This is a genomic window from Chitinophagales bacterium (assembly GCA_041392475.1).
In the GTDB taxonomy this organism is placed as follows: Bacteria; Bacteroidota; Bacteroidia; order Chitinophagales; family UBA2359; genus JAUHXA01.
On sequence record JAWKLZ010000002.1, the window covers coordinates 115,344 to 1,038,089 of the forward strand.

The following is a 922,746-nucleotide window of genomic DNA, read 5'->3' on the forward strand; positions in this document are numbered from 1 at the left end:
GCTCATGTAAAATTCTTTCAGGATAATGATGTGAAATATGCGTTAAATTGGATAAAAAGTGAACAACCTAAATTATTTGATGACTATCCTGATTTGACTCCTGGAGCAATTGTCTCTCTAAATTATTATTCAACTACTTCAGGCTACCAAATAAATTTTTGGCTTAGAGAGTTACCTATTTTGCCTGAGCATATGTCAAAATGGACTGAAGAACACGCTAATAATGTTTTAAGATTTTTAGATGAAGCTTTTGAAAAATTACCTACTTATAATACAAGTTCTATGCTACTTAGGTTGGACAGTCGAAGTCCTGCTAATGAAGTTAATTTGATTTCAACAGGGAAACAATTGAATTATCCACATTTCATATCTACAACTAAATCGAAACTTAGTTCGTTTTTACAACCATCTCAGAATATGTGGTCAACTAATACACAAGATTTTATATTTGAAGTCAGTAATCCTAACTCCATTAAAATAATTGATTTTCAACCATTTTCTCGTGCTAATAAAGAGTATGAGGTTTTATGTATTAGAGGTAAAAAATTAAACATACTAAATGATGGAGAGTTAAAACCTTATCCAGTTCCTAGTGTTGAAGAGATGATTTCTTCTCCTGTTCCCAATGGAGAGATACCAATTAGTGCTGAAGAAGCAGAAGATTTAATTCATCTTGTTTTAGATGAATGGCGAATTTCGAAAGCAAACCCCAATGCTATTCCAGAAAGTCAATTAGGAGCTGAGTATTATAACAGTGCCAATTATCAAAAAGCGTCAAAAATCTTAACTTTTTCAGTTGAAATCATTGACTATTCGAAAGCAAACCCCAATGCTATTCCAGAAAGTCAATTAGGAGCTGAGTATTATAACAGTGCCAATTATCAAAAAGCGTCAAAAATCTTAACTTTTTCAGTTGAAATCATTGACTAATATATTAAATATAAATGAATAATAATATTGTTGAAGGAATAGTAAGACAAAGGCTATCTAGAAAAACTTATATGGTAGAGTTAAATGATGGAAGTCTTATTCATGTTCACTTAGCTCCTAGTTATATATGGAACTACTTAAGACTATCTATAGATGAGAAAATATATGTAAGATTAATCCCCCCAGATAATAAAGAAGGAACCTTATGGACGGATACAAATAATAAAAGGAAAATGGATTTGTGAGATTAGCCTGACAATTGAGTTATGTGATAGAATAAATTTTATTTCGAATTAATAAATATGTGTTAATGTCAACCAAAAAAATGAACAAAACAATCACCCTTTTAATCCTCAGCATTCTACTATTCGCTACCTCTTGTAGCAAAGAGGAGGAGAATCCAAATACGGAATTGTTGAGCAGTACGGCTTGGAAGATAGTGGCGGGCTCGGTAGGTGGTTTGGAGGAAAGTCTAAGCGATTGCGACTTTGACGACCGCTACTACTATCGTTCGGATGGCACTTATGAATACAACAATGGGGCGGAGAAGTGTTTTTCGGATGACCCTGAGGAAATCATTGGTACTTGGGAGTTGGTGGACGATGGCAACAAAATCCATATTGTAGCAGGTGGCGACGACCAAAATGTGGACATTATCGAACTGACTGAAACCCGCTTGGTTTGGGAGACGAGTAGTTTTTTGGGGACATTGAGGCAGGAGTTTGAGGCGGTGGAATGAGGTATTTGGATATTAGATATTGAGATACTGGATATTGGTTAGTATAAGTCATTTTATCATTGTAATTCAATTATAGATTGTAAACGGTTGTGGAAATTTGAAAAGATGCCGAAATTTGAAATCTCTATTTTTTGTGAATATTTTTTTAAAGTTTAAAATTAAAATTAGCACGACATGAACAAATTTTTTACACTTATTTTTTTGGTTTTTGGGCTTTTGGCTGCTGACTCTGACTGGGTGGTTGGGCAGGAGATGGTTTTGGTGAAGGAGATTTCTGCCAATGAATTGAATTATAGCAGAACAATTTATTCAAGTGAAGACAAGCTTTTTTTTACAATTAGCCCCTTTCAAGGATCGGTACAGTTGGACCTTTGGGTAACAGATGGAACAGAAGAAGGCACAGTTTTTTTACACAAATTACCTCAAAATCCTCAACTGGATGTGTATCAAGGAGTATGTTATTTTAGTGGATTTGATGAAGAACATGGAAAAGAACTATGGCGTAGTGACGGAACAATAGATGGTACTTATCGTCTGACCGATTTAGCAGAAGGAAGTGCTAACGCAATGCCGATGGCAATGGTGGGTTTTAAAGATGCGGTTTACTTTTGGACATTTACGGAGGAGAGCGATGAGCAGATGAATATGTACAGCATTGAATTAGGAACAGGTAATATAGTGCTGGAAGAAGTGATTGAACTGACAAAACCCAGTAACCCTTCAATTTCTCCAATGCTAAATAAGCATAGAGTGGTTATAGGAGAAACATTGTATTTTGCTGCTACTGACTTTCGGTTGCGTAAGAAGACAACAAGAGGAACTAATTCTGAAACGGTTTTTGACTTTGAAGGTGAGCCTGAAGATTTTATAACTACTGATAATTTCCTCTACTTTATAACAGATAATGAAACTCTGTGGCGATTGGATGTGAATACAGAAGAAAAAATAAATTTAGACATATATAATGCTAGTAATTTTTCTCCCTGGTCAGAGTTTACCCCTTACAAAGACATACTTTTATTTAACAACGGTGACCATTTCTCAGATGGTGAGCTTTGGGCAACAGATGGTACACCTACTGGAACGAGTCTCATCAGAACGTACAAGGAGGATAATTTCCTTGTAAATAATCCCGAATATTTGACTGTATTCAAGGATAAGGTTTATCTGTCTGTAGGTGATAACTATAATGCTCCTGATTTTTCAGAAGTTTTGGGAGAAGGTAAAGAGTTGTGGGTAACAGATGGCACTACCGAAGGTACACAAATCATTATTGACATTAGAGAGGGGTTTAGAAGTAGTAATCCCAGACACATAGTTACTTTGGGAAGCTTACTTTATTTTATTGCCGACTATGAACAGGGGAAAATAGGCTTGTATCAATCCGATGGAACAGCTGATGGAACGATATTGCTAAACGGCTCTCTATCTAATCTTGGATTTACCAGTAGTAGCATAAGACGATTGTTTGTGATAGGAGAACGTTTACATATGTTGGTAACGAATAGTGAAAGCAATGTGGAAATTTGGGCTTCAGATGTAATCAATGATATTGAAGTGTCTAACTATCTGACAGAAATCAAGGTTGTACCTAATCCTTTTGATAAAGAAACCCTATTGGTTTTTCCCGAATCTTTGGGTAAGCAAGTTTCCTTAAATGTATATACTACTATCGGTCAAAAAGTGTCTATTTCTTATGACCAAACAAAAGAAGGTATTTTGTTGAAAAGAGCAGGTTTGGAAACAGGGATGTATTTCTTTGAATTACGAGAGGGAGATATTGTTTTGGGAAATGGAAAACTGATGATAGAGTAAGCTAAAGATTAGCTGCCTTTCGGAGTAGATTCCGAGTTACTTAAGAAAATTGAGTTTCTAACATAAAAGAAAATTTTGGTGTATGAAGCCTAAAATACTACCTATTGGTAAATGGTTGTTTATTGTCCTGTTTATGGGCTTGTGGGGGCAGTTCGGACAATATCAAATTTACCAAAAAAGGAGGAATAGTAGGAGATGCTCGTTTGGGTTTGATGTCGGATGTGTATATCCCGATTAGTCAGCAAAAATCGGGTATTGTTTTGCGAAAAATGATAACGGGAGATACAGAAAGTGGCTGTTATGTGAGCATTTCTTGTGATGGGTTTGAAGAATTGAGTATAGACGCTACGGTTATTTTCAGTCGGGATTGGTTATTGCCTTTGGACGGGAATGGAGAAGTTATCAATGATGCCAATATTCGAGCGAGTGGCGATATCAGAACAGTGGTTAGTGATTGGGAAGAATTGGTGGTACAGATAGACGATTTCACGCCTTTTGCAGTGAAAGGATTGGAGGATGTATTGAAGCCTGTCAGCAGTTTGGCGGAAGTATTGCGTTTCACGGTTTACAATCGTTGGGGGCAAAAAATCTATGAAGCATCAGGCAGTTCGGCTGCTTGGGATGGCACTTTCAAAGGCCAAGATGCACCGATTGGTTCGTATGTTTGGACGGTGGAATATTTACCAAAAGATGCAAAAGCACCGAGATTGGAGCAAGGGTTTGTGGTGTTGGTGAGGTGAGTTTATTCCCCCTTCACCAACACCACCTGCGTCTTATCCGCTTTGTTCACCTCCATCATAAACTGTCGGAAATCCTCGTATTTTTCGGCGGGTAAGTCCACTTTATTTTGCTGAAACTTGCGGCTGTATTGCAGTTTACCATCTTCACTCATAAAAAACTGAGCTTGGTAAGTACCAAATTCTGATTCAATTTTGACGGGTTCACTGGGCATACTTTCGATGGCAAAACCTTCGGGAATGGTGTAATGTACTTCGTCTTCGTAGGAGTAAGGGCGCTGCAATACAAGAGGTTGCGTGCGTTCCTCCATTTTTTTCGGAACTGTGGTGATGCGGCTCAACAAGTTGGGGTTGATCAACAGTCTTTTACCTGCTTTTGAAGCGTATTGACGGGCATGGATGTCGACCTGCAATTCTACCAAAGGTTCGTCTTTGCTGACGGTTGTAAATTCGTATTCGTTGATGGTGACACCGCTCAATTCAATTACCTCTTGCAGCCATTCTTCCTGTTCTCTCGGTGAAGCCAAAGTTGCGACTGCTCGTGGGTAATCTTGCTGCAATCCTCGGTATCGAATGTCCACCTTTGCAGCAATGCCTCCATCTTCTAATATTCTGGCTTCAATGCTGCGTTCCCGCTTGTTGTCTTTTGCAGTGCTGGCGGGGGTGCGAATAATTCTACTGCCCTGTTCATCAATCAACAATACATTTCGGTCGTCTGTAAAATCGCCCATATAATTGAGGGGAGATTGTTGGCTTGTACATTCGAGCCACAGCGTATCTTGTTCTTCGGACAAAGGTACGGTCAAGAAAATGTGGTTGAACTGATTGCTGCAAAATCCTGCACATACTTTGGAGGCTTTTCGCCCTGCTTTCACCAATACGGGTTTTGAAGGGATGTCAATGACTTTGAGCATCGCCTGCATGTAGTTGGTCAGGGCTTTGCAGTCGCCATAGTTGTTTTTTTCGACATCCTTAGCTTCAAAAGTTTGCCATCCTCCAATGCCCAATTGAATGCTCACATAGCGGGTGTGATCTTGTAGGTATTGGTAAACAAGTTTTACTTTTTCTTTATTGGTTTTGGCATTTTCGGTCAGTTGTCGCACTTTCAAGATGGTTTCGGACGAAAGTTCATCTCTGCCCTTGTTGAGGGCAAAATACCATTCTCCAAAACTTTCCCAACTATCCATGCTTCCCGAATATCCGTCAATTTTGAAGTCAGTTGGGGCGGTCAATACACGCAATACTTGACCCGACCAAGCAGGACCATAGGGTTCTATTTCAATGGCTTTTAGGTTTTCAGTTTTCCATGTGTAAATGGTAGAAGCAGCTTCTTTCGCAATTTTGGGCTTCAATTCATCGCTTTCGGAATAGTAGCGAAGCGGTAGTGAATTGGGTACTTCAATGATAAAGTTTGACTTTTGTACAGCTAATCCTTCCTCAGATTGAGGATACCAAGCTGGATAAAACAACAACCCTTTGTAATTGATCGTGTATTCGTATTCAATGGTATAGGGGTAATCATCATACACCATTTTGGCTGTTACCACACGGTTGTCGCCGTAGCCACTCGAAAAAGTGGTGGCGCTCATATCGCTCACCTCTTCTTTTTTGAGTTTTCGTACAGCTTTGCCATTGGCGTCGTACAGTGTAGCCGTGATTTTACTCATGTTGGTGAATTGGTCATACTGTTCGCTGATGTACCCAAAATCTCGGCCATTTTCGTTAAGGATGGTAATGGCGCAATAGTTTTTGTAGGTGGCAGTTCCCTCAGTTTTGACGGTGAAACTTTCAACGGAGTTTCGGATGACGGCTTTTGCTCCTTTCACCAATTCGGGAGGAATGTTTCGGGCAGCATATATGGGTGCATCACCAGCGGCGTAGGTGGTGGAGGCATTGCTGTATTGGACTATAAAAATGGTGATGTATAACGTTATTAAATAGGTAATTTTTTTCATTTTGTTTTTCTGTTTTTTTGACAAAAGATATAAGACAAAACTATTCCATTTTCTTCAATACAATCTGCTCGGCGTGTTTGGCTACTATCAAATCGTAAAATTCTTTGATTGCTTTGTATTCTTCTGGCTTAAAAAGTGTTTGATTGATAGATAACTTACTCATCATCTGCAATTTATTTTCATTTGCACTGATATTGTAGGTAAATGAACCACCTTTCTCGGGAAGTACAAGGCGCATTGCTTCAGGCATTTCTTCTACTGCATAGCCTGCGGGTAATTCCAGATTGAAGATGTAGGTATAGCTGTACCCATGGCCAAAATCTACGGGAAAAGTGCGTTCTTTTAGTTTGAAGGGGTTTTCTGTTACACCTTCATTGAGCATGGGATTGAGGTAAATACGTCCATCTGCAATGGTAGCCACAGATTTGATGTCGATTTGGTATTCAGATTTTAAGGGTTCAGAAACATCGTCTTTGTTCTCGAAAGTGTATTTTTTCATATCCATGTCTGTGATGTCTTCCTTAAATCTATCTTGTGCAAATTTTTCTTCCCCATCTTCCTTTAGGCTGATTCTGTTGTAAAATGCAGAATAGTCTTTGTCGGAACACGCAATTGTTCCTTCCAAGTTCCCTTCTTCGCTCAAGGTGAAGGTAGCATTGGCGAGGTGTTGGTATTTTTGTTTGGAAGTCAGCGATTTCCATTCAGGTTTGTCTTTGTTTACCACAAATGCCATTTGATTGAGGTCGTTTTCGTCCAATAAATCATAGGGGCAATTGTTGTGAATGGCATCCAACCAATATTCTTCTTCTCCAATTTTGACATAAGCAATGACGTGATTAAATTGGTCTAAAAAGGGGTAAATGTGGGTTCATTTTACCATGACTTCTGAGTACTCAAAATAGCTGGTTCTGCATCTATGTCTGCTTCTCTAAGCATTAAGCACAACATGAGGTTGATATCAGCACTATTTCCTGTTTTTTCACTGAAAACATTGTTGAGGCTTTGGCTTGTCCAATTGTTGTAGTAGCCATTCCACTCCATATTTTTTCGTATATAATCATAGATAGCCACCATTTTTTCTTTTTATTGCTTTCTTTTGCCACAACATCGGGTACTGCTTTTTTTACAGATCCATTGCTGTATCCCTTCAAACTCAAACCAAAATCTTCATCTTTCCATAAAGCAGCTTTTTCGCTTTTTATAATCTTCCATAAAATGTTACGAGGAAATTTGATGGTTTGCAAGTTGATAGCCAACTTTGAGGTGGTCATTGGATTGGTCATAAAAGGTTCTTCAAGGGCGGGAACATTTTCAGCTATTCTGCGATAGTAAGTTCCCGAATAATTGAAGGGTTTGCCTGATAGCATTTCTGTGTTGGAGTAATTTTCTTGTCCGCATTTCTTGAAGTGAGAACCTTCATAGTAGTCGGCATAGATAAAATATTTGGGGATTTTTACCCTATAACTCTGTATAATGTAAAATAGGCTCAGAAGTTTGAAAGTACCAATCAGGCACTATATAGTTTTCAGAAATAACGGTGTATATGTATTCAATGATACATCCTTCTTTGACAGCAGGCATCGAAATTTTCTTTTGATTGTAGTTCTTGTTGACTTCTTCGTCAATGATGGTTTTTTTATCCAATTTGTGCTCTACCATTTTACCACCATCCAATACGTAGGTCATCCCTTTGATATTGATGATTTTCCCTCCTCTTGCTGCATAGCCTATACTAATATCTGCCCAATCGAAACCTGCTTTGTTGAGGATTTTTATGCGGCGATGCCGTGTGTATTCAGTATAGCCACGTCCCAATTCGAAATCTACTTCGCCAAAATCTCCCAATATAATGGCGGCGGCATCAGGATCGGCTTCAAATTTTTCCATCTTCAAATCACTCATTTTAATATCTCCAAATTTCATGGGAGTGGGTTGTGCCAATAGTGGCATACTACAAATAAGTGATAAAAAAAATATCAATAGCTTAGGAAAAAAGTTCATATAAGGTTTTTTTTATTGTTAATAACGTTTTCAGTCTTGATTTAATGCTATAATTGAAAATTTTCGTCAATTTATACAATAATATTGATTTTTGAAAAAAAATCATAACAAACTGCAAAAAAAAACTGCTGATTGCACATTGGCAATCAGCAGTTCTTCATTCAAAAGATTCCTATTGAAGTTTATTCTCAAAAACATTGGATTTTAACATACAGCATTTTATCAGAAGAAACTTCAACTGAAACTTCAACTGAAACTTATTTGTTGTTTTCAACACTAACTTTTACTGCTGGTACTTCAGCATTTACAGTCGTAGTACCTTCAGTTTTTGTTTCAGCAGCAGCTTTGGCATCACTTGCTTTTTTGGAGCAGCAGCCCGCAGCACCAGCAGATTTAGAGCAAGATTTTTTTGCGGTTGTAGCGTCTTCTTGAAGAGAAGCTTTCACAACAGTTACTCCATCAGTTGTTTCTTGAGTAGTTGCAGCAGCTTTGGCATCACTTGCTTTTTTGGAGCAGCAGCCTGCAGCATCAGCAGATTTAGAGCAAGATTTCTTTGCAGTAGTAGCGTCTTCTTGAAGAGAAGCTTTTACCACAGTTACTCCATTTGTTGTTTCTTGAGTAGTTGCAGCTGTTTCAGTTGCAGCTTTTTTACTGCAAGCAGCTGCGGACTTAGAACATTGAGCAAAAGTGTCATTTCCAAGTGTGAACAATACAGCAACTACTAATAGTGCAAATAAATTCTTCATGAAATTTGTTGTTTGATTGGTTAATAAAAAATTTCGTAATTTTTATGTAAAGATAAATAATTATTGGGGAGTAAGATGTTAAGAAATTGGTTAAAAAGTATTAATGTAACCATTTAGACGAATTTTGGTTTTTATCGAATGGGCAGACTATTTGGGCAGGGTAAAGTAAAAATTGGTGCCTCGATTCAATTTGGAGGTAAACCAGATTCTTCCTTTGTGACGTTCTACAATTTTTTTGCAGATGGCCAAGCCTATTCCTGTACCTTCGTATTCATCTCGGTTGTGTAGTCGTTGAAAGATGGCGAATACTTTGTTTTTGTATTCTTCATCAATCCCAATTCCGTTGTCAGCGATTTTGAAGATGTAATTATGTTCATCCTCTTGCACACTGATGCGAATGATAGGGGTTTCGTCTTTTTTGCGGAACTTGATGGCATTACCTATCAAGTTTTGCACCAGTTGTATCATGTTCAGGTAGTTAGCATCGACTGTTGGTAAGTCTTTTGCAACAATTTGGGCATTGTTTTCTTTGATTGTACTGACGATGTTTCCTTTCACAATCTCTACCAATAGATTGAAGTCAACTTGTTCTAGTTCTCCTCGGTTTCGGCTAATACGTGAATATTGAAGCAAATCATCAATGAGTTGATTGATCTGACTAGTGCTATTGACCACAAAATTCAAGTATTCTTTGGCTTCTCCATCCAAAAGGTTTCCATATTTTCGCTCTAATAGCTGCGAAAAGCTGGAAATGGTTCGTACAGGAGCTTTCAGGTCGTGAGAAGCGATATAGGCAAATTCCTCCAAGTCAGAATTGGAGCGCATAAGGTCAAAAGCCCGTTCTGCCAATTTTTTTTCAATTCGTTTCCTGTCTTCAATCTCTTCTTTTAACTGGTGTTTTGTTTTTAGGTTTTGAAATAGTGCACCAGCTTTATGGGCCATTACGGTATAAGAAGGTAACACTTTAGAATCTATTTTGCTGTAATAGGGTTCATCTACCGCTTGTTTGCCTGTCACAATCACACCCGACAAATCGCCAATGTGGTTAAATGTCGGACAAACAATAGCTTCTGTAAATTGAATATTACTTAAATATAAATAGATAGGATGCTGAGGAGTAGCGATAAAACTGTGTTTTTGAGATACTATATCGGCATCAAAATCTAAACATTCAGGAACTTCCAACATTCCGTGCTGTGCCAAGGTGGAAATTTGGTGATTGAGTTCGTCAAACTCGAAAAGAATACATTTTGGAAGTTTGAAGGCAAGGGCAAAATGACCTACAGTTGTGAGGGCAAAATCCGATATTCGCTGAATACGCATGGTTTTGTCATCGTATTGTTGGATGATTTTCAAACGGTTTAGTTCTTCATCCAATTCATGTTTTGTTTCTGTTAAATGCTGCTCTACCAACACACTTCTTTCTACCTGTTCTTCAAGAGCCTTACACTTACACAATAGTTCTTCGTATGTAGGCTTTGATACAGAGGACTTGGTTAAACTCTCCATCATTGATTTCTCAATAGAGGGTGGACGGGGCATATAATTATACTCTTTGGTAAAGTTTTTAAACTTCAATAAGTAATTCAGAAAATCTTTATTACTCGTTAAATAAAAGGTATTTGAATATACCTTTTCATGGCAATTATTGGGTTAGTAGAATTTTTATTGTAAAGTAAAATAGTGGAAGTAAGTAGTGTTGGGTCAAATTTATGAACCCCTACCTTTATTATATAGGGGATAAAAGAAGCAGCGATATACTCTATATCAAAGTTAATACTAATTTATGTATTTTTCAAACTTAATTTTATTTTGGTTCAAATTTTAAAGACACTGAATTGATGCAATAGCGCAAATTGGTCGGTGGTGGACCGTCAGGGAATACATGTCCCAAATGGGCAAAACACCGATTGCACATCACTTCAACACGTTTCATACCAAAAGTATTGTCTTCGTTTTCATAAATATTTATTTCTTCAATAGGTTTCCAGTAACTGGGCCATCCTGTACCAGATTTATACTTTGTTTCGGATGAAAACAAGGGTAAATCACAACAGACACAGTGATAAGTTCCTTTTTGTTTATTATCCCAATATTCACCAGTGAAGGCACGTTCTGTACCTTTTTGTCGTGCTACATAATACTGTTCTGCGGTCAATTGAGCTTTCCATTCCGCTTCTGTTTTTTGTACCCTTTCAAAAGGTAATTTGTCCTGGTCTGTCGAAGTTATGGCTGTATCATCCTGCAATTTCACTATTTTTGCAGAAGTTTCTATTTCAGATTTATCCATAGCCATTTTGCTGGGATTTTGGTTTTGAGAACATCCCATTGCTGTTACTATCAATAATAATAACATTCCAATAATTCTTCCTGTGGCTTTCATGTTGTTAATTTTTTAAGTATTCAAAAAGCAGCGTTCTTGATATACTATAAAATGCAAAAATGATGTAAAACGTTCTGCTTGACAACTCAATTTCTTTTCATAATGCTGGTATAGGACAAATTAAACAAAAGCAGATAAATTATTCGCTGTATCTTTGCTCTTCATCGAATAAGAGCTTCAAATAATATAGTACAGTGATTAGTTAGCTGTTTATTAGTTCTTTAATACGATTAAGTCGAAGTTTTAGGTAAAAAGAAACTGCCATTTATTTAATATTTGTAGCAATAGGAAAAACTCCAAAAACCATGAACAGTACGCTTCCAAATTTCCAAGAAATTCTTCAAAACCTCGATATTGAAGCCCTCAATGAGATGCAATTGACAACCATTGAAGCGGGGAAAACAACGCAAGACATTGTACTGCGTTCACCCACAGGAACGGGGAAAACACTTGCTTTTTTACTGCCCCTTTACAGCCGTTTGAAGCCAGAAAGTACAGTAGTGCAAGCGGTCATTTTAGTGCCTACCAGAGAGTTGGCATTGCAGGTGACGAGCGTTATTCAAAGCATGAAAATTCCTTACAAAGTAAGCTGCTGTTATGGCGGACACCCTGTTAGGCTTGAAAAGAAAGACCTCAAAAATATCCCCGATATTATAGTTGCTACTCCTGGGCGATTGAAAGACCATATATGGCGAGACCATATTGACATATCACAGGCAAAAATGTTGGTATTGGATGAGTTTGACAAATCTTTAGCCTTTGGTTTTCAGGACGAAATGGCGTACATCATTGGTCAATTGCCCTTGCTGCAAAAGCGGATTTTAACTTCCGCAACCCACTCCCTGCAAATACCCTCTTTTGTGGGGCTAAACCATCCTACCTATCTGGATTTTGAAGATGAAGAACAGATGCCACAATTGGAGGTGAAACTGGTGAAATCCCCCGATAAAGACAAACTCGAAACGCTTTACCAGTTGATTTGTAATTTGGGAGATGCGTCTATGCTTGTTTTCTGCAATTTTCGAGAAACCGTAGAGCGGGTTAGTAATTTTTTGCACGAAAAAGACATTGTTCACGACTATTTTCATGGTGGATTGGAGCAGATAGACCGAGAGAAAAAACTATTGAAGTTCAGAAACGGAACCTATCAAATTTTAGTTTCGACGGACGTTACGGCTCGTGGATTGGATATTCCCGAAATCCAGTACATTGTCCATTACCATTTAGCCCCCAAAGAAGATATTTTTGTGCATCGAAATGGTAGAACTGCAAGGATGCACGCCACAGGAACGGTTTTTTTGCTACAATCTCCACAAGAACAACTCCCTGACTATCTAAACAATACACTCGAAACGTTTGAACTTCACGAAAATGTATCTCCTCCTCCAAAACCTGAATGGCAAACATTGTCGCTCAACAAAGGTAAGTCAGACAAGGTGAGTAAAGGCGATGTTGTTGGTTTCTTAATCAAACAAGGAGGATTGCAGAAAGGAGACATCGGAATTATTGAAGTGAAACACTTCTTTTCACTTGTGGCTGTCAAAAGCAAGAAAATGAATGGTTTGGTAAAGAAAGTGGACAATCAAAAAGTCAAGGGGAAGAAGGTGAGGGTTTGGGTTGATGAATAATCGAGAAATGAAATTGAAGCAAGAAGGTCAATAAAAAACCGATAATTTTTCTGCCCACTCCAAAGGTTTAACCAAAGGTTGGTTGCAAAACTCCAAGTGGATTACACGCCTTTGTCGCTCGTTAATCGCTCGGCTCGATGCGTGAAAAGTCAAGGGCTTCATCAACATCACACCGCCATTTTTGACATTGCAGTAAGTGCCAGATTCTTTATTGCTATCATCGATTGAAGCGAACCTACGAACGCCTTTCAAATGAGATTTTGGGATTACCTTCAATGCGCCATTGTTTTCATCCGTATCATCCAAGTGAATTCTTATGGTAATGGTTTTTTCGAGAATATCGGCAGGAGGCTGAACACCAAATTGACCTCTTTTGAAAGTCCAACTGTTGTAGTTTTCGATAGCCACTTTTTTATTCACAGAAATGCTAAGGTCTTGATGGTAAGGTACAAACCAATTGGAGTCTTTGGGTTTGTCAAGATACATGGCTTTGGTGAGAAAATAGTCTTTTCCTCCAATTTCTTCAATTAGTTGCATCAATTGCTTTGTGAAAAGTAAGGGCTTCAATGCAGGGACATTCTTCAATAATTGCCTCACTGCAAACAAATTTTTCGTTTTCATGAAAGAAGCCTCTTCTGAATCTATGGCATCCATACATACAGAAATTGCAGCAATTTCCGATTCGGTGTAAACTGCTGCAATCACTGAAAAGCCAGATTCCTCCAGCTCTTGTTTATTTTCTTGGAAACCCATTGAAGTCTAAGCAGAAAAAGAACTGCCACAACCACAAGTCGATTCTGCATTGGGGTTGTTGAACACAAAACCCCTGTTGTTCAATCCATTCACGTAGTCGACCTCCATCCCAATCAAATACATCGTATGTGTTTTGTTGAGAATAATCGGAATGCCATCCACTTCAAACTCCATGTCTCCGTCTTTCTTCAAGTCGAAGCCCAAAATATAACTCATGCCAGAACATCCTCCACCCTTCACGCCGACTCTTAATTGATGTGTATCAGGCACGTCTTTTTCGTATAGCAAGGTTTTCAGTTCATTAATTGCACCTTGTGTAAATTGAACAGGAGGCGTATCTAATAAAGTAGTTGGTCTTTCTTTTGTTAATTCACTCATGATACTGTGTTTTTTTATGTACTCTTCAACAATTCTACCACAAAAATAGTTCTTTTGAAGAACAGTTGCCAATTAAAAATTCACCTCTAATATTGAAATATCCAATATCAAAGCCCCAAATTCCTACCGATACTGCTTCAAAAAAACAATATACTCCTGCCAATCATTGTTGGATTCACTAAATTCAAAGGTTTCTTGAACAACCTTGTAGTTGTCAATATCTTGGACATAGTGGTAGCCAAATTTTGCCAAGTCCAGTTTGCTTTTTTCAAATTCAAATAAGGTCATCAACTCCTTCAATTGTTTAAATTGCAGACATTTTCCACTAATCAGCTGTTTGGCAGCCTGCAATTTTCGGTTTTCAAACTCCTCTTTTACCAACGACGATTTAAGGTTCACAATTTCCGCATCCTTCAATGGCGTAGTACACAGAGGCGTAGGAGAAAGGTCGGGAACACTAAAAAACGTCAGGCGACCCGACTTAGGAGCAGCAGGTACACTCGCTGTGGAAGCATCCGAGACAGTTTTATAAGCAATCTCTACAATGCCTTTGGGGTTCGTTGTGATAGGCGATTCCTTGTCGTAAAACACTCCATAATTGTCAAATTTATTTTTGGCAATATGGTAGGTGTAAATTGTATTTTCGTGTAAATAAATATTTTGCAGTATTTTTTCGGCGTTTCCGTTATCCGATAATATCAATTGAAGTCGGCAAACAGGCGTAGGAATGTCTGTGACGATTACCGCTTTGGCGTTTTTTGCACTTTGTTGAACATCGTTGAGCCATACCTCAAAAGGTGGACGGTTCTCGCCAGCATCCTCTGGAAAGGTAAAATGGATGCTCGCCGTTTGTCCAAAAGTCACTTGACTGAATGAAAGCAAAAACAGCAAGGCTGTTGGGATGTTAATAAGATACTTTTTCATTTTTGACAATTATTTTAAAAAAGAAAACGAACATGGTTAGAGTTCGCAAATTTGGGTCTATCATATTGGTTTGGGTGAGTATGTGCTGTTTGTTTGAGCAGGCGAAAGCCCAAAATGTGCCTATCTTCTTAGATGGCAGATTTGACGATTGGTTCAATATCTCCTCAGAATATACCGATCCGATTGGAGATACGAATGGTGCATTTGGCTTGGACTTATTGAATTTCTCGATGACCAACAACAAGGACTACCTATTCATTCGACTTCAATTGAATCAAAACATCAAGTTGATAGAAAACAACGACTTATTTCTATACCTCGATACCGATGACAATTCACAAACAGGCAAAACTATTAACGGAATTGGAGCAGAAATTGGTATTGACTTTGGCAACAGGCTGCTCTATATGTATCCTGCCAACAGCCTTTTTACCTACAATTTTGACCGCATCGACTTTCGCAGTTTGCCGACAGTCAGTGGATTCCAACACGAAATCGCCCTTAGTCGTCATGCTTTGATGCCCAATAATAGTACGCTTGTCTTCTCAAATAGTTCTATCAAAGCACTTTTTAAAGACGAAAGCACCTTCAATGGAGATGCTATGCCCAACAATGGCAGCGTGTTCACTTATTCTTTTGAAGAAAACACCCCCGAAGCGAACTCAAACATTAACATAGAAAGGACGCAGGAAAATCACCTCCGATTGATGACCTACAATACACTGCAAAATGGATTAACAGACGGCAGTAGAGCAGGAGCTTTTCGGCGAACTATACAGGCCGTTCAGCCCGACATTATCACCTTCAATGAGTGCTGGGATGTCACCGCTACTTATGCCAAAAACTTCATGGACAATATCTTGAGTTTACCGAATGGATCAGGCTGGCATACCGTAAAATTGGACGATGGCAATATTACCGCAAGTCGCTATCCGATTCTGAAAAGTTGGGAAATATTGGATGGCAATCGACTCACTGCTTCGCTCATTCAATTGCCACGAACCATTTTTCCGAAAGATGTGCTGGTTGTCAATGCTCACTTCAAATGTTGTGGAGATGGTGATGCAAGGCGACAAGTGGAAGCGGATGCTTTTGCGGCATTTATTGCAGATGCCAAAACGGTTGGTGGTAGGATAGATTTACCCGAAAACACGCCTTTCGTCTTGGCAGGAGACCTCAATTTGGTCGGTTCTTCACAGCCTTTGACCACTTTATTGACGGGCGACATTGTCAACAATTTTGTTTTTGGTGAAGATGCTACCTTGGATTGGGATGACAGTGATTTGGAAGACGTTATTTCTCCTCAAACGGGTGATTACATGGCCTTTACATGGTTGGGGGAAGACAGCAGTTTTCCCGCAGGTCGTTTGGATTTTATGATTCACTCCAACAGTGTGATGGAGGTAAAAAAGGCTTACACACTCAACACAACCTTGATGCCGCTTCAAGATTTGGACTACTATAATCTCAATGCCAATGATACCAAAACTGCTTCCGACCATTTACCCAAAATAACCGACTTTGAAATGACAATGACTACTGATATTGCTTCAAAAATAACGCCTCTGCAATTGACCATTCAACCCAATCCTTTTGAAGATGTGCTGCAAATACATTACCAAATCGAAGGCACAAAAAACCTTCAATGGCAACTCTTCAATACTACTGGGCAAACGGTTTGGCAAACGACAACGAATGATTCGACAGGTGATTTGAAACTATCTGAGGTGATGACCGTTTCAGGAGTGTATTTATTGAAGGTGAATAACTTAGAAGGGAATGGACATCAGGTTTGGAGGTTGTTGAAGATGTGATACGAAATATGATAAGCAAGAATTTTATCATTACCACAAAAACAAACACATAACTTACACTTCGAAGATTCATCTGCGAAATCTGTCTAAATTCTAAAATTTGTAATTTAATGTCAACCATACAATTTTCTCACGCCAACGGTTTTCCTGCAAAAAGTTACCAACATTTTTTTGAGTGCTTTGATAGTGATTATCAGTTCAGTTATGTCAATATGTTCGGACATGGAGCCTACAAAGCAGGCCGAAATTGGCAGCAATTGACCCAAGAATTGATTGCAGACATTGAAGCCAAACACCAAGAACCTGTCATTGGAGCAGGACACTCACTGGGTGGAGTCCTCACACTTTTCGCAAGCATTCAACGCCCCGAGTTGTTTGAAATAGTGCTGATACTCGACCCTCCGCTTTTCAGTCCTTGGGTGCGTGTAGGAATAGGCATTTATTACTATTTGGGCTTGTCGAAATACTTCGTGCCGATTGCTAAAAAAGCCAAGAATCGACGTACGCACTTCGATAGTAGGGAACAGGTGTATGAATCTTTTAGAAAAAAATCACTGTTCAAAAACTTTGACGAACAATGTTTTAAGGATTATATTCAACACGGCTTTAAAGATTCAGCGGATGGGAATGGAATAGAATTGGCTTTTTCAAGAGAAGTGGAATACAACAATTTTTGCAGCACGCCCTATTACCTATCGAATACAAAATTGCAGCGACCTACCTATTTTATCCATGCGACCAAACACGGCGTATTGCGACCAAAGGATTTGCAGTATTTGAAACAGACGTTTTCGCCCCCAGCTACTTTTATCCCTTTTGAAGGAGGACATTTGTTCCCTTTAGAAGCACCTGAAAAAACTGCACAATTGCTGCAAAGTATTATTAGCTCCCAATAAAAAAGAAGAAATGACGATAGATAGTATAATAGAAAATCTGTATAAATTATTCAACAAATATCAATTGAATGGAAAGATAGAAAAATGTCCTTGTGGATGTATTTCCGAAGAAGAAGAACGAAAATCTACTCAAAAACTCTTCGAGAATTGAGGGTTGATGATATTGGTTTTTATAGCAATAAGGCAACTCTAATAGGTACTATTTAATCTGAAATCGTTAAGCTTCTTCAAACAAATCTTCTGTCACTACCAATACAAAAAAAACTTATTCTACTTTACCCTGTATTTATTTTTATTTGATAACCAAAGTATTTTGCATAATAATTTATTTATTGCTTGCGAAATTTCTGTGAAAATAACACTTTTGGCGAGCAATAGGGATTTATTGGTGGCGAAATGTGTGTAAAAATGATGGTTATAGCGGGGAATAAGAATTTCAAAGATTCCTGTTTACTAACAGTATTTTTCATTCTTATTCACTACTTACTTCACCTACAAACTATCTTTCACTCACTCACTCACTCACTTTTTCCTCTTCTCATATTTCATCCAATACCTTTCCTCCGCTTCCATACTTTGTCCAAAACTATCAATTAAAAACTTCATTATTCCCTTCTCGCTTTTATAAAATTGTAGTCGTTTCTTAGCAAACATTTTTTTGGGAAGCATGTAGGCTATTTCATCATTTATTTTTGGTGAGACAAACCCATACTTATAGCTTTGATTGTTTTTTCGCATTTCCCAACGAATATTTCCTTCTACTAAAGTACTTTGACTCAGTTGGTAATCCTCGTCTTTGTATCGAAACCCTATAGAAATCCACTCCGTCACAGAACTCATGACTATAGCTGAGTTACATTCAATTAATTCATCCAAAAATATTCTATTTATCTCACTACTCGTAAGACTATCTGTTTTCCCTACAAATTGGTCATACAAACTAAATAACTTATCCTCGGTTAAGTCAAACATTTTCAGTTCCAATTCTTCTACCAGATAAGGTCTATTAATGTTAAATTCCGACCTACTTCCATTCTCTTCATTTTGCTGATAGTCATCACACAAGTTGTCGACCAAATACTGAATTTTTGAAGCAGAAAACGATTTGTTTATATTCTGTGTTTTACAACAGTCTTCAAGTAAATTCTCGCCGAATTCTCCATCCTTGAACTCCATAATGTCATTTTCAACAAAAAGATAATCAGCGATGTATCTTTGTTTGTTTTTTGAAAGGCGATAGGTGATTTTTTCATTCCTCACTTTTCCTCCACGAATTTCTTTTTGATTGATTGTACCTCGCCAATCATAACCAAGATGATAGTGTATTCTGATTTTTTCGGGTAATTCGGAGTTTTCCTCTTTAACCGAAATTCTTTTTTCATTCGTGAAGCCCATCAGAACGAAAGCAAATAAAAGCCAGAGTATTGAGTTTTTTTGGTTCGTTTTAAAGTCAAAAGACAGCTTTGATTCCATATTGAATTATTTGCTTTTTATCCGCATTTTATTCGCTTTTATTTCACCTCCAATCCCTCTTCCACACTTTCCCCATTCCCTTCAATCACCACCTGATACTTCCCCGCCTTCAAATAAAACACCTCATTGTCCGCCTTCTTCAATGTCAAAGATTTCCCTCCCTCGGAGGGATTAAGGGAGGTTTCCTTGTTCAATTCCTTCTCATAATCCGAAACTTTATCCGCTTCAAGGCTCAAATCGTACTCCACAAAATTATAGCCCGAAGTAGCAGGTTGTTCCCACTCCTTCAATACCAAACCATCCGCTGTTTTGACCTTCAATTGCAGCGTAGCCGCATCTTTCACATAGACAGGAATTTTTACTTTTGGAATATCTGCCTCCCGCCAAGCATTGCGTTTATTTCCCCAACGACTGCTTGCAGAAATGGATTCAATGTCAAATACATACAAAGGTTTGGACAAAATAAAAGGCGTGGTTTTTTGGAGGTGTTCGATGGGAGCGATGTAAATTGAGCGTCCATGTGTACCAATTACCAAATCATTTGCAGTCGGATGGACCACCAAATCATGCACAGGAACAGCAGGCAAGTCTTTGGTCATGCCCATGAAAGTTTGCCCTTTATCGAGCGACACATACACACCATGATCAGTGCCAACATACAAAACATTGGCGTTTTTGGGGTCTTCTTTGATAACATTGACGGGTTCTTTTGGCAAGTTTTTACCAATTTGATTCCACGTTTTGCCGTAGTCAAACGAGGCATACACGTAGGCATTGAAGTCATCCCAACGGTAGCCATTTAAGGAAGCATAAACCGTACCTTCTTGATGGGCAGAAGCAACGACTCGGCTGACCCACATATCTTCTGGCAATTTGTCCGAAATTTTGGTCCAATTGTAGCCGCCATCTTTGGTGATGTGAATGTTGCCATCATCTGTACCGACGTATATCAAGCCAAACTTCAAGGGCGATTCATGAATCGTGCTCAAAGTGCCATACGGAACATTTCCTTTTTGCCCGCCTTTGGTCAAATCTCCCGAAAGCGTTTGCCAATCATCGCCCTGCTTCATGGAGCGGTGAAATTTGTTGGAGCCAAAATACACAATGTCTTGTTGGTGAACGGATAGGTGAATTGGTGCTTGCCAATTGAAGCGAAGCGGACGTTCACCCAATTCATGCACAGGTCGGATAAATTCGTAATCGTCTTTTTCAACATCAATGCGGTAATAATACCCAAACTGAAAACCTGTATAAACTGTATTGTTGTCACGAGTGTCAATCGCTACCTGCATTCCATCACCTCCCAAAAGCCCTTTGTAGGGATACACTCCGTATTGATGCCATGCCGTACTTGCTTCATACTCACTGCTTCCTTTCCAAACGCCATTATCTTGCAGCCCACCATAGACATTGTAGGGTTCGGCCATGTCCACATTGATGGCATAAAACTGCCCAACGGCAGGGGAATTGCATTTGATCCAACTTTCGCCATCGTCATACGAAATATTGATTCCTCCATCATTGCCGTTTATCAAGTGTCCGTTTTTGTCGGGATTGACCCAAAGAGCGTGATGATCGGCGTGCACATTGTCGCCATTGATGGATTTGAAGGTTTTGCCACCATCTTCTGACCGCAAAATAGGCACACCCATGATGTAGATTTTGTTGGGCGTTTGGGGAGCGACTCGGATTTGACCGAAATAGTAACCGTAGGAATAATACAAGTCATCAATATAGTCCTCATGCGTTTTTTTCCAAGTTTTGCCGCCATCAGTCGAGCGATAGACTTCTGCTCCAATAACAGGCGTATCAAACAATTGTGAATTGGCATCCTCCAAATATTCGACCAAAGCAATCGGCAAAATTTGACCGTCTTTCACCATCGTTTGGACTTTTTCGGCAGTGTATTTTTTAGGAAAACCATTGTCCTTCAAAAAGGCTTCAATGCGTTTTACAGGCAGATCTATGAACAATTCTCTGGTCATTTGCCGCAACTCGTCTTTGGTCAGTTTGTCCTTTTCGTCGTCTTTATCCTCGTCTTTTCTGCGGTTTTGATTGTCCAACACCGCATAAATGCCGCCGTCTTTGTGGTGCGCCAAACCGATTCTCCCCACACCTTCTCCTGTCGGAAAACCACTTTCGGGAGTTGTCATGAGTGTCCAATTTTCGCCACCATCCACACTTCGGTAAATGCCTGATGTTTCGCCTGAACCTACAAAATCCCATGCTCGACGGCTTCGGTGCCACATGGCTGCAAAAAGCACTTCTGGGTTATCACCTTCCATCAACAAATCAACGCCGCCTGTATTTTCGTCCACATAGAGTGTTTGTTTCCAAGTATTTCCGCCATCGGTTGTTTTGTAAATCCCCCGTTCTTCGTTGGGAGAATACAAATGCCCCAACACTGCCACCCAAGCAGTATTGGCATCTTTGGGGTGCAAGACGATTCTTCCGATATGGTGTGACTCCAACAGACCCAATTGCAGCCAATTTTTGCCGCCATCCACGCTTTTATACATGCCCATGCCTGCATAAGACGAGCGGCTGGAGTTGTTTTCACCCGTTCCAACCCAAATCGTTTGAGGGCTAGTTTCCCAATTGACGGCTATGTCCCCAATGGTCATAACTGCCTCATTGTCAAAAACGGGAGAGAAAGTTGTGCCGTTGTTTTTGGTTTCCCACAATCCGCCTGAAGCATAAGCCACATAAAAATGAGTGGGATCTTTGGGGTTGACCGCCAAATCGGTCACACGTCCACTCATCACCGTGGGTCCTACTGAGCGAAAAGGGATGTTTTGGACAATGGCGTTTTTTTGGAGTGCTTGCCGTTGGTCAAAATCTGCGATGCGTTTGATGGCTTTCGTTGCAGCGGGTTGTTTTTGAGCGTGCATATCGGAATTGAAGGAAAAGGAAATGAATAAGATAAATGTAAAGAATGTGGGTAATTGCAGTTTTCTCATAGGGAATAATGGTAAAGGTTTTGATTATTCGGAGAAAGATAAGCAATTATTTGACTTCTTTACAACCTTCTCAAACACTATTTTCTATTCTATCTCGGTTTATTGAAGTTTGCTCATGTCTCAAAAATTTCCTTAAAAACGATCAAGGAAGATGAGGCTAATCATTGATAATCAATTTCTGCGTAAGGTGGTCTTTCTTTGTAGCCAACTTAACTAGTAATACTGTACCATATTCCATTTCCTTCAAAGTGAGCGATAGATGATTTTTGCCAACAACCGTTTCGTTTTTGGGAACTTTCTGTTCATGCACGATTTTTCCTTCAATGTCAAAAATTTGAAGCTCAACCTCGCTTTGATAAGCCATCTGAAAGTCAATATTCAACACGCCATTGTAGGGATTCGGGTACATTTGCATTCGCAAGTCTGCAATGCTTTGAAGGTTGATTTCATCTATTCCAACGGTTTTTTCTTTCACCACAAATACCTTGAAAATTTGGCTACTCGCTTCACTCTGCGCTCCCGTATTGCTCCAAAATATATTCTTTGCCGAGCTGCTGATGCCGCCGTATATATAGCCCACCAAAGTCGTATCTGCCTCCAAATCATCCAGTTTCAATACTCCATTGGCATATTTTGACAGCCCTTCAATGGGAATCAACTCCGAACTTGCGCCCAACAAAGCGGGCATTTCCACAGGGAGCTTGTATTCGGTCATCGTGCCATCTGCCGTTCTCGTCACCCTTGCGATGGTTTTGACAAAAGGCACTTCATCGTCTTGCACCAAGACTCCATCCGCTTCGTAGTACTGTGCAATACCTCCAAAAAATACGGTGTGCATTTCGTTTTGTTCGGCACCGAATACAGGCAATACGGCACAATGGTAATGGTTGTAATACTGAGAAAATGAATTGTTTACCTCATAACCTTCCGCATCAATGTTCACACAATTGAGGAAGGGAACATTGGCCGTTTTCTGAAAAACTCCCGAAAAAGCCGTCAATCCTTCTTCGCCATTGGGCATGATTTGAGGCACTACATTGTAGTCTCGGCGGTGGAGGTTTTCGGTATCAGTGATGCCCTCTAAATGTCTGATATTTAGAGTTGTCCCATCGTCGTCTATTTCAAATTTTCGGATGGCATCGGTGTATTCTTGGGTAAATCCTGGACCATGGTCAGGTCCCATCGGGTTGTAGCTACCTTCAAATTTTTGTCCGCCTACCAAATAGTAAACCGCACCTATTTTATTGAGATGCCCGCCTGTAACTGCAAATTGTGGGTCTGTAATTTGCCTAAAATTCTCTGCAAAATCAGTTCCGTTCACAATCGCTTCTATCGTAGCAGGAACGTTGATGGCGGTCAAATTAGCGTAGGTCGTATGTTCCCCTTTTGTACTGCTATATCCATAGCCTCCAATGACATATAGATAATCTCCCTCTTGATTAAACTCCATGTTGGTGGAACTCAATTGTTCCCGCATACCGACTGACAATGAACTCAATGGAGTTGCCCACGATTGTCCTGCTACGGGGTCAATGACCATCAACTGGGTATTGTTTCCCGACGCATCAAAGGCTGCAAAGGGTTGTCTTTGGTGCAATCCGTCCAAACGCCCGCCTACAATGAGCCATTTGCCATTGTGCTGTCCAAAAGCGTAGGACTGTATGCCTCCTACTCCTTCAATATCAATGGGTTCTAATTGAATATTGAAGGGAGTTTGTGAATGGATGTTCCATGATGATATCCAAAGTGCGAAAACTAAAAGTATATTTCTCATTTGATTTGTTTTTTGACTGTGTAAAAATAGGCAGCTTCATTCTTTAGCTGTGTAACAAAGGTTACGTTGTAGCTAGAAATATAAGAGAAATTAGACTTTGGACGAGGGAGCGTAAAAATGAGACAAGCGATATATCTCCTATATCGCTTCCCACTTCTTTCGTCCAAAGTCCAAAGTCTAAAAACAAATCACTACTCCAAATAATAGGCTCCTGCAACGACCATTTCTTGTGAGTTCAGTTCTTTGAAGGTTACAAAATCACTATTTACTTGCACCTCCTCCAACAATCGTTTTTTGAACAAATCGCCTTCAATCAAATACGCATAATAATCATTTCCCTCTTTCACTACAGCCTCCAAAGGCAAACCGACTACTTCGTGTGGAGCTACTTCAATTTCCGCATTGACAAACATTCCCGCTTTTGCAATTTCACCCTGTCCTTTTTCGATATGGCAATGCACCTTCAATGTACCCGTTTCTTCGTCTATCATAGGATTGAGTTTCACAATTTCTGCTTCAAACTGTTTGGGACTATCTGGCAAACTGAACAGCACTTTCTGCCCTTTTTTCAACAAAGGAACATCTTTGGACAATACCTGCAACTCCAAGTGAATGTGGTCATTATTGGATATTTCCATTAGTCTATCTTGCGGTTGTATCATCTGCCCTTTGTTCACAAAAACCTCATGTACATAGCCCGATTGATTGGCATAAATGGATATTTTAGATTGAAAAGCTTGATTTTGCTCCAAAGCATCTACTCCAATACCTAATAGCTCCAATTCACTCCTCAATCCCTTGTATTTGGCGGTCAAAAAATCTTTTCGAGAAAGCGTTTCGTCAAAGGTTTTTTGGGGCGTAGCGTTTTCCGATTGCAGCAAACGTTTGCGCTCAAAGTCTTTTTGCGCCAATATCAATTCGGCTTTGGTTTCCAATAGAATACGCTGTTTTTCGATTAGATTGGGATTCACAATCGTAAACAACAAAGCTCCTTTTTTGACATAATCTCCTGGCAAATATTGAAGGTGTTCGATGAAACCCTCACTTTTGCTGTGTACCGACATTAACTCGGTTGGGGGCACTTCAATTCGCCCCGTACAACTCACATCTTGTTGAATGACTTTGATTTGCAACCCCCCAATTTTGACCGATGAATTAGCCGCCAAAACGTCTTTCACCAACAAAGGAGCATTTTCTTCCTCTGATTCGGCTGTATTTTCTGCAATTGCAGTGGTTTCCTGTGGCTCGTCTGAATGTTGACAAGCCTGAAAAAATAAGGTGATAATTAAAATGAAATATATTTTGTTCATTGCTGATTTTATTTAATTTGTGTTAGATAATTGAGTTGAAGCACTTGCTCATTGAAGGACTTTACATCCTCCAAATAGGTATTTTGACGAGCGAGCAAACGCTCTTGTATTTGGCTAAACCGCAAAAAATCAATCTCGCCCTGTTCATACTGTTTTCTCGCCTTTTCCAAAATAATGGCTTGTTTGGGGAGGAGTGTATTTATGTGGACTTCAATGGATTGCTCAAGGCTTTGTAAATGATTCTTCAAGACAGCAATGTCGTGTTCAAATTGTTGGATTTGAAGACTTTGTTTGTTGTGGAGCATCTGCTGGTCCATCTCCCATTGCTGCATTTTCACCTTACTCGCTCGCCTATCTATCGGAATTTGAACACCAACTGCAATGCCTTGAAAAACAAAGGCTTTTTGAAGTGATTGGGCAAAATATCCCGCACTCCAATGGGCTTGCTTCGAGCTGATGTTTTCGAGCTGAATTTGTTTGTCCAATGCTTCCTTTTTGCGTTGATACACTTGCAGGTAAATACTTTTGTCGGCATCCAAAATCACTTCATTTTTGGCTAAAGGCTGCAAAGTTGTAGCTTTCAATGAAATGCTATCCTCCAATAAAGCCAATTTTCGGATATTCGCTTCTGCCAATTCTGTCTGACTTTTGGTTTGGTTTTGAGTCTGTTGGAGGCTGATTTTTTCGCTGTTGAACAGTTCAAAATCAACGATGTCAATTTCTCCGACTCGGTGCTGCAATTCGATTTTGGGCTGTAATGTCTCGTACAATTGAAGGATGTCTGCGCCCAACTGCTGTTTACTGTTCCAGTATTGCCAATCATTGTAGGCAGCTTGCAAGTCGAATTTTAGATCGGTGAGCATCCATTTTTGTTCGGCATCTAATAAAGCTATTTTACTGTCAATCAATTCTTTTTCTGCCGTTTGTGCCTTTTTTTGAAGCAAAGGACTGATATCTTGACGGATGTTGACTTGGTGATCAAAGCCCAAATCGTTGATTTGTCCGCCTTGGTATTCCATCGAAAAAGGCGACCATTGACCGATTGCATCTTTGTTCAAGGCTTCGCTCTGTTTCTCCAATGCAAGGTTTTGAATTAGTGGGTGATGCGTCAAAGCATATTCATATACTTCTTCAAAATTTTCGAGGCTCTGGGCATAAGAAATCCCATTGAAGCCCAAAAGAAAGAGCAAGGTCAATACAGCTTTTTTGAGCCATTTTTTTCTGAAAAGCAGGTAATAAAGCGTGGGTAAAATGACCAAGGTGAGCAGCGTAGAACTGATCAATCCGCCAATCACGACTGTCGCCAAAGGTCGCTGTACTTCTGCTCCATTGCCTGTCGAAATCGCCATCGGCAGAAAACCCAATGCTGCCACCAATGCGGTCATCAACACAGGACGCAATCTGGACAAACAAGCAGTGCTGATTAGTTTCTTAAGGTCTTCAAAATCAACAGATTTTAATTGTTTGATGGCACTCAATAAAACAATTCCGTTCAGCACCGATACACCAAACAAAGCGATAAAACCAATTCCTGACGAAATACTGAAGGGCATTCCTCTCATCCACAATGCCAAAATTCCTCCAACTGCCGACAAAGGCACTGCCATGAAAATGATCAGGGCATCTACTACCGAAGAAAAGGCGAGATACAGCAATAATAGAATGAGTGCCAATGCAATGGGGACAGCAATTAACAAGCGATTGCGGGCGTTTTGAAGGTTTTCAAACTGTCCGCCGTATTGAATTTCATATCCTGCAGGAAGTTTCAATTGTTGAGTCAATTGCCCCTGAATGTCCTCTACCAAACTCGCTACATCTCGGTTTCGTACATTGACTCCGATGGTGATGAAACGGCGAGCTTGTTCTCTAGAAATTAACATGGGACCTTCAATGGTTTCAATTTTGGCAATTTCATTGATAGGAATTTGCTGTCCATTGACGGTGTTGATGGTTAATTGTGCCAAATCTAAGGACTGTCGATATTCGGGAGCGATTCGCACCACCAAGTCAAATTTTCGCTCTTCTTCAAAAACATCTCCGACCTGCTCGCCTGCATACGCTGCTCGAATAACCTGATTGACCTCCGAAACATTCACGCCATATTGCGCCAATTTTCCTCGATTGTACTGTACCGAAAGTTGCTGCAAACCATCGGTTTGGTCTACTTTTACATCCCCTGCACCATTGATTTGCTGGATGATTTGAGCGGCTTCATCCGCTTTGCTTTTCAGCAAGGCGACATCTTCGCCAAATATTTTGATGGCAATATCCGATTTTGCGCCTGTCATCAACTCATTGAAGCGAAGTTGGATGGGCTGGGTAAATTCAAAACCCGCCCAGGTGATGGGCGCAAGTTTTTCCTTCATTTTTGCCATCAATTCTTCTCTCGAATCGGCAGAAGTCCATTCTTCCTTGTTTTTCAGAATAATCATAATGTCTGCATCTTCAATTGCCATAGGGTCGGTCGGAACTTCGGCAGTTCCTATCTTGGAAACTACATGCTCGACTTCGGGGAAATGCTCCAAAAGGATTTTTTCAGCCATTGTAGAAGTATGTATGCTTTCGTTGAGCGAACTCCCTGGCTTGATGGATTGCTGCATGGCTATATCACCTTCCTCCAATGTTGGTACAAATTCTGCTCCTAAACGACTGAATAAGAACAGAGAAAATACAAACATAAGGATGGTAGCCAATATGGTAAGCACTGGGATTTTGAAGGAAAAGCGTAGGGTAGGTTGGTACATTCTCTTCAAAAAATCAATGAATCGGTCAGCCCAGTTTTTTTCACTTTTGATTTTTTTGCTCAAAAACAGCGATGCCATCACAGGTACGTAGGTCAAGGAGAGAATCATCGAACCGATAATGGCAAAACCTACAGTCTGTGCCATAGGTTGAAAGGTTTTGCCTTCGGTGCCTTCTAAGGTGAGAATCGGGATGAATACCACCAAAATAATCAATACGCCAAAGGCTGCGGCTCGGTAAATTTTTGAAGTGGAAACTTGCACGATGTCGTCCATTTCGGATTGACTGAGTTTTTTGCCGAGATAGCCGAGGGTCAATGTGTGCAGCAGGCTTTCGACAATAATCACCGCTCCATCAATGACAATCCCAAAGTCAATCGCTCCCAGAGACATCAAATTGGCGGAAATGCCAAAATAACGCATCAAGATGAGGGCAAACAACATGGAAAGTGGGATGACGGATGCCACAATCAAGCCTGCTCGTAGATTGCCGAGTAGCAACAACAAGACGAAAATCACAATCAAACCGCCTTCTGTCAGATTGGTCCGAACAGTGTCAATGGTTTTGCCGATGAGTTTAGAGCGATCCAAGTAGGGGTAAATTGTTACTCCCTCGGGTAGAGATTGGGCGATGGTTTCGATTCGGGTTTTTACGTTTTGAAGCACCTCGGACGAATTTGCACCTTTGAGCATCAAGGTAATGCCTCCAACAACTTCTCCATTTCCGTCCATGGTCATTGCACCGTAACGCTTGGCACTACCTATGCCAACTACTGCAATATCGCTCACTTTGATGGGAACGCCTGCTTGGTTTTTTACCAAGATATTGTTGATTTCTTCAATGGTGGCAACCTTGCCTTCGGTGCGGATGTAGAAAGAGTAGGGACCGTTTTCGATGTAACTTCCGCCGCTGTTTTGGTTGTTTTCCTCCAAAGCGTGTAGTACATCGGGAATCGTCAGTCCATAGGTTTTGAGCATGTCGGGCTTGAGGGCGACTTCGTATTGCTTCAAATAACCACCAAAACTGCTAACTTCAATAACTCCTTTTGTACCATTGAGTTGACGCTTGACAATCCAATCTTGGATGGTGCGTAGTTTGGTGGCATCGTATTGGTGTTCGTGTGCTTTATCTACCGTCAAGACATACTGATAGATTTCGCCCAAACCTGTGGTAATGGGCATCAATTCGGGTTCGGTCAAGTCCGTAGGCAATTCGGCTTTTGCCACATTGAGTTGTTCTTGAACGTATTGCCGAGCCGTCATGATAGGGACGCTTTCTTCAAAAACGATGGTGATGACCGACAATCCATAGCGAGAAATGGACCGCACTTCTAATACATTTGGGATGTTGGTCATAGCTGCTTCGAGCGGATAGGTAATCAACTGCTCGACTTCTTGAGGGGCTAAAGTGGGGGCGGTACTGACGATTTGCACCTGATTGTTGGTGATGTCGGGTACGGCATCTAAGGGAATTTTGGAGGCAGAAAAAACGCCAATGACAATCAGTGCCAATACACCGAGCATCACCAGAAGTTTGTTCTCCAGTGAAAAACGAATTATTTTATCAAACATATTTTTTTGTACGCTTTAATTGAAAATTAAAAGATTTGGATGGCGAGAGGAAAGAGATTTTTGAAGTTTCCTTTTAAGAATACATGGATTTTCAGACATCTCATATATTCAAGAATAAACTTCAAAAGTTTCCTATCACTAAAATCTTTGATAAATAAGAAAAATGGTTCTTCAATTAAGCGAGACAAGGAGGCGCACGAAGAGGGGAAGGGGAAAAATAATACGGAGCTGGTAGATTGTCCTTTGTTTGGAATTCAAGGTTGAAGGAAATAGCGGCATCTTCCATCAAAAGATTTTGCAAGTGAGCAAACAATGGAAGTGCGTCCCATAGAAGGAGTTGAAAATCAGACTGAAATTCAAAATTATCCCCCTGAGAAAAACATTCCAAATGCCCTTTACCCATATCGTTGTGAAAGGTCAAAGACAGCCAATCAAACAGATTGTTAGCCGCTTGGTGTTCCTGATTGTGCTTTGTTTCACTCATTTCGCTGTGGTGCAAATGAGGTGTAACATTGTGCAGAAAGAGGAAAAAACCTGCTATAAAAAATAATATGTTGCCTATTTTTTTGATAGAGTCTATTTTTCTGCAAAGGTAAGTTTTTTTTTCTTTTCTCATAAAGCAACATTTCTTACATTATAAGAATAGAAAAGTAAAATCTCTACTGATTTTCTATATTTGTCCTTCTATAAGGTTTCTGTAAATCAGCCAATAATCACTTATGTTCAATCCTTCAAAAATAACTTTTCCACAAAAAACACACCAATGGATGGCTTTGGCTGCTATTTTGGTGATTACTTTTTTGTGTTTCACTCCAACCTTGACCAGTGATTTCATTCGCACTTGGGATGATGGGGTGTATGTTACCAACAACAATCAACTCAAACCTTTGTCCTTTGAAACGGTTCGGAAAATATTTACAAGCACCGTTGGAAGTAACTACAATCCCTTGCCAATTTTTACCTTTGCTATTGAAAAACAATTGTTTGGCTTCAATCCTTTTCCTTATCACTTCAACAATGTCCTACTGCATTTAGGCGCAACAGCTTTGGTGTTTTGGTTGATATTGGCGATGCGGATTCGCTGGGAAGTAGCGGTTTTTGTCAGTCTTTTGTTTGGCATACATCCCATGCGGGTAGAATCAGTGGCGTGGATTACCGAACGCAAAGATGTGTTGTTTGGCTTGTTTTACATTGCAGCATTGATAGCCTACACCTACAGAATCAGGGCTTTGAAGGAAAAGCAGAGGCAAAAAGCTAGGAAATATTTTTGGTGGTGTTTTGCTTTGTTTATCCCTGCTTTGTTCTCCAAAATACAAGCCGTTTCTTTGCCCCTTTCCCTGCTCGCTTTAGATTATTACTTCAAACGCCGTTTGAGTTTCAGGCTGTTGTTGGAGAAAACACCTTTTTTCCTTTTGTCTTTGACTTTCGGTTTGATGGGTGTGTTTTTTTTGGACAAAACGGGGGCATTGGGTTCCAATGATGTATTCCGTTTGAGTGAGCGACTATTGTTTGCGCCCTACAATCTGTGTGTCTATCTCTACAAACTGTTTGTTCCGTATCCAATGGCGACTTTTTATCCCTATCCCAATCGTATTGCAGGTTGGTTGCCAACGGTTTATTATGTTGCGCCTCTTGTGCTGTTGGCGGTGACGGCAGGAGTGCTTTGGAGTTTGAAACATACGAGAGTGCTTGCTTTTGGCTTTTTGTTTTTCTTGTTCAATGTGGTGTTTGTATTGCAGGTAGTAGGAGCAGGAGCAGCTTTTACAGCCGATCGGTTTACCTATATTCCCTACCTCGGTTTGTTTTTTGTGATGGGAATGGGCTTGAATTATTTGCTGCAAAAATTTCCGCAATCGAAGACGGTCATTCTAAGCATTTCTGCTTTGTATCTTCTCAATTTGGCTTTTTATACTTTTCAGCACTCGAAAGTCTGGAAAAACGATGAAACACTTTGGACCTATACGATTGAGCATTACCCTCGTGCATGGCAGGGTTTGGTGAATCGGGCAGATTATTATGGCCGCAAAAACGATATTCCAAAAGCATTGGCGGATTATGACCAAGCCATCAAAGTGAACAGCGGTTTTGTGGATGCCTACAACAACCGTGGCAACCTCTATTTTCGGCTCGGCAAAGACCTGCTTGCCCTTAAAGACTACGATAAAGCCCTGCAAATTCGCCCAAAAAACCACCGTGCTCTGGGCAACCGTGGAGCGATTTACTACCGCATGGGGCAATACCAAAAAGCCCTGCAAGACCTCGACAAAGCGCTCGAACTGAACAAAAACTATGAGGATGGGTATTTGAATAGGGGAGTGGTACACAGTGTTTTGGGGCAATACCCTCAAGCAAAGGCGGATTTTGATGAATTGCTTCGCCTAAGCCCAAATCACGTTTTGGCGTTTTATTGGCGGGGTTTGGCACTGCAAAACATGGGCAATTTTCCTGCTGCTATTGCCGATTTTACCCAAGCGATTCAACGCAGACCCAAAAATGGAACTTTCTATGTGAGTCGCTCGCAGGCTTACAAGGCTTTGGATAACAAAAAGAAAGCTTTGGCAGATGCAAAAAAGGCGCGGGAATTGGGGGAGCAGTTGGAGAAGGGGTATTTGGAGGGGTTGGAGTAGATTTAATTCAAAGAATTCACTCCAAGCCCTCCAAAAAGTTACCTTATCAACATAACGTTCCCTTTAGCCAAAAATTCCTTCCCATCATTGTCTGTTCCCCTAATAAAGTAAACATATAGTCCTATATCTTGGGGTACAAACTTATAGTTACCATCCCACGTTTCGTTAAGGTCATTGGTGCTAAATACTTTATTGCCCAACCTACTATAAATTTCAAATGTTTCTATTTTGCTGACATTGATAGGAGTTATTCCAAACTCATCGTTTACTCCATCATTATTAGGAGAAAAAGCGGCAGGCATCAATACTTCATCTTTATAAAGCACTCCTATTGCTATGGTAGCATCATCTGAGCAACCAAATTCATCACTTGCGACAACGGTAATATTTGAATTTTGATTTACTTTGACGGATGTTTCTGGGCAATCCAAACAATCAGGTAAACTCCCAGTAGAAGACCAAGTATAAGTCACATCTCCCATACTGGAAAACCCAGTAGCGGATAATGGCAAAACTTCACCTGCTGGAATAATCGTTTTTGGTGTAGTGATTCCTACTTCCACTTCTGAAATGGTGATACTCGATGTATAGCTGTCCATACATCCATTTTGTTCGATGGTCAAAGTAACGTTTTGTTCGCCTGTATTTGTCCAAGTGTAGGAATGTGGCTCTATTCCGTCCATTATATCTCCTCCTCCAAAGTCCCAAGTATAAATAGCATCTGTATCTGCAATTCCATCAAAAATAAAAGTTATGGGTTCATTTTTACAAGTGGCAGTGGAAATATCGAATAAAGCTATTGGAGTAGAATTTGCTTGAAGCACAAATTCTACCATCTCACTTGTACATGCATCCGTATTATTAACAGCTTGTGCATAATAAATACCTGCATCAGTTGGCATAAATGTTAAACCCGATGCCAATAAATTGCCTCCTGTTGTAGCATCGTACCAATTGACTGTTGTTCCTACCTCTGTATTGACTTCAAAAGAAGTATTGTTTATTTCGTTGTCACAAATACTAATTAGACCCACTAAAGGAGTAGGACTTGAAGGTTGGATGCAGTTGCAATCTTCGACCAGAACAGTGACTGGATAAGAAGGGTTTGTACAGGGTGCATTAGCAGAGTTTAAGGTATAGGTAAAAATGTAAGCTCCCTCTGTAATACCATCAAAATCAAGGGCTGTCCAATCACTCATGTTTACTCCCGTAACATCGGTATCAGTCCAAGTTCCGCTTGTATCACCACCTGTTACCAAGCTGGTGAGGTCAATAATTGAACCATCGGCACTTACATTACAAGTATTTGCATCCGTTGTTAGGGTAGCAGTAGGAGATGCTACAACGTTGATGGTAACAGTCGAGATATCGCTCCCACAAGGGCCAGAAGCAGAAAGGGTATAGCTAAACTCGAATGTGCCAGCACTTTGATTCAATGGAGTAAACGTTCCATTTGTTGCATCAAATACACCTATGTCAAGCGTTCCAGAAGTCAAAGACCATATTCCACCTGCATCTGCATTGGTGAGTTTTGAGAACAAATCAATTGGAGTGGCATCGTCATTACACACATCTTCCGAACTGCCTGTTCCTGCACTGACCGCCGCTTGAACGGTCAGTATTTGTACAGATGAATCTGGACAACTGGTAAGTGGAGCAGCATCTAAGGTGAAAGTAAGTTCGTAATCCCCTGCATCTGCTCCTGTGGCATCGAAAGTAGTGCCTGTGAAGGTTGCAGGGTTGCTGCCAACTGGTGTGTTGGTAATTGCCCAAGTTCCCAATTCTGTGGTAACTTGAAGCGTACTCAAATCCAATGTTCCTGAATCGTTGCACAAACCACTCGTTGGAGCTATGGTTGCCACATTTGGACATGCACAATCTTGCACCAAAATTTCCACCTCATAAGAAACATCACCACAAATACCACTAACATCCGTCAAAGTATAGGTGAAAGTATAAGTACCTGTTGTCACTCCATCAAAATCAACTGCTGTCCAGTCAATTATATTTGCACCCGAACCATCCGTATCTGCCCAAGTACCATTTGTGTCACCAGAAACAATCAAACCCATCAAATTCAAAATTGAACCTTGGGGGCTTATGCTTGAATCGCAAACAGTCGTATTTGTTGTTACTTCTGCACTTGAAGGAGCGACCACTTCAATATTTACAAAAGCCGTATCGTTTTCACAAGGTGCAGTAGCCGTCACTACATAGCCAAACTGCAATGTTCCCGCACTTTGTCCATCAGCAGTGAATGTGCCATTGGCCGCATCAAAGCCGCCATTGTCTATACCTCCACTTAGCTCGACCCAACTTCCACCCAAAGAAAAACCTGATATGAATCCTTTCAAATCAATAGAGGCAATCTCATTATTACAAGCAGGTTGTGAACTGCCTATGCCTGCACTGACAGCCTGTTGTACTGTCAAGACTTGCACCGAAGAATCAGGGCAGTTTGGAATTGGAGCAGCATCCAATGTAAAAGTCAATGTGTATTCTCCTGCCGACAAACCTGTGGCATCAAATGTAGTATCGCCTGTTAATGGAACAATAGTTCCAGTCGAAGATTCGATAGCTTGCCATGAACCAGATTCGGCTGTTGATTGTAAAGTAGTCAAATCCAATGTTCCCGAATCGTTGCACAAACCATCCACAGGGGTTTTTGTCGCTACGTTTGGACAGGCGCAATTTTGCACCAAAATCTCGACCCCATAAGAAACATCACCACAAATACCACTAACATCCGTCAAAGTATAGGTGAAAGTGTATTCTCCTGCTGTCACGCTATCAAAATCAACGGCTGTCCAATCACCCATATTTGCACCCGAACCATCCGTATCTACCCAAGTACCATTTGTGTCACCACCTGTTACCAAGCTGGTGAGGTCAATAATTGAACCATCGGCACTTACATTACAAGTATTTGCATCCGTTGTTAGGGTAGCAGTAGGAGATGCTACAACGTTGATGGTAACAGTCGAGATATCGCTCCCACAAGGCCAGAAGCAGAAAGGGTATAGCTAAACTCGAATGTGCCAGTACTTTGATTCAATGGAGTAAACGTTCCATTTGTTGCATCAAATACACCTATGTCAAGCGTTCCAGAAGTCAAAGACCATATTCCACCTGCATCTGCATTGGTGAGTTTTGAGAACAAATCAATTGGAGTGGCATCGTCATTACACACATCTTCCGAACTGCCTGTTCCTGCACTGACCGCCGCTTGAACGGTCAGTATTTGTACAGATGAATCTGGACAACTGGTAAGTGGAGCAGCATCTAAGGTGAAAGTAAGTTCGTAATCCCCTGCATCTGCTCCTGTGGCATCGAAAGTAGTGCCTGTGAAGGTTGCAGGGTTGCTGCCAACTGGTGTGTTGGTAATTGCCCAAGTTCCCAATTCTGTGGTAACTTGAAGCGTACTCAAATCCAATGTTCCTGAATCGTTGCACAAACCACTCGTTGGAGCTATGGTTGCCACATTTGGACATGCACAATCTTGCACCAAAATTTCCACCTCATAAGAAACATCACCACAAATACCACTAACATCCGTCAAAGTATAGGTGAAAGTATAAGTACCTGTTGTCACTCCATCAAAATCAACTGCTGTCCAGTCAATTATATTTGCACCCGAACCATCCGTATCTGCCCAAGTACCATTTGAATCACCACCTGTTACCAAGCTGGTGAGGTCAATAATTGAACCATCGGCACTTACATTACAAGTATTTGCATCCGTTGTTAGGGTAGCAGTAGGAGATGCTACAACGTTGATGGTAACAGTCGAGATATCGCTCCCACAAGGGCCAGAAGCAGAAAGGGTATAGCTAAACTCGAATGTGCCAGCACTTTGATTCAATGGAGTAAACGTTCCATTTGTTGCATCAAATACACCTATGTCAAGCGTTCCAGAAGTCAAAGACCATATTCCACCTGCATCTGCATTGGTGAGTTTTGAGAACAAATCAATTGGAGTGGCATCGTCATTACACACATCTTCCGAACTGCCTGTTCCTGCACTGACCGCCGCTTGAACGGTCAGTATTTGTACAGATGAATCTGGACAACTGGTAAGTGGAGCAGCATCTAAGGTGAAAGTAAGTTCGTAATCCCCTGCATCTGCTCCTGTGGCATCGAAAGTAGTGCCTGTGAAGGTTGCAGGGTTGCTGCCAACTGGTGTGTTGGTAATTGCCCAAGTTCCCAATTCTGTGGTAACTTGAAGCGTACTCAAATCCAATGTTCCTGAATCGTTGCACAAACCACTCGTTGGAGCTATGGTTGCCACATTTGGACATGCACAATCTTGCACCAAAATTTCCACCTCATAAGAAACATCACCACAAATACCACTAACATCCGTCAAAGTATAGGTGAAAGTATAAGTACCTGTTGTCACTCCATCAAAATCAACTGCTGTCCAGTCAATTATATTTGCACCCGAACCATCCGTATCTGCCCAAGTACCATTTGAATCACCACCTGTTACCAAGCTGGTGAGGTCAATAATTGAACCATCGGCACTTACATTACAAGTATTTGCATCCGTTGTTAGGGTAGCAGTAGGAGATGCTACAACGTTGATGGTAACAGTCGAGATATCGCTCCCACAAGGGCCAGAAGCAGAAAGGGTATAGCTAAACTCGAATGTGCCAGCACTTTGATTCAATGGAGTAAACGTTCCATTTGTTGCATCAAATACACCTATGTCAAGCGTTCCAGAAGTCAAAGACCATATTCCACCTGCATCTGCATTGGTGAGTTTTGAGAACAAATCAATTGGAGTGGCATCGTCATTACACACATCTTCCGAACTGCCTGTTCCTGCACTGACCGCCGCTTGAACGGTCAGTATTTGTACAGATGAATCTGGACAACTGGTAAGTGGAGCAGCATCTAAGGTGAAAGTAAGTTCGTAATCCCCTGCATCTGCTCCTGTGGCATCGAAAGTAGTGCCTGTGAAGGTTGCAGGGTTGCTGCCAACTGGTGTGTTGGTAATTGCCCAAGTTCCCAATTCTGTGGTAACTTGAAGCGTACTCAAATCCAATGTTCCTGAATCGTTGCACAAACCACTCGTTGGAGCTATGGTTGCCACATTTGGACATGCACAATCTTGCACCAAAATTTCCACCTCATAAGAAACATCACCACAAATACCACTAACATCCGTCAAAGTATAGGTGAAAGTATAAGTACCTGTTGTCACTCCATCAAAATCAACTGCTGTCCAGTCAATTATATTTGCACCCGAACCATCCGTATCTGCCCAAGTACCATTTGTGTCACCAGAAACAATCAAACCCATCAAATTCAAAATTGAACCTTGGGGGCTTATGCTTGAATCGCAAACAGTCGTATTTGTTGTTACTTCTGCACTTGAAGGAGCGACCACTTCAATATTTACAAAAGCCGTATCGTTTTCACAAGGTGCAGTAGCCGTCACTACATAGCCAAACTGCAATGTTCCCGCACTTTGTCCATCAGCAGTGAATGTGCCATTGGCCGCATCAAAGCCGCCATTGTCTATACCTCCACTTAGCTCGACCCAACTTCCACCCAAAGAAAAACCTGATATGAATCCTTTCAAATCAATAGAGGCAATCTCATTATTACAAGCAGGTTGTGAACTGCCTATGCCTGCACTGACAGCCTGTTGTACTGTCAAGACTTGCACCGAAGAATCAGGGCAGTTTGGAATTGGAGCAGCATCCAATGTAAAAGTCAATGTGTATTCTCCTGCCGACAAACCTGTGGCATCAAATGTAGTATCGCCTGTTAATGGAACAATAGTTCCAGTCGAAGATTCGATAGCTTGCCATGAACCAGATTCGGCTGTTGATTGTAAAGTAGTCAAATCCAATGTTCCCGAATCGTTGCACAAACCATCCACAGGGGTTTTTGTCGCTACGTTTGGACAGGCGCAATTTTGCACCAAAATCTCGACCCCATAAGAAACATCACCACAAATACCACTAACATCCGTCAAAGTATAGGTGAAAGTGTATTCTCCTGCTGTCACGCTATCAAAATCAACGGCTGTCCAATCACCCATATTTGCACCCGAACCATCCGTATCTACCCAAGTACCATTTGTGTCACCAGAAACAATCAAACCCATCAAATTCAAAATTGAACCTTGGGGGCTTATGCTTGAATCGCAAACAGTCGTATTTGTTGTTACTTCTGCACTTGAAGGAGCGACCACTTCAATATTTACAAAAGCCGTATCGTTTTCACAAGGTGCAGTAGCCGTCACTACATAGCCAAACTGCAATGTTCCCGCACTTTGTCCATCAGCAGTGAATGTGCCATTGGCCGCATCAAAGCCGCCATTGTCTATACCTCCACTTAGCTCGACCCAACTTCCACCCAAAGAAAAACCTGATATGAATCCTTTCAAATCAATAGAGGCAATCTCATTATTACAAGCAGGTTGTGAACTGCCTATGCCTGCACTGACAGCCTGTTGTACTGTCAAGACTTGCACCGAAGAATCAGGGCAGTTTGGAATTGGAGCAGCATCCAATGTAAAAGTCAATGTGTATTCTCCTGCCGACAAACCTGTGGCATCAAATGTAGTATCGCCTGTTAATGGAACAATAGTTCCAGTCGAAGATTCGATAGCTTGCCATGAACCAGATTCGGCTGTTGATTGTAAAGTAGTCAAATCCAATGTTCCCGAATCGTTGCACAAACCATCCACAGGGGTTTTTGTCGCTACGTTTGGACAGGCGCAATTTTGCACCAAAATCTCGACCCCATAAGAAACATCACCACAAATACCACTAACATCCGTCAAAGTATAGGTGAAAGTGTATTCTCCTGCTGTCACGCTATCAAAATCAACTGCTGTCCAGTCAATTATATTTGCACCCGAACCATCCGTATCTGCCCAAGTACCATTTGTGTCACCAGAAACAATCAAACCCATCAAATTCAAAATTGAACCTTGGGGGCTTATGCTTGAATCGCAAACAGTCGTATTTGTTGTTACTTCTGCACTTGAAGGAGCGACCACTTCAATATTTACAAAAGCTGTATCGTTTTCACAAGGTGCAGTAGCCGTCACTACATAGCCAAACTGCAATGTTCCCGCACTTTGTCCATCAGCAGTGAATGTGCCATTGGCCGCATCAAAGCCGCCATTGTCTATACCTCCACTTAGCTCGACCCAACTTCCACCCAAAGAAAAACCTGATATGAATCCTTTCAAATCAATAGAGGCAATCTCATTATTACAAGCAGGTTGTGAACTGCCTATGCCTGCACTGACAGCCTGTTGTACTGTCAAGACTTGCACCGAAGAATCAGGGCAGTTTGGAATTGGAGCAGCATCCAATGTAAAAGTCAATGTGTATTCTCCTGCCGACAAACCTGTGGCATCAAATGTAGTATCGCCTGTTAATGGAACAATAGTTCCAGTCGAAGATTCGATAGCTTGCCATGAACCAGATTCGGCTGTTGATTGTAAAGTAGTCAAATCCAATGTTCCTGAACCGTTGCACAAACCACTCGTTGGAGCTATGGTTGCCACATTTGGACATGCACAATCTTGCACCAAAATTTCCACCTCATAAGAAACATCACCACAAATACCACTAACATCCGTCAAAGTATAGGTGAAAGTATAAGTACCTGTTGTCACTCCATCAAAATCAACTGCTGTCCAGTCAATTATATTTGCACCCGAACCATCCGTATCTGCCCAAGTACCATTTGTATCACCACCCGTTACCAAGCTGGTGAGGTCAATAATTGAACCATCGGCACTTGCATTACAAGTATTTGCATCCGTTGTTAGGGTAGTAGTAGGAGATGCTACAACGTTGATGGTAACAGTCGAGATATCGCTCCCACAAGGGCCAGAAGCAGAAAGGGTATAATCAAACTCGAATGTGCCAGCACTTTGATTCAATGGGGTAAACGTTCCATTTGTTGCATCAAATACACCTATGTCAAGCGTTCCAGAAGTCAAAGACCATATTCCACCTGCATCTGCATTGGTGAGTTTTGAGAACAAATCAATTGGAGTGGCATCGTCATTACACACATCTTCCGAACTGCCTGTTCCTGCACTGACCGCCGCTTGAACGGTCAGTATTTGTACAGATGAATCTGGACAACTGGTAAGTGGAGCAGCATCTAAGGTGAAAGTAAGTTCGTAATCCCCTGCATCTGCTCCTGTGGCATCGAAAGTAGTGCCTGTGAAGGTTGCAGGGTTGCTGCCAACTGGTGTGTTGGTAATTGCCCAAGTTCCCAATTCTGTGGTAACTTGAAGCGTACTCAAATCCAATGTTCCTGAATCGTTGCACAAACCACTCGTTGGAGCTATGGTTGCCACATTTGGACATGCACAATCTTGCACCAAAATTTCCACCTCATAAGAAACATCACCACAAATACCACTAACATCCGTCAAAGTATAGGTGAAAGTATAAGTACCTGTTGTCACTCCATCAAAATCAACTGCTGTCCAGTCAATTATATTTGCACCCGAACCATCCGTATCTGCCCAAGTACCATTTGTATCACCACCTGTTACCAAGCTGGTGAGGTCAATAATTGAACCATCGGCACTTGCATTACAAGTATTTGCATCCGTTGTTAGGGTAGCAGTAGGAGATGCTACAACGTTGATGGTAACAGTCGAGATATCGCTCCCACAAGGCCAGAAGCAGAAAGGGTATAGCTAAACTCGAATGTGCCAGCACTTTGATTCAATGGAGTAAACGTTCCATTTGTTGCATCAAATACACCTATGTCAAGCGTTCCAGAAGTCAAAGACCATATTCCACCTGCATCTGCATTGGTGAGTTTTGAGAACAAATCAATTGGAGTGGCATCGTCATTACAAGCTGTTGTATTTTGCCCTGTTCCCGCACTGAGCGCACCTTCAATGGTTATTTCTACTGTTGAAGTGGCATTACTACAAGGTGTATTACCCGTGACAGTATAGGTAAATTCCAATATATCTGCTGTTTGACCTAAAGGAACGAACGTAGCAGTTGTAGCATCAAAAATACCTCCATTTATTGTTCCAGAGGTTTGCGTCCAATTCCTCCTGTATCTGCGCCTGTCAAAAGTCCATTCAAATCAATTGAAGTAACATCATCACTACAAGCTGTTGTGTTTTGTCCTGTTCCCGCATTCGGTGTATCTTCAATGGTTATTTCTACTGTTGAAGTGGCATTACTACAAGGTGTATTACCCGTGACAGTATAGGTAAATTCCAATATACCTGCGGATTGACCCAAAGGGTTAAAAGTACCATTCAGATCATCAAAAACACCTCCGTTAATTGTTCCAGAGGTTTGCGTCCAATTCCCTCCTGTATCTGCGCCTGTCAAAAGTCCATTCAAATCAATTGAAGTAACATCATCACTACAAGCTGTTGTGTTTTGTCCTGTTCCCGCATTCGGTGTATCTTCAATGGTTATTTCTACTGTTGAAGTGGCATTACTACAAGGTGTATTACCCGTGACAGTATAGATAAATTCCAATATACCTGCGGATTGACCCAAAGGGTTAAAAGTACCATTCAGATCATCAAAAACACCTCCGTTAATTGTTCCAGAGGTTTGCGTCCAATTCCTCCTGTATCTGCGCCTGTCAAAAGTCCATTCAAATCAATTGAAGTAACATCATCACTACAAGCTGTTGTGTTTTGTCCTGTTCCCGCATTCGGTGTATCTTCAATGGTTATTTCTACTGTTGAAGTGGCATTACTACAAGGTGTATTACCCGTGACAGTATAGGTAAATTCCAATATACCTGCGGATTGACCCAAAGGGTTAAAAGTACCATTCAGATCATCAAAAACACCTCCGTTAATTGTTCCCGATGTCAATTTCCAAATTCCTCCACTATCTGCATCTGCAAGCAATGAAGACAACAGTATGGCAGTGGCATCATTGTTACAAACACTTAAATCGGATGAACTTCCTGCATCAACAGGCTCAACAACAACAATAGTGATGGAGGCACTTTGGTTGCAGCCTGGCGGAGGAGGCATGTCTAAGGTAAAGGTCAGTGTATAATCCCCTGCATCTGCGCCCGTGGCATCAAACATAGAATCAACCAATGAGGCAGGATTTGTGCCTATAGGTGTAGATGCCATAGACCAATTTCCCGATGAATTGGTAAGTTGTATCGCATTGTCTGACAAATCAATCAAAGCTGCATCGGCACATAATGGACCAGGTGCCAATATGGCTATACTTGGGCAGTTGCAATCTTCGATGATAAGTGTAATGGAATACACCTGTTCTGAACAGGGTGGATCAGCGCTGTTGGTGGTATAGTCAAACTGATAGGAATTGGGAGTAATTCCGTCAAAATTTACTGAAGTCAAGTCACTCATATCCACTCCAGAAGCACCTACATCGTTCCATGTTCCGCCTGCATCACCAGCAGTGATCAAAGCACTAAAGTTTACAATTGAGCCACCTGCAGTTGTATTACATATTGGGGCAGGATTGTTCAGTGTAGCCGTTGGAGGTTCATTGACCGTAACTTCTGTACTGACCAATTCCGATTCACAGCCATCTACCGTCACTATCAATTCATAAGTTCCTGCATTGGTCGCATCCACATTGTTGATAAGTGGGTCTTCTTGGATAGAACTAAAACTTGGGCCTGTCCAATTGTAGGTGACAGTTGTTCCTCCAATATCTGAACTGCCGAGTAATTGCAAATCGCCGTCAATACACGCACCATTATTGCTTGCGGTTGCAACGGGAACGGCATTGACGATTACAGAAGTGGTTGCGCCTTGTGATACACAGTCATTAACTGTGATGGTCACGCTATAATCACCTGCACTGGCAGCATCTGCATTGGAAACAATTGGATTTTGTTCGGTGGAGCTAAAGCTATTGGGGCCACTCCATTGATAGGTGGCAGTAGCACCTGTGGTGGAGGTGTTGCTGTTCAATTGTACATCTGCACCCATACAAGCAGGGCTGTCATTGGTGGCGGTTGCCAATGGAACGGCATTGACGATTACAGAAGTCATTGCGCCTTGTGATACACAGTCATCAACTGTGATGGTCACGCTATAATCACCTGCACTGGCAGCATCTGCATTGGAAACAATTGGATTTTGTTCGGTGGAACTAAAGCTATTGGGTCCACTCCATTGATAGGATACAGTAGCACCTGTTGCGGAGGTGTTGCTGTTCAGTTGTACATCTGCACCCATACAAGCAGGGCTGTCATTGGTGGCGGTTGCAACGGGAACGGCATTGACGATTACAGAAGTCATTGCGCCTTGTGACACACAGTCATCAACTGTGATGGTCACGCTATAATCACCTGTACTGGCAGCATCTGCATTGGAAACAATTGGATTTTGTTCGGTGGAGCTAAAGCTATTGGGGCCACTCCATTGATAGGTGACAGTAGCACCTGTTGTGGAGGTATTGCTGTTCAATTGTACATCTGCACCCATGCAAGTAGGGCTGTCATTGGTGGCGGTTGCCAATGGAACGGCATTGACGATTACAGAAGTGGTTGCGCCTTGTGATACACAACCATCAACTGTGATGGTCACGCTATAATCACCTGTACTGGCAGCATCTGCATTGGAAACAATTGGATTTTGTTCGGTGGAGCTAAAGCTATTGGGGCCACTCCATTGATAGGTGACAGTAGTACCTGTTGTGGAGGTATTGCTGTTCAATTGTACATCTGCACCCATGCAAGTAGGGCTGTCATTGGTGGCGGTTGCCAATGGAACGGCATTGACGATTACAGAAGTGGTTGCGCCTTCAGATACGCAACCATCAACTGTAATGGTCACGCTATAATCACCTGTACTGGCAGCATCTGCATTGGAAACAATTGGATTTTGTTCGGTGGAGCTAAAGCTATTGGTACACTCCATTGATAGGTGACAGTAGCACCTGTTGTGGAGGTATTGCTGTTCAATTGTACATCTGCACCCATGCAAGTAGGGCTGTCATTGGTGGCGGTTGCCAATGGAACGGCATTGACGATTACAGAAGTGGTTGCGCCTTGTGATACACAACCATCAACTGTGATGGTCACGCTATAATCACCTGTACTGGCAGCATCTGCATTGGAAACAATTGGATTTTGTTCGGTGGAGCTAAAGCTGCACTCCATTGATAGGTGACAGTAGTGCCTGTTGTAGCGGTGTTGCTGTTCAATTGTACATCTGCACCCATGCAAGCAGGGCTGTCATTGGTGGCGGTTGCCAATGGAACGGCATTGACGATTACAGAAGTCATTGCACCTTGTGATACACAACCATCAACTGTGATGGTCACGCTATAATCACCTGTACTGGCAGCATCTGCATTGGAAACAATTGGATTTTGTTCGGTGGAGCTAAAGCTATTGGTACTACTCCATTGATAGGTGACAGTAGCACCACCTGTTGTGGAGGTATTGCTGTTCAATTGTACATCTGCACCCATGCAAGTAGGGCTGTCATTGGTGGCGGTTGCCAATGGAACGGCATTGACGATTACAGAAGTGGTTGCGCATTGACGATTCAGAAGTTGTTGATACACAACCATCAACTGTGATGGTCACGCTATAATCACCTGTACTGGCAGCATCTGCATTGGAAACAATTGGATTTTGTTCGGTGGAGCTAAAGCTATTGGTACTCCATTGATAGGTGACAGTAGTACCTGTTGTGGAGGTATTGCTGTTCAATTGTACATCTGCACCCATGCAAGTAGGGCTGTCATTGGTGGCGGTTGCCAATGGAACGGCATTGACGATTACAGAAGTGGTTGCGCCTTGTGATACGCAACCATCAACTGTGATGGTCACGCTATAATCACCTGTACTGGCAGCATCTGCATTGGAAACAATTGGATTTTGTTCGGTGGAGCTAAAGCTCACTCCATTGATAGGTGACAGTAGTACCTGTTGTGGAGTGTATTGCTGTTCAATTGTACATCTGCACCCATGCAAGCAGGGCTGTCATTGGAACGGCATTGGCGGTCAGATGCAACCATCAACTGTAATGGGAACGCATCTGCATTGACGATTACACTCCATTGAAGGTGACAGTTGCCTGCCTTGTGATACACAGTCATCAACTGTGATGGTCACGCTATAATCACCTGTACTGGCAGCATCTGCATTGGAAACAATTGGATTTTGTTCGGTGGAGCTAAAGCTGTTTGGACCACTCCATTGATAGGCGACAGTAGTACCTGTTGTGGAGGTGTTGCTGTTCAATTGTACATCTGCACCCATGCAAGCAGGGCTGTCATTGGTGGCGGTTGCCAAAGGAACGGCATTGATGGTAATGTCGGTAGTGGAAGGATCGGAAGTACAACCATCTACTGTAATCGTGACGGCGTAAGTGCCTGATTGAATGGTGGTCGCATCAGTTAAAATGGGGTTTTGATTGGTGGAAGTGAAATTGTTTGGACCACTCCAGACATAGCCAATGGTGCTGCCACCTGTAGAAGTGCTGCTATTTAAAGTTATGTCGTCACCTGTACAGGCGGGACTTCCCGTATTGGAGGCAGAAGCATTGGGTACAGACAATACTGTTACAGATACAGTGGCAGGGTCAGAGACACAACCTTCTGCGGTGATGACAACCGTATAATTTCCTGAATCTCCTACTGCCACATTGGTCAATGTGGGACTTTGTTCGGTAGAGCTAAAAGTATTCGGTCCCGACCATTGATAGGTGATGTCTGTGGCGGAGGAAGTCGTGAGAGCGTTTAAGGTCATATCCTTTCCTATACAAGCTGCTCCCTGATCTACCTCTGCTGTTGCATCGGGTTGCTCAGAAATTGAAACGACCGTGGTATCTCCTTTTGAAAGACACCCATCTATCGTTACCTTCAATATGTATTCTCCTGCATCTGCTAATTCTACTGTTGACAATAAGGGGTCTTGAGTCGAGGAACTGTAGTTATCAGGACCCGACCATTGGTATGTTGGCATACTGCTTCCCGATACGGTAGTGCTTCCTGTCAATTGAACATCTTCTCCCTCACAAACAGGACTGTTATTGTCTGCCATCGCATCTGAAGTATGGATGGTATAAATGACGGCATAAGTAGCATTTGTTGTATTCCCTACCCCTATATAAGTGGGCGTAACAGCGAAGGCTAAGGTATCTAAATCCTCCTCATAAGAAACCAAACTATAGGTCATATTGACCACATCTATCCATTGTGGATTGTTTAGGGTATCGGGGATGGATAGGTGAATGCTGTCTCCCACGGTATAGCAAAGCGTTTCTTCCAATATCACCAAAGGCAAGATTTCATCTGCTCCCATATCGGGCAGTTGGGTAGTGCCATCGGGTCGAGGTTCTCCGTCAATGTCGAGGGGGAACAGGGCGGCTATCGCAGGATCGGCTGCATTGGTTTGTTGGGTAATGTCTAAGATGTGTAAGTTGTTAAAAGCTATAAAAATAGGATTGATGCTGACCGAATGATCATTGTCGGGTAAGGAAGGAATATCATTGAAGATAGCACCTCCAATGTTTACTATTCCTGCATTGGGAGAAAAATAGTTGTTGTAATCCCATGTATTTATACTACTTTCATTCTCAATATGAGCGGGAAAGCCCATACCTCCATCTGTCGTAAAAGTATTGTTTTGTACATCTACGTCCGAACTTGCTGCATCTATGTAAATGCCATCTCCATTGCCTTCTGCATTGACGCTATTGTGATAGACCCACCAAGAATCTCCATTCTCAAATACGATTCCTGCGCTTGGCATCGTTCCACCAAAATTTCCACTGACCGTATTGTTCACGATATAGGGCGGATCATTGGCAGAATCAGCTGGGTTTTGTCCACTGTCTTCAATGTAAATGCCTTGACCCGATATATTGTAGAGTTCATTTCCTTCAATGCCAGGAACGCTGTATTGAGCTACTTCGAGTTGGGATTCTCCCGCATAGATTCCGTATTCAAATACTTCCAATTGGGATTCGGCATAGCGCAGTTGTATGCCTGTGTTGTCGGGATTTAGATTAGGTGAGACACGGTCAATGATCAAATTAATGATGTTCTCTTTGACCAAGAAATTAGTGAGGTAGCCCAACAATATTCCCGTATCGTAACTGTCTTCGATGACATTGTCTTGAATGACAGGACCCTTCATACTTTTATCGCTGTTTCCCAAGATGGCAATCCCTGTATGCCCTCCTCTGATATTATTGTTGTGAATGACTGTTCGGTTGGCATTGTTGCCATAGTGGTCGGGTGCATTGATAGAATTATCGCTGTTCGATGCCACTATGCCCATATAGCAAGTACTCGTTTCGTTCACTCCTACATCTATCGTACAATTTCGGATATAGACACTGTCCGCTTGGTTTTTGAGGTGAATGCCCCATGCGCCCGTAGCTACGGGAGAGGCTTCAATATTCAAACCATTAATGATGACATGGTCTGCTCCATCTATTTGGATAATAGCGGGATTCGTACACGTCGCTAAACTATTAGTCAATGTAGCACCATTGCCATTGATGGTCAAGCTATCCGTAGCTGTCAATCCTACATAGTCTGTAATATGAACCTGTTCATCTAAAGTAATTCCTGCTTCTACTTCTAAGGTGACTTGTTTGTACATCCCTACTTGAGACAAGGAATCCATGGCATGTTGTAGGTTGATAAAATCAGAGGAAGGACTGGGCCCTACCGTATAAGTACCTCCTAATGGGGCATATATACTAAATAGCCACATGTCAAAATTCCCATAATTTCCACTTACATCATTGTCTATAGATTCCGAATAACCTCCATAAATATACCCTTCTGAAATAGGTAAAATAGTACCTCCTTCTTCATAGTCACTACCGCCATAATTTTGTTCCCAATCAATATTTCCATTTGCATCAATATTAAGCAACCATACATCACTAGACCCATAGTTACCTCCTACATCTCCATTACTAGATTCAGATCGTCCTATAATTATATAACCACCATTAGATGATAAAGCTACTGAGTTAACAATATCTCTACCAGTACCTCCATAATTTTGTTCCCACTGAATATTTCCATTAGAATCTGTTTTTACTACCCAAAAATCAGTATTTCCATTATTTGCATCTACATCATCAGTAACAGAATTCGTATTCCCTCCTATAATATATCCTCCATCAACTGTTTGAATGATTGATTCAGCTGTATCATCACCACTCCCTCCGTAATTTTTATCCCACTGAATATTTCCATTAGCGTCTATTTTTACCACCCAAAAATCCTTACCCCCATAGTTTAAATCTACATCATTATCATTTGACATAGTAAACCCTGACAATATATAACCCCCGTCTGTAGTCGATGCCATAGATAAACATTCATCTACATCACTTCCGCCATAATTTTTATCCCACTGAATATTTCCATTAGAATCTATTTTTACCACCCAAAAATCTCGATTACCATAATTTGAATTTACATCATTATCTGATGATTCTGATAAACCTCCAATTATATAGCCGCCATCTGAAGTAGATAAAATATTGTAAGCAAAATCTTGGTCACTACCACCATAGTTTTGATTCCAGTCTATTATACCATTAGCATCTATTTTTACTACCCAAAAATCTTGTTGACCATAGTTACCTACTACATCCAAATTACTTGAGGTAGAATAACCTGCTATTATATATCCCCCATCAGATGTTATAGATAAAGATCTTCCTACATCAAATAAATTACCTCCATAATTTTTATCCCATTGAATATTTCCATCTATATCTATTTCTGCTACCCACATGTCTGTTCCTCCATTACTTCCATCTACATCATTATCATTTGAACTAGTCTGACCTACTAAAATAAAATTATTTCCACTAGTGGGAATCATATAATGTAGGTAATCTATATTGCTACCGCCATAGTTCTGTTCCCATACGACTCCTTGAGAGTAGGCAACCAAGGATGACAATAAAGCAAAACAAATAATTAACAAATATTTTGTAGAAGAGTAGAGTAGGTTTTTCATTTAGTGGTGTATTTTAAAAAGTGAGAATTAAGTCTTTATCCAAAAATAACTGGGGGTTTAAATCTGTTGAATTTAGTGTATAACCAGCATTTTCTGTTTTTCTAAGACCTGTTGTTGGGGCGTTTGTAGTTGGTAGAAATATAGCCCTGCGTCTAATTTGGAAGTATTGATAGAAATACTTTCTAAACCTATCGGAATGTATTCTTGGAATACTCTTTTACCCCAAATATCCACGATTACTAATTCCATGTTGTCGAAGATATGGGCAAATCTAATAGTCGTTAGTTGATTGCTTGGGTTGGGATGGTTTTGAGATAGAGTAATATCTGTTAAATCAATAGACTCGATATCTGTGATGGGTTCGCTTACTTTAAAAATCCATGCATCATAATCACCATTGTTTCCGCTCACATCAACATCATTGAATTGAGAGCGTCCTGCTACCACATAATCTCCGTCAGAAGTTTGCAGTACGGAATGACCTATGTCGGAACCTGTACTGCCAAAATTTTTGTTCCAAACAACAACACCATTTCTATTTATTTTCAACAACCATACATCCATATTGCCATGATTATTTTCAACATCATTGCTTGTAGAGTTGGTATTGCCCGACAGAATATAGCCGCCATCATTGGTTGAATAAATAGATTTTGCTTGATCTCTATTGTTTCCACCGTAATTTTTTTCCCATAGAATAGTTCCCAAATCATCTATGGTGACAACCCATATATCTTCTTGACCGTAATTGGAGGTCAAATCTCTGTCTGCTGAACTGGAATAACCTGCCAATACATAATTCCCATCAAGGGTGACTGTCATATCTTGAAGCCAATCAATGTTACTACCTCCATAGGTTTCATCCCAGATTTTATTTCCATTTTGGTCTATCTTCATGACCCACATATCTCCGTCCGTATCTGCAAAATTATCAGCTAAGTCAAAGTCGACAGATCGTGTTGTTCCTCCAACAATAAAATTGCCGTCAGCAGTCGATACAACCGAGTTTGCAAAATCTTGCCTCAAACCACCATAAGTTTTATTCCATTGGATATTACCAGTATCGTCTATTTTGAGAATGCAAAAATCAGCACTGCCATTGTTTCCATCAGTGATGTCTCCATCCATTGAGTAGGAATATCCAACTAAAATATATCCTCCGTCGAGGGTAGAGGATATGGATTGAAGGCGGTCTATACTTGACCCTCCATAGGTTTTGTCCCACTGTTTGATTCCATTGGCATCCACTTTCACCAGCCACATATCCTCGTTGCCATTGTTGGTATCTGTCACATCTCCATCACTAGAAGCAGTAGAACCTGCTAGGATATACCCGCCATCAACTATTGGGATTATCTCTTGAGCAATGTCTTCACCGCTTCCTCCATAGGTATATTCCCATTGGAGAAATCCGTTGTCATCTACTTTGCCAATGTAAAAATCATTTTTTGTGCTAGCATTAAAGGAATGTCCTGCAAAAACATATCCTTCATCAGGGGAAGGAACAATTGAATAGGCTCTATCTTCATTTACACTTCCAAAATTCTCTTCCCAAATAATTTTTTGGGCAGATATAGGAACAGAAGAGTAGAATAAACAGTAAATAAATAACGGAAATACGCTTAGGTAAGATTGAATGAGTTTCACGGTTGAGCATTTTTAGTAATGTATAAAAAATAAGTATAGCTTTTCCATTCTGAAAATGGTATTCGTTGAAAATCAGGTGTAACAAACACCATACGAATACATTTTATTCAGTCAAATGACGACTACAATTTTAGATAAGCGACTATTTTAATATACAGCTCGTAAAAAAAAATGACGAGTCACAACACTATGGAGGTATTTCTGTCTTTAAAAGATGGCATTCAACATATCATCCATACTTTCTTCTAAGGATTTTTCTTCAGCATCGTTTTTTACAATCGTTGATTTCTTGTTTTCACTTTTAGTTAGCCCTAAATCTTTCAAGAAAGTATGTATGGACGGTTTATTTTTTCCATATTGCAAGATAGTATCAATATTTTTATTCTCAAAACTTTTGAGTTTAATTAATATATTTATTGTCAATTTATAAGCTTGACCATCTTGTATTTTGCTTGCCATATTCAGATGCTCTAAAAATTGAGGATGTTCGATTTGTTGGTTTTGCAGGTAGGCATCTATCAGATAAGCCAAGTCCACGGCTGCCTTTGACGTATCTCGATTGCTGAGGTGTATGTCTAATGCTTTTTCGTTGTAGTCCACTACTTCACTATAGGTTTTGTTCAAGCGAAAGACCTGTGCTATTTTTTGATAGGTTAGGGCAAGGTCGGGGTGTGTATCGTGCAGTGTTTTTTGTCTGATTTTTAGGGATTTAGAGAGATTTTTTAAAGACTGGTGGTACTCGTGTGTTTTTAGATAGGTTTTGCCTTTGAGGAAATAAGCAAAAGCGACCTCCGTATGTTCTCGTCCCAAACTGTGGGCTGCTACAATCAAGGCTTCTTCGTATTTCTCCAGAGCAGCCTTGTAGTTTTTTTGACGGTAATAAACATTGCCTACATCAATCGCATAGCTATTCATCCGTATGTGTGTTTCGTCATAAAACTTCTTTTTTTCTTCAAAAGATTTTTCCAACAAGTCCAATGCCTCCTCAAAAGTCCCTTTTTGGGTATGTATGCGTCCCAATACCTCCAAAATGAGAAAGTAGGTGGTGCTGTTGTTGTTCTCATATAAGGGGCGCAGCTCTTCCAAGATGTTTTGTGCTTCGTCGTACCGCTCCATCAAAAAATAGTTGGTTGCCAAGTTGTAAGAAGACAGAAGGGTGTGCGGATGTTGACTGCCCAGTTTTTCACGCCTGATTTTTAGAGATTTGAGGGTTGTATCTACAGCCAAAGCATATTTGCCCATTTTTTGGTAGAGTGTTCCCAAATTGTGCAAACTAAAGGCTACTGAAGGATTGTTGTTGCCCCACAATTTTTCTTTGATTTGTATGGCTTCGTTTTGGTATTTAATGGCTTTATCGTAATCCCCGACAGCTTCATAGAGGACTGCCAAGTTTGCTATAATAGTAGGGATCAATTGCTGAATACGGGCATTGGGATTGATTTGTCTCGTACATACCTTCCGTGCTTTTTCGTATAGTTGAATGGCGTTCTCTCGGTTCTTTCCGCCCAACTGATAATAAGGTCGGGCAATGTTTTGATACAAAATTGCCAAATGTATATCTTCAATATTTGGATGTGCATTGTAAATTTTGAGAGACTTCAAATAGGCTTGAATAGATGCCTTGAAGTCGCCCATCTCGTAGTATATATTGCCAAACAATTCTTGACTTTTGGCTATTTCTAAGTGTTGTTTGGCTAAGTTTTGTTCGCCATATTCTAAATTTTCCCTTAGGTGCTTCAATGCTTCTTCATAATGTCCCAGTGTATCGAGTCCAGCAATAAAATTGTTCATGGCTTTCACCCGCAGTTCTGGCTTGATTTTGAACTTGTGAATGTGTCGCAAAAATTCGTTCAGCAATTTCTTGACAGCAAGCGGATCATTGGCTTTGCGGAAATTAATGATGGAAAAGGCAGCAGTGATTTGATCCTCAATACTTCTATATTTTTTTTTCACATACAGATGAAACAGTAAATGAATCACGTTGAACAAATCCTGTATGTTGTACTTTTCTTTCTCAAAGAAGGCACCTCCTACTTCCAAAGCCTCTTGTAGTTCTTCTTTGAATATGTCAATGCCCTTTTGTGCCGCATCGTTAAGTTGGAGGCTATCTATTTCAAACTCTTGCCTCAAGTATTCTGATAATTTAAAATCCAACAACCAACCTCTTTCTTCTTCTTTGAGGATGTTGTCTGCTCGCAGAACGCCAATATAGGATTTGCTGGTCAGGTCTTCTAAAAAAGGAAGGCTACTTGGATAGGCAAGTGCAAACATGGTTTGTGTGTGTGCTTCATTGTTCTTTAGGTAGGCTTTCAGTATTTCATATAGCTTAGTATTGATTCTATTTGAGGAATAATTTTCTTTTATTTCGACTTCCGCCTTCAGTTGTTGGTCTTGGTCTGGAAAGTTTTGTCGAATGATTTGAAGAAAATCTTTGATGGTTTGGTAAAAAACCTCCTCCATCTGATAATGGGCTTCATCTGGATTCCCTTCAATATTGGTCAATATGGATTTTTTGTTTTTTGGCAAAATATTAGATAGGGTGCTAATTTCGGTTTCTTCCCATAGAAAAGGACGCAACAAAATAGGAATGACTACTTTGTCTTCCTCTTGCTGTAGAATAATGATTTGCTCTAAGTGCCTACAAGTTATCTTACTAGCAAACAAATCAGAACTACAGAGAACTACAATAACATCTGCCGATCTCAGATTTTCTTGAACTTTTTTTTCTATGTGCTGTCCTCCAAAAATGGAATTGGCGTGTTGTATTTTCAATAGATTGTTGCGAATCGGCACAGTCAGACTCAATTCAATCTGTTCTAAAAATCGCACATCTTTTTCGTGATGCAATATATACACTTGAATGGGCATGGTATCGGGCGTTTAATTTTTTACAGTCCTTCTATACAAAATACATTATTTAATAAGAAGGTAAACAAAGTTGGCGATTTTTTTTGAGTTTTTCAAGACAATAGATTGTCAATTTTAGTGCTTATAGGTTGTTAAGTCTGAGAATTTCCCTTATTTTGTATCACCTCCATCCTAAATGTCGTTTTGTAATTACACCATTGAACTGAACTTAAACCATACTCCAATATGCGTTTTGTCACACTTTGTTTACTATTGCTCTGTATTAGCCACACTATTTTCGCACAAAATCCAGCCTTCATTGCTCCTACATCGGGCGATATGCACCAAACTTTGCACCTACGCTACCAACAATACAAAGAACATGCTATCACCGATAGGCGATTCAAACAAGCAGATATCATTCCGATGATTGAACACCTCAAACAAGACCCTTTGTTTGCGGTAAGTATTGAAGGACAATCGGTTGAAGGGCGCAATATTTATATGGTGAAGTTGGGGCATGGTCGAAAAAAGGTGTTGATGTGGTCGCAAATGCACGGCAATGAACCTACGGCAACCATGGCATTGCTGGATATTTTCAACTTTTTTCGGCAACAAGATGATTTGATGCGTTGGAAAAACGAATTGTTGGATAGCCTGACCCTTTATTTTATACCGATGCTCAATCCCGATGGTACAGAGCGTTTTGAAAGGCGCAATGCTTTGGACATTGATTTGAATAGAGATGCGGTGCGCTTGCAGTCGCCCGAAGCTCAGATATTGAAGCGAATACACGACCAAATTCACCCAGATTTTGCTTTTAATTTGCACGACCAAACCACACAATACAGTGCTGGACGGTGTTCGTCAGCAGCTACACTTTCATTTTTGGCCCCTTCCTTCAATTATGCTAATGATATCAATGCCAATCGTTTTAAGGCAATGCAGGTAGTGAGCCACCTCAATAAAATACTGCAAGTACACATTCCTCGACAAGTTGCCCGATACGATGACGAATACGAGCCGAGAGCGTTTGGCGACAATATGCAGAAATGGGGAACAAGTGCTATTTTGATTGAAGCGGGGGGGTATCACCAGGATTACGAAAAACAATACAACCGACAATTGCATTTTGTTACGCTATTACAGGCTTGCGAAACGATTGCAAAGGAAAGCTATCGGCAGGAAACACTGCAAGATTATTTTGCGATTCCTGAGAATGAAAAAACCTTGTTTCACCTCTTGCTGCGAAATGTGGTGTTGGAGAAAGAAGGTAAAGAGTATGTTATGGACATTGCCTTCAAAAGTTATGAGGCGGAGTACAATCAGTTTCGGGAGTATTACTTCTACAATCAAATTGAAGACATGGGTGATTTGTCGGTTTTTCATGGCTATCAAGAATTGAACGCCAAAGGATTGAAGGTGGTTCCTGGACTTTTGTATCCGCAGATTTTTGACAATGCGGAGGATTTGAAGTATTTGGATATGTTGGGGGTTTTGAAACAGGGATATACGAATGTCAAAGTGCGGGAAGTGCCAAATGATAACCGTTACCATCAATTGCCTATTCGCTTGACTTCTATTAGCCGCAGTGTTACCAACAAAATTGAATTGAATCGCAGTTCTGATTTTTTATTGCAGGCAGGCGATGGTACTTTTGTCTATGCAGTGGTCAATGGTTTTTTGTTTGATTTGCAGGAAACCAGTAAGCAAATGTATGCGATGCCGAGCGAGTTTTTTTCACGGTGAAGTATTGATTGTGTTGAGGTGTTGAAGTCACTAATGTTCTGTCAAGTTTAAAATGTCGGGTAAGATTAGCCCGAAATTCAAATGATGACTAAGCACCAATCACTGTATGAGTTCTCCTTTTCCTTCTCGGATGATTTCGATTTCGTTGTTGGTACAATCTATGACCGTCGAAACCCTGTTGTCACCATAACCTCCATCAATCACAATGTCCACCAAGTTCTCAAAGGTTTCGTGTATTTCGTAAGGGTCGGTCAAATATTCGCTGATATCGTCCTCTATTTTGAGGGAAGTGGACAAGAGTGGATTGCCCAATTCTCGGACAATTGTGCGGGCAATATTGTTGTCAGGTACACGAATGCCAACCGTTTTTTTCTTCTTAAAAAACTTGGGTAAGTTGTTGTTTCCCTTCAAAATGAAGGTGAAAGGGCCTGGCAAATTTCTATTCATCAATTTGTAAATAGACTTGTTGAAAGGTAGGGTGAAATCTGCTAATTGACTCAAATCGTAGCAAATAAAAGAGAGATTTGCTTTTTGAACTTTCACCCCTTTGATTTGGCAGATTTTTTCGATGGCCTTGAATTTGGTGATGTCGCAGCCAATCCCGTAAACAGTATCAGTAGGATAAATTATGATTCCTCCATCTTGCAAACATTCGATTACCTGCTTTATTTTTCTTTCGTCAGGATTGTCAGAGTTAATGTTGAGTAACATAATAATTTTAGTTTTATAAATGTTATAGCAAACTATTTTAACTAACTTAAGTTTCGCACCTTCTATTTGCTTGAAAATGAGTAACCTTTTTTCATTTTCACAAATAACTTAATGGGTCTAAACAATTGATAAATAATCTTTTGAATGGGAAAATCCATACTAATAAAACAAACTTCACGCATCTATACACAAAATAAATAATCATGTATTAATTGCTTGCTATAAATAGGAGATTTGTTTAAATTAACCGCTCTGTTATTCAAAAAAACAGCATAAAATATGTATATTTGATTCACTACAAACAAAATACAAAAATTATGCTGTCTGATTGCAAGATACAAAAAGTACAGGAAATTAAAACCGTTCTTAGAAAAAATAATATTGTTGATGTCTTAACCAAAGCTTATCAACCTTTTCAACTCAACAGTTTACTTTCTGAATTTGCCCCTATCAAAAAACAAGGCTATTCATTGACCATGCTCTTTTTGACCTTATTGGTCATGCCTTATTTAAACGCAAGTACCGTTCACAGTTTGTATAAAAATGCTTTCGATTATGTGGTAGGTTGTGCAAAAGATAGCCTCTATCGTTTCAAAAATAATGAGTGGATACCTTGGCGAACAATACTGTATCGCTTTAATAAACGATATGACGAATTGGTTCTCAAAAATGGAGAATCTATCAAGTCAGCTAAGCCCAAATGCCTCATAGCATTTGCATTTGATGATTTACGATACTCAATTTAGGAGATTATTTGAAGGGACAGTTATCCTTAAAATACAGAATGAATAAAAGATAAGCTTTTGTTAAGTCTTAATTTGGAAATAAGTCGTTATCTAATTGATAAACAAATGATTATTGCCAAATAGTAAGGTGCGAAACTTAAGAAGCATAAATTGAAACTGGAAGCATCAGCCATCCCAAAAACATAGAAGATAACACAAATTTGATGTTGGTTATAAAGTTCATAAGGACTGTTTTTAGAGTGATACATTTGTTTTGAGCAATTTACAAAATAAATAAAACTTTAAACAATGTATTATTCAATCATGAATTGTTTTTGACAAAAAATCTCTAAAACAAAGTTATAGATCTTAAAAATAACAACCATGATTATAGAAAAGTATATGCCACCGAAACCTGCAATGTATTTTTGGTCGTTTTTCCCAGCTCCAAAATAGGTTTAAAAGTATCAGTACAGCCATAAAAATAACGTAACGAAACATTTAAACCAGTTGCAGACTCCATACCCAATCCCCCACCAATCGAAAAATCTGCTGATTTGAATAAGAATTTACCATTGAGAGGTGGCGTAGCAATAATACGTAACTTGGCATTTACCAATTTTCCAATTTGTGGAATCACCTGAAGGTTTAGGAATCTTGTGAGGAATATTTTTGCAGTCACTGGAAAAATAAGATAACCATAGGAAATATGACTACCAGGTGTTAACAAATCTTGCATTTTATGCGAAGAATACAGTATTTCAGGCTGCAAACCAAAACGATGGGAAAAACGAGCACTCAAATACATGCCTCCATGAAATCCTACACTAGCCGTTAGATTATCGGTATTTCCTTGATAATTTGTGAAATTCACTCCTCCTTTCATGCCTATAATCGCCTGCTTCGCTTGTTGGGCAGAACTTGATTGTGTGAGGCCAAGCGACAAACACAAAAGAATCAGGGTATTTTTGACAACTGAGGATAGAAAATAGCGGGGGTAGGTGGAATTTTTGATAATGGTAAAGATTGAAGGTGAAAATATGAATTCCAGTACCAATATACAGATTTCTGACCGCAGGATTGTCAGCTATTTTACAAACACAAAAAAACACCATAACTGCCATTGCAGATCAAATGGGTTATTTATATTTCACGATTTCTTGGTGCTGAATATAAATTTGATACCCTTTTTCTAACAAACTATCCAGTTGATACTCATTGGGTAAGTTTGGGTAAGCAGTCAAATGATTGCAGTAGAACATAGCTTCAATGGCATGTTCCGTTTGAAACAGTAGTTTAGGTGTATCATTATTTATAGTTTGGCTAAAATACTTCAATTCTTGCGCCCATTTGGGATTTCGGTCAACCGAATGAAAAGGTTTGAGGCGTTCGATGCTGTATCGAATCGGTAGGGCAATCATCAAAACTGCAATCACTTTCACAAAGAAAGCAATTTTAGCTTGTTTGATTTTAGGTAAAATCTGGCATAAATATCTAAAAAACAAAGCAGTAAGAATGAAAAAAGCTGGAGCAGAAATGAGAGTGTAAGCCTGCATTTTGGTGGCTGCAATGGTGAAAAAAACAAGGGGAATAAAAATCCACGCACCCAAAGCCCATAGATGCAGTCTTCTAACTTGGATTTTATGAAAAATCATGACCACCAACCAAATCAAAGGAAGGTAAATCAACTCTCCAAAAACAATTCTTATTGTTGTGAAATGGTAGAGAAACGGACGATTCAGTCCCTCCAATTGTTCAAACAAATGACGGGTATTGTAGAATTGCTCCCATTCTGCCTCCAAAGGAAAGGTATGGTGAATATACAATTGCCACGGCAAAGCAACTCCAATGACCAAGCCCACTACCATTGTCAATTCCATTCCTATTTTTTTGTATTGAAGTCCTTGATAACGAACCTTCAACAACAACCAAATAGGTAGAACAATCAAAGCTGTCAACCATTTGGTCAAAACGGCAAAACCTATGGCGATTCCAATTGCAGCAGCGGACAATTTGCTGTCTTTTTTTGTAGCAAGCAGACCAAAATACACCCCCAATTCGATGAAGAACTGAAAAGCAATGTCAATATGGTCAGTCGGTACTCTGCCTCCTGTAAGTTCAATAAACAAGCCATGAATAGCGTGCAAGCTGCAATGAATGCAACCTTTCGCCCAAAAAGGAGCAGCGCAATTTGGAAGGTGAGCCAAATTCCTAAAACAGAAAACAGAATGGAAGGCAATCGAAGTGCAATTTCGTTCACTCCAAATACTTTCATACTCAGTGCCATACACCAAAGCGCAACAGGCTGTTTGTGCAACCATACATGATTGGTGGTCCATCCTTTGTAATTGTAGGAAAGTACAGGATTTTCGTATAAAGTGGGTGTTAGAGGATGTTGGATTAGATTTTTAGCGACCAAAGCATGGTAACGTTCATCCCATTCGTGAACGTATAAATCAGTAGCTACATACATTCTCAACAGCAAGCCTAAGACCAAAATACTGCTCAATGCGAATGTGTATTTTGGGCATAATAAAGTTTATACGCTTTGAAAGTCAGTGCAATAACTACCAATAAAACCACAATACCAATAAGGACATTTTCCATGCGACTAAGATTATAAAAAATTTTATATTTTTTATAATATTTAAACAAAACCTTTTGTCAATTCCCCATTGATTAACCTCCAAATTCCTAAAGGATTGTTATTCTGTAAAGCTTTTGGCAACAAACTGTCAGGATAACCTTGATAACAAACAGGACGTACAAATCGCTTAATGGCATTTGTACCAACCGAAGTCGATTGGGGTACAGTTGTTGCAGGGTAAGGTCCGCCGTGAACCATCGCATGACACACTTCAACACCTGTTGGAAAACCATTCAAAACAACTCGACCAACTTTCTTTTCTAAAATATCGAACAATTCTTGGTACTCTGCAATATCAGCTTCAGTAGCATGTACCGTTGCAGTTAAATGACCTTGCAGTCCTTTTGCAGCTTTTAGGATTTCTTCCTTTTGAGAATAACCAACCAATACACTTGAAGGGCCAAAGACTTCTTCAGACAGCATTTCATTTTCTAAAAAATGGTCAATCGTAGTTTGAAAAATTTTTGAAACCGCTTGGTTTGGTGCGTTTTCATCCTCACCATTGGCTAACTGTTGGACATTTGAGGAGTTGAAAAGCTCTGCTGTTCCTTTGTCATAAGCAGCTTTGATACCCGAAGTTAACATCGTTGTGGCAGGCGTTTGGGTGATTTTTTGAGCTAACACTCGATTGAAGTTTGCTCCATGTTCATCTGTTTGAACAAAAGCCAAACCTGGATTGGTGCAAAACTGCCCAACGCCTAGATTGATAGAAGCTGCCAAATCCGTTGCAATGGCTGATGAACGCTCTTTCATCGCATTGGGTAAAATGAATACTGGATTGGTGCTACCCATTTCTGCAAAAACAGGAATAGGTTCTGGGCGTGTGTTTACATACTCCCAAATCGCCTTTCCGCCTTTGTAAGAACCTGTAAAACCAACTGCTTTGATATCTGGATGTTTCACCAAGTACTCACCGATTTCATAAGAATTCCCCTGAATCAAGGTAAATGTACCTTCAGGCATTCCCGTTTTTTCAGCCGCCTTAATGACCGCTTTTGCCACCAATTCCGCCGTTCCAGGATGTGCTGGATGTCCTTTTACAATCACTGGACAACCTGCGGCTAAAGCCGATGCCGTATCACCACCTGCTGTTGAAAATGCCAATGGAAAGTTACTCGCACCAAAAACGGCAACAGGTCCCAACGGAATATGAATGTGACGAATATCCGCATTTGCGTTGTCAATTCGAGCATCTACCCAAGAACCTTCTCCCACTACTGACGCAAAAAGCCGCAATTGATTGCAGGTTCTACCCCGTTCTCCTGTCAAGCGACCATGTGGCAATGCCGTTTCGAGGTGTCCTCTTTCGATTAACTCCTCACCCAAGTCTTCAATTTCAGCAGCGGCTTGCTCTAAGAATTGAGCAATTTCTTCTTTGCTCTTTTTTCGATACATATCAAAAGCTGCCACCGCTTTTTGAACTGCTTTGTCAATTTGTTTTTTATCTGCTATCTCAAATTCCCCTTCAAGCGGTTGGCTATCAATCGGACTGATAGCTTTAAACGTATTTTTATGATTCATGTTATTTTTTTACTTTTATAATACAATTATTTGTAGGATTTTACGAACAGGATATTTACAAAGTGAATTGATGGGCTTTATCTATCAAGAACTGCAATATTTGGCTTTCCTCTTCATTTGGCATCACCAAAGGCAAACATGCTTCACCTGCACTTCTTTTTATTAGCTTTATTCCTTGTTTGATTAAGTTCATACTATAAACTTGTTTTTGTCCTTGATATCCGACTTTATCTTAGCAACTAATATACAAATATTTTTTTCTTATAATCAAGTGGTCGAAACCTAAGATGGATACTTACCCTTTCTTACTTTTGAGCAAAATCCTAATATTATCGCTCAATATGTAGTGTTAGGGGTTTAACAATTCGCATATCTAAACTATTTATAAATCAACACTTCCACCTCTTTTCCTTCTTGAATTACTCCTCGATACATCCCTTCCGTATTAAATGGCATTGCATAATTCCCTTTTGCATCCAAGGCAATTACTCCGCCACGAGCATCCTGTTCTTTCAACTTTTGGTTCACCACATAATCAGCCGCCTCCTGCAAAGTTTTACCACCATATTCCATCAAGGCTGCAATATCATACGCTACTACATTTCGGATAAAAAACTCACCGTGTCCAGTACTCGATACCGCACAAGTTTGGTTGTTGGCATACGTACCTGCTCCAATGATTGGCGAGTCTCCTACCCTGCCCCAGCGTTTATTGGTCATGCCACCCGTTGAAGTTCCTGCTGCCAGATTACCATTTTTGTCCAGAGCCACTGCACCGACTGTACCTTTCTTTTTATCGTTATCATTGCTGTCATGGTCGAGTTCCATTTTTTCATACTTCAATGCTTTTTGGAGAGCATCCCATCGTTTTTGGGTAAAAAAGTAGCTGCTATCCACCAATTTTAAGCCCTGTTCTTTGGCAAAAATATCTGCTCCATTTCCTGCCATCATTATGTGTGGTGAGTTTTCCATCACTTTGCGAGCTGCATCAATGGGGTTTTTGACAGTTTTTACACCTGCCACTGCACCTGCATTGAGGGTTTTACCGTCCATGATTGAAGCGTCCAATTCATTGTGTCCATCGTTTGTGAAAACTGCTCCTTTTCCCGCATTGAAGAGTGGAGAATCCTCCAAGATATTGATGACTTTTTGGACAGCATCTATACTGCTTCCACCGTTTTCCAATATTTCAAAACCCGCCTTTAGGGCTTCGGTAAGTTTTGAAGTGTATGCATTCTCTAATTCTGGCGACATATCTTCTTTGAGAATCGTACCTGCTCCTCCATGAATTACGAGGGTAATGGGCGGCACAAATTGGTTTTCAGTGATTTGAGTTTCAACTTTTGCAGTAGTTAACATGGATGTATTTTGATGATTACAAGTGGTTTGTATTAGTAAAAACAAGGTGAAAATAGATAGATATTTCATTTCTTGGTTATTTTGGGTATGTTCGTTCTATTTTGCTAAAAAAATGACATTTATGTTTATATTAGCTTTTATATTTTTTAGACTTTGGACGAAGGAGCAAACATGCAAGAAATAAGATTTTAATTAACTGATAATCAATTGTTTGTACTTAATCGCATCAATATATTAAAATTTTGATTATCAATTCTTTATAGCTCGCATATTGCTTACTACTTCTTTCATCCAAAGTCCAAATATTTTATTCGACTAAATTAATCATTCGGATTCTTTTTTTTACTTTAGTGAAACTTTTAAAATAATTTAAATCAAATAGAATTTCAGATGAGGCTAAATAAATGTTTTTCTGGTTTTTAGCTTCAATTTTCATTTTTGATTCACAAAAAAGCGAATTATGTTCAGATTTTTTTCCTGTTTTTTGATTGCCTTTTCACTTGTTGCATGCATGAGTGACAGCAATGATACAACTGCAACTTCTGATGCTGAAACAGCTAAACAATTAGCTATAACCAATACTGAAACAACTACAGACCAGCCCATCACTCCTGAATCTGCTCAACCTGTAGCCGCAATGTTGATAAATATGACTTTTGATGCAGAAAATTTTACGGTGAAAGAGGGACTTCAGACAAGTATTTATGGCTTGGAATGGCAATTGGCAGTAGCAGAAGATACCAATCTCAGTATCTCCGAAATTGTACTGAAAGAAGCTCTTCCGTTCGATTTTAGTATGGAATTAACCGACCCATTAGAGCCATGTGGAGACCAAGTTGCAGTGAAATTTAGCTATACAGCAAATGGAAATGCCACAGAGCTAACTTCCTCTGAGCCTTTTATTTTCTACGATTGTGCCACCTGTATTCAAGGATTAAAACTGCAATACAAAGAAGGCACTTATTCGGATCAAGAAATCATCAATGAGTTATTTCCAAGTTTGGTATTCAAACTAGGAACAACGGAAGATAAGGTCGTGATTCCTGATATGGTGCGATTAGAACCTATCCATTTTTATGGTGATGCTTTTATTGAAGGAGTGACAAGTTTGACCCATTTTATGCAGTATGGCTTGTTTACGAGTTACGATAAAGAAACAGAATCAGGACAGTTCTTAATGGAGTTTGAATTTGATGTGGACTGGCAACGAGTTGAACAGGGTAAAGTAGAGTTTAGAGAAGTTCAGGCAAATATTGACGGAGAGCGTGAAGTCTTGACAAAAATGAACTGGACGTGGGAAATCAAGGGTAGCAAGGTGGCTCTTTTTGACCAAAATGGCGACCGTTATGATGTGATTTTCACTTCAAAAATTTTCAAAGAGGATGATACGCAAACTCCTCGTATTCAATTCAAGTGGAAAGGAAAAACCTTTACCTCAGAACCTTTGTCCCCTTGTTGAGGAGAAAATTTGGATACATGATTATAGGGTTTTTGCACCCATTTAAAAATGCAACAAAGATAAATTATTTTCAACTTCTAAAAATACAACTCATTGGAAACCAATAGCATTTACGGACCGTTACTTTTAGAAATAGCGTGGGAAGTCTGCAACAAAGTAGGCGGAATTTACACTGTTATTCAATCTAAAACTCCCTATATTATTCAGCGCTGGAAATCGCAATATTGCGTATTAGGTCCTGTTTTGGACGACAAAATTCCATTTGAATTTCAGCCAACAGATGATTTTTCTGATCCTTACGGAAAAGCGGTGTTGAATATGCGGGCTACGGGTTACGAAGTGCATTATGGTCATTGGCTCATCGATGGAAAACCCAAAGCTATTCTTATCAATATCAAGCAGGCTTATCCTAAAATGTACCTCATCAAACAGGAATTACTCCAACACTACAATCTGCATATTCCCGATAGCGGCTATGAATCAGACTTAGTACATGAGGTAGTAGCATTCAGTTATTTAACCAAAACATTTATCCAACATCTCGCTAATCCAGAAGTTACAGAACGTCCAGTCATTGCCCATTTCCATGAATGGATGGCAGGTTTACCTATTGCAGATATCAAGCGACTGGGGCTGAAAGTAGCTACGGTTTTTACGACTCATGCCACCAAACTTGGGCGTTATATGGCCATGAGTGATAAAAATTTCTACAAGCGTATTTCACTAACCAATTGGCAAGAAGAATCTCAAAGACGACAAATTGTTCCGCAAGTGACAATGGAACGAATGGCTGCTCAGGGTGCCGATGTGATGACTACGGTTAGTCGAGTGACAGATGTGGAATGTGAATATCTCTTGGGAAGAAAATCAGATTTAATGCTTCCAAATGGCATCAATCATACTCGTTTTGCAGCTCTACATGAGTTTCAAAATTTGCACCTGTCTTTCAAGAAAAAAATTCATGAGTTTGTCATGGGGCATTTCTTCAATAATTATACTTTCGACCTCGACAAAACGATGTATTTCTTCACTTCTGGTCGTTTTGAATTTGAAAACAAAGGGTATGACCTTACTTTAGAAGCCTTGTATCGCCTCAATCAGCGTATGAAAAAGGCAAAGATGGACATCACAATTGTCACCTTCTTCATCACCCGTCAGCCTTTCACCAGTATCAATCCGAAAGTATTGGAGTTGAGGGCATATATGGAAGAAATTAAGGAAACCTGCAATGCTATTCAAGAAACGATTGGCGAAAAACTGTTTTACGAAGCGGCAACAAATGACGATCCAAACCTACCAGAACTTCGAAGTTTCGTGAGTGACTACTGGCAGTTTCGCTACAAAAAAACGGTGCAAAGTTGGAAAAGCAACCACCTTCCAATCTTGGTGACACACAACTTAATAGACGATGCCAACGATCAAATTTTGCAGTACATCCGATACAGAAAAATGTTCAACTACAAGGACGATCCTGTAAAAATTGTGTACCATCCCGATTTTATTGATTCGACCAATCCATTGTTCAAACTAGATTATGAACAGTTTGTGAGAGGCTGCCATTTAGGGATTTTTCCAAGTTATTACGAACCTTGGGGTTATACACCTGTGGAATGTATTGCAAGAGGAGTTCCTGCCGTAACGAGTGATTTGGCGGGTTTTGGAGATTATGCCAAACACAATGTTAGAAACTTAGAAGACAACGGTGTTTTTGTGATTCGACGACGCAATCAAACATTTGATGAAGCGGCAGAGCAATTGACCGATGTATTGTTTGATTTTGTCCAACAAACTCGACGAGAGCGAATTGCTCAACGGAATCATGCCGAAGGACTTACCGAACATTTTTCTTGGAATACACTCGGCCAAGAATACTTCAAAGCTTACCGTCTGGCAATGGAAAGAAAGGGATTTTAACGAATACCTACTTCATGCTTCAAGTTGGGTGCATCCCAAATTGTCGCAAGGTGGTGTCGGTACGCTGTACCTTTTATTTACTTCTCCAATAATGTCCTACAAATAGGGTCGGAGCTACGCTCCTGATACGCAACCCCTTAGGAGCATAGCTCCGACCCTGTTTGTAGAGCGTGGAAGATAAAAATTTTTAAGGTGCATAGCACCGTCACCAGTTGCCAAATAATTTTTCAAAACATTATAATTTGGGATGCACCCTTCAAGTTCCCAAGCATTGAAGTGTCCATTATTTTACACTTCAATACTCCATAATTGTATTTTGGAACAATCATTCTATTATGTTGTTTAGCTGTTAAATTTTATTTTAACCGAAAAACAAGAAGATGATTCAAACAAATGTAATCACCCCTACACTCATCCAAAATGCGATGACGTATCAGGCTTATCGTCAGTTGATAGATGATTTATTGGTAGAAGGCAAAACGACAGGGCCAATTCAATCCGAGGCAATGACTCATTATACAGAAATGAATGTAGTCCGTATGAAACGACTGGACAAACGCACCCAATTGAATGAAACGCTGATAGAACAACTTGCAGCTATTGACAAACCTCTGATTTGGTTGGTTATATCAGAAGCTTGGTGCGGAGATGCAGCTCAAATTGTACCTGTTTTAGCTACAATGGCTGATCAAACACCCAATATTGAATTGAAGTTAATCCTGAGAGATCATCATTTGGACATCATGGATGCTTATTTGACTAACGGCGCAAGGGGCATTCCCAAATTGATTGTTTTGGATGCCACTACTTTAGAAGAAATCGCTACTTGGGGACCTCGACCTCAACCAGCTCAAGAACTCCTCTATGAATACAAAACAAATCCCAACGAGTCTTATGCTGAGTTTTCTAAGCGTTTGCAGCTTTGGTATGCCAGAGATAAAACTGTACATATCCAAAAGGAGTTGTCCGAAATGATAAGTACATTTGGTAGGTAAGGAATAAATGAAAATGGACGAATATTGACAGACTTGCTTTTTGTAAGCAAGTCCATAAATGAATAAAGCCGAGCTTAAATAATAAGCTCGGCATTTATCCCCAAATTTAGGCACTACTCAAATCACGATATTTCACTATGGAAATATCAAATATAAATATAGTTGTTTCTATTTTTATGCACCTACTTTTTTGCCCTTTCTATTGTTGTTTCTACTTTTAGCAAGCGGGGTTTGAGCTGCTTTTTTCTTTGCTGCATATTCTGATAAATCCACTACAAGCGGTGTTGCAATAAAGATAGATGAATAAGTACCTACAACGATACCAATCGTTAAGGCAAAAGCAAAACCTTTGATAACCTCTCCTCCAAAGATAAACAATATTAAGACAACTAACAAGGTCGTAAGTGAAGTAACTACTGTTCGACTAAGCGTACTATTGATTGCTTCATTCACCACTTCTTTTTCTTCCTTCTTAGGATTCAATTGTAAATACTCTCTAATACGGTCAAATACAATCACTGTATCGTTTATAGAGTAACCGATTACTGTCAGCAGAGCTGCAATAAAGTTTTGGTCAATCTCCATTGAGAAAGGTAAAATCCCTGGGAACAAAGAAAACAATGTTAACAATATCATGGAATCATGGAAAACACACAAAACTGCTGCCAAACCAAATTGCCATCTACGGAAACGGAACAAGATGTAAAGGAAAATACCCAACAATGCAAAAATAGTAGCATAATAAGCTCCTCTAGTAATATCATCCGCAATCGTAGGGCCTACTTTCTGAGAACTTTGGATGTAGTTTTCTTGAAAGTCCTTCAAATTTGTTGCACCTACCATAGAACCCAAACCATCAAATAGTTTCTGCTCTACTTGTCCTCCCGCTTTCTCATCATCACTGTCAATCAAATAACTAGTGGTGATTTTCTTTTGTGTATTGGTGTCATAGTCTCTCACCAATGGACTTGCTTCCAATGGTTTTTCCAAGGCGTTTCTTATGTCTGCATTTGTCACATCTTTTTTCAAATCCACTACATACGTCCAGCCTCCTTTGAAGTCTACTCCTAATTCAAACCCTCTGACTGCAAAAGAAATCAAACCAATAACGATCAAAGCACCTGAAAGCACATAAGTAATCTTACGCATACTCAAGAAATCAATGCTCAAGTTCTTGAACATTCCTTCTGTCATTTTAGTCGAATACTGTATTTCTTTGCCTTTTCCTATCCACCAATCAATCGCCAATCGGGTAAGTAAGATGGCTGTAAACAAAGAAGACAAAATACCGATAATCAATACCGTAGCAAAACCCAATACTGGCCCTAATCCGAAGTAGTAAAGAATTGCAGCTGTAATCAAAGTTGTGATGTTCGCATCAATAATTGCAGAATAAGATTTGCTATATCCATCTTGAATCGCTTTTCGCAGTCCTGTACCTCTCGCCAATTCTTCTCGAATACGTTCAAAAATGATTACGTTCGCATCCACTGCCATACCAATCGTCAATACAATACCCGCCATACCAGGTAAGGTAAGCGTTGCACCCAATGAAGCCAATATACCAATCACAAAAAACAAGTTGGCTAATAGTGCTAAGTCGGCAACAATTCCAGAACTTCCGTAATAGAAAATCATGAATACCAACACCAACAACATTCCCACCAATAAAGAGGTTAAGCTCGCTTGAATAGATTTTGCTCCCAAAGTAGGGCCGACAATAGCTTCCTCTACAATATAGGGTTTTGCAGGAAGTTTACCTGCTTTCAAGATATTTGCAAGGTCTTGCGCCTCTGCAAGGTCAAAATTACCTGTAATTTGTGAACGCCCGCCTCCGATTTCAGCTTGTACAACAGGAGCAGAATACACCCGATTGTCCAATACGATTGCCACACTTTTTCCGAGATTTTCTCGTGTCAGTTGCTTCCATTTTTTCGCTCCCTCTGCATTCATATCCATGCTTACCACAATCTGCTGATTGTAGTCATTGTCTTGTCGAGCATCCGTAATCACGTCGCCCTCCATTGGAGCTTTGAAGTCACTACCATAGCGACTTTTAATTCCATAAAACTCGTACAAATTGGGATTATCTGCAATACCAGCAGCTTTTGCACCCAATAACAATTTGAAGTTTTCGGGGAAAGCAGCACGTACTTCAGGATATTTCAGATATTGAAAAAGCTGAGCAGTATCTTTTCCTTCAATATATCCCAAAATAGCAGACCCTGTTCCTCCAAATTGAATCAAACTCATAAAAGGATTTTGAACACTGCCATTCGCATTGTCTGCATCAGGAATCAAAGAAGTATTGTCTGTTGAGTCATTAGCAGCCAAAAGGCTGTTTTCCTCAGTAGCAGTTGTATCTGCTGATTCTGCTATATCTTCGAGATTTGTTGTGTCAGTTACAGCTACTTCTGTATTCGTTTCCGCTTTATCTGCACTAGTAATCCCTTTTTCTGCATCCAATCTTTCTCTAACGATTCTATCTGCTTCTGCAAAGCGATTCACCAAATCCTGACTAAGTGCATAAGTTTCCCAAAACTCTAGCTGAGCCGTCGCTTGAAGTAATTTTCTAATCCTTTCAGGATCATCTACACCAGGCAGTTCCACAACGATTCGGTTGGTAGCAGGGAGCAAATTGATATTGGGTTGCGTTACTCCAAACCTGTCAATACGAGCACGTAAGATTTCAAACGTGCGTTTTACCGCATCATCGGCTTCTTTTTTGATTGCCGCCAATACTACGTCATTGGAATCGTTAGGTCCGATAATACCTTGGTTTTCTACCGTAGAAAAGATAGGAGCTAGTTGAGCATTGCCATCAATGCTTTCAAATGACTCTCCGAAAAGCGTAACAAAACCTCTGTTATCACTTTTCAACTTTTCTTTGGCTTGTGCAACGGCTTGTGTAAACGTAGCATTTGTGCTGTTGTTCGCCATTTTTCTAACCAATTCTTCGAGGGATACCTGTAGTACCACACTCATACCGCCTTGTAAATCCAATCCTAAATTCAGTTCGCGTTCCTTCACGTCCTTGTAGGTAAAGTTCCAAATAGGATATACCTGTTGCGTGGACATAGAATCAAGATAATGCCTTCTGATAGCCCGATAATCCGCCAAAGGGGCAGTTTCGGAAGGAACGTCTGAAGCTCCCATTTCTGCTAAAGCATAATCTTGTGCATCTCCCTCTACCTTTTTGGCTATAAAGGTAAACGATAACTGAATAAGGCATACGAGTACTAGAGCGATTCCAAAAAACTTCACTAATCCTTTTGCCTGCATGGTTATACCATTTAAATTTTTTGAGAGAATAATATAATTAACTTACTATAATAAAACCCAATCTTAGTAGATGCATTAGCCAGATCTATCATCTATGTTAAAATTGGAGTGCAAATATAAATCTTTATCTGATGGAATCAAACGAGGTTTAGAATTTTAAGAACTGCCATTTAACTAATTTTTGAGTATCAAGCAGATTTTAGTTATTTTTGGAATTAAAATAAATAGTAAATGTGCGGGATTGTAGGTATTGTAGCTTTGACTCCAAAAAAAGAACATCTATTCGACCCTATTTCAGAAGCCGTGCAAGCTTTGGAACAAAGAGGGCCTGATCTTTCTGGTATATACAGACATCATAACGTAGCACTTGGGCATACCCGTCTCTCTGTTATCGACACTTCCGATGCGGCCTCCCAACCTTTCACAGATGCTTCCAAACGTTATACCATCGTCTTCAATGGTGAAATTTTCAATTTTCGTGAAGTCCAAAAATCATTGAACTTACCCGCATCTCATTATCAATCAAGCGGTGACACCGAAGTTCTCTTATATGCCTATATCCACTGGGGCGTAGAAATGCTACAAAAATTAAATGGTTTTTTTGCTCTTGCAATTTATGACAACCAAGAAGAAACACTTTTCATTGCCCGTGACCGAATGGGTATCAAACCCCTGTTGGTCTATCAAGACGATGAAAAACTCATTTTCAGTTCCGAAATGAAAGCCCTACTTGCCTTCCCTATTCCCCGTCAATTGGACAAAGTTTCTCTCTTCAATTATTTAGAGTTCAACTATATCCCTCCGCCTCATGCCATTTTCCACCGAGTTCGCAAACTTCGCCCTGGTGATTATTTGATGATTCGATTGAAGGAAAAAAAAGAAAAAATACTTCAAAAAACATGGTATCGGATTCCCTTCAATGCTTGGCTGCAAAAAAATCCCCCCTCTTATGAAGATGCCCAAAAACAATTGCTGCAATTATTAGAAGATTCCGTACAACTGCGGATGATTGCAGATGTGCCTTTGGGTGCATTTTTGAGTGGCGGGATAGATTCTTCGGTTATCGTTGCATTGGCTTCACAATACACCCAAAAACTCAATACCTTTTCTATTGGTTTTGAAGACCAACCACACTTTGACGAAACAAACTATGCAGAATTAGTTGCTGCAAAATACAAAACCAATCACACAGTTTTTCGACTCACCAATGAAGAACTATTTGCCAACCTTCAAACGGTTTTGGACTACATTGACGAACCTTTTGCAGATTCATCAGCACTGGCGGTCAATATTTTGAGTATGCACACCCGCAAATACGCCACAGTGGCTCTATCGGGAGATGGAGGGGATGAATTGTTGGCTGGCTACAACAAACACGCTGCCGAACATAGGGCAAGAGAGAGAGGATTTATATCCAGTTTGGTAAAAATAGGCAGCCCTTTTTGGCGCTTGATGCCAAAGGGTCGTCACTCCAAAAGCAGCAATTTGGCGCGTCAATTAGATCGATTTGCCACAGGAATAAAAGCGGGCAACAAGGAACGCTATTGGCAATGGGCGCAATGGTTAAGCACCGAAAAAGCATTGCAGTACATGGCAGCCGACTTTGACCACATTGAATATGAAAACCGAAAACAAGAGGTTTTGCAATTCATTGCCGTAAAAGATGGTGACTTCAATGAGGTACTTTACACCGATATGCACTTGGTTTTGCAGGGAGATATGCTTCATAAAGTCGATAGCATGAGTATGTGTCAAAGCCTCGAAGTACGCACCCCATTTTTGGACCCTCGCCTTGTTGAATTTGCCTTTTCGCTGCCGAGTTCCTACAAAATCAATGCGAAGATGAAAAAACGCATTTTGCAGGATGCTTCTCGCCATCTTCTTCCCTCCGAGCTTTACAACCGCCCCAAACAAGGTTTTGAAGTGCCGCTACTTCAATGGTTTCGCACTGATATGCACCAACAGACTTTCAAAGAACTGTTTGGTCGAGAGTTTATCGAACACCAAGGCATTTTTCATTTTGAAGCGATTGATCAATTATTGAAGCAAATTCATTCAACCAATCCCGAAGATTCGGCGATTACGCTTTGGAAATTGTTGGTTTTTCAGAATTGGTGGAAACGATATTGGCTTCCGCATTGAGATATGAGAGGGGATATTTTTTGTGGCGGTGTGATGTTGGTATTAATTGTAGGAGAAGAGTTTGCTTGAGATTGAGGTGGTGGGCAGATTTTTTTAATTCATACAAGTATTGGTAGTTTTCAAGTCTATGGTATAGCTTTCAATATCAATATCTTCAAAAGAGAGTGGAATATCCTCTACTTGAATTCTATCAATTGGAATGACCGTATGTGTATGCAAGCTATCTACTTTTTGGAATGAAATTTCTTTTGTAGGAATTTTTTTCATCTTTGATTTTTTTGACTTAGAGATATTTTTGAAAGAAAACAAGGCAGGTAAAATATAGCGACCACCCGATGATTTGGGAAAAACATACTTGGTACCTACTATATATTTTTGTTGGTGAAAAATGCCAAAATATGCTCCCTCAGAATAGTCATTTTCTTCTTTATACACCCATTCTATCTGCTGCGTATTTGTATCAGCCTGTAGAATAATTCCCCCATTACCAACCTCTCTTGAAATAAGATAACCACTCCCTACCCATTTTTTTTCATTTACTCTTCGAGCATATTCAATCTGTACTTTAGCAGAAGTAAGTTGGTAAATGTTTTGATAACTAAATGTATTATCTGTTTGTATGAGATAGTCTTGACCTACCATCAGCAATTTATTGTTGCTGATTTTCAGCAAAGTGTGTGGTGGTTCAACTTCTCTTTTGTTCAGTGAAAAACGCTCCACTTGAAGTGGTACTCCTTGTGCATCTATCCGAAAGTATAAAGTTTTCAATCCTCGTATAGGAACACCTGACCAACCAATTTCTTCTGTTATTCGAGCCAAAAGTATCAATTCTCCATTGTCTAACTGAACGATACTAAGACCATGATTGTCAAAATGAGAAGGGGGATACAAATGATGGTAAGTCTTTCCCCAGATAATTTCGCCCCCATTACTTATATGAATGATGAATATTTTAGGAGTAGCTCCATTTATCATTGACTGACCAGTAATCATGTAGCTTTTATTGTTTAAATATTGTATATCATATACCGTTATACGGTCATCTTCTCCTCCCATTTCTTTTGCCCAAATAATTTTGCCAGTAGGACTTGTTTTTAATAAAGTCAAGTATCTATTAATAAATTTTCCATTGCGAAATTTTTCAGTTACCATTGGAAATAAAATATTATTTGCTTCATCCACACTCAAATGATTCACTCCATATCCATAATAAAAGTCTTTTTTAAAAACAGCAACTTCTTCGAACTCTCCATCATATAACTTTGTCCAATTCAATTCCCCTTTTTGATTAAACTTCATCAAAAATACCTTCTGATTATTTTCATATTTTCCTGACCCCAACAGCGCATACCCCCCATCTGGACAAGCTTTTATATCCTGTATATAGCCAAACTGCAAGCTTTTTCCTTGTTCAGATGGAAGAACAGTCGTTGTAAAAGTATCTCGCATACAAGCAAAGTTCACACACATCAAACTCCACCAAATCAGTATTTTAAAAAATTTCATATTATTATTTTTTAACAATCTTCTGAATCCATCTTTTCTCTCCATTCCAAACCTCCACCAAATAAACTCCCCTCACCCTCTCCCTCAAATCCAACAAATACCGAAACTCATTTTCACCACTTGTTAGCTGTCGTTTTTCATCTTCATACACCAAAGCCCCCTGCATATTCCGCACCCGAATTTTCCAATCCCCTTGCTGTGTTTGTATTTGCTCCGATGGCAATTTCAGTTCAAACAAACCCTCGCTCGGATTCGGAAACACCCTCAAAAAATCCTCTTCCTCAAAAGAACTTTCCGATATATTGGTTTCCAAAGCGGGGCCAATGTATATATCATCAAGACCTAAATAAACCGATTTATCAACAGCCCCATTGGAGTTGGCACGAATCGCCACCATTATTTCCTGTCCTTCATAAGCTGATAAATCGTTGATGCTAATAGGATCCATCATAGGTGGGTGGACATAAGTACTGTCATAAGCATAAAGAGTTTCAAAATTTAAACAATCGGTGCTAACCATTACCTCCAAAACATCATCTCCTCCAAGATTTCGCTCTGGAGAACTGCTGATTCCAAATGAAAAGCGAAATTCCGTGTTTGATTGAGGTACGAAAACTGGACTTACTATCCAGTCCCAAACTAAACAGTTAAGTCCTTCATTTTTAGTTTTATGGACATGTTTTTGTTGTTTTTTTACTCCATATTTTACTACATCAATAATAATTTTACTTTTGTTTATTGATTTTTTTGGTTCAAAATATTCAATAATGATTTTTTTGTTATGAAAAACAGGTCCCATTCTTCTTAAATTAGGAGAATTGTCTTTATGTGTTAACGGACCAATTATTTGTTTTCTATCTTCGGTATATATATATAAGTATGCACCTTCATTTATGAAAAAATGTTTATAAAATAATTGTAAATTCAATGCAGCGTTTGCTTTAAATTTGTATATATATAAATATCCATCCTCTATATCATACTTTTTTGCTTTTTTTAATAAATCAATATTTACAGGTATTGCGAAACCACTAAAATTAACACCTTGTTTATTAATTCTATCAATAAAATTCTGTGCTTTGTCTTCTGTATAGCTTAACGATAATTCATGTTCTTTAATGCTATTTTTAAAGATTTTAACAGATTCAATTGAAAAACTAAGCGGAACATTATTAATATTTTTAGAATATAACTCACTTAAAAATGAGATGAAAAATAAGTTGATTAGTATAAATTTATTCATTGTTAAGGGTAATTTTAGATTAGTTTACAAGGGGTATTTTATTTTTTAAACCCCATGTATTATTGTATCAATAATAATTTTACTGCTATTTTTCGTATTTTTGGATTCAAACAGTTCTAAGGTAAGTTGATTGCCATTTATAACTTCTCCTATTCTTTTCAAATCAGAACGATTACTTTTGGAAGTAACGGAGTAAAAATTTCTATCTTCACCATAGATAAAGAAAGAAGCTCCTTCTGCTAAGAAAAATTGGCGGTAATGTAAAAGAATATTTAAAGCCTTTTTCGCTTTCATTTTAAAGATATATAGATATCCATTTCCTACATCATATTTATTTGCAGTTTTAAGTATATCAATATTTATTCTTTCTCCAAGCCTAACAATAGAGGCACGTCTCGAGTCATCAAGTTCCCTAAGCTCTGCCTCTATATCAACATAAGGAAGCATATAATTTTTAATTTCCTTTTTAAGATTATAGATCTCTTTATTAGTAAAACTAGGAAGTAAACTATCTATTTTTTGAGAAAATAGAGTAAGAGGAAGTAACAAAAAACTAAAAAGTAATAATATTGTTTTCATGTTTAAAGAATAATTTTAAGGTAAAATGTTTTGGTAAAAATTAATGCTATTTTTTAGTAGAGTATTGTGTTATGAATATATGTATTATAAAAAAATAACCCCTTATCAAACTTAGATTCAAATGGTAAATGCAATTTTTCACTTAACTAATCTTTAAGAAATAGAATACCCAACAACTCATTTTTTCTTTTTAATTTTAGCTTTCATTGAATTCTGGGGGCGAAAGAAAAAATACTCTCCTAATAATCAATACGCTAAAGTATTGCCTTTATGAATTGAATAAATATTAATTAAAGGGGTATTTGAAAATCAATCGACTAATGTAATTCGATTATCGTAATCTAACTATTCCTCCTATTACTAGTTCACTACTCTGTATAGTTTTGTGAGGTTCAAAAAATTCGATTATTAATCTATTACCAAAAAAAGGATGTTTTTTTACAATATTGAAATGAAAAACATCATTGTTATTTAAACAATTTAATAAAATGATATTTTTTCTGATAGTATTAATATCTGTAAATATTCGATTTGAATTATAATAAAAATCATTATATATATACAAATAAGAATGAGTATTTAAATAAAAATCACTAAAGTTCAATTTTAAATCTTGAGAACTAGGGCTTTCAATTTTATAGAAAAATAAACTTCCCCCTTCTACACTTATTTTTGACCCTTTCTGTAGAATGTTAACTTTTAATTTTTGCCCCAATCCATTAATAGATAGATCAAGGATTTCATTCTTTTCAAAACTTTCAATTTCTTCCTCATAGTAAGACAAACAATAAGGCTCAACACTCTCCTTAAACCTCCTCACCTCCTCATTCGTAAAACTCAAAGGCAAATCGGGAACCTGCCCCTCTACCTCCCAAAAACAAAACACCAACAAACTGAAAAACAAGAATATAGCTTTCATAAACCTACTTTTATTAAACCCAAAAAAATCAACAATACAACATTTTACCCCCCCATTTTCACCAGTTTTTGACTATGTGATTGATTCCCATACCGCCACAAAAGCAAATACACTCCCTCCTCCCAATCGCTCGCATCAATCACAGCTTGATTGCCATTGCCGCTATTTGTTAGAAGCGAGGACAAAGCAGCTCGATACAACACCTGCCCCACAGCATTTGTTACCATGACCTCCCCATCTTCCTCTATCCGCCTATTGTCTCCCCAATCGAGGAAAAACACTCCCTTACTCGGATTCGGAAACACCCTCAAAAAATCTTCTTCCTCCAAAGAACTTTCCGAAATATTGGTTTCCAAAGCGGGACCAATATACACATCATACAAAACAAGAATCGCATATTTATCTGCCACTCCGTTTGAACTCCCATGAAAAGCTATCATCACCTCTTGCCCCTCATAAGCCGATAAATCATACACATCTTCCAACTTAGAAAAAGGATGAACATGCGTACTGTCATACACCATCAAAGGCTCAAAATTCAGACAATCGGTACTGATTAGGATTTTAAAAACATCATCATTTCCGAAATTACGATTGGGCCAACTGTTGATTGAAAAATTGAATCGCAATTCGGTATTGTTTTCGGGAACAAATACAGGGCTAACCACCCACTCTTCAATATTTTCTCCTTCATCAAAATGTACGCTTATCAGTCCACCACCAGTATTATTGGTTTCCCATTTACTGTTTGACTCCGTAGGCTTTTCCTCTCCTACACCTTCCCACCAACCTGGAAATGTATTTCCCAAAGGCAAATGATTGTAATGTCCTTGAAAATCCACACTAAGCACATGCCCCAGAAAAGGGTTGCGAAGCGGTTCTGTCCATTTTTGGAAATTATTACTTTCATTTTGTTCCTCTGTCAAGGACATGCTGAGTTCTACCAAGCACTCATGAGAAGTAAAAGGCTGTAAGTCTATTAAGGGAATACCCACCCATGTTGAGCCATTGGCACTTAATATGCCTTCATCTATGACAGTATTGAAATATTGTTTATTGCTACCATAAAACACCTTCAAGTTGAGTTCCAAAGGATTCAAGACAAAAGGCAAAGAACTCGAACCCGAATTGAGTACTTCTACCCACAGATTGCCCCCCGATTCATTGCAGTAAATCGCCTCGGCATCTACCTCTCCGAAAGCCGTATCCCAAACAGGAACTTCTTGAAAGTACAAGTTTGCCAAAAACAATTCTACCTCTGTTCCGACCTGTTCTGTTCCGTTGCTTGCATACAGCCCTACTTGTATCTCTTGGTCGGCATAATCTCTTAGCTGAATGATTTTTTTTCTCGCTTGATTGTCTATCGGTGTATTTTGGTCGAATCGCCGAATTTCCTCAAAACTCGCCCCACAGTCTGTCGACACCAAAACTGCCAAGAAATCATCACTGCCCCAAGTAGCTGATTCCATACTACCCGCTTGTGTCATAGCGGTCTCAAAAATCAAATGGCTAACTTCAGTCACAAAAATAGGACGGCTGACATACCATGCATCAACAGACACCTCTCCCATTCGCAACATTGCCCCTGTTTTGTATTCGTGATTGGGATTGTTCACAAAATGAGAAACCTGTTTCCAGCCATTTTCATTGTCTGGGTCAATCGCCAAATTATTAGGAGTACCGATTGCAGGTCGCCAATGAAAATCACTTGTTGAATTGGTTGAATTATTAGAGTTGGGTTTTCCAAAAATAGTGCGAGTTGGAGAATGATTCGGTCCCCACCTATCTACCTGCTCTCCACCTCGGTCGTTTTTAGGATTGAATTCTCCTTCTATGGCTGTCTCAATGATATAGAAAGTTTTTTCAAATTCTGGAAATTGGGCATTGGAGGTAATGGTAAATTCTTTTTCCTCTCCAATTGCCAAGCTGCCCATTGTTACTGTATTTTCATAAAGTAATTCCTCTACTTCCTTATTGCGGATCGTTGCCTTCAATTGAAGCGGATGTTCTGCAAAATCAATGGGAATATAGCCCGTATTCCGCAAAGTGACAGACAAACTGACTTCTTGACTCCAACACTCCAAAGCATTGTAAGCTTGTGTACCAACCACCTCCAAGTCAAAACCCTTTCTACGCACAATTTCCAAATGGTCAATTGCCCAATATCCATAGCTATTTTGGGCATCTTGAAAGCGGAAACGAATACGAGCATTGGAAACTCCTTTAGCTTGTTCGGTGATTTCAAATTGAATGAAACTGACTTTCAAATCGCCATTTTTTCGCTCATAGACTTCAATCCATTCAGTTCCATTGAATACTTCTGCACTCATTTTGGTATCTAAACCATACCAGAAATAATTGGTGAAATAAACAAAAATATAGTCGGTTTCTTCGCTGAAATCCAATTCAGGAGAGACCAAAACAGCATCTTTGTCGAGTTCGCTGGGGGTGTTTTGTTGATAGAACCAATTGTCAAAAATGGCGAATTGACCTTGAAGTTCAGGGTAATGAAAATCATTGTCATTAATCCCATTAGGATCATCAAATCGCCAAATATCCTCGGCAGTCCCTGAGAAAGTCTCTTGAGTCCAGCCAGTTGGAGGATTCGTTCCGTCTGCGGTTTCGAAGTCTTCGTAGAAGAGAACTTGGGCATGGATGGATAGCGTGAAGAATAAGCATATAGTAAGACAAAGTAATTTTGTTTGCATAAACAATTGGTTTTAGCGAAATTAAATAAAACAACACCTACAAAGAGGTATCCGTACAATTATAACGAAATGAATCAAAAAGGGGTTCTTTGACAAAATCTGTGATTTGAGACTTCGGAAGTTTGCCGCTTATAAAATCAAAAATGAAACTTTCGAAGTCTTTATTACTTACACAAAAATTGTCACAGAACCCAAAAAGCTGTTTTGGGTTGGTGATGCAACCATTTTTGGCTGCCTATTAAATTCGGGGAAAACTAAAAGAAAATACTTAAAGCACTTGAAAATAGTGCTTTATCGAACGTTTGATGTGTCTAAGGTAAAGCAATTGAAGATAACAAACAAAATTATTTTTTAAATAATTGTTTTTTTTTACATTTACATGACTGTATTGTTACTTACATTCAAGTAGCAAATACACCTTTTAGGAGATTTAGACTTTGGACGAAGGAGATACAAATAGGGAAAAAAACAAAAGCCCCAAACGAACATCGTTTGAGGCTTTTGTATCAAAAAACAGGATTTGTTTTCTGCTGATTATTTTTTCTTAGCCTTAGGAAATTTCTTTCCATCAGGTGAACCCACACGAATCATTGCACAACGGAAACCAACCCAACTAGCAGCTTGATCTTCATCCATATAGCGACGTGTTCCAGGGGTCAACCAGTAAGCGACATCTTTCCAAGAACCACCTTTGATTACCCGCGATTTATCACTGATCAAAGTAGTAGTATTGGTTTCGTAACCTACTGCCGAATCATCATCACCATCACGGTAGTTGATTACATTGGCTTTGCGGAAGTTGGTGCGATTGCCAATTTCGTCTTCGGTCAATTCACGGTATTTGATTCTACCCAAGCTATCCTTAGGAGCGATACGACCTTCTTCATCTTTTTCCATGGTTTTGAAAACGTTACCACGGAAAGCATTGAAGTCTTGAGCGTCTGTAGAAGTCATCGCACGATACACGTCCAATGTCCACTCACTCACATTACCTGCCATATTGTACAATCCAAAATCATTGGCAATGTAGCTTTTTACAGGGGCAGTAATCTCTGCATTGTCGTTCAATTTACCTGCAATACCCATGTAGTCACCACGTCCTCTTTTGAAGTTGGCGAGGATATCACCATGCCATTTACCATGTTCGCCATAGCGTACTCCGCTACCTTTCCATGGATAAATTTTACGGTCAGTGAATCGCTCTTCATTTCCTTCTGCAATCTGGCCCAATGCAGCATATTCCCACTCCGCCTCAGTCGGTAAGCGATAGTCAGGCAACAAAATACCATCATCGAAACGAACAGAGCGTGTTTCAGCACCATTTGGATCGTGGTTTTTGATTCCTTTGTTTACCACACCTTCATACTGACCTAATAGGTAAGCATCTGTAGAAAAGTGTTCTGCACCATACTGATTAGGGTCTTGATCCAAGATACCTTCTTCAATCAAAAGCATTTCGTTTACACGGTCAGAACGCCATTTGCAAAATTCATTCGCTTGTAACCAACTTACACCTACTACGGGGTAATTGTTGTAAGCAGGGTGACGGAAATAATTTTCTACGAAAGGTTCATTGTAAGCCAATTCTTCCAACCAAACCAAGGTATCAGGTACTGCTTTTTGGTACAACTCTGGATAAGTATCTCCAAAAAGTCGCTCCAACCAGTACAGGTATTCCCGATAGTCCACATTTGTCACTTCCGATTCATCCATATAAAAAGAAGAAACGGTTACACGGTGAGGAGTAGCATGGTAGTCGTATAAAACGTCTTCTTCCACACTTCCCATAGTAAAAGTACCACCAGGTACCAACACTAATCCTGGGCCTGTCTTTTGTTCTTTCTCTTCAGCTACGTAGAATCCACCCCATTCAGGGTCATTGTATTCCCATCCCGTAGCAGAAGATTTTTGTTTTTTGCTACATGAGTACATTCCCATGATAGCAAGGAGTAACACAAATTGTCCGGCAAGTCTAAAAAGCCTATTCATCCTTATACCAATTTTTTAATGATGATTGATAATAAATTTCTTAAATCGTATCTTTATCCAATAAAGCAAGCAAAAATAAAATAATTTTCCATTACTTTTCTACTTTAACATTTCTGGGCACTCTGCTGCCTTTCTCAATCTGTTTTGCCTATTGGCATCCCAAGTCTTTCCAAAATCAAAAATAACAGAAAATTCATGGGCATTTGCTGGTGTTCCAAGGTTAGAAACGTTAAAATCATGACTATAGCCAATCTTAAATATTCCTGTTTTGAGTCCCAACAACATTATTAACGCATCTGCATTACTTATAGTATGCCTATACCAAAGTCCTCCAAATATTGCTCCTTGTCCGACATAAGCACCTACATTGAGTTGATTAAATTTGGCTTGGTGGACAAACAAAGCATTGGGGCTAACATAAAACTGCTCTCTACTTTGTGACTTGGGGCCCAAATACATTACATATCCTGCATTTAGGGCAACTCTCACTGACAAATGATTGTCTGAATCGTCAAAATCAGTGAAAGAGGTTTCGGGTTGAGTGATGTGTTTTGCAGATAATCCGAATATGAAATTTTCAGTAAAACCCGTCATTCCTACGGCAAAATCCAGTTTGGTCAAACTTGTACGAGCAGGTGTATCTTCTAAAGTCGGGATAATCGCTGCTCCTGTTGAAGGATTGATCATATCACCAAAAACCAATTCTCCCCAATTGATAGACTGATTAAATACTCCAAAAGAAAGTCCAGCTTTCATGGTCATGGAGCTATTCAACTGCAATTGATAGGCATATAAAGCACTCACTCCGTAAGTATTAAACAAGCCTTGACCCGCTCTATCTCCTACCAACAACAAGCCTATACTGCTATTTTGTTTGTAAAAATGTTGATCGTAAGCGAGGGCCATTGTCACAAAGGCATCTCCAAAATCGGGCATCTGCAGGCGATAGTTCAAGCCTACCCTTGCTTCATTGGTGAAACCAATCATGGAAGGATTGAGGTAAGCAGGTGCCGCATAAAACTGGCTAAATTCTGCATCTTGTGCTTGCACATTCACTGCCATTACCGCCCATAAAAGGAACGAGTAGAATATTTTAAGAAAATCATTTCCTACATTGAAGTTCAAAAATCTCTTGACATAAACACCTACACGATGGAACTTCAATGGGTATAGTATTTTTGAATTTTCTCTAATGCTCATATTAACTCAAAAAATTCAGTGATAAACGCTGCAACAATTACTTGCATTTGGGTTTGTATTGTTTTTGTATTAGAAAGCAAGTAACTGATAGTGAAGAAATCTTGCGTTTCAAATTTCACAAAAGTAACCTATCTGTCTCGCTTACAACAAAAAAAAGGTTTACTTTCTATTACTTTTGGCAAAAGCCAACGTTTTATGTTTGTAAATCGTTATTACCTTTTAAGGAACGGTAGATACTTCTTTTCATTGTAATTTCGATTTCCAATTTCAGTTTTAAATTTTTGTAGTTCGCAAAAGTAACACATTATGTATAAAAAAACATCACTCTTGCTATTCACTTTGTTGTCTATCGTCAGTTTGTATGCACAATCTACACTCGAAAACTCAATAGAAATTCAATGGAGTGAACAAACTATTGTCGAAGATACTTCTTTTGGTGTAGAAACTTCAAAAGCTGCAAACTTCAAAGATGCAGTTTTTCAATTGGAGGAGCATACACTGCCTATTTTTGTCGAAAGTTTTCCGATTGCAGAAAGTGAACAGGTAACGGCTGTTCTTAAAAATTCTGTTTTTGAACCCATTACACTCCCAAAAGTACTGAATATTAACGACCATATTTCCAACGAAATTACCCTCTCCACCTATCTTGCACATGATCGCAAGCAAACAATGGCGGTAGTTTCTTTTATTCCTATTCGCCAAAATAAGGCTACTGGCAAGTACGAAAAACTCATCAGTGCCGATATAATCCTGCAATACACGCCCATTGCAGGTCAAAATAGCCGCCAAAAAGCAAGGACTTATACCAGCAATTCAGTGTTGAACCAAGGTGATTTCTATAAATTTGAAGTGACCAATACGGGTATTCACAAAATAGATTTCAATTTCATTAGAGAATTGGGCTTTGCAGGAAATATTGCGATCAAGAATATTCGTGTGTATGGCAATGGTGGTGGGATGCTACCTGAATTAGCTGGTGCAGAGCGCATTGACGATTTACTCGAAAACGCCATTGAAGTAGTGGATAACAACAACAATGGTCAATTAGATGACCAAGATTACATCTTGTTTTATGCCGAAGGGCCTAATCAATGGAAGTACAATAAAAATTCTCAACGATTCGAACATGCTGTTCATGCCTATGCAACATCCAACACTTATTTTTTGAATTTTGATTTGGGGGTGGGCAAAAGAGTGGCATTGCAGGGAAATGCTGCAACGCCTACTGTTGAAGTAAATACTTTTGATGACTACGCTTTTCACGAAACCGAATCACAACACCTCAATCTGAGTGGGCGAATTTGGTATGGAGAGATTTTAAAAAGTACAGACCCAATGAATTTTGTTTTTGACCAATTCAAAAATCTCGACCCTAATATTCCTGCCTATGTCGAAACCCGTGTGGCTTCTCGTTCTACTGCAACAACCAATACGATCAGTGTGAGGGCAAATGGACAGCCAATTTATACGCATAGTATGACAAAAGTAGGTGGTGAACAAACAGATGATTATGCCCGTGCTTCTACACTAAACGGTGATTTTGAAGCTAATGACGATGCTATCACAGTAAGTCTACAATACAGTCGCAATGATATTGATGCAACAGGTTGGTTGGATTACATAGCCTTGAACGTGCGCCGAAAGCTTATTTTTGGTGGTGGACAAATGAATTTTAGAGATGCTCAATCGGTATCAAACAATGGTGTGGCAAAGTTTATGGTTGGGGGGTTGACAGATGCTACAAAAATTTGGGAGGTGACAGATTTGGGAAATGTTCAGAAAATGACCTTGACGAAAACAGGAAGCAACCATACGTTTGTAAACAATACAAATGAACTGCGAGAATACATTGCTTTTGATGGTACGCAATATTTCACTCCTTCAAAGGCGGTTGGCAAAATCGCTCGACAAAACCTGCATACAGCAGATGTTCCTGACATGATTTTGATTACCCATCCTTACTTTCTGGAAGAAGCAAACCGATTGGCGGATTTTCGATTGACCAACGATGGATTGGATGTAAAAGTGGTGCTGATTGAAGAAGTTTACAACGAATTTTCGTCTGGAACGCCTGATATTACTGCTATTCGTGATTACATGAAAATGTATTATGACCGAGCAGATAATGGTGGCGAAGTGGTGAAATACCTACTATTGTTTGGTGATGCTTCTTTTGACTACAAAGGCATTTTACCAGGGGAGGACCACAATTTTGTACCTACCTACGAAACACCAACCTCTATTCAATCTTTGAATACCTACTGCAGTGATGATTATTTTGCATTTTTGGACGACAATGAGGGGAGCAATATCAACAGCATCGAACACCGCTTGGACATTGGAGTGGGTCGACTGCCGATTTCTACCCAAACCGATGCTAAGGCTGTGGTGGACAAGTTGATACATTATGCCAGCAACAGTTCACTCGGTGAGTGGCGCAATGTCTTGACATTCATTGCAGATGATGAGGACAACAACCGACACTTCAAAGATGCAGAAAGTCATACGGCATTGATACAGGACTCTTTCCCCGAATACTTGATTGACAAGATTTATTTGGATGCCTTTGAACAAGTCGCTACTCCTGGAGGTGGTCGTTATCCAGGAGTCAATACGGCTATCAATACCCGTGTCTTCAATGGTTCTTTGGTGATGAACTATGTAGGGCATGGTAGCGAAGAAAGTTGGGCGCATGAAAGAATTTTGGGAGTCAACGATATTACTAATTGGAACAATCTGGATAAAATGCCTTTTTTCATCACTGCAACTTGTAGTTTCAGCCGTTTTGATGATCCTGCTCGGGTTTCAGCAGGTGAGGAAACAGTTTTATCTCCCAAAGGTGGGTCTATTGCCATCATGACCACAACACGAGTAGTATTGGCAAACTCGAATATGCAATTGAACGAAGATTTTTTACGCTTTTTATTCAAACCTATCAACGGGGAAATGCCTCGCATTGGAGAAATTGCTCGATTGGCTAAAAATGATGCTGCAAATACAGGAAAAAACAACCGAAAGTTTGGACTTTTGGGAGACCCTTCTCTTCGATTGGCTTACCCTTATTATGATGTGGTGACAACCTCTATTTCTACACAAGAATTGAGTGAAACAGCAGATACACTAAAAGCATTAACACACGTAACTGTGACAGGAGAAGTGGTCGGTAAAAATGGCGAACTACTTGAATCCTTCAATGGAGTGGTCTATCCAACGATTTATGATAAAATGATACACTTGAAAACACTTGGACAGGATGCGAGAAGTGAAGTGGCGGATTTTGACCTTCGCAAAAGTGTGATTTTCAAAGGGCGAGCGAGTGCCGTTAATGGAAAATTTAGTTTTTCTTTTGTCATGCCAAAAGACATTTCTTATCAGTTTGGTCAGGGTAGAATTAGTTATTATGCTGAAGATGGTACAATTGATGCGAATGGCTACAATGACGAGATTGTGATTGGAGGGATTGATGATGAAGACATTACACAAGACAACGAAGGCCCAGAAGTGCAGGTTTTTATGAATGATGACCGTTTTATTTCAGGTGGGATGACAAGTCCCAACCCTGTTTTATTTGTCAAATTGAAGGACGAAAGTGGTATCAATACAGTCAGTACGGGTATTGGACATGACATTACGGGTTTGCTAAATGAACAAACGGCGAATACATTGGTGCTTAACGAACACTACAAAGCAACTTTGGATAGCTATCAAGAGGGTTTTATTTATTACCCCTTGTCCAACTTGGAGCCAGGTCTGCATCAAATTGAAGTGAAGGCTTGGGATGTTTACAACAATTCGGGCAAAGGTTTTACCGAATTTATTGTAGCAGAATCAGCAACGCTTGCTTTGGACGCAGTGCTGAACTATCCAAATCCTGTGATTGACGAAACGGCTTTCTTGTTTGAACACAATCGGGCAGGTGAGGCATTGCAGGTAGAAATCAATATTTACACCACGGCTGGAAGCTTGGTTCGATCGCTGGGTCAAACGATTGATGCTACGGGTTTTCGCTCTGAAGTGGAATGGGATGGTTTGGATAGTGGTGGCCAAGCATTGAGTACAGGAATGTATTTTTATGAGGTGAAAGTGACGGATTCAAACAATACAACTGTTCGCAAACATGAGCAGTTGGTAATTTTGAAGTAGCAACCCTTTTCAATTATCATCCGTTGGAAAGCATAGAAAAACATTTTTTTTACATAAATCCCTTCAAAATAGACGAAGGGATTTATTTTTGGTACAGTTATAGCAAGGAGTAGAAGGTATAGGTGTTTTGATAAGGTTTATACAAGTCTTAAAAAAAGTGTAAATTTGCAGATTCAAATTGATTTTTTCTGCCCTTAATTGAACCTATTACCGAATAAAAAAAGATTTATAAATTATTATTATTCTCCTAATTCTACCCCATTCTACGGCAATAAAAACAAGACTCAACAGTTATAAGTCTGAACAAACAATTAATTCCGTAACCAACTCTTTAGTTTAAATTATAGTAAGGTATTATGAAGCTAAATTTTTCATTTTCATTCATCATTATTGTTGTTTTGTGCATGATGACCAATTCTAACATTGCACTAGCACAAGGTACACAACTTCCTGGGCCTGGCGTTACCAACGGGCAAGACGCACCCAATACAGTAGCTACGGCTATCCCCTTTTTGCGAATCAATCCAGATGGTAGAACAGGTGGTTTAGGAGAAGCAGGTATTGCGACTTCACCAGATGCAGGAGCATTGTACCACAACGCTTCTAAACTCGCTTTTGTAGAACAAGACATGAGTTTAGGGCTTACCTATACTCCTTGGTTAACTCGCTTGGTAGACGATATTTTCTTAGCCTATCTTTCTGGTTACAAACGCATTGACGACCTTCAATCTATTGGAGTTTCTCTCCGTTATTTTTCCTTGGGTAACATCCAATTTACCGACATTGTAGGTGGTGATGCAGGAAACTACAATCCAAATGAATTTGCATTGGATTTGGGTTATGCTCGTAAACTTTCGGATAGAATGTCGGCAGGTATCACCTTGAAATACGGTCGTTCTGACTTGGCGAGAGGTCAAGAAATCAGCAGCGGCAACATTGTGAAAGCAGCAAACGTGGTAGCAGCAGATATTTCTGTTTACTACCAAAATCCTGATGCTACGTTCTTGGGCAATGAGGCTACTTTCTCTTGGGGTGCAGCGATTACCAACATCGGTAATAAGGTATCTTATACCGAAGACCAAACCAGAGATTTTATTCCTATCAACTTGGGTATCGGTACAGCTATTGACATGCAAATGGATGAGTACAACAGTTTGATGTTCACTTTCGATGTCAATAAATTGATGGTACCTACTCCTGACCCTGATGATCCAACATTCGCACACCGTGAAAAAGGATTGTTGAGTGGTATGTTTGGCTCGTTTGGCGATGCTCCAGGTGGATTCAGCGAAGAAATACAAGAATTGATGTATTCTATCGGTGCTGAATATTGGTACAACGACCGCTTTGCAGTACGTGTGGGTCACTTCAATGAACACAAATTGAAAGGCAATCGCAAATACATCACTGCTGGTATTGGCTTGAAATACAGCGTTTTTGGATTGAACTTCTCTTACATCATTCCTGCTGGTAGCCAACCAAGTCCATTGGACAATACACTTCGTTTCCAATTGAATTTTGACTTTGGTGAAGAAGGGTAAGAACCAACTGACGAAAAATGGATGTATTGAATAACTTTGATACATTTGAATAAGGCAAAAAAAACCGCCCTCTCAAGGATTTTGAGAGGGCGGTTTTTTTTGGTTCAATCTTGTCCTACAACAGGTGACAACATAAAAAACCCACCCTATTTTCACACTATCCTCCACAGATTCTCTATTTTCGCCCTTCAAAAAAAACGAAACCCCTTATGCAAACCAACTTAAAAAACAAAGTCCTCAACACCATGGCTGCCCTCTTAGAAGCCAAGCGCAAAGCCATTTTGGACTGCAACCAAATAGACGTTAACAACTACAAGGGAAGCGACCAATCCATGTACGACCGTTTGATAGTCAATGACAAAAAAGTAGATGGTATGATTCAATCGGTGACGGAAGTGATGGAAAAATCCGACCCTGTTGGGCAGTTGTTGTCCGAGTTTCAACACGAAAACGGTTTGCAGATAGAAAACCGAACTTCTCCATTCGGTACGATTTTGATTATTTACGAATCTCGTCCCGATGTGAGCATTGAAGCCGCAGCATTGGCGTTTAAAGCTGGAAATAGGATTTTATTGAAGGGAGGAAAAGAGGCCGTTCAGTCCAATTTGAAGTTGGTGGAGATTTGGCATCAGGCATTGGAGGAGAATGGTTTGTCGAAAGATTGGGTAAAATACTTGCAATTTACCCGACCCGAAACACAGGCTTTTTTGAAGCAACCGACTGAGCCTGTTGATTTGATTGTGCCTAGAGGCGGCGAGGCTTTGATTGAATATGTGAAAACCCATTCTACTGCGCCTGTTTTGGTGAGCGGACGAGGCAACAATTTTTTGTATGTTCACGAAGATGCGGATGTGGAGCAATCATTGAAGGTAATCCTCAACGCAAAAACGGCAAAAATCAGTGCTTGCAATGCTTTGGATAAGGTTTTGATTTACAAAAATTTACCTGACTTCAATGCACGAGTACAAGAATTGGCAGCAGCTTTATTGCAGCACAAAGTAGCCGTCACCGTGGATAAAACGCTTTACAGTTTACTCGATGCTTCAACGGTTTCGCTCATTGATGACGAAGCAATATGGGCAGAAGAATTTTTGGCGATGAAAATTGTGTTGGGGGCAGTAGATTCGATGGAAACTGCAATAGAAAAAATCAACCATTATTCGGGCAAACATTCGGTGGTAATCATGACCAAAAATAAAGCTACTGCCCTTCAATTTATGACCGATATTGACGCAGCAGCCGTCTATCACAATGCTTCAACTAGATTTACGGATGGCGGGCAGTTTGGAATGGGGGCAGAGTTGGCGATTAGCACCGACAAACTGCACCATCGAGGTCCCTTGGGACTTTCGCAGTTGGTGACCAATAAATGGTTTGTGTTTGGGAGTGGGCAGGTGAGGTAGTGATTGATTTTATGAAGGCTTACATGAACTCTGTACCTCCGTGATTTCGTGTTCCGTCACTCAAAATTTGCCGCTTCCTGCAATGCTTGTTCCAATTCAACTATTTCTTGTTGTATTTTATCGGTACTCCAATGAAAATATTTTTCAAATTCCTCCAAAACAATCTGTTGTGAAGAATAAACACTCTCAATATCAAAGTAAAAACGCCCTGTTCGGCGCATGTAAAAATCAAGCAAACCAAACACCATCTCTTTATTTACAGTAAACCAAAGTTCTGCTTTTAAGAGTGCTATTGGAGCAATGTTGAGTGGTCTCAATTCAAAAAAACGATTCACAATCGCATCGCTTTGAGTACCATAATTACTCACCAAATACCAAGCATCGTATTCCGTCAACCCTCCTTTTTCGATTTGTTGATAGATTTTTTGGATGTATTTATTCACTGCTTTGTTATTCGGCAATGTTTCTCCCCCACAAAGGTCAATGCTTTCTGTTTGACAAACTGGGGGCTTTGTACCATCTTCTTTGTAGCGTCTTTTGACTACCAAATCCACCACCTTTTCCGACATTTTACGGTAGCCCGTAAGTTTGCCTCCTGCAATAGAAATCAAACCCGTAGAAGATTCAAATACTTCATCTTTTCGGGAAATTTCAGATGCGGATTTTCCTTCCTCGTGAATCAATGGACGCACACCCGCCCAACTCGACACTACATCAGAAGCCTCCAATTTGATTTGTGGGAAAGTATGGGCAATGGCTTTGAGTAGGTAGTCCACATCTTCTTTATTCGCAATGATATGATTTACATTGCCTTTATATTCAGTATCGGTTGTACCAACATAGGTAACTTTACCACGAGGAATGGCAAAAATCATCCTCCCGTCGGGCACATCAAAATAAATAGATTGTTGAACAGGGAATTTATGGTGCGGCAATACGATGTGAACACCTTTGGTCAGAAACAGGTGTTTCTCGTTCATCGAATGGTTTATTTGGCGAAGGTCATCTACCCACGGCCCTGCTGCATTCACCACATAATCCGCATTGATGACAAAAGTAATATCGTTGAGTAAATCTTTGCAAGTGATTCCGCATACAATTCCTTCCTTGTCGTATTCAAACTCGACTGCTTCTACATAGTTGATGCTGTCTGCGCCAAACTTTGCAGCCGTTTTCATCACTTCAATAGTCAAACGGGCATCATCTGTTCGGTATTCGGCATATAGCCCCCCTCCTTTCAGATGAGCATATTCCAATAAAGGTTCATGTTCTAAAGTTTCTTCTTTTGACAGCATTTCTCTTTGATCTGGTTTTTCCACTCCTGCCAAAACATCGTAAACCATTAAACCAATTGAAGTTAAGAATTTTCCAAAAGTACCATCTTCCACAATCGGTAAAAGCATTTTTTCGGGAATTACCAAATGTGGAGCCAATTCATGCACAATCGCTCTTTCACGTCCTACTTCTCGCACCAAAGCCACTTCAAACTGTTTCAAATACCGCAACCCACCATGTACTAACTTAGTAGAACGGCTACTTGTTCCTGATGCAAAATCGTATTTCTCGACCAATGCGGTTTTTAAACCCCTCGAAGCAGCATCCAAAGCAATGCCTACTCCTGTGATTCCTCCTCCAATAATGACCAAATCATAGTGATTGGAAGACAGTTTATTTAACAATAGCGGACGCTCAAATGCGGAAAGGTATGACATAGCTTTAAATGAAAATGAAAATGAAAATGAAAATGAAAATGAAAATGAAAATGAAAATGAAAATGAAAATGAAAATGAAATAAGTGAAAACGCTAAAGCTTGAAATTGTTTGCGTTTTTCGATGAAATATGCATTGTTTTTCTCAAAAATCCTTCAATGGTTGATTTCCTTCAACATATTGCAATCGGTGAAATTTTTTGTGTTCGTTGAGTCTCAATGGGTTTTCTTTAAACCAACTCATGAATTCACTGAATACTTTCTGGTGAGTTTGTCCCCAATTTCCAAAGGCATCGGAGTCTCCTTTCATCAATAGCCAGTAGTGGTATGCTTCAAAATAACCTTTGTCTATCAATATTTTATGCCAATCCAACAAAATATTGGGATAAGGCGTATAGCGATTGTGGTCAAACCAATATTGAGTGAATAGGGTTCTAAGAGTTGCAATATCTCCGATGCTTAAAGTAGCCGTTTTTGAAGTAGCAGTACTATCTGCCTTCAACCATTTGTCATACACTTCCTCAAAAGCCTCACCATAAGCCACTTGAAAAGGCACTTGCCCCTGATCTTCAAACATTAATAGGCGGTAAGTCCTCGCACGTTCGCTCAAACTGAACCAACCTATTGAATCATTTTCGGGATGAAAAGCACCTTGATAGGCTTCAAAAAGCATCTCTCCCATTTCAGAAGTTCGCTTGCTATTGCGTTCTAAATTCATGAACAATTCGCCGTAAAATACACCCCATACTTTTTCAGAAGAATTGAGATACATTTTTGCAGCCCAGTAGTAGTTACTTGCGAAATTGGGATCTCGTCTAATTCCCATTTCCCAATAATTCACTGCACGATCAATGTTTCCTTTTCGGTATTGAAGTCCCCCCATTTCCGTGTATAGTTCACCCGAAAATGGGTAGTATTCAATCCCATCCAGATAGGTGTTTTCTGCTTTTTTAACATCCTCACTCAAGTCGTAGCAAGTTCCCAACAAGCGGAAAAAACGCTCATTGAAGCCATCTTTTCTCTGCAATTTTCGTAGGAAATTGATGGCGGTTTCGTAGCGTTTTTGAATGTAATAAGCATAGGCTATTTCGTAGCTATACAGGATATTGTCTTCATCCAGTGCTTGAGCTTTTTGGAGTAATTTGATGGCTTCTTTATAGTCCTTCTCCTCGTCCATCAAGCGGATGGCTTCACGACCATACTTGTATGCTTGTTCTTTATTGTTTTGACCCAATAAAAAAAACTGACTCACCACAAAAATAACAACCAATGACAGGCTCTTCATGTACTTAGTAAAAATTCAAATTTAAGGTATAAGGTGAAGTATGTTTCTATTTAGACGCAATTTTGCACCCAAAAGTTCATAAACCACTTTTTATAAGGAGTGCTTGCATATTAGAAAGTTGCAAAGATAGGATATGCAAGGTGAAATAGTTATTTTTAGATTAGATTGCAGTGGATTCTACAAAATTTCTTTGGTTCATTGAAGATTTTAGCGTAAGGACACTTTTGAAGTGTATTTTTGAAGATATTCAACGTTTGAAAATCATTTTTTTTATCAAAGTCATTATTTTTTACTTACCCACTTATTCCCTTCAATGTAAAAACGCCAGGGTAAAAGTGCATCTTCACCTGCATAATCCACTCCAATGCGAGTAGTCTTTACGATTTGATTTTCTGCAATTTGTCTGTCATTGTCTTCAATCCAAATTACCTCTCCCCTCAAACTTTCGCCATTGTGTTCGGTTCGGATACCCAAAGCACGGGTCAAGCAGCCAGGACCAGCTGTAAGTCGGGGTTGGATTTTGATCATATTGCGTCTTTCGAGCATGGTTTCGATGCCAACATTAGGCTCAATAGCCCGTATCAGAATCGCATCTGCTTGGTCTTTTTGGTTGGTGACAATATTGAAGAGGTGGTGAATGCCATAGCAGAGATAGGTGTAATTGATACCGCCTTCTGCAAACATGGTTTCGGTGCGTTTTGTTCTTTTATTGGGATAAGCGTGGCAAGCTCTATCAGTTGCGCCACAATAGGCTTCAGTTTCGGTGATAATGCCTGCTGTAGTGATGCCATTGAAGTGGGTGAAAAGCGATTTGCCGAGTAGTTCTTTGCTTATTTGGACGACATCGGGGCGGTTATAAAAAGAAAGAGGAAGTTTCAAGATGACATTATGAGCGTTGGTTGATAAATAAAAAAGCGTTGTTGTAAATCCATGAATTTACAACAACACTTCAAACAAATTTGCGTCTTTGAAAATTAGATTTGTTCCTATGTTTTACTTCAATTTCTGTTGAAGTACTTGACGCAATTGCTCGTAACTAAGATTTTCCCCAATAACTGTTCCTTCCTCATCCACCAAAAACATAGCAGGTAGATATTTGACTTTGTACATTTTCAGCAAGTCGGACTTAGTTCCTTCTGGATCAATCACATGTACCTTCCAATCGCCAATAGCATCTTCTTTGATTACCTCTTTCCATTTGTCAGACTTTTCATCAAAAGCGACACTATAAATTTCAAAGTTTTTGCCGTGGAAGTCATTGTAGATTTTTTTGAGGTCTTCGTGGTTTTGTCGAGAAGGTCCACTCCAACTTCCCCAGAAATGGACTAAGGTGTATTTCTCTTGCAATGCAGATAAAGGCAAGGCTGCGCCATCTCTGTTTCTCAATAAGATTTCAGGAGCAACTTCACCAACCATCGTACCTTGAAGGGCAGGATATTCGAGTTTCATCAGGGCTAAATAAGAAGTAGTGTCTTCCTCCCCTGTTTCCGACATATTACGCTGCCAAGTTGGTACATAACGTGTCACATTGGAGGCAGCAGTAATGGTCATCATTTCCTCTCTTTTCACCAAAAAAGCATCTTTAAAGCCTTTGGGTCTGACCTGTTTCAATGCATCGTTTGCCTCTACAGAGGTTTTGAAGCTTCCTAAGAGTACCTTACTTAGTCCACTATTGGTCGACTCTACATCAATTTTCCCATAAGGCTTCACATTTTTGAACTTGCTTTCAATAAATTTACTGAACACGCCTAACTGGATTTTATACACCTTTTCGAGGTAGGTCGAGTTGAAATCACCCTCATTTCCAGACACAGGCGTAGTAGTAGTTGATTCACCTGATTGTGGTTGTTTGGGTTCATCTATAACGTCTACAATCACATTTTCAGGTTGAGAAGTGCCTGTGCCTTTTCGCTTCACTAAGAAAGCATCTCTATAACCACGTGCTTTCACCGTTCTCAGTACTGATTGAGATTGTGCTTCTGAGAAAGATCCCAATAACACCCTTTGAAGTTTAGAAACAGATTCTGTTTCCAAAGTTCCTAAGTCATTGAGCGCACTAAATTTTGCAAGATTGGGGTTTCTAAAAACACCAATCTGAATTTTATAGACTTCTTTTTGAACCGTTTGTGTCGGAAAAGGAGTTGGCGTGGGTGTAGGTTTTGTAGTAGTAGAATTATTGGTATTTCCTTGTGTTCCACTTGTTTCTCCTACCACCAAAACATTCTTTACCTTTCGTCCTCTTCTTCGTTTGCCCAGTTCTGTATCTAATTGACTATAAGTCATGTTTGCGCCAATTACCTTACCTGTTTCGTCCAGCAAAAAGGAAGACGGAATACTTTTGATATTGTAGATAAACCAATAGTAGGAATAATAGGAATCTTGGTCTATGACATGGGTAGGCCAGTCCAATTGTGCTTCTTCAATTCTACGCTGCCATTTGCTCTTATCGCTATCAAATGCGACACTGTAAATGGTGAATCCATCCGCATTTTCGAAGGTATAATCTTTGTAGCGGTTATACAATTGTCGGTATTCTGGGTTTTTGATGGCATTGCAGGCAGCACACCAAGTTGACCAAAAACTGACCAGTACAACATTTCCTCTTAACTGTGAGAGTTTTAGATTTTTCCCATTTAGGTCTGGCAATTCTACTTCTGGTGCCATTTCGCCAATTGACGGTGGCGAATAGGACGTGGAGTAAAATGGAAGTAACGTGAGTGATAGTACAACAAATAGCGTGGTAACTAGCTTTCGCATAATCCTTTAAATTTTTAGGTGATAAGTATAGTCCAGTTAACTTCAAAGAATATAAACAAATTAAAAACAAGTAACATGGCTTAAAAATTACTTACAATACCAATTCGTTTTTATTTACTTTTTAGACTTCAATTTCAATATTTGGTTCTATCCACAACAAATGCTTGCTGAAAACCTTTGGCTTTTACTTTTTGGAGTGCTTGGTTAGCATTAGCTTTATCTTCAAATGGCCCTACAAATACTTTGCTGATGTCATTTGCCGGATCATATTCGGTAAATAAATTTCCCATGTTCAAAAGTGTTTTAAAATCCCCTACATTGGGTCTTTTTGCAGCACTCAATTGGATAACATATTGTTCTACGCAAGCATTTGAGGGGTTTTTGTATTCATCTGGAAGATAGTACAAACCTTTTCCAGCATTGGCATCTATGAGTTGATTGTTTGCAGTAGTGATAAAAGCATCCTTAAAACTTTGCTTTTTTGCAGAGGCCAAAGCAGCTTCTGCCTGTGATTTGGATGCAAAGATTCCGATGGAAACAATGTTCAAATTAGGATTTGTAGAATGAGGTTGTAGATAAATCTTACCAATCTCACTCAATTTTGTTAGTTTTTCTGTTGGAGGTTCAGAAAATACACCTAAACGAACTATGTAGTTTCCTATTTCTTCAACATTTGAAACAGGAATAGGTTTTTCTACTGCTTTTTTTGTTGGGGCTATTGCAGCAGATACCTGTTTTTTTTCTACTAAAAAAGCATCTTTCAACCCTCTTTGTTTTACTTCTTCCAACACCAATCGAGCAGCTCTTTTTCCTTGAAAATCACCAAGTAAAATACGACTTTTGCTGTTGTCTATTGTCTGTGCGTAAATATCTCCCAAGCCGTTTACAATCCTAAAGTTAGAGAGGTCTGTATTCTTTTTGGTGACCACTCCCAACTGAATTTGATAGGTTTTGTCGTCATCTTCCATAGAAACAGTTGGAGCTATCTTTTGATTTGTTGCAGGTGAAGACGTTGTATTCACAAATTCAGTAGGTCTGTCTTGCAAAGGGTTTTCTACTTCTGGAACAGTAGGGTCATCTACCAATACTTCTACAATGTTGGGGGCATCTACATCATTGTAAGATTCGCCTTGGTTTTTATCAACAGGGTTAGGATTGGGATTTTTCGTTGGATTGTCTCGATTGTCCTGTACTTTTTCCAAAAAATCCTTGGTATTATCGACCCCTTTATCTACTTTTTTGACAAAATTATCTGCCTCTTTTTCAAGCTTATCAGAATTCACCTTCCATTTTTCGGCCAAGCCTACGCCACTTTTGCTGATAATCATGACTGCAAAAAAAACCACCATACCGATAGCCAATGTATATCCAAATGTTTGCAACAGTTCTTTCACGACCTTTGAGTTTTAAATGTAATTTCCGAATATAACCAAAAAAGCAAATTAACGAAAATTAATTAACATTCAAAACTAAAAATATAGCTGATTTATTGTTGTTTTTTGCTTAGAACTCAATATTCAGGGTATTGACGAGTGATCTGAATACTCTCATCCAATTCCTCTATTTCTTTCATTGTTGCTTGCATTTCTCTCTTCAATTTCTCCTGTTTGCGTTTTGCTTTTTGCTTTTTTATACGAAGTTTTTTCTCATATTTACTTTCTTTATAATTAATCGCTGAATTGTCTTCTTCCAAATAAACCCCTTCTGAAGGATGAATATTGACATAATCATCAAAACCTGATGAATATGGATAAAAATCATCACTCTCCGAAGGCTGTTCTTGTTGACTATCGTGTTGAAATAACTCTGGTATGATTTCAGGTGGCGAAAGAGGCGTTAATCCTCCCTGCGGATTTTCCCATTTATTATCAAAATTGTACGATTTCGAGGAGCTGTTTCCACTCCCTTCTATATTTTGAATAAATGGGTTGGGGCCTTTCAAAAAATCTTCCCCTTGTTTGACACTCTCATAAATATTCGGAGTGTTATTTGGATACTGTTCTTCTTGAGGATATTTTTTATAATCAGGCAACTGTATATCAAATTCATTTTTTTGAACGATAGATTTATTTTGAGGGGGAGTATAAAACTGTTGTGGTTCATTAGGTTCTACACTTGAAGTTTTAGAATTACTAAAATTTTGATCTTCAAAAATAGATTTATTCGGAGTTTGAGGAGAATTATTATTTGACATTACCCCAGAAGTATTTTTACCACTTTGATTGTTATTACTCAATGAAGGTTGAGGATTGAAAGGAGGTGTGTAAAAATTAGGAGCAGGCAAGACATTGTTATCGTATATACTCAATGCTGGAGGCTGAACATAACTTAGGCTTGCCTCACCACTATAAGCGTCCGTAGTCAATTTGGCTTCATAATATCCTCGACCAATAGCCTTTTTCAATGTATTCTCGGCATCACTAACATTTGCATATTTACCCACATGCACATAGTAAGAACCGTCTACATTCAAACCTGATTCAACAAGCCCCATCTCTTCAATGTAATCGAAATCTACATACATCAAGTCTGAAAACGCCCCTATATTCACCGTATAATAATTTCCTTCTGCAACGCCCATATTAAACCATTCAGCATATTCATGCACATCTGGATCTACTTCCAAAACAATTCCCTCTGGACTAATCAAATATCCAAAAGGTGTAATTACATGGTCAAAGTTGTCTAACCTATGAGAAAATGGTCCATTGAAGTCACACTGATGCTGTGGCCATTCAAGCTGAAATACATCAATAGCATTCAACCAAGCATCTCTACTCGCATCTAAAGAAACACTATAAATCTTGAAGTTGGAATCTTTGTACTCATCGTAGATTTGAGTGACAATAGGCAGTTGAGTAATAGAATTGGGACACCAAGAAGCCCAAAAGTGGAGATAAACATAGTTACCCTTCAAATCTGCAAGAGCAGATTCTTGCCCATTTCTATCAGGAAGAACGAGAGCAGGAACTGACTGTCCTACTATCTGTGCTTGAAGAGCCATGTCTTTCATCGAAAAACACACAGCTATCACACACATCAAATAGATATTTAATGATAATTTCATGATTTGGTTGGATTTACAATTCGATTCTCAAGTATTTTCACCCACCCATTGAAGTAAATCAAGACGGCACATCTTGAATACACACAATATTTAATAGGAGAATAATCTACTTGACTAGTGTATTAATTTGCAATTTAGCAAAAATTAAATAGATAAACCCAACAAAACTTGTCTGCTTTATCAATATTTACATTACACTGACAGTAATTTAGATACATTAAAACCTATCCCAATATCAGAGCAAACCTTCTCTGTCAATAAAAAGACAAACTGGCTACCAATTTAGAACTACTTTCGTAGCAAGTTTTTCAAGAAAATACCGTCTTTCTGTTTAGAAAAAACACAGGTATAGCTTCAAAATCACGATACCATTAATTTACTATTAAAAGTTTATCTCTAAATTGGAAGCTAATCAATCAAAGTCGAAGCCTATGCACATAGTCATCATTGGAAATGGAATCAGTGGCATCACCGCCGCACGTTACATCCGCAAATTGAGCAACCACAACATTACCGTCATTTCTGCCGAAACCAAGTATTTCTACTCCCGAACTGCTCTTATGTACATCTACATGGGACACATGACTTATCAAAACACCAAACCTTATGAAGATTGGTTTTGGGAGAAAAATCGCATTGCCCTACTACAAGAATACGTCACAGATGTGGACACCAAACACAGAAAAATCCGACTTCAAAATGGCACAAATATCGAATACGACAAATTGATTCTGGCCACAGGTTCAGCCTCCAATAAGTTCGGATGGAAAGGGCAAGATCTGCCACAAGTACAAGGTCTCTACAACATGCAGGACTTGGTGAAAATGGAAAAAAACACCAACAATATACAACACGCAGTAGTCGTAGGAGGTGGATTGATTGGCATCGAAATGGTCGAAATGCTGCAATCTCGCCGAATTCCCACCACCCTTTTGGTGCGTGAAAAAAGCTTTTGGGACATTGTATTGCCGCCCGAAGAATCCCAAATCATCAACCGCCAAATCCGCAAACACCATGTCGACCTTCAATTGGAAACCGAACTCAACGAAATATTAGCAGATGAAAACGGCGATGTGCGGGCCGTTACGACCAAAGACGGCAAAGAAATCCCCTGTCAATTTGTGGGTCTAACCGTTGGTGTTCACCCCAATATTGGATTTTTGAAAGACAGTGGTATCGAAACCCAAAAGGGCATTTTGGTCGACGAATACTTCCAAACCAATGTAGAAGATGTCTATGCGATTGGTGATTGCGCTCAGTTGCGAAATCCGCCAGCAGGTCGCCGCCCAATCGAAGCGGTTTGGTACATTGGCAGGATTCAAGGCAAAACGGTTGCTCACACGATTTGCGGACAAAAAGTACCGTACCAACCTCGAATTTGGTTCAACTCTGCAAAGTTCATGGACATTGAATATCAAACTTATGGAACGGTATTGAATAGCTTGCAGGAAGATGAAGCACAACTATATTGGGAACATTCGGATGGTGAAAAGTGTATCAAAATTGTCTATGAAAAGGCAAGCGAAAAAGTGGTGGGCTTCAATCTGATGGGCATACGTTTCCGCCACGATGTCTGTGAAGAATGGCTACACGAAGGGCGTGACCTTCAATATGTATTGCAGCATCTAAGGGCAGCCAACTTTGACCCCGAAATCTATGACCAACACGAAAACGGCATCATTGAAGTGTATAACCAACAGTTTCCGAACAGACGCATTGAAGTAAAAAGCAAAAAAAGCCTTTGGAATATGATTTTTAAGCGGAAAGTACTGGTGCAGAACTGAAAACGCCAAAATACATAAATACATTAAAACACCAACACCCCAACACAAAAAAACATGAGTGAATTCAATTTCAATCCAGATTTTTATAAAGCCAAAGGAGATATCAGTATGGCGATTACCTCCGATGTCTCACACGAGCGAGGCATCATCCAAAAACTCAGTTTAGCGGTTGTTGGAATTGGTTTATTGCTAATGATGGTTGCCGCATTTGGAGCAGCGAATACCAATCCTACACCTTTTTTGTGGGCTTCAATGGCTTGCCTCATTCTCGGTGGAGTCGTTTATTCACTTCAAAAATACAAGACCCGACCTGCGGGCATCAAAAACAATGGGGTCATGTTTGGACAAATGACGAGTCGTGGGGCAAGTGCTTGGATTTTTGGGATTGTTATCACAGGATTGTATGTTTTATTGTATTGGTATCCAACGCTCTTGGGATTGGGCAAAGATGGAGCTGCCAATACGGGATTGATACGAATGTTTGACCCATTGAGTCAGTTTTTGAAGGGTGCGCCTGCCAGCGAATGGTTCATGTATGGCACACTTTACACAATAGCCATTTTGGTGATGGGCTTCAAATTTATCTGGAAATACCGCCACAACAAATACCAAGTCCTCCGCACGATTTCAGTTATGTTTTTCCAATTGGGTTTTGCGTTTTTACTGCCAGAATTGCTGCAAGCATTGAAGTATCCCTACTACGACTTCAAAAATATGTGGCCATTGAACTACTATTTTTTCTACGATTGGAACATCAATGGCTTTTTGTCGAGCGGCAATGTAGGTTTGTTCATGCTTATTTTTGGAGTAGTGATGATTTTTGTTATTTCCCCGATTTTGACCTATTTCTATGGCAAACGTTGGTACTGTTCGTGGGTATGTGGCTGTGGAGGTTTGGCAGAAACTGCGGGCGACCCTTACCGTCATTTGTCGGATAAATCATTGAATGCTTGGAAAATCGAACGCTGGATGATTCACTCTGTTTTGGTATTTGTGACAGTGATGACGATTGCCGTATTGTATAGTTTTTTGCATCAAAATCCCGAAGGCTATTTTATCACCAAAGAAATAATGGTGGGTATTGTAGCAGTTATTTTACTGTTCGTGGCAGGTGTTGCATTGATGAACAAAGAAGTGGTGAGGGAGGTGAAACCCAAGATTCGCTATCTTGCCGTAGGAATTGCTGTTTTGATTCTTGGTTTCACCGTTGTAGGCTTATTTTCAGGCAGTTCCAATGTGTTTTTTATGGATAGTTATACACTTCGCTCATGGTATGGTTTTCTGATTGGAGCAGCTTTTAGTGGAGTCGTAGGCGTTGGTTTTTATCCGATTATGGGAAATAGAGTGTGGTGTCGTTTTGGCTGTCCGATGGCGGCAGTCTTGGGATTACAGCAGCGTTTTTTCTCTCGTTTCCGCATCACGACCAATGGCGGTCAGTGTATGTCTTGCGGCAATTGTTCGACTTATTGTGAAATGGGAATAGATGTTCGGGCGTATGCTCAAAAGGGACAAAATATTGTCCGAGCCTCTTGTGTCGGTTGTGGGATTTGTGCGGCTGTTTGTCCTCGTGGCGTATTGAAGTTGGAGAATGGACCGAAAGAGGAGAGAAAGGTGATTCACATTCGGAGGGATGATGTGGGAATTTTGTAGGCAAAAGGTTGACTCAGACGATGTGACCCGTCCTGAAATAGTTTTACGGTCAAAAAATAGGCCTAAACTATAGGTCTTCACATTAAAAAGGAATAAATCGCAACCCACCCTGCCCCTCCAAGGAGGGGAATACTTGTACCAAGTGGGAAATTCCCCTCTTGGGAGGGGTAAGGGGTGGGTTTAAGTAATATAAACAATCAATGCGGAAACCAATAAAAACCTAAATGAATCCAGAAAAATCATTAGAGAGACGTAAAGTCTTAACCTATGAATGTGTTTTTCCTTGTAGTAGAATGTATTTGAACGAAAGACATAAGAAATAAATGTTTGGTTATAAGCAAATTGTATTTTCAATGCAATTTTTCTTAATTCCTTTGCTATCAATGATTTAAAACTTTTTGTCCTATGTCTTTAATCTTTCATCCAAAGTCTAAAATGTATAGAGTTGCAAAAAAAATAGATACCACATTTAAGGTCGAGACTTTTGAAGTTTACTCTTTGAGGAATATTGATTTTCATTGCAATAGAGAACCTTTGAAGCAAAACTTCAAAAGTCTAAATCGAGAACTTATTTTATTGACGTTCCATAGCAAAATAGTGGAAGCGATGGCTTTGACTAAACTGATTGATTGTCACAATGAGTATTGCAGAGAAGATAAAAATAAAAACTTCACCGAATGAGGATATAGAAACCTTATCCGATGAAGTTTTTGTTAACGAAGAGCATTAGTAAGACCACAAATTGTGTTCCATCTCAAACAACTCATTTTTAATGCGTTCTGATTCCATGAGCGCATCTCGACCTGTTGAATAATCTTGGATACGGCGGTCTTGAATGTTGGATTCTTTGACAATGAAACTGCTGAACATTCGGGCCTCTAAGACATCTTCCCAAGTAAGGCGCACACCGTCATTTTGGCGGTTGAAGGTTTCACGAGTGACCAAGTATTTGCGGAAACTGGGATAATAAGCCCAAAACATAGATCGCTGTCCACGGTAATTGCCATTGTCATCAATCACATCCATAATCGGCGCAATGCCCAGAATACGAACAATCATGCGAGAACTTTCTTCGTCAAATACCCAATCCTCTTTGAGGCGATAAGCTTGTACACTTGTCCAATCAAACTGGTTTGTTACGACCTGCATAGTTTCCTCGTAAGTCACAGGGTCAATCACCATAATCGTATCAACACCCCCAAAGTTTGCTCCACTTCATTGATATTGGTTGGAGTAGTAAAGTCTTCATCTGTAAAGATGTAAGCATCGTTGTGCTTTTTGGTAATATCGAGGAGAATGTCGATAAATGGGCGACTTGGAGTTACAAATATCTGATTCATTTTTTGGCGGGTGTCAATCAATCGCCAAATTCGCTTTTGCCAAAAAACATCGGCTTCACGAATGTCTTCATAAGCCAAAATTTTGCGTTCTTTCGCAATCGTTCGCTCATAAATGCCATCAATGACCAATGGTTTACCTGCTTGTTCTTCAGGTGCTTCGGGACGGTAACTTTCCTTTTTGGGTTTGGTATCGTCTGCGGTTTCGTAAGATTCGCCTACTATTGGAGTAATTGTATTGTTATTAGTAGCAATTGTACTTTTGTCTGTCTGTGCGCTCACTATCATGGTAGAACAACCAATAGCTAACAGTAGGAGAAACAAGAAATTTTTCATATATATTTAGGATTTTAAGTAAAAATAAATTGTTTCAAATATTGAATACTAAGTAGTTGTTTTATCAGATAGTTAGGTGTTTTTTTGAAGTTAAAGGAATATCTTTACGAAACCAATAGCCATTAACAGACTACTCCTGTTGAAGGAAGTTTAAATCAAAATAATTGTTATGCTAAGGATTTTACGCCGCGATGTTCAGTATTTATTAACGCCCTAAAGCTGTTTTTGTTGTACGATTCATGGTTCACTCCTTCAATAATGTCCTGAACCACTCGTTCAAGGGCGTATTGTCGGGTTGTGTTTTGGGTAATTCTTTGGCAATTTGATGCAAATGAGCCAATTCTCTTTCTGCAAATTGGTGAATCAAAGGCACTTGTTCAATGTATTCTCCCTCCAATGCCCGTTCTTTTCGCTGCAATAAATCTTCGATCACCTCCAACATTTCCCGATTCCCTTGAAGAAGCGGCAACATTTCTTGGAACATCATGGGCGGCGCTTCGTGTTTTTCGGCAATCCATTTGGCGCACAACAAAGGTCGAAGCACGTAGAAATACTTTTTGATATTGACTGTATCTCTTTGCAGTTCAGTCTGGACAATCTTTCGAGTCAAACCGAGATAGTGGTGAATAGCTGCTCTTGGTGCAAAATATTGAGGGGCAAGCTCTCGCAGTTTTTCAACAAAACCATTTTGATTGTGGTAAACAATAGGCGACAACATCCACGCAAATATCGAAGCATTGGATTTTTGCATCAGATTCAATACTTTGCGAATATCCCAACCCACAATGTCGAGGTTGTCGGCATCAAGAGGAAGGGTGATGTGATTGGTTCGTTCGTTGATAGACAAATACCAATCCATCGGATGTAGGTAAATGAACCGCACATCGTAGTCGCTATCAGGTGAAGGGAATCCCCACGCTCTACTGCCCGATTCACAGGCATAAAGAATTTTGACCTTGTAAGTTTGTTCGATTTTTTGGAGGGCGGTTTGTATTTTTTGAAACATGACGGAAATTTTTGAAGGCAATTTACGGTAAAATTTGAAGATGGTTGTGGAATCGGTTATCTTGCTTTGAAAAGAATATGCAAGCAAGATTAGGCACTTCATCTGACATTGAAGGCATTTTAGCCCTTCAAAAATTGAATCTGTACAGCGAACTAAGCAAGGCACAACGGTTAAAAGGTTTTGTGACAACTCCTTTTACCATTCCTCAAATCGAAGAAATCATTGAAGAAGATGGCATTTTTGTGGTCGAAAAAGCGGGGCAAATCATTGCCTACACTTTTGCAGGCAGTTGGAAATATTTTGAGCAATGGCCCATTTTTCCTTTTATGACCGACCGATTTCCCACTTTGTCCTTCAAAGATTGGGAGATTACCACTTCCAATAGTTTTCAATATGGCCGTTTGCATTGACCTTCAATACCGAGGAAAAAGGATTTTGAACACTCTTTTTGAAGCGATGCGACTCGAATTTGTCCAAAAATATCCTTTGGGCATTACCTTCATCAACAAGGTGAATCAAATCTCACTGAGAGCGCATCAGAAATTGGGTTGGGAGGTGATTGATGAATTTCCCTTCAATGGAAATTGGTATTTGGGATTGGCGTTTGAGATGGGGAGGTCGGTTTTGTAGCTTACAAACCGCTACTCTTTTTTGGGAGCAGACTCTCCTTTTTTCTCCGAAATTTGTTCTTCAATGAGGATTTTCAGGCGTTTCATCATCTTCAAAATTTCAAATACATCCTCTCGTGTTGCCACCAATTCTTCACTGATACAATAGCGATTTTCGACCAAAGTAAGAAAAAACCAGTTTCGACCAATCACATACGCCCCATAGATTGGCATCACGTTGTTGTTCAAAGCACTGGCGGTCATCATCGCAATCAACAATTGCCCCAAAGGATCGTTGTCTGCCCCTTTTTCCTTTTTGTATTCATGCAAACAAAAATAGGGTTATTCGGCTCATATTCACCCGATGCAATCATCAAATCCACTTCTCCACTTACCTCCTTCTTTTGAATTTTCCCCTTCAATTTTCTGTTGGCGAAAGACTTAAATTGTTGGGTGTCAAAGTCCACTAACTCAATAATAAACGAAATAAATTTGATAATCAATTCTTGTTCGTTCCAAATATCCACATATTGCTTCAATTTTTCTTGAAGATGCAGCAGTGTTTCCTCTTCTCTTTCAGTCAATTGGACTTCAATACTTTGCCATTTCTCCAATGCCTCGCATTTCTGGGCAGTGGTCAAACCAAATTCATCTGCAATATCTTGTCGGGTCCAATATTTGAAAGTTTTCATGGGATACATTCTTCTTTTTCAATAAAGATACAATAGTTTTTTGGAACAAAACAACAAAACCCATCCATACCTTGTTACAAACAAACACCTTCAATATCCAAAAAAATCTCAAATCACCATGCCTTTTTACCCTCCAATAAAAAACAAACCGCCCACCGAACAAGCACGTACTGCAAAGAAACTGCTGCAACTCAAAGACGCACTGCAAAAAGAAATTCCCTCCAAAACCTTCGACAACTTGCTCTTAGCAACTTGGAACATCCGAGAATTTGACTCCGCAGCTTACGGCAAACGTTTGGACGAAGCCCTGTTTTACATCGCCGAAATTGTATCGCATTTCGATCTGATAGCCATTCAAGAAGTGCGGGACGATTTGGAGGGATTGCAGCGGTTGATGAAAATATTGGGCCGTTGGTGGAAAGTCATTTTTACGGATGTGACGGAAGGCAGACCTGGCAATCGAGAGCGCATGGCGTTTGTCTATGACAGCCGAAAAGTTACCTTTGGAGGTCTGGCAGGCGAAGTAGTGCTGCCCGAAGTAAAAGTGGAAGGAGAAACGCACAACCTTCAGCAGCAATTGGCTCGCACACCTTTTATGGTGGGTTTTCAGGCAGGTTGGTGTTTTGTTTTGGTGACGGTGCATTTGATTTATGGTGAAGGCACTGCCGATCCGCCCGAAAGAGTGGCAGAAGCCGAGATGTTGTCTAATTTTTTGGCTGAAAAAGCCGACAAAAAAACAGCTTGGTCGAACAACATGGTTTTGTTGGGCGACTTCAACATCTTCAAACCCACAAACGATACTTTCCGAAAAATAGCCGCCAACTTCTACATCCCACAAGAACTACAAGACCTTCCGAGCAATGTGCCGCAAGACAAACACTACGACCAAATCGCTTTTCGTTCTCCATTGAAGCAAGAGTTTTTGGATGCCATTGCAGCAGGAACGCCTATCAAAGCGGGGGTTTTCAACTATTTTCAGCACGTTTTTACTGAAGCCGATGAAGCTACTTATATTCCTTATATGGACAGCTATGAAACCAACTCACGAGGTGAAGCAAGAGACGCAGCCGATAAAGCCAAATACTACAAAACCTATTGGCGCACCCATCAACTTTCTGACCACCTTCCAATGTGGATAGAAATCCCGATTGACCGCAGCCGACAATATTTGGAGGTTTTGGCAAAAGTCGAAGAAGTCATACCTGCTACTCGTAGTTTGGAAGCGGCATCAGAAGAATTGCCGATTGAAGCGATTGAGCAGAAATACGATGGGCTTTCTTGACTTCTCATCACTCCAAAACCACCACCTTCTCCCGCTTCAATGCCTGCCCGTCTTGCAGCCATGTAGCGATGTAAACCCCTGCTGCCAAGTCTGCAATATCAACCTGAGTTCCATCTTCTATCCACTCTTTCAAAACGACTCGACCTTCGATGTTGGTGAGTTGGAGTTGGAGGGGAGAAGCAAGAGTTGAAGGAATCTGGAATTTCAAAAATCTTTAGCAGGATTCGGACTCAACTGCAAACCTTCAACAACTTTTATTTCCTCAATATTGGATATAATCACCGTTGAATCACAACCCAACTCCCAACAAGTATTCCCCAAAGAGTCCATTTTGACAATCCAACCGTAGGGAATTGCACCGGCCTATGGTGTGGTCTGCATGCCCTGTCATCAAATATCCTCCATCACTTGTTTTTTTGAGGTCTCGTGGATAGACATTGTCGGCAATGATATTGCTTGGGGTCAATTGTTTGCTCCAAAGTGTATCTCCCATGCTATTGAAACGCATCAAATAGGGGCTAAAATAGTTGTCTATATTAGAGTCACATCGCATGGCTCCTGCTAAAAATTCATCATTTCCCAAAGGCAATAAAGGAGTTTGAATAGTATGCAAACAAGGAATGATTTGGTTTCTTTCCCGAATAAACTCCCCATTTTCATCCAAGATAGCTGTGTAGTCTTTCTGTTTCCCAACCAATATTTGAGGTTGCAGATATGAAATAATTCCCGCCAGATAATTGAACTGCTTGTGAACTGGCATCATTATCGTAGAGGGTTATTACTTTTTCCCATTCTTTTGAACCGTCATTGGAGATTTTTATTATGTAAATGTCGGAATCGGAATCTGTTATTGTAAGCCCTGATAAGATATAACCTCCGTCTAAAGTTTGATTGGCAAATAACCCATAGGAAATAGAGCCCAAAGGGTAGGTTTGAGACCACTCTTGATTTCCTTGATAATCTACTTTGATAACAAACATACTACGTTGATTCACATATCCCTCAGAACCTAATATTAAATATCCATTATCTTCTGTATGAATTAATGAGTATGAATAAACTACTATTTCTATACTATAGAATTTTTTTCCCATAAAATTATACCATTTTTTGTGAATTTTAGTAAATTAATTGTATAGGTATCACTTATATTTAATTTTTCAACATAAGACACAAGAAAATGATTTGGATTCTCAATATCTTGAATCATAGTATTAACTGGTGGAAAAAAGCTACTTCTCCTAATTTCTTTTTCCATTGTATATTTCCCAATTCATCTAATTTCAATAAATTTAAGTAAATTTTTCCTCCTTGTAGCATTTGTTCATAGTTTACTATCAAAAAACCATCTTCCGCTTCAAAACCTGAAAGGCAATAATTAAAGCTTTCTTGATTGGTTATTTCTTTGTTGAAGTAATGTACTTCTTGGGCTAATGTGAAATTTGATAGAAATAGTAAAATAATGAGGATTTCAGGAGTTTTCATAGACTATAAAGTATTTATAAATAGAAGAAAAAAGAAAATCTTAGATGAAAAAAAATGTCTTTTCACCTAAGATTTTGTCATAAAAAAAGGGAAACAATTATTTGGTGATTATCAGCTTCTGAGTGTGCTTCACCGCATCATTTTCCTTGATAGCGACTAAATAAATGCCTACACTTAAATTGCGAACATCTAAATGAGTCGATACTTTTTTTCGTGCATGAGAAAAGTCCAGTAATAAAAGTTCCTTTCCTATCTACCAGTTCCTGTTCAAAAACTCTACTCCAAAACCACCACCTTCTCCCGCTTCAATGCCTGCCCGTCTTGCAGCCATGTAGCAATGTAAATCCCTGCTGCTAAGTCTGCAATATCAACCTGAGTTCCATCTTCAACCCACTCTTTCAAAACGACTCGACCTTCGATGTTGGTGAGTTGGAGTTGGAGGAGAAGCAAGAGTTGAAGGAATCTGGAATTTCAAAAAATCTTTAGCAGGATTCGGACTCAACTGCAAACCTTCAACAACTTTTATTTCCTCAATATTGGATATAATCACCGTTGAATCACAACCCAACTCCCAACAAGTATTCCCCAAAGAATCCATTTTCACTATCCAACCGTATGGAATCGCATTCTCTCCTAAACGGAAATCAGCATGACCTGTCATCAAATATCCTCCATCGCTTGTTTTTTTGAGATCTCGGGGATAGACATTGTCGGCAATGATATTGCTTGGGGTCAATTGTTTGCTCCAAAGTGTATCTCCCATGCTATTGAAACGCATCAAATAGGGGCTGAAATAGTTGTCTATATTAGAGTCACATCGCATGGCTCCTGCTAAAAATTCATCATTTCCCATAGGCAGCAAAGGCGTTTGAATGGTATGCAAACAGCGAATAATTTGACTCCTTTCTCGAATAAACTCTCCATCTGCGTCTAAAATAGCTGTGTAGTGTTCTGTTTCCCAACCAATATTTGAGGTTGCAGATATGAAATAATTCCCGTCAGATAATTGAACTGCCTGTGAACTGGCATCATTGTCATAGAGGGTTATTACTTTTTCCCATTCTTTTGAACCGTCATTGGAGATTTTTATTATGTAAATGTCGGAATCGGAATCTGTGATTGTAAGTCCTGATAAGATATAGCCGCCATCCAAAGTTTGATTGGCAAATAACCCATAGGAAACTGTACCCATTGGGTAGGTTTGAGTGTCACCATTCTTGATTACCTATACTATCAACTTTAATTGCCAACATAGAGCCTGTATCTATATATCCTTCTCGTCCAATAATTAAGTACCCGTTATCGTTTGTATGAATTAGCCTGTGTGGTCGTGTGATATGGTCAGGATTTGGATACTGCTTCTTCCACAAAACATTCCCTTCCTCTGTACATTTTAACAAAACTATATAGGGGAAATTATTTATACCATTAGCCTCTACGTATGATACCAAAAAATGATTAGGATTTTTTTATCTCGAATCATGGTATTAACTGGTGGGAAAAAAGCTACCTCACCCAATCTTTTCTTCCATTGAATATTTCCGAATTCATCTAGTTTTAACAAATTTAGATAAATTGCGCCTCCTTGTAGCATTTGTTCATAATTCAACACAAGAAAACCATCAGTAACTTCAAAACTTGAAAGACAAAAATTAAAACTCTCTTGATTGATAACTGCTTTGTTGAAGTAATGTACTTCTTGGGCGAATGAAAAATTTGATAGAAATATTAGGCAGAAGATTATTGTAAAGAATTTCATAGACTATGGGGTTTTTATCAATTAAACAAAAAGAAAATCTTAGATGAAAAAAAATGTCTTTTCACCTAAGATTTTGTCATAAAAAAAGGAAACAATTATTTGGTGATTATCAACTTCTGAGTGTGCTTCACCGTATCATTTTCCTTGATAGTGACTAAATAAATACCCGCACTTAAATTGCGAACATCTAAATGAGTCGATACTTTTTTTCGTGCATGAGAAAAGTCCAGTAATAAAAGTTCCTTTCCTATCTACCAGTTCCTGTTCAAAAACTCTACTCCAAAACTACCACCTTCTCCCGCTTCAATGCCTGCCCATTTTGCAGCCATGTAGCGATGTAAATCCCTGCTGCTAAGTCTGCAATATCAACCTGAGTTCCATCTTCAACCCACTCTTTCAAAACGACTCGCCCTTCGATGTTGGTGAGTTGGAGTTGAAGAGGTTTGGAGGTGCAGTGAGCGGGGATTTGGATTTGAAGGTGGGATTTGGTGGGGTTGGGACTCAACTGCAAACCTTCAACAACTTTTATTTCCTCAATATTGGATATAATCACCGTTGAATCACAACCCAACTCCCAACAAGTATTCCCCAAAGAGTCCATTTTGACAATCCAACCGTAGGGAATTGCACCAGAGCCTATGGTGTGGTCTGCATGCCCTGTCATCAAATATCCTCCATCACTTGTTTTTTTGAGGTCTCGTGGATAGACATTGTCGGCAATGATATTGCTTGGGGTCAATTGTTTGCTCCAAAGTGTATCTCCCATGCTATTGAAACGCATCAAATAGGGGCTAAAATAGTTGTCTATATTAGAGTCACATCGCATGGCTATGCTAAAAATTCATCATTTCCCAAAGGCAATAAAGGAGTTTGAATAGTATGCAAACAAGGAATGATTTGGTTTCTTTCCCGAATAAACTCCCCATTTTCATCCAAGATAGCTGTGTAGTCTTTCTGTTTCCCAACCAATATTTGAGGTTGCAGATATGAAATAATTCCCGCCAGATAATTGAACTGCTTGTGAACTGGCATCATTATCGTAGAGGGTTATTACTTTTTCCCATTCTTTTGAACCGTCATTGGAGATTTTTATTATGTAAATGTCGGAATCGGAATCTGTGATTGTAAGTCCTGATAAGATATAGCCGCCATCCAAAGTTTGATTGGCAAATAACCCATAGGAAACTGTACCCATTGGGTAGGTTTGGACATTCTTGATTACCTAGTGCTTGAACGATAAGGCACAAATATTTGATATTGATTAAAATAAAGAGCTTTTTTTGCTTGAATTTTATAGTAGAAATTATTATCTTAGCAATTGCAATATTTGTATAATGTTAATTACGAATCAAATGATGATTTGTCTGTCTATGAGATTCGTGTAAAAAAGTATTACTATCTGATGCGTAAAGAATTTGAAGCACAATTACAATTGGATTCGATTCCTATTGGAGAGGTAGAAATAGATATGCGAAGCCGTCATGAGCTACCTCAACTATTAGCAGGATTACAGCATATTTTCACGAATGAAGCACTTCGAACAGCCGTTCTGAAAGTTTTATCTGAGGCTATTTTGTCAGAAAAAAAAGCGACGGGTCGTTTGGGAATGAGTTTATGGGAATTATTTGTTTTGGGTTGTTGCCGTCTAAATTTAAATATAGATTATGATAATCTACATGATTTATCGAATAATCACCATTCACTTCGAGGGATATTAGGTGTAGCAACGAGAGGTTATCTACCGAATGTAAAACATTATTGTTTGCAAACAATTAAAGATAATGTTGGTTTACTTACTGAAGATAACCTTAATGAAATCAATAAAATAATAGTTAATGAAGGTCATCAATTAAAAAAAAAGGAAGGTAAAATTTTAGAGTTGAATCTCAAAGCAGATTCGTTTGTAGTAGAACGTCATATTCATTTTCCAACCGATATCCGTTTATTGTGGGATTGTGTACATAAATGTATTGGTTTTATAAAGCTGTTAAAAAGCGTAGTAGACATATCAGGATTACGTAATTATAAATCAATACGTAAAAAAATAAAAAGATTATATACGCTTACAGCAAGAATACATAAACGAAAAGGTAATAATTATATAAAACGCCTTCAAGATTCGACAGAGGAGTATTTGGCAGCAACCTATCCTTTATTAAAGAAAGTGAATGATTTAGTAGAAGCTTTGAGTGAAATAATTGATTCAAAACCTCACTTAGCAACAAAGTTAGAAAGCTTGAAATATTATCGAGATATGTTAAAAAAACATATCGATTTGGTGGATAGACGTATTCTACAAGGCGAACAAATTCCTCATTCGGAAAAGGTATTTTCCATTTTTGAACCTGAAACGGAGTGGTTGAAGAAGGGCAAGGCGCACCCAAATGTAGAATTGGGGCATAATGTGTTGATTGTAACTGACCAATTTCACTTTATTGTTTATCACAAAGTAGCTGTAAAAGAACAAGATAAGGATTTAGTGATTCCATTAGGGAAGGAATTACAGGAACGCTTCAAAGAAAAGTGCAAATTGTATAGTATTAGTTTTGATAAAGGTTTCTGGCTGAAATCAAATAAGGAAGCGATGGAAAAAATATTCGATATAGTTGTGATGCCTAAAAAAGGAAAACCAACTATTGCTGAGAAAGAGGCGTACCATAGGCAGATAACTACAAAACTTATAAGCGTAAACATAGTGCAGTAGAATCAAATATTAATGAATTGGAACAGGGTGGTTTGGATAAAGTAGCGGATAAGGGCTTGGATGGCTTCAAGAAATATGTGGCATGGGGAGTATTGGCTTACAATTTAAAGCGATTGGGCAGATTGTGCATGGAGCAGCAAAAAGCGAAAGCCAAGAAACTGCAAAAAGCGAAAAAACGAAAGCTCAAAAAAGCCTCTTGAGTTTCAAAATAGGCTTTTCTTTATAAATTGTTGATAAATAAGATTTTAACGTATTTCATAGGGGATTGTCTGCTCCGAAATGAGCGCAATGCAATGTATATCAGTAATTTAGAAAGAAATTGCCTCAAAACTCAAAAAAACATTCTCATAGATGTTTTTTTTTAATCTGTTTTTAATAAAAAAGCCTGTTTTCGTTCAGGCACTAAATACAAGTTGAAGTCCATGCTCTTGCTCCCATTCGCATTCACATGTTATGTTCAGATAAATATCTTCATCTCTTCTATTTCTTCTTGTTATGTAAATGCCTTGTGGGTAAACATATTTCCATATCTCGTTTTTATTTTTCATCTCCCACAATGGCTTGTCCATTTCATCATATCCAATAGTATTTAAAAATTCCATACAGTTTTTATGCACTAATTCTGAAAGTTCTAACCTTTCTTCCTGTTTCTTAGAAAGGAAATTTTCCAATGCATTATCTGCCTCAACCATAAATTCTTTATCATCCTCTGGAACAAAATCCATAAATGTTATTTTCAATTCTTTATTTTCGAGAAAAGGAATTTGCATTGGCTTACTTTCCCACCAATCATCAAATTCTTCATTTTGAATTAATCTACCAATTACCTTAGATTCAATTTCTTTCATTTTTTTATTTATTGCTGACCGCTAACGTCAGTCTGTGAAATAACTCACTTTCTACCCTCCAAAAATAAACCTTTTCCCAACACCATGCACCACAAGACACAATTGTAACAATCGTAGCGAATATGTGCGTTTGTGCATATCCATCCAAATTCTGTCTTTACCTTTTGCTTATCTTTCATGAGTGCTGTATTCTTCAAAGGCTTTGGTGAGTTGAGATTGAAGGTTTTGGTATGCATGCTTGGAGTCGGTCAAGAATGGGAGATTGGCTTATTGTCTAAAGTTCAATACCTATGGGAGTACCTAATCAATTGGCAATAGTATTTTCTTTTTCCCATTTTTTTATAATTGTAAACCAGATAACTATAGATACTCCTAAGGTTATCAATTTCTCGTTTCCGTCAATTCCATTTTTGATTAAGGCATTAAACATCATAATTTGGATAATCATGTGGAAACAGGCACATGCAATAATAGATTTTGTAGATTCAGCTACTTGTCCAATTCCCCAACTTCCAAGAATCATCATCGATAGAAAAAAAAGATTATCTCCAACACTTACTTTAGTCAAAAAGGTCAAATGCCACAAGTACCATATCCCTCCAATTATTATATATTTTTGCCAAGGCTTTAATGTTTTCAATTCTTCTTGTAAATATCCTCTCCATCCATATTCCTCCATTATACAATAGAGTAAAGTTCCAATTGCAGCTATGAGTCCATAAATATGATAGTTCATTTCAAAGTCATTTTTTACTCCAATTAATGTTAGAATAATGATTGGAATAGTCGCCATTATGAGACTTTTTGACCTTGAAGTTCCTAATAAGGATATTTCAGTTTTCCTTTGTTTTTTTAAAAAAGGAATAATTATTAAAGCACCAATTATAACTCCAATGCCTTCAGCGAGAACAGTAGTTAATATAAAAATCCAAGGGGGTAATTTTTCCAATTCCGATTTAAGTTCGAAGATGTCAAATCTAAAGATATTGGATATTGCAGCTGCTATAATAAAAAATACTATTATCCTTTTCCAATTAATTTTTTCGTTTTCCATATTATTGCCAACGTCAGTTCGTGAAATAACTCACTTTTAACCCTCCAAAAATAAACCTTTTCCCAACGCCATGCACTACAAGGCATCACACAATTGTAAAATTTGTAGCGAATAGGTGCGATTGTGGACGCTCTCAGCACCAAAATCAGTCAAAAAACAGAAAAACGGCATTTTAGCCGCTTGATTAGCTCTTTTACGTCCAAAATAAACATTGCTCTCCTCAGATTGTAGGCGGAGCATATCCCTCCAAATTCTCCCTTCACCTTTTGCTTGCCTTTCATCAAAGTGTAGGCGTAAGACCAAGCTCGTTTTATCGTTCCGAATGGGTGTTCGACAATCGCTTGACAGCGGCGTTAGAGTTCCTTGTTCGATTCGGTGCGTTTGATTTCTCTGCTATTTCTAATCCTGAAGAGCCGTATGAATCGAGAGGTTCACGTACGGTTCTGTGAGAGGGTAGGGAATTGTTTGGTCAGTTCCCCGCTCTACTCGCCTTTTATTTTAAAATTCTTCTAAAAATTCAAGATGTTCAATTTCATAGGAATAGTCGCTGTCTTTCCTATTCAAAAATAAATCATTTTACTCTTTAAATCTCTAATTGAGCTTTACGCTTCAACCAAGCAGCCTCCCGCATAATCCTCTCCACAACAACCCGAACCTCCCAATTCTCCACCTTCTCTAAATCCGTACCCTTCACTCCAAAACTTTAAATTGAAGTTTCAGAGGAATTTTTAAATCAACGGTCATCATAATGCCCTCTAAAAGAAGTGACATCTACTTCCTTCAATTCTTCATAGACCACATAAATCATTCGGTCTTTTTGATTAAATCGACATGGGACGATTCCCTTTTTTACGTGCTTCAATAGATTGAAGGAGAGAAGTTAGTGAACGTTTGTCTTGAAGTAGGCTTAGGGTTTCGACCATACTGTTCCAATTTTCCTGTTCCACCAATACGACCGAACCCTCATCAGTCACAATCACCGTTTCTTCCTCTGTTTGAATAGTAGAAGCAATGATTTGGGGTAGATTGTGAACCGCATTTTTTAAGGTTGTTGCTTTCATTATTTTGCTTTTTGATTGATTTACAACAAGTAAATACCAGTATAAGTTTCTTTTTGCAAACTAAAGTCCCAAAGCCTCTTTACGCCTCAACCAAGCAGCCTCCCTCATAATCCTCTCCGCAACAACCGCCACCTTACGATTCTCCACCACTTCCAAATCCGTACCCTTCACCCAATCATTAAACGCACCCATCGAAGGACTGCACATACTTTATTGAACAAGAACTCTTAGATGAAAAAGAACTTTGCTCGTATGGGATAGAAACGAGTATTCAGTTAGTACGCCAAGTATGAAAGTTCCTTTTCCTATCTAGCAGTTCCTGTTCAAAACCCCACATCAAGGTCTTTTCAAATAACTGCACTCCAATCGAATACCACTAAAATTAAAAACCAAACCATCTTGACAGCCTATGTATTTGAGATAGCGAGTAAATCTTGATTTCAGTAAAGGTGTGATTTTTTGAACAGCAATAATTGCGACTAAAGTTCGTCTGTCTATCTTGAAGAAATTCACCCATTTCTCACCCAAATACTCATTGCAATAAACAGCACTGATTTTATCCTTTGTCTCAAAAAACAAATCCCTGCTTATCAATTCTTGAAAAAAAGCCCTCCGATATATTTCCTCATAAAATCCAGGTCCTAAAACCTGCGAAACTTCAGCCGCTGCCTCAAAAATCTCTTTCAATTTTTCCTTTTCAGCAATAGTCACTTTCTCAAAATCAAACACATTCTGCAAAGCTTCCTCTTGTTGGCATTTGTTAGGAATAATTTGCCTTTGCAGTTTCTGTCCTGCAAAATCAACCAAAATTCCAATAGGTTTCTGAAAACCTTTGAGATAAGAAATAATTTGTGCTTTGTGAAGATTTGTCAATGTTCCAACCGCTTTCAACTCTACAATCACTTTATCTTCCACCACCAAATCAGGTCTATACTTAGCTATCTTTTTCTCCTTATAAAACACATCATACTCCTCTTGAGCAGCTACTTGAATCCCTTTATTTCGCAACGCAATCACCAAAGCTTCTTCATACACATTCTCCCACCAAATATTTCCTAACTCATCATATACATGAAAAATGCAGTTTACAATGTCGTAGATTAAATCTTTGTGTATCATTATTTTACTTCCTTTCTTTTGAACAAGAACTGCTAGATAAAAAAGAACTTTTCTTCACTATATTTTGGTCTTGTGTTTAGTAAAGTACAATTTAATTTCTACAAGTTCCTATTCAAAAATCCGAAAAACCAATAAACAACAAGTCCATAGTATCACAAGCAAGTTCCTTTCCATCTAAGAGTTCCTGTTCACACGACCCCAAAAGCCAACAAACCACAAGCCCCATAACCCCACAAGCAAGTTCTTTTCCCATCTAGCAGTTCATGTTCAAAAATCCAAATCCAAACCCAAAGCTCCCATCCTATTCAACCAAGCCGCCTCCCTCATAATCCTCTCCGCAACAACCGCCACCTTCCGATTCTCCACCTCCTCCAAATCCGTACCCTTCACCCAATCATTAAACGCACCCATCGAAGGACCACACCAAATCTGATAATCCATCTGACGACCAGCCTCACCCACATTTGCCCAGCGAGAAGAAAGCCCCAAATACCAACGGAAAATCAAAGCCATTTTGCGTTTCGGATTGTTGTTCGCCCGTTCGATTTGCAACGGGTCACGCTCCATGAAAAAGTCAACTGTACCCTGCCAAACATCCTCCAAAGAACGACGGAAAACCGTCTTTTCCAACTTCACCCGTTCCTCCAAAGGAATCGCCTCAATACTATCATATTGACGATACAACTCATACAATTTCTTCGCACGAATCGGAAACAGCGTCCCCTTCTTCAAGACCTGTAGCTCCACACCCATCTCAAACATATCCGCAGCAGGAGCCATCATCACATCCGTTTGTGAAGCCTCCGCCAAGACCTTCCGCACATAATCCGAGCTCCCCGACTCCACACACGCCTGATTCACCGAACCCGTCACAATATAAGCCGCCCCCATTTGAAACGTCGCCAAAGCCGCCTCAGGCGTACCAATACCACCGCCAGCACCAATCCGCACCTTTCGAGTATAACCCAATTCCGCCTGAATCGCATCTCGCAGTCGAATAATCGCAGGCAACAACGCCACCAAAGGACGATTATCCGTATGACCGCCACTATCCGCCTCCACCGTCACATCATCCGCCATCGGCACACGAGCCGCCAATTCCGCCTGATGCGCCGAAATCTTACCCGCCTTCACCAAAGCATCCAAAATACGCTTAGGCGCAGGACGCAAAAACTTCTCCGCCACCTCATGTCGGGACACCTTCGCAATCACACGATTGCCCATTTCCACACTTCCATCAGCCGCTTCCTTCAAGCCCGCCACACGGTAATACACAATATGCGGAGTCAAGCCCAAAAATGCCGAAGCCTCCACCGTATGCACCCCATGTTTCAAAAACAAATTCACCGACTCTTCCTCCAATCTCGGCTCATTCGGACTGTGAATCAAATTGAAGCAATACGCCCCGTTCGGCAATTCCGCTTGAATTTGTTGAATTGCCGCTTCCACTCTTTCGGGCACCAAACCAGCCGCTCCAAAAGAACCCATCAAACCAGCCTTACCCATCGCAATCACCAACTCTGCAGAAGCAATACCATTCGCCATCGCTCCCGTTTTATACGCATATTTCACCCCATGAAACTCCCTAAAGTCAGCATCCCCCAACATTTCAGGAGTCGAAGCCCCTTGACAAGCCAACAACTTCCAACCCTGTTGCGTAGCCATTGAAGCCGTCTCCAAATCATTCGTAGCCGCCTTTTGACCTTCTTTATTTTCCAATAGAAATACGGGCAGTTCCAAGTTTTTTAATATTGTGTTTATTTCTACTTGATTGATAGCTAAACCGCTCAACTGTTGACAAGGTTGAGAACCGTTGCCAAAGTTTTCGCTACCTTGGTCTTGAACGGAAACCTTGCCAACAATTTCCAATTTTGGCAACGGTTGAAGTGACCCCTCTTCCACACAAATCCCCAAATCCGTCACCTCATAAATCCTCAATCCCCCTTTCCATACCGAAGCATCCCCAACAATATTCAACGTCCTCCGAGTTTCCCCGTCCACCGTCTTCTGTCCACCGTCAACCGTTTTCACATTCACTTCCAGTCGTAGGTCATCCTCATACCTCAAAAACTGCCCACGATACTTCCAAGTCGTCTTATGTGCATCCACCTGCGTAAACCTCGGATTCACAAAATCACTCCCCAATCCAGACTCCAAAGCATAAGCCTGCATCGCCTGCAAAATCGCCTCCACTCCCAAAGAACCAGGCATCACAGGGTCTTGGTAAAAATGACAATAAAAGAACCACTCATACGCCTTCACCACACGAGTCCCATACACATAGCCCTTGCCATACTTACCACCATCCTTCACTACACCAAAAGCATCCAACAAATTCAACTGATTGCCGCTCAATCTATAATGCGGCATTGCAGCCTTTCGGCTATAATATTTTTCAATACCCGTTTCCCGCTTCAAATCAATCAAATCTAAATCCATGCCCTTCTCTTGCCACCAAGTCGGCACCTGCTTTCCATTATCCAAACCTGCTTGATTCTTCAATGCCTCCGCAGGGAAAAAACCAAAGGCAGCTTTACCCTTATAAAACACCACACCATCCGCACTCACTTCAAAAGTAAAACGATTCAAAACCGTTCCAGCCAACGCCACACTCGAAGTCAGCACACACACATTTGTAATCGTTTTACCTCGCAAATCAGGCATTTCGCCCATTTCGCCATCACCATCCAAATTCCTAAAGAACAGCTCTCTATCCGAAAATTGTAGGGTACTTCCCATCCAAGCCGCCAACAAACCACAAGGCTGCAAAGCCACCTCCATCAACACCGAATACGGCATCACAGGTGCAGCATTCTGCTCAAAATACCAAGCATCCACAGGCACATCGTATTCTGCTACAATCGTTGGATTGTTCTTAAAATTTTGTCGTTCACCCCTGATTTCCAGCACTCTCGAAATCACCTGCAAATCCGTATTTGGCTGCCTTGAAGTCCGTTTGCCATTGTACACCGCAAACTCTTTCGCTCCAAACGCCTTCTCAATCGAACCCAATGCAAACTCCGTCACATGACTTTCATCCATCAAAACAGGTTTACTTACCTTCTTGACCGCCACACCATTGAAGCTATCCGACTTTTCACGCTTGTACCACGGCGCAGTTTTCTCCGCAATCCGCAAGCCCAAATTCTCAAACAAAACCGCAATCGTTCCGTCCTCCGTCAATATCTCCAAATCCGAAACCACATAAGGTTCAGGCAACAAACCAATCTCCTTGACCTCCATTCGGTAAATCAATTTTCGTTGGTCGTTTGTAATCTCTTTTCTGCAAATCACCTTTTGCGGCAAATCCACAATTGGCTGAAAACGTGCATCCTTCGTCACCCTTTGCAGCCCCAAATAGAGCATGAAAAAGCGCAGCAACTGCCCGCCACCTTCCGCCTGCAATGAACCCGCCATTACCTCATCATCCCTAAAATGACAAGGAAAATACCAATCATTCGGGTTCAAATCCTTCACCGCTTCAATGTATCCCAAGCCGTAAGCACCGCCTGTTCTGTCGAGTTTAGTGATTCTATCCAACATCAAAATCTTTGCAGGGGGCAAGCGCAAAGACCCATTTCGACCGTCTGCAAAATAGCTTTCATCCCCAAAACAAGCCACCATATCGCCATTCACCAAAGCCGTCAATTCCTCCTTCGAGAACTCCGTTTTTGGGCAGTCCAACAAAGGAATAAATTCCTGTTTTTGAGCATTTTTCTTGGCTGCAATCTGTTCGGGCTTATAGACCACACCATGTCCAACAGCCAAATCCTCATGTGAGAAAAAGCCCGCACAACCGCCATCCATCTTCAAGACCATTCTATCTTCCACATAACAGCGGTAACTAAAGAAAAACAACAAGTTGCGTCCACTTTTTGCATAACTGTTGATACTGATGTCATAACGCAACGTCTGCCCCTCCAACGGCAAATCATCCAAAAAAGTCAGCGTACAATCCAACAAACGGTACATCAATTCCCCCTTGTTTTGGAGGTCAATCCCAATGTAAGAAATCAACATCAAATCACATTGACCCGACTCCACAGCCACAGCCCACGGAATTTGCCCATCCGTTGTGTACCACGCATTGTAGGGAATATCGTACTCCGTCTGCATCGTAGAAGGCTTATATTCACCGAGTTTCGCTTTCACATCCGTAATCCGACTCACCAGCAAATAAGGGTCCATCGGCATCATCACCCGTTTTTTGTAGGTGTCAATTATCGCATATTCCTCACCATACACATTGGAAATTTTGCCGTAAGCAAACTCCCGCAAATCCTTCTCATCCCAAATCACATTCCTGCCCTCCAATCGCTTAGGGTCGCTATAATCCTGCAAAATCAAACCATTCTCACCCATTCGTTCCTTATGCGAGTCCTGATTTTGTTCTGCATCCTCCAATGAACCATTGCCATTTTTATGGTGATTCCCATTGGAGTGACCGTTTCCGTTCCCATTGAAGTTTGTAGTTTGTTCTACCACCAAATTTTGATGCCCGTTTTGATTTGCCATTTTATTTGTTTGCTGATTTATTGTCAAATTTGTTGTAATACCTGCTGAATCCTCAACCTTCAAAGTCGCTACCCCTGCCTCTTTGTTTACCGTTTCCCCATTCGTAGCCCACGAATTAATTCGTGGGCTACGAATGGGTGTTGCTGTTGAATTATTTATTTCTGTAAAAACCACATCTTCCTCCCTCAACTTCTCTTTCTTCGGAAAAGCAATTTTCACCTTCTGATTCACATACTTCTCCACCCCAAAAAACTCCCGATTCTCCTCCGTCACCAACATATCAAAAATCCTATCACCCCCCAAAGTAATCCTTTGAAGCAGTTGTCGTTTCTTCTTTTTCTTCAAACCCACTTTCACTGCTCCGTCAGTCGTCTCCCGTCCATCGTCAGCCGTCAAGACCGACAGGTCAACAGGAATCCGATGACTCACCAAAGTCGCCAAAACGCCCAAAATATTTCGCATTTCGGACTTCCCTTTGTAGTTGATAGAAACCGCAATATGTTCCTTACCCTCCAAATTCTCCTGAATCCACCTCGTACAAGTCGCACTAGCCCCCAGCTCAATAAACACCCTTGCACCATCCCCATAAATCTTATGCATCAACCTCGGGAAATCCACAGGCTCACAACAAGTTCGAGCCGCCGTTTCCGAAATCACCCGCTCATCAAACGGCAAAACTCCAGCCGTTGTAGCCGAATAAAAATCCACCCCTTCCATCGGATACACCTTCAAACTGTGCATCTTCACCAGCCCATCCCAATCCTTCCGCACAAAATCATGATGAGCAATATTGTTGAGGTCAATCTCCACCGAAGTACAACCCAACACCTCCGCTAAAGCCTTACATTGCGTTCTATCTCCCGACACAATCACCTCACTCGACGTATTCACAAAACTCAAATACACTCGGTCATAGCCTCCAATATGCGCCTCCAAATGCGCCAAAGAAGTCATCAACACCAAAGTCGTCCACTCCTTTTTCGCCTCCTCCCACGGCATCCCCCAATGTTCCGCCAAAGTCTCCATCTTACCCGACAATCGCCGCTGAAAAATAGGAGAATCATGCACATATTCCATCACCTTATCCGCCTTCCAAACACCCATCGCATACCACATTGTACTCGTTTCGCCCATGCTATAGCCCATCACCTTCTTAGGCTTCACCCCAAAATACTCCTGCAAAATATGTGTATAAATCGCCGAAAACGAAACACCCACCGCCATCGCACCAATTGCATCCAAAGGCGAAACCTTGCCAAAGTTTTCATTCTGTTCAAAATCCCTCTCCATCTCTCCATCTCTCCGTTCAATTTTTGCGTCCAGTGTGTCTAACTCCCTCCGTGCCTCTGTGCCTCCGTGTTCACTTTTTGCGTCCAGTGTGTCTAACTCCCTCCGTGCCTCCGTGCCTCCGTGTTCAATTTTTGCGTCCAGTGTGTCTAACTCCCTCCGTGCCTCTGTGCCTCCGTGTTCACTTTTTGCGTCCAGTGTGCCACCGTCCACCGTCTCCCGTCCACCGTACAGCCGTTTACTAAACAACATACTCTCCACATTTGGCACCTGCCCCTCAAACCAATCATACAAGTTCGGAAACAAGGAAAACAACTCCTGACCAAGCCCCTGATAAGCATTAGAAGAACCAGGGTAAACAAAAGTCACCTCCGCATCTTTTCCCAAAGGCTTCCCCACAAAATAACTCCCATTAGGAGTCCGCCAAGTAGCCCCGTTATCAAACGCCCGCTTCAAAGTCTTAAAGACATAACCAATATCCCGCAACAACTTTTTCGCAGAATCTCCCACCAAAGACAAGCAGTATTTTCCTTCAATATTCTCTTGGTAAACATCAAAGCAATCCGAAGAAACATCCGAAAGCTTTTCGCCCCCCTTCAATTTCCCTTCAATCCTCTCCAATTGCGTCAAAATCGCTTCAAGACCATTTCCTGCAATCGGCAACAAAACCATTGGCTGCTGCTGCAAATAAGAATGCGACCTTTCCACCCCCTTCTTTGTACCTTCACCAAGCAACACCTCCGCCAAAGTACCATCCACACCAAAACTCCGAATCAAAGCCTTCCTATCCACTTGCCCCTCCACCAAAACCCAAGGCTTCGCAAGAACATTATCTATATCATTCTTATCTGTACCGTCGGACTTGTTCTGTAAAAATCCATTCGATGACACTCCAAGCGCACTCGGAATCACCCGATAATACACACACAAAGCCGTTTTAATCAAACTCGCCATCCCCGCAGCTGCAAAAGTATGTCCAATACTTCCCGAAACACTCCCATGCGAAACTTTGCCAACAATTTCCAATTTTGGCAACAATTGAGCATACACATCCCCAGAAACCTCCACCAAATCAACCCCACCAAAAAATCTCTCCACCTCTCCATCTCTCCGTTCAATTCTTGCGTCAAGTATGCCTAAATTCCTCTGTGCCTCCGTGCCTCCGTGTTCATTTTTTACATCCAGTGCAGCAAGTTCCTTTCCACCTATAAGTTCCTGTTCAAAACCTCTCTGTGCCTCCGTGCCTCCGTGTTCATTCCACCGCAAACCATCCACCGTTCCATAAACCCTATCATTCTCAGAATCCTCCAAACGCTTCAAAACCACAGCCCCCGCACCTTCACCAACTTTCCACCCTTCAGGCATCAACTGATTCCGCAAAAGCACACTCTCCAAACCACCAGCCAAATCGACCGCACCAATCACCACCGCATCAATCTCACCACTCGCCAACATCGTCTGAGCGATTTCCAAAGCCCGAAAAGTCGAATTTTCACCCGCCGAAAGCGTAAACGTAGGCCCATTAAAATCCCACAAAGCCGAAATTCGGCTCGCCATAATATTTCCAATAAAACTCGTATGTTGACTCGCCGAATTATCCTCTTGACTCGACCTACGAATCGCATTTTTGGTCAATTCCTCCAATTTAGCCTGTTCCTCCTCCGAAAACTCCAAATCACTATTCTGCAACAAACTCGGAATCTGCCAATCCAAATCCCAACGAGCGAGGTATTGGTGAATCGCCAACTCCGTTTCCATCGCCACAATCACCGCCACATTATTCGACTCCAAAGCCTTCTCATCAAAACCCGCATCTTTCAGTGCATTGTCCGCCACCTTCAACATCAAAGTCTGTTGCGGCTCCAACTTTTCCGCCTCTCTCGGCTGAATCCGAAAACGCAACAAATCAATCTCAAAATCTTCAATATACGCACCCATTGGAGGTTTTGCCCCCTCCAATCCATATGCCTCCAACAACTCTTGGTTATCTTCAAAACCTTTCCACCGCTTCTTAGGCAATTCTCCAAAATCCTTTTTGCCGCTCGCTATCGTCTGCCAAAATTCTTCCAAATTGCGACAGCTTCCAAAGTGAGCTTCCATGCCAACGATGGCAAGAGGTTTAGGCGAAACTTTGCCAACAGTTGAAAACTTTGGCAACAGTTGAGTCGATTCTTTTTCTTGTTCGCCGTTCAACTGTTGGCAAGGCGTAAAGCCGTTGCCAAAGTTTTCACTATTTTTTTGTTCCTTTCCATCTAGCAGTTCCTGTTCAAAATTCCTCTCCATCTCCCCATCTCTCCGTTTATTTTTTGCATCCAGTGTGTTCCGTGCCTCCGTGCCTCTGTGTTCATCACACCTCTCCAAAACAATATGTCCATTCGTTCCTCCAAAACCAAACGAATTCACCCCCGCAAAATCCACCTCTTTCAGCAAATGTTCCGTTACAATCTTACTCTTATCCACCAAGCCATTTTGCGACACCAGCGACTCCTCCAAGTGAATACTAGCAGGAACAATCCCTTTGTGCATCGCCAAAATCACCTTGATAATCCCCGACATACCAGCCGCCGTCAGCAAATGCCCCATATTCGACTTCACTGAACCCAATAAAGGCACATCCTTTCCTTTACTATCTCCCCAAAAACTATCAATCGTATTCACCTCCGTTTTATCACCCAAAGGCGTACCCGTAGCATGACACTCCAAATATTCAATTTGATGCGGATTGACTTCACTATTTTGGTAAGCACGCTCCAAAGCCAGCAACTGCCCACGAGGATTCGGGCTCAACAAAAACTTTCCCTTTCCATCATTTGACAAACCCACACCACTAATCAAAGCGTGAATCCTATCCCCATCCCTCACCGCATCCTCATACCGCTTCAATACCAACATTCCAGCTCCTTCCGACGAAATCAAGCCTCCCGAATCCTTATCCAGAGGCGCAAATTTATCCCCCTCTTTGGAGTAAGCTCTGAAAATCGAAAAGCCCATGTGAATAAACAAAGGGTCGGCACAACTCACCGCCCCCGCCAACATCATATTCGCCTTTCCCGTCTGCAAATAATCACACGCAAACTTAATCGCATACAAAGACGAAGCACACGCTGCATCCAATGCAAAATACGCTTGCTGCAATCCCAACACATCCGCCACAATTGAAGCAGGAGAACTTGCAGTTGTCGCATCTAACTTACAATCACCAGAACTTTGGCAACGGTTTTCAACCTTGCCAACAGTTTCACCATTAACCAACTCCTGCAATCCCTTCTCCAAAGTATCCGTATAAAAATGCGAAAGATGGTCATGCGACTTCCTTGTAGGAAAAGACAAATTCCCCAAAATCAGCCCACAATCCTTCAATGCCTTTTCCGACTGCCAATATCCACTGTCCTTCAATGCCTCCTTCGCCACATACAGCGACCATTTGTGAATGTCATCCAAACGCCCCAACAAGCCTTCCTTCAAATCATATTCCTCTGCCGCAAACTCAAAATCACGAATAAACCCACCTTTCAGTGAATAACACTTATCCACCTTCCCTTTTTCGGGGTGGTAAAAATGCTTCGTATCAGCTCCAAAATCCGTTTCGGTAGCTGTCGTTGTGACATCCTTCTTGTTGATAAGGTTCTCCCAAAGCTCCTCCATATTTTTGGAGCCTGGAAAAAGACCTGATATGCCGATGATGGCTATTTTATGTTGCATGGACTGGTTTTATTTTTTACAAGTGTTCAAAATCTCCTGAAAAATAGCAATAATCATATCTGTCTCTTTTTCATAGTAATGAACCTTGTCGACATAAATAGTATCTCCTTCTAACTTCATAAACAACCATTCCATTCCCGATGTCACTACTCCAAAAATGGTTTCAATCTCCTTCTTCTTTTGTTGGTTGAAAATTCGTGCAGCCATCATTTCTGCGGCACACTGCCCCAAATGGTCTTCAACAACTCCTTTCTTGGCTTCAACAGCAATAAATACAGGTGCATGAATGACGTTTTTTGTCGCTCCTGCTGAACTCAACAAAAAATCACACCTCCCTGTTAAGCCCAAACTACCATCAACATCAAAAGTTTTTCCCGAAAAAATCACAAATTCATCCACATTGCGGTCTAAAATTTCAGTCAAGACAGGGAAAATAATGGCTTCCGACCTTGCCTTTTCGCTTATCATCGGAGTTCGTAGATTTCGCTCCAATGTCTGATAGAAGAAAGCAAGTTCCTCTTTTGGAATAGCTTCAACATGACCAAAAATATCAGCATCCGCACTGTTCAGCTTGAATTTTTCCAAGACCATTGTCAAAGTAAAATCTTTGTAACTCATAGGAGGTTCATTGAGAGAAAGGTAAATGTTGTTTTGCTCTAAGTTAGATTTGAGTTTTTTAAATAGTTGATTTTCAGACTGTCGTTTCAATGCTTTCAAAATAATCGCCAACTCAATATCCTCAAAATCAAGAAAATTGAAACGATTGCTTGCTTTTTTTGAAGTAGAAGGTATGACTGTCGATATTGCCGTTTTCATATTTGGAATCAATTGAGTTAATTACTACTAAATAAACCCATAATGGAATGTTTCTGTTTTGCTCCAAAATCCGTTTCGGTAGCTGTCGTTGTGACATCTTTTTTATTAATCAGATTATCCCATAGTTCCTCCATGTTTTTGGAGCCTGGAAAAAGACCTGATATGCCGATGATGGCTATTTTATGTTGCATTTGTTAATATTTCAATATCAAATTTCTGTGTACAAAAACTCTATTTCCTCAAAACTCACAAAATTTTCCATATCAATTCATTGCAGTCAAATATCGTTCAACTGTTGGCAAGGTTGAAAACCGTTGCCAAAGTTTCCCTCATTCCTCCGAACCCCCAATTCCTGTTACCACTTCAACCCCTTACTCACCGTCACCTCAGCCCCTTCCGACCGCATCAACACCTTCCCACTATCATCAAAAGCCGAAATATCACACTCCATCTTAAACGGCGTACTACTTTTCACCTCCAATGCCACCTTAAACGACGTATCAAAAGGCAAAGCCTCAAAAACCTCCACCAATTTTGTATTCAAGGGCAAGCTCGCTGCATCGTGAAAATGACGAACCCAAATCAACATCGCCTGATACTGAATATCCGTCAAAAACGAATTCACTGAGCGTACAGGAAACTGCCCCTGTGCTTCCTCACTCACTTTCGGCAAATAACACTCCATCACCAAACCCTGCTCATTTATCTCCAAGACACTTTCGACTCCTTGAAAATAAACATCGTGAAACAGCGTTCCGTTCTTGTAAAATTGCTTGCCATCCATTGCTGAATTGTTGGATTGCTGAATTGTTGAATTGCTAAATTGTCTCTCTCTTCCCACTTCTTGCTTCCCTTTCCTTAAAACCACATTCGCCCGATAATGAAACGTTGGTCGTCCATTTGCGCCTTCGCTCCAAACCGTACCTTCAAAACGAATCTCCTCTTTCCCTTTCTCCAATTCCTTCACATCCACCACATAATCCGTCGCTTGATTGCCATCAAAAACAATCCCTTTGAATAACCTCGTATTTTCTACTCGTGCAATCTGAAAATCAGGATAAAACTGCTCACAACTATTTGCAATCCAGCTAATCGCATTCACAATCGGTAAAACAGGATTCCCTCCAATCAGATGGTGCTGCAAAAACGGATTCGCCTCCACCGTCAATTTTCGGTGAATGCGATACGCTTGCAGGTGTTCGCCAATGTGACTTTGCGCCAAAGGCAAAACACTGCCCACGACTACTTGCGCTTCCGATTTGTTGGCTTTCGTCAATTCATAAGCCATCAACCATGCGCCTGCCTCCGAAGGAATCAACTGAACGCCATGTGCTTCAAACATTTTCTTCAAACCAGGGCTGACCATTCCACCATCCCATGCGCCCCAATCAATCGAAACAACGTGGCAATTTGGGTGATTCTTTTGGAACAAGTGTGCCGATTTATTGAGGATTTCGTTGGCAATTGCGTAGTCCGTTTGTCCATTGTTGCCGTAGAAACCTGCAACGGAAGAAAACAAAACCAAATGCTCCAAAGTCATCGGATTCACACATTGCAGCAAAGCCAAAAGCCCTTCCGTTTTCACCGAATAGACCGCTTCAAAATCCGCTTCTGTTTTGTTTTGAATCAACTTATCCGCCAAGCGACCTGCCCCGTGAATCACGCCCGTCACTTTGCCTATTTGCTGCTCGGCTTGTGCCACTGCCTTTTTCAATTCGCCAACATTCAACACATTGACTGCCAAGTAAACCGCTTGTCCGCCCATTGAAGTAATCGCCGCCAAAGTCTCTTTGATTTCTCTATTTGAAGCCAAATTATTGAAGACTTTGCCCACTTTTGCAGGAGTCGGTTTTTCACCTTTCTCCTTCAAATCTTGCATGATTAAACGCTTCAATTCCATGTCATTTGTCACTCCTTTGAAGATTGCAGCTTCTTCCTCTTCAATCGGTGAACGCCCCAACAAAATGAATTTGCATTGGTGCAATTCTGCCAATTTTTTCACGCAAGTAGCTGTCACGCCTTTTGCGCCACCGCTGACCAAAAAGACCGAATCTTTGGTGATTTCTGTATCTAATTTTTCGTTGGCGGGAATGTCGGTTGTTTGTGTAGTAAGGGTAAATCGCCCATTGGAGTTGTGACAAACTTCTACGATTGTGGCATCGGGGTCGTGCATTTCGCTCATCACCAGTTTTGCAGCTTCTTCGGCTTCAAAATTGGGCGACAAGTCGACGGCTCTGCAAAAAACAGATGACCATTCGATGTTCAAGGATTTGGTCATGCCAAACAATCCGCCTCCAACAATGGATGTTTTGCCATCATTTTGTGTGCCGAATGCGCCATCTAATTGGGTAACAGTAAGAAAACTTGCTCTGTGGTAGGTTTTGCCGAGTGTTTGGAGGCTATCGGCGATGTGTTTGGCAGCGAAAAAGACCGTTTTCACGATGGCTTTTTCTGTTGCAAAATGTTGGGCGAAATTGCCGCTACTGAACCGCAAATGTGGATGTAAATGGATAAATGCCCCGATTTCGCCTTGTGTTTTGACGATGTTTTGGAGGGTCGATTGAATGTTGACATCACTCGCTTCAGCCAATGTAAATCGCTCAATGCCAGTAGGTAAATTTGCTTTTGCAGCCAAAACCGAAGTTGGCAAACTCAAAACTGCCACTTTTCTACCTTCCTTCAATAAAGCCGCTACCACTTTGGCCGTCAGCTCTGTTCCTTCTTCCATAACGACTGTCGTATGCGTGGCAGGGGAGGTGGTTTCTAAATAATCGGCTTGCGGCAAATAACCCAATTGAACCGTTGCACGACTGACTCCTTCATTGGCATTTTGGGGTAAGCTAATGGCATTGAAGGAGTTTGTCTGTACTTCTGGAATTATAGTTGGGGCAACTGCAGTCTCATTATGATTTATACCGTCAGTTTTTTTTTTAATGCAAGCACTTGACCACCTGCTTTTGCTGCAATGTAATCAACGACTTCTTGAAGCGTTCTCAACTCCGCTAATTCATTTGGTTCGATACCTTCAATGTTTGGATGTGCCTCTTGAACTGCGCCAAAAATTTCTACTCGTTTGATGCTGTCAATTCCCAAATCTGCTTCCATGTCCATTTCTAACTCCAACATTTCGCTTGGGTAGCCTGTCTTTTCGGCTACTATCTCCAAAATTGTGTTGATGTATTGAGGTGTTGGAGTGTTAATGTTTGCTTGTATGGGTGTTGGTGTTGAAGTGCTTACTGCGTTCAGTGCGGTATTCTTTTCTGTAACCGATTCCTGTTCAAAGCTGCCACCGTTCAACTGTTGACGAGATTGGAAACCGTTGTCAAAGTTTTCACTAACCGAAACCTTGTCAACAGTCGCAGGCTTTGACAACGGTTGAAGTGGTTGATTTTGACCATTTCCATTCTGCGAAACCGTTACCTTACTTCTCACTTCTCGCTTCTCACTTACTTCTTCCAAAAGAGCCACTTGACGATTCATCAAGTCCATAAATGCTTGTGAAGTCTTGGTTTGTTCTTGCAGGTATTGCTGAACGAATTGAGTGTTTTGGCTTTGTTGCGTTTGGAATTGCGCCATTGCCTTTTGGAGGTTTTCGAGTATCTCCTTTTGAAATGATGTCATATCTTCTTCTGCTGATTGATGTGTTTCTGTTGAATTGTTGTGGGGATAATGTCCATTGCCGTTTCCATTGAAGTGCATGGCTGCTGGAACTTCTACTTCTTTGATGATTTCTTTTTCGACGATTACCTCGACAGGCACTTCTTTGATTACTTCTACCTCCTTGATGACTTCGATTTCTCGAACGCCGCCATTTTGAAGTTTGAAGCCATCGGTCTGCAATCTTACCTGATTTTTGCGTGTCGCTGGGCTGATGTAATTACAACCGCTCAATTTCACCCCAAATTTATGAGGTGCAACTTGTTTTTCTTTTGGAAGTTGGTATTGGTCGAAGTTTTGCAGATTGAAACCGAGAACGGTTAGTTCTACAACTGCTTGACGCAATTGAAGGTCGCTGTCTTTTTTGTCGTTGGAGTTTACAGCAATAGCGTGGTAATCTTTGCCTTTCAATATGTTTTTAACCAAGTTGGTCAATACTCCTTTTGGTCCAAATTCTACAAAAATGCGTCCACCTGCTGCGTACATATTCTCAATTTGCTGCTTGAAATCCACGGGCTTGAGGATGTGTTGCTGCAATATTGTTTTGGCGATGTTGGTGTGTTGTGGATAAGGGTTTGCAGTGGTGTTGGAGTAAACGGGAATTTTTGCGGTTTGGAAATTTACTCCTTCAATCGCTTTTGCAAAAGGCTGTTGGGCATGACCTACATAAGGTGTATGGAATGCTGCGGAAACGGGTAATAAAATGACTCGGAAGCCTTCTTGCTTCAATATCGTTTGGGCGTTTTTGATGTCATTTGTGCCTCCCCCCAGAACCACTTGGTCTGAAGAGTTGATGTTCGCAACACTCACACCTTGAAGACTTTCGACTCTTTTAGCAATCGTTTCCACATCTCCTTTGACTGCTAACATTGTGCCTGTATCTTGTTGTGGATTTTGGGCTGCCATTGCTTCACCTCTTGCTTTGGCTAATTTGTAGTAATCGGTGTCGGACAATACGCCTCCTGCCCACAATGCGGTCAATTCGCCAAAGCTATGCCCTGCGGTCATATCAACTTTGAAGCCCGCTTTTTGGAGCAGTTTGTAGAAGCCTACGCTTAGTGTACCGATGGCGGGTTGCACGTTTTCGGTGAGGGTCAGTTGATGTTGTTGTTCTTTGGCTTTTGCATCGTCAAAAACAGGAATTGGATAGACTTTTTTGGAAATAGGGTCTTGTCCGTTTTGAAGGAAAAGCTGGTCTATGTCTGCAAAGGCTTGGCGAATTTCGGGAAAATTGCAGGCAGCTTCAATGCCCATGTTCACGTATTGCGAACCTTGTCCTGAAAAGAGGGCAACTACTTTGGCATTGGAGTCCATGCTTTTATTGGCGTAGTAAATGCCTTTTGGATGGTGCCATTCTGTTGCATCTATTTTGTGCTGCAATTGTTGGATAGCAACTTCTAATAAGTGACTTGCATCTTCAATGGAAGTGGCTACGAAGCCCAAACGAGGGGCATTTGCAGGGATGTTTGTTTTTGAAGCGGTGACTAAATCATTGAAGTAATTAACCGTTTCAACTGAATTGGATTTGTTTGCCGTGAGTTTTTGTAGAGCATCTTTACATTTCTGCAAGAGTGTGGAAGGGTTTGCAGCGTGTAAAATGATTGCTTGGTTATTGGAGTGCAAGCGGTAAGCAGATTGGTGTTCTGCATTGTATTCTTCAAGTGCAAAATGCACATTTACCCCTCCAAAACCAAAGGCACTGACTCCTGCACGACGTGGATAATCGGCTCGAATCCAAGGGCGTGTTTCGGTGTTGATGTAAATAGGGGTTTCTTCAATGCCAAATTTGGAGTTGGGTTTGGTGACATTTATTGTGGCGGGCAAAATTTTGTGGTGAAGGGCGAGGGCTGCTTTAATCATCCCTGCGGCTCCTGCTGCCGCTTTGGTGTGTCCGACTTGTGATTTGACACTTCCGAGCCCGATATGTTGGTCTTTGAATGTACCTTTTGGGAAAAGCATTTTCATGCTCTTAAATTCGGTGGGGTCGCCTGCGCCTGTTCCTGTTCCGTGGGCTTCAACCAAACCAAGTGTGGCGGGGCTGTAACCTGCTTCTTCGTAGGCTCGCTGCATGGCAAGGGCTTGACCAGAAGAACGGGGTGCGTAAACACTTTTGAAGCGTCCGTCGCTCGAACCTCCTATGCCTTTGATGACGGCATAAATGCGGTCGCCATCTCTTTCGGCATCTTCTAAGCGTTTGAGTACCAACATTCCAATTCCTTCGCCTATCAACATACCGTCTGCATTGTCGTCGAAAGGGCGAATTTCTCCGTTTTTGGAGAAGGCGGGAGTTTTGGAAAAGGACATATACATGAAAATGGAGTTGTCGGTGTCGACTCCTCCTGTGAGCATCATGTCGGCTCGTCCTTCAATCAATTCGCTGACTGCCATTTTGATAGCGCTCAATGAGGCGGCACATGCAGCATCTACTACGCTGTTGATTCCGCCCAAATCGAAACGGTTGGTGATGCGCCCTGCAATGACATTGCCCAGCATACCTGGGAAGGAATTTTCGTTCCAACCGATGTAGGCTGATTTGATTTTTTCAATTATTTTTTCGGTTTCGCCTTCTGATACGCCTGCATTTCGGAGGACTTTGGACCAGATGGGGTATTGTAGTCTTGCGGTGAGGGGAATAATCAATTTTTGTCCGCCTCCTACGCCCAATATTACGCCTGTTCGGTCTTTGACTTCACGGCTCATTTTGGGTGATTTTTGGCTGTAGCCTGCGTCGTTGAGTGCGTCTCTTGCGATGATAAGTGACACTAATTGAGAGGCATCGGTGACTTCAAGAATGTTTGGGGGGAGTCCAAATTCGATGGGATTGAAGTCTATTTCGGGCATGAATCCACCTACTTTGCAGTAGGTTTTGTCGGGTGCCATGGGGTCGGCATCGTAGTAGTCGTCAATGAGCCAACGGGTTTCGGGAACTTCGGTTATACAATTTTCTTTATTTATAATATTGCTCCAAAATTCTTCTAAATTACGAGATTGTGCAAATGTGGATGCCAAGCCGACGATGGCAACTGGGGTTTTGCGAAGCTGATTGTTGATTCCTGACATGAAGTATATTGTGTTAATTGCTATTTATTTTTAAGCGCAAATATTTGAAAATGTGTTTTTTAGTACATTTTCTAAATAAAAGGTGTTTTCTTTTTGTTTGCTGCTTCTATTATTACTGACAAGGTTTTTGGGGTTTTGTGACAGCAAAGGTAAAAGTTTTTTGAATTTATTTTATGAACGGTCGTTTAGGATATTTTTTGAACAGGAACTGCTAGATGTAAAGGAATTGCTTGTGGGGACTTTTTGAACGGAGAGATAGGGAGGTGGAGAGTTTTTTAAGGAGGAAGTAATTTTGCTTGGGAGAAGGCTTGTGATTCTTTGTTGTGTTTGAACAGGAACTGATAGATAGAAAGGCACGTTGGAATAACGACAATCGGCTTCTAATGTCGCCAAGTTTTTGCAAACGTTGGCGAATTATCGCTGAGGGATGGTTTTGAACAGAGCCTGTTTTCACTCCACCCAAAACCGTTCCACCAAAACCTCCTCCTCCATCACCATCTGCAATACATACAATCCACTTCCTACATTCCCCAAATCTAAGATTTCCAAGCGATTGCTTTGTACCGTTCCTTTCCAAATCGACTGCCCTGCCATATTGTAAACTTGAATCGGATAAGATTTGGGGGAAGGTTTGAAGGTTTTGATTTGGAGGGAAAATTGTCCTTGATTGGGGTTTGGGTACAATTGAAGGAAAGAATTAGAGAGGATTTCGGTTTCTTCTTCAATTGAAGTGGTTAGGCAATTGATGAAGCCATCTATGTGACCTAAATCCTCTATTTCTAAATAGTAATAACTGTGATTTGGGAGGGTGTCTAATTCTGTAAAAGCGTAGTATTGGTTTTGGGAGTCGATGTAGAAAACCCTATCTAAAGAACTGATGTTCATTCTTTCTAAGAAATGAACAACCCCACCAAACTCTCCCAAACATTCTATTTCGAGGTACTGATGTATGAAACTGGGTTCATAACATTTATACCCATAATTCCAATCAAAACTTTGTTCAAAAAGAACATTTTTTTCATTAGAATCAATTACCTCTAAAACAACATCGCTACAACAACCTTGGTAAAAAGAAAAACTATGGGTATTCTCCAATACTTCATTATGCGTTCCGATGATTGAGTAAGGAGGTGTTCCGTATATTATTGTGAACTCAAAGAATGATTCATTTTCTGCGGGGTTGTATTTAGTCTTCCAATCTAATGCTAAATCTTTCTCCTCGAAGCCCTTTAATTCAATGTTTCCATTTGTTTTTTCTCCTAAATCATTTTCAAGTTCATAAATAATAAAATCTTTTTCACAACCATTTTCATTCATTTTGTATTCCATATCTCCATTTGAAGACCATTCCAAAAGTTCTCCACATTCAGGAGTCTTTATAATATTAGAAACTCGAAGTTCTTGTCCAAAATCGTTTTCTAATACATTGAAGAAAAATAAGTTTCCCTCCAATACTTCAAAAGAATCAGGAATAGCTGCCAAGCAGTTTAACAAAGTATCAAAAACCAGTCCATCGGATTGTGGAATAAAAAGATAAGCCAAATTGGGAATTGTATCTATCTGTTTAAAGGAGTTTTCAGTTCCTTCAATATCTATCCAATAAGCTTCTTCAACAAGGCTTTCTAAAATTTCGACCCTTACTTTACCATTTCCGATACATAGAATTTTAGGTTTATGATACCATGAATCTTCACACAACCACCAAACACAAGGTTGTTCACCTCCTCTATAATAAAATTCTTGCTCCAAACTGTCAGTTACAAATACCTCATAAGGTTTCCCAATATCTATAAACTTAAAATTAAGAACACCATAATCAAAAAGCGTTGTATCTATATCATTAACAGTCACTTCAAAAGGTAGAGTTCCTCCATGGACACCAATATTAAGAATGTACTCACCTGTTTCATACGTACCAGAACAATCTCTTTCGACTTGCACTATCAATTCTGGAAGTATTGTAATGGTAATCGTCACCATGGCGTAAGCTTTTACTCCCGATAAATCAATTACTTCATAAACAAAAGAATCAAATTCACACTCCGTATCAGCGTCTGCTACATAAACTATATTCCCATCTTCTTGCCAATCAACAATTACCCCACAAGCAGGAGAAACAACGATATTCGTTAGCCGTAAACTATCCCCTTTATCATTCGCCAAAACATCAATAAAGACAGGCTCACCAGGAGAAGTTTCCCCAAAATCATCCACCGCCTCTATATCCTCCAACACCCCACATTCGTTCCCTGCAATTCCCCATTGCAGCCCAAAAATCAAGATTCCGAAAGTCAGTAGTAGTTTGTGCATAGTAAATCGGTTTTGAAGTAGTAAATATTTTTTTGAACAAGAACTGCCAGATAGAAAGTGAAGTACTTGAACTCTTGCCAGTAAAGTTCTTTTTCATCTAACAGTTCTTGTTCACACACCCTACTAAACGGAATCCCCCCAAAAAGGTAAATCGGTACAAATGAAAAACGCTCAACAATACTGGATTTTACTCCACTATCATTGAGCGTTTCTTAATCTTAAAATATGGATAAATAAAATTATGCTGCCCTACCATCTCCCAGAAGTACCACATCCAATTGATGCGTAGTCTCTTGCAATTTTTCCAAGTCCAAATCTTCATTTGTATCCAAAGCCTCTATCAAACCTTCAATTTGCCGTTGTTGGTGTTGCAATTTTATCTTCAAAGCCAAGCGAATGACCCTTGACATATCTTTTTTAAGAGCAGATTTTGAGGTGTTTGATAATATAGAAGGTTGTATGCCTTCTTTGAGTTCTGAAATGGTTGTATCAATGGTATTCAATATTTTATTTATGTCTATTGGGTTATTCATTTTCCAAAAGTTTAGAAAGTTCTATTAATCCGTCTAAACGGCTGTCTATAAATGCTTGAACGCCCTCTTTCCCTAATTGTTCTTCAAAATGTTCAGGATATAAGTGCAATAAGGTAAGTTGCTTTTCAAGCAAATCAATCCGTTGTCTAATTTCCTTTTCGGTCATTGAGTTCATTCATTGTCTAACATTGGCACAAATTTACGAAAAACCTATGGAATCTAAATCCCTCACTCCACCCAAAACCGTTCCACCAAAACCTCATCCTCCATCACCATCTGCAATACATACAATCCACTTCCTACATTCCCCAAATCTAAGGTTTCCAAGCGATTGTTTTGTACCGTTCCTTTCCAAATCAATTGTCCTTTTGTGTTGTAAACTTGAATTGGGTAATATTGAAGGGAAGGTTTGGGTGTTTGGATTTGGAGGGAAAATTGTCCTTTATTCGGGTTGGGGTACAATTGAAGGAAAGAATTAGAGAGGATTTCGGTTTCTTCTTCAATTGAAGTAGTAAGGCAATTGACGAAGCCGTCTATGTGACCTAAGTGTTTTAGTTCTAAGTAGTAGTAGCTGTTATTTGGAATGGTATCTTGGTTTCTTAGTTCGTGGTATTGGTTTTGGGAGTTGATGTAGAAAACCCTATCTAAAGAACTGATGTTCATTCTTTCTAAGAAATGAACAACCCCACCAAACTCCCCCAAACATTCTATTTCGAGGTACTGATGAATAAATCTGGGTTGGTAACAATCATCATATCCAAAACATTCAAAGGAGGAATTCCATCCTAAAAAAGTTGTTTGCCCATTGCTATCCGTGACTTCTATTTTAAAGTTTTCACCACAAAAAATGATTAGTCCAAAGACATTGTCTTCCATCACATCATTGTAGTTCCCCATTATGGTGTAAGGAGGAGTGCCTTCTTCAATGGTAATTTCTATCTGACAAACGGAATCATCACACTCCAATAGTTCCCATTCCAAATACATACTTCCGTTTAAGTCTTCTCCAAATTCAACCTTTGCAGTTGTCTTTTCGCCCAAATCATTTACTACCTCATATACCAATGAATCTTTGAAACACTCTTTATTTTCATTTGCTCTGTATAGCATTTCACCATTGGCAGACCACTCCAACAATTCCCCACATTGAGGCATTTCTACAATATCTGAAACCTGTATTTCCTGCCCAAAGTCATTTTCAAAAACATTGAAGAATGCAATCTCTCCCATCGAAATATCAACAAAATCATCGTTGGCAGAGAGACAATTTATCAAGGTGTCAAAGCCTATTCCATCCAAAAGAGGAATGGACAAAAAGGAGAAATCAGGAATCGTATCTGCCTGCTTCAAAGGATGTTCGACTCCTTCAAAATCTACCCAATGAGCATCTTCAACAAGGCTCTCTAAAATTTCCACCCTTACATCCCCTCCCCCAAGGCAAGTAATGCTAGGTTTGTAATCCCCTCCTTCTTCACAAAACCAATTCAAATAGACACAAGGATTCACAGTAAACATTTCATAGAACTCCTGCCCTGTGCTGTCTCGTACAGATAATTCGTAAGATTGAGCAGTGCCAGTTTCTAAAAACTCATAACTAATCATACCTGACTCATACAGTGTGTCTTCTTGCCCATTTATATCAATCAGAAAGGGAGGCATCTCGCCATAAACAAAAATATCCCATGAGTAATTTCCTGTTTCATAAGCCCCAGAACAGTCTCGTTCTGCCTCTACTATCAGCAAGGGAAAATGCTCAATAAAAATCGTCGCCACCGCCGTATCTTTTTCGCCCCAATTGTCCTCTACTTCATACACAAATTTATCAACCGTACATTCCGTATCAACATCTGCCAAATAAACTACCTCTCCATATTCCGACCATTCCAAAATTTCGCCACATTGAGGCAACTCTATAATTTGAGTAATTCTAAGCCCATCTCCTTGGTCATTCGCTAAGACATTGATAATTGCATCTTCACCAGGAAATGTTGAGCCAAAGTCATCCACTGCTTCAATATCAGATGTTCGGCAGTTGATGAAGCCGTCAATGTGACCAGACTGCTTGGTTTCCACATAAAAATAAGAATGATTGGGGAAAGCAATGTTTCCAATTTCGGCAAAATCAAGTGGGTGGTAAGTTCCGTCAGATTCTATCCAAAATGATTTTCGAGTCGAAAAACCCTCTGCATTGTTTACGATTGAACCTTCAATATTCGCCGTTTCATCCCCATTGCATTCAATGGTATAAGTTCCCCAATAACTTTTGTCAGCAAGCTCGTAACACTCTCCAATACATTGCCCCCAATAAGTAGGTTCAAACTTAGCAGAATTACTATCAGCATCTATTACCTCAACAAACGCATTCACATTTTGTGGTATAAACATTGAAAAGTAATTCTCAACAATATCATCATTAAAAAGCCCAAAAACGGAGTAAGGAGGCGCTCCATTTTCGATGGTAACAGACAACAAACCCAAAACCTCTGTATGACACTCTACCTCCCAATTCAAAATTAAAGTAGGCTCTTGTTCTACTTCAATCCATACCGTTGCGGTATCTTTTTGCCCAAATTCATTGGTGAGAACATAGTTCAAACTGTCTTCCTCACAGTTCACATTTTCCTCCGAACTGTAGTAAATATAGTTTTCCAAATCCCAAGCTTGAAATTCTCCACAAACAGGAAGTGTCAAAATCTCACTAACTTCAATATTTTTTCCAAAATCATTCTCCATGATATTCAATAACCTACTCCTTCCAAGACCCACCACTAAATAATCATCACTTGCACCAAAGCAATTCACCAAAGTATCAGATTGACCTCCACACATTTGAAAAAACTGCAAATAAGACCTATCCAAAACAATATCCCCATCCTTCAATGCTTGCCTATGTCCATCTGGAGCAGTCCAATAGGCTTCTTCTATTACTTCATCCGCCTCAAATTGAACAGTAGTCGTTCCGTCCCCATTACATTGAAGTTCATAAGGTTTCCAATTAGGATAGCAATATGGCAGATGACTACACCAAAACTCACTTGTGTAGTAAAATACATTGCCTTCACTATCCGATATAAACACTTCGTATTTTTCCCATTCTGAAATACATACAGGCTCAAAAAGGCTTTCTCCCTCTAACAAAACCTTGCTTACTGAATAATTTTCAGTAAGATAGGTTATTTCAAATGGAGGGTAAATACCTGTCAATATATTCACCTCCAAATATTTACAATTATAGCAGTCAAACAATGTAGTACAATCCAAATAAATCTGTCCATACAAAGGAGTATCTTCCAAAAAATTGATAAACACCTGTGCCGAATCTTTTTTGCCGTCACTATCTTCAATGACATATTCAAGGCTATCCTTTGAATTTAAAGGTGTTGAAGGATTCAATACATACTCAATCCATCCATTTTCTTCCCGATTTAAAATGATACCTTTTGGGTAATCGCTTATTTCAACCAACTTGATGTTATCCCCTTTGTCATTATCCAAAACATTGATTTTCAATATTATTCCCCTGTAGGTTTCCCCAAAATCATCCACCGCCTCTATATCCTCCAACACCCCACATTCATTCCCTGCAATTCCCCATTGCAGCCCAAAAATCAAGACTCCGAAAGTCAGTAGTAGTTTGTGCATAGTAGCTTGTTTTTTGATTAGAGTTCGTTCATGCCTGTCTATTCTAAAAACGGAAAAGAGGAAAAAGGTAAATCATACATCTTATTCCTTTGGCTCAAATGGAACTATTTACTCCAAACAATCATTCTTATAACAGAATCAAAATTCAATATTTATGCTCAAAATTTACTTTTCCCTTAGCTTATTTTTATGTGTTTTTTGTAGTGTTTTCGCCCAAAACTGTTTGCCTGATGGAGCAGTATTCACCAACCAATCCCAAATTGACTCGTTTGTCATCAATTATCCTAATTGTAGGGTAATAGAAGGTTCGCTGGTTATTAGAGATGGGTTGGATATCAACAACCTATCCGCTTTTAGTTCCATCGAAAAAGTCAATAAGTCTGTATATATCAGCAAATGCCCAGACTTGAAAAACTTACAAGGTCTCAACAATTTACAAGAAGTCGGAGCACGTTTTGTTGCCACACAAAACGATTCTCTGCAAAATTTCGATGGACTTGAAAACCTGCAATTTATTGGCAATTCGCTGGTTATTACCTACAATTATTCCCTTATCCATATCAAATCCCTGAAAAAAATCACTTCAATAAAGAGCTTGGAGATAAAGAGCAACAGTCAATTGGAGAGTTTGGAAGGTTTAGAAGGACTTCAATCCATTGAAGGAGATATTTTCATTGAGTTCAATACCGCTTTGACGAGTCTTTCTACAGGTTTTCAAACACTTACCGAATATCCTTACAATCTTATCTTCGTTAACAATCCACTTACGAACTTGGCAGGGTTGGAAAATTTGACCCATATTGGAGGTGATTTCATTATTAGCGAAACGCATATTAGTGATTTATCCGATTTACAAGAACTCACAAGTGTAGGCGGTACTTTGAACATTACCGACAATGAGTATTTGGAAAACTTCAATGGCTTGGCAGGGCTTCAAACGATTGGTGAAGACCTATCTATTTGGGACAATCCATTGATTACCGATTTAAGTGGTTTCGAAAACGTGTCTCTTGGTGAAAATTTGACATTGGCGAGAATGGATGCCTTCCAAAACTTTCATGTTTTAGAAAATTGGACAGCCATAAATGGGCGATTGGCGATTTCAAATTGTCCTCAAGTCACTTCTTTGGAGGGATTGCACAACCTAAACACGCTTAATGGTTTGTATTTATGGACAAATGAAACTTTGACAGATTTGACTGCCCTTCAAAACATTACGACAATGGAAGGGCTCCTAGTCCTCAACCGCAATTCCGCCTTGAGCAGTTTGCAGGGCTTACACAATGTCAGTTCAATTGGTCGGTATGTGCAAATCAGAAGGAACGACAATTTACGAGATTTAAAGGGTTTGGCTTCCTTGGTCAGTGTGGGCGAACATTTAGAGATAGCTTTTAACGACCATGTTGATTTCAATAATTTTGAAGGCTTAGAAAATCTTCAATTTGTAGAAGGAGATTTTGGAATCACCAACAACAAATACCAAACAAGCCTGAAAGGTCTGGACAATATTACTTCTGTTGGTGGGCGGTTGAGTTTTGGGAGTTGTGAGGCTTTGGAGAACATGGATTCGGGCTTCAATAAATTGACGCATATTGGTAGAGGATTGAGTATTTACAACAGCGGTTTTCTCAACTTGGAAGGCTTCAAAAATCTTCAAAATGTAAAGGATTTTGTACGAATCCTACAAAACGAATCTATCATCAATCTTCAAGGTTTTGAAAACCTGACAGCTATAGATGGTTATCTTTCAATTGAAGCGAATGACAACCTCAGCAGTCTGCAAGGTTTGGATAATTTAGACCCAACCTTATTGGACAGTTTGTTCATTGTGGATTCTTTTTCGCTTTCGGAGTGCAATGTAGAAAGTGTGTGTGCTTATCTACAAATACCTGAAAATGTAAGTGTAATTGTTGAAAATGTGGCAGGCTGCAATTCGGTGGAAGAAGTGAAAATGGCTTGTGGTATTGTGTCCATTCCTTCAAATTCGGCTGCTGCAAAGTGGCAAATTTTTCCGAATCCGAGCATGGGGCGTTTTTCTATTTCGGGGGATTTTTCTCCTACGGCTGTTATTGAAGTGAGGAATCATTTGGGGCAACTGCTGCTGCTTCAAAACCTTCAAAATGATAGCTTTATTGACCTGACCCGTTTTCCAAATGGGCTTTATTGGGTGAAATTGAAGGAGGAAAATAGAATGGTGGAGGTTCGGAAGGTGGTGAAGTATTGATCAAAACCTATAAAACAATGAAATACAACTTAGACTGGGCAAAACAAGCCTACGAATCGGGTACAATAGAGAGTTATATCTTTTTTTGGGGACATACGCCCAAAACAAAAAATGGGCGAATCCATAAGACCTGTTTCAGTCAGTGGTGGGAAGGAGTGTTTGAAGTGGACGGAATTTTGTACAAATCTGCCGAACATTGGATGATGGCAAAGAAAGCAAAAACCTTTAGCGATACAGAAATGTACCAAAAAATCATTGAAGCGAAAACACCTGCCGAAGCGAAACGATTGGGGCGGAAAGTACGGAATTTTGACCACGCTATTTGGGATAAGGTCTGCTATGAGATTGTAAAGGAAGGAAACTTGCACAAGTTTGGGAAGAGTACCAAATTGAAGGACTATCTTTTGGGTACAGGCAATTCGGTATTGGTAGAGGCAAGTCCTTTAGATACGATTTGGGGGATTGGATTGACGCAGGATGCACCGAACATTGAGAATCCAAATACTTGGTTGGGGAGCAATTTATTGGGTTTTGTACTGATGGAAGTAAGAGATGAATTGAAGAAAGCAACGATTTGAAAGCAACGATTTAAATTGTATAGCCGTATTTTACAGTATTACTAATCCGTTAAACCTCTTTGCTATGTTTACTTCAAAATATTTTTCGGTGTTCTTTCTATTGATAATCGTGTTTTCAATGGTTTCTTGTGACAAAGAAGGCGATGACGATATGCCTAAACCTCAACCAATTGAAAGCAATAAAATCAACTTTGAGAGTTTGGAAGTTGGTCAAAAAAGCATTTACATTCGTTTGATGGGTGAAAATTACTATGACGACAGCAATAATAATTTTGAATATTTGGCAGACACCTTGATTGTGGAGGTTACTGAAAAAACAGATACAGGCTTTGTCTTCCAAGACTACCTGACACCAGCTTCAAGATCGCTTACCGAACCCAATTGGGAAAAACGGTATTGGGATGCAAACAAAGTCAATACCTACCACATTGCAGTGAAAGACAACCAAATCAGTGCGACTTCTTTGTCAGAAGAACAATATGGAAGTTCTCACATCGGCTATTTGAATGATGAAAACGCAGCACTCTCTTTTACACCCATTACCGAAAATCCAATGACCATTGAAGGTTGGAAAGTAATTGGCCCACACAATGAAAGTTATTCGGAAGGTTATGCAGAGAATTATTCACTGTTTGGAATATTTTATGATCGCTTAAACATTGTCATCAACAATGTGCCGATGCAAGTAGATGGCCCTGGAACAACTACGGTTTACAACAAAAATTCAGGAATTGTTAGAATCAGCACTTACAGTGCATGGACAGGTGAAGCGTGGGGTTGGGATTTGCTATCTGAATAGTGTTTCTTAACTTGGCAGTTTAATTGGTACTCCCAAATGCTTGTCTATGCCTATCACCAGAAAAGAACAAAGCAATGCTACTCGAAAAAGAATCATGCAAACGGCACTGAGGCTGTTTGCTGTGAATGGTTATGAACGCACGACAACTCGTAAAATTGCAGAAGATGCTAAAATGAGTGTGAGCTTGTTGTACAACTACTTCGACTCCAAAGACGAACTGCTAAAGGCGATTTTTTTAGAGGGATTTGGGGTCATCAAGGCGATGTTTAAGAAGGACAGGTACAGAGATTTGACCTTAGAGGTATTTCTTCAAAACACGTTTCGACTGATTCGCAGACATCCCGATTTTTGGCGGTTGTTTTACAGTTTGCGAATGTCGGCAGTTGTTCAAGAACTATTGGAGGAAGAAGTTGATGAAATGGTGGTGTTTGTGCATTACCATTTTCAGAGTTTATTGAAAACCACAAAAGTAGAGGCAACTTCTACCGAAGCCCATATTTTGTTTGCTACGGTGGACGGTTTGATCAATCACTATATTTTTCAGGGCGAACAGTATCCGATTGTTAAAGTAATTCGGCGGTTGGTGGAAAAGTATGGGTAGCATCAGTAAAAACTTCAAAACCTCAATATGGCAATATTCTTGCAGTGTTCTGACAAGAATTGCTTATTTTTAGTAAAAAATGCCATGAACCTACGAATACACCTACAAGATGCCCGAAGACTTTTTGAGGAAGGCAAAGACCTGTTTCATTCGGGTCAATACAATACAGCTTTAGAAAAATGGAAAAAAGCATCCAAGAATTTTGAGGAGGGCAAACAATGGGAATCTCTATTGGAAACTCACATAGAAATGGTCCACTGCTACTACGAATTGTTTCAACATGAAAAAGCGATTCAGCTTTTGGCTCAAAGTCTTGAAATTACAAATACGCACCTTTCTACAAGTCCTATATGGAAAGTACGATGCTACATAGAACTGGGTAAAAACTGCTTGAATGCACGGCAGTTTGAAGAAGGCAAACAACATGTTTTGAAGGCAATAGACCTACTTCAAAACAAAGAAGCACAATTTCCACTCGAAATCGCTGCATCCCACCATTCTTTAGCCTTCTATTACGGTCAGATAGGAGATTTCCAACTTCAAAAAAAGCATTACGAAACCGCACTCGAAATCAAACTTCGAGCGGGCTTCTCAGAGCTAAAAAGTACGGCTGAAACCTATGAATCTCTTGCTTTTTGTAGTCATCACTTGGGTTTGATAGATGACATGTTGGAATACCTAAAAAAAAGTTTGGCTATCTACATCAAAAAATTGGGTGACAAACACCCCAAAGTTGCTCACAATTATTTCAAAATCAGCTTTTATTATACACACAAAGGAGATATAGACCAAGCCCTCAATTACATTCACAAATCACTGAACCTACTTCTACAAGCTGAACAAAAACACCTTCATCCAATCGCCAATTGCTACAATGCCCTAGGGTTTTTGTTGGGCCGAAAGGGGGATTACCTCCAACAACTACACTATTTTAAACAAGAACGGGAAGTATGGGAACAACTGTTTGAGGGCAAAGAGTTAGAAGCCCAATTAATCAACAACAATAGCAATGTTGGTTACAGTCATACACAATTGGGTAATTATGAAGAAGCATTGAAGTCCCTGCATTTAGCCCTAAAATATGCCAAAGAAACTCTCGGAGAAATCCATCCAGAAGTTGCTCGTATTCAAGACAATATCGGAGTAGTGTTGCTCAAATGTGGTCGTAAAACTGAGGCCTATGCTCATTTTGAAACTGCGCTTCAAATGGCATTGAAATTTCATGGTAAAAAGCACCTCAAAATCAACTCAATGTACCAGCATTTGGGTGATTATTACCAGCATATTCACAACTTTCCCAAACAAATTGAAGCCTACCAAAAAGCCATCATTGCACTCGTGACTGACTTCAATGAAGAAAATTATGATTTCAATCCTATCATTCCTGAACACCAATCCCACACCACCGAACTTTTGGAAACCCTACACAAAAAAGCAAATGCACTGGTCAATTGGTACCAAACAACTCAATCCATAAAAGACCTACAAACGGCGGCAGCTACTTACCAAACGACCATTGATTTTGTGCAACAAATGCGTCAAAGTCATCAAATTGAAGGCTCGAAATTGTGGCTTTCTAAGGCGGCTTTGGGCATATTTGAAGACACCTTCAAGGCTGTTTACCAACTCATTGAAGTAACCAAAATGCCAAGCAAAAAAGCAAAACAAAAAGGTGCTTTTTTCCTTCTTAGCGAACAAACCAAAGCCGCACTTTTGCTCTCCAATGTCAAGGAAAATGAAGCAAAAGCAAATGCTGCCATTCCCTCAAAACTTTTGGAACAGGAACAAAAACTGAAACGAGAGCTGACCTACCTTGAGAAAAGTATTGCCCAACAAAAAGCAAAAGGCACAGAAACAATCCATCCACTTTTACTCCGATTTCAGAGCGAATATTTCGACGCACAGCAAGCCTATCAGCAACTTATCCGCACTTTTGAAAAAGATTACCCCGCTTATCACCAATTGAAGTACAATATCGAAATGGCGAAAGTGGAAAAAATACAGACCTATTTACAACAGAAGAACAGCAATGAAATCCAATGCCAAACAGCCCTCCTGTCCTATTTTGTAGGTAAAAAAGAAGTGTATATTTTCGCTTTTACCGATATGCTTTTTGAAGTGAAAAAAGTTCTCAAACTTCCTCACTTCAATGAACTCATAGAATCGCTTCAAGAATCCATTCAGTTGATTGATTTATATGATTTTAGTAAGATAGCAAGGCGATTATATGGCCTATTGATTCAGCCCATTGAAGCCTTGATTTCAGAAACCAAAAAACTGATTATTCTCCGACATGATGTTTTAGAATACCTACCTTTTGAAGTCCTTTTGACAAATGACATTTCTTCTACTTCAAATCCAAGTTACGCCGACCTTCCTTACCTCCTCCAACGCTTTGAAATTTGCTACCATTATTCCGCTACTTTGCTTTTGAATGGCGTTCCCAAAAGTTATGTAACAAAAAACTTACCCAATACTTTTTTGGGTCTTGCACCTGTGACCTTCAATGGAAAAGAACCTGTAGAATTGGAGATGGAAAGCAAACGTGGTAAAAGCAAGATTTTGAGAAACAATCAGGCGATGGAGCAAGCATTGCAGCAGTTGCCGAATACCGAAACAGAGGTGAAGGAAGTTTACCAACTTTTTCAAGCCAAAAAAATGGATGCCAAAGCTTTTTTATACGGTTCTGCTTCAAAGAAAAACTTGATGTCTGAGGCTTCAAAACACAAGTTTTTATTGATTTCAACGCATGGTTTCGTAGAAGATGAAGAGGCGGGATTGTCGGGGATTTGTTTGGCAGAGGTAAAACAAGAACCTGATATTCGGAAGAATGGCAAGGAACAAGAATGGAATACAGAAAAGAAAAATACTTCAAGGCAATCGTACAGAAACACAAATAATGAAACACACAAACACGCAAATACAAGTCAAAAAGACTATTTCCTCTATGCTTCCGATGCCTATCACCTTCAATTGAATGCCGATTTGGTAGTATTGAGCAGTTGCAGCAGTGGTATTGGTAAATTGCAGAAAGGTGAAGGGATGATGGCCATAAATCGAGGGTTTTTGTATGCAGGAGCGAGCAATATTGTGTTCACCCAATTCGACATTCCCGACCGAAGTAGCAGCCTCTTGGTCAAAAAACTGTTTCACTACATTTTGGAAGGGAACTCCTACCCTACCGCTCTTCAACGGGCTAAGTTAGAGATGATTCAATCGAAGGGAAGCAGTCCGCAAGATTGGGCGGGGTTTGTACTGATTGGGGCATGAAGGTATAGGCAAAGAGGTTTTATATACATCCGAAACGTTCACCGAGTATCACTTTTTATCCACCATCCGATTAAACACAAACAACGTCACCAACAAAGTCGCCAAAGGAATCAACGACATATAGAAAGCTGTCTGACCATCGTAATGCTCAAACATATAGCCCGTAATCATCGAACCCGTAGTGCCACCCAAAGCCGAAAAAACGACAATCAAACCCGACATGGGAGCGTGTTGGTGGACAGGTAAAGCACTCAAAATAGCCGAATTAATGGCAGGATAAATTGGTGCCAAACATAAACCAATCATTGGAAAAACAAAGGCTGCCAAAGGTGCATCAAACCAACCAGTAATCACCCGACCTTCTTCAATACCACTCGCCAAGGGCAAGCTAACCAAAACCAATCCTGCTGCTAAAACCAAACTCACTGCAACAACCGGAAACCATTTGACTTTTTGCAGTGCAAAACCCGCCAAGAAACGTCCCAAAGCCGTAGAACCTGCCAAAATAGCCGCCATTTCGATACTCAAAGAAGTAGGTAAATTCAGAATTTTGCTGTTAAAACTCGGTAGCCAGCTCATAATCCCTTGTTCAACAAGCACATAAACAAATGCACTAATGATAAATATCCCCACCAAAGGTTTCACCATTAAGCGTATCATCCCTGCAAATTCTTCTGCAAAACTCTTATTATCATCGTGTTGTTGCTGAACTTTCGATTCATCCAAAGGCGTGGACAGCAATAGTAAAAAAGCAGCAAAAGAAATACCCGCCAACAAAAAATAAGCCTTTAACCAATCCGTAGATGCAGCATTAGAATCATCCACAAAGGCACTGAACACAAAATAGCCCGACAAAATACCGATCATAAAAAAGGACTCCAAAAAATTCATAAAACTGGCATGTTCCTTATCATCTTCGGTGATAATACCAATTGTCGCAAAAGCCGACACCTTAATCAGCGCAAAACTCACCCCAACGGTGGCAAACAATAGTTTAGTCATCCAAAAACTCGGTAAAAATGGCATTTCCAAACACGCTACTGTCACCAACAGCAAAGCCAACAACATAGCCCTTTTGTAGCCAATCCGCACAATGTAAGATGCCACCAAAAAAGAAGTAATCGCAATACTCAAATCTTTGAAAACCTCCAATATACTTGCTCCCGATTCCGATATACCATAATTGTTTTGTACCTGCAATATGACCGTTCCGACACTATTCAGCAGAATAGCAAACACGAAATAGTTGAGCATCAACGAAAGTTTGACTCGTAATTTTGGATTCATAGTGTTTGATTTTAATTGTGAATGATTTTGGCTGCTTAAATATAGCCAAATTTCCTTGAGGAACGAATGAAACCATTTTGCTTTTTCTAATTACCATCGTTTTCTTCTATTTTCCATCCATAGGCTGTATCTTAGCTTGTAACTAAAACAAAACCGACAATCAAAATGAAACTACATCTAATCACTCTATTTTTCTTCCTAAGCACACAATTCATTATAGCTCAAAATACTATACAACGAATCGAACCTCCCAATTGGTGGATAGGTATGAAACACCACACTATTCAACTGTTGGTATATGGCGAAAAAGTAGCCGATTTGACTCCAAAAATAGACTATCCAAATATCCACCTCCAACAAGTTAGTCAACTGCAAAATCCCAATTACCTCTTTTTAACGATAGACATTGGCGAAAAGGCAAAGGCAGGTTCAGTAAAAATAGATTTTTATAAAAACGATAACATTGCAGAATCCCACAATTTTGATTTACTGCAAAGAACAGCAGGCAGAGCAAACATTGAAGGCTTCAATTCTTCAGATGCCATTTATCTGATTACCCCCGACCGATTTGCCAATGGCAACACTGATAACGACAATATGGACGGATTGAAGGAAAAGGCCAACCGAGATTTCAAGGGTGGAAGACATGGAGGTGATATTGCAGGCATTGAACAAAATTTGGATTACATCAAAGATTTGGGTTTCACTGCAATATGGCTCAATCCATTGCTCGAAAACGATATGGCAGAATATAGCTATCATGGCTATTCAACCACCGATTTCTACAAAGTCGACCCTCGTTTTGGCAGCAATGAAGCCTACCAAAAAATGGCTGAACAAGCCAGTTCAAAGGGTTTGAAGTTGATTATGGATATGATTGTAAACCATTGTGGGTCTGAACATTGGTGGATGAAAGACTTACCAAGCGATGACTGGATCAATCAATGGGAAACCTATACCCAAACCAATCACCGCAAAACCGTGCTGCAAGACCCACACGTTGCAGCAATTGACAAAAAAGTGTTTGCCGATGGATGGTTTGTACCGACCATGCCCGACCTCAACCAACGCAATCCTTTCATGGCTACCTACTTGACTCAGAACGGCATTTGGTGGGTTGAATATTTGGGTTTGTCAGGTATTCGCATGGACACTTACCCTTATCCAGATATGGACTACATGGCAGATTGGGTCAATGCTTTGATGAAAGAATATCCCAATTTCAATATTGTGGGAGAAGAATGGTACGAAACTCCCGCCATCGTTTCGTATTGGCAAAAGGATAAAAAAAATCCCAATGGCTATGAATCCAATTTGAAGAGTGTCATGGACTTCCCACTCCAAACGGCAATGGTCAATGCTTTGAAAAACGAAGAAACCTTCAAAACAGGGTTGATTCAAATCTACGAAACCTTGGGCCACGATTTTTTGTATTCCCACCCAAATGACTTGGTGATTTTCCCAGATAACCATGACATGAGCCGAATTTTCACCCAACTAAACGAAGATTTTGATCTTTTCAAACAGGCAATGGCCTTCACACTAACCATGAGAGGTGTTCCACAAATCTACTACGGCACCGAAATCCTAATGACCAATCCTGGAACAGATGACCACGGCATCATTCGCAGCGATTTTCCTGGCGGTTGGAAAGGCGATAAAACAGATGTTTTCAAAGAAAAAGGCTTAACGGATCAACAAAAAGCTGCCAAACAATACCTCACCCAACTCCTTCAATGGCGCAAAACAGCAACGGCTGTCCACAACGGAAAATTGATGCACTTCATCCCGCAAGACGGTATATATGTCTATTTTCGCTACAATGATAATCAAAAAATCATGGTGGTGATGAACAAAAACGAAAAAGCTACTTCTTTGGAATTGAAGCGTTTTGCAGAAATGTTGGAAGGAGAAACACAAGGCAAGGAAGTATTAACTTCAAAGGTGTATCCATTGAAGGAAAAATTGGAGGTTCCTGCAAATAGTACTTTGATACTGGAAATTGAGTAATATTACTCGTTCTCCTTTTTCCAAAAAATTTAACCTGAAAATATGAAGAAAATACCCAAAAGACAAGATACTGGAAACCTCTATGACCGAATTTTTAAGGAAAATGCTAAAGCGTTGTTCATACCTTTGATTGAACAAGAACTGGGCATCAAAATCATTTCCTACAAGCCACTTCAAGAAAAAATAACGAAGACGATTGAGCGAGAAATGGATTTCTTTTACCAAGTTGTAACGGACGAGAACAAGACTGTTTTATTGCATATCGAATTTCAAACGCAGAATGACAAAGAGATGCTTTACCGAATGGGAGAATACCATGGTTTGGCTTTCAGTAGATACAAGCTGCCTATCAAACACATTGTCATCTATTTGGGAAAGGGAAAACCTAGTATGAAAACCAAATTGAAGGACGAAGAAAAGTTTGAAGGATTCGAGCTAATCAATATTCACGAGTTGAACACCACTCAATTGTTGAGTTCTCAGATTCCCGAAATTGTGCTTTTAGCGATGCTGAGTAACTACGAAAGCGAACGAACTGAGTCTATTTTGCGTTTAATAGTCATGTAGCTGAAAGCGGTCAGTAAAACCCAAAAGGACTTATCAAAATACCTTCAACAACTGATTATTCTTTCGAGGCTGCGTAAATTAGAAACATTAACCATCAAAATTATACAAGACATGCCTATCATTTATGACATCAAACAGGACGAACTTTATAAACAAGGGATTGAAGAAGGAATCAAAAAAGTAGCTATTCGATGCATAGAACAAAACATGGGGCATGAAGAAGTAGCCATTATTACTGGATTGACTATCAATCAAGTAAAAGAAATTGATAACAAGAGAAAAAATCACAAATAAAAATCGCACAAAATATGCCTACTTTTTATGACATCCAACAAGATGAACTTTACAAACAAGGAGTTGAACAGGGAATCGAAAAAGGAATTGAGCGAGGAATCGAACAGGGAATCGAAAAAGGAATACAAAAAATAACCCTTCGATGCTTGGATCAAGGTAAAGGTTATGAAGAAATAACCATTATTACAGGATTGACTGTAACTCAGGTCAAGGACATTGACAATCAAAGAAAAAAATAAGCAAATACCTTTACTATGCCTCCTACTTATACCCCTTTCGAAGAAGTATTTGGTGATTTATTCCACGATGTACAAACAAGTGGCATTTTCGCTGATTCTAAGACATTTATTGATGCAACGGCAAAACAACCTGCAGCAAAAATCATGCAAAATTACCACCAAATCAAGAGAAATAATACACTTACTGTTAATGATTTGAAGGATTTTGTATTAGACAATTTCGACCTTCCGTCCTCCCTTTCAAACAGTTTTGAAACAGACAGCAATCGAACGGCTGCCGAACACATCGAAAACCTTTGGGATGTGCTGACCAGACAAGGCGACCAACCCATTGAAGGAAGTTCGTTGATTCCTCTACCCAATCCATATATCGTGCCTGGCGGACGGTTTGGAGAAATCTATTATTGGGACAGTTATTTCACCATGTTGGGTTTGGCAGAATCAGGTAGGTATGACATGATTGAAAACATGCTCGACAATTTTGCCTATCTAATTGATACAATTGGCTTTATTCCAAACGGAAACCGCACCTATTTTTTGGGGCGTTCACAACCACCTTTTTTTGCAGCGATGGTCAACCTCTTAGCTGCCGAAAAAGGCAATCAAATATTGGAAAAATACCTGTCTGTATTGCAGAAAGAATACGATTTTTGGATGGCGGGAGCAGCAGATTTGAGCCTCGAAAATCCAACACACAGGCGAGTGGTTCGGCTTCAAAATGGAACCATTGTCAACCGCTATTGGGATGACCGTCAAGGGCCTCGCCCCGAATCGTATGCCGAAGATTTGGAGTTGGCAGAAGAATCCAAACAGACGAATGAACAGTTGTACCAAAATTTGCGGGCTGCTTGTGAATCAGGATGGGATTTTAGCGCACGATGGTTTGCAGAAGGAACAGACTTCAAAACGATTCGCACAACAGAGTTGATTCCCGTTGACCTCAATTGTTTGATGTTTCATTTGGAAGAAACGCTTTCGACCGCTTATTTGCTGCAAAACAAGGCAGCCGAAGCCAATGATTTTGCAGCCAAAGCCGAACAGCGAAAAACGGCTATACAAACCTATTGTTGGAACATCGCTACGGAGTTTTTTGAAGACTATCATTTTCCAAGTCAAAATACAACTGGTATTCCCACACTTGCAGCAGCTTTCCCGCTTTTCTTCAACATCGCCAAACCATCGCAAGCGGCAAAAATAGCGAAGCGAATTCAAGCGGATTTTTTGAAGGCTGGAGGAGTAGTCACGACTTTGATAAAAAGTGGGCAACAATGGGATTTTCCGAATGGTTGGGCTCCCCTTCAATGGGTGACGATTCAGGGCTTACGCAATTATGGCTTTGATGTGGTAGCCAATAAGATCAGCGATAACTGGACGAAATTGAATCTAAAAGTTTATGAAAATACGGGCAAAATGATGGAGAAGTACAATGTTACGGATATGAATTTGGGAGCTGGTGGTGGAGAATATCCTGTACAAGATGGTTTTGGATGGACGAATGGGGTCTTGTTGAAGTTATTGAATGATTCAAAGTAAAACCAATTGTATTCTTTTCATTGTAAACAAATGAAATTCAATTAATTTCAGTGAATCGGTAGGGTAAAAAAGAAAATAGTTCCTTTTCCCAGTTCCGATTCTACCCAGATTTCTCCTCCGTATTGTTTTACAATCTTTTTGCAGATAGCCAGCCCGATGCCTGTTCCTTCATACTCTTCACGAGAATGTAAACGGGTAAGGAGTTCAAAAATTTTGGCTTGATGTTCAGTAGAGATACCAATTCCATTGTCACCAATAGCAACCTCCCATTCATCCTCTAACTCCCTCACTTTTATACGGATATGTGGTATTTCTTCCACACAAAATTTGATAGCATTCGCAACAAGGTTTTGAAACAATTGTATCATATCTGTTTGATGCGCCCTAATGATTGGTAAATTTTCTACTTCAATTATTGCTCCTTTTTCCTCAATAGCTAATTGCAAATTTTGCTGAACAGCCAGAAGCACTTCGTTCAAAGAAATCACCTGCTTGGCTTTCGTATTGATTCCTGCAATGGTGTAATTGAGTAGATCAGTTAGCAATAGACTCATACGTTGGTTAGCATTTTCGATAATGTTTAAGTACTCCAAAGCATTTTCATCCAATTTGTTTTCATAGCGTTTTCTAAGTAAACCACTAAAACTACCAATCATTCGTAGCGGTTCTTTCATATCATGCGATGCGGTACTTGCAAACAATTTCAATTCTTCATTTTTACTACTCAATAATTTTTGTTGTTGATATAATTGTTTAATCTTCAAATCTTTTTTTTCTGATTCGTATTTTAAGGTAAGATCCCCCATCGTTTTTTGCGCCTTATCATTGCAAATTTGAATATTCACTTTGATAAATTTTTCCAAATATTCACAGCCTTTTTCATAATCTCCGTTCAATTTATGAATATCTGCCATCAAGCGATAAGCCGCTTCTTGTCCACCTTTTAAGTCGGCTGCTTCTGCAATTTTTAACCCTTTTGTCAGTTCTTCAATACTATATGCATAGTGTTTTTGTTCTTTAAAAATCCGTGCCTTTGTGATGTAAGCCCGCATCAAACCTTCCATATTTTCGGTTTCTCTACTATACAAAATCGCCTCTTCAATGTATTTTAGTGCAGCTATTCTCGGTTTAAAATAATTTTAATATGACAATATACAAAAAAAAGCTTTTATTTGTGCTAAAAAGTTGAATGATAGATAATTTAATCGAAACAGTACGTAGTAATTTTGAGGAAATAAAAGACCATAGAGCATCTAATTCGACCTATACTTTGGTAAATTTACTAATGACAGGTTTTGCAATGTTTTCTCTCAAAGACCCTTCCTTATCGCACTTTCGAGGGCTATACCCTATTCGTTCAGCCAACCTTGAAAGAGTGTATGGTATAGATTCATTACCTTCAGACATAGCTCTTCGAGAAGGCTTAGATGGTGTAAGTCCATCCGATTTGCAATCGAAATTCAAAGCTCCAATTGATTTATTATCAAAAAAAGGAGTGTTTAAAAGCCGTTATGTTTTAGATGGTTATGTAGCAATTCCTTTCGATGCGACGGGTCATTATTGCTCAAATAAAAAAGGTTGTCCTCAGTGTTTGGTAAAAAATCATAAGAATGGGAAACAAACATTTTATCATCAATTATTGGGAGCCGCAGCGGTACATCCTAAGCAATCTACTGTTTTTCCAATTGCTTGTGAAGCAATCGTTCAGCAAGATGGAAATCAGAAAAATGATTGTGAGTTGAATGCTTGTAAACGCTTGATTCCTAAGGTGCGTAAAATGTTACCCAACGAGAAAATCATTGCTATATTTGATGCCTTATACCCCAATGGTTTTCATATCAAGGAGTTAGAAAAAGAAGATATGCGATATGTGATTGGCATTAAAGGTCAAAGTTATGTCAATATTCAGGTTCAAAGACTTCGGGAAGCAGGCAAGTTACAAAGCCGTACTTGGCAAAAAGACAATAAAACCTGTACTGCCTACTTTACAAATGGTCTTATTTTGAATGGAACTCACTTAGATGTTAAAACCAACTACTTTGAATATAAAGAAGTAGATAATCAAACAGGAAAGCAAGTTTTCTATAGCACTTGGATAACAGATATACCTATTAATGAGCAGAATATAGAGGAATTAGTTGCAGTAGCCAGAGCCAGATGGAAAATCGAAAATGAAACTTTCAATACCTTGAAAAATCAAGGCTATCATTTAGAGCATAATTATGGGCATGGAAAAAAGCATTTAACGACCAATTTTGCCTTGCTGACATTCTTAGCATTTTTAGTCGACCAAATAGCTCAACATATGGATACTTATTTTCAAAAAGCAAAGGCTACTTGTGGAACTTTCAAAGCTTTTTGGGAGAGAATTAGGGGGATTTTCTATCTAATTCCAGTGAAATCAATGAGGGCAATTTATAAATTTATTTGCCTTAATAAGCAGTTAAATATAGTTCCTTTAGAGTAAAATATATTGACCTTTTTATAAACCGAGAATAGCTGATTTTAGTGCCAACTCATATTCTTTATTCATCACATACAAATCAGCATAATTTATGTAGATGATGGCAATTGTGTTCTTATTTTTTGTCTCACTTGCAGCTTCTAAGGCTTTTTGTAGATAAAGGAAAGTCTCTTTATCTGCTTTTTTTTCAAAAAAACAAGTTGCGATATTGCAATACAATGAATCCAAATTTCGCTTTACTTTTTCTTTGAGTATTACATCCTTAGCCCTCATAAAATAGGATAGCCCTCTATCTACATTGAAATTTTTAACATGGATTGTGCCGATATTGCTTAGATAATTAGAAATTTGTTGCCCATCTTCTATTTTTTCTGCAATTTGCAATGCTTTGTAGTAGTAAGGAAGTGCCAAAGCAATAGAATTTTGCAGTGCGTAGGTATTACCTATACCTCCTTCTAACTGCATTTCCAGCTTTAATTTTTCATTTTCATTAAGTAAAGTTGATTGTTTGGTATCTTCGAAAATGATTAAAGCTTTGGAAAAAGCAGCTCTTGCTAATTCATATTCAGCTCTTAGTGTGTAGATATACCCTATTGCACAATAAGCCTTTATGACAGCAATTGTATAATTATACTCACTACTAAGTTTCAACAAAAATTTAGCTTCCTGATAACTTTCAAGTGAATAGATATCGATTTGCTGTATTTTTTTTATCAACTCTACTTCGGTATATGTATGGATATTGGGGGCTTTTATGATAGTAGTCAAGGCTTGAAATTTAATGTGACATATCAAAGTCATACTATTGCAATTTTTATACCAAAGCTATGATTAATAATTTTTCAATTTCAGAATACAATTTTCAAAAAAATTGCCCTTATGCAAAATAAATCAATTCAGGAATACATGACAGGCAATGTCTGCTTTGGTTGCGGCAAAGAAAACCACGATGGACTTCAAATAGATAGTTATTGGCAGGACAATGACGAAACGGTTTGTATATGGCATTCACAGCCCAAATATCAAGGATGGAAAGGCATCCTGAACGGCGGTATTTTGGCAAGCCTCATTGACTGTCATTGTATGGGGACGGCTATGGCAGCAGCCTATAAGTCCGAAAATCGCAGATTGGATACAGAGCCGGAATACCGCTATGCCACAGGCACACTTTCTATTAAATACCTACTGCCCACACCTAATGATAAGGCGATAGAATTAAGGGCAAAAGTATTGGAAATGAAAGGGAAAAAAGTCACTATTCACTGTGATGTATGGGCAGAAGGTCACAAAACAGCCGAAGCCAATGTGATAGCTATTCGAGTTTTTGACAGTAGCCAAAGCATAGATTCTGCATTTGCCCAATAATTTCTGGCATGGATTAATTGCTCACATATCCCCGAATATTCCAGTTAATATCTACCTGTTGATTGCTTCTAAAGTTTAGTGTCCGCCATTCATTGTCATAATTGGAATAGAGCCAATCACCATTCAATTCAGCAGGCCCCGCATCACATCCTACGCTTGCAAGTACACTGTTATGAGTAAAGACTACACTAATCCACAAATCTTCTCCATTGATAGCCAAAGGAGTGGCAAGCGTATGTCGGTTCCAACTATTTGCATTGATGGAGTTGCTTACATTTGCACTATAAAGCAATGTTCCCGCTCCACTTGAAGTACCTTGCCCATAAATATGAATCGCACATGCATCTGGTCGTTCTACTATAAAAAACTCTACTTCTTCTAGGTTTTTACCCTGAAAAGCCGTTGTCACACTTACAGGAAAACGAGCCGCTGCCTCATAAGTCCCTACATCCAAAAAAGGAGCAGTGACATTTTCTCCATCATAATGCAAATCCGCATCTATCGTATTCTCATCCTGGCAAGCCATAAAAGAAAGGGCATAAAGGAATAAAAAGAAAGTTATTTTTTTCATTCTTCGATTTTTTACTATCAACGAAATGTCAAAGTAAATAGTTGTACTCAATTTTGAAAAAAATCGGTTTAAAAATTTACACTTCACTTCAAAAAAACAATGATAATCAACCTATTAATTCAAAAGTTCTTAGCTTCCAACATTAAAAACAAGTATTTTTTGGTTCGATTTCCGTCTTTTTATACTCTAATTTTGAAGAATAATCAGTCACTCATTATTTCTTAAACTTCTTAAACCCCCTTTAGTTATGTTCCAAAAAATCATCTTACAGCCATTAGCTATCTTCTCCATGTTTGTATTTCTTTTTATTTGTTGGGCTGCCACTTGCCATGCCCAAACCTACATTTCGGATATTAAAACATGCACACAATCAATTGATAAACAATGTCTAAATGACCAAACAAATTTCCATACAACAAGCCCAATGCTGTATGCTAGCTGCAAAATTCACAATGCCGACCTTAGCACCATCATCCAATTTTCGTGGTATTATACTTCTGGCGATAGAATATTGATTGACCAAGTAAACATCAACCTAAGTGATATTGGTGTCGGTACATTCCACAACCTCCAATCCCACTTATCAAAACCAAATAATGATTGGCCCATTGGTAATTACGAAGTTGTGATTCAAACCAACCTTAAAAATCTTCTTCCTGTTACTAAAAAATTTGAAATAGTAGCAAAAGAAACTATCCAAAATACTGCCCCCACCAGAACAGCCATCAAAACACCTTTACCAAGCCCTTCAACAACAACGTCTTCTGCTTCTGCAAAAATCAGCAATTTGAGCATGTGCGAAAATCTAAATGGTCAAGGGCTTTGCAATCAAGATCACCCTATTTTAGCAGCCTCTGCTCCTACCTTCAATGTAAGCTGTCAATTGCATGATGTTCCCAATACAACACAAGTAAGTTTTTCATGGTATGGTTTTTTCAATGGTGAGCGTTATTTGATAGATATTGCCAAGGTAAATCTCGCCAATTTAGACACGGCAGACACCTACGATCTTCACTCCAACTTGACCCGATCCAATGATGTATGGCCAGTTGGACAATACGAAATCGTAGTGGAATCCAATCACCCATCTATTCCCGTGAGTCGCAAACAATTCAGCGTTCAGTAGATTTAGTCTTCTAAATACTAAGAAAAGCATTTAAAGGTTGTTTTTATACCTCGCCAAAACTTGGTTCCCACTGTACAGCCGAAATTTCTGCATTTTCGTATTCGATACGTGCAGTAAAATTCACTTCTTTCCCATCCTCATTTCGGGTAGCTTTCACATTGTAATGGACAGCCTCTTTTTCATAAACAGGCTGTCTTTCTGCTTCAACATATTTGAAATCATAGTATTTAAGTTGAGTATCCAAATAGGCTTGCTCTTCATCGTAGCCCATATCTCCCACCACAAAATAGCGGTAAACAACGAATCCAATGCCACAGAAAATGACAGTCAATATCCAAAAAAACGGATCAGAAAGAATTTTAAAAAATTGTTGAAATATCATACAGAATAAAATGATAACTAATCAGAAAAGAGAATCAATGAAACATTAATAGAGTGCAAAATTACTCAAATAACAGCAATTTTTTACATTAGTTCAAAACAACTCGTTAGTGAATTTTTACGTTTCTATACATAGAAAACAACTGAAAGAGAAAACGTTATTTACTTCAATCTGCAAAAACAATTGAAAAATGAAAAAACCATTACTTCTTTGCTTATTTCTTACTGCTGTATTATTTAGCTGCGACACCGATTTCAAAGAAGATTTTACAGTAGATTCCATTGGAAACGTTGGCATATTGGAAGATACAGGAGGTGAAAACTATGACGCAATAGTTGAAAATCCTTTTGTACTTACAACAGAAGAAAGCACTTCTACCTTTTCGATAGATGCTGATGGAGGAGCGTATGCCAATGTTCGCCGTTATTTGAATGATGGTATTTTACCTCCTCCCAATGCGGTGAGAACCGAAGAATTGATCAACTATTTTGAATACGACTATCCAGAACCCACTTTGGAGGATCCACATCCATTGGCAATAGTGACCGAAGTAGGAGCCTGTCCGTGGACACCTGCTCACAAACTAATCAAGATTGGAATCAAGGGCAAAAATATTCCAACCGAAAATTTACCTCCTGCCAATATGGTTTTTCTGATTGATGTATCTGGTTCAATGAGTGCCTCTAATAAACTTCCTCTGCTGAAAGAAGGCTTCAAACTGTTGGCAGAAGAACTGCGAGCAGAAGACAATGTAGCCATTGTGACCTATGCTGGTAAAGCAGGTGTTGCGCTACCTTCAACAAGTGGTTCACAAAAATCAAAAATCATCAAAGCCATTGACGAATTGGGTGCTGGCGGAAGTACGGCTGGTTCAGAAGGTATTTTGACTGCTTACGAAATAGCAGAGGAAAACTTTGTAGTTGGCGGCAACAATCGGGTTCTTTTAGCTTCAGATGGTGACTTCAATGTGGGTATTACCAGCAAAGAGGACTTAATCAAACTGATTGAAGAACAACGTGAAAAAGGAATATTTTTAACCACACTTGGATTTGGTTCTGGCAATTTGAACGATGCAAACATGGAACAACTTGCCAATAACGGAAACGGAACTTATGAATATATTGACGACATTAGCCAAGCCCGAAAAGTATTTGTGGAAGAATTTGGCAAACTTTATACGGTGGCGAAAGATGTGAAGGTGCAGATAGATTTTGACCCAATTTTGGTGAAAAAATATAGGCTGATTGGCTACGAAAATCGAGTTTTGGACAACCAGGATTTTGAAGACGACAAAAAAGATGCGGGAGAATTGGGTTCCAATCAAACCGTTACCGCTTTTTATGAAGTCGAATTGATACCAAGAACCTCTTACCTCGGAATTGTGCCTCTCAATGTTCGATTCCGCTACAAATTGCCCGATAGTGATGTCAGTGAGTTGATGGTAATCAAAGCAATTGACTACGAAAAAGAATGGGAAGAAGGTTCTGAAAATTATCGTTTTGCAGCTTCAGTTGCCTCCTTCAGTTTACTCCTCAGAGATTCTCAATACAAAGGAGAAACATCTTATGACCGAATACTTGAATGGGCGAGTGATGCTACCAATTATGACCCCAACGGTTATAGATTCGATTTTTTAGACTTGATAGAAAAAGCCAAAAAGCTATAATCTAGTAGATTTTGGACACAAGAGGAAAGATGTAAGAACTAAAAACTTAATTACCAATCCTCTATATCTCGCATTTTGATTACTACTTCTTTCGTCCAAAGTCTATATTTATCTTTGAAGTCTTTTATTTTTACTATTTTCTAAGAAAAATTATCTTTGTAGCATTATCAGATAACTGAACTGAAACGCAATTACCAAAGATGGCATCTTTATTCTCCCTTCAACGTAAATTATTGTTTTTGTTGCTAATAGGTTTGTCTTTTACTGACAACTTTGCACAGAGTTTTGAAAATAGCCAGTTGCAATACACTCGTGTACGCACTGCAAAAAATGATAAAGAATATAAACTAAGACAAAAATTTGAAGCCCGTGGATTGCCCTACCCTCCTACAGAAGTGTATTTCAGAGCCTTCAAAAAAGAAGGAGTCCTAGAAATATGGGTAAAAGGTTGGGACGGCAGATTCAAGAAGTTTGACGACTATACTTCATGTGCATCTTCGGGTGATTTGGGGCCTAAACGTCGTCAAGGGGACGAGCAGGTTCCAGAAGGGTTTTATTACATTAATAAATTCAATCCACAAAGCAATTATTACCTTTCCTTGGGTATTGACTACCCAAATCAAGCAGACCGAATCAACAGTCACAGCGGTAATTTGGGGGGAAGTATTTACATACATGGTAGCTGCAAAACAATAGGCTGCATTCCCCTAACTAATGAAGGCATCAAAGAAGTATATCTACTGGCGGTGAAGGCCAAAAATAGTGGTCAGGGCAACATCCCCATTCACATATTTCCCTTCAAATTCAACAATATCTTGTATGCTCAAAAGGAAAAAGACAAACGTTCTTATGATTATCCGCTCCTCCGCTTTTGGGAAAACTTGAAGCAGGGTTATGATTATTTTGAAAACAACAAAGTCGTTCCACGGGTATCAGTAAACTCAGATGGAAGTTATGCTTTTTATTAGATTGTGAAACTTGACATAAAAAACGAAAGACATAAGATAATCCTAATGAAGTCTTATGTCTTTCGTTCAACATTTTTAGTCTAAAATTCTTTACTTCAATCTATTACTCCGCCACATATGTTTCTTTTGCAGCCCTTGCAGGAGAAAAAGAAGCAGCCCCAGCATTTTCTGCATAGATGTAATACTCTAATTTTTCGCCATCTTTGGCTTTCTTCAAACTCACTGCAAAAATACCATCTCCTTTTTTGGCATCGTTATTTTTACCATCATCGAATAATTCCGTTGCTTGAAAAACATCTTCGGTATTGTAACGATAATATACCACCACATTTTCCGCCTTTTGGGCTTGTGCAATAATCCAAACATCCTCTGGAGTTTTGGTGCGTGTAAATGAATGTTTGGCCACTTCAATTGTTGGAGCAACTTTAAGAAGTTCTGAATGTTTTTTGAGAAACTGTGTACGAGCAGCCATCAATTCTACAATTCCCAATACGCTTTCTTCTGAAGAAGTATATACTGAGTTTTCCATATTACTTATAAAGTCATTGAAGGAAAAATATTTGTTAACGTCTGCACTTACTTCTTCCTTAACCAACTCGTGTAAATCTCTGATTTGGGTCAAATAAGCATCATTCAAAAAGTTTTCCTCTAAAATGGTTTTTAGATGCGCTATATACATTTTTTGGTAACGAGGATGGTTCAATAATGAACTAATCAATGGTTTGTGCTCATTTTTGGCATGAAGCATCGGGTCTAATTGCTGCAATCCCGCTAAATCAAGCGATGCACCTTCTCCTGTGTTTTTGAAGCTACCGAATGAACGATCCAAATCCCATAAAATAGGCACAAACTGACCATTGTCTTTTTGATACAAATAATAATTGTGTTCCAATTTGCCAAGATAACTACTCAAATTGACCAGTACATTGTTCATTGCCAAATACCACAAAGCAGCATCTACATCCAAATATTTTTCGATTTCATTTGGTTTTCCTTCCTTCAATGTTTTCGTCAGTTGAATCAAAGATTTCCAAGCACTTTCATCACCCGATTTTAGTTGGTAATTGGTTTGGTAGCAAGCCACATCTTCTCCCAAATACTCTAAGGATGCACCAGAAGTTTTCAAGCATCCCTCCATAGTTTCAGCTTCCCAATTTGGGTCTGCTTTGAAAAGAACCTCACTGTCACCTGCAAAATGTTTTTTCAAAAATGCTTTATTCACAGCTTCAATATTGACATAAAGTCCCAAGGAAACCTCATTGATGCTCAATTTTGCATAGTTGGCCTGCGGTACATCCATGTATTTTCCTGCAATAGAATAGCTCATGACTTCCCTCAAAAAACTGGGGTCTGCAATGGCATTGGCGAGCTTCAATGTTTTGTAACCCTGATAGTTGGCTTCATCATCCGCTTGATTGAGGTCAATATTGAAAGGATTCTTAATTCTATCAGAATTGAAAGAACTGCTCCCTCGATAGATAATGGCAGCACTTTTAATCATTTCACCATTGATATTGATGGCTGCACTGAGAGAAGCTCCTTCTTGACTCAGTTTGAGAGAGTCTAATACGCTGTCCCAACTTTTGACTGGAAAGATGACATGCACATCCTGAATTTTGTCCAGCCCATAAAAATTTTGGGCAAAAGTGAGGGGAGATAACAGCAGAAAAGTTAAGAGTAAAAAACTTAATTTCTTCATCATCGGAAAGTGTATTTATGTTTTTATTGAATCTAAAAAATTTAATTGATATTCTATGATTTTTGATAATATGTGGTTAGAGAGTGGAAGAAAAAGACAGATAAAGGTAAGGTTTTTATCAAAAAATGCCATTTTACATGGTTAATCACTGTTAAAAGTAGGTTAATACAATATTTCCCAAAAAAGAACCTTTATCTTTGCGCACATTTTTTTATGGAAAAATTCATCAAATGAAACACCCATTTTTATTGATTGTCTTGTTATTAGTTTATTGCAATGTATTTGGAGATGTAAACAATACCTCCTCCGAAAATGGCTATAAATTTTCTTTAAACTTGAACGAGGTCGAAAATGACGAACTTATGGTAAGCCTTATTGCGCCTACTATCCAAGAAAAAGTCATTACTTATTATATCCCAAAAATCATTCCCGGAACCTATAGTATCTCTGACTTTGGGCGTTTTGTTCATAAATTCAAGGCTTTTGAAAAGAATGGCAAACAATTGAAAGTGAAACGTCTCAATGACAATAGCTGGCAAATAAAAAAAGCCAATAAAATACACAAAATTACGTATTGGGTAGAGGATACTTTTGATGCCGATATGGGCGACAATCAGATTTATCCAATGTCAGGAACGAATATCGAAGATAAGAAAAACATGGTAATAAATACCCACGGTTTCTTTGGCTATTTTGAAGGAATGAAAAATTTGCCGTATGAATTGAGTGTTACCCATCCCGAAAATTTCTATGGCAGCACAGGATTGATTCCAAAAGAGGTATCCAAAGATAAAGATGTATATTTGGTAGAAGATTATATGCGTTTGGCAGATTCACCGATGATGTACAACGAACCTGATACAACGATTGTAAAAGTAGCGGATACCGAAGTTTTGGTGTCGGTCTATTCTCCTACAAAAATAATCGAGTCTGGCTATTTAGCAGAAGGAATCAAAGAATTATTGATGGCACAAAAAGAGTATTTGGGAGGCGAACTACCTGTAAAAAAATATGCTTTCATTATGTATTTTGTCGAGCCTTTCAATGCAGCACCTATTCAAGGGGCTTTGGAACATTCGTACTCTTCATTTTATTACCTCCCCGAATACCCTCAAACTCTGGTTATGCCTTTCATCAGGGATATTGCAGCCCATGAGTTCTTCCATATTGTGAGTCCACTCAATATCCATTCAGAAGAAATTCAATACTTTGACTACAATACAGCAAAACTTTCCAAACACCTCTGGTTATATGAAGGTAATACCGAATATTTTGCCAGCAATGTTCAAGTAAAATATGGTTTGATAGAACCAGAAGCATACTTTGATGTCCTTCGTAGTAAAATTATCAATTCCCAAAACAACTACGATGACCACCTTCCTTTCACCGAAATGAGCAAGTATTGTGCAGACAAATACGCTGATCAATACCAAAATGTGTATGAGAAAGGCGCACTTATCAGTATGTCGCTCGACCTACTTTTGTTGAATCTATCTGAAGGCGAATATGGTATGCAAGATTTGATTGCAGATTTGTCGAAAAAATATGGGAAGGACAAACCTTTCAAAGACGATGAACTTTTTGACGAAATTGTAGAAATGACTTACCCAGAAGTAAAAGACTTTTTTGAGCGGTATGTGGCAGGTCCTGAATCACTTCCTTTAGAAAAATCGTTTGCCTATGCAGGGGTTAGTTACAAACCCGAAGCAAATTACAATGACTATTCTTTTGGCAATGTGACCTTGAGTTTCAACCCAGAAACCGAGCGTTTGTTGGTAGATGACACCGAAAATATGAACGCATTGGGCAAACAATTGGGCTATATGAAAGGAGATGAAATTGTGAAAATGAATGGACAAGAGGTGCCTAAGTCAGACGGTATTCGAGAGTTTATTTATTCCTTCAAAGAAGGATTAGAAGAAGGCAAAGAATTTTCTATTACTGTTTTGCGTCCAAACGAGGATGGTGAATCAGAAGAAGTAGTACTGAAAGGAAATGCCATGAAAGTGGAGCGCACTGCTCTACACGAAATTAAGTTTATGGAGACACCTAGTTCTCGGCAAATGAAAGTCAGAAATGCGTGGTTAAGAGCTTTTGTCACCCCAATGGATGCGCCTGCTTACCGTGCGACTTCAGAAGAAGTTGGCTCTATTGAAGGAATTACTGCCGCTTTATACAATGTGATTTCAGGCCCTGCTGGTCAGCGCAATTGGAGCAGATTGAAGGCACTTTGCAAACCTACCGCACAGTTCAATGCACTTGTTCCAACACAAGAAGGCGATAAAATTTACCAAACCCTTTCATTGGAAGAATACATTGGAAAAGCTGATCCTTTTTTCTTAGAATCAGGTTTTTATGAGGTAGAAACAGGGCAAGTCGTGGAAGAATTCAATGGCATAGCTCAGGTGTTTAGTAGCTACGAAACCCGTACAGAACAGGATGGAGAACCTTTTACAAAGGGTATCAACAGCATTCAATTGGTCTATGATCAAGGTCGTTGGTGGATCGTCAATATTTTGTGGGGAACAGCTACGGATGAACACAAAATCCCAAAGAAATATTTGAAGAGTGGGAAATAAATCACAGCTTTTGTAGATTAGTGCCTGAACGGAAACTCTCAATCATTTGACTATCAAAACATAACTAATTGTTTAAACAAGCGAACTTTTTGCCTATATTTCACGAAGATTCTATATTCTTGTAATAACTTGTTCCTAATTCATTAGGAATTTATTGAAGGTATTGGTATTCTTGAAAATCCAAAAAAGTTCAAATGATTTTTTGCATCCAATAGTTTGACTGTGAACTCCTTGCAAGATTCCGTTCAGACACTAGATTATACAAAGCTCGCTGATTATTAAATTGTTTACCAACCCATTTTACTCCTGTGAAATGCAAGGATTTTTTTGCAATATTAACAATTCCTTCACCTAAAGGCAATCATCGCTTGACTTTACAACTTTACCTTTGTGGCGTAATATTAATTGTCATAAGTGTTTGAATTTATTTTATTAGTGTAAAGTCTTTTCATAATCGATGATTGCCCTTTGCTGTGAAGCGAAGGGCTTTTTTATCACAGGTTCTGCAAAGATATTCAAATCAAATCCTGCCCCACTCCCATTTCGCACGCCTTTTGGTAAATTTGTTCTGCAACCATCACATCAAACAGTGCCATGCCCACCGATTTATAGCAAGTCGTTGAAGCTTCTGCAACTATGGTTTTTCCTTCAATCACCTGACCCAACCTTTTCACTTGTTCCTTTTGCAGCCAATTTTCTGCAATAGGTGTTGCCAAATCTCCACATTCCTGCAATGCATATGTGGTATCGGTATAAATCTCTTTCAAAAGCGAAAAAAGTGCTTGGGGAAATTCCCGCATATTGGGTTTGTAAGAACCAATCCCGATATAATGTTTCTCCTTCAATAACTCCGCATCATTTGGTAATACAGGATTTTCAGAATTGGTGGAAGTGATTACAATTTTCACATTTTGAAGTAGTTGAATAGTGTTTTCTGCAATATGAATTTTGCTGTTGGGCAGCAATTTTCGAAGCTTTGACTCCGCTTTTTGAAGTTGCTCAACAGAACGGTTGTACAACCAAATATCTCGAATAGGCCGCACCTTTGAAGTAAAAACCGCTTGTTCGATTCCTTGCCTTCCCGTTCCGATGATTCCCAAACTTTGCACCTCCTTTTTCGCCAAATATTTGATACTGACCGCACCAATAGCTGCTGTCCTCAAAGCCGTCAATGTTCCTGCATCCAATATGGCCAAAGGTTCTCCAGTTTTTGCATCATTCAAAATCATCAGGCCTTGAATCGCAGGTAAATTGTGGTGTGTATTGTTCGGAAAAATGCTGACCAACTTAGTGCCGAAACTACTTGCTGTAAAACAAGGCATCAACAAAAGTGTATTTCCATTTCTATCAAAATGAGGGCGTTGCGGCATGAAATAGTTTGTTGTTTCATACAAAACCATCGCTTTTTCTACAGCTGCAATGACTTCAAGTGGAGAAATAGATTGGCGAAGGTGTTCCGAATTGAGGTATTTCATTTGTATCAGTTTTGAGAGTTTAGGGATTAAGGGGCTAGCCTAAAAACGAAAATTGGTGTAAATCTGAATGAAGTTTCTCGTGTGCTTTACCCCAAGGAACTTTTGGAAGCAAAAATAGGTTTTATAAAAACATCCACAACTAATCTTTCTAAAACAATGTGCTATGAATCTAGGCCAGCAAGTTTTCATATTATTGCCCGTCCATGATAGGGCTGCAAATATTGATTTTTTTCAATCTTTGGGCTATATTCGAGTTGCTGATTGTAAGGCAAAACAAAGTTTTAGTGTGCTGACGGATGGCAACACACACCTACTTTTGGACGAAGGATATTTTGGAAGTAAGGGCATTGTGTACTATCAACCACTGATGAACGAAACCTTGGCCACTTTGAAAGATAGAGGCTGTTCGTTTTGTATCAAAAATCACCCCAACCAAGACAGTATTCAGGCTACTTTTGCAGATTCAAATGGCACAAAAATTATTCTCAGCAACCATGCCATTTTTCAAAACCTCCCTCTTCCCGTTTCAGCTTCTTCTGCTCTAAAAATTGGACAATTGGCAGAACTTAGCCTCACTACTCATCAAATGACAGATAGCCTCAACTTTTGGAAAAAGATGGGCTTTTCTTGTGTGTTTTACCGCAGTTGGGAAAATGAGGAGTTTGGCAGCCGTGCCATTCTTTCGGATGGGCTGATCAGCATTGGCTTGCATGAAACCGAACAGTTTGAAGGGATGAAACTTACCTATCTCGACAACGAAATGCCAGAACGAATCATAGAAGTAAAAAAAATGGGAATTCCTACAACTTTTGAAATGATTCCGATTAAGAAAAAAGTCTTTGCAGCGGTAGGCATTGAAGCTCCAAATGGCACAGAATTGTACCTTTTCAAAAGACGAAATTACCTCGATTTGATGCACTTTCCAGATGACAAACAAAAGCGCATTAGTGCTTAGTAAAATTAGTGACTGGTAATTAGTTTTTAAAACTATTGAACATCAGTTCTTTGCATAAAAAATAATTGGCAACTTATTTGGTTTATGCTGTAATAGGGTACTGCATTACAACAACCACTTTCCTATGAAAAAGGAAACCGTTGCTACAGATGCACACAACACTGTTCCCCAGATAATATCGGCAACTGCTACCAAGTGCGACCAATTTTTAAGGGTTGCGAGATTGGTTAAATCGTAGGTCATATAGGTGAAAAAACCGAAAAGCGCACCCCACACAGCTGCTTGTTGCCAAGTTCCTCCTTGTAGTTGTGGAAGTACTGCAAAAACCAGAATACCAACAATGTAGAGTAAATAAAAAACAATTGCAGGTGTCCAATAGACCTTATCTGCCATTAGATGTCCAATGTGGTTTTGGTACAAATTTTTGGCTACAAAGCCCAACCAAAACATATCAATCAGAAAGAAAGTTAGCGTTGTGAGTAAGTACAATTTGAAGTAGAAGAAGGGATTCATATTTTCTAAAGTATTGGTAAAAAACGAATAACCATTTTTTGCAGTGAATGTTTATTTTCTACTCTCCTAATTATAGTCCAGCTAAAAGCAAGAAAGTGGCAACTTCATCAAGGTTGCATCCCTATCGTCGAATTCATTCGAGGTGTGTTTTTAAATGTTAAGAAGCCTGTTCAAGTACCCACACTTGAACAACACCCTTGCTTGGAGTGTCCACACTTCTTGTATAGTGTACTGTAAGTCAGTAGACTTACTGCAAGAATTTCGCTCAAGTGTCCACACTTGAATGGGCGAAAATCCTTTTGACCTTTCGGCATTAATAGTTTCCATCTATTTACTTGTTGTTGTACTAGTCCAGCGAGTACACTACAGGAATTGAAGCACAAAAGACACAAAGAACACAAAAGAAATCATAAAAGCCTTTTGTGTCCTTTTGATGCTTTTGTGGTTTAAAAATCAAAATCTTAACAATGGAACATTCCGATTTGTCGGAAAAAAACACAAGACTTCAGTGTTTACTGACTAAAGCCAATGTCACAGGAGTGTACTATATAATTTCAACCTGACGTTCTACTTTGATAGGATACACCCTGTCTTCTTCAACATCTACTCGTTCTGCACCTTTTTCTGCAATCATTTCTGTATCAAAATCCTTGAGCCGCACGACAGCTGCCAAACAGATATAAAAAACAATGCTTGTGGGTAGTTGTACGATGGCTTCTTGTGGATAGCTCGCCAATGTTAAAACGAACAGTATATTAGCAATTGCTAAATACATCATCTTGATGGTAGGGTCTTTGACCCGAAAATAATAGTAGATACATTGTTTTAGAGATACAAAAAGCGAAATACAATACACAATCAAACCTATCCAACCGAGTTCTATTGCGATTCGAACCAAACCACTGTCGTGTGCAAAGTGTGCCAGAAAAGAATCAGGTGTAAAACGCTGTCCCCACAATCCTGTGCTACCCAAACCTGCACCCATAGGGTGTTTGCGGATGAAGGGTTGTATAAAAGCTTGGTTTCTAAGCCGCAATTGCATAGAAGGATCTTCATTGGGTTTGAACGCAGACTGTATGCGGTAAATAACAGGGTTTCCTGTCGATTTGAGTACCAATACTCCGCCGAATAGCAGTAGCGCAAATGCAAGTAAAATTGTTTCTTTTCGGAAGGTCATCAAAGTAAAAAAGAAAAAACCTGCGGGAAGTAGTACAAATGCGGTGCGAGTACCCGTATAGGCTGTTACCCAAAATAGCATAATAGCAGCAATAGCAAGCGCAAAACGTTTCCACCATTTTATTGGAGCTATTAGCATAATAGCGCAAAACATTCCCATATATACTGTATAAATACTAAAAGTGGTGGGATCACCAAAGGTAGAAAAAATTCGAAGTCGCCCCCATTGAAAGACCAACTGAAATCGTTCTTTTTCGGCATACAACCATGCTATTTCATAGTTGGTAAAACCACGAAATTCTTGGTAAAATCCATACAATGCGTTGAAAACTGCAATTGCCACTAAAATTTTGAAAACCAACTTAATGTATTGAAGGCTACTAAAAGCATAACAGGCTATGAAATACAGTAAAATCAACCCTGCCATACTCCGAACAGTGTACATCCAGGCAGTTTGAGAAGCAGCTACGGGATTGATGGCTTGTATGAGATTGAGAAATACCCAAATGAATATCCAGAAACTAATGGGACTTTTGGCAAAACTCCAATCACGTTCTTGGATTTGCTTGATAAACATACCAAAAAACATAATCACAAGCAATATATCTAAGGCAATACCTATGGGTATATCTGTGATTTTTTTGAAGTATTGAATGGTGAAAGCGATAAGAGTCATGGTAATCAAACCAAACTGAAGATTGAACAAACAAGCAAAAACGGTAGGTATTCCTATGATTACCCCCAATAATACGATGCTAAATTTCAGACCAATATTGCAGGCTATCACTGATAAAACAATTCCAATAACACTACATAAGGCATAACCTATTGGCGTATTTAGTTTTAGCGTGATTATTTGTTCTTTCAACCATGACTTTACTGCTCGGTATGCAGTCATACCCTTTCGGGTATGGATGGTTAAGTAAGACATCTATTAAGTACAAATTAGTGGTTCAAGATTGGCGGATCAATCTGGTTCTATGATTTCAAATTCTATTTTATCGGTATGATGGTTTTTATCCGGTTGGTCTTGATTTTTTTCTATTTCATCTACTGTATCTTCTGCTTTGGGTTTATTGATGATGATGTAAGGTTCCTTTGCAGGTTCTATATCAAAGTCTTTTAATCGTACAACTGCTGCCAATACAATATAAAAAACAATACTGGTAGGTAACTGCACAATTGCCTCTTGTGGGTAATTTGCCAAAATGAGTAGAAACAGCACGTTCGACAAGCCCAAATACATTGTTTTGATGGTCGGGTCTTTCACCCGATAGTAGTAATACACTGCTTGATACATGACCACAAATAAAAATATGCAGTACAGCAACAAGCCTATCCATCCCAACTCAATTGCAACCCGCACAAAACCACTATCATGGGCAAAATGTGCTAAAAAAGAATCGGGTGTAAATCGCTGTCCCCATAAGCCTGTACTCCCCAAACCTGCCCCCATAGGATGTTTGTGAATGAAAGGCTGAATAAATGCTTGGTTCTTCAATCGAAGTTGCATCGAGGCATCTTCTTGTGGCTTGAAAGCCGATTGAATCCGATAGATAATGGGATTGCCCGTAGATTTCATCATCAATCCAGCTCCTAATATAATTCCTATGAAAGCAACTATAAGAACCTCTTTACGCATGGTCATAAACGTAAAAAAGAACAAACCTGCGGGTATCAACACATAGGCCGTTCTTGTACCTGTATAAGCGGTGACCCACAACATCAATACGGCACATACTCCCAATACAATTCGTTTGTTTTGGGTAATTGGTGCCAATACCATAATTCCACAAAACATCCCCATGTACACTGTATAAATCCCGAAAGTAGTAGGATCAGCAAAAGTGGAAAAAAGCCGTAAATGTCCCCACTGATAAATCAACTGAAAACGCTCTGGATCGGAATACAACCAGGCCAATTCAAACTGAGGAAACCCGACAAATTCTTGGTAAAATCCATACAAGGTGTTACACAATGCAATACCAATAATAAGCTTGAAAACCAGCTTAATATATGCCAAACTGCTGAAAGCATAACATGCAATGAAGTACAACAAAATCAGCCCCGCCATACTCCGAACCGTATAAAGCCACGCCATTTTGGATTCAGCAGAAGGATTGATAACTTGTATCAGGTTGAGAAATACCCAAACCAAAATCCATGCACTAATTGGGTTTTTTGCGAAACTCCAGTCTCTCTCAATTACTTGTTTGATAATCATTCCAAAGAACATCAAAAACATCAACCCATCCATCAAAACACCAACAGGAACATCCATGACTTTCTTGATAGGAATCACAACAAAGGCAACCGATATCATGATAATCAATCCAATCTGATGGCGAAACAAGCAAAACAACAACACAGGAACGGCAAAAATAGCTCCCAACAATAGAATACCTATCTTCAAACCAAGCATAGGAATGACTACTGCAATCGCTAAGGCTGCCATCCCTAAAGCTACATAACCTATAGGGTTATTTAATTTTTGGATAAATACTTGCTTGCTAAACCAATCCTTTACTTTATTAAGAGGATTGTAAAATCGAATTTTGGGCGATAAATACGACATTTTTCAATGTTCTTTAATTTGGGGGAAATCAGTGGAACTTCAAAATACAAATTCAAAAACCCACTGTTTAGAATTATTTAATATCGAATTCGTCTAAATTATTTTGAGAGTTTCACTTATACTTGAAATTTTAATTATTTTTTTCAAAAAATCACTACCTTCAAAAACAATCCGAAAATCAATAGAAAACAAAATGCCACTACTGCCATTTCTACATATTGGTCTTTTTCGGATAGTTTTACTTCTTTATGGTTTACTTTTCGCATTTTCATAACTTACACATTTATAGGTTGATGCACACTAACAGGTGCTTGTTCTTCTTTATAAGCCTTCACAATCTCCCAAAACTGCTCCACTCTTGCAGCCCAAGTATTGGATTCTGCAACTCTCACACGCTCGGCAATTTTCTCAGGAGAATCTTCTTCAATGGCTTTGTCAATCAATTTGATAAAAGCTTCATCAGATTCTGCTACTTCAATGACATCACTAAAACTACGGATGTCCTCCGAAAAATTAGTAGCTACAACTGCTTTTCCAGCCGCCAAATATTCGTTGATTTTCAAAGGATAAATACTTTTGGTAAGTTTGTTCTTCAAAAATGGAATCAACGCACAGTCAATATGTTGCAGATAATAAGGCAACTCACTAATGTCTTTTCCTCCTGTAAAAACAATATTGGGAATTTTGTCCAATCCAAAATCCTTGTAATCATTGCTATTCAAAGGCCCGACCATCAACAATACCTTGTCTTTGTGCGCCAATGCTACTTTTCTCAACAAATCGTAGTGAATCCGCACCTCATTGATATTGCCTGTATAACCAATCACTTTGCGTTTTTCAAATCCCCTCAATTCCATCGGAAAAGGATATCGAATCATTCGTGCTTTATTGAAGATAGACAAATCGGCAGCATTGGGTAATAAGTAAGTATGCTCAGAATACTGCGATTTGATGCGGGTCAATTCTCTTGAGGTAGCAATACAAATGTCAGCATCTGCAACAGCTTTTGGCTCCAATCTTGCACCATGCCTTGCAATATATTCCGCCTCTTCCATGTCATCAATACTCTGATAGACACTCACATAAGGCTGAATGTCTGCGGGAAGTTTGGTCGCATAATAAGGATCAAAAGAGTTGATGTATATAAATTTTTTGACCTTAAAATCTCTGATAGTTTTTCTGATTGCCGAAACAACGATGCGGTTGTTAATTGCCAACAGTGCGTCATATACAAAACTTTTTGGCATCCAATTAATCGGAATCGTCATTTTTGGAGTCACAGCAGTCAAGGAATTGGGAAAACTTCCGATTTCTTCATATATATCTTTCCCAAACGCCAATGCGGATCTACGTCGGCTGATAACCAGTTTGTTGTAATCTTTCACAAAATCCTTAATCGTAAAAGGATGGCTTATATAAAATACCCGATGATTCTTTGCAAACTCTTTAGCCAGCGAAAGAGCAGGAGAAGAGTATTTATCATCCCATCGGGATAGGCTAAAAATAAATACATCACAATCGTTATAATTCATAGCTTGGGTTCTTTTTTGAGGATTTCATTCTTCGTTTTTCAACATCAAAAACTCCTTCGTTACCAAAAAGTCGAAGGGAAAAAAGTTAATATTGTATTGCTTGAGAAAAGGTAATTTATTCAACACACAATGGCTTTTTCTATAAACAACTTGCAGTTCTAAACCTTCAATTAGTTGTATCAATTTCTTGTAAGTCAGCTTGTTTAATCCTTTGAAAGCCTCCAATAGGGTGCTTTCTTCATCTCCTACCAATATCCGATTGTTCTTTTCGATTAAAGAAAATAAAAATCGTTTAGGCAAAAACTGACTCCATGGAATCGGAACATCCTGAAAAAGATGAGCAGCATAAGGACTTTTCCACGGTGGATATGCCACAAAAATGATTCCGTCTGGTAGAAGTGCATCGCTCAATCTTCGCAAGATTTGTTTCAACTGCAAAAACGGAATGTGTTCGGCTACATCATGCAAAAAAATATAATCAAACTTTTCGTCTTCCCTAAAAGGTGTTTTTAGGATATTACGAATCTCAAAAACAGCATTGTAAACTTCGTATTTCAACTTCAAATGTTGAGCAATGCGGATATGGTGGTGATCTATGTCCAATCCATATGCCTTACAATCCCAATTGGTAGCATACCATAAGGTCATACCTCCCATTCCACATCCAAAGTCCAATATCCGTTTGCCGTCTAAGTTGAACTTTTCTTTAATCAATTTTTTATCTACCCAAAGGTGGCTTGCACAATCATTCATGAAGTTGTCTTCGGCATACGCCAATCCGTCTTCAAACTGTTCTTGTGTCATATTATTGGGCAGAGTTTTTATGAATGTATTATGCGGTTACTTCTCTATTGGGAAGTGCGGTTTTTATCTTTCTATTTTGGTTGGTAGTGGTTGAAGTAGGTAAATGAGAATTGTTTTTTTTCTGAATGCGGTTGATGTAAAATTCTTGAAGCATTTTGAAGCCTACTATATAAGTTTGAAATATACTAAAAAACACATTCAATAGACTTACATTCAATTCTTTGCGTAGTACCCATTGATTTAAAACAAACATAATGCCATAAGTACATAAAGTGCCATAAGCTGCGCCAATTAGACCATATTGAAGGATAAAAATAAACCCATAATTGAAGATGGCATTCAAAAATGCGCCAAGAACAACAAATCGAAAATTGATTTTGGGTTTACCCATTGCATCGAGAACCGTTCCGAATTGGTTGGCAAAAGGAATGAACAAACCGTACAAGACAGTTAGCTGCAAAATACCCACTGCATCCAAATATTTTTCTCCCGCCAAAATGGTGATGATGACTTCGGGAAAAATTAGAATGAACAATACACACGGCAAAATCAGCGCAAGGATTGTACCAACAGATTTTTCATAGAGTTCTTTCATAGCAGGCTTTCCTTCGGTTTTCATGCGTTGTGCACCTTTGGGAAATACAATAGTCGCAATCGAAAAAGTAGGCACTTCTACCAAATTATTGATGCGAATAGCCAAGTCATATACTGCTACAAATGCGGGGGAAACAAAACCCAACATTACTTTGTCAATACTCTTGTAGAGCATGGCACTGAGATTGGTACCAAAGACATACTTGCCATAATTGAACAGCGTTTTCACCCATTCCCAATCTATCTTTTTAGAAAACTGAAGATACGGACGAACAAATAAGTAAGCGGTCAATCCTCCTAAAATAGCTGTCGCAATTTGTACCAAACACAGATTGATTAGCGTCAAATCCATGCCTGTAAAGTAAGTAACTAAAACGTAGAAAAAGAACAATCCTTGCTTGACAAAACTGCTCCAAAAAAGTCCTGAAAATGTAAAGTTTGCTTGCTGCACACAACTAAAGTGGAAAAACGGTAACAACAAAGCAGTTGTAATGGCATAAATTGGAAACATTTGTGCCAAAATAGGCGCATTCCAAAGTATACTTAAGGGTTTGGCGAAAACAACAAGAAGTATCATGCTGAACAATGTGAGTACAACATTGATAAACAAAGAAGCAGTGCTGATTTTGGCATAATCTTCTTCCTCTCCTTCAGTGCAAGCTGCCATGAATCTAACCAAAGCATTTTGGATAAGTCCGTTGCGACCAACTTCTAAAAAAGAAATAACTGCCAAAAATAAAGCCCATATACCGAAGTCTTCTTTCGACATACCTCTGAGCATGAGGAATAAACTTCCCAACCCAAACATCAAAACCGATAGCCGCTGCAATATGGTGAGCAAGCCCGATTTCACCCAATAGGAACGTTGTTCTTGTGCTTCTTGTGACACCTTTTTCGTGGTTTTATTATGTGACTGACAAATAGAATTGAAGGAAAGGATGTATTGCTCGATAAAGAAAAAATTGCTTGGTAGCTGATTTTCTAAAAAGCCTTAAGCTATTCTTTATCAAAATTTTATCATCCAAACTATCAAAAATAATATTGAAATGATTGGGCTATTTGTATTGTATGGAGGGATTGGATTAGAAATTATCAAAATTTTGAAGGCTTGATAACAATTAGTATGTATATCTACCGAATACACTCGGCAGTCATAAAATGAAAAGATTTAATTTAGATTTTTGATATTCAATTTATTGAGAATACCTCCCATGAATTTGTCACCCAAATTGTGGAGATACTCAATTGAATTTTTATCAATTTGTTTGATTTCACTTTCGGCAGAAAAAACCGTCAGTACCTTATCAACATATCCTGAAAGCTCTTGAGCATCAGAGTATTTGTTCAAAGCTGCAGACTCCAAAAAGATGTAGTCGTATATTTTGGCCAATTCCTGAATGAACTTTCGGACATCTTTGCCTGCAAAAATCTCGGATGGTGAATTGTATCCTCCCAAATTGCCGATGATATCAACTGTGCTGTGACTGAAAGCAGAGTTTACACCTGTTGAAGTAAATTCCTTCTCCAAGTTGTTGTCACCAATCAGTTTTGTCGCAATCACACTCTTCTGGTCTGCCTGCATACACATTTCACTCAAGACATTGTTTTTGAAGTTGGTATCAATAATCATCACCTTTTTACCATTCAGGCTCAACGAATAAGCCAAAGAGATAATAAAGAAAGTTTTTCCTTCACCCTCTTTGGTACTTGTCACCAAAAAAGTCTGTGCGCCAGAATGTTCTACTTCATAGCGAATCTTACGCAGTGACTCTTTGAAGATTTCGATGCTTTCATCCCTACTTGTCTTCCCAAAAATGGCTTCCAAGTCCAAATTTTTGATTTTCATTTCATTCAATGTGCCAACCAAAGGCACATTGGCGAACTTCTCAAATTGAAGCGGGGTAGAAATACGCAAGTCCATGTAAGCCAACAAAAAGATAAGCACTATACACAATGACCCACTCATCACGCCCGAAAAAGCTGCCAAAATCAATTTATTGGAAGGTTCTGGTTCGTCAGGCGTATATCCTCTTTCCACAATCGCCAAGGGATTGTCCGTACCGATAGACTTCAATCTTGCCGAATTGAGCTTGTCCACAATCGCCAAATATTCTTCATTGGCTACGGTAATTTCTCTATCCAAAGAGTTGACATCCGCTTCTTTCGATGCAAAACCAGATGCCTTGTTGCGTAATCGCCCCAATTCCGTGTCAATAGACATCACACTTGCTTTGGCTATTTCGAGTTCTGTTTCCGCTTCTATTTTGTTCGCAATGAGATCTTTATTACTCACAATCAGTTCATCTCCTGTTTCCGTTGTTTGGGTTTCCACACGCTCTTGCAGTCTTTTTCGAGCCAATTCTATCTGGGTTTTCAATAAATTGCCATTGTCGTTTACCCGCTTCAATTCCAAACTTTTGAGTTCGTCTTGCAAGTTTTTAATGTCATTATTCACCCATTGATGCCGATTATACTCATACCCTTTATCATTCAAGTGCTTATTATAGACGTTGATTGCACCTTGATAAGAAGGGATTTTTTGGTTCATCTCCTCTCGCTTTACCTCTAATTCTTTGATTTGACTAACTATCAATTTGGCCTCTTCAGGTAAGTCTAAGACTCCTTTTTGTTGTTTGAATTGGCGCAATGCAGCTGTTTTTTCGTCCAATTCTGCTTTTTTCTGTATCGCCAATTCTGCATAAAACTGCACCGAATGTTGGTCTTTTTTGTCCTTCAAGGATTGATAATATCCCAAAAATATATCTGCATAGTTGTTAACCAAAAAAGAAGACAACTCAGCATTCTCAGATTCGTACTCTATTTTGATAAAATCTGTATTGGGTATTCGAGCAACAGAAACTTCTTCTGAAAATGTTTCATAATCGTACCTCAATTCCTTCAATATCTGCTTCAAATCAATTTCTGTCTGATGGTCAATAGAGTCCACATTAATTTGGTGATACAGTTTTTTGTAGGCCAACTCTACGGCATTTTGTATTTCAGTAGGCGTAAAATCAAGTTTTGCCTCTTCCCCCAATTCTCGAAAGGCTGCTGTATTATCGGTAGAATCAAGGTGAAATCCATAGTCGTGCAACAACAATTTATATGATATCATATTCAGACTCAAACGAGAAGTCATCAATTCAATTAGGTTACTGAATTTATGCTCGATTTGAAATTCTTGAACAAAGGGGTTTTCATTATCTGTGTAGATGTTTTTCTTTTCGATAATACCCGTAGAAATCGTCACCTTCGATTTGAAGCTTTCTGGTAGTTTGCTCGCAATAAAATAAGCTGCTACCACTGCCAACACAGTGACAAACATGATGAGCCACTTGCGTCTTAATAATACCTTTATGAAAAATAAGAAATCCATATCTGGGCTGTTGGTTTTTTAGTATTGAAGTAATGCGATTGGGTAAAGTGGTTCAGTGGTTGATTATTTTTTTTTGAAATATTTATGATTTTTTGATTTTGCGAAACTTTTTTTTGAAGGTTTCGTATGGCTTTATTGCAATTTTATGACAATTTTGTGACAATTACAAACAAATTTATTGATGCTTGACCATTTACACAAAAACCAATTTTTCATTTTCATTGATTCTCATTGTTTTAAAAAAGAAAAAATACTTAATAAGTGTATCAAATGATGGATAGATGTATAAGTATGTTAAATGCTCTTGTATATTTGGGTGGGACTAACTATACTTTTGAAAGTAAGCATTTTACATTTCTACTTATTACTGCAATAGTAATTTTTTTCTATAAAAAAACTCTCAGATTCATTGCTATGATACAAGTTTTATACTTTTGGAAGTTTGTCACAATAATGCAATAACCTGTATTGCTAAAAGACAAAAACCGTGCCTTAATTATAATTACCCTAAAAGTTTTTGTTCGGGTTATTCTATCTTCAAAAAGGGGCAAAAAACATTCCTAATTCATAAGTGCATTTTTTGATGTAGTCAAGCTTGGATAAAAGGGATTTTTGCAGATCAATGAGCATCTTTATAGAGCATGGCATAATAATTGAGTTTTTTAGTAGATAACTTATGAAAAACAAATGGTCATTGAACACACCATCCTTCTAAAGTGCATGAAAAAATCCCACCTGAGAACAAGCGTCAAATACACTTCAATGTAATGAATCAAATAATTCAATTGATAATTAAGCTCTTAATAATGAAAAAACTACTATTTTTATTTTGTCTATTGCAACTCTCAAATATTCAAGCCCAACGTACTAATTTTGATAGAATTGTGATCCCTACCGATCAGATTACCAGAGATTACAAAGAAGCATTGGTGCAGTTGGCTTGGGTCAACAACCCCGATAACAAGGTGTTGGAGCATGAGGTGAACATTGCAGAAATCGAAAAAAAAGCGGCTAAATGGACTTGGGCCGACAATGTACAGGCTTCTTTTAACTTGAATGAAGGAAATTTTCAAAAAGAAACCGATCCGGGCGGCAATCTATTTTTTCCGAAATATAACTTCAGTGCAAGCGTTAGCATTGGATCTTTGCTAAGAACTTCAAGCGAAACGAAGAAAGCTGAGCAGCAATTGGACATTGCTCATCACAGAGTCAATCAGCGAAAACTGCAAATTCGTGCGGAAACATTGAAACGATACGAAGACTATTTGACTGCCGTAGAGATGTTGAAGTTGCGGACACAAGCGGTTGAAGATTTTTACGCTACTTACTTAGCTGTCACCAAAAAATTCAAAGAAAGCCGTTCTTCTTTGGAGGAATACAATCAGGCTTCTACGACTTATTATACGGCCCTCGAAAACAAATTGCGTGGGGAGAGTGACGTGGAACTTGCTAAGATTTCATTGGAGGAAATAATAGGCGTAAAATTGGAGGAAGTGAGGGTGAAGTGAGGGTAGAATGGTGAAAAAATAACTCCCTGATTTAGACGAACTGTATTAAAAAGCAAGCAAAAATCGGATTATTTTTTAAATTGGTTATTTTATTCAATATGTTCTTTGAATTTATTGTGATAATCATCTTGAAATTTGACACCTGATTTAACGACGGCAAAAGTTTGCCTAAGCAGCTTGTTGATAACAGCAACTTTAGCTACCTTGTATGGCTTTCCTTTTGATCGGAGTCTATTGAAAAGTTCTTTACATTCTTTATTGAATCGTATAGCTGCTCTTGTAGCATTGAAAAGAACTGTCCTAATTTGAGTGACCAGCTTTTGAAATGCGTCCTTTTCGATACACAGAAGAACCCGATTGATGAGTCAAAGGCACGGTGTTGTACAAACTTAACCAATTGTTTAGAATTTGTAAATAATTCAAAGCCATTAGTATATGTGTATAGTAATTGGGCTGATTTTTCGCCAATACCCTTAACAGAACAGGCAAGTTCTTTGAATTTATCGAAACCAATGTCAGTCAAGGCATCCAATTCTTGTTTGATTTTTCGAATATTGTCTTGTATCGTATTCAATACGTCTTGAAAAGCTTCTAAGACAACATCTGGTGTGTAAAGACACTGCATAAGGCTATGAATTTGATTTTTAGTCTGTCGTTCCTGCTTTTCAAAGGCATTAAGAGCCATTTGCATTTTTTTCTCTTTTGAATATCCTCATTAGGCATTTGAAAATCAGGCAAATCAAGTGTCTTTCCAGCTATTGCTAAAGCTCTTGCTGCTTGCTTATCATCTTTTGCAGTAATGCCTAAGACTTTCATAAAAGCACTGCTTTTTTGTGGATTAATCAATTTAATAGAGCAGTTGGATTTGTCTAAAGAATGAAGCAACTTATCACTGTAAGTGCCAGTAGGTTCTAAAACAAAAGTAATATGTTGTTCATCAAAACCTTGTAAGAATACCTCTATGGATTTCATTGTATTTTCGATTTGATAATCAACCCAGTGGTTATCTTCTTGATAAGCAATGTCTAAAGTCTTGTTACTTACATCTATACCGATAATTAGAGAATTCATAAAGTAATAAATTGAATGTTAAACTAATAATGATGAAATATATCCTATGAAATCTGCGTCGTGACTCAGGCTTTATGCCTACTGAACTGTCCGATTTTTATGGGATATAAAGAACGAGGGGCTAACGTCTAATACGGTCTCTAAGGACTACTTTTGAATCAGTTTACCCTCGTTCTTAATTTTAATCAATATATTATTTTTTATTACAACTTTTGTACTTTTTCCTCTTGAAATATTCAATGTACGACTTTTGAAGTTTTGTTTTAAAGATTTTCGATTGTAATGAAAATCAAACTTCTTCAAAGAGTAAACTTCAAAAGTCTCCACTTCAAATGTAAAACTTATTTTTTCTTTTTTACTAAAAAAATCTGCCCTTAGAGGCTGTCTTGATTTGTCATATAATTAAATAATCCATTCGTATTATTATTAAACGACTCTTGCCACCATGATCCGAATCATCGCCAGTTGAATCATGGTTTTGCTGGTATCTGGATTAAACTCATAATCTTTGCTTAATCTTCTATAATGCTCAAACCAACCAAAAGTACGCTCTACTATCCAGCGTTTAGGCTGCACCGAAAATCCTTTTTGTTGCCTGCTTCGTAAAACTATTTCTATGACCCAATGTTTGAATCTCTTCGCCCAGTCTCCTCTATAAGTTCCGTCTGCTAATATTTTCACCAATCGCCAAAATTTTGATTTTACCCTTTAGCTAATAGGATAAATCCTTCTTTATCACTAACATTAGCAGCTGTAATGGCTATGGCAATAATCAACCCCAAAGTATCTACCATAACGTGTCGCTTGCGTCCTTTTATCTTCTTATTGCCATCAAAACCTTTCGTTTCTTCGATAAACGTACCAGTAGCTACGCTTTGGCTATCCACTATGCCTAAGCTTGGACTGATGAATTTGCCTTCTTTTTGGCGTACTAATCGGCGTAAGGCTTCATGTAGTTTTGCCCATATTTTTTGTTTTTTCCAACGGTAAAAATAGTCATAAACAGTTTTCCAAGGTGCAAATTCTTTAGGCAACATACGCCATTGACAACCTGATTTCAATACATAAAATATCCCATCAAGTATTTGAGTACGTAAGTCCCATTTACGTTTTCTTTGGTTATCTAAAAGTTTTTCAATAACTTCCCATTCGGCATCGGTTAGACTGCTACTATACATATTTATTGTTTTTAAGTTTATGAACTATGTATTAGTATATATAACTAACTGATGCCTTTTTAGTTCATTTCTCTAAAATCAAGACAGCCTCTTACACAGTTTTCCCAATCACACAATTTTCACAAGTTTTCCAAAACGCCAAAGTCATGCGTCTAAAAAGGGCGAAAACGTTATTGAACTTTTTAAAACCTTTTTAAACAACGCAGACATGAAAAACCTAACAGCTTTTATCGTTTTGACATTAATCACCCTTGGCGCATTTGCTCAATCTTCAAAAATGAAAGGCGAAAAAGACAAGAATGTGATTGCAGACCAATACATCGTTGTCTTTTCTGATGAATTTCAAACTCCTTTTACCGAACACAAAAATTTTCAGACCTTAAAAACCCGAGAGCAACGTGCGGAAGCCTTGCAGAGTTACCGCAAAACCGTTGAAGGTAAAGTAGGTGGATTTTTGAAGCAAATGGATATTTCGCCAGAAGCCGTCAAAAACATCATTGCAGGTGGATTTGTGGGTTTTACTGCCAAATTAAATGCTGGCCAATTGAAGGCTTTGCAGGCGAATCCAATAGTAAAATACATAGAATGGGACCGCAGAGTACTAATTTTTAAGGATTTCAAACCCTTGAAATTTAATACCCAAACGACTGATTGGGGTGTGGAGTATGTCGGTGGAGGATCTTCAAGTGGCGAAGGAAGATATGCTTTTGTATTGGATACGGGTATCTATGGAAACCATCCCGATTTGAATGTGGACAAATCTTTGAGTGCCTCTTTTATTGCCAGTGAACCGAGTTTCAAAGACAATCACGGACATGGTACACACTGTGCAGGGATTATTGGAGCGAAAGACAACAATTTTGGTACGAAGGGAGTAGCCGCTGGCGCAACGATTATTGGAGTGAAAGTATTGGACGGCAGCGGTTCGGGTACAGCTTCTACCCTTCTGGCGGGTCTTGCTTATACGGCTTGTATTGCTTTTCCTGGAGATGTGGTCAATATGAGTTTGAGTGGTGCAGGTTTTGAATGGTTGGTAGATTTCTACATCAAAACACTCTTGGGCAGTCGTGGAATCTATGTCACAATTGCAGCAGGCAACAACAATGCAAATGCAAGCGGTTTTTGGCCAGCAAGCACCAATGGCACCAACATTTTCACCATCTCCAACATGACGCAAGCCGAAGAAATTGCAGGTAGTTCTAACTTTGGTAATGGTCCTGTGGATTATGCAGCCCCTGGCACTTCAATTTACTCCACTGACATTGTAGCAAATGGTTCTTACTCGACTCGTAGCGGTACTTCAATGGCTGCTCCACACGTTGCAGGAATCCTGCTGGTGAATAGTGGGCGGATCAAAAGCAATGGTGTTTTGAAGGTGGATAAGGATGCAACTCCTGATAAGATTGCAGTAGTGAAATAGTATTGTGGATATTAGCAGATAAAAAAACCTCGAATGATCTATGCAAATCATTGGAGGTTTTTTTTTGAGTTTTAAGTTTAATTTTTCTCCTCCTCCAACTGAAACGCTTCTATCCGTTTTAAATCCTTGAAATATTTCGCAGCAGATGAATAAAAATTCGTTTATTTATTCATAAAAATCATTGATAATCAAAAAATTCAGTAAAAAACAAAGTCCGAATATCCACTTCAATGGATATTCGGACTTCTTTGTGATGGTCAAATATTTTCCTTCACCTTTCATTCTACCATTGCATAAGCCTTATAATCCACCATTTGACTATGAATATAGACATACCATTCTCGCTGCATTTCGAGATCATGGCTAAAGTGTGTTTCCAAATCGTATTTCTGTTCCATTAGTCGCCAGGCATCCAATACTCTGTCTGCAATCACCTCAAAATCATCCACCTGATCACAAGTAAATAGGCGATTTCCGACTGCTTCCCTAAATTTTCGGGCATACAGTTCGGTAATATCAAAATGAAGCTGTTCGTGGTTCAAATAATATTCATTCATTGCCTCTGGGCGTACCCAAGAATCATTGATCCTAAAATTTGCCTCGACATCGATGTTCAATGCGCCATTTTCACAGTGGTATTTGTACACAATTGAAGAATAGGTCAAGGCTGCAATGTGTGGATATTTTGGATGTGGATCTCCTTGAAAATCTGCCCATACCAATTTCTGGTTGTGTGACCAATTCAACACCTTTTCGGGTTTAAGCTCCTCCATAGCAAGTTCTCCCATATCAGCAGGATTTTGATCCTCTTCATGCAAATGTTGACAAAGTTGAAGGTGACTGTTCAGGCTTGCATCTCCGTATAAAGATGTCCAGACAAGAAAAAAAAGGTGTATTAGATTCATGGGATAGCATTAAATAATTAGAAAATAAAATATTCATTGGCAGAAAAAGCTTGCATATAGTCAAGCTAAAGCAATAATGTTGCCAATCTTGAGGCGATTAATGTTTTTTAAAAAATATGTATCTAAAAATTGGACTATTAAAATAGGGGAAGGTGTAAAATGGTTGTGTGTAGGAATATAACCGTTTTTATTTCAAAATCGTATTTTTATGTACGCAAAAAAAGTGTTAATGTTGCTGCCCGACAAATGATGAAGAACCTAGAAATTCAAAATATAGCTACCCTAACAGGACACAAAGGAGGCGTATATGCTTTAGAGCAAGCTGCTGAAGACCATTGTTTTTACAGTGCTGATGGCGCAGGATGGGTTGCCAAATGGAATCTAAAAAATACCGATACGGCACACCTAATTGCCAAAGTTCCCTCTAATATTTTTGCTTTATGTCTTGTGAAAGACCAAGACCTATTAGCAGTTGGTTCTTTACAGGGTATATTGTATTTTATTGACCTTCAAAAAAATGAAGTCCTAACTCCCCCACTTCAATTCCCCAAAACCATCTATGCCCTCCAACAGTGGAAACACTACCTACTGATAGGTACTGGCGATGGAAAATTATCTATATTCAACCTTCAAAATCAAAAAATTGAGAGAACACTGCCCATTGCCGCCAAAAGTATTCGACAAATAAAAATTCATCCACATGAAAACATAGCCGCTATCGCAAGTAGCGACCATTGCATTTATTTGTTAGATTTAGAAAAAATAAGTGTTTCATCTGAATTGCACTACCACAAAAACTCTGTATTCTGCCTTCAATTTTTACAGAACGGAAATCAACTTTTTGCAGGTTCACGAGATGCCCATCTTTCTGTTTGGGAAAAAATCAATGAAAATTACTCTCTTCAACACACCATCCCTGCACATTTGTTCACCATCAACGATATCGCAGTGAGTCCAAATCAGCGATGGATAGCCAGTGCCAGCCGAGACAAAAGCATCAAAATATGGGATGTACAAAGTTTGAAGTTACTAAAAGTAATAGACAGGATGAAGCCCAACTTAGATGCCCACCAACATTCGGTCAATACGCTACTTTGGTCTCCCTTCAATGATTACCTACTTTCAGGCAGCGATGATAAAAGTATCAAAATCTGGCAGGTAAGTGAGGAATGAAAATTAACTACCAAAACATAAGAATTTATACACAAGATTAAAGATTTCAAGTAGTTGACACAATAGTTCGTGCAATTTTTAATGAACACAGAGGCACGGAGGCACAGAGTTTTGATTATCAAATAATTAGCAAAATAAAAATTATCTTCTAAACTGTTGATAATTAAATTGTTGTGATTTCTGCACGAACTATTGTGACAATAAGGACTTTCTGCTTTTTATTCGTTTACTATCAGCAAATTAGGTCTTTTTTCCAAAGTCAAAAAGCTACCTCAGTAGTTGGAAATGCCCCCTCTTCAATTCCTCCGAACCATTGAAATAAGTCACTATCACCACATAAACATAACTTCCCATCAATGCAGGCCGATTTTCAATCATCCCATCCCAACCAATATTTGCAGTGTCCGTAGCCGTTACATCGTGTATCTTCTCGCCCCATCTACTAAACACTTGAAAGGTAATTTTTTCCCATCCTTGTACATAAGGCACATACACATCATTGTTCCCATCTCCATTCGGGCTAAAAGCACTCGGCATCATCAACTTGTTCTCACCAATTACCCTTACCGTTGTTGAGAAAACCCGACTACAGCCAGCTAAATCACTCACCAACACATCATAAGTTGTTGTTTGAGTCGGCGAAGCATTCACACTTGCACAATCCGTACAGTCCAACCCCTGCACAGGGGACCATTCATAAGTCAAATTACCTCCAGTGGCTGAAAACGCATTCACCTCCAATGGCGAAATCTTGCCCAGTGTAATAGGAGTGTTTCCTCCTATAATTTGCCCCTCTATACCTCCAATCAGCAACGATTCCTCTGCAATGTATTGACAACCATTTGATTCGTTATAAACGTAAGAAATCAAATAGAAACCTCCTTGTAAAATTCCAGGATTTAGTTGATTCCCTTCTGAAATAGCCGAGCCAATGAAGCTGCCTCCTGTAGAAGGATTCCCCTCCAATATAGCCGTCAATGTCACCGCAGTATCTCCAATACAATAATTTTCCGCCAATCCCTCTATGCTCAATGTCAAAGCAGGACAATCTTGTGCTATACAAGAAGCAGTACCCGCCTCACTATCACCACATGAAGGAAGCGCAATTGCAGTTACACTTATGGTGACTTTATCCTCTTGCTTCAAGCCTGTTTTATCAAATGTCAAAGCGTTAGTGGTGAAATTGTCCGTTTCTATTCCATTCACCTTTACAACGATTTGGTAGCTGACTACACCCACGTCTGTCCACTCAAAGGCTACGTTTGTCGCTGTTGTTTCTGTACAATTCACTATTGGTTTATCAATACTATCGACTGAAAAAGCAATCTGATAATCATTACTTTCATTCATCCAATTAGAACTTTTGCAGCTAAGACTATATCCATATAGATCATTGTGAAAAAATAGGTAGAAGAAGAGAAATAAGCAAAAAATATCAATTCTTAGGTTTAAGCGTAAGGTTTTTAGTACCATTTAATAAGTCAAAATTATTGAAAAATTCACTTTCTGTGGCGCAGCAATATTTTTTTGACATGTCCCAGAAAGTAGTACATCACTACAATGAAAGCAAAAATAACAAGGAAAATAGGTAATGATTGCAGAAAAGAGGTTAGAAACATGCGGGTAAATTTTAGGTAAGTATAGTAGCCAAGATGTAGTCAAAAAATATAACCAAAATACTGCCATGAACCACAGCTCGTGTGCTGGCTCTTGCTATTTCAATTGCGCCACCTTTCACATAAAATCCTTCGTAGCAGGCTACTGAGGTAATCAAGAAGGCAAAAACAATGGCCTTGACAATCATGATGACCCCATTGAAGGGATCAAAAAGGTATAGAAGTCCATAGCGATATAGAGAGGGTGAGATTCCATACATTTGTGCAGATAAAAAACCTCCGTAAATGCCCATAAAAGCGGCAATAACAATCAATGGAGGTACAATTAAAACAGATGCTACAAGCTTAGGACTAATTAAATAGTTGGCGCTGTTAATACCCATAATTTCCAGCGCATCAATTTGTTCTGTAATGCGCATCGTACCCAATTCACTTGCTATATTGGACCCTACTTTCCCCGCCAACACCAAACAAGAAAGCGTTGGGGCCAATTCAATAATCATCGTATCTCGGACGATAAAACCCAACATATAGGTCGGCAGATAAGAATCTTGCATCTGATAGGCGAACTGTATGGCGGTAACAGCCCCTACAAAAATGGAAATAACGCCCACAATCAGCAATGACCCTACTCCAATAGCATTCATTTGACGCACCGTTTCTTTCCAATACATACTGTATTTTTCGGGTTTGCTGAACAAACTGCTTAACATTAAAAAGTAGCGTCCTAATTGTTTCATTTGATTGTACGTTATTTGCTAAATAGCTCTTTTTAACGGTACTTTGACAAAATCTGTGAAATGAGACTCCACAAAAATTGTCAAAGAACCTTTTTTATTGTTTAAGATAGCAGTGATTGAGCCAATACATAATCAGATAGCAAGATGAATATATCTGCATAAACAACTGCTTTTGTACTCGCCGCCGCCAACTGCAGTGTTCCTCCTTTCACATTATAGCCTTGAAAACAAGCAAGCGAAGAAAATATAAAGGCAAAAACGAATGATTTTATCAACATTAACTGAATATTGAAGGGATTGTAAAAAACGTGCAATCCTCTTTCAAATTCGGCAACAGTGAGAAAGCCTCCTCCAACACTAGCAATCAATCCTCCGCCAATACCGATGAAAGCTGCAAAAATTACCAAAAATGGAACGACTGCAAAAGCTGCAATCATTTTGGTGCCGACTAAGTAAGCCGAAGTATTGATACCCATAATTTCCATCGCATCAATTTGTTCAGAAATTCGCATATTTCCCAACTCCGAAGCCATATTAGAACCCGCTTTTCCTGCCAAAATCATACACGAAAGAGTCGGAGCCATTTCGATAATCATGGTATCTCGAACAATGTAGCCAATGTAATACATCGGCACAACAAAATCTTGTACCTGGTAGGCAAATTGAACAGCCGTAACCGCACCAATAAAAAGCGACACCACCAATATAATAGGAAGGGACTCAATTCCAATGCTATTCATTTGGCGAAAAGTCTCTTTCCAATACATCGAAAATTTTTCGGGTCTGCTGAAAAGTCTCGATAAAAACTGTACATATGCTCCAATATGTGCAAAAAATTTCATAGAGTGATAACCTATTTGCTTGTCTAAATGTTTTCAACAAATTTTGCAGATATAGACCTCCGTTTAAAAGCTCTTCCTTCAAATTGGGAGTTCATTTTATCACAAATCAAATATCGTTAATAATACATCCACTTGGAAGTTTGATATTTGGTTTTTTGCCCGTGGAATATCCCGATTTTTTTGAGGAAAAGCACTAATACCATTACTTGCCAACTAAAGCTCTAAAATCCCTTCTGGTAATTCCATTTGTAAAATTTTAGCCTGTTCGTCAATGATGATAACCATATCTTCGTGAATGGGAATCAACAATTCTCTATCTGCATAAGTTAATTGAAGCAATTCATGTTGAGGTAAATAGACAATTCCTTCAATAACTCCAATCGTCTGATGGCTGTCGTCTATCAAAGTATAACCAATCAAATATTCCCATTCTTCTTCGTCTGCCTCCAAATAAATTTTTAGCAAGTCTTCTTCAAAATAAAGACTTGAATTTTGGAGAGGAGATGCAGCTTTAATGTTGTCAATATCTTCAAATTTTATACTGGCCGCATTGCTATCCAAACCCTCAATGGCCTCAATAAAAAAGGGCGCAAACTGCCCTTTGATATCTACAAAAATATGGTCAATTTGATTTTCCTCTAAATAAGCCAAGAAAAAATCTTCAAAAGATACCCGTAATGCCCCTTTCAGTCCTTTGGGTTTGGATACAAAACCTACTTTGCAGTAGTTGGGTTTTGACATAGATAATCTTGATTTTTAACAATAAAAAAACCCTCAAAGGAAATTAGATACTCCTTTGAGGGTTCAAAATATATTTTAACGAAATTAAAGAAACAATTGTTTATGCTTCTTTGTCTGTATCTTCGTCATCACTACCAACCAATTCACTAATAGTATCTACCACAGAGTCAGCCGCTTCTTTAACAGCTTCTAGTGCATCGCTGGCTGTTTCTTTAACGCTCTCTACTGCACTTGATACCACCTCTGAAGCTTTTTCCATAATGGTTTCTTCTTCTGTAGTCTCCGTTGCAGCCTCCTCTTGTACCTCTGCTTCTGGTTTAATCGCTGCTTCTACCTCTTGTTTTGCAATATCTAAAGCCAACAAAGAAATAGTTGATTTTTTTTCTTCCATCAAATCCACCAATACCACACGTACATCTTTAGCCGTTTGGCGTTTGCGTCTTTTGGTCAAAAAGTCTTCCATCAACTTAGCTGCATCATCTTCAGTCAAAGCACCTTTGCGGATACCTCTCTGCAAATGTTTCATATACATGACCCCTGCTCTCTTGAGTAAAGAACGAACCGTATCAGTTGGTTCTGCACCGTTTAGCAACCATTTCAATGCTTTTTCCCTGTCCAATTCTACTTGTGCAGGTTGAACAGTAGGGTTGTACCAACCAATTCTTTCAATAATTCGACCATCTCTTTTGACTCTTGAATCAGCTGCTACAATGTGGTAAAATGGTCTTCTGATTCGCCCATGCCGTTGCAATCTTAGTCTAACAGGCATAAATATATTCTACTTTAAGTTAAAAAATGCTCGCCAAGGTCGTTCAACAACCAGCGAGGATTAGCGGGCGCAAAGATAAGATATTTAACCACGAATGAAAATTATAATGACAATAAAAATTAAAAACCCAATTTATGCCATTGCAGTTAACTCAATCGAAATTACAATTTAACATGGAATTAATCTTTTCTCCATCTTCAAATTGTAAGATTTATCGTATTTTGGCACTTGGAAAAAATTAACATTATTCAATCGACCAAAATACCTAATCGTATGTTAAAACGTCTATCTATTTTCAGATACTGCATATTGCTTATAGCAGTATTTAGTTGTCACCTTACTTTTGCGGATGCTTGTGGAGAATTGTTTATCTCTGAATACGTTGAAGGCAGCAGCAACAACAAATGTATTGAAATTTATAATCCAACAGGAAGCGCTGTAGATTTAGCAGCAGGAAGCTACAGTTTGCTTTTTTACTTCAATGGCAGTAGCTCTGCAGGAACGACTATTAATCTATCAGGTTCTGTTGCATCAGGAGATGTCTATGTAGTTTGTGACGATAGTTCTAACCCTACTTTATTGGCAGCAACTGACCAAGAATCTACTTCAAGTTTTTTTAGTGGAGACGATGCCATTGAATTGCAGAAAGATGGAACAGTGATAGATGCTATCGGACAAGTAGGCACAGACCCAGGCAGTCAGTGGGGAGCGGGGCTTGTTTCTACACAAGATAATACTATCAGAAGAAAATCCACCATTCAAGAAGGCGATACCGATAGCAGCGATGCTTTTGACCCTGCAACAGAATGGGATGGTTTCGCTAACGATACTTTTGACGGAATTGGCAGTCATACCACTGATTGTATTGTAATTAGTTGCACCATTTCTGAGATAAGCGTAGAGAATATTTCTGAATGTGACGATAATGGAACAAATGACGATGCAGGTGACGACACTTTTACCTTTGATGTAACGGTGACATTCGCAGATGCACCGAGTAGTGGCTCTTTGGATTTGACGGGAGATGCTACTACAAGCGTAGATGTTGCTGGTTTGGATAGTCCTACTTCTCACACTTTCACAGGTTTATCTGCTGGTTCGGATGGAGGAAGCATTGATGTAACTGCTTCTTTCTCAGAAATTGGCGCGTGTACGGCTTCTGACAATACCCAACTCGCTCCTAAATCTTGTTCTTCTAATCCTTGTGGCGGATTGTTTTTCTCGGAATACATTGAAGGAGGAGGAAACAGCAAATGTTTGGAAATTTACAACCCAACAGAAGAAGATATTGATTTGGCAGCAGATGGATATGCTGTTCAATTTTACTCCAATGGCTCAACAAACGTTGGAGCAACCATCAATCTTGAAGGAACGATTATCAGTGGCGGAACCCATGTACTTTGTGACGATGGCTCTATCACAGAAATTTTCAACAAAGCCGATCAAATATCAACAGTATCTTTTTACAACGGCGATGATGCCGTAGTGCTTGTGAAAGAAAGTATCCGATTGGACATTATCGGAAAAATTGGAGAAGACCCTGGTAGCGAATGGAATGTAGGTGGCGTAGGTACGGCAAACGAATCCCTTCGCCGAAAATCAAGTGTATTAGAAGGAGATAAAACAGCTGGCGATGATTTCGACCCAAGCCTTGAATGGGATTCTTACCCACAAGACAACAGCGACAACTTGGGTGTTCACGTTAGCGATTGTATTAGCTGCGACATTGAAGTAAAAATTGCAGGAAACCCTGATTTCTGTGCAGGCGAAAGTGCTATGTTAGACGCTGGTATTTACGAACCTTTGGCCAATGTGTATGAATGGTCTAATGGCGAAATGACCCAAATGATTGACACCGATGTTCCTGGCCTTTATACTGTTACGGTAACAAATGATGCAGGCTGTCAAGGCACCAGCGAAATAAAAGTGAATGCCTTGGCTTCATTCCAAATTTCAGCGGATAGCGAATCTGTCACCCAAACCAATGCAACTGGCTTGTTGGTTTATCAAGTTGAAGTCTGTGGCGGAAAACTCCCTTACTCCTTAGACCTTGATACCGATGGCTTTGCAACAGCTAGTGTGGCAGCTTCTGCAAATGCGGGATGCAGAACCATTTTGGTTACTTTCTCACAAGGTACAGATTGGGTGCTTACCATCACTGACAGCAATGATTGCGGCATTATTGTGATTGACAGTCAAGATTTGGCAACTACTGATTATGGCGTTTTGTTCATCGTTCCAACAGAAGTGGTCAAAGAATCTTGCCCTGGCTACAATGACGGCGCATTGACCATCGAAATAGATGGCGGAAACAATAGTTGCGGTACTTATGATATCAGTTGGACAGGCCCTAGTCTTGCATCGGCAGGCACCGTAGATGTAGCCACACTTCCTGCAAGTGTATCTTTGACCGATATTCCTTCTGGTACTTATACAGTTGTGGTGACAGATTGCGATGGTCAATCGGTGACAACCAGCATCTATGTAGGACGTGTTGCGGGTAGAGGTAGAGGACGTGGTGCTGTCAATTGCGCTACCCCAGCTGCCGCTAAATCTGCTCTTGACAATGCTGCTATCAATTTTGTGGACTTGTATCCTAATCCATTCTCACAAACGACTCAGCTTCAATTTGGTTTGAGCGTTCAAGCTCGTGTTGCGATTGACGTTTATACTCTTGACGGTCGAAAAGCGGCAAGCGTGTTCAACGGCATGGTGGAAGAAGGTCAAAATAATACCCTCACTTTTGACGGTTCAAATTTGGCTGCGGGTGTGTATGTGCTGCAATTGACCACCGATTCAGGTGTGATGTATCACGAGAAATTGTATATCGCTAAATAATGGCGGTAAACTTCGATTTAGTCTTTTGACGTTTTATTTCAAAAATCGCTCTTTATAAAGAAAATCAACGCTCTATAAAGAGATAACTTCAAAAGGTTTTGCAACAAATTTTAGAAAGTGTCGGATACTGCAAAGGTATTCGACACTTTTTTTTATCAATATACTTTTTGAATAATCGGTTAAGATAATAGTACGGTTTTAAGGAAAAATCTATGGTTTAGCCTTGGAGAGAATGTATTGAAGGTCTTATTTGAAGTTCTCTACGATGCCTCAGGCAGCAAACTCCAACAAAAAGTCTATGACAACAATGTACTGCTAAGCACTAAAGACTACATTGGAGGCGTTGAATACCAAGACGGCACAATAGAAGCGACTTATCATGCAGAAGGACGCATATTTTTCACTTCCTCTACCCAATACCGCCACGAATACGCCATCAAAGACCACTTGGGTAATATTCGCTTGTGAGTCAGTGACTTGGGCAATGACGGAATCATAGAAACTTCCTCCGAAATACTTCAAGAATCGGCAGCAAAAAGACATTCACTACAAAGTGCAACCTTCCTTTTTGTTGCCGCATTTTTTTTAAAAAAAAATAACAGTTGCTGTTCACCATTCGGAATATGATGTTACTAACAGGTAAACAATCAAAATACATTCACCCAAAAGAATGTTTTTGGTGGTTTTGAAGAGTTATGGGTACTTAACTTTTCACACAAAAGGCAAGTTTATTACCCATTTTTTAACCAAATAATTTTTTGAAAAATGACACAAGCCGTTCAAGCAAATGCAGCGATTCGAGCTGCTTTCTTAAAAGTGCAAGCAGACAAAAGCCATGCTATACACACTATTCCCATTCATGATGGTGACAAGCTATCACAAAAAGAAGTAGATACCCTTTTCGCTGACCAAACCCCATTTTTACTGACCAATGTATCAGAAGCAACTAAGGTGCTACTGGGCAAAAAAATCGGAGGAAATACAAAAGGCAAAGCAGATTACCTAATCGTCAAGCCCATCGTATTGGCAGACAAAAGAGTGAAGTACCATACCATAGAATCGGCTAATCAGTTGCCTGTTAAGGCATCGGAAGCTAATGCAATGCAAGGGCAAGAAATGAACATCAAACCTCAAGAAGTTAACGCTCTCCCATTGTCCAATGAAGTGGTATTGAATGCTTTTGCCAGCACCTCTGTCAGGGTATGGGAAACAGTGGCAGACGACACAGAACTGCCCGCAGGAGAACCTTTACCATGGTCACATACCTATTCTTATGCTTTTTCGCCGTCAGCAAGTCCTGGCGATAATTGGACACCTCCTACAGACGGCACATTGTATGGAGATGTTACCTACGAATTTCAAATTTTAATTAACCAGTCACAAGAAAGCAGTTTTCAATATATTGTAGGAACAGTGACTGGAGTTTGGAATGCGGATATGTTGAACAATACAGACAAAGAAAAAGGTTGGGGAACAGCCTATTATGATACTATTTTAAATCAGCCCGAAGGCTTTTTTGATTACAGTTCTTCGCCTGAAAATACCAACAATTCTTCGGAGGTAAGCACTTCTGTAGGTCTTGAGGTAGGCTATCAATCTGCCAGTTTTAACTATTCAAAATCTACCACCGAAACCCTCACCGACTGGGCAGTTGTTCAAAATAGTGCCAACAACTGGACCTACTACATGGCAACACCTTATGATGGAAGAACCACCTCTTATCCAAAGGACGCATCACATGGTTCGGAGGGCAAGCTCTACGATTGGCCAGACCTCACTACAGCAACCAATGAATGGCAAACCATCTCTACATGGAAAAACAATACCTTAGTGATAGGCACTGTAGATATTGATGCTACTTTTCATGTGAAAGCTAATTATATGCGGTCTAATAGTTTGGAATATGCTTGGTGGTGGGCCTGTGGACACAGTTGGTCTCCGTCCTTCCAAATAAATTTGACAAACGATAGTGTGAGTTAATGTATAGGTGAACTCCTTTAGAAAACCACAAGTCGTAAATAACATGAACCTTGTAGGATGTTTGAGTGCCTAAAGCTGCTCAAGCATCCTGTATTTATCACCATTGCAATACGCTTCTCATATACCTCTTTTTCTGTGTTTTCACCACATCCATCAATCCCAAAACGAAGTTACCAACGAATGAACACCTAATCTTTAAGTTTTCATTAAAAAAACAAAAACAAATTTTACCATGCAAAACAATAAAATTACCAAGCCCATTATTTTTTCTCTACTAATGTGTCTATCATTGTTCAGCAACAATTCCTTAATTGCTCAAACCAAAACATGGACAGGGGCAAGCGATACGAACTGAGCAAATGCTTCCAATTGGAATCCTACGGGTGTACCTACTACTACAAATGATATTGTCATTTCTAATACCGTAAACAATCCTATCCTGCAAAGTGGAACAACTTATCGCTTTGTTGTTAAGAACGAAGATGGTTACAGTGCTATGAGAATATCTACAACTAATGATTATGGTGAAGCAAGTCGAAGTCTGGTTTTCTCTTCTGGATTTGCTGTCTCCTCTTTTGATCTCGATTTTGAAATCATTACCCAAGATATTACACCACCACCGCCACCTGTTCCAACTCTTTCTGAATGGGGCTTGATTGTCTTGGCTTTGTTGCTGATGACTTTGGGGACTTTGTATTTGCTGCAGCCCAATTGGAGAGGTCGCTCAGAGGAGTAATCCTATCTTATTGTATCAACTTGTGTTTTTCAAGGGGGAATAGGTGTATAAAGTTGTGGTAAACTAAAGAAAAAAAATAAACTTTTTATAACTTTAGTCTACAAAACAATTGGAATTTATTCTTTATGGAACAAGCTCAAAACCTATTGAGAAATCACAATACGTTGATTCAAAAAATATTCAAGGATTGTTGCCTTCAAGAGAAGGTACATCTCTCAAGGGATACCCAAAAGTTGATATTTCAAAAGCTACATTTATACCTCCAAAAAAACTGGCAGAACGCTTTCACCAAATATGGTAAATTTCTTTCTGAGAAATCCATCATGGCTGAATTGGTGCGTTTGGGCTGCAAAAAACTGTTTAAAAATAATAACGCTGAAGACATTGAATTCCTTCAAAATGCACCAGACAAACTGATTTTAAAGTATCAGGGTATTATCAAACACCTCGTTTACAAACAAAAAAATACGGGTAAAACTATGTCTGATGATGAACAAGCAGACCTGATTGCCAATATACAAGCACAATTGCTCGAAAAAGCAAAAAGCGGGAAGTTGAGTACACAATATGAAGGCAATGCCCTGTTCAGCACTTATTTTTACACGGTAAGCTATCACTGTATGATAGATGAATGGCGAAAAATTCACCGACACCAATCCAATAATTTGCAAAATCCAAACCTATTGGATATAGGAGGCACAAAGGCTACAAACTCCAACCAAAACTACCAGCACTTGGTCGAAAACCATTTATTTCGATTCCAAAACATATTGCAGCTATTTCCTCCTCCTGCAAAAAAACGCTTTGAATTTACCTTAAAAATCAACTATCGAATGACGCTGGTAGCAGCCGATATTTTAAGCCTTTATGCAAAATGCTCCCCGCCTTTACTGACCGAAATACTTTCCTATTTTGGTAAACAATACCACCAACTCGCTCAATCAAAGCTGTTTAAGCTCATTGGAGATTTTCTGACTGTGTTGGAAAAAAATCCAAAACCCGTCAATGTTCCCTCTTTTAGGGTTTGGTTTCAGAACACACTCAATAGCATGAAAAAGACACTTTTTAAAGATTTCTCCAAAGAAGATAAAAAGGCAATAGATGCTTACTTTGAGTTTTTGATGTACAAGCATTACAAAAAAGATTAGTTACTGATTTAACACTTTAGAAATGAATATCTTAGAAAGAATTTTTGACAAAGACAACAGACTCAATTTTGAGGGACGGGTTTTGTATGCAGAAGCCATGCATCTTTCTAAGGTAGCAGACTTACCCAAAAGACTAACTGATTATGTATGGCAAGACGATGAAAGTAGGTTGGCGATTGTAGAATTATACGAGTTGTTGGATGCCAAAGAAGTTCAAGAACAACCGCATCAATATTTCAATCAATTTATTGACACAAATCTATTCGTATCAATAGACTGGAACAATTTAGATGCTGAATTAGAAAATATTTTACGCACTACACTGAGCAGCCAACACAAGCCTAATCCAAGAATGGAACGCCGAATGGCACTTAGTTTGAAGACCTCCAATAAACTACTTCAAATAACACAACCTGAAAAGGATGCAATCTGTATCCAACAAATCACCTTTCAATTTTCTGAGGCGACTTCTCAGCCTTATCGCCTCCTCCTCCAAAATGCAGAAGGAGAAGATATTGAAGAATTTGAAGTTCCTGTCAATAGCCTCCAATTTCAAATCTCCATTGAAGACAATGAAAAATACCCTACGGGTTTGTATTATTGGACGCTTTTAGTAGGGAAAACTCCCATTTCTAATCGTCTGTATATATGCAATGAAGAAGAAGCAAAGAAGATGCTTTCGTAAGTATTTAATAGTCAATAAGACTATAAGTACGTATAGCCGATATTCAACTCCTAAGGGAGTTGTGATAACTTTTTTGTCTTTTTTGATAGAAATATTTGATTCCCAAAGGAATCCATTTTATCTGATATTCGTTTATTTTTGAAAGCGAATCAAACTTCCAAGCAATAAGCAGCATCCAGATAGATATTAAAACCTGTCCATCCGTAGTACTTATTATCCCCCAACCAAAGCAAAGCCCGCCCAATCCATCGGTTCCATCATTTCGTCTGCAATCAAGCCCAATTTCGCCTTCCGCAAAGCAGCTGCATAATTCTCTCCCTCCAATATGTATCGAAACAAAGCCTGCGTCAATTGACTCGTGCTATCCTGAGGAACTTGGAACAATGAATAAACAATATTCGATGCTCCCGCATACAAAAATCCTCGATTCAATGCCATCATTCCTTCACCCACCTTCAATTCTCCAACACCACTCTCACAACTACTCAATACTACCAAATCCGCATTGAGATTCAAGTGATAAGTTTCCGAAGCATGCAAAATATAATCGCCTTCCGTCTGCCGTGAAGCCAAATGAATCCCAGAAAGCGTATTTTTTCCTGCTTCTTGCAAAAAACCATGCGTCGAAATCAAGACATATTTATAGCCTCCAATGTATTCCTGCAAATTTTGCTTATTCGCTTGGTCGTAAAAAAGCGCAATCGCTTCTTTTCCTTGCTCTTCAAAAAGTTGATAAACTTCTTTCACCTCCAATTCTGTCTCCTCCAAATCCTGCAATGCCTCCTGTGCATCCCCGGATGACTTCAATATTCGTCTTCTACTGCTGTCCTGTTTTCCACTACTTTTAACCACATAACCTTCTTTCTTTTCGCTTCCTTCGTTTCCTCTAAAATAAACAGGAGCCAAACCAAAAAAACTATCTATTTGCTCGCTCGTTTGCAACTGTCTTTGGTGATTGTGTAGCAACAAAGTAGCCGAATAGTGATAGCTGATGTCAAAATCTCGAATCAAATAGGGAAGGTCACTGAAATTTTTTGCATCTGTTATTTGATGTTGATTGAGCAGCACATCAAAGGGAACATAATACAATTCTCCATGTGGAATAATAATGAGTTTGGAGCTTTCTTGGAGGAAATCCCAAACAGGTTGAAGCAATACATCAAAGAGTTGGGTAGAAGATTGTATAAATTCATTGACAGAACCCAACTGAATGTCGCCTTGTAGTTTTTCAACAAGATGGGAAAAGTCGGTTGGTTTTTCGACCGTTGTGATTTGATAATCATTGGAGCTAATGGCGAAGATATAGATGGTTTCTTCGGCAATGTGGTAAGAAAGGATAGCGGATTGTTTTATTGTTGTATTGTTCTCACTGTTAGTGTTTACATCCCCCTTGCCCCCTTCAAAGGGGGAGTTTGTCCTATTCGTAGCCCACGAATTTATTCGTGGGGAAAGATAATATTGGAGGTCTTGAACGGAGGCTGTTGAGATGGAGTATTTCAATTGATAGTATTCGGGATAGTCCGCTTCAAATTGTTCTATCAGAGCATCGTATTGTTGTTTTTGTTTGAAGTATTGGCGTTGAAACTTGGTCAGCAACTCTTCGTCTTTATTACCTCCTAGGGCTTTTTGTTTAGCAATACTTTGGTCTAAATAGTTGAGATCTATTTTGAGTTGTTCCTCTTTTTCAAGCAATTCGCTTGGTATATTAGAAGCAGTTTTGGCTTCACTGTCTTTGAGTGTAGAAAGCAACAAAACGGCTTTGGATTGTTCGGCAAAATCGAAAGCCAAATTTTTTGCACCTTCAATGGTATAGGGAATATTGGTAAATTCAGGATATTGAGGAATTTCATTCAATTGCTGATAAGCAGAGGCAGTTGTCAAGGCAATTTCAATAGCTTGATGAAAGATTTTGGCAGTAGTTTCGGCTAAAGTATGTTTTGAGCCTTCTGCTTTGTAACTTTTGCGTATGTGTGAAACCAAATCAGTAGCAAGTGAGGCGGTAGAAAGAGCTGCTTGCAGGTATTTTAGTTCTTGATTTTGATTCTTATAAATGTGATAAAGGGTTTTTGCTTTTCCTTCAAAAGCACTTAAAAAGGTATAACCGTCGCTGTATTTTTGAATGGTGGGATTTTCAAAAATATTTTTTTGATTGAAAGAAGAAACGACTGCAATTATGGCTTTCTGAAAGGTATGAATAGACCTTTCATAGTCTCCTATGCTAAAATAACAAGTTCCTAGGTTGCGTAATATATGAGCTATTTCATATTGTTTTGCTTCCAAGTCTTCTTTATGTCGAACTAAGGCATTTTTAAAATAAGTAATAGCCAACTTGTATTCTTTTTTATCTATAAAACAAGTTCCCAGGTTATTCAGACTCATTACTTCATTTTTCTCCTGCCACAAATTCTTTTTGAAAATAGCAAGTGATTTTTGATGATAATCAATAGCCATTTCATAATTTCCTTTTTTTAGATAGCAATTTCCTAAACCAGCCGAAATTCCTGCTATATAGGGATGTTCCTCCCCGAAGTTTTTTTGGTAAATAGACAGTGCGTCTTCAAAATGAGCAATAGCCAACTCATAGTTTCCCATAGCTTCATGGCAAATGCCTAAACCATTAAAATCATTTGCTGTATAAGGATGTTCTTGTCCAAAACTTTTCTTACTGATTAACAGTGCTTCTTGAAAATGAGCAATAGCCGATTCATAATCTCCCTTGCCAAAATAGGAGTTACCCAAACCACTCAAAAAAGTTGCTACCTTAGGATGTGTTTTTCCAAAACTATTTTTATAGATTGTTAAGGCATCTTTAAAGCAGACAATGGCTTTATTATAGTCTTTTTTTCTATTGAAGCAATTGCCCAAACCATTTAAACTGACTGCAACACGAGGATGTTTAACGCCCAATTTTTTTTTGTAAATAGTCAGCATATCTTGATAGTGAGCGATAGCGATTTCATAATCTCCTTTTTTTAAATGAATATAAGCCAAGCCGCTTAAACTCTGCGCTACATCAGGATGTTCATCGCCTAATTTTTTTTTATAAATAGTTAAAGCATCTTGACAGTAAGCAAGAGCTGCCTCAAATTCATTTTTCATAGCATAACAATTGCCCAGGCTGTAAAAAATTTTTGCAATAGACAGTTGCTCGTCTTTTTTACTTTTTTTACAAATCATCAAGGATTCTTGAAAAACTTGAATGGCAAGATGATAATTTCCTTTACCAAAATAGCACCTACCCAAGCTATATAGGATTTGTGACAAAAGAATATGGAACTTACCTAAGTGCAGACTTCCAATTTCGAAGACTCTTTGCAGATGTTTTATTCCTTTTTCAGATTGATCCAAAAGATGATAAATATAGCCAATTTCATCATTGGTTTTTACCCAATCTTCCCATACCTCCCATTCCTCATAAATTGCAGTAGCTTGACTATACATCTTCATTGCTTCTTCGAGTTTTTGTGCTTTGGCAAGCACTTTCCCTTCTTCAAAGTAATTTTTAGCCAGCTTTAGCTCTTTTTGCTTAGACATAATACATGATTGGTTTAGAGTTATTTACACACTGAAAGGCAAGTAGCAAAGTTACTCGAAAATATTTTTTAAAAAAAATCGCCCCCCAATTTTACAAATCAACCATCTCATTTCGTCTAACCCGACCGAATCAACCAAACACGAAAGGAATTAGCCGAAAATCCTTTAACAGAGTAGGCAACGTTTAATCATTAACTTAATTTTTTTTTCCGATGAAAAACTTAAATTTATTCTTATTAGTTGGACTTATCTTTTTTTCCACGGGAAACCTATTCTCACAAGTAACCCATACACCTTGGCAAATACATAAGGGAGGCGGGGCTATCGATTTTGATGTCAGAACAAATAAAAATGCCTATGATAGAATGGGACATGGCGACCCCAGAGCATACGAGCTCAAAAATATTCCAGCCAAAGACGATGCAGGATGGCAAGCCGCTCCAATGCGTGATGGAAAAGTCTTCTTTACAGAAACATCTACCATCCCATGTCAAGAAAAAATTGATTTCACCTATTTTCAAACCATCATTGATGTTCCCTCCAATGTCAATGTCAGTGAACTCACCATCTCCTACGATAGGGCAGATGACGGCGCACGGATTTACTTCTTCAATTCCAAAAGCCCCAATGGTCATTTCAACCCTGACGCTGATTTGAGATACAATCACCCTAACGATCTTAGAAACATCAACTTAGCAAATCAAGTTGCAGTCGGTGAAAATCGAGTAGTAATTGTTCAGTTTGATGACTGTGCTACTGGAAACAATGTGTCTGGAATCAATATTAAAGTAAATGGCGCAGAAATTAAAACTCCTCCAAAAGAAAAAAGTACCACTAATCTCGATGGCAAAGTATTCTTCATACAAAGCAACGCTAGCAATGCAGGAGGAAGAGTGATAGACGCTGGAGACCAAAATGCAGGGAGAGTTGGCTCTAGAGTATATCTCTGGGATTTACATAGAGGAACACAACAACAATGGAAATTCATTGCTTCTGACAAAGGACCAGATGTTTACCAAATGGTATCTTTATACCAAAATACAGGAGCAGTCAAATACTTAGATGCAGATTTCGCCGAAATGGTAAATGACGGAGGCAAAATTCAGCTTTGGTCAGACAACGGAGGAGTAGGAAACCAACAGTGGAAAGTCTCTATTAATCCCAATGGCACCTATCGTTTTGCCGTTTATCACCCCAATGCAGGAGGCAGAGTATTGGATGCAAATCCAGACACCCAGATGAACAATGGAGGCAAAATCCACCTATGGCACGCTATGAACGGAAACAAAAATCAAGAATGGAAGCTACTACCCCTAGCGCCAGCCATCAAAATTTTATCCGCTAACTATGGGCTAGAGAAAACTCATGAGATAGCTAAGATACTTCAAGAGATGGTTGATAAGGGTGAAACGAACATTAATATAAGAAATCATATAATAATATATCCTTACAAGTTGGCAGATCCTGCACCAGGACGACAAAAGAAGTTGAACATCACCTACTCTGTAGATGGAAAAGAGTTTACAAAAACAGTAACAGAAGGAGGTACTCTCACATTTTAGATCTTACTATCAAGTACATTCCAAAACTTTGTCGAATCAAGAAAAATAAAATTTTCATTGGAAAAGTTGATTCGGCAAAAGTGAAAATGTGCAATCATTAGACTTTTTGTCACAGTCGTCGCTATCTATTGGTAGCGGCGATTTTTGTTTTTTCACTATCCCCCCACCAAAGCAAATCCCGCCCAATCCATCGGTTCCATCATCTCATCTTCAATCAACTCCAATTTTGCCTTTCGCAAAGCAGAAGCATAACTCTCTCCCTTCAATATGTGCCTAAACAAAGCTTGAGTCAATTGGCTCGTACTATCTTGTGGTACTTTGAAAAGTGAATAGACAATATTGGAGGCTCCTGCATACAAAAAGCCTCTATTCAAAGCCATCATACCTTCCCCTGTCTTCAATTCTCCAATCCCACTTTCACAACTACTCAACACCACCAAATCCGCATTGAGCCTGAGGTGATAAGTTTCCGAGGTATGTAAGATATAATCATCTGTAGTACCTGACTCTTGAGTCCTCGCTCCTGACTCCTCTGGGGCCAAATGAATACCCGAAAGTATATTGTTACCTGCCTCCTTCAAGAAACCATGTGTGGAAATCAGTACATATTTGTAGTCTCCAATATACTGCTGCAAATTTTTCTTATTGGCTTGGTCGTAAAACAGTGCAATCGCTTCTTTTCCCTGTTGTTCAAAGAGTTCGTAAACCTCTTTTACCTCCAGCTCTGTTTCCTCCAAATCCACCAATGCGGCATCGACACTGCCTGATGACTTCAATATTCTTCGCCTATTTTTTTCTTTTTGATTTCCATCACTTTTGACCACATAACCTTGCTTCTTCAAATTATTCCTTTCTTTGGAGGGATGAAGCGAAGTTGAATCATTTTCGCCTCCAAACTGAATGGGTGCAAATCCAAAAAAGCTATCTGCTTGACTTTCCATTTGCTGTTGTCTTTGGTGACTGTGCAAAAGCAAAGTAGCGGAATAATGGTAGCTAATATCAAAATCCCGAATCAAATAGGATAGTTTTTCAAAGTTCTCAAAATCTGTGATTTGGTGTTGGTTGAGTAGTACATCGAAAGGCAAATAGTAGAGTTCCCCATGCGGGATGATGATGAGTTTGTTTGCTGATTGGAGGAAAGACCAGACAGGCCGAAGCAGTGACTCAAAGAGTTGTGTAGAACATTGGATAAAGTTTTCAATATGCCCTAATTGAATGGCATTTTGTAGTTTTTCGATGCTTTTTGAAAAATCCTTTGGTTTGGAGACTTTGACGATTTTGTATTCATTGGAGGTAATAACGAAGATGTAGATTTGTTCTTCGGCAATGTGGTAGGAAAGAATGGCTGAACGGCTATATTGCTGAGTGGCTGAATTGTTGGGTCGTTTTTTCCCATTTGTTGCCCACAGATTCATTTGTGGGGTGGTTTGTGCGCTAAGATACAATTGCAGGTCTTGAACAGTAGCAGTTGAAACGGAGTATTTCAATTGATAGTATTCAGGATACTCTTTTTCAAACCATGCAATAAGTTGGTCATAAACTTGCCTTTGTTGGAGGTATTCCTTTTGGATTGCAGAGAACAAATCTTCATTTTTTTTATCGCCTTTTGCTTCCTCCATATTCATGCGATTGTCCAAGTCGCTGAGTTTTTTTACTATATTTTTTTCTCTTTCGAGGAGCTTATTCGGGATGTTGGCAATAGTTTTGGCTTCATTGTCTTTGAGGTTAGAGAGTAATAAAACTGCTTTGCACTGCTCGGAAAAATCAAAGGTCAATGATTTAATCTCTTTGGAAGTGTAAGGGATGTGGGTAAACTCTGGGTATTGAGGAATAACGGACAGTGTTTCATACAGTTCTGAAATCTCTACACCTCTTTCAATGGCAAAGTCATACAGTTCGGCAGCATTTTTAATCAAAACATGTTTAGATCCTTCCATTTTGTGGCTTTGTCGCTGATAGGCAATAAATTCAGCAATCACTATGGCTGCCTCCAAGCTAGCTTGCAAATCTTTGGGATTTTTGGTTTGCTCCCTATATTTTTTTGAAAATACATCTACCTTAGTCTCAAATAGGTATCGAAAAATATTTAATTTTTGGTAATTGTATGTTTTAGAAATAGCTGGGTTTTGATAAAAATTGGAGTCAGAAAAATTGGGATTAAGCAGTATCAAACCCTGTTGAAGGTACTCTAAGGCTAAGTCGTAATTCTCTTTATATGCGTAGCATCTCCCAATATTCAAAAAACTACGGGCAAGCTCTGCATTTTGGTCACCAAAAAGCTCCCTACTTATCTCCAAGACTTCATGAAAGTAAGCAATTGCTTGGTCATATTCTCCTGTATTAAACAGGCATATACCTATTCCTTCTATACTCAATACTACATCAGGATGCTGCCTACCCAGAATCTTCTTTTTGATTCTTATTGATTCTTGATAATGAGGAAGTGCGTTTGCATAATCCGCCTTGGTTAAGTAGGTACGGGCAAGATAGTGGTGAGCGGATGCTATGGTAGGGTGTTCAGAAGGATAAATTTTTCTTTTGATGTCCAATGATTTTTTACAATGAATAATGCCAAGTTTATAATCTCCTTTTCTGCCTAAACACATGCCTAAATTCCCCAATACACTTGCCACAAATCCGTCTTCATTTCCGTGGTATTTCTGATGAATCCTCAATGCTTCTTGGTAGTGAAGAACACTTAGGTCAAAGTCTTCGAGATCAGAATAAATTCCTGCAATGTTGTTGTTCACTAAAGCCATCTGAGGATGAATCTCAAAATCAGATCTCCAAATAGACAATGCCTTTTGAAAGAAAACGAGAGCTTCCTCAGAGTTGCGAAAGATGTCATGACAAAGCCCCATGCTGTTCAGGCAATTAAGTGTAATAGGATGACGTTCTCCAAAGTGTATTTCACTCATTTTAAGAACACCTTCCATATACGTTACTGCTTGCTCGTATTTCCCTATGTGACAGTAAATTTTCGCTATGTTATTGCCTACTGCTATCAAGTCTTTCCATGCGCCCCATTTTTCGTAGAGTGTACTTGCTTGCTTCGATAGTTTCATCGACTTCTCATATTTTGCTTGCGTAAACAAAGTTTCTGATTCCTCAAAATATTTTTCAGCAAGCCTAATATCAGTTTCTTTGGACATGGTATAAAGTTCCTTCATAGGTATTTATAAATAAAAATCAAATATACCCAATTTCTACAAAATGATTTTTCAAAAAAATAAAAAAAATTTTCCTCCAACCTTACAATCCGAAAACCTCCAAACGTCTAACCAAAGCGAATTCAAAAACTGGATTCGGGAGTTAGCCGAAAATCCTCTAAACAGAGTAGGCAGATCTTTTAACATTAAACCTTATTTCAGATGAAAAACTTCATTTTATCTATTCTCGTATTGTTTTTTTCTTTTGAAGCCTATGCTCAAACGCAAGCCTTTGATGGCTGGTATCGCTTAAAAACACAGTTCCAAGGCGAAGGCAAATGCCTCGAAGGCAACCAAGCTACTTCTGAATATCATGGCGGCAATGCATTTATGGACAACTGCCAAAACGTAAGCGGACAGTTGTGGAAAATCGAAGATGCGGGTAATGGCTACTACCGCCTCAAAACTCAATTCCGTGGCGAGTTGGAATCTTTGGAAGGCAATCAAGCAGATTCTAAATATCATGGTGGCAATGCCTTCATGGACAAACAACAAAATGTATCTGGTCAGTTGTGGAAAATCGAAGATGCAGGCAATGGTTACTATCGTTTGAAAACCATGTTCCGTGGCGAGGGCGAATGTTTAGAAGGAAACCAAGCAGACTCTAAGTATCACGATGGAAACGCATTCATGGACAAATGCCAAAACGTGTCGGGGCAATTGTGGAAATTGGAGAAGGTAAAATAAACAAGATATAATTTAACAAAAAAAGCGATGTCTGTAAAAGGGCATCGCCTTTTTTTATTAAGAATTTGAAGCTTCACTAAGTTCCCACCAAAGCAAATCCCGCCCAATCCATCGGTTCCATCATACTATCTGCTATCAACTCCAATTTCGCCTTGCGTAGGGCAGAAGCATAACTATCTCCCTTCAATATGTACCGAAACAAAGCTTGAGTCAATCGGCTTGTACTGTCTTGTGGTACTTTGAAAAGCGAATAGACAATATTGGAGGCTCCAGCATACAAAAAGCCTCTATTCAAAGCCATCATACCTTCCCCTGTCTTCAATTCTCCAATCCCACTTTCACAACTACTCAACACCACCAAATCTGCATTGAGATTGAGGTGATAGGTTTCAGAAGTATGGAGACGGTAATTGTCTGATTGACTATCCGATTCTGTCAACTTTTCACCGTCCGTTGCCTGCCGTTTTTGTGGCGCAAGATGAATCCCCGACAAAGTGTTCCTGTCCGTTTCCTGCAAAAAACCATGCGTAGAAATCAACACATACTTGTAACCTCCAATGTATTGCTGCAAATTTTTCTTGTTGGCTTGGTCATAAAAAAGCGCAATCGCTTCTTTGCCTTGTTCCTCAAAGAGTTGATACACCTCTTTTACTTCTGCCTCAGTTTCTTCTAAATCCTGCAATGCTGTTTGGTCATTACCCGATGACTTCAATATTTGTCTTCTATGATGTTTTTGCTGACCACCACTTTTGACAACATAACCTTCTTTTTTGTCGGCGACATTTGTCTCTCCAAACTGAATGGGAGCTAATCCAAAAAAACTATCTGTTAGTTTGCTCGTTTGCTCTTGCTTTCGGTGGCTGTGCAAGAGCATGGTAGCAGAATAGTGGTAACTGATATCAAAATCTCGAATCAAATATGGTAGGTTTTCAAAATTTTTGACATCTGTGATTTGATGTTGATTGAGCAGGACATCAAAAGGCACATAATACAGTTCACCATGCGGGATGATGATGAGTTTACTGGTTTTTTGAAGGAAATCCCAAATAGGTTTTAGTAGCAAATCAAAAAGTTGAGTCGCACACTCTACAAAATATTGAATATGCCCCAACTGAATCGCATTTTGTAGTTTTTCGATGCTATCAGAGAAGTTTTCGGGTTTGGGAATCGTAGCGATTTGGTAATCATTCGAGGCGATGGCGAAAATGTATATTTGCTTGTCAGCGATGTGGTAAGAAATAAGAGCGGTTTGCTTTTTTGTCTCAAGTAAACTTTGAAGGTCTTGAATGGAAGCTGTTGAAACATCGTATTTCAATTGGTGGTATTTGGGATAATCGGTTTCAAACTGTGCAATGAGTTGGTCGTAGTTTTGTTTTTGGTGGAAATACTCGCTTTGAAGTTGTGAAAGTATAGTTTCGTCTTTTTCGTCGCCTTTTGCCTCTTGTTGGGCAATGTCATTATTCAAATCGTTAAGTCTTTTTTGGAGTGCTTTCTCTTTCTCCAAAAGGTCAGCAGGAATCTTGGCTGCTGCTTTGGCTTCATTGTCTTTCAAGTTAGAAAGTAGCAAGGTAGCTTTGCATTGCTCAGAAAAATCGAAAGTCAAGTTTTTAACATCTTTAGCATTCGAAGGAATATTGGTAAATACTGAATATTGAGGAATGGTAGGCGATGATTGATATAAAACATACGTTTCCATAGCAACCTCTATTGCTATATTATAATTATATGAAGCCTCTTCGGCTAAAGTGTGTTTAGCCCCTTCTGTTTTATATTGTTTGCGTAAATCGGCAATAAAATCACAGGCAGTTATTGCGGTAGCCAAAGCTGCCTGTAAATCTTTAGGGTTTTGGCCTTGTTCTTGGTATAATTTCAGCAAAATATTGCTTTTTTCTGAATAGAGTATGCTCAAGGTACCTGGATTGACATATTTAAAATCTTTAGGGTTTTGATAGATGTTTGCATCTTGAAAATCTGTATTCAATACTATCAGCCCTTTTTGAAAATAGTTTAATGCTTGCTCATAGTCTTTTTTCCCTTCATGACAATTGCCAATATTCAAATAAAGAGTAGCTAATTCTGAAGATTGTTTTCCATAATGAATGATTTTGATGTCTATAGCTTGCTGCAAATATTGAACCCCCAAATCAAAATCTTTGGTGTTGTGGTAACAAATGCCTATTCCCTCCAAGCTTTTTGCCACATCAGAGTGATTATTTCCTAAAAATTTTCTTCTATTTTTTAATGCTTCCTTAAGATAGATAATGGCTTTAAGATAGTCTTTCTTTCTCCAATAGGCTATTCCAAGTATATGTAAAGAAAAAGCTATTGCAGGATGGTCTGCGGCATAAATTTTTTTATTAATTACAAGTGCTTCTTCGCTGTAACGAATAGCTGTATCATACATACCTTTCTGGGAATAAATGCTCCCTAAATTATCTAAAATACCAGCAGTAAAAAAATCTTCATTTCCATGGCTTTCCCTTCTAATTTTTAATGCCTCCTGAAAATAAAAGATACCTAAATCATAATCCGTTTGGAGTAAATAGCATATACCAATATTGTTATAGCTAAATGCAAGAATAGGATTTTTTTCATCACCGTATTTTTTCTTGCGTAGGGCAAGTGCTTTTTGATAATATTTTAAAGCCGTTTTATTGTCACCGAGGTATTGATAATGTATCCCAATATTGTGAATGCTTGACGCAGTGATATAGGAGTCTTTTCCAAAATATTGTTCTGCTACCTTTAAAATGTTTTGTAAGAAAGCTATTCCTTGTTCATATTCTCCTATATCTCTATAAACAAGCCCTATTTTATTCCCAACTTCAACCCATTTTTCCCATAACTCCCATTTTTCATAGATTACAATCGCTTGCTTCAAGAGTTTTATAGATTCTTCGTATTTGGCTTGCTTGCTCAAGGTTTGTGCTTCCTCGAAAAACTGTTCAGCAAGGTTAAGGTCAGTTTGTTTGGACATTGTGTAGGTCTATTTCTTTCCATGTTTTAAAAAAAAAGTGGAGTTGGGCATAGAGAATTATAAAACGAAGATACCCATTTTCTGAAAAAACTTTTTTTTTCAAAAAAAACAAAAAAAATTTTCTCCAAACCTTACAATCCGAAAACCTCAAATCGTCTAACCAAAGCGAATTCACAAAATGGATTCGGGAGTTAGCCGAAAATCCTCTAAACAGAGTAGGCAGATCTTTTAACATTAAACCTTATTTCAGATGAAAAACCTCATTTTATCTATTCTCGTATTGTTTTTTTCTTTTGAAGCCTATGCTCAAACGCAAGCCTTCGATGGTTGGTATCGCCTAAAGACTCAGTTCCAAGGAGAGGGTAAATGCCTCGAAGGGAATCAAGCTGGATCTAAAGTACATGGTGGAGCAGCCTTTATGGACGATTGCCAAAACGTATCTGGTCAATTGTGGAAAATCGAAGATGCTGGCAATGGCTACTATCGTTTGAAGACTCAATTCCGCGGCGAAGGAGAATGTTTGGAAAGTAATAATGGAACAAACCCTGCCTTTATGGATAAAGTCCAAAACGTATCGGGGCAGTTATGGAAAATTGAAGATGCTGGCAATGGTTGGTACCGTTTAAAATCCATGTTCCGTGGCGAAGGAGAATGCCTTGAAGGAAATCAAGCAAGCTCTGAGTATCGTGGTGGGTCTGCTTTTATGGACAAGTGCCAAAACGTTTCGGGGCAGTTGTGGAAATTTGTAAAAGAAGGAACTCCTACACCTACCAAAACAGAAGCAAAACCTGTACCGACCAAACCTACCATAGATACAGGTACACCTATTCAAGGTGGTGGTACTACTAAAGCAATTGCAACCGAAAACATCAAAGCATTTGTATGGTACGACCAACCAACCAAACCCTCTTTTACACCCAGCACATCCTATCAATACAATTCCGTTGGAGGAGCTATTACGGGCGAACGCATTGGGCAGGGGCAATACAAATTGACGATTCCCAATATGGCAAAACACTATGATGGAGCATGTCATGTGACTGCATACAGCGGTAATCACTCTGCACAAGTCGAAAGATGGGCGGCATCTGGCGATAATTTGCAGATATTCATCCGTGTTTTTGATGCCAAAGGTGCTCCTACGGATGGACGTTTTTCTGCCATGTTCTACAAAGAAACCCGCCCTACTGCAAACTCAGCTTATCTATGGGCCTCAAATGAAGGAAGTCCAAACCATAAGTACCTATACAATGGCAAAGGAGCGATAAGCATGAAAAAAACAGGTACAGGGGTGTATCAAGTTACTTTTGAAGGTATCCAAATGGAAAGAGGTGCAGAAGGAGCTGGCGGCAATGTCATTGCAACACCTTACGGAACAGCTGCACGACGTATTCAGGTAGTCAGTTGGCTTGTAAGTGGCAATAAAACAGTCGCAACAGTTCACACCTACGACTTCAATGGAGAGCCTGCCGACACCCGTTTTGTATTGAGCTACAATGGCGATTGGACCAATCAAGCTGCGTATGTATGGGGAAATGCTGCTACTAAAACTACTCAATATGCAGCTGATAAAAGCTACCAAATGAACAATGTCAGCACAGATGAGAATATGGTTACCCGTTTGGGAGCAGGTAGCTACAAAGTCACACTACCAGGCATCAAAAATGCCAATGCTTCCAATGCTATTGCAGTCGCTTATGGTAACAACAAAGCCTACGCCTCTATTGAGAGATGGGGAGCCAATGGGGGAGTGAAGGGAACGGATGTATATGTCAAGACCTATACTGCTGATGGACAACCTACTGATAGCCAGTTTTCGCTACTATACACCACCAATATGGAGGTCAAATAGAATGCAATGAACAGTGACTGCTCCCACCACTAACCTAACGGTATAGTGGGGGCATCATAGGCATATAGCCCTAAACTCTCCAGTCCGAGAGTCAATATGTTTATGGCTGCATTGTGGTCACGGTTTGCCGTAAAACCACACTCATTGCAGCTATGTGTTCTAACTGATAAGGCTTTCTTTACTGTTGCGCCACAACCACTACACTTCTGACTTGTGTACTGTGGCGCAATAGCTACGACTACCTTTCCAAGTTCCTTAGCCTTATTTTCCAAGATTACACGAAAGGAGTACCAACCTGCATTTGCAATAGATTTACTAAGTCCCGATTTCGCTTTTCTGCCGTTGCGAGTAAAATTACCTTCTTCGTCTTGCTTAGGCTTGGCTTTGCGAATCATGTTTTTAATAGCCAAATCTTCAATAGCTATCAAATCATAGTGTTTTAACAACCAATTCGCTACTTGATGATGAAACTCTTGCCGTTGCATTTTGACACGGTAATGCGCTTTCTGAACCGCTTTAAGTAGTTTGTAATATCTTGCGCTTCGTTTCTTAGCCTTGGATAACTTGCGCTGCACCTTAGCCAAATGCTTTTCTCGTTTTCGGTAAAACTTGGGTAGTGGTTCTGATAAACCGCCACTGGTATAAACAAAATCATTCAAACCCATGTCTATTCCTACTGAATGTGTTAGCAAGTCCTGTTTAGGCACTTCTTTAACAGCTTTTTCAAACTGAAAGGTGAAACAGGTAAACCACTTGCATCCATCCTTGATGATGGACATGGTTTTCACGACTGCTCCTTTGGGGAGTTCTCGGTGCCGTTTTATTTTGACAAAGCCTATTTTTGGAACAGGGATATGGTTATTCGCTTTTTCTTTACCGATTTTGCGATTCATGGTAGAAAAGTAACTTGGCATATTTCTGCCGTAATCGGTATAGTTCAAGCTATTCCACTGTCCTTTTTTCTTGTATTTAGGAAATCCTGTATCGGTGTTTCCCTCTTTCTTGGATTTAAAAAATGTAATGAGTGCTTTGTGTAGTCTTCTATTGGCGTCTTGCAGCACCATGGAATAAACATTCTTAAACCACGGCTTTTCTTCCTTTAGTTTAGGCAGTAGGTTCTGTTGTTCAATCATCGAAGGAAAGGTTTTACTATCCTTGTACTGCTTCATGATTCCGCCTAAATGCCAATTCCAAACATACCGACTCATATTCATGTGGTTAGTCATCCTACTTTCTTGTTTTTGGGTAGGATAAATTCGGTATTTGTATGTTTTGGTGATTAGCATAAGATGTTGTAAATTTACATAAAATTATTCAGTGTTACAAATATTTTAGCAAATGAAATCACATTACCATTGTGTTTATGAACTAACGTATCATTTAGTGTTGGTCACAAAATATAGGAAAAAATGTTTTAACGAAAAGATGCTTTTAGAAGCAGAATCTATCTTTTCTAATCTTTGCACAAAATGGGAATGTGAACTAATAGAATTTAATGGAGAACAAGACCACGTTCATCTATTATTTTCAGCGCATCCAGCCATGCAATTAAGTAAATTTGTAAACAACATAAAGACCGTTAGTAGTAGGCTTTTAAGAAAAAACAATAAGGCATATTTAGAAAAATTTTACTGGAAGCCTACTTTATGGACAAGAGCCTACTGTATCCTATCAACAGGTGGAGCATCAATAGAGGTTATTAAAAAATACATCCAATCACAAGGTCAATAATGACGTAGCTAAATTCCTCCCTCCACTAACCTTCGGTATAGTGGGGGAATCCTTTAGCTGTTTTGTTGAAAATCTCATGGCACAGTTTTTTGCTTTGTCAAAAATCGAGTCATAAGCCAATTCAACTACAAAAGGCATAAAGGAAAAATCTTTGTGCCTTTTGTAGTTCAAAAAACTACCTCAAACCTACTTTTGAGCTTTTGTGTTTAAAAAACTTTCGCTGCCTTCAATACAAGAATAAAAACGTAAGAGGCTTTAGTTGATATAGAAGTCTTTGTAATTAGTTAGTTAGGCATCCCCTTGAAACATCCAATATTATATGGAAAATCATAAGTCCAGTGGTAATGATACATATTTATCATTTCGCCATCCCACAATACTATATGAGTATGACCATGACATTCATCTAAATCTTCAGACCAGAGAATTTCACCATCTTCACCATATGGACCATAAATTCCGAAGCCATCCAACATATAACCCATTAATTCTGAGTGGCCAGATTCATGTGGGTGAATATGATCTTGAAGATCTTTAGCTGGAAAATGATAATGGTACCTTTCTGTGCCATCCGTATGCCCGCCAAATTTATCCAAGATTTCATGCGCTGCAGCATCATTCCCAAGGGTTGATGCTCCATGGTAGATTGCACTACCGCTAAGCGAAATACCTGATGGACCGAATGGAACACAACTTGGTGTAGTAGCAACTTCAGGTATAGCTGGTAAAACGTATAACACATCATGAGCTTCAATTATATTTGGGTTCCTATCGTATTGATAAGCGATGCTCGCTGGGTCAATAGGAAAAACCCCAGTAGAATGATTAGGTAAGGCATTTCCAGTGATAATACGATTGCCATTGCCATCTAACGAAACATTAAATTCACTGAGCCAAGTCACTTCTCCTTCAACCATCGGTTTTTTTGTATAGTCCCAAGTACCATCAGAATTGGTCCAATCGCTGGAATCAGAGTTTCCAGCTCCGTCTGCAGGAAGTCCGCAAAGCCATAAGGATAAAAAATCTGGCTGTGGTTCTCCTTGATTTCTTATCAAAATATTAGGACCACCAAAAGGTAAATGAGTAAGATCAACGGTCTCATTTACAGTTGGTTCTTCGAAAACTGAATCTTGATTTTGGCAGCTGATAATTGTGAGAAAAATAATAACCGGAAAGAGAAAACGGAACACCTGCATAATTCGATTTATTTTATTTTTTATGATAATTTTACTTTTCTTCAAAGACTGCATACTGTACTCTTAGTGGTGTATTTTTGCAGTAAAAGGTTGCTCGATATTTTGATTTTATTCTTTAAAAACTGCTTCGTGACAAAGAAGAAATAAATTACAATCTTTATTCCCTTGTATTTAATTCGTGAATAAATTATTGAGTAGTATATCGTTGAAGTAAATTCTTTTATAAAGGTCAAAGGAAACATGGCAACCTTCAACAGTAGAATAAACTTTATCCACTGCGAAATACCTGAAAAATTAAAAGTTCCTACAAAAAAACAGTAGTTTCGGACTTTCATTTTTCGAACTATCAAAACAAAACACAATGAGCCACTCAAGAGAATTTGACATCATCGTATGGGGAGCATCTGGATTCACAGGAAGATTGGTAGCCGAATACCTTTTCAAAAACTACGGTAGAACTGATTCCCTCAAATGGGCAATGGCAGGAAGAAATCCAGCGAAGTTGGAGGAGGTGAGAGCCGAAGTAGCGGATCAAAGTGTGCCTTTGGTTATTGCAGACAGTCAAGACGAAGCAAGCCTGCAAAAGATGGCACAACGGGCCAAGGTGATTTGCACAACCGTCGGGCCTTATGCCAAATATGGTTCCAAATTGGTGGCAGCTTGTGTGGAGAATCAAACCGATTATTGTGATTTGGCGGGTGAAGTTCAGTGGATGCGTCGCATGATTGACCAACACCATGAAGCCGCCAAAGCCAACGGAACTAAGATTGTGCATACTTGCGGTTTTGACTCGATTCCTTCTGATATGGGTGTTTACTTCATGCAGAAAGAAGCCAAAAAACGCACAGGAAAGCCCGCCAAACAAATCAAAATGCGGGTCAGAGCCTTCAAAGGGGAAATAAGTGGAGGCACCTATGCAAGCCTCGGCAATGTGATGGCAGAAGCCCAAAAAGACAAAAGCATTTACAAGATTCTCACCAATCCCTACGGACTCAATCCTGAAGGAGAACAAAGCGGTCTCGACAAGAAAGACCTTCAAACCGTCAAATACGACAAAACCGTTAAAAGTTGGATTTACCCTTTCATTATGGCAGGTATCAACACCAAGGTAGTTCGCCGAAGCAATGCCTTGATGGACTATGCTTATGGCAAAGATTTTTTGTATGATGAGGCGGTCATGAGTGGCGATGGCATTGGTGGAAGAATCAAAGGCACCCTAACTGCTCTCAGTATGGGCGTGATGATGTTGGCAAAACCTGGCTCATTGATTAAAAAAGGAGTAGATGCTGTGCTGCCAAAACCTGGTGAAGGCCCTGACAAAAAAGCAAGAGAGGCAGGGTTTTACAACCTCAAATTCATTGCTACTTTGGAAGATAGTTCGACCTTGAATGGCAAAGTGACAGGCGACATGGATCCTGGTTATGGCTCAACTTCCAAAATGATGGCGGAAAGTGCTATTTGCTTGGCGAAAGATATGTTGCCGAATGTTGGAGGTATGTTGACTCCTTCTGTGGCCATGGGAGATGCGCTTTTGAAGCGGTTGGAGGAGAAGGCTGGACTGGGGTTTTCTATTGAAGGGTGATACGAAAACCTTAAAAAATAGCTAGTAAATTAGCTGCAATAATTTTTCTCTTCAATAACATTCAATACAGCTTAAAATGAATTCATTCAACATCCTTATGCTTGGTGCAACAGGCGCAGTAGGTAGCCAAGTAGTGAAAACCCTCTTGGAAATGAAACAAGTAGAAATACTCACCTTATTGGGGCGAAGACCTATTCCCAACATTACCGCCAAATACGTTCACCAGCACAAAGTCGACATTTTCAATCCCAAAACCTATTCCAATCTATTGCAGAATCACCAAGTAGCCATCTGTACATTGGGCGTAGGGCAACCTTCCAAAATGAGCAAAGAAGATTTTTTGAAGATTGACAAACAAGCCGTTTTGGATTTTGCAGTCGCTTGTAAAAAGGCGGGAATTCGCCACTTTGAACTCTTGGCTTCCGTAGGTATTGATGCCAATTCGTCTTCTTTTTACCTTCGCTCAAAAGGCGAATTGGTCAATGAAATCAAAGCCCTTCAATTTGAACGATTCAGCGTTTTCGAACCTTCCATGATTTTGACTCCCACCAATAGATACGGTTTCATGCAAGGTGCAATGCTGAAAACATGGCCTTTATTGAAACCTGTTTTGATGGGAGGATTGAGGAAATACCGAGGAATTCCAGTTGAAGTATTGGGAAAGGCAATGGCGATGAATGTTTTGTCCAACCACAAAGGAGTAGAAACGTTGCAATGGGATGATTTTTATGCAATTGTAGAAACAAATCTGAAATCTTGATAATGAACAGTCCTCAATCCATCAAAGAAAAACTTTACCAAGCCTGTGAAACGCACATTACCGAGCGAATCAGCCACATTAGCAACCGATTGGAGTCCATCAAAGAATCTATTCGCAACGAAACCAAAAGTAGCGTGGGTGATAAACACGAAACAGGCAGGGTGATGATGCAATTGGAGGCAGAAAACACCAAAGCCCAGTTTGCGAGTGCATTGCAGACTAAGAGCGTTTTGGCTTCGATAGATGGCAGCATCACTTCAACGACTGTCCAAAAAGGGAGTTTGGTCATCACCAATCAAGCAAAATATTACATCGCCATTGGAATCGGCAAAGTGTTGATAGACAATACTATATATTATTGTATATCACAAGATGCCCCCATTGCAGTGAGGCTTTTGGGCAAAAGTGTGGGCGATGAAATAGAATTCACTGGGCGAAAAATCACATTGAAGGAAATCTATTGAAGTGAATTCTCCAATATGATTTAACCCAACAAAACATCTGCAATTGCTTCTGATATGGGAAAGTTTGGAGGCAACATTTCCAGCCAAAAGAACTCTCCAGCAGGGTTCACCTCTAAAAATACATATTCCTCATCGGGAGTGACAATTACATCAATTGCACCATAAGTCAATTGGAAATGCGCCATCAATTGAAGTAGTTTTTCCTTGACAATCAGTGGTAAATCGTAGTTTTTCCAAGAAGCAAGCAATCCTTCACCATCTTTTCGCCAATCCATTTGAGATTTTTCAGAGGCTTGAGAGTCAATCGAAGCACAGAATACTTGATTGCCAACGACGGTGACCCTAAGCTCGACTTTTTTGGTGATTTTTTCCTGAAAAGTCATTGGGCAATAACGAAGGCTATCCATCTTTTCCAAGTCTGCTTCGGAAATTTCATTCGTGAAAACCACATTTTCTATACCATCTTCATAAATCGCAAAAGAAGCTTGCATTTTGGTAATCAACCCATTGGGGCATTGATGGTATAAATCCTTGACCGCTTTCGGACTATTGGTAAACAGCGTTTTCGGAATTTGAAGCCCTACTTTTTCAGCTATTTTCAATTGCAGTTCTTTTATCTCTGCATAGCGGATAGTAGGAATATTGTCCAAAACAAAACAGTCCAAACTCGCCAAAAAACCTCTGAAAGTGCGACGGGTTTCTTCAATAGAAGGAGCAAGAAATTTTTCATCGAGTTGCTCCTTCAATTTTTCTCCATACCGCGCCCTTCTATACCAAACAGCCGTCACTTCTGATAGATTGTAAAGGGTATTGTGTTCATCTCGATAGAACAATTGTTGTTGTCCATTGATGTATTGAGTGGTCAATTCCACATCGGTTGGATAAAGGTCTGTATTGAAGCGAATGACCTCGCCTCCTTTTTGACGAATGGCATTGGTAACCATTTCAATAGATTCATTGTCTTGCGAATAAGTTATAATGAGTATTTTTTTCATGATAATCGTTTGATTAAAGTATTGGATAAAGCGGCGGCAATAGGTTCGCCTAATTCGTGTTCAATCATTCCCCATTCTCCACAGGGATTGACCTCCAAAAAAACATACTCGCCCAAAAGTGTGCGAATCATGTCTATCGCTCCATACAACAATTGGTGGCGTTGCATCATTTGGTGGAGCAGTGCTTCAATAGATTTGGGTAATTTATAAGATTGCCATTGAGTTTCACTTACACCTGTCTTACGCCAATCTTTGAACATTGTCAATGGTATAGAAATCACCACTATGGGTGATGAGTAAGACAGTTGGTTTCATCTGACAAGACATATAGTTTAGGTTTTAGGGGAATAACCCCGATACAAAATATTTTGTATCGGGGTTCAAAAGATAATTGAAATAACAATTCAATTAGCCAATAACCGACAACGGTCATTCATCACCATCAGATGGAAATTTCATAGTTTGCATGGCTTTGACTCCACCTTTGATGTGGTTGTTTTCTTGTTCTTCCAATTGGTTTTCCAGAAACTTAGCAAAAAAAGGTTGATTGTTCATGAGATTAAAAATTAAAAATGTTAAAAAATAGAACAGAACGATTGATTTGTCCATTCAGCTACCATTGATGAAACCTCCGAAGGTTTTTGGAAAAAATAATGTACATTTTTTGAAAAAAAACTACGAACAAGGATATTGAATTAAAACGACCTCGTCACCGAAGGATTGATAAAAAAATGAAGTCTAAAGAACAATTACAAATTCAAAAATAATACCCCAAACTATCAATATGAAACGGCATTTTTTTCCAATCATCCTATTTATTTGTTTACTTCAATTGCAGGCGCAACCACAAGAACACACCCTACAGTTTATGCTGACCTTCAATGGCGAAACTTTGGAAATGGGTAAAAAATATTACCTCCCTTCCATAAAAGACAGCGTAGAATTGGAGACTTTGAGGTTCTATGTTTCAGACCTTCAATGGCTGCAAAACGAGGAAATCGTTGCTGCAATGGCGAAAAAACATTGGCTAATAGATGCAGAAAAAACCGAATCTCTCAAGCAGACTTTCACTACCGATTCCCTTTCAAAAAAACTTTTCAACAAGCTCCAATTCCAACTCGGAATAGACAGCCTCACCAACGTTTCAGGAGCTTTTGGCGGCGACTTAGACCCCACGAATGGCATGTATTGGACATGGCAAAGCGGTTATATCAACTTCAAATTGGAAGGCATCAGCAAAGTTTGCCCAGCCCGAAAAACCGTTTTCAATTCCATATTGGCGGCTACCAACAACCCTTCAATGCACTGCAAAACATAGACTTAGAAATTCCTGATGCTGACAACATTGAAGTAAATATAGCCATTGACCAACTCTTAACCCAAGTCAACTTAGCCAAACATTACCAAATCATGCAGCCCAGCCAAGAAGCCGTAGAAATGGCAAAATGGATTGCATCTATTTTTATTATTTCAAAATGAACCTCAAAACATTCTCCCCATCTTCATCGCCGTTCTTTGCATCTCATTCTCCACCCTCCATTTTGAAGAGCTGCAATATCCATCCCATTTCCCAAAGCCCCAATATGATTTTACCAAAAATCTACTTACCCCAGCAAAAATCGAACTGGGCAGAATCCTATTCTACGACCCCATTCTCTCCAAAGACAGCACCATTTCCTGCGCTTCCTGCCATTCACCCTACAACGCCTTTGCCCACACCGACCACGATTTGAGCCACGGCATCAATGGTGAAATCGGCACCCGCAATGCCCCCGCTTTGTTCAATTTAGCGTGGCAAAAAACTTTTATGTGGGATGGCGCAATCAACCATTTGGACATGCAAGCCTTAGCCCCAATTAGTCACGAAAAAGAAATGGGAGAAAGCATTGAAGCAGTCGTTGGGAAGCTGCAAAACAAGCCACTCTATCCACCTCTATTCTTCAAAGCCTTCAAAGACAGCACCCTTACAGGAGAACACCTTTTGAAAGCCTTGTCTCAATTTCAACTAACTTTGGTATCTTCCAACTCCAAATACGACCAAGTAAAAAACGGCACAACCGAATTTACCGAACAAGAGCAAAACGGCTACCAACTCTTTCAAATCCACTGCAATAGTTGTCACACAGAACCCCTATTTTCCAGCTACGATTTCGCCAACAATGGGCTTGAAGTCGACACCACACTCAACGATTTTGGGCGTTGGGAAATCAGCCAACAAAGTGCAGACAGTTTACAGTTCAAAATCCCCTCTTTGCGAAACTTGAGCTTCACCCACCCCTACATGCACGATGGCAGATTCCGAAAACTCCACCAAGTTCTCAACCACTACACCAAAGAATTGCAGCATAGCCCAACCATTGCAGAAGTGCTGAAAAAACCTATTGCCCTCACTTCCAACGAAAAAACAGATTTGCTTGCTTTCTCTACGATGCCGAAGGTTTGTATGTCATTGACGCTGCTAAACATTCTCCCTTGATTGGATTTGCCTATGATGGTTTTCCGATTTATGGAGCGTATGGCTACAAAAATGCTGACGGTTCGGGCGGTATTGAGCGAATCAAATCGAGCTACCACAAGCGAAACATCACCGAACGCACCCACGCTGCAAATGGGGAGGATGTGGATGATGGACCTGTTATCAGTGCGACCTATCCTTTAGGTTATTTTAGAGAAGATTACGAATACATTGTCCATCCAGATGAAGACTATTTGGACGAACACAATGGGCGTTTTTGTGTGACACCTGAATATCCAGAAGGAACGTATGCGTATTTCGCAACGGTTGATGAAGATTGGAATTCCGCCTATCCGTATGTTGTAGGACCTACTTTCTATGGTGTATATGCCAATAGAAAGGTTACTTCTGTCACCGAAGCCACAACTGTTTATACCGACACAGGCACGGGTATTTCCGAAACTCCCTTCAATGCTTTAGAAATCAATGCTTTTCCAAACCCTTCATCCGACTTGATTGCCGTTCAGTTGGGCGGCTTGGTGGAAGATGATTTGCAGGTGGATTTGCTGGACATTGCAGGAAAAGTAGTAAGTTCTACCAAAATCAGCAAAGGTAGAACGATTGCCTATTTTGATGTTCAAACGGTTTATGCGGGTGTTTACTTTATCCGAATTTCCAGCAATGGGTTTCATACTATTAAGAAGGTGATTGTGGGTAAGGATTTTTAAAAGAACCTTGTTGATAGAGGAATTTGTTATTTTTGATGAATTGGAGAGAAGCCTCTTTTCACGAGCAGCTGCCTTTATGAGTAATTTAAACAAGATGACAAGAAAAAATTTCATCAAAATTTGTGGAATTCTTGGAGTGAGTATTCCATTTCAAGCTTCGTTGAGTTCCTGCGAGAAAGAGGATATAGATGCGCCTAACTTTTCGGGAAAGGTACTCATTATTGGTGCGGGGGCAGGAGGGCTGTCTTCGGGCTATTTGCTCAAACAACAGGGAATAGAATTTGAAATATTGGAAGCGTCGCCAGACTATGGGGGGAGAATGAAAATCAATACAGACTTTGCTGATTTTCCCATACCCTTGGGGGCAGAGTGGCTGCATACAGATACCAGTATCTTTCAAAAAATGGTGAACGATTCGGCTATTCAGGTCAATGTGAATACGGTTAACTACAATAGTGAAACAGACACGAATGCACTTTGGGAGGATGGGGAATTGACTGTTAGCGGGCTCGATGATTCGGATATCAAATTTGTCAATTCCTCTTGGTTCAATTTTTTTGACGAATACATCGTTCCTTTTATTGCAGACCGCATAAGCTACAATACCATTGTTCAATCCATTGATTACTCAGGCGAACAAGCAGTCGTTCATACACAAAACGGACAGTATATAGCGGATAAGGTAATTGTCTCCGTACCACTTAAAATTCTACAAGATGGAGACATTGGTTTTCAACCAACATTGCCGCAAGATAAATTAGATGCGATAGCAGAACCTCTTATTTGGGCAGGATTCAAGGCATTTATTGAATTTTCTGAAAAATTTTATGATACCCAAATTGACGTTGAAATAAGCCCTGCAAGTGATGGAGAAAAACTGTATTATGATGCTGCTTATGGTCAAAATACCTCCAAACATATATTAGGTCTGTTTGCCGTTGGCAAACCTGCGTTGGATTATATGATTCTTTCTGGAGATGCATTGAGGGATTTTATGCTCAGTGAATTGGACGACATGTATTCAAATCAAGCAACGCCCAATTACCAGAAACACATTACCCAAAATTGGAACAACGAACCTTTCATTAAAGGTGGCTATATGACTTCTCATGCAGATTGGAGAACTGTAAGGGAACTCGGTAAGTCCGTAGCGGATAAAATTTACTTTGCAGGTGGAGCCTACACCGATGGCGAAGATTGGGTTGCTGTCCATACCATTGCACAGTCTGCAAAGGATGCAGTGGAAGAAATTGTTAATGGCTGAATATTTTGATAGCTCGCTAAATCTATATAACCTCAAGGTATTTAGCGAGCTATCCTGTGAAGTATTTTTACTGATTCCCAAAGTCAAATAGCCAAAGTTGTTGGCAATTAATACTCGTTATAAAAACATTTGAAATTTATAGTATTATAGGTTTACTCTTATTTAAGTTTCGCATCGCCACTTAAAAAAGTAAGCATTTGTTAGTTAATTGTTTTTATGTTTTAATATAAGATATTTATAGATGTTGATAGATTATAAATAATTGTAAATAAGCCACTTAGTTATGTTTTTCCATTTAGGTTCTAAACAAATGCTTATCTCCTATTCATCTTGTACTTTAAGCTGCACCATACCCGAAAATAATTGCCTGAAATCGTTGTCATGAATAATTAACTGCAAGACCAGTTCCATATCACATTCTATCTTTTGAACCAATCGTGTGAGAATAGAAATCATGATTTGCCACAGCCTTTGAGCAATCGTTGCTTGAATATATTGGTCTCTGATAGCTCTGAATAAGCCGCCAATCGTTTCATAATCTGAAAAGCGTTTATGCAAACTCAACATAACATATTGAATCAAAGTTAAAGTGGTATGAGCAATATGAGCATCAAAATCTCTGGAAGCACATTTTTGAATACCTAAAAGTTGCTTTACTTCTTTGAAAAAGACCTCAATAGACCATCGAATAGCATAGATTTCCATAGCCTGAGTAAAACGAAGGCTTGTTTGGGTAGTCAGTAAAAGTCTCCATTTGCTTCGTTTAGTATACCTAACAAAAAACAACTTGACTTCCATACCTTTATAATCCACCACCACGGTATAATAATAACACCCAAGTAGGCGGCATCTTTTGGGCTTACGTTTATGAACTTTTCGCAATGTTTTTAAAATCTGCCCAGCTGACATTTCTTTGGATAAATAGTTGTATTTGGCATTGCCCATTTTACAAGCAGCCACTATGTGAATGACTCCTTGTCGAAGTAAACGGATAGCCTTCAATGTTTTTTCGCAGCAGAACCAAGCATCAAACAACACATAATCAGGTACATATCCATGTTTCAATGCTCTTTTTATCATGCTGATTAGTTGGCTATTCTTATCCCTATCCAATTCCTTAAACCGTTCATAACCTGCCGATAATTTAGCTCTAATTTTACGATATTGTTTTTTGAGCGCCCTAACAGGTAAACCAAAACGATAGCGTTGGCGATTTTGCCCTTCTCGGTGCAAGGAAAAATCTAAAGGTCGAAAGTTGATTCCATCAAAATAGCCTAAGACCAAGAGTTTGAAGCCCAAAACAGTACATTTGAGAGAATGGTCATGAACTTTACTGATACCTTCGATGGTTTTGCCTGTATGGTTCACTGGGCTATCATCAGCAGTCAAACACTTGTACTTCGGTTTCATCCCTTTTCTTTCCTCCTCACTCAATTTCACCATATGTTTGTCAGCCAGCTCATTATAGCGTTTATTAAATCGGTATAGAAGCTTACGCCAATTTATCCATTCATTGTTTTTTAAACGATACAAACAATCTTTTGCTCCTTCAAAAACATGACTGTAAGCACCATTCGAGAATCCATGAATACTATCGACTCCCAAAAAAGGAAGCAGCAGCAGTGTGAGCATTAGCACAGAAATAGGATAACCTTGGGTTTTGAGTAAGTCTAAGGGATAGCACAAGCTTTTCAATTGAAAGGGTTCATAAGCTCGGGCTAAAGCATCTACAATATTATTTTTTTTCAGTAGGCTTTTAATTTCGTGTACTTTTTGTATCTTGCAATCAGGCAGCATAATTTTTGTATTTTGTTTATAGTGAATCAAATATACATATTTTATGCTGTTTTTCCTCTTTAACAAACAAGTTAATTTCCTTCAAAACACTTTGTGTGTAAATAAATTATAAATATTTATTTACAGTAATTATAGTGACGAAAAAGTGCTTTCCTTAAATGGAATTCGAGATTTAGGAGAGTAATTTACAAAGATTTAGCTCATTTAAGCCGATTGTATATAATTATTTTAAGCCTCTTTTTCAGTAAAAAAGTAGGTGCGAAACTTAAGACTCTTAAATCCAATCACTAATTGAAGCGTGACCATTCAAGGTATAAATGTGACATCTTTTTGAAAAAAATAATAACCATCAAATAAACAATCCCCCTCCGTCTATAAAAGACAAAGGGGGATTGTTTATTTGCATATCAAAGAATGCATACAGGAAGTAAAAACATCCAGTATTTACTCTCCAATCATTCTCTTACATCATACCACCCATACCGCCTGGCATTCCGCCTCCGCCGTGCATGTGAGGAGCTTCTTCTTGTGGTTTGTCCACAATCAAACACTCGGTCGTCAACAACATACTGGCGATAGAAGCTGCATTCTCCAAAGCAACACGGGTAACTTTGGTTGGGTCAATTACTCCTTCTTCGAGCAAGTTGCCATAGGTTTCAGTACGAGCATTGAAGCCAAAAGCGCCTGAACCTTCTTTCACTTTCTGTACGATGACCGAACCTTCCAAACCAGCATTGGCACAAATTTGGCGTAAAGGCTCTTCAATAGAACGTTTCACGATTTCGATACCAGTTGTTTCATCGTCATTGCTACCTTTCAAACCTTCCAAAGAAGCGATGGCTCTGATAAACGCAACACCACCACCTGCAACAATACCTTCTTCAACAGCTGCACGAGTAGCGTGAAGTGCATCGTCCACACGGTCTTTCTTTTCTTTCATTTCGACCTCAGTAGGTGCGCCTACATACAATACTGCTACACCACCTGACAATTTAGCCAAACGCTCTTGCAATTTTTCACGGTCGTAATCAGAAGTAGTAGATTCTGTTTGTGCTTTGATTTGACCAACTCTTGCAGCAATGCTTTCAGAGTCACCCTTACCATCCACAATCGTTGTATTGTCTTTGTTGATGACCACTTTATCTGCACGACCTAAGAAAGTTAGGTCAGCATTCTCCAATTTGTAGCCACGCTCTTCAGAAATCACAATACCACCTGTCAAAACGGCAATATCTTCCAACATGGCTTTTCTTCTGTCACCAAAACCTGGAGCTTTCACTGCTGCAACTTTCAGCGCACCACGGATTTTGTTTACCACCAAAGTAGCCAATGCTTCTCCGTCAATGTCTTCTGCAATGATCAACAATGGACGACCTGTTTGTGCTACCTTTTCCAAAATAGGTAACAAGTCTTTCATGCTGGAAACCTTTTTGTCGTAAATCAACAAGTAAGGGCTTTCCAAATCCGCTTCCATTTTTTCGGCATTGGTCACAAAGTAAGGAGATAAGTATCCTCTGTCAAACTGCATACCTTCCACTACTTCAACATAGGTATCTGTACCTTTGGCTTCTTCAACAGTGATGACTCCTTCTTTCTTCACTTTCTCCATCGCTTGAGCAATCAATTTACCAACTTCTGCATCATTATTTGCAGAGATAGTACCGACTTGCTCAATTTTTTTATTGTCGTCACCCACTTGTTGTGATTGACTTTGAAGACTTTCTACTACTACTTTCACTGCTTTGTCAATACCGCGTTTCAAATCCATAGGATTTGCACCTGCAGCCAAGCTTTTCAAACCAGCTGTCACGATAGCTTGTGACAAAACCGTTGCAGTAGTCGTACCGTCACCTGCCACATCAGAAGTTTTAGAAGCTACTTCTTTCACCATCTGTGCGCCCAAGTTTTCCATTGGATCTTCCAATTCAATTTCCTTGGCTACTGTCACACCGTCTTTGGTGATGATTGGAGAGCCAAATTTCTTTTCGATTACTACATTTCGCCCTTTAGGACCCAAAGTTACTTTTACCGAATCAGCTAGAGCATCTACACCTCTTTTCAATTTTTCTCTTGCTTCGGTATTGAATTTAATTAACTTCGCCATAATTTTATAAGCTATTTTTTACTATGTTTTTTATTAAAATTTTAAGAGTTAAACCTTTTTATTTGTAAAGCAGTCGTTCGCCGTCAAGCGTTGTCCGTCCACCGTCCAAAGATTTAGACTACTGCAAAAATATCAGACTCACGCATGATAAGGTAATCGCTACCGTCAACTGTCAATTCTGTACCTGCATATTTGCCGTACAATACTGTGTCGCCTACTTGAACCATCATTGGCTCATCTTTTTTACCTGGGCCAACTGCTTTTACAATGCCTTTTTGTGGCTTTTCTTTTGCAGTATCTGGAATGATGATTCCACCTTTAGTTGTGGTTTCTGCTTGGGCAGGTTCTATCACTACTCTATCAGCTAATGGCTTAATATTAAGGCTCATATTCTGAATAATTTTGATTTGTGAAATTAAAAAATGTTTGTATCGCTTCTATGCTATCATATCCTATGCCAAGCTATTTTGACTGCCAAAGTTGCAGGGATTACTGACTTTTGGGAAAAGATAGGTGTCATTATTGCGGATGAAGGATTTGTGAAAACTATTGTTGCTTCAAGTGACTTTTGTAAAAAAACATTACCAAATAGTCAATTTAGACTTTGGACGAAAGATTAAAGACATAAGACAAGAAGTTTTAAATCATTGACGGCGAAGGAATTAAGTAAAATTGCATTAAAAATGCAATTTACTCATAACCAAATATTTACTTCTTTTGTCTTTCTACTTATGTCTTTCGTCCAAAGTCCAAAAAGGATGGGAGTTTAATTTTTGTTGTACTAAGCCTTCACCACCATTTGCAAGGTATCTCTGCCTTTTTGAGTCATTAAAATATCTTTTCCTTTGGTATAGATTTTCACAGAAGCAGGAGTATAATGCCTCAAAGTAATGATTTCAACATTGGCGGTCGTTTGAAGGTTGTAATCCTTCAATAAATCCACCAATAACTCCTTGATTCGGTTGGGTTTGTTGTCAATACAAGCTTTGAAACTAATCGCACCATTTTGACTTAAATTGGTTTTGATGCGGTATTTGGCAAATAACTCATAGATGTGCGCCAAATTGTTTTCTGCCATAAAAGAAAAATCTTTGGAGGAGATGGACAGTAGCAATTGTTCTCGGTCGAAAACAATGATGGTCGGCAACGGTTCACGAGATTCGTCGCCGTGAATCGTTGTACCAACAGCACTTGTGTCTATAAAAGACCGTACATGAAGCGGAATGTTCTTGTTTTGAAGGGGTTTGATGGTATTGGGGTGAATGACTTTTGCGCCGTAATAAGTCATTTCGATGGCTTCGTAATACGACAATCTAGGAATCTTGACAGTTTCTTTGACCACTCTTGGGTCGGCATTCAAGATAGCAGGCACGTCTTTCCAGACAGTCATGGAATCTGCATTGAGAACATTGGACAAAATTGCAGCTGTATAATCGGAACCTTCTCGCCCAAGAGTGGTGGTAAATCCTTCATTTGTTCCCCCTAAAAAGCCTTGTGTGACAATCATTTCCTTGTTCAATATAGATGGGAAGGCTGCTTGTACATTGGCGGTAGTAGCAGACCAATTCACCTGCCCTTCTCGATAGGTATTATCGGTTTTGATGTGATTTCGGATGTCTATCCATTGATTGGCAGTACCTTCGGCTCTCAAAAAATGGCTGATGAGTGTGGTAGAAAGCAACTCGCCTGCTGATACGATTTGGTCGTAAATGAAATTGAAGGGAACTCGGTTGTGTTTGTTGAGCCATTCCTCAATCTTGGTAAAAATACCCACTAAATCTTCCTTCAATGCTTCGGGAACAACTTCAAAAAGAGCTGATGCTGTTGCCAATAATTCCTCCTTTATAGTTTCAAAAAGAGCGATGGCTCGTCCTGTTTGATCGTAGTAGGCATTGGTAACGTCCTCTAAACTATTGGTGGTTTTGCCCATTGCAGAAATTACAATTACCAATTTTTCGTCTTTATACTGTTGTAATATTGCTGCTACATTGCGAATCGCTTGGGCATCTTGTACTGATGCTCCTCCAAATTTAAAAACTTTCATTGTGTTGATAACGAATTATTTATTTCTGTTTACTGTTTTAGGCAACATCTAAGGTACAGCGAAAAAACTTATTTTTCCAACAATCTCTCCACCAATCTTGTCACTCCAACTGTTGCTTTTTCTTCAATGGTGGTCAAATTGCGAATGTGGTAGACACTCTCTGGAATGAATGGGTCTATCAAATACTTGGGAACACTATCCTCTACATAGTGAATCAGGGAAGCTGCAGGATATACGACCATTGAAGTTCCGACTACTATAAATATATCGGCATCATAAGTCGAAAAAGTAGCTTCTTGCATCATCGGTACTGCTTCTCCAAACCATACAATGTGTGGACGCAGTTGCGCTCCTTTATCGCAGAGGTCGCCCATTTGAATTGCCTTTCCACCTATATCATAGATAAGTTCAGGGTAGCGGGTACTGCGAACTTTGGTGATTTCCCCATGCAAATGTAGCACATTGGAGGAACCGCCTCTTTCGTGAAGGTTGTCGATATTTTGGGTAATGATCTGCACTTCATATTTTTCCTCCAACCTCGCCAATGCTTTGTGAGCATCATTGGGTTGTGCTTTTACGACATCGGCACGTCTAAGGTTGTAGAAGTTCAGCACCAGTTTGGGGTTTTTCTTCCAGCCTTCTGGTGAAGCTACTTCCATAATATCATGACCTTCCCACAATCCACCGCTCCCTCTAAAGGTAGCAATTCCACTTTCGGCACTAATTCCAGCACCTGTCAAGACAACTATTTTTTGTTTTTTCATTGTATTATCTATTTTGTAGCAAAATTGTATAAAAAAGCGTATTTTTGCACCAAATTTGAAGAATTTTAAAAAAGTATAAAAAATAGATTAATCAACATGAGTGAAACTACTTATTTATCGTCAGCGGATAAACGTGAAATGTACAAAGAGTTTGGCGGTGCAGAAACAAATACAGGTTCTTTTGAAGCACAAATTGCAATTCTAACCAAAAGAATTGCTCATTTATCAGAGCATTTGAAAAGAAATAAAAAAGACCATGTAACCAGAAAAGCTTTGATTACAATGGTAGGAAAAAGACGTAAATTCCAACGTTACCTTCAAAAAACTGACATTACTCGTTATAGAAACATTATCCAAAAATTAGGATTGAGGAAATAACATCCAGCCAAAATGAGAATAGAAATTTGAAGGGAATTACCTCAATTTCTATTCTCATTTTTTTATGCGTATAATCTTGCATTTCACACCCTACTTATTGAAGTAAGATTTTACTTTCTGTTTTTGAAAGAAAAGGCTGACTGAATCATAAAAAGTCGCTATCCCTCCTACAATGTAGCCTCGAATAGACCATTCAGTATTGCTTTGGCTTATTCTTTATCAGATGAATATACTTAAAAAATTGATAGATATTAAATTAAATCAAAATGCGGTTGTCGCATTCATTAAACCCTTTAAAAATAGCTTATGAGCAATTGGAAGGTATTCTCCAAAACGATTGACCTTGGAGATGGAAGAGAAATAACTATAGAAACAGGTAAATTAGCCAGACAAGCAGACGGAGCTGTGCTTGTACGTATGGGAGATGCCGTCTTGTTAGCTACGGTGGTATCTAAGAAAGAAGCAAAAGAAGGAATGAATTTTTTCCCGTTATCCGTTGATTACCAAGAAAAATTTGCAGCAGCGGGGCGTATTCCTGGAGGATTCTTCAAACGTGAAGCCAGACCTTCTGAATACGAAATTTTGATATGTCGTTTGGTAGATAGAGCCTTGCGCCCATTGTTTCCTGATGAATACTACAATGAAACACAAATATTAATTTCTTTGATTTCGGCTGATGTGGAAGTGATGCCTGATGCCTTGGCAGGTTTGGCGGCTTCTGCTGCTATTGCTGTATCAGATATTCCTTTCAATGGCCCAATTTCGGAAGTGAGAGTTGCTCGTATTGATGGTAAATTGATAATCAATCCATCGGTTTCAGAGGTTGAAAAAGCAGATTTGAATATCTTAATGGGAGCAACTGAAGCCAACGTGATGATGGTCGAGGGTGAATCTCATGAATGTTCGGAAGAAGATTTGGTAGAAGCGATTCGATTTGGTCATGATGCTATCAAAATTCAATGTCAAGCACAAAACGAATTGCGTGCAATTTGTGGCAAAGAAAAACGTGAAATTGAATTGCCGGAAGGTGATGAAGAATTATATGCTCAAGTCGCAGAATTGGCTAGCGATAAGGTATATGAAGTAGCCAAAAGTGCTTTGAGCAAAAAAGACCGTCAGGAGTCGTTTTCTACTATTCAAGATGAAGTTATTGAAGCCATGTTTGGGGAAGAAGAAGAACCTGATTCCGGCAAAATGGACTTGGCTAAAAAATATTTCCACAAAGTAGAAAAGGAGGTTATCCGCAAGATGATTTTGACCGATCGTACAAGATTGGACGGCAGAGAACTGAATGAGGTTCGGCCTTTGTTGATTGAAACAGGTATCTTACCTTCTCCCCATGGCTGTGCATTGTTTTGTAGAGGGGAAACGCAATCACTCACAACTTGTACACTTGGTACAAAACAAGATGAGCAGATGCACGACAAAGCTATTGGACTTTCTTTCTCCAATTTTATGCTACACTACAACTTTCCTCCATTTTCTACGGGCGAGGCAAAACCTATGAGGGGTACAAGTCGTCGAGAAATTGGACACGGTATGTTGGCCATGCGCTCTTTGAAGCAGGTGATGCCTGATGATGCAGACAATCCATACACTATTCGTGTGGTATCTGATATTTTGGAATCTAACGGTTCTTCTTCTATGGCAACGGTCTGTGCTGGTTCATTGGCATTAATGGATGCGGGTGTACAAATCAAAACGGGTGTTTCGGGTATCGCAATGGGTTTGATTACCGATGGTAATGACTTTGCCGTATTGTCCGACATTTTGGGTGATGAAGATCACCTTGGAGATATGGACTTCAAAGTGACAGGTACAAAAAATGGTATTTGTGCGGTACAAATGGATATCAAAGTAGAAGGATTACCCTACGAAATTTTAACAAAAGCATTGCATCAAGCAAGGGAAGGACGCTTACACATCTTATCTCAAATGGATGAGATTATGGATACTCCTCGTTCTGAACCGAAACCTCATGCACCTCGTATTGTGAAAATTTTCATTCCTGGGGATATGATTGGTGCGATTATCGGACCTGGTGGTAAAGTGATTCAAGCGATTCAGAAAGAAACAGAAACGGTCATCGTGGTTCAGGAAGATGCTGAAAACAAACGTGGCGAAGTGATGATTTCTTCTAGCAATAAAGCATCTATTGATGCCGCAGTGAAGTGGGTTGAAGAATTGGTGGCAGTGCCAGAAGTAGGTACAATCTATGAAGGTACGGTTAAAAGTGTGGTTGACTTTGGCGCATTTGTAGAATTTATGCGTGGAAAAGAGGGCTTACTACACATCTCCGAAATTTCTTGGAAACGATTGGAGAATATGGACGATGTTTTTGAAGTCGGTGAGAAAGTAAAGGTGAAGTTATTGGATATTGACCAACGCAGCGGCAAATTCAAATTGTCTCGAAAAGTATTGCTCGAAAGCCCTTATGGTGACAGCGATAGAGGTGGTGATCGTGGTGGCGACCGAGGTAGAGATAACCGAGGTGACAATAGAGGTCGTGACAATAATAGAGGAAGAGACAACCGAGGCGGCGGTGGTAGAAGAGATGACCGCAATAGAAGATAATTTAGTTATTGGTAATTTGTAACGATTGATTTGATTGATTTTTCAAATCATCTCACTGATTATGCATATTTTACCTGAAAGGTGCTAACCGAATGTGATGTTTGGTTAGCACCTTTTTTTGTGTTTGAATAGATTGTGCCTGAACGGAAACTCTCAATCATTTGACTATCAAAACATAACTAATTGTTTAAACAAGCGAACTTTTTGCCTATATTTCACGAAGATTCTATATTCTTGTAATAACTTGTTCCTAATTCATTAGGAATTTATTGAAGGTATTGGTATTCTTGAAAATCCAAAAAAGTTCAAATGATTTTTTGCATCCAATAGTTTGACTGTGAACTCCTTGCAAGATTCCGTTCAGACACTAGATTGAAATAGGGGGTATTTGCATACAACAATCCCACAAAATAAAATTCTTACTCAAAATCTGTGAAAGTAAACTTCAGAAGTTCGGTCTTAGAAAAATAATGCCGCTATCTTTTTGATAATCAATATTTAACAAGCTGAAACTTCCGAAGTTTTTGTCCGAAACACTACCGTATCAAAGAAATATTCCCCTTCACAAACACCTCCTCACCATCAAACGAGAATGCCCGTACATAAAACACATAAACACCCAATTCTGCATTTTCATCCTTGTATGTACCATCCCAAAAATCGTCCAAGCTATAGCCTACAAACAATTCTTCACCCCAACGACTAAATACCTTAAACTCCACACTTTCAATGTTTTTACCTTGCACTTGGAACACATCATTGATACCGTCACCATTCGGAGAAAAGGCATTTGGAACGGTCAGAATCGGAACAGGAAGGATGTCCACAAATACCTCATTGGTTGCCGAACAACCATATTCGTTTGTAGCAATGATGGTATAATTCGTTGGATCAAAAGGTTGTGCGGTCGTGTTTAGACAATCGTTGCAGCCTGTGAGGTTATCGAGTGAAGGCAACCATTCAAGGCTGATAACTTCACCCAAATCGGAGTTCACCGTTGCACCCAAGTCAATCACTGTTCCGCTCTTAATCATCTGAATATCTGACACTTCTACACTAATATCCGAAACCACCAAATCCAAGACTATTTCATCCACACAAACCCCATTGTCCACGCTCAATGCTATCGCATAAATGCCCGTTGAAGTCCAGTCAATCGTATGCGGACCTACTTCATTGGAGGTCGAGCCATTGCCGAAATCCCATTGAAGGGTCGAGCCATCGGGTAAATTACCCACAAAAGAAAGCGTAGCCGTTTCACCCAAACAAATCACCTCAGGCATTGCCATTGCCGCAATTGGCTCATCCACAATGGTTATTGTTTGATTAGCAGAAAAAACGCAACCCATTTCGTCTATATAGGTGTAGGTAATCGTGTGTTCGCCAATCCCTGCAAGCGTTGGGTCAAAAGCACTGCCGTTCCATCCTGTTCCTTCAAAAACACCACCTTCGGGCGTAGCCTTCAAACTTACTGCCGCTTCATTGATACAAAAAACATCATTCGAAACTTCAATCGCTAACTCCAAATCAGGACAATCCGCCAAAGTTGCACAAGATTGAATCGCCACCTCACTGTTGCTGCAATTGTCTGGCCCCAATGCCGTTACCGAAATCACCACCGTCAAATCATCGTCAATTCCCGCCAACAAATACGACAATTCATCTGCCGAAACCGTATCGGTAATCCCCAAATCGGTTTCGATGCTGTAACCAATTGCACCCACTACCGCTGTCCACACAAACTCCAAACTATCAGTCGTTTGATAGCTGCAACCCACAATTGGAGGAGGAATGAAGCCAGGTACGGTCACTAGAATTGAAGCCAAACAGCCATTGCCATCTCGCACACTCACATTGTAAATGCCAGGACGTAGATTTGTAGCAGTTGGTGTAAATTGTGGTGGGTCAGTGTCCCATTCAAAATTGAAAGGAGCAGTGCCACCCAAAACCTTCACTGTTGCCGAACCTGTCCCTTCCTCCACACAGTCCGAAACGGTCACATTTTCTAAACTCAATTCAGGGGCATCCAAATTCTCCAACAAAAATTCTCGGCTGTCGCTGCAATCGTTGGCATCCGTCAAAAGAAGTAAGTAAGTACCTGCTGCCAAATCGCTTATTTTGGCTTCATTGCCGATGATTTCATCCGTTTCGCCAGAATGCCATTCATACACAAACGGCTCAGTTCCATCCTGTACTACCAATGCCGTAATCCGTCCGTCACTTGCCCCACAAGTTGCAGGACTAACAGTTGCGCCCAAAATAGAAGGAGGAGGAATGTCTTCAATCACGAAATTTTTGGAGGAAATACAGCCGCCTTCATCTTCGGCAGTCAAGGTGTATTCTCCTGCTGTAAGTCCATAAATATCCACATTTTCGCCCAAAACAATCCCTGATGCGTCTGCCCAAGTAATCACCAAAACGCCTGTTCCACCGCTCACTTCAACGCCTGTAATGCGTCCGTCAGTACTGCCACAAATAGTTTGATTCGCCACCCCTCCACTGATTGCAGGTGCGCCGACATCCGACACATTGAAACCCAAACTAACCTCGCAGCCATTCGCATCTATTGCAGTCAAAGTGTATTCTCCTGCCGCCACATTGGTCAAATCTATTTCATTTCCAAACACTTCTCCCTCCGCATTTTCCCATCGGTAAGTATAAGGTTCTTCTCCTCCTTCAATTTTTACGCCCAACACACCACCATCGCTGTTGCCACAAGAAGATAAATCCACTGTTCCTTCGCTCAGAGTTGGTGCATGAATGTCGGCAATCACAAACGCCAAATCCGTTTCACAGCCATTGTCGTCCGTAATAATGACCGTATAATTCCCTGCAACTACCTCACTCAAAACCTCCTCCGTTCCGACCACATTGCCGTTCACATCCCACCATTCAAAGTTGAAAGGTGCTGTACCCCCTTCAATGTCAATCCCTTCAATGCTGCCATTCGCATCACTACAAGTCGAAGCATTCACCAATCCGCCCGAAGCCGTTGGGCTTGCTTCATCCAAGACTTCAAAATCCAAATTCGCCCGACAACCATTTCCATCCGTCACTTCCAAAATATAATCCCCTGCCGCCACATTCAGCAAATTCGCATCCGTTCCTGTTCCTGTGTTTTCGTAGGCATTGCTTTCGGTATCTCGCCAATTGAAGGAATAAGGAGGAACACCCCCTTCAATCACCACATTAGATATGCCTCCATTTGCTTCACTACATCGTGCATTGTCCACCAAACCTTCAATGATTTGCGGCGCAACTTGGTCTGGAATCTCGTATTGCATTTCATCTTGACAGCCCTTTTCATCGGTGATGTAGATGGTATAAATACCTGCCGAAACGTCTGTCAATTGTAGTTCAGTGCTGATTTCATTGTTGTTGCCATCTCGCCAAGAAAAAGTCAGCAACCCTTCTCCGTTCTCTACCTCAATGCCTTGAATACTTCCGTTTGCCTCGCTGCAAGTTGTTGGCGTAACCAAACCGCCAAGCAATCCAGGGGGAGGATTGTCCACTATATAAAAACTCAAAGTAGTGATGCAACCACTCACATCCGTTGCAGTCAGCGTATAAACCCCTTCAGGTATTGCCGAAAGGCTAATGTCGTTTCCAAAAGTTTCACCATTTTCGTTTACCCAAGCATAAGTATAGGGCTCTGTGCCTCCTTCAATGCTGATATCAGTAATACCTCCATCGGCTTGTCCGCAGTTGGAATAATTGATTACCCCACCACTTAGTTGTGGCGCAGCTTCATCAAAAGTGGTAAAACTCGCCTCAACACTGCATCCATTTTCGTCTGTTACTATGAGCGTGTATTCACCTGCTGCAATGTCGGTCAAATTCAATTCATTACCAACGATTTGTCCGCTTGTATTTTGCCACTCATAGACCAGTTCACCCGTCCCATCATTCACTTCAATGTTTTGAATCGCTCCATCTGCCTTGCCACAAGAAGAAGGTAAAACATTGCCGCCCAAAAGTTGAGGCGCAATTTGGTCTTCAATTGTCCATTGAATGGAGGTCAAACAACCATTGGCATCCAAGATCTCCAAAGTGTAACTGCCTGCCACTGCATCGGTCAAAAAATTTTCATTACTCACTATTTCTCCCAAATTGTTCAACCAACTGTATTCAAAAGGTTCTGCTCCATCCAACACTTCAATTCCTTCAATGCTTCCATTGGCTTCGCTGCAAGTCGTTGAAGTGACTTCTCCACCCTGCAATTGAGGTGGCAAAGCTTCGGGTACAAACATTTCGATATTGTGAAAACAGCCATTGAAGTCAGTTATTTGTAGTGTATAATTTCCTGTGGGCAAACTTTCTATGTCCAATTCATTGCCAAGCGTTTCACCCGTTTCGTTTTTCCATTCTAAGGTAAAAGGCTCAGTTCCTCCTTCAATACTTACGCCACTTATCGTTCCGTTTGCTTCTCCACAAATCGTTTCGGTAGCTGTTCCAAGACTCAATTTTGGTGAAGGCATATCTTCCAAATCAAATTGAAGGCTGACCGCACAACCTTTGCTATCCGTAACAATAAGAGTGTAAGTTCCTGCCACGACATCCCTCAATTGAAGTAGAGAAGAGGTAATATTGTCTGTTTCCAAAACTTCGCCAGTTCCGTCTTGCCATTCGTAGGTGAATGGTGCAACTCCACTTTCTAAGGCAACATTGGTTATGCTCCCATTGGCTTCGCTGCAAGTTGTGTTTTGCAGTTCACCACCAATAAGTTGTGGAGCTTCGAGGTCTATAATATTGAAGTTAATCTCAGTTTCGCAACCATTTTCATCGCTGACCAGCAAGGTGTAATTTCCTTGTGGAATATTGCTCAGTTGTAGTTCATTACCCAAAATTTCACCAGCCTGATTTTGCCACTCATACACCAATTCACCTGTGCCTCCACTTACTTCAATACCATTGATAGCACCATCGTTGTTGCTGCAAGAAGAAGGCAAGATTTCACCACCTGATAATTGAGGAGGAGGAATGTCCATGATTTCTATGCTGATATTTGTAGTGCATCCATTGCCATCCATTGCAGTGAGAGTATAGATTCCCGCCAAAGTATTTTCTAGGTTCAATGAAGTAGCAATGAGGCTATCTGCTTCGTTTCGCCATTCGAGGGTGAAAGGTTCGATACCTCCTGAGAGTTGTGTTCCTTCAATCTTGCCATTGCTGTCACCACAAGTTGAGGGTGTAGCAATACCTGCTGTCAATATAGGAACGGGTACTTCGAGTACTGCAAAAGAAATTACATCAGTACAGCCATTGGCATCTGTCACCTGCAATGTGTAATCTCCCAAACCTACGTCTTGTAGCTCCAGTTCATTGCCTACTACTTCACCGTTACTGTTTGTCCATTGGTATTCAAAAGGGGGGCTTTCGCCCTCGGCACTGATGTTGGTGATGCTACCATTGTCTGCTCCACAAATGGTGGGTGTTGTTTCGCCGCCTTCAAGTGTAGGGCTGGGTTCATCCATAATGGTATAACTTAATGTGTCAGCACAGCCGTTGATATCGGTGACTATCAATGTATAATTTCCTGCCAAAACGCCGTATAAGAACAAGTCGTCTTCAATGACATTTCCATTTTCATCTTGCCATTCGTAGAAAAAAGGAGCAGTTCCGCCATTGATGAAAATATCTGTGATTGCGCCATTGGCTTCGCTACAAGTCGAAGGATGTATAGCAGCACTGTTGATTTGGGGAGGGCTCGTATCTTCAATATTGAAATCGAGGGTTTGGGTACAACCATTGCCGTCTGTTACCAAAAGGCTGTAATTTCCTGCGGGAACATCCATCAAGTCAATAGCATTTTCACCCACTTCATTTCCATTTTCGTCTGTCCAGACATAATTGAATGGAGGTGCACTGCTTTGTATGCCAATACTGGTAATGCTACCATTGCTGTTTCCACAACTTGCATTGTTGGGATTTCCACCTATTAATGTTGGAGGAGGAATGTCTGCAATGCTCATTTGAAGGCTATCTTGACAACCGTTTATGTCACCAACTATTAGGGTATAGTTTCCAGCAAAGGCATTTTCAAGGTCTATGTTGTTGCTGATAATGTTACCGAGTTCGTCTTTCCAAAAATAAAAGTACGGTTCTGTGCCTCCGCTTACGCTTGCGCCTGTAATGCTGCCATTATCTGCGCCGCAAAGCGCATTGGTTGCTATTCCTGCGCTTAGAATAGGAGGTGTATTTTCGTCAATCACAACTACTAAGGTATCGGTGCAAAACAGTCCATCACTAACGATTAGGGTGTAGTTACCTGCTGCAATTGATGTTAGGCTGGGGGTATTGCCGATTTGTGTGTCGGTTTGGTCGTACCAGAAAAAGGTATATGGTTCTGTACCTCCTGATACGAGAACATTATCAATTCCTCCATCGTTGTTGCCACAACTGGCAGGACTGGGTATTGCGCTGTTTATGTTCAAATTACTGACTGCAACTTCTGGTGTACCTGAGAATGTGCCTTCACATCCATTTGAGTCTGTGATGCTGATGATTTCATAGGTACCTGAAACGGTTGCATCTAAAATGAATGAACCGCTTGCAGAAGAATAGGTAAAGTTATTTGTGCCATCTGTATAAACAAGGTCAAAAGGAGCTTGACCGCCAGAGATTGTAAACTCAATATTGACTACATCGTTGTCATTGCATAGTGTGCCGCCTCCACTGAGTATGATGTTGGGAGGTGTAAATTCTTCAATGGAAGCCAAGCCGTCAATAATGCCATTACAGTTGCTGTCGTTCAACTCAATGAGTGTGTAATCGCCCACACTATTGACGATTAAAGCATAAGGATTGTTGGTAATATTGGTTATAGGTGCTTGAACTATCCCATCAATAGCATAGGTAAATGACCAAGGTGCTTCACCTGTAAAGGAAACGGTTAAATTCATGTCTGCGGTTTCACCAGGACACAACAAGCCTGTTCCACTGATATTAGCGGTTGGCTGATCTTCAAAATTGAAGCTGATGGTTTCGGTGGAACTTCCGCAATTGTTGGTGAGAGTGTATGTAACCGAAAAGGGGGGCAGAACAGTTGCTTGGGCAACAGCAAGGTCAAAAGTGCCTGCATTGGCATCTGTGATGCCTGCACCTGACCATTCGCCGCCTGGTTCGGAGGCTTGCAAGGTAATTGGCTCGCTATCACCACACAAAATCGAAGGTGCGATAATGTCAATGGGGGGGGGAGGAAGTTCAAAAGTGACATTGACAGCAGAGGTAGCACTATTGCCGCAGATGTCAGAAACGGTGACGGTGTACGTTCCTGATGTGCCCGCCACCACATTGAAGTTGAGGGAGGGAGTAGATGCACCGTTGCTCCATTGGTAGGTATAGGGTTCGATACCTCCAGAGGGGTTTGGGTCGAGTGTTGCAGGGTCATTGAAGCAGTAGCTTTGTTCGGTCAGTTCTGCTTCTAATAGAGAGTTGTCTAAAATAATGATTTCGGCAGGCAAAGACCCCGCATCATCACATATACAAAAGTTGTTGAGAACGGTAACGATGATGGTTTCTGGACCTTCAAAAATACCGTCTAAGAAAGCGGTAATGTCAATTTGAACGCTGGTTTGTCCTACTGGAATGATAACAGAACTGGGGAGCGGTGTGTAATCTACACCTGCTGTTGCAGTTCCTGTCACTACAAAATCTATGGTAAATGGTTGACTAAGATCTTCGGTATTGCCTCTTTCAAAAAGAAAGAATCCATCTTGACAACCTTCGTACATTTCATTGGAGGCAGTAGGCGAGCTGTTGATAGTGGCTGAAACCAATGCGCCTTCTCCTGCTGCAAAACTGTTGGCTTCCAAAAATACCGCAGAATCAAAGAAGGAGTCACCCACATCTGCAACGGCAAGTTTGATGTGGTAAGTTTGGCAGGGAGTGACATTGGCTGTGGCAGTAAGGACGGTCGTAAAACCATCAAATTCAAGACTTGCCCCTCCTATGTTGTTTACATAATAAGCGGAATTGTCGAGGCTGGTACAGTCAGGGAAATCAGCTTCTGCTCCAACTGATCCGTTGTTGACAGAATTGATGGCTACGGGGATAGATGTGCCTGGGACTAAGGCAATGTTTTGGCTGCCAGTGAACCCAGGGCCAGAGATGAAAAAGGCAAAAACATCGTTGTATTCGCTGCAAACATATTCGGGATACTCATCAGAGGCAAATACATAATTGAAGCTAATTTCGTTGGTGGTAGGAACAAAGTCAAATTCCAATACAGAGGCATCTTCAGTTGCTTGACCAGAACTAGAAACGATGGTATTTAGATCTGAATCACCTGAAGCAAGTAAATCGTCTGTAATGCCAGAGGAGTTGTTGATACCTGGAATACTGTTTATATAACCTGTGGACAAAACGATTCCCTCTCCAATGCCAATGGCTCCACCACTTGAAAAACTCCCTACTGCGCCTGAGGTGCCTGTGAAGGTGATGTTGGAAACATCTACACAACTTCCTGATACAAAAAGGTCTTCGACCAATTCGGTGACACTGTATTCGGATGTACTGGTACTCAGAATGGATGGGCATTCACTGGAACAACTCCATGAGGCTTCCCAACCGTCCCAATTGATAGATCCATCGGAATCAAAATGAAGGGTGACACAGCCGCTATCGGCATATATATTGACAGGCCCTGAAGTTCCTTGAAGGGTTGCGAGGAGTGGTGCGCTTGTGGAATTGCCGTTGTGAACATACAATAAATCGTAAAAATTAGGTCCTCCTCCGAAAAAACCTCCATTGTCAAATTCAAGGTCTATATAGTCGAATTCTAATACCAAACATTCACAGGTGACTGTGGGACATATCGTAAAGACTAAATCCTGGTTGTTGCCATAATCTCCATTCGGTCCGCCACTATCGTACAGTGTGCCAGTGACATCTGTCACACTGTTGTTACTCATGTTGTAGATTTGTGCATTGGCAATAGAGGATGTAAAGAGAATGCACACAAAAATTAGTAATACTCTCATCATTGAAGCCGTTTATTTGTCAAAACCAATCCTATTTTTCTGATTACATTAGAGATAGCATTGGCGCAAAGTAGTTTGATTGTCAGTTTAGTAAAATAGAGGGCTGTTAGGGAATGAACAACAAATAGGGCTTCAAACTTAGGGTATGGTTTAGACACCTATTTCTATTAAAACCTTCGGTATAAGCAAGGCATATTACATTTTGAGCAATAGAGAGAGAGGGCTACAAATATACCAATAGTTTCTATGAAAAAAATGTAATGACTATGGTGAAGGGAAATCTGCTATTTTTCTGACAAAATAGGGTTTTTTGGATTGTGTTTGAAGCAATGAAACTATTTATATGCTTCAAAGGTTTTGCTAAAACAATATCCAATATCCAATATCCAATATCCATGAAAACCCAACGTCTCTACCGCCCCATCGGTCTCAAAGAATTAGAACTCATTCTGAGCGCAAATCCTCACGCCTATCCACCTCGATTGTCGTGGCAGCCGATTTTTTACCCTGTTCTCAACTTCGACTATGCCGCCCAAATCGCTCATGATTGGAATACCAAAGATGCAGGTTCTGGATTTTGTGGTTTTGTGACCGAATTTGAGATTTCAAGTGCGTACCTCCAGCAATTTGAAGTGCAGAATGTGGGTGGACATGAACACAATGAACTGTGGATTCCTGCCGAGCAATTGCAGGAGTTCAATGGGCAAATTGTTGGTGAGATTAAAGTGACGGCTGCTTTTTATGGGAAGGAATATGTTGGTAAAATTGAATCTTCTGACCGCTTTAATCAAATGGATGCAAAGGATCAATATAGCTATTTCTTAAAGGAAATGGAAAATGGTGAAAATTTGCAGAAATTGGTACAACAGGAATGGATTGCAGTACAAGCAAATATGGGTTTTTGGAAGCAAATAGAAGGGGCAAATGACGGATTGTTGGAGCAGATTGAAATTATACTGGACTTTGGACGAAAGAAGTAGGAAGCAAGATGCGAGATATAAAGAATTGATAATTAAAATCTTAATTCATTGAAATAATTAAGTTCAAATATTTGATTATCAGTCAATTAAATTCCTGTTTCTTGCCTCTTTACTCCCTCGTCCAAAGTCTAAAATAATAAAAGTGTTGAGTTGAGAACCAAAAATAAACCGTATCTTTGTCGCTTGCCTAAAACAATCTGAATTATTCACAAAAAATAAAATACCATGTTAGGACAGTTACAAGACAACCGTCTGAAACTCAAGAGAATTTTCATTGAGTCCAACCTCCCAAAAGACTTGCAGCCACTCAAAGAATTGGCGCAGAACCTTTGGTGGTCATGGAATCAAGAGGCAATTGAATTGTTTGAATACATTGCAGGAGATCAGTGGGAAGCCATTCACTACAATCCTGTAGAATTGCTACAAAGTGTTGGTGTGAATCAAGCCAAAAAACTATTGGCAGATGAGGCATTCATGACCAAACTTCAAAAAGTAGCAGCACAGTTTACCGCTTATATGGCAGAAAAGCCAACCGAAAATTCGCCAAAAATCGGTTATTTCTGCATGGAATATGGTCTGCATACTTCCATGCGCTTGTATTCAGGTGGTTTGGGCGTTTTGGCAGGTGACTTTTTGAAGGAAGCCAGCGATATGAATGTAGATATGTCGGCTGTAGGATTGCTCTATCGTTATGGATATTTTCAACAGGAACTTTCGCTATATGGTGATCAAGCAGATAAATATCCACCTCAAAAATTTACCCAACTTCCCGTCCAACCCGTCAAAAATGACAAAGATGAGTGGGTAAAAATCACCATCGAACTCCCTGGAAGATTCGTATTTGCCAAAGTTTGGGAACTCAATGTAGGGCGCATCAAGCTCTATTTGTTGGATACCGACATTGACGAAAATAGCTGGGAAGACCGTAGTTTGACCCATCGTTTGTACGGTGGTGACAACGAACACCGCTTGAAACAAGAAATATTACTGGGCATTGGAGGTGTTAGGGCATTGAAGGCCATGAACATCGCACCCAATGTCTATCACTGCAATGAAGGACACGCCGCATTTTTGGGCTTGGAGCGTTTGCAGAACCTCATCGAGGAACACGAATTGAGTTTTGCAGAAGCGGTAGAAGTTGTGCGTTCTTCGGCTTTGTTTACCACACACACGCCTGTTCCCGCAGGCCATGATTATTTCCACGAAGGTTTGTTGAGAAACTATTTGTACCACTATACAAAAGGGCTGAACATCACATGGGAACAATTGATGGCTTTGGGTAAAATAAATGCTGATGACATTCATGAGTTATTCTCTATGAGCCACTTAGCTATTCGACTTTCGCAAGAAGTCAATGGAGTGAGTAAGCTACATGGTACGGTTTCCCAAAAAATGTTCAATGTATTGTATCCTGCCTTCAACTATGAAGAACTACATGTGGGATATGTAACCAACAGTGTTCACTATCCTACTTGGATTGCTAACGAATGGTCTGAACTGCACAAAAAACTGACCAACAATCAATTGGTTCACGACCAATCCAACAAAACACATTGGAGAACCATTGATGAAGTATCTTCTCAACAAATCATGGACATTCGTCGCAAATTGAAGCGAAAACTCCTCAGTTTTATCAAAACCAAACTTCAAGCGGATTTGATGCGACAAGGCAATAATCCAAGAACTATTTTTGAAGTGCTGAACGGTATCAACGAAAATGCCTTGATATTTGGTTTTGCTCGCCGATTTGCAACCTACAAACGTGCCCACCTTTTGTTCTCCAATTTGGATCGTTTATCCAAAATCGTGAACAATGTGACACAGCCTGTATTGTTCGTCTTTTCGGGTAAAGCTCACCCCGCAGACAAAGGTGGACAAGCACTTATCAAGCACATTGTAGAAGTATCGAAAGACCCAAGATTTGCAGGTAAAATCTTGTTTTTGGAGAATTACCACATGGAATCTGCCAAATTGTTGGTACAAGGAGTAGACGTTTGGTTGAACACACCGACTCGTCCAAAAGAAGCTTCTGGTACAAGTGGCATGAAGGCTGCAATGAATGGGGTAATGAATTTCAGCGTGTTAGACGGTTGGTGGGCAGAAGGCTACCGCCCCGATGCAGGTTGGGCATTGACCGACAAACGTACCTACAACAACCAAGAGTTGCAAAACGAGTTGGATGCTGAAACGATTTACAACGTCCTCGAAACAGAAATCATTCCGACCTATTTCCATACTGATGAGCACGGAATTTCTGAATCTTGGGTAGGTTTTATCCGCAAAATCATCGGAGAAGTTGCTCCAGATTTCACCATGAAACGCATGATGGACCACTATTTTGAGCGGTTCTACAACAAACTTTATACGAGAGGGAAACTGTTGGCAGCCAACGATTTTGAGAAAGCAAAAGAAATCACCGCTTGGAAACAAAACCTTCGCAGTGTTTGGTCACAATTGGATGTTGTGTCTATGGATGTCTATGACACCGACAATCATTCCTTGCCTTTGGGCGATCACTTCAATGCTTCTATCACCTTCCAACTGAATGGAATGAAGGTGACAGATTTTGATGTAGAAATTGTTTTCTTCCAAAGAGAAGACGAAGACAACCTCAAATTGATTCACCAGCGAAAGCTAAAACTGACCGATCACAAAGCCGATTATGCGACTTTCCAATGCCAAATCGAAGCTACGGAAGCGGGTGTCTATGAATATGGATTCCGCATTGTACCACAAAACTCACTCTTGCCTCACAAACAAGATTTTGAGTTGGTTAGGTGGTTGTAAAATCTAATTTTCCTTTTTACTTCAAATAAAAATGTCCCTGCAATAAAATTTTGCAGGGGCATTTTTTTATCATCCACCTACAAAGCCCTTTGGACTTTCTTATCTTTGCAGCTTACACAAAAAAATCAAACAATGGCAGATTCAAACGAAGATAAAATAGTCCGTTCAACAGAAATCAAAGTACAAATCCACCTCAACGAAGCCAAAATGCCTGTGGCAATGGATTGGGATGCATCCGATAGTCCTATAAAAGGGGCAAAACCCTGCAAAGCGGCAATGGTCGCACTTTGGGATGGGGAGGCAAAAATCACCCAAAGACTCGACTTGTGGACGAAAGAAATGCAAGTTGATGAAATGAGCTACTTTTTCTTCCAGACCTTTATGACCATGGCAGATACCTTCAACCGAGCTACCAACAACAAAGAGGCAAGCATGGATATTCGCCGATTTGGAGAAGAATTTGGAAGGAAATTGGGTTTATTTGATCAGAAGTAACGATTAGCAAATGATTGATTATTAACCGATTAATAATAATTGAATTTTGATCCTGTTCCAAAATACCCCAACACACATGAAACACCCTTTTCTCCTTCTCTCCTTTTTCCTTGTATGCACCTTCATTGGCTGCAAACAATCACCCGACCCCAAAACCGAACGCCTACAAAACACCGTTCAGTTCAAAGGCGAAACAATGGGAACATACTACGCCATCACCTACATAGATGCCGAAAAACAAAACCACCAAACGGCAATTGACTCAGTTTTCAAGGCTTTTGATTTTTCGGTTTCGACCTACAATCCCAAGTCCGTTATATCCTCCTTCAATCAAAACAAAACGGTAGATACCATTGAAGTAGATGCCACTTTTGCAGCCGTTTTTCGGCGTTCCAAAGAAATTTACCAACTCACTGAGGAACATTTCGACCCAACAGTAATGCCTTTGGTCAATTATTGGGGATTTGGAGCGGACAAAACCAAACCCGATTTGGACAGTATGGCGGTTGATTCCTTACAACAGTTGGTTAATTTTAAATCCCTTAACCTACTCGAAAAAGGCCAGCAGTTTTTTGTGGTTCGGCAACAAAAAGGTGTACAACTCGATTTCAGTGCCATTGCGAAAGGCTATGGTGTGGACTTGGTGGGTGATTTTTTGGCAGCAAAAGGTTTGACCGACTATTTTGTGGAAGTAGGAGGTGAAGTGGTCGCAAGGGGTAAAAATCCACGTAGTGAATGGTGGACAGTAGGTATCAACAAACCTGTAGAAAATGCTGCAACAACGGAAATTGAAGAAACCATACAACTCGAAAACCAAGCTATGGCAACTTCGGGCAACTACCGCCGATTTTACGAAAAAGATGGACAAAAATTTGTGCATACCATTGACCCAAAAACAGGCTATGCCACTCCCTCCAATTTGTTGAGTGCCAGCATTGTTGCCAAAGATTGTATGACTGCTGATGCTATCGCAACTGCCTGTATGGTGATGGGCTACGAAAAGGCAAAACAGTTCATTGAAGCACAAAAAGGTTTGAAGGCTTTGTTGATTTACAGCGATGGAGAAAAGATGGTGGATACATTTGTTGAGTAGTATAAGGCAAATTCAAAGCTCAAATTCAAACAATACTTTGGAAACAAATACATTGTATTTTAGAATTGCCTAATTTCAAATCAGAAACTCAAAAATATATTTTTCATTTTCATTCCTGACCTCATTTCAATGACCTTTCAAACTCCAAAAACTCCGCTTTTGCTTCCTCAAACAGGGTTTCGTTCAGCTTGAAATTGCCGTACCAGATGTGGTTAAAAATGTAAGTCAATTGTGAAAAAGGCTGACTGAACGGTGTATGGTTTAGCTCCAATTGGTAGTCGTAATTGGTTTTGTAGGGCCGCCAATGAATCAACTCCTTATCGGTCATTAGCTTCAGATTTTTGAGATAAAACAGCCGAATAGCCCTGCGGAAATGCCGTTTTTCGATGGCTTCTGCAATGAGTTGGTCAAAATTCAGTTCGTGGATATTTTCGTCTAGCACCTGATATTGAAGCCCTTGCTGACTCGGTTTTTTCATAAATAGTGTCGCAAAATTGGCATTGAGTAGCCGTTGAACCACATAAAGTAGCACCACAATCATCAAAACAAACCTCCCGTATCGCCACAAAAAATCAAGCGTTTTGAGGAAAGAACTGTTTTCTTCTCTCCTTAGCCATTCAAAAAATCGTTGCATCAAACTCGGTTGAGGTGGTGGACGGTCGTAGTAAAAATCAGAGTCGCTGAGGTAATTTTGCAGCTTGTCTTCATCAAAAGTGCGGACTTCAATGGGATAGTTTTCCGACTTTTGCAGCAAAAGGGAATCCATTGCCGCCTGTATCGAAAGGCTTGACAACAAACAGAGTATTGCTAAGAAGACTATTTTTGATAGATAATGAAACTGCAATAGAAATATTGTTTGTCGATTAAAGTACGAATTAAAATAATTTTATTTGTATATTTCTTTTTTCACTTGTAAAGTTTTGTCTATAGCTTTTAATTGCTTGTCTATTTCATTATGGCTTACGTTTGGATTAATTTGTATTTGGTAATTTCTAAGTCTATTCTTTAAATATTCTACTAATTTTATATTTCCTTGAGCTTTTAGCATTAAATATGAAAGCATTTTGATTATTGTTGCTGATTTCAAAGTATTTATCTTTAAAATACTAATCAGTGCATCTATATTTTTATAATGAGTATTGATATCAATATCTATCAACAAAAAATATAAAATAAATAATTTCATTTGATTGTTACTACTATCTAATTCTAATTCAGCAATTTTTTCTTGTATAATTTTTTCTAACGTTATATGTCCAATTGTGTCATAAGTAAACCCTTGTATTACCAAAGGTATAAATCCTTTTAAAATTCGTATTAAATGAAGAGCAAGTTTAGGTCTTTCTCTATCCTTAGACTCTATAATTTCTTGTGGGATTTCTGAAAATGATTCCATTAGTTGAAACCCCCAAATACATACTGTATCAATAAAAAATGTAAATATTTCATTGTCTATTAATTTTTCATCATTTTCTTCTACTTCAATATTTCTAAATACTCTTCCGAGTATGAATAAATATGTTTCAACTTTCTCATGTTCCTTTGCTTCTGAATCAAATTTCTTCTTTATAACTACATCGCTCGCTAAAATTTCCTCTGGATCTTCATGCTTAAATTCTAATTTATCAATTAATTCATCTTTTTCTTCATAAGTAAGAGGTGTTAAATTTTGGGCATCTACTTTTGAAGTCAACGTTGTCAACTCATTGCTTTCTTTGAATTCAGCTTTAAATAAATCATCTACAGATCCTTTTTGCAAATAATTCATTCTAAATTTCTCACAATATTTTTTTGTCTTTTTATATATTTTTTTTAAAAACTTCTCATTTAGCTTTTCATCCTTTTCAAAACCAGAGTAAAGTTCCAATTCGTTTTTATAAGAAAGGTATATATCGTTCTTTTTGATTACTTCCTTTAAAAAGTTTTTATCATAAAGCATTTGAGTAGCTAGAAAATATTCAAAGACTCCATTCAGCCGAAAAGAATACAATCCATCTTCAGTTCTTTTTAAAATCCCTTTTTCTTTTATATAATCTAAAACATCCTCAGGAAGAGCAGATCCTCTTCTCTTACTTTTTTCAAGAAATGAACGAACAATGCTAAAAATAGATTCATATGATGCGGCATACACTTGGTGAGCAAAATCGGAATATAATTTAAACGCTAAAAATGACAGTAATTTCTTATACATTGGATATGAAAACCTTGAGTTAGCATTTTCAGCTAGCTCTTTCCTACCTAATAATTCTTGAACATATAATTCTATTAATTCAGAATTGTTTTTAACTCCTATCGTAGTATTTCTATCAAAAATCCAAAGGAAAACTGAAACTGTCCAAAAATTAAAAGGAATTCTATGTTGGTTAAACACTTTTACTATCCTCTCCAAGATATTATCGGTTGTTTCAGGTGATTTATTTAAGGTTTTTTTAATAAGTGTTCTTATTTCAGTTCTTGAAACATCATGAAAAAACAGCTTTTTATAATGATTAAATCCATAATCAAATAGCTCAAATTTTCTAATAGTAGTTTGATCTCCACAAATAATATAAGAACAATGAGGATATGCACTAATAAATTCTGCCACTTGTTTTGTTAAAGACTTATAATTTGGATCAAAATTATCTATGAGAAGACGGAGATTAATTTTTTTTAACAAATCAGATGTGCTTTTTTTATTACTTTCAATGTAATTAGATATTAGTTTCAGAATATCTAAACTATGAGGTTTCTTTTTATATGATTCTAAATCAAGATAAAAAGGTATTGTGTTATCTAAAAAGATAGAATTAAAATTCAAAAGCTCTATTGCTACTTTGACCAGTAAAGAAGATTTCCCACATTTATCACTCCCGAATATAACAAAGTTATCGTCAATTTTGAAAAGGCTATTAAAACCATCCTTTACTCGAATCATATTTTCGGGACTATTATATGATTCAATTTCCTCTTTACTCTCTTTTAATGTAGGGTTTGTAAATAACTCTATGAACTCTTTATTTTTATCATTTTTGTGGAGAAACAAATCATTTCCTTTTTTAATATATTCCTGCCTTCTTCTTTGTAAAGTTTGAAATAACTTAACTTGTTTATTTTTTACTTCTACTTCTTGAAGTTTTGAAGCATTTTTTTCTATTGTATCACAAACCTCATTATTCTCTATTGATAAAGAATAGCTTTTTATAAGTATGTCTTTTGTAAAAAAAATAAAATCAATTAATGAAAATGACAAATTATCGTCATTTTGTCTATAAGTTGTATAAACAGAAACGACCATATTATTAGAAAGTATAGGCTTATTCTTAGTGGGGATTTGACCCATTAAAATAAAGTCGAAAATTGAATATGCATTATATTCAAAATCAATATCAAATGAATGCAAGTTAGAAGGGTGAACATTTGATAAAAGAAATTTGTAATCACACTTTTTTATACTATCGTTTATTTCAGTTAATACCTTCGAGGGGAATATTAATTTATTAGTACCATCGAAATTCCATAAGGAATTAATAACCACAAATCCAATGCTTTTATCACCTACTTGTCTAAAAAAAATAGAATATAAATCACTTATTTTATTGATAAAGACTTCGTCATTATCGATAAAATGTTGTTGTGTCGTTTCAGTAATAACTTTAGTAGGTTCACAACTAATTTTAAAATCATTAGAACTTGATAGTAATTTATTTATTTGATCCTCATCTTTTAAGCCTTGAATAAAAGAAGTAATCATCGAGGTTTTTGATAAATCAACCTCATTTTTACCAATTCCAATGAATAAATTATTTAAATCTACACCAACAGAATAACAAAGATTCCTTAACTGATTATAGGCATGCTTAATTAACTCTTCATCATATTTCATTACAAGATTTCCTGTGAAACATACAAAATCAACATCTTCGATTCCTTTTACAGATTCGGATAACAGTTTATCAATTTGTATTTTATTTAAATTAGTATAATTTAAATTTGACAAATGTAATATTCTAAGTCCAGTAATTTTCGTAATATTTACAGGAAAAGGTTTATAATCTCTATCTTTATCACTTCTTGAATATAATTCCCAGCTAAAATCAAATGACGCATCTCTCATCATCATAACAGCTTTCGCATCGCTCAACGCTTCCTTAACTGTAGAGTTAGAAGCTATAGATTTATAGAATTCTACTGCTACTTCCATAGCATCATATTGTTTTACTGCTTTGGTTGTAGCAATAACTGCACTGACTCCATTTTTAAGAAGATACTGTGCATGTTCTTTAGTATCACAGCCATTTAAAAAAACAAGTTTTAAACTATTATGGTTTTTAACTAATTCCCCAATAGCCTCTATCGATACTTGATGTGATTCACCTATTTCATCTTCTAAATTAATCATTTTATTACCTGCGTGACCAGAAAAATAAAATATATTAATAAAATTTCTATGTTTTTGAAATTTTCCAATTAGTTTATCGACTGTTGTATTTGCTTCTCTTATTAAATTACAGCAGTTACTATTTCTTAATTCATCAAAAATTTGAGAAATGGAATTTTCCTCTTCCATCAATGCTTCTAAGTAATTATCATTATTTTCACCCCAGTCATTAGCAAAGGCAAGAAATATAGTAGTTTTACTCATTAAATTATTTTTATTTTAACGAAACATATTTCGTCAAATATCCCACTTCTCGTCCAAATAACAAAGCATTTGTCAATAAAAAAATCACTCCAAACCACTCATTCAATAAAATTTACATAGAAATTCCCTATTTTTAACTTCTAATTTTTCATCATTCACATTACTCCATGAAAATCCTAAGCGTACACTTCCAAAACATCAATTCGCTCAAAGGCAAGCACAGCATAGACTTCAATAAAAGTCCCTTTGCAGAAGCAGGACTGTTCGCCATCACAGGTCCAACAGGTGCAGGAAAGACCTCTATTTTGGATGCGATCACCGTGGCATTGTACGGTCGAGCAGCCCGATACAGCAGCGATACGCCCTACGAATTGATGACCCGTCACACCGCAGAAAGCACTTCCGAAGTTGAGTTTGAGGTCAAGGGCAAACGGTATCGAGCCAAATGGCAATTGCGGCGGGCGAGAGGAAAAGCGGATGGCGCATTGCAGGGTGTGTATCATGGATTGGTGGATTTGGACACAGATAAAGCCGTTCAAGGAACAAGTACGGCAACCAAAGCCCGAAAAAAAATCGAGAAAATCATTGGGCTTAAATACGAGAGTTTCCGCAAGTCGGTTTTGTTGGCTCAGGGAGATTTTGCCGCTTTTTTGCAAGCGAAAGAGAACGAAAGAGGGGAATTGTTGGAGCGTATTACAGGAACCGATACCTACTCCAAAATTTCGGAGGCAGCCTTCAATCGTGCCAAAGAGGAACGCCTAAAAGCAGACCAATTGCAGCAACAATTGGGGCAAGTGGAATTACTTTCCGTAGAAGCCAAAGAAGCACTACAATTGAAAATTGAAGAAAAAAAAGACCGCAATTTATTTATCCGCAAGGAATTGGAAGGATTTCAACTCCAAATACAATGGCTCAAAAAATTGCAAGAATTGGAGGAAAAAGCCCAAACATTGCAGCAACAACAGCTTTTACTGCAAAGTAAAACTACTGCCCTTCAACACGACTTTTCCAAACTCCACCTTCACCAAAAAGCCGTTCCTTTCCAAGCAGATTTGAAAGACTGGAAAAGCCGACTCCAACAAATTCAAGACCTCAATCAAGCCATTCTGACCATTCGGGAAACCCTACTACCACAATTGGCACAAGCCAAAGACCATGCTTTTCAGCAGCAAAAAACGGCAAAAAAGGCATTGGACTTGGCGCAAGAAACACAAAAACAAACTGAACCGATTATTGAAGAAGTATTGAAGCTCGAAAATGAGATTACCTTACAACAAGCTTCTCTTCAAAAAGAACAGGCAAAATTGGCGGATTTGGAAAAGGATTTGCAGCAAAATCAAGCCGAACAGCAACGGTGGAAAGGGCAAAAGGAAAGCACCGAAACCGCATTGGAAAACACCAAAAATTGGCTCGAAAAGAACCAAGCCGACAATAATCTCAGCATTGACATTCCGTTGATTCAACAGCAATTGACATATTGGCAGGAAACCGAAAAAGAAGCATTGGCTCAAAAAAGATTGGTCAATAAAAAACGCACTGCAAGGGAATCGGAACAAACAAGCATGGATGCTTGGACAAAAAAAGTGCGCTACTACCAAGGTGATTTGGACAAAAAAACGGTGGAACTGGCCAAACTCGAAAACGAGCAGCAACAAGCACCTAAGCGGGAAATATTGGAGGAGAAACTACTGCAATTGCAGCCCATTATCACCAAACTCGAACAACAAATTGATCTCGCCAATACCTATCTAAAACGCCAACAACAAATTGAAGGTCTGCGCCTAAATTACGTGGAAAACCGAAGCTATTGGAACAAACTGCAAAAGGAACTCCAAGAGTTTCAAACCGATTTGGAGCGAGAGCGACAATCTTTGGAAAAGTCTGAAAAACTGTATGAAGCAGAGCGAACTATTGAAAGTTTGACAGACAAACGCATTTTATTGGAGCCTGGAAAATCCTGTCCTTTGTGTGGCTCGAAGCATCATCCCTACGCTGAGGGGCATTACCAAACCGATGTTTCAAAACGGAAAAAAGAATTCAATGAGCAGAAAAAAAAGGTAGAAATCCTGCAAAAAAATATTTCAACGCATGAAAGGGACATAGCAACTGTCGAAACAAAGCAAAAAAACATTGAAGAACAGGGTAAAACCTTGAGAGGGGAAAATGCGGAAGTAGCTGCTAAGTTTGAGGGTATTAACAAATTGCTACAAAGTGCTTATGAGATTCAAAGTGTTGCGCCCATCGAAACTGCCAAAAAACACCAACAGCAGTTGATGGACGATACCAAGAAACAATTGGATGCGGTCAAAAAACGAGAAGGCCAAATCAATGAACTACAAAAATCGGTGCAAAACCACAGTGAAGCCCTCCTAAAAGCACAAAACGAACTGGAAAGAGCCAAAGAAAACTGGCAAAGATTGGGTGATGAATGGAAGGAAATGACCACAAAACTGTCTGAAATAGAAGCCCAAAGCAATGAGCAAGAGTTGGTGGTAGAAAAAACATTGCAAAAATACAATACAAGCCTAAAAACGGCTCCGAATCACAAAAAAATCATTGGGGAACTAGAAAAACGTTTGGAAGTATATCAATCAAAATTGACACACAGGGACGGTTTGAAGGAAAATATCGAGTCTTATAAAGCCAAATTGAATACGGCTCGCGAGGTATTTTTGGAGAAAAATCGACAACGAATTGCGGTGGATGCCGAGCGAACTTTGCTGCAAAACAAGGTGGAAGAATTGGAGTCTTCCAAAACTCGCTTGAGTGCTGCTTTTGTGCTGAAAGATGCCAGAAAAGAAAGAGGGCGTTTGCGTCAAATCATTGACCAACAACAACAAATACTGGACACACAAAAACAAATCTACAATGACAAAGATGCCCAGTTGCAGAGCAAAAAAGACCTGTTGGAACATCAGCGTTTTGAACAACAACGCTTGAGTGAATTGCTTGAATTGGTAGAAGAATCATTTAAGGAAGAACTGAAAGTAGCTGGTTTCCCGACTATTTTGGCATTGGAGGAAGCAATGTTGGAGATACAAGAAGCGAATCGAATCGAAGTCCAACAAAAGCAGATTGAAAAAGAGGAAACAGAACTCAACAAATCCTTGACAGACAATCAAAAGACTTTGGAAACGGAGCAAGCAAAAGCGATGACCGAACTGGGTAAACTTGAGATTCAGGAGTCTATCAGTGCCAAAAAACAGGAAGAAGAGCTGGTGAACCAAGAAATTGGGCGCATCAAATCACAATTGGAGGAAGACGAAAAATTGAAGATCAGGTACCACGCTTTGACCTTGAAAATGGAGGAACAGACGAAAGAGTGGAAACGCTGGGAAAAACTGAATGAACTGATTGGCTCTGCAAAAGGTGACAAATTCCGCAAGTATGCACAGGGTCTGACCCTTTCTAAATTGATTCAATTGGCCAATATTCACCTCCAAAAACTGAATCCCCGCTACTTGGTGCAGAAGTGCAAGGATGATGAAAAAGCAGAACTTGAACTGGAGATAATGGATGTGTATCAGGCTGATACGGTGCGTTCGATGCGTACTTTGTCGGGAGGTGAAAGTTTTTTGGTGAGTTTGTCGCTGGCCCTGGGACTATCGGATTTGGCGGGGAGAAAGGCACAGATTGAGTCGCTGTTTATTGACGAAGGCTTTGGTACGCTCGACAGCAATACGCTCGATATCGCCATGACGACCCTCGAAAATTTGCAGTCTTCTGGTAAAACAATTGGCATTATTTCGCACGTTGAAGCATTGAAGGAACGGATTTCGACACGGATTCAAGTCAAAAAAATGAGTGGAGGGTACAGTACGCTTGAGGTGATGGATGGATTGGAGAAGTGATTGGTAAAACCTTTACCTTCACTTCTTCATTAATACAGTAAGATTTGAAGTCAATTGAAGTATATGAAAAAATTACCTTTAGCCAAGTCGGATTTTACAAGAATGATTGAAGAAGGGTATATCTATGTGGATAGAACCAAAGAAATGTACGACTTAATCAATTACAGTTCACATGTTTTTCTGTCTCGTCCAAGAAGGTTTGGTAAATCTTTGTTGATAAGCACTTTAGAAGCGATGTTTCAAGGCAAAAAGGAATTGTTTAAGGGGCTTTGGATTGAAGATAAAATAGATTGGAAAAAATATCCTGTACTTCGGATTGATTTTGGAAAATTAAACTACGATACATTAGCAGATTTTAAGCAGAAAATGGCGGATTTATTGGATGAAATCGCTTTGGATTATGCTATCGTACTTCCTTCTGCTCATTACAATAGCAAGATTGGTGAATTGATATCGGGAATTTATGAGAAAACGGGAAAGGAAATTGTGATTTTGATTGATGAATACGATGCCCCGATTGCTCGACATATTACTGATTTAGACATAGCTACCAAATACCAAGATTCATTGCGAGATTTTTACAGTATCTTAAAAGCACACAATGCTCAAATCAAGTTTATGTTTTTGACAGGCATTTCTAAATTTGCGAAAATGTCTATTTTTTCGGTCATTAACTTGATGAAAGATGTGAGTTTGTTAGACCCTTTTAACAATGTAGTAGGTTTCACAAAAACTGATTTAGAACTCTATTTTGGCGAATACATCCAACAATTTGCTCAAAAGGAAAAACTGAATGAATCTGAAATAGTGGAGAAAATGACTACTTGGTACGATGGGTATTCATGGGATGGTCAAAATAGGGTATTCAATCCTTATTCTATTGTGAATGTCTTGAAAGACCTAAAATTCAAAAATTATTGGTTTGAAACAGGAACGCCCAGCATTTTGATAAAACTCATTAAAGAAAAATATTCTAGGGAAAGGCAAAAAGCACCGACCATACAAGAGTTTGAAAATACCCAAACCGTTGCATTGGATAGCAGCTATGATTTAGAACAAGGTATTCCTTTGGTTAAATTATTATTTGAAACGGGATACTTAACAGTCAAAGAAATAGAAAAAGTGGTGGACGATGAGCTTTTCACCTTGACCTACCCCAATCACGAAGTCCGTACTTCCTTCAATGCCTTCATTTTATCTGCTTTTTCAACAGATCGAATAGACATTATCCAATCCAAAGGAACATTGATGAAAAAAGCCTTGATAGAAAGCGACTTAGAAAGGTTTTTGACCCTTCTTCGCTCTCTTTTTGCTGCTTTGCCTTATCAACACCGCAACAAAGCAAGTGAAGCCTACTATCACGGTTTGTTTTATTTGGTACTGACACTTTTAGGGGTAAAACCCAATTTGGAGGATGCAACGGATAAGGGACGGATTGATTGTACCTTGGATCTGGGCAAGAAAATCTACATCATCGAATTCAAATATAGTGAAAAAGGAACAATGGAGCATCTGTTGAAGCAATCCATGACCCAAATTGACCAACTCAAATACTACGAACCGTTTGAAGGTTCTGGTAAGGAAATTTGGTTGTTGGGTGTCGGTTTTTTGGTGAAAGAGGATGCCAAATTGAAGAAAAATGTGCTTTCCATTGAAGGAGAATTGAAGCGATATTCTTAGTATTTCGCTGCCTTCCTCTATAATTCTCCATTTTGTGCTTCCAATTCCACCCAAGACTCATTATCTTGCCCTTCTATGAAACGCAATACGCTTCTATTGAGCATCCTATTTTGTTGTATCGGATTGTTTGTCGTCTGTCAGTCGCCTACCAATCAGGGTGAAACGATACACGACAAACCATCCGATTTACCCTATCTCAACCTACACGATACGGTCAAATATGTGGGAATGCAAGCCTGTCAAAGCTGTCACCAAGAAATCTACGAAACCTTCATCCAAACAGGCATGGGGCAGTCTTTTGACCACGCAACTCCTCAAAAAAGTGCCGCAGAATTTGGCGACCATGTAGTACTCTACGACAGCCTCAACAACTTCTACTACAAACCTTTTTGGCAACAAGATTCACTCTATATCAAGGAGTTTCGGCTCGATAAGACTTCAAAAGATACCATTTATCAGCGCAACCAATATGTCAAATACATCGTCGGTTCGGGGCAACATACCAACTCCCATATTTTTGACGACAATGGTTACTTGTACCAAGCCCCCATCACTTTTTATACCCAAAAAGGTATATGGGATTTGGCCCCAGGTTTTGAAGGAGGATTCAGTTCTCGCTTCAATCGGATGATTGGTTTAGAGTGTATGACCTGCCACAATTCGCTGCCCAACTTTGTGAAAGGGTCGGAAAACAAATATTTGAACTTACCAAATGGCATCAGTTGTGAACGCTGTCATGGTGCGGGAGAAATACACGTCAAACAAAAACTGGCAAATGAAATTATAGACACGTCTAAATATGTGGATTATTCGATTGTGAATCCGAAACGTTTGCCCCGCCCACTCCAATTGAATCTCTGTAAACGCTGCCACCTTCAGGGCATTGCAGTATTGAAGGATGGCAAAAATTTTGATGACTTCAAACCTGCCATGTATTTGCATGAGGTGATGGATGTTTTTTTGCCCGAATACGATGGCAATGAAACCCAATTCATTATGGCATCACAAGCGCATCGAATGGAAAAGAGTGCCTGCTTCAAAAACAGCGATATGACCTGCCTCACCTGTCACAATCCGCACGTCAGCGTCAAATATACGCCCCGTCAAACCTTCAATAATGCTTGTATCAATTGCCATAAAGTTTCGGACATGGCTGCAAATACGACTGGAAACTCAGAAAGTGAAAAAGAAGATTCAGAGGCTGTTGTGACCAATTGTAGCCTTCCTAAAACACAGCGCATCACAAAAAACAACAACGATTGTTCGGGCTGTCACATGCCTATTTCGGGAAGCATTGACATTCCGCACGTCACGATTCACGACCACTACATCCGCAAACCAATTCCTGAAACGGAGAAAAACAAAATCGAAAATTTTATTGGTTTGCAGGCTGCAACGGATGGGGCAGTAGATGATTGGACGACTGCAAAGGGATATTTGCATTTTTATGAAAGTTATGCACCAAAGGTCACATTCTTGGATTCGGCGGCGTATTATTTGCAGCGAAGCAAGGAAGGCAATCCATTGAAAACGTTGGAAGTGAAGGTACATTTGTCTTATCTGCAAGAAAATTTTGAAGCAGTCATTGAAGCTGCCAACGTCCTGCCTATTTCCAAAATCAAAGACGGCTGGACGGCTTACCGCATTGGAGAGGCTTTTTTGCAGCAAAAACAATACGAAACGGCAGCCGACTATTTCAGCAAATCGCTGGACATTCTTCCTTTGAATCTCGACTTCAAAAACAAACTGGGCGTGGCGGTGATGGAATTGGGCAATATTGAAGGGGCGCAGAAATTGTTTGCTTCTATTTTGGAGGAAAGCAATCAGCACATTGCAGCGTTGACCAATTTGGGCTTTGTGATGGTCAATTTGGGCGATTTGAAGGAGGCAGAACGTTTGTATGAACAGGCTTTGGCTTTGAGTCCCGATTATGTGCCTGCACTGTTGAATATGGCTGGACTTCAATCGCTTAGACGCAATGCATTGAAGGCAAAAAGTTTGGTAGAAAGGGTCTTGGAATTGCAGCCAGAAAACGAACAGGCGAAGATGATTTTGGGGCAGTTGCGGAAATAGTTGCCTCACAAAGTTAATGAGTGTTGTCAAATGTAAAGAAATGATAAAGATGGAGTTGCTTAACACTTCTTAGTTCTATTTAGAGTTTATTGGCATTGATTTTTATTCGTAAGGGTTAATATTGCAAGGTATTTCAAATCCAAAAAATAGAAGTTATGCAAAAACTCACCCTTTTGTACCTGACCTACCTATGCCTTGTCTGCACCTTTTCGTTTGGTCATGCTAAATCCAATGAGGAAGAAGAAACGGAAGTAGCAGTGAAAAGTTTTTCACAGATTCGCTTTCGGATTGTCAACCGACTCATCCTTGTAGAAGCAAGTGTCAATGGAGTAAGAGGTAATTTTATACTTGATAGTGGTGCTTCTGACCTGTACCTCAACAATCAATACTTTGAACCCGATTATGCACCCCAAACGGCTACTATTGCAAGCGGCATTCACGGCAATAAATCGGATATTGGTGTTTATATTGCCAAAAAATTTGAGTGGGGAGGGCTGAAATTGAAGAAGGTGAAGGCTTATACAGCCGATTTACAACACCTCGAAAAAATACTGCACGAAAAGATTCTGGGACTGATTGGTTATCCGATTTTGAAGAAATATGAGTTGCTAATTGACTACAACACACGTACTCTGACGGTGTTTGAGATTGATAAAAAAGGCAATCGTTTGTATCAAGCCGTTCAGAAGAAGCCTGTTCATACTTTGGATTTCAAAATGTCTCGACATTTTGCGGTAATTGAAGGAAAAATTGCAGGGGAGAAAGTTCGATTGGGTTTAGATACTGGGGCAGGAGTTGGTTTTTTGGATGAAGGGCTGCTCAAAAATATGGGCAATCAAATTGAAGTGACCGAATCAAGCAATGTGACGGGTGTGAATGGCACGAAACAAGATGTGGCGAGAGGCAGTATCAAACAATTGGATATAGATAAACTGATTTTCAAGGATGTCAAAGTTGCCTTTTCCAATTTTTCCAGCATGAAAAAGAGTTTCAATGCCTATTTTGATGGTTTGATGGGCTATGACTTTTTTAGCAGTACACCCATAGCCATTAATTATATGAAAAAGAAGTTGTTTGTGTTTTAGATTCTTTGATTATAAACCCTATTCATGGACTATAAATAAAGAGGTTTTTTCTGTTATTTTTTATCAAGAAAAAAAACATTCAAAAGACATAATTGTACTGACTTTACCAAGTTAGAATTGTCAAAGTTTCCTATGGAATACATCAATTACCCAATGCCTTCAATCGTTCCAACAAGGGCGGATGGGAATAATACATGAAAACGTAGGAAGGATGTGGGGTCAAATTGCTCAAATGATTGACCGACAATTTCTCCAAAGCCGATTTCAGTGCTTCACCATTGAAGGTTTCTTTGGCAAAAGCATCGGCTTCAAACTCATTTTTGCGGCTAAAAATATTCATCAAAATACCCGTCACCATCGAAATAGGACTGAACAACAACGAAAACGCCAAAATGCCAATATGAAAACTCGGCTGACTTGCGCCCAAAGCGTAGGACACTTCGGGAGTATTCAAAGCCAAACCCAAAACAAATAGAATCACCCCTGTATGGAGAATTGAAATAAACATACTTTGTTGGATGTGTTTCTTTTTGTAGTGACCTACTTCGTGCGCCAACACCGCCACCAACTCATCGGTGCTTTGTTCTTCAATCAGCGTGTCGTATAGTACAATGCTCTTTTTCTTACCCATACCACTAAAAAACGCATTGGCTTTGGCAGAACGTTTTGAGCCATCCATCACAAAAATATTGGTCAATGGAAAATCTACTTTTGAGGAGTATTTCTCAATTGCTGCCCTCAATTCTCCTTCCTCCAATGGGGAAAGTTTGTTGAAAATCGGCAGCAACCAACTTGTGTAAAAGGCAGCGAATAACAAACTGATACCACTGACCAATATCCATGCATACAACCAAAACAGGCTGCCTGCCCAGTCGTAGAAAAATACCAAAGCTGCAATCATGCCGCCACCCAAAATGGCAGTGATGGCATATCCCTTGATTTTGTCAATCACAAAAGTTGTGGGAGTTGTTTTGTTGAAACCAAATTTTTCTTCAATCACAAAAGTGCTGTAGAGGGTAAACGGAAGGCTCAGAATATCAGACAGTATCATCAAAATACCAAAGAATGAAAGTGCCAACCAAATTGGATGTTCGGTAACATTTGCCCGCAGCCAATTGTCTAAAAAAGCAAATCCATCGAAAAACAGCACCACCAAAATGAGCAACAAACTGAAAACACCCGAGAGGATTCCCAAACGTTTGTTCACCTGATGGTAAGACCTCGCTTTTTTGTATTTTTCTTCATCGTAGAGATGCGCTACTTCTTCGGGTAGGTTCTCTGTCCAACTTTGACTGTTCAAATAACTCAAATACCTCGAAACGATGTATTCAATGATGATAAATCCAACTATAAAGTAAAAAAGTGTGCTTGCCATGTTTGCTAATAAAAATGAAAATGGAAGTGAAAAAATAAGAACGGTTGAAGAGGGATATTGGTTTTCAAATTATATCTAAACCTTGAATTCAAGCTCTCTACCCCTTCAACCCCAACTCCTTCCCTTGCTTCAACATAAACGCAAAAGCCGCTTCATACTCATTTGGAATCTCCCCGTCCAAAATCGCCTCTCGAATCGCTTTTTTGATGATCCCCACATCTCTACTGGGTTCAATATGAAATGTTTCCATGATAATATCACCACTAATTGGAGGTTGCCAATTGCGGAGACGGTCTTTTTCTTCTACCTCTTTGAGCTTGATTTTCACCACCTCGTAGTTCTCCAAATAACGCTGCACTTTTGCTTCGTTTTTGGAAGTAATGTCGGCTTGACAGAGAATCATCAAGTCGTCAATATCGTCCCCTGCATCAAACAGCAGTCGGCGAATAGCAGAATCGGTCACATCGCCTTTGGTCAAAGCAATTGGTCGCAGGTGGAGAGCCACCATTTTTTGGATGAACTTCATACGTTCGTCCATCGGCAACTTCAATCTACGAAAAATGCGTGCGGTCATTTTTGCCCCTACTACTTCGTGCCCGTGAAAAGTCCAACCTGCATCGGGGTGAAAACGTTTGGTAGGCGGTTTGGCAATGTCGTGCAAAATGGCAGCCCATCGCAGCCACAAATCATCACTCATCAAAGCCACATTGTCCAATACTTCTAAGGTATGAAAAAAATTGTCTTTGTGCCCAACCCCATTGCGCCATTCTACGCCCTGCAAATCAGTCAATTCAGAGAAAAAATAGTGCAACAAACCCGTTTTGAAGAGCAGTTTGAAGCCAATTGAAGGTTTAGACGACAGAATGATTTTGTTCAATTCGGTACTGATACGCTCATACGAAATAATCTTAATGCGGTCTTTGTTGTCGCTAATCGCCTGCAATGTTTCCGATTCGATTCGGAAACGAAGTTGCGCCGAAAAACGAATGGCCCGCATCATCCGCAGCGGGTCGTCCGAAAAGGTGATGTCAGGGTCCAGTGGTGTGCGAATGGTTTTGTTTTCGAGGTCTTCCAAGCCATTGAAGGGATCCACAATGTTGCCATAATTTTCTTTGTTGAGGCTGATAGCCAGCGCATTGATGGTAAAATCTCGACGGTTTTGGTCGTCCTCCAATGTGCCATCTTCCACAATCGGCTTGCGAGAATTGCGTTGATAGGATTCCTTTCGTGCGCCCACAAACTCTAAGTCCACATCGTTTACCCTAAACTGTGCCGTTCCAAAATTTTTGAATACCGAAACATTCGTTGCGCCATCTATTTTCTGTGCTGCCCTTTTTGCCAATTCTATTCCGCTTCCAACACACACAATGTCAATGTCTTTGCAAGGGCGATTCAACAATAAATCTCTTACATATCCGCCCACTATATAGGTAGGGTACGCCAATTCTTCTGCCGCTGCGCCAATTTTTTGAAGATAGACTTCGTGTTGTGGCAGTATTTTTATATTCGTATCAATCATTTCTACTATTAATTATCTCAACGCTTCTATCTCAACGCTTCTGTGTTCACTGTTTCCGATTTTTCAACAAATCCATGATATTGCTGGGAATAGAATCCTTGTCAATCTCAAATTCCAATATTTCCCCTTCTTCCGTTCCTTCAATGTATTCCATTGCAGTAGAATCTGTTACTTCAATAAAATTGGTATCCATTGCAGCAGGTTCATCGTAAATGGTGTCAATTTGAAAGCTTTCAATGCCCATATCCTCCAATGAAAGCACAGGTTCGGTAGGCTCTTGAATCGTTGAAGCGAAATAGGGAAGGTACAACAAACCTGCCAACATCACTCCTTTGGTCAATTGACTGATGAGCTTAAAATCTTTCGGAATTTGAACGGCTCTCCACAACAAACCGACAATCGCAATCAACGGCAATGCCACCAAGATAGTTCCTCCAATAGCAGAAACGTACTGCTTCAACAAGAGTTCGTCCACCAAAACCTTGATCACAAAATTCAAGCACAACAAACTCAAGCCCGCTGCCACCAATTTAGCGAAACCCACACTCGTCACAATCGGAAGGGTGCGATAGCCCGCTACTTTATCCCCGTCAATGTCTTGAATGTCTTTCACGATTTCTCGAATAAAATTCAGCAAAAACGCAAAAACTACAAAAGCAGCAATGATGGAAACAATAAATCGGGTCGCTTCTACATTTGCAGGGGCTTCATTTGTGCTACTGACTTCAAAACCTGTGAGTCCTTCAATGAATGACTGCAATCCTTCTTTGGTTTGATAGAGCAGCAATTGCAGCAAGTTTTGGTCGTAAAAAATCACCAAAGACACACACAGCGCAATCACAAAAGATACCAAAAAATTGCCAATCAACAATTTTCCCTTCAATGTTGTAGCATAAAACCACAACATTGCAGCAACGAATACATGGATATAACCCAATTTGTAATTCCCCACTTTCCACGCCACATAAAAACTCAATACAATACCCATCACATTGAAGGCAATGTAACTACGCATCGCAAAAGTCTTGCTAATCGGTTTACCCAATCCAATTTTCACCTTTTCGGGTTTGTTGATTTGGTCGGCTGCAATATCAAAATAATCGTTGATGACATATCCCGCCCCTGCAATGAACACCACCGAAACGACCAACAAAATGAAATGGAAGGTATCTAAACTGGGGGTCATGCCCATGAATGGAAAGAGGGGATGAATCAAACAGTATTGCAGCAAACAGAGTGTGAGGATGATAAACCCTTGATTGACCCATCTAAAAAGTTGTAAGACTTGGAGTAGTTGCATGGTTTCGTTTTTCCTTAATAAACTACTTGTAGGTGTATTTTATTTTTGGAGGGCAAAGATAGAAATTGTTTTGAAGTTGTGAGGAGGCAGGTAGTTTATTGACGAAGATAGAAAACGGAAGTTTTGGAAATTTCCGTTTTCTTATGAATAATAATGGAGTTATTGATTACACCATAGTAAAAAAAATTACTTCTAAACCTGGTGTATATAAAACTTATAATATAGCAGGAGAGGGGTGTAAAAATTATTTTGCAAATGGAATATTGGTTCATGACGAATGTATGGGAGTAATTAGGGATAGTACCAAAAAGACCTCTACTGATTAGATACGAGTTTCTGAAAAATATCTAATTTGCTATCCGAGTGATATAAACTTCTAACCTATTAAATAGGTTAGAACTAACAGAATAGCTAAGAGTCAAATTATTATGTAAACTTGAAAACAGCTTCTTATTCTTTTTAAGAAAAAAAGTAATAATGAATAAGAAGTTGTTTTCTTTAAAAGAATATAATGAAAATTATTAAAATTTTAATGTATAATATATATATATGTATTGTTCTGACCAAGAGCAAAATCTTGAAAGTATTACTTATAGAGTTTCTCTTTTCCTTTCAATAAATATTTCTTTTAATATTACTTCATTATTTATCTTATATGGGAGAAAGGTATCAGGGCAAAATTTTATTTTTGAAACATATGGGAATGATTTAAAAATAGTTATAGGAGTAGGTCTTATATTGCAGTTATTTGTATATTCAATGATAAAAATAACCAATATTATTGAAAAATCTAGACAATATTTTTATAAAAACCCTCCTAAAGAACCTTTGAGTACTTTAATTTTTATTGGCTACCCAATTGCATCTTTTTTTTCTATAATGATCTCTGCTATTATTTAGTTTAAACCATTCATCGGGTTTTGCAAAGCCAAGTAGTAGTTTCTGAGAGAATTAATTACATAGTCAAAATTATAGTATAGACACTCGGTTTCTGATAAATGCTTTTTAAAACAACAATGAATTTAAGGAATAATGCATATATGTATAAACAGAATGTGTGAGTTTCCAAAACTTTGGTACTAAAACTGAAACCTCAGCCACTGAACAGCATAATCTGAAAAATACCCCAAAAATTCCCATTCTACAAACAAACGATGCAATGGACTGCGGTCCAACCTGTCTGCGGATGATTGCCAAACACTACGGCAAACACAATTCGCTGCAAACCTTAGCCCTTCAATCGAACTTCAAATAAGACCTTCAATACATTCTCTCCAACACTAAAGCATACATTTCCCAACAAACTTCTTCCTTTTTTCAAAAAACACATACCTTTTAGCTAAAATTCATTTTTTAATCAAAAAACTAAATAATTTAATAACAATACTATTTAGTGTTAAAATATTGAATCATCGGTTGTTACTGCAATTGTAGTTTGTTGTTAGTTGAAGTTTTTTGGTGTAATTGATATGTTTTTTCGGTACATTTGTAATGATTTTGTCATTTTTTGATGAAAACACAGTTTTTTTTTTGATAAATTTCTGTTATGTTTGAAGCGAGTTCAATAGAATGATTGTCGACAGATTAACCCTGAGTTGAGAAAAGTAATGAGCATTGATATTGTTGGTATCGTTTTTTTACTTGTAGAATGTGCATTATTCAAATTCAAATGAAAAATAGCAGTAAGCTATTTTCATTCATTACTTGGCTTCAAAATCGAGAAAAATTACTTCTCCATTTCCTTCACCACCATCTCCAACAACTCAAATAATTGAGGAGCAGTGCCGTCAATGGAGCGTCTCAACCAAAATGCGGGGGCTGTAAACGCTTCATATACATCTGCTTGTTGATTTTTCTCCAATGCCTCTGCATAATCTCTAAATTCTTCTTGAAAAGATCCTGTTTGGATTCCTTCAGGGGTCGCCATCCCCATCAAATATTGAACTTGCAGGTCGTGCAGATACTCACCGTCTTCGTGGAGGTGGGTGTAAGCATTGAGATAGGTATGTGCCATACTTTTCAAATGCTGCTGATACAACTGTTTGGCTGCTTGTTTGAACATAGGATTTTCGAGTGCAGATTCCATGTTGGATTGAAGTTTGGATACAAACTCAGGATTGTAGTAACCAAAGGAAGTTTTATCATTGAAGTTCAACTCGCCATTGTGTGGGCCTCTGATAAAAATAGGACAGTCAAAAGCCGCTTCTACCATTGCCAAGGAAGCGTATTGCTTCACCATTGCGTATTTAGAACGAATGCCTACATCCAGCCAGGTATCATCTCTTTCTCTGACAGGCTCATAATTCTCTTTTAACAAATCCCATAAAAACGTAACTTCCATCAATTTATAGACAATGGGATTGGTCTTGACATTGGCGGATGGATAGGTAAAAGAAACAAAGACAGAGCTGGCAGATAACAGCAATACACTGAAAAAGAGTACAAAAAATCGTCTCATGATTTGTGAGGTTTATTGGTGAGCCAACCTTTATAAAAAAAGTTGGGTAAAATTTGTAGAAAAATTAGGAAGGTAATTACAGAACTTCGCTGAAGTTCAACCTTAATACAATTATTCCCTTTTGGGTGATAAAACACTAGGTTCTTTGACAAAATCTGTGATTTGAGACTTCGGAAGTTTGCCGCTTACAAAATCAAAAAACTATTTCGCTAAAAATTAATCTCTTATAAAATGAAACTTCCGAAGTCTTTATTGCTTCCACAAAAATTGTCACAGAACCAAACACTATTTTTAAAAGTAGAATAACCGCTTGATTATAAACTGTATTCGTAGCCCATGAATTAATTCATAGGCTACGAATGGGAATAATTTTTAGCGAAATATCGTCATAAAAGGAATAAGTAAATCTGAAAAAACTTTGAATCCTTCAATGAGAGGAAAGCATCTCTCTCGCACTTTCTTCTGTACAGACATACAAACGATTCGTCATGGGTGTTCCATTCACCAAAATCGTCCAATAGTACAAGCCTGTGGGAAATTGCAGCTTATCTTCAATAGAAATTTGAAACTCATGGCTACCCTTTGGCACTTCCATTTCTTCTATGTCCCCACCTTTTGCATTTTTGAAGTGAATCCAATAGGACTTAGCAGTTGCTTGAGAAAAAACGAAGGTGATGGATTGAACACAAACCGCATCTTTTTTGGGGCGAATAACTTCCATATCCAAATTTGTTGCCTTGAAACTCAATGCCATTTTACGCTCCATTTTTCGGTTGGGAGTCGTTTGTTCGGCAAGAGCCTGTCGTAAAATATCTTCCATTGCAGCCTCCAGATTTGTCCAGTCTATTGAGACAAGAGAAGGATTCATCGAAGTTTGCAAAAAAAATGGGTGCGGATTTTCCAAAACCATTGAAGGAATTAATAATTCGTATAAGTCTTCAATGTCTTCTCTACTTTCATCCTCTTTCCACACATATTCTATGAGTTCCTCTGGCAAATCATCTACCTTAGATAGGTGCATGGCATGTGCATATATAATCCGACCTTCTTTTGTCAGCTTTCCTTCATCATCAAAAATTCTTTCTAAATACCTCATCATCAAAAATTAAACCGTCAACATATTATACTAATCAAAACCTCTTTCATTTCTTACAATTAGGATAGACGTTTTGGAGTATTGATTTTGTAAGGTTATCCTTTAATTTTTTTTATAAAATTTGTAAATCAAGAATTCAAAGTAAGCATCCCTCGCCTTCTTCTCGTTTTGGGGCAATTCTTTAAAGAGTGTTTTCTTCAATTTTATTAGAATCGCTTGAAACCAATGACGGAATGACTCAGAATTAACAGAAATTTTATCTCCTTCCAATTCACCTATGAATTCTGCAATCAGCGTAAACAAGGCAGCTTGCGGTAGTTCATGATAGTTTTTTCCAAAATAAGATAACACTTCTACCAACAACTTATCGGAACAATCTGCATACAAACCTCGAATGTCTCCTTCAATCAGCTTCATTTTATACAAAATTTTTAGCGCAAACTCAAAACGTCTGCGTCTTTGACTTGGCAATACCTTCAAAAAAGTTTGTAACCTTCGGAGATGCCCTTCTACAAGGTCTGTGTATATTAAACTTTGCCCAGCAGCAAGCTGTTGAGTTTCTTCCATTGCCTCCACATCGCTGGAAAGCGTAGCCTTTTTGTGGCGTCTTATTTTTCTCAACTCATCTATCATGCTGTGATAGGCTATCTTGTAGAAGTAAGTGCTAAACAACGCATCCCCTTTGTATTGTTGGGTCAGCTTGCCACTATCAGCTTTCTGCAAAAGACGGGCTTGTATGTTGGCAATCAAATCGGCCTGTATGTCCTCTTCAAGGGGTTCACCATTCACCCTCTGTTTATAAACAATATGCTTGATAATGGATTGATATTTGACAACCAACTTGCCCACATCCGTATGTAATAACTCAATATCTTTCGCATTGTTGTTCTTAAACAGTTTTAGACAAGCCTCTCTGACCCACTCTACTATCAACGAATCTTGAGGGATTTCATTTTCATAAGGAACAGATGTATTCTCCCAATTCTGCTCAAGGTATAGCAGCAATCTCTTGAACAATCCCTTTCTGGCATTGTCTGATAAATGAATATTTCGTTTTAGACAATAAGCACGAAAAACTTTTTTAATCAATGCTTGATTGTCTTGTAAAATGGATTGAGGCATTGGTGTGCGAGGTTTAAAAAACATCTTTTATCAACAAAAAAAATAACCTTGTATTGAATATATAGACACAAAAGGTCTCTAATCTCTAAGAGTTGATAGTAAAGATAAGAAAGTTCCTTTTACCAAACCAAGACCTTCAAAAAAGCATTTTCAACCTTGACAATATACATCCCCGAAGCCCAATTGGAAGTCTCAATTAGTACATTTTTAACCACCGTATTTTCATACATTACTTTCCCCGTCAAATCATACACGTACAAGGCTCTCTCTTTCTGTTGAAGTGAACCAATCTCTACCGAAAATGATTCCGCAACAGGATTTGGCATCGCCTTCAATACAATCGTTTCCAAAACAGGCGTTTCTATACCAACAACCACTCCGTTCTCTGTGCCAAAAGTCGGTGCAATCGCCTGAAAATTCCCTGTGCCGTTCGGAAAACGACCATAAGCCACATCCGTATTCTGGTCGACATAACTCACATCATCCGCTATTTCGCCCGAAGGATTCACTAAAATAACAGACTCCGCCGAAGCCGACAATTTGAAGTTGGTGTGCAAACCCTCTTGACCTTCATCATCATCTGCCCAAATTGTCAAATACCCTTTCGCTTCAATGACCGTACCCGCAGGAAATACCCACTGCATCAAATCCTCTGCATCATCCGAAAGAAAATAGCCCTCCAAATTGATGCTCTCCGAACCATTGTTGTAGAGTTCTATCCAATCTTCAAATTCTCCATCTTGGTCTGCCACTGTTGCATCATTGGAAGCCATAAATTCGTTGATAACCAAATCGCCTAATGTTGGCTCTGAAACCATTGCAGTGAAAGAATAAAACTCATGAGCGGCTCTTTTTGGAGAAAATATGCCCGCATTTTCGTTTTCGGCATAGATGTAATATTCTACCAATGCACCACCAACTTCAATGTCCGCCCCAAAAACGCCATCATTTGCAGCACCATCATTGTGTGCGCCATCATCCAACATTTGAACTGTATTGAAGGGTGCGCCCAATTCACTTCTATAGTTCAATAAAGCTGTATTTCCATCTGCTATTGAAGCTAAAATGGTGACGTTTTGGTTGATGACAGGGTTTTGAGTGGATAAAGCAATTTCTGAAATGGTTGGTTCTGTTTGATTGAAGTCAGCAAGCCCCAATAAGTAGCTGCTTCTAACGTCCATCAGGTTAGTGATGCCAGGTGTTGAGCCTCCTCCTGGTCCGCCGCCGCCATTGACATCGCTTGTGAGGTTGCTTGTGAAATTATTGTAAGTGAAAAACTTATTGTCGTCTGCTTGTACTGCTGCATCAATCACTGCCTGAAGGGCTTCGCCCGTAGCTCGATAACTGCCATTGTCGAAGTTTTCTAAAAGAATGGTTTTGCAGTGAGCAAGGTACATTTTTTTGTAAGTCGGAACACTCAGCATTTTTTGAATCAATGGATAATTGGCATCAGTTGCGTGGAGAAGGTGGTTCATTCTTTGTTTTGAAGTAGTGTTGGTGAGGTTGCCCGAACCTGTATCCGAGAAACGTCCAAAGGATTCGTTCAAATCCCATACAACAGGCAAAAACCTTCCATAATCATCTCGGTACAAATAGTAGTTCTGGGCAAATCTCCCACTGTAACTGTCCAAATTGACCAATACATTGTTGAAAGCGTGCATCCACAGCACCTTATCCACATCCAAAACTGCTTCAATTTGATCGGTGTGATTCGCCAATGTATCGCAGAGGTCAATCAATTCTTGCCAACCTGCATCGGACTTCAATTCGTAGGCAGCGTAGTAGTCAGTGCTGTCTTGTCCCAAATAGACCAAATTGGGCAGGTCATTGGATTGTGGGCCTGCCCCATCAGGTGGATTGCATTTGAAGAAGGTATTTTTTTTGGAATAGAAATATTTGTTTACAAAGGTTTTTGTGATGGATTCTGAGTTGCTGTAAAGACCAATCAAGTTGCCATTGACATACACATTGGCGTAGTTGGAAAGTGGCGCAACCATGTATTGCCGCAAAATTTGGTAGGACAATACTTCCCTCAAAAAAGAAGGGTCTTTGGCGACATTGCTCAGTTTGATGTCTTTGTAGCCTTGATAGTTCTGAGATTTGTAGGTGTCCAACTCGATGTGGAAAGGATTTTTGGTTTGGTTGGCATTGTAGGTACTATTGCCTTTGTATTTCACCCCAACACTGTCAAAAACTTCTCCATTGATGGTCACGCTTTGCGCCATGATGTAGTCTTCATCTCCTTGTTTTTGAGCATCTAAAAGCTGGTCCCAATTGCTTTGTGCAAAGGTGATTTCGATGGTTTGGATGGTGTAGAGGTCGTAGAACTCTTGGGCGGATGCCATGGTGGTCATCAGTACGAAGAAGGTAAAAATTAAATATTTCATGTTTTTATTTGAAGAAGTGAATGAATAAAAATAGATGACAAACTAATCCTATAACCAATGTGGTGCAAAGAAGTAGTAAATGGTTGCATTGTGATGGGTAGTTGAAAGACTATTCTTTTGACAAGTTTGATTCGAAAATCCTTCGATAGGAGGGTATTTTTTTTTCTATGGCACACTTCAAAAATAAGTTTATCAATTTTATTTTATAATAAACTGATATTGAAGTGTTTTTTTAATTTTCATTTATTCCTATGAGTTTTCCTTTTCTATTCGTTTGGCAATCAGCCCTGTGTAAGCAGATGGAAGAAAACGCACCAACCTGTCCAACAGCTTTGCCAAATGACCTGTGACGATACGCACTTTTTTTTGTTCGATTCGTTTGGCAATCGTTTGGGCGATTTCCAATGGAGGAGTAATCAGGAGTTTGTTTTCGGTTTCGAGTGCCTGCGCCTTCAAACTTTCGTCGTTCCAACGAGCGCTTTTGGCAATGTTGGTGTTGATACCGCCTGGATGCACCGAATGAATTGTGACGTGTGGAAAGTCTATGCTTGCTTCCATTCGGAGAGATTCGGTGAAGCCACGAATGGCAAATTTGGAGGAACAGTAAGGGCCTTGATAAGCAATACCTGCCAAACCAAAAACGCTGGAAATATTGACAATGGCTGCTTCCTTTTGTTTTCTCAATAGGGGCAAAAAAGCTTTGGTGCCATACACCATCCCCCAAAAATTGATGTTCATCACCCATTCAAAATCTTCATAGGTCACCTCTGCTATCGAGATGCGCCCAAGTGCAACTCCTGCATTGTTGATAACCACATCTACTTGACCAAATTGCTCTACTACAAAATCCGCAAAACCTTGCATCGCCATTCTGTCCGAAACATCAAAAACCAAGGATTCAATTCTTTGCCCCGTTGTAGCATTGTACTTCAATTCTGCAACTACTTGTTGTAGAGCCACTTCATTGAAGTCATTCAATGCCAAATGACACCCTTTAGAAAGGAAAACCGTCGCCAATGCTTTTCCAATTCCAGAAGCGGCTCCTGTGATGACGATGACTTTGTTTTTTAGGTTTTTCATTTTGTAAAATTTCAAATTCCATAATATTACTCCACCACCACTTTCTCCAACATCCGCTGTCCATCCACTTCAATGACCAAATAATACACACCACTCGTCAAATCCTCCAAGCTAAATTTTTGCTCAAAAGAAAGACTCGTTGCAGCCAAAACATATTGCTGAACCGTTTGCCCCAACACATTCACCAATTGAAGGTTTACCTCACTATTTTTCGGCAAATCCATAGTCACCGCAAACTGCCCATCATTGGGATTCGGAAAAATTTGAAGAGCATAGTGAGTTGCCAATTCATTCACCGCCCCACAAATCACAAAGTCTATTGTACTGATAGCCTGACTACTGCAACCCAATTCATTCGTTACCGTCACTACATATTCATACACTCCTTCCATTCCAGGCATGGCAGAAACTGTTTGTTGGCTAGTATCCGAAAGCCCCTCTCCTACCCATTCAAAAGTCACATCGTTACCGTCACCATTTACAATGGCAGATAAATCAGTCCCAGTCTCAATACATGCCTCTAAGCTCTGTGCATTGATGCTCACTTCAGGCGAGGGAAGGATCGACAAAGAAGCATTTTTGGTAGAAGAGGTCGTATTGCAGCCGCCCACTTTTTGTTTTACATTGTAAACACCTGCTTCTTCAAAAATAATGATCGGATTTGATTCATTGGAAGTCAATTTAGTACCCGTTTTCGTGTTGGTAAATTCCCACAAATAACTTAGGGCATTTTCGGACATATCCAAAAACGCCACTTGTTCACCTACACAAGCTTCGCTCACCTGTGTTGAAAAACCCGCAGTCGTCACAATCAAATCTAAATCAATAATTTCTATGACTTCACAACCATTAGGTTCTACTGCAATAACGGTATAGGTCGGCGCATCTATTGAAGTAGTTGCCACGATTGTTGTACCTTCAGTGCTGCTGATTCCGTTGCCGTTCCAAAAATAAGTGTAGCCTTCTTTTGGGTTCAGAATACTCAATTGTACAATGTTGCCATTGCAGATAGTTTCGGTGGGAAAACTCACTTCAACGCTTGGCATAGGCACTTCAATTTCAACTTGTTGATTGGCAGTACACCCCTCTTCATCCATAATCACTACGCCATAAGTTGCTGTATTCACTGCCTCCACTTCAATGCTTGAAATATTGCCGCTATTTGCAGCCGCATCTGTCCAAATATAGGTCACAGATTCATTGCTTACAGCCGTTAACATGACTGTTTCTCCTTGACAAGCAACCATATCTGAAACCATTAGATCCAATTCAGGAGCAGTTCCCTCCAACACTGTGATGTAATTCTCAAACGTTGTTTCGCTTGTGCCTCCTTCTGTGGTCACTTTCAGCGTTACATCGTAAGTACCTGGCTGCGTGTATGTAACCGTAGGTTGAGCAGTGTTGGTGATAAAAACATCTCCTCCTTCAAATTTCCATTGCACATTGGATACTTCGCCCAACGTTGTGCTGTGAAACTGCACAACCAAAGGGGAACAGCCTTGCACGACTGTTGCAGCGAGCGTTGGATTCGGAGCGGGAGGACCTTCTTGCAGTCGAAAAAAGTCAAAAGCTGCTTCTACCAAATGTCCGAAACCCACATCATTTACTTCAAAAAACAACTGCATCGTATTGGTTGGTTCTATAAATTCTCGCACCAAAAACTGTTTTGAGTTCCACCTTACTTCTTGCCCATCATTGTTCACAATCGTTTCCAATGTCACCATGTCTGTTCCATTGCTTAGACGCACGTAGAGCGTATCGTCGGAGGGTAAAAAATTAGTGTTTTGTAGGTAAAACCAACGGGAGTAACTGAGTTCGGGATTTTCCAAAATTGTTGCATCAAAAATCGGTGATTGAAGGGTTGTGAAACCATCGTTTACATTGTCCGAAAAAGTAGTCGAATTGCCCGTTACATAGCAAAAATCCCCATAATCTTCTGACACATCTTCAGATGGAGTAATGTATTGACCACTAAACAGAACGCCTATGGATTCTCCACGCTCCCAAATTCCTCTTGTAGCATTGCTTTTGGCAGTCCATCCAAAATGAAAGGTGAAATCATCGTAATACCCCTTTTGAAGTGGAATCGTAAGTGTGCCTGTGTTTTTATCCAAATAAATGTCCTGCAAGGCTGCTGTTTGATAGCCCCATTTTCCTGCAATTACTTGGTATTCTTCGGAGTAAACCAAGTCGAAGACCACAAGCCCTGAAGTTTCGCTCTGCAATGTGAAATTCTTCAATGGATGCTCAATCCTGAATTGTGCATCTGGAATCGGTTCTCCTGTATCGACATCTACCGCTTGAACACTTACCTTAAAACCTTCAATGGGTTCTAGTTCAAGATTCAATACAGTCGTTTCACCGTTGTTCAATGCTATCTCCGAAATTGTGGTGACAGGATAACCATATTTCACCAAGGTCATTTCGTACAAACCCGCTTGTCCAATTCCTGTTTGGTATTTTCCATTGAAGTCAGTGCTGACGGCTGCGGCAGGCTGGTTTTGTATCGTAATCGCCACATCGGTCAAGGCTTCGCCTGTTTGAGCATCTGTCACTCTTCCTTCCAAATAACTCGCACGCAAATAGTTGGGTTGCAGCACAAACAAACCTTTTTGGCGGTCACTTGCCAAAATCGCACCCGAAGACAAATAAGGATAAACGCCCCAACAACCACTAAAACCAACGCCCTCGCTGTCGCTTGTATCGTAATAGCCTACTTCCACCAAATTGTTGGGAAAAGTAGCATCTACTATTGTGATTCCATCGGTATAATAAGACGTAACCAAGTAATTGCCCAACACAAAGGTATTGTGCGGCACAACTCCTTTGTTCAAACTAGTAGCAGTTTGGTAGCGGTCCAATTCTTGAATGTCGCTCAAATCCGATACATCATAAGCGGTTACATAGGCATTGCTGCGTTCATCGGTGGTAAACAGGGTTTTACCATCATCCGACATCCATGTATTGTGTGTAAAATTGGAGGAAGTTTTGTGGCGAGCGAGGGTTATCGGATTGGCTTTATCCCGCACGTCTATCACCGCAAATTCGCCTTCATATATCTCTGCTGTCCACATCGTATCGCCTCGCACATAGATATCGTGTATATAGAAATCATCGTAAATGCCTACAATTGAAGGGTTCGTGGGATTTGAGGCTATGTCAATCATGATTGCACCACCTTTGCTGAAATCTGCACCTACAATATAGCCAATACCTTTTTCGTCAATAAAAATATTGTGCGCTTGTGTATAGACAATGCTGCTATCTGCCCAAGTACCGCCTGTCCAGTTTTGCCAAGTGATTTGGCTTGTATCAGGCAATCCTTCAAGATTGATGATTTGTAGCCCGCCACCTTTTTCGTTGGTGACATAGGCATAATTTCGGAAAACTTTCATATCTCGCCAAGTGCTGGTGTCGCCTGGAATGAAGAACAATTGTTGTAAACTATCACCTTGCAAAGGTTGGGTTACATCTACTATCGAAACACCAGAGGTCAATCCTACAATGGCGTATTCTCGACCACCTGCCTCATATCCCCATATATCGTTTAGGGTGGGTTCGTAGTCAAGAGTACTTATTAGACTGACATTCAGTTGTTCTGTTTGTGCCGAGCTTATTTGAAGTCCTGATAAAAGTAGAAATATTAAAATGTAAAATTGGAGTTTCATCTGTTAGATATGTTTTGCCCAAAATTACAGTTTTCACAGCGATTTGGAACGCAAACAAGGTGACAGAATGTGTTGGGGTTTTGGGGTTTGACCAAAAGAAAAGGCTATCCACTTTGGACAGCCTTCTTTCTTGATTAACAAAATTTTTAAATCTTCATTTCTTCCTTGTCATCGCTTCAATAATCGGATGATGAATAAGAAAACAACCGCACCAATAACTGCGGTAATGATTTGTCCTCCAATACCGCTTCCAATGGGAAGTCCCAATTTAGGAACAAGCCATCCTCCAACAAATGCCCCCACGATTCCCACGACAATATTGCCTAAAAGTCCAAAGCCAAAGCCTTTTACAATAACACCAGCTAGCCAACCTGCAACTGCGCCAATGATTAGAATGTACAAAATAGGTTCCATAGAAAAATGATTTTGATGAGTAAATGAAAAGAGCCATTTTAATGCTCAATATTGTCCAAATATAACCAAAAGAAATAACATCTCCTATTTTGGGTTAAGATGTCCTAAAATAAATTAAGCCTTATCGGGATCTTGAGGTTTCCATGTGCATCAAAAAAGTTAAGGATTATACTTTCTAAGCATTTCAATATACAAAGCATCATGAATTTTTAAAATAGTAAAGCAAAAATCAAATAGGTGCAGTTTTTTTTACATAAAAAATTGGCAGCTAATAGTTTTGGTTCTTTGACAAAATCTGTGATTTGAGACTTCGGAAGTTTGCCGCTCACAAAATCAAAAAACTATTTCGCTAAAAATTAACCTCTTATAAAATGAAACTTCCGAAGTCTTTATTACTTCCACAAAAATTGTCACAGAACCATAGTTTTAAAAACTAATCATCAGTCACTAAGTTTACTAATCACTGTAATAGTTGTAATAAAAAAGACTTTTAAAGCTCAATTTGACAAAATGTTGTGTATAATGACAAATTAAACTTCAAAAGTCGGTCTGTTATTTTTTTAAAAAAAATGGAGGTCTTTATTCTTCAAAAGTCACTTGTGACAAATCAACAAATGCTTGTAATCTTGACTCGATATCGGTTTGTGTAAGCCCTACCATTCGCTGTGTTCCAAATTTTTCTACACAGAAAGAAGCCATTGCAGAACCGTAAATAATGGCTCGTTTCATGTTGTCGAAACTCACCTCACCAGCCTTTGCCATATAACCAATAAATCCACCTGCAAAAGTATCGCCCGCACCAGTTGGGTCAAAAACATCTTCTAAAGGCAATGCAGGTACATAAAACATTTGCTCACCGTGAAACAACAATGCACCGTGTTCGCCTTTTTTGATGATGAGAAATTTAGGCCCCATCTCAAATATCTTCTTTGCTCCTTTCACCAAAGAATATTCCCCAGTCAATTGACGGGTTTCCTCATCGTTGATAATCAATACATCTATCAATTTCAACGTTTTATCCAGTTCGTCACGAGCAATATCCATCCAAAAGTTCATGGTATCCATTGCTATCAATTTTGGTCGTTGATCCATTTGCTCAATTACTTTTCGCTGAACATCAGGAGAAAGATTACCGAGCATCACAAAATCTGCTTGTTTGTAACTTTCAGGCAAAATCGGATTGAAAGTCCCCAATACATTCAATTCTGTCACCAAAGTATCACGGGTATTCATATCCAGATGGTACTTACCCGACCAGAAAAAACTTTTTTCGTCTTTTTTTATTTGTAATCCTTCGGTATTCACACCTCGATTTTCCAAGTCATCAATCACCGCTTGTGGAAAATCTCCTCCTACTACGGATACCAATTGAATATTGGGATTGAAATAAGAAGCGGTATAGGCAATGTAAATAGCTGCGCCTCCAATGATTTTATTGCTTTTGCCAAAAGGCGTTTCTATATCATCAAACGCCATCGAACCTACGACTAAAATACTGCTCATATTTTTCATTTTTTTAAATAAAAAAAAGCTGGTAGTAAACGAACTACCAGCTTTTTCAATTTTGCGCCCCCTCTAGGACTCGAACCTAGGACCTGCGGATTAACAGTCCGACGCTCTAACCAGCTGAGCTAAGGAGGCGTGCTTTTTATTAAAGCGATGCAAAGGTAAAAACTAATTTCTAATTACAAAAGTTCCCTTTGAGTATTTTTATTTATTTTTTTGAATAAAACTAAATTCTCGCAAACTTGAATATTATTTCAAGTTACTACTAAAACTCCAACCAAAACAGTAAGAGTTATTTGCCATCTTTTAGAATGTAGAGAATGTAGAAATTCATAATTTAAGGTAATCAAAAATATCTTCCCATGACCAAAATCACTTTTGAAGTCAAAATAGAGCAAACCAAAAATCAAAAGTATTTAAACTTTGTAAGAAGGAGCAAAGTCCAAAAAGTATTTTGAGTTTCTTCAATAGATAACAAGTATCAAACGAAAAATAACCCGACAAAGAAGACTACCATATTTTGCAATTATTAGTCTATCAACATTATTTTTCATTATTATTGCACCAATTCTGCATCTTCCAATACATAAATCAAACCATTTGGAGTTTGGGATAAGACCAACATTCCTTTGAATTTTCGGGCATCATCCATTTGAAACCTTTGTCCTTTTTTCGCCAACCGAAGCTCTACAACGGATTCAGGTCCCGCATTTCCACAAAAGAAACAGGAACTGTAAGGAAATGCTGAAAGTACATAATAGTCTCCTTCTACATCCACAGGAATCATGAATCCTTCGACCATGACTGTCTGAAAATTGTAGGCTTGTACTGCTTTGCTGAAAATGGGTGTACTTTCACCCATTTCGTCTTCTTCAAAATGTACGTCCATCAACTGCTTCCACGGCAACTCGGTAGCCAACTGGGCATACACATTGAAGCTAGAAAAAAGCAAAAAAGTCATTAAGGTTAAAGATTGCCATCCTTTCATTTTATTGTTTCGTTTCATTTTAATTTCCTCACGCATTTGCCAGTGTTTTTGAAATATTCATGTTGAAGGCTTGAAGTGCAGGCAATAATGCAGCGACTATTCCTATGCCAATGGTAGCTATAAATAAGACTCCTTCTTGGGGCAAAAACTGTCCTGCTTCTAAGCCGTAATGGTAGTTGCTCTGCATCAAGCCCGATAAAAAATACAAACCAAGTCTACTTGTCAACATTCCTAAGACAAAGCCAATTAGAGAAAGGATTAGTCCTTCTAACAATACCAACAAAAATAACTTAGTTCTTGATGCTCCCATTGAACGCATCAATGCCAGTTCATATTTTCTTTCTTTGAGCGAATTGAATAGTGAAACAAATACACTAATACCCGAAACGATGATGATGAAAAAAGCTATGGCTCGGAGTGTATCCATACCTACGCCCATGAGGGTAAATAAGCGGTTGACTTCAATAGCTGGTACGGCGGCCTGCATAGAAGTTTTTTCATTTACCATTCTCGGAACGGTCATTACGCCCATTTTGTTCTTAAATTTGACCAACATTGCCGTTATTTCCTTTCCTTCAAGGGTTTCTATACCCGGAATCAGTTTGGAGATGCCCTCTTCTGTATTGGAGTGTTGATGCTCATGTTCATGCGTGTGTTCTTCGTGTACACCTTCTTCATCATGCCCTTCTACGTTTTCGTTCTCATTCTCATGTTCATCTCCATGCTCATGTATCGCCCAAACACTTGTAATATCAGTTAGTAGAAGTTGGTCTATCACCGAATTGTTGTGGTCAAATATTCCAACTACTTTGTATTCTGCATCTTCATGATTGGGCGCATTTTCCACCAAACCATGTGCGCTGTGAAAATGGTCGCCAATCTTCAATCCCAAATTTTTGGCGACAACTGCACCTGCCGTTACTTCATACTCTTTCGTCCAAAGTTTGCCTTCCTTCAATGCAATGCCATAATGCTCGGGATAGTCTTTATTGGTGCCTACGATTCGATAACCTTTGTAGCTATCGCCATACGCTAAGGGAATCGCCTGTTGAATAATTGGATTTTTCAATAAACTCTCTGCTTCTTCCAAGGAAATATTGCCCGTAGGATTGTCAATATGATAGACACTCGACAAAATCAATTGCAGTGGGCTTCCTTTAGCTCCTACTACCATGTCGATACCACTAATATTGCGCTTGAATTGTTCGTCCAGTTGTTTGTTCAAAATCAACAACATAGATACCAATGCGACACCTAAGGTGAGCAATAACAAGCTTAAAAAAGTATTCAAAGGCTTGGCTCTTAAATTGCTCCAGCTAAGTTTTATTAGGTTCATTGTTGTATAGTTATATGGCTAAATGAGTGTATTATACTTAAACAATCAAATTTCAATCTGCTCCGAAAAAACCTCTTTTAACCGTTGGTCATGTGTCACGATTATCAAAGTCGCATTTGCCTCCGAAGCCTGTTCCTTCAATAGGTCAATTACTTCAAAACAATTGGCATCATCCAAAGCAGCCGTTGGTTCATCCGCCAAAATAATGGCAGGACGGTTCAACAAAGCACGAGCAATAGCGACTCTTTGCTGCTCACCTTGACTCAGTTCAGATGTTTTATTGTTCAATTTACTGCTCAAATGCAATCGCTTCAACAAGTGTTTCACCCGTTCTATATCTTGAGATTCTCCTGCTAAATACTGCGCCAAAAGCAAATTGTCTTTCACATTCAAGGAGGTCACAAAATGCGATTTTTGGAATACAATACCTATGTGTTTCCCTCGAAACTTATCCAATTGTCTGGTCGACAATTGGGTAAGATCTGTATCTCCCACTTCAATTTTGCCCGAAGTAGGTCGCAACAACCCTGCAATTAAATGTAAAAAAGTAGTTTTGCCTTTGCCCGAACCTCCAATAATCAGCAAATGCGTTGATTTATTCGCTTCAATGTCAGGAAATTGAAAGTGATTACGGGTATCATACTCAAATTGAAGAGAAGAAGTTTTTAGCATAATCCAATACTTTTGCAACACTGTTGCAAGTTTAGCGTTTAATAATTATCTTTGTGTCAAAGTTAGCACTTTTTATAGGTTGATTTTTACTCCAATAAATTTAAAAACGTCCATTTCAGATGAAAGTAGATTCTCTTTCAGATAAAGCAGATTTCATCGGCATCGCAAGTGCGGTTCTTTGCTTGATTCATTGTCTTGTTCCTCCCATTCTTTTTCTATTTTTTGGACACCTCATTGAACACGCCCACGATCATTTTTTTAGATGGGACTATTTCTTCCTAATTATCAGCTCTTATGCTGTTTACCATTCCAGCCATCACGCAGCGAATACTTACATTAAGGGAGTATTGTGGGTTTCTTTTGCCATTTTGTGCATTGCCATTGTATTCCACCAAATTCCAACTATGCACTATATTGCTTACCTTGCTTCTTTAGGGCTAATCAGTGGTCATTTAATCAATCTAAAAATGATGCGTTCGTAGTATTAACTGGTGAGCGGTGATTGGTTCTTTATAAAATTGATTTTCAGTTGCTAATCACACTATTCACCATGTATACCATAATCACTATCCAATGTGTATTCATCCTGGCTGCTATCCTTCAAATTCTTATTTACTTAGGTATATTCAGTCGTTTGGCTTTTTACAAACCTACTTTTTCACCTTCCCGAAATCCTTCTTTTGCAGAAAATAACTTGCCTATCTCTGTGGTAATATGCGCCCGAAATGAAGCAGAAAATTTGCAAAAATATTTACCACTTATTCTGCAACAAAAATACCCCGAATTTGAAGTGATTGTGGTCAATGATGCATCTACTGATGACACTCAAACTATTTTAGAGGCATTTGAAAAAAAATATTCACATCTAAAAACAATACAAACAGTAGGTTTAAAAAAAAATATGGCAGGCAAAAAATTTGCTTTGACCAAAGGTATTGAAGCTTCAAAAAATGAACACTTACTGTTTACAGATGCAGACTGCTATCCCGCTAGTCAAGATTGGATTGCAGGGATGGTGAAAAATTTTACAGAAAAAAGACAAATCATTTTGGGCTTTGGCCCCTACGCTTATCACCAAGGTTACCTGAACAAAATTATTCAATACGAAACTTTGATGACTGCCCTTCAATACCTATCTTTGAGTCTTATGGGGATGCCTTATATGGGTGTAGGCAGAAACTTAGCCTACCACAAATCACTATTTACCGAGAATCAAGGCTTTCAAAATCATAAGAATATACTATCAGGTGATGATGATTTGTTTATAAATGAAGTTGCTACACCTCAAAACACTACCATACATATTGACCCAAAAACTTTCTGCTATTCAGAACCGCCTTTAGACTGGCGCAGATGGTTTGCACAAAAGAGAAGGCATCTGAGTACAGGTAAACACTATTCTATACTCCATAAAATAATATTGGGTATGATTACATCCTCTCATTTTATGTTTTATGGTACGCTAATTGTAGTATTGATAACACAATCACTCAATTCTATCATAATTCTCTTGTTTACTTTGCGTCTAATCAGTCAGTTTGTTGTATTCAAACAGGTTCTAAAAAAACTTAAAGTTCCTTTGAACTTTTGGCATATTATACTGATAGATGCTTGGTTTATTTTTTATTATGGTATTTTTAGCCCTACAATATTTTCTAAAGCTCAGGTCACATGGAAGAAGTAATTGTAAATTCAACCGAATCAAATACACTATCTGCTAATAAAATGTTAGAAGACGAAAACACGCTTTATAGGGATGATGCTGCAATACCAGAAGTTTCAGCCACAAACCCCGAAGTGGAATCTACTGCTATTCACCCTACTATGACTATTAATGGTTTAATACAAGATGCACGTACGAGCGAATTAATTTCGGGTGCAACCATCTACCTTAAATCTGATAGGACTAACAGTACTTTTTCCAATGATGAAGGACGTTTCACCCTAGATATTTCTATCGAAGATATAGAAGATATTATTGGAGAATCGAAGGAAGACACGTTGGTCATTACCAATGCAGGATACCAAAAATTTTCTCTCAAAATAACCATTGGTGAGGACTCCGACCGCCACATCAAAATCAAGAAAAAGGTCGAAAAAACAGATCGTGCGCTCAAAGACCACGAACTTGTAAACTTGGCTTTAGGAGGAGATCAACGAGCTTATGGTAAACTGATGGGGCGGTATCGTGACTCTATCTATTTTATGATCCAAAAAATGGTCAATAATAAAGACGATGCCGAGGATTTGACCATCGAAGCATTTGGAAAAGCGTTTAATAATCTCCAAAAATACAGTCCTGATTATGCATTCAGTACGTGGTTGTACCGAATTGCCATCAACAACTGTATTGATTTTATTCGTAAAAAACGCTTAGAAACGTTCTCTTTAGATGAACCTATGGATAGTGACGGAGAAGATGGTAGTGGTGCAACCAGAGATGTTCAATCTTCGGTATTGGATCCAGAAGAGGAAATCATCAAAAAACAGCGTATTTTATTGATGCGAAATGTCATAGAAAAACTGAACAGCAAATACCGTCGTTTGATTGAGTTGCGCTATTTGAAGGAGCTTTCCTACCAAGAGATTTCAGAAACACTGAATCTGCCTTTAGGCACGGTCAAAGCCCAGCTTTTTAGAGCGAAAGAATTGTTGCACAATATTTTGCAGAATTCTAAGGAACGGTATTAATTACAGATGAAACAACATTAGAAAAAATGGGTGCTTTCGATTATTTCGAAAGCACCCATTTTTTATTGGTAGCGTTTTGTTTCAAAAAAATTGATAACAGTGAATTCATCGCTATTAACGAAAAGTAGAATATTTGACATGTTTCTTGCGTGATTCTATGCAAATAAATATTTATTCTTGACAAAGAAACTTGCTGCAATGTATTCATTCAATAGGCGAGATTTTTGGAGGTAGGTGCTTTGGTTCTTGTATATAAACAAGCAATTTCCTCCTTTGATTGTATTGATAATGGGTTTGGATTCGGCACGAGAAACAGCAGGACACCCCCAACTTCTACCCAATCTACCATGTTGTTGGACAAAATCACTAGATACATAATCTGCTCCGTGCATCACTACTGCTCGTGAACGGGCATTGCTATTGAAGCCGCTTTCCAATCCGTCTAGACGCAGAGAATAACCATGCTTTCCTTCATATGTCTCAGCCGTTTTATAGAAACCCAAACTGCTTTGAAGAGATTGTTGTGTATTGGAGAATTTATCTGCTGAGATTAAACCTGTGTTTTTACCGTGAGCGACATAGGTATAATGCAGTACTTTTCGTATTTTGATGTCTATGACATACAAGCGTTTTTGGTAAGATGGTTTCGAAAAATCAACAATGGACAAAGTAGATTTATTGGCAAGAATTTGTCCTTTTTCAATCATATTGTAATAACCTACCAAAGCATGTTTGAACACATCATATTTCAGTTGTTTTTGTGATAACTGACAATCGTTGTACAGACATTTACTGTATTCATCAAATTGATAACTGGCCGCAGTGCTACTATTGGTGTTGGCAGAAGTGGATGAAAATGTAGCAAAAAGAATAGAAAGAAAAAAAACAGAGAAACCTAAAAACCCTTTGAGGCTGTTTGAATAGCTCATAAGCAATAAAAGCAGTTTTAAATTTAATAGATAGTTATTTAAAATAAACTATTGATGATTTGTAATAATGTAAGTAAGGGTAAAGGGAAGTAAAAATGGTAAGGGTGATAGAATTAAAATAAGGGGTTTGTTCTGCAAAAATACTATTTTATTTTTCAAAAAAAAAACTCCACCTAAAATTATTTGTTTTCGGATGAAATAAAATGCCAATGGTTTAAATAAGCATTTCATTTTTTTTTGTTCTTTTTCGGATTAACTTTGTTGAGTAAATTAACCGATGATATGACGAAAAACAGTTTAATCAATAAACATTACGACCACTACAAAACCGTGATGGATGATATCTTTCAAGATTTGCATCACCTAACGCTTAATGTCAAACACGAAACACTTTCTAGTACAGTGGATAATATTCGTGCGAGGTTAAACGAACCTTTTTTGTTTGTTATTGTCGGTGAAGTAAAAGTTGGTAAAAGTAGTTTTATCAATGCCTTGTTACAGACAGGCAAGGAGGTTGCCAAAGTTGCGCCTGATCCTTGTACCGACGTTATCCAACAAATCGTTTATTCTGAAACTGAATCGGTTATCCCAATCAATGAATATTTGAAGAAAATAACTGTTCCCGCCGAAATCCTCAAAGAGATAGCGATTGTCGACACCCCTGGCACCAACACTATTATGGAGCATCACCAGGAGATTACCGAGAAATTCATTCCTGTTAGCGACCTGATTATCTTCGTATTTGAAGCCAAAAACCCCTATCGTCAATCTGCTTGGCAGTTGTTGGACTATGTGAATAGGGAGTGGCGAAAAAAGGTTATTTTTGTATTGCAGCAGTCAGATTTAATTGAACCCGAAAATTTGGAAATCAATCTTAGGGGCGTGACCGAACAAGCCAAGAAAAAAGGCATTCCTGAACCCAAGGTTTTTGCAGTTTCTGCAAAGAGAGAACTAGACGGCGATACCGAGAATAGTGGTTTTGAAGCGATTCGAGATTTTGTAAACAGTACAGTTACAGGCGGCAATAATGTGCGATTGAAGGTAGAAAGTTTGTTGTCGACTTCCAAAAATATTATGGATACGATTCAGACTGGATTGAATGCTCGCCAAAAACAATTGAACATTGACCAAGATTTTCGCAGCCGAGTAGATTCATTGCTTGATAATTCTGAACAAAAATCTTCAAGACAAGTAAACAGCATTGTGGATGATTTGCTGAGAGAATACGACAAAATTACTACTGATATTCAGCGTGATTTTGAAGGAGGTTTGGGGGTTTTTACTTTGGTCAAAAAGTCGTTTTTGTCCATTTTTAGCAGTGGTCAAAGTCTGGAAGATTGGCTCGAAACCATTACCGCTCGTTTCCAAAAAGATCTCAAACCTGCATTGGAGAAAAAAATGCGAGATGGGGTGAAAAACATGGCGGAAAGCATCAAACAGATGGCAGAAATCATTGATATTGAAATTCGTAAGAGCAAAGACAATCTGCAACCAAACGCCCAACTGTTTGGAGATATTGCCAACAAACGACAAGAGAAACTCGAAAATCTGCAAACCAACGTGGAGGATCTTATAGCCGAAACCGAAAATTTTATTAATAAAGATATGCTGCAAAAAGGTTCGGCACTCATTCCTAATATGGCAACAGGCGGTGGACTAATGGTCGTTGGGGGAATTTTGATGAGTGTGACGAGTGCTATTGCAGTGGATGTGACGGGCGGAATTTTGACCGCTTTGGGCTTGGGTATTGCAAGTGTTTACACCATGTCGCAGCGCAATAAAATTGTGGATGAGTTTGAAGAAGAAATCGAAAAGGGGCGGCAGAAATTGAAGGAGGAAGTCACGAATAGGTTATTGGATTATGTAAGAGAAATACGCACCAAAGTCGACAACAATTTCTTAGAATTTGATTCTTATATTAGTGATGAACGCAGCAATGTTAAATCTTTTCTTGAACAGTATCAACGCATTAGTGAAAAGTTTGAGCAATTGAAGAAGGATTTTGAAATTGGATGATTTTGGATAAGAGAAGTAAGAGCAGAGAACTGAAATAAGGTGATTTAATTATTCTCAAACCAGTTTTTCAATAAATCAAAATATGGCTTCACGCTTCTCTCGTCGAATAGGAATAAAGTTATGAAAAAAATTGAAGTAACACATATCAACGACTTGAAGGAAGCGGTAGATAGTTTGTTGGCTTATGCAGCAGATGAGAAAGTCTTCGCTTTTTATGGAGAAATGGGGGCAGGCAAAACTACTTTTGTTCAACAAATCTGCAAACAACTGCAATCCAAAGATGCAGTAAGTAGCCCCACTTATGCACTCGTCAATGAATACACTTTGCCAGACGGCAATCCTGTTTTTCACCTCGACTTGTACCGCCTCAAAGATTTAGAGGAAGCCTATGATATTGGCATTGAAGAGTATTTGTATAGTGGGCATTATTGTTTGATAGAATGGCCTCAAATCATTGAACCACTATTGGAAGGGTATATAAAAGTAAACATTGGCTTGACGGCAAATAAACACCGCTTGATAACCATCAATAAAATATAAACGAAGCTATAAGCAGTTCAATCATATGAGTACCAAAACACTATACCAAAATCCTACAATGGCTGAAATCAGCCTTTCGACACAAGAGAAGTTGGCAGAAAATCCCTCCAAACAGCAAAAATTGTACATTGGTGTGCCAAAGGAATCTTCTTTCCAGGAAAGTCGTGTACCGTTGACTCCCGAATCTGTTTTGGTATTGACCAACAATGGTCATCGAGTTGTGGTGGAATCGGAAGCTGGTTTGGAAGCCAACTTTTCTGATCACCAATACTCCGAAGCAGGTGCTGAAATCACATCAGACACACAGAGGGTTTTCAGAGCCGATACTATTGTAAAAATCGCTCCTCCTACTTTGGCGGAATTGGACATGATGAAAAGCCATCAAACCATTTTTTCCCCTCTGCATTTACCTACTTTGAGCATAGAATATTTCCAGAAATTGATTAGCAAAAAGATTACGGCTCTTGCCTATGAATACATCAAGGATGAAGATGGCAATTTTCCGATGGTACGTGCAGTGAGCGAAATTGCAGGGAGTGTATCCATTTTGATTGCAGCAGAATATCTTTCCAATACACGAGAGGGACAAGGTGTACTTTTGGGTGGTGTAGCGGGAGTGCCACCGACCAAAGTAGTGATTTTAGGAGGTGGTGTTGTGGGTGAATTTGCCACACGAACAGCCTTGGGTTTAGGTGCAGAAGTGCGGGTGTTTGACAACAATGTGTACAAACTCATGCGCCTACGCAACAATGTGAATGTGATGGTTTACACTTCGGTCTTGAATCCCGAAACGCTTCAAAAAGAACTGTGTGAGGCAGATGTGGTCATCGGTGCGATTCATTCAGAGTCAGGGAGAACGCCTTGTGTAGTATCAGAGGAAATGGTATCTAGGATGAAGGCGGGATCGGTGATTATTGACATCAGCATTGACCAAGGTGGTTGTTTTGCCACTTCAAAGGTGACGAACCATACCCATCCTACTTTCAAAAAATACGATGTAATTCATTATTGTGTTCCTAATATTGCTTCAAGAGTGGCAAAAACAGCCTCCTCTGCTGTCAGTCATGTATTGACTCCTATTTTGCTGAGAGCGCACAAGTTTGGTGGATTAGACAAGTTTTTAATGCAAAGCACGGGGACTCGCAATGGAGTCTATATCTACAAAGGCTGTCTGACCAATCAACACATCAGTCACCGCTTCAATTTGAAATATACGGATATTGATTTGTTGATGACAGCGAGTAGCTAATTCATAATCACAGATTTTGCAGATTAGAGGATTCCACAGATAAATTACTGGATTAGTATGAACGATTATCTTCACAAAGAATTGACATACAATACAAGAAAAAATCAGCGTAATCCAATAATCCTAATAATCTGCGATTCTCACCTCAACACCTCCATACCCATACGATACTGCTCATCAAACCGCTCCTCCAAGTTTTTGTTGACATTACCTCCTAAAGCATCCACCACTTTTTTGGCCCAAACCAAATACTTTCGTTTGCGTTCAACGAGCCAATCAGGCGGTTCATTGACCACATCAGTAATATTGCAAATTTTGTCTGCCAATTTCACCAGTTTTGCCTCTTTCGACAAATTCGGTGCTTTCACGATTTGGTGATTTTTACGCTGCTGCCACTCCATACTTTTGTCATCCGTCACTTCCAATACAATGGCAGTAACCTGTTTTCCAAACAAAAAATCCAGTTCCTCCGCCGTAGCTTCCGTATCTTCAATCGTATCATGTAGCAGTGCCGCCATCAACACATTCGTATCATTCACCAAACCCACTTCACTCAACACTTTGGCAACTTTGATGGGGTGATTAATATAAGGAATATCGTTTTTACCCTTACGTCTTTGAAGTCGGTGTTTTTCGGCTGCAAAATCTAAAGCAGTGATAAACAAAGAAAAGTTTAAACTCATTTGAATAACTCTTTTGAATAAAATGTAAATTTAAGTAAATTCACCCATTCAATCCTCAATAAATGTAAAACAGAACGTGATGCCCTTGCGTTTTCGATTTACCCATTTTGATGTAAAATAAACCATCTATTCACCCAAAACAATGCACCATCTACCAATCTATTCACATATACCCTTTTGGAAATGTACCTATTAACTATGTGCATTTTCATTTTGTCAAACTCATTTTTTACCTTGTACTGTTTCTTATGATACACATCGTACAAGCGGGAGACACGCTTTACCAATTGTCTCAAAAATATAGCGTTACGATAGACAGCCTCAAAAATATTAACAATCTTTACTATGACGGTCTTTGGATTGGTCAAAGGCTGACCATACCCCTTAGCGCCAATAGTAGCAATTCCAATGCTTCCACAACGACCAGCCAGCTAAAGGTTTATACTGTCCAGAAAGGTGATTCACTGTATAAAATTGCGCTGAAATTTGAGGTAAGCATCGACGAACTCAAAAGAATCAACAATTTAACCAGCAACCTCCTCAATATCGGACAACAACTGAAAGTTCCAGATGCCAATGCTGCTTCTAATACAGATTCCAACTCCAATTCAAATCAAGGAAATAATTCCGATAATACTACCAATTGGTCTCTTTACACTGTCAAATCGGGTGATTCACTATATAAAATAGCCACAGAATACAATGTAACTGTTGACTACATTATTCAAGTCAATCAACTCTACTCCAACAACTTGTATATAGGTCAGCAGTTGAAACTTCCCAGTAAAAACAACACTGGCAATACTTCAACACCTGACAATCAAGAAGTCAATACCGTCATTTACACCGTCAAGTCGGGTGATTCTCTTTACAGCATTGCAGCCAACTATAAGACCACCGTTGATGCCATCAGACTACTCAATAGACTGACCAGCAATGCACTCAGCATTGGGCAGAAATTAAAAATCAGTACCAGCCAACAAAGTGGCAATACAAACTCAAGCACAGATTCAAATACAAATTCAAACACAGACATCTCAGATAAAGAACCCAATGTTCCAAATACCGATGTCGAATACGAATACTATCAAGTGCAATCAGGTGATTCACTTTGGAGTATCGCCCAACTATTTAGTGTCAGTGTTGCAGAAATAGCCGACCTCAATAACCTAACCAACAATAGTTTAACCATTGGACAACTGCTAAAGATTCGACCCAAAAACACTTCTACTCCGGTTATTGAAGAAGAAGTTGGGCTAAACTTTCAATACAAATTTTCCATCCAAGACAGCGTTGGGGCTTGCGACCAAAATTATGCCTCCGATGTTCGAAAAGTACAAGAGCGTTTGCTACAATTGGGCTTTTTATCGCAGACAGATTTTGAAGCTGAACAATCACCTTTCAGTACAATGATGATCAGTCGTTGGCAACTCACACAAACCATTGAAGCCATCAAAGTTTTTCAGAAAGAAGTCATGCAAACCGTCAATCAGGACGGCTGCATTCTCCCTGAACACGAAAGTTTGATGTTTTTGAATACGGCAGTTGCTCCACTTTCTGCTAGTCAATTGCAGCAAATTCAAGCGGCTTATCAAATTTTTAACTTCAAAGCTACCAATGGCAAATCTTTGATGGGCAACCTTCAAAAGGCTGTTGGAGCGACCAATTATGGTAACTTGAAGGAAGATGTCATCAATGTCCAACAGCGTTTGGTAGAATTGACCAACCTTTCTCAATGGCATGGCGAAACGCCCAAAACAACGCAAGTAGCTCCTTCTGCTCTAAACCATACGATTACTGCTCTAAAGCGTTTTCAAACAGACCGTGTGGCATATTGGCGTGGTAAAACTGCTTCTCTGGGTGCTACGGCGCAAAGTTATCAATACGGTATTGCAGCTCCCAATGATTTGACCCATCACCTACTGCAACATTATACCGATTACACCCTCACGTTTCCGCTTCCGAATAATCCTGCACAAAGAGAATCGGCCGAATTTCATGACTTTGTGAAAACAAGTTTTACTGCAGACATAACAGGAATTTCTTATGTAGGAAAAGCAAAAACAGCAGATATAAGTCTGTGGGAATATCGGCAATTGGGATTGGACAATTTGCAAGCAAGGGCTTTGCAATATGTATCTCAACATGAGGGTAATTTTGATGCCATCAATAGCTATGATAAAGCCTTGTTTTCGTGGGGTTTCATTCAGTTTGCAGGTGGTACTGGAGGATTGGTGAGTATGTTGGCGATGATGAAACATCTGCAACCCAATACCTTCAAAACCTATTTTCAAGATTTCGGTATTGATGTGGAGTACAGTATTCACACTGTCCGCAAAGACATCAGAGAGGCCAACTTGGTGATTTTTGACCGCTTTTCGGGTAAACTGTACAGGGGTATTCCTGCCCAACAGTATTTGAAAGACAACAAGATATTGTTTGGTATTTTTATTCGGGCGGGGTATGATAAAAACGTACAATTAGCGCAGATTCGTGCTGCAAAGGACAAGTATGTCGACCCTGCTATCAACATCAAACTAGATATTCGTGTGCCTGTGGTGCAAAAATTGGCGAGCAACAAAACAACGGTTACAAATACCTATATCAGCACTTCTGCCACCAATTACAAAACGGTTGCGGAATACCGCACGCTCAAATCACAGGGGCGTATTCGGGAATCGGTAATCGACTTTGGCGGAATGCCGATTTCCAAGATTATTCGCTCCGAAATGGGCATTACAGTTTTGATTGATTTGACAGTGAACCAATGGATTCACAGTACCCGTGATTTGTTTATGGAGGCTATTTATAAAATTGCCATGCAAGACCACCTTTCTACACTCAACAAAATACTGACAGTAAATGAATTGAAGGTATTGAAGGAAATGGAAACAAAGGCAGAACCGAAACTGTTTTATCGCATTCAGAATATTCGGTTGAATAGTAGCTTGAGTTCGGCGAAGTGATTTTTATAAAGGATTCCAGTTTTTCACTTTTTATTTTAATTGTTTCTTTATGGAAATCGAACGCAAATTTTTAGTCCAAAACCTTCCTATTGATTGCCTTCAATCTGCTCCAATTCCTATTGAACAAGGATATCTTTCGATTGAAGAAAACGGCAATGCGGTGAGATTGAGGCGAATGGGCAAGCAGTTTTTTTTGACCGTCAAATCGAGTGGTACGCTTGTAAGAGAAGAACGAGAAACGCAAATTTCTGAAGTACAATTTGAAGATCTTTGGGAAAGTACGAGAAGGAGAAGGGTAGTGAAAAAACGGTACGTTGTTCCTTTCCAGAATTTGCAGATTGAAGTGGATGTATTTGAAGGAAAACTGCAAGGTTTGATTTTGGCAGAGGTTGAATTTGAGTCAGTTGAAACTGCAATGGCTTTTCAGAAATTGGAATGGATGGACATTGAAGTGACCGAAAATCCAAACTTCAACAATCGGCAATTGCAGAATTTTGATAGTTTGGAAGAGGTTTTGTGTTGGCTGTAGAAAAATGATGCTTTACCATCGCCTTAATACAATCACTTACAATTCTCCGTACTTCTACAACTCCTTGTCTTTTAAGACTTCCCACCAACTATTTGCGTCTCGGATTGGACTTATTTCTTCAATAAAAGGTAACCACTTGATAACTCTTGACAAATCAATAACATTTTCTCTAACCAAACCTCATCTATGCCCAATGCTATTCGCAGAAACGGCAGCGATTCCTTCGATTTGAAGACTTTTAAAATTTTTTATATATTACAATCATTCATTCAATATTTTATATCAAATCTTGTATTTAATTTCAATCCTATTTGTCCAACATTAGCACGATATTCAAATACCCTAACAACTATTTGATGTCAAATTAACCACAAATCTTTATGCCGCCATACTTCAATTAGGAACACTTTTTGCATATAGTACCATGACAAATATTACAACTGTTATTATTAGACCATCTACCTCATTTCCATTTATTCCACAAAATACCCCACCATATTCACATTAAAATCAATTTATCTGCACATTCCTTTTGACTAATTCCAAACACCAAAAGCCAATATAGTTATGCAAGCCTTGTTTTTCAACACTTTCGTGTTATGGTGTCTATTGAGCACTCAAGAGTTATTTGCCCACAATTTGATATGGATAGATCCTATTTCTAATGAAGCTGCTCAACAATATGTCCTTGATTACAAAGACATTGCGGTAAGAGATATGCACAGAACAGGTATCCCTGCAAGTATCAAACTCGCACAAGCCATGTTTGAATCCAATTTCGGACGGAGTGATTTAGCGATTCGTGGCAACAACCATTTCGGTATCAAATGTTATAAGGTTTGGAAAGGTGAAAAACTATACTACGATGATGACAAACCCAATGAATGTTTTCGGCAATATACATGGGTTGACGATTCCTACAAAGACCATTCACGTATCATCACCAGCAAAAAACGTTATGAATTTCTTTTTGAATTGGCCTCCATAGATTACGAGGGGTGGGCAAATGGTTTGCAGAAAGCAGGATATGCCAGTGATCCACAATACGCCCAAAAGTTGATTTGGATGATTGAAAAACACGACCTTCATCAATACGATTTTGAAGAAGATCCTTTCTCTGATGACACCTCCATTATTGCAGCGAATACAGATGAAATACTTGACGAGGAAGAAGATATAACCACTACACGACAGCCAGATTTACCTTTGGCTTACACCAAAAAATTCGGCGACATTCAAAAAACCGTTCCTCAAAAATTGCAGATTTATCAAACAAATTACCACCAATTGTTCTCCCCTTCTGCTCCTGCAATGCCTAAAGCACACTTATTAAATTCATCATTCCCGCTTATAAGTATCCCTTCAATGGTTAGAGTCGATGATATACAGGAACAAGAAAACATAGAAGAACAAACATATATTATTTCTTCAACTGATAAACGGATACCCATCAATCTAACCACATTGCCATATCAGTCTTACAATGAAAAGGTTATAGTGTATAAGGAAAAAACATTCTCCTCTCTTTCTTTCAAAAAAAGAACATTACCGAGCATTACGCCACATATCGAAAAAGAAATTTTGAGCGCTCCTCCACAATTGCAGACTTCAACTTCAATAGTAAATATCACAACAACTTCAATTTCAAATAAAAAGCCAAGCATTTCAACCAAAAAACGCTTGCTTCCTACTTATCATTTCACCTTGAAAATGGAAGAAGAAACCGTATTAGAGCCAATAGTTGCTCCCTTTTCTGCCAAAGCTGTTGAAGTCACCCTTGCCAATCCTTCTGCAACAAAAGAATCGGATGCCGTGCTAATTTCACCAATAGAGGTGGTTTACTTGAATAAATTGAAGATGGTGCAATACGAAAAAACAGTGAGTTTGAAGGAAATCGCCCAATCTTACCAAATCACCCTAGTTGATTTGATGGCTTACAACGATGTGACCGATAGTACTCTAGTATTTTCCAGTCAAATTCCCATCTTTTTGGAAGCTAAAAAAAGTAAATCTGCTAACAACAGCGAAAAAGAACACATTGTGGAAGAAGGTGAAACAATGTGGGAAATAGCACAACAATATGGTATTCAATTGGAAGAATTATTGGCTCGCAACTATTTGAAGCAAAATGAGGAGCCTCTAACTGGTGAAATCCTATTGTTGCGTTCACAAGCTCCTTATCCTCCAAAAATCAAACGTGAAAAACCAAAAGCAAATGTAAGTGAAGAATTAATGGAGGCAACTTTGAAGGAGATTAAAAAAAATCAAATTCTTAATTAACAGTCAACTGAAAGAATACAAAAAAATTTCTGCATAGATATGCTGCCTTATAACGCTTCAATCCACTGACGAATCAAATCAACACCCTCTTTGTGAACAAGTTGTCGACTGATTTCGGGCATTCGAATCCCCGCATCTTCCGATTCCATCCGAAAAATCATAATGGACTCATCTGGCTTTCCTCCAACGATGGTAAATTGTCGATCTCCCGAACCTCGCCCTGCTGCAACAGGTGACTTGTTGATACCCAAAGCAGTAGCATCTTGTTCGTAGTAGCTCAAATATAAACCCGAAGTACGGGCAGGGCCTTGCTCACTGTGGCAATGAGCGCAATTGATGTCTAAATAGGCCCTTGCTCGGCTATTCAAATCACCACTTTGTGCATTGTCCCAAATAGGTGTTTTGGGGACATCTGCCAAGTTTTCGGGTAAACCTTGCAAGATTCCCAAACTTTGCCAATGCAACAATTGGTTTTCCATTCTCTCCGAATAGGCAAAATCGCCATTCAATTGACTAATTGAAGGTCCGATGGGAGTCATTTTCTGGGCTTTGTTGTGACAACCTTTACACTGATTCAAATTGGGAATCAAATAGTTGAGTTTTTGTTTTTTGCCTTTTTCATTTTTCCACGCCACCTCTCGCTCTGCTCCCGCTACTTCTAAGTCTGCCTCCGTTTGTTCCTCATTCCAAACATAGACCAAAGCTTCCCATCCCGACACCTCGTGTATCAACAAGCGGGTTTCCAACAATTTTCTACCTTTTTCAGGTTCTCGCACATCATTGAAGTAAAAAAAGGTTTTTATCAAAGTAGTGCCAACTGGAAAATCCAAAACAGTTGAATCGTTGAAGCCCACAGTTTGGTTTTCAGGCATTTTCACAAAACGCATTTTCTCCGCATAGTCCGAAAAAAGCGGTGTATTCAAGTCATAAGGTAACACGCCTTCAGCAGGTATCATTTCTTCCATCTTTCCTTCAAAAAAAGCGTACTCCGATAATTTGGTTTTCGTAGTTGTTTGCTGCAAATCCCTTTTGGCTGCAAAGGCGATGCTGAGAATTAGCAAGCATGTGCTACTTATAAGAATTGTTTTTTTCATACGAAGCCTGACTTTAAAACTCTGCTTTTTTTAGAGCAACTCGCTCACAATCATGCGGTAAAATATCTCGGCTTTTGTTCTTAAAACCATTTTCTGCATCAATGTTGATAAATTCCGCATTTTTATTGTTGCGAATACAAATTTGGTATTTGGTTTCAATATTTCCATTTTCGTCTTGTGTATTCGGATCAACAATTCCATCATATACAATGTCTGGCACATCTTTACCAAACCTGAGTTTGAGCCAAAACAATTTCCCCAGTCGCCCTTTCTTAGTAGCCTTCATTGGTTTTCGCTCAAATTCGTTGCTGTGTATATAAATACCTGTGGGATAAGGGTAGTACTCTTTATCGTTGATAGGATTTTCGGTCATAAAATAACTCACAATAGAAATACCCAAAGTTTTGTTATTTTCGATTTTGTTGTCAAAAATTTCGACATTGTTGGTTGCCAAAATCATCACACCTGTTCCATCTGGTACAGAAGCTACAATATTTCCTTTGGGCGCAAAATTGGGCAAATTGTTTTCTCTTATTATATTGTTGAAAACCCGCACATTTCCTCCCTTTTTTTGCTGCAAATCGGGCAAATCGAATACCAATATTCCTCCTGTATTGTTGTAAGATTCGTTGTTGTAAACATCTGCCATTGTAGAATTTTCTATTTCAATGCCGGCTACATTGTGGTAAGCTTTGCTGTTTCGGACAATAATGTGATTGGATTGTCCTACATAAATTCCAGCATCAGACGCTCCAACTGCTACACATCCATCTATCAATACCTTGTTGCAGCTAACGGGATAGAGTCCATAAGCTCCATTGTTCTTATTGGGTTTTCCTGTCCATTCTGCTTTCACCCTCAAAAAATGAATGCGCTCCACATTCATGGTTTTGATACCATCTCCTTTGGTGTCCTGAACTGTGAGATTTTGGATGGTGATGTTTTGGCAATTGTTGATGGTGATTCCCTCCGCACCATCTTGTTGTCCTTTGAAGTTTAGAACGGTTTTTTCCATTCCTTCACCTTGAATTGTGATGTCTTTTTTACCTTCAAGTGATAAGCTGCGTGTAAAGTGAAAAGTTCCTGCTTTGAGGGTAATGATTTCGCCGTCTTTCGCCAAAATGAATTGTGTTTGCAGTTCTTTTTGGTAGTCGGATTGGGCTTGAACTGAGAAGATATAAACGCAACTTAGTAAGGTGAAAATAAGTATCTTTTTCATGATATTTGATATTTAAGGATTTTCAATAAAATAACTTCCCGATTTGCTTATTTTCCTCCTACTCACCCCTGATCCAGGAGAACAGGAACTTATTTTATTTGGAGTTACTAAATTTACATCACTTTCAAATTATCAAAAAAAAGCCCCTCCTTGTTAGAGGAGAGGCTTTCACTTTTCAATAGATTGGTGTTATCTGTTTTTTTGATTGAACCAAGCTTATGGTTTAGGTACTCTTCTACCAGCATTAGGACCAGCAGGGCGAGGCATATCACCTCCAGTAGTAGGGCAGAATTTGATTTCTACTCTTCTGTTTAAGGCTTGATCAGCGTCTATACCTTTACGGATAGCCGTATCAGACAATCCACCGATTGCAGGGTTAGCTTCACCACTGTACTGCAATACAAGTCTGTCTCTTGGGATACCGTATTTCTCAACCAAAGTGTTGATTACTTCTTGTGCACGTTTGTAAGAAAGTACATCGTTGTAACCATTTCCACCTCTACCATCTGTATGACCAATTACTGCTACTCTATCACCTGCACATTGAGAATCTCTGATTTGGCGAGCAATTTCTGCCAATTGAGGCTCAAATTCAGGTTTGATACCGAAGCGGTTAGAATCAAACAAGATGTTTGGAAGCGTTCTTGAACAACAGTTTGGAGGAGGATTGTAAATTGGACGACAGCTTTTCTTGTTGCAATCACAGAAAGCATCTTTTCCACCAAACAATTTGTGTGCTTTGTCGCAATCCCATTCGTAGTTATGGCAACCAAATTCATCTACGGTTACTTTTTCACCTAAGATGTCGTAAGGAGGAGAGTGTGGACATTTGTCATCACAATCCAATACACCGTCACGGTCGCTATCCAACATTCTACCTTTGGTATCAACAGGACAACCTTCGCGAGAATCTGGTTCTTCATCCCACATATTAGGCACACCATCTTTGTCATCGTCAGATAGATCAGGAAGCTCTAACTCTTCACAGCAAGGAACTTCGTTTGCTTCTGAGTAAGCATAATCCAACGGATTCATCCACCACAATGGCTCAACAGAGTTTTTCGCACCCAAATTGATGTTCAAACCAAGGTTGGTAAAAATGTAGGTATCATAATCACGGGTCAATGCACCCCATTCTTGCCATCTTTGACCATCCAATAAGTCGTCGTTAGTGTAAGTTACTTTACTTTCCAAAGACAAGTTCAATGTACGGTTCAATTTGAAAGCTAAACCAACACCTACGTGAGCAGTTGGTTTATAAGAGAAATCATTGAAAGGTTTAGGATCGTCAAAATGACGTTCTGCTTGTGATTCATACTCACCATCCCAAAGTGCATCCAAAGCATCAACCAATGCTTCTTTATCCTCGTATTGAGAATAATTGTTGGAGATAATACCATAATCGTACTCATTGCCATTTGCATCCAATTGGTCAGTGAATGTACGATATGCCAAACCACCCAGACCAGCAAAACCGTATAGGTTCAATTTGGTCTCTTGTGTGTGGAAACGGATGTTGTGGATGTTCAACATACCAGAAAGAACAGCTTCTCTAATTTTGGTTTTGTAGTTGTAGAAGATAAGATCACCATTCAAACCAACATAATTAGGTGTTCTCGTGTCATTGAACTCATCATAAACAGGATTACCTGCCAATGCTTGGTTGGGTATATGACCATCTCCCAAACTACTTCGTGCCCATCCTTGGGTACCTTGCCAGTTTCTTCCAGTGGTTTCACCTGCCATAAAGCTACCTCTCAATGAGAAGGTGTAGCCCATAGCTCTTCTAATGTGACCACCTATACCAAAACCTGGTCGTGCCTTGATATCACCACTTACCATCAATAAGCCTGCGTCTATACCTATCTCCCATTTATGGCGGGGTTTTGCAGGAAAGTTGTATTTTCTATCCATAAATTTGTCCTGCTGGTCGTGACGTTTTTCGGGAACAAATTCTTTGTATTCCTCGCTTCTCACTTCAGGATAGGGATAATCATCTGCTGCATCATCATCTTGGGCTAAGATTTGTATTGAAAATGAACTTAGCAGCAAGAACAAAAATGTAAAGAGTAAATGTTTCTTGTTTGACATAGGTTATTATTTTTCGTTTGCTTAAATTCGCTTTTTTCGCTGCATAAAGTTAGCAAAAATACTTTTTATCACAACGAGGAATGGTAATAAAAGTATTACACACCTTTATTTTGATTGGTTACTAACATTCTTCACAGACCTACTACTTGCAAATATATGCCCCTATTTCTAATAATCAAACTAATTTGTTTTTTTTTTGTGCAAACTTAATAACGATAGTCATTGAGGTAAAGTTGCTATTGAAAATTTTACACTTAAAAAATTGATAAGCATTTTTTTATAAATCATTCATTTACTTCACCACAACGATAGGTAGGTGGCTGGAAAATATTAAAATACTTACAAATAAGCTTAGGAATTGTTGCAATTTTCGTAAATAGCAGTCTAAATTTCAAGCGAGTTGAAGATAAAGTGATATATTTGTTAGAACATCATTTTAATATTAAAAAAATAAATAAACATGAAAAATTTTACACTGTTGCTACTTTTTTTTAGTGCATTGGCTGTATTTGCTGCATGCAGCAATGAAGGGGTAAGCATAGATCCTTCCCAACAGCAAGCTAAAATTGACTCTATCGTGAGTGCACGCACTTTGGTTATCAAGGATTCTTTGGATGCTGTTTGTACTCAACGAATGACAGAGGAAGTCAGCGCAAAGGTAGATTCAATTGTCAATGTGATGAAACCTTCTATGTAATTCATAATACTTCATTGATTTAAGTAACTGGCAATTTCTTTCTTTAAACTCATTCTACTATGTCAAAGTATTATGGGGCTAAAGAAAAAAATTGCTATCACAATCAACCAAGCTGGTAGATGAGCTATTTTACGGCCCTCATTATTACTTTATTAGCCTCTGCATTTTTTTCTGGATTGGAATTCGCTTTCATTTCTGCAAATAAGCTTAAACTTGCTTTGCAGCAAAAACAAGGTGGAATAATAGGTGCATTGTTGTCATTGTATTATAAAAAGCCATCTCAGTTTTTGGCTACTACTCTTACAGGCAATAATATTGCCATGGTATTCTATGGAATTACGATGGCAAAAATATTGGAGCCTTACTTATATACATGGTTTCCCAATTCTGAAATTTTGGTGCAGTTGGTCTTGACGATCATTTCTACTATCCTCATTTTGATTGTAGGAGAATTTTTACCAAAAAATCTATTTCGACTCAATCCCAACGGAATACTACATGCTTTAGCCCTACCCTTTGCGGTGGTTTATGGCGGTTTATGGATTTTTGTCGTCTTTATTGTTTTCTTATCCAAAATAATCTTGAAGCTATTTTTTAAGATTGACTATAAAGATGAAGAGCAGTTGGTTTTGGAGAAAGTAGATTTGCAACACTATTTGGAAGAAAATTTCGATGTCAATACAGATACTGCTTCAACCTCCAATAATGAACCTGCACCGGAAGAAAATACCTTATTGATCCAAAAAACATTAGAACTAACCAATACCAAGATTAGGGAATGTATGGTTCCCCGAACGGAGGTAATTGGAATCGAGCAATCTAATGAAATTGAGGAGATTAAATACAAATTTGTCGAAACCAAACACTCTAAGTTGGTAGTCTATGAAGAAGATATTGACCATATAGTAGGTTATGTTCACCATCAAGACATACTTAGAAACAAAAAAAATGTTTGGGAAATCATGGCAGTACCCGAAACTATGCCTGCTGTCACTTTACTTCAAACATTTATACGGAATCGAAAAAGCATCGCCTATGTAGTCGATGAATTTGGAGGCACTGCAGGTTTGGTAACGCTGGAAGACATCATTGAAGAAATTTTTGGAGAAATTGAAGACGAACACGATGATAAGGATTTGATTGACAAAAAAATTGATGAAAAAACTTTTCGTCTTTCAGCTAGACTTGAAATAGATTACCTCAATGAAAAATACAACCTGCAAATTCCAGAAGGAGATTATGAGACATTGAGCGGCTATATTATGCACATACATGAAAGTATTCCAGCAATAGGAGAATTGATAGAAACAGCCCATTTTGAGTTTAAAATTTTGGATGCAAGTCAAAATCTTATCAAAATTGTGCTACTTAGACTCAAAGGCGACTTTTAATTTGGCTAGGATTTGAATTTACGTTTGAATAAATGTATTTTTGCCCTCCAATTTTCAAAAATAAACTTAGAACAATAAAACTTCAATGGCAGCAATAGGTAAGATACGAGAACACGTAGGATTGCTAGTGTTTGTGATTGCAGCCGCTATCGTGGCTTTCTTATTCATGGACGCGATGAGCAGTGCTAACAGAGGACAGGTTGATCCTAACATACTGGGAAATGTGGATGGCGAACCCTTATTGAGGACCGCCTACGAAACGAGAGTCAAACAAATGGAGGATAACTACAATCAAAGTGGTATTCCTGTTGATGACAAAACTCGCTTAGACATTAGAGAGCAAGCTTGGCAGCAGTATGTACAAGAAAAACTCAGTGAGAGAGCTTATGCCGATTTAGGCTTAACGGTTCCCAATGCAGAATTCAAAGATGTATTGTTTTCTCACCCTGGCATCACCAATGCGGAAATCTTTAAAGGCGAAGACGGCCTTTTTAGCAAAGCCAAACTGGACGAATATCTAGAAAGTTTGAACCTTAGTCCAGAAGATCCTGGCTACAGCACTGCTCAAACACAAAAACGTCAGTTCAAATCTTTTGAACAAAGTGTTTATCAGGGCCAATTACGAGACAAATACAATGCCTTGGTTAATAAGGCGATTTACATTCCAAGTTGGTTCGCTAAACAAAATTATGCTGAGAAAAATGCAAAAGCGCAAGTTCGTTTTGTGCAGATTCCTTACAGCACTATTGATGAAAGTGAAATCAGCATTTCGGATAGTGATTTGACAGCATATATGAATGCTCGCCCCAACGAGTTCCGTCAAAAAGAAGAAACCCGTAGTGTTGATTTTGTCATTTTTCCTATCAACCCTTCGGCAGCAGATACTTCTGAAGCAGAAAAGAAAATCAACGATAATTTGGCAGAATTCAAGACTGCAAAAGATGCTAAAAGTTTTTTAGCTCTTAAATATTCTGAAACTCCCTTCAATTCGGCTTATTTTTCCAAAGAAAACTTGACTGCAAAACCAGATATAAAAGATTCTCTCTTTGTAGTTGAAAAAGGTACAGTTATCGGTCCTTACTACGAAGCTGGGACGTATAAAGCAGTGAAATTGATGGATCGAAAAATGATTGCAGATTCAGCCAAAATCAGATTGATTGTGAAACAAGCAGGTCAAACTATTTCTTTTCCAAGAGCAAAAGAAATTATTGATAGCCTCAAAATACGACTGGATCAAGGGGATGACTTTGGAGGTTTAGCAAGTGCTTTCTCTGATGATGCCTCAAAAGATAGTGGTGGAGAAATGGAAGAGTACATCAAACCTGGGCAATTTAGAGGTTTGCCTGCTCTGGATAATGCTATTTTTTATGAGCATAAAGAAGGAGATGTATTTACCGTTCAAACAGCTCAAGGCTGGCACTTGGTAGAAATTTTGGATGCAGATGCCAATACTGAAGCAGTACAAGTAGCGACTTTTACTCGAAACATTGAAGCAAGTAAAGCTACAAGAGACGAAGCGTATGCCAATGCAAACAGTTTTGTGGCAAGTAATAGAACTTTGGATCAATTTACAAAGGCAGCGGAAGCAAAAGGTGTGAAAGTTAACAATGCATCAGGTCTTACCAAAAATAGCTACAATATCACAGGATTGGGTGTCAATAATGAAATCGTGACTTGGGCGTATCAAGCAAGCCCAGGAGATGTGATTGACAAAGTATTGCAGGCAGACCAAACACTTCCTGGTGGTCGAACATTAGAAAGATATGTTGTCGTTGCATTGAAATCAGTAAGTGAACCAGGTATAGAGCCTTTGGAAAATGTGCGGTCAAGAGTAGAAGGAGAGGTGAAAAAAGAAAAGCAAGCTGTAAAAATCAAAGAAAAAATTGGTTCTGCAGGCAGTTTGGATGCAGTAGCTTCTCAAATGGGCGTAGAAATAAGTACTGCATCTGATGTGGACTTTGCTTCTTTTAGCCCTTCTGAACTTGGTCCTGAACCCAAAGTACAGGCAGCGATTTTTGCTCTTAAACCCAATACTGTTTCTAAACCTATTGCAGGTTCGAGAGGGGTATATGTAGTAGAGGTCACTTCTGTTAGTGATGCTGGCGAGCCTGCTGACATGGCAGCTGCAAAAAAAGAAGCAGCTACACAGATCAGTCAACGAGTTAACTCTTTGTTTTCTAACATAGCAGACAAAGCGGAGATAGAAGATCTCCGCATCAATACAAGAACGTATTAAGAAGGCTTATATAAATGAATTGACAACTATTACATTTACAATTCATTTGAAATAAAATAAGGCGCAGGTCGGTAACATTACCCACCTGCGCTTTTTGTTTTCCCCTAAAACGATTTGAAGTATTTGGCTGTTGTAAGGTCAGATGTGGACTTATATCCACATAAAAATTCATCAAAACAAAATATTTTACAATATGGAAGATATAATTGTCAATAGAGTGGCCCAAAGTGGTATTCTCACCCTCAATTTGGAGGATTTTTATCCAAAAAAAGAGATGGTGCTATTCGATATCAAAAACTACTTGTATATGGAATTGATGTTAAAAGAAAAAGAATTCCGAACTAGCCTGAAAGAATTAGATTGGAGTATATATGAAAACCAACACGTTGCCATCACTTGCACAACAGATGCCATTGTGCCGATATGGGCTTATATGCTCATTGCCGCTTACCTAGAACCGATTGCAGCGAGTATGGTTTTTGGAGATTTGGAACTTCTAAAAACACTTTTGTTTGACAAAGCCTTGGGTAAAATCAATCCTGAAGATTATCGTGATAAAAGGGTGGTTGTCAAAGGTTGTGGAGATAAAGCAGTGCCTATTTCGGCCTATGTGGAAATTACCCGATTGTTGAAGCCCGTTGTAAAGAGTATTATGTATGGTGAACCTTGCTCAACGGTTCCGATTTATAAACAACCAATGCTTAGAAAATAGTAATAGAATAAATGGAACACTGGGAGTTACTGATTTTTTTCTTTGGTATTGCAGTTTTGTATTCATCCGTTGGTTTTGGAGGGGGATCCAGTTATTTGGCGATTTTGGCATTGTACAGTATTGATTACCGTTTATTGAGGGCAACAGCTTTGCTGTGCAACATTATCGTTGTAAGTGGCGGAACCTATATTTTCTACAAAAAGGGCTTTTTGAACTGGCGAAAAATGCTACCTTTGGTATTGATCAGTGTTCCAATGGCTTATATTGGAGGAAGTCTTCATATAAGTCAACGTACTTTTTTTATTCTACTGAGTGTAGCCCTGATTCTCGCTGCAATTTTGATGCTTATTCAATCTTACAAAAACGTAGAAGGAAATGCACTCAACAGTATTAGAATGACCAATGAAACATTTAATGCAGGATTGGGTGGTGGAATTGGATTTCTTTCGGGTATGGTGGGAATTGGTGGTGGAATTTTTTTAGCTCCTGTTTTACATTTACTGAAATGGGACGGAGCTAAAACAATTGCAGCAACTGCCAGTTTTTTTATATTGGTCAATTCTATTTCGGGATTGGCAGGTCAAATGAGCAATCCTGAATTTAAACTCAATTGGGAGTTTGCGGCAATGCTCATGGGAGCTGTTTTTGTAGGAGGGCAAATTGGTTCTCGCTTGGGTGCAGTTTGGTTTTCCCCCAACTGGGTTCGCCGCTTGACCGCAGTTCTGATTCTTTTTGTAGGAGTTAGGATATTGTTGAAGTATCTTTAAAAACCTTTTCAATTCAATTCTCATTATCAATAATGGACATCCGAACTACTTTACTTCAAAAGCACTCCAAAGCAAATACAATGCAAATTGTGGATTTCATTGGTGATGACCAAACACGATTTGATGAGTTGATGGAATTACTTTTGAATGGAGAACCCCTTGTCGTACAACGAGCAGCATGGGCAGTAGGGCATTGTGGAGTTACTTATCCTCGATTAATTCACAAGCATTTTCAGTCAATGATTGACAAATTGAAGCAACCCAATATTCACGATGCTGTCAAACGCAATACAGTGAGGGTTTGGCAGTTTGTAGAGATCCCAGAAGAATTTATGGGTTCAATTGCCAGTATTTGTTTTGATTATTTGGCGGATGTAAAACAAGCAGTTGCCATTAAAATTTTCTCCATGACCGTTCTCCTGAACATTACCCAGAAAGTTCCTGAACTAAAAAACGAACTACGTCTGCTCATTGAAGAACAAATGCCTTATGGATCAGCAGGTTTTCGGAGTCGGGGACGTAAAACACTGAAGCAACTGAAATAATGCCATGTTGTTTAAGTCCAATTACACATTCATGTCATTTCATTGTCAATTTTCCAATTAAGTAGTCAGCGATATTTATTTTAACAATTGAAATTTCTCAAACAACTGTTTATCAGTGTGTTTTTTGATTTTAATTGTCATTTTGATTTACTACTTATACTTCTTCTTTCCACACCATCCACAATAAATGCAGCAAATAAGCAAGTATTGGTGTAGTAATGGTAGCACCTGCGGGATCCGCATCGGTTAGTTCGTAACCAAAAAAACGGATTCCTATAGTGAACAAAGCCAAAAAGCCAATTGCCACTGCTATTATTGTTTTGATATATAAAGGTTTGTTAAAAGGAACGTGCATGAAAGTATATTTTTGTATTTCCTAAATGCTCTAAATTTGATTTTCTATTGCACTACAAAGGTAACAGATGATTGGAATATAAACCAATCACAACCCTTTTAGTACATGCATTTTCTTACTGCAAATCTACTCAACCAAAAGCCGATTCCAAATTGATTTGATACCAAATTTTCAAAAATAAGCTTCTTCTCTCCTTTTCAATGTCCCAAACCTCCGCCACAATACGTCTATGCTGGGTGAAATCGAAATCATTTATTTCTTATCACCCTAAATTTCCATTTTCTAATGAACAACCTAATAAGATTTTTCACCCACAGTTTTTACTTGCTTCTATTGCTCAATATTTTTAGCAGCAACTTATTTGCCCAGCGATTCAATACACCCAACACCATCAAACAGGCCACACTCATTCCCTGCTTGATTGTCCGACCAGATGCCTGCACTAAAGTTGATGGACAATTTATGGACAATGACGGCCACGTTGCCGTTTTCAATGAATATGCTGCAAATGGCAACTATTTCATTGCAGCACCTCACGGAGTATGTGACGACAAAACCCGCCAAATTGTAGAGGTTTTGTACCAACAAGGAAATGGTCGTTGGGATGCTTTGACAGCTCGTTATTTCCGCAAACCCAACCTGCATTTTAATGTGAACCGCCCTACTTTGGAAATAGAAGATGCAAAGAAAAACGACGGTATTGACGACTACTTACAGGAAGAATTTACCGCAGATGCCCGCAATGTGTATGAATGTTATGTCAATAGAATCAAAGGTTTACAATCCTTTGCAGGTATGAAACTTTTTGTAGAAATTCATGGAAACGGCAATAATAGTCGAAAAAATTATCTGGATATTGCCACCTATTCGGGTATGTCACCTCAAAAGGCGAATCAAGTAAAAGCCATTTTTCAAAGTGCGCTGCAAAACAACAATGTGCCGCTGACCGCAGCAGTGGAAGGTACTGCAACCGACCCTTACTTTAAAGCAACTGCCAGCAAACAAAATGGACTTTTCTGTATGTTGGAAAACGTGAATGTACCTTATCTACACATCGAAATCCCAGCCGATTACCGAAAAATCGATGCCAATAGAACTAAAATAATTGCCGCATTGTTACAAGCTTTGACCCAATTGCAGAACGGGAATGTGTTTTAGTAACTCCAATAAAATTAGTTTCTCGACGACATAAAGACTTTTGAAGTTTCCTTTTGAGAGCATACTGATTTTCAAATATTTCAGCTCTTTCAGAATAAACTTCAAAAGTCTAAATCGAGATTTTATTTTATTGAAAATCCTTAAACATTCACCAAAGCATGTTTTTTCACAACACTTTTAGCACAACCATTTTTCCCCACTTTTTCAAAAGCCTGTTCCAAATCTTCAATCAGATCCTCGACATCTTCAATACCTACTGACAAGCGAATCAACGAGTCTTGCACACCTATTTGATGGCGAACTACTCTCGGAATCGTTTTGTGAGTCATTGAAGCAGCATGTGCAATCAAACTTTTGACTCCACCCAAACTCTCTGCCAATTTGAACAATTTGGTGGTACTCACAAAATCTAAGGCTTCATTCAAGCGGTCTTGCTTCAATGAAAAAGAGATGATGCCGCCAAATTTTGTTTGTTGTTTGCAGGCAATGTGGTGATTCGGGTGAGAAGGCAGCCCGGGATAATGAATCACATCCACCAATTCATGTTGTTTTAGGTATTGAGCAATCTTCAAAGCAGTATCCGAAATCCTATCCATACGCAAAGAAATGGTTTCAATTCCTCTGATAGTGAGCCAACTATCAAAAGGGCCTAAAATTCCACCACAAGCATTTTGAATAAATTTCACCTCCTCCGCCAATTCTTCACTGTTCACAATCACCAAACCTGCAATCACATCACTATGACCTGCAATGTATTTAGTAGCACTATGCACTACAATGTCTGCACCAAAATCAAGCGGTTTTTGTAATACAGGCGAAGCAAAGGTATTATCGACCACCAAATAGGCTCCATATTGATGGGCAATTTTGCCAATCGCTTCAATATCTGATATTTGAAGGCAAGGGTTGGTCGGTGTTTCAAGCCAAATCATTTTGGTATTGTCGGTAATCGCTTCGACTACATTCACCCAATCTGTGGTGTCGGTATAATTGACCGTAATACCAAACTTCTTGAATATCTTGTCGAATAGACGGAAAGTTCCTCCATACAAATTGCTGACGGCCAATATTTCATCACCTGCACTCAAAAGTTTAATTACACAATCAATTGCAGCCAAGCCACTCCCAAATGCAAAACCTGCATGACCATTTTCTAAGCTAGCGACCAAATCCTCCAATGCTTTTCGAGTCGGATTGTTGGTACGGCTGTAATCGAAGCCCTTGTTTACTCCTGGAGCTTCTTGTACAAAGGTGGAAGTTTGGTAAATGGGTACGGAAATCGCACCCGTTTGTTGATCTACGGGGATACTGTGAATAATTTTTGTTGTTGCTAACATGTTGGTAAGTATTTAAAAGTTAAAGAATTAAATACTTATCAGAGAAGGTAAGAAATGAAAATTGAAGGAAGAAGAATGAAAATGTTGGTTTTCAAACACCTATTCGCTTTGTCATTGTTTTGAAGGCATATTCATATAAAAAAAAATCCCTTTTGAAAAATATATTTCAAAAGAGATTGGCTATATGAATATTGTATGTTTCCTAGGTGAAAGCTATTGCTTTCAACTTATCTTTCCCTTAGATGCTAAGGGCGGGAATTAGCACCTTATATTGAGTAAACCTATTTTTGTTTACTTTCTACAGGTTGCTAAGGTTTCGTCGAGCCTAATCTCTCCACCTTTCTTGATAAGAAAAAATGTATTGTAAGAACTGCTGCAAATATAACCTAAAACAAATTGAAGTTCCAAAACTTTTTTTTCTTCAATCACAATCATTGCAATCGTTATTCTCTATTACTCTGTCTATCAATATATTGAAGTTGATAAAAAATAATTAAAATAAAACCCCAGCTTTTTTCTAAAAAAAAAAATACTTCCTTTTTTCCAAAGTAAAACCTTCATGCGTCTAAAATGAGCGAACACAATTAATAACCTTTAATCCTCAAAAAATTTAGACAGATGAAAACGATTCAAAAAAATCTTGTTTGGACACTTTTAGTTTTAGTTACCTTATTTACTGCAAATACACAGATTTTTGCACAATCTTGCAGCAATACACTTAGAAACGCTAGTGCAGATAATGGCACAAACGGTTGGGACTCTTATGGCAGTACAGCAATTGCAAATTTGGCTGGCGGCAACAAAAGTTTCAAAGTCATAAGCAGTGATTCGCATTTTTACCAAGATGTAAACATTCCTTCGGGAAGCAAATTTGTCCACTTTTCAGGCTATACCCGCAACAGCCAAAACAATGCTCCAACTGGACATGCTTATTTGTATGGATACATTATGGACGCAAACGATAGAATTTTGGAGTATGTTCAGTTTGGAGTAAACAACACAGGCATGTCTTGGGAATTAGACGAACAAACAGTGAAATTGACTAGCAGTGCGAAAAAGGTACGCTTTTTCCTCAAAAAATCCTCTAAAAACGGCGTGGCAGATACAGGCAACATGGCACATTTCGACAACTTGGCCCTTAGCTTCAACTGCAAAAAAACACTGCCCGAACCTGGCACTGACACTTGCAGCAATGCTCTTAGAAATCCAAGTGCGGATCAAGATACAAATGGCTGGATGTCTTACGGAACGACCAATATTGCTAACTTGGCTGGTGGCAACAAGGCTTTCCAAGTACAACAAAGCGACTCTCACTTTTACCAAGATGTAGCGATTCCAAGAGGTAGTTCTACTGCTTACATTTCTGGCTATACACGCAACAGTCAAAACAATGCCCCAACTGGACACGCTTACCTTTATGCCTACATCATGGACAGCAATGACCGAATTTTGGAGTACGTTCAGTTTGGTGTAACACACACAAGTATGATTTGGACTTTGGAAAAAGAGAAAGTTGCTTTGGGCAGCAATGCTGTGAAAGTTCGATTGTTCATCAAAAAATCTTCAAAAAATGGTGTGGCAGATACGGGCAATATGGCTTATGGAGACAACTTATCGGTTAGCTTTGATTGTAAAAATGTATTGGGACAACCTAAGCAGTATTAATCACGGATTATTTGGATTGGATAGATTTTGCAGATAGAACCATAGATTCTACAATTGAAAACAGGAAGCACTCATAGAGAGCGACTTCCTGTTTTTTTTTGTTAACTTTAAATAATATAATCCGATAGTGACCACAATGAAAAAATACTTGCTCATTTTCTTCTTACTTCTACTCTATTCTTGCAGTAATAAAAAGGACTTCCACGTTTGTACAGTGACACCTATTGAATTGCCATATTACATTGAAATGAATAAGGAACAATCTTATATAGAACTACCTAACTACTTGAAGAGTAAACACGAAAAAGGATTTGCAGCTATCCAAATCAGCATAAATTCTCAGGGAGAAATAGGTGACTATGCCATCAAAAAGCTGGTCATTGAAGCTGATTCTTTGAAGAGAATTGATTATTGTAACAGTGAGTTTATCGAATCCACTATTTACCCGACAAATGAGATATGCGAATTTCACCGTTATTTGGAAGACTATGTGTATCATTTGGAGGTGAAAAAGGGTAGAAAAGAGGTCGCAAAGGAGAATACTTCATTTGTTGTAATGGCAAGATTTCATTGAATATCTCTATTGGGGCATAAAAAAGGGAGGATGCTGTTACACACCCACCCTAAAAATTAATCCACCCATTCAAATACAAAATCTTTTACAGTTTTACTAACCTACATTTTGCAGTGCAGTTAAGGATAGTTCGATAAACTTTTTTTTTATCTGCGCCATCTCTGTCATCTGCTAAATATATGATTAACTGTTTGTTGTCTTGATAAAAGGGAGGATGCTGTTACACACCCACCCTAAAAATTAATCCACCCATTCAAATACAAAATCTTTTACAGTTTTACTAACCTACATTTTGCAGTGCAGTTAAGGATAGTTCGATAAGCTTTTTTTATCTGCGCCATCTCTGTCATCTGCTAAATATATGATTAACTGTTTGTTGTCTTGATAAAAGGGAGGATGCTGTTACACACCCACCCTAAAAATTAATCCACCCATTCAAATACAAAATCTTTTACAGTTTTACTAACCTACATTTTGCAGTGCAGTTAAGGATAGTTCGATAAGCTTTTTTTTATCTGCGCCATCTCTGTCATCTGCTAAATATATGATTAACTGTTTGTTGTCTTGGTAAAAGGGAGGATGCTGTTACACACCCACCCTAAAAATTAATCCACCCATTCAAATACAAAATCTTTTACAGTTTTACTAACCTACATTTTGCAGTGCAGTTAAGGATAGTTCGATAAGCTTTTTTTATCTGCGCCATCTCTGTCATCTGCTAAATATATGATTAACTGTTTGTTGTCTTGGTAAAAGGGAGGATGCTGTTACACACCCACCCTAAAAATTAATCCACCCATTCAAATACAAAATCTTTTACAGTTTTACTAACCTACATTTTGCAGTGCAGTTAAGGATAGTTCGATAAACTTTTTTTTATCTGCGCCATCTCTGTCATCTGCTAAATATATGATTAACTGTTTGTTGTCTTAGTAAAAGGGAGGATGCTGTTACACACCCACCCTAAAAATTAATCCACCCATTCAAATACAAAATCTTTTACAGTTTTACTAACCTACATTTTGCAGTGCAGTTAAGGATAGTTCGATAAACTTTTTTTATCTGCGCCATCTCTGTCATCTGCTAAATATATGATTAACTGTTTGTTGTCTTGGTAAAAGGGAGGATGCTGTTACACACCCACCCTAAAAATTAATCCACCCATTCAAATACAAAATCTTTTACAGTTTTACTAACCTACATTTTGCAGTGCAGTTAAGGATAGTTCGATAAACTTTTTTTATCTGCGCCATCTCTGTCATCTGCTAAATATATGATTAACTGTTTGTTGTCTTAGTAAAAGGGAGGATGCTGTTACACACCCACCCTAAAAATTAATCCACCCATTCAAATACAAAATCTTTTACAGTTTTACTAACCTACATTTTGCAGTGCAGTTAAGGATAGTTCGATAAGCTTTTTTTATCTGCGCCATCTCTGTCATCTGCTAAATATATGATTAACTGTTTGTTGTCTTGGTAAAAGGGAGGATGCTGTTACACACCCACCCTAAAAATTAATCCACCCATTCAAATACAAAATCTTTTACAGTTTTACTAACCTACATTTTGCAGTGCAGTTAAGGATAGTTCGATAAGCTTTTTTATCTGCGCCATCTCTGTCATCTGCTAAATATATGATTAACTGTTTGTTGTCTTGGTAAAAGGGAGGATGCTGTTACACACCCACCCTAAAAATTAATCCACCCATTCAAATACAAAATCTTTTACAACAAAGTGTATCTTGTGTTATTGATGTCAAAAAACTCAATTTCGTTCTCTTTATTTAAGAACATTTTAATATTATTTTTTCGACCTTTTGTTTTCATTTCAAAAACTTCCATGATATTTGGATGGTCTTTTAAGGAAGCTAATTCAATGTTTACTTTCTTTAGTTTGTAACTTTGCATTTCGTTTCCTGACTTTATTATGACATATTTCGTGCCAATTTCAAAACTAATACCTTTTTTTATCGAAATTTTTTCTTCCACTGCCAAAGGATTGTTTATCCCCACAATTTGTTGATAAGGCACTAAGACTAAATCTTCTAAATCATTTGTACTCTCAATTAGCGTTGATTTTTTATTGCTAAAATAAGCACGTTCATTCTCCAGATCTTTCTGCGTTTTACTAGGCAAAAAGAAAGTAAACTCTCCATGTTTTCGAGAATAGAGGTAAATCAATTCTACAAAATTGTTTTGATCTACAACTACTTTCATATTTGAAGTGCTATAACCTCTACCGTCCATCAATTTAAACTCATATCCTACTCTCGTAGAACTCGCTGCCACAATATTGAAGTTTCCCAAACTTGAAATACCTTCAATGTGAATCATGCTATTTCCGATGTGGATTTTCACCTTTCCAGCTTCTACATACGTCTTCCCGAGTGTCCCATTTGAATACTCTTGTGGAACAAACGTTTGTCCCTGTAATTGTCGAATATTTTTGAACGACTTATCTTTTCGATAAGTATATTCTTCAAAGCCTGAATTGGCGAAGACAGAAAATTGGCTTAAAACTACTAATATTGTAATTAATAATTTTTTCATAATGTTGGGCTTATATTAATTTTTAAAGAACTAAAAAATAGCAAAACACTAATTGCGTTTCTAACCCATGCAATGAAAAATCTATGCCAAAAGTAAAATTGAGCTTATTTTATTAGAGTGTTTTAAATGAATATATCGCATTTTGTCATAATTGGTGTGCACCAAAATCAATTACGCCATCAATATTATATTGAATTTCATTCACTTGAATGAAATTAGGTAGAGCTTACAATATTCATCATTTTATTAATAACTTGCATAGCTGCTTCTAAACGACTCTGGTAGTTCCCTTCAATAATAACATAAGGAGTATCTAATTTTTGAAGGGCACTTTGATACATTTCAAAAAGTTCAGCTCTCAAGTGTGGATGCTCTCGCTGGGGGTCAGGCTGCCATTCAATATCTGGACACATCAGCAAATACAAATCATATTGGCGCTCCATAAGTTGATGCTCAATCCATTCAGGGCAATAACCATAAGCTACTTCACTCCAAATTTTTGGTACAAGCAGGGCTGTATCGCAGATAAGTATTTTATTTGCTTTAGGTAGGAAAAAATCTTCTGCTGCCAACTGTCCTTTGGCAATCGCTACGATATCGTGAACCTCATAAGGACGGTTTAAACCTTCAATGTAGGCGCGTGCATATTCTGGCACACAAACCGTCTGGTAATGTGCTGCCAATTTTTCTGTAAGTGTCGTTTTACCAGTTGATTCAGGGCCTGTCAATACTACTTTTAGCACAGCAGAATTGAAGTTTGTTTTTTGAAGTTTCATTCCGTTTTGTATTTCCGTAAAAACCTCTCTTTCTGTACCAATATTTCATTGTGTAAGCAAAAATAAGTCGTTATAAAACAATCTTTTAAAATCCTCCCCCAATGAAATTCTGCTGTAATCATCCCATATTTTTACAAAGAGGTCAAAACAGAGTCTGAAAAAATCGCCATATCAATCCGTCCTCAATCTATTGGACAGTTCATCCAAGTTTTTGTTATCCACAATAAACTCATTTGCCTCCAATATTTGAGCGCACCTTTTGATTCCTTTTATGATTCCTTCGGACAATTTATCCTTTTTGATGCCATCAATCACCAAATCCACTACGTCCACCCATTCTTTGTAGTCCACGACACTGCTGATTCCCTTATCCGCTTTCACAATCACTTGATGTTCAAAAAACGCAATAAAAATCATCACCCCCGTTCGATGCGTACTGTTGAATACTTCTTCTCTTAAAAACAGTGCATCTGCTCGCTCATCAGCTTCATAATAGAGTTTTGCTTTGCCTGCAAATAACCGCTTGATGACAGGAACAAAATGCACCAACAAGATGGCTACCGCAGCAGCAAACAATACATTCAGCAAGTAATAAAACGGGTCAAAAAGCTGAAAACCTGCCCAAAATCTGTCCAACAATACAATGATTGAAAAAGTACAAAGAGAGGTGATTGTTGCGGCTCTATAATAAGCAATTTCATAGTTATCACATTGTTCTACAAAAACAGGTACTATTTCGCCCGATATGCTTGACTCTGCTGCCTTTACCGTAGCTTCAATGCGTTCTAATTCTTCTTCTGTAAAATATTTCAATAGCTTCATGTTGAGGTATTGGTTGTGGGATTGATTTGATAAAACTACAATTTTTTTTCCAAACAGGGAATAAATAACAATTACTTGCTGTCTATTAGATATAAATAACTTACTATTTCACCAACATCCAAATTAGGAATATCTAATGAAAAAACTGAACGTATCCACATTTGCTCTGTTTTTGATATTGATTTGCAATAATTTTTTTGCACAAAATCATCTGCCTCGCTTTGAAAATATCGAAGACAACGAGGCAAAAATATTCAACGAACTGAATTTGAGTCCCGAACAAATAACACAACTAAAAACAATTCGTGAAAAATACGCTCCAAAATTGAAGGAAATACGGGACGAGACGAGAGAAATGCACCAGAAAAATATAGCCCAAATCAAAGAAATACGTCTATCACAAAAAGCAGAATTGGAAAAGATATTGACCGAAGAACAAATAAACTTATTTCAGGAAAAAAGGCAGCGAATTAGTAGAAACTTTCTCCTCCAAAGTCCTCATTTTGAAGGACACAGAATAGATGCAGAAAAACTACACGCTATTCGTAAAGAAACACATGGCTATGTATTGAGATATGTGCTGCCTGTTTTAAAAGCACAAAGAGCAAAACTCAATCCATCCATTTCTACGGATGACAAAGCAAAAATTGAAGAACTCAGAAAGACTTTTCAAGCAATCAAATCACAAATTAAAACGGCTCGAAAAGAAATAAGAAATGCGTTTAGAAATGGTGAATCTCCTACCAAAAAAATCGCACATTTGAGAGCAATAAGGGAACAAAATCAGCCAGATATGGAACAAGCCAGGGTTTTGGTAGAAAAATACGGCAGTGAAATAGAATCTTTAAAAATTGAAATTGAAGCAGATATACTTCAATGGGAAACGGATATTAAAGCCATTGCAGACAAGCATTTTGAAGGTGAAGATATGCCAAAATATTTTCACCGCCACCTTCTTCACAGACATCCCCTGCTGTACCAAATGCTGCCAAAAATCCGATTTCTACTACTCGACCCCAACATGGACTATTCACTTGAAACATTGGGAGAGGAAGATGAAGTCTTTGAAGAACGACAAATCAGCATATTTCCAAATCCAACTACTCAAATGAATACCATTGAATTTGAAGTAAAAAAAGCGGGAAATGTACGCATTGATTTGATGGGTAGAAACGGGGTATTTATTCGCACGATTTTTGATGAATACCAAACCGAAGGAACGCATCAAGTAAAAGTTAACATTGCAGATTTGACCGACCATCTATATTTTTATGTTGTTTCGGACGAAAGCGGGCAAACGACTAAGGAGTTTTTGATAAGCAGGTAATGATTGTACTTTGAGTGAAATCTTTCATCCAAAGTCCAGATATTTAAATAATTACGAAATGGTATAATTTAATACGGCAATCAATTATACCATTTCATAACCTTATTTTTATTTCCTAATCCAACTTAATAATATTTCCCGAACCAGAAATAGAAGAACTGATAACAGGATTACCCCTATAATAAACCGACCCACTTCCACGAATGATAATATCCAATTTATCGGTAGCCGTTATTTCACAATTACCTGAACCACTGATGTCAATGTCACAGTTTTCGGTAATTAGATTCAAGGCATCTACATCACCAGAACCGTCAATTTCCACATTGAAGTCATTGGAAAAGCCCGCCAAATCAATATTACCAGACCCACTCACTTCCGCATTGACGGTCAGTGCATCTAAGTAATCAATTCTTGCATCACCCGAACCATCAATAATAATCTCTGCAAAATTGACAAAAAGGGAATCTATGTCAACATTTCCCGACCCATTAATTTCCAGCTTTAATGCGTTGAAATCAAGCGTAGTAGCTGCAATGACATCTCCAGAGCCTTTGAGGTAAATTTCTTCAATATTGGGTGCGCCGATATACAACACAATTGGTTCACTCTTGCGAATACAATCGTCTAAATCAATAATCAAGCGGTCTTGTGTATTGATTCGAGTATCAATCAAAGGCAAGATATTGTCGTCTGCTTCAATGATCAAACTAAATTCATCAGATTGAGATAGATGCAATTCAAACGAACCCCGCAGTTCAATCTCGTCAAAAAAATCTACAATTCGAGTTTCCGAGATTACATCCCCTGACCCCTTAGTACAATCCAAATCGCAGCTCGAAAACGACAAGGCAAAAAATAGACATAACAGAAAAATTTTGGAAATTGCTTTCATTTTGTGAGGTTTTAAGACAAGCCGGCACATTTTTGACTCGACTTTGAGGTTTTTAAAAAAAAATCTTTGTTTTGAAGTGTTTGTTTTATAAAAAGACAAAAAAATCCTTCCATACCACTATTCACTACAACTTCAAAGACAACTATTCCCAAAAGAGTTGCTTTATTATTCTTCAACAATCCCTCACATTAAGTTTTTTTAACACTTTCATTCTAACCTCTATATCATTGTGGAGTCCTCAATAATTCCACTTGATATCCTATGACTTCAAAACCCATTTTACGGTACAAACCCACAGCAGGAGCCTCCGAATCTGAAAACAGCGACAAACCTTTGCATCCCCATTGTCGAATCGCTCTATCCAACAAATATCTAAGAAGTTGTGAAGCAAAACCTCGGCGGCGGTAAGCAGGATGTGTATCTACTTCTTGCAATCGAGCCATGTTATGGTGTCGAAAAATACCCATAGCTGCTAATATTTCCCATTCATTCTTGGGCGTAATACAATACCATTCTGTATTCAGAAAAGCGTCTTTTACCCTCGTTTTGTCAAAACCTTCATTTGCAAACCATTCATTTTCAGGATTCGTTTTTGTTTTGAAGTGGCGAAAATGACCAAAATCTTCTGGTGTTTCAATTTGACGGATTTTCCAATCATTGGCAAGTGAAGGAAGATCAGGTATTTTAGAAGCAAACATGAGAGGCGTATCTGTTACTTCATACCCTGCAGCTTTTGCAGACTCTTTCAAAAATGCCCATTCGGGATTTTCTAAGAAGGTGAAGGTTCGGTGTTGGTATTTTTCGGGGTCAAAATACCGTTCAGACAATCGTTCCCAGTCTGCAAAATTTCTGTGGGTCGAATCTTGAATTTCAATGCCATTGCCCATCCAATAAGTAGGGAACTTTGGACTTCGAAAAATATAATAGCCTTCAAAATATTCAAATATGCCGATGGCTTTGTGGGCATGTTTTTCTGTATCATAGATTTCTTGCAGCAGCATATTTTGGAAATTTAAGCAATCAAAGTGTTTCTAAAAATACAAAGAAAAATGATTTCTTGACAATCGGAAAATTACACACTCCAATAAATCAATTTAACCCTCCATTTCGTTTAAGTTGTTTCATTGTTGTAGGCTTTTGTATTAAATTTGCGAACAAGTAGGAAACATCCACCTATCCTTTCTATTTTCAGCCATAATATGGACTTAAAATTGAAGTCTTCATAAAATCCAAAGATGACATTCGTTTTTCATACTATTTTAAATATCAATAGTTTTTGTGCTATCATACAACTTAGCAATTTAACCTTTGCCAATCCGTGGTTTTTGTTGTTGCTATTGTTAATACCCATTTTCATTTTATGGCGATGGTTGAAGCGAGGCGAACAATTCCCCGAAATGCGCCTTTCCACATTGGAGGCTTTTGCGAAAACAACTTCTTGGAAAGCAAGGCTTCGTCCCACGCTGTTTGTACTCAAACTACTTGCATTCACCGCATTGGTCATTGCATTGGCACGTCCTCAAAATTTATTTACCGAACAAAAAATCACTACCGATGGTATTGACATTGTGCTGGTGATGGACATATCGGGCAGTATGTTGGCACGAGATTTTACACCCGACCGTTTGGAAGCATCGAAAGAAGTTGCTGGCAGATTCATCGAAAGCCGCCCACACGATCGCATTGGTTTAGTGGTTTTTGCAGGAGAAAGTTTTTCACAAACGCCCATTACAACCGACCAAAATGTGCTGAAAAGTATGTTGGCAGAAATAAAAAGTGGCATTATTGAAGACGGAACAGCAATCGGAATGGGTTTGGCAACAGCCGTTACGAGATTGCAGGACAGCCAAGCAAAAAGCAAAGTGGTGATTTTATTGACAGATGGGGTGAACAATTCGGGTTTTATTGACCCTCTCACTGCTGCCGAAACCGCCAAACAGTTTGATGTGAAAGTTTACACAATTGGTGTCGGCACAAAAGGCAAAGCCCCCTACCCTGTTCGGGGTATTTTTGGCACTACTCAACTACAATATATTGATGTTCAAATTGATGAAGAGTTGCTGCAAAAAATTGCAGACATGACTGGAGGTCAATATTTTCGAGCAACTGACAATACAAGTTTGGAGCGTATTTATGGTGAAATTGACCGATTGGAGAAAACAGAAATCGAAATTTCGACCATCAATCGCTACAGTGAGCAATTCTATTTCTTTGCGTTTTTGGCTGCAATGGCTTTGGCTTTAGAAATTGTACTGCGAAATACATTGTTTAGAGGCATTACTTAGTAGTCAATCAAGATAAAAAACTGTACTTTTGTAATATGCGTCCACCACACTGGTTTTAAAATTCATTTTATTAAAAAAATTCAAAATGTTGATTCGATTCTTTTTAGTATTCACCATTACTTTGTTGAGCATTTCTACAGGTATAGCCCAAACGAAATCGGGTACTTCTACACCTGAGGCACCAACTTCAAAAGTTGAAAAAAATGCAGAAATAAAGGCCAAATTGCAACGAAATTTGGACAGAAGTTCAACTACTACTGCTACAAGATACAATCCGAATATGGCTCAAAGAGCATTTATGGATATGGCAAAAGATGCCAACAAGAATGCAGTGATCATCAATGGGTATGAATTGGAATTTAATTCCAGTACAACTTTAGAAGGTAGTCAGTCTGTTGCAAATATTGTTTTGTATGCAAGTGGGGAAAAATTTGGAGACATTATGTTTTTTGGGAGAGACGAAATGGTTGAGTCTGTTCAGAAAAGAATGGGCGATATAGAAAGTCTTGAAAAATCAATTCCTATCATGTTGGCTTACCATATTGACATGCTTCCCAATATCTTATCATTTTTGAAGTCATCTCCTTCAGCAGCTGTGGTTTTGGACAAAACAACGAGCCGTGTTAGTTTGTCTTCTGGCAAGGTGAATATGTGGGAAAATAGATAGTTCTCACTTCAAAAATTTTCCAATAAAAAAGGTCAAAACCATTCGGTTTTGACCTTTTTTATTGGATTATATCTACGTTAATTGCAGCCCTTTGTAAGTCCCCGATAGACCAAAGAAACTTCAATTGCTCCCTGACTACCAGTAGCAGTCTTCAAATCAGAAACATTCAAATCATATGTTGCACTGAGGCTTATATTTCCTATCTTTCCTCCCAACAAAAAAACTACTGCATCATCCAACCGATACCAAGTACCCATATATACGGCATCCCCTTCCATACTATTGCTGTCAAGATGATAGCCCAATGAAGCCCCCACAATAGTCAATTTATTGTCTGCCTGCCCCATACGCATTATACTAGGGTTGATACTAATATCCTCCCCTATTCCAAATCTTCCTCCCAAATGCCCAATCCATAGACCTGTAAATTGGTTTTGTTCTGCTTCTGGAGTTAGAAAAGTATGGTTGGAGCTAAAAGCATGGTTATATGAACCTCCTACTTCAAAACTGCTTTTTTCATTCAAATAAACAATGTTTGACAATCCAAATTTTGCATTGAAGTAGGAGAAATTATCTGATATACTCGGATTGTTATTGGGAAGATTGGGGTTGATTTGAAAATTTACAATTCCTCCAGCAAAAGTGAGTTTTTCAAAATTCGCTTTTTTATAGGTATAACCTCCCTGTGTACCAATACTTAGTAGCCCCCAATCGCTTATTGACTGGTGATAAGCTACTGATAATGCTCCAGAACTTTCCTTCAAAGCACCATCACCCGAAGCATCGTGATAGACCATCCCACCTATTCCAAAATATCCATTTTCTGTTTTACAAGCCAAAATAGGCATATCAAAAGACGCAATCACCGTGTTATAAGGTGCGGGAATAGAAAACCTCTGGCTTCGATAAGCAACTCCTACTCGATATTCGTCGACATCGCTTCCTGTTAGAGAGGGATTAATGAGCAATGGCTGATTGTAGAATTGCGAAAAATGAATGGATTGTGCTTGAATGTCAGGAATATAGCTGCAAATGAATACACAGAAACAAGAAAGAATTATGGGGAAATATTTTTTCATAATAGAAGAGGTTTGGATAAGGAAAGAAAGGAGTATGCTTTACAAACACAAATATACGTACAACGTCATTAATGTGAAAAAGGTTGCTATTGAATTAAATCAAAAAGGCTTTGGGCGAGCTGACCGTTACGCAATTTCTAAATTTGCAGATGAATGGGGTGGATTGAGTAGAACTAAAATTTAGGGGGTAAATAATGGCAAATGTATAGAACAGGTGGATAGAAATGGGGATTTAGACATGGGATTTGGGTTATTGTAAATGAACAGGCAGATTAAGTCGGTGGATTAGTTTTGTAATGAAAAGGGTGAATTTTCGGACATTAGGGAATGGGTGGACCAATGTTCTGCAAAAAAAGGGTGGATTGAATGGATGGATTAGTTTTGTAATGAAAAGGGTGAATTTTCGGACATTAGAGAATGGGTGAACCAATGTTCTGCAAAAAAAGGGTGGATTGAATGGATGGATTAGTTTTGTAATGAAAAGGGTGAATTTTCGGACATTAGAGAATGGGTGAACCAATGTTCTGCAAAAAAAGGATGGATTGAATGGATGGATTAGTTTTGTAATGAAAAGGGTGAATTTTCGGACATTGGGGAATGGGTGAACCAATGTTCTGCAAAAAAAGGATGGATTAAGTCTATTAATGGGTGAATTTAGTGACTGTGATAAAAAAAAGAGACTTCAAAAGCATTGTATTTGGGGTGTTGAATGGATTAGAAACTTTTGAAGTCTAATAAAAGATTTTGTATTGAATGGGGTATTTAGTTATAAAGGGTGGAAGTAACTAAATACATCTACTTCTACGGAGCTTATTGCAGAGGGTTTCAAAATTTAAAGGAGATTGCAGCTTTTTTTAGAGAAAAAGGGTCAAAGAAAAATAAAAAGAAATTCAAAAAATCAAATTAAACTTTGGATACCAGTTAATTAGAAAAAGACATAATTATTAAAAAAAATAAAAAAAAAGTTTTTGAATTCTCAAATAATTCTTTGTTTCTCCATTTAGTCCTCTAAAAATGGCCTCAATATTTGAGAATCAGTTCTCGTTTTACTTCGTTTTGGTTAATCGAAAAATGGTAAACATACAGCCCTTCTGACAAAATAGTAGCAGACTGCTTCCAAGTTGCTGTATTTTGTCCTGTGTGTTCACACACTATTGACCATTCTCCCATTTTTTTGCCTGTCATATCCAAAAGTTCAATCAAAATAACATCTCCTTTCACTGCACGGTAAGTCCATTGAAGGGATTCGTTGAAAGGATTGGGAGTTACTTTCACTACTTCAACACCCAAAATATTCGCACTATTAGGCGATGCCAATTCTTCAAAAGCACTATCCAGCCAATCCAAACGATCAGAAAGCCAATTTTTTAGATACGCAATTTCAGAAGAGTAATCACCTCCCACATAGTTGTTGGGCCAAATATATTCATCCAAAATTTGCCATTTTGAAAAATTGCGTATTTGCGCCTTATGTAGAAACGTTTCTTGTTCGGTTATCCATGAAAGTAGCTTATCGGCACTCAACACCGTTTGTCTAAGTTGCTGCCATCTTTGATAGGATTGTTGATTGAAGGCATTGTCTTGTCTAAGTTTTTCCCACCAAAAAGGAATGAGCCAAAAATCGTCCGTGCATATTTGATTGAAGTCCAATACCCATCCTGTTGTAAGCTCCCCTTGACAGTAATTAATATTGCCTGCCGAAAAATTGAAGTCCCAAACAGGGCCGATATGCAATTTGCCGCCATTGCTGTCTTTGTCCTTGTACAAAAAAGTACTCAAGCGATAGGCATCTATATTCTTACATACTTCATTAACAATCATGTAATCAATAAACGAATCGGTATCAATGTATTGACGGTATCCTTTTAGGCTATCTGCAAAATCTTCACTTTGAAGGTTATCTTCAAAAGCATGCATAAAATCTTCAATATACGCAGCTTGCTCAGGGACAATGGTTTCACTTTCAGGATATTCATATTGAAAGAAAATCTTTTGGTAGGAATTGTAGGGAGGTGTGTAAGTGGAGAACCAACCATCTCCGCCACTACCAGTTTGTTTGTCAATTTTGAAGATATAGCCCCCAGTCAAATCATCCCCTTCTATTTCATCAGGATCTAATTTGGCAATGTCAATGCGGTTTTTATCTCGCTTCAATTTTTCCATCAATACATACACCCCTTGATAATTGCCATTTATGACCAATTCACAAAAACGGGTACGAGCAGCATACTCTCCCATACTATTAGCAATATAGTAAGCCAACACATTTCTCATCAAACTTTTATCAGCATAGGGAGCATATAAAATCCAATCGTTTTCTTCGGGCATTCCTAATAATGACACATTGTTGTTGTCGCCATTGGATAATTGAGTTTCTAAGCCAAAAGATTTTTTGGGATAAGATTGAGAACTTGAGCCACGGTATTCGATGCTGATACGACCATTGTACACATTTGCAGGGTCTTCAATTGAAGACAATTTATCCTCACCATTATAGATAATTTGCATTGAAGCTACTATACGTGAAGCATCCAAAATTTGTTGGTCATCCGTATCAATCAGCACAATAGGAAGATTGGAAGAAGTGAACGATACTTGAGCAAGAAGCGGCACATATAGAAAGAAGGTACAAATACAAAAAAACAACCGATTCATTGGTTTAAAAATTTAATATTTAACTCCGTTTTTCCGTCTTATTCATCATCTTCAATTGTCTCTTATCGTGTGCATATATATCTCGTCTCAACTGCAAAGTGCCTTCATCATCTGCCCAAGCGGTGAAATACACTACATGTACACGAGTCTTTTTAGGAGGATTCACATATTGTTCTTTTTCACTAAACATGGCATTTCGAATTCTTTGATTGTTCCATGAGCCACTGCCCGCTAAAAGATTTTCTGCAAACAAAGCAGGATCTTCCAATCGAATACAACCGTGGCTAAAAGAACGCACACGGGTTTTGAAATCCACTTTATTGGGTGTATCGTGTAGATAAATGCTGTGGTTGTTGGTAAACATAAACTTAGCCCGCCCCATACTATTGGAGTCCTTCGGGTCTTGCTTCAATTTGACATCTTTCCAGTCGACCTTTTCCCAATCTACGCTGTAAGGATTGACTTTTTTACCCTTCAAAAAGACCTCTACATCTGCCACAATCAGTACACCAGGGTTCATCTTGATATACTCCAACTCTTCTTTGGCAATACTTCGAGGAATCGTCCAGGTAGGACTGAAAATGATGTTTTGCATGGGTTTATTTATCAAAATAGGGGTCATATTTTTGAATTCACCGACCACCGATACAATCTCTGTGGTTCGTTTACCCTCATCATATACATACACCATAAATTCAGGAATATTTGCCCATACATACCGTTCTCCCAAGTCATCTGGCAACCAACGGTAGCGGTTCATGTTCAGCCTTAACAAATCAATATCTTCTTCAATGGGAGTATTTAAACCCTGCAATGTTGGTGCATCTAGCGAACCTGTAATAGCCAATCCATGTCGGGTTTGGTAGTTTCTTATAGCAGCCACAAAATCATCATCAAAGTTATTGCTATTTGCTTTTGAAGCAGGTAAATCGCCCATTGCTGCCAGTTTTTGAGCCAATTGCAGCACCTGCTCCCCACTTTTTCCTTTGCCAAAAGAAGCATTTGCAGGAAGGGATTTCCATGTACCAGATTTGGCTATATCAAGGCATTTTTTGAGGTATTGCTGCAAATCTGCAAAGTTCTTAGAGGCAGGGTTAAGATTTTTTAGGCTACTTTCAATATTGTTGTCTGTGAGTGCTTTATCAAGCACTTCTCCTAAATCTCTTTCTCTTGTTGCCACTTCCCAATTTCGACTTTTAGGGCGAAAACTACCGTACAACAAATCCGAAGCATAATTCAAATAAGACTGACTCAACAACAAATCTAAGTCAATCATTTGCTGCAAATCTTTTGGTGGTGTTGCTTGAACCTTTTTATCTGATATTTGTATAGAATCTATCTTTGGATTAGAAGGATATACTTTTTGGTAGAGTGTTTCTATATCTGATAGTTGATAATCTGCTGCAATCAATCCATTTTCTTCAGCTTTTCGTAAGTAGTCAATGTACTGGAAAATCTTTGGATTGGCAGTTTGATTTTGTACACTTTGCCACCTCAATTGTTTGAAATTTGAAGGAGTATATATCTTCAACAATTCATCCGTAATCACAGTCATTTCATTTTGGCTCATCAGTTTTGCATAGCCATCACCCAATAATCGATTGGTAAGTGTTTCGCAAAGTTTTTCCAGTACCAACGAATCTTTGCGAGCATCATCCGTAGCTCTTTGGCCATTGGTATATAATAAGCTATCCATTTGCTCTTGTGTACAACCGATAAAAGAACCCACAAGAAATATAAAAATTATCCAATAGTTTTTTTGCATTTTACGAGGCTTATTTATAGATTTAATATCATTAACTTACACGCTGTATTGAGTATCCTTTAGCAATTATACTCAAATTTCAAGATAAAAGAGATGAGACAAAACATTGGCTGCGAATTAACTGCTGAAATATTTACTGTAATCTAATTTTGTCTTCTTACTTAATAGAATAACTCAACTCTATGAATGATAAAACAGACTATTGGTACTTAGAAAACGTAGATTTACACGCATTGTTTTGCCCGATAGCATTGTCTGAATTGGAAGATCCTCCTGAACCCAAAATATATAAAAAAGGGGAATTTATCTATTTTCCAGACGACAAAACTACAAAAGTTTATTTTGTAGAAGTAGGAAGAGTAAAAATTGGTTCCTACTCTGTGGATGGCAAAGAAGTTATCAAAGCTATTTTACATACTGGAGAAGTTTTTGGAGAGTTGGGGCTGGTCGGGCAAAGAACTTACAATGAGTTTTCGCAAGCTATGGAGAAGACCCAATTATGTGTAATGGGAATTGATGAAATGCGTGGATTGATGCGTCAAAATAAAGATTTTAGCCTGCAAGTCACACAAATTATTGGAAACAAACTGGTGAGAACACAACGCCGCTTAGAATCTCTAATTTTCAAAGATGCACGTTCTCGTATCATTGAATTTTTGCGAGATTTGGCTGTGCAAAAAGGACAAAGAGTTGGTTATGAAATGGTTGTTCGACAGTTTTTTACCCATCAGGAAATAGCCAATCTCACGGGAACTTCTCGTCAAACAGTAACGACTATCTTAAATGAATTGAGGGCTGACAACATGATTTATTTTGATAGACGCAAGTTATTGGTGCGAGATTTAGAGAAATTATCTGCTTTAATTCAGTAAAAAGAAACAGTAGTATTGCTAAACTGACTGTTAAACTCTTTTTATTAGCACGGTTTTTGAACTTTTTTATTCCAAAAAACCTTATATTTGCAGTTAAGTAAGCTCACCTTCTTTGTAAATGATAGAGTAGAAGCAAATTATTACCTTTTTAGCCCATACCTTACCATTACAAATTTACCAAGTATAATTCTTATCAGAATAAAACTGCAATAATGTAAGCGGTTGAAAATTACCAATTAACTCCATTGCGTATAACCATTTTTCCACAAAATTGAGGCGAACAGGGTAAAGTTATTTTAATTTTCATTCTTTAATGGGCGAGTTATTTTTTTTCAAAAATTATCAGATAAAATTATGAGTCATGGATTGAAGTACAATACCTCTTTGACACCAGTGTTGTTCAAAGAGTACGGTCGAAATGTTCAGCAATTGGTAGATCATTGCATCACCATTGAAGATGAAAAATATAGGAATGCTTTTGCTCAAGCCATCATTGACTTGATGGGACAAATGAGTCCTCACCTGCGGAATGTAGAAGATTTTCGTCACAAACTATGGGACCACCTTTTTGAAATAGCAAACTATAAGTTGGATATTGACTCACCTTATCCCATTCCTCTAAAAAAAGAAGTGCTGGAACAGCCTAAGTTGGATTATCCCCAATCCCGAATGCGTTTTCGTCACTATGGCAAAAACGTTGAACGGTTAATCAAAAAGGCAATAGCCATGGAAGACGGGCCTAAAAAACAAGCATTTGCAAGGGTAATCGCCAACTATATGAAGATGGTCTATGCGAACTGGAATAGAGATGGAGTGAGTGATGAACTGATTAAGAGTGACCTTGAGCTTTTATCAAAAGGCGAATTGACCTTGAGTGAGGAAGCAGCTATCAAAATGCCCAAATCAAACCAAATGAAACCACGCAAACGTTCTGTTGGTAGAAGCGGGGGCAAAAGCAATCGAGGGGGTAGTTATAAATCTAAAAATAACAAACGTAGAAATTTTCGTTAGACAATGGAGCAGAATGCCTTTGAAATCATTGGAGGGAAACCACTATATGGAGAATTGACTCCACAAGGTGCTAAGAATGAGGCCTTACAAATAATATGTGCGGTATTACTTACCAGTGAAAAAGTAATCATCTCTAACATTCCCAACATCCGAGATGTCAATAAACTCATAGAAATTATCGCAGATTTAGGCGTAAAAGTAGAACGTCTAAGTGAAGATACCTACTGTTTTCAAGCAGATGAAGTCAACATGGATTACCTTCATTCCGAATCATTTAGAGCGCAAGTAAGCAAACTTCGAGGTTCCGTTATGATTGTTGGTCCCTTGTTGACCCGTTTTCAGAAAGCTTACTTGCCTAGACCAGGTGGTGATAAAATTGGACGTAGGCGATTGGACACCCACTTCTTAGGATTAGAGGCTTTGGGTGGACAATTCACGTACAGCGAAGATGAAAATGCCTTTAACATAGATTCGGAAGGATTAAAGGGAACCTATATTTTGCTTGAAGAAGCCTCGGTAACAGGAACTGCAAATATTGTAATGGCAGCAGTGATGGCAGAAGGTGTAACAACTATTTACAATGCTGCTTGTGAGCCATACATCCAACAATTGTGTCGAATGCTCAATAGTATGGGTGCACAAATCAAGGGCATCTCCTCCAATATGCTCACCATACATGGTGTTTCGATGCTACATGGTTGTCAGCATCGAATTCTACCAGATATGCTCGAAATTGGTAGTTTCATTGGTTTGGCGGCAATGACCCAATCAGAAATCACCATCAAAAATGCCAGAGTCGATCAATTAGGAATTATTCCCACTACTTTCCGCAAAATGGGGATACAGTTGGAAATCAGGGGGGATGATATTTACATTCCTGCTCAAAAAAACTACACGATTCAAAAATTTATTGATGGCTCTATTTTAACGATTTCCGACCATCCTTGGCCTGGCTTAACTCCTGATTTACTGAGTGTATTGTTGGTGCTTGCTACTCAAGCAGAAGGCAGTGTCTTGATTCACCAAAAAATGTTTGAGAGCCGTTTGTTTTTTGTGGATAAACTGATAGATATGGGTGCCCAGATTATTTTGTGTGATCCACATAGAGCCGTAGTTATTGGACTCAATAGAGGGTATCCGCTTCGTGGTATTCGCATGAGTTCTCCCGATATTCGTGCAGGAATAGCATTATTAATTGCAGCACTATCAGCGGAAGGCAAGAGTATTATCAGCAACATCAATCAAATAGACAGAGGTTATCAAGACATTGATGGAAGATTGAAGGCATTGGGCGCACAGATTCGTCGAATAGATGAGTAGAAAAATTGGACTTTGGACAAGAGAAACGAGAACAGAGAAAAAATAAATCCCTCCACTTGATTACTAATCACTATTCTTCTGCAACTTTTACATATTCTACATTACGCATCCATTTCATTGAACCTTCGGTCAAGCACTGTTCCTGTGGGCCACAATGATAAATGTAAACATCTCCTTTTATCTCAAGCACTCTACCTATCAATGGCTGCAATTCGGGCTTCTTTGAGCTACCCGCTTTGTAATCTTCAGAAATAAAAACGTCTTCAATGGCTAAAATAGCACCTTTTGAAGTATAGAGTTCTCCGTTCAATATGCGGTTGCCATCAAATTCCTCCCAGCCCCCTAAGCTGTTTTTTTCTATTTTATCTGCAAGTCCAATCACTTCTTTTTGAGTAGAAGAAGGCAGTTGCTCATTGGTTTGTTGCTGACTTTTTGGAGTATTTGTACAGCTATTGGCCCACAATAGCACTGCGAAGAGGAATGATAACAGTGTTTTCATATTTTGAAAAATTTGTTCATGATTATATGCACTTCAAAATTACAAATAAATTTTCTGTAGTCTGTTAGGGTGATGAAGACAATCGATTTGATGCTGTCAATATGAATATTACTTCGGTGCTCTAATCAACAACCAAACTGCAATCACTCCAAAAATAAGATTGGGCATCCAAGCTCCTAAAAGCGGAGACAAGTTGCCATTGGTAGCAAAAGTGGTCGAAAATTGAAGTGCCACAATGTAACCCGCACTGAGAGCGATTCCAACAAATACATGAAATCCCATTCCTCCTCTAACTTTTCGAGAAGCAACTGCTAAAGCTATGATTGACAGTATATATGTAGAAAAAGGAACCGCAGTACGCCGGTGTTTTTCGACTTCGTAATACTCCAAATTGGGTGTGCCACGGTATTTTTCTTTGGCAATGTAGTCGTTGAGTTCTGGGCGAGTCATGGCATCCTTGAAGCGTTTTTCTCTTTCAAAATCCTTGGGGTGAAAATTTAAAGTAGTATCCAAATTCGCACCCTTTGAGATGGTTTCTTGCAGTCCATTGATTCGCCTTTCGGTATAGTTGGACAGAGTCCATTTCCCTTTTTCACCATCCCATTTTGCCCTTGCAGCATGTAGTTTGTAAATCATGTTTTGATTGGAATCTATTTGCTCTAAGGTAAATTTTCGTCCTGAACTATCTCTGATAATATAAGTTTCCAAATAAATGTAGGAATCGGGTGCAATTTGGAGGTGAATATCTTTATCTCTATTCACAATCTGTCCTCTCATATATTGATATTCAAAGGCTAAGCGTTCTTTGTTGGCATTGGGAACCCAATAATGACTACCATACAATTGTAGAACAACCAATAGAGTAGCTGCAAAAAAATAGGGTCCAAAGAGGATGCGATAGAAGCTGATACCGCTTGCTAATATAGCAATGATTTCGGTGCGGTAGGCCATTCGTGAGGTAAAGAAAATAGCCGATACAAAAATAAACAAAGGACTGAGAGTAAGCACCGTATGAGGAATGAAATTGGCGTAATATTGAAAAATAATCAGATTCATAGGGGCATTATTCTCCAAGAAATCATCTATGCGTTCCGATAAATCTATGACCACAATCACAGCGGAGAGCAATAAGACGGTAAAGAAAAAAGTACCCAAAAATTTTCCAACAATGTACTTGTCTAATTTTTTCATCACCACAATTTTACGAACTTTTTTAGACTTTATCTTTCAAAACGTTTTCTTGGCAGAAAAGGCTGCTAGGTAAAATTCAAAATGGTGATGATATTAAAAACAACTTATAGACTTGCACTGAGGTGCGTATCATAATCCAACTGCGAGATTTCGTATTGCATCATTTCAATGGTAGTTGGACGCATTTGCAGCGAATGTAAATATTTTTCACCAACTACTATTGATTGGATATCAATGTAAGGTTGGTTGTGTTTATAACTGATTGCCACTATACTACCATTAGCTCCAAAAGGAAGATTTTCGAATAAGTAATTGCCTTCACTGTCTTTGGTAGCTACTACAACGGTATTGTAGCCATCCAAAATAAGGTATAAATTGGCTTTATTATCTTTATGAGAGCTAAGTTGCGCCATCATCTTTCGTTTAGAAGTATTGGTTGGTAGAAATTCATTGACGCTAAACCAACCTGTATGGTGAATCATAAAAGTGTTTTTAGCCTGCGACCTACCTACATTGGCGACTTTTTCTTTGCTTCTTTCTGCAATCAAATATTTGCGGCAATTGTTCATTTGCATATACATGTTGGCTGTAAATGCGGTCATCCCATTGGCCAAAAGCTGATTGTAAGCATTTTCGTCTTCGAGGTTGATTCCATAAGGTGTTTGGTATAATGGTTTGGTATATTTTTCGGCAGCAAAATGGCTGAACTGATTCGCCAATTTTTGAAATATTTGAATAGATTCGGGATTTACAGAAGGATCTTTGGCTAATTGACTAAAATAATACGTTGTTTTACTATCTGATTCCTTTAAGTCTGCTTCGATATTATTCGTATATTTTTGTATTACTTCCTCAATCGCATACAATTCTTGGTATTTTTGCAGCACTTCCAATCGTTCTTCAAAAGCTCTTGTTGCAATAAAAGTTTGTTCAAATTTGGCTTGAGAAAGATATTGTTTCAAAGATGGACTCAAATCCATATCGCTGAAAGTCATCTGCTGCAATGGTAGGGAAATCATGCGATTGATTTGAGGCATTGATTTTGTCCACCAACTTTGACCTTTTTGGTCAAATTCTGCAAAAAACGCACGGTTATCGCCATCCCGATTGCGTGTAGGAAGTTCCACATATACCAATTTCTCGGGAGCAATTTTGAGGATTTCCTCATGCGAATAAGCATTGAAGTAAATCAAGCCATCTGAAGATAGTAAACTATTAAAGGTGTTTGTTGTGATATTAGAGAGTAAGTATTCAGACTTGCTATCCAATTCCTTCACCTCTATGATTATATTTCCTATCACACTGCTTCCATCTGGGTGAACAAAACAATTGGCAGGAATACTGATAAGTGCGCTACCATTGGTCACTAGTGTATTGTCTCGTTGATTGTCTAAATCATAAAACTGACTCGCAACATCTGTTTCTTCAAAAAGCTCATACAAAGGGTGTAGTGTACGCTGGTCAATAGATGGAGGAATTTGATTGTATTCATTGGAGCTACGCTGCTCTACTGCATTGCCAATGGAAATTGAGGTTGTATTGCCATCTGCCGCCTTTGAAGAAGGAAGTGATTTTGAATTAGATTTTATTAGCTTTGGAGAATTTGTATTGCTTTTTGGAGTTGAGACAACAGCAGTTGTTTCTCTTTGTTGAAACAAATTTTGATTCATCGCCTCTTGATCTGTGCGGTATTTATTGATAATATCTTCTTCAAAAATATCATTAGACTTGTACGGATTTGATTATGATAGAGTTATGTGAAAAGTGATTTGTTGTGTGCAATTATTTTCCTCTTGAAAAACATTTGTTATAATCAAAATATAGGACTCTTTTTCAAAACATTTGTTTATGAGTGTTTTAAGCATAAAATAATAAATCATTAAATATTTTCAATAATTTATTATTCACTGATTATCGAGCCGAACAAGTCTATTGGGTAACCAAGCAAGAATAACTCCAAATAGTATTAAAAACAACAATATTGCAGCTCGAAACATAATCAGAATGGATTTTGGGTGTATAGAATAGTGCCTGCGTAGTGTTTTAATATCCTACAATGTAATAAAATTAGAATTACAAAAAAAAAAAAAATGGAGAGGTATAAGAGGTGTTAAGAAAATGAACTTAAACAACCATATTTACAACTTTGCTCTGCAAAGAGTACAGTGACATAAGCTTATTGTTTAATATTCACAATAAAAGTTTTTTTTACTGAAAAATGACAATAAACTTCAAATATAAATAAAAAACCCCCTACCAAATCCTTTAAAGGCATTTGATAGGGGGTTTTCATAGCATAATTTTGTCCAATCAAAGAACAGGGAAAACCTAATTATCCTGCAATTTGAAGACTCTCTTCAAAATATCGGTCGTTCTAGCCAATGGGTCTTTTCGGATTTTTGCCTCTTCTTTTTCGACCATGAAAAACAAACCATCTAAAGCCTGATTGGTTACATAGTCTGCTAAATCAGGATTCACCTTTTTGACAAAAGGAACTTTATTGTATTTCCCAACAATATCGTCCCAGTTTCGAGTAACCCCAACCTGGTTGAGCGAAGTTTCAATAACAGGACGAAAAGAGTTGTAAAGTTCTTGGGTTGTGGTTCGCTTCAAAAAGTTGGTAGCAGCATTATTTTCTCCCTTCAAAATACTCATAGCGTCAGTGATGGTCATCTTTTGAATGGATGAGATAAAAATCTTTGCTGCTCCTTTTGCCGCTTCTTCTGCTCCACGGTTGATGTTGACCACCAATTTGTCTATCTCATTTCCCAAGCCCAGGTCACGAAGTGTATTTTCTACTTTTTGAACATCAGGAGGAAAAGGGATACGGATATTTGCATTGCCGTTGTAACCGTCTAACTGCGACACTACACCAGCACCTTTGGTAATACCTACTTCCAAAGCTTGTTTCAAACCCTGAATAACTTGAAGTTCGGTGACAGGGCCATCTCCTGAAGTTCCCAATACATCACCAACACTTTTAAGGATTTCTTGTCCAGACGAGCAAGCACTAAAGAACATACTTACTGTTAGAAATAATACGACTATTTTTTTCATGTGAAATAATTTGAAAAATAATGAAAAATAAAAAGAGCAAATTTAATAAGAATAGAGCAGTGGATGGGACGTAAATGCTTATTTTGTGGGAGTAAGTTGGCTGTTTATTTATTAGACTTTTGATTGGCTACAAAAGTCACTAAGTAAAGTGGGGAGCATCAACATTGTCTTTAGACCAAAGTGAAAGTTTAACGATTACTTAAAGGGGTTTTCTAACAAACGTTGAATTTTAGTTCTGAGTTGCTTTCTACGCTCTTTTCGACGTACTTTTTTTTCTTGACGTTTCTGCATTTTATCCATTATCTGTGCGCTTGTATTGTCATCGTTTATCAAATTCTTTGTGCTAATGGTCGACACAATACCTGTGAGAATTCCTTTCCACCAAAAATTAATAATGGATTTGCTATCATCTCGTTCATAATCAATAATCCCTTCTCTAAATTTCCCTCCTCTTTTGGGATTGTCGTTTCTAATAAAGAGTTTGTCTGCAAAAAAGGAAATAATATCTTGTTTCGCAGTCACCTTACCTGTTTCTTTATCCTTCAAAGTGATCTTCAAGTCGTTGTAATAAAGATGCAATTTGCCTCTCGCTCGTTTATCGGTTGCGAAAGCAGAAAAAGTAATTTTATCAATTTTACCGCCATCTACTCTAGCAGGTACGACCTCCAAAATGGGATTGAAGTCTGTCATATCCATGCCGCTGAGTGAACCCGAAAAAGTATGTGCATATTCACTACTATTCAAAGGAAAACTGAAATCGATTTTTAGAAATCCCGTTCCCATCACATATCCCTCTGCTTGCAAAGTAGCTTTTGTATCATTAGTAATGAGTAAACTATTATTGGTGATATTGTTGATATTAGCATTGAATTTGTCCAAGGTAAAAAGCCCCATTTTAGACGCTGTTGGCCCATAAGTAGTATATTCTATTTTGCTGTCTTTTACTTCAATGTTGTCAATATAAGTGGTAATGGGAAGATTCTGAAGCATAGCTTGCGGCATGGGTAAAACCCGCTCACTTGGATGTTCCAATCTCTCATCCAAAAAAACTTCAATAAACGCATTGGTAAGAAGTATCTTTTTTACGTTCAAAGTACCTCTACTCAGCAAAGAATTGATATCCAGACCATTCATACTAACATCCATATTCGCAATACGTGTCCAACCGACTCTATGGCCTACAATGTGTCCCAACTCTAATTTAGAATGGTTTGGAGATAAGTTGACCTTTTTCATATCCGCTTTTTCGTTTACCATGTCCAAACTTATTTGATCCATTGTCAAAGTACTCAGAGCATCAGGCAATTGTCGTCGAAAATTTCCAGTCGTAATTTTGAAATCATCAGCATAAAAAAGTTTATCCTTTTGGTCTTCCAGCGAATGATCAACCCTAAAATTGTTAATAGCCAAGTTGATAGAATTTATAGACATCAGCTCTTCCTCGTTTTCGGCATCCAATACCAACAAAGAAGCATCGTTGATGGTAAAAGATTCTATTCCAAAAGTATTGAGTTTTGGCGTTAAAATTTGCTGAAAATCAATGCTTTTCATTTCATTTTTCTTCCAGTCATTTTCTACATTATTATATTTCTTGAGTACAATTTTGGGTTCGTTGAGTTCTACTGCAGGAATAGTCCATTGCTCTGAACGCATCAATGCCTTGTAGTCACCATCAAAAAAATCAGACGTATTCAAGGTAATCTCTTGAATCTCTATGGATTGTACGTTTTTATTGCCGCCATCTTTGGGAATCAGTTGGAGAGATTGAAGCTTCAATAAGGATTCATCTAAGGAAAACGAAGCACAGGAGATTCCTAAATTGTACTTACTTTTAGGAATCGGTACAATAGTTTCATTTATATCAAACTGAATATTACTTGCCTTGATAGGTAGGTCCTGAATCGTTTCCCCCATATATTGAGGCGTAGCCATTTCTACATCACTAAGATGTGCATTTATGTTTTGAGTAATAGCAACTTGAAGGGTATCTTGGCCTATTACTTTCAAATACTCCATTTTAGAATTTTTGACCAGTATATCGCCCACAAAAAATGATTGAATTTCGGTAAGGACTTCTTCTATCGGCTGTTCTACTTCACATGAATCAGGTACTTCAATGGAGGGACAGTTGCGTTTTTCGAGTTGCAGCATTTTAATTGTTCCTTCATGAAGTTGAACATTATTGATATTGACATGTTTTTGCCACAAAGCATCATACAAGTCAATACCTGTGATAGTGAATTTTGGAATTTGCAAATCAAAAATATTGTAGGTTGGAAGCGTACAATCTCCATATCTTTGAAGCACTTGCTCCATATTTGGTTGAATGTGAATATCTTTTAGTAGTATCTCTTGGGCGGCAATATTGATGTTCAACTTGTTGAAATGAAGCTTATACATATCATCCGAGGCATCTTGTATTTTTGATTGAAGTTGTGAGGAAATGAAAGGATACAAGTAGCGACTGATAGCCCATTGAAGTGAAAACAACAACAGAAGAACCAAAGCCGAAGTAACGGCGATATATTTTATTATTTTGATGTACGGGATATTCATTGAGTTTTTAAAATGGTATTCATTACACTAAAATTACTGTTTTTCATGTGATTGAACAAATTTAACTTTGCAGAGTTGATATATGCCAATAGGTACTCTGAAAAGTATGTAACTTTATGCAATGATTTGATAATTGCGTGTAAGTTTTACAATATAACCCAAATATAAGCAATAATGTTGACGCTTCTCTCTCCTGCAAAAACACTGGACTTTGAAAAAGAGCCAGTTATTGACACCTACTCTCAGGCTGCCATGCTTCAAAATACCGAATATCTGATAAAAAAAATTCGCCGTTTATCCATTAAGCAGATTGAGAATTTGATGAATATAAGTGAAAACCTTGCAGATTTGAATCACCAAAGATATGCCAACTTTCACACACCTTTTACACCTCAAAATGCAAAACAAGCTGTTTTAGCCTTCAAAGGAGATGTCTATATTGGTTTAGATGCAGAAAGTTTTTCGACAGAGGATTTTGAATTTGCTCAAAACCACCTGAGGATATTATCTGGGCTTTATGGGCTACTGCGTCCTTTGGATCTCATACAAGCCTATCGGCTCGAAATGGGCACCAAACTTAAAGTAACACCTACCAAAGACAACTTGTATAAGTATTGGGATGCACAAATCACCAAAAAAATAAACGAAATTTTAGAAACACAAAAAGAGCAGGTAGTCGTGAACTTGGCTTCAAATGAATACTTCAAAGCCGTAAAACCAAAACTGGTGAAAGGTAGGATATTGACACCTATTTTTAAAGACTTCAAAAATGGGGAATACAAGATAATTAGCTTTTTTGCAAAGAAAGCACGGGGAAGTATGGCTCGGTATATCATCCAAAATAGGATTACACATTTGGATGATATAAAGGCTTTTAATACAGAAGGTTATTGTTATAAAGAACAACTATCTAAAGAAAACGAATGGGTATTTACAAGAGATTAAATGTGATAAATATTACCTTTTGATGGGCTTCTTTTTCACAGTTCTCTTGTTACTATTATCCTCTATTGAACCTGAAGCATCTACTAAATCTGTGGGAACTTCAATTTTAAAAATTTCTTTACCCAGTACATCTTCAATAAGTTTGAACTTTTTTTGTCCTCTATCATTGATAAAAGTGATGACTACAGCAGAGTTATTACTAGCTGTATTCTGCACAATACGAGCTACATAATCCCTTGCACTATTGGGTGCATCGTAATTAATAATGAGGTTAATATCAGACAAACTAATTTCTCGAACAAGTATATCCGAAACTACTAATATCTGAAATTCTTTGTCTGTGAAATCCTCCAAAACGATTTCACGTTTTTCAGGATCCATATCCTCGTGTATATCGTAAGATTCATACCCTAATTTTCGCAACTCTCGGGCAGCCGTTTTTGTATTCGCTTTTGAAGCAGCAAATATGAGGACAGAGCTAATGAGTTTATTCATTAGCAAAGAGTTGATTAAGTTGAGCTTATCTTTGCTGTAAACAACATAAGCAGCTTGTAAAATATGATCAATAGAAGCCGAAAGAGCGTGATTTTGCAATTCGCTTTCGCTTTCTACATTTGTATGTTTTTCAGACATAAACACTTATTATAAAAGGTTCGGTGATTCGTTGTTGCTATCGTGAACAATATAGAGAATAAAGAGAGGATAACAAAGAAAGTCTTATTAATTCATTATTTTGTATTAATCGAATTGCTTACCTTGTACTTCTTTTTTATCAAATTAAATGTAAAAATAGAAACCCCATGAAAAACTACCTAATACTTATCGTATTATCTTTCGCATTATTGAATATATCGTCTTTGCTTGCTCAAACAGACGAAACAGATGCCATCGAAAATGCTGAAACCATCAAAGCACAGGAGAAAGAAATCAAAGAGAAAGACAAGGCTCTCAAAAAAATGGAAAAGGCTACAAAACAAGCGGAAAAAGCTAACAATGAGGTAGCTAAAACCAAAAAACAACTCGCAAAAGCAGAACAAAAAGCAAAAAAGACGAGAGCGAAAGCTGCAAAAATGGAAAAAAAATTGGAAGGTGTTGAATTACCTGAGCCCAAAGATCAATTGAAGCTCGAAAAACTTCAACTCAACGATGCTAAAGCAAAATTAGCCATACAGAAACTCGAAGAAAAGCTAAAGAAAGCAGAAGACAAAGCCAAAAAGGCAGAGAAAAAAGCCGATAAAGCTACGGATAAGAAAGAGGAGGTGATGGAGAAATATGAAGATAACCAATAAGTTTTAGAGGTAATTCCAAATAAGAGCAGCTTATTTGGAATTAAGTACTTCAAAAAGGTAGATAATTCCAAATAAAAATGTTAAAATGGGAATTATCTATCTTTTTTTTATTTGTCAAACCTGTTCTTCAATGATTGGCCGAAAAAAAGAATTGTATTTTTAAACAGACCAAATTTCAATGCAAATAATTCGCTATGAACAAGATATTCCTACTACTGATTGCTATTCCCTTTTGGAGTATTGAAGTGAATGCCCAAGACCATGCAAGTGAGATTGTTGAATTTCAAAACGAACTGAACGAGTCGTTTAGGAGTGAAGACGAATCACCTTTGACCGAAAAAGCCAAAAAGAAATTCAAAGGATTGAAGTTTTTTCCCATTAATGAGGAATATCGAGTGGAGGCAGACTTTGTGCGGATTGAAGATGCTGTGCCTTTTCAAATGCAAACAACAACGGATAGATTACCAACTTATGAGCAATACGGCATCGCAGCCTTTACCCTTGAAGGTAAAACCTATCAATTGATAATTTACCAAAGTCATCAACTTAGAGAAATGGAAGAATACAAAAACCACTTATTCTTGCCCTTCAAAGATTTAACAAGTGGAAATAAAACATACGGAGGTGGGCGGTTTATGGACTTGGAAATACCTGAAGGGGACAAAATCATCATTGACTTCAACAAAGCCTACAATCCTTATTGTGCTTACAACCATCATTATTCTTGCCCCATTCCTCCCAAAGAAAATTATTTGGATATTAAGGTTTTGGCGGGGGTGAAGAAATATAAAAAGTGAGGGAATAATTCTTGCATTTTCCTAAAACGCCCCTCTCAACAACTTCACAGGATTCAGCCCATCAATATCCAGCAAAAAGCTCACCCGTTGCAGTAGCTTCAAACCGCTGATGTCAATGCGTTTTTGGAAATCATCCGAATACACCAAAGGCAAATACACTTCAAAACGATTCGGCACAACAATCAGCGCCAAACCACCTTCCACCAAGAGTTTTTCTGACCATGGAATCAAACTACTGCTACTTTTGCCGTAGCCAAAATTGAAGTAGGCTTTCACAGGAATTTTCGATAACAACGTAGTTTTCAAGTTGGCAGCCAGCAAATATTCATTCGCAAAACCGACCGAACCCAAAGGAATTTTGAAGCCCCCATGTTGCATCGTCACCTGCTGCGAAAAGAATCCGCTGACCTCATTTCGCCCCAACAACAAATCATCATATACAAAATCTCGTGGCCCCGTATCACTCATGGTCAACGCTATTCCAATTGCATCGTTTTTGAGGAAATAACCACCAAACAAACGCACATCCAAACCATCGTGTTTACCCCCTTTATACGACAAAAGGTACTTCACCTCAGCCGATGCCAAACTAAAGTCCTTCGATTGCTGCAATTGCACATTGAAGCCATAAGGGTGAATACGTCTTTTGTCATTTAAGGAGAGAGATAATTCATTGATAGAATAGGAATTGTTGCGAAGCAAACGTTCTACATTGTAGAAAGCAGTATCTTGACTAAACGACTCTCGGTTCATGTTGATGTGTCTAAACTGCAACTGTTTTTCGACCGAACTGCGGGCATCTTTGGGGCGAAAAGTCAGCGTGGCAGAAGGCACAAATCGCAGATATTGAACATCCTCGTCAATTTGTTGGATTTCGGGAGGAGCCGTTTCTTTGGGGAAAGCCGAAAGGTTGCCCTCGGTGAATCGATGCACGTCTAAACCAAATGTCAAACGATTAACCACTCCTTTTTTGGGCAACAAATGGTATTGAATATTTGCCGTACCGACCAAATCCGCTGCATTGAGGCTGAACATTGGAACTGCAAAATATTCCACCCTTTTGCGAGGGGCAAGACTGTTGTAGAAAGCCGCACCGAGCATCAAACCATCGTATTTGTTGAAGCCCAACATCGGCGTGTAAAAAATTTGCTTGTGGTGTTCATCTTCCAGACTTCCAAAGAGTTTTAGCTGAATCGGGCGACCTCTTTTTCCACCTTTGAGGTTGTAGTTGTTGTTGCGTCGATTGATTTCAGGAACGTATCCGCCAGCATCAATTCGGAGTTTGTCGTATTTCAAGGCGGGAAATTCTACTTTTCGAGTACCTGCAAAACCTTCATACCATCGGGTCGCAATCACCGAATCGCCTTTGAAGGCAGTTAAGGAAAAAGGGGCTGCAATGGCATCTTTTTTGTTTTTGACTTCGACTCGATGCACTTTCTGCCCTGCATCGTTTTTGCCATAGCGGTAAATATAGTTGGCTTTGTAGTCAATTGTTTTGTTAGTATTCAGCAATTCGTCAAAAAACCAACTCAAATCTTTGCCCGTTTCATGCTCCAACAAAGTCCTGAAATCACTGGGCGAAACATGTTTAAACTTGTAGGTTTCATAGTATTGCTGCATGATTTGGTCAAAAGTCGCTTTGCCTAAATATCCCTCCAAATAGCGCATTGCTAAAGCTGCCTTGCCATAAATCATTGCGCCATAGTTGTCGTCTGTCAAGGTTTCGGAATCCAATGTAACAGGCTGGTCTTTAGCTTGTCTTGCATAGAGTAAGTACCAATAGTAGTTGTAGGGAGTCGCATAAAAATCGGAGAATCCCAAATTGTCAACCACATTTTCCGCAGTCACATTTGGCAGACTATCGTAGCTTCCCAATTTCGGATATTTTTCTTCGAGATAACGGGATTCATAGTAAGAGTTCATGCCTTCGTCCATCCACGGATTGTCTCGCTCATTGGAGGCGAGAATCCCTTGAAACCAGTTGTGTCCCACTTCGTGCAGCAAGACATCTTCTAAATAAGTGTCGTTTCCAGCATAGCCAATTACCGTCACCATCGGATATTCCATACCACTGCCTGCACCCAAACCTCCTTGAAGCCCAGTGACTTGACGGTAGGGGTAATCGCCCAAATGCTTGGAGTAAAACAAAACCGCTTCGTTGATGTAACCAATGCTGTGTTTCCAAAGGTCGGCTTCTTCATTGGTAAACATGGCCCAAGTAGTGACTTTTTCACCAGAACGAGGGAGCATGACTTCACCCTTCAATACATGGTAGCGTTTGTCGGCAAACCACGCAAAATCATGCACATTGTCTTGTATGTATTGCAGCGTTTTGTAGGTCGTATCGGAAGGCGGAAAACTGTTGTCCCACAGCGAATAACTTTTCTTTTCGGCCGTTTCTTTCGCTTTTTCCGTCAGCCATTGGAGTTCCTCCTCGTTTTGCAAATCACCTGTCGCACCCACCACATAGTTTTGAGGCAGCGTGATTTCGACATCATATCTACCAAATTCAGAATAAAATTCGCCTTGGTCGAGGTAGGGCATCGGATGCCAACCATCTTGGTCATAGACTGCGGGCTTGGGATACCATTGCGTGATTTGGTAGGCTTGCCCTTGATGTCCCATGCGAGAATAGGTGACTGGTAGTTTGACATGGAAAGGCGTGTTAATCAACACTTTACTATTTGGCAACACAGGTTCTGGTAAAATTAATTTTGCGATGTCTTTGTGTTCTCTATCGGGTTCCCACTTTAATTTTTCATCACCCACTTTGAAGCGCAATTGGTCTATATAACCTCGATCTTTTTCGATAGAAAAATAAAAATCTGCATTTCCATTCTCCAAAAACTGCTTGGCAAAAGCAGTTGACTGGTCTTTGTAGGCATTGGGCCACAGGTGGAAATAAATGAAGTCCAGCGTGTCAGGTGAATTGTTGATGTATTCTATTTCCATTCGACCGTCCAACTCGTGTTTTTTGTCGTTGAGCGTCACATCAATTTCGTAATTGACCGTTTGTTGCCAATCATCAGTAGATTGGGAGAATAGTGGAATATAACAAAATATAAATAAGAAACTTATCAGTGTTTGCCGCATCATCAAATTCATTGCTTTTTGAATCTGCAAATTTAACAGATTAATGTTAGAGGCTGCTACTGAACCACTACTTTTTCTGTCCAAACGCTTGCTCCTACTTTCACCTTCAAATAATAAATGCCTCGTGGATAGTGCGAAACGTCTATTTCAACTGTTTTCTTATTTTCTAACTTACTGTTTTGCAGTATTTTGCCTTCCACACTATAGACTTCAATATGTGTGTTTCCATTGAAGGAAATAGGAAGTTCTACAAAAATTGTCTGTTGGCTTGGATTGGGATAGAAGCGAATCGGGTTTTGAAGTGCATCTTCAATGTCTGTTAAGTCAGCTATTTGTAAATCAAAACTTTCGCTGAAGGTATCCGTATTTCCACAGACATCCGCTATTTCTCCTTCAAGAAGTAGAACGTATTCACCTATTGGCAATTCTGGTTCGATTCTGTAATAAAAAGTTTGAGCATATCCCGTTTCATTGCAGAGGGTTTCGTTGGTGAGTTCGTAACCTTCAATGGACAAATTCAAGGCTTCAATGGTTTGACATTGTACCTCTTCTGAAAAATTCAATTGAAGTAAATCAGGCTCTGTTCCCTTCAAAAAAACGTTTTTGTCTTCAATAATGCTTGCTACTTCATCGCCAATCGGTATGGTTGAAGCACTGAAATCTAGGATGAAGCCATTTGGAGAAGTAGTAAATTGACTGATGTTGATGGCATAGACCCAACCTTTTTTGACCGTAATTTTTTTGTTTTGGTTTTTATCTTCCCCTAAAGCAGACGTTTGATTCGTTTCACCAGTTGGCCCTGTAATACCAGCTGTGGAGGAATAATTGCAACTGATCAATAAAGAAGGATTGTCATAAATCTCTCCGCAAGTATTATTGGTAACATTGAAAACCGCCCAGTCGTAATCATCAGTTAAATTGTATGGAATGATGGAAAAGGCCAATTCCCCAAAGTCTTCTGCCTTCAATTTGTACCAAACACTATTTTTTTCACCACTCAATAAACAAGTGTTCTGCCCATCAATTTCATTCGGTATATGTCCTTCCCCATAGTATGGATTTAGATTGCTGTAAACTTCTTGACAGACTACAATCGCTCCTTCGCAATCTTGCTCGTTTGGTCGTATGATGGGAATCGGACAGTCCTCTTCAAAACAATTCCATGTAGCCTTCCAACCTGTGAGCTGCGTATCTGTATCAGATCGAAATCGAACCGTAATACAGCCATTATAGGCATTCAGAATGGGCAAAGTTTGAAGTCCTGTATTGTGAAAAAGCAATTGTGGACTAGTCGTGCTTGAGCCGTCAAAGACTTCTAACAAATCAAAGTTCGACTCCATCATCACTGTTCCAAAATCTATTTGCATACAAGTTGGCACAGGATCGGGGCATATCGTAAAGACAAGTTTTTCATTTGGGTTATAATCGGCATCAGGTCCCCCACTATCGTATAAAATTCCTGAACAATCCGCCACCGTTGCATTTTGCATGGTGTATTCGGTTTGGGCAAAAATCAGACTGCTCAAAAGAAGAGGCAGTAAAAAAGTAGTTGTTTTTTGCATGAGGTGAATTTTGAGAGAGTAAATTTTTAGAAATCAAGGGCTAAGTTAATGTTTTCTTAGTAAGTAAAACAAAATTTATATGTCCAAGTTTTTTTGAGATCAAAATCACCTCACCAAAACCACCCATCCCCGCTTAATCACCTCATTCCCATCCCTAAACCGCACCCAAACATCCACCACATACATCCCCAAATCCAAGTCTTGCCCTCGAAAACGTCCATCCCAAACAGCCACCAAATCACCTGCCTCAAACACCTTCTGCCCCCAACGGTTATAAATCGCATATTGCACATCCACAATGTTTTGTCTACGAATCAACTAGTGAAAAGAATTACTCCATATCCAACTGCTTCTTAATGGCAGTTTCAATTTTCGCCATATCTTTTTTTGAAATTTGACCAACTCTATTATCCAGTCGTTCTTTGCTAACTGTAGTTAATTGGTCAATGATGGCCTTGCAAGCATCTCCATCTAAATTTATTTTCACTTCGCTGGGATAAATTTTGCTCACCGTTCTGCTAAGAGGAATGACTTGATAACGCCCTAAAACTTTATTGACAAGATTGTTACTGAGAATAATAGCTGGTCTTTCCTTTCTTATTTCACTGCCAACTGAAGGAGAAAAATTCACCCATCAAACATCACCCCGTCTAACTTTTGGTTTCCTTTTTGTCATATAATTATTTGTTTACCAGTCTAAATTTCTTTTTCCATTCTGTTCATCTTCTGCCATTTCTTCGTAGGCTGCCCTCAAATCAGTATATTCATTTTCTGAAAGTTTTGACAAATACCCACCGTATTCTTCTTTATTATCTTGAAGAATTGCTGATTGAAAATTCCAATCCTCTACTTCATCAAACTTCCTGATTCCATTCTGTTCATCTTCTGCCATTTCTTTATACGCTGCTTCCAAACCTTCTTTTTCCGCATCTGATTTTTCTACAATAGAGGTACTTACAACATCCATCAATAATTGATAAACTTGATGCAATTCCTTCCCTGTCAAGTGGTCTATTGCCCTAAATAGTTGAAGTTTGATATCCGAATCCGTCATTTTATACATTTTTTACCAAAGATACGATTTTTACAAAATATTAAACCTGTTTGAATTTATTGAGGTAAATGAAGCTTCATTTCTATCTAATCAAAACCACCCATCCTCTCTTAACCTCCTCATTCCCATCCCTAAACCGCACCCAAACATCCACTATGTATGTTCCCAAATCCAAGTCTTGTCCTTTGAAGCGACCATCCCAAACAGCCACCAAATCACCCGCTTCAAACACCTTCTGCCCCCAACGGTTGTAAATCGCATACTGCACATCCACAATGTTTTGTCCACGAATCAAAAACACATCATTGATGCCATCACCATTTGGAGAAAAAGCAGTCGGCACGACCAGCTTGTTGTCCAAGTCCTCCAAAATAGGCGGGTCGGGAATCGTGTCAGTCGGTAAATCGGGGATGGTGTCCGTAGGAATCGTATCGGTCGGAAGGTCTGGAATAGAGTCTGTTGGAAGCGTGTCTATGGGCAAAGTATCGTTTGGCAAAACATTCAACTCAAAAAACGCAGTAGCCGTACAGCCATTTGTGTCCGTCACCATCACCGTGTATATGCCCATTGTTGTAGCTTCAATGGTTTGACTTACAGCACTATTCGACCATTCATACAAATCAAAATCGGGCATTGCAGTCAAAACCGTCGTTTCTCCCTCCAAAATTTCCGCCTCCCCTTCTATCACCACTTGCGGCTGTTCATACTCTAAAACATTGAATTTTTTAGCCAATTTACAACCTGCTGCATTGGTCAAAGTCACGAAATAAACGCCTTCGTTTTGTACTTCAATGGAGGAAGTAGTAGAACCATTCGACCATTCATACTCCACAAAATCACCCGCCTCCAAAACCACATTTTCAATCTCACAAAAAGCATACTGCTCCAAAACCACCTCCAAGTCATCCACCACTTCAACCGTTATCGAATCCTCCGCCACACAGCCATTGAAGTCTTCAAAAGTCAAATGAAAAGTCGTTGTTTCACTGAGAATTGCAGTAGGATTTTGGCAGTCATTGCAGCTAAGATTTGCGGTTGGAAACCATTTGTAAACGTCGCCTTCGGGGGCATTTAAAACGATGTTTTCACCACAATTTGCTTGCAGGTTTTCGCCCAAATCCAAACTTGCACCGACCACTTCAACCGTTATCGAATCCTCCGCCACACAGCCATTGAAGTCTTCAAAAGTCAAATGAAAAGTCGTTGTTTCACTGAGAATTGCAGTAGGATTTTGGCAGTCATTGCAGCTAAGATTTGTGGTTGGAAACCATTTGTAAACGTTGCCTTCGGGTGCATTTAAAACGATGTTTTCACCACAATTTGCTTGCAGGTTTTCGCCCAAATCCAAAATTGCCTCCAAAATCTCCACTTCAATCATTACCTCCTGCTCCGAAACACAACCCAACTCATTTGTCACCTCCAAAGTATAAGTCGCACTCTCACTGAGCGTTATCGTAGGATTGGCAATATCGGGATTCGACACGCCCGTTGAAGGAGTCCAATGATAAGAATAATCCGAAATGGGTGTGATTTTTTTGGACAAATCCATCTCCAAAACCGTTCCTTTACAAACACTTGTATCCACTGCAATGGGCTGCAAAACAGGCAAAGGAGCAACATAAACCGTCACTTCATCCATTGCAGTACACCCGTTTGCGTCTGTGGTTTCAACTCGGTAAGTTGTTGTTTGTGCAGGATTTGCAGTGGGGTTGGCGATATTGGTTTGGTTCAGATCCGTTGAAGGAGTCCAAAGGTAATTTGGAGCATTTGAAGCCTGCAATTGCACACTTTCGTTGGGGCAAATTGTGGGAGAAATTCCCGCTTCAATTTCTACACCTACCACTTCAATATCCATGCTCTCCACAGCCACACATTCGTCAATATCCAAGTATTCGTAGTAAATCGTATGCGTGCCTAAGCCTGCAATAGAAGGGTAAAAAATGCCATTTTCTACACCTGTTCCCGAAAAATTTCCTCCAATAGGCGTTGCCTGCAAAACCCTCGCTTCTTCGCCCAAACAAATTAAGGGCAGTTCCTCCAACACCAAATCAACATCTGTGCCTTGCTGAAAAGTATAGGGCAGTTCCTCCCACAGTTTTCCTTCCTTCAAAATATTTTCTATATACGCTCCATTGAAAAACAAACGATATTGTCGGCTGATATCCAAACAAACTTCAATCGCTGCGGGACATTCCGAAATCACCGCCGCCTTTATCAATTCCCCTTCTGCCGTTTGCAATTCCACCGTCACAGGAAAATTTTCAGGATTCAAACAACCGTGACAATCCTCAATTTGGACGGGAATGTTGAATTTGGCGAAGTTTGGGGGAATGTATTGATAGCCGTCAATGGACTGCGGAAAGGCGCTGATTGCGCCACTTACAGGTAAATTCGGTGATTCGGGCGTACTCAAATCCACATCGCCAGGAATCAAACGTTGCTGCATCGGGAGGTTGGCATTGGGAACAACGTAGAGTTTGTTGGTCGTTTGTTTTTGAAAGTACAAGCGACCATCATAACCCAACTCTATATTATTGATTGGCTGATACTTACTCAAACAAGTACTCGTATAAACACAACCTCGACCTGTTTCCACATCGTAGCTATCATCAGGCGTTGTTTGTACCTGCAAGCGCATTTGGTAGGGATAAGGTGTGGTCAAATCAATTTGTCCTAAATAGGTGATATTCGTATAGTTAGAACTCACAAAACCGCCATTGGAGAAGTACAAAAAATCACCAGAAGGACTAAATTCAGCATCAAAAATCTTTCGTGAGATATTCTTCAAAAAGCCCAAACCTTCAACGGTATTTGCCACATCGTCTAACTTCATTGGCTCAAACAAATTCTCAAAATCGGGCATTAGGGTGAGTTTTCCCAAAGAGATTTTTCGCATCGAAGAAAGGTCAAAAGGTTCTAAATCAAAAACAAACAAATCGGTTGCAGTATAAGATTGATTGCGACTGACCACCACCATTTTATCTCCTTTGGGGCTGATTTCGATAGGCGAACCTGCAATGGTCAAATTCCAAAAATCTTCAGGTGTCGAATAGGTGCTTTTGTCCCAACGAATGTTTTGATTGTCAATGATAAATCTATCCAACGAAAGGGTATTGCTGTTCCATTTTCGGCGGCAAGTATAGAGGTAGTGAAAATCTTCGTTTGCGCCCATTCGCTGCGAAATTGCTTTGCCATGTGTGTAAGTTTGCACCTGTCCATTGACCTCCAAAACCACATCTTTTTCGATGAAATGGAAGGAATTGCCATCGTAAAAAAAGCGGGAATACACGATGTTGGTAGGCGTGTAAGCCGTCCGACCTCCTGCCAAAATTTCGTCGGTATAGATGCTGTAAACCACATACCATTCATTGAAGGCTTTAGGAACGGGAACCAACTGCAATTCTTTGTCGTCCATCAGTGCATTCATCCCTTCCATGTGCAAAGGTTGGGCATTTACATCTGTCACAAACAATTGATTGGGTGCATCTTCCCCCGTATGATAGACATAAAACAAAGCCTCACCACAAGGGGTCAAACCCACACCCGATGCTACAGCGGTGCTGTTGAAAGGACAATCCATCAATTCCCAATTTTCTTCTGGAAACCACGTCCAAACCTCGCAAGTATTCGCCTGACTCGACACAAAAGGCCAAACGGGAAGTCCTGAACCTGTGGCTTCTGCATATTCTGGCGGTGGCAAAACGCTTACTTTTGCCTCTCCTTCTACTGTTCCTTCACAGACCGCACTGCTCATGCTGACCAACGAATAAGTTGCTGTTATTTCGGGGCTAAACACCACATAAAAGGGATTTTCGGTGATGTTGTCAATGCTTTGTTCGGTTTCGCCATCGGTATAGGTGATGTAAAACGGAGGAGAACCTGTGAAGGTGATTTTGAAGGCTGTATTGTCGCCTTCTGCAATGACGGAATTACCGCTAATGGTTGCAGTAGGCGGCTGAATGGTAAAGTTTTGTGTGGTCGTATGGCTGCCCAAAGGATTGGTGACGGTCAATTGTATCTCAAAAGTGCCGTTGCCATTGAAGGTGACGATGGGATTTTTTAGGTTGGAGAAAGAAGGTGTTGCGTTCTCGAAAGTCCATGTCCAAGTGTCAATATCTGCCCCCAAACTTTTATCGAAAAACTGCACGGCTTCTCCCGCACAAGCTGTTTCGAGATTGGCTGCAAAAAATGCCGTTGGAGGCACTCGCAAACAAGCGAGGGCTTCAAAAGCGTTGATGCGCCCTGCGCCAATTTGACCCAAATAGCTACCGTTTTGCCCGTCAATATTGTCGCAACTGTTCTTCAAACATTCCTCCAAATCATCGGGTGAAATGTGTTCATTGTAGGACAACATCAGCCCCGCAAGCCCAGCGACCAAAGGACAAGCCATTGAAGTGCCGTTTTTGAAGTCATAACTTTTTCCAGCCACCGTACTCCAAATTTCAAAACCAGGGGCCATCACATCAATCTTGTCGCCATAATTGGAGAAAAACGCCTTTTCGTCTTCTTGATTTGTTGCGCCCACACTGATAACATGGTCGTAAGAAGCGGGGTACATCGGCGCATCAGTATCGCTATTTCCTGCGGCTGCGACCAATACAATTCCCTGCTCATGGGCAACTGTGATCAAATCCTGCAAAGTTTGGGAATAGGCAGGGCCACCCCAAGACATACTGATGACATTTGCCCCTGCTGCAATTGAGTAGGCAACGCCCTCCATTCCAGCCTGCAAAGAGCTGCCACTTGTGGCATTTTCCTTGCTTTTGACGACCATCAACCGCACATTTCCACCAATTGCTGCAATGCCTTTGTTGTTGTCCGTCACCGCCGAAACGATTCCTGCACAATGCGTTCCGTGCGAAAAATGGTGTGCATCGGCATTGAAGGGAGGGTTTGGGTTGTTGTCGTCATCTGCCACATCGTAGCCCTGCACATCATCCACATAGCCATTGTCGTCATCATCCACTCCATTGTTCGGAATTTCGCCTACATTCTGCCAAATATTTACCGCCAAATCGGGATGTGTGGTTTCTACGGCATCATCTACGATTGCGACTACAATGTTGGCACTGCCTTTCACAAAATCCCAAGCGGTTTGGGCTTGAATTTTAGAAAGATTCCACTGCGAAGGATGTAGGTCATTGGGCGTGTAGAAGGTTTGATAGATAGGGATTTGTTCGACATATTCGATATAGGAAAGAGCTGCAATTTGGGTGAGGAGTTGTTGGGTAAGTTGGGTATTTTTGAAGTGGATTCGGTAGGTTTTGTCCATTTTTTGAAGGCTTGGAAAAGCGGGTTGGATGGCTTCAATTTGGTATTTTTTGAAGGGTAAGACTTGTTTCAATTGAAGGAGGTTTTTCTTTTCCTTCAATTTTAGGAGGAGTTGTCCTGAAACCCTCCCCTGCCCCTCCCAAAGGGAGGGGTTTTTCCACGCCTTGTTTCCCCTCCCTTTGGGAGGGGCTATAAAGGAGTTCTTCCACGCCTTGTTTCCCCTCTCTTTGGGAGAAGTTAGAAAGGAGTTCTTCCACTCCTTGTTTCCCCTCTCTTTGGGAGAAGTTAGAAAGGGGGTTTTCGACTCTTTGTTTCCCCTCCCTTTGGGAGAGGCTATAAAGGAGTTCTTCCACTCCTTGTTTTCCCTCCCTTTGGGAGGGGTTAGGGGAGGGTTTGGACACCAATTGAAGTTAATTTCTTGATTTGCCGTACATATTTCGTAGCAGTCATTGGCGTTCGCAAATTGCAACATGAAGCAGCAAGTTAATAGCAGGTATATTCTTGTAAGCATCGTATTTTTCATGGTTGAGAAGAAGGAATATAAGCATTTTTTGGGAAGATGAGAACATAAAATTTAGCGAAAACTTTGTCAATGAAACATCCCGATTTGTCGGTGACGGTTGCAAACCTTGACAATAGTTGAAGCGGAAACGGAGAATCAGAGAGATAGAGAGATTTTTTTGTTTATTATTTCACTAACATCCAAAGCCTCTATCAAGAATCTCCAGTTTTCTGCATCCACTTCCAAAAAATCACCGCCCCCACAACATAAGCCACCACATCCAAAATATCGCCTCTATAATTCGCTGAAAAATAAGGCAAAACTACTTCAAAGGCAAGACTGAAATAGGCAAGGGCAAAGACTATTTGGAGGGGAGTGAAGCGGTAATTGGGGTTTTGGTAGATTTCTCGGAGGAGGAAAAGGATGATGGTCAGGACGATTGGGAAACAAAGTAGGTCGTCTAAATAGGCGTGGATGTAGGGGAGGAAAATTTGCTGGGATTCCAAAAACTGATTGAAAATGAATAAGAAACAAGCAAGAATAAAAAGAGGGCAGCGGAGTAAATTCATGGTCGAATGTAGAGTGAAATTAGGAAGATAAAAAAGCGATGAGCCAAATAAAAAAGGACAACAAACCAAAGTAAATCACCTGAACAGTCAAAATCATTCGCTTCAATGCTTTGACAATCAAATGGTCAGTGGGATGGATTTTCACCCACCCCAAGTCATATAGGGAATGTGATTCTCGTTTTAAGGCTTGTTTGTGGCGTTCTTCTTCCATGATTTCCCCACAATGTTGACACACGTATTTATTCCCATCCGTCCATTCACCGCATACATCACATTTTTTTTGCCAGTGTTCTAATTCACTCATTATTTTAAACTGTTTTAGTAGTAAGTGAACACCACTTTGAGGAGTTGGGTTTGATAAAATTGAATGTTTTTTGTTTTCAAACCCGCATTTTCACTAATTTTAGCCCATGAAAATTCTACAAATCTGCAAAAAGTCCTTATATCCTGCCAAAGATGGTGAAGCAATCGCTATTCGCACGATTACCAAAGGTTTGTACGAAGCAGGGCATGAGGTGACAGTCTTGACGATTGCGACCTATAAACATCCCTTTGACAAAGAAAAACTGCCCAATTCCCTTCAACAGATAGCCCATTTTGACAGCACTTTTGTCAATACCAACATTTCTTCCATTGCAGCTTTTGTAAATCTATTTTCTTCAAAGTCTTACAGTATTCAACGCTTCTACAACACTGATTTTGAAGCCCAAATCATTGATTATTTGCAGCAAACGGATTTTGATGTGGTGCATTTGGAAGGCGTTTATTTGGCGACTTATATTCCTGCGATTCGCCAAAACTGCAAAGCACCGATTGTGATGCGGGCGCACAATTTGGAGTTTGAGATTTGGGAGCGATTGGCTGCCGAACAGACGAATCCTTTGAAATGGTGGTACATGACTTTATTGGCAAAACGCATGAAAAAATTTGAATTGGATAGCCTGCAATTGTACGATGGATTGGTGCCGATTTCGGTGGTTGATGAACGGCAATGGAAAGACTTTGGGTTTTCAAAACCTTGTTGGACGATGGCGGGGAGTATTGATTTGAAGGACTATCCTTTGGCTGAAAAAACTATTGTTGATGTTCCTTCGGTATTTTTTATTGGTTCATTGGATTGGATGCCGAATATTGAAGGACTGCAATGGTTTTTTGGAGAAGTTTGGAGTCAGGTCATTGAAGTGTTTCCTGACCTTCAATGTTTTATTGCAGGGAGAAATGCACCTGATTGGTTTTTGAAGCAGCAGATTCCGAATGTGGTTTTTGTGGGAGAAGTACCGAATGCGGTTGAGTTTATGCAGTCAAAAGGGGCGATGATTTGCCCGCTTTTTTCGGGTAGTGGAATGCGTATCAAAATCATTGAAGCGATGGCTTTGGCGAAACCGATTGTGGCGACAAGTATTGCAGCAGAGGGAATCAATTGCAGTTCGGGTGAAAATATTTTGATGGCAGATTTGCCAAAAGCGTTTGCGGGGGCTTTGTTGAAATGTGTGGAGAGTGAAATTTTCGCAGGGAAAATTGGAGAGAATGCGAGGGAGTTTGTTGTGAGGGAGCATGATACAAGAGAATTGATTGAAGGGTTGGTGGGTTTTTATGAGGGGGTGATTGGCGGGAAATAATTGGTGTAAATCACTATGAAGGAATATAAACAATTAAGTGCTTTTCTCTTGTTTCAAATAACGACAACATACGAAGAAATGCTTTTCCTATTGAACACAACTGTTCCCAAATTATTGACTCCCAAATCCAGTTCAGCCTCCTTTTGATTGGCAGTTTGAAAGCTCGGAGTGGCAACTTCATAGACTACTTCAATGACATATCGACCATATTTGAGATGAAGCAGATTGACTCTATTTTTCTTTCTCACCCACCATCAAAAAATAGATTCCCCTCCCATAAGTCGCTGCCACCAATTTTCCCGTTTTTTCGTGCAAATCTAAATCCATGACCGGTACATTCGGCAAATTGCTGCCCAACATTCCCCAAGATTGCCCTAAATTATGAGTCACAAACACGCCCAAATCAGAAGCCACATACAAAGTCTGTTCATCTTTGGGATCTATAACCACCGCATTGATAGGAGCTTCGGGAATATTACTCGAAATATCTATCCACGTTTTGCCACCATCTTCGGTACGAAAAATGTGGGGTGTATAATCTGCCTGCCGATATCCTGAAAAAGTCAAATAGGCAATATTCGGGTTTTTGTGATTTACTGCAATAGCCGATACCCAGCGTTTGGGTAGGCTTTGCGAGAGAAAAGCCCATGTTTTGCCGCCATCCTGCGTATTCCAAACATTTCCATCATCTGTACCGACATACAGCACTTCCGTTTGACTCGCTGCTACTGCAATGGTCGTAATCGTTCCATACATCAAATTACCCGTGCTTGGACCATCCGTCATGTCACTACTCATTGGTTTCCAAGACAAACCTCGGTCATAAGATTTGTATAAGCGGTTTGCTCCAAAATACAAAATCCGTACATCTTCCAAATCTTGTACAATAGGCGTATTCCAGTTTTTGCGGTCAAAAGGGTCAATCCCTTCCATACATGGCACGAAAGTATCACCACCATCAACCGCCCGATACCAGTTGCCGTATTGATGTCCTGCGTAAATATAATCACTGTTTTCGTGGTCAACCAAGACCTGAAAACCATCTCCCGACAAAATCTGCTCCCACTTATTAGGAGCTGCAAAACCCGTTCGAATGACGCCATTATCTTGTGATCCACCATATAATTTATCTGGGTTCTTAGGGTCAATCGCACAACTGTAAAACTGGGTAATGGGTAGATTTTGAAGGTGTTGCCAAGTTTCGCCACCATCCATTGAAGTATGAACACCGCCATCATTGCCCGACACCAAAAACTGACTGTTTTGAGGATGAATCACCAAACCATGTTGGTCCACATGCACACCTTGTTCTGCAGAGGTGTTGAGCCAAGTTTCTCCGCCATCTACCGACTTCCAAATATCCAAACCCAAAGCATACACGATGTCAGGATTGTTGGGGTCAATTCGAATATTGCCAAACCACCAACCATAAGTGATGTACATTTCCACCAAATCTTTGTCGTTTACTTGCCGCCAAGAATCGCCATGATTGTCTGTGCGAAAAACCCCCTTGAAGTCACCGTCTTCGCTTGCATAAATGGCATAAGCAATACTGGGATTTGAAGCCGATATTTGCACGCCAATTCGCCCCACATCGTAGCGAGGCAAACCATTGGTCAATTGCTGCCAACTGTCACCTCCATCCAAAGAACGGTACAAACCCGAAGTTTTGCCGCCGTACTGTCTGTGGTCAGGTCGGCGAGTACGCTCCCACATTGCCGCAAAAAGCGTGTCGGGCTGTGTGGGATGAATCACTACATCTACACAACCTGTTGAGTCCGAAACATACAAGACCTTTTCCCATTCCTTGCCGCCATTTTCGCTGCGAAACAAACCCCGTTCGGGATTGTTGGCGAACAAACCACCCATTGCAGCGACAAAAAGACGATTTTTGTCTTTCGGATTTACTGCAATGCGTCCGATATTGCGGCTTTTCTCCAAACCCATGTATTGCCATGTTTCCCCTCCATTTTGAGATTTAAAAACGCCAATGCCATCGTAGGTGATCGAGCCTCCTCCCCCATTTGGTTCACCCGTTCCGACATACAAAGTCGCTGCATCAGAAGGTGCAATCGTCAATGCTCCAATGGACAAACTCAATTGGTCGTCGAAAATGGGTTGCCAAGATTTTCCTTGATTTGTGGATTTAAAAACACCTCCTGTGGCTGCTGCCGCAAAAATGGTATTCAAATCGTTGGCGGGCATGACTACATCTGTGATGCGTCCTCCAATATTGGTCGGCCCTGCAAATGTCCACTTCAAATCGGAAGTTTGTGCGGCTCGTTTTCGGGCATCTTCGGCTTGCATCAGGGCATTGATATGCGCTTGTTGATTCGGTGCTTTGTTGGGGTAGGCTCTTTCTGCAAAAAAGGGAGCAGGTTTGGCAGTTCCTCGCTCGTTTTTGGACAAAAGAGTGCTGTTTTCGACTGTTTGGTGGGAGTCAAATTGACAAGCGGTGAGGAATACGGCTACAAAGAGTAGAAAAGATAGGGTTTGTGTTAAGATTTTCACGATACTGAATTGTCATTCTAAATTACAAAATTTGAAGGACTTTCAAAATAGTATCGTATGGGAGGTCAGAAAAAATGCTTGATTGACTAACCTGTTGCAGATTTTGCAATTATTCAATCATTTCTTCTACAATAATACTTTTTCTCTTGGTATGCTTAAAGCATCTTGTGGTGGGTTTCTAAAAATAGAATATGAGGTTAAATTTCAGCGAAATATTGCCATATTAAAAATACACTTTTTTTGTAAATGAACAAAATGCAAAAACTCTCGAAGCCTATCCCTAAGACTCCGAGAGTGAAAAAAATTATGCTATCAATATATGTTGTTTTCCTACACAAGACTTCGGAAGTTTATACTTTGGACTTCCATGATTCTGTTACCAAGAATAAATTCTTGCAAGAACGAAACTTCCGAAGTCTATACATCAATGGTTTCTATTTGACTATCATTTTCGCCTGTACTTGTCCTCCTTCAAACTGAACGACACACAAGTACATTCCCGATGCAAGGCGATTGCCATTGAAGGTCAATTGGTTTTCTCCTGCAAAAGCAGTTGTGTTTTGTTGGTGAACCATCTGTCCGTTCATATTGAAAATTTGCATCCACACATTGCTGGCTTCTGGCATATTGAAGCGAATGGTGGCTTGGTTTTCAAACGGATTCGGATAGATTTGAAGAGATTGTTGAATGGCAGTTAGTTCTGTTTCTTCAATGGAAGTCGAGAATACATCTGAGAATTGTAGATTGCTAATATTCAATGCAAAATCTTCGAAATCAGTGCCGTTGCCTTTGACGCTGAACACGACTGAAACAACATCTGTCACATCTTCTAAAATAGCTCCATTTGCATTTTGAAAGCCTGTGAAAGCAAGTTCGTAGTCAGAAGTTGTTTCGGTCAGTTCGATGTGGGTTCTGAATTGGTCTGCCCATGCTTCAATGCCTGCTTTGGTCAAGGTGATTTCCACTGTTCCCCTACCGCTTGCCGCAAATTGAAGGGCATTGAAGGCACTCAAATCGAGGCTTTGATTGGCAGTTTTGAGCATTTTGAAAACCGAAATGTAGTTTTTTACGCTTCCTTCTAAGTTGATTCCACGTTCCAAAACCAAAGTTTTTTCTTCGATAACATCAGTTGGTGTGTGCGCCAATACTTCGTAGTTGGTGATGTCAACTCCTTCGGCTACATAGTCCAATCCCCACGGTGCATCGGCGGTATAAAGTACGTCAATTTGTGCGCTGTGATTGTTTTGAAGTGAAAAACCTAAGTCAAAAATACCGCCTGTCTCGATAAGAAGGGTTTGGTATTCATCGCCAGACAAGGTGACGGTTTCTTCAAAGTCGATGCGTTCGCTGGTCTCAGTGACGGTTTTATTTCCCTTCAAAATAAGAGAAGTCGCTTGGTTGGTATTGCGGATGCTGAGGTGAAGTGTTCCGTTTTGGTAGTAACCATTCTGCACAAAAACGGCAGGTAATGCTGGTGCTATGTTTGCATAAACCACTTCATTTTCTTGACCCATTGCTGCCAAAATATCGCCAATGATTTTTTGGGTGTAATGTGGAGCAGTGGACCAAACTTGAAAGTTTTGATAGTTAGCACCTGTTGGGTATTGTTCGATGACCCAGTGGTTTTCGACTACTCGTTGGCCTTCGTTGTTGGTGTAAACGGAAAATGAAATGGCATATTCGAGTTTGCCGTTTGGCTTGCGGATGGTAGATAGAATGAACGCTTTGCCGTTTACATACGCAAAACGGATATTGTCCAGGCTACCGCCGTTCAATCGGTCACAGATGGCTTTGGTGTGGTCATAGACGCTGCCTTCGGTGCTTGTGGCAAGCATTGCTGCCATACGTGTATCTTCATTGAAGTAGTCCACTGCAAATACTTCTTGTGCATTGGTGATTCCCAACAAATCTTCTGGGGTGGTGATGTAGGCTTCTACATTTTCAAAAGGATGGGTGGGAATGAAATCTATGAGGTCAGAATTGCTTTTGGTGTTTGTTGCCGAAGCAATGCCGAGTTTTTGTTGTTTGGTTTTTGCATCGAAAGGCTGCAATGCTTTGGTGTTGTTGTAGTTGATGCGCTCCGTTTTGGTCCGTTGGAAGTTGCGTTTGGCAATTTTTGAAGCCAAGTCCCCATTGCTTTCCAATCCACTGTCATTTCCGCCATCTACATCTTCTGCTACCTTGGTGATGGAATTGATACTTTCTGTTTGAATGGCTGTGATTGGATTGGCGGTTACATAAAAAATGGCATCGTTGAAGTCGTTGTCACAACTTGCATAGTCTCGGCGAATGTCTTCAAATCCAAATACGATTAAGTTTTCGCCATCGTCTTCCAATAGCACGATGTGGTCACGAAGGGTTTCGGTTTCTTCTGGATTGAAGTCTGGATTGCCGTATAAAATCCAATTACCTGTGGTTACACCTCCTTGGTCGGTACTTCCGGTACTTCCGCCGTTTCCATTACCATTCCCGTTGTTTCCATTCCCGTTGCCATTTCCATTGTTCCCATTGCCATTTCCATTGTTTCCGTTTCCGTTGCCGTTGTTTCCATTTCCTCCATCGTTATAGGTGCTTCCATCCCATCCATCGGCGATCAACACAAAACCAATGCCGGTACCTGATGTAAAACTGCCAAGATGCACCTTGTCGCCAGTATTGAGTCCCCCGCCGCTTCCGTTTTTGGATACGTTTGGAAAAATGATGGTGATGTTTTCGGTAGTTGGAGCAGTTGTTGGGGGATTGGCTATATCATAAGTATAGAATCCCAATACATTTTTGTAACCTGCGCCTTCGTCTATGAATGTCACCCACACATCTGCATCATCGGTCAAAAGAATGTCTGTTTCTACGCTGTCTGCAATGTATTGCGGATTGAAGTCAGGCACAGGAAAACTTTCAGGTAGGGAGGCTGCAATGTTGGTGAGCAAATCTGCATCTACGACATCTGGTGTCAGCAAGTAATCAGGAACCCCGTCACTGTTGTAAGTACCTAAGTATTGAAATGTTTGTGCATTGGCTACAATGCTGAACAAAAGGGCTACAATGAGGGTGGATAATTTCATTTGATGTATCATTTTTTGGGCTTAATTTTAATGTGTGTGTGTTAATAAAGTTACTTGTTGAAGTAATTGATGATTATATTTTTAAGTAGCTCTACTTCTTTGGGTCTTTAGAAATAATTACCAAAGAAGTGAAGAAAAATTTGTTTTGTAAGTCCATGGTTTGGAATTTATTTTTTCTTAAATCCCGTCCGGGTCATGTTTCCCCAACCGACATTCTTGTTTCGCCATAGATCAAAGTTGCCTTTCAATGCCCAGTAGGTAACTCTCGGATGATAGATGATGGGTTCTGCCATTGCGGTGAGCGTCAACATCAATATATCCTTGACTTCTCTGTACTTATAGTAAGATTTCTCTTGGGTATAGATGGCAAATATGGAAAAGAATGTCGAAAAGGTGTAAACCAATAATAAGAGTGCAAAGAAGAACGGCCAATTCACTAAGCCCAACAAAGCTACGAGGATAAAAAATAAAATTCCGCCCGCTTCGATGAATGGTGCCATCCATTCGGCGAATAACCAATATGGGTAGCTAAGCATCCCCAAGACACCATATTTTGGATTGAAGAACATTTTGCGGTATATACTCAGACATTCTATTGTTCCCCTTGTCCATCTGTGTCTTTGACTTCCAAGAATCTTGTAGTTGTCAGGGGCTTCTGTCCAGCACAAAGGCTCTGGAATGTAGCCTACTTGGTATTTTTCTTTGCGGTCACGCATATATACGTGCATCCGCATGACCAATTCCATGTCTTCGCCTACGGTGTCGTGCTTGTAGCCTCCTGCTGCGATGGCGGTATTGCGGTGAAACAGTCCAAATGCTCCCGAAATCAAGAGTAATCCATTGATGGCACTCCAAGCAGTTCGCCCTAATAAAAAAGCTCTGAAATACTCAATCACTTGAACACGAGCTATAAAGCTCTCTGGAGCTTTTACTTGTATCAATGTTCCTTTCTTAATCAGTGCATCATTGACCAGCCACACAATCCCTCCAACGGCAACCATTTTTTTGTCGCCCGCTTGCATAATTGGTCTTATCATCTTCAAAAAAGCGTCGGGTTCGATGATGCAGTCCACATCAATACAGGCAAAATATTCGCTATCAGCTACGTTCATTCCCGCATTGATGGCATCTGCTTTGCGTCCGTTTTCTTTATCTACAAAAATCAACTTGCTAAAAGCAGGGTTTTTCGATTTGTAAATGCCTCTTACTTTTTGTGTAGGGATTCTTTCGTTGTAGAAATAATCAATCTTGTACAAATCATACGCATCAATTGCCTTTTGAACTGTATCGTCTTTGCTGCCATCGTTCACTACAATCACTCGCAAGTTGCTGTAATGCAGCGACAAAAGTGAGCGAATATTGTCCACAATGGTCATGGCTTCGTTGTAGGCGGGCGCAATGATGGCAACAGAAGGCAACATTGGAGAAGTAAGCAGTTCTTCGTAGTCTGTCACTTCTTGTTGCTTTTTGTATTCTTTCACTATTTTTGCCGAAACAAATGCAATGATGATATAAGAAGACATGATAAAGACGGCATAAAAAAATACACCGTATTCAAAGAACTGCATCAATAGGTTCAATATGTAGTAAAGGGTTTCCACCTATTTAGTATGTTTTTTGTGCGTGTTTGATAAGCATTTGAATATCTTCCGATGATTTTCCCTTCAATTCCTCCAATCTTTGAGACGCTTTTTCCCCAATCACAGTCATTGCCTTAGCGATAGCCAATTGAAGGTCATAGTTTTTGATGCTAAACTGTTGTTCAAAGAAAGAAAGATTTTCGTCAGAAGTCAAGGTTTCCAATGTTTTGATAATTTCTATTTTCAGTTGGTTGTCTTCTGTTTCGTTGAATACATTTATGAGCGGTTCTATTGCTTCTTCTGTGCCAATAATAGACAAAGCTCGAATGCTTGCCAACTGTATTGCTTGACTATCATTGAGCAAAAACCGTGCAACTTTTGGTGCCAACTCTGCCTGTTGGAAAAATCCTGACATTTTTATTACAAATTCGACCACATTTTCGTTGTCACTGTCCATCCATCTATCAAAATTTGGAACTTCTTCCATCGGCAACTTTGACAACATACTGTGCATTCGGTATTGGTGCCAGTCGGTCAATAAGCCTTTGTAATTGTCCAAAAATGCGAGAGGGTCTGTAGATAACTGAATATGGGCTACCATTGCAGCTTCGTTTATTTTGGGATGCTTGTGACCTACCAAATCAAAAATAAGAGGGTAGGCATCCACAATATTCATCACACTAAGTGCATAAATACCCTTAACGACTACCTGCCAATTGCGGTTTTTTAGCTGCTTTAAAGATTCCTCCTTGAAGCCCAAGGTCAAATAAAGTTCTCTTAATTTTGAAGCTGATTTTCCTGCAATGTATTTGTGCATAGAAAGAATTTCTGTCAATAGGAGTTCTCGGTGCAAGGGTTTGGAAATGTCTTCTAAACTGAGTGCTAGGTTTTGTTCTTCGCTTGCATCCAACATTTGCAACATATCATCCTCATAGTCGTCAGATACAAGTTCGGCAATATAATGTTGGTATTTTTCAGTGAGCAAGTCCATTTCTGCTTGCTTTTTGTTATGTGCCAGTCTGCGAAGGCAGGTGATACTGACCAAAGAGACACTCATTACGACAAAACTTGCTATGGTGAGGTAGAGATAGTACAAAACGACTTTTTCGTCGTAATGTGTAAAAAGATTTTCTTTTTCATCCAATGCAATGTCTTCCGCCGTAATACCCAAAACCTCTTTTTGTGTCTGTGCCATCAATGTTGATTGAAAACACAAGAACAATAAGAAAGAACAACAAACTTTTGAGAGTTGCTTCATGGGTTTGGTAATAGTAGTTGGTTCAGCATTAAAAAAACGTTTTTAATCTCTATCTTTTAGACTACCCAAAGTCCACAAAGTTACTTAAAACCGATGTGTTAGTGCAACATTTGTAGATAAAATAGATGTTTTTCGCTGTTCACCATTTGTTGTCAATTCATAGCCAACTGCAATCGTTGCGTACAGTCTATTACTTAATCCTTTTTTCACTCCTATGTTTATGTTTTTAGTATTGGTTCTCAAGGCATCTAATGCTTCAAAAGCCTGTATGTCCCTTTCCGTTGTACCGACTGTAGCATCCATAAATATGTAGTTGTGTTCGTCTTGCAAGTATCTTCTGAACCGAAACCGATGTGTCTGGCCATTGAAGCGTCCTGCCTTGATTAGCGAAAAACGGTAGTTTGCCCAGATGCTATGGGTATATTTTCCAATAGACAACACTCCCGCCAATATAGGTGTATTGCTGTCAAACAAAATATACCGAAATCCTCCTTCTAACTCCAAGTCATTTTTGACATTGTGGAAAAGCGATGCCGCCAAAGTATAGTTTGCAAAAAGCACTGATTCAGAATAAGCCAAAGACAAAAACACATAGTTGCGGTTGCTAAATTTGGGATAAATCTCGACTTCAAACTGTGTTCCCTTCAAATCGAAGCGATTGGAATAATTCAACCTTGCACTCAAAGGCATATCAGGGATATTTCTGTAATACTCAAGACTCGCAAATTGCCATTTTGTCTGATTCGACAGTAAAAAATCCGTATTATTGCTGAGTTGAATATGTTCATTGAAGTTGGATTGCTTATCTGATTCTCGCCATTTTTCTACCGTTTCTTTAAATTGCAAAACGTCCTCGTTGTCAGGATATTTTACCAGTAATTCCTCAATTTGCTCCAATGACTTTTCATACTGTTTGTTCCATGCCAAAACCCTCGATAGCATCAACTGTGCATCAAAGTGATGGTTTTGAATCTCAAGAATATTTTGCAGTTGTTCGATGGCCTCGGTATATTCCTTTGCATAAGCAGTTATTTTTGCTTTTTCAAACAAAGTATCTATATCTACCTGCGCCTGCAAATCATTGAATAACAGTAATTTTAGTATACAAAAGGTTAAAAACTGCATTTTTATGATGGGGTGAATTCTACTCATAAGAGGTTGAATTATTCTAATCCAATGTTTTAATCAATCTTTTTATTCTACTCACCAATTCATTGGGTCTGAATGGCTTTTGCATATAATCGCTTGCCCCTAAATCAAAAGCTTCTACAATCATCGGCTCATCGCCAACAGTGGATAAAACCAGAATGGGGACATCCCTTTCAGAATTCCTTCTTATATGTGTAATCACTTCAAAACCAGTCGAAAAAGGCATGTACAAGTCGGTAATTACGATATCTGGGTTTTCTGTCTCAAAAAGCTCAACAGCTTGAAACCCATCATTTGCCGCAATTACCTCATAACCCGCTTTTTCCATTTTAAATACCAAAGCCTTCAAAATCATCGGCTGGTCTTCAGCAATGAGAATTTTCATGTATGTGTGTGTAATTTTAGTTGTTGTTATTTTAATGTATTTCTCATAAACAATTGAATTTTAAGATATTTGACAGAATATTAGTAACAGAAAGAGTATGATTTCAATAAACTATGCTGCCATCTGACTATGCCCTTGGTTATTAGTAATCAATCGTTTGGTTCTAATTACCAATTCATTAGGTCTATAAGGTTTTTGAACAAAATCACTTGCTCCCAAGTCAAAGACATCTACAATCGTTTGTTCCAAGCCTACATTTGACAAAACCAAAATTGGAACACTGCTGCTGCAATTTTTTCGAATATACGTAATCAACTCGAAGCCTGTCGAAAAAGGCATATAAAGGTCAGTAATGACCATATCTGGTTTTTCTGATTCAAAAAGTTCAATGGCTTGCTGCCCATCTATCGCTGCAATTACTTCATAACCTGCTTTTTTCATTTTAAAAACCAATGCTTTCAATATCATTGGTTGGTCTTCTGCAATAAGAACTTTCATATAATTAATCATTTGTTGGTATATAACTCTTCCATCTACTTCAATCTGTTTTTTTTGAAGCAATAGTAGTAGCTAAGTTTAAAGTTGTGTTGTTTGAAAAAACTTGATTAGGAGTAAGTAGTGTCCATCACCAAAGGTCAATTTCCTACTTGCTATAAACTAAGCAAGCTACGTGCCAATTTTAAAGAAGTTCCCTTTTTTTTAAGACAAAATGTTTTTTTGACATTTCTATGATTTTAACCTTGACAACCTGCTTATTATAATCATATTTGTGACTGTGCTACAAAGAAAAAGTAACAGTAAAAAATGGTCATTTAACAAAATCTGTGAAATGAGACTCCACAAAAATTGTCAAAGAACCGAAAAATTTAAACTGCTGATTAAATGCGTAACACCATTTTGCAGAAATACAGCAGAATAGCACAAGAAATAAAGTTTTCTGCAAAAAATCAATTTTATCAATGACCGAAGTCATACAACAAACAAGCAAAATAAGCGACTTTTGCTTACCATTATGAAGACACAAACAATCCAACATATCGAAACTTCACACATGCAGACACCCGACTGCTATCACTGTGGTTTGACCTGCAAAGACACCAGTATTTCTACTAGCAGCCCAACTTCAGAAAACCCTTTGTACTTCTGTTGCGAAGGCTGCAAAAGCGTCTATGAAATACTCGAAGGCAATGGGTTGTGTACTTACTACCAATTGAAGGAAGGCGAAGAACACCTTTCTGTAAACACCTTTTTCGCAGATCAATACGATTTTTTAGATCTTCCTGAAGTCCGCCATAAGTTGATAGATTTTTCAGATGACCAACAAACCAAAATTACTTTTTCGATTCCCAACATGCACTGCACAGCCTGTATTTGGCTCTTAGAAAACCTCCGAAAAATACAGCCCGCAGTGTTGCAATCTAAGGTTAACTTCATAAAAAAGGAGCTTTATGTTCAGTTTCATGAAAGTCAACTATCCCTCAAGTCCTTGGTGCAAATGTTGGCGCAAATTGGTTACGAACCCAGCATCAACCTCAACTCACTCAGTGAAAAACAAACGGAAGCGGTCGGTTTAGGTAAGGTATTTTACTACAAGTTGGGAATTGCAGGTTTTTGTTTTGGCAATATCATGCTCTTGAGTTTCCCCGAATACTTGGGACTGGACAAGACCTTTGATGCCGATTTTCACCAGTTTTTTGGCTACCTCAATTTGGGGCTGGCCATGCCTGTGGTGGCTTACAGTGCATCGAACTACTTTCAATCCGCATGGAACGGTATTCGCCGAGGTAATTTACCGATTGATGTGCCTATTTCTTTGGGAATCTTGTCTTTATTGCTGCAAAGCATGCTAGAGATAATCTCACAATCAGGGGCGGGATATTTGGATTCTTTGGCGGGTTTGATATTTTTTCTGTTGATTGGACGTTGGTTTCAGCAAAAGACTTACGGACGAATTTCCTTTGAACGGGATTACCAATCCTATTTTCCGATTGCAGCTATTCGACGGGAAGAAGGAATCGAAAAAAGCGTACCGATTGACCAATTGCAGGAAAACGACCTGATTGTGGTTCGCAGTCAATCCTTGATTCCTGCCGATGGAATTTTGTGGAAAGGCGAGGCAAGGATTGATTACAGTTTTGTGACGGGCGAAGCAGAGGCGGTGAAGGTAGAAGCAGGTAAAACAATTTTTGCAGGAGGACGGCAATTGGGGCAGGCGATAGAATTGAAACTCACCAAAAAAGTATCGCAGAGTTATCTCACCCAATTGTGGAACAATTCAGCTTTTGATAAGGATTATACGACTACAAAGGAAGAACAATCGCTGAGTTTACTTGCCGATAAAATAGTGCCATTTTTCACCCCCACGATTTTGCTGATTGCCTCAATTGCAGGACTTTATTGGTGGTCAGTTGTGGGTTTTGCCAAGGCGGTTCAAATATTTGCAGCCGTGTTGATTATCGCCTGCCCTTGTGCTTTGGCTTTGGCAACGCCTTTCACGCTTGGCAATGCTTTGCGGATTTTGGGGCGAATGGGTTTTTATGTCCGAAATACGGCAGTCGTTGAACATTTAGCGGCAATTGACCATATCGTTTTCGATAAAACAGGCACGATTACCCAATCTCAAAACAATGCTGTTCTATATGTTGGAAAGCCTTTGACCGTCAATGAAAAGCAAATGATTCGCACATTGACCCGACAATCGGCGCATCCTATCAGCCGCCAAATTTGTGAGTCATTGCAGCAGGATGCTCCTATTTTAGAATTGGCTATTTTTGGAGAAAGTGCAGGGAAGGGAATTGAAGGAGAAATAGAGGGGCAAAGGTTAAAAATTGGTAATGCGGCTTTTGTGGGTGAAGCGGTTTATGATCTATTTTCCCCCAATGAAACCCACGCTTTTGTGAGCTTCAATGGCGAAACAAAGGGCTATTATAGTTTCTCCAATGCTTATCGAGAGGGCTTAAAGGAGGTCATTGAAGGGCTGCAAAAAGGTCATCAAATTTCAGTGATTTCAGGCGATAAAGACACCGAACGGACAAATTTGCAGCAGTTATTCGGAAAGGACGCAGTGTTGCTTTTTGAACAATCTCCTCAAAACAAACTGGATTACATTGAGGCTTTGCAGCAAAAAGGGCAAAGGGTGGTGATGATTGGTGATGGACTGAACGATGCGGGGGCTTTGCAGCAAGCGAATGTTGGCATTGCAGTTTCCGAGAACATCAACAATTTCAGCCCCGCTTGTGATGTGATAGTGGAAGCAAAACGATTTGGACAATTAGTTGATTTTGTGACGTATAGCGAGGAGGTGGTGAAGGTAGTGAAAGGGGCATTTGTGCTGTCGTTTTTGTATAACTTTATTGGGATAGGCTTTGCGGTTCAGGGTTTCTTGTCGCCAATTGTAGCGGCGATTTTGATGCCCTTGAGTTCGATTACAGTGGTAGTATTTGGGGTGGGGGTAAGCTATTTTAAGTCAAACGTTTTGAATAGGGATTCGATTTAAGATAAATCATATTTGATATTTGATATTTGATATTTTATATTTTTAATGTCACATATCTAAAATCCTGTAATCGTGCATCTTAAATTCGTGCATTAGTAAGAAGGAAATGTAAAGAGTATGAGCAAAATCACTTTGATAGCCTCCACCTTTATTTGGTGCGGTTTGTTGTTGGGCATCTCCTTTATGGAAGCTCCTTTGAAGTTTCAAGCTCCGAATATCACCCTCGAATTGGGTTTGGGCATTGGTCAATTGGTGTTCGGTGTACTGAACAAAATGGAACTGGTTTTGGCGGTTTTGATTGCAGGCTCTTTGTGGATGATAAAACCGAGCAAAAGAATCAATATCGCTTATGGCATCATTATCGCCATTTTGTTGGTACAAACTTTTGTGCTGCTTCCCTTTTTGAGCGAGCGAATTGTGATGATTCAAAATGGACAAATGCCACCTCAATCGCCTATGCACTGGTACTATATTGTGGCGGAAGTCGTCAAATTGGGGCTATTGCTATTTGGAGGGATTGCTTTCTTGAAATCTTGGAGATGAAACTTTTGAAGTTTTCTATGTAAAATTCACTCCTACAATGAGGCTGAAATTCTTGTAAAAATAAACTTCAAAAGTTTTCAAAAATACGGTAGAAATGAACACGAAAAAAGCCATTGAAGGTCGAGCAGATATTAAAGTCTTGATTGATGATTTTTATACGAAGGTGAGGGAGGATGAAGTGATTGGTCATTTTTTTACGGAAGTGGTGCAGCTTTCGTGGGAACATCATATTCCTGTGATGTACGATTTTTGGGAGGCGGTTTTGTTTGGTGTGGGCGGTTACAAGGGCAATCCTGTATTGAAACACATTGCTTTGCACCAAAAAGAAGCCTTGACTCAAGCGCATTTTAGTCAATGGAAAAAGTTGTTTTTCGAGACTTTGGACGCACATTTTGAAGGAGAAAAAGTGGAGGACGCAAAGAAGAAAGTCGAAATGATGGAGCGTTTGATGTTGTATAAAATTGAAGCGAGTGAGAGTCGTTTTTTTGTGCAGTGAGAAATTGAAGCATAAAGTGTCGGTATTGAAGGTAGTAAAAGCTGAGGGTAAAGCGTTTGTCGAAAAAATAGTGATTTTTGACTTTTTGAAAGGGAAAGAAAAATCCTTTTGCTAATTTTACCCCTTCAATACTTCAATAGAAACAGCATCCCATGAAATATGATGAGGTCAAAGGCTTGATAGCCAACTCTCCTACTATCAAAATGTTGCGTGCTTTTAGTGCGCCATTGATTATCAGTTTTTTGTACCAAGAATTCAAACAAAAAAATCGCATTGCCATTTCGAGTTACGAATTAATCAACCGATTGGCGGATACCATCGAACTCTTGGATAGCAATGAGTTGAGTTATTTAGGAACAGAAGAAACCGACCCTTTGGCATTGGCACAACGCTACATTGCCGCTTGGTGTCACGAAGACAACCGTTATCTGACCCGCTATCCCGATGAAAATGGCGAACCAATTCACGAATTGACCTCACACACCGAAAAGGTTTTTCAGTGGATGGACACCCTAAAAAAACGGGAATTTGTCGGCACAGAATCCCGCTTCAAAGACATCTACCGACTGCTTCGTGAACTCATCGAAAACTCCAAAGCCGACCCCAAACAAAAAATCGCCCAATTGGAGGCCCAACGGGATGAACTGACCCAACAAATCCGCCAAATCAAACGCTCTGGAAAAGTCGAAATCTTCAATGATACCCAAATCAAGGAACGTTTCTACAATGTCAACAAAGTGGCTCGTGAACTACTCTCCGACTTCAAAGAGGTGGAACACAACTTCAAAGACATCACCCTCGAAATCTACAAGAAACAAACTCAGGTCGATGTGAACAAAGGGCAGATTTTGGGCTACGCTTTGGACGCAACGGACGAATTGAAGGACTCTGACCAGGGGAAAAGTTTCTATGCTTTTTGGCAGTTTTTGGTGGCGGACAACAAACAGGATGAACTCTTGGAATTGATTGAACAAATGTATGATTTGCTCCGCCAAAGAGACATCCATTATGCTGACAATTTCCTCCGAAAAATCAAGGTTTACTTACATGGCGCAGGACAGAAGGTGATAGATTCCAACCGTTTATTGGCAGACAAGTTGAGCCGAATTTTGGTAGAACGAGATATTTTGGAGCGCAAACGTGCCATTGAAGTCATCAGTGCTATCAAAAATTTTGCGATGGAAAACCCCGAAAAATTCAGTGGGAAACGCAGGTTTATCAGCATTGAAGACCTGCCCGATATCAACTTACCAATGGAACGTCCTTTGGGTGAAAAACCACAAGAGGCCACCTTCCGCAATCAACCGACCGAACTGGGTAGCAATAAATTTGAAGAGGCTGAATTGAGCATCTTGTTTGACCAATTCGAGATGAACCGCCAAGAATTAGAGCAGAACATTGCCGATTTATTGAAGTACCACGCCCAAGTTACCCTTTCGCAAGTGGTGGAATATTACCCGATTCAAAACGGTTTGGCAGAAGTGATTACCTATTTTTCGATTGCTTCAAAGTCGAAGAAACACTTGATTAATACAGAAATTAGTGAGGAAATTGCTTGGAAGATGGAAGGAAAAGGAGAGGAGGATAGTAGTCGGAAGGAGATTCGGTTGCCGCAATTGGTGTATGTAAGGTAGGTTGTGTTTGTGAATTCCATTTTTCAAAATCTAATTTATTGATTAATAGCCAACAATGAACCCAAAACAGCCGCATGATAAATTTTTCAAAGAGACTTTTTCAAGAAAAGAGGTTGCACGAGATTATATAGACCAATTCTTACCTGCTGATATTTCTGAAAACCTTGACTTAAGAACGCTCCAATTATCTGAAACTTCGCATATTGATGAAGAATTACAGGAACATTTATCTGATATTGTTTACTATTGCCGTTGGAAATCGAAGGTGAATGTAAGAGTTAGTTTGTTGTTTGAACACAAAAGTTATCCAGAGAAATATCCTCATTTACAACTACTTCGCTACTTGTCGGGAACTTGGGAATATGATTTGCGAGAACAACAAACTTTGACTGTGACGATTCCTATTATTGTGTATCATGGCAAGAAGAAATGGAACTATAAATCTTTCCCAGCCTATTTCCCGATTTCAAAAATAGGAACAGAAGGCCCACTAACCCGTTATATTCCGAAATTCGATTACCACCTCACCGACTTGACTCATTATACAGATGAGCAGTTATTGGCATTGAAAATGGGATATTTGGTCAATACCTTATTGGCTCTCAAACACAGACGAGAGGATGCCTATATCAAAGCCCATTTTGAACGTTTATTTGTGTATGCAGAACAATATTTGGAAAGTGAAAGAGGTAGAAACTTTTTGGAAATTGTGGTTGTTTATATCCTACAAACCACCGAGCTAAACCGCAAAGAAATAGTAGGTTTGGTTCAAAAATTACCTAAACAATTAAATGATTTGACTATGAGTACTTATGATATGATTCTTTTGGAAGGAGAAAAAAAAGGCAGAAAAGAAGGAAAAATAGAAGCAATCAAAACAACAGTAATCCGAATGATTCGCAAATTTCCAAAATGGTCGAATGAAGAAATTTCAGAATTAACGGGAGCTTCAGTTAATTTTGTAGAGAAGATTCGGAAGGAATTGAAGAAATAATTTCAGTTTTACCTAATTTTGCACCTTATTCACAAAGCCATAAATAACATGAATCCTTCAACTTCAATACCCCCCAACACCGAATTCAACCTCTCCAACGATGCCATTCCTCCTTATTCAATCGTACTTGTAAAACTCTTACAAAGTGTCATTTACGATGAAGACCGCAAGCTTTGGAACTTGTTGATTACCTATCAGCACCAAATCCGCCAATATTTTGCCACCATCGGCGTAGAGTTGCACCTCAATGAGCAAGAAGGATTTGCGTTTTTGAGTCAACCCGAAGAAATCGACACCGAAACCAACAAAACGCCTCGTTTGGTGCGCCGAATGCCCTTGTCCTACGAAGTCACCTTATTGTGTGTCGTATTGCGGGAAGCATTGGAGGAATTTGATGTACGAAACACCGAATCCCGCAAACTATTCATCACCAATCAAGACCTCAAAGAACGCATCGAACTGTTCTTCAAAGACAAAGCCGACAAAGTTCGATTGTTGCAACGTTTTGACACCTATATCAATAGCGTTGTTAGTTTGGGATTTTTGAAGGAAGTGAAGGTGAGAGGTTTTGACGACCAACTGAAAACTTATGAGGTGATGCGGGTCATTAAAGCAAAGGTGAGCAATGAAATTTTGGAGCAAATTCGGGAGAAAATGGAGAAGGGTGTTAAGAAATAACCTATATTCAAGTGAAAAATGTAAGATAGTTTTTTTGCAAATGATGCCGATATTCATTTCGCATTTGAATCAATTCGTCCCTACTACTCCAACAAAATATAAAGGTAAAAACACCAATTTTTGCTCAAGTATTTCCCCAAAATGAGCATCTGAAAAAACAATACCTTTTTCACAATTGGGATAGGTATTCAACAGTAAGTGAAGGCTTTTTAAACGACCAGCAGCACTGTTTTTTACTTCAATCGGGATAACCTTGCCATCTTTCGCAATCAAATAATCCACTTCTGCATTGCTACTTTTGGCATTTCTCGACCAGTAAAACAAATTTTCTTGTCCATTCGCCAACAATTCTTGCCCTACAAATTGCTCGGCAAGCGCCCCCTTGAACAGAGTCAATAGTTGGTTCTTTTGATATTCAACAGCAAGCGACAAGCCACTCAAACGAGCGAGCAATCCAATATCTAACAAAATGGCTTTGAATTTTCTCTCCGAAACACTTGCTGCCAGAGGAAGCCCCGAAGGTGAAGTCGCCCTAACCTTGTGAACAACCCGTGCAGTCGTCAATAGGTCAAATGCTTTTTTGTTGGTAGGACTCGAAAAATCTTCCGATAAACGGGTATATTTAATTTGCTGACCCACATTTCCCACTACCGAAAACAAGACATCGTTCAAACAACGCTTGTCCGAAAAAGGAGCATATTTAGAAAAATCTTGCCGATAAGTTTCAATCAAATCTGTCTGAACCTGTTGGACATCTGCCATTTTTCCAGTGTTGATAAATGCACCCACACATTCGGGCATTCCTCCAATAAAAAAATAACGCTTCAATTCTTCTTGCAACAAATTGTGGATAAATTCGGCTTGTTCTGCAGGTGGACTTTCTACAATTTCAGCAAGGCGTTCTTTCCCCATTGCCTTCAAGAACTCTGCAAAACTCATAGGATGCATATTCATCATTTGCACCCTGCCCACTGGAAAAGGAATGTCCTCTAAGGCAAATTCTAAAAGCGAACCTGCTGCAATGATATGTAAGTCTGGAATTTGTTCATAAAAATAACGAAGAGAGCTGATTGCTTTTGGACAAGCTTGGATTTCATCTATGAAAAGCAAATCTTTCCCTACTTCAATCCGTGTATTGAGAGCAATTTCCAGTTCACTCAAAATTCTGACTGCATCCAAATTTCTCTCAAAAATAGAATGCCAGTCCACTCTTTTTTCCAAATTAACAACATGTAATTGTCCTTCAAAAAATTGTTTCCCAAAAGCACTAATAGACCATGATTTTCCAACTTGTCGAGCACCTCTGACAATCAATGGTTTTCTGTTGTATTGGTTTTTCCAAGCCAATAATTTGGCGGTAATATTTCGTTGCATTTTTTGCTTTTCCACAAAAATACGTAATAGAATTTAGAAATACAAGGCTATTTCTAAACTATTCCTTTAGAAACACAAGGTTTTTTTTGAAGTTTATCTTTGGAAATACAAGGGTGATTTTATGGTAACCAAGTTACTCCGTTAGGAGTACAATATTTGTAGAAAGTCAGCATAAGAGTTACCACAACTCCATTAGGTGTTGAACAACGGCAGTATTTGCTTACTATACTTGTAACCAGTAAATAAATTGGGCGATTACACCTCCACATTCTTATAGCCATCCAAAATATCCTCAAAAATAGCAAACAAACCCTACAAATACCGTATTTTTGCCCCTTTAAAAAATCCAAAACTTCAACAAACCAATGCTTTTCAACAACAACGGCACAAGCAAAAAAAAGCAATCCAGTGGTTTTCGCTTAGATTATGTCGAAATCTTCAATTGGGGAACATTCGATGAGCAGATTTGGCGACTCACTCCAAGCTGCAAAAACTCGCTGCTGACAGGTGCCAATGGTTCTGGAAAAACGACATTGGTAGATGCCATCATCACCCTCCTTGTGCCTCCCTCCAAACGCCACTACAACCAATCTTCAGGCGCAAACAGCAAGCGAGAAAGAGACGAAAGCACCTATACATTAGGGGCTTATGTGACCGTGCAAAACGAAAATGAATTGGGCGCAAAGACGCAATATTTGCGGACTAAAAACGATTTTTCGATTCTCTTGGGCGTATTCTTCAATAGCGATACCCGCCAACATTTCACCTTGGCACAAGTCCGTTGGTTCTCTAACAACTCCTTAAAAAGAGCCTATCTCATCATTCCCAAAGCCTTAACTGTTGAAGACCATTTCACACCTTTGGATACAGCGGGAACTTGGAAGCGGGTATTGAAGAAAAAACACAAGGCAGAAGAATACGACAGCTTCACCAAATACAGCCAAAAATTCTCCAAACTCTTTGGATTGAAGTCCGAAAAAGCATTGACGCTTTTCGCTCAAACGGTGGGAATCAAGGTATTGGGAAATCTCAATGAGTTTATCCGCACCAACATGCTCGAAGAAAGCGACACAGAAACGGAATTTGAAAAACTCTACGCTCACTACGAAAACCTACTCTCTGCCCACAAAGCCATCGAAAAGGCAAAGGAGCAATTGAAGATGTTAACTCCCATCGTACAGGACGGACAGAAATTTCACAAACTGGAGGACAATCTATTGGATTTAAAGGCAATGGAAGATAGTGTTGCGCCTTATTTTGCAGAAGTAAAAGAGAAATTGTACCTCAAAGCAATTGCCCGATTGGAGGGAGACATTCACCGAAAGGCGGCAAAGGTCGAAGAAGTGCGAAAGGAATTGGGCGATTTGGAATTGAAGAAAGAGGAATTGGTGATTGCGAAAGGTAAAAACCGCCTCTATACCCAACTGCAAAACATTGACAAACAGATTCAACTCTTGGGAAATGAGCGCAATAGCCGCCAAATGAAGGCTGACCGCTACAACAAACTCGCCAAAAGCCTCGGCTCAAAAAGCGACCCAACTGAAAAGCAATTTTACAAAATTTTGGACGAAGGCAAAGCCGAAATTGACGAATTGCAGAAAAAAATGGAAGAGTTGCGAGACTTGGAAATTGGCTATCAGGTCAATCTGCAAAACCTACAAAAAGAGTTTGAAGAACTGAAAGAACGTTTTGTTTCGCTGCAAAAACGCTCCAACCGAATCCCGATGACTTCAATAGCGATTCGCCAAAAAATATTGAAAAAACTGAACCTTCGAGAAGCACAATTGCCTTTTGCAGCCGAGCTACTGAAAGTGCCTGAATCGGAAGCAGATTGGGAAAATGTGGTAGAATCTTTGTTGAAACCCATTGGTTTGTCGCTTTTGGTAGAGGAAAAATATTACGATGATGTCACCGATTTTGTGCAGAAAAACGACTTGAAGGGCAAGATTCTGTACGAGAAAGTGAGTGTAGGTTCGGGGGAAATCATGGCTCCAAAGGTGGGAAAAAACAGCATTTTGGCGAAAGTGGAAGTTAAGCAAAACCACATCTTTAGCGATTGGCTGCAATTGTTTCTGCAACAACACTACGATTATGCCTGTACTGCAAAAACAACGGACTTCAAACGAGCTACAAAAGCAGCAACAGTCGAAGGTTTGATTCGCAACGGCTACCAACACCAAAAAGACGACCGTACTGAAAGTATCTCCAAAGAAAACCACATTTTGGGCTGGGACAATCGAGAAACGATTCTGCGGATTCAACGCAAAATGAAGGATTTGGAGAGCGAAATGAAGCAAATACAATCGGTCATTCGTGAAAACAAAAAGGTAGCGTCTGCTCACAACAAAAGGCGTGATTTATTGACTCGTTTTCGTGGCTTTGAGCAGTTTCCCGAAATTGACTGGAAATCGGTGGTGCAAGAGATTGAAAAACAGAAGAAAGAGAAAGAACGATTGTTGAAAAGTTCGGACCAATTGAAGGAATTGGAGCAGCAATTGGAGGAAGTCAAACGAGCCATCAAAGACAAAGAATCGGAGAAAGACCAACTGATTGAAGAAAAGGCAAAGCTCCAAAATACGCTGTCGAATTACGAAGAGGGATTGAAGGAAGCGCAGGAGTTGATTGGAGAATATGAAGACATGAGCTTCAAAAATTACCGCCAAAAATTGAAGTCTTTCATAGGCGAAAAAGCTCCAACGATTTCAACCGTGAACCGCATTGAAGGCAAAGTAAAACGCACTGTGACAGGCGAAAAGGAGAAATTGGAACAGAACCGTTCTAAGAAAGAAGTGGCTTTGACCCGAAGAATGCAGCAGTTTATCAATCCTCCAATGGATGTATTGGAGAAGTACCCAAATTGGACGGCAGATACGGTGAATTTCCGTCCCGATGTGAGTTATTTGAAAGACTATGAGGAACTGTATCAAAAGGTTTTGGATGAAGATTTGCCGCAATACCAAAAACGCTTCAAGGATTGGTTGAACGAGCGTTTGATTTTTGACATTGCCAACTTCAAAACGGCTTTGGAAAACAAGGAATCGGGTATTTTGGATAGCATCGAACAAATCAACGATTCGCTTCGTGGCATTGACTTCAACAGCAATCCGCAAACCTACATAGAGTTGGACATCCAAAAATCACGAGACAATGCGATTCGAGAATTCAAACAGATGCTCCGAGATGCGATGCCCGACCCCGCCAAATTGATTAAGGGCGATGAACAGGAATTGGAGTACAGTTTTCAGAAAATCAAGGTAATTATTGAAGAATTGAGTGCCAATGAATTGTGGCGTAAAAAGGTGACGGATGTCCGCAATTGGCTGGAGTTTGCAGCTATTGAACGCTATCGAGAGGACAATGTGCAGCGTCAATATTATGCTGATTCTCAGGCTTTGTCGGGAGGTGAAAAGGCAAAATTGGCATACACGATTTTGGCTTCTGCAATTGCCTATCAGTTTGGAATTCGACATGAGGACGAACGTCACCGCTCGTTTCGTTTTGCAGTCGTTGATGAGGCATTCAGCAAGGTCGACCCCGAAAATTCGGTCTATGCGATGGAATTGTTCAAGCAGTTGAACCTGCAATTGATGGTCGTGACTCCCTTGGACAAAATCAATTTGGCAGAACCTTATATTCATTCGGTTCATTTTGTGCAGAATAAAAACAAACGCAATTCGGAGGTGTTTGATTTGCCGATGAAGGTGTATTTGGCGGAGAAGGAGCGAATTAGGGGAGCGGAAGAATAGATTTATCCAATCTATTGGTTTTATCAATTTTAGGTTAGATTTTTGCTATATAAAATGCACTGGTGTAAGATTTTATTGCTATTGATGACAAAATTCTTTACATTTGTATAAAATTCTGTAAATGCTTAGGTCAAATTTAAAATATTTGAGAACAAAAAATAAGCGAACTCAAGGTGATATTGCAAAAATATTAGGAGTTAGTCGCATGACCTATGCCAATTATGAAAAAGCAAAATCGGAATTGCCCTCAAACCTTTTGCTAAAAATTGCTCAATACTATAAGGTCACTACTGATACCTTACTGACAAAAGATATTGGTGCGCCACTATTTCGCAAAAGACCCGAAAAAGCGGATAATATATTATCAGATAATATTCGGATATTGCCAATAACAATAGCTCCAAATCAAAAAAACAACATTGAATTTGTCTCTGCTAAGGCAGTTGCAGGGTATGTCTCGGAAATGAGAGAAATAACTTATGTCTCAGAACTACCTCGTTTCTATTTGCCTAATCTACCCGAAGGAAATTATCGTGCTTTTGAGATAGAAGGAGAGTCTATGCCTCCTATTCAAAGTGGTTATATTGTAGTTGGGAGGTTTGTAGAACATGCGAGAGATTTGAAAAATGGGAAGCGTTATATAGTAGCCGTAAGAAATAAAGGGGTAGTTTTTAAAAAGGTAATCAGTGAAATAGATAAAAATAAGTTGCTACTTTTGGCTTCTGATAATTCGGAGTTTATGCCTTATACTGTAAATGCAAAAGACGTTTTAGAGGCATGGGAAATGGTCGCTTTTATTGGATTTCCTGACAAAATTGACATGAATTACATTTTGTTAGACAAATTACACGACATTCAGCAACAAATAGCATTACTAAACGCTGTTAAAGCTTGATAAATATCATGAAAAATAACTTTCTTCATAAACTGGGATATACCACTCAAACTGGGCTTGTTCATAATTTGAATGAGGCTCAAAATAATGTGGAACGCCTATATATTGAGGAAGCCCAAAAATTAGATGTTCCTGCTAATGCTGTCTTTTTTAGGCGTTATTATAGAAAAGAGTCCGACGAACTGCCCTACTTTTCAGTTCCCAGTGTTTGTATTTTCAAGCAAGACGATTCTTTTTTCAATACGCAACCTCATAAAGAATTACATGCGGCTCTTTGGAGTGCTGGAAAAATAGAAATCTATATTATTTATGGTGATACCCGAATTGATATTATTAATGGTAGAAAACCTGCAAAGAGAGTTGGAAAGGATGATGTGACTTTAGAGCATCAAGATTTGATTTTGGCTCAATCTGCGTTAAAAGAGTTTGAAGATACTCGATTTGCAGCACACTTATTCGGAAGCGGTACATTTTGGGAACAATCTGACTTTCAAGAAAAAATTGATAGTAACAGTCAACCTTATGCTTTTCTATTGGATTATTTGATGCAAGTAAGAACGCAGCTTATAGAAATAAAAACGTGGAAACTAAAAGAAGCGACAATAGATAAGTTGTTAATTACCTCTATTTTAATCAAATTCTTGGAGGATATAAAAGACGATGAGGGTAAACATACTCTGAGAAAAATCTATAAAAAATATCGTGTTGCAACTTTTGAGGAAGGGCTTTTAAAGGAAGGGATTTGTTTGAAGATTTTGAGAGATTTATCAAAGGAATTTAACGGCAAAGTTTTCAATACTTTTACAAAACAAGAATTGGTTGAAATTGCTTTGGCTGATTTAACTCCTATTGCTAAATTTTTAAGTGGAAATATTGATATAAGGACAAACCAAGGTTTTCTTTGGAAACAATACAGTTTCAAGCATCTACCTGCCGAAGTCATTAGTGCCATTTATGAAAACTTTATTCAAGCAGAGGCGGAACGAAAAGGAGAGCCCAAAAAAGGAGTTGTTTACACTCCCTTACCCTTGGTTAATTTGTTGATTGACGAGGTAATGCCCTTAGACCAGCCTGAGTTATTTAAAAATAACAGATTTAAAGTTTTAGACCCCGCTTGTGGTTCAGGTGTTTTTTTGGTAGCAGCTTACAAAAGAATGTTGCAATGGTGGACAATTAATAATAATAAATGGAACAAAACAGATGAAATCAAATATCCTACCAAGATAGTAGCCAAGAAAATTTTAGAAGAAAATATTTTTGGGGTTGATATTGAAGAAGTTGCAGCTTTGGTGAGTATTTTTGGATTAACAATTGCTTTTTTAGATAAGCTGACACCAAAAGAGATTTGGGATAATCTAAAGTTTAAAGATTTAAGTGAACGAAATATTCATGGAGTCAACTTTGTGGATTGGGCAAAATTTGCCAAAGAAAAAGAGTTCGATTTAGTCATTGGAAATCCTCCTTTCAACCCTTCAAAAAAAGGAACAATTACAAATGAGGATTTACAAGAATTGTGCGGAAAAAAAGTGCCTGGAAATAAATTGGCTCTTAAATTTTTTGAGGCTGCTTTATTGTTTGGTCAAAAAGTGTGTATGATTATTCCATCGAATGTTTTTTTATACAACAAAAGTGACACTTCACACGAATACCGAAAAGAGGTTTTTACAAAATATACTGTTGAGAAAATTTATGATTTTACACATTTAAGACGTGATTTATTCCATAAAACTGCTGATACACCTGTTATAGCACTTATAGTTGAAAAAGTTCTATCAAAATTTCAAGCTATTGAACACATAGTTGTAAAACGGCAGCTATTAAGTGAAAAGAAAATACGATTTGAAATTGATTATTATGATAAGCATCAAGTACGTTGGAATTGGGCAATTGATGATAAAAAGCAGTTTGTTTGGAAGACGAATTTATTGGGTGGAGGAAGGTTGTTTCATTTGGTTTATCGATTAAGTTTACTGGGGAAATTAGGTGAATTTTTAAACCAAAAGGTAAAAGAAAGAAAATGGGTGTATAATAATGGGTATATAAGTCAATATGGAGATATTTCAAATAATGAACAAGCAAAATTTCTAAATAAAAAACTTAGAATTAAGCCAAGAACTTTTGATGAGTTGGGTAACTATGAAACAGAGTTTATTCCTAAAACAGAGTATTTTTGGAATAAACGGAGTAAAGAATTGTTTGAACCACCACATATTATTTTCCAGTTAGTGTTTAGAAAATCAAAAATTCCAATGGCTTTTGTAAGTGAATATTTATGTTTTAACAGTAGTTTTGTTGGAATATCAGCTCCTGAGAAAGAAAAAAAAGAACTATACAAAATCTATAATAGACTTTTTGAGAATGATATGACCTCTAATCTTTATAGAGCTTTTATTTTAGCCAATAGTTCTAAAGCATTGGTTTATCATGAAACTTCAATTGTTAAAGAAGATATAGACAATCTACCTTATCCCCAAAACGAAGGATATTTAGACCCTTCAAAAGAGGAAGCAATTATTATTAAGGATGTTTTGGAGTTTTACCGTCATCTTGGCAAATCCATCAGTAAAACAGGGGAAATTTTACACACTCCAATTATTCCAAATGAATTAGACGCATTCGGAAAAACTTATTGTGATGCTTTAAATGACATATATGCCGAAGATGGAAATTCATGGCAATCGGGTCAAGTTCTTCAAACCCCAACATTCATAAGTTATCAATTTGGTTTTGGAAAAAATGGTGGTTTGAAAAGGAGAGTTGAAGAAGGTTCTGAATTAGATATAGATATCTTACTCAATAATTTGAATTCCAATCAAGGAATAATTCACAAAAGAATTATCCGCAAATATCAGCATATTGATGGTTATGATTGTGTATTTTTAATTAAACCTAAAAATAGAAGATATTGGCTTCAATCTATTGCATTGCGAGATGCAGATGATACCTTTATGGATTTGAAAAAAGCTGGTTTTTAAAAGTTGAACAATGAATGGAATTGATACATTTCGAGAATTAAAGCCAAATAAGTTAACACAAAGGCTTCTCACTTACATTGGTGATGCCTTTACTTTGTTTACCCAATCAACCGAGTTTGAGAATGTACTCAAAAAGAAGAAGAATGAAAATCAGCACTCAAAGGCTTTTTGTGTATTTATGACTAACCATTGCAAAGCTAAGTATAATTTTCAAGGGGAAAATGCTCAATGGGGAAGTCATACTATTGATATTGGCGTTTATAAAGGAGCAGTTTTGATATTCGTTATTGAAGCTAAATTGCTGCCTACTCCAAAAGGAACTAAACAGCATCCACGTTTTGAGTATGAATATGTTTATGGAAAAGGGTCAGGAATACAAAGGTTTAAAGAGGGGAAACATGGGGTCGACAATGAAGATATTCCATTTTCTGATTGCGGAGTGATTGCTTTTGTTAAAGAAAATGAATTTGATTTTTGGCATAAAAAAGTGAATCAATGGGTTTTGGATGCTGAATGGGAAACCTCAGAGCAACTCCAAATACTCAAAATGGATGATATTGCTGCTTTTCTTTCTGCTCATCTTCGTGAGGATGATTCAAAGGTAAGGTTGCATCATTTTTGGGTCAAAGTTTAATTTCTTCTTTATAAATTATTCCCAAAAATAGGACTACCAAACATTCCCAACCATGCTCACCCCTCAACAAATCCAAAAAAAAGCCCTTCGCCTCTACCCCAATTTCCTCATTGCAGTCATGCAAAACGAGAACATTTTCCCTTTAGAAATAAAGGGCAGCAAAGGAAAGAGTACCATGCCTTTGAGTCAATTGTTTCCTGCGCTGCAAAAGCTGCTGAAGGGCGGCAAAGGAATGTTGGGATATGGTTATACGGTGGAATTGAAGGAGGTCAATACCCGTCATGCGGGCGTTCAGTCTATGCCCAAGAAGATTGAGTTTGAAACACAAGCGGATTATTTGAAATTTTTGAAGAAAGGGCAAGAATTTGTGGAGTTTCAGCAGGTCTATGCTTTTACCCTTCAATCTTTGCCGCAATTGAAGGAATGGCTCTTGGAGAACCCTTTGAAGTTGGTGAAACATCGAGGTGTTTGGGCAGATTTATTGAAGGTCTGCCATTATTTTATGGCGCATCCTCAGCCCAATTTGTACGTCCGTCAATTGCCGATTGCAGTGCATACCAAGTTTATCGAACAGCATCAAGGTATTTTGAAGGATTTGTTGGACGAACTCTTGGAAGATTGGGCGATAAAATACCACACAACGAGGTTTGAAGAACGCTATTATTTGAAGTACGATGAGCCAACGATTCGACTGCGAATTTTGGATGCTGCCATGATGCCCGTTTTTCCCGATTATGTGACAGATGTGAGTTTGACTTTGAGCGAGTTGCAGCAATTGGAGGTGTTTGCTTACCGAGTATTTATTGTCGAAAACAAACAGACTTTTTTAGCTTTTCCAAATGTGCCGAATAGCTTGATTATCTGGGGAAAAGGTTTTGGCGTGGAGTTGCTGAAAGAAGTACTTTGGTTGGAGCAGAAGGATATTTTTTATTGGGGCGATATGGACGTGCAGGGTTTTCAGATGTTGTCGCAATTGCGGGCGTATTTTCCACAAACAGAATCGCTACTGATGGACAAAGCGACTTTTGAGGCGTTTGCTGAATTTGCAGTGACGGGTACGGCATCGAGGGTGAAAAGTTTAGCCAATTTGACCGAAAGCGAACAAGCAGTTTTTGACTTTTTGCAGGAAACGGCAGTGGACAGGCTGGAACAAGAGCGGATTACCCATCGGTATTTATTGGAGCGATTGGAGGAGATTTTGTAGGAAAACAAATTAAATTCATCAACCATTTTATAATCAATAAATTAATGTGCTATCCATTTTCAACCTCCCAACAATACAAAGCCTGACCAAGATTTTGGAGTAGCCATCTCCTCTTTTATCAGCTCCTGTTTGGCGCATTGAAGAGCTTGAGAGTAAGAAAGCTGGTGGTTTACGATTCCTTCAAAAATCAAGTACGTAAGCCGAGAAGCAGACTCGTCATAGACTTTGAATAGCGTGAAAATCACGTTGTTAGACCCTGCATACAGCAATGCCCGATTCATGGCCATCATTCCTTCACTTTTTGACAATTTGCCAATTCCACTTTCACAACTACTTAATACCACCAAATCTGCCTGCAATTGAAGAGAATAGGCATCGGCGATGTAAAATACCGCATCTTGTGTATTGCCATCTTTGGGAACTGAAAAAACAATGCCCGAATACTCGGGATATTTTTTGTTGAAAATGCCATGTGCTGCAATGTGTATGAATTTGCAGTGGGCGATTTGTTGTAGAAAATTGGGAATCGAAGCATCTTCATGAAAATAACCATCAGCCGCAAAGCCTCTGCCCCGAAAAAGTTGTTGCACAGCCTTCACTTCTTCCTCCGTGTGTACCAATTCGTGGTAGATTTTACCATCAATTTTAACCGCACGACTAACACCTACTGATTGATATTCTCGATTAATGCATGTTTGAAGTGTTCCAGCAGGAAGAGATTCTTCCAGCACTTTGGGAGCGGCGGCATAACCCACTTCATTATTGATTTCACCAGCCCCTCGATTTGATGAAATTTTTGATGGGTCGCTTCCATAAACAGGAGCAAAACCTACATAACTGGGCGCAACGTTCTCCTGTCTTTTTTGTAAACTATTGTAAAGCAAGGTTGTAGAATAGTGATAACTAATCGCAAACCGTTGAATCAAATAGGGTAAATTGCTGTAAGAGGCTCTTTTACTGTTGGTCTCTTCAAACAATAAAGCTTCAAAAGGAAGGTAAAAAAGAGACGCATCGGGGATGATATAGAGCTTATTGCAATCATTGGAAATATTGATTTGCAGTTCCTTATGAAGCGGCAAGGGAAAAAGCAGTTGATACAATTGGTGGGCAATTTGAATAAATTTTTGGCGGTGCAGTTGATTAATGGTTTTTACCATTTTTCTCACCATTTTTTCAAAACCCTCTGGCTTCGCAACGATGTAGTATTGTAACGTTTCGGCAGTGATTAGAAAAATATAAATATTTTCTTCGCCTACAAAATACTCCAATACCTTAGCGGATGTGGCATGAGCGTTGTTTTCATTTTCTCGCTGCAATGTTTCCTGCAATTCCTTAACATCCAATACTTCAAATTCATACTTGAGCTGATAATAAGCAGGATATTGTTGCTCCAAATTTTCTATCAAGTCACGGTATTTCTGCTGGTAATCAAACAAATGATTTTGCAGCTTACTCATTCTCAACTCATTTGCCTGTTCTTCAATGGATTGTTCCTGATAAATACTTTTTTCGAGGTTCACGATTTGTTGCCGCAGCTCCTTTTCCTCTATCATCAATGCAGTAGGAATATTGGCGATCCCTTTGGCTTCCAAATCTTTGATGGAAGAAAGCAAAAGGATGGATTTTCCTTTTTCGGCAAGCGTAAAAGCAGCACGAAGATATTGCCAAGATCCCTCCAGACGATGCAATTCCAAAGCTGTTTGTATCGCTCCTTCATAGACAGGCATAAAGCGGTTGATTAAATCGAGTTTGGAGTGTTCGGATTGAAAACTGTGGCGTTTTTGGTCAATCAGTTCGAGTGCTACCTGAAATGTAACCATCGCTCGCCGTAAGTCTTTTTTAGAACGGCTATTTTCTTGATAATATTGAAGTAAGGATACAGCTTTGTTGCTAAAAGCATTTAACAACTCGAAAGTCACCACATAATTTTTTAGGCGAGGATTGTGGTAAATATTGGCGGATTCAAAACCATCTACTAAGCTAATGAGGGCAAACTGAAACTGCTGCAAAGCTTGGACGTGAAAGTTTCTGCGTTGCCAACAATTGCCCAATTGATTGTAGGTGAAAGCGACTTCATGGTGGTGAATGCCGAAGATTTTGAGGAGAATTTCCAGTGCTTTCTGATGGTAGTCAAATTGTCGAAAAAACATCCGCAAATGACCAAAACAAACGCCCATGTTGTTGTAGCAAGCAGCAACGGAAGCATCGTTTCTACCAAACATCTTTTCACGGATTCGGCGAGATTTTTTGTATTCTTCAAGGGCTTCTTCAAACTGTTGGAGGGATTGCAAACAGTAAGCAATGTGAAAGTAGGAATCAGCAAGATGCTGGTGAAATTCACTAAGAAGTTTTTCTCTAATTGTCAGTGCTTTGCGGTGAAATTTTAGGGCTTTATGAAAGTCTTCTTTCATGGCATACGAACGCCCTATACTGTCCAAAACGGATGCCGTAGTAAGGTCTGGAATGTCCAGAGATTGAGTACAAATATTGAGTGCCTTTTGAAGATATATCAGTTGGGTATCGTAGTCACCTTTTACCCCATAAACGCCAGCCATGTTTTGATAACCCTTTGCAGTGAAAGGATTGACATCGCCCCAGTTTTTTTGACTAATATTCAGAGCCTTACGATAGCAAGATAATTCTTTCTCAAACTCACCTTTTTGACCCCATATTCGCCCTATTCGATTGTAACTATCTGCCATTTCGGGAGTATTCTCACCACATAAAACTTGGCGAATATTATAGGCATTTTGATAATAGGAAAGTGCTTGAGAGAAATCGTTTTTTACTTGAAAATAATCTCCCCAGTTATTGAAGTAATCTACTGCTGCTTCTGAATCATTCGCTAATTTTGAAGGAATATGCTGCTTCAATTCTTCTAATTGTTGCTTCGCTTTTTCATATTGCAGTAATTCAAAATGAGATTTAATTAATATATTTTTGATTTGGACAAAATCCTTCCATTGCTGATGATTTTCAAAAACTTTTGCAGCATTTGTAGCAGCTGAAATGCAGTTTTTGTAGTCAGCAGTTTGTAAGTAGTTGATAGCAGATTGTAGTAAATTGTGTGCTTCTATGAGCGTTTCCTTCATTTATCTGACACGAATTTGAATGGCTAATTTACAAAATTTATCCTAAACTTGTGGTTAGTAACAGCAATACAGTTGTTCTGGTTGTTATAAAAGTTCAACTGTAAATTTTGTAGGTTTGTTCTTTTTCTTCAAAATCATACAAGCACAAAAATCAATCTACTATGTCTTCTAAAATTGCCATTTTACTCGCTGATGACCACCCAATTGTACGTGAAGGATTGCGGACAATTATCGAAACTCAAGTTGATTTTGAAGTAGTTGGCGAGGCTTCTAATGGTGTTGAAGCGGTAGAAATGGTGTCCAATGCAGTCCATAAAATAGACGTTCTTTTGTTGGACTTGGAAATGCCTTTGATGGATGGTGTTGAAGTGATTCATGTGCTGCAACAAAAATCATTTCTAACAAAAGTAATTGTGTTCACTGTTTTCGATACGGATGAACGCATCATGAGTGCCATCAAAGCGGGAGCAAAAGGGTATTTGTTGAAAGGCGCATCGAGGAAGGAAATTTTTGAAGCGATTCGAGTCGTACATAGTGGGGGTTCTTTGCTGCAACCTGTGGTTGCGTCCAAATTGATGCAGCACATCAGTGATGGAATCGAGAAACCTTCTTTGCGTGAATTGGAGGTATTGAAGTGGATGGCTAAAGGTTTGAAAAACAAACAGATTGCAGTAGAATTGTTTATTTCAGAAAGGACGGTGAAGTTTCATGTCAGCGCAATTTTGAGTAAGTTGGGCGCAAAAAACCGAACGGAAGCTGTACAGATTGCCGTGAAACGGGGGTTTGTGGATTTGTAGTTGGTTATTACAACAAAAATTAAATACATGGCAACTATTAGTACCGAAAGGTCAAAAGGATTTTAGCCCGCTCAAATGTGGACACTTGAGCGAAATTCTTGTAGCAAGTCTCCTGACTTGCGGTACAATATTCAAGGAGTATGGACACTTCAACAGGCTTCTTAACATTTAAAAACACAGCTCGAATGAATTCAACGATAGGGCTGCAACCTCGATGAAGCTATCACCTTCTTGCTTTTAGCCGCATTAGATTTCTTGACCTTTAATGAGAATGTTTGGCAGTGAAAAATTAAGGATTTGTATAAAAAGGCAAACCCCCAATACTGGCAAGTATTGGGGGTCATTATAAGGTAAGGCAATTGCAAGAAATTTTTCAATTTCATTGGTAAATAAAATCCGCAGAAGTTGTAGGAGCGTTCAATCAATTAACGTGACAAGTTAGTATGTAAGCTCCAGCGATTAGGCTGCGGATGATGGGGTAAATTTAGAATAAAAAAACAAAAACGAAAAGATTGGGTAAGGTTTTTTTAGCATAAGGAGCTAAAAAATGCCTTGACGTAGATCCAATACATTCTAATGTATAGACAATCAAAAACTTAGGAGACTTATTTTTCTGCAAAATTATTAATGGCAAATAATCAATTTTACTTCCTCCGAACTCAAATGTGGGCTTACATAGGGTATTCCCAAGTTCATGCCTCTAAGAATGAACAATACTGCAAAAAATAGCATAAAAAAGGGTATCATTTTTTGAATGTTGCGCCGCAAAGAAAGGCTGAGGAAGCTACTCGCAAGGGTGGTTGTGAGCATCAAGGGAACAGTGCCAATGCCAAACAAGGTCATATACAAAGCACTATTGAGCAGGCTATTGGAGATAACTGAACCTGCCAATCCGACATAGACAAAGCCGCAAGGTAAGAAACCATTGAGGACACCGATGGTGAATAAGGATTGAGGACGAGGACTTTGTAACAATTTGCCTAAAATTGCTTTTACTTTCATAGTTAATTGATGTATCCAATTGATTTTCAATACTTGGCTTTCGATATTAAGCGAAAACAAGCCGATGAAAAACAAACCAATACCCAACAGAATAGACATCCATTGCTGGTAACCCGACAAAGAAATACCTCGTCCAACAATCCCTACTAATAAGCCTAAAGTAGTGTAAGTTAGAATGCGTCCAGCATTGTACAACAACACATTAGAAACGGAGCGAAATTTACTGGACGAGCGATAAGGCAATGCCATAGCAATCGGTCCACACATGCCAACGCAGTGAAAACTTCCTACCAAACCTATCATAAATGCTGTCCAGAGTTCCATATTAGAATAAAAATTCTATCAATTAATAACCACCTGTTTCTCGTCAAAAAACGACTTTCCATTTGCCTTCCACTTTACCTTTACCTTCCACAAACCAACTATTAAATCACTGGTATTGACCAATTGTAAATTACTGCTATCGACTGCGATTTTCACCTGAAAATCCTTGTTTGCATTAGAAGGTCGGTAAAATTCTACTTCTCCTTCAATACCTGCAAAATCCTGTGGAAACTGCAATTGAAGGCTTTTATCATTGGCTTGATAATTTATCTGAAGACGGGTGGACAAAGATTCGCTGTTGAAGCTGTTTTGTACCTGTACAGTATAATCCTGCTCCTTTTCGTAGTAATCATCTGTCACCATCTGTATGTCTTGCCGCAAACTCATAACCACCATTGTCAAAATCATTGCTACAAAACCGATGTACAAAAAAGTGATTTTATATCCCCAACTCATATTATTAAAGTTTTGTTAATCTATTTTATAGGCCCTACAAAATTCGTCTTAACCCTATCAATCAAACGTTCACCAGAATATACTTCAATGACCACTTTGTTTTTATGCCCTTTCACTTCTGATTTAGGTAATTCAATAAAAAATGCCCCCTTTTCAATACCCTGTTCAGGTACAACCAAGCTTTGTTTTTGACCAATTAATTTGAGGATAGCGTTGGGCGGCGAGGTGATTTTGAAGGAAACGGGAAGTTCCTTAATGGTTTTGTTGACCATTTCCACATTGTAGAGGTTGCTCAAGGTATTTTCATCGACTTCCTGATACATCACTCCTGCTGCCCGCAAAATCGTGGTTTCAAAATCAGAACGGGTTGCCAAAAAGAAGGTCAAAACTGTTGCCAAAATCACCAAAACACTTGTATAGGCAATGATGCGAGGTGTAAAACGAAACTGAGTTTTATCGACAATGTTGTTGTAAGAAGCATAGCGAATCAAACCTTTGGGGCGATCCACCTTCTCCATGATTTCGTCACAAGCGTCAATACACGCCGTACAGTTGATGCACTCCAATTGTGTGCCATTGCGGATGTCAATGCCTGTTGGACAAACCCTTACGCACAATCCACAGTCAATACAATCTCCCAATTCGGGTTCGGCTATTGCAGCTTGTGATTGAAGTTCTACACCATCTGCCCCTATTTTGAAGGCTTGATGAGAAGGTTTTTTTGCAGTAGGAGTAGATGTTTCTTTTTTCTTTTTAATTTTTCCTCTCGGTTCACCTCTTTCAAAATCGTAATGCACTACAATCGAATCCCTATCCAACATCACCCCCTGCAATCGTCCATAAGGACACACAACCAAGCAAATTTGCTCCCGCATGTAGGCAAAGACAAAGAAAAACACGAATGAAAACAATAGGATGAGTGACAGACCTGTAATGTGCTGACTTGGAGGATCGGTAATGATTTTGAAAAGTTCATCTATTCCAATGATATACGCCAAAAAGGTGTTGCTAATCAAAAAAGCAATGACATAAAAAATACTGTGTTTGGCAATGCGTTTTTTGAGTTTTTCGGAACTCCACGGCGCATTCGTCAGTAGTTTTTGTTTGGTCGCATCTCCTTCAATCCAATATTCAATCTTCCGAAAAACCATCTCCATAAAAATGGTCTGGGGACAGGCCCAACCACAAAACAATCGCCCGTAAACAACTGTAAACAAAACAATACAAACAATGCCGACCAACATTGCCAAGACAAATAAATGGAAATCTTGGGGCCAAAAGGTCAGTCCAAAAATAATAAATTTGCGCTCCAAAATATTGAAGAGCAGTAGGGGTTGTCCATTTACCTTGACAAAAGGCATTCCAAACAACAAAGCCAATAACACAAAGCTCACATAAGTTCGATACTTGTAAAATTGACCTTTCTGCATTTTAGGGTAAATCCAGTTTCGCTTGCCCGATTTATCCACCGTGCTAATCGAATCCCGAAAAGCCTCCTCCTCTGTCACATTGCTCATCTTGTTTCCCATATCTTGCTGTATATTGTTAAAAAGAGTAGCGGGTGCAAGCCATCCAACATCTAAAAAAAAATAAGCACCCGCTACATTTTAAGAATAGAAAAATACCTTTTCATTTTAAAAAAAAAAAATCATGCTTTCATTCTAATAATCAACGATTCTACTTTAGCAATTGGGTTTGTAGCGTGCTATCTACTGCTTGCACATTCGTAGAATCAGGCACGCTTTCACCGCTTTCTCTAATAAAAATTTCACCTTGTGGAGCTTTACCATTTGGAGGATTTGTACCTTCAAACTGGTAAATATAACTCGCTACTGCTTGCATATCTGCAGGCTTCAACTGCGATTGCCACGAAATCATACCTTTTGCAGGAACACCATACTTGATAGTTTTGAAGATACTTTGAATATCTCCCCCATGCAGCCAGTATTGATCTGCAAAATTAGGGCCTACACCTCCTTCGCCATTTACTCCATGACAAGCCACACAATTGGCGGTATAAATTGAAGCACCCTTTGAGAGTGCGCTTTCGTCTGTCAATAAAGTGACGGTATTCTCATCCACCAAATCGGCCATTTTTGCCAAATAGGCTTTTTTTGCCACTGCCGCTTCCTGCATAGCAATCTGATATTCTGCTTTCTGCAAGTTACCTGTTCCGAGAAAGTGGTAGTGAAAAACATAGGCAATTCCAAATATTATCGTACCGTAAAACAAGCCTACCCACCACGGCGGCAATTTATTGTCCAGCTCTCGGATGCCATCATAAGAGTGGGCAAACATGATTTCCTTTTCCTCTGTAATCGGAACAGCATCGGTCAAACGATCGTTGAGTCGCTCCCAGAACGTTGGCTGTGCTGCCTTTTTAGCCTCTTCTTTTGCTTCTATCACTTCGAGATCAAAACCTTGTGCTTTGAGGTAATCTTTTCGAAGTTCACGAGCAATGACTTTTACCGAACGATCCAGCACCCACAATGCTATCAGTATGACAATCAATGCCGTCAAACCTAGGGTTAAAGTCAATTGTTCGGCAGGACTCATTGCCCCAAAACCAAAGAAACCATTGTCCGTTTTTTCTGCCATTGAAGCGGCTCGCAAATAGCTCCCATTGAAAAGAAGCAAAGCCACAAAACCTATCATTTTGAAGAATGTATCTTTCATTTTTTTGAATTTGAATTTGATATTTGAACTTGTTTTTCTCACTCCTCCTCCAATGGCAAACTTGCCATCTTGTCTATATGCTCTTTGCGTTGCAAAAAAGTCCACAACAATAAGGCCGTAAAAAATAGAACAAATGCAACCAAAGCAATCACTGGTAAAACTTCAATATCGGTTATCGAACGCAATACATTTTTATACATGCTATTTAGTAATTTATTGATTAGTTATTAGTGACTGGTTATCAATGATTGGTAATTAGTAGTTTGAATTGAAAACTACCGTCAAACGACTAATTACCAGTCACCAATCACTACTTTACCTTTTTAATATCTGTTCCCATTCGCTGCAAATAGGCAATCAATGCAATGATTTCCTTATTGCTCACCGTTTCAATCTTTGATTCCTTCAATGTTTGGACAATTTCCTCCGCCTGTTTCTTCAAGTCATCATTTGCGATTTGGTCATAGCCTTCAGGATACGGCACACCCAATGTTTGCATGGCTCGGATTTTAGCCGGTGTAGTTGAGATATCCAAATCATCAACTAATAACCATGGATATTGTGGCATGATAGAACCAGGTGACATGCTCTGAGGATCCAGCATGTGGTTGTAGTGCCAAGCATCAGGGTATTTGCCGCCAATTCTATGGAGGTCAGGCCCTGTTCGCTTAGAACCCCATTGGAAAGGATGATCATACACAAACTCCCCAGACTTGGAATATTCACCATACCGCTCTGTCTCCGAACGGAATGGGCGAATCATTTGAGAGTGACAAGTATAACACCCTTCTCGTACATAAATATCTCTACCCTGCAATTCGAGAGGCGTATAAGGTTTCACACTTGCTATTTTTGGTACATTACTTTCGACCATAAAAGTCGGAACCAACTCAATAAGTCCTCCAATCGCAACAGCTATCAAACTGAAAACCAACATTTGAGCAGGTCGTTTTTCAATCCATTGATGCCAATGACCGTCTTTATGTGTTTGTGCCATGATAACTTCTCTTGGCAAACCTTCTGCCGCTTCATTTTCTACCAAACTGCCTGATTTCACGGTTTTGAAGATGTTGTAAATCATGATGGTAAATCCAGTCAAATACAAACCGCCACCCAAGGAACGCATCATATACATCGGCAGAATCTGTGTGACTGTTTCCAAGAAATTAGGGTATTGAAGGAAACCATCAGGTGTGAATTGTTTCCACATCAAACTTTGGGTAAAACCTGCCCAATACAAAGGAATGGCATAAAAAAGAATGCCCATTGTACCAATCCAAAAATGCACGTTTGCCAGTTTGGTCGAATAGAGTTTGGTTTTGAAGATTCTGGGAATCAACCAATAGAACATTCCAAAGGTCAAAAATCCATTCCAGCCCAAAGTGCCTATGTGAACATGTGCAATTGTCCAGTCGGTGAAGTGACTCATGGCGTTTACATTTTTGAAGGACAACATTGGCCCTTCAAATGTTGCCATACCATAAGCAGTAATGGCAACGACCATGAACTTCAAAGTAGGCTCATTTCGCACCCTGTCCCAAGCACCCCGCAAGGTGAGTAATCCATTGATCATTCCTCCCCAAGAAGGTGCAATCAACATAATAGAGAAAACGGTACCAAGTGTTTGTGCCCAATCGGGAAGAGAACTGTACAATAAATGGTGAGGCCCTGCCCATATATACATGAATATCAAAGCCCAAAAGTGAATAATAGATAGTCTGTAAGAATATACAGGACGATTGGCAGCTTTCGGAACGAAGTAATACATCAGTCCCAAATAAGGAGTTGTTAGGAAGAATGCCACCGCATTGTGACCATACCACCACTGAACCAAAGCATCTTGCACCCCCGCATAGACTGAGTAACTTTTGAACCAATCAAAAGGCAACTCCATGCTATTTACAATGTGCAACATAGCGACTGTGACCCAAGTAGCGATGTAAAACCATATCGCCACATAGAGATGACTCTCTCGGCGTTTGAAAATGGTCATCATCATATTAAGACCAAAAACCACCCAAATCAGCGTAATCGCAATGTCAATCGGCCACTCCAATTCGGCGTATTCCTTACCCGAAGTATAACCCAAAGGCAAACTAATGGCGGCAGCTACAATAATCAACTGCCATCCCCAAAAGTGAATCGAACTGAGTTTGTCACTCCACATTCGAGCCTTCAAGAGTCGCTGCAAAGAATAATAGACTCCTGCAAAAATGCCATTTCCTACAAATGCAAAGATAGCTGCATTGGTATGAAGCGGTCGTAAACGTCCAAAACTTGTCTGGGCTATACCCAAGTTTAATTCGGGAAAAATCAATTGTAGGGTCAGGATAAACCCTACCAACATCCCCACAAATCCCCATAATATGGTCGCATACGTAAAATTGCGAACCGATACATTGTCATAATAAAATCGTTCTAATTGACTCATAAAGTAACGTATTTAAGATTCCTCTACGGTTGTTTCAATTTCTTCTTCAAATAGTATTCGTACCGAAGGTGTATAATCATCATCAAACTGTCCGCTTTTTACCGCCCACAAAAAGACCAGTAGAAAACCAAAGGCTATGATGATGCTGATAATGATGAGTAGATAAAATGCTGACATTTTTTTTGTGTTAATGTTTTTCGTGTTGAGGTGTTGTGTTGTGTTTTAAAGAATTTATGTTTTTTAATTTTCATATTTATCTCTAATATTACTATGCCAATATGAGTAAACATGAATGCATTAAAGACACCAACACTCTAACACATCAAAACCTTAACACATTTACAGCACAAACTTAGGACTAATATAAGAGGCAATGAATGAGGAAAATCATGCAGAAGGGTGATTATCGTCAATATTTGTTTTGGCTGATTTCGGACAAAACAGTTCACTCTACAAACCATGCCTTTTGCAGCAGCGTTTTTCAAACATTACCAATCAATAAAATGACAAACAGATGCCAACGAATCTTCAAAAAACACTCGTATTCATTACCTCTTTAGCGGCCATTTTTGGCTTGATTTTCACCCAAACACAGGAGTCTATCCACTCCAATCATTCAGCGCAAACAATCTCTAATTCAGCCCCAATCGCCACATCCTCAGAGTCGAATACAAATGCCATTGAAGCAACAATAGAACCCATTGCAGTTGTTGAGCTATTTACCTCACAAGGTTGCAGCAGTTGCCCACCTGCCGACCGAGTTTTGAGGGAACTCATTGAAGAAGGCAAACAAACGGGCAAACGCATTTATGGACTATCGTTTCATGTGGATTATTGGAATTATTTGGGTTGGAAAGATCCATACAGTAAGACAGATTTTTCTGATAGACAGCGACATTACAACCAACACTTGAAAAGTCGAGGAAGCTATACGCCTCAAATGATTGTGAATGGCGTGTCGGAGTTTGTGGGGTCAAAACGAGAATACGCCAATCAAGAGCTTGCTTATGCCTTGAAGACACCTGCAAAAATAGAGATTGAAATTACTGACCTTCAATTGGACAAAACCAAAAATCAATTGCAGTTTGAATGTCAATTGACTGGCGATTGTAAGAGCTGCAAAGTGAACATTGCAGCAGTGGAGAGCAATCTCAAAGATGCGGTGAAAAGGGGTGAAAACAGTGGCCGTACATTGCAGCACGACAATGTGGTGCGGGCTTTTCACACGCAAGGTTTTGAGGCTTCGGATAAGGTGATATTGGATTTGCCGAAAGGGATGGATTTTGAAGAGTCGGCGGTGATTGTGTATGTACAGGAAGGGAAATATAGTCGAATTGTTGGTGCGATAGGACAAGAATTTACTGCTGATGTCAATAGTAGGTAAAAACAATCACTTTTGGGTTCTTTGGCTTCAAAATAATTCGATAATTTTATTTGTTTAATGGATGAAAAAATTTATCTTTGGAGAGAAAATGTATAAAAAAGTCAACATCAACAAAATTTATTTCGATATACATTTGTTTGTTACAATATAAACCTCTCCAATAATGCAAAAAACATACATAAAAATTTACCCCAATGTAGCATCTACTCCTAAAAAAGCAGAAGCAAGTAGTCAACAATCTGCAGACAACCTTCGCCAAAAATTGATGCAAGTAGCCGCTTTTGCCACTCCTTTGGTTGCCCTTGCAGGCATGCCTATGGAATATGCACAAGCTACTATTCAACCAGGAACCGTTCCTGCTCTTGCTACTGCTAATGGTTCAAATACATCTATAGGAATCGACATAGATGGCGACAGCAATCCAGAGTTTTTTCTTACCTATTATCAAAGTGCTGCTCTAGGTAGTTTTGTATATTTTCAAGGTGCAGGTCTTCGTGCAAATAAGGTGATGGGTACTTATAGTACTCTTAATATTGGTTTAGGAACTTACTTCATTAATGCAATGAGCAAACTATCCTCTGCCATCACAGTCAACTCCAGTACTATATTAAGCAGTTATGGTACTTTTGCAGCCCGTTTATTTTCATCCTCACCAAATATAGCCCCCCCCGCTTTAAATGGCTTGCCCCCATCTGCCTCAGATACAGGCGGACAATTTTTCAATCAAACAGGATATACACCCATGATCATTGAAATGTCCTCTACAGGAGAATTGCACATGGCATGGGTACAGGTATCGGTCACAGATGCGAGCAGTGTGCAACTTCTTGCCTTTGCTTACGAAGATTGTCCAATATCGGCTGGCGCAACGAGTATTGTGATTGGAGCAACTACGGGCGGATCTACGGCTTGCGAAGCCCAGGCTATTCCTACTTTATCGGAGTGGGGACTGATTACCCTGGCCATTTTCCTCATGACCTTTGGCACGCTCTATATCGGCAGAAGGGAAGAAATACTGGAAGGAATAGGAGCATCAAAATCGGGCAATAAAAAATCTTCTATCAAAGCAGTGTGGCAGCGTCCGACCTTCAATTGGAAAATTTTCCAAAAAACATTGTTGGGTACAGGTGTTTTGGCTGCTATTGCAGGTTTATTGACCTACGCTGTTTACGGCAGCATTGCAGCAGTTGATGTATTTGGTACAGCAGTGGCAGGCCCTTTGTTTGCTTATTTGACGCATTTGCTTTGGGTTTTTGAAGCAGAGAAAAAAGAGGATCAATAGATTAGACTTTGGACCAAAGAGTAAAGGCAGCCTTGATTTTAGAGAAATGAACTAAAAAGGCATTTCCTCATCATCATGTAGTAACCCCATATCCAGTGTAATTAGGATTGCGACTTATAGAAAACGGAAGTCTTAAAGACTTCTGTTTTCTTGTTATACATTCGCTTGCAGTGCAATTAGAATTGTGAATTTGTATGCACTCGTTGGAAACGAGCGCAAAGATGGAATAGTGTTACACCACAGTTATTCCCTAATCACCAAAACCTCTCCCTCCTCTCCTATCTTCAGAATCCTCGAAGGTTGTGTAGGTGTTTGAATGTCAAAAACATCTGAATCCACCACATAATCCACTTGGTTTTTGATGGTTTCACTGATTTCAGAAAAATGAATGGGAGTAGGTTCTCCGCTGATATTGGCGGAAGTTGACACCAAGGGTTTTTGCCATTGCTGCAATAGGTTTTGGCAAAAATCGTGTTGCGGAATACGGATGGCAATAGAACCGTCTTCTGCTATTAAGTTGGAGGCTAAATTGCGGGCATTCGGGTAGATGATGGTGGTAGGTCGTGTTGCATGGGTGAGTATGACTGCAATTGAAGAAGGGATTTCGGTTACATATTTTCGCAACATTTCTTCGTCTTTTACCAAGATTATCAAAGCTTTGCTTTCATCCCTTTGTTTCAAGGCATACACTTTTTTTACGGCTTCTTCGCTGGTCGCATCACAACCGATTCCCCAAACGGTGTCGGTTGGATAGAGAATTGTGCCACCGTTTTGGAGGATTTTCATAGGATTCTCATCCCATGTTGGTCTATTTCGTTCTTTTGAAACTTGTTGATGGGTTGGTTTATCGGGTGTATTTTTCATAATATTTTTTCAATTTTTCCAAAAAATCATCTGTATTGAGGATTTCGCCTCGGTGATTGGCAAAGATATAACGTACATTTCGATTGTAGGTATTGAAGTAGGCTTGGTGTTTTCTACTATTCGCATTTTTGGCTTTTTGGAGATAGGATTGATTGCCTTGATACGATTTGGGTTTGATTTGGATGGCTCCTAAAAGTTTGCCGTTTAGAAACAACTCGTAGTCAATGGCGTATTGGTAATCTCGAACGCCATCGCTGACTTTAAATTCTATTTTGGGAAAATGTTTTTGCAGCGTTTGGACGGTGGCACGTTCTCGCACAATGATGCCGTTCCACGTTTCACAAATCACCCGAAAACGCACACACTCAAGGGCTTCTTCTGTGGTCAGTTCTATATTGCAGTGGCTTTGCAGGATTTTTGCTTTGGCTTCAAAATCGGCTTTGGTTCTACCAAATTGGGTATTGAGTTGTCGGTGGGGTAAGGGGATTTGGTAGATGGCTGCTGGGTTTTCGTACTTCAATAAAGAATTTTGCAGCGTATTTTGAAGTGCAGTATCTAATTGAAGAAGACCCGTTTGACGTTTTTCGCCCGAAGCATAATAGTAGTTTTGCCAGTCTTCTTTTGCTGCAAAAGTTTGCTCTTCAATCAGCGTAGCTACATAGCCCACACTCCACGGATCGTTGAGATGTAGCTCATTCCAAACGGCGTTTGTTGCCCGAAATTTGGCAGGGTTCATGTTGAGTTCGAAGAGCATGGGGATTGGTGTTCGTTGTGGGAGGTAAAATTAAAAAAAAATCCAAAGTTTGTATCTTTGTAGTTGCAGTAGGAATGGGTGTTTGCAGAAGTTGTTTTACCAAAAAACACTTTTCCTATTTGTTTGTTGTCAAAGAATAGAACTGCATATATTTTTCATTAAAAAAATAAACGATCATGTATCCTCCACAATTAACGGCTCCAATGAAAGCCGATTTAACGGACTTTGGTTTTGAAGACATTACGACTGCTCAACAAGTAGATGATTTGATTACAAAATCAGAAGGAACAGTATTTTTGGTTATCAATTCGGTGTGTGGCTGTGCGGCTGGCAATGCTCGCCCTGCTGCAAAAGCGGCTGTGCATTATTCTGAAAAGAAGCCAGATAGAATTGCTACTGTTTTTGCAGGGGTTGACACAGAAGCGGTGAATCGGGCGAGACAATACACCTTACCTTATCCTCCTTCTTCTCCTGCAATGGCGATTTTCAAAGATGGTAAGTTGGTTCATTTTGTACAAAGACTTCAAATTGAAGGTGCTTCTGCTCAACAAATAGCCCAAAATTTATTGGTAGCATTTGACGAGCATTGTGAATTGGTAGCTTCATAAATAGACACATTACTAATGGATTGCCAATAAAATAAAATCTCGTTTTAGACGAACTGTATTAAAAAGCAAGCAAAAATCGGATTATTTTTTAAATTGGTTATTTTATTCAATATGTTCTTTGAATTTATTGTGATAATCATCTTGAAATTTGACACCTGATTTAACGACGGCAAAAGTTTGCCTAAGCAGCTTGTTGATAACAGCAACTTTAGCTACCTTGTATGGCTTTCCTTTTGATCGGAGTCTATTGAAAAGTTCTTTACATTCTTTATTGAATCGTATAGCTGCTCTTGTAGCATTGAAAAGAACTGTCCTAATTTGAGCTGGACCAGCTTTTGAAATGCGTCCTTTTCGATACACAGAAGAACCCGATTGATGAGTCAAAGGCACGGTGCCTACAAACTTAACCAATTGTTTAGAATTTGTAAATAATTCAAAGCCATTAGTATATGTGTATAGTAATTGGGCTGATTTTTCGCCAATACCCTTAACAGAACAGGCAAGTTCTTTGAATTTATCGAAACCAATGTCAGTCAAGGCATCCAATTCTTGTTTGATTTTTCGAATATTGTCTTGTATCGTATTCAATACGTCTTGAAAAGCTTCTAAGACAACATCTGGTGTGTAAAGACACTGCATAAGGCTATGAATTTGATTTTTAGTCTGTCGTTCCTGCTTTTCAAAGGCATTAAGAGCCATTTGCATTTTTTTTCTCTTTTGAATATCCTCATTAGGCATTTGAAAATCAGGCAAATCAAGTGTCTTTCCAGCTATTGCTAAAGCTCTTGCTGCTTGCTTATCATCTTTTGCAGTAATGCCTAAGACTTTCATAAAAGCACTGCTTTTTTGTGGATTAATCAATTTAATAGAGCAGTTGGATTTGTCTAAAGAATGAAGCAACTTATCACTGTAAGTGCCAGTAGGTTCTAAAACAAAAGTAATATGTTGTTCATCAAAACCTTGTAAGAATACCTCTATGGATTTCATTGTATTTTCGATTTGATAATCAACCCAGTGGTTATCTTCTTGATAAGCAATGTCTAAAGTCTTGTTACTTACATCTATACCGATAATTAGAGAATTCATAAAGTAATAAATTGAATGTTAAACTAATAATGATGAAATATATCCTATGAAATCTGCGTCGTGACTCAGGCTTTATGCCTACTGAACTGTCCGATTTTTATGGGATATAAAGAACGAGGGGCTAACGTCTAATACGGTCTCTAAGGACTACTTTTGAATCAGTTTACCCTCGTTCTTAATTTTAATCAATATATTATTTTTTATTACAACTTTTGTACTTTTTCCTCTTGGGCCAATGTACGACTTTTGAAGTTTATTCTGAAAGAGGTGAAGTGTTTTAAAATCAGTATGCTCTCCAAAGAAAACTTCAAAAGTCTTTGTGTCATCGAAGAACTAATTTTATTGGAATTACTAAAACAAAAAAAGCCCTCCAAAAATAAATTTGGAGGGCTTTTTTGTATTCATTCAAATCAAAGTACGATGGTATTAGTTATCGTCTTCTGATTCTTCCATTTGTTTTTTCAAATCAGAAAGTACAGACAAATCACCTAAGGTAGTCCTATCGGCTTGTGTATTCACCTTGCGAACACGCTCAGTTGTTTGTTTGCGTTCTTCTTGTTGTTTCTCTCTTTCTTCCTCAAATTCTGCATCTTTCTTAGCTTTCAAACTATCGCTATGAGAAACGATGATTCGTTTGTCGTTGCGATCAAATTCTCTGATGCGGAATACAAGTGTTTCGTCTAGCTGTGCATACGAGCCATCCTCTTTGCGCAAATGTTTGTTAGGAGCAAATGCCTCTAAACCATAAGGTAAAGCCACGATGCCACCTTTGTCATCACGTTTGATGATTGTACCTGTATGTTCAGAACCTTTAGGGAATACAGTTTCGAAGGTATCCCATGGATCTTCTTCAATTTGTTTGTGTCCAAGTGACAATTTGCGTGCTTCTTGGTCAATTCCTAGAATAACTACATCGAGTTGTTCGCCAACTCTGGTATATTCTGATGGGTGATTGAAGCGTTTTGTCCAAGATAGGTCAGAGATGTGAACCATGCCGCCAATACCTTCTGACAACTCAACAAATACACCATAAGGAGTGAGGTTTTTCACTTCGCCAGTATGTTTGCTGTTGATTGGGAAAGTATCTTTGATGCTATCCCATGGATCTGCTTGAAGTTGTTTGATACTGAGTGACATTTTTCGGTCTTCTCTATCAAGAGTAACGATTTTAGCACTGTATGTTTCTCCCAACTTGAAGTATTCACGGGCATTGACAGGTTGATTGCTCCAAGATACCTCTGATACGTGAATCAAACCTTCTACACCTGGAGTGATTTCAAGGAATCCACCGTAATCTTCGATATTGACAATTTTACCTTGGATAACAGAACCTTCTGTAAGTTCTCCATCCAATACATCCCATGGGTGAGGTGTCAATTGTTTTAGACCAAGGGAGATGCGTTTTTTCGCATCGTCAAAGTCTATCACTACGACATTCAATTTTTGCCCATTTTCCAATATTTCTGAAGGATGGTTGATACGTCCCCAAGAGATATCGGTGATGTAAAGCAAACCGTCCACACCGCCCAAGTCGATGAAAGCACCGAAGTCTGTGATGTTTTTGACAGTACCTTCCAATACTTGACCTTTCTCCAATTGAGAAATGATTCGTTGACGTTGGTCTTCCAAATCACTCTCGATAAGGGCTTTGTGTGAAACAACTGCATTTTTGATAGCTTCGTTGATTTTTACCACTTTGAATTCCATGGTCATACCAACATACGCATCGTAATCTACGATCGGTTTCACATCAATTTGTGAACCAGGCAAGAAAGTTTCCAATCCGAAGACATTGGCAATCAATCCACCTTTGGTTTTGCTAATTACCGTACCTGTCACCACTGTATCATTTTCATGAGCATTGACAATGTTTTCCCAAGCACGAAGTAATTTGGCATTTTTTCGAGACAACCTTAGTTGTCCTCTTTCATCTTCTTTTTCGAGTACATAGACTTCTACCTTGTCACCTTTTTTCAAATCAGGCATCAAGTCTCTAAATTCTGAAGTAGGCACTAATCCGTCAGATTTGAAGCCCACATCTAATACGACGTCTGATTCGGTGATGGCTTCAACTATTCCTGTCACAATTTCGTGTTCAGTAATGGTTTTGAAGGTAACATCATACATCAAAAACAGCTTGTCGTACTCTTCATCTTGATAATTTTGTTCGGCTTTTTTTCCTAATGTCCAATCAAATTCATCGTGAGCAGCCTCACTTAATACCTCATCTTCTTCTTCACCTGAATCAACCGTTTCCACAGTTGGTTCAGCTACTTCTGCATCTGCTGTAACAACAACTTCCTCGTCGTTATTATCTGTATTTGTTTCGGTTTCAGTTTGCTGTTCCACAGTTTCCGCATTTGCATCATCAGTGGTTTCTGTCACAACAGTAGATTCCTGTTGATCTTCAGCTTGTTCGTTTACTAATTCGTTCTCAGCCAAGATTGACTACTTTTTTTAAATTAAAAAATATGGTTTCGTTCATTTATTTCTTCTATGGACAAAGAAATAGTCTGCAAAGGTACAACTTTTATGTGTTTTTACAAGCAAAGAAGAAACTAATTGATTCACAATAAATCGCAAACGCTACTCCCAACAGCGTTCAGGTTGTTACCTATCAATCTATTAAACGAAAACTTTCTACAATTTTATCAAAATCTTTCAGGTATTGATCCCGTCTTTCGTCCCATCCCCAAAAAACCAATTGAAACAAATGTTGATTGGCTTCGAAAAAAACCAAGCGGTAATAGATTCTTTTTTCGACCTCTCCTTCTCCCACTTTTCCAACGAGTTGTATCTGATAAGCCGTTTTTGAAGCGACTTCTATGCGTGTGCTGTCTATTCGCAAGGGATTTTTTAAAACCTCCTCTAAAGCAGTTATTTCTTCCTGACAATAATCTGTCAGGGATACATTTGTAGTAGTTTGCACTTGGTCAATGACTACTGCATATATATTTCTGTAAAAACTGGCATACTGCAAATTAGCATTGGGATTCAATGTTTTTTCTGTTTCCAACTTCATATAGTCTGGAAATGAAACTGCGTATTTGATTTTTCCATCGTTGGTTGTTGCCTCGACTTCCTTCAATTCACCTGAATACGTACAGGCAGTGAATTGAAGGAAGAAATAAAGTAAAGCCGATAATAGTAAGGAAATGTTTTTATTGATCATGGGGATGCTCCAATGTTTTGGTATTTCTTATGGTGCAAATGTAGGTAAACAGAGGGGAAAGGGTAAAGTTCAACTGTCAACTTCTTCAAAAAGCTCTGACCCTAAGTTTTCATTTTCCCAAACTGTGGTACGATTAACTTCAATAATTCTGATTCGTTCAACTGTTGGCAAAGTTGAAATATCTCCGACCAAAGATGTTAAAATAAAAAAAAGCCGAATACAAATTTCTGCATTCGGCTTTCAATTGATTGATTGAATAGTAAAATTTTATATTAATTGTTTAATTTAAATGAATCTCAAAAGCATCTTTGTACTCACGCTTCATTTTTTGAGCGATGTCTTTGACGGTTACTTTACCGTCCTTATTCATATCCAAACCAATATTTTGTTCATAAGCCAAAGATGGTTTGCTATAAAGAGCGTAGTTTTGAGATTTTCCAACTGCTACTGGATACAATATAGCCAAGCGTAAGTCTGTCAAGCTTTTGTATGTCCCGACCTCTGCCTGTCGTTCACATAGATACTGCTCTACTAAATCCAATTGGTCAACGGCTGCTGTGGGCAATTTCTGAACGCCCATCTCTTTATATACGTGTGGCATCCATTGAATAAGGCCTCTTGCGCCAGAACCTTTATAGTTTTTTACTTTCGGATTAAAACGAGATTCTGCATGAATCACTGCCATAATCCATTCTGGAGGAACATTCATATTGCGTGCCATGATTCGCACTTTCCTTTCAAAAACGCCATGGTCATCTGTATGTTCTTTCGCTTCTTCTATTAAATAAAGATCTGCAAGGTTGTGTGTAGGGTTTTCAGCTTCCATTGTTGTGAGTGTAGCAACATCTGCATCCAAAGATACAGTACCCGCCGATAACGGAAAAATAACCGAAATGACGGCTGCTATAAATTTCTTTTTCATAGAACTAAATTTAGTAAAAAAATACACATTTTTGACTGCACTTCTACCTTCAAAAAAATTGGTGGAAAATGGATGAAAATGTGCTCCTTAAAGATCGCCGAATCTATTTCAAATAAGACAATCCTCAAATCGGGCCGCAAAGATACTACTAAAAATGATATTAGGAAAGTTTTTTTGCTTTTTTTAATTTCTCTCTAAATATTAAAAAATATCTAAATAATTTCACAAATCACCCAGCTATTCTCGGTTTAGAATAAAATAAATATGATAATATACGAAAAAATGTTTATTTTATATAGATGATGGATAAAATAATATCAAAGTTACGAGAAAAATTTGCAGAAATAGAAGACCATCGTTCCCATAATATCAGTTATGAATTAGAAGATTTATTGAGTATAGGCTATGCCATGTTTTCGTTGAAAGATTCTTCCTTATCTCGCTTTCGAGATTTATATCCTGTACGTAGGGAGAACCTCAAACGGGTCTATGGTATTGAAAAATTACTAGGAGATACTGCTTTTCGAGGAGGCTTAGACGGCGTATCGCCTTCCGATATTGAATCTATCTTCAAAGTACCTATAAATATTTTACGAGAAAAAATGTATTCAAAAAACGGCATGTTTTAGGGTGTTATACAGCTGTGAATTTTGACGGAACAGGACATTTTTGTTCCAACGCACAAAGATGTCCTTATTGTTTGGTAAAGACTATGGAAAATGGGAAACAACAGTATTACCATCAACTTCTTGGATCAGCAGCCCTACACCCTGATGAGGCTATAGTATTCTCTATTGCTTGTGAGGCAATAGTTCAACAAGGTGGTTGTGAAAAGAATGATTGTGAGCAAAGTGCAGCTAAACGGCTCATTCCCAAGGCTCGAGCCTTACTTTTGGAAGAAAAGTTAATAGGAGTTTTTGATGCTTTATATGACACAGGACCTCATATTAAATGCTTACAAGATGCAAATATGAGCTATATTATTGTCTGTAAAGGGCAAAATTTCGTACAACTACAAGTAGCAAAACTTAGGCAAAAAGAAGAGTTTCAATCTCTTACTTGGCAGAAAAATGGTAAAACCTGTACCGCTTATTTTACCTCTGATTTGATACTCAATGGTTCACATACAGACATAAAAACTAACTATTTTGAGTATGAGCAAGTAGATAATAAAACCAATGAAATAGTATTTAGAGGAAGTTGGATTACAGACTTACCTATTGATAAAAAGAATCTTGCCGAATTAGTGGCAGTTGCAAGAGCCAGATGGAAGATTGAAAATGAGGTTTTTAATACGCTTAAAAACCAAGGTTATCATTTAGAACACAACTATGGTCATGGACACAAATATTTGGCTACTAACTTTGCCTTACTGACTTTTTTAGCTTTTTTGTCGACCAAATAGTTCAGCATTTAGACATCTTTTTTCAGAAAGCAAAAAGCAAATGTTCTTCCTTTGCAAGTTTGTGGGAAAAAGTTAGAGCTATCTTTTATTTAGTGCCAGTTGTGTCTATGGAGGCGATTTACAAATTTATTGTTGAAGAAAAACAACTTGACATTCCGCCTTTAGAGTAATTTTGTGTCATAGTTTTGTAAACCGAGAATGGCTGGATTATTCGATAAATCATGTAGATTATCATAATCTATATTTAAATTTAGACGGCAACAACCCAAAACAAATAATTCCCATAAACTCATTCCCAAACGACCCGCCGCTTTTTTTCTGACAAAATAGCCTCAGATAAAACTTTCAGAACGGCTGTTCGAAGCGCTTCATTCGTGAAAATATGCTGTAATCCTGCTAATAGTTGAGGTAGCTCATGACGGCTTCGCATATCTATTTCTACCTCTCCAATAGGAATCGAATCCAACTGTAATTGTGCTTCAAATTCTTTACGCATCAGATAGTAATACTTTTTTACACGAATCTCATAGACAGACAAATCATCATTTGATTCGTAATTAACATTATACAAATATTGCAATTGCTAAGATAATAATTTCTACTATAAAATTCAAGCAAAAAAAGCTCTTTATTTTAATCAATATCAAATATTTGTGCCTTATCGTTCAAGCACTATTTACAAATGGAGCAGCATCTAACTTTCCTTCAATGAGGGTATTTGCAGTTGAAAAAAGCAGCATTATAACCTTCAATAGCAGACAAATGTTTATAATCTTTCCACTTAAAAATCCCTCAAATTCCTTCTCCTCGTCAATTTCAAATCCTCCAAAACTGCAAAATCAAATAGGGATCAACCAACCTACTTCAAAAGAGAGCGTAGAACCATTGCTCCTAAAATCAACTTCTTCAATAGCCTCTCCATTCTCATAAAAAATCATGTTTCCCATCAATGACAAAGGAACTCCTCTACCTGTTCTATTCACAATCGCCAATCTCAAAATATTCTTCTTGTCTGATTTTTTGGAAGGGAGTGTAATATCTGTAAGCAGACCCAAAAGATAATAATGGCTTCCTCGATTGCCGAAATCATAACTGACCTCCAATGCCTTTTCACAACTAGATGGGTCAAAATTAAATGGCGGAGTGGAAATTACATCATCGCAATTTTTCCCTGAAAAACGCTTTCCTTCCCGTCCATCATTTTTCCAGTTGATACCATATCCTGCCATCATTCCCCAATACACCTTTTTTTGAGCATTGAAGGGTTTTCGAAATACCAAGTTTAGCCCAGTGGTCAAATTGGACTGCCATTCGAAAAAGTTGGCTTGTGGGCGTATTGGGTAAGTGTGGATATAAAATTTATCTGCCGAAACACTATAACGTTTGGCATGAATCCCTACATGTAATTGCAATGCCCATATTTCGCTTAAATCATAGCTGAGGTTTACTTCGGTAGGAGTAGTAAAGCCTATTTTTTGAGAAAAATTTACCTCCTTGTCAATCGTTGTCAAAACGCCCCCTGCACCCGTAGAAAAGCCCCAATACAACTTTTGGTTTTGGGCGAAACTGGAAAAGGAGAGGAATAAAAAGAAGAAGAGAAAAGTTGTTTTTGATGTTGTCATTATTTAATAAATTTGAATGTTTTGTTAAATTCAGCATTGTGACTTGTCCTAGAATAAACTTACAAAAAATTAGGACAAAATGCAAAAAAAAGTAAATTGGTAAAAAATTACCGCAAGTACTCCGAGAATTTAAAACGCAAAGTAGCACAAGATTATTTATCGGGCAAATTTAGCTACTCCATGGGAGCAGAGCTATACGGCTTGCCGAATAAAGATGTGGTCAAGGAGTTCGTAAAATGGTATCGCAAAAAAGGAGATATGAGCATATTAACTCCAAAGTCTATGGATATAAAAGAATCACAAACTGTAAAAAGTCTTCAATCTCGGATAGAGGAATTGGAGAAAAAACTATCATTGAGTCAGCTAAAAATAGAGAGCTTAGAAACGATGGTAGATATAGCAGAACAAGAATTTGGGTTGGAAATCAAAAAAAAGTTTGAGACCGAACAGTCTGTGAATTAAGGTTTTTATATCCTAATCATAGCCTAAGTGTGCTATGTGGATTGTTCGGTAAAAGTCGTCAAGCGTGGTATGATCGTCAGCGTTATATGAGTCGTTTAGCCTTGGAGGAAGAAATTATCTTAAAGAGTGTGAAGGATTTACGAGTCAAAGTAAAGGGAATGGGAGGTCGCAAATTATTCCACCGCCTTCAAGAGGATGGAATATTTCGCAAACATGCGATAAAAATGGGTCGAGATAAGTTCTTTGATTTATTGGGGGAAAATAATTTGTTGGTCAAGCGAAAACGCCGTAAATCTAAAACAACCAACTCCAACCATTGGTTAAAGAAACACCCTTATTTGATTGATAATATTGAGGTTACGAAATCAGAATTGTTGTGGGTGAGTGATATTACTTATCTTCGTTTGCAGACAGGTTTTGTTTATTTGAGTTTGATTACTGATGCCTATTCTCGAAGAATTATGGGGCATCAACTCCATGAAAGTCTGGAGGCAGAAGAACCTTTCTTAGCTTTAGAACTCGCTCTAAAAAATCGCCAATTTCCAAAACGTTCTTTAATCCATCATTCTGATAGAGGTGTGCAGTATTGTAGTTTTGCATATATTGAAAAACTAACAGAAAATAATATTCGTATTAGTATGACTCAGAGCGGTTCTCCTTATGAAAATGCCATGGCAGAAAGTATCAATGGTACTTTGAAAGTAGATTTTGATTTAGCGCAAATTTTTGACAATTATGAACACGCATTACAAATTGTTAATCAATCTATTGCAAATTACAATACGGTCAGACCTCATGGAAGTATCAATTATTTGACACCCCAAAAAGCGCATTTGAAAACAGGGGAGTTAAAAAATAGATGGAGAAAGAAGCAAGTTGTTGATAAACAGGAAAATACAAAACTAACGTAAGGGTTTTCTTAGGCATCTGTTGAACGGATAGATTCTATCACATTTTACATAGATAAAAAAATAGCAACTCTAAATGAAAAATCATTCAAAGTTGCTCTGATAGAATGTATCCATCCAAATCAAGCTATTCCTTGTGTGGTTGCTCCCCAGCAGAGCCACATTCCGCTTCACTTGATTTGGTAAATTTAATCTTTTTTTGTAACTTTACGTAAAGTTATTTTAGGATAAAAATTGACCTTGTAAAGAGTAATTAGGACAATTTTTTGAGTGCCAAACTATTTCAGTACATATTATTTCACTGTAAGGTTTTTTTAGGACGACTCGAGGAATCGTTTTGCAGTTTGTGCTAAATGTTGGTGAAAGATGTATAACACCTACCCATACAACTCCCCAATCTTCTCATCCCTATCAATATACTCCTCTGCCGTCTTCAAAAAAGCGTGACGATCAATTTTGGGTAGAATTGCTGCAAAAATTCGGTGGTAATCCAACTCATTTAGAGTCTGAGGATACAATAGAAGCACCTGATTCACAAACGCCTGCTCATATCCCGCAATCTTTTCGAGCAAGGCCTCATAACACTCCTCCGTTGGGCGAATGTATTCCGCTTTCATGGTTTTGAAGAGATTAAAAGCCTGCTTAAAGTTTCCATCATTCACCTTGCCAATCAATATGCTATACGTTTTTGCATCGGGAACCACCCCATTTTGACGCATTTTTCGAAGTGCCTGCAAAGCAGGTTGAATCGTTTCGGCACGAGCAATCAAGCGGTTGTAAGTCGCTCTGCCAGCCTTGTAATCCATCTGTTGCAGTTGAACCAACAAGCGCAAACCCTCTTCAAATCCTTCCGTTTTGTCCAACAAAATCAAGAAACTATCCTCATTCAAAGCGATTTGCTGTTCGTGCATTTGCTCAAAAACCCCCATCGCTCTATCCAAATCTGTCGCCTGTTGCAAAAGCGCGTTGTAAGAATCCGTAGCCGCTTTCAGTCCAAAAGCGGGCATTTCTTGTAGCAACTTCAATGCCGCTTCAAAATCAGTCGCCTGAGCAATCAAGGCTGCAAAAGTAGCCGCATTGGGAGAAATATCGAGCTGGGTCATTTCCTCCCTAAATGCTTGAATCTGTGCATCGTTTTCCGCCAATAGCAGCAAAATATTGAAGGTTTCGAGGTCGAGCGACAAAGCCGAATGGGCTGCAATCGCTTTTTTCACCTTCAATGCCTGAGACAAACTCGCAGCACGTTGCAAATAAAGGTGATAAAAATTAATGCTTTGCGGCAAAAAACCTGCGCTTGTCATTTGCTGCCAAATTTCGGTTGCCCCTTCAAAATCAGCACTTTGCTGCAACAAATATAGAAAAGTTTGAAGATTGGGAGGACACTGTGCGTTTTGCATGGTGTGTCGCCATTGCAAGGCTTTGGCGTGTGTATCTGCTTTGGCTATCAGCGCATTGAAGGTTTCGGTAGAAGGTCGAATACCAGCAGTTTTCATATCTGCCACCAAGTCCAAGACCTGCTGATAGGTATCGGCTTTTGCCATCATAAAATTGAAGAAAGTCGAATTGGGTTGAATATTAGCCGTTTTCAAGGCAGTATAAACCTGTTGAGATTGTTGGTAATTCGTTGTTTTAGAAAGCAATACTTTAAAAAGAATGGTGTCGGGCTTCACCTTCCAAACCTTTATTTGCTGCAGCAAAGCATACGCCTCTTCAAAATTACTCGTTTTGCGGAGAAGGCTTGTAAAAACGGCAGCATTGGGCTGCAATCCTTCCTCTATTGCCTTGTTTAGCACTTGCTTGGCTTGCTCAAAAAACTGTTGGGCATAAATGCGTTTGCTGAAATAAACAGGATGCAGAAAAAAGCCATTTTCGATGCGCTGCTCGACCGTTGTATAAAGTTCTTTTACCTTCCTCACGATGTCAGAATTTGGCAAATTTGGCTCAATCGCACAATCTAAATAAGTCGTATCTATTTGAAAAAAATCTGCATCCTGCCATTGCAGAAACCGCACTGTTTTTTGCTGCAATACCTCCAAAACTTCCAAAGCCTCTTGCCATTGTTTTTGGCTGATTTTGCGTCCCTGCAAGCGTAGGCAAAAGTCTCTGACCAAAGACACTTTGAAGCAATTAGGGGCTTGGTGAAAATGACAAATATGGTGTAAATGCTTCAATGCAAACAAAATATCCTGAGCCGTGTCCGCTACTTTCTGACTGAAATTCCAGCCCAAATCTGTGATGTTCGCCAACTGCTCATACTTTTTTTGGACATTGCTAAAACCCATCAGCAGCGAACCCATGCTGTCATCAAAAGCATTGAAGTCCAAACGCACTTCTACTTCTCCTTGAAACCCTGCAATATCGTCAAAAGTGATGCTCGGAATTTCGATTTTTTCAAACTTTTGCTGCAAAGCATCGGGCAAATAGTCCGCCATCAAAGTTGCCTCCAAACCCGTGCGATTGCTTACCAGCACCTGCGTATTTTCTCGCTCCAAAATTTGACTAAGATATTGATTGACAATCCAATGATGATGAGAGTACGCAGTGTAATAAGCCATCAAATCATCGAAATACACCACGGTTTTTTCTGCTTCAATGGACGGCAAAGGCATTGCAGTCTCCAAGTTTTTGACATCAGGCAAAACAACGGATACATTTTTCAAAACCTTCAATGCCTCCCAAATTGCCCGACTTTTGCCCGATAATGCCACACCTTCTACCCAAATAGGGGAACGACTTTGCAGCAGTTTTGCCAAAACCTCGTCTATCGGTCGCCGCCAATAAAAAGTAGTATAGGTGGGAAAAAGGGGCTTTTGCACGGTAGTTTCTGCGTTTTCGTTGGTTTCTTCAATGGCAGTAGGGGAAGCCTCCGTTGAAGGTTCTTCCTCTTCAATTCCCAATTCTTTGTTTTGAAATTGCTGCCAATAATCTGTTTTTTTTGCAGAAAAAGTGTCGACATTTTCCTCTCTATTCTCAAATAATGCGTATTTTGCCAAAATATTTAGTGATTGCTCGTCAATCCATTTGCCCTCCAAAAACTTCAAAAGGAGGCGGACATCCAACAATTGACCCAATTCTCGATAGAGTTTATTTTGAAGGTCTTTGGCGTGATTGTTCCGCCATTTGGAAGGCATTGGTGCTTTAGAAAAGGCTTTTTGCCATACATTTTTGCGAAGATTGTCAAGAAGATGCTGCGACATATTGATAAAAAAAAGATGGTCAAAAAAATAAAAGTATATGCAAGTTTGAGTTTGCGAATACAATAAAGTACAAATTTAGGCTTTTTATTACCAACTTTGTTTTTGAAGTTTTTATAGCAATAGCCCACCTTGACGCAAATCTCCAAATTCTACCAAATTTTTTTAAACATCAGTAAAATCAACCAAAACCCTACCAATGAATAAGACGCTTAAATGGGAACTCGCTCAACGTGTAGAATTGCTGTGGTGGCAAAAGTATTTGCGGAGAAAATCGAAAGATGAATATACGGCTTGGAAAAAAGGCTATTGGAATGAAGTGCTTCAAAAAGTGGGCAATTACCTGCAAATGAAGCCTAAAGACAAGGTTTTGGATGCGGGTTGTGGGCCTGCGGGCATCTTTATGGTGTTGCCTCAACAAGAGGTAACGGCAGTCGACCCTTTGCTTTTGCATTACCAAAACAAACTCGCCCATTTTTCCCCTGCCGATTATCCCTACGTTCAGTTCCATGATTTACCTTTGGAGCAGTTCCAATCGCCTAACAGCTACGATGTTGTGTTTTGTATGAATGCCATCAATCACGTATCGGATATCGAAGACAGTTTTGACAGATTGGTAGAGGCCGTTTTGCCAAATGGAACATTGGTCGTTAGTATTGACGCACATAACTACAACTTTTTGAAACATTTATTCCGAATGTTGCCAGGTGATATTTTACATCCGCATCAATACGATTTGGTGGAATACCAAAATATGCTCACCAAAAGAGGCTGTGAAATAACGAGTTGTCAGTTGATTCAAAAAAATAGGATTTTTGACCACTATGTGTTGGTAGCGAAGAAGAGAGAGGTATAAATTAAACCTATCGTCTTTAATCTTTTGTCAAAAGCCTAAAAAAAAATGTCTTTTCCATGAAATACCTCTTTCTCATTTCCTTTATCCTATGCTGTATGACTACAAATAATTTTGCTCAAATCTCACTAAAATACGCAGACAATCAAACACCTACATACGAAGAAACAATTGCGATGTACGAGCAATTGGCGGAAAAAAGTGATTGGGCTACTTTGCTGCAATATGGTACAACCGATACGGGAAAACCACTGCACTTGTTGGTGATTTCGAAGGACAAGGATTTTTCACCCGCTTCGGTTCGCTCCAAAAACAAACGCATCATTTTGATTAACAATGCCATCCATGCGGGAGAACCTTGTGGAGTAGATGCGAGTATTCAATTGGTGGGGGAACTGCTCAATAAAAAGGACAAAAAAGCAGAATGGCTTGACAATGTGGTGCTTTGTATCATTCCGATGTACAACATTGGAGGAGTGGAAAATAGAGGCTGTTGCAGCAGAGCCAATCAAAATGGACCTTTGGAACATGGTTTTAGGGGAAATGCCCGCAATTTGGATTTGAATCGAGATTTCATCAAATGTGACTCGCAAAATGCCCGCACTTTCACCGAAATATTCCACACTTGGCAGCCCGATATTTTTATAGACACGCACACCACAAACGGCTCTGACCACCAATATGTGATGACCTTGATTGCTACGGAACGCAACAAATTGCAGCCGATTTTAGCCGATTTTCTACACGAAACCATGTCGCCACAATTGACCGTTTCGATGAACAAAGCAGGCTATCTGACCGCTCCTTATGTCTATTTGACAGGTGAAACGCCTAATGAGGGCATCCAAACTTTCTTGGAAACTCCCAGATATTCATCGGGTTATACAACCTTGTTCAATACATTGGGCTTCATCACCGAAGCCCACATGCTCAAACCCTACAAAGATAGGGTCTTGTCGACCTACCAATTTTTGGTCGAAACGCTGCAATTCACCCACCAACATGCTGCCAAAATTGGGGATTTGCGGAAAGAGGCAAACAAAGCCATTGAAGAACAGCAAATCTTTCCCATTCAATGGGCTTTGGACACTTCAAAACATTCAGAATTTTCCTTCAAAGGTTTTGAAGCGAAATACAAAACGAGTGAAATCAGTGGTTTGCAGCGGTTGTACTACGACCAAAACGCTCCCTACGAAAGACCTATTCCACATTTCACTACCTACAATGCAAGCATCAACATCGAAAAACCTATGGCCTACATTGTGCCGCAAGCATGGAAGGAAGTCATCGAAAGACTCCAATGGAATGGCGTGAAAATGACCCAATTGCAGCAAGATAAGAGCATGGAAGTTGAGGCATATTACATTGAGAACTACGAAACGGTGAGGCAGCCTTATGAAGGTCATTATTTGCACTACAATGTAGAAGTTCGCAAAGAGAGAAAGGTCTTGTCGTTTCGGGCGGGTGATTTTGTTGTTGAAGTGAATCAAAAGGGCAATCGCTACATTGTCGAAACCTTAGAACCGCAGGCACACGATTCGTTTTTTGCTTGGAATTTCTTTGATTCGATTTTGCAGCAAAAGGAGTATTTTTCGCCCTATTTGTTTGAAGACATGGCTGTTCAAGTTCTTGCAGAGAACCCCGATTTGAAATCGGCTTTGGAGCAACGCAAAAAAGAAGACACTGCTTTTGCGGAAGATGCGTATGCCCAACTGCAATTTGTCTATGAACGTTCACCTTATTTTGAAGATACTTATCGGCGCTATCCTGTGGTGAGGGTTTTAGAGTGAAAAATTCAAATTCAAAAACTAACTTACAAAATTAGATTATGAAACAAATCGGCATTCTATCCGATACGCACAGCTACTTGGATGACAAGATTTTCCATTACTTCAAAAACTGTGATGAAATCTGGCACGCTGGCGATATAGGCACTTTGAGTTTGGCAGACGAGTTGGCGGCTTTCAAACCGCTTAGAGCGGTGTATGGCAACATTGACGGACACGAAATTCGGGCAATATATCCTGAAAATGCGTTTTTTGAATGTGAAGGTGTGACCATTTGGATGACACACATTGCAGGTTCGCCGCCCCGTTACAATGAACGGGTAAGGCGAAAGTTGAACTATGCGCTGCCACGTATTTTTGTTTGCGGACATTCCCATATTTTGAAGGTCATGGCAGTCGAAAAATACCACAAAATGCTGCACATCAACCCAGGGGCAGCGGGCAATCACGGTTTTCATCAAGTGCGAACCATCATGCGAATGAAGATTGAAGGGACTCGAATTTTTGATGCGGAAGTGATAGAACTGGGCAAAAGAGGAAAAATATAAAACCTAATTCCCAATGAATGTGTATCTTAGCAGTGCTTATCTTCGTTTCATGGATATGAGCTATTCAGAAACCCAAGTAGTTTAGATACACAAAATATGCTATTGACTAATTATCACAGCCATACGCATTACTGCGATGGTAAATTAGCTCCCGAAGCCTATATCAAGGCAGCTATCAAACAAGGATTGAAGGCTTATGGTTTTTCCTCTCACGCGCCTCTCCCTTTTCCCTGCAAATGGGCCATTCCTCGCATCAAAATCAAGGATTATTTGGCTGAAATTGAGCAACTTTCTACTCAATACAGGGATGAGATAGAAATTTACACAGGCTTGGAGGTAGATTACATTCCTGGACGCATCACTCCTCAAAACACATTCATTCGCCATCTGAATTTGGACTATACCATTGGTTCTATTCACTTTGTAGGAAATTGGAGCGATGGAAAACCTTTTCAAGCCGATGGCACTCATGCCCAGTTTTTGAAGGGCTTTAGGGAGATTTTTGACAATGATGCTCAGAAATTTATGAGCGATTACTTCAAATTGACCAGAGATATGATAACGCTGGCTTGCCCCGATATAGTAGGGCATTTGGACAAACTCAAAATTCACAACGAAAACGGCAAACTTTTTTCGGAGCAGAGTGATTGGTATGTTTTTGAGGTGCTGAAAACCTTGGAGGTCATCAAAAAAGCGGGGGCGATTATGGAGGTAAATACACGAGGAATTTACAAGAAAAAGACCACCGAATTGTATCCGAGTACATGGATTTTGGAATATGCCCAACACATGGACATACCGATTTGCTTGAGTTCAGACTGTCACCATCCCAATGAGATAACCAAAGGATTTGAAGATGCGACTAGGATATTGAAGGCCATTGGCTTCAAAGAAAAAATGGTGTTGATAGAAGGAGGATGGAAGGCAGTGGGATTGATGAGTGAGTAGTAGAGTGGCTAAATTCTTTTCCATTCCTCTATTTTCCAATTCTCTACATTTCTTTCTTTCTTAGAAAAGCCAATACCAACAAGATAGATGGTTTTGGGAGAGTTTTTGTATGCAGCAGTGTATTTTCGGTTTTTGATTTGTTGGATAGCATCATCGGCAGGTTCATCTAATTTGAATTCCATAATATATAGAAAATCATCGGTTTCTGCTAACAAATCCAAACGTCCTTGATGTTTCGTGATTTCGGTTTGAACATACAAACCCATAAAAGCGGTGACTAAATAAATAATGGTTTGAAAATAGCCTTCCCACACTTCAAAAGCTTTTTGCTGATTTGCTTGTGAATCTTGTTTTTTGTTTTTGGGCAATAAGTGGTAAGAGATATCCGACAACAAAACTTTGAGTTGTTCAATAAAAACGCCTACATTTCCTTCCTCCAATGCGCCTTGCATTTTTAATAAGGCCACCCCAACCACAGAACTTGTTTGATAGGTAAAAGCTTCCAATAAATTATGAACCAATGATTTGCGTACTTCAATATTGGGATAGCCCAAAAAATAACTCATTTCATAACGCTTTCGTTTGGTTTTTTTGATGGTCAGATAACCTGTCTGAAACAACAAACCCACAATGTCCAAATTCTCAAGTGCAAATTTGTCAAAAAAAGTTTCAGGAACTTCTTTGTTTTCCAATTCCATCGGTAGGATGCTGTTGTTGCGAATACTTTTGACCAAAAAAGTAGGAGTTCCTGTAGCAAACCAAAAATTGCCAAAATGGAATTTTCCGAAAAAACTAAGAATCGAATAAGGATTGTATAAAAAAGCTTCTCCATCAAAAGAATAGCCATTGTACCAAAGTTTGATCCCCTGCAATATGCCCTCTTTAGACATTTTAAATTTTTCAGCAGCTTTTTGGATGTAAGCATCAAAGTAAAACAACAATTCCTTGTGGGTAATCCCTACTAAATCAGTGCTAAGGGGGTCAATCGATAAATCCGTCAAATTATTCAAATCTGAAAATAAACTCACCTTGCTAAATTTGGAAACACCTGTGACAAATAAAAAATGAAGGTGTTCGTCTGATTCCAAATCTTTCAAAGGGCTAAAAAAATCTCTCAATACATGTTGATTTTTTTTAGCCTTCACCGTGTCCGTCAAAAAATCGACAATAGGTTTATCGTATTCATCAATCAGAACAACAACAGGTTTGCCTTTTTGTGAAATTTGCTCTACCAAAGATTTGAATTGAACAGAAAGCGAAACAGTCGAAATTTCAACATCATATTCTTTGGCATATTTTTGAAGTTCATAACTGAGACTTTCTTCTAAGTTTTCTACCTGATAACCATAGGATGCAAAGTTGAACTTCAAAACAGGATAGGACAGCCAATCATAGTCCTTTTTTTGACCAATGTATAAATCTTTGAATAGATCTTTGTATCCTCCAAAAATGTGTTGAAAAGTAGAAATTAAAAGTGATTTGCCAAATCGTCGAGGACGAGAAAGAAAGTACAACTTCCCCTTTGAGATCAAATTGTATATCTGTTGTGTTTTATCAACATAAATCAAGCCTTCTTCAACAATGGCTTTGAAATTTTGTCGTCCTGTGGGTAATCCTTTCATATTCCAAAGATACAGAAATTAGACTACATAAGCCCAATAATAATACGTCTCGTTTCCTACTCCCACCAAGGGTAAAAATCAGGCATATCGGACGAGGATTGCTGCGTAAAATTCGGGCTGCGTTTCTCCAAAAAAGAAGCAACTCCTTCCTTTCCATCCTTCAAACTCGCATAATAAATAGCCAAAGAATCCACTTTATGGGCTTCAACAGGATGGTCTTTAGCGGCGTTGCGGTACATCATTTGTCGGGTGAGGGTAATGGCTACTGGACTGTGTGCCACAATTTTGCGGGCAATTTTGTAGGCTTCTTCGAGTAGTTCACCCGCAGGATAAACCCCTTTCACATAACCTGCTGCCAACACCGCTTCGGGCTTCAATATTTCACCCGTATAAGTCCATTCCAATGCCGTAGAAATGCCCACAATTCGAGGCAAAAACCAAGTAGAACAAGCTTCTGGGGTAATCCCAATTTTGTTGAACACAAAACCAATTCTTGCATATTCAGAAGCCAAACGAATGTCCATCGCACAGGTCATAGTCGCACCGATGCCCACTGCCGCACCGTTGATAGCTGCAATGACAGGCTTTTTGCAGTCGTAAATCGCCAAGGCAACTCGCCCGCCTGTATCTCTCACTCCTTCAATGATTTCGGGGTCTTCCAAACGCTTGTTCATATCGTCCATCGTAGGGTGAAAATCTTCGTTCAATCCAAAAACATTGCCTACCACAGACAAATCCATTCCTGCACAAAAAGCACGCCCTTCACCTGTGACCACTATCACACGAATATTGTCGTCGTCGTTCGCTCTGTTGAAGACTTCAATGAGTTCATTCGCCATTTCGACCGTGAAAGCATTCAAGGCTTCTGGTCTATTCAGTGTAATTGTCAAGATGTACTCTTTGATTTCTAATTTTAATGTGTTATATTTCATGAATTAAAATGAAAATAAAAATGAAAAAAAGCTGCTTGCTCTATCCAATGTCCAACTAATACCCATGCAAATCCACCTCTTCTGTATAACTCAATTGAATCCATTTGCCCATTTTCTTCTGAATGATTTTGAAGTGGTGCAATTCGTCATTTGTCACCAACGAAATTGCTTCACCCGAAGCCTCTGCCCGTCCCGTTCGACCGATGCGGTGAATGTAATCTTTGGGTGAGCGGGGCAATTCGTAGTTGATGACACAAGGTAAAAATTCGATGTCAATTCCACGAGAAAGAAGGTCGGTTGTGACCAATACTTGTACTTCTCCCGACTTGAATTTTGCCAAAGCTTTTGTTCTTGCGCCTTGACTTTTTTGGCTGTGAATACACAAGGCTTCAATGCCATTTTTGTTTAGTTTGATGGCAATATTGGTGGCTTTTTTGGTAGAAGAAGCGAAAACCAAAACCTGTTTTAGTTCTTTTGTTTTAATCAAATAGCGGAGGAAAGGCCCTTTTCTTTCTTCTGCCACCAAGTATGCAGATTGGTGAATCAAGTCAATATTAGTACTTTCAGTTTCAATTTCTATGACTGTTGGTTCTTCCAACAACATCTGCTTGATTTCCTTTACCTCTTTGCTAAGCGTTGCAGAAAACAGGAGATTTTGTCTTTTTTGGGGTAAGAGGGCAAGGATTTCATTGATTTCGTCTTGAAAACTGCGATTCAACATTTTGTCGGCTTCATCCAATATCAGTGTTTTGACATCCGATAGGTGTACTGCTTTAGAAGCGACCAACTCCAATAATCTGCCTGGTGTTGCGGTCAAAACATGAACATTTTGGAGCGCAATCATTTGAGGATTGATAGATACGCCTCCAAAAACGGCCAAAGATTTGATGCGTTGTGGCATGACCTTTCCAAATTGTTGAAAAATCTCATTCACCTGCATCGCCAATTCTCTTGTAGGCACTAAGACCAATACCTTTACCTGTCTGTTTTTCAGAGGTGCACCTTTCTGCAAGTTCATCAAAACAGGCAACACGAAACTTGCCGTTTTTCCTGAACCAGTTTGTGCAATACCCAATACATCTTTGCCGCTTAAAATGGTAGGTATGGCGGCTTTTTGGATGGGAGTTGGTTGTTTGTAATTGAGTGTGGCTAAAGCTTCAATCAAAGGAGGGGCTAAACCCAAATCGTTAAATGACATTTTGTGGTATGTGTTTAATTGACTTTATTAGGAAGGATTCTGGATTAGCTTATCGGAAAAACAAACGAGAGGGTGTTCTATTGCTGGTAGTGTTCAGTCAAGTTTGAATTGAAGAGTTGACCGTTTAATTCTCCAGCAATTTACCGATTTGGAGCAAAGACTTCCGAAATTTTTGCTTTGAAAAGAACTTGGCAACAAAAATAATCCGCCATTCTTCCTGAATAAATTTTGGAAGTCTATAGGGAGCGTATTTATCTATTTAGCCCTCATAGCTATCACATACGCTGCTACTGCGTTGATTTGTGCTTCGCTCAATATTTCTTCATAAGGAGTCATTAGCCCTTTGCCTTTTTGAATACGGGTAATGACTTCTGCTTCGGGAAGTGCGGAAGCGGTCAAATCACCTGCGCCATTGATTCCTAATTTTCCATCGGCACCATGACAGGCTACACAAAACTGACTATAGACTTTTTTGCCTAATTCAGCATTATTGCCTTCTGTATTTGAGGTTTCAGCTACTTCTTTTACAGGAGTAGAATTGTTTTCTTTTGGAGGAGTGCTTTCTCCACAAGACCAAAGTGCAAAAATAAGTGCAAATACTGTTGAAAAAATGATTGTTCGATTCATGTTATGAGTTAATTTTGAGGATAAGATTACGAAATTTTTCAAGATTTTGGTAATCTACGCTTATCTTTAAGCTACAATTTTAAGTCAAAATAAAAATCGCAATAAAATCGAACTATGTTTCAATTTGAAAATGAACAGTATTTGTGGGGTTTGGTACTTGTGCCAATGCTTTATTTTTTGTTTTGGATGAATAGACGCTGGCGACAAAAGGCCATAGAACGTTTTGGAGAGCAAGATTTGGTGAGTCGTTTGGTTCCCGATTTTTCGGAGCGCAAACAAGGAGTTAAAATTTTCTTATATCTACTTACCATTGTTTTTATTGTCATTGCTTTAGCGAATCCTCAATTGGGTTCACAGCTCGAAAAGGTACAGCGAAAAGGGATTGATGTGATGGTGGCCATTGATGTGTCAAAAAGTATGATGGCCGAAGATGTACAGCCAACTCGGTTGGATCGTGCCAAACAATTGTTGTCTAGGTTGATAGATGGCATGAGCAATGATAGGATTGGCATTATTGTTTTTGCAGGTCATGCTTATCTGCAAATGCCTTTGACTGTAGATTATGCGGCTGCAAAACTTTTTTTGCAGACCATTAACACAGATATTGTTCCTACTCAGGGTACTGCAATTGGTGAGGCAATTGAATTGTCGAGGGAATCTTTTGAAGAGGAGAGTGAAAAAAATAGGGCTTTGATTATTATTTCGGATGGCGAAAATCATGAAGAAGGAGCTATTGAGAAAGCAGAGGAAGCTGCAAATGAAGGTATTAAAGTATTCGCATTGGGTGTTGGTTCTGTTGAGGGAAGTTCTATTCCTGTGTATATGCAGGGGCGAAAGGTGGGCTACAAACAAGATCGGAGTGGTCAGTTGGTAGTATCTAAGTTGAATGAGGAGGTATTGAAGGAAATCGCTCAAAAAACAGGAGGGAAATATTTCCTTATTAAAGGCGCACGAAATGAGATTGCAGTGGTGATTGATGAATTGAACAACATTGAAAAACGGGATTTTGAAGACTATGTTTTTACCGACTATGCCGATCAATTTCAGTATTTTATTGGTTTTGCAGTGCTTTTGATGATTTTGGGCTTTTTTACTTCTGAGAGGAAAAGTGGCTGGTTCAGTCGTTGGAAATTATTTGAGTAAAATCCAGTAAGAAAAGATTTTAAACTTAAAAAGTGAATAGTATTTAATGGAACTTATGTTTTCGTCAGAGGATTTATTGAAAGCTAAGAAACGGCAGGATTTATTGGATATTGCTGACAAAAAAGGCATCAATCTAAAAAAGCACCTGAGAAATCTGCGCTATGAAGAAGAGTTGGAGTTGCTGCAAACGGAATTGGTGAATCTTCAGCATTGGGTGGTCAAGAAAAAGATGAGGGTTGCCGTTATTTTTGAAGGAAGGGATGCGGCTGGAAAGGGAGGTTCTATCAAGAGGTTTATAGAGCATCTAAATCCTCGTTCGGCGGGGGTTGTAGCTCTTGCAAAACCTACGGAAGTAGAGCAAGGTCAGTGGTATTTTAGGAGATACATCAAAGAATTGCCGAATGCTGGTGAAATTGTGTTTTTTGATAGAAGCTGGTACAATAGAGCTGTGGTAGAGCCCGTGATGGGCTTCTGCAATAAAAAACAGTACCATGATTTTATGAGGCAAGTCTCAGAATTTGAACACATGTTGTATGAAGATGGCGTTAAATTAATTAAATTTTGGTTTTCTATTTCTAAAGAAGAACAGCAAAGGCGTTTTAAATCAAGACTTCAAAATCCTTTGAAGGTTTGGAAATTTAGCCCTGTAGATATGAAAGGGCAAGAGCTTTGGAATGAATATACGCACTACAAAGAAGTGATGTTTTCAAAAACACATACGCCTTTTAGCCCGTGGATCATCGTAAAAACGAATGATAAGAGAACTGCTCGATTGGAAAGTATGCGGTACGTGCTTTCGCAGTTCGATTATACGGGTAAACTTAAAGCTAAAGTGTCTTTGCTTTCTGACCCAAATGTGATTTTTAGATATTATAGAGATTTGAACCAAAATATAAAATAAGTTATGTTAAAACAAGATTTATCAGAGGAGGATTTACAGATTATTAACTCAAAAATAGGATTGAAATCTTTGTTGAGTGATAAGACTGTAAATCTTGAAAAGGCTCTTCGATTGGCGAAATATGAATTGAAACTCAGAGAATTGCAGTCTGAATTGATTCAACTACAAAATTGGGCTATTGAAGGTGATAAAAAAGTAGTGATTTTATTTGAAGGAAGAGATGCTGCTGGTAAGGGGGGAGCTATTAGGAGGATTACTGCACACATTAATCCGAGATATTATCGAATATTTGCTTTACCTAAACCTACGTCAGAGGAAGAGGGGCAATGGTATTTTCAACGGTATGTGAATCGTTTGCCGAAGCCTGGCGAGATTGTTTTATTTGATAGGAGTTGGTACAATAGAGCAGTTGTAGAACCCGTCAATGGTTTTTGTACTGAGGAAGAATACCATGTTTTTATGGGGCAGGTGAATGATTTTGAAAGGATGATTATTGAGTCCGGTACTTACTTGATTAAATTTTATTTTTCGATTACGAAAGCAGAGCAGGCCAAGCGATTCAAAGACATCAAAAGTAATCCACTCAAAAAATGGAAAATGACTCCTGTGGATGAACGTGCTCAGGAACTGTGGGATGAATACACGAAATACAAGAAAAAAATGTTTGAAAAAACGCATACGGACTTTTCTCCGTGGATTATCATTGATGCAGATAAAAAAACGGAGGCGAGAGTAGCGGTTATTGAACATATTCTGAAAACTATTCCTTATCCAAAAGGCTGATTATTAAGAAAAAATAAGACTTATCTTTTTATCAACTTCGGTTTTTTAGCATTTTCTGCAATTGAAAAATTCCTACTAACACAATCGAGGGAATCCATACCCAAATAAGCTCTGATTTGAAGGCTCGCCATCCCCATTGTGTGAAAAACCTACTAATGCCTAAGGGCGAAACATTGATGGGACGAAAAGGAAAGAAATAACGCTCGGCACTGAATGGCGCAAAAAATGCACAACCTCGTCCGCCATTGGTCATGGCATCTAACAAAGCATGTGAGAAGGTGATTGCTGTAAAGAATAGACAGTATGCCCACCATTTTCGGGAGAATAGGGATAGGTTACGGTAAAAAATAAGATTGATAAAAAGGCCTAACAGAAAGGAAAAGAACAAAGAGTGGGTGAAACCTCTATGCCCAAACATACTCTCATAAGGAACGCCCATTTTGAAGCCCAAAACGTCTGCATCTGGAATGACTGCACAAAAGATGGCCAATAAGCACAATTTCCAAAAGGAATGGTTGGGGCGGACTATTTTACTACCCGCTATGGCTACTACGGCATGAGAAAAGGCGGAAGGCATTCTCTGTTATTTTAGGTTAAATTTGAAGTGAATTCTTGGCAATAGAAAAAAATAGTCAATGAGAATCTGTGATTATTTTGATTTTCATTGGCTTTAGATTGAGTATTTTTTTTTCTACTGGTCTTTCTTATTAGCAGTACTTGCAGCAGGTTTGTCCACAGTAGGCATCATGCTACTTTCTTGGTCTGAAGTAGTTTTACCATCATCGTTAGTGGGTATTTCTTCCTTTGCAGGTGTGGGATCAGGTTCTGACAATTTTGGTGAAGCATACGGAGAAGGAGAGGCAGTTGTTGCTGTTTTAGTAGGCATCATGTTTTCGGTAAGTGCCAATCCTTTGAGGTGAATCACTGTATTTTGAGGAGAGGTATTGGCTATGATGGTGACGTGTTTATCTTGCATACCAATTTTTCCAGTAGAATCAAAAGTGACTTTTACCTTGCTTCGTCCACCTGGGGGGATTGGTTCAGTAGGTACTTCTGGAATGGTGCATCCACAGGTAGAGTTGGCATCTACAATGATCAAAGGCACTTCGCCAGTATTGGTGAAATAATAGTCATGTTCTACTTTTGTACCTACTTTTACCGTTCCAAAATTGTATTCTTTTTCATCAAATTTGAATTGGGCTACTGGAGCAGCAGGCTTTTGGGGTTTTGGAGGGGTGGCGGGCATATTCATTGTAACAGCTTTCTTTTCGGTTTTTTTCTCGGCTACAATTTTTGTTTCTGTTTTCTTTTCAGCTTCCTCGTTAACTATTGCAGCCTCATTTTCATCTGCAATAGTGGCGTTTGTAGAGTCTTCAATTGCAGTAATGACTTCCTCGATTGTTACTGAATCTGTATGGTGGTTGGCTGTTGTTTCTTCAACAACGTTTGTGTTTTTTTGGGTGGTGTTATCATTTTGACAGCTGAACATGAGTAGGTTTAGTACAGCTAGGATGACAATAATGCTCAATAAATATGACTTTTTCATGACACTTTATTTTAATGTGAATTACGCTAATATAATCTATTTCAAATAATAAAACAAAAAAAGTGCCTTAAAATCCAACTAACCCCCTACCGAGTTTGATAATGCGACCTTCTTCCTTCAAAGTGTTCATCATTTTATCCAAAATGCCATTGATAAAATCTTTGCTTTTGGGAGTGCTGTAAAACTTCGATATATCTATATACTCGTTGATAGATACTTTTACAGGAATCGTTGGAAAATAGAGTAGTTCAGAAAGTGCTAATTGCAGTAAAATAACATCGATTTGTGAAACCCTTTCGAGTTCCCAATTCTTAAGTTGAGGGGTAATCAGTGCGATTAATTCTTCTTTGTATTTGAGGGTGTGCTGCAATAACTCTTTGCCAAATTGCACTTTTTCATCCCAATCACGCACCTTTCTAAGGGCTACTATTGGAGCATTATTGGAAGGGGCTTTGAAGTTTAGAATCAAGCTAGTGATAGCACTTTCGACGGCTTCATCATCGTCGACCCAATTGGTGAAATGGTCGTCCAAATAATCGCCATAAAGTTCACTCGCCTGCATGATGTCTTTAAAAAGGAATTTCAACAGTTGTTTATCTCCTTTCGTTTTTGGTTCTTCTTGGTTTATGTATTCTTGGTATTGAGGCGTTTTTACGAAAATCTTGTACAATTCTTTCACCACGTTCGGTTCAATCAAGTATTTTAGTTTTTCCGCTTTTATCCTTTGTTGAAATTCTTCATCAGTCACTATTCCTTGGATAATCTTGTTGTCCCAAAGACGAGTAGAGAGGTTTTTGTCCTCATCTGTTACCAAGTGTTTTCTAGACCTTTTGTTCTTATCTTCAGTCACATATCGAGCTATTTCTGTGAGCATTAGAACTTGATACAAAAAAAGGCGATACACATTGTCAATACTTTTCTGAAACAGATTCTGTATGCCTTGCTCAGACATCGATGAATTTTGCTGACAGGCATAAATCGCCTGTAATACTTTTATTCTTAAAGATCTTCGAGTAAGCATTTTCTTATGTTTTTATTTGTCTGTGATTTAAGCAGACAAAATACGCCTCAAAATTAGACAATTTTTTTGTTTTTAGAGGTGATTGAACAAAAAGAAAAGCAATAAATAAACCCACAAAATATCTACGAAATGCCAATAGGTTATAATCATCTTTAAATGTCGTTCTTCCTTAGGAGTCGTGAAGAACAATAATGAAGTAACTGGGTCTTGTATCTTTTTAATAGTTTGCGAATAAAAATGACCTAAAATAGCCAAGCCCACTATCACATGCAGGGCGTGAAGTGCCGAAATTAGATAAAGGTAAGAGCCATCTGGTTTTCCTGAAATGTAAATACCTCTTGTATATAAATCAAACCACCCAACGATCTGCAATACTACAAATAACACGCTGAATATCAAACTCATAAAAAGGCTTTTTTTGAGTTTTTCGGATGCGTCATTTTGATAGAAACCCAAAGCTCGCTGTATGCTAAAACTACTTGCTACAATCGCAATAGTACTGAATAAGAATGCCTTTGGAAATCGAAATTGCGACCAAGTCCAAGTACCGCTAGAAAAAAAATAGGCAACTGTCAATCCCAAAAATAGTACAGAAAGGCTGGATATAGCAAAGTAAAGCATCATCTGCAAAGGATGAATTTTTGTGAAAGATGGATCTTGATATGTATCTATTTCTGAGGATGTATTACTATGTGATTTCATGATACCTGTTATTGTATGAACGGCTATGCCGGATAGGGTTCACAACAAAATTAAGTAAGATAAGTTGATGATTTTGTGTCTGCAACTACAAATAATTCAATTTTTTTTTCACAAAAAGTGAACTTTTTCATAACCAAAATATAATCCTCCGTGTTACAACAATGAGAGTGCTTTAATTCGAGGGGCGGCTGGAATTCCTTAGGGGTAAAGAGTTTCAGTTTGCCCTTTTTTAAAAGTTTGATAATCAACACATTGATTGTCAAACTTTCTTTGCTTTAAATCAAACCTACTCTGCTCTCCTACACTTTTTCAAAAAATGTTGTTTAACTAATTTAGGATTATTGATGATTTCATAAAAATCATCCAGATATTTTATTGTATTGTTAACATATTTTTCGCTCAACAATTCTGATTCATTGTAAATAGCATAAATTGCATCTTTAGCTGCTCGAAATTCTTCAAAAGCCACTTCAAATTCTTCTGGTGTTCTGCAAAACCCTCTATACAGACGATCTCTCACCGTATTTACTGGCAACATTTCGGGTGGCAAAGCATACTCCGCATCTACAATCCCCGTCAAATCAAAATCATAAGGAATACAATAAGGCAATCCTCCAATATTGTAACAAATTTTCATATTATGATTTTCTTGTACTGACCAGTCCAAGTTTCCTATCATAAACTGAAAAATTGCCACCCGATCTGCAATTGGTTTATCGGTATTTTCAGCATGTATTTTTTTATCTTCCAGCATTTTTCCCTCCATACGTGCTGCCAGAAAGTCATCGCCTTCAATGATAAATCCATACTTTTCCATTTTTTCATTCTTGTCTTCACTATCCACATACGTCATTTTCAACAAACGAACCCTAAAACTTTTATCCGTCAATGCTTGAAATGCTTTATAAACAAAATATTCTCTCAGCACATATTCTTTGTAATTATCATCGTTGTCTTGACAATGGGCAACTAATTTTACCTTATTCTGCCCTTCAAAAATAGTTCCTTTTGACTGTTCATCATTGAAGTTGAGCCGCAAAGGAGGGAAGTTGCACATATCTTTCGACCTTCGAGAATTTCCTCTTGTTTTCACCTTCAATTCTACATTAACCGTTTTCCCTTCTTCGTTTAAATAGCTAATCGTAGCAGGATGATATTCTCTTTCTTCCCCAATGTCCTTTTTCACAGCCTTCAAATCGGTTGTGAGTGTCAATTCCAATACATCTTCGGCTTCAAAAAGTGCGTGATTAGCGGCGATTGCTTCCTCTCTGAGTGTGTTGTCTTCCGATTCTTTTTCAGATTGAACGGCAGCAGTATCTTGCGCCCATAATGGCAATCCAACAAACATCAAAAGTAGAAGCAGTGTGTTAAAGAATTTCATGCGATACTATTTTTATTAAGAATGATTTTTTAGGTTTAGAAACCAATGATGATTTCAATTTGAACTTGTTTAGACCTTCTTATCGTATTAATAGCTTAACCACCGAAAAAAGTAAACAGTTTTGGTTCTTTGACAAAATCTGTGATTTGAGATTTTGGAAGTTTGCCGCTTACAAAATCAAAAAACTATTTCGCTAAAAATTAACTTCTTATAAAATGAAACTTCCGAAGTCTTTATTGCTTCCACAAAAATTGTCACAGAACCACAGTTTTAAAAACCATACTAATTTTAAATTAAGAAAGCAACAACATAGAACTTACAGTGCCATTTTTTCATTACATTTGTTAGTGTTGCTACTATTATACTGTTATTACAAAACAAATACAAGCATGATTCAATATCCAGATTTCATGATTTATGGCGCCAATGGTTATACAGGCAGACTCGTTGCCCGCATGGCTGCCGAACGTGGAATGAAACCTCTTTTGGCAGGTCGAAACGAACAAGAACTGATGGAAATGAGCAAACAACTCAAACTTCCATATCAAATCTGTTCATTAGAAGATACGAGGGCTTTAAATGATTTGGTACTCAGCGTGAAAGTTGTTTTACACTGTGCAGGACCTTTTGAAGATACAGCCCTACCGATGATTAAAGCTTGTATCAAAAACAAGACACACTATCTCGATATAACGGGTGAAATTGCCGTTTTTGAAATGTTGGCTCAAATGAACGAACGCTTCAAAGAAGCAGATATCATGGTACTCCCTGGAGTTGGTTTTGATGTAGTTCCCTCAGATTGTTTGGCAGCCTACCTCAAAAACTGTCTTCCTACTGCAACGCACCTCACCTTGGCTTTCACCAGTGTAGGAAGCAGCATCTCGCACGGCACAGCTACGACTATGCTTCGTAGTATTGACAAAGGTGGAGCCATTCGGGAGAGGGGAGTTATAAAAGAAGTACCGAGTATCTACAAGAAGCGTAGTTTTGAATTTTGGCGAGGAGGCAAACCGCAGGAAGCAGTCACTATTCCGTGGGGTGATGTTTCTACGGCATATTACAGCACAGGCATTCCCAATATTGAAGTTTACACAGCTGTCACTCCAGCCACATTGTGGTTTATGAAAAATGCTAGTTCTATGAAATGGCTATTAAAACGTGACTTTGTGAAGCGATTTCTTCAAAAAGCGGTTGACGCTCGTCCAAGTGGTCCGACTGATCGGCAGCGAAAAAAAGCATCCAGTTTCTTATGGGGAGAAGCTACAGACAGTCAAGGTAATAAAGTGAGCGCACGATTATCAGGTCCCGAAGGTTATACCATCACCGCATTGACCGCATTGGCAAGTGTCAGACAAGTGTTGAATGGTAAATACAAAGTCGGGTTTCAAACACCTTCAAGTGCTTATGGCTATGATTTTATTATGGAAATACCAGGTATGGTACGTGAAGATGTATTGCTAAACCGTAAGATTGATATTCAGTAAGAAATCGACTTATTTATATGTTATCCACAATAAGGCAAAAACGATAAAGTCTTGTTGTCCATATCCAAAGCACACAAATGCCCCATCCCATGCCCTTCATACACACAGCCGGCATCGATATCTAAAGGAGAATCATCGTGCAGCATTTCTTCTATCAACTCATGATGTGTAGGTGTATGCCCATGCACAATCGTCCTCCCTTCAATGAGTTGAGGCTTGATGTCATCATACCAATACCTCAGCCACAACATAGCAAATTCATCTTTATATAAATCCTTCAAGTTTTCGGCATAACGAAAGTTAAATCCCGCATGAACCAACAAATAGTCGTCTAATTCAAAATAATATTGAAGGTTTTCCATAAAGTCAAAATATTTTTGAGGAATGTCTTTCCAATGTTTTACCCCAAAACTGTGCAAAGTCGCATCTCCTCCAGCCATGAGCCAACTATCAGCAGTCATAGCAGATTGAAACGAACGCAACAGCATATCTTCATGATTGCCCATCAAACAGTGTACTTGATAGCCTTTTTCTTGTAAATCCATAATCAGATCAAAAACACCTTTGCTGTCAGGACCTCTATCAATATAATCACCCAACAAATACAGCGTATCTTCTTTTTGAAGTTGAATCACCTCTGTAAGCATTTTTTCAAATGTAGCCTTACATCCGTGAATATCGGAAATTGCAAATCTTCTCATAACATTTATTAGCAATGAATGGTCAAAACTTGAGATTAAATAATATTACAAAGTAATAAAAAAACCTCAAGATGTCTAAACATCTTGAGGTTTAACTATGGCTGATCTCTAAACTTCTTATTGCAGAAAGCAATGATTCGGTCTAATTATCAGTCTTTTGCGAAAGATCTCGTTGCGATTTGCTCATAATTTTTGTTGAGCATTTTTACAAAATAAATACCCTCAGGTAATGCAGAAGCATTGATGCGGTATTTACCTCCATTTGAAGGCACAGAATAATGAGCCATTTTTCGACCAATCAAGTTATATACTTCTACATAACGTACATTGGTATCATATCCCAAATCTATTGTCAAATTGTCTCGTACAGGATTTGGATAAACCTTAATTTGACTAATCGGGTCATCTTCAATTCCTACAGTATAAGCATCTGCTGAGTAAGTCATCGTAATGTTCACATTTGAACTATCCGCAACAGCCCAAACTTGTACAATAGCAACTCCTTTTCCTTCAATTTCACTGGGTTGAAAATGAAGGTCCAATAACATAGAACCATTTGCAGGAATGGTCAAAGGTTGGGGATTGCCATTTACAAAAGGTGCCCAGCAGCTAATTGGATCACAAACTTGACTATTCCATCCATCAGGAATATTGTTCTCAATCCTTGCCCATTTTACTTCAATGGCCTGATTTGAATTGTTGTGAATCGTTGAATGAGCGACAATCTCAAACTCAGTGAGAAAGTCACCTGCCTCAACATTTACATCAGGAGAACCTGTAAGTGTTTGTGCAACAAGCGGGAAGGAGCTAACTGCAAGGAAAAGAGTAAACAAATAAGTAAGTATTTTTTTGTTCATCAGCTATAGTGTTTACGTGTTAAAAAAATAATTTATCGTGTTTAAGTAATTTAACGGGGGAATATAATGATTTGTAACCTTTTTATCACAAAAAAAACTCCAAAAAGTTCATTTTTATGTGCAAATAAAAAGACATGACATAAAAATGGCAAAATGAGTTGCATTTTCTATAATGTGTCGAGTACGCAACTCATTTTTTATAAAATTTCGTTTGAATCGCTGGTAATTAGACTTTTCAAATAGCAAGAAAGTTACTTTTGACTCAACCAAAAATTTACATTTGTGTCTATTTTTCTAATGTGTCACGACCAATTTCCTAGTACTCAAAATAGTATTGTCGGTCTTCAATTGGTAAACGTAGATGCCATTTTGAAGGTGGGCTGTAGGAAGTTGAATTTGTTTGCTACCTGCTACAACTGTTTGTTCCATGACTTTTTTACCTGCCGCATCCATCAATATAAGTGTTAAATCACGATTGATATTTGTCACATCAATTTTTGTGAATTGGTTACTCGGATTAGGGTAATTTTGTCCTATCCCAATATTGGAAAGAGCCTCATCGAAAGCTATATCTGTCGTCATACCATGAAACCAATCATGCGTTGCTTTCATAAATGCATTGCGGTTTTCTTCAGTACCCATCATTTCTAAACCAATTCCTACATATACCATTTTGTAAACGCCTGTATTGGCTTTGATTCCTGCAATTTTGGAAGACGAATTGTTGTAGTTAAAAATGGGTGTAGCAAATTGACTGCTTGGGTCGGGTTTGATTTGGTCAGGATAAAAACTGCCGCTGTAATAATCAATAATGGAAGCATTAATTAAGTGTCCGAAGTCTTCATCACCTGACACAGGGGTTAAAACAGAGTTAGAACCATTACCATCTGCTACAAATTCAGCGTGCAAATAATTGCGGAAGAAAGAACGGGCAAGCGGTGTGCTGTATGGAGAATTATCCCCCTCTACTTCCCATCCAATGTCTTGCCCCATAATCAATAAATTGACTCCAGCATCCATTCTGTTCATGAGCATAAACAAAAAATCTTGGTTTAAGGCAGGAAAGGTCCACCCTACATTGAAGTAAACGTTTTCCATTCCATTCAATGCTTGAAAGGTGACCCCATCAATAAACGCTTTTTTGCTGATTCGCCCAAACCCTTCGCTTCCTGCAAAAGCCAATCCTTCGTTAAATTCAGGTCCCCAAGCAGGATTGGTGGCATTATCTACAATTACATCTTTGACTCCATTGTTCACAAAGTAGGTAATCTTCATTGGGTAAACGAGCGGTGCATCTGCTAAAGTAATCGTTAATTCATATCGAGCCAATGCTTTTGTCGCACCTGCTACTACTTTGATACCCAAGTTTGAAAGTACATTTCCTTCAAAAGGTAGTTGTGCAAAATCAATCGGCAAATCCAAGTCGCCAATGACCATAGAAGCAGACCAATCATCAGGTGCGTCAGTGGTTAGGCTGAATTGAAGGTTGCTCAAAGACTTGTAGAGCGTTTGCATCGAACCTGCAAAAGATGCCGTTTCCCCTGCATTTACCTGTTTGATATTTGCCCATTCAAAGGAAGTGTGCTGAACAGGAATGTCAATGCTCGAACCAGAGTTGAGTACTTCTTTGGTGCTGTTATTTTGCACAAATGCCAATATATACAATTGGTCAACATTCCATTCTTCTTGAGTAGTGTATGAATAAGAAAAATTGGTAGATTCTCCAATTGCAGCAGCTTCAAAACTTTCTCCACTCATGCTGGTAAGCATTTTGCGGAAAACATTTGGAAAATCTCTTTCTCCATTGGAGCCGGGAGCAGAACTATAATTGATCATCTTTTCTACGACTGCTACTCGAATAACCCAATTCCCGCTTGGAACTGCGCCATGAGTAGTGACAGAAATATTGGCTATTCCTTCGGTATCTGTCAATCTTTCTTGTTCAACAGAAATGCTGATTGGACTGGTTTGAGATACAATGTTATCAATATCTACTTGTGTCACATTTGCAGGACTTTTGCTATCACCCCCATTGGTGTACATATCAGGTACTCCTGTCACTCCATAGTACGAAACACGATTGGTCGGTTCGCTTGGATTGTGTTGATACATAGGGTCGAAGCCAGGCCATGAGGTGTGATAAGCTATATGGTGTGCAGTTGTTTCGTTTTGTCCATACAATGCTTGAAAAGCAGGATTTTGTTCTGCACACGGACCACAAGAAGCCTGTGTAAAATGCTCAAAAAGGACATATTTTTTTGCCCCTTGAGCATTTGCAGCAAGGGTACTAACAAATAATAACAAGAGGATGGGTAGTATATTTTTCATACAAAAAATTGTGGGAGTTAAAAATTGTGTGTTACTTTGATTTTGTTGGTCAATGTAGCGACAAAATTAATAGAGATACGTCTAATATTAGCCTATTGTCTAAACTTTTTTGGTATTTTTGGCGACACAGAGGAACATAAATTCTTTACACAAAATATTTAACATGAAACGAATGACAAAATCATTACAATTATTTGCCCTCTTCTTGCTTTTGGGGTTTTCATCTCCAATTTTTGCTCAATGCAGCGAGTTTGAAACAGAGGTGATTTTGATTTTAAATAGCGACAGCTACGGTAATGAAATGTACTGGGAAGTGGAACTTCAAGGTTTCATTATTGCGTCAGGCGGTTGTGAAGACATCAAACCTGGTGGCAAACGTCTTCAAGCTGCTTTAGCAGGCTGTGAAGGAGTATATTCATCTGGCTCTTTTGCAGAGTCTATTTGTATTCCTTCTGGTTTAGAAGTTACTTTTACTATGTATGACGACTATGGTGATGGTATCTGTTGTAGTTTTGGAGATGGTTCTTATGAAATATTAGGTGCAGACCCACCCGTAAGCGGAGGAGCTTTTGGAAATTCTATGTCGCATACTTTCAAACCTGTAGGAATTTCTCCAAGAACAGATGTAGCAATGCGTTCTATCACAGTAGGCAATTCAAGTTATTTGGTCGAAGGCCCTACTGCTATTACTGGCTCATTTGAAAACTTGGGTACAACTACGGTAAATTCCGTAGTCCTCAATTGGCAAATTGATGGAGGCAATGTTTACAAAGAAACTGTAAGTGGTTTAGATATCGCTCCTTATTCTTTTAGCGAAATTGATTTTACACACCTTACTCAGTGGTCTGCTGTTGCGGGGCAACATGATTTGAAGGTATGGGTTTCAAAGGTAAACGGATTTGCAGATGATGATGCAAGCAACAATTCTTTGAATAAAAACTTGAATATTTTAGATCAGGTTACTGAAAATGATGTTGTGATAGAACACTTTACACAGGCATCTTGTGGTCCTTGTGCTGTAAGAAACCCCGCTTTTGATGCCATGCTTGAAGAAAACCGCTTTAGAGTAGCTCCTATCAAGTACCATACCTCATGGCCAGGTGTTGATCCGATGTACAATCAAAATACAGTTGAACCTAGTGACCGTGTTGGTTACTATGGAGTATCAGGTGTACCGAGTGCTTTTTTGAATGGTTCAACTGAGGCAGCTATTTTGCCTGCTGATGCAGATAACATCATTGCGATGAGTCAAGAATCTACTCAATTTGTGATTGAGTTGAACGAAAGTATGATGCCTTTGGGTACAGGTGCAAATATCAATGTTAAAATTACTGCGAAAAACGATATCAACAACAACAATCTGGTAGCTCATGTAGTAGTTGTTGAAGATATGGTATCTTATGATTCTCCTCCAGGTTCCAATGGAGAAAAAGACTTTCCACAGGTAATGCGTAAAATGTTCCCAGGTTCTGGTGGAACTGCAATTCCTGCACAAACAGCTGGAATGGAGAATGAATTGAGTTTCTCATATGACTATCCTTCTTTTGTAGATCCTTCTTTGTTGAGAACAGTGGTGTTTATTCAGAATAGAACTACGAAGCAGATTCTTCAAGGATACAATTCTACTGGTCAGACAGGTACGAATGTAGAAAGCAATGTGAAAGGTGGTGAAATCAAAGGTTTGGGAGTGACTGTTGCAGTACAAGACGAACTTTGCCCTGGTGCCAACACTGGGTCTATTACTGTTGAAGCAACACAAGCTCAAGGCGTTTATGCAGTTGTTTGGGACAATATTATGAGTACCAGCAATACTGTGTCTGACCTAAGCCCCGGTGTATATAGTTTCACTGTAATCGATGAAATGGGTACACAAGAACAATATGCTGTACAATTGTCTTTAGGAGAAGGTCCTGATGCTCGATTTGAAGCTCCTGAAGAATTCTGTATCGAAGATGGCAAAATTATCTTTGAGGTTATGGGCATTGAAGGAGGAATATTTGCGATTGATGGCGTGAATATTGAAGGAAGCGAATGGAATCCAGGTAAAGCTGGTGAATACACTGTTTCTTATTCAGTAGAGATAGATGGATGTTCTAATTCAATTGAAAAACAAGTGAAAGTTATAGACATGATTGATGCTGAATGGAGTACGGAGGGTGAGGTACTTGAGTTTTGCCAAAGCGATTTACCCCTTCAATTGATGCCTATGAGTCAAGATGGTATTTGGACAACAACTGGAAACAGTAGCGTTGAAGTGACCGATGAAGGTGCAATGTTCACAGCAGGTGTAGGTAGTCAGCCATTGGGTGTTTTTGCAGTGACTTATGCTGGTTGTGGTGGTTCTGTTACCAAAAATGTGACTGTCTATAAAGAACCCGCTGCAACGATTACTGCAACACCTAATATCTCTATTTGTGCAAGTGATGAAGCAACTGGTATCAACTTACAAGGTATTCCTGCTTTCTGTGGTTGTACCTTGACCTTCAATGTATATGACGAAGCCAACAACCTTGTATATGAAGGTACAAACGAGAACACAGATATGTTCTATCCTGCCAAATACATTGCTAATGATGCAGAAGGCGTACACAAATTTTATGCAACTTCTGTGAATGGTTTGTGTGAAGGACCAAGAAGAGAATTGACTGTTACGGCAACTGCTGCTCCTGTTGTCAATTTTGAGTCGGTGATTCATATTGAAGAAGGTACAAGCACTATTTTGGATGCAACCAACGAAGGGGCTACTTATGTTTGGTCAAATGGTGCTAATACACCAACCATTGAAGTGAGCGAAATGGGTACGTATTCTGTGGAGATTACTGGCGCAAATGGTTGTGTAACCAATGCAGATGTAACCGTTGATTTTGCAGTGGGAATTGAAGACCTCGACCAACCTACTTTATCAAGAGCTTATCCAAATCCTGCAAACCAATATACTATCATCGAATTGGTAAACATCACCGAAGATTTACAACTACAAATCAGAGATTTGGCTGGTCGTTTGATTATGAGACGTGATGTGGACAGTGGAACAACTCAAATTGAAGTGAAAACCAATGGTTTGGCAGAAGGTACTTACCTTTACCAATTGAGCAAAGACAACACAGTTCTTTCTACTCAAAAAATCGTGGTAATTCATTAATTATAGTGATTGGTAATCAGTGACAGGTTCATTGATTATTAGTTTCAAACCCCCTTATTGCTGCAATGGCAGTAAGGGGGTTTTATTTTATAGGCCATTTTTCATTTTGTCTGTTTAACTTTGTCCTTTTTCTTCATTTTTTAACAAAGACATGCCGATACAAACAAAACCCTTCGATTTTTGGGGAGGAGAAACGCTATTGATAGACAAACCTTTGAAGTGGACATCTTTTGATGTAGTGAACAAATTGAGGATCGCCATTTCGCAAATACACACGCCCAGAAAAAAAGTAAAAGTAGGTCATGCAGGAACTTTAGACCCTTTGGCAACAGGCTTGTTGATTGTTTGTACAGGTAAAAACACAAAGACAATCAATGAACTGCAAGCCTTAACTAAAGAATACACTGGTACTTTTACTTTAGGAGCAACACGTCCCTCTTATGATATGGAAACCGAAATTGACCAAACTTTTGACATCAGCAACATTACCGAACAGGCTGTAGGGCAGGCAACTGAATCTTTCATAGGTGTGATTGAGCAGTTCCCTCCCATTTTTTCGGCCATAAAAGTAGATGGCAAACGTTTGTATTTATCTGCAAGAAAAGGGCAGGAAGTAGAGTTGAAGGCGAGAACTATTGAAATACACGAATTTGAGATTACCAAAATAGAATTGCCTGACGTTCATTTTCGGATTCATTGCGGCAAAGGTACTTACATCAGAAGCATTGCCTATGATTTTGGGAAGGCTCTCAACAATGGTGCTTATTTGTCTTCCTTGCGGCGTACAAAAATTGGAGAACACAACATTTTGGATGCGTGGGAATTGGAAACATTGATTGCCAAAATTAAAGAGATAACAAGCGAAAATGGAGAATCTGAAAAATAAAAAACAAATGCAAACCCAACAATAGTTCGTGATAATTTTATGTATAAAAATTATCTTTCGATTATCATTTTTTGAAAAATCGAGTAATTATTTGATTAATTAGAGTTCTAAACTTCGGGAATTTTCCCTAAAATGGTCAAAGTTATGCGACCATGGGGTAAATTTTGCCCAAATTTCTAACCTTCTTACGAGCCTTTTGAATTATTGGGCTGTTCGGGGCAATCCCACACTCCTTAATTATTATATCCATCATCAAATCATTGAACATCTGGGTTTTAATATCCCTCATTGAGAAAGGTTTTCTTTGTTCAATGGGCTTGTTGAGATGAAAGGCTGCTTTGGCTAAGGAAACAGTAGTCAAAGAAGTATTGAAATGAAAGTCAAGTTTATCTTCATCTCTGCTTTGACAATGCTCCAATCCTGTAAACTGCTTGGCATCTCTATAAAGCAACTCAATTTGAAATCTCATTTTGTATAGAAGGAAAATCGTTACACCTGATAACTGCAAATCTGTGGAACAGAAAAGTTTATAAGATTTCATTTCTCCTTGGTCATCTAATTTATACTGTACCACTACCTTTATGAAACGTTTAAGTGCTTTAGAGTACACGACTCCTTCATAGAGTTCATAGTTTTCTTGCTTGTCTTTGTCTTGTTGTGCCAAACACCGAGTAAAATAAGCCTCATTTAGATTTTTTGGGTCAAATTTACCTGCCCACTTCGTTTTCGGACCTCGTCTCTTAGGGTGTGGTCTCACATAAGGGTATATCAAATCTGCATCATCCCTTAAACGACTAATTATCTCTAAACCAGCATCATATACTGTACTTACAAAAGGTTCTCGTGAAAAAAAGGCATCCACCACTAAATACTTGGAAATCTGCAAAATCTCTGATATGTGACTCACAACCAAATACGCATAATATCCTAATAAGCTTCCATACTGTTCTTTATCAAAAAAAGTTTGGTCTGCCCGATAATGCAAAGCGGTGTTTTGGTCTATATCTATACCTGCAAAGCCTCCTATTTCTAAGCCCCAAATAGCACGGTTCGCACAACCTGACCAAAAATAGCCTCCACCAGGAGTATGTTTACCCGATTTACGAATGTAACTTGGGTCAAAAGCAACTGCACAATCCTCTGAAAAATACTCTTTTATCAATGCTGTATTAAACGAACTAAAATCAAAATCATAAGAATAGTTATTTCTATAAGTGCTTTCATTTTTTCCGCCATAACGTGCCATATTTAGAAAATTATGACGACCTCGAAGCTGACACTGTAGCTTGAAATTATGGCTAAAAAATCTCGTTTCCACTTGTTTAAATCAGGCATTTGCTCTAATGTTGTATCGATGAGTTTCTCGAAGCTCATAGGTAAAAGTCTTTTTTTTATGTTTGGTAATCATTTAATATAAGACTTTTACCTTTCTTTGAAAAATTACACGCATAGATTATACGTAGTTTTACCACGAACTATTGATAATTTAACAAGTATTTACGTTTTTACTTCAAAACAATCCCCTTCTCCCCCTTCAGCCGAAACAACTGCAATTCCCCATCATTATTCGTCACCAAAATCCCCATCTCCTTCTGCGCTCCCAAATGAATCAAAGCCACATCCTTCACATCCTTAGGCGCAAAAAATCCACTCTCCAACACATTCAAAGGATTGAAGTTCCCCTTACCATCACCCAAAAGCACCAAGCCATTTCCAGCATCATATCTCGGAGTTTCGACCTCCGCATGATACATATTTCCAGCCACTACCAAATCTTGATGGCCATCCTTGTTCACATCCACCACCACAATCCCATTGATAGGAGCCATTTGCGCCTCATTTGGTAGCGGTTTTGCAGTGTAAGATTGGTCGCCATTGTTGATAAAGATCATCGAACGGAAATCATTTACTTGCAGGTGTAACGACGATTCCAGTTTTTGCTCGCCGTAAATTTCCTCCAAATTGGCGTGTGCAAAATCATTGTAGGTCGGGAATTTTTCGGCAACAAAAGGCATTTGTTGAGACGAACATTGTCGTCCACGAACAGGCACCAACTGCCCTTTGTACTCCTTGCTCAATACGATGTCGAAAGAACCCGTTCCGTCAAAATCATTGGCATACACATGCAAAGGTTTCTTGAGAGAAGGATTGAATTTGTTGTTCAAACCGATGTTTCCTGCAATCAAATCCTCGTCACCATCCCCGTCAATGTCTGCTACTTCAATGCTGTACCACCAACCCGTGTAGTCTGCAAAGCCGTATTCTGCTGTCACATCTTTGAATTTACCACCCTCATTTTGGTAGAAACTGACAGGCATCCACTCCCCTACCACAATCAAATCCACTTGACCGTCCTTGTTGAAGTCCGTCCATTTGAAGTCGGTAATCATGCCCGCTTCTTGCAGTTCGGGAGCGAGTTCAGCCGTTACATCGTTGAATTTTTTGTTGTCATTTCGGAGCAAATAAGAGCGAGAAGGAAAAGGGTATTTCCCTGGCGTAGTACGTCCTCCCACAAAAATATCCATATCGCCATCACCATCAAAATCAGCCGCTTGCGCTTTCATGCCGCTGCTCAACATATCGGGTAAAGCCTTGACCTGTGCAAAACCTTTCTCTCCAAAATTGACATACAAACGGTCTTGAAGCAAAGCCTCCTTTCCTGCAAATTCACCACCGCCGCCACTCACAATGTAGAGGTCATCATAACCATTGTTGTCCGCATCAAAAAACAAGGGATACATATCTTCCGAAGCTGCATTTGCTGACCACGGTTGCTGTTGGGCAGGGTAAAAAGTCGCATCTGCTGCCTGCAAATACAATACGCCACTTTGACCTGCTGCGCCTCCTACATAAAAGTCCTCCAAACCATCCTTGTTCACGTCCGACACGCCCACAAAAGGTCCCAACATCGATTGTTTGTGCGGCAACAAGATTTCGGTTTTGAAGTCGTCATAGACATTTTCGGTGTGCTTGAAGGTAATACCCATTTTTTGCAGATTCGCTTCCGCAAAAAGTCCTTCTACCTTTGGTTTTTGGATTTGAGAACCTGCCTTTGCATCTTTTTTATCCACCTTCAATAGCTGATTGGCAGCCACATCCGTCAATATTTGCTCTTTGCCGTCCAGCCATTTCACTTCAATCTTATCCACCTTGTCCGCCTTGCCCAAACCAAAATGCACAAATTCTTCAACAGCCGATTGATAACCACGGGTATAGGTTAGTTCTTGGTATTGAATTTGGTCGCCAACATGAATCGTCACTTTGGCATTGAGGGTATTTGCTTTTTTGCCATCATCCAACAATTGCAGTCGGAGGTAATTATTACCCGTCAATTCGTTGGCATTGTTTCTATAGATAAAAGCCTCTGTATCTGTGTTATTCATCACAAAATCGAGGTCGCCATCTCCGTCAAAATCGGCATACGCTGCGCCTGTTGAATAAGATGGTTGCGCCATATCCCAAGCTGTCGCTTTGTCGGTGAAGGTCAAGTCGCCATTGTTGCGGTACATCATATTGGAGAGGGGTACTTCGGGCATCATCTTCCATAGTTCGGGGCGTTTTTCATTGGGAACTGTGCCTCCGCCTTCTTGACGTGCTTTTTCCATTGCTATCCTAAAGTCATTGTCAAGGGCATATCGGCGCATACCATTCGAAACGAGGTAATCTTTCCAACCATCATTGTCGACATCCATGAAGAGGGCTGACCAACTCCAATCGGTTTTTGCCACGCCTGCCATGTTCGCAATTTCGCTGAAAGTTCCATTTCCATTGTTCACCTGCAATGTGTTGAACATGTATTGGTATTGCTGATTCAACTGATTGACTAAGCCCCAAAACAAATCGGTATCCATTGAAGCCATCAACGTTTTTCCACGGATGTGATCGGCTGCTGCCATGTCCACAGATGCGATGTCCAAATATCCGTCATTGTTGAAGTCTGAAATATCTGCCCCCATGCCGAACCATGGAACGTGTTTGGTGCGGGTTTTCTGCTCATCCACAAATGTACCATTGCCTTGATTGATGTACATTCGGTCGGGAACGGAATAGTCATTGGCTTGGTAAATGTCGGGATAACCATCGTCGTTGATGTCTGCAATGACCAAACCCAAACCATAACTGTGATTGACCAAACCAGCTTCCCGTGTCACATCTTTGAATTTTCCATTGTCGTTGCGGTAGAATTTACTCGACATTTTGTAGAGCGTTTCGGGGTTCTCTAAGTCTTTGAAAACCACATTGAGGGGAATTCTAAAATAAGTGGAATGATTGGAAACAAACAAATCCAAATCGCCATCTTTGTCATAGTCAAAAAAGGCAGATTGTACCGACCAATCGCCATTGTCAATGCCATATTCTGCCGCACTTTCTACAAAATTACCGTCTCCTTTGTTGATATACAGTTCATTGGCTTTAGAGGCTTCGTCTATATGAGGGCCTGCATTGTTCACATAAATATCCAGCAACCCATCGTTGTTGACATCTGCCATAGTTGCGCCTGTTGTGAAACGCTTGCTACCGACTCCTGCTTTTTCGGTGATGTCTTCAAATTTGAAATTGCCCTTGTTGAGGTACAATCGGTTGGCTTCGTTGTTGCCACAAAAGAAAATATCTGGTAATCCATCGTTGTTGATGTCGCCTACTGCAAGGCCTGCGCCCATATAATAGTATTCGTAGGAAAGCACATTGTTGATGCTGTAAATATCCTCTTGCAGAAAATTCCCAAATGTCACACCTGTTTCGGACGAAGGAAGGAGGGTGAACAGTGGAGATTTGTAATCCACATCACCTGTTTTTGCAGTTGTTTTGGATGTTGAATTGTTTGAGGAACTTTTTGAAGTGCTTTCGGGTTGAGTACAAGCTGTTTGTAGCAGGAAACTCACCAATAAAAATAATGCCCCGAAACGGCTTAAATTGGTGGTTTTAAATGGATAAGAAAACATAGTATTCTTTTTTATTTTTTGTCTATATGTAAATCCTATTCTTCGCCCATGAAATAATTTATAGGTGATGAATGGGATGTTGAACAAAAATAAGAAAAAACCATTAACTTAGTACTTTCTTTAACAGGCGAGTCGTATGCGGTCTGACACCCCCGAGGTGACACCGTTTTAGATGGTCTTCATTTCGGTTGCTGCTGATTTATTGGCAGTATTAGGTTTGCAGTTTGACATAACAATCTAACTGCGGCCTCGAATTCCTTTTCTCACTACTTGCACCGTCGGATTGGCTGGCTCGCTTTTTTATCTTCTGATTCACAATTATTCGTATAATGTTATTTTATTAACATATCATACTCCTGCCTATTTTTTTTTATGTTAATAACACAAGTCTCTTCCATTTGGTACTAATAAATTTGCAAATCTCGTTTTTTTTCTTTATATTCGGATGAATGCATACCAACCTACTCCTCAAACTCTACTGATTATATTTGCTTTATAAGCAATTATTTTTCATAAATTTTATTTTACATCAAAATCCAAAAATCATGATTAACATTTTTGCAAAAAGAGCAAAATGGACACTCAGTTTGGTATTCATTTTAATTGTCACTTTTTCCTATGCAGGTAGTCGAGAAATTGGTGGTTATGTTGATCAGGCAGAAAGCCGTTTTGTGCGAAACGTTTGGAACTTCATCAAAAATTTTCAAACAAGTCAAACTATTGGTTCTCACAGTTGGAAGTATTACCAATATTACTGGGCAGAACCTTACCAATTTACAGGATCTTCACACGACAACTATGTAGATGCGATGGATTTGGCTTATGTAGCTGGCCATGGTAATTACCACTACATTCAGACGAATCAAAGTACTGGTCAGGGAGTCAATTTAAAGACTGTTCCTCCTTATGGCGACAGCGGAGACGATTTGGAGTGGATGATTATTGAATCCTGCTATACCGTATCCTCTGCCCCTGAAAAGGCAAATTGGTGGAGCGATTATTCCAATATGTTTGGTGGACTACACCAATTGATAGGTTTCCATACTTTGAGTCATTCCGATAATGGCATTCCCAACAACTATGCAAACAAACTTAAAAGCAATGGCTATCTCTGGCAGTCTTGGTTTGATGCGGTCAATGAGGAACGTTGGTGGATTTTCAACCCGTCTTATTATGATGATCAATATGGTAGTAATTACCCCTACCCTGGTTTAGCAAGTGCCATTGTAGCAAAAGGCTGCAAATACGATCGTCTTGGTTCTTATGCAGCTGATCCCGCTGCAGGTACTTCAGGAATGCAAACTTTTTGGCAATATTAATTTATACTCATCAAGTTCAGTCATTTTAAATCTTTAATTCACAATAAAAACAACAACAGTGAAACATATATATAAAACATTATTTTTGATAGGCTCATTGATGCTTTTGGGACTATTCGTCATGTCTTCTCGATACATGAACCCCTCCACTGGTGATGAATTAGCATCCTTTCAACCCAGTGTATATAAAAATCTGATTACCTATACTAAAGGAGATTTATTTGTTTTTGAAACAGAAAAACCCTCTCCTAAAAAAATGGATCAGTTTAGTGAGAAATCAAGGCAATTACTAGGCAATCGTTTGTCTGTGCCTTCTATTAGAAGTAACGAGGTCATGGAACGTTCGAAATCAGATCCAACTGCTTTTTTTGAGGCGAATATCTCTGAAGGCAAGTTAGCTTTTAATAAAGGAATGCAAAATTATTTGGACAAAGGTGGCCGTGAATTGCCGTCACAAGAAAATGCCAATAAAGCCTCTCTTCAATTCATCCAAGAAAGCGGGTTAGCACCCGAAAATAAGGAAGAATTAATCATGATGCATTCAGGCGGTTTGCGTACTTCTTTTGCAGGTTCAAATGAGACAATAGATGTATTGAGAACTGTGACCTATGGGCGATTGTTAGATGGTGTTCCTGTCTATGGTGCAGGCTCCAAGATCATTGTACAAGTAGGAAATAAAGGAGAAATTGTTGGTGCGACTTCGCGTTGGAAAAAAGTACAAGAAACCTCAAAGAAAAGGGTTGGAGAAGTAGAAATGAAGAGTGCCCGAGATGCTGAAGTAGAAATGAAAAGACGACTACTAACCGAATTTGGAAAAGGAACAAAATCCAAACTCGAAAATATGGCACTTGCTTATTATGACGGGGCAGGAAGTCATATCCAACCTGCTTACTTTTTTCAGGTCAAAGTGATGCTTCCCCAAGTAAACGATGCGCCTCCTGTGAGGTTTGACTATATGGGCATCGTTCCTGCACTTGCCAATTCGCCTGAAAGAATTGAGGTGATGGATACGCCAAAGGAAGCTTCCCTAATCAAAAAGTTATCTTCTAAACCTACTTTAGATATTCGTGAAAAAAAATCAAGAGATATTGAGTAGCAAGGTTTTTGAGTTGAATAGTAGTTTTTAGCTGCTATTTACACCATACTTAAAAATAGATTGATTCTTAAAATTACTCCATAGCGGTGGGTTTACTTAGTTCTCAGAACAGGTTGAAACCCACCGCTTTTTTCAATCAGTAAGTCAAAATAGATTGTATAATGAAAAGTGTTTTATTTAGTTTATCCTTTTGTATGTTTAGTTTGTTTTTGTTGGCAACAGATTGTCAGAATAAGGTTGACAATAAAAACGCCCAAACCCAAGAAACATCCCAACCCAATACTTCTACCCCTCCAAGTGGATACGAAACCCCCTCTACTCCTAAGCCAATCCCAATAGAGGATTTGGATAAAGATTGTTATGAGGCAGTTAGTAATACAGAATCAATTCCTTGTCCTGATGTATATGCACCTATATGTGGCTGCGATAACAAAAACTATAGCAATAAGTGTCAGGCTGAAAGAGCAGGAATCAAAAAATGGACTGAGGGAAACTGTAAATAATCTACTTGGTAGGTTTTACCGTCGTTGGCAGTTGTTGCATATTTTGCAACAACTGAATTTTGCTGTAACTCACCTTCTTCAAATACATTGTTGATATATCTTGAAACAGTAGATTTATTTCTCTGAAATAGGTTCGCCATTTAATTTTGCGACAACCAAACAGTTTCGTTCTCCAATTGCACTTCTATTTGAGTGCTGCCATCTTTGGCTTGGTAAATGAGAATATTTGATTGAGGACTGTTGTTGCTTTCCATGATTGAATGAATTTATTTTCGATGTATAAAGATAAGAAATTCAACCTAAAAACAACAACCCCCAATCATTTAAATTACTGATAATAAACTAAGTGAAGAAAAAAAAATCTAAACCAAATCAGCCGCTTCTGCAATCAACTCTGCAATATCTTTCACTTCAATGTTTTCCTTTGTATCAGACCCTTTCACCCCGTCCGTCATCATGGTCATACAAAATGGACAACCAACCGCCACAATTCCAGCCTTGCTCTCCAAAATATCTTTGGTGCGCTCTTGATTCACCCGAAGTTTACCCTCTTCTTCTTCCTTGAACATCTGTGCGCCACCCGCACCACAGCACAAACCCTTGGATTTGCAGCGTCGCATTTCAACCAACTCAGCATCCAAAACCTCCAACACTTTTCGGGGAGCCTCATAGATATTATTGGCACGACCCAAATAGCAAGAATCATGGTAGGTGATGCGCTTGCCTTTGAAGTTGCCGCCTTCCTTCATTTTGATTTTGCCACTGTCAATCAACTGCTGCAAAAAGGTGGTGTGGTGAATGACCTCATACGTACCTCCCAAAACAGGGTATTCATTCTTCAAGGTATTGAAGCAATGCGGACAAGCTGTCACGATTTTTTTGACCCCATACATATTAAGCGTTTCAATATTGGTAGCAGCCTGCATTTGAAACAAAAACTCATTTCCAGCTCGTCTTGCAGGATCGCCCGTACAGGTTTCTTCTGGACCTAAAACGGCATATTTCACTCCAACATGGTGCAAAATTTTGACAAATGCTTTGGTGACTTTCTTGGCTCGGTCATCAAAACTGCCTGCACAGCCTACCCAAAACAATACTTCTGCTTCTTTGCCTTCGGCAGCCAAATCTGCCATCAATGGAACTTGGATCATCTTGTTGAATTGTTAAATGGTTGAATTGTTGAATGGTTGAATGGTTGAATGGTTGAATGGTTGAATGGTTAAATTGTTAAATGGTTGAATTGTTGAATGGTTAAATGGTTAAATGGTTAAATGGTTAAATGGTTGAATTGTTAAATGGTTGAATTGTTGAATTGTTGAATGGTTGAATGGTTGAATGGTTAAATGGTTGTGTTGATTATTATTCTATATCTTGCTTCCTACTTCTCGCTTCCTACTTCCTACTTCCCACTTCTCACTTCTCACTTCCCACTTCCTACTTCCCACTTCTTACTTCCTACTTCCTACTTCTCGCTTCCTACTTCTCGCTTCCTACTTCTCGCTTCCTACTTCCTACTTCCTACTTCTCGCTTCCCACTTCCTACTTCCCACTTCCCACTTCCTACTTCTCGCTTCCTACTTCCTTCTTCCCACTTCTCGCTTCCCACTTCTCACTTCCCACTTCTCACTTCTCACTTCCCACTTCTCACTTCCTACTTCCTACTTCTCACTTCTCACTTCCTACTTCCTACTTCTCACTTCCTACTTCTTTCTCCTTCAAATACTCCTCATAGCCTACCTCCTCCAATCTTGTATATTTATCGGCAACCGCTTGAGTTAGCCCTTCCTTGAAGTCTATCAATTTTTGTTGAATTTCTGCATCATAAGCCCCCAACATACTTGCCGCCAAAATCCCTGCATTTTTCGCACCATCTAAAGCAACCGTTGCCACAGGAATTCCGCTTGGCATCTGCAAAATGGACAAAACCGAATCCCAACCGTCAATCGAATTGCGGGATTTAATAGGAACGCCAATCACTGGAAGTGGGGTAATTGCAGCGACCATGCCTGGTAAATGCGCTGCTCCACCTGCCCCTGCAATGACAACCTTTATACCCCGTTTGTGGGCATTTGCACCAAAATCCATCATTCTATCGGGTGTGCGATGCGCCGAAACAATGGTCAATTCAAAGGGTATTCCCAACTGTTTGAGGAAATCCGCTGCTGCTGACATAATCGGTAAGTCCGAATCGGACCCCATGATGATACTGACTAAAGGATTCATAATTTATACTCTTGAATTGTTATATTGCTGAATTGTCGTACTGTTGAGCCATTTAACAATACAACCATCCTAAGAAACCACCTTCAACAAAGTCGAAATTTCTCTCGCCTTCTGTTTTGCCGTTTCCAAATTAGGGTCTAAGATAGTAATGTGACCCATTTTTCGGAAAGGTTTGGTGATTTCCTTGCCATAGAGATGCACATAAACACCCTCTATTTCCAAACATTCGGCCAGACCTTCGTATTTAGCAGGGCCTGTGTGATTGGGTTCTCCCAAAAGATTCACCATCACCGCTGGCATTTTCAAAGTCGTACTACCCAATGGTAAATCCAAAATGGAACGCAAATGTTGTTGATATTGAGAAGTATAGCAAGCTTCAATACTGTGGTGTCCGCTATTGTGTGGACGGGGGGCCACTTCATTGACCAATACCTCACCGTCTTTGGTAAGAAACAACTCTACCGCCAAAAGACCTTGAATGTCGAAAGCTTTACTCACTTCAATGGCTATTTTTTGGGCTTTTGCAGCAATCGTTGAGGATATGTTGGCAGGTGCAAATAAAAATTCCACCAAATTGGCTTTTGGATTGAACTCCATTTCTACGGCATCAAAACAAACAATTTCACCACTTTTACCCTTTGTCACAATCACCGAAAGCTCTTTGTCAATGTCCACCAAATCCTCTACCAAACTCGGTTCTTCAAATAATTGGGTTAAATCTGCTTCGGTGCGAATCACCTGTACTCCTCTCCCATCATAGCCAAATTGCCGCAATTTTTGGACAAAAGGCAATTGCAGTTCATCGGCTTCAATGGCTGCTAAGATGGATTTTTTATTGGGGAAAATTTGGTAATTAGAGGTCGCTATTTCGTGTTTTCGGAAAAAATCTTTTTGCAGCCCTTTGTCTTGAATGATTTTGACTTTTGCAGGATTTGGATGCACTGTTTTTCCTTCTTTCTGCAATTGAAGAAGTGCTTCGATATTTACTTGCTCTATTTCAATAGTCAATATATCCACCATTTGTCCAAATTGATAGACAGTTTCGTAATCCCGAAAATCACCTACGGTTAATTTTGAAGTCCATTCAGCTGCAGGACAACTGGGATTTGGGTCAAGAATGTGAATGGGAATCGCCAATGGATTGGCCGCTTGAAGAAGCATTTTGCCCAGTTGGCCGCCACCGAGAATACCGAGTTTTGGGAAAAAAGACATTTTGGATGTTAAGATGTTTGAGAAAATTAGGACAAATGTACTACTTATTTTTCAAACATTGCTTAATCTCAAGCCGCACAGCCTACCTTCTTCCAACAAAGTTTTTCTACTTCCAAAGACTGCAATGAATACAGACAATTGGGGTGAAAGTACTCCAATTGAAGGGAGGAATGTGGTAGGTAATTGCTTACTGGATTGGCAGGAACTGTTAGCACGTATTTCAATGCTTTTCTGGCACGATGTAAGCGAACTTTGGTGGCACTAACCGACAGATCAAAGTGCCGAGAAATTTCTTCTATGCTCAGGTTGTCAAAATAAAAAGCTTCGATAACCTCTTTGTTCTTGTGGCTCAACTGCTCAACTGCTTCTCTTACTCGTTTTCTAATCAACTCGTCGTCTTCAAAAGCTACGGTTTCTTCTGGAATCTGAAACAATTCATCGGGGAGGTTGAGCATTGGGCTTTTTTTACTGCGGTGGTAATTGTTGCAGGTATTTCGCAGAATCCCCATGACCCAAGCCTTAAATTTGGTAGGGTCTTCGAGCTTGCCAATAGATAGATATGCTTGAACAAGTGCTTCTTGCACCAAATCTTTGGCAGCACTTTCGTCTTTGGTATAAGCAGTTGCTCTTCGAAGACAAATACCATAACATTCTTTGACCAAATGGTTGAAAGCTTCTTTGTCTCCTGCTTTCAATTTTTCTGCCCAATCCCTTGTTTGATTCATAACAGCAAAATTTGTTAATTTGGAAAATGTATCCTTGTAGATAGTGGTTACTTATCTAAAAAGGTTACATGAAGAAATTGTTCAATTTGCAGGCATTTTTAATTTGGACTCTGTGGTAACGTGGCTTTGTTTTTTGGTATAGTTAAGAAAAAAGTGCTGCCTTCTTCTAAGACGGATTGAACCCATATATTTCCTTTATGGTTTTCCATTACTTTTTTGCAATAGCCTAGTCCAAATCCTGTGCCATTGTAAGTTGTATCGGTGTGACCACGCTTGAATAATTCGAAAATAGAGGTGAGATTTTCTTGTTTGATGCCTATACCATTGTCTGATAATCTAATACAATAGGTATCCGCTTGCTCTTCACAACTGATATGTATTTTTGGAGCGATGTTTTGTTGTCGAAACTTGATGGAATTGTCAATCAACAATTCAAATAATTTGGCAAACTGTTTTGGAAAAGCTCGGACAATCGGAAGCTCATCAGTTGTGACAACTACATCATTTTCAACAAGGTAATGATGCTGTTTGCTGGAGGCGATATTTACCATTTCGTTTACATCTACTTCGGTCATCATTTCTTCGTGACTATCAAGTCGGGAATATTCCAATAAATCCCCCAACAGTTCTCCCATTTTTTGTGCTTCGTCTTGTACTTCTGTAAATTTTTGTTCAGATGTTCGGCTAACTACTTTTTTTAAACGACTGTGTAAGAGTTGAGTATAACTTCGAATCATACGCAATGGCTCCTGAAGGTCATGGGCTACCACATATACAAATTGTTTTAGATCTTCGTTGGAGTCTTTTATTTGTTCTTTTTCTACATCAATATTTGTTTGCGCTAGTTGCAGCAAATCTTTTCTTTTCAACCTTATCTGATAACGAATATAAACAATCAGAATAGTAAGCAGCAGCAGTGAAATGGTGGCAATACCTATCGCAAAGTAGATGTTTTGCAATTTGTTTTGCTGCTTCAATTTTGTAATTGCTTGTTCTTTTCGACTTTGCTCTAAGTTGTAGTTGATTTGCATTTGGTTGATAAGCTCCAAATCGCTTTCATTGAGCAATGAATCTTTGAGTGCAATGTATTTTTCTTTGTAGTTAAATGCTTCTTGAAGGTTTCCTCTACTGTCGTAGTTGGCTGCAATAGCCGAGTAGAGTTCTTGTATGCGGGGAGCTGCCTTGAGTTCTTGCGCCAATTGCAGTGCAGATTGCAGTGTTTGTAGTGCTTCTTGCGGGTGATTTTGTCGCAATTGAAGCCTTCCAATTGATTCTAAAATAATGGTTTGTCCGTTTTTATCTTCTGATTCTATCATGATTTCTAGTGCACGATAGAAGTAATCATTGGCTTTGGAATAGGCTCCACTTTCACTGTAATTTTCTCCTACATTGTGCAAGGCATAAGCAATACCTATGGGATGATGTAGTTTTTTTGCCAATTCAAGTGCCATCAAATTGTACTTCAAGGATTTTTCGGAGTCCTTCAATTTTCCGAAAACACTTCCCAAGGCTGCATAACATCGGTAGATGCCGTCTTCAAAATTGTTGAGTTGCCAAGTATTGAAGGCTTCTTCATAGTGTTTTTGCGCTTCTTTATAATTTTGTTGTTGGTAATACATATTACCAAAAGTATATTGCGATTTTCCAATTCCCAATGTATCCTTCAGTAACTCTCTAATTCGCAAAGCTTTTATTTGATACTCTGAAGACTGCATATAATCACCGATATATAAGTAGGCGGTTGCCAATTCACCATATATATCTGCATTGAAGTCGCTGGGCAGTGGTGTTAGGGTATTTTCGTCTAATATGGTAGATAGGTAATTGATTGCGAGTGGGAAATTGCCTATTTTGGTGTAGAGCAATCCTATGTTGTATTGGTACTTATTTACTTTATTTTTCTCGTTGAGGCTTTTTGCTGCATCTAGGGCAGCGAGGTAATTGGTAAGTGCATTGCTGTATTGATTGTTTCGATAGTAATACTCTGCCAGTTTTTCTGAAAGTTTTAGGCTAAAAATAGTGTCATTAGATTCTTCTTTTGCCGAATCCAAAAGATGTTCAATGTTATTATCTAAAGAATTGATGTTCTGTTTTTTATTCTTCTCTTCAGCACATACATCATTTGCCGCTAATAGAAAAATCATCAGCACACAAAAAATAAATGTAACATGGCATCGAAGAATGGGCATCATATCGTCAATCAATTGTCATGTTTAAATAACCATAAATTATACCAAACTTGAATAGTCACGCTTTATTAAGCAGCTTTTTGTATCATTATTTGGGTATTGGCTGAACTAATTTGGAGTTTACGGTCTATCGTGAAGTAAAAAGTAGTGCCATAACCTAGTTCTGAGGTGAGGAAAATTTCGCCTCCATGTCTTCTCACAATTTTTTGACATGTAGCCAAACCAATGCCAGTACCCTTGTATTCTTTTGAGGTATGAAGTCGCTTGAATATTTCAAAAATTCGGGATTGGTGCTCTGCCGCTATCCCTATTCCATTGTCTTGTATTGAAAATAGGTACTGATCTTTTTTGACGACACAATTGATTCGTATGACAGGTGATTTGTCACCCACAAACTTCAATCCATTGCTAATCAAGTTTTGAAATAGTTGTATCAGGGTAGTTTGATTCGCCACAATTTGGTGGGGTAAACTTTCTATAATTATCTGAGCATCTTTTTCTTCAATCATATTTATCAAAGAACGCTGTACCTCGTCCACTAGTGTATGCACATTTACATTGGTCAATTTCCAAGCAGTTTTTCGGCTATCCAATCTTGCGTAAGACAGTAAATCAGTTAGTAAATTGCTCATTCGCTCAATACCATCCGAAATATAGTAGATAAAATCTCTGCTATCCTCAGTAAGATTTTCTTGATACTCCACCTGCAAACTGGAAACAAGTTGGTCAATGTGCTGCAATGGTTTTTGCAAATCGTTGTAGGCAACTGTAGCAAAATATTCTAAACTACGATTAGAGGTTGCCAATATTGCACGCTCTTTCTCTGATTTTGCTTTCTTTTTGGCTAACAATTGATGTTCGATTTGCACCAGATGGTGCCGATTGAATAACAGAAATACAAATAGTAATAAAATAGCAATTCCTATCAGTGATGCTTTTGGGTAAAGTTGTTTCACCTCTTGTTCTTGTTGAAGCTCAGCAATAGTTACCTCCTTTTTTTGTAGTTCATGTCGAATCTGCATAGCCAATATACGCTCTGTGTTGTTATCTATAATGAGCGAATCATTCAAAGACAGGTATTTTGCTTGATAATTATGTGCAAGTCGTAGTTGTCCCAATTTATGGAAACTCTGATACAGCAATTGATAGATCTCTTTTATTAGCGGTCTTGCGCCAATAGGTTGGGCAATCTCCAATCCCTGTTCCAAATAAACAAGGGCTTTGTCATACGCCTCTTGTTCGATATAAAACTTTGCAATGGCTCTTAATACTTTTACTTCTCCTACTTTGTCTTTTGCTGCTTGCATTTTCTGCAATGCTTCATTATAATACATTGAAGCTTCTTCAAAACAATGCATATCATGATAGTAACTCGCCAAATTATGTGTACCATAAGCAATGCCAATAAGATAGTCGGCTTCCTCAGCATTTTCCAAAGCCAATTCGCTGTATTCGAGCCACTTATCATATTGTTTCTTTTCTCCATAAACGACTCCAATGGCATCATTACAGGTGTAAATCCATCGTTTATTACCTTTGTGAATCCACATATTTAGAGATTTCTTGTAGTAGTTGAGTGCTTCATCTAATTGTCTTTGATGAAAGTAAATACTTCCCATTGTGTAATAAGAGCGTCCCATACCCGAAGAATCCAAATGGGCTGTATTGAGTTTCATCGCTTTTAAATGATAACTGTATGCTTGTTCATAATCCCCAATATCAACGTATAAGTTGCCTATTCCTCCGAGACTACGTCCAACTGTTTGGTAAGCATCTTCGTCAAACTCTCCAATCTCCACTGCTTTTTTGTAGTGATAAATGGCTTCTGAGAAATTGCTCAATTGATTGTGTGTATATCCTAAGTTTAAGTGGGTTTCAGCGATTACACTGGGAATATTGGAAGAGGCATACAAAACTGTTTCTAAACTTTCTTGAAAATATTTAATAGCCAAATCGTAATTGTTTTTTTTGAAGTAAAAATTACCAATTTGCTTATAAATATCTCCAATTGCATTGACATTTTGTTTTGATTGCTGAACAACCAATTCGTTTTTCAAACTATCCAAATAGTCTTCTGCCATTAATCTGCTAGAAGTAAATAGCACCATCAATAGGGTAAGTATAATGTATTTAGGCACGGGCTTGATTTGAGAGAATTAAATTACTAACTGTTTAGATTGAAACAGCGTTTTTTTCTTTTTTAGACTTTGGACAAAAGAATCCCATTCAACCTTCGGTTGAGCTAAAAACATAATAATATTTTCTTATATTATCACTTGATTTGTTCAATATTTTGCTTGTAATTTTGTTCATTTTTGAGTTTTTTCTTTGGTTTCTGCTTCGGTTTCTGCTTTAAGACGGTTCCTTTCTTACGCCCCTTTCCATTTTTAGACTCTTGAGGTTTGAAGGGTCGAATATCAAAAGTAGAAAAAAGTCTTTTTGCTCCTTTTCGGGTCATTGCAACTGACTTTCTCTGTTTGTTCTGTTGAGCTCTTTTTACTTCAGGCAGATATTCTTCCCATGGATTGACACAAACTTCGGTTTCTGTGGATGCAAAGTACAAAAGCCAATAAGTCAGCTGTACTGTCCATAACCAAGCATCCAAAGCCTCTACATTAGATGTTTGGTATTTGTCGGCTAAGAATTGCTGTTTACTGAAACGATTATGAACCTCAATATCATAGCGATGTTTGTAGTCCGTTTGAATTTCGAGTGTGGTGTGCGTTCTGCGATTTTTGCCCCATACACCCACAAACATATCTCGCTTGAATAAACAAGCTCCCGTTTCTTTGTCTATGAATCGAATACACGCCAAATCAAATGGCTTATCCTCCATTTTATAGCTATTTTTACCACGCAAAAGCACATCATTCCAACGATAAATTTGAACGAGGATTTTGCGTCCTTTTGCTAAAGTGGTTTCATATTCTACTTCATCATCAGTAGCTAAATCAAAAATGGGGCGTTGGGCTTTACTAAAATATTGCTTGGTTTTGCGATGCTTAAACTTACGCACACGCTCGGTTTGTAAATAATAAGGCTCATCTTCATAAGTTTTCTTGCGTCCGCCCTTTTTTTGTTCACCACAGTAAGGTTTATACACTTTCATTCCATAGCGCACTCTACTGATTAAAAGCAGATTATCGAACTTCTCAATCAATGGACTAATAAATTCTGGAACCGTATAACTCGAATCAGAAGTGTTCGTAACTTTTGTACTTTCGGCAAAAGGTAGATTCTCATCTTCTAAGACATTACACAGTTGCTGAACGACAACACTTATTTTATCGGATTGTAAATCTACTCGTAGATTATCCAAAGGAACGCTCCAAGCAGCAGGATGTTTTTCATCATAAAGATGTAGATTAAGACATGAAATATAATATCCAATGTCTATAGGTTTATTACCATAAATGCGTACATTTGGGATATTGACAAATCCTCGTTCTGCCAATGTCCGTGATTCGGGTTTGCGTATTGTTGTAAAATCAGTAGAGAGTTTGTACTCCGATTGATAGGGCATTTTTTTGAAAAATAATTGCCGCAAATCTGATTTTAACGCTAACTTGTCTGCACCGTTAAGTTCTTCGCCAAAATCTTTCATTACTTTTCCAAGTATCGAGTAATGATATTGAAAAAATGGACTCAAACTTAGGGATGTGGGATTAGGGGCATTTACTTCACTGCCCAATGCCATAAGTACATTCACTAAAGCCTTGGCGTGCTTTATGTCTGAATTTAAAATATCATGGCAAAACTCTTTTGTAATAGCTATGTTTTTCACATAATATACTATAGCAATAGTTTTGCCTATTTTTTTTCAAACAATTTCCGTCCAAAGTCTAATTTCTTTTGTTAGTACAAAAAAAATGCCATTATCAAATATATGACAATGGCATTTTATCCTGTAATAACAAGATGGTCAAGCTTTACAAAAAAATTAGTCGATTTCGATAGGAGGAGGAGGAGGATCACCACCACCGCCTTTCAACGACTGTAAATCTTTACTTGTCAAGACAGAAAGGGTCTTAGATAATTCTTGAAATGTGTTCATGTTAAAAAAATTAAATGGTTAAGAAATAAATAATGGTTATATAACAATACGCTATGCAGTATAAATATCTTATATAAAAACTATTCGTTGGTAATTCCTTATATGCATGTACTATGTACACAAAAAATTGCCGATAAGATAGATGGACTATCAATTTGATTTGGATAGAAAATTGTAGTGTGGATGGGTAAAATATCTGTAGGTGGAATAGCACAAAACTATTACATCTTTAGTCAAGGAACAAATTAATTTTTTGAAATATGAAAATTGCGAAAAATTAATTTAGGATCAGATGGAGGTGGGGGTGGTTGATGCTCCTTTATTCTGACTCCTCCTTTTACAAATTTTAAGGTATTTTTAGGTAGTATATCTAAGAAATACCTATTGGGTGGTAGATTTTGTAACTTCTTCATTTGGTTTGTGTTTGTATGGTATTGCTAAGATAACAAAAGTTAATTGTAATTACAAAACATTTTGTTAAACAACCTTTCTTTTTTTTAATACACATCTATAACTACTTTGAAACAAAAGCATTGTTCACTAAAAAAACTTGTCCAAATAGTTTTTCATATTTTATATCAGTGCCAGAAATAACGTAAAATCATATATTATTATTCAAGATAGAGTCTTGATACATCACATAAAAAAAGCATCTGATACAAAAAGTAACAGATGCTTTATCGAAATAATTAAGCTTGTAATGAGTGCTTACGCTTTAGCAGCAGCATAACGCTTAGTCACTTCTTCCCAATTGATTACATTGAAGAAAGCAGTAACATAGTCAGGACGACGGTTTTGATAGTTCAAATAGTAAGCATGTTCCCATACATCCAAACCCAAAATAGGTTGTCCTTTTTTGTCAGCCACATCCATCAATGGATTGTCTTGATTAGGAGAGGAAGTAACAAACAATTTACCATCACTACCTACACACAACCAAGCCCAGCCTGAACCAAATCGAGAACCTGCTGCCTTGCTAAATTCATCTTTGAAGGCATCAAAAGAACCCAAATCATTGTTGATAGCATCTGCCAAATCACCAGAAGGAGTACCGCCACCTGCAGGAGACATTACACTCCAAAACAAACTGTGGTTGTAAAACCCACCTCCATTGTTGCGCACAGCCGCATTGGTAGAAGCAACACTCAATAATTCTTCAATTGATTTTCCTTCAAGGTCGGTTCCTTTAATAGCCGCATTGAGGTTGTTGGTATAACCTGCATGATGTTTGTCGTGGTGAATTTCCATCGTACGAGCATCAATATGTGGTTCTAGTGCATCAAAAGCATAGGGTAAATCAGGAAGTTGAAAAGCCATATTTAAAAATATTTTAAATTTTGTGAATTAAAAACGAAAGTACGTTTTTCTATAAATTGAAATGTTTTTAGGGGCGTTTTTGTTCAAAGAAAAGTCGAATCATTTGCGTACTATCCTCAGCCAAAACACCTCCAACAATAATCGTTTTGGGGTGTAACACACTCAATTCCAAACTCTCGCACCCTCTTTTTGTATCCCAAGCTCCAAACACCAATCGCCCCAATTGTCCCCAATAAATAGCTCCCCCACACATGACACAAGGTTCTAAACTCACATATAGGGTACAATCTTTGAGATACTTACTACCGAGGTAATTCGAAGCAGCCGTTATCGCCAAAATTTCGGCATGAGCCGTAGCATCTTGCAGCCGTTCGACTTGATTGAAAGCTTTGGCAATAATCCTATTTTGGGCAACCATAACTGCTCCGACAGGTATTTCATCGGCTTCAAAAGCCAATTGTGCTTGTTGAAGTGCTATACGCATATAATATTCGTCTGTTAACATAAGGTTTGGAGATGAATGAAAAAATAAATATCATCGGTTATTTTTCTTAAAAAAGGTTAAAGCAAAGTGATTTTCTCTAATATTGGGAATCATTTCAACCATTTTTTTTGTAATATCGTTGTGTTAAGTAAACGATGAATGATAAATTTCCAGATAGCTATGCTAAAAATTTGTAAATCAGCGTACTATTTAAATTTTCATTTTTTTCCAATTTTTATTGAATTCTTATCAATCCTAAAGATATTTACATGAGACCATTTATCAACCTATTCTTAAGTCTTATTTTTGCTTCAACCTTATCTGTTTTTGCACAAAACAACCCTACTCCCGAAAGCTGGACACTTCAACAATGTTTTGACTATGCTGAAAAAAACAACATTCAACTCAAACAGGCAGCCCTTCAAATCACTTCCGCCGAAGGCAATCTGATGGAAAGTAAAGCTGCAATATTACCTGATTTGAATGGATTTTTCACTCAGTCTGTTAATTTAGGACGTACAGTAGTCAGCGCAACAAATAGCCTTGAAACCATTACAACCAATAATTCCAACCTTGGATTGAGCACCAATTTTACACTCTACAATGGTGGAGTTGTCAAACACACCATAGAACAGAGAGATCTTCAAGTAGGCTTGGCAAAATTGCAGGTTGAAGAAGCAAATAATAATTTACAACTTCAAATTCTTTCTGCTTATATGCAGGCACTTTTAGCTGAAGAACAGTTGAAGGTACTTCAAAATCAAGCCACACTCACCAAAGAACAGCGTGTGAGAATGAATAAATTGGTCGAAGCGGGTGTACGTGCGCCGAGCGATTTGCTGGATTTAGACGCACAAATTGCGAGTGACGACATCAACCTTGTCAATGCCGAAAACAACATCAATGCTTCTTACTTAACCATTGCTCAAATATTGGATTACTACAAACCCATCCGTATTGTGAAGCCCAATATTGAAGGACAATTGCCCAACCAAAATGAAGTCAGTGCTATTCGCCCTGATCAAGTATATGACGCAGCACTCAGAACACAACCTCAATTTAAGGTTAGGGATTTACAAACCCAAATTGCAGAGAAAAGCTATGACATAGCCAAGGGATATACCTATCCGTCCGTTTCTTTATTTGCACGATACAGTACAGACTATTCCAATGCCATCAAAAATTTTATCCCAACAGGTGAAATAGAACAAGTACCCACTTCACTAACAACTTTAGGAGGAGAAGGAGTCTTGCTCAATAGCCCAATTACCAATCAAGAAAACATCCCTTATTTCACTCAGTTAACAGACAATTGGCGTGCATCTGTTGGAGTCAGTATCAATGTGCCTATCTTCAACAATTACCAAGTCAAAAATGGCATCGAACAAGCCCGTATCAATATCGAAAACACCGTCTATTCAAAAGATCTCGCTAAAAATCAGTTGAGAAGAGAAATCGAACAAGCCTACTTAGATGCCAATGCGACTGCAAAAAGATACAAAGCGAATCAATCCAATATGGAGATTCTCAAAAAATCATTGGCACAAACAGAACGCCGTTTTGAATTGGGATTGGTCAATGCTTTCGACTACCTCACTGCAAAAAACAACCTCGCCTCTGCCGAATTGAACCTTCAATCTGCCATTTATGAATACATTTTCCGATTGAAAATTTTGGATTACTATCAAGGCAAAGATTTGGGCTTGTAATTATTTGACAGTCAAATAATTTTGTTTTTGATTCCCACTTCAATTTTCAATTATTGGTGAGTTTTGATTACTTTTGTGAAGATTGAAGAAACCACTAACTATGGATAGTAACACAGCTACTATGTATAATTTATCCATCAAAATCGGCGTTCCAAAACCCAAGACTCATGGCAAAACGAAGTGCAAGCAAAACCGTTTCCATTGTTTTTATGATATTGATACCACTCATTGTTATTGGCGCAGTAATTGCTAAAAAACAGGGATTTATCGACAAAAAAGCCTTGATAAAAGTGGCTACCGACAAGGCCGAAAAACATACCATCATCGAAACTGTTTCGGCAAGTGGTAAGATTTACCCCGAACTGGAGATAAAAATCACCCCCGATGTCTCAGGTGAAGTCGTGACATTGAACATTCAAGAAGGTGACTCAGTGAAAGCAGGTCAGTTACTCGCCAAAATTGACCCAGAAGCATACGTGTCTTTCGTGGATAGAGCAGAAGCGGCCGTCAAGTCCGCCCAATCTACACTTTCCAATACCAAAGCCCGTTCACTGCAAGCAAAAGTGCAGATGGACAATGCCCAAAGGGTGTATAACCGAAACAAAAAACTTTTTGAAGAGGAGTTGCTTTCACAAGCCGAATACGAAAGCGCAGAAGCCCAATATGAAAGTGCAAAGGCTGAATACCAAGCAGCTTTGAAAAACATTGAAGGCGGAGAATACAACATCGAAAGTGCAGAAGCGAGTTTTAGGGAAGCAAAGGACAACCTTCGCAAAACCAATATTTATGCGCCCATTAGTGGCGTTGTGTCGAGGGTAAGTATTGAAAAAGGGGAGCGAGTAGTCGGAACTTCACAGTTTGCAGGAACAGAAATCATTCGGATTGCCAACTTCAATGACATTGAAGCACGAGTGGATGTTAGTGAAAATGATATTTTGCGGGTCAGTTTGGGCGATACGGCTTTGGTGGAAGTAGATGCCTATATTGACCGAAAATTCAAAGGCGTGGTGACACAAATTGCCAATTCTGCCAACTTGGATTCCCAAATTTCGAGTGACCAAATCACCAATTTTACCGTCCAGATTCGCTTATTACCTGATTCCTACACCGACCTCACCCAAAAATTCCAATTTCCTTTTCGACCAGGAATGTCTGCTTCGGTGGATATTCAAACCCACAAAATCTCCAATACTCTAGCTGTGCCAATTCAATGCGTGACGGCTCGTGAAATCCCCGATTCACTCAAAACCAATATGTCAAAAGAGGAAGCGGAAGAACTTCAAGAGTTGGTGTACGTGTATGCAGACGGAAAGGTGATCAGCAGCAAAGTGACGACTGGTATTCAAGACGAAAACTACATTCAGATATTGTCGGGCTTGACGGAAGGTGCGGAGGTAGTCAGTGCGCCTTACCGAACAATTGCAAAAAAATTGGAGGATGATATGAAGGTGGACAAAGTGGATAAGGAGGATTTGTTTAAGAAGGAAGATGAAGAGTAAAATGGGAAGTGAAGAATGTTGATTGTTAGTTTAGTAAAAAAAATATTTGAATTATGAGGAACTATTAAAGTCATATTAATGTAATTCTATTATCTACTATTTCAAATATCCTTGCTTTGCTACTTAACAATGCATCTTTAAAGATACCCCCACTTTCAAATACATTTTATATTTTCTTAATAATAATTAAAATGTATTAACCATGAAAAAACTATTTGCAATCACATACTTATTACTCTCTTTTTGTTTAGTTCCCAATTTATTTGCACAAACCGATTTCGTCAAAGTTGTTCCCCTTAGCAAATACGACTTCAAAATATCCAATACATCTTCCTTCAATTTTCAAGTTCAAATAAAAGGGCATGATTATCCGATATCGTCAGGTAAAATGCAACCATTTAAAACAAAAAATATTGATGAGAGTACGACTATGCAGCTTATTTATTCAAAACCTGAATACAATAGGGTAAAGAACGTGGTAATACGTGAATTGGCAAAGTACTTTGTTTTCGACAAAATAAGAGAGGTTGTAAATGAGTATGTGAAAGAAATACAGGAAGAAAGAAAGTCAAGTTTAAAGGATGTACTTACTCGCAAGTTTAGCGATTTTGTTTTTGAGTATTGGCTAGAACAAGAAATAGATAGATTGCAAGATATACTAAAGACAAATGAATCATTGTATGCTGCCTCACGGGGAGCCCAAAATGACTACAGTTCAAACTTTCACAAAACCTATATTTATTCTTATGCTACTGCGGGAACAATAGGCAAGAGGGGACTGACTCCAGTTGTAAATGCAGTTTGGGATTTTCCGACAAAAAAGCACGATTTAGGTGATTATTGGGATCGAAGGAGTTCCGATTTTTCGAGTAATGTAACAGTATCTATTCGGTTATCACCTGAATTGAAGTGGGGAAACAAAAACACCTTTACGAGTTTGCATGGCTTTGTATCTCTTTATAGACCATCTTACGGTTTGAAAACGGGGAATAGAACATTTTATGTAGGGGAAGAATACATTGAAGGTGATGCAAGTCCGCTCACAGAACTTCGCACAGGACAAAACATCAACTTGAACCTCAATCAAATATCGGGAGGTATTTTCATCCGCAATTTTTTCTATCCCAAACTATTTTTGGATATTGGAGCAGGCTACACCTTTGCAAATACAGCCAGACTTCATTTTGATCCTCAAGGGGACAACAAAACTACTATAAATCATCTACCTAACTCTATTAATTTTGATGAGAAAAAACCAAAAGATGTTGCAATAGTACAACAAAAAGAACTCTATGGGATGGCTCAAGTAGGAATTTATCTGACTAATTTTGGCTATAAAAATCCAGCAGCAGGCTTTTTCTTGATTGGGGGATGTAAAGTAGGCTATCAACCCATAATTGAAATCGGAGATAATTATGAATTGTACAATACCAATAATGAAACAGGAAATGGGATAAGTCCTGTAAAAGTTCCAATAATGGAAACAGCGCAGGTAAATCAACAATTAGAACAAAAACCAAAAATATCCCTAAAGTTTGGTTTTGGAATATCATTTTAAAACCAACCACCCTTCAAATACATTAACAATCTAACACTTCAAATACACGAACACAACAACACCAAAATACGCCATCTTTTGGAATTTGGTAGTGAATTGTAGCCTGTCATCGAATCCATAATCAGAAAAATTTTTCGGGATTTAGTCTTCAGATACTGTTTAGTTTACCTTATGAAATTCCCTTGAGTTTTTATGAAATACTCGAACTTTTGCTGAGAAGAACGGTTCTCTCTACATTACTCAAGAGAAAAAGAGCAAAAAATGAAGATACATCCCTTCCAATTCCTATTTTTACTTCTAATATTTTGTCCATTCAGTTTCAATCTAAAAGCCCAAACAACTATTGAAAAAACCGAAAATGGCTGGACGTTACTAGTTAAAGGAAAACCATTTGCGGTGAAAGGAGTCACTTTTGGATATGACAAAAATGTTGAAAATTACGAAAGCTATTTTCAAGATTTACAATTCCTCGGTGTGAATACCATTCGACTATGGGCAACCAATGAAAACACCAAACAACTACTCGATGTAGCACATGCTCATGGCATTCGAGTCATGATAGGGATATGGATGCGACATGGCCGTCCAGGAATGGAAGACGATGATAGTTTCAATTACCTTGAGGATAATCAAGGCATGGAAAAAATGTATCTCAATGCCATTCAAACAGTAGAAAAATACAAAGACCATCCCGCAGTACTGATGTGGGGTGTTGGAAATGAAGTCTATCTGAATATGTCGACAGATGCCGAAAAAAAGGCTTATTCTCTGCTATTGGAAAAAATAGCAAGCCAAATCAAACAATTGGATTCCAATCATCCTATCGCATCTGTAGAAGCATGGACTTTTGGAATAGATTGGTGGCAGAAATGGGTTCCTTCTATTGACATCTATGGAATCAATTGCTATGGTTCAGGTGCCAATTTTTTGCCTGAGGAATTGGCAAAAAAAGGCGTAAAAAAACCTTATGTGATTACTGAATTTGGTGTGACAGGTGAATGGGATATCCAAGAAGAAAAGAATGGCATCAAAATAGAACCAACTGACCACCAAAAATATGAAGCCATTACGAATGGTTATCAAAACTGGATTAAAAACCAAGCTACATGTTTGGGAGTGTATGTATTCCATTATGGTAATGGGAATGATTTTGCTTCTCCTTGGCTCCTCACCCACCACAGAAAAATGTACCGTCCACAATATTGGGCAATAAGAGAAGCCTATACGGGAAACAAGCCTACCAACAATGTGCCTCGTATTGAAAACTTTGTATTGCCTGACTCTAAACTAAATAGTGGAATGTGGGTTCCTGTTTCTCTGTCCATATCAGATACTGAAAACGAAGAGATTGAGGTTGATTTTTTTTACAACCAACGGACAGGAAGCCGCAAACGTCGCAATCAAATCAACCCACTTCTTTATCGTGGCAACCTTCAAGAGGGTTTTGAAATTCAATTACCCAATGAAGATGGAGCTATCAAAGTATATGTCAACGCCAAAGATACATTCAACAATGTGGGGGTTGCCTCGACATCCATTGTTGTGATAGATAAAAAGGCGAGAGAAAAAAAATACCTTGCAGCCAAAACGAATCTTCCCTTTTATGTATATCAGGAAGGCTTCGATATGCCCTATGTTCCTTCTGGCTACATGGGAAACATTGACCATATTGAAGTAGATCTGCATAGCCAATCCGACGTACATGCAGGAAAGTATGGCTTAAAAATTGCTTATACGGCAAGCGATAATTGGTATGGAGTAGGTTTTGTAGATCCTGCAAACGATTGGGGCGACATACTTGGAGGCTACGATATTTCTGGGGCAAAGACGTTTAGCTTTTGGGCCAAAGCAAATGATACCAACGTAAAAGCTACCATTGGTTTTGGACTAATAGACAAGGATAAACCATTTCCAGATACTGCCAAGAAATCGAAAGAAATTGTATTGACTACCGAATGGAAACAGTATTCTATCAACATTAAGAAACTCGACCTTACCTGTATTCGATCTGGCTTGGTTATTTTTTCAAGCAGCAATGGATTTCCCCATGAAATTTATTTAGATGATGTTGTATTTGAATAATTAAATCGGGTAGTTTTTATTAAACGCAGAGATAGAGAGGCGCAGAGATTTGATTATCAAATAATTACGAAAACTACTTTATTTTCTAATCACCTGACTATCCGTTTATTAGAAAAATACTGCAGACTATTGATTTTAGACTTTGGACGAAAGATTAAAGACATAAAACAAAAAATTTTAAATCATTGACAGCGAAGGAATTAAGTGAAATCGTATTGAAAATATAATTTGCTCATAACCAAATATTTACTTCTTTTGTCTTTCGTACAAAGTCCAATTATTTTGTAACCATCAGTTTTTCAAAAAAGACTTTTTCCATTCCAATTGTCGGCGAACCATAAAAGTGTCGCCGAAATTTCCACTTCCAAACGAAAATTCGCCAATGAAACATGCCGAAAAAGTCGGTACAATTTCCAAACTCGGCGACATTTGAGTGGCTCACTCCACTATCAACTTCCCACCTTCAACTCGCTCTTCTCCAATCTCAACACTATACAAATAAACCCCGCTCACCCAATCCTCTACCTCTAATGTAAGTGTTTTATCATTACTATCCAACCTCCAATCTCCAACTTCTCTCCCTTGATAATCATACACCTTCAATACCCCATCTTTCGGAATCTGATACTCAATAGTAGCCTGCCCTCTCACAGGATTGGGACTAATCTGTACAAAAACCTCTCTCCCTCCAATCACTACATCCTCAATATCCACCACCGTCTCCACACAACCCAATTCCTCACAGAAATTACCTTCTTCGTCTATCGTGACGAGCCAACCGTGTTGAGGAAGTGGAAAATGCTTAAACCCTGCCAATACATAACCTCCTTCAATGGGTTCGATGTCTCGGATATATATATCTGAATGAGGGTCGAAAGTAATTCGTTTTGTCCACAAAGTATCGCCCCTTGAACTAAAATTCATGAGTAGAGGCTGGTAATGATTGTGTTCGTTTTCAATAAAAGCAACTCCCATAAAACTATTATCTTCTCTTATAATAAACTCTGTTTGAATAGGGTGCAAACCATCTATGTCATATATTTTCTCCCAAACAATACTTCCACTATCATCAATCTCTACATGATAATTCTTTTTAACTCCATTCTCTCTTATAGAACTAGAAAATATAAAGTTATTTTTTCTATTAACTTGAATAATGGCAGCCCCATCAAATTCTATACTACCATAATTCTTGCCCCATATTTTTTCTCCTTCTTCATCAATTCTTATAATATATACATCGGTATCTTCATAAGCAGGAGAGGTTGCAGCAAAACCAGAAATAAGATATCCTCCATTGGGAGATTCTGCTGCCCATGCCCCATAAGAGTAGCCATTCCATTTGTAGCGTTTATCCCATAACTTGAATCCTCCTTCTTGGGTTTTAATGACATAATAATAAACATCATCGTTCAAAACTTCTTGAAAACCTGTAATTAAGTAACCACCATCACTTGTTTTCATTAGGTGCAAAGGAGCTTCATCACCAGCTTCTCCATAACTTTGAGTCCAAAGAACTGTTCCATCGCCCATAAATTTCATAAGTACCACATCTTTGTCTTCTTTAGCAATAGTTTTGTATTTTGAATAAATAATGGCAAAATGTCCATCGTCTGTAGGAATAAATGCTGCCCCTGTCACTATATTACCCACAGTAGAATCATCATCTAAAATTTTTATCCAAAGCATTTCTCCACTATAAGAAGTTTTTGCTAAAAAAATAGCCTTATATCCCACCGTATTGTAAATACCTACAGCTAATATTCCGTTTTCAATTGGAAGAGTTGCTCGACAAACAAGATTATTATTAGGAAAAGAAATTTCAGTACTAAAGAGTGTAAAATCTTGTGCTTGAATTATTTGGCAGAAAAATACAAAAATTATAATATATTTCATATTCTTTATTTTTTTAGACAAATAAGGTGTGTTGCCTCTAAGCAACACACCTTAAAGTAAGTTATCTGATAATGATGAGTTTTTCCGTAATAGTTCCGACACCAACCAAAGATACTTTGCAGAAATAAGTGCCTACATTCAAGGTACGGAGGTCTATTTCATTCTCTTGTTGTAGGAAAGCTTGAAAAACTTTTTTTCCCTTCAAATCATAGATGTGAATATTCGCCTTCACGTCTTGGATATTTCTATTAAAGACCAATTGAAGGTAATCTTTTGTAGGATTGGGATACATCACTAAAGAAATATCCTCATTCACCTCAATTCTATTACCTGTTATCAACTTTTCACTTCTTTTACTCGACTGTCCTCCAAGATTTACCCCTCGAACATATTGTTTATCAAAATACAGTGCCAACATCGACTCTGCAAAAGCCGCAATATAGGCATCTTGATTCGTTGACAAATGCTGAAGGTTTGTTTCATGATTGTTATTCACTCCAACAACCAACATGGTCAAAATGTCGTGTAGTGGTGTTGAATTGGGAATTCGAGCCAAAGTAATTTGGGCTTGTCCTGTATCCGCTTGATGCAAATAATAAGGTACCAATACCCTGTTCCCCCAATCGTTGTTTTCGCTTTTCAATAAGCACTTGATGGCGAGGTGATTCATTCCACAATAAATTTACCTCCTTCAATTCGCTCTCCTCCAATTTCCAACTGATACAAATAAACTCCACTCGTCCAATCTCCAATCTCCAATGTCAAACTCGAATTATTCATTTTCAATTCCCAACTATCCATTAGTCGCCCTTGATAATCATATACCTTCAATACGCCCTCTTTCGGAATTTGGTAGTGAATGGTCGTTTGTTGGCGGGCGGGATTGGGCGCAATCTGTACTTGGTAGGAACTCGATGTAGGGAAATGTGGAATATCCGTCACCACCACCGTACTATCACACCCTTCAAAATCCGCCTCTGCATAAGTTCGACCTTCTGAACAAGTATTCCCTTCCTCATCAATTGTCAAAATCCAACCATATTGAGGCGTAGGAAAAAAACGATGCCCTGCCAATACATAGCCTCCTTCTATTTTTTCGATGTCTCGTATATATACACTTGCATTGGGGTCAGCAGTGATGGTTTTTGTCCAAAGCGTGTCTCCACGAGAATCAAAATTCATGATTATTGGTTGATAGGTTCCGTATTCGTTTTCATATACTGCAACTCCAATAAAACCATTATCAGGCTTGATAATAATCTTCGTTTGACTAGTGGAAATGCTTGGAAGTTGATGCTTTCTTTCCCAAATAATATTTCCAATGGTATTTAATTTGGCGATATACGTTTTTCTTACATCATCACTTTCATTTATACCTCCCCAAAGTATGTATTCATCACTATTGAGAGGAACTACTTGACCACCTAAATCACTATTTTCTGTTCCGTAATTTTTTTGCCATTGTAACTGTCCTTTATCATTCGTTTTCACGCAATACATATCAAAATCAGTTATGGGACTTTTTCCATATCCAGAGAAAATATAGCCCCCATCCAAGGTCTCATTGGCATGGAAAGCAACAGAAGTTCCTCCCAAACTATAGGTTTTTTCCCACTCTGCTTCCCCTTCTGAATCTGTTTTGATAATGTAAAAATGAAAACGTTCTATGTCTCGAAACCCTGTCAATAAAAATCCATTGTCTTTGGTATGTAATAAATGGTAAGCCCTTTCTCGATTTTCTCCAACCATTCCATAAGTTCTTTTCCAAGTAATTTCTCCATCAACTGTAAACTTGACCAAAGCTATATCAATATCTTCAAAAGTAATATCTTTATAGATTCCATAAGTAGCAGCAAAATTATTTTCATCTATTTGAACTAAGCATGTTCCTGTTGCACTCCCTCCATCTGTTCCTAATTCGAGAGCAACCTCTAATGAATGGATCCAAATTAAATCTCCATATATATCCATTTTGGCAATAAAGACTACTCTCCCCTCTAAATTTGTGTAGTTTCCTAAAACCAAATAAGCATTAGAAAGTGGAAGAGTTGCCACTACTACTAAATTTGTACTTGGAAGTTGCAACTTTTTATTGAAGTAGGTAAAGTTTTGAGAAAATAGATTTACTGATAAGCAAGTGGCAAATAGAAATATTAGTAAGTGTTTCATTTTGAGCTATTTTAAAAAATAAGACTTTCCCAAATACATGGGAAAGTCCTATTGGTAAAGAAATAGATTAATGTAAAACAACCAGTTTTTGATGCTGATAAATAAAATTATCGTTGTACAAACGGCAAAAATAAACCCCTGATGATAATTCACTGGTATTTACAGTGAATGAAGTAGAGGAATCATCTATAGTCACACTTTTGACTAAAACACCTGAAGCATCGTAAATAGAAAAAGATAGTGGAGTCTTTGCAATTGCTCTATCTAAATAAATATTCACATAGTTTTTAGCGGGATTGGGAAGCATATTCATTTGAATAGCATTCATATATTTACTTTCTAAGATTTCTGTGCCTCTCTTATTACCTCCTCCATTCAAACTAATAGGATGAGCATTCCGAGTAAAACGGTGTCCAAAATAGATTGTTAATGCCGATTCAGCTAAAGTAGCTATATAACGGTCATTTTGATTCGCAGCCAAGCCTGTTAAATTACTTTCTGTTGTAGCATCCAAAGGATAATTCAATAACATATCCATGATGTTGTAAAATTGAAGAGCCTGTGTGTCATGGGTAGGCAATGTTGCCAATAGGTTATTGGCAGTTGTGAAATCCCCCTGATTGAGGTAACTCGCTACCAATATTCTTTTGCTCCACTCCTCGTTTTGGGCAGTCAATAACTGATTCGCACAATCTCTATCACAATTGCCGTCCATCATCTGCCAAAAAGCTTGTTGCAGCTTATTCAAGCCTGGAAAAGCTTGTCCTGGTGTAGGATTTGTAATAGGCTTACCATGAATGATTTCTACAGGTGATTCTTCTCCTTCTATATCAATAGAAATCCCGTCTTTTTTCCACTCCCAAATTCGGTAGGAAATAGTGTTATTCGTAATAGTCAAATGAGCCTCTCCAACATCTGTACATTCCTCGTTGGTTTTTTCGATGATTGGGATCTCATTGGGAGGGAAATAGCCAGATGTGGTGACAGATGCAGTTGCCACACAACCATTTTCATCTGTTACCATTACCTCATGAGTTCCTATTTCATAGACATCAATAAAACTCGCCACTCCCCACATCTTTCGTTCAAAGTCCAAAAGCAATATAAAGTTAGTTTGAAAAGAAGATTCTTTAAACACATTATGAAGGGTTTAATACACTCTCAAAAAAGAAAAAACACAAAAACGCTTCATAAAAAACAAAATTTAAAGGATTGAGAAAAAGTGGTTTTTTCAATGGGCTTAGTAGTAGGAAAAAGCAACAAACAACCCTTTTAAACATACATCGGGAAAATCTGTATACTAGGTTTTAGGATAGCCAGTTGCTTATAAATTTCTAAGTTAAACCATAAAAAAGAATTTTCCAAATATTTCTTATGAACAGGAATATATTTTGTTATACAAGCATAAACAAAAAACCGCTACAAGCCCTATATAACAGGCTTGTAGCGGTTTTTATTGAAAGAAAAAAATGATGAAAGATTAGAAAGTAAAATTCACCCTCAAGCCTCCTCGTGAATTCGTAATCGGAAAAGATTCAGACGTAGCAGGTTCATTTTGTGTATATTCGTAGAACAGGCCTATACGGATGTTGTCATTGACCATATAATCTGCCGAAGGAGAAAACTTGATGGTTTTCATACCCCTTGCAGGCTGCTCAATGTCTTGGTACAAACGCACGATGCTCAACAAGTCGTCTCGGAAACTAAAGTCAAAAGCCACACTCAAATCGTTTTCGAGTGTCACCTTCTTGCCGCCCCATTTGAACGGAAGCATAAAACCTTTGACCCGATAGCCGATGCCCACCACAATTTCGGTAGATTTGGTTTCTGCCAATTGATAGTCTTCAAAACTCATCGCCAAAATGCGGGATCGCTTCCAAGCAAAATTACCAGTGAGGTCATTGACCGTGCTGAAATCAATGGCAATCAATGGCTCAAAACGCTCGGTGATAATGGCTTGCGGAACCCGATAGAAGGTCGAAAAATTCCGTGTTAAAGTAGTATCTCTCAAGTCACTCAATACAGGGAACTCTTCGGTGATGGTTTCTCCTAAGTTGTTACCACCTATTCCTTCTGAGGTATTGTCAATGTAAATACCATCGCTGTAATAGAGTTCGTCAAACTCTAGGTTGTTTTGAAAATTGTTGATTGTAAAAGTAGATTGATATCCATGACTGATAGAAACATTGTTGAATATCTTTTGAATAGCAGGAATTTTTCCCAAACCATTGAAGGTGACTTTCCAGTTGGGAAGCGGAATCAAATTGAAGGGGTTGAGGTTAACTTTTTCAGGGTCTTTACCGCCATAAGCTGCCAAAAATGCTGGCACCAATACGGCTTGTGATTGGTAGCCATACCCATCTTCAAATACAAAGGCTTCACCCCCACTAGGTTTTGTCACGCTTTGTCCTTGTCCACTTCCTGTATCAGATGCGGGATTGAGTTCACTCCAACGCCTTGAAATGACCGTAGCAAAACGCTCAAAATCACGGAAATTGTTGGAAATGTTTTGGGTATCTACACCTGCAAAAGAGGTTCCAATCGGCAGGTAGGAAATCGTATAACTACCGTTGTCAATTTTGGCAAGATGTCGGAAAGCATCCTCTTGATCTTCACCAAAGCTGACTTTGAACAACTCGGAGTGATTGAGACTATATTGCAGATCTGCATTTAGGTCAATTTTCAAATCACGATAGGGTTCTAAATTAGCCTTGATTTGCAAGTTGCGACTAACGTTTTGGCGAAGCTGTTCGTTTAGAAACTCACTTGGACTGACCACACCTTCACGAGCAGCCCATTCCATCCATCCAAACAAACTTGGTTGATTCCCCAAAATGAAATCCCATCCGGGGAAATTGTTCCCCAATTGATTCGAACCTTGCCCAAAAAATCCAGGGACAGGAACAAATCCAGGAATACTAGTAGAATTTTTCTCATTGTAGGAAATAGATACCCGCTTGATACTCACCAATGGTTTCAGGAATATTTTTGCCAATGGTGACAATCCTGTATTCTCTTTTGTATCGGGAGTAGCAGGTGGTGTAGTGCCGGGAGTTGTAGGTCTGCTTGGACGTTTGCGGGTTGAAGGCGTACCGTTGAGTTCTTTTAGGAAGGGGAACGCATTGTATATTTTGGTGAAATTCATTTCTCCATTCAACTGAATGTTTTGGTCATTGTTGATAGAATTACCCAAAGTATTGGCCAAAATAAGTGGTTTACCTTCCCATGCATAGTTGCTGCCATACCTTGCCCGAAGCTGCATCCAACTGAGTAGCGGGAATTTATCTAAAGGCAAATTGTAAGTAACATTGATGTTTTGTTCATATTTTTTGAGTCGCCCCCAGTTGTTAAGTGCGCCAAATTCGGAGATACCCACATCTTCTGCAGTGATGTACTCGGTCCCTGGGTCAAAGAACAAGTCAGTGCCAAAGAAAGGATTAAGTAAACTATCCGTACCACTCCAGAGGTTGCTAAAAGCGGTTTTTCCGATTTGATTTTCGTCAATAACTGATTGATGTGTCGCATTGTAATCAATGGTAATAGAGCGAGTTGGATTGTAACTGACTCCATACAGTCTATCCCAACTGAAGGATTTGTCATAAGCCGGGTCAATCATAATGGTTTCAGCAGCCAAAGGACGCAATTGAAGAACTCCTACCCGCCGATTGAAGTCTGTCTGGAAACTCACTGTGTTTGGAATCAAATTGAAGTTAAAATCCCTAAACAGCCGCAAATATTTGCTTTTTTGGTTGATGACATTTTTTAAGGGTTCGTAGTATTTTGGTCGAGCATTGTACACATAAGCGATAGAACCTCTGTGTCTTTTCACCAAGTCTTTTTCGATTACGTGGTCACGGTATTCTGTTTCGGTGTAGGCATAGGTCAGAGCAAGGTTTTCTACATCCCACGGCATCGGTTTTTTCTCTGGGTTGGTGCGCTCTTTTCGTACATTGGTCACGTTGATACTGCGAACGGTTTCGTATGTTTTCCGTATCTTTTTTGCAGCCATAGCACTGTCCGCTCCATATTTGTATTCTACGGAATCTATCAACTGTTTGAGCAATACATCCGTATCATAAGGGTCGTATTTCGGCGTGCTAACAGATTGCGAAATCCCTGCATAAAGCGGAATACGAATACCCGAACTTTTGGGTAAAAACCGTCCCAACTCTAAATTGGTAGAAGCATCGTAGGCAATTAGATTGTCTTGTCTTCGCTCGGTGATTTTGTCTTCAAGCGTTCCGAAACCTGCAGTGTGCATATTGCCCGAGAGGGTGAAATTACCCAAATCTGCCAGTTTCACATCCAAAGTGGTCAAGGCTGCAAGAGCAGGGTCTTGATTGAAGTCCGAGAGTCGCAACTCATTGAACCATATCTCCGCACACTTGGGCAAGCCATCATCGAATTGTTGATTGAAGTAGTTTTGTTTAGGATTTCGGACTCCAACCATTACCTGTTTGGCACGTCCCAAATCGGGACTACCCACTACGGTAATGCGAGCAATACGGGGCGTGAGAATATCCCCCACACTGTCCACACTCAAGGTATCGTATTTGATATAAGGCTTGGAATAGGAGGTGTTTTCTGCAAAATTTCGCTCTACTTTGGCATTCACTAAATCTTGAATCCTGACATTGATTTCGTTTTCCTCAGGCCAGTTTTCGGTTCTCGGATAAAGGGCAAAAGGATTATCCTCATCGGGGTCAATTGCAAAATCGGATAAAGGTCGGCTGACGGTCAGTGGTATTTCGTATTCGTAATAGTTGTTTTGAAAGTCATCTCCAATTCTGATGAAGGCAGTGACATCTCCATGTTCCAAAGTGGTGCTTTTACAAACATCAATGTTCTGCAATGCTTCGGCGTGAATGTACATTCGGAGGCTTCCAAATTGGCGCATATCCATATTGATTCTTCTATAAACGCCTCGTCCTTCTCCATCGGCTAAGTCACCTACTTCAATAGATATAGATTGTTCGTTTTGGCGTTGGTTTTGTGCGCCTGTCACTGGTAGAATCTCACGTTCGATGTCAGGAGGAAGATTGTAAGGGATTGGGGAACGCTGAGAATTTTCTTCAACGTTCACTGAGCTTAAATTGAAGAAAGAATTTTCCACATTGTCAGGCTCACTAGGCGAGTACTCGCCTGGTTCACGAATCACTTGGTCGTATTTTCTCCAATTGTTTCGCACAATATCGAAACGGATGAAACGGGTAACTACAGGGTCTTCAAAACCTGTCATGAACAAGCGAATACCTTCAATGTTTCTAAAGTTGATGCTTCCTTGTCTTGATGTGAAATTGTCTATCGGAATCTGGAAGTGATAGAAACGCACCAATGTATCTTGTCCAGTAGCATAGCTTTCCATTTCAATGTCTTTGAAGTCGGCTAAGAAACCGTTGCCAATATCACTTGCACCCATATTGGGGCGCAAAGGTACACGGTACTCAAAAAAGCTTTCTGCATCGCTCAGGGATTTATCTTGGTTGTAGTCTTCCATTTCGGGGAAGTTGGTGGCTGAAGTCGTGTAGTTTTGACCTTGCTGTGCAAAATCCTGTACTGGAGAGTTTCCTTGTGGATTATTGAAGTTTTTGTAGCGTTCCAACAAGTTAGCTCCCGTTTGACCAACACTATTGTAGAATTCATCTCTAAAGTGCAAATAGTTGTCCGCAGCAGGGTCAGTTTGAATGATAGAGAAAGTTTGAGCATTCACCACGCTGCTTGCTCTTGTTAAATAGTCATTGAATTTTTCTCGTTCTCTGATATCGGTCAATCCATCAAAACCCAAATCTTGCGCTTCACGGTCTGCTTGTTCATTGGCAAAGGCAAAGTTGATGGGGCGAACAATGGATACTTCTCCCCATTCGGTTTCGTCCAGTTGAGGAAAGTCGTCTGCTGTTGGTAGGGAGTTTTCGTAGAACTGTTTGGAGTCCTTCAAAACATCTTCCGAAACGTTTCCTAACTGCAAGTACAAATCACCATCGTTGTTTTTGTTTTCGATGAAAGGGTCCAATATCCAAAATTCCACAAACTCCACGTTTGCTTGTTCAAAGTCTTTGAAGGGGCTGTTACGCATGATTCCTCCCCAACGAGATTCGGGGTCTTTCAAGCGACCATTTTCATCCACACCTGCTGAGATTCCTGGTTCTCCTTCTACATCAAAGTTATAAGGACCTCTTTCGTCTGGATAAAAAGCTACGTCAAAAGTTCGGCTAACTTGTTGTGGGTTGAAAGTATCTGTATTGAAGAGTTCTCGCTCCGAAAAAGTACGGGTATAGTAGTTGTTGGCATTGAAGCGGACATCGGTATTGATGCCTGCATTTTGGTTTTGCAGTACAAAATCCAATTGGTACCAAGCTATTTTTGCACGGTTATAGCCATAACTCAAGTCGTTGGTTCGAGAAGCTTCGGGAAACAATTCCATGCCATTGTCGCCGATTACATACCTCGGTGTACTGGCAAGCATCCAAGCATTGTAGGGGAAACGGATGTCGTATTCGGGCGTACTGCCGTCAAAGTCGTCAATGTAGGCATTTCCGTCTTTTCCAATCGCATTGGCGTGTCCTGGTAGTAGGGCGGCGACTTCTCCTGTGAAGGTGATGGAGGAGGGTTCTTTGGTAGAAATACCTGGTAGTTTGTCGATGAATCGGGTGATGCCTGGTGTTTCTTTGAAGTAGTTCATGTCCGCTCCAATCATGGTATTGGAGATAGGCGTATCACCATAGTTTACCTTTGGCGTAAAAGGTCTTTCTGACAACTTCAATACTGTTGCTCCTAAGGTAAAATCATCGTTGATCCAATAATCTGCCCTTGCCCCCATGAGCGTCTTTCGCTGTATGCCAAAAGCTGCCTGGTCTTCAAAAGACACATTGATCGGTACTCCTGCATTGACATAGGCACTGTTGATAATCGAAAGTCTTCCCAAATTGTAATCTACGATATAGTCGAATCCTTCCACAAGTTGCTGTCCACCAGCGGTTACTCTCACCGAACCTTGTGGAATATTGAAGGCTCCCAATGAAATTTCGGAGGAAATATTGGATTTAAAGCGACCTCTGATGAGGAATCGGTTGTTTTCTGGAAATTCAAGGGCTACGATTCTGGTAGAGTCATATATTTCATCGTAAGCATATTTATCGGCAAGTGCAGCCTCTCCATTTTTTTCAAACTGATCTCGTAGGCGACCTCCAAATGGCTCCAATACGGGAAATATCAAACGTCCATTTTTAGGGTTGATGGTTCCGTAAGTCGTTGTATTTTGTCCTGTTGCGAAACTGTTTCCGCCAAATCGGGTATCTCTTCCTGTTCGATTAGTACCTCTGCCTGATTGCAGAATATTGGGCAAGGGGTTGTTTTGGTTTTGACCTGCTGCAAAGGAATTGTCGGCGGGAATAAAATCGAAAATACCATCAGAGTAAGGTTCTCCACTGCTGTTCAATCTATCCAAACCCAACAACTTAATCAACTGTACGCCCCTAATTCCGTTGCCTTCGGGGATGTATCGAATGTCGCCACCTGGATTGGTTTTTGAACCCACACTTTCGTACAAGATGTCGAGTTTGAAATCTTGTTGATCCACATTGAAGGCTCCCAAAGCATAGATATTTTTCATCATCAAATCCCACATAGGATGTCGTGGCAATTGTTGACTACTTCTAATCATCTTCAAAAACATAATCCGTGGTTCGTTTTGGTCTTCTCCCCCTGTCACATCTACGGTGAACACGTCTTCTGCAAACTCTCCTACTTGATAGGTTTTACCATTGGTCGTTGTGTATTCAAATGCCACTCCCAATACTTCATTGGAGCGCAAAGAAAAATTCAAAGACATGAAACCCAGTTGTGGGTCGTAGGTATATTCGTCGGGAGAAAGTTTTCGAGCAGAGGTTTTGCGAAAGTCGCGAATATCTTGCATACGAAACTGTCCACCAGAGGATTGGAGCAAGTTATTTATTTGATCCAGTCTGCGAGATTGTGGGTTGCTGACCAGTTTTTGGTACAAGTCATTGGAGGAATTTGAAGGGAAAGCGGCATTTGCCCCTGTTGCAGGATTTGTGCTGTTGGTATTGAATGGTTTGTTTTCTGCCAAGTCTGCGAGTGCTACTATATCTCGTTCTACGTTTTCGGCTACTCCTCTGTTGTCATTGATGTACACCTCCATTCGGGTGATGTATATGTCGGAGTTGATATAGGGCAAAGTAGCGAGTGCTTTCTCAAAATTGTTGCGAAAATATTGGGCCAAAAAGAAGTGCCTGTTTTCGTCGTATTCGTCTGCGGTTAGTTCAAATTCTTGGATTTGTGCGCCATTGTCTAAGCTAACCGCACGTCGTCGGGTGCGCTGTTCTGCAATGACTCCGTTGAGGGTCAAGCGGCCAAACTGCAATTTGCTTTGAAGTCCGAATAGATTTTGATAGCCAGGAATCAACTGCGATGGGGTTCGGAAATCCACATTTCCTGCCCGCAATTCTTGGATGATATCGTCTTCCTCCCCTGTATATTCAAGTTTGATTTGGTTTTCAAAATTGAAGATGGAACGGGTATTGTAATCGAGGTTGAGGTTCAGGTTGTCACCTATTTTACCTGTCACGCCTACATTGATGTCCATGTCAAAATCTGGTGTTACCCGATTGTTTTGGCGATAGATGGCAGAAGGATTGCGGATGTTTTGCTTTTGAAATCCGAGGAATAGGTCAATGCTACCTGTGGGGCGAATATCTATTTCTCCGGGGCCTCCTGGAAAACCAGTTTTGGCAAAAGGGTTCAACTTTGGAGCCAAGCCACCCAATAAACCGCCTGATTGTTCATTGGATTTGAGGTTGAAATAATCTTGCTGCATATTGTTTTGGCGGTTCTCCCAATACTCATCAAAGGTCAGATAGGTTTGATAGCGATAGGGAACGCCTCCGATGGTTTCAGTCACAATATATGTGCCTGTTTCAGGGTCGTATTCCACCTGTTTTTCAATCGCTGCTGGATCTTCCAAATCGAAGGGATTTTTGTTTTTGTCGGTTACAAAATCGCCTTCTCTATCTTCAATCGGATAGATAATCGAATCTACGGGCACTACTGTTTTGGGCTGTAAAGCAGTAGGTAGTAGGTTCAAAATGATGGATGGGCTGTTGCCTCCAATTGCGCCAAAAAACATCAATACTAAGAGAGTAGTGATGGTACTTATGAATATACTTTTTTTCCAACTCACGCGTATTCGTATATTTTGATATATAGGTTGCTCTAAAATTCAATCTTAAAAAACAAATTCAAACTCAAATATACATAACTGCAAATCAAATTTTTATTGAATTTGAATTGAAATCTTGGATTTGAGTTTTCAAAAAGGCAGGCAAAGGTAATGATTTTTTGAGCATTGAAGCTACAAGAGTTTCAATGCTTCTTTGATCATGCTTTCGACACTATTGATGGGATTTTTGCTCTTTATCAGCTTATTAAGTGCCTTTTGTGCAACTGGTTTGGCAATCCCCAAAGCTAACAGTGCTTTTAACGCTTCCTCCCTATATGTATTGTGCGAAGTAGCCAAATTCAGGGTCGGGTCAAATCCTTTGCTGAGTTTGTCTTTTAGTTCTAAAATTAACCTCTTCGCAGTTTTTATGCCAATACCTTTCACTGATTTTATCAATGCCTCATTATCTTCTACGATAGCTTGCTGAATTTCGTTGGCTTTGAGTGAAGATAACATGATTTGGGCAGTCGTAGGGCCAATGCCTGAAACGCTGATGAGATGCACAAAAAGCTCTTTTTCTTCTGTATCTGCAAAGCCATAGAGCATTTGTACGTCTTCTTTGACGTGGAAATGGGTGTGTAACTGACAGATGCCACTACTTGGGATTTGTTCGTAGGTATTCAGACTGATATTGATGTGGTAGCCAATACCACCTGCTTCTATGATAACGTAAGTGGCACTTTTGAGGACTAACATTCCTTTGACGTAGGCAATCATTTGGTATTGTTTGTGTTAAAGTGTGTTAATGTATTTCAATGTTGATGTTTGGGTGAAAATTGCCCTAAAAATAAGTTTGCAAATTGAAGTATGATAACCTTCAACGAATTGTTTGATATTGAGTTGAAAATGTTTTTGAGTTTTGTTAATAATGAATGGAAAAGCACAAAGTTAGAAAGGTTTTACTTTTTCTGCAACCATTCTTCTTCCTCCACTTCTACGTCCACCAAATCTCTATAATGCCAAATCAAAATTCCTGCTGCTAAAAAACAACAAAAGGCGAACAACAAAAATGCGTAGGGAACTCCTTCAATGAAAAAAGGCAAACCAAAAAGACCGATAAAAAATGCCCGCATCATCACATTGGCAACATGACTGACCGAAGAAGTGCGGCCAATCAACTGATTGGGTATGTGGTGAAAAATATAAGTGACACGCATGATTCTCGAACCTGAATTGGCCAAACCCAATGCCAAAAGAGCGAGATAATAACCAATCAAACTCCTATTGAAGACAAGAAACAGAAAAGTGAGGGCAGAAATAAACAAGGTCAAAATCGCTCCCATTACCTTAGTGCTGCGTTGCAGAAGATGGGCAATAAAAGCTGCTGAAACAATTGCACCTACTGCAAAACAAACTTCTCCAATGGCATATACATCCGCCGATTGCAGTAGATAATTTTTTACGAAGTTGGGTGCCAACACATAGTTGACCAACATAGTCGTCACAAATACAAAAGAGGCTACCGTTGCAAATACAAAAATAATGGGATAAACCCGAAAAAACCGAATACCCGTTTGCAGTCGTTTCCATAGGCTGACATTTTCTTGAAATCGCTGCGAAATGGCCGTATATCGAATGGGGAGGATTAAAAGGAAAGACAAAGCATAGGTAGAAGCATCCAACAAAAATACCTGTGGCAAACTCCACGCTTCAAATGAAATAGGTAGCGAAAACGCATATCCCAACCATTCCATGTTGCCGCTTTCGATGCCATTGAGCAGCAATGCGCCAAAACCACCAGCTGCGGCAGATGTGAGTTGCCCTTGAATTTCGAGCCAAGAAGTGATACGTCCGTAGTCCTTCTTTTCGGTAATCTCTTGGGCAAAGGCATAGAGTGTTGGGTAGTGAATGTTGTAGGTCAAAAAAGTGGTGGAAAATACCAATCCGGCTAAAGGAGTAGGAACACTTCCCATATTGAAACCAATTGCAGCGACAGTACCTAACCACAGCGCACCAAAGGCATTTTCGCCAATGAATAGGTGTTTTCGATTCAACCTATCTACAAGTGTTCCTGCATACAAACCCCAAAAGACGGAAAAAATGGTGACGGCCAAATAGATATTTGAAAACAAGGCGGGTTGTTTCAACACATCTACAAAATACCAGGGAATGGCAATCATGCTGATTCCTTGAGCGCAACCTGAAATAGAGTTGGCAGCAAATAAAAGAAGAATGGCTTTGCGGTTTTTCACAGAAAATGGCATTGATGTGTTAATACATTATACGAAAAGGTCGCTGCACCTATAACGTTATAGCAAATGTAGTGCTGATATTTAGAAAATGTGCTGTACCTTTGTATCTTCTTTTGAGTACATTTGAAGAATAGCCTTAAAAACAAACATATCAAATCAATAAATATCATGAAAGACGTAGGTATTAAAAATCCTGATGCAGATTTGTCAAAATTGGGATTAAAGGGTAACACATTGCTTTGGAATCTTTCTCCTGCCGCTTTGGTAGAAAAAACCCTTGTGTTGGGTCAAGGAAAACTCACCGATACAGGCGCACTACTGATTGAGACGGGAGAATTTACAGGACGTTCTCCTCAAGATAGGTACATCGTAAAAGATAAAACCACAGAGAATACCATTGACTGGGGAACGGAAAATCTTGCCATTGATACAGAATATTACGACCGACTCTACAAAAAAATAATCAACTACTTCAATGGATTGGAAGAAGTCTATGTGAGAGATGCATATGCTTGCTACAATGCCAACTACCGCACCAATATTCGAGTCGTGACTGAATACCCGTGGCAAAATTTATTTGCCTACAATATGTTTTTGCGACCAACAGAAGAGGAGGTAAAAACAATAGAACCAGAATGGACGGTTTTGGCTGCGCCGGGTTGTATGGCTGATTCAAAAACAGATGGTACTCGACAACACAATTTTGCAATACTAAACTTCACAGAACGCAAAATCATTATTGGCGGTACAGCCTATACAGGCGAAATCAAAAAAGGTATTTTTTCGGTATTGAACTGCATATTACCCATTCGACGAGGTGTATTGCCGATGCACTGTTCTGCAAATGTAGGACGCAGAGGAGATACTGCCCTGTTTTTTGGATTGTCGGGAACAGGCAAAACAACCTTGTCAGCAGATACTGAGCGTCAATTGATTGGAGATGACGAACACGGCTGGTCAGAAAGCAGTGTCTTCAATTTTGAAGGGGGATGTTATGCAAAATGTGTCAATCTTTCTAAAGAAAGTGAACCTCAAATCTACAATGCCATTCGCTTTGGAGCTTTGCTCGAAAACCTACATTTTCACGAAGGCACACGCACCATTGACTACGAAGATATCAGCATTACCGAAAACACTAGGGTAAGTTACCCATTGTATTATATCGAAAATACGGCTTACAACCTGCGAGTGTCGATTCCCAAAAATGTATTTTTCTTGACCTGCGATGCTTTTGGTGTATTGCCTCCAATCTCCAAGCTCAATCCTTCACAGGCAATGTACCATTTTTTGTCTGGTTATACTGCAAAAGTAGCTGGCACAGAAGAAGGAATTACAGAACCTGTAGCTACTTTTTCTGCTTGTTTCGGTTCGCCATTTTTACCCTTACACCCTACTCGCTATGCCGAAATGTTGGGTCGAAAATTGGCCGATTCCAAAACCAATGTTTGGTTGGTGAACACAGGATGGACGGGAGGCCCTTATGGAGTAGGGCATAGAATGAGGTTGAGTGATACCCGTACGATGATCAATGCGGCACTGAATGGTAAACTCAACAATGTGACCTTTGAAGAAGACCCAATTTTTGGATTGATGGTTCCTACTCGCTGCCCAGATGTCCCTGCTTATCTGCTCAACCCCCGCAATACTTGGCAAGACAAAACGGCTTACGATGAGAAAGCGAATCACTTGGCACAGCTTTTCAACAAGAACTTTGGGAAATATGCCGAAAAAGCAAGTGTCCAAATCAAAGCTGCTGCACCGAAAATGCTGGCAAAAAGCTAAGGAACGCCAATAAATTAAATTCTCAATTTAGACTTTTGAAGTTTATTCTTGAATATACGAAAAATTGAAAATCAGTGTATTCCTAAAAGTAAACTTCAAAAGTCTTTGTCATTTATTACAAAAGTTACTTCACCTTCCAACCCACAATCATATTGCTCACTTTAGGAGCTTGAATGTGGAAAACTCCATCGTATCCATCCAAAGGCTCCATTTGAGGTGGGATATTGAGCCATTGCCCCTCTCCCATCAAACTACAATGGTCATTGTTCAATCCTATAGCAGTTACCACATCGTATTCCAACAAGCGATTCATCAACTCATTATAAGTCGCCCCCACCGATTCTCGCACTCGTCCATTGATACACAGTGCTATCAATTCACCATTTTTGTCCAATCCCAAGGCAATTTTTGGCGTACGAATCCCCTCATTTAGATGTAATAAATCACTCTGCCAGTCTTCTGCGGCTAAATCAAAAGTCCTTTTCCCTTCTTCAATAAGTGTAGGTCCTGCCTCCAATACTGCCATCACTCCCTCAAAACCATTGATATCTATATCCAAAACCGTATTAGGTTGCTTCCAATTTGCAGGAAGGAGAGCAGGAGGAATAGACAAAACCAATCCCAAACCTTTGTGAATCGCAACTTGCTGTTGTTTGGTCGTAGGAATAATCGCTGCAATGTGATTACCCGCCATCAAAACCAAAGTATTGCCATTCGTAGCGATTTCATTCCCTTCATACAAGGCATCAAAATAAGCCATTTTTGCCTTAGGATTGTTGTACATCTGTGCGTCAAAAGAAAGACGGCTACCTTCCTTTTGCAGCACCAAACCTTTGCTACAATTCACCCTTTTGAAGGCAATCGTTTCATTTTCATACACCACCAATGCCATTCGGTTGTGCTGAGGAGGTGCAATGACTTTACCCATAGACATCACCATGCCTAAAGGCTGATACAGATAGCTTTGAGCGAGTTGTAATTTAGAAACCACATCAGGCTGAATACAATATCCTCCATTCACTGCAAAACGAACCTTGTGCAATTCTTCGGCATCATAGTCGTCAATCAAATTAGTAAGGCTTTCGGTCATTTCATTTGCAGCCAGCACTTTAAATTCCCAATTAGTCGTGTCAATTTGGGTCAAAACCATTGAATAAGGCATTTGATCTTCATATAATCCCAAACGATAATTGATTTCGATAGCTGATCTCACCTTCTTCTTGCGCTTCAAATGTTCCCCCTTCAATCCCTCCAAAATCATCTCAAAGGGTGTTCCTTTTTCAGCAGCATCCGCTCTCAATGCAGCCAATACTTTTGACGCACCAATTTTGCGGCAGAGTTCCTTGTATAAACGGTTTTTGCGGATTTCGTAGAAGTCTTTGGCTGTTTGTATAGGAGTAGGGTAGCCAATTGTTGTACGAACTCCTGCGGGGGTAAACTGCACAAACCCGCTGTATTGCTCAATGCCCATCATTCGTGCAGAAGTTGATTTAATAGCTTTGCCGATGTGGAATCGGTCTATATCTAAGATGTCGGTCATCAATGCGGCGTGTTCACCATTGGCGATAATGAACCCATTTTTTTCCTTGATATACAGCAACTTTTGAAGTGCATCTTCTCCTAATTGAGCAAAATGAACGCCGACTGCCCACTGCTCTGTTTTCACAACTCGGCAAATGTTGTATTTCACCAAAAGCCGCATTTCTTCATCCTCATTGTTTACCAAGTATTTCTCAAAAGTAGCAGCGGTCAACCATCGTCGAATCGGGCGACCTACACAAAAAATGTAAATCGGTTCGAGCGTTGAAGCATGTTTTTGCAGTATGGCTTCGGTAAGTTCTTCTTCAACTTCTAAACCTAAGCGTTGTCGAATACTCTGCAATACAAATACTTCCAACTCATATCTTATATAGCCGCCAGGAAAGTACGCAATAGGAACGTTTTCTTGGATTTTTTTGAATAAAATGTCCCGTTCGTCAATCGCCAATTTGGAGCTATTGGTCAACTGCGAAATAGATAACCTCCAATCTACAAAGAAGTGTGGAGTTTTTTCAAACCTTTGGGCAGGAATCGGTTCTGTCAATTCATGAAAAATTGCATTGATGAGTCCCGTCAGTTCTTGATAGGTCAGTTGTCGGTAAGGATACCGTTGCAGGTTGTGGTGTTTGAAAGAAAAAGAGTGGTCGTGTAGCGTAGAGATATTGCCATTGTAATAGTGAAATATACTATCTACTGTATTGAAAAAATCATGATATTGTTCTACGCTCAGGTCTTCTTTCAAAGGAGTTTCCCGTATTACTTTTAGCGCAAAACGCATGGCTTTTCCTCTAATAAGCTGCTCCTCTTTGCGAAAGTGACTGGATTCGGTGAGTGATTCCAACATTCCCATAAAGGAAAGTCGATGGTACCCTGCAATGTAATTGCGGTGGCGTATATCTATTATTTTCTTGAAAGTTTCCGAGACCGTTTCAGTTTGTTGTAGATAGTTGTCGAGCAGACGAATAGCTATCTCCATTGCCCCACTGTTGCTTTGAAGCTGCAAATAGTATTTATAGAGCAGATCTTCCAAGTTTTTTCGTAAGGCATGAATGCTGTACCGTTTTTGAATGACGTTGTAATTGTGTTCTACTTCTGTAATGTAGTTTTGCGGAAAAAAGATGTGGTCAATGACTGATTTAACAAGTGCTTCTGAAATTTCTCCGCCATCGTATTCAATGACCTTCAATCTTTCCTGCTCAGATAAATGTTCACCAATCACCTCTGCATAGGCTTTTTCGGGATCATAGCGTCGGCAAAAAATAGGTACTCCACAAGCAGTTGCTTCAATAATCGGCAAACCACGGCTTTCGTTTTCACTCGGAAGCATCACCAAAGATGCCATATTGTAGAGGTCGGAAATGTCGATTGGCTTCTCAAAATGTTTGCGAAAACGAGGTTTGTCTATTTCACTAAACAAAAAGCCTAAGAAAATGCGGTTGCGGAAAGTAGAAGGCTGTGAGCGCAAAAAATTGTCAAATTCATAGACAATGTGTTCAAAATATTCGGCATGGGCAAGCGGCAATGCGCCTGTCACCAAAATAGTGATTTTTAGCTGCGGATTGTCTTCAAACTTTGGAATAAAATCGGGATGCTGAAACATCAATTGCAGCAACCAAAAACTCAATTCCACCCGCTTACGCAACAGTATTCGAGTCGGCTGTAGCAAGACAATATTGTTGTTAGAAAGATTGGGTTTCAGGTTTCTACTTGCTCCAATGAGTATAGGCTGTGGGTTCGATATTTTGAATACATTTCCGCTCAGCACTTGATCAGGTGAGTAAAGAGCCAACCGTTTGCCGTATCGCTTAAATGCGGTTTCGATTTGCATTTGTGTATTGATGGCCTCTCTTTTGGTCTTGACCGTAAATTTTTGTGTGTCAATGGCAGTTCCTATTTCGGCAACATTGGCTGGATTGTGTCCGTTCTGCTCAATAAGGTGTTTGCTCTGATTTCGATTGACATTGATATTGAACCAACTACGTGATTCCCAAGGAAACAATCGTTCTATCAAACTGAAAAAATCGCTGATGTGGGCATTGGTAAAAAAATGGTCTCTCGAACCTTTGGGTTTGCTCTTGTGTGGTCGGCTACCTCCTTCCCAATAAAATTCGTGGTTATTGCAGATAACAGGCAGATGCAAATATTCTGCAATCAGAACAGTTGCTAAGGTAAGCGATACATTGCCAGGATGTGAGCAGATATTGAGAGTATAAAGCAGTTGGATGTTGTTTTCTTCAATATAAGTTCCCAGTTTTTTGAAGATAGAGAGTGTTTCTTTCCAAAATCGGTGAAAAAGATCTTTGTATGCTTCACTGCCTTCAACGAGTTTTTGCTGATAAAAATCATGGTAGAGTGACCAATCACCAAATCCACGCATTTCTGGTATCTCCTTTTGGTAACTCTTCTCGCCAAAAAGAGTGCTGGCATCGGGTGGAATTTCTCCTGCCAAAAAGTGCAATTGTGCATCCGGCGCAATCTGTTTGATTGCACTTGCATATTTGCTCATTTCAACCGTTACGCCATACACACCATAATGAAAGGTGATAAAGCCAATACCTTTTGAAATATGCTGTTTGAAGGCTTCAAAACTACCCTCAAAAGCCGCAGAAGGAATCGTTTTTTCATCACGCAATTTATCTAAAAACTGCCCTAAACCTGACCATGTTTGTAGGTTGTATTCTTCTAACTTACTGAGTGCTTGTTGAAGTCTCATATATCTGCTTTGTTTCTTTAGCAAAAGTAACTTTTTTTAAACAATACCGCTAGCGAGTCAGGCAAGTCACCATAAAAAATAAGGAGTTCAAAAGAGGGAATGTCAGTCGGAATCAATTTTTTCCTTTTCACTAAATTGGCAAAAGAAACGAGTATATACTAAAAACTCCATTGATATAAGTCAATGGAGTTTTTGTTATTGAATAGAAGAATATGCCTCCTTAATTATGTGTTAATATGCCATTAATCCCACTTTAAGTCATCATCTTCCTCCTCATCTTCGAGCTCTACTTCTTCAACCTCCTCTTCTTCCTCAACATCATCGTCAGTCACTTCGTTGCTATCTTCTACTTTTTCGTAGCTGTTGTTGTAGTCAGAATCGTAGCTATCTGATTCACGTGTGTACTCGTCAAAATCATACTCAGGCATCAACTCTGTCTTCACATGGTCTATCGTATCTTGCAGTCCCAAGATAAACTTGTTGAAGTCTTCCTTATAGAGATGTAACTTGTGACGTTCATAACTATCATCATCATAGCGTTTTTTGCTTTCTGTGATGGTTATGTAGTAGTCATTAGACCTCGTAGTGCGAACATCAAAAAAATAAGTTCGCCTTCTTCCTGCACGAATTTTTTTGGAAAAAACTCCATCTCGATTAAATCTGTTCTCCACTTTCAACACATTTTAATTAAATAATAAAAACATCGAATAGACGTTTTTTTAAACTAATACAAAACTATATGATTATTTCATAAAAAAAAATCTTATACAGCCATTTTTTTATCTTCCAATCTTTGTTTCTCATACAAATCAAAATAATAGCCCTTAGCTGACATCAAACTCTCGTGTGTGCCTTCTTCTACAATGCGTCCATGCTCCAACACTACAATCTTGTCGAAGTTCATTAAAGAAAAAATGCGATGGGTGATGATAATAGCTGTCTTGTCATTCAAATATTCATTTAGATTACTGATAATAACATGCTCTGTGTTGGCATCTACGGCAGACAAACAATCATCAAAAATCAACAATTGTGGATCTTTGATCAAGGCTCTTGCCAACGAAATGCGCTGTTTTTGTCCTCCCGAAAGTGTTACTCCACGCTCTCCAACTAGTGTTAAAAATTTTTCGGGAAGCTCGTCGATTTCCTTCAAAATGACTGCACGTTCTACTGCTTGTCGAATTTCTTCCATACTTGCCTCCTCTTTTCCGAAAGCAATGTTGTCCCGAATTGTATCTGAAAACAGGAACACATCTTGCGGCACATAACCAATTTGCGCCCGCAAAGCACTCAAATTTAACGCCCGTACATCCACATCGTCCATCAATACTTGACCTTCGCTCACATCGTATTTTCGCACCAGTATTTCTGCAATCGTACTTTTACCCGAACCTGTACGCCCAATCAAAGCCATTTTTTCTCCAGGCTTCAATTGAAAAGATATGTTTTGCAGGGCTTTAATGCCAGTATCGGGATAGGTAAAACTCACATTGTCCAACTTCACTGCACCTTTCAATGTCAAAGCATCCTCATTTGGTGAAGTAATTTCTGGCTCTGCTTTCAAAAATTCATTGATGCGTTCTTGTGAAGCCTCCGCACGTTGTATGATGGAGGCTACCCAACCAATTGAAGTAACAGGCCAAGTCAACATATTGATGTAAATCACAAATTCTGCAATGTTTCCAGAAGTCAAATATCCATTGATAACCTGTTGTCCTCCAATGTAAATTGTAATAATAACACTCACTCCAATCAGCGTCAGCATCAAAGGAAAAAAGAGGGCTTGCACGAGTGCCAACTTCAATGATTTTTCTTTGTAGTATTCGCTCTCTTTGTCAAAAAAGGCATTCGTAACATTCTCCTGTGTATATGCCTTCAATACCCGAATACCTGAATAAGATTCTTGTGCAATGCTTGTTAGATTAGAAAGTTGTCGTTGAATCTCCTCACTTCTTCGGTTGATAATATTGTTCACATAATAAATCGAAATAGATAAAATCGGTAAGGGTATCAATGCGTAGAGCGTCAGTTCTACATTGACCTGCAACATCGTTCCAACAACAATCACAATCAACACCGTCAAATTGACACTGTACATCAGGGCAGGTCCCAAATACATTCGTACCCGATTGACATCTTCTGTAATGCGTGACATCATATCTCCTGTTCGGTGACGCTTGTAGAAAGCAGTGGTCAGTTTTTGGTAGTGTTCATAGATTTCATTGCGGAAATCATATTCTATCAACCTCGACATCACAATCATCGTCTGACGCATAAAAAACATAAAAATGCCTTTCATCACCGCCAATAACAATACTGCTAAAGCGAAAAATATCACCGCACTGCTGAATACACGGTAAAACGAAGACTGCAATTCGAAGCCATTGTACAACTGATAGTATTCAATGTTCTCTTTCACCAAATTGAAAGCATGGCGAATGACTTGCGGTGGCAATACTCCGAATACATTGGAGAGTGCCACAAACAAAATACCGAGCAGCAGTCGCCATCGGTATTTAAAAAGGTACTTGTTGAGATGTAAAAGGTTTTTCATGTATTTTTGATAGAATTCTATGTGCCGGTTAAAGTCTCTGAGAGTTATTTAATACAGTATGTAAATACAAACATCTAATTTCAATTCTGGTTTTAAAGTCTTCAAGAAAATGTATTGAATATTAAATTAGATTACCCTCACTATTCTATCTCAAATGTCGTAAAAAACGGCAAAAAAACACAGGAAAACGGAACAAAGCCCAAGAAAACACCCACTAAAAAACAAAAAAGGTGTGAATAGACCGAAAACCTATTCACACCTTTGATTCCATTAGACTAATCTATTCTATTGCTTGTGAAAACCTCTTTTTTCTTTAGCGGTACGGCCACTTACTGCAAGGTGTCATTTCCTTAACTTGCGTAGCAATTATATGAGTCTTTACTTTCATCAAAAGCTCACGTTTTTTTCTAATGCATTGATAGCCAATATATTGAAAAATGAAATTAATTTTCGCAACTACATGATAATCAAAACAATATGGCTCATCACCTCCATATTCAGCAAAAGTATCCAAACCATTATTTATTTGATAGTCCCAAAAACATCGTTCATAAAAGAACTATACTTTTCAAAATTAAGTCCACCAGATATTCCTTTTTCATCATAGGTACTAAACATCGTCCTTAATTCATTTACCGTGATACCTGTTTCTATCAGTAAACGCTTAAAATGCCTGTACCATTCTATAAAATTAATCACTCCATTTCCTTCTACATCAATCATTTGAAAAGATTTTTTTCTTCCTTCTGATGAAACGGTAGAAACAGTAAGGCTAAAAATGTCATCCATAAAAGAGTTATAATCCTCGAAAGTAATCTCAGGAGAAGAGTCCGATACATAGACTTGGAAAATCATATTCAACTGAACTTTGGTCATATTGGTTTCCTTTACCAATTTCTTGAAGTATTTGTACCATTCTAAAAAACCAATCCTCCCATCTTCATTTGTATCTATGGCATTGAATGTACTTTGTCTTTCTTGAGGTGTCATCTAATACTAATGTTTAAAACTTAAAAAATGATTGGCTAATTTTTGATGAAATATTTGGCTTTATGAGCCTTTCCCCCCAATAGACGTTTTGTGAGAATCGAATTGAAGAAAAATTTTGAAAAAAATCAACTACTTTTAAATAGTTGAAAACGCATAGAATAAAATACTGAGAAAAAAATAAATACTGGCTTTTATATGTTTTTAGTTGAAGAACTAAGATTTTTGAAGTTTTATTTTAACAAAGTACTGATTTTTAAATTTCTTATATATTTAAGATAAACTTCAAAAGTTTCTTATCCCTGAAGTCTTTGATGAACCTAAATACTAAACCCCAATCAACGCAAAACCCGCCCAATCAATCGGCTCCATTACCTCGTCTTCGATCAATTGCAACTTTGCCTTGCGGAGTGCAGTAGAATAAGAATCTCCCCCCAAAATATGACGAAACATTGCTTGCACCAACAGGCTCGTAGAATCCTGGCGAACCTTGAACAATGAATACACAATATTCTGAACACCAGCATACAAAAATGCTCTATGTAGTGCCATCATGCCTTCTCCTTGCTGCAATTTACCTACTCCACTCTCACAACTGCTCAACACCACAAAGTCAGCAGAAAGTTGGAGGTTCATAATGTCTGAAATATACAGTTTGGCTTCCTCTGAGCTAATATCATCCAATTTGTTATCAGTATATAAATTCAATCCCGACAAAGCCGAATGTTCAGTATCAGAAAAACCATGAGTAGAAAGCAAAATGTATTTGTACCCTTCAATGTGCTTCAAGAGATTCTCTTTGGAAGCCATATCATAAAAGAGAGCCATCGCCTCTTTCTCTTGTGTTTCAAAAAGTTCATAAACCGTTTTGACCTCTGTTTCGGTTTCTTCCAAATCCATCAAAGCATCTTGATTATTCTCTCCCGACTTCAAGATCAATTTGCGGTCTTTCTTTCCGTTTTTTCCACTTTTCAGCATATAACCGCAGTTTGTAAAGTCCGAATATCCAAATTTGATGGGAGCCAACCCTAGAAAATTATCCTTTGACTTATTGCTGATACTATTACTTTTCTGATGGGCATACCAAAGCAAGGTCGCCGAATAATGGTACTGAATAGCAAAGTTTTTGATAAGGTAAGGTAGTTCTGAAAAAGTTTCTATTGAAGTCTTAAATGGAGAAATCAAAGCATCAAAAGGCAACCTTTGTAAAACTCCATCAGGAATAATCAACAACTTGTTTTTACCCTTCAATTCTGCTTCAACAGGAGTCAGTAATTCTTCGTACAGTTCTCCTGCAAGCTGTCCATATTCTTCCAAGTCGCCCAAAAACATCGTTTTTTCAAAGGCTTCAATATTATGCTCTAACTTTTTGGAACGAGCAATTTTTTTGAAGGAAACGCTGCTACTGCTGATGGCAAAAATAAAAAGGGTCTCTTCGTGAAGGCTATAGTGAATCAATAATTCCTGCGATTGAAGTAAACCTTGGATTTGAGCAATAGAAGCAGTTTGATTGTGGTATTTGAGTTGGTAATAATCGGGGTAATCTTTGGCCAATTGTTCCATCAATTCGTCGTATTGCCGATGATAGCCCAAAAGTTCGGCTTGTAAGGTTTGTATCTTGGACTCTTTTGAAGCAGCACTTCCTTCTTGTGTTCTTTGTGCTTGTAGCTTTTTGTCTAATTGAGTCAACTTAAGCATCAGTCCTTGTTTTTGCTCCAACAAGGCACTTGGAATTGGAGATTTTAATTTCGCTGTTTCGTCCTTCATTGCCGAAAGCAGCAGGGCAGCTTTGGCTTTTTCGGCAGCAGAAAAGGCTGTTTCAAGCGCATTTGGGTCATTGAGTTTTTCCCAAGCAAGGTATCTTATGTTCAAACTCGCTTCATAAATATCTGCATAATAACCCTTCACAGATAATTTAGATTGATCTGTATGATAATGTACTTGTTCAACTGCTTGGCTCACTAAGTCAATACATTCCAGAGCTGCCTTTATATTTTTTACCTCCGATTTTTGCTTTAGGTAGTACTTTTGAAAAATAATCGCCTTACGGCTCAATAAAGGGATGCACAAATCATCGGTGTGTATGTCTTTCAAAGGAGGATAGTGGTACACATTTTCATCGTTAAAAGAGCTTATACAAGCCATTAATCCCTGTTGGCAGGCATTTAGAGCGAGTAGATATTCTTCCTTTTTCTCATGCATCGAAGCGGTCATGAGGTGGATTTGAGCAATTTTAGGAGGTTGATTGGCATATATTTGATGACCAAGTTCTAATCCTTTTTGCAGGTAGTATTGGGATTTTGTAAATTCTCCTGCACTGCTGTAATTAGCTCCTATTAGGGTATAAGTGTCAAATAGCTGGAGGGAATTGATTTCGCCCAAGTTTTCTAAAATTTCTACACTTTTTTGCAAGTAAGGAATGGCTTCAAAAAACTTTTTATTTCTGTAATGGTCCAATCCTATATTGGTGTAAACCATTGAAGTGTAGCGGTGCAACTCACCGACAGATTCGAGTAATTCACCCAATGCTTCTTCGTAATAATAGAGTGCTTGTTTGGAGTCTTTCGCATGAGAATAACTCGTTCCTATGGCACTGTAAAGTATAGGACGCCATAAGGGAGCAGTTTCTTTCAAGCCTTCAAATATTTGCGCTGCCTTTTGAAGATAGAGAACAGATTTCCAGAAATCCCTTACTCTACTATAACAACGTCCTATGGCATAGTGTAATATGGCGTATTCCTCTGAATCCGTATGTTCTGTAGTGTTGTATAAGTCCAATGTTTCGAGAAGGTCTTCTAATGCCGAGCGGTATTCTCCCAATCGCTCCCCAATCAAGCCTCTCAATAGGCGAGAAGCCAAAGTCGCTTCTGCGGCTGCGCCCAACAATTCTATCTGAATGTCATAAGCCTCTTGATTGCAAGTAATGGCTTTTTGATACGCATCTTTGTTGAGATAACCATCGCTCATTAAGTGCAAAATCCTTGCCCGAAGCACATCTTTATCTTTCCCTTCTTCAAGTAAAGCGGTATTTGCTTCTTCTAACAAAACCAATGCTTCTTTGTGTTTTTCTTGCTTATTAAGTGCCTCTACTTTTTGGAAATAGGCTTTTGCTAAAAAATAATTAGGGGACTTTGCATTGGACTTATTATTAATTAGAGCCTTCATATTTGAGTTAATATTTAGAAAACCAATATAACTACTTTTTATTTTTCTTCAAAAAATTTTGATTTTGGTAAAATTAGCAAAAAAATCTTCCAAGAGTCAAAACCATTGAAGGTTATTGCCCTTGATCAGAATAGCAGTTTTTTTTGCTAGAAAAATGGATAATTTTTTTCACTTCTATGGAAGATTGTTCCAATAGACGTTTGAAGTGATAGGATTAAAAAAAAATGATTACATTACCTTTGCATTATAGTTTCACTTATGTTTCAAAATTTTTCCCAAATAAAAACACATAAGTAATTGAAAATAATCACATAAAACTTGCAAAGCTATTTTGCCGTTCATAAACTACGCAGTTCTTCAATGATTCACAAAAAACAGAGTGTAAACACCACCATGGAAAGCATTGATACATTCTTGCAACAACAGTATCCATTGATAAAGAAGGTGTTTCTCCAGTATTGTCGGGAACAAAAAGTACATTTAGAGGAATCTTCTAAAAAACGACTGTTCCAAAAATTACTTCAAGACCTACGAAAAAATTGGTCGGCAGAAGTAGAAAAGCTAGAGATGGCAGTGCCACAAGTCGCTGTGCTGATAGAAATGACCCGCCTACATTGCCAGAAATTGCTCCAAGACAACAATACAGTTGATTTAGAACTTCTTCGCATTCAGCCAATAGAATTGGTGGTGAAGTACCAAAACTTAATTCGTCACATTGTTCATAAACAAGCTGCTCAAAGTAATAAGTGGGATAAGGGTATAGAAGAAGACCTGATTGCAAACATACGAGAAGCGTTGGTGAAAAAAATTGCCAGTGGAAAATTAGCTACTCAATTCAAAGAAAATGCTTCTTTCAGCACTTATTTGTATCGGGTTATTTACCACAGCATGATAGACGAATTGAGAAAACTTCAGAAGCACACTTCCCAATCATTAATGGAAGAGGTTGAGATAACATCGCAAAAAGAAATTGCCCGTATCTCTAACAATGAAGTGTATTCAGAGTTGGTTGATCAGCATCTTAGATGGTTGAAAGTGATGATAAAAGGACTTCCCATTCAAAAACAAGGACGTTTTGAATTTTCATTGAAGGTAGTCTACCGAATGTTATTGAAAGCAAATGATGTAAGAGAGAATTATGCCCATTGTAGTGATGCTCTATTGGTTGAAATTTTATCTTGTTTTGGTATCATTTACTCCAACTTACCCGAATCCAAACTCTATCAATTGTTGGGGGAATTTATTACCGCATTAGAAAACAAATCCAAACCTATTTTAGCTGATGCCATTAGAATTTGGGTCCAGTCCAGAATTACTCAAATCAAAAAAACACTATTTAGCCAATTAACAAGCAAAGAAAAAGCATCTTTGGATGCCTATTTTGAATGGTTGGTCTATAAATTGTATCAAAAAAACTAATCTTTTTTCTTCAATTTCATCGTGCGAAAACGTCTATTATTTACAACACATCCAACTATATGAATTATTTCAACAACATTTTTGACAAAAAAGGAGTATTAACTATGGAGAGCCATATTTTGTATGCCTACGCAATGCACTTGTCCAAAGTGGACGAATTACCCTCTGAATTAATAGAGCATTTTTGGAGCAATGAAGAAAGTCGTAAGCAAATAATAGAATTGTACGAATTGTACGATGCCGAAATGATTGCAGCACATCCACATCCTTACTTTTCAGCAAATTCACCACAGAAAGTTGTAGATTTTGACTGGGAAAATTTAGAGGGAGCTTTGGAGGCTATCCTCAGGGGTGTTTTGGAAAAACAAAGCCCCGTGAATGGAGCATTGGAGCGCAGAATGGCTGCGAGTTACAAGGCTGCTGCTATGGTAGCTTTTGAAGTATTGACTCCAAAAAAAGATGCGGTGTATATTCAAAACATTCATTTTACTTTTAGCCAAGCAATTCCACAAAACAGCGAGCTTCACCTAAAAAATACGCAAGGAAAAACAGTTGGACGATTTGAAGTAATCAAAGACAGCGACCAATATGAGGTAGCGGTTAGGGATTCCAAACAATTTCCAAGTGGATTGTATTACTGGACACTTCTGATAGGCACTCAACCTATTACCAATCGTCTGTACATCTGTACGGAAGAAGATGCTCGTAAAATTATTCGAGAATCCTAAAAGTGCTTCTCCAAAATAATCCGATGCTGCTCCAAAGTATCTCTTGGATCAAAATCTACGATTTTGAAACCTCTATTGATTCCACACATCAACATACCCTTGTGTTGGTTGCGAGTTTTGAAACGAACAGACTTATAGCCCTTCAACAATGCCCATTGTTCTTGACGAGCAGACAATAGGTTCGCTACTCCTTTTCGGCGATACGCAGGCAATACACCTCCCATCCAACTATAAAAAGACCCATCTGATTCACGCTCATAACCCACTTTGAAGCCAACTATCTCGCCTTCTATTTCGGCAATGAGGATCAAATGTGGCGCACTTTCGAGGCGTTTCACATATTCGGCAGTCATATAGGTTTGACCAAATTCAGGAATTTGATGGGTTACCTTTGTGGCTTCGAGGATAGAGCCTTTTCTAATGATTATTTCAGGTTTTGACATGGCTTATTTTTTTGAAGGAGCAAAGATAAAGCTTTGAATCTAAAATCTTTTGCCTTATTTTGTTTCAAACAAAATGCCCATGCCCTCTATTTGCTTCTATTTTCGACTACAATTTATTGGTAATCTTGCCTTTTGCTTACTTTTATTGACTGCCTGCAATAGCGGACAGACTTCAAAACCTACTGCACAAAAGCCTCCAAAGTCGGACAAACTGCAATGGACTGCTCAAAAATCGGTCACAAATTCCAGTTTGCGGGGATTGTATGTGGTCAGCGATGAGGTCGTGTGGGCAAGTGGTAGCAACGGCACTTTTCTGCGAACCGTGGACGGCGGCACAACTTGGCGCACCCATATCATTGAAGGGGCAGACAGCTTGGACTTTAGAGATATTCACGCTTTTGATGAAAATAGAGCTGTGGTCTTGAGTTCAGGGTATCATGCCTACATTTACCAAACAACCGATGGCGGCACTACTTGGCAACAAACCTACTTCAATGAGCAAGAAGGGATGTTTTTGGATGGTTTCGATTTTGCCGACGAACAAGAAGGAATGGCTTTTGGCGACCCCATTGAAGGGAAGTTGTTCCTTATCAAAACAACCGATGGCGGCACAACTTGGCAGCCGATTGACACCACACATTTACCCACGGTCTTAGCAGGAGAAGCGGGCTATGCGGCAAGCGGAACGGGCATCATTTTTCGGAACAAAAAAGTTTGGATTGCAACAGGTGGCGGTGAACGGGCAAGAATTTTTTATTCGCCAAATTCGGGCGAAAATTGGGAGGTTTTTGACACACCTATCATCAGTGCAGAAGGAAAGGGGATTTTTTCGATGGTGATGTCGGATGCCCAAAATGGGGTAGTCGTTGGCGGGGCATACATGGATTCAACCAACACCGTCCGCAACTGTGCGCTCACAGCTGATGGCGGCAAAACTTGGGAGTTGGTAGCTACAAATCAGCCGAATGGCTACCGTTCTTGTGTAGCGAGTCATGCGACCGAACAATTTTTGATTGCCGTAGGGCGCACAGGTTCAGACTTTTCTGTGGATGGCGGCAAATCATGGACTGCCATCGGAACGGAAGGATATTTCAGTTGTGGCATGGCCTCAAAAACGGCTTGGGCAGTAGGGCGAGGCGGAAAAATGGCGAGAATGGAACTGGGGAATAAATAAAAATGAAAATGAAAATGAAAATAAAAAAATAGCTTGACTCTCAGTATATCAGAAATTCAAAGTGTTCAACTTATTTTATTGGCGTTTCCATAAATAATTTTTGCAGTCGTTTGAACTTTTTTTTGGGTTCTTTGGTTGTCTAAAGTACGGTACAAGCAGGTGTTTTTTTACGAAGACAAAAAAAAACGCCAATCTATTGCATAAAATAGACAATGTTTGTAAATTTGCATCGCTTTACAAAAAAGCTGGTTATTGGCTTATGGTGTAACTGGCAACACGTCTGGTTTTGGTCCAGAAGAGTCTAGGTTCGAGCCCTAGTAAGCCAACAAATTCAAAAAGCGGCATTGATTTCAAAATCAATGCCGCTTTTTTTATGTGTGTAGGTTAGTTTTTATTACTGAGCAACCTCAAAATCTTTAGTCAGTAAAAACTGAAGTCTTGCGCTTTTTTCCGACAAATCGGAATGTTCCATTGGCAAAACGTAATTTAAAAAAATACTTCAATCAATTGGGCCACAATATATTTTGAACATTTGGATTGCCCTTATTTCTTGTAGTGGAAAAAGTACTAAAATCCGTTAAGAACAAAAAAGTGTTTGAGCGCAAGCGAGTTTTTTTTGTTTAGGATTTTAGTACTTTTGGAGCGTAAAGCAAGAAATTCAGGCTTGACTTTTTGGTTCTTTTGCGTCAAGGCAAAAGAACAGCTAAAAGACCTGTGTTATATTTCAGTAGGGTACTGGCTCTGCCAGATTAGGAATAAACTTCAAAATTTTATTGGCAATCCTTATCAGGCAAAATATTCATCCAAATACTTCATTAAGGCATCGATAATTGTGTTCTTTTCTAATTTGTAGTTAGCATTGCTGATAAGGTCACTGCGTTTTTTCGTTTCATTGTATTTTTGATTGGCAGACAACAAAATCAATCCATTGTACAAATCCTTTTGTTCGGTTGGATTGACCATTTCCATCAGTACCTTAATCGCTTTGCTGATTTTATCATTGGCAATCAAGTCTTGAATAAAATCCCTATCAGGCATCTCTTCTGGTCCCATCCCATGTTTTCCCGCAATAAACCACAAATCGGATATTTGGAATTTGCAGTTACCATGTCGAAATACTGGAATTTGGTCACTTTGATTTTCCTTCACCACTTCAATCGGTACAAAATTTTCCCCATCCACCGATATTTCCGTGTTTTTGTTGATTTTTTTATTGTCCACAAACCACTGGTAAATCTCTATCATTGTCTGTTGAAAGTGTGGGCCTTGTGTGGTCGAAAGGGTGATTTTTCGGTCAGTGTAGTTGCATTGGGCAAAAATGAGAATGTTGTTTTTGGCGAATATCAACCCATTTTTCCAATACAGATAACTCACATTGTGAGGACCAAAATGGGCAATGAACTGCAAAAAATGGCTTTTGGGTAAAAAATTAGGAAAACGCAAACTGAAAGTATGTGTGGGAGGCACATAAAACGCCATTTCCATCTTATCAGGATCGGGACACTGCGTAGGTAGGTACTGTGGCGCAATGAAGCATTTTTTTTGCTTGCGGGTGATTTCAAAAATCAACTGAAACTGCTTCATCAATACCACCCAAGCCTCAGCAGACAAACCACTGTTTTGGGTCACTTGTGCTACATGCTCAAAGCCAAACTCCCCTGGATTTTCTTTTTTGTCAATGAGTTCTTTGTCGAGAATCTGGTAAATCATATCCGTCACCCATTGCGGGCGTATGAACACATAGTCTTTGAGCAGTTTGGGGCAGTTGGTTTGGTAGCGGTAACAAATCAAAGCGCCCGTATCGTGTAGAAACTCGGTCAAGGTTTGGATTTGTGCCTTGTCTAACATCAGGTTTTCCTTGTCCTGTGTCGTATCGTTGGCTCGACAAAAAGCCGCATAGTCGTCAAAGGTGAGAAAATGTCCCTCATGGTTTCGGAGGGCTTGTCGGATGTGGTCATAGACTTCGGGGAAAGTCTTTCCCAAGTAGCTCAAGCGGTGCAGTTGTGAAATGATGGCCTCCTCCAGTTCTTCTACATCGAACTCATAACGTTTGATGCTGCGTTTGTCATTTTCCTTACGCAAAGCGACCGAAAACTGCAACTTTTCTTCGTTCGTAGAGGCTTGTTTGTCGGCTTTGTTTTGGATTTCGAGAATACCATATTTGGGTTTTGCCTCCTCGTTCTCTTTTTTATCCACATCTTCCACCGTATTTGTGTAATACTGAATGTTGTGTCGCCAATAGCTGCGGGGATAGAGGCTCTTAGAAGGGTCGAGGTTTTCTTCTTGTCGGTCGGTGTCTTGGTTCCACACCAAGAGGTACAAGACATTGCTGTTCAGAAACAAACGGTGGGTAGCATGGTAGTATTCCTGTCCGCCAAAATCCCAAAGTTTCAATACCACGTTTTCGGGAAGTTGGAGTGGCGTATTAGAGTTTTGGGCTTTGGCTTCTGCCAAAGAAGCGGTCATTCTATTCTTCAATGCTTGTGGCAATCGCTCGAATGGAATGGTCCAATCCTCGATTTTGATGCCGTGGGTGCGGTCGAAATTTTTGAAAACTCCTTTCCGCAATTGGTGGGAAAGGGTGGTTTTGCCTGCCTCTCCATTGCCAAACCAAACGACCTTCGCCTCGTTGTTGATGATGACACCCGATTGTGCTGCCTGCAAGTAGGCCTGTACCGACTGCCAACAATTTCCATCCTTGTCCCAATTTTCTTTGGTAATACTGGACTTTGAAAGGTCGTTTCCCTTCAAAAACAGCGACTGCATATTGTCCAGTCCCGATAGGTTCTTCAACTCGAACTCCTCCAATTGGTTTTCATCGAGCCGCAAATGCTCCAATTGTGCAAAGCCATCAGGAAGTTTGAATGCCTGCAATTGGTTTTTGCCCAAATGCAAAACCTCCAAATCGGGCAGGTCGCCATCAAAGGTGATTTTTTGGATCTTGCTGTCGTAGAGGTAGAGGTACTTCAAGTGCGGCAAATCCTTGGGAACGACCAAATGTTCGATGGTAGATTGGTTGTAGCTAAGGTCGACATATTGAAGTGCTTGGCTGCGAACCGTTTCCCATATTGCAGGGAGGTCTTTGTCGGTGAGGTTTTTTTGGTTTCGGTACAGTTGTTTTTCAGAAGGGATGATTTGCATAAGAATGGCTGTTTGAAGTTTTAATCCCTAAAAATATATTTTTTTCTTCAATCATAGCACACTTTCTACGGATAAAATGTTTTTTTTTGTAGCTTCAAGTCCAAAAACAGCCGAAATGTCCAAAAATACCACTGCAAATATCCAAATCATCGAACTTCAAAAACCCACTGGCGAAACCTTCTCCTTTGAAATGGTCGAAGTGCAAGGGGGAATGTATAAAAGGGGCAGCACAAAAAATAAGGATGAACAACCTGTACGTGAAGTAAGTGTTCCGACCTTTTGGATAGGCAAATTCCCTGTGATTCAATCGCTGTATGAATTTGTGATGGATAAAAATCCTTCTTGGTTCAAAGGCAAAAACCGCCCTGTGGAAAGGGTGACTTGGGAGGACTGCAAAATTTTTATTGAGGCATTGAACAAACTGAGCGGTAAAAACTTTCGGCTGCCGAGTGAGGCGGAATGGGAGTACGCAGCCCGTGGAGGGATTCATTGGGAAGACAACTATGAATATGCGGGAGGGAATGAAAATGAACTCAAGAAAGTAGCTTGGTATGGTGAGAATAGTCACCGAGAAACGAAGCCTGTTGGCTTGAAGCAGCCGAATCAATTGGGCTTGTACGATATGAGTGGGAATGTGTGGGAATATTGTGAAGACCATTGGCATGGTAATTATGACGATGCACCCGATGATGGGAGCGCTTGGGTAGAAAAATCGGATGATGATGAGCGTGTGGTTCGTGGCGGTTCGTGGCCCGACCTTTCCGACCTTTGCCGTGTCGCTTTTCGCCTCAGCTACTACCTGTTCGGCGACGACAGCATTATCGGCTTGCGTCTTGCGTTGCCACAGTTCTAAAGGCAGCCCCTCTTGGCTTCTTCTATTTTTGAGCTGATTCCCTTTTCGAGCGTTGCTTGTGAGCATTGGCAAGCGCTAGCAGCCAATAGCGAGCAAAGCAAAAGCATCGGAAAGGGTGTTTTGTCGAGTGCGGCAGACTTCCTCGCTCTGCGAGGAAAATTTTTTTAGCTCCATCCATACTACTCTTAGCCCATGAATTAATTCATGGGCTAAGAATGGGGGCTACGCAATCTCTCTAAGAATAAACTTTGTCAACGGTCGGAGACCTTGGCAACAGTTAAAGCCTAAAACTTTGCCAATGGGACATGCCGAAAAAGTCGGTACAATTTCCAATTTTGGCAACAGTAGAGCGGCAAATTTTCCCTATCTTCCCCCTACCAAAAACAAACACCTACTTCAATATGAAAACCACCGTCAAAATACTCACCGTCCTACTCGTCCTATTGGGCATCAGCGGAGCATCCGCCTATTATTACATACAGCCCACTTATTCAGGCACAATCCCCCTGAAGAACCTACAAGAAGAAGTTGAAGTCATTTACGACCAACACGGCGTACCGCACATTTACGCTCAAAACGAAGCAGATGCCTACCGAGCATTGGGTTATGCACACGCCAAAGACCGACTCTTTCAGATGGAATTGATGCGGCGAGCAGCCACAGGGCGACTATCCGAAATGTTTGGAAAAGTGACCATTGAAGCCGACCGAATGTTTCGCACTTTGGGCTTGGCGGAGAAGGCAACCGAATGGGTAGCAGCGCATTTTGACGGCAGCAATCAAGCCTATCAAACCGCAACTTTGGCGTATTTGGATGGGGTGAATCAGTATCTTTTTGAAGGACAACTGCCACCCGAATTTCACCTATTGCAGCTTCCCAAAGACTCTTTCACCCTCGAAAACGTCTATCACGTATCGGGTTACATGGCGTTTGGGTTTGCACAAGCGCAGAAAGTCGACCCTATTGTGACCAAAATCAAAAACGAATTGGGCGACGAATACCTCAAAGATTGGATATTGGATTGGAATCCCAAAGACCAAACGATCCCTGTCCACATCCCCAATTCAGAAGCCAATACGGATTCTATACAAACCTCAGCTTTCCATGCTTCTCCAAAAAATACCGCTACTTCCATCGCCCATTCGGTTTATGAAATCTTGGAAAACCTACCCGTTGCGCCCTTCATCGGCAGCAATGCCTGGGTCGTGTCGGGCAGCAAAACCGCATCGGGCAAGGTGATTTTGGCAAACGACACACACATCCGCAACTCGATGCCTGCGACTTGGTTTGAAGCCCACATTGAAGTTCCCAATTTCAGTTTGTACGGCACGCACCTCGCTTGTTCGCCCTTCGCTTTGGTGGGACACAACCGAAAAGTAGCTTGGGGTTTGACCATGTTTGAGAACGACGACATTGATTTTTACCGAGAAAAAGTCAATCCCGACAATCCGAATCAAGTGTGGTTCAAAGACCATTGGGAAGATTTGACGGTGCGGCAGGAAGTCATCAAAGTGAAAGACGGTGAGGACATTAGCTTTGAAGTGCGGACTTCTCGGCATGGACCGATTGTAAACGATGCGCTCGACAATGTGGGGAACAAAGAGAAAGAACCGATTGCGATGTGGTGGTTGTTCAACCAAATCAGCACCAACATATTGGAGGCAGGGTATCAGATGAATCACAGTCAAAATATGGAAGCATTTGAAAAAGGCGTGGCAATGATTGAAGCTCCAGGGCTGAATGTGATGTATGGCGATGAGGCGGGAAACATTGCATGGTGGGCGGCTGCAAAATTGCCGAAACGACCCGACCATGTTCACCCCAAAATGATTTTGAATGGCGCAAGTGGTGAAGATGAAATTTTGGGCTACTACGATTTTGAAGACAATCCGCACAGTATCAATCCCCCTTCGGGTTTTGTGTATTCTGCCAACAATCAACCAGATAGCGTCAAGGGAGAATTGTATGCAGGCTATTATGTGCCAGAGGATCGTGCCAAACGCATTGTAGAACTGCTCCGAAAAGACGACAAATGGACTGTCGAAAAAATACAAGCCATGCAAAATGATGTCACTTCAACGGTGGATGTGCAAAATGTGCAAATACTTTTGGATGTGATTGCAGATCAGCCTGTTGCTTCAAAGTCGGACTTGCACGAACAGGTCATGGATACAGTTAGTTCTTGGGATGGAAATCATTCGGTGGAAGCAGTTGCACCTACGATTTACTACAAATGGTTGATTTATACCTTGAAGGCAGCCTTTGAAGACGAGTTGGGGCAGAAAGATTATCGGGTCATTGCCAATACTTTTTTGATGCGCCGAACGGTTCCGCCTTTCCTTCAAAATGATTCTTCGATTTGGTGGAACAATGTGGCAACAAAAGAACTCATCGAAGACCGAAAAACGATTGTTGCCAATGCTTTTGACAAAACCGTGCAGGATTTAGAAGCGCAGTTGGGCGGCAATGTGGCGGAATGGAAATGGGGTAAAGTCCACACAATCAGCTACGAACATCCTTTGGGGGCTGTGAAACCGCTCGACAACCTCTTCAATCGAGGCCCTTTCCCCGTCATGGGCGGTAATGAAACCATCAACAATATGCAGTATGTCTTGATGGAAAATGGCAAATACAAGGTTTTGGGTTTGCCTGCGCTTCGGTTCATCAAGGATTTTGCGGATGGTGGTAAAACCTTCAATATCAATCCAAGTGGTCAATCGGGTAATCCAATGAGTCCGTTTTATGCCGACCAGATTGAGCTATATATTGCAGGAAAATATCGAACAGTGTTGATGGAGAAAGGGGAAATTGAAGGAGAAGAGAGTGGGCGGTTGGTTTTGAAAATTGCTCAATAGCGGCGGGTTTCAAAACCCACCGCTATTGAGCAATTTAATCGCTTCTTTAAAATTAACATTTTAAGGTCTATTACCCATTCCGAAATTTGCTTGTTAGTATATTTTGTAATAATTTAGCAAAAAAATATAGTTTATTGCTCAAAATTACGCTATAATGCAACCAACAATCAACACTGTTATTCTTTTCACCAACAATATGATTCGCCTCCATCAATTCTATCAACAAGGTTTAGAACTTGGTGAAGCTACCTACAAAAAACGAAATCACATTGGTTATCAGCTCGAAAACCACTATTTTGGCTTCGATGAAGTCTCCGAAAAGATTGTGCCAACTACTTCAATAACCGTTTGGTTCAAGGTATTGGACATTTACGACACCTTCGACAAATTGGTGACGATGGGCGCAAGGGAAAAAATGAAACCCACTAAAAAACAGTGGGGGGCGGTCATTGCAGCCGTGTATGATTTGGACGGCAATGTGTTGGGATTGGAACAGGGGTAAAGTCTCAAATTCAAAACACAAATTCAACCTCAATTTTCAAATACATGAATTACTTACCTTGCCTCATACTACTATTGAGCCTTCAACTGTCCTTATCTGGGCAGCAAAACACAGCACTACCCCAACCCGAACTCGCACTTAAAATCGCACCTTTGCCGCTCATTGATATATTCGGTGGCAATGCGGGCATTGTATCTTTGGAGGTGGGGGGAATGGGTAGAACGGCTATTTCATTAGAAATGGGTTTGTTGTATCATTCGATTGGTTATGGACTGCAAAACAATCGAGGTTGGATATTGGGCATTGAATGGCGGCAATATTTCAAAAAACAGGCGCATCGCTACATTGCAGTGAGTTGTCGCTACAAAAGTCAACAATACGAATTTACAGAAACCATAGACATTCCCAACGTTCCGACCTATGAAAAAGACAATGCATACACCAAGCAAATCAGTACGCTTTCGGTTTTGTATGGTTGGCAAAAAGTGAAAGTCGACAAGCGTTTTTTTGTGGATGCTTATGCAGGTTTGGGTATCAAATACAAAGACACAATGAGCTTGGAATTGACCAAAATGGAGGAATCGAACCGAGACAATGGCGACTCACAGGTTTTGTCTTTGCTCAATTCGACGGGCAAACACCTAATTCCGAATCCTGCTTTGGGTTTTAGGCTCGGTTATCTATTGAAGTAAGGTGGTTGGCAAAAAATAGCTTGCTTAGTTGATAAGTAGGAAGACAGATTAAAGAAGCGAGAAGTCAGACTTCAATACTTTGATTACAAAAGAGTTGAAGGTTCTTTTCTGTAAAACTATTTTTGTCCCGCTGCTTATGTAAATTGAGAGAATACAAAAGTTTTCAAAACTTTTGTATTCTGAGTGAAAAAACTTTTGTATTCCGTGCGAAATCCTAAAATGCCCCTATTAATTGAATGACATTGAAGCAAAGACTTCTTCCATCTTTGTAAATTCTCACCTCGCTTAGTTATCTTGCAGACTGCAATCTTGCTCTTTCTTGAACAAACATCTTTAGTATAAATGTTTGTTCTAACCACAATAGAATGAAATACATAGGAATATTTCTTTTGCTGCTATTTGTCAATCATAGTTGCTTTTCACAAACTACTATAAATCAGACAAATCGAAAAGGTGATTTTTATTTCTATTGGGGATGGAATTGGGATTGGTATGGCAAATCCGATATTGCATTCAAGGGAGATGACCACGATTTTGTGTTAACAAAAGTAGTGGCCAAAGATCGCCAAAGTCAGTTTAAGTTGGGTTACTTCAATCCTTCAACGGCTACGATTCCTCAATACAATTTTAGAATAGGCTACTTTATCACCGATAAATACAGCATTACATTTGGAATAGACCATATGAAATATGTGGTACAAGCCAATCAAACTGTCAAAATAAATGGCAATATCCACGATACGGGAAAGGGATATGATGGGAATTATAACAACGAAGAAATACTCATTAGTCTTGATTTTCTGAAATTTGAACATACAGATGGATTGAACTATATCAATACCGAATTGAGACGAATAGACCAAATTTTTGAAGCGAAGGACATTCGTATAGGGTTTGTCAGAGGTTTGGGAATGGGCGTTTTATTGCCTAAAACAAATGTAACTCTCTGGAATAGTGAACGATACGATGAGTTTCATTTGGCGGGTTATGGCTTCAGTGCTTTGGCGGGAGTGAATGTGGCTTTTGGGCGTACTTTCTTTGTTCAGTCAGAATTGAAGGGAGGATACATTAACTTACCGGACATTAGAACAACGAGTTCGGAATTAGATGAGGCGCATCAGCATTTCTTTTTTTCGCAGTTGAATATTGTATTTGGAGCGACTTTGAGTAGTAAGAAAAATAGGTGATGAAAATTGAAGCCACTTTTGGCAAATCGCTGATAGAAAAACAACCGCATAAATTCTTCTATAAGGGGAGAAGCGTATTTACAATAATCAGAAACATTTTGATAGCTCGCTAAATCTATATAATTTTAGGATATTTAGCGAGCTATCAAGAAATATACGAATGAAAAAGTTAATTGGCAGAGAAACAGAACAAACGATTTTAGAAACAGCTTTGGTGTCGGATGAATCCGAAATGATTGCCATTACAGGACGCAGGAGAGTAGGTAAAACTTTCTTAATTAGGTCTGTATATGATACAAAAATTGATTTGGAGTTTACAGGTGTTCAAGATGCTCCTCGCAGAGAACAATATCCCCTATGCCTTGTTCTTCACTGCAAAATACTCCAATGAACATCTCCAAAAAATACGATTTAGACGAACGAGCCATTGACCGCATCATCGAAATGGCATGGGAAGACCGCACTCCCTTCGATGCAATTGAAGCACAGTTTGGTGTACCTGAACAGGATGTGATTCAACTCATGCGCCAAGAAATGAAACTGAGCAGTTGGAAGATGTGGCGCAAACGGGTGCAGGGCAGAAGTACGAAGCACAGACAAAAGAGAGGTTTTGAAGTAGGTCGTCATAAGTGTAGTCGGCAGCGAGCAATTAGTCTGAATAAAATCAGCAAGCGGTAAGAATCACTGCAATAACTCAATTGGTTTGGAAAATTTTGGAAAAATGGTTATTTTAGTAAAGTACCAAAATCCAAGACGCTCATGCCAAGTATTGAAGATTACACTTTGTTTTTGAATGGAATTATTCAAACTGCTCAAGATAAAATTGATTACAATGGCAAAATTGAAGAGAAAGATGTACTGATTTTGTACAAGATTGCCAAATTTAAGGATGGAAAAATAAACGAAGAAGCGGCAGCAGATCTTACCACAGTTTATACGACACATTACCATAAAATGACGGCTAATGCCATTGCGAGTTTAGAAATGTTTATCATTACTCATGCTATCAATGCGTATCTATGGAAATACAAAGGAGAATGGTCGGAGTGGTATGTGGGCATCACAAATGACGAAGATATTGATTCGCAATTGTTTGTCAAACACAAGGTAAAAGAAGAAGGTGGCATGTGGATTTATCGTACGGTAACAGCTTCTTCGACTGCTCATGCAATTCTGGATTACTACAAAAAAAATGGAGCGCAAGGAGGTGTTCACGGAACAGGCAACACTGTTCGAAAAGTGTATGCTTTCAAATTGGCAAAACCTGCCTCAAAACCCAATCCGTTTTCAAAGGTTTCACTCACCCAAAACCCCATCAACCCCAATCGAAAAGTACATGATTTAGATCCACAAAATTACCGCCAATGTCCCTCTTGCTATGGTTCAGGGCGCACAACCTGTTCATCCTGTGGAGGAAGCGGAGGACGTTCGGAGTCACGAGTGGATTATGACTGGAATAACAATCCTATTTACCGCACCGAATGGGTTGCTTGTTATTCGTGTTCGGGTGGGCAGTCAACTTGCAGCAGATGCGGAGGTTCAGGAACGGTTAATAAATGAGTCTTACAGCTTACTTCTTTCTTTCAAAGCCTACAAGTACCAATGGATTTCTACCTGTTCTTAACCATTAGATAACATTAACTTAACCTTTCCGCTATACCATTCATTTACCTTTGTTTTGCAAGCGCATAAACAGGAAATGATTAGCCGCTAAAATTTAACCAACTACTCATAATTGGTTAATATTTCTTTATCTTCACGCCTTAGATTATATCCTTTAGTCTTTGCTTTTATGCGATCTAACATTCAATAATAGGATAGTATGGATTTGTCTTTAGTAATTATGTGGGTAGGTTTTCTGATGGCAGCTTACTCAGTAGTCGGAAATGATGTTATTCAAACTTTGGGTACATTTCTAAGTTCCAACGAAAAACAAAAATGGTATGTACTCTGGGCTTATGCAGGGTTAATCCTGTCAGTTGTCTTGATTAACGGATGGCTAAACAATGATATAGCTTACGGACGTTTGAGTAAAATTGACATCCCCACAACACTAGAATGGTGGTATTTACTCCCCCCTATGGTACTGCTCATCATCACCCGATTTGGCATACCCGTCAGCACTACTTTCCTGATTCTTACTTTGTTCTCTATGAATGATATTGAAGGCGATGTGGGAGCTATTCTCACAAGTGTATTCGATACAAAAGCGGTATTGGGAAAAATGATTATGAAATCATTGTTGGGTTATGTAGTTGCATTCGGGGCTGCAATAGCCATTTATATGATGACCACCAATATATTAGAAAAGCGATTTTTAGAGAACCCTATCAAAGAAAAAAATCGAAACTATTGGGTAGTTGCTCAATGGTGCTCTACAGGCTTTTTGTGGTGGCAATGGCTTACTCAAGATCTCGCCAATATCTACATCTATCTTTTAGGAGGCGGCAATTTAAGTGCTGGAGCTTTTGCATTGTCATTGATTGCCATTCTCGGATTGTTGGGGTATATTTTTTACAGCAAAGGTGGTGCAGTTCAGAAGATTGTGAAAGCCAAAACCAATACAACCGATATCCGCTCTGCCACTTTTGTAGACCTCATTTATGGCATTGTTTTGATGATTTTCAAGGATTGGAGCAAAATCCCCATGAGTACAACTTGGGTATTTATCGGTTTGTTGGCAGGTCGGGAGATTGCAATTCGTTTTCAACTCGAAAGAAAATTAAGCCGAGCAATCGCAAGCGATATAGGCCGAGATTTGTTCAAAGTCTTTACAGGCTTGGTCGTCAGTGTCGTTTTGGTAGTGATTATCAAGGTGATTGGAGGTTAAAAAAGCTTCAAATTCAATCTCAAAAAAAAAATCGTGGGTTTTGTCCGAATATTTAGCCTTTTTTCGTCTATGAGGACAGGAACGGATAAATGTGTGTAGCAACTAAATTTGTAAGAAAACATTTTTTTTGTTATCTTCATTTTCTGCTTGCAACACTCCCTTTCCTACTTTACCTCATAGTACAATTAAAACCTCATTATCATGAAAAATTGGCTTTTTATCCTCATTACACTTTTCACAATTCCTTTCTTCAATGATTTGCAAGCATCAGGAGAAGCAAAAATTACTTTAGTGAGCACCTCCTCCAATTCAGGTGCAATCATCGGCAATGAAAAAACAGCACTACACCTTCATTCCTTCAATGCTATTTCGGCAGATGATTGTGAAAAAGAAATAACGCTAACAGGAACAATCGAAATAGTAGATATTCTTGAAGCTTCACAACAATTATCACGACAAACACAATTCATCACAAAAAAACAAGGTCAGAGACGATCTAATCACTCATCAGGAGGTTCAAACACCTTAACCAACAAAACTCCTGGCAATGACGATGAATACAGAAAGTACGAAATAGAACCAATCGTAGGAAATACCACTAATTTTGACACAAAAATTGAAGATGGGCTGATAAGATTTGGAGACAAGTACTACCTCATTTTCACCTTCCAAGACTTAGACCGATGTGAACGCAATGGTTCAGATGTGATAGACCTCAATCCCCAAACAGACATTGCCCAAACGCTGAAACTACACGTTGACAAAACAAAAGGAGAAGTCAGATTGGTCAAAGCAGACAATTCGTTGGGTGCAGTTGTGGGCGGAATCAACAGTTATTTCACCGTACAAGGCAACAACAAGAATTCGCCCAATGTCGAAACAGGCAGTATCAGACTCAAAATTTCCAGCATACCCACCAACAACAATCTCAATAACCTCAAAAGCAATGGCGGATAATTCTCTTCAAATTGCTGAACAACAACTACAAGAGGCCATCAACCTCAACAAAACTGCTCTTTACCAACAAGCCATCGACCTGTTGGAAAGAGCAGTTTTGGTTTTCGAAAAACTGGAGCAATGGGAATATTACCTCCAAACAATCAATGAAATAGGCAAAAACTACAACGACCTCGAACAACCTTCAAAGGCAATAGAAGCCTTGAATACCGCTCTAAACATTGCCAACAAACACGCACTTTCCAACAACATTCACTTGGTTTCTACCTACAATATTATGGGGGGGGCCTATAGCCTACAAAGGGAATACGAATCAGAATTGCTTGCCTATCAGCGAGCCGTAGAAATTGCGTTGAAGGAAGAAAATATCTCCAAAAAAAATGCTTTGGCATTGACTTACACCAATTTAGGAGCGTATTACGACGAAAGAGGAAAACATGCAATAGCACTTGATTTTCACCGAAAAGCCCTGCAAACCTACCTTGAATCGAATGAAAGAAAAGAGGAAAACATGGCTACTTGCTACAACAATTTGGGCGCATGTTACACCAATTTGGGGGATTATGCACAAGCCTTGCCACACTTCCAAAAAACACTGCAAAGCTGGCTGAAATCCTTACCCGAACAGCATCCGCATCTCCTCTATACCTACAACAACATAGCAAGTTGTCACTACTTCAGAAATGATTTTGAAACGGCAATTCCTAACTTTCAAAAAGCTTTGGAGATTGCCCACCACAATTTTGGAGAAAGCCATGCCCTCGTTGCAGCTATTTCCATCAATGTAGGCAACTGCTACAATTCGCTTCAACAATTTGACCATGCCCTCAAATACTACCACCGCACGACCCAGATTCACAAGCACTTGTATGATGAAAATGAAAGACCTCCTGTCTTTGTTTTTGAAAATTACATCAGTCTTGCCAAGTGTTTTTTTGCCCAAGAAATGTTTGAAAAAGCTTTCCACTATTTTGAAGACGCATTGAAGGGCTACCAAACCATTTTTGGAGAACAACATCCAAAACTTGCCGAAATTTTCAATCCACTCGCCAATGCTTTTTTGCAGAAAGGAGAAGAAACACAAGCCATTCGGTACTTTCACCAAAGCCTCAATGTTTTGATTCCTGCATTTCAGACCACAGATATTTATCAATATCCAACGGTCAACCAAGTTCCATTTTCCAAAATCCTTTTGTTTGCACTCAACCGAAAGTCTCGGTCTTTCTATCAATTGTATCAAAAAAAACCATCTGCAAAAAATTTGCAAGCTGCCTTTGAAGGATATTGTACTTTGACCCAATTCCTTGAAGTCAAACGCCAACAATACAAAGCCCTTGATTCTAAACTGGATTTGGGCGAACAGTTGGTCAATATCTACGAAAAAGCCATTGAAGTAGCAGCCGAAATATCTAAAAGCCAACTAAATACCACTTCAAATCAAGCCCTACAAACAGCCTTTCATTTCACTGAAAAAGCCAAGGCCGTTTTGTTGATGGCAGAACTGCAAGAGGCGGATGCCTTGTCGAATATTCCAGAAAATATCCGAACACAAGAGGAAAAATTGAAGAAAAACTTGTTGGAGTGGGAGAAAAAAATTGAAGAAAGCAAAGCGAAAAAGGAGGAGGAGAATCTGTTAGAATTGAAGGACAAACACTTTGATACTCAACAACAATACCTGCAATTCATTGAGCAATTGGAGCGAAATTATCCCGATTATTACCAATTGAAGTATGAAACAAAAACAACTGACATTGCAGCTTTGCAGCAGTATCTTCAAAGTTTTGAAGGAGAAGAAAAAGGCGTTTCTACTTCTTCAAAAATCGTACTTTCCTACTATGTGGGGGAGGAATCTGTATTCATTTTTGAAGTGACTGCAAAGGATTATCAAGTTCATCAAATCGCCAAACCCAATCATTTTGAAGCTTTGGTGACAGATTTTTTGGATGCCATCAATGCGGTGGACATAGACGATTTTGTAGAAACGGCAACAGAATTGTATGCCATTTTATTACAGCCGCTTCAATTGGAGAAATATGCCATTGAAGGGGAAGATGCACCGCAATTGATCATTTTGAGGCATGGCATTTTGAATTATTTGCCTTTTGATGCCCTGCTATTATTGTCAGAAAATGAGGATATTGCAGATGATTTCACCGAATTACCCTATTTGATTCGTGTTTTTCAAATCAGCTACCATTATTCCGCCACACTCTTGCTGCATCAAGCTGCAAAAAGAGCAAAAAACATTTTTTTGGAGGATTCTTTTTTGGGCATTGCGCCTGTTTCCTTCAATGGCAAAAAGCAGGCAAATGTGGCATTGGCAAGTCGAAGTGGGAAAACGCAGGTTTTGCGGTCGAATCGGGCGGGGGAAGAAGCATTGCAGAATTTGCCGAATACAGAGAATGAGGTGAAAGCGGTATTTGAGCTTTTTGAAAGTCGGCAATTGGAGGCTAAAATCTTTTTGTATGCTTCTGCTTCAAAGGAAAATTTGTTTTTGGAAGCTCCCAAACACAAGTACATTTTGATTTCAACGCACGGTTTGACCAACGATGAAAATGCGAAATTATCGGGAATTTATTTGGCGAAAACCCAAACGGGTGCACCGAATGAGGTGCTTCAAAACGACTATTTGCTCTATACTTCCGAAACGTATCACCTTCGCCTCCAAGCAGATTTGGTGATTTTGAGCAGTTGCAGCAGCGGAGTAGGGAAACTGTACAGTGCCGAAGGAATGATGGCTTTGCAGCGGGGATTTTTGTATGCTGGAGCGAACAACATTATTTTCACCCAATTCGACATTCCTGACGAATCAAGCAGTGCTTTGGTCAAAAGGTTGTTTTTCTATATTTTGGAGGGCAACAACTATGCTGCCGCCCTTCGGAAAGCCAAAATGGAATTATTGGTTTCGGATGCTTACACGCCGCAAGATTGGGCGGGTTTTTTGTTGATTGGCGAGTGAGAAAAACTTTTTAGTGGAAGGAGACTTTTGAAGTTTATTCTGAAAGATAGGGTATGTTTGAAAATCAGTCCGTTCTTCAAAGAAAACTTCAAAAGTCTTTGAGTACTTCACTCATTTTCATTCTTTATCCTTTGAAGTGCTTCAACATAATGACTTCCTTAGCCGTCAAAAAACGCCATTTGCCACGAGGTAGGTTCTTTTTGGTCAATCCGCCATAAATCACCCGATCGAGTTTGGTAATTTTATAGCCAAAGTGTTCAAAAATACGCCTGACGATTCGATTGCGTCCACTGTGAATTTGTACACCAATCTCCTTTTTGTTGTCGCTCATATAAGAAGCTCCATCTACTTTGATTTCGCCATCTTCCAGGGTAATGCCTGCCAGCATTTGGGTGAGGTGGTTTTTAGACAACGCAGTTTCAAGGAAAACGTGGTAAATTTTGCGGACTTCGCTTTTGGGGTGCGACAGGTGTTGGGCAAGCGAACCATCGTTGGTGAGCAGCAATAAACCGACGGTATTTCTATCCAAACGACCTACGGGATACAAACGTTCTACATCTACTCCTTGAACTAAATCCATGACCGTCTTTCTGCCTTGTGGGTCGTTTGTGGTGGTAATCATGTCCTTAGGCTTGTTGAGCAAGATATAAGTTTTGTCTTGCGGCTCTACTTTTTTGCCTTTGAACTGCACTCTGTCGCCTTCTTGTATGCGGTAGCCCATTTCGGTAATGACTTCGCCATTGACCGTCACCCAGCCTTCTTTGATGAGTTCGTCTGCCTTTCGGCGAGCTGCTATACCTGAATTTGCCAAGTATTTGTTGAGACGCACGCCCGTTTTTTTCATTTCCACGGTAGTTGGATTTTCTATATCCAAGGTCGGTGGTTTTTTCTTGCGGACAATGATCCTCCTTTTGGTTTTTGCTTTTGGATTTTCGTTTTCCTCCTCTCCTCTGCGAGGTTTGGGTTTGTCGTTTCTGAATTTATTGAATTTCTTTTGCATAGTTGGAATGTAAGTTAAATTAGGGTGATAACAAAATGAGGTGGGAATGGGTTTGTGATTTTTTTTGTTTTCTATTCATTTCGCTCCCCAATCTCACTTTCCACCTCGCTTTCCACATCCTTCAATTGCGGCAAATCATCCACAGATTTCAATCCAAAATAATCCATAAAGTTATCACTGGTTTTGTAAATCAATGGGCGGCCCGGCAAATCACTTCTGCCCTGAATCGCAATCAGTTCTTTTTCCAGCAATTTTTGGATACTGTAATCACAATTCACACCACGCACCTGCTCTACTTCCACTTTGGTAATCGGCTGCTTGTAGGCAATCACCGAAAGGGTTTCCATTGCAGCACGAGAAAGACGTTTTTTGGATTTTTGTTGAAGGAAAATGGAAATAGTTTTGTGGAACATAGACTTGGTAAGAAATTGGTACCCACCGCTTAATTCCATCAATTCAAAAGAAAAATCTTCAGATGCATATTTTTCACCAATGGCAGCCAAAGCCGACAAGATATCTTCTGCTTCAATGGATTTCTCCCAGAGATTTTCAAGACATTGATGAATTTCTTTGAAGCTGATTGCTTTTTGAGCCGAAAAAATGAGGGCTTCGACATGAAGTTGAAAAGACATGTTGCTAATTGGATAATTTTAATTTATTTGGACTTTGGACGAAAGACATAAGAAGTAAACATTTGTTTATGAGCAAATTACATTTCCAATTCGATTTCACTTAATTCCTTTGCTGTCAATGATTTAAAACTTTTGTCTTGTGTCTTTAATCTTTCCGTCCAAAGTCTAAAATTTATGGACAGTCAAATGGGGAAACTGATGGATGGTGTGATTGTGAAAAAACACGCACAATCACACCATCCATCGTTTTACAATTATTCATCATTCATCGCTCCCAAATCTGTTTGCACACTGTTGATAATCTGCAAAGTTTCGTAGAGGTAAAAATCTTTTTTCAGTTGTTTGTGGAAATCTTTCGTCTTTTTTTGAAGTAAAAAATCTGCCTCAGTTTCCAATTGGTCAACCTCCAAACAGGCCACATCAAAATTTTCCACATCTGGTCGATCCTGATAGGTTTCTGTTTCTGCCTTTCTCGCTGCTTTTTCAGCTCTGAAAGCGGTTAGTAAAAGAGGTTTGTTGGTATCTTTTTTATACTCTTGTGTATATTGATGATAGCTATCCATTGCAGTAAACAATTCGCTGTTTGCCAATCGGTTTGCGCTCTCTGCTTGAAGTTGTTCTAAATTTTTGACCACATGATTCCACGGTGTAAATTTAGACGATGCCACTTGATCTACCAATAATACGTGGTCTTTTTGACGTTCACCATACGCTTCAATATAAGAGTAACTATCGGGAAGCACGATATCTGGTGTCAAACCTTGTGTCTGAGTCGTTCCGCCATTGATGCGGTAGAATTTTTGGATAGTCGTTTTGACCGACCCCAAAGGTTTGAGATTCTGTTGGTTGTCGGGAAGGTAAGGCTCCAAGGGATACATCACCTGTGCGCTGCCTTTTCCAAAGGTAGTGCGACTACCTACAATCAATCCTCGCTGATAGTCTTGAATGGCAGCTGCAAAAATCTCTGAAGCAGAAGCACTTCCCCCATTCACCAATACCACCAATTCGCCAGTATAATGAATAGCAGGATCCTTATCGTTGTGTACGCCAATGCTTCCATTCGTATTTTTGACTTGAACAATCGGCCCTTTTTCTATAAACAACCCTGCCATGTCGACTACTTCTTGTAGCGAACCGCCACCATTTCCTCTCAAGTCAATAATCAATTTGTGGATGTGTTGATCGTTCATTTTCTCCAATTCTGCCTTCATATCTTTGGCGCAGCTTCGTCCGTTTTTATTTTTGAAGTCAATGTAAAATTTTTCCAACTTCAAATAACCCACAGGTTGCGAAGACGTTTCCGACTGCAAAATAGCAGACTTGATGGTGCCATTTTCCAATACTACAGTGTCTCTAATAATTGCAATGTCAATTGTTTGTCCATTTGGTTTTTGCACCGTCAAAATCACTTCTGTACCTTTTGGCCCTTTGATAAGTTTGACCGCTTCATCCATTTCCATTCCGACAATATTGACCTTTTCTCCGTCCTTCTCCGCTACTTCCAAGATGGCATCTTCCGATTGCAGTTGTCCTTGTTTAGCAGCGGGGCCGCCTGGGGTCAAACCAAGAATGGTGATTTTTCCATTTTTCTCTTTAAGCGTTGCTCCAATTCCTTCTAAACTACCCCGCAAACTGGTTTCAAAATTTTGGCGAGATTTGGGGGGCATAAATGTAGTATGTGGGTCAAAAATATTGGTAATCGCTTGTAAATAATAGTGAAACCAAGTTAGAGAACTGCGATTACTGGTCTGCTTGTACCATTTTTTCTGTTTTTTCAATACTTTATTCCTTGCTTCAGTTTCCAGCACTTCGATGCTCTTCGGAACAACCGTTAAATTACCCGCTTCAATTGCATCTTCTTGGTCATCCAACAAATCGGCCAACTGCTTCAATGTTTCATATTTAAGGTATTTGCGCCAGTTTTCTCTCCATTCTTTTTCGCTTTTGGCATAGATGCGTTTATTGCTATTCAACTCTATAAAGTCTTCTTCTTCAAAGTTGAATGGACTTGCCAAAATGTCTTCCATCACCTCTCCAACTACCTCTAATCGCTTCTTCAATACCATGATAGACAACTCAAAAAAAGCTCGCTCATTTTTTTCAATCTCATCATCCAATTGGTCTTCAAATCGTTTTAGAGTTTTGATGTCACTTTCTAAAAACAACCGCTTGTTTTTATCTATTCTTTCGAGGTACTCTGCAAACAGGTTCTTAGAAAAATTATCATCAATCTTTGGAGCTTGGTAATGCTTACGCTGAACATTTTGCATAACCAATGATAACAAAATGTCCTTTTTAGCTTGGTCATCATCAGGTGTTTCAAAACCTGCAAGTAGTAAAAAAGCAAGTATGAGAAGGAAATATTGGCGGACTGAATTCATTTTTTTGTTGGTTGTAAATTGAAAATAGCAATGGATAAAAATAGACAGAAATGGGAGAAAAACAAAAGACAGTAACTTCTTTCTATTTTGTATCCGATTTAGGTGTTCTTTATTTAAAAAACGAAAATGTAGCAAATAAACATATAAAAAAACTGCACAAATTGTGCCGTTTTTGGTATTAGCTAAACTGAAACAAATCGCTTTGGAATGATTTTATTAGTAGAAATTACACAGATTAAAACAAAATTAAGCAATGGTCAAAAATTAACTCCTCGATTTAGAATTTTGAACTACTTGATTAAGAAGGAGTTTTTTCGTTTTAATTCTTATACTAATTTTCATTCATTGCTGAGAAAATTGTTTTCTAAAGGCTAACATAGGCTCATTGGATTAGGTTTTGAAAACTTAGTAAATAGTAAAAAGGAAAAGTAACTTTGTCGACCCTGTTTCCATTTTTAAAAACCAGTTACTAAAGTATTAAAAATGCAAGATCAAACGTACTCACTTCAAGCAAATATTACAAAGAACTTTCAACAAGTATTTAAAAATCAAGTTCAATTTTACATCAAAGCACCAGGACGAATCAACCTCATTGGTGAACATACTGACTACAATATGGGCTTTGTGCTACCTGCTGCCATAGACAAACACATCCTATTTGGTTTTGCTACAAATGGAACAGAGGATATGTGTCGGCTCAAAGCCTTAGACATGAATGGGAGTTACGAGTATTCATTGAAGGACATCCAAAAAACAGAACATTCTTGGGTCAATTACCTATTGGGTGTCGTCCAACAAGTTCAAAAACGAAACATTGAAGTAAGAGGTTTCGATTGTATTTTTGCAGGAAATATTCCCATTGGATCGGGCTTGAGTTCTTCTGCTGCATTGGAGTGTGGATTTGCGAGAGGCTTGTGTGAATTGGCGGGTGTGACCTTGGAAAAGTGGGAAATCGCACGCATCGGCAACCAAACCGAAAACCAGTTTTTGGGCATACAGAGTGGTATTCTCGACCAATTTTCTTCTACTTTTGGCGCAAAAAATAAGGTAATGTTAATGGATTGTCGTTCACAAACCTTTGAATACGTGCCACTTGATTTAGGAGAATACTGTTTGGTGCTTATCAACTCCAATGTGAAACACGAACACACAACTTCGGGCTACAACGATAGACCTACGGAATGTAAACAAGCCGTCCGATTGCTGCAAAATGATTTTCCCAACATCGAAAGCCTACGAGATGTAACCTCTGCAATGTTAGAACAATCTGCTTCAAGATTATCTCCCACCTTGTTAAATCGTTGCAAATTCATCCTTGCAGAAAATGAAAGAGTACATCAATTTTGTGGACATTTGAAAGCAGGAAAAGTATTGCCTTTGGGAGAGTTGTTGCGTCAATCGCATCACGGATTGCAGCATTTGTACGAGGTAAGTTGTGCAGAATTGAACATGTTGGTGGATTTCACCCGTGACATTCCCGAAGTATTGGGCGCAAGAATGATGGGAGGCGGTTTTGGTGGCTGTACTTTGAATTTGATGGAAAAGAAAGAAAGTGAGCAGATTACTTCCGAAATCATGGAAGCTTATCGAATGAAAACAGGAATCAAAGCCGAGGCATATTTTGTAGGGATTGAAGATGGGGTACATTTAGTTTAATTCAATGACAATCCTCTTATTGACCACAAAAACAATCACATAAGCTTTCAAATCTTCCATATCCTTGATTTTTTCTGCCTTCAAATAGTCCTTCAATTGTTTGATTGCCTCCTTTTTAGTAGCCTCCAATTGCCCCGCTTGCGCTTGCTTCAAATACTTCAATTCAAAAATAAATTGGTAGGGTATGGACTTCCCAAAAGGCTGTCGGCGAGCCAACAAAAGGTCTATTCTCCCCTTTTCGGTTTTGCTCTTTTTCACCTCCAATTCGCTGAAAATGTGGTACAAACCTGCGGAATGAAACCACGATACAAAAATGGTTTTGATATGCCCTTCATTGAAGTAAGCTCGGTCGTGATGTGCCGAAAGTTGGGTCAAAACAGATTCGGTCAATTCCATTATCGGCTTGATATTATTGTATTTAGCCAACTCCATTACTTTGTCCCTAATGCGAAGGTCATAGACATCCAATTCGGTATCTTCCAAAGTGACTTGCGTAAAATACTGAAAGTACAAATGTTTGATAACATAGTTGGGAATCGTGAAAATCGTTCCTTCAAAATCTCCTCCTTTGATGGTCAAAAATCCCAAATAATACAAAAGGCTGATAAACTTATCCCTATCCCACGGCTGATTGAAGTTGTACTTTTGGGTCAAAGTTGCCTTCAATTCGTCCTTACTCAAGACCTCTCGCAAGACTTCAATATTTTCCCGTTCTTTATGAGCAATGCGAAACATCGAGCGAATTTTGCCATAATCCGAAGCAATATTGGTATCTAATAGTTGATCGGGATATTCCATGCGTTCCAAATAAGCATCTGCAAAGTACAGCACCATGGCAGAATTGTACATCCCCTCTTTAGCCTTTTTATTGAAGGTATAACCATCGTACCAACTCTTCAAATCCGCCGAAATTTCGCCCAATTCATCTTCCGAAATACCAATCCCCAACAGAATACCTTCCACTTCTTTTTGGGTAAAACCCATCATTTCTTCAAAGCCCAAACGCATACTGATATCGGAAGCATTGTTGAAGCCACTCGTCAAGCTGTCGAGTGTAATCGGTGTAACCCCAGTGACAAACATTCGGTCAATCCATCCTGCATCTGTTCCAATCTTTAGGCTTTCATAAAACTTTCGCACCCAGCCATTTTTACCCACAATCTCCTTAAATTCTTCAAAATGAAAAGCCATGATTTCGTTGGTGAAGTGATCGTATTCGTCTATCAATAAGTAGATTTTTTGAGTAACCTGTTCACTCAACATGACCTCATAAAGCTTGTTCATAATGGCTTGAGAAGTAGTCAAATCCTTAAAAAAATCATTTGTATCTACCTTGAAAATTTCCTTGTGTAACATCAATAGACCTCGAACTCCTTGCTTTATTCTGACAAAGAAATCCTGATACGCCTTTTCATTAGAATCCGTATCAATTGCCGAAAAATTGAGTCTTAGAATCAAATAACTGTTGGCGAGCGGAGTCGGGTTTTGACCAATGTATTGTTTGCCAAAAAGTAGGTCAAATTTTTTTTTGTATTCTAATCCGTAGTAATATTGAAGCACAGAAATAAAGAGACTTTTCCCAAATCGGCGAGGGCGCAGAAAAAACAGGTATTTCTTCCCCATCGCCTCCAATCTTTCCAAGTATTGAGTACGGTCCACATAATAATAACCTTGCGTAATCATTTGCTCAAAATCACTGACTCCAAAGGGAATTTTTATCATCGAGTTTTTGTTTTGGTTAGAAAGATAACAATTTTTGCGGTTTTTTTGTTATTTTAGGACTGGAATTTCCGTTCAAAGGTGCGTGATTTATTTGGTGAAAATAAAAAATATGAAGATAAACATTCCAAAAATCAAAAAATACCTACTCCCTTCAATAGCAGCAATTTTCGTATTGTTTCTTCTAATAGATGCGCTATTCCCTTTCTCTGCAAAAATCGAACATTCCCAAATCATCACCGACTCCAATGGCAGAATCTTACACGCCTTTCTGACCTCAGACGACAAATGGCGTATGAAAACCGAATTGGAGGAAATCACTCCCGAACTACAAACCGCCATCGTTTTTAAAGAAGACAAATGGTTTTACTACCACCTTGGAGTCAATCCTTTAGCCATCACACGCGCTGCCTTCAACAACATTTTCAAAGGTAAGCGCACCTCAGGCGCATCTACCATCACCATGCAAGTTGCTCGTTTATTGCAGCCCAAATCAAGGACGTACTTCAATAAAATCTTGGAAATGTGGCACGCCTTGCAATTGGAGTGGCATTTTTCCAAAAAAGAAATCCTGCAATTGTATCTCAATTTAGTGCCGTATGGCGGTAATATTGAAGGAGTTAAATCGGCTGCCGTATTGTATTTCGACAAAGCCCCCAACCATTTGAGTATTGCAGAAATCACCACCCTCGCCATCATTCCCAACCGCCCAACGTCCTTGCTTTTGGGCAAAAACAACGAAACGGTGAAAGCTGCCCGAAATGAATGGTTGCAGCGTTTTCAGACTTCAAAAGTGTTTGACCAACAAGCCATTGAAGATGCATTGACCGAACCCTTAAATGCCAAACGGTTGGAGTCGCCCAGAATCGCCCCACACTTTGCCTATCGAATGAAATACGAACATCCCAATGAGCCAATTATCAAAACAACCCTGCAATACAATCAGCAATTGAAGGTCGAGAAATTGGTCAGCGATTATGTTAAACGCATTTATTACCAGCGAATTACCAATGCCTCTGTTTTGGTGCTGAACAACCGTACCAATCAAGTGGAAGCCTATGTAGGTTCATCGGATTTCTTCAATGCCGAAGCAGCAGGACAAGTAGATGGTATTCGCTCAAATCGTTCACCAGGCAGCACTTTGAAGCCCTTTTTGTATGGATTGGCATTTGACAAAGGTTTGATTACGCCCAAATACAAAATCAGCGATGTGCCAACCAATTTCACAGGGTATTCGCCTGTCAATTATAGTGGAGAATACAATGGTTTGGTGACAGTTGAGTATGCGTTGGCAAATTCGCTCAATGTACCTGCGGTCAAAATTTTGGACGAAATGGGCGTGGATTATTTTCTGAACAAGCTATCGGATGCAGGTTTTCAGTACATCAAACGCAATCAAAAAAACTTGGGTCTGTCCGTTGCTTTGGGCGGTTGTGGAGTGCGTTTGGACGAATTAACCGCCTTGTATGCGGCTTTTGCGAACAAAGGGAAAATTCGAGAACCTCAATGGATTTTGGGCGATACGGCACAGGTCAGTGTGCCGATTTTGTCAGAATCGGCTGCGTTTGTTGTCACCGAAATCCTTACAGAATTGACCCGCCCCGACCTCCCCAAAAACATCGAAAGCAGTGTCAATCTTCCCAAAATTGCTTGGAAAACGGGTACTTCCTATGGACGAAAAGATGCTTGGAGTGTGGGCTACAATGGTGATTATACGATTGGCGTATGGTGTGGCAATTTTTCGGGAGAGGGTGTTCCTGACTTAACAGGCGCAACGGTTGCTACTCCCCTACTGTTCAATATCTTCAATTCGATTGATTACCAATCTCAAACCGCTTGGTTTCAATCACCCAAAGAATTGGATTTTCGTTGGGTATGTTCAGAAAGTGGATTGCCGCCCAACGAACATTGCAGCGAACAGTTGATGGATTATTACTTGCCTTTGGTATCCAACAATTTGAAGTGCAATCATTACCAAGAGGTTCGATTAAGTCCCGATGAAAGTTATGCTTACTGCACTTCTTGCACTCCAATGGTCGGCTTCAAAAAGAAAATTTTCCCCAACTATCCACCCGAAATAATTTCTTACTACGAAAAGGAAAACATTCCCTACGATAAAATTCCGCCTCACAATCCGAAATGTGAACGTGTTTTTTCGGATATAGCGGCTGCGCCGAGCATTACCTCTCCTGTCGATGGCTTGGAATACCTAATTGATCCACACGACAATACCCAGCTGATGCTGTCCTGCAATGCGCCTTCGAGTACCGAAAAAGTGTATTGGTACATCAATGACCGCTTTTTTCAATCGGCTACTTCAACGGAAAATCTATTTTTCGAGCCAAAAGAAGGCATGAACAAAATTACCTGCGTGGATGATAAGGGACGGAAGGAGTATATTTGGGTTGAGGTGAAGAGTTTGTAAAAAAACAAAAGCCGAATGTATTTGACATTCGGCTTTGGAGAGGCTTTAAATTTTTACTTAGTTTCAAGGTTTTTTCTATAAAGTTGTTGTTGTTTACTTTCAAATAGAGAACACCAAACTTTCAAAAAGGTAACACAATAGATCAATTTTGATAAGAGATTTTTTTGAAGGAAATGCAAGAGAATAAATTGATTTTCATCTAAAAAATAAAGCCGAATGATGAGATGTGTTAATAAAACAGGACACGAAACTATCTTAAATTTGTGTTCAGATGAAAGAATCAAAACAACCTGAAAAGCGTCGACGCTACGATGCAGAATTTAAGTCTAATGAAGTGGTTCAAAAAAACAGGACATATTCATTCTGCTAACGATTCAACCATTGTTTGAACCTTCCAGAACGGTCTACACTCACAATAGCATCTGTTGTACAGGGAGGGTTCAACTCTATTTTTACCCGACTTTTGGAGTAACTAACCATGTTTTTAATTGCATCGAAGTTGATTATAAATTTTCGATTGATGCGAAAAAACCGATCAGGCTGCAAGACTTTTTCAAGTTTAGACAGGGTGAAATCAACAATAAATTGCTTGCCATCTTTTGTAGTCAAATACAAATATTTTCCTTCACTCATAAAATAAGCGACATCTACTGTGAGGATGGATTTAATTTTGTCGCCAGTCGTTACAATAAATCGCTTTTGATAAGTAGTATTTTTTTTCTGAACAGCTTCTATTAATGATGTAAAATCAATATTGCTATCATTAGTTTGGATATCTTCAAATTTCTCAAGACTATCTTCCAGATCATCCTTATCAATTGGCTTAAGTAGGTAGGCAATGCTATTGAGTTTGAATGCTCTAATAGCATATTGATCGTAAGCGGTTGTGAAAATAATAGGGGTTTTTACTTTTACTTCCTCGAATATACTGAAGCTGTTACCATCTGCCAAGTGAATATCCAGAAAAATAAGGTCAATATGTGATGCTTTTGGGCTTCTTAGCCATTCAATTGCGTTTTTGACAGTATCAATCGTATCCACTATTTCGATGGAAGAATTAATGTCGGATAACATCTCTTTTAATTCCTCTGCCGCAAGGTGTTCATCTTCAATAATTAAAACTCTCATATAAGTAATGTGGTATTTGAAATTATTTAAAAAATAAAGTATTAGGGTATTTTTTAGACTCTTTTCAGCTAAATTTATTCTTCATTTATGAGAGGAACTTTAGCGTAGTACCATGCGCCTTTTTGCCCAAATATTGGTTTCCTTTCGGTGATATAACTATATCTCGAAGTAAGGTTTTTCTGCCCGATTCCTGTAGATACTACGGTATCTTTTCTAATCTGAAAATTATTTTTTACAACGAGATAAGTGTCTTCAATATATAATTCTATAATTAAGGGACTTTCTTGTGATACGATATTATGTTTGATGGCATTTTCCACAAGCAATTGAAGCGTTGCAGGAGGGATAAAAGTATTTTTCATATCTCCTGATATGCCATTTTTAAAGACTAAATTTTCATTGAATCGTATTTTTTGCAGAAAAATATAATCACGAATAAACCGAAGTTCATCCTCCAATCGAATGGTTATTTCATCTGTATATTCGAGGGCATATCGGTACACTTTCGACAGTTTCACAATAAACTGTTTTGCCGTTTTGGGTTCTCTATCCACTAAAGCATAAAGCGCATTGAGAGAGTTGAATAGGAAGTGTGGGTTGACCTGACTTTTCAAGGTTTGGTATTGAGAAAATAAATTTTCCTTAGCCTGACGTTCTGCTTCCAATTGAAGTTCTTCTTTTTCCAAAGACAATGCTTTATTCTGCAATCGAAGTTCGTAGGCCTCCAGTGCTTTGTCCATTACCAGTTTCAACTCATCGTGTTTCCACGGCTTGGTAATGTAGTAATAAACCTGCCCTTTATTGATGGCATCAATGATAGACTGAACATCACTATAACCAGTCAGTACCATACGAATAGCATCGGGAAATTCGTACAATATTTTTTCAAACAATTGTACTCCAGTCATTTCGGGCATTCGCTGGTCACTGATAATTAAATCAATTTTGTGATTGCGTAGAATTTCAATGGCATCTTCTCCACTTTGGGCAGCAAAAATGGTGTAATGCTTTCGAAAGGTTGCCTTAAAAGACACCAAATTTTGTCTTTCGTCATCGACATACAAAATTTGATGGTTTTTTTTGATATTGCCTTCACTGCTATTTTCTGTCATATTTTACGTTGATGTGAGTTCCCAAAAAATTATTTGTTGCCGTGATCCATCATCAATCCCTCCATTAACCATTTGGCCAATGCCTGTCGGTTTACCTCCAAGACAATGCGGTTTTGGTCAGCCTTATTTCTGATATTACCCAGTTCAATATACACAGAAGGAGCTTCCGTTTCTCTCAGCATGTGTAAATCACGAGCTGATACTGTGCCATAATAACCTCTATTTTTTTGATGTGTATCGTATTTTTGTTTAATTGTATTCTGCAAAGTTATTGCCATAGATTCTCCAATCTTATCTTCCTCTGGATAGTAAAAGAACAAATCTGTTCGTTCTGTCTTGTTGCGAGAATCTACATGAATCATGATCAATCGTTGGTAAACAACCCCACGTTTTTTGTTTTTTTCGTAGAGTTCATTTACCGCACTTGAGCGTTGTGTCAAGCGTTCCTTTTGGTTAAGAGGCATCTCTAAGTTCCCCCAACAATACTCATCCGTATCACACCCCAAGTATTTATTAGAACGAATACCATCATCAGGATCTCGGGTAATGATATATACCGTAGCACCATGCGAAATCAGTTGTCTTGCCAACCGCAATGCCACATCATATGCATATTCATCTTCGCACAATTTGTATTGCCCCTGCCAGCCAATGGCACCAGGGTCAGGTCCTCCATGTCCGCTCACAATATAATAAATAGCTCCCTTAAGTTTTGTACTTTCTAAGGGAATGTATTCATAATCTTTTCCAAAAATGGGAAAAATTCGATTTCCCTCAGCAGTCTGTGGTGTCACTCGGTCAATCACCGATGGTTCTATTTCCTCAGCAGGAGCATCGCAGTTCAATTCGTGAACAGGAACCCACAATATTTTGCTGCCTATATAATCTGTTAGCCTCAGTTTTTGCTTCAACATCTCATCATTGTAGTTTTGTACCCTTACCGCTTTTTCCCAATCGTCAATGCCAATCGTTGTGCGAATACTTTTGCCATTGTATTTGAAAACCCGAATAGGCAATAAGTAAACCTGATTGGCGTATAAAAATCGTCCATTGGGTAATTCGTTAATTTTGTAAAAACTTGTTAGATTGCAGGCATATTTGTCTAATTGATACAGTGACATCAAGGAGGCTGCATCATCACCTGGACGAGCTACTACTTGTAAATACTCAATGCCTTGTTGGGCCTGAAGTCTCCAACTGCATAAAATGATGAAAAAAAAACCAATTATCAATCGCATTATTTTACTGTTTACTTTTTTATGGCATCCAAATTTACAATATTATTTTAAAAGCAGTTTGCCATCAAACAAATATCTACTTTGACATGAACAACTGGTGGAAAGATTATTTCTTAGATGCTTGGCCCAAAATACAGCATTTCATAAAAGGGGAGGAAAATACCTATTTGGAAACCAATTATATAGAGGGTATTTTGGAAGAAAAAAAATATAAGCACATATTGGATGTTCCCTGCGGAACAGGTCGAATTGCTTTAGAGCTTGCAGAGCGAGGCTATACAACCTGTGGCTTAGACTTCAACAAAAAAAACATTGAAGAAGCTCAGAAAAGCAGTGTACAAAAAGAATTGCCGCAACAAACCGAATGGATTTGTGGCGATATGCGTGAGATTCCCTTCAAAAACACTTTCGATGCAGCCGTGTGCATTTTTGGAAGTTTTGGTTATTTTGATGATATCGACAATCGAAAATTTCTGCAATCAGTCTATGATTCTTTGAAGCCAGGCGGCAGTTTCTTGCTCGAAACCCACACCTTAGAAACCATGTTGCCGATTTTCACCCATCAAGATTTTTGGCGTTTTGAAGACTGTTGGGTACTCGACGAGCGAAACTTCAACATCCCTGAGTCTCGAATCGAAAGCACTTGGACAACTATTCAAGATGGTGGACAACAATTGCAGCACAAAAGCAGTGTGAGGATTTACAGTTACCGAGAACTGACCACCCTTCTAAAATCGGTTGGCTTCAAACATTTCAGCGCAGAAGGGTCATTTGAAGCAGAGGAGTTTGAATTGGGAGCAGAACGGTTGTTGTTGTTGGCGGAGAAATAGACACACTTCGTAAAATAAAATACTAAATTTGCGATTCATTTACTCCATACATTTATATGAATCATCGATTTCGAACTCTTATCTTTTGCATCCTTTTCTTACTGTTCTTCAATGCTTACAGTCAAAATCTGGTCATCAATCCCAGTTTTGAAAACATCGTCAGTTGCCCCGATGCTTTCATGCAAATCGAAAACTCACTTTCTTGGACCAGTCCAACCGCTGCAAAAGCCGATTATTTTCATGCCTGCGATTTGTCGAATACAGTAGGAATTCCAGCCAATAGCGTTGGTTTTCAGTCGGCACGAACAGGTTCGGCTTATGCAGGTGTGCAAGTCTATTCGACGACTGCAAACACAGACTACCGAGAATACCTCCAATCGCCATTGATTGAGCCATTGATTGCAGATTCTGTGTATCAAGTGAGTATGTATGTCAGCCCTGCCGATAATTTGGACGACTGTTTTACGGATGCCATTGGGTTTTATTTTTCGGATATGGAACTAAATGAACCCCAACAAACGGTATTGAATATAACGGCGGATGTTCAAAATATAAGTGATAATTTTTTGACAGACAAAGGAAATTGGTTGTTGGTGACTGGTGTTTTTACTGCAACGGGCGGAGAGAATTATTTGATTATCGGCAATTTTCTGAACGATGCCCAAACAACCGAAGCAACACCTTGCGACAACGATGCAGCGGCTTATTACTATGTGGATGATGTTTCGGTGGAATTGATACCCGAACTAAGCATTGTTGGACAAAATATTATTTGTGCGGGTGAAACGACTGTTTTGCAGGCGGTCAATGGACAGAGTTATGAATGGACAATCATTACTGATCCCGATACGGTTTTTTCGACGGAAGAATTTGTGAGTGTGAGTCCTAATCAAACAACAACTTACCGAGTTTCAGATGGTGTGAATACTGCTACTTTCACCCTGACAGTGCAGCAAGCACCCGAAATCAACTTGACAGATGATGTCTCATTTTGTGAAGGAGAAACCATTGTATTGGATGCCAACCCACTCAATAGCAGCGAAACATCTACCTTCAATTGGATAGACGGCTCTACAATACCTACTTTTGAAGCCGAAACTACGGGTATTTATTGGGTAGATGTGACCACCAATGGTTGTACTATTAGGGATAGTATTGAGTTATTTTTTGGAAATGATTTTGAAGTGAATTTAGGTGAAAATCAGGTTTTTTGTGAAGGAACCAGTAGCACCTTGTCGCCCTTTGAAGGAGATATTTTGATTCCAAATTTGACTTATCTTTGGCAAGACGGCAGCACAAATCCACAATTTACTGCCACTTCAACAGGTACTTACAGTGTAACGGTTTCCAATGAATGTTTCGCTCATTCGGATGTCATTGAAGTAACAACCCTTTTATGTGGTTGTATTGTGTCTTTTCCAAGCGCATTTTCACCCAATGAAGATGGCATAAATGACACTTTTCGACCTGCAAGCAACTGCAATCTAACCAACTACGAATTATCTATTTATACCCGCTACGGAAATAAAATATTTACGAGCACCGACCAAACTGAGGGTTGGGATGGGTTGATAGATTTTGAAGTAGCAGATATGAAGGTCTATGTTTGGGTAGCAACTTACCAAACACCAGATGGGATGAATGAAACATCCCAAACAGTTGTTCAAAAAGGCAATGTATTTTTGTTGCGGTAATCTATTTAATCACCTTCTGATGGTCAGAGTGAACAAATAAAATACTTCCCAACTCTCCATATCCTTCAAACATATCCTCGCCCTCTCTTTCGAGTGTATCGTCGTGAAAACCAATAATTGTCAATGCAGCATCAGCAGAATACTCATTGATAATTTCTTTTATTTCTTTGTTTTCTTTTTTGGCTATAATTTCTATATTGGAAGCAGCAATAGGCAATCTTCCTTCTGCAATGACCCTTTCTAGATTGGCTTGTTCGGCTTCAATCTGTTCGGGTGGATAGACTGCAAAAATCTTGATAACTGCTCGTTTCCAATCGGGGTGATTGGAGATGATGTACCCTAAGAGAATCATCAAGTTACTATTTTCGTAGTCATTGGGTTTGATCCAAATGTGAATTGAAGTGCGGTGTCCAAAACCACGCTCTGAACTTCCCAATACACAGATGTCAAAATCTCCAGACTTGACCAATTTGTAGTTGCTCAAAATACCCTTTAAGTTCTCAGGATGTCGTTTGGCAAACTCAAACATAATCATGTTGTTGTCTTTGCCCGAAATGCCTGGTAACTGAATCACCTGTGCAATGGCAGAAGTGTAAGAAGGACTAATGAGTGTTTCGATATAGACATTGCTTCTGTTGGCAATGGCCAATAACCGCTGCATATTTTTTTGGGCTTGCCCCACCGTTGCTTCCTGATAAAAACCATCAATGAGGTGGATATAAGTTCCAAAACCATATCGGTGCGACATCCATCGAAGCATGTCAAATGCGTGGAAACGATTAAAGGAATCACTTGACACACAGACTACAGAAGGCCGCCATTCCACCTCACCTTTTTCGGCTTTCTGCAAAAATACCTGTATCTGTCGACTCACCTGAAAAACAACCCCTTGAAAAATAGCCGCCATTCCTCGCTGTTTCTGTCCTTGTTCGGAAGTAGAAATAAACAAATATAAACCCACCATAAAGGCTACTGATAGAAATGCGTAAGATGGATTCATCTTAAACATCAACCATACACACATAAAAAAGCCCAGTAAAGAAATGTACCAACGAGACCTAAAAGTAGGACGATAAGAAGGGTCGGCTGCAAAATGCTGAAGGAAGGAAATGAGACACAGTGAACCATAAGTCACCATAAAAAACATCGAAATGATTTCTGCCACAAAGTTCACATCACCAATAATAATAATCCCAAACGATATGATAATCGTAATGATGGCAGCATTGAAAGGTTCGTTGTTATTGCCCTTACCTTTTCCAATAAAAAAATTGAACTTCCTGAAAGGAGTCACCTTGTCTCCACCAATTGCCTGCAAAGTTCGAGGAGCAACCATAATAGAACCCAATGCAGATGATACGGTGGCACAAGCCAATCCAATTGGAACAATGGGATACCATAGCGCAATTTCCCCCATAATAAGTTGGTTATTAACCAAATCGGTTGCACTTGCAGAAACAGCAAGTTTGTAGGCAATAAATATATAAATCACCATTCCCGAAATCGTTGCAGTCAAAGTACCATAAGGAATAGATTTACTGGGATCTTTGAGGTCACCAGACAAACCTACGCCTGCGGTCATACCCGTAAAAGCGGGAAACACAATGGCAAAAACAGTAAAAAAATTGACATCTCCATCTATGCTTTTCATTAAAATATTGCCGTCATAGGTCGCTGCAAAACCTGTATCGCCTATGAAAAACATAATTAAAGAAATAAACAACACAAAAACAACTACATACAAGGCTTTTACCCCCAAATCTGCCCCTTTGGTGAGGATGAGTATAGAGAGTAAAGTCATTGCAGGAATACTGATAACTTGTCGTTTGAGTAAACCAGTGCTATCCAACAAAAAAGGATAGTCTTGTAGCCAAACATATCTTTGATCTAACCACTGCAATACAGGCTCAAAAGCCTCAGCAAAGGCAATAACATAAAACGCCACACTAATGGCTTGTGACAGAAATAAGGCAATTCCAATAGCCGCCCCAATATTAAGTCCAAATGATCGTGATATGATGTAATATTCTCCCCCTCCTTCCACCTTTTGATTGGTGGCTATTTCGGCAATTGCCATAGCAGTGGGAATCGTTACTAAATGCCCTACAATCACAATCAAGACCGTACCCCAGAAACCTACAGCCCCAACAGCATAGCCAAATCGAAGGAAAAGAATCGCTCCGAGGATGGTGGATATAGCTGTAAAAAAAACGGGGGCAGTACCAAAACCAACTTTTTTCTGCATGGTATTATTTTTCTTTTAGGACTTTTTTAGGTAAAACTTTGTTATTGGGTTTCCAATTAAATTCTGAATAGGTGATTCCTTCTTGGTAACAATTCAAGGCATTTTTGATGTAATCCGTCATTGCTTTAGGAATGCTCTTCAATGAAACCCACTCAAAGTCTTTGTGTAATTTGGGTTCTAAATTCTTGATTTTTCCTTCCCATTCATCAGTCTCAAAAAACAGGGTGATGACGGGCTGTCCAGCTTTGAGGCGGTGTGCTACGTGTACGAGCTTGAGTTTGTCTGCATATACTTTTATATCTGCTTCTTCTTTGGTTTCTCTTACCAAAGCTTTTGTAGCTGACTCTGTATTCTTTACCCGCCCGCCAATTAAGCTGAATCCACCACCTTCTATTTTGGATTTTTCGAGAATCAATATTTTGGAGTTTTTCCGCAATATCAATCGGACTTTAATAATTTGCTCAATAGTTGTTCTCACAGTTTACGTATTAATTTTTATAAGGAGAGGCAATTTAGAATATATTTGTGACTGCTCCCGCCACTAACCTAACGGTATAGTGGGGGCATCATAGGCATATAGCCCTAAACTCTCCAGTCCGAGAGTCAATATGTTTATGGCTGCATTGTGGTCACGGTTTGCCGTAAAACCACACTCATTGCAGCTATGTGTTCTAACTGATAAGGCTTTCTTTACTGTTGCGCCACAACCACTACACTTCTGACTTGTGTACTGTGGCGCAATAGCTACGACTACCTTTCCAAGTTCCTTAGCCTTATTTTCCAAGATTACACGAAAGGAGTACCAACCTGCATTTGCAATAGATTTACTAAGTCCCGATTTCGCTTTTTTGCCGTTGCGAGTAAAATTACCTTCTTCGTCTTGCTTAGGCTTGGCTTTGCGAATCATGTTTTTGATAGCCAAATCTTCAATAGCTATCAAATCATAGTGTTTTAACAACCAATTCGCTACTTGATGATGAAACTCTTGCCGTTTTATTTTGACAAAGCCTATTTTTGGAACAGGGATATGGTTATTCGCTTTTTCTTTACCGATTTTGCGATTCATGGTAGAAAAGTAACTTGGCATATTTCTGCCGTAATCGGTATAGTTCAAGCTATTCCACTGTCCTTTTTTCTTGTATGTAGGAAATCCTGTATCGGTGTTTCCCTCTTTCTTGGATTTAAAAAATGTAATGAGTGCTTTGTGTAGTCTTCTATTGGCGTCTTGCAGCACCATGGAATAAACATTCTTAAACCACGGCTTTTCTTCCTTTAGTTTAGGCAGTAGGTTCTGTTGTTCAATCATCGAAGGAAAGGTTTTACTATCCTTGTACTGCTTCATGATTCCGCCTAAATGCCAATTCCAAACATACCGACTCATATTCATGTGGTTAGTCATCCTACTTTCTTGTTTTTGGGTAGGATAAATTCGGTATTTGTATGTTTTGGTGATTAGCATAAGATGGTGTAAATTTACATAAAATAGATGTTATTAAAAAATACATCCAATCACAAGGTCAATCAATAATGACGTAGCTAAATTCCTCCCTCCACTAACCTTCGGTATAGTGGGGGAATCCTTTAGCTGTTTTTTTGAAAAATGCTCAAAATGTACGTTGAGTTTGATTTTCAATTCAATAATTTTAATGCTTTTCTGAGGTGTGACTTTGATAATGAGTACTCGTCTAAACGATGTTTGATAGTTGATGAAATATTTGTATCTTGGCTATCGAACACCAAACATGGATTGTTTAAACTTTTCATTATACTGCATCGTTCTGAATATTCATACTCAATCATAACTTTTTTTTTTAAAAACCCAAAAAAAATAACAATACTATGGGATTGATTTCATTTGTAAAAAATGCTGGTGCCAAATTATTCGGTCGTAAAAAAGCGGAAGAAGCACCCAAAGAAACAACAACTCAAAAAACTGCTGAAGAACTACAAGCTGAACACAATGCTCAGAAAGCAGTTGAACTCGAAAACTTGGTGAGAGGTTTAGGTCTTGAAGTAAGTGATTTGTACATTGAAGTAAACGATGATGTAGCAACTGTTCACGGCAGCACAACTACTCAAGCTGAGAAAGAAAAAGTAGTTTTGGCTGTTGGTAATGTAGAGGGAATAGCAAGTGTTGATGACAACCTTACCGTTGAAAAAGGCGAAGAAGCTGAAACAACTTCTCACGAGATTCCTGCAAACTACCACACAGTAGTAAAAGGTGATACCCTTAGCAAAATCGCAAAACACTACTACGGCAATGCTATGAAATATCCTGCTATTTTTGAAGCAAACAAGCCAATGTTGAAAGATCCTAACTTGATTTATCCTGGTCAAGTGCTTCGTATTCCTACTTTGGATGCATAAGGTTTCATTGATTGGAAATCAGTAAAGGGTGCTTGGTTTTAATTCAAACCCACACCACAGCTTTTTCCATTCCAATAATAAAAGCAATAACAACAAAACCCCCAATGTCTATTCGATGGCATTGGGGGTTTGCTTTTTATGTACACCTCAAAACTTCAATGATTTAAAAATACTACACAAAGCAGCATTTTTTGAAGTATAGCGGTCTATCTAAAAAACGGTAAACCAATCAAAAATGAAATACCTACTACTCTTATTCGCTGCGTTGCTTCCTTCAATGTTTGCACTTGCCCAAATCGAATACATCAATGCTCCACCCATTGATGCCGAAATATTTGTCCAACGACTGACAGGGAATGGAGTGCAAGTCTTCAATGCCGAATTGATGTGCCCAGATAAAGCATCAGGCTTTTTTAAGAATGGTGACAGCACAAATTTAGGAATGAAAAGTGGCATTGTATTGACCACAGGAAGTACAGAGATCGCTTTTGATCCCAATACGGTTGGAAATGCAGGTGTGAATAATGGAGGACCAGGATATGCTCCACTTGAAGACTGGCCAAATGGTTACAATGGCACTTTCAATGCCTGTGTTTTGGAGTTTGACTTTGTTCCTTATGATGATTCAATCAACTTGAATTACATTTTTGGCTCAGAAGAATATCCCGAATATGTGGGTAGTTCATTCAACGATATATTTGGAATACTCATTCAGGGTTTGCCCGAATATCCAGAAAATATGTCTATAATCCAAAAAAATATCGCCATTATTCCCACTTCTCCTGGCATAAATGTGGCCATCAATTTTTTGAATTTTGCAAGCTATAGCCAATTTTATCAGGAAAACACAGACGACCCATACATTCAATACGATGGACAAACCGTTCGCCTGCCTGCAAAAGCAAAGGTCACTCCCTGCAATACCTACCACCTAAGTATTGCCATAGCGGATGTAAGCGATGGGATTTACGATTCAGGTTTGTTCCTTGAAGAAGGTAGTTTTAGCAGCAAAATTCCCCAAGTTGTATCCGCATCAAGTAATTTCGATGAAAATATCCATACCATTTTTGAAGGAGGCTCGGAAGGTATTTTCACCTTTGCGGTTGATAACTTGCATCCTGCAGGAGAGTTATTTCCAATCGTTACAACACCTCTTGGAAACAAAACGTTTGATTTGGTTTTGGGCGGAACAGCAACAATCTTTGAAGATTATACCTTGGATACAGAGAATCTTATTTTTTATCCAAAGGAAGAAGACCATACTATTCTTTTTCCAGAGCAAGCTACTCAACAATTGAAAGTAACACCGATTGCAGACAACATCGAGGAAGAAGCAGAATACCTCACGATTGGCTTTTACTCCAATTGCAGCCAACAGTATCTTTCCATTGATACGCTTTGGATTGAAGACCCTTTGCAAACGGGTATTGAAGAAGGAGGAACGATTTGTATAGGAGAGAGTTTCCAGCTTTCTGTTTTTGGAGGAGACGAAAACATGACCTATCAGTGGACTCCTTCCGAAACGTTGGACAATCCTACCATTGCCAATCCGATTGCAAGCCCTACCGAAACAACCACTTATATAGTGACAGTCACAGGGGAAAATGGCTACGAAGCCCAACATGGTGTTACCATATACGTATCGGAAGAAGCGCTGGCAAACCTAACGGCTTCATCCAATTCAGTATGCCCTTTTAATGCTGCCGTTTTATCCGTACCTCCCTATCAACCCAATTATACCTACACTTTTTACAACGAGAATGGAGACATTATTGCAGAAACTAATTTTTTACAAATACTGGTCTATCCCGAAATAACAACAACCTATACTGTGGTTGTAACCAACAGCGAAGGTTGCACCGCAACAGACGAAATCACCATTGAAGTAGAAGACCTTCAACTCGAATTAGCCGAAAATTTCATCGTTTGTGAAAACGAAGTCCTCTCGCTTCAAACCCTTCCCGACCTACCCAATGTTTCGTATGAATGGACTCCGAGCATTGGACTAAGTGATTCTCATACTGCAAACCCTACCATTACCACCACAGAAACAAGAACTTACACACTTACCACCATTTCAACTTTGGGCTGTATGGACACCATCCAAACGACCATTGAAGTAGCCGAAGACTGCGTTTACCCAGGCGATGCCGACGACAATGGCAAGGTCAATATGTTCGATTTGTTTGCGATTGGACAACATTTTGGCAAAAGTGGATTTGCTCGAAATACTATCAGCAACAAGTGGCAGGGCTTTGGCGTGTATGATTGGAGTGAAACACAGGCGAATGGCAAGAATATCAAATACATAGACTGCAATGGCGATGGTGAGATTGGCTTCAAAGATACGGTGGCCTTGGTGTATAATTTTGACCTACACCAAAAAAGTGGCGGTTTTACCAAAGGCGTTTTGGGCGACCCCGAACTGCAATTCATCCCCAATTTTGAAGTGATTGGCGCAGGTAAAACTTTAGAATTGGAGGTGTGGATAGGCAGCGACGAAAATCCTGTGAGTGATTTGTATGCCATTGCTTTTGAGACGTTTTTTGATACCCATCTGATAGATGGAAACGCTATATCAATGGATTACAAGGGTAGCGGTTTGGGAACAGTTGGTGTGGATTTGTTGACAACAAGTTGGGTCAATGAAGTCAGTGGCCGTATCAATGTGTCCATGTCTAAAATAGGTGGTCAAGGAATAACAGGCAAAATATATCTTCTGACCATCCGCATGAAAACCCAAGATATTATCGGCTCTGAAAATTTCTCCTTCAATATCACCGATTTTGGAGCGACTCATTCCGATGAAGAAGAAATATTGGTGAATGTGGACAACACGCCTACGATTGAGGTGAATCCCGAAATCGTTGGCATTGAAGCCCTCTCTGCTGCTCTGCCTTACCAATTGTACCCTTCTTTCACCCAAGATGGTTTCTATTTGAACTACACACTTCAAAAAAATCCGTCCATTCAAGTCACCCTATTTGATTTATCAGGCCAGCAACTGGGGATTGTATGGCAGCGAAAGGAATCGAGTTTGGGCAGTTTTCAGCAATATATTGACCTGAAGGAAAGGAACTTAGCTGCGGGAGTGTATCTTATTGAAGTGCAGATAGAAGGAAGGACATATCGGGAGAAAATCGTGTTTTATTGATTTCAGAAAATGCTCATTTTGCTAAACAAAGAACCACCAAAGTATGAAAAAAATACTACTTATATTGACCGTTTTGTTTCCTTCAATGTTTGTCCTTGCTCAAATCGAACATACAAATGCGCCGCCTTTGGATGCCGAAACATTTGCACAGCGATTGATGGGCAATGGCATAGACATTTTCAATGCCCAGATGATGTGTCCAGACAGTGCCTCGGGCTTTTTTTGGAACGGCAGCACAACCAATTTGGGCATGGAAAGCGGAATCATTCTGACCACAGGAAAGGCAGAAATAGCTTTTCATGCGAATACGGTTGGCAGTGCAGGCATAGACAACGGTGGACCTGGATATGCTCCACTTGAAGAATTTCCAAATGCTTACAATGGCACTTTCAATGCCTGTGTTTTGGAGTTCGATTTTATACCTTATGGCAATGAAATCACGTTGAATTATATTTTTGGCTCAGAAGAATACCCCGAATATGTGGGGAGTTCATTCAACGATATATTTGCGATTTTGATGGAAGGTTTGCCTGAATATCCTGCAAATATGTCCACAATAGAAAAAAATATTGCATATATTCCAACATATCCTCTTACTCAATACATAATATGTGGCATTAATTTTTTAAACTTTGGTAGTTTTTCAAATCTTTACCAACCCAATATAATTGACCCCTATCTTCAATACGATGGACAAACCGTTCGCCTGCCTGCTCATGCAGAGGTAACTCCCTGCAATACGTACCACATCACCTTTGCCATCTCAGATGTGAGTGATGGCATTTACGATTCGGGTTTGTTCCTTGAAGAAAACAGTTTGGAGAGTAATATCCCTCAACTTCAATCCGTTGCAACGGACATAGATGAACACAATCGGCATCTTGTAGAAAATTGCAGTGAAGGAATCGCAACCGTTTCACTCAGTTTTGCACCCTTAAATGAATACCGTTTGCCCATTACAAAAAACATTGAAGAAAACCTTGATTTTCAACTGGTATTAGGAGGAACAGCTACACTGATGGAGGATTTTTTGCTATTGGAGGAAGAGCTTATTTTTTCTGGAAGGGAAGATGATAGCCCTCTTTTTCCCGAAAAACCTGTTCAAGAATTGCGAATCATCCCTATTGCCGACAACATTGAAGAAGAAACCGAATACATCACCATAGGCATTTATTTGCCTTGTAGCGAAACCTATTCTTCAATGGATACGCTTTGGTTGGAAGATGAATTGAAGGCCTCGATCATTGAAAACATTGACATTTGTGAAGCCAATGAAGTTCCATTGTGGGCTTCGGGAGGCAACGAATACCATTGGTTTCCTGCTGATTACCTCGATTGTACGGACTGCCCCAACCCCACTGCAACAATTACGCATGACATGACTTATTTCGTAAACATCGAAAAGTCAGGCTGCATGGAACAGAAATCGGTCAGCATTTTCATAGACGAAAATCTTAATTCCGCCTTTTTGGAAGAAGAAACAACGACTTGTTTCGACCAAAATATCACCTTGAAGGCTTCGGGAGGATTGTCTTATGAATGGCAAGGAATAGGAGGTGCTTCAACAAGTAATTTGAGCTGTACCGATTGTGCTACCCCTATTTTCAGTCCACCTACTTCAATAGGTGATTATGTGTATTCGGTGCGAATCAGTAGTGGCGGCGAAGACTGCGAAAAAACATTGACCACTACCATTCACGTTGAGCATACAGAATTAAATGTAAGTGCAAATCCAAGTAGTATCTGCAAAGGTCAAACAGCCGTATTGACTGCAAGTGGAAATGCAGAAAGTTATGTGTGGCAAAACAGTTTGGGGGAAATCATTGCCAATACATCCAGTATTGAAGTGAACCCCGAATCTGACGAGACTTATACCGTCAGTACGCAAGGGGTGTTTTGCGCTCTTACTGAAACGATACAATTGGAAGTGTGTCAATTAGATGCCATAATTGAAGCCTCTGATGAATTTATTTGCAAGGGTGACAGCGTTACAATCACTGCAATGGGTGACGGCAACCATACTTGGCTGGATAGTGACAATAATTTTCTTGGCACAGGCAATGAACTGATTGTCAGTCCCATTGTCAATACGGTCTATCAATTGGTGGCAATGCAAAATGAATTTGCAGATACGTCCAGTATTCTCATTGCTGTTGAACCAACGATGGGAATACAGGTATTTCCCGAACATCCAGTGATTTGCGAAACCCAAGAAAGTGTTCTCTTAGAAATTGTAAACCCCATTGAAGGAGTGGTTTACGAATGGGAGGAAAGTGAGGATTTGGAGATTTTGGGTACAACGGGAATCTTTGCCCTTGCTTATCCAAGTTCTGATAAAACCTATAAGGTTCACGCTATATCACCCGCAGGATGTTTGCTGTCTCAAGAAGTGATGGTAAGCGTTGGAGGGCAAGAACTGCAAATCACCGTAGATGCGCCATCAGTAGTTTGTATAGACTTGGAAAATCCTTTTCCTTTTATGATTCATGCTTATGGCGCAGAAAAATATACATGGACTCCAATTGGGGGAGGAATTATCGCTAACAGTGGATCGAGTCAAGCTATTTTTATACCCAATCCTGCCAATAACGAAATTATCTATACTGTCACTGGAACAAGTACGGATGGTATGTGTATAGGTTCAGCGGAGTTTCAAATTAAAGTAGTCGATGCACCAAAAGTATCGGTCGAAGTGTCGGGAGTTTGCGAAGGAGAAACAATAGTCTTGGAAGCCATCATTGAAGGAGGTGGTGAAAATTTTGAATATGAATGGTCTCCTGTTACTGGTTTGAGCAATCCAAATAGCCGTACCACAAGTGTAATGATTGACCAACCAATGACTTATACTTTAGCAGTTCGAAACACAGATTTGGGATGTGAAACGATAGAAACTGTAGAGGTGGCTTTTGGAAAAGTCGTTGCGCTTTCTCCAACATTTCAGCAAATTTGTGAGGCAGGTGAAATGGTGTCTTTTTCTGTTGATGGTGGTATAGATGCAACTTACCAATGGACAGACCCAAATGGAAACATGCTTCCAAATACAACGGGTGATTTAGAAACAATGGATTCCGTATCAGGCATTTATACGGTGAATGTAACTACTTTGCAGGGATGTGAAGAAGTGATTAATTTTGAGGTGATGCTTAGAGAATTACCTGATGTTTCTGCTTCTACCGATTTTGTAGCAGTCTGCAAAGGCGATACTGTGCGCTTAGAACTCAGTGGAGCATTGACCTACGAGTTGACCGAAAACAATGGACTGCCCTTTGAAGCCATTTATCTGTCTGATAATGAGGTGGAAATAGTGACAGAAAGTGATTTGGAATTGAGCATTGTGGGAACAGATGAATTTGGTTGTAGTGGCGTTTTTGTTACAAATATTGAGTTACTGAATGAACCAACAAGTGTGAAAGATGGAGGTTTTATCTGTTTTGGTGACAGTATAGAACTTTCAGCAGAAGGAGGAGAAGGTGCAACGTATATGTGGACTCCTACGACTTCTTTAAACAATCCAAACATAGCCAATCCTATTGCAAATCCTAATGAATCAATTGTTTACATGGTTTCTATCATAGACAAAAATGGCTGTACATCTGAACACACTGCCACTGTGATTGTCTCGGAGGAAGTAGTAGCAGATTTAACCGCAAATCCTAATGTGATTTGTACAGAAGGGGCGAATAAGCCAGTTGTAATGAAGGTAGCCTTCCATACGAACTACTCCTACACTTTCTACAACGAGAATGGCGATACAATTGCACAAAACCACACTGGTCAAACTATTGTAATTCCTTCATCCACAACAACTTACAGCGTAATAGTGACAAACAATAGCGGTTGCACCGCAACAGACGAAATCACCATTGAAGTAGAAGACCTTCAACTCGAATTAGCCGAAAATTTCATCGTTTGTGAAAACGAAGTCCTCTCGCTTCAAACCCTTCCCGACCTACCCAATGTTTCGTATGAATGGACTCCGAGCATTGGACTGAATGATTCTCATACTGCAAACCCTACCATTACCACCACAGAAACAAGAACTTACACCCTTACCACCATTTCAACTTTGGGCTGTATGGACACCATCCAAACGACCATTGAAGTAGCCGAAGACTGCGTTTACCCAGGCGATGCCGACGACAATGGCAAGGTGAATATGTTTGATTTGTTTGCGATTGGACAACATTTTGGCAAAAGTGGATTTGCCCGAAACAGCATCAGCAACAAGTGGCAGGGCTTTGGCGTGTATGATTGGAATGGAATACAAACAAATGGCAAGAATATCAAATACATAGACTGCAATGGCGATGGTGAAATTGGCTTCAAAGATACGGTGGCCTTGGTGTATAATTTTGACCTGCACCAAAAAAGCGGTGGTTTTACCAAAGGCGTTTTGGGCGACCCCGAACTGCAATTCATCCCCAATTTTGAGGTGATTGGCGTGGGTGAAACTTTGGAATTGGAGGTGTGGATAGGGAGCAACGAAAATCCTGTAAATGATTTGTATGCCATTGCTTTTGAAACTTTCTTCAATACAAACCTGATAGATGCAGGTTCTATTTCAATGGATTACACAGCAAGTGATATGGGAACAGTTGGCGTGGATTTGTTGGCAGTAGATTTGGTGAATGAATCAACAGGACGTATCAATGTTTCGATGGCAAAAATTGACCCTCCTGGCTTATCGGGTCGTTTGTATCTCTTGACCATCCGCATGAAAACCCAAGATATTATCAACTCCGAAAATTTCTCCTTCAATATCACTGATTTTGGAGCGACCAATTCGAATTCAAATGAACTTTTGGTGAATGTGGACAACACGCCTACGATTGAGGTGAATCCCGAAATCGTTGGTATTGAAGCCCTCTCTACTTCAATTCCTTACCAATTGTACCCTTCTTTCACCCAAGATGGTTTCTATTTGAACTACACACTTCAAAAAAAACCATCTGTTCAAGTCACCTTATTTGACTTCTCTGGGCGACAATTGGGGATATTGTGTCGACAAACTGAATCGAGTTTGGGCAGTTTTCAGCAATATATTGACTTGAAGGAAAGGAACTTAGCTGCAGGAGTGTATCTTATTGAAGTGAAAGTGGAAGGAAGGACGTATCGGGAGAAAATCGTGCTTTATTAAGGGTATTTAACTACCCCGCCCAATTCTCTCGATCTAAAGTCCGAAACTGAATTGCCTCTGCAATATGCTCAAAAGTGATGTTCTCCTCCCCTGCCAAATCTGCAATCGTGCGGGATACCTTCAAAATACGGTCGTAAGCACGAGCAGACAAACCCAGTTTTTCCATTGCAGCCTTGATAAGATTTTGGCTAAGGTTGTCAATTTTGCAGACCTTTCGCACCATGTTAGCAGGCATTTGAGCATTTGCATGAATACCTTTGAGGGATTCAAAACGTGCGCCTTGCAGTTCTCTCGCTTTCACCACCCGTTCTCGAATGACCTCACTTTTTTCGCCCTCCTTTTCACTCGACAGTTCTTCAAACGACACAGGCGTAACTTCCACATGCAGGTCAATTCGGTCTAAAAGTGGCCCCGAAATTTTGCTCAAGTATTTTTGGACAATGCCGGGAGCGCAAACACAATCTTTCTCAGGATGGTTGTAGTAGCCACAGGGACAGGGATTCATCGAAGCAATCAACATGAAATTGGCGGGGTAATCCACCGACATCCTTGCCCTCGAAATCGTCACCTTTCTATCCTCCATCGGCTGCCGCAATACCTCCAGTACTGCTCGATTGAATTCAGGTAGTTCATCCAAAAACAAAACCCCATTGTGCGCCAACGAAATTTCACCAGGCTGAGGATTACCTCCCCCACCCACCAAAGCAGCATAGCTAATCGTATGGTGAGGAGAGCGAAACGGGCGAGCCGCAATCAGTGACGTATTGGAAGGCAGTTTACCTGCCACAGAATGTATCTTGGTGGTTTCAAGAGCTTCATGCAACGACAAGGGAGGAAGAATACCAGGCAGCCGCTTTGCCAACATGGTTTTTCCTGCCCCAGGAGGTCCTATCAAAATGACATTGTGACCACCAACGGCTGCAATTTCCAAGGCACGCTTGATGTTTTTTTGTCCTTTTACATCCGAAAAATTGAAAAGGGTATCATCCGAATTGTTTTTAAATTCATCTCTCGTATCTATCACAATCGGCTCTAAAACAATAGTTCCCATGATAAAATCCACCACTTCCGAAATATGCTCCACCCCATACACCTCCAAGTCATTGACAATCGCCGCTTCTCGAGCATTTTGTTTGGGCAGTATAAACCCTTTGAATTTTTCCTTTCTGGCACGAATCGCAATCGGCAATGCACCTCTGATAGGACGAAGAGAACCATCCAAAGCCAATTCGCCCATAATGATGTATTTTTCAATATCTTCTGCGGGATTTTTGAATTGATTGCTCGCTGCCATGATGCTGATAGCGATGGTCAGGTCATAAGCAGAGCCTTCTTTGCGGATGTCAGCGGGGGCGAGATTGGCAACGATTTTTTGGCGAGGCATACGGTAGCCATTGTTTTTCAAGGCGGCTTCAATACGGTGTTGTCCTTCTTTGACCGCAGCATCGGGAAGCCCTACAAAGAAATAATGCGGCTGCCCTCCATCTACATTTACTTCCACTTTTATCAATGTCGCATTGACACCGTGAACTGCGCCTCCATGCGTTTTTGCTAAGCCCATAGTAGTTTGTACTTGGTTTTGGTTTTTTGTTATTGTATCTAAATTGGATTAAAGATAGGAATTTTGTGCATATTTCTAAGAGGAAAAATTTAGGATTGTTTCTACAAAATAAAAAGTGCCTACTTTTTCATTCAAAGTAGGCACTTGGATTAAGCAGTGGTCTTTTTCACTTATTGGTTTATAGTTACTGTCTTAATCTTTTGAAGATATAACGGGTAATAAAAATTCCTTCGCCGTCATCCACTCCACCATTAGACTCTACTCCAGATGTAACAAAAGCCAACTCCCAACCATTTGCGGACAAATCGTTTATTTTTGAAGCTACAATAGCGTCATTGGAAGCAATGTTTTCAAATCTAATGCCACCAATATTGAAAAAATTAAGCATTTTGGTTTCTTCAAAATCCTTTACTCGAATATCAGATCTCTTTGATTTGTTTCTTCCTCCATCTTCTTCCGTTCGTTCACTCGTAAAATCTTTGTAGTCACGCTCGCCAGTTTCGGCAATTAGACGAGAACGCCCCAAACCACTGGGAATAATAGATTCAATACTAGTCACAATTTGATATTCATAAGTGGCAATAGGGGTATCTGCTGTTTGACCAAATATCATAGATGTCAGTGCCATAAAAATGATGAAACTAATTGTTTTCATTGTTAAATTATTTTTGAATTAATGCTTACTCTTATAGATTTTCAGCCTCCTCTTTTTGGGTTTGTTTGATTGTTGTCAATCATAAAACTCATTGTATTGTTGCTGCAAATTTATTAGAGAAAAACAAAGTACACAATTACAATTTATAGCTCATATCCTCATATTTGCCTTTTAAAGAGAGTGTTTCCGTGTATCTTCTTTGAAGATACAAAGTAAAATTATTCCACCACCCACTTCTCCACCACATACACATCTCCTATTTGCAACTTCAAATAATACAGCCCTTTCGGCAATGTTTTTGCAGCAAGTGGAAGTTGATAAATACCCTCGTTTTGCTTCTCTTGCTTTAATTCCCACACCGTTTGCCCTGTCCTATTTTGCAGCTTCAATGTCACATTTGAAGGCTTCTGCAATTGGTATTGAAGCGTGCTGTATGAGGTAGAAGGATTTGGAAACAATTGAAGGTCAAAGTCCATTGAAGCGACTTTTTCGATATGGGTAGGCAGCAGTTCTACATTGCTGAGGATGATATCATCTATCAAAAGGGCATCTCCACTTGCGGTGATATTTCGAAAAACAATGTGTCCTTTTTTTCCTTCAAAATCGGCTAAACTTACCTCACGGTCAGCTGGAGACGAATGTTCTTCTGCCTCTATCCTCAAAATCAAGTTGATTTGTATGTCCGATAAATTTTCAAGACTGGGTGTTTCTTCTGCAAAAAGCACCTCATAACTATCAGGAAATTCGCCAAATGTGGTTGAGATAGCCCGCCATTCCATTTTTGCTTGCGAGCCTATTTCCATCATTGGTAAAACCATCCAATCATCGGTAGGTCCTTCTTCGTTTCGATACCAAGAAAGGCTCATCGCTGCCCTGCTTGACATCAATTCGGACTCAATCACGATCCAAGCGTTTTCCTCAAAAAGGGAATCTTTTTCTTGAGCGGGGATCAGCCCGTCTGCATTGATAAGGATAAAATCTTGGGGCATTCCTTCTTCAAAACCTTGCTTGTAAAAGGATTGGGCAAGTGTGGGAGAACATTGAAGTAGGAGAACCGAAAGCTGAAGATAGAAAATTAGATATTTAAGCATAACTCGGTAAATGTATTGAAGCGATGTAATTTTCTTCAAAAATAAAGCAGTATTTTTGAATTATCCTACACTTTCCATCTCTTTTTGTAAAGTTTTAATACACAATACTTTTTTTGTTGAAGAATTGAAGCATATTATTTTTTCTGCAATGAAAGTCAGTGTCAAGGCAGCTATTCATTTTTGAAAAAGTTTGGATATTCGTACTGTCCTTTTTGTTATCTTGCTGCAAAAAAAATCCCTCCATGAAAAAACTCATCCAACTCTTTTTAATCCCGTTTATCATTGGCATTGCAGCTTGTGAAGACGAAGTGAGCATTGAAGACATTGACACTTGCCCTGCTTATCCTGCTGGCGTTCACCTCACTTTGGGCAATCCGAGTGATGCCAATTTGAGCGACAACGACAATTTTTTGTATGTATTTGACAGTTATGCCTTGTCCTACAATTGCAGCAAAGGAACACCGAATTGGGTCAGTTGGCATTTGGATAGCCGATGGACAGGTGAAATTCCCCGTCAAAATAGTTTTCTCACCTACGACTTATATCCCAATGGCTGCAATGTCATTACGACCAAAGATTACACGGGTAGCGGATTTGACAGAGGACACAACTGCCCTTCGGCAGACCGCACTTGTTCGGTGGTAAAGAACGATGAAACGTTTTTGATGCTCAACATCATTCCACAGGCTCCAGATGTGAATCGTGGATTGTGGGCCGAAATAGAAAAGTTCACCAGAGAATTGACCAATGGCGGCAATGAGGTCTATGTCATCATGGGTATTCACGACGAAGGCGGCACGGGCGACAATGGCTACCGAAAATTTTGGGCAGAGGGACAATTGACCATTCCCCGCTATTTGTGGCGGGTGATGATTGTACTGCCTGAAGGCAATGGTGATACAAAGCGATTGGGTGAAGATACCCGGGTAATTGCGGTTTGGGTGGAAAACAAAAATTCGGCAAACCAAAAACCGTGGCATGAATACATTACGACTATTTACGAAATTGAAGCGGCAACGGGCTACGATTTGTTGAGTGATGTTTCGGACGGACGACAAGCCATACTGCAATCGAAGCGAGATGAAGGGCCTTTTTGAAAGAGGTGATTGGTGGGATTAGCGATTGTTTATTATTGACTTAAAAATATATAATAAACTTAATGTAAGTCACATGAGCTGTTTTTTTTCATACCTCTACTACCTCATCTAAAATGGGTCAAAATTTCAAAACATCAAAACACCAACACCTCAAAACACCAACACAAATGAACACAAACATGCTTTCATGGTCAGATTTTATGAAAGTCGAGATGCGGGTAGGAACGATATTGGAGGCCAGTGTCTTCAAAGAAGCCCGAAAACCAGCCTACAAAATGACCATAGACTTTGGAAAAGAATTGGGCATCAAAAAAACATCTGCACAAATAACCGAACTGTATGACTTTGCAGAGCTGATTGGCAAACAAGTCATTGCAGTAGTCAATTTTCCTCCCAAACAAATAGCCAATATCATGAGTGAATGTTTGGTTTTGGGAGTAGTCGGTACAGACAATGCAGTAACATTGCTTCAACCTGAGCGAAAAGTAGAAAATGGAATGAGGATAGGCTAAGGATATTTCAAAAAAATTATTACTTTGTTGCTTTAAAACTTTAAAACTTATCCAATTCACATGGCAATATTATCATTTTTAGGATTTACCATCTTGGTAGCAGTCATTTCGTATATGGCTACCAGAGGTACAGACGAAAATTCCTCAGAAGGTTACTTCTTAGGAGGTCGAAGCCTCACCGCAGGTGTGATTGCAGGTTCTCTTTTGCTGACCAACTTATCTACCGAACAAATTGTAGGTCTTAACGGACAGGCTTATTCTGAAGGGATTTTGGTGATGGCGTGGGAAACCCTTGCAGCTATTGCAATGGTTGTAACGGCGGTATTTTTGTTGCCTCGCTATTTGAAGGGCGGTATCACAACCGTTCCACAGTTTTTGGAGGAACGATATGACAAAACGACCAAGACCATCACTTCTGCTTTGTTTTTGTCGGGTTATGTAGTGGTCTTATTGCCGATTGTATTGTATTCGGGTTCTTTGGCATTTTCTACGATGTTTGACATTCCCGAAGCATTGGGCATTTCACTCGATGCTTCTATTTGGCTGTGTGTGTGGGGTATCGGCATAATTGGATCTATTTATGCCATTTTTGGAGGATTGAAGGCAGTTGCCGTTTCTGATACGGTCAATGCGGTTGGCTTGTTGATTGGCGGCTTGATGATTCCCGTTTTTGGTTTGATGCACATTGGCGGAGGCAGCATTACAGCGGGATTGAGTACTTTGATAGCAGAGGTTCCCGAAAAATTCGACTCTATTGGAGGCAGTGATGCATCCGTGCCTTTTGCCACGATTTTTACAGGAATGATGCTCGTACAGTTGTTTTATTGGGGTACGAATCAGGCAATTATTCAGAGAGCTTTGGCCGCTAAAAACTTGGCAGAAGGACAAAAAGGTTTGTTGTTGGCTGCTTTCTTCAAAATCTTAGGCCCTTTGATTGTGGTTTTACCGGGGGTAATCGCCTATCAAATTTTTCAAGGAAACTTGGAAATTCCAGACCAAGCCTATCCAAAACTAGTCAGTACGGTTTTACCTGTCGGATTGGTAGGATTTTTTGCAGCCGTATTGTTTGGAGCAATTTTGAGTTCTTTCAATAGTGCTTTGAATAGTTCGGTGACGCTGTTCGGTTTAGACATCTACAAAGCCTACATCAACAAAGAAGCAGACGAAAAAACAGTCGTAAAATACGGTAAATTATTTGGCGTTTTTCTCGCAATATTGGCGATGTTCATTGCGCCTTTTATTGCCAAAGCACCTGATGGATTGTTTGGTTATCTGCAAGAGGTGAACGGTTGTTACAGTATTCCGATTTTGACCATCATTGTAGTGGGTTACCTCACCAAAAACGTGCCTGCTCTTGCTGCAAAAATTGCCATTATTTTGGGTGTAGTTTTGTATTCAATTAGCCAATTTATTTTGAAGCCGTTTGTAGTTGGTGCAGAAAACTATCCACACTTCTTGCACGTTATGGCAATTTTGTTTGTCATGAATGTAGGCATCATGCTTTTGATTGGCAAATTGCAGCCTCGTGCCACTGCTTTTGAATTGGCTTATAGTAAGCAAGTGGACATTACACCTTACAAATACCTGATGCCTGTTGGTGGAGCCATTTGTGTAACAGTAATTTTGATTTATATCTATTTTGCATAAATGAGAAATAAAATAGAAAACGGAAAATTAGACTTCAATGCTTTGATTGTAAGCATATTGAAATTTTCCTTTGAATAGTATTTTTTTAAATCAACCACTAATACAAAAGCGAGCCTTGTCTAAAATTAGATAGGATTCGCTTTTGTGTTTATTTGAAATATTGCAGAAGTTAGCAGTTATTTATAAAATTCAATAAGTATCATGTCCATATCAACCGAATCAGAACTCACAGGAATGCAGGTCATTAGCCAAGCGGTTGCCATCACCCTAAAAAAAATGAGAGAACATGCCAAAGTAGGCATGACTGCTAAAGAATTAGATGATTTTGGCGGCGAAATTTTGAACAGTTTGGGAGCGAAATCTGCGCCAAAATTGACGTATGGTTTCCCAGGATGGACGTGTATTTCTGTCAATAACGAGGCAGCACATGGTATTCCTTCTGCCAAAAAAATCTTGAAAGAAGGCGATTTGGTAAACATCGACGTATCTGCCGAATTGAATGGTTTTTGGGCAGATAACGGTGGATCGTTTGTTTTGGGGCGGGATATTTACCGTCATCAACCGCTTGTAGATGCTTCTAAGCAAATTTTGTGGAAAGCTATCAACCGCATCAAATCAGGAGTAAAAATTGCAGATATTGGACATCTTGTAGAAACCGAAGCAAAACGCAAGGGTTATAAGGTCATAGAAAATCTTGCAGGACATGGTGTTGGTAGAAGTTTGCACGAATATCCTCACCACATATTGAACTATCGAGATCCAACGAATCGCCACCGTTTTAAGAAAAACATGGTGGTTGCCATCGAAACTTTTATTTCTACCCGCTCGACTTGTGCAGTGACATTGAAGGATGGATGGACAATGGTTGGAGACAAAGGTGGTTTTGTGACACAACACGAACACACCATTGTAGTGACCGATCGTGCGCCGATTATTTTGACAAAAGCAAATGAAATATGGAACTAATAATGATTAAGTCTCTTTTTGTAGAACCCCTAAATCGTTTCCTATGAACAAAGAAGAAATAAATCTTTTGAGAGCAGATTTATTTCGTCATTTGGACGGAATCGTTACCGCACCAACTGCCTATGCTTTACATCAAAAGGGCGTTTTGGAATACATCCTACAAGAACAAAAAACGTCTTTGCAGCAGTTAACGGATACCTTCAATGCCAATGAAGGATATTTGAACATTGCCCTTAGAGTCTTGGCTTCACAAGGTTGGCTCGACTATGAAATCATTGGAAACGATGTGATACAATTGAAGGTCAATGACAGCAGTGCCACTGCTTTTGACTTGATTCCTCTGTATAAAGATGTGGTAGAATTGATGGGTTATTCGGGTAAATTTCACCACAGAAAATTTGCCAAAGAACCTTTTTTGTTTTTGGAGCGCATCTTCAAAAAATACCAACAGCATTATGGAGTCGCATTTTCGCAAGATGAATCCATCTTGAACCTGCAATGGCAAGTCTTGAAGCACATTGAAGGAATCATGGTTGGGCCTACCATCGTTGCTTTGGGAATGAGTGGAATGTTTCACAAGTATTTTATGGAAGCGTCTTTTAAGCCCGAAGAATTTCACCAAGACCCAGAGAGTTTTCAGCGTATGTTGGATATGTTTGCCTTTTTGGGATGGTTCAAAAAAAGAAATGATACCTATAGTTTTACAGAGAAGGGTTTGTTTTATGCCAAACGTGCGAGTGCTTATGGCGTGACGGTTTCTTACATTCCAACTTTTAGAAACGTTGAGGAATTGATTTTTGGCAATCCCAATGTTTTGTGGAATGTACCTTCAGGAGCGCAAGAAATACACGTAGATCGGGAAATGAATGTGTGGGGAAGTGGCGGCGCACATACGACTTACTTCAAAAAAATTGACGAAATCATCATTGACCTTTTCAATCAGCCTATTGATTTACAGCCCAAAGGAATTGTAGATATGGGCTGCGGCAATGGTGCATTTTTGATTCACCTTTTTGATGTGATCGAACACCGAACCTTGCGAGGTACAATGTTGGAAGAACATCCTCTTTTTTTAGTGGGTGCAGATTACAACAAAGCAGCATTGAAGGTAACGAGAGGTAATTTAATTCAAGCCGATATTTGGGCGAAGGTGATTTGGGGTGACATCGGACGACCTGATTTTTTGGCAAAAGACCTGCAAGAAAATTATGGTATTCAACTGCAAGAGCTTCTCAATGTGCGTACTTTTCTGGACCACAACCGAATATGGGAAACCCCCAATGAAAAAACACCCAACCGAATGAGTGCTTCAACGGGTGCTTTTGCGTTTCGGGGAAAGCGAATCTCCAATGCAGATGTAGAGGATAACTTGCGGGAACACCTGCAAAGATGGACTCCTTATGTCGAAAAATTTGGTTTATTGGTGATTGAATTGCACACGATTGCGCCTTCATTGACTGCAAAAAATATCGGCCGCACGGCTGCAACAGCTTATGATGCCACACACGGTTTTTCGGATCAGTATATTGTAGAAATTGAAGTTTTTCACAAGATGGCGGCCGAAGCAGGTTTGTTTCCTGTCAAAAAACATTTTAGTCGGTTTCCCAATTCGGATTTGGGAACGGTAAGCATCAATTTGTTGAAGGCTAGAGGATAGCTAAACCTTTAACATAATTCAGACGCAATTAGCAGTTTTTTTGACAGACATCAAAGATTTTAGAAGTTTCGTTCTGTAAGAGATTTGCTGTTTGCAAAATAGTATTTCCTTTTTTTAAGAGTGAAACTTCCGAAGTCTAATCAGTTCTTCAAACCTATCTTCCAAGCAAAATCTACGCTCACAACATGTTCATAAGCAGATGGTTCTCCTTTGTCCAGTCTGATGAAAGTTGGTCTATATATCAAGCCAATATTGAAGTGAGAACCTGTCTGGTAATAACTCGAAAAAACAAGTCCCAAATTATGACTTCGTATTTTGTCCAGTTCCATTGCTGTAGGAAGCGGTTCAAAACCATCCGAATATTTAAGTTCCCAAATGTTTTTGGCGTAGGATAGCCCATAACCCAAAGAAAATCGGTTGATTTTGTAGTTGTTTGAAAAGCTAAGAGACACCGAACTCATGGATTCATATTGTCCATTCCCATCTACAGGTGCAGGAATCGGAACAAAGAAATCATCTACTGCACTCACAGATAAATTAAAATACTGGTTTTGAGAATGGTAATAGTCCAATCCCGCACTAATACCCCAAAAGCCTAAGCTGCTTTTGGTAGATTCAGTAGGAGGTTTCAAAAGAAATTGATTGATATGGGGTAGAGATACCTGAAAAAATAGTTCCCCTTTTCGATAAAGTGGCCTATATTTTGAAAAAGTAGGCAAGGTATCTGCCGAATTCAAAAAAACAATCTGCTGATAACCAAATCGTTTTGGGCTATTTGCTTCAGCGACCATACCTATGTAGCCTGTATAAAAAAAGTTGAGCCAATAAGCCACCGAATTTTGGGGGCGAATCGTAACTGTTTTGCTAAGGCTGTCCGTTTGAGCAGTTATTTCAACAGATTCATTCCCTCTTGTTAATTTAACAGTCGCTCTGTTATTTTCTGTTTGAATCGTATCTTTATGTACGATAATCGTTGAAGGTTCCGTAGTATAAACTGCTATGTTTGTCCAACGAGAGTTCATGACAGTAGCACAAGAACTTAAAAAACAACAACATGCAATCAAAAAAAAGATATTTTTCATATACAAGGTTTAAGTGTGAACTGATACCTAATAAAACGAAAAAAGGTCAGAAAGCGATGTCGGTAAATGAAAGTAAATTTAGACTTTGGACGAAAGATTAAAGACATAAGACAAAAAGTTTTAAATCATTGACAGCAAAGGAATTAAGTAAAATTGCATTTTCAATGCAATTTACTCATAACCAAATATTTACTTCTTTTGTCTTTCGTCTCAATAATAAATATTCACACCCTAAGCACAGGCTGCAAGACCTCCTTAATTTCTTCAAAAGCCCTCAAACAAGACTTATGTAGTCTCGGCATATTGAAAAAGGCATGAATCAAACCTTCATAGTCCGAGTGTTTCACTTCAACCCCTGCTTGCTTCAAACGATGGGCATACGCAATTCCTTCATCCTTCAATGGGTCAAATTCGGCGGTAATGATAAAAGTTGGAGGCATATTCGTCAAATCACGGCACAATAAAGGCGACATGAGTGGATTGTAAATATCTTCATCTTTGCTTTTGTAGTGATTCAAAAACCACTTCATCAGAGGTTTAGTGAGTAGATAACCTTCCGAAAATTCATTGATGGAAGGGTGATTCATTCGGGCATCGGTCGTAGGGTAAATCAGCACTTGATAACAGATAGCAGGCCCTTCATCCCTCGCTATTTGTGCCACAACCGTTGCCAAATTACCGCCTGCGCTGTCGCCCATTACCACCAACCGTTTGGCATCTGCATGAATAGACGCTGCATTTTCACTCGCCCAAACCGTTGCATCATAACAATCTTGGTGGGGAATGGGAAATTTGTATTCGGGAGCCAGACGGTAATCCACGCTGACCACCACTGCTTGATTGTCACGAGCCAATCTTCGACAAGCACCATCATGACTGTCTATGTCTCGAAGCACAAAACCGCCACCATGATAAAACACAATGAGGGGTAAATTATCCGCATCTATCGGTTGGTAAATACGAATGGGAATATCAAACCCATCTCTTGCTTTGACCGTTTGATTTTTTACTGCAAATAAATCAATTGGAGGATACTCAATGATTTTTTTAGCAGATTCAAAGGCTTCTCTGCTGACTTTTCGAGCAGTTGCAGCAGGCATTTCATAGACAGGTGTTTTTTCGGTAAAACGAAGCCACCAAAGAAGAAGTCGGATTTTTAGGGGCATAACTGTTGTTTAAGGAAAATGAAGTGAAATTTAATCATTCCTTTTGAAAGGAATAAATTGTAAGGACATAAATTTACATTTTATCAAAGTCCGAAAAACCGTAACTTGCACCCAAAATAAATTACGATGGATTTAGCAACTATTAATCAAATACTTACCATTCCTACCGAAGACAAGGCTACGCCAATCAAAGAAAACGAAGCGGCGTTTATTTACCATTTTCTGAAAGAACACTACCTCACCAAAACCTTGGAGGCAGGGTTTGCTTATGCTCGGTCGGCTTCTCACATTATTGCAGCCACACAATCGCAGCATATTGCCATTGACCCTTTTCAAGATCATTACCAGAATTTAGGTTTGAAGAACATCGAAAAACTGGGATTCAGCGAACACCTTGATTTTAGGCGTGATTTTTCGCACAATGTATTGCCACAATTGGTTCAAGAAGATCGAAAGTTTGAATTCATTTTCATTGATGGTGACCACAAGTTTGACGGCATTTTGGTGGACTTTTACTATGCTGATTTACTTTTGGAAGAACATGGCTATGTTTTGCTACACGATACATGGATGCGTAGTACGCAATTGGTGATGTCGTTTATTGAGTCGAACCGCCCCGATTACATCAGTGTTCCTACAGGTTTACGAAATCTGGCACTCTATCAAAAAGTAGGAGAAGACAAACGCAATGGGATGTTTTTCAAAGAGTTTTACACCTTCAAATCAGTAGTGGCACACAATGCGATTATGTGGATGTCAACGGGAAAGGAGAATTTTTTGAAGAAAATGGCACACAAGGTCAAGGAGAAGGTGAAGTAGGTTGGATTTTAAGTTTTCTTTGAAACCATATTAATCCCAATAAACACAAACAGTGTATAAAACGCACTCCCTATTTGCACTTCAATCGTATGTTCGACCAAAAAAGAGGACAAAATGATGAGGTGCAATGATACGAACTGACTATCTCGATAGGACTTTTGGTAAAAAATAGGATAGAGAAACAAGACCATAAAAACGAACAGTCCAATTGTCCCGACACCCAACCAAACAAACAGGTATTGATTGTGGGGAATAATGCCCAAGTTGGCAATTGCAGGGTAGTGTTTTTGAAGGTAAATAGTGGTGACATCTTGCACATCACCAATTCCCACGCCCATCACCCAATGTTTTTTACCTTCCACAATTGCCGCTTCAATGGTCGCAATACGTTTAGAATCCGAAAGTGTGGCCAATTCTTCATGTTCTTCAAATCGGTCCAAACTCCATTCGGTATAGCCAATTTTGTTTTGAAGCGTAGGAATAAAATAAAAGGCAGCAGCGATAAAAGCAAGCCCTAAGACTGCAATGCCAAGACCCACCCAGTATTTTTTGCTGCGAAAAATATAGTGAAAAAACTGATAACCCAATACCAAATAAAGGGCAAGCAAACCACTTCTCACCGCAAGAATATGAATGAAAACCAATAAAAATAAAGTGCAAATAATAATCGCAATTTTTTCTTGTGGAAAACGCACAAAAAAAGACTTTTCTAAAAAATACAAACCCAAAGCAAAGGCATATACCACCATCAGGCTAAAGCGAATGTGGTGAACAGGAGTTGGCAGCACTTGACCTGCTCGGTAAATTTCATTGAGGTTTTGAAAATCATTGAGGTAAATTCCCAAAATTCCCAGACAGATGGCTGCAATTAGCCAAAAGAAGGTATAAAGAAGGTATTGATAATCTTTGAGTTTTGCATTTTGAAGAGCTGCAAAACCAAAAGGAAGGGCAAGAAAAGGAAGTTTCATTCGCAGTCGATCCAACCAATAGCTGAGGTTTTCGGACCACAAACCCGAGAGGAAGTACAAGAAAAAAATCCCCAACAAGGCCAAAAGAGCCTTGTTTTGCAGCAAATGAAGGATATTTTTTTTGGGGTGAAGGCTCAATACCGCACGTACCCCCAAAGTAATCATGCCGATGCTCATCAATGCCCGATAAGAAACTAAGCCCAACATAATCAGCAAACAGGCAAAAATGCCTACATAACGATGATCGAGTAGCCCAATAAGTTTTGTAAAAAACTGCTGCATATCGCTTTAAGAGAAATTCGAAAACAAGGTGCAAATTCAATGAAGCACTGATTTACAAAAGATGTTTTTTGAGCTTGGATTTTCTAATGGAGCATTGCATACATTCCGAGATAGGTCAAAGCACCTGCTACATACCCCATAAGCGCAAGCAGACCCATTTTCCTCAAATACCAGAAAAATTCTATTTTTTCGATACCCATAATAGCTACACCCGCAGCCGAACCAATAATCAACATACTTCCGCCCGTTCCAGCACAATAGGCTAAAAATTCCCAGAGTTTGGCATCCATTGGAAACTGCTCTAAACTATACATTTTCATAGTTGCCGCTACCAAAGGTACGTTGTCCACCACCGAAGATAAGACACCTATGACCATTACAATCAAGTCCATATCGCCAATCGTATTGTCCAGAAACTGCGCTACATGCTTCAATACTCCTATCGAACTTAGACAAGCTACACCTGACAAAATACCAAAGAAGAAAAGCACACTTGCCGTATCAATTTTTGAAAGTGCTTTTAACACCGAATACTGGGACTTTTCTTCGTGGGTTTTCTGTTTGTGAAGAATTTCTGTAAGAGTCCACATAACCCCAACTCCAAAGAACATCCCCATAAAAGGAGGTAAATGGGTAACGGTTTTGAAGACAGGTACAAATATCAAGCAGCCAATTCCTGCAAACAAAACCAATAAACGTTCGGTAGAAGTTGTTTTGTATTTGACTTGCATTTCAAGCTGGTGAAAATCCCCTTTCATTTGTGTGCTTAAATAAAGCAAAGGAATAATCATACAAACTAAACTTGGAATAATCAGCCAAACCATAATATTTACAACACTGATTTGCCCGCCAATCCACAACATAGTAGTGGTCACATCACCAATAGGTGACCAGGCTCCTCCTGCATTGGCAGCAATGACGACCATCCCTGCAAAAACAAGACGTACTTGCTTGTATTGTATTAATTTACGAATTAAAGAAGCCATTACAATAGCAGTAGTCAGATTGTCCAACGCTGCGGACATAAAGAAAGTCAGAAAACACACAATCCATAGGAGTTTGCGTTTATTTCTGGTTTTTATACGGCTCGTAATAGCATGAAAACCATCGTGAATATCAATCAATTCCACAATGGTCATTGCCCCCATTAAGAAAAATAAGATATTGACAATTTCGGGAATGTGGTGTTCTAACTCATGGTTTACTTCGTGGTAATCATCGCTAAACAAGGCAAAAATAGCCCAAGTGACAACACCCAACAACAAGGCAGGAGCAGCCTTATCTATTTTGAGTGGGTGTTCTAATGTGATAAGTAGGTAACCAATGAGAAAGACTATTATAATGAGTACTTCCATAAAACAAAAAAATTGGCTCGGGATTGAAAAAATAGAATGACAAGCAAATTTAAAAAAATAAAAATGGTTCTCTGACAAATTGAAGGATATTCAAGAATACTTTTGAATCATTTTTTTTCAAAATATTGATTACAAATAAGTTATTCAGAATTTTCTATTGAAGATAAACTTAAAAATAGTTAAATATCAATCGTAGTCAACAACTACGACCCATTTTTAATACTTTTCTATTCCAAAAAATAACAAAAATGTCATTTAATCGTAAAAAAATAAAATAGCTTGTTTTTCTAACAATTTTTCGGCAAGTAAATTTTTACATAGAAACACACACACATGATTATTTATAGAAGCCCACTATTGAATCACCCTAAAGCCATAGCACTAGAAGATATAAGCCCATTTCCGTTCAATATGGAAATACCGCTGCTTCCACTTTATGTCAATAAGCAAACGAACATAAATTTACTACAGGCAAAAATTCTATTAGCAGGAAATGTTATCAATCCACAACTTGCAACTCTACTTTTTCAGTCTTGGAATGGACAAATTGATACTGCAAATGATGGAATTGAAACTATCGAAAAAGTATATTTTAACCAATATGACCTCATATTAATTGACCTCCAAATGCCTATTATGGATGGATGGGAACTTGCCAAGTTTATCCGTACTCGACTTCATCTTCAGACCCCACTGATTGCACTTTCATCTACAATTCAATCAATTGATGAAGAAGCATTGACCATTGCAGGATTTGATAATTATCTTCACAAACCTATTTACCCACAATCGCTGTGTAATTTAATGTGTGTATTAGAAATGAATAAAAATAACCTCAATAAAAGCGATATTCCAAAAGTAACTACCTCAATCGACATTGCATTTATTAAGAAACTATCCAACAATGATTCAGAATTTGTTCAAGAAATCATTCGCCTATTTGAAGAACAGACCACAGAAATGATAGTCCAATTGCCTTTATTGCAGTCGAACCGAGAAGCCTTTGCACTGAATGCGTTGGTTCACAAGTATAAATCTTCTGCCAATAGTATCGGCAACAAAAAATTATACAAGCTTTGTGATCAAGTGGAAAAAGAAACACGACGAGAGGAACCTCAATGGATGCAAATAGCAGAACATTGCGATTCTATTATGCCTGAATGCAAGAAAATTTTGGAGGAAATTCCCAAAATTCTGGTGATATTGAAAGCTGCATAAGGAACGTGTATTTTCATTTTAAATACCTATATATCAGAGAATAAAAAACAATTAATAAAAGCTATTGTAGTAAAATTCTCTCTCCTAACTTGCCACTCATTGCAGCGAATTTCTTGTTGAGTAAACAAATAAAAAAACGCATCTTTGCTCTACAAAAAATGCAATAAACCTCAACAAACAAACTGCAAAACATGTCAATCAATAACTCTACAAACTTAGATCGACAAAGTCTCGACATTTCTCTTTCTGAATTTTCCCAACAATTATCAAAGGCTTGTGAAGTAGTGATAGATCGCTTCAAAAATTTGGACGATGCCAAAGCGTATGCTGGTTTTTCACCCGCTACTGTTGAAGAATGGTTTGACGAAAACCTGCCCACAGAAGGCATGAACTTTGAAGAACTATTGACATGGGTGAAAGAGAAAGTAGTGGATACGGCAACCTTAAACATTGGCCCTTATATGTATGCCTATGTAATGGCGGGAGGCACACAAATATCTATCATCGCAGAACTTTTGGCAGCTACCATCAACCAAAATGTAGGGAAATGGCATTTGGCACCAAGCATCACCGAATTAGAAAAAAGAGTGGTGAAATGGGGTGCTGAATTTATTGGCTACCCTTCAACAGCAGGTGGCGTTTTGGTGAGCGGTGGATCAGCTGCAAATTTGACTTCCTTGACCGTTGCCCGAAACCTGTTTTTGGAGCAAGCGGATGTACGCAGAAAAGGATTGGCAGGATTGCCCGCTTTGAGGGTCTATGCTTCCACAGAAGTGCATGGATGTGTTGACAAATCAATAGAATTTTTGGGGATTGGCAGTGATAACCTTCAAAAAATAAAGACAAACCCTGATTTCACCATCAATCTGGAGGCATTGATTGCCAACATAGAAACTGACTTATCGGAAGGTCATTGTCCATTTTGTATTGTAGGGAATGCGGGAACGGTAAACACAGGTGCAATAGACGATTTGGAAAAATTGGCAGAGATAGCCCAAAAATATAAGATGTGGTACCATGTCGATGGAGCTTACGGAGGATTAGCGGCAGCTGTTGAAAATCGAAAACCACTTTTCAAAGGCATGGAAAAAGCAGATTCTTTGGCCTTGGATTTTCACAAATGGCTCTATCAACCCTTTGAAGCAGGTTGTGCGATGATTAAAAATTGGGATAGCCTTCACAGAAGTTTCCACAGAGAAGCCGCCTATCTTTCAAGCGACAAACAAAATGATGGCCGCTTGGACTTCAATGACTACGGTTTTCAGTTGTCCAGAAATGCCAAATCGCTAAAAATCTACATGACCTTCAAAGCTTATGGTGCTGAAAAACTGCGGAATGCCATTGCAGAAGACATCGAAAATACCCGCTATTTGGCGAGTTTGGTGGAAGCAGCACCTGATTTTAGGGTCTGTTCGGATGTGGTTTTGGGTATCGTATGTTTTCAGTTTTTAGGCAAAAGCGATGGCAGTGACGAAGACCATGTGAACCAACTCAACCGAAATATCATTCCTGCTTTGGAGCGAGATGGGCGGGTATTCATTGCAGGAACAACCCTCAACAATCGGGCTGTCATTCGAGCTTGTTTGATCAATCACCGACAACAACACAAACATTTAGCGCACTTACTGGAGGTTATTCGAGAGGTGGGCATAGAGGTTGAAAAACAATTGTAGCTAATCTAAACGCAATTTACCAATGATTTACATTACCCAACTAATCTATATAAAAGAAGGAGAGGAAGAAATATTCCATGAGTTTGAAAATGTTGCCTTGCCTCTATTGAAGAAATACAGTGGTGAATTATTGTTGCGTATTCGACCTTCCGATGATGCGCTTATTGAAGGAACGTTGCAAAAGCCTTACGAAATTCATTTCATCACTTTTTCAAGAGAAGCTGATTTGCAAGATTTTATGACAGATGAAGATCGCAAGCAGTATCTACATTTGAAAAAAAAGGCTATTCAATCGGTTATTTTGGTGAAAGGGGAGAGAATGTAGCAAGGACAATTCAAATTACAATCTCCAATAAAAAACGCCCTCATTTTCCAAAAAAACGAGGGCGTTTCAAATAAAATCTTACGTTTTATATGTCTTGAGTCTTCAAAATCAGTACCCAAAGATATCCTCCAAAGTCACCTCTTTAAACTCTCCCAATGACTTCAAATAATCCATATCCAAGTTGTCCTTTTTACCCATCACGATAAAAGTGAAAGGCTTATTGGCTATGTGACCTTTAAAAAACTCATCCATGTCATTGAGTGAAATAGATTGAGCATTGGTGTAAATATCCTTGCGAATATCATAATCCAAGTCAAGGCGTTTTGCTGCCAAATAATCAAAAAACTTACCTGTTTTGGTAATACGATCCGTTTCCAACTGCTTCAAAACCGAAGTTTTTGCAGCCTCAAACTGTTTTTCCGATTTCGGCATTTCGTTTAGCAAACCACGCATTGCTCCAATCGCATCTTTCATTTTGTCTGCCTGTACACCCATAAATGCCTGTACATAATGTCCTCTATCCAAACGCCCTGGAGTCGTATAGCCCGCCCAAGCAGAATAAGCCAAAGCCCTTGCCTCTCTGATTTCTTGGAACACAATGGAAGATAAACCGCCGCCAAAATACTCCCCGAACACTTCTGCATAAGGAGCTAATTTTTTGTCGAAACTCTCGTTTTCCAAAGAAAGCATCAAAATTTGTGCTTGCACCATATCGTAATCCACAAACAAAACCTTGTCTTTATCGGTCTTCAATTCTGTAAATTCGGCAGGTTCAGGATAGCCCATCAATTCACCCACCACTTTGTGGTATTGCTGCAAAACTTGTTTTGCCTTATCCATTTTGTTTTGTCCATAATAAAAGACATAGTGCTGATAACCAGTGATTGAATGAATAATATCCACTAATTCCTGTGCCTTTACTGCTTTCAACTCAGACTCCGAAAGAATGTATTTGATTGGAGAATTAGCTCCAAATCGGGCATAATTGTATAGACCAGTCCAGAAAATTTGGTTCTTATTCAATTTATCATCTGCTCTCTGCTTCAAAATACCTGCTACCATATTCTGCAATGCTTCTTCGTCAGGCTTTGCATTTGCCAAAATATGCTCAAACAATTTAACCCCTTCCTCCAACGATTCTTCCAAACCAGACAAGGTAACGTAGGTACGATCGTAAGAAGTATTGACCGCAAAGCTCAAACCGAGTTTGTAAAACTCTTCTTGCAATTGTTCAGCAGTGTATTTATCCGTTCCCAAGTAAGGCAAATATTCCACTGCCATACCGAACTTTTTGTTGTTATAATTCCCCATATCCAGGATATACGAAAGGCTAAAAGTCGGATTCAGTTCATTGTGAATGTAGTAAAACGGAACACCCGCCGCCAATTCAGACTGCTCGATTTCTTTTTGGTAGTCCAAGAAAACAGGCTCTAAACGTCCTGACTCTTTCTTTTCAAATTCTTTGTAGAAATCAGATTGATTTTCACGGTTCAGTTCTACTTGTGTAATCTTAGGCTTCGGTACTTTCGTTCCATCTTCCCCTTTACCGTTTCGTTTATAGACTACTACATAGTTGTTTCCATAATGTTCGTTGGCAAATTTGATAACATCCTCTCGGGTAATATTGCCGATGTCATCCAAAAAATGAACCGACCTTTCCCAAGGTTGGTCTTCAATAAAAGCACTAATCATCGCACTTGTTCGAGGCCAATTGCTCTCCAGTCCCTTCAATTCGTTCAATTTGAAGTCTTTGATTACCGCATCAATCAACCAACTTGGAAACTCTCCTTTCTTGATCAGTTCAATCTGCTCTAAAAGCATGTTTTTCACTTCCTCCAATGACTGTCCTTCACGAGCCTTTCCACGAATTTGGTGAATCGAATAGTCGGTCATAGCATATTGAAATGCACCACCTTCCAGAATCTTTTGTTTTTGAATCAAGTTCAAGTCCATCAAACCCGCTTGCCCATTTTGCAGAATATTGTTCATCAAATTGAGCATCAAAGCATCATAAGAACCCGCACCATCAAAACGATAGGCAATCGCCACCTGTTCTGCTTCACTTCCAAATACTTCTACTTCAATGGGTTCTGTGATTGGTTTTTCTTTTTCAAAAGTCCATTCAGGAACATCTTTTGGTTGCCAATCTCCAAAATATTGGTCAATCAATCGAATCGTTTTGGACATTTCAAAATCCCCAGACATACAAATCGCCACGTTGTTTGGCACATAATAGGTATCAAAAAACTCGTGAATTTTTACCATTGAAGGGTTCTTCAAGTGTTCGCCCAAACCAATCGTAGAAATATTGTAGTGGTGATTCGGAAACAAGTTTTCAAAAATTGCCGAATAAATTTTGCGACCATCATTGTCCTGAGCACGATTGTATTCTTCATAGACTGCCTCTAATTCGGTGTGAAACAAGCGCAATACCAGTTCTTGGAAACGCTCCGATTCTACCATCAGCCATTTCTCCAATTCACTCGAAGGAATGTTGTTGATATATACCGTCTGATCTGTTGAAGTGTAAGCATTTGTATATTTTGCTCCCAAACTCGAAATCATTTTGTCATACTCGTTCGGAACTGCCAGTTTAGAAGCCTCGTAAGAAACTCGGTCAATTTCTTCGTAAATCTCTGTTCGTTTTGCAGGGTCGGTTTCATTGCGGTGTTGTTCGTACAAATCCGAAATTTGTGACAACAGTTTCTTTTCTTCCTCCCAGTTTGAAGTAGCTATTTTGCTCGTCCCCTTAAACACCATGTGTTCAAGATAATGCGCCAAACCCGTAGCATCTCGTGGGTCATTTTTTGAACCCGCACGCACAGGAATAGCCGTTTGGATACGTGGATCTTCTTTATTGACCGATAAGTATGCCTTCATTCCATTTTTGAGGGTATAAATTCGGGTATTCATCGGATCGCCCTCCACATACTCATAGGTATAAGTACCATCCATTGCAGTTTTGGTCAGAGACTTATCTGCCGCATTGGTTGCCATTTCTGCGGTTTCTTTCGCTTTAGCAACAGCTTCTTTATTAGAGGTTTGCATACTTGCTCCACCTCCACAACTGTACAAAACGATGGACAGTAAGAGCGAGTAGAAAACAATCATTTTACACTTCTTCATAAGTGGATAAAATTTTAGTATTAAGATGTTAGATTTATTCCTTTATTACATTGATTGTGTGAGTGAAAGATAGCTCAAAAATACTGTTTTTTGATTGAAATATAATTGTGGTCGACTAATTACCTTTGTTAAATTTTGCTAAATTCAAATATAATGACATTTTGCCGTCTATTCTTAACAAATATAGCTGCAAATGTTTTTGGAGATGTTCACAACTTTTGTGGTTTCCTTCAATGCTTGACCCCACTCAAATTTCAAAAAAAATAGATAAAAAGAAAAAAAATGCGATATTTAGAGTACCAAAACATAAACCACCACATAGAATGAAAAGTACATTTCGCCTCTATTCTTGCTTGTTGACACTGACTCTTATCCTTGTAGTAGGCTGTGGAGAAAACGCTTCTGCTCCTTCCAATACATTGGAGGTTAATGCTGACAATACAACACAAGCAAACCTACGTGAACAACTTGAAGCATATCTGCCATTTGAAGATTCAACCGACTTTGTCAATGCAAAGAGGGGATTTATTGCCACCCGCAAAGACCCCATCATCAAAAACGAAGATGGAAGCATATCGGTACATTTGGCATCATGGGATTTTTTGGACAAACCTGCTCCTGCCACCGCCAATCCAAGTTTGTGGCGACAAGGACAGCTGAACAAAATACATGGTTTGTTTGAAGTGACCAAAGGTATTTACCAAATCCGTGGTTTTGACTTGGCGAATATGACTTTGATTGAGTCCAACAATGGCTGGATCATCATTGACCCGCTCACTTCAAAGACTGCAGCCAAAGCAGGTTTAGAGTTGGCAAACGAACATTTGGGTAAAAAGACTGTGCAAGCGGTCATTTTCACACACAGCCACATTGACCATTTTGGAGGAATTAGAGGAGTCGTCACCGATGAGGATATCAAGGAAGGTAGGGTCGAAATCATTGCGCCCGAAGGTTTTTTTGAACATTCTATTACCGAAAATATCATTGCAGGAAATGCCATGATGCGGCGGGCAACGATTATGTTTGGAAGTTTACTGCCCAGAAATGAAAAAGGTATGATTGGCAATGGATTGGGGCAGATTGTTTCTCGTGGGCAATATGGCATTTTGAAGCCAACGAAAGTAATCAAAGAAACGGGTGAAAAACTAGTAGTAGATGGCATCGAAATCGTTTTTCAGAATACTCCCGAAGCCGAAGCTCCTGCTGAGTTTATGTTTTATTTTCCTCAATTCAAGGCATTTTGCCAAGCAGAAGAAATCAACCACAATTTGCACAATATGTACACCCTCCGGGGTGCAGAAGTGCGGAATGGTTTGAAGTGGTCGAAATACATTGATGAGAGTTTGCAAATGTTTGGTGATGAAGTAGAAGTATCTTTTGGTAGTCATCATTGGCCCACATGGGAAAATGCGGCAATTGTGGATTTTTGGAAAAAACAAAGAGATACTTATAAATACATTCACGACGAAACCTTGTATTTGGCGAACAATGGCTATACAATGGTCGAAATTGCAGAAAAAATACAACTGCCCGACGAGTTGGCGAAGTTTTTTGCCAATAGAGGATATTATGGTACAGTCAGCCACAATTCTAAGGCACAGTACCAATTGTATTTTGGTTGGTTTGACGGCAATCCTGCCAACTTACACGCCCTGCCGCCTGTCGAGGCTTCGGTGAAATATGTGGAATACATGGGCGGAGCGGACAGTATTTTGGCGAAAGCACAGCGGGATTACGACAAAGGGGAATACCGTTGGGTCGGAATGGTGTTGAATCACCTCGTTTTTGCGGAGCCTCAAAACCGTGCAGCAAGAGAATTGCTCGCAAAGGCTTATACACAAATGGGTTATCAGGCGGAATCAGGTCCATGGCGAAATTTTTACCTTACAGGTGCTTCTGAATTGCTCAACGGCATCACCAAAGAGGTGTATGGAAAAGTCGGAGGTGCTTCTGACGATATTTTGACCAATATGCCTCTCGAAACGTTCTACGATTTTTTGGCGGTTCGGATGGATAGAAGCAAGGCGAAAGGCAAAAAATATGTTTTCAATATAGTTTTCCCAGACATCAACCAAACGATTTCTCTTTATCTGGAAAATCAAGTATTGCACAACCGAGTTGGTGTATTGGCAGAGAATCCAAATGCAACCGTCACCATGAACAAAACGACCTTCAATGACATTATTACTCAAAAATCATCGGGAATGAAAAAATACTTGTTGGGAGAAGTTAAAATTGAAGGAAATCGAGACGAATATTCCGATTTTCAATCTATGGTCGAAACGCCGTTTCAATTGATGTTCAACATTGTAGAGCCTTAGTTTTTCCAAATAAAACTCGCTTCAAATACATTAACACACTAAAACAACAACACCCCAAAACACGAAAACAACAAATAAAAATGAAAGTATCCATTATTGCAGCCGAGAGTGAGAACCATGTTATTGGAGTAGATGGCGAACTACCGTGGAAAGTACCGGCAGATATGCGTTATTTTATGAAGAAGACCACAGGTCACCATATTATTATGGGACGCAAAACCTACGAAGAAGGTGGAGTCAACAAACCCCTTCCGAAGCGGGTAAACATCATTGTGACCCGTCAAAAAGACTGGCAAGCAGAGGGTTGCATTATAGTCCACTCCATTGAAGACGCATTGAAGATAGCAGAAGAAGGTGGAGAACAGGAGGCATTTGTTATTGGAGGAGAGCAAATTTACCGTTTGGCTTTAGAGAAAGATTTGGTCGACAAAATTTACCTGACTCAAATTGAAGTTCGCATACCTGATGGTGATGCTTTTTTCCCAACTTTAGATAGAGATGTTTGGGAACGAACTGTTTATGAACGTTACCCATCCGATGAAAAAAATATGTACGCTTATGCGTTTAGAGAGTATCAAAAGAAAGAAGACTTGAAATGATGGTAATAAAATTCACACAATGCCGCTATCTCACAATTCCCCCCTTCAAATCCCCTTCAATGCCAGCTACAATCAAGCGATTGATTTCCTCCGCCCATTCCATATTCATAAAGTGTGTGCCGCCTACAATGGTAACGGGGTTTTGAATAAACTTGTAAGGAAAAATGCGGTCTTTTGTGCCGTGAATGTGAATCAAATCAAGTGGATACGTATCGTTTTTCCAAGCCGCCAACTGCTGCATTGCCCAGCGTAGAAAAATAGGTGATTGGCTTGTCACCATTGAATTGAACAATTCGACATGCTGCTTTTTGTATATCAAGCCAATAGCCTGTTTGGAAAAAAGTTTGAAAAACCGAAAAGAATTTGGAGTAATCGTTTGAAAGATAGGTACTTTTTGAAGTGCTTTGACATGAGGCGGCTTTTCTGATGCACGTTTGATACTCGCAATGATGATGTGTGTATGGGGCTTGACTGGCAAAAACCGCCGCAATTCTATGCTGAACACTCCCCCAATAGACACCCCTACCAACACAAATGGCTTTGAAGTATCAATTTGCTGACTCAAGCGATAGGCATACTCTGCAATGGTCTCAGGAACATCTGGTTCAAGCCACTCTACCACTTTGGAAGGATACGGAATTTGTTCCTGCTGCTTGGTAAACATTCGGTAATCACCTCCCAATCCTGGGATATAATAAATTGTTGGTTTCATGGTAGTTTTTAAAAATCAAAACCCAACATTGAGTTTAAACCTGTATTTGAATTTGAAATCTCAATCAGAAACGCTTCAAAAATAATTTTACCAGTTTTATTTGATAAGAAACTGATATTGAACTGCTTTTTTAATTTTTTTTTCATTCTAATTTTCATTTATGCCTTAGGGTTTTCGATACATTTTGAAATTCCCTAAGCCTATTCTCTGCAAAAAGTGCATAAAAGACACCCTCAACACACCCAAACCATAAATAGAACTCCGCTTCAAATTGATAGAAGAAGCCTCTTCAAAATATTTGGTCGGGCAAGTCACCTCTGCAATTTCAAAACCTGCGTAAAAAATTTGGGAAAGCATTTGATTATCAAATATAAAATCATCCGAATTACCATTGTAATCAATTCCCTCCAATACTTCCTTCGAAAAAGCACGATAACCCGTATGGTACTCCGAAAGTTTTTGATTGATCAATAAATTTTGGGAAAGTGTCAAAAAACGGTTGGCGATGTACTTGTAAATCGGCATTCCGCCCTTCAATGCACCTTTACCCAAAATGCGAGAAGCCAATACCGCAGGATACAATCCACTGCCAATAATGCTCGCCATTGCAGGAATCAATTTGGGTGTATATTGGTAATCAGGATGCACCATAATTACGATGTCGGCACCAATTTCTAAAGCCTTGTTATAGCAAGTTTTTTGATTGCCACCATAACCCTTGTTTTTGTCATGTCGAATAACATGATGTATGCCAATCTTTTTGGCCAACTCCGATGTATTGTCCTTGCTGAAATCATCCACCAAAATCACCTCATCTACAATGTTGTGGGGTATTTCATTGTAAGTTTGTTCGAGGGTCAATTCCGCATTGTAGGCAGGCATCACGACTACCACTTTTTTGTTGTGTATCATATACGATTGTGCTTTAGGAGTGCTTTTGTTGTAAAAATTCAGACGTAAGGTATTGGACGAAAGACACTAACCTTATGAACTGCAAAATTAATAATTTTCAACACCTAAGCCACCAATCAAAATGAAAATCTTGGGAAAGAAGCTTTGAATACAAAATTTGAAACCTTGTTTGAGATTCGATTGTTTAAAACACAACAACCTAAAAAACAAATACCATAATGAACGCAAGTACACAAGAAATCATAGCCAAATTCAACCAACTTCCCCAAAACCTGCAACAACAGGTGATAGACTACATCGATTTTTTGATTTGGAAATACAAAATTGAAATCCCCGCAATTCCGCAAGAGTCAGAAGTGATGGACGAAACAATAAGCATTGAAGAAAGTGAAGTGCAGAAAACACCAACAATTGTTGAGAAAAACCTTGCCTCTGTTGAACCAGAAAATACTTCAACATCAACAGAACAAATAACCAAAGAAACACAAATTCTTGTAGAAAATCCTACGCCTGTTGAACCAGAAAATACTGAACCAAACGCAGTAAAAATAATAAAAGAAAAATCACCCTCACCTGAAGAACTTCAAATGGACCAACAACTTGAAGCCATCAAAAAAGCAAACAAAGATAAAATTGCACCCAATTGGCAGGAAATCAAAAAAACATTTTTAGACGAGTTTTATTGATTTTGATTTGTAGGCAGGAAAGTTTCCAATGGGGTCAAAAAAATATTTTTTAGTAGAAAACTAAATAACATAACCCTTTATCAAAAAAATGAAGTTTGGGTATTGTTTTTGTTGTGAAATGTTTAACAACCGAAAAAGTCCCACGAATTCTTTTTCTATATACCTACAAACACATTTGCATCATTATGCTACTACAAGCTATATTGCTCTTTTTTTTCGCAGGAATAGTAAGTGTCATTCTACTTCTACTCCAACCTATCAACCTAAAAACCTATAACTTAGCAGTCATAGGAACCGTTTTAGACAAAGAAACCCATCAACCTATTGCCCACGCACATGTGGTTCTTGAAGAACTAGAAGGCAAATACCAATCAACAATGACATCACATCCAGATGGTGGTTTTTGGTTTACCCTACAACCCACCAAAAAATACCGAGTATTGTTAGTCGATGCCAATCAACAAGTCATAGATGAAGCACATTTATCCACTATGAATACAGAGTCTAAAACTTTTGATGTGACCTTGAGAGCAACAAAAAGCAGTCAATTGGCCTATCTTTTTGCTAACTAAGGATTCCTAATAGAATAGTTTCCCGATTTGGAGTAAAGACTTCCAAAGTCTTTGCCGTTCCCACAAAAATTTGTCAAAGAACCCCAAAAATTAACTGCCTGATTTACAAAATAGGAACTCCACGTCTATCCCCGATTCTATCGTCATTTACCTTACAAGAAGATTATTCCCTATCAAAAAAGAATCATTGTGATGTGATAAATGCTTAATTTTAAGCCCATATAAAATATCCATCATAATGAGAAACTTTACAATGTGCTTTTTAGCCGTTTTTCTGTGCTTCAATACAATGGCACAAACCCATCAACAACTGGCAAAAACTACCATTCCGCTTTCCCGCATAGAGCGTGTCACACTTCCTAAGGTGAACAACAAACTTTTGAAGGAAAAAGAATTGAAGGAAAGAGCCCTCACCAAAGCTCGTGCTATTCAATTTGCCGAACCCATTGAAGTAAGCATTACACCCCAAACACATGGTACTTGGGAAAACCTCAAAAATGGATATGCAGTATGGAAATTGAAGGTATATTCCCCCAATGCTTTATCGCTCAATTTGGGATTTCATCAATTTTTCTTACCCAAAAACAGCCGCTTTTTTATCTATTCTCCTGACTACAAAAAAGTCTTAGGCCCTTTCACTGCAAATGACAACGAACTCCACAAACAATTGTGGACTCCAATCATTGAAGGAGATGAAGTCGTATTGGAGCTTCAAATTGACAGTGAACAGATTCCTCATCTGGCATTGGAATTGGGTACAGTGAACCACGATTTTATGGGTTTTGGTCAAAAACTACTTTCAGGTTCATGCAATTTGGATGTGATTTGCGGCACTCCCGATGGTTGGCCACGAGTAGATGATTATAGAGACATTATTCGCTCAGCAGCAGTCTATTCTGTTGGAGGGACTTTGGCATGTTCGGGCGCACTCATCAACAATGCCCGCAATGACTGTACTCCTTATTTCCTCACCGCCGACCATTGCGGCGTACGTACAGGCAATGCCCCATCGGTGGTAGTTTATTGGAATTTTGAAAACAGCACCTGCCGACAACCCAATACTCCTCAAAGTGGTGCGTTTGGCGATGGCACTTTGGACGACTTCAATTCAGGCAGCACATTTAGGGCTACCTATGGCGCAAGTGATTTTACGCTCATAGAATTGGACGATCCCGTTTCGGAAACAGCTGAACCCTATTTTGCAGGTTGGGACAGAGAAAACCACTTGCCAGATGGAGCGATTTGTATTCATCATCCAAATACAGACGAAAAACGCATCAGTTTTGAAAACAATCCTTGTACGCTTTCCAATTTTGGTGGCTCGATGCCCAATACACATGTAATGGTAAACGATTGGGACACAGGAACAACTGAACCTGGTTCGTCTGGCTCACCTTTGTTCAACTTGAATAAACAAATCGTTGGTCAATTGTCGGGAGGAGGCGCAGCTTGTGGCAACAACGAATCTGATGAATTTGGATGGGTTAAAGTTTCTTGGGAGGGTGGCGGAAGCCCTCAATCTCGCCTCAAAGATTGGTTGGACCCCGATGGTATTGGCGTTTTGAACTTGAACGGAAAAGATTGCAGTTATGGATTGACTCTGAGCCAAAGTTTTGTGGAAGTCTGCAATCAAAACATCGACAGCTTTGCATTTGATTTGACGCTGACAGACAACTTTTTAGGCAGCGTAGGGGTTTATTTGGAGGTCATTCCACAGGGTTTAGAGGTGAACTATTCGGCTAATCCAATTCCAACAGGTGGTACAACAATGGTTAATCTGAGTAATTTATCCACATTAGCGGCAGGAACATATAGTTTAGAATTTTTCGCTACAGATGAGTTTGATACAGGAACCACCGTTTTTACCTTTACCATCGTTGAAGATTTGCCGACCACTCCAATGTTGGCAAATCCTGCTAATGACCAAACAGAGGTACTTACCAACCCTACTTATGAGTGGAATTTGATAGACGATGCGACTTACAGCATTGAAGTGGCACTCGATGAAAATTTTGCAGAGGTGGTGATTGGTGCAGATAATTTGAACAACGAAACTTTTGTAGGCACTACTTTAGATACCGAAACAACCTACTATTGGCACATCAAAGCGACCAATGTATGTGGAGAAGGAGAATGGTCAGAAACTTTCCGTTTTACAACTGCCGACATTCGCTGTACGGTTTTGCAGGCAAGTGATTTGCCAATCAGCATACCAGGTTTTCCCCCTACTACCATTACTTCAAAGTTGGAGGTAAATGAGTTGGGTACGATTGCGGGCATTGAAGTGGTCAATCTTCGAGGCACTCATTCCTACATAGGCGATTTGGAGTTTGTATTGGTTAGCCCTGCGGGAACAGAGGTGACTTTGATTAGTGGTCAGTGTGGAGAAGCATCCGATTTTGACATCAACTTTAGCGATCAAGCGGCTGCATCACCTCCTTGTCCTTATACCGATGGCAATGCTTACCGACCTGCCAATCCACTATCTGCTTTCAATGGAGAAAGTCCAATTGGTATATGGACACTGCGTGTAAGGGATTCTTTCCCTGGAGACGGCGGAAGTTTGAATAATTGGGGGTTGCAAATTTGTACAGCACCCGATTTTGGGCTGTTGGCTTCAGCAGGAGTGACGGCTTGTGTGAATGCACCATTTGAAATCCCCATAACGGTTGGTGGTGCATTTGAAGATAGTGGTGTAACAATGAACATCAACGGTTTACCTGACGAAACAGAGTTGAGTTTCAGCGAAAACCCAGCCACTCCCGGTAGTACCGTTACTGCAATAATCTCCAATATCACTGCAATTGGCGTGTATGCGCTTACCATATCGGCTTCTGATGGTATGCACAACAGTTTTACACAAACCAGTTTAACTGTATTACCCCCAGTTGCTGCATCGCCAACCCCCACTTCACCTGAAACCGAGAGTATTGTTGCAGGATTGAATGTAAACTTCAATTGGAGTATTTTGGGGGGCATTACGGGCTATCATCTTGAAGTGGCTACAGATGAAACATTTACAGATATTCTTGTTTCCGAAATCACCCCAAGTATTGGCTATAAGGCCTCTAATTTGGACGGCAACACGGTTTATTATTGGCGCATCAGCGGCGTAAATGTTTGTGGAGATGGCCCTTGGTCAGAAACTTTTAACTTCCGAACACCTCAACTTATTTGTAATCAAGGTACATCGGATGAAATCGTAGAGATTGGTAGTGACGAACCTGATGTATATACTTCGACCATTACCATTGCAGAAGATGGATTGATAACAGATGTGAATGTATCTGATATTATTGGTTTACACACCTTTGTAGGGGATTTGACTTTTACACTTATTTCTCCTGCTGGCACTGAGGTAATTTTATTGAGCCAAGAATGTGAGGGTGCTCAAAACTTCAATATCAGTTTTGACAACGATGCAGAAACAAATATTTCTTGTCCAATCAATCTCGGAAATACACACCGACCCAATGAAAGTCTGGATTTGTTTAAAGGAGAAGATGCAAAAGGTCTTTGGACATTGCAAGTAGAAGACGGAGGCTTTTTTGATGGTGGCCAACTGCAATCTTGGAAATTGCAGGTTTGTACCGAACCCGATTTTTCACTGACCAGTCTTCCAGAAATCATTACGGCTTGCCCCAACCAAACAGCTACTTTTTCGCTCAATGTGGGAGATGCTTTTGATGCAACTGCTGGCGTGAGTTTGACCGCAGAGGAATTGCCTTTGGGTACAACTGCCAATTTTAGCGAACCCAATACATCGCCTGGTGCTACTGTTGAAGTAACCGTTGAAGGATTGACCGTTGTAGGAGATTACACCTTTGTTTTCACAGCAACTGACGGAACGGAAACCACCACTACGGAGGTGAATATCACTATTTTAGGAGAAGTGACAGGGGTGACGCTTTTGGCAGGACCTATCAATGGAACAAACCTTGATTTACTCACCACAAATTTGGCTTGGGTGGATATCGAAGGAATCAATGCTTATGAAGTAGAACTTTCTACAACTGCCGATTTCAGCACCACCGCACTTTTAGAAACTGTCAATGACGCAACGAACTTTGATACGCCTTTGTTGGATGGAAACACTACCTATTACTGGCATGTTCGTGGGGTAAACGATTGTGGTGCAGGAGCTTGGTCGGATGCTTTCCGCTTTACGACTCCCAACATTGTTTGCAGTCAAACAGAAGGTTTGGAAATGCCAGTAGTAATTGACGCAGCCACTCAACAAGACTACAATAACACAATAAACGTTGTTACAGAAGGAATTGTGAAAGATGTAAATATTTCTCTAAACGGAACACACAGCTATATTGGCGATTTGATTTTCACGCTTATCAGTCCTACAGGTACAGAATTGGTTTTAGTCAATCAACTGTGTACTGAAAGTGAAACCTTTAGCATCACTTTCGATGATGAAGCAGACCTTGCCATTCCTTGCCCCTATGATGATGGAGGTTCTTATTTGCCTGAAAATGCGCTTTCTACTTTCAATGGTGAATCAGCATCAGGTATTTGGACGCTTCGAGTGCGGGACAATGCGGAAGCAGATGGTGGTTCGCTGGACAATTGGAACTTGGCTGTATGTGTTGAACCACAAGAGGTTTTGATGCCCGTTGCAAGTTTTACAGTAGGAATTGACGGTTTGGATGTGTTTGTGTCGGACAAGTCGGACAATGCGGAATCGTGGTTGTGGGATTTTGGCGATGGAACGACTTTTGAAGGTCAAAACCCGCCGATTCACACCTACACAGATGGCGGCGAATACACGATTTGTTTGACTGTCACCAACCTTGCAGGTGAAAATACGACTTGCGAAACGGTGAACATTATCGTTGGCATTGACCCGATTTTGACAAACAACTTGATTCGCTTCTACCCCAATCCTACCAACGATTTGCTCTACATTGACTTTGATACTTCGCTTCAAATGGAGGTTACGCTGCAAGTTTTTGGCGTAAATGGTCAGCAAATCCTTCAACGTGAACTAACTACTGCCGAAACTACTTCGACTGCAATGGTGGATTTGTCCAACGTTGCAACGGGTGTTTATTTTGTTCGATTGACTTCAAATGATTGGACGGTAGCAAAGAAGGTGGTGAAGGATTAGAATGGGATTTATGCTGTTTGAGATGAAAGATATATTGTCCCCTTGTTTCACTGTTGTGGTGAAATGAGGGGATTTTTTTTTGTGCGGATTGTCAATTCTATTGGATATTCATTAAAAGATGAATATTTTTGGCAAATATCAGATTTGTTAGATAAATGGAATAAGTAGATTAACTAATTTGATGTAAAAAACAAACCAACTAATGACTATTAACGAAGCTATATTACAAACACTAGAAGATGTAAAGAAATTAATGACTTCTAATGAGGTCTATAAGCATATAATTGCCAATAACTATTGCGATTTCGACAAAGCGAAAACACCAGCCTCTACTATCTCTGCTTTGCTTGGTAATTTTATTAGAGATGAAGATAGTAGGGTAAAAAGAATAAGAATGAACAATGGTAGTTTTTGTTATTATCTCGCTAAATATGAAGACGAGCTAAAACCTAAACAACTTAATGTTTTTGAAAATACTAAAAATACTATTGATTATTCATGGGTACAAACCCATTTAGATATAGTAAAATACCTGAAAGATAAAAAAGGTAATCAAAAAGAGTTGATTGATTTATTGAAATCTTTGAAGATAAACTTACATTTCGCACCTCTAATACAAAAATATGAAATTAGGTAAAAAGGTCTTAAACTTGCACCATGGTAAGCAAAGAATTATTACATCAAACAAAAGTTTTAGACCATTTAGGCTTAGTATCAGGTATGTGTAAAGAATTAGACATAGCTGGAATAATTGACCGAGAAATTCCCGTCAAAAGTCCAGACAAAATACTAAGCACAGGTCAAGGGGTAGTGAGCTTGATATTGAATGGATTAGGCTTTGTGAATAAACGCTTGTATTTAGTGAGCCGTTTTTTTAAAAACAAACCAATCGATAAATTATTGGATGTTAGTTATCTAACACCAGAGCATTTGAATGATGATCCTTTGGGTAGGACATTAGATGCTGTTTATGAGTATGGAGTCAATAAGTTGTATGCCTTGATTAGCTACTTTACGGTTCAACATTTATCGAAGCACTATGATTTAGATTTAGGCTGTTCAAAAGTCTAAAAAAAATCCTCGTATTTTTGAGTCGCTAAACAATCAAAAAAACAAGGAATATGTCTAAAAGACTCCATGAAGATAGTCTAAAAAACTGGAAAGTCAAAGCAATATCAAGACGAAAAGAAAATGATTATCTGAAAAAGAGAGAGAAGGAATTAATTTAGACTTTGGACGAAATTTGTGTTTAGTGATTACAAATTTTGTATGGTATTGAACCAGTTACGATTAAACCAACCATTTAAGGCAGCATTATTTGGACTCTTGAAAATTATCCCATAAGTTCAAGAGTCCAAATAATGGTTTGAGTCACAAAAAACTAACTGTCAAATACTTGAAAACAAGCATTTTTCAAGTATTTGATAACTCTAAATCTGTCCAAAGTCTAAACCTATAGACAATACTAATTTTCCTTTTAGTGGCATTGATATTGCTTATGGAAATGATGACCTTGGAATGGGGGATCGAGATAGAACGGGAATATCTTCTGAAAATTATCAAGGTTCTACTCCTGAAACAACTAACCCTCCTGATAACTTCTACTTTTCCGACATCAAACTCCGCATCCACCAAGATGATAATTTTTTTCAAGGAAAAACGGCAGCAGATGTTCAATACGCCGCTGTCAACCAAGATGCCCGCTACCCCGATGGAAAATACGACCTCTACGCCAAAGCCACAACGGTCAAAAACGCAGAACACGAATCGGACAAAGAAAACCCCACCGAAATAGAAATCGACAACTTCCGCCCCTACATCACCAATCTCAAAGTAGAAGAACTCGTTGGCAACAGTCCAATACTACTCTACGAAGCAGATTGGATATGGAATGGTGATTTTTTGTGTTATGGCACACAAGACTCCCCCATAGGAAACGTCAAAACCATGACTGATGCAACCTCTGATATACTCATTACTTTAGAAACCAGTGAAGCCATGACAAGCTTAAACTTAAAAGTTGACGATACAGGCAATGGACAAGGCTTCTACTTTACCGCCAACAATGCTATGACTTCCCTCAATAGTGAAAATACCAAATGGCAAATTATTGTTCCCAACGAACAGTTTCCCGAATTTGCCAATGGCATTCAAACTCTCCACATCACTGGACATGACAAAGCCACTACTTTAAACAATCTATTGGGCTTCTCTGACAGTAAGTCAGTGCTTATATCGAAGAACCGCTTGCTTGTATGGCAACCATTGAAGTAGAAGGAGGCGGAGAAGGACCTGCCGCTTCTATTGACTTGGGGGCAGGTACTCAAAGCATCAATGTCTATTTGGACGGAAACATTTACTTGCAGAATCAAATCATTGATGTTCCACAAGAAAATGCAGAAACCGAACTTGCCCTCAGCTTCAATGTCACCCCAGCCAGTGGTTCAGGTCAATGTGATGAAAGCATTGTAGCAACTGCCAGCAATGGGTCAGGCAACTATACCTATACAGTGGACAACAGTTCCAATTTGTCCAACCTTTGTACAGGAACGCACCAACTCACTGCAATAGACACAGAAACAACTTGTAGCATCACTACTACTTTCACGGTAAATGCCCAAGTAGGCAAACCCAATCACGACATCGTCACCACATTTATCCTCTATCCCAATCCCTTCAATGATTTGGTGACTATTACCACATCGCTCGAACAGTTAGCTCCAGGCGACAACAGCCCTATTCCCGTCACCATTAGCATTTACAGCAGTTCGGGAAGTCACGTTTTGACGGTTTACAGTGGCACCTTAGCCCCCGAACAAACCCACACCTTCCCAGTTGATGTCAGCAGTTTCAACAGTGGAACCTACATTTTCACCATTGAAGCACTCGGACAAGGAAAAAGCCTGATGGGAGTGAAGAATTGAGAAACAAGGCATTACACCTCAATGAATACAGCACAGTATCGAATATTTACCCTCTTCGATGCTGCGTTTTTTACTTCATTGAAAGGTCTAAAAAATCCATAGCTTATTTTTTGATGCACATTCTTTTTAGATTTTTAGGAAAATTATCCAAAAAATTGCATCTTTGCACTCCGAAAATCGAAAGTAAAATTATTCAAAGATATGTCGAAGATTTGTGAATTAACTGGCAAAAAACCTATAACAGGTAACAATGTATCGCATTCAAATAGGAAAACGAAACGCTGGTTTCATCCTAATATTCAGAAAAAGCGATTTTACATTCCAGAGGAAGATCGTTGGATCAGCCTTAAAATTTCCACCTCTGCATTGAGAACCATTGACAAGAAAGGTATTTATGAATACCTAAAAGAGGTTCAGAGTAAAACTGGTAAAAAATATTTGCAGTCTTAAAAATTATTTAAAAGGTAGTAGGAATCATGGCAAAGAAAAGCAAAGGTAATCGTTTGAAGGTTATTTTGGAGTGTACAGAACATAAAGAAACGGGTCTTCCTGGAACTTCTCGGTATTCTACTTTTAAAAACCGAAAAAACACTCCTGCTCGATTGGAATTGAAGAAATACAATCCAATTTTGAAAAAACATACTGTTCATAAAGAAATAAAATAATCCGTCATGGGAAAAGTATCAAAAAACTCAAGAGTAACACGTGGTGCGGGTAGCGAAAACAGCAAAAATCACGTAAAAATCGTTGTAAGTGAAAAAGATCCTAAAACAGGTTCTTATGTTTACAAGGAAAAAATGATACACAAAGATAAATTAGACGAATATCTAAAGAACATTCAATAAGTTCCTTAGATTTCGGTGTAACCATATTAAGTGGTAGATTATGACTATAATTTATTCACTTTTTTGGAGGCTTCTCTTTTGCAGCGATAAAGGAGAAGCCTTTTGTTATTTCATTTTTCCTAAAAGTTGCGTTTCAAAAATAACTTTACAAAGTTCATTTCATTAAATGGCTGAGTGCAAAGTGTATTTTTAATTTTTATTCTTATTTTAATTTTCATTTGTTCCAAAGTCACTTAACCTATGTCTTTCTTCAAGAATCTATTCTCCAAAAACAAAAAAGAAGACCTCGACAAAGGCTTAGAAAAAAGTAGTCAGAATATTTTTTCTAAACTATCTAAAGCTGTTGCGGGAAGAACAGAGATTGATATGGATGTACTCGACAGTATCGAGGAAGCACTTGTAGCTTCTGATATTGGCGTAGATACAACTATCAAGATTATTGAGCGATTGGAGGCAAGAGCAGAACGTGATAAATACCTCAATGTGAATGAAGTTTATCAAATGCTCAAAGATGAAATCATTGATTTGCTTTCTGAAAACAATACGCCTGACTACACCGATTTTGAGATTCCCGACACTTGCGGACAGCCTTATGTGATGATGATTGTAGGGGTAAATGGAACTGGCAAAACAACTACGGTAGGAAAATTGGCGTATCAGTTTGAAAAACAAGGTAAAAAAGTGGTGATGGGAGCAGCGGATACTTTTCGGGCTGCTGCAATTGAACAACTCGCTGTATGGGCAGACCGAGCTGGAACTGAGGTTATCAAACAGAAAATGGGTTCGGATCCTGCGGCAGTTGCGTATGATACGGTGAGTGCTGCTGTTTCGAGAAACTATGATGTTTGTTTGGTAGATACTGCTGGGCGTTTGCACAACAAAAAACACCTGATGGAAGAGTTGAGCAAGATTAAACGAGTAATGAAGAAAGTGGACAGCGATTTCCCGCATGATGTGATGTTGGTCTTGGACGGTTCTACGGGTCAAAATGCACTGGAACAAGCCAAACAATTTACAGAGGCTACGGAGGTTACTTGCATTGCAATTACCAAATTAGATGGTACTGCAAAAGGTGGTGTGGTAATCGGCATTGCAGATCAATTCAAAATTCCTATTAAGTACATTGGCGTTGGAGAAGGGTTGGAACATTTGCAGGTCTTCAATAAGAAAGAGTTTGTAGATAGCTTATTCAAAATTTAATCGCAGATTTTTTTTTTGATTTCGCAGATAAGGAACAACGCTGAAAACTTAGTTTAGAAAAACAGGATACATTGATTTATGAAAACAAAAGTTTCTGCTACCCAAAGCAATAAGGTAAATGTGGTAACGCTTGGTTGCTCCAAAAATATTGTGGATTCGGAAGTATTGATGAATCAATTGAAGGGAAACGATATCGCAGTGACGCATGAAAGTGATACGGCAGATGCCAATATTGTGGTGGTAAACACTTGTGGTTTTATAGATGTAGCCAAACAAGAATCTATTGACACCATTCTACATTATGCTTCTGCAAAAACCCAAGGAAGCATTGAAAAACTCTATGTAACAGGCTGTTTATCGCAACGCTACAAAGACGACTTGGAAAAAGAAATTCCCGAAGTAGATGCGTATTTCGGAACGCTTGACCTACCTTTTTTGCTGCAAGAACTGGGCGCAGACTACAAACACGACCTTATCGGAGAACGCTCTTTTCTCACAACTCCTCCTCATTATGCTTACCTCAAAATTTCGGAGGGCTGCAATCGAACTTGCTCTTTTTGTGCTATTCCGCTGATGCGTGGCAAACACGTTTCCAAAACCATCGAACAAGTAGTGACCGAGGCGAAGAACTTGGTGAGAAATGGAGTGAAAGAAGTCATGCTCATAGCGCAAGAACTGACTTACTACGGTTTAGATATCTACAAAAAACGAGCATTGTCAGATTTATTGCGGGCTTTGTCGGATGTCAATGGATTGGAGTGGATACGAATGCACTATGCTTACCCCTACAAATTTCCGCTTGAAGTGATGGATGTGGTTCGAGAACGACCCAATATCTGCAATTATTTGGACATGCCTTTGCAGCACATCAGCGATTCTGTTTTGAAGCGAATGAAGCGACACATTACCAAAGCAGACACCTATGAACTCATACACAACATACGCCAAAGAGTGCCGAATATTGCATTGAGAACTACGCTTTTGGTTGGCTTCCCTGGCGAAACGGAGCAAGATGTAGAGGAATTGGCACAATTTGTTCAAGAGGCTCGCTTTGAACGTTTGGGCATTTTCCAATATTCTCACGAAGAAAATACTTCTGCCCATGAATTGGAGGACGATGTGCCAGAAGAGGTAAAAGCAGAACGAACGGCTTACATCATGGATATTCAAGAGGGTATTTCTGCCGAATTGAACCAACAAAAAATTGGTAAAACCTTCAAGGTATTGTTCGACCGAAAAGAAGAAGGGTATTTTATTGGCCGCACAGAATACGATTCACCCGAAGTCGACAATGAGGTCATTGTAGATGCTGCAAAAAATTATGTGCGAATTGGAGATTTTGCAGATGTGAAAATTCACGATGCAGGGGAATTTGATTTGTATGGAAATGTAGTTCAATAAAACCACATTTTTCGCTTTTATCTATTTTGTTCATTTTTATATACGTCTCAACACTTTCAAAAACCTATAATAACCAACACTTTATACGCTCAACATTTTCCTCCACAGCAATACCTGCTATCACACATACGGGTTTTCTTTAGTGACCCCTATCACCTCTTTGCGTCTTATTCATGGTTTTACTCACTAAATTAAACAAATATAACCATGGATTTTAACTTCGCAGAAATGAGCCAAACTTGGGCTGAACAATTAGCAGGATGGGCTCCAAAAATTCTTTCCGCAATCGTTGTTTTAATTATTGGATTTTGGATTGTAGGTTGGATCATCAAAATTTTAGGCAAATCAATGGATCGTGCCAAAATGGATAAAGATGTACAGCCTTTCTTAAAATCCCTCACCAGTGTTCTACTCAAAATCTTGGTACTAATTACCGCAGCAGGTATTGTAGGCATTGAAGTGACTGCTTTTGCAGCGTTGATAGCTGCTGGCGGATTGGCTATTGGTATGGCACTTCAAGGAACACTCGGACATTTTGCATCAGGCGTGATGATTCTATTGTTCAAACCTTACAAAGTTGGCGACTTGGTGGACATTCAGGGGCAATTGGGACACGTTGAAGAAATTCAAGTTTTCAATACTTTGATTGCTACTTTGGACAGCAAAAGGGTGATTATTCCAAACGGACTTGCTACAAGTGGCATTATGACCAACCTTACTACCAAAGGAAAATTGAGGGTAGATTTGAATGTAGCAATGCCTTATGAAGAAGATTTTGACAAAGTGCAGGGCATTATCAAAAACGCATTGAATAAAGTGCCTTTTATATTAGACGACGAACCAACTATTGAAATTGAAAAGTTTGGCGAACACAACATTCTTTTGGCAGTTCGACCTTATGCAACTCCTGAAAGTTATTGGAATGTTTATTTTGAATCTTACAAAGAAATCAAAAAAGCATTTGGCGAAGCAGGTATTGAAGTAGCTTATCCTGTCAGAAGAGTAAAGCAAATGTCTTAAATTAGATTTTAATGCCCTGACTCATAGCAAATTGCTTGACATAAAAAGATGGCATTGCTGCAAAACTTGGATTGGTGATTTTCGACTAATCCAAGTTTTGTAGTATTTTGCAGTTTCTATTTCACCATTTGACAATCCAAATGAAAAAAATCAAACCCATTATCCCTGAACCTACGTTTCTCTCCAATAATTCTACCACTTACTCCCCTCCTATTCGCATAGTTCTTCCCACCATCTTTGGAATGAAAACCGTCAATGCTTATTTGTATTTGCATCCAGAACCTACGCTCATTGATTGCGGAGAAAATTCGGATGCGAGTTGGCAAACCCTTCAAAAAGAACTGGCTGCAAATGATTTAAAAATTTCAGACATCAAAAAAGTCATCATTACCCATGCACACATAGACCATATTGGCATGGCGGGCAGAATATGCGAACACAGCGATGCTGAAATTTGGGTATCGGAATACGCCTACGATTGGGCTGTCGATTTGGAGACAATGCGTAAACTTCGCCTCCAAATTATTTCAGAAGGCTTGGAGGCAATGGGAGATTCTCCTGTAAATGGTTTGTTCAAAAGCATTTTCACCAAATTCGATAGTTATTGGTTGCCCATTCCTGCAAATCGTGTCAAGACATTTCCTATGGAAGGCTCGCTGCAATTTGGCGGACAAACATGGCAAATTATCTATGCACCAGGACATTGCATTAATCAGGTGTGCTTTTATCAGCCAGAAACCCTTCAATTATTTTCGGCAGATATGTTGTTGAAAATCACGCCCACGCCTGTCATTGACGCATGTTTAGAACCGCCTTATACTCGAAATAAAAGCATTCTTCAATTGTTGGACTCCTACGACAAATTTTCAAAATTGAACATCAACATTGTTTACCCGGGTCACTATGAACCTTTTGACTATCCAAAAGTTATTATCGAAAAACAATTGAGTCGAATCCACCAAAGAAAAGCAGAATGTTTGAAGTGGATAAGTGAAGGAGTTTCCGATTTTTTTGGTTTGATACAAAAACTGTACGGCAAAAACTTTTCTTTGCCCACCATTCCTATGCTCGTAGGCTATTTGGACTTACTGCTGGCAGAAAATAGTATTTTTGTACTAAAAACAGCCGATGGATTGCGGTATTTTGCCATTTAATTTTTAATTTCGCTTTGTAAAGAATCTATTCTTTAGTGATATTTTGAACAATGGCTTTTTCTTGCTTCAAAATCCATACTCCATAACTCATACTATATTCATTCACTTATGATACCAATCCTACTTCAACAAGTGCTATTTGTGATTGCTTTGGGCACAACTGCCTACTTTTTTCGCCGCAGAGTATTGGAAATCAGTGGCAACATTAAACTGGGTAAAGCCGAGGATAGAAGCGGCAATGTTGCTCAAAGATTGCAGAACATGGCACTGTTGGCATTTGGTCAGAAAAAAATGTTTCGCCAATTCACCCCTGCAATCATGCACTTTTTCATTTATGCAGGATTTTTATTGATTAATATTGAAGTATTGGAAATCGTATTGGATGGGCTATTTGGCACACACCGCATGTTCGCCCCAATTTTGGGTGGATTTTACACCTTCCTAATTGGCTTTTTTGAATTGTTAGCAGTTGCAGTAATTATCGCCTGTGTAGTTTTTCTCATTCGCCGAAATATTACAGAGAAAGCTCGCTTCAAGGCAAAAGAAATGGAAGGTTGGCCAGGACTGGACGGCAATTTGATTTTGGTCATTGAAATTGTGTTGATGACCGCCATTTTGACCATGAACGCTGCAGACCTTACACTTCAAACACAATATGCGTCTGCACATTACCACACAACAGGCACCTTTTTGGTATCGGGATTGTTTGCTCCCGCATTTGCAGGGTTTTCTGAAACTGCTTTGATAATCATTGAACGCACAGCATGGTGGGCGCACATTTTAGGCATTTTTGCTTTCTTGGTGTATGTCACCTATTCCAAACATTTGCATATTTTCTTAGCCTTCCCAAATGCTTATTTTGGTGCATTGGATCAAGGTGAACAAAAGGGCGAGATGAAAAACATGCCCAAAATTACGGAGGAAATCAAGTTGATGCTGAACCCTGATGCCCCGATGCCCGAAGAAGATGTCAATGCTCAACCCGAAAAATTTGGCGCAAAAGATGTGACCGATTTGACTTGGAAAAATATGTTGGATGCCTATTCCTGTACAGAATGTGGTCGCTGCACTGAAGCTTGCCCTGCCAACCAAACGGGGAAATTGCTTTCGCCTCGAAAAATAATGATGGATACTCGGGATAGAGCCGAAGAGCTGGGGGCGGCAAAAAGAGCCAATGGTATAGATTTTGAAGATGGTAAATCATTGCTTCACGATTATGTTTCGGTGGAAGAACTGCGTGCCTGTACTACCTGCAATGCTTGTGTGCAAGAATGTCCTGTGAGCATCAATCCGTTGAACATCATTATGGAATTGCGTCGTTATTTGATTTTGGAGGAATCCAATTCTCCAGAAGAATGGAATTTAATGTTCAACAATATCGAAACCAACTACGCAGTTTGGAAATTCAACCCCGATGACCGAGCAAATTGGATGATGGAGTTAGAAACAGAAACGGAGAACAATTGAGTTTTTTTCTTAAAACATAGTCCTATTCCTGCTCACAAGATATAAGAAACAGAAAATAAAAAATGAGATGCCTATTATCCATCCAAAAGTAAGGAAAGATACAGAATCTAACTCAATCGGTTTTGGGTTGCCAATATGCACAAATGTTGCCCAAAAGTAAGGAGGAAGTAACCGATTGGGCTCTGTCTCCAAGTATTGCAGTTTGGCACTCCGCAACGCATCATTCTTAGATTGTCCTTCCAATAAATTGACATGTAAATTCAACATAATCTCGGCAGATGCTTTGTCATTGACACTCCACAGACTTGTGATGATGCTCGGGCAACCTGCATACAAAAATCCCTTGGACAAACTCATGATACCTTCTCCAGGTATATACGTTCCAGAACCTGTATTGCATGCACTCAATATGGCCAAATCCACATCTAATCGAATATTGAACAATTCGTACGTTGATAAATAATCGTCTACAAAATGAATAGTACTGAACATTGGGTCTGCTTGACTCAAACAAGCATGAGTGGCTAAGTGCAGAATACGCCCATTAGCTCTATTTTTCATAAAATTTTGCTTAGTAGCCTCTTCCTTCAAAAACACCTTGCCATTCATCATATCCCCCAATCGCTTTACCTCCAACTCACTTTCTGCCAATGTTTCAAGTTCTGTTGTCAAACAACTACCGTAGCTTTTAGTCGTATCAGACTTCACTTGTTTTTCAAACACAGGAGCAAATCCTATATAACTACCCTTCGCCACACTTTTGCTACTTTCTTCTAAACCTTCTAATAACAAGGTTGCAGAATAAGCATAACTAAGGCTGTATTCTTCTATCAAATAATCAAGATTTGCTAAACTAAAATCTATTTTTTCAACATTATTGGGATATTGTACCAGCAATGCTTCAAAGGGAATATACCCCATGATTCCATCAGGAATAACAGTGAGCGACTTAATCTGATTTGTTAGATTTTTTTCAGGCAACATATCTTTCACCAAATATTGGTATATCCAGTGAGCAGATTGCAGATAAGCCAAATATGCTTCCTTTACATCTGCTGTTTGAAAAGGATTAAGTTTTAAACTTTGTACCAATGTTTCAAAATGTTGTTGTAACACTATGTCATTAGGAGTCTTGCGTACTTCAATGCTATTAGCATTAATAACAAAAACATATACATTCTGTTTTCCTACAAAATATTCAAGTAAAGTTTCATCCTTATCTTTTAACTTTGTTTGAAGTTCTTCAATCGAAGCCACTTCAATGTTGTACTTTAAATGATAATAATCAGGAAAATCTCGCTCAAGGGTATCAATCAATCCTTGATATTCTTGTGATAAATCAAATATTTTTGATTCCCAAAAAGACATTTTTAGACTATCTGCATTATCCTTAGATTTTTGTTTTTTTTCAAAAAGTTTGCGTTCATAAAATTCCATATCCCGCTTCAAATCTTCCTCTCGCTTCAATATAGTAGTTGGAATATTGGAAAACAATAGTGCCTTCGATTCTTTAATGGCTTCTAATAAAATGGCAGCTTTGTTTTTTTCTGCAAATTGGAAAGCTTTTTGGAGGTATTGATTAGTGACTTGCACAGAATCAACCCCATTTTTGCCAAACCAATCCGATAGTTCAATAGCCGTCTGAATACTTTTTTCATATATTGGTAAAGCTTTGGCAGCCAATGTATGTTTTGAAGCATCTGCCTGAAAATCACGCCTCATACTATCCATCGCACTGATAGCCAGTTCAAAACTATCAAGAGCACCCTTCAATAAATCAATCTGCTTCTTTTCTTTTTGAAACGATAAGGTCAATAACGTCCCCTTCAATTCCAGTATTTCCGTGATACTATTCCTATCGTTCACGTTGTTCAGGCTTGGATTAGTATATATATCTTCACTATTAAAATCAAGAGATACTGCTATCAATGCTTTTTGACAATAAGCCAAAGCAATATCTACCTGATTCAGTTCGTAGTAGATTTCTGCAATTCTCCTATAACTGTCAGCAGTCTCTTTATGTCTTTCTCCATATTTATCTTTCCTGATTCGTAGTGCATCTTCGTTTAGCCTCAACGCTTTTTGATATTCTTTACGCTCCTTATACACGGCACTCAATTGATCGTAAGTAACATCTATATACCCCTGATTATCTTGATTAATCTCAAAGGATTTTTGAGCAAAATAAAAGCTTGTATCGTATTTACCTAAATCAAAATGCGTTTTTGAAAGATTATTGTAACAAATAATTGTATTTTCTATCTCATTAGAATTCAAACCACTATGAGTTATTTCTAAGCTTTTGTAAAAGTATTGAAGTGCTTCATCAAATTCTTTTTGGTATAAATGCGCCAAACCAATATTTGCATAAATTTCTGCACAATCAAGACTCTGTTCACCTCTTATTTTTTGAAAGATAAGTATGGATTGTTGAAAAAAACTAATAGCCTGCTCATAATCACATTTAGCATAAAAAATAGCACCTATATTATTATACAGTGTTCCAATTGTAGTAGAGTCTGTACTATTCGCTTGCATTAACAAGGCTTTTTGGCTTATCTCTAATGCCCTATTGTAATCTCCCTTCAATTCATAGAACACTCCTAAAGTATAAAGAATGTTGGTCATCAAAGATACTTTATCTTCTTTTAAGGTCTCTCCAATCATTAAACTCTCATTGAGTGCGCATTCCATCTTGCTAAAATCTCCTACATAATAAGCCATAGTCCCAATGACAAATTTAACCCATGCATAATCTTCCCAATCTTGTTCACAAGCAAATATACTACATGCCTTATTGAAGAAATAAGCTGCATCATTCCATTTTTCTTCTGTATAAAATAATTGAGCCTGCTGCCAATATATTTTACCGAAAATTGGATGTTCTTCATATAACCCGACTCTATGTGCTTCTTCTATTGCAGACGCAATACAGTTCCTATTTTGGCTGAATGTTCCTATTTCAAAGTATAAAATTGACAACGCAATAGAACATTCTATAGATGCCTCAAATTGTTTCCTAAGTTGATAAATAGATTGTGCTTTTTTGATGTACAGTTCTGCTGTATCAAATATACCTAATTTGATGAGAGAGTCTGCCTTTGTTAAGTAGATATACGGAGGGAAGGCGCGCTCAAAATATATATTTTGAGCAGGTGAGACATTTGAAGAAAAACAACTAATAGAAGTAAAAATGGAAGCCGCTAGTATTAAACACCTAAAAAAAAGCATCGGCTTTGACATATTCAGCAATGTTATAGTAACTCGTTAGGTCGAAGTTACAATATCTATATCAAAACTGACGCTATTACTCCAAAAAATAAAGAATACTTATATTTTTATTGCTACATTAGCATGATAACTAAACGACTGCCTCCGCTTCTACTTCAACAGGAATATTTCTATCTGTGCCAGTAGAACTGCCATTTAAAAAAAAATCTACATCTGCATTGTACCCATGTGAATCAGGGACCAATTCTCCATCAAAAGTACCTGTACCTATGTATGCACCTGAAGAAACATTCCACAAAGCTTCAACTGGATTATTCGTGCAATTGGGTTCATTGGCAAATACAGAGAGCGTTATTTTTGTTGTGAAATTCTGAGGATTAGGCTCCTTTCCGATTACAGTAATAAGTATTTGACCTTTAGGCTTGCACTTAATTTTAATTACGTTAATATCAGGTTTTGACATATTTATAGCATCATATTTGATTAAAACGGTGTGCATTAATACCAAAATAGCGACTATTAATCAAATAAATTAATAGTCGCTTACTTTCCTTATGTGCATAATAAAATATGAGTGTAATGACTTTTGTTTTCTTGACTTTAGGTTTTTGAATTTCAAAAGGGATATGACTGAATTTCAAAAATAATCAACCATATATAAATATTTCTAACTATTTTTTTAGCTTAAACAAATTTCATAACAATTGCTTATTTCACATAACCGATTAAAACGATGAACCCTTGAAATTATATACAATAGCCACGTTTTAATCGTTGAGTATAGTGTAAGTGTAATGATTTGTTTCTAATTAAAAAAAGCATAGCTGAACCCTAAGAGTAGTCAGCTATGCATCAGCCTCCAATTATTTCATGGATAAACGAGCTGTATAACGATTGTTGCTGACTTTCACATACAGAACACTCTTTCTTCAAAAAGGTAACATAATTGGAATGTAATTTGCCCTTAAATACCTGTCGCTTTTCATTTTTTTAGACTTCTAAACAATTATTTATCAAGTAAAAAGTATCTTTGGAATAAATTTATTTTTTTTATTTTTTTTCTCATTCTCATCAATGAATGTTACCTTTTAAGAAAAAAGTGTTCTTCTAATGGATAAAGAAAGTTTCACACATTTTTTGAAGCAGGCACATACCTATTGTATTCCTCGATTAATAAAATTAACACATTCAAAAGCAGATGCAGAAGATGTTTTTATGGAATCAATACATCAATTTTGGCAAGATCTGCAAGACAATAAGGTAAAACATAAAGGGAATTTAAAAGCATTTATCTATATAAGTGCAAAAAATAAATGGCTCAATATACAAAGGAAGGAAAAAGGAGGAAAAAACAAAGTCTATTCAAAAGACACTGAAACTATTGAATCTCTTGAGGATAATAAAAAAAAGACTTATAGCGATGAAAACTTTGATCCATTGATAAAAGCTGAAAACCAAGCAAACAAAAACTTAAAAGATGAAAATCGTAAAAAAGCGATGAATGAAGCAATGAAACAACTAGACAAAAAATGTCAATCATTGCTTATTGAATCTATTGCTCACAAAAAAAAGCTAAAAGACTTACAAAAATCTCTTGGTTTCGTAAGTATCAATGCTATTAAGATGGCAAAATCTCGATGTCGCAAAACTCTACTCCAAAAAATTGCAATCATTCTAAATTCATCTAAAAACTAATTATGATGATTAACGACAAAGATTTTTCACTATTAGAATCCTATTTAGAGGGCACAATGACTGGCGATGCCAAAATATCTTTTGAAGAAAGGCTGAGAAAAGAAGAAGGTTTAAGTGAATACTTATCATTGATAATAGAATCAGATGCATTTCTTAAGGAGTTTGACAAGCAACAAAAAATTGAAGAATGGAAAAAGATTGTTCAAGACACTTCACCACAAACAGTTGAACCTACTAAATGGCTTCACACCATTCGCCATAATCCAATAGGTAAATATGCCTTTAGAATTGCTGCAATGTTGTTGCTTTTTGTAGCCATTTATTGGTTTATTCCTGTTTCTTACAATTCACCCGAGCAGTTGGCCAGTCACTATTGGAGCGAAACCGCTAATTTTTCGTATGCAGATGCTCGTAGAGGGGATACTCCTAAAAATATAGAAAATACTGTCAAAAAAATATACGAGCTTCACGAAACTGGTGATTATAAAGCCGCTTTAAATGCTATTCAAGAATTGTCTGTATCGGATGAAAAAATGACTTTGTTAAAAGGTAGTTGCTATTACAACTTGGGAGAAACTGACAGTGCCATTCGTACTTTTCAGCAAATCATCACTTTACAAAACAGTTATACCGAGGATGAGGCAAAATGGTATTTGGCTCTCTCGTATCTAAAAAAAGGAGATGGCAAAATGGGTATAAAAGAACTCCAAGAAATTATAGATAGAAAACTATGGAATCATAAACTAGCAAAAGTGCTATTGAAAAAACTTTCGTAACAAAATCCTATTAAAAACTAACCAAATAATTTTTCATTCTACTGTTTATTTCTTTCTATCTGTGTCGTAAAAGTGTTGTATAAACCCATGACTATAAAATAAAGAATACTCCCTATTGAAGCGGCCATCCACCAAATATTCACTTCAGGATACAGCCATATAACCATTGCATTACTCACCATACACAGCACAGTATTCGCTATGTTCAATACCATCATCTTAGAAGTTCGACTCGGATACAAGTATTTTATAGGCACAAAATGCAAAATCGCAAAGAACAAAATAAGCACTACATTCACCATTGAAGGAAAGGTAAATACGAAGAAAAGATAATGTACTACAATATTCCACAACACGGGAAAACCTACAAAATGAAAATCATCGGAAACCATTCCAGGAGTTCCATAATAAAACGCTGATATAATCAACATAACCACTACACAAGGCATTCGCCAAGTTTCATCCACAATAGCTACTTCATAGAAAAAATAAGTTGGTATAATGGCATAATTGGCAAAATCAATCACATAATCCATTGCCTTGCCATCAAAGTTTGGCAGCACCTTTTTGACCCGAAACAGCCGAGCAAAAGTCCCATCTATCCCATCAATAATCAATGCTATCAACAACCACATCATTGCCTTTTGCCATTCATGTGCGCTGATAGCCACAATAGCCATAAATCCAGCTACTGCTCCAGAAGCAGTAAATGCTTGCACTGACCAAGCCAATGTCTTTTCTAATAATGTAAATTTGCTTGTGTTAGCAAGTGTATCCATTGTTTATAGTATGTGTTTCTGTAAGGCAAATAAAATATATATTTTACAATCATATTAAATTTGTCAATTTAAAAAGATTTTATTATCAAATGACAATATCAGAAATAAGATGTGACCCACCTTCAATTTTATGGTCTAAAGGTCACTGCTCTTTGTTAAGAAAACAAAGATGATTTCAAAAAATCTTGTTTCGAACATATCATCCCTATTAGTTAAAGTACTCTCTTTTGCCCATAGTCGTTTGGCTATGGGCTTTTATATTAGAAACAACAAGTTAAATAATCAAAACTTATTTCATATTCAATAATTGATATGTTTTCTGTGTAGTACCAACCTTCAATGTTAGCCAATACGTGCCTATCGGATAGTTGGTCAAGTCTATATTTTTAAGCACCTTCTTAGCCTGCTCCAAACGTTCAGTCAGGACCTCTTGTCCCATTAGGTTGCTAACCGTCCATACCACATTTTCAGGACGTACCAATTCTATTTGCAGTTGATAATTTCCGTCACTTGGATTGGGAAAAATCAACAAACTTTGAAGACCAGATTGTTCCTCCTCAATATCGGTTGCAAACAAGGAAAGATAGCCATTTTTGAATTCAGAATCATTACCCGCAGGGTTGGTAGTCGTCAGCGAAACATCAAAATTCCCTTGTGATTGGTAGGTGACAATTGGGTTTTGAAGATTAGAAGTTGCAGGGTTTCCTCCTTCAAAAGTCCAAGACCAAGAGGTAGGAATATTCGTTGATTTGTCAAAGAAATTCACCGTTATAGGCACAGTTGCCTCCGTCACATTTGCCACAAAATCAGCTATTGGAGATTGATAAGATCGACTTCCTTTGGCATACCACACAGGGAATTTGGCTTCTGTTACCAAAACAAATGCATTGCCCGAAGGCGTAATTTTATCAGCAGCCATTGGCACTACTGCAATGATGGTATCGCCATTATTGATGGTACTGAAAGCCAAAGCATTGTCATTTGGAGAATAAGAAGGATAGTTGAGAATCGAATTGACAAATATATCCTTGGTTTTTCCTGTTTCGGTATTGGCAGCCACCAAAGTATTATCGCCCGTAAAACTGTTGATATAATCAAAGCTGACAATGTGAGGTGAGTTTTTGGCATAAGTCGGATTTCCTACTTGCACACCATCAGGTAAAGAAGAAAACAGTTTGAAGATATTTCCATTGTCAAATCCGTTTTTGCTGTTGTCCCATACCTTCAATATGCCAATGTCCCAATAGTTTGTTTCTGATCCAAAATTACTACTCAAAAGATTCAGCGCATCATACAAAATATACTGCCCTGTTGGATCCCACTCAATAACATCCGCATATTGTGGCTCACTTTCGTCCACACCTTCCGCCGTTGAAGGATTGGAAAGCAGGTATTGTCTGGATTCGCCAGTCACCAAATCCTGCACATAAATAGATCGGTCAATAAAAATACTCACCAAAGCCACTTTTCGACCATCAGGCGAAATCGCCACATTGTCCCATTCAGCAGTTTCACTAATTTGCTGTGGGCCAGTGCTACCATTCAAAGACAATTCATACACATGCTTGTCGTCAGATACGAAATAGCCAGTCGTCCCATTTTCTTCCACACTCGGTTTTCTGATTGCAGGAAAAGCATCCGTAGTCAATGCCTTAAAACTTTGAAGTTCATTAGAAGTATTGAGCAGCATATCATATATAGCATTGGGATCACCATTTGAGGCATCCATCACCACCATGTGGTTTTCACCTTGCACGGCGGGCAAATCTATTTCGTAGTCCGTCACATCTCCTCCTTCTCCCACTTCTTCATTTTCATTGAAGATACCTACCTGGTCAAAAGCTGAACGGGCTGCACTCACTTCCGCAGCATTGTCGCCATAAATATCCTTTGCCGCTTTCACAACCGCCAATCTTGCGTCAATGAACTGAGAGGATTGTGTCAAATAATTCGCCAAAGCATGATAATACACTCGTTCTGCTTTGGGTCTTCCGACTTGTGTAGCAAACAAATAAAAAGCCCTGTTTGGAATACCACTATTGATATGAACACCGCCATTGTCCGCAGAAGTATTGCGGTATTCAGACATATGCTTTGGTTGCCAACCATTTTGATTGGGTGATGCACCATTATTCGGATTCGACATACTCCTCAAAGCTCCAGAAGGAAACACGCTCGGATTCACAATATCTTCGCCCAATGTCCAGTCATCATCGTCAATCAACACTCCAAATACATCTGCAAAGGACTCATTCAATGCACCTGATTGATTCTGATACACCAAGTTAGCCGTGTTTTGAATTACACCATGTGTCATCTCGTGTCCTGCCACATCAAGAGATTTTGCCAAAGGCGCATTGAAGGCAGTTTGACCACTTCCGTACCCCATAAAATAACCATTCCAAAAAGCGTTGTCCATTCCTCCTCCATCATTTTCTGCAATGTTGATAATAGATATTATCGTTCCGTTTTTTCCATTAAGTGAATTTCTTTGATGTTTTTCCAAAAAATACTGATAGCAAACCGACGCATTGTAGTGTGCTGACACCGCTGTTCTTTGGGTATTCCAGTTGTTATTGGTAGATGTGACATGCTCCAATTGGGAATTGATGCTGCCCAGAGGGTTGTTTCTCAAATCCAATGTCAAAATCCCACCCACAGGATCATCGGGTAGTTGTGATTGATTGGCAACATACATTGGGCGTTGAGTGTCCAACATAAAATAGGTGTTGCCAATCTGATAGGTATTCAAACTCCTGTTGACTCCCTTCAGATCTTGCGCTGTTGCATTCGTAGGGCCATCCTTGCAGATATGCTGAAATTTGTGCAACACCTCCCCTGTCTCGGCATCCACAAAATATTCCCAACGGTCTGATAAACTGGCAAAGTAAAGAACCTGCCATGCCAATCGTTGCTTTTTTTGGTGCGGGTAGATTACTAAGTTTATCACCTGATCTTCATAGTGAATCAATTCTTTGGCTCGTTCCGACAATACTTCAATTTGAGTAAAAGTCTGCAGATTAGCTTCAACGGTTTCCAAGGCTATTGCAGGTGAAATTTTTGCTTCCACACTTTGCAGCGAAGGGGTTGTTTCGTAGCGACCATTGAAGGCTTCAACACCTGTTTCGTTCAAATGCACAACTACATCGCTTCCCCAAACAGGTATTCCCTGATATTGCTGCGACAATCGAACATGTGTTTTGCCCAGCACATCATTTTCTACACTTTTCACTTTGAATTCTGCTGAAGGATTGTTTATTTGAAGTAAATCCTTGTAGGTGTTCATAAAATTGTATGCCGCTTCTGTTTTGGTAGCCGCACTACTTTTGTATAAATCAACGGGATGGAGATTTTTACCACTGATGAAATACGGGGTATTGTTTCGGTTAGAAAAATTGATTTTCATAGACTTATCTACTTCCTTCAATACCTCTACCTGCTGTTCTACCTTTTCGGGTAAAAAATGCAAAGTTTTGAACTTCAATTCTTTTTTAACCAGTTCTTGCGGTTTTTTCTCTGTATGGCTATTGAGAAATGAAGGCTTCAAAAGGAGTTGTGAATTTGTAGTTTTTGCTATTTTTTTCAATCCTTTTTTAGCAGTAATATCCATTGAAGTAGATTGTGCAACAGCTTCTCCTTTCATAAGAAAAAAGACTGCAATAAGAAATAAAACTTTATTAATCAAATAGTTAAAATATGATTTTTTCATGGTCTGATAGGTTTTAATTTTATTTTAGGATGATTTAGGAAATCATTCATTGAAGTTACGCTTAATTTCTGAGCTTGTGCTTTGCTTTCGTCATTGTTTGTCGTTTTCTATTTGTTGCACCCACTCCAATACGGTATTGTGGTAGGTTTTGATTGCTGCATCTATTTTGTGGTCATTAGGTTCGCCCCATAAAATGGTGTTTTTAATGCTATCTCCTTGTTCGATGGTGATGAACCAATTCATATTCCCCGGATAGTTAAACGAAATTCCCTTCAATTGTAGGCTGTCCAAACCTTCGTGAATTTGCTTCAATTGTTCTTCACTTACCCTACTCAAAGATATTGTATCTGCATCCTTCGATGGCATACCATAGGTCTTAGTGATTTGTCCATCTGTTGCGATGATGTATTGAGTGACTGCCCCTGTAAAGCCCCCACCATGCCCTACTATCACTGTTTCAGCATATTCGGTTGCCATTATATCTCCCGTTTTTTTCATGTTTTGTTTATTGCTACAAGACATCCAAAAACAAATGTTCAACAAAAAACAAATACTGCCAAACTGATAAAAAAATGCTTTCATAGAGGTTATTTCAAGATTGTGTTAGATTAAGATACGACAATTTAGGGAAAATATAGATTTTGAAAAAATTTTAATAACAGCTACCTTTAAGTGAAACTTAAAAATTCAAAATAATTTCCTTGCTATGGCAAAATTTTTAGGCACTTTGCTTGCTATTATTATAGGTGTATTGATTGGCGGATATTTCATGTATCAGATGACCGATTTGGACTTGAAGCCCGAAATTCATTCTGAACAAGAATCTCAGGTGATTTTGGAGAAAATCAAAAAGGTTTTCAAGATTGTGGTCGTTGAAGGAGAGTTTGCCGATGTATTTCGCTACCAAGACTTTTACGGTTTTGATTTGCCAGGCTTTCGAAAAACGGCTATTTTGAAGGTCAAAGCCAAGGTATCGGTGGGTTATGACCTCGAACAACTCAAAATCAATTTTGACCACACCAATCGAATCATTTACATCGAAAACCTACCTGAGCCAGAAATCATTGCGATTGATCCCGACATCAGTTACTTCAATTTGGACGATGGCATCTTCAATAGTTTTGACGAAGCGACGCTTACCAAACTCAACAAAACGGCCAAAGATACCATCCGCAGCACTGCCCTCAAAAGTAGTCTTATTTCTGCTGCTCGCTCTCAAGCCATCGAAATGCTGGACATGATTACGGGGGTAGCCAGAGAAAGTGGCTGGAAAGTCGAAATGGGTACACCTGAAATGCCTATTGATGGGAAATTGGAGGAATTGGAGCAAGAACGGAAAATTCCAGTAAAATGAAACGAAAACATGTTTACTTGCTTTTATCAATACTAGGAATTTCTTGTACTTGGTACTACAATATCCAATTTTTCCTGACCGAGGCAGATACTTCAATGACAAATTTCATTGCCTTGACTGTCACTACTTTTCCCGCCAAATCCATTGCTATGGATATCTCTGTAGTTGCAATAGCCTTTTTTGTGTGGTACATTCCAGAGTCTATCCACCTCAAAATCAAATATTGGTGGATTTTTATACCGCTTACTTTTTTGATTGCCTTGGCTTTCGCTTTTCCACTTTTTCTATATGTTCGAGAAGTTAAGATAGAGAAAATTCAAAATGGATAGTTAAGCAGAATTTCAATGCCTACACAAACGGCACTTTCGCCACCTTCGCCAAAACTTGCTTGTTTCGAATCTGAATAAGTATCTCCGAACCAATAGTGCGTTTGTCAAAAGGAACATAGCCCAATGCCACCGACTCTTTGAGCATAGGCGATTGTGTGCCAGAAGTCACCTCACCAATTGTATTTCCCTCGGCATCCACAATTGGATAACCATGTCGAGCAATTCCTCTTTCTTGCAATACAAAGCCGACCAATCGTCGCTTCAAACCTTCTGATTTTTGCTGCAACAAAGCCTCTTTTGCATCAAAATCTTTTGAGAACTTCGTAATCCAAGCCAAGCCTGCTTCGAGCGGAGTCGTTGTTTCGTCAATATCGTTGCCGTACAAACAGAAGCCCTTCTCCAATCGCAACGTATCTCTTGCACCCAAGCCAATCGGCTGCAAACCATACTCCTGACCTGCTTCCATAATTGCGTTCCAAATTGCAGCACTGTGTTCATCCTCAAAATAAATCTCAAAACCTCCCGAACCTGTGTAACCCGTTGCAGAAACCAACACATTTTCGACACCTGCAAAAGTTCCTTTTTCAAATGTGTAATACTCCATTGAAGCCAAATCCATCCCTGTCAAACTTTGCAGAGCATCTACTGCTTTCGGCCCTTGTACAGCCAAAAGAGAAGTGCGAGGTGAAATGTCAATTAATTCCACATTCTCCGTTTTGTGCTGCTCAATCCAATTCCAATCTTTTTCGATATTCGACGCATTGACCACCAGCATATAACCGTTCTCTTGTAAATAATAGACCAACATATCGTCCACAATTCCACCATCAGGCTGCAATAAGCACGAATATTGCACCTTGCCAATCTTCAATGCCGCTGCATCGTTGCTACTAATTCGTTGAATCAATGCCAAAGCCCCTTCTCCACGCACAATAAATTGCCCCATGTGCGACACATCAAACATTCCAACTCGCTCTCGCACACAGACATGTTCATCTGTAATGCTGCTATAACTAATGGGCATATTGTATCCTGCAAAAGGAGCCATTTTAGCTCCTAATTCTATGTGAATGTTTGTAAAACCTGTTGTTTTCATATCATTATACTTTATTAATTACTAAAAAAACAAGAATATTGTTAATGCCGAACAAAATAAACAATATTCAGAAATCGCTGTTACAATGAAAGGTTGCTTTTAATTTGCTGCAAATATATGTCCACGTTCTTGCAATTTCACCTGATTAGGTACTAAAAAAATTTGCACAATGTTAAAAAAGCATCTACATTTGTCGTTTATCAAAATTTATTCCTTTAATCCTATTAAATTATCATATTCATGAACAAAGGACAATTAGTTGACAAGATAGCAGAAGATGCGGGTTTAACCAAAAAACAAGCTGCGGCTGCATTAGAAGCAGTAGTTAGTGCTGTAAAAGGTGCTTTAACCGATGGTGACAAAGTTTCATTAGTAGGTTTTGGAACTTGGAGTTCTGTTCACCGCCCTGAGCGCATGGGTGTTGATCCACAGAATCCTAAAGGACCTAAAAGACAGTATCCTGCAAAAAACGTGGTTAAATTCAAACCAGGTAAAGACTTGGAAGGCGCAGTAAACTAATACAGCTAACCTTATAAGATTTCATAAAAAACGCCGTAGGTCTGAGACCTACGGCGTTTTTTTATGAAATTCTTTGCTCCAAATTTGGTTGTAGAAAACTTCAATTGGCATTTAAGAAATAGCTCTCTTTTTCTACTTCTAATATTTCCCAAGGACTTCAAATCTACTTCAATACCTACTCACATTTCTAAAAAATAGTTTATTAAAACTTTGTAAGTCGCTTTCAAGCTATTTTTTTGGTATTTTAGCATCAATAATTGTTTTCGACTGATTGTTTAGATTCATTTTGTTCATCAAAGCCTACAATGTTCATCCTACAACCATAACCTGCTTATCGCCAAATCGAAACAATAAAGTACGTTTGGGCAATCTGGAAATGCAATTCTTAGAGATTATTGGATGAATTAAGTTTAGGTACAAGTCAGTAAAAATGGGTTTATACGTTTTGAAAGAATGAAAAACTGTCCATATTCAAATATTACAGTGCCATAAAAAAGGTATGAGTTTTGCTTTAGATGCAAATAGGCGCAAAGCAATCAACGAAATTCTGTAAAACGCCAAAAATTAAGTTAGGATTAGAACACCTCTTTTTAATTCCACAAAGTGTTCATTTACAATTAGATAACAACCCCCATTCAACAATTATCCAAATGAATAGATGTCTGGTATATTTCATGCTTTGTCTTTTCCCATTGCTGACCTACGCTCAAGCCCATTCAAGGATTCTGACTTCTTCTTCTATTGCCGAGCCATGTTTTGTGACCTCTTATTTGAGTCATCAACACCTCATGGCGTTTCAGCATCGAGCCTTGCAAAAAGCAGAAGATGTAGAGGAATATCTAAAAATTGTACGCAACTATAAATACGACAAAATTCTGCGAGAACAAGCCGCAAAAATGTTGTTGGCGTTTTTTGTAAAAGATGCTGAAATCACCTTTGAATCTGATACACTCATTCGTCAAATTTCTGTTCAGGACTTTGTGCAAGAATTACTGGAACGAGATCAAAATAGCATTGTTCCCTCTCCCAAAACTATAAAAAACAAACGTTTAGAAAGTTCACTTGCCTTACAAAAAAGCGGATATTACGTTGGCATGATTGCCTACAACATGATTGACAAGGAAGATCCTGATTTTACATCTGAAAGAATTATCACCGTACACTTGCAAAAAGTCGGAAAAATTTTTGGTGAAATTGAAGAAGATGTTTGGGAGGTCAAATTGGGAAATGTGGTGGTTCGATAAAAAATAACAGAACGGTAATCAAATATCGTTTACACCATATTTCAGTAAAAAAGGCTTGGATTATTTCGTATTTTTGTGAAAACAGCAAGACTTTTGAAGTTTATTTTTAGATACACATCCCACTTCAAAATTCTCATTGAATTATCAAAAATGCACTAATAAAACTCCAATCCTACAATGACCAACTACAACCAATTAGCCGAAATATTAGATACTGCCGCACACCAAGCCATTCCCGTTCCTCAACTTAGTCTTTCCCATACACTGAATATTGAAGAGGCATATGCCGTCCAAAGCATTTCAATAGCAAGACGATACATACGGGGAGAACGCCGAGTGGGTTTGAAATTGGGCTTTACGAGCAAGGCTAAAATGGAACAAATGGGTGTTCACGACATGATTTGGGGGCGACTGACCAATCAAATGCAATACAAAAATAGCAGTGAACTTCCCATAAAAAGCTTTATTCACCCCCGAGCCGAACCCGAAATAGCTTTTCGAGTTTCCCAAACTTTCGACAAATCCCTTACCTTAGACAATGCCCTTCAATACATTGACGGCATAGCCGTAGCCATTGAAGTGATAGATTCTCGCTACAAAAACTTCAAGTTTTCCTTAGAAGATGTTGTTGCAGACAACTGTTCTTCGGCTGCTTTCACCATTGGAGAATGGCAACAAATTGATACCAACATTCGAGGAATTGCAATGTCACTCATCATTGACGGAGAAACCGTTGAAGTAGGAAATTCAGATGCCATTTTAGGAAACCCTTTAGAATCTTTGGTCAATGCCGCAAGATTGGCATTGCAGAATGGAGAGATATTGAAGGCTGGAGATATTATTTTGGCGGGAGCTGCAACGCCTGCTGTTTTTTTGAAAAGGGGTCAAACAGTTCTTGCGATTGCAGAAGGATTGGGAGAGGTGAGTTTGAAGATTTGTTAAAACGATTGGTGAATATGGTAAAGAAAACATGAAATTAAAAGCTCCAACGGAGCAACATAACCTAACATAGGGTCAGAACCCTATGAAAACAAGAAAAATGGACAAGACAGCTAAAAAATACATGACCATTCACTACAACAATTATCTGGGACTAGACAACATCTTGGATGCCCAGAAATTGCGAAGTGCAGAATTGGACAACGAGCCAGCCCACGAAGAAATGCTCTTTATCATTGTGCATCAGAGCTATGAGTTGTGGTTCAAACAAATCATTCATGAATTAGAGTCGGTCATCATTATGTTTAACCGCAAAGATGTGGACGAAAAAAATATCAGCACTTCAATCGCTCGCCTGAATCGGGTCATCAAAATCTTCAAATTGTTGATAGAGCATATTCCAATTATGGAGAGCATGACTCCTTTGGATTTTTTGGATTTTCGGTCTTACCTTTTTCCTGCATCAGGCTTCCAAAGTTTCCAATTTCGCAAAGTAGAAAACCTCTTGGGCTTACCCGAAGAAGAGCGCATGACCTATGCAGGACATCACTACGCTGCTTTTTTTACGGAAGAACAGCAACAAGAATTGGACAGAATCACTAAAAATGGCAATCTATTTCACGCCGTACAAGATTGGCTCGAAAGAACGCCTTTTTTGCAGTTGGGTAACTTCGATTTTTTGACCGCTTACAAAGAAGCAGTAGAAAGAATGGTTGCCAAAGAAGCCAAAGCCATTCAATCATCAGACTATTTGACCGAGAAAGAAAAAACCATGCGCCTACGGATGATGGGTTCAACGGATACTTATTTCAAATCCATCCTCGACCCAAAAGTTCACAAACAGTTAATAGATGAAGGCAAGCAAAGATTGAGCTATAGAGCTACTTTAGCAGCATTAATGATTAATTTGTACAATGAAGAACCTTTACTTCAATTTCCCTACCGCTTTTTGATTTGTTTGGTGGATATTGATGAGTTATTGACAACTTGGCGCTACCGCCATTCCCAAATGGTGATGCGGATGTTGGGCAGAAAAGTCGGTACAGGCGGCTCTTCAGGACACGAATACCTCCATGCAACGGCGGTCAAACACCATATTTTTACCGACTTGCACAATGTTTCGACCTTGCTAATTCCTCGCTCTGAGTTACCAGAACTACCCAAAGAACTGCAAAAGGAACTGGGTTTTTGCTTCACTTATCCTGAAAAATGGTAATTCAGGAATGAAAATTAAAACTGAGAGTAAAAATTAAAACCATATAAATCCACACACTATGAGAATCAACGGACACTCACACTTACTCCCTTATCCCGAAGACATTCCAGCATTTATGAAGGAAAAAGAAATCTTTTGGGTGGATGAAGACCGAAAATACATGCTGCAAAAGGGGTGGAAACGCCCAATCACCCATTCCAGTTTTTTCTTGAACGAAAAATTGGAGTGGATGGAACGCAACAAGATTGACCATGCTGTGGTCTTAAATCTTTCCCAACTCTATGGGAATGGTTTGCGATTGGAGGAAATGAAGCAAGTCCTCCGATTCCAAAACGACTTCAATGCCAAGATTCAAGCCGACCACCCTGATAAATTTACCTGTGGTTTTGTGGTACATACAGGTTTTGTGCGGGGCGCATTGTGGGAAATGGAACGCTGTGTAGAGGAATTGGGTTTGCGGGTTTTGTGTCTTCCGACCCATTTTATGGATTCCATTGGTACTTGGCGAACGATTTTTGATGTGGATATCGAACCGATTTTGGAGTTGGCGAATCACTACAAGTTGGCGATTGAAATTCACCCCTACGATGGCGAGAAATTCATCAATTTAGAGAATGTTTCTTGGCGATTCCATCTCGTGTGGATGTTGGCGCAATGCGCTGATTCCTATCACTTTTATACACTCAATGGCTACCACGAAAAGTACCCCAATATCCGAGTCTGTTTTGCTCATGGTGGTCAATTGGCACAAATCAATTTGGGACGTAGAATTCAGGGTTTTGATGGCAGACCCGATTTGTTCAAAGACAAAATCCATCCCCGAAAAGCCATCGGTCATCCCAATATCTACTTCGATACTTTGGTGCATGATACTTTTTCATTTGAGTTGATGGTCAAACGTCAAAAAGGTACAAATCAAATTATTATGGGATTGGATGACCCTTATCCGCTTGGTGAAATGGAAAGTTTGCCACAATCTTCTTATCCTGGAAAATTACTGGATTTGGCTTTGCAAGAAAATATCATTACGAAAGAGCAGCATACGGAAATTTGGTGTGAGAATGTTTTGAGGTGGTTGGGAACGGAGGCAGCCGAAAGGATTGAAAAAGTTTGTAAAATATGAGAGTCATTTTCAATACAAATAATTTGTTTTAAAAAAAAAAATCGGCTTTTTAGTTTCTTAAATAATTAATCCTTAAAGAAACCTGATTAAGATATGAATATCCAATGAATTGTAATAATTTTAGCCTTTCAATTCTCATCTTATTGCAATAAAACTATGCTACAAAATAATGCAAGTTTAAAAAACCTGATTCAGGGCTTATGGGATATGTTTTGGAGTGGAGGATTAGCTAATCCAATCACTGCTATTGAACAGATTACCTATTTGTTATTTATGCGTCAATTAGACGAGTTGGATATAAAGAAAATAGAAGAAGCAACTGCAAGTAATGCTCCTTATACTTCAAAATTTGAAGGTATTTATTTGCCTGATGGTTTGGAGGATAAACCAGAAAATTATCGAAATAAAACAGAGTTTAAATGGAGTTACTTCACAAAACAAGGCTGGGAAGATAAGCAGCTGTTAGACCATGTAAAAAAGAATGTTTTTCCTTTTATACAAAAACTGAATGAGGAAGAAACATCTATACAAAAACTGAATGATGAAGAAACATCTTTTACAAAATATATGGAAGATGCTAACTTCGTTATTCCCAAACCATCTTTGATAAAGGGAGCAATTAGCACGATAGAGGATATTTTTGTAGAAATCAAAAAAGATGCAGAGGAAGACGGACAGGCTTTTCAAGACATACAGGGTGATGTTTATGAAATGCTGTTGGGAGAAATAGCTCAAGCTGGTAAAAATGGACAGTTCAGAACGCCACGACACTTGATTAAATTAATGGTAGAATTGTTAGAACCGCAATTAGGAGATACAATAGCTGACCCTGCATGTGGTACGGCTGGCTATCTTTTAGGCGCTTATCAATATATTTTGACGGATTTGGTGAGACAACGCCAGCCTGAAAAGTTGGTTACTGATGTTGATGGATTTGAGAGTTGCCCGACTTCTACTATTCTTCGACCAGAGGAAAAAGCAACCTTAGAAAATAGTTTATTTGGATTTGATATTGATTTAACGATGGTTCGTTTTGGATTGATGAATTTGATGATGCACGGCATTGATAATCCAAATATTGAACGAAAAGACACATTAGGTAAAACCTACAATGAACCTGCTAAATATACCAAAATCTTAGCGAACCCACCATTTACAGGTAAAATAGATAAAGATGACATTAATGAAAATTTGGGCTTAGTAACTAACTCTACTGAGTTGTTATTTTTGGCTCGTATTTCTCGGATGTTGGTAAAAAATGGTCAAGCCGCAGTTATTATTCCAGAAGGTGTATTGTTTGGTAGCTCAAAAGCTAATAAGGCAGCTCGTGAAATTTTATTAAAAGATAACCAATTAGAGGCAGTTATTTCTCTTCCTGCTGGTGCTTTTAAGCCTTATACTGGTGTAAAAACGGCTATTGTGGTTTTTACAAAAGTAGCAGACAATAGCAAAATTTGGAATACAGAAAAGGTTTGGTTCTATGCTTTAGAGCATGATGGTTATACTTTGGACGATAAACGTAAAAAACTTAAAGAAAATGTTTTGCCAGAGGTGAAAAAGCGTTATAAAATAAGGCAAGCAACAACATACAAGGATAGGAAAACACACTTTTTTGTACCAATTGATGAAATACAAAAAAATGGATTGGATTTAAGTTATAACCGTTATAAAGAATATGAATATGTGGAGCAAAAGTATGCAACACCTAAAAAGATTTTAGCAATAATTTTAGCTTTGGAAAATGAAATTTTAGAAGAATTGAATGAATTAAATGAAATTATAGGATGATAAAAAAGCTAAAAGATATTTGTAAGTTCTTATCTGGCTATAATTGGAAATCATCAAAATTTTCTGATGAAGGAATTCCTATTATTAGAATAGGTAATTTAAATACTACTCACTCAAATTTTAAATATTGGAATGATAGTTATGACAAGAAATATATAATCAAGCATGGAGACATATTAGTAAGTTTATCTGGAACTATAAAAGTAGCCAAATGGATAGGTAAAAATGCTTTATTAAACCAACGAATTGTAAAAATTACAGCTAAAGAAAACATTAATGTTGACTGGGTTTTTTATCAAATTAAATACGCTATTGAGCAAATAGAAGCCAAAGCCAAACAAGCTACAATCAAAAATGTTTCAATAAATGACTTAAAGAAAATTGAAGTTGAAGTTCCCGATTTAGAAACTCAAAACAAAATTGTAGCAGTATTAGATAAGGCGAGTAATTTGATTGAAAAACGGAAAGGAAGTATTGAGTTATTAGATGATTTAATTGAAACTCAGTATTTCAAAATATTTGGAGAACCTTATGAAAATACTAAAAAATGGAAAACTAAGCCACTTAATGATATTGTTAAAAATATTAAAACAGGTTGGAGCATTGGAGGAGAACGTAGATTAAAACAAGATGATGAATATGGTGTATTAATGGTTAGTGCGGTAACTACAGGCGAGTTTAAACCAAATGAGTATAAAGCAATTCCCAAAGAAAAGATTACAAGAGATATTATTACAGTTCAAAAAGGTGATTTACTATTTTCAAGAGCAAATACATTAAAATATGTTGCTGCAACATGTATTGTAGAAGAAGATTACCCTAAGTTATTCTTACCAGATAAATTGTGGAAAATCATTGTTGATAAGAAACAAATAACTCCAGAGTATTTAAAATTGACTTTGAGTAGTGTTACTTTTAATGAAAACTTATCTCGTTCGGCAACAGGTTCAAGCAGTTCTATGCTAAATATTTCTAAACGTAAGTTAAAAGAAACTATAATTCCTGTACCTCCTTTAGAAAAGCAGAAAGAACTATCCACAATATATTGGAAAATCAGAGGAATGAAATCTAAAAAAAGAAAATCGTTAGAGTATATAGAAACACTTTTCAACTCAATTCTCCAAAGAGCATTTAACGGTCAACTTAATTTCGACCATAATTTAGAGTTAAATTCATTGTTAAATAAAATTGATTTAGAAGCAAAAGAAAATGATTTATCTTCCATCAAAAATGACGATACTTATTTTCAGTTGTTGATAGATAGATTAAATAATCAAAAATTTGAGACCATTGATTTATACAATAAAGCTAAATATGCTGTTTTTGAATTGCTAAAAACCAAAGAAGGCATAGAACAGGTTTATGATACTACTTCAAAAAAAATAAAGTTAGCTTCCAAATGAAATTACTCCGCTTAACCATCAATGAAGAATTTAGAAGTCTGCACAAAGGATTTACGATTAATTTCCATCAAATGACAAAAAAAGGGATGTCATTGATGGAAGAGTTTCAGCCTTTCTGTTTTGCGGGTTTAAATGGAAGTGGAAAATCCAATGTATTAGAGGCTTTGGCTTCGATTTTCTATCATTTGGAGTTTTGTGTAGCTAAATATCATCCCGATAATTTTAATTTTAGACGAGAAGTTTCTAAGCCAGATGCCTTTGAATTGGAGTATTTAATAGGCGAAAAGGAGCATACAGAGTATAAAATAAGTAATTTAAATAAAGTTTTGATTACTAAAGAAATAGGTGGAATTCCTCAAATGACCGTTGAAAAAGTTAATAGTGAAGATAAGGGAACAACATTTCCACTTAACCCAGCCGAAACCGATAATCAGATAGTCGGACAAAGTTACTTACCTGATATTGTTATAGGATATTCATCGGGTGAAAATGAAATATTAAGTCTACCGTTTCTAAAAAGTCGGTTAGTTAATTTTGATGAATACGTTGAAACATTTTATAGTAAGGCTGTATTTAATGAACCGCAAAGTAGCTTGATTTATGTTGATGAAGAAATGAGCCAAGCTGTATTATTAGCAGCATTAATTTTTGAAGATGATGACACTTTAGAACCTTTAAGAGATGAATTGGGAATTATTGGTTTGAGAAGCTTTAGAATACATTTGAATAACCATGGATTAACCTTTCCCAAAGATGGTAATACAGGGGATTACAGAATTCCAATTTTAGGACATATTGATGACGAAATAAAAAAACTGAAACAATGCTCAACATCTTGGTTTGAATTTAAAGATGAAAACGTGAGTGATTTTTATGATTTTAAAACCATTATAATAGATTTTTTTATAGATGAAGAAGGCAATACTCAAAAAATTTTTAAAGAATATTTTAAATCATCTTTTGAATTATTTCGTTTTTTTCAAACACTCTATGAATTGAATTTTAATGTTGTAAATGAAGGAATAAAAAAAGATGTTTACCAATCAACAGGTGTTTATACAAAAAATAAAATTTCTATCCCTGCCCCAAATGACCAAGTATTTAGATTTCAAAATCTTAAAAATAGAAGAAGGACAACCTCCAAAAGAATTGCTATTGCGTAATTTTTCGGATGGTGAGCATCAGTTTTTGCATACCATTGGAATTTGTATGATGCTCAAACGTAGAAGATCCTTACTATTGTTGGATGAACCCGAAACACATTTCAATCCAAGTTGGCGGGCAAAGTTCATCAAAACACTAAATCAAAGTATAACAGCAGGAAGCTTAAATCTTGATAATATCAATATTCATTTACTAAAAGATATTATTTTGACTTCTCACTCTCCATTTATTATTTCCGATTGCTTGCCTAATAATGTGGTTTTCTTTGATAGAGATGAGGAAAATAAAGTAGAGGCAAGAAGTGCAAAGAATTTAGGATTTAATACTTTTGGCGCAAGTGTAGAATATATCTTACAAAGATTTTTTAAAATGAAAAATCTTGTTTCAGAATACTCTCTTGAACAAATTAAAGAGGTTGTTAAAAATGGCAGTATAGAAGAAATTGAATATGCTATTGAATATTTTGGAGAATCAAGCATCAAACAATTTCTATTTAGAAAATTATATGAAAAAAAGCAAAATTTATGATAGTCCGAAAACTTCAACCTATTGATACACAATTAAGAAAGTTACAAGAAATTCCAGAAACTTTTTTTAGTCGTATTGAAGATTGCGATGATTTTGAAGATGAGACTCTATTTCCGAATTGGATTAGTAATGTTTTTCCTGCAACAGCTTTAAAAACTAAGTTTAGGGCAATCTATGTTAAATATAAATTAATAGCTGATAGAAATGAAAGGCAAAAGATTATAGATGCTTTTATTCATACAAATGAAGTATCAAAATTGTGTTGTAATGATGAACTGACTTTACACATTGAATTGAATGACTTAGAAGAAAATATTCGAGAAGAAATTGATGAATTATTCCTTTACTTATACAATTCGGCTCTTACTTATCCTGGTTTTACTAAATATGTGAAAGGCGATTTAAGAAAAGATATAAAACAATTTACAATTAATAATAGCATAGATATTTGTCCATTCTGCGGTTTAGAAAGCTTAATCCAAATAAAAGGGCAATCTAGAATTGCTTTAGACCACTGGCTAAATAAAGATAGATTTCCATTTGCCTCCATAAATTTTAGAAATTTAGTTCCAATAGGAGAAGCGTGTAATGGTAGAGCCGTTAAAGGAACTGAAAATGTCTTGAAAGATAAAAGTCAAGTAAATAGGATAAAGGCATACTATCCTTATAATGAATATGCAGGAATTTATATTAGTTTTAACTATATTAATGAGCCTTCTATTAATGGAATTACAGATAACGACTGGAATTTAGCAATTAATCCAATAGAAGAAACAGAAAGAAGTGAATTTGATAGCTGGATGTATATATTTAATATTAAAGAAAGATATAGTAGTTATTTAAGAAATTATCCTTTTTTAAGATGGGAAACCAATTATAAAGCATTTGTTAATGCAGATGAAAATGACGATATCGAACATGCTGAAACAATTGATGAATTTAAATTAAATCTAAGACTTTGGAAAAGAACATTTCCTATTAAAAACAGGCATGGTTCAATTATTTATAGACCGTTTATTGATTATTTAATAAATCGTGCTTCAGAGCCTTATCTTTTTAGCTTAGTTGAAAATATTAAAAGAAATCCATATTAATTGGAAGCCTATAGTATTATGCTTAATACTATCCTTCATTTATAATAAAAGCTTGCTTAATTTTATCCTTTGTAGCACAACAACCTTTTAATTTACAACTAATGCTTAAAGCTGTTAAGAGTGTATATTATTAACAAACTCGTTGTAAGTTGAGAGTGAAAAAAGACTTGAAAACCATGACACAATTCCAAAACACCTTATCCTTTGCCAAGAAAATGGACGAAAACGATCCATTGAAGTCTTTTCGCCAAAAATTCCATTTACCCCTTCAAAAAAATGGAGAACCATTCATCTACCTTTGTGGCAATTCTTTGGGATTGCAGCCCAAAAGTACTCGAACTGCAATTGAGCAAGAATTGAAGGATTGGGAAAACTATGGAGTCGAAGGGCATTTTCACGCTAAAAATCCATGGATGCCTTACCACGAATTTTTGACCGAAGCAATGGCGAAAGTCGTTGGGGCAAAACCCATTGAAGTAGTAGTGATGAACACGCTTTCGGTGAATTTGCATTTGATGATGGTATCTTTTTATAGACCAACTGCCAAACGACACAAGATTTTGATTGAATTTGATGCCTTTCCATCAGACAAATATGCGGTGGCTTCTCAAATCAAATTTCATGGTTTTGACCCTGCCGAAAGTCTGATAGAATTGAAGGCAAGGGAGGGCGAGGAGTGTATTCGGATGGAAGATATTGAAGCAGTCATTGAAGCGGAGGGCGAAGAGATTGCTTTGATAATGATTGGCAATACTAACTACTATACAGGACAGTTTTTTGATATAAAACACATTGCAGCATTGGGGCACGCCAAAGGCTGCAAAGTGGGTTTTGACTGCGCTCATGGTGCGGGAAATGTGGACTTGAATTTGCACAAAAGTGGAGTCGATTTTGCGGTTTGGTGCAGTTATAAGTACCTCAATTCTGGTCCAGGCAGTTTGGGCGGTTGTTTCGTGCATGAACGCCATGCACACGATAAAACCTTACCTCGTTTTGAAGGTTGGTGGGGACACAACAAGGACACCCGTTTTGGGATGCGAGATGGTTTTGACCCAATTCCTGGCGTTGAAGCGTGGCAGTTGAGCAATCCACCGATTTTGTCAATGGCGGCTATCAAGGCTTCTTTGGAGGTGTTTATGGAGGCAGGGATGGAAAATTTGCGTAAAAAAGCAGTGAAATTGACGGGGTATTTGGAGTTTTTATTGGACGAAATGGACAATCCCCATATCAAAATAATTACCCCTCGCAACCCTCAACAACGCGGTTGTCAATTGTCTATTCAGGTGCAAGATGCGGACAAAACGCTTTTTAATCAAATCACCGAAGCAGGTGTGATTGCAGATTGGCGAGAGCCCGATGTGATTCGAGTTGCGCCTGTTCCGCTTTACAATTCTTTTGAAGATGTGTTTCGGTTTGTGGAGGTTTTGAAGGGGGAGTTGGAAAAGAATTGAACCTTTTGAAGGAATTTTTCTTGTTAAAAATATGTATCTTTCAGCAAAAGAAACTAAAATTTAAATGCAAAACAAAATCATCATCATTGGCGCAGGTCTTTGCGGAACACTCTTAGCAGTTCGATTGGCGCAGCGTGGTTACACCGTTTCGCTACACGAAAAACGCTCGGATATGCGAAGGGAAGAAGTAGATGCAGGACGTTCTATCAACTTGGCTTTGTCGGCAAGGGGCTTGATGGCACTAGACCGAGTGGGCTTGAAGGAAGCCGTTTTGGAGGAGTGTATTCCTATGCGGGGGCGTTTTATACATCCGCTCAATAGCACGCCTTTCGTTTCGCCTTACAGTGGTCGGGCGGAAGATTACATCAATTCGGTTTCCCGTGGCGGCTTGAATATCACCCTTTTGGATGAAGCGGAAAAGATGGAGAACATCACCATGTACTTCAATAGCAAATGCGAAAGTGTGGATTTGAAGGCTGCAAAGGCAACTTTCAAAAACTTAGAAACGGGTGAAACTTGGGTGGAACAGGGTGATATTGTCATTGGAACGGATGGCGCAGGTTCGGCAGTTCGGCAAAGTTTCATGCGGCAAACGATTCCTCTGCTTTTCAACTTTTCTCAAAATTTCCTAAGACATGGCTACAAGGAATTGAGCATTTTACCCACCGAAAATGGAGGCTATCGCATCGAAAAAAATGCTTTACACATCTGGCCTCGTGGCAGTTTTATGATTATTGCTTTGCCGAACATGGATGGCAGTTTTACGGTCACGATGTTCCATCCTTTTGGAGGAGAAAATGGCTTCAATGAGCTAAATACCAAAGAGAAAGTTCAGGCATTTTTTGAAGCCCATTTTCCCGATTTGATTGCCTATATGCCACATTATATTGAGGAGTTTTTCGAGAATCCTGTGGGTACTTTGGGAACAATTAAGTGTTTTCCGTGGCAGGCTTATGGCAAAACCTTGATTATGGGCGATGCTGCTCATGCGATTGTGCCGTTTTATGGTCAGGGAATGAACGCTTCTTTTGAGGATGTGCGGGTTTTTGATGATGTGTTGAATCAATTGGAAGGCAAGGCAGATTGGGAAAAGATATTCATGGAATTTGAAGTGGCAAGGGTCGACAATGGTAATGCGATTGCAGATTTGGCGATTGACAATTTCCACGAAATGCAAGACCGTGTGGACGATGCGGATTTTATCAAAAAACGCCAATTGGAAATGAAATTGGAGCAGCAGTTTCCCGATTATTACTCCAAATATTCACTCGTCACTTTTCGTCCTGAACTTCCTTATGCTGCTGCAATGAAACTCGGTAGGGCGCAGGATGATTTGCTTTTGCGGATTTGTGAGGGGAGAGAGGTAGAGAATTTGGATTTGGAGGAGGTTATGGAGGAAGTGCGACAGACTATGAAAATTCAAAATACAATTTCAACCTCTCACTGAAATTTAGGTAATAACAAACTTCAGTTATCTAAAATCTGTCTGTTATACACTGTAAAACATTAGTCGCTAAAAAAAATACCATGTCTTCAAAAAACACAATCCTAACCGACAAAGCCAAACCCCTCGGCAATTACCCACACATCAAACGAGTGGGTGATTTTTTGTATATTTCTGGCACAAGCAGCCGACGAGCCGACAATACACACATTGGCGCAGAACAGGATGAAAACGGCAATTGGATATTGGATATTCGGGCGCAGACACGGGCGGTAATCGAAAACATTGAAGTGTATGTAAAAAGTGTGGGAGCCGATTTGTCGAATGTCGTTGACATCACTACTTTTTTGGTGGATATGAAAGACTTCAAAGGCTACAATGAAGTCTATGGCACTTTCTTCAACAAAGAAACAGGCCCTACTCGCACAACCGTTGCAGTGCATCAACTGCCGCATCCCAATTTGCTAATCGAAATAAAAGCGATTGCTTATCATCCTCTGAAAAATAATCAAAAGTTTTTGTCAACTCACTAAACAGCACATACCATGACTCGCAAAACTTTACTTTCTCTTTTACTTCTATTTATCATTGGCGGTACGACCTTTTTGCTGATGAGTTCTTATCCTTTTGGAAGTGGATTTTTGGCGGTGATGACTTGTTTGACCTTGCTTTGGTTGTACAGCTTGCTTATCAAAGATGCCAGTATTATTGACATTTTTTGGGGACCAGGATTTGCAATTTTGGCGTGGTTTTACTTCTATACAAATTCTGATACAGGTAATTTCCGCAATTTGGTTTTGTGTGGGATGGTGACGGTTTGGGCATTGCGATTGGCGGGGCATATTTTTGTGCGTAATCATGGGCAGGGAGAAGATTTTCGCTACCAAGAGTGGCGCAAGGATGGCGGTAAAAACTATTGGTGGATTTCGTTTTTGCGGGTATTTTTATTGCAGGGATTGCTGATGTGGATAGTGGGTTCGATTTTGTTGGTGGCGCAGATGAGTGGTGAAAGTACTTTGCAGCCATTGGATTATGTGGGCATTGTACTTTGGTTGATTGGTTTTTTGTTTGAAGCCATAGGCGATTGGCAGTTGAAGCAGTTTAAGGCGAATCCAGCAAATAAAGGTAAGGTGATGAATCGGGGTTTGTGGCGATATACGAGGCATCCAAACTATTTTGGGGATGCGCTTTTGTGGTGGGGCTATTTTTTGTTTGCACTTTCAACAACAGGTGGATGGATGTATGCGTTTAGCCCTGTATTGATGACCTTCTTATTGATGCGGGTTTCTGGGGCGGCACTTTTGGAGGGTACATTGAAGAAAACCAAGCCAAAATACAAGGAATACATCGAGAAAACGCCTGTGTTTTTTCCTTGGTTTCCCAAAAAAATAGACAGACCTTTGTAGCCTATTACAAGGCTTTTGCAATTTATAAACTTCACAAATTGCAGGTTATTCACAGACAAATAAATGTATGGATACCATCACAAGCATTACCGATTGGATAGAAAGTATATTGGGTTTCAGCCATGAAATGCAACTGGATATATTCAAATCCATTGTTATCATTACTGTTTTGGTGCTTATCCGCAAGCTTTTGATTAAGCTTGTTGTACGCTTCAATAAGGATGTACGATCGAGTTATTGGCTGCGAAATGGGCTTACCTATTTTTTGTTTTTGATAGGGATTATTGGAGTAGGGCATATTTGGTTTCAAGGATTTGAGTTGGTAGCAACTTATTTGGGTTTACTTTCGGCAGGTATTGCGATTGCTTTGAAGGATCCGATTGTGAACATTGCAGGGTGGGTGTTTATATTGTTTCGCCAACCTTTTGAAGTCGGGGATAGAATAGAAATTGGAAATCATGCAGGTGATGTGATTGACCTTCGCATTTTTCAGTTTACCCTCAATGAAATCGGCAACTGGGTGGATGCGGACCAAAGTACAGGACGCATTATTCATGTACCCAATGCCAAAGTTTTCTATGAGTCTGTTGCCAATTATACCAAGGGATTCACTTATATCTGGAATGAAATTCCTATTTTATTGACCTTTGAAAGTGACTGGAAAAAAGCAAGAGAAATTTTGGAAGTTATTGTCATTGAACAAACACATGATGTGAGTGAACAAGCTCGGCTTAAACTCCGAAAAGCGGCAGAAAAGTATATGATTCTCTATACCAAGCTCACACCCAGGGTTTATTTGACTGTTAAAGACAGTGGCGTTTTGCTTACCATACGCTACCTTACAGAACCTCGCACCCGTCGGGGAAGTTCTGAGATGCTTTGGGAAGCCATCCTCAATGAATTTGCCAAACACGACAATATTGATTTTGCTTACCCAACACTTCGATATTATGACAATCGAACAGAAGGCAAAGAAGGGGCAAGGGCAGATTAGTCAAATGTTTTGGTATGTTGGTGTTTTGATGTCTTAATGTTTTGAAGGATTGTTTATTTTTGCAGTTCAACAATCTAACAATATGACCAACAAAGGCAAACTATATTTGATTCCCAATTTGCTGGGAGGTGAGGATGTAAGCATCATTCCAAATTACACAAAAGACATTGCTTGTAGTCTGGATATTTTCATTGTAGAAAATGTCCGAAATGCTCGCCGATACTTAATCAGTCTGGGGATTAGGGAAGCAGGAAAAGTCATTGACGACCTTGTATTTCACCATCTGGACAAACATGCTCAAAAAAATGAATTTAGGGAGTTTTTGGACGAGGCATACAATGGGAAAAACATCGGTTTGATTTCGGATGCGGGTTGTCCTGCCATTGCAGATCCTGGTGCTTATTTGGTCAAAACCGCACATCGCAGAAGCATTGAAGTAGTACCATTAGTGGGACCTTCTTCTATCTTATTGGCACTTATGGCTTCGGGAATGAACGGTCAAGCATTTGCTTTTGCAGGCTATGTACCTTTCAAAAGAGAGGATCGTATCAAACGTTTGCAGCAATTGGAAAAATGGGCTACTCAGCAGCGACAAACGCAAATTTTTATTGAAGCTCCTTACCGCAATGATGGGCTATTGAGCGACATTCTTCAAAATTGCCACCCTGCAACCAAGTTGTGTGTAGCGGTTAATTTAACCCTTCCAAACCAGCTAGTCATCAGTCAATCTATCGAAAACTGGAAAAATGGAACTCTTCCTGAACTACATAAACAACCTGCTATCTTTCTTTTGGGTAGGTAAAAAGATATTTTATACCTCCAAAATTCCCTTTCACTACTTTCTAATTGATACAAAATCCATCATAAAATATATTTGCAGCATACTATTTTTTAACACACCCCATTTAACACTATGACTATATAATAGACCCTGTTTAGCCCTAATTAACACCTAATTTCCCTTTCAAACTAATAAAGTTCAGTTTTATAATTCAAAGTCCCATTTATATGATGGGACTTTTTTATGAGCAAAAACAAGAAATAATTTAGAAACTTAATATATAAATTACATAATAAAAAGCGGGACTCATCCTCCAAAAATTCCCTTTTACACTATTATTATTTTTCAATCAAGGTCTATCTACTATATTTGGCATATATATAATAGCTACCTTACTTAAAAACACACATACACACTATAATAAACACACACATACACACTAAATCTATTCATTACTACATCTAATTTATAAAGTCCCGATTCTTGATTGGGACTTTATTTGTTAACCATCATAAAGAAAAAACTTACTTACAGAAAAGCTGTATTCATCCTCCAAAAATTCCCTTTTATACTATTGTTATTTTGCAATAAAAGTACACCTCCTATATTCGTTGCATTAATAATGGTTATCATTATTCACACATACACACACTAAATCTGTTCACTACTACACCTAATTTTAAAAGTTCCGAATCTTATTCGGGACTTTATTTGTTAACGCTTTTTATGTATCTGACAATTCTTATCTTTCATATCCTTATTCTCCATATCTTTTTATAATTTTCGTTTTTTTGGTATGGTATTGGTGCATCAGAACCATTACATCTATTTCAAAACAACACCAAACATATTCTCTACATGAAGCCCATTTCATTCTGCCATTTAACGCTTTTGCTTCTCTTTTTTGCTATAAATACCATCCTTGCACAACCCATATTAACCTCCAATGCCACACCTGAATTGGGAACAAACTTTCAGGTATCCATCGTAGATCCAGTGCCACTTGGCAACCTGGTATTACCTGCTGGAGAAGGCATTATATGGGATTTTTCGGCAAGTTCAGTGGTAAGTACCCGCATTGCCACTTTTGTAGATGCAGCCACTACAGACGTAGGGATTTTTTTCCCAAATGCAGATATTGCTTTATCCTATGATGGAGATGGGCTGCCGTTGGGGTCTTTCAATCTAAAACATGATTTTTTTGCCCTCTTTGAAGATAGCTTGCTGAATGTGGGTTTCACCACCAAAAGCGGAAACATCATCAACTACAATAATCCAGCTACTGTATTTAACTATCCTTTTTCGTTTGGCGATAAAGTAGAAGACGATTTTAAGGTCAGTTTTGAAGTAGGTAGTACGACCATCGTTGAAGAAGGTACGATTAGTAGGACAGCGGATGGTTTCGGTAAAGTGTTATTACCCAATAAAGAGATGGATAATTTACTGCGTGTAAGAACAATACGCCATTATTACCAAGCCTTTGAAGACAATGTACTGGACACCATTTTCTTTCAAGAGGACCGACTAACTTGGTATTCAGCCAATCAAATTTACCCTGTTTTGAGTGTTACCAAAGAAATAGTGAGTGGCAGTCCTACTCCTCAAACACGTATATATTTCACAGGAGATGTCGAAACCAGCATTGAAGAATACCTCCCAATAGCTTCTATTGAAGCTTACCCAAATCCAAGTTCTGGAGCGTTTCAACTGAAATACGATTTACTGCAATCAACAGATGTTCAGCTAAATGTCTACAACAGCATGGGCCAATTGCTGCAAATTGCAGATAGCGGACGACAAAATGCAGGTAGCCAAACGATAATGATTGACTTGAGAAGTCAAGCACGGGGAATGTATTTTGTGGAGATGATTTTGAACGAAACGGAGCGAGTTGTGCATAAGTTGATAGTGCAGAAATAATCATTTACGATAATTTTGAATCACTTTATCCTCGTTCTTACTTACAAAAAATACATTATTTTTTATTACAACTTTTGTACTTTTTCCTATTGGGACAATGTACGACTTTTGAAGTTTTGCTTCAAAGATTTTCGATTGTAGTGAAAATCCATATTCTTCAAAGAGTAAACTTCAAAAGTCTTCACCTCGAATGTGATAAGTTATTTTGTTGGCAATCACTAACGATTATCCGACTTCAATTTCTGAAAAGCATTTCCTCTGGTTGGTCTAGTAAAAGTGGGTCGAGTGGTACGTGGCGGTTGCGTAGTTGTTTTTGGAGGTTGGGTAGTAGGATTGGTTTGGAAGTTCACCGTTTTAGAAATTCCAGCCGCTTTCAAGACCCCACTTTTAGACTTGATGTTTTGTGAGCGAAAAGTATATTTCCCTTCTGCATCTGTTGAAGTAACAAAAGTTTGTCCACCTGATTGCAGTTCTATTATTTTATTTTTCAACACTTTACCCGAATTGTCTGTGGCTACTCCCACCAACACAGGATTTTGATTGAGTCCCACTTTTTGAGTGGCAAACGTGCCAAAGACCTTGTCGAAATAGACTTCAATGGCATAGATTTCGTCAATTTCAGCGTTCAAACTGAATCCAACCGATGTTGTTTGAGAAGTGTTCGAAGAATTGCTTTTTGCCCACACATTGGAGGTAGTTGTTGTTTTGTTTTCTTGTACGCCAATGCCGATATAACTTCCAAAACCTTTGCTAAATTCTGTCACCGTAGTCGTAAAGTTGCTCTCACTTTGGGTATCTGTTTGCGTAATGTTGTGGCTGAAACTTTGGCTATAGTCCACGCCATTTACCTCCAATTCTCCCAACTTTACAAAACGGTCGTTGTCCAGCGTTATATGAGGACCACCACCAAAAATGGAAGTATTGGTAAGTGCTGTCTTTGGCTTATTGGTCACAAAAGGATCTAATTTCAAGAGATTTTGAACTGTTTCTTGTGTCAATCCACTTGGATGATTGGTAAGGTGAGCCTTCAAAAACTGCACAGAATTGATGCTCACTCTTTCATAGTTCAACAATGTGAGTGATATTTCTCCATTGACTGCCACCCAAGCCATTTCTACATTTTGCAGATACACAATCAAATCTCCCACGCCAGGGCCACCATCATTTGCACCTGTGCTGAATCCATTTTGGATTGTTTCGCTGATAGACAAAGACCCATCATTGGTAACAGTTGTACCTTTTGTCTGTTGCGACTGAATAGTTCCCAAAGCATCGTTCACAAAACCTAAAACTTTTGCAACTGCTTTGGCTTCTGGTTTTTGTGTTTTATTCAAAACAGTGGCAGCTCCGCTAAGTATGGACTTGAAGGTTGCCAATCCTTTGAATTGTGGAAGTGTGACAGGTTTTTTGGTGGAGTTGGTTGAGCTAAAAGACATCTGCATTTTTGTACCAATGGACTTGGTGACGGTATAAGTCGCTTTGTTCTGATTGTTTCGGTCTGGAACAGGCTCATAAACAACTGCAACGGGTAAAGCGGGTACTTTGAAGGCTCCTGCGCTTACCACAAGATTGTGTTTAATGTTCAACACATCAGAGTAGCTTTTGTTATTGGAAGTCACCTTCCAACTGACTTTGGTAGCCTTGCCTACATTGATACGGACGGTGTTGGAGTTGGAGGTAAAACCAGTATTGCCGTCAGCAGTTACTCTAAACACCCCCGAACGGTTGATGACATTGAAGACCAATTCTACATTCACCGCATCTACGCTTGCATGGGGATCTATTTTAGTGGGTTTTAGAGGGCCTCCACTACCTATATTAGGTTTTCCACTTGATCCGCCAATTCCACCAACGCCTCCTACTCCACCGACATCATTTGTTCCATTAAAATCTCCTGGTCGGATAATTTCGGTGGTCAGTCCTGTGAATTTTCCTGTTGCCGCATCAAAAGTGCCTACGTTTATGCTTTCCTGAGGTGTGGGAATCGGAAATTGATTTTCAATTCCTTTAATAATTTGATATGCTTGAGAAGGCTGTGCTACTGCAATGTGGTTGGCAGTAAAAGCAATGCAAACTAAGATTAGGGCAATGCTCTGTCTGATAGACATTTGTGTGATGTTCATGATTTATTTTTTTTAGAGGTTTAAAAAGGAATTTTGTTTGTGGGTGCATTTCCTAAGATGAAATGGGTGGAAAGTTTTGGAAGAATTTTGTAAATTACTTTTCAAAGCACAAATCATTTTCTTAGTATTCTCCTAAAAAAGTCTTATTTTTGTTAAGAATAAAATCAAAATTAGAAACATGAACTTAGCATCTTTTTTCGCTGGTGCAGGAGGATTAGATTTGGGTTTCCAAAAAGCAGGCTTCAATGTTGTGTGGGCAAATGAATATGACAAAAGTATTTGGGAAACCTATGAAAAAAATCACCCACATACCATTCTTGACAAAAGAAGTATTGTCAATATACCATCAAATGAAGTGCCTGATTGCGACGGAGTTATTGGAGGACCTCCTTGCCAAAGTTGGAGTGAAGCAGGTACACTTCGAGGGATTCAAGACAAAAGGGGGCAACTTTTTTATGATTTTATCCACATTTTAGAAGCCAAACAACCCAAATTTTTCCTTGCAGAAAACGTAAGCGGTATGTTGCACGAAAAACATAAAGAGGCTTTGCAGCACATCAAAGAATTATTCAGAAATGCAGGTCAAGGATATGAATTGTCTGTTCAATTATTGAATGCCGCTGATTTTGAAGTACCACAAGACCGCAAACGGGTATTTTTCGTAGGTATTCGTAAAGACCTTAATTTCAAATTTAACTTTCCCAATCCTTTAAAAGAAAAAATCACCCTAAAAGAGGTCATCTATGACTTGCAAGAAACAGTTGTACCTGCAAAAGGGAAAAATCATACCAATAAAGAAAAATGCACTGTCACCAACCACGAATACATGATTGGAGGATTTTCTTCCATTTTTATGTCCCGCAACCGTGTGAGAAGTTGGGATGAGCAGTCCTTCACGATTCAGGCAGGAGGGCGACAGGCCCCGATTCACCCACAAGCACCTAAGATGAAGCTCGTTGATAAAGACAAACGTGAATTTATCAAAGGCAAAGAACACCTTTACCGTCGACTCAGTGTTCGAGAATGTGCAAGAATTCAGACCTTCCCAGATGAATTTACTTTTTATTATGACAAAATAGCAGATGGATATAAAATGATTGGCAATGCTGTTCCTGTCAACCTTGCCAAACACATTGCTTTGGCAATCAGGCAACAAATTGAAGCTGCAGTAGCAAAAAATACCTTGAAAAAAGCATTAGAACTTGTATAGGAAATGGCCAATCAAACAAAAAATGGAAAAGCATTTGAGTATGCACTATTATTTGAACTGTATCAAAACTTGAAGGACTCAACGAAGATTTCTATAAAGCAAAATGCTCCTTTTCTTACCGCTAAAGGTTTTTTTGATGTTTTCTCAAAAGTGGAACAACACACTTTTCGAGCAAGCGCAAGTGCTGCAATTAAATTTTTGATTGATATTGAGCCAAGGCTTTCGAATGGAATAGAGGAAAATGATGCGTTAGTCCTGGAATTGGTTTCGGATAAGCAAGGTCAATCTGGTGATGTACGAGATGTATTGATGATTCGCTCACTACAAAAATGGGAAATCGGAATTTCTGCGAAAAATAATCATAGAGCAGTTAAACACTCACGCCTTTCTATGAAAATTGATTTTGGTGAAAAATGGGTGGGTTTTCCTTGTTCACAAAACTACTTCAATGAAATACGACCTATATTTATGATGTTGGATGCAATCAAGAAAAAAGATAGCTCTACTAGATGGGATTCCATCAATGACATGCACCAAAAAATCTACATTCCCATCTTAAATGCATTTCGCAAGGAACTACTAAGGCTTGATAGAGAATACCCCAAAGAGGTAGCCCAAAATCTTGTGAAATATTTAGTAGGAACAGAAGACTTTTACAAGGTCATTAAAGGAAATGGAAAGGTTGAAATTCAAGCGTATAATTTGCAAGGGACTTTAAATCAGTCTTTTCAGCGAATTAAACCCAAAGCAAAAATTCCATCCTTGAAATTTCCTTCAAGACTCATCGAAATCGTCTATCAAACAAATTCAACTACTACATTATTGGTTTCACTGAATCAAGGTTGGCAAATATCTTTTAGAATCCATAATGCTAGTTCCAGAGTCGAACCATCCTTAAAATTCGATATCAACCTCATTAGTGTGCCACACACACTATTCACCCATCACATATTTGTTGATTAATAGACCTTGTTGCATGTCAAAACAATTCATTATCAATTACTTAATATACAATACCGCCATCGTTTTCCTAGTTTCTAATCAACTGATAGATAAAACAAGTTATAATGAAGCAACCGCCATTCCTCTAATTTTTTCCACATTTGCCTTTTCAAAAGCCATACAAATTCATTTTGTATGGCTATTTATATTTTTGTAAATTGCGGTTGGAACACAGATGAAAATATTATATTGAATTGAGTAGTAGAAAAAATATCTGTCTCCAAATTTTGTTCAAAAAATTTACATTCATTTTAATTTTCTTCAAACATGGCTATCACAAAACCTTTTAACCTCCAAAAATGGATTGACGACAACCGAGATTTATTGAAGCCCCCTGTCGGTAACAAAAACTTATATGTCGATTCTGGCGATTACATCGTGATGATTGTTGCAGGCCCTAATGCCCGCAAAGATTTTCACTATAATGAAACCGAAGAGTTGTTTTATCAATTGGAAGGAGATATTTTGGTGAAGGTGCAAGACGAAGGAAAAGTCGTAGATGTGCCTATCAAAGAAGGAGATATGTTTTTATTGCCCGCCAAAATGCCTCATTCTCCTATTCGCAGCGCAGGCTCGATTGGTTTGGTCATTGAGCGCAAACGCAAGGGAAAAGGCTATGAAGATGGTTTGATGTGGTTCTGTGAGAACTGCAATACCAAACTGCACGATACCTATTTTGAGCTTCAAAATGTAGAAAAAGATTTCCAGCCTCGCTTCAAAGAGTTCTACAGCTCGGAAGACAAACGAACTTGCCCTAATTGTGGGCATGTAATGGAAGTGGATGAACGTTTTGTGTAGTTACTTATTTTATTTGCATACAGACTTCGGAAGTTTCATTGTGTGAAAGATTGACACTTAATCGAAATGGGGCTTGATTTTTTTAGTGACAAACTTTCGAAGTCTCAGTTTAAAAACTAAAAAATTCATTTTCAAATGAATGAAAATATCAAAATCACCCAAACCGAACTCTTGTCTGACAATTGGTACAGACTCAACAAAGTGACCTACCAATACCGCAAAAAAAACGGTGAATGGGAAACTCAGGTAAGAGAAGCCTACGACCGAGGCAATGGCGCAACGATTTTGCTCTACAATACCGAAAAAAAGACCATCATTTTAACCCGACAGTTTAGACTACCTACTTATGTCAATGGCAATGAGGATGGTATGATGATTGAAGCCTGTGCTGGACTTTTGGACGAGAACAATGCGGAGGATTGCATCAGAAAGGAAACGGAGGAAGAAACGGGCTACAAAGTGTCGAAAGTTCAAAAGATTTTTGAAGCCTATATGTCACCTGGTTCTGTGACAGAAATTGTCCATTTTTTCATTGCAGAATATGCGGAGGAGATGAAAGTGGGCGATGGTGGAGGTTTGGCAGAAGAGCAGGAAAACATTGAAGTCTTGGAATTGGATTTTGAAGCAGCTTACAACATGATTGCCAAAGGTAAAATCAAGGATGGAAAAACGATTATGTTGCTGCAATATGCGAAATTGCAGGGGCTTTTGTAGGTCAAGGAAATCAATCATAAGTGTTATCAATGAAGTACAAAATTTTATTTTTGCTGCCTTCAATATTGCTATTTTTCACCACCTGCCATAAAAACCTCTCACTTCAAAATTCCTTCAATGGAGATTTGGTTGATTTGCCTTATCACACAGAGGAATGTGGCACATTATTTCCCATATTTTTGAAAAGAAAAGTAGTCCGCAAAGAGGTTTTTTCGAGTTTGAAACGAAAAGGCATTGATTTGCAGCCAGATTATTTGTATGCAGATGGAGATATTTCATTTGTGGTAGATGGTTTTGACCCAAAGAAAAAGATAGGCTATATTTGGATGGATGAAAGTGTGTTGGATTTTGATGCCATTGACTTCTATTTCTACAGTTTTTCTGGAAATATTCCTGCTTTTGAAGCATATAACCACCCCAAAGAATTGGCAGAAATGCTTTTGCAGTACAGCCGTACATCAGATAGTTTGAGAGTCAGAATAGAAAATACTTTGAATATGCTCGATTCCGTTGTTCAAAATCAAACATTGCAAAGTATTGTAGAACAGCATATTCACGAAGGAATTTATTGGGAAGCCACTACCCGTCAGATAAAAGAGTGCGTGGAGTTTCCTACTATCACAGATACAACAAAACGAGAGGAACTGATTGACATTTGTTTATTGAAGCAAAAGATGGCTCGGTACGCCAGTGGCTGGAATGAACCAAATACTATTTTTGAAGAAATATATGACCGTGTATTGAAGTTGGAAAACAAAGATTCCATTCAGCAAATACTCAATGAAGTAGCCGATAGTTTTCACAGTCATAGGTTATCTTTTTCAGAAGCACAGTATCTACTCGAAAAACAGAAAAAAGGAGAGTTGTTTATTGCGATGATTAACAATTTTGACGAGCGTTACAACCTGCCTTTTGATCACTCGCACGATCATAGAAATGGGCCAAAGATGAACAGAGACTACAAGTCTCGTAATGAATACCTCCAACGCATTGAAGCCAAAAGATTGAAGAAGAAGCTAAAAAAACTACTTCAAGATTTGAATAGTTATGTATCTTGGAGTATTCGCCAGAAATGAGGTGAGTAAGTCTTTGGTTATCAAAAAACATATTCCCCAACAATGTCCCAAAACAATGCTACGATAAAAGGTTTGACTGATGAAGAAGTGCTGCAATCGAGGCAGGAACACGGCTACAATAGATTGGAGTACAAAAAAGAAAATGGTTTTTTGGATGCCTTGAAAAACTTGGCAAAAGAGCCGATGGTGGCTTTGCTATTGGTCGCTTCAACTATCTACTTCGTCAGCGGCAATACAGGAGATGCCGTTTTTCTCGCTTTGGCGATTGTGTTGGTTGCCTCCATTTCTTTGTACCAAGATTCGAGAAGCCGCAACGCTTTGGAGAAACTCAAAGATTTCACCCAACCCAGTTGCAAGGTCATTCGCAACGGGGAAGTAGTGGAAATCAAAAGTGAAGAATTGGTCATTGGTGACAGTATGATGGTCGAAGAAGGCACAACGATTGCAGCCGATGGTGTGATTGTACAATCCAACGATTTTTCGGTCAACGAATCCATCCTCACAGGTGAGTCCTTATCGGTTTACAAAGATGCAACGAAAGCCGACAATGCCATTTATAGAGGCACAATGGTTGCCACAGGTTTAGCCATCGCAACGGTTACGGCGATTGGCAATACCACAAAATTGGGGCAGATTGGCAAAAGTTTGGAAAGTATCCAAGAGGAAAAAACTCCTTTGGAATTGCAGATTTTCGATTTTGTCAAAAAAATGGTCCTCATTGGATTTGTGGTGTTTTTGATTGTTTGGGGAATTAACTACTTACACACCTCCAATGTGTTGGAGAGTTTGTTACATGCACTGACACTTGCCATGAGTATCTTGCCCGAAGAAATTCCCGTTGCCTTCACCACCTTTATGGCTCTCGGTGCTTGGCGGTTGATGAAAATGGGCATTGTGGTCAAACAGATGAAAACGGTGGAAACGCTCGGAAGTGCGACGGTCATTTGCACAGACAAAACGGGAACGATTACAGAAAACAAAATGCGCTTGGCAAAACTTTTTGTGCTGTCTTCTCAACAGATTTCCAATCCCGAAGATACATTGAGTGAGGAAGAAAAAGAGTTGATTCGAGTGGCGATGTGGGCAAGCGAGCCGATTCCATTCGATCCAATGGAAACCGCTCTGCACCAAGCCTATGCCCTTCAAATGACAAATGACGAAAGGATGGACTACAAAATGGCGCACGAATATCCGTTGGACGGAAAGCCGCCTATGATGACGCATATCTTTGAAAATGAGCAGGGAAATAGAATTATTGCGGCAAAAGGTGCGCCCGAAGCTTTGATAGCCGTGAGTAACTTGACAGCAACCGAAAAGACACACATTGAAAAAGCAATCCGCACTTTGGCTACTGATGGTTATCGTGTTTTAGGTGTTGGGCAAGCGACTTTTGAAGGGAATGATTTTCCTGATAAACAACAAGATTTTGCGTTTACCTTCAAAGGAATAGTAGCTTTTTACGACCCTCCAAAAGAGAACATTCAATCGGTATTTGACGGTTTTCATGCGGCAGGAATAAGGGTAAAAATCATCACAGGCGACAATGCTGCAACGACTACTGCAATTGCTAAACAGGTGCAGTTCAGAGGCTACGAAAAAAGTTTGACGGGTGATGAGTTGATGCAAATGGAGGATGCCGAACTTCAACAACGAGTGGCAGATACGCATATCTTCACCCGAATGTTTCCCGAAGCCAAGTTGAGAATCATCAATGCCCTCAAGGCTGGCAACGAAATTGTGGCGATGACAGGAGATGGTGTAAATGACGGCCCAGCCCTAAAAGCTGCTCATATTGGCGTGGCGATGGGTAAGAAAGGAACCGAAATCGCCAAACAAGCCGCTTCTTTGATTTTGCTGGAAGATGATTTGTCCAAAATGTTGGATGCTATTGCGATGGGGCGAAAGATTTACACGAACCTCAAAAAAGCCATTCAATACATTATTTCTATTCATATTCCCATCATTCTCACGGTGTTCATTCCTTTGGTTTTAGGCTGGATATACCCCAATATTTTTTCCCCTGTTCATGTCATTTTATTGGAATTGATTATGGGACCAACTTGCTCCATCATTTACGAAAATGAACCCATGGAAAAAAACACCATGATTCAAAAACCCCGACTATCGACCACCAATTTCTTCAATTTGAAGGAATTGATAACAAGCATTATTCAAGGATTGATGATTACGGCAGGAACGTTGATTGCTTATCAATATGCGGTCAGTCAGGGCTTTAATGAGTCCATTACACGAACTATGGTTTTCACGGTACTTATCTCTGCCAACATCTTCCTCACATTGGTCAATCGCTCGTTTTATTATTCTATTTTCACTACGCTGAAATACAAGAACAATTTGGTTTCCTTGATGATTGGAGCAACAATTTTGATTACAGGTTTGTTACTTTTTGTGCCCCCCTTTACAGCGTTTTTCAAATTTGAAACACTGAATGTCATTCAGTTATCCATTGCTGCTGCAATAGGTTTTTTCAGCGTTATTTGGTACGAAGGGGTAAAATGGAGGAGTAGAAATAAAAATTCAAATAAAATGTAGTTTTCCTTATCCCCTAGATGAAAACGACAGAGGTTTTCATCTAGGGAATCATCAAAAAGGGGTTTTATGCTACGCTTCTCTTAAAACAATGACTATCAATCAAACAACTAATTTAGTTTCTTTGTTAAGCGCATTTTGATTCATAGTCTTCAAATACCTTATCCAAAGCATCTTTCAATACGATGGGTTTTTTGGTGCCAATGAAAATATGCTGTCCATCTTTTAGAATCAACTCCAAACCCGTTCTTCCAGACAAACTATATACATGCTCCATCGTGTTGAACTGCACATCCCAACCACTCAATTTAGCCAAAAGAGGAGTCTTAACTACTTGGTAGTCTTGAATTTCTTTGGTTTTTATGGTTTGTTTTTTGTTGTGAAGTGGTGAATACTGATACTTGATTTTCTTGTTGCTGATGATGGTCTTCAATTGCAGCCTCCAGAGATAAAAAGTGATTCCTGCTAAATACCCCACACAGACCAAACCTCCAAACAGTACGGCAGTTTTATCGTAGGGTGTACTGATGAACAATTGAATAAAAAAGCCACTTACCAACATAGTGATAATGGCCAATAGCATGATTTTACCTTTTTGGTAAGATTGTTTTTCTTTAAATAATACCTGAGTCATTTTTCTATAGTTTTATAAATGAATAAATAAAGTGTCTCCCAAACAAGGAAGCAAATGGCACGTTTTCAAATAAATATACTTGGTTCTTATACAAATTTAGTGAAGGGAAGCTTTTGAAGATTACGATAAAGGGGAGAAAGTCTCTAATGCTTTGAGGGTAAGTCTTTTGTAGTTGTAAGCTTCAAAAATCCATTTTTGAATCACTAAAACATTCCTTGTTTGGATATGCAAAGATAAGATTAGTTTAAGACTAACATAACATTTACTTAACATTAAAACGGTTTTTTTTGAAAAAATGTTGCTTGGATGTCAAAATTCGGTGATTTATTGGATTTTTTTACTGATATTTTCCCATATTCATTGTTGGAATCATAAAATTCTGAATTATCTGTGATAAAAACCCATTTATGTCAAATACCAACTTACTGGATTCATTGAAAAGAGAATTGAAGGAAATGGAAGCTTCTGAAATTTTGTCACCTGCTTATCGCAGAAAAAAGCTCATAGCCTATGCTGTCAGAACTGCCATCATGGTAGCACTTTACATCCTCTTTTGGCAATATGTATGGCTGCGGTGGACACTTTTAGTGTATGTCCCTTTGAATTTGGTTGGCTTGGTATTGATTTTAGGAGCAGAACGTTTTGTAAGGAAAAAAATGGAACAGACCAGACAACAAATTGAAGAAATAAATAGAGAATAAACAAACGGGAACTTTCCTTTCCATTTTTTTGGTTATTTTTAGGAACGCAAACCAATGTGCGCCCAAATTCCTAATATATTGAATGAAAAGCATGAAAATCAAACCTTCAATTTTATCCTATTTTATTGCGGTTTTACTCCTTCTAACAAGCATAGGGCTGACTGCCAAAGATGTACCTTATCTTTCGGGGCGGGTCAATGACTACGGCAATGTATTGTCGGATGCGGTAGAACAACAATTGGAGCAGAAACTAAAAATTCATGAAGATTCGACTTCCAATCAAGTAGTGGTGTTGACCATTGACGCATTGGAGGATGAATTTATTGAAGGGTATTCCGAAAAAGTGGCTACAACCTGGAAACTGGGAACAAAAAACAACGACAATGGCGTATTACTTCTTGTTTCTGTGCAAGATAGAAAACTGCGGATTGAAGTCGGATATGGCTTAGAACCCTACTTGACCGATGCCAAAAGCAGCCGCATCATCCGCAATGTGATTACCCCATATTTCCGCAAAGGAGATTACAATGGCGGCATTGTGGAAGGAGTGAATGCCATAATAGGCACTATTGAAGGAACGTATGTCAATGATGGAGAAACCGAATATGCAGATGACGAAATACCCATGATAGCCAGATTGTTTGCACTCTTTTTCTTGTTCTTTTTTCTGCGTCCTTTCATCGAAAGTGCTGTGTTTTCAGAGGGATTTATCAGTTGGTTTTTGTTCGTTTTTCTGAGTCCATTTGTAGCCATGCTCAGTTTTGCAGGTTTGGGAGGCAGTTTCGGTTTATTGTCAATAGGGGTTTATGGAGTGGGTTTTATTGGCATGAAAATCTTCTTGCTCACTCCTGCTGGTAAAGCGATGAGAGAACGATACAACAAGAAAATGAAAGAACGTGCGAAAATGCAGCGTCAAAATAGCAGAGGAGACAATGGCAGGGGTGGTGGCACTATCTTTTGGGGCGGCGGCTCTGGAGGAGGTGGCGGTTTTGGCGGCGGTGGTGGTGGTGGATTCTCTGGCGGTGGCGGTAGCTTTGGTGGCGGCGGAGCGAGTGGGTCCTGGTGAGGGATGAAAAGGTTGCATCCCAAATTGTCGTAAGGTGGTGTCGGTACGCTGTACCGTTTATTGACTCCTTCAATAATGTCCTACAAACAGGGTCGGAGCTACGCTCCTAAGAAAACACTATTTTAAAAACAGAATAACCGTTTGATTATTAACCCCATTCGTAGCCCATGAATTAATTCATGGGCTACGAATGGGAATAATTTTTAGCCAAATATCGTCATAAAAGAAATATTGCTGGTAAGGTATAAATAAAAAAAACTCCCTCAAAGCCAAAGCAATGAAGGAGTTCCTTTTCATTTTCATCAAAATCAATAAATCAAAATCTATTCTATTCTATTCTTAGACTTTGGACGAAAGAAATAGGAAGCGAGATGCGAGATGCGAGATGCGAGATGCGAGATGCGAGATGCGAGATATAAAGAATTGATAATCAAAATCTTAATCGATTGACGTGATTGAATACAAATAATTGGTTATCAATCAATTAAACCCTTACTTCTTGCATCTTTGCTCCTTCGTCCAAAGTCTAAAAAGTCTTCGCACTATATTAAAAATCTACGAAATCCATCAAATCTGCAATCCTTATTTGAAGTCGTGTCCAAAGTTGTAAATGAATGCAGCACCAACAGTCGTTTGAGAAGTTTTCAGCGCACCGTCTTCTCCTTCAAAAAATGGGTCGCTGCTATTGTCGAATCGTATTTCTGGTTTGAAGGTAAACGCACCGTCAGCCACTTTGAAGTCCCCCGTCAAAGTTAGCGCAAAAACAGACAAAGGTCCAAAGTAACGCACTCCATCAGGATCATCAAAATATTCTGCCCTTAGACCAACTCCAGAATTGCCTGTAAAATGGTAGTTGAGATACAATGCCGCACCAGCCCAAGTAGCATCCGCATCGTAAGGAGCAGAAGGTGCAAAATCACTGTCATCACCCGCCTTAAAAGAACCCAAAGCAGCATTCAAACCCAACAACAAAGATTTACCAGTCGTGTCCAACTCAATGGTATAGCTCGTTGTCAAATCAAATAAGCTGGTAAAAGAGCCTTTCGTTTCACCAAAAGCAGAACCGCCTCCGTATTCATCACCGCCAATCCAATTGAGGTAAACGCTAAAGTTATCAGAAGGTGCAAGACTCGCTTGGAGCGCAATGGATTTTTTGTCATTGTAGTCCGCCAAAGCATCCCATCCATTGACAATCCCCGCCATAAAACCCAGTTTATCGCTTGCTGCAATGTCAATCTTTGCACCTGTATGGTAAAAAGGACCATTGCCGAATAGGTAGGAAAGGCTGTAATTGAAGTTATCAGGCGCATCAATGAGTTCATACCCAATGTGTGTACCGTATTGACCAATCGTAAATTTTACGGCATCCGAAATATTGTAAGCCAAATATGCTTGTTTGATGGCCAAAGCCGTTCCTATGTTGCCAAAGTTGCCGAGTTCTGCATTTGGACCAAAAGTCAAGTCCAATACAGCTTCCGACTTGTCATTGCTGTAGGTAAACATCGTTTTAGCGAGTCCTAGAGAAATGTTGTCATGATTGAGGTCAAAAATACGCCCAGTATTTGTTCTCGAAAGTGGTTTGTTAAGATTGTACTGGTAATAGGCATCTACATAGCCCAACAAAGAAAAGTTGTGTTTGCTTTCGTCCTGTGCATAGACATTGAAGGACAGAGCAGACAATAAGAATATAATACCGAAAAGTCTCATTGTTTTCATGGTAACAAAATTTTAAAACTTGTGAGATAAAATGTTTTTTGCTACCTTGCTCAAAGTTTATTTTGTATGCTTCGTTCGTTTTTAGCAATCAAGCAAGGTAAACGCTGAGGTGAAGAGTTATGGATAGGCAACGCTCCCCTTGTTGCTTTATCTCTAACGATTCACCTTTTTTATGTATCGGCGACTGAAATCACCATTTTAGCCTCCAATAAAGCCTGTATAAGAAGACATTCCGTGTTCTGCAATGTCCAAACCTTCATCTTCCTCCTGTTCGGTCACTCGGATACCTACGGTTACTTTCAAGGCATACATCAACCCAAAAGCAAATGCAAAAGTGAAAGCACCTACTGCAACTGTACCAATCAACTGATTGATAAGCTGTGCGAAACCAGCTTTTGCTCCAAAAATACCCACGGCAAGTGTTCCCCAAATACCACATACCAAATGCACAGAGGTTGCGCCCACAGGATCGTCCGCTTTGATTTTGTCAAAAAATACAACCGATAAAGGAATGATACACCCTGCAATCAATCCAATCAACAATGCAGAAGTTGGTCCCATCAAGTCAGCACCAGCTGTGATTCCAACCAAACCGCCTAAAATACCGTTCAATACCATAGACAAATCGTGGGTTTTGAACATCAAGTAAGACACAAAAAATGCCCCTACTGCTCCTGCTGCCGCTGCAATTGAAGTAGTCACAAATACCAAAGAAACTGCACTTGGATCGGCAGACAAAACAGAACCGCCATTGAAGCCAAACCAGCCAAACCACAAAAAGAAAACACCCATTGCAGCTAAAGGCATACTGTGTCCAGGAATAGGTCGAATTTTTCCATCTACATATTTTCCCTTACGAGGGCCCAAAATCAAAATAGCGGCCAAAGCTCCCCAGCCTCCAACAGCATGAACCAAAGTAGATCCTGCAAAATCGTAGAAACCCATTGCTTTCAACCAGCCTCCGCCCCACTGCCACATACCTGTGATGGGGTAAGAAATCGCTACGAAAATCATGGCGAACAACAAGAAACTTTCCAATTTGATGCGTTCTGCAACTGCTCCTGATACAATCGTAGCTGCTGTAGCTGCAAACATGGCTTGGAAAATGAAATCCGTCCAATACGTATAAGCTCCTCCTGCATAGGCGATTGCCTCTCCTTCAGGTGCAGTCAATCCAAAACCTGAAAAACCAAAGAAACTTCCTGCAAAGGCTTCTCCAGGATACATCAAATTGAATCCTACCAAAGTATAGGTCAATAAGCCAATGGCTATGACCATTACGTTTTTAAACAAAATGTTCACCACGTTTTTGGAACGCACCAAACCAGATTCCAAACAAGAAAATCCCAGGTGCATAATGAATACCAGCACTGTGGCAATCATCATCCAAAGATTGTTTGTTACAAATAATGCTTCGTTCATTTTATTGTTTTTTAATTCAGTTATAAATATTCAATTTTATCTAAAAAATAATCCCGTCGTTGAACGTACTCTAAAGTGCTTCCGAACTTGTTTCGTTGGTCCGAATCCGTACAATATGCTCAATGTCCGTTACGATTACTTTTCCATCGCCTACTTCTCCAGTTTTTGCTGCTCGACAAATCGCATTGACGATTTCCCCCACTTTGTCGTCCACTGCAAAAATTTCCAGTCGCATACGAGCGATGTATCCCACGTCATAAACACTTCCTCGATACATAACCTGTTCATGCTTTTGCCGCCCAAAACCCTTCACCTCCATAAAGGTGAAAAAGTTTACATCTATATCGCTAAGTGCCTTTTTTACGTCGTCAAACTTCGAAGAGCGAATAATTGCTTCAATTTTCTTCATGATTTGAGTCGTTTATTTTTTTGTGAAAAATGATGTCTTTTTTAATGATAATGCAAATTAAGACATTTTTTTTTGAAAAATTATCATCAAAGAGTATATTTTTTTATTTTTTTGACAATATTTTTTAATTTTTTGAACCATTACAGTCTTCAAAAGAAGAAAACAGTATTATTTTTTGAAAAAATTAAGTCTTGCGATTGAATAGAGTCACTTCATCCATATTGATTGAATAAAAGCCTCAAACCTTCAAAAAAGAGCAAAAAAAAGTGTCGGCTATTTTGAAATAACCGACACTCAAATTTGAATTTGTCTTTTTTTAAAAACTTCAGTTTGAATCCTTTTCCAACTCCAACAACTCCTCAGAATAAGCCATCACCTGTTCCCTTGACCATAACATCGGACGAAGTTGTCCATTGAGCCACATTCCAATTTGATCGTTGTAGTGTTCGTGTCCCACATGCCCTGACTGACCAGGAGGCATCACTGCCAGGGAATTTTCGAGGTTCCCCATGTCAATAATCATTCGATACGAAGCACTATTGAGGGATTCGTTTTCGATTTCGCCATTCACATTTCCGACTTGCCACGGTGTATCACCATCACCTCCAATCGCAAAAGGACCAATATTGAAGATAGTGTCCAAAGGTTTGCGAATCCCGAGCGAATGGGCAAAAGTCAATTGCCGAACCTGTCCCCATTGCCATGCGGAGACATTGTTTCCGATATGTTCTTCCAACCACTTCATCGCCTGTTGCAGGCTCCGAAGCAGCAAATCTTCCCTGCCGCCCGCTTGTTGAATCCACCAATTATTAGGGTCTTCCAACATTTGCAAAACCGTTGTTGCATCGTGCCCAAAATATTCATTGCCTGTATTCAAAGGAGGATTGATGCCCCGCCCCAAGATGTTTTTCATCAGCTTTTCGCCCACTGTTTGTTCCAAAATGTTGCGGGTAATGTAGTATCGGGTGATTTTGTAGATACAGCCCCCAATACTTTCTTTGGTGAGATAACCATCCCAATGCGCCAAATGATACAATGCTTTGGGAAATGTTTGTTCTCCGATGGTGAGGGCATTGTAGAGTGTTTTGTAAATCTCTGCAAAGGCTTTGCCAGGGATGCAATACAAATCCATTTGCAGTTGTTTACAGTCGTTGACCGAAACCTTGCTTTTTTCCTCCAATAAATCTGCCAAACGTTTGGCACGATAGCCATTCATCCATGCATCACCCAAAAAATAGGGATAATCATCTTCTACTACTTTATTATTAGCAGTCAATACATAACCTTTTGCAGGGTTTAGGCTGTGCGGCATTTCAGCAAAAGGAACTGTGCCTATCCAATCTCCTTCACCCGTCCAGCCCAATATTGGCAGCTTACCATTGCCGTTTTTGCGTATTGGCACTTTGCCTGTTAGCCAATAGCCCACATTTCCTTTGGTGTCGGCATAGGTGAGGTTGAATTGAGGAGCATCCATAAAACTCACTGCATGAACAAAATCTGTCCAATTCTTCGCTGTATTGAGTTGCCACCAAGCCTGCATCAATCGAGCAGGTTGCTGCAATGCCATGGATTGAAGGGCAACCCGCTGCTCGGTTTTTTCGAGCATATTGGAGATAATCGGGCCATGTCGGGTGATGATAACTTTCTGAACATGAGGATTTTCTTCTCCTTTGATGACAATTTTTTCTTTTTTGACCTTCGCCTTTTTCCAATCTTTTCCGACCTGATACTTATAAGTACCGTCATCTTTGAATTTTTCGATAAATAAGTCTTCGCAGTCGGTAAATGCTAAGGTGATACCCCAGCCAATGTGTTCATTGTGTCCGATAACCACTAAGGGAAAACCTGCTACTGAAACTCCTGTGGCATGGTATTCAGGGCAATGCAAATGGTTTTCGTACCATATCGCAGGAGCAGTTAATCCCAAATGTGGGTCATTGCAGAGGAGGGCGTGATTGGTGGTGGATTTTTGGGGAGAAATTGCCCATGAATTACTACCTCCATTTTGTTGGAGAAAAGGATGTTGGGTCGCATTGAAGAAGGCACTATCGGCTAAGTTATTGACTTCAATGCCTTTGGCTACAATGCACGGATTGTTTTTAGAGTAGTGAATATCCAATTCTTCGGATCTTTCTATGCCAATTTTTTCAACGATTTGGTGTCGAATCCAAGTGCTGTGCCAGCCGTGTGACATCTGCCAAGCCATCAAGCGACTGTACGCCATGCTGTCTTCCAGTGTCCATTTTTTTGGAGTGACTTGTGTGAGGCTAAATTCTATCGGAAGTTGATCTCTGTATTGCTCTAAATATGCATTGATTCCTGCAATATGAGCTTCCATCAAAGCACAGGTCTTGGGACTGAGAAGGGGAATGTCTTTTTTGCCAATGCGGTGGAAACCAAGTGTGCGGGCGGTGACGTCTAAATCCAGTGCATCTCGACCAAATGCCTCGCTGAGTGTTCCCGTAGCGGTTCGCCGACTCAATTCCATTTGCCAAAATCGGTCTTGTGCGTGGACAAATCCTTGTGCAAACAGCAAATCGTGAAGGTTGTTGGCGTAAATGTGCGGTATGCCCCAATGATCTCGGTAAATTTTGATGGTATCGTGTAAACCCTTCAATTGCAGCGAACCACTTGTTTGAGGAAGTGCTTTTTTGCTGAGTTGGTGAATGCCAAGTTTGCCGACTTTGCTGATGAAATTGTAGAATAAAGACATTGGATTGTGTTGTTAGTTTTGTTGGAGGACAAAGTTAAGAAAGGAAAAGGAATGAGTGAGGAAATGAAGGAAATTCCCAAACATCTATTTATCTTACATCATTTCAAAAATTTTAAATCTTTTTTTATTATGCAAATTCTCAACAAATCAACCAACTTCAGTTTAATAAACCAACTAAAAACCCAGAAGCTGTTTTATTGTTGCTTCTTTTTGGGGTTTCTATTTACGTCTAACCCATTGATTAGCCAAACCATACAAAATTCTGCTACTACACTCACCAAACTGTCTAACAATCGCATCAAGCTAGAATCACCAGTTTCTGAATTAGAAAATAATAAGTTTGAAATAAAATTTTCAGAATCTAATGTTCAAATTTTAGATAACGGCAAATTATTAAAATCTGTTGCAATAGAAACTTCAAAGCAGAATCAATTTGAAGTTTTTGGAGGAGGAGGAGATGACCTGTTAAGCGTTGATTTAGCGAACTCTAATTTTCCTTTCTATATCAAATTCGATGGACAAAACAACTTTTCGGGTACTGTGGGGGATGCACTCGAAATCAAAAACGGAAATGCTGAAAATGCTGTTTACTACTACTACAACAAAACAGATGGATTGATAGAACTTGATGATTCCAAAATTGAATATTTTGGACTTGAACCAATTATTGGAATAGCTGCAGCCAATGCAACACTAAATATGCCAAATACATCCAATAACGCCGTTTTATCTGATAGTACAAATCCAGGAGAACTTGAGCTTACTGATTCTGGTGCTACTTTTGAAAATACCATTTTTCCCTTTCCTACAAGTAGCCTGACATTCAATGGAGGGGATATGGCAGATGAATTAACAATAAATGACCTTGGTACTTTGCCGACCTCTATTACACTTACGTTTGACGGAGGAGCAGGAAATGATGTTTTGATAATTGATGCAATGGGAGAAACATACACCGATAATGGTACAAGTATCCAAATAACGGGTTCTTACACTTACAATTATACCAGTTTCGAAACTGTTACGGTCAACAATGGCACTTTACTTTCTGGTGGTGTACCCACCCTCTCCGAATGGGGATTAATCATTCTCGCTTTGTTATTGATGACTTTGGGGGCTTTGTATTTGGTACAACCTAAGTGGAGAAACAGCCTCGAACAGGAATAGATTACAGAAAGGAATTTTCTTGTGCTTCATGTACGTATAGTGTGATTCTTTTCGTAAACGATTCATGTTCAAATCTTAATAAAATCAAAAGCCCTATCTGCATTGAAGTAATGTAGGTGGGGCTTTTTTATTTATCTACAAACTTCTCATGGTCTTTGATTAATCTCAAAAGCATTTTGTCGGAAAAAGAAGTAAACGCTAAATCTACGAAGGTAAAAATATTGAAAATCATTTCTCGGAGATTTTTTCGTTGATTGATACGTGATTCAACTGCCACTTTTTGTTCAATCGAAAGTCCAGACATATCTTTCAACTCAGAGTCGCTTGCGCCCAAAAACTGAAATGCAATGGCAGTTGCCATTTTTGCAGGGTTGTATTGGTTTTTTACCTGCAAAAAATCTTTCATCAACACATATTCTTGCTTCTTGATGTCCAGTTCTAAGCGTTTTTTAGCCAGCAAGAGTTTTTGTTTTTTATTCATCTTTAAGGTCTTTATCTTTTAAAACAAAAGAGAGGAAAAAATTGAAAAAGAGGTTGTAAAATCTTTTCCAAAAAACGATACAAAGAATGGTGATAACGACATAAAACAGCAGCAATACGGAGAAACCCAATGTCCACGAACCATAGTGTTCTGCAATCATTACCGCCCCTAAGATATTGAGAAAAAACACCAAAGAGGTAAGCAACATAATGATAATTGCCAACGCAAGGGAAAAAGCAGAAGCAGAAGCCGTTTTTTCCAGTCCATCCAGTTTATAAAACTTCAATCGAAGTTCGATATATCTTTGTACATCAGCCGCCAGCTTTTCAGTAATGGCTTTATTTTCAGTTCCTGCTTCTTCTTTCATGATATTATTGCGTGATAAGATTTTAGTTACAGATTGGGATTACAACTCGACTGTGTTAGAACTTCCGTTCACTCTTTTTGCAGCCTCTTCCATCATTTCTTCTGCGGCTACTCTCAATTCCTGCAATTTTTCCATGTTCTTTTCAGCTTGTACCTCAAGTTCTAATTGCATCTGTTTTGCTTTTTTACGCAATTTTTTGCGTGTTTTTTTGCCGCTTTGAGGTGCATACAATGCTCCGATTGTAAGTCCAATGGCAATTCCGAAAATTAACATCAATATTGAACGCATAACTTTTTGGGTTTTAATTGTTAAAAAAAAAGTAGGAGTGTAAAATTACGAAATAAAATTGAAAATAAATCCAGCATTTTTTATTCATTCTACACGCATTACTGTACTATTAATGCTTGAAAGGGCATAAACGTTCACCAAATAGGTGGAATTTCACAAAACTTCTTAAACCTTCCCTCAAATAATAGGTCTTAGCATATTATAGGAATTTACTGATTGATTCATGCGTATCACTCTAAATTTCCCCTCACTTGCTTTGCTGCAATCCCTCTACTCCACTTTCTTGATTACAACGGAATTATTCCAATCACCAAAAAATATTGCGGATCTATGCAAGTATTCTTCAACCTTCGATGGACATTCAGCTGTATGCTCACATTATTTGCAGCTCTTTTGACATTTCAAACCACACAGGCCCAAACAACATTGGGCATCAGTGCCGAAATTGGCGCACCATCTTTCCAACACCAAGCACAAATACCACTCATTGCAGGAGTAGCGGATATTCCACTCGATTTGAGCCAAAATACGGCTTCTGGTTTTGGTGCTTCTGTTAAATTGCAGCACAAAGTAAACGATAAGGTAGCTATTTTTGGAAAAGTGGGCTTCCTTCAATTCGAGAATACCAACTTTGGCAATTTGGGAGATGTCGGCTCTGTAATAGGCAGTTTGACCAACCTAAACGCTACTGTCACCGCCATTCCAATGCAAGTCGGCACAAAAGTGTATTTAGCAGAGGGTTTGTATGCGAGCGCAGAAGTAGGCGCACATCAAATCAGCACCAAATTATCAGCGAATTTATTGGTTAATTTATCTGCAAAAGAATCGTTCACCGAAATGAGTTTTGCACCAGGAGTAGGTTATGAAGTAGATTTGGGAGGCGTATCTTTGGATTTGGGTGCACGCTATCAGATGGTCAAAGGTGGCTTCAACTATTTGGGAGTCAATGTAGGTATGAGCATTCCTTTGGGCTATACGGTGTATCAACGCTAAAAAATAAAAAAAAATCCATCCATTTTTTTAAACCCTCCTTTACAACCACAGTCAAACTTACCGAATAGCAAGAATAAAGAAAAAATAAACCCCATTTAGAAGTACCCTGGAAAGGCTTCTAAATCAACAACAAAAAAGAGTGAGTGGTTGCATATTTATGTAAAGGCATCTATCCGAAAGGAAGGTGCCTTTCTCTATTTGTGGAAACTTCAAAAGCTTTTGAAGTTTATTCTTTAGAGATTCTCCAAATCTCCAATTAAAAATCCCTACTTTTAGTTTTTATTCTCATTACAATTTCGGCAGCCATCATGACCATTCTCTCTCTTGCTCCTCCTTTTATTGCCATCATCCTTGCGATTCGCACCAAACAAGTATTCATTTCTCTACTATTTGGTATCTGGCTGGGCTGGATTATTTTGCATGGCGGCAATTTACTCACAGGCAGTTTCGCCACCGTTCAGGCATTGGTAGATGTGTTTCAGGATGAAGGGAATACACGGACGGTTATGTTTTGTGCATTGGTTGGTGCTTTGATTGTGTTCATCCAAAAATCGGGAGGCGTTGAAGGTTTTATCAATGTGGTGAATCGTTGGATGCAAAAAAGGGAAGCAATGGGAAAAGGCAAGAGCCGTGTTACTGTGCAATTGTTGGCGTGGCTCACGGGTCTATTGATTTTTGTAGAATCTAGTGTTTCAGTATTGACCGTAGGCGCATTGTACCGCCCAATATTTGATAAAATGGGTATTCCTCGTGAAAAACTGGCTTACATTGCCGATTCAAGTTCTGCACCTGCTTGTATTTTGATGCCCTTCAATGCTTGGGGGGCGTTCATTATGGGTTTGTTATTGACACAAGGCTTTGAAAATCCACTCAGTATGCTCCTTCAATCTATGGTGTACAATTTCTACCCCATTCTCGCCCTACTTTTTGGACTTGGTATCATCTTCACCCAAAAAGATTTTGGAGCAATGGAAAAAGCCGAAACCAGAGCAAGGGAAGAAGGGAAACTATTGGCGGATGATGCGGTTCCAATGATGAGTTCCGATATTACCCTCCTCCAAACCAAAACCAACGTCACACCCAAAGCCTTCAACATGATTATCCCTATTTTGACAATGGTTGTGATGATGCCCATCATGTTGATTTACACAGGCTGGGAAGCAGCTATTGCAGCCCTTCCAAATGCCAATGGATTTGAAACGGCTCTTTTTGCCATCGGCAATGGTTCAGGTTCTACGGCAGTTTTGATGGCGGTCATTACCTCGATTCTCATCAGCATGACACTCTACAAGATACAAGGCATTTTTGGGATTCGTGAAATGGTCGATTTGTCCTTAGAAGGCATTGCAGCCCTCTTACCGCTTGCCCTCTTGATGGTTTTGGCATTTGCCATTGGAGCAGTTTGTAAAGAATTGCAGACAGGACTCTACATTGCCACTGCCGCCAAATCTTGGTTGTCGCCTGCCCTTGTGCCTGCTATTGTCTTCTCTGTTAGTTGTATTATCGCCTTTTCGACGGGTACAAGTTGGGGAACATTTGCGATCATGATAGCGATTGCGATGCCAATGGCGCAAACTATGGGGGTGAATGTTCACCTTGCTCTTGCTGCCGCTTTGGGGGGGGGAATTTTTGGTGACCACTGCTCACCTATTTCCGACACCACTATTTTGTCTTCAATGGCTTCGGCAAGCGATCACATTGACCATGTTAAAACGCAGATGCCCTATGCTTTGGCAATGGGCGGAGTCAGTTTGGTTTTGTATTTGATATTGGGATTTATTCTCTAATCAAATAAGCAAACATCACAACCAAAAGCACAGACAATATCTGAAATTTTAGCCTCCAGTTTGAATCCACTTTCACTTCATTTCCTTTGTTTTCCAACGAATTACTCCAAGCAATGAAAGCATCCGCCATTGGCAATTGCCCAAAAACATATCTTTTCTTTGCATTGAAGGTATAAGCCACTCCAAAACCTTCGATACAATTTCGAAGCCCCTCATAAGTATCCCAACTTTCGTATTTTCCCATTGTTCTTTGTCCAACTATCGAAGCTGCCCCACCAATACCCAAAATCACGGGGCCAGAATCAATACTGCCTCTCCCACGTTGCCCTTTGGCATATTCTCGTATGCCAAGCAAGAAAAACCTCGAATCAAGGAACAGTTCTTTGTAGCGTTTAAACTGCTCTTGGGCAAACCCACCATCTATATCCTTCAAAAAATTCAGCATTAAACTTTGTGAAGAACCTCTTGCTCCTTCAAATGTGTTTCCAGAAATAGCTTCTACCGAATGTGGAATCAACCCTGTTTCAACATCCAGCTTTTGCCTCACTTTTATTACCCATTCTTCAATAGTGCTTTGGTATTCTTCTTCAAATATTTGGTCATGAATATTGATAGAAGCCATTGCGACCATCATATCCGCAGGCCAAGCCTGACCATGATAAGATTCGAGATAGGGAGAGTTAGATTGGCTCAAAACAGTGGAAATTTGACTGCAGTATTGTTTGAATAAGCGAATATCACTGGAATCTCTATCTTCTTCTGATTGTACTGCCAATTTGCTGCCCAACAAGACATTACTCCATCCTTTATAAAATACACCATAGGCTAAAGGTAGGTTTTCGGGAAATATTTGTTTGGCCTTTGGTGAATTCACTTCTTTGATTGACCACGAAATTTCATCTATCCCTTCTTTGTAGATAGGAGAATCCCTATCAAGATAACGAATCAAATTGCACCAACTCAACCCATATAGTGAGTTAATAAACACAAAGCCTTCTGGAAACAGCGATTGCATTTCATCACCTGCGCCATTTCGGAGGGCAAATTTCAGAAAATTCAGTTGCTGATAAACATCCTCATTGTAAACACCTCTATCCGTGGCCTTAAAAGTAGGGTGATAATACAAGGAATAATTTAGATAGATTATACCCAACAGCAGAAGTACTGGAATGAGTTTTAAGCACCACTTTAAAAGCTTACTAATCATTTTTAGTTCTTTTTTGAAAACAACTCCCCAATCATCCGAAACGGAAAAGTCAGCGTCCGCCAGACTTTTTGATGGAAAGGACGACGGGTTTCAGTAATGTAAAATTCCTGATTATAACGGATTGCTGTGATTTCGATATCCTCCTAACGAAGCCGCGATTAACAAATTCTGTAACCAGTCATGATGATAGACAAATCCGTTGAGTCTTGCCGCAGGACTGATTAAGACAGCTGATTCATCCCAAGCCTGTAAACAAGAGGGTGAAAAATTATGAAGAAGGGCAAAAGCTCTGAAATTATGAGTAGTGCTAAGTATATCTCCATGAAACATTTGGGAGTTGTTGGCATGTCTATTCATTGCCCTCATGGATCTATCTATCATGTTGGAGGTTTTGTGTGCTTTGGGAAAGTCAAAATGTGCTAACCACTTGTTTTTCTTTTTACAGAGTTTAAGAATATTATCTTTCATGGGGCAGGAAGGCACATTCTTAGCTGTCCATTCCCGAAGCCTTCTTATATGTTGTGCGAATTGTCTTTTTGAAGTAGTTCGATAAGCCTTCCACACCTTATCTGCTGCTGTATTGAAATAGTCTTGAATCTTTTTTGTAGCTCTGTCTCTAATTTTTAGAAAGGCGTGTAAGAAACATTCAATGACTTGAATATTTGGATAGAGTTTTTGCCATGCGTTCTGTGTAGCTGTCCACCCATCTGTATTTACTGTATTAGGTTGGTAGTCAGATGACACATCCTCTGCTTCTTGTTTGAATACACCATAAGCTTCTTCCAAAGAATCCGCATCTGCGCCAGAAGAAACTTCCATACCTAAAAAACAGTTTTGTCCCACAGTTGTAGCCACATAAGCTTTTTTACCTTGTATTTTTACATGGTGTTCATCTGCTAAAATATCGGAAGGTAATTTTTCTGGGTCATGGATGGTTGTGCCTACAATGCTATAATCACTAAAACAATTATAGAGGCGGTACCACCACATCGCATTGTATCCAAAAGCAAATGCCAATGCCCAGAAAGGAACACCGAACCGCTTTAAGAACAAGCCTTTAGAAGCTATATACGTCTTCGCTCTGCAATAAGGCAGAATGAAACTTGGGCGTATTTGATAATTTTGTCCCGCTACTTTTATTTTTCGCATTTGGATATTCATTTTTTTCGACGGCCGAGTTTTGCCGTTAAGCACATAACCTTTAGTCATTTGTGCAGGAAATAACTCGGGGCTTGTTGCCCATATTTCGCTAATTATTTGGCGAGCTATTTTTGGGTCGTTTAAAAATGAATCGTATTTATTTTCCAAAATCGGTAATACAATCGTACAATTTTTGTTAATTTGAGATGCCATTGAATTTGCACTTGTTTGGTTCGTACTTTAAACATAAGCTTTTTCAGTGGCTTTTTTATTATCACAGCAAAACGTTACAATCAGTAAAATTCAATGATTTCTATGCCCTCATTGTCCAATTCAATCCGCATATTTTGAAGTTGATTTACCGTCAAATCAATAGGAATTTCTTGGGTATTGAAGCCGATGTAACTAACCACTAAAACAACACTGTCCTTTTTTTCGATAAAAGGCATTTGCTCCTTCAAATCCAACTCAAACCTTCCTTCAATATTGGTAGCAACACCAATTTCGGTATCTTTTATCCACAAGGTAACGCCTATCAATGCTTCATTGGATTTTGCATCAACGACTTTGCCACTTATCAAAAAAGGGTTTGCAGCCACTTCCATTTTCGCCGAATCTTGCTTACTTTCGGTTTTTAGGCTTTTGTCCACAGTCATTGTTTTGATTTCTACTACTTCCATATTCGGCTTACTTTCATTCGTTTGCGCCAATAAATTTGCAGCAGAAGACAAAACTCCAATGCCCATCAACAGGGATTTGGCATAAGCAAAACGGCTTTTTGAAGCAAGCATTTTACCGCCACCCAGTTGTTCTTCTGAGTAAATCCCACACAAGGCTCCCGTTTTGTAGGCATGCATCACTGCAATTTCATGGGGTGTTTTGTTCCGAAAATCTACAATACATCGGTCACACTGAGCGCACAAGCGTCCACCTTTTATCGAAGGCATTTCGTCCCAATATTGATTGCAGTGAGAGAGTTGGGAGAGGTTTATTTTGTTGATAGCCATGGGAATGAAAATTGTATGGTGTCGAACTTACGCCCTTTGAACTTGCATTTGAGCCTTGAATTTTGAATTTGAAGTTTTCATTCACCGCTTCAATTGTCGGTGAAAATACCCCTGCCGCATCCGAAAAACCCAACGGTTGCCCTTGCTCAAAGCGGGTACGCCCAACACTTCACCACATTCCAAACAGGTCAAATTTGGTACATCTTTCACCTTTTCATATTCCGAATCCAACAAAGCCACCAATTCATCAGGTGCTGCAATGTTGGCAAAATACAAACGCAAGATGCCTTTTCCAGCACCGTATTTGTGGTAAGTTAACAAATAATTGCCACATTTTCCGCAGCTTATGTCGAAGGTCTTGTGTTTTTGTTTCATTACTTCAATACAGTCACATACCCTTGTCGCTGCAATGTTTCGCCCGAAAACAAGGTAATTTCAGCCACATATACATACACACCTTGCTCCACAAATCGAAGGTTGTGCAAACCATCCCAACCCTTCAAACCATCTCCTTCAAAAATTTTCTTTCCCCAACGAGAATACACCTGCAAAATCACCGATTCAATATTACGGCCCACAACTTGAAATCGGTCGTTTACATTGTCTTCATTCGGGCTAAAAGCCGTTGGAATCACCACTTCCTCCTCCTCCCTATCCGAAAGAATAGTGATGCGAATAGAATCTCCTACGATGCAGTCATTTTCATTTTGTGCCAACAAATAGTAGGTCGTACTTTGGGTTGGAGCAGCAGTTGGGGTCAAACAATCATTGCAGCTAAGTGCCTGAATAGGTTGCCATTGAAAGGTAAAATTACTGCCATCTGTAGAAGTTGCATTGGCTTCAATATTAACCGACTGCCCCGCTTCAATGCTTTGGTTTTCGGTCAAAATGTCCACATTTAAGTTGGCTTGATTGAAGGTTTCTTGAAAAGTTGCTGTACAGCCGCCATTGCTTACCAACAATTCGATTGTGAAACTATTGGAGTTCGTAGAGTTGGTAAAAACCCGCACCGAATCGGCAGGGCCATCGAAGGGTAATTCAATAACTGCTTCCCCTTCAATCACATTCCACAAATAATTCACCTCCTCCCCTTTTGAGTTGCCGTTATAAAACAATACATCTTCTCCCGAAAAACACTCAAAAGTGCCCAAACCTTCAAAACTTGCCTCTGCTCCTGGCATAACTTCAATTTGTTTGGTCATCGTAGCTTGGCAAAGCCCAATATTGTCCGTAATATCATGCGTAATGCTGTGCATACCAACCCCTGCAATGTTTGGGTCAAAAACGGCAGCACCTCCTGTTGTCACAACGCCTGTTCCACCAAAAGTGCTGTTGCCTGAAACCCCTGCAATTGGCATCAAGGAAATAGGACCATCGGTGATGCAGTATTGTTCGGGCAAATTGAAGTCGGGATTGGGTGGTGGAAAAACATTGAAGGTATAGGAATCCAAGCTATTGCAGCCATTTTCATCTTCAAAGGAGTAAAAAAGTTGGTAGGTGCCTACTCCCAAATTGGAGGCTTGAAAGTTTTGTATCAAATTGCCGTTGATAAAAAAATCAGCATTTGCACCCAAATTACCCATTGGGGTGACAAGGGTTTCATCCGTTTCGCAATATTGCGCTGACAAATTGCTTTCGTCAATGACCGCATTTTCTCCAACCCCTTCAACTGTAATGGTTTCTGTCACACTGCCACATCCTGGAACGGTATAGGTGATGTTGAAACTGCCAGGAATCACCGCAGGATTGAACTGACCGCCTATGAATCCTGGCCCCGAGAAAGTGCCTCCCACAGGATTGCCAATCAAAGTAGCGGGCAAACTTCCTCCACAAATATTGAAGCCGCCCAAGTCGGTGTTTACTCCTTCAATGGTGAAACTCGGCCCTATTTCGATGGTGCGAACAATGGCACAACCGTTTGAAGTCGTGTAGGTAATGTCGTATTCGCCCGCTTCTGAAGGAACAAAACCTGCTCCAATCACATCTTCTCCACTGAATGTGCCTCCTGCAATGTTGGCTTGTAAACCGAAGGGTGCATCTTCTAAGCAGAAAAAGCTGCCACTTTGCCCATTGACATTGAAGAAAGTACCTATCGTAATTGTTTCGGTGACGCTGCAAGCATTGACAGTATAAGTGATGTCAAATTCTCCGATAAATCCAGTAATGGGCGGGCTGAAAGTATTGCCCGATACATGCAGACCGCTAAATGTGCCTCCTGCGGGTGTGCCTGTGAGCGTATAGTTGAGATTAGCAGAGGCTGCAAAACAGTAGTCCGAAATGGGATTGCTGCCTGTTACGCTGAACGAACATTGGGCGTAAGTCATTGAAGGTAAACAAAAAAGTATCAATAGCAGGGTAAAATAAAACCGCATGGGATTGTTGTTTTAGAACAGAAAATTAGAGAAATTCAAATTAAAAACTCAAATACAAATTCAACTAATCACTTGAAAATAAACAAATTGCTTTTCATAATTAATTTATTTTGGTTTTTCTTAGTGTTTACAAAAATACGGAAAAGTATCTTAGGACACAGATTTCGCAGATGACAAAGTTTTGGTCAAAAAAGCCGTTTTCAATTCCCAAATCAAACAAACACACACTACAAAATACTCGAAACCAACTAAATATAAATTTTCAGTATAAGCATCGGTCAAGTAGGTGTAGTAGGTCAAAACCACCATACCCGACCACACAATGGGAAATCGAAAGGGGGTGAAAATACAAAGTGCCACCAAGCTAGAAACGTACCAAGGATGAACAATGTTGGCAAAGGCAAAATAAATCAATAGTGCGAAAAGGAAGCCTTGCAGTAATGTTTTCAGATGGGCGGCAACCGATTTTTCATTTCCCCAATTTTTGTTTTCCCAAAAAGCCATAGCCATAATTCCAACCAAGGTCAAGATGGCTAAATTGCGTCCTGCTGTTTGGATGATGTTGTAGCCATATACTTGATAACCAATCCATCGGACGAGGTAGTAGATACTGGCATTGAACTCAAATTTTTGGAAATACAGCCCAATGCTTGACAGCAGATTTTGAAGGATGTCGAAGGTGAACAAAGGCACAAAACCGAATAATGTCACCATTCCTGCAATGGCACCGTACAAAATGCCTTTACGCCAACCCAATAAGCGAATGAAGAAAGGCAAGAAAATCATTGGAATAAGTTTGGAGCTGATTGCCAAACCCATTGCAGCGGCAGAAAATACCCAACTTCTCGTTTTCACTTCCACTTTTGGACTTCCCACCATGCACCGCCAAAATTCTTTACCCCAATGTTTGTAATCCATTACCCACTGTCCTATGCCCAACGTTTTTCGCCCACCATCCTCCATCCTTCGTCTTTCGTCTTTCATCTTTCGTCTTGCTTCTTGCTTCTTGCTTCTTGCGTCCAATAAAAACCAAACTGCTAATAAAATGAAAAAAATCATGGCTGCTTCAAAATGCACATTCCCAGTCAATTCCACAATTACCAAAGGATTGAGGGCATACAACAAGGTTTTCTTGGGCTGCAATCCCAACCTTTGCACCATCCGATACAAGAGGTAAATGCTGCCTACTTCAAACAACAACAAACAGGTTTTCATCAAAGCTGTTGCGCCATACAGGTCATTGGGGAAAAACGAACAAGCAAACCAGAAAATGAACTGACAGACAGGTGGATAGATGGTGAAATATTGAGGTGAATTGAGTTGGGAATAGAGTTCGAGGTTGATATTGTTGGGAATCAAACCTTGATAAGTTCCATCTATGAAATGAATGGGTAGTGCTTCAAAAGGACTGATGCCATTGCCGAGTAAACGTCCGTCCCAATTGAAGCGGTAAAAATCGTCGGATAGATTGGGAAGGGCAAACAACAGCAAAACACGAAACAGAATGGCGGCAATTAACAGAAAGCGATAGGTAGGAGCATCTTTCACAGATTGATACAACAGCCCATAAGCTAAAAACAACACACCAAACAAGGCAAAAACTTGATAGACCTCAGTGCGGAGTGTGCGGTAAGCCAAAAGATAGTAAGCTGCAAAGGAAAGCAAGACTAAGAGGGTGGTCAATGCTTTGGGTTTATTTTTTTTGAAGTTCAACGGCCTGCGTTTTAGAGGTCAAATTATTTGTTTTCCAATGCTTCTAAACCTCCTTTGAGGTTGTACAAGTTTTTGAAGCCCAACATGGCCATATAATTACAAGCATTGACGCTTCTCATACCAATTCTGCAATAGACAAAGTAGTGTTTGGTTTTGTCCAATTCATTGATTTCTTCTACAAAATCTGGATTTTTGATATCAATGTTGAGTGATTCTTCCAAGTGAAAATCTGCGTATTCGGTTGAAGTCCTTACATCTAAGAGGATGCAGCCTGCGTTTTGCTTGCTCATTTCCAAGAAAGTAGCGGGCATTAGGTGTTGGAATCTCGTTTTGTTCATATAGATTTGAAATCGGATGAAATGGGTTGAATCGTAAAATTAAGAATGTGTGATGGCAAAAGTCTTGAAGTTTTTATTTATTTTCGTCTTTTGTCAAATAAATTCAATTTTCGAGGGCTGATAGTGCCATGAAAAGCAGTTGTCCTTCTACCTAAAAAAATAGTGTTTACTATGGATATTGTTAAAGTTTTTGCGACCATTTTAACCCTTGCGGGAATGTTTTTACTCATTTTTGCCTGTTTTGCAGTGATGAAAGGCAGCGGCACTTTGCTCGGTGTGCAAGTAGAAAAAATGGGCTTTTTAGCTCCTACCTTTCTTGGAGGTATTTTCTTTGCAGGTGGCCTGTACTTGTTTCGGTATTTGATGGGAGCAAAGAAATAGTTAATAACCAAGTTGTTATTTTATTTTTCTGCCTTGCTTGTGTTTATTAAGAATGAACACAAGCAAGGCTTTTTTATGCCTGTTCTTTTGTTTGAATCACCCAAATTTGATTCCCTTCAATATCATTGACCGCCCCATAATAGAACTGCTCTTTTGCCTCAAAATTGATGTCAAATACCAATATACCACCATGTTCTGCAATGCGCTTGTAAAAGGTTTTGATGTACCAATCAACCAGTTTTTGGTAATCTTCTGCAAGAATGACAACGTTTAGTAATTTGAGATTCATTGTTTTGTGATTTTATTGAATTGTATCCTTTGATTATGATTCCTCACTATCCTTTCTATCAAGTCCAAATAGGATAGCTTAATGCAATTGGAGTACAAGTTAAATTGCTTTCCTGTGAATATTGAGTAAATAGGCAAATAGAATTTAAGCTCTAAAGAATCTTTATAATTTACATTTCTCTTATCTGTACCTGTAAAGACAAAGTTGCTTTTTGTTTTATCAAAAATCAAAGGAGGAATAGCAAGTAAACTATCCCCGTTAATGATTGGCTCTAAAAGTGAACTTTGGATAAAATGGTCATTGGCTAATGTCTCAAAAATATCCTCTTGTTGAAATTTTTCAAATGGATTGATTGTAGCCAATCCAATCCCCGTTCCGCAGTCAAAACCAGAATTTTCTTCTACAATCCCATGAGGTAGGTTCAACCGAACTCTTGTTGCATACCCAACATCAAACAAAGTAGAATCTTCAATATTATAAAAGAAAGCTTCATTTCTGTACACAATTAAGTTTACAGGAAAAATAGAATTATTCCGAATCGTACAGTCAAAATTTCCGTTTTCTTTTTTTTGAATATGGTATTCAAAACTTCCCAAAATATCCTCTGTTATTTCTCCCATTTGAGGCATAGCAGTAACATACTTCAAAAAATATCCTCTTGTAAACTGCAAATCTGCAAAAACACACAAGAGTAAGAGCAGGAAACCAATGCTCACAATTTTGAGGAAATGTTTGAAAATGTTCATATCAAACTTTAGAAATTTTGTTGCAGTAAATTAGTCTTTTACTTGAGTGTTCATCCCTCCATCTTCTCCTCGACCCAATCCAAAAAATGAAAATACGAAAAAGCTCCAGCTTCATAAGGGTTTTCCTTCAGTTCGAGCAGTGACTCATGCAAATCTTCAAAAGCTGTTTGCAGTTCAGATACATCGTTGATTTTCGAAAGATGTTTGAAGAAAGTGAGGACTATGTTTTCGACTTGATAGAGTTTTTTGTGTTTGTAGAGGTAGCGATAGGCAGAGCGAGAAGTGTATTCAATTAGTAAATCGTTGTTCAACTCAAAGTGAATAAGTAGGTCGAGGATTCGGGTGAAGCTGCCAATATCGGGTGATTCCTTGTCCAGTTCTTTGAAGCCCAAAAGTTCGTTCACCTCATCCAAAGCTGCATCATACTCCTTCTGATAGAAGTAAGCAGCCGCCATATTGAAGCGATTGCGAAAAACCCTATCTTTCTCATGGTCAAATATTTCAGGATTGCAGGCACGAACTTTTGGAATCATTTCGTACGCTTTTTTATAGTGCTTCAGCTCCAAATAATACGCCAACAGTGTTCCTTCCAATGTGTAAAAAATATTGGGGCGTATTTGAGCAACTGGAGCAATCACTTTTTCATTTCGCTTTTCCAAAATCAACTGGGCAGTCACCTCCAATTCTTCGTGCTTGTTGAGTATTCCTTGAACAAACATCAGATTGTTGAGTGTCATTAAGTAAATAATTGGTTTAGTTTCGATGTATATATCGTTTTCTCCAAACAATTCTACTTGTTTTTGCATCTGCTCATAGACCGCTTCTGAGTTTTTGAAGCGTAGGTGATAGTTCGTCCAGATTTCATGGAATTGGTATCGAGTAGCAAAGGTGATAGCTTTTGTAGAATCTTGTAACAGAGGATGCTGCATGAAATCTTTCCAAGATTGTTCGTTTTGTTCCTCTCTCACCTTAGAGCCACTATTTCCCAATTGAAGGTACTGACCGTACACTTTGCGGTAGTCCTCCATGTTTTGGATGGCGTTGAGGGATTCTTGGATTTTTTGGTAGAGGTCAAAACGGTCTGCCGAATTTTGAAGGGGAAGTAGCACAACAGACATTAGATAGAGTTCATATAGAATCCAATCGTCTTGGTATTTTTCAGCAAGTTTGAGGGCAGCGTCTATCCTTTTTTGGGCTAAATCAGTTGCGCCTCTGTCCTTCAATGCTCGAATTTCACGAAGCATTTGCAGCAAGCGGTTACGGTTGTTTTTATTGGAGTCGTAATCCGCTAAACTACTGACAATCAAGTTCAACAAATAGTTTTTAGCCACCGAAAATTGTTTGACAAATTTTTCTTTTCTAAATTTTTTGAGCAGTTTTTCCTCATCATATTCCTGCTGTCGGTCTATAGCATCGAATAGCTGCAAATAGGGATTGTCTTTGGAATTGTCATTTTTATAAGCAAACTTTTTGAAGTAGGCCTTTTCAGTTCGGGTGAGGGATTGAATGAGGTCAAACAAGTCGGTATTGGTAGCCATCTGTACGTCTTATTTTGGTGAGCTTCAAAAAGAAACTACCAAATATACACAGATATGGCTAAAAATCAAATGGCAAGCCTTCCTAAGAATGACTTGCCATTTATAAAAGTATTAAAATGGAAATAAGAATTGAAACAAAAAATTTCTAAAACCTCATTTCCATTTTTATTTATTTACTACCAATCCTTGCCATAGGTATTCCCATTGCTGTCCTCCATGTAGTAGTCATAGTCATCGCTACCGCTCATATCGTCAATCATTTCCATCGTATTCATGTGCATTTGCTGTGTACGATTCATCTGCATGTTGATGGTATTGTTAAACGCATCCATAGACATACCCGCAGGTACTTCAATGTGTTGAGTAGGTCCGACATATACGGCAGGAGCAAGGAATTCTTCAACAGGGCCACTCATTTTGTGGTTCATTGTCCAAAAATCAAGCGAGAGAATTCCATTTTCAATTTTCCAAGCCCCCATAGATTCACCTCCAACATCGGTAGTGACTTTGAAGTAAAAATAAGGCGAAAAATCCATCACTGTTTTGTTGCCTGCTTCATCGTAGGATACCCATACTCCTGCAATTTCGCCCTTGCTGAGGTCAGGCTGTTCTACTTGTTGTGCTATTGCAGTAGTTGAAAAAAGAAAAACGGTTATTAAAATAGAAATTACAAATTGAAATGTTTTCATGATACATGTTTTTGAGGTAATAAAAATTTCGTTTCTTATACCTACAAATATCACTCAAACGTTTTCCAATATCGAACCTAAAAAACGCATTTTGTAATATTCAATCAAACTTAAAAGTGCTTAAATCTACTGATTATCAGCAAAATGCAGAACCACTTCTTTTAATGTTCAAACTGATTTTTACTACAAAAAAAATACTTCAAAAGCAGTATATCAGTATATTTGGGGTCTTTGATAAAATCTGTGAAAGGAAAACTACCTTCTAAAAGCAGACTTCACCTCTAAAAAAAGACTTCGGAAGTTTTAATCTTTGAAAAATTCAGGTTTGTTAAATTAGTTTTTTGAATTTTGTAGAACTAAACTTCCGAAGTCTTTCTATTGTGCTATTTTCACTTCAGTTTTTATTTTTCAACGCATGTACCAACACATTTTTACAGAACTGCAACAAAACAAATCCGTCTTTGAAAACCTCCTCAAAAACACTCCCAAAGCCGCCTATACTTGGAAACAAGCTCCCAAAAAATGGTGCTTACTTGAAATCATCTGCCACCTCTACGACGAAGAAAGAGAAGATTTTAGGGTGCGACTGGGGTTGGTATTGCAAACGCCCGAAGTCACGCCGCCACCCATACATCCAACGAAATGGGTGACAGAACGAAAATACATGGAGCAAAATTTTGACGAAAAACTACATGGTTTTTTGGAGGAACGGGATAAGTCCATCGAATGGCTGCAATCTTTGGAAAACCCTCAATGGGATAATGCCTACCAACATCCTAAATACGGCCTTTTCTCTGCCCGATTTTACCTCACCAATTGGCTCGCCCACGACTACTTACACATGCGCCAAATCACCCGATTGAAGTACGATTATTTGCAGCATATTTCTGGTGAATCGGTGCGCTATGCGGGGGAATGGATGTAGCAACGTTTTACTAAAATGCCTCTATATTAATCAATTAGTTGAGAATACTTTAGATGCTTCTATTTTTGAAAACATTGATTTTGACAGGAATCTATATTCTTAACACACACAAACTTTCAAGATTTACTTTTCAAAAAATACTTGTCTATTTTTCGGTTGTGGTAACTTGGGAATTGTTCGTTCTTTGTGATTACTAAGCCTCGAACAGGAATTATTTACAGAAAGGAATTTTCCGCACTAAATACAGAAGATTTTCATCATTTAAGTGTGATTCTTTTTCGTAGCCGATTTTCCAAGGTCTCGGAACAGGCTTTGTTCAAGGCAGTACAACAATTTAGCACTTTACAATAACCAATCTCCAAAAACATGCACATCCAAAACCCAACCGACATTCAAAAATACTATCAAGCATTGGTAGAAAGAAATGAGCAATATATCGGCATTTTTTATGTGGGTGTAAAGACGACAGGCATTTTCTGCATCGCTACTTGTAGGGCGAGAAAGCCCAAATTGGAGAATGTGGAGTTTTACACGGAGGTCAAAGAACTGCTGCAAGCGGGCTATCGCCCCTGCAAAATCTGCAAACCCACCCAAAATGCCGACCAAGCTCCCGAAGAGGTATTGAAGGCAGTGAAAATGGTTGCTAACAGTCCCAAAGAAAAAATCACCGACTACACATTGACTCAAAATGGTTTGAGTCCAGAGTTTTTGCGGCGTTGGTTCAACAAACACTATGGCATGACTTTCCACGCCTATCAGCGCATGATTCGCATCAACCTTGCGTTTCAGGAGGTCAAAAACGGCAAAACAGTGACGGATTCTGCCTTTGATACGGGCTATGAATCACTGAGTGGCTTTGGCTATACCTTCAAAAAGGTCATCGGAAAATCCCCACAACAAAGCAAAGGTCAAAACCTCATTTACATCAGCCGATTGACCACACCTATTGGTCCCATGTTCGCCTGTGCGACCGATGAAGGTTTGTGCTTGTTGGAGTTTGTGGAGCGCAAAATGCTCGAAACCGAATTTCGGGATTTGCAGCACCGCTTGAATGCCACGATTTTGGCGGGTGAAAATGACCACATTCGGCAGGTCAAATGGGAATTGACGGAATATTTTGCAGGAACTCGCCAAACTTTTGAAGTTAGGCTACTCACGCCTGGTACAGCTTTTCAACAGAGCGTTTGGCGTGAATTGTTGAAAATTCCCTACGGTACAACTCGTTCTTACCAAGCCCAAGCCGAAAAACTCGGCAAACCCAAAGCTGTCAGAGCAGTCGCCAATGCCAACGGCTGCAATCGGATAGCTATCGTAATTCCTTGCCATCGGGTGATTGGCAAAAATGGACATTTGACGGGATATGCGGGTGGTTTGGAGCGAAAAAAGTGGTTGTTGGAGCATGAGGGGCGGCATGGAAATCAGGATTAAAAATCGAAACGGAAAAGTAAACCATTGAGCATTGTATGTGTTGTAGTTTATTAAAAAAGGACTTATGAATAAACTACTTACACTTTTATTGGTATCTGTCGCCTGCTATCTATTTTCTCCAAAGGTAAACGCTCAAATAGATGAAGATCAATTGGGCGCATGGTATATGTACTTTTGGAATACTGGCTTCAAAAATAGTCCATGGGGATTGCAGGGAGACATTCAACATAGAAATTGGAATCTTGGAGGTGACTTAGAGCAGTTGTTGCTTCGAGGGGGCATCACCTATCAACCCGATAATACACCTATAAAATTCACGCTGGGCTATGGCAATATTACCACAGGTACTTTTGGTGACTCCAAAGAAACAACTTCCGAAAGTCGTATTTACCAAGAAGCCTTAATTCCTCAAAAATTAGGCAATCGTTTTCAGCTTACCCACCGTTTTCGTTTTGAGCAAAGATTTGTCGAAAACCAAGATTTTAGAACCCGTTGGCGTTACAACTTGTTTTTGAACGTTCTGCTCAACAAGACGGAAATGGAGAAAGGCACAATCTACTTTGCTTTTTACAATGAACTATTTATCAATGGTGAAAGAGGAATAGGGGATGGGAGAGAAGTGCAGATATTTGATAGGAATAGACGCTATACGGCTTTGGGGTATTGTCTCCAAAAGGGTCTAAATATTCAACTGGGCTTTATGGAGCAAGCTACGGATGATTGGACTAAAGGACAGATGCAGTTGAGTGTGCATCAGAAGTTTTGATAAAAATTTAATGCGGCGAACAAAATATATATTTTTCAGATAGCCGCCGTACTATGGCAAAATTGAAGTAAAAGAAAGCGGGCTTACATTCTGCTGTTAGGAATCGTTTAATTTTCAAAAATAACGATTTTCTCTGTATTTTTGACATTCTTTTCATGTGTTTCAAAGAAATATGTTATGCAATCCAAAATATACACCTTCATCTTATTTGTGCTTTTGGTTATTTCTCCTCCCATTTCGGCTCAATTTACTGAGGTCAGCATAGAATCGGGAATCCTTTTTCAGCATACAAGTGCGCTGATGATAGGTGGAGGCGGTGTATTTTTTGATTACAACAACGATGGTTGGGAAGATATTTATTTAGCAGGTGGTGGTGGAAGCGATGCTTTGTACCACAACAATGGAGATGGTACATTCTCTAATATTTCTGAAACGGCGGGACTAAAAAACCTTCCTAATTATCAAACTACGGGGGCAATTTCGGCGGATATAGACAATGATGGTTTTCGGGATGTTTTTGTGATGACTTGGGATACACAGCCCAATATGATGTTGCACAACAATGGCGATGGCACTTTCACCGAAATCGGTCAGCAAATAGGAGTGGCAGATGTTTCTTTTTCAATGGCCGCCTCGTTTGGCGACTACAATGTGGATGGTTATTTAGATCTGTATGTGGGCAATTATTTGGAAGAAAATGGGGGTTACGATGCGGAAAATGGTTTTGGACATGAAGGATACCGCAATTTTTTCTACATCAATCAAGGGGATGGAACATTTGAAGAAGTGGGTCAATTTTATGGATTGGATGATGCAGGGTGTGCGCTTGCAGTTGCTTTCACGGACTATGACAATGATTCGGACGTGGATATTTATGTGGCCAATGATTTTGGAGAATGGGTACTGCCCAATTCGATTTTTGCCAATTCATACCCTACCGACTTTTTCTCCAACTTCAATACGATAACTGGATTGGATATTAAAATTTATGCTATGGGAATTGCAATTGGCGACTACAATGAAGATGGCTATTTCGATTATTATGTTTCCAATTTAGGACGCAATCGCCTCCTTCAAAACCAAGGGCTCAACCAGCGTTTCTTGGATTTGGCTATTCAAGCAGGTGTCGACAACACTTACAGCGGCATAGATTCTTCAACAGGTGATGTACTTTTGGCAACAAGCTGGGGTACAGCCTTTTTTGACTATGACAATGACACCTACATCGATTTATTTGTGAGTAATGGACATATTCCCGCAGTCAACGATCTAAAAAATTCGGAAGTTGACCCCAATAAATTGTACCGCAACAATCAAGCGAATGGTACTTTCACAGATGTATCGGATGATATGGGTGTGGCGAATACCGATGTTTGTAGAGGAATGGCTGTTGCAGATTACGACAATGATGGCGATATGGATATTTTGGTTGTAGGCATTTACGATGCTGGTAGAGAGTTCACTTCTGAAAACCATGTTCTTTTGTACCGCAATGATTCTCCTCCTGCCAATTGGCTAAAAGTAGAATTGAAAGGAGTAACCAACAACAAACAAGGAATTGGAAGTCATGTTGAAGTAAAGGTAGATGGGCGGACTTTTATGCGAGAGATTGATGGAGGCAGCAGTCATGCTTCTCAAAATAGTACGATTGCTCATTTTGGTTTGGGAAATTACGAAATGATTGACGAATTGAAAGTGCGTTGGTTGGGTGGAGCAGAACAGGTCTTTACCAATATTGCAGCCAATCAAACGGTTATTATACGAGAAGGAGAAATGACTGCTATTGAAGAACATACGTCTTCTTTATTGCAGTTGACCAGCCAACCAAATCCATTCAAAGAAAGTACACTTATCAGCTATTCCCTGCCAAAATCTTCAAAAGTTTCTTTGGCTATTTACGATGTAACAGGTCGTTTGATTCACCAAATAGCAGAAAACGAACAGGCTGTGGGTAAACAAATGTTTGATTGGCAACCTTCTGCAAAATTAGCTGCGGGTATTTACTTTTGCCAACTGATTACTGATTTTGGAATGGCTTCCCATCGTTTAATCGTAGAATAGTGCTTATCAATAAAATTGTGAGTCTATTAAAAACGACTTTTGAAGTTTATTCTTGAAGATATTGGGATGTTTGAAAATCACTATGCTTTCAAAAGAAAACTTCAAAAGTTTCATTTCATTCCACCAAAATCTTCAATGAACAAAATCATATATCAGCCTCCCGCATAAGGCGGCAACAAAGCAACTTCATCTCCATCTTTCAATACAAAATCATCATCATGCACAATTTCTTGATTGACTGCAATGTGGTGTGTATATGATGCCAGTTTTGGATATAGATTAAGAAGTTGTTTTCTTAGTAAGCCTATCTGCTGAATATCCTGAACAGCAATCATTTTTGTTTGGGCAACATCGGTGAGAACGCCCCAAAATAATACGTTTACTTTCATTTTTTTATGTTGAAGTGTTCGTGTGTTAATGTTTGAGTTTGATTGTGGTTTTCGCAATTTAATTTTGATTTGAAAAATACTGCTTTTCTGTTTCAAAATCCAAGAATGGATATTGGATTTCCAAAACTTCAATTAACTTCAATTGTCGCTGCAAAAAAAACAAATGAGCCTGGCTTTTTGGATTTCGAGGACGGTGATTTTTGGCATTCAAAATCTTCTCTATTTTCCCCTTCAATTTCTCTGTAGCATCATCAAAATATACCGTTTGAAACTTTTCCCAAATATAGTCAATTGCAGTGGTATTGGGATGCAACATATCTGACTCATAGAAGCGGTAATCTCGCAAATCGTCCATCATAATTTCATAAGCAGGAAAATAATGTGTATTTTCTATCTTTTGCTTCAATTCATGTATTGCCACCAAAAGTGTCGATTTACTCAACTGATTGTCAATCGCTCCGTTTTTCCAGTGGCGAATAGGACTTAGCGTAAAAATGGTTTGCAATTTTGGGTTTACCTCTTGAATTTGCTGCAATGTAGGTACAAGCGTATCAACGATGTCTTTTACCGATACTTGATAATGGTCGAATTGTTTTTGGGGAATCTTGTGGCAATTTGCTACTATTTGCCCCGATTCTTTCCATTTATAGACAAAGGATGTTCCAAAAGTGAGGATTAAATAATCGGTTTGCTTCAGAAAATCTGTTGCCCTTTTCAGTTCCTGATTAATGCGTTGAAGGCATTGATTTTGGTCGGTATTTGAAAATTTACCGTGGTGCTTCCAACTGTGCCATTGTTCATTGAAGTAGTGTAAGTCGTTGATGGTAAAAGGTTTTTCGGCGAGCAAACTTTGCAGACAAGCATTGAGAGACATAGGATTGTACAAAATACCAAAGGGGTTCACCATTGCAGGAAATTTTAGGCTTTGCATTTGGTTTCCAATATTTTCTGTAAAACATGAACCTATGAATAGGCATTTGTTTTGGTAGGTAATTTTGTGAGGCGAAGGAATCACTTGAATAGATGTTCTAAATTCCATCGACTATTTTTTTGATTTGTTCTATACTCAAACCCGTTGTTTTGCTCACTATTTCGATGTCGGCGAATTGCAGCATGGTTTTGGCAATTTGTTCTTTTTCTTTTTCTGCTTTCTCCAATGCTTCTAACCTTTGTTGCTCTGCTTTCTCCAATGCTGCCTTTTTTTCTTTTTCCGCTTGCTCCAAGATTTCCTTCTCTCGTTTTTGAACATCTTGTTCAATCAAATCCCCATATTCTGTTCGGTATTCTATCTCTCGAAGTTGTCGTTCGGTATAGCCCGACAAATCCAAATCACCAAAAGCTTCGACTACTTCATCTGTGTGAATGGCGTTTCGTATTTGTTCGGCTCGTCTTGGGTCAGGAATCACATCCAATACCAGCCATTCAGCCAAAGTATTTTGATGTTGAGTCCGCAAGATTTTTACCAATTCCTTCCATTTTGGTAGATTTCGAGGGTACAATGCCTTGATGGTCCAGTCAAATGTCCAATCCGAATCCTCTTTGTTGGAACACAAAGAAACCGTTTCTACAATATCGTTGTGCGGAGGTTTGAGGTCAAACAACCAGCACACACTGTAACAAGCAACGACATTGGAGTAATCGTCACCAGACTTGAATTGGCTGGAATAATTGCGACAATGGTAGTCCAAAAATCGAGGAATAGCCAATTTGTTGGTGCCTTTTTGGATTTCTATCAAGATTCGATTTCCTTCTTGGTCTTTGCAGAAAATATCTATGACATTGTGTTTGCTTTCATTGACCAATCTATTTTTTCCCTTAATGATGAATTCCGTTTCGCTAAAAGATACTTCTTGAATAGGAGATTTTAAGTTTTCTTTCAATACGGCATTGAGAAAAGCTCGTGTGATGTGCGGTTTTTTGCCAAACACTCTTTTGAAGAAAATATCGTATTTTATTCGTCCAAATTCCATGAGATTTTTATATTTTGAAAACTCTGGCAAAATAGCTGCCCATTTCCTCGACCAAGGCATCTTTATTATCCTCTACTTCAATGCCTGCCAATGCTTTAGCCAAGCGTTTTTTGTACTCCAACTGCATTTGGCGACCAATTTGGATGCGCTGTGCTTGTGGTGAACCTGCGCCGTGCATAGATTCGGTGAGATAGCCAACGGCATTGCGTCCGAGAGTCATGTTTTCTATCAAACGCAAAATTCGCATTCGATGTTCTGTTTTGACATCTGCCCGTCCTTGCAAATATTTTTGGATCAATTTACCGATTTTGGGATGGTTCAGTTCTTGTTCAGAAGGCATAGTAGCAACCAATCCGCCCGCCAAGTCTTGCGCCAATCGTCCAATTTCGTAGGGCATTTTGGTGACATGGTGTTTGCAGACATTCGACAACATTCCGTCACAGATATAGGCTCCCGATTTGGTGGCATACCCTTGATGGGAAGACGCAATTCCTGTGGCGTAAATGGTTTCGTTGAGATGGGTCATTTCCACGAGTTTGTCCTTGATGTGCGATACATTTGGGATACCATTGTAGTCTGCAATGGTTGCTGCTGCGCCAATCAAAACATCCCCCAATCCGCTTTTGCAGACATAGCTCCTTCGGTGATAGGCGGTGAAACGCTCTACCAACATGGAAGCAAAATCGTATTCGCCATCCATGAAAATATATTTGTTGGGAATAAATACTTCCTCAAAAATCACCATTGCCTCCTGTCCTCCATATTTTGCATTTCCAACATCTATATCTCCTGCTTCCATGCTCCGCATATCACAACTTTGCCGACCGTATATATAAGTAATTCCTTTTGCATCAACGGGTACTGCACCAACAATTGCATAATCTTTGTCGCCTTCTCCCAATCGCATCGTTGGCATGACCAGCATCCAATGTGAATTAATGCAGCCTGTTTGGTGGGCTTTTGCGCCGCTGATGTAAACTCCTTCGGCGGTTCGGCGGACAACATGCACAAACATATCTGGGTCAGCTTGTTGGTGTGGGGCCAAACTTCTGTCACCTTTCACATCAGTCATCGCTCCTCCAATCACATGGTTGTAGCGATGCGTAAGGGCGATGAACTCTTTGAAGCGTTGGTGATAAGGAGTATTGTATTTTTCATCTATTTCGTAACTAACTGAATACAAAGAATTAAAAGCATCCATTCCAACGCAGCGTTGAAAACAAGTACCTGTCAATTGTCCTAATTTTCGCTGCATTTTGTTCTGCAATACCATATCCTCGGTACTTGTCACAACGTGTAAGAAACGGCTGATACGCTCTCCTGTGAAAGGTGAAATGACGGATGCCAATTCGGGGGCTTCAATGGCTAAATCATACGTCCGCGCAAGGGCATTGATGGACGGCCGAATCATGGGATGGTCAACGGGTTCTTCAACGAGCTCTCCAAAAAGATAAATTACTAATTTTCTTCCTCTTAGGCTATTGATGTAGTCTTCGCCTGTGGTGATTTTTTTGTGTTTGGGAGGAGATATTGTATCTGGTAACATCTTGATTGCGTAATTTTAAGGAAATAAGGATTGTTGTATTTGGGATGTCCAACAACATTTTCCAAAGATATTAAATCCTTTTTAAAATCAGGCATCCGCTTTCACTTCCATTTCAACTTCCTCCTATTCAAAATATTCATCATAAATCCATTTACTCCCCACAAAATCAAACTGAAGGCAATGGCAGTGAGCCAATTATTGACATAAAAACCCACAGTCAATTGATCTATCATCAATATCAATGCAGAATTGAGAATGAGAATGAATAAGCCTAATGTTGTGAGGGTTTTTGGCAAGGTTAAAAAGGCAAGTATCGGGCGGCTAAAGGTATTGATTACTGCAAGCCACATAGATACGACAAAAGCTGCCATAAAGCCCTTGACAAGTACACCCGGTAATATATATGCAGTGATGACCACTGCAATACTATTGATGAGTAAATTCACCAATCGCTTTTGCATGGAGTTCTTACTTTGGTTAACTTAAATATTTCCAAAAAAGGTGGGCTTCTATTTTAATGACCAAAAAGACATAGAAGTTCCAGAATCGTTGATTTTTCTTCGATTTTTATGTTTAAGAGTGGTAAGAGAATGGTTTAAATTCGAGCGTACACCTACCAATTCCGTGTATTGAAAGTGGAGCATCTATTTCCCGAATTTTGGTAATAAACAAAAGTAAATCAATAAAAAATGATGTTGTGGTTGGTATATAGTAGATGGCAGAAAAATAATTCCTTTTGATTGATTACTTATATCTTGTGATACGGAAAAGGAGGCGATGGGTTGGGTTTTGAATGTCTGTTTAATGTAAAGAAATTGAATTAGGGGATATTTATAAAAAATGCTTATCAGATATGTGGAACAATATCCGATAAGCATTGAAGGTATAGTCTATGAAACTTGATTTTTAGTTAGTAGGTTTGTCTGGAGCGGGTGCACTTGCATGAAAATCTTGAAAAACCCTTTGTGCATATTGGTCTAATAATTCCAGCACACGTTCACGTTTATCGGATTTTACAATCATTCCTATGTGGTGGTCTTTGTACATTTTCCAGCAGATTTCAGCATCCGTAAAGCTGCTGTAGTCAGGATGTTGGTACTTGATGAGGGATACAATAATACCTGTATAATGCTTTTGAATCTTGGGTAGTTTATAGCCACCGCCCGTAGCTTTCGCCACTTCAATTTTTGCCCACTCTCCCCATAAGTTGATGTCAGACGAAAATTCTACCATTTCGGCAAGATGTGCGCCTCCTACTCTTGAAGAAGTTTCTAAAAAGTAAAACTCGCCCGTTTCTTTCGACTTGATATACTCTGTATGAGAGGCACTGTATTGCATTCCAAAAGCTTTCATCACTTCTTTGTTGAGTTTCTGCAATTCTTTGTCATCTTTTCCGCCATATTGTGCTATACTTGAACGGAATATACCTCCGCCATGAGCTACTTCAAAGGGAGTATTTAGGTATTGTGAAGTACGTGCAAAAATTACTTTACCATCTACACTCAAAGCATCTACATGAAACACATCTCCTGGCCGAAACTGCTCAATGAGGTAATTGTGTCTTTTTTCACCGAGTTTTTCTAGATGTTTCCAAAGATCTTCGGCAGAATGAATTTTGGTAATCCCCGTTGCAGAGGCTTCTGAGCGTGGTTTGACCAACCAAGGGGCTTCTACTTTTGCTACATAATCATGAATTTCTTGGTCGTTGAATAAACCACTAAATGCAGGAACATTGATTCCTGCATCTGCTGCTTTCACCCGCATGGCCAATTTATCACGAAAATAGCGGCAAGTTGTTTGCCCCATTCCTGAAATGCGAAAATGCTCTCTTAGCAATGCTGCTTTTTCTACATCAAAATCATCCAATGCTACAATTCTATCTATCTTTCTGGTTCGCATCAACCAAGACATCCCTTGAATCATATCTGCTTGATTCCATTGTCCGTCCTCATTTTCCACCATATAAAATGTTTCATCAATAGCTTCTTTAGGCCATTTTTCATGCTCCAGTTTTTTAGATGTAAGCAAATACACTTTACTGCCTGTTGCTTTACAAGCACGTAGAAAATCTGCTCCTTTAAAAAAAGAAGCGATACAGAGAAAGGTTGGTTTCATATCCATATTTTGTTGATGTAAAATAGAATTGTTAGGTTTGAGTGTTGATTTTGGGGGCGCAAAGGTAGAAAAATTGAAGGAGGAAAAACAGATACGAAGGTTAATATTTCGTTAAGAAAAAACGGATTGATTAGAGTGATATTTACCTCTAACCAATCCGTTTTAGGAACACCGCATTGATTTGTTTGTGTTATTGTTGTGAGCGAATCGAATGCAAGTTGTATTTCAATTGCTCTACTTTTTGGATTTGTTCGTGGGTCATTTTATTTCTATCTTCTTGAATCAAGCTATTTTGTTCAATATCTGTTTCTGCTTTATTGATTGCTTGTTTATAATTTTCAATGTCTTTGACAAGTTGGTCGTATTCAGCCTGCAATTTTTGTCTGGCCTTGTCCATTTGGTACAAAGTTTTTTCTTCTGTTTCTAATTCTTCGCTCACTGCTTTGTAGGATTCTGTAATTGCAAAATCTCGTATCATTGCCAAACCTACTTCGTATTTTTCTGCATTGGTAGGGCTTGCGAGATATCCTTTTTCTTCTCCCAAATCGAAAAATACTTTTAGAAGAGTACCTTCTGGATGTGGCTGAACCATTGAGTAGATATCTACTGTATTTTCGCTGAGTCCGTCAATGTATGCCTCTTTAGATAAAAATTCACTTCCATACATTTTTGGTTTTGCACCAAAGTCTTTGAGATATTTTTTCCAACTTTTTGCTACATCAACTGCATTCGCACTCGGAATAGATACCCTGATTCCTGGTCGCTGTCCTTGACTCATAAACTCGAAGATTTCTGTTGATTCAACAGCGGGAGGAGCTTCCAATTCTATTTGTAGCGGACCGATTGTTACCGTTTGTTTACCATTATCTTGAGAAGGAGGAATGGGAGTTTCACCCATTTGCATTGAAGGTTGTGACGATTCGGCGGGTTTGTTATTACTTGCATTTGGGGGGATAAATTGGTATTGATTGGGGGTTTGTGCAAGGGAACTTTCCGCAAACATCATCAATAATCCAGCAAGTATCGTAAGTATGACTTTAGATTTTTCCATATTACTAATATAAGGGTTTTTATTGAAATTTTAAATGATTGTTGAAATTTTGGTATTATTGGTTAAAAATAAGCCCTAATACTGCGATAAGCACTATTAGGGCTTGCTATAATAGGATTTATTGTAGCAAAGTTAAAAAAATATCTTGCAGTTACTAACTACAACGAATTTTTGAGGTGATATGGTATATATTATCTACCGACCAATTCTCAATCCATTTTTATATTTTACCACAAAAGCATCGCCATAGCCCCGTTGTTTTAATTCTAACAAGGCTTGTTCTACATTTGTTTTATCTGTGAAACTACCTAAAATAACCCGTTTTACACCTGTACTAGTTGTTTCGGTATCGACAAATCCCAAATCGTTTAGTTGATTGAAAGTTGCCATATCTGGTGAGCGATAAGCACCCAACTGAATTTTATATTCTGTGCCTTCTCCGATTGAGCTTGAGGAAGATGCAGTAAAGTCCGTTGTAATATCAGTATCATCAATTGTCTCGGTAGTCGTTGCAGTAGTAGTTGTGGTCGTTGTGTTATTCGTATCTGGCACATAATAATCATAAACACCTTTGCCTGAAGTAGATGTTCCTGATTGAATACAACAATTTTTATCAAGGATCACTTCACCTGTAATGGGGTCTCTGTCATAGTAAGTAGGCGTATTGTTGTTGGTGTAAGGCGTGGTAGTGCTTGAACTGCTACCACTATATGTGCTGGAATTGGAGGTACTTGAATCGATATTGTAGTCATAACTTGAAGTAGAGGAACTGCTGCTACTTGAACTTGAATAACTGCTGCTTCCGCTGCTACTTGTATGTGATAGTCGTTTACCACCACTACCAAAATAACGAGGTAGGCTATAAATTGCATTGGAGTTATATCCTGTAATTACAAATTCAGTACGTCTATTTTCTTGATGTTTGCCTTCATCACAAGGTACGCCATCTGCACATTCGTTGGTCAATTGGTTTTCACCATAACCTTTTGCAGTCATTCTGCTGGGCACTACACCACGTGAGGTGATGTAATTTAAGGCAGATTGCGCTCGTTTATCAGAGAGGTCATCATTATAAGGATGTGTTCCTCTGGAATCTGTATGAGAACGAAGGTCAATGACTATACCTGGATTTTCGAACATAAACTTCACCACTTTGTCCAATTCTATAGATGCATCTGAACGTATGTTGGATTTGTCAAAATCATAGTAGATGTGGTTCAATTGAGGTAAAACTCCGTCCAAGATAGGGTGATTTGGATCACTTCCCTTTCCATCATCTTTGAAAGTAATATCTGTTTTATTGCTATTTGGTGTGTTTCCGTTTGATATACTGCTATTTCCTTCTCCAATATTGGTTCGAGGGTCTCCTCCTTGGCTGTAAGGATTGTCACCGTCTCCAGTATATGGATTGTCACTATTTCCATTATATGGGTTGCCGCCATTACCACTATTTCCACGATTTGTATTGTTTGCATCTAAAGGAATTGGAGCAATTTCAATGTCCATACCTATCTTATTTTGCAGTGGATCTTCGCAGTCTATTCCTCTTGTAGAAACCGTCTTATTGGCAGTGAAATAGAATTCTTTGGTAGCATATATTACATAATCTGACTCAGAATTTAAGTAAGACTGATACATCCCATCCGATTCGGTGACGAAGGTATTGTCATCACGGGTATCGGCATTGGTGATTGTGACAATGGCACCGCTAACAGGCAATCCTGTGGCTTTGTCGATTACCATTCCTTTCACTTCGCATCCTCCTTCGCCTGATGGGCCTGAACCTTCTGGACAGATTGGAATTTTCACGTTTATTTGTCTACCGTTCATACCTCCTACTGTAGAGATGCTTTCTTTTCCTTCTTGGTAGCCCATTTTGGTTGCTACAACGGTATATTCCTTATCAGGTGAAACAGGAAAGCTGAAAGTTCCATTGAAGGTAGTTTTCTTTTTTTGCATGATTTTAGCTCCATCCATCAATTGTACCATCGAACCTTCAATGGGTACTTGTGTATTGCAGTCAATGACTACACCTGTCATGATGTTGGTAAGTTTAGTGAAACTGTAAATATCATCGTCCCCTTTTCCGCCAGAACGGTTAGAAGAAAAATATCCTTTCTTATTGGTTGCGTCAATAATCATTGCAAAATCATCACCATTCGTATTGATAGGATAGCGAAGGTTGTCAGGACTACTCCAAGTTCCATCTTCCAATAACATGGTTGAGAAAAGGTCTAAACCTCCCAATCCAGGAAGTGCATCGGATGCAAAATAAAGGGTGCCGTCATCAGCCATAAAAGGAAACATTTCGTGCCCTTCGGTATTGATTTCTGGCCCCAAGTTCTCGGGTGCTCCCCAACTATCACCACTTCTATAACTGACATACATATCTACGCCACCATAACCTCCTGGCATATCTGAAGCGAAATACAAGGCTTGTCCATCAGGAGAAAGTGCTGGATGGCCTACTGAGTAGTCATCACTATTGAAGGGAATCGATTTAATTTCGCCCCATTTATCTCCTTCTGATTTTGACTCATAAATTTGAAGATTGACCGTTTTGAGTTTTTCTTCTGTATCATAGCCTATCTTGCCTTTGAAGTAATTGTTTCGTGTGAAATACATGGTTTCGAAGTCTTTGGAAAAACTTACTGTTCCTTCGTGCATCCAAGTATTTACTTTGCCTTTGAAGCTTTCGGGCGTACCAAGTTCTGAAGGATTTTCATCACTTTCGTTTTCGGAGTAAAAAAGGTCTAAGAAAGGGGCATTTCGCCAATTATACGTGCGTTGTGCGTGTTTTTCGCTTTGTTCAGAAGCATATACAATCCCTTCTTTGTAGAAAGCGGGACCAAAATCTGCCAAACTGGAGTTGATGTTATTGGCGAGGCTGACCTCATAAATGCCTGGATCGGTCAGAAAATAAGTAGATTCTTCGCAAGCTTCTACTTGTCTTAGTCCTCTTGTATCGGCAGGCACCAATTGTGCATACTCCAAAAAGAATTCTTTGGCTTCTTCAAATTTACCGTTGGCTTTCAAAGCCATTGCATAATAGTACTTGTGAATAGGCTCGCTTTCTGCAAGTTCTACCACCTGCTCATACCAGTATTCTGCCTCAACTGGCATGTTCATGTATCGGTAAGTATCCGCTAATTTTATTTTTGCTTCTGCAATATCATCTTTTGCCAATACACGCTTGTACTCTTCAGCAGCTTCTGGAAAGGAGAATCTATCAAATAAGCTATTGGCTTTTTTCACTCTCGGATCTTGAGTCTGTGCATCAGCCTCACTTAATTGTAGGACACAAGCAATAAACAAAAAAAGTATGACGATAAGTCGGTTATGTTTCATCGGAAAGGGGTTTAACAAATTCAATAATAGTACACAGTTGCAAATCAGGGTTTGACTAGTGTTTTTACAAAAACAATACCAAAGTAAAACTTGATACTTGGAATTGCCACTTTTCAAATTTATATAAGTTCAATTGTAGTATAGTTATGAGTGGATATTTGAACAGGTATAGTATTTGGGTTCGAAAGATGTATAGATTGTGAGTGGTTGGGGGTTTAAATAATTGGCTTCAATTTGATTAGAACTGATTGCTACCAATAGGTTATACCTGTTAATACGTAGAATAGGGCTTGTAAAAATACAGAATAATGTCATAAAATTCAAATCTATGTCATTTATTTGTCATTTTTTCAACTTAAAATAAATAGGTTTCAAATTCTGACCTTTTTCATATATTAATAATAAAAACAATGACTACAATCTTTGCACCGTTTTTAACTTGCTTAACCAAGCTTTTAAGGTGCTTTTGAAAACAAACAACATAGTCAATGAAGTGAATATAAATTGCATAATACTTGCCTGAGTGTAATTCATATAAGTCTGCTGTGCTGAAAAGAAGCCTATCACCAAAATGGTAGTAGTTGCGATGAAGGGGAGATATATTCTAGGAGATTTCAAAGGAAATAAATAACTCGGGTAAAATACACACAATAGAATGAACACAAGAATACGGGTCACAAGAGAAGCAATCACTGCGCCCCAAATTTGAAGGAGAGGAATAAGCCAAAGATTGAGTACAACGATTAATAACGTTGAGGCAACTTGAATTTGAAAGGTTGTTTTGGTGTTTTTATAATAATAAAACTGTTGATAAGCAAGATAGCTAATAGCGGAAAAGAGATATCCTATCGAATAGATAAAAATGTATACTTGGATGGCCAAATAATCCTTCTTTGTAATGACCCAATGAATATGTCCCACCAAAAGGACAATACCCGATACGGCAAATACGGTAAGTAAAAAGTAAAACTCATAGAGTTGTTGAATTTCTTTCCGTTGTGTAGTTTTTTCTTTTTCTAATGCTTCATAAAAAAATGGTAGTATAGCTGCTCTTACTGCAAAGTAAGCCAATTCTATTGCACCAGCCAAAACATTCAATAAACTATAAATACCGACCAAACTCAAGGTACAAAACCGTTCTATGATAAATTTGTCTCCAAAAGAATAGAACCAATCTAGTAGGGTTTGAGGAAGAAAATACTTGACAAACTGAAAAGGACGTACAAAATATTTCCAGTCAATACGCCAAGTCAAATATTCTCGATTCAAATGCAATACTGCAATCGCTATGACCCAACTGCCAATACTTTTGCCTGCTAATACTCCAACTACGCCCCAACCTGCCAATACAAACAAGACCTGTAAGCCTGTACTTAGAAAAATGCTGCTGAGTTGTAGTACTGCATAAAAACGCAATTGTTTTTTATTGCGGAGATAGGCCATGTAAGGAGCATGAAAATTATACGCTACGCCTTGAAGTGTGGCTAAATAACCATACGGATAAAAAGTAAGTGCATCATCTTTAAAACCTATGCGAAACAAACTTTCTCCAAATAAAAATATAATAGCGGTACTGAAAATGCTGAGATATAGGGTAAGGGTGAGCATTTGCCCTAAAAAGCGCCGCAATCGTTCATAGTTGTGGTGGTAATTGTAGTAAAAGGTAAAAAAAGCAGAAGTAATACTCAATGCACAAATCATCCCAATTAAGGTGGAATAATTTCCCATCAATGACAAGATACCATACTCTTCACTCGGAAAGTAGTTTAAGTAGAATGGCTGCAACAAAACCAAGGAAACGAAAGGTTGCAGAAAAAAAAGAAAACTGTATAGTATGGTTGAACTAATGAGTTTTTGCTGCATTAGAAAGGTCAATGAGTTTTAATGAACATCAAAAATAGATTTATTTGTTTTTGTATTATTGGGTTTTTATTACAAAATATTATTCCTTGCTCAAAAAAATCTTTTGTAATATTAAATCATTTTATTTCAATTAATAATTATTTATTATAAATAAAATATGCAAAGTAAATTAATGCTGGCTTACAATACTTTCATCAGGTCAAGCTTTGTTCAAACAAAACACCAATCACAACTATCTTTGAAGTATGGCGTAAAATTTGTTGTATTCTGAATATTAATTGTAGCGCAAATATCCTGAAAATGCTACTGCGAAAACCTACCCAGTGATAGTTCTCAGAGAACTCTATTCAAAAACCCCAAGACTCTATAATACCACAAGAGGATTATATACAAATAAGAAAAACAATATTTTTATTATTTGTATGGATTTATCCAAAATAATATAAACCAACAGCAATAAAAAAAAATCATTATACTATGTTGATAGTGAAATTACTATGCCTACAACTATCGACTCGCATTTCATCTTTCCTTATTAGGCAACCTGCCAATTACTATAATTACCAACTTTTAGGTGTCAAAGTTACCACCTTTTCTTTCAAGAAAGTAAACACATATAATAGCAGTGTTTCTCTCATCAAAAAAGATGAATTTAAATGCAGTTACTTCCGTCACAAATAAGGCATTCTGTAAGTAAAGACGGAACATAATTACAATAAAAGTGAAGTAATCTACAAACGTTTGATTCTTGAAACTACCATTTCATAATTTTTGGAATGGTAAGTAGAACAATACTCACTAAATCAATATTTTTTTTCACTATTTTAAATCTACCCATAGGTTATGAAAAATTCAATCTCCCTATTTAGTATTCTTTTTGCACTTTGTGTATTCACACAAAATATTCATGCTCAATCTGATTTGACAAAAATCATCAGAACTGACAAAGTACCCAATAGTGGTTTTTTTGATGTAAAAGTCACCAACTTCTTATTCAAGAAAGTTGATGATAACAATAATGTTGTAGCTTTCACAGAAGCCGATGCCCAAAAGTTATATGCTTTCTTTGAAAAAGAAACTGGTGTCGTATATGTTGAATCTCACACGATTGACAAAAGTATAAAAGTCATTAGTCTAATTCAAACAGATGGCAAATCACTATTTGATTACAAAGTATTTGTAGATATGCTGGATCAATTAGGATATATAGTCACTCAACTTCGCTGCAAAACCCAAAAACAGTACATTGCCTCTACTCTATCTAAAGAAGAAAATAAAATCATGGTTCAAATTGCCAGTGAAAAAGAAACCGAATGTAATGATTGTAACAATTTAAAAATCAGCAAAGAAGATCTGGAAATGTTCAGAAATATGGACTATGGTGGAAGTGTCATTCAAATAGATTTAGGCAGCGATTCAGGTAGCATTATTGATATGAATTAGTATTCTCATAGAAACAAGCATTTATGGAAAAAGAACTTTTGGTGCAATTCTGTAAACTATATTCAAAGCTAAATAAGAACACTTTCACACCAAAATACACGAATAATGTGTAATAAAAAATGCTTCTAATTCTAATTGGTAAATAATGAAAAAATAGACTATATGAGCAATTATTGATGATTGTTTCATAAAATTTAGAAAGCCTTATCTGCCATCAAAAGCAAATAAGGTTTTTCTTTTTGGTATGGTTTCTGTAATAATTAATAGAAAACAACTTGAAAAAAGATTAACAGTGCCAAAACCAAGTATCAAATAAAATTATTTCCAATATTCTTATACTATTTTTTACAATTAAATCCACAGGCCATTATGAAGAAATCCATCCTATTGTTGTTTTTTGTGGTTTCCATGGGAAATTCAACTATCCATGCTCAAGACAATTCATTGATTGAAACCGATATGATTGAAGTAAGCGGTTTTTTTGACGTAAAAACTACGGACTTCACCTTCAAAAAAGTAGATGCCAATAACCGTATTATTGCTTTTACAACAGAAGATCTCGAATATTTAAAAACGTTTTTTGAAAATCAAGAAGGCGTTTTGAGAGTAGAAGGCGATAAACTGGACAAAACGGTACAGGTTGTTAGTTTACTCGAAAAAGATGGGCAAATTTTCTTTCAACATCGTGAGATTGCCGAAGTATTGAACCAAGATGGGTTTGTTACCATCCGCCTCAGAACCCGTTCCAACAGTCGCTACCTTGTTGCATCACATACAATCACGAATAAAGAGGATGAGATGACAGCCGAGCTTATTAGCGAAGAAAAAGTAGAAAATTGCAATGAATGTGGAGAAGTACAAGTAAGTAAAGAAGTCTTGGACTTATTGAAAAACATGGATTTTGGTGGCGAAATGTTTAACATGAGTTCCGACAGCACCAATCAATTCAAACCAACGACTGATATGCAGTAAATATCTGCACCAATTATTTACAGAAATCTACTATTAAACGCATCAAATCTTCAAACTCAGTGAGGGGAAGTGTTTCAGGACGATCATATATATCGTGATATGCTTGAATGCCTCCTAATGTATAAATAAAGAAACAGGGTACCCCCTGTTTATAAAAAAACCAATGGTCGCTATTAGCTGCTTCCCCTCTCTTTTTTATTGCAGGCAAATATTGTTTCTCTTCATTAATAAGCTCCAATTTAGTAAACGCCGTAGGGAATTCAAATGCATTGACTGCTGTAATTCCTTCTTCTCCAGTTCCAACCAAATCAAGGTTCAACAAAAATTTTATCTGTTTGATCGGAAATAAAGGGTTTTCGACAAAGTGCCTCGAACCAATTAAACCCAATTCCTCTGCTCCAAATGCAATAAACACAATCGAATAATCGGGTGGGTTTTCAGAATAGTATTTTGCCAAATTGAGCAACATCGCTACTCCACTTGCATTGTCATTTGCACCAGGAATATATTGATTTGCCCCCAAATGCCCCAAGTGATCGTAGTGAGCAGTAAGCACATATAGAGAATCTCGATAGCGTGTGCCTTTGATAAATCCCAATACATTTTGTGTTTGATATGAAGTTTCAAAAGAAGCATCAATATTGATTCCGACATCTTTTATTTTCTCAGGCTTTGCAGCTCGATTTATTTGTATGTGTGTGAAATTGTCTACGTTACTCGCCACATGCCATGTCAATTTTTCTTCTACACTGATAAATGCTGCTGCATCTAAATGACTTCCAATAAATAGATTAATCCGTTCCCTAGCTTTCGCTGCATTTTCATTCTCATAATCAAATACAACCACTTTATCTGTGTAGGATTTATTGAGCATCAACTTATTAAAAGTACTTCGATTTAATAGTTTATTCTCCTTCAAATGCACTGCTTTAAAGCTTCCTGATTGCCCCTTTGCAGAAGGTGAAACAATAAAATCTTTTCCTGCCTCTAATTCAATACCATTCACACTCAGCAACATATCCTCAGAAAAAGTATTCACTGCAACCATAAATTCTTGGTAATAACTCTCTCCAAAGGGTTGCACGCCCCACCGTTTAAACTCTTCGGCAATGAACACAGCAGCTTTCGTTTCCCCTTCTAATACATAGCCCCTACCATGCATATCTGGCGCACAAAGAGCATCAATTACTTCACGAGCATAGCTGAGTTCTTGAGCAATGCCATTGGTACAAAAAATAATTAAATAAATAAGAACAATTTTTTTGATGACTCTCATGATTTTAAGTTTGTGTTTTAGAGCAACATAATAGGTAAAAGTTCAAAAATTTACCACACATTTTTTCTTATTACAGAAAAAATAAACAAAAAATTGGCTACAAAGCGAAATATCTTTACCTTTGCAGACTGAAAAAAAAAAAGGCTTATGTTCGCAATAGTAGAAATAGCTGGTCAACAATTCAAAGTTCAAAATGGACAGGAAATATTTGTTAACCGCTTAGATGCCGAAGAAGGGGCATCAGTAGATTTTGATAGAGTGTTGCTTACCTCCAATGGAGATGATGTAAGCATAGGTGCGCCTGTTGTGAGTGGCGCAAATGTTTCCGCTACCGTTCTGGAACACCTAAAAGGAGATAAAGTAATTGTCTTCAAAAAGAAAAGACGGAAAGGTTATAAAGTAAAAAATGGGCATCGCCCTTACCTAACCAAATTAAAAATCAATAGCATTGGTTGATAATTTGGTAAGGGTATGAATGGAGACAATTTAGTAAATAACAGATTTTTATAAAATAATTTTGTCATGGCTCATAAGAAAGGTCAAGGTAGTAGTAGAAACGGACGTGACTCGCAGAGTAAGCGACTTGGCGTAAAAGTATATGGTGGACAAGTAGCTATTGCTGGCAACATTATTGTTCGCCAAAGAGGTACTAAATTCCACCCTGGTAACGGTGTAGGTATTGGCAAAGACCATACAATATTTGCAACAACTGATGGATTGGTAACTTTTGTGAAAGGGCGCAAAGACCGCACTTTCATATCTGTACTTCCTTTTGAAGACGAAGATATCACAATTGATACTCCCAAAACAACTGTTGCTGAAATGCCCGAAGCAACCTCTACTAAAGAAAAAGTAGAACAAACAAACGGGTATGATGCTTCCAACAACTCAGGTGAAGATGAAAAACCTGAGCCTGCCGTTGGCAACGAAGCTGAATAAAATTTAAATACACATTAAAATTCATATCTAACCCCAAAGTGGTAATCTTTATCGCTTTGGGGTTTGGTGTGTTTGATATACTCCATTGCTAATTAAATATCGCACAAGAGTGAACAAAAGCTTGTTTAAGACATTTATATACAAACCTTTCATACTAATTTTATTCATACTTCTATATTGAAACAATAATACGAGTATTTTTTGATGAAACCAATGAGCGAAATAAATGACATATACGAATGGATGGAATTGTACCTTTTAGGTCAATTGAAAGAAAAAGATTTGGAAAAATTTGAGGAGAAACTTACCAAGTGTAAGGATTTTGCAGCAGATCTACACATGATGGAGATAGAAATGTATGAGGATGACCTCTTACCTATTGAAAGAAAAAGGATGTTCGAAGACCGATTGAAAAATGACGAGGAACTCGCAAAAGAATTCGCAATCTATATAGCATCCTTCGAAATCGCTAAGTTTTTTGACAATCAAGGAAACTGCAAACATCCATCCTTTGAGTACCAACAACCATTACCTAATAAAAACCTACCTACCGTAAAGAATATATTATTGACCTTTTGCCAATCAATATGGAAGCGATTTGTATACCTCTTCAGTTCTTTACTGCCTCAGCAAAAAATTGAAGAGTAAAATAATTACTTGAAAATCAAAATTTGATTACTCTACAAATATCAATTGAAGTAGTCCCTCATCTTATCAAAGAAGTTCTTATCTCCCTTACTTGGATTTGGCTGAAAATTTGGAGAGTTGCGTAGTTTTTCTAAAGCACTTCTCTCCCCGGCACTGACCGTCTTAGGTATCCAAACATTTACTTCCACTAACTGATCACCTGTTCCATAAGAGTTTACAGATGGAATACCTTTACCCTTCAATCGGAAAATTTTACCAGAAGGAGTTCCTGGTGGAATCTTTATTTTAGCTTTACTATTAATGGTCGGAATCTCTACGGTAGTTCCTAAAGTAGCATCTATAAAGCTGATATGCAATGCATAAATCAAATCATTGCCTTCTCTCTGAAGGTCTTCGTGTGGAGTCTCTTCAATGCCAATAATCAAATCTCCAGCAGCACCACCACGTTCTCCCGCATTTCCTTTACCTGTCATAGACAACTGAATTCCCTCGCTCACACCCGCAGGAATGTCAATCGTAATCGTTTCGTCGCCATATACACGACCATCGCCTTTACAAGTATTACATTTATTGATAATCATTTTGCCCGATCCCTGACAACTCGGACAAGTTGTGGTCGTTTGCATTTGCCCCAAAAAAGTATTGGTAACCTGTCGAACAGCTCCCATACCATTGCAAGTCGTACAAGTTGAAAAAGCACTGCCGTCCTTCGCCCCTGTTCCAGAACAAGTATCACAACCGACATATTTCGCAACTTTTATCTTTTTCTGCGTGCCTTGAGCAATCTCTTCCAAAGTCAGTTTTACACGTACTCTCAAATTTGTCCCCCTCTGCCCAGTACCTCTTTGCTGTCGTCCGCCTCCACGCGCACGAGCACCTCCAAAAATATCACCGAAAATATCGCCAAAATTTTCAAAAATATCTTCAATATTCATGCCTCCGCCTTGGAATCCGCCGCCAGCACCTCCTTTCACACCTGCATGACCAAATCGGTCGTATCTTGCTCTCTTATCCTTGTCACTCAGCACCTCATACGCCTCAGCAGCCTCCTTAAACTTAGCCTCAGATGCTGCATCTCCTGGGTTTCTATCAGGGTGATATTTGAGTGCTTCCTTTCGATAAGCTTTTTTTATCTCCTCTTCAGTAGAAGTTTTAGAAACACCTAATATCTCGTAATAATCTCGCTTTGCCATTATGATAGATTGATTTATCTCTTGTAATTATTCCTAACGTTTTTTTATTTTACCTTTTAGTACATTGAGTCATTTACCCACTACAACCTTTGCATAGCGAATTATCTTATCATTCAAATAATATCCATCTTCCAAAACATCTATAACCTTGCCTTGCAAATCAGGATGAGGAGCAGGAATTTCTGTCAGTGCTTCGTGGTATTCTGGGTCAAAATCTTTGCCTTTAGCATCCATCACCTCCAATCCTTTTTGTTCAAGTGTTGTTTTGAATTTATTGAAAATCAAACTAAAACCCTTCAATGCCTCTTTTGCAGTTGGATCTGTTACTTTTTCACTGGCTTTGAAAGCACGGTCAAAATCATCCAATATTGGCAACATATTCACAATCACATCCTTACCTGCTGTCTTTATCAAATCTATGCGTTCACGAGAAGTTCTACGTTTGTAGTTTTCAAACTCTGCTACTGATCGCATAAATTTATCTTTCCACCGTGTCGTTTCTTCCTGTGCTTGTGCCAATTTTTGTTCTACACTCAAATTCTTATCCGCCTCTTTGTCAGTTTTTTCAGTTGCATCTTCCATTACAGCATCTTCGTCCTCCTCCTCTACTTCCAATCCATCCAAGTCAGATTCCGCAAATACTTGATCTACAATTTTCTTAGCTTCTTTTTCAGCCATTTCTTGCATCGTCACTTCTATATTTTTTTTACTCATTGTCTAATTTTATTTTTAGCCTGTCGAATATCACCAAAAGCAACCAAAAAGTTTGCCAATGAACATTATCCGACAAAATGGCAGTATTCATTAAAATAAAAAGAAATTTTATCACTCCATGCGCCTTCTCAATTCATAATCCATCCATGCAAACGTTCGATTGATGCCAATAATGAGACCTCGTTCGTCTATCAGAAAATACGCAGGAATTTCCTCCAACTGAAACTCCTCAACATATTTAGAAGTAAAAGCGGTTGTATCAATAAATTGATATTGCCAACTTGGGTGTTTTCGCTTCAATGCTCGTTCCCAAGACTTTCGGTTTTCATCCAATGAAATGCTATAAATCTCAAACCCTTCAGCATCTCCAATTTTGGCATCTTTGTACTTTGCATACATTTTCTCCATTTCTGGAAAAGCTTCCAAACAAGGCTTACACCACGAAGCCCAAAAATCCACCAATACAATTTTATTTTTGAAAGAAGTCAAGGCAATCCGATTCCCCAAAGTATCCACCGCTTCAATGGCAGGAGCTTTTACTCCATTCATTAACCTTTTAGGCTGATTAGCAGACGTACATTGAAGAAACACCAATGCTAAAACCATTAAAACTACAGACAAATACATTTTCATTCCTAAGCTATTCTATGAGAGTCCGGGAGTTAATTTTAAAAAAATGGCCTGACTCTTTCACTAAAAATCAAACTATTGAAAAGCCAAACTTCCGAAATCCTTATTGTTTCTGCAAAATCATCAGAGAGCAAACAATCTTTTGTGCGTTTTGTTACTGCAAAATTAACAGAATATTTAGTCATTGAGAACAATAGGAAAATAACATTGCATTTCATCGTAAAAAATGATTAACTTTCCTCTACCAATTCTAAACACCAAAAAAGTCCGTCCGCCGATATGAAAAAGAAAAATTTACACTTCATTCTCTGTTCCTTTTTCACACTTTTTGTTTTTCAAAACTGCAATACACCCCAAGTTGCAATAACTACCAGCACCAACAATTCCATTGAAGCAAAAACTGCAGGTATGGAAAAAATGGACGGCTATATGCCTTTTTATTGGGACGAAAAAGCAGGTAAAATATGGTTGGAAATCAGTCGATTGAATACAGAGTTTTTGTATGTCAACTCCCTTGCAGCAGGTGTAGGCTCCAATGATATTGGCTTAGATAGAGGACAGTTGGGAGGTGAGCGAGTGGTCAAATTCATGCGAACGGGGCCCAAAATATTGCTGGTACAGCCCAATTACCGCTTTCGAGCAGAAAGTGACAACAAAGATGAGCGTCAATCAGTAGAAGAAGCTTTTGCACAATCTGTGTTGTGGGGCTTTGAAGTTGTGGCAGAAACTGATGAGCGGATGTTGGTAGATGCTAGCAGCTTTTTGCTGCAAGATGCCCACCATGTTGCCGAAACATTGCAGCAAACAGAGCAGGGCAACTATAGTTTGGATGCTTCCCGTTCAGCTTTTTACCTCGCTCGCACCAAAAATTTCCCCCAAAATACAGAATTTGAAGCAACGCTAACCTTCACAGGTAAAGCAAAAGGTGGCTACATTCGAGCCGTCACTCCAAGTCCCGAATCAGTGACTGTTCGCCAACATCATTCTTTTGTGCAACTACCTGACAACGAATACCAACCCCGCAAATTCGACCCTCGTTCTGGATATTTTGCCTTGAGCTACTACGACTACGCAACTCCAATTGACCAACCGCTTCAAAAACAATTCATTTACCGCCACCGATTGAAGAAAAAAAACCCTTTGGCAAGTATGAGCGAAGCCATCGAACCCATTGTGTATTATTTGGATAGAGGCACACCCGAACCGATTCGCTCTGCTTTGATGGATGGAGCAAGATGGTGGAATGAGGCCTTTGAAGAAGCGGGTTACAAAGATGCGTTTCGAGTCGAAATTTTGCCCGAAGATGCCGATCCTATGGATGTTCGCTACAATTTGATTCAGTGGGTGCATCGTGCTTCAAGGGGTTGGTCTTATGGTAGTTCGGTTTCAGATCCACGCACTGGCGAAATCATCAAAGGACATGTAAGTTTGGGTTCATTGCGGGTACGGCAGGATTTTTTGATTGCCGAGGGTTTGATAGCACCCTATGAGGAAGGCAAGGCGGTTTCTAAGGAAATGGAGCAAATGGCTTTGGCAAGACTTCGACAATTGGCAGCGCATGAGGTGGGACATACGCTGGGTTTGGCGCACAATTTTGCAGCAAGTCGAGACAGTCGGGCTTCGGTGATGGACTATCCCTATCCCTACATCACATTGAAGGAAGATGGCAGTCTGGATTTTTCAGAGGCTTACGATACAGGCATTGGCGAATGGGACAAACGAGCAATTGTCTATGGTTATCAAGATTTTCCAAAAGACGTGAATGAGCTGGATCAAATTATGGAAGAAACTTTGGACATGGGATTTGGCTATATGTCTGACAGCGATGCACGAGCTTCTGGTGGCGCACATCCCAACGCCCACCTTTGGGACAATGGTGAATCGGCTGTTGAAGAATTGCAGCGTTTGTTGGAGGTACGTAGAGTAGCATTGCAGCGATTTGGACCTGCTAATATTCCGATGGCTGCGCCAATGGCGAATTTAGAGGAAGTGTTGGTTCCTTTGTATTTGTCGCACCGCTATCAGCTTGAAGCAGTTGCAAAAATAGTGGGCGGGTTGGATTATACCTATGCGATGCGTGGAGATGGTCAAATTCCTACGCAGTTGCTACCCGTCAAACTTCAAAAAGAGGCTTTGGAGTCGCTCTTAGGTTTAGTAGATGCCGAGTTTTTGGCTTTGCCTGAAAATATTTTGACCTTGATTCCGCCCAAACCGATGGGATTGTACCGAACAAGAGAGAGCTTCAATGCCCGAACAGGTTTGACCTTCGATCCGATTACGGCTGCTGAAAGTGCCGCTAATCCTGTGATTGAACTTTTATTGCACCCACAACGGGCAGCGAGATTGGTAGAATACCATGCTCGATTCGATACTTTGCCGAGTTTGGAAGGGGTGATAGATGCACTTTTTGCCGCGACTTGGAAAAAAACTTACTCCAATGCTTACCATGCCGAAATTGGACGGGTCGTGGATAGGTTGGTTTTACACCATTTACTGCAATTAGCTGCAAACGAATCTATTGCAGGTCAAGTACGTGCAGTGGCATTGTGGAAAGTGGGTGAGTTGGAAAATTGGCTACAGGCTGCCTTACGTAGAAGTGTGGCTTCGGCAGACAAAGCGCATTATACGCTTGCCATTGCAGATATTGAGCGTTTTCGAGAACATCCCGAAGAGTTTAAGGTGATGACTCCCAAGGATATGCCTGATGGTTCGCCGATAGGGTGTGGGCATTGAACTGCTTAAATCCCCCCATAAATCCGCTCATACTCCTCATGTATCTTAAAGAACATCGGCAATGCTTCGTAAGAAAAGCGAGTAGGGGCATTGCTGAGGATAGCGATTCCAATATTTTTGATAGGATGTATTGCTATTTCGGTTTTGTAGCCATTCACATAGCCGCTGTGGTAAATCAATTGCTCTTCGTTGGGAAAATCCAACACACGCCAACCCATTGCATAGTAGGCTTTTTTCATGTATTTCCAATAAGCAAATTGATTGTTGCGACGAGGAGTGCGTATGACAGGTTCAAAAATTTGGGAAAGTGTGCTGCCTTGAATAAAATTGGCATCATAGCCCATCATGGCTTTCAGCCATTTACCCATATCGGTAATGCTTGCATTTACCCCCGCAGCAGGAACAACGGTATAGTAATTTTCGAGAATATCAGTGGGAACGCATTTGCTGCCATAGTTTTTGTGGGGAAAAGCAATGTTGTCTTCTGCCATAAAATCCTCACAAGTTGCAGACGCTTGCAGCATATCCAAAGGCGCAAAAACTCTTTCCTCCAATAGTTGAGAATAGGTCTTTCCCGTCACCTTTTCCACTATGTCGCTAATGAGGCTATACACCACATTTTGGTAGCTGTAATGTTTACCGACATCGCCAATCACGTCCACTGTTTTGAGTTCCTCCACCATTTCGTCAAAAGTATAGCCTTCTTCAATCAAATTGGTGTAGGCGTGTTTTGGCAAACTTGTAGTGTGGCTCAAGAGGTTGCGAATGGTCAAAGCTTCAGTGTTTTTCTTGTTGGCGAGGTAGAAATTAGGTAGGTATTGGGTTACTTTATCATCCCAACTCAACAAACCATCTTCAACCAACAACCCCGTCAATACAGGTGCAAAACCTTTAGAAACAGACCCTAAACGAAAAACGGTATGTTCGTCAATCGCTTCTTTGGAGGTTGCAGATTTCGTACCAAAACCCTTCGATAAGATAACTTGCCCGTCTTTCACAATCGCAATCGCAGCACCAGGTGTATGGGTGCTTTCCATCAGCATATCTGCAAAGTTTTCGTATTCGTCGAGCATCAAAGGTAGCCATGGAGCGACTGACTCAGGAAGTAATTTGGACTTAGGGTGAGGAATGTATCCCGCATCGGAAAGTGAGATGGATACAAACAGTAAAAATAATAGCAATAAAGCTCTGCTCATGTAAGTCTTGTGTTGGTGAAAAAATGCTTGATTTGGGATAGCAAACATTTCAATGACAAAGTTATGCCATTTTTACGAAAATCAGTGACTTTTATTGTGTGAAAGGGTTAGAAATGTTCAAGGTTCAATGCAAAGTTACAAATCTTTAGCTTCAATCCCTCTAACCCGATACCCATACCGATACCTCCTCTCCCCCAACAAATACTCCACATGCGTCCGAGGCTGCCAACTATTATCTCCCCCCAAACCCTGCTGCTGAAAATCCACATTGAAGGTCACAAAAGGAGCATCTTGCAGTTCAATGGTATGTTTGGCGACAGTCAAATTTTGAAGTGAATAGACTTGTACGGATTTGATTATGATAGAGTTATGTGAAAAGTGATTTGTTGTGTGCAATTATTTTCCTCTTGAAAAACATTTGTTATAATCAAAATATAGGACTCTTTTTCAAAACATTTGTTTATGAGTGTTTTAAGCATAAAATAATAAATCATTAAATATTTTCAATAATTTATTATTCACTGATTATCGAGCCGAACAAGTCTAATAATGATGTGCGCTGATGTTGAGGTTTTCACCTTCCACCAAAAAACCCACACCTAAAGTATCCGTCAAAGTTGCCCAACGAACATCCGCCTTGTTGCCGTTTTCTTGTGGTCGAATGTAGGGTACAAATTGTTCACGCACCGAACCACTGTAAACGCCCATCCTCAACTCATTTTTTCTATCCCAATATGCTTCCTCTGGTCCTCGACCATACCATTGCAGTCGGTCTAAATCTTGGGCAACCAACCACTCATTGCCCACTTTGGGAAGGGGCGTAAATTGCTGTACTTGATGAACCGCCAAGCCAATCGTCAGAAAGGTGAAAAAGCCCAAAGCCCACGTTGCGATGCGCCAAAAGCCACGATAAGATTTGGCATCGGGGCGGTGTTGCGCTCGCCATTTTCTGGTGCGGCGAAGTTGGTATAGACACAACAGCCAAAAGAAAAACAGAGGGAGGAATATTTTCCAAATCCAAAAAGGAACTTGTAGGTGATGGCTCAATTCATTCGATATTGTCACTTCTCCATCTGCCGATATTTGGTAAATGGTTTGGTAAGAAAACACAGCGTTTTTGCCTCTCATGCAGCCTTTTACCTCTACTTCAATCGCTGTTTCACTTATTTGTTTTGCCTTCACTTCAATGTCTTCCAACTGCATATTATCGTAGCCCGCCAATCGCCATTGGTCTGCAAAACTGCTTTGAAACTGATTACCGCCTTCGTCATTATCGGTCGGCGCACGCCAAATATTCATTTTTGCGCCTCGCTCCAATAGCTCTTTTCCTTTGAATTGCCAACTGGAAAGAATGCCCGTTTTTTTATCCAATTGAAGACTAAAATCTTTTCCTTCAATGGAATACGTGTCGTCTGTTTCCTTCAATGTCATTGGACTTAAATTGGTATTGGATTCCGTTGAAGTTGCAGTATCGGCTTCAATCGGCAATTGAAACTGTTCCCAAGCGACTTCAAAACCCTTATTTGCCCAAGCCGTATTTTCCTTCAATCGAAAACTTAAATTGAGCCAATACTTTTTGTCTGTTTTGGCTTTTGGAGGAAGTAAAGGAATAGAAAATGTTTTATTTTCTTGAGCTTCAATGTCCAAATTTTCAATCGTTCCCTTCAACAACAAATCTCCGTCTTGCTTCAATTCCCATTGCAGTTCCAAAAAATTGAGGTTGGAAAAATAGTAGTTGTTGTGAATTTTTATTTTTCCTTTCAGCAAATCCACGGCTTCTACTTTCAAGTTTTGCTGCACCTTTTTGACTGTCTGCAAAGCGGGTTTTACGGAACGGTCTGGAAACACCAAACCGTTGATACAGAAATTGCTATCCGTAGGCGTTTCACCAAAATCACCGCCATAGATAAAGTACAGCAAGCTATCAGTAGTGTATTTTGCAAAACCTTGGTCGACCCAATCCCAAATAAAACCACCCTGCATTCGGGGATTGCGCTCAAAAATATCCCAATATTCCTTGAAGTTACCTGTACTATTGCCCATCGCATGAGCATATTCACAGATAAGAACAGGACGAAGAGTATCTTTCTTGGTAAATTCCTCCATGACTTCCATTGAAGGGTACATATTTGCAATGAAATCAAAACCAGAAGGCGTGTTGTCAAAATCGTGGATGGATTTTGCAAAATTCAATAGGTTCAAAGGATTTTCACTTTCCTTCAATGGCACTGCCAATTCTCGACTTTCGTAGTGAATCGGTCGGCTTGCATCTATCTTCAAAATCGCCTCTGCCATAGCCGTCATGTTTTCACCCATTCCCGCTTCGTTGCCCAAAGACCATATCACAATCGAAGGGTGATTTTTGTCCCTTTCGACCATTGAAGTGCCTCGTGCTACAATGGCTTTTTTCCATTCGGGTTTCGTGACGGGCGAATTGCCTTCATAAAACCACAATTCATGACTTTCGAGGTTTGCTTCGTCCATGACATAAAGACCGTATTCATCACAGAGTTCGTACCACCTCGGAATGTTGGGATAGTGAGAAGTGCGGACAGCATTGAAGTTATGTTGTTTTATCAGCTTAATGTCCTCAATCATAGAGGCTTCGGAGATTGTTCTGCCATTGAAGGGATCAAATTCGTGCCGATTGACTCCTTTGAAGTAAATCGGCTGACCGTTCAGGAGGAACTGTCCATTTTTGATTTCGGCCTTCCGAAAACCTACCTTGCTGCTAATTACTTGAATGGGATTGCCTGTTTCGTTGAGCAATTGAAGGGTAAGTTGGTAGAGACTGGGCGTTTCGGCAGTCCATTTTGCAGGGTTGGAGATGGGATAATTTGCAGTGAATTGATTGGGGGGAATTGTGTCTTTGAAGATAAGTCTGCCTTCACTATCATACAACTTCACAACCAAACCATTCCCTTTGCTTTTTCCATTGATTTTGAAGTCAATTTGCAAATCGGCATTTTGGTAGTTTTCATCCAAAAGAGTTTGAATGTGAAAATCTTGGATGTGGTATTTGGGAAGGGCATATATATAAACATCTCGGTAAATACCACTCAATCGCCAAAAATCTTGGTCTTCGAGGTAGCTGCCATCCGACCAGCGAATGACTTCAACGGCTAAGGTGTTGGTGTCTGTTTCGGCATCGAGGTAAGGGGAAATATTGAAGGCGGCAGGGGTCATACTTCCTTGACTGTACCCCACTTTTTCGCCATTGACCCAAACGTAAAAAGCTGATTGCACGCCATCAAAATGGAGAATCACTTCTTTGTCTTGCCAATTTTTAGGAATGGTGAAAGTTCGACGATAGCACCCTGTTTCGTTATTATCAATCGGCACATATGGTGGATTGACTTCAAAGGGATGGTGCATATTGACATAATACGGCATGCCGTATCCTTTCATTTGCCAATTAGAAGGCACTTCAAGGCTATCCCATTGCAGGCTGTTGGATTCATAGAAATTATTGGGAACTTGCATTGGGTTTTCATACAGTTTGAACTGCCACTGACCGTTGAGTAATTGGAAATATTGGGATTGTGTTCGATTAAAAGAGAGGGCTGCAGCCTCGTTTTGGTAAGAAATAAAAGTGCTATGAACTGCCAATTTATTGATTCCAATAATGGACGGGTTCTGCCATTCGGGAACAGACTGTCCGAACAGGCAAGAGGTTATCAGCAATAATAGCATTGTGTGGTGCAGTCGCATATTGGGGTTGAGATACATTCAAACGCAAATCTAAGGTAAGAAAAATACATAAAAAGGATGGGTTTGTTGTCTAAATGTTTTGTAGGTGTTAAAAAATGTGAAAACTGAAAAAACTTTGGAAACTTTGGAACTATTTTAAGTTTTTTCGGTTTGTAGCACTATCTTTGCGCCCTCAAACTTCAAAACACAAAATTTTCAAACGCAATACATACATGCCAGAAACGCTTCAAAAGATTATTCAAACAGCTAACAAGCATTTTACCAAATATGGGATTCGTAGTGTATCCATGGATGACATTGCTCGTGAGTTGGGAATGTCTAAAAAGACCATTTATGAAAAAGTAGGTAACAAGGAAGCACTGATTAAGAAAGCAATGGAATTTCACATTCAATTAGATTGTGCGATGACTGAAGACCTTCAAAAAAAGGAAGGAAATGCCATTGACGAAATGTTGGGCATCGCAGATTTTGTGATACAAGAATTGAGTGACTTGAATCCAAGTGTGATTTACGACCTCAAAAAATACTACCGCAATATTTGGGAAATGATGGAAATCCACCGTTATACTCACATTCACACCAATATTCTCCGCAATTTGCAAAACGGTATAGAACAAGGTTTGTATCGTGAAAACATTCGTCCTGAATTGATTGCACATTTTTATACGGGTATTGCTCATGTATTCACCGAAGGAGATTTTTTAGAACAGAAAAAATACACTGTTGCTGAAGCCTACATTGAAGCCTTCAAATACCATATCTATGGTATTGCCTCCGAAAAAGGCATCGAATATCTTAAAACCAATTTACCTAAAATCAAAAACACGAAATATGCTAAACAGTTATAGGATACTATTAATACTTATGCTATCGAGTTTTGTATTGTATCCATTACAGGCCCAAGAGGAGACAATGCTTCAATTCAATCTGGAAGAAGCGCAAACTTATGCAATCAAACACAACTTGAATGTCAAATCTGCAAAATATGAGATTTCTAATAGCGAGCAAGTGGTAAAAGAGTATTTTGGTACAGGGTTGCCTCAGATATCGGGTAATGTCAATTACCAACGTGCCATTAAACTTCCTGCAAGCCTTGTTCCTGCCGAGTTTTTTGGTGGTGCAGAAGGAGAATTTGCAAAACTTGAGTTTGGAACGGACAACAACCTTTCGATAGGTTTAAATCTTGACCAACAACTTTTTAGTGGTACTTACTTTGTAGGACTGCAAGCAGCCAATGCAGTAGTTGAATTGTCAAGATTGCAGGTAACTCAGTCAGAAGCCGATGTGAAAGACCAAGTAACTCAGGCATATATTGCAGCGGCTGCAACGGAAGAGAACATTGCCATTTTGAAGAAAAATGTGAGTGTGATTGAAAAAGTCTTGTACGAAACCCAACAATTGTATGAAAATGGTTTTGTAGAAGCGATGGATGTAGATAGATTGAAGCTTTCCAAAGCCAATCTGGATACCCAAATCAAAAATGCGGAACGCCAACAAGAAATGACCTACAACCTTTTGAAGTACCAAATGGGAATTTCGTTGGACAAGACTATTGAATTGACCGAAGGTTTTTACGACTTGGTTGAAATAGCCAAAGGAGTAGATGTTTTTTCTGCCAATCCAAATGCTCGCATCGAATTGAAGGTAGTTAACCAACAAAACACTTTGAATGAGTTGGATATTCGTAACTACAAATCTCGCTACCTTCCTCGTTTAGATGCCTTTGCAAATTGGAATACTTCTTTTCAGGCTAATGACTTCAATCTTGGCAATGGTGATAGTTGGATTCCTTCTTCTATTGTTGGAGTCAAAATGAGTGTGCCGATTTTTGATGGTTTTACCAAAAAGGCACAGATTGCTCAACGGCTCATCAATCGTGACAAAATTGCAACTGCGGTTAGTTTACTACAAAGCTCAATTGAACTAGAGCAGAACCAAGCAAAAATCGAATACTTCAATGCCCTTGAACAAGTAGAAAATCAAAAGGAAAACTTAGACTTGGCAGAGCGAATCCATCAAACAGCCTTAATCAAATACAAAGAAGGTTTGGGTTCAAGCCTTGAAGTTACCAGTGCAGAAGGTGATTTGTATCAAACTCAAGGTCTTTATATTCAAGCCTTGTTTAATCTCATTAGTGCAAAAGCAAAACTGGATAAGGCATTGGGAAAATACAACTAAAGAGATGATGTGGATGCTCACTTGATCTTGGTTTTATGAGTAGGATACTTCAAATGTAAAATATAGAATCCATCAAGAATCCAAGATATCAATCAAAAATCTAAAGAAACAAAAAATATAAAAATGAATAAATACCTATTAACAACCTTACTCGCTTTCAGTTTGCTTTTCTTCAATTCGTGTGGAGAAAGTGAAGGCAAAGCCGACACACCAGAAGCAAAAAAAGCTCTGCTCGAAAAACAAATCAAGGAAAAACAAATCGAATTGGCAAAAGCCCAATCTGAACTACAAGCTCTTGAAGGTGAATACCTAACCTACGAGCCTGATTACCTTACCAAACAAGCGGAAAGCAAAAAGCGAATCATCAGTACGGAGAAAGTACAAGTTAAAAATTTCGACCAGTTTGTGGAATTTCAAGGACAAGTGCAAACCAAAGACGATTTCATGATTAGTTCTGATATGGGAGGTGTATTGAAGTCACTGACCATTAAGGAAGGTGAATATGTAAAAAGCGGTCAATTGGTCGGTCGAGTAGATGACGATGTGATGCAGCGAAATGTAGATGAACTCAACCTAAAATTGAATTTGGCGAAAGATATTTTTGAAAGACGTGAAAAATTGTGGAAGCAAAACATTGGTTCTGAAATCGAATACATTCAAGCCAAAAACAATGTGGAGTCACTTCAAAAAAGTATTGCTACGCTGCAAGCTCAACGGGGTAAAACCAACATTTATGCTCCCAATAGTGGTGTGGTGGAAGAAATTTATACCAATCAAGGGGAAGTAGCAGGTCCTGGTTCACCAATTGCCAAAATAATCAATACCAGCAATTTGCAGGTGGTTGCAGATATTCCCGAAAACTATTTGACTTCTGTTCGCAGAGGTTCAATAGTAAAAGTGATTTTACCTGCTTTGGATAATGAGGAACAAACGGTGAAGATTTCTAAAATCGGTTCAATGATTGATGCCAATAACCGTACTTTCCAAATTGAAGTGCCTATCTCCAATAAAGGTGGAAAAGTAAAACCCAATTTGATGGCGATGGTGGAATTCAAAGCTGCTTCTTCTAATAATGCAGTTGTTGTACCTACTAATTTGGTTCATAATAGTTTGGAAGGCAATTTTATTTTTATCGTAGAGAAAACGGATACAAGCGAAGTGGCGAAAAAAGTGCAGATTGAAGTGGGAGACTCTTATGAAGGAGAAACTTTGGTCTTGAGTGGGTTGAAAGGAGATGAACTTTTGATAGCTGATGGATCAACCTTGGTAAGAGATGGAGAACGGGTGAAGGTGATTGGTAATTAGAGATTAATAATCAGTGACTGACGATTGGATGACTAAATGAATATCTCCCTCAATCATTTAGCTATCCTACCATTCAAAAATAGCAACACAAAAATCAAAAACAATGTCAGATAAAAATAATAAGATAAAACCCTCTCAATCTGAAGAACCCGAAGTGGTGCGTGAGTTCAAAGCGTCGAGTTTGGCGATTGATAATGCAACGAGTATTTTCGTGATGATTTTTATGATGGTGCTTTTAGGTACAATGGCCTATACTTCAATGCCAAAGGAAAGCTATCCCGAAATCAAAATTCCAATGATTTACGTTGGCACTCCCTATCCCGGCAACTCACCTTTGGATATGGAAAACTTGGTGACTCGACCAATTGAAAAAGAACTAAATAGTATCACTGGGGTAAATGAAATCACATCTACTTCTATACAAGATTATTCTACTATTGTCGTAGAATTTGGCTTTGATGTTGATGTCAAGGATGCCTTACAGGAAGTAAAAGATGCAGTCGATCGTGCAAATCCTGAACTTCCGACAGACTTGCCTGCCGAACCCAATGTTTTTGAAATGAGTTTTAGTGAAATGCCGATTGTCAACGTCAATTTGGCGGGCTATGATGATTTAGACGAGCTTAATAAATACGCAGAATATTTGCAGGACGAAATCGAGCAGTTTAGCGAAATCAAAGAGGTCAATATTCGTGGGGTGCAGGACAAGGAAGTAAGTATCAACGTAGATGTATATGAATTGGAGGCTCGAAATTTGAGTTTTGGAGACATAGAACAAGCGGTTGGTGGAGAAAATATTACTCTTTCTGGTGGCGACATTTTGGCGCAAAATCTCCGTAGAAATATCCGAATTGTGGGAGAGTTCAAGCATTTGTCCGAAATCGAAAACATTATTGTATCCAATGAAAACAATGCGATTGTCTATTTGAAGGATGTTGCAACGGTCAAGTTTGGCTATGAAGACATTGAGAGTTTTGCTAGAGAATACGGCGAAAATATTGTCACTTTGGATATTATCAAACGAAGTGGTGAAAACCTGCTGGATGCAGTAGATAATATCAAGGCTTTGGTAGAAAAAGACCAAAAAGAAGGAACGCTTCCCGTAGCCCTGAAAGTGTCTTACTCGAATGACCAATCCAAACAGACTCGAATGATGGTTGAAAACCTCGAAAACAGCATCATTGCAGGGGTAATCTTAGTGGTATTGGTCTTGTTGTTTTTCATGGGATTTCGCAATGCCTTGTTTGTAGGAGTTGCGATTCCATTGTCCATGTTGATTGGTTTTTTGGTGCTGCAATTTTCGGGCGCAACGCTCAATATGATGGTGTTGTTTTCCTTGATTTTGGCATTGGGAATGTTGGTGGACAACGGGATTGTGGTGGTTGAGAATATTTACCGCCTGATGAGCGAAGGTATGGATCCTATTCGAGCGGCAAAAGAAGGAGTTGGAGAGGTTGCACTTCCCATTATCAGTTCTACAGCTACGACTTTGGCGGCCTTTGTGCCGTTGTTGTTTTGGGACGACATTATGGGACAATTCATGCGGTATTTACCCATGACCTTGATTATTGTTTTGAGCTCTTCCCTATTTGTGGCCTTGATTATCAATCCCGTATTAACTTCTCGATTCATGAAAATTGAAGATGAGAATGAAAAAATCAATTACAAACGCTTGGCAATATGGACGGTTGGTTTGATGGCGATTTCTTCCATGTTTTATTTTTTGGGAGCCACCTTATGGGGAAGTATATCTGCAGTTGTAGCAGCACTTTTGTTGCTCAATGTGTTCGTATTGACTCCGCTTTCCAATGGTTTCCAAAAATATGTGATGCCTGCAATGGAAAGTGTGTATCAAAAATTTGTGGGATTTGCACTTCGTGGATGGACACCGGTTGCTTTTTTTATTGGTACATTTGTCCTGTTGATTTTTTCGGTGATGCTGATGGGTAGTGCAGGATTGAAGGTATTGTTGTTTCCAGAAGGGGAACCCAATTATATCAATATTTTTATTGAGCATCCGATAGGAACCGACATCGAAAAAGCAAACACTTTTGCAAAGGAAGTAGAAGGACAAACCATCGAAATGATGAAACCCTATGACTATATGGTGGAGTCTATTTTGACCAAAGTTGGGGCAGGAACGAGTGACCCCAATACGGGAACACCTGATATGGGAAATACCCCTAATAAAAGCCGCATTACGGTGTCCTTTATAGAAAGTCAGTATAGAGAAGGGGTAAACACCCTCAAATTGATGGAGGATTTGCGGCAAATGACCCGTCAATTTGCAGGTGTAAGCATTACACTCGGCAAAGATGCGAGTGGGCCACCTCCCCAACCTCCTATCAACCTCGAAATCAGTGGAGAGGACATCAACCGATTGATTGAGATTGCAGTGGATGTGAAGCAGTTTATGGAAGACCAAAACGTAGCAGGAGTTGAAGGATTGAAGATGAATTTGGAGACAGGTAAACCTGAACTCTTGGTGACTGTGGATAGGGACAAGGCTCGACGATTTGGCTTGTCCACCGCACAAGTTGCAACTACCATTCGTACTGCCATTTTTGGAAAAGAAATATCAAAATTCAAAGAAGGGGAAGATGATTATCCAATACAACTGCGATTTGGTGAAGAATTTCGCTACGACTTGAGTACCATTCTCAACCAAAAAATCACCTTCCGCAACAACCAAGGCAAGCTTCTCAAAGTGCCTATCAAAGCAGTGGCAAGCATTGAATATTCTTCTACTTTTGGTTCTGTTAATCGAAAGGATTTGGATAGAGTCATTACAGTTTACTCCAATGTGAATGAGGGCTACAATGGCACAGAAATCGTAGAGCAATACCGCAACTTATTGTCTACTTATGAATTACCTGCGGGCTATGCCTTTGAGTTTACAGGTGAGCAAGAGGACATGGAATCCACCTCAGCATTTTTGGAAAAAGCTCTGATGATTGCCATTTTGAGTATTTTCTTGATTTTGGTGATGCAGTTCAATTCTGTGGCATTACCATTCGTAGTTATTTTATCTGTTTTGTTTAGTACGATGGGTGTGTTTATGGGGTATGCGTTCTACAAAATGGACTTTATCATCATCATGACAGGTATCGGTATTATTTCGCTGGCGGGAATCGTGGTGAACAATGCCATTGTATTGATTGACTACATCAATTTGGTTCGTGAACGCCGACGTAGAGAACTTGGAATACCCAAAAACGAATCCCTGACCAAACAAGAAATCATCGAGTGTATCATTGAAGCGGGAACCAAACGTCTTCGCCCTGTATTGCTTACTGCAATAACCACTGTATTGGGTCTCATGCCTTTGGCTACGGGTACGAATATCAATTTTTATACCTTGCTGACCGAACTTGATCCACAGTTTTATACAGGTGGTGACAATGCTATCTTCTGGGGTGCAATGGCTTGGTCAGTTATTTTTGGTTTGGTATTTTCTACTTTCTTGACTTTGATTGTCGTACCAATTATGTATTTGGGTGTTGAGCGATTGAGTGCTTCAATATTGGATGACAAAGTTCATTCTGATGAAAAACCATCTGCACCAGATCAACCGAATCCTCATGCGGGGATTCCTGAACTGGCGATTGAGTAACCTGTGACTTCACTTCAATAAATTATTTTATGCCCTCTTTGCCGAATAATGGTAAAGAGGGCTTTTTTGTAGGTCAGAAGATAATTGAAAAAACAGCACGATATTGGACTTAATTTTTCGCAGTATTTTATTTTCTTATATCTACTTATATTCACATTTAATCCATTGACTTGCTCTTTTGTAACAATCGGTTTCCAATTTTCGTCTTTTAAGCATTCATGTTCAACCTCTTTATAAACTTTGTCTAAAGAAGCGGGCTATAGCCTAAACTGTTGTCAAAGTTTTCGCTTGAATGGAAACCTTGACAACACCTTTCGAGTTCTTCAACGGTTGGAGTGACACAGCTTCAAATGTCACCGAATTTTTGGTAACAATTCTATCAAAATCCTATATCTTAGCAATCCACAAAAAAACAAACCAATGTCAAACATCCAAAATTTTCTATCGCTCGTCAAATTCTCCCACACAATTTTCGCTCTGCCGTTTGCGATAATTGGCTTCTTTTTGGCGACACACCATCCTTATTTTGGTTACGATTTTGAGTGGCACAAACTTTTGTTGGTGGTTTTGTGCATGGTCTTTGCGAGGAGTGCGGCGATGGCCTTCAACCGTTATGTAGACCGAGATATTGACCTCAAAAACCCCCGCACAGCTGCGGTTAGAGAGATTCCGAGAGGAGTCGTTTCTCCCAAAGCAGCTTTGGGTTTTGTGATTTTGAACTGTGTATTGTTTGTAGTAATGACTTTCTTTATCAACCGCTTGTGTTTCTTTTTGTCACCTGTGGCATTGGCAGTGGTTTTGGGATATAGCTATACGAAACGGTTCACCGCCCTCTGTCATTTTGTACTGGGATTGGGTTTGGCATTGGCTCCTGTAGGGGCTTTTGTGGCGGTCAGTGCCAAATTTGAATTGCTGCCGATTGTGTTTGGATTGGTAGTTTTGTTTTGGGTCAGTGGGTTCGACATCATCTATGCCCTGCAAGACGAAAGTTTCGACAAAGCGGAGAATCTCCATTCGATTCCGTCCTACCTCGGCAAAAAAAATGCACTTCGATTGTCGTCTGTTCTCCACTTGATTTGTGCGGGATTGGTCATTGCAGCGGGCTTTGTGGGCGGCATGGGTTGGTTCTATTGGGGCGCAACGACGGTATTTATCGGACTGCTATTATATCAACATACCCTTGTCACTCCCAACGATTTGAGTCAGGTCAATTTGGCGTTTTTTACGACCAATGGTGTGGCGAGTTTGTTATTTGGCGTCGGGGTTTTGGTAGAGTTGTTGGTGTGAAAAGTGAAAACTTTGCCAACAGTCACAGACTTTGGCAATAGTTACTGTTGGAACGGAAATCCAAAAAGACCTCCCACTTCAACTGTTGACAGGGTTTTCAACCACTGTCAAAGTTTCGTTTAATCTCTAATACCCCCCAATAAACTTCCGCAAAAACCACTCAATACTCAAAAAAGCCAACAACAAAAAGAACAACCACTTCAAATTGATGATAGCCTGTGTTTTGTAGGACGCATAAAGCGTAGGTTCAATGTTTGGACTGTTATTGAGCGTGTCCGCCAAAGCCGCCAAATTGTCGGGCATAAATACCTGCCCGCCATATCGTTTGGTCAAAGAATAAAGCAGTTGGTGGTTGGCTGTGGTTTGAAGGCTTTCAAGTTGTATGGGAACAACTGTAAACGTGCCTGTTGCCGAATGTTGTTGTCCACTAAAAGTCGTGGTGGCTTTGAAGGTGTATTTGCTAGGAGCGAAAAAACCTGCATTGAGGGCGTAGGCATTGGAGGTTTTGTTGAAGACAAAGGGGAATTCTTTGCCGTCTTCATCCGTAATCAGTAGGTCGACTTCTGGCTCATTGATGAGCTCATAGGAATCATTGTAGAGTTCGGCATCGAAGGTAATAGCTTCTGTTTCATTGAAAAGCGTTTTGGGCATATTGACCCGAAACTTGCGCTTGTCGTTTTTGACCGAAAGGTATTGGATGGTTTTGGTGACGATTTCATTGAAGGCTTCGTGGTCGTTGCTTTTTTTGTAGTCATATAGCCTCCAACGCCACAATCCTTCGCCGGTCAAAACACCCGTTTTGTAACCTGCGGCTTGCTTCAATACCAACAATGGATATTGGGTATCGACTGAGCCAATTCTTTGCAGTAGAAGGGATTGGGTAGTCGGTGCTGCTGAAAATTCACCAAATGGAACAGCCAATGGTGGCAATTCTTCTAAGGTTTGAAAGACATTGTTTTCGAGAGTGAAAAGGTTAAAGTTTCGGTTGGCTTTGGCTTTGGCATCGTTGGTACTCGAACCACCTCCATTGATTTTGAGAATGTCTTGTGCTTGGTTGAAGGCGGCCAAATCAGTTTGGGTACTGACAATGAACCATATCGGAATATTGCTGGTTTTCAAAGCACTCAACACACTTTCTGCTTTGTAGAGGCGAGAAGGCAAGCCATGCAAAACCGCTACATCATAGTCTTTGAAGGACAGATTGCCCACTTTTTGGACGAACATCACCGTGGTTTCATAGTTCTTGTTGTTTTCGATTGCTTGCTTCAATGCCGAAACATCGGGATGCGGACTTGCTGCCAACAACAAGACTTTTTGGCGGCTATCGAGAATATCTATATAAATGTCCTGCCGATTGTTCTGAACGGTGACTTCATCCTGAATTTGGGTAACTCGAATGGAGTATTGCTGTACACCTACTGTGTTGGCATCCAAAATAATATCCTCACTCAATATATAGTTTTCTTTGTCAATTGGAATAGTTTTGGTGTAAACTTTATCTGTTGTACCACTGCCTTTATAAACATTCAAAACCGTGGTTGCACCCCTGCAATTTTGTGCAGAAATGTCGGCTCGAATGGTGAATTTATCACCCAAATAGGCAATGCGGTTGTGTAATACTTTTTCGACTATCAAATCTCTTTGAGGAGTAGTATCACCGAGTGCTATGGCATAAATTGGCGTGGTCAATTGGGCATTGGAGTAAATCGGGTTGTTGCCTTGGTTGTAAATCCCGTCGGAAGCCAAGATGATTGCGCCTACATTTTGGTGGCTGTATTTGTTGTAGATTTCATCGAGCGTATTGGAGAGGTTGGTGACTTTTTGATTGAAGGGAAAACGCAAACTGTCGCTTTTTACTTCGTTCATTTGTTCACCAAAACTGTAGGTTTCTACTGTAAAGTTTTTTTCCTTCAATCCATTGACCAAACTCGTCAATTGATTGAAGTAGGCACTGCTATCGCCTGTTTTGGCAAACCCTTGTGCAATGGACTCCGAATTGTCTTGAACAACAACGATGTAGGGGTTGACGACTTCGGTAGTGCGGGACTTCAATAGGGGTGATAACAATAAAAATGCGATGCCGCTAACGACCAAAAAACGGGCGATTGCCATAGGAATCATGGCTCGTTTTTGGATTTTGGAAGCGTCTTGAAATGTATTGTCTTTGAAGTATAAGACGATGGCATATAATAGTCCCAATCCTAAGCAGAGGGCGATGTACCAAATTGGGTAACTTTCAAATGAAATTGTTGCGTCCATGTATGTTGAATTCACAGGATTTTTACCCCATGTTATTTTATAGCGCTCCATTGGAGCTTTCTGTATTTGAATTATCAATGAACGGTAAAACGTTTCTTTTATTCGTTCAAGTGTTTATACTCCAAAAGTTTTTGAAACTTTGAAGCTCTATTTTAAGGGGTAAAGTTAAGAAAAAACGCTTGCTTTGGTTTAGGTAATGGGTTTGGAGTAATAAATGATGGGGTTAATTTGTGTTAAAACGTATTAGCGTATCCATTTTTTGACCTTTCCAAACCAACTACCTGAGGGTTTTCGCTTCAATGGGGTGAAGGATTGCACATATTGACTTTGGATGTAAATGCGTCCATATTCTACATCGTCCTCATCGTCCCATTCTTCAAAGTCTCCATCTTGGGTGACGTATTGCAGGTTTTCGAGGAGGATGGGGCGTTGTTGCATCAAAAGTTCACAGATTTCCTGCTCGCTGTAAGTAGATGACCCGTAGTAAATTATGGGAGTTTGTTGGTTCTGACTGGCGATGGTGATTTTGTACCAATTTTGTTTCATGTTGTTGATGTTTTGTGTTTGATACAAAAGTAGTAATTTTAAACCATTGTCTTGTTTGGTAATTACCTTTGATTGTAGAATTGCTAAACCAACAATCAAAAACCTGCAATGTGAACGACTCTAAAAAGAACCGTGTTTTGTTTTTACATTTATTTTAATTCCTCAGCCTTATGACCATCAGCGAAACCATACAAAGTTATTTGCACGCCTTAGAAAGAGGCGATGAATATGGAGTACTTCAATTGTTTGCAGATAATGCCATTGTAATATCTCCACTTTATGGCCGAATGAAGGCCAATGATTTTTACGAGCAACTTTTTGAAGATACAGCTCAATCTCTGATTACCCTACTCCAAATCTTCAAAGGCGCACAGCCTGGTTCAGCATCAGCTCATTTTCGTTACCGTTGGACTTTGGAAGATGAGCAACCTGTCACCTTTGAAGCAGTGGATATTTTTGAATTTGACAACCAAAAAAAAATCTCTAAGCTCACCATAATTTATGATACGGTTTATGTGAGAGAGGCTTTTGAGCGGCTGAGGGGTTGAGAGATGGTGTGACGGAAAGGGTGTGAAGATTATTGTCGTTCTGGCACAGCTAAATATTTTATCGTTTTTTACAATAATTTTGGCAAATAACTAAAAATATTGTAAATTTGCCAGCAGAAACAATAATCACTCAAAACCTTCAATCTATGGAATACATCATTAGTTGGTTTGAAATTCCTACTACCAACATTCAAAGAGCTGCAAAATTTTATAGCGAGGTTTTGGCTTGCGAAATAGGTATTAACGAAATGAATGGCTCACAGATGGGTTTTTTCCCTTCAAAACAAGGTGTGGTATCAGGTGCTTTGGTACAAGTTGCAGACCAACTACCGAGCGAAAGTGGTACAACAGTTTATTTTTACATTGAAGGGGATTTGACAACTTCTCTCAATCGAGTAGAAGCGGCTGGCGGTCAGATTTTACAACCCAAAAAGCACATAGGAGAAGGTATTGGTTTTTGTGCTTTCGTCAAAGATACAGAAGGAAATAAAGTGGCACTTCATTCGATGGGTTAGTTTTGGTTGACTTACAGTTGTCTTATTGAAGGGAAATCGAATCAAGGCATTTTTAAAAAATAATTAAATTCATAGATTTGGCTGGGAGGCTGGCATCTTATTTTTCTCGTAATGGAGGAACAAACGGCACAACAACACAACTTTAGGTGTCAGCCTATTTTTTTGTAAACTAAAATAGCCGAACATTGTGTTCGGCTATTCTTATAAAGATTTCTTTTATTTCTTTTTCTTTCCTATATTTAGCTTGTTCTAAACAAACATTCACCATTTTTTACTCACTAAAAATTGTATTTATTATGGACAAGCGAATTATTATCGGAATTGTTGCAGGTATTTTGTTTGGCTTACTCGGCACTTTTGTGCTGGAATCCGGTGGGTTCAATGCTACCTACTTGATTATTGTTGCCGTTTTAGGTGGCTTGATTGGATTTGCAGGTACTCAAACCTTGCCGCTCAATTATTATTTAGCAAGTGCTATTATTGGAGCAATTTTTTATGCGGTAATTGCTGCTGTTCTTCAAGGCAGTTATGTAGATCAACTCATAACTGGTGCGGTTGCAGGAGCTTTGATTGCACTCATCACTACTTTTCTACACAAACAACTCAACAAAGGATAGTAAAAGTTGGGTAAGCAACTGATTATCCTACTCTTTTACATCTTAAAAACATTATTAAATTTGGCATATTCCGATATTCGTTTTTGGATAAAAGCGAATATCGGTTTTTTATTTTACCAAGTTTGATTTCTACCAACCAGAAACTAGTTATTTCCGTATTTTTTCTGAATATATGCGGCTTTCATGATTTCCTTACGTCTTTCAACTGAAGGCTTTGTGTAATCTTTTCTTCTTCGCAATTCGCTCAAAATACCTGTTTTCTGTCCTTTCTTTTTGTAACGACGCAATGCTTTGTCAATCGTTTCGCTATCTTTCACTTCAATGATAATCATATCAAAATTTGTTTAATAATTGAGTAATAAGAAATACTACAAAATGGCTGCAAAGATACACCAACTTCTTGTTTTTACCTAATGCCTGATGCAATGAAAATAAAAATGAGTGAAATTCGGTCGTTCTTTTATATACATAATTGATAATCAAAGTATCCTCACAGTGTTTTTGGTCATTTTACCGTTTATTCACTTTCCAATCGTAGGGATAATAATCTACGGCATAGTCGGTTGGAATCGCTTGGTTTCGGTATTCGTTGATGAATTCTATCACCGATTTACCGTCTTGTGTAAAATCTGATCCATACCATTTGAATATTTCTGACAATTCGACCTTGTTCTCCGCATCGTTTACCCTCGTAAAATTGGGGTCATTGAGGGCTTTTTGGGTTTGGCGATTGAGTTGTGCATTAAGTTTTGAAGGTGTGTAGGCAAAAGGTTCTATTTGCGGACAACCTTTTGCGCCACATACAGCTACAAAATGAAAACGTGGATCTTTCTTCAAACCAAATAGTCTCCCTTTTTCCAATTCGTCTAAGGTCATCGTTTGACCAGCTACTTTATGTTTTTTTGCATCAAAAAATCCCAATACATCCAATGGTGATGAAGGAATATTGTTTTCTAAAATGGATTTTATCACCAAGATATTGTAGGCATTGATGTAAAAAGCTTGTTTTTCGGCACTACCTACATCATTTAGGTCTGCACTTGCAATTTGTTCAACCAATTCATTTAGAATGGTAGATTTTTTAAGACTTGAATAGCCAACCAAGCCATTGGATACAGATTGATTTAAGAACTGATTGGCGGTTTCAAAGAATTGGTTCAAGGCATTGGTTGGGATATCTTCTTCTTTTTCAGGTTTTTCGCTCTGATTTTTGGTTTCTACAACACTGGGTTTTGAAACATTCGCTTGTTCACTTGATTTTGATGATGTTGTGTTTTCAGCAAGTACATTAGCATCAGTTGGCTTTTTGGTTTCTTCTTTGGGTTTTATCGGTTGGTTTTCCTCGACTTTACTTATTGGAGTATTGAAGTTGTTTTGTTCAGATTCATAAGTAGTTTTCACATTCTCTAGTTCGATTATCTGTCCATCTTCTTGTGTTTGTTTTCTTTCTGTTTCTTCCTCCAGATCACTTGCAGTTTCATTTGCAGCCATTGTTGTCTTGGGTTCTGCTTGTGGAGCATCTTTTAGAGATTCGACCACTTTCATTGCATCCGCTTTTGCATCCGATGCATCAATGGACTTATTGCAGGAAAATAAGAATAGGCTCAATATTAGGATGCTTGAAAAGAGCATTGTTTTTTTCATGGGTTTGTTATTGAAATTCAAAAATAATTCTTTTTGTTTACGTGAAATTGGGCTTTCTTTGTAATTAAATGCTTGATAGAGTGGATTGGTTTAGACGAACAAAGCATAAAAATGTAAAAAGACGACAGTTTATCAAGTGTATGTACTCATAGTTATGGGGAACTTTATAGGTTTGTTATTGCTTTATTAGGTTATCACAAAACAATTGATATATTATGGATGCTATTCTTATCAATGCACTTATTGGGGGTATTTTTTCCATACTCGGAATTTTTATCAAGCACCGTTTGGACAAAAAAAACGAAATAACTCCTACTTCAAATGTCGAAGATAGAGATGCAGCTCAGTTCGATTCAAAAAAACTCAGCGATAAATTCTTCAATAAAGACCTGAATAGAGGTTTGTCTGTGTTGTTTTTGGATTTGATAGCAATCATTATGGTCGTCGCTATTTTTGACCTCAATAATACCGAACCATTTTGGGAAGATTTCTTTGCCATGGTTGTTTTGGGGGCGATTCCCGTATATGCGGTTTACTACCTATTGAAAGGTTTTTTCCGATATTTCGTTCACTAGCATTTTTTGCGACCAAAGGAAAAATCATTTTTTCTTTATTCATTTTAATCAGTAAATCAAATATATGAAAGCAGATTTAAACAACCCATGGCATAAAGTAAAGATTGGCAACCATGCACCAGATGTAGTAAATGGCATCATCGAAATCCCGCAAAATACAAGAGCTAAATACGAACTCGATAAAGAGAGTGGCTTATTGAAACTCGACAGAGTATTGTATTCATCTATGTATTACCCAGCCAATTATGGTTTTATACCCCAAACCTACTGCGATGACAAAGACCCTCTCGACATTGTGATTTTGTCGCAAATAACTATTGTCCCGCTTTGCATTGTTTCGGCAAAGGTGATTGGCGTAATGCGGATGTTGGATGGTGGTGAATTGGACGACAAAATCATTGCTGTTGCAGAAAACGACATGAGTGTGAGTCACATCAACGATATTTCGGAACTGCCCACGCATTTCTTCAAGGAACTCCGCAATTTCTTTGAAGATTATAAAAAGCTGGAAAACAAAACGGTAGAAGTGGAAGATTTTCAGGATGCAGTCGTGGCAAAGGAAATAGTGAGGAGAAGTATTGAGGATTATAAATTACTGCTGGAGAAGTAATCTATAATTTTATTTTTTAACTGAATAGAAAGCAATTGTGGGGAACTAATTAATGCTATTGATAGGTTTTTCTATTTATAGAAAACTAAAGTACCTATCAAAATATGACTACTCAAAAAAAACTCATAAGATTCCTGCCCCAAAAAACCATCAACCATTTATGGGAAACCGAAAAGATGGAATGGAGGAGCAGTCCTATCTTCAAATTTGGATTTACAATTTTTGCTGACGATGGAAAAACGCACTATGAGCCAGGACTTCAAAGTTTCTTGGGTCTTATTTCTGCCATTGCAGTAGTATTGATTTATATGTTTTATATGACTGCCAATTGGTTAGGTTTCGGTTTAGCTATTTTCATTACAACAATTGCGACAACTCTTCCTGATATTTTTAAATATATTCGAAAGAAGAATACAGAATATGCTTTTAATAAGAATGGTGTATTCTTCAAATTGTGGGGATTGGGCGGAACAAATATTCATTTTATTGATTTTGCAGATATTGACCAAATAACTTACGTCGAATACAAAGAGAAAAGAGGTGTAATTTATTTTATGTCGAACAAAGATTTTTATTTTCGTACCTATGATTTTGCCACAGGCAAAGAAAGGTTTCACCCAACTTTTGAGATGATTGAAGATGTCATTGAAATGAGGAATAGATTGGAAGTGTATAGAAGGGAAAAAATTGCAGCAAAACCAACCATTTATCAAAATTAAAAGCCAAATAATGAACCTATACCAAGAATTATCGCAGGTTTACCACGAAATGTACCAAAACCTCTTTGATTACGACGAAGAATTTGGTTTTTACCATTCTGTATTAGAACGATTTGAAGCGAAAAAAGTCGTAGAATTTGGATGTGGAACAGGCAATTTGGCAAAGCGTTTTTTGGCTGCAAATTTTGACTATTTGGGTGTTGATTTGAATCAAGAAATGTTGGACATTGCAGCAATATCATTACCCAGACATCATTTTCTGCAAAGTGACATGTGCACTTTCTCCTCTCCTTCCTTATTTGAAGCAGCCTTGATAACTGGGCGCACCATCAGCTATTTATCCACCAACAAAGACATCCTTCAGGCTTTTGAAGCAATACGCAATTGCTTGGCAGAAAACGGTTTATTAGTTTTTGATGCTATTGATGCAACTTTACTATTTGAAGATTTTGACGAAAGCGAAAAGGAATTGAAGGTAGGCAAATACAAACGTATCAGCTACTCAACTCCCAATTTGCAAACAGGCTGGACTTGGGATTGGCATTCGACTTATTTTGCAGAAAACGAAGGACAATTTGAAGCAATCGGGAATGACTTTGCTACGGTTAGGGCTTTCACTCAAGACGAACTCAAATTGCTGCTCACCATAGCAGGTTTTGAAGTATTGGAGGTAATCGAAAAAAACACCTACACTTGGGCAGACCATTATTTTGTGGCAAGGAAGAAATGAAAGTAACTTCAACTTCAGAATCCAATTAACTTGTTGTTAGTGAGTAATTTGTTTTATAGAAAAATAAAAACCTTTCCTTCAAATGAAAAAAGATTACAGCCACCAACAGTCCACCCAAAGGCAAACTGTTGGCACTGTAACCGTATCCTACAGCTTAATAAATTTTGCTGTTAAAACCTCAAAACTATTGTTCATTTTTAGGATATAAGTGCCTGATAGTAAGTTGCTCACATCCAATTGGAGTTGTGTGACACCCTTATCCAAAGTCTGACTTTTCACCACCCGTCCCGATACATCGTACATACTTACAATGATTTCGGTTGAAGCATTCGCAAAGCCGAAAGAAACATTCAAATAAGCGTTGGTGGCTGTTGGATAAACTTCAATGGCTGCAATACTTGATTCACCCCTTTGCAGACTCACTACTCCCAATATTTTGGTAGTACCATCCAAATCAGTTTGGCTCAATTGGTAGTAAACCGTACCTTTTGGAGCATTGCGGTGTAAAAATTCATAGCGATGAACATCGAAGGTCGAACCATTGCCTGCTATTTGTTGAAGCGGAACAAAGTTTTGACCATCAGCAGAATAACTGAGCGTGAAAAAATCATTGTTTGTCTCCGAAGCAGTCGCCCATTGCAGTAAGTTTCCTTCCATTTTTACCTCCCCTTCAAAAGACAAAAACTCAATAGGAAGTTTGGTACAAGGAATCAAGCCTGTCACAATCACCTCATTTTCATTGCCCAAGGCATCAACTACTGTAATTTGATAGCTGTTATCATTGTCGTCCAAAATAAATATAAAAGGTGCATTTTCTCCTACTTCGCCATTGAAGTTGCCACTTACTTGATAAGGTGCAACACCGCCTGTCACAATACCCGTTACTTGTGATTGTCCTTGAGAGGGAACATCGCAAATTCTTTGGTGAGCAATTACAATTTCAACGGCTTGTGCAGCAGGGACTTTGTAAATTACGCCCGTAAAAATAGAGGTAATATATAGGTCGCCATTGGGAGCATAGCCCATTCCTGCGGTGAAATTCATGCCTTCTGCAATGATTTCTCTCGAACCATCTGCATGAATCTTAATCGCTCGACCAGTTTCAGGTGTAAAGTTTGGAGGTGTGGTTTCCAAAGAAAATGCACTGAACTCCAATACCACTAAATTGCCATCTGTGGGGTCAAAAGCCATGTCAGTCAGTGAAGTAAAGCCGCTTTGGAATACACTCACATTGCCCGACATGTCCACTTCATAGACATTGGCAGTGCCTGGCAAGAAAGGGAAGCCCCGCAAATGACAAACATAAAAACCACTTCCATCAGGTTTTGCCAAAATTTTGGTGGGAACAGCATCGGAAACAGGAGGGCCGAAAGGCAGAGGATTTGGGATGGGCGCAAAAGTCGCAAATATGCTCAATTGACCTGTGGCTGCATCACGCCGAACAATCGTATTGCCACCTGCATCTACCACAAACATATTGCCCACCGCATCCATTGCCATGCTGTAAGGATTGCTATTGATTGCTCCTTGTGCAATAGAATAATCGCCAATATTGTAGGTTGCCTCCAAGTCGGCAGTCGTCATCGCCATATCTCCAATCGTATAACCGCTAATATCAAAAGTCAGCAAAGACTCAGATAAATTGCTGCTGCCTAAGCCTTCGCCTTGTACTACAATCACTTTTCCATCATTGGTGAAAACCGTTCGCCAAGCACCAACTGTTTCTCCATTTTCTGCATTAAACTCACTGGGCAAACCTGAGATGACATCGTGTTTTTGAAAATTTGGAGTCAATGCCACCAACTTTCCGTCGTTGCTGCCCGTACCCACTTCGTTTACCCACAAATTGCCACTGCCATCGGCTACAATTCCAACAGGACCATTGAAGCCAACCGCATACACATCAGGGATTTTTGGGGCGGGTGCTGCAACTTTGTAAATTACGCCTGTAAAAATGGAAGAAATATACAAATTTCCATCAGCATCAAAAGCCATTCCTGCCGTAAAATTCAAGCCTTCAGCCATGATTTCACGGCTTCCATCTGTGTGTAATTTGATTGCTCGACCCGTAGCGGGCAAAAAGTTTGGAGGCGTTGTATCTAAAGAAAATTCGCTGAACTCCAAGACAACCAAATTTCCATCTCTTGGGTCTATTGCCATGTCGACCAATGAAGTAAACCCTGATTGCCAAATACTTAGATCACCCGCCATGTCCACTTCATAGACGTTGGCAGTGCCTGGTAAGAAAGGGAAGCCTCGCAAATGACATACATAGAAGCCGCTGCCATCAGGTTTTGGCAAAATTTTGGTGGGAACAGCATCCGAAACAGGAGGGCCGAAGGGAAGCGGGTTGGGTATTGGGTCGAATGTCGCAAATACGCTTAGTTCATCGGTCATTGCATTTCGGTGGAGAACTGAATTGCCTCCTGCATCTACAATGAACATATCTCCGTTTGGAGCAATGACAAAGCTGTAAGGATTGCTGTTTGTTGCACCTTGAGCAATGGTGAAATCACCAATATTAAAGACTGATTCTACGTCTGCAATGCCAAGCGGTGTGCCACCAGCTACATATCCTGTGATGTCGAAAGTGAGAATGGATTCGGCCAACTCATTGTTGCCCAGTCCTTCTCCTTGCAATACAAATGCTTTTCCATCGGGGGTGAGAATGCTTCTCCAAGCCCCCAATGTTTCGCCAGATTCTTCGCTAAATTCGCTGGGCAATCCACCAATCATGGTGTGTCTTTCGCCAGTAGGTGTCAACAAAGTGATTTTTCCATCATTGTTGCCTGTACCCACTTCATTGACATAGAGGTTGCCACTGCCATCGACAGATAAGCCGACAGGGCCAATAAAGTCGGTAGCATAAATACTCACATTGTCTTGAGCGAGTGTGATTTGAAAAGCTGCTAAACTGATGATGGTAGTGAGCAGCATGTTAAAAATCGGCTGTAAGATTTTTGTTTTCATCTGTAAAATATTTTAAAATAAAAAAGATAAAAATAATTGATATTTATATATTAAAATGGTAAAATATATTTTAATGTTAAAAATTTATTGCCCTACTTCTATTCGCCAATATCTGCAATAGGTTGTTTGTCAAAACGAGAGACGGTGTGTTCGACAGGCTTGAGACTCTGCAAATATGTGTAAATTGCTTCCAAATCTTCTATTTCCATCCCTGCATATTCAGTCCATGGCATCACCGTATTGAAGTCACCCGCTGCAATGGGTGTTGGAGTAAAGGAAGAATCTGCAAAAGATTTGAAGCGTTGGACAAAAACATCTTTTGACCAAGTACCAATACCTGTTTTTTTATCGGGAGTAATATTGGAAGAACGCACAACTCCACCTGTTTCAATGGGAAACTCCATTCCTCCTGCAAACTCTAATTCTTCAATAAATTCACCTTTTTCATCTTGCGGTGTATGGCAGTGAGCACAACTTGCCATTGTGGTCAAGTACTTACCATAATCAACTTCATTCGTTTTGTCAGGAATTGATTGAAAATCGGATTTTTGAGGTATGGTGTTGATGATAAAATTCATGGGAAAGTTGGAAGTTGAAGGAGTAGTGATTCCTTCATTAATAGCAGGCAGCGACTTAATGTAAGCAATGATAGCATAAATATCCTCTTTGTCCATTTTACCATAATTATCGTAGGGCATTAATGGAAACAAGGCATTGCCGTCTTTGGTAACACCACAAGTAATGGCTCTAAAAATTTCACCATCCGTCCAATTTCCCAAGTGTTTCGGAGTAATGTTGCGGGCAGTGTATTGACCAATACCAATGTCAAATAATTCACCGCCACCTCCATAAGTGCCTGCAACAGTAGGTCCTGCAAATTTACTCCAATCACGCTCCGAGTGACAACTCATACAGACTGCAACGTGATGGGCTAAATACTTGCCTCGTTCAATTTTTGTGGGATTGGCTTCAATGCTCAATTCGGGAGGAGGACCAACATTGGGGAGGACGAATTTGACATAACTCAATAGAGCAATTACAATGGTTGCAAACAAGACAAGGGCAACCAATAACCCTTTAAAGATTTTTTGTTTCATAACTGTAGGAATTTTATTAGTATATCAAAACTTTGAGCTGTGTTGTTTCAAATATACTATGAGTAAGTAGTGATAAACGAACCTTAATTAAGATACTTTTTAACTTTCAAAAAAGGTATTCCTTGTAGTAAATTGTTAAATAGCAAAAGTTTATAATAGAACAATGTTGAAGTTCAAACCTAAAAATACAGTGAAGCAATTGAATGCAAAAATTAAAAAAATGGTTTCAACAACCATCAAAAAGCCTCGTAGATGCACCCTCCAATGGTATCTGCTTTTGCTCCTGTTACCGAACTCAGGCAATTCACCTCCTTCCTCATTCGCAAAACCCCAATAAAACCCATAATCAAAGCCTCCTTAAATTCCACCACTTTTCTGTTAGGAATCACTACTTCAACAGGAGCATGGTCAGCAATTCGTTGCATCAAAAAAACATTCAATGCTCCGCCACCTGTTACCAACATACTGTCCTGCAAATCTTTATCGTGTGTGATGCCTTCCCGCTTATAAATGTGTTTGATGTCCTTGGCGATTTGGATGGCAATATGCTCAACCGCTGTTCTCAAAAAATCTTCAACAGGCGCATCACTTCGATGGAAAAGAGGTAGAAAAACATCACGAACCCAATCGTTGCCGAGTGATTTTGGGTAAGACTTTCGGTAATACAAAGACCGATTGAGGTCTTCGAGTAAATAAGGATCAATTTCTCCGCTTGCTGCAATATGACCATCCTTGTCATAGTCCACATTTAACTCATTTGCCCACTGATTCAACACCATATTCGCTCCACATATATCATATGCAACAATTTTTTCAGGGTTCACCTTACAAGAAATGTTGGCAATGCCTCCCAAATTGAGGCAAAAACGATGTCCTCCAAAAAGATGAATATCGCCAATCGGCACAATCGGCGCACCTTCTCCCTCCAATGCCACATCACAAGTTCTAAAATCACAGACAACAGGCAATCTCGTTTTGGCAGATATTGCAGCCCCATCACCAATCTGACTTGTGAAAAGATTTTTGGGGTCGTGAAAAACCGTATGTCCATGAGAAGCAATGAAGTCCACTTCACTCTGTAAATGGTGGCGATTGATAAAATCGTTGATCATATCTCCCAAATAATGCCCGAGGAAAGTATGGGTTTTGATAAAAGTTACCGCATTTTGCATCACCAATTTGCTCAGTCTGAGTTCCCATTTTGGAGGAAAAGGAATGGTTTCTGCTTGCAATATGTCAAATTTCCATTGACCATTTTCTTCTTCAAAATGACAGTATGCCAAATCCACGCCATCCAATGAACTTCCTGACATCACACCAATTGTTTTGTATGTAGTTGTCATTTATCCGTTTTTAGTTAGTAAACGAAAATAATAAAATTCTCGTTCATCTCATAATTATTTTCCAACCTCCCTTTCAACTAATCTAAAATTTGTATTCTCGGAATTAAACAGTATTTTGGCTATTCCAAATTTGCAAAAAGATATTAATTGAATTTTAAAAAATAAATATGAGCCTACTCAAAGAAACTCAAGCGATACTGGGTGAAGCATATACCGATTTAGAAGTTTTACTAAACTGTTTCAAAGAAGTCTTGCAGGAGAATGGTCGAACAGATTTAGCCAAGGCTGTTCCATGGATCAATAAAGTAGAAGACAAACCAGTTCGGAAAATAGACGAAGAATTACTTCAAATTTATTCGATTGCATTTCAGCTATTGAATATGTCTGAAGAAAATTGGGCTGTTCAGGGAAGACGGAATCTAGAGAATCAAGCTTTAGACGAAGGTAAAGCACGCATCAATGGCTTGTGGGCTAAGTGCTTGGAAACGCTTTTGGAAAAAGGAGTCAGTGGTGAACAAATTGCAGCGCATTTACACAAAGTAAGGGCGGAACCCGTTTTCACCGCACACCCTACCGAAGCAAAGCGAGCTACGGTTCTAGAACACCATCGAGAGCTTTACAAACTGATTGTGAAGCGAGAAAATACCATGTACTCTAAGATAGAACAGGAAGACATCAAGCGAGAAATAAAATTGGTGATTGACCGACTTTGGCGAACAGGAGAAATTTTTGTGGAGAAGCCTGACATTGATTCTGAACTCCGCAGTATTTTGCATTATGTGATGAATGTTTTGCCAACGGTGATTCCAATATTGGACCAACGCTTGGTGCAAGCATGGAGACGAGTAGGTTTAGATCCAAAATTGATTCAAGAAGCCATCAAAATGCCACGGGTTTCTTTCGGAAATTGGGTAGGAGGAGACAGAGATGGACATCCTTTTGTAACCGATGAAACGACTCGCAAAACTCTGAAAACATTGCGTTTAAATTCAGTGGTCATCATTCGCCGAGAACTCATGAAACTTATCAAGCGACTCAGTTTTGCTTGTTTATTGGAAGATACTATCCCTGCAATGCAAAGCCGAATTGAAGAAATAATTAACGAATTAGGGGAGGACGGACAATTAGCTTTTGATCGAAACAAAGGGGAAGCGTTTAGACAATTTGCAAATCTCATCACCTACAAACTACCTGTGGATGTCCAACGAGAACACATCACAGAATTGAAGGAAACGAAAACGAGCTACAAAACAGCTGCCGAATTGCTGACTGATTTGTATCTCCTTCAAGAGGCATTGGTAGCTTACAAAGCAAAAAACATTGCTTATACGGATGTGAATGAGGCTATTAGAATTGTACAGACTTTTGGTTTCCATTTAATTCGTTTGGATATTCGTCAAAACAGTGCTTTTCACGACAAAGCCATTACTCAGCTATTGCAGGCAGCTAATACAAAAGGTGATATTGACTTTGCGAATTGGAGCGAAGAAAAGCGACTCGCATTTATTGAAGGCGAACTCAACTCTGCACGTCCATTTACCCACCCCAATACCAAACTTCAAGACGAGGCTCATGCAGTGAGAAGTTGCTACAAAGTATTGGCAGAGCATATTGGTAACTATGGTACTCAAGCATTGGGCGCATTAATCATAAGTATGACCCGTTCTTTGTCCGACTTACTCACGGTTTATTTGTTGGCACGAGAAGCGGGTTTAATCAAACAAACTGAGGTGGGTTTGGTGTGTATTTTGCCTGTTGTACCCTTGTTTGAAACCATTGAAGATCTGAGAGTAAGCCATAAGGTTTTGGATGCTTTTTTGAACCACCCTTTCACAAAGCGAAGTTTGGCGTATCAACAACAATTGAGCGGAGAATCGGAAATGATTCAGCAAGTAATGATTGGATACAGCGACAGCAACAAAGACGGAGGAATTTTAGCGAGTCAGTGGAATTTGTTTGATGGCGAAAGACGCTTGGCAGAAACAGGCAGAAAACATGGGGTAAAAGTGCGGTTTTTTCACGGCAAAGGTGGAACAATTAGCCGAGGAGCAGGCCCGACGCAGTGGTTCATCAAAACACTGCCATGGGGATCAGTGCAATACGATATGCGCTTGACCGAACAAGGAGAAACCATTTCGCAAAAATATGCGAACAAAATCAACGCTACCTACAATTTAGAATTGCTCTTGGCAAATACTGCAAGACAGTCTATTCTACATGAATTTACCGTAAAGAAATTTGAGGATTTAGACGAAATATGGCAGTTTTTGGCAGACGAAAGCTTCAAAAAATACCGTGCATTGATGGAGCATCCCGATTTTATCCCATTTTACAGTCAAGTCACACCTATAGATGTGATTGAGTCGAGCAAAATCGGTTCTCGTCCTGCTCGCCGAAAAGGGCAGCGCAGCTTGGACGCTTTGCGGGCGATTCCTTGGGTATTTAGTTGGGCGCAAGCTCGATTCAATCTAACAAGTTGGTATGGAGTAGGTTCTACGCTACATAAATTGAAGGAAGTGCATCCCAACCAGTTTGCAAAACTCAAAGCGGCAGCACAAGAAGATACGCTGATGAAGTATGTGCTACTCAATATTGATACAAGTTTGGCAGCAACAGATGAGCGCATCATGCGGTTGTATGCAGAGTTGGTTCATGATACAGATATTCGAGAAAACCTAATGGCTATCATCATGACGGAATTGGAGCAAACTCGAAGCATCCTGAAAGAAATTTTTGAAAAACCACTTGCTAAAAGGCGAGAGGCGCATCATTATTCCAATATCTTGCGGGCAGAGGCTTTGAATGATTTGCATTATACACAGATAGATTTATTGAGAGAATGGCGTTTGATGGAGAAAGAATCTGAGCAGTCGAATCAAAAATTGCAAGAATTGTTGTTGACCGTCAATGCCATTGCAGGAGCATTGAGAAGTACAGGGTGAGAAATGATGGCAAATCTCGAAAAACTTCAACAACAAAATCAAGCCCTTACCATCCTCAACACGATTGCACAAGGTCTGAATAAAGAGGTGCATCTCGAAAAAGCTCTCAATGCCGCATTACAGCAGATAACCAAGCTATTGCAACTAAAAACGGCGTGGATTTGGCTCTTCAATTCCGACACACAAATGGCATATATGGCGGCGGCGATTCACCTGCCGCCTATTTTTGAGCAACAGCCCGAACTGTTGACAGGTTGGTGTTGGTGTATCGAAAAATACTTGACAGGTACAGGTAAGGAGTTGAAAACTGCCTACAACATCAGCGAAATCACCTGCTCTCGGCTACAAAACCTTCAAAAAGGTACAGACGGTTTACGCTATCATGCGAGTGTGCCTTTGCAATCACATGAACAGCAAAAGATTGGGATTTTGAATGTAGTCAGTGAAAACTCCCAAGAATTAGCCCCTCAAACATTGGAGCTTTTGCATACGATTGGTGATATGTTGAGTATTGCGATTGAAAGGGCGAGATTGTTTGAAAACAGCCGTCAGTTGGGCATCATGCAGGAGCGCAACCGCTTGGCGCGTGAAATTCACGACACGATTGCACAGGGTTTGACCGCCCTTTCTTTGAAGTTGGAAACCATTGAAGCTTTTTTGGAAGTGAATACGCAGCATCCCAAAATCCCCGAATTGGTGCGTCAAAGTTTGCAACTGACCCAATCGAATCTTGAAGAAGCCCGCCGTTCGGTTTTAGACCTTCGAGCCACGCCCCTGCAAGATTGTACGCTTTTAGAGGCATTGGAAAACTTCTGCAATGAAATCAAAACCAACCACGGTTTACAAACGCATTTTCAACCTTTAGGCACTTACCAAAAATTGCCGCTTCGCACTGAAATGACCTTGTACCGCATTGCACAAGAGGCAGTACAAAATGTGGTCAAACACGCTGCTGCCAACAACTTAACCCTGCAATTGAAGTATCAAACGGATTCTGTGGTTTTGCAGGTCGAAGACGATGGCAGAGGATTTGAAACGGCTACTGCAACGCAAGGCTTTGGTTTACTAGGCATTAGCGAGCGAGTGAAACTGCTGAAAGGGAAAATGGAATTGAAGAGTGAGTTGGGGGTTGGGACGGTTTTGTCGGTGGAAATGCCTCAATAAAACAACCTCCCTTCCTCCGCCATCTCCACCAACAAAGGCGCAGGTGTAAACCTTCCACCATGTTTCTCCGCCAGATTTTGGAGTAAACGAACAACCTCCATTGGACTCCATTCATCAATCATTCGGAAAGGACCTCCCCTAAATGGAGGAAATCCCAAGCCAAACACCGCTCCAATATCACCATCCAAAGGGCTGTCAATAATACCCTCTTGCAGGCAGTAAACCGCCTCATTGACCATCATCAAAGCAGTACGGTGTTGGAGTTCGACAGCAGGAAACGGTTTGCGTTGAGGGCCATTGAAGTAGTTGTAGCTCTCAGCATTGACCTCCCCCGTTTTTCTACCCGTTTTAGGATCGTATTGGTAAAATCCTTTACCATTTTTACGTCCTTTATAGCCCACAGCAGCCATACGTTTGAAGCCATCGCTCAATTGAATGTTGTCTTCTCCACGTTCTTTGAAAAAATCACCCAAAGCACCAGATTGTATATGTGCGCCCACATCAATACCAACTTCATCCATGAGTGTGACTGGGCCAACAGGAAAGCCAAAATCTTGCAGTTGATTATCCAAATTTTTGATTTCTGCGCCTTCTTCAATGAGCAATAAGGCCTCGTTCATCATCGGTGAAAGAATGCGGGTCGTGTAAAATCCAGGCCCATCTTTGACCACAATGCAGGTTTTTCCCTGCCTAATACCCAATTCCAAACACGTTGCGATTACCCAATCCGCCGTTTGTTCGGTTTTGATGATTTCGAGGAGGGGCATTTTCGGAACAGGTGAAAAATAGTGCATTCCAATCACCATTTCGGGGCGTTTGGCTTTGGCTGCAATTTGGTGAATTGGTAAGGCAGAAGTGTTGGAAGCAAAAATACAATCATCTTTGGTGGCTGCTTCGGTATCCGCTAAGATTTGTTGCTTCAATGTTAAATCTTCAAAAACGGCTTCAATAACCATATCTGCCGTCTCAAAGTTTTCGTAGGTCAATTGCCCTCGCACATTTGCCATGATTTCGTTTGCCTCCACTTTGGAGAGCGATTTTTGAAATACTTTTTTCTCTATGTTTTTCCAGATGGTTTGGTTGGCGGAGGTCAACGTTTCCTCTTTGATGTCTTTGAGGAGAACGTTGATGTTTTTTACTGCGCTCACTTCTGCAATACCTGCACCCATAAACCCTGCACCCAACATTCCGAGCGTTTGAATAGGGCGAACTAAGTCTTTCATGGGGTTTTTCTTTTTGGCAGTCATCGCAAAAAAGAGGTGGATGAGTTGTCGGCTTTGTGGGGTCAAAATCATTTCTTCAAATTTGACCGCTTCCGCCTCTAATCCCGCTTCAATACCTTTTTTGAAGCCCGTTTCCACACAGTCTAAAATAGCGGGAATAGCGGGGTAATTGCCTCGGCTTTGCTTCAAAGCGATTTGACGTGCTTGCTGCAATACAATGCGCCTGCCTATCGGATTTTTGTTCAAAGCCCACTCCGCCAAGCCACCTTTCAGTTTGCGTTTGATTTTTTTGCCGACCAATTTCAGCGCAAATTCACAGGCTGCCTTGTGGAGTTTGTGCGGATGTACGAGTTCGTCCACCAATCCTATTTTTTTGGCTTTGCTGGCATAAATGTTTTTGCCTGTGAGCATCATGTCTAATGCAATGCGAAGATCTATCAATCGGGGGAGTCGCTGTGTGCCACCTCCTCCTGGAAAAATGCCGAGTTGGACTTCAGGTAGTCCCAATTTGGTGCTTTTGTCGTTGGAGGCAATTCGTGCATGACAAGCTAAACAGATTTCCAATCCTGCACCCAATGCTGAACCGTGAATGGCTGCTACAACGGGTTTTGAAGAATTTTCGATTCGGTTCAATATTGCATGGCCTTTGCGGGTAATGGGCGCAAAGTCGCCTTTTTTTTCTACTGCTTGAAAAGATTCGATGTCGGCTCCTGCAATGAAATCTTTTTTGCGGCTGATCAATACAATGGCTTTCACCGCTTCATCGGCTTCTAATTCTGCAATCAAGGTGTCGAACAATCCGATGGTTTCGGGAGATACTTTGTTTACAGGGCTGTCTTTTTGGTCCAACCAAAGAGTGGCTACGCCGTTTGTGACTTCAATGCTGAGATATTCTTCACGTTTCATATTGGATTACTATTTTGATGTCTTGGTGGTTGAAGCATTTGCTTATCTTGTAAAACCAAAATTAGCTACTATGTTTATCTTTTTTCATAAAATTACAAATCTCCCAACTGCGGACGCATCAATATTTCCTCTACTACGGTAGTTTCGCTCAACTGCAGAACTCCTACAATTGCTTTGGCTATGTCTTCGGACTGCATCAATCGGGAATCTGCAACCTCTACTCCTTCCCAGGCATTGGTGCGGGTAGCTCCCGGCAATACAGCGGTTACTTTGATGTTGTATGGTTTGAGTTCTTCTCGCAGGGCTTTGGTGTAGCCCAAAAGGGCAAATTTGGAGATGCTGTAAGAAGCACTGTTGGAGTAATATTGAAGGCTGGCAACGGAGCAGATATTGAAGATGTGTCCTTTTTTATGGGCTACCATTGAAAGGAGTAAATGTTGGGTCAAATAATAGGCACTGTATAAATTGGTTTCTATCAGCTTTTCCAATACTCCTTCTTGTTCTTGCTTCAATAAAGTATCGGGCATCCATACACCTGCATTGTTGACGAGTATATCTATTTGATTCCAAGTCGATTGAATAGTTTCTGCAAAGGCAATGACGGCTTGTCGGATGCTCATGTCGACTGCCATGATGTGTACTTTTATGGATGGATGACTGTCCGAAATTTCTGATTGAAGGGCCTCCAAATCTTGCTGAGTTCGAGCGCACAAAAACAAATTGTACCCTTCTTTGGCGAAAGCGATTGCGATGGCTTTTCCTATTCCTTTGGTAGCTCCTGTGATGACTGTATTCATGGTTATGTGTGAAAATTATTTGGTTCAAAAATAGGGTTTCTTTTCAAATCAAACAAAAAGTGATATATTTGACTGAAAGGCATTAAGCCAATTTCTATAATGAAAATCAAATTGGTGGTGAAAATCAAAATCAAATTGGATTTTCTTGAAAATTCACCACTTTAGTATTTAATATTGTTATACTTAAAAATATAAAAAATGAAACAACTTAGTTTATTTTTAATGGCTATAATTGCGGTTTGGGGACTCAACAGCTGTGACAATGCCAAATTAGAATCCATGAAAGCAGAGCAAGAAAGAATGGTGGATTCTTTGGCAAATGCACAAATAGCAGACTTGAAAGCCCAATTGATGGAGGAGTGTGATGCTTCGGTAGAAGAAATGATCAAGTCGAAAGTCGATTCTGTACAAGCTGCAATGACTTCAACAGGTTCGGGCAAAACCAATTCTGGTACAACTAAACCAAAACCTACTCCTACCCCTCCTAAATCGGGTACAGTTACTCCGAATACTGGCAACGATCGGGATTTGAAGGATAGAAGAAACGGTAACACGACTACTCCATCTGGTTCTGGAGATGGAACAGTTGTTCCTAATACTGGTGAAAGTCGTAGCTTGAAAGACAGAAGAAGAGGCGGAAATTAATGCCCTATATCACACATTTTTTGTTGGGCTTTGTATTTAGTTTTATTGGCTCAATTCCTTTTGGTATGATCAACCTAACAGTGGTTGATACGACTATTCAAAAAGGATTGCGAGCAGGAATCATATTGGGCGCAGGTGCTGCAATAATAGAGTTTTTCCAATCTATTATTGCAGTGCTTTTCACCCATATTTTTATTGACAACCCCCATATTGAAGAGGTGATTCATTGGCTTGCCATTCCCATTTTTTTTGGGTTGGCGATTTTCCACTACCTTCAATCTCACAAAGAATCAACGGTGAAAAGTTCTGAAAAAAGCCTCTCTCCTTTTCACAAAGGACTTTTTATTAGCAGTCTAAATATGTTGGCCATTCCTTATTGGGTTTTCTATGCTACTTATTTTGGTTCAACGGGTTGGCTGTCTTCCGAGAAAATCCCATTATTATATTTTTGCATAGGTATTGCGTTGGGTGCATTTAGTTTATTTGTTGTTTTTGCTAAATTGAGTAGTTTGGTAGTCAAGCGAATGGCAAAAATTTCGTCTATGACCAATCGCATATTGGCACTGATATTTTTTATCTTAGGTTTGTATCAATTGGTGCAAATGTTCTAATTTTACAGATTACAATCATTTCCCCAATTCATGGAAACCATAGCAACTTTTTTTGTCTATCTACTTTATGTCTATTTTGGTGCAGGTTTTTTGTTTGCACTTCTATTTTTGGTCAAAGGGATGGAGAAAGTAGATGCTTCGGTAAAAGGCAGTTCTTGGGGTTTTCGGTTGTTAATGTTTTCAGGCGCAACTGCTTTTTGGCCTCTGCTACTGCAAAAGTGGCGGCAGCGGAATAAAAAATAAAACATTATTGATGAAAGTATTCGCTCAGTTTATTTCACTTGTATTTCACCCCATTTTTGTACCTACCTATGCCATTCTGTTTTTGGTGTGGTGCAATCCCTACGAATTTGGGCAGATGGATTCATATGATGCCTTTTTTATTATACGCACTGCTGTTTTGTACTCGATTCTTTATCCCCTCTTCGTAGTGGTTTTGATGCGCTTGCTGGATTTTATTGACAGCTACGAAATGCGTGACCGCAAAAACCGCATTTTGGTGTTTATTCCTACCTCTTTCTTTCTCTGGTGGACTTTCATTGTTTTTCTCAAGTCTGACTACAACGAAATCTTGAGTGATGTGATGTTGGGCGCAACTATCTCTATTTCAATTGCATTGGTAGTTACATCTATTTTTTCTAAAATCAGTTTACATGCCATTGGAATGGGCGGACTATTTGCAATTGTTCTTTTTTCTGTCAACATTGCAGCAAAAGATGTGAGTATGTTTTTGTTTGCTTCCATTTTCGTTGCAGGATTGGTGGGGACTTGTCGTATGTGGTTGGATGCCCATGACTTACGAGAGGTGTACAATGGTTATTTGGTAGGTTTTTTGAGTATGTTATTTGCTTTTATTGTTTAAGTTGTATTTTTTTGTTCTTTGAGTTCTTCCTACTTGCCGACTTAACTAACATATCACTTTCGTACTCATGTTATCTCTATTCACACCCTAAAAATTCCTGTTCACGATGTATTGATTGAGGTATTTGGATTTACTATGTATTTTTGTGTCCGTAGTTTTAAATTGAAATTTTGTTGAATCAAAAAACAAAACCTTCAACTATCCTTACAATCAAAAAAACAAGGAGATTTTATATTGCCTAAATTCTCAACGTGTTTGTACCCCTAAAGCGATTTTTTTATTGTTTCATTTCAATAAGACCTCACCATAATCAACATTGTGAGGTTTTTTTATGCCCTGTCTGGAAGTCATTCTTCATACAAAATGAATTCGTATTCAGAATAGTGGATTCCTACTGCAATGAGTAGTGAAATGACGACGATAGGGAGAAAATAGAGGGTTTTCATTGGTTGCATTTAGCCTGAATAATCCATAAACTTCACAAGTTACCGAAAGTCAATTTTTCAATTTCATTTTTTTTCAAAGCAATATTACGTTTAGACTTTAGATGAAAGATTAAAGACAAAAGATTTTAAATTATTGACAGCAAAGGAATTAAGAAAAGTTGAATTAAAGATGCAATTTACTCATAACCAAACATTTACTTCTTTTGTCTTTCTACTTATGTCTTTCGTCCAAAATCCAGATTACGTTAAATAATTGATTTTCAATTCTCTCAAAAACGAATGAATTATTCAAGCTAAAGAAGTGTCGAATATTTTTGTTTAGGTACTGAATCCCTTCAAAAAATAAAACTTACCACTTTGACTTCTTCAATAAAAACCAACAACGTTATTTGGCAAATTTGGATAGACACAGGCGGGACTTTCACCGACTGCTTGGCCATTTCGCCCGATAGACAGCAACATACAGCAAAAGTATTGAGCAGCAGCCGACTTCGTGCAAAAATAGTGGCGCAAATCTCACCCAATACCTTCAAAATTGCCCATACTTGGGAAATCAAACATCCACAATTGCTCGAAAGATATGGTTTTCAATTGCTGCAAAAAGAACACAAAACGTCTATTGTTACCCACTTCAATGCCAATGAAAACACGCTTCAAGTTTCCCAAAACATCACCGCTTCAATCGGTCAAAATTTTGAGCTACAAAGCCCCGAAGAAGCACCGATTTTAGCAGCAAGATTGGTCACACAAACCCCCTTACTTCAATCCTTACCTCCCATTCAAATGCGCTTAGGCTCGACCAAAGGCACAAACGCCCTCTTAGAGCGAACAGGCGCGAAAGTGGCTCTTTTCACCACAAAAGGTTTTGCAGACCTCCTCGAAATCGGCAATCAACAACGCCCAGACCTATTCGCCCTTCACATTCAAAAAGCTACCCAACTCTACAATACCGTCATTGAAGTACCCGAAAGATTGGCAGCCAATGGCAGTATTTTACAGTCCATTGACTTGTCTTCCATTGAAGGAAAGATAAACGACCTTCAAAAACAAGGAATTGACTCCGTTGCCATTGCCTTATTACACAGCTACAAAAATCCCCTTCACGAACTTCAATTAGCCGAATATCTCCGTCACCAAGGTTTCCAAAACATTTCCTATTCCTCCAAATTATCACCATTGATAAAAATCGTTCCCCGTGCTTCAACGGCAGTCGTCAATGCCTATTTAGAACCCATTATTCAGCGATATTTGGAGAAAGTACAAAAACCTCTCATTACGCAAACTACCGAAGTCTCAGAGACTTCAGTAGTTTCCAATCTGCATATCATGACAAGCGCAGGCGGCCTCGTCAAATCCCAACAATTCACCCCAAAAGACAGCTTACTAAGTGGCCCAGCGGGAGGCGTAGTAGGTGCTACAAAAATCGGACAATCAGTAGGTTTTGACCAGTTGATTACCTTCGATATGGGCGGAACAAGCACAGATGTTGCCCGCTTCAATGGGCAATATGACTACCAATTTGAGCAAAAAGTAGGGGATGCTCACCTGTTCGCCCCCGCTTTGGCAATCGAAACAGTAGCTGCAGGAGGCGGTTCGATTTGCAGTTTTGATGGCTTTCGATTGAAGGTAGGCCCTGAAAGTGGAGGCGCAAACCCAGGTCCAGCTTGTTATGGTTCGGGTGGAGCTTTGACGATTACCGATGTCAATTTGCTTTTGGGAAGATTGGATGAAAATGCTTTTGGTATTCCTATACAAATCGAAGCGGCTGAACGCCAATTGCAGCAAATACAAGAAGCGATTGCAAAAAAACAAGGTGCAAAACCTTCAAAAACAGCTATTCTTCAAGCTTTCACCACTATTGCCAATGAAAAGATGGCAGATGCAATTCGTAAAATTTCGGTGCAAAAAGGCTACGATGCCAAAGAATATGCACTGGTTGCTTTTGGTGGGGCGGGTGGTCAACACGCATGTGAATTGGCGGAATTGTTGGAGATGGAGACGGTCATTGTACCACATCAAGCAGGAATTTTGAGTGCTTATGGCATGGGACAGGCCGCAATTGAGCGTTTTGTAGAAAAGCAGATTTTGCAGTCTTTGGAGAATTTTGCAGGGAAAATGAAAAATGTGTTGAAGGAATTGGGTGAGGATGCAATGGGAGTTTTGAAGGAAGAAGGTTTGGATGCGGAAGTGCGGCAATGTTTGTTGTATTTGCGATTGAAAGGACAGGAAAGCACTTTAGAGATTGATGGGAAGATGTTGGTTGAGAACGGATTGAAGGAAGAGAAAAATGTTTTGCAAGAGCTTCAAAGGGCTTTTGAAGAGAAATATCGGCAGGTATATGGGCATTGGGTGGAGAAGAAAAATGTGGCTATTGAAGTGGAGTCGGTGCGGGTGATTGCGACCTCCTTTTTGTTCCCTCCAAAACAGGAATATTACAATGAAGTTTTATCTTCAAAGAAGGAACTTCTCGTGGAGGAAAAGACTATTTTGGAGGATGACTACAAAAAAATGAACACCAAGAAGGTTTGCTTCAATGGTGAATGGGTAGAAACATCTATTTTTCACTTCAATGAATTACCACCTCATGCAAAAATTGAAGGGACGGCTTTGGTTTTGTATGACCACAGCACGCTGTTGATTCCTCCTTATTGGACCTTTCAAGTGGAGACTTCAAAGACTGGAGTTCTTACTTACGATGGACGGCAACAGGAATTTGGGGGTTCGGAGGAATCTATTACATCTGAATACCTACATACTCAAGCATCTAAAAACTTTAACTCCTCAATACTCCAACACTTCAACACAAACAAAAGCCTAAAATTGGAACTTTTCACCAACCGCTTCAAAGCGATTGCAAACGAAATGGGGGCAATGTTGCAGCGCACTGCGATGTCGGTGAATGTGAAAGAACGGCTGGATTTTTCGTGTGCATTGTTGGACCAGGAAGGATTTTTGGTGGTCAATGCGCCGCATATTCCTGTGCATTTGGGAAGTTTGGGGATTTGTGTACGGTCTTTGGTTCCGTTTATGGAAATGGAAGAGGGTGATACAGTTGTGACGAATCACCCAGCTTTTGGAGGTTCGCATTTGCCTGATGTAACGTTGGTTAGTCCTGTGTTTTCGACAAAAGGGAAAGGCTTGTTGGGTTATGTAGCGAATCGGGCGCATCATGCCGAAATTGGAGGAACTCGACCAGGTTCTATGCCACCTGATGCGAGGACTTTGGGGGAAGAAGGGGTCGTTATTGAGCCGACTTATTTGGTGAAAAAATGGACTGCAAAGTGGGCAGAGATTCGAAATATATTGGGAGGTGCGACTTATCCGAGCCGAGCAATTGACGAGAATATGGCGGATTTACGGGCGGCTTTGGCAGCGAATCAGAGAGGGATTCAGGCATTGCAAGAATTGGAGGAAAAGTTTGGCGCAGATGAGGTGGCGTTTTTTATGGAAGAGTTGAAAAATCACGCTCGACAGGTGACTCAAAATGCGCTTGCAGCTTATGGAAGTGGCGTTTATGAAGCAGTGGAATATTTGGACGATGGTGCAGCGATTGCAGTGAAAATCACCTTGAAGGAAGACAAATCGGACAAACACCACATAGATTTTTCGGGAACTGGAAAGGTGCAAGCGGGCAATTTGAATGCCAATCCTGCGATTGTGAACAGTGCTTTGATGTATGTTTTGCGCTTGTTGATTCGAGAAGATTTACCTCTGAATGAGGGGATTATGAGCGACATTGAAGTGCATCTTCCCGAAAATTGTCTGCTGAATCCCACTTTTTCGGAAAATCCAAAAAGCTGTCCTGCGGTGGTGGGCGGCAATACAGAGGTGAGTCAACGCTTGACTGATACGCTACTGAAAGCCTTTGGCTTGGCGGCTTGTAGTCAAGGTACGATGAACAATTTGTTGTTTGGGAATGAGTCGTTTGGGTATTACGAAACGATTTGTGGAGGTAGTGGGGCGGTTGATGGTTTTGAAGGGGCTTCGGCGGTACATACGCACATGACGAATACCCGCATTACCGACCCCGAAATCATGGAACACCGCTATCCTGTTCGTTTGGAGCATTTTGCGATTCGTAAGGGTTCGGGCGGAAAGGGCTTGTATGGTGGAGGTGATGGAGTGATTCGCCAAATTCGATTCCTTGCGCCGGTGGCTTTATCGGTTTTGACCCAACATCGGAAGTCTTCACCTTATGGTTTGCAGGGTGGTGAAAACGGTGCTGTTGGGCTGCAATATGTGATTCGGAAAAATGGCGACATTGTGGAATTGGACTCGGTGGATGGCTGTGATTTGGAAGTAGATGATGTGGTGGTGATGGAAACCCCTGGTGGAGGTGGGTTTGGAATGTTTGACGGTGAACGATAGACGGGTTAAACTTGGAGGTAGGTTGTCAATGGTGGAATTGGAGTTTAGTTTTTTGGGAAGATGGAAGGTCGAATAGATGGCGTATTGGAGGTTGACGACAAACCTTACCTCATTGAGTTCAAATTTGCTCGAAAAGGAACGATGGAAACTTTGGTCAAGAAGGCTTGCAGCAAATTGTAGAGAAATATTATACAGCGATTTATGCTTGAAGTCCAAAAAAAATATATCTTTTAGGGGTTGGCTTTTTGGAGAAAGCTCAAAAAAGAGTAGAAAAATCCAAGCTGCTTGCTGATGGACTGCAAATTGGAAGAGTGGGAATTACCACAGTCTTTGCTAGACAATAGCCAATAACCTTCATCAAAAAAAATGTCCGTTTACGAATTGTAAACGGGCATTTTTCTTCGTTTGAAGCCGTAGCATTATTTACTACCTGATTGTAAATCCCACTTAAATGGAATCTTTGAACCATCTGAAAGCGTATGTTCGAAGTTTATTTTTTCAAATTGAACTACCACATTCTCCTCTGGGCGTTGACCTCCACTACTAATACTATAGTTGGTGATAGCGGCATTTTCAAGCGTGATAGTGAGGTATATAAACATTCCTTTTCCATTTCCACCATTTTTCATCAAGTGAATCTCCACTTTTTTAAAAATTTGCCCAATAGTCGTAGCTTCCAACAACTTAATAGAAGATTTGTCAAACATTTTAGTAAGGTTTACTTCCGTCATATGAGCAGCAGAGCGTTGTCTAACACCACCTGTATTCACACTTCCTTGTCTTGCAACCCCAAATTGAATGCTGCTAAAGTCAGTCCACTTTTCATGTCCTTGGACTGTTGCTTCTCCATCAATCCCATCGAACTTCACTAATAGCTGAGCGGATAATTCAGTGGTTAAAAACATAGACAACATACCTACAATGGCTAAAAACAAGGTAATTTTCTTCATGGTATTTAAAAATTAAAAGTTTGGGAAATACACGAAAAACTCAAATAGTAAGTTTTTCATGGGAATTTATATTTTTTCTGTCTGGAAAGATAACAATAAAATTTCGATTTAGTATTGGTAAAAAATCAATGTCAATTCCCACACTCGTTTTACTTCAAAAAGTATCGTTTTTCGAATGAATAGCCCAACTAATTGACCAACTCTCCAATCTGCACCTTCCACAAATCTGCATAAATACCTCCTTTGGCCACCAAAGCTTCATGTGTATCTCTTTCTGCAATCCTTCCCTCCTTCAAAACGATGATTTGATGGGCATGGCGAATAGTAGAAAGTCGGTGGGCAATGATAAGTGCGGTTTTACCAACGGTCAAATGACGAAGGTTTTCTTGAATAGCACGTTCTGTTTCAGTATCTACCGAACTGGTCGCTTCATCCAAAATCAAAATCGGCGCATCCTTCAATATCGCTCTAGCAATACTCAGGCGTTGCCGTTGACCACCCGACAATTTGATGCCTCGTTCTCCAATAATAGAATCATAACCATCGGGCAAACTTTTCACAAAGTCATGTAACTGTGCCTTTTGTGCTGCAGATTCAATCGTTTGTTGAGATACATTTTCAAGACTGTATGCAATGTTTTCTGCAATCGTACCATGAAAAAGATATACTTCTTGGCTCACCAAAGCAATCTGTCGTCGAAGGGTGTGCATGTCCACTTCTCTCAAATCTTTGCCATCTATTTGAATACTTCCTTGTGTCACATCATACAATCTAAGAAGCAATTTGATAAGCGTGGTTTTACCTGCACCAGTTGGCCCTGCAATACCAACAATTTGCCCCGATGCAACTTCAAAATCAATACCTTTTAGAATCTCTATTTGTTGATTATAGGCGAAGCGAACTCCCTGCAAACGAATATGACCTTTTATATGGTCAAAAGGAAGTGGATTTTCAGGATTTTGAATCACATTCGGTGTATCCATCAGTCCGAAAACTCTACGTGCGCTGGCTCTTGCTCTCTCAAACTCATCAAACACACGCCCTAAATAAGTGATGGGCCACAATATGGACTGAATCATCATCGCAAATAAGGTCAATTCTCCCAATGTCAATTTTCCCGTATCATTGATAATCCAATAAGATCCCAAAAGCATACAAGCCCCTAATCCCAATGCAATAAAGGTGCGAATCACGGGAATGTAGAGTGAACTGTATTTAATGGCATTAAAATTTGCATTTTTGTAGTTTTCTGAAGCCTCAGAAACCCGCTTATATTCAAATTTTTCTGCAGTAAAACTTTTTATCACCGAAATACCCGAAATGTTATTTTCCAAACGATTACTCAATTCTCCAACGGCTGCACGTATATCTCGATAATACGGAGCAATTTTTCGCTGATAATAGATACTTCCCAGAAAAATAAGCGGAATAGGAACCATACCAACGAGTGCCAATTCCCAAGAAACGCTGAAAAGAGTAATAGATCCAAAAACGAACAAAGTGATCAGTTGGACAATTTCATTGAAACTACTGTTTAGAAAACGCTCCAATTGATTGATGTCATCATTGAGCATCGCCATCAAATTGCCCGTTCTATTTTCTTCAAAATAAGCAATTTCACGGCTTTGCATCTGCTTGTAAGCATCCAATCGAAGGTCATGTTGTACTTTTTGAGCAAGGGTCATGAAACCATACTGGTACATCCACTGAAAAAAACTTTCAAGTAGAAAAACAATAACAATCAATCCACTCAAAAAAATGGCGGCAGACCAAATCTCGGAAATACCCAATATTCCCCCTATCCATTGAGGTATATTTCCACTTACCGTATCTATTATCCAGCCAATCATCAATGGAGGCATCAAATCGAATATCTTATTGGCAACACTCGAAAAAATAGAAAAATTAAGTCCCCTCGAATAAGCCTTTAAGTATTTAAAGAGCCTCAACATCGGATTTTGAACTTCATACATCTGGGTATCGTTTTTTATAGTTTCAGAAAAAATCTCGCTACGAAATAAACAAAAAAAAGATTCGTTTTTTATCAAAAAAAATTGTATCTTGAAAAAGAAATTGATAACTTTACTATCAATTTAGAATTTACTCTAAAAAGCCTCCCCCAATTCCTCCCCCAACTCACATTAATTAAAATAAACGTTCCCACTCTTATTGCACATTTTTGCAGTAGAGAATGATATTTATGACAAATAGCACCCATTTAATGATTTTGAAGCCACATTAAACATCATTAATTCTCATGTTTTACCCCCGATTTAACACCAAGCAATTAACTATCATCTTTTTTCTAATCTTATCAATGAATTCCAATGCCGCATTTGCAAAAGGAATTGAGTTTTTTCAAGGTACCTGGGATGAAGCAAGTACCTTAGCCAGGCATCTACAACGTCCACTATTTGTAGAAGCCTATAGTGATACGTGTGGACTTTGCATGCAGATGGAGGAAAGTGTTTTTAGTCAAGAAGAAGTAGGTAGTTTTTACAATAACCATTTCGTCAATCTAAAAATAAATGTGGACAAAGCAGAAGGACATAGTTTTTCAAAAAAATACAAGGTGCAAGTTTTACCCGACCTTATTTTCTTACATCCAATGGGTTATCCAATTTACCGAGATTTAGGCGACAAAGATAAAGTACAATTGCTAACATTGGCATACAAAGCCTTGAAATCTCCTTTGATCTCTCCCAAAACCACGCAATTGATAGAAAGTATCCAGCCATTTATTCCTTCAAAAACTATGTTGGAAACCATGAATGAGCAATACGCCAAAGGGTTTCAAAGCCCAAGTTTTTTACACGACTATGCGTATGAACTCAGGAAACACAATGAACCTTATGTGGAAGTGGTGAATACTTATCTCTCACATCTGAAAAAAAATAAGCTGAAAAGCCCTAAAAATATACTCTTTGTTTACGATTTCTCTAATAATTTACAGACAGATGCTATGAGTATTCTGTTACGAATGAGAACTACTTTTGAAGGTCAATTTGGTTATGCCCACATTGTCAACCGCATCAAATCTACAGCTTTGTCCAATGCCAGTATTGCCGCTAAAGATAAGAATGAAAAACTATTCAAAGAGACAAAACAAATGCTTAAGAAAGCAAAGTTTTGGGATGAAGATCGAATGGTTTTTTTGGTAGAATCCATTTATTACAAAGAGAGTGCTGATTGGAGAAATTATATCTATATAGTCAAAGAATATATCGAAAAGCATGGAGTCCGTCACCCAGATTTTTTACATGAAACAGCGGAGGATTTAATGAATTATTCAGAAGAAGTGGAGGACTTGGAGTTGGCAAAAAAATGGATGGAGACAGCAATTGTACAAACACAAACTTATGCGTATTACAATACCTATGCCCATATAATGTTCAAACTGGGATATTTGATAAATGCTAAGACCATTGCATACAAAGCTTTGGAATATTCAGCTCCTGAAAATAAGGAAGGTTTGAGTGCCAAATTGCTGATTGACCAGATTCAAAATTATATTACAAACACGACTACTCCCTTCAATCGCCCTATCAAACTCTAAGGCAAATTCAAAATAATGGCAGAATATTCGTATTTTTGTTGCCTTAAATGATGCCTTAATCCAAGATTAAATGGTTGAATACAAAAGGTTTTCCTTAGAAAATGGGCTGCGAGTCATTGTGCATGAAGATGCAAGCACGCCTTTGGCAGTAGTGAACATCATGTATGACGTAGGCGCAAGAGATGAACAACCCGACAAAACAGGGATGGCGCACTTGTTTGAACATCTGATGTTTAGTGGGTCTAAAAATATTCCCAATTTCGACAATCCACTGTATAGAGCAGGCGGTGAGAGTAATGCCTTTACGGGTAATGATGTGACCAACTACTATGATATACTCCCTGCCCACAACCTCGAAACTGCTTTTTGGTTGGAGTCAGATAGAATGATGCAGTTGGACTTCAATCAACAGTCTTTGGAAGTACAACAAGGAGTCGTTTGTGAAGAATTCAAAGAAAATTACATCAATCAGCCTTATGGCGATGTGTGGCACAAACTCCGCAAACTTTGCTATCAATCACACCCTTATCAGTGGCCTGTCATTGGCAAATCTCTCCAACAAATACAGGATATCACCCTCACAGATATTGAAGCGTTCTTCTACCAGCACTATCGCCCCAATCGGGCCATCATGACAGTAGCAGGAGGGGTGAAAGCAGATGAAGTACAAAGGCTTACCGAAAAATGGTTTGCCAATATTCCGAGCAGCCCTTACTACATACGCAAGCTCCCTGTTGAACCACCACAAACTGAATTTCGCAGTCTTACCATTGAAGCTGATGTCCCTCTCAATGCTTTGTATATGGCTTTTCATACCTGTGATAGATACGATATCGAATATCCTGTTATTGATACCATTGCAGAAATAATGTCCAGCGGACATTCTTCTCGTTTATATACTCAATTGGTCAAAGAACGGCAATTATTTAGCAGCCTAAGTGCCTATATTACCGAAGATTTTGACAACGGTTTGTTTTTTATTTATGGCAAACTGAATGAAAATATCACTACTGCAATGGCAGAAATTGCCGTATGGGAAGAATTGGAGGCATTGAAATATAATGACTTAGAAGAACATGAATTGAACAAGGTGAAAAACAAAATGGAATCTGCTATTGTATTTTCTGAAGCCAGCAATTCCAATAAAGCTTATCACCTTGCCTACTTCGAGTTGATGGGAGATGTGGAAGAAATCAATACCGAACTGAATAGATACAATGCTGTTCAGGCGGATGATATTCGACGAGTAGCCAAACAAGTATTTAGAAAAGAAAATTGCTCAACGATTTATTACCACGCCAAGAAGAAAGACTGAAGACGTAAGACAAACTTCAATATCCAATATCCAACCCCGAGGTTTCGGGACAAGTTATCCAAATATCCAAACATGCAAAATAGGCTCAATCGAAATACAGCCCCCCCACTTCGTCCACTTCAAGCATTGAAGGTGATACAACCCCAAAAGCTTCATTTAGACAACGATATTCCCGTTTATTTATGGAACATGGGTACACAAGAAGTGGTGATGATACGCCTCATTTTTCAGGCAGGCAGATGGCACGAAAAGCAGAGATTGTCAGCAGAATTTACCGCTCGAATGTTGCGAGAAGGCACTCAACAAATGAATGCCAAACAGCTGCATAACCGTATAGAATACCACGGTGCTACACTGAAGTCTTCGGCAAATAAAGACTACGCCAGTATAACACTCTATACGCTCACCAAACATTTGCCATACCTATTGCCTGTTTTACAAGAAATGCTCACAGAAGCAAGTTTCCCTGAAAAAGAGCTGCAAACCATTCTTCAAAACAGCAAGCAAAAATTATTGGTCAATCTTGAAGAAAACGATTATTTGGCACAACGTCATATCAATCGCATTCTTTTTGGAGATGCCCACCCTTATGGCTACAATGTGCAAACCTCGGATTATGATGCGGTGAATACAGAAATTCTCAAAGCATTTTACCAACAATGCTATGCTCCCAACAACTGCCAGATATACATTGCAGGGAAATTGAGCGAGGAAGAATTAGGTCTTGTCAACCGTTATTTGGGTACGTCTCATTGGCAAAAACGGGTCATTGAAGCAGAACCCAACCACCTTATTCCTACTTATAAGCCTCAGCAAGAGTATATTTCCAAAAAAGACTCCGTACAGGCAGCTATTTGCATGGGGCAGCCACTATTCAATAAAACACATCCTGATTACCTGCCTTTTTATGTATTGAATACGCTATTTGGAGGTTTTTTTGGTTCTCGCTTGATGGCCAACATAAGAGAAGAAAAGGGATTGACTTATGGTATATATTCTACCGACATATCTTTTTTAAGAGCAGGTTATTGGAATATTTCGACCGAAGTGGCCGATGACGCATGGGAGGAAACGATCAAAGAAATATTTTTTGAAATGAATCGTTTAAAAGACACTTTGGTAGAACCAGAAGAATTGGAATTGGTCAAAAGTTATTTGATGGGCAATTTGTTGTCCAGTGTAGATGGGGCATTTAACCTTGCAAGTGCTTTGGAAGGTATTTATCTGTATGGACTCGAAATAGATTACTTTGATAAGATTATCTCTAGCATTGAAGAGATTACACCAAATGACCTTCAAAAATTAGCGTGCAAATATTTTGACGAACAACAACTTAGCTATGTAGTTGTTGGTAAATAAAGAATTTGGAAAAGTTCAAGAACAAAATACAAACTCAAGTGAACAGTAAAAAAACTTTCAAAAAATATACATTCGTTTTACTTCTTTTGGCTTCATGGATGCTCAATACAGTGCAAGCGCAACCCAATCCGCCAAAAATAGATTGTGCCAGTTTCAGCAATTCTATCACCAGCGTTGTGTGGGATTATATGCCCAACAACGACTGCAATGGTACAGGTAGTTTTGAAGCTTATGTCATCTATAGTTCGACCACCCCAGCAGGGCCATTTGAAGAAATTGCTGCAATTGCTTCTCCTCCGCCTTTTGAATACAATACCAACACTACTGCCCATTATTATTACATGACCATCCGATGTGGTGGACAAGAATCTCTGCCTTCTGATACGGTCATCAATCGCCGCCCTGCTCCTCCTAAAATTATTGGGACTACTGTATTACCAGATGGCAGCGTCCAAATTGCTTTTTTACCCAGCCCAAACCCAGAAGTATCGGGTTATCTGTTGATTAGAACTCAAAATAATGGACAAAATTTTGAAACAGTCTCCGATGTACCCAGCGCATTGGAGGATTTAACCATCATCAATGATACTATTTACATCATTGATACAGGTATAGATGCGAGTATTGCTTCGATTGGGTATCGGTTGCGCTCCTACAGTTGCAGCGAATCAGAAAACCCAAGTGTATTGTCCGATACACACTATACCGTTTTTGTGAGTGCAGAAGTAGATCAGTGCAATGATTTGGTGAACCTATCATGGACTCCTTATATTGGTTGGAACCAAACTATCAATGGCATTGCAGTAGATAGCGTTACGAGTTACACCATTTATACCGACACAGATACCATCGTAGTAGCAGCACCAAGCACTACTTTTGCTTATTCAATCACTCCAAATACAGCTTCAAAATGTTTTAAAATTGTTGCCAACAATACCACCAATTTAGCTTCCGAATCCAACGAGGTCTGCATCACCAGAGAAGCAAGCAATCCTCCAACAGATATTTGTTTGAATATCTTGACAATAGATACTCTCAACAATGTCGTAGAATTGGCATGGAACTTAGACGAAACCGCAGATATTAGTTCTTTGCAGATTTTCAGAGGCAGCAGTCTCACCAACCTGCAAAGTTTGGGCGAAATTCAGGCTGGTGACTCCTTTATCAGTTTTTTTGACCCTATAAATATCAATCAAGGGCCTTATTTCTATCAGATTGTGCATGTCGATGAATGTAATAGAAGAGTAGAGTCCAATATCGGCAATACTATATTTTTGAGTGGGCGCAATCAATTAGACGGCACAAACCTGCTCAATTGGAGTGAATTTAATATTGGCGAAAACTCAACCGTCAATGGCTATACGATTTACCGAAGCGAAAACACGCCCTTCAAAAATTTCACCCCTATTCAATCAGAGAACAACACTACATTGGACTTCAAAGATGAATTGAACAATGTTGAAAATGCGGATCTTTCTTATTGCTACTACATTGAAGCACAGTACAACGTAATCTGCAATGACGGAACCGTTAGCAATGAACTTACCCAATCCAACCAAGTTTGCATTTCACAATCACCTCGTATATTTGTTCCCAATGCCTTTGCTCCAAATGGGGTAAACAAGGTATTCAAACCTATTTTGAGAAACCCAAATCCAAACGATTACCAAATGGTGGTCTTCAATCGTTGGGGAGAACATCTTTTCACAACATCTGATCCTGATGAAGGGTGGAACGGTTACTATCAAGGCAAACTTGCTCCACAGGGAGTTTATGCGTATTATATCCGTATGCAAACCGAATTGGGTTTTGTATTGGAGCGCAAAGGCACTGTGATGTTGGTGCGTTAGTTAGCACCAATGAGTGTTAATAGGAGGCATTTGAAGTTTATACTCGAAAATACTGGGTAGTAAAATCCATTTTTTATCAAGAAGAAACTTCAAATGTCTTGAGTCATGTTCGATACTGAGCCATTTTTTAGTATATTTCCTTCCATTCCCAACCAAAATATCCAATCTACAATGTTGAAATCGACCTATATTACTTCTTTTCTAATGACCATATTTTTTTTATTGACAATTGCTTGTCAAACAAATACATCTCATGAAGTAGAAACTTCAACGCAGGCCACAGCTTCAACCTTCAAAAACCCCGCAGCGCCTGACTTCAATATGGCTGAATCGGACGAAAAAGCCATTGAAGTTGCAGATGAAGTGATGGCTGCAATGGGCGGGCGAGCGAATTGGGATGCCATTCATTTCCTTAAATGGAACTTTTTTGGACGGAGAACTTTACTTTGGGACAAAAAAACGGGCAATGTACGCATAGAGATTCCCGAAGACAGCTTGAAGCTGTTGGTGAATGTGCAGACCAAAGAGGGTAAGGCCACGCAAAAAGGAAATGTGGTAAGCGATCCTACGGTATTGAAGGAATTGATGCGAAAAGCCTACGAAACTTGGGTAAACGATTCTTATTGGTTGGTGATGCCCTTCAAATTGAAAGACAGTGGAGTGACATTGAAGTACAAAGGAACAGGCATAACCGAAGATGAGAAAGAAGCCTCTATTCTCCAATTGACCTTCAATGAGGTAGGGGTTACACCTGAAAACAAATATTTGGTTTATATAGACAAATCCTCCAATCTGGTCAGCCAATGGGCTTTCTACCAAAAAGCGAGTGATGATTCGGCTCGGTTTACAACTCCGTGGAAAGATTATCAACCTTACGGCAACATCCTATTGAGTGGCGATAGAGGTAAAAATAAATTGTCTGATATTGCCGTCTTTGAAGAGTTGCCCAAAGGAGTATTTGAGAATTTTGAGGTGGAAATACCTTGAAATCAATTTACTATCAACAACTTCGCTACATTGGTATCCGTGCCATCTTCACTGCTGCTAAAAATCAAATAAACACCTGTTGCTGCTTTTCTGCCCGTATAGTCACGTCCATCCCAAACGGCTTGGCCACCTAATGCACGGGTTTCATACATCAAGTTTCCGCCAATATCAGTGATTTTCACAACTGCATTTTGGGCCAAACCTTTAATCGCAATCGGGCCAGCATATTCAGGACGCACAGGATTGGGGTAGGCGACAACTTCAGTATGCGTACTTTCTGCTCCAATGGCATCCCCTTTATAAGAAACAACTCCCAAATTTGTCCCAAAAAATACTTCGCCATTTTTGTCATTGATAGCAATTGAAGTAATCGAATTGGAGAGTAAAGGGCTATTTTCGGTGGTAAAGCGTTGAATCTGTTCCGTTCCGTCCGATGACATTAAGAAAACGCCATTGTCTGTTCCAAACCACTTTCGGTTTGCCCCATCTACTGCAATCGCCCGCACATTTTCAGTTCCGAGCAACAAAGCACCAAAGCCATCTACTTCCAAAATAGGCTGAACCGCTTGACAATTGCCTTCTTGTATGCTCACAGGATCACAGGTATAATAGACTGCTCCTTTGTCGGTTCCTACCCACATCCAACCTTCCAAATCTCTGGCTACTGCAAAAACGGTATTGCTGATAATGCGTCCATTGTTTTGTAATAAATGCAAGTAAAAATCATCTTCGGAGTTTGCCAAATCAGGACCATGGTTGAAGACCAAAATACCTCTCGCTTTCATTGCCACCCATTTTTGATCATACCCATCAATATTCATTCTAATAACTTCTCTTTCAGGCCCAAGGTCAATGTTGTCTTCGTCAGAAGGACCAAAAGCATACCATTCTCCAGCAGATGTTTGAACAGAAATAGGCTTGGGTGCGCCAAAGTTGCTAATCCACATATTTTGCTGACTGTCAAAGTCTATACCGCTGATTCGGTAGCGTGCGCTACTAATATCAGGAATCATGTATTGAATGCTGCTGTTGCTATCGTCATAAACCGTAAAATTTTCGTAGTCGTATTCTACCAATCCACCGCCAAAAGAAGCCAAATAGATTTTTGGAAGAGAAGGGTGTTTTTTGGCATAGATGAAATCTATCAAAACATTGGGATTTAGAGACGGACTGGAAGATTCACTAAATCGAGTCCACTCTCCCATATTACTGCGGTGATAAAAACCTAACTTTAGATACCGTGGTCCCCATGTAGGAGAGGCTCCTCCAGGCATAACAAACAAATCGTCGTTCAAAACTTCTAAACCAAACACATCGCTTGAGAATGGGCCTTCAGGAAAAACAGATTGAACATTATTGTCGGGACTATCGGGCATTATATGATGCAAGCCAAACCAAAAGTCAATTGTCCAGATACTACCATCTTCATCAAGAGCAGACTCATATATATTTCGAATCTTGCCGCCATAATTGCCAATTACCCGCACTTCCTCATTGTCTTCAAATACAGCGATTCGTCCAAAGTTGCCATCTGCTTGAGCCGTCAAAATCAATTTACCTTGATTGACCCTCAATGCACGAGGTTTATATTGTTCGTCAAAGTATTGCGGCATCCACTCCCCTTCTTCATATCGAAAAAGTGTACCTTCTTGGACAGCATAAAAACGACCATTTCGATAAGCAACAGCTGTTGCCGACGTATTTGGAATCAACGCTTCATGGTTTTCCAATACCCAATTATTGAAGTTGGTTAAACTACCGCTGGTAAGTGATGCTTTGTAAATTCCATCTTCGGTAGCCGCCATGATTACCCCGTCTCCTACTGCCACTTGATAGACTTCAACCTGTGAACCTTGCTGACCAATGATATAAGTATCTTTGATTTCTGCTTTCAGAATATCCAAATACACAATACCAAAACCACAAGATAAATAGGCAAAATCTCCTTCCACCAATACATGGTTGATGGTTTTTCCATTCAGAATGTTGGCACGTTTTATATCCGAAACATTCACGATTTTACCTTCTATGGGCATCAAATCCACATTTGCATTGTCGTAAGCAATAATAAGAGTCTTAGTAGGCTCATAGTAGCCCAGACTCTTGATATTCAAATCACTCAAGCCATCTACAGGCGAAAAAGTATGGATAGAATTTTCAGTAGGGTCTAAAGAATACAGTGAAGTTCGTGTACCAACATATACTTTATCACCGGCTAAAATCATGGTCTGACCACTCTCGTAAGATAAATAAGCACGCCAAGTACCTAAAGGTCGGTCTTGTGCCTGCAAACAGTTCGTCCATAAAAGTAGTATTGAAAGGAATAAATTGAAGATATGTACGAGTAAATACTTGTTGTTCATTCGATACGAAATTTTTTATCGTGTTCTGCTGTTTGGTTGTTAACGTAACAACAAGGGTTAAGGGTTGGTTATGTCGGCTCATTTACCAAATCCTTCTTAGAAAGGAATGTAAGAATTAAAATGAAAGAGGAACGCAAATTAATAATACCCTTTTAAAATTCATCGGATGAAAGCCAATGTTAAGTCGCTATAAACCATAAACTTTGAAGCCTTTATCCGATGAATAAAAAAAAAAATTGTAAACTTATTTTTGAAGCGTTCCAAAACTACTAGATTTTGGACAGGGGAGCAAAGTCCAAAAAACTACTTCTTTCGTCTTAATACTGCTCCTTATCATTCGGAAAATCACCTGATTTTACATCTTCAATATAATTTCCGACAGCACCTTTGATGTCTTCAAAAAGATTGAGGTAACGACGCAAAAAACGTGGTGAAAAATCAACGGTAATACCCAGCATATCGTGTAGCACCAGCACTTGACCGTCCACATGACCTCCTCCTCCAATACCAATGGCAGGAATAGACACCGCTTCGGCTACTTTCTTGCCCAGTTCAGCAGGAATTTTTTCGAGCACAAGTCCAAAGCAACCTGTTTTCTCCAATAGTTTTGCATCCTTGAGCAACTGTTCCGCTTCATCTCGTTTTTTAGCCCTCACCGCATACGTGCCAAATTTATAAATCGATTGGGGAGTCAGTCCCAAATGCCCCATCACAGGAACACCTGCTGACAAGATACGCTCTATAGAATCTTTGATTTCTTTGCCGCCTTCCATTTTGATGGCATGTGCGCCCGATTCTTTCATGATTCGAACTGCCGAACTCAAGGCTTTTTTGGAGTCACCCTGATAAGAACCAAAAGGCAAATCCACGACAACCAACGCCCTTTTGACTGCTTTTACCACAGCCGAAGCGTGGTAAATCATTTGGTCGAGAGTGATGGGCAGCGTTGTTTCGTGTCCTGCCATGACGTTTGAAGCAGAATCACCAACCAATATGATGTCAACACCTGCGGCATCTACGATTCTGGCAAGTGAATAATCATAGGCAGTAAGCATCGAAATTTTTTCGCCTACTTCCTTCATTGCCAACAGTGTATTGGTGGTCACTCGCTTTGTTTGTATTTTTCTATGAACAGACATTCTATAATTATTAAAGGGTTATATTGCGGTATTGCGGTTGTGTTAGGCAGTTTACCAAACCATTGATTAACCAATTTTAACAAGTTTAGGCGATAAAGAATCTTTAGAATCCTACTATCTTTGTATAAATTGCATACATTTGGCTTGCAGAGTATAACAACTTTGCAGCCTTTTATCATTTCAGTTTGTAAACGTAAATCAACACAAAGTAATTAAAAAATCCTTCTTTTGATATGAAAAAATTGTTTGTCCCTTTTATCTTGACCCTAATTTTGGGCATTGCAGCTTGTTCTACCGACTTTGATGTAACTTCTGATTGGAAAGAAATTACGATTGTATATGGCTTACTAAATCCAAAAGATGATGTACAGTACATCCGTATTCAAAAAGCTTTTTTGAGTGAAAATACAAGTGCCTTAGAATTGGCACAAGTAGGTGATTCTCTTTACCATCAAACTGGCGTAGAGGCATTGAGTGCCTCTCTTGAAGAAATCCGAATATCCAATGGTAGTGAAATAGTCGCTAAAACGATTCCGCTTCAAAGGGTAAGTGGTAATGATGAGGGTATTGTCAAGGATGAAGGTATATTTGCGACTGACCCCTATTTTCTATACAAAACAAATGTTGTGCTCGACCAAAATCGCATATACCGCTTGATTGTGAATACTCCTGCGGGCAATGTGGTGAGCAGTACTACTAATATGGTGAAAGATTTTACTGTTTCTCGTCCAAATCCTGATATTTCGGTTAGTTTTTTGAGTGATTATAACCTTTTTTGGGTTCCTGCCGAAAATGCGGCTATTTATGATGTGGATGTTTACTTCAATTACACCGAAACACGCAACGTGAATGGACAAGATGTGACTGAACAAAAACGCATCAAATGGGATGCACTTACCAATGGACAAGAAGATCAACTTGCCAGCACTGGAGGTTCAATCAAGGTAGAATTGAAATCAGATCGCTTCTTGAATTTCTTGGCCAATAATATTGAAGCAGATGCTGATGTCGTTGAGCGAGTGGTGGGCAAACTTGACTTTGTGATTTGGGCTGGCTCAGAGGATTTTCTGACCTTCAATCAAGTAGCTCTTGCCCAATTTGGTATTACTTCGAGTCAAGCACAACCTACTTATACCAATGTAGAGAATGGTATAGGTTTGTTCACTTCTCGGTATCGAAAAGACATTAATGATGTATCGCTCTTAGGAACAACGATTGATTTGATTGCGTGTGGTGATGTGACAGGGAATTTAGGATTTTCTCGTGACCCTGACAACCCTAATCCAAATTGTCAGTAATTGCTTCTTTTCCAAGGCAATCAACATTTTTCAAATTGACGAGTTTTTCGATTGGATCCATATCAGTAACAGCTGTTCCTTCACACTTCAATGTTTGTAAATTGCGAAGGTTGCTGATAGGTGCGAAACTGGTAATCTGTGTATTGGCCGTTGCCAACTTTTGAAGGTTTACCAAACCTATGACTGCTTCAATATTTGTGATAGCTGTATTAGAACAGTTCAAATCTTGTAGATTGGTTAGATTGCGAATAGGATCTAATTTGTTGATGCGTGTACTATTGCATTGAAGATTTGTTAACTTCATCAGTTTTTGTAATCCATTGAGGCTATTTACCTGTGATTTAGAAATATCCAATCGCTCTAAGTTGGTCAGGGATTGAAGGGGAGTCAAATCACTGATTTGTGTTTTGGAACAATTTAACTCCTTTAAACTCATTAATTTCGCAAGTGGCTTTAAATCACTCACCAATGTATTGTAGCTTTTGAGGTATTCGAGATTGGTCAAAGACTGAAGAGGACTAATGTCGTTGATTTGTGTATTTTGAACATACAGCACTCTCAAGTTTTGAAGATTTCGCAAGGCTTCTAAGGTATTGACAGGTGTATTGTAGCAATGAAGTTCCTTCAGATTGGTTAAATTCTCAAGCGGTTTTAGTTGGTTTATAGAGGTTTTGTAGCAATGAAGCGTGTGTAACTGCTCTAGATTTGCAATTGGGGTTAAATCACTTATCTGGGTATTGTAGCAGTAGAGTTCCTGCAAATTTACAAGACCTGCAATAGGATCGAGTTTACTGATAGCCGTTTTTGGAATCTGCAGTTTTTTCAAGTTTTGCAGTTTGGATAAAGACTCTATGTTTTCGACTGCCGTACTGATTGCATACAATTCCTCTAATTGCGTCAGACTTTCGATTGGCTCAAGGTCTTTGATTTGTGTATTAGAAAAATCTATCGTTTTGAGTTTTCGGAGGTTTACAATAGGATCTAAGTTGTTGATAAGTGTATTGGAACAATCCAAAACAACCAATTCTTTGAGGTGTTTCAAGGGCTCCAAACTTTTGATAGGTGTATTGTAGCAGCCCAACCGTTGAAGGTTGATCATATTGCTCAGTGGGTCGAGTGTTTTGATGTTTGTGTCGTAACAATACAATTCTTGAAGCTCAAAAATAGCTTTTAGATCTTGGGTTGATGGCTCATTTTGAAAACCTATTCTTTTCTGAAATACTTCTTGCCACTCTTTGTCCAATTCTTTCCACCAATTAGCATTGAAGCTTTCTCCATGTTCGGCATAAGATTTGGCTTCGAGTACTTCTTTATCATTGGGTTTGACCTTCAAAATGCCATTGTAGTAGCGTACAGCTTTATGGTAATGTCCATTTTCTATCAGCCCATCTGCTACTTCCATAAATTTACCATAATCATCAAGGGTAATTCTGGGAAGTGGCTCTTCTCTGTTCACAAAATACAAGATGGTGGCCAATAATAATACGATGGAAGCAGCCATTGCCCATTGCAGTCTGCGTTTTTTGTGCAATATTGCAGGATCTACTTCCTCTAAGTCTGCTAAGAAATCCTCTATTTCTTGATACCTTTCGGCAGCCTTCATTGAGATGCCTCTATTGACCGCATGGCTCGTTTTCTCGCTGATTTCGGCATTGAGGTCTTTTAGCACCGCCACATTTTTGTAGTATCGGTCGAATGCGCTCACAGGTCTTGCGCCAATCAGGGCATAGTATAATGTAGCTGATAAGGAATAAACATCGGAGTAATTTCCCAAACGCATTTCGGTGGAATACTGCTCTAAAGGAGCAAATCCTATTGCTTGGGAATGGTTATTGTTCGGAAATTTTTCTTTGTTGATGCCCAAACCGACCAAAATGGCTTGTTTGGAACGGGTAATGATGATGTTGGATGGTCGAATGTCTTTATGTAAAATCCCTTCGTCGTGTAGCGCAATCAAGCCCTCTGCAATTTGACGGGTATAAACCAATCCTTCTATTTCAGAAACGGGTCCTTTTTTATCAATGCGTTCTTCGAGTGATTGACCTTCAACATAGTCTGTTACCAAATAAACCGTATTGTTTTCTTCAATTACATCTTGCACCTTGACGATGCTTGGGTGGTTGATTCTGGCGAGTTTGCGTCCTTCTTCTGCAAAATCTTTTCGGAATGAATTGTAGTCATCGAGAGAGAGCGACAACAATACAACATTGTTGTCTTCATTTCTCGCACAATAGCCAGGTAAAAACAATTCTTTGATGACCAATCGAGAATTGAGACTCAGCATAGTAGCTTGATAGGTAATGCCAAAACCGCCATGTCCCATTACTTTGTCAATGCGGTATTTGCCATCTAATAGGCGAGTGCCACTGGGGAGTGCAGATTGATTTTGTACGTTGTTTTTGTTGGTAATTCCTGCAATAAACGCTTCCATTGTCTGGTAGCGGTTTTCTACCTTTACTGCCATTCCCTTCAATACGGCTTGATTAGTGGCATCCGAAATGGAATCGTTGATGTGTTTAGGAGGTGTTAAATCTTCGTGTTGTCTATTGATGGCACTGCTGGGATGTTCGCCAATCAAACAAAAGTAAAGGGTTGCAGCGATTCCATATACATCAGAATAAGGTCCTGAATCGTCTTTTTTAGTGTATTGAGCAATGTACTGCTCCATAGAAGCGTAGTTGGGAGCCTGAACACCTGTATCTTCTGTTGGTTGTACAAATTGTCCAGTCATTCCCATACCTACCAATACAGGTTTACCTTCTTTGGTAATCAATATATTGGAAGGACGAATATCTTTGTGTAAAAGTTCTTTTTCGTGTACCTGCTTGAGTGCATTGGCTATTTGGCGAATATACAATAGTGCTTCTTCTTCTGCTAAACCATCACGTTCGAAGACATAGGTTTCAAGGGTTTGGTCTTCCACATAATCCATAATCAGATAGACCGTATTGTTTTCTTCAACAATATCTCTTACCTGAATCAAATTGGGATGCTTGAACTGTGCTAAGGATCGTCCTTCTGCTACAAATTTCTTTTTATAATCTTCAAATCTTTTTGAAGCTAATTCGCTCTTTACAAATACCTCGTTATTTTCTTTCCTATTACATTTTCCTGATAAATATAATTCTTTTACTGCTACATATATTCCTAATTGTATGGAATTTGCTTTATAGGTAATGCCAAGCCCACCTTCTTCAATAACACTTTTTATTTGGTATTTGCCATTGTAAAGAGTTGTGCCTATGGGAAGTGTTTGAGTAGATTGATTCACACGTGACAGTTTTATTCAAAAGAAAGAATGATAAGGTTTTGATATTTTTGTAGAAATAGGTATATTTAGTGACTTATGCTTGCATACACAATTTTCATACCATAAATACTTTTAAATGACATAAAAATGATATTTTTGTGACAATTTTCAATTAATAATATAGTTTTTTTTGCTATCAATAATTAAGTCATATTATTTCTTTAAAAAATAAAAATTAATTTTATATTTTATTTTTTTCAACCTAACTTAATGTTTATCATTTTTTTACATAGACAGGAAAATTTATTTTTTTTGATAGGATTATTAAAAGTGTAACGAATGGTAAATAGTAAATAAAAAATGACTTTTCTCTGTCAATTCTAATTGGGTTATGGCATAAGAATTGAGGCTTAGTTTACCCAACACACAACATCTATCACACAAAATAAACTAAACATGTCTACCCTAAATACAAAAGTTAAAACCCCTCCTATTTATTTAGATTTGACTCACTTACAGCAAATTTCAGAAGGAGATACAGCATTTGAATGTGAAATCTTATTGATTTACTTACGCGAAGTTCCTGAGATAGTTCGACAAACACAACAAGCATTGAAGGGCAGAGATTACCTTGAGGCGGCTAATTTAATACACGTATTGAAGTCAAAAATTCGTGTAGTTGGTTTGAAACAGGCATGGCGATTAGCTGATTTTATTGAAATAAACCTTAGGAAGAAAACCAATCTCAATCAATTGGGCAGTAAGATTGAGATCTTTTTCAAAATAATAAGAAAAAGTATATTTTTGGTAAACAAGGAATTATTAAAATCAACTAAATGAAATGTTTAATTGTTGATGATGATGCTATATCTCGTCGTACCCTGTCAAAGATGTGTAGTAGAGTAGATTTTATAGACATTATTGCAGAATGTAGTGATGCTACTGAAGCCTTAATACATCTGAATAATGAGCAAATCGATTTAATATTTTTGGATATACACATGCCCAATATGACAGGTATTGAGTTTGTTCGAAATATGCGACAGCTACCTCAAATTGTTTTTACTACTTCTGATGATAATTTTGCCTTGGAAGCTTTTGAATACAATGTTACAGATTATTTAATCAAACCAGTAAATTACCCACGCTTTTTGAAGGCAATCCAAAAGGCAAAGGCTATTCACGAAAGTGAGAATATGGTTGCTACTCCCTCACCAAAAATTGAACAACAAACTCTTTTTTTGAAGGAAGACGGAAGGCTTACCAAGCTCAATTTAGCGGATATTTTGTGGATTGAATCCGTAGGTGATTATGCTAATTTTATAACTACTAAAGAAAAATATACAGTTCATTCTACACTAAAAAAAATTGAAGATCGACTTCCCACCGAAACATTTCACAAAATCCACCGAAAGTATATCATCAACATTGGTAAAATTGTCGACATCGAAGACAATTCTGTGCTTATCAAAGATACCATTTTACCCATTAGCCGCCGAAACAGAGAATCATTGATGAAAAAGTTAAATCTAATTTGACAAGCTTATCTTCAATAATCAACCATTCATCGTTTTAATGGAACTATTCATCGAATAGATCGGCTGACGCAACTCTTTCCTATTTATTTTTACGACTGAAAAACAAGATTAGGATAGTTTAAAGTTGTTTAGTTTAGATTTCAAAACTAATTTGATAAGCGCAAAAAGTTGGCACACTCACATAAAAATGAGGTGCCAACTTTTTTTGTTAATGAGCTTGCCTAAATCGGTAATTGCTTGTATTCCCTCACATTTTCCCGATTCTTTTTGAACTCAAAAATTTCGTGTACCGTTTCTACAAAACGTTCTATACGAGCGATTTTTCGGTAATACAACAAATTGCTCACCACACTTTCGACCGTAAAATTCCAGTAAGTGGTCATCAATGGACTAATCCATAATTCGCTGCCCTTTGTTCGATTGGTTCGGTGATAGTCCCCATATTCTCCCTGCAATGTGCTGACTACTGAATTGGCTATAATGCTTTTGAAGTTGGGCATCCGCATATTGGCATAATCCACCACACACAGATTTATATTTCTGGGCTTCTAACATAAAAGGCAGCAGGTGAAAACAACCCAAATAACCACCTTCCCTTGATAGTTTCGCCACATTCTCCAAAAAATGATAGTGGGAAACACCGTGAAAATAATCTACTCCAAAACCCAAACAACTCAACAATTTGGTCTTAACCGAAGACTGAAAAACTGCCGCTAAGGAAGTGCTATCTTCAACGAGTGTTCCCAAGCCTTGTTCATCTCCAAACATCAAACTATCCGTGCCTCCATCTACCAAAATGATGGCATCTAATTGAAGTTCTTTGATGAGAAAATTGTAGGCCACTCGCAGCTTTTTTACTCCCGTTTTTTCAAAAGCAAAAACACTGGTTGGGTTGTCTTGGGTCAAGAACCACTCTGCTAATACTTTTTCGGGAAAATAGCCAAAACCACTCAAACCTCGATTGTTGGGAAGCACTTGGTAGCAATCATGATACACTTTTTGTGCGGTTGTCTGAGAGAGATGTGTAAACGAAAAATTGGCTAAATGGACTTTTTTGCCCTGCGCTATCAGATTGAAGTACAAAGGCAAGCCACTGAAAATGTCAAAACCTCCTCCTACTCCTGCAATGAGTATGTTTTGCGCTTTTTCGAGTTTTTTGAAGAAAATGGTTTGAGATAAAGTGTATTGCTTGATTATTGTTTGTGAAATGAATGGACACCACAATATCTGTAAAATGGCGTTACTATTCGACTTCAATATGAGTATCAGAAGAATAAGTTCCAACCAATTAAAATCATGTTGGCATTTATTTCGTCACAAAAGGATTCTCCACCTCCACAAAACCATCTTCTTTCTGTTCATAATACGTATAATCACATACATTCAAGTAGTAAGAATTGAAGGAATAGGAAGTCAACTCCAATGCCACATCTCCCCATTTCGATTTTTGTTCGTATTTGGTGAGCAGTTGTTCTTTGCTAAATTCGCCAATACCATTCAGCACCCACGGCAATTTAGAATCACCTTCAATTTGGGAAAACCCATAAAGTTGATAGGTGTTTTCGAGTGGAATTTGTGTCGTCAAATAAAGGCTGCCAGGCTCTGCGGATTCTCGGTCTTTCATGGTGTAACCTTCTGATACTATGGACTTCAATATGCCGATTTTTTCTTCCAATTTCCACTGTTCATCCATTGGAGTGTAGGTGATGTAGCGATTGGAACTCGGATATTCGGCATCTTCTTCATAGAGTCGCTCGTCTGCTACTTCGTCAATGTGCTGTTTGTTTGCCGTTTTCTTACCATGTCCATCGTCTCCAAAAATCCAATAAGAACCATCGGGATGGCTCACTATGGCATCTACCATTTCGTCTTCGGGCGCAAAAAGTAGGTATTGGGTTTTGGGATTGAAGTACACCCAATACTCCTTAGTTGCTTCTTTTTCAGTCACCTTATAAATCAACACTTCATCAAAAAATAGCTCACATTCAGTGGGTTTGAAATCATTTGGGTCTGCATCAATGGGCTGAATGGAGTCTTGAAGCGAAACGTTTTTGGCTATTGAGAGTTCTTCATTTTGAACACTTGTAGAAGTTGGTTCAGGGGCATTGCAGTTGGTGAGTAGGTTTGTGAAAATGCTCAAAAGTAGAAGTAGGAATGTTTTTTTCATGTTGGATTTTATTGGCTTTTTGTTTCAAAAGAAACAAGGTTTATGGCGTTTGGTTTAACTCCTTTTACTACAAACTCACCTTCAAGTGTTTATCTACTTCCGCTACAGGTACGCCACTGCCTTTTGCCAAATCCTCCAATAAAATTTCATTTTTTTTTTTCAAAAAATCTTCAATCCGCTTACCTCAATTCGTCTATTAGGAGTATAGGGGCTTGTCATTGAAGGTAGCAAAAGCCAAAACAGCTCTTATTATTACACGATAATCTGCTCTATATTGAAATTCAATAAAAAGCACTACCATTTTAAATATTCATTTTTAAAAATCATTTTTTATGAACAATTTCAACTTTTTATCGAACTTCAAATGGTTCCTTTCCTTTTGTCTGGTTGGGTTACTTTCTCTTTCCTCCAATTTTGCATTGGCTCAACCCGATTCTTTTACCATAGCTGGATGCTCTGTGACAGGTGCCGACGGAAACTATACACGAGATGCAGCAGATGCATTGGGTTGTCCTTGTTATAATAATTCAAATGGAGGCATACTTGTTAATGATGCGGGAGGGTGGAGCTTCTCCTCAGCCACGTGTTCAAACCCTTTCGGAGTACCACGCACTTTACTCTATAACAGCGACAGCGGTAATGCTTATTGTGATATTTCAGCTGCTACCAATGCTACCTGTGCCCCTTCCACTACGCTAATTCTTGCTGCTCCCTCTGCAAGCATCCCACCCTCTCCGAATGGGGTTTGATTGTTTTGGCTTTGATGTTGATGACGGCAGGAACTTTGTATTTGGTGCAGCCGAATTTTAGGGAGAGGTTTGAACAAAAATAGTCGCTCAAGTGTCGCCAAACCTTGCGGGTGTTGGCGAACTTTCGCTTAGATGAAAATTAATTTGCTCTCGAAATATAGCCGCTGCTCGGAATGAGTGGTGGCTTTTTGGGTTTTACTTGCGTTCGCTCACTAACGGTGGGTTTCGAAACCCACCGTTAGTGAGCGAGCAAATCACACCTCATACCCCAAACTCACCTTCAGCCATTTCTCCACTTCTTCCACAGGCACGCCTTTCCGCTTCGCCAAATCCACCACTTGGTCTTTTTGAATCTCACCCACTGCAAAATAAGTGCTTTCGGGATGGGCGAAATACAAGCCACTGACCGAAGCAGCAGGATACATCGCCAAACTTTCGGTCAGTTCAATGCCGATATTTTCGGTCACATTTAAGAGGTCAAACAAAGTCGTTTTCATGGTGTGGTCGGGACAAGCCGAATAGCCAGGAGCAGGACGAATCCCCTTGTAGTTTTCGGCAATCAAATCCTCATTCCCCAAATTTTCATCCTTTGCATAGCCCCAAAATTCCGTTCTTACCCGCTTGTGCATACACTCCGCAAAGGCTTCCGCCAATCTATCCGCCAAAGATTTCAACAAAATCGCCGAATAATCATCGTGTTTTTCCTCAAACTGTTTGACCCATTTTTCGATGCCAATCCCCGTTGTCACTGCAAAACCGCCCACATAATCCTCAATTCCCGATTCCTTTGGCGCAATGAAATCTGCCAAGCTGCGATTTGGGAGTTTTTTAGATTTTTGGACTTGTTGGCGGAGGCAATGGAAAGTAAATTCCCCATGCGTAGCCCACGAATTAATTCGTGGGCTACGCATGGAATCATCCCCATTTTCTCGCTTCTCGCCTCCTGCTTCCACCAAAATATCATCCCCATTCACTCTATTTCCCTCAAAAATTCCAATCACCGCCTTAGCCGTCAGCCATTTCCCTTCAATAATTTGGTCGAGCATTTTCTGGGCATCATTGAAGAGCTTAGTAGCCTCCGTTCCCGAATTTTCATCCGTCAAAATTGCAGGGTACTTGCCCTTCATTTGCCAACTGCTAAAAAAAGGAGTCCAATCAATATAAGCCCGCAATTCCTCCAATGGATAATCTTCAAAAACCTTCGTTCCCAGAAAGTTAGGCTCGACAGGTGCGTACTCCAATTTTGCGCCATTGGCACGAGCCGCTTCAATAGACAAGTATTTTTTGTTCGATTTTTTGTTGGCAAAACGCTCACGGAAAACATCGTATTTCTCGACCACTTCTTTCATAAACGCCTCTTTCTGTTCGCCCAAAAGTGAATTTGCCACAGGCACACTTCTTGAAGCATCCAATACATGCACCGTTGCGCCACTGTATTTTGGAGCGACCTTGACGGCAGTGTGCATTTGACTCGTTGTAGCCCCTCCAACCAATAGCGGAATATCAAAACCCTGTCTTTCCATTTCCTCCGCCACATAGACCATTTCATCCAGCGAAGGGGTAATCAAACCACTCAGTCCGATAATGTCGACCTTTTGCTCCTTTGCAGCTTTCAAAATCTTTGCAGCAGGCACCATCACGCCCATGTCAATCACATCGTAGTTATTGCAGGCAAGCACCACACCCACAATGTTTTTTCCAATATCATGCACATCCCCTTTTACGGTTGCCATCAATACTTTAGGACGGGTTTTGCTGCCACTTCCCTCCAATCCTGCTGCCTTTTCTGCCTCCAAAAACGGCTGCAAATACGCCACCGACTTTTTCATCACCCTCGCACTTTTCACCACTTGCGGCAAAAACATCTTGCCCGAACCAAACAAATCACCCACCACATTCATACCATCCATCAGCGGTCCTTCAATCACCAACAAAGGGCGACCATATTTCAAACGAGCCTCTTCCGTATCTTCGTCAATATGCTCCACAATCCCCTTCACAAGCGCATGACTCAAACGCTCCTCCACCGTTCCTTGCCTCCAAGTATCGTCCTTGACCCGTTGTTTTCCAGCCCCTTTCACCGTCTCTGCAAACTCCACCAAACGCTCCGTAGCATCCTCTCGACGGTTCAACAACACATCTTCCACCAACTCCAATAAGTCTTTTGGCACTTCGGCATACACCTCCATCATACCCGCATTCACAATCCCCATGTCCATACCCGCCTGAATCGCATGGTACAAAAACGCAGAGTGCATCGCTTCACGAACAGGGTCATTGCCTCTAAACGAGAAAGATACATTACTCACACCGCCACTTACTTTGGTCAAAGGCATTCGCTCCTTAATCTGTCGGGTCGCTTCAATAAATGCCAGCGCATAACCATTGTGTTCTTCAATGCCCGTAGCCACTGCAAAAATATTGGGGTCAAAAATGATGTCTTGTGGCGGAAAACCCACCTTTTGGGTCAACACATCGTAGCTTCGTTGGCAAATCTCCACCTTTCGCTCCACCGTATCTGCTTGACCATCTTCGTCAAAAGCCATCACAATCACTGCCGCCCCATACTTGCGAATTTTCTTAGCTTGTTCAATAAAACTCGCCTCGCCTTCCTTCAATGAAATCGAATTGACCACGCCCTTTCCCTGCAAACACTTCAATCCCGCTTCAATCACCGTCCACTTGGAAGAATCCACCACAATCGGCAACTTTGCAATATCAGGTTCAGAAGCAATCAGATTCAGAAAGTGCGGCATTGCAGCCTCTGAATCCAACATACCTTCGTCCATATTCACATCAATCAACTGCGCCCCACCTTCCACTTGATGCCTTGCTACCGCCAAAGCATCCTCATATTTTTCTTCCTTAATCAATCGGGCAAACATCCGAGAACCCGTCACATTCGTTCGCTCCCCAATGTTCACAAAATTGCTTTCCTTATAAACCGTCAAAGCCTCCATTCCACTCAATCGCAGCAAAGGCTCAACTTCAGATGGCACTCTCGGCTTCAATCCTTCAACGTGTTGGGCAATGTGTGCAACGTGATCTGGAGTCGTTCCACAACAACCGCCTACAATGTTCACCAAACCATCTTTGGCAAATTCTTCAATCAAATGTGCCGTTTGGTTTGGCTGCTCATCATATCCTCCAAAGGCATTTGGCAAGCCAGCATTGGGATAACAACTGATGTAACAATCAGCTATTTTGGACAATTCTGCAATGTAAGGACGCATTTCGGTTGCTCCCAAAGAGCAGTTGATGCCCACACTAAACAAAGGCGCATGACTCACCGAATTGTAAAACGCTTCAATCGTTTGTCCCGACAAATTGCGTCCACTTTGGTCCACAATCGTCACCGACACCATCAGCGGCAATACCTTCCCCGTTTCTTCAAACAGTTCCATAATCGCATACAAAGCCGCCTTGCAGTTTAGCGTATCAAACACTGTTTCGACCAAAAAGATATCACAACCGCCATCCATCAAGCCTTTTGCCTGAACATAGTAGGCTTCCTTGATTTCGTCAAAAGTTACGGCTCGGTAAGCAGGGCGATTCACATCGGGCGATAGCGATGCCGTCACATTCGTTGGCCCCAAGCCTCCCGCTGCAAAACGAGGTTTATCTGGATTTTTTTCGGTGTATTCTACTGCTGCTGCCTTTGCGATTTTTGCCGCCGCAAAGTTGATGTCGTAAGCGTAGTCTTGCAGCCCATAGTCTTTCTGCGAAATTGGTGTGCCGTTGAAGGTGTTGGTCTCGATGATGTCTGCACCTGCTTCCAAGTAGCGTTTGTGGATTTCGCTGATGACTTCGGGTTTGGTCAGACACAAAAGGTCGTTATTGCCCTTCAAATCAATGTAATGCTCTTTGAACTGCTCGCCTCTAAATTCGGCTTCCGACAATTTGTATTCTTGTATCAAGCTGCCCATTGCTCCGTCTATGACTAATATTCTTTCTTGTATCGCACGTTGGAGGGCAGGGAAATTGGGAGTTGTTGGGGTATTATAATTCATCTATGTGGAGATGTTTATTAGTTCAGAAATAAGGTTTTAGTGATTGGAAGTCCACCTTCTTGCAGAAGGGTTCTTCCAATCGCTATTTGGTTTGGTTTCCCCAAAAGCCGAACAATAAACGGAAATCCGCTTTTTGGGGAGTGTTTTATTTTTTGTGGGGGTAAAGATAGGGGGAAAAGGGGAGATTAGGGATTCTTTTTTGATAATTTTCGCCATAGTAGAATCGCAAAAGTTGCAGAAGACAAAAGAATAAGAGGAATAATTATCCAAACTATACCGTAAAAAAATATGGTATTTTTGTAAATCCAACAAATAACTAGTTCAATCGCTACCGAACTAGTGAAACTAGCGAAAATTGTTTGAGTGTCTTTTTTTCCTACCTCTTCTATGAATTCAACATATTTTTAAGTAAAGAAAAATCAATTTCCAACTTTTTAAGAGCTGTTAGCTCATGTGTTTTCAGACTTTCTACTTGAAAATGAAAGTCTTCTTCAGTAGTCTTAGTGGCTTCCTCAAAAGAAGGAATGGTAGTTTGGGAAGTAACTACATCCACTTGTTTTTGATTTTTTGATTCTCTTTTTTCTTTGGTTGATTGATGAAGGTTGTTCATGGGGTTTCTTATTTTTCATTAGGGGGTAGTGAAATATCGTTTTAACAGTATGTTATACGGTAAGCTTTAAAAAAAGCTTCACGAATCACTAAAACGAATAAATATTTGATTATCAATGATATAAAAATAAAATAATGGTTTATTGAGCCTTCGAAAAGAAAATCAAACCATGAGATTTGTGGATGAGTTTGTAGGCAGCTACTCCAATAGGTTTGTTCGTTGTTCTCAAAGCATATTCTACTTCAATGTTTTTCTTTTCAGGACAAAGAATGATTCTAACATTCAATCTTTGGCGATAACTACCTTTTTCAACATACTTATCGTCAAAAATGATATAATTCGCCACTTCATTCGTAGAGAATAATTACTACTTATGGATTGAAGCTAAACAGTTATTCGGCGAATTTGGTGCAAAATGATTTAACCATAAAAGTGTTATCCTTACAAAAACAACCAATGAAAAACTTTCACTTCACCCTTGTTCTTCTGACTTCAATACTCATTGCAACAGGTATCCACTATATTGAATATCAATCTACATTGCCCAAACTCCAAAAGTGCTTTTCGCAGCACACTCCTTGTTTCAAAGACTATGATGAAGGTTTAAGAGCAGCAAAACTTTGGGAGAAACCTGCAATTTTAATGTTTTCGGCTTGGGCGTGTGTTAATTGTCAGAGATGGGTTGAAGTTTTGTATAAACATCCACCTATTTTGAAGTTTATGGAAGAGGAATTCGTTTTGATTGTTTTGGAGGTAGATGATATGACATCATTACCATCCGAAGAACAAATTACTTACTTCAATCATCAGGGCAAGCAAAAAGAACTCAAAACCGTTGGAGATAAATGGACTCGCATTGCAATATCTTGTTATACTTGCTGCTCACAACCTAAATTCTTTCTAATTAATTCAGAAAAGGAGTTGTTGGTAATTGAAGCACTTGGCTATGCGAATTTAGAAAAATTTCAAGCTTTCCTTGAAGCAGGATTACACAATTTTCAACATGGAATTTCAGAAGGAAAAATGGAGTGTGACTTGTAATTTCCTCCAAATTTGGAAATAAACTCATTTTTTACCCCATTTATCGCTAATCATAGTTCAAAAATGATTTGACAATGGAAGACATTGAAGTTCCTTTTAGCAAAGAGCTAAAAGTCAAATCAAAACTTTACTCATCTCCTCCCTTACCTTATCATCAGGCATTTCTCCAAAACCTGCCCCCATATTGTCCCGTAGGTGATGCTCTTTTGAAGTAGCGGGAATGACACAAGTAACAGCAGGGTGAGAAAGAATGAACTTCAAAAAGAACTGTCCCCAACTGTTGATACCGTATTCTTTGACCCATTCAGGCAATTGTTTGCCTTTCACCTGTCGAAACAAAGAGCCACTTTCATAAGGTCGGTTGATCAACGTTGCTACTCCATTGGCTTGAGCAGCAGGGAGAAGTTGTTTTTCGGCATGACGGGATAGGATGGAATAGTTGAACTGAACAAAATCAAGGGATTCGCTTTCAATCAATCGCACCAAATCATCGTGGTAAGAATCAGTATAGTGCGTGATGCCGATATAGCGGATTTTACCTTCCGCTTTCCACCGTTGGAGGGTTTTGATGTGGGTTTTGAAGTCGAGGAGGTTGTGGACTTGCATGAGATCCATCGGGTTGCATTGCATTTTTTGCATGGAGGCTTTCATTTGGTCAATGCCTGCATTTTTGCCTGTTGTCCAAACTTTTGTCGCCATGAACAACTGCTTCAATACGTCCAACTCTACCGCCAAATCACCCAAGACTTCTTCCGAACTGCCATACATGGGCGAGGAATCTAAGAGGGTGCCGCCCATTTCGATGAAGGCAGACAATACTTTTTTGAGATTTGTTCGCTCGGTAGCGTTGTTTCCTACATCAAAGGTTTGCCACGTTCCCATGCCTACAATGGGGATGCGTTCTTGTGGACATTTGGGAATCGGGCGGGTGAGAATATCAGAGGACATTGAAGTGATTGTGTTCATGGCAGCTGTATGGATGTTGGGTAAAAGTAATAATGCTGTTGTGGCTGTCGAAAAATGGATAAATTTTCGCCGAGATAAGTTTTTCATGTGCAGAAAATAGAATAGGATGTTACAAAATTATTAAACCTTTTGGAGGCTAAAAAGGTCTAAATTATTTGTTTGTTTTTTTAACCAATAAAATTACTTGCCATGAGATTTCTCTATTCTCTTAAAAACAATACCCTTTCTATTTTGACTGTTTTCGTTCTTTTGGCTTCAATGAGTGCCTGTACTAAAGATGCAGAGAACCCAATTGCACCAACTGTACCGCCGACTGCTACGATGGTCATGGAGATTGACGATGCCTTCTTATCAAAATCTGCGAGTCAAGAACACTTCAATGCAGCAGCGATACAAATAGGCATTTGGAATGTCATTTTGGCTGCAAATTTGGTCGTTCCTGTTGCCGCTTTTTCTGCAATTACCAATGAGCTTCCTACTTTTGAAGATGGTACTTGGATTTGGGATAAGGACTTCAATGTGGGATTGATTGGTCACAATGCTCGATTAGAAGCTACGATTGCAGGGAACAATGTGAACTGGAAAATGTACGTTTCAAAAGACAATGCTTATGCTGATTTTCTTTGGTTTACAGGCACTTCTGTAATTGGCAATAAGTCTGGTCAATGGATTCTCAATTTTTCGCCAAACAATCCTACTACTTTGCTGCAAATTGATTGGGAGGTGAACAATGCAGGGATTACCCAAATTCGCTACACCAATATCATTCCGAATCACAATGACCTTGGCGGTTTTATCGAATATGGTGTGATCGAGAACAATGCTCCTTATGATGCTTTTTACACGATTTACCATACGGATGGCGATTTTCAAGTAGATATCGAATGGAACCGCACAACGATTGAGGGGCGCATCCAAAACCCGAATCAGTTTGGCGACAATGCTTGGCACTGTTGGAACAGCAGTTTACAGAGTATTGATTGTGAATAGATTGCTGCAATAAATACGATGCTCAAAAAAGCCAAACACTGCAAAGAGTGTTTGGCTTTTTTAGTTTCTAAGAAGCTCTGAGACAATAGATTTGTGGGGTGTAATGAGTGGATTTATGGAGGTTTTTTGGTGATTTTTGATGCCCGTAACAAGAAAACTTGGGAATCGGAAAGGGTGATAGTCGACGGAAAGGAGATTTTTGCGGTTTGGGTGTGAGAAATCATGTCCGCACAAAATCCTCAACTCCATCTCCTTCATATCTCGGTATCAGGTGAATATGCACATGCGGAATCGTTTGCCCTGCAATGGGACCATTGTTGATGCGGATATTGAAGCCTTCTGGTTTATATTCTTTCATTAGCAATTGCTTCACCCGATTGACGACCAGCCAAATAGCTTGCTGCTCTTTGAAGTTCAAAGAAAAATAATCGTGAGTATGTCGTTTGGGAATAATCAAAGAATGTCCCTTGCTGATAGGATGTCGGTCATTCGTCGCATAGACCGTAGCCGATTCGGTTATCAAGGTTCTCTCTGCAATGGGTTTGCAAAACGGGCAATCCTTTTCGGTGCGATATACTTTTTGGTTGAAATGGTGGTATTCATAAATTTCGCAATGATCTGCCAACAATATGCTTTTTTGATTCAACCTCACATTGCATTGATACACATCGCACCGCTGTTTGGTATGGTAGCGAAACCCATTTTTTTTGATGTCTCTACGAACCGTGAAATAAGCCGTGCCTGTGGGCTTTAACAGTTCTGAAACTTCCATCAAAACGCCCGCCTGTTCTTCGGGCATCAAGACGTTCAAAACATAGTGACATATAATGGTGTCGAATTTTCCTTCTGGAAATTCATTGAAATAATAGGGGTCATAAGCTACAACTTCGTAACCCTTTTCCTTCAAAAATTCTACATCTTTTCCCGAACCACAACCAAAATCTAATATTCGTCCTTCGAGATAGCCGTTTTGGTGGAGGTGACGGGTGGGGAAGGAAGGGTGTTGGCGGTCCTTTATGGTTAGGTGGGCATTGGGATTTTTTGGAGATTTGATGAACATGGTAATAAGTAGTTATGGTTGGTAAGTCCAATTTGTAGAAAAGCCCATATTTGTAGCAATTTGGTGCATGGGAATGAGAGTATCCTTTATTTTTTGTTCAAACTTTGTATAAGGTAGTGCTGCTATTTGGTCAATAGATTTGTTAAAGAGGAAAGTATAATCCTCTAATAATTTTTTCCTGTCTTCTTCTTTCATCGAAGAATTGTATGCAGTGAGAAAAGCCTTATGCTGCAAATGAATAAAAGAACCTAAATATTGATTGAGGTTCGGCAAGCAGTTTCCTTTACTCGAATTGACTTTTTTAAAGGTTGGCAATAGATTCCACAATTCATCATGAGCTACATAACTCCAAGGCAAAAAGTGGTCAATAGAAATATTGGAGCGAATTGGAGTGTTGGAATAAATACATTGAAGTGACGAATGAGCAGAAAAATACAACCGCCAAAATCGTTTTGCACGTTTTAAATCTCTTTCAACAGGCTTGAACAACTTTTCAGACAATCCAATAACGTTGGGATTGTGTTTTTGCAGAAAACGAACTAAATGCCAGTAAATAAAGCCCTGAATAATACCATGATTATCCTTGAAGTAATTTACCCATTTTTCATCTACTTCAATTTTTTCCTCCTTCTTTTTACCAATAAACCGATAGATAGTTTGGTGGGTGTTGTTTTCAAAAGCTTCGTTAGCAAGTTGTTTGATATGTTCGTTTACTTTATAACCTTTCTCTCCTTTCAACAATTCTTGCCAAAATGGACGAATAAAAAGATAGGGTGCATAATCTAATAGAGTTAGAACTTTGTTATTAATTGCCTCAATTTCAAACGTCGTCAATTTCCCCTCAATCTGCTTGAATAAATCAGCACTATTAGGTCTATTGTCTATATCCATTTTTGAAGAAATCTCGTCTGCAATGCCTTTGAAGCCATCTTGTTTTCCAAAAGACAGTTTATAGTAACTTAATGGATACCAAACGTTTGACACCATTTTCGCAGCCAAACTTTTCATCTCAATGACAATATTTCCATTCTCTCTACTATGAGTTACTGCTTCCAAAATCGCCAAAAACCAATAAAACTTGTACGAATTAGTGGTGTCATTGAAGCATTGACTTAGCCTATCTATTGGAAGTATATTTGAAAAAGGTAGTTGCATATTCACTCAATTTTCTAAAGTTCCCTCACCCAAACATTCCGATACCGCACCAAATCACCATGATCCTGCAAGCGCAAAGGCATTTTTTCGGGATGTGGAAAATAACTTGCCTTGCCGATATAAGCCGTTGGGCCTTTGAGCTCTGTATGATTCTGAATCAGCACGCCATTGTGAAAAGCCGTCACGTAAGCAGGACTTTCGAGGCTGCCGTCTTTTTTGAATTTTGGGGCGGTGAACACGATGTCGTATTGCTGCCATTCACCAGGGCGGCGAGAAGCATTGACCAACGGAATATGTTGTTTGTAGATACTACCCGCCTGACCATTCGAGTAGGTTTTATTGTCGTAGCAGTTCAACACCTGCATTTCGTAGAGGCCCATCATAAAAATGCCACTGTTGCTATACCCTTGTCCTTCTTTTCCAACATCTTGCGGACTCAGCCATTCGATGTGTAATTGGAAATCACCAAATTTTTGTTTGGTTTCGATTGCGCCTGTGCCGGGTTTGACGGTAAACTGTCCGTCCTCTACCGTCCAGTCCGCTTCGGGATGCGCATAGGTTTCGTCCAATTGTTCGACATCCGCTTGCATTTCCTTCACCGTCCCTTTTTCGTGTAGAAACTGCGGTTTTTGCCATTGCGAAAGGTCTGTTCCATCAAACAAAACAATCGCATCAGAAGGCGCACTGCTAAACGCATGAATACCACCATTTACCATTGCAGGAACGGGTTCCCAAACTTCAGTTGCTTTTGGGTCGGTGCTTTCTTGAGCCATTGCAGTCAAGTAAAAAAGGAATAAAACAGTAGTATAAATGGAAAATTTCATAGAAAGAACAATTTAATTTTGATGTAAATATTTTAGATGGCTAAGTAGTCAGCCATATTTATCTTAACAATTAAAATTTCTCAAACAACTGTTTATCAGTGTGTTTTTTCATTTTAATTTTAATTTTAATTTTGATTTACTGTTTATTTTTCAGCAATTTTAAATCCCTTCATCACCTCCAAATAATTGTAAATCAAGTCCAATTTTTCATCGGACAACGGAATTGAGTGCATTTTGCTGTTGTAGCGAAACGCCTGAGGATTTTTGATAAAGGCAAACATAAACTCTTTGCTTCTGTATTCGGTGATGTTTTGAGGGTAATTCAGTTCTGGTCCCAAATCCCCCCCCTCTTTGTTTACCGAATGACACTTCATACACATCTTTTCATAGAGTTTGAATCCATTGGACAACAGGCTGTCTTCCTTCACTTTTTGTGGCAGCAGTTTGTCGTAGTTGAAGCCTATCAACTCTACCCTCATTGAAGTCACACCATACGGATTGATCAAATCCTTGTTCGGCTCATCAGTTTTCCACGTCACATAATAGGGCGGAATTCTTTTGCGTATGCTATCGGGCCATGCCTTCAAATCTTCCTCACCTTGATGGGTAATGTAGCCTTCCTCATGAAGTGCATTAACCAAAGGTATAGAAGGTTTGTATCCATCTGTGCAGACAAATGTAAGCTGCAAATTGTCCATACCCTCGAGCTTCAAAGAGTCAATAATGGGCTTCAATGGAAAACCTCGAAAAGTAATGGGTTCGGTGAAAAAATTGTCAAATTCAATCAGAACAGTCGTGTCTTTGGAATAGTGTTTCACCTCATCTATGCTTACTTCAAAAGGAATTTCTCTTTTTTCAATCGTCTTCTCTATCGCTTTTGAAGCAGTATAAACAGTTTGGTTTTGAGTGCAAGCAGCAAAGAGAACAATTAGGAATGTAATGGAATAGAGTAGATTTTTCGACATTTTAGCAGTGATTTTGTTCTTCCAAAGCTACGGTTTTTTGTCCAAAATTTCCATTTGAATTGTTTCTAAAAGACTGTAAAAACAAAAAACCTGCAAACGCCATAGAAGCATTTGCAGGTTTTCTTTCCTCTTTTTTCTTGCGTCTAAAATCAATATTTCACCACCTTGCGTGTCAACTCATTGTCCTCTGTTTTGAGTTTCAAGAAATACACCCCAGAAGGAGCATCTTCTAATTGAACATCAAATTGGTTTTGACCACTCACGAGGTTCACAGTTCGACTTTGCAGCAATTGACCGACAGTATTGTAAATTTCTAAAGTAGTCGTCAAAGACTTCAATGCCTCTATCTTCACTTCAAAATTACCGTAGTTTGGATTCGGAATCACCTGAGCATCAAAGCCAAAATCCTGCAAAGTTTCGATACCCGTCACACCATCTACTTCAATATTGTCAATAAACAAGTTGTTGCCTCGACGATGCACATTCACAAAACGCACCAATACGGTTTGTCCTTCAAAAATAGACAAATCAATCGTTTCGGTTCGCCATTGAGTAGCAGTTGGCACAAAAGCCCCCGATTGATTCGGCACTGTGTTCAGTTCTTCCCGTTCTTTGTCATATACCGTAAAAGTCTGAGTACTTCCACAAGCTTGCACCTCCACAATTAAGCGGTTGAACTGATTGTTGCTCTTGCCCGTACTTGCCACCTCAAAACTTAGACTTGCATTGACAATCGTTGTCAAATCCAATTCCATCGTCATATTATCCCTCGAATTGAAGGAAGCACTCAAATTGTTTTCAATCCACATAGCACCGCTATGTCCTGCCAAACCCAAACGATGCGCCCACAAGAGTCCATCTTCTTGAGGATTTTCGATATATACTTTCTTTGTATCCAAGGTTTGATTGAAGTTTTCGCTAATAGGATAGGTATAGTTTTCGAGAATCGTAGCAGGAATGTCAATCAATTCGGCATCAATACAGCCCAAATCATCGGTCACAATCAGTACATACGTACCCGCACTTGCATTCTGCAAACTAGGCGTTGTGATGCCATTGCCCCAATCATAATACACTGTGCCTTCGCCACCTGTAATACTTACTTCAATGCTTCCATCATCCGAATCAGAACAAGAAGCAGGTTTCACTTCAATATCTGCAATACCCAAAGCAGAATTGATGACCGCCTCCACACTTCGTCTGCAAAAAGTGGCATCCGTCACCAAAGCTCGATAAACACCTCCATCCAAAAACTCCAATTTGTCGGTCGTTGCGCCATTTTCCCACAAAATATTATAAGGTTCTACACCACCCGAAATCACCAATTCCACACTTCCATTGCTACCCGATTGACAGCCAATATCACTGATAATAGTTTCTACTTCAAAACTATTCTCTGCATAATTGACCATATCAATTTCCCAAAGTCCACGCCCATAAGTAGCCGCCCGAAGCTTGCCATCACAGGGCAATAGTTCCAATTCTGCTACCCGCACATTCGGAAAACCGTCCATCAAAGGAGCCCAATCTTCCATCGTATTGTCTTTGTAATACACCCCTACGGTCATTCCCACATAGATGGTTTCTTCGCTACCGCCTTGATAAGCAACTGTCAAAGCAGGAATCTCAGGCAATGTTCCCGAAATTTCCGTCCAAGTATTCCCCGCATCTTCCGACATAAAAACGCCTCTTCCCTGAGCCGTCCAAAGGATTTCAGGATTAGATGGATGTATCGCTATTCCTGACAAAAAACCACGTCCACTCACTCCAATGGTTTTCCAATTTTCACCACCATCTTTGGTCACAAACAATCGGTTGCCATCACTCGCATAAATGTAATTGTCGGCATCAGAAGGAGCAGCTGCAATAAATTCCATAGTGCTACCAGAAGTCAATATACCAGAAATATTCTCCCATGCAGTGCCTCTATTCGTTGTTTTCCAAACACTTTGATAACCTGCATAAAAGACATCGGGTTTGGTAGGATGTTGAATATAGGGCGTTGTCCAATTCCCACTTTCACCCGTAGTAGAAGAACTGATAAAACCACTATCTTGCCCATTGTCATACCTCCGAATTGTCCCGTTCTGATAGGAATAAGTGCGCCAATTTTCGTTGGTATAGTCCACAATACATTCCATACCATCGCCTCCGCCAAAGTCTTGCCACTCAGTGCCTTGATATAGCATCGTTCCGTTGTCCTGCGAACCAGCCAAAATGATGTTGGGGTTAGTTGTCGAGCCGCCCATTCGATAATATTCAGTGATTCCAAGCCCATTGCTGATGCGTGTGAAACTGCTACCCGAATTCGCAGAACGATAAAGTCCTCCATCTGATGCTACATACAAATCACCTGTTTGTGGGTGAAACTCTATATCGTGAATATCCACATGCACCCAGTCCCCTCCTGCAAAATTGATGTTCTGCCAACTATCGCCTCCATTGTTGGAACGAAGTAGTTCTACTTCTCCAAGAAATACTTGGTTGGGATTAGTAGGAGAAACCGCTAATGCCAAATCATACCAACTCTGTCCTGAAAACAAGCCAGGATCCTCATTCCCTCTTAGTTCAAAGCTCAATCCTCCATTCGTTGAACGGTACAAACCTCTGAAAGTATAACTCAATGCACTGTCAAATTCGTTTCGGTTTCTACCGATGACGATATAAACATAATCGGGATTCGCTGGCGTGACTGCAATCATTTTCCGACCAATACCTCCTGTTGGCAGTCCTTCTGTAACGTGCGTCCAAATAACCCCGCCATCTACGGATCGCAAAAATCCTGTGCCACCATTGCCGCAAGCATATACTGTATTGAAGTCACCAGGCTTAAACAAGATGTCTTCAATCGTTCCTGTAATCATTCGCTCCCAATTATCCCCAGCATCCTCAGTGCGGTAAAGACCAAATGAGGTGGCAGCCAATATGATATCGGGATTTTCAGGATTCATCAATAGCTCATTGATAAACTGTCCATCACCCGTAGTAGGCAATACCACTTCCCAATCAATACCTGCATTGGTAGTTTTCACAATTCCAAAAGAGGGTGACGTAGCACCGTTTCCATCGCCATCGCCTGTTGCCATATACATAATGTCGGGGTTGGCCGGATGAATCACCATATCCGAAACCCCCAAACTCGGTAAATCGTCAGTCGTTGGATTCCAACTGTTTCCCGCATCTCTCGAACGCCACAATCCCCCACTCGAAGAACCTCCGTACAAAATACTATTATTAGTAGGATGAAAAGTGATACTATTTAGTCGTCCAATTCCTGTTGAAGTAGGCAACACGGGGCCTATGTGCGTCCAAGCCACTTGACTTTTTTTCGTCTGGTTTCTTTTTTGATAATCCTGCACTTCCTGTGCTTCATGGCTACGGTGAATGTATCCTTTTGTATCAGTATAGGGCATCACCAATTTTTTCCATCGGTGAAACTGTTTGAACCCCTTTCCCTTCTGGTATTCTCTATCACCCCAATATGCATTGAAGGCTGCTTCTACTTCAAATACATTTACATTGGGTTCACACATCAATTCAACCCAATCCTTGCCGCTTTCCTCTTGTGCATAAACTACTGTTAAACAAGCACACAGCAATACTAAAAATAATAATTGTTTCATAGGAATTATTTTGATTAATCCAGTTCTAATTTTGGCAGGAATGTAAAAAAAAATTACGTCTGAAAAAGTCTTTTCTATATCAATCTATATATCATTCAAACACAATCGTCAGCCATTAGACAGAGTAAACTTTTGTTTGAACTTCGGATGTGTGTAACAGAATAGTTCTATTAATGTTACAAAAAAATGTACTATTTGGAAAAACAAGTTTTTTTTTGCAATATGCACGACAAACATCACCCAAAAAAAGATTTTTAAGCAGTCTTACTAAAAAAAGTGACCTTCAATATAAATATTCGTCTTAAATTTGAGTTGAGTGTAGTGATTTAAAGATTTTTGAGGGTAGGACATTAGTTGCAAAACTTGTCCTACCTTTTTTTTTGCCTATTTTTCAAGGACTGAAAAAATATCCCCTTCCTCTTTCGTTAATTCTGCTAAAGTAGTTGATCCCTTCACATCCGTCACTTCAATAGTCAATGGTCCAAGTTTATGGCTACCTGCAATTTTTGCCCCCGTAGAAAGAGTTTTCCAATCTTCCCAAGTAGCAGAAACGCCTCCAAGCGGAATAATTTTCACCCACATTTTGTAGCTTTTCGGCAAACCATTTTCATCCAATATCCACAAATAAGAATCTCCTGGCGTAACCCCTCCCGATGCATAAGTAATCATCAATCCATCTGAGCCATCTTCAAGTTGTACGATGCTGCGGCTTGTGCCGTTGTCGAATACCTTAGCAGGAGCATTGAGCCAAAAAGAATCATTTGCCCAATATCCCCAAGCCTCTTGTACCAATTTGTCATTTTCGCTTTTATCTGCAATCGCTTCTCCCGCTTTGTAGGCAACTCCTGTGACTTGATGCAAGTTGATCAATACCACATAGTCTTCCCAAACAACCTTTGTAAAATGTCGCTTTTTGTCCCAAACAAACCCATGCCTTCCTGCAAATCCCCAACTAATTGCACCTGTGCTATCCCAAGCTGTTTTATTGATGGCAGTCCATACTTTTTGTGCTAATTGGTCTGCCTCTGGTCCTGTTTGTCCTTTTGGAAGCGGTTCATTTTTAACCCAATACAGCACCAACATTGCAGCAATGAGTATGCCTAAAAAAATACCGATTCTCTTGAGCCATTTGAATTTTTTGGTAGAAGCCATGGGATGTTTGTTTAAAATTTTGATTTTATACATGACAAAATAGACAAGATTTGTGGAATTTGCGAATTTATGCTTCAATTCTTGTTTTTTTCAAGCCCGCCATTCACGAAAAAACCCTAACTTTGATAAAAAATACCCGCATGATATTTTTAGATTTTGAAGCTCCTATTGCCAGTTTGTATGAACGGCTGCAAAAAGTAAAAGAAATTGAGTCCACTGAAAAAGTGAATTTAGACAGTGCGATTAGCGACTTAGAGAAAAAAATTGAAGTAGCTAAGCACAAGGTTTACAAAAACTTAACTCGTTGGCAAAGGGTTCAACTTTCTCGGCATCCTGAACGCCCTTACACGCTTTTTTATATCCAAAATATATGTGAAAATTTCACCGAATTGCATGGTGATCGATTGTTTGGCGATGATAAAGCCATTGTAGGTGGTTTTGGGAATTTGGATGGTCAGACAGTGATGTTCATTGGACATCAGAAAGGAAAGGATACCAAAAGTCGCCAATATCGGAATTTTGGCATGGCGAATCCAGAGGGATACCGCAAGGCACTGAGATTGATGAAAATGGCAGAAAAATTCAATAAACCCATTGTTTGTTTTATGGATACGCCTGGCGCATACCCTGGCATTGAAGCCGAAGAAAGGGGTCAAGCAGAGGCGATTGCCCGCAATATGTATGAAATGGCACAATTAAAAGTGCCTGTCATTTGTATCGTTATTGGAGAAGGTGCTTCGGGAGGTGCGATTGGCATTGGTGTAGGTGATCGAATTGCGATGCTCGAAAATACTTGGTATTCTGTTATTTCGCCTGAGTCTTGTTCTTCTATTTTGTGGCGAAGTTGGGATCATAAAGAGAAAGCAGCTGAACAACTCAAATTGACAGCACCAGATATGAAAGAATTGGGATTGATAGATGAAATCATTCCTGAACCATTGGGCGGAGCGCACAACAATCCTATTGTTACAGTAAAAACGGTGAAAAGTTATATCAAACAGCAATTGGCTTATTTGATGCCGATTGAACCCAAAGTATTGGTCAAAAAACGCATTCGCAAATTTGGAGCGATGGGAAAAGTAGAGATTATCTAAGACCCATTTTTTTGCATAATTTTCTTAAAATTTAGAAATGGGAATATAAAACAAATTCCATAAATACCTGATTGCAAGTCACTTTTTAATTTTCATTCATTGCTTATCATTCTTTGATTCCATGCTAAACAAACTGCAAAAATTTTTCTACTTTCACCACCTCAAAAGTCGCTTGAAGCGACATGGGGTGCGGCATCAAGTGGTTAACTTTCAAAAAGCAAAGTATGTGGGCATTGCGTTTGACGGAACAGATGAATATGATGTGACTGCAGTCCTAAACTATGTTCACAAACTGAAAAAACGCAATTTGAAGGTAAGCATGTTGGGTTTTGTGGATGCCAATAAAATGAGTGAAAACATGAGCTATATGGCTTTTTCACGCAAAGAAATCAATTGGTACCATAAGCCAACCCATCACCATCCGATGGAGTTTACAGGCAAAGAGTTTGACATACTCATCAATGCACATACTTCCGAATCTCCTCCATTGGAGTACATTGCCACTTTTTCGAATGCAAAGTTTAGAGTAGGTCCTTATTTGGAGGACGATAAAACCTATTGTTTTGACCTGATGCTTCGTACAAAAAACGATGATTTAATAGATTTTTTAGAAGAAGTCGACCATTATTTAGAAATCCTTGACCGCTTATGAACCCTCAATTATCAGGCGTTGGAGTCGCCTTAGTTACTCCTTTCCAACAAAATGGCAGCATTGACTTTGTTGCCTATCAGCGATTGATCAACTATGTCATTGAAGGCGGGGTAGATTATGTCGTTGCGCTTGGCACAACGGGTGAATCACCCACGTTGTCGATGCAAGAGAAATATGAAGTATTGGACCGCACAGTTGAATTTGTAGCCAAACGAGTTCCTGTAATCGGTGGTTTTGGTGGCAACAATACCGATGCCGTTCTGAAGAGCATCAAGGGCTATCACTTCAACGGTATTGATGCTATTCTTTCCGTCAGCCCTGCTTATAGCAAACCTACACAAGAGGGTATTTACCAACACTATAAAGCCATTGCAGCCATCACTCCCTCACCTGTTATTCTCTACAATGTGCCAGGTCGAACTGGCTCAAATATGACCTCAGAAACTACGCTTCGTTTGGCACGAGATTTTTCAAATATCATTGCCATGAAAGAGGCATCTGGCAATTTGGTGCAGTGCATGGAGATTGTGAAAGACAATCCTCGTGAAGATTTTTTGGTGGTTTCGGGAGATGACATCATCACCTTGCCGATGATTGGGTTTGGCATGGACGGTGTTATTTCGGTCATTGCCAATGCTACTCCAAAAAATTTTTCGGACATGGTTCATGCCGCTTTGAAGGGAGATTTTGCGATGGCTCGCCGATTGCACTATCAATTGTTGGAACTCACGCAGTTGATTTTTGCAGAAAACAACCCAGGAGGGGTGAAAGCTGCTTTGAGTGTTTTGGGCATTTGTGACGAATATTTCCGTTTGCCTGTTGTGCCTGTGAGCAGCGCATTGAAGGCGAAGATTGAAGCGGCAGTGCAGCAATTATAATAGTTCTACTTCTAGTCGAACAGGCTGATGGTCACTGTATTGAAAATCCACATCAATCCCTTTCACAGTTTCCACACGGATGTTGGGCGACACCAAAAAATAGTCAATCACCGTCGTAAAAGTGCTGTCTGGTGCATACGCTTTTCGTAGGCTGCGATTGGTAGCCATTGTGCCATCATACACCCATTTCCAGCCCGCTTCGGGATAGTTTTCGGGAGATTTGATGCTTGTACCAGGAATCATGCCTTTTTTCACAAATTGATAGGGGTCAAAATCGGGCGGAATTTGGTTCCAATCTGCACCCACAATCACATAATTAGTGCCTGAACGGAAAGAGATAATTATCTGTCTATCAAAACATAACTAATGGTTAAAACAAACGAACTTTTTCCTTCAATTTTTATATTCTTATAGCAACTTGATGTTAATTTATTAGGAATTTATTGAAGGTATTGATATATGGGGAAACTTTAAAAAATTCATCTGTTTAAGTATTTAGTTACGTTTTGACATTCAATTAGTTAAGAGTTTTCGTTCAAGCACTAATTACCTTTTTTGTATTCTGTTACCAAAATATCTTTGAGGTATTCCATCTGTTGTTTTTTCAACTTTCCGCCCTTGTCATACGCCGAATTGTGGCTATTGATGATTACCAACTGCTGACTACTGCCTTCTACTTCAAATCGTTGAAACAAAAAACACCTGTCTAACATATAAAGGGATGTGGGCCAATCGTAATTTCCAGGAAACTGAAATCGGGTGTTTTCTGAGGATTTAAAACGGCTGTAGGTCGCAATTCCACTGTGAATACCACCCAACGGTTCGGTGAAAGGAATCGGAATAAACTGCACCAAAAAATTGGTCGCAAAGGCATGGTAATAGTTGGGTAAAGCAGTTTCAATGGTTTTCAATTCATTGGTATAATGACTTCGCTGTGCGCTGCTGTCAACCTCCTGCAATAGGATAAAATCTGCCGAATGTTGCTGCAATGTTTCGACAATTCCCTGCATATTTTTCTCCACCCACTTGACTTTAGGATGCACCATTTTACCCCCATCATAAAAAAAATCGGACTCTGCTCCCAGTCCTCCATAGCCAATATTCCATATCAAAAAGCTCAGTTTTTTGGACGATTCAACCACCACTTCCACCTGTGAATCAATGGGTTTGTGTTGTACAACCGTTTCTTTTACATCGGGTTGATAATCCGTTAAACCCGCATGAATCAGCAGTCCACCCAATATCAATCCCACCGCCCCTACAATCAATAAACCTACTTTGAAGACAAACTGCAATATTTGAAACATGGCTGCGTGTTTTTGGTGTTGAAAAAAAATCAAGGATGCAAAAGTAAGTAGTATAATGAAACTAAAACGAAAAAAACGCTTCATAACCAAACTCTATATAATTTCAAATTGGGCAGCTAATTTTTGGACTTGGAAAATGGAAGGTTTCAAATTGAACTATTGATTTGGTATTCCATACAAATTCTAAATTTCTGTTCCTGAAAAGTCTTCTCTTTCCAATATCTCCGAGGATTGCCGCACATAAAGCAGGAACAGGGTTTTGGCGTATTGATGACCTTCTTACTGATGGGTTCATCTTCAATGCTCCACGCTCTGCCCCAATAATTTTTCCGTTTGTTCAACAATCTTGCTCGGTGATGCCTTCTAATGGCTCTTTGGTAGGTTTTCAATGCAGTTGTGTTTTTTTTTAAGGATTTCCTTCAACTCCAAAAATAAACTATTTCAGTACATATTATTTCACTGTAAGGTTTTTTTAGGACGACTCACCCTAAACCTTAACCGTCCCATCCTTATACAATTCCAAAGCCTGTCCCAGTATCTCTTCAATCAATTCCACTTCCAAATCCTCTCTCGGATTCACCCTCAAAATCTTCATTCTCGACCGATTCCCCTGCTCCAAAAGTCGATGTTCAATTCGATTTCCCTCCACAATTCCGATGTAAGGTTCACCCGTTTTTTTGTCTGTCCACAAATAGCAAAACATCTTTTGTTTGTAGCAAAAAAACGGCATTCGATACTTCCATGCAGCGGTAATATTTACATCCAAATCTAAAATAATGGACTTCAATGCCAAAAAGCAACTTTTTGTGGGTTCTTCTAAATTGGCGTAAAATTCTTCTATGGGTTTAAGCATTATTTATGGAGTTTAACTTTCAAAAATTTCTCTTTCACTCTTAAAATTCGTTCTAAATCAATTTTCTATGACTTAAAGCTCAAACTCCACCCAATCCAATCTCGTTATATCTCGTTGACTTCCTTCATTGCGAAACACAAAAAACAAATCCCCCATTGAAGTATCAGCAGGCACCTCAATTGGCATCGCCAAAGTCTCCAGTTCTGTACCTTCCTTTACATTCACCACCACATTGCCCAGTAGAGGCCCATCTGCACTCCCCAAATGTAGTTCTACACGACCGCCATCCACATCATTTTTGTCCACCATCAAATTCAGTTTCAATTCCTTCACATCTGTCAAGTCAATGTCTTTGAAGCAGATAAAAGCACCATTTCGCAAACGTTGAACCGATTGATACGACTTCCAAGGATCACGATTTGGTAGGGCAATATTGGTACTATCATAACTTTCTGCTTGTATCTTTGGATGGCGCAGCATGAGTGTTTCAAAAACCGTATTGCAAGCGATTCCGTCGACTGCTACATCTGTGTAAGACGCATTGAAGTAATAAGTACCATTTTCGCCCTTTTCCAAATGTTTCTTTGCCGTATAAGTACCTTGCAGGGGAGTCGGTGCTTTTTCACCTTCCTGATTGGCCAAACCCAAGATATAATCTGCAATCGTCAAAGCCTCGTCTAAACTCAAAGCAGGATTTGCAGACATCACCTGTTCACCCCAAGCACCATTGCCACCTTTGATAATTTTTTCGGAAAGGTACATTTGTCTTCCTTTCATATCCTTGTAGCGTTTCCCCACCATTTTGTAGCTCGGTCCCACGGACTGCTTCTCTACATTATGGCATGATAGGCAGTTATTTGCCTCAATCAATTGCTGCGCCAATACAGCTCCCGAAGCCTTTTGGTGTCCTTTCGCAATTTCCGTTTTGTCCGTTCCCTCCTTCAAAAAATCAAAGTTCACCACCAAACGTTTGCCATCAATCACCTCATCCTCCGCATCTTCAATCTTGATTTGGTATTGAATCGGGCGGTTGTCCCAATAAAACGTACGGTTGCCTGCAATCTGCCATTCAAGACTTGGACTATCATTGCCAACCTTGATTTCCGTTCTCGCAAGAGCCGTATTGCCTTTAGAGTCAGTCACTTTTAGAAGAGGCCTGTAAACACCCGCTTTTTGGAAGGTGAATTGAGGATTCGCTTCAAAGGATTGAAACTGAGATTCGGAGTCGAATTTCCACGCAAAAGTCAATTCATCTCCATCTGCATCCTTGCTTTTTGCAGATGAAAACTGAACAGTCAAAGGTACACCACCTGTCTTTTTATCTACTTCAATGACCGCCTTTGGAGGAATATTTCCTCGATGGTAGTCAATACGAACCAGACGGGCATCTTCGTTTTTGGAGAACCAAAGCGAACCATATTCTAACAGATAAATACGCCCATCTTTGGCAATCAGCATGTCCATGATATTGTTGAATTCAGTGTTGGGCATGAAGGTTTCCATACCTTTATAGTCCCCTTCTGCATTCATAGTCACAGGATTGATCCAACCCCGCATCCAATCGTAGGCAAACAATTTGCCATCATAATAATCGGGAATTTTGTACTCCCCTGTGTAGTTCTCTGCATGATAAACAGGACCTGCCATTGCATTTCTGCCTCCCTTGCCGACCAGTGGAAATTCTTTGGATTTGGCATAGGGATACCAAATAAAAGCTTTTTGGGCAGGCGGTAAGTTTTGAATGCCTGTGTTGTTGGGGGAATCGTTGAGAGGATTTTCGGCGTCATTTTTTTCACCCGAAGTTTTGGTCGCAAAATCATAGCGGTAATACGCCTTGTTATCACCCACAAACAAAGGCCAACCAAAAAAGCCCGCTTTTCGTGCCTGATTTATCTCATCGTGTCCTCTTGGGCCTCGGTTTTCGCCATCTTCACCCGCATCAGGTCCTACTTCTCCCCAATACAAATAATCGGTGCGGCTGTCAATCGAAATGCGGAAAGGATTGCGGCAACCCATCACATAAATTTCGGGGCGACCTTTTGAGCCATCCTTCGGAAACAAATTACCGTCTGGAATGGTGTAGGTGCCGTCTGCTTGTGGGGTAATTCTCAGAATTTTGCCCCGCAAATCTTGGCTGTTCGCACTCGAACCCCTTGCGTCAAAAGGCGCACGTCCAGGACGACCATCCGAAGGGCTAAATCCGTTTGACTCAAAAGGATTGGTATTGTCGCCTGTCGATAAAAACAAATTGCCGTGGGTGTCAAACTCTACAGAACCTCCTACGTGACAACATTCGTCACGCTGTACTTTCACTTCTAATAGCACTATTTCCGACTCCAAGTCTATTTTGCCATCCACAAACTCAAAGCGAGACAATAAATTGACTGGCTCCTCTCCTTTCGGCGAATAATATAGGTAGAGCCAATGATTTTCGCTGAAATTGGGGTCGAGTGCAATGCCTTGCAAACCGTCTTCTTGTTCGGTGTGAACATCAAGGTGGTTGATTATTTTGCTGTCTTGCAAAGCAGGATCATAGAGTTTGACATTTCCTTTGCGCTCTGTAAAAATAATTTTGCCATCGGGCAGGATATCAAGTTCCATTGGTTCTTCCAAAAAATCATCTAAAACCACTTTCGCAAAACGTGCTTCATCGGGCAGTCGGTGTGATTTCGCTTTGCGGTAATCCAGTTTTCGATCCTTGCCCATCGCATACAAAATGCCTTCCCAGCAGTGTTTCAACAAGTTTTCATCACTAAAGCCTTCCATTGTATGCCCCAATGCGGTATAAAAAGCCCGCCCGCCATCATACTCGTGCCACCAAGCCATCGGGTGATTGTCGCCATTCTTCCCGCCTTCATAAGAAGATTCATCAATCTTCATGATTACATTGATATCTTCACTGATATTTTTGAAGTTGTACCATTCGTGGGTCAATTTCCACGGATTCGGCAAGTGTTTGCAGGAAGCGTGATTGGGGTCTGTTACGACCAAATTAGCATCTTGTATTTTTGGATGGCTATCGAAATAAGCTCCTACCATTTTGCCATACCATTCCCAATTGTATTCGGTATCGCTTGCAGAATGTATGCCCATATAACCACCGCCCGCCTGTATGTAGCGTTCAAAGTCAGCTTGTTGTTTGAAGTCCAATACATCTCCTGTTGTATTCAAAAACACCACTGCTGCGAATTGCCGCAAACTATCTTCTGTGAAATAATCGGCATTTTCAGTTGCTACTACTACAATATTATTGTCTGCGCCCAATTTTTGAAGGGCAGCTACTCCTACTTCAATCGAAGCATGGCGAAATCCTGCTGTTTTGGAAAAAACGAGGATTTTATTTTCTGGTTTGAAAACGTCTGAAGGATGGTTATAGCTGCAATTGGAGAAAAATAGGCAGCAAGACATAAGGGAAAAAATGGAAAGTAGTCGTTTGGTCATAGTGTTTGTTTTTTACGATGACCAAAAATAGTGAAAAAAAGATAAGGTTTGCGGCTAAATCTAATTAGAATATCTTACTTGGTCTATGGACATAATTTTCGCTCAAATATTTAGACCGCACAACAGGGTCGTCAGCAGCTTCTTGAGGCGTTCCTGCAAAAAACATATTTCCTTCACTTAAAATATACACTCTCTCGGTAATAGCTAAGGTTTCATGTACGTTGTGGTCGGTAATGATAACTCCAATACCTTTGAATTTTAGTTGGGCAACAATTTTTTGGATGTCTTCTACTGCAATCGGGTCAACTCCTGCAAAAGGTTCGTCCAATAGAATAAATTTGGGATCAACAGACAATGCCCTTGCAATCTCTGTTCGCCGTCGTTCTCCACCACTCAATACATTACCTGGGCTGTCTTTCACATGCTCCAAGCTAAATTCGTCCAAGAGCGTAGCCAATTTTATTGCCTGCTCTTTTTTGGTCAGCGTCGTCATTTCCAGCACTGCGGCAATGTTGTCCGACACCGAAAGGCTGCGAAAAACGGAGGCTTCTTGCGGCAAATATCCAATGCCCAATCTGGCTCGTCTATACATCGGAAGATTGGTAATCTCTTGTTTGTCCAAAAAAATACGCCCACTATCGGGTTTTATCAAGCCTACAATCATGTAAAAATTGGTGGTTTTGCCAGCACCATTAGGTCCCAATAAACCCACAATTTCGCCTTGTTGTACTTGTACGGATACTTTATTGACAACAGTTCGTTTGCCGTATTTTTTGACCAAATTTTCTGAACGGAGTAGCATGGGAATGACGGTTGAATTGTTTGATTGCTAAATTGCTGAGCAATTCCAATAATATAAGTTCCTCAATAGCATAAAGACTTTTGTAGTTTTCTGTTGATAGAATATTGATTTTCTTACTTCTGATACATTTTTTAAGTGAAACTACAAAAGTCTAAATCGGGATTTTATTTTATTTGGTATTACTGAAACATTACTGTCAATAAAAATAACGAATTGAAGTAGAATAAAGTTGGTTCTTCCTATTTTTCTTGTCTTTCTTTTCTCTGCAATTCCATCAACTTAATTTGCTGCAAATAAGTATAATCCGCCAATGATTTTGCAATCACAAAACCATAAAAGCCATCCAAAAAACCTCGCCTCAACCAATAAATGGTGAGGAACTTAATAAAGGGTTTGAAGAAAATAATCAGCCAATTGGTTCTTTTGCCTTGCTCAAACAAATACTTTGCTGAAGCAGATGTTAAACTATTGACCGACTTGATTCTATCTTCAATATTGTCATCGGAATAGTGCAACAAATCTCCCTTCAATTTTCCCAAACTCGCTCCTTCAATAGGTTCAATGCGGTCGTGAGGAGTTGTGCCAGTACACACGGCTTTTCGGCGGTCAAAAAAGCGCATTTTGGGGTCGGGATACCATGCACCATATCGAATCCACTGCCCTCCAATACCATTCAAACGGTTTACCGTATAGCAGTCATATTGCCAATCTCTTTTTGCAGTCAATATACTTTCTTCCAATTCTTTAGACACACATTCATCCGCATCCAAAGCCAAGATACAATCGTATTTTGCCTGCTCAACTGCAAAGCCTCTCTGCTCAATATAGCCTTCAAAGGGATGCTCCAAAATACGTGCGCCTTTAGATACTGCAATCGCCACTGTATCATCGGTAGAATATGAATCCACCACCAAGATTTCATCTGCAATATGCTGCACCGAATCCAAGCACCGAGCAATATTGACAGCCTCATTGAAGGTAATCACCACAACGGACAATTTTTGCGTGTTGATGTGTTTGTGTGTTAAAGTGTTGATGTTTTGTTTGTGTTAAGGTGTTATGTTTTTTTGTGTTGAAACAGTGTGGTATTGATACTCAAAATTTTATTCCTTTGTATTCCCTCTATCTGTCTCTCCATTCAAAAATTTCTCTATGCTTTTGTGCCTCCATGCTCTAATACCAAACTATACCAACTAACTTCTAACAATTCAATTAAGTGTCATTGATTGCTTAATTTTGCAGTTCAAAAGTAAACAAAAAAAACATGACTCAAAATAAACAATCTTGGATAGAAGTAGCTCCCAATTCTGATTTTTCAATACACAATCTTCCTTACGGAATTTTTGAAGTAAAAGGGCGAGGACCAAGAGCAGGTGTAGCGATTGGAGATTCCATTTTGGACTTATATGCAGTAGCTCGTTTGGGTTTGTTGGATGATTTGAACATTCCTTCCTCTGTTTTTCAGCAATCAGTTTTGAATGATTTCATTGCATTGGGGAAAGCCTATTGGACGAGTTTGCGGGCAAGATTGACCGAACTTTTATCGGCTGACAATCAAGAATTGAGGCCTCATACAGATAGCGTTTTGGTGGATAGACATTCGGCTAAAATGCATCTGCCTGTGAATGTGGGTGATTATACTGATTTTTATTCGAGCAAAGAACACGCTACTAATGTGGGAATCATGTTTCGTGGTGCTGACAATGCGCTCATGCCCAACTGGAAACACCTACCTGTGGGCTATCATGGTCGGGCTTCTTCCATCATTGTGTCTGGAACACCTGTTCGCCGCCCCAAAGGTCAAACAAAAGCAGCAGATGCAGAGACTCCGACTTTTGGCCCTTCTCGTTTATTGGATTTTGAACTGGAAACGGCGTTTATTGTCGGAAAAAATACAGCTTTGGGTGAGTCTATTCCAATTGCAGAAGCAGAGGATGCCATTTTTGGGGTAGTTTTGTTCAATGATTGGTCGGCTCGGGATATTCAAGGTTGGGAATATGTGCCATTGGGTCCTTTTTTGGGCAAAAGTTTTGCATCTTCTATCTCACCGTGGATTGTGACTATTGAAGCACTTGCTCCTTTTAGAATTGAAAATTATCCACAAGACCTGCCTGTTTTACCTTACCTTCAATCACCTGCCAACAAGCGATTTGATGTGAATCTGGAAGTGGCTATCAAACCCAAAAACAGCGAGGAAAAGGTGGTTTGTCGTTCCAATTTCAAATACATGTACTGGAATATGCCGCAGCAATTGGCACATCATACGGTCAATGGCTGCAATATGAAAGTGGGTGATATGTGTGGTAGTGGAACGATTAGTGGCACAACGCCTGATAGCTTTGGTTCGATGCTCGAACTGACTTGGAGAGGTGCAAACCCAATGGAAATGCCCGATGGATCTACCCGTAAATTTATCAATGATTACGATACAGTCATTATGCGGGGTTTTGCAGAAAAGGACGGGGTTCGGGTTGGTTTTGGAGAAGTGAGTGGAGAGGTGTTACCTGCTGTTTAGGGGTTAGATACAAGATTTTAGACAAAAGATGTTTTGTTCGCTCAAGTGTAGATGCTTGAGCGAAGTCCTTGTAGCAAGCCTCTTGACTTGCAGAGAGGTGTGGACACTCCAAACAAGGGTTTTGTTTAAGTCGAGAGCCTTGAATAGGTACTAAATATTCAGTTTTGTACTCCCTCAGTCGTACTTACCATTTGACTATTTTCTCTACCCTATTTTTGTCTTCTGATTGCAGGGAGACATAATAAATACCTTTGGGCAAGGCTCTTAAGTCAATTGAAGGATTGGAGGAATCAAAAAAAGTTTTTTGCAGTAATTTCCCTTCAATGTCAAATATTTGTACAGATTGCAGTTCTTTTTCTGTTTTTATATATACAAAATCCTTACTTGGGTTGGGATAAAACTGAACCAATGTATTGAGTGAATTTTCTTCAATGGCCACCGTTTCACCTTGCCAACTTGAGCCAGCATTGAGGATGCTTTGATTGTTGTCATCTTGTATAAAAGCGATGATGTATATTTGTTGCTTGTTCCAATCCTCTTGAAGTGAATAAGTGTAGTTATAACTAACCGATTCTCCGACTTTTGCAGGGGTGAAAGGAATACCTTCCCAGCCACCTAATGTTTGCCTAAAAACATTGTAGAGTTTGGTTTCCATCCCTTCAAAGGGAGGTTCGTATTCAACTGTTTTTTCAACGACTACGACTCTCAGGCGAAAATGACTACTTGGAATAATCTGGTTTACTGTCTGTACTTCAATATTAACGCTTCTTTGGTGATTCGCTTCGATTGTTTCTAGCACTTCTATCTTCAATGGGCTGATACTACCTGTATATTGTTGAAGGGTAGCATTGGGAAGGATGTCATAATCTGGAGCAGGGCCAGATGGTGAAAACTTGCCGAGAAGATGCAGGGTCGGTGTTCCTTGTATTTGATAATAGTTGGCTCGTTCTTCTGCTTCTTCTTTATTGGCTTGGTAAAAAATATCGTCAGGAATAGGAGTACTGACGTGATAAACGATGTGATATGCGTCAATGTCTTCGTATTCCAATAATATGTTGTCGTGAAAAGTAGGATGTCGAAAAATACAGGGAGGACAATACGTATTGGAGAATTCTTCGAGTAGTATATACCGCTTGTTTTGCTCTTGAGCATAAACAAAACTGCTAAAAATGAATAGTAAGACGAAAAGTGAAAATATTTTTTTCATTTGTATAAATAGAATTATAAATTTGTATTATCAAATCAAATGCCACTTTAGGAAATTTGTCGAGATAGTGACTAAAATATTTTTTAGCTAAATAGTGTATTCTTATATTTTTTTACAAGTTATGTTGAAAATATGTGTGTGATTACTTAAATTGTGCTGTGAAGTTTTCTTGTCTTTTGCATAGCGCTACAATACTTAGAGTTATTCATTGCATTAGATTAATTTGACACAATATACATTCATTTAAAAAATTATTTTTCATAAAAGATTTACTAAACAAAATACTTTTTAAGACTTTATTGTAACACTTAAACTTTTACCAAACTAAATTAACATTATTATGACTAAATTAATTACTAAAAAATGGACGCTGCTATTTGCTTTGATAGTAGCATCTATTTGTTGTTTCCAACAAAATCTGTCTGCACAGTGTGCGGTTGGTGAAACGGGAGTTGACATTATTGTGGATACCAATGCAGGTTTTGCAGAGAATGAAATAGGGTGGACTTTATTAGATGGTACAGGAGGAGTTGTCAGTAGCTCAGACTGTGCTAGTGTAGCTACAGATATGGTAACAACTACTAGTGTATGTTTAACACTCGGTAGCACCTACACTTTTCAAGCCTATGATACATTTGGTGATGGATGGAATGGTAATACCGCTCAAATCTTAGGGAACGCCAATGGTAGTTTTGATGGATGTATTTATGTAGATACATTTAGTCCTAATGGCTTGAATCAAGCCCTTCCCCCATCTGCAGGAGCACAATGTTTTGCGGATGCCGATGGTTTTCCTAATGAAATGGAAGCAGAAATTGACTTTATTGCTGGTGCATTTGACAACATAGCTTTGACAGGAGCTTCTGTTCTAAATGATGGCTGTAGTTTGACTGATAGTGAAGTTCTGACAGTTTCCGTAGCAAACCTTGGCTGTAGCCCTGCTGTGGCTGCTGGAGATGCCGAAGTAACTGTTTCTATTACGGATGGACCGAATGGTCCTGTTGGCCCTATCACAGAAGCCTTACCTTCCATTGGAGCAGAAGGAACTGTAGATTTTTCATTGGCAACAACTTTCGATTTATCTACTCCAGGTACTTACACAATAGATATTAGTGTGGACTTCACAGCTGCCTCTGGTATTACAGATGTATCTTCTGGAGACAATGGCGTTGTGGGTGCTAGCATTAGCAGTTTAGCTTCTTTTGGTAGTATTGACGGTGATAGCCCTGCCTACGTAGAGAGTTTTGAAGCAGGTGATGGCGGTTGGACAGTGCTTGACCAAAGTGCGACAACTTCTACTATGGTATTGGGTACGCCTCCTGCGGGGCAAGTGAATATTAATAGCGCAAATGATGGTACACAAGCTTGGTTCTCTGACCTTTCACTTACCAATGATGCAACTGCACCTATTGATGAACAATACAATGCAGACGAAGCTATTTTCTTTTTATCTGGTTGTTTTGATATGAGTTGTATGACCACGGCTACTTTCTCTATTGATGTCAACTGGGATTGTGAAAGTGCTTTTGATGGTGCTTCTGTAAGTTTTAGCCTTGATGGTGGCGGCACTTTTACTCAATTGGGAGTTGGCTCTGACGGTACAAGTGGTGGAAATGGTACCAATTGGTACAATGATCCTGATATTGCTTCACACGATATATTTGGTCTAACCGATGCTCCAGGTTGGTCTGGCGATTGTGTGGGAACAGATACCAAGTGTAGTGCTATGAAACCAGGTGCTGTAAATGGCTGGTTGACTGCCACACACAACATTGACTTTTTGGCTGGTTCGCCTAGTGTGATTTTTGCTATCGTCTATACCTCTGATGGAAGTGTTCAAGATGGAGATGGTTTTGCTTTTGACAATGTGCAAGTAATAGGAAACAGTACAGATGCTGCTTGTATTGGTTGTTCTGATATCAATGCGTGTAACTTCGATGGCTCTGCGTATGATGATGGTTCTTGTGAGTATCTTACTTGTGCAGGATGTACAGATGCAGGTGCTTGTAACTACGATTCAACTGCAACTCTTGATGATGGTTCTTGTGATTATTCTTGCTTGGGTTGTACGGATATGAATGCATGTAACTATGATTCAACTGCAACCCTTGACGATGGTTCATGTGTATTGGGTACTTGTGGTGATGGTACTTGCGATATTGCTTGTGGTGAAGACATAGCAGGTTGTGTGGATTGCCTTAACACGGTATTGGGCTGTACAGATGCTGGTGCTTGTAACTACAATCCATCTGCAACAGATGATGATGGTTCTTGTGAATATCTTTCTTGTGCTGGCTGTACAGATATGACCGCTTGTAACTACAAATCATCTGCAACCATTGATGATGGTTCTTGTATATATGGTTCTTGTGGCAATGGCATTTGTGAGCCTTTCTGTGGCGAAACAGCTGCCAACTGTAATGACTGTGCTATTCGCTTAGGCTGTACAGATCCTACTGCTCACAACTACCGACCAAGAGCAAACCAAGATGATGGAAGCTGTTTGACCTGTAGCGATGGACTTCTCAATGGTGACGAAGTAGCGATTGACTGTGGTGGTGCAAAATGTCTGCCTTGTATTGAAGGCTGTATGGATGTAGCTGCTCACAACTACGATGCTACTGCACAAGTAGATGATGGTAGCTGCGAAACTTGTACGGATGGTATCCTAAATGGTGATGAAACTGCTATTGATTGTGGCGGTTCTTTGTGTGCTGTTTGTGGAGATGTTTGTGGAAGTGCTTTAGATATCTCTTGTGGTGATGTAGTGACAGGTAATACGGGTAACTTTACCAACACTGGAGCACCTGCTTTCTGCGGAACTACTCCTGGTACTGGTGGCGGTGTTTGGTACACCGTTGATGCGGCAGGTGAGGTCTTTACTGCAAGTTTGTGTGGTTCTTCTTATGACACCAAAATCAATGTGTACAGTGGTGATTGTGGAAGCCTAACCTGCGTAGGTGGAAACGATGATTTTTGCAGTCTTCAATCGCAAACAACATGGTCATCTGTTCCAGGCACAACGTATTACATCTATGTAAACGGTTTCTCAACAAATACAGGAAACTATAATTTGGATTTAAGTTGTACAGCGAACATTACCATTGAAGTAAACAACATTGTCGGAGTTTCTACGACTAACTCATCTGGCACAGGCTCTGTCATTGTAACAGTAACAAGCGGAATACCAAACTGTGCATTGACTTATTCATGGACGGGCCCAGGTGGTTACACTTCTACTACTAAAAATGCAACAGGCATTACGATGGCAGGTAACTATACCCTTACCGTGACGGATTGTAATGGCAATACACAAACAATTACTGTGACTGTTCCTACACGTGGTAGAGGTAGAGGTAGAAAAACCGAAGTGGTTGAAACAACTCAATTGATGGCTACTCCTAACCCATTTGCAAATCAAACTATGATTAGCTTTGAAGTAAATACTGAAGAGCGTGTGAGTTTGGATGTATTCGACATCAGAGGTGCAAAAGTGGCTACTTTGTTTGACGAAACTGCTGAAGCTGGTCAAAATTATCAATTACAATTTGGGGATGCGATGCCTTCTGGTACATACATTGCGAAATTGACAACTGCAAACGGTCATGTTCAACACATCAAGTTGTTCTTGACTAAATAGGAAATGTAAAAATACGAGCAGTACATTTTTTACAAAAAATGTACTTAGTAAGATTTTTTTGTAGATAAGAAACCCTGAGTTGATTTGAATCAACTCGGGGTTTTTGTTTTAATAAAGAATTTTATACGTTCTAAAATATAAACATAAACATGATTAAAAATAAAAATTTATATTTTATTAAAAAACTTAACGTATGCAAATTATCATCAGTACAAAAAAAAACCTGTTATCGGTCAAAAGTAGATTTGAATTAGTAGCAATTAATTGGAAAATTACTTTAAAAGTTCTATATTGGAGGTGGTTTTTTATAATTCCTATCAGAAGGATACTTTGAAAACCTGATTTACAATACTATAAACTTTTTTATTAATTTAATATTACAAACCAAACATTTACAAAATGACAAAAACATTTACAAAAATTATTTATTGCTTGTTGATAATCACAACAATGTGCCTTTTTGGTACAATTGATTCACAAGCACAATTATTCGAAGATTGTGAAACCTTCACACCTGGATTACCAGGTACATTGGCTAATGGATGGACAACAGATCCTGCAACGGGCTTTCGTTGGGAAGTTGAAGATGCTACTGGTGCAAATGAAAACTCTTTGGACACAGGGCCATTTTTCGATCACACTACCGAAGGGGTTTCAGGAGGTATCTATATGTTCACCGAATCGAGCTCGGGTGCAACAGGAGCAGTAGCAAATTTGGTAAGCCCAAGTGTGAGTTTAACTGGATTTAGCTGCCCTAAACTAAAGTTTTGGTACCATATGTTCGGTGAAACCATGGGAGAACTCCATATAGATGTGAACGATGGTAGTGGATGGGATTTGGATGTGGCTCTTCCTATTGTCGGAGAACAACAGGATTCTGGTGGGGCTGCCTGGGCAGAAAAACAAGTTCCTTTAGGAGCTTACATAGGTTCTACTGTTCAAGTCCGATTCAGAGCGTTAAGAGGTGCAAGTTTTACCTCAGACATCTCTCTTGATGATTTCACTATATCAGATGACTCCTCTCCTGATGTAGCAGTTGATGTTGTCAGTACAACTGCATCTACTTGTAACCACGGTAGTTCTGAAATCATTACAATAACTGTTGCCAACAATTCTTGCACAGACATTCCTGCAAGTTCAGTAGAAGCTACTTTTGAAGTGGTGTTAGGAGTCCCCGATGGTCCATATACAGAAACGATTCCTGTCGCTATTCCTGCGCTGTCCTCTGTGGATTATACCTTTATGACAACAGCTGATTTAGACGGAGGAGGATTGTTTTCCATTGAGGCTACCGCTAGTTTTACAGCGGCTTCTGGTTTGGTAGATGCCAATGCAGGTAACGATACGAAATCATTGGACATCTTTTTGCAAACTCCTTTAACGGCTCCTTTTCAAGATTTTGAAAACTTCACAGCAGGAGTACCTCCTGCTGATGGCAACTTATCTGAGGGTTGGACATCAGACCCAACAGCAGGCTACCGATGGGAAGTAGAAGATGCAACAGGAGCAAATGAAAACTCTACAGGCACCGGGCCATTTTTCGACCATACAACAGAAGGTGTATCTGGTGGTATCTATATGTTCACAGAAGCATCATCAGGTGTGGTAGGTGATGAAGCAATGTTGGTAAGCCCTTGTATTGATTTGAGTTCTTATGTTTGTCCTAGCGTTGAATTTTGGTACCACATGTTTGGTGCAAACTCAAATATGGGAGAACTGCATGTGGATATCAATGATGGTAGTGGCTGGGATTTAGATATAGTAGCCCCTCTTATTGGACAGCAGCAAGCTACTGGAGATGCAGCATGGCTAAGAGCTTCTGGAAATATTGGTGCGTATGCTGGTCAAATTGTCCAAATTCGCTTTAGAGGTGTAAGAGGTACAGGTTTTGAGAGTGATATGTCTATTGATGACTTCAATATTGTGGATGACCTTTCTGACAACATTGCTATTACGGATTTGGCTACTTCAAGTGATGGATGTAACCCTTCTAATGCGGAAACATTTAGCATCACTGTTAGCAACAGTTCTTGTAATGATATTCCTGCAGGATCAGTTGATGTAACATTTGAAGTAACCGGTGGCCCAGTTGTTGTAGGTCCTTTCACCGAAACCATTACTGATGCAATTCCTGCAAATAGTGCAGTAACCTATACATTCACAAACACAGCAGATCTTTCACAACTAGGTAACTATACCATAGACTTTTCAACTGGCTTCAATGCAGGTTCAGGTTTGACAGATAGTGATTTGTCAGACAACTCTGTTTTAGGTATTCCCTTACAGACTTTTAATTTCTTCGGAACCATTGACGGCAACAATCCTCCTTATGTAGAGAGTTTTGAAGCAGGTGATGGTGGATGGGTTGTTACAGACATTAGTGGTACGACCTCTACTATGGTATTGGGTACACCTCCTGCTGGACAAACCAATATCAATGCGGCTTCTGATGGCACAATGGCATGGTTCTCTGATGCTACCTTAGCTAATAATGCAGGTGAGTTTTACAATACCAATGAATTGATTTTCTTCCAAACTGGTTGTTTTGATATGAGTTGTATGGAGTCGGCTACTTTCTCTATTGATGTAAACTGGGATGCCGAAGGTGCATGGGATGGTGCAACGATTGGTTACAATACAGATGGCGGCACAACTTTCTTTATTTTAGGAGTGCAAGATGCCACCCAAACAAGTGGTGGAAATGGCATCAATTGGTACAATGATACAGACGTAGATGGTATAGCCAATGAAATTGATGGATGGTCAGGAGACTGTACAGGAACTGACACTGCTTGTAGTGGTGCTTGGGTTTCAGCTTCACATGATATTAGTTTCTTAGCAGGATTTTCCAGTGTTCGTTTTGCAGTAATCTTCGGTTCTGAGGGTTCTGGGCAACAAGGTGAAGGTTTTGCCTTTGACAATGTTCAGGTAACTGGCAACAGCACAAACCCTTCTTGCTTAGGTTGTACAGATATGACGGCTTGTAATTACAATCCTGCAGCGTTTTATGAAGATGGTTCTTGTGAATTCACTACTTGTGCAGGTTGTACTGATACAGGTGCTTGTAACTATGACTCAACTGCAACTATTGACGATGGTTCTTGCGAATACCTAACTTGTGCAGGTTGTACTGATATGACAGCTTGTAACTACAATCCTTCTGCAACCATATCTAATCCTTCTGCTTGTATTTACGGTTCTTGTGGAAATGGTATTTGTGAGCCTATTTGTGGAGAAACAGCAGCTAACTGTGCAGATTGCGTTAATTCTGTATTGGGCTGTACGGATATGACCGCTTGTAACTACAACCCATCTGCAACGGATGAGGATGGTTCTTGTGAATACACTTCTTGTGCAGGTTGTACTGATATGACGGCTTGTAACTATGATTCAACTGCAACTATTGAAGATGGTTCATGTTTTTATGGTTCTTGTGGTAATGGTATTTGTGAGCCTTTCTGTGGCGAAACAGCTACCAACTGTAATGACTGTGCTATTCGCTTAGGCTGTACAGATCCTACTGCTCACAACTACCGACCAAGAGCAAACCAAGATGATGGAAGCTGCGAAACTTGTACGGATGGTATCCAAAATGGAGACGAAACTAGTATAGACTGTGGTGGTTCAAAATGTGTACCTTGTACGAGCATTGTTGTGAATCAGATCATAGGTGTTTCTACAACAGGAGGAACAGGTTCTGTTTTTGTAACAGTAACAAGTGGAACGCCAGGTTGTGCATTGACTTATGCTTGGTCAGGTCCTGGAGGATACACTGCTACAACTGAAGACATAACAGGTCTAACAATGACTGGAGATTATACCCTTATGGTTACAGATTGTGCAGGTAGGTTACAATCTGCAACTATCACTGTTCCAACACGAGGTGAAGGTAGAGGTAGAGGTAGAAAAGCCGAAGTAGTTGAAACTGTTCAATTGATGGCTATTCCTAACCCATTTGCAAATCAAACGACGATTAGCTTTGAAGTAAATACAGAAGAACAAGTGAGCTTGGATGTATTCGACATCAGAGGAGCGAAAGTAGCTACTTTGTTTGACCAAACTGCTGAAGCGGGTCAAAACTACCAAATACAATTTGGTGATACAATGCCTTCTGGTACATACATTGCGAAATTGACGACTGCAAATGGTCATGTTCAACACATCAAGTTGTTCTTGACTAAATAAAATAAACCACAGTGAAAATATGGTGTGATGGTGAATTTGACATTGACAATTTTCCCATTACACCATTTTACATTGATATGGTAAAAAAAGAAATCCCCGAATGGAATTGCATCCATTCGGGGATTTTTTTACTTAAAATGATAGACTGTTAGAATTTGAACTTCAAATTATTTTTTCTTCTTCTTAGAACTCGTTTCCACATCTTCCATATCCACATCATCATCATCTCCAGAGCTTGGCGACTGAATATTTTCCCCCAAAATCTTAGCCTTGATGCGATTTTCTATTTCAAGAGCCAATTCAGGATTATCCTTCAAAAATGCCTTTACATTCTCTCTACCTTGACCAATTTTGTTCTCTTCAAAGCTATACCAAGAACCACTTTTGCCAATAATATCCATTTCTACACCATAGTCCACAATTTCTCCAAGCTTTGATACCCCTTCACCATACATAATATCAAACTCTGTAGTTTTGAAAGGAGGAGCCAATTTGTTTTTCACCACTTTCACACGAGTTCTATTACCCACAATATCAGTACCATTCTTAATTTGAGCAATTCGACGAATGTCCAATCGAATAGAAGCATAAAACTTCAAGGCTTGGCCTCCCGTAGTCGTTTCAGGATTCCCAAACATGACTCCAATTTTTTGGCGCAACTGATTGATGAAAATACACATACAACCCGTTTTGTTGATAGCCCCTGCCAATTTACGCATAGCTTGCGACATCAAACGAGCCTGCAAACCCATCTTAGAATCACCCATTTCCCCTTCAATCTCACCTCTTGGAACCAATGCCGCCACTGAGTCAATCACCACCAAATCTACTGCTGCCGAGCGAATCAAATGTTCTGCAATTTCCAATGCTTGCTCTCCATTGTCGGGTTGAGAAATGAATAGGTTTTCGACATCTACTCCCAATGCTTCTGCATACGCTTTGTCAAAAGCATGCTCTGCATCAATAAAAGCAGCGAGACCTCCTTTTTTGTGTACCTCTGCAATCGCATGGATGGCCAAAGTCGTTTTACCAGAAGATTCAGGACCAAAAATTTCGATTACCCGACCTCTCGGATAACCGCCGATGCCCAGTGCCACGTCTAAGCCCAAAGAACCTGTTGGGATGGTATCCGCTTTCACAATCCCTTTGGTATCACCTAATTTCATTACAGTACCTTTTCCGTAAATTTTATCTAATTTGGCTACTGTTAAGCCCAAGGCTTTTAATTTTTCTTGATCAACTGCCATAAGTTAATGATATATGTTTTTGTTAGCAAAAATTTTCTTTTATCTTCAAAGATACCAATAAAACAGACATTTATACTATTTTTATTAGTAATTTTGATTGTAAAACTAATTTTTTTGGAAAAAAGTTTCTTCAATGCCAATTTTCTTCAAAATTATTTTTAAGAAGTAAAAGGTAGCAAAAAAAATGAAAAATGGTGCTACTTTTATACACAAATAAATACTTAGGTTTTGAACAACACAAACAACGCCAAATCTTTCGATGTTCTTGCAGTGGGTGAATTGCTGATTGACTTAATTGGCACAAACAAAGCAACAAGCCTTGAAGATACATTTGCTTTTGAACGTTTTCAGGGAGGAAGCCCTGCCAATTTTGCCCGCAACTTGTCCAAACTTGGCAATCGGGTAAAATTGGTAGCAAGTATTGGAGAGGACGGTTTGGGGCGTTTTTTACAGTCGCAGGTAGTAGCTTTGTCTATGGATTGCAGGGATGTAAAAATGCGTCCAAATTTTCCAACGACGATTATTACCGTCGCTAAAACCGATGGTACACCCGATTTTCAGGCTTATCGTGGAGCAGACACGCAGATTTTACCCGATCAATTGCAGCCCAAAACATTGCAGCAAACCCGCATTTTCCACACGACTTGTTTTGCCTTGAGTAAAAATCCTGCACAAAAAAGCATTATGGAGGCAGCTCAAATTGCAGCAAGTCATGGTTGTCAGTTGAGTATTGACATCAACTATGCACCCGAAATTTGGGAAAACCGACAAGAGGCGCAAGACATCATTGCGAGGTATTGCAGCTATGGCGCACTCGTCAAATTGAGCATTGACGATTGGGAACGCACCTATCAACGCCCTGATGAAGCCCCTGAAACCATTATTGAATTTATACACAATTTGGGCGCAAAGGAAGTGTGCTTGACCCTCGGTAGTGAAGGGAGTTATGTGTCAAAGGGAGGTGAGCCTGTGTTCGTTTCTGCCCGCAAAATTGAAGTAGCGGATGTGACAGGTGCGGGGGATGCTTTTTGGTCGGGATATTTGACGGCATGGCTCGATGGTCATGGGCCTGAGACTTGTGCTTTGTTTGGTAGAAGTATTGCCGAAATCAAATTGCAGCATATCGGACCGCTAGTTGAGGATATTGATAAACAGTTGATTTATGCAGACTTATTGAAGTAACTATTCTGGTTCAAACAAGTCATCCATTGTTAATACACTGTCAATCAATCCTAAACTGTGTTTGTTATGCTTCAATCCAAAAGTGGTAATCAAAACCATAAAAATTTGTTTACGGGTTTTGGTAGTTGCTCGAAAAACACTTTTTTTTGTGCTTAAAATCTCTGCATATGATTTGGATAGGGAAAATATTTCGTTGTAAAACTTGATTTCAACCAAATTAATGGTTTGGTCTTTTCTATCTATCAATAGGTCAATCTGCGTGCCTTTTTCTTCGTCTGTTCCTTTTTTGTAAAACGAATAGGACACGGCATAAATTCCCGAAATTCCCAAAGCTTTCTTAATCTGTGGAATGTGTTTTAAGCAAATGCTTTCAAAGGCATAGCCACTCCACGTTTTGTAGTTTTGGGTTTGACTAATGTGGTGCCACAAATCTTTTCCTTCGTGCTTCTTTCCTTCAATAAACTGCAAATAGAATAAGGAGTATTCGTCTGTGAGGCGGTATAACTTTTCCTTTTTCTTTTTGCCAAAAGGTTGATAATCTGATATAAAACCCGATTGCACCAATTCTTTTAGAACTCTCTGAATTGTGCCCCCTGCGGATATTTTTGCCCCTTCAATGATTTGCTGTCGAGTCAATCCTTGTTTTTGTTGCCCCAAAGCTCGGATAACCGCAATGTGATTTTCAGCATGACTGAACAAAGACGGATACAGCTTCAAAAACTCATCTTGTAGCAATCCTTTTTTGGAAAAACAAATCTGTTCAATATTCTGAGTAGCACTTTTCCCTCCTTCAATTTCTTTGAGGTAATGCGGAATGCCTCCTATTGCCATGTAAATTTGAATGATTTGATAGCGTTCAAAATAAATATTGCGGCTGTTTAGATAGAGTTCCGTCTCAAGTAAAGTGAAGGGTTCTAAAAAGATATTTTTGGTGACTCGATTATGCAAACCTCCTCGATGGTGTATTACTTTTTGTATCATCCAAGAGGCTGCCGAACCACATATCACCACTACAATATTTTGGTCAACCGCCCAACTGTTCCAAAAAAAACTCAATCCCCTCAAAAAGCCCGATTTGTGAGTTGCCAACCACGGAATCTCGTCCAAAAAAACAACTTTTCGTTTTTCGCTATCTATATTTTTCAAGTAGTTGATAAGCAACATAAAGGCTTCCAACCAATTGACAGGTATTTTTACAGGTAGAGAAAGATTGCTTGCTTCTCCCAAACGGTAAGCAAAGTTTTGAAGTTGTTCGGTTTTTGGTGCATTTTGAAGTCCTGTTATCTCAAAATCTAAGTGGTCTTTATACACTGTTTTGATTAAGAAAGTTTTGCCTACCCGTCGTCGTCCGATAATAGAAACCATCTCTGCCTCGTCCGACTCCAAAGCCTTCCGCAAGATTCTTTTTTCTTCTTCCCTTCCTACCAGCGTTTTTTTCATTGTGTTTTTGTTTATTGGTGGAGTAATCGCTATAAAAATACCTACATTTCTCCACTAATAAAAATTATTGGTGGAGGAATCGCTTGTACTTCTCTATGAAGGCGTAGATTCCAAAACGAAATTGGTGTTTTTGTATGCAAAGAATCAACTTGAAGGCACTAACCTTGCTGCAGCTTAAATGGAAGTCTGCTAAAAATACGGCATCCTTTCCCTTTATTCCCTCCTAAATTGTATATTTGCAGCTTCAAATCTTCATTTTAAAATTATAGTCTTATGGAAATCTACGCATTGACCATCGTTATTCCTGCAATTATTGGTATCATCATGGCTTACAGTTGGTTGAAAAGACCACGGGTATAGTCTTGACGAAAACACAAGTGTAATCAAAACATAAAAAAGTCCAACATTTGATAGAAATGTTGGACTTTTTGTATTATATTTTTCTTGGTAGAGCCGATTCAACTATTCCTCACCCACATCTGCAAAATGAGGTTCGTATTTTTCAGCCTGAACACCTCTGATAACCCTCTCCCAATCAAATGCGGGGCCAATATCCCATTTTCCTGTTGCTCTATAATTGAGATGTGTGAGAACACCTTTGAAGGTTGTATTTTTTTCTGTTGCATCAAATCGAATGTCTTCGGGCAGAAATTCTCTTGGAATATCGTAAGTCGCTGTTAAGTATCGCAACAAGACAATCAAGGTTTCATATTGTTGGTGCGTAAAATTGGCGTAGTACTGATAGCCTTTGTAGGGTTTGTCCAATTTGATATATTTGGTAGAATCCTCCATGGAACAATACACATCTACATAGTTGGGATTGGTCTTAGTTCTCGAATAAACTGTTTCTAATTTTCCGTTTCGAGGAAGCAAAGGGCCGTAATTGGAAATTTCGATGGCAATAGATTGTTTGCTCATTTCCTCATTGCCACCAATGGTGCCTTTACCTAAATGGTGTGACCAATAACTCGAAGAAAACAATTGATAAATCGTACCATCACGCCCCAATACAAAAGGAACGGACTCACGGTATTTGGAGTAGCCCCTTCTTGGTCTGGTCAATACGTCCACATCACTTTTGATATTGCCGACGGTGAAGTGCATCACGATTTGTTTTTTGTCCACTACTTCTGCTTCATAATAGCCTGTGTAGCCATTTGCAGGCGTACAGCGCACGACCTCCATGATTTTGTCTTCTCCAGGAACGGGTACTGCAATTTTTTTGTGGAGAAATTTGCGTCCACTTGCTATCTGTGTATCGTGAAAATCTTTTTCCCACTGAGCCGTTTTATCGTATTTTTCTGATTCATTGATGGTTGCAGGTATTTTGTAAAATTCTCCTTCGAGGGGATTTCTTGCATTAGATTGTGGCTTGACAGGAACAATTTTAGCATAGTTTCTCTCTTTGATACCCTTTCTATCATTTGCCAAAGTGCCATTTCCACCAGATCCTGGAACAAATTTTCGAGGTTTTGCCGTCTCACCTTTGTCAATATAGGTATTGCTGCTATACTTGGAGGAAGCAGCAGGTGTACGATGCACAGGAGGTGCTTTTTGGGTATGTTGTACTTTCTGGTAGCTGCTACATGCGCTTAAAATTACACATACCAATACTGGCGTTAATATTTTACATATATATATTCTCATGGTGAATGTGGCTTAAATCAAACCAAGTTGGTGTTGTTTGAAGTAAAAGGGTTTCCGTATGGGCAGCACATTTTCAATAGAATGTTGACCCAATAAATGTGTGCAAGTTTAAATGCTTAAAGAAGTATCGCTACCAATAGTCAAGCAAATATGCTGCCAACCTACTATCTAGTACGTTGTGAATGAGAAAGGTTGCGTCATTTAATTGTCATAAAATAGTTCTCAATGGTTTTTCTTCAATTTTGCTGTCCAACCAATTTCCTATTTCAAAGAGACCCAACGGAAAACGTCCTGTTTTGGCGACCATTTGCTGCAATTCGCTGCGAAAAGTTAAAAAACATTTCTTCAATTCTGATTTGTCAAAAATATTGACCTTTATCAACTGTCGGACGTTTTGAAGTACAATCTGTTCAAAACTATCCAAATCGTCTGCTTGCTTCAAATTGCGGTAAGTAGAACGGTACAAATTCTCTAAAATATCTTCGTTTTCCAGTTCATAATGCAGTATCAATTGCAGCAAACGAGCCACTTGTTGTAGGTCTTTGCGGACATCTGCTTTGGGAAAATAAATGATTTCGTTGAGCCAAAGCAATGCTTCTGAATGGTTTTCTTGAAGAAAATAGAGCAGGGCAATGTTGTAGTAAATCGTCAATAAGTGCGAAGGAGAGATGTATTCACCATATTTTTCCAAGCCATTTTCCCATCCCTTGACTTTTGCTATTCCTTCTTCAAACCGTTTTGTATTGATGAAATACAATAGTTTATTGATGGTAATCAATTGAAAGACTTTATATTCTGCTTCAAAAGTATCAGTCGGCAGCAGCTCCATCTTTTGGAGTACATCGGGAAATAAATCAAATTGATTCGTTTGTTTGCAGCTATTGAGGTAATTGTTCAATGCTTTCCGATACGCTCCTAAGTCTTCTTTCTGCAATCGTTTCCCTTCTTGCGTATTCCACAAATCCACCAGCTTTTGGTAGTGTTCAAAGGACTGTTTGGCTTGTCGGGTCTTAGAAAAATAATGCCCTTTTGTATCGTGATACAGCAGCTTTGCAGTGAAGGAAAGGGCTTTGGATTCATCACTGAGCAACGGATGGTCGAAAAGTTGCTTAAAATCCTCTGTTGTAGCCGCTTCTTTTGTGGTTTCTTTTACCCTCAGCGACATCACTATTTGTTCATTGATGTTTTGGTAAGTTGTTTTGTTTTGCAGCAGCAAGAGAATGTATGCTTCTTCTGCTACCAACTCCGCCAATTTTTGCACAACTTTTTTAGATGCTGTTCCCGTCAACAAGCGTTTTTCCCATTCCACCAATTGCAGCAAATACGAAAATGCATCGTATTGATACGCTATTTTTTTACTCCTCCTCAGTTCCTTACCCATTTGATTCAAGAGTGATTTGCGGTACAACAACTCCAAATTGCTTAGTGATTCTCGCAACTGAAAAGCGACCGAAACGTCTTTTCCTCCCGAGTGATAGTCCCTCAAACTTTTGAGGATTTTATTGGAGAGTGCGTTTTTGGTGAAGGTCAATTGCTTTACAAAGGTCTTTTTCCGAAACTTCTTTTTAATCGCAACTTCATCATATTCCTCTTGCTTCAATATGGCTTCAAAGAGCCTCAAATAATTGTTCTTTTTCCCAATAACGTGTATTTCTGCCATCATTTTGAAGTACCGTTTTTCGGTGCGGGAAAGGGAGTGAATAAGATCGAACAAGTCGGTTGGAGGGAACATACTCTTTTGTTGTTTTAAGGTACTGGAGTTTTAAGGTGTTGGTGTGTTGGTTGAGCGATAGCGAAATCCCGATTTTTCATCGGGGGTGTGTTGTGTTGGGTATTCATAGCCATCAAGTTTAGTAATTAACATAAGCATTAAGCCCTGAACAAGAACAAATAATAGAAAGGAAGCTTTCTTATAGTTCATGGGTATAGTGTGCTTCTTTTTTATCAAAACTTCCTGTTCAATGCTGTATGAGAAACAAGCAAACCTTAGCTTGATGGCTATGGTTGGGTATTTTGAAGTATTGCCTCTTATCATCCTACTTCCTACTTCCTACATCCTACTTCTCACTTCCTACTTCCTACTTCCTACTTCCTACTTCCTACTTCCTACTTCCTACTTCTTACATCTCAAAACAACGTTTGACACCTATGTTTTTGTTTAAAACAAAACATCAATAAAATTTTAAACTCCTTAAAATCAAAGTTCTTATTCAATTCTCCTCTATTAATTCCCTATAAATAAAACCTATGTTTTTCAAAAACCTTGTTTCAGACCAGCCTATCTTTGCCCTTATCTTTGTGGTGTAATCAAAACGAAAAAGGTTACAAACATTTTCAAATCCAATTTTAACTTTTTAAACAATTAACGCCATGACAACTTCAATCAGTAATTTTAGAATTCACACAAGCATTAACAACATTCTCAAAAGCTTGGTCATTTTATTGGTCTTTTGTTTTGCAGCCAACAGCAGCTTTGCACAGTACCAACTACCTCAAAAGTACCAAATCAAAAAAGCTCCCACTTATCAGCTCAAAAAGCCGATTCACATTCCTCAACCTTCCTGTCCAGATTTGAAGGCGATGCCGATTCAGTTTCAAATTTTGAGTCGCCCCACTCCTTACACCGCAAGAGTTCGAGTGACTGCAACAATCAAAAACATAGGAGGAACAGACTATATCTCTGGAAGCAATCAACAAAGTATGCAACTATACATCGGTAGTACGCCGGTAAAAAATGAAGGATTTGCCAACTTAGCCAAAGGCACAACCCGCACCATTACCTACGATATGACCTACTCGACCTCCAATGAGTTTCCGCCAATGATCAAACTCTTCATCTCTTATGACCCCGACATCGCTATTGACGGCAATCCAAAGAACGATGAATGTACTTACTCTAACAACCAAAGCTCTCGTGACAGCAGTGAGATTGGAGGAATGTTGTAACAATAAGACATCAAGTAGATTTCAGAAACTTTACAAACTTTCTGAAATCTACTTTCCTTCAATCCTTCTATATGCTCATGACTCCTTTTATTTTTTCAAAACCTTTTAAAACTTTAAAAACCATGTTAGTAAACACTGTAAAATCCGTTTTCACTTGGCATTTTATCTGCCTTTTCTTCTTGTTGAGTGCTTTTCAACTTTCTGCAAATGCACAACCCAGCACCTTCAAACATACCGCAACGACCAGCAATACCACGAACAATTACACCCTCATTGACCACGCTCGCACCAATGGACAACCGAACAAAATCCTTTTCGTGACGCATGACTATGGCAATGTCGGACCTTATGTAAATTCTCCCATTGGCGTATGGTACACAAACGGAAAATGGTCTGTTTTCCAACAAGACAGACGACCTATGCCTGCCGATGCAAAATTCAATGTATTGGTACAAACCACAGCAGACCGAGGTGTATTCATACACACCGCCAACAACAACAATACAAGCAGTCACATCACCACCATTGACCACCCTGACACCAACGGAAAACCCGATGCAAAACTTATGGTGACGCAACATTGGGGCGCAAGTCGAACCTATAACAACCATCCCATTGGCGTATATTACTCTGGCGGAAAATGGCGCATTTTCAACCAAGACCGTGCTGCAATGCCCGATGGTGCAATGTTCAATATATTGGTCAATCACCCCAAATCGTTCCAACATACCGCATCTTCCTCTACCATTCAACTACCGCATGTCACCAAACTCAACCACGCCAATACCAACAATTCCAACAATGCCTTTGTATTCGTCACCCAATGTTGGACAAGCGTTTACAATCCCCACCCTGTTGGAATATGGTACACTCGTGGTAAATGGACGGTTTACAATCAGGACCGAGTACCCATGCCAGCCAACTCCAAATTCAACATCATCGCTTTCAGTCTAAGCGAAGGTAGCACAGCAGCTACGCCAAAAGTGACCAGTGCTACTTTATCGGCAGTAAATCCAAATGTAGCAGGAAAATGCTCACAAACCATCCAATTTAAAGGCAGTATTAGTTTCAATGGTACAGGTACGGTTCAATATAGATTTACGAGAAGCGATGGTGCAACAGCCCCCATCCAAAGTTTACACTTTGCAGGAGCAGGTACAAAGTCAGTTAGCACTACTTGGCAGTTGGGTAAATCGTATCAGGGTTGGCAAGGTATTGAGATTCTTTCTCCCAACAACCTTCAATCCAATCGAGCCAATTTTACACTAAGATGTACCGATTGAGGTGAAAATAAAATTGTTTTTCTTATCAAAAAGGATTATTTTCCATAAACTTCTGCAACTCCTCACTCCTTTTATCTCTATTTCACACGTTAAAACCATACAATCATGCCTTTTTCCTTCAAAAAAACAGTCTATTTTAGCTTTGTAGCCATCCTTATGCTGCTATTATCTCATCCTATTTCTGCACAAATCAAATACCAACCGAATACCAATATTGGGACTTCGGGTAGCGTTGGCGGAGGAGATTGCTGCAAAAATGCACAAGGAAATTGTGTTAAAATCGGAACAAACATTCCTTGTCCTGGTGTCAGCAATTGTGTTCCCTGCAACCAGCAAAGCAATCCTACTACTAGCGGTTGGGGACAAGCAGGTACAGGAGTTGCTTGTAGTGATTGCGACAAACCTCTGTTGATTGACAAATATGGTCAGGTTTCTATAGAAAAAACACTTACCCTCGGCGGAGGCAAATTGTTGGCAGGTAATCAAGGCATTGGCATTGCGGGAAATTTTGAACCTGTCAAAGCGAATGCCTTCAATCTCGGCAGTGCTAATAGCCCTTTTAAAACGGTATATGCCAAAAAAATAGTGGGACAGGTTTCTAAATATTCGGATAGAAGACTGAAAACCGATATTTCTGCTCTACCTTATGGACTTCAAACGGTGATGCTCTTGAAGCCAAGCATTTATCACTACAAAAACAACACCGAAGGCAAACGAGAATTGGGTTTGATTGCTCAAGACTTACAACAAACTGTTCCCGAAGTTGTCGACGAAAGCGATGAGTTTTTGAGTGTGGATTATGCGGCATTGATTCCTGTTTTGATTCAAGCAATTCAAGATCAACAGACTCTTATTGAAGCCCAAAAATCCACTATTGAAGGTCAAAAAACGGCAATGGAACAAACCCAGACGGAATTGAAGGATTTGAGGGCGAACTTGGAGGAGATTATGGATTTTCTTCAATTAAAGGAGAAGAAAGTGGGGGTTGTAGAAGATTGAGATTGAAGTGAAATATAGTTGATTATCAAATTATTGAAGCGCAATATTGAAGTGAAACTTTGGTATTGCGTTTTTGATTAAAAACATAAATTCCGTCAGTTTAGTCAATACAGAAACTCTACTTCGTTTTTTCACCAAAATGAGCTTTTATTTTCATTCTTCAATACATATACCCCAACAAATCCAACTCTCCATCTTCCCACACTTTATCCGAAATCATTTTGTACATAAAATAGACATCCGTAATAAGTTCTTTCCCCAAACCATAGTTTTGGTGTTGGTGAATTTTTAGCCAAGTGATATGCAAAGTTGAAGTCTTGTAACCCAGTCTTTCATAATATTGTGGTAAGTCTGTCACCAAAAACAAGGCATCAATTCTATTCGGATACCGTTTGGCAATTGCCTCAAACTCCAACATCAATTTTGTGCCAATACCTTTGCCTTGAAAATCAGAATCGACACACAAAGCAACTACTCCAAAAACATTCACCACCTTGCCATTCAAGTTCATCACCCGAAAGTCAATCCCCATTTGCCCAATAATTTGCTCGCCTTCTTTTGCCAGTATTCGGTAATGCGGAAGTTGTTTGAAATAATCTCGGCCTTCGTACTCTACCTCTGGAAAACTCTTTTGAAGTAGAGTGTTTAATGCCATTGAAGTAGGCGTATCTATTTGGAATTCATTGAGGAATGTTAGGGTCATGATGGTTTTTTTTGATTATTGCAGTAATAGAAAGGCAATATCGAAAAATTACGGTTAAAACAAAAATTTGTCTCATTAGAAGTAGGTTTGGATAATTGGCGGAATCTACCTATTTTTACTTACATTCCGCCAATTATCGTGATTAATACAATATGAATAGAAACACAAAAAAAGAGTTAGTAGGTAGAGTACAAGAACGAACTATTTTGGAGCAAGCACTACAATCTGATGAAGCCGAAATGGTAGCAATCACTGGACGACGAAGGGTTGGAAAGACTTTTTTGGTAAACACTATCTATGAAGGTTACATTGATTTTGAAGTAACGGGTATTCAAAATACTTCTAAACAAAAACAATTGAAGAATTTTGCCTACCAACTTTCAGAATTTTCAGGAAAACCTATTGAAAAACAAAGCGATTGGTTGGATGCTTTTATTGCTTTGATTCAATACCTCAAAACCAAACAAGGCAATGGAAAACAAAAAAGTGTAGTATTTTTGGATGAACTACCTTGGTTGGCAACTCCCAAATCGGGTTTTCTACAAGGATTGAGTTTTTTTTGGAATAGTTGGGCAGTAAAACAAAATATTATTGTGGTCATTTGTGGTTCTGCGGCTTCATGGATGATTCAGAAAGTTATCGACCACAAAGGAGGACTACACAATAGAATCACTAAACGGATTGACTTAGAGCCGTTTAATTTGAAGGAAACAGAAATGTACCTCAAAAATAGAAACATTCATTTGGATCGTTATCAAATCATTCAACTGTATATGGCAATGGGAGGTATTCCGCATTACCTCAAAGAAATAGTGCGGGGCAAAAGTGCTGCTCAAAACATTGATGCTATCTGTTTTGCAAAAGGAGGACTACTGAAAAAAGAGTTTTCAAGACTCTATCCTGCTCTCTTCAAAAATGCAGAAAATCACATTGCTATTATCAGAGCCTTGGCTTCAAAAAGACAAGGACTGACCCGAATAGAATTGGTAAAGAATGCACAACTATCTGATGGAGGTGGCATTAATAGAGTTTTGGATGAATTGATTCATTCAGGTTTTATTTCTTCCTATTATCCCTATGGAAAAAAGAAGAAAAATGTATTGTATAGATTGACAGATGAATACTCTTTATTTTATCTGCAATTCATTGAAGGAACGGTTAATCAGGGAGAGAATATTTGGCAAAAACTAAGTCAGACTCAAACCTACAAAAGTTGGAGTGGCTATACCTTTGAAGGAATTTGTCTAAAACACAACCCACAGATAAAGAGAGCCTTGAGCATTGGAGGTGTTTATTCAGAATCCTCCTCTTTTTATCAACAAGGAAATCAGGATATGCAGGGCATACAGATAGATCTACTTATTGACCGAAACGATCATGTAATCAATCTTTTTGAAATCAAGTTTTACAATACTTTTTTTGTCATGACAAAAACCTATGCCAAAAGCTTACAAGAAAAGATGGCTATTTTCAAAGCCGTTACCCAAACTTCTAAGCAAATATTTGTGAACTTAATTACTACTTTTGGTTTACTACACAACGAACATAGCATTGGATTGATAGATCAAATTCTGACTTTAGACGACTTATTCGACAACTAAGTGCCTTAATGCGTTTCTCCCAACAAATCCTCCAATCGCACAGGCAAATGTGTCTTCACCCAAGCCCTAAAATCACCCTCATATCCCGACAATTGTTGAAGTTCCGATACCCGTTCATGTAGTTCATTAAGTTTCTCGTCCGAAAGACTAGGTGAATGACTTATCTTGTTCGCAATAGATTCCACCTGTTCGGCAGTATCCAAAGCCCTTGTTTCAAAGGCATCACCATAAACTGCCCCCGATAGTTCTGTGTCAAGGTAAGTATCTATCCATTCTTTTGTTACTATTTGACTGTGCTTCATCGAATCTTTGATATTTCCACGACCTGTCACCGTATTTCCAACAGCAAAAACATTGGGATAACCTTCCAATTGGCAACAGTTATTTTCGTTGATGTCAAACACTTGTCCATTAGCAGGAATTCCCTTAATCAATTGTGGAATACTTCCGATAGAAGAAATCACCTGTGAAGCCCAAACAAACGTTTCTGGCCCTGCAATCGGTACAATGCGTTCATCTACCAACTCAGTTTGCTTGAAAGCCAATCCTACCAAACGCCCATTTTCCACGATTTTGTCCACAGCCGCATGAAGCGGTTTTACATTGAAGAGGTATTTGCTTTGGTAGTTGTTCAAAATCTTTTCTTGAATCATCCTCACCTTCTCCATTTTTTCGGGAGAATCTGCTTGTGTAGGCGACAGAGGCATATCTTTGATTCGGCGGCGGTAATACAATGTCGCTCCCTTCAAACCCAAATCCTCCAAAGTATAGCCCAACTGATCCAATACCTTCGCAATACTTCTATCCAGCTGAAACATATTCACTTCATGTCCCTTTTCCTTCAATGCTCGCTGAACGGTCAGTATCATCAGCACCTTCAAAACATCCAAAGAAGCCAAGCCACCGCCCACAACGATTGTATTGTCCAGTGCTTCAAATTGTGGCCCATTGTAGTTGGGCTCGTGAAAATGATTGAACCAATAAATGAACGAATTTTGGTAAATCAAACCTTTGTCCACATAGTCGTCAATGCCTTCAATCGGCAACGGTCTATCTCGCCAAGCACCAATCGCCAAAATCACCGCACTGAATCCCCAATTCACCAATTCTTCAAACGAAATCTCTCGCCCCAAACGAATATGTGGCACAAAACGCACCAATTCGTGGCTCAATTTTTCGTTGATTTTTTCTTCTTCCTGGTCTCTCAACTTGTTGTGCCATTTGGGTAAACCGTCTTCAATTTTGCCGTAGGGCAAAGTATTTTGATCAAAAACGACACAGGGAATATTGCGTTGGATAAACTGATAAGCAGCTTCTGCACCAGATACAGCTCCACCAAAAATCGCTACAAGGTGATTAGACATAGTTGGTTTGTTTTAGAAAGTTTAGACTTTAAACGAAAAATTAAAGATGCAAGAAGTAAGATTTTTACTTATTGACAATCAATTATTTACGCTTAATTTAGCGAATAATTATTGGCTTTAAAACTATTGACAATTCAATTGATTGACTCCGAAATTACAACCAATCCATCTGCGAAATATTCAAAATCTGTGATTTATTTCGTCACTCAATCGGTTTGCATATGGCTTGTGGCGGTTTCAAAGCACTTTCCTATCTCCCGAAACCAAAGCTGGCTACGGAGCGAAAGCCTTGCTGGCAGCCGTTCACCCGCCATAAGCTATATGTGTTGTTGTACAACGTTTTTTATTCAAGAATTTCCCATTCACCAGTTTGAATATACTCGTCAATCACAAATTGAGGACCTTTGTTATCAATCTCCCCTTTTATTTTGTTGGCTAATTCCTGTATGTCATCGGAAGTCAAAGGTTGCTCTCGTTTTATCGGAATACTTGTTTCTAACGCTTCATAGTCATTTTCCTGAATTAGTATCCTGTGCGCTACGACATAATGTTTGTAACCATTTTCTTCAATAACAAATACGTTACAGGCTCCCCGCGATGTAAACTTCTTAAATGTGATTTCTTCGTCTTTAAATCCTCCTTTGTATATCTTGAAATCGGTTAAATAAATGGGAATCGATAAATACTCTGCACCTTCAATTAGAATGTCTTTGTTTATACCTGAATCAGCACTTCCTCTATACAGGAATTGATTGTGGGTAATCGAGTGATCAATTAACCGGAAAGTTCCAGATTCCTTTATTTCTTCAATTGTTCGTTTCATTTAATGTTGTACAACGTCCAAGTTTGATTACCTGCAATGAGTTGGTTCAAATCCCCTTCTCCTTTTTTGCCGACTGCTTCCTTCAATTGATCGTAAAGCATCTCTTCATAACAAGGACGCTCAACTGCATACAAAACCCCAAAAGGTCTTGGCAAATAATCTTCTGTAATGACCGTACTTGGATTATCAAAAAAGCGAGTCAATATTTGCGCTTTGTAAATATCCGTTTCGTCATGTATCCAAAGGTCGGACTCGGTAAAGCCTGAACCCTCTAAATCAACAACTCTTGGTCTCAATCCGTCCAAACGAATCCCTTTACTGCTTTCCTTGCCAAATACCAAGGGTTTGCCATGCTCCAAAAAGATGGCGGTTTCGGGTTTGGTGTCTTTGTCAGTAAACGAAAAGAAAGCGCCATCGTTGAAGATGTTGCAGTTTTGGTAAATTTCTAAAAAAGAAGTGCCTTTGTGAGCGTGACTTCTAAGGAGCATTTCCTGCAAATGTTTCGGGTCTCTATCCATTGACCTCGCCACAAAAGAAGCATCTGCGCCCATCGCAAATGCCAGCGGATTGACAGGTCTATCCAACGAACCCATTGGAGTAGATTTGGTGACTTTGCTCAACTCCGAAGTTGGCGAATATTGCCCCTTAGTCAAACCGTATATTTGGTTGTTGAACAACAAAATATTCAAGTCAAAATTTCGGCGAAGAATATGTAGCAGGTGATTACCGCCAATAGACAAACCATCGCCATCACCAGTCACCATCCATATAGAAAGGCCAGGATTTGCCATCTTCAAACCCGATACAAAAGCTGGCGCACGTCCATGAATCGAGTGCATTCCGTAGGTTTCCATGTAGTAAGGAAACCGAGAGGAGCAGCCAATACCTGATATCACTGCCACTTCATCTTTGTTCAGTTCCAAATCCGCCATCACTTTCTGTACCTGCGAAAGAATGGAGTAATCCCCACACCCCGGACACCAACGAACATCTTGATTCGTAGCAAAATCTTTTGCTTTGAGTGTACCGTTGGATTTGATTGTATCTATAGCCATTTGTATTGTTTTTTACATTATTAACTTTGGAGTCATTAAGGACGAATAAATTTGCCATTGCAGAAAAGTCTTCCTAAAGCAATCCTTTAATCACCTCCCTCAATTCACTTTTCGCAATCGGAACGCCTTGAATCTTGTTGAACTGCTCGACCTTCAATAAGTACTTATCTCGAATCAATTTAGAAAGTTGTCCATTGTTGATTTCAGGAATCAATACTTTATCAAAATTGAGCAACATTTCACCCAGATTTCGAGGAAAAGGGTTGAGATAGCGGAGGTGAGCGTGTGAAACACTATATCCTTCTTCTATCAAATCTTTCACCACCGATTTAATAACGCCATAAGTAGAACCCCATCCAAGTACCAAAACACTGCCTCTGTCCTCTCCTACTTCCATTTGTTGTTCGGGTACAAAATCTGCAATTTTATCCACTTTGGCTTGGCGAATTTTAGTCATAAACTCGTGATTCGCTTGGTCATAAGACACATTCCCTGTTCTATCCTCTTTCTCCAATCCGCCAATGCGATGCGCCAAACCAGCAGTGCCAGGAATGGCCCACTCCCGCACCAATTGTTCATTTCGGTCGTAAGGCAGAAATGATTCTCCTGCCGCTTGTGGTTTTTTGAATTGCACCTTCATATCAGGAATGTCGTCTGCATTGGGAAATTTCCAGGGTTCTGCACCATTCGCAATGTAGCCATCACTCAACAAAACGACAGGAACCATGTGCTGCACCGCAATTCGACAGGCTTCAATGGCAGTATAAAAACAGTCGGAAGGAGAATGGGCTGCAATAACAGGCATCGGACATTCCCCGTTTCGTCCATACATGGCTTGCAGCAAATCGGACTGCTCGGTTTTGGTGGGCAAACCCGTTGAAGGGCCTCCACGCTGTATATTGCAAATTACCAGTGGTAGTTCCAAAATCATTGCCAAACCAATGGCTTCTCCTTTGAGGGCAAGTCCGGGACCAGAAGTACCTGTGATGGCCAAATTGCCACCATAAGATGCTCCAATTGCAGAACAAACGGCTGCAATTTCATCTTCCGCCTGAAAAGTTTTTACCCCAAAGTTTTTGTATTTGGAGAGTCCATGCAGTATATCGGAGGCTGGAGTAATTGGATAAGAACCGTAAAATAAGGGCAATCCGAGTTTTTTGGAAGCAGTAATCAATCCGATGACCAATGCTTCATTTCCCATGATACTGCGATATGTACCACTTTGAAGGGGAGCAGCTTTCACCTCATATCGGGTAGTGAAGGTTTCGGTAGTTTCTCCAAAATGATAGCCCGCATTGAGCGTTTTGAGGTTGGCTTCTAATATATCAGGTTTACTTTTGAATTTGGCTTTCAAAAACTGAATGGTACTTTCTAATTTGCGGTTGTACCTCCAATAGAGAAAGCCCAAGACAAACATATTTTTGGAACGGTCTTTTTCCTTTGTTCCCAATGGGATTTCCTTCAAACATTCACGGGTAAGCTTGGTAATCGGCATTTTATATACCTCATAACCTTCTAAGGTATCGTCTTCGAGTGGATTCACATCATATTTTGCCAATCGGAGATTTTTGCGGTCAAAGCCTTCTGTATCAACGATAATTGTTCCACCTCTTTTAATATTTTTGAGATTGGTCTTTAAGGCTGCAGAGTTCATGGCGACTAATACATCGAAGTGGTCACCGGGGGTGAAAATGGGAATGCTTCCAAAATGGAGTTGAAATCCTGAAACACCTGCAAGTGTGCCTTGTGGCGCACGTATTTCGGCGGGAAAATCGGGAAATGTGGCAATATCGCTACCTGTCAAGGCTGTATTGTTGGTGAATTGGCTGCCTGTGAGCTGCATTCCATCCCCTGAATCGCCTGCAAATTTTATGGTGATTTCTTTTTTAATTTCTATCGTTCTGCTCATAATACATTCGTTTTTTGTCAAGAAATGATACTATAGAATCTTTTCTTGTGTTAGCAGATACTAAGATAAGGAATTACAGTAAAAAAACAAGATTTTGAAGTAGTTTTTAGTTTATCTTGTTTCTTAATATATGTGCAGGCGAATCAATCTTCAAAGAAGGTATTGGTCATATCAATATTGGCTTCAATGGGTTTGACAAAAAATAAATCAGCCAAATCCAATATAAACTTCATCGAATCCACACTATTCATCACCTCCTCTTTCAGATCTTCTGGAATAGGTTTCTTCTTGCCAAGTTGACGGAATGCTTGAATGTAATTTTCATCTGTCATTGAAGTATAGATTTTTGTTCATACATTTTTTTGAGTTTAGCTCTTGCTCTTTTTAAACGCATCTTCACCGCTCCTTCTGATATATTCAGTATTTCTACTATTTCATTAATTTTTAGCTCATCTTGGTATTTCATCAACAAAAGCGTTTTTTCATCGGGGTCTAAAAGTATAAAAACTTCTTCCAACCGCTCCAATCGCATTTCTTTTATTTCGACATCTTCTACTTCATCTTCAATGTTTTCTGTATCACTTAGTACAACATCTCGTATTATTTGTGTATTGTTTTTTTGTTCTTTTTTCAAAAAATCAATACATGCATTGTAGGCAATATGGTAAATCCAAGTAGAAAAACTGGCATCTCCTCTGAAGGTGCCGATTTTCACAAAAGCTTTTACCAAAATGTCATGAACCAAATCTCTGGCATTGTCTTCGTTTTTTACCATCGAAATACACTTTTGATAGACTTTCGGCGCATATTTGTCGTACAACAAGCCAAAATACTGCGTATCTCCTGTGTCTTTTAAAAGCTGTATGATTTCTTTATCCGATAATTCAGAAGATTGTTTCATCATTTCTCACATATCCAACTTGTTATTCATCAAACTTGTAAAGTTGAAATAAACAAATCTTTGATTGGTTTTGATAAAAATGTTTATTCAAATCTAAGGAAAATATCTAAACTAATAAAAAATGATAGATAATATATCTCTATCAAATACCCTAAATCATTATTGCGATTGAAGTTGATTTTTTAGGTAAAGAAATTGAATCCTTTAATTATTTACATATAGACTGTTATTGAGTTTTAGGTAACAATCTAAAATTAAAAAAAAAAACTTATTTTTGTTAGCTTGACAAACAATCACATATAATACAAACAATTAAATATCAATATGTTACGTTCAAAAATTGCAGGAATTGGTTACTATGTACCTGAAAGAGTGGTGACAAATGACGACTTGGCTAAAGTTATGGATACTTCGGATGAATGGATTCAGGAACGAACAGGTATAAAAGAAAGAAGATATGGGGTAAGATTTGAAGAATCTACTTCGACAATGGGAACTAAAGCTGCTCGGACTGCCATAGAACGTGCGGGACTTGAGCCAAAAGATATTGACTTTATTGTGTTTGCCACCCTCAGCCCTGACTACTATTTTCCTGGAAGTGGTGTTCTATTGCAGCGTCAATTGGGTATTCCTGGTATTGGAGCATTGGATGTCAGAAATCAATGTAGTGGATTTATTTATGCGCTTTCGGTAGCAGATCAGTTTGTAAAAACGGGAATGTACAAGAATGTGCTTGTAGTAGGTGCTGAATTGCATTCTTTTGGACTGGACTTTAGCACAAAAGGGCGAAACGTTACCGCTATATTTGGTGATGGTGCGGGGGCTGTTGTATTACAGGCGGCAGCAGATGGAGAAGGTAGGGGCATACTTTCTACACATTTACATGCCGATGGGGAACATGCCGAACAGTTGGCAATGATTAATTTTGGTTCTCACTCGGCCATACATTTGGGAAAAGAACGCTTTGGTTTTAATGAAGATGCGGAATATGGTGAGTTGATGCTGAGTGAAAAAATGTGGGAAGAAAAGGATATTTATCCAGAAATGAATGGCCCTTATGTCTTCAAATATGCGGTAACTAAGTTTCCAGAGGTAATTATGGAAGCCCTCAAAGCAAACAATTATGAGCTGTCTGATTTGGATATGTTGATTCCACATCAGGCCAATCTTCGCATCAGTCAGTTTGTGCAGAAACGCCTTCGGTTGAGAGATGATCAGGTGTACAATAATATCCAAAAATACGGGAATACAACGGCTGCTTCTATTCCAATTGCACTTTGTGAAGCTTATGAAAAAGGACTTGTCAAAGAAGGAGATTTGGTTTGTTTGGCAGCTTTTGGAAGCGGCTTTACATGGGGTTCTGCTTTGATCAAATGGTAGAGGCAATTGCTACTTATCGTTATTTTAAGCCACTCACCGACTACTTATAGCCGTTTATCGAATATGAAGTTTTTGCAAGTCTTGATACTTGTATATTTGCATTGTAAGGTTTGAGAAAACATTGCACCACACACAAATTTAGACACACACATACACATTTTATATTTGTTACTTATAAATCACACTCAAGAAGCTGGAAACCTAAAAGGTATTTCCAGCTTTTTTTTACAAAATTTTGAAAAGACCAAGATTTGTGTTGCTGATAAGATTTACTGAATCAACAACAACAGTGAATCCTCCTCGCCTACTACTTGGTGAACTACTTTTTCTACAATCTCCACAAAATCATTGGGTACAGATAATAGAATGGTTCGTTCCTCTTCTTCGTACATGGCTTTTCCTGTAAGCAATACAAGCACTGCATTGGTTTTGCTGTGGTGTTTTTTAAGGACTGTTCCTTTTTTTAATTGCAGTAAGGTGGCAGTGCCGTTTCCTTCTTCGTTCAAAATTCGCTTGGTTGCAATGGCTTTGTCACTGTCAAGAATTAGGGTAGATAGATTCATTTTTGGTGTTTTTTTTTGAAAATCTTGATCCTGTCTTAAAGGTAGGTGTTTTTGATATTGAAAGGGATGATGTAGAGTGGGGTTTTGTGGTGATTTTGATCAATCATAGAAAAATCTGGAACGTTTAGGCACTATATTATGTTTTAGTCAAAAAAAATACATTAATAAGTATGAAATACTTCATCCTCTCAGTTTTTATTCTGACTATTCTAACTGCGTGCAATGACAACCAAGAAAAAATACCCTCAGATTCTTTTGTTAGTCAAATTAATGAACATCGAGATAAGCGACAATTTTACTTAAGAATATGGGATGATTTTTCTGCTGAGTATGTCCTTACACTAGATAGCTTGAAAAATATTCAACCTAAGAATGTTCAAATAGTTGATTTAATTGGAGACGACGAACTATCTTTCTTTTTAGAAAACCTTCGTCAATATCAATTTTTAGAGGCGATTAGAATTACGCAAGCCTCCGTAAATGAAGGGATTTTTGATTCATTGATAAATAAGCTTAGTCCTAAAAAACATTTTAAGAAATTGATTTTGTGGAGTTGCAATATAGAAAATGTACCTGCATCGATTAGCAAATTGAAAAATCTTGAATCGCTCGACCTCCCTTATAATCACATTAAAAGGCTGCCACCAGAAATCGGGAGTTTAAAAAAGTTAAAAATGTTGCGTTTACACTCAAATCCACAATTTGAATCTCTTCCAGTAGAAATTGGGCTGTTAGAAAATTTGGAACACTTAGATTTTGCAGGTACAAAAATATCACAAATTCCCTCGACTATAGGAGGGTGCAAAAATCTTATAAACCTCACGGCCAATGCTTGTAAAATCACTCATATCCCAAAAACACTTGGTAGGTGCATGTCATTGAAGTGGCTAAACTTTGGGGCAAATAAAATAACTGAAATCCCTGATGAAGTAGGTAATTTACATCAATTGGTGGTGTTGAGTTTAGGAATGAACCGCATAAAAACCCTTCCAGACAGTTTTCAAAAATTGACGAAACTAGATTTTTTTGATATTTCAAACAATCAACTCAGTAAATTCCCAAGCCAAGTACTTACCTTCCATAAAGTTGTTAATTTATGGGTTCACAAAAATTCATTTAACCGAATCCCCATTGAGCTAGCTGATTTGGAAAATTTAAGACAGTTTTTAGTTGATGAGTCAGAAATACTAAAATCTGACGTTGAGGCAATTAAAAATAAAAACCCTATCATAAATTTTGTGAGTAGGTACTGAGTCGTCCTAAAAAAACCTTACAATCCATCCTCTCCAAATTCCAAATATTCACCCGCCAAAGCCGTATTCATGCGTTTGTAAATCAATACCACGCTGTTGTGTGCCTCCAAAATATGCTGCAGATCAAAATGCAAAGTTGGATTTTTCTGCAATGCCTCTTCAAAATAAGATTTTAGGAGTGCTTTGTTGCCGAGCGTGCTGTCTGCAATGTTGGAGTAAGCAGCGATTTTTGGAGAAGTATGTGCTATGTTAGGAACGCTGAAAAAATAACATTACAAATTTTCTTTAATAAAGAACTGATATTGAAGTGCTTTTTTCATTTCTCGGCAACAGTTTGTTTGGTCATTTCTTCTTTTTTGCTTGAGTTGGCCCTAATTTCTTCGACACCATCTTGTTACGTCTGGGTTTAGCCGATGACTTTGGTTTTTTGGCAGCTTCTTTTTTCTTTTTTGAAGCAGACACAAATTTTTTCTTCGCCCCTATTTTTTTGTCCTTGTCACCTGTTTTTTTATCACCTCTCTCAAGCGTACCCTTTTTTCCCTTTGAAGAATCTCCTGTTTTTTTGCCGACAAACGGTTTATTTTCAGACTTCATTGCAGCCGTTTCTTTGAGTTCCTTTTCAGTAGAAATCGGTAGATTTTTTGAGTTCCTTTTGCGCTTACTCGTTTTGATTCTTCGCTTATTTTCATCCTCCGATGCCTCTTCCGTTTTTGAAGAAGAGGAAACCATTAGGTTGATTTCTTGCATCTCCAATGAAGTCAGTTCTCGCCATTGCCCCAATTTGAGGCTGCCGAGAGTGACGTTCATGATGCGGGTACGCTTCAATTTGGACACATTGTAGCCCAAGGCTTGACACATTCGCCGTATTTGACGATTGAGGCCTTGTGTCAAAGTGATTTTGAAGACAAACTCGGTGACTTTCGTGACTTTACACTTTTGAGTCACCGTTTCCTCCAAAGGGACACCCTCCCGCATTTTTTGGATAAATTCGGGCGTAATTGCTTGTTTTACCGTCACCATGTACTCCTTCTCATGCCTATTGCCCGCTCGAAGAATTTTGTTGACAATATCACCATCGTTGGTCAAAAATATCAATCCCTCCGAGGGTTTGTCCAATCGCCCTATCGGAAACAATCTTTGGGGGTGATTGATGTAGCTGATAATGTTGTCTTTCTCCTTGTATTCGGTCGTGCAGACAATGCCCACAGGCTTGTTGAAGGCAATGTACAAAGGTCGTTTTTTGCTGCGAATCGTTTCGCCATCGACTTGCACAATATCTCCTTCAAATACCCGATTGCCCAATGTACCGACTTCCCCGTTGAGCGTTACCCGACCATCTGCAATGAATTTGTCCGCCTGTCTGCGGGAACAAAACCCTGTTGCACTGACGTATTTGTTTAAGCTAATCGAATTTTCGTTTATTTTTTTCACCGCTGTTTTCTTCAATGTTTTATGAATCGTATGCGACTGCAAAGTTAGACAATATCTTTCCTACTCAATTGAATAATCGAAACAATGTGCATGAACACGGCAGAAGGCATCAAAAAAGCTGGCACCAACACAAATGGAAAGGTCACAACGTCCATAGGTGCCAAAGATTCGGTGCTGCCCCATATTGAAGGAAAATAAATCGTGGTGGTGAACAAAAAGATAATGGACGCAATCACCGCCAAACCTAAATAATTCCACGCCAAAGCAAATTTTTCTGAAAACAGTCTTTTGTGGAAGACCAAATAGGCTACAAAAGGTGCTGTTGCAGCAAACACCATATCGTAGTTGTAGCCTTCAAAAGTCACCTCTGAATGTAACATTCCCGCTGCAACGGTGGTCAAAAATAAGGACTCTATGCCAATTCTAAAAGTCTGATAATAAATCAACCATGACTTGGGAATGGCTGCAATGACTGCACTGTTTCGGTATCGGCGAAGGAAAAAACCAATGAAAACAAAGGCTGGTAAAATAAGAAACAAGGGAAAACGTGGAGGAAACTCAAAAGTCTGAATAATACTCGATTTGGCAACTGCAAAGGCATAGGCAATCCACAGAAAAAGCCCGATCCAAGTCCTTCCCAAGTATTTTTTGCGGACATCTGTTGGTGTGTTTATTGACTTCAATGTATGGTTGTAGCCCAACAATATAATGACAACCATAATGATTGTCAATGTAATGTAACCGAATTGTAACATGGCTGATTATTTCTTTATCGTTTTTAATTACTCTTAGAAATGGTCAAAAATAACTCTCTGATTTAAACTTTTGAAGTTTATTCTTGAAGTCCATCCGCTAAATTTACACCCAAATTTTTGTACCTCATAATAGATAATCTCAAAGAATAAGCATTGTGAAATATTTATACATAACATTAAAATTTCATTATTTAATTAATTATCCCAATGTCATTCAATTAAGCCGTTTTTAAGAGAACAGGGAATATATATTCCCTGTTCTCTTAAAAACTTACGAATCTAAAATTTTGAACTTGTCCCTTAATTGAATAACATTATTAATTATCCATTTAGGAATGGTTTTTGAAGTAGTTTGTTACTATTAGCGTCAAGTGTTGTCTTTGAATCAGAAATAAGAAAACCCCCATCCTAACAAAATTCGTTGTACCTTTGCCGCTTCATTCCGAAATGACATTATTCATAAATTGTCATTTCACAAACAATTTATATGTCATTTAATGAATTAGGCTTATCAGAAGCCATTTTGAAAGCAGTAACTAAGAAAGGCTACACAGAACCCTCTCCCATCCAAGAAAAAGCAATCCCATTGATTTTAGAAGGAAAAGATGTGTTGGCATCCGCCCAAACGGGAACGGGAAAAACGGCGGGGTTCACCTTGCCCATGCTACAAATCTTATCTCAAGGAGGACAAACAAGACGCAGACCTATCCGTGCCTTGGTATTGACTCCTACGAGAGAACTCGCCGCACAGGTGCAGGAAAGTGTCAAAGACTACAGTTTATACATAGACATCCGTTCTACGGTGATTTTTGGCGGAGTCAATCAAAACCCTCAAGTCAGAGCCTTGAGAAATGGTGTGGATATATTGGTGGCTACACCAGGGCGATTGCTCGATTTACACAGTCAAAATGCCTTGTCCTTGTCCAAAATCGAAATTTTGGTATTGGACGAAGCTGACCGTATGCTCGACATGGGCTTTTTGAGAGACATCAACAAAATCCTCAGTTTGATGCCCCCCAAAAGGCAAAATCTGCTGTTTTCTGCCACTTTTTCGAGCGATATCAAGAAATTAGCCAAAGGCTTTTTGCACAAACCTGTCATGGTGGAAGCGACTCCCGAAAACAGTACGGTGGATATCATTGTCCAAAAAGCATATTACATCGACCAAAAGAAAAAAACCGATGCAGTCATTCAGTTGATTGGAGATGGTAAATGGCAGCAAGTCTTGGTCTTTACCCGCACCAAACATGGCGCAAATCGCTTGTGTCAAAAAATGGAAAAAAGCGGCATTAGTGCTTTGGCTATTCACGGCAATAAGAGTCAGGCAGCCAGAACAAGGGCTTTAGACGGCTTCAAAAGAGGCAAAATTCGTGTACTGGTGGCTACGGACATTGCAGCCCGTGGATTAGACATTCCTTTGTTGCCACATGTTATCAATTTTGAGTTGCCCAACATTGCCGAAGCGTATGTGCATAGAATTGGGCGAACAGGTCGTGCTGGCGCAAGCGGAGAGGCGATTTCTTTGGTCAGTAGTGACGAAAGAGCCTATTTGAGAGACATTGAGAAACTCTTGGGTGAAAAACTACAAATCGAAGTATTGGAAGGTTTTGAGCCAAGCGCAAGACCTATAAGGGAAAAAAAGGAATCCTCTTCGAGAGAAAAACCTTTTAGAAAACCCAAACCAAAGACAGCAAGAGAAAATCCAAGTAGAAGACCGAGAAGATTTAGCAGCCGAAAGTCGGATTAGTGTACTGCCTCATAAATTTTTCGACACTTGAGAAGTCCGTAGGACTTGAATATTTGTAGAAAATAGTGCAAGCAATTACAGAACTCCATCGGAATTCGTGCAAAAATCACAACAATTTAATTATCAACAGTTTAGAAGATAATTTTTATTTTGCTAATTGTTTGATAATCAAAACTCTGTGTCTCCGTGCCTCTGTGTTCATTAAAAATTGCACGAACTATTGTTGTATAAAGCCTTGAACAAAACTGTATGAAGGTTATGAAATTTAGGGCTTTGTGTTTTCAATAATAAGGCGAAATCATCAAATAGACCAATACTCCCGTAATAGACACATACAACCAAAGCGGCATGGTCCATCGGGCAATTTTTCGATGTGCTTCAAATTTACCTGTAAACGCCCTGAGGAAAGTGAACAGAATGATGGGCAGTATGACCGCAGACAAAACAATGTGGGTGAGCAAGATGAAGTAATAGATGTACTTCAAAAAACCTTCCCCACCATATTTTGTCGATTCGGTCAACGTGTGGTAGGTAACGTAGGAAACCAAAAAAGTGGCTGATAGAATCAAGGCGGTAATATTGGCGGTTTTATGGGCTTTGATGTTTTTGTTCTTGATGAAATACCAGCTCATTAGTAGTAAAATCGTTACCGACCCATTCAAAAAAGCATGAAATTTGGGCAGCACTTTCAAATCGAAAGATGTGCTGATATTTGGTGGAGAGACATAAAATAATATCGTGACCAATACAGGGACTGCAATGGAGATGCCAACAATGATTTTTGCCCACAACTGTTCGTTGGAAAAAAATTTTGATTCATTCATGATATGGTATTTTAAAGGGTATTCAGATTATTGTTCATCGTTTTTCTTCAATTTCCATTCAATCTCTCGCTTGTGTTTGGTAGGATACTCCAATTGAAGCCAACGTATATCCGACATCAAAGCTTTTACATCTTGTAGGGTTTCCAAACGATAGTAACCTCTAATGATGCCTTTTCTACCTACGAGTACAACTTGTTTGGGATAAACCAATGTTTCTAAACGGGTAGAGTCGGTCAGTTTGGGAATGGGTAGGTGATACCCCTCACTTATTTGTTGGTATATATCGTCCTTTGTTCCTGTCAGCAAAAACCACTTATCACTCTCTATTTTGTACTGTTGCACCAATTTTTGAAGTCTGGCAAGTGTATCTATTAAAGGGGTGACGGTGTGCGCCAATAGCAATACTTCTTTATCGTCATCAAACTCTTCTTGAAACATTCGAAAGTACTCATTGATTTGTACAATCCTCTCCTCGTCTTGAGCCGTAAAAAAACTTACAATCAGCACCTTATCCTTTGCATCTTCTGATGTAAAAGATTTTCCAGTTTGAGTAGTGAAAGAAAAGTCTGGAATGGTATGCCACAAGGTATCATTCACTGAAACCTTGTTGGGCTGTTGTGTATCTGCAGATAATGAAATGAACCGATGCAAGCGCTTGCGTTTAGGCATTTCTTGGTTGTCGAAGTAAAAATAAAATGCAAGGGGTATAAGAATTGCAATAATATATGCAAAGAAAGTTCTGTTCATCTTGATTTTTTTATAAAACACAAAACGCTACCATTGGCGTAATAACCAAAATGATAGCGTTTTGTTTGTGCATTGTTGAATTAAATTAGAAATCAAGTAAAACTAACAATTTCTTGATTTTCATTTTATTTCAATGTTTATTTCTTTTAGTGATGATCGCTGTCTCCATGTTCATCTGCACCATGAGCTCCATGTCCACCAGTATGTTTTTCAATTTTTGCAGGATCTTTCCATCCTTGTTCGATTTGTACATCCCATCTTTGACGGTTGCCTTTCCATGCACTCCCTTCCCAAAGGAAAGCGACTATGAACCAAATCAAGAATATAGCAGGAGTCAAAATTGTCAATGCCAATGCACGAAATTCATACCGCACGTGCATGAATTCTCCAACAATGAAAAATGCTTTCAACAAGCTCGCTGCAATAAAAAAACCATTCAACAAGAATTTTGAAGTTTCTGGACTAGTATAGTTCATCCAAAGCAAAGCAGCTGCTACTTCAACAATCGTAATAAGAGATAACCATGCAGTAGCTCTCCAAACAGCGTTTACTTGACTTTTATATTGCTCTTCGGTAATATGATGTTCCATATTATTGAGAATTGTTTTTATTTAATTGTTAAATTGCTAAACGGATACATATTAGACAAGGAGACTAAACCTTCCAATAGTTGTCTCAATGTATCTGTTAAATACTACAAGAGGTAGAAGGCTAGGAATACGAACACCCAAACTAAATCTACAAAGTGCCAATACAAGCCTACTTTCTCTACCATTTCATAATGTCCTCTTCTATGAAAAACACCTTGTGATGCTTGTATCCAAATAATGATGTTCAGAACTACTCCACTGAATACGTGGAAACCGTGAAATCCTGTAATTAAGAAGAACAACATTCCAAAAGCTTGAGGACCATAAGGATTCCACCACAAGGTAGTTCCTCCATGAATCAAGTGCATCCATTCCCATGCTTGACAACCTAAGAAAGCAGCTCCACCTACAATACCCCAAAACATCCAGAACAAAACTCCGTCCTTATTCATCCTGTGTCCTTCTTGCACGGCACGAACTACAAATACACTGCTCAGAATCAGAATAAAAGTCATCAAACTCACAAATCCCAAAGGAACATTTGCCCCTTCCAAAAAAGGAAAAGCATTGAATACCTTATTTGGATCTGCCCATTCAGGACTACTAAACCTAAGTGTTCCGTAAGAAATCAACAATGCTGAAAATGTAAAAGCATCTGATACCAAGAAATACCACATCATCAACTTACCATAGCTCACATTGAAGGGCGATTTACCTCCCCCCCAATTAGAACCATCCTCATGGACAGTGTGAGTTTCATGTGCTTTGGTCAATGTTTCTGCTGCCATTAAGCTAATTTTTTATTTAAGGCGAATTTGAAGACAAAACTAATCTGTCTGCTTCTATTCTCCCTATTATTTATATTCTTTTATTGATAAAACTGAAAAAAGAAAAACAAATACACCCAAAGCACTCCTACAAAGTGCCAATAGGTAGAAAGTAATTCTATTCCAAGAAATTTTTCAGGTTTCATGTCTTCCATCAATTGCTCTACTGGATCTGCTTTTTTGAAAGTTTTGAAAAAGAAAATAGCCAAAAACAACAAACCACCGACAACATGTACCACATGTATTCCCGAAATCACATATAAGAATGCCCCTGAAGGATCATTTCCCTGCAAAATGATGCCAAAACTTGACAAAGCCAACCAGCCATAGTATTGCAATATGGCAAAGCCGATTCCGAGTAAAAACGTAAGTCCAATCATCTTTCGATAAAGCGATGCATTTCCTTTTTTAATGGCTCTTTCACCAATTATCAAAGTCATACTGCTTAACAAGATAACTAAGGTACTTATCCAAAAAATATTGGGCAATATATAATCTGTCCAATTACCTTGTGCTTTGCGAACAATAAAAGCACTCGTTAGGCCTGCAAACATCATAATGATGCTGCCAAGTCCCAACCAAAGCCCAAATTTTTTGGGATGTATGCTCGATGTTCCTTTTTTCACAGACAATGTCGACATTCAATCAAAATTATTGATAAATATACTAAATATTTATCGTTTGAAAGCTCCATCTAAAGATAGAGCATTATTTTTTATAAGAAAAACAATCTATCCAAGACCATCACGGTTTGCAAAACAGGTAGATAAACAATGGACGCAAACATCAACTTCAATGCGGCTTTGTTGTCACATTCTTTATATAGATTGTACCCATAATACAAAAACATAGTACCCAATACAATCGCAGCGATTATTGATACGATGCTTATCAAACCTATTGCATAAGGTGCAAAAGAAACGACTATCAAGGTAACAATGTACAATATAATTTGAACTGCCGTATATTTATTTCTGCCATCGGAAGGTAACAGTTTATACCCTGCTTTCTCATATTCCTCTGCTCCAAGCCATCCTATTGCCCAAAAATGTGGAAATTGCCACAAAAATTGAATACTAAATAGAACAGATGCCTCATAAGACCATAAGGAATTCGCTGCTACCCACCCAATTACAGGAGGTAAAGCACCTGGAATTGCTCCAACCAAAACTGCAATTGGAGAAACACGCTTTAGAGGCGTGTAAACAAAAGCATAACTGAATAAGGATATTGCCCCAATTAGCGCAGCCGTAGTGTTGAATAAAAATCCCAAGATTAATAATCCTGTAATCCCAAAAAAACCTGCTACCAGTAATGCTTCAACTACACTCATTCTATTGGCTGCAAGTGGACGATTTGCAGTACGAACCATCAATTTATCATAATCTTTTTCAATGATTTGATTGATAGCATTTGCAGAACCCGTCACAAGAAAACCTGCCAAACCTAAAAAAAATAAGTCAATGAACAAAAAGTTGCCTCCAACAGCCAACAAATAACCAATAATTGCAGAGAAAACAACCGTTAAATTTAGGCGTACTTTTACCAAAATCGAATAATCACTTATTTTTGATTTTAGAAAAGCAATGTATTGGTTAGAAGTAGCTTTTAAACTCGTAATCATCTTTATGCCGATTGTTTAATTTTCTACTATACTAAATCTAATGGCTTGCTTCCGTCACCTTTAATCCTTGTGCTCGCATTTCATCATCCGATACTGTTTGAGGTATGAACTCATGGTCATCTTTTCCATAGTCATATGCCCATCGGTGAACATGAGGAATAGGTCCAACCCAATTACCATGCCCTGGCTCTATTGGAGTTGTCCACTCCAATGTATTGGATTTCCATGGATTCAAACTTGTCATTTTCTTACCTTTTACAGCACTGTAAAAGAAATTGATAACAAATAAGAACTGAGCAAAGAAAACGATGATTGCAGCTACGGTAATGAATACTTTCAAGTCACCATACACATCGAAGGTTTGAAAATATTCCAAACTATAATAACGACGTGGTACACCTGTCATTCCTTGATAGTGCATGGGCCAAAAAATACAATAACTACCGATAAAAGTAATCCAAAAGTGAACATACCCAAGTGTGTTATTCATCATTCGCCCATTGAATAACTTAGGAAACCAGTGATATACTCCAGCTAATAGTCCAAATCCTCCTGCCAATCCCATTACAATATGGAAGTGGGCAGTTACAAAATAGGTATCATGCAACACAATATCTAAAGCAGAGTTTCCTAAATAAATTCCTGTCAAACCACCTGAAATGAATAAGGATACAAATCCTATGGCAAACAACATGGCTGGTGTGAAATTAATACTTCCTCGCCAAATCGTTCCTATCCAGTTGAATACCTTAATCGCAGAAGGTACTGCAATCAATAAGGTAAACAATACAAAGATAGATGCTGCAAATGGATTCAAGCCTGAAATGAACATGTGATGCGCCCATACCAAGAATGCCAATACAGTAATCGCTAAGATGGAAAGCACCATCGCTTTGTAACCAAAAATTGGCTTTTTAGAGTTGGTGGCTAATATTTCTGAAACCATACCCATTGCAGGTAAGATGATGATGTATACCTCAGGGTGTCCTAAGAACCAGAATAGATGCTGATATAAAATAGGACTTCCACCTTGCAATACTTCACCAGCTACATTTGTCAATGGAGCACCTGCAATGTAGATGTCTGACAAGTAGAAACTTGTTCCCATTCCTCTATCAAACAACAATAAAATCATGGAAGACAATAATACAGGGAAAGACAAAACACCTAGTATCGCTGTAAAGAAAAATGCCCATATAGTCAAAGGTAAACGCATCATTGTCATACCTTTGGTACGCATATTCAATACAGTAGTAATATAGTTCAACCCTCCCAATAAAGAAGAAATAATGAACAATGACATACTTAAAATCCAATACGTCATACCTGCCCCCGAGCCTTGGTCTGCTTGTGGCAAAGCACTTAAAGGAGGATAAGCAGTCCAACCACCTCCAAATGGACCAGTTTCAATGAACAAAGAAATGAACATAACTACTCCGGCACTAAAAAAGAACCAATAGGAAAGCATGTTCAAAAACGGAGAAGCCATATCCCTTGCACCACATTGAAGTGGAATCAATAAGTTACTAAATGTTCCACTCAATCCGGCTGTCAATACAAAGAATACCATCACCGTTCCGTGTATAGTAACCAATGAATAGTAACCAGATGGAGTTAAAATCCCTCCTTCAGCCCATTTACCCAGCAATGTTTCCATAATAGGAAATGCTTCGTTAGGCCAAGCCAATTGTAAACGGAAAAGTACTGACATCAATACACCCAAAAACGACCAGAATATTCCCGTTATCAAAAATTGACGGGCAATCATCTTATGGTCTTGACTAAAGATGTATTTGGAAATAAACGATTCCTTATGATGATGCTCATCGTGATGATCATCATGATCATGCACAACAATTTCGTGATGAAGTTTTATATCAGTAACAGCCATAAGGGACTATATTATTTGTATTTCGAGAAGATATATTCTCAAATATTGTTAAATAAAGTTTTCAATCTTAGATTATTGCTTCAATAGCACACAAGTACATTGAAGTGTATTAAAAGCTAAAGACTTGAAATGTCTTTTTCTTCTACTTCTGGCATTTCTTCTTCTGCCATGTTATCCGATTTGTTTTCTAATTTATCCAAGCCCAACTGCTTGTAAGTAGGTTGTTGTTCTTTGAACCAAGCCTCATATTCTTCTTCGGTTTCTACAATCACAACCTTACGCATGTTGAAGTGAGCTTGACCACAAAGTTCCGCACAAGCCAGTTCATAGTTGAAATCAGGGCCAAAAGTTTCTCGCATTTCAGCAGTTGTTTTAGTTGGGGTAAACCAAAACTGTGTAGGAATACCAGGAACACAATCCATTTTCACCCTAAAGTGAGGCAAATAGAAACTGTGTAGAACGTCCAAAGCATTCAGTTTGAAGACTACAGGTTTACCAATAGGTAAGTGTATTTCATTTGAAACAAAATCATCCTTGTTGGCAGCATCTGTCCAATCTTGTCCTATTGCATTATCAGAACCTATAAGTCGAATATTTTTTACACCAAGTTCATTATCTTCACCAGAATACCTTATCGTCCAAAAGAATTGTTGTGCAGTAGCCTCTACAACTATCGCTTCTGTTGGATGAGGGCCTGTAATTTTGAACCAATTTCTGATTCCTTCATACACTAATAGAATCATCACAATTGCAGGAATTACTGTCCAAATCAACTCCAATTTATTATTGTGAGAGTAATAGTATGACTTTCTCCCTTTCTCTTTCTTGTATTTGAAAGTAAAATAAAATAAGGCGATGTGAGTCATGACAAATACAGGAACAGTAACGACCAATGTCCATTGGAACATACTTCTCAACCAAGCACCATGCTCAGAAGATGGATAAGGTAGATAAGCGTCTCTGAACCAATATGCAGAATAAAATGAGCCTATCAAACCTGCAATTAAAAATAGCATGAATAAGGCAGCATTTATTTTATTAGACCCTTCCATTGCTTTTTCTTCATCCTTCAATATCGAAATAAATTCACTTGCTTTTGATATTTGAAAGAGAATGATAAGCACCAGAACTATTGTAAAAATACCTAAGGCTGTTGCAGACATAATATAAATAGTTAATCGTTTTTACTTTCTAAAATCTGTTGCGAATAAACACGAAGGTACAACAAATGTTCAAGTAAAAATGTGATAAAAATCACGGTAACCCTTTCATTTGTTGCGAAATATCAATATTGTTTAGCTAAAACGCAACTTTAAATAACAAACATTCAACAAAAAATTGCTCACTATGTATGGTGCAATACACTTTCTCTATAAAATGGATGTCCCTCTGCTTTTAGTGCAGCTTTTGATAGTGTAGTAAACACTACGTACAAAAATATTCCTGCAAAAAACAGTCCGATACCAATTTCTAATGCTCCAATCGACGCAGGAGCCATGTTGTTTTCTTTTAAAGCAGCAGGCATCATCATTTGGTAGAAATCCATCCAATGTCCAATAATAATTGCACATGCGAGGACTCTCATTACAGTATAAGTCCTTTTTGCTTTTCGTGTAATCAATATAAAGAAAGGTGCAATAAAATTCAAGGCAAAAGCAATATACATCGTCAAAGGATAATACTCTGCACGAAGTTTGAAATAACCTGTCTCTTCTGGAATATTAGCATACCAAATCAACATAAACTGTGAAAAGAACAAATATGCCCATGCAATACTGAAGGCAAACATAAATTTACCTATATCATGCAAGTGTTCATCTGTGACTTCTTTCAAGTAGCCTTGTTCCTTCAAGTACATAATCAACAGGGACAAGATAGCACAACTCGTTACGAAGGCGCTGATGAAGTTGTACCAACCCCACAAGGTACTGTACCAATGTGGTTGAACAGACATGGTATAATCCCATGATGCAGTTGAGCTTGAAATAGCAAATACAAACAAAAATCCAGCCGCATATACTTTACTCTTTTCGTATAAAGCAATACTCGGATTCAAATCATTTGCCAAAGAATTTTTTCTCAGTAACCAAGTAAACCCACACCATAAGCCCAAATAAGCCGCAGTCCTTATCCAAAAGAATGTAGTATTCAAATAGGGAGATTTTCCAGCCAATAAATCTAAGGGATCATGAGCTGCTGCGCCAGGCTGTGCCCAGTGATAAATAGATTGCATCCCCAATGCCAAAATAATCACAGTGAAAATAGCCCCTACATAAATGTAGTTTGCCATTGCTTCCGAAACTCTTCTCAATAGAATGTACCATCCTCCCCAGCCCACAGTATGGGCGGAAATGAAGAACATGGAGGTTAATGCAATCATCAAAAAGAATACGTTATTATACATGAAAGCAGTGGCAATCCTTGTAGGATTCTCCAAATTGGTAAATACCCCGAACAACATTAACAACAAGCCAATGCCAATGAGTATGAAACTATACTTCTTCTCCTTACTTGAAAAGGTAAAACTTTCCATGAAAATGATATTATTTAATTACTTTAAATTCTGTTCTTTATTCTCCGCCAGCCGCAGCATCTGTAGCAGTTGCATCTGTGGCAGCATCAGTAGTTTCACTAGCTGCTTCTTTTGTAGGAATAGGGCTATTACCCAGAGCTACTTTATAAGCATCATCTAAAGAAACCTTATAATCTTTTTCAATTTGCTTGGCTTGCATACTTTTGATGTAAGCAATCACATTCCATCTTTCTTCTTTGGTCAATTGAGAAGCATAAGAACCCATCAAGTTTTTACCATAATGTACAGAATGAAACATCTTTCCTTCTGGTAATACCAAAATATCTTCTCTAAAATAAGAAGGCGGAGGTGCAGGATAAGCACCATTCTTTACGATAGATCCGTCTGCTTTTCCACCTGCTCCGTGACAAACTGCACAGTTGATTTCGTAAGCCACTTTACCTTCCTTCAAGACAGTTTCACTACGTCTATCCAGAGGGCTGACCAATTCTTGTCCCGCACGCTCGTATCCCTCTGCCGTATTTTCGAAGTAATAAGGCACATATCCACGGGCAACTGTTCCTGCAACAGGCTTTAAGGCTGCTTGATTATTAGGAAACAATTGTACCGAATCTCCATCTATTATTACAGTACGTCCTTCGACATAAGGTTCGTAAGCCTTTGAATGTGTCATATCAGGCATATATTCTCTCCCCGTAAAGTCGCCGCTGGATTGACAAGCCCCCAAAAAATAGGCAGCAATGGAAGTTAATAGTATAATTAAAAAATCGCGTTTATGCATTATATCAGCTATTTTTTTAAATTTTCTTAATGGTGGTGCAAAAACTTTTCTTCTAAATGATGGAGGTCATCATGCTGCTTGAAAAGATTCGTATGTAATTCATTCTTCAAAGACACAGATCGCACTTCAATTGCCCCATAACTTTTCAACAATGAAGCAATTTGCTCTTTATCCTTATCCGTGTGATACTGTTTCATATCAAAAACCATTGCAAAACGATCATCCGTAGTTCTTGGATCCATCACCTCTACCTCTCTGAAAATAGACAGATGATTCCTCAAATAATAAATCACGACCATTCCAATAGCAGCAAATAGTACAGTCAATTCAAAGGTAATCGGCACCCAAGAAGGAGCAGAAAAGAAAGGCTTACCGCCTACAATGATAGGCCAATCTACTGCGGAAATAAAAGACATTCCTCCAATTGCAGTCAGCGTACCACAAGCGCCTATGATAAAGCCTGCTGTATGTAATCGGGTTTCTTGCAATCCCATTGCTTCATCCAATCCGTGAACAGGAAAAGGAGTAAACACTTCTCGCATTTGATAGCCCGCCTTTCGCATTTTTACAGTTGCTTTCACCAAAGGCTCTTCATCATCGAAAAAACCCACTAAATATTTATGTTCCATATTACTGAAATTTGATCTAAATTGTTTGATTGCTACATTGTTATGATTGTTGATTAAATCCACAACCAATAACAATTTAACCATTCAGCCATTCAACAATTACTTATCGTCTTTATCCATCGCACCAGCCAATGTACCCCCACCTACTCTACGTGCTTTTGCATCTTCTTCTGCAAATTTAGCAATGTACTGATCTCCAGAAGATTTGAGAATACTTTTCACCTCTGCAATCGCAATCACAGGTAAGGTTCGAGAAAATAGTAAAAACAAGGTCATAAAAATTCCCATCGTTCCCACAAAAATTCCTACTTCAATCCATGTTGGCGAATACATGTTCCAACTTGAAGGAATATAATCTCTATGCAAAGAAGTAACAATAATTACAAAACGCTCAAACCACATACCGATATTGATAATGATGGACATCACGAATGTGAACAAAATACTTCTACGCAATTTTCTGAACCAAAATAGTTGAGGCGAAATCACATTGCAAGTCATCATTGACCAGTAAGCCCACCAATAAGGCCCAAAAGCACGATTCACAAAGGCATATTGTTCATATACATTTCCTGAATACCAAGCCACAAAAAATTCTGTGGTATAAGCTACTCCTACAATCGACCCCGTCAGAATAATTACCTTATTCATAGATTCAATGTGAGCAAGCGTAATATAGTCTTCTAGATTCATCACCTTTCGAGCAATCAACATCAGCGTCAATACCATAGCAAAACCTGAAAAAATCGCACCAGCCACAAAGTAAGGAGGAAATATAGTTGTATGCCAACCTGGAATAACTGAGGTAGCAAAGTCAAAACTTACAATAGAGTGTACAGAAAGTACAAGTGGTGTAGCCAAACCTGCCAAAATCAAACTCAAAGATTCAAATCGTTGCCATTGCTTTGCAGTACCTGTCCAACCAAAACTCAACACCGAATAAATTCTTCGACGTAAGCCTTTTGAACGGTCTCTAATTGTTGCAATATCAGGTACTAAACCTGAATACCAGAACAACAAAGAAACAGTAAAATACGTACTAATCGCAAAAACGTCCCAGAGCAAAGGTGAGTTGAAATTCACCCAAAGAATACCCCGTGAGTTGGGATAAGGGAAAATGAAAAAAGCCAACCAAATACGTCCCATGTGAATACCTGGGAAAATAGCCGCACACATTACGGCAAAGATGGTCATTGCTTCTGCGGCTCGGTTTACTCCTGTACGCCATTTTTGACGAAACAACAGCAAGATAGCAGAAATCAGCGTTCCTGCGTGACCAATACCAATCCACCATACAAAGTTGGTGATATCCCAAGCCCATCCAATCGTTTTGTTCAAGCCCCAAGTACCTATGCCCATCCAAATTGTCCAAAGGATACAACAGATACCTATGAAAGCAATAATCCCTGAAATAGAGACAAGTATCAGCCAAGATAAACTAGGTCGTCCTTCCGTACCAGAAGCAATGTCCTCCGTAATATCATGGTAGGATTTGCTGCCCGTAATCAATGGCTCTCTTATCGGTGAACTATATTGCATAACTTCTCTGAGTTTGTTTTTTATTTAATTTTGGCGTTTAATCCAATACAACATTAACACTTTATCAAGAATGTCCGTCTTCGTGATGCTCTTCGGCATTAGCATGAGCTTCGGCAGGTTTGTTTCTAACCTTAGTCATGTATTTCACAGAAGATAATACGTGAATATCGTGTAATAAATCATAACTTCTATCATCTGCAAACATCTTACTGAGTGCAGAATCTTTGTCATTCATATCACCAAAGACAATCGCTTCGGCAGGACAAGAAGTTTGACAAGCGGTTTGAACTTCCCCATCCTTCAATTTGCGACCTGCTTTCTTCGCCTCCAATTTACCCGCTTGAATGTTTTGTACGCAGAAACTACATTTTTCCATTACTCCTCTCGAACGTACAGTCACATCTGGATTCAAAACCATTCTCGTCAAGTCGTCTGTCATTGACCAATCATCATTGTCAAAAATAGAATCTTTGTAGAAACTATCTGCACTTTGATAATCAAACCAATTGAAACGTCTTACTTTGAAGGGACAGTTGTTCGCACAGTATCTTGTTCCGATACAACGGTTATACGCCATCTGATTTAAACCTTCGCTGCTATGATTCGTTGCAGCTACTGGACAAACATTCTCACAAGGAGCATTGTCACAGTGTTGGCACATCATAGGCATGTAGGTAACTTCTGGGTTTTCATCATCTCCTGAGTAATAGCGGTCAATACGCATCCAGTGCATTTCATGCGCTCTGAATACTTCTGTACGACCTACTACAGGAACATTGTTTTCTACATTACAAGCTACAACACAAGCACCACAACCGATACAGCTATTCAAGTCAATAGCCATTCCCCAGTGATGTCCTCGTTTGTATTGATCGGTATGACTACCATAAACTGGGTCTTCACCATACAATGTAAAGAAATGTTCATCATGTCCCCCTTCTTCGCCATGTCCATCGTGTCCATGACCATCATCACTTCCATGAGCATCTTTTGCAGTACCACTGTGTCCGCCTTCTACTTTTGTTTTGTATTCGTCTAAAGACATTTCCACTACAATGCCTTCACGTTCATTACCCAATGCACCTGTATCGTCAATAGTGTGGTGAATTTGAGTTTGTGCCAAAGGATAACCTGATCCAACTTTCTCTAAAGTTACACCAGAAAGCACATTGTAGCCAAACGTTTCTCCGCCTGTTTCCATCATTGGGAAAACATTGACACCCGATTCTCCAAATTTTGAACCTGATTTGGTACGACCATAACCCAAAGCGATGGAAACAGTTCCTTTCTTTTGGCCAGGTTGGAAAATCAACGGCAACTCAACACTGTATCCGTCTTTGGTTACTTTGATAATGTCTTTTTCAATCCAGCCTTGGTCTTCGGCATAAGATTTCGATACTGCCAATACATTGTCCCAAGTAACTTTGGTAATGTTGTCAGGATTTTCTTGAAGATAAGGATTGTTGGCATATCTTCCATCTCCCATGTTGGTATTTTCGTACAATACCAATTCTATATCACCCCCTTGTGTTGCACCAATCGCTCTAATTGCATCGGATACATCTGAACCACTTGCTTCTAAAGTAGTTGTTTCTTCAGCAGCAACTTCATCGTGATTGTTGTGGTCTGTTTCTGCTTCGTGAACATGAGCTGGAATGGGAGGAATTGCAGCGACTACGGCTGTTTCTGTCTCCTCTTCTGAAGTGCTTGTGCTACTAGTAGCTGCGGTAGTATTGTACATACCACCAATTAGGTTTCCTTTCGTTTTTTCAGGATTGTTTACTTCAAAAATACCATCGTGAAGTGCTGCATCCCAAAACGCTTGGAAATTTTTAAATTTACTTTTTGCAAATAGATTGCTGCTCCAATGAGCTTTGATATAATCGTAATACGATGCCTGACTACCTGACCATCTCAACAGACTTTGCTGTGCTTGACGGGTATCAAATAAAGGAGAAATCGTCGGTTGTCCTAAACTGAAATAACCACCTTTGGGTTCTGCATCATTCCAAGACTCCAAATAATGACTATCAGGACATTTGTAAGTAATGAACTCTGATGTTTCATCTTCTCTTTCATTGAAGGAAACGGTCAAACCTACTTTTTGAAGTCCTGCGGTAAATTCTGCTGCTTTTGGATAGCTGTACGCTGGATTTACATTGTACAATATCACTGCGCCTACTTTCCCTGCGTTCATGTCAGCCACTAATTGCTGAACAGCTTTATCGTCACCACCTACATTGTAAGGTGCATCCAAGTCAATCGTACTGCCGTAATTACCCAACATTTCGTTGATAGCATTTACGACTTGCTGAACATTTGCATCATTAGAACCAGAAACGACCAAAGATTTACCTTGCGCTCCCTTCAATTCCAATGCTGCTTTTTTGATGGAATCGCTTGCGTCACCCGCATCTACGCTCCCTCCCTTCAGTGCATTGTAAAGTGCAACTACAGCTTTGCCTTCCTCAGAAGGTTTGATGGTCACACGTTTGTCTGCATTACTACCTGTTACAGACATATAAGACTCAAACTGCCAATGTTTTGACATTTTGGGGTGGTCTTTGCTGACCTTTCTATTTTGGATGTATTGTTTGGTAAATTCAGTTGGAGAAATCCAGGTATTGAGGAAATCTGCACCAAAGCTAACAATGACCTCTGCTTTACCAAAGTCGTAGGAAGGAATGACTTTTTTGCCGAAAGAACGCTGATTAGCAGTGCTGATACCCGAATTGGAAATCGGCTCATACACAACGTGATTGACATTGGAGTAAGCAGCTTTGAAATCTTCAATTGCCTTGCGGGTAGAGGGACTAATAATAGAATCGCTTAGGAGAACAATTTGTCCATTTGCATTGCGCAAAGCACTCATTATCTCCCTGTCCGCATCTTCCCAACTAATTTTTTCTGCTCCTTTTTTAGCATACCGCAATCTTGCACCATCATACAAACTCACCACAGATGCTTGCGCTCTTGCGGAAGTACCTCCTTGTGAAATACCAGAAAGTTTGTTTCCTTCAATTTTGATAGGGCGACCTTCACGTGTTTTTACCAAGATACTGCAATAATCCTTACCGTTCACATAACTAGATGCGTAATAAGTAGCAATACCAGGAATGATTTGTTCAGGCTTGTCTAAATAAGGAATGACCTTTTTGACAGGAATTTCACAACTTGCAGCTATTGTAGCAGCTACAGTACTGAATCCCATTATTTTGAGGAAATCTCTGCGACTGCCTTGCTGTTCTGAAACCACATTTTTGATTTCAGTTAACAATGGCAAATCTTCGGAAAATTCGCTACGTTTTTGTTTCAGAAATTTTGTGTCGTTCTGTAACTCTTCGTATCCTTTCCAGTACTTTGGTTGCTTCATACGATTATATTGTTCTAAATATTTCTTTTGTTCTTAATGTTAGTGTCTTTTGCCTTAGAAAATGAAAATCAGTTGTTTTTTTGATTTTCACTTCAATGGATTAATAGTGACACTTTTGACACTCTATTCCTCCAATATCTTGCACCGTCACCTGCTTCATTTCTCCAGATTTCATCTTCTCATGGTACTTTTCATAAATCTGATAGTAGTCATTTCCTTCAAAATTGACTGCTGTGTTTCTATGACAGTTCACACACCATCCCATACCCAAAGAAGAATATTGATACACTTTTTTCATTTCTTGAATCGGACCATGACAGGTTTGACATTCCAACTGCCCTGCATTGACGTGTTGAGCATGACTAAAGTAAACATGGTCGGGTAGGTTGTGAATACGAATCCACTCGATAGGTTTTTGTTCGTAGTCCTTTTTGTACTCCAATTTTTCAGGGTCCCAACCCACCGCATCGTATATTTTCGCAATCTCCTCTGTTCCATATTCAGGCCCTGCTTTGATAGCTTTGTGGCAATTCATACAAACATTTGCAGAAGGAATCACCGCTGATTTACCTTTTGCCGCACCTGAGTGACAGTATTGACATTGAATTTCATTGACTCCTGCATGTAGTTCGTGAGAGAACTGAATAGGCTGCGTCGGTTGGTAATTTTGTTGACGGCCCAAACGCTGTGCATTGTCCACCGTTTTGTAACCTACAAAAATCAACAATGCCAAAGATGCCAAGGCAATTACTTTCTTGCCCATGAATCGCTCACCAAAGCTCCATTTTTCGGGAACCAATAAGCCCATTTTCTCACGAACCAATTCTCCCAATGTACCTGTGATACGGGTTAAGATGAACATAATTGCCAATAGAATGACAGCAATGATTCCCAAGAACATGGCAATTTGTGAATTTCCGCCTTCACTTGGTACTTCACCAGGAATGGTATCAACAACAGGAGCTACTTCCGTTTCTACTTTGATGTACTGCAATACGGCATCAATATCTTCGTTAGAGATATTGAAAGAGGTCATGACAGAGCCATTGTATTCGTTGAAGATTTTCACCGCATCAGGATCGCCAGCTTTGACCATCCCCTGTGAATTCTTAATCCACGAATACAACCATTCTCGATCATACTTATCATAGACTCCCGCAAGTGCAGGGCCGATAAGTTTGTCGTGAACCTTATGACAACTCGTACAGTTCGCCTTGAAAGTAGTTTCCCCTTTTAGATAAACAGGGTCTTCACGTGGAGTTTGGGCGGAACTATCCGTGTGCAAAGCTAAGAATATCAGTAGAAAAAATAATAGTCCAATTACTTTGGACATTTTATTGTAAAATATCTTCATAAGTCAAAGATTAAAATGCTTCTGAAACTGTTGTCCAAGAGCCTTCATTTTTAGACTGCAAAGTTATGACACAAACTTTGAAAAGAATAGGAATTTTAACAGTTTTTTGCTATTTAGAACAACTCTAAATAAAGAGTGTAATTATTTGCGGGCTAAAACTTTAAGCACAAAATTATCTTTTGGCTCTAATTTTTTTATTGAAATATTAGATTTCTGTGGCATCAAATTTTGAAGAAAATCCATATCCGCTTTTGAATTTCATTTTATTTTCTCTCCAATTTGTTGAACTTTGTAGCTCTTCACCTAACATAAACTTAAACAAGTGAACAGTTTCTTTCAAAACCTTAAAAAACGTTGGCAAATAACAACTAATACCCAATTGTTGGTTATCATAACAGCTTTTGCGCTGACTGGTTCATCGTCGGTTTATGTTTCTGAAAAAATAAAATTGGGAGTAGCTCATTTGAGATGGTTCAATGACTTTTGGCTGACAATTATCAAATGGGTTTTCATCGTGACACCTGTGTATTTGGTTTTGTTGGTGGTCATTGGGACTTTATTGGGGCAAGGTACTTTTTTTATGGCTTTTGCAAAAAAGATGTTGAAGGGAATTGGAAGGGTCTTTGGTGTGAATGGAAAAACGGAGAGTTAGATTTTTGCTCACTTGGTTTTGGAGTTTGAACGCAGAGATGCTGAGACAGAGAGATTTTTCTCTATGAGTGGAAACTTTGCCAACAGTCGCAGACTTTGGCAACAGTTGGAATAAAAACCATGATTACAATTTCCTCCAAATATCCCATCACGCATTGAAGGAAAAATCCACAAATTCCTGCAAAACAAACCATTGCGATGCCGATTTATTCCACTCTTATTTTTCACCCTTCCATTGCCATTTATTTTTTTCTTAAACGCTCGCCCTCCATTTTAATCCAAAGGTATAGACAGCAAACGCAACAGCGTTCATTCACTTAACTTAAAAAACCTTTGAAGATGACAACATACAGAAAATTCAACTTATCCCTTTTCGCTTTGATCATTGCAGTGCTTGTTTCTTCTTGCACCAATTCCAAAAAAGCACTTTCTTCAGGTAACTACGATACAACTATCAGCCAAACGGTCAAAAAATTGCGAAATGGCAAAAATAAAGACAAGCAGATTGTACTGCTCGAAGAGGCCTACTTCAAAGCCAATCAGAGAGACTTCAACAACATTGCAGCATTGAAAATGGGTGGAAATCCCGATAAATGGCTCAAAATTTACTACACCTACAGCGATATCCAAAACCGAGAAAACTTGGTGCGTCCATTGATGCCGCTTTTTATCAAGTCTGAACATCGTCAAGCAAAAATCGTTTTCAGCAATTCTCAAGCAGATTTGGTGGCGGCAAAAGAAAAGGCTTCGGAGTACCTCTATACCATTGCAGTCCAAAATATAGAAAGTGGAAACAAGGGAAATGCCCGCATTGCTTTTGACCAATTGCAGGAATTGAAGTCTTTTTACCCCACTTTTAGAGATGTAGATGCACAAATACAAAGAGCTATCTCTGTGGGTACAAATAAGGTATTAATCCAAGCGGTGAATCATTCGGGTATGGTGATGCCTTTCCATTTTGAGCAAGAATTGATGAATCTACACACCAATAGCCTCAACGATCATTGGGTACAATATTATCCTGAACCTGTGAGAGGAATTGATTTTGACTACGATGTGGTGGTTAGAATTGAGCAAGTGGCACTTAGCCCTGAATCCATTCACGAAAAACAATTCCGTGAAACCAAGACGATAAAAGACGGTTGGGACTATGTGTTGGATGCGAAAGGAAATGTGAAAAAGGATAGCTTGGGCAACGATTTGAAAGTAGATAGATATGTGGACGTGTATTGTGATGTGATTGAGATTGAACAACACAAAACCGCTCGCATTGCAGGTACGGTTCAATACTTCAACCGTCAAACCAATCGCCTCATGGAACAGTTTCCAATTGCAGCCGATGCGGTTTTTGTGAACAACTATATCACCTTCAATGGCAACCGAAAAGCAATGAGCAGCCGAGTGGTAAACCTCTGCAACAACCGTTTGTTACCTTTTCCGAATGACATGGAAATGCTTTCAGAAGCCAACCTTCAATTGAAAGATATTGTGAGAGATGTTTTGCACAACCATAGAAGAGTTTTGGCGGCAGTGAATTAGTGATTGGATACTTAGTGACTTGTGATGGGTTGAATGGTGATGGGTTGAATGGTGATGGGTTGATTTAGAATCCATCACCATTTTATTATATTGCAAAAAAACTATTGCAGTGATTGGTGATTAATCTCCAAAAATATTAACTATCAGTTTTTTGTACAAAAGAAAGTTTCCACTTATTTGGTTTATGCTGTACTAGCATTTCGTCCGTCCACTACATTCAAATTTCGTCCACCGTTTTCCGTCTATCGTCCGTCGTTTTCCGTCCACCGTCCACCATCGAACAATCCTCTAATCCCCTCCTCACTCGCCTCACAAACGCCCCTTTCAGTAATCAAAGCCGTCACCAATCGAGCAGGAGTCACATCAAAAGCATAATTTGCAGCAGGGCTTTCAGGAGGAGTCAGTAAAACCTGTTTGACTTCTTCGCCCTCCAATCCTTGAATATGCGTCACCTCCTCCGCATTTCTTTCTTCAATCGGTATTTTCAATCCATCCATCAATTCCCAATCAATCGTAGTCGAAGGCAAGGCTACATAAAAGGGCACATTGTTGTCTTTTGCCGCCAAAGCTTTGAGGTAAGTACCAATTTTGTTCGCCACATCACCTGTATAGGTTGTTCGGTCGGTGCCAACAATGCACATATCCACCATGCCATGCTGCATCAAATGACCGCCCACATTGTCGACAATCACCGTATGTGGCACTCCATGATTCTGCAATTCCCAAGCCGTAAGACGTGCGCCTTGATTGCGGGGTCGGGTTTCATCTACCCATACGTGGACTTTGATGCCTTTTTCGTGGGCTTTATAAATTGGCGCTGTTGCGGTTCCCCAATCCACCGTAGCCAACCATCCTGCATTGCAGTGGGTGAGAATATTGACCACTCCCCCACCCTCCCGCTCGCTGATGGCTTCAATAAGTTTCAATCCGTGGTTGCCAATATTTTCAGAAATCACCACATCCTCCTCACAAATATCCTTAGCAGTCTGCAAAGCAATTTGTACCTTTTCCTCGACCGTATTTCCTGCTGCAATGGCTTTTTGTTGGCGTTGAATAGCCCATTGAAGGTTAATAGCAGTCGGTCGAGTTGCCATCAATTCTTTTGCAGATTGCTGCATATAGACTTCAAAATCATTGCTTTCTTTTGCCTCCAAAGTAGCCAAATACATGCTATAAGCGGCGGTTGCTCCAATGAGCGGTGCACCTCTGACCCACATTTCTTTGATAGCAATTGTGCCTTCTTTTGAAGTACAAATGTCTTCAATCACAAAACGATGGGGTAAATGACGCTGGTCAATGATTTGAAAAACGGTGTCTTTTTCGGGGTGCAACCAGATGGTACGATGGGGTTTACCTTTGATATTCATGGTTTTGAGATATTAGAATGATTAGAGTTTTTTTGTAGTACTAGTTCAAAAAGAATCCAAAGTCTTTCAAACGATTCCTGAACTTCGATATGTTGGATTTCAGCACCAAAATTTGAAAGCCCTCCGCTTTTTGGATGTACTTCTTCAATATTGCATCTTGGGCAATCAGTTGAATCAACATTCTGTTTTGTGAAGGTATTTTGAAGACAACATATTCGGTACTCACATCTTCAAAAGGTTGAATGTTTCCAACCAATTCCTCAAAAAATGCTTTCCAGTTGGCGGGTAATTTGCTGGTAACCGTTTTCTTGAACAGTTCTATCTTGTTCTTCATTTCTTCTGCCGTACGACAATCCTTCAAAAACACAGTATAGTCTGTTTGGTAGCGATTTGGTCCAACTTTTTGGGTATAGTTTTGCAGCAGAATGTCGGCGGTAAGGTCTGTCTCATCTGAAAGAATCATCAAGGAATCTTCTGACAAAACCAAAGGGGTTTGCTGGGTATCCTCCGCTTGTTTATAAGTTCCGTAATCACTCATCACATAAGCCCCCAATTCGGTTAGCCGCACAAATTGAAGTCCATCGTAGGGCGAAAAATAGGTTTTGGCAACGTCGGAAGTATCTGGGACATTGTAAGCAATTTCGACCAAGCCAAATGCCGCAAACAAAAAGAAATTGGCTTTGAGTAAGGAGAGTGTAACAGCAGAGTAAAAAATATTTTTTGTTATTGGTTCTTTGTTATTGTACCGTGCCTCTTTTTTACTAAAGTAGAGTTTGTCGGAGGCAAGGATTTTGTTAATCGGTGTAATATCAAACATTCGGTATTTAGTAAAATCTTCGATGTTTTCAAACGCTACCCAATCACCTATTGGTAATTCTTTTAACAAGCGAACAAAATTATGTTCTACAGATTTCATCGCAGAATCTTCTATATAACCTGTCCCTTTGAGATTCGTTAACAACAAAGGAAGGCTGAAATATGCGTTTCTTTGGTACAAATTGAAGAGGTTTTTGATTAACTGTGGAAGATTCTTTTCGCCTAGCACCTTATCTCCCACCACCAACAAACCTGCAATTGCATTCGTACGCAGATTTTTCAATACTTTGTCTTTTGTGTCTTCAAAAAATTCTCTGAGATTTAGCGTACGCTGCATTTTACTCATTCCACTCAACATAGGACGCTGCTTGGTCGTCAGTTTGATATTGTCTTGGCCATAATAAGCCAACAGTCGAGGCAACTCCAAAAAAATATCCTTTTCGCCACTATATACTATATCCGTTGCAGTTGGCGTAATGGTATGTATATCAAAATTTTTAGGCTTAGGATAATAGGCCATTAATCGCTTTCTCAAGTTAACAGGCAATGAAATACTCTCAAATATACTACTCCAACGCTCATGGCTTACTGCAAAAAAATAGTACATCTTTTTCAACTCACGACTTTCGCCACCCCATGAATATTTTGGAGGTATCACCTCACACACTTCAATGCCAAACAAAGACTTAATTTCACTTTCTCCTAATTCCTCTCTCCACACCAATTCAGCCAAAATAGTGGCGATTTCTTTGGGAAGGGTTTTTCGGAAGGCATCAAACAAGGTACGGTTGATAAAAGGCACACAGCAAAGATCTACTAAGTCCGTTTTATTGATTCGTTTAGCCCCTGCGTTGAGATACAAGTAATTAGGGACTCCTTCCGACATACATAAAGCCCTGTTTTCCAAAAAAAAGTCATCTACAAAAGGTTTTAAGCCCCTTTCCAAATTGGTCTTATTATAACTTTGCTCAAAGGCGGTCACTAAATCTATCGGTATATTCATTGTTTACTGCTATTGTTTTCTTCAAGTCAACAAAAAACCAAACTCCTTCAATCGTTTTTCAAACTTCGCTAAGTTGGTTTTCTTTACAAAAATGTGAAATCTTTCTGCCTTCAGTACATATTCTTTCAACACACGATCGTGGGCAATCAGCTGAATCAATTCTTGGTTATTTGCAGGAATTTGTAACAATTCATACTGACTCGTTACTTTCGTAAAAGGGTTTACTTTCGCTATTAGTTTTTCAAAAAATAGCTCCCAATTACTCGGCATTTTATCCGTGACGGTTTGCTTAAACGAGTTGATTTTTTGTGTCAAATCTGATTGCGAAAAACAATCATTCAAAAATATAGCTTCATCTGTTTGGTAGCGATTTGAGCCGACTTTTTGGGTGAAATTTTGCAGTAAAATATCGGCGAAGACATCGGTTTCGTCCGACAAAATCATCAGTGAATCTTCTGACAGAATCAAAGGCGTTTGTTGGACTTCGATAGGTAGTTCATAGCTTCGTTTTTGCCCTGTGATGTATGCCCCCAATTCGGTCAACCTCACAAATTGAAGTTCATCGTAAGGAGAAAAAAATGTTTTGGTAATGTCGGAAGTATCGGGTTGATTGTAAGCAATTTCGACCAACCCAAAAGCGGCAAACAAAAAGAAATTGGCTTTGAGAAGCGGAATAGCAAGGGCTTTGTAAAATATATTTGCCCACACAAATTCCTTTTCAGTCTGTATATTGGTTTTTCTATTGAAGTACAAAGTTCGGTGAGCAGAATCAATAGGAACAGGTTCAATATCCCACATTCGATATTTTAATAAATCTCTGATGTTTTGGAAATCCACCCATTCCCCCAAAGACATCATTTTGAGCAGTTCAAAATACTTTTCCTCAACGGGCTCAATAGAGCGGTCAGCCCATGAACTTGTTCCCTTCAATAAAGTAAGCAATCGGGGCATACTCGCATAAAAATGTTTTTTGGAATAGGAGTTAAACATTTTTTTGAGGAATTGTACAGGATCTCTTTCATTCATCCATTTCTCGCTAATTACCAATAAACCCGCTATGGCATTGGTGCGTACATTCTGAAGATTTTTGTCTTTGGTATCTCCAAAAAACTCTTCTAAATTCAATGTTCGCTGCATTTTGTTGAGAGTACTTAGTGTAGGACGATTTTTGTTGGTCAGTTTGATGTTTCCTTGTCCATAATACGCCAACAATCGAGGCAATTCCCAAAAAATGTCTTTTTCAGCTGTATAAACAAAATCTGTTTTTTTGAGCTTAGCAGAGTTTAAGTTGTAATTTTTGGGTTTGGGATAATTGATCCTCAAATATTTCAGTACGACAGGCAGCAAAGTAAGCGTATAGACTTTTCCTTTATTTCCCTGCCATATATGCTTACTTTTTACCAAAAAGAATTTGAATTTCTCATTAACAGTTCTTTTAGGGCTTTCCCATGCATTTCTCGCAGGCACTTCGTCCACTACTTCAATCCCTAAATCTTCTCTAATTTCATCTTCGTGCAGCTGACCTTTCCAGACCAATTCATCCAGAATCGCCCTTGTCTCACTTGGAAGAAATTTTCGGAAAGCATCCACCAATTTTTCGCTCAAAAAAGGCGTACAGTACAACTTGACAGTATATTCTTTCCTTATCTGACTATCGTGAACCTTGGAATAAGTATAAGGGGAGAGTCCTTCCGAAACACACAGGTTTTCATGTGCTTTTAGAAAGTTGAGAAATAGCCCTTTCAGCTTTTTCTTCATTTCCTCTGCGGTATATGTCAAGTAAAACTCATTGTAAATATCCTGAGGTATGTTTAATACTTTATTCATGTTACTATCCCAAAATAAAATTAATATCCTCCTCCGAAAGCGATTTCATTGCACCCGCATCCGCCGAAATGATGTTGTCGAACAACTCCTTTTTCTTTTCCTGCAATTGCAGTATTTTCTCTTCAATGCTTCCCTGTGTAATCATTTTATAAGCCAAGACTTTACTCGTTTGCCCCATACGATGCGCTCGGTCAATTGCTTGAGTTTCAGCCGCACCGTTCCACCATGGATCAAAAATAAAAACAGTGTCCGCAGCCGTTAGGTTCAAGCCTGTTCCGCCCGTTTTTAACGTCATCAAAAACACGCTACAATTCGGGTCATTTTGGAAACGGTTCACCAAAGTCTGACGGTCACGAGTCGAACCCGTCATACTCACAAAGTCAATCCCCTCATTGTCCAACTGCTCACCAATCAATTCGATGGCCGCCAAAAAATTGACAAAAATCAACACCTTGTGTCCATTTGCAATAGCATCTAAGACCTGTTCTTGCAGCATTTCCCGTTTGGGCGACAAAATTTTCCCATCACTTTTGGCCTCTGGAATTGAAGCAATTTGACGCAATTCATTCAATGCTTGAAAAATGAAAAAACGGGTTTGCTGCAATCCCTTTTGAGCAATTTGACTTTGAATCGCATTTTGGTAAAACTGACGGCGCTGTTCGTACAGTTTTTTCTGCTTCTTCGACATTTCCACATACAAGGTCTGCTCAATTTTGTCGGGCAGTTCGGTCAATACATCTTTCTTTAATCGCCTCAAAACGAAAGGGTAAATCTTGCGTCTCAATTCTTGAATCACCTCTGGATTATTGTCTTTTTGGATGGGCGTAGCGTAGTTGTCGTTGAACATGCCGATTGTTCCAAACATAGAAGGATTCAGAAAACGAAACAGGGAGTACAGTTCTCCCAAATTGTTTTCTATCGGAGTACCACTCAATGCCATGCGGTGTTTGGCTTGCAAAAGCATAACCGCTTTGGTCGTTTGGGCCTGAATGTTCTTGATGTTTTGCGATTCGTCTAAAATCACGTACTGAAACTCCTCCTCCTTCAATGCCTCAATGTCGTTTCGAGCAATGGCATAGGTGGTGAAAATCAACTGATGCTTCAATGCCTCATTCCAGTTTCGCTGCTGTCCGTAGTAGGTGTGCATCGTCAGTTGAGGGGCAAATTTTTCGACTTCGTTTCTCCAATTGAAGAGCAAACTTCGAGGCATAATGATAAGCGAAGGCAGCGTTGTTTCAGGATAAATATTTGCCAATACTGCAATGGCTTGAAGGGTTTTACCCAATCCCATATCGTCTGCCAAACAGCCGCCCAATTTGTTTTCGTACAAGTAATTGAGCCATTTGAAGCCCTGTTTTTGGTATGGGCGAAGTTCAGCTTTAAGATCAGGTAATTGAGTGCGTTTTGAAGCAAGATTGTTGAAACCTTCAAAAATAGCTCGGGATTTTTTGAAGGTGCTTTGTGCCACTTTTTCATCAATCAATTCCTCCACAAATGGCAAATCGAAGAAAGACAATTCCACACCTTTTTTCTTTTTGCGGAAAATACGCTGCAGTTTTTTGATGTATTCCCCATTGACCACTGCATGAGTGCCATCACTCAGCAACACATATTTTTGTTTGTCGTATTGTGTAATGGCATCAAATAGGCTAATCAGTTCTCCTTCAAAATCCAGACTTGCATCTCCTTCCAAAAAGTCAATCCCATGATTCAGGCTCAGATTCAAAGTCGGTTGCATGGGCGCAATTTTGTACGATTTTAACTTTTCTGCTCCATATATATTGAAGTCTGCCAAAAGTTTGGGCAGTTCGTGGTAAAGAAATCCACTTGCCACGACCTTGGGAATAATGAATAAATTACCTTCTGATACAATCTGCGTCTCACTGCTTCCTTTGCCTTTTTTCTTTGGCAAATGGGTAGACAAAATTTTGTCAATGTTATTGATGAGTTCTTCCAGTGGTTGACGTTCAATGTAGCGAATATTGATAGTCCGTTCTAACTCATTGAGTTCGGCAATACGGTGGAGATCAAACTGCTGTAAAAATGCCACATCCATGTTCGGAAGTGTTTGTGTGACACGCATATACAAAGCTTCGTCCAAGTCGATTTTTTCAAAAATAAGGGCTGGCAAAGCTTCAATGGATTCAGTGCTGACCTTCGCTTGATAATCTTCAAACAGTACGTCCACATTGTCCATATTGGAGTAGAGTAGCGATAGGTATTTATTGATATCTTCAGCGGGAATTTCGGTTTCAAAATAACCCAATTGTCCAAAATTACGCCCCAACGACTTCACTTCAAAAAGCAAAGCCTCCGCCAGCGCCATTTCTTCAGTCAACATCTGAAATCCTTCAAAAATCTTTCCGCCTGCCGTCAAGACAATGTCGGTATCGTACCATTTTTCGACTTCCGATTTGAGTTTTGAATCAGGCTGTTTTTCAATACTTTGTATGCGAATATTAACCGATGCCTGTTCCGTTTGGAACTGAATTGGGCGTTTGCGGTGGTCTAAAAAATTATCGCAATTTTTGAGTTGCCAAAGCAAAAAATCATGTTCGGCAAGATATACTTTGTCAGAAGGTTTTTCCCAATCAATCACAAAAGCACTCTTCTCTTTGATGTTTTCGATGGATCTAAGAATACTTCGCACCGCACCACTATAGTTCAAATGGTTCACTGTTACCTCTTTGCCTATGTCATCGGTAACAGAAATGAACGCCCCAAATTCATCAAAATCCAATTGGAAAAAGATGTTTTTGGGTTTTTGGGTGCGAAAATCGAGTTGGTTTTGACGCTTGAAATGCTCGAATATGTTGGACATATCTTCTCTTTGTTTTTTGTAAAATTACAAAAAGTAAGAGAGTTTAGAACAAAAAATACACCATTATTGAAGAATGCTTTGGAGGATTGCAGAAATCCAGCCTTCAAAATTCCACTCCTTTTTGAGAGTTAGGCAAATTAAAAGCTCAAATTCAAATGCAATTAAATCATTGACAATGAATTGACTAAAATTCAAGAATGAGTAATTTAATATTTTAGTTTGCCTTATATGGCAATAAATACAACACTGCACAAATCATCATCAACAATCTCAAATTCAACAAGCTCCACTGCTCCAAATTTGGTACAGCTTGATTTTATTATGGAACAACAACTATTTTTTGGTGATAATAAGTTCCCTGAATGTTGAAACCAAACTATAGATTCCTACAGGAATATGTTTAAGTTGGCATTTTTATTTGGGTCATAACAATTGGATATTCAGTATTTAATTAGGATTTGCGTGTGCAAAAAGCCTGTCGTTCATTTTTTTAGTATGTATTAGCAATAAATCAAACAGATTCTATCAGTTCTTGTAAGAGGGTTCTTTCAATATTCAGGGCTTTGGTCTGAAATTGGAGCTTGTGAAAACTCCAATTTTTTAGTTTCCTTTTTCGATTACAGAACTTACGGTACAATTGGACACTAATGCCTTTTAGAAAAAACAATAATGCTTTTTTTAGAAACCCTTGTACATCACTCGAAATAGATAATTGTATTTTGAGTGTGTTTTTAATCAATCTAAAAAATTGTTCGATATATGTTCTTTGAAACCATCTACGTCTTAGTGTTTTGGCTTTCATTTCAGTATGTGTAGTATAAATTACACTCACTTTTTGACTTCCGTTGAGTCTAAAGAATAGAAGCGTAACCTCTTTTGCCTTTACTGCTATAGGAAGTGCCTTTACTGATTTGACTTATAAGGAAGGTCTAATATATAATAAGTCTATGACAGATATTGGAATAGAATTAGCTCTTTCTTATTTACCACAAGGAGTAAAAAATTTAAGTAACTCTTATACAAGTTCAATGAAACAATATTTAAGAGGAGCGATAGAACAATCATATGGGCGAATAAAAGAATTAAATTTTCAATTAGAATCAAATGTTATGGCAAGAAGGACTATATCTGCATTAGGCGATATTGTTGAAAACGCTTGGATTATGAACAGGCTTGGAGGCGTATATAAAACTAATGTAGAACTTATTTTTTAGTTGCTTGCCCCACAATCTCTCTAAAAGGCGGTTTGTTTTGAGGGAGGTTTTTATTTTCAATTTCTTAGCCCATCACTTGTTGCAAAAAGCAAATGTCGTATTAGTCAAGCCTTCAAAACTTTGATTGCAAATTCGCAACCTATTTGTCACAAAATCGTAATTTTAAAACTTTGCCATGAAAACTGTAAGACCATGAATCATTTCCATTGTGTGAATAGCCTATCACTTATCTTGTGGATAGCTGCCATTGTTTTTACCTCCCTTCCACTCAATGCCACAAATCCCATTGAAGTGATGCAGGAAACGGCCAAGAGTATCGACTTAGAGTTAGCTTATACCGCAGATGCTACATCCTACAGCGTTTTTACCAACGCCCTATTCACTCTCACCCTCACCAACAAAGGAATAGACAATGCCACAGGCATTACAGTTTATGCCCCGTTTTCCAATGGTCTGGCATTCACGAGTGCTACGGTTTCGCAAGGAGAGTATAGTGAGTGGTCGAGTATTTGGAATGTTAGTAATTTGGCAAGTGGTCAAAGTGTGACTTTAGAGTTGTCGCTTTTTGTCTTGGATGTGAGTGGTGATATTCGCCTATTTGCCCAAGTGCAATCAGCCAACGAAACAGATATTGACTCAACTCCCAACAACAATACTACGCAGACACCTGCTGAAGACGATGAAACAAGTTTGACGGCTACTCGATTGGGAGGCAATGGGGGTAACGGTAATCAAGAGGTGGATATCGAATTGACCATGACTACGAACCACACCGAAGTCAATGTTGGATTGCAGTTTTCATATATTCTCACTGCAATAAACAACGGACTGGCCAATGCAACAGGTGTAAAGATCAAACTTCCATTGCCCTCAGAAGTAACTTATGTGAGTAGCACAAATGACCAAACGACCTACAATCCTACTACTGGAGAATGGAACATTGGCAACATTGCTTCAAAGGTGACTCGCACATTGCTTGTCAATGTGGAAGTAAAGGTAGGGGGAACGATTTCTGCAACGGCAGAGGTAGTCGCAACCAATGAAAAAGATGTGGATTCTACACCGAATAATGGATTGTTGGACGAAGACGATACCTTTAGTGTGGAGGTCTTGGGTTTGCAGATAGATTTGGAATTGAACATGGCATTGCCTTTGGGTGCTTCCAATGTGGTTGAACAAGGAAGTGAGGTAACTTTTATCGTTTATGTAGAAAACAAGGGGCCAACAGTAGGTTATAACTCTAAAATCAGGGCCATCTTTCCAATAGGGTTTACCTATCTGCGCAATACTGTAACGATGGGCGAATATTTGGAGGATGTGGAAGTTTGGTACATTGGTGATATTCCTCCTTTTGAAACACAAGTTATGGAAATTACAGCTTCTGTGGATAGCCCGGGGCCTTTGACCTACACCTGCGAAGTGCGTACTTCCAATGTGCCAGATGTGGACTCTACGCCCAGCAATTTTGACCCAAACGAAGACGATATTGACAGCATCACCATTTATACGGATGTGGATACTGCCATTGATGAATTGTTGAATAAGGATGAAAATTTGAAAACCTTTGTTGCTTATCCTATTCCAAGTCATGATTTTGTGCGTCTATTGTTTGATTCAAAAGCTGAAAGCCGCCATCTTAGGTTGTATGATTTTAGTGGTCGTATGGTGTATCAACAAATGTTGGAAACCATTGCAGGAGAGAACAATGTTGAATTGGATTTAACTCCTTTCTCTACGGGTGTTTACTTTGTTTTGATGGAAACGGAGAAGGGTAATGTGAGAGCGAAAGTAGTGAAACGATAGGTTGAAGACAAAGGGAGAAAGAGGCATAGAGAGGTTTTGTTTTTCCTTCAATAACTCGTTTTCTCCAATTTCACCACACCCCGAAAAGTCCGATACACAAAGAAAGTATAAGACGCTATCAACGGTACTCCAATCGCTGCAAAAGTGAGCATGATTTTGAGGGTTTTGGTCGAAGAAGCAGCATCATAGATAGTGATGTGGTTTTGTGGGTCAATGGTCGAAAACAAAATGACAGGATACAATTCTATCGCTACAATGATGAACAACAAGCAAATAGCCAAAGCCGAAAACAAAAAAGCTTGGAAATATTTGCGTTTGGTCGTCAAGCGGGGAATGTTCGCAATGGACAAAATCGCCATCAAAGGAACAATGAAGAAAACGGGAGATTCTTTGAATCTATCAGATAAGTGTGGAAGGTAAATAAGTGTATAAAGCGTGGTAATGGCAAACAAAACCACAAAAGCAATGATTGCTTTCTTCAACAAAATGGTCAGTTTGGCGAACAGTCGTCCTTCGGTTTTCATGGTCAAATAAATCGCTCCGTGCATCATAAACAAAGCCAATGTCGTAGCTCCCACCAAAAGCGAAAACGGGTTCAAAACCTGCAACAACGACACACTCAGCTCTTTGTCTTCCATCAGTGGAAAACCCTGCAAGACATTTCCCAACACAATTCCCAACAGCAATGCCAGCATAATACTCGACACACTGTAGGTAATGTCCCACATTTTGCGCCACCAAAGCATTTCTTCTTTGCTGCGAAACTCTATCGAAATCGCCCGCAAAATAATGAACATCAAAAACAACATAAACGGAATATACATCCCCGACAACATTGTGGCATACACCACTGGAAACCCTGCAAACAGCGTTCCTCCTCCAATGACCAACCACACTTCATTGCCGTCCCAAACGGGTCCAATCGCATTGAGCGCAACCCGTCGACTTTGCTCTTTCTTAAAAAACAAATGCCACGCTCCAGCCCCAAAATCGAAGCCATCCAATACGGCATAGCCTGAAAAAACGGCTCCAACGACTAAAAACCACCATGTTGGGTAATCTATGTTTAAGAATGTTTCCATTTGATTGATTGTTGAATTCTACAATTGGATAATTGTGAAATTAAAAGATTGTAAGTTCAGTATTTACCATTATACCCTTTTGCAATCACACCACATTTATCACCATCTCCTGTTTTTCGTCTTTTATCTCAGGTCATTGCCTCCATCATTTCCTGCTGCCTCGGTCTATCCTCCGTATCATCCTCATCATAAGGCCCATTCTGAATTTTCTTGTTCAGCAAATACACAAACAGCACAAACAACAGCGTATAAATAAGCGCAAACATAATTAACGAAAAAAGTACTTGATTGGCAGTCACCGCCTTAGAAAGTGCATCAGAAGTCCGCAACAAACCATATACGACCCACGGTTGTCGCCCCATTTCTGCTGCATACCAACCAAACTGATTTGCCAATTGCGGCAAAATCGCTGCAAAAACAAAGATCCACAACAGCCATTTCGAGTCAAATAAAGTACCTCTCCACCATTTCCAACACCCTATCAAAGACAATAGAATCAACGCCATACCGATGGCCACCATTAAATGGTAAAACTGAAAAATAGCATTGACCGCCGAAGGCCTATCCTCTTCAGGAAAAGCATTCAAACCAATTACGGGCGTTGTAAAATCTTGGTGCAACAAAAAACTCAAACCATTCGGGATTTTGATCCCCGTCACCGTCTGAGATTCCTTGTCCACCCAACCCACCAAATACATATCGGCCACTGCAAGGCTGTCAAAATGCCCTTCAAAAGCAGCTAATTTCGCAGGTTGATTGTGGGCAACCCCGTCTGCTGAGTGATGACCAATCAACAATTGGGAAAGCGAAAAAATAGTCGCTACTACCAACGCAATTTTGAAAGCTTTCTTGGAAATCTCCACATATCTGCCCTTCAACAAATAATAAGCATGAACGCTCAGCACCAAAAATGCACCCGACAAAAACGCTCCCATCCAAACGTGTAAGAGCCTGTCCACACTCGAAGGATTGAAGACCATCGCCCAAAAGTCGACAATTTCTGCCCTGACATTCAGCCCTTCTCCAACAAGATGATAACCCGTAGGTGTTTGCTGCCAACTATTTGCGACCACAATCCACACTGCCGAAAACATACTGCCCAACAATACGCCAACCGTTGAAATGAAATGTACCACAGGAGATACCCGATTCCAGCCAAACAACAAAATACCCAAAAATCCACTCTCCAAAGCAAAAGCAAAAATCCCCTCTGCCGCCAATGCACTACCAAACACATCGCCCACAAACTTGGAATAAGTCGCCCAATTCGTGCCAAACTCAAATTCCATGACGATGCCCGTCGCTACGCCAATGCCAAAGGTCAAGGCAAATATTTTAGTCCAAAAATGAGCTAAATGTTCATACTCTTTGTTCTTGGTTTTGAGGTACAAACCTTCAAAAATGACCATCAAAACGCCCAATCCAATGCTGAGAGGAGGGTAGATATAGTGAAAGGCAATGGTGAAGGCAAATTGTAATCGAGATAGTATTTCAACATCCATAAAATTTAGTTTTAATGCGTCAAAACTTGTGCTGCGAATATAGCATACAAAATTGTTATTGAAAGTATCAAAGGTTACTTTCCTAACTCCAACTTACATACATTTGCTATAACTTTAAGAATTTTAGACTTTGGACGACTCAATTAATCGAGTAATACTTCTCCGCCAACGGATCCACCATATTCCACCTTCCAATAACAGGATCATACCACCTCGCACCATAGTCATACCAATTCAGCCCCAATTCTCGGTTGAACTCCTTGCCGTTGTAACGTTTGAGGTCGTGTGTGTATTGTCGGTATTCGATGAACTCGGGGTTGTTTTGGGCAGCATAGACATAGTTGTTGTAGGCGTGCGGTACAGAACTGTGGGTCATAGAGGCGGCTTACAACTTTCAATTTTTAATCTTCGCTTGAATCAATATATAGAGTATTGATAATAAAAATATTATTTTTCTCTATAGTGGACTTAATCGTTAGTGTTCTAATTGGTGCGCTTACCCCTCTATTATCTTCTAATCCAGACATTAAGGTAGAAAGTTCATCAATTTCATTAACCTTTTTACTATTGTCTGGATACAACACTATTTTGAAGTAATCATTATCACAAGATACCTCATAAGTTATTATAGATCGAAACTTATAGAATTCAATTATTTCCAACTTGTTTTTGCAGTCAGAAAAAATACTATCTACTATATTTAAGGCATAGTTTCTCCTATTAAGAAAGTTCCAGATAGTGGCTATATCATTATTAAAAATTTTTGAACTATTTGGATAAGAAAATGTTGAAACCTTGCTAAGTGGAGGTGGCTGTTTAAGCTGGTTATAATTAGTAGTATCAATTCTAAAAGAATTGATTAGCTTATTAACAGTTAGTTGATTCCACTTAGAAATATTTAACGTATTTAAATCAATTGTAGAATTAATATTTTTTACATTACAGCAAGTAAATAGTATAAAAAATACTATGAAAATACACATTTTTATATAAGTAAACTTATTCATAGGCTCTCTGATTGTTAATATTCGAACTTTTAATGTCACTACTTAAGTTTCGCACCTTTTGACAAGAGATAACTTGTTTGCTTTGAATAATTTTTATAGTTGTATTAAAATAATGTTTTCATGTTTTTTAATTTAAAAATTTGATTATCAATTAATTAGACTTATTTTTCCATTTTAGGCATAAAAAAAGGATTTTTTTATAAAAATAAGATTATAGAAGACTTACGGAGCAATTAATTCAGGTTTAGTTCATTTATTGGGTAATATATTGAGTTTTTTTCTGAAATTTCGTTGCTAAGAAAATATCAATGCTTTGAAAATCAAAGGTTTAATAATGGCATTTTATTCATTGTATTGTAAATAAGGACTGTTTTGAAAATGGAAAATCGCTTATTGATAATTGGTTGTCAGTTATTTAAAGCGATTAATCTTGTTGTTTTTTAATAAATTTGCCTTCATTTCCAAGGATTTAGGGGGTGCGAAACTTAAGTCACTACCACTCATAAACTCTCTGATTGCCAATTTCTTTAATTTTTCTACCACTTCTCCAATATGTCTTTGGATTTTTTCGATTGTACTGTCTGACTTTAGATAGATATTCTGCCCTTTCGTCTTTTGTACATTGACCTTGTTTTACAGGAGCATATTTTCCTGTTTTTTTCTTAGGATAGTATCCTGTATATTTCTCATTATTACCAAGTTCCTTCCCATAAAAATCATGACCTGAATAGCTTTTTCTTTCACTTATCCCTAGTTCCTTTCTAATAGAATTTTCAATTTCTAAAGCTGGAACTTCTTCAGGACTTACACCCACAATTGAGTCTCCATCTTTACTCTTCGAAAGTCCACCTTCTATTTCCATATTAAAATGACTAAGTTCATGTCCCAAGTCTGCTTCTATACTACCAGCTGCACCATCTTTAGATTCAGCCATCTCCTCAAAATTTATTGCTAAAGTTGAGTATGCTTCCTTACCGGATGTTTTATCTCCATTACCACCCCACCTGACCACACTAGCGTCACCAGCAAAAATTACAAGGGTCTTTTCACTTTCGACAGCTTTCTTTAGTTGTTCAAAACCTGTTTCGTTATTCATTGCCAATGAAACCATATGCTTCCAAACCTTTGATTGAAAATCAGAATTTCCAGCAATAACAATTTTTCGCCCATCAGGATCAATAAAAGAAAGTGGATTATTATACACATAATTAAACGGACTCCACCCATAAAACTTCTCCGCCAACGGATCCACCGCATTCCACCTCCCAATAACAGGGTCATACCACCTCGCCCCATAATCGTACCAATTCAGCCCCAATTCCCGATTGAACTCCTTGCCATTGTAACGTTTGAGGTCGTGTGTGTATTGCAGTTGTTCGATGAAGGTTGTGTAGCCTGTATTTGGGTCTTCTGGATAAAGGTAGCCATTGTTGCTAAAAATCACACCGCCAGGAGGGTCGTAGAGTTTGGAGAGGCCGTCTATTTGGTGTCCGAATGGGTAATAATGAGATTCCTGTAGGATGTCGGGCAGCCCGTCGTTGTCGTAGTCTTTGGTGAAATAGACTCTGCCGTTGCCGAGATGATCGGCAATCGTATATTGATAGGTCGGTTCCCAAGGAGTTTGACTGCCTCCATTTGTAGCATCTACTCTACGCCACTCTATGCTTCCTTCTTCGTGATAGAAACGGTGCGCTCGGCTTTTGGGCGCACCGTTTGCATCGGTCTCGGGATAGTAGCGGCGATAGACAAAGTCGAGTAGGTAGTCTTGCTGACCGACCAAATCATTGCCCACACACTCAGGAGAATTGGTGGGAATAAAACCTGTGTCATAGACTCTTTTTTGGAGTTTTCTGCCGAGGGCATCGTAGGTGAGTTGAATAGAGCCTTCATCGGTGGAAATGTTTTGGGGTTGGTCTAAAAAACTGTACTCATTGAAGGACAAACCTTTGCCCGAATCTCCAGTAAGGTTTCCATTGGAGTAGCTGTAATTTGCCACCCCATTCTTAGCATTGAAGTCATTGCCAAACTCGATATTCGGAACGGCATCGGTGACTTGTTGAAGGGTGTTGTTTCCTGTATTGTAGGTATAGGTCAGGTCGTCCATTAGTCCATAATTGACCGCATAGACCATTTTGGGTTCACAAGATTCTCCTGCCCCATCAATTGAGATGGCTACGCAACTTGCCGAAGCTCTCGAAGTATCTTTAGATTATTTGGTAGGCTCTACCGATGTACTTCTTGAAAAAACGATTGTAAACCGTGTTCTTGACATACAAAAACTAAAAGAGAGCGAAAAACAACACGTTTTCGCTCTCCTTGATGCTTTTATTAAACAAACTAAGTTTCAGAGTATTATGTAATAAAAAAGCCCAAGCGGTACGTCTGGGCTTTTGTTACTCTTTATACTATTTTTTCCATATTTCCCCTTGCCACAATATCTGATTTTTGCCTTTGATATAAATCAATTCCTGATTATAAGGCTCAAACTCAAAAAAGCATCTGTCAAAATTGGGCAAGCTAATAGTCAAAAAGTTAAACTTTTCGGTGTCTATTGACTCCTCAAAAATTTTAAATAATATCCTGCTTCTGTAAAGTTCCGTTCCTGACACATCAGCATTCAGGCTAAAACTGATTTGGTTTGTAGCGGTTCTTCTATCCCACAAGTGCTTTGATTTAGGCAATACGATATCTGTCTTGTTTGTTGTAATGGACTTACTGTTATTGTGGTTAAATGTAAAGCCCAATTTTACAGGGTGAAAATCAGTAGGAAAAACCACTTGGATATACAAACTGTCCTGAGAAAATTTGTTCTCTTTTTCAATCTCATATTCAAAGCCCTTTTGCTCTGCATAATAATCTTCGCTTGTAATCTCTATAACATTATCTGCTATACCAGACCATTTCCCCTTTGATACATAATCACACTGTTCTATTACAGGAGTAAATAATATTTCAGTGTTCCATAATATATAGGTTCCATCAGACTTTAATTCTAACTTCTCAGAGCTTTCTTGTCGCTCATATACACCTGACATATCTTGAACTTTCAATTTTTGACCTTTTGTTGAAATGCAGCCCACAAGTTGAAACGCTACTATCAATATAAATAACAACTTTCTCATTTCTTCTTATCTTTTAGCTTTTCGTAAACAGTTCTACCATCTGAGGTCTTTATGTTCATTAATGTTGTGCCATTAATGTCTTTCAATGAACTGGCTCCTGCAGGATATGAACCGTCAAAAGAAAATTGTGTCTGATAGGCATTTACTTCGTTATTTCTTGCTCCCTCTAAAGTAGTGGCAGCATTTAATAATTTACCATCTTTATTAAATTTAACTCCACCAGCTTCAATAGACTGTCCTACGTGTCGGATTTCGTGAATATGAAGACCTGTGTTGCTACCTTCAATTTTGATAACTCCATCAGCTCCTTTAACAACTCCGTGAGTGCCATCACTCGCACTTGGGCTTCCAAGTTTATAAGTTTCGGTAGCATTTCCAATCGCTTCAACGTCTGCAAGTGATTGATTCAACATTTCAACTTTTTGACTATTATCCGCAAGTTTACCTTCAAGCTTCGCTAACTTCTTATCACTTAATCCTCCTTTATCAATTTGAGCCTGAATTTTCGTGCTATTCTTATCTATGCTCTCTATCCTGCTATTAATGGATTTATTTAGCCTTTCTGCTTGCTTGGGGTCTTCCCAAATCATTCCAGTTGGGTCAACATACCTTATTGGGTTGTTGTTTACAAAGGTATAGGGAGATGTTCCGATTTGTTTCGGGTGGTCGGCTAATGGGTCAACAGCATTCCACCTCCCAATCACCGCATCATACCACCTCGCCCCATAGTCATACCAATTCAGCCCCAACTCCCGATTGAACTCCTTGCCATTGTAACGTTTGAGGTCGTGTGTGTATTGCAGTTGTTCGATGAAGGTTGTGTAGCCTGTATTTGGGTCTTGTGGATATAGGTAGCCATTGTTGCTAAAAATCACACCGCCAGGAGGGTCGTAGAGTTTGGAGGGAAAGCATTGAACAAGAAGGTTTAATAAAAAAGAAGCTCACTTGACGTAAAGAAAACTGTACGGTTAGTATGCTGCGCTGTACAAGTTTCTTTTCAATTATTGTTCCTGTTCAAAGCTAATAGTCTCGGGGTAGTGCCAACGGTAGAGTAGTGCCAACGGTAGAGGTAGTCCAATAGGTAGTTTTGTTGGTTCATCAGGGCTTCGGTGGCACAACTGTTGGGGAAGTTGTCGGAATTGAAGCCTTTCCGAAAGAATCGGAATCTTCGATAGGCATAGACTCGTTTTTGGAGTTTGTTGCTGAGGGCATCATAAGTCAATTCTATTCGCCCCTCATTGGTGCTGATGATTTCGGGATGCTCCAAAAAGTTGTATTTGTTGATGGTCATTCCCTTGCCTGTGTCTTCCGTTAGGCTGCCTTTTTGGTAGCTGTAGCTGCCGAATTATTGCTGTCTCTATTGAATTTGTTGTCGTTTGATTCCAACTGGTTAAAACAATCTTGCTAAGGGAATCAAATTATCCAGTATCAGATACTCATTTTTTATTTAAAATCTATAAATATACCCTTCTCTTTCAACTGATAATTCAAATTTCTCACATCTTTAAGGTTTTCGTTTATATGTTCAATGTAAAAATTATATGTTTTATCTGATAATACTCCCTTTTTTCTTAGATTAGCAAGATCCAATAAATTCTCCTTTGTCTTTTTATAGAGAAGCCTAATTTTAACTACTTCATCCTTACAAACTATTTCACTGCCTGCTTCGATATGAGATAAACAGTTTGAATAGTTTGACTTAATCAACTGTGTATCAGATATTATGTTTCCCGCTAATTGTTTACCCTTATCCTGATTAACAAAATTCTGACATGAAACTAAAAATATCATAATCAAATAACAATAAATAACACTGCCAAAAGTAGAAAACCTAAAGCTGCATTTTGTGTAATATCCTGTTTTAAACATTCTTCAAAAGTTTTTTTAGAGCCAAAAGCCTTTAAAATCATCCAGCGTACTAAAGCTCCTGGATAACTAAATAAGTAAGTAACAATTAATTCGAATATAAATTCCATATTTTTTATGAGTTTTTACATGAATGCAAGCATTATTCAACTTCAAGAAGTTTTTCGGTAGCTTTATTAATTGCACTTTTTGTAGCCATAGTTGCCCCTCTTTCAACTAAAGTCTCTTTAGGTCCTCCAGCTATAGTCGTTAAAACCTTTACCGTGTTTTTCATGAACTCCTTACTTCTTTCCTCACTACCTCCCATAGTTCCCATAGGTCCCTGTGGTATAAGATTCCAGTCTTCGTCCAGAGTATATGTGTTTGGCAGAATGTTATTTTCACGATTATAAGCATAACCTTCGTGAACTCCCTCCTTGATTACAATTTTTGTTTGATTGATCATTGGAAAAATGACTGCTGATCCTACATCAACAAATGCACCTATAGTTTCATTTGCCATTTCTTCTACAAACTGGCCTATTTGTGTTTCTCTAGCAGCACGAAAGGTTTCAACAGTTTTATCTGCTATGGTAGGAACAAGATCATTTACAATATAAGTTGCTGCCTCCCCTATTTTTTGGAATAAATAGGGGGGAGTTCCTGATCCCCCATTAGGACTCCTCCCATCAGGATCCACCAACCTCAAAGGATTGTTCAACACATAATTAAACGGACTCCACCCATAAAATTTCTCCGCCAACGGATCCACCGCATTCCACCTCCCAATAACAGGGTCATACCACCTCGCCCCATAGTCATACCAATTCAGCCCCAATTCCCGATTGAACTCCTTGCCGTTGTAACGTTTGAGGTCGTGTGTGTATTGTCGGTATTCGATGTAGGTAGGGTTGTTTTCTTCGGTATAGACATAGCCATTGGAAGCATAAGGTACGCCACCAGGTGGGTCGTAGAGTTTGGAGAGGCCTTCGATTTGTGCGCCGAAGGGGTAGTAGTGAGACTCTTGAAGCACATCGAGCAAGCCATCATTGTCGTAGTCTTTGGTGAAATAGACTCTGCCGTTGCCTAGATGATCACGTATGGTGTATTGGAAACAAGTCTCATAAGGGGCATTTGTTGTTCCTTCACTAATTCTCCTCCACTCAATACTTCCTTCTTCGTGATAGAAACGGTGGACTCGAAATTTGGGTTCGCTGCTATTGGGTTTGGTTTCGGGATAGTGCCAACGGTAGAGGTAGTCCAATAGGTAGTCTTGTTGTTTCATCAAGGCTTCTGCTACGCACTCATTAAATGGCCCATTGTCGGGATTGAAGCCTTCGGCATAGATTCGTTTTTGGAGTTTGTTGCCGAGGGCATCGTAGGTGAGTTCGATGCGCCCATCGTCGGTAGTGATGTTTTGGGGTTGTTCCAAGAAATTGTATTGGTCAATTCCCATGCCTTTGCCCGAATCTCCTGTGAGGTTGCCATTGGAGTAGCTGTAATTTGCCACCCCATTCTTAGCATTGAAGTCATTGCCAAACTCGATATTCGGAACGGCATCGGTGACGCTTTGAAGGATATATATGTATAGCTACATTGCTGTTATAATGAACTCATGCTATAATAGACCTATTAGAGTTTGCACACTAAAAACCATAATCCTCAATTTCTTCTTTTAAAGACTCTATCCTCTCCTTTTCAAAGTCTTCCTCTTTTGGAATTTCGTAATTATTTAGCTCTATCCATTCTAAAAAATCAGTAGGGATACTTAGGTTATAATTTTCTAAATAATAAATGTACTCTGTCGTCCAATACCATTTTCCGTCAGTATAAGTATATGGAGTGCCAATTACTTCTTCTGTTAAAAGGCATATAAATAACGACCTAGCTTTAAACAGCCAAATGCCCGACTTAAGGTAAGCTATTATCTTTGGATGGATTTTCTCATCCTGCTCACCTTTTTTCGTCAAAACTCCATTTTCAAATATAGAGGGTAAATTGTCTCCTCTAAAATAAAATTCTTTCCAAAATCCTAATGCATTCATTTTTTATTTAAACTTTTTGATATTCACTACCCTTGCTTTTCTCCCACATACTGAAACCCCAACAACAACATCGTACTCAACAACAACAGCCCACAAGCCTGATGCGCCACACCCAAAACCACAGGAACACTGCCCAGAGAATTGAGCAAAGTGAAAATGCCAAGTAAAACTTGTGTTACCAACACAAAAGGCAAAGCCAAATTCACCTGACGGAAAAAAGGATGGTTTGCGCCCAATCGTTTGGCAAAATGTCCATAGGTGAGAATCAACACCACCAAAAGATAGGCAATGCTGCGGTGCGTGAATTGAATCGTTGGGATGTGTTCGGTGAAATTGATCCAAAACGGCTTCATCTCAAACAGGTTGTACGGAATATATGCCCCATTCATATCGGGGAAAGTCGGATAGTGAGAAGCAGCTTTCAGTCCAGACATAAAACCCCCAAACATGATTTGCACGACCAACATAGCCACCAATATCCATGCAAAACGCCGCATTTTAGGGTCATAGATTTTGGATTCAGGAGGGACTACCAAATCCGACACATACCACAGAATGTAGGCAAACAGAAAAATTGCCAAGAGCAGGTGTGCCGTCAAGCGGTAATGACTCACCTCTGGCCTATCCACCAGTCCACTTTTCACCATGAACCAGCCCAACAAACCCTGTGCAATGTACAGCACCAATAGCAGCGAAAACCGAGCAATGTGTTTTTTGTCCAGTTTCTTCTTCCACAAAAAATACATGAAAATGCCGAACAAAAACACAAAACCCCATCTGCCCCAAACCCGATGCAGCCATTCCCAAAAGAAAATATTTTTGAACTCCGAAAGGCTCATTCCTTTGTTAATTTCCTTGTATTCAGGAGTTTGTTGGTAATTCTCAAATTCCATTTCCCATGCCTCTTGCGTCAAAGGCGGAATGCTGCCCGTCACCACCTTCCAATCGGTCATCGAAAGGCCCGATTCGGTCAACCTTGTAATCCCTCCAACGATTACCTGAAAATAAATAATCACCAAAGACACCACGAGTAATTTCACCAAAAGGTTTTTATCTGTTGTGTTCATTCTATTGAATATTTAAAATATTGGATTGCTGCTTTTCTGCAAAGGTACAACACAAAACAAGGAAGGCGGTTGAAGGAAAGGAAAAGAAAAAAGGTCAGCGTTGAAATAATTTCAATGCTGACCTTTTCATTTTTGTCACCGCAAAAAAAACAAGCTTATTTTTTGCACAAAAAACTGACAATTAATAGTTTTGAAAACCAATCACCAGTCACTAATTTACCAATCACTATATTAATCTCTTGCATTCATAAAAATCATAATGAAATACAACAACTGTCCCAAAGAAGCAAGTGCTGCAACAAAGTAAGTCATAGCAGCCCACCACAAAGCATTCTTAGCTTTTTCGTGCTGCATACTTGTAGCGACTCCCGAACTGTTGAGCCACGCCAATGCACGGTTACTTGCGTCAAATTCAACAGGTAAGGTGACAATGCTGAACAAAGTAGTGAAAGCGAACATCATTATACCAATAAGCAACAGCCAAGATTGCCCCATTGACATCAAAAAAATACCCGCCAACAACACCCATTGCATCCAGTTGGCACTAATCTGTACTATGGGTACCAATTGTGACCTTAAGGTAAGCCAAGTATAAGAATGAGCGTGCTGAACGGCGTGTCCACATTCATGCGCTGCAACGGCTGCTGCAGCTACATTGCGTTGATGGTAAACCACTTCGCTGAGATTCACCGTTTTATTTGCAGGATTGTAGTGATCGGTCAACTGACCACCCACCGAAATCACTTGCACATCGTAAATGCCATTGTCTTGCAGCATTTTTTCGGCTACTTCCTTTCCACTCATTGCCATAGGAATTTCCGAATATTCCTTAAAACGCCTTTTGAGCATACTGCCAACAAACATACTTGCCCCCATTGCAATGAAGGTGATAAGCATATAAATCGGATCAAATACCATATTATTTTGAAATTTAGTTGAAGTTTAAAAAAATAGTTGAATTCTACCTCTTTCAACACAAAATTTCTGCAATTTGTTCCCTTGCCTATTTTTTAATGTAAACCAACGGAATAGACTCTATTTTGTGCAAAAATGGAGCAGAATCTTCAACAAATTTTTGACTCATCTTTGCTTACATCGTCACCCACTTCTGCTCACTTTTACTCGATTCGACTACTTTTTCGATAAACAACATTCCCCTCACTCCATCTTTGACCGTTGGAAAATCTTGGTACAATTCATCGGGCGTTTCCCCCTTCAATCTCGCCTGAATACACTTTGCAACATTGCGGTAAATATTGGCGAAAGCTTCCAAATAACCTTCGGGATGTCCTGCGGGAATGCGGGTATGCGCTGCCGATGCAGCCGAAACATAACCATTACCTGTTTTGAAAACTTGCTTTGGGGCATCCAACCATTTCACTGTCAGCGTATTTGGTTCAGATTGCAGCCACTCCAGACCGCCTTTTTCGCCATAAACCCGAATCTTCAATTCGTTTTCCTCTCCCGCTGCAATTTGACTCGCAAAAATAATTCCCTTTGCGCCATTGTCGAATCGAACCAATACATTGCCGTCATCATCCAACAGCCTTCCTTCTACAAAAATGCTCAAATCAGCGCACAATTCGGTGATTTGCAGCCCAGTGATATACTCCGCCAAGTTTTCAGCATGACTACCAATATCTCCAAAACAACCACTTGCTCCCGAACGAGTAGGATCTGTTCGCCAAGCAGCTTGTTTTTGGTCACTTCCTTCTAGAAAGGTACTCAACCAACCCTGTGGATATTCTGCCACCACTTTTCGGATTTTTCCAAGCGCACCACTTTTCACCAATTCCCTCGCTTGTTTCACCATCGGATAGCCCGTATAGTTGTGGGTCAAGGCAAAAATAAGGCCTGTCTCACCCACCAACCTCTCCAAATCTCTCGCTTCTTCCAAGTTGAACGCCAAAGGCTTGTCGCACACCACATGAAAGCCATTTTCCAAAGCCATTTTTGCAGGAGCATAATGAACGTGATTCGGTGTGACGATAGACACAAAATCCATTCGTTCACCTTCGGGTAGTTGCTTTTCCTTCAAAATCATCTCTTCAAAATTGGCATATACCCTGTCTGGAGATAAGTAGAATTCTTCTCCCGACTGCTTTGACTTCTCGGCACTGCTGCTAAATGCACCACAGATCAATTCTATCTGTCCATCTATTCTGGAAGCCATTCGGTGTACTTCTCCAATGAAAGCACCGATTCCGCCACCTACCATCCCCATGCGTATTTTTCGGTTCATGTTTTTTTGTGTTAAGGTGTTAATGTCTTTTTTTGTGTTTGTTGAGCGATAGCGAAATCCCGACTTTTCATCGGGGAGGGTTTGTGTTTTTTATTTTGTCATTCCCATGGAATCTTGTTGAAGAAAACGAAGCAATTGAATCCATAAAACAACCTTTATTATCTTCATCCGTCCATCGTCAATCGTTACAAAACCAAATCTTCCATCCGTACCACTGTCAGTACGACATCTCCTACCACTTTCAATGTATTTTTGTTGATTACCTTCATATTATCGTTGTGTGTATGCCAAAATTTACCGAATCCTTGAGGCGAATGATGGATAATGTCAATCGTTGGAATTTTGGCGAACTTGTTGATGTAGTAATGATCGTCCGTCACCCCCCCCCCATTTTTGTTAGTAAAGTAGCTGCTATACCCTTTTTGTGCAGCCACATCCCAAACCTTTTTCACCACATGAGGTGCATACTGCAAAGAGTAGTACTCTTGAAAAAAGACGGCATCACCTGCCCCCACCATGTCCAACAGTATTCCAAACTCTGCAGTATAGTTGGGTTTGTGTAAATTTTGTGCCCAATACTGTGCCCCCAAACAATAGGTATCTTCCGTTTCGCTCAATCCTTGGTCTTCTACGTCCAACAACAAAATATCCACGCCGATATTTTGTAGCGGATTCAGTGACAATTGACGGGCAATTTCTAATAGTATAGCCACGCCACTGCCTCCATCGTTTGCACCGTCAATAGGATCCTTTTGTTTCCCTTCCTCATCGTCCTGATCTGCCACAAGGCGGGTATCCCAATGCGCTGTCAACAATATTCGTTTGGAAGCCATTGGGTTGAAAGCACCAATGATGTTGTACATTGGCACAATACCTCCAAGTGCTGCACTCACTTTACTTTCTTGAACAATTACTTCTGCACCAAAGTCTTTCAAGGTTGCTTCCAACCAATCCGCACAAGCTTTGTGGGCAGAAGAACCAGGAGTGCGAGGTCCAAAATCGACTTGTTTTTGCACAAAATGGTAGGTAGAATCTGCATTGAAGGTGACTTTGGGTAACTCCACTTTAGCAGGAGGAGTTGTCTTTGTGGACTGCTTGGTTTCCATTTCACAGGAGGTACACCCAAAGAGTATCCATGTGAATATCCATATAGACAAGAATGTTTGTTTCATATCTGATTGATTATTTTGATATACACTTTCAATTTTGATTTTTATTGGCAACAGCCGCTTCTTCTTCCGTCACTGCAATGGTTTTCTTGGTGATACGTACGACTTCTTTTGCATCTGTCAAATATTGAGCGTGTTTTTCAATACTGGGTTTTGCTTTTGCGAACTTCACCAAATCCGCTGTTTGCAGCATTTCCTTCAATTTTTTCCAAAGTTCTGTATCAAAATCCTTTTGCTGCAAATCTTGCAATATTTCCTCAGTAGTAGACTCCAAAGCCAAAATAGAATAACGTCCTTCAAGGTATTCTCGGACAATATTGGTCAATTCGCTATAATATTTTTTCACCTCACCTTGTTGCCAGTATTTAGCATCTTCCAAGCCTCGAAGTTTTTCGATGGCGATTTCGTGGGCAGGTCTTGGAGGCGGAATGTAGGCTGTTGCAGTTGCTAATTTTTGTTTGCGTTTTCGCCACCAATAAAACAAACCTCCTAAAATCAACAACAAAACCAGTCCCATCAATACATAAGGCACCGCATCTTGCCAAGTGAAAGGCATTTCTTTGATGTCTTTGATGTCACGAATTTCTGCACCTGCTACTGCTGCGCTATCCTGTGGGTTTGGTGTAGGCAGTGCATTTTCGAGAGGTGATTTCACAAAGAAAGTAAGTGCCTCCGTAGTTACCTTTGAATTACTGTTTTTTTGGACATTCTTGTAGTAAAAGCTAAGAGCAGGAATTACATATTGACCTGTATCCCAAGCCTGTACCATAATAACCTGTAATTTCCGAATCAAGCCATTTTCTAGTCGAGTGCTATCAATATCAGCTATTTCTGCTATCTCTACTTGCTCATTGTCCAGCTTCAATAGTGGAAATTGTACATCTACTTCAGAAGCATATTCTGCCACCAATTGAAGTTTAACCTGTTCACCGACCTCTATTTCGTAGCGGTCAAGACTTGCGGTTATTTTTGGAGTTTGCGCCGATATTGCATTGGAGAAACATAGAATGCATATTACAGCTAAAGGTAAGTATTTCAAATAATTATAAGAATTGAAGTATGCAATCAACTTGCTAACCCAGTCCCAGCCCCTCCCAAGAGGGGAGTTTACGACTTGTTCCATAGTTTCAATTTCTTCATTTTTAATATAAACGGTAGAGATGCGAAAATACAGTTTTTTACCTCAAATACATCAATCTTTCGGAGTCCAATTTGATTAGGACAAACAATAAGAGGGTAAAACCAATTAGCGAGGAACCTCCATAGCTGATAAAAGGCAGAGGTATCCCAATGACAGGTACCAAGCCGAGGGTCATGCCGATATTAACCAGAAAATGGAAGAACACAATGGATGCAACCCCATAAGCATACACTCTCGTCAGTTTCGATTTTTGCCGTTCTGCAATGGCAATCAAGCGTAAGAGCAAGAAGATGAACAAACCAATCAGCACCACACTGCCCATAAAACCAAACTCTTCGCCAATGGTACAAAAAATGAAGTCGGTACTTAGTTCAGGTACAAATTTACCTTTGTTTTGTGTTCCCTGCAAAAAACCCTTGCCCCACAAACCACCTGATCCAATGGCGATTTTGGACTGATTGAGGTTGTAGCCCACTCCTCGGTTGTCTTCAATAGTTCCCAATATAACACCAATACGATTTTGCTGGTGCGGCTTCAAAAAATTGTTGAAGGCATAATCTACTCCTTTCACATAAATTGAGCAGCAAAACAGAAATGTTACCATGATGTAAACCAACCGTTTGGTAGCCATTGAAATCAATAAAAATACAATCAGTCCAACAAATAGCAGAATCAGGAACAACTGTGACTCTACATAATAAGCTGCGGCAAAGAGCAAGGAAACAGGAATAATGTAGCGAAGGAGTATTGAAATGTTAAAGCCTCTTTGGTAAATAAGTCCCACAAACAATAAGATGGCCAAAGCCCCTGCCACTACTTCAAAAGGTTGTAATAAACTGAGAATGAATAATATTATTGCCAAAACGCCTAAAAGTAAGTAACCTCCCGATAGCCCTTCTCTATACATCACCAAGACCAATGAAGCATATACTACGGCTGAACCTGCATCTCCTTGCAGTAAAATCAACAACACAGGGGCCAATAAAATCGCCCAAGCATTCATTTGTTGTTGTTTGTCTTTCAGGCTAATATTCAATGTACTTAAATATTTGGCGAGTGCAAGACAAGTAGCAAACTTGGCAATTTCGGAGGGCTGAAAGTTGAAGAATCCAAGTTTGAACCAAGAACGAGAACCTGATATTTCGGAACCTAAAAACAGCACTAATAGCAAGAGAAACAGCGAAAAGGCATAGATAAAATAGGCAAAAGCGGTATAAAATCGGGTATCCAATATTTGAATGACCAATGCCAAAATCAAACAGACTGCAATGGCTAAAAATTGCCGTCCATATCGCTGCTCCAAAGAGAACATACTGCTGTGGTCGGGATTGTAGTCAGCGGTATAGATGGCCAACCAACCGATGCCTACTAACAGCAAGTAATTGATAACCAACAACCAATCTATGCTTGTTTTTTTTGTACTCACTTTGCAGCTATTTTTGGAGGATTCAACAAATCGGCTTCCAACATTTTAGTTTCCAACCATTTGCGTTTTTCACCAATTTCTCTATTGAGATATTTTTCAATTAGCAAACTCGCAATCGGTGCGCCATAGCGTGCGCCAAAGCCCGCATTTTCGACCACAACTGCAATGGCAATTTTGGGATTGTCTTTTGGCGCAAAAGCGATAAACAGGGAGTGATCTGCGCCATGTGGATTTTCAGCTGTTCCTGTTTTCCCACAAATGTCTAAACCTTCCACATTGGCAATCGTTGCCGTACCTGCCAAAACCACTTTGTGCATTCCATCTACAACGGTTTCAAAATGGCGTTCAGCAATGGCAATATTTTGTCTTTTTAAATAAATACTACTCGTATCAGATTGAGGCGGACGTACTACGTGTGGATAATAATAGTATCCATGATTGGCTATTGCAGCCGTAGAGTTGGCCATTTGTAGAGGTGTAACCCCCAATTCTCCTTGTCCAATTCCCAAAGAAATAATCGTACTTGCTCGCCAACGGTTTTTGCCATACATTCTATTGTAGAGTGATGTGTCGGGTGCAAATCCTTTATGGGCATGGGGCAAATCAAGGGGTAAAGTAGTTCCCATACCAAATTGATGTAAATAATCGTCCCATTTGGTCAAACCAACTGCTACATTTTCAAATTGATCTGCTTCAATGAATAATTTGAAGAGGTGGCAAAAATAAGCATTGCAGGAGTGCTGAACTGCTGAGGATACGCTGCCACACGAAGCATGGTAGTGACATCCTACGGTCAACCTTCCCAAATGATAACCCCCATTGCAGCCATAGTAAAAATTGGGGTAAATGACTTCTTCTTGTAGGGCCAACAAACCCATCAGTGGTTTGAAGGTTGAACCTGGCGGATAATGCGCCATCAATGCTCTGTTAAACAAAGGTTTGAGCGTGTCGGCTTGCAGCATTTTCATTCCAATGCCTCTAGCCCTTCCTACGAGCATGTTTGGATTGTAGGTAGGACTGCTTACCATCGTCAAAATTTCACCCGTTGCAGGTTCAATCGCTACTACGCTTCCTTTTTTGTTGGCCATCAATTGTTCGGCGTAATTCTGCAATTCGATGTCCAGCGAAAGTGTCACTCTTTCGCCTGCTTCTGCATCTGCAATGTCGCCACCATCGTAGGTGTCAATTTCTCGATTCAGCACATCTACCACCATGTATTTTTTGCCTCGTTTGCCACGAAGCCATTTTTCATAGGTAAACTCAATGCCGCTGATGCCTGTATAGTCACCCAGTTTGTAGTATTCAGAGGTATCAATTTGGCGCTGATTGACTTCTCCGATATAGCCCAAAATGTGTGCGGCGCTTTGATGAGGATAATGCCGAACGGTACGCACTTGTGGATAAAATCCTGGAAATTGATACAGATATTCTTGCAGTTTGGCATACACATCGTAGGGAATCTGCTTGAACAATACTTGGGGTTTGTAGTGCGAATAACCTTTTGATTTTTTGAGTGCTTGCACACTTTTATCAAATTCTACTTGGGTAATATCCAGTAAATGACACAGTTTTAGGGTATCTAAATTATTGTTTCTTGCTTCTTTGGGGATGACCACCAAATCATAAACTGCTTCGTTGTTGACAACCAATTGTCCGAAACGGTCGAAAATGAGGCCACGAGCAGGATAAATGGTTACTTCTCTGACCGAATTTTGCATGGCTTTGGCTTCGTATGTATTGTCCAATACCTGAATGAAGAATAGCCTTGCCAACAAAATAATGGCGGTTATGATGAAAATTAGCTGGATGATATGTTTGCGTATGCTGACGGCTTCCATTTTTTTATGCTTGAATTACTCTTACTTTGACTGTAGAATGGTTTGTGGTGATTTAACGCTTGGGATAGAATAAATATTGGTACAAAATAATGATTATTAGCGACATTATTGTACTGGCTATGACCTTCGTTAAGGTATAAAAAAAGAAGGCGAAGCTATAAGATTCGAGGAAGAAAAAGAATAAGTGGTGAATGGTGATACATACACCTGCATAAAAAACAAACCAATTGAAGCCTAAACTGGCAATGCTGGGTTGGTGAAAACTTTCGTAGCCACTGATGGGTTTGTCGAGTAGCAATACTGTAGGTCTTAAATAGGCTATCAATACACTTGCAGCGGCATGGAGTCCGGGGGTATTGGTGAAGAAGTCAACCGAAATCCCCATGGCAAAACCTAGAAACAGGAGCAACCATTTTGGCGTTTCAAAGGGTAACAATAAGATGAACAATGGATAGATGTATGGATTGATGATTCCATGCAGCTCCACTTGGTTCAGTATCAATGTTTGAAACAACAACAAACCAACGAATCGAATAATATTTGCTGTTATTGTTCTACTCATTCTGCGTTTCTTCTTCTAGTGCTTTTTTTTCTGCTTTCCTAATATAATCTACCACATACACATATTGGATGCTATTGAAGTTGGTCGACAATGCCACATCTATTTTATAAAAGTTACTTCCTTGATCCGAACGTGGCTCATCTACTACAATTCCAATCAACACATTTTGTGGAAAAAAACTGGAGTAACCACTCGTAAGAATCGTATCTCCTTTTTGTACATGAACGTGTTTAGGAACATCATTGAGTACAGCCCTATCTGGGCGAGTTCCTTCCCATCGCAAAGATCCTACAAAATTATTACGTTTGATTTTGGCACTTACCCGCATACTTCGGTGCAGCACAGAAATGATGGTAGCAAAGTTTTCGGAAACATCTTTCACTACACCGACTACACCATTCAGCCCGATTACCCCCATTTCCATTGCCACACCGTCTTTGCTTCCTTTGTTGATGGTCAAAAAGTTGTTGGCTCTATTGGTAGAATTGTTGATAACCTTTGCTCCAATAAAATGAAAAATGGAATCTGCAATAATTTGCTGTTCTCCATTTCCTTGATTGTTGTTGGCTGTTGCACCTACGGCAGAAGGATCGCTAATGGAAGTACTTGTCAAAGTATCTACCAAAGTAGTATCTGTACCAAAAGTAAAATTATCGTCTTGCAACTCTTCGTCTAAAGCACTTTTTGCAGCTTCCGCCTCAGCCATTAAACGGGCATTTTCCGCCATCAAGCTGTCATTGACCTGCTTCAAATCCATATATTCGCTCCACTCATTCACCTCATTGTATAGAAAGGCTACAGTAGATTGTGACGAATTTATAAAACTTGCTCTTTGGAAATGATTGTGTTGGACAATAAGTGCGAAGCTCACTATTTCTAAACCTAAAAACAGTAAGAAAGCATGGTATTTAAAAATGAAAGATATGAGGTTTCGCATCTACCGTAAGTAAAATTTCAAATCGAATCAACAAATTCAATAACTGCCTACACATTGCAGCTCTACAAGTTGAATTTGAACTTGATTTTTGAATTTGAATTTTTTATTTGTTCATCAAAAAAGGATATTTCGCCACATTCTTCAATGCCGCACCCGTACCCCTTACCACCGCACGCAATGGATCTTCGGCTACTTGCACAGTAAGCTTGGTTTTTGCCGCAATCCGAATATCCAAACCACGCAACAATGCCCCACCTCCTGTGAGATAAATACCTGTTCGGTAAATATCCGCCGCCAATTCAGGAGGAGTAATTTCCAGTGCTTTCAATACAGCTTCCTCAATCTTAGAAATTGACTTGTCTAAGCAGTGAGCAATTTCGGAGTAGTTAACCGTCACCTGTTTGGGAATTCCCGTCATCAAGTCACGCCCATTAACCGCATAATCTTCTGGCGGATTTTCCAATTCGGTTAATGCGGAACCCACATTTATTTTGATATTTTCGGCAGTTCGTTCACCAATCAAAAGGTTGTGTTCACGACGAAGATAGTCCATAATGTCTGCCGTAAACTCATCACCTGCGACCCGTATAGATTGATCGCAAACAATACCCATCAGAGCAATTACTGCAATTTCAGTTGTGCCACCACCTATGTCAATAATCATATTGCCAACAGGTTCGCTCACGTCAATACCAATTCCCAATGCAGCAGCCATCGGTTCATGCACCAAATAACGCTCTTTTGCACCTGCTGCTTCGGCAGAATTGAATACTGCTTTCTTTTCGACTTGGGTGATACCCGATGGAATACAAATTACCATTTTGTATTGAGGAGTGTACCAACGTTTTTTATCGTAGAGCATTTTTATCATCTCACGAATCATTGCTTCTGCCGCTTCAAAGTCAGCAATTACCCCATCTTTTAAAGGTCGAATTGTTTTGATGTTTTCGTGGGTTTTTTCGTGCATCTGCATCGCACGATGTCCCACAGCAATGACCTTTCCCGTAGTACGGTCTATCGCCACAATCGAAGGTTCATCCACAACTACCTTATCCTTATAAATAATTAAGGTATTGGCAGTTCCTAAATCTATAGCTATCTCGTGTGTTAAATCGAGGAAATCAAACAGGCCCATGTTTTACAGAAAATTGAAGGATTGGTTTAGAATAATTTATCTTAGTAGAAAAGTTAGATGAGCGTAGTAAACATAAACTTACTAGTCAAACATTGAAAGCTTACATTCAATTGACATCTAAAGATAGAATTATTCAGGGAATAACTTACACTAAAATAATCAATAAAAAATTAAAATCCATTTGGAAAATATTTTTTTATTGATTATCATCGTATTACAAAAGAAAAATCAACAATGGTATAAGGTGAGGAGGGAGAATTATTCTCTTTTTTAATCAAAATTCAGCGTGACAATTCTTCAATTTTTACGGCAATTTTTTCTGCTTCTTCATACACCAATGCTGCCTTAACAACATCGCCACTTCGTTGAATATCCCGTGCTTTTTCCATCAATTGCAGGTATTCCTTTTGCAGTTTTTTAACAGGGTCTTTTTTAAAAAATCCAAACATAAGATTCGTTCATTTTGTAACTCTAAGTGAAGGTTATAGTACTCGCAATAACAAAATGCCCCTACCTGTGTTCAGTTTTTTCTTCAATTAATGTCAATATATTTCCTCCAAGGGATCAGTACAATTTTCTATCACTTCAAATACAACCGCTTCTTCTTCCAAAGGTGACACCTCATCCTCCAAATAATTGAATTTTGGACAGTCACATTTTTTGAATATAGAACAACTACTCATTCCAATTGTAAACAACCCTATTGTCATTATCAGAACTATACGTTTCATATTTACTTGCTTTTTGATCGTTTATGAAAAAATCATTGTTTTGCTGGGTAAACTCAGGACACTCCTCGCAGCGAGATTTTTTACCTCCCGTACAACTCGTCAGACCCAACACTCCTATTAACGTCAAAAACAAAAAAAATCTTTTACCGTTCATCATGCTTTTGGTATTCGATTGAAAAATAAAATTATTTCCTGCAAAAGTACAAGTTTATAATAGGACATTCACTTTTGCTGTTTTACTATACGATTTATCTTAGGTTTTAGTACCGTACTCACCCAAAAAACACATTCAGCCTAAAAAAATTCCCTTTCGCTCTTTTTGTTTTTCCCACACCCACTTACCACTGTATATTTGTAGCAGAAGAAAACACCTAATATAACTCTATAACCAACTAATTCTTGAAAAAACAGAAAATGCCCAAAACCCCCTATTTTTAACCTAAATAACCCTAAGTCAAAACTATTTAGAAGATATAAGAAAAGCCATCTAAACCCTTAATTTGTGTAGTTTCCCTAAACCTACATGTTTATTAAAGCAGTTCAGTTTCAGTTCAGAATAAAAATGCCTCGCAAATCTTTGTGGGGCTTTTTTATGCCCTTCAATAACCATATTCTCCATCTGTATTTATTTTTTAACATTTTTTATTACACATTCATTCTGATAAGTAATAACTTATACAGTACCTTGAAGTCTTTTGTAAAACTTACCAAATCTAACAGAATGAAGTCTATATTTTTGCTCTGTCTATTCACTGCAATCACCTGTTGTTGTCAATTCACGCTACAACAAGACAAAGAAGCTCCTTTGTTTTTAGCGCAGGTCGTAAAGGCTGTACAAGAACAACATTTGCAGCCCAAGGTAATAGACGATGTTTTGTCCAAAGAACTATACGATTTCTACTTACAACAAATAGACCCGAACAAGGAGTTTTTGACCCAAAAAGACATCCGTTCATTGCAGCAATATGAGAATCAAATTGACGAAGAATTGTCACATAGTACCTTCCATTTTTTCAATCAAACATTGAAGCAACTGCAAAAAGGCATTCAAAAGGCGGAAAAATACAGTCAAAACGCATTGGAAAAAGACTTGAATTTTAGCTCCAATGAACAATTCGAATCCAATCCCGACAAGCTGGATTATGCAGCTAACAATCAAGCATTGAAGGAAAGATGGAGCAAAAAAGTCAAGTATATCGTACTACAAGAATTGTGGTCAATAGAGAATGCCTCTCATAGAGCCTCTTTTGAAGAACAAAAACAACACGCCATCAGTCACGCTAAACGATTGTTGGCCATCAAGTTCCAAAAGTTGAAAGCTATCAGCAAACAAGAACGATTGGAGGAATACACAAACGCCTATTTGAAAATAAACGATGTCCAAACCGAATATTTGTCCAGAGCCCAAAAGGAAAAATGGAACGAAGATTTCACCCGAACTCTCGTAGGCATTGGCGCACAGATTGAAATCATCAACGAATATCCGCACATCACCGAACTCATCATTGGTGGGCCTGCTTGGAAAAGTCGGCAAGTCGAAAAAGGCGATGTGATTTTGAAGATTGGCGAAGATAATCAGCCTGCAATAGACGTTTTGGGTAAGTCCATCGAAGAAGTAATCTCCTTACTGAGAGGTGAAAAAAGCTCAATGGTTCATTTGACACTTAGAAAAACAAATGTGGTAGTAGAAGAAATCGCACTTGTGCGAGACCAAATAGACTTAGATCCTACCCTGTGTTTTTTGCTGGAAGACACGCTTCAAAATCGAAAAATTGGCTACATCAGATTGCCCCGATTTTATGGTGGTAATGAGGGATGTGCAGCACACGTTTTGGCACAATTGGAACTACTGAAAGCAAACGGAGTGAAAGGTCTTGTTTTGGATGTGCGGAACAACAAGGGCGGCAGCGCAAGGGAAGCAATCTCAATCATGGGCTATTTTTTGGAGAGCGGCCCCGTCATGCAAGCGAAATATCGGGATGGAACGCACCGAGTTTTTGAAGATACAGATGGTGAGGTACAGTACAACGGTAAATTACTTGTGCTGACCAACGCCCAAAGTGGATCGGCATCAGAGCTTTTGGCGGGAACGATGCAAGACTATAGTAGGGCGGTCATTGTGGGAGGTCGAGCCACTTTTGGAAAAGGCACCATTCAGCGTTTTGTGGATGTGGAAACCGTGGACGGAGAAGACACACTACATTTGGGAGAAATCAAAATGACCATCGGCAAATTTTACACCGCAAGCGGTCGTTCTCCTCAATACGAAGGCATTCACCCTGACATCGTTTTGCCCGACAACGATGCCTTTGTCGAATCAGGTGAAAGGGTCTATAAATATGCTTTTCCTCCTGCCAACCTCGAAATAACAAAGGTGCATCAATCCGTCACCTCTTCTCCAAATTTGGAATCCCTCAAATCCTTACATCTCCAAAGACTTACCCTAAACCAACGCTTTCAATCGGCTACTCAAAAGGCACAACAAATTAAAGACCTACAAGACAATACGCTGGTGGACTTGAACTATGAAAACTTCAAACTCCAACAAGAAAAAACAGCAAACTACTCTAAATACAGCAACGAAACATTCGGTCAAATCGAAGGCTTCAAAGTTATCCCCTTACTCCCTTCTACGCTTGCCCAGGATTCTGCTTCTATCCTTCGAAATCAACGCTGGATAGAAACGCTGCAACGAGATCCGTATGTGTATGAGTGTTTTTGGATGGTGAATGATTTGTTGGGCTAATTCGCTCTAACTGTTACCAAAATTTCGGTTCCAAGCGAAAACATTGGCGGCGATTGAAGGTGATTATCATTGACAGAACATCGGATTAATTGTTAGTCCAGAGCACAATCAAACAAGGCACTAATAATCCCATCGGCCAAAAATTTCCCTTGATTCGTCAAAACCAAAAAATCACCTTTTTGCTGCAATAGGCTCTGCTTCAAAAACGGTTGGATTTCCTTCAATAAATGGCAGTACAGAACCTCCCCAAATTCCCGCCTCACCTTCTCCAAATCACAGCCCCAAATCGTCCGCAAAGAAGTCATCAAATATTCGTTGAAGCGTTCCGAAATACTCAAAACCTCCACCTCTTTCGGCACAGTTCCTTCTGCAATCGCTTTTATATACTGCTGATTGTGCGCCACATTCCATTGACGGGTCAACCGACCATCAAACGAATGAGCCGCAGGGCCTAAGCCTATATAAGGCTTCCCCATCCAATAACTGCTGTTGTGTTTCGACTCCCAACCCACTTTCCCAAAATTGGAAATTTCGTAGTGTGAAAACCCAGCCTGTGTGAGCGTTTCTACCAATACTTCAAACTGTTGTGCCGCCTGTTCTTCGTCCACATCCGCCGCCTTGCCCGTTGCCACAAAATGCGCCAAAGCTGTTTTTGGCTCAACCGTCAAGCAATAAGCCGAAATATGTGGCACACCAAAATCAATCGCTTTTTGAAGATTTTGCTCCCATTTTTCGTGCGAAGTCGTTGGCGCACCATAAATGAGGTCAATCGTCAAATTGTCAAAACCCGCATCTTGCGCCAATCGGATGCAAGTTTCTGCCTGCTCCACATTGTGCGCCCGATTCATAAACGCCAAATCTTCCGCATCAAAAGATTGAATACCAATGCTAAAACGGTTCACAGGCGTTTGTTTCAATGCCTCAATTTTGGCGGGTAAAAGGTCATCGGGATTCGCTTCAAGGGTGATTTCGGCATCCGCTTCAATGTGGTAAAATCGGTTCAATTGCTCAAAAATCTGTTGAATTTCGTCTGCCGACAAAAGCGAAGGCGTTCCCCCTCCAAAATAAACCGTTTCGATTTTTGGGGTCGGCAAATAGTCCTTTCGCAGTTCTATCTCCTGCAACAAGGCAGCAATCAATTCGTTTTTGTACTTTAGGGAAGTCGAAAAATGAAAATTGCAGTAATGACAGGCTTGTTTGCAAAACGGAATATGAATATAAATTCCAGACATAAATGGGAGGATTATTTTTTGAGAGGATTTGAAGATAAGCCTTTTCGATTCCTCAAAAATTTCTTTTCAAATCTCAATAAAATTAACAATTTTGGGGTTTTTATTCTCATAAGCATAAAGGTCATTGCTAACTCCATTAGGAGTAAACTATTTGTAGAAAAAACCCTTAAAGTAAAGTCCACAGCTCCATTAGGAGTTGAACCAACATCAAATTTATCTACAATATTGAGTTTGAGCTCCCATGGAGTTCTGAAATTTCTTTTCACACGTTGCTACAAATATTCAAGTCCTAATAGAGTCGTTAAATATGTCAAGACATTCGTTATCAGCCTTTTACTCAACATTCCTTTATCCGCCCAAACCCATACGCTCCGAATCATTCCAACAGATACCGACACCACAAAGTTAGCCTTAATTCTGAACGATTACGATTTCCCCAAACAATTCCCCAACAACATTGAAGCCCAAAAAATACTCCCCAACATCCTCAACCAACTTCAAAACCGTGGCTACATTGCCGCCTCTTTTGACAGCCTTCAAAGCGATTCCCTTCAAACCCTTGCCTACCTACATCTCGGCAATCCCTATCATTGGCTGCAATTGCGGAATGGAAATGTTGAGGCGAAAGCATTGGCACAAATTGGTTTTCGGGAGCGGCTGTTCAATAACAGTCAAAACGTTCAGATAGAAGGAATCAAAGCATTGAAGGAAAGGCTGCTGCAATATGCAGAAAACAATGGTTATCCCTTTGCAGCGGTGCAATTGCAAAATGTGGTAATTGGAGAAAATGGAGGCGTGAGTGCCGAATTGTGGATAGAAAAGAATGATTTGGTGTTGATAGACAGCATTTTGACCACCTCCAATGTGAGTATCAGTGAGCGGTATCTGCAAAATTATCTGGGCATCAAATCGGGGCAAGCTTACGATGAATCTGCCCTCCAAAAAACGAGCATCCGCATCAACGAACTCCCTTTTTTGGAGGAAGTCTATGCGCCGCGGGTGACTTTTGTGCGGGACAAAGCCAAAGTGACCCTGTTTTTGAAGAACAAAAAGGCGAGTCAGTTGAATTTGTTGTTGGGAGTCATTCCGAGGCGTACGCCCCAAACGGGTTTTGAAGTGACGGGTGAGGGCAAAATCAATTTGCAGAATACGCTCGGACAGGGCGAAGTCATTGAAGCCGATTTTAGGAGCTATCCCAACAGTGCAACCGAATTGAAGCTGCACACTTTGTACCCTTATTTGCCCTTAGTGCCATTGGGTATTGACGGGCGTTTTGAGTTGTATCGAAAAGACACGCTTTTTCAGGATGTCAAAAGCATCTTGGCGGTGCAGTATTTGTTTGAAGGCAACAACTATTTGAAGGCATTTTTGGAGAACACAAGTTCCAACCTTTTGTCGGTCAATGAATCACAAATCATCAATCGCCAAAAATTGCCAAATACCCTTGATGTGCGCCGCAACCTCTACGGTTTGGAATACAATTGGGAACGGCTCGACTACCGCCTCAATCCCCGAAAGGGCATTTTTCTACACCTCAAAGGCGCAGTCGGCAACAAACGGGTCAAGGAAAACAATGCCATTCTCGAAATTGCAGATGCTCAACCCAATCTCGACCTCGACTTCAAAGCCCAATACGATGCTTTGAATGCAAATCCCTTGCGCTACCAACTGCAATATGAAATTGGTAAATACTGGCAATTGGGCGAAAGGCTGACCTTCAAAAACAGCTTGACAGGTGGTATTCAATCCAAACGTGATACTCTTCAAAATGAACTCTTTAGAATCGGCGGCAACAAACTTCTGAGGGGCTTTGATGAACAATCCATTTTGTCGGTTGCCTACCACGTTCTCAGCCTCGAACTCCGCTTGCTCACCTCTCAAAATGCCTATTTGTTCACCTTTTGGGATGGGGCTTTGGTGCAGAATGAGGGCAGACCGACGGATGTTCCTTTTGGTTTTGGGGCGGGGGTGACTTTCCAAACAGGTGCGGGGGTGTTTGGGCTGACCTATGCTTTGGGGCGTGAGCAGGGAAATGCGGTGAATTTGAGGGCGGGGAAGGTACATTTTGGGTATGTGAATTATTTTTGAGGGGAAAGAGGCTTGAGCAGAGAGAAAACCGAAGTTTTGAAAACTTGTGCTGGCTGTTTGAGGGGATACAAAAAATTCCCAACTCTTGCTCGTTTACAACGAGTACGAACTACTTAGGCGTTTATAAGGCCACAATCATTTTGAACAAGTGACTAACTATCAATCTTTAAGCCATTGGGAACGAAATAAATTGTTAAGCAATCGTTGCAAACGAGTGCAAGTAAGAGTTGAAGGTCGAAATGATTTTGGTTAATTGGTCTTTGGAAAGAATTGGGAGTAGTGAGGGAGTATTTTTTGGCTTGGACATCTGTGAGGTGGTTTTTATTTCTTATTTTTGTTTGCAATATACTAATTACAGAACATTCCCAAAAAGTTCCACAAATAAAAGATTTACTTTGAAGTAAGCAAAAAAAATCAGTTCTTTAGGTAACAATTGAAGAAAACAAACTACAAACGAATGCTTCATTCACCAGTTAAATGAATTTTCAACTATGAAAAACAGCAGTGTTCACAGAGAAGACATTCACATAGACGGTAAACCATTGGTCATCGAAAGAGACATCTTGAAGGCCTTTGCAGAAAGAAAAGAAGCCTTTCCATCTGTGGTAAAACGCCTCAAAAAATCCGAAGGAAAGGAATATTATCACAATCCCAGAAGTGAGAAAGCCATTGGTTTTTATCGAAATAATGAATCGCAAATATTGGCAACGGCTGATTACAAAATCTTGAAATCATTTCAAGATGCGGGCTTACCTATTCCCGTTTTTTTGGAAGCAGGACCGCGTGAAATGTTGCACCACTCTCCCTCCGAAATCAATGTGGCAATTGTGACCACAGGCGGTTTGGCCCCTGGCCTCAATGCGGTGGTTCACGCCATTGTGAAGCGTCACTGCAAAACCTATGGCATGAGTATGCAGGGCAATATTTGGGGCATTCGGGACGGATTCAAGGGTTTGCTAAATATTCCTGGCCACAAAATGGTATTGAACGATGATATCACCAGTGAATGGCTCAATGCAGGAGGCTCAAAGTTGGGCTGTGTGCGGTATGCCCACAAAGAAGGAATGGCCGATTTGGTCGAAAAAATCAGCGACAACTTGGAAAGCAACCGTATTCGTATTTTGTATGTTATTGGAGGGGATGGCTCTCAGGAGGTTGCTCACGCAATTGCTCACTCCAATAAAAAAGTCAGCGTCATTGGTTTACCCAAAACAATGGACAATGATGTGCTTTGGGCCAATCCTTCTTTTGGCTTCAATACGGCGGTAGGAAAGGCCAGTCACATCATTGAAGACCTACATACCGAAGCAAAATCTACCCGCCGAATTGGTATCATTCAGTTTTTTGGAGCAGAATCGGGCTTTGTAGCGGCTTTTGCTTCTTTAGCCAATGGACAGGTCAATACGGCTTTGATACCAGAGGCATTTGCGCCTTTATCAGGCAAAGCATTGCAGAAGTATTGGGATGATATCATCGAAGATCTTCGCTTCAAAGTGACCGATCGTTCTCCAGAAGATCACGCCTTGATTGTTGTTGCAGAAGGTGTGGCAAAGGTTTTGGAAGACAAAAAGTTCGAAATCTTAGGAGAAAGAGTTGATTCCAAAAAAGGGAATTTTATTGAGTTGTTTCAAAAGGAAATTAACTTAAAAATCAAAAATTCTCAAAGTGAACAGATGAGTGTGTTCACCAACGAACCTCGACACAATATCCGTTCTGTTCCACCAGATGCGTTTGACCAGATTCACTGTGAATTATTGGGCTCTATGGCGGTTGACGCAGCACTAGCTGGTTTTACGGACTGTATGCCTTCAAAGTGGCTCGATCAGTATGTACTCGTTCCTTTGGAGTTGGTGATTGGGCATCAAAAAGGAATTGATGTGAAGGGATTGCTGTGGAAAACATTGGTTAACAGTATTGCTCAGCCACATCCTATTGATGTAGAGTAAAGGTTCATCGAAAATTTTGGAGAGAGGAAACTTTTGAAGTTTATATTTGAAAGATTTAATTTAAAAAGGAAATATAGATAACCGACGTTTTAGAAACGTTGGTTATCTCCCCTTTTGAGTTATATGCATTTTACTTCACATCAAAATTTCACCATCAACCTCAAATTCACACGCCTTGCCGTCAATTGGTTCGGCACACTATAAATCACCTCGCCCGAACCATCAGCCGCCAATGCCTTGATGTAACTATAAGACACCGTATTGTTTACACCCAAAAGATTGAAGATTTCGAGAGAAGCCCAGACACTTTGAAAGCGTCGGAGAGGGTGTTTTTCATACATCCGTTGGCGCATATCTTGAAAGTCGAAAAGCATGGCAGAAAAACCGATGTCAATACGGCGGTAAGAAGGAATTTGGAAGAAACCACGCAAACGAGGACTGCTATTTGGCGGATTTGTTGCCAAACCCGTACCGAACAATAAACGAAGGTGCATCTTCAACTTTTCATTGCCGGGAATGTAGTCTTGAAAAAACATCCCGAAAGTCACCCTTTGATCGGTCGGTCGGCGCACATAACCCACCTCCACATTCAGCGTATCTACAATTTCTTTGTCATCACTTCTCAAAATATCCTGCCCTGCTGAGTTTAGAAATTGCAGGTAAAAATCATCTTTCAAGTCCTCTTTGGTTTGCATCACCGAAAGACTGATCCATGAATCTGTGCCAGGTACAAACTCTCCATTCAATCGAAAATCAACTCCTGCTGCATATCCAACTGCCTTGTTTTCTGCAAAATAGCGAATCAACAAGTTGTCTAAATCATAAGGCACCAAATCCCACATTTCTTTGTAGTAGAGTTCGGTAGTGAATTTGAAGGGACGCTGCCACATATTGAAGACATAATCACTCCCCAACACAAGATGAAGGGATTTTTGCGCCTTCAAATCTCGGTTGATTTCTCCTTCAAAATTTCGCAATTCTCGGTAAAAAGCAGGTTGCTGATACAGCCCTCCCGCCAATCGCAGGTTCCAACTACGCTCTATCAGGTTTTCTTCGGAATCAGATTCACGTTTTTTCAAAGTCGGTTGAAAACCAATTTGAATACGAGGACTGAGCAACAATTCTTTGTTCAAATCCCAATAATTGAAGCGAACTCCTGCCGACACTGCCAATTCATCGTTTTCTCCCGTCCACAACGAAAAATCGTCCTGCACAAAACCCATCAAACGGTTGGAAGACAAGTTGATATTGGTTTTCAACACTTCATTCAATCGAACTTCTGTGCCATTGTAGGGAATATTGTAGCGAGAAGAATCAGTAGTAAACCATTCGTTTAGACGGTCTTCAATTTCTTCATGTTGAAAATCCACCCCCCATCGAAGGTAATGCTCGCCTCCATTGATGTCTAAATAACCTCGGTGTCCTACATTAGAAATATTGGATTTCAATTGATTGCGTGCAAAATCGTGGTAAACACCCACTCCCAATACATTGTTGATTTCACCTACATCCTCTTGACTAAAATCCGTTTCGACCGAACCAATTAGATACGCTCCTTCAATGTCAAAAGCTTCAATCTCATTGATGTCGTAATACGAACCCATGAACTTCAATTGCAGCCTATCGTCATTCGACAAATAATTAAGACTCAAACCATTCATCCAGTTTTTGTAGCGATCCCGCTCTTGTCCTTCAAAAAACACCCTCAATTCCAGTGCATCGTTGAACGTACCAAAACTTGTACGAGAAGAATCGGGAGCCAATTCATAGCGATTGCTGGCATAATTGGTAAGCCATTCCAATTCCCATGCTTCGTCAAATTTGTAGCTAACCAAAGCCTGAAAATCGGTAAAGGATGGATTGTAAGCCCCCTGTACGGGGAGTGAGTTCAACAAATACTTGTTGGATTTGTACCGAACACCTGCCAAATAAGACAAATTGCCGCCTGTGTTTGCTCCCTGCAAATGCGCTCCAACACCCAACAAACTTGCATAGGCAGAACCATTTGAAGAACCCGCTTTTGGGTTTTTGTATTTCACATCCAATACCGAAGATAACTTGTCGCCATATCTCGCTTCAAAACCACCTGCCGAAAACTCCAATCCTTGCACCAAATCGGGATTGATAAAACTCAATCCTTCCTGTTGTCCTGCTCGCACTAAAAACGGACGATACACCTGAAAATCATTGACATACACCAAGTTTTCATCGTAATTTCCTCCACGAACCGAATACTGCGAACTCAGCTCATTGTTGGAAACCGTGCCTCCAAGCATGGGTAAAATATCTTCAATATTGCCGCTGACAGTTGGGATGGATTCAAAATCAGGGGGGTTTAACCTTACAACAGGAATGGGGGAACGGCCATATTGCTGACCTATAACGACTACTTCATCCAGCAAAACATCCAAATCCCAAAAAGTGATATTGACCTCACGCACATCTCCTCTGCGTAAGTAAAATTGTTCTATTTGTGTTTCCTTACCTATATAGCTAAATTCTACAATGTTCATTCTTCCTGGAGACATATAGAGTGTAAAATTGCCATTGAAGTCCGTAGTTGTTCCTTCTCCTGTATAGCGGTTATTAACAGTAGCTCCATAAACAGGTCTGTCGTTTCTATCCGTCACCTTTCCATAGATGTGTTCATCTTGTGCCGAAAGATTGAGGGTGATAAGTGCTAAAAACAGGAAAATATATAGTTGTAGGTATTTGTTCATTACTAATTCGTTCATCATAATTTATTCTCGCTCAATGAGTAGTTCGTCTTGTTCAAATGTCAAAAACAATTCAATCATACAGATTTTACCTCACACAACAGAAACCGACACATCGACCGCCTTCAATTGCTGGACAGCTTTTGTAGGGTTCTCCGACTTGAAAACACTGCTTCCTGCAACAAGTACATCTACTCCCGCCCGCAAAATTTCCGCAGCATTGTTGAGGCTTACTCCGCCATCTATTTCAATCAAGGCTTTAGAATGAGTACGTTGAATCAGTGCTTTGAGTTGTCGCACTTTGTGAAGAGTATGGGAAATAAATTTCTGACCACCGAATCCAGGGTTCACCGACATCAAACAAACCAAGTCTATATCGGCGATAATATCCTCCAAAAAACTGACAGGCGTATGCGGATTGAGTGCTACTCCAGCTTTCATCCCCAATTCTCTGATTCGCTGAACGGTACGGTGCAAATGCGTACACGCTTCGTAGTGAACCGTCAATACATCTGCTCCTGCTTTTTGGAAATCCTCCAAATAATCGTCTGGTGTGGCAATCATCAAATGCACATCAAATACCTTGTCTGTCAAAGTTCGCATGGCTTGGATAATGGGAAAACCGAAGGAAATATTGGGTACAAACTGCCCATCCATGATGTCAATGTGGAACCAATCGGCTTCACTCTCATGTACCATTGCTACATCCGCTTGCAAATTGGCAAAATTGGCTGCCAAAATGGAAGGTGCTACTAAGTGTTGATTTTTACTCATATCTGCAAAGATAACATCTACGAAGGAATCAAAATTAAAACGAAAATAAAAATTAAAAAATACACTGCTAAAACATTCCTTTTCAAAACCTGTTTTTCTATTACGTAAGCCTAGTTCATAACATTGACGAAAAAAATACCACTGGTTAATCTTTGATTTTGTGCTTCAAATCTTTTGCCTAAACTCCCTATGTTCTTCAAAAAACGCTATTTATTGCTTCTATTGCCCATTTTCTGGTTGCTTTTTGCCTATTCCGAAATACTCTCTATGCGGAAATCAAAAGCAACAAAAACGGCTATTTTTGAAGCAGCGAACATCACCAATTTTTCTTTTCACAACTATTCGATTGATGGTCGAACGATGCATTATACACAAGTAGGCATAGATACGGCTGCAAATGTGGTTGTTTTGGTACATGGTTCGCCAGGTTCTTCTGATGCCTACATGGATTATCTGACCGATAAAACACTTTCTGCAAATGCTTTGCTCATTGCAGTAGATAGGACAGGATTTGGGTATTCCGATTTTGGCAATGCCGAGCCTTCATTAGAGGCACAGGCATTGCATTTGAAGCCCATTTTAGAAAAATACAGCGATAGAAATTTGGTTTTGGTGGGTCATTCTTATGGAGGGCCTTTGATTGTACGTATGGTGATGGATTACGGCGAATGGATAGATGCTTTGGTAATGGTTGCGCCTGCAATAAGTCCCGATTTGGAACCAAAAGAATGGTGGCGAAAACCTTTAGACTGGTGGGGTGTTCGGAGTTTTTTGCCTCCTGCTATGCGGGTTTGCAACCAAGAAATCATTCCATTGAAGGAAGAACTAAAAAAAATGATGCCTTTGTGGAAGCAGGTTTGTGCTCCTGTCACCGTATTGCAGGGCAAAGAGGATGAACTCGTTGCGGAAGGCAATGCAGATTTTGCCAAACAAATGTTGGTCAACAGTTGCGAAGTCAACATTGAAATGATTCCTGATTTTGGGCATTTTATTCTGTGGTCAAAAATGGATTTGATAAAATCGGCAATAAAACAGTATTTTTAATCACAGATTTATAAGATTTCGCAGAGGACGCTGATTATTGATTGCAGCTTTTTGATTGCAGATTTTGCAGATTGCGATAAATCATCTTGTTTTTTTCATAACTAACTGACTTTCAACTTTCACTATGGATTACCAAACGGTCAATTGGGCACTCATTTTTTTAGTCATATTATTTTTACTTTGCGTATTTGCCTTTTTTATGGTTAGTATCAAAAAGAGTGGCAAAGTATTGCACAGCAAATTTATTCGTGGAACATGGCGACATGAAGGAACGACTCCTACGGGTGAGGCATGGTATTTCAATTACCATTTTGCAGAAAATAGCTACACCATTGAAGCTTATCCTCCTTTTAGGGCAAAAGGTAGTTACCAAGTTGCGAAAGAAATTGAAAATTTAATCGTTCTAAAAGCATATAACATTTCGGGAGATGGTGATGTAAACGACCATTTTTTGAACATTGGCGTAGATGTCAAAAGACAACAGTTGACCATTAATGATAGAATCTATAAAAAAATGAAAACCAAATAATTAAACAAAGTCTAAAATCCATTTGCCATGAAACAATTTTTACTGATTTTTATGGTTGTATTCTGTTGTGAACCTTTTCTCTTGGGGCAGGCAAAAGTGGCCTTGATCAGCGATGATGCGACAGGTACGATTATTGGCTCATCTATTGAATTGAAAATGGTCAGCCTAAAAGTAATTGGGAGAGACGATTGTGATGCCGCTATGGAGTTCAAGGGAACGGTTGAAATAAATTTGGGTGGTAATAGCGGGAGTCTTACCTATCGTTTTGATGCAGAACCTGCAAATGACCTCATATTTGGGAAGAATGCCTACTTTACAACAATGGGATATGACTATGGAGAACAAGTCGATGTTTGGTTCAAAATATTAGATACCGATAAATCAGGTTGTGGGAGTTTGCAGGACATAGTAGATGTGAATGAACTGACAACGGAAAATGCGCTAAAAATTCGCATTGAAGGAAATAAGGTATGGCTCTTGAATTCTCAGAATCAAGAAATGAAGGTTTTGGGAAATATTGGGGAACTTATTACCATTCGGGGAAACCGCTATGTCAATAACAGCGCAAACACTCGAAGTCTTCGTGGACGGGTCTCGGACAATAGAGATATGACGAATCAGGAGCGTGGCGGAAAGTGGAATTTGCCTCCCGATACCGAAAATCTAGGCGCACCTGACATTGAAGTGGCAGAATTTCAGTTTTTTGTACAGAAAGAATCGGGTAATTTTGGTTCTCACACTCCTCATCCAACATCCCCTTTGTCGACTACTATCACGAAAGAATAAAAATATTTGGTGGTTATTTTCCAAAACCAGTCTCTGTATTCATCTAAGGATAGGAAAATAAATTTGGGATTGAATTAAACGAAGAATAACTACTTCAATTCCAATAAACAACCCTTAAAACCAAACCTTCAATATGAGAAATCTATTTTTAATTTTTACCATCTTATTCTTTTGTAGTCAGGACATTCTGTTAGGACAAGCGCAAGTAGCTTTGGTAAGCGACAATGCCACAGGTAGAATCATCGGTCCACTTCTGCAAGTCGAAATACTGAGTATTAAAGCCATTGGTGAAGATGATTGTGACCAACAGATGCAGTTTAGTGGAACTGTTAAGATGGATTTGGGAGAAAATTTAGGTAATTTGAACTATCGGTTTGAATCCCAACCTACCAACCATTTGACATTTGGGAAAGAAGGGTATTTGACTTCAAGAGGTGCTGCTTTTGGACAGCAAGTAGATGTGCTTTTCAGTGTATTTGACAAAGACAAAGCTGCCTGCAAAAGCCTTCAAGATATTGTGGACATCAACAGTCAATCAAACGATAACGTTTTGAAGATTCGCATTGAAGAAAATAAGGTATGGCTACTGAACGGTCAAAATCAGAAGATTAGAGAACTCGGCAATGTTGGACAGGTAATTACCATTAGAGGGAATAATTATGTGAATAACAATGTGAACAATACCCGTAACTCCAATTATAGCACTTCTCGCAGTCGTTCTACCAACCAACGCAACAAACACTTCAATCCGAATAACAATACCGATGTCAATACAAATAATGTTGGCATGCCTGATGTGGAAGTGGCAGAATTTAAGTTTGTAGTAAAGATACTAACACGTGACAATCCTTCACCTTATACCATTCCGCATCAAAATTTACCTACAAAGGCGACTAAAATTAAATAAAATTGGGTGATGGTGAAATGGTGGGTGCATCTCAAATTGTCGCAAGGTGGAACTGAACGGTATCGGTACGCTGTACTTTCTATTTACTTCTCCAATAATGTCCTACAAACATGGTCAGAGCTACGCTCCTGATAAGCAATTCCTTAGGAGCATAGCTCCGACTCTGTTTGTAGAGCATGGAAGATAAAAAGTTTTTAAGGTGCGTAGCACCGTCACCAGTTGCCAAATAATTTTTCAAAGCATGACAATTTGGGATGCACCCGAAATGGTGGAATGGAGAAAAAATAACTTGACCAATTTTATTTGATAAGAAGCTGATATTGAGGTGTTTTTTTTTTCATTTTCATTTCACTATTACACTTCTTTAGGTTTCACATTTTCTGTGTGCGGATAATCCGAATACAAAATAATCGGCATCACCATCCATCGTCCCTCATTTTGCTGCCAATCATAAACGACATCGGGGTCTATAGGCGCAACTCCATGATGAATTCCTGGCGACATCACTATCAAATCGCCAACTTCGGTGTGTGGGTCAATCCGAAACGGCTCGCTCGCTGAAGTCACTTTTCCATAAACACCTCCTTCCAAAAAATCTTCACCAAACTGCGATGCCTGTACAATGGTTTGGATTTTAGCGAATTGGGTCATGGGATCAATGTGTTCGGATTGATAGCCGCCTCCACGAGGATAATGGTGAATATTGACCCTTGCAATTGCTCCTTCTGAGGGAATGTTGTGAATGTGTGCAGATTTGTCCATTCCCGCCAAAAAATTTTTCACTTCAAAAATTTCTCTGAAAAAATCAAAAACGGCTCGGTTGTGTGCATACCATCCGTGGTAATACGTTGCATGCATTTTAGATTTTACCCATGCCTTTGGATAATTGTCGTGAAGGCGGTGGTAGTCGGGGCAGCCATCAAATAAGGGGTTCCAAGATGGCTCGCTTTGCAGCCCTGCTTCAAATACTTTTTGGCGAAATTGAAGGATAGCTGTTTTGGGGTAAAATTTCCGCACCACAAACACCGTTGGAGCTTCAATTTGTGCCATCAAATCATCGGTTTGTTCATACACCAATTGAAGGAAATCATTTTTGCTAATCTTCTGTAAATTCATGGGGTTTGATATTGGAATATTTTGTGAAATTAAGATTTTTAAAGGTAAATAGGTTTTTTTAGACTTTGGACGAAAGAAGTAGGAAGCAAGATGCGAGATAAAAAGAATTGATAATCAAAACTTTAACCCATTGACATGATTAAATTCAAATAACTGGTTATCAATTAATTAAGCTCTTATTTCTTGCATCTTTGCTCCTTCGTCCAAAGTCTAATAGGTTTTTGACTCATGGATATTTTTAGTGGAGCAGTTAAAGACTTTTGTAGTTTATTCTAAAAGATATGAAATGTTTGAAAATCAGTATGCTCTCAAAAGGAAACTACAAAAGTCTCATTCCACTAAAATCTTCGATGAAATAGGTTTTTTATCCTGCCCAATTTTTGATTTTTCACCTCCACTTTAGAACCTTTGATTTCCCATTTCCAATAACTAATCCACCGTTTCCAATTACTAACTAAATAATTAAAAATGAATTGTTTAGTGCATTATGAAAAGCAATTTTTTTTTCGTATCTTTGTTTGCTATTAAAAGCATATTTTCATAATTATAATTACATAAAAGACAATACATTATGTCGTCAACTTATACTGCCGATAGTATTCAGGTATTAGAAGGATTAGAAGCCGTTCGGAAACGCCCTGCAATGTACATTGGAGACATAGGTGTAAAGGGATTGCATCACTTGGTATATGAGGTAGTGGATAACTCTATTGATGAAGCTTTGGCAGGATATGCTACCGAAATTTCTGTGGTTATCCACGAAGACAACTCCATTACGGTAAAGGATGATGGACGAGGAATTCCTGTCACAATTCACGAAAAAGAAGGTCGCTCTGCTTTGGAGGTTGTCATGACAGTACTTCATGCAGGAGGAAAATTTGACAAAGGTTCCTACAAAGTTTCGGGAGGTTTGCATGGTGTAGGTGTATCCTGTGTCAATGCGCTTTCTTCTCACGTCAAAGTAGTGGTGGCTCGTGATGGAAAAGAATACCAACAGGAATACAGCATTGGCGCGCCTTTGTATCCAGTGAAAGAAATTGGAGAAACAGAACGAACAGGTACGACTACTACCTTTCTGCCCGATGACAGCATTTTCACCGTTTCGGTTTTCAAATACGAAACCTTGTCCAATCGCTTGCGAGAACTCAGCTACTTGAATAAAGGGATAAAACTCATCATTACCGATGAAAGAGAAAGAGATGAAGAAGGTAATTTTTTAACAGATACTTTTCTTTCGGAAGGTGGTTTGGTAGAATTTGTGACCTACCTCGACTCTACCCGTCAGCCTCTTATCCAACCTATCCACTTGGAAGAGGAAAAAGATATGGTGATGGTAGAAGTCGCACTTCAATACAATACAGGCTACAACGAAAATGTGCACTCGTATGTAAACAACATCAATACCATTGAAGGAGGAACACACGTATCGGGTTTTCGTCGGGCATTGACCCGTACCTTCAAAAAATATGGTGATGATAACAATCTTTTTAGCAAATCAAAAATAACGGTCAGCGGTGATGATTTTAGAGAAGGATTGACCGCCTTGATTTCGGTAAAAGTGCCTGAACCTCAATTTGAAGGTCAAACCAAAACGAAGTTGGGGAACGGCGAAGTCATGGGTATAGTGGACAGCGCAGTAAGTCAAGCACTGAACAACTTTTTGGAGGAAAATCCAAGAGAGGCCAAAATCGTTATCGAAAAAGTGCTTTTGGCGGCTAGCGCTAGACATGCTGCCCGCAAGGCACGTGAATTGGTTCAGCGAAAGAGTGCTTTGACTGGTTCTGGGCTTCCTGGTAAACTTTCCGACTGCTCTGATAGCGACCCTAAAAACTGTGAGATTTACTTAGTCGAGGGAGATTCGGCTGGTGGTACGGCTAAACAAGGGCGTGACCGTAGCTTTCAAGCCATTTTGCCTTTGCGTGGTAAGATTCTAAATGTCGAAAAGGCCTTGGACCATAAAATCTTTGACAATGAAGAAATTCGCAATATCTTTCAAGGTCTGGGTGTCTTCCACAATGACCAAAAAGAATTGGTATTGGACAAATTGCGCTACCACAAGGTCATCATCATGTGTGATGCCGACGTAGATGGTAGCCACATTACGACTTTGATTCTCACCTTCTTTTTCCGTCAGATGAAGGAATTGGTCGAACAGGGATATATTTACATTGCTGCTCCACCACTTTATCTAGTCAAGCGTGGTAAAAAGCAACAATACTGCTGGACAGAAACCCAACGTGAGATAGCAGTGAGAGAATTGGCAGGCGATGGCGACCCAAGCAAGGTACACATTCAACGCTACAAAGGTTTGGGTGAGATGAATGCCGAGCAGCTTTGGGATACGACTATGAATCCTGAATTTAGAACACTCCGACAAGTGACCATCGAAAGTGCAGCACAGGCTGATTACGTATTCTCTATGCTAATGGGCGGCGATGTCGCTCCTCGTAGAGAGTTCATCGAAAGTCATGCAAAGTATGCGAAGATTGATATTTAGTGTAGTGATTGATTGGTAATCGGTGATTAGTGACTGGTTATCAAAAAATAATTTATCAAATGCTTGTATTAGAAAGGCGACAAAACTATTGAGTTTTGTCGCCTTTTTTATAAGACTTTTGTGGTTTACTTTTCAGAACATACTGATTTCCAAATATTCCATATCTTGAAGAATGAACTACAAAAGTCTCATTCCACTAAAATCTTTGATGAACCTAAAAAACTGAATCCCTTTTACTCACTTCAATGCTTTCACATACTCCTCATACAACTCAAACAAAAACTCTATCCTATTCCGTTCATTCACAAAAGCTTGTGGACGGTAACACAAATCTACTGCCTTGTCCAATTGTTGATGCGCTTTGACCAAATCGGGCGGCATTGTCAAAGGATCGTACAAATCCGCCAAACTGCTATCGGGGTATTTTGCCCGCACATCCAAGACTTTTTGGGCGGCTTTTTCGACCTGTGTTTTGTTTTTGTCAGAAATGTTTTTGGGGAAGGGGTAGTTGTTGTAAACTATATCTTTGGAATAACGATAGTCACTTTTTAACCGACCACAGGTATGTTTCACCCAAGCCATGTGCATTTCAGAAGTTAAAATTCCAAAATGAAAAACTGTTCCTTCTGGAATGATATACAATTGGTTAGATGCAATTATTTCTTTGTTCAAGTAGGCGATAGGAATGTATTTTCTTCTTTCGGATGAAACTGTTGGGATAGCAATGTAGTTGTTTTTAGGCTGTCTGATTTCTGCAAACAAGGTTGGAAAATCCGCCATCTTTTTTGTATTTGTTCTACCGCTATTTGACCGCCAAGTTTTTACTTTTTTTACCTTTTCAGATATTATTTTCGACTTTCTAATTGCTTGTATATTGCTCTTATCAATCCAAACACAATACCTTGTAATGTTGCTGATTAGCTCCCTACCTCCAATAAAAGGTTTGAAAAATATTTTAGATTCAGGTTCCTGCTGCAATATTTCCTCATACTCGGTTTTACTTATTGTGTAATTACCATCATCTAAAGCAAAACTTCCATAAGTCAACCCTTGATTTGTACCTATAGGTTTTGTTCTTGCCAGTATGAGTGTGTTATTTGAATCGACTAAATAAGGATTAATGTTTTTGGCTTTTATTTCATTTGGCTCACCTTTTACATCTTGGTAATCAAATATTACTTTAGAAGAAGATGGAAAACTCGCAAAACCAATGATAATAACATGAACAGCAGCTTTTCCTTTTGCCTCATTATCCCATCTAAACGTTCTATGAGCAAAGAAAATATCAATTCTGTATTTATTGAGTAGTTCATTCCATAAAATACCCACTTGTTCGCCTTGTGTGATTGAATTAGTAGAAACAAACCCAACTTTAATTTGCTTATTTTGAATGAATTGACTAGCTTTCAAATACCAAGCGGATACATAATCCAAGTTATTAGCCCCTTTCATTTTATTGAAGACACTTCTCATTTCCTCCTTTTGTTCAGAAGACTGTTCCTTTTTGCCTAAAAACGGCGGATTCCCCAAAATATAGCTCAATTCCTCTTTCGGCACAATCGTTTCCCACTCCAATCGCAGCGCATTGCCATGCACGATTGTAGCCGATTTTTTCAAGGGCAAGCGCACAAAATACTGCCCAAAAGCCTCCGACACTTTTGTATTCATTTGATGGTCCATCAGCCACATAGCGACCTCCGCAATTCGGGCGGGAAACTCATCGTATTCGATGCCGTAAAACTGGTCGACATCCACGTTCACAATCGCACCAATATCAATCACCTGTTGGTTTTGGTAGAGCAGCTTCAATATCTTCAATTCCAATTCTCGTAGCTCACGATAGGTGACAATCAAGAAATTGCCGCAGCCACAAGCAGGGTCTAAAAATTTGAGTGAAGCCAGTTTTTTTTGCAGGTTTTGCAGCTTGCGTTTGTTGCCCTTCGCCTTTTCAAACTCCTCTTGCAGTTCATCCAAAAACAAGGGTTGAATCAACTTTTGAATGTTCTTTTCAGAAGTATAATGTGCCCCCAAATTGCGGCGTTCTTTGGGATTCATTGCCGCCTGAAACATCGAACCAAAAATGGCGGGTGAAATTTTGCCCCAATCCAAAGCGCAGGCTTCTAAAAGCATTGTCCGCATTTGGCTGTCAAAAGCCGCAAAAGGCAATTGTTCGGCAAACAAATGTCCATTCACATAAGGAAATTCTTGCAGGCTTTCGTCCAAATTTCTGAGTCGATTGTTTCTGGATGTATTCAAGACCTGAAACAGTTGCCCCAAGTGCATAGCCAAGTCGCTGCCATCTTCTTTGGTTTGATTGTCAAGGTATTCCTGAAAAATTCCTCGCTCAAAAATCCCCGTATCGTCTGCAAACAAACAAAACAGCATCCGCACCAAATAGACCTCCAAAGCATGACCCGTATAGCCGACTTCCTTTAGGCTGTCGTGAAGTTTGCCCATCAATTCAGCAGCATTGATGTTCACAGGGTCTTCCTCCTTGTAGGTTCGTTTTTCGTAGCCCGCAATAAAGCCAAAGAGGTGAATGTGTTGGAGAAATTCGGGTAGGGTGAAGTGCTGTTCGGTATTTTCCTCCAAGTCGTAGAGTTGGAAGTCGTAAAAATCGGACACCAAAATGTATTTGGGCAGTTCGTGTTCTTTCAGTCCGGGGAAATAGTCCAAAGCCTGTTCAAACGCCTTGTCGAGGTCTTTGCCTCTGGATTTGTGTTCGATTAGAAGCGTACCTTTCCAAAACAAATCTATGTAACCTTGTTTGTTGCCGAGTTTTTTGACCGCTTTCTCAAAAGAAGCGACCCTTTTGCGGCTGATGCCGAAGACATTGAAGAAGTCGTTCCAAAAGGAATCCTTCTCTGCTCTTTCTCGGCTTTCGCCTTCCCACTCTTTGGAGAATAGAATGGCTCTGCTTTTGATTTCGTTCCAACTAAGAGGCATAATGAATGAGTTTTATTTATTATGCCCAAAATTAATGTTTTTATCCCTTAAACCGAAAGAAAGCCGTCAAGTATTTTTCTTTGTTGAAGTCGGACATATTGGTGCTGATCAACTCATAGCCCAATTCGGTGATTTTGCTGATGTGATCGGTCACAACTCGCTGCATGACATCCTCTTTGCGAAATAGTTTTATATTCTCAAAATACTTGCGAGTGCCATCTTGATAGACGACATCGTAGCTCACTTCGTTGTATTTGTTGTTATCTACCCATCGACCTTTACGAACTTTCACATAAATCAACTCTGTTCGGTCGGGATAAAAAATGCTGATGGCTTCTGCCTGATAGTCAGCCGTAACGCTAATTAAATGCCCTGCCATTGGAGTCGCAGCAGCTATAGGGGCTGGGATTTGTGCAAAACAAGGAAATTGAAGTGACATTGCAGTCCAAAGAAGGATGATTGTTATTGATTTCATATTGTACAGTTTATTTTTTTTAAGCGTTTGAAAAAAAAAAAATCATATTGGCAAAATAGCACCTCTTGGCTGCTGCTGCAATTACAATATCACCCAATTATACGCTCATTTCACTTCAATAAAACACTCCTACCCTTCCGATTTATTCTACATAAAATTAACGTTCAAAGGTTTACAACATTACAAGTCATTCTTCATATCTGTGTTATCAACACAAAAAACCCTGCCTTACAACTAAATTGCAAGAGGCAGGGCTATCATTAAAAAGCTATACAGACCAAAAATTAAACATTAAATTATTTTGTTTTGAAGGCTTTGACCCAAAAAACAAATGCCTCCAAGTCCTTTACTTGATCGGACATACTCTTGTTTTTGAGATAGTTATTGTTGGGTAAAGGAAAGTTAACACCAGATTCATTGATTAAACTCAAGATATTTGATGTTTTCAAAGCATAAGAAACATTGTCTGCATTTGAATGTTTGGCTTTGATGATGCCTACCAATTCGCCATCCTCACTAAAAAGTGGGCCACCGCTATTACCTGGATTAACAGGCACTGACACCTGATATGTCTTAGGGTCATCTTGATATCCTTTGCGAGAACTGATTAATCCGTCAGTCAATTTGATATCCCATCCCATACTTTCCACCATTGGAAAACCCAGTGTGAATACATTTTCGCCAACATCTGCTTCTCTATATCTAAAATAATAGGGAATCGTAGGCAATTGCGTAAAATTAGCATCTTCGATTTTTAAAAGTGCAAGGTCACTATCCTCATCAGTAGATACAACAATAGCTCTATAAGATACTTTGTAGCGAGTATTGGGAATCATGACTTCAATATACTCGTGATTTGCTACCACATGATAGTTTGTAACTATATAACCATCTTGACTAACCGCAATTGCACTACCTGTTGAACTAAGATAATAGCTATTACTGAGGTTTTCTTGTAGAGAAAGTGCTAAAGGTTTTGTAAAATCAACTGCCATATCCAACTGCTCATGCTCACTAATAACAGCTTCTACAGGATCAATACCTACAAGTGGCGCAGTAGGTAAAATACGTTCATACTCATACGTGTGTGGATGACCATCAAATGTGAGTATAAAATTATTATCATCTACGAAGACAATTTTACCTTTATCCTGTATTAGTTTATTAGAGGTTATCCAATTCACATCATTGTATTCATACAATGAACTCCCTTTGGGCAACGATCCCATAACCTCCCCTTCTTCCCAATCTAAAAAGTTGCTAATGCCATCCAGATAGTAAATATGATAACTTCCGCCTTTAGATTTTAAAATAGCAATTTTATGCTGTTTTGCTGTGTAGCCGTAAGTTGGCTTTTTTTGATAAATTCCTTCAATAAAATCAGTGGGAATACTAGGATTTGCCAAAATTTCTTTCGCATACATTTCATTTACAGTGCTTTTATTTTTAGGCAGTTGCAAACGATTTGCAGAATTATAGTTGATAGGCTGTTGATACATTTTATTCCATACTGCAGTCAAATTTGCATATAAGTTAAGATCTGTAGGAACTTCAACCCGATTAAACATAAAAATTTCATGTTGTTGACAAGAGCGAAACCGAATACGGCTGTCTTTAATGATATTGTTTTCATACACAAAATCCAATCGTATTTTTGCAATATCACATAAAGTAGATACTTGAAGCATCAACTTAGTTTTGTCCGTAGAAGTGTATGCTACATCTTCAAAACCTAAGTTTTGTAAATATTCTGCAAAGGCTTCAATCATTGGGAACTGATTGTTATCTGTTCTATATTGTTCTTCTTCCGTTAATTCTATACAGGCAAACTTTGTACCGCTCAAAAGGCTTTCTAATTCAATGGACGATGATTGTGAAAAAACAGATGATAGACTCATTGTACTCAATAGCAGCAACAACAAAAAATGATGGTGTATTAATTTTTTCATAGCAAGAACTGATTTAAGTTAGGGTAAGTTCTTCAGCATTACACTATTTTCAATACAACAAATCGAATTAGGATTTATAATAAAATTTTAAATATAAAATATTATTGTTGTACTAAAAACAAGTGCTTATTCACTGAGGTCATAATTTTTATATGTTTTCCTATTATACAATCGATTGCATTGTTATGAAAGACAATGCAATCATTTTACTTGAGTAAAAACTTCAAAGCAGAACCAACCAAATAATTTCTTTGTAAGCAATGAAATTCGATTGAATTCTATGGCTTTTTGATTAAGTAAAATTTATAGCACATTGGAGAGAAAATGGGCTTATTAGCCTATTTAGAGTTGACGAATACTTCCAATAGATGTAGGAAATAATGAAGCTGGTGGACATTTTCATTTTTTTTGAGTTAATAAAGTTAAAAAATATAGTGTGTTGTGTAATTATTAGAATCACAAATTTAGTGCCGAATAATTTCATGAAAAATCAAACCGCCTTTTATGACCGTAATGTGACTATACGTCTATCATTTACTTAGTAGTAATAAGCAACCTAACTTATTGACAAAAAAAAAGTGCTCACTATTCCCTATCATAGGACAATAGCTAGCACTTGTGTCTAAAATATAGTACAGGTGTATCAAAAATTATTCAGTTCCAGCCAATGCAGGAAGACACAATCCTATATTCCAACTTTGGGCCTTTTGTCCAGCTTTGAGACATATACTATCTGTCGCACCTGAGATGGGATCACCATCACTATCTAATACATCATATAAATTATTTGCGACATCTTTAGGTGAAACGTCATAGCCTGCGGGGATTTCAAATACAATGAAATATCGGCCAGCAGCCAATTGATCGAAGTGATAATAGCCTGCCATTCCTGTGTCAGGATGATTTATTGTTTTAGTGCTAACCACATGATGGTTTTCTTCATTGTAGAGTATGACTACGAAATCATTCAATCCTTCTTCATAGTCATCTTGAATACCATCCTTATTCAAGTCCAACCAGACCCAATTGCCAATACTAGCGGAATAGGTCTTTACATTATCATTTTCCGCACTACCATTTTTACCATCAGAGTTAGTATTACCTAACATCAATAAAGTAGAGGAGAACCATAAAAAGCTAATGAGAATAAGTCGTTGGCAGGAAATGAAAAAGCGATAACAACATCTGTTAATAGTTGTAACATTGGTGTATGGATACACCAAAAAGAGTAAATTTTTCATGGGCTTGGCTTGGGTGAATTTATAAAAAATAACAAACACTCCACATAAACCAACTATTATGCCAAAAAATAGGATTGCGTTATTTTTTTCATATCTAAAAAATATATACTATTTTACTTTGCCATGACAATCAATGCCTTTGAAAAATCAAAATTAAATTGTTATAATCAAAGCTTGACGGCTTCAAACTACTATAAAAATAAAATATGTGTGTATGCTTTTGGAAAAATTCTCTATACATTGCTAACAGCCCAAGTTTTTGTATCTAAATTCCTTACAATGACAATATTCTATTTTCATTATTTTCTTTTTTCACAAAATTTTTATACAAAACTACGCCAGTTCACTTACAAAAATCCAAATACCTTTTTTTCTCGTAGGTTAAAGTGTAGAATTAATGTTATTTTATCCCAAGTAATAAAACCAAGTAATTTAAAATCTATGAAACAATTTCATTTACTATTATTCTTAGTACTTATAAGTTTGTCAAGTACCTCCTTACATGCCGTGCATCTATCTGGTAGTTTGCAGTTTACAGCCCGTATGAACGGTAGTAATGAAGTACCTGCTGTGATAACAGATGCCGAAGGTTTGGGTGTTTTTACTTTGAGTAAAGACAAAACAGCCCTTGACATCAATGTAAGTGTGAGCGGATTGACAGGCGACATCACAGGTATTCACCTCCACAAAGGTGAAGCAGGAGAAAATGGCCCTGTTATATTCAATTTAAGTGATTTTATCAACGGCAAACGCATCAAAGCAAGATTGACCAATCTCACAGCCGAAGAAGTAGCTACTTTTTTGAGTGGTGGTTATTATCTGAATGTTCACACAGACATGAATCCAGGCGGCGAAATCAGGGCGCAAGTTTTATTGGAATCTGATTTTCGATACACTGCCATGCTTCATGGTGACCAAGAAGTTCCCGCTGTCGCAACAGATGCTTATGGTTTAGGTGTCTTCAACTTATCCAAAAGCGGCTATAAACTACAAATTCATGTCGTTGTACAAGGTCTGAGTGGCCCAATCACTGGTGCACACTTTCACCAAGGTGCCCCTGGCGAGAATGGAGGCGTAGTCGAAAATCTAAGCAGTTTTGTAAACGGCAATGTCATCACGGCTACCGTTGATCCTACTGCCTATCTTTCAGCCCTTCAATCAGGCAATATCTACTTCAATGTGCATACAGATGCCAACCCAGGTGGTGAAATTCGTGGACAAGTAATGCTGGATGATGCTCTTTACTTCGATGCTGCATTGGATGGAAGTCAAGAAAATCCCGCAGTAATGACCAGCGCATCAGGCATTGCGAAAATAAATGTGAACAACACATTGGACGAAATCAGCTACAATATTGTACTCGACGGTTTGAGTGGTAGCGGTGCAACTGCAGCCCATTTCCATACAGGAACAGTAGGCAACAACGGAGGTGTAGTAGTAAACCTATCTGCCGACATTGTAGGCAATCAAATCATGGGAAGTCAACCCATCAGCAAAGAATTTTTAAACGCATTATTATCAGGAGGTATTTACCTAAATGTTCATACGGATGCCAACCCAGGAGGTGAAATTCGTGGACAAGTTTACCGACTTGCACGAGAAGGTTATTTATATGACTTCAATGGAGGTCAAGAAGTTCCCCCTTCAGGTAGTACAGGTACAGGCGTTGGAATGGCATCTATAGACCGTGACCAAAGCAATGCCCATTTCATGATGGTTGTCACTGATTTATCTGCACCTATTGATGCTGGGCACTTTCACAATGCCCGCCCCAATAGCAACGGCGGCGTAATTTTCAACCTTAGCTCTTTCTTTACCTCTGTTGGAGGAGCGTATGGTTATTGGACAGAAAACGATACAGAACCCTTCAATACCCATGTTGCCAAATTCCGCAGCAAAAGCGTTTATGCAAATGTGCATACCGCAAATTTCCCCGGCGGAGAAGTGAGAGGCAATGTGGTTCGTGGAAGCGAATTTTTTGAAGACACGGCAACAGACCCTATGTTTAGTGGTGATTTGTTGATTGCAGGAAAATTGTCTGGAGCATCAGAAGTTCCTCCAGTTATGACAGATGCCGTTGGAGTCACTTCTTTCTTATTGAATGATTCACAAGATGCCATTGAAGTGAATGTAAGTGTAAATGGTCTAAGCGGCCCAATTACAGGAATTCATGTACACGAAGGCGCAGTAGGCCAAAATGGCGATGTCATTTTCAACCTAACCGATTTTGTAAATGGTAATCGTGTCAGCACTACTTTGACAGGTTTTTCTACCGATCAACTGGCTAAATTCCTAACAGGTGCTTACTATCTCAATGTTCATACAGCAAACAATCCCGGTGGAGAAATCCGCACGCAATTGGCCTTGGAAACAGAGACAACTTACCACGCTGATTTGACAGGTAATCAGGAAAATCCTGCTGTCGTAACAGATGCCTATGGTTTGGCTACCTTCAATTATACACCTAATGTGAACAAATTGGAAGTGAACGTATTGGTGCAAAACCTAAGCGGTCCAATCACTGGTGCACACCTGCATGTTGGCGCACCAGGAGTAAATGGAGGCGTTGTTGAAAACCTCACAGCAATGGTAGATGGCAACCACATTCATGGCGTAGTATTTCCTGAAGCTTATTTAGCAGACTTACAAGCTGGCAATGTTTACGTCAATATTCATACGGAAGCCAATCCCGGTGGAGAAATTCGAGGACAATTGACCTTAGACAATGGCTTGACCTTCGATACTTGGTTGTCAGGTTCTCAAGAAGTACCAGCTTCTGTTACTGAAGCAATTGGTCTTGCAGCGGTTACGTTGAGTCCCACTTTTGACCAAATCACCTACCGAGTTGTTACAGATGGACTAAGCGGCAATTTAGATGCGGCTCATTTTCATAGTGCAACTTTGGGCCAAAATGGTGGTGTGGTGTTGAATTTGTCAGCCGATATTACAGGTAGTCAAATTAAAGGCAGCACAACAGCCGTTACACAAGATCTTATTGACGCAATGTTAACTGGACAAATCTACATCAATGTCCATACACCTGCTTTCCCAGGAGGAGAGATTCGTGGACAATTGTTCCGATTGGCAAGAGATGGTTATGGTTACGATTTGTGTTCTGACCAAGAAACAAGCGATATAAATGCGCCAACTGCTACTGGTGGTGGAATGGCTTCTATTGACCGTCATTTGACCAATGCCCACGTAATGATTGTAGCGAGTGGATTAACGGGCGATATCACAGGCGCACACATTCACCAGGGAATGTTGGGCGAAGACGGTGGCGTTATTTTCAACATGACCGACCTTTACAGCAATGGTGGCATCTTTACTTATTGGAGTGATATGAACAGTACTCCTTTTACCACAGATTACGCAAGAGCTATACAAGAAGCCAATACATACGCCAATATACATACTGCTTTGCATCCTGGAGGTGAAATACGTGGACAAATCATCAAAGATTTAACCTGTCCACCTTTGGCATTGGTAGATTGCGAAACCAATCCATTGACTGTAGAGCATACAGTGATTTGTGATTTTGGCAATGCTACTTATACTGTCAATGTCACCATTATGAATGGTGTAGGGCCTTACACCATTACAGGTGATTTGAATGATGTCATCGAAAGCAATACTTTCACCATCGGACCTTTTGTAGATGGAACTACCTACAATTTTGCAGTAGAAGATGGAAATGGTTGTACGGCATCCGTTAATTCTGAAATCATCGCTTGTTCTAAAATAGATTGTGAAACCAATCCTATTAGTGTAACACATATAGTAGATTGTGATGAGCCAAGTGGAACATATACTGTCAATGTAACCATTATGAATGGTATTGCTCCATATACAATCACTGGTGATTTGAATGACGTAATTCAAAGCAATACTTTCACCATTGGACCTTTCACAGATGGAACGACCTACAATTTTGCAGTAGAAGATGGAAATGGCTGTACGGCATCCGTTAATTCTGATGTAATTGCTTGTTCTAAAGTAGATTGCAACACAACTCCACTTACCATTCAAGACACATTTGTATGTAGCCAAGATAATGAAGCAAATACCTATGTGGTAAATGTAACAGTTGTCAATGGTACTGCTCCTTACAATTTGACAGGTACAGTAATAGATGTAATTCAAGACGATACCTTTCAATTAGGCCCATTTGAAAGTGGTACAAGTTATACCATCAATATTGCTGATGCCAATGGATGTACAGCGAGTGTGATGTCTGATCTTATTGATTGCAAAATCCTTCCTGTTGAGTTCTTGAGTTTTGAAGGAGAAGTATTGGAAGAAGGAAACAAACTTCAATGGGTAACAGCTTCCGAAACCAACAACGACTTCTTCTTGTTAGAGCGTTCTTTTGACGGACAATCTTTTGAAAACCTTACAAAAGTGACAGGAGTAGGAAATAGCAACTCACCAAGTCGTTATGAATATTTGGATAGAGAAACAACAGCTTCAATCACTTACTATCGTTTGTCTCAAACAGATTTAGACGGTCGAACTGAATTTTTGGGAACGATTAGCCTTCAAAGGGGAGAAAGTGATTTTGAGTGGGTAAGTGTAAAACCTGTTCCTGCTCAAGATTGGTTGAATGTAGCATTCAATACTTCTACCAACCAAAGTCTTTCGATTCAAATTTATGATGTAAGTGGTCGTTTGTTATTCCAAGAACAAATTAACAGTTACAACAATCAAGTAACTACGCTTGACATAGATGTTCGTAGTTTACAGACAGGCGTTTACTTATTGCAGGTCAATAATGGACAGGCGAATATTCACCATAAATTTATGAAATACTAAGTATTCCTTAAATCTCTGATGAATAGATAAACCCAAAGTCATCTATTACAATACTGTGATAGATGACTTTCTTGTTATCATGCTAAATGAATTCCATCATTTAACTGCAATTCTTTTTAATATACACACTAATTTATTTTAAAGTCAAATTTTATAAAAAGAGGTTGATTTTACGAATAAAAGCTTTAGATTGAAACCCCCTCTGTGATAATTGAAATTCTTAAAATCTTTTTTTGCATTGAAATTTTATATATTTGCAGACGGAATCCTAAAAATAATGTTATGAAAGTTGATATTTTATTTTGCAATCCATTAAAAACTGTTTATATTTAACCTTACTCACTACTCTAAACAGAAGCTAATACAATGGTATTAGGTAAAAAAACATTTTGACTCTGAAAAACTGAAATACAAGAAAAAGCATTCAAAACTGAAATTAATATTGGCATGATATTCGTCAAAATAATAGTATAGTGAAACTTGTTTCGACTGTTAGACGTATCTTGACTATATAATAAAGATATGCAGTGTTGTCTATCATAAGCAAAATTACTCTTTCTACTCTGGTGGTTAATTGTTGAAAAATTTGTGTGTGTGTGTAATTTCTTCTTTCAACTTCTATACTTCCACTTCTATAACTGAGTGATCATTTGCAATCTTAAATGATACAGCACTGCTCTTTTTTTTTAATTTTACTTTAAATTATTATATACAAAAAAAATGTCCGATTCACTCAATAATGGAGCGAATCGGACATTTTTTATTTTCAAACAGAGGATTTATCTTGAAATTACCAACATTTCTGTCCAAACCTTTCCAGAGGCAGTACGGACTTCAACTTTATAAGTGCCACCACTCCAATTAGTTGTATTGACTTCTACATTTTGAGTTTTTCCTTTAAGCACACGTTTTTCATTCATCAATTCTGCAATATAACGACCTTCCATATCATACACATTCATCCAGACTTTGGTGTTTTGAGGTACTTTGAAGGCAATGTTTGTAGTCGTTTCAGCTTGTTTTGTTTTCATTTTGAAGTTAGGGCGAGCAGTTGCATTGGTATTAACCAATACCAAAACAACCATCATCAAAATAGTAGCAGCTAATTTAGCGTTGATATTTGCAGTTGTGTATCGCATAATGATTGTTTTTTGAAATGAAAAAAATGTGTCTGACTAATTGACTTACATTTGTTAATGATGGTCATTGAAGGAATGTAAACACCAAAGAATGAAAATTAAAATGAACATCAAAAGATGACAAATTAATCGGGCTATCTATAAATTTTAGACTTTGGACGAAAGAAGTAGGAAGTAAGATGCAAGATATAAAAAGTTGATAATCAAAATTTTAACTCATTGACGTGATTGGGTGCAAATAATTGGTTATTAATCAATTAAGCTCTTACTTCTTGCATCTTTGCTCCTTCGTCCAAAGTCCAAATAAATTGCAGATACAAACTTATTTTTCTACAAAAACATCAATTTTGCAGCTTATCAGAAAGATAAATTGTTCATTCCAAAGATTAACCCTATTTTTAAATTTGGTTTTCATTTTCATTTCGATTTTCATTCTTTAGCAATATGAGTCAATTACTATTACAGGTCAACAACCTACAAACGCATTTTAAGACAGACGAAGGTTTGGTGAAAGCCGTCAATGACGTGAGTTTTACCCTCAATCGAGGCGAAACTTTGGGCATTGTGGGCGAATCGGGTTCGGGTAAATCTGTTACCTCTCTTTCTATTATGCAATTGATTCCCAATCCTCCAGGATTCATTGCAGGCGGTGAAATCTTGTTTAGCAACCGAAAAGGCGAACAGGTGGATTTGGTGAAACTGCCCGAAAAGGAAATACGCAAGTATCGGGGCAACGAGATTGCCATGATTTTTCAAGAACCCATGACCTCCCTCAATCCCGTTTTTACCTGCGGTGACCAAGTGATGGAAGCAATTTTACTGCATCAAAAAGTGAGTAAGCCCATTGCTCAGGCTTTGACGATTGAATTATTTGAAAAAGTACAACTGCCTACGCCTGAACGCATCTTCAAAGCCTATCCGCACCAACTGTCTGGTGGTCAAAAACAAAGGGTGATGATTGCGATGGCGATGTCTTGCAATCCCAGTATCTTGATTGCGGATGAACCGACAACGGCTTTGGATGTGACCGTCCAAAAAACGATTTTGGAAATGATGTCCAAGTTGAAGAGCGAAATTGATTCTTCTGTTATTTTCATTACCCACGATTTGGGTGTTATTGCAGAGATTGCCGATCGGGTGATTGTGATGTACAAGGGCAAAATTGTGGAACAAGGCAATGTGTTTGATATTTTTTCCAACCCACAACATCCTTATACCAAAGGACTTTTGGCTTGTCGTCCGCCTTTGGGTAAGCGGTTGAGCAAGTTGCCAACGGTGAACGATTTTATGGGTTTTGATGACGAAGGCAAAATGATTGAAAAGGTTTCTTCTGTCGAAGAAATGATTAAATCCGTAGAGATTAGCCCTGCTCAAACCTCAGCCCGTTATGAAAAATTGTTGGCGCAAGAACCGATTTTGCAGGTGAAAGGTTTGAAGACTTGGTTTCCTGCAAAGAAAAACTTTTTTGGGAAGGTTTTGAGTTATGTCAAAGCAGTGGACGATGTGAGTTTTGATGTATATCCTGGCGAAACGCTGGGTTTGGTGGGTGAATCGGGTTGTGGTAAAACAACTTTGGGGCGGACGATTTTGAGATTGGCTCCTGCAAAAGAAGGCGAAATTATCTACAAAGGTCGTTCGGTCTTGGATTTGAGTCAGTCGGACATGAAAGATTTGCGAAAGGAAATGCAAATCATTTTTCAAGACCCCTATTCTTCACTCAACCCCCGCCTCACCATCGGCAATGCCATCATGGAACCCATGCAAGTGCATGGAATCCTCGGCAGTGATGCAGAACGCAAAGACCGAGTCATCGAACTGCTCGAAACTTGCAATATGCTTCCCGAACACTTCAACCGCTATCCACATGAGTTTTCGGGTGGTCAGCGTCAGCGGATTTGCATTGCCCGTGCTTTGGGCTTGAATCCCAAGTTTATTATTTGCGATGAATCCGTGTCGGCTTTGGATGTGTCGGTACAGGCGCAGGTTTTGAACCTTTTGATTGAACTCCGTGAAAAATTCCAGTTTACCTACATTTTTATTTCGCATGACCTTTCGGTGGTGAAGTTTATGAGCGACCGCATGATTGTAATGAATCAAGGCAAGATTGAAGAAATGGGCATTGCAGATGAGATTTACAATCATCCTCAACGGGCTTATACGCAGAAATTGATTGCTGCAATTCCGAAAGGGGAATTGAAGGATATTGAAGCGAGGATGGGGTAGAGGAATGTTTATTAAATTATTGAAAGCTTTTTGGTTAGCGGTAGGTGTCAAATATTTTATGTGTGAATAGGAGTTATTATTTGAACATTAAAAAAAATATACACTAAATTATTCAAAATGATTTGTAAAGAGCAACACTATGGATATTATTAGTACAACAGGAATTATTGTAAGTAGCCCTGAATTAAACCATACATATTCAAATGAATAAAAGATATTTCGAGATATTCAAAACTAAGGTGGACAACTTCATCTCTGAACTCCGAAGGTCAAAATCTTTATATGAGGATTTAAAGAAAAAAAATAAGCTCTTGCATTCAGGAGAGTATGGTATGTTTAAAGAAAGAACATTTAAAGAATTAATAGAATTCATCAAGCCTTATAAAATTGAAACAACAGATGGATATGTAATTAACTCTTACGATGAAACATCCACTCAATGTGACTTAATACTTTTTGATAAACTAAATACACCATTAATCCAATTTGGTGATAGGTACCAATTTATACCTGCTGAATCTGTTGTAGCGATTGGAGAAATTAAATCAACTCTTTCTAAATTAGACTTAATTGAAACGGCAGTTAAGCTTGCTAAAAACAAAGCCCTATGCAGACCTTCACAGGAATTTATTAATTTAAATCCAGGTTTTAAAAATGAATTATTTGTTCCATTTTCATTTATTATTTGTGATGGCATAACTGGAATTAATAAAGGTTATTCCTTTAAGGATTTAGTTATAGACTTAGCAAAAAGATATAAGAATGAAGGTGTAGATATCAACAACTACTTTAACATTATAATTAGTCTAACTGATAAAAAAGTATTTGGATATAGGACATCAAAAGAATATAAGTCTCCTAATGTTCCAATAGGCACAAAGATTTATTACCCTAAACGTTTTGGAGATGTTATGAATGGCTCTATTGTTGATTGTGCAGACCAGTATAATTTAATGCGAGAATTTGCCGTAGCACTGACAAATAGCTTAAATCAAAGACCAACTTATATTCCAGATTTGGTTGATTATTTATGGGAATGAAAAAATAAATCGTTAATCAAGTAGAGAATACACCCCGTGATTAAGTAGAGTGCACCTCTCATACCACCCTACGGGCTCGTACTTGGCGTTTCGAGGTTAATGCCTAACGCTGTGACAGTAGTTCACCAAACATTCATCCCCCCTTTTCTCCAACTATTTATGGAGTCACTACGTCTGGAAAGGAGTGGCAGTTTCTCCAACTAAAGGGCAAAAATCTTTTGATTGACGAAATCAGCTATTTTAAAAAAAAGGAATTGGATACAATCATAGGGATTTTGGATGAGGTAATTGAAGGATTTCTAAAGGATTTTTAGTTTCTTTGCTGTAACCAAAAACAAATCACCATGAACCGAAAAACATTTCTCAAATCACTGGCAGTAATCCCTTTAGCAGCAGGAACTATGAAACTAACCGAACTCAATAAAATCACCCAACCATACGGCAATACCGACAAAATGCCCGTCTTGTTTTTGGGGCATGGCAGCCCGATGAATGCCATTGAAGAAAACGAATTTGTGCAGGGTTTCCGAAAAGTGGGTGCAGAAATTCCCAAACCAACAGCCATTTTAGTCGTGTCGGCACATTGGGAAACAAGGGGAACTTTTGTGACGGCAATGGAAAAGCCCCGAACGATTCACGATTTTGGCGGATTTCCACAAGCCCTGTTTGATGTGCAATATCCCGCCCCTGGCAGCCCTGAAATGGCGCAAGAAACCAAAAACATTGTGACCAAAACCAGTATTGGTTTGGACGACAAATGGGGATTGGACCACGGTGCTTGGTCGGTGGTCAAACATTTGTACCCCAATGCCGATGTCCCTGTTTTTCAATTGAGTTTGGATTACAGACAAACGCCTCAATACCACTATGAGTTGGCAAAAGAACTCGCTGCTCTTCGCCAAAAAGGCGTATTGATTATTGGCAGCGGCAATATGGTTCACAATCTCCGAATGGTGGCTTGGGACAAAATGAACGTGGTAGGTGGATATGGCTACGACTGGGCAATTGAAGCGAGTGAAAAAATGAAACAAGCCATTCTTTCCGACAATCACCAAACCTTGATTGACTTCCAATCACAAGGCAGGGCTTTTGACCTCGCTATTCCTACGCCCGAACACTATTTGCCTTTGCTCTATGCTTTGGCATTGAAGGAAGAAAACGAAAAGATGAGTTTGTTCAACGACAAGGCTTTGGCAGGGTCGTTGACGATGACTTCGGTGAAGGTTGGGTAAGGATTTCCAAAGGCCTAATTTCACTCAACACACTCCAACAGATTTTTTTATTTTTTCTTTCAACCAATTTGCCACAAGCCTGTTTATCTTACCATTACAAAAGACAACTACTTAGATTAGGGTAAACAGATTCAACAACAGCATGAACGCCATTAACCTCGTATTCCCACACCAACTTTTCCGAGAAAGTCCCATTATAGAGAACGAGCTGCCAATTTATTTGGTAGAAGAATTTCTTTTTTTCAAACAATATCCTTTCCACAAACAAAAAATTGCCTTTCACCGTGCAAGTATGCAATCTTACCTACACTATCTTCAATCGAAAAACAAGGGGGTTCACTACATAGAAGCCCATGAAAAACAGTCCGATATTCGGGTGTTGATTCCTGCATTACAAGAGCAAGGCATCCAATCCATTCACTACATTGACCCAACAGACAACTGGCTATCGAACAGGTTAAAAATTGCAGCCTCTCAAGTAGATATTTCCCTTCAATCTTATGACAACCTGCTATTCCTAAATACCCCTTCTGATTTGACGTCGTTTTTCAAGCCTTCGCAAAAGAAATTTTTTCAGACGAAATTTTACATAGAGCAGCGAAAGAATCGAGGTATTTTGATGACCGACGAAAATAGTCCTATGGGTGGTAAGTGGAGTTTTGATGCGGCAAATCGCAAGAAATATCCCAAGAAAAAGACTCCTCCAAAAATCAGCTATCCCGAAAACAATCCATTTTATGAGGAAGCCAAAATGTATGTGAACCAACACTTTCAAGATCACCTAGGGGAACTAATAGATGCGCCCCTCTACCCTACAGACTATGATTCCAGTCAAAAATGGCTCAAAGAGTTCTTAAAACAACGCTTTGAAGATTTTGGAGCTTATGAGGATGCTATTGTCAACGGAGAATCCATTTTACACCACAGCGTACTAACCCCAATGCTAAATGTAGGACTCCTTACACCTCAGGAAGTTCTGGATGCTGCTTTTGACTGCGCCAAAGAATACGGTATTCCGATAAACTCCAATGAGGGTTTTGTTCGACAAATCATTGGTTGGCGAGAGTTTATTCGAGGTATGTACGAGTGTAAAGGGACTGAACAGCGAACCAAAAATTTTTGGGGTTTTGATAGAAAAATTCCCAAGTCATTTTACGATGGCACAACGGGAATTCCTCCAATTGACAACACCATCCAAAAGGTACTGAAAACAGGTTACTGCCACCACATCGAGCGATTGATGATTTTGGGCAACTTTATGGTCTTGTGCGAATTTGACCCAGATGACGTCTATCAATGGTTTATGGAACTGTTCATTGATGCCTATGATTGGGTGATGGTTCCCAATGTTTATGGCATGAGTCAGTTTGCAGATGGCGGTTTGATGAGTACCAAACCGTACATCAGTGGCAGCAATTATCTGATGAAAATGAGCGATTATCCAAAGGGTGATTGGCAAAACATTTGGGATGCTTTGTTTTGGAGATTCATGCACGTAAACCGTGATTTTTTTCAGAAAAACCCTCGTTTGGGTATGCTGATTGGAAGTTTCGATAAGATGCCTAGTAAAAAGCAAGAAAACTTAATCAATACTGCCAATGACTACCTCCAAAATTTGATTGACTCCTAATAGACTTGCTCCATTCATCTATTCCACCAAAATCTTCCCACTCCCAACCAATTCATTATTTTCTCCCACAAGTCTAAACAAATAAACTCCCGTCTCCAATTCTTCTCGCTTCAATATCCATTTTCACTCTCTATTTTTATTTTCAAAACTTTCGGTAGTTCTAAACAATATTCACCAAAAACTACAATGATTCACTATCTTTCACCGTAAAAAAAAGCTGCCACAAATCATTTTGCAGCAGCTTCATGTAAAAAAAAAATCTTGTGTGATTTATTTCTTCAACCCAATCTCTCTCAATCGCTCATCCAAATAACCGCCTGCCGTAATCGGTTCGTATTGAATCGGATGACCTTCCGTCACACAGTTCTCCAAACAGGTTAAATCCATTTCGGAACGAGGATGCAAAAAGAACGGAATCGAATAACGGGAAGTATTCCATTTTTCACGAGGCGGATTCACCACCCGATGCGTTGTAGAGCGCAATTTGTTGTTGGTCAATCGTTGCAGCATATCGCCCACGTTCACTACGATTTCGCCAGGTCCCGCATTGATGGGCAGCCACACATTTTCTTTGTTCAGCAGTTCCAAACCGTCCGCAGAAGCACCAACCAAAAGGGTAATCAAGTTGATGTCTTCGTGCTGTTCTGCCCGAATCGCATTTTTGGGTTCTTCGGTAATCGGCGGATAGTGAATTGCCCGCAAAATGCTGTTCCCATTGTGGATTTTATCATCAAAAAAATGCTCGTCCAAATCCAAATATATCGCAATCGCTTGCAGCAAATATTTACCCGATTCCTCAAAACTTCGATAAGCTTTTTGGATTACCTCATTGAAGGCAGGCAAATCTTCCACCATCACATTGTCGGGGTAATGGTCTTTCGGCATATCTTCTCCTTGAACCGTTTGTCCCCATTGGTAAAACTCCTTCAAATCTGGTGCATCGCTCCCTTTGGCGTGTTCCTTTCCAAATGAAGTATAACCCCGCTGTCCCGCCAAACCTTCTACTTCACATTGTTTTTTCTTAACTTTAGGAAGGTCAAAAAAGGCCTTTACTTGATTGTACAATACTTCAATTGTTTCATCGCTGATACCATGATTGACCACCGATACAAAACCAACATCTTCATAAGCTTTGCCCAACTTTTCTACAAAAGCCTGCTTTTGTTCGTCATTGCCCTTAACAAACTCTGATAAATCAACTCTAGGAATTGTTCGCATAGGAAATTTTATTTTAAATTAGATATTTAGTAGTTAAAACAACAATAATAGAAAATTGGTTAAAATAACTTCACTTTTTACATTATTCTGAGCAGCAAATTTACTATTTAACAAGTCACTTATCATAAACTCGTTATTTACAAACCTAACTCTTCCGATGAAATTAAAATTTATTTACCTAACTTTTTTACTCCTTACTATTTTCGCTAACAATCTCACTGGCAATAATAACACTTCCTATGAGTTTACCATGGCAAACAGTGAACTCAACTCTTGCACAAATCAGGTCAATTTAGGTCTTGTCAGCTATCCTATTTGCAGTATTTCAGAAATTGCAGTAGATTTAGGCAACTGCAATGATGATGGAACGTACTCTTTGACGCTCAACTTCCAACACGAAAATACAACTAACAACTTCTTTGACCTCCATTTTGGAACAATCAATTTGGGCTTTTTTGCTTATGCCGATTTACCGATTACCATCGAATCTTTCCCAACGAATGGCGGCCCAAATGACAGTATCACGGTTTCGGACAATGACAACCCCGAATGTAGCGCAACGCTTGAATTTCCAGCCTTGGAATGTCCTGTGGTCGGTTGCGAAATTGGCGAATTGAATGTCGAAGTTTTGGACTGCAATGAGGATGGAAATTTTGCAGTCGTTATCAACTTTGAGTTTGCGAATGTGGGTGATGAGGGTTTCAGAGTGCGAGGAAATGGAATGAATTACGGCAATTTCAGTTATGCAAATCTGCCTATTACGATTGACGGTTTGGCGGGAAATGGTGAAACGAATTACGAGTTTATCGTGATTGACAATGCCATTGAAGGTTGTTCTTCGGCGGCTGGTATTGGTACAGTGGATTGCGGTATTGAAGGAGATTGCAGCATCACCAATGTTTTTGCAGAAGCAGGAGAATGTAATGGGGATGGGAATTTCTTTGTGGATATTGAGTTTGATGTGACGTTTGGCAGCGAACAGGGTTTTACGATTAGAGGAAATGGCACGAATTACGGTACGTTTCAATACGGTCAAAATTTCTATACCGTTGGGCCATTGGTCGGAGACGGCACTACGATTTACGAATTTGTGGTGCGAGATATTCAAATGGAAGGATGCTCAGGCGTGTTTGTTTTCGATGAACCTGTGGATTGTGGGGGTGGAGATTGCAGTATTTCGGAGATTGTGGTGAATGTGGGCGACTGCAATGAGGACGGCACCTACAGTTTGACGCTTGATTTTCAGCACGAAAATACCATCAACAATTTCTTCGATTTGCATTTTGGAGAAATCAACTTGGGCTTTTTTGCGTATGCAGATTTGCCGATTACCATCGAGTCTTTCCCTACGAATGGTGGTCCAAATGATAGCATCACCATTTCGGACAACGACAATCCTGAATGTACTGCAACGCTTGAGTTTGCAGTTCCAAACTGTGAGGTAGTGGAGTGTGCCATTGAAGGCTTGATCGTAGAAAATTTGGGCTGCAATGAAAACGGCAACTTTGCGGTAAGCATTGATTTTGACTTTGCAAATGTGGGTAATGAAGGATTCAAGCTGCGAGGAAATGGTGTGAATTACGGCAATTTCAGCTACGCAAATTTGCCGATTGTGATTGATGGCTTGGTGGGGAATGGCGAAACGAATTATGAGTTTGTGGTCATTGACAATGCCTTTGAAGGTTGTTCTACTGCCATTAATTTTGGTGTAGTGATTTGTGAAACAGCCGAATGTGTTATCTCCAATGTGATTGCTGAAGCGCATGAATGTGATGAGAATGGGATGTTTTTGGTGGACATTGCTTTTGATGTCGAAAATCCTGCTGCTCAGACTTTCAGAATTAGAGGAAATGGCACGAACTACGGTACGTTTGAATATGGACAGGATTTTTATACGATTGGGCCTTTGGTTGGAGATGGCACTACGATTTATGAGTTTATCGTGCGAGATACAGAAAACGAGGGCTGTTCGGCTTTCACTGGACTGGGACCGATTGACTGTACTGCGCCTGATTGCAGTCTTTTTGATGTGGAGTTGGTGGTTGGCGACTGTGCGGAAGATGGCACTTTTAATTTGATGGTAGATTTTGCGTTTGAAAATGTCAGTGAATTGGGTTTTGGAGTTTGGGTCAATGAGGAACTGTTTGGTGAATTTGCCTACAATGATTTGCCAATTACCCTTGCAGGTTTGGATGCAAATGCTGTGGCGATTTACAATATTGGCATCAGTGATTTGGGTTTTGAGTCTTGCGAAGTAGTCGAAATGATTCCTTCTCCCGATTGTCCTGTGCTGTTGTGTACGGCGGATGCGGGTACGATGCCTTCCGAAATGGTGTTGGTTTGTGACGAAGATGCGGCTTTGATTGCAGCCGAAGGAGTAGTTTTGGAGAATGACGATGTGTTGGTGTATGTGCTGCATACAAGTCCCGACGAAACGTTGGGCGATATTATCGAAATTTTCTTTTCGCCGCAAGTCGACAATGCAAACTTTTCAGCGAATACCAATACGGTTTATTATTTTTCTGCAATTGCTGGACCAGAAGGTGATACAGACGACAATTTTCCCGATTTGAATAGTGAATGTACGAAGATTGCAGCGGGTACGCCTGTGGTGTTTTTGCAGCCTATCGAGATAGTTGTTGCAGAAGATTGCAATATGGAAACAGGTAATGTTGAAGTGTCTTTTATTGTGATGGGAGGATTGCCTGCTTTTGATGAAAATGCACTGTACAATACGGATGGTAATGGTATTTTTCAAGGAGGCACTGGAGAAATATTTACATTTGGAGGAATTCCAAATGGAGATACTTATACCATTATTGCCACAGATGAAAGCGGGTGTTCTACTATATTTTTTAGTGAACCAGTAGTATGTTTTAATAATACTGCTATCCCTTTACAAACTCCAATCAGTTTTTCATTAGAAGAACTATCGCCAAACCCAGTGAGTGATTGGCTTCACCTCGAAATTACGGCTGCCATCCCACATGACATCACCATGCGTCTGTATGATGTGGCGGGTCGAATTTTGGCGGAAAACCTGCAATCCCTTCAAGTGGGCACAAATGACTTTGATTTGGATGCAAGTGCTTATCCTACTGGGGTTTATTTGCTTTATTTGCAGAACTCTGAGGGAGTGTTGGTGAAGCGGTTTGTGGTGGATTGAACACAGAGTCAGTGACACACAGAGGGTTTCGACTTACTTGGCGTGAACTCTTAAACGCAGAGAGGCGAAGCCAGAGAAGTTTTATTTGAAGTGAATTAAAGAAAGTAAGGTGTTGGATGTTCTGGAAAAGGGATATTCAACACCTTTTTCTTATACTTCAATTCAACTTCCTCTTATGCACCTGTGGTATCAATATCCCAACTGCCGCTCCAACAAGGTAACCAACAATAACATCAGTTGGATAGTGTTTTCCACCTCTCACTCTCAAAAATCCTGTAATGGCAGGAACAACAGCAGCTGTTCCCCACACAAAAGGGCGGAGTTTGGAGTCAGGATTGAAATCCTGAAACATTTTGGCAGACATGAAATAAAATCCTGCCGACAAAGCTGCATGTCCAGAATAGAAAGATGATGTTGCAGCAGGGCTTTGACGAATTTCGTAGGGCAGTTCTCTGTCGTAGAGGTAAGGGCGTTTGCGTTTCACCAGTTCTTTGGTCAAAGCCGTGAGCGAATAATTGATAAAGCCCACTTCCAAAAAGAAAAAGCCGATTTGCCCTGCATGATTTCGGGCATCTTTGTCTGCCAGCAATAGTAAAGGTGCTATGGGTGATGTGACCAATAAAATGTCACTTGCTTGCTGCGCCTGAATACTTTTACGTTTAAATGCCCAAGTATCAATACCTTTGAGGGTAGAAGGGTCAAGAGCATCCAATTCGTCTGTATTCAAAAAAGGTTTGTTCTTAAATTTTTTTGCACTGATAGTGACTGCCAATCCACTACCCAACATCAAAGGTATATCCAATTTTCCTTTGATAACATAAGGATTATCGACTTGAGCGACTAATTCTACTTGGTTATAACAAGTCAAAAATAGGCTGCAAAAAATGAGTAAATAGTGGGTCTGTTTTAATAAAATCATAGCACAAGTATAAGTTTTTTGATCATTCTACCCAAATTTTCTTCTGCAATGATGTAGATATTTCCATACAAAAGTCATTGAATTATTATTTTATACAACTATCTTTATCATTTCAAGCATTATTAAATGTCTAAATTAATCACCATGTCACTTTTCACCGAATTTATCCTTCAATCTATAGAATACATCCACCTCAATTTACCTCGCATTCACAAGTGTCTGAGCGAAATATCAGAAGAGGACCTTTGGAAACGCCCCAATGAACATTCTAACAGCATCGGAAATTTAATCGTGCATTTGTGTGGAAACATCACCCAATACATTCATTCTGGTTTGGGAGGAGAACCAGATATTAGAGAACGAGACTTGGAATTTAACCGTACAGGAGGCTTGAGCAAAGCACAGATTTACACCAAAATTGAAGCAGTTACGGATTTCGCCATCAAAATTTTGAAGGATTTAACGGAAGAAGATATATTGAGGGTACACAAAGTTCAAGGCTTTGAAATGTCAGGAGTAGCCATTATTGTCCATGTTACCGAACACTTTTCTTACCATACTGGGCAAATTACTTTCTACACCAAGTTGCTGACCGACAAAGATATGGGTTATTACGAAGGACAGGATTTGAATGTAACGGGCGAGTAAGTTCTACTTTCCTCAAAATCAGAGAAAAAACAATCCATATCCTATGGCTATTGCACCTACAATAAAACAGTAAAAGGAGAAGTAGATAATCTTACCTTTGTTCACCAAAGCTATCATCCAATTACAGGCAATCACTCCAGCTAAAAAAGCAGCTACAAAACCTGCAATATAAGGCATCATCGCAGTATCTTGACTTAACCCCGTATCTTCCGTCAAATCTTTGACCTTCAAAATAGTTGCCCCCAATATTGGAGCCAATACCATCAAGAAAGAAAACTTGGTAGCTGCTGTTCGGCTGATTCCCAATGCCAATGCCGTAGAAATAGTTGTTCCTGAGCGAGAGATACCAGGAAGAATGGCAACAGCTTGTGTCAAACCGATAATCAAAGCATCTTTGAATCCCACTTCTTTGGTTTCTTTCCTTTCGAGTTTGGTGAGAAATAAAATGCCTCCTGTAAGGATTAAAAAACAACCGACCATTACGATTCGCCCTTCAAACAGTGCATTGATTTGATCTTCAAAAAATAAACCAACCAATCCAACAGGAATCATCGAAACGGCTAATTTGGCAATGTATTGGGTTTCGGTATCCCATTGAAAGCGAAAAAGTCCTTGAATGAGTCCCCATATCGTTTTCCAAAATACAACAATGATACTCAACACCGTAGCACCATGCACAATGATGGTAAAAGTTGCATCATTCGCCCCTTCTACTCCTAACAATGCTTTTCCCAATTCGATATGACCACTGCTGCTGACAGGCAAAAATTCGGTCAATCCCTGCAAAATTCCTAAAATAATGGCTTCAATTATTGACATTCTTGGCAGATGATGAATAGTGAGTTATGAATGTTGAATAGTTTATCAAAATTGTGCCAAACTATTTTAAGAATCGGTTGGAGTTTCCTCAGGTTTGAGAAAAATGGCAATGACCTGCATCGCAAAACCTGACAAAATCACAATAGGAGCAATTATCGTTGCCCGCACACCATATATTTTGTCCACATCGTAGTTTTCCATTGGATTTTCAGAAGGCCCGACATTCATCAACATAAATCCAACCAAAATTAGTCCTATGCCAATAAGTACATAAATATAATTTTTCCTTCCAAATAACATTTTGTTGGGGAGACTCATAGTGCAATATAAAATTTAAAACGGTACAAATTTAAAACGTAAAAGTAAGCATATTTGCTTTCCCATGTATTACCCTCTTCAAAGATTTCGGTTCAATACTACAACGAAAGCCTCAACTTTGGTAAGTTGAGGCTTTTGTTTCTCGATTTAGAATTTTGAAGTTTATTCTGAAAAATCTGGAATGTTTGAAAACATGTATGCCCTCAAAAGAAAACTTCAAAAGTCTTTATCTCATACGAAAAACTTATTTTATTGGAACGAAATCAATTAGTAAGACCACAAATTGTGTTCTGTTTCAAACAATTCATTTTTAATTCTTTCAGATTCGATCAAAGCATCACGCCCAGTAGCGTAGTCCTTGATACGTCTGTCTTGAATATTCGACTCCTTCATGATATAACTTGCAAAAAAGCGCATTTCAAAGATATCATCCCAAGTTAAGCGCATTGCATCATTTTGAGGATTGAAGGTTTCGTAGTTGATAAAGTATTTACGAAATTCTGGGTAGTAAATCCAAAACATCGCTTCTTGTCCACGGTAATTTCCATTTTCGTCAATTACGTCACGAATAGGAGCCATTCCCAAAATACGCACCTGCATGGTAGAAGATTCTTCATCAAATACCCAATCTTCTTTCAAGCGAAACTGTTTTACTGATGTCCAATTGAACTCATTTCGTACAATCTCTTGTTTTTCTTCGTAAGTAACAGGATCAATAACAAAAATCGTGTCCACAGAATTTAGACGAGAATCCATATCTGCCTGAGTAGTAATTGTAGTAAAACTGTCATCTAAAAACATGCGAGCGTCAGGGTTTTTATTGATAATTTCCAACAATACCTGAATAAAAGGCTGCTCAGGATAGATAAAAGGCAAATTCATTTTTTGCTGTGTATCAATTACTCTCCAAACACGTTTTTGCCAGAAGACATCAGCTTCTCGAATATCATCGTATGCCAAGATTTTTTTCTCTTTTACAGATATCTTGTCATAAACACCATCCCTAACAATAGGAACAGGTGAGTTAGAAGGTGCTTCAGGCTGACCACCACCTTCTTCGCCATAGCCTTCTTTGTTGTCTTGTGCCAACGCAACATCAGGAGCAACAGTAAGACCTAAAAATAAAATGCTTGCAAGCAATAAGAAGTATTTCATTGTATCCAAAAAATTTTGAAGTTTGAATAAAGACAATTAATGTTAAAAATATAAGCCACAACTTCTATTTTAGATAATGTTTCTTATCAAAAATAATTGAAGTTGTTTTTCAATAGAATAGGTGAGGGAGTCGTACAAAAAAGAGAGTCGTTTTCAGTTTATTTGTTAGTCAGTATGAAAAACGCTCAAACTGTCTTTCATAGTATGAACGATGCTTCATTTTTTACACTGCAAAAATAAAAAAAGGGCGAGATAAAATTTTTATTCACAGCAATTAAATGAAGTGAAAACTATTTTATCGCACCCTATTCTTACTATATTAAATTAATCCGATGATAATATCACACAAATTAAATAATCTTGAAAGACATCGTTGGTAGTTTACGAGTAGTTCCGTCTGGACCTTTTACTCGAATATTGTCGAAGTAGTAAATATCTCCGACACTTGCTTTGCTAATCAATGCCTGTGCAGAGCCATTGAAGGCAGCTCCTTGATTGCTGATTACCTGCAAATCTTCACGAAGTTTTGCATAGGTCATCTCAAAACCCAACACGTCAAAACGAGCATCAAAATCGAAATCTTCTAAGATAGCCAAAACTCCACGTTGTGCACGCATCTCACCAGATTTCATACCACCACCAGCGTTCTTGCCTAATTTTGCAGTAGGATCAGGAATACGTTTTACACGGAATTTAACTCCTCCTGAATAAGTTCCACCTGTTGCCTTAGGCCCTGATACATTTACAGTAGCTTCCCCAGGAGAATTTACTCTAACAGTATAACTTCCGCCGTTTCCTTTTATCGTACCACCTGTCATAGAAACCTGTGTTTGGTCTTTACGAATACCTGTGATGGAAGCAGAAACAGGGTTATCCACACCAATGTAGAATACATTCATCTTGTCAGCAGAAACAACTGCAACGTGATCAGGTGGGTTTACCACCTCGTATTCCACTTTGTCAGTGTACGTCTTCGTTTCACCAGTACCTGTTTTAGTTGTAATGCTGATGTTCAAAGTTTGTTTACCAACCGAAGTTGTTTTTGTTTTGTAAACAGCCATACCATCTGCATCAAGAGGAAGCCCTCTGCCACCTGCACTAATAGTCGGGCGAGACATAGAACTTGTTGCCGCCAAATAAATCTTCGCTTCGAAGTCTTCGCCAGTTATCAGTTTAGTAGAGTTAGGAATCGCAGCTACTTTGAACTTGTCAAATAGAATTGTTTCTTCACTCACCTTGCTGAACAAGAGATCTACAAGTGCAGCTTCACTCGCAACGGCATCATTACTATACTTACTCAAAAGTGTTCTTACTGCTAAAGCAGGAATAGAACCGAATGTATAAGTACCCCAATCTACCTTGCGAGGACCATTTGCCACATCATCAGGAAGTTTGTTTACTTGTAATGTAATACTCGGTTCTGCGGCTTTTCTATCTTCTTCTTTTGTAAGAAGGTTTAGAAATTTATCACGATAAGATTGAATCGTATCATGCAGTTGCATACCCAATCCCTCTTCTACAAACATTCGATTTGGTGTATCCAAATCGTCTTTTTTCGCAAGTTCACCTGTTTCTTCCTCTATACCAACTTCTTGTACAAGTTTGGCATCAATCGAATTGATGTATTCTCTGAATTGAGCAGAATAAGCACGAGCTTTACCTGCTGCATCTAAGAATTCTTGACCTCTTTTTTCTTTATCTACTTTAATTTTGAAAGCTTCCATAGTATTGTTCACTTTCGTATTCAAGGCAGCTTCAGAGGTTTGAATACCTTCTCTCAATAATTTGAAGGCATTAAGGATTTCGGCGGACACGTTGAGTGCTAACAGCGCAATCAGCACCAAGTACATGATGTTGATCATCTGCTGCCGGGGTTCCTTTGGAATAGACATATATTACTTAATTTTTTAGGTTACATAATAAAATTACCAATGTTCGTACTATTGAGGAGTTGAATCCTCAAGTAATACTGTCTATTTGCCTTTAGCACCCATTGACATTGCAGAAAGCATGTTGCCATATACGGTGTTCAATGAACTCAAGTTCTGAGCCAATCCAGCCATTTGCGTTTTGTATTTCTTCGTATCTTCTACAGATTCGTTAAGATTTTCAATCGCATTGGTTAGGTTGCCATAGAATTTGTTCATTGCTTTCAAGTGATTATTGGTGTCTTGCAACTCCAATTCGTACACTGCGTTCAATGCTGCAAGGTTTTTAGAAACCGCTGAAACTTGTTCTTGGTATTTACGGGTATGTTCAGTAGCTATTTCTAACTCACCAGCTACCCCGGCAGCTTTATCATAAGCCAATTTCACTTTACCAAGAGATTCCGCAGCTGCCTTCGCACTTTTAGAATACTCACTTGTTGCACCTGTTGTGCTTGTTACGTCTGTTAGAGAAGCAAGGTTTTTACCTAACTCACCTAGATGACCGCCCAATCTTTTGATAAGGTTTTGGTTTACACCACTTTCGTCTAGTTGTCTGTTAAGTTCTGCTGTTACATTATCTACAGGCGCAGCTGTAGAAGAAATCGCATTTACTTTTGCTTTGTGGTCGTCCAAACCTGGATACAATTTTTCCCAGAAATACTCCTTGTGAGGAGGCAAGAAACCTTGAAGGAAGAAAATTGAAGCTTCCCAAATCATTGAGAACATCAATACTTCGTTCGCACCTTTCCAGTGCAGAATCTTGAACATTGCTCCGAGAATAATCATACCAGCTCCAAAACCAATCCACCAGTTTTTGAATCTTTGAAAGCCTTGAGAATGATACCAAGCCATAGTGTTGAATAAGTTTTTAAGTTTTTAAAAAAGAATAGTTTAGTTGAAACAAATCAACTTAGGAAGTTTTCACTACCGACAAAATAGATTGCAATGTAGTGAAAACTTCGTAGGATTAAAAATTGTGCGCTATTCACTTAATAAAAAAACGCTAAATTAATATTTATCATCGACAGAACGTCCGAGGAAGGTCAAAGTCGAACGGAAGCCAATGTATGATTTTGCAGTATCTTGATATTCCCAGTGACGAGTACCTGTTTGTATGTAATAAGCGATGTCTTTCCAAGAACCGCCTCTGATTACTTTTCTTCTCATTGTAGGAGTATCTTCTTCTTTTACGTCGTAACGAATATCAGGGTTCATGTCATGGTCAAAAGAGTAGGCATTTTCGTAGAAAGCGGTTGAAGTCCACTCCGATACGTTTCCTGACATATTGTATAGACCATAATCATTTGGGTGGTAAGAGTCTGCACGAACAGTGTAGAAACCACCATCTTCAGGGTAGTTACCTCTACCAGGTTTGAAGTTAGCCAACAAACAACCTCTTTGGTTTCTCACATAAGGTCCACCCCAAGGGTAAGGAGCATTTTCCAAGCCACCTCTTGCAGCATATTCCCATTCATGTTCAAAAGGAAGACGGAATTCTTCACTCATGGTTTCTACATTAGCATGGTCATTCCAGAATTTGGTTCTCCATGCACAGAAAGCCGCTGCTTGATTCCAGTTTACTCCCACTACAGGATAATCGTCAAAAGCAGGGTGAGAGAAGTAATTACGAGTCATTGGCTCATTGTAAGAATAAGAGAAATCATGTACCCAAGCCAAAGTATCGGGATAGATAGAAGCTTTTTCTGTTTTAATGAAAGAACTTCTTGCTTGATTTCTATTAGCAGTTTTTGCAGCTGCTTTCCAATCGTACCAATCATATTCAAAGACCAATTCAGTGGTATTCAAATCTTTTCTTCCCCAGAATTGATCGTCTCCTTGATAGTACATTCTTTCCAATGCACCAGCATCTTCTGAATCGGGCGACCAGTCAATGTCGTAAGTCCAATCAAGTTTTTGATCACCACTGTCTGTTTCATCAAAGTGACCCAAAAGTGTGTGTCCAATAGAGTCACGTACATAGTACACGAACTCACGGTATTCATTATTGGTAATTTCGGTCTCGTCCATGTAAAATCCTTGGATAGATTTGGACTTACTTCTTTGAACGAGCGAGTTATTGACATCTTGATCACTCGGTCCAGTATGGAATGTTCCTGAAGGAATGTAAGCCATACCATGAGGATTAATATGGTCCCAGTCGGGTCTGTCTAAAACCCCCATTACCTGCCCAGTATCATTCACTTGCTTGGAGCGTTGGCAACTAAAGTTAACGCATACAAGTAATATTAAAGCACAGCCTAATGCAAATCTTTTCATACGAAGAGCAATTTAAAACACAAGTTATATTAAAAAATAAGAAATATTTTTGAGTCGCAAAATTAGTTTAATTTGTTTTCCTTTCAAAATTTCGCTTACAAAAATCTCGGTGTATATATCGCCTTTCCTTTTTTTGTCGGAAGTATATTTTGAATCTTATAGTTCACCGATAATTCATGTGAGCCAGAACTGGCATTTCTTAGGGTAGATAGGGTAAAATCGTAGGAATACATAAGTGTTAGTTGACGACTAATATCAATTCCAGCTAATATAGAAACAGCATCGAATGAGTCAGGTTCGAGTCCCCGAAATGCTAATCCACCTTTAAAAATATCTCCAAAGGCAGCGATAGCACTTATCTCTCCTTGCAATTTCACCAAATCAGACTTTAGCAATAACGAGGGATACAAAACTATATTGCCTATCTCCATTTCATAAGCACTAAATAAGAAAAAATGACGGTTGAAACCAATTCCATAATTTTCTCCAGAAGGCGTACTAAAGTCGATTGTAGGTTCTAATAGATTTTGAGCAGACAAGCCGATAGTCAACTTATCAGACTGCAAATAAATACCAAACCCTGCATCAGGCGCAATTCCCGATGCTACTCCCAAAGGAATGAAATCATCTTGGTGATCAATTCCACCAATATAATCTCCACTTGGAGAACGGAGTTTATTCCCATTTATACTTTTTTGAATTCCTCCTATACTAAAGCCAATCGCAAGGTTAGCTCTCGCCCCTATTTTAGCTCGATAAGCATACGAAAGCATCAAGCCTGTGTTGCGTTCTGCCCCAAGCAAATCATTGACAATGTTTAATCCAATTCCACTTTTTATCCCTGCAACAGGCAAATGTACTCCTACCACTTGTGTCATAGGACTTCCTTCAATGCCCAACCATTGCATTCTAATTCCCGCCTCTACATTCACATCCTCCTTACTTCCAGCATAAGCAGGATTATAAGTCAAGCGGTTGTTCATATACTGAGTGAGTTGTGTAAATTGTTGAGCTCGACTCACCGTAGCACAACAGAACCAACTTACGAGTAACAATGTAATTGTTTTTTGCAGACTATTCATATACCAACTAAAAACGGCTATTAGATAAAATTATTGAGTAGCTTATTTTTTTTTCAATAATGAAGCAATTTAGATAACACAATTTTAGAGGAATATCCCCATTGGTTAGGAGAGTAGTTTTGAAAGGTTCAAATGTTTGTTTGATGTTCAATGGCGGCTTATTGACGAAACAACAATGAATTGAAAATAAAATACTTATGAAGTACAAAAAAACTTGCCCTCCATAAACAATTGAATATCAATAATAGTGTATTTTTTGCAAAAATATCCACCTTTCACATCAATGGCTCACAAATATAGCGAAAATAAATTGGTACTATTCACAAGAAGTAATCCAATATGTCATAAAAGTTGCGGAAATAGTCTTCATAGAACCAAAGATAGAAGCTGGCTATCAAAAATTAGGGTTCACCCAAAACAATTTTCACTTCAATTCCTTCACCGTTTCCACAGGACGTTCACACACAAAATTCTGACATCGGTATATCAGCGTTTTACCTTCCACATATCTGTTCGCCAACAAAGGGTGTTGCCCCTCTCCTTTTTCATCCATCATCAAAAGTTTATTCGGCACAAACAATTGTTGAAGTTCCGCCGTCAAAACAGCCGCATTTTCACCCACAACTGCCAACTCTTGAAGCGGAAACACCAAATAAGTCATCACATTCAACCAACGAGCAAAAGAAGTCGGGTATTTTGATATAGATTCCTCCATACTCTTCACCATCTGAACCGCCCTTTCGTGGTATTTCGGCTCATCTAATAATACCGCCAACTTCAATAAATTGTGCGCCATCGTAGAATTACCCGAAGGAGTCGCATTGTCGTAAAATTCCTTCTTTCGAAGCACAATGTCTTGCTGGCCTTTGGGTGTGTAATAAAACAAAAATCCTTTGGAATCTTCAAAATTTGCAAAAACATAATTCGTCAATTTTGCAGCCCACTCCAATAACCTTTCGTCAAAACTGATTTGAAATACTTCAATGATGGCTTCAATGAGTAAAGCATAATCGTCCAAAAATGCGGGGAACTGTGCTTTGCCATTCTTATAAGTATGCTTCAATTCGCCACTATCTCCTACCGCAAATTTGTCAAGCAAAAATTGAAGGTTATTGACTGCAATTTCCTTATAGTGCCCTTGCTGCAATGCCTGATACGCTTTCGCAAAAGCAGTAACCATCATCGCATTCCAAGACAAAATAATTTTATCGTCCAACCCAGGTTTTACCCGTTTTTCTCTCACTTCAAAAAGTAACCTTCTTGCCCTTTGAAGCCTTTCCTTCAATGCTTCAACAGACATCTTTTCCTGCGCTGCAAAATCTTGGTAAGTCGTTTCTCGGTTCAAAATATTCTTGTGTTCCCAATTTCCACCTTCCGTCACCTCATAAAAACGGTTAAAGATTGCAGCATCGTCCTTCAATATTACATCAATTTCCGACTTGTCCCACACATAAAACTTCCCTTCAACGCCCTCCGAATCGGCATCATACGACGCATAAAACCCACCATCAGGATGCAGCATTTCTCGCTCCACAAAAGCCAAAGAATCTTCAATCGCCTCTCGGTATAAATCCTTTTTCGTCAACTTATAAGCATCCGAAATCAAACCCACCAATAGCGCATTGTCGTACAGCATTTTCTCAAAATGCGGTACCAACCACTTTTTATCTACCGTATAACGAGCAAAACCGCCTCCAATTTGGTCGTAAATCCCACCAAAAATCATTTTATCTATCGAAAACAGCGCATGATTCAATGCCGATTCGGTTTGGGTGTAGTGGTAATAATTCAGCAAAAATTCTAACCCCATGCTCCCAGGAAACTTAGGCGCACCTCCAAAACCACCATCATCCGCATCAAAATACTTAGTCATTTTCTGAAAAATCCCCTCCAACTGCTCGGCTTCAAAAGGTTGCTCAAAATCCAACCCAATCAAGGTATTTTGGCTCGTGTTTTGGTCGCTTGTCGCAATATGGTAAGTCAGTTGGTTTGCCTGTTCCTCCACATCCTTCCTGCGAGTCTTGAAAACATTAGAAATCTGCTCCAAAATTTGCAGCCAACTCGGACGGTTGTACATCGGTTTTGGAGGATAATAGGTACCTCCATAAAAAGGTCGTCCATCTGGAGTCAAAAAACAATTCAAGGGCCAACCACCCGAACCCGACAACATCTGCACCGCATCCATATAAATCTGGTCGACATCAGGACGTTCCTCTCTATCCACCTTGATGTTCACAAAATGCTCATTCATATACGCTGCCACTTCTTCTGACTCAAACGACTCTCGTTCCATCACATGACACCAATGACAAGCCGCATAACCAATGCTCACCAATATCGGTTTGTCCTCCTTCTGCGCCTTCTGCAGTACTTCGATTCCCCAAGGATGCCAATCTACGGGATTGTGGGCGTGTTGGAGAAGGTAAGGGCTGCTTTCGTGGATTAAACTATTTGTGTTCATTATGTTTGGATTGATAAATATTTAGGAGTTGATGGGGCATCACACTGAAGAACTTACATAAAACAAAGAAGCTATCGTATCATAACACAATGCACATCCTCTAAAATTTCCTTTAAGTGGTCAAAATCTTTATCCGTTGTAATTAATTCAGCCTTCAAAGCAAAAGCAGTAGCAGCTATCCCAATATCATTTTTACCCATATTTCGGGCAGAAAGTCCTGAGCGTAGAGGTAAACTTGGATGTTTGCCTTGGCTAAAAGTGTCAATTTCGATATAGGGTACAAGTAGATAATCGTCAATTTCATAAATCGGAAAATTGTTTAGAACGTATTCCAGCTTCTTCACTTTTTTAGCTCCCCAACCGAGTTGTATGGCGAGTGAATATAATTCTGCAACGGTTGCAAAAGATACAGCAGATTCATTGGGAGCATCCAGAGGGCGGTAAGTATTGTTAATAAATTCCCATGTTTCAGAATCACGCACTAAATGAATGAGAACACTGGTATCCAATATAAATTTTCTCATTTGGTCAACATACTTAAAAGTTCTTCAACAGATTCATCGCCAGCCCACTTTCCTACTACAGCCTCTTTATTCATTTTATAACTTGCACTTACTTTGTCCGCATCATTTACAGAAACCATCTTTAGTTTGGAAAAAGAAACGTTTGGAATTTTTGTACTGAAAGACAAACCAACACTCTGATTTCTTTTTTGAAACCTTTTTGCCATTTCATTTAAGTACTTCAAAGTGTCCTGACCTTTCTTTTCTTCTTGAGGAATGTATTTATAAATCTCTTGAACGAGTTTTTCTTTATCACTATCAGAAAGTTGACGAACCAACTGTGAAATATCTTCATAACCAAGTCGAAATGTTACATTATAGGAATTAGATACCATTATCAAAAGTTTTAGGTTAGAACCAATGTTGTTAATTTAATAACCAATTTTCAAGAATATCTGTTCAGAATAGCCGAAATAAAAATCTCTCCACCTCTCCGTTCAATTTCCAAAATCCAGTGCAGAAAAAACTCCGTGTTCAATTTACCAAGTCAAGTGAGAAATATCCATTATCCCAATATCAAATATCTTTCTTCAAAGCCTCCCAAAGCACCTCCACAGGATGTTTCGCCTTTCTCCCTGTTCCATCCCAAATCTGATGTCGACAGCTCGTTCCAGGCGCAGCAATCACCATTTTTTCGCTCGCACTCCGCACCGCAGGAAACAGCACCAATTCTCCGACCTGCATACTCACCTCATAATGTTCCGCCTCATACCCAAACGAACCCGCCATTCCACAACAGCCCGAAGGAATCACTTCTACCATATAATTCCTCGGCAAAGACAAAGCAAAAGCCGAAAAATCGGTAGAAGACAAAGACTTTTGGTGGCAGTGACCATGCAGTTTGATGTAGAGCGTATCGTCCGTAAATTGGTCAGAAGTGATGTTGCCATTTTGCAGCTCTCGATACAAAAACTCCTCCATCATCAAGGCATTTTTACCCAACACCTTAGCCTCTTCCCTGTCTTTTTCCGTCACCAATTTTGGGTATTCATCCCGAAAACCCAAAATTGCAGAAGGTTCAACACCCACCAAAGGCGTTTCCTCGCTTACCAAGTCCTTGAAAATAGCCACATTCTTTTGTGCCATTTGCTGTGCATCTTCCACAAAACCTTTCGACAAATGCGCCCGACCACTTTCCTCATGTTCTATCATCTCCACCTCATAACCCAAATGTGCCAACAATTGAATCGCATCAATACCCACTTTGGTATCGGTGAGGTTGGTAAATTCATCGCAGAAAAAATAGACCTTTCCCTTCAATCGCTTCTCAATACCTCCAAAGTGCATAAACGCTTTTGCAGCCATTTTTTGATACTCTTTTTTGTACCATTTCCGCAAAGTCGTTTTGTAGAGTGAAGGTAAGGAACGTTCTGGTGCAACACCCATTATTTTTTTGAGCAAAGGAGCAGTCAATCGACTTGAAGTGAATAAGTTACTAATCATAGGCAATATTGCAGCCATACCATTTAGTTTTCCAAAATTGGCGAACAATTTGGCTCGGCGAGGAATGCCGTTGCTTTTGTAGTATTGGTACAAAAATTCGGCTTTCATCGTAGCCATGTCCACGTTTGAAGGACATTCCGAAGTGCAGCCTTTACAGGACAAACACAAGTCTAAAACATCGTAAATTTCTTGCTGATTGAAGGGATTGTCGTAGTCTTGGTTTCGGGTCAAAAATTCCCGCAAAATATTTGCCCTCGCTCGTGTGCTGTCTTGTTCGTTTCGAGTCGCCATGTAGCTCGGACACATCGTTCCGCCCGACAAATGCGTTTTGCGGCAATCACCCGTTCCGTTGCATTTTTCCGCCATTCGCAAGATGCCGCCCGTTTCCGAAAAGTCAAAAACGGTGTCAAATTCAGGCGTTTCTTGCTCGGCTTCGTAGCGCAGCGAAGTATCCATTGGCGCAGCATTGACAATTTTTCCAGGATTGAAGATGTTTTGTGCGTCCCACGTTTGCTTGAGTTCTCGAAAAAGTTGGTAGTTTTTTTCACCCACCATAATCGGTATAAATTCCGCCCGCACACGCCCATCACCATGTTCACCACTCAACGATCCATCGTATTTTTTGACTAACCTTGCAGAAGCCTCGCCAATCTCCCGAAACATCCGACGATCTTCCGTTTTCTTCAAATCCAAAATCGGACGCAGATGCAATTCTCCCGCATCGGCATGGGCATAATAAACAGATTGCTGCTCAAATTTTTCCATGATTTTGGTAAAATCTGCAATGTAATTGGGTAAATCCTGCAATTCTACGGCAGTATCTTCAATCACCGCAACAGGTGCTTTGTCGCCAGGAATGTTCGCCAACACGCCCAAACCAGCCGACCGCAAAGCCCAAACTCGGCTCACATCAGGTGGAATCACTCTTGGGAAATGATAGCCCATTCGGTTGTCTTTCAAGTCCTTTTCAATGGCGTTCAATTTACGGGCAACATCCGAACTGCGCTCTGCTCCTGCTTCAATAATCAACACCGCCTTGGGGTCGCCTTCAATGAAAAAACGGTTTTTTTGCTGCTCAATATTTGCCTTCGTACAATCCAATACGATTTTATCCATCAATTCTACCGCCCTCACCTCATGCTTCATCACCAAAACCACTGCCCGCAATGCCTCATCAATCGAATCAAAATGAGCGCACAACAAACCAATTTCGGGAGGAGGAAGCGGATTGAGGTGGATTTTGATTTCGGTGATAAACGCCAAAGTACCTTCTGAGCCTGCAATGAGTTTGCAGAAATTGAAGTTGTCACCTCCCGAAGTGAACATATTGCTGTTTAAGAGTTCGTCCAAAGCATATCCTGTATTGCGGCGGCGAATACTTGGTTTGGGAAACTGCTCCCGAATTTCACGCTGTTTTTCAGGGTGATTGAGCGTTTGGCTAATGTGTCGGTAAATTTGACTTTCAAGACTGCTACCAATGCACTTTTGGCGAAATTCGTCTTTGGTTAAAGATTTGAATTCGACCTCCGAACCATCGCTCAAAATCGCTTTGATCTCCAATAAATGATCACGGGTATTGCCATAAACGGTTGAATATGTGCCACAAGAATTGTTGCCAACCATTCCGCCAATCATCGCCCGACTTGCCGTTGAGGTAATCGGTCCAAAGTGCAATCCGTAGGGGTTGAGGTGTTTGTTGAGGTCGTTGCGAATCACCCCTGGCTGTACCCTCACCCAATTTTGTTCGGCATTGACTTTTAATATTTTGGTAAAATGTTTGGACACATCGACCACGATTCCATCCCCCACACACTGCCCTGCAAGTGAAGTGCCTGCCGTTCGGGGAATGATGGAAGTTTTGTTTTGGCGGGCAAATTCGATGATTTTTTTGAGGTCGTCCGTATTTTTCGGAATCGCTACTGCAAGTGGCAATTCTCTGTAAACAGATGCATCTGTGGCATAAATCGAGCGCATCATTTTATCGAAGTGTAAATCACCTTCCAGTGATTTTTGCAATTTTTGAAGTTGGCGTTGCATAGTTTACTTACAAGGTACAATAATGGCACAAGTTAGGGAATTTCGTATTGCTTTTCTTAAATCCCACTTCAAATGTCGCCGAACCTAAAGGTGTCGGCGAATTTTTCGCTGCTTGTTCTAAATGAAAATTCGCTGTCGTTTGAAAAACACGGCGGTATTTGAGGGGGATTGCAAACTTATGTTCAATGGAAGATGTTGTTATATCAATACAAATATGCAATGAAGATTACCTTTACAACTTTGCTATTATTGGGGCTTACACTAAGTTCTAATGCACAAGAGAAAGAATTTTTGATTGGCAAATGGAGATTTGAAGATTTTGTAGAAAAACAAGAGATGGACTCGGTGGGTCTAATGTTAAAGGAAATGATTTTTAAAGAGGAAACCTTTTATTTCAAAACCAATCAGCGTTATCAAAACGTGAACGAAACAGGGAACTGGCGTTTGAACGAGAATGAAAGTGAGATTGTATTTACAAGCGATGATGGCTACGAATATTCTAATCGTTTATTGAAGTTGTCAAAAGACACCTTGATTATTGAGATGGGAATGGGAAAAGAAGGTATTGTTTTTAGCAGAACACCTTTGACAGAAGAAGATGATTTTGAGGAAGTGCCTATCAAATTGCAAACAATGAGTGCAAGTATAGAGGAAATTTCTCAAAAATGGTATTTACAAAAAAAGGATGTTCCTACCAGTAAAAATCAAAGACTTTCCATACTCTCAACAACTCCAATGCTCTCATACCAAATTAAAGGTTCTTACATCCAACTTTCCAAAAACGGAAAGTACAAAGCCCGATTTGATAAGAATAGAATTAAAATCAATAGTATGTGGAAATTTGGAGAGGGCAATAAATCTATTATTGTTCCATTCGTTGGGTCATGGAAAGCGATTTGGAATATCCATAAAATCTCTGAAACCGAATTGATTTTGATTAAAGGGAATAGCCAAAAATGGTATTTCTCAACAAAAAAATAGAACACCTCTATGGAAATCCATCTCAAAATAAAGATTGATTTAGAAGATTTTATCAAAATGGGAAAATTTGACCTGCTAAAAATCGGCATGACCAAATCTGAGATTTTGGATATCTTTCCAAAACCAGAAGATTGGGCAGTTGCTAAAAACTACACCAAATCCAATATTTGGATATATGGAAATTTTGAATTTCATTTTGTTGAAGATGAGTTATATATGATTTTCAATGACTACATCGACACAATGGATGGAGGCAAATCATTAGAGTTGAAAAAATGGATATTTACTAATGAAAGAAGTAAAACGCTGATTGAAATTATGCAGATTTTTAACAAAGACTGCGTTGATTTTGAAAAGGTCGGCAATTCCTTGGGGCAAGTTATTATCCGAGTCATGGAATCTGATGTTTGCCTGACTTTCAGTCTAAAAGATTCTTTTGACAATCCAACAACAATAAAGAAAGAAATCAATGATTTTGAACTAATCGCCATTCACAAAACTGCTCGTCCAGGGCTGTAATTGCGGTCTTCAAAAGGGTAGTTAAGCGCATCAAAATCCGAGGGGGAAATTTGAAGGACGGGGTGTAGGTGAATACTGTTAAGTGTTTCCATTGTAGTGTATTGAAGTATGTTTGGTGCTTACAACACAATGGATTTACCTAAATAGTTCCATTTAGAATTTGGAGGAGGTGTAGGGTGCAAAAAGAGTAATGGTCTTAAAACAAAAAAGGCTTCAAAACCACGACAGTTTTGAAGCCTTTTTACATTTATTTGGAGGTCGAAAGCGGATTCGAACCGCTGTAGAAGGTTTTGCAGACCTCTGCCTAGCCACTCGGCCATTCGACCATTATTTAAAACAGAACGCAAAGATAGTTTTTTTTTATTTCACACAAAAATTTTTATTCAAAAATACTTTTCTACTTCAATGTAAGTGCGCTCCACCTTTGAAGTAAAGGGTGGATGCCATTTAGATACCCTTACTTTGATGTGTTTCAAATCAACTTTCAATGCAATCACTTGTGTTAAGATTTGCTGCGCTACATGCTCAATTAGTTTTGCAGGTTTTTGCATGACCTGTTGTGTGATGGCAAACACCGTTTCGTAGTTAATCGTTCCCGAAAGCTCGTCTTTTTCGGCTGCAATATCAAAATTGGTACTTAAATATACATCCACAGTATATTGTCCACCAATGATTTGTTCTTCGGCATAATAGCCATGATAGGCATAAAATTCCATTCCTTCGAGGGCAATCAGTGACATTCTTTGTATTTTTGTGGCTTTAAATATAGACGCAAGGTATTTAGACTTTGGATGAAAGAAGTAGGAAGTAAGATGCAAGATATAAAGAGTTGATAATCAAAATCTTACCCCATTGACATGATTGGGTGCAAATAATTGGTTATTAATCAATTAAGCTCTTACTTCTTGCATCTTTGCTCCTTCGTCCAAAGTCTAAAAGGTATAAGACAAAAAGCGTAAGAACTTTTTCACTGCAATTTTGTCTTTTCAATATCCTAAATAAACAAACACAAATGTCGACAAAACTCGTAGAACCCCAAAACTCCAACGGCACTGCTCACTCCAAAACGGCTGCTGGTCAAGACTTATACAAACATCCTGATTATTTTTTGGTAGAAGAACTTTTGACGGACGAACACCGATTGATTCGTGAGTCGGTACAGGCTTGGGTCAAAAAAGAGGTCAGTCCCATTATTGAAGACTATGCACAGCGGGCCGCTTTTCCCCATCAATTATTGAAGGGCTTGGGCGAAATTGGTGCTTTTGGTCCCACGATTCCAGTCGAATATGGGGGTTCTGGATTGGATTACATTTCGTATGGTATCATCATGCAAGAATTGGAGCGAGGGGATTCTGGTATTCGTTCGACGGCTTCTGTGCAGAGTTCGCTGGTGATGTATCCGATATATACTTTTGGAACTGAGGAACAAAGACAAAAATACTTGCCCAAATTGGCAACGGGCGAAATGATGGGCTGTTTTGGATTGACCGAACCCGATCATGGCTCGAATCCAGGGGGAATGATTACCAATATCAAAGACAAAGGCGATCATTATCTGTTGAATGGCGCAAAAATGTGGATTTCCAATTCTCCTTTTGCGGACATTGCCGTAGTTTGGGCAAAAGACGAGGAAGACATTATTCGTGGTTTGATTGTGGAGCGTGGGATGGAGGGTTTTACGACTCCCGAAATTCATGGAAAATGGTCGCTCCGTGCTTCGGCTACGGGCGAGTTGGTGTTTGACAATGTGAAAGTTCCGAAAGAAAACCTATTGCCTAAATCGAAGGGTTTAAAGTCGCCTTTGATGTGTTTGTCTTCGGCTCGTTTTGGGATTGCTTGGGGCGCAATTGGTGCAGCTTCTGACTGTTATGATTCTGCTTTGCGTTATTCTTTGCAGCGAGAACAGTTTGGCAAACCGATTGCAGGTTTTCAATTGACCCAGAAGAAACTCGCTGAAATGATTACCGAAATCACCAAAGCGCAGTTGTTGGCGTGGCGTTTGGGTGTTTTGAAAAACGAGGGTCGGGCGACTCCTGCTCAAATTTCGATGGGCAAACGAAATAATGTGGACATGGCTTTAAAGATTGCTCGGGAAGCTCGTCAAATTCACGGCGGTATGGGCATCAGTGGTGAATATTCGATTATGCGCCATAGCATGAATTTGGAGTCGGTGGTGACGTATGAAGGTACACACGATATTCACCTGTTGATTACGGGAATGGATGTGACGGGGATTAATGCTTTTCAGTAAAAATATTACTGCCATAACTGCTATTAAATTGGCATTTTTCAAAATGCCGCAACGATTTGAAAAAAAATCAGTTGCGGCATAAATAAACTGCAAAATGTTATCGACTTTTGCAGTAAAAAAGACTATTAATACATAATTGAATTATATCATGAATAAAAAGTTAGAAACACGTTATTAGACTGCTTGAAACTTTACCTCAAAGGACATTTAGAGCCTGCCATGAATTTAGTGGCGGAGTTGCAAGATACTGAATTGACAGCAGATGAAGCATATAAGTTACGTAAAATATTGCTGATTTTTTTAGTTGGAGAACTTTATGGCTTACACAATCTTCATCAAATACTTCAAGCACAAGGCATAAAGAGTACAAAATTATACAAAGTATGGGAAAAGTTTACCTACTCAAAGCTAATCCAATTAACCAACAAGTTATTAGTTAAATATTTTTTAGATACATTTATTCCTTTGGGTAAGGGAAGTAATAGCCAACAATCTCGTTCTCGTCTGACCATTGCATTGTGATAGATCATAGTGTTTTCAAACAATGGTTAAAGAATTTTCCGATTGGGGATAAATTCGCTAAATTTTTCAGTGGCCAATTCAACACAAGTGTCTATGGCTTTCAACTTACTTTGGTGGGAATCAGCATAAAAGATGTATTTTATCCTATTTATTTTGACTTGTCAGGAAAAAAAGACGATGCCATAGAGGTTAGTAATAATTTACTGGTGAAAGTAGAGGGGTTACTGAGTGCAACAGCAAAGGAGTTTGATTTTGAACTACCTCAATTGTATTTAAGTGTAGATAATGGATTCAATGACAATAGTTTAATTGAAAAATGTGAAGAATTATCTATTCATTTTATATGTGTACCCAAAAAGACACATATTTTTTATGTAGGTAAAAAGAATTTCAATGCCAAACAGTATATTAGAGACGTTTTTCTTCCTAAAGAAGCTGAATATATGGCTTCGCAACAGGAACGAAATCAAGCAATTGGAAATCCTAAAAAAGAGATTGAGCCTTTTTGCCTCAGAGTTCGAGCACACTATCATGCCCAAGATAAAGAGGTTACGCTTCTATTCTTTAGACTCAACGGAAGTCAAAAAGTGAGTGTAATTTATACTACACATACTGAAATGAAAGCCAAAACACTAAGACGCAGATGGTTTCAAAGAACTTATATCGAACAATTTTTTAGATTGATTAAAAACACACTCAAAATACAATTATCTATTTCGAGTGATGTACAAGGGTTTCTAAAAAAAGCATTATTGTTTTTTCTAAAAGGCATTAGTGTCCAATTGTACCGTAAGTTCTGTAATCGAAAAAGAAAACTAAAAAATTGGAGTTTTCACAAGCTCCAATTTCAGACCAAAGCCCTGAATATTGAAAGAACCCTCTTACAAGAACTGATAAAATCTGTTTGATTTATTGCTAATACATACTAAAAAAATGAACGACAGGCTTTTTGCACACGCAAATCCTAACTAAATACTGAATATCCAATTGTTATGACCCAAATAAAAATGCCAACTTAAATCTACAAATTTGCGTCTAAATATTTCAAAGAAAATTGAGAACCCAATTTTTTTTAACTCCTTAAAACTGGGAAATGGATTGAATTTCAAGAAATGTACCTTGCAAAAAACCTATCGAACAGTTCAAAAATTACTTGAATTCATTCTATTCTAAAATTGACAAATCCCGATTACCCTTTCTTAAAAATCCATTTTTGAAGGGTATTTTTTTTTAGGCCTTGCTACTAATTGAATATGCAGAAAAGATTGAAGCCCTATACTTCAATCTTTTCAAATTAGAAATCTTATTTCTCATTTTCAGAATACAACAATCATAGCCATCAAGCTAAGGTTTGCTTGTTTCTCATACAGCATTGAACAGGAAGTTTTAATAAAAAAGAAGCACACTATACACATGAACTATAAGAAATTTTCCTTTCTATTATTTTTTCTTGTTCAAGGCTTAATGCTTATGTTAATTACTAAACTTGACGGCTATGAATACAACAATAAAAAATTAAGACCTGAAACCAATAAATTTGACAACTATCCATCCTATCAATGCCACCGCAAAGAAACATTACTGCAACTATAAGTTTTGTGTGCGAATCACCCATTTCCCCTCAAAATTCCTAGTTTTTCATCGAAATGTGCGTTTTTTTATACAAAATGTGCGTTTTGTCATACCCTCCAACTGCTTTTTTGGTTGAAATTTGCAGCAAGCAATCAAATGATAATCAATACAATTTAAACTTGCCATATAAAATTTGCCGATTGATTGCGAAATTTTTTTTTTTTTTACCTTAAAATTTTTAAAACATGAACCGTTTAACAAAATCATGCCTTCAAATCTTCAATGTATGCTTCAAAATGTTCGCAATTTGCCTACTACTTTCAGTATTCACATCCACAAAAATTCAAGCGCAAGATACAGGATGTTACACGCTTAAAAATTTAATTACCAATGAATATCTTAGTAATGGTGGTCCATTATTTTTTGACTATTATGCAAACCGAGGTAAGGCAGATGCATGGGAAAAATTCTATCTGACTAAACTACCCGATGGCAAATATACCATATACGGTGAAGATGGAAAGTATTTATCTGCACAACCATGGGGGGGGTTTGTATGGAAAGCTAGTACACCAAATGACTGGGAAAAATGGAACATCAGCGGTGGCATAATTGAATCGCATCATGGAACAGAACTGATGGCACGACCGATATTTAAAAATGTCATGGTAGTAGATAGGGATAATGCAGAGGAGGATAGAGCGGGTACAGATTCCCGAACTTATTATGGACTGTACAATTGGACAATCGAACCTTCCACAGGCTGCAAAGTTCCCCCTACTTTTTATCTGAATCCCCCATTTACTGATGATTATCTTACTATCAATTCCACTTCTGATTGTGTACCCATTCCCCAAGCCAACAATCCTATTGCGAATCTAACCGTAGAAGCATGGGTCAATAATTCAAGTCTGGGTAATGACATACAAGCGATTGTGAGTGCTACAGATGGCAGCTTTGTACACTTACAAACTTCGGCAGATAACAATGTTAATTGTGTTGTTTATTTGGACAATGGAGGAGCAGTGATGTTGCCTGTCATCCCTGCACTGACTGCTAACAAATGGCACCATGTAGCAATAGTAGCCGAATCGGGTAACAGTCGGATATATTTGGACGGAAAGCAAGTCGGAGCAGTCAATCCCACTACCTTCAATGGAATAAAACCCTCCAACTCTGTTTTTATTGGAAAAGGATGGGAAGGACAAAGAATATTTAAAGGTAAAATGGCAGGTGTAAGAGTTTGGGATCGTGCATTTACCCCAGCCGAAATCTATGCCAACTATACTTCTATCCCCACAAATCTAAATGGACTTATTTTTCAACGCTAAATAACTCAGCGAAATTTCATTGGTTAATTATTCAATTTTTAACAAAAATAACATCAAGGTGCTTTCTTTGAAGAAAGGAAAGGTTAGAATCCTATGTCAATAAAGCAGAATTAAAATCTATACTTCTTCTTTGTAAGCACCTTTTTTTTACAAAAAAATCTTCAAGACATGAAATCATCAAATTTAACCGTCATTATTTTTTTATTATTAGCTGCTGGTATTTTCCAACTTCAAGCACAAATCACCATCACTCAAGATAATTTTCCGAGACAAGCCAGCTTTACAGACGCTGTATATATTTCACGCAATGCAGGTGTTGTGACTCCAAGTGAAGGACAAAACCAAATATGGGATTATTCAGCGATTCCATTAGGTGAACTTGCAGAAGATGTTTACTATGACGCTTCCAATGACCCTGACTTTCCTGAAGCATTAAATTATTATCGAAGAAGCACCTCTTTTCAGGAATTCCGAATTCCCTATGATGGCTATGAAAATATAGATGCAATGGGTTTTTACCAAGTAGGCTCAAGGTCTATTGATATCAGTTTTCCCATCACGGCCATTAGTGGAGGACCAAATGATGTATTGCGTTTTCCTCCAACGGTAAGGGGAGCAGAGGGACGCAATGACTACGTAAAATTTCCATTAGCATACCAGACGCAATGGAGTGCTACACTTGTAGCATACACCGATTTTGAATTGACCGTTGCTGCATTTGGCTTAAACCAAACCCCAGGATCCAACAAGCGAATAGTTACCATTAATCGAGAAGTAGTAGGCGAAGGCAAGGTCATTATACCGATGGAAGATGGTTCTCCTTCTCAACCCATTGAAGTATTGATGATTAAATCCACTTTTACCGCAATAGATAGTTTCTTTTTGGCAGGCGCACCTGCTCCAGCTGTTCTTTTGAATGCCTTTGGCATCGTACAAGGACAAGTCACCAATAGCGATGCAGCATATAGCTTTTACACATCAGGTTCGAGCAGCTTTGTCTTTTATGCTGATACAGACGATGATTTTTACAATTACAGACCATCCGTAGCAAGACAAGCAGTTCCTATCAACATCTCTCACAACCGAGTATGTGATGTACCCTCAGAAGGACAATCGCAAGTAACCGTGACCATTACAGGAGGAACAGCACCTTATCAAGTCAGTGGTAACTTCAATGGTGAAATTGAAGAAAACGAGGCGTTTATCTTTATTTTGGACGACAACGAAACCAGCTATGACATCATTGTAGTAGATGCAGAAGGCAATGAGTCGCAAGTGTTTGAAACAGGTTTGATTCCTTGTACCAAACTACCTGTTGAATTATTGAGTTTTGAAGGAGAGCTCAAAACAGAAGGTAATTTACTCCAATGGACGACTGCTTCTGAATCGAACAATCAGTTTTTCACGCTCAGTTATTCTACCGATGGTCAAAATTTTGATTTACTTCAAAAAATTGAAGGAAACGGTACAACAAGTTCTGCCAATCGCTACGAGTTTTTGCATCGAACTGCTTCAAAAGGAACGACCTATTACCAATTGAGTCAAACCGATTTGGATGGTACGACCAAAAACTTAGGAACAATCAGTTTGCAAAGAGGCGAAACGAGTATTTATTCTATTGAAGTCTATCCAACGGCTACCAAACACCAACTCAATATTGCATTCAATTTTTCAGATGCTTCAGAATCAGTGACTTTGAATGTGTATGATATGACAGGTAGGGTTGTCAAAAGTCAAAACTTGGACTCCAATGATTTTGCAATGCAGCTAAACGTGAATGACTTGGCAACAGGCGCTTACATTCTTCGGATAGAAAATGGCTTGGAAACTTTAACGGCAAAGTTTATAAGGCTTTAGGACTAGGTAACTCTATTTCTTAAACTAAGGAAAATGGCATGATAATTTTTCTTTAGCACAGCAATCTGGCTGTCAA

Annotated in this window: 708 protein-coding genes, 3 tRNA genes, 2 pseudogenes and 1 riboswitch (1 of these 714 cut by a window edge); of the genes and pseudogenes, 309 read left to right on the forward strand and 404 right to left on the reverse strand. The window is 39.2% G+C overall.

The genetic code is table 11. The annotated features are described in order from the left end of the window. From R3E32_14015 to R3E32_14035, 5 genes are all read left to right on the forward strand, one after another. Window positions 1-930 carry the 3' portion of a hypothetical protein gene (locus tag R3E32_14015; protein MEZ4885844.1) on the forward strand. It extends 306 nt beyond the left edge of the window, so only the last 930 of its 1,236 coding nucleotides appear in the window; its start codon lies off the left edge, out of view; the stop codon is at window positions 928-930. Between the two features lie 14 nt (window positions 931-944). Beyond that, a complete protein-coding gene (locus tag R3E32_14020; GenBank protein ID MEZ4885845.1) occupies window positions 945-1,175 on the forward strand; it encodes a hypothetical protein in 231 nt (76 codons plus the stop codon). 80 nt (window positions 1,176-1,255) lie between these two features. Next, window positions 1,256-1,669, forward strand: a complete 414-nt coding sequence (locus tag R3E32_14025; GenBank protein ID MEZ4885846.1) for a lipocalin family protein — start codon at window positions 1,256-1,258, stop codon at window positions 1,667-1,669. Window positions 1,670-1,843: 174 nt separating this feature from the next. Beyond that, a complete protein-coding gene (locus tag R3E32_14030; protein ID MEZ4885847.1) occupies window positions 1,844-3,484 on the forward strand; it encodes a T9SS type A sorting domain-containing protein in 1,641 nt (546 codons plus the stop codon). A 122-nt stretch (window positions 3,485-3,606) separates the two neighbouring features. After that, window positions 3,607-4,224, forward strand: a complete 618-nt coding sequence (locus R3E32_14035) for a gliding motility-associated C-terminal domain-containing protein (GenBank protein MEZ4885848.1) — start codon at window positions 3,607-3,609, stop codon at window positions 4,222-4,224. A gap of 2 nt (window positions 4,225-4,226) precedes the next feature. Here R3E32_14035 and R3E32_14040 read toward each other — a convergent pair whose 3' ends face one another. The 7 genes from R3E32_14040 to msrB form a co-directional block, all read right to left on the reverse strand. Further along, on the reverse strand, window positions 4,227-6,176 hold the full coding sequence (locus tag R3E32_14040) for a DUF3857 domain-containing protein (protein MEZ4885849.1): 1,950 nt from the start codon (window positions 6,174-6,176) through the stop codon (window positions 4,227-4,229). A 40-nt stretch (window positions 6,177-6,216) separates the two neighbouring features. Next, on the reverse strand, window positions 6,217-6,969 hold the full coding sequence (locus tag R3E32_14045; GenBank protein ID MEZ4885850.1) for a hypothetical protein: 753 nt from the start codon (window positions 6,967-6,969) through the stop codon (window positions 6,217-6,219). A 142-nt stretch (window positions 6,970-7,111) separates the two neighbouring features. Next, a complete protein-coding gene (locus R3E32_14050) occupies window positions 7,112-7,543 on the reverse strand; it encodes a hypothetical protein (GenBank protein ID MEZ4885851.1) in 432 nt (143 codons plus the stop codon). A gap of 91 nt (window positions 7,544-7,634) precedes the next feature. Next, window positions 7,635-8,177, reverse strand: coding sequence for a DUF3857 domain-containing protein (locus tag R3E32_14055; protein ID MEZ4885852.1), 543 nt, complete (start codon window positions 8,175-8,177; stop codon window positions 7,635-7,637). 257 nt (window positions 8,178-8,434) lie between these two features. Continuing rightward, complete coding sequence (locus tag R3E32_14060) at window positions 8,435-8,923, reverse strand: hypothetical protein (GenBank protein ID MEZ4885853.1); 489 nt, start codon at window positions 8,921-8,923, stop codon at window positions 8,435-8,437. Between the two features lie 147 nt (window positions 8,924-9,070). Further along, a complete protein-coding gene (locus R3E32_14065) occupies window positions 9,071-10,465 on the reverse strand; it encodes an ATP-binding protein (GenBank protein MEZ4885854.1) in 1,395 nt (464 codons plus the stop codon). A 265-nt stretch (window positions 10,466-10,730) separates the two neighbouring features. Continuing rightward, window positions 10,731-11,306, reverse strand: coding sequence for a peptide-methionine (R)-S-oxide reductase MsrB (gene msrB, locus R3E32_14070; GenBank protein MEZ4885855.1), 576 nt, complete (start codon window positions 11,304-11,306; stop codon window positions 10,731-10,733). A gap of 305 nt (window positions 11,307-11,611) precedes the next feature. On the opposite strand from msrB, the gene R3E32_14075 reads away from it, so the two are divergent. After that, entirely contained in the window at window positions 11,612-12,934 is a 1,323-nt protein-coding gene (locus R3E32_14075) for a DEAD/DEAH box helicase (GenBank protein ID MEZ4885856.1), read from the forward strand. 27 nt (window positions 12,935-12,961) lie between these two features. Here the strand turns inward: R3E32_14075 and R3E32_14080 are convergent, their stop codons facing one another. From R3E32_14080 to R3E32_14090, 3 genes are all read right to left on the reverse strand, one after another. Beyond that, entirely contained in the window at window positions 12,962-13,687 is a 726-nt protein-coding gene (locus R3E32_14080) for a phytanoyl-CoA dioxygenase family protein (protein ID MEZ4885857.1), read from the reverse strand. A 6-nt stretch (window positions 13,688-13,693) separates the two neighbouring features. Continuing rightward, window positions 13,694-14,065, reverse strand: a complete 372-nt coding sequence (locus tag R3E32_14085) for an iron-sulfur cluster assembly accessory protein (protein MEZ4885858.1) — start codon at window positions 14,063-14,065, stop codon at window positions 13,694-13,696. A 123-nt stretch (window positions 14,066-14,188) separates the two neighbouring features. Then, window positions 14,189-14,989 (reverse strand): DUF4476 domain-containing protein, encoded by an 801-nt coding sequence (locus R3E32_14090; protein ID MEZ4885859.1) that lies wholly within the window; start codon window positions 14,987-14,989, stop codon window positions 14,189-14,191. A gap of 32 nt (window positions 14,990-15,021) precedes the next feature. Here R3E32_14090 and R3E32_14095 point away from each other — a divergent pair, with 32 nt between their 5' ends. Both R3E32_14095 and R3E32_14100 read left to right on the forward strand, forming a co-directional pair. Beyond that, window positions 15,022-16,803, forward strand: coding sequence for a T9SS type A sorting domain-containing protein (locus R3E32_14095; GenBank protein MEZ4885860.1), 1,782 nt, complete (start codon window positions 15,022-15,024; stop codon window positions 16,801-16,803). 110 nt (window positions 16,804-16,913) lie between these two features. Beyond that, window positions 16,914-17,699 carry an alpha/beta hydrolase gene (locus R3E32_14100; protein MEZ4885861.1) on the forward strand — a complete coding sequence of 262 codons (786 nt, stop codon included), beginning with the start codon at window positions 16,914-16,916 and terminating at the stop codon, window positions 17,697-17,699. Between the two features lie 522 nt (window positions 17,700-18,221). Here the strand turns inward: R3E32_14100 and R3E32_14105 are convergent. The 6 genes from R3E32_14105 to R3E32_14130 form a co-directional block, all read right to left on the reverse strand. Further along, window positions 18,222-19,172, reverse strand: a complete 951-nt coding sequence (locus R3E32_14105; GenBank protein ID MEZ4885862.1) for a hypothetical protein — start codon at window positions 19,170-19,172, stop codon at window positions 18,222-18,224. A gap of 38 nt (window positions 19,173-19,210) precedes the next feature. Further along, window positions 19,211-22,132, reverse strand: coding sequence for a hypothetical protein (locus tag R3E32_14110; protein ID MEZ4885863.1), 2,922 nt, complete (start codon window positions 22,130-22,132; stop codon window positions 19,211-19,213). Between the two features lie 157 nt (window positions 22,133-22,289). After that, entirely contained in the window at window positions 22,290-23,906 is a 1,617-nt protein-coding gene (locus R3E32_14115) for a T9SS type A sorting domain-containing protein (GenBank protein MEZ4885864.1), read from the reverse strand. Window positions 23,907-24,097: 191 nt separating this feature from the next. Beyond that, a complete protein-coding gene (locus R3E32_14120) occupies window positions 24,098-25,216 on the reverse strand; it encodes an efflux RND transporter periplasmic adaptor subunit (protein MEZ4885865.1) in 1,119 nt (372 codons plus the stop codon). 8 nt (window positions 25,217-25,224) lie between these two features. Further along, the gene (locus R3E32_14125; protein MEZ4885866.1) at window positions 25,225-29,529 is read right to left on the reverse strand and encodes a CusA/CzcA family heavy metal efflux RND transporter; all 4,305 of its coding nucleotides are present in this window, start codon (window positions 29,527-29,529) and stop codon (window positions 25,225-25,227) included. 175 nt (window positions 29,530-29,704) lie between these two features. Next, a complete protein-coding gene (locus R3E32_14130) occupies window positions 29,705-30,145 on the reverse strand; it encodes a hypothetical protein (GenBank protein ID MEZ4885867.1) in 441 nt (146 codons plus the stop codon). Window positions 30,146-30,248: 103 nt separating this feature from the next. Here R3E32_14130 and R3E32_14135 point away from each other — a divergent pair, with 103 nt between their 5' ends. Continuing rightward, entirely contained in the window at window positions 30,249-32,156 is a 1,908-nt protein-coding gene (locus tag R3E32_14135; protein MEZ4885868.1) for a tetratricopeptide repeat protein, read from the forward strand. Between the two features lie 38 nt (window positions 32,157-32,194). On the opposite strand, the gene R3E32_14140 is transcribed toward R3E32_14135, so the two are convergent. From R3E32_14140 to R3E32_14190, 11 genes are all read right to left on the reverse strand, one after another. Further along, on the reverse strand, window positions 32,195-35,035 hold the full coding sequence (locus tag R3E32_14140) for a gliding motility-associated C-terminal domain-containing protein (GenBank protein ID MEZ4885869.1): 2,841 nt from the start codon (window positions 35,033-35,035) through the stop codon (window positions 32,195-32,197). An 80-nt stretch (window positions 35,036-35,115) separates the two neighbouring features. Then, window positions 35,116-40,701, reverse strand: coding sequence for a hypothetical protein (locus tag R3E32_14145; GenBank protein MEZ4885870.1), 5,586 nt, complete (start codon window positions 40,699-40,701; stop codon window positions 35,116-35,118). Window positions 40,702-40,781: 80 nt separating this feature from the next. Further along, window positions 40,782-41,123, reverse strand: a complete 342-nt coding sequence (locus R3E32_14150; protein ID MEZ4885871.1) for a hypothetical protein — start codon at window positions 41,121-41,123, stop codon at window positions 40,782-40,784. A 62-nt stretch (window positions 41,124-41,185) separates the two neighbouring features. Next, window positions 41,186-41,656 (reverse strand): hypothetical protein, encoded by a 471-nt coding sequence (locus tag R3E32_14155; protein ID MEZ4885872.1) that lies wholly within the window; start codon window positions 41,654-41,656, stop codon window positions 41,186-41,188. Between the two features lie 38 nt (window positions 41,657-41,694). Continuing rightward, window positions 41,695-44,040, reverse strand: coding sequence for a hypothetical protein (locus R3E32_14160; GenBank protein ID MEZ4885873.1), 2,346 nt, complete (start codon window positions 44,038-44,040; stop codon window positions 41,695-41,697). After that, window positions 43,953-44,204, reverse strand: a complete 252-nt coding sequence (locus R3E32_14165; protein MEZ4885874.1) for a hypothetical protein — start codon at window positions 44,202-44,204, stop codon at window positions 43,953-43,955. The genes R3E32_14160 and R3E32_14165 overlap by 88 nt, the downstream gene beginning before the upstream one ends. After that, the gene (locus R3E32_14170) at window positions 44,201-44,629 is read right to left on the reverse strand and encodes a hypothetical protein (protein MEZ4885875.1); all 429 of its coding nucleotides are present in this window, start codon (window positions 44,627-44,629) and stop codon (window positions 44,201-44,203) included. The genes R3E32_14165 and R3E32_14170 overlap by 4 nt, the downstream gene beginning before the upstream one ends. Next, window positions 44,610-45,104, reverse strand: coding sequence for a hypothetical protein (locus tag R3E32_14175; protein ID MEZ4885876.1), 495 nt, complete (start codon window positions 45,102-45,104; stop codon window positions 44,610-44,612). Before R3E32_14175 ends, R3E32_14170 begins: the two co-directional genes overlap by 20 nt. 30 nt (window positions 45,105-45,134) lie before the next feature. After that, window positions 45,135-49,127, reverse strand: coding sequence for a right-handed parallel beta-helix repeat-containing protein (locus R3E32_14180; GenBank protein MEZ4885877.1), 3,993 nt, complete (start codon window positions 49,125-49,127; stop codon window positions 45,135-45,137). Window positions 49,128-49,199: 72 nt separating this feature from the next. Then, window positions 49,200-50,774, reverse strand: a complete 1,575-nt coding sequence (locus tag R3E32_14185) for a T9SS type A sorting domain-containing protein (GenBank protein MEZ4885878.1) — start codon at window positions 50,772-50,774, stop codon at window positions 49,200-49,202. A 207-nt stretch (window positions 50,775-50,981) separates the two neighbouring features. Beyond that, window positions 50,982-53,642, reverse strand: a complete 2,661-nt coding sequence (locus R3E32_14190; protein MEZ4885879.1) for a tetratricopeptide repeat protein — start codon at window positions 53,640-53,642, stop codon at window positions 50,982-50,984. Between the two features lie 225 nt (window positions 53,643-53,867). On the opposite strand from R3E32_14190, the gene R3E32_14195 reads away from it, so the two are divergent. After that, window positions 53,868-55,370 (forward strand): M14 family zinc carboxypeptidase, encoded by a 1,503-nt coding sequence (locus R3E32_14195; protein MEZ4885880.1) that lies wholly within the window; start codon window positions 53,868-53,870, stop codon window positions 55,368-55,370. A gap of 99 nt (window positions 55,371-55,469) precedes the next feature. Here the strand turns inward: R3E32_14195 and R3E32_14200 are convergent, their stop codons facing one another. Beyond that, window positions 55,470-56,081, reverse strand: a complete 612-nt coding sequence (locus R3E32_14200; protein ID MEZ4885881.1) for an L-threonylcarbamoyladenylate synthase — start codon at window positions 56,079-56,081, stop codon at window positions 55,470-55,472. A 317-nt stretch (window positions 56,082-56,398) separates the two neighbouring features. Here R3E32_14200 and R3E32_14205 point away from each other — a divergent pair, with 317 nt between their 5' ends. Further along, window positions 56,399-56,827: a hypothetical protein gene (locus R3E32_14205; GenBank protein MEZ4885882.1), complete on the forward strand. Its 429-nt coding sequence runs from the start codon at window positions 56,399-56,401 to the stop codon at window positions 56,825-56,827. Between the two features lie 367 nt (window positions 56,828-57,194). Here the strand turns inward: R3E32_14205 and R3E32_14210 are convergent, their stop codons facing one another. The 6 genes from R3E32_14210 to R3E32_14235 all read right to left on the reverse strand — a co-directional run bounded on the left by R3E32_14210 (window position 57,195) and on the right by R3E32_14235 (window position 62,402). Beyond that, the gene (locus R3E32_14210) at window positions 57,195-57,752 is read right to left on the reverse strand and encodes a porin family protein (protein MEZ4885883.1); all 558 of its coding nucleotides are present in this window, start codon (window positions 57,750-57,752) and stop codon (window positions 57,195-57,197) included. A gap of 193 nt (window positions 57,753-57,945) precedes the next feature. Beyond that, complete coding sequence (locus R3E32_14215; protein ID MEZ4885884.1) at window positions 57,946-58,857, reverse strand: hypothetical protein; 912 nt, start codon at window positions 58,855-58,857, stop codon at window positions 57,946-57,948. Then, window positions 58,788-59,315 carry a glycosyltransferase family 39 protein gene (locus R3E32_14220; GenBank protein MEZ4885885.1) on the reverse strand — a complete coding sequence of 176 codons (528 nt, stop codon included), beginning with the start codon at window positions 59,313-59,315 and terminating at the stop codon, window positions 58,788-58,790. Before R3E32_14220 ends, R3E32_14215 begins: the two co-directional genes overlap by 70 nt. Before the next feature lie 138 nt (window positions 59,316-59,453). Then, entirely contained in the window at window positions 59,454-60,974 is a 1,521-nt protein-coding gene (locus R3E32_14225) for an aldehyde dehydrogenase (NADP(+)) (GenBank protein ID MEZ4885886.1), read from the reverse strand. Window positions 60,975-61,029: 55 nt separating this feature from the next. After that, window positions 61,030-61,167: a hypothetical protein gene (locus R3E32_14230; GenBank protein MEZ4885887.1), complete on the reverse strand. Its 138-nt coding sequence runs from the start codon at window positions 61,165-61,167 to the stop codon at window positions 61,030-61,032. Between the two features lie 185 nt (window positions 61,168-61,352). After that, window positions 61,353-62,402 (reverse strand): isoaspartyl peptidase/L-asparaginase, encoded by a 1,050-nt coding sequence (locus R3E32_14235; protein ID MEZ4885888.1) that lies wholly within the window; start codon window positions 62,400-62,402, stop codon window positions 61,353-61,355. Between the two features lie 391 nt (window positions 62,403-62,793). Here R3E32_14235 and R3E32_14240 point away from each other — a divergent pair, with 391 nt between their 5' ends. The 3 genes from R3E32_14240 to R3E32_14250 all read left to right on the forward strand — a co-directional run bounded on the left by R3E32_14240 (window position 62,794) and on the right by R3E32_14250 (window position 66,701). Continuing rightward, on the forward strand, window positions 62,794-63,792 hold the full coding sequence (locus tag R3E32_14240; GenBank protein ID MEZ4885889.1) for a hypothetical protein: 999 nt from the start codon (window positions 62,794-62,796) through the stop codon (window positions 63,790-63,792). A gap of 93 nt (window positions 63,793-63,885) precedes the next feature. Further along, on the forward strand, window positions 63,886-65,706 hold the full coding sequence (locus R3E32_14245; protein ID MEZ4885890.1) for a glycosyltransferase: 1,821 nt from the start codon (window positions 63,886-63,888) through the stop codon (window positions 65,704-65,706). Window positions 65,707-66,086: 380 nt separating this feature from the next. Further along, the gene (locus tag R3E32_14250; GenBank protein MEZ4885891.1) at window positions 66,087-66,701 is read left to right on the forward strand and encodes a thioredoxin family protein; all 615 of its coding nucleotides are present in this window, start codon (window positions 66,087-66,089) and stop codon (window positions 66,699-66,701) included. Window positions 66,702-66,875: 174 nt separating this feature from the next. Here the strand turns inward: R3E32_14250 and secDF are convergent, their stop codons facing one another. Then, window positions 66,876-69,983 (reverse strand): protein translocase subunit SecDF, encoded by a 3,108-nt coding sequence (gene secDF, locus R3E32_14255; GenBank protein ID MEZ4885892.1) that lies wholly within the window; start codon window positions 69,981-69,983, stop codon window positions 66,876-66,878. A gap of 231 nt (window positions 69,984-70,214) precedes the next feature. Here secDF and asnB point away from each other — a divergent pair, with 231 nt between their 5' ends. Then, a complete protein-coding gene (gene asnB, locus R3E32_14260; GenBank protein ID MEZ4885893.1) occupies window positions 70,215-72,125 on the forward strand; it encodes an asparagine synthase (glutamine-hydrolyzing) in 1,911 nt (636 codons plus the stop codon). A gap of 93 nt (window positions 72,126-72,218) precedes the next feature. Here asnB and R3E32_14265 read toward each other — a convergent pair whose 3' ends face one another. The 7 genes from R3E32_14265 to R3E32_14295 form a co-directional block, all read right to left on the reverse strand. After that, a complete protein-coding gene (locus tag R3E32_14265; protein ID MEZ4885894.1) occupies window positions 72,219-73,631 on the reverse strand; it encodes a hypothetical protein in 1,413 nt (470 codons plus the stop codon). 4 nt (window positions 73,632-73,635) lie between these two features. Further along, window positions 73,636-74,874 (reverse strand): T9SS type A sorting domain-containing protein, encoded by a 1,239-nt coding sequence (locus R3E32_14270; protein ID MEZ4885895.1) that lies wholly within the window; start codon window positions 74,872-74,874, stop codon window positions 73,636-73,638. Between the two features lie 45 nt (window positions 74,875-74,919). Further along, window positions 74,920-75,453 carry a hypothetical protein gene (locus tag R3E32_14275; protein MEZ4885896.1) on the reverse strand — a complete coding sequence of 178 codons (534 nt, stop codon included), beginning with the start codon at window positions 75,451-75,453 and terminating at the stop codon, window positions 74,920-74,922. A gap of 331 nt (window positions 75,454-75,784) precedes the next feature. After that, window positions 75,785-76,372 (reverse strand): hypothetical protein, encoded by a 588-nt coding sequence (locus R3E32_14280; protein MEZ4885897.1) that lies wholly within the window; start codon window positions 76,370-76,372, stop codon window positions 75,785-75,787. Window positions 76,373-76,416: 44 nt separating this feature from the next. Beyond that, window positions 76,417-79,080, reverse strand: coding sequence for a T9SS type A sorting domain-containing protein (locus R3E32_14285; GenBank protein MEZ4885898.1), 2,664 nt, complete (start codon window positions 79,078-79,080; stop codon window positions 76,417-76,419). Between the two features lie 534 nt (window positions 79,081-79,614). Continuing rightward, window positions 79,615-81,069, reverse strand: a complete 1,455-nt coding sequence (locus tag R3E32_14290; protein MEZ4885899.1) for an SUMF1/EgtB/PvdO family nonheme iron enzyme — start codon at window positions 81,067-81,069, stop codon at window positions 79,615-79,617. 99 nt (window positions 81,070-81,168) lie between these two features. Then, on the reverse strand, window positions 81,169-82,233 hold the full coding sequence (locus R3E32_14295; GenBank protein MEZ4885900.1) for a PorP/SprF family type IX secretion system membrane protein: 1,065 nt from the start codon (window positions 82,231-82,233) through the stop codon (window positions 81,169-81,171). Between the two features lie 342 nt (window positions 82,234-82,575). On the opposite strand from R3E32_14295, the gene porU reads away from it, so the two are divergent. The 3 genes from porU (at window position 82,576) to R3E32_14310 (ending at window position 89,356) form a co-directional block, all read left to right on the forward strand. Then, a complete protein-coding gene (gene porU, locus R3E32_14300; GenBank protein MEZ4885901.1) occupies window positions 82,576-86,412 on the forward strand; it encodes a type IX secretion system sortase PorU in 3,837 nt (1,278 codons plus the stop codon). Between the two features lie 356 nt (window positions 86,413-86,768). After that, entirely contained in the window at window positions 86,769-87,953 is a 1,185-nt protein-coding gene (gene porV / locus R3E32_14305; GenBank protein MEZ4885902.1) for a type IX secretion system outer membrane channel protein PorV, read from the forward strand. A 209-nt stretch (window positions 87,954-88,162) separates the two neighbouring features. Next, on the forward strand, window positions 88,163-89,356 hold the full coding sequence (locus R3E32_14310) for a glutamate-5-semialdehyde dehydrogenase (GenBank protein ID MEZ4885903.1): 1,194 nt from the start codon (window positions 88,163-88,165) through the stop codon (window positions 89,354-89,356). A gap of 56 nt (window positions 89,357-89,412) precedes the next feature. Here the strand turns inward: R3E32_14310 and R3E32_14315 are convergent, their stop codons facing one another. Then, entirely contained in the window at window positions 89,413-91,002 is a 1,590-nt protein-coding gene (locus tag R3E32_14315; GenBank protein MEZ4885904.1) for a glycerol-3-phosphate dehydrogenase/oxidase, read from the reverse strand. A 10-nt stretch (window positions 91,003-91,012) separates the two neighbouring features. Between R3E32_14315 and R3E32_14320 the strand changes: the two genes are divergently transcribed. Next, a complete protein-coding gene (locus R3E32_14320; GenBank protein MEZ4885905.1) occupies window positions 91,013-91,171 on the forward strand; it encodes a hypothetical protein in 159 nt (52 codons plus the stop codon). A 39-nt stretch (window positions 91,172-91,210) separates the two neighbouring features. Here R3E32_14320 and R3E32_14325 read toward each other — a convergent pair whose 3' ends face one another. The 5 genes from R3E32_14325 to R3E32_14345 form a co-directional block, all read right to left on the reverse strand. Then, on the reverse strand, window positions 91,211-92,350 hold the full coding sequence (locus R3E32_14325) for a tetratricopeptide repeat protein (GenBank protein MEZ4885906.1): 1,140 nt from the start codon (window positions 92,348-92,350) through the stop codon (window positions 91,211-91,213). Between the two features lie 282 nt (window positions 92,351-92,632). Further along, the gene (locus R3E32_14330; GenBank protein MEZ4885907.1) at window positions 92,633-93,229 is read right to left on the reverse strand and encodes a DNA-3-methyladenine glycosylase; all 597 of its coding nucleotides are present in this window, start codon (window positions 93,227-93,229) and stop codon (window positions 92,633-92,635) included. Window positions 93,230-93,343: 114 nt separating this feature from the next. Further along, window positions 93,344-95,014: a thioredoxin-like domain-containing protein gene (locus R3E32_14335; GenBank protein ID MEZ4885908.1), complete on the reverse strand. Its 1,671-nt coding sequence runs from the start codon at window positions 95,012-95,014 to the stop codon at window positions 93,344-93,346. Window positions 95,015-95,241: 227 nt separating this feature from the next. Further along, on the reverse strand, window positions 95,242-96,501 hold the full coding sequence (locus R3E32_14340) for an SPOR domain-containing protein (GenBank protein ID MEZ4885909.1): 1,260 nt from the start codon (window positions 96,499-96,501) through the stop codon (window positions 95,242-95,244). 116 nt (window positions 96,502-96,617) lie between these two features. Further along, entirely contained in the window at window positions 96,618-98,174 is a 1,557-nt protein-coding gene (locus tag R3E32_14345; GenBank protein MEZ4885910.1) for a TlpA disulfide reductase family protein, read from the reverse strand. A gap of 431 nt (window positions 98,175-98,605) precedes the next feature. Between R3E32_14345 and R3E32_14350 the strand changes: the two genes are divergently transcribed. From R3E32_14350 to R3E32_14360, 3 genes are all read left to right on the forward strand, one after another. After that, window positions 98,606-99,958 (forward strand): FAD-dependent oxidoreductase, encoded by a 1,353-nt coding sequence (locus R3E32_14350; GenBank protein MEZ4885911.1) that lies wholly within the window; start codon window positions 98,606-98,608, stop codon window positions 99,956-99,958. Between the two features lie 54 nt (window positions 99,959-100,012). After that, window positions 100,013-101,608 carry a 4Fe-4S binding protein gene (locus R3E32_14355; GenBank protein ID MEZ4885912.1) on the forward strand — a complete coding sequence of 532 codons (1,596 nt, stop codon included), beginning with the start codon at window positions 100,013-100,015 and terminating at the stop codon, window positions 101,606-101,608. A 405-nt stretch (window positions 101,609-102,013) separates the two neighbouring features. After that, complete coding sequence (locus R3E32_14360) at window positions 102,014-102,289, forward strand: hypothetical protein (protein ID MEZ4885913.1); 276 nt, start codon at window positions 102,014-102,016, stop codon at window positions 102,287-102,289. 45 nt (window positions 102,290-102,334) lie between these two features. On the opposite strand, the gene gldN (R3E32_14365) is transcribed toward R3E32_14360, so the two are convergent. The 3 genes from gldN (R3E32_14365) to R3E32_14375 form a co-directional block, all read right to left on the reverse strand. Further along, on the reverse strand, window positions 102,335-102,790 hold the full coding sequence (gldN, locus tag R3E32_14365) for a gliding motility protein GldN (protein MEZ4885914.1): 456 nt from the start codon (window positions 102,788-102,790) through the stop codon (window positions 102,335-102,337). Beyond that, window positions 102,784-103,281 (reverse strand): hypothetical protein, encoded by a 498-nt coding sequence (locus R3E32_14370; GenBank protein MEZ4885915.1) that lies wholly within the window; start codon window positions 103,279-103,281, stop codon window positions 102,784-102,786. The genes gldN (R3E32_14365) and R3E32_14370 overlap by 7 nt, the downstream gene beginning before the upstream one ends. A gap of 244 nt (window positions 103,282-103,525) precedes the next feature. Next, on the reverse strand, window positions 103,526-104,287 hold the full coding sequence (locus tag R3E32_14375; protein ID MEZ4885916.1) for a nucleotidyltransferase domain-containing protein: 762 nt from the start codon (window positions 104,285-104,287) through the stop codon (window positions 103,526-103,528). A gap of 77 nt (window positions 104,288-104,364) precedes the next feature. Here R3E32_14375 and R3E32_14380 point away from each other — a divergent pair, with 77 nt between their 5' ends. Together R3E32_14380 and R3E32_14385 are read left to right on the forward strand one after the other, a co-directional pair. After that, window positions 104,365-104,697, forward strand: coding sequence for a hypothetical protein (locus R3E32_14380; GenBank protein ID MEZ4885917.1), 333 nt, complete (start codon window positions 104,365-104,367; stop codon window positions 104,695-104,697). Beyond that, entirely contained in the window at window positions 104,681-104,917 is a 237-nt protein-coding gene (locus R3E32_14385) for a hypothetical protein (protein ID MEZ4885918.1), read from the forward strand. The genes R3E32_14380 and R3E32_14385 overlap by 17 nt, the downstream gene beginning before the upstream one ends. 11 nt (window positions 104,918-104,928) lie before the next feature. Here R3E32_14385 and R3E32_14390 read toward each other — a convergent pair whose 3' ends face one another. Both R3E32_14390 and R3E32_14395 read right to left on the reverse strand, forming a co-directional pair. Further along, complete coding sequence (locus tag R3E32_14390; protein ID MEZ4885919.1) at window positions 104,929-105,225, reverse strand: hypothetical protein; 297 nt, start codon at window positions 105,223-105,225, stop codon at window positions 104,929-104,931. Next, complete coding sequence (locus R3E32_14395; GenBank protein ID MEZ4885920.1) at window positions 105,168-105,587, reverse strand: hypothetical protein; 420 nt, start codon at window positions 105,585-105,587, stop codon at window positions 105,168-105,170. The genes R3E32_14390 and R3E32_14395 overlap by 58 nt, the downstream gene beginning before the upstream one ends. Before the next feature lie 118 nt (window positions 105,588-105,705). On the opposite strand from R3E32_14395, the gene R3E32_14400 reads away from it, so the two are divergent. Next, window positions 105,706-106,869 carry an endonuclease/exonuclease/phosphatase family protein gene (locus R3E32_14400; GenBank protein ID MEZ4885921.1) on the forward strand — a complete coding sequence of 388 codons (1,164 nt, stop codon included), beginning with the start codon at window positions 105,706-105,708 and terminating at the stop codon, window positions 106,867-106,869. 7 nt (window positions 106,870-106,876) lie between these two features. Here the strand turns inward: R3E32_14400 and R3E32_14405 are convergent, their stop codons facing one another. From R3E32_14405 to R3E32_14445, 9 genes are all read right to left on the reverse strand, one after another. Next, window positions 106,877-107,077: a T9SS type A sorting domain-containing protein gene (locus R3E32_14405; protein MEZ4885922.1), complete on the reverse strand. Its 201-nt coding sequence runs from the start codon at window positions 107,075-107,077 to the stop codon at window positions 106,877-106,879. 81 nt (window positions 107,078-107,158) lie between these two features. Beyond that, a complete protein-coding gene (locus tag R3E32_14410) occupies window positions 107,159-107,632 on the reverse strand; it encodes a hypothetical protein (GenBank protein MEZ4885923.1) in 474 nt (157 codons plus the stop codon). Beyond that, entirely contained in the window at window positions 107,526-107,963 is a 438-nt protein-coding gene (locus R3E32_14415) for a hypothetical protein (protein MEZ4885924.1), read from the reverse strand. The genes R3E32_14410 and R3E32_14415 overlap by 107 nt, the downstream gene beginning before the upstream one ends. Window positions 107,964-108,075: 112 nt before the next feature. Continuing rightward, window positions 108,076-108,354, reverse strand: a complete 279-nt coding sequence (locus tag R3E32_14420; protein MEZ4885925.1) for a hypothetical protein — start codon at window positions 108,352-108,354, stop codon at window positions 108,076-108,078. Window positions 108,355-108,630: 276 nt separating this feature from the next. Further along, a complete protein-coding gene (locus R3E32_14425; protein MEZ4885926.1) occupies window positions 108,631-108,756 on the reverse strand; it encodes a hypothetical protein in 126 nt (41 codons plus the stop codon). Further along, complete coding sequence (locus R3E32_14430) at window positions 108,740-109,546, reverse strand: hypothetical protein (GenBank protein MEZ4885927.1); 807 nt, start codon at window positions 109,544-109,546, stop codon at window positions 108,740-108,742. The genes R3E32_14425 and R3E32_14430 overlap by 17 nt, the downstream gene beginning before the upstream one ends. 243 nt (window positions 109,547-109,789) lie before the next feature. Continuing rightward, the gene (locus R3E32_14435; protein ID MEZ4885928.1) at window positions 109,790-110,113 is read right to left on the reverse strand and encodes a hypothetical protein; all 324 of its coding nucleotides are present in this window, start codon (window positions 110,111-110,113) and stop codon (window positions 109,790-109,792) included. Between the two features lie 274 nt (window positions 110,114-110,387). Beyond that, the gene (locus R3E32_14440; protein MEZ4885929.1) at window positions 110,388-110,939 is read right to left on the reverse strand and encodes a T9SS type A sorting domain-containing protein; all 552 of its coding nucleotides are present in this window, start codon (window positions 110,937-110,939) and stop codon (window positions 110,388-110,390) included. Window positions 110,940-111,041: 102 nt separating this feature from the next. After that, window positions 111,042-111,308, reverse strand: coding sequence for a hypothetical protein (locus R3E32_14445; GenBank protein ID MEZ4885930.1), 267 nt, complete (start codon window positions 111,306-111,308; stop codon window positions 111,042-111,044). A 207-nt stretch (window positions 111,309-111,515) separates the two neighbouring features. Between R3E32_14445 and R3E32_14450 the strand changes: the two genes are divergently transcribed. After that, entirely contained in the window at window positions 111,516-112,817 is a 1,302-nt protein-coding gene (locus R3E32_14450) for an ISNCY family transposase (protein MEZ4885931.1), read from the forward strand. A 17-nt stretch (window positions 112,818-112,834) separates the two neighbouring features. Beyond that, window positions 112,835-113,017, forward strand: a complete 183-nt coding sequence (locus R3E32_14455; protein MEZ4885932.1) for a hypothetical protein — start codon at window positions 112,835-112,837, stop codon at window positions 113,015-113,017. Window positions 113,018-113,212: 195 nt separating this feature from the next. On the opposite strand, the gene R3E32_14460 is transcribed toward R3E32_14455, so the two are convergent. The 18 genes from R3E32_14460 to R3E32_14545 form a co-directional block, all read right to left on the reverse strand. Beyond that, window positions 113,213-113,665, reverse strand: a complete 453-nt coding sequence (locus tag R3E32_14460) for a hypothetical protein (GenBank protein ID MEZ4885933.1) — start codon at window positions 113,663-113,665, stop codon at window positions 113,213-113,215. 44 nt (window positions 113,666-113,709) lie between these two features. Beyond that, window positions 113,710-113,901: a hypothetical protein gene (locus R3E32_14465; protein ID MEZ4885934.1), complete on the reverse strand. Its 192-nt coding sequence runs from the start codon at window positions 113,899-113,901 to the stop codon at window positions 113,710-113,712. A gap of 68 nt (window positions 113,902-113,969) precedes the next feature. Further along, complete coding sequence (locus tag R3E32_14470; GenBank protein MEZ4885935.1) at window positions 113,970-114,719, reverse strand: CPBP family intramembrane glutamic endopeptidase; 750 nt, start codon at window positions 114,717-114,719, stop codon at window positions 113,970-113,972. Between the two features lie 75 nt (window positions 114,720-114,794). Then, a complete protein-coding gene (locus R3E32_14475; GenBank protein MEZ4885936.1) occupies window positions 114,795-115,022 on the reverse strand; it encodes a hypothetical protein in 228 nt (75 codons plus the stop codon). Window positions 115,023-115,452: 430 nt separating this feature from the next. Further along, window positions 115,453-115,581 (reverse strand): hypothetical protein, encoded by a 129-nt coding sequence (locus R3E32_14480; protein MEZ4885937.1) that lies wholly within the window; start codon window positions 115,579-115,581, stop codon window positions 115,453-115,455. Then, on the reverse strand, window positions 115,541-115,780 hold the full coding sequence (locus R3E32_14485) for a hypothetical protein (protein MEZ4885938.1): 240 nt from the start codon (window positions 115,778-115,780) through the stop codon (window positions 115,541-115,543). The genes R3E32_14480 and R3E32_14485 overlap by 41 nt, the downstream gene beginning before the upstream one ends. 60 nt (window positions 115,781-115,840) lie before the next feature. Beyond that, the gene (locus R3E32_14490; protein MEZ4885939.1) at window positions 115,841-115,987 is read right to left on the reverse strand and encodes a hypothetical protein; all 147 of its coding nucleotides are present in this window, start codon (window positions 115,985-115,987) and stop codon (window positions 115,841-115,843) included. A 129-nt stretch (window positions 115,988-116,116) separates the two neighbouring features. Further along, on the reverse strand, window positions 116,117-116,899 hold the full coding sequence (locus tag R3E32_14495; GenBank protein ID MEZ4885940.1) for a GxxExxY protein: 783 nt from the start codon (window positions 116,897-116,899) through the stop codon (window positions 116,117-116,119). A gap of 112 nt (window positions 116,900-117,011) precedes the next feature. Further along, window positions 117,012-117,152: a hypothetical protein gene (locus R3E32_14500; GenBank protein MEZ4885941.1), complete on the reverse strand. Its 141-nt coding sequence runs from the start codon at window positions 117,150-117,152 to the stop codon at window positions 117,012-117,014. Between the two features lie 14 nt (window positions 117,153-117,166). Further along, the gene (locus R3E32_14505; protein ID MEZ4885942.1) at window positions 117,167-126,403 is read right to left on the reverse strand and encodes a PfaD family polyunsaturated fatty acid/polyketide biosynthesis protein; all 9,237 of its coding nucleotides are present in this window, start codon (window positions 126,401-126,403) and stop codon (window positions 117,167-117,169) included. Window positions 126,404-126,412: 9 nt separating this feature from the next. Further along, window positions 126,413-127,219 carry a hypothetical protein gene (locus tag R3E32_14510; GenBank protein MEZ4885943.1) on the reverse strand — a complete coding sequence of 269 codons (807 nt, stop codon included), beginning with the start codon at window positions 127,217-127,219 and terminating at the stop codon, window positions 126,413-126,415. A 17-nt stretch (window positions 127,220-127,236) separates the two neighbouring features. Further along, entirely contained in the window at window positions 127,237-127,410 is a 174-nt protein-coding gene (locus R3E32_14515) for a beta-ketoacyl synthase N-terminal-like domain-containing protein (protein ID MEZ4885944.1), read from the reverse strand. Between the two features lie 164 nt (window positions 127,411-127,574). Beyond that, a complete protein-coding gene (locus R3E32_14520; protein ID MEZ4885945.1) occupies window positions 127,575-130,004 on the reverse strand; it encodes an SDR family NAD(P)-dependent oxidoreductase in 2,430 nt (809 codons plus the stop codon). Window positions 130,005-130,129: 125 nt separating this feature from the next. After that, a complete protein-coding gene (locus R3E32_14525) occupies window positions 130,130-133,936 on the reverse strand; it encodes a beta-ketoacyl synthase N-terminal-like domain-containing protein (protein MEZ4885946.1) in 3,807 nt (1,268 codons plus the stop codon). A gap of 450 nt (window positions 133,937-134,386) precedes the next feature. Beyond that, window positions 134,387-136,246, reverse strand: coding sequence for a T9SS type A sorting domain-containing protein (locus tag R3E32_14530; protein ID MEZ4885947.1), 1,860 nt, complete (start codon window positions 136,244-136,246; stop codon window positions 134,387-134,389). Between the two features lie 239 nt (window positions 136,247-136,485). Then, entirely contained in the window at window positions 136,486-136,779 is a 294-nt protein-coding gene (locus R3E32_14535) for a hypothetical protein (GenBank protein ID MEZ4885948.1), read from the reverse strand. Then, complete coding sequence (locus R3E32_14540) at window positions 136,772-136,945, reverse strand: hypothetical protein (protein MEZ4885949.1); 174 nt, start codon at window positions 136,943-136,945, stop codon at window positions 136,772-136,774. Before R3E32_14540 ends, R3E32_14535 begins: the two co-directional genes overlap by 8 nt. A gap of 62 nt (window positions 136,946-137,007) precedes the next feature. Continuing rightward, entirely contained in the window at window positions 137,008-140,421 is a 3,414-nt protein-coding gene (locus tag R3E32_14545; protein ID MEZ4885950.1) for a T9SS type A sorting domain-containing protein, read from the reverse strand. 154 nt (window positions 140,422-140,575) lie between these two features. On the opposite strand from R3E32_14545, the gene R3E32_14550 reads away from it, so the two are divergent. The 5 genes from R3E32_14550 (at window position 140,576) to R3E32_14570 (ending at window position 147,893) form a co-directional block, all read left to right on the forward strand. Further along, window positions 140,576-142,645 carry a T9SS type A sorting domain-containing protein gene (locus R3E32_14550; GenBank protein MEZ4885951.1) on the forward strand — a complete coding sequence of 690 codons (2,070 nt, stop codon included), beginning with the start codon at window positions 140,576-140,578 and terminating at the stop codon, window positions 142,643-142,645. A gap of 17 nt (window positions 142,646-142,662) precedes the next feature. Further along, on the forward strand, window positions 142,663-143,223 hold the full coding sequence (locus R3E32_14555) for an NADAR family protein (GenBank protein ID MEZ4885952.1): 561 nt from the start codon (window positions 142,663-142,665) through the stop codon (window positions 143,221-143,223). A 64-nt stretch (window positions 143,224-143,287) separates the two neighbouring features. Next, complete coding sequence (locus R3E32_14560; GenBank protein ID MEZ4885953.1) at window positions 143,288-144,022, forward strand: hypothetical protein; 735 nt, start codon at window positions 143,288-143,290, stop codon at window positions 144,020-144,022. A gap of 46 nt (window positions 144,023-144,068) precedes the next feature. Further along, window positions 144,069-144,623 (forward strand): TetR/AcrR family transcriptional regulator, encoded by a 555-nt coding sequence (locus tag R3E32_14565; GenBank protein MEZ4885954.1) that lies wholly within the window; start codon window positions 144,069-144,071, stop codon window positions 144,621-144,623. Between the two features lie 84 nt (window positions 144,624-144,707). Further along, a complete protein-coding gene (locus tag R3E32_14570; protein MEZ4885955.1) occupies window positions 144,708-147,893 on the forward strand; it encodes a CHAT domain-containing tetratricopeptide repeat protein in 3,186 nt (1,061 codons plus the stop codon). 48 nt (window positions 147,894-147,941) lie between these two features. On the opposite strand, the gene R3E32_14575 is transcribed toward R3E32_14570, so the two are convergent. Further along, window positions 147,942-149,180: an MFS transporter gene (locus R3E32_14575; protein MEZ4885956.1), complete on the reverse strand. Its 1,239-nt coding sequence runs from the start codon at window positions 149,178-149,180 to the stop codon at window positions 147,942-147,944. A 165-nt stretch (window positions 149,181-149,345) separates the two neighbouring features. Between R3E32_14575 and R3E32_14580 the strand changes: the two genes are divergently transcribed. The 5 genes from R3E32_14580 to treF all read left to right on the forward strand — a co-directional run bounded on the left by R3E32_14580 (window position 149,346) and on the right by treF (window position 153,823). Further along, window positions 149,346-151,190 carry a glycoside hydrolase family 13 protein gene (locus R3E32_14580; protein ID MEZ4885957.1) on the forward strand — a complete coding sequence of 615 codons (1,845 nt, stop codon included), beginning with the start codon at window positions 149,346-149,348 and terminating at the stop codon, window positions 151,188-151,190. A gap of 42 nt (window positions 151,191-151,232) precedes the next feature. Next, window positions 151,233-151,757 (forward strand): hypothetical protein, encoded by a 525-nt coding sequence (locus tag R3E32_14585; GenBank protein ID MEZ4885958.1) that lies wholly within the window; start codon window positions 151,233-151,235, stop codon window positions 151,755-151,757. 111 nt (window positions 151,758-151,868) lie between these two features. Then, window positions 151,869-152,051 carry a hypothetical protein gene (locus R3E32_14590; GenBank protein MEZ4885959.1) on the forward strand — a complete coding sequence of 61 codons (183 nt, stop codon included), beginning with the start codon at window positions 151,869-151,871 and terminating at the stop codon, window positions 152,049-152,051. 14 nt (window positions 152,052-152,065) lie between these two features. Next, window positions 152,066-152,290 (forward strand): hypothetical protein, encoded by a 225-nt coding sequence (locus tag R3E32_14595; GenBank protein ID MEZ4885960.1) that lies wholly within the window; start codon window positions 152,066-152,068, stop codon window positions 152,288-152,290. Window positions 152,291-152,305: 15 nt separating this feature from the next. After that, the gene (gene treF, locus R3E32_14600; GenBank protein ID MEZ4885961.1) at window positions 152,306-153,823 is read left to right on the forward strand and encodes an alpha,alpha-trehalase TreF; all 1,518 of its coding nucleotides are present in this window, start codon (window positions 152,306-152,308) and stop codon (window positions 153,821-153,823) included. Between the two features lie 47 nt (window positions 153,824-153,870). Here the strand turns inward: treF and R3E32_14605 are convergent, their stop codons facing one another. Further along, on the reverse strand, window positions 153,871-154,911 hold the full coding sequence (locus R3E32_14605) for an ATP-binding protein (GenBank protein ID MEZ4885962.1): 1,041 nt from the start codon (window positions 154,909-154,911) through the stop codon (window positions 153,871-153,873). 101 nt (window positions 154,912-155,012) lie between these two features. On the opposite strand from R3E32_14605, the gene R3E32_14610 reads away from it, so the two are divergent. Then, window positions 155,013-156,290, forward strand: a complete 1,278-nt coding sequence (locus tag R3E32_14610; GenBank protein ID MEZ4885963.1) for a transposase — start codon at window positions 155,013-155,015, stop codon at window positions 156,288-156,290. Window positions 156,291-156,305: 15 nt separating this feature from the next. On the opposite strand, the gene R3E32_14615 is transcribed toward R3E32_14610, so the two are convergent. Next, window positions 156,306-157,055: a tetratricopeptide repeat protein gene (locus R3E32_14615; protein ID MEZ4885964.1), complete on the reverse strand. Its 750-nt coding sequence runs from the start codon at window positions 157,053-157,055 to the stop codon at window positions 156,306-156,308. Window positions 157,056-157,166: 111 nt separating this feature from the next. Here R3E32_14615 and R3E32_14620 point away from each other — a divergent pair, with 111 nt between their 5' ends. Then, window positions 157,167-157,652, forward strand: coding sequence for a PaaI family thioesterase (locus R3E32_14620; protein ID MEZ4885965.1), 486 nt, complete (start codon window positions 157,167-157,169; stop codon window positions 157,650-157,652). Between the two features lie 13 nt (window positions 157,653-157,665). Here R3E32_14620 and R3E32_14625 read toward each other — a convergent pair whose 3' ends face one another. After that, window positions 157,666-158,223, reverse strand: coding sequence for a hypothetical protein (locus R3E32_14625; GenBank protein ID MEZ4885966.1), 558 nt, complete (start codon window positions 158,221-158,223; stop codon window positions 157,666-157,668). Window positions 158,224-158,470: 247 nt separating this feature from the next. Between R3E32_14625 and R3E32_14630 the strand changes: the two genes are divergently transcribed. After that, complete coding sequence (locus tag R3E32_14630) at window positions 158,471-159,349, forward strand: hypothetical protein (GenBank protein ID MEZ4885967.1); 879 nt, start codon at window positions 158,471-158,473, stop codon at window positions 159,347-159,349. Between the two features lie 43 nt (window positions 159,350-159,392). On the opposite strand, the gene R3E32_14635 is transcribed toward R3E32_14630, so the two are convergent. Continuing rightward, window positions 159,393-159,731, reverse strand: a complete 339-nt coding sequence (locus R3E32_14635) for a hypothetical protein (GenBank protein ID MEZ4885968.1) — start codon at window positions 159,729-159,731, stop codon at window positions 159,393-159,395. A gap of 190 nt (window positions 159,732-159,921) precedes the next feature. Here R3E32_14635 and R3E32_14640 point away from each other — a divergent pair, with 190 nt between their 5' ends. Both R3E32_14640 and R3E32_14645 read left to right on the forward strand, forming a co-directional pair. Then, entirely contained in the window at window positions 159,922-161,397 is a 1,476-nt protein-coding gene (locus R3E32_14640) for a VWA domain-containing protein (protein ID MEZ4885969.1), read from the forward strand. Window positions 161,398-161,597: 200 nt separating this feature from the next. Next, entirely contained in the window at window positions 161,598-162,365 is a 768-nt protein-coding gene (locus tag R3E32_14645) for a L,D-transpeptidase family protein (protein ID MEZ4885970.1), read from the forward strand. A 103-nt stretch (window positions 162,366-162,468) separates the two neighbouring features. Here the strand turns inward: R3E32_14645 and R3E32_14650 are convergent, their stop codons facing one another. Further along, window positions 162,469-164,067, reverse strand: coding sequence for a CotH kinase family protein (locus tag R3E32_14650; GenBank protein ID MEZ4885971.1), 1,599 nt, complete (start codon window positions 164,065-164,067; stop codon window positions 162,469-162,471). A gap of 227 nt (window positions 164,068-164,294) precedes the next feature. Between R3E32_14650 and R3E32_14655 the strand changes: the two genes are divergently transcribed. Next, entirely contained in the window at window positions 164,295-166,643 is a 2,349-nt protein-coding gene (locus R3E32_14655) for a peptidase M61 (GenBank protein ID MEZ4885972.1), read from the forward strand. A 515-nt stretch (window positions 166,644-167,158) separates the two neighbouring features. Here R3E32_14655 and R3E32_14660 read toward each other — a convergent pair. Then, entirely contained in the window at window positions 167,159-168,118 is a 960-nt protein-coding gene (locus R3E32_14660; GenBank protein ID MEZ4885973.1) for an ornithine cyclodeaminase family protein, read from the reverse strand. A gap of 163 nt (window positions 168,119-168,281) precedes the next feature. Between R3E32_14660 and R3E32_14665 the strand changes: the two genes are divergently transcribed. Beyond that, window positions 168,282-169,073, forward strand: coding sequence for a hypothetical protein (locus R3E32_14665; protein MEZ4885974.1), 792 nt, complete (start codon window positions 168,282-168,284; stop codon window positions 169,071-169,073). A gap of 105 nt (window positions 169,074-169,178) precedes the next feature. Here the strand turns inward: R3E32_14665 and R3E32_14670 are convergent, their stop codons facing one another. From R3E32_14670 to R3E32_14705, 8 genes are all read right to left on the reverse strand, one after another. Then, window positions 169,179-169,586 carry a DUF2177 family protein gene (locus tag R3E32_14670; protein ID MEZ4885975.1) on the reverse strand — a complete coding sequence of 136 codons (408 nt, stop codon included), beginning with the start codon at window positions 169,584-169,586 and terminating at the stop codon, window positions 169,179-169,181. A gap of 544 nt (window positions 169,587-170,130) precedes the next feature. Continuing rightward, complete coding sequence (locus R3E32_14675) at window positions 170,131-171,693, reverse strand: O-antigen ligase family protein (protein MEZ4885976.1); 1,563 nt, start codon at window positions 171,691-171,693, stop codon at window positions 170,131-170,133. 36 nt (window positions 171,694-171,729) lie between these two features. Further along, window positions 171,730-173,337 carry an O-antigen ligase family protein gene (locus tag R3E32_14680; GenBank protein MEZ4885977.1) on the reverse strand — a complete coding sequence of 536 codons (1,608 nt, stop codon included), beginning with the start codon at window positions 173,335-173,337 and terminating at the stop codon, window positions 171,730-171,732. A 143-nt stretch (window positions 173,338-173,480) separates the two neighbouring features. Then, a complete protein-coding gene (locus R3E32_14685; protein MEZ4885978.1) occupies window positions 173,481-173,603 on the reverse strand; it encodes a hypothetical protein in 123 nt (40 codons plus the stop codon). Between the two features lie 9 nt (window positions 173,604-173,612). Then, window positions 173,613-174,869 (reverse strand): glycosyltransferase, encoded by a 1,257-nt coding sequence (locus R3E32_14690; GenBank protein MEZ4885979.1) that lies wholly within the window; start codon window positions 174,867-174,869, stop codon window positions 173,613-173,615. Between the two features lie 24 nt (window positions 174,870-174,893). Then, window positions 174,894-175,673 (reverse strand): class I SAM-dependent methyltransferase, encoded by a 780-nt coding sequence (locus tag R3E32_14695; protein MEZ4885980.1) that lies wholly within the window; start codon window positions 175,671-175,673, stop codon window positions 174,894-174,896. A gap of 28 nt (window positions 175,674-175,701) precedes the next feature. Further along, window positions 175,702-177,156 (reverse strand): flippase, encoded by a 1,455-nt coding sequence (locus R3E32_14700; GenBank protein ID MEZ4885981.1) that lies wholly within the window; start codon window positions 177,154-177,156, stop codon window positions 175,702-175,704. A 279-nt stretch (window positions 177,157-177,435) separates the two neighbouring features. Further along, a complete protein-coding gene (locus R3E32_14705; GenBank protein ID MEZ4885982.1) occupies window positions 177,436-179,643 on the reverse strand; it encodes a Wzz/FepE/Etk N-terminal domain-containing protein in 2,208 nt (735 codons plus the stop codon). An 806-nt stretch (window positions 179,644-180,449) separates the two neighbouring features. Between R3E32_14705 and R3E32_14710 the strand changes: the two genes are divergently transcribed. Then, entirely contained in the window at window positions 180,450-181,151 is a 702-nt protein-coding gene (locus tag R3E32_14710; GenBank protein MEZ4885983.1) for a TolC family protein, read from the forward strand. Between the two features lie 199 nt (window positions 181,152-181,350). On the opposite strand, the gene R3E32_14715 is transcribed toward R3E32_14710, so the two are convergent. The 4 genes from R3E32_14715 to R3E32_14730 all read right to left on the reverse strand — a co-directional run bounded on the left by R3E32_14715 (window position 181,351) and on the right by R3E32_14730 (window position 183,400). Then, on the reverse strand, window positions 181,351-181,776 hold the full coding sequence (locus tag R3E32_14715) for a hypothetical protein (protein MEZ4885984.1): 426 nt from the start codon (window positions 181,774-181,776) through the stop codon (window positions 181,351-181,353). Continuing rightward, window positions 181,743-182,222, reverse strand: a complete 480-nt coding sequence (locus tag R3E32_14720; GenBank protein MEZ4885985.1) for a transposase — start codon at window positions 182,220-182,222, stop codon at window positions 181,743-181,745. Before R3E32_14720 ends, R3E32_14715 begins: the two co-directional genes overlap by 34 nt. Window positions 182,223-182,648: 426 nt before the next feature. Continuing rightward, window positions 182,649-182,903: a transposase gene (locus tag R3E32_14725; protein ID MEZ4885986.1), complete on the reverse strand. Its 255-nt coding sequence runs from the start codon at window positions 182,901-182,903 to the stop codon at window positions 182,649-182,651. Between the two features lie 20 nt (window positions 182,904-182,923). Further along, window positions 182,924-183,400, reverse strand: a complete 477-nt coding sequence (locus R3E32_14730) for an IS5 family transposase (GenBank protein MEZ4885987.1) — start codon at window positions 183,398-183,400, stop codon at window positions 182,924-182,926. 208 nt (window positions 183,401-183,608) lie between these two features. Between R3E32_14730 and R3E32_14735 the strand changes: the two genes are divergently transcribed. Then, entirely contained in the window at window positions 183,609-184,820 is a 1,212-nt protein-coding gene (locus tag R3E32_14735; protein MEZ4885988.1) for a S8 family serine peptidase, read from the forward strand. Between the two features lie 278 nt (window positions 184,821-185,098). Here R3E32_14735 and R3E32_14740 read toward each other — a convergent pair whose 3' ends face one another. Further along, window positions 185,099-185,725 carry a hypothetical protein gene (locus R3E32_14740; protein MEZ4885989.1) on the reverse strand — a complete coding sequence of 209 codons (627 nt, stop codon included), beginning with the start codon at window positions 185,723-185,725 and terminating at the stop codon, window positions 185,099-185,101. A 249-nt stretch (window positions 185,726-185,974) separates the two neighbouring features. On the opposite strand from R3E32_14740, the gene R3E32_14745 reads away from it, so the two are divergent. Beyond that, window positions 185,975-186,898: a WD40 repeat domain-containing protein gene (locus R3E32_14745; GenBank protein MEZ4885990.1), complete on the forward strand. Its 924-nt coding sequence runs from the start codon at window positions 185,975-185,977 to the stop codon at window positions 186,896-186,898. Between the two features lie 267 nt (window positions 186,899-187,165). Here R3E32_14745 and R3E32_14750 read toward each other — a convergent pair whose 3' ends face one another. From R3E32_14750 to rpsP, 5 genes are all read right to left on the reverse strand, one after another. Further along, window positions 187,166-188,248 (reverse strand): gliding motility-associated C-terminal domain-containing protein, encoded by a 1,083-nt coding sequence (locus R3E32_14750; GenBank protein MEZ4885991.1) that lies wholly within the window; start codon window positions 188,246-188,248, stop codon window positions 187,166-187,168. Between the two features lie 280 nt (window positions 188,249-188,528). After that, a complete protein-coding gene (locus R3E32_14755; protein ID MEZ4885992.1) occupies window positions 188,529-189,254 on the reverse strand; it encodes an ABC transporter permease in 726 nt (241 codons plus the stop codon). 101 nt (window positions 189,255-189,355) lie between these two features. Beyond that, window positions 189,356-190,096, reverse strand: a complete 741-nt coding sequence (locus tag R3E32_14760) for an ABC transporter permease (protein ID MEZ4885993.1) — start codon at window positions 190,094-190,096, stop codon at window positions 189,356-189,358. 213 nt (window positions 190,097-190,309) lie between these two features. Further along, complete coding sequence (gene rimM, locus R3E32_14765; protein ID MEZ4885994.1) at window positions 190,310-190,837, reverse strand: ribosome maturation factor RimM; 528 nt, start codon at window positions 190,835-190,837, stop codon at window positions 190,310-190,312. A 100-nt stretch (window positions 190,838-190,937) separates the two neighbouring features. Continuing rightward, complete coding sequence (gene rpsP, locus R3E32_14770; GenBank protein ID MEZ4885995.1) at window positions 190,938-191,606, reverse strand: 30S ribosomal protein S16; 669 nt, start codon at window positions 191,604-191,606, stop codon at window positions 190,938-190,940. 273 nt (window positions 191,607-191,879) lie between these two features. Here rpsP and R3E32_14775 point away from each other — a divergent pair, with 273 nt between their 5' ends. From R3E32_14775 to R3E32_14805, 7 genes are all read left to right on the forward strand, one after another. Next, entirely contained in the window at window positions 191,880-194,444 is a 2,565-nt protein-coding gene (locus R3E32_14775) for a lamin tail domain-containing protein (GenBank protein MEZ4885996.1), read from the forward strand. Between the two features lie 237 nt (window positions 194,445-194,681). Beyond that, window positions 194,682-194,912, forward strand: a complete 231-nt coding sequence (locus tag R3E32_14780; protein ID MEZ4885997.1) for a hypothetical protein — start codon at window positions 194,682-194,684, stop codon at window positions 194,910-194,912. 297 nt (window positions 194,913-195,209) lie between these two features. Next, window positions 195,210-196,424 (forward strand): hypothetical protein, encoded by a 1,215-nt coding sequence (locus tag R3E32_14785; protein ID MEZ4885998.1) that lies wholly within the window; start codon window positions 195,210-195,212, stop codon window positions 196,422-196,424. A gap of 232 nt (window positions 196,425-196,656) precedes the next feature. Continuing rightward, window positions 196,657-196,779, forward strand: coding sequence for a hypothetical protein (locus tag R3E32_14790; GenBank protein MEZ4885999.1), 123 nt, complete (start codon window positions 196,657-196,659; stop codon window positions 196,777-196,779). A 141-nt stretch (window positions 196,780-196,920) separates the two neighbouring features. Continuing rightward, window positions 196,921-197,160 (forward strand): IPTL-CTERM sorting domain-containing protein, encoded by a 240-nt coding sequence (locus tag R3E32_14795; protein ID MEZ4886000.1) that lies wholly within the window; start codon window positions 196,921-196,923, stop codon window positions 197,158-197,160. Window positions 197,161-197,285: 125 nt separating this feature from the next. Further along, window positions 197,286-198,308, forward strand: coding sequence for a hypothetical protein (locus tag R3E32_14800; GenBank protein ID MEZ4886001.1), 1,023 nt, complete (start codon window positions 197,286-197,288; stop codon window positions 198,306-198,308). Between the two features lie 22 nt (window positions 198,309-198,330). Continuing rightward, window positions 198,331-198,993: a hypothetical protein gene (locus R3E32_14805; GenBank protein ID MEZ4886002.1), complete on the forward strand. Its 663-nt coding sequence runs from the start codon at window positions 198,331-198,333 to the stop codon at window positions 198,991-198,993. Between the two features lie 213 nt (window positions 198,994-199,206). On the opposite strand, the gene R3E32_14810 is transcribed toward R3E32_14805, so the two are convergent. Next, entirely contained in the window at window positions 199,207-202,527 is a 3,321-nt protein-coding gene (locus R3E32_14810) for a CHAT domain-containing tetratricopeptide repeat protein (protein MEZ4886003.1), read from the reverse strand. A 212-nt stretch (window positions 202,528-202,739) separates the two neighbouring features. Here R3E32_14810 and R3E32_14815 point away from each other — a divergent pair, with 212 nt between their 5' ends. After that, a complete protein-coding gene (locus tag R3E32_14815; GenBank protein MEZ4886004.1) occupies window positions 202,740-204,089 on the forward strand; it encodes an RICIN domain-containing protein in 1,350 nt (449 codons plus the stop codon). Between the two features lie 155 nt (window positions 204,090-204,244). On the opposite strand, the gene R3E32_14820 is transcribed toward R3E32_14815, so the two are convergent. Then, on the reverse strand, window positions 204,245-207,241 hold the full coding sequence (locus tag R3E32_14820) for a CHAT domain-containing tetratricopeptide repeat protein (GenBank protein ID MEZ4886005.1): 2,997 nt from the start codon (window positions 207,239-207,241) through the stop codon (window positions 204,245-204,247). Between the two features lie 219 nt (window positions 207,242-207,460). Here R3E32_14820 and R3E32_14825 point away from each other — a divergent pair, with 219 nt between their 5' ends. Next, window positions 207,461-207,985 (forward strand): RICIN domain-containing protein, encoded by a 525-nt coding sequence (locus tag R3E32_14825; GenBank protein ID MEZ4886006.1) that lies wholly within the window; start codon window positions 207,461-207,463, stop codon window positions 207,983-207,985. Between the two features lie 76 nt (window positions 207,986-208,061). Here the strand turns inward: R3E32_14825 and R3E32_14830 are convergent, their stop codons facing one another. Continuing rightward, window positions 208,062-210,962 carry a CHAT domain-containing tetratricopeptide repeat protein gene (locus R3E32_14830; protein MEZ4886007.1) on the reverse strand — a complete coding sequence of 967 codons (2,901 nt, stop codon included), beginning with the start codon at window positions 210,960-210,962 and terminating at the stop codon, window positions 208,062-208,064. Between the two features lie 250 nt (window positions 210,963-211,212). Between R3E32_14830 and R3E32_14835 the strand changes: the two genes are divergently transcribed. After that, window positions 211,213-212,814, forward strand: coding sequence for an RICIN domain-containing protein (locus R3E32_14835; GenBank protein MEZ4886008.1), 1,602 nt, complete (start codon window positions 211,213-211,215; stop codon window positions 212,812-212,814). 29 nt (window positions 212,815-212,843) lie between these two features. Here R3E32_14835 and R3E32_14840 read toward each other — a convergent pair whose 3' ends face one another. Further along, complete coding sequence (locus R3E32_14840) at window positions 212,844-214,100, reverse strand: transposase (protein MEZ4886009.1); 1,257 nt, start codon at window positions 214,098-214,100, stop codon at window positions 212,844-212,846. Between the two features lie 52 nt (window positions 214,101-214,152). Here R3E32_14840 and tnpA point away from each other — a divergent pair, with 52 nt between their 5' ends. Then, window positions 214,153-214,545, forward strand: a complete 393-nt coding sequence (gene tnpA / locus R3E32_14845) for an IS200/IS605 family transposase (protein MEZ4886010.1) — start codon at window positions 214,153-214,155, stop codon at window positions 214,543-214,545. 284 nt (window positions 214,546-214,829) lie between these two features. Here tnpA and R3E32_14850 read toward each other — a convergent pair whose 3' ends face one another. Continuing rightward, complete coding sequence (locus R3E32_14850) at window positions 214,830-215,795, reverse strand: YHYH protein (GenBank protein MEZ4886011.1); 966 nt, start codon at window positions 215,793-215,795, stop codon at window positions 214,830-214,832. A 307-nt stretch (window positions 215,796-216,102) separates the two neighbouring features. On the opposite strand from R3E32_14850, the gene R3E32_14855 reads away from it, so the two are divergent. From R3E32_14855 to R3E32_14865, 3 genes are all read left to right on the forward strand, one after another. Then, window positions 216,103-217,323 (forward strand): saccharopine dehydrogenase NADP-binding domain-containing protein, encoded by a 1,221-nt coding sequence (locus R3E32_14855; protein ID MEZ4886012.1) that lies wholly within the window; start codon window positions 216,103-216,105, stop codon window positions 217,321-217,323. Between the two features lie 76 nt (window positions 217,324-217,399). Then, window positions 217,400-218,083, forward strand: a complete 684-nt coding sequence (locus R3E32_14860; GenBank protein ID MEZ4886013.1) for an NAD(P)H-binding protein — start codon at window positions 217,400-217,402, stop codon at window positions 218,081-218,083. 2 nt (window positions 218,084-218,085) lie between these two features. Continuing rightward, window positions 218,086-218,547 (forward strand): hypothetical protein, encoded by a 462-nt coding sequence (locus R3E32_14865; GenBank protein ID MEZ4886014.1) that lies wholly within the window; start codon window positions 218,086-218,088, stop codon window positions 218,545-218,547. Window positions 218,548-218,567: 20 nt separating this feature from the next. Here R3E32_14865 and R3E32_14870 read toward each other — a convergent pair whose 3' ends face one another. The 3 genes from R3E32_14870 to R3E32_14880 form a co-directional block, all read right to left on the reverse strand. After that, complete coding sequence (locus tag R3E32_14870; GenBank protein MEZ4886015.1) at window positions 218,568-219,542, reverse strand: MvdD family ATP-grasp ribosomal peptide maturase; 975 nt, start codon at window positions 219,540-219,542, stop codon at window positions 218,568-218,570. Then, window positions 219,539-219,802, reverse strand: a complete 264-nt coding sequence (locus tag R3E32_14875) for a hypothetical protein (protein MEZ4886016.1) — start codon at window positions 219,800-219,802, stop codon at window positions 219,539-219,541. Before R3E32_14875 ends, R3E32_14870 begins: the two co-directional genes overlap by 4 nt. Before the next feature lie 169 nt (window positions 219,803-219,971). Continuing rightward, window positions 219,972-220,097, reverse strand: a complete 126-nt coding sequence (locus tag R3E32_14880) for a microviridin/marinostatin family tricyclic proteinase inhibitor (GenBank protein MEZ4886017.1) — start codon at window positions 220,095-220,097, stop codon at window positions 219,972-219,974. Between the two features lie 229 nt (window positions 220,098-220,326). Between R3E32_14880 and R3E32_14885 the strand changes: the two genes are divergently transcribed. The 5 genes from R3E32_14885 to R3E32_14905 all read left to right on the forward strand — a co-directional run bounded on the left by R3E32_14885 (window position 220,327) and on the right by R3E32_14905 (window position 223,989). Beyond that, on the forward strand, window positions 220,327-220,860 hold the full coding sequence (locus R3E32_14885) for an MbnP family protein (GenBank protein MEZ4886018.1): 534 nt from the start codon (window positions 220,327-220,329) through the stop codon (window positions 220,858-220,860). After that, window positions 220,785-221,021 (forward strand): hypothetical protein, encoded by a 237-nt coding sequence (locus R3E32_14890; GenBank protein ID MEZ4886019.1) that lies wholly within the window; start codon window positions 220,785-220,787, stop codon window positions 221,019-221,021. Before R3E32_14885 ends, R3E32_14890 begins: the two co-directional genes overlap by 76 nt. Continuing rightward, window positions 220,993-222,018: a cytochrome-c peroxidase gene (locus tag R3E32_14895; GenBank protein MEZ4886020.1), complete on the forward strand. Its 1,026-nt coding sequence runs from the start codon at window positions 220,993-220,995 to the stop codon at window positions 222,016-222,018. The genes R3E32_14890 and R3E32_14895 overlap by 29 nt, the downstream gene beginning before the upstream one ends. Continuing rightward, window positions 222,015-222,725, forward strand: a complete 711-nt coding sequence (locus tag R3E32_14900; protein MEZ4886021.1) for a YHYH protein — start codon at window positions 222,015-222,017, stop codon at window positions 222,723-222,725. The genes R3E32_14895 and R3E32_14900 overlap by 4 nt, the downstream gene beginning before the upstream one ends. Before the next feature lie 94 nt (window positions 222,726-222,819). Next, window positions 222,820-223,989: an FAD-dependent oxidoreductase gene (locus R3E32_14905; GenBank protein MEZ4886022.1), complete on the forward strand. Its 1,170-nt coding sequence runs from the start codon at window positions 222,820-222,822 to the stop codon at window positions 223,987-223,989. Window positions 223,990-224,310: 321 nt separating this feature from the next. Here the strand turns inward: R3E32_14905 and R3E32_14910 are convergent, their stop codons facing one another. From R3E32_14910 to R3E32_14920, 3 genes are all read right to left on the reverse strand, one after another. After that, entirely contained in the window at window positions 224,311-225,786 is a 1,476-nt protein-coding gene (locus R3E32_14910; GenBank protein ID MEZ4886023.1) for a transposase, read from the reverse strand. Window positions 225,787-226,249: 463 nt separating this feature from the next. Next, window positions 226,250-227,890, reverse strand: a complete 1,641-nt coding sequence (gene groL, locus R3E32_14915) for a chaperonin GroEL (protein MEZ4886024.1) — start codon at window positions 227,888-227,890, stop codon at window positions 226,250-226,252. Between the two features lie 113 nt (window positions 227,891-228,003). Continuing rightward, window positions 228,004-228,279, reverse strand: a complete 276-nt coding sequence (locus R3E32_14920; GenBank protein MEZ4886025.1) for a co-chaperone GroES — start codon at window positions 228,277-228,279, stop codon at window positions 228,004-228,006. A 33-nt stretch (window positions 228,280-228,312) separates the two neighbouring features. Between R3E32_14920 and R3E32_14925 the strand changes: the two genes are divergently transcribed. After that, window positions 228,313-228,510: a hypothetical protein gene (locus R3E32_14925; protein MEZ4886026.1), complete on the forward strand. Its 198-nt coding sequence runs from the start codon at window positions 228,313-228,315 to the stop codon at window positions 228,508-228,510. Window positions 228,511-228,671: 161 nt separating this feature from the next. On the opposite strand, the gene R3E32_14930 is transcribed toward R3E32_14925, so the two are convergent. Then, window positions 228,672-229,934, reverse strand: a complete 1,263-nt coding sequence (locus R3E32_14930; protein ID MEZ4886027.1) for an aspartate kinase — start codon at window positions 229,932-229,934, stop codon at window positions 228,672-228,674. 68 nt (window positions 229,935-230,002) lie between these two features. Beyond that, complete coding sequence (locus R3E32_14935; protein ID MEZ4886028.1) at window positions 230,003-230,698, reverse strand: NAD-dependent deacylase; 696 nt, start codon at window positions 230,696-230,698, stop codon at window positions 230,003-230,005. A 96-nt stretch (window positions 230,699-230,794) separates the two neighbouring features. Between R3E32_14935 and rpsO the strand changes: the two genes are divergently transcribed. Both rpsO and pnp read left to right on the forward strand, forming a co-directional pair. Then, on the forward strand, window positions 230,795-231,076 hold the full coding sequence (rpsO, locus tag R3E32_14940) for a 30S ribosomal protein S15 (GenBank protein MEZ4886029.1): 282 nt from the start codon (window positions 230,795-230,797) through the stop codon (window positions 231,074-231,076). Window positions 231,077-231,382: 306 nt separating this feature from the next. Next, window positions 231,383-233,650 carry a polyribonucleotide nucleotidyltransferase gene (gene pnp / locus R3E32_14945; GenBank protein MEZ4886030.1) on the forward strand — a complete coding sequence of 756 codons (2,268 nt, stop codon included), beginning with the start codon at window positions 231,383-231,385 and terminating at the stop codon, window positions 233,648-233,650. A 536-nt stretch (window positions 233,651-234,186) separates the two neighbouring features. Here the strand turns inward: pnp and R3E32_14950 are convergent. Beyond that, complete coding sequence (locus R3E32_14950; GenBank protein MEZ4886031.1) at window positions 234,187-242,562, reverse strand: choice-of-anchor L domain-containing protein; 8,376 nt, start codon at window positions 242,560-242,562, stop codon at window positions 234,187-234,189. Between the two features lie 464 nt (window positions 242,563-243,026). Here R3E32_14950 and R3E32_14955 point away from each other — a divergent pair, with 464 nt between their 5' ends. The 4 genes from R3E32_14955 (at window position 243,027) to R3E32_14970 (ending at window position 247,986) form a co-directional block, all read left to right on the forward strand. Next, on the forward strand, window positions 243,027-243,611 hold the full coding sequence (locus R3E32_14955) for a hypothetical protein (protein MEZ4886032.1): 585 nt from the start codon (window positions 243,027-243,029) through the stop codon (window positions 243,609-243,611). A 225-nt stretch (window positions 243,612-243,836) separates the two neighbouring features. Further along, window positions 243,837-246,398: an alpha-glucan family phosphorylase gene (glgP, locus tag R3E32_14960; protein ID MEZ4886033.1), complete on the forward strand. Its 2,562-nt coding sequence runs from the start codon at window positions 243,837-243,839 to the stop codon at window positions 246,396-246,398. Window positions 246,399-246,530: 132 nt separating this feature from the next. Next, window positions 246,531-246,893 (forward strand): gliding motility protein GldC, encoded by a 363-nt coding sequence (gene gldC, locus R3E32_14965; GenBank protein ID MEZ4886034.1) that lies wholly within the window; start codon window positions 246,531-246,533, stop codon window positions 246,891-246,893. A gap of 76 nt (window positions 246,894-246,969) precedes the next feature. Continuing rightward, on the forward strand, window positions 246,970-247,986 hold the full coding sequence (locus R3E32_14970) for an FAD:protein FMN transferase (protein MEZ4886035.1): 1,017 nt from the start codon (window positions 246,970-246,972) through the stop codon (window positions 247,984-247,986). A 121-nt stretch (window positions 247,987-248,107) separates the two neighbouring features. Here R3E32_14970 and R3E32_14975 read toward each other — a convergent pair whose 3' ends face one another. Both R3E32_14975 and R3E32_14980 read right to left on the reverse strand, forming a co-directional pair. Beyond that, window positions 248,108-248,779 (reverse strand): hypothetical protein, encoded by a 672-nt coding sequence (locus R3E32_14975; GenBank protein MEZ4886036.1) that lies wholly within the window; start codon window positions 248,777-248,779, stop codon window positions 248,108-248,110. Window positions 248,780-248,872: 93 nt separating this feature from the next. Beyond that, window positions 248,873-252,610, reverse strand: coding sequence for a CHAT domain-containing protein (locus R3E32_14980; GenBank protein ID MEZ4886037.1), 3,738 nt, complete (start codon window positions 252,608-252,610; stop codon window positions 248,873-248,875). Window positions 252,611-252,777: 167 nt separating this feature from the next. On the opposite strand from R3E32_14980, the gene R3E32_14985 reads away from it, so the two are divergent. From R3E32_14985 to R3E32_15000, 4 genes are all read left to right on the forward strand, one after another. Beyond that, window positions 252,778-256,461 (forward strand): AAA family ATPase, encoded by a 3,684-nt coding sequence (locus R3E32_14985; GenBank protein MEZ4886038.1) that lies wholly within the window; start codon window positions 252,778-252,780, stop codon window positions 256,459-256,461. A gap of 63 nt (window positions 256,462-256,524) precedes the next feature. Further along, window positions 256,525-258,141 (forward strand): AAA family ATPase, encoded by a 1,617-nt coding sequence (locus R3E32_14990; GenBank protein ID MEZ4886039.1) that lies wholly within the window; start codon window positions 256,525-256,527, stop codon window positions 258,139-258,141. Window positions 258,142-258,216: 75 nt separating this feature from the next. Continuing rightward, complete coding sequence (locus tag R3E32_14995) at window positions 258,217-260,214, forward strand: tetratricopeptide repeat protein (GenBank protein MEZ4886040.1); 1,998 nt, start codon at window positions 258,217-258,219, stop codon at window positions 260,212-260,214. 155 nt (window positions 260,215-260,369) lie between these two features. Then, on the forward strand, window positions 260,370-261,299 hold the full coding sequence (locus R3E32_15000) for an aspartyl protease family protein (GenBank protein MEZ4886041.1): 930 nt from the start codon (window positions 260,370-260,372) through the stop codon (window positions 261,297-261,299). A gap of 142 nt (window positions 261,300-261,441) precedes the next feature. Here the strand turns inward: R3E32_15000 and R3E32_15005 are convergent, their stop codons facing one another. From R3E32_15005 to R3E32_15015, 3 genes are all read right to left on the reverse strand, one after another. After that, window positions 261,442-262,674: a M48 family metallopeptidase gene (locus tag R3E32_15005; protein ID MEZ4886042.1), complete on the reverse strand. Its 1,233-nt coding sequence runs from the start codon at window positions 262,672-262,674 to the stop codon at window positions 261,442-261,444. Between the two features lie 97 nt (window positions 262,675-262,771). After that, window positions 262,772-264,193, reverse strand: a complete 1,422-nt coding sequence (locus tag R3E32_15010) for an HD domain-containing protein (GenBank protein ID MEZ4886043.1) — start codon at window positions 264,191-264,193, stop codon at window positions 262,772-262,774. 46 nt (window positions 264,194-264,239) lie between these two features. Next, a complete protein-coding gene (locus R3E32_15015) occupies window positions 264,240-265,493 on the reverse strand; it encodes a geranylgeranylglycerol-phosphate geranylgeranyltransferase (GenBank protein MEZ4886044.1) in 1,254 nt (417 codons plus the stop codon). Between the two features lie 143 nt (window positions 265,494-265,636). On the opposite strand from R3E32_15015, the gene R3E32_15020 reads away from it, so the two are divergent. The 3 genes from R3E32_15020 (at window position 265,637) to R3E32_15030 (ending at window position 266,748) form a co-directional block, all read left to right on the forward strand. Continuing rightward, window positions 265,637-265,819, forward strand: coding sequence for a hypothetical protein (locus R3E32_15020; GenBank protein ID MEZ4886045.1), 183 nt, complete (start codon window positions 265,637-265,639; stop codon window positions 265,817-265,819). A 223-nt stretch (window positions 265,820-266,042) separates the two neighbouring features. After that, a complete protein-coding gene (locus R3E32_15025) occupies window positions 266,043-266,393 on the forward strand; it encodes a hypothetical protein (GenBank protein ID MEZ4886046.1) in 351 nt (116 codons plus the stop codon). Window positions 266,394-266,550: 157 nt separating this feature from the next. Next, entirely contained in the window at window positions 266,551-266,748 is a 198-nt protein-coding gene (locus R3E32_15030) for a cysteine peptidase family C39 domain-containing protein (protein ID MEZ4886047.1), read from the forward strand. Between the two features lie 471 nt (window positions 266,749-267,219). Here the strand turns inward: R3E32_15030 and R3E32_15035 are convergent, their stop codons facing one another. The 12 genes from R3E32_15035 to R3E32_15090 form a co-directional block, all read right to left on the reverse strand. Continuing rightward, window positions 267,220-267,951: a hypothetical protein gene (locus tag R3E32_15035; GenBank protein ID MEZ4886048.1), complete on the reverse strand. Its 732-nt coding sequence runs from the start codon at window positions 267,949-267,951 to the stop codon at window positions 267,220-267,222. A gap of 427 nt (window positions 267,952-268,378) precedes the next feature. Next, on the reverse strand, window positions 268,379-269,047 hold the full coding sequence (locus tag R3E32_15040; GenBank protein MEZ4886049.1) for a hypothetical protein: 669 nt from the start codon (window positions 269,045-269,047) through the stop codon (window positions 268,379-268,381). Between the two features lie 102 nt (window positions 269,048-269,149). Then, window positions 269,150-270,169 (reverse strand): hypothetical protein, encoded by a 1,020-nt coding sequence (locus R3E32_15045; protein MEZ4886050.1) that lies wholly within the window; start codon window positions 270,167-270,169, stop codon window positions 269,150-269,152. A gap of 119 nt (window positions 270,170-270,288) precedes the next feature. Further along, window positions 270,289-272,556, reverse strand: a complete 2,268-nt coding sequence (locus R3E32_15050) for a CotH kinase family protein (GenBank protein MEZ4886051.1) — start codon at window positions 272,554-272,556, stop codon at window positions 270,289-270,291. A 249-nt stretch (window positions 272,557-272,805) separates the two neighbouring features. Next, window positions 272,806-273,636: an SDR family oxidoreductase gene (locus R3E32_15055; GenBank protein ID MEZ4886052.1), complete on the reverse strand. Its 831-nt coding sequence runs from the start codon at window positions 273,634-273,636 to the stop codon at window positions 272,806-272,808. Window positions 273,637-273,662: 26 nt separating this feature from the next. Further along, the gene (locus R3E32_15060) at window positions 273,663-277,304 is read right to left on the reverse strand and encodes a choice-of-anchor B family protein (GenBank protein MEZ4886053.1); all 3,642 of its coding nucleotides are present in this window, start codon (window positions 277,302-277,304) and stop codon (window positions 273,663-273,665) included. 168 nt (window positions 277,305-277,472) lie between these two features. Further along, window positions 277,473-277,718, reverse strand: a complete 246-nt coding sequence (locus R3E32_15065) for a GlsB/YeaQ/YmgE family stress response membrane protein (GenBank protein ID MEZ4886054.1) — start codon at window positions 277,716-277,718, stop codon at window positions 277,473-277,475. 579 nt (window positions 277,719-278,297) lie between these two features. After that, a complete protein-coding gene (locus R3E32_15070; protein MEZ4886055.1) occupies window positions 278,298-279,221 on the reverse strand; it encodes a PfkB family carbohydrate kinase in 924 nt (307 codons plus the stop codon). 64 nt (window positions 279,222-279,285) lie between these two features. Beyond that, window positions 279,286-279,359: transfer RNA gene (locus R3E32_15075), tRNA-Asn, on the reverse strand. Between the two features lie 421 nt (window positions 279,360-279,780). Next, the gene (locus R3E32_15080) at window positions 279,781-280,248 is read right to left on the reverse strand and encodes a hypothetical protein (GenBank protein ID MEZ4886056.1); all 468 of its coding nucleotides are present in this window, start codon (window positions 280,246-280,248) and stop codon (window positions 279,781-279,783) included. Then, a complete protein-coding gene (locus R3E32_15085) occupies window positions 280,241-281,548 on the reverse strand; it encodes an ABC transporter permease (protein MEZ4886057.1) in 1,308 nt (435 codons plus the stop codon). The genes R3E32_15080 and R3E32_15085 overlap by 8 nt, the downstream gene beginning before the upstream one ends. A gap of 45 nt (window positions 281,549-281,593) precedes the next feature. Then, on the reverse strand, window positions 281,594-282,220 hold the full coding sequence (locus R3E32_15090) for an ABC transporter ATP-binding protein (protein MEZ4886058.1): 627 nt from the start codon (window positions 282,218-282,220) through the stop codon (window positions 281,594-281,596). 119 nt (window positions 282,221-282,339) lie between these two features. Between R3E32_15090 and R3E32_15095 the strand changes: the two genes are divergently transcribed. The 3 genes from R3E32_15095 (at window position 282,340) to R3E32_15105 (ending at window position 284,911) form a co-directional block, all read left to right on the forward strand. Continuing rightward, window positions 282,340-282,702, forward strand: a complete 363-nt coding sequence (locus tag R3E32_15095; protein MEZ4886059.1) for a MerC domain-containing protein — start codon at window positions 282,340-282,342, stop codon at window positions 282,700-282,702. A gap of 68 nt (window positions 282,703-282,770) precedes the next feature. Further along, entirely contained in the window at window positions 282,771-283,904 is a 1,134-nt protein-coding gene (locus R3E32_15100; protein ID MEZ4886060.1) for a glycosyltransferase, read from the forward strand. Beyond that, on the forward strand, window positions 283,892-284,911 hold the full coding sequence (locus tag R3E32_15105; protein ID MEZ4886061.1) for a sigma-70 family RNA polymerase sigma factor: 1,020 nt from the start codon (window positions 283,892-283,894) through the stop codon (window positions 284,909-284,911). Before R3E32_15100 ends, R3E32_15105 begins: the two co-directional genes overlap by 13 nt. 155 nt (window positions 284,912-285,066) lie before the next feature. On the opposite strand, the gene R3E32_15110 is transcribed toward R3E32_15105, so the two are convergent. Beyond that, window positions 285,067-285,840, reverse strand: a complete 774-nt coding sequence (locus R3E32_15110; GenBank protein ID MEZ4886062.1) for a murein L,D-transpeptidase catalytic domain family protein — start codon at window positions 285,838-285,840, stop codon at window positions 285,067-285,069. A gap of 282 nt (window positions 285,841-286,122) precedes the next feature. Here R3E32_15110 and R3E32_15115 point away from each other — a divergent pair, with 282 nt between their 5' ends. From R3E32_15115 to R3E32_15125, 3 genes are all read left to right on the forward strand, one after another. Beyond that, window positions 286,123-287,856, forward strand: coding sequence for a dynamin family protein (locus R3E32_15115; protein ID MEZ4886063.1), 1,734 nt, complete (start codon window positions 286,123-286,125; stop codon window positions 287,854-287,856). 120 nt (window positions 287,857-287,976) lie between these two features. Beyond that, entirely contained in the window at window positions 287,977-288,396 is a 420-nt protein-coding gene (tsaE, locus tag R3E32_15120; GenBank protein ID MEZ4886064.1) for a tRNA (adenosine(37)-N6)-threonylcarbamoyltransferase complex ATPase subunit type 1 TsaE, read from the forward strand. Between the two features lie 25 nt (window positions 288,397-288,421). Beyond that, window positions 288,422-289,645 (forward strand): alanine dehydrogenase, encoded by a 1,224-nt coding sequence (locus tag R3E32_15125; protein ID MEZ4886065.1) that lies wholly within the window; start codon window positions 288,422-288,424, stop codon window positions 289,643-289,645. A gap of 140 nt (window positions 289,646-289,785) precedes the next feature. Here the strand turns inward: R3E32_15125 and R3E32_15130 are convergent, their stop codons facing one another. Further along, window positions 289,786-290,328 (reverse strand): HD domain-containing protein, encoded by a 543-nt coding sequence (locus R3E32_15130; GenBank protein ID MEZ4886066.1) that lies wholly within the window; start codon window positions 290,326-290,328, stop codon window positions 289,786-289,788. A gap of 248 nt (window positions 290,329-290,576) precedes the next feature. Between R3E32_15130 and R3E32_15135 the strand changes: the two genes are divergently transcribed. The 3 genes from R3E32_15135 (at window position 290,577) to R3E32_15145 (ending at window position 296,103) form a co-directional block, all read left to right on the forward strand. After that, on the forward strand, window positions 290,577-293,294 hold the full coding sequence (locus R3E32_15135) for a LysM peptidoglycan-binding domain-containing protein (protein ID MEZ4886067.1): 2,718 nt from the start codon (window positions 290,577-290,579) through the stop codon (window positions 293,292-293,294). Window positions 293,295-293,343: 49 nt separating this feature from the next. Further along, on the forward strand, window positions 293,344-293,823 hold the full coding sequence (locus R3E32_15140) for a CYTH domain-containing protein (GenBank protein ID MEZ4886068.1): 480 nt from the start codon (window positions 293,344-293,346) through the stop codon (window positions 293,821-293,823). Window positions 293,824-294,390: 567 nt separating this feature from the next. Further along, entirely contained in the window at window positions 294,391-296,103 is a 1,713-nt protein-coding gene (locus R3E32_15145) for a glucosaminidase domain-containing protein (GenBank protein ID MEZ4886069.1), read from the forward strand. A gap of 47 nt (window positions 296,104-296,150) precedes the next feature. Here the strand turns inward: R3E32_15145 and R3E32_15150 are convergent, their stop codons facing one another. From R3E32_15150 to R3E32_15160, 3 genes are all read right to left on the reverse strand, one after another. Beyond that, window positions 296,151-297,197 carry an SO2930 family diheme c-type cytochrome gene (locus tag R3E32_15150; GenBank protein MEZ4886070.1) on the reverse strand — a complete coding sequence of 349 codons (1,047 nt, stop codon included), beginning with the start codon at window positions 297,195-297,197 and terminating at the stop codon, window positions 296,151-296,153. A gap of 13 nt (window positions 297,198-297,210) precedes the next feature. After that, on the reverse strand, window positions 297,211-298,416 hold the full coding sequence (locus tag R3E32_15155; protein ID MEZ4886071.1) for a parallel beta-helix domain-containing protein: 1,206 nt from the start codon (window positions 298,414-298,416) through the stop codon (window positions 297,211-297,213). Between the two features lie 216 nt (window positions 298,417-298,632). Beyond that, the gene (locus R3E32_15160) at window positions 298,633-300,507 is read right to left on the reverse strand and encodes an OmpA family protein (protein ID MEZ4886072.1); all 1,875 of its coding nucleotides are present in this window, start codon (window positions 300,505-300,507) and stop codon (window positions 298,633-298,635) included. A 460-nt stretch (window positions 300,508-300,967) separates the two neighbouring features. Between R3E32_15160 and R3E32_15165 the strand changes: the two genes are divergently transcribed. From R3E32_15165 to R3E32_15190, 6 genes are all read left to right on the forward strand, one after another. Beyond that, window positions 300,968-301,204: a hypothetical protein gene (locus R3E32_15165; protein ID MEZ4886073.1), complete on the forward strand. Its 237-nt coding sequence runs from the start codon at window positions 300,968-300,970 to the stop codon at window positions 301,202-301,204. A gap of 119 nt (window positions 301,205-301,323) precedes the next feature. Next, window positions 301,324-302,595 (forward strand): hemolysin family protein, encoded by a 1,272-nt coding sequence (locus tag R3E32_15170; protein ID MEZ4886074.1) that lies wholly within the window; start codon window positions 301,324-301,326, stop codon window positions 302,593-302,595. An 85-nt stretch (window positions 302,596-302,680) separates the two neighbouring features. Next, window positions 302,681-304,831 carry a SurA N-terminal domain-containing protein gene (locus tag R3E32_15175; protein ID MEZ4886075.1) on the forward strand — a complete coding sequence of 717 codons (2,151 nt, stop codon included), beginning with the start codon at window positions 302,681-302,683 and terminating at the stop codon, window positions 304,829-304,831. Between the two features lie 193 nt (window positions 304,832-305,024). Then, window positions 305,025-305,543, forward strand: a complete 519-nt coding sequence (locus R3E32_15180) for a DUF2480 family protein (protein MEZ4886076.1) — start codon at window positions 305,025-305,027, stop codon at window positions 305,541-305,543. Window positions 305,544-305,554: 11 nt separating this feature from the next. Further along, window positions 305,555-306,310: a sulfite exporter TauE/SafE family protein gene (locus R3E32_15185; protein MEZ4886077.1), complete on the forward strand. Its 756-nt coding sequence runs from the start codon at window positions 305,555-305,557 to the stop codon at window positions 306,308-306,310. A gap of 32 nt (window positions 306,311-306,342) precedes the next feature. Then, a complete protein-coding gene (locus tag R3E32_15190) occupies window positions 306,343-306,855 on the forward strand; it encodes a hypothetical protein (GenBank protein ID MEZ4886078.1) in 513 nt (170 codons plus the stop codon). A 154-nt stretch (window positions 306,856-307,009) separates the two neighbouring features. Here R3E32_15190 and R3E32_15195 read toward each other — a convergent pair whose 3' ends face one another. After that, a complete protein-coding gene (locus tag R3E32_15195; protein ID MEZ4886079.1) occupies window positions 307,010-307,210 on the reverse strand; it encodes a hypothetical protein in 201 nt (66 codons plus the stop codon). Between the two features lie 285 nt (window positions 307,211-307,495). Between R3E32_15195 and R3E32_15200 the strand changes: the two genes are divergently transcribed. Continuing rightward, window positions 307,496-308,368, forward strand: coding sequence for a hypothetical protein (locus R3E32_15200; GenBank protein ID MEZ4886080.1), 873 nt, complete (start codon window positions 307,496-307,498; stop codon window positions 308,366-308,368). 140 nt (window positions 308,369-308,508) lie between these two features. Here R3E32_15200 and R3E32_15205 read toward each other — a convergent pair whose 3' ends face one another. Further along, on the reverse strand, window positions 308,509-309,705 hold the full coding sequence (locus tag R3E32_15205; GenBank protein ID MEZ4886081.1) for a PLP-dependent aspartate aminotransferase family protein: 1,197 nt from the start codon (window positions 309,703-309,705) through the stop codon (window positions 308,509-308,511). Between the two features lie 224 nt (window positions 309,706-309,929). After that, window positions 309,930-310,058, reverse strand: a riboswitch (SAM riboswitch). Between the two features lie 265 nt (window positions 310,059-310,323). Between R3E32_15205 and R3E32_15210 the strand changes: the two genes are divergently transcribed. Both R3E32_15210 and R3E32_15215 read left to right on the forward strand, forming a co-directional pair. After that, a complete protein-coding gene (locus tag R3E32_15210; GenBank protein MEZ4886082.1) occupies window positions 310,324-311,370 on the forward strand; it encodes a hypothetical protein in 1,047 nt (348 codons plus the stop codon). A 136-nt stretch (window positions 311,371-311,506) separates the two neighbouring features. Beyond that, window positions 311,507-311,944, forward strand: coding sequence for a hypothetical protein (locus tag R3E32_15215; protein ID MEZ4886083.1), 438 nt, complete (start codon window positions 311,507-311,509; stop codon window positions 311,942-311,944). Between the two features lie 1,726 nt (window positions 311,945-313,670). On the opposite strand, the gene R3E32_15220 is transcribed toward R3E32_15215, so the two are convergent. The 3 genes from R3E32_15220 to R3E32_15230 form a co-directional block, all read right to left on the reverse strand. Further along, window positions 313,671-314,495 (reverse strand): hypothetical protein, encoded by an 825-nt coding sequence (locus R3E32_15220; protein ID MEZ4886084.1) that lies wholly within the window; start codon window positions 314,493-314,495, stop codon window positions 313,671-313,673. A 215-nt stretch (window positions 314,496-314,710) separates the two neighbouring features. Then, window positions 314,711-315,271 carry an ATP-binding protein gene (locus R3E32_15225; GenBank protein MEZ4886085.1) on the reverse strand — a complete coding sequence of 187 codons (561 nt, stop codon included), beginning with the start codon at window positions 315,269-315,271 and terminating at the stop codon, window positions 314,711-314,713. 171 nt (window positions 315,272-315,442) lie between these two features. After that, window positions 315,443-316,093 (reverse strand): hypothetical protein, encoded by a 651-nt coding sequence (locus R3E32_15230; protein MEZ4886086.1) that lies wholly within the window; start codon window positions 316,091-316,093, stop codon window positions 315,443-315,445. Between the two features lie 136 nt (window positions 316,094-316,229). On the opposite strand from R3E32_15230, the gene R3E32_15235 reads away from it, so the two are divergent. Further along, window positions 316,230-317,420 carry a T9SS type A sorting domain-containing protein gene (locus R3E32_15235; GenBank protein ID MEZ4886087.1) on the forward strand — a complete coding sequence of 397 codons (1,191 nt, stop codon included), beginning with the start codon at window positions 316,230-316,232 and terminating at the stop codon, window positions 317,418-317,420. Window positions 317,421-317,535: 115 nt separating this feature from the next. Here R3E32_15235 and R3E32_15240 read toward each other — a convergent pair whose 3' ends face one another. After that, a complete protein-coding gene (locus R3E32_15240; GenBank protein MEZ4886088.1) occupies window positions 317,536-318,315 on the reverse strand; it encodes a head GIN domain-containing protein in 780 nt (259 codons plus the stop codon). Window positions 318,316-318,539: 224 nt separating this feature from the next. After that, complete coding sequence (locus R3E32_15245; protein MEZ4886089.1) at window positions 318,540-319,316, reverse strand: GNAT family N-acetyltransferase; 777 nt, start codon at window positions 319,314-319,316, stop codon at window positions 318,540-318,542. 234 nt (window positions 319,317-319,550) lie between these two features. On the opposite strand from R3E32_15245, the gene R3E32_15250 reads away from it, so the two are divergent. Together R3E32_15250 and R3E32_15255 are read left to right on the forward strand one after the other, a co-directional pair. Beyond that, on the forward strand, window positions 319,551-320,600 hold the full coding sequence (locus R3E32_15250; protein MEZ4886090.1) for a VWA domain-containing protein: 1,050 nt from the start codon (window positions 319,551-319,553) through the stop codon (window positions 320,598-320,600). 85 nt (window positions 320,601-320,685) lie between these two features. Then, window positions 320,686-321,267, forward strand: a complete 582-nt coding sequence (locus R3E32_15255; GenBank protein MEZ4886091.1) for a hypothetical protein — start codon at window positions 320,686-320,688, stop codon at window positions 321,265-321,267. Between the two features lie 77 nt (window positions 321,268-321,344). Here R3E32_15255 and R3E32_15260 read toward each other — a convergent pair whose 3' ends face one another. The 3 genes from R3E32_15260 to R3E32_15270 all read right to left on the reverse strand — a co-directional run bounded on the left by R3E32_15260 (window position 321,345) and on the right by R3E32_15270 (window position 326,766). Then, window positions 321,345-322,346, reverse strand: coding sequence for a PorP/SprF family type IX secretion system membrane protein (locus R3E32_15260; protein ID MEZ4886092.1), 1,002 nt, complete (start codon window positions 322,344-322,346; stop codon window positions 321,345-321,347). 1,020 nt (window positions 322,347-323,366) lie between these two features. Next, a complete protein-coding gene (locus R3E32_15265; GenBank protein MEZ4886093.1) occupies window positions 323,367-325,001 on the reverse strand; it encodes a CotH kinase family protein in 1,635 nt (544 codons plus the stop codon). Window positions 325,002-325,020: 19 nt separating this feature from the next. After that, window positions 325,021-326,766 carry a L,D-transpeptidase family protein gene (locus R3E32_15270; GenBank protein ID MEZ4886094.1) on the reverse strand — a complete coding sequence of 582 codons (1,746 nt, stop codon included), beginning with the start codon at window positions 326,764-326,766 and terminating at the stop codon, window positions 325,021-325,023. A gap of 182 nt (window positions 326,767-326,948) precedes the next feature. On the opposite strand from R3E32_15270, the gene R3E32_15275 reads away from it, so the two are divergent. The 3 genes from R3E32_15275 (at window position 326,949) to murA (ending at window position 329,969) form a co-directional block, all read left to right on the forward strand. Further along, window positions 326,949-327,638 carry a Crp/Fnr family transcriptional regulator gene (locus R3E32_15275; GenBank protein MEZ4886095.1) on the forward strand — a complete coding sequence of 230 codons (690 nt, stop codon included), beginning with the start codon at window positions 326,949-326,951 and terminating at the stop codon, window positions 327,636-327,638. A 354-nt stretch (window positions 327,639-327,992) separates the two neighbouring features. After that, window positions 327,993-328,649 (forward strand): DUF4290 domain-containing protein, encoded by a 657-nt coding sequence (locus tag R3E32_15280; GenBank protein MEZ4886096.1) that lies wholly within the window; start codon window positions 327,993-327,995, stop codon window positions 328,647-328,649. 3 nt (window positions 328,650-328,652) lie between these two features. Then, entirely contained in the window at window positions 328,653-329,969 is a 1,317-nt protein-coding gene (murA, locus tag R3E32_15285) for a UDP-N-acetylglucosamine 1-carboxyvinyltransferase (GenBank protein MEZ4886097.1), read from the forward strand. Window positions 329,970-330,039: 70 nt separating this feature from the next. Here murA and R3E32_15290 read toward each other — a convergent pair whose 3' ends face one another. The 5 genes from R3E32_15290 to R3E32_15310 form a co-directional block, all read right to left on the reverse strand. Further along, entirely contained in the window at window positions 330,040-330,468 is a 429-nt protein-coding gene (locus R3E32_15290) for a hypothetical protein (protein ID MEZ4886098.1), read from the reverse strand. A 108-nt stretch (window positions 330,469-330,576) separates the two neighbouring features. Further along, window positions 330,577-331,659: an LptF/LptG family permease gene (locus tag R3E32_15295; GenBank protein MEZ4886099.1), complete on the reverse strand. Its 1,083-nt coding sequence runs from the start codon at window positions 331,657-331,659 to the stop codon at window positions 330,577-330,579. A 104-nt stretch (window positions 331,660-331,763) separates the two neighbouring features. Then, complete coding sequence (locus R3E32_15300; GenBank protein MEZ4886100.1) at window positions 331,764-333,317, reverse strand: hypothetical protein; 1,554 nt, start codon at window positions 333,315-333,317, stop codon at window positions 331,764-331,766. A gap of 670 nt (window positions 333,318-333,987) precedes the next feature. After that, window positions 333,988-334,716, reverse strand: a complete 729-nt coding sequence (locus R3E32_15305; protein MEZ4886101.1) for a DUF4197 domain-containing protein — start codon at window positions 334,714-334,716, stop codon at window positions 333,988-333,990. 195 nt (window positions 334,717-334,911) lie between these two features. Beyond that, complete coding sequence (locus R3E32_15310; GenBank protein ID MEZ4886102.1) at window positions 334,912-337,272, reverse strand: hypothetical protein; 2,361 nt, start codon at window positions 337,270-337,272, stop codon at window positions 334,912-334,914. Window positions 337,273-337,446: 174 nt separating this feature from the next. Here R3E32_15310 and yaaA point away from each other — a divergent pair, with 174 nt between their 5' ends. Beyond that, complete coding sequence (yaaA, locus tag R3E32_15315; protein ID MEZ4886103.1) at window positions 337,447-338,217, forward strand: peroxide stress protein YaaA; 771 nt, start codon at window positions 337,447-337,449, stop codon at window positions 338,215-338,217. Between the two features lie 12 nt (window positions 338,218-338,229). Here the strand turns inward: yaaA and R3E32_15320 are convergent, their stop codons facing one another. Further along, window positions 338,230-338,850, reverse strand: coding sequence for a DEAD/DEAH box helicase (locus tag R3E32_15320; protein ID MEZ4886104.1), 621 nt, complete (start codon window positions 338,848-338,850; stop codon window positions 338,230-338,232). Window positions 338,851-339,017: 167 nt separating this feature from the next. On the opposite strand from R3E32_15320, the gene R3E32_15325 reads away from it, so the two are divergent. Next, the gene (locus R3E32_15325) at window positions 339,018-339,506 is read left to right on the forward strand and encodes a hypothetical protein (protein MEZ4886105.1); all 489 of its coding nucleotides are present in this window, start codon (window positions 339,018-339,020) and stop codon (window positions 339,504-339,506) included. A gap of 194 nt (window positions 339,507-339,700) precedes the next feature. After that, on the forward strand, window positions 339,701-340,303 hold the full coding sequence (locus R3E32_15330; GenBank protein ID MEZ4886106.1) for a DUF1684 domain-containing protein: 603 nt from the start codon (window positions 339,701-339,703) through the stop codon (window positions 340,301-340,303). A 21-nt stretch (window positions 340,304-340,324) separates the two neighbouring features. Here R3E32_15330 and R3E32_15335 read toward each other — a convergent pair whose 3' ends face one another. The 8 genes from R3E32_15335 to R3E32_15370 form a co-directional block, all read right to left on the reverse strand. After that, window positions 340,325-343,399 carry a M1 family metallopeptidase gene (locus R3E32_15335; protein ID MEZ4886107.1) on the reverse strand — a complete coding sequence of 1,025 codons (3,075 nt, stop codon included), beginning with the start codon at window positions 343,397-343,399 and terminating at the stop codon, window positions 340,325-340,327. Between the two features lie 53 nt (window positions 343,400-343,452). Next, window positions 343,453-344,958 (reverse strand): T9SS type A sorting domain-containing protein, encoded by a 1,506-nt coding sequence (locus R3E32_15340; GenBank protein ID MEZ4886108.1) that lies wholly within the window; start codon window positions 344,956-344,958, stop codon window positions 343,453-343,455. Window positions 344,959-345,063: 105 nt separating this feature from the next. Beyond that, window positions 345,064-345,276: a gliding motility-associated C-terminal domain-containing protein gene (locus tag R3E32_15345; GenBank protein MEZ4886109.1), complete on the reverse strand. Its 213-nt coding sequence runs from the start codon at window positions 345,274-345,276 to the stop codon at window positions 345,064-345,066. 13 nt (window positions 345,277-345,289) lie between these two features. Further along, window positions 345,290-345,589 carry a type II toxin-antitoxin system PemK/MazF family toxin gene (locus tag R3E32_15350; protein MEZ4886110.1) on the reverse strand — a complete coding sequence of 100 codons (300 nt, stop codon included), beginning with the start codon at window positions 345,587-345,589 and terminating at the stop codon, window positions 345,290-345,292. A gap of 57 nt (window positions 345,590-345,646) precedes the next feature. Next, window positions 345,647-346,021, reverse strand: coding sequence for a hypothetical protein (locus tag R3E32_15355; protein ID MEZ4886111.1), 375 nt, complete (start codon window positions 346,019-346,021; stop codon window positions 345,647-345,649). Window positions 346,022-346,094: 73 nt separating this feature from the next. After that, the gene (locus tag R3E32_15360) at window positions 346,095-351,755 is read right to left on the reverse strand and encodes a S8 family serine peptidase (protein MEZ4886112.1); all 5,661 of its coding nucleotides are present in this window, start codon (window positions 351,753-351,755) and stop codon (window positions 346,095-346,097) included. A gap of 242 nt (window positions 351,756-351,997) precedes the next feature. Beyond that, window positions 351,998-352,354, reverse strand: coding sequence for a hypothetical protein (locus R3E32_15365; GenBank protein ID MEZ4886113.1), 357 nt, complete (start codon window positions 352,352-352,354; stop codon window positions 351,998-352,000). A gap of 19 nt (window positions 352,355-352,373) precedes the next feature. Beyond that, the gene (locus tag R3E32_15370) at window positions 352,374-352,658 is read right to left on the reverse strand and encodes a hypothetical protein (protein MEZ4886114.1); all 285 of its coding nucleotides are present in this window, start codon (window positions 352,656-352,658) and stop codon (window positions 352,374-352,376) included. Between the two features lie 106 nt (window positions 352,659-352,764). Here R3E32_15370 and R3E32_15375 point away from each other — a divergent pair, with 106 nt between their 5' ends. Further along, complete coding sequence (locus tag R3E32_15375) at window positions 352,765-353,973, forward strand: glycosyltransferase family 4 protein (GenBank protein ID MEZ4886115.1); 1,209 nt, start codon at window positions 352,765-352,767, stop codon at window positions 353,971-353,973. A gap of 53 nt (window positions 353,974-354,026) precedes the next feature. Here R3E32_15375 and R3E32_15380 read toward each other — a convergent pair whose 3' ends face one another. The 8 genes from R3E32_15380 to R3E32_15415 form a co-directional block, all read right to left on the reverse strand. Continuing rightward, entirely contained in the window at window positions 354,027-354,221 is a 195-nt protein-coding gene (locus tag R3E32_15380; protein ID MEZ4886116.1) for a hypothetical protein, read from the reverse strand. After that, window positions 354,205-356,484, reverse strand: a complete 2,280-nt coding sequence (locus R3E32_15385) for a hypothetical protein (GenBank protein ID MEZ4886117.1) — start codon at window positions 356,482-356,484, stop codon at window positions 354,205-354,207. The genes R3E32_15380 and R3E32_15385 overlap by 17 nt, the downstream gene beginning before the upstream one ends. Before the next feature lie 434 nt (window positions 356,485-356,918). Next, entirely contained in the window at window positions 356,919-359,546 is a 2,628-nt protein-coding gene (locus tag R3E32_15390; GenBank protein MEZ4886118.1) for a DUF4114 domain-containing protein, read from the reverse strand. A gap of 167 nt (window positions 359,547-359,713) precedes the next feature. Continuing rightward, on the reverse strand, window positions 359,714-361,147 hold the full coding sequence (locus R3E32_15395; protein ID MEZ4886119.1) for a glycosyltransferase: 1,434 nt from the start codon (window positions 361,145-361,147) through the stop codon (window positions 359,714-359,716). Between the two features lie 4 nt (window positions 361,148-361,151). Beyond that, on the reverse strand, window positions 361,152-362,321 hold the full coding sequence (locus R3E32_15400) for a HEAT repeat domain-containing protein (GenBank protein ID MEZ4886120.1): 1,170 nt from the start codon (window positions 362,319-362,321) through the stop codon (window positions 361,152-361,154). Between the two features lie 147 nt (window positions 362,322-362,468). Beyond that, complete coding sequence (locus tag R3E32_15405; protein MEZ4886121.1) at window positions 362,469-363,536, reverse strand: YaiO family outer membrane beta-barrel protein; 1,068 nt, start codon at window positions 363,534-363,536, stop codon at window positions 362,469-362,471. Between the two features lie 16 nt (window positions 363,537-363,552). Next, window positions 363,553-363,918 (reverse strand): response regulator transcription factor, encoded by a 366-nt coding sequence (locus R3E32_15410; GenBank protein MEZ4886122.1) that lies wholly within the window; start codon window positions 363,916-363,918, stop codon window positions 363,553-363,555. A gap of 111 nt (window positions 363,919-364,029) precedes the next feature. Next, on the reverse strand, window positions 364,030-364,416 hold the full coding sequence (locus tag R3E32_15415) for a response regulator transcription factor (protein MEZ4886123.1): 387 nt from the start codon (window positions 364,414-364,416) through the stop codon (window positions 364,030-364,032). A 514-nt stretch (window positions 364,417-364,930) separates the two neighbouring features. Between R3E32_15415 and R3E32_15420 the strand changes: the two genes are divergently transcribed. The 6 genes from R3E32_15420 to R3E32_15445 all read left to right on the forward strand — a co-directional run bounded on the left by R3E32_15420 (window position 364,931) and on the right by R3E32_15445 (window position 371,759). Further along, entirely contained in the window at window positions 364,931-367,414 is a 2,484-nt protein-coding gene (locus R3E32_15420; protein MEZ4886124.1) for a heavy metal translocating P-type ATPase metal-binding domain-containing protein, read from the forward strand. Window positions 367,415-367,531: 117 nt separating this feature from the next. Next, window positions 367,532-367,957, forward strand: coding sequence for a hypothetical protein (locus R3E32_15425; GenBank protein ID MEZ4886125.1), 426 nt, complete (start codon window positions 367,532-367,534; stop codon window positions 367,955-367,957). Between the two features lie 94 nt (window positions 367,958-368,051). Further along, a complete protein-coding gene (locus R3E32_15430) occupies window positions 368,052-368,453 on the forward strand; it encodes a group III truncated hemoglobin (protein MEZ4886126.1) in 402 nt (133 codons plus the stop codon). A 152-nt stretch (window positions 368,454-368,605) separates the two neighbouring features. After that, window positions 368,606-370,087 (forward strand): DUF3375 domain-containing protein, encoded by a 1,482-nt coding sequence (locus R3E32_15435; GenBank protein ID MEZ4886127.1) that lies wholly within the window; start codon window positions 368,606-368,608, stop codon window positions 370,085-370,087. A gap of 55 nt (window positions 370,088-370,142) precedes the next feature. After that, on the forward strand, window positions 370,143-371,081 hold the full coding sequence (locus R3E32_15440; protein ID MEZ4886128.1) for an Rpn family recombination-promoting nuclease/putative transposase: 939 nt from the start codon (window positions 370,143-370,145) through the stop codon (window positions 371,079-371,081). A 48-nt stretch (window positions 371,082-371,129) separates the two neighbouring features. After that, window positions 371,130-371,759 (forward strand): DUF4194 domain-containing protein, encoded by a 630-nt coding sequence (locus tag R3E32_15445; protein ID MEZ4886129.1) that lies wholly within the window; start codon window positions 371,130-371,132, stop codon window positions 371,757-371,759. 69 nt (window positions 371,760-371,828) lie between these two features. Here the strand turns inward: R3E32_15445 and R3E32_15450 are convergent, their stop codons facing one another. Beyond that, window positions 371,829-373,133 carry an ATP-binding protein gene (locus R3E32_15450; protein MEZ4886130.1) on the reverse strand — a complete coding sequence of 435 codons (1,305 nt, stop codon included), beginning with the start codon at window positions 373,131-373,133 and terminating at the stop codon, window positions 371,829-371,831. A 365-nt stretch (window positions 373,134-373,498) separates the two neighbouring features. On the opposite strand from R3E32_15450, the gene R3E32_15455 reads away from it, so the two are divergent. The 5 genes from R3E32_15455 (at window position 373,499) to R3E32_15475 (ending at window position 382,587) form a co-directional block, all read left to right on the forward strand. Beyond that, window positions 373,499-376,879: an SbcC/MukB-like Walker B domain-containing protein gene (locus R3E32_15455; protein MEZ4886131.1), complete on the forward strand. Its 3,381-nt coding sequence runs from the start codon at window positions 373,499-373,501 to the stop codon at window positions 376,877-376,879. A 145-nt stretch (window positions 376,880-377,024) separates the two neighbouring features. After that, on the forward strand, window positions 377,025-377,774 hold the full coding sequence (locus R3E32_15460) for a helix-turn-helix domain-containing protein (protein ID MEZ4886132.1): 750 nt from the start codon (window positions 377,025-377,027) through the stop codon (window positions 377,772-377,774). Between the two features lie 8 nt (window positions 377,775-377,782). Continuing rightward, window positions 377,783-380,749 carry an N-6 DNA methylase gene (locus R3E32_15465; GenBank protein MEZ4886133.1) on the forward strand — a complete coding sequence of 989 codons (2,967 nt, stop codon included), beginning with the start codon at window positions 377,783-377,785 and terminating at the stop codon, window positions 380,747-380,749. Window positions 380,750-380,759: 10 nt separating this feature from the next. Next, a complete protein-coding gene (locus R3E32_15470) occupies window positions 380,760-381,383 on the forward strand; it encodes a hypothetical protein (GenBank protein ID MEZ4886134.1) in 624 nt (207 codons plus the stop codon). A gap of 52 nt (window positions 381,384-381,435) precedes the next feature. After that, complete coding sequence (locus R3E32_15475; protein ID MEZ4886135.1) at window positions 381,436-382,587, forward strand: DUF2220 family protein; 1,152 nt, start codon at window positions 381,436-381,438, stop codon at window positions 382,585-382,587. Window positions 382,588-382,646: 59 nt separating this feature from the next. Here the strand turns inward: R3E32_15475 and R3E32_15480 are convergent, their stop codons facing one another. Further along, window positions 382,647-385,679 (reverse strand): CHAT domain-containing tetratricopeptide repeat protein, encoded by a 3,033-nt coding sequence (locus R3E32_15480; protein ID MEZ4886136.1) that lies wholly within the window; start codon window positions 385,677-385,679, stop codon window positions 382,647-382,649. A 161-nt stretch (window positions 385,680-385,840) separates the two neighbouring features. On the opposite strand from R3E32_15480, the gene R3E32_15485 reads away from it, so the two are divergent. After that, entirely contained in the window at window positions 385,841-386,476 is a 636-nt protein-coding gene (locus R3E32_15485; GenBank protein ID MEZ4886137.1) for a response regulator transcription factor, read from the forward strand. 624 nt (window positions 386,477-387,100) lie between these two features. Here the strand turns inward: R3E32_15485 and R3E32_15490 are convergent. The 7 genes from R3E32_15490 to ccoS all read right to left on the reverse strand — a co-directional run bounded on the left by R3E32_15490 (window position 387,101) and on the right by ccoS (window position 393,542). After that, window positions 387,101-387,802, reverse strand: coding sequence for a sulfite exporter TauE/SafE family protein (locus R3E32_15490; GenBank protein MEZ4886138.1), 702 nt, complete (start codon window positions 387,800-387,802; stop codon window positions 387,101-387,103). Between the two features lie 18 nt (window positions 387,803-387,820). Then, window positions 387,821-388,258, reverse strand: a complete 438-nt coding sequence (locus R3E32_15495) for a FixH family protein (protein ID MEZ4886139.1) — start codon at window positions 388,256-388,258, stop codon at window positions 387,821-387,823. Window positions 388,259-388,278: 20 nt separating this feature from the next. Then, window positions 388,279-389,787: a 4Fe-4S dicluster domain-containing protein gene (locus R3E32_15500; GenBank protein MEZ4886140.1), complete on the reverse strand. Its 1,509-nt coding sequence runs from the start codon at window positions 389,785-389,787 to the stop codon at window positions 388,279-388,281. 148 nt (window positions 389,788-389,935) lie between these two features. Then, window positions 389,936-390,934, reverse strand: a complete 999-nt coding sequence (locus tag R3E32_15505; protein MEZ4886141.1) for a cbb3-type cytochrome c oxidase N-terminal domain-containing protein — start codon at window positions 390,932-390,934, stop codon at window positions 389,936-389,938. A gap of 38 nt (window positions 390,935-390,972) precedes the next feature. Continuing rightward, the gene (locus R3E32_15510; protein ID MEZ4886142.1) at window positions 390,973-391,134 is read right to left on the reverse strand and encodes a hypothetical protein; all 162 of its coding nucleotides are present in this window, start codon (window positions 391,132-391,134) and stop codon (window positions 390,973-390,975) included. Between the two features lie 110 nt (window positions 391,135-391,244). Next, entirely contained in the window at window positions 391,245-393,365 is a 2,121-nt protein-coding gene (gene ccoN, locus R3E32_15515) for a cytochrome-c oxidase, cbb3-type subunit I (protein ID MEZ4886143.1), read from the reverse strand. Window positions 393,366-393,377: 12 nt separating this feature from the next. After that, on the reverse strand, window positions 393,378-393,542 hold the full coding sequence (gene ccoS / locus R3E32_15520; GenBank protein MEZ4886144.1) for a cbb3-type cytochrome oxidase assembly protein CcoS: 165 nt from the start codon (window positions 393,540-393,542) through the stop codon (window positions 393,378-393,380). 337 nt (window positions 393,543-393,879) lie between these two features. Here ccoS and R3E32_15525 point away from each other — a divergent pair, with 337 nt between their 5' ends. Together R3E32_15525 and R3E32_15530 are read left to right on the forward strand one after the other, a co-directional pair. Beyond that, window positions 393,880-394,749, forward strand: a complete 870-nt coding sequence (locus tag R3E32_15525) for a DUF1223 domain-containing protein (GenBank protein ID MEZ4886145.1) — start codon at window positions 393,880-393,882, stop codon at window positions 394,747-394,749. Window positions 394,750-394,912: 163 nt separating this feature from the next. After that, window positions 394,913-396,031, forward strand: a complete 1,119-nt coding sequence (locus R3E32_15530) for an IPTL-CTERM sorting domain-containing protein (protein ID MEZ4886146.1) — start codon at window positions 394,913-394,915, stop codon at window positions 396,029-396,031. 243 nt (window positions 396,032-396,274) lie between these two features. On the opposite strand, the gene R3E32_15535 is transcribed toward R3E32_15530, so the two are convergent. Both R3E32_15535 and R3E32_15540 read right to left on the reverse strand, forming a co-directional pair. Further along, the gene (locus R3E32_15535) at window positions 396,275-396,895 is read right to left on the reverse strand and encodes an L-threonylcarbamoyladenylate synthase (protein MEZ4886147.1); all 621 of its coding nucleotides are present in this window, start codon (window positions 396,893-396,895) and stop codon (window positions 396,275-396,277) included. Then, entirely contained in the window at window positions 396,876-397,649 is a 774-nt protein-coding gene (locus R3E32_15540) for an MjaI family restriction endonuclease (GenBank protein MEZ4886148.1), read from the reverse strand. Before R3E32_15540 ends, R3E32_15535 begins: the two co-directional genes overlap by 20 nt. 176 nt (window positions 397,650-397,825) lie before the next feature. Here R3E32_15540 and R3E32_15545 point away from each other — a divergent pair, with 176 nt between their 5' ends. Beyond that, on the forward strand, window positions 397,826-398,257 hold the full coding sequence (locus tag R3E32_15545) for a BrxA/BrxB family bacilliredoxin (protein ID MEZ4886149.1): 432 nt from the start codon (window positions 397,826-397,828) through the stop codon (window positions 398,255-398,257). Between the two features lie 102 nt (window positions 398,258-398,359). On the opposite strand, the gene R3E32_15550 is transcribed toward R3E32_15545, so the two are convergent. The 4 genes from R3E32_15550 to R3E32_15565 form a co-directional block, all read right to left on the reverse strand. Further along, on the reverse strand, window positions 398,360-399,343 hold the full coding sequence (locus R3E32_15550) for an IS110 family transposase (GenBank protein ID MEZ4886150.1): 984 nt from the start codon (window positions 399,341-399,343) through the stop codon (window positions 398,360-398,362). 426 nt (window positions 399,344-399,769) lie between these two features. Continuing rightward, window positions 399,770-401,785: a 30S ribosomal protein S1 gene (gene rpsA, locus R3E32_15555; GenBank protein ID MEZ4886151.1), complete on the reverse strand. Its 2,016-nt coding sequence runs from the start codon at window positions 401,783-401,785 to the stop codon at window positions 399,770-399,772. A 175-nt stretch (window positions 401,786-401,960) separates the two neighbouring features. Continuing rightward, complete coding sequence (locus R3E32_15560) at window positions 401,961-402,515, reverse strand: hypothetical protein (protein ID MEZ4886152.1); 555 nt, start codon at window positions 402,513-402,515, stop codon at window positions 401,961-401,963. A gap of 280 nt (window positions 402,516-402,795) precedes the next feature. Beyond that, window positions 402,796-403,437: a lytic transglycosylase domain-containing protein gene (locus tag R3E32_15565; GenBank protein ID MEZ4886153.1), complete on the reverse strand. Its 642-nt coding sequence runs from the start codon at window positions 403,435-403,437 to the stop codon at window positions 402,796-402,798. A gap of 299 nt (window positions 403,438-403,736) precedes the next feature. Here R3E32_15565 and R3E32_15570 point away from each other — a divergent pair, with 299 nt between their 5' ends. Next, on the forward strand, window positions 403,737-404,066 hold the full coding sequence (locus R3E32_15570; protein MEZ4886154.1) for a hypothetical protein: 330 nt from the start codon (window positions 403,737-403,739) through the stop codon (window positions 404,064-404,066). A gap of 83 nt (window positions 404,067-404,149) precedes the next feature. Beyond that, entirely contained in the window at window positions 404,150-404,842 is a 693-nt protein-coding gene (locus tag R3E32_15575) for a hypothetical protein (protein ID MEZ4886155.1), read from the forward strand. 289 nt (window positions 404,843-405,131) lie between these two features. Here R3E32_15575 and R3E32_15580 read toward each other — a convergent pair whose 3' ends face one another. Together R3E32_15580 and R3E32_15585 are read right to left on the reverse strand one after the other, a co-directional pair. Further along, a complete protein-coding gene (locus R3E32_15580) occupies window positions 405,132-405,338 on the reverse strand; it encodes a hypothetical protein (protein MEZ4886156.1) in 207 nt (68 codons plus the stop codon). 343 nt (window positions 405,339-405,681) lie between these two features. Next, the gene (locus tag R3E32_15585) at window positions 405,682-406,464 is read right to left on the reverse strand and encodes a hypothetical protein (GenBank protein MEZ4886157.1); all 783 of its coding nucleotides are present in this window, start codon (window positions 406,462-406,464) and stop codon (window positions 405,682-405,684) included. Window positions 406,465-406,560: 96 nt separating this feature from the next. On the opposite strand from R3E32_15585, the gene R3E32_15590 reads away from it, so the two are divergent. Together R3E32_15590 and R3E32_15595 are read left to right on the forward strand one after the other, a co-directional pair. Beyond that, entirely contained in the window at window positions 406,561-406,926 is a 366-nt protein-coding gene (locus R3E32_15590; protein ID MEZ4886158.1) for a transposase, read from the forward strand. A 26-nt stretch (window positions 406,927-406,952) separates the two neighbouring features. Continuing rightward, window positions 406,953-407,837 (forward strand): annotated as a pseudogene (locus R3E32_15595) (IS3 family transposase). 374 nt (window positions 407,838-408,211) lie between these two features. On the opposite strand, the gene R3E32_15600 reads toward R3E32_15595, so the two are convergent. Further along, window positions 408,212-411,031 carry a hypothetical protein gene (locus tag R3E32_15600; GenBank protein MEZ4886159.1) on the reverse strand — a complete coding sequence of 940 codons (2,820 nt, stop codon included), beginning with the start codon at window positions 411,029-411,031 and terminating at the stop codon, window positions 408,212-408,214. Window positions 411,032-411,227: 196 nt separating this feature from the next. Between R3E32_15600 and R3E32_15605 the strand changes: the two genes are divergently transcribed. The 4 genes from R3E32_15605 (at window position 411,228) to R3E32_15620 (ending at window position 415,164) form a co-directional block, all read left to right on the forward strand. Further along, a complete protein-coding gene (locus R3E32_15605) occupies window positions 411,228-411,884 on the forward strand; it encodes a class I SAM-dependent methyltransferase (GenBank protein ID MEZ4886160.1) in 657 nt (218 codons plus the stop codon). A 56-nt stretch (window positions 411,885-411,940) separates the two neighbouring features. Next, on the forward strand, window positions 411,941-413,671 hold the full coding sequence (locus tag R3E32_15610) for a M14 family metallopeptidase (GenBank protein MEZ4886161.1): 1,731 nt from the start codon (window positions 411,941-411,943) through the stop codon (window positions 413,669-413,671). A 38-nt stretch (window positions 413,672-413,709) separates the two neighbouring features. After that, on the forward strand, window positions 413,710-414,216 hold the full coding sequence (locus R3E32_15615; GenBank protein ID MEZ4886162.1) for a metallophosphoesterase family protein: 507 nt from the start codon (window positions 413,710-413,712) through the stop codon (window positions 414,214-414,216). Between the two features lie 96 nt (window positions 414,217-414,312). Beyond that, a complete protein-coding gene (locus R3E32_15620) occupies window positions 414,313-415,164 on the forward strand; it encodes a histidinol-phosphatase (GenBank protein ID MEZ4886163.1) in 852 nt (283 codons plus the stop codon). Window positions 415,165-415,172: 8 nt separating this feature from the next. Here R3E32_15620 and R3E32_15625 read toward each other — a convergent pair whose 3' ends face one another. The 4 genes from R3E32_15625 to R3E32_15640 all read right to left on the reverse strand — a co-directional run bounded on the left by R3E32_15625 (window position 415,173) and on the right by R3E32_15640 (window position 419,543). Then, complete coding sequence (locus R3E32_15625; protein ID MEZ4886164.1) at window positions 415,173-416,786, reverse strand: AAA family ATPase; 1,614 nt, start codon at window positions 416,784-416,786, stop codon at window positions 415,173-415,175. A gap of 56 nt (window positions 416,787-416,842) precedes the next feature. Then, window positions 416,843-417,718, reverse strand: a complete 876-nt coding sequence (locus R3E32_15630; protein MEZ4886165.1) for a crotonase/enoyl-CoA hydratase family protein — start codon at window positions 417,716-417,718, stop codon at window positions 416,843-416,845. A 55-nt stretch (window positions 417,719-417,773) separates the two neighbouring features. Beyond that, the gene (locus tag R3E32_15635) at window positions 417,774-418,916 is read right to left on the reverse strand and encodes a DEAD/DEAH box helicase (GenBank protein ID MEZ4886166.1); all 1,143 of its coding nucleotides are present in this window, start codon (window positions 418,914-418,916) and stop codon (window positions 417,774-417,776) included. A 255-nt stretch (window positions 418,917-419,171) separates the two neighbouring features. Further along, a complete protein-coding gene (locus tag R3E32_15640) occupies window positions 419,172-419,543 on the reverse strand; it encodes a cytochrome c (GenBank protein MEZ4886167.1) in 372 nt (123 codons plus the stop codon). Between the two features lie 114 nt (window positions 419,544-419,657). On the opposite strand from R3E32_15640, the gene R3E32_15645 reads away from it, so the two are divergent. The 3 genes from R3E32_15645 to ppk2 (R3E32_15655) are packed head-to-tail and all read left to right on the forward strand — an operon-like array spanning window position 419,658 to window position 422,370. Continuing rightward, the gene (locus R3E32_15645) at window positions 419,658-420,686 is read left to right on the forward strand and encodes a VWA domain-containing protein (protein MEZ4886168.1); all 1,029 of its coding nucleotides are present in this window, start codon (window positions 419,658-419,660) and stop codon (window positions 420,684-420,686) included. Between the two features lie 46 nt (window positions 420,687-420,732). Further along, entirely contained in the window at window positions 420,733-421,587 is an 855-nt protein-coding gene (ppk2, locus tag R3E32_15650; GenBank protein MEZ4886169.1) for a polyphosphate kinase 2, read from the forward strand. A 3-nt stretch (window positions 421,588-421,590) separates the two neighbouring features. Next, on the forward strand, window positions 421,591-422,370 hold the full coding sequence (gene ppk2 / locus R3E32_15655) for a polyphosphate kinase 2 (protein MEZ4886170.1): 780 nt from the start codon (window positions 421,591-421,593) through the stop codon (window positions 422,368-422,370). A gap of 31 nt (window positions 422,371-422,401) precedes the next feature. Here the strand turns inward: ppk2 (R3E32_15655) and R3E32_15660 are convergent, their stop codons facing one another. From R3E32_15660 to R3E32_15680, 5 genes are all read right to left on the reverse strand, one after another. Continuing rightward, window positions 422,402-422,947 (reverse strand): metal-dependent hydrolase, encoded by a 546-nt coding sequence (locus tag R3E32_15660; protein MEZ4886171.1) that lies wholly within the window; start codon window positions 422,945-422,947, stop codon window positions 422,402-422,404. Window positions 422,948-423,061: 114 nt separating this feature from the next. Continuing rightward, window positions 423,062-423,916 carry a DUF1573 domain-containing protein gene (locus R3E32_15665; protein ID MEZ4886172.1) on the reverse strand — a complete coding sequence of 285 codons (855 nt, stop codon included), beginning with the start codon at window positions 423,914-423,916 and terminating at the stop codon, window positions 423,062-423,064. A gap of 67 nt (window positions 423,917-423,983) precedes the next feature. Further along, window positions 423,984-424,937, reverse strand: a complete 954-nt coding sequence (gene nusB, locus R3E32_15670) for a transcription antitermination factor NusB (protein MEZ4886173.1) — start codon at window positions 424,935-424,937, stop codon at window positions 423,984-423,986. Window positions 424,938-425,009: 72 nt separating this feature from the next. Beyond that, complete coding sequence (locus R3E32_15675; protein MEZ4886174.1) at window positions 425,010-425,639, reverse strand: cytochrome c oxidase subunit 3; 630 nt, start codon at window positions 425,637-425,639, stop codon at window positions 425,010-425,012. A gap of 286 nt (window positions 425,640-425,925) precedes the next feature. Further along, a complete protein-coding gene (locus R3E32_15680; protein ID MEZ4886175.1) occupies window positions 425,926-427,020 on the reverse strand; it encodes a hypothetical protein in 1,095 nt (364 codons plus the stop codon). A gap of 389 nt (window positions 427,021-427,409) precedes the next feature. Between R3E32_15680 and R3E32_15685 the strand changes: the two genes are divergently transcribed. Further along, window positions 427,410-428,504: a saccharopine dehydrogenase NADP-binding domain-containing protein gene (locus R3E32_15685; protein ID MEZ4886176.1), complete on the forward strand. Its 1,095-nt coding sequence runs from the start codon at window positions 427,410-427,412 to the stop codon at window positions 428,502-428,504. A gap of 20 nt (window positions 428,505-428,524) precedes the next feature. On the opposite strand, the gene R3E32_15690 is transcribed toward R3E32_15685, so the two are convergent. The 3 genes from R3E32_15690 to R3E32_15700 all read right to left on the reverse strand — a co-directional run bounded on the left by R3E32_15690 (window position 428,525) and on the right by R3E32_15700 (window position 432,390). After that, window positions 428,525-429,205 carry a metallophosphoesterase family protein gene (locus tag R3E32_15690; protein MEZ4886177.1) on the reverse strand — a complete coding sequence of 227 codons (681 nt, stop codon included), beginning with the start codon at window positions 429,203-429,205 and terminating at the stop codon, window positions 428,525-428,527. A 149-nt stretch (window positions 429,206-429,354) separates the two neighbouring features. Further along, complete coding sequence (locus R3E32_15695) at window positions 429,355-430,062, reverse strand: T9SS type A sorting domain-containing protein (protein ID MEZ4886178.1); 708 nt, start codon at window positions 430,060-430,062, stop codon at window positions 429,355-429,357. A gap of 294 nt (window positions 430,063-430,356) precedes the next feature. Next, a complete protein-coding gene (locus R3E32_15700; protein ID MEZ4886179.1) occupies window positions 430,357-432,390 on the reverse strand; it encodes an Omp28-related outer membrane protein in 2,034 nt (677 codons plus the stop codon). A 163-nt stretch (window positions 432,391-432,553) separates the two neighbouring features. Between R3E32_15700 and R3E32_15705 the strand changes: the two genes are divergently transcribed. Next, entirely contained in the window at window positions 432,554-435,532 is a 2,979-nt protein-coding gene (locus R3E32_15705) for a T9SS type A sorting domain-containing protein (protein MEZ4886180.1), read from the forward strand. Between the two features lie 151 nt (window positions 435,533-435,683). Next, on the forward strand, window positions 435,684-436,418 hold the full coding sequence (truB, locus tag R3E32_15710) for a tRNA pseudouridine(55) synthase TruB (GenBank protein ID MEZ4886181.1): 735 nt from the start codon (window positions 435,684-435,686) through the stop codon (window positions 436,416-436,418). Between the two features lie 142 nt (window positions 436,419-436,560). Here truB and R3E32_15715 read toward each other — a convergent pair whose 3' ends face one another. Together R3E32_15715 and R3E32_15720 are read right to left on the reverse strand one after the other, a co-directional pair. After that, the gene (locus R3E32_15715; GenBank protein MEZ4886182.1) at window positions 436,561-437,664 is read right to left on the reverse strand and encodes a transposase; all 1,104 of its coding nucleotides are present in this window, start codon (window positions 437,662-437,664) and stop codon (window positions 436,561-436,563) included. Window positions 437,665-437,923: 259 nt separating this feature from the next. Next, entirely contained in the window at window positions 437,924-441,361 is a 3,438-nt protein-coding gene (locus tag R3E32_15720) for a VCBS repeat-containing protein (protein MEZ4886183.1), read from the reverse strand. Window positions 441,362-441,906: 545 nt separating this feature from the next. Here R3E32_15720 and R3E32_15725 point away from each other — a divergent pair. The 3 genes from R3E32_15725 (at window position 441,907) to R3E32_15735 (ending at window position 444,279) form a co-directional block, all read left to right on the forward strand. Beyond that, window positions 441,907-442,680: a DUF6345 domain-containing protein gene (locus tag R3E32_15725; GenBank protein ID MEZ4886184.1), complete on the forward strand. Its 774-nt coding sequence runs from the start codon at window positions 441,907-441,909 to the stop codon at window positions 442,678-442,680. A 58-nt stretch (window positions 442,681-442,738) separates the two neighbouring features. Continuing rightward, a complete protein-coding gene (locus tag R3E32_15730) occupies window positions 442,739-443,776 on the forward strand; it encodes a hypothetical protein (protein ID MEZ4886185.1) in 1,038 nt (345 codons plus the stop codon). A gap of 161 nt (window positions 443,777-443,937) precedes the next feature. Further along, entirely contained in the window at window positions 443,938-444,279 is a 342-nt protein-coding gene (locus R3E32_15735; GenBank protein ID MEZ4886186.1) for a Kazal-type serine protease inhibitor, read from the forward strand. A gap of 362 nt (window positions 444,280-444,641) precedes the next feature. Here the strand turns inward: R3E32_15735 and R3E32_15740 are convergent, their stop codons facing one another. Next, a complete protein-coding gene (locus R3E32_15740) occupies window positions 444,642-445,430 on the reverse strand; it encodes a (Fe-S)-binding protein (GenBank protein MEZ4886187.1) in 789 nt (262 codons plus the stop codon). A gap of 176 nt (window positions 445,431-445,606) precedes the next feature. Here R3E32_15740 and R3E32_15745 point away from each other — a divergent pair, with 176 nt between their 5' ends. After that, complete coding sequence (locus R3E32_15745; protein MEZ4886188.1) at window positions 445,607-446,011, forward strand: hypothetical protein; 405 nt, start codon at window positions 445,607-445,609, stop codon at window positions 446,009-446,011. Here the strand turns inward: R3E32_15745 and purE are convergent. From purE to R3E32_15785, 8 genes are all read right to left on the reverse strand, one after another. Next, a complete protein-coding gene (purE, locus tag R3E32_15750) occupies window positions 445,966-446,502 on the reverse strand; it encodes a 5-(carboxyamino)imidazole ribonucleotide mutase (protein ID MEZ4886189.1) in 537 nt (178 codons plus the stop codon). The two genes, R3E32_15745 and purE, sit on opposite strands and share 46 nt — an antisense overlap. 69 nt (window positions 446,503-446,571) lie before the next feature. Further along, window positions 446,572-447,714, reverse strand: a complete 1,143-nt coding sequence (locus R3E32_15755) for a 5-(carboxyamino)imidazole ribonucleotide synthase (GenBank protein MEZ4886190.1) — start codon at window positions 447,712-447,714, stop codon at window positions 446,572-446,574. Between the two features lie 68 nt (window positions 447,715-447,782). Then, window positions 447,783-448,439, reverse strand: coding sequence for a sigma-70 family RNA polymerase sigma factor (locus R3E32_15760; GenBank protein MEZ4886191.1), 657 nt, complete (start codon window positions 448,437-448,439; stop codon window positions 447,783-447,785). 98 nt (window positions 448,440-448,537) lie between these two features. Further along, window positions 448,538-450,631, reverse strand: coding sequence for a tetratricopeptide repeat protein (locus tag R3E32_15765; GenBank protein ID MEZ4886192.1), 2,094 nt, complete (start codon window positions 450,629-450,631; stop codon window positions 448,538-448,540). Window positions 450,632-450,696: 65 nt separating this feature from the next. After that, window positions 450,697-452,766 carry a tetratricopeptide repeat protein gene (locus R3E32_15770; GenBank protein MEZ4886193.1) on the reverse strand — a complete coding sequence of 690 codons (2,070 nt, stop codon included), beginning with the start codon at window positions 452,764-452,766 and terminating at the stop codon, window positions 450,697-450,699. A gap of 134 nt (window positions 452,767-452,900) precedes the next feature. Next, the gene (locus R3E32_15775; protein MEZ4886194.1) at window positions 452,901-454,337 is read right to left on the reverse strand and encodes a hypothetical protein; all 1,437 of its coding nucleotides are present in this window, start codon (window positions 454,335-454,337) and stop codon (window positions 452,901-452,903) included. 1,053 nt (window positions 454,338-455,390) lie between these two features. Next, on the reverse strand, window positions 455,391-455,999 hold the full coding sequence (locus R3E32_15780) for a superoxide dismutase (GenBank protein MEZ4886195.1): 609 nt from the start codon (window positions 455,997-455,999) through the stop codon (window positions 455,391-455,393). Between the two features lie 67 nt (window positions 456,000-456,066). After that, window positions 456,067-456,504 (reverse strand): nucleoside deaminase, encoded by a 438-nt coding sequence (locus R3E32_15785; GenBank protein ID MEZ4886196.1) that lies wholly within the window; start codon window positions 456,502-456,504, stop codon window positions 456,067-456,069. Between the two features lie 248 nt (window positions 456,505-456,752). On the opposite strand from R3E32_15785, the gene R3E32_15790 reads away from it, so the two are divergent. The 4 genes from R3E32_15790 to R3E32_15805 all read left to right on the forward strand — a co-directional run bounded on the left by R3E32_15790 (window position 456,753) and on the right by R3E32_15805 (window position 463,331). Then, the gene (locus tag R3E32_15790) at window positions 456,753-458,192 is read left to right on the forward strand and encodes a TolC family protein (protein MEZ4886197.1); all 1,440 of its coding nucleotides are present in this window, start codon (window positions 456,753-456,755) and stop codon (window positions 458,190-458,192) included. Window positions 458,193-458,359: 167 nt separating this feature from the next. After that, a complete protein-coding gene (locus tag R3E32_15795; GenBank protein ID MEZ4886198.1) occupies window positions 458,360-459,691 on the forward strand; it encodes an efflux RND transporter periplasmic adaptor subunit in 1,332 nt (443 codons plus the stop codon). A 202-nt stretch (window positions 459,692-459,893) separates the two neighbouring features. Beyond that, complete coding sequence (locus R3E32_15800; protein ID MEZ4886199.1) at window positions 459,894-461,249, forward strand: hypothetical protein; 1,356 nt, start codon at window positions 459,894-459,896, stop codon at window positions 461,247-461,249. A 261-nt stretch (window positions 461,250-461,510) separates the two neighbouring features. Then, window positions 461,511-463,331 (forward strand): glycoside hydrolase family 2 TIM barrel-domain containing protein, encoded by a 1,821-nt coding sequence (locus R3E32_15805; GenBank protein ID MEZ4886200.1) that lies wholly within the window; start codon window positions 461,511-461,513, stop codon window positions 463,329-463,331. Between the two features lie 438 nt (window positions 463,332-463,769). Here R3E32_15805 and R3E32_15810 read toward each other — a convergent pair whose 3' ends face one another. From R3E32_15810 to R3E32_15840, 7 genes are all read right to left on the reverse strand, one after another. Next, on the reverse strand, window positions 463,770-465,227 hold the full coding sequence (locus tag R3E32_15810) for a T9SS type A sorting domain-containing protein (GenBank protein MEZ4886201.1): 1,458 nt from the start codon (window positions 465,225-465,227) through the stop codon (window positions 463,770-463,772). 61 nt (window positions 465,228-465,288) lie between these two features. Next, window positions 465,289-465,897, reverse strand: a complete 609-nt coding sequence (locus R3E32_15815; protein ID MEZ4886202.1) for a T9SS type A sorting domain-containing protein — start codon at window positions 465,895-465,897, stop codon at window positions 465,289-465,291. Next, window positions 465,894-467,396 (reverse strand): T9SS type A sorting domain-containing protein, encoded by a 1,503-nt coding sequence (locus R3E32_15820; protein ID MEZ4886203.1) that lies wholly within the window; start codon window positions 467,394-467,396, stop codon window positions 465,894-465,896. The genes R3E32_15815 and R3E32_15820 overlap by 4 nt, the downstream gene beginning before the upstream one ends. 67 nt (window positions 467,397-467,463) lie before the next feature. Continuing rightward, complete coding sequence (locus tag R3E32_15825) at window positions 467,464-468,534, reverse strand: T9SS type A sorting domain-containing protein (protein MEZ4886204.1); 1,071 nt, start codon at window positions 468,532-468,534, stop codon at window positions 467,464-467,466. 342 nt (window positions 468,535-468,876) lie between these two features. Next, window positions 468,877-476,592, reverse strand: a complete 7,716-nt coding sequence (gene sprA, locus R3E32_15830; GenBank protein ID MEZ4886205.1) for a cell surface protein SprA — start codon at window positions 476,590-476,592, stop codon at window positions 468,877-468,879. A gap of 171 nt (window positions 476,593-476,763) precedes the next feature. Continuing rightward, window positions 476,764-477,348, reverse strand: a complete 585-nt coding sequence (gene ruvA / locus R3E32_15835; protein ID MEZ4886206.1) for a Holliday junction branch migration protein RuvA — start codon at window positions 477,346-477,348, stop codon at window positions 476,764-476,766. A 182-nt stretch (window positions 477,349-477,530) separates the two neighbouring features. Next, window positions 477,531-478,823 carry an MFS transporter gene (locus R3E32_15840; protein ID MEZ4886207.1) on the reverse strand — a complete coding sequence of 431 codons (1,293 nt, stop codon included), beginning with the start codon at window positions 478,821-478,823 and terminating at the stop codon, window positions 477,531-477,533. Window positions 478,824-478,991: 168 nt separating this feature from the next. Here R3E32_15840 and pckA point away from each other — a divergent pair, with 168 nt between their 5' ends. Then, complete coding sequence (pckA, locus tag R3E32_15845; protein MEZ4886208.1) at window positions 478,992-480,605, forward strand: phosphoenolpyruvate carboxykinase (ATP); 1,614 nt, start codon at window positions 478,992-478,994, stop codon at window positions 480,603-480,605. Between the two features lie 124 nt (window positions 480,606-480,729). Here pckA and R3E32_15850 read toward each other — a convergent pair whose 3' ends face one another. From R3E32_15850 to R3E32_15870, 5 genes are all read right to left on the reverse strand, one after another. Then, on the reverse strand, window positions 480,730-484,857 hold the full coding sequence (locus tag R3E32_15850) for a phosphodiester glycosidase family protein (protein MEZ4886209.1): 4,128 nt from the start codon (window positions 484,855-484,857) through the stop codon (window positions 480,730-480,732). A gap of 242 nt (window positions 484,858-485,099) precedes the next feature. Next, window positions 485,100-485,528, reverse strand: coding sequence for a DUF3276 family protein (locus R3E32_15855; protein ID MEZ4886210.1), 429 nt, complete (start codon window positions 485,526-485,528; stop codon window positions 485,100-485,102). Between the two features lie 92 nt (window positions 485,529-485,620). After that, window positions 485,621-487,411, reverse strand: a complete 1,791-nt coding sequence (locus R3E32_15860) for an ABC transporter ATP-binding protein (protein ID MEZ4886211.1) — start codon at window positions 487,409-487,411, stop codon at window positions 485,621-485,623. Window positions 487,412-487,933: 522 nt separating this feature from the next. After that, window positions 487,934-488,401 carry a hypothetical protein gene (locus tag R3E32_15865; GenBank protein ID MEZ4886212.1) on the reverse strand — a complete coding sequence of 156 codons (468 nt, stop codon included), beginning with the start codon at window positions 488,399-488,401 and terminating at the stop codon, window positions 487,934-487,936. A 324-nt stretch (window positions 488,402-488,725) separates the two neighbouring features. Continuing rightward, window positions 488,726-491,563 (reverse strand): CHAT domain-containing tetratricopeptide repeat protein, encoded by a 2,838-nt coding sequence (locus R3E32_15870; protein MEZ4886213.1) that lies wholly within the window; start codon window positions 491,561-491,563, stop codon window positions 488,726-488,728. 318 nt (window positions 491,564-491,881) lie between these two features. Here R3E32_15870 and R3E32_15875 point away from each other — a divergent pair, with 318 nt between their 5' ends. Both R3E32_15875 and R3E32_15880 read left to right on the forward strand, forming a co-directional pair. Further along, window positions 491,882-492,982, forward strand: a complete 1,101-nt coding sequence (locus tag R3E32_15875; GenBank protein ID MEZ4886214.1) for a hypothetical protein — start codon at window positions 491,882-491,884, stop codon at window positions 492,980-492,982. 59 nt (window positions 492,983-493,041) lie between these two features. Continuing rightward, window positions 493,042-493,710 (forward strand): hypothetical protein, encoded by a 669-nt coding sequence (locus R3E32_15880; protein ID MEZ4886215.1) that lies wholly within the window; start codon window positions 493,042-493,044, stop codon window positions 493,708-493,710. Here R3E32_15880 and R3E32_15885 read toward each other — a convergent pair. Next, on the reverse strand, window positions 493,707-494,153 hold the full coding sequence (locus tag R3E32_15885) for a GNAT family N-acetyltransferase (protein MEZ4886216.1): 447 nt from the start codon (window positions 494,151-494,153) through the stop codon (window positions 493,707-493,709). The two genes, R3E32_15880 and R3E32_15885, sit on opposite strands and share 4 nt — an antisense overlap. A gap of 79 nt (window positions 494,154-494,232) precedes the next feature. Here R3E32_15885 and R3E32_15890 point away from each other — a divergent pair, with 79 nt between their 5' ends. Continuing rightward, window positions 494,233-495,327: a YCF48-related protein gene (locus tag R3E32_15890; protein ID MEZ4886217.1), complete on the forward strand. Its 1,095-nt coding sequence runs from the start codon at window positions 494,233-494,235 to the stop codon at window positions 495,325-495,327. 253 nt (window positions 495,328-495,580) lie between these two features. Further along, window positions 495,581-495,653: transfer RNA gene (locus R3E32_15895), tRNA-Gln, on the forward strand. A 460-nt stretch (window positions 495,654-496,113) separates the two neighbouring features. Here the strand turns inward: R3E32_15895 and R3E32_15900 are convergent. Then, window positions 496,114-498,468, reverse strand: a complete 2,355-nt coding sequence (locus tag R3E32_15900) for a COR domain-containing protein (protein MEZ4886218.1) — start codon at window positions 498,466-498,468, stop codon at window positions 496,114-496,116. Window positions 498,469-498,583: 115 nt separating this feature from the next. Here R3E32_15900 and R3E32_15905 point away from each other — a divergent pair, with 115 nt between their 5' ends. The 11 genes from R3E32_15905 to R3E32_15955 all read left to right on the forward strand — a co-directional run bounded on the left by R3E32_15905 (window position 498,584) and on the right by R3E32_15955 (window position 511,303). Next, a complete protein-coding gene (locus R3E32_15905) occupies window positions 498,584-499,321 on the forward strand; it encodes a formylglycine-generating enzyme family protein (GenBank protein MEZ4886219.1) in 738 nt (245 codons plus the stop codon). Between the two features lie 305 nt (window positions 499,322-499,626). Then, a complete protein-coding gene (locus tag R3E32_15910) occupies window positions 499,627-502,176 on the forward strand; it encodes a penicillin acylase family protein (GenBank protein ID MEZ4886220.1) in 2,550 nt (849 codons plus the stop codon). Window positions 502,177-502,330: 154 nt separating this feature from the next. Beyond that, window positions 502,331-502,678: a hypothetical protein gene (locus R3E32_15915; GenBank protein MEZ4886221.1), complete on the forward strand. Its 348-nt coding sequence runs from the start codon at window positions 502,331-502,333 to the stop codon at window positions 502,676-502,678. A 44-nt stretch (window positions 502,679-502,722) separates the two neighbouring features. Next, the gene (locus R3E32_15920) at window positions 502,723-503,370 is read left to right on the forward strand and encodes a hypothetical protein (protein ID MEZ4886222.1); all 648 of its coding nucleotides are present in this window, start codon (window positions 502,723-502,725) and stop codon (window positions 503,368-503,370) included. A 365-nt stretch (window positions 503,371-503,735) separates the two neighbouring features. Then, window positions 503,736-504,557, forward strand: coding sequence for a hypothetical protein (locus R3E32_15925; GenBank protein MEZ4886223.1), 822 nt, complete (start codon window positions 503,736-503,738; stop codon window positions 504,555-504,557). Between the two features lie 160 nt (window positions 504,558-504,717). Further along, window positions 504,718-504,948: a hypothetical protein gene (locus R3E32_15930; protein MEZ4886224.1), complete on the forward strand. Its 231-nt coding sequence runs from the start codon at window positions 504,718-504,720 to the stop codon at window positions 504,946-504,948. After that, the gene (locus R3E32_15935) at window positions 504,945-505,235 is read left to right on the forward strand and encodes a TIGR03643 family protein (GenBank protein MEZ4886225.1); all 291 of its coding nucleotides are present in this window, start codon (window positions 504,945-504,947) and stop codon (window positions 505,233-505,235) included. Before R3E32_15930 ends, R3E32_15935 begins: the two co-directional genes overlap by 4 nt. Window positions 505,236-505,316: 81 nt before the next feature. Continuing rightward, window positions 505,317-506,117, forward strand: a complete 801-nt coding sequence (locus tag R3E32_15940; protein ID MEZ4886226.1) for a hypothetical protein — start codon at window positions 505,317-505,319, stop codon at window positions 506,115-506,117. 262 nt (window positions 506,118-506,379) lie between these two features. Further along, complete coding sequence (locus R3E32_15945; protein MEZ4886227.1) at window positions 506,380-507,387, forward strand: hypothetical protein; 1,008 nt, start codon at window positions 506,380-506,382, stop codon at window positions 507,385-507,387. Between the two features lie 201 nt (window positions 507,388-507,588). Further along, window positions 507,589-508,344: a hypothetical protein gene (locus tag R3E32_15950; GenBank protein ID MEZ4886228.1), complete on the forward strand. Its 756-nt coding sequence runs from the start codon at window positions 507,589-507,591 to the stop codon at window positions 508,342-508,344. Then, a complete protein-coding gene (locus R3E32_15955) occupies window positions 508,334-511,303 on the forward strand; it encodes a CHAT domain-containing tetratricopeptide repeat protein (protein MEZ4886229.1) in 2,970 nt (989 codons plus the stop codon). Before R3E32_15950 ends, R3E32_15955 begins: the two co-directional genes overlap by 11 nt. Before the next feature lie 124 nt (window positions 511,304-511,427). On the opposite strand, the gene R3E32_15960 is transcribed toward R3E32_15955, so the two are convergent. From R3E32_15960 to R3E32_15970, 3 genes are all read right to left on the reverse strand, one after another. Continuing rightward, complete coding sequence (locus tag R3E32_15960) at window positions 511,428-512,303, reverse strand: pseudouridine synthase (GenBank protein MEZ4886230.1); 876 nt, start codon at window positions 512,301-512,303, stop codon at window positions 511,428-511,430. A gap of 71 nt (window positions 512,304-512,374) precedes the next feature. Beyond that, complete coding sequence (scpB, locus tag R3E32_15965) at window positions 512,375-512,935, reverse strand: SMC-Scp complex subunit ScpB (protein ID MEZ4886231.1); 561 nt, start codon at window positions 512,933-512,935, stop codon at window positions 512,375-512,377. A 254-nt stretch (window positions 512,936-513,189) separates the two neighbouring features. Continuing rightward, window positions 513,190-515,316: a carboxy terminal-processing peptidase gene (locus R3E32_15970; protein MEZ4886232.1), complete on the reverse strand. Its 2,127-nt coding sequence runs from the start codon at window positions 515,314-515,316 to the stop codon at window positions 513,190-513,192. A 483-nt stretch (window positions 515,317-515,799) separates the two neighbouring features. On the opposite strand from R3E32_15970, the gene galK reads away from it, so the two are divergent. Then, window positions 515,800-516,972, forward strand: a complete 1,173-nt coding sequence (gene galK, locus R3E32_15975; GenBank protein ID MEZ4886233.1) for a galactokinase — start codon at window positions 515,800-515,802, stop codon at window positions 516,970-516,972. Here galK and R3E32_15980 read toward each other — a convergent pair. Next, entirely contained in the window at window positions 516,964-518,694 is a 1,731-nt protein-coding gene (locus R3E32_15980; protein ID MEZ4886234.1) for an AAA family ATPase, read from the reverse strand. The genes galK and R3E32_15980 overlap by 9 nt on opposite strands. A 109-nt stretch (window positions 518,695-518,803) precedes the next feature. On the opposite strand from R3E32_15980, the gene pbpC reads away from it, so the two are divergent. Next, entirely contained in the window at window positions 518,804-521,116 is a 2,313-nt protein-coding gene (gene pbpC, locus R3E32_15985) for a penicillin-binding protein 1C (GenBank protein MEZ4886235.1), read from the forward strand. A 366-nt stretch (window positions 521,117-521,482) separates the two neighbouring features. On the opposite strand, the gene R3E32_15990 is transcribed toward pbpC, so the two are convergent. From R3E32_15990 to R3E32_16000, 3 genes are all read right to left on the reverse strand, one after another. Beyond that, entirely contained in the window at window positions 521,483-522,244 is a 762-nt protein-coding gene (locus R3E32_15990; GenBank protein MEZ4886236.1) for a LytTR family DNA-binding domain-containing protein, read from the reverse strand. Between the two features lie 74 nt (window positions 522,245-522,318). Continuing rightward, on the reverse strand, window positions 522,319-523,356 hold the full coding sequence (locus R3E32_15995; GenBank protein ID MEZ4886237.1) for a histidine kinase: 1,038 nt from the start codon (window positions 523,354-523,356) through the stop codon (window positions 522,319-522,321). A gap of 29 nt (window positions 523,357-523,385) precedes the next feature. Then, window positions 523,386-524,594 carry an N-acetylmuramoyl-L-alanine amidase gene (locus R3E32_16000; protein ID MEZ4886238.1) on the reverse strand — a complete coding sequence of 403 codons (1,209 nt, stop codon included), beginning with the start codon at window positions 524,592-524,594 and terminating at the stop codon, window positions 523,386-523,388. 86 nt (window positions 524,595-524,680) lie between these two features. Here R3E32_16000 and R3E32_16005 point away from each other — a divergent pair, with 86 nt between their 5' ends. Further along, window positions 524,681-525,424 (forward strand): class I SAM-dependent methyltransferase, encoded by a 744-nt coding sequence (locus R3E32_16005; protein MEZ4886239.1) that lies wholly within the window; start codon window positions 524,681-524,683, stop codon window positions 525,422-525,424. 56 nt (window positions 525,425-525,480) lie between these two features. Then, entirely contained in the window at window positions 525,481-527,118 is a 1,638-nt protein-coding gene (locus R3E32_16010) for a gliding motility-associated C-terminal domain-containing protein (GenBank protein ID MEZ4886240.1), read from the forward strand. A 1-nt stretch (window position 527,119) separates the two neighbouring features. Here R3E32_16010 and R3E32_16015 read toward each other — a convergent pair whose 3' ends face one another. The 3 genes from R3E32_16015 to R3E32_16025 form a co-directional block, all read right to left on the reverse strand. Beyond that, entirely contained in the window at window positions 527,120-529,363 is a 2,244-nt protein-coding gene (locus tag R3E32_16015; protein ID MEZ4886241.1) for an amino acid permease, read from the reverse strand. Window positions 529,364-529,367: 4 nt separating this feature from the next. Beyond that, window positions 529,368-529,841: an NUDIX domain-containing protein gene (locus R3E32_16020; GenBank protein MEZ4886242.1), complete on the reverse strand. Its 474-nt coding sequence runs from the start codon at window positions 529,839-529,841 to the stop codon at window positions 529,368-529,370. 63 nt (window positions 529,842-529,904) lie between these two features. After that, on the reverse strand, window positions 529,905-530,822 hold the full coding sequence (locus tag R3E32_16025) for a transposase (GenBank protein ID MEZ4886243.1): 918 nt from the start codon (window positions 530,820-530,822) through the stop codon (window positions 529,905-529,907). Between the two features lie 380 nt (window positions 530,823-531,202). Between R3E32_16025 and lysM the strand changes: the two genes are divergently transcribed. The 3 genes from lysM to R3E32_16040 all read left to right on the forward strand — a co-directional run bounded on the left by lysM (window position 531,203) and on the right by R3E32_16040 (window position 540,021). Then, the gene (gene lysM / locus R3E32_16030) at window positions 531,203-531,730 is read left to right on the forward strand and encodes a peptidoglycan-binding protein LysM (GenBank protein MEZ4886244.1); all 528 of its coding nucleotides are present in this window, start codon (window positions 531,203-531,205) and stop codon (window positions 531,728-531,730) included. Between the two features lie 235 nt (window positions 531,731-531,965). Continuing rightward, on the forward strand, window positions 531,966-534,884 hold the full coding sequence (locus R3E32_16035) for a choice-of-anchor L domain-containing protein (protein MEZ4886245.1): 2,919 nt from the start codon (window positions 531,966-531,968) through the stop codon (window positions 534,882-534,884). Window positions 534,885-534,927: 43 nt separating this feature from the next. Continuing rightward, on the forward strand, window positions 534,928-540,021 hold the full coding sequence (locus tag R3E32_16040; GenBank protein ID MEZ4886246.1) for a choice-of-anchor L domain-containing protein: 5,094 nt from the start codon (window positions 534,928-534,930) through the stop codon (window positions 540,019-540,021). A 10-nt stretch (window positions 540,022-540,031) separates the two neighbouring features. Here the strand turns inward: R3E32_16040 and R3E32_16045 are convergent, their stop codons facing one another. From R3E32_16045 to R3E32_16055, 3 genes are all read right to left on the reverse strand, one after another. After that, window positions 540,032-541,615: a YifB family Mg chelatase-like AAA ATPase gene (locus tag R3E32_16045; GenBank protein MEZ4886247.1), complete on the reverse strand. Its 1,584-nt coding sequence runs from the start codon at window positions 541,613-541,615 to the stop codon at window positions 540,032-540,034. 151 nt (window positions 541,616-541,766) lie between these two features. Beyond that, complete coding sequence (locus R3E32_16050; protein MEZ4886248.1) at window positions 541,767-542,237, reverse strand: hypothetical protein; 471 nt, start codon at window positions 542,235-542,237, stop codon at window positions 541,767-541,769. 218 nt (window positions 542,238-542,455) lie between these two features. Continuing rightward, a complete protein-coding gene (locus tag R3E32_16055) occupies window positions 542,456-543,367 on the reverse strand; it encodes a T9SS type A sorting domain-containing protein (protein MEZ4886249.1) in 912 nt (303 codons plus the stop codon). 203 nt (window positions 543,368-543,570) lie between these two features. Between R3E32_16055 and R3E32_16060 the strand changes: the two genes are divergently transcribed. The 5 genes from R3E32_16060 (at window position 543,571) to R3E32_16080 (ending at window position 549,207) form a co-directional block, all read left to right on the forward strand. Further along, on the forward strand, window positions 543,571-544,425 hold the full coding sequence (locus R3E32_16060) for a DNA/RNA non-specific endonuclease (protein ID MEZ4886250.1): 855 nt from the start codon (window positions 543,571-543,573) through the stop codon (window positions 544,423-544,425). Window positions 544,426-544,592: 167 nt separating this feature from the next. After that, entirely contained in the window at window positions 544,593-544,937 is a 345-nt protein-coding gene (locus tag R3E32_16065) for a tRNA-binding protein (GenBank protein MEZ4886251.1), read from the forward strand. Between the two features lie 60 nt (window positions 544,938-544,997). Beyond that, window positions 544,998-546,584: a solute:sodium symporter family transporter gene (locus R3E32_16070; GenBank protein MEZ4886252.1), complete on the forward strand. Its 1,587-nt coding sequence runs from the start codon at window positions 544,998-545,000 to the stop codon at window positions 546,582-546,584. A 201-nt stretch (window positions 546,585-546,785) separates the two neighbouring features. Then, window positions 546,786-547,550, forward strand: coding sequence for a type I methionyl aminopeptidase (gene map, locus R3E32_16075; protein ID MEZ4886253.1), 765 nt, complete (start codon window positions 546,786-546,788; stop codon window positions 547,548-547,550). A gap of 43 nt (window positions 547,551-547,593) precedes the next feature. Then, window positions 547,594-549,207: a class I SAM-dependent methyltransferase gene (locus R3E32_16080; GenBank protein ID MEZ4886254.1), complete on the forward strand. Its 1,614-nt coding sequence runs from the start codon at window positions 547,594-547,596 to the stop codon at window positions 549,205-549,207. 140 nt (window positions 549,208-549,347) lie between these two features. Here the strand turns inward: R3E32_16080 and R3E32_16085 are convergent, their stop codons facing one another. Next, window positions 549,348-550,289 carry a hypothetical protein gene (locus tag R3E32_16085; protein MEZ4886255.1) on the reverse strand — a complete coding sequence of 314 codons (942 nt, stop codon included), beginning with the start codon at window positions 550,287-550,289 and terminating at the stop codon, window positions 549,348-549,350. A gap of 224 nt (window positions 550,290-550,513) precedes the next feature. Next, complete coding sequence (locus tag R3E32_16090) at window positions 550,514-551,455, reverse strand: alpha/beta hydrolase (GenBank protein MEZ4886256.1); 942 nt, start codon at window positions 551,453-551,455, stop codon at window positions 550,514-550,516. 126 nt (window positions 551,456-551,581) lie between these two features. On the opposite strand from R3E32_16090, the gene R3E32_16095 reads away from it, so the two are divergent. Further along, a complete protein-coding gene (locus R3E32_16095) occupies window positions 551,582-552,274 on the forward strand; it encodes a class I SAM-dependent methyltransferase (protein MEZ4886257.1) in 693 nt (230 codons plus the stop codon). Between the two features lie 8 nt (window positions 552,275-552,282). Here the strand turns inward: R3E32_16095 and R3E32_16100 are convergent, their stop codons facing one another. Both R3E32_16100 and nhaD read right to left on the reverse strand, forming a co-directional pair. Beyond that, window positions 552,283-553,524 (reverse strand): O-antigen ligase family protein, encoded by a 1,242-nt coding sequence (locus R3E32_16100; protein ID MEZ4886258.1) that lies wholly within the window; start codon window positions 553,522-553,524, stop codon window positions 552,283-552,285. A gap of 83 nt (window positions 553,525-553,607) precedes the next feature. Beyond that, on the reverse strand, window positions 553,608-554,879 hold the full coding sequence (nhaD, locus tag R3E32_16105) for a sodium:proton antiporter NhaD (GenBank protein ID MEZ4886259.1): 1,272 nt from the start codon (window positions 554,877-554,879) through the stop codon (window positions 553,608-553,610). A 333-nt stretch (window positions 554,880-555,212) separates the two neighbouring features. Between nhaD and R3E32_16110 the strand changes: the two genes are divergently transcribed. The 3 genes from R3E32_16110 to R3E32_16120 all read left to right on the forward strand — a co-directional run bounded on the left by R3E32_16110 (window position 555,213) and on the right by R3E32_16120 (window position 558,095). Next, the gene (locus tag R3E32_16110) at window positions 555,213-556,097 is read left to right on the forward strand and encodes a response regulator (protein ID MEZ4886260.1); all 885 of its coding nucleotides are present in this window, start codon (window positions 555,213-555,215) and stop codon (window positions 556,095-556,097) included. Between the two features lie 191 nt (window positions 556,098-556,288). Continuing rightward, window positions 556,289-557,770: a pyridoxal-dependent decarboxylase gene (locus R3E32_16115; protein ID MEZ4886261.1), complete on the forward strand. Its 1,482-nt coding sequence runs from the start codon at window positions 556,289-556,291 to the stop codon at window positions 557,768-557,770. Between the two features lie 22 nt (window positions 557,771-557,792). Continuing rightward, on the forward strand, window positions 557,793-558,095 hold the full coding sequence (locus R3E32_16120; protein MEZ4886262.1) for a DUF1330 domain-containing protein: 303 nt from the start codon (window positions 557,793-557,795) through the stop codon (window positions 558,093-558,095). Between the two features lie 108 nt (window positions 558,096-558,203). On the opposite strand, the gene R3E32_16125 is transcribed toward R3E32_16120, so the two are convergent. Further along, window positions 558,204-561,221, reverse strand: coding sequence for an insulinase family protein (locus R3E32_16125; GenBank protein ID MEZ4886263.1), 3,018 nt, complete (start codon window positions 561,219-561,221; stop codon window positions 558,204-558,206). Window positions 561,222-561,544: 323 nt separating this feature from the next. Between R3E32_16125 and R3E32_16130 the strand changes: the two genes are divergently transcribed. Together R3E32_16130 and R3E32_16135 are read left to right on the forward strand one after the other, a co-directional pair. Further along, window positions 561,545-563,542, forward strand: a complete 1,998-nt coding sequence (locus tag R3E32_16130) for an alkyl sulfatase dimerization domain-containing protein (protein MEZ4886264.1) — start codon at window positions 561,545-561,547, stop codon at window positions 563,540-563,542. Window positions 563,543-563,622: 80 nt separating this feature from the next. Next, window positions 563,623-564,141 carry a dihydrofolate reductase gene (locus R3E32_16135; protein MEZ4886265.1) on the forward strand — a complete coding sequence of 173 codons (519 nt, stop codon included), beginning with the start codon at window positions 563,623-563,625 and terminating at the stop codon, window positions 564,139-564,141. Between the two features lie 25 nt (window positions 564,142-564,166). On the opposite strand, the gene R3E32_16140 is transcribed toward R3E32_16135, so the two are convergent. Both R3E32_16140 and R3E32_16145 read right to left on the reverse strand, forming a co-directional pair. After that, a complete protein-coding gene (locus R3E32_16140; GenBank protein ID MEZ4886266.1) occupies window positions 564,167-564,853 on the reverse strand; it encodes an alpha/beta hydrolase in 687 nt (228 codons plus the stop codon). 165 nt (window positions 564,854-565,018) lie between these two features. Then, complete coding sequence (locus R3E32_16145; protein MEZ4886267.1) at window positions 565,019-565,765, reverse strand: glycosyltransferase family 2 protein; 747 nt, start codon at window positions 565,763-565,765, stop codon at window positions 565,019-565,021. A gap of 218 nt (window positions 565,766-565,983) precedes the next feature. Between R3E32_16145 and R3E32_16150 the strand changes: the two genes are divergently transcribed. The 15 genes from R3E32_16150 (at window position 565,984) to R3E32_16220 (ending at window position 582,153) form a co-directional block, all read left to right on the forward strand. Beyond that, a complete protein-coding gene (locus R3E32_16150) occupies window positions 565,984-566,451 on the forward strand; it encodes a hypothetical protein (GenBank protein ID MEZ4886268.1) in 468 nt (155 codons plus the stop codon). Between the two features lie 185 nt (window positions 566,452-566,636). Then, entirely contained in the window at window positions 566,637-567,023 is a 387-nt protein-coding gene (locus R3E32_16155) for a carboxypeptidase-like regulatory domain-containing protein (protein MEZ4886269.1), read from the forward strand. 238 nt (window positions 567,024-567,261) lie between these two features. After that, on the forward strand, window positions 567,262-572,142 hold the full coding sequence (locus R3E32_16160; GenBank protein MEZ4886270.1) for a proprotein convertase P-domain-containing protein: 4,881 nt from the start codon (window positions 567,262-567,264) through the stop codon (window positions 572,140-572,142). 202 nt (window positions 572,143-572,344) lie between these two features. After that, window positions 572,345-572,779 (forward strand): hypothetical protein, encoded by a 435-nt coding sequence (locus R3E32_16165; GenBank protein MEZ4886271.1) that lies wholly within the window; start codon window positions 572,345-572,347, stop codon window positions 572,777-572,779. Window positions 572,780-572,799: 20 nt separating this feature from the next. Next, window positions 572,800-573,213 (forward strand): DUF4277 domain-containing protein, encoded by a 414-nt coding sequence (locus tag R3E32_16170; protein MEZ4886272.1) that lies wholly within the window; start codon window positions 572,800-572,802, stop codon window positions 573,211-573,213. A 447-nt stretch (window positions 573,214-573,660) separates the two neighbouring features. Next, complete coding sequence (locus R3E32_16175) at window positions 573,661-574,416, forward strand: hypothetical protein (GenBank protein MEZ4886273.1); 756 nt, start codon at window positions 573,661-573,663, stop codon at window positions 574,414-574,416. After that, window positions 574,398-575,066, forward strand: a complete 669-nt coding sequence (locus R3E32_16180; GenBank protein ID MEZ4886274.1) for a T9SS type A sorting domain-containing protein — start codon at window positions 574,398-574,400, stop codon at window positions 575,064-575,066. Before R3E32_16175 ends, R3E32_16180 begins: the two co-directional genes overlap by 19 nt. A 201-nt stretch (window positions 575,067-575,267) precedes the next feature. After that, window positions 575,268-575,516 (forward strand): 50S ribosomal protein L28, encoded by a 249-nt coding sequence (rpmB, locus tag R3E32_16185; GenBank protein ID MEZ4886275.1) that lies wholly within the window; start codon window positions 575,268-575,270, stop codon window positions 575,514-575,516. Between the two features lie 26 nt (window positions 575,517-575,542). Beyond that, window positions 575,543-575,731, forward strand: coding sequence for a 50S ribosomal protein L33 (gene rpmG, locus R3E32_16190; GenBank protein ID MEZ4886276.1), 189 nt, complete (start codon window positions 575,543-575,545; stop codon window positions 575,729-575,731). Between the two features lie 6 nt (window positions 575,732-575,737). After that, window positions 575,738-575,911 (forward strand): DUF4295 family protein, encoded by a 174-nt coding sequence (locus R3E32_16195; protein MEZ4886277.1) that lies wholly within the window; start codon window positions 575,738-575,740, stop codon window positions 575,909-575,911. A gap of 240 nt (window positions 575,912-576,151) precedes the next feature. Next, window positions 576,152-577,111, forward strand: a complete 960-nt coding sequence (gene ftsY / locus R3E32_16200) for a signal recognition particle-docking protein FtsY (GenBank protein ID MEZ4886278.1) — start codon at window positions 576,152-576,154, stop codon at window positions 577,109-577,111. A gap of 78 nt (window positions 577,112-577,189) precedes the next feature. Continuing rightward, on the forward strand, window positions 577,190-578,512 hold the full coding sequence (gene rimO, locus R3E32_16205) for a 30S ribosomal protein S12 methylthiotransferase RimO (protein ID MEZ4886279.1): 1,323 nt from the start codon (window positions 577,190-577,192) through the stop codon (window positions 578,510-578,512). 207 nt (window positions 578,513-578,719) lie between these two features. Beyond that, window positions 578,720-579,532 carry a mechanosensitive ion channel family protein gene (locus R3E32_16210; GenBank protein ID MEZ4886280.1) on the forward strand — a complete coding sequence of 271 codons (813 nt, stop codon included), beginning with the start codon at window positions 578,720-578,722 and terminating at the stop codon, window positions 579,530-579,532. A gap of 140 nt (window positions 579,533-579,672) precedes the next feature. Further along, on the forward strand, window positions 579,673-580,686 hold the full coding sequence (locus R3E32_16215) for an MBL fold metallo-hydrolase (GenBank protein MEZ4886281.1): 1,014 nt from the start codon (window positions 579,673-579,675) through the stop codon (window positions 580,684-580,686). A gap of 108 nt (window positions 580,687-580,794) precedes the next feature. Then, window positions 580,795-582,153 carry a (Fe-S)-binding protein gene (locus R3E32_16220; protein ID MEZ4886282.1) on the forward strand — a complete coding sequence of 453 codons (1,359 nt, stop codon included), beginning with the start codon at window positions 580,795-580,797 and terminating at the stop codon, window positions 582,151-582,153. Window positions 582,154-582,162: 9 nt separating this feature from the next. Here the strand turns inward: R3E32_16220 and R3E32_16225 are convergent, their stop codons facing one another. Beyond that, a complete protein-coding gene (locus R3E32_16225; GenBank protein MEZ4886283.1) occupies window positions 582,163-585,135 on the reverse strand; it encodes a CHAT domain-containing tetratricopeptide repeat protein in 2,973 nt (990 codons plus the stop codon). Between the two features lie 379 nt (window positions 585,136-585,514). Then, window positions 585,515-585,847: a hypothetical protein gene (locus R3E32_16230; GenBank protein ID MEZ4886284.1), complete on the reverse strand. Its 333-nt coding sequence runs from the start codon at window positions 585,845-585,847 to the stop codon at window positions 585,515-585,517. A 647-nt stretch (window positions 585,848-586,494) separates the two neighbouring features. On the opposite strand from R3E32_16230, the gene R3E32_16235 reads away from it, so the two are divergent. Then, window positions 586,495-587,079, forward strand: a complete 585-nt coding sequence (locus tag R3E32_16235) for a sigma-70 family RNA polymerase sigma factor (protein MEZ4886285.1) — start codon at window positions 586,495-586,497, stop codon at window positions 587,077-587,079. A 5-nt stretch (window positions 587,080-587,084) separates the two neighbouring features. Continuing rightward, window positions 587,085-587,855 (forward strand): tetratricopeptide repeat protein, encoded by a 771-nt coding sequence (locus R3E32_16240; GenBank protein MEZ4886286.1) that lies wholly within the window; start codon window positions 587,085-587,087, stop codon window positions 587,853-587,855. A 38-nt stretch (window positions 587,856-587,893) separates the two neighbouring features. On the opposite strand, the gene R3E32_16245 is transcribed toward R3E32_16240, so the two are convergent. The 3 genes from R3E32_16245 to R3E32_16255 form a co-directional block, all read right to left on the reverse strand. Continuing rightward, window positions 587,894-588,634, reverse strand: coding sequence for a hypothetical protein (locus R3E32_16245; GenBank protein ID MEZ4886287.1), 741 nt, complete (start codon window positions 588,632-588,634; stop codon window positions 587,894-587,896). 289 nt (window positions 588,635-588,923) lie between these two features. Beyond that, window positions 588,924-592,343 carry a M4 family metallopeptidase gene (locus R3E32_16250; protein MEZ4886288.1) on the reverse strand — a complete coding sequence of 1,140 codons (3,420 nt, stop codon included), beginning with the start codon at window positions 592,341-592,343 and terminating at the stop codon, window positions 588,924-588,926. A gap of 90 nt (window positions 592,344-592,433) precedes the next feature. Further along, entirely contained in the window at window positions 592,434-592,841 is a 408-nt protein-coding gene (locus R3E32_16255) for a hypothetical protein (protein ID MEZ4886289.1), read from the reverse strand. A gap of 208 nt (window positions 592,842-593,049) precedes the next feature. Here R3E32_16255 and R3E32_16260 point away from each other — a divergent pair, with 208 nt between their 5' ends. Together R3E32_16260 and R3E32_16265 are read left to right on the forward strand one after the other, a co-directional pair. Further along, on the forward strand, window positions 593,050-593,697 hold the full coding sequence (locus R3E32_16260) for a DUF4230 domain-containing protein (protein MEZ4886290.1): 648 nt from the start codon (window positions 593,050-593,052) through the stop codon (window positions 593,695-593,697). Continuing rightward, a complete protein-coding gene (locus tag R3E32_16265) occupies window positions 593,694-594,026 on the forward strand; it encodes a DUF2834 domain-containing protein (GenBank protein ID MEZ4886291.1) in 333 nt (110 codons plus the stop codon). The genes R3E32_16260 and R3E32_16265 overlap by 4 nt, the downstream gene beginning before the upstream one ends. A gap of 19 nt (window positions 594,027-594,045) precedes the next feature. Here R3E32_16265 and gcvT read toward each other — a convergent pair whose 3' ends face one another. Next, a complete protein-coding gene (gene gcvT / locus R3E32_16270; GenBank protein ID MEZ4886292.1) occupies window positions 594,046-595,122 on the reverse strand; it encodes a glycine cleavage system aminomethyltransferase GcvT in 1,077 nt (358 codons plus the stop codon). Window positions 595,123-595,362: 240 nt separating this feature from the next. Here gcvT and R3E32_16275 point away from each other — a divergent pair, with 240 nt between their 5' ends. The 17 genes from R3E32_16275 (at window position 595,363) to R3E32_16355 (ending at window position 614,136) form a co-directional block, all read left to right on the forward strand. Then, complete coding sequence (locus tag R3E32_16275) at window positions 595,363-595,641, forward strand: HU family DNA-binding protein (protein ID MEZ4886293.1); 279 nt, start codon at window positions 595,363-595,365, stop codon at window positions 595,639-595,641. A 650-nt stretch (window positions 595,642-596,291) separates the two neighbouring features. Continuing rightward, entirely contained in the window at window positions 596,292-596,885 is a 594-nt protein-coding gene (locus R3E32_16280; protein MEZ4886294.1) for a hypothetical protein, read from the forward strand. A gap of 177 nt (window positions 596,886-597,062) precedes the next feature. Continuing rightward, complete coding sequence (locus R3E32_16285) at window positions 597,063-597,827, forward strand: fumarylacetoacetate hydrolase family protein (protein ID MEZ4886295.1); 765 nt, start codon at window positions 597,063-597,065, stop codon at window positions 597,825-597,827. An 82-nt stretch (window positions 597,828-597,909) separates the two neighbouring features. Continuing rightward, window positions 597,910-599,040 carry a tryptophan 2,3-dioxygenase family protein gene (locus tag R3E32_16290; protein ID MEZ4886296.1) on the forward strand — a complete coding sequence of 377 codons (1,131 nt, stop codon included), beginning with the start codon at window positions 597,910-597,912 and terminating at the stop codon, window positions 599,038-599,040. Between the two features lie 58 nt (window positions 599,041-599,098). Then, a complete protein-coding gene (locus R3E32_16295) occupies window positions 599,099-600,163 on the forward strand; it encodes an amidohydrolase family protein (protein ID MEZ4886297.1) in 1,065 nt (354 codons plus the stop codon). Between the two features lie 156 nt (window positions 600,164-600,319). Continuing rightward, the gene (locus R3E32_16300) at window positions 600,320-601,951 is read left to right on the forward strand and encodes a class I SAM-dependent DNA methyltransferase (GenBank protein MEZ4886298.1); all 1,632 of its coding nucleotides are present in this window, start codon (window positions 600,320-600,322) and stop codon (window positions 601,949-601,951) included. Next, a complete protein-coding gene (locus tag R3E32_16305; protein ID MEZ4886299.1) occupies window positions 601,948-603,354 on the forward strand; it encodes a restriction endonuclease subunit S in 1,407 nt (468 codons plus the stop codon). The genes R3E32_16300 and R3E32_16305 overlap by 4 nt, the downstream gene beginning before the upstream one ends. Beyond that, the gene (locus R3E32_16310) at window positions 603,351-604,517 is read left to right on the forward strand and encodes a restriction system-associated AAA family ATPase (GenBank protein ID MEZ4886300.1); all 1,167 of its coding nucleotides are present in this window, start codon (window positions 603,351-603,353) and stop codon (window positions 604,515-604,517) included. The genes R3E32_16305 and R3E32_16310 overlap by 4 nt, the downstream gene beginning before the upstream one ends. After that, entirely contained in the window at window positions 604,444-605,046 is a 603-nt protein-coding gene (locus R3E32_16315) for an AAA family ATPase (GenBank protein ID MEZ4886301.1), read from the forward strand. Before R3E32_16310 ends, R3E32_16315 begins: the two co-directional genes overlap by 74 nt. After that, window positions 605,043-606,140: a hypothetical protein gene (locus R3E32_16320; protein ID MEZ4886302.1), complete on the forward strand. Its 1,098-nt coding sequence runs from the start codon at window positions 605,043-605,045 to the stop codon at window positions 606,138-606,140. Before R3E32_16315 ends, R3E32_16320 begins: the two co-directional genes overlap by 4 nt. 176 nt (window positions 606,141-606,316) lie before the next feature. After that, a complete protein-coding gene (kynU, locus tag R3E32_16325; GenBank protein MEZ4886303.1) occupies window positions 606,317-607,591 on the forward strand; it encodes a kynureninase in 1,275 nt (424 codons plus the stop codon). Window positions 607,592-607,655: 64 nt separating this feature from the next. After that, a complete protein-coding gene (locus R3E32_16330) occupies window positions 607,656-609,038 on the forward strand; it encodes an NAD(P)/FAD-dependent oxidoreductase (GenBank protein MEZ4886304.1) in 1,383 nt (460 codons plus the stop codon). An 80-nt stretch (window positions 609,039-609,118) separates the two neighbouring features. Further along, window positions 609,119-609,568 (forward strand): RidA family protein, encoded by a 450-nt coding sequence (locus tag R3E32_16335; protein MEZ4886305.1) that lies wholly within the window; start codon window positions 609,119-609,121, stop codon window positions 609,566-609,568. 12 nt (window positions 609,569-609,580) lie between these two features. Next, window positions 609,581-610,441, forward strand: coding sequence for a DUF1295 domain-containing protein (locus R3E32_16340; protein ID MEZ4886306.1), 861 nt, complete (start codon window positions 609,581-609,583; stop codon window positions 610,439-610,441). 67 nt (window positions 610,442-610,508) lie between these two features. Continuing rightward, window positions 610,509-611,435: a mechanosensitive ion channel gene (locus R3E32_16345; protein ID MEZ4886307.1), complete on the forward strand. Its 927-nt coding sequence runs from the start codon at window positions 610,509-610,511 to the stop codon at window positions 611,433-611,435. 82 nt (window positions 611,436-611,517) lie between these two features. Next, window positions 611,518-612,237 carry an SAM-dependent methyltransferase gene (locus tag R3E32_16350; GenBank protein ID MEZ4886308.1) on the forward strand — a complete coding sequence of 240 codons (720 nt, stop codon included), beginning with the start codon at window positions 611,518-611,520 and terminating at the stop codon, window positions 612,235-612,237. Between the two features lie 837 nt (window positions 612,238-613,074). Further along, the gene (locus R3E32_16355) at window positions 613,075-614,136 is read left to right on the forward strand and encodes a T9SS type A sorting domain-containing protein (GenBank protein MEZ4886309.1); all 1,062 of its coding nucleotides are present in this window, start codon (window positions 613,075-613,077) and stop codon (window positions 614,134-614,136) included. Between the two features lie 218 nt (window positions 614,137-614,354). On the opposite strand, the gene R3E32_16360 is transcribed toward R3E32_16355, so the two are convergent. Then, window positions 614,355-616,259: a hypothetical protein gene (locus R3E32_16360; protein ID MEZ4886310.1), complete on the reverse strand. Its 1,905-nt coding sequence runs from the start codon at window positions 616,257-616,259 to the stop codon at window positions 614,355-614,357. Window positions 616,260-616,437: 178 nt separating this feature from the next. Between R3E32_16360 and R3E32_16365 the strand changes: the two genes are divergently transcribed. The 6 genes from R3E32_16365 to R3E32_16390 all read left to right on the forward strand — a co-directional run bounded on the left by R3E32_16365 (window position 616,438) and on the right by R3E32_16390 (window position 623,612). Continuing rightward, window positions 616,438-617,469, forward strand: a complete 1,032-nt coding sequence (locus R3E32_16365) for a DNA cytosine methyltransferase (protein MEZ4886311.1) — start codon at window positions 616,438-616,440, stop codon at window positions 617,467-617,469. A gap of 3 nt (window positions 617,470-617,472) precedes the next feature. Continuing rightward, window positions 617,473-618,432 carry a HaeIII family restriction endonuclease gene (locus tag R3E32_16370; protein MEZ4886312.1) on the forward strand — a complete coding sequence of 320 codons (960 nt, stop codon included), beginning with the start codon at window positions 617,473-617,475 and terminating at the stop codon, window positions 618,430-618,432. Between the two features lie 306 nt (window positions 618,433-618,738). Continuing rightward, window positions 618,739-619,269: a 3-hydroxyanthranilate 3,4-dioxygenase gene (locus R3E32_16375; protein ID MEZ4886313.1), complete on the forward strand. Its 531-nt coding sequence runs from the start codon at window positions 618,739-618,741 to the stop codon at window positions 619,267-619,269. 135 nt (window positions 619,270-619,404) lie between these two features. Continuing rightward, window positions 619,405-619,983: a GDP-mannose pyrophosphatase NudK gene (gene nudK / locus R3E32_16380; GenBank protein ID MEZ4886314.1), complete on the forward strand. Its 579-nt coding sequence runs from the start codon at window positions 619,405-619,407 to the stop codon at window positions 619,981-619,983. A 29-nt stretch (window positions 619,984-620,012) separates the two neighbouring features. Continuing rightward, complete coding sequence (locus tag R3E32_16385) at window positions 620,013-621,059, forward strand: hypothetical protein (protein MEZ4886315.1); 1,047 nt, start codon at window positions 620,013-620,015, stop codon at window positions 621,057-621,059. Window positions 621,060-621,101: 42 nt separating this feature from the next. Continuing rightward, on the forward strand, window positions 621,102-623,612 hold the full coding sequence (locus R3E32_16390; GenBank protein MEZ4886316.1) for a cation-translocating P-type ATPase: 2,511 nt from the start codon (window positions 621,102-621,104) through the stop codon (window positions 623,610-623,612). A gap of 124 nt (window positions 623,613-623,736) precedes the next feature. Here R3E32_16390 and R3E32_16395 read toward each other — a convergent pair whose 3' ends face one another. Further along, window positions 623,737-624,243, reverse strand: coding sequence for a hypothetical protein (locus tag R3E32_16395; GenBank protein MEZ4886317.1), 507 nt, complete (start codon window positions 624,241-624,243; stop codon window positions 623,737-623,739). Window positions 624,244-624,650: 407 nt separating this feature from the next. Between R3E32_16395 and R3E32_16400 the strand changes: the two genes are divergently transcribed. Together R3E32_16400 and R3E32_16405 are read left to right on the forward strand one after the other, a co-directional pair. After that, window positions 624,651-624,944, forward strand: a complete 294-nt coding sequence (locus R3E32_16400) for a hypothetical protein (GenBank protein ID MEZ4886318.1) — start codon at window positions 624,651-624,653, stop codon at window positions 624,942-624,944. Between the two features lie 82 nt (window positions 624,945-625,026). Further along, window positions 625,027-626,010 (forward strand): TPM domain-containing protein, encoded by a 984-nt coding sequence (locus R3E32_16405; GenBank protein MEZ4886319.1) that lies wholly within the window; start codon window positions 625,027-625,029, stop codon window positions 626,008-626,010. A gap of 582 nt (window positions 626,011-626,592) precedes the next feature. On the opposite strand, the gene R3E32_16410 is transcribed toward R3E32_16405, so the two are convergent. From R3E32_16410 to R3E32_16425, 4 genes are all read right to left on the reverse strand, one after another. Next, the gene (locus tag R3E32_16410; GenBank protein MEZ4886320.1) at window positions 626,593-627,726 is read right to left on the reverse strand and encodes an outer membrane beta-barrel protein; all 1,134 of its coding nucleotides are present in this window, start codon (window positions 627,724-627,726) and stop codon (window positions 626,593-626,595) included. 198 nt (window positions 627,727-627,924) lie between these two features. Further along, window positions 627,925-629,148, reverse strand: a complete 1,224-nt coding sequence (amt, locus tag R3E32_16415) for an ammonium transporter (protein MEZ4886321.1) — start codon at window positions 629,146-629,148, stop codon at window positions 627,925-627,927. 70 nt (window positions 629,149-629,218) lie between these two features. After that, a complete protein-coding gene (locus R3E32_16420; protein MEZ4886322.1) occupies window positions 629,219-629,557 on the reverse strand; it encodes a P-II family nitrogen regulator in 339 nt (112 codons plus the stop codon). Between the two features lie 325 nt (window positions 629,558-629,882). Further along, the gene (locus R3E32_16425) at window positions 629,883-632,270 is read right to left on the reverse strand and encodes a penicillin acylase family protein (GenBank protein MEZ4886323.1); all 2,388 of its coding nucleotides are present in this window, start codon (window positions 632,268-632,270) and stop codon (window positions 629,883-629,885) included. A gap of 237 nt (window positions 632,271-632,507) precedes the next feature. Here R3E32_16425 and R3E32_16430 point away from each other — a divergent pair, with 237 nt between their 5' ends. Then, entirely contained in the window at window positions 632,508-633,437 is a 930-nt protein-coding gene (locus R3E32_16430; protein MEZ4886324.1) for an IPTL-CTERM sorting domain-containing protein, read from the forward strand. Between the two features lie 127 nt (window positions 633,438-633,564). Here R3E32_16430 and R3E32_16435 read toward each other — a convergent pair whose 3' ends face one another. The 3 genes from R3E32_16435 to R3E32_16445 are packed head-to-tail and all read right to left on the reverse strand — an operon-like array spanning window position 633,565 to window position 634,573. Next, window positions 633,565-633,918: a hypothetical protein gene (locus tag R3E32_16435; protein ID MEZ4886325.1), complete on the reverse strand. Its 354-nt coding sequence runs from the start codon at window positions 633,916-633,918 to the stop codon at window positions 633,565-633,567. Next, the gene (locus R3E32_16440; GenBank protein ID MEZ4886326.1) at window positions 633,911-634,285 is read right to left on the reverse strand and encodes a hypothetical protein; all 375 of its coding nucleotides are present in this window, start codon (window positions 634,283-634,285) and stop codon (window positions 633,911-633,913) included. Before R3E32_16440 ends, R3E32_16435 begins: the two co-directional genes overlap by 8 nt. A 39-nt stretch (window positions 634,286-634,324) precedes the next feature. Continuing rightward, window positions 634,325-634,573 (reverse strand): YtxH domain-containing protein, encoded by a 249-nt coding sequence (locus R3E32_16445; protein MEZ4886327.1) that lies wholly within the window; start codon window positions 634,571-634,573, stop codon window positions 634,325-634,327. A gap of 330 nt (window positions 634,574-634,903) precedes the next feature. Here R3E32_16445 and R3E32_16450 point away from each other — a divergent pair, with 330 nt between their 5' ends. Together R3E32_16450 and R3E32_16455 are read left to right on the forward strand one after the other, a co-directional pair. Further along, on the forward strand, window positions 634,904-635,566 hold the full coding sequence (locus R3E32_16450) for an outer membrane beta-barrel protein (protein MEZ4886328.1): 663 nt from the start codon (window positions 634,904-634,906) through the stop codon (window positions 635,564-635,566). Window positions 635,567-635,874: 308 nt separating this feature from the next. Beyond that, the gene (locus tag R3E32_16455; GenBank protein ID MEZ4886329.1) at window positions 635,875-637,353 is read left to right on the forward strand and encodes a Na+/H+ antiporter NhaC family protein; all 1,479 of its coding nucleotides are present in this window, start codon (window positions 635,875-635,877) and stop codon (window positions 637,351-637,353) included. On the opposite strand, the gene R3E32_16460 is transcribed toward R3E32_16455, so the two are convergent. The 7 genes from R3E32_16460 to R3E32_16490 form a co-directional block, all read right to left on the reverse strand. Further along, on the reverse strand, window positions 637,343-638,560 hold the full coding sequence (locus tag R3E32_16460) for a hypothetical protein (GenBank protein MEZ4886330.1): 1,218 nt from the start codon (window positions 638,558-638,560) through the stop codon (window positions 637,343-637,345). The genes R3E32_16455 and R3E32_16460 overlap by 11 nt on opposite strands. A 111-nt stretch (window positions 638,561-638,671) precedes the next feature. Continuing rightward, window positions 638,672-639,913 (reverse strand): hypothetical protein, encoded by a 1,242-nt coding sequence (locus tag R3E32_16465; GenBank protein ID MEZ4886331.1) that lies wholly within the window; start codon window positions 639,911-639,913, stop codon window positions 638,672-638,674. Window positions 639,914-639,993: 80 nt separating this feature from the next. After that, window positions 639,994-640,707: a carboxypeptidase-like regulatory domain-containing protein gene (locus R3E32_16470; GenBank protein ID MEZ4886332.1), complete on the reverse strand. Its 714-nt coding sequence runs from the start codon at window positions 640,705-640,707 to the stop codon at window positions 639,994-639,996. 81 nt (window positions 640,708-640,788) lie between these two features. Then, window positions 640,789-641,082: a hypothetical protein gene (locus R3E32_16475; protein MEZ4886333.1), complete on the reverse strand. Its 294-nt coding sequence runs from the start codon at window positions 641,080-641,082 to the stop codon at window positions 640,789-640,791. Next, the gene (locus tag R3E32_16480; GenBank protein MEZ4886334.1) at window positions 641,082-643,079 is read right to left on the reverse strand and encodes a gliding motility-associated C-terminal domain-containing protein; all 1,998 of its coding nucleotides are present in this window, start codon (window positions 643,077-643,079) and stop codon (window positions 641,082-641,084) included. The genes R3E32_16475 and R3E32_16480 overlap by 1 nt, the downstream gene beginning before the upstream one ends. A gap of 150 nt (window positions 643,080-643,229) precedes the next feature. Continuing rightward, a complete protein-coding gene (locus R3E32_16485; GenBank protein MEZ4886335.1) occupies window positions 643,230-644,792 on the reverse strand; it encodes a hypothetical protein in 1,563 nt (520 codons plus the stop codon). A gap of 23 nt (window positions 644,793-644,815) precedes the next feature. Further along, window positions 644,816-645,130 (reverse strand): rhodanese-like domain-containing protein, encoded by a 315-nt coding sequence (locus R3E32_16490; GenBank protein MEZ4886336.1) that lies wholly within the window; start codon window positions 645,128-645,130, stop codon window positions 644,816-644,818. Between the two features lie 171 nt (window positions 645,131-645,301). Between R3E32_16490 and R3E32_16495 the strand changes: the two genes are divergently transcribed. After that, window positions 645,302-645,511: a hypothetical protein gene (locus R3E32_16495; protein ID MEZ4886337.1), complete on the forward strand. Its 210-nt coding sequence runs from the start codon at window positions 645,302-645,304 to the stop codon at window positions 645,509-645,511. Between the two features lie 73 nt (window positions 645,512-645,584). On the opposite strand, the gene R3E32_16500 is transcribed toward R3E32_16495, so the two are convergent. The 4 genes from R3E32_16500 to R3E32_16515 form a co-directional block, all read right to left on the reverse strand. Continuing rightward, complete coding sequence (locus tag R3E32_16500) at window positions 645,585-645,800, reverse strand: hypothetical protein (protein MEZ4886338.1); 216 nt, start codon at window positions 645,798-645,800, stop codon at window positions 645,585-645,587. Beyond that, the gene (locus R3E32_16505; GenBank protein ID MEZ4886339.1) at window positions 645,797-646,546 is read right to left on the reverse strand and encodes a hypothetical protein; all 750 of its coding nucleotides are present in this window, start codon (window positions 646,544-646,546) and stop codon (window positions 645,797-645,799) included. The genes R3E32_16500 and R3E32_16505 overlap by 4 nt, the downstream gene beginning before the upstream one ends. Window positions 646,547-646,596: 50 nt before the next feature. Further along, on the reverse strand, window positions 646,597-648,084 hold the full coding sequence (locus tag R3E32_16510) for a hypothetical protein (protein MEZ4886340.1): 1,488 nt from the start codon (window positions 648,082-648,084) through the stop codon (window positions 646,597-646,599). Window positions 648,085-648,260: 176 nt separating this feature from the next. Beyond that, entirely contained in the window at window positions 648,261-648,773 is a 513-nt protein-coding gene (locus R3E32_16515; protein MEZ4886341.1) for a hypothetical protein, read from the reverse strand. Between the two features lie 415 nt (window positions 648,774-649,188). Between R3E32_16515 and R3E32_16520 the strand changes: the two genes are divergently transcribed. From R3E32_16520 to R3E32_16535, 4 genes are all read left to right on the forward strand, one after another. Next, on the forward strand, window positions 649,189-649,698 hold the full coding sequence (locus R3E32_16520; protein MEZ4886342.1) for a DinB family protein: 510 nt from the start codon (window positions 649,189-649,191) through the stop codon (window positions 649,696-649,698). 366 nt (window positions 649,699-650,064) lie between these two features. Beyond that, the gene (locus R3E32_16525; GenBank protein MEZ4886343.1) at window positions 650,065-651,126 is read left to right on the forward strand and encodes a methylated-DNA--[protein]-cysteine S-methyltransferase; all 1,062 of its coding nucleotides are present in this window, start codon (window positions 650,065-650,067) and stop codon (window positions 651,124-651,126) included. 64 nt (window positions 651,127-651,190) lie between these two features. Next, window positions 651,191-651,892: a DUF2490 domain-containing protein gene (locus R3E32_16530; GenBank protein MEZ4886344.1), complete on the forward strand. Its 702-nt coding sequence runs from the start codon at window positions 651,191-651,193 to the stop codon at window positions 651,890-651,892. 177 nt (window positions 651,893-652,069) lie between these two features. Further along, window positions 652,070-653,953, forward strand: coding sequence for an FG-GAP-like repeat-containing protein (locus tag R3E32_16535; GenBank protein MEZ4886345.1), 1,884 nt, complete (start codon window positions 652,070-652,072; stop codon window positions 653,951-653,953). A 152-nt stretch (window positions 653,954-654,105) separates the two neighbouring features. On the opposite strand, the gene R3E32_16540 is transcribed toward R3E32_16535, so the two are convergent. The 9 genes from R3E32_16540 to R3E32_16580 form a co-directional block, all read right to left on the reverse strand. Continuing rightward, window positions 654,106-654,342, reverse strand: coding sequence for a MoaD/ThiS family protein (locus tag R3E32_16540; GenBank protein MEZ4886346.1), 237 nt, complete (start codon window positions 654,340-654,342; stop codon window positions 654,106-654,108). Window positions 654,343-654,400: 58 nt separating this feature from the next. Continuing rightward, window positions 654,401-655,381: a GSCFA domain-containing protein gene (locus R3E32_16545; GenBank protein MEZ4886347.1), complete on the reverse strand. Its 981-nt coding sequence runs from the start codon at window positions 655,379-655,381 to the stop codon at window positions 654,401-654,403. After that, window positions 655,371-656,312, reverse strand: a complete 942-nt coding sequence (locus R3E32_16550) for an Rpn family recombination-promoting nuclease/putative transposase (GenBank protein MEZ4886348.1) — start codon at window positions 656,310-656,312, stop codon at window positions 655,371-655,373. The genes R3E32_16545 and R3E32_16550 overlap by 11 nt, the downstream gene beginning before the upstream one ends. 7 nt (window positions 656,313-656,319) lie before the next feature. Then, window positions 656,320-657,858: a 4-hydroxyphenylacetate 3-hydroxylase N-terminal domain-containing protein gene (locus tag R3E32_16555; GenBank protein ID MEZ4886349.1), complete on the reverse strand. Its 1,539-nt coding sequence runs from the start codon at window positions 657,856-657,858 to the stop codon at window positions 656,320-656,322. Window positions 657,859-657,959: 101 nt separating this feature from the next. Next, window positions 657,960-658,319, reverse strand: coding sequence for a phage holin family protein (locus tag R3E32_16560; protein MEZ4886350.1), 360 nt, complete (start codon window positions 658,317-658,319; stop codon window positions 657,960-657,962). Between the two features lie 445 nt (window positions 658,320-658,764). Then, complete coding sequence (locus tag R3E32_16565) at window positions 658,765-659,973, reverse strand: hypothetical protein (protein ID MEZ4886351.1); 1,209 nt, start codon at window positions 659,971-659,973, stop codon at window positions 658,765-658,767. Between the two features lie 190 nt (window positions 659,974-660,163). Continuing rightward, window positions 660,164-661,024: a hypothetical protein gene (locus R3E32_16570; protein MEZ4886352.1), complete on the reverse strand. Its 861-nt coding sequence runs from the start codon at window positions 661,022-661,024 to the stop codon at window positions 660,164-660,166. 195 nt (window positions 661,025-661,219) lie between these two features. Further along, window positions 661,220-664,372 (reverse strand): OmpA family protein, encoded by a 3,153-nt coding sequence (locus R3E32_16575; GenBank protein MEZ4886353.1) that lies wholly within the window; start codon window positions 664,370-664,372, stop codon window positions 661,220-661,222. Between the two features lie 414 nt (window positions 664,373-664,786). Beyond that, window positions 664,787-666,235 carry an oligosaccharide flippase family protein gene (locus R3E32_16580; GenBank protein MEZ4886354.1) on the reverse strand — a complete coding sequence of 483 codons (1,449 nt, stop codon included), beginning with the start codon at window positions 666,233-666,235 and terminating at the stop codon, window positions 664,787-664,789. An 843-nt stretch (window positions 666,236-667,078) separates the two neighbouring features. Here R3E32_16580 and R3E32_16585 point away from each other — a divergent pair. Then, a complete protein-coding gene (locus R3E32_16585) occupies window positions 667,079-667,678 on the forward strand; it encodes a hypothetical protein (protein MEZ4886355.1) in 600 nt (199 codons plus the stop codon). Window positions 667,679-668,047: 369 nt separating this feature from the next. Continuing rightward, window positions 668,048-668,650: a hypothetical protein gene (locus R3E32_16590; protein ID MEZ4886356.1), complete on the forward strand. Its 603-nt coding sequence runs from the start codon at window positions 668,048-668,050 to the stop codon at window positions 668,648-668,650. Between the two features lie 13 nt (window positions 668,651-668,663). On the opposite strand, the gene R3E32_16595 is transcribed toward R3E32_16590, so the two are convergent. Then, a complete protein-coding gene (locus R3E32_16595; GenBank protein ID MEZ4886357.1) occupies window positions 668,664-669,926 on the reverse strand; it encodes a M28 family peptidase in 1,263 nt (420 codons plus the stop codon). Between the two features lie 147 nt (window positions 669,927-670,073). Here R3E32_16595 and rplU point away from each other — a divergent pair, with 147 nt between their 5' ends. The 3 genes and pseudogenes from rplU to R3E32_16610 all read left to right on the forward strand — a co-directional run bounded on the left by rplU (window position 670,074) and on the right by R3E32_16610 (window position 671,513). After that, entirely contained in the window at window positions 670,074-670,382 is a 309-nt protein-coding gene (rplU, locus tag R3E32_16600; GenBank protein ID MEZ4886358.1) for a 50S ribosomal protein L21, read from the forward strand. Between the two features lie 66 nt (window positions 670,383-670,448). Beyond that, window positions 670,449-670,694, forward strand: a pseudogene (rpmA, locus tag R3E32_16605) (50S ribosomal protein L27). 384 nt (window positions 670,695-671,078) lie between these two features. Then, on the forward strand, window positions 671,079-671,513 hold the full coding sequence (locus R3E32_16610; GenBank protein ID MEZ4886359.1) for a hypothetical protein: 435 nt from the start codon (window positions 671,079-671,081) through the stop codon (window positions 671,511-671,513). A gap of 41 nt (window positions 671,514-671,554) precedes the next feature. Here the strand turns inward: R3E32_16610 and dnaJ are convergent, their stop codons facing one another. From dnaJ to R3E32_16625, 3 genes are all read right to left on the reverse strand, one after another. Beyond that, a complete protein-coding gene (dnaJ, locus tag R3E32_16615; GenBank protein ID MEZ4886360.1) occupies window positions 671,555-672,706 on the reverse strand; it encodes a molecular chaperone DnaJ in 1,152 nt (383 codons plus the stop codon). Window positions 672,707-672,775: 69 nt separating this feature from the next. Next, the gene (locus R3E32_16620; GenBank protein ID MEZ4886361.1) at window positions 672,776-673,420 is read right to left on the reverse strand and encodes a nucleotide exchange factor GrpE; all 645 of its coding nucleotides are present in this window, start codon (window positions 673,418-673,420) and stop codon (window positions 672,776-672,778) included. Between the two features lie 111 nt (window positions 673,421-673,531). Next, window positions 673,532-673,969, reverse strand: coding sequence for a TlpA disulfide reductase family protein (locus R3E32_16625; GenBank protein ID MEZ4886362.1), 438 nt, complete (start codon window positions 673,967-673,969; stop codon window positions 673,532-673,534). A 360-nt stretch (window positions 673,970-674,329) separates the two neighbouring features. On the opposite strand from R3E32_16625, the gene R3E32_16630 reads away from it, so the two are divergent. Next, window positions 674,330-676,783, forward strand: a complete 2,454-nt coding sequence (locus tag R3E32_16630; protein MEZ4886363.1) for a zinc-dependent metalloprotease — start codon at window positions 674,330-674,332, stop codon at window positions 676,781-676,783. A gap of 5 nt (window positions 676,784-676,788) precedes the next feature. Here the strand turns inward: R3E32_16630 and R3E32_16635 are convergent, their stop codons facing one another. From R3E32_16635 to R3E32_16645, 3 genes are all read right to left on the reverse strand, one after another. Then, window positions 676,789-677,979, reverse strand: coding sequence for a serine hydrolase domain-containing protein (locus R3E32_16635; protein ID MEZ4886364.1), 1,191 nt, complete (start codon window positions 677,977-677,979; stop codon window positions 676,789-676,791). Window positions 677,980-678,114: 135 nt separating this feature from the next. Further along, window positions 678,115-678,375 (reverse strand): hypothetical protein, encoded by a 261-nt coding sequence (locus R3E32_16640; GenBank protein ID MEZ4886365.1) that lies wholly within the window; start codon window positions 678,373-678,375, stop codon window positions 678,115-678,117. A gap of 147 nt (window positions 678,376-678,522) precedes the next feature. Further along, the gene (locus R3E32_16645) at window positions 678,523-681,708 is read right to left on the reverse strand and encodes a glycoside hydrolase family 2 TIM barrel-domain containing protein (GenBank protein ID MEZ4886366.1); all 3,186 of its coding nucleotides are present in this window, start codon (window positions 681,706-681,708) and stop codon (window positions 678,523-678,525) included. Window positions 681,709-681,902: 194 nt separating this feature from the next. On the opposite strand from R3E32_16645, the gene R3E32_16650 reads away from it, so the two are divergent. The 5 genes from R3E32_16650 (at window position 681,903) to R3E32_16670 (ending at window position 690,073) form a co-directional block, all read left to right on the forward strand. Further along, window positions 681,903-682,538: a TetR/AcrR family transcriptional regulator gene (locus R3E32_16650; GenBank protein MEZ4886367.1), complete on the forward strand. Its 636-nt coding sequence runs from the start codon at window positions 681,903-681,905 to the stop codon at window positions 682,536-682,538. Further along, complete coding sequence (locus R3E32_16655) at window positions 682,522-683,868, forward strand: TolC family protein (protein ID MEZ4886368.1); 1,347 nt, start codon at window positions 682,522-682,524, stop codon at window positions 683,866-683,868. The genes R3E32_16650 and R3E32_16655 overlap by 17 nt, the downstream gene beginning before the upstream one ends. Window positions 683,869-683,991: 123 nt before the next feature. Beyond that, window positions 683,992-685,173 (forward strand): efflux RND transporter periplasmic adaptor subunit, encoded by a 1,182-nt coding sequence (locus R3E32_16660; GenBank protein MEZ4886369.1) that lies wholly within the window; start codon window positions 683,992-683,994, stop codon window positions 685,171-685,173. Window positions 685,174-685,276: 103 nt separating this feature from the next. After that, the gene (locus R3E32_16665) at window positions 685,277-688,786 is read left to right on the forward strand and encodes an efflux RND transporter permease subunit (GenBank protein ID MEZ4886370.1); all 3,510 of its coding nucleotides are present in this window, start codon (window positions 685,277-685,279) and stop codon (window positions 688,784-688,786) included. Window positions 688,787-689,206: 420 nt separating this feature from the next. Continuing rightward, window positions 689,207-690,073 (forward strand): UbiA-like polyprenyltransferase, encoded by an 867-nt coding sequence (locus R3E32_16670; protein ID MEZ4886371.1) that lies wholly within the window; start codon window positions 689,207-689,209, stop codon window positions 690,071-690,073. A gap of 126 nt (window positions 690,074-690,199) precedes the next feature. Here the strand turns inward: R3E32_16670 and R3E32_16675 are convergent, their stop codons facing one another. After that, window positions 690,200-692,383, reverse strand: coding sequence for a hypothetical protein (locus R3E32_16675; protein MEZ4886372.1), 2,184 nt, complete (start codon window positions 692,381-692,383; stop codon window positions 690,200-690,202). 192 nt (window positions 692,384-692,575) lie between these two features. Then, entirely contained in the window at window positions 692,576-692,878 is a 303-nt protein-coding gene (locus tag R3E32_16680; protein ID MEZ4886373.1) for a hypothetical protein, read from the reverse strand. Between the two features lie 170 nt (window positions 692,879-693,048). Here R3E32_16680 and R3E32_16685 point away from each other — a divergent pair, with 170 nt between their 5' ends. The 3 genes from R3E32_16685 (at window position 693,049) to R3E32_16695 (ending at window position 694,558) form a co-directional block, all read left to right on the forward strand. Continuing rightward, window positions 693,049-693,426 (forward strand): nuclear transport factor 2 family protein, encoded by a 378-nt coding sequence (locus R3E32_16685; protein MEZ4886374.1) that lies wholly within the window; start codon window positions 693,049-693,051, stop codon window positions 693,424-693,426. Window positions 693,427-693,572: 146 nt separating this feature from the next. Beyond that, on the forward strand, window positions 693,573-693,941 hold the full coding sequence (locus R3E32_16690) for a VOC family protein (GenBank protein MEZ4886375.1): 369 nt from the start codon (window positions 693,573-693,575) through the stop codon (window positions 693,939-693,941). Between the two features lie 296 nt (window positions 693,942-694,237). Continuing rightward, entirely contained in the window at window positions 694,238-694,558 is a 321-nt protein-coding gene (locus tag R3E32_16695; protein ID MEZ4886376.1) for a hypothetical protein, read from the forward strand. Window positions 694,559-694,701: 143 nt separating this feature from the next. On the opposite strand, the gene rpsU is transcribed toward R3E32_16695, so the two are convergent. Then, on the reverse strand, window positions 694,702-694,890 hold the full coding sequence (rpsU, locus tag R3E32_16700; GenBank protein MEZ4886377.1) for a 30S ribosomal protein S21: 189 nt from the start codon (window positions 694,888-694,890) through the stop codon (window positions 694,702-694,704). Between the two features lie 178 nt (window positions 694,891-695,068). After that, entirely contained in the window at window positions 695,069-696,202 is a 1,134-nt protein-coding gene (locus R3E32_16705) for a DUF547 domain-containing protein (GenBank protein MEZ4886378.1), read from the reverse strand. Between the two features lie 215 nt (window positions 696,203-696,417). Here R3E32_16705 and R3E32_16710 point away from each other — a divergent pair, with 215 nt between their 5' ends. The 4 genes from R3E32_16710 (at window position 696,418) to R3E32_16725 (ending at window position 698,836) form a co-directional block, all read left to right on the forward strand. Continuing rightward, window positions 696,418-696,777, forward strand: coding sequence for a hypothetical protein (locus R3E32_16710; protein MEZ4886379.1), 360 nt, complete (start codon window positions 696,418-696,420; stop codon window positions 696,775-696,777). Window positions 696,778-696,841: 64 nt separating this feature from the next. Next, window positions 696,842-697,387, forward strand: coding sequence for an inorganic diphosphatase (locus tag R3E32_16715; GenBank protein ID MEZ4886380.1), 546 nt, complete (start codon window positions 696,842-696,844; stop codon window positions 697,385-697,387). Between the two features lie 104 nt (window positions 697,388-697,491). Then, a complete protein-coding gene (locus R3E32_16720) occupies window positions 697,492-698,106 on the forward strand; it encodes a hypothetical protein (GenBank protein ID MEZ4886381.1) in 615 nt (204 codons plus the stop codon). A gap of 10 nt (window positions 698,107-698,116) precedes the next feature. After that, entirely contained in the window at window positions 698,117-698,836 is a 720-nt protein-coding gene (locus tag R3E32_16725; GenBank protein ID MEZ4886382.1) for a class I SAM-dependent methyltransferase, read from the forward strand. Window positions 698,837-698,983: 147 nt separating this feature from the next. On the opposite strand, the gene R3E32_16730 is transcribed toward R3E32_16725, so the two are convergent. The 3 genes from R3E32_16730 to R3E32_16740 form a co-directional block, all read right to left on the reverse strand. Beyond that, entirely contained in the window at window positions 698,984-701,806 is a 2,823-nt protein-coding gene (locus R3E32_16730) for a ScyD/ScyE family protein (GenBank protein MEZ4886383.1), read from the reverse strand. 98 nt (window positions 701,807-701,904) lie between these two features. Next, window positions 701,905-702,903 (reverse strand): cytochrome c, encoded by a 999-nt coding sequence (locus R3E32_16735; GenBank protein ID MEZ4886384.1) that lies wholly within the window; start codon window positions 702,901-702,903, stop codon window positions 701,905-701,907. 236 nt (window positions 702,904-703,139) lie between these two features. Then, entirely contained in the window at window positions 703,140-704,246 is a 1,107-nt protein-coding gene (locus R3E32_16740; protein ID MEZ4886385.1) for an anhydro-N-acetylmuramic acid kinase, read from the reverse strand. A 167-nt stretch (window positions 704,247-704,413) separates the two neighbouring features. Between R3E32_16740 and R3E32_16745 the strand changes: the two genes are divergently transcribed. Further along, window positions 704,414-707,188: a phosphoenolpyruvate carboxylase gene (locus R3E32_16745; GenBank protein ID MEZ4886386.1), complete on the forward strand. Its 2,775-nt coding sequence runs from the start codon at window positions 704,414-704,416 to the stop codon at window positions 707,186-707,188. A gap of 3 nt (window positions 707,189-707,191) precedes the next feature. After that, entirely contained in the window at window positions 707,192-708,352 is a 1,161-nt protein-coding gene (locus R3E32_16750) for a GAF domain-containing sensor histidine kinase (protein ID MEZ4886387.1), read from the forward strand. Here the strand turns inward: R3E32_16750 and R3E32_16755 are convergent. Both R3E32_16755 and R3E32_16760 read right to left on the reverse strand, forming a co-directional pair. Next, entirely contained in the window at window positions 708,346-710,481 is a 2,136-nt protein-coding gene (locus R3E32_16755; GenBank protein MEZ4886388.1) for a 3-hydroxyacyl-CoA dehydrogenase NAD-binding domain-containing protein, read from the reverse strand. The genes R3E32_16750 and R3E32_16755 overlap by 7 nt on opposite strands. Before the next feature lie 92 nt (window positions 710,482-710,573). Then, window positions 710,574-711,278 (reverse strand): SDR family oxidoreductase, encoded by a 705-nt coding sequence (locus R3E32_16760; GenBank protein ID MEZ4886389.1) that lies wholly within the window; start codon window positions 711,276-711,278, stop codon window positions 710,574-710,576. A gap of 198 nt (window positions 711,279-711,476) precedes the next feature. Here R3E32_16760 and R3E32_16765 point away from each other — a divergent pair, with 198 nt between their 5' ends. From R3E32_16765 to R3E32_16785, 5 genes are all read left to right on the forward strand, one after another. Next, on the forward strand, window positions 711,477-711,923 hold the full coding sequence (locus R3E32_16765) for a hypothetical protein (GenBank protein ID MEZ4886390.1): 447 nt from the start codon (window positions 711,477-711,479) through the stop codon (window positions 711,921-711,923). Next, window positions 711,923-712,534: a LysE family transporter gene (locus R3E32_16770; protein ID MEZ4886391.1), complete on the forward strand. Its 612-nt coding sequence runs from the start codon at window positions 711,923-711,925 to the stop codon at window positions 712,532-712,534. The genes R3E32_16765 and R3E32_16770 overlap by 1 nt, the downstream gene beginning before the upstream one ends. Before the next feature lie 30 nt (window positions 712,535-712,564). Then, window positions 712,565-712,777: a hypothetical protein gene (locus tag R3E32_16775; protein MEZ4886392.1), complete on the forward strand. Its 213-nt coding sequence runs from the start codon at window positions 712,565-712,567 to the stop codon at window positions 712,775-712,777. A gap of 10 nt (window positions 712,778-712,787) precedes the next feature. Continuing rightward, window positions 712,788-713,396 carry a hypothetical protein gene (locus R3E32_16780; protein MEZ4886393.1) on the forward strand — a complete coding sequence of 203 codons (609 nt, stop codon included), beginning with the start codon at window positions 712,788-712,790 and terminating at the stop codon, window positions 713,394-713,396. A gap of 803 nt (window positions 713,397-714,199) precedes the next feature. Further along, window positions 714,200-718,210 carry a hydantoinase B/oxoprolinase family protein gene (locus R3E32_16785; GenBank protein MEZ4886394.1) on the forward strand — a complete coding sequence of 1,337 codons (4,011 nt, stop codon included), beginning with the start codon at window positions 714,200-714,202 and terminating at the stop codon, window positions 718,208-718,210. Window positions 718,211-718,629: 419 nt separating this feature from the next. Here the strand turns inward: R3E32_16785 and R3E32_16790 are convergent, their stop codons facing one another. Continuing rightward, entirely contained in the window at window positions 718,630-719,160 is a 531-nt protein-coding gene (locus R3E32_16790) for a type VI secretion system tube protein Hcp (protein MEZ4886395.1), read from the reverse strand. A 188-nt stretch (window positions 719,161-719,348) separates the two neighbouring features. Beyond that, window positions 719,349-721,133 carry an ABC transporter ATP-binding protein gene (locus R3E32_16795; GenBank protein ID MEZ4886396.1) on the reverse strand — a complete coding sequence of 595 codons (1,785 nt, stop codon included), beginning with the start codon at window positions 721,131-721,133 and terminating at the stop codon, window positions 719,349-719,351. Window positions 721,134-721,477: 344 nt separating this feature from the next. On the opposite strand from R3E32_16795, the gene R3E32_16800 reads away from it, so the two are divergent. From R3E32_16800 to R3E32_16820, 5 genes are all read left to right on the forward strand, one after another. Next, window positions 721,478-722,716: a thioredoxin family protein gene (locus R3E32_16800; protein ID MEZ4886397.1), complete on the forward strand. Its 1,239-nt coding sequence runs from the start codon at window positions 721,478-721,480 to the stop codon at window positions 722,714-722,716. 70 nt (window positions 722,717-722,786) lie between these two features. Then, entirely contained in the window at window positions 722,787-724,031 is a 1,245-nt protein-coding gene (locus tag R3E32_16805) for a pitrilysin family protein (protein MEZ4886398.1), read from the forward strand. A gap of 72 nt (window positions 724,032-724,103) precedes the next feature. Continuing rightward, window positions 724,104-725,390 carry a pitrilysin family protein gene (locus R3E32_16810; protein ID MEZ4886399.1) on the forward strand — a complete coding sequence of 429 codons (1,287 nt, stop codon included), beginning with the start codon at window positions 724,104-724,106 and terminating at the stop codon, window positions 725,388-725,390. 38 nt (window positions 725,391-725,428) lie between these two features. Further along, the gene (locus R3E32_16815; GenBank protein MEZ4886400.1) at window positions 725,429-727,240 is read left to right on the forward strand and encodes a gliding motility-associated C-terminal domain-containing protein; all 1,812 of its coding nucleotides are present in this window, start codon (window positions 725,429-725,431) and stop codon (window positions 727,238-727,240) included. A 105-nt stretch (window positions 727,241-727,345) separates the two neighbouring features. Next, window positions 727,346-728,227 (forward strand): hypothetical protein, encoded by an 882-nt coding sequence (locus R3E32_16820; protein MEZ4886401.1) that lies wholly within the window; start codon window positions 727,346-727,348, stop codon window positions 728,225-728,227. Window positions 728,228-728,229: 2 nt separating this feature from the next. Here the strand turns inward: R3E32_16820 and R3E32_16825 are convergent, their stop codons facing one another. Then, the gene (locus R3E32_16825) at window positions 728,230-730,590 is read right to left on the reverse strand and encodes a hypothetical protein (GenBank protein ID MEZ4886402.1); all 2,361 of its coding nucleotides are present in this window, start codon (window positions 730,588-730,590) and stop codon (window positions 728,230-728,232) included. Window positions 730,591-730,907: 317 nt separating this feature from the next. Next, window positions 730,908-731,729 carry a 3-methyl-2-oxobutanoate hydroxymethyltransferase gene (panB, locus tag R3E32_16830; protein ID MEZ4886403.1) on the reverse strand — a complete coding sequence of 274 codons (822 nt, stop codon included), beginning with the start codon at window positions 731,727-731,729 and terminating at the stop codon, window positions 730,908-730,910. A gap of 233 nt (window positions 731,730-731,962) precedes the next feature. Here panB and R3E32_16835 point away from each other — a divergent pair, with 233 nt between their 5' ends. Then, window positions 731,963-733,027 carry a hypothetical protein gene (locus R3E32_16835; protein ID MEZ4886404.1) on the forward strand — a complete coding sequence of 355 codons (1,065 nt, stop codon included), beginning with the start codon at window positions 731,963-731,965 and terminating at the stop codon, window positions 733,025-733,027. On the opposite strand, the gene R3E32_16840 is transcribed toward R3E32_16835, so the two are convergent. Next, window positions 733,008-736,298 carry a protein kinase gene (locus tag R3E32_16840; GenBank protein MEZ4886405.1) on the reverse strand — a complete coding sequence of 1,097 codons (3,291 nt, stop codon included), beginning with the start codon at window positions 736,296-736,298 and terminating at the stop codon, window positions 733,008-733,010. The genes R3E32_16835 and R3E32_16840 overlap by 20 nt on opposite strands. Window positions 736,299-736,733: 435 nt before the next feature. Between R3E32_16840 and R3E32_16845 the strand changes: the two genes are divergently transcribed. Together R3E32_16845 and R3E32_16850 are read left to right on the forward strand one after the other, a co-directional pair. Next, window positions 736,734-737,117, forward strand: coding sequence for an Hpt domain-containing protein (locus R3E32_16845; protein MEZ4886406.1), 384 nt, complete (start codon window positions 736,734-736,736; stop codon window positions 737,115-737,117). Next, on the forward strand, window positions 737,114-737,815 hold the full coding sequence (locus R3E32_16850; GenBank protein MEZ4886407.1) for a LytTR family DNA-binding domain-containing protein: 702 nt from the start codon (window positions 737,114-737,116) through the stop codon (window positions 737,813-737,815). The genes R3E32_16845 and R3E32_16850 overlap by 4 nt, the downstream gene beginning before the upstream one ends. Window positions 737,816-738,036: 221 nt before the next feature. Here the strand turns inward: R3E32_16850 and R3E32_16855 are convergent, their stop codons facing one another. From R3E32_16855 to R3E32_16865, 3 genes are read right to left on the reverse strand one after another with little or no spacing between them, the layout of a single operon-like run. Beyond that, complete coding sequence (locus tag R3E32_16855) at window positions 738,037-738,198, reverse strand: hypothetical protein (GenBank protein ID MEZ4886408.1); 162 nt, start codon at window positions 738,196-738,198, stop codon at window positions 738,037-738,039. Window positions 738,199-738,205: 7 nt separating this feature from the next. Next, a complete protein-coding gene (locus R3E32_16860) occupies window positions 738,206-739,099 on the reverse strand; it encodes a DUF1152 domain-containing protein (protein MEZ4886409.1) in 894 nt (297 codons plus the stop codon). 22 nt (window positions 739,100-739,121) lie between these two features. Next, window positions 739,122-739,982, reverse strand: coding sequence for a hypothetical protein (locus tag R3E32_16865; protein ID MEZ4886410.1), 861 nt, complete (start codon window positions 739,980-739,982; stop codon window positions 739,122-739,124). Between the two features lie 332 nt (window positions 739,983-740,314). On the opposite strand from R3E32_16865, the gene R3E32_16870 reads away from it, so the two are divergent. Next, on the forward strand, window positions 740,315-740,731 hold the full coding sequence (locus tag R3E32_16870; GenBank protein ID MEZ4886411.1) for a hypothetical protein: 417 nt from the start codon (window positions 740,315-740,317) through the stop codon (window positions 740,729-740,731). Between the two features lie 254 nt (window positions 740,732-740,985). Here R3E32_16870 and metH read toward each other — a convergent pair whose 3' ends face one another. From metH to R3E32_16885, 3 genes are all read right to left on the reverse strand, one after another. Beyond that, window positions 740,986-744,741, reverse strand: a complete 3,756-nt coding sequence (gene metH, locus R3E32_16875; GenBank protein ID MEZ4886412.1) for a methionine synthase — start codon at window positions 744,739-744,741, stop codon at window positions 740,986-740,988. A 385-nt stretch (window positions 744,742-745,126) separates the two neighbouring features. Continuing rightward, entirely contained in the window at window positions 745,127-745,351 is a 225-nt protein-coding gene (locus R3E32_16880) for a hypothetical protein (GenBank protein MEZ4886413.1), read from the reverse strand. Between the two features lie 139 nt (window positions 745,352-745,490). Beyond that, window positions 745,491-745,697 (reverse strand): PDDEXK nuclease domain-containing protein, encoded by a 207-nt coding sequence (locus R3E32_16885; GenBank protein ID MEZ4886414.1) that lies wholly within the window; start codon window positions 745,695-745,697, stop codon window positions 745,491-745,493. Between the two features lie 110 nt (window positions 745,698-745,807). Here R3E32_16885 and R3E32_16890 point away from each other — a divergent pair, with 110 nt between their 5' ends. After that, window positions 745,808-746,392, forward strand: coding sequence for a thioredoxin family protein (locus R3E32_16890; protein MEZ4886415.1), 585 nt, complete (start codon window positions 745,808-745,810; stop codon window positions 746,390-746,392). A gap of 114 nt (window positions 746,393-746,506) precedes the next feature. Here R3E32_16890 and R3E32_16895 read toward each other — a convergent pair whose 3' ends face one another. After that, on the reverse strand, window positions 746,507-747,445 hold the full coding sequence (locus R3E32_16895) for an aldo/keto reductase (GenBank protein ID MEZ4886416.1): 939 nt from the start codon (window positions 747,443-747,445) through the stop codon (window positions 746,507-746,509). A gap of 102 nt (window positions 747,446-747,547) precedes the next feature. Between R3E32_16895 and R3E32_16900 the strand changes: the two genes are divergently transcribed. Beyond that, window positions 747,548-748,348 (forward strand): hypothetical protein, encoded by an 801-nt coding sequence (locus R3E32_16900; protein MEZ4886417.1) that lies wholly within the window; start codon window positions 747,548-747,550, stop codon window positions 748,346-748,348. Window positions 748,349-748,568: 220 nt separating this feature from the next. Here R3E32_16900 and R3E32_16905 read toward each other — a convergent pair whose 3' ends face one another. The 6 genes from R3E32_16905 to R3E32_16930 form a co-directional block, all read right to left on the reverse strand. Then, entirely contained in the window at window positions 748,569-749,408 is an 840-nt protein-coding gene (locus R3E32_16905; protein ID MEZ4886418.1) for an HIT domain-containing protein, read from the reverse strand. 12 nt (window positions 749,409-749,420) lie between these two features. Then, window positions 749,421-750,563 carry an HNH endonuclease domain-containing protein gene (locus R3E32_16910; GenBank protein MEZ4886419.1) on the reverse strand — a complete coding sequence of 381 codons (1,143 nt, stop codon included), beginning with the start codon at window positions 750,561-750,563 and terminating at the stop codon, window positions 749,421-749,423. 14 nt (window positions 750,564-750,577) lie between these two features. Continuing rightward, a complete protein-coding gene (locus R3E32_16915; GenBank protein MEZ4886420.1) occupies window positions 750,578-751,387 on the reverse strand; it encodes a DUF1080 domain-containing protein in 810 nt (269 codons plus the stop codon). Window positions 751,388-751,530: 143 nt separating this feature from the next. Next, on the reverse strand, window positions 751,531-752,352 hold the full coding sequence (locus R3E32_16920) for a cytochrome c (protein MEZ4886421.1): 822 nt from the start codon (window positions 752,350-752,352) through the stop codon (window positions 751,531-751,533). A 149-nt stretch (window positions 752,353-752,501) separates the two neighbouring features. Continuing rightward, window positions 752,502-755,975 (reverse strand): T9SS type A sorting domain-containing protein, encoded by a 3,474-nt coding sequence (locus R3E32_16925; protein MEZ4886422.1) that lies wholly within the window; start codon window positions 755,973-755,975, stop codon window positions 752,502-752,504. A gap of 384 nt (window positions 755,976-756,359) precedes the next feature. Next, complete coding sequence (locus R3E32_16930; GenBank protein ID MEZ4886423.1) at window positions 756,360-757,160, reverse strand: hypothetical protein; 801 nt, start codon at window positions 757,158-757,160, stop codon at window positions 756,360-756,362. Between the two features lie 107 nt (window positions 757,161-757,267). On the opposite strand from R3E32_16930, the gene R3E32_16935 reads away from it, so the two are divergent. The 3 genes from R3E32_16935 to dapA all read left to right on the forward strand — a co-directional run bounded on the left by R3E32_16935 (window position 757,268) and on the right by dapA (window position 759,751). After that, a complete protein-coding gene (locus R3E32_16935; GenBank protein MEZ4886424.1) occupies window positions 757,268-758,221 on the forward strand; it encodes an acetyl-CoA carboxylase carboxyltransferase subunit alpha in 954 nt (317 codons plus the stop codon). Window positions 758,222-758,342: 121 nt separating this feature from the next. Beyond that, window positions 758,343-758,873: a hypothetical protein gene (locus tag R3E32_16940; protein MEZ4886425.1), complete on the forward strand. Its 531-nt coding sequence runs from the start codon at window positions 758,343-758,345 to the stop codon at window positions 758,871-758,873. Next, window positions 758,870-759,751, forward strand: a complete 882-nt coding sequence (gene dapA / locus R3E32_16945; GenBank protein MEZ4886426.1) for a 4-hydroxy-tetrahydrodipicolinate synthase — start codon at window positions 758,870-758,872, stop codon at window positions 759,749-759,751. The genes R3E32_16940 and dapA overlap by 4 nt, the downstream gene beginning before the upstream one ends. On the opposite strand, the gene R3E32_16950 is transcribed toward dapA, so the two are convergent. The 7 genes from R3E32_16950 to R3E32_16980 all read right to left on the reverse strand — a co-directional run bounded on the left by R3E32_16950 (window position 759,746) and on the right by R3E32_16980 (window position 767,143). Then, window positions 759,746-760,057: a hypothetical protein gene (locus R3E32_16950; protein ID MEZ4886427.1), complete on the reverse strand. Its 312-nt coding sequence runs from the start codon at window positions 760,055-760,057 to the stop codon at window positions 759,746-759,748. The two genes, dapA and R3E32_16950, sit on opposite strands and share 6 nt — an antisense overlap. A 236-nt stretch (window positions 760,058-760,293) precedes the next feature. After that, window positions 760,294-761,058, reverse strand: coding sequence for a hypothetical protein (locus R3E32_16955; protein MEZ4886428.1), 765 nt, complete (start codon window positions 761,056-761,058; stop codon window positions 760,294-760,296). Window positions 761,059-761,204: 146 nt separating this feature from the next. After that, window positions 761,205-761,447, reverse strand: coding sequence for a hypothetical protein (locus R3E32_16960; protein MEZ4886429.1), 243 nt, complete (start codon window positions 761,445-761,447; stop codon window positions 761,205-761,207). Window positions 761,448-761,545: 98 nt separating this feature from the next. Next, window positions 761,546-761,911, reverse strand: a complete 366-nt coding sequence (locus R3E32_16965) for a DUF1801 domain-containing protein (protein ID MEZ4886430.1) — start codon at window positions 761,909-761,911, stop codon at window positions 761,546-761,548. 72 nt (window positions 761,912-761,983) lie between these two features. Beyond that, window positions 761,984-765,352 carry a ThuA domain-containing protein gene (locus R3E32_16970; protein ID MEZ4886431.1) on the reverse strand — a complete coding sequence of 1,123 codons (3,369 nt, stop codon included), beginning with the start codon at window positions 765,350-765,352 and terminating at the stop codon, window positions 761,984-761,986. A gap of 64 nt (window positions 765,353-765,416) precedes the next feature. Further along, on the reverse strand, window positions 765,417-766,154 hold the full coding sequence (gene lptB / locus R3E32_16975) for an LPS export ABC transporter ATP-binding protein (protein MEZ4886432.1): 738 nt from the start codon (window positions 766,152-766,154) through the stop codon (window positions 765,417-765,419). 239 nt (window positions 766,155-766,393) lie between these two features. After that, the gene (locus R3E32_16980; protein ID MEZ4886433.1) at window positions 766,394-767,143 is read right to left on the reverse strand and encodes a glycosyltransferase family 2 protein; all 750 of its coding nucleotides are present in this window, start codon (window positions 767,141-767,143) and stop codon (window positions 766,394-766,396) included. Between the two features lie 275 nt (window positions 767,144-767,418). On the opposite strand from R3E32_16980, the gene fahA reads away from it, so the two are divergent. Further along, window positions 767,419-768,669 (forward strand): fumarylacetoacetase, encoded by a 1,251-nt coding sequence (fahA, locus tag R3E32_16985; GenBank protein MEZ4886434.1) that lies wholly within the window; start codon window positions 767,419-767,421, stop codon window positions 768,667-768,669. A gap of 184 nt (window positions 768,670-768,853) precedes the next feature. Here fahA and R3E32_16990 read toward each other — a convergent pair whose 3' ends face one another. Beyond that, the gene (locus R3E32_16990) at window positions 768,854-769,876 is read right to left on the reverse strand and encodes a T9SS type A sorting domain-containing protein (protein MEZ4886435.1); all 1,023 of its coding nucleotides are present in this window, start codon (window positions 769,874-769,876) and stop codon (window positions 768,854-768,856) included. Window positions 769,877-770,216: 340 nt separating this feature from the next. On the opposite strand from R3E32_16990, the gene R3E32_16995 reads away from it, so the two are divergent. Beyond that, a complete protein-coding gene (locus R3E32_16995) occupies window positions 770,217-773,516 on the forward strand; it encodes a T9SS type A sorting domain-containing protein (GenBank protein MEZ4886436.1) in 3,300 nt (1,099 codons plus the stop codon). 435 nt (window positions 773,517-773,951) lie between these two features. Next, window positions 773,952-777,701, forward strand: coding sequence for a T9SS type A sorting domain-containing protein (locus R3E32_17000; protein ID MEZ4886437.1), 3,750 nt, complete (start codon window positions 773,952-773,954; stop codon window positions 777,699-777,701). A 167-nt stretch (window positions 777,702-777,868) separates the two neighbouring features. Here the strand turns inward: R3E32_17000 and recA are convergent, their stop codons facing one another. Further along, the gene (gene recA, locus R3E32_17005) at window positions 777,869-778,948 is read right to left on the reverse strand and encodes a recombinase RecA (protein ID MEZ4886438.1); all 1,080 of its coding nucleotides are present in this window, start codon (window positions 778,946-778,948) and stop codon (window positions 777,869-777,871) included. Between the two features lie 228 nt (window positions 778,949-779,176). Between recA and R3E32_17010 the strand changes: the two genes are divergently transcribed. After that, on the forward strand, window positions 779,177-780,130 hold the full coding sequence (locus R3E32_17010; protein ID MEZ4886439.1) for a sugar kinase: 954 nt from the start codon (window positions 779,177-779,179) through the stop codon (window positions 780,128-780,130). Here R3E32_17010 and R3E32_17015 read toward each other — a convergent pair whose 3' ends face one another. The 3 genes from R3E32_17015 to R3E32_17025 form a co-directional block, all read right to left on the reverse strand. Then, on the reverse strand, window positions 780,131-781,570 hold the full coding sequence (locus R3E32_17015; protein MEZ4886440.1) for an ATP-binding protein: 1,440 nt from the start codon (window positions 781,568-781,570) through the stop codon (window positions 780,131-780,133). 462 nt (window positions 781,571-782,032) lie between these two features. Continuing rightward, on the reverse strand, window positions 782,033-783,217 hold the full coding sequence (locus R3E32_17020) for an N-acetylmuramoyl-L-alanine amidase (GenBank protein MEZ4886441.1): 1,185 nt from the start codon (window positions 783,215-783,217) through the stop codon (window positions 782,033-782,035). Window positions 783,218-783,425: 208 nt separating this feature from the next. Continuing rightward, window positions 783,426-784,949, reverse strand: a complete 1,524-nt coding sequence (locus tag R3E32_17025) for a hypothetical protein (GenBank protein ID MEZ4886442.1) — start codon at window positions 784,947-784,949, stop codon at window positions 783,426-783,428. 229 nt (window positions 784,950-785,178) lie between these two features. On the opposite strand from R3E32_17025, the gene R3E32_17030 reads away from it, so the two are divergent. The 4 genes from R3E32_17030 (at window position 785,179) to R3E32_17045 (ending at window position 788,445) form a co-directional block, all read left to right on the forward strand. Further along, window positions 785,179-785,379 (forward strand): hypothetical protein, encoded by a 201-nt coding sequence (locus R3E32_17030; protein ID MEZ4886443.1) that lies wholly within the window; start codon window positions 785,179-785,181, stop codon window positions 785,377-785,379. Between the two features lie 208 nt (window positions 785,380-785,587). Further along, entirely contained in the window at window positions 785,588-786,163 is a 576-nt protein-coding gene (locus R3E32_17035; protein MEZ4886444.1) for a hypothetical protein, read from the forward strand. A 122-nt stretch (window positions 786,164-786,285) separates the two neighbouring features. Then, window positions 786,286-787,446, forward strand: coding sequence for a hypothetical protein (locus R3E32_17040; protein MEZ4886445.1), 1,161 nt, complete (start codon window positions 786,286-786,288; stop codon window positions 787,444-787,446). Window positions 787,447-787,551: 105 nt separating this feature from the next. Continuing rightward, window positions 787,552-788,445, forward strand: coding sequence for a tail fiber domain-containing protein (locus R3E32_17045; GenBank protein ID MEZ4886446.1), 894 nt, complete (start codon window positions 787,552-787,554; stop codon window positions 788,443-788,445). A 160-nt stretch (window positions 788,446-788,605) separates the two neighbouring features. On the opposite strand, the gene R3E32_17050 is transcribed toward R3E32_17045, so the two are convergent. Further along, window positions 788,606-789,148 carry a GNAT family N-acetyltransferase gene (locus R3E32_17050; GenBank protein MEZ4886447.1) on the reverse strand — a complete coding sequence of 181 codons (543 nt, stop codon included), beginning with the start codon at window positions 789,146-789,148 and terminating at the stop codon, window positions 788,606-788,608. A gap of 152 nt (window positions 789,149-789,300) precedes the next feature. Between R3E32_17050 and R3E32_17055 the strand changes: the two genes are divergently transcribed. Further along, window positions 789,301-790,749, forward strand: coding sequence for an ATP-binding protein (locus R3E32_17055; protein MEZ4886448.1), 1,449 nt, complete (start codon window positions 789,301-789,303; stop codon window positions 790,747-790,749). A gap of 5 nt (window positions 790,750-790,754) precedes the next feature. On the opposite strand, the gene R3E32_17060 is transcribed toward R3E32_17055, so the two are convergent. The 6 genes from R3E32_17060 to R3E32_17085 form a co-directional block, all read right to left on the reverse strand. Then, the gene (locus R3E32_17060; GenBank protein MEZ4886449.1) at window positions 790,755-792,113 is read right to left on the reverse strand and encodes a hypothetical protein; all 1,359 of its coding nucleotides are present in this window, start codon (window positions 792,111-792,113) and stop codon (window positions 790,755-790,757) included. Between the two features lie 343 nt (window positions 792,114-792,456). Next, window positions 792,457-792,936 carry a hypothetical protein gene (locus tag R3E32_17065; protein MEZ4886450.1) on the reverse strand — a complete coding sequence of 160 codons (480 nt, stop codon included), beginning with the start codon at window positions 792,934-792,936 and terminating at the stop codon, window positions 792,457-792,459. Beyond that, window positions 792,933-793,991, reverse strand: coding sequence for a 2-oxoacid:ferredoxin oxidoreductase subunit beta (locus R3E32_17070; protein MEZ4886451.1), 1,059 nt, complete (start codon window positions 793,989-793,991; stop codon window positions 792,933-792,935). Before R3E32_17070 ends, R3E32_17065 begins: the two co-directional genes overlap by 4 nt. Window positions 793,992-794,064: 73 nt before the next feature. Beyond that, complete coding sequence (locus R3E32_17075; protein ID MEZ4886452.1) at window positions 794,065-795,900, reverse strand: 2-oxoacid:acceptor oxidoreductase subunit alpha; 1,836 nt, start codon at window positions 795,898-795,900, stop codon at window positions 794,065-794,067. Window positions 795,901-796,043: 143 nt separating this feature from the next. Beyond that, complete coding sequence (locus R3E32_17080; GenBank protein ID MEZ4886453.1) at window positions 796,044-796,232, reverse strand: hypothetical protein; 189 nt, start codon at window positions 796,230-796,232, stop codon at window positions 796,044-796,046. Continuing rightward, window positions 796,229-796,804: an RNA polymerase sigma factor gene (locus R3E32_17085; protein MEZ4886454.1), complete on the reverse strand. Its 576-nt coding sequence runs from the start codon at window positions 796,802-796,804 to the stop codon at window positions 796,229-796,231. Before R3E32_17085 ends, R3E32_17080 begins: the two co-directional genes overlap by 4 nt. Window positions 796,805-797,125: 321 nt before the next feature. Here R3E32_17085 and R3E32_17090 point away from each other — a divergent pair, with 321 nt between their 5' ends. Then, on the forward strand, window positions 797,126-798,181 hold the full coding sequence (locus tag R3E32_17090; protein MEZ4886455.1) for a beta-ketoacyl-ACP synthase III: 1,056 nt from the start codon (window positions 797,126-797,128) through the stop codon (window positions 798,179-798,181). Window positions 798,182-798,450: 269 nt separating this feature from the next. Here the strand turns inward: R3E32_17090 and R3E32_17095 are convergent, their stop codons facing one another. Next, on the reverse strand, window positions 798,451-798,744 hold the full coding sequence (locus R3E32_17095; protein ID MEZ4886456.1) for a hypothetical protein: 294 nt from the start codon (window positions 798,742-798,744) through the stop codon (window positions 798,451-798,453). 170 nt (window positions 798,745-798,914) lie between these two features. On the opposite strand from R3E32_17095, the gene R3E32_17100 reads away from it, so the two are divergent. Then, window positions 798,915-799,997: a leucine-rich repeat domain-containing protein gene (locus R3E32_17100; protein MEZ4886457.1), complete on the forward strand. Its 1,083-nt coding sequence runs from the start codon at window positions 798,915-798,917 to the stop codon at window positions 799,995-799,997. A 342-nt stretch (window positions 799,998-800,339) separates the two neighbouring features. Here the strand turns inward: R3E32_17100 and rluF are convergent, their stop codons facing one another. Beyond that, window positions 800,340-801,443, reverse strand: a complete 1,104-nt coding sequence (gene rluF, locus R3E32_17105) for a 23S rRNA pseudouridine(2604) synthase RluF (GenBank protein ID MEZ4886458.1) — start codon at window positions 801,441-801,443, stop codon at window positions 800,340-800,342. Between the two features lie 29 nt (window positions 801,444-801,472). After that, window positions 801,473-802,183 (reverse strand): hypothetical protein, encoded by a 711-nt coding sequence (locus tag R3E32_17110; protein ID MEZ4886459.1) that lies wholly within the window; start codon window positions 802,181-802,183, stop codon window positions 801,473-801,475. A gap of 487 nt (window positions 802,184-802,670) precedes the next feature. Here R3E32_17110 and R3E32_17115 point away from each other — a divergent pair, with 487 nt between their 5' ends. Beyond that, window positions 802,671-803,930: a DEAD/DEAH box helicase gene (locus tag R3E32_17115; GenBank protein ID MEZ4886460.1), complete on the forward strand. Its 1,260-nt coding sequence runs from the start codon at window positions 802,671-802,673 to the stop codon at window positions 803,928-803,930. Between the two features lie 281 nt (window positions 803,931-804,211). On the opposite strand, the gene R3E32_17120 is transcribed toward R3E32_17115, so the two are convergent. The 14 genes from R3E32_17120 to R3E32_17185 form a co-directional block, all read right to left on the reverse strand. Then, complete coding sequence (locus R3E32_17120; GenBank protein ID MEZ4886461.1) at window positions 804,212-804,754, reverse strand: DUF420 domain-containing protein; 543 nt, start codon at window positions 804,752-804,754, stop codon at window positions 804,212-804,214. Window positions 804,755-804,781: 27 nt separating this feature from the next. Further along, entirely contained in the window at window positions 804,782-805,423 is a 642-nt protein-coding gene (locus tag R3E32_17125) for an SCO family protein (GenBank protein ID MEZ4886462.1), read from the reverse strand. 224 nt (window positions 805,424-805,647) lie between these two features. Further along, a complete protein-coding gene (locus R3E32_17130) occupies window positions 805,648-806,091 on the reverse strand; it encodes a cytochrome C oxidase subunit IV family protein (protein ID MEZ4886463.1) in 444 nt (147 codons plus the stop codon). A 104-nt stretch (window positions 806,092-806,195) separates the two neighbouring features. Beyond that, window positions 806,196-806,879, reverse strand: a complete 684-nt coding sequence (locus R3E32_17135) for a cytochrome c oxidase subunit 3 (protein ID MEZ4886464.1) — start codon at window positions 806,877-806,879, stop codon at window positions 806,196-806,198. 80 nt (window positions 806,880-806,959) lie between these two features. Beyond that, window positions 806,960-807,559 (reverse strand): cytochrome c oxidase subunit 3, encoded by a 600-nt coding sequence (locus tag R3E32_17140; GenBank protein MEZ4886465.1) that lies wholly within the window; start codon window positions 807,557-807,559, stop codon window positions 806,960-806,962. A gap of 74 nt (window positions 807,560-807,633) precedes the next feature. Continuing rightward, window positions 807,634-808,542 (reverse strand): heme o synthase, encoded by a 909-nt coding sequence (cyoE, locus tag R3E32_17145; GenBank protein ID MEZ4886466.1) that lies wholly within the window; start codon window positions 808,540-808,542, stop codon window positions 807,634-807,636. Between the two features lie 37 nt (window positions 808,543-808,579). Continuing rightward, window positions 808,580-810,433 carry a cbb3-type cytochrome c oxidase subunit I gene (locus R3E32_17150; GenBank protein MEZ4886467.1) on the reverse strand — a complete coding sequence of 618 codons (1,854 nt, stop codon included), beginning with the start codon at window positions 810,431-810,433 and terminating at the stop codon, window positions 808,580-808,582. A 116-nt stretch (window positions 810,434-810,549) separates the two neighbouring features. Further along, a complete protein-coding gene (gene coxB, locus R3E32_17155) occupies window positions 810,550-811,596 on the reverse strand; it encodes a cytochrome c oxidase subunit II (GenBank protein MEZ4886468.1) in 1,047 nt (348 codons plus the stop codon). A gap of 182 nt (window positions 811,597-811,778) precedes the next feature. Further along, the gene (locus tag R3E32_17160) at window positions 811,779-812,966 is read right to left on the reverse strand and encodes a quinol:cytochrome C oxidoreductase (GenBank protein MEZ4886469.1); all 1,188 of its coding nucleotides are present in this window, start codon (window positions 812,964-812,966) and stop codon (window positions 811,779-811,781) included. Between the two features lie 37 nt (window positions 812,967-813,003). Next, entirely contained in the window at window positions 813,004-813,747 is a 744-nt protein-coding gene (locus R3E32_17165; protein ID MEZ4886470.1) for a cytochrome c, read from the reverse strand. A gap of 26 nt (window positions 813,748-813,773) precedes the next feature. After that, on the reverse strand, window positions 813,774-814,376 hold the full coding sequence (locus tag R3E32_17170) for a DUF3341 domain-containing protein (GenBank protein MEZ4886471.1): 603 nt from the start codon (window positions 814,374-814,376) through the stop codon (window positions 813,774-813,776). A 99-nt stretch (window positions 814,377-814,475) separates the two neighbouring features. Beyond that, a complete protein-coding gene (gene nrfD, locus R3E32_17175) occupies window positions 814,476-815,915 on the reverse strand; it encodes an NrfD/PsrC family molybdoenzyme membrane anchor subunit (GenBank protein ID MEZ4886472.1) in 1,440 nt (479 codons plus the stop codon). Window positions 815,916-815,979: 64 nt separating this feature from the next. Continuing rightward, entirely contained in the window at window positions 815,980-819,288 is a 3,309-nt protein-coding gene (locus R3E32_17180; protein MEZ4886473.1) for a TAT-variant-translocated molybdopterin oxidoreductase, read from the reverse strand. Between the two features lie 100 nt (window positions 819,289-819,388). Beyond that, the gene (locus tag R3E32_17185; GenBank protein MEZ4886474.1) at window positions 819,389-820,621 is read right to left on the reverse strand and encodes a c-type cytochrome; all 1,233 of its coding nucleotides are present in this window, start codon (window positions 820,619-820,621) and stop codon (window positions 819,389-819,391) included. A 343-nt stretch (window positions 820,622-820,964) separates the two neighbouring features. On the opposite strand from R3E32_17185, the gene R3E32_17190 reads away from it, so the two are divergent. After that, entirely contained in the window at window positions 820,965-821,294 is a 330-nt protein-coding gene (locus R3E32_17190) for a DUF6787 family protein (GenBank protein ID MEZ4886475.1), read from the forward strand. Window positions 821,295-821,632: 338 nt separating this feature from the next. Further along, entirely contained in the window at window positions 821,633-822,832 is a 1,200-nt protein-coding gene (locus tag R3E32_17195; protein MEZ4886476.1) for a hypothetical protein, read from the forward strand. A 242-nt stretch (window positions 822,833-823,074) separates the two neighbouring features. Here the strand turns inward: R3E32_17195 and mtnA are convergent, their stop codons facing one another. The 4 genes from mtnA to R3E32_17215 are packed head-to-tail and all read right to left on the reverse strand — an operon-like array spanning window position 823,075 to window position 830,666. After that, entirely contained in the window at window positions 823,075-824,199 is a 1,125-nt protein-coding gene (mtnA, locus tag R3E32_17200) for an S-methyl-5-thioribose-1-phosphate isomerase (protein MEZ4886477.1), read from the reverse strand. Between the two features lie 40 nt (window positions 824,200-824,239). Further along, window positions 824,240-826,018: a hypothetical protein gene (locus tag R3E32_17205; GenBank protein MEZ4886478.1), complete on the reverse strand. Its 1,779-nt coding sequence runs from the start codon at window positions 826,016-826,018 to the stop codon at window positions 824,240-824,242. 21 nt (window positions 826,019-826,039) lie between these two features. After that, a complete protein-coding gene (locus tag R3E32_17210) occupies window positions 826,040-827,845 on the reverse strand; it encodes a hypothetical protein (GenBank protein MEZ4886479.1) in 1,806 nt (601 codons plus the stop codon). A 4-nt stretch (window positions 827,846-827,849) separates the two neighbouring features. Next, entirely contained in the window at window positions 827,850-830,666 is a 2,817-nt protein-coding gene (locus R3E32_17215) for a DEAD/DEAH box helicase (protein MEZ4886480.1), read from the reverse strand. A gap of 947 nt (window positions 830,667-831,613) precedes the next feature. On the opposite strand from R3E32_17215, the gene R3E32_17220 reads away from it, so the two are divergent. Together R3E32_17220 and R3E32_17225 are read left to right on the forward strand one after the other, a co-directional pair. After that, window positions 831,614-831,880 carry a hypothetical protein gene (locus R3E32_17220; GenBank protein ID MEZ4886481.1) on the forward strand — a complete coding sequence of 89 codons (267 nt, stop codon included), beginning with the start codon at window positions 831,614-831,616 and terminating at the stop codon, window positions 831,878-831,880. A 192-nt stretch (window positions 831,881-832,072) separates the two neighbouring features. Beyond that, the gene (locus tag R3E32_17225; protein MEZ4886482.1) at window positions 832,073-833,683 is read left to right on the forward strand and encodes a T9SS type A sorting domain-containing protein; all 1,611 of its coding nucleotides are present in this window, start codon (window positions 832,073-832,075) and stop codon (window positions 833,681-833,683) included. 47 nt (window positions 833,684-833,730) lie between these two features. Here R3E32_17225 and cydB read toward each other — a convergent pair whose 3' ends face one another. From cydB to R3E32_17250, 5 genes are all read right to left on the reverse strand, one after another. After that, entirely contained in the window at window positions 833,731-834,765 is a 1,035-nt protein-coding gene (cydB, locus tag R3E32_17230; GenBank protein ID MEZ4886483.1) for a cytochrome d ubiquinol oxidase subunit II, read from the reverse strand. Between the two features lie 128 nt (window positions 834,766-834,893). Then, the gene (locus tag R3E32_17235) at window positions 834,894-836,267 is read right to left on the reverse strand and encodes a cytochrome ubiquinol oxidase subunit I (GenBank protein MEZ4886484.1); all 1,374 of its coding nucleotides are present in this window, start codon (window positions 836,265-836,267) and stop codon (window positions 834,894-834,896) included. A gap of 139 nt (window positions 836,268-836,406) precedes the next feature. Continuing rightward, entirely contained in the window at window positions 836,407-836,643 is a 237-nt protein-coding gene (locus R3E32_17240; GenBank protein MEZ4886485.1) for an RHS repeat-associated core domain-containing protein, read from the reverse strand. A gap of 25 nt (window positions 836,644-836,668) precedes the next feature. Continuing rightward, entirely contained in the window at window positions 836,669-837,274 is a 606-nt protein-coding gene (locus tag R3E32_17245; protein ID MEZ4886486.1) for a hypothetical protein, read from the reverse strand. A gap of 493 nt (window positions 837,275-837,767) precedes the next feature. Beyond that, complete coding sequence (locus R3E32_17250) at window positions 837,768-839,378, reverse strand: RHS repeat-associated core domain-containing protein (GenBank protein MEZ4886487.1); 1,611 nt, start codon at window positions 839,376-839,378, stop codon at window positions 837,768-837,770. Between the two features lie 64 nt (window positions 839,379-839,442). Between R3E32_17250 and R3E32_17255 the strand changes: the two genes are divergently transcribed. Then, on the forward strand, window positions 839,443-839,634 hold the full coding sequence (locus R3E32_17255; GenBank protein ID MEZ4886488.1) for a hypothetical protein: 192 nt from the start codon (window positions 839,443-839,445) through the stop codon (window positions 839,632-839,634). A 45-nt stretch (window positions 839,635-839,679) separates the two neighbouring features. Here R3E32_17255 and R3E32_17260 read toward each other — a convergent pair whose 3' ends face one another. From R3E32_17260 to R3E32_17345, 18 genes are all read right to left on the reverse strand, one after another. Then, window positions 839,680-840,396, reverse strand: a complete 717-nt coding sequence (locus tag R3E32_17260) for a hypothetical protein (protein MEZ4886489.1) — start codon at window positions 840,394-840,396, stop codon at window positions 839,680-839,682. Then, a complete protein-coding gene (locus R3E32_17265) occupies window positions 840,393-841,271 on the reverse strand; it encodes an RHS repeat-associated core domain-containing protein (GenBank protein ID MEZ4886490.1) in 879 nt (292 codons plus the stop codon). The genes R3E32_17260 and R3E32_17265 overlap by 4 nt, the downstream gene beginning before the upstream one ends. A gap of 122 nt (window positions 841,272-841,393) precedes the next feature. Next, complete coding sequence (locus tag R3E32_17270) at window positions 841,394-841,687, reverse strand: hypothetical protein (protein MEZ4886491.1); 294 nt, start codon at window positions 841,685-841,687, stop codon at window positions 841,394-841,396. 502 nt (window positions 841,688-842,189) lie between these two features. After that, the gene (locus tag R3E32_17275; protein MEZ4886492.1) at window positions 842,190-842,372 is read right to left on the reverse strand and encodes a hypothetical protein; all 183 of its coding nucleotides are present in this window, start codon (window positions 842,370-842,372) and stop codon (window positions 842,190-842,192) included. Between the two features lie 32 nt (window positions 842,373-842,404). Next, on the reverse strand, window positions 842,405-843,751 hold the full coding sequence (locus R3E32_17280) for an RHS repeat-associated core domain-containing protein (GenBank protein ID MEZ4886493.1): 1,347 nt from the start codon (window positions 843,749-843,751) through the stop codon (window positions 842,405-842,407). A gap of 136 nt (window positions 843,752-843,887) precedes the next feature. Further along, on the reverse strand, window positions 843,888-844,286 hold the full coding sequence (locus R3E32_17285) for a hypothetical protein (GenBank protein MEZ4886494.1): 399 nt from the start codon (window positions 844,284-844,286) through the stop codon (window positions 843,888-843,890). A 26-nt stretch (window positions 844,287-844,312) separates the two neighbouring features. Further along, the gene (locus R3E32_17290; GenBank protein MEZ4886495.1) at window positions 844,313-845,353 is read right to left on the reverse strand and encodes a COX15/CtaA family protein; all 1,041 of its coding nucleotides are present in this window, start codon (window positions 845,351-845,353) and stop codon (window positions 844,313-844,315) included. Window positions 845,354-845,584: 231 nt separating this feature from the next. Further along, entirely contained in the window at window positions 845,585-846,271 is a 687-nt protein-coding gene (locus tag R3E32_17295; GenBank protein ID MEZ4886496.1) for a zinc metallopeptidase, read from the reverse strand. A 172-nt stretch (window positions 846,272-846,443) separates the two neighbouring features. Further along, window positions 846,444-847,595, reverse strand: a complete 1,152-nt coding sequence (locus R3E32_17300; GenBank protein MEZ4886497.1) for a Gfo/Idh/MocA family oxidoreductase — start codon at window positions 847,593-847,595, stop codon at window positions 846,444-846,446. 185 nt (window positions 847,596-847,780) lie between these two features. Next, window positions 847,781-848,767, reverse strand: coding sequence for a M28 family peptidase (locus R3E32_17305; GenBank protein MEZ4886498.1), 987 nt, complete (start codon window positions 848,765-848,767; stop codon window positions 847,781-847,783). Between the two features lie 28 nt (window positions 848,768-848,795). Next, a complete protein-coding gene (locus R3E32_17310; GenBank protein MEZ4886499.1) occupies window positions 848,796-849,887 on the reverse strand; it encodes a BatD family protein in 1,092 nt (363 codons plus the stop codon). Window positions 849,888-849,942: 55 nt separating this feature from the next. Further along, window positions 849,943-851,331, reverse strand: a complete 1,389-nt coding sequence (gene rodA / locus R3E32_17315) for a rod shape-determining protein RodA (protein ID MEZ4886500.1) — start codon at window positions 851,329-851,331, stop codon at window positions 849,943-849,945. Next, on the reverse strand, window positions 851,328-853,169 hold the full coding sequence (gene mrdA, locus R3E32_17320; GenBank protein MEZ4886501.1) for a penicillin-binding protein 2: 1,842 nt from the start codon (window positions 853,167-853,169) through the stop codon (window positions 851,328-851,330). Before mrdA ends, rodA begins: the two co-directional genes overlap by 4 nt. Window positions 853,170-853,221: 52 nt before the next feature. Next, window positions 853,222-853,731: a rod shape-determining protein MreD gene (locus R3E32_17325; protein MEZ4886502.1), complete on the reverse strand. Its 510-nt coding sequence runs from the start codon at window positions 853,729-853,731 to the stop codon at window positions 853,222-853,224. Further along, on the reverse strand, window positions 853,724-854,668 hold the full coding sequence (mreC, locus tag R3E32_17330; protein ID MEZ4886503.1) for a rod shape-determining protein MreC: 945 nt from the start codon (window positions 854,666-854,668) through the stop codon (window positions 853,724-853,726). The genes R3E32_17325 and mreC overlap by 8 nt, the downstream gene beginning before the upstream one ends. A gap of 103 nt (window positions 854,669-854,771) precedes the next feature. Next, window positions 854,772-855,803 (reverse strand): rod shape-determining protein, encoded by a 1,032-nt coding sequence (locus R3E32_17335; GenBank protein ID MEZ4886504.1) that lies wholly within the window; start codon window positions 855,801-855,803, stop codon window positions 854,772-854,774. A gap of 281 nt (window positions 855,804-856,084) precedes the next feature. Beyond that, window positions 856,085-856,252, reverse strand: a complete 168-nt coding sequence (locus R3E32_17340; protein ID MEZ4886505.1) for a DUF6435 family protein — start codon at window positions 856,250-856,252, stop codon at window positions 856,085-856,087. 93 nt (window positions 856,253-856,345) lie between these two features. Then, a complete protein-coding gene (locus R3E32_17345) occupies window positions 856,346-856,534 on the reverse strand; it encodes a hypothetical protein (protein ID MEZ4886506.1) in 189 nt (62 codons plus the stop codon). A gap of 721 nt (window positions 856,535-857,255) precedes the next feature. Between R3E32_17345 and R3E32_17350 the strand changes: the two genes are divergently transcribed. After that, complete coding sequence (locus R3E32_17350; protein MEZ4886507.1) at window positions 857,256-859,280, forward strand: carboxy terminal-processing peptidase; 2,025 nt, start codon at window positions 857,256-857,258, stop codon at window positions 859,278-859,280. A gap of 92 nt (window positions 859,281-859,372) precedes the next feature. On the opposite strand, the gene hemW is transcribed toward R3E32_17350, so the two are convergent. Further along, a complete protein-coding gene (hemW, locus tag R3E32_17355; GenBank protein ID MEZ4886508.1) occupies window positions 859,373-860,512 on the reverse strand; it encodes a radical SAM family heme chaperone HemW in 1,140 nt (379 codons plus the stop codon). Window positions 860,513-860,737: 225 nt separating this feature from the next. On the opposite strand from hemW, the gene R3E32_17360 reads away from it, so the two are divergent. Together R3E32_17360 and R3E32_17365 are read left to right on the forward strand one after the other, a co-directional pair. After that, window positions 860,738-862,600: a BamA/TamA family outer membrane protein gene (locus R3E32_17360; protein MEZ4886509.1), complete on the forward strand. Its 1,863-nt coding sequence runs from the start codon at window positions 860,738-860,740 to the stop codon at window positions 862,598-862,600. Between the two features lie 491 nt (window positions 862,601-863,091). Then, window positions 863,092-864,546: a 6-phosphofructokinase gene (locus tag R3E32_17365; GenBank protein MEZ4886510.1), complete on the forward strand. Its 1,455-nt coding sequence runs from the start codon at window positions 863,092-863,094 to the stop codon at window positions 864,544-864,546. A gap of 140 nt (window positions 864,547-864,686) precedes the next feature. Here R3E32_17365 and R3E32_17370 read toward each other — a convergent pair whose 3' ends face one another. After that, the gene (locus tag R3E32_17370; GenBank protein MEZ4886511.1) at window positions 864,687-867,284 is read right to left on the reverse strand and encodes a carboxypeptidase-like regulatory domain-containing protein; all 2,598 of its coding nucleotides are present in this window, start codon (window positions 867,282-867,284) and stop codon (window positions 864,687-864,689) included. Between the two features lie 72 nt (window positions 867,285-867,356). After that, complete coding sequence (gene rpe, locus R3E32_17375) at window positions 867,357-868,037, reverse strand: ribulose-phosphate 3-epimerase (GenBank protein MEZ4886512.1); 681 nt, start codon at window positions 868,035-868,037, stop codon at window positions 867,357-867,359. A 174-nt stretch (window positions 868,038-868,211) separates the two neighbouring features. Here rpe and R3E32_17380 point away from each other — a divergent pair, with 174 nt between their 5' ends. From R3E32_17380 to R3E32_17395, 4 genes are all read left to right on the forward strand, one after another. Further along, a complete protein-coding gene (locus tag R3E32_17380) occupies window positions 868,212-869,081 on the forward strand; it encodes an alpha/beta hydrolase (protein ID MEZ4886513.1) in 870 nt (289 codons plus the stop codon). Window positions 869,082-869,310: 229 nt separating this feature from the next. Further along, window positions 869,311-869,610, forward strand: coding sequence for a hypothetical protein (locus tag R3E32_17385; GenBank protein MEZ4886514.1), 300 nt, complete (start codon window positions 869,311-869,313; stop codon window positions 869,608-869,610). 27 nt (window positions 869,611-869,637) lie between these two features. Continuing rightward, window positions 869,638-870,396, forward strand: coding sequence for a hypothetical protein (locus R3E32_17390; GenBank protein MEZ4886515.1), 759 nt, complete (start codon window positions 869,638-869,640; stop codon window positions 870,394-870,396). Window positions 870,397-870,529: 133 nt separating this feature from the next. Beyond that, window positions 870,530-871,303, forward strand: a complete 774-nt coding sequence (locus R3E32_17395) for a hypothetical protein (protein ID MEZ4886516.1) — start codon at window positions 870,530-870,532, stop codon at window positions 871,301-871,303. A gap of 354 nt (window positions 871,304-871,657) precedes the next feature. On the opposite strand, the gene R3E32_17400 is transcribed toward R3E32_17395, so the two are convergent. Next, window positions 871,658-872,419 carry a hypothetical protein gene (locus R3E32_17400; protein MEZ4886517.1) on the reverse strand — a complete coding sequence of 254 codons (762 nt, stop codon included), beginning with the start codon at window positions 872,417-872,419 and terminating at the stop codon, window positions 871,658-871,660. Window positions 872,420-872,990: 571 nt separating this feature from the next. Here R3E32_17400 and gyrB point away from each other — a divergent pair. Continuing rightward, entirely contained in the window at window positions 872,991-874,916 is a 1,926-nt protein-coding gene (gyrB, locus tag R3E32_17405) for a DNA topoisomerase (ATP-hydrolyzing) subunit B (GenBank protein MEZ4886518.1), read from the forward strand. A gap of 237 nt (window positions 874,917-875,153) precedes the next feature. Here the strand turns inward: gyrB and R3E32_17410 are convergent, their stop codons facing one another. The 4 genes from R3E32_17410 to R3E32_17425 all read right to left on the reverse strand — a co-directional run bounded on the left by R3E32_17410 (window position 875,154) and on the right by R3E32_17425 (window position 881,527). Beyond that, on the reverse strand, window positions 875,154-877,862 hold the full coding sequence (locus tag R3E32_17410; protein MEZ4886519.1) for a DNA methyltransferase: 2,709 nt from the start codon (window positions 877,860-877,862) through the stop codon (window positions 875,154-875,156). Window positions 877,863-877,902: 40 nt separating this feature from the next. Beyond that, complete coding sequence (locus tag R3E32_17415) at window positions 877,903-878,337, reverse strand: hypothetical protein (protein MEZ4886520.1); 435 nt, start codon at window positions 878,335-878,337, stop codon at window positions 877,903-877,905. A 296-nt stretch (window positions 878,338-878,633) separates the two neighbouring features. Continuing rightward, window positions 878,634-880,286 carry a serine protease gene (locus tag R3E32_17420; GenBank protein MEZ4886521.1) on the reverse strand — a complete coding sequence of 551 codons (1,653 nt, stop codon included), beginning with the start codon at window positions 880,284-880,286 and terminating at the stop codon, window positions 878,634-878,636. A gap of 650 nt (window positions 880,287-880,936) precedes the next feature. After that, window positions 880,937-881,527: an SdrD B-like domain-containing protein gene (locus R3E32_17425; GenBank protein MEZ4886522.1), complete on the reverse strand. Its 591-nt coding sequence runs from the start codon at window positions 881,525-881,527 to the stop codon at window positions 880,937-880,939. 441 nt (window positions 881,528-881,968) lie between these two features. Here R3E32_17425 and R3E32_17430 point away from each other — a divergent pair, with 441 nt between their 5' ends. Next, complete coding sequence (locus R3E32_17430; GenBank protein ID MEZ4886523.1) at window positions 881,969-886,339, forward strand: CHRD domain-containing protein; 4,371 nt, start codon at window positions 881,969-881,971, stop codon at window positions 886,337-886,339. A gap of 779 nt (window positions 886,340-887,118) precedes the next feature. Here R3E32_17430 and R3E32_17435 read toward each other — a convergent pair. Next, window positions 887,119-887,478, reverse strand: a complete 360-nt coding sequence (locus tag R3E32_17435) for a T9SS type A sorting domain-containing protein (protein MEZ4886524.1) — start codon at window positions 887,476-887,478, stop codon at window positions 887,119-887,121. Window positions 887,479-887,922: 444 nt separating this feature from the next. On the opposite strand from R3E32_17435, the gene R3E32_17440 reads away from it, so the two are divergent. From R3E32_17440 to R3E32_17455, 4 genes are all read left to right on the forward strand, one after another. Continuing rightward, a complete protein-coding gene (locus R3E32_17440; protein MEZ4886525.1) occupies window positions 887,923-889,701 on the forward strand; it encodes an ABC transporter ATP-binding protein in 1,779 nt (592 codons plus the stop codon). Between the two features lie 203 nt (window positions 889,702-889,904). After that, complete coding sequence (locus tag R3E32_17445; GenBank protein MEZ4886526.1) at window positions 889,905-890,741, forward strand: DUF6602 domain-containing protein; 837 nt, start codon at window positions 889,905-889,907, stop codon at window positions 890,739-890,741. Between the two features lie 344 nt (window positions 890,742-891,085). Beyond that, window positions 891,086-891,973, forward strand: a complete 888-nt coding sequence (gene ygiD / locus R3E32_17450) for a 4,5-DOPA dioxygenase extradiol (GenBank protein MEZ4886527.1) — start codon at window positions 891,086-891,088, stop codon at window positions 891,971-891,973. A 142-nt stretch (window positions 891,974-892,115) separates the two neighbouring features. After that, window positions 892,116-893,603: a cryptochrome/photolyase family protein gene (locus R3E32_17455; protein MEZ4886528.1), complete on the forward strand. Its 1,488-nt coding sequence runs from the start codon at window positions 892,116-892,118 to the stop codon at window positions 893,601-893,603. A 270-nt stretch (window positions 893,604-893,873) separates the two neighbouring features. On the opposite strand, the gene R3E32_17460 is transcribed toward R3E32_17455, so the two are convergent. Then, the gene (locus tag R3E32_17460; protein ID MEZ4886529.1) at window positions 893,874-894,821 is read right to left on the reverse strand and encodes a 2-oxoglutarate and iron-dependent oxygenase domain-containing protein; all 948 of its coding nucleotides are present in this window, start codon (window positions 894,819-894,821) and stop codon (window positions 893,874-893,876) included. 157 nt (window positions 894,822-894,978) lie between these two features. Here R3E32_17460 and R3E32_17465 point away from each other — a divergent pair, with 157 nt between their 5' ends. Beyond that, window positions 894,979-897,987 (forward strand): T9SS type A sorting domain-containing protein, encoded by a 3,009-nt coding sequence (locus tag R3E32_17465; protein ID MEZ4886530.1) that lies wholly within the window; start codon window positions 894,979-894,981, stop codon window positions 897,985-897,987. A 157-nt stretch (window positions 897,988-898,144) separates the two neighbouring features. Here the strand turns inward: R3E32_17465 and R3E32_17470 are convergent, their stop codons facing one another. Then, complete coding sequence (locus R3E32_17470) at window positions 898,145-898,906, reverse strand: phosphatase PAP2 family protein (protein MEZ4886531.1); 762 nt, start codon at window positions 898,904-898,906, stop codon at window positions 898,145-898,147. Window positions 898,907-899,032: 126 nt separating this feature from the next. On the opposite strand from R3E32_17470, the gene R3E32_17475 reads away from it, so the two are divergent. Then, on the forward strand, window positions 899,033-899,554 hold the full coding sequence (locus R3E32_17475; GenBank protein ID MEZ4886532.1) for a DinB family protein: 522 nt from the start codon (window positions 899,033-899,035) through the stop codon (window positions 899,552-899,554). Between the two features lie 18 nt (window positions 899,555-899,572). Here R3E32_17475 and R3E32_17480 read toward each other — a convergent pair whose 3' ends face one another. The 11 genes from R3E32_17480 to R3E32_17530 form a co-directional block, all read right to left on the reverse strand. Next, the gene (locus R3E32_17480) at window positions 899,573-900,373 is read right to left on the reverse strand and encodes an undecaprenyl-diphosphate phosphatase (GenBank protein MEZ4886533.1); all 801 of its coding nucleotides are present in this window, start codon (window positions 900,371-900,373) and stop codon (window positions 899,573-899,575) included. A 66-nt stretch (window positions 900,374-900,439) separates the two neighbouring features. Further along, on the reverse strand, window positions 900,440-900,691 hold the full coding sequence (locus tag R3E32_17485; protein ID MEZ4886534.1) for a DUF3098 domain-containing protein: 252 nt from the start codon (window positions 900,689-900,691) through the stop codon (window positions 900,440-900,442). Window positions 900,692-900,958: 267 nt separating this feature from the next. Then, window positions 900,959-901,846: a gliding motility protein GldN gene (gene gldN, locus R3E32_17490; GenBank protein MEZ4886535.1), complete on the reverse strand. Its 888-nt coding sequence runs from the start codon at window positions 901,844-901,846 to the stop codon at window positions 900,959-900,961. A 350-nt stretch (window positions 901,847-902,196) separates the two neighbouring features. Beyond that, the gene (gldM, locus tag R3E32_17495) at window positions 902,197-903,738 is read right to left on the reverse strand and encodes a gliding motility protein GldM (protein MEZ4886536.1); all 1,542 of its coding nucleotides are present in this window, start codon (window positions 903,736-903,738) and stop codon (window positions 902,197-902,199) included. Window positions 903,739-903,819: 81 nt separating this feature from the next. After that, window positions 903,820-904,626, reverse strand: coding sequence for a gliding motility protein GldL (gene gldL, locus R3E32_17500; GenBank protein MEZ4886537.1), 807 nt, complete (start codon window positions 904,624-904,626; stop codon window positions 903,820-903,822). Window positions 904,627-904,782: 156 nt separating this feature from the next. Next, the gene (locus tag R3E32_17505) at window positions 904,783-906,051 is read right to left on the reverse strand and encodes an SUMF1/EgtB/PvdO family nonheme iron enzyme (protein ID MEZ4886538.1); all 1,269 of its coding nucleotides are present in this window, start codon (window positions 906,049-906,051) and stop codon (window positions 904,783-904,785) included. Between the two features lie 95 nt (window positions 906,052-906,146). Beyond that, on the reverse strand, window positions 906,147-907,106 hold the full coding sequence (locus R3E32_17510; GenBank protein ID MEZ4886539.1) for a type IX secretion system membrane protein PorP/SprF: 960 nt from the start codon (window positions 907,104-907,106) through the stop codon (window positions 906,147-906,149). Between the two features lie 451 nt (window positions 907,107-907,557). After that, a complete protein-coding gene (locus tag R3E32_17515) occupies window positions 907,558-909,594 on the reverse strand; it encodes a thioredoxin domain-containing protein (GenBank protein MEZ4886540.1) in 2,037 nt (678 codons plus the stop codon). 71 nt (window positions 909,595-909,665) lie between these two features. Next, window positions 909,666-910,118, reverse strand: coding sequence for a PIN domain-containing protein (locus R3E32_17520; protein ID MEZ4886541.1), 453 nt, complete (start codon window positions 910,116-910,118; stop codon window positions 909,666-909,668). Beyond that, window positions 910,115-910,492: a hypothetical protein gene (locus tag R3E32_17525; protein MEZ4886542.1), complete on the reverse strand. Its 378-nt coding sequence runs from the start codon at window positions 910,490-910,492 to the stop codon at window positions 910,115-910,117. Before R3E32_17525 ends, R3E32_17520 begins: the two co-directional genes overlap by 4 nt. A 181-nt stretch (window positions 910,493-910,673) precedes the next feature. Further along, window positions 910,674-913,637, reverse strand: coding sequence for an FAD-linked oxidase C-terminal domain-containing protein (locus R3E32_17530; protein MEZ4886543.1), 2,964 nt, complete (start codon window positions 913,635-913,637; stop codon window positions 910,674-910,676). A 219-nt stretch (window positions 913,638-913,856) separates the two neighbouring features. Between R3E32_17530 and R3E32_17535 the strand changes: the two genes are divergently transcribed. Beyond that, the gene (locus R3E32_17535) at window positions 913,857-914,618 is read left to right on the forward strand and encodes a lipocalin family protein (GenBank protein MEZ4886544.1); all 762 of its coding nucleotides are present in this window, start codon (window positions 913,857-913,859) and stop codon (window positions 914,616-914,618) included. A gap of 9 nt (window positions 914,619-914,627) precedes the next feature. Continuing rightward, a complete protein-coding gene (locus R3E32_17540; GenBank protein MEZ4886545.1) occupies window positions 914,628-915,137 on the forward strand; it encodes a hypothetical protein in 510 nt (169 codons plus the stop codon). A 252-nt stretch (window positions 915,138-915,389) separates the two neighbouring features. On the opposite strand, the gene R3E32_17545 is transcribed toward R3E32_17540, so the two are convergent. Both R3E32_17545 and folB read right to left on the reverse strand, forming a co-directional pair. After that, a tRNA-Cys gene (locus tag R3E32_17545) sits at window positions 915,390-915,463 on the reverse strand. Window positions 915,464-915,520: 57 nt separating this feature from the next. Continuing rightward, on the reverse strand, window positions 915,521-915,877 hold the full coding sequence (folB, locus tag R3E32_17550) for a dihydroneopterin aldolase (protein MEZ4886546.1): 357 nt from the start codon (window positions 915,875-915,877) through the stop codon (window positions 915,521-915,523). A gap of 272 nt (window positions 915,878-916,149) precedes the next feature. Between folB and R3E32_17555 the strand changes: the two genes are divergently transcribed. The 5 genes from R3E32_17555 (at window position 916,150) to R3E32_17575 (ending at window position 922,670) form a co-directional block, all read left to right on the forward strand. Then, window positions 916,150-917,388 (forward strand): acyl-CoA dehydrogenase family protein, encoded by a 1,239-nt coding sequence (locus tag R3E32_17555; protein ID MEZ4886547.1) that lies wholly within the window; start codon window positions 916,150-916,152, stop codon window positions 917,386-917,388. 183 nt (window positions 917,389-917,571) lie between these two features. Further along, complete coding sequence (locus R3E32_17560) at window positions 917,572-917,910, forward strand: hypothetical protein (protein MEZ4886548.1); 339 nt, start codon at window positions 917,572-917,574, stop codon at window positions 917,908-917,910. Window positions 917,911-918,023: 113 nt separating this feature from the next. Then, entirely contained in the window at window positions 918,024-918,818 is a 795-nt protein-coding gene (locus R3E32_17565) for a hypothetical protein (GenBank protein ID MEZ4886549.1), read from the forward strand. A 909-nt stretch (window positions 918,819-919,727) separates the two neighbouring features. Then, window positions 919,728-920,813: a LamG domain-containing protein gene (locus R3E32_17570; protein ID MEZ4886550.1), complete on the forward strand. Its 1,086-nt coding sequence runs from the start codon at window positions 919,728-919,730 to the stop codon at window positions 920,811-920,813. 168 nt (window positions 920,814-920,981) lie between these two features. Further along, the gene (locus R3E32_17575) at window positions 920,982-922,670 is read left to right on the forward strand and encodes a T9SS type A sorting domain-containing protein (protein ID MEZ4886551.1); all 1,689 of its coding nucleotides are present in this window, start codon (window positions 920,982-920,984) and stop codon (window positions 922,668-922,670) included. Window positions 922,671-922,746: the final 76 nt, after the last annotated feature.

Bases quoted from the DNA above. Each gene is read 5' to 3' on its own strand.
- R3E32_15865 (MEZ4886212.1), bottom strand. From the start codon at position 488,401: ATGACACCTCAAGAAAGACAAAGTACATTCAATGCCATAGATACAAAT.
- R3E32_16990 (MEZ4886435.1), bottom strand. From the start codon at position 769,876: ATGAAAAAAATATTTTCACTTTTCGTCTTACTATTCATTTTTAGCAGT.
- R3E32_16800 (MEZ4886397.1), top strand. From the start codon at position 721,478: ATGAATTCCAATGCCGCATTTGCAAAAGGAATTGAGTTTTTTCAAGGT.
- rimO (MEZ4886279.1), top strand. From the start codon at position 577,190: ATGAAAACAAAAGTTTCTGCTACCCAAAGCAATAAGGTAAATGTGGTA.
- R3E32_15550 (MEZ4886150.1), bottom strand. From the start codon at position 399,343: ATGAATTCTCTAATTATCGGTATAGATGTAAGTAACAAGACTTTAGAC.
- R3E32_16335 (MEZ4886305.1), top strand. From the start codon at position 609,119: ATGTCTTCAAAAAACACAATCCTAACCGACAAAGCCAAACCCCTCGGC.
- R3E32_15080 (MEZ4886056.1), bottom strand. From the start codon at position 280,248: ATGCGTGAGGAAATTAAAATGAAACGAAACAATAAAATGAAAGGATGG.
- R3E32_16455 (MEZ4886329.1), top strand. From the start codon at position 635,875: ATGACCATTCTCTCTCTTGCTCCTCCTTTTATTGCCATCATCCTTGCG.
- R3E32_16690 (MEZ4886375.1), top strand. From the start codon at position 693,573: ATGGAATACATCATTAGTTGGTTTGAAATTCCTACTACCAACATTCAA.
- R3E32_15310 (MEZ4886102.1), bottom strand. From the start codon at position 337,272: ATGAATATCCCGTACATCAAAATAATAAAATATATCGCCGTTACTTCG.
- R3E32_15020 (MEZ4886045.1), top strand. From the start codon at position 265,637: ATGAATAATAATGGAGTTATTGATTACACCATAGTAAAAAAAATTACT.
- R3E32_15470 (MEZ4886134.1), top strand. From the start codon at position 380,760: ATGAATGGAATTGATACATTTCGAGAATTAAAGCCAAATAAGTTAACA.
- R3E32_17305 (MEZ4886498.1), bottom strand. From the start codon at position 848,767: ATGAAACAAACATTCTTGTCTATATGGATATTCACATGGATACTCTTT.
- R3E32_15330 (MEZ4886106.1), top strand. From the start codon at position 339,701: ATGAACAAGATATTCCTACTACTGATTGCTATTCCCTTTTGGAGTATT.
- R3E32_14735 (MEZ4885988.1), top strand. From the start codon at position 183,609: ATGAAAAACCTAACAGCTTTTATCGTTTTGACATTAATCACCCTTGGC.
- R3E32_15630 (MEZ4886165.1), bottom strand. From the start codon at position 417,718: ATGAAATATAACACATTAAAATTAGAAATCAAAGAGTACATCTTGACA.
- ygiD (MEZ4886527.1), top strand. From the start codon at position 891,086: ATGAACCGAAAAACATTTCTCAAATCACTGGCAGTAATCCCTTTAGCA.
- R3E32_14980 (MEZ4886037.1), bottom strand. From the start codon at position 252,610: ATGAGTAAAACTACTATATTTCTTGCCTTTGCTAATGACTGGGGTGAA.
- R3E32_16095 (MEZ4886257.1), top strand. From the start codon at position 551,582: ATGGATTTAGCAACTATTAATCAAATACTTACCATTCCTACCGAAGAC.
- R3E32_14205 (MEZ4885882.1), top strand. From the start codon at position 56,399: ATGCTGTCTGATTGCAAGATACAAAAAGTACAGGAAATTAAAACCGTT.
- R3E32_16750 (MEZ4886387.1), top strand. From the start codon at position 707,192: ATGATGGCAAATCTCGAAAAACTTCAACAACAAAATCAAGCCCTTACC.
- R3E32_15880 (MEZ4886215.1), top strand. From the start codon at position 493,042: ATGAATTATTTCAACAACATTTTTGACAAAAAAGGAGTATTAACTATG.
- R3E32_15535 (MEZ4886147.1), bottom strand. From the start codon at position 396,895: ATGAAAAATACACCCGATAAACCAACCCATCAACAAGTTTCAAAAGAA.
- R3E32_16390 (MEZ4886316.1), top strand. From the start codon at position 621,102: ATGTCCCAAAACAATGCTACGATAAAAGGTTTGACTGATGAAGAAGTG.
- R3E32_14865 (MEZ4886014.1), top strand. From the start codon at position 218,086: ATGAACAGTCCTCAATCCATCAAAGAAAAACTTTACCAAGCCTGTGAA.
- R3E32_15270 (MEZ4886094.1), bottom strand. From the start codon at position 326,766: ATGCAAAAAAACTATTGGATAATTTTTATATTTCTTGTGGGTTCTTTT.
- R3E32_14920 (MEZ4886025.1), bottom strand. From the start codon at position 228,279: ATGAGCCTTAATATTAAGCCATTAGCTGATAGAGTAGTGATAGAACCT.
- R3E32_17085 (MEZ4886454.1), bottom strand. From the start codon at position 796,804: ATGATGAAACAATCTTCTGAATTATCGGATAAAGAAATCATACAGCTT.
- R3E32_15510 (MEZ4886142.1), bottom strand. From the start codon at position 391,134: ATGTATAAAAATGTATTGCGTTCGATAACCGATATTGAAGTTTTACCA.
- R3E32_17160 (MEZ4886469.1), bottom strand. From the start codon at position 812,966: ATGGAAAGTTTTACCTTTTCAAGTAAGGAGAAGAAGTATAGTTTCATA.
- R3E32_14990 (MEZ4886039.1), top strand. From the start codon at position 256,525: ATGAAAAAATTACCTTTAGCCAAGTCGGATTTTACAAGAATGATTGAA.
- R3E32_16470 (MEZ4886332.1), bottom strand. From the start codon at position 640,707: ATGGCTATCAACAAAATAAACCTCTCCCAACTCTCTCACTGCAATCAA.
- R3E32_16180 (MEZ4886274.1), top strand. From the start codon at position 574,398: ATGGCAACCATTGAAGTAGAAGGAGGCGGAGAAGGACCTGCCGCTTCT.
- R3E32_14815 (MEZ4886004.1), top strand. From the start codon at position 202,740: ATGAAAAACTTAAATTTATTCTTATTAGTTGGACTTATCTTTTTTTCC.
- R3E32_16920 (MEZ4886421.1), bottom strand. From the start codon at position 752,352: ATGTCGAAAAATCTACTCTATTCCATTACATTCCTAATTGTTCTCTTT.
- R3E32_14950 (MEZ4886031.1), bottom strand. From the start codon at position 242,562: ATGAGTAACAACAGTGTGACAGATGTCACTGGCACACTGTACGATAGT.
- R3E32_14610 (MEZ4885963.1), top strand. From the start codon at position 155,013: ATGATAGATAATTTAATCGAAACAGTACGTAGTAATTTTGAGGAAATA.
- R3E32_15860 (MEZ4886211.1), bottom strand. From the start codon at position 487,411: ATGAAAAACCTTTTACATCTCAACAAGTACCTTTTTAAATACCGATGG.
- R3E32_14585 (MEZ4885958.1), top strand. From the start codon at position 151,233: ATGAAGAAAATACCCAAAAGACAAGATACTGGAAACCTCTATGACCGA.
- R3E32_15570 (MEZ4886154.1), top strand. From the start codon at position 403,737: ATGATGGATAAAATAATATCAAAGTTACGAGAAAAATTTGCAGAAATA.
- R3E32_15140 (MEZ4886068.1), top strand. From the start codon at position 293,344: ATGGAAATCGAACGCAAATTTTTAGTCCAAAACCTTCCTATTGATTGC.
- R3E32_15495 (MEZ4886139.1), bottom strand. From the start codon at position 388,258: ATGAGTTGGGGATATAAAATCACTTTTTTGTACATCGGTTTTGTAGCA.
- R3E32_14450 (MEZ4885931.1), top strand. From the start codon at position 111,516: ATGCGTAAAGAATTTGAAGCACAATTACAATTGGATTCGATTCCTATT.
- nhaD (MEZ4886259.1), bottom strand. From the start codon at position 554,879: ATGGAAGTACTCATTATAATAGTCTTTCTCATTGGTTACCTACTTATC.
- R3E32_17325 (MEZ4886502.1), bottom strand. From the start codon at position 853,731: ATGAGTAGAACAATAACAGCAAATATTATTCGATTCGTTGGTTTGTTG.
- R3E32_14835 (MEZ4886008.1), top strand. From the start codon at position 211,213: ATGAAAAACCTCATTTTATCTATTCTCGTATTGTTTTTTTCTTTTGAA.
- R3E32_15340 (MEZ4886108.1), bottom strand. From the start codon at position 344,958: ATGCAAAAAACAACTACTTTTTTACTGCCTCTTCTTTTGAGCAGTCTG.
- secDF (MEZ4885892.1), bottom strand. From the start codon at position 69,983: ATGCAGGCAAAAGGATTAGTGAAGTTTTTTGGAATCGCTCTAGTACTC.
- R3E32_16285 (MEZ4886295.1), top strand. From the start codon at position 597,063: ATGACCAACTACAACCAATTAGCCGAAATATTAGATACTGCCGCACAC.
- R3E32_14675 (MEZ4885976.1), bottom strand. From the start codon at position 171,693: ATGTCTTACTTAACCATCCATACCCGAAAGGGTATGACTGCATACCGA.
- R3E32_14925 (MEZ4886026.1), top strand. From the start codon at position 228,313: ATGTTTGTATCGCTTCTATGCTATCATATCCTATGCCAAGCTATTTTG.
- R3E32_16625 (MEZ4886362.1), bottom strand. From the start codon at position 673,969: ATGAATGGAGTAAAAGCTCCTGCCATTGAAGCGGTGGATACTTTGGGG.
- R3E32_15675 (MEZ4886174.1), bottom strand. From the start codon at position 425,639: ATGAAATCACATAGTAATACATCCTCAGAAATAGATACATATCAAGAT.
- R3E32_14880 (MEZ4886017.1), bottom strand. From the start codon at position 220,097: ATGAACAATCAACCTTTTTTTGCTAAGTTTCTGGAAAACCAATTGGAA.
- R3E32_15900 (MEZ4886218.1), bottom strand. From the start codon at position 498,468: ATGCAAATCATCCCTTCTGAAAAACAACTGTACCGAAACCAAAAAAAC.
- ccoS (MEZ4886144.1), bottom strand. From the start codon at position 393,542: ATGTCAGCATTTTATCTACTCATCATTATCAGCATCATCATAGCCTTT.
- R3E32_17100 (MEZ4886457.1), top strand. From the start codon at position 798,915: ATGAAATACTTCATCCTCTCAGTTTTTATTCTGACTATTCTAACTGCG.
- R3E32_14910 (MEZ4886023.1), bottom strand. From the start codon at position 225,786: ATGCTGCCTGATTGCAAGATACAAAAAGTACACGAAATTAAAAGCCTA.
- R3E32_17030 (MEZ4886443.1), top strand. From the start codon at position 785,179: ATGCTGTATGAGAAACAAGCAAACCTTAGCTTGATGGCTATGGTTGGG.
- R3E32_17205 (MEZ4886478.1), bottom strand. From the start codon at position 826,018: ATGAATATACCGATAGATTTAGTGACCGCCTTTGAGCAAAGTTATAAT.
- R3E32_17240 (MEZ4886485.1), bottom strand. From the start codon at position 836,643: ATGACCCACAGTTCTGTACCGCACGCCTACAACAACTATGTCTATGCT.
- R3E32_16565 (MEZ4886351.1), bottom strand. From the start codon at position 659,973: ATGAAACCAACCTTTCTCTGTATCGCTTCTTTTTTTAAAGGAGCAGAT.
- gldN (MEZ4885914.1), bottom strand. From the start codon at position 102,790: ATGGTGATTGACCCTGTGACTTACGAGGAAACTATGCAGGTCGTAACA.
- R3E32_15145 (MEZ4886069.1), top strand. From the start codon at position 294,391: ATGCAAGCCTTGTTTTTCAACACTTTCGTGTTATGGTGTCTATTGAGC.
- R3E32_15920 (MEZ4886222.1), top strand. From the start codon at position 502,723: ATGAATTACTTACCTTGCCTCATACTACTATTGAGCCTTCAACTGTCC.
- R3E32_14690 (MEZ4885979.1), bottom strand. From the start codon at position 174,869: ATGAATTATAACGATTGTGATGTATTTATTTTTAGCCTATCCCGATGG.
- R3E32_15135 (MEZ4886067.1), top strand. From the start codon at position 290,577: ATGATACACATCGTACAAGCGGGAGACACGCTTTACCAATTGTCTCAA.
- ruvA (MEZ4886206.1), bottom strand. From the start codon at position 477,348: ATGATTGCCTACGTCAAAGGAATGTTAGTCCTCAAAAGTGCCACTTAC.
- R3E32_17480 (MEZ4886533.1), bottom strand. From the start codon at position 900,373: ATGTCAATAATTGAAGCCATTATTTTAGGAATTTTGCAGGGATTGACC.
- panB (MEZ4886403.1), bottom strand. From the start codon at position 731,729: ATGTCTGTTCATAGAAAAATACAAACAAAGCGAGTGACCACCAATACA.
- R3E32_16715 (MEZ4886380.1), top strand. From the start codon at position 696,842: ATGAAAGCAGATTTAAACAACCCATGGCATAAAGTAAAGATTGGCAAC.
- R3E32_15490 (MEZ4886138.1), bottom strand. From the start codon at position 387,802: ATGGAACTCTGGACAGCATTTATGATAGGTTTGGTAGGAAGTTTTCAC.
- gldN (MEZ4886535.1), bottom strand. From the start codon at position 901,846: ATGAAATACTTCTTATTGCTTGCAAGCATTTTATTTTTAGGTCTTACT.
- R3E32_14825 (MEZ4886006.1), top strand. From the start codon at position 207,461: ATGAAAAACTTCATTTTATCTATTCTCGTATTGTTTTTTTCTTTTGAA.
- R3E32_15185 (MEZ4886077.1), top strand. From the start codon at position 305,555: ATGGAACACTGGGAGTTACTGATTTTTTTCTTTGGTATTGCAGTTTTG.
- R3E32_15560 (MEZ4886152.1), bottom strand. From the start codon at position 402,515: ATGATCAATAAAAACATTTCCTTACTATTATCGGCTTTACTTTATTTC.
- R3E32_14985 (MEZ4886038.1), top strand. From the start codon at position 252,778: ATGAAAATCCTAAGCGTACACTTCCAAAACATCAATTCGCTCAAAGGC.
- R3E32_16460 (MEZ4886330.1), bottom strand. From the start codon at position 638,560: ATGATTAGTAAGCTTTTAAAGTGGTGCTTAAAACTCATTCCAGTACTT.
- R3E32_15365 (MEZ4886113.1), bottom strand. From the start codon at position 352,354: ATGAATTTACTCCGCTGCCCTCTTTTTATTCTTGCTTGTTTCTTATTC.
- R3E32_17520 (MEZ4886541.1), bottom strand. From the start codon at position 910,118: ATGAGAAAATTTATATTGGATACCAGTGTTCTCATTCATTTAGTGCGT.
- R3E32_16035 (MEZ4886245.1), top strand. From the start codon at position 531,966: ATGAAATACCTACTACTCTTATTCGCTGCGTTGCTTCCTTCAATGTTT.
- R3E32_16280 (MEZ4886294.1), top strand. From the start codon at position 596,292: ATGAATAGATGTCTGGTATATTTCATGCTTTGTCTTTTCCCATTGCTG.
- rpsO (MEZ4886029.1), top strand. From the start codon at position 230,795: ATGAGTGAAACTACTTATTTATCGTCAGCGGATAAACGTGAAATGTAC.
- R3E32_16780 (MEZ4886393.1), top strand. From the start codon at position 712,788: ATGAAAGTATTCGCTCAGTTTATTTCACTTGTATTTCACCCCATTTTT.
- R3E32_17515 (MEZ4886540.1), bottom strand. From the start codon at position 909,594: ATGAACACAAATAGTTTAATCCACGAAAGCAGCCCTTACCTTCTCCAA.
- R3E32_16845 (MEZ4886406.1), top strand. From the start codon at position 736,734: ATGTCTACCCTAAATACAAAAGTTAAAACCCCTCCTATTTATTTAGAT.
- R3E32_14500 (MEZ4885941.1), bottom strand. From the start codon at position 117,152: ATGGGAAAAGAACTTGCTTGTGGGGTTATGGGGCTTGTGGTTTGTTGG.
- R3E32_16940 (MEZ4886425.1), top strand. From the start codon at position 758,343: ATGCTAAACAAACTGCAAAAATTTTTCTACTTTCACCACCTCAAAAGT.
- R3E32_14430 (MEZ4885927.1), bottom strand. From the start codon at position 109,546: ATGGGTACAGTTTCCTATGGGTTATTTGCCAATCAAACTTTGGATGGC.
- R3E32_14840 (MEZ4886009.1), bottom strand. From the start codon at position 214,100: ATGCTAATCACCAAAACATACAAATACCGAATTTATCCTACCCAAAAA.
- R3E32_16955 (MEZ4886428.1), bottom strand. From the start codon at position 761,058: ATGTTTCAAATATTGCAGTTTGTCTTCAAAGTAGGTTTATTGATTGTA.
- R3E32_17170 (MEZ4886471.1), bottom strand. From the start codon at position 814,376: ATGGAACATAAATATTTAGTGGGTTTTTTCGATGATGAAGAGCCTTTG.
- R3E32_14410 (MEZ4885923.1), bottom strand. From the start codon at position 107,632: ATGATGCCAGTTCACAAGCAGTTCAATTATCTGGCGGGAATTATTTCA.
- R3E32_15785 (MEZ4886196.1), bottom strand. From the start codon at position 456,504: ATGTTAACAGACGAATATTATATGCGTATAGCACTTCAACAAGCACAA.
- R3E32_14075 (MEZ4885856.1), top strand. From the start codon at position 11,612: ATGAACAGTACGCTTCCAAATTTCCAAGAAATTCTTCAAAACCTCGAT.
- R3E32_15200 (MEZ4886080.1), top strand. From the start codon at position 307,496: ATGAACAACCTAATAAGATTTTTCACCCACAGTTTTTACTTGCTTCTA.
- R3E32_15890 (MEZ4886217.1), top strand. From the start codon at position 494,233: ATGCCCTCTATTTGCTTCTATTTTCGACTACAATTTATTGGTAATCTT.
- R3E32_15615 (MEZ4886162.1), top strand. From the start codon at position 413,710: ATGAAACAAATCGGCATTCTATCCGATACGCACAGCTACTTGGATGAC.
- R3E32_16555 (MEZ4886349.1), bottom strand. From the start codon at position 657,858: ATGTTACCAGATACAATATCTCCTCCCAAACACAAAAAAATCACCACA.
- R3E32_16620 (MEZ4886361.1), bottom strand. From the start codon at position 673,420: ATGAGTAAAAAAAATATAGAAGTGACGATGCAAGAAATGGCTGAAAAA.
- R3E32_14180 (MEZ4885877.1), bottom strand. From the start codon at position 49,127: ATGAAAAACCTACTCTACTCTTCTACAAAATATTTGTTAATTATTTGT.
- R3E32_16560 (MEZ4886350.1), bottom strand. From the start codon at position 658,319: ATGCAAAAGCGATTGGTGAATTTACTCATCAATAGTATTGCAGTGGTC.
- R3E32_15050 (MEZ4886051.1), bottom strand. From the start codon at position 272,556: ATGAAATATTTAATTTTTACCTTCTTCGTACTGATGACCACCATGGCA.
- R3E32_15740 (MEZ4886187.1), bottom strand. From the start codon at position 445,430: ATGATCCAAGTTCCATTGATGGCAGATTTGGCTGCCGAAGGCAAAGAA.
- R3E32_15970 (MEZ4886232.1), bottom strand. From the start codon at position 515,316: ATGAATTCAGTCCGCCAATATTTCCTTCTCATACTTGCTTTTTTACTA.
- R3E32_15415 (MEZ4886123.1), bottom strand. From the start codon at position 364,416: ATGAAAGTTCTTATTGCAGAAGACCAACCAATGATATTGAAAGCATTG.
- R3E32_17525 (MEZ4886542.1), bottom strand. From the start codon at position 910,492: ATGGTATCTAATTCCTATAATGTAACATTTCGACTTGGTTATGAAGAT.
- R3E32_15950 (MEZ4886228.1), top strand. From the start codon at position 507,589: ATGAAAAATTGGCTTTTTATCCTCATTACACTTTTCACAATTCCTTTC.
- R3E32_14085 (MEZ4885858.1), bottom strand. From the start codon at position 14,065: ATGAGTGAATTAACAAAAGAAAGACCAACTACTTTATTAGATACGCCT.
- R3E32_16660 (MEZ4886369.1), top strand. From the start codon at position 683,992: ATGAATAAATACCTATTAACAACCTTACTCGCTTTCAGTTTGCTTTTC.
- R3E32_17165 (MEZ4886470.1), bottom strand. From the start codon at position 813,747: ATGCATAAACGCGATTTTTTAATTATACTATTAACTTCCATTGCTGCC.
- R3E32_16805 (MEZ4886398.1), top strand. From the start codon at position 722,787: ATGGTTGAATACAAAAGGTTTTCCTTAGAAAATGGGCTGCGAGTCATT.
- R3E32_17575 (MEZ4886551.1), top strand. From the start codon at position 920,982: ATGAAATCATCAAATTTAACCGTCATTATTTTTTTATTATTAGCTGCT.
- R3E32_16935 (MEZ4886424.1), top strand. From the start codon at position 757,268: ATGATATTTTTAGATTTTGAAGCTCCTATTGCCAGTTTGTATGAACGG.
- R3E32_14080 (MEZ4885857.1), bottom strand. From the start codon at position 13,687: ATGGGTTTCCAAGAAAATAAACAAGAGCTGGAGGAATCTGGCTTTTCA.
- R3E32_15705 (MEZ4886180.1), top strand. From the start codon at position 432,554: ATGAAACGAATGACAAAATCATTACAATTATTTGCCCTCTTCTTGCTT.
- R3E32_17070 (MEZ4886451.1), bottom strand. From the start codon at position 793,991: ATGGCTATAGATACAATCAAATCCAACGGTACACTCAAAGCAAAAGAT.
- R3E32_14705 (MEZ4885982.1), bottom strand. From the start codon at position 179,643: ATGGATTTCTTATTTTTCATAAAGGTATTATTAAGACGCAAGTGGCTC.
- R3E32_16970 (MEZ4886431.1), bottom strand. From the start codon at position 765,352: ATGACCAAACGACTACTTTCCATTTTTTCCCTTATGTCTTGCTGCCTA.
- R3E32_17120 (MEZ4886461.1), bottom strand. From the start codon at position 804,754: ATGAATGAATCAAAATTTTTTTCCAACGAACAGTTGTGGGCAAAAATC.
- R3E32_14510 (MEZ4885943.1), bottom strand. From the start codon at position 127,219: ATGAAAACGGCAATATCGACAGTCATACCTTCTACTTCAAAAAAAGCA.
- R3E32_14795 (MEZ4886000.1), top strand. From the start codon at position 196,921: ATGAGAATATCTACAACTAATGATTATGGTGAAGCAAGTCGAAGTCTG.
- R3E32_15095 (MEZ4886059.1), top strand. From the start codon at position 282,340: ATGAAAGTAGATTCTCTTTCAGATAAAGCAGATTTCATCGGCATCGCA.
- R3E32_16670 (MEZ4886371.1), top strand. From the start codon at position 689,207: ATGTCAAACATCCAAAATTTTCTATCGCTCGTCAAATTCTCCCACACA.
- gldL (MEZ4886537.1), bottom strand. From the start codon at position 904,626: ATGGCTTGGTATCATTCTCAAGGCTTTCAAAGATTCAAAAACTGGTGG.
- metH (MEZ4886412.1), bottom strand. From the start codon at position 744,741: ATGAATTATAATACCCCAACAACTCCCAATTTCCCTGCCCTCCAACGT.
- R3E32_14785 (MEZ4885998.1), top strand. From the start codon at position 195,210: ATGACACAAGCCGTTCAAGCAAATGCAGCGATTCGAGCTGCTTTCTTA.
- R3E32_14420 (MEZ4885925.1), bottom strand. From the start codon at position 108,354: ATGAAAACTCCTGAAATCCTCATTATTTTACTATTTCTATCAAATTTC.
- R3E32_16505 (MEZ4886339.1), bottom strand. From the start codon at position 646,546: ATGAACATTTTCAAACATTTCCTCAAAATTGTGAGCATTGGTTTCCTG.
- R3E32_14350 (MEZ4885911.1), top strand. From the start codon at position 98,606: ATGCACATAGTCATCATTGGAAATGGAATCAGTGGCATCACCGCCGCA.
- R3E32_16450 (MEZ4886328.1), top strand. From the start codon at position 634,904: ATGCAAGTATTCTTCAACCTTCGATGGACATTCAGCTGTATGCTCACA.
- R3E32_15725 (MEZ4886184.1), top strand. From the start codon at position 441,907: ATGATTAACATTTTTGCAAAAAGAGCAAAATGGACACTCAGTTTGGTA.
- R3E32_16425 (MEZ4886323.1), bottom strand. From the start codon at position 632,270: ATGTCTTTATTCTACAATTTCATCAGCAAAGTCGGCAAACTTGGCATT.
- R3E32_17530 (MEZ4886543.1), bottom strand. From the start codon at position 913,637: ATGCAACGCCAACTTCAAAAATTGCAAAAATCACTGGAAGGTGATTTA.
- R3E32_16170 (MEZ4886272.1), top strand. From the start codon at position 572,800: ATGGTAAGCAAAGAATTATTACATCAAACAAAAGTTTTAGACCATTTA.
- R3E32_15605 (MEZ4886160.1), top strand. From the start codon at position 411,228: ATGAATAAGACGCTTAAATGGGAACTCGCTCAACGTGTAGAATTGCTG.
- R3E32_15680 (MEZ4886175.1), bottom strand. From the start codon at position 427,020: ATGAAATTCTTTAACACACTGCTTCTACTTTTGATGTTTGTTGGATTG.
- R3E32_17195 (MEZ4886476.1), top strand. From the start codon at position 821,633: ATGACAACATACAGAAAATTCAACTTATCCCTTTTCGCTTTGATCATT.
- R3E32_16275 (MEZ4886293.1), top strand. From the start codon at position 595,363: ATGAACAAAGGACAATTAGTTGACAAGATAGCAGAAGATGCGGGTTTA.
- R3E32_14710 (MEZ4885983.1), top strand. From the start codon at position 180,450: ATGAAAAAACTACTATTTTTATTTTGTCTATTGCAACTCTCAAATATT.
- R3E32_16705 (MEZ4886378.1), bottom strand. From the start codon at position 696,202: ATGAAAAAAACAATGCTCTTTTCAAGCATCCTAATATTGAGCCTATTC.
- R3E32_16540 (MEZ4886346.1), bottom strand. From the start codon at position 654,342: ATGAAAGTAAACGTATTATTTTGGGGCGTTCTCACCGATGTTGCCCAA.
- scpB (MEZ4886231.1), bottom strand. From the start codon at position 512,935: ATGTCTTTTCAACTTCATGTCGAAGCCCTCATTTTTTCGGCTCAAAAA.
- R3E32_15585 (MEZ4886157.1), bottom strand. From the start codon at position 406,464: ATGACAACATCAAAAACAACTTTTCTCTTCTTCTTTTTATTCCTCTCC.
- nusB (MEZ4886173.1), bottom strand. From the start codon at position 424,937: ATGCTTACTCGAAGATCTTTAAGAATAAAAGTATTACAGGCGATTTAT.
- R3E32_17445 (MEZ4886526.1), top strand. From the start codon at position 889,905: ATGAATAAAAGATATTTCGAGATATTCAAAACTAAGGTGGACAACTTC.
- R3E32_16085 (MEZ4886255.1), bottom strand. From the start codon at position 550,289: ATGAAAAATATCTTTTTTTTGATTGCATGTTGTTGTTTTTTAAGTTCT.
- R3E32_17135 (MEZ4886464.1), bottom strand. From the start codon at position 806,879: ATGGCAGCAGAAACATTGACCAAAGCACATGAAACTCACACTGTCCAT.
- R3E32_16910 (MEZ4886419.1), bottom strand. From the start codon at position 750,563: ATGCAACTACCTTTTTCAAATATACTTCCAATAGATAGGCTAAGTCAA.
- R3E32_15995 (MEZ4886237.1), bottom strand. From the start codon at position 523,356: ATGACAGAAAATAGCAGTGAAGGCAATATCAAAAAAAACCATCAAATT.
- R3E32_16865 (MEZ4886410.1), bottom strand. From the start codon at position 739,982: ATGAAAAAAACATTCCTACTTCTACTTTTGAGCATTTTCACAAACCTA.
- R3E32_14800 (MEZ4886001.1), top strand. From the start codon at position 197,286: ATGGAACAAGCTCAAAACCTATTGAGAAATCACAATACGTTGATTCAA.
- R3E32_15150 (MEZ4886070.1), bottom strand. From the start codon at position 297,197: ATGAAAAAAACAATTCTTATAAGTAGCACATGCTTGCTAATTCTCAGC.
- R3E32_17130 (MEZ4886463.1), bottom strand. From the start codon at position 806,091: ATGGAACATCATATTACCGAAGAGCAATATAAAAGTCAAGTAAACGCT.
- R3E32_16050 (MEZ4886248.1), bottom strand. From the start codon at position 542,237: ATGAAAACAATTAGTTTCATCATTTTTATGGCACTGACATCTATGATA.
- R3E32_16500 (MEZ4886338.1), bottom strand. From the start codon at position 645,800: ATGAATCTCAAATTACTAAACGTTGTCATTCTTGCAGAAGATTACCAA.
- R3E32_16725 (MEZ4886382.1), top strand. From the start codon at position 698,117: ATGAACCTATACCAAGAATTATCGCAGGTTTACCACGAAATGTACCAA.
- R3E32_14115 (MEZ4885864.1), bottom strand. From the start codon at position 23,906: ATGAGAAATATACTTTTAGTTTTCGCACTTTGGATATCATCATGGAAC.
- R3E32_14680 (MEZ4885977.1), bottom strand. From the start codon at position 173,337: ATGTCGTATTTATCGCCCAAAATTCGATTTTACAATCCTCTTAATAAA.
- ftsY (MEZ4886278.1), top strand. From the start codon at position 576,152: ATGTCTTTCTTCAAGAATCTATTCTCCAAAAACAAAAAAGAAGACCTC.
- R3E32_16115 (MEZ4886261.1), top strand. From the start codon at position 556,289: ATGTCAATCAATAACTCTACAAACTTAGATCGACAAAGTCTCGACATT.
- msrB (MEZ4885855.1), bottom strand. From the start codon at position 11,306: ATGAAAGCCACAGGAAGAATTATTGGAATGTTATTATTATTGATAGTA.
- R3E32_15620 (MEZ4886163.1), top strand. From the start codon at position 414,313: ATGCTATTGACTAATTATCACAGCCATACGCATTACTGCGATGGTAAA.
- R3E32_17275 (MEZ4886492.1), bottom strand. From the start codon at position 842,372: ATGGAATTTATATTCGAATTAATTGTTACTTACTTATTTAGTTATCCA.
- R3E32_15640 (MEZ4886167.1), bottom strand. From the start codon at position 419,543: ATGAATCGAACAATCATTTTTTCAACAGTATTTGCACTTATTTTTGCA.
- tsaE (MEZ4886064.1), top strand. From the start codon at position 287,977: ATGAAAAAAATTGAAGTAACACATATCAACGACTTGAAGGAAGCGGTA.
- R3E32_16165 (MEZ4886271.1), top strand. From the start codon at position 572,345: ATGACTATTAACGAAGCTATATTACAAACACTAGAAGATGTAAAGAAA.
- R3E32_14775 (MEZ4885996.1), top strand. From the start codon at position 191,880: ATGTTAAAACGTCTATCTATTTTCAGATACTGCATATTGCTTATAGCA.
- R3E32_16295 (MEZ4886297.1), top strand. From the start codon at position 599,099: ATGAGAATCAACGGACACTCACACTTACTCCCTTATCCCGAAGACATT.
- R3E32_16645 (MEZ4886366.1), bottom strand. From the start codon at position 681,708: ATGTATCTCAACCCCAATATGCGACTGCACCACACAATGCTATTATTG.
- R3E32_15430 (MEZ4886126.1), top strand. From the start codon at position 368,052: ATGAACACGAAAAAAGCCATTGAAGGTCGAGCAGATATTAAAGTCTTG.
- R3E32_14575 (MEZ4885956.1), bottom strand. From the start codon at position 149,180: ATGAATCCAAAATTACGAGTCAAACTTTCGTTGATGCTCAACTATTTC.
- R3E32_17035 (MEZ4886444.1), top strand. From the start codon at position 785,588: ATGACAACTTCAATCAGTAATTTTAGAATTCACACAAGCATTAACAAC.
- R3E32_14630 (MEZ4885967.1), top strand. From the start codon at position 158,471: ATGTTCCAAAAAATCATCTTACAGCCATTAGCTATCTTCTCCATGTTT.
- R3E32_14545 (MEZ4885950.1), bottom strand. From the start codon at position 140,421: ATGCACAAACTACTACTGACTTTCGGAGTCTTGATTTTTGGGCTGCAA.
- R3E32_17420 (MEZ4886521.1), bottom strand. From the start codon at position 880,286: ATGAAAAAATTAATACACCATCATTTTTTGTTGTTGCTGCTATTGAGT.
- R3E32_15245 (MEZ4886089.1), bottom strand. From the start codon at position 319,316: ATGCTGCTGCAAGAAATCTATGATACAGAAAAACATGCCCACAAAGCC.
- R3E32_14790 (MEZ4885999.1), top strand. From the start codon at position 196,657: ATGCAAAACAATAAAATTACCAAGCCCATTATTTTTTCTCTACTAATG.
- R3E32_16465 (MEZ4886331.1), bottom strand. From the start codon at position 639,913: ATGGCATCTCAAATTAACAAAAATTGTACGATTGTATTACCGATTTTG.
- R3E32_15780 (MEZ4886195.1), bottom strand. From the start codon at position 455,999: ATGGCTTTTCAACTTCCTGATTTACCCTATGCTTTTGATGCACTAGAA.
- R3E32_16740 (MEZ4886385.1), bottom strand. From the start codon at position 704,246: ATGACAACTACATACAAAACAATTGGTGTGATGTCAGGAAGTTCATTG.
- nrfD (MEZ4886472.1), bottom strand. From the start codon at position 815,915: ATGCAATATAGTTCACCGATAAGAGAGCCATTGATTACGGGCAGCAAA.
- R3E32_16080 (MEZ4886254.1), top strand. From the start codon at position 547,594: ATGAACAAAGAAGAAATAAATCTTTTGAGAGCAGATTTATTTCGTCAT.
- R3E32_15720 (MEZ4886183.1), bottom strand. From the start codon at position 441,361: ATGTTTTCTTATCCATTTAAAACCACCAATTTAAGCCGTTTCGGGGCA.
- R3E32_14750 (MEZ4885991.1), bottom strand. From the start codon at position 188,248: ATGAATGAAAGTAATGATTATCAGATTGCTTTTTCAGTCGATAGTATT.
- R3E32_16965 (MEZ4886430.1), bottom strand. From the start codon at position 761,911: ATGCTTAAACCCATAGAAGAATTTTACGCCAATTTAGAAGAACCCACA.
- R3E32_15410 (MEZ4886122.1), bottom strand. From the start codon at position 363,918: ATGAAAATTCTCATTGCTGAAGACCAGCCGATGATTTTGAAGGCTTTG.
- R3E32_16695 (MEZ4886376.1), top strand. From the start codon at position 694,238: ATGGACAAGCGAATTATTATCGGAATTGTTGCAGGTATTTTGTTTGGC.
- R3E32_16570 (MEZ4886352.1), bottom strand. From the start codon at position 661,024: ATGGAAAAATCTAAAGTCATACTTACGATACTTGCTGGATTATTGATG.
- R3E32_16140 (MEZ4886266.1), bottom strand. From the start codon at position 564,853: ATGAAACCAACAATTTATTATATCCCAGGATTGGGAGGTGATTACCGA.
- R3E32_15105 (MEZ4886061.1), top strand. From the start codon at position 283,892: ATGGAAGAAGTAATTGTAAATTCAACCGAATCAAATACACTATCTGCT.
- R3E32_14540 (MEZ4885949.1), bottom strand. From the start codon at position 136,945: ATGACCGAAAAGGAAATTAGACAACGGATTGATTTGCTTGAAAAGCAA.
- R3E32_15425 (MEZ4886125.1), top strand. From the start codon at position 367,532: ATGAGCAAAATCACTTTGATAGCCTCCACCTTTATTTGGTGCGGTTTG.
- R3E32_14995 (MEZ4886040.1), top strand. From the start codon at position 258,217: ATGAAACGCAATACGCTTCTATTGAGCATCCTATTTTGTTGTATCGGA.
- R3E32_17470 (MEZ4886531.1), bottom strand. From the start codon at position 898,906: ATGATTTTATTAAAACAGACCCACTATTTACTCATTTTTTGCAGCCTA.
- coxB (MEZ4886468.1), bottom strand. From the start codon at position 811,596: ATGTCTGCAACAGCCTTAGGTATTTTTACAATAGTTCTGGTGCTTATC.
- R3E32_16215 (MEZ4886281.1), top strand. From the start codon at position 579,673: ATGAAAAAAATCAAACCCATTATCCCTGAACCTACGTTTCTCTCCAAT.
- R3E32_14665 (MEZ4885974.1), top strand. From the start codon at position 168,282: ATGAATCTAGGCCAGCAAGTTTTCATATTATTGCCCGTCCATGATAGG.
- R3E32_17270 (MEZ4886491.1), bottom strand. From the start codon at position 841,687: ATGACCATCAACAAATACAACTTTTTGGAGCATCCCGAAATCATCAGC.
- R3E32_17540 (MEZ4886545.1), top strand. From the start codon at position 914,628: ATGGAAATCCATCTCAAAATAAAGATTGATTTAGAAGATTTTATCAAA.
- R3E32_14435 (MEZ4885928.1), bottom strand. From the start codon at position 110,113: ATGAAATTCTTTACAATAATCTTCTGCCTAATATTTCTATCAAATTTT.
- R3E32_16475 (MEZ4886333.1), bottom strand. From the start codon at position 641,082: ATGAAACAAAAACACAAGACCTTCGACATAAGCTGCGGAAAATGTGGC.
- R3E32_15945 (MEZ4886227.1), top strand. From the start codon at position 506,380: ATGGATTTGTCTTTAGTAATTATGTGGGTAGGTTTTCTGATGGCAGCT.
- R3E32_14395 (MEZ4885920.1), bottom strand. From the start codon at position 105,587: ATGAAAACTTTCAAATATTGGACCCGACAAGATATTGCAGATGAATTT.
- R3E32_16410 (MEZ4886320.1), bottom strand. From the start codon at position 627,726: ATGAAAACAATGAGACTTTTCGGTATTATATTCTTATTGTCTGCTCTG.
- R3E32_17350 (MEZ4886507.1), top strand. From the start codon at position 857,256: ATGAAGTCTATATTTTTGCTCTGTCTATTCACTGCAATCACCTGTTGT.
- R3E32_15480 (MEZ4886136.1), bottom strand. From the start codon at position 385,679: ATGAAGGAAACGCTCATAGAAGCACACAATTTACTACAATCTGCTATC.
- R3E32_15255 (MEZ4886091.1), top strand. From the start codon at position 320,686: ATGTTGATTCGATTCTTTTTAGTATTCACCATTACTTTGTTGAGCATT.
- R3E32_14650 (MEZ4885971.1), bottom strand. From the start codon at position 164,067: ATGATGAAGAAATTAAGTTTTTTACTCTTAACTTTTCTGCTGTTATCT.
- R3E32_14525 (MEZ4885946.1), bottom strand. From the start codon at position 133,936: ATGTCAGGAATCAACAATCAGCTTCGCAAAACCCCAGTTGCCATCGTC.
- R3E32_14830 (MEZ4886007.1), bottom strand. From the start codon at position 210,962: ATGTCCAAACAAACTGACCTTAACCTTGCTGAACAGTTTTTCGAGGAA.
- R3E32_14590 (MEZ4885959.1), top strand. From the start codon at position 151,869: ATGCCTATCATTTATGACATCAAACAGGACGAACTTTATAAACAAGGG.
- R3E32_16070 (MEZ4886252.1), top strand. From the start codon at position 544,998: ATGGCAATATTATCATTTTTAGGATTTACCATCTTGGTAGCAGTCATT.
- rpsU (MEZ4886377.1), bottom strand. From the start codon at position 694,890: ATGATTATCATTGAAGTGAAAGATAGCGAAACGATTGACAAAGCATTG.
- R3E32_15525 (MEZ4886145.1), top strand. From the start codon at position 393,880: ATGCCAACGAATCTTCAAAAAACACTCGTATTCATTACCTCTTTAGCG.
- R3E32_16445 (MEZ4886327.1), bottom strand. From the start codon at position 634,573: ATGCGTTCAATATTGATGTTAATTTTCGGAATTGCCATTGGACTTACA.
- R3E32_15755 (MEZ4886190.1), bottom strand. From the start codon at position 447,714: ATGTCTTTTTTCCCAAAACTCGGTATTCTCGGTGGCGGCCAACTGGGC.
- R3E32_16685 (MEZ4886374.1), top strand. From the start codon at position 693,049: ATGACCATCAGCGAAACCATACAAAGTTATTTGCACGCCTTAGAAAGA.
- R3E32_14060 (MEZ4885853.1), bottom strand. From the start codon at position 8,923: ATGAAGAATTTATTTGCACTATTAGTAGTTGCTGTATTGTTCACACTT.
- R3E32_15800 (MEZ4886199.1), top strand. From the start codon at position 459,894: ATGAAAAAACTATTTGCAATCACATACTTATTACTCTCTTTTTGTTTA.
- R3E32_15990 (MEZ4886236.1), bottom strand. From the start codon at position 522,244: ATGAGAGTTTTAATTATTGAAGATGAACACCTTGCGGCAGAGGAATTA.
- recA (MEZ4886438.1), bottom strand. From the start codon at position 778,948: ATGGCAGTTGATCAAGAAAAATTAAAAGCCTTGGGCTTAACAGTAGCC.
- R3E32_15375 (MEZ4886115.1), top strand. From the start codon at position 352,765: ATGAAAATTCTACAAATCTGCAAAAAGTCCTTATATCCTGCCAAAGAT.
- R3E32_14955 (MEZ4886032.1), top strand. From the start codon at position 243,027: ATGAAAACCCAACGTCTCTACCGCCCCATCGGTCTCAAAGAATTAGAA.
- R3E32_14065 (MEZ4885854.1), bottom strand. From the start codon at position 10,465: ATGCCCCGTCCACCCTCTATTGAGAAATCAATGATGGAGAGTTTAACC.
- R3E32_15790 (MEZ4886197.1), top strand. From the start codon at position 456,753: ATGAGACCATTTATCAACCTATTCTTAAGTCTTATTTTTGCTTCAACC.
- R3E32_16405 (MEZ4886319.1), top strand. From the start codon at position 625,027: ATGAAAAGCATGAAAATCAAACCTTCAATTTTATCCTATTTTATTGCG.
- R3E32_17260 (MEZ4886489.1), bottom strand. From the start codon at position 840,396: ATGAGAAAGTTGTTATTTATATTGATAGTAGCGTTTCAACTTGTGGGC.
- R3E32_17475 (MEZ4886532.1), top strand. From the start codon at position 899,033: ATGTCTAAATTAATCACCATGTCACTTTTCACCGAATTTATCCTTCAA.
- truB (MEZ4886181.1), top strand. From the start codon at position 435,684: ATGCCGATACAAACAAAACCCTTCGATTTTTGGGGAGGAGAAACGCTA.
- R3E32_15810 (MEZ4886201.1), bottom strand. From the start codon at position 465,227: ATGAAATATATTATAATTTTTGTATTTTTCTGCCAAATAATTCAAGCA.
- R3E32_15700 (MEZ4886179.1), bottom strand. From the start codon at position 432,390: ATGAAAAATATACTACCCATCCTCTTGTTATTATTTGTTAGTACCCTT.
- R3E32_15400 (MEZ4886120.1), bottom strand. From the start codon at position 362,321: ATGGCACAGACACAAAAAGAGGTTTTGGGTATTACGGCGGAAGACATT.
- R3E32_14265 (MEZ4885894.1), bottom strand. From the start codon at position 73,631: ATGAAATTTTTTAAAATACTGATTTGGTGGAGTTTGATGTGTGTGAAC.
- R3E32_14970 (MEZ4886035.1), top strand. From the start codon at position 246,970: ATGAAACACCCTTTTCTCCTTCTCTCCTTTTTCCTTGTATGCACCTTC.
- R3E32_16435 (MEZ4886325.1), bottom strand. From the start codon at position 633,918: ATGAATAAAAAACAAAAACTCTTGCTGGCTAAAAAACGCTTAGAACTG.
- R3E32_14270 (MEZ4885895.1), bottom strand. From the start codon at position 74,874: ATGAATAAATTTATACTAATCAACTTATTTTTCATCTCATTTTTAAGT.
- R3E32_14565 (MEZ4885954.1), top strand. From the start codon at position 144,069: ATGCCTATCACCAGAAAAGAACAAAGCAATGCTACTCGAAAAAGAATC.
- R3E32_14415 (MEZ4885924.1), bottom strand. From the start codon at position 107,963: ATGGGAAAAAAATTCTATAGTATAGAAATAGTAGTTTATTCATACTCA.
- nudK (MEZ4886314.1), top strand. From the start codon at position 619,405: ATGAATGAAAATATCAAAATCACCCAAACCGAACTCTTGTCTGACAAT.
- ppk2 (MEZ4886169.1), top strand. From the start codon at position 420,733: ATGGAACTTATGTTTTCGTCAGAGGATTTATTGAAAGCTAAGAAACGG.
- R3E32_15130 (MEZ4886066.1), bottom strand. From the start codon at position 290,328: ATGAGTTTAAACTTTTCTTTGTTTATCACTGCTTTAGATTTTGCAGCC.
- R3E32_15980 (MEZ4886234.1), bottom strand. From the start codon at position 518,694: ATGATAAAAATTCCCTTTGGAGTCAGTGATTTTGAGCAAATGATTACG.
- R3E32_15055 (MEZ4886052.1), bottom strand. From the start codon at position 273,636: ATGAAAAACCTAAAAAACAAAGTCATCGTCATCACAGGAGCCGCTTCT.
- R3E32_17295 (MEZ4886496.1), bottom strand. From the start codon at position 846,271: ATGGTATTTGATCCGATTTATATGCTTATCACCTTCATTGCAATGGGG.
- R3E32_16745 (MEZ4886386.1), top strand. From the start codon at position 704,414: ATGAGCCTACTCAAAGAAACTCAAGCGATACTGGGTGAAGCATATACC.
- R3E32_15205 (MEZ4886081.1), bottom strand. From the start codon at position 309,705: ATGTTAGCAACAACAAAAATTATTCACAGTATCCCCGTAGATCAACAA.
- gyrB (MEZ4886518.1), top strand. From the start codon at position 872,991: ATGTCGTCAACTTATACTGCCGATAGTATTCAGGTATTAGAAGGATTA.
- R3E32_14660 (MEZ4885973.1), bottom strand. From the start codon at position 168,118: ATGAAATACCTCAATTCGGAACACCTTCGCCAATCTATTTCTCCACTT.
- R3E32_14855 (MEZ4886012.1), top strand. From the start codon at position 216,103: ATGAGCCACTCAAGAGAATTTGACATCATCGTATGGGGAGCATCTGGA.
- R3E32_16760 (MEZ4886389.1), bottom strand. From the start codon at position 711,278: ATGAATACAGTCATCACAGGAGCTACCAAAGGAATAGGAAAAGCCATC.
- R3E32_16240 (MEZ4886286.1), top strand. From the start codon at position 587,085: ATGATTAACGACAAAGATTTTTCACTATTAGAATCCTATTTAGAGGGC.
- R3E32_15910 (MEZ4886220.1), top strand. From the start codon at position 499,627: ATGCCGAAAAAGTCGGTACAATTTCCAATTTTGGCAACAGTAGAGCGG.
- R3E32_14935 (MEZ4886028.1), bottom strand. From the start codon at position 230,698: ATGAAAAAACAAAAAATAGTTGTCTTGACAGGTGCTGGAATTAGTGCC.
- R3E32_17055 (MEZ4886448.1), top strand. From the start codon at position 789,301: ATGAATAGAAACACAAAAAAAGAGTTAGTAGGTAGAGTACAAGAACGA.
- R3E32_17370 (MEZ4886511.1), bottom strand. From the start codon at position 867,284: ATGATGAACGAATTAGTAATGAACAAATACCTACAACTATATATTTTC.
- R3E32_16730 (MEZ4886383.1), bottom strand. From the start codon at position 701,806: ATGAAAACAAAAATCTTACAGCCGATTTTTAACATGCTGCTCACTACC.
- R3E32_14640 (MEZ4885969.1), top strand. From the start codon at position 159,922: ATGAAAAAACCATTACTTCTTTGCTTATTTCTTACTGCTGTATTATTT.
- R3E32_16060 (MEZ4886250.1), top strand. From the start codon at position 543,571: ATGAAAAAACTCATCCAACTCTTTTTAATCCCGTTTATCATTGGCATT.
- R3E32_16765 (MEZ4886390.1), top strand. From the start codon at position 711,477: ATGAAACAACTTAGTTTATTTTTAATGGCTATAATTGCGGTTTGGGGA.
- R3E32_16265 (MEZ4886291.1), top strand. From the start codon at position 593,694: ATGAAACGAAAACATGTTTACTTGCTTTTATCAATACTAGGAATTTCT.
- R3E32_16300 (MEZ4886298.1), top strand. From the start codon at position 600,320: ATGCTACAAAATAATGCAAGTTTAAAAAACCTGATTCAGGGCTTATGG.
- R3E32_16520 (MEZ4886342.1), top strand. From the start codon at position 649,189: ATGTACCAACACATTTTTACAGAACTGCAACAAAACAAATCCGTCTTT.
- R3E32_16810 (MEZ4886399.1), top strand. From the start codon at position 724,104: ATGCAAAATAGGCTCAATCGAAATACAGCCCCCCCACTTCGTCCACTT.
- R3E32_15820 (MEZ4886203.1), bottom strand. From the start codon at position 467,396: ATGAAACACTTACTAATATTTCTATTTGCCACTTGCTTATCAGTAAAT.
- R3E32_17220 (MEZ4886481.1), top strand. From the start codon at position 831,614: ATGACAGATATTGGAATAGAATTAGCTCTTTCTTATTTACCACAAGGA.
- R3E32_14755 (MEZ4885992.1), bottom strand. From the start codon at position 189,254: ATGAAACAATTAGGACGCTACTTTTTAATGTTAAGCAGTTTGTTCAGC.
- R3E32_16000 (MEZ4886238.1), bottom strand. From the start codon at position 524,594: ATGCGATTGATAATTGGTTTTTTTTTCATCATTTTATGCAGTTGGAGA.
- R3E32_17140 (MEZ4886465.1), bottom strand. From the start codon at position 807,559: ATGTCGACATTGTCTGTGAAAAAAGGAACATCGAGCATACATCCCAAA.
- R3E32_15320 (MEZ4886104.1), bottom strand. From the start codon at position 338,850: ATGTCTGAAAAACATACAAATGTAGAAAGCGAAAGCGAATTGCAAAAT.
- R3E32_15225 (MEZ4886085.1), bottom strand. From the start codon at position 315,271: ATGAAACTTCAAAAAACAAACTTCAATTCTGCTGTGCTAAAAGTAGTA.
- R3E32_15010 (MEZ4886043.1), bottom strand. From the start codon at position 264,193: ATGATTGATACGAATATAAAAATACTGCCACAACACGAAGTCTATCTT.
- R3E32_14030 (MEZ4885847.1), top strand. From the start codon at position 1,844: ATGAACAAATTTTTTACACTTATTTTTTTGGTTTTTGGGCTTTTGGCT.
- R3E32_15090 (MEZ4886058.1), bottom strand. From the start codon at position 282,220: ATGCTAAAAACTTCTTCTCTTCAATTTGAGTATGATACCCGTAATCAC.
- R3E32_15530 (MEZ4886146.1), top strand. From the start codon at position 394,913: ATGCAAAAAACATACATAAAAATTTACCCCAATGTAGCATCTACTCCT.
- R3E32_16230 (MEZ4886284.1), bottom strand. From the start codon at position 585,847: ATGTCAAAACCTGATATTAACGTAATTAAAATTAAGTGCAAGCCTAAA.
- R3E32_16545 (MEZ4886347.1), bottom strand. From the start codon at position 655,381: ATGGAATTTAGAACATCTATTCAAGTGATTCCTTCGCCTCACAAAATT.
- R3E32_15540 (MEZ4886148.1), bottom strand. From the start codon at position 397,649: ATGCTCTTCGAACTCAACATGAACCCTGCCAAATTTCGGGCAACAAAC.
- R3E32_14850 (MEZ4886011.1), bottom strand. From the start codon at position 215,795: ATGCAGTCTTTGAAGAAAAGTAAAATTATCATAAAAAATAAAATAAAT.
- R3E32_17390 (MEZ4886515.1), top strand. From the start codon at position 869,638: ATGAAACAATTTTTACTGATTTTTATGGTTGTATTCTGTTGTGAACCT.
- R3E32_16110 (MEZ4886260.1), top strand. From the start codon at position 555,213: ATGATTATTTATAGAAGCCCACTATTGAATCACCCTAAAGCCATAGCA.
- R3E32_15795 (MEZ4886198.1), top strand. From the start codon at position 458,360: ATGGCAAAACGAAGTGCAAGCAAAACCGTTTCCATTGTTTTTATGATA.
- R3E32_15335 (MEZ4886107.1), bottom strand. From the start codon at position 343,399: ATGATGCGGCAAACACTGATAAGTTTCTTATTTATATTTTGTTATATT.
- R3E32_16235 (MEZ4886285.1), top strand. From the start codon at position 586,495: ATGGATAAAGAAAGTTTCACACATTTTTTGAAGCAGGCACATACCTAT.
- R3E32_14495 (MEZ4885940.1), bottom strand. From the start codon at position 116,899: ATGATACACAAAGATTTAATCTACGACATTGTAAACTGCATTTTTCAT.
- R3E32_14310 (MEZ4885903.1), top strand. From the start codon at position 88,163: ATGCAAACCAACTTAAAAAACAAAGTCCTCAACACCATGGCTGCCCTC.
- R3E32_14225 (MEZ4885886.1), bottom strand. From the start codon at position 60,974: ATGAATCATAAAAATACGTTTAAAGCTATCAGTCCGATTGATAGCCAA.
- R3E32_14125 (MEZ4885866.1), bottom strand. From the start codon at position 29,529: ATGTTTGATAAAATAATTCGTTTTTCACTGGAGAACAAACTTCTGGTG.
- R3E32_15450 (MEZ4886130.1), bottom strand. From the start codon at position 373,133: ATGCAACGAAATATTACCGCCAAATTATTGGCTTGGAAAAACCAATAC.
- glgP (MEZ4886033.1), top strand. From the start codon at position 243,837: ATGTTAGGACAGTTACAAGACAACCGTCTGAAACTCAAGAGAATTTTC.
- R3E32_14620 (MEZ4885965.1), top strand. From the start codon at position 157,167: ATGCAAAATAAATCAATTCAGGAATACATGACAGGCAATGTCTGCTTT.
- R3E32_16675 (MEZ4886372.1), bottom strand. From the start codon at position 692,383: ATGGAGCGCTATAAAATAACATGGGGTAAAAATCCTGTGAATTCAACA.
- R3E32_15215 (MEZ4886083.1), top strand. From the start codon at position 311,507: ATGAAAAAATACTTGCTCATTTTCTTCTTACTTCTACTCTATTCTTGC.
- R3E32_17435 (MEZ4886524.1), bottom strand. From the start codon at position 887,478: ATGCGATACACAACTGCAAATATCAACGCTAAATTAGCTGCTACTATT.
- R3E32_17250 (MEZ4886487.1), bottom strand. From the start codon at position 839,378: ATGGACGACCTGACCTATACCTACAATACAGGAAACAACACCCTTCAA.
- R3E32_16495 (MEZ4886337.1), top strand. From the start codon at position 645,302: ATGGATATTGTTAAAGTTTTTGCGACCATTTTAACCCTTGCGGGAATG.
- R3E32_16665 (MEZ4886370.1), top strand. From the start codon at position 685,277: ATGTCAGATAAAAATAATAAGATAAAACCCTCTCAATCTGAAGAACCC.
- R3E32_14715 (MEZ4885984.1), bottom strand. From the start codon at position 181,776: ATGCAGTGTCTTTACACACCAGATGTTGTCTTAGAAGCTTTTCAAGAC.
- R3E32_15455 (MEZ4886131.1), top strand. From the start codon at position 373,499: ATGCTTTTCAACAACAACGGCACAAGCAAAAAAAAGCAATCCAGTGGT.
- R3E32_14195 (MEZ4885880.1), top strand. From the start codon at position 53,868: ATGCGTTTTGTCACACTTTGTTTACTATTGCTCTGTATTAGCCACACT.
- R3E32_15690 (MEZ4886177.1), bottom strand. From the start codon at position 429,205: ATGAGAAGATTTGCAATTTCCGATATTCACGGATGTAAGGCTACATTT.
- R3E32_15955 (MEZ4886229.1), top strand. From the start codon at position 508,334: ATGGCGGATAATTCTCTTCAAATTGCTGAACAACAACTACAAGAGGCC.
- rpe (MEZ4886512.1), bottom strand. From the start codon at position 868,037: ATGAGTAAAAATCAACACTTAGTAGCACCTTCCATTTTGGCAGCCAAT.
- map (MEZ4886253.1), top strand. From the start codon at position 546,786: ATGTCCATATCAACCGAATCAGAACTCACAGGAATGCAGGTCATTAGC.
- R3E32_15170 (MEZ4886074.1), top strand. From the start codon at position 301,324: ATGAGCTATTTTACGGCCCTCATTATTACTTTATTAGCCTCTGCATTT.
- R3E32_15715 (MEZ4886182.1), bottom strand. From the start codon at position 437,664: ATGGCACGTTATGGCGGAAAAAATGAAAGCACTTATAGAAATAACTAT.
- R3E32_14465 (MEZ4885934.1), bottom strand. From the start codon at position 113,901: ATGCATACCAAAACCTTCAATCTCAACTCACCAAAGCCTTTGAAGAAT.
- porV (MEZ4885902.1), top strand. From the start codon at position 86,769: ATGAAGCTAAATTTTTCATTTTCATTCATCATTATTGTTGTTTTGTGC.
- R3E32_14235 (MEZ4885888.1), bottom strand. From the start codon at position 62,402: ATGAAATATCTATCTATTTTCACCTTGTTTTTACTAATACAAACCACT.
- R3E32_17285 (MEZ4886494.1), bottom strand. From the start codon at position 844,286: ATGAATGCATTAGGATTTTGGAAAGAATTTTATTTTAGAGGAGACAAT.
- R3E32_17080 (MEZ4886453.1), bottom strand. From the start codon at position 796,232: ATGACAGATGAAAATTACATTCAAGCATTCCGTCAACTTGGCAAGAAG.
- R3E32_16535 (MEZ4886345.1), top strand. From the start codon at position 652,070: ATGCAATCCAAAATATACACCTTCATCTTATTTGTGCTTTTGGTTATT.
- R3E32_16580 (MEZ4886354.1), bottom strand. From the start codon at position 666,235: ATGCAGCAAAAACTCATTAGTTCAACCATACTATACAGTTTTCTTTTT.
- R3E32_16290 (MEZ4886296.1), top strand. From the start codon at position 597,910: ATGAAAACAAGAAAAATGGACAAGACAGCTAAAAAATACATGACCATT.
- R3E32_16040 (MEZ4886246.1), top strand. From the start codon at position 534,928: ATGAAAAAAATACTACTTATATTGACCGTTTTGTTTCCTTCAATGTTT.
- R3E32_16820 (MEZ4886401.1), top strand. From the start codon at position 727,346: ATGTTCGATACTGAGCCATTTTTTAGTATATTTCCTTCCATTCCCAAC.
- R3E32_15360 (MEZ4886112.1), bottom strand. From the start codon at position 351,755: ATGTTGCAATTTGCGAACGCCAATGACTGCTACGAAATATGTACGGCA.
- R3E32_15115 (MEZ4886063.1), top strand. From the start codon at position 286,123: ATGACGAAAAACAGTTTAATCAATAAACATTACGACCACTACAAAACC.
- R3E32_16510 (MEZ4886340.1), bottom strand. From the start codon at position 648,084: ATGGCTACCAATACCGACTTGTTTGACCTCATTCAATCCCTCACCCGA.
- R3E32_14040 (MEZ4885849.1), bottom strand. From the start codon at position 6,176: ATGAAAAAAATTACCTATTTAATAACGTTATACATCACCATTTTTATA.
- R3E32_14105 (MEZ4885862.1), bottom strand. From the start codon at position 19,172: ATGGAATCAAAGCTGTCTTTTGACTTTAAAACGAACCAAAAAAACTCA.
- dapA (MEZ4886426.1), top strand. From the start codon at position 758,870: ATGAACCCTCAATTATCAGGCGTTGGAGTCGCCTTAGTTACTCCTTTC.
- R3E32_14335 (MEZ4885908.1), bottom strand. From the start codon at position 95,014: ATGGCACCAGAAGTAGAATTGCCAGACCTAAATGGGAAAAATCTAAAA.
- R3E32_16515 (MEZ4886341.1), bottom strand. From the start codon at position 648,773: ATGAAAACATTTCAATTTGTAATTTCTATTTTAATAACCGTTTTTCTT.
- R3E32_17290 (MEZ4886495.1), bottom strand. From the start codon at position 845,353: ATGAACACAACAGATAAAAACCTTTTGGTGAAATTACTCGTGGTGTCT.
- R3E32_15445 (MEZ4886129.1), top strand. From the start codon at position 371,130: ATGAATCCTTCAACTTCAATACCCCCCAACACCGAATTCAACCTCTCC.
- R3E32_14190 (MEZ4885879.1), bottom strand. From the start codon at position 53,642: ATGCCCATTCAAGTGTATATATTGCATCACGAAAAAGATGTGCGATTT.
- rplU (MEZ4886358.1), top strand. From the start codon at position 670,074: ATGTTCGCAATAGTAGAAATAGCTGGTCAACAATTCAAAGTTCAAAAT.
- R3E32_15885 (MEZ4886216.1), bottom strand. From the start codon at position 494,153: ATGTCAAAACCTGAAATAATCATTAGAAAAGGCTCTATCCTCGAAGCC.
- R3E32_16930 (MEZ4886423.1), bottom strand. From the start codon at position 757,160: ATGTATAAAATCAAAATTTTAAACAAACATCCCATGGCTTCTACCAAA.
- R3E32_16610 (MEZ4886359.1), top strand. From the start codon at position 671,079: ATGAGCGAAATAAATGACATATACGAATGGATGGAATTGTACCTTTTA.
- R3E32_17255 (MEZ4886488.1), top strand. From the start codon at position 839,443: ATGGCTACGCAACTTGCCGAAGCTCTCGAAGTATCTTTAGATTATTTG.
- R3E32_15645 (MEZ4886168.1), top strand. From the start codon at position 419,658: ATGTTTCAATTTGAAAATGAACAGTATTTGTGGGGTTTGGTACTTGTG.
- R3E32_17020 (MEZ4886441.1), bottom strand. From the start codon at position 783,217: ATGAGAATATATATATGTAAAATATTAACGCCAGTATTGGTATGTGTA.
- R3E32_14550 (MEZ4885951.1), top strand. From the start codon at position 140,576: ATGCTCAAAATTTACTTTTCCCTTAGCTTATTTTTATGTGTTTTTTGT.
- R3E32_14595 (MEZ4885960.1), top strand. From the start codon at position 152,066: ATGCCTACTTTTTATGACATCCAACAAGATGAACTTTACAAACAAGGA.
- R3E32_14385 (MEZ4885918.1), top strand. From the start codon at position 104,681: ATGGCCGTTTGCATTGACCTTCAATACCGAGGAAAAAGGATTTTGAAC.
- R3E32_14250 (MEZ4885891.1), top strand. From the start codon at position 66,087: ATGATTCAAACAAATGTAATCACCCCTACACTCATCCAAAATGCGATG.
- mrdA (MEZ4886501.1), bottom strand. From the start codon at position 853,169: ATGGAAGCCGTCAGCATACGCAAACATATCATCCAGCTAATTTTCATC.
- R3E32_17400 (MEZ4886517.1), bottom strand. From the start codon at position 872,419: ATGAATTTACAGAAGATTAGCAAAAATGATTTCCTTCAATTGGTGTAT.
- R3E32_15760 (MEZ4886191.1), bottom strand. From the start codon at position 448,439: ATGAATCAAACAAGGGATTGGGCAGAAAAATTGAAAGCAGGAGACAAA.
- R3E32_14230 (MEZ4885887.1), bottom strand. From the start codon at position 61,167: ATGAACTTAATCAAACAAGGAATAAAGCTAATAAAAAGAAGTGCAGGT.
- R3E32_16870 (MEZ4886411.1), top strand. From the start codon at position 740,315: ATGAACAATTTCAACTTTTTATCGAACTTCAAATGGTTCCTTTCCTTT.
- R3E32_15960 (MEZ4886230.1), bottom strand. From the start codon at position 512,303: ATGCAAAAGAAATTCAATAAATTCAGAAACGACAAACCCAAACCTCGC.
- R3E32_15015 (MEZ4886044.1), bottom strand. From the start codon at position 265,493: ATGCAACTACTCCAAGTCTTACAACTTTTTAGATGGGTCAATCAAGGG.
- R3E32_14670 (MEZ4885975.1), bottom strand. From the start codon at position 169,586: ATGAATCCCTTCTTCTACTTCAAATTGTACTTACTCACAACGCTAACT.
- R3E32_16850 (MEZ4886407.1), top strand. From the start codon at position 737,114: ATGAAATGTTTAATTGTTGATGATGATGCTATATCTCGTCGTACCCTG.
- R3E32_14135 (MEZ4885868.1), top strand. From the start codon at position 30,249: ATGTTCAATCCTTCAAAAATAACTTTTCCACAAAAAACACACCAATGG.
- R3E32_16825 (MEZ4886402.1), bottom strand. From the start codon at position 730,590: ATGAACAACAAGTATTTACTCGTACATATCTTCAATTTATTCCTTTCA.
- R3E32_14370 (MEZ4885915.1), bottom strand. From the start codon at position 103,281: ATGAAAAATTTCTTGTTTCTCCTACTGTTAGCTATTGGTTGTTCTACC.
- R3E32_16150 (MEZ4886268.1), top strand. From the start codon at position 565,984: ATGAACGCAAGTACACAAGAAATCATAGCCAAATTCAACCAACTTCCC.
- pnp (MEZ4886030.1), top strand. From the start codon at position 231,383: ATGAGCAATTGGAAGGTATTCTCCAAAACGATTGACCTTGGAGATGGA.
- R3E32_14120 (MEZ4885865.1), bottom strand. From the start codon at position 25,216: ATGAACAAAATATATTTCATTTTAATTATCACCTTATTTTTTCAGGCT.
- R3E32_15265 (MEZ4886093.1), bottom strand. From the start codon at position 325,001: ATGAATCGGTTGTTTTTTTGTATTTGTACCTTCTTTCTATATGTGCCG.
- R3E32_15600 (MEZ4886159.1), bottom strand. From the start codon at position 411,031: ATGTCGCAGCATCTTCTTGACAATCTTCGCAAAAATGTATGGCAAAAA.
- R3E32_15290 (MEZ4886098.1), bottom strand. From the start codon at position 330,468: ATGAAAACACTGTTATCATTCCTCTTCGCAGTGCTATTGTGGGCCAAT.
- R3E32_16330 (MEZ4886304.1), top strand. From the start codon at position 607,656: ATGCAAAACAAAATCATCATCATTGGCGCAGGTCTTTGCGGAACACTC.
- R3E32_16790 (MEZ4886395.1), bottom strand. From the start codon at position 719,160: ATGAAGAAAATTACCTTGTTTTTAGCCATTGTAGGTATGTTGTCTATG.
- R3E32_16585 (MEZ4886355.1), top strand. From the start codon at position 667,079: ATGAAAAATTCAATCTCCCTATTTAGTATTCTTTTTGCACTTTGTGTA.
- cydB (MEZ4886483.1), bottom strand. From the start codon at position 834,765: ATGGAAACATTCTTAAACATAGATTACCCAACATGGTGGTTTTTAGTC.
- R3E32_17090 (MEZ4886455.1), top strand. From the start codon at position 797,126: ATGTTACGTTCAAAAATTGCAGGAATTGGTTACTATGTACCTGAAAGA.
- R3E32_16160 (MEZ4886270.1), top strand. From the start codon at position 567,262: ATGAGAAACTTTACAATGTGCTTTTTAGCCGTTTTTCTGTGCTTCAAT.
- R3E32_17110 (MEZ4886459.1), bottom strand. From the start codon at position 802,183: ATGTTACAATTCGGTTACATTACATTGACAATCATTATGGTTGTCATT.
- R3E32_17460 (MEZ4886529.1), bottom strand. From the start codon at position 894,821: ATGCGAACAATTCCTAGAGTTGATTTATCAGAGTTTGTTAAGGGCAAT.
- R3E32_14290 (MEZ4885899.1), bottom strand. From the start codon at position 81,069: ATGAATAGGCTTTTTAGACTTGCCGGACAATTTGTGTTACTCCTTGCT.
- R3E32_15175 (MEZ4886075.1), top strand. From the start codon at position 302,681: ATGGCAGCAATAGGTAAGATACGAGAACACGTAGGATTGCTAGTGTTT.
- R3E32_15870 (MEZ4886213.1), bottom strand. From the start codon at position 491,563: ATGAAGGCTCTAATTAATAATAAGTCCAATGCAAAGTCCCCTAATTAT.
- gldM (MEZ4886536.1), bottom strand. From the start codon at position 903,738: ATGTCTATTCCAAAGGAACCCCGGCAGCAGATGATCAACATCATGTAC.
- R3E32_17335 (MEZ4886504.1), bottom strand. From the start codon at position 855,803: ATGGGCCTGTTTGATTTCCTCGATTTAACACACGAGATAGCTATAGAT.
- R3E32_16440 (MEZ4886326.1), bottom strand. From the start codon at position 634,285: ATGAAAGAAGAAGCAGGAACTGAAAATAAAGCCATTACTGAAAAGCTG.
- R3E32_15440 (MEZ4886128.1), top strand. From the start codon at position 370,143: ATGAACCCAAAACAGCCGCATGATAAATTTTTCAAAGAGACTTTTTCA.
- R3E32_15695 (MEZ4886178.1), bottom strand. From the start codon at position 430,062: ATGAACAAAAAAATACTTACTTATTTGTTTACTCTTTTCCTTGCAGTT.
- R3E32_16995 (MEZ4886436.1), top strand. From the start codon at position 770,217: ATGACTAAATTAATTACTAAAAAATGGACGCTGCTATTTGCTTTGATA.
- R3E32_16220 (MEZ4886282.1), top strand. From the start codon at position 580,795: ATGATACCAATCCTACTTCAACAAGTGCTATTTGTGATTGCTTTGGGC.
- R3E32_16250 (MEZ4886288.1), bottom strand. From the start codon at position 592,343: ATGAAAAAATCATATTTTAACTATTTGATTAATAAAGTTTTATTTCTT.
- murA (MEZ4886097.1), top strand. From the start codon at position 328,653: ATGGAGCAGAATGCCTTTGAAATCATTGGAGGGAAACCACTATATGGA.
- R3E32_17050 (MEZ4886447.1), bottom strand. From the start codon at position 789,148: ATGACCCTAACATTCCTCAATGAATTCCAAATAGATACGCCTACTTCA.
- R3E32_14860 (MEZ4886013.1), top strand. From the start codon at position 217,400: ATGAATTCATTCAACATCCTTATGCTTGGTGCAACAGGCGCAGTAGGT.
- R3E32_16770 (MEZ4886391.1), top strand. From the start codon at position 711,923: ATGCCCTATATCACACATTTTTTGTTGGGCTTTGTATTTAGTTTTATT.
- gldC (MEZ4886034.1), top strand. From the start codon at position 246,531: ATGGCAGATTCAAACGAAGATAAAATAGTCCGTTCAACAGAAATCAAA.
- R3E32_15060 (MEZ4886053.1), bottom strand. From the start codon at position 277,304: ATGAAACTCCAATTTTACATTTTAATATTTCTACTTTTATCAGGACTT.
- R3E32_16420 (MEZ4886322.1), bottom strand. From the start codon at position 629,557: ATGAAGAAAATTGAAGCAATTATTCGCTCTTCGAAGTTTGACGACGTA.
- R3E32_15765 (MEZ4886192.1), bottom strand. From the start codon at position 450,631: ATGATGCCCATTCTTCGATGCCATGTTACATTTATTTTTTGTGTGCTG.
- R3E32_14055 (MEZ4885852.1), bottom strand. From the start codon at position 8,177: ATGAACTTTTTTCCTAAGCTATTGATATTTTTTTTATCACTTATTTGT.
- R3E32_17430 (MEZ4886523.1), top strand. From the start codon at position 881,969: ATGAAACAATTTCATTTACTATTATTCTTAGTACTTATAAGTTTGTCA.
- R3E32_17345 (MEZ4886506.1), bottom strand. From the start codon at position 856,534: ATGAAACGTATAGTTCTGATAATGACAATAGGGTTGTTTACAATTGGA.
- R3E32_15635 (MEZ4886166.1), bottom strand. From the start codon at position 418,916: ATGTCATTTAACGATTTGGGTTTAGCCCCTCCTTTGATTGAAGCTTTA.
- R3E32_15155 (MEZ4886071.1), bottom strand. From the start codon at position 298,416: ATGAAAAAGATACTTATTTTCACCTTACTAAGTTGCGTTTATATCTTC.
- lysM (MEZ4886244.1), top strand. From the start codon at position 531,203: ATGGGATTGATTTCATTTGTAAAAAATGCTGGTGCCAAATTATTCGGT.
- R3E32_17025 (MEZ4886442.1), bottom strand. From the start codon at position 784,949: ATGTTCCCTCCAACCGACTTGTTCGATCTTATTCACTCCCTTTCCCGC.
- R3E32_16025 (MEZ4886243.1), bottom strand. From the start codon at position 530,822: ATGCTAATCACCAAAACATACAAATACCGAATTTATCCTACCCAAAAA.
- R3E32_17235 (MEZ4886484.1), bottom strand. From the start codon at position 836,267: ATGGATGTTGAAATACTATCTCGATTACAATTTGCCTTCACCATTGCC.
- R3E32_15100 (MEZ4886060.1), top strand. From the start codon at position 282,771: ATGTATACCATAATCACTATCCAATGTGTATTCATCCTGGCTGCTATC.
- hemW (MEZ4886508.1), bottom strand. From the start codon at position 860,512: ATGTCTGGAATTTATATTCATATTCCGTTTTGCAAACAAGCCTGTCAT.
- R3E32_16210 (MEZ4886280.1), top strand. From the start codon at position 578,720: ATGGATTTTAACTTCGCAGAAATGAGCCAAACTTGGGCTGAACAATTA.
- cyoE (MEZ4886466.1), bottom strand. From the start codon at position 808,542: ATGATTACGAGTTTAAAAGCTACTTCTAACCAATACATTGCTTTTCTA.
- R3E32_16100 (MEZ4886258.1), bottom strand. From the start codon at position 553,524: ATGCAGCAGTTTTTTACAAAACTTATTGGGCTACTCGATCATCGTTAT.
- R3E32_15745 (MEZ4886188.1), top strand. From the start codon at position 445,607: ATGGTTGAATGGTTAAATGGTTGTGTTGATTATTATTCTATATCTTGC.
- R3E32_16490 (MEZ4886336.1), bottom strand. From the start codon at position 645,130: ATGAACAAAACGAGATTCCAACACCTAATGCCCGCTACTTTCTTGGAA.
- R3E32_15915 (MEZ4886221.1), top strand. From the start codon at position 502,331: ATGCAACCAACAATCAACACTGTTATTCTTTTCACCAACAATATGATT.
- R3E32_15220 (MEZ4886084.1), bottom strand. From the start codon at position 314,495: ATGAAAAAATTATTAATTACAATATTAGTAGTTTTAAGCCAATTTTCT.
- R3E32_14110 (MEZ4885863.1), bottom strand. From the start codon at position 22,132: ATGAGAAAACTGCAATTACCCACATTCTTTACATTTATCTTATTCATT.
- R3E32_15005 (MEZ4886042.1), bottom strand. From the start codon at position 262,674: ATGGCAAGCACACTTTTTTACTTTATAGTTGGATTTATCATCATTGAA.
- R3E32_16735 (MEZ4886384.1), bottom strand. From the start codon at position 702,903: ATGAAACAAAAAATCTTTAAAGGGTTATTGGTTGCCCTTGTCTTGTTT.
- R3E32_15275 (MEZ4886095.1), top strand. From the start codon at position 326,949: ATGAATGATAAAACAGACTATTGGTACTTAGAAAACGTAGATTTACAC.
- R3E32_15500 (MEZ4886140.1), bottom strand. From the start codon at position 389,787: ATGGGAAACAAGATGAGCAATGTGACAGAGGAGGAGGCTTTTCGGGAT.
- R3E32_15905 (MEZ4886219.1), top strand. From the start codon at position 498,584: ATGTCCAAAAATACCACTGCAAATATCCAAATCATCGAACTTCAAAAA.
- R3E32_17505 (MEZ4886538.1), bottom strand. From the start codon at position 906,051: ATGAAAAGATTTGCATTAGGCTGTGCTTTAATATTACTTGTATGCGTT.
- R3E32_16365 (MEZ4886311.1), top strand. From the start codon at position 616,438: ATGAACTTAGCATCTTTTTTCGCTGGTGCAGGAGGATTAGATTTGGGT.
- R3E32_15295 (MEZ4886099.1), bottom strand. From the start codon at position 331,659: ATGAAAAAATTAGACAAGTACATTGTTGGAAAATTTTTGGGTACTTTT.
- R3E32_16590 (MEZ4886356.1), top strand. From the start codon at position 668,048: ATGAAGAAATCCATCCTATTGTTGTTTTTTGTGGTTTCCATGGGAAAT.
- R3E32_15160 (MEZ4886072.1), bottom strand. From the start codon at position 300,507: ATGTCAAACAAGAAACATTTACTCTTTACATTTTTGTTCTTGCTGCTA.
- R3E32_16355 (MEZ4886309.1), top strand. From the start codon at position 613,075: ATGAAGCCCATTTCATTCTGCCATTTAACGCTTTTGCTTCTCTTTTTT.
- R3E32_16530 (MEZ4886344.1), top strand. From the start codon at position 651,191: ATGAATAAACTACTTACACTTTTATTGGTATCTGTCGCCTGCTATCTA.
- R3E32_17125 (MEZ4886462.1), bottom strand. From the start codon at position 805,423: ATGCCTAAACGCAAGCGCTTGCATCGGTTCATTTCATTATCTGCAGAT.
- R3E32_16260 (MEZ4886290.1), top strand. From the start codon at position 593,050: ATGGCAAAATTTTTAGGCACTTTGCTTGCTATTATTATAGGTGTATTG.
- R3E32_14730 (MEZ4885987.1), bottom strand. From the start codon at position 183,400: ATGTATAGTAGCAGTCTAACCGATGCCGAATGGGAAGTTATTGAAAAA.
- R3E32_14625 (MEZ4885966.1), bottom strand. From the start codon at position 158,223: ATGAAAAAAATAACTTTCTTTTTATTCCTTTATGCCCTTTCTTTTATG.
- R3E32_17225 (MEZ4886482.1), top strand. From the start codon at position 832,073: ATGAATCATTTCCATTGTGTGAATAGCCTATCACTTATCTTGTGGATA.
- R3E32_14570 (MEZ4885955.1), top strand. From the start codon at position 144,708: ATGAACCTACGAATACACCTACAAGATGCCCGAAGACTTTTTGAGGAA.
- R3E32_17075 (MEZ4886452.1), bottom strand. From the start codon at position 795,900: ATGAGCAGAACGATAGAAATTAAAAAAGAAATCACCATAAAATTTGCA.
- R3E32_15850 (MEZ4886209.1), bottom strand. From the start codon at position 484,857: ATGAGACTTCAACAAGCACTCAGTAAGTTAGAAGAATACAACCTACAA.
- R3E32_16755 (MEZ4886388.1), bottom strand. From the start codon at position 710,481: ATGAAACGTGAAGAATATCTCAGCATTGAAGTCACAAACGGCGTAGCC.
- R3E32_16595 (MEZ4886357.1), bottom strand. From the start codon at position 669,926: ATGAGAGTCATCAAAAAAATTGTTCTTATTTATTTAATTATTTTTTGT.
- kynU (MEZ4886303.1), top strand. From the start codon at position 606,317: ATGACACAATTCCAAAACACCTTATCCTTTGCCAAGAAAATGGACGAA.
- R3E32_15660 (MEZ4886171.1), bottom strand. From the start codon at position 422,947: ATGCCTTCCGCCTTTTCTCATGCCGTAGTAGCCATAGCGGGTAGTAAA.
- yaaA (MEZ4886103.1), top strand. From the start codon at position 337,447: ATGTTGACGCTTCTCTCTCCTGCAAAAACACTGGACTTTGAAAAAGAG.
- R3E32_14560 (MEZ4885953.1), top strand. From the start codon at position 143,288: ATGTTTACTTCAAAATATTTTTCGGTGTTCTTTCTATTGATAATCGTG.
- R3E32_14360 (MEZ4885913.1), top strand. From the start codon at position 102,014: ATGTCTTTAATCTTTCATCCAAAGTCTAAAATGTATAGAGTTGCAAAA.
- R3E32_16195 (MEZ4886277.1), top strand. From the start codon at position 575,738: ATGGGAAAAGTATCAAAAAACTCAAGAGTAACACGTGGTGCGGGTAGC.
- R3E32_15125 (MEZ4886065.1), top strand. From the start codon at position 288,422: ATGAGTACCAAAACACTATACCAAAATCCTACAATGGCTGAAATCAGC.
- R3E32_15465 (MEZ4886133.1), top strand. From the start codon at position 377,783: ATGAAAAATAACTTTCTTCATAAACTGGGATATACCACTCAAACTGGG.
- R3E32_14160 (MEZ4885873.1), bottom strand. From the start codon at position 44,040: ATGGAGTGTACCAATAGCTTTAGCTCCACCGAACAAAATCCAATTGTT.
- R3E32_14095 (MEZ4885860.1), top strand. From the start codon at position 15,022: ATGGTTAGAGTTCGCAAATTTGGGTCTATCATATTGGTTTGGGTGAGT.
- R3E32_16010 (MEZ4886240.1), top strand. From the start codon at position 525,481: ATGAATCATCGATTTCGAACTCTTATCTTTTGCATCCTTTTCTTACTG.
- R3E32_14020 (MEZ4885845.1), top strand. From the start codon at position 945: ATGAATAATAATATTGTTGAAGGAATAGTAAGACAAAGGCTATCTAGA.
- R3E32_15625 (MEZ4886164.1), bottom strand. From the start codon at position 416,786: ATGAAAGGATTACCCACAGGACGACAAAATTTCAAAGCCATTGTTGAA.
- R3E32_14930 (MEZ4886027.1), bottom strand. From the start codon at position 229,934: ATGAAAGTTTTTAAATTTGGAGGAGCATCAGTACAAGATGCCCAAGCG.
- R3E32_14100 (MEZ4885861.1), top strand. From the start codon at position 16,914: ATGTCAACCATACAATTTTCTCACGCCAACGGTTTTCCTGCAAAAAGT.
- R3E32_15260 (MEZ4886092.1), bottom strand. From the start codon at position 322,346: ATGAAAAAATATTTCCCCATAATTCTTTCTTGTTTCTGTGTATTCATT.
- R3E32_16370 (MEZ4886312.1), top strand. From the start codon at position 617,473: ATGGCCAATCAAACAAAAAATGGAAAAGCATTTGAGTATGCACTATTA.
- R3E32_14325 (MEZ4885906.1), bottom strand. From the start codon at position 92,350: ATGAAGAGCCTGTCATTGGTTGTTATTTTTGTGGTGAGTCAGTTTTTT.
- R3E32_15805 (MEZ4886200.1), top strand. From the start codon at position 461,511: ATGAAGATACATCCCTTCCAATTCCTATTTTTACTTCTAATATTTTGT.
- R3E32_17300 (MEZ4886497.1), bottom strand. From the start codon at position 847,595: ATGAACCGAAAAATACGCATGGGGATGGTAGGTGGCGGAATCGGTGCT.
- R3E32_15110 (MEZ4886062.1), bottom strand. From the start codon at position 285,840: ATGAGCTATTCAAACAGCCTCAAAGGGTTTTTAGGTTTCTCTGTTTTT.
- R3E32_15565 (MEZ4886153.1), bottom strand. From the start codon at position 403,437: ATGAAAAAGAAATTTATAGCAGCCGTCATTTCGGTTATTTTTCCGTTA.
- gcvT (MEZ4886292.1), bottom strand. From the start codon at position 595,122: ATGAAAACAACAGGTTTTACAAACATTCACATAGAATTAGGAGCTAAA.
- R3E32_16650 (MEZ4886367.1), top strand. From the start codon at position 681,903: ATGCCAGAAACGCTTCAAAAGATTATTCAAACAGCTAACAAGCATTTT.
- R3E32_14470 (MEZ4885935.1), bottom strand. From the start codon at position 114,719: ATGGAAAACGAAAAAATTAATTGGAAAAGGATAATAGTATTTTTTATT.
- R3E32_15000 (MEZ4886041.1), top strand. From the start codon at position 260,370: ATGCAAAAACTCACCCTTTTGTACCTGACCTACCTATGCCTTGTCTGC.
- R3E32_16065 (MEZ4886251.1), top strand. From the start codon at position 544,593: ATGAACACAAACATGCTTTCATGGTCAGATTTTATGAAAGTCGAGATG.
- R3E32_15040 (MEZ4886049.1), bottom strand. From the start codon at position 269,047: ATGAGGTATTTAGAAAGAATTTTTGATGATGAAGGAAAGCTGACAAAA.
- R3E32_14870 (MEZ4886015.1), bottom strand. From the start codon at position 219,542: ATGAAAAAAATACTCATTATAACTTATTCGCAAGACAATGAATCTATT.
- R3E32_17210 (MEZ4886479.1), bottom strand. From the start codon at position 827,845: ATGAATAAAGTATTAAACATACCTCAGGATATTTACAATGAGTTTTAC.
- R3E32_16135 (MEZ4886265.1), top strand. From the start codon at position 563,623: ATGAAAGTATCCATTATTGCAGCCGAGAGTGAGAACCATGTTATTGGA.
- R3E32_16895 (MEZ4886416.1), bottom strand. From the start codon at position 747,445: ATGAAAAACTTATCTCGGCGAAAATTTATCCATTTTTCGACAGCCACA.
- R3E32_15545 (MEZ4886149.1), top strand. From the start codon at position 397,826: ATGTATCCTCCACAATTAACGGCTCCAATGAAAGCCGATTTAACGGAC.
- R3E32_14720 (MEZ4885985.1), bottom strand. From the start codon at position 182,222: ATGAATTCTCTAATTATCGGTATAGATGTAAGTAACAAGACTTTAGAC.
- treF (MEZ4885961.1), top strand. From the start codon at position 152,306: ATGCCTCCTACTTATACCCCTTTCGAAGAAGTATTTGGTGATTTATTC.
- R3E32_16890 (MEZ4886415.1), top strand. From the start codon at position 745,808: ATGAAAAACTTTCACTTCACCCTTGTTCTTCTGACTTCAATACTCATT.
- R3E32_14805 (MEZ4886002.1), top strand. From the start codon at position 198,331: ATGAATATCTTAGAAAGAATTTTTGACAAAGACAACAGACTCAATTTT.
- groL (MEZ4886024.1), bottom strand. From the start codon at position 227,890: ATGGCGAAGTTAATTAAATTCAATACCGAAGCAAGAGAAAAATTGAAA.
- R3E32_15435 (MEZ4886127.1), top strand. From the start codon at position 368,606: ATGAAATATGATGAGGTCAAAGGCTTGATAGCCAACTCTCCTACTATC.
- R3E32_15935 (MEZ4886225.1), top strand. From the start codon at position 504,945: ATGAACATCTCCAAAAAATACGATTTAGACGAACGAGCCATTGACCGC.
- R3E32_14695 (MEZ4885980.1), bottom strand. From the start codon at position 175,673: ATGACACAAGAACAGTTTGAAGACGGATTGGCGTATGCCGAAGACAAC.
- R3E32_16395 (MEZ4886317.1), bottom strand. From the start codon at position 624,243: ATGACTCAGGTATTATTTAAAGAAAAACAATCTTACCAAAAAGGTAAA.
- R3E32_17570 (MEZ4886550.1), top strand. From the start codon at position 919,728: ATGAACCGTTTAACAAAATCATGCCTTCAAATCTTCAATGTATGCTTC.
- R3E32_16310 (MEZ4886300.1), top strand. From the start codon at position 603,351: ATGAAATTACTCCGCTTAACCATCAATGAAGAATTTAGAAGTCTGCAC.
- R3E32_15035 (MEZ4886048.1), bottom strand. From the start codon at position 267,951: ATGAGACGATTTTTTGTACTCTTTTTCAGTGTATTGCTGTTATCTGCC.
- R3E32_15610 (MEZ4886161.1), top strand. From the start codon at position 411,941: ATGAAATACCTCTTTCTCATTTCCTTTATCCTATGCTGTATGACTACA.
- R3E32_15815 (MEZ4886202.1), bottom strand. From the start codon at position 465,897: ATGAATCACCTCGCCATCAAGTGCTTATTGAAAAGCGAAAACAACGAT.
- R3E32_15475 (MEZ4886135.1), top strand. From the start codon at position 381,436: ATGCTCACCCCTCAACAAATCCAAAAAAAAGCCCTTCGCCTCTACCCC.
- porU (MEZ4885901.1), top strand. From the start codon at position 82,576: ATGTATAAAAAAACATCACTCTTGCTATTCACTTTGTTGTCTATCGTC.
- R3E32_16315 (MEZ4886301.1), top strand. From the start codon at position 604,444: ATGACCAAGTATTTAGATTTCAAAATCTTAAAAATAGAAGAAGGACAA.
- R3E32_14905 (MEZ4886022.1), top strand. From the start codon at position 222,820: ATGACAAGAAAAAATTTCATCAAAATTTGTGGAATTCTTGGAGTGAGT.
- R3E32_15420 (MEZ4886124.1), top strand. From the start codon at position 364,931: ATGAAGACACAAACAATCCAACATATCGAAACTTCACACATGCAGACA.
- R3E32_16400 (MEZ4886318.1), top strand. From the start codon at position 624,651: ATGTCAAATACCAACTTACTGGATTCATTGAAAAGAGAATTGAAGGAA.
- pckA (MEZ4886208.1), top strand. From the start codon at position 478,992: ATGAAAGACGTAGGTATTAAAAATCCTGATGCAGATTTGTCAAAATTG.
- R3E32_15195 (MEZ4886079.1), bottom strand. From the start codon at position 307,210: ATGCACGTTCCTTTTAACAAACCTTTATATATCAAAACAATAATAGCA.
- R3E32_14285 (MEZ4885898.1), bottom strand. From the start codon at position 79,080: ATGCAAACAAAATTACTTTGTCTTACTATATGCTTATTCTTCACGCTA.
- R3E32_15925 (MEZ4886223.1), top strand. From the start codon at position 503,736: ATGAAATACATAGGAATATTTCTTTTGCTGCTATTTGTCAATCATAGT.
- R3E32_14505 (MEZ4885942.1), bottom strand. From the start codon at position 126,403: ATGCAACATAAAATAGCCATCATCGGCATATCAGGTCTTTTTCCAGGC.
- R3E32_15390 (MEZ4886118.1), bottom strand. From the start codon at position 359,546: ATGAAATTATCCACCCTCATTGTAGCCCTTTTGTTCAGCATTGTAGCC.
- R3E32_15305 (MEZ4886101.1), bottom strand. From the start codon at position 334,716: ATGAAAAAAATAGTCGTATTATTTCTAACAGTAAGTATGTTCTTTAGT.
- R3E32_14580 (MEZ4885957.1), top strand. From the start codon at position 149,346: ATGAAACTACATCTAATCACTCTATTTTTCTTCCTAAGCACACAATTC.
- R3E32_15085 (MEZ4886057.1), bottom strand. From the start codon at position 281,548: ATGAACCTAATAAAACTTAGCTGGAGCAATTTAAGAGCCAAGCCTTTG.
- R3E32_14515 (MEZ4885944.1), bottom strand. From the start codon at position 127,410: ATGCAACATAAAATAGCCATCATCGGCATATCAGGTCTTTTTCCAGGC.
- R3E32_15230 (MEZ4886086.1), bottom strand. From the start codon at position 316,093: ATGAAGCTATTGAAATATTTTACAGAAGAAGAATTAGAACGCATTGAA.
- R3E32_16120 (MEZ4886262.1), top strand. From the start codon at position 557,793: ATGATTTACATTACCCAACTAATCTATATAAAAGAAGGAGAGGAAGAA.
- R3E32_17425 (MEZ4886522.1), bottom strand. From the start codon at position 881,527: ATGAAAAATTTACTCTTTTTGGTGTATCCATACACCAATGTTACAACT.
- R3E32_16480 (MEZ4886334.1), bottom strand. From the start codon at position 643,079: ATGCGGTTTTATTTTACCCTGCTATTGATACTTTTTTGTTTACCTTCA.
- R3E32_16320 (MEZ4886302.1), top strand. From the start codon at position 605,043: ATGATAGTCCGAAAACTTCAACCTATTGATACACAATTAAGAAAGTTA.
- rpmG (MEZ4886276.1), top strand. From the start codon at position 575,543: ATGGCAAAGAAAAGCAAAGGTAATCGTTTGAAGGTTATTTTGGAGTGT.
- rimM (MEZ4885994.1), bottom strand. From the start codon at position 190,837: ATGTCAAAACCCAACTACTGCAAAGTAGGTTTTGTATCCAAACCCAAA.
- R3E32_16125 (MEZ4886263.1), bottom strand. From the start codon at position 561,221: ATGAAGAAGTGTAAAATGATTGTTTTCTACTCGCTCTTACTGTCCATC.
- tnpA (MEZ4886010.1), top strand. From the start codon at position 214,153: ATGAAATCACATTACCATTGTGTTTATGAACTAACGTATCATTTAGTG.
- R3E32_14130 (MEZ4885867.1), bottom strand. From the start codon at position 30,145: ATGAGAAAAGAAAAAAAAACTTACCTTTGCAGAAAAATAGACTCTATC.
- R3E32_16360 (MEZ4886310.1), bottom strand. From the start codon at position 616,259: ATGAACATCACACAAATGTCTATCAGACAGAGCATTGCCCTAATCTTA.
- pbpC (MEZ4886235.1), top strand. From the start codon at position 518,804: ATGAAGATAAACATTCCAAAAATCAAAAAATACCTACTCCCTTCAATA.
- R3E32_17095 (MEZ4886456.1), bottom strand. From the start codon at position 798,744: ATGAATCTATCTACCCTAATTCTTGACAGTGACAAAGCCATTGCAACC.
- R3E32_14635 (MEZ4885968.1), bottom strand. From the start codon at position 159,731: ATGATATTTCAACAATTTTTTAAAATTCTTTCTGATCCGTTTTTTTGG.
- R3E32_17410 (MEZ4886519.1), bottom strand. From the start codon at position 877,862: ATGCCTCTTAGTTGGAACGAAATCAAAAGCAGAGCCATTCTATTCTCC.
- R3E32_15930 (MEZ4886224.1), top strand. From the start codon at position 504,718: ATGAAAAAGTTAATTGGCAGAGAAACAGAACAAACGATTTTAGAAACA.
- R3E32_15045 (MEZ4886050.1), bottom strand. From the start codon at position 270,169: ATGCCTCAATCCATTTTACAAGACAATCAAGCATTGATTAAAAAAGTT.
- R3E32_16255 (MEZ4886289.1), bottom strand. From the start codon at position 592,841: ATGAAAAAAACGGGAGATATAATGGCAACCGAATATGCTGAAACAGTG.
- R3E32_16015 (MEZ4886241.1), bottom strand. From the start codon at position 529,363: ATGCAGAAAAAAGTTGGTTTTGGTACTGCCCCCGTTTTTTTTACAGCT.
- R3E32_16900 (MEZ4886417.1), top strand. From the start codon at position 747,548: ATGAGATTTCTCTATTCTCTTAAAAACAATACCCTTTCTATTTTGACT.
- R3E32_15575 (MEZ4886155.1), top strand. From the start codon at position 404,150: ATGGAAAATGGGAAACAACAGTATTACCATCAACTTCTTGGATCAGCA.
- R3E32_15355 (MEZ4886111.1), bottom strand. From the start codon at position 346,021: ATGTATAAAATGACGGATTCGGATATCAAACTTCAACTATTTAGGGCA.
- ccoN (MEZ4886143.1), bottom strand. From the start codon at position 393,365: ATGAGTCAATTAGAACGATTTTATTATGACAATGTATCGGTTCGCAAT.
- R3E32_16130 (MEZ4886264.1), top strand. From the start codon at position 561,545: ATGAAAAGTACATTTCGCCTCTATTCTTGCTTGTTGACACTGACTCTT.
- amt (MEZ4886321.1), bottom strand. From the start codon at position 629,148: ATGAACGAAGCATTATTTGTAACAAACAATCTTTGGATGATGATTGCC.
- R3E32_15250 (MEZ4886090.1), top strand. From the start codon at position 319,551: ATGACATTCGTTTTTCATACTATTTTAAATATCAATAGTTTTTGTGCT.
- R3E32_17340 (MEZ4886505.1), bottom strand. From the start codon at position 856,252: ATGTTTGGATTTTTTAAAAAAGACCCTGTTAAAAAACTGCAAAAGGAA.
- R3E32_17395 (MEZ4886516.1), top strand. From the start codon at position 870,530: ATGAGAAATCTATTTTTAATTTTTACCATCTTATTCTTTTGTAGTCAG.
- purE (MEZ4886189.1), bottom strand. From the start codon at position 446,502: ATGAATCCTTTAGTCAGTATCATCATGGGGTCCGATTCGGACTTACCG.
- rpsP (MEZ4885995.1), bottom strand. From the start codon at position 191,606: ATGCCTGTTAGACTAAGATTGCAACGGCATGGGCGAATCAGAAGACCA.
- R3E32_16145 (MEZ4886267.1), bottom strand. From the start codon at position 565,765: ATGATACACAACAAAAAAGTGGTAGTCGTGATGCCTGCCTACAATGCG.
- R3E32_14885 (MEZ4886018.1), top strand. From the start codon at position 220,327: ATGAAACGGCATTTTTTTCCAATCATCCTATTTATTTGTTTACTTCAA.
- R3E32_16835 (MEZ4886404.1), top strand. From the start codon at position 731,963: ATGAAAAAATTGTTTGTCCCTTTTATCTTGACCCTAATTTTGGGCATT.
- R3E32_14375 (MEZ4885916.1), bottom strand. From the start codon at position 104,287: ATGTTTCAAAAAATACAAACCGCCCTCCAAAAAATCGAACAAACTTAC.
- R3E32_14535 (MEZ4885948.1), bottom strand. From the start codon at position 136,779: ATGAATAACCCAATAGACATAAATAAAATATTGAATACCATTGATACA.
- R3E32_17115 (MEZ4886460.1), top strand. From the start codon at position 802,671: ATGTCATTTAATGAATTAGGCTTATCAGAAGCCATTTTGAAAGCAGTA.
- R3E32_15580 (MEZ4886156.1), bottom strand. From the start codon at position 405,338: ATGCGTAAAGAATTTGAAGCACAATTACAGTTGGATTCGATTCCTATT.
- R3E32_16915 (MEZ4886420.1), bottom strand. From the start codon at position 751,387: ATGAAATTTTCCATTTATACTACTGTTTTATTCCTTTTTTACTTGACT.
- R3E32_16925 (MEZ4886422.1), bottom strand. From the start codon at position 755,975: ATGAAACAATTATTATTTTTAGTATTGCTGTGTGCTTGTTTAACAGTA.
- ppk2 (MEZ4886170.1), top strand. From the start codon at position 421,591: ATGTTAAAACAAGATTTATCAGAGGAGGATTTACAGATTATTAACTCA.
- R3E32_16340 (MEZ4886306.1), top strand. From the start codon at position 609,581: ATGACTCGCAAAACTTTACTTTCTCTTTTACTTCTATTTATCATTGGC.
- R3E32_14655 (MEZ4885972.1), top strand. From the start codon at position 164,295: ATGAAACACCCATTTTTATTGATTGTCTTGTTATTAGTTTATTGCAAT.
- R3E32_14740 (MEZ4885989.1), bottom strand. From the start codon at position 185,725: ATGAATCTAATACACCTTTTTTTTCTTGTCTGGACATCTTTATACGGA.
- R3E32_16630 (MEZ4886363.1), top strand. From the start codon at position 674,330: ATGAAAAAGAAAAATTTACACTTCATTCTCTGTTCCTTTTTCACACTT.
- R3E32_16385 (MEZ4886315.1), top strand. From the start codon at position 620,013: ATGAAGTACAAAATTTTATTTTTGCTGCCTTCAATATTGCTATTTTTC.
- R3E32_14345 (MEZ4885910.1), bottom strand. From the start codon at position 98,174: ATGAAATTATCATTAAATATCTATTTGATGTGTGTGATAGCTGTGTGT.
- R3E32_17060 (MEZ4886449.1), bottom strand. From the start codon at position 792,113: ATGTCTAATCACCTTGTAGCGATTTTTGGTGGAGCTGTATCTGGTGCA.
- folB (MEZ4886546.1), bottom strand. From the start codon at position 915,877: ATGTCACTGATTGCCCTCGAAGGAATGGAATTTTATGCCTATCATGGC.
- R3E32_17555 (MEZ4886547.1), top strand. From the start codon at position 916,150: ATGTCGACAAAACTCGTAGAACCCCAAAACTCCAACGGCACTGCTCAC.
- R3E32_15280 (MEZ4886096.1), top strand. From the start codon at position 327,993: ATGAGTCATGGATTGAAGTACAATACCTCTTTGACACCAGTGTTGTTC.
- R3E32_14530 (MEZ4885947.1), bottom strand. From the start codon at position 136,246: ATGCACAAACTACTACTGACTTTCGGAATCTTGATTTTTGGGCTGCAA.
- R3E32_17310 (MEZ4886499.1), bottom strand. From the start codon at position 849,887: ATGGAACAAGTCGTAAACTCCCCTCTTGGGAGGGGCTGGGACTGGGTT.
- R3E32_15070 (MEZ4886055.1), bottom strand. From the start codon at position 279,221: ATGAGCAGTATTTTAGTCGTAGGTTCGATGGCGTTTGATGATATAGAA.
- R3E32_15735 (MEZ4886186.1), top strand. From the start codon at position 443,938: ATGAAAAGTGTTTTATTTAGTTTATCCTTTTGTATGTTTAGTTTGTTT.
- R3E32_15325 (MEZ4886105.1), top strand. From the start codon at position 339,018: ATGAAAAACTACCTAATACTTATCGTATTATCTTTCGCATTATTGAAT.
- R3E32_14460 (MEZ4885933.1), bottom strand. From the start codon at position 113,665: ATGAAAGAAATTGAATCTAAGGTAATTGGTAGATTAATTCAAAATGAA.
- rpmB (MEZ4886275.1), top strand. From the start codon at position 575,268: ATGTCGAAGATTTGTGAATTAACTGGCAAAAAACCTATAACAGGTAAC.
- R3E32_16375 (MEZ4886313.1), top strand. From the start codon at position 618,739: ATGGCTATCACAAAACCTTTTAACCTCCAAAAATGGATTGACGACAAC.
- R3E32_17015 (MEZ4886440.1), bottom strand. From the start codon at position 781,570: ATGAAAAAAACGCTGGTAGGAAGGGAAGAAGAAAAAAGAATCTTGCGG.
- R3E32_17065 (MEZ4886450.1), bottom strand. From the start codon at position 792,936: ATGAAACGAACAATTGAAGAAATAAAGGAATCTGGAACTTTCCGGTTA.
- R3E32_15190 (MEZ4886078.1), top strand. From the start codon at position 306,343: ATGGACATCCGAACTACTTTACTTCAAAAGCACTCCAAAGCAAATACA.
- R3E32_16775 (MEZ4886392.1), top strand. From the start codon at position 712,565: ATGGAAACCATAGCAACTTTTTTTGTCTATCTACTTTATGTCTATTTT.
- R3E32_14875 (MEZ4886016.1), bottom strand. From the start codon at position 219,802: ATGTTCAAAGATTGGCGTAAGACAGGTGTAAGTGAAACTCAATGGCAA.
- R3E32_17485 (MEZ4886534.1), bottom strand. From the start codon at position 900,691: ATGAGTCTCCCCAACAAAATGTTATTTGGAAGGAAAAATTATATTTAT.
- R3E32_14760 (MEZ4885993.1), bottom strand. From the start codon at position 190,096: ATGAAATTTTTTGCACATATTGGAGCATATGTACAGTTTTTATCGAGA.
- R3E32_15180 (MEZ4886076.1), top strand. From the start codon at position 305,025: ATGGAAGATATAATTGTCAATAGAGTGGCCCAAAGTGGTATTCTCACC.
- R3E32_16305 (MEZ4886299.1), top strand. From the start codon at position 601,948: ATGATAAAAAAGCTAAAAGATATTTGTAAGTTCTTATCTGGCTATAAT.
- R3E32_14280 (MEZ4885897.1), bottom strand. From the start codon at position 76,372: ATGAAAGCTATATTCTTGTTTTTCAGTTTGTTGGTGTTTTGTTTTTGG.
- R3E32_16175 (MEZ4886273.1), top strand. From the start codon at position 573,661: ATGGGGGATCGAGATAGAACGGGAATATCTTCTGAAAATTATCAAGGT.
- R3E32_14745 (MEZ4885990.1), top strand. From the start codon at position 185,975: ATGAAGAACCTAGAAATTCAAAATATAGCTACCCTAACAGGACACAAA.
- mtnA (MEZ4886477.1), bottom strand. From the start codon at position 824,199: ATGAATATCAAAGGTAAACCCCATCGTACCATCTGGTTGCACCCCGAA.
- lptB (MEZ4886432.1), bottom strand. From the start codon at position 766,154: ATGCTACTCCGTTCAGAAAATTTGGTCAAAAAATACGGCAAACGAACT.
- R3E32_16680 (MEZ4886373.1), bottom strand. From the start codon at position 692,878: ATGAAACAAAATTGGTACAAAATCACCATCGCCAGTCAGAACCAACAA.
- R3E32_17180 (MEZ4886473.1), bottom strand. From the start codon at position 819,288: ATGAAGCAACCAAAGTACTGGAAAGGATACGAAGAGTTACAGAACGAC.
- R3E32_16245 (MEZ4886287.1), bottom strand. From the start codon at position 588,634: ATGGATACACTTGCTAACACAAGCAAATTTACATTATTAGAAAAGACA.
- R3E32_15505 (MEZ4886141.1), bottom strand. From the start codon at position 390,934: ATGAAAGATACATTCTTCAAAATGATAGGTTTTGTGGCTTTGCTTCTT.
- R3E32_16710 (MEZ4886379.1), top strand. From the start codon at position 696,418: ATGGATGCTATTCTTATCAATGCACTTATTGGGGGTATTTTTTCCATA.
- R3E32_14090 (MEZ4885859.1), bottom strand. From the start codon at position 14,989: ATGAAAAAGTATCTTATTAACATCCCAACAGCCTTGCTGTTTTTGCTT.
- R3E32_17045 (MEZ4886446.1), top strand. From the start codon at position 787,552: ATGCCTTTTTCCTTCAAAAAAACAGTCTATTTTAGCTTTGTAGCCATC.
- R3E32_14685 (MEZ4885978.1), bottom strand. From the start codon at position 173,603: ATGCGAAAAGTAAACCATAAAGAAGTAAAACTATCCGAAAAAGACCAA.
- R3E32_17455 (MEZ4886528.1), top strand. From the start codon at position 892,116: ATGAACGCCATTAACCTCGTATTCCCACACCAACTTTTCCGAGAAAGT.
- R3E32_14050 (MEZ4885851.1), bottom strand. From the start codon at position 7,543: ATGCTATCAGGCAAACCCTTCAATTATTCGGGAACTTACTATCGCAGA.
- R3E32_15685 (MEZ4886176.1), top strand. From the start codon at position 427,410: ATGATTCAATATCCAGATTTCATGATTTATGGCGCCAATGGTTATACA.
- R3E32_16350 (MEZ4886308.1), top strand. From the start codon at position 611,518: ATGACCAACAAAGGCAAACTATATTTGATTCCCAATTTGCTGGGAGGT.
- R3E32_17215 (MEZ4886480.1), bottom strand. From the start codon at position 830,666: ATGTCCAACATATTCGAGCATTTCAAGCGTCAAAACCAACTCGATTTT.
- asnB (MEZ4885893.1), top strand. From the start codon at position 70,215: ATGTGCGGGATTGTAGGTATTGTAGCTTTGACTCCAAAAAAAGAACAT.
- R3E32_14555 (MEZ4885952.1), top strand. From the start codon at position 142,663: ATGAAATACAACTTAGACTGGGCAAAACAAGCCTACGAATCGGGTACA.
- R3E32_15235 (MEZ4886087.1), top strand. From the start codon at position 316,230: ATGAAAAAACTGAACGTATCCACATTTGCTCTGTTTTTGATATTGATT.
- R3E32_14490 (MEZ4885939.1), bottom strand. From the start codon at position 115,987: ATGTGCAGTCCTTCGATGGGTGCGTTTAATGATTGGGTGAAGGGTACG.
- R3E32_15065 (MEZ4886054.1), bottom strand. From the start codon at position 277,718: ATGGAACCTATTTTGTACATTCTAATCATTGGCGCAGTTGCAGGTTGG.
- R3E32_14485 (MEZ4885938.1), bottom strand. From the start codon at position 115,780: ATGAAAGCAACAACCTTAAAAAATGCGGTTCACAATCTACCCCAAATC.
- R3E32_16880 (MEZ4886413.1), bottom strand. From the start codon at position 745,351: ATGAACAACCTTCATCAATCAACCAAAGAAAAAAGAGAATCAAAAAAT.
- R3E32_16720 (MEZ4886381.1), top strand. From the start codon at position 697,492: ATGACTACTCAAAAAAAACTCATAAGATTCCTGCCCCAAAAAACCATC.
- mreC (MEZ4886503.1), bottom strand. From the start codon at position 854,668: ATGCGAAACCTCATATCTTTCATTTTTAAATACCATGCTTTCTTACTG.
- R3E32_17245 (MEZ4886486.1), bottom strand. From the start codon at position 837,274: ATGAATAAGTTTACTTATATAAAAATGTGTATTTTCATAGTATTTTTT.
- R3E32_17465 (MEZ4886530.1), top strand. From the start codon at position 894,979: ATGAAATTAAAATTTATTTACCTAACTTTTTTACTCCTTACTATTTTC.
- R3E32_14275 (MEZ4885896.1), bottom strand. From the start codon at position 75,453: ATGAAAACAATATTATTACTTTTTAGTTTTTTGTTACTTCCTCTTACT.
- R3E32_16855 (MEZ4886408.1), bottom strand. From the start codon at position 738,198: ATGACCACTTACTGGAATTTTACGGTCGAAAGTGTGGTGAGCAATTTG.
- R3E32_16005 (MEZ4886239.1), top strand. From the start codon at position 524,681: ATGAACAACTGGTGGAAAGATTATTTCTTAGATGCTTGGCCCAAAATA.
- R3E32_14240 (MEZ4885889.1), top strand. From the start codon at position 62,794: ATGTTCAGATTTTTTTCCTGTTTTTTGATTGCCTTTTCACTTGTTGCA.
- R3E32_17150 (MEZ4886467.1), bottom strand. From the start codon at position 810,433: ATGGCTGTTACTGATATAAAACTTCATCACGAAATTGTTGTGCATGAT.
- dnaJ (MEZ4886360.1), bottom strand. From the start codon at position 672,706: ATGGCAAAGCGAGATTATTACGAGATATTAGGTGTTTCTAAAACTTCT.
- R3E32_15485 (MEZ4886137.1), top strand. From the start codon at position 385,841: ATGTCTTCTAAAATTGCCATTTTACTCGCTGATGACCACCCAATTGTA.
- R3E32_16655 (MEZ4886368.1), top strand. From the start codon at position 682,522: ATGCTAAACAGTTATAGGATACTATTAATACTTATGCTATCGAGTTTT.
- R3E32_17040 (MEZ4886445.1), top strand. From the start codon at position 786,286: ATGTTAGTAAACACTGTAAAATCCGTTTTCACTTGGCATTTTATCTGC.
- R3E32_16550 (MEZ4886348.1), bottom strand. From the start codon at position 656,312: ATGGAATTTGGACGAATAAAATACGATATTTTCTTCAAAAGAGTGTTT.
- R3E32_16155 (MEZ4886269.1), top strand. From the start codon at position 566,637: ATGCTACTACAAGCTATATTGCTCTTTTTTTTCGCAGGAATAGTAAGT.
- R3E32_16090 (MEZ4886256.1), bottom strand. From the start codon at position 551,455: ATGCCCCTAAAAATCCGACTTCTTCTTTGGTGGCTTCGTTTTACCGAA.
- R3E32_15370 (MEZ4886114.1), bottom strand. From the start codon at position 352,658: ATGAGTGAATTAGAACACTGGCAAAAAAAATGTGATGTATGCGGTGAA.
- R3E32_15940 (MEZ4886226.1), top strand. From the start codon at position 505,317: ATGCCAAGTATTGAAGATTACACTTTGTTTTTGAATGGAATTATTCAA.
- R3E32_15210 (MEZ4886082.1), top strand. From the start codon at position 310,324: ATGAAAACGATTCAAAAAAATCTTGTTTGGACACTTTTAGTTTTAGTT.
- fahA (MEZ4886434.1), top strand. From the start codon at position 767,419: ATGACTCAAAATAAACAATCTTGGATAGAAGTAGCTCCCAATTCTGAT.
- R3E32_15025 (MEZ4886046.1), top strand. From the start codon at position 266,043: ATGTATTGTTCTGACCAAGAGCAAAATCTTGAAAGTATTACTTATAGA.
- R3E32_16635 (MEZ4886364.1), bottom strand. From the start codon at position 677,979: ATGAGCAGAGCTTTATTGCTATTATTTTTACTGTTTGTATCCATCTCA.
- R3E32_14820 (MEZ4886005.1), bottom strand. From the start codon at position 207,241: ATGTCCAAAGAAACTGATATTAGGCTTGCTGAAAAATATTTTGAGGAA.
- R3E32_14810 (MEZ4886003.1), bottom strand. From the start codon at position 202,527: ATGTCTAAGCAAAAAGAGCTAAAGCTGGCTAAAAATTACTTTGAAGAA.
- R3E32_16575 (MEZ4886353.1), bottom strand. From the start codon at position 664,372: ATGAAACATAACCGACTTATCGTCATACTTTTTTTGTTTATTGCTTGT.
- galK (MEZ4886233.1), top strand. From the start codon at position 515,800: ATGCAAGATCAAACGTACTCACTTCAAGCAAATATTACAAAGAACTTT.
- R3E32_16525 (MEZ4886343.1), top strand. From the start codon at position 650,065: ATGCACATCCAAAACCCAACCGACATTCAAAAATACTATCAAGCATTG.
- R3E32_14445 (MEZ4885930.1), bottom strand. From the start codon at position 111,308: ATGGGTACAGTTTCCTATGGGTTATTTGCCAATCAAACTTTGGATGGC.
- R3E32_14355 (MEZ4885912.1), top strand. From the start codon at position 100,013: ATGAGTGAATTCAATTTCAATCCAGATTTTTATAAAGCCAAAGGAGAT.
- R3E32_14200 (MEZ4885881.1), bottom strand. From the start codon at position 56,081: ATGTTACTCAACATTAACTCTGACAATCCTGACGAAAGAAAAATAAAG.
- R3E32_16795 (MEZ4886396.1), bottom strand. From the start codon at position 721,133: ATGTATGAAGTTCAAAATCCGATGTTGAGGCTCTTTAAATACTTAAAG.
- R3E32_17365 (MEZ4886510.1), top strand. From the start codon at position 863,092: ATGAAAAACAGCAGTGTTCACAGAGAAGACATTCACATAGACGGTAAA.
- R3E32_15240 (MEZ4886088.1), bottom strand. From the start codon at position 318,315: ATGAAAGCAATTTCCAAAATTTTTCTGTTATGTCTATTTTTTGCCTTG.
- R3E32_15165 (MEZ4886073.1), top strand. From the start codon at position 300,968: ATGAAAAATTTTACACTGTTGCTACTTTTTTTTAGTGCATTGGCTGTA.
- R3E32_17185 (MEZ4886474.1), bottom strand. From the start codon at position 820,621: ATGTCCAAAGTAATTGGACTATTATTTTTTCTACTGATATTCTTAGCT.
- R3E32_14645 (MEZ4885970.1), top strand. From the start codon at position 161,598: ATGGCATCTTTATTCTCCCTTCAACGTAAATTATTGTTTTTGTTGCTA.
- R3E32_14380 (MEZ4885917.1), top strand. From the start codon at position 104,365: ATGCAAGCAAGATTAGGCACTTCATCTGACATTGAAGGCATTTTAGCC.
- R3E32_17535 (MEZ4886544.1), top strand. From the start codon at position 913,857: ATGAAGATTACCTTTACAACTTTGCTATTATTGGGGCTTACACTAAGT.
- R3E32_15405 (MEZ4886121.1), bottom strand. From the start codon at position 363,536: ATGAGTAGAATTCACCCCATCATAAAAATGCAGTTTTTAACCTTTTGT.
- R3E32_17440 (MEZ4886525.1), top strand. From the start codon at position 887,923: ATGAGTCAATTACTATTACAGGTCAACAACCTACAAACGCATTTTAAG.
- R3E32_15665 (MEZ4886172.1), bottom strand. From the start codon at position 423,916: ATGAAAAAGTCATATTTATTGAGCATTATTGTCATCCTAGCTGTACTA.
- R3E32_14025 (MEZ4885846.1), top strand. From the start codon at position 1,256: ATGAACAAAACAATCACCCTTTTAATCCTCAGCATTCTACTATTCGCT.
- R3E32_14440 (MEZ4885929.1), bottom strand. From the start codon at position 110,939: ATGCGATGTGACTCTAATATAGACAACTATTTTAGCCCCTATTTGATG.
- R3E32_16345 (MEZ4886307.1), top strand. From the start codon at position 610,509: ATGGATACCATCACAAGCATTACCGATTGGATAGAAAGTATATTGGGT.
- R3E32_16905 (MEZ4886418.1), bottom strand. From the start codon at position 749,408: ATGTTCATCAAATCTCCAAAAAATCCCAATGCCCACCTAACCATAAAG.
- R3E32_14400 (MEZ4885921.1), top strand. From the start codon at position 105,706: ATGCCTTTTTACCCTCCAATAAAAAACAAACCGCCCACCGAACAAGCA.
- R3E32_17415 (MEZ4886520.1), bottom strand. From the start codon at position 878,337: ATGAAATCAATAACAATCATCCTTCTTTGGACTGCAATGTCACTTCAA.